This window comes from Paraburkholderia aromaticivorans, from assembly GCF_012689525.1.
Classification (GTDB): Bacteria; Pseudomonadota; Gammaproteobacteria; order Burkholderiales; family Burkholderiaceae; genus Paraburkholderia; species Paraburkholderia aromaticivorans_A.
In genome coordinates this window covers 574024-1496769 of record NZ_CP051516.1, presented here as the reverse complement: position 1 = coordinate 1496769, position 922746 = coordinate 574024, and the positions used below count along the sequence as shown (strand labels likewise).

Below are 922746 nucleotides of genomic sequence, written 5' to 3'. Positions count from 1 at the left end.
TCGTCATCGTGACGGGGACGCTGGTGAATGCGCTGCTTGCATGGTCGATCGCCCGCTTCGGACTGCGGCCGCTGGCCCGTTTGACGGCGCGCGCCGAGCAGATCTCCAGCAGCCATCTTGCGGAGCCGCTGCCCGAACACGAAATGCCCGGCGAACTGAAGGAGCTGAGCCGTGCCTTCAACCGGATGCTGGCGCGGCTGCATGAGTCGTTCACGCGTCTCACGCAATTTTCGTCCGACCTTGCGCACGACATGCGCACTCCGCTCACCAATCTGCTGGCGGAAGCGCAAGTGGCACTCTCGCAACCACGTTCCGCCGATGAATATCGCGGCGTGATCGAATCGAGCGTGGACGAATGCCAGCGCCTCGCGCGTCTGATCGACAGCATGCTGTTTCTCGCGCGCGCGGACAGCATTCGCCACCGGCTGACGCTGCAGTGTGTCGACGCACGCAGCGAGGCGCTGCGCATTGCCGGCTACTACGAAATCATGGCCGCCGATGCCGGCGTCGAGATCGTCGTCTCGGGCAATGCGCGCTTCGAAGGCGATGTGCTGATGGTGCAGCGGGCGCTCAGCAACCTGATTTCGAACGCGTTGACCCACGCACCGCGCGGCAGCACCGTCGACGTGCAGTGCGCGGAACGCCGGCGCTATGCGCACATATCGGTGTCGGACACCGGCGCCGGCATTGCGAAACCGCATCTGGAGCGCATCTTCGACCGCTTCTACCGGGTCGATCCATCGCGGCACAACTCGGCGAGCGGCACGGGCCTCGGACTTGCCATCGTCAAGTCGATCATGGACGAACATCACGGCGAATGCAGCGTGGAAAGCGTTCCGCACGTGCGCACCACCTTCAGCCTGCGCTTTCCGAAGCATCCGCCGATCAGCTAGGCGATGCACGCGCCCGCACGATGACAAAACTATCATGCGGTGATCACCAAGGTCTCATCCCCTGCCATGCACAATGTCCCTGCCTGATGGAAATTGCTCAGTCATCCCAATCAATCTGCAGAGGACTCGATGAAAAACTACGTAACCGCACTCGCCGGCCAGCCGCAACAGATGGGAAATCCCGCAAACAGGTACGTCAGGAGTTGCTCGAGGCTCAGCGGCAAGGTCTGATCCCCAACACCGAAGCCGACTATCCGCCGAGCTAACGGAGCATCGACGCGAATAAAGCCTGCCATGCAGTCGTGCAACGCCACTGGGCCGAGAACGACTGACGCCCATCCGGCAACAGACACCGCTGCACTCCCCAATACGATTGTCGCATCAACGGAAGCCCGCTCATGACATACCCGAAACGCATGCTCGTCGAAAACCTCGCCTGGTCCGACGAAATCAACACCCGCGACCCTGCCTATTTCCGGCGCCTCGCCAGCAATCAGCAACCGAATGTGCTGTGGATCGGCTGCTCCGACAGCCGCGTGCCGGAAGCCATTACGCGGGCGATGCCCGGCGAGATCTTCGTGCATCGCAATATCGCGAATCTCGTCGCCGATAACGACGAGAACCTCTCGAGCGTGCTCGAATACGCGGTCACCGCGCTGCAGGTGGAACATGTGATCGTCTGCGGGCATCACTGCTGTGGCGGTGTGCGGGCGGCGCTGCGTCCGCCCGCGCCCGAGCTGCCGAACGTCAACCGCCGCATTGGGGGAATTCGCCGGCTCTGCGCGCAGCATTCCGCCGAGTTGCGCGAGCTGCCGAGCTTCGAGGCACGCGCGAATCGACTCGCCGAGCTCAACGTGCTGGCGCAGGTGCAGGCGCTGCACGCCATGCCACTGATTCAGCGCGCACGGCGTCCGGTGCAGATTCACGGCTGGATTTTTTCCATGCTCGAAGGGCGCCTGAAAACATTGGCCGACACGCCCCGGACCGCGAGCCGCAACGCGGACGCCGAGGCCGCAGTGGGCTGATTGCGTCTGCGCCAATCGGTCGGCATCCCTGCAAAGAGACCGACTCGCCCTGATCGCCCCGCTGTCACCGTGCACGACCAACGCCGCCGATAAGCGCGGCGTTTTCTGTTCGACTCCCCTGCTTCGAGGCAAGCTTGACGATGATTCCATCCACCTCTCAACCGGGAGCGACCCTGATTCTCGACGCGACCCAGGCCGAGCATATCGATTACGACGTGCGGCGCGTGATCGACAGTTTCATGGCGGATGCGCGGACCAGCAGTGTGCGGATCGAATACCGGCACTGGCCGGCAAGCTGAGGACGCATTGCAAACTGTCCGTCAATCCAGAAACTCCGTTGCCCGCTTGCGCAGCATCGCGCCGAAGTCGTCGAGCCAGCCGATCGACAAACGCCAGCTCTGCCAGTAGAGATCGACATCGATATGCTTGCCGGGCGCGATCTCCACCAGTTCGCCGCTGGCCAGATGCGCGGCGATCATGCGTTCCGGGCACATGCCCCAGCCGAGGCCCGTGACGCAGGCACGCAAAAAACCGGCGACATGCGGAATCCAGTGCAACGGCGGATCGAGGTCCGCGCGCGTGATGCGGCGCATGAAGCGCTTTTGCAACTGGTCCTTGGGATTGAAGTCGACGCACGGCGTGCGCCGTAAGCTCTCGCGCGTGACGCCATCGGCAAAGTGACGCGCGAGAAAGTCCGGTGAACAGACCGCCAGATAACGCATTCGTCCAAGACGCGTGGAGCGGCACCCCTGTACCGGCTCGGCTTGCGTGGTGAGCGCGCCTTGCACGCTGCCGTCGCGAATCCGCTGCGCGGTGTGGTCCTGATCGTCGATCACCAGATCGAGCAGCATCTCCCGCTCGACGCAGAATTGCGCGACCGCGTCGATAAACCAGGTGCCCACGCTGTCGTCGTTGACCGCGATGCGCAGCGCCGGCCACCGTTCGACCAGCGCGCCGGGCAGCGCCGGCAGGCGGCCGGTCAGCTCCGCTTCGAGCAATTGCACGCGTTCGGTGTGGCGGCACAGCAGCGCGCCCGAGGTGGTCGCGACGCAGGGCTGGCCGCGCTTCACCAGCACGCTGCCCACGCGCTCTTCCAGCAGTTTGACCCGTTGCGATACCGCGGACGGCGTCACATTCAGTTCGCCGGCGGCACGGTCGAACGAACCGTGACGCACCACGGCGGCCAGCGCATCGAGCAACGCATAGTCGAGCATTAGCGTTCCTTAATCGGCGTTAAGTGAATTAGCTTCTCTTATGATCGGCAAACCCGCAGACTAGCCTCGTTCGCTGCTCCCGTCTACTGGATCGATTATGAATTGGCTTTCTTTTTCCCACGGCGCCGCTTTGTGCGCATCCCTGATCGTGACGATCGGCGCGCAAAACGCCTTCGTGCTGCGTCAGGGCATCATGCGTTCGCATGTCGGCAAGATCGTTGCGCTGTGCGCGTTGTCGGACTGCATTCTGATCGGCGCGGGCGTCGGTGGCGCATCGGTGCTGGTCGAACGCTATCCCGTGTTCGTCCACTCGATGCTGTACGTCGGGCTCGCCTATCTGGCGTGGTTCGGGATCAACGCATTGCGCCGCGCGGTGCGGCCGGGGCATGCGGTGATGGATGGCGAGAACGTCAGCGCGGCGCCCGTGCAGCGCGCCGTGCCGATCATTCTGATGACGCTCGCCTTCACTTGGCTCAATCCGCACGTGTATCTCGACACGTTTCTGCTGATCGGCACGGCCGGCGCACGCGAACCCGAAGGCGCGCGGGTCGCCTTTGCGCTGGGCGCGATGGCGGTCAGCGGGATCTGGTTTATCGGTCTGGGTTACGGTGCACGCGCCCTCGCGCCGCTCTTCAAGCGGGCGACGGCATGGCGCGTGCTGGATGGCGCGATCGGCAGCATGGTGCTGCTGCTCGCGGTGACGCAGTTGCGGTGAGCGCGGCCGGCGCGATCGTCGTCAAATGGTGTTGCCGGGAAACCGGGACTTTGGGAAACGTATGGGCGCCCCTTTACATAGCGCACCCGCCTAGATGCACCCGAGCGCGGAAGCCTTCAACGTGGCCGCGGCACGGGTCGAACATTCGAGCTTGCGAAAGACACTTTCCACATGCGTGCGTACGGTACTGGGGCTCAGTTCGAGAATGCGGGCGACCTCCTTGTTACTTGCACCCAGGCTGATGTGTTTTAGCACTTCCGCTTCTCGCGGCGACAGCAAGCCTGCTTTCGGATTCCGCCCACGCTCGCCGGACGCGGGAAAGTCGCCGAGTTCCGAAGAAACGGTTGCCTCGACCGCTTCTGTATCGAAACGCCCCGCCTGCGCCCCCTCGTTGAGCAGAGCCGCGGCCTGTTCCGGTGAAAATGCCGGCCGCCAGGGACGCGCCGAGCGCAACGCCACCCACGCGGCGGCAACCGCGAGCACACGTGCTTCGCGTCCCATTGCATCGCCGGTGCTGCCGCGGAAATAGCCTGAACCGTCGAGACGTTCGTACGCGAAAGAAGCGATCTCCGACTCGCGCGCCAGACCTTCGATCTGTTTGCCCGCGCGCGCGGTCCAGTAAGGCACCAGCCGCACCTTTTCCCATGCTGCCGGAGAAAGCTCGCCGGTTGTGTTCCAGATGGCATTGGGGACCGCCATGCGTCCCATGCCATGGAGCAGCCCCGCCGTGTAGGTGCGGCGCCGCGCCTCGTTGCTCAGGCCCAAATGCGCGCAGCAGGTGCCGGCCGTCTCGGCTACTTGCCGCGAATAACCGGTCATCCACGGCAGCTTCAGGTCGATCACGTCGGCCACAATCTCCGGCGCGCTGACAAGCCGCATCGCAGCCGTGCAGGCGGGCTCAGCATGGCGCTGCGCGGCCGAATCGTCGAGTTCCTTGAGCCACGCGGCAGCACGAGCTGAGGCGAGTTGCGCCAGTTCCAGGGGATATTGCCGGCCGGCCTTCTGCGCAATCAGCATCTGCGCGCGCTCGAGACCGTAGACCCGGCTCAGAATCTCGAGATCCCCGGCCACGGCGACGATGAACACCGCAGCGGGTACATCGCGGCCCGGCCGATGGTCCGGGAAACCACCGCCGTCCCAACTTTCGAAAATGCGTCGAAGCGCTTCCTGAGTCGCCTGAGTGAGGCCGAGCATATGAGCCACCTCGCCCGAGACCTCGCAATGTATCTGGGCCAGCGGGGTGATCGCGGCGCCGACTTGCGCCGGCGATTCGCCGGTCCCGGTCCAGTCCGGCCGCATGGCGAGCATGGCCGCGCGGCCGCCGATGTCGTCACCGAGCCAGTCGGAAAAGCCAGTTGCGTTTGCCGTGCAGCCCGACCACCTCAGAAGGGACACTTCCTTGACGACATCGCACTGTGCGTCGTCCAGGCCGGCCTCTGCCGCGAGCCGCGCCGCCAGCCAGCCTGTGCGCGGCGAATGGTCGGTGGGCTGCCCCATGCTGAGGTCGCCAATGAACGCCAGCGCCTTGACGGCGTCCAGTACCCGGATTGCAGAAACGTCATGCATAGCTTTCGACCTTGTTGTCAGTACCCGCTCATCCAGTGAAACCGGATCGGCTCGGTCATTCGACCGATACAGCAAACCGGCCAAACGGCGCATCCTCCAATCCGCAAACTGTTTCTTACCCAACCAAGTTGACGAAGAGGATGAACATTATGAATACCTTGTTGAAAAAGTGCCTGGCTGCCACGCTGATGCTGGGAGGCTTGCTGTCGCTGGCCGCCGTCACCCCGGCGAGCGCCGCCGCTCCGAACGACGGACTCAAAGGAAAGAACGTCGTCCTGGTGCATGGCGCATTCGCCGACGGATCGAGCTGGAACAAGGTGATTCCGCTGCTGGAAGCAAAAGGTCTGCACGTGGTGGCGGTGCAAAACTCCCTCAAGTCGCTCGACGACGACGCCGCGGCGACGCAACGCGTCATTGAACAACAGAACGGACCCGTCATTCTGGTCGGCCACTCGTGGGCCGGTGCCGTGATCTCTCAGGCAGGCAACGACGACAAGGTCAAGGCCCTCGTCTACGTCGCGGCGTTTGCGCCGGATAACGGCCAATCGATCAACGACATCCTCAAAGGCAAGCCCGCGCCTTCGTGGGCGACGGAATTGCAGAAGGACTCCGCCGGCTATCTGACACTCTCGACCGATGCGATCATCAAGGACTTCGCGCAAGACCTGCCGCCGACCCAAGCCCGTATCGTAGCCGCGACGCAGGGCCCCTGGTTTGCCGGTTGCACGGACGACAAGGTGGCCACCGCAGCGTGGCACAACAAGCCGTCGTGGTACGTGCTGACGGAGAAGGACCGCATGATCCCGGCGCCCTTGCAGGCCGCGATGGCGCAACAGATCGGCGCGACGGTGGTCAAGGTCAATGCGAGCCACGTTGCGATGCTGTCGCAGCCGACTGAAGTCGCGGCAGCTATTATCACGGCGGCTCGTGCGGCGAAGTGAGGACTGGTGGTTGACGGACTGTTCCGGGGAAACCAACGTTCATGCAGCCGCTGCACGCATGCTTAAGGATCTGTTAAGCCGGCGGTCGTAGGATGCTGGCCTGAGCGTGCGTCGTGCGTCCGGGGCGTCGTCTCTGTGAACGTCAGACGCAGCGCTCACCTTCTCTCAGGTTCTGGAAGCCCTCGGAAAACCAGAACCATTCAAGCCGGCTATCGCCGGCTTTTTTTTGCCCGATAGCCTGACATCGCGAATCGCGCGCACCGGCACTGACGACGATGGCTAGATGTGCCAGTCAGGCTATACGCGAACTCTTTGCTACGGTCAGTGATCGAGCGCGATGAGTCAGACGTCTACGCAACTGTTTCGCGCTGCTCACCCGTGGCTGTCGATCCAGGCACGCGCCCACTCGAGACCCGCGCGTTGCGCTTCGTCCTCAGTATCGAAGTAGGCGAGAACGCCCGACGCTTCGATCAGCTTGCCGGCGAGCGTGATGGTCCCGCTAGCGCCGTACCGCTCAGGCTGCAAGATGTCCTCCTGCTGCAAGATGGCGTGACCCCAGACGGTGTAGCCGTGATAGGTCTGGGACTCCATCAGCGTGTCACCTCGGCCGTGATGCCGCGAGAATCCACCCGCAACACGTTGCCCTCGGGCGTGATCTGCCGCGGAATCTCGGACATGTCCCGTGCGTGGACAGGCACGTTTTCCCGCCGATCCGTTTTCGCGACGAGCCTCGCAACCGGCGCCGGTGCAGGCCGCGCGCGAGCTTTCACGGCATGGGGAACGATGTGCCGACTACCGGCAGGCCGACAGGCAACGACCGCGCAATGCGGCTTGCCAGCTTGCGCTTCCGGCGGGTTCCAGACCTCGACATAGTGCTGGCCAGCCATTGCCGTCGAAGCCGCCGCGAACAGCATGGTGCCCAAGCCCAAAAATCGAAACATGTTCTCTCCCTATGCTCCATCGCTCGCGCCGCCGCAACTACAGCAGCGCGACGAGATTCCATGCAGGATACTGTACATCCATACAGGTCTTTGCGCAATCCAATGATCGTCGCGGAGCAGTTTGCGCCCCGGGCATGACGCCACTGCGTAACGAGGATGAGAACATAGTCGCCGCGCGGTTCGCGAGCGATTGCCAAAACTCTGAATGAGCTTTGGCGGGCAGGGAGCCTGACACGGGTTTTCGGGAGCAGCCGTCAAACTACAAAACTAACACATGGTCCGAAAGCGTTTTCGGGTTGGTTGCGGATATTCGCTGCGCGGTCAGGACTTCGACGCAGTCCGCTACACGCGCATCCGGACCTGGTCAAAAACCTGTTTCTGCAACCAATCAGCATCAAGGCCGGCGAAGCCGCCGCCGGCCACACCGCCGCTAACCCTTCACTCCACCGTAACCGACTTCGCCAGATTCCTCGGCTTATCCACATCCGTCCCACGCGCGCACGCCGTGTGATAAGCGAGCAATTGCAACGGCACCACATGCAAAATCGGCGACAACGGCCCATAGTGCTCCGGCATTCTGATCACATGAATCCCGGGCTCACTCCCAATCCGCGTGTCCGTATCCGCAAACACATAAAGCTCGCCGCCTCGCGCCTTCACTTCCTGAAGATTTGACTTCAGCTTCTCGAGCAGCGCATCGTTCGGCGCGATCGTCACGACCGGCATCGCATCGGTGACGAGCGCCAGCGGACCATGCTTCAATTCACCGGCCGGATACGCCTCCGCGTGAATATAGGAAATCTCCTTGAGCTTGAGCGCGCCTTCGAGTGCGATCGGATAGTGCGACCCACGTCCGAGAAACAGCGCGCTTTCCTTGCCCGAAAACTTCTCCGACCACGCGATGATCTGCGGCTCCAGCGCGAGCACCGCATTCAACGCGGCCGGCAGATGGCGTAACTGGCGTACGTAGTCGGCTTCCTGTTCCGCGCTCACCGTGCCACGGATTTTGCCCAGCGTCGCGGCAAGCACGAACAGGCCGACCAGTTGCGTGGTGAACGCCTTGGTCGACGCCACGCCGATCTCGCGGCCCGCGTGCGTGTGAAACGACAGTGAGGTCAGCCGGACCATCGCGCTCGTCGCCACATTGCAGACCGACAACGTGTGCTGATGTCCGAGCGACTGCGCATGCTTCAACGCAGCGAGCGTGTCGGCCGTTTCGCCGGATTGAGATATTACGACCACCAGCGCCTTCGGATTCGGCACCGAATCGCGGTAGCGGTATTCGCTGGCGATTTCGACCTGAGTGGGAATCTTCGCGATCGATTCGAGCCAGTACTTGGCCGTCAGTCCCGAGTAATAGCTGGTGCCGCAAGCGAGAATCAACAGACTGTCGATATCCGCGAACACAGCGGCGGCCTCTTCACCGAACAGCGACGCATCGAGCGATTCGCCCTGCGGCACCGTATCGGCGATCGCGCGCGGCTGCTCGAAGATTTCCTTCTGCATGAAATGCCGGTACGGGCCGAGTTCCACGCCACCGCCATACGCGGCCACCGTGCGCACTTCGCGCTGCACGTCGGCGCCGTCGCGGCTCACAACCCGCACGCGCTCCAGCGTCAACTCGCACACGTCGCCCTCTTCCAGGAAGATGAAGCGTTCGGTCTCGCCGGCCAAAGCCAGCGCATCGGACGCGAGGAAATTCTCGCCTTCGCCGATACCGACCACCAGCGGCGAGCCTTGCCGCGCGCCCACCACGAGATGCGGATGAGCCTTATGCTCGACCGCAATCGCATACGCGCCGTCCAGTTGCTTCACGGCCTTCCGAACCGCCTCGAACAGATCGCCGCGATACAGGCTATGCACCAGGTGAGCGACCACCTCGGTGTCGGTTTGCGAAACGAACACGTAGCCCTTCGCGCGCAGCATCTCGCGCAACGGCTCGTAGTTTTCGATGATGCCGTTATGCACCAGCGCCAACTCGTCCTTCGAAAAAATCGGATGCGCGTTGTCCGTGACCGGCGCGCCATGCGTCGCCCACCGCGTGTGCGCGACGCCCGTGCCGCCTTCGAGATGCGTCTCGCGCGTCTGCGTGTCGAGATCGGCGACGCGCGCCGTGCTGCGCGCGCGGCGCGGGCCGGCGGCGGCCAGCACGGCGACGCCGCACGAGTCGTAGCCGCGATACTCCAGACGACGCAGTCCTTCGATCAGAACCGGGACGATGTTACGTTGCGCTACCGCGCCGACAATGCCACACATAAATTTGCTTTCCCACGTGATGTTGTATCGGATGGGGCGAGCCGCCCCGAATCGAGTTGAGCCTCAGGCGTAACCGGCGGGATTGGTCGATTGCCAGCGCCAATGGTCGGCGCACATGCGTTCGATGCCGTACTGCGCGCGCCAGCCGAGCAGTTGTTCCGCCGCGGCCGGATCGGCGAAGCAGGACGCGACGTCGCCCGGACGGCGCGCCACGATTTCATAAGGCACTGGCTTGCCCGACGCCTTCTCGAACGAGCGCACCACGTCCCGCACGCTATAGCCCTGCCCCGTGCCGAGATTCACGACGAAGCTCGCATCGCGCGCGACCAGCGCGTCGAGCGCGGCCAGGTGTCCGCGCGCCAGATCCACCACGTGGATGTAATCACGCACACCCGTGCCGTCCGGCGTGTCGTAGTCGCCGCCGAACACACGCAGCTTCTCCAGTTTGCCGACCGCGACTTGCGCGACATACGGCATGAGGTTGTTCGGCACGCCGCCCGGGTCTTCGCCGATCAGACCGCTCTCGTGCGCGCCGACCGGATTGAAATACCGCAGCGTGGCGATGCGCCACGACGGATCCGACACTTCCAGATCGCGCAAGATCTGTTCGGCGATCAGCTTGGTCTGGCCGTACGGATTCGTGGCGGACAGCGGAAACGATTCGTCGATCGGCGAAGTCTTCGGCACGCCGTACACCGTGGCCGACGAACTGAACACGAACTGCTTCACATTGCGCGCGCGCATCACCGACAGCAGCGTCAACAGACTGCCGAGGTTGTTGTCGTAGTACTCGATTGGCTTCGAGACCGATTCGCCCACCGCTTTGAGCGCCGCGAAGTGAATCGCGCCGGTCACCGGATGCGCGTCGAAAATGAGTTGCAGCGCGGCTTCATCGCGCGAATCTGTTTCGTAGAACGCGACGCGCTTACCCGTGATCTGCTCGACGCGTTTGAGCGACTCGCGGTTGCTGTTGACGAGGTTATCGACCACGACCACGTCGTAACCACCGTTCAGCAATTCGACACAGGTATGCGAGCCGATAAATCCCGCGCCGCCGGTGACCAGAATCGTGCCTTTCAAGTCCATGCGAAATTCCCTTTGGTATTCATTCAATTCGGTTGTCACGGCCGTGCATTGCCGGTCCCGGCCACGCCCACGCCGACGGTCGCGAGGCCACCGTCAGTGACGTAGGGCACGAACCCGGCTTCAGTAATCCGCGCCGCGGTGGCGGCTGCGCATGTGTCGTCGGCGGGCGGGCAATAGTCGATGGACAGCACCGGCAGCTTGTATTGATCGCGGATCGTCGCCGTCTGCATCAGCAGCCAGTCGCGATCGGCTTGCGGCACTTCCGTGTAACGCTGCTTGCCGGCATCCCAACCGCGATACAGCGATTCGAACGCCACCATGTAGGCGAGATCATGGACCTGCGGCAAGACCTCGAAACCGCGATTGAAGATCAGCTTGGCGTTCGGATAACGCTTCTTGATCGCGCGGATGACCCGCACCAGCCCCGCTTCCTGCGCGGCTCGCGTGGCGTCGGTTTTGGCGATCAGGTGGTAGGAATCGAGCGTATCGAGGAAGAAGCCGCGATAGCCTTTTTTCCATAACGGCGCGATCACCTTGTCGACGAAAAACGCCGGCCATCCAGCAGCCGTCTGATCGATCACATGCGAGGCCCATGCCTCGTTGACGCCCGGCAGCCACTCGCGCGGCATGGCGCTGTAATACGCGCGATGCGGGTTCACCTCGCCGACGCTCACATAAGCGAACCACGCCGGATGCGTCTTCGCGTGAGCGCGCGGATCGAAGTGCGCGTCGGGGTCGACCACCACGACATCGAATGCGGCCAGGTCCTCGACGGGTGGATTCGCGCCGTAGTAGAGCGCCACCGACGGTCCCGCCGGCGCGTCCGCCGCGCCCTGCGCGTGCGCCACCGAAGCCAGCGCGCCGAGCGCGGCCATGCGCGCGAACCGGCTGACACGACGCAGCAGCGCGCGCAAGGTGAAACGTCGGTCGTGATCGTGATCGTGCTCGGACAAATCCGGTTCCTCTTTCATGTTGTTCGGGCAACGCCGCCCGCTTGAGGCTGTCGTTTCTAAGTGCCCACAGGCAGGAACGACCACCAGCAGATACTATCGAGCGATACAGTCGAGATCGACGGACTAAAACCCGCCTGTTGCGCAGCCGTCCACGCGGTTTGCGCAGTCGAACTCGACGTGCATGACGACGTATAGTCGAGCGACCCCACAAAAAAAGCGCTGCGGCCGAGATTCTGCTCAGTGCTTTGCCACGACTTCAACTGCTGCACGACCGACGTGCTCGTCGACGGCAAGAAGACCTGTTCCGCGATCACGCCGTCGATCAGCCACGGAAACGATACACCGCCCGACGTCCCGCCGATGGCCGACACCGGCGCGGCATTCGGCACCATCGCCAGATCCGGGAAGCGGTCGCGCAGCTGTTTGACGAGATCGAGGCCGCCTTGCGCGCAGGTTGCATTGCACGGGGCACTTGATGCATTGGCGCCGTGGCCGACGATTTCGAAGTTATCCAGCATGAATCCGTCGACACCGGTTGCCGCGAGACGCGGCGCGACGTAGTTGACGATCAGGTTCTGATAGTCGGCGTTGGCGGGATTCATCCAGTATTCCTGGAAGCCTGAATATCTGCTGATTTGCGCCGAGGTATTCGCGCCGCACGACACGAAGCCGGACGGCACCGTGTTCCAGTAAGTCCGCGATTTCTCGCAGGCGCCGAAATTCAGGTAGCTGAGCACTTTCGCGCCGTTCACCTTCAGCGCGGCGATTTGCGCGGCCGAGAAGGCGGGCGTGCCGTTGCCCGGATCCGCGTCGATCACAATCAGCTTGAACGTGGCCGCCGCCTGGGCGATGTTGATCGCGCTGCCCTGACCGTAATAGGCCGCCCAAACTGGCGCCGCCGGCAAGGCGCGCGCCGTCGAGATCGTCGGCGTGGTAGTCGAGCCGGAATTCGTATTTGTCGATGAATTGCTCGAACCGGCCGAGTTGGTCGAGCCGGTCGAGCCGGTCGAGTTACCCGAGTTACCCGAGTTACCCGAGTTACTGACGCTACCGCTCGCCGAGGTCGCCGCAGCCGCGGTCGATCCGTTCGTGCTGCCCGCCCCACTGCCTCCGCCTCCGCAGGCGGCCAGCAGACTGCAGGCCGCGACGATCACGGCTGCACCGATCCAGCGTTGGGAGACGCTGCCGTAATGAACATCGGCGGCAAGGCGCGCGCGGGCGGCCCGCCGAAGCGGGCCAAGGTCATACTGATGCATGGAGGAATCCGAAGTCGAACGGTGTGAGGCTGAGGGTGCCGACGCGCCGGTTCGCCTCGTCAAGCGCGCCCTGCCCTCACCGCTTCTAGAACGGCAGCATGAACACGATCTCGGGCCGAAACAGCGACGCCCTGGATTCAACCCCGCAACATATACGTCTCGTATTCCAAAGACATGAATTTGCGGTCGAGCACCTTCACGGATGCCACCACCACGACCAGCAACGCCAGTGCAAATCCATAGCCGTAGAAATCCGGCCCTAGCCTGAGCGTAATGCCGGTGAAGAGTCCATTCAGCACGACGAATGCGCCGGTGAGCCGCAGCACCATACGCCTTCCGTCGAGATAGAAGAACACGTTGAGCAGACCCAGCAGCAACACCTGCAGACTCGCCGACACCACGTCGACGACGAGCAGCGGCATATACAGCGGCGAAATGCCGAGCGAGCCCAGCACGCGCTCGCCGAAGGCGATGATCAGCAGCAGCACGACCGACTGCACCTTGATGATTTCGTACAGGCCGGCACGCACGCTGCCCACCATCATGTCGCGCATTTCGTTGATATGCCGCAGCGTCGCGCCGCTGCGCACCGCGTCGTAGAAGGCATCGTAGTACTCGACGAAATCCGCCTCGATGCGCACGAGGAACGTCGCCATGCCGGGCATCACGCACACGTAAGCGATAAAAATCGGAATGTCGTAAATCACCGACGCGTGCAGCGGCCCGATCACGCGCGTGCCCGTGCCCGGCGTATACCAGAACATAAACTTGTCGAGCCACACGCCGATATTGAACAGCAGGCCGACCAGCGCGAGGCTCGGATAGGCGAAGCGCCGCTCGAACACTTCGAACGAAACGAAACGCTCGCTGCGGTAGTTACGGTAAATCAGACCCGACAGACCGGCGAGCAGCACGATGTGCCCCGCCACGAAGCCGCCGAGCAGACCGACCAGTCCATAGCCGTTCAACGCGAGCGCGAGGCACACCACGCACGCATAGCCGACCGCGAACACCACCAGGATCTGCCGGTACTGCTTCACGCTCGACAAAAAGATCACCGCGATCCAGATGTTGCTGACCACCACGAAGCCCGTAATCATCAGCAAGCGGTAGATCAGGGGCTCCTCGCGGAAACCCACCAGCATCGCGATCACCGCGACCACACTGGCCAGAATCGACGACACCAGCACCACGCCGTTATAGTTCGACAGCACGAGGTCGTCGCGCTTTTCGAACAGCCGGTCGGAGATGAAGCGCGTGAACGACAATTGCAACGGCCCGGTCAGAATCAGACTGAGCGCGATCAGATACGTGACCGACACCTGAAACTGCACGATCGCGAAGGTCGGAATCACCGAAGTGAGACTGATCAGCCCGATGATCAGGATGCCGAAGATCGACAGGATCAGCGGACCGGAACTGATCAGGCCCGCGTAGGCATAGGCGCGCGCCACGCCGGTCAGCGTGTCGCGGCGCATGATCTTGCGTAATTCGAAGCCAATACCCGCCATTAGCGTGTCTCCTGCGATTGAACGGGCTGCGCCGATTGCACGCGCGGCTCCGCCTTGGATTGGGTGCCGTGGTGCATCGGGCAGCGCGCCGCATCGGCGGCCGTAGCGTTGCGCTCGCGGTCCGGCAGCGCGGCGAGGCGCTCATACAGCGTGCGATAGCGGTCGATCATCTGCTTCTTGGTGTAATAGCGGCGCACGCGCGCGAGTCCGGCTTGCTGCGCGGCCTGCCAGCGGGTTTCGTCGGCGAGCAGCGCCAGCACAGCCTGGGCGAAGGCGGCCGGGTCCGCGAGCTGGACTACCGCACCCGCGGAGCCGAGCGCGCGATCTTCCGCATCCACGCCTTCGATCAGCTGACGGCACGAGCCCACGTCCGTCGTGATGGCGGGCACGCCGGCCGCGAAGCCTTCCAGCACCACCAGCGGCAGCGCCTCGCTGATCGAGGTCAGCGCGATCACGTCGATCTGCGGCATCATGTCGTCGATGCGTTGGAAGCCGAGGAATTTCACATTGCGGCTCAAGCCGAGACTCTCCACCAGCGCGCGGCATTCGAGCGCGTAAGCGGGATCTTCCTCTTCCGGCCCGATGATCCAGCCTTCGAGGTCCGGCATGGTGCGCGACGCAATGAAGATCGCGCGAATGAAGGTCTTGATATCCTTGATCGGCACCACGCGCCCGATCAGCGCGACCACGTGGTGCGAGCGCGGCTTGCGCTCAGCCACCAGCGGCGCCAGCGCGTCGACATCGATCCCGTTCGGAATGCATTGCGTGCGCTCGGCACGCGCGCCGTCCGTGATCTGGCGCTGACGGTTCGCCTCGTACAACGCGACGATATCGTCCGCGGCGTCGTACGCGAGCTTGCCAATCGCTTCGAAGAAACGCACCCACAACTCGCGGAAATAACTGACGCGCGAGATATCGCGTTCGAACACGCCGCGGTTGTCGCGAATCCACTGGCTCTGCAGCAGGTCGATCTTGCGCTCTTTCGTATAGATGCCGTGCTCGGAGATCAGCAGCGGACGGCCCGTACGGTAATGCATCAGTGCGCCGAGAAAGCCGCCGTAACCCGTCGATACCGTGTGATAGACCTTCGCCGGCAACAGCTTCTCGGCGACGCGCGCGAGTTGCCACAGCGGCTTGTGCATGATGCGCACGGTCCAGAAGTAGTCGGTAAACGAGGGATCGGTGCAGTACTTCTGATACTGATCGACAATCGTGTCCCAGGCCGCGCGACTCGACAGGAACTGTTCCTCGTTCAGCGCGCCCTTCGTCCCGAGCATCGGGATCATGCCGGCCATCAGGCCACCGGCGTCCAGGCCATGGCGCGGATCACGCAAGGCGTCGTGCAACTCCTGTGAGCGCGCGAACGCCGCGGCATCGCCAGCGACGGCACGTGGCTGAAAATCCGCCACGGCCTGCTCGTACAGGAAGTGCGTTTCGATATGCACGACGTTGTCCGGTAACGCATAGGCGACACCGTTATAGTCCTGTTCCCGGCTGCCGATGAACACAATCGCGAACCGGGTCTCCGGGTAGGAGCGGATCATTTCATTGACCCAGCTCGACACGCCGCCACGCACGAACGGGAACGTACCTTCGAGCAGCAGGCAGACATCGGCATCGGCGGCACGGCGGATCGGGAGTTCTTTCATCATGACCAGTACTTCACAACCGGTTTGAGTGTGGGCAACGCGGCAGCATTGCCCAGCGATGCGAGAAGCTGTTTGACGCTGGCGTAGTCGCCGCGCAGGAAGTCGGCTTCCGCCAGCCACGGCACCAGCCGTTCGCGCGGAAAACCGAGTGCGAGCGCCTGGCCGATGTATTCATGCGCGGCATTGGGCAAGCCGTTCGCCAGTGCGAGACGGCCGCGAATCAGCCACAGCGCGGCATCGCCCGGATCGGTTTCGAGCGCCGCCTGGGCGTAGCGGTCGGCCTGTTGCAGCGTATGGCGGTAAACCGCGCCCTGCACCAGGTTCTGGTACACGAGTTCGAAGTACAACTCGGCGAGCAAGCGGTTGAGCGCGCGGCGTTCGACGTCGTTGTCAGTCGCTTCCAGCGCTTTGCTGGTGCGGAAGATCTTCTGCATGATTTCGTTTTCGGCGTGATCCAGCGTGCCGTAAGCGATCAGGCGAATGTCTTCGAGCGGGTCGGCAAGCAACTCGCGCAACAATGTGCCCGTGGTGCGGGTAGGCATGCTCTGGATCGCCACGAGCGCGGACAGCCGGTCGGTAGCCGACACCTGAGTGTTGGCGAGGCGCGCCTGCAGCCGCGCGCCGCCGCCGTGCGACACACGTGACACCAGGTAGGTGACGAATTCCGGGCGTGGCACATCGGCGAGTTGATCGCTGTCCTTGCTGCCCGGAAAGAGTGCCGCCCAGATGCAGCTGATCAGCACCACGATGCCGCCGAACAGCGGCACGAAGGTGCAGGCGAGCCACAGGAACAGCAACGAAACCGCCCGGGGCTCGCGATAATTCAGCGGCAGCCACGAGCGGAACGCGACCGCCTCGGCGAGTCCCGCCAACGCCTGCAACGCGAAAAAGCGCAGCAACGGATCGATCGCGCCGGCCGGTTGCAGCAGGCTCGCGATCGCCAGATATTGCACGATCACGGCCACCACGGCCGCGAGCGCGCTGACGATGAGAGAAAGGGCCTTAGACATCGAGGCCGCTTCGTTTGAGAAGACGCATCAGCGCCGCGCCCGGCTCGTCGCCCTCGAGGTGGAGCGTGTGAACGCCGACGCGCGCGCGTTCCAGGTCGGTGTTGAACTGGGCCGTCAGGCTGGCTTCGATCCGTGCCAGATAGCCGTCGATACCGGTCGTATCGGTAGCCGGCATCAGATTCACCAGCACCGACTGCCTGGCCGTCTGCACCGGCCACATCACGTCGAGTGAACGACGGCGGCGCATGACATGCTCGAACAGCGAGTCGCCCTCTTCATCGCGCGGAAACGCGAGCGCGACGAGCGACGACGCCACGCCCGCCTTCTGCTGAAGACGCGTGAGACGGCTCAGGTCGAGCGCGAATTCGTACGGGCAGTTCGGCACGCGGTCGAGAATGCGCTGCACGAAGGCGGAATGCTCGACGCCGTCGGCGTAATAGCCGAGCAACACCAGCAGCAGTTGCAGGTTGTCGAAATTGAGCGACAGGAACGGCATGCGCTTGACGACGAGCAGCGCACGCAGTTCACCGTCCGCGGACACGAGCGGCGCGCACACCAGATACTGGCTGACCGGCACGACCGTATCTTCGTTCTTCAGATGCGCGACGCTCAGCGTGTTGAGCGCATGCGTGACGAGTTCGTCGTGCATGGCGAGTTCGAACGGGTCGCCGATCTGCGCGATGGCCTGCGTGCCGAGCTTGCCGTGATGCACTGGATACAACGCCGCGACTTCGATCTGGCAGGCTTGCGCGACAAATTCGAGCAGACCGCTTGCGCCGCCGAGCGGAGCGTTTTCCTTGCCCGCTGCGGGCACGGCGAGCGCCGTATCGGTGGCGACCGACAGACGGCGCAACTCGGTAATCGAATCGCGCAACGTGGTCGGGCGGGACAGCAAATCCTTTTCGAGCCGCTCGTGCGAAAGTCGCAGCAGATAGTGACTGTTGGTCAACGCGACGAGACGGTCGTTCAGGTAATCGTTCAGCGAGGACGCGCGCTCAGCGCGGCTGCCCCACGTATCGCCGAAGTGCCCGGCGAGAATCGTCTGGATCAAACCGCCCGCGAAATACAGCGTGGGGAACGGGCCGCCGTGCGGATAAAAGAGCGCCCATGCGCCGACCATCAAAGCTCCGCTCAGCAAGCCGAGCAGGCTGCCGTAGCGCAAGGCCACCAGCAACGAAGCCAGCCACAGCCACGGAAAACCATTGTGCAGCAGCAACGGGTCTTCAGGATGAAGCCAGCGGGCCACGGCCAGTACGACCAGCACGAGCAGGACGGTCTCCACGATCGCGAACGGCCGCGCCACCGCGGGCGCCAGCAAGCGGCGCACGCGTCCGAGATTGCCGAACGGATGCGCATGGCGCGGCTTCGAGGCGCCCGGGTTGTTTTCCACGGCTGCGGTATTCACGGCCATTTCCTTTTCACATGTCGGGTTGCGGCTTGCGGCCCGCACTTCGGGCGCAAGCCGCAACCTTGGGGATATGCTTACTGACGTCCTTACTGACGCGCTTGCAACGGCGACAGAACTTTGGCGATCAGCGAGGTCGCCACACTCGACAGACCCGAGCGGCTCCAGCCCGTACGCGTACCCGTCGCACTCCACACCACGGCGCCGTTCGACACGTCGATCAGTTCAAACGTCACGCCGACCACCGGCTCACCGTCCACACCCGTCTTGTAGCGCCATTCTTCGACCGCGCCCGACAGCACATAGCGGGCGTTCTGCGAACGCGCCCATTCCAGCGCCTTGTCGCTGTCGGCGCGCTGCGTCGTGTCGAACAGGGAGTTGCGGTTCGAATCGGCCGGCGCGATGCGCACATCGGCGATCCCGCCCGCGCGCAGCGTGTTGGCCGCGATCGACTCGGCGCTATGACCGGCATCCGGCGTTTCAGTGTAGTTGGCGATCGACACCACCGCCACCTTGTCGCCGCGCGCGAGCGCCGGGCCCGACGTCTGGCGCACTGTGCCGCACGCGCTCACCATCACGGCAAGCGCGGCTGCCGCGACACACCAGGCGCTCGTACGAGCCAATCGTTTAATGCCGTACATGAAGAATTCTCCTTGGGATAACTATGCGAAATCAGGTTCAATAAAACCAGCTATAGCGCGCGCCGATCTGGGTCACCGGTGTGCCGAGACGCGAGACGCGCTGATGCGAGAAAAAGAGTGCCGCGTGATCGCCGCCGAACACCGTGCCCGCGAGGCCCAGACTGATCGACGGACCCCAGCCCTGGAACGAGTCGTGCAGCAGGCCGACATCGAGGAACGGCCGCCATGCGCGCGTGTACTGGTCGATCAGATCGTTGCCGAAACCGAAGAACAGCCCGTATTGCGAGTAGGTCTGCGGGATGAAGGTCGATGCGGTGACCGGGCCGGCGTCCGCTGGGATTAGCCGCGAAATCAGGCCGTCCGCAGAGCCGCTCGCACCGTAGTCGCCATGCGCGCCGATCAGGCGCACCGTGTAGTCCGGATAGTTCGTGCGGATCCGATAGCCGATCTCACCTGTCGAGAGCACGCCGCTGCCGAGGTAATTGCGCGCCTGGCTATAGAAACGATCGGCTTCGACGGTGCCCGTCGCATACAGATGCTGGGTCGCGCGGTATGTGATCGTGCCGACCACGTTGTCCTTCATGCCGCCGACCTGCAATGCCTGCGATTCCCGCGCCACCTGATTGCGGCCCGCTTTCAGCGCGATCGACAACGGCGAATTCCTGCCCCACTCCGCGCCCACCGACACGCTATAGAAACTGTCCAGTGCTTCGCGGCGGCCGGCGGTCACCATGAAGGCGGTGTCGTACGTTTGACGGCGCGCGTAAAACTCCACCGAACGATCCACCGAAGGTACGTTGGTGAGTTGCGACTGATCCGTCGAGTGCTGGAAGCGTTGGATACCGTTCACGCCGACCATGTAGAGATCGGCGACCTTGATGCTGCCCGCCAACGTCTGCTCGATATAGTCGAGCGGATGTTCGACGTAGCTGGTCACGGTCGCGTCGAGCGACTGCGGCCACGTCAACGCGGTCTGCTCCAGCCGGCCATGCAGTTCCGAATCGTAGGGCGCGCCTTCCAGGCCCTGAAACGCGAGGTTTTCTGCCGCGCCCGGACGATCCACGGCGATCGATGCATCGATACGGTTGTAGAGCGGCAAGCGCGCGCCTTGCTGATCGAGCAGACGCTCCATCGCGGGCTTGTCGTTTTCGGCGAGCGCGATCGCGATCAACTGCTCCGAAGGCTGCACCAGCACGTCGGCGTACTGGCGAGCCAGCCAGCGCTTCGCCAACGGATTCGCTTCGTGCGACATCGCCCAGGCAAGCGCCACGTCGCGCGCCACCGACGAAGTCAATTGCGCCTGGTCCGGCGACTTCGCCGCGGCGTGTGCCTTCGTGGGTTGCGAGGGCGGCAGGCCTGCCGCGTCGCCGAGCAGCGTGCGACGCGCTTCGGCGTTGTCGTTGCGGCCTGCGTCGCTGGCGAGCAGATCGATCAGGAAAGCCTTCGACACGTCCGCGTTTTCGAAGATCGACGCGAGCGTGACGCGGCGGCCGAGCATCTGCTCACGCACTTCGCTGCCCTGCGAGGCGCGTGTGCGCAGCACGATCTGGCCTTGCGCGCTGTTGGCGCGAACCTCGGCCTCTTCCTGCTGCATCTGACGCCAGACGTTGCGGCGGATCGACCATGCGAGATCGCTGCGTCCCGCCATTTCCTGCGCTTCGGCGTAGGTGAGTTGCCACAGCGGATCGCGCGACATCGAAGCGGACTGCAGGCGCAGATAATTGAGCGCGGCTTCCGGCCGGTTCAAACGCATCAGCGCGGCGGCCAGCGGCCCCCACAAAGCCGGCGCCTGCGCGGGCGCATCGCGCCATTCGGCGACCGCCTCGCGCAATTGCGCTTCGCTGCCGTAGTCCACCAGCGTCCAGAGCAGCGCGGCGCGCAAGTCGAGCGTCGCGCCAGGCAGCGACACTGCGTGCTGCAAATCGTGCAGCGCGTCGAGCGGACGATCGATCTGGCGATAGTATTCGGCCCGCACGCGCAGGAACGCCGGGTCGGCTTCGGCGGCCGTCAGTTGCTCGGGCGTCAGGCTCTTCAGCAATGCGTCGACGCGGTCGTATTGCTCCGCATCGGTGTAATAGTGAATCGCGCTCTGCAGCGCGCGCTGCGAGTGATCGCGGCGGAACTGCAGCTCGGACGTGCGGGCCGCGTCGACCGGATAGGCGTCGTAGAAGTACGTCATCGCGCTCAGGTCTTCAGGCGCCGCCTGGCCGCTTGCCAGCAGATGCTTGTAGGCGTCGTTCGCGATGTCGTCACGCTGCAGCAGACGCGCGAGTTGCGCGGCGTTGCGCCAGAACAGCACGTCGTCGTCCTTGGCACCGCGGCGCGCGGCGAGCAACGTGTCGAGCGCGCCCTTGTAGTCGCCGTGACGATACAAGAGGCTCGCCGTGCGCAGCGCGTATTGCGTGTTCGACGGATAGAGCTGATTCAGCTTGCGGTAGTAGGCCAGCGCTTCGTCGTCGTGACCGGAGCGCTCGGCGAGCTGACCCAAACGCGAGTCGATCGCTTCCGCCGGCGAATTGCGTTGACGGGTGCGCAGGAAAGCCAGCGCGTCGTCCGGACGGCCGAGACGTTCGTAGGCCGCGACCACCGAATCGACCAGCTTGAGATCGCCGGGCGCCGCGTTCGATGCCTGGATCAACGCGGCCAGATAGGCGTTGTCGTCGTTGAGCATCGGCGCGAGGCGCATGACGTTTTTCCAGCCTTCCGGATCGTGCGTGGCCTGTGCGTAGGTGAGCCACATCTGCAAGGCGAGCGGCGACGCATGGTTCCATTCGGCGACCTGGGCGAGGCGCTTGGTCCAGACTGGCGAACCGGGGTTCTTGCTGACCTGCTCGGTGGCCACACGCTGTGCGTTCGGCAGATCGCTCGATTCGAGGAACGACTGATACAGGAGGCCCGGGACGTCGTTCGATGCGGCGGAGTTCGACGCAGCGGCCGGCGCTGCTGCGGCGCCTGATGCCGTTGCGGTAGACGCAGCGGCCGCGGGCTTCGCAGACGCTGGCGCAGCAGCCGACACAGACGCAGCAGCCGCGGCACTTGCGGACACCGGCGCAGCGGTGGACGCCGCGACGCGCACGACATGCACATCACGCGAGCCGTGCGTAAGAGCGCGCGTGGCGAGGCTGGACCCGGCTTGCGGGCCATCCATATAAGCGTACTGCCCTTGCGAACCGTCTTCACGCGCGCGTTCGCGGATGAAGTCGACGAGTCGCAGCGCGCCGTCCTGGTCCGGCCGAGCCTGCGCATAGCCCGCCAGCGCCTTCGCGTAGCGGTCGACGAGATCCGGACGATGCGCCGCGCGCGCCAGATTCAGCAGCACGACGAGCGTCTCATGATCGTGGGCAAACGCGGCGCCGTGTTCGTTGGCGGCAGCGAGCGCTTCGTCGAGCAGGTTGCCCGATTGCAACGCCTTGATGCCTTCGATGAAGCACTGACGTTTCGCATCGAACGTCGCCGCACTGGCTTGCAAGCGGAACCAGCCGTTCGCCGCGCCGCGATAGTCGCCGCCATACATGGCGAAGCGCACTACTTCGCGGTTCCAGCGCGTTTGCTGCGCCGGATCCTGTTCAGCGAGGCGCGCATAGAGCTGGCCGGCGAGCTGTTGCGCATTCACCGAAGCGGCTGCTTCAGCCAGCATCTGCAGATCGGCATTCGACCACGTCAGCGCAGCCGCATTCGTAAGCTGCGTGCGCAAACGGGCAAGCGCGGCTTCGCGGCCCGGATCGTTGGCGGGCAGCGCGAACGTCTCGCGCGTGTCGACCGTCAGACGCAGCAACTGTGCCGCGCGGCGCATCTGCTCGCTCGGCATCGCCTCCATGCGGGCGGCGATACGGCGCGCGTCCTCGTTGCGGCCCAGACGCACGTACTGCGTACCGAGCACCGAGAGGATTTCCGTGTTGTCGGGCTGCACGCGCAGCCATGCTTCCAGATAGGCGATGCTGAGATCGCTCGGCGCGTCAGTCGACGTCATCCGGCTACGCAGACCGCCGCGCGGATGCACGAGATACAGCGTGATCAACACGACGCCCGCGAGCAGCAGGACGAGCCACGTGGGCGCGATGCGAGGGCGATTATCGGCCACAAGCGACCTCGACTGACTGGTAGTTCAATTTCTGTCCGACCTCAGCCAGCGTATCGAAACGCAGGAACTCGCCGTCGCGACGCGCGGCGACGGCCTGCTTGTTGACGCTGACCTTGCATTGCTGCGCGTTGGCCAGCTTGACGAATGGCTGGTAGTGACCGGCGAACTCGAAACGCATGCCCTGCGCCGTGCGCCGGAAGTTGCGCACGAACCCGTTGGCTTCGCCGATATACGGCGTCGCTTCCGTGGCCGTGGCGTTGCCGATCGCAAAGCGCGCGCTGCCGCCGTCGATATGGATATAGGTGCCGTCCGGACCGTTTGCGAAACCGGTCACGCCGGAAGCATCGGCGAGCGACGGCTTGGCCGCCTGCGGCCAGTGCAACTCGCGCACCTCGCCGTTGCCGCGCACGATCCAGTCGTTCGCCTGCGGGCCCACCTCTTTCGCCACGGCGAACGTGTGCCAGTCGAGCACCTTGCGGATGTACTCGCTCACGTAAACCGGCATCACCGGCTGCTTGAGCACCGTCGAAAAGATCTGGTCGAGCGCGCGCAGCGAGGCCACCTTGGTACCGCTATACATGTGGTAGTAGACGTCGATCGGCTTGAAACGCAGCGGCCGGTCGGTCATCGAGAAAGTTTCGAGCACGCGCTGGAAGCCGTAGAACGGACCTTGCCAGTCGTTCGTGTAGACGTTCTCGTCCTGATTCGGCGCGTACACCTGATAAGCGCCGGGCCCCTTGTCCACGCCGATCGGCGCGATATTGGTCCAGCTATTGGCCGATTTCGTGATGACCGTGTCGCCGCCGTTGAAGTTGTAGACACCGGCTTCGTACACCTTGCGCACGACGAAACCCGGCGGCCGGCAGTCGCCAGACCATTGCAGCAGCACGGTCTTCTTTCCGGGCGGCGCAAGACGCGTGTTGATGTAGTCGATCGAACCGGTGATCTCACGGTCGATATTGAAGTGATAACCCGGAATGTTCAGCGAGAACGCCGCGTCGCCGCCTCCGCGGTCCACCTGCGCGCCGGTCTTGCTGTCCACCTGCTCCCACTGGAACGGATGCGAATAGGTATGCGTGCCGATCTCCACATGCGGCAGCGCGAACATCTTGCGTGCGATCTCTTCGAGACGCGGCGAGATATCCGGATGCAGTCCCTTGGGACCCACTTCGCCTTCGATCACGGAGAGCGTCATCGGCACCTGATAGCGGGTGAAGATCTGCTGATACAGCGCTTCGCCGGAATAGTCGGGGCCGGGGAATTCGGCGCGCGAGGCGAAACCGTCGCCGTCCACGTGCGACATGAACAGCCGCCGGCCGTTTTCGGTCGTGACGCTCGGCGACGGCATGTCCTGCAACTGCAGTGCCGCTTTCATGAACGCCATCGGCTGAATCGCCCAGCGTTCCTGCTCGATGCTGTCGAGCGACGCCACGGTGTACGGGCTGAGCGCGTAGCCGCCCCACGGTGTGAGCGCGACCTGATCGAGCAGTACGCCGTTGGCCGAGACACGCAGCAACGACTGACTGCGCGAGCCCACGCGCACGCCTTGCAGATCGCGCGGCTCGGGCTTCGGGCTGATTTCGAAGCCGACCATCGGATCGCTCTTGACTACCGTGACCGGCGCGGCCAGCGTGCCGCCCACGGCTTGCAGGTCGAGCGCCGCGCCGGCCGAGCCGGCGGCGTCGAAGCCGAACGCGCCGAGAAACGCAACGGGAACGTGATCCGCCATGCGAGCCGCGACCCAGCGTTGCCACGCTTCGGGATCCGGCACCGCGCCGCGCTGGATCCACGCGACGACACCCGCGTAACGGTCCGGCGTAATGGCGTCCGGCAGACGCGACGAGAAGTCGGCGTACTCGACGTCGTAGCCCATATAGTTGAGCGGCGTGGCCAGATCGCGCACACCGGCGCTCAGGTCGAGCGGATCTTTGGTATCGCGGTCCTGCACGATGAGAATCTTGCGCGGCAGAACCTCGATCTTGCCGATGCCGACCACATCGCGCGCCTTGCTCGTCACGTAAGGCAGCATGCCGGCCGATACGACGCGCGCGGCGGTGTCGCGGGCGCATTGCCGGTCATTGCGCGCGCAATATTCCACGGACACCACCGGCACGCCGCTTTGCTGCGTGAACGCGCGCGCATCCGCCATGCGCTGTGCACGCAACGATTCGGGGACTTCGAGAAGCTGGCCGCTGTCGTCGACACCGCGCACCAGCGAATCGCCAACTACCGCGTAGAGCGACTTCGCCACCGGCAGCGCGTTACGCATGACGTCGGCGCCGCCCGCCACGAGGCGCGCGTCCGGATGAGCTTCATGAATGCGGCCGGCTGCGGCCACGGCCGCGGGCGTGTCGAGCAGGAAGCCACGATAGCCGCGCCGCCACAGCGGCTCGATCTGGCTGGAGAGGAACGCGTCGGCCGAACCGGCGGACTCGGCGCCATTAGTGCGCGCGATCCACGTGGTATGTGCCAGCGGGTGGGCCGCCGGTTCGAAACCGGTGGCGGGGTCGACCACGACGGCATCGAATGCTTGCAATTCGCCGACAGGCGGATCGGCTGCATAGAAGAAAGCGAGGTTGGGTTGAGACGCGGCGGAGTGGTCCGCCGCAGCGGCGGACTGCAACGGTGCAGTTTCAGCCTGCGTCACTGCATGTGTCACGAGCGGTGCAATACCGGCCGCGCCAAGGATTACCGCAATCAAGCTTCGCGCAAGAAATCGTTCGCCCGCACGTTCGACAACCCCGCAAGAGTCCCCGCCGGCGCATGCCCGGGTCCGCTTCTTCATCGCCAAAATCTTTTCCCCGTTCAGTCTGAACGCGAGCGGCGTCCTCCTTGTGGGGAGAAAGTTTCCGCTTGCGGATTTTCGAGCCGGCCCATCGGCATTATTTACATCGCGCAAAAGTGACAGTGCGGCGGATGCGATACCGACTTTTTGTTTGGTTACTGGTAAGGCGGTGGAAGATATCACATGACATGTGGCGTCTCAAGCTCGCCTATGTCATCGCGAGAATCCCGATAGTTAAACACTGACAAATGCATCCGTTTGAATTCAAAGGCAAACGATTGCGCGCCCAGAGGCAGCCGATATCAACGCGGCGGATACTTAAAATTGATTCGTCAAGCAATTTGGCTATGTGTTGGAAAATCGCCGCAGCATGTCAGATTAATCTCGCCGACCCTTAATGTTCTGATCAATAAACTCATCGGGAAAAATGCACCGTCGTGCATTTTTCAGTTCCTGCAAATCTTTTTAAGCACGGCCTAACACGCGCGTTCGACCGGTTCGTCCGCCCGGGTCATCGCTGCTTGCTGCAATAAATACCGAAACGTAAAAACAGCAAATTATTTTGGGATACTCTTGAGGGCATTCGATTCAAACGATAAGAAAAATAAATCGGCCCCCTAAAGAAAACTCAAGGGATGCCGTTAGTGCAGTTTGGGCAAACCCGGAGCGATCCGGCGACGCAAAACTACAGGGACTCCCTCGCGGGAGTTTGCCAGTTGCCCGCCGTATCCACGGCGGGCCAATCGACAGCGGTGACCACACCGCGTCAGGAGGCTACATGCAAGAAAATCGGGGAATGGGTGCGGTTGCGGTTGTGGCTTCGGAATCGGCGGAAGGAATCCGTCTTTTGGGCCGCACAGGTAGAAGTCTGAAACGGGCCGGACTGATCGCCGGCCTGCTAGTTGTAGGATGCCTGAACGGCACAGCCTTCGCGGCGACCACGGCAACCACGGCAACCACGACAACCACCAGTCTCGTCGTCCCTTCCTACTTCAACGCCACCGGCAGCGTCGCGAACTGGAACAGTCTCGTGACCTCGGCGCGCAAGGTGCCGACCACCGCCATCCTGAATCCGAACAGCGGACCCGGCGTCACGGAAGATCCGAACTATGCGGCGGCGGCCGCCAAGCTTCGCGCCGCGGGCGGCAAGGTACTGGGCTATATCTCCACCTCGTACGGCAAGCGCTCGCTTTCCGCGGTCGTGACCGACATCAATGCTTACGTGGCAATGTATAAGGTGGACGGCTTCTTCATCGACGAGATGACGTCCGACAGCCAGATGTCGCACATCCAGTTCTATCAGTCGATCTACAACTACATCAAAGGACTGAACGCCACCTACTCGGTGACGGCCAATCCGGGCACCAACATTCCCGAGCTTTACGCGAGCTTGCCGACGGCCGACCAGTTCGTCGTGTTCGAAAGTACCGCGAAGAGTTATGCGAAATACCAGCCGATGAGCTGGCAAGCCGCCTATCCGAAGAGCCGCTTCGTGCACATGGTGTACGGCGCGACCGCCGCGCAGTTGCCGGGTGTCGTGCAATACGCGAAGACGCATGGCGCGGGCGGCGTGTATGTCACGTCGCTCTCCGGGGGCAATCCGTATAAGACGCTGCCGCCCTACTGGAACGATGAAGTCACGGACGCCGCCGCGCATTGACGACGTGACTCATGTCGCCACAATGTTTGCTGCGGCCGGCCACGCCGGCCGCAGTATCTCGTGGACGATGCAGCCGCCGCGTCGTGATTGAGACTAGAACACGCCCATCAGTTTCGACAACTGCGAAACGTACTCGCCGTATAGCGGATCGCTTTTCACCTGATCGGGTTGTCTCGGCCGCGGCAGATCGATTTTGACGTCGTGAATCACGCGGCCGGGGCGTTCGGACATCACCAGCACGCGGTCCGACAGGAATACGGCCTCGTGGATGCTATGCGTCACCAGCAACACGGTAAGCGTGCTCTGCTGCCAGATTCTCAGCAACTCGACATTCAGGCGGTCGCGCGTGAGCGCATCCAGCGCGCCGAAGGGCTCGTCCATCAGCATCACGCGTGGTTCGAGCAGCAGAATCTGCCCGATCGCGGCGCGCTGCCGCATGCCGCCCGACAACTCATGCGGATAGCGATCGGCGAACGCCGTCAGACCCAACGTTTCGAGCAAGGCGGGAAGCCGCTCATCCACTTGCGCGCGCGGCAGATTCCGCAATTTCGCGCCGAGTCGGATATTGGCGCCGACGCTCAGCCATGGCAGCAGATTGCTGGTCTGAAACACCACACCGATGTCCGGTACCGGCGCGCCGATCGGTTCGGCGCCGAGGAGGATGCGGCCGTCGTCACAGGGCACGAGGCCCGCGACCATGCGCAGCAAGGTGCTCTTGCCGCAACCGCTCGGCCCCAGGATCGAAACAAACTCGCTCTCGCGAATCTGCATCGAGACGCTGTCCAGCGCGCTGAACGCTTCTGCGCCGCCGCGTGCGGCGAAACGCTTGCCCACCTGCTCGACCGAGATCAGCGCGGGCGCCGTCTCGTCCCGGCGCAGTGGATGAATCGCCGCGCCGGTTGCCGCGGCGCGCTGCACGATACGCAACTTGTCGACCAGTGCCATCAGACCGTCACTCCTCTCCACCACACGCCGCGCGAAACCAGTTCGACGGCCCAGTAAAATAGCATGGCCAGCGCGGTGACCATCAGGATCGCCGCGAACGAAAGCGCCGTCTGCGCGTTCGAGGTCGCGAAGACGATCAGATGCCCGAGCCCGGACTCCGAACCGATGAACTCGCCGACGATCGCGCCGATCACCGCGAGCGGCATGGCGATCTTCAAGCCGTCGATCAGCGCGGGCAACGCAGCAGGTAAGCGCAAATGCCAGAAGGTCCTGGCCGGCGACGCGCCGAGCGCGCGGAAATGCTCGTCCAGATTGCGCGGCACGCCGGACAGACCACCCATCGTCGCGATCACGATCGGGAAGAACGCGAACAGCACGGCCGCGGCCAGCTTCGAGGCGAATCCATAGCCGAACCATACGATCAGCAAGGGCGCGAGCGCGATCTTCGGCATGCTCTGCAACGCGGTGACGAGCGGGAACAAGGTGCGTCGCGCGATGCTCGACATGCTCGCGAGCAGGCCGATCGCCAGGCCACCGACTAGCGCCACCGCGAAACCGGCGAACACTTCCCAGGCGGTCGCGAGCGTATCCGAGAGCAACTGGCCGCGCATCTCCCAACCGGCGGCGAACACCTGCGAGAGCGCCGGCAGCACGTAGTCGCGCGTGCCCGTCCAGCGCACGCCGAATTCCCAGATCAGGCCGATCACGACCCAGAACGAGACGGTTTCGATCAATCGCTTCATAAGGGTTCCGAATTATGTTTGCGCGGAAGGATCGGATTTCTTTGTTTCTTCAGCGGTAGTTTGCATGTCGCCTTGCGCTGTTTGCGCCGACTTCTGCGCGACCAGATGCGGCGGCGGCGAAACCACGAAGCGCTCGAAGCGATACTGATCGAACGATTCGATGGTGCGCTCCCACACCTGCGGCTCATGTTCGTCGCGCTCGCCGATCTGCGTCATCTCGCAGTACACCTCGACGTTATTGCCGTCCGGATCTTTGAACACGAGGAACAGGTTATTACCCGGACCATGCCGGCCGATGCCGCGCACGATCTCCACGCCATGCTCCTGCAATACCTTTACCGAGCGCTCCATTTCCTCATAGCTGTCGATCAGATACGAGAAGTGTTCGAGTCCCGGTCGCGAATAACGCGGCAGGTCGTCGAAATCGGCGGAATCTTTCGGCAGTTGCGCGAGCGCGAGATCGTGGTGATCGCTGCCGGCGCGCAGAAACACCATCTGATCGCCGATCCAGTCGGATATTTTGAGGCCTAGCACTTCCGTGTAAAAGCGTGCGGACTTCTGGATGTCGCGCACCATCAGCACCATATGTCCAAGCCGCTTCGGACGCAAACTGTTCATTACCTGTCTCCTTTGTCATGCACTCGCTGCGGTCTTGACCGCGCTTCATTCCACAAACCGATTCGTATACAGGTCGACCGCCTTGACCTTCGCGCCGACGCCGAACGCGTGCGACACAAAGGCCGCGGTAGCCTCCATGCGTGCCGGCCGCAGCCATCCGGTCTTGTGCTGCGCGGGGTCGTCGCTGATCAGGCCGTTGGTCTCGACGATCTGCTGCAACAGGATCGTCTTGTCGAGCACGGGATATTGCGCCGCGATCGCATCGGCGGCTTCCTGTGGATGCTCGCGCATCAGCGCATAGCCGCGATAAGTAGCGGTCACGAAGCGCTTGACCACGTCCGGATGCTGGGCCACGAAAGTGTCCGTGGTGACGATGCCGTTGCCCATCATATCCAGACCGAAATCGCGGTAATACACCTTGCCGAGTTGCTGCCCTGCCCGCTTCGCCAGCGCGGCCTGCACCGGCAGGCTCGCGCCTTCCCAGCACTCGGACAGGTCGATGCGCTTCTGCAGTAACGCGGTGTTGATCACCGCCGGATCGAGCCGCACCGTTTTGATCGCATCGGGCGCCATGCCGTTCTGCTTCAACCAGGCTGGCATGATGTTCTGCACCGGCGACGCGCCACCGCCACCGAGCGTCATGCCGGCGAGATCCTTCAGCGAACTCACCTTGAAACCGGGCCGCTCCAGATAACACATCGCACCGGGCCAGCGCGTGTTGATCGCGCCGACCATCACGGCATGACCACCGTGCGCGCGGTTCAGCATCACGCTCACGGGGTCGCCGTAGCCAAACTCGAACAGACCGCCATCCACTTCATTGACGGTGCGTTGGCCGCCGTAACCGCGCATCACGCTGACATCGAGCCCCGCCTCGCGGTAGTAGCCCTTGGCCTGCGCGAGCAGAATGCCGCCGGTGCTGCCCTGCGGCAGCCACGCCAGATTGACGCGTACCTTATCGGCCACCTGAGCGGCCACCTGAGCGGCCGCGTGACCTCTGGTGAAGAGCGTCGCGGCGGCCAGCGCGGCCGCGCTCAACGCCGCGCGCCGCGTCAGCCGCGACACTCGCTGTGACACCGCGCGTCGTATCCGCTGCAACATGTCGTGTCCCCGTCTATGAGTAAAGTCAATGGATGGCGCTCAGCCCGCGACCAGTGGATTCTCGATCGAACCGATGCCGTCGATGGAAGCGACCATCACGTCGCCCGCCTTCAGATAAATGCCGCGTCCCATGCCGACGCCGGTCGGCGTGCCCGTGGCGATCAGATCGCCGGGCTGCAGCGTGAGGATCGTCGATAAATATTCGATCTGCTCGGCGATGTTGAAAATCATCCCGGACGTGTTGCCGTCCTGCATCATTTCGCCGTTCACCGAAAGACGCATGCGCAGATTCTGCGGCTCGGCGATGCACGCACGCGGCACGAACCACGGCCCGAGCGGACCAAAGGTATCGAAACTCTTGCCACGAAACCAGTCGTGTTTGAACGGATAGTCGGTGCGGCGATTCAGGTCGCGCGCGCTGACGTCGTTCAGAATCGTGTAGCCGGCAATATAGTCATAAGCGTCCTGCTGGGCGATATGACGGCCGGTTTTGCCGATCACCACGGCCAGTTCCACTTCCCAGTCGACCCGCTCGGCATGCGGCGGAATCACGACGTTGGCAAGCGTGGGCACTACGCTCGTCTCGGCTTTCATGAACATGTACGGTGTGCTTTCCTCGCGCGGCGCGAGTTCGGTGCCCATTTCCCGCGCGTGCTCGTAATAGTTCGAAGCGGCCGCGAAAATACGCCGCGGCTGGAACGGCACGCATAGCGTATGCCCTTGCAACGCGGCGAGCTCCAGCGTGCCCGACTCGATCGCGCGCGCCGCCCGTTCGAGCCGTTCGACAGTGGCGGCGCCGTCCGTCTCCCAGCCGGCGATCAGCGTGCCGACATCCGCGAGCGGCGCCTCGGGGGCGACACGCTTCAACGCGGCGTGCGCGTCGTACAGTTTGCCGTCGACAGCCAGGCCAGTGGCGCTGCGGCCATTCAATTCGTAGGTTGCGATACCAAACCAGGTCACGTCTTGCCTCGCTTTTTGTAGGGGTGAATTTGCGGCTGTCGAGGATTTTTAATAACCGGACTGACACGCTCGTATACATTCAGTCATTAGTGTATTTTTTATTACATCCTCGTATACACTTATCGGGGCGTGAACACGTTCGCGCGTACACTGCATGAGCTTGCAAAGGCCGGATATGCGCGGTGGCGATTGAGGCGGTTGGGTCGCTGGCGCATAATGAGGGCCGCCTGCCCACGGTTTCGCTCAACCCACGACCATGACGATGACCACGCTCTCCTCCAAGATTTACCGCCTGCTGTGCGACGAGATCATCGACGGCGCGCTCGAACCGGGCCAGAAGCTCGAAGAAGCGGCGCTCGCCGAACGCTTCAACGCGTCGCGCACGCCGATCCGCGAAGCGCTGCGCGAGCTGGCCGCGCGCGGCCTCGTCGAGCTGACGCCGCGCAAAGGCGTGGTGGTCGCGCAATTCAGCATCGACGAACTCGCCGACATGCTCGAGGCCATGTGCGAACTCGAAGCGCTGTGCTGCCGTTTGAGCGCGCAGCGCATGAGCCTCGTCGAGAAGAAGCAGCTCGAAGAGCTGCAGACCGAAATGAACGCCGCGATCGCGCGCGGCGACGAGACGGAGTACTTCGCACTCAATCGCGAATTCCACGAACTGATCTGCAAGGGCGCGCAAAGCAAATCGCTGGCGCAGATCATGGCGGTGCAGCGTCAGCGTCTGGCGGGCTTTCGCGCCGCGCAGCCGGCTTCGCCGTCGCGCTTCGAAGCGGCGACCGACGAGCATCGCGAGATCGTGTCCGCCATCCTCAACTCCGAACCGGAACGCGCGTACAACGCCATGCGCGATCACACCGCACGGCTGTCGATCGTCGTGCTCGGCCGGCTCAAGCGCCAGCGCACGGAGCGCGCGAACGCCTGAGGTTGCGGCGCTCGCAGTGCGGTGCGCCTCGGTGTGCTGCGTGCTCACGCGGCCACCGTCCCGAGCGATGCCATCGCGGGCATCGAAAAATCCAACGCCTGAAGCTGCTGCAATAGCGCGCCAGATTGCGCGGGGTCCATCGGCGTCAACGGCGGACGCACGCGGGTCCACGCCTCGTCGTTCGCGAAGTGCGCGACGATATGCTTCAACGCCGGGATCATCGGTTGCGCCTGTACGGCCAGCCGCACTGTCGCCACCCGGCCTTCCCACACCGTCCGCTCTTCCAATGTCGCCGCACTCAGCAGACTCGCGATCGCCTGCGGCTGAATATTCGCGGTCGCTGAAATACAGCCGGCGGCGCCGAGCGGCAGCGCTTTGCCGAGCAAAGCCTCGGACGCGGGAAACACCGCGAAGCCGGGAAACTTGCGCAGCATCGCCTCGGTGTTAGCCCAGTCGCCCGAACTGTCCTTGATGCCCACCACCGTTCGCGGATACGCCCTGATCAGCCGTTCGATCAGCGTGTGCGTGATCGGCACGCCGGTGAACTGCGGGATGTGATACAGCAGCACGCGCAACTGATCCGAACCGACCGCCTGGATCACATCGGAGTAGTACGCGAAGAGACCGTCGTCGCTAACGCCCTGGTAGAAGAACGGTGGCAACATTAGCGCGCCCGCGCAACCGGCCTCGCACGCATGGCGCGTCAACGCGATCGCGTCGGGCAGCGCGCACGAGCCTGTGCCCGGCAACATTTGCGCGGGATCGATGCCGGCCTCGATCACGTCATCCAGCAACGCATGACGCTCGGTCAAACCCAACGAGTTGGCCTCGCTGTTGGTGCCGAATAGCGCAAGGCCCGCGCCCTGCCCGACCAGCCAGCGGCAGAACGCGACGAAGCGCGGCGCGTCGATGCGCAAGTCGTTGGTGAACGGCGTGATGACCGGCGCGAAGGCGCGCGGGGTCGCAAAAGCGGGCGGCCTGTGGATGACCATGCGGAGCTCCTTGATATGGGATGCGAACGAAAGCGATCGGGCGTGCGCGCTCACGCACCGAAAAAATCGAGCATCGCGTCGCCTAACAGGGTCTCGCCCGAGTCGAAATGCGCAACCACCGAGGTGTGGTTGTGCCGCAGCATCTGCACGAAGCGTGGTGCGCATGGCGCGGCCGCGTCGTCGGCACGCTGGCGCGCCGTCAGCACGCGCTCGAAAAACGCCGCACCGTAGGCGTCCAGATAAGGGTTCTCGTATTCGGCGACGACCACCATCAGCGGCGTGTTGAAATGCGCCGCATGAGTCAGCGGCGAACGTGCGGCGTAGCGTGTTTCGTCGGCGCCAAAATAGGCTCGCACGCCGGCGGCGTTGGGATTGTCGGCGTGCACGTCCGCCACGAGCCGCGCGCTGATCAGCACGGCGCCCGCGATGAGCGGCGTGCTCCCGCGCAATTCGCTGAAGAGCGGATCGCATAGGTAGGTGGCGACGTGCGCACCGCCCGCCGAATGGCCGACCAGAAAGATCCTTTGCGGATTGCCACCAAGTTCACCGACGTGTTTCTGTGCCCACGCCAACGCGGCGGCGACATCATCGGCGCCCGCGGGATACGGCGCGTCAGGCGCAAGCCGGTATTCCACGTTCAGCGCGACGCAGCCTTGCCGGGCGAACCAGCGCGACACGTTGTCGTAGATGAGTCCGTTGAAGCTCTTGCTGCCGCGCAGAAACGCGCCGCCGTGGACGAACAGCACCACATCGGCATTGCCCTTGCGCCGAGTTTCTTCCGATGCGAACACGTCCAGACGCTGCCGCTCGTGGCTGCCGTAAGCGAGCTCGCGCGCGGCCTCGAACGACTCGCCGGCATCGCGCGCCGCCGCCACCAGTGGCGAATACGCGTCGATCACCAGATCGCGATGGCTGTTGATGTCGCGTCCCCACACCGGTCCGATCTGCGCAAAGCGCTGCCTGAGCGTGGCGGAGAGACTGCCCAACGGTTCCTGCAAGGTGTGCATCGGTGGTCCTCATGCGTCGCAGCGATTCAGCGCGGCCGGCTCTGGCTAGCGCATGAGGACCATTCTGGTATATCAAATCTATTTTGTGTATACATTTATCGTACGTAGTATACCTGGTGAAGTTGCGAACACTCTTGATTCACAGTCACGACAACCCTCTTCTCGCCCGCGGGCGATTCACCTTCAGGACAACGCAAGGACATCACATGGACAAGCTCCGTCATATCGCACTTTCGGTCGAAGATCCGGAAGCAGCCGCGCAATTCTTCGAGCAGGCATTCGGCATGCGCCGCGCGGGCAACGCGATGCGCGGTATCTATATGACGGACGGCACGATGAACGTGGCGCTCCTCAATTTCAAGGACGAGACCGTGCCCGGCTACGCCGGTCTGAAGGACGTGCGTGGCGTGATTCACTTCGGCATGTGGGTGGATAACGTGGAAGCCACCGCGGCGCGCGTGGTCGCGGCGGGCGGCACCTATTTGACGGGACGCCATGAGAAAGACCCGAACGTGTTCTACGAAGTGAAGTACCGCATGCCCGACGGCACCGTGTTCGACATCACCGAAAACGGCTGGAAAGGCGCGGTGAAGGAAGTGGCACCGGCCGCGAAACCGGCCGATCCGCAATCGTGAGCGCACGCATGAGCGCCACCCACGTGCTCGCGCTGATCCCGTTGCCCGACACGACGCTCGATGCGCTGCGGCGCGATTACGCGCTGCATTACCTGCCGGACGGTTGGCCTGAAACGTGGCCTGCCAGCGTCGACCTGACGACGGTGCGCGCGGCAGTGACGAATGGTTCGACCGGTTTGTCTGAAGCGCGGATGGCTTCGCTGCCCGCGCTCGAGATCGTCAGCGCGTTCGGCGCGGGCTACGAGAACGTCGATGTCGCCGCGGCCGCGCGACGCGGCATCGTGGTGACGCATGCGCCTGGCGCGAATGCGGCGACCGTCGCCGATCACGCCATCGGTCTGCTGCTAGCACTCGCGCGCGGCTATGCGCCGCTCACCGACGCGGTACGCGCCGGCAACTGGCGCACGTCGCGCGGCGAGCGTGCCACGCTGACGGGCGCGCGTCTCGGGATTGTCGGCATGGGCCGCATCGGCAGATTGATTGCGGCGCGCGCGCAGGGTTTCGACATGACGCTCGGCTATCACACACGCGGGCCGCATGCCGACGCGCCGGGCCGCTACTACAGCCGGCTCACGGAACTCGCCGCTGCCAGCGACTTTCTCGTGATCGCCTGCAACGGCGGTCCGGCGACGAAGCATCTGGTCAATCGCGACGTCTTGTACGCGCTCGGGCCGCACGGCTACCTGGTGAACGTCTCGCGCGGCTCGGTGCTCGACACGCAGGCGTTGCTCGACTCGCTGGCGGAGCGCGCGATTGCCGGCGCGGGGCTCGACGTGATCGAGCACGAACCGGAGGTGCCGCGCGCGCTGCTCGATCATCCCGATGTGCTCGTCACGCCGCACATCGCGGGCCGCTCACCCGCCTCGCTGATGGCACAACGCGACGCATTGATTGCCAGCCTGTCCCAGCATTTCACGCACACCCCCGTCGAATTCGCGGTGCGCACTGCCTGACACGCGGCGGCGCGGCGTCCTGCCGCCGCCCGCCCGTTCCGCCGTCTTCGCTGTTCCCAATCGCTCACAAGGACTCGCTATGAACGTTCGATCGTTGGGCGCGCTCGCGCTCATTTGCGCCGCCACATGGGGCATCGCTTCACGCGCCGTGCAGGCGCAGACGTCAGTCACGCTGTATGGGCTCGTCGGGCTGGATATCGCCAGCAGCAAACGCAGCAACGGGCCGGCCGCCGCACTCGCCGAACAGAGCCCCGGGCTCACGGCGCCCTACTGGGGCATCCGCATCAACGAAGAACTCAGTGCCGGTTACCGCGCGATCGCCGTGCTCGAGAGCTTCTTTCAGCCGACCAACGGCGGCCTCGGCCGCACCGCCGCCGATCCCTTCTGGGGACGCAATTCGTACGTCGGCATTGCCGGGCCGTTCGGGCGCGTGACGCTTGGGCGGCACACCAACCTGCTCTACCTCGCCGAGCAGGTCGCCAATCCGTTCCAGGCGTCGATCCTGTTTTCGCCGCTCGTCATGCAGACGTTCACCGCATCCTACGGCGGAGCAATGGCGGGCGACACCGTCTGGAACAACGGCATTCAGTACACCAGCCCCAATCTGAATGGCGTGACGGCCACGGCCGTGTATGCGCCCGGCGGCGTCGCGGGCGCGAACGGGATTTACAACGCCGCTTTTTCCGCGCTCTACGCCGGCGGTTCGCTCACCGCTGTCGCGACGGTACAACGCACGCGCGTGGTTGCGGGTGTCGCGTCACCGACACAGAACGCGTACATCGTCGGCGCCGCGTACGACTTTTCGCTCTTCAAGCTGTATGGCGCACTGCAAGGACTGCGCACCGACTCGACCGATGTCGGCGCGCACACCTTCGAAGCCGGCCTGTCCGTGCCGCTGACCTCGCAGCTCAGCGCCCTTGCCGAATGGGCGTACACGCGACGCAGCGCGCCGAAGAACGCCGTCACCGGCCGCAATACGGGCTCCGCGGGCCTCGACTACTTCCTGTCCAAACGCACCGATCTGTACCTGCTCACCGTCTACGACCGGCTCTCCGGCTACGGCACCGCGATGACTTACGCGGCTGGAATCCGGCATCTGTTTTGACGCGCGATGCCATTCGGGTCAACCCGCTATAACCAAAACGTTGTTTTGTATAAAAAAATAAAGCTCGGAATCCAAATTTTGCCGTGGGTATAATTTTTACTAGTTTGTGTATACACGAATAAATAAGCCGTAACCGCGGCTGTCGAGCGCGCCGACAGCACTCTTCACAACACGAAAAGAACGACGATTTGTTTGGAGATGGAATGAAAAAGAAGACTCTCGTGTCAGGCGCCTTGATGCTCGCATGCGCCGGGGCACATGCTCAGTCGAGCGTCTGGCTGTCCGGCTATGTCGACCTGAACCTCGAACATCTGATTTCTTCCGGTTCCGGCGGCAACGTAACGCGCATGTCGAGCGGCGGCCTGAACAACTCGCGCTTCAACCTGAGCGGCGTCGAAGACCTGGGCGGCGGCAACAAGGCCGTGTTCACCATCGAACCGATGTTCTCCGCGAACACCGGCGTGCAGTCCGCGCAATTTCGCCAGTCATTCGTCGGCCTGAAAGGCAACTGGGGTGAAATCACGATGGGCCGCCAGTTCACGCCTTCGTACTGGATCGCGGGTTACGCCGATCCGAGCTGGGCGGCGGACTTCAGTATGGTCAACAACATGGAGTTCTTTTACGCGTCGTACCGCGTGGACAACGCGATCCAGTACAAGACGCCGACCTTCTACGGCTTCACCGGACGGATCATGGCGACCACCGGCGTGGGCGACAGCACGCGCGCGGGACGCTTCCTCAGCACCAGCATCGACTACCGGCACGGGCCGATCTTCATCGGCGCGGTCAGCGAGTTGCAGTACACGCGGGATATCTTCAAGTCCTCGCAGATTCACTCGTCGCGTGACAACTATTTCTCTGCCGTCTACAAGTTCGGCGGCTTCGAGCCGACGCTGATCTATCACACGTACAACGGGTATTACGCGTATCCGCCCTACGTCGCGTTCAACTCGCAGGGTTGGGATGCGCAGATCGGCGCGCGCTGGAATATCGACGGACGCAATCGCGTGTACCTGAGCGTGGTGCATCGTCACGATGACAACAACACCAGCATTTCCAGTGCCACCGGCGGCGTGATCGGCTACCTCTACGGTTTGTCGAAACGGACCGACCTGTATGCCACTTTCGCGCACGTCAAACATCAGCACGATGTGCCCGTGCCTTATCCGGTGACGTTCCAGGTCTATCCGAACGGTGGACAGAATCCGAGCGGTTTCCAGTTCGGTATTCGCCACGCGTTCTAATATAAAAAGGAGGAAGCCCATGCTTCGCACAAGCAATCTGAAATCATCTCTCGCAACAGGCGCAATGTTGGCGTTCATGTCGGCCGCGGCTTGCGCAAGTGGCGAAGCTGCCCAACCGGCTGCGGCTTCTGGCGCGACGGCCGTGGCTGCCGCGGCTGCTGGGCCGACGCCTGCGTCGGGCGCGCAGGTGACGCCCGGCACGCCGAATGTCAAGGACCCCTATCTGGCCGCGTGGCTGCGTCTGACGCCCGATCGCCGCCCTGCTCCGGTGAAGCCCGGCGTCGACTACGGCATGGACCCGGCGACCGGGCAATTCGTGTGGCCGAAGGCGACGCCCGAGGTACATCAAGGCCAGCACTTCCCCGGCGAGATGACCACGTGGGACAAGAAGAGCTACGCCAAGGACGTAAAAGTGCTGGCCTTCTATCCGCTCGTCGATTCGCCCTTCCACGCCTGGAACAATATCGCCGACTTCGATGGACACCGTTACCTCTACATTCATGACCGCGACTATCTGCGCATCATGGACGTCACCGATCCCGCCAACGGCAAGGTCGTGTTTTCGCAGGGCGGCACGTGGGGACCCAAAGGACCGACCGAACACTTCGACCCGAACAATGTGCATGACTACCTGGGCGGCGCCACCATCGTGTGGAGCAAGAAGCTCGGCAAGCCGGTGCTAGTTGCCTCGTTCGAAATTGGCCGCTACGGTCTGCTGACCGACAAGAGTGAGCAACCGGACAAGGTCGAGGCGCAGCGTCACTACAACTCGCTCAAGGGTTTCAAGGTCTTCGAAATGGACGGCCCGCTGCCGAGCCAATGGAAGTTGATCGCGACGCGCACGACCGACTACAAGCACCCCGATGCGCCGATCGGTCAGCAACAGGGTTCGGGCTCGCTCGATGCGCCGGAATACTACGGTGGCAAATACATGATCCTGTCCGCCGCGCCGGACGATAGTTATGGTTTGACCGAATACCCGAACTATCTGTATTCGCCTGGCTATCAGGTGTGGGACATGTCCGATCCGGCGGATCCGAAGTTCGTCTCGCAGATCTCGGTGCCGGGACAGATTCTCGGCAATGAGGCGCACGAACAGGCGTATCTGACGAATCCGCGCGCGGGCAATCGCACTTCGTGGATGGGTTCGCGTATTCCTATCTTCCTGCCGAAGCCGCTGGAACAAGGTGGCAAGATCGGCTTCGGCGCGATGGGCGGACTGGGTCTCTACTCGTTCGATCTGTCGAATCCTGCCAGGCCGAAGGTGCTCGGCAATGTCAACACGGCGCCGAGTTTCGCGGGCACCGAATACGACAACGCCGATGTCAGTCAATACGACCGCACCGGTTACGTGCTGACCAGCGGTTATCCGATGAACCGTGACTGCTACGAGCCGTACAAAGACATCTTTGTAGTGGACGCACGCGATCCTTCGCATCTGAAGGTTGCTGCGAAGCTGCCGCAGCCGACGCCGCCCGAAGGTGCGCCGTTCACGAGTTTCTGCCAGCGCGGCGGTAACTTCGGTCCGAAGCGTTCGAACGCGACCGGGCAGCCGGGGGGCTCGCGGCAAGGGGTGATTCCGTATTCGTTCTATAACGCCGGTGTGCAGATTTTCGATGTGCGCGATCCGGCCAAGCCGACTATTGCGGGGTATTTCGTGCCGGCGCTGGCTGATGAGAGTGAGCTGCCTGGCTATACCTTGGGCAAGGGTGTGCTGGCGATTTATACGGAGTACGACCGGAACATCATTTGGGCTTTCACGGAGAACGGGGCTTATGCGTTGTCGACGCCGCTGCTCGGCAAGCCTGTGATCGGTGTGCCGGGTAAGCCTTGGCCGGCGCGGTGAGTTGATTCTTCATGTTTCTCTGTTGATACGTCTTTTGGTGAGCGCTTTGCCCTGCCGGCGGTTTTCGTCGGTGGGGTTTTTTGGTTTTTATGGCTTTTATGGTTTTTATGGGGATGTGGGTGTGAATTTACGTGTCCTGGTTGTTGGTTTGGTGGGGTTGATTTGTGCGAGTGCTTTGGCTGCGGCGCCTGCTGGTGGTATTGCTACAGGTGGGTCTATTTCTGCTAGCGAGCAGACTTGCCGCGCTTGTCACTCCATGGATACGACCAAGGTCGGGCCGCCTTTTCGGGCTATCTCCGAACGGTATCGTGGGGATCCGGATGCTGTCGCCAAGCTGAAGAGGAGCATGCTGGAAGGGAGTTCGGGGAAGTGGAATACGGGGGCGCGGATGCCGGCTAATGCTATTTCCGCTGAGGAGGCGGAGCGGTTTGCCAAGTGGGTTTTGGGGGTTCGGTAGTGGCTATTTTTTTGTTTTGGTTGGCGGTTGTGGGTGTGTGACTTTTTTTTGGTGTTGGCCTTTCCTTGATTTGTTAGTGGTTTATTGGCGTCGCCCCTGCCCGGGGCGGCACCTACTTTCTTTGCATGCGCGTGAGGTGCCGGTCCACTGCATTTCATACCGGCGTGGGTTGGCGTGGGAGGACGCCATCGGTGTGCCCCTGTTCGCGGACCGGCAGACCCCTTCGATCACATACCAGCGCGACGCACTAGCGTTGTGACGAAATTTGACAGATGCGTCCTGCATCATCGAATTCCTCGCTGGCGCAATCGCGCTGAAATATCCCTCGGCATCCGTCCAAATCTCCTACGCACTCAGCGGCGGTATCCGACTGCGCTATCGATGTGTTCGATTGCCCAGTGTTCTTGTAGACACCAGAATTTAGCTTTCAGGGTAGTGCACAAAACTTTCCACAGGCCGGAAGGCGAACAACACAGCGCTGGGAATTGAGGGCGGTCGAATCCGCGGCCGCACTGCCGAACCCGATGCGGAAAAGATAGCGATGAGATGGAGTCACGACTGGGTATATACCTATCCCTCGGGCGCGCGGCGTCAGACCGACCGGTTGCTTTCCGCTGGAATGCTTGCGCTCTCCATGCTCCATGCGACCGCGCATGCGGCCAGTCTGTCCCAGCTTGCTGACGACGCACTGGCGCACGATGCCACGTTTGCTAGCGCCGAAGCGTCATATCGGGCGGGCCTCGAAAAAGAGCCCGAGGCGCGCGCCGCGCTGCTTCCACACCTTGGCATTACCCAATCCGATTTCAGGAATGCTATCCATGTACCGGGACAGGCCGCCGCTCCCTATTCCACGGTCGGGGCGTCGCTGTCGTTCAACCAGTCGTTATTCAGGTGGGACGACTGGCAGGCCTATCAGGAAAGCCGGCTCTCGGTCATCGGCGCGGGCTTCACGTTCGCCAGCGCGAAGCAGGACCTTCTGCTTCGCGTGGCACAGGCGTATTTTGACGCGCTTGCAGCGAAAGATGCTTTTCTGCTGGCGCAGGAGCATCTGCGCTCGGTCGACGAACAGTTGGGACTGACCACCCGAAGCTTTACGCTGGGCGCAGCGACAGTCGTTGACATGGACGAGGCGCGGGCGGCTTCCGACTCCGCGCATGCCGATCTCCTCAAGGCGCAGGGCGAAGTTGCAAGACGCTACGCCGCGCTGCAAAAGATAGTCGGTCATCCCATCGATGCGGTTGGGTCGGTCGATGCAGACGCCACGCTGGCGGCATTTACTGACAGTTCATCCGATACGTGGGAATCGGATGCGCAGACGTCGGGGCTTGACGTCAGGCAGCAGCAGATCGCGCTGGAGATCGCAAAGCGGGAAATTAGCAAGGTGAATGCAGGCTATATGCCGAGCGTGTCGATAGTTGGAAACGCAAGTAACGGCAATGCCGCATTCATCAACGGACAGACCAACTTCTATACCGGCGCCCATCGGGCTTCGTCCGGTGAGATTGGTATCCAGATCAGCATTCCGCTGTTCGATGGCCTTTCAACGTTGAGCAAACAGCGCGAAGCCCTGGCGCTTCGGGATAAGGCCGAAGACGATCTGGAGGATGCGCGCCGCTCGGCCGCACTTGATGCCCAGCAGGCGTTTCTCGGGGTGCGTGATGGACTAGCGCAGATCGCCGCGCTACACACCGCGCAGCAATCCGCCGAAACTGCCCTGAATTCCGACCGCAAAGGATTTCGCGTAGGCGTGCGGATCAATGCGAACGTGCTCGACGCCGAGGACAAACTTTTTCGCACGCGGCGCGACCTTGCCAGGGCGCGTTACGACGCGCTGATGCAGTTTTTTCATCTGAAGGCGAGCGTCGCGCAGCTCGACGAATCGACACTCGCGCAACTTGACGGCCTGGACGCGTCCAGAGCCGCACCCTCACAGAAATAGAACATGACGATGTATCAGGCAATACGGCGGCACCTGCTGTTCGCCGCACTTTTCGGCATTGCCAGCAATCTGCTGGTGGTGGCGCCCACGCTGTATATGCTTCAGGTCTACGACCGCGTCCTGCCAAGCCGCAGCCTGGAAACGCTCGCCATGCTAGTGATCTTCATGGCAATTGCCCTGTTCATGATGTTCGCTGTTGACGTCGTGCGGAGTCTCCTGCTCGCTGATCTTGGCCGCCAGTTGGCCGACCGTCTCGACCGGCTGGCACTGGCGGCCCGGGTCGAGACGCTCGCAAGACGATCACCCCGGCCTGATCTCGCTACGTCACAGGACGTAGCCGCTCTGCGTTCCTTCCTTTCCGGCACGGGCGTAATAGCCCTTCTGGACTTGCCGTGGCTCTTTGTCTACCTCGCGCTGATGTTCCTTTTTCACTGGTCGCTTGGACTGATCGCTATCGTCAGTGCAATCCTGCTCGTCTGTCTGACCGTCGTGAATGACCGACTCACAAGAGCAGGCGTTCGCACTTACACGACGCGTCAGCGCGAGACTGAGCAGATCGCAGCGCAGATCGGCCGCAATGCGGAGATCGTGACAGTACTTGGCATGAACGCCGCCGTCATCGGCGCGTGGGCAGCACGACGTAGCCTGGACCTTGACGCGCAGGAGCAGGTGGGCAACGCGTCAACCCTGAACAGGAATATCAGCAAGGCGCTGCGCCAGGCGATTCAGGTCGTGATGATGGGCGCGGGGGCATGGCTCGTTATCAATCAATATGCAACCGGTGGAGTCATGCTTGCCACAACCATTCTTCTGGGCAAGGCACTGGCCCCGGTCGAGCAGATGCTTGGAAGCTGGAAGCAGTTTGTCGAGGTGCGTCAGGGATGGGAGCGACTGGACGCGCTGCATCGCTGGATGCCCGGACGGAGCGCTATCGAGTTACCTCGCCCGGCCGGCCAGCTGACTGTCGAAGCGCTCACGTTCAGCAGTCGCCGCGTTAACGATCAGCAGGGTCGCCTTCTGCTCCGTGGCATTCAATTCTCGCTGTCTCCTGGCCAGTTGCTGGTGATTGTCGGTTCCAGCGCCTCTGGCAAATCAACACTCCTGCGGCTTCTGGCCGGCCTCTGGGAGCCGCAGTCGGGCACCGTGCGGCTTGACGGCGCTGATATTGCACAGTGGCCGCGCGACAGGCTCGGGCGCTATCTGGGTTACGTGCCGCAGGACGTCGAACTCTTCTCAGGCAGCGTTGCGGGCAACATTGCGCGCGATCCTGACCCGGCGAATCACCAGGCCGAAGCAATTGTGCTTGCTGCGCAGCGTGCGGGCGTGCACGACATGGTTCTCAGGTTGCCGGACGGCTATGAAACGGAAATCGGTGAGTCAGGAGAAGCGCTATCAGGTGGTCAACGCCAGGCGATTGCGCTGGCCCGTGCACTCTACGGCGACCCGCGCCTTGTGCTGCTCGATGAACCCAACGCCAATCTCGACGCAGACGGCGAACGCCGGTTGAACGCGGCCCTGCTTCAGCTAAAGCGGGACGGCGTAACCGTCGTTGTCGTCACTCACAGGCAGGCAGTGCTCTCGATCGCCGATCGCGTGATGATGATGCGCAACGGACAGACTGAGTGTTTCGGCACACGCGAACAGGTCGAGGCATGGCTTCGCTCGAAGGCCCGAACGGCAGACCCTGCGACAGGCAACGAACAACGTCGGGAGATCGCAGCATCATGAACGTGTGCACTATCGTGAAGAAGGTGCATGCCCGTATCCGTGGCGCGCTGTCTGAGCCCCGCCGGACACCCGAGCCAGAAGGGACATTCGCACCCTTGCACCTGCCGCGAACGGCTATTGCATCGGGGTGCGTTGCGCTTGTTCTTGGGTTCGGTGCGCTGGGCGTCTGGGCTGCGCTCGCGCCGCTCTCGGGCGCAGTCGTCGCAGATGGGGTTGTACGTGATGACGGCGAGCGCAAGACGGTGATGCATCAGGAAGGCGGGATCGTCAGGGCTATCCTTGTGAAAGATGGCGACTATGTGAAAGCCGGTCAGGTGCTGCTCAAGCTCGACAATGTACGACCCGACGCCGAGGTCTCTGTGCTGCAAGCGCAACTTGCCGACGCTCAGGCCAAGGCCGCACGACTCCAGGCAGAGCGCGACATGAAGCGCTCTGTCGCGTTTTCCGCAGAGTTGACTGCCCGCTCGTCGGACCCGGCCATCGCTGCGCTATTGCACCGCGAACAGATACTGTTCGATTCGGAGCGCCAGACGCTGGACGACCAGTTGCGACTCTTGCAGGAACAGGCGGCGCAGACGCGTGAAGAGATTGCAATGGTGACCTCGCTTGTACGCACCAGTGACGAAAGCCTCGGCATTTCGAAGCAGGAGCTTCAGGTCAACGAACAGCTGCGCAGCGACGGCTACGTGACCGAAACGAAGATGATGGAACTGCGGCGTGCTGCGGCGGATTACAAGTCACGCCAGCAATCGGATACGGCAGAATTGATTCGCGCCCGCCAGAAGCAGACTGATCTCGATATGAAGATCACCGCGCTGCGCAATGACTACGTGAGGGCGGCCGACACGCAGTTAAAGGACACGACGGCGAAAATCCAGCAGGTCACCGATCAGCTACGCCCGGCCCAGGATATCGAAGCGCGCACCAGGATCGTTGCACCTGTGGACGGCGAAGTCGTAGGCCTCATGGTGCACACCATTGGCGCGGCCGTTGGTCCGCGCGAGCCGCTTCTTGATCTGGTGCCGTCGGGCACCCCGTTAATTGTTGAGGCGAAGGTCAAGCCCGATAACGTGCGCGAAATTCTGCCTGGCCGCAAGGCTGACGTGCGGCTGACCGCCTATAACCCCAGGACGTCTCCTGTGCTGGAAGGCACGGTCGCCTACCTCTCTGCCGACTCGCTCAATGACAAGGAGACACGGCAACCGTTCTATCTGGCCCATATAGAAATCCCGGCGGACGTTATCGCACACGCGAACAGCGTGGCGCGTGAGCCGATCGTGCTTGGGCCAGGCTTGCGGGCGCAGGTATTCATCAAGACCCGCTCGCGCAGCGCGTTGGATTACCTGTTCGAACCGCTCTGGGACGGGATTCAGAAGTCCATGCGGGATTAACCCATTTCCATCCAATTCGGTTTTCAATTAATCATGAATCGAAAAAATGATTCTCAAATTAATAGCCTCCTGCCTTCTATTTGTTTGCACATTCGGATGTTCGCAACCCCTTAATTTTTCGACGGGACCGCATGGTTTTCTTCATGCGATTCTTGAGATTGGGGAGCATTCTAATCTCGCCGATTATCAATTCTCGGCAAATCAACTTGGCATTAATTTTTCACCGACGGCTGCGGTCCCTATGAAGAATTGGTATGGAGCAAATACCGATGTTAGCGTAATAAATTACCAAGCTGACGGACCCTCTAATCGATACCCTTTTATTTTTTTTAAAGAAATCGAATACTCAGAACATATAGATCCAAGTCCTGAAAAAGAAGATGGCGGTGCAATGTTAATTCTGCATCTTGCATGCAGCGACTTTGCTATGGGAAAGCCGGAGGTCCATTCAATTTTCGGAAAATTCTATACTAAAGATACAGTTTCTATCAAAGACTCAGAAAAATTCATCATTAACAATGGAGGAGAAAAATTTTCGATAATATTTTCTTACTCACCACAGAATAGTTGCATTAAGCAGATAAGTATCATTGAAAATATTCAAGAGGAATAATGTAAATATGAAAATACACCAATTGGCATTGATTCCATTTTATTTAACTGTCGCTGGGTTCTCGTTCGGTTGCGCAGGGATTGAACATGCATCTGAAAACTCGCGAACTTCGGAGCGTTTTCTAGAGGCGACAATGAAACTTGTCAAGCATGGCGATCTTGCCGACAAGAGATATATAGGTGAAGCGTTTCTGGTCGATCCTGTAAAAATCACGTCGGAGGAAAGTCGCAGCTTAACGACGAGCGAAATTTTGGGCATCACGCAGTCTTTTGACGTCCGCATATTGACAGGTGAAGTCCTATCCAAAAGCGAGAATAAAAATCCCTATTTTTCCGTTTTTTCACCTGCAAATAAAAAGTTTAAACGAGTGATCTACACGGAGGAACTAGACCAGACAAAAATATGCCTTTCTCGGCCTCAAATTTTCGCCGCATTTGGTTCGGGGGCTGTTCACAGAACCCCGCACGCTCCAACTACCGACGTTGAGTACGAGTTCGAATACTTGAACTCAATCTCATTAATTTTTCAGTTTGACGCGCGTGATGCCAAATGCGCATCTAAGGTTTCCTTATTTCAAAATCGGAACAAATAAAAACTCATGTCTACAACCATTACTGGCAATGAATCATTCTGGGGCAGTGTCAAGCTTTCAGCCGGCGCACTTGCGCTGATAAACAAAAGTCCCACCTTGGTTAACCAATTGCAGCAGTACGGGAATGCAGTCGCCGACCACACCACCAGTCCAATGCAGATCGGCACCGGAAACGGGACTTTTTACGATTCCGCGAGCAATCAGGTTGTTTTCGCCGGCAATTATCAAAACTGGACGGACTCGATCACGGTCGGAAATTTGGCTCACGAAATTGGCCATTACGTGAATTCTGCTAACGACCGGGCTTTCGCGATTCAGCATCAAACGGCGCTGGGTGATCCGAACGCTTACTCCATGGACGCAATGATCGGCCTTCATCGGGAGGGAGAAGCCGTCGATAACAACTATATTGTGCAGCAGGAAATCAAGCAAAACGGTGGTGGCCTAGTCTACCTGGCGGGACAGGCTCGGGCAGACGGAAGCACTACGGCTCTGCAATCGTTGCTGGATACGCAGCATTCGGCGGATGTCAAGGCGGGTTGCAGCGCGTCAATCGACCAACAGTTTATGATCGAACAGGCAATGGGAGTCTATTCGACGCCCTCCACCAGCAACACACAACAGAACTACTTCGATTACTACGGTAGTTCACGCGGAGCACATTCTCCAGCGCCTGGCGCTGCTACGGGGTTTTCGATTGTCGATCCAAACGGCAACGGCAACTATACCTCGATGAAAGAGACGTTTTCGTCCGGCGACACTGTGACTCAACAATTCAGCGGCACGGCACTCAGCTCCGCCGTAACCGCCGATCAGTTCGGCAACGTCCTTACCCAAACTCTCTATTCACACAACACCGACGGCAGTTACGTCGCCAATATCTATGACGGCCAAGGGCATGCAACCGCGCAGAACCAGTTCCATAGCGATGGCAGCCAAGTTGATTATGTGTTCAATGCCAACGGCACGCAGAATGCGACGGTTCTCAATGCGGCCGGGCGCGAGACTGAGTATGCGACGTTCGCCAGCACCGGAGCGAAGACGCAGGATTTGCTCTATGACGCGACGTCCGGCCGTCTGACGCGGGAGAACGACTTCAACGCTGATGGAAGTCAGGTTGACCACATCTTCAACACCAACGGCACGCAGAACACTGCGGTCTTCAATGCTGCCGGTCATGAAACCGAGTATGCGACCTTCGGCACCAACGGCAAGATGGCGCAGGATCAGTTCTACGACGCGTCGTCCGGCCGCCTGACACGGGAGAACGACTTCAACGCTGACGGTAGTCAGGTCGATCACATCTTCAACACCAACGGGACGCAAACCGCTTACGCCTTCAACGCAGCGGGTCACGAAACCGAACAGTCAACCTTTGGCACCAACGGCAAGATCACCCAGGACGTATTTTTCGACGCCACGACCGGACGTGAAACGCGGGAGAACGACTTCAACGCTGATGGAAGTCAGGTTGACCACATCTTCAATGCTAACGGGACGCAAACGGCGTCTACCTTCAATGCTGCGAGTCATGAAACCGAGCAGGCAACCTTCGGCATAAACGGAGCGAAGACGCAGGATTTGTTCTATGACGCAACGTCCGGCCGTCTGACCCAGGAGAACGACTTCAACGCTGACGGAAGCCAGGTTGATCACATCTTCAACACCAACGGCACGCAAACCGCTTACGCCTTCAACGCAGCGGGTCACGAAACGGAACAGGCAACATTCGGCGCCAACGGTAAGATCACGCAGGACCTGGTCTTTGACGGATCGACCGGTCGAGAGCTACAGGAGACTGACTATAACGCCAACGGTAGCGGCGTTGCCCATATCTTTAACCCTGACGGTACGCAGACCGCTGCAGTTTTCGATCCATCTGGTCACGTCTCCGAATACGCGACGTATGGCACAAACGGCAAGGTGAAGACTGACGCCTTCTTCGATCCCAACGGCCGAGAGACGCAACTGAACGAGTACTCCGGTAACCAGACGACCGTCCACATTATCAATGCGGACAATACGCAAACGGCGACTGTCTACAACGGCGCCAATCAGGAAACCGAGTTCGCCCGGTTCGACGCCCGCGGGCACAAGACCGACGACTACTTCTTCAACGGGCCGACCGGTCGGGAAACTGAGTACGATCACTATGGTAGCGATGGAAGCATGGTCGCTAATATCTTCCATAGCGACAACAGTCAGGACCTGATCATTTACAACGCATCGGGCCAGGAGACGCAATACGACGCATACAACAGCCAGGGGCAACTTACCGGATTCACGAACTTCACCTATACGGTGGGTGGTGGCTATAACGCCGTTGCGTATGGGCCGACTGGATATGAAAGCGGCTGGGCGGATTACGCTTCGAACGGCACGCAGATTTCAACGAGCGGCGGCGCGTACAACTTCACGCTGGACGACGGCTACGAGTGCGGGGCCGACTGGGGTTTCACGACCAACCTGGGCGGCACCGGATACAGCTCCGATTATGGCTTCTACATCTGATAGCCGGCCAGAGTGACGGCTAGCAGTTGCTGCGTCCGCAAATTTCCGGAAGTTTGCGGACGCAGCATGTCGCAAGCATCGATGGATGCTTGCCACCATGAACATTTCGCGCATCTGCCCTTGAAGGCCGCACGCCGTCATCTTGACGACACTCCGACTTCGCAAAAAAAAGTCCGCCAATGAGGCGGGCTATAAACTGAGATACGTCCGAAGCGAAACCTCTTGGCGAGAGCTTGACATTCCGCTTCTGTACGCAAATCCATTGACTGTGATGAGGCGGAATTCGGCCATAGGTCGAATCCGATTCTCGCGTGCACAGCGCGCCACCACCAGCATCTCCGTCAGATCGTGAGCCGGCGTGCGGCTGCGCGGATCGAGCAAATCGCCAAACGCCGCTTCGATATGCATGCATCACGGAGGACCTTTGTCGTCGTCGGCGTTCGGGGTTAGACCGATTAAACGATCCGGTGGACAGGCGGTGCGCAAACTCGTGCGCCGACTCGTAGTAGTAGTTCAGCCTTCTTCCGCCCCGTGGCCGAAACGCTGACGGAATTTTATGGCCGCGGCACCGTAGAAGACGTACGACGGCATCCACACCGTCGTCACGTCGCAGGATTCAAGCGTTCATACAAGCTCAGCCGCCGCACCCTCAACCGCTCGCTTGCGATACCAAACGAAATAAACGACCAGCAAGCAAACAATAAACGGCACGCCAATCACGAGCGTCATTCGGAACTCCCTGGTAAACCACGTGGTAACCAACGCGCTCACCATCAACCCGGCTCCCAACGCGGAAGTCCCCGGATATCCCCACATCCGAAATGCTAACGGCGTGCCCTTATGTCGATGACGAAAAAAGAAGTGCGTCACAAAGATCATCAGCCAGGTCAACATCGCCCCGAACATGGAAATCGACATCATCAACACAAACGAAGCGTCGGGATAAACCACGTTTAACACGGTAGCCAGCGCGATCCCGATCGTCGATAACCAGAGCGCGGCCACAGGCACTCCATTACCGTTCAACGCGCCCAACCTTCGCGGCGCATACCCGGCACGGGACAGACTGAACATCATCCGCGTCGTGATATAGAGTTGGCTGTTCATCGCCGACAACGCCGCCACCAGGATCACAAAGTTGATGACGCCAGCCGCACCCGGCACGTGAGTAGCGGCCATCACCCGCACGAAAGGACTCTCGTCCGTACCGGCCGCATTCCACGGCACGATCGCCAGCATGAGCGCCAACGTCAGCAGATAGAAGAACACCAGCCGGAACATCGTCGCGCGAAAAGCCCGCGTGATCGCCTTCTGCGGATCGCGCGCCTCGCCCGCCGCGACAGCAATCATCTCGATGCTCAGATAACTGAAAATCGACACGATCACCGCCACCCACATACCCCACACGCCTTTCGGAAAGAAACCGCCGTGCGACGTGTAATTGGCAAAGCCGATCGTCGAATCCGCCGGCGCGCCGAACACCACATAAGCGCCGAGCAGAATGAAGCCGACGATCGCGACGATCTTCAGCATCGAAAACACATACTCCACCGCACCGAACACTTTCACGCTGACCGAATTGATCCCGATCAGCGCCGCCGAAAATCCGACGATCCAGTACCAACCGGGCACGGCGGGAAACCAGTACTTCATATACACGGCAATCGCCGTCACCTCGGTGCCGACCGCGAACACGATCGACGACCAATACGCGTAGCGCACCAGAAAGCCCGCCCACGGCGCGATATAGTGCTCGGCATACGCGCCGAACGAACCCGAAGTCGGATGCGCGACGGTCATCTCCGCGAGGCATCCCATCAGTAGCAAGGCGATCAGCGCGCCGATCGCATAACTGACCAGCACGCTCGGTCCGGCAAACCCGATCGCAAAACCACTGCCGAGAAATAGCCCGGTGCCGATCGCGCCGCCAATCGCGATCATCGACAACTGCCCGGTCGATAATCCGCGGTGCAACCCCTTCTCACGTTCGACAATCGCGTCGAAGCCTCGCTGCTCTTGCGTCATCTCTTGTCTCCTCCTGGATGCGCTTGCGTGTGTGGACACAAGCGCCGGTGCCGCGCTGTCGTGCGGCTTCGCTATTCGAAGCGCGGCGTATGCTTCACCATCGATTCTGAAAACGGCTCACGTGACCGACTTGCGCGCCTTGAACTCTTCGGTATTCCATGCATCGGTCGCGATGATGTCCTTGAGTTGCGCGATCGTGTCCCAGATATCCACGTAGCGCACATAGAGCGGCGCGAAACCGAAGCGCAAAATGTCGGGAGCACGGAAGTCGCCGATGACATTGCGCGCGATCAGCGCCTGCATGATCGCGTAGCCTTCCGCGTGACCGAGGGAGACCTGACTGCCCCGCTTTTCGGCGTCGCGCGGCGAAGCCAGCGTGCAACCCAGGGCCGTCAGTTCCTGATCGGTCAATTCGATAAACAGGTTGCCAAGCGCCACGCTCTTGTCGCGCAGCACGTCGAGATCGACACCGTCGAAAGCCTCGAGCGCACTCTCCAGTGCGATCACGCCGAGTTGCGGCGCGGTGCCCGTCAACATCCGCTCAATGCCAGGATGCGGCGCATAGTCATGGGTAAATTCGAACGGCTTCGAATGCCCGTGCCACCCGGTCAGCGGTTGACGCACGGCCTCGATATGACGCGATGCAACGAACACGAAAGCCGGCGCGCCAGGGCCACCGTTCAGATACTTGTAGCCACATCCGACCGCAAAGTCGGCCTCGCAACGATTCAGATTCACCGGCATGGCGCCCGCCGAATGACACAGGTCCCACACGATCAACGCACCGGCCTCATGCGCCTGACGCGTGACCGCTTCCATGTCGTAGCGTTTGCCGGTTTTGTAATTGACGTGCGTGAGCGACACGATTGCCACGGTGTCGTCGATGGCCGCCGCGATCTCGTCGGGATCGACGCAGCGCAGTTCGCAACCGGTCATCTCCGCGACGCTCGACGCGACATACACGTCAGTCGGAAAGTTGGTGCGTTCGGCCAGAATCACATTGCGGCCGGGGCGCATGCGCGTGGCCGCCACCAGCACCTTGAACAGATTCACCGAGGTCGAATCGGCGACGATCACTTCGTCCTGTCCCGCGCCGATCAGCGTGGCAATCTTGTTGCCGGTGCGCTGCGGCGCCGGATACCAGTCGGCGTCGTTCCATGAGCGGATCAGACCGTGCGCCCATTCCTGCTTCAACGCCTGTTCGATGCGCGCGGGCACATTGGCGGGCATCGCGCCCAGCGAGTTGCCGTCGAGATAAATCGTGTCGGCGGGCAGATCGAAGCGAGCGCGGCAATGGGCCAAGGTGTCGGCAGCGTCGAGCGCGGCGCAGTGTTCCCGGGTAATCATGTGGCTAATTTCCTGTTATTTCTTCTTGCAATGACAAACGCCGTGAGGCCTTGCCTGAGTTCGTTTTTCAAACCGCGTGCACGACGTTCACCGGCAGGCTGAAGAATCGCTGCGCGTTAGCGCCGAGAATCTTGGCCTTGGCCGTATCGCTCAGTTGTGGATGATGCGCGACGAGGTCGCCGATCTTCTGTTCGCCGAGCGGGAACGGATAGTCGGAACCGAGCAGCACGTGGTCCTCGCCCATCGTTTCGACGAGCAGGCGCAACGCGCCTTCGTCGAACACGGCGCTATCCACATGAAAGCGCTCGAGGTACGACACCGGTGGATTGGGACAATCTTCACGCACGATGTCGCGCTGCTCCCACGCGTTCTGCACACGGCCAAGCAGAAACGCGAAGCTGCCGCCACCATGCGCGAAGCACAGCTTGAGCGATTTCGGAATCCGCTCGAACGCGCCCGACAGAATCAGCGACACCATACTCAGTTGCGTTTCCGCCGGCATCGCGACGAGCCACGGCAGCATCCATTTCTTCATGCGGCCGTCGGTCATCATGTCCCACGGATGCACGAGCACCGGAATGCCTTCGTTCGCGCAGTGCGTGAGGAAGGTCACGAGATGTTCGTCGTCGAGATCGCGCGGGCCGAGGTGATTGCCGATCTGCACGCCGCGATGGCCGGCGCGATGCGCGCGCGTCGCTTCACGACAAGCCAGCTCGACGTCCTGCAACGGCACCTGGGCGAGCGCCATCAAGCGCTGCGGTGCGTGTGCGCAGAGTTCGAGCGCGTGGTCGTTCATGCGCGCGGCCCAATCGTGCGCGGCGACCGCTTCATAGCCATAGCCGAACATCACGGGCGTCGCGCACATCAATTGAATGTCGACGCCGAGCGCGTCCATTTCGGCAATCCGCGCCGCCGGGTCCCACAGCGCGCGATATACCGGGCGAAAGCGCTTCTCGCCGGTCATGATCATGCCGCGTTCGCCGTCCGCGTCGATCTGCAGCCACGGCGCGTGTTGCGCGTCGAGACGTGCGGCCTCTTCCCGCGCGATCGGCGGAAAGAAGTGGGAGTGCATGTCGATTCGAAGTGTCATTGTGATTCTGTTGGTTTAGACGGCCTTGCCGGGGTGGACATGGCCGCAATGCGCGCAGCGGCGTTTTTCTTCCGACGCATAAAACGCGTTGAAGAGCGGTGGCAAATCGCTGACGATGCTCTTCAATTGCACCTCGACGCGATACACGAGATGCCCGCAAGCGTCGCAATACCATTCGAAGCCATCCACGAGGCCCGCCGGGCGTTGCCGTTCGATCACCAGGCAAACGCTGCTGGCCTCGGGCCGCTGCGGCGAATGGCGCACATGCGGCGGCAGCAGAAACACGTCGCCTTCCTTCAGATCGACGCGTTCACGCTTGCCGTCGATCCAAAGATGCAGATACGCATTGCCGCGCAACTGATAGAAGAATTCCTCGAGTGGATCGTCGTGATAGTCGGTGCGATGATTCGGGCCACCCACCACCGTGACGATGAAATCGCTGTCCTGCCACACCTGTTGATTGCCGACCGGCGGCTTCAGCAAGTGTGCGTGATCGTCGATCCAGCGCTGGAAATTGAACGGTTTGCCGTATGTGAGCATGGCTGTCTCTTGGTCGTTTTTGCGCGTGTCTATTTTTGCGGCGCGTACGCAATCGCCTTCATCTCGATCAACAGATGCGGATGAGGCAACTGATGCACGGCGACCGTGGTGCGCGTCGGACCGGTTTCATCGAAGTACTCGCCGTATACCGCGTTGTAGCCGCCGAAGTCGTTCATGTTGACGAGGAACGACGAGATCTCGACGAGGTTGGACAGGTCCGCGCCTTCACTCTGCAGAATATCGCGAATGTTCTCGATCACCACGCGCGTTTGCTCGCGGATATCGAGTTGCACGGTGCCGAGTTCGTCGGCGGACGCGCCCGCAATCGAATTGTCGGGACGGCGCGAACTCGTGCCGGAGACGAACAGGAAATCGCCCGCTCGCGTCACATGAGGAAAACGGCCGCGCGGTTTGGCTTTGCCGGGCACGATGCGCCCCTGAATGGTCGAGTCGTTGGTCATGAAAGTCGATAGGTAGAGAATTCAGTGCTGCCGAGCCCATTGACGACGCAATGCACATGCGCATTGGCAGGCAACGGATGAGCGGCGGTTGCGGCGCCCGCCATGATCAGCGAACCGGCCGGCAACACCAGGCCGCTTTGCGTAAGCAGGCGCGAAGCCTGCACGATCGAACGCAGCGGGTCGCCGAGAATCGCCGCGGTCGAGCCGGCCTGCACGAGCCGGCCATCGATGCGCATCGTCACGCCCGCATTACGCAGGCCGTCGAACTTCCGCGCCCACGGTCCGATGACGAGGCCCGCCGACGAACAGTTATCGGCCACCACGTCCTCGAGCGTGAACCTGAAATCGCGGTAGCGCGAATCGATGATCTCCATCGCCGGGGCGACCGCTTCCAGATAACGCGAGGCCTCGAGCAGCGTCAACGGACGATCGATATCGCGGCTCGTCAGAAAGCAGACTTCGGGTTCCACGCGCGGATGAATGAAGCGATCGAGCGCGACGCGGCCGGCGTCTTCATCGAGCATCGCATCGGTCAGCCAGCCCCAGATCAGACTATCGACACCCATCTGTATCATTTTCGCGCGGCTCGTAAAACCGAGCTTCACGCCGACCATGCTCTCGCCGCGATGAATGCGCCGCTCGATCGACGCACGCTGGATCACGTACGCGTCGTCGAGCGAAAACGGCGCGGCCGCGGTGATCTGCGCAATCGGCTCAGCGTGGCGGGCTGCGTCATCGAGGCGTGCGGCGATGCCGTCAAGGTCGATCATGCAGCCTCCCGCTGTGCCAGCTCGCGTGCTTTGAGCATATCCAGCGCAACGTCGACGATCATGTCTTCCTGGCCGCCGACCATGCGGCGCTTGCCCAACTCGACCATGATGTCGAACGCCGACAGACCGTATTTCGCCGCGGCCGCTTCAGTGTGGCGCAGAAAGCTCGAATACACGCCGGCGTAACCGAGCGCGAGCGTTTCGCGATCCACGCGCACCGGGCGCTCCTGCAATGGGCGCACGATATCTTCCGCGGCGTCGATCAGTTGCTTCACATCGCAGCCGTGCTTGAGCTTCATGCGATCCACCGCGGCGACGAACACTTCGAGTGGCGCGTTGCCTGCGCCCGCACCCATGCCGGTGAGCGACGCATCGACACGGTCGCAACCGTGTTCGAGCGCGACGATGGAATTCGCCACGCCCAGCGAGAGATTGTGGTGCGCATGCATGCCGGTCTGCGTTGCCGGATCGAGCACGGCTTTGAACGCGTCGAACCGCTCGGCGACCTCGCGCATGTTCAGCGCGCCGCCCGAATCGACCACATACACGCATTGCGCGCCGTAGCTTTCCATCTGCTTGGCCTGCTTCGCCAATGCATCGGGCGATGTCATATGCGACATCATCAGAAAGCCGACCGTGTCCATGCCGAGCGAACGCGCGTACTCGATGTGCTGCTTCGAGATATCCGCTTCCGTGCAGTGCGTGGCGATCCGCACGACGCGCGCGCCGGCGTCGTAGGCCGCGCGCAGATCGTGGACCGTGCCGATGCCGGGCAGCAACAGCGTCGCCACTTGCGCACGCTTCACCGTCGCCGCAACGGCTTCGATCCATTCGAGGTCGGTGTGCGCGCCGAATCCGTAATTGAAGCTGGAGCCCGCGAGGCCGTCGCCATGCGCGACTTCGATACTGTCGACACCGGCTTCGTCGAGCGCCTGCGCAATCGCGACCGCGTGGTCCAGCGAGTACTGATGGCGGATCGCGTGCATGCCGTCGCGCAGCGTCACGTCGGACACGTAGATTTTTTTGGTGCTATCGGTCATTGCGTTGTTCCTCTCACGCTGCCACGCGACTCGCCGCGATCTGCTCGGCGGCGGCCAGTGCGGCCGATGTCATGATGTCCAGATTCCCCGCATACGAAGGCAGATAGTGCGCGGCGCCCTCCACTTCGAGGAACACGCTCACCTTCAAGCCCGCGCGGCGCTCGTTCGCATGCAAGGCGAGCGGATTCGCCGCGGTATAGCGGTCGAACTGCACCGCCTGCTTCAACCGATAGCCGGGCACGTAGCTCGCCACCGCGGCGACCATTGCATGAATCGAGCGTTCGATCTCATCGGTATTGGCGTGTTCTTCGGTCAGACAGTAGACGGTGTCGCGCATCATCAACGGCGGCTCGGCCGGGTTCAACACGATGATGGCCTTGCCGCGCGCCGCGCCGCCTACGGTTTCGATCGCCTTCGAGGTCGTTTCGGTGAACTCGTCGATATTGGCGCGCGTGCCCGGCCCTGCCGAGCGGCTCGCAATCGAAGCGACGATTTCCGCGTACCGCACCGGCGCGACGCGTGAGACCGCGTGCACGATCGGGATGGTCGCCTGGCCGCCGCACGTCACCATGTTCAGGTTCGGCGCGTCGAGATGCGCGAACAGATTCACGACCGGCACCACGAACGGCCCGATCGCAGCCGGTGTCAGATCGATGACGGTCACGCCGTGTTCGCGCATTACGGCCGCATGCCGATGATGCGCGCCCGCCGAAGTTGCATCGAACGCGATACGGATCGCGCCGAAATTCGGCATGGCGACGAGCCCTTCGATGCCGTTTGCGGTAGTCGCCACACCGAGCCGTTCGGCGCGCGCGAGGCCGTCCGAAGCCGGGTCGATGCCGACCATCGCGCCCATTTCAAGGTGCTTTGCGTTGCGCAACACCTTGATCATCAGATCGGTGCCGATGTTGCCGGAGCCGATGATGGCCACGGCCTGCTTGTCCTGTTTGTCGTACATGGCGCTCCCGTTCACGACGTCGATTCAGAGTGATGAGCGAAACTCGCGCTCACGGAGCCGAGTCCTTCGATATGGGCGGTAAAGACGTCGCCGGCCTGCACGGCCGCCATGGGTCCGAGCGCGCCCGTGAGCACGATGTCGCCTGCCTTGAGCGGCGCACCGACACGCGTCATCGTATTGGCGAGCCAGAGCGCCGCGTAGAGCGGATTGCCGAGGCACGCCGCACCGACGCCCACGCTCACGTGATCGCCGCGACGCTCCATCACCATGCCGCAGTTGACGATGTCGAACGCGTCGAGCTTGACGGGCCGGTTGCCGAGCACGAAGAGGCCACTGGATGCGTTATCGGCCACCGTGTCGGTCAGGCGGATATCCCAGTTGGCGATGCGGCTGCCGACAATTTCGATTGCGGGCAACGCGTAGGCCGTCGCGCCGATCAGATCGGCGATCGTGTGACGTTCGTGCGGCAAATCACGCGCGAGCACCAGCGCGATTTCCGCTTCCACCTTGGGCTGTTGCGTGCGCGACAGCGCAATCTCCTCGCCATCGACGATCGACATGTCGTCGAACAGCATGCCGAAGTCCGGTTGATCGACGCCGAGTTGCGTCTGCACGGCTTTCGACGTGAGGCCGATCTTGCGGCCCACCAGACGGCGGCCAGCCGCCAACTGGCGCTCGGTATTCACGCGCTGCACTGCGTAGGCCGCGTCGAGCGCATTGCCGCCGAGTTCCGCGATCGCGGCGCGAACCGGCGCGACCGGCACGCCGTTCCATTGCGCGTGCCACAGTGCGTCGGCGATTTGTTGCACGGCGTCCAGGTCGAATCCGCTCATGCGATCCTCACGCAAATGTTGGTCAGTTCCGAATAGAAGTCGAGCGAGTGACGTCCACCTTCGCGGCCGATGCCCGAGAGTTTCGCGCCGCCGAACGGCGTACGCAGATCGCGCACGAACCATGCATTGACCCACACGATGCCGGTTTCGATCTGACGTGCCACGCGATGTCCGCGTGCGAGCTGCGTGGTCCAGATGCTCGCGGCGAGACCGTAGGCGCTGTCGTTCACGCGGCCGATCACTTCGTCTTCCGTGTCGAACGGCGCAATGTGGCAGACAGGTCCGAAGATTTCTTCCCTGACGCAGCGTGCGTCGTCGGCGAGGCCGGTCCAGATGGTCGGCATCACGAATGCACCGTGATCGCGTTCGTCATTAAATTGCGGAACGTGGCCGCCCGTCACGACGGTGGCGCCCTCTTCGACCGCGAGACGGAAATACGACAGCACCTTCTCGCGATGTCCGCGCGAAATCAGCGGCCCCATCGTCGTCTCGGGATCGTGCGGTGCGCCGACACGCAATGTTTCGGTCTGCTCTTTCAACGCGGCGACGAAGCGCTCGAAGATCGGCCGCTCCACGTACACGCGTTCGCTGCATAGACACACCTGCCCGGCATTCGTGAAGCTCGACTTCAGCACGCCCGCCACCGCCGCGTCGAAGTCCGCATCGGCGAATACGACCGCCGCATTCTTACCGCCGAGTTCGAACGAGATTTCCTTCACGCCATCGGCAACGGTCTTCATGATCGTGCTGCCAGTGCGCGATTCGCCGGTAAACGTAATCGCACTGATGTCCGGATGACGCGTGAGAAACTCGCCAGCCGCATTCGGACCGTGACCGTGGATGAGATTGAACACACCGGGCGGCAAGCCGATGTCGTGCATGACTTCGGCCAGCAGCGTGGCCGAACTGGGTGTCTCTTCCGAAGGCTTGGCGACGACGCAATTGCCCATGGCGAGCGCCGGCGCGACCTTCCACGTGAACAGCAGCAACGGCAGATTCCACGGCGAGATGATGCCGATCACGCCGAGCGGCTTGCGCGTCACGTAGTTGATCAGCTCGCTACCATCGGCCGCATGCGTTTCGAAAAACTCGCTATTCGCGGTGCGGATCAGATCGCCAAACGTGCGGAAGTTGGCAATGCCGCGCGCGATATCGAGTTTGCGGGCCTGTTCGAGGGGACGGCCGGTGTCGGCGACTTCGGCGGCGACGAAGTCGTCGAAGCGCGCCTGAATACCGTCGGCGATCTTGTGCAGCCAGTCGGCGCGTTGCGCCGGCGTGGTACTGCGCCAGCCAGCGCGCTGGGCGGCGGCGGCGGCGCGCACGGCGGCGTCGACGGTGGCGGCGTCGGCCTCGCAGACCTGGGCAAGTACGGTGCCGTCGACCGGGCTGAGATTGGGGAACGTGGTCGCGGTCGCGATGAATTCGCCGTCGACGTAATGGCGAAGTAACGGTTGAGCGCGCTGCGCGGCGGCCGGGGTGAAGGTCACAACGTCTCCTGCTCGATTGAAGTATTGGCAGGAGTCTACGGTTGGCGCCTCACGCGGCGGTAATCAAAGATTGAGCGCTGGATATGCTAAAGCGGAATACCAGAGTTCCTCACGCGGGCACGTCGAGTTCAGGCGTGGCCACCTTGACCGCCTCGCGCAGACATTCGACAAACGCCTGGCACGCCGCGCTCTGCTCCTTGTGCGAGCGCACCGAAAAACCGACCGTGCCGAACGCGCCGCTCTCGGGCAAATCCAGAATCCGCAGCAAGCCCGCCTCGGCGAACTGCTGCGCGGCGACGCGCGGCATCAGCGCGATCCTCGGCGTATCGAGCAGCAAGCCGATATTCGTCAGCAGCGAGAGTGACTCCACGATATCCGTAGGCAGCGGCAATCCCGCCGCGCGGAACAGATGTTCCGCCGAGAGCCGCGCGGGCGAGTCGGGGGTCGGCAGAATCCACGGCGAGCCGACCAGCTCCGTGAGATGCGTCACGCCCGCCGGCGCGGGACCATAGCCTTTGCCGACCACCACGCACAGCGACTCGTCGAAGAGCGCCTCGTGCGTCAGCGGAAAAGCACTGGCAATCGGCAACTCGCGTTCAGGCAGCCGTCCCACGACGATATCGAGGTCGCCGGTGGCGAGCGCCGGGAACAGATGCGCCGTGGTGCCTTCGCGCACTGTCACCAGGACATTCGGTGTGCGCGCCTTCAGCATGGCAATGGCGGCCGGCAACAGCCGCGCCGATGCCGAGATGAGCGTGCCGACGATCACATGTCCACTGGTGCCGAGCCTGAAATCGTTGAGTTCGTCGGTCATATAGCGCAACTCGGCCATCAGCGATTTGACGCGCCGCCCGAGCAGCAGCCCCAGTTCCGTGGGCACGACGCCGCGATTCGAGCGCGCGAACAATGCGCCGTCGAAACAGGATTCGAGTTCGTGGATGACCTTGGTGACGGCCGGCTGCGTGAGGCGCATTTCGTTGGCTGCGCGCACCACCGAGCGCGTTTCCAGTACGCGTTCGAAGATCATGAGCTGATTGAGCTTCAGCTTGCGGATCAGGGAAATCTCGCTGAGCGGGTTGGCTTGCATGGCGGGGTGTGCGGAAATCGACGATCCGCGATGGTAACAGCAGAAAAGCAGCGGGCCGATCAGGGGCTCCCCTTGGTGTGCCCAGGTCTGGGCACACCTATTGCTCTATTCCGCTCGCCGGCAAATAACCCGTCAAAGCACGCAGTGCCCACAACGAGTCGCCGTTTTCCATTTAATCCAGCAATCCATCGGTGGGAGGCCCCATGCTTCGATACGCTGCAATCTTCTTCATCATCGCGATCATCGCCGCGGTATTCGGCTTCGGCGGCATTGCCGCAGGCGCGACGGAAATCGCCAAGGTACTGTTCTTCATCTTCGTGGTGATCTTCCTCGTCACCTTGCTGATGGGCGTGATGCGACGCTGATGAACGCGTCGACTGTTTAGGCGAAACACACCTGCCCCGGCGCGAGAATCAGCAATCCGTTGCAATACTTGCCGTACCGTATTGCAATTGTTGCTGCCCCGCGCCGGGGTTTTCACTTCAGGCTAAACCTGCATCCAAGCGTCCTCTACCACGCATTGCACCGCAGCACTCCTCCAATCTTCGTTGCCGCTTCGTTGCCGCTTCCTTGTCTTCACGCCGCGCGCGCAATCGGCGCACGCACACTCAACCGATGCGACCAGTTAGCGAGCGTACGCGTCGCCACCGGCGGCTTGCTCAAGATCGCGCTGTCATAACCCTTGCCGTCGAAGCGTACGAAATCGACAATACGAAACCCCTGTCCACGATAAAACTCGATCAGATGCGCAGCGGGTTGCGGCGTATCGAGCGCAAGCTCCGCATAGCCCCGCGTCGCGGCCCAATGGTCGGCGAAGGCAATCAGCAACGTACCGATACCGCGCGCCTGCCACACCGGCTCGACCGCGAACTGGCGCAAGCTGGCGATATCGTCGCGCCGGTATAGCTCGCAAGCCGATTCACGATCTGTTGCATAGAGTGTCATCGTGCCGACGATGCGCCCGTCGCACACCGCCACATAGCAATCGCCGCGCGTTGCGCGCAGGCGTGTCGTCTCGACGGTCTGATCCACGCACGTACAGTTGAGGCCCATTGCGCCGAGCGGCGTGAAGGCCCGATGCAACAACGCCGTCAATGCGACGAACGAATCGCGCGCCGGATCGAAGCGGCGCAATTCGACACGGCCCACGCCGTGACACACATAGTCGATACGAACGGATTGTTGCTTCGTTGCACGTTGTTTCACGTTGAGCACCTCGCGGTATCAAGATGCCCGAAGTGTAGATTTCGCGTGGACGCGTCTCAAGAAAAAATGTCGTAAAAACTCACATGGGAGCCGCTGCCGGCGCGCTAGGCCAAAGCCGGCGCAAGCTGCGGCTCGCCTTCGCGTAGACCGAGATGCAATTCCTCGCAGAGGAACGTTTGCAAGGTTTGCACGGCGGCCGCCTGCGCGCCGGAAACCTCGCGCATGAAAAGCCCGAAGTCCGCGGTGGGCGCGTCGGGCAAACCATCGTTTTGGCCGAGCACGCGCATCGACTCCGAACGGATGTTGCCGTCGAGCAGCACGGACACACCGAGCCCCGCTTCAACCGCGGATTGCACGGCCGGCAGACTGGTGCTCGTGCACACGATGCGCCACGCGATCCCCGCGCGGCGCAACGCCGTCAACACCTGCTGCTGCCACAGACACGCGTCGCCGAATGCCACCACCGGTAAGGCCGCCTGCGCGTCGCGGCTGAAGCCGCGCGCGCCGACCCAGAAGAGCGGCTGCTTCCACGTGAGATGCGGCGTTGCGTCGACCAGCGCGGGATCGCCGACCACCACGTCGAGGCTGCCATCCGCGAGCCGGCTCGACAACGCTGCGCTGCTGTCGACGACGATCTCCAGCGCCACTTGCGGATAAGCGATCGAAAAACGCCGCAACGCTCGCGGCAAACGACCGACCGCAATGTCCTCCAGCATGCCGAGCCGCACGGTGCCGGACACCTGCCCTGCGCTCAACGCGCGACGCGCATCGGCGCCCGCGCCGAGTATCGTATGGGCATACGGCAGCAACAAATGTCCCGCTTCCGTAAGTTGCACGCCGCGCGGCGAGCGGTCGAGCAAACGCTGCCCGAGTTCGTCTTCGAGCCGGCGCAATTGCATGCTTACCGCGGCTTGGGTTCGCGCGAGGCGCGTCGCCGCCACGCCCACCGCGCCCGTCTCCGCCACGGTGACAAAGGCGCGCAGCAGGTTGCTGTCAAGATCTCGGGTCATAAAGGTTCTTGAAGTCGGCATAAGAAATATCAACTTATCTTAATACCGCCAGCACCGATAAGATAGCGATGACGAATTCCGATCGAACGCCAACACACCAGACGACCATGCAGGACACCACCCTCCAACCCGCGTTGAATCCCGCGCAAACCAGCGTGAAACCCGCCCGCAGCGCGGCCGGGGCAGCGTTGCTGTGCGTGCTGTCGATGTCGTGCGTGCAGTTCGGCGCCGCGCTTTCCGCGCCGACGATGGCCACGTACGGTTCACTCAGCACCACCTGGCTGCGCCTGTGCTGGGCGGCATTGGTGCTCGCCTTGCTGGTACGTCCGCGCTTTCTGAGTTACTCGCGCGCTCATTGGACTGCCGCCGGCGTGCTCGGCGCGGCGATGGCGGGCATGACGCTGTGCTTTTTCGCCGCGCTTCAGCGCATTCCGTTAGGACTCGCCGTGGCGATCGACTTTCTTGGGCCGCTCGCCGTGGCGACCTTCGCGGTCCGTCGCGCACGCGCGTTGCTCTGGCCCGCGCTCGCGATTGCCGGCGTGATCCTGCTCTCGCGCGATCGCGCCGGCTGGATCGGCGAACCGCTCGGCGTGCTGCTCGCCTGCGGCGCGGCGCTCGGCTGGGGCAGCTATATCGTGTTGATGAAGAAGACCGGCACCCTGTTCGCGGGACTCGAGGGACTGTCCGTGTCGCTGATCGCGGCGGCACTCGTGGCCACGCCATTCGGATTGGCGCAAAGCGGTCTTCATGTCGAGGTAGGCCAGATCGCAGCGACAGCGGGCCTCGCGATACTGGTCCCGCTGCTGCCGTATGCGCTGGAAATGGTGGCATTGCGGCACATGCCGGCCGCCTCGTTCGGAATCCTGATGAGCGTCGAACCGGCGATCGGCGCGTTGGCCGGCTTCGTCGTACTGCATCAGCCGATGGGGATTTTGCAAATCATGGGCACGCTGCTGGTGGTGACCGCGAGCGTCGGCGCCGTGATGGTGACGCGCTGAATATCCGCGGCATGACGCGCGCGCCTCGGCGCGGCCAGACCGTGCGCGTAGCTCAGGCGATATTTTCCGCTTCGTAAATACGCCGGCCCGCGGCATCCTTCGCGCCAAGCGTCGGTTCGAAACCGATCGGCCACTCGATGCCGATGTCGGGATCGCGCCACAGAATGCAGCGCTCCAGTTCGGGAAACCAGTATTCGGTGGTTTTCCACAAACACTCGGCGAAGTTGGACAGCACCACGAAACCGTGCGCGAAGCCCGGCGGCGCCCAGATCTGCCGGTAATTGGCCGCGCTCAGATGCGCCCCGCACCACTTGCCGAAATTCGGCGAATTGAGCCGCACGTCGACGGCGACGGCGAACACTTCGCCCACCACGACCCGCATGAGCCGGCCCTGAGGGCGTTGCACCTGATAGTGCAACCCGCGCAACACGCCACGCACCGCACGCGAATGCCGGTCCTGCACAAACTGGAAAGCTTGCGAGACATCGTCGATAAACTCGTCCGCGCTGAAGCTCTCGAAGCAGAAGCCGAATTCGTCGCAAAACACCTCGGGCTCGATGAGCTTAACCTCCGGCAATGCCGTCGCGATCACCTTGTTGCCCATTGCCACTGTGCTCGTAAGAAGCCTGACCGGCGAAAACGCGGCCGCCACGACGGACGCGTCCAACTGTCGTAAGGCGCGCCGCCGCCGACACGGGCGCCTGCATGAATATTATGCCTCGCTCGCCACTCGGCTGCGTGCGCGATATTCGGTTGGAGAGAGCGCCATGCGCTTGCGGAAAATCTTCGCGAGACGATCGCCGTTGCCGGTACCGCTGCGCCGCGCGATCTTGTCGACCGGTAGTTCGGTCTCGGTCAGGAAGTTGCAGGCAATGCGCAGGCGAACTTGCAGCAAATAGTCCGACGGCGTGACCTGCATTTCATGCTTGAAACGCCGCAGGAAATTGCGCTCGCTCATCGCCGCGACCTGCGCGGCGTCGGCCACCGAAACCGGACGGTCGCAATTCGCCTCCATCCAGCGCGCCGCCGCGCGGATCTTCTCGGCCACGCTGAGCGTGCCGCCCTCTGCCGGGAGCGGCACCCAGGTGGCAGCCATGCCGGGCATCACACGGTCGGCGACGCTGCGTGCAAGCTCGGCACCGAGATCGCGTTTGATGAACATGAGCGCGCTGCGGGCACAGTCGTTACGATCGTTGGACGCGTTGAGCGCGGACTCACCCGTGACGCTGGAGAGATAGCGGTTCACCTGCGGTCCGTCGCTATCCGTCGGGCCGGCCGCTTCCAGCACGAGCCGCCCTTCACCGATCGTTTCGATCGCACGCGTGCGCGATTGCACCGAACGCAGCCAGCCAAGCACCCGCTCGTCGCGCGCGGCCACATGCGCGCCATAGCCGCCCGCGATGAACAGCACGTCGAAACCGCTGGCAAAGCGCGCGTCGATACGGTCAGTCCAGATGCGCGCAGAAGAAGAACTGGCGACGCTGCCGCCGTCCATGGAAAGGAATTGCACTTCGTAAGGCTGCTCTTCACCGGCGTGCGAACCCGAGAGTTCGTTCGCGGTCTGGAACATCTCCACCACCGTGCCTGGGCCGAGCAGCCAGAAGCCGTCGAACAGCAACACGCCGATTCGCCGCGTTGCACTACGCACGTTCAGTGTGGGCGTATGTAGCCAGGTGATCCTCGCAGTATCAAGGTGCATGTGCGGCATGATATTTCCCTAAACTGTCGTACATTGTGGACCCCGATCGCCGTTAGCAGCCGGTATGAGCGGAATGATTATTGCCAGCAGAAATCGCGGCAAGGCACTTAACGGATTAAGCGTGATGTTAGCGGAATGGCTCGCTATAGTAAATTTGAAAAACAAATTACTATCGAGAAACAGAATGTATGAAGAAAACCGTTATCGTGCGTTTGATATGAGAACGGGGGTTGCGGGCGCGCCACGGCAAGGCATACTGGCACGATTTCGGCGCCTTGCCGCTAAATGGCTACCAGTCTGGTTTTTCAGGCATCGACAGGTGGCGTCCGAACGCGTCGGATGATATCCAATTTGTGACTTGCGTATGGCGAAGCAGCATCCAAAAGTGTTTCAAACCTGAACTGCAAACCTCTCAGATAATGACCATTCAATAGCCGATTTATTCGCAAATTGGGAATTTATTGACTGCCCGCTGCAATCGACCTGCATTTAACGAATCGGTCGCCATTACAGTTTTATAAACGCATTTCTCGAACGTCTAAAAATGTTTCTATATTGAAACATTGGCGGTTTTATACGTATGAACAATCGATGGTTGCAGCGCACAATTATCGTAAACATCAGAGGATTGAACGCCGGTTGCCAGAAGTGCGGCAAGCGCGTTTCTTAAACAAAGCAAGCGGCGAATCAGCCGGCCGGATAAACGCGGCGCAGTGTATGGACGTGGCGTAAGTGAAGCGCGCTCAGGCCGTCGGCGACTCGTCGAACGATTCGCGTTCGATCGCGGTCGCGGCACGGCGCGCCCGCCGCTCCGCGCGCTTGCGATGCAGTTCCGCCAGCCGCCGCCGTCCGTGCGTGAGCGATGCGACCGCATGGAACGCGACCGGCGCGAACACCAGCCCGAACAGCGTGGCAGCCAGCACGCCGCCGAAGACGCCCGTGCCGATCGAGCGGCGACTCTCGGCACCCGCGCCGCTCGACACCACGAGCGGCACGACGCCCAGCAGAAACGCCGCCGAGGTCATCACGATCGGCCGGAAGCGCGCGCCCGCGGCCTCGGTCACGGCACGCGTCAACGGCATGCCGCGCTGGTACAGATCGCGGGCGAACTGCACGATCAGAATCGCGTTTTTCGCCGCGAGGCCGATCACCGTGATCATGCCGACCTTGAAGTACACGTCGTTGGGCATGCCGCGCAACAGCACCGCCGCGACCGCGCCGATCACGCCGAGCGGCACGACCATCAGCACGGCAAGCGGAATGGTCCAGCTTTCGTAGAGCGCGGCCAGCGCCATGAACACCGCCAGCAATGAGAGGCCGATCAACAACGGCGTGAGTTTGGCGGCCGCGGTTTCCTCGCGTGCCGCATCGACCCAGTCATAGCTCACGCCGACCGGCAGCGAAGCGGCAAGCCGCTCCAGCTCCGCCATGGCCGCGCCGGAGCTGTAGCCGGGCGCCGCGTGGCCGCTCACGTCGAGCGACGGATAGCCGTTGTAGCGCGTCAGCATCACCGGACCGATCGTCCACTGACGCGTCGCGATGGCCGAGAGCGGCACCATGCCGCCCGTCGAGTTGGGCACGGAGAGCGCGAGCAGATCGTCTTCGGTCATGCGTGTGGCGGCGTCGGCGGCGATCATCACGCGGCGCATGCGGCCGCCGGCCGGGAAATCGTCGATATAGGTCGAGCCGAAGGTGCTGCCCAGCACGTCCGCGATGCGATCGAACGACACGCCGAGCGCGTACGCCTTTGCGCGATCGACGATAAGCTCGACGCGCGGCGCGTCAGGCAGATCTTCCGAGTGCACCGAGGCCAGCACCGGACTCGCCTTGGCTTGCGCGAACAGTTGCTCGCGCGCGGCCTTCAGCGCGTCGAGCCCCACTCCGCCGCGATCTTCGAGGCGGAACACGAACCCGTCCGAATGTCCGAGTCCCGGCACCGAAGGCGGCAATTGCGCCTCGACGTTACCGTCCAGAATCTGGTCGAACTTTGCGTTGAGCCGGTCGCGCAAGGCCAGTGCATCGATATCGCGCTTGCCCCAGTCCTTGAGTTCGACGAACCCCATCGCCACGTTCTGACCACTGCCCGAAAAGCTCCAGCCGATCACACTCGTGACGTTCGCGATGGCGGGCTCGGCATGGAGAATCTTTTCCGCGCGTTGCACCACGGCCAGCGTGCGCGCCTGGGTGGCGCCCGCGGGCAATTGCACCATCACCTGCAACTGGCCTTCGTCCTCGCTCGGCAGGAAACCGCCGGGCAGCTGCCAGTAGAGCACGCCGCACACGCCGACCAGCACCGCGTAGACGGCCAGCATCGGGCCGATGCGGCGCAACGTGCGCGCCGTCAAGCCGCGATAACCACTTGCGGCGCGATCGAAGCCGGACGTGAAGCGGCTCGCCGCACGCGCCGCGAGACCGGGAATGCCGCGGCGCGCATCGCGTTGACGCACCGATTGCGTGTGCGCCTTCAGCAGATTCGCGCACAACGCGGGCGTCAACGACAAGGCCATGAACGACGACACCAGCATCGACGCGATCATCGCCACCGCGAATTGCCGGTAGATCCCGCCGACGCCGCCGGGAAAGAACGCCATCGGCACGAACACCGCCGTCAACACCGCCGTCACGCCGACGATCGCGCCGCCGATCTGCGACATGGCCTTGCGCGTGGCCTCGCGTGGCGGCAAGCCCTCTTCCTCCATCACGCGATGCACGCTCTCCACCACCACGATCGCGTCGTCGACGAGAATACCGATGGCGAGCACGAGCCCGAACATCGTGAACACGTTGATCGACAGACCGCACGCATACATGGCGAGAAACGCGCCCATCAGCGTGACCGGAATCACCACGGTTGGTACCAGCGTATAGCGCAGATCGCGCAGGAACAGCCACATCACGAAGAACACCAGCACTACCGCTTCCGCGAGCGTGACGAGTACCTCGTGAATGGCGATCTGCACAAAATGCGCGTTGTCGAACGGGATTTCGATGGAGACGCCCGAAGGCAATCCTTTTGCCAACTCGGCAAGCCGCGCGCGAATCGCGTTCGACGTTTCGAGCGCGTTGCCACGCGGCCCGAGCTGAATCCCGACCGTTGCCGCAGCCTTGCCGTTCAGGCGCGAATAGTACGAGTAGTTGTCACGCCCGAGTTCGACTCGCGCGACGTCGCGCAGGCGCACAGCCGAGCCGTCCGGCCGCGCCTTCAGCACGATCTGACTGAATTCGGCCGGCGAGATCAACTGGCCTTTCACGCTCACCGAGGCCGTCAATTGCTGGCCCGGCACGAACGGCGCGTCGCCGAGCGTGCCCGCCGTGACGGTCGCGTTCTGTGCGGCGATGGCGGCGTTCACCTCGGCGGCGCCGAGGCCGTATTCGCGCAGCTTCATCGGATCGAGCCAGATGCGCAGCGCTTCGTCGGCGTCCCAGAGTTGGGCCGAGCCCACACCCGGCGCGCGCTTCAGTTCGCGCAACACGTAGCGGCTCAGATAGTCGCTCAATTGCACGGAGTCGCGCGTGCCGTCGGTGGACGCGAGCGCGACGAGCATCAGGAACGTGTTGGCCGCCTTGAACACGCTGATGCCCTGCTGGACCACCTGCTGCGGCAAACGCGGCTCGACCTGCTTGAGCCGGTTCTGGATGTCGACCAGCGCGAGATCCGGATTGGTGCCGGGCGCGAAGGTCGCGTCGATTTCGAGCTCGCCCAGGTTGTCGCTGGTCGTTTGGTAGTACAGCATATTGTCAGCGCCATCGAGACTCTCCTCGATGATGCTGCCGACGCTCTCGTCCACGACTTCAGTCGACGCCCCCGGATACACGGCGGATATCACGATGCGCGGCGGCGCAAGGCGCGGATACTGCGCCACCGGCAGTTGAGGAATAGCCAGCGCGCCCGCCACGACAATGGCGAGCGCGACGATCCATGCGAAGACCGGGCGGTCGATGAAGAAAAATGGCACTCAATGAATCCGTTCAGATTGTCTGGAGGCGCGGTGCGTCGACGAGGCGGGCCATATGCAGCACGTCGGCCAGGATGCCGTCGCGCAGGGCAAAACCGCGCGAACGGCCTTCTTCGACAAAGCCGAACTTGCGATACAGCGCGATGGCCGGCGCGTTGTCGGAAAACACCGTGAGGTCGATGCGGCGCAAACCGAGTGACGCATCCGCGCAATCGATCAAGCCTTGCAAAAGCGCGGCGCCGACACCGCGGCCATGATACGCGTCGTGCACGGCCAGACCTAGATGCGCGCAGTGCGCGCGGCTCGGCCGGTGGACCTCGAGACCGGCGTGGCCCACCACGCGCCCGTCGATAATCGCGCAGACGTTCACGCCGCCTTTGAGGCGCCGCTCGTACCACGCCGCGAGTTGCTCAGGACTGCGATAGCCGACCGACAGCGTGCCGCGCCGCACACCGGGCAAGCTCATGATCTCGGCGAACGCATCCATGTCCGACGATTCGAGCGCGCGCACCATAATATATTCGTCGTGTGAGGCGTCGTCCGGCAACCTTGTTTCTTTCATGGTCTTATTCCGCTGCGAGAGGGGCGCCCGATGGCGGCGACATCCACGGCGCCGGCTCGCGCAGCCGCGCCATGAAATAACAGTCGATCAGCACGCCGCGACGCAATACCGCACCGCGCTGATGCGCTTCGATCTCGAAGCCGAACTGGCGATATAGCGCGAGTGCCGCGTGGTTGTCGGTGTAGACATGCAATTCGAGGCGGCGCAGACCGAGCCAGTTGTCGGCCAGATCGAGCAGTTCGGCCATCAAGGCACGACCGATGCCGCGCCGCTGCCATGCGTCGTGCACGCTAATGCCAAGCGATGCGGCATGCGCGCGGCGTCCCTTGAATGGGCTGAGGCTCGCCTGACCGACCAGCGTGTCGCCGACCATCGCCGCGATCGCGATTCCAGGGGCGTCGAATTTTTCCAGGTACTCGCGCGTGCTGGCAATGGTCCGAAACGGCACCTGCGGATTGCCGTTCATCGCCACGGGCAATTGCAGCATTGCGTGAAACTGTTCCGTGTCGGCCACGCGCAGTGCGCGCAGCGTCAGGCCCTCTGGCAAGCTCTCAGGTTTTGATTTTGTATTTTCGTGTTGATCCATAGGCTCATAGCGTCAATTCGAATGACCTCACGAGAATGCCCGGCAATTGCATGCCGCCCGTGGCGCGCTCGCCCCACGTCGAATCGCTCAACAGCAGTTCGGCTTGCGCGCCGAGTTGTTCGAGTTCGCTGCCGAGCAAACGGTAAAGGCTGTCGTCGAAACGCATGGCTTCGAGCGGCGCGACGATTTCTCCGTTCTCGACCCAGAACGTCGCGAAGCGCGTCATGCCGGTCAGGCGGCAATTCATGCGGTCCGAGAAGTTCACATACCAGAGGTTGCCGATATAGAGCCCGGTATCGAGCCTGGCGAGCACGTCTTCTTCCGGCAGATCGCCCGCTTGCATGGAGAGCGCGGCCGGCGACTCGTTGGCCAGCGCGCCGTTGGGCGTCAAACCGTATTCACGCGCGCTGCGTGCGTTGGTCAGGCGTTCGGCACTGCGGCCGGCCTCGATCAACGGGACGCTGTCGCGCAGGTAGCCGTCGTCGTTGAAACCTGGCGTGATGCCGAGACTGAGATCTTCGCTGATCGTTACGCGCGGGTCGACTACGACTTCTCCCACATGCAGCTTGTACAACTCACTGCGCGAACTCGCCTGGGCGCGGGCGGAAAAGCCGCTCCATGCGGTGACGCCGAGCAGTTCCGCCAACGCGGCGGGCGTCAGATAGGAGCGGTAACGGCCCGGCGCCAACGCGCGCGGCGTGCGCGCGAGCACGGCAAGGCGGGTTGCGGCCTGCTCGACTTTGCGCGCGAACACGGCATCGCTCCAGTCGTCGCCGGCGTAGGTGGTTTTGATCGCGCGGCCGCTCGGGTCGTACAGCGACCAGCTGAAATTGAAGTTGTCCACTTCATACCAGCCGCGGCTGCCGTTCGTCGACGCGAAACCGCGCACGATGGTGCCGCCCGCATAGAAGCCCACGAAGTCGAGCCCTTGCGCGCATTCCGCGACGATGCGCGCGAGGCCATCAGGATTCGGCAACTTGCCGGAGCGCTGCGTGGTGCGCTGCCATTTCGACGTGTCGAACAGTAGATGCGGATCGTCCGCCGCATCGCGCAGACCTTCGCGCAAAGTGGCAAGCGCGGCGCTCACTTCGTCGAGATCCTGTTGCAGATCGCCGCATACGGTCAGCGTGGAATAGGCCTGACGTGCGCCGTCGATCAAACGCAGAGTCAGCTTGCCTTGCGACACACTGCCGGTCTGCCGCACCTTGCCCGAATTGAAACGGATGAAGTCGGACTGCTCGCCGGCAAATGAACTGAGCGTGGTTTCGCCGCCTTGCTGCAGACGCTCAATCGCATCGGCGAGCAAAGTGAAATGCCGCTCCCAATCCACCGACGTAGCGGCGCGCGAAGAGATGAACTGGCTCATCATGCGCCCCCGAACACGTCGATATTGCTGAACACGCAAGCCGGCGACGCATGACCGACGCGAATGATCTGCGCCGGTTCACCCTTGCCGCACATGGACGTGCCATACACTTCGCGCGTGGCGGCATTGCCCACCGCGCTCAGACTGCGCCAGAAATTCGCCGAAATGCCGCGGTAATTCGGCTGTTTGACGACCTGGGTGAGCTTGCCGTTTTCGATCAACTGGCCGAACTCGCAGCCGAACTGGAATTTGTTGCGATGATCGTCGATCGACCAGGACGTGTTGGTGCGCATCAGAATGCCGTGTTCGATATTGCCGATCATCTCCTCCAGCGAACTCTCGCCGGGCTCGATATTCAGATTCGCCATGCGGTCGATCGGCGGCCGGTTCCAGTTCGACGCGCGCGAGTTCGCGACACCGGGCATGCGTGCGCGCTGTTGCGATAGCGCGCCGCCGAGCGGACGCTCCAGCACGCCGTTGCGAATCAGATATTCCTTGTGCGCTTCGGTGCCGTCGTCGTCGAACGCGTAGGATGCGGCTTCTTCGCGCAGTTCCGGATCGAAGGTGACGTTCAGTAGTTCCGAACCGTAGCGATACGAACCGAACATGTCCTGCTTGACGAAGCTCCAGCCCGCGAAATTGCGCTCGTCGCCGAGAATGCGATCCAGTTCGAGCGGATGGCCGATCGATTCGTGAATCTGCAGCATCATCTGATCAGGCATCAGCAACAGATCGCGCTTGCCCGACGGGCAATTCGGCGCGGCCAGCAATTGCAGCGCTTCGTTAGCGACGCGCGCGCCCGAGCCTTCGAAGCCGAAGCGCGCCAGCACTTCCATGCCGCCCTGTCCGAGCGTGCCGTAGTTGCCGCCGAGCGTGCGCACTTGCGTATCGCCGTTCGCGTGCGCGGCGACGCTCAATTGCGGCATCACGAAGCGGAACTGCTGGTCGATCCGTACACCGTCGCCGGTGATATAGAGTTGATCGGTGTGCGTGATCTGCACCGCCGCCACACGTTCGACAATTTTCGCGTCGAGATTCGCGCCCGCGCATTCCGCGCTGAGAAGCTCGAGCCATTCGGCGCGGCTCGGCAACGCGCGTTGCGCATTCGGCGACACATACTGGCCGCTCGCAACCGGGCGTGCGACTTCGCGATGGTCGATCAGCGACAAGGCCGCGCTCGCCTCAGCGCGTGCGGTGGCCATATCGAGCGCCGCCTGCAAACCGGCCGCCGAGAGATTCGCGGTCGCGGCGTAACCCGCGCCCGCGCCTACCCACGCGATCAGCATCGCACCGCGATCGCGCACCGTGCGCAGCGGCTGCGCGATGTCGTTGCGGATCTCGTGGTCGTCGATCTGTTCGTCGACAATGCGCAGCGACCAGAACGCCGCGCGGCTCTTCAGCGTTTGGGCGGCCTGCGCCCAACGTTCGTCAATCATTGGCGTGTCCCGTATGAATTGCGGCGGCGCCAGGCTTCTGCCCATTGAGCGACGAGGCCAGCAGCGACTGGGTATAAGGATGCGACGGCGCATGCAACACATCGAGTGTGTCGCCGGCTTCGACGATGCGTCCCGACTTCATCACGATCACGCGATGCGCCATGGCTCGCATCACCGCCAGATCGTGCGTAATGAACAAATAGCTTAGCTTGTACTTTTTCTGCAGATTTGTCAGCAGATTCAACACCTGTTTCTGGATCGAGACATCGAGCGCGCTGGTCGGTTCGTCGAGCACCAGCAATTCCGGCTCGACCGCGAGCGCGCGCGCAATCGCAATGCGTTGACGCTGGCCGCCGGAGAATTCATGCGGATAGCGCAGCATCGCGTCGGCGGGCATGCCGACCTCTTCGAGCAGAGTGCCGACGCGCGCGCGCCGCGCCTTCGCATCCACTTCCGGCCGATGTACAGCCAAACCCTCGCCGATGATCTGCTCCACCGTCATGCGTGGCGACAGCGAGCCGAACGGGTCCTGAAACACGACTTGCATGCGCGAATACAGCGCGCGGCGCGAACTCGCCGTCTTGAGCGAGGACAGCGGCAAGCCGTCGATATGAATATGACCGGCGGCCGGCTGCTGCAGGCCGAGCACGGTGGCGGCTAGCGTCGATTTACCCGAGCCCGATTCACCGACGATGCCGAGCGTTTCACCGCGCCGCAAGCTCAGATCGACGTTATGCACCGCGCGGAACGTGGAGCGCCCGAACATGGACCGCCAGCCTTTTGCCGACGTGCGGTAATCGACGGCCAAGCCTTGTACTTCGAGCAGCCGGCGCGCGCCCTCCTCGACCGGCTCGACCGCGCGTTGCGGATCGCTGTCGAGCAGCCGCTGCGTGTACGGATGCTGTGGACTCGCGAACAACGCCTCGGTCGTATTGGTTTCAACCAGCACGCCCTTCTCCATCACCGCGACGCGCTGCGCAAAACGCTTCACCAGATTCAGGTCGTGCGTGATCAGCAGCACGGCCATGCCGCGTTCGGCCGCCTCCTGTTCCTGCAACGAAATCAACAGATCGACGATCTGCTGGCGAACGGTGACGTCGAGCGCGGTGGTCGGTTCGTCGGCGAGCAGCAAACGCGGACGGCAAGCAAGCGCCATGGCGATCATCGCGCGCTGCCGCTGGCCGCCGGACAATTGGTGCGGAAAACTGTCGATGCGCCGCTCCGGTTCAGGAATGCCCGTGCGCCTGAGCAACTCGATGCCGCGCTCACGCGCCGCATTCGGCCGCAAACCTTCGTGCAGACGTAGACTCTCGGCGATCTGCTTGCCGACCGTGAAGAGCGGGTTGAGCGCCGTCATCGGTTCCTGAAACACCATTGCGACATCCGCGCCGCGCAGACCGCGCATCTGCTGTTCGGTTTTCTGCAGTAGGTCCTCGCCATCGAGCAACATGCGGCCGCTCAACTCGGCATGCTCGACGAGCCTCAGAATGGACAGCGCGGTGACGCTCTTGCCCGAACCCGATTCGCCGACAAGTGCCACGCGCTCGCCGCGTGCAATGGAGAGGCTGAGTTCATGCACAGCGACCTTGCCGCCGAAACGCACGGAGAAACGGTCGATTTCCAGCAACGGCCGAGCGATCGGCGCCTGAGTGGTGGTCATCGCGGACCTCCGCCGAAAGCAGAACCGCGCGAACGCGTGTCGAGCGCATTGCGCAATGCGTCGCCCATGAAGGTCAACAGCAGCAGCGTGATCACCAGCGCGGCAAACGCCGACATCGAGATCCACCATGCGTCGAGATTATTCTTACCTTCCTGCAGCAGTTCGCCGAGGCTCGGCGTCGGCGGCGGCACGCCGAGGCCGAGAAAGTCGAGGCTGGTCAGCGAGAGAATCGCGGCGCTCATGCGGAATGGCAGGAAGGTGATCACCGGCGTCAAACTATTCGGTAAGACATGACGCCACATGATCTGCCAGTTAGTGAGGCCCATGGTGCGCGCAGCCCTGACGTAATCGAGCGAACGGTTGCGCAGAAATTCGGCGCGCACGTAATCGGACAACACGAGCCAGCCGAACATCGACAGCAGAATGAAGAGTAGCCACAGCGTGGGTTCGAAGATCGACGCGAAGATGATCAGCAGGTACAGATCGGGCATCGAACTCCAGATTTCGATCAGGCGCTGGCCGATCAGGTCGGTGCGTCCGCCGTAAAAGCCCTGCACCGCGCCGGTCAGCACGCCGACCACGACACCGGATACCGTGAGCGCCAGCGCCATCAGCACCGACAAGCGGAAGCCGTACAGCAGCCGCGCCAGCACGTCGCGCCCGAACTGATCCGTGCCGAGCCAGTTGTTCGCGGTGGGCGGCGCCGGATACGGATGCGCGGCGAAATAGTCGATCGTGTCGTAGTGAAAATGATTCGGCGGATAGATCGCGAAGTTGCCGTTCGATTCGAGCCGCGAACGGATATACGGATCGAGGTAATTGGCACGCGCCGGGAAATCGCCGCCGAACAGCGTCTCTGGATAGTCCTTCACGATCGGAAAATAGTAGTGCCCGGCGTAACGGACGAGCAACGGACGGTCGTTGGACAACACCTCGCCGAGCAGGCTGATGGCGAACAGCGACACGAAGATCACGAGGCTCCAGTAGCCGAGACGCTGCTGCCTGAAACGCAGCCACGTACGCCGCCACGGAGACGGCGACGCCGCGTGCGCCGCGCCGGCCGCGTCAGCGGTCCAGGCGGTTGAATTGGATGCGGGGGTCGACGAGGACATAGCAGACGTCAGCAATGAGTTTGGTTACGAGGGCAATCAGCGTGAACAGAAACAACGAACCGAGCACGACCGGATAATCGCGGCGAATCACGGAGTCGTACGACAGTTGGCCCATGCCGTCGAGCGAGAACAGCGTTTCGATCAGCAGATTGCCGTTCAGAAACGCGCCGACGAAGGCCGCCGGCAAACCGGTGAGCAGCGGAATCGCGGCATTGCGCAGCACGTGTTTCCACAGCACGTCGCGCTCCGGCGCGCCCTTGGCGCGCGCGGTCAGTACATACTGCCGGCCGATTTCCTCGAGGAACGTGTTCTTGGTCAGAATGGTGACGATCGCGAAGTTGCCCACCACCGAAGCCGTGACCGGCAACACGATGTGCCACAGATAGTCGAGCACCTTGCCGAACGCGCTGAGATCGTTGAAGTTATCCGACGTGAGGCCGCGCATCGGAAACACCTGCCAGAATGTGCCGCCGCCGAAGAACATCAACAACAGCACGCCGAGCACGAAACCGGGAATGGCATAGCCGGCGAGCACCAGCACGCTCGTGACGGTATCGAAGCGTGAGCCGTTGCGCACCGCTTTCGCGATCCCCAACGGCACCGATATCAGATACGTGAGCAGCACTGTCCATAAGCCGAGTGTGATCGACACCGGCAGCTTCGATTTGATGACGTCCCACACGCTGTCGTGCTGATAGTAGGACTGGCCGAGATCGAATGTCGCGTAGCGCTTGAGCATCAGCAGATAGCGTTCGAGCGGCGGCTTGTCGAAGCCGAACTGCTTCTTGATCTGCTCGATCTGCTGCGGATCGACGCCCTGGCTGCCGTGATAACCGCCGCCGCCCGCCCCCGCCTCTCCGCCACGGCCAGCGCCGTGGCGGAGTTGCGTCATCACCTGTTCGACCGGCCCACCCGGCACGAACTGTGTGACGACAAAGGTCAACGTGACCACGCCGAGCAGGGTCGGCACCATCAACAACAATCGTCTGAGAATGTAGGCAAGCATGCTGTGCCTCAGTGAGCCGTAGCGGCCGTAGCCGCGGTGGAAGATGCGGTCTGGGCGGCCGGCGTTTTCGTGTACCAGTAGTCGATCACCCAGTCTTCGTAAAGATACGACATCGGCACTTTGGCAGGATGGCCGAGCGTCGACTTGTAGCCGATTCGCGCGCCCGGTGCGTAATATTCCGGCACCAGGTAGAACGAATAGATCAGCACGCGATCCAGTGCGCGGGTCGCCGCTTCCAGGTCGTCGAGATTGTCGGCGGAGAGCGCCGAGTGAATGAGCGAGTCGACCGCTTTGGAGCGGATACCCGGATAGTTTTCCGAGCCGACCTCCAAGGCCGCCGCGCTGCCGAAGCGGCGCGTCAATTCCGCGCCGGGAATCGTCACCGGCGGATAGATGAACGTGGTCATGTCGTACTCGAAGTTATCCAGCCGCTTCTGGTACAACGCGCTATCGATCTCGCGCATATGCGCCTGAATGCCGAGCATGCCGAGCGCCTGCATATACGGCAGGATCAGGCGATCCATGCCGGGCTGATCGTCCATGATCTCGATCGTCATCGGCGTGCCGTTGGCGTCGCGCAAGGCGCCGTCGCGATAGTGCCAGCCGGCTTGCGCCAGCAGATCACGCGCCACGCGCAAGTTGCCGCGCAACGAATCCGGTGCGATCGTCGTGGGTTGCCTGAGCATGGGACCGAACACTTCCGGCGGCACGCTGGCTCTCAATGGTTCAAGCAAGGCCAGTTCCTTCGGACCGGGCATGCCGGTCGCGCCGAACGGGCTCGCTGCGAAATAGCTGCTGGTGCGCCGGTATTGACCGTAGAACATCTGGCGGTTCATCCAGTCGTAGTCGAATGCCATCGTCAGCGCGTGGCGCACGCGCGGATCCTGAAACATCGGCTTGCGCAGGTTCATCAGCATGCCTTGCATCTGCGCGGGGCCGTCGGAGAATTCCCCCCTTTTCAGCAATCCATTGTCGAAGTTCTTGCCGACGTATTTACGCGCCCATTGCGTCGCGCTGTATTCGACAATCGCGTCGGCATCGCCGGCCTTGAACGCTTCCAGTTGCGTGTAGTGATCGCGATACAGTTTGAAGGTGATGCGCGCGAAGCGGAACATGCCGCGCCGCGACGGCAGATTCGCGGCCCAGTAATCGGGGTTGCGGCGATAGGTGATCTGCTTGTCGTTCTTACGCGACTCGATCAGATACGGGCCGCTCGCAATCGGCGGCTCGTTCGCGATCTGGTCGAACGGTAGACGCGTGCCGTCCGCGCGCATGCCCCACTTCGGCGAGAAGATCGGCAAATCGCCGGCGATCAGCGGTGCGTCGCGCTCGGCGTGCCTGAATTCAAAGCGGATCGTGTTTTTGTCGATCACGCTCGCGCTTTTGATGACCGAGAACTGCGCATTGAAGAGCGGCGAGGCCTTCGGGCTCGTCAATGTGTCGAACGAGTATTTGACGTCCGCTGCGGTGATCGGATCGCCGTTCGAAAAGCGCGCGGCAGGATTGAGGTGGAAGGTGGCCGAACTGAGGTCCGGCGCGACCTCGACATCGTCGGCGATCAGCGGATACTCGGAGGCGAGTTCGTCCCAGCTGCGCTGCATCAGCGTATCGAACATCAGATGCAGAATGTCCGGCGCGGGCGCACCGCGAACGAGAAACGGATTCAGCGAATCGTAGCTCTGCAGTTCGTCGAAGTTCTGGAAGCTGAGCTTGCCGTCGCTCGGCGCCGTGGGATCCGCGTAGTCGAAGTGCGTGAAGCCGGCGGGATACTTGGGCTCGTCGTATTGCGCAATCGAGGGCCGCGCCTGCGCGCAGACCGCGCTCAATGCCAGACACGCCCCTGCGCACAGCGCGATTCGCGCGGCGGTGCCAGGCCGCCGCATTGCCACAACCACGGCCGCAGCAGTCCGCACGCGGCGCGGCCAGCGAAACTTCACAAGTCTCATCTTCGGAATGCGTAAGAACGCGCGCCGGCTTCAGGCCGGCGCGCGGTAAATCGAATCGGCGCGAGCGACGGCCTGACGCCGTCGCTCCCGTAGCTTTCCCCGCTAGCGCTGCGCCGCAGCTGACTGGCCGCCGCCGCTCGCCGTGGTCCTGAACGAGCATTGTGCACGCGGGCACTCCAAAGTACGTCGCTAACAAAATTGCGCCGCTCCGGCACCAATGATGGAAGCCGGAGCGGCCAGCCGACTAGACAGACTGCGGGTGCATCACAAGCATCAAGGACTTCAGAAGCGGTACGACGCACCGACCTGGAAGAAGCGGCCGATGTTAGTGTAAAGCGACTGGTCGTAGCCCGTGATATCCGGGGTGGCCTGCCACTCGACGTCGAACGGCGGCTTGCGATCGAAGATGTTGTTGATACCGCCGTAGATCGTCCAGTTCTTGAAGCCGCGATACGTGGCCATCAGGTTGAACTGGCTGTACGACGCCACCGACAGCGTGCCGCCGTCGCCGAACTCGGACGCCACCGCGTTGGTGTACGGGCCGGTGTACTGCCACGTCAGCGTGGTGGTCAGCTTGCGGTAATCCCACGAGAGGCTGGTATTACCCTTCCAGCGCGGATTGGACGCACCGAACGGCTGCAACAGCGCGAGGTTGTTGCCAGCGAAGTCCTGCGTCGGCGCACCCGGGCTATTCAGCTTGAAGTGCCACACGTAGGCCCAGTCGCCTGCCAGCGTGAACGTGCCGTACTTCGTGCCCACCGACTTGCGGAAGTTCATGTCGAAGCCGTCGGTGTCGAGCGAACCGAGGTTGACGAACTGTTCCTTGATGAAGGCCACCGTGCCGTCCGGATTGCGGATCACGCTCGACGGGTTGTTCGCATCCATCACCGCGTTCGGATCGTCCGTGCCGATCACGCCGTCAATGTGGATCTTGTAGAACGCCGCACCGATATCCGTCGACGAGTCCGGTGAAAGCTGGAAGCCGATGTTGTAGTTCTTGGTGTGCTCAGGCTGCAGCGCCGGATTGCCGTTGACCTGTTCCGTCGTGAAGTGCTTGGTCGGCGTGCCGCTCGGGTCGTTCGGGTCAACCAGGTTCTGGTGAGCCAGATAGGTTGCCTGCGAGTTTTCGACCAGCGTCGGCGCACGGAAGCCGCGGCTATACGATGCGAACGCCGTGACAGACCGCACCGGCTGGAAGCGCAATGCGAAGCTCGGCGAGAACGCGCCACCGAAGTCGCTGTAGTGGTCGTAGCGGCCCGCCTGCGTAAACGTCAGGTTGTGGATGATCGGAATATCGACCTGATAGTAGACGGCAGCCACATTGCGCTCGCCGTCGACCATCTGCACGTTGGCCGGCGCGGTAATCCCAAGCGCGCTATACGTGCGCGAGTTGATCAGGTTGCTTTCGTGACGGAATTCCGTACCGAAACCGACACCGACCGGGCCACCTGGCAGATTGAACAGGTTGCCCGTCGAGGTCTTCGCCGTGACGCTGTCGAGCTTCGAGATCGCCTGATCGTAGTCGTTCTGGAACACGCCGTTCAAACCATTCGGCGTGGCCGACGGGTTCGAGAAATTGAACACGCCGTTTTGCAGAATGTTCTCGACGCCTGCAACATTCAGCGCGTTGCCGTAGGTCGTGTCGACCGTGCTCTGCGAATGGCCGTAATCCGCGGACCAATCCCAATCGCCGAATTTGGCGGTGGTGAACGAGCCCTTCACACCGGTCGATGCACGCCAGAACGTCGACACCGTATCCGCCGACACGGTGTTCGGGAACGTGTAGTTGATCAGCGTGGGCACGCCGAACGGGTTGTACGGGTTCGTGCCCGAGACCGTGCGCGACAGCGGCAAGGCCGAACCGGTGGCCGGGTTGAACGCGTTGGTCTGGCTGCTCAACACCGCCGAACCTTCGTTCTGCACGGTCTCGTTGCGGCTCACCCAAAGGTCGGCATAAGCCTGCACATCGTCGTTGATCTTGAAGGTGCCGCGCACTTTCGCGTTCAGGCGCGTGATCGCCGGCACCAGCGAAGTGGCGCTGGCCGGATTCGATTTACACGTGGACGCGCCGTTCGCCGACACGCTGCCCGGAGGGCAGGGGCTGAGCGCCATGTGGGTGCCGTCGGCCGTGGTCCAGTACGACTGCTGGTTCGGACCGAGCGGGCCCGCGAGGCCGCCCGGGAACTGGCTGAAGTCCTGACCCGCCGTCATGTCGCGATCGCCGAGCGACGAGCCGGTGTCGCGGTAGTAACTCGCGGCGGCCGTTACGTTGAAGCGGTCGCTATTCAGATCGCCGATACCGCCGAGCACGCTGAAGTTACCCTGCCCGTCGCCTGGATGCTGCGCCTTGCCGAGCTGGCCATCGATCTGCAGACCCTGGAATTCCTTCTTCGTGATGATGTTGACCACGCCCGCAATGGCATCCGACCCGTACACCGAGACCGCACCGGTCTTCACGATGTCGATGTGGTCGATCATGTTGAGCGGGATCGAATTCACGTCGAAGAACGTGTCGGTGAAGTTCACCGCCTTGCCGTAATTCGCCACCCGTTGCCCGTCCACCAGCACCAGCGTGTACTTCTCGCTCAGACCGCGCAATGCAATGCCGCCACCGCCTTGCGCGGAGCTGTTCATCGTCGTTTGGCCCCAACTGCTCCCCGAGTTCGCGGACGTGCCGCGCAGGAAGTCGGCCACGGTCGTATAACCGCTTTGCTGGATTTCCTTGGTCGTGATGGTCTGAACTTCCGTGTTGCCGACCTTGTCCGACGTGCGGATCAGCGACCCGGTCACTTCAAATTTCTTGAGTTGCTGAACCCCTTTGCCCGTCGGCGTCGCGGTGTTGCTATCCGCGGACGGCGTGGCAGCCGTGCCCGTTGCCGGGGTGCTTTCCGTCGTCGTCGCGCCTGCCGCCGTGCCGGTGGTGGCCGGCTGGCTTTGTGCAAACGCCGGTACGGCGATTACGGCCGACAACGCCAGTTCAGCCCAGACTATTCTTCTAATGGCCAGCGCCAATGCCCTTTGTTTCATTTTTCCCCTTCTCGCTCGTCAGTAAGGCCACAGCAGTATGTGAAGAGTGGTCTCGTGAACCGCTCTACTCGATATACGGCGATCTTGCGCCGCGTTCCGTTAAAGCAACATCAAATAAGTCAGTGTCGGACTACTAATTTATTGCAATCGGAATGCGCAGCGCTTTCCAATTGATGCCATTTCTACTGCTACGCGAGTGGATTTCGCCACGTGTAGTCCGGGCTTCCCAAATCGCGGGTATACACTTAAGTAATGCTTACAAATATCGAGTGATCTATTTTTTCTAAAGCATGGCCCACGGCGCTAAAATAATCTTGGCGTCCCCACCCACACGACCACCGCTTCTTCACGCGCGGTATTGGACCAGGAGTGCGGCACGGTAGACTCGTAATGCGCGGTGTCGCCTGCCTGCAATACGAACGTTGTGCCTTCCAGCGTGAGCGAGATCTGGCCGCTCATCACATACAAGAATTCTTCACCGGCATGCGTTGTGACTTCCGACGGGTTCTGTCCCACCGGCATCCTGACGAGGATCACTTCCAGCTTGCCGCCGACCGACAGGTTCGTCAGCCTTCCAAACAGATTGGCGGTTCCGTCAAATCCGAAGTACTTCAACTCACTTCCTCTACGCACCGACTTGTCTTCGGTCGGCGTATCGACGAAGTACTGCACCGTGACACCCAAAGCTCGCGCAATACCGACTAGCGACGTAATCGAAGGTGTTGCGTGACCCCGTTCCACCTGCGACAAAAAGGGCTTGGAAATGCCCGCGGTCGTTGCCACTTCATCCAGCGTGCGACTGAGCCGTTGGCGCAGCGCGCGGATTTTGCTTCCTATAGAGATTGCAACATGTGCCTTGTTATTAAGTGGCAAGACCATAGCAAGACAGAATCCCGTAGTCAAAAATAGTTTGATATATGCAAATTATGTTTCATGGAGCGCAACGTTCTCTCTAAACGTCTCTGATAGGCCAGTTGACAGTCCGCCATGGATAACCGCATCAATTGGTTATCCAGAAGACTTTCCCAATGCTCAACAATCCATTTAGTAGTTGCGACTGCAACCCCACATCGATATCGGGGAGGGTCCCACATTAATTGGGACGAGCGCGCTCCCTCGTGTCCGCCGCGAGGGGACGCGCCTCATCTGCGAGAACTTAAAGGGAACGGAGTGCTCTTATTTCGACGCCACCAGCACCCACAAACGCGCGAGGTCGGCGGAGCCATCGGTGCCTTTCACCGCACGGAAGGTTTGCACCGCGCGAGCCTTGTCGCCCGCGGTGTAGTACGCCACACCGAGATGCAACTGCGCCTGGTCCGGATGGTCGATTCCACCCTGGGCGATCGCGGCATCCATCGCCGCCAGACCCTGCTTCGCCTGCCCCGCGAAAACCTGGTTGAAACCCATATCGACGGGGGCAACGGGGTTCGCCGGATCGGCGGGCGCTTGCGCACGCTTGGCCGCGAGTGCCTGCAGGCGTTTCTCGCGATCCGCCTGCGCGTCACGTCCCAGTACGCCCGAAGTAAAGCCTTGATCGATGACCTGCTTGCCTTCCGCGGCGGTGCCCGCCACGATCGCCAACTGGGTCATTTCCATGTAGTCGTCGGCGGTCGACAGCGAGCCGGTGGCGCGACGCAGGCGATACGTGTCGATATCGAGCTTCGACGAATAGCCCGGCTTATTGCGAATCGCCGAGAACAGATCGTCCCAGTAAGACTGCTTCGGATGATAGGCCACCAGCTTTTCGAGCGTGCTGCGGTACGTGGCATCGTCCTTCACGCGTTGCGCACACGTGCCGAGCAATTGCAGTTGCGATTCGTCAGGCGCGCGACCGGCATGCACCTGCGCATCGATGCCGGGCTTGAGCAGGCTCACCACGCTCGCGCAATCGTTCGACAGGTAGTAAGACTGAACCAGCAGCGTGCGCATGTCCGGATCGCTGCCACCCGACTTCAGATAACGCTGCGCCACCTTCGCCGCCTGCGCATAGTTCTTCTGCTGGAAGTAGATGCCGGCCAATGCCGCCGACGTGCGCTGCTCGTCGGCGCCGCTCAGCTTGCCGGAACTCAGCAACGTTTCGTAAGCCTGGGCAGCCACGCCGGTTTCACCCGCCGCCGCCGCTGCCGCGCCACGCATCTCCTCGATCAGGGTGCTTTCGTACGGCGTCTTGCCGGGCACAGCCGCCGCCTGATCGATCTTCGTCAGCGCGTCCTTGTACTTGTGCGCGCGATACAGATCCTGTGCGGCATTCAGCGGCTTCGCCACATCCGGCCGCAAGGTATCGGCGGCATGAGCGGCGAGCGGCAGCACGAGAGCGGCCGCGATGACGGCGCGCTTGAACCGGTGATGAATCGTTTGCATTGCCCTTCCCTATTGCATGTACTGCTCATTGCCGATCAGGCCGATCTTGGTCGCGCCCAGTCGTTGCGCGGACGCCATGACCTCCGCGACATCCTTGTACGGCACCAGCTTGTTCGGCCGCAGATGGATTTCAGCCTGAACCGGTTCGGCAGCCACTTGCGCGAGCCTCGATTCGAGCGCCGCGCGGTTCGGCACCGGCTGGCCGTTCCAGGTCGTGGTGCCGTCGAAGTCGATATCGATCTGCACCACTTCAGGCTGCGTGATCGGCGGCGGCGGATTGCCGACCGGCAGGTTCATCTTGATGGCGTGCGTCTGGATCGGGATCGTGATGATCAGCATGATCAGCAACACCAGCATCACGTCGATCAGCGGCGTGGTGTTGATGTCGACCATCACGTCCGGTTCGCTGCCGCCGCCCGACGATACGTTCATTCCCATTTTCGGCTCCTGTCGATCGGACTTGGCGCTTTAGCGCTTAGTCCGATCCCACGCAAAATCAGCCGCCGCGCGCGGGCGGCTCAGTGATAAACGAAACCTTGGCGATACCGGCGCGCTCGCACTCGGTAATGACCCGGCCGATGAATTCATAACGCGCGCTCTGGTCGCCGCGAACATGCACTTCCGGTTGCGGCGTCATGACCGACACGGTTTTCAGGCGTGCCAGCAGCGTCGGCGCGTCGACCTGCTTCTCGTTCCAGAAGAAGTCGCCGTCGCGGTTGACCGCGATGACGATACTTTTGGGCGTGGTCTGCAGCGGCTGGATCGTCTCCTTCGGCAATTGCACCGGCACCGTATGCGTCACGACCGGAATCGTGATCAGAAAGATGATCAGCAGAACCAGCATCACGTCGACGAGCGGCGTGGTGTTGATACTGGAGATGACCTCGTCGTTGTCGTCCTGCCCAACGCTCATTGCCATGACGGACTCCGCTTATTGAACCAGCGACGCTTCACGAGCCACGGCGCGCGCCGGGCGGCGGCTGCCGGCCAACAGGACGGTATGCAGCTGCGCGCCGAATGCGCGGACACGTTCCATCACCGACTTGTTGCGGCGAACCAGGAAGTTGTAGCCGAGCACCGCGGGCACCGCCACCGCGAGACCGATCGCCGTCATGATCAGCGCCTCGCCCACCGGACCCGCGACCTTGTCGATCGAAGCCTGGCCGGCAATGCCGATGGCCGTCAGCGCGTGATAAATCCCCCACACCGTACCGAACAGCCCGACGAACGGCGCCGTCGAACCCACCGTGCCGAGGAACGCCAAACCGTCTTGCAGACGATTCGACACGTTGGTGATCGCACGCTCCACCGAGGTATCGATCCACGTGTTGCGGTCCACGGCTTCGAGCAGTGCTTCGTCGTGATGCTCGCCCGCCTCGATAGCCGTTTCTGCGATGAAGCGGAACGGCGACGTCTCGTCGAGCAGCTTCGCGCCTTCACCCAGCGACGGCGCGGTCCACAGCTGCTCGTCGGCGCTTTTCGCGCGGCGGTTCGCACGGAACTGCTCGAAGAACTTGGTGATCATGATGTACCAGCTGCCCATCGACATGAGCACCAGCAGAATCAGCACGAAACGCGCGACGAAGTCGCCGTTCTTCCAGAGGGCGCTAAGGCCGTACGGGTTGCTGACGGTTTCGGACGTAGCCGGCGCCGGCGGCGGCACTGCTTCGTCGGCGGCCGCGCTCGCGGTTTGCGGCGCGGCGGTCGCCGGTGCGGCGGCAGCCGACGCCGTGGCGTCGCTAGCCTGCGCATGGGCCATTTGCGGTGCAACAAAGGTATCCACCGTGGTTACGGCGATCAACATGCTTGCCGCCAGTGCGGCGAGAGTACGCTTCTTCATGCCTGCTCCAAGTTCATTAGTACAACTTCTAAACCAAGACTGATAAATCGCTACCGGTACCGAACAGCCTGTGAATTCAGTTCAGGTTAAACGAGAACGGAACTTGCACACGGACAGCCTGGCCTTGGGAAACGCACGTAAACTGCTTGACTGCGTTGAATGCGGCACGATCCAGTGAGGAGTCGTCCGAGGATTTGGCAACGCGTTCGTTCGTAATATGGCCTTGCGGGTCGACAACGAATTCAATGAGAACATCACCCGTCACGTTGTTTTCCTGCGCTTCCTTCGGATAGCGGATCGACGAACGGATCTGATCCGAGTTCGGACACACGACTCCGACTTCGGTGCTCACAGGCTTCGTCGGCGCGGGCGGCGCCGGCGGTGCGGGCGGGGCCACGGCAGGCGCCGACACCACCGGTGCGGCCTGATGCGTAATGGTCGGCTGCGGGGGCGCTTGCACCTGCACTTCCGGCGGCGGCACGAACGGCGGCGGCGGAGGCGCGAATTTCGGCGGCGGCAATTGCACCGTGGGCAACGGCGGCGGAGGCGGCGGCTTCACCGGTTCGATGATTTTCGTTTCGATAGGATGCTGAATGACCTGCACGACCTTGGTGGCAAGGCCATTGATCAGTGCATAAATCAGCACGATGTGCAAAAGCAGAACAACTGCAATGCCGCCAAAGCGGCGTACTGGGTTTTGCTGCTTACGCCCAAACTCACGCGGGCGCCCCGGCCTCTCCATACGGGCCGCTGCTGCCGGAAAATGCCCTTCGACTTTCGTACCCACCTTTACTCCTCCGGCGTGAACCGTCCATTTCTGTAACTGCAGTGCGCTTACCTGCCGCAAACAGCATTCACTTCAACCATCTGGCGACCAGTGGTCTTTGATTCGGAGTCCAAAACGGACGTGACACTACCCGGCTCCGATCCGACGACACGGACGCGTCTTCAGGAGACGGTGGCCGTGTGTCATGCGAGCCGAATAACCGATATAAGTAGAACTACTAATAGATTAAACTTGAGCCGTTCGCTTCTGCCTTGCATGAACGCTGGAGACAACCTGATCTCTATAACTCGTAGCGCCTGGAACTTTTTGCGCGTACGTCACATGCGTTTCATGGGTGGCAACGATAGCAGGACAAAAAATGTACGGTCAAACTTTTTTTGATGACAACATACTTAGTTTAGAGAAGTAACTCTAACTCATGCCGAATTCGCGCCGCTTTAAAAGAATAAGCGTATGTGGAACAGATAAGCATTCGGCTGTTTCTGCCCGACAATTGGGAATTCGCTGCACGTTCGGCGTGCATTGATGCACAAAAAACTGCTGGCCGAACGTCTGATCCGCAACGCGAAAGTCCCGCTGGGCAGGCGTTTCGACGCCCTCGCAGCGTGACTTGCGTGGATCGCGGGAAGGACGTTTGTTGTGTTGATCGGTGCCGGGGTGTGACCGCCGCCGAAGGCGAGACGATAGCAGAAGGCCAGAAGCCTTTAAAAAAAAATTTAGCGGTATTTACGACACTCTAAATGCGCATCTCAATTGCGTCTTGTATTGAATTACAAATAAATTCCAATTGATTACATAAAGCCAACAACTCGAATAAAGCTGAGTGCGAGCGATGTCGGCGCGACCTTGGCGTGCCATGCAAGGCAATTTCGCGCAGAGCGGATGCCCTCGCCAGAGTGACATGAATCATGAGTCGGCAAACTCTTGCCGGTTCAACAAACGAGCAAGCAGGAGCGGCGCGACATGATCGCGCCGCTCTGCTGCATTAACCGTTCGTGCCCTCGCCTGCCACGACAGCGCTGTTCTCACGCGATCGCGCGAGAACCGGCCGCAATGCGGACCCCGTATGACTCGCCACAACGCGCGCCAGTCCTTCGGGATCCGTAGCGGCGACGATCGACCCGCCGCCCACGCCGCCTTCCGGACCGAGGTCGATGATCCAGTCCGCCTCGGCGATCACATCCAGATCGTGCTCGATGACGACGACACTATGGCCGCCGTCCGCGAGACGATGCAGCACGCGGATCAGCTTGGCGACGTCCGCCATATGCAGGCCCACGGTCGGTTCGTCCAGCACATACAAAGTATGCGGCGGCTTTTGCCCACGCCGCGTGATGTCGTCGCGCACCTTGCTCAATTCGGTGACGAGCTTGATACGCTGCGCCTCGCCGCCCGACAACGTGGGCGAAGGTTGACCCAGCGTGAGATAGCCGAGCCCGACGTCTTTCATCAACTGCAATGGATGAGCGATGTTCGTGATAGGCGCGAAGAACTCGACGGCTTCGTCGATTTCCATGGTCAGTACGTCGCCGATATTCTTGCCGCGCCACGTGACCGCGAGCGTCTCGGGATTGAAGCGCTGCCCGTGACACACGTCGCAAGGCACCTTCACGTCGGGCAGAAAACTCATTCCGATGGTGCGCACACCCTGCCCCTCGCAAGCCGGGCAACGGCCTTCGCCGGTGTTGAACGAGAAACGCGAGGCCGTATAGCCACGCGCGCGCGCTTCGAGCGTGCCGGCGAACAGCTTGCGGATCGCGTCCCACACGCCGATGTAAGTGGCCGGACACGAACGCGGCGTCTTGCCGATCGGTGTCTGATCGACTTCCAGTACGCGGTCGATGGTTTCCCAGCCCGTGATCGCATCGCACCCTTGCCACGCATGCGTCACGTTCAGCGGCGCGCGCGGCGCCGTGCGCGCCAGCACGCTGGAACGCCGGTTCGCTGCGGGCTTTTCCTCGGCCGCCGCACGCGCGCGCCGCGTGGCCGGCGATGACAAAACCGAACGTCCGACGGCATCCAGCAGGTTGGTCATCAGCACGTCGCGTGCGAGCGTCGACTTGCCGGAACCGCTGACGCCGGTGACCGCCACCAGCCGCGAGAGCGGAATGCCGACCGTAACGTTGCGCAAGTTATGCAGCTTGCCGCCGTGCACAGTCAGCCAGTTTTCCGGCACCGCGGCCGTGCGCTTGCCCGGCGCGACCACTTCGCGGCGCGGCTGCAACGGGTGCACGATGGGCTGCGCGAGAAACTGTCCGGTCAGCGAATCGGGCTGCGCCGACAGGTCGGCCACACTACCCTGCGCGACCAGCGTGCCGCCGCGTTTGCCCGCGCCCGGCCCGATGTCGATGATGTGATCAGCACGCCGAATCGTGTCCTCGTCGTGCTCGACGACCACCAGCGTATTGCCCTTTTCACCGAGCTTGCGTAAAGCGTTCAGCAGAATCTGATTGTCACGCGGATGCAGACCGATGGTCGGTTCGTCGAGCACATAGCACACGCCTTGCAGGTTGCTGCCGAGTTGCGCGGCAAGCCGGATGCGCTGCGCTTCGCCGCCTGACAGGCTCGGCGCCGCGCGATCGAGACTCAGATAGCCGAGTCCCACTTCTTCGAGGAACTGCAGGCGACTGCCGATTTCGCTGACCACGTCACGCGCGATTTCCGCGTCGCGACCGGTCATTTCCAGCGTGCCGATCCACGCGCGCGTGTCGGACACGGTCCACTGCGCGACATCGACAATCGCCTGCGCGTCGAACGTGACGGCACGCGCGGTGGGGTTCAGACGCGTACCGGCGCAATCCGGACATGGTTCGTCCACAAGACCTTCGGGTTCCTGCTCTTCCGACGGCAGGCTTTGTTCACGGCCGCGATTGTCGTCGACGACGATCGTATCGTCGTACACCGCGCGTTGTTCACGCGTGAGCGCGAGGCCCGTGCCGACACAGGTCGTACACCAGCCATGCTTGCTGTTGTATGAGAACATGCGTGGATCGAGTTCGGGATAGCTCGTGCCGCACACCGGACACGCGCGCTTGGTGGACAACACCTTCACGGCGCCGAGCTTTGCCGTGGGATGGCCACCGCTGATCGCGTCGTGCAAACCGTCCAAGGGCGCCAGCATATGCATCACGCCCTTGCCGACTTCCAGTGTCTGGTCGAGTGCCTGACGCAGCTCGGCTTCGTTATCCGCCGACACGACGAGATCGGCCACCGGCAGTTCGATCGTATGCTCACGGAAGCGGTCGAGCTTCGGCCACGGGTCCACCGGCACGAACTCACCATCCACGCGCAGATGAGTATTGCCGCGCGCTTTCGCCCACTTCGCCAGATCGGTATAGACGCCCTTACGGTTCACGACCAGCGGCGCCAGAAAACCGACATGCTGCCCTTTGTGATCGCGCAACAACTGCGCCGCGATCGACTCGACGCTTTGCGACGTGACCGGCGTGCCGTCGTGGATGCAATGCTGCAAACCGAGCTTCACATACAGCAGACGCAGGAAGTGCCACACCTCGGACGTAGTTGCCACGGTACTCTTGCGGCCGCCGCGTGAGAGCCGCTGTTCGATCGCGACGGTCGGCGGAATGCCGTACACCGCGTCGACCTCGGGACGCCCCGCCGGCTGCACGATGGACCGCGCGTAGGCATTCAGCGATTCGAGGTAACGGCGCTGCCCTTCGTGGAACAGAATGTCGAATGCGAGCGTGGACTTGCCCGAACCGGACACGCCGGTAATCACGTTGAATTTGCCGTGCGGAATGTCCACGTCCAGCGCTTTCAGGTTGTGCTCGCGCGCATTGACGATGCGCACCACGTCCTCGCCTTCGATCGCCCGGCGCGCACGCGCGGCGCTCAGCGCCTTTTGCAGCGGAATACCTTGCGACGCCGGTCCGGCCGCCGCGTTCATGGCGCGGTCGTATTGCAACAGCGCTGCGCCGGTATGCGATTCCGGACATGTTTTGACATCTTCCGGCGTGCCGACGCACAGCACGCGGCCGCCGCCGTCGCCGCCCTCGGGACCGAGGTCGATCAGCCAGTCGGCCGCGCGGATCACGTCGAGATTATGCTCGATCACGATCAGCGAATGACCGCTCGCGAGCAGCTTGCCGAACGCCTGCATCAGCTTGGCGATGTCGTCGAAATGCAGGCCGGTGGTCGGCTCGTCGAACATGAACAGACGCTTCGCGACAGGCTGCTTCGCGCTGCGCGCGGTGCGCGCCTGCGCCGATTCCGCGAGGAAACCGGCGAGCTTGAGCCGCTGCGCCTCACCGCCCGACAGCGTGGGCACCGGCTGGCCGAGCTTCACATATTCGAGGCCCACGTCGACGATTGGCTGCAGCACGCGCAATACTTCGGCATCTTTGGCGAAATACGTGGTGGCTTCGCTCACCGTCAATTCCAGCACGTCGGCAATGCTCAGCGCGCGCGCCGGTTCACCCCGCTCGATCTTCACTTCGAGCAGTTCCGCGCGATAACGGCGCCCGTCGCAATCGGGGCACCGCAGGTAAACGTCGCTCAAAAACTGCATTTCGATATGTTCGAAACCCGAGCCGCCGCAGGTCGGGCAGCGGCCGTCGCCCGAATTGAAACTGAACATGCCAGGGCCGTAACCGCGTTGCTGCGCGAGCGGCGCCTTGGCGAACAGTTTGCGGATTTCGTCGAACGCGCCGACGTAACTCGCCGGATTCGAGCGCGCCGTCTTGCCGATCGGCGACTGGTCGACGAACACGACGTCGGTGACCTGATCGGCGCCGCTCAGGCTTCTGAATGCGCCCGGCGATTCGGTCGCGAGACCGAAGTGCCGCGCCATGGCCGGATGCAACACGTCTTGCAGCAGCGTGGATTTGCCGGACCCCGACACCCCCGTCACGCAGACGAGCCGCTCCAGTGGAATCTCCACCGTGACATCGCGGAGATTGTGTTCCGTCGCGCCTTCGAGGACGATGCGCGGCGTGGTTGCATCCACCGGACGCTGCGACCAATGCGCCGCATCGGCCACATGCCGGCGCCCACTGAGATACTCGCCGGTGAGTGTGCCAGACGAACGGATCGCTTCGGGCGCGCCGTCGTAGATGATCGAACCGCCGCGTTCGCCCGGCCCCGGACCCATGTCGATCAGACGATCCGCCGCGAGCATCACGGAGGGATCGTGTTCGACCACCACCAGCGTATTGCCCGCATCGCGCAAACGGTGCATGGCTTCGACGATGCGGTTCAGATCGCGCGGATGCAAGCCGATGCTCGGCTCGTCGAGCACGAACAATGTCTTGGTGAGCGACGTGCCAAGCGCCGTGGTCAGGTTGATCCGCTGCACTTCGCCGCCCGACAACGTGCGGCTTTGCCGGTCGAGCGTCAGATAACCGAGGCCCACGTCGCACAGATACTTGAGGCGCGTGCGCACTTCGGCGAGCAGCAGTTTCAGCGCGTCGTCGAGCAAGGCGCTCGGCAAGCTGATTTCGTCGAAGAAGCGCCGGATGCGCTCGATCGGCATCAGCATCAAATCATGCACGGTCAGGCCCGGCAACGCCTCGAGTTGCCCGCGCGTCCAGTCAACGCCGCGCGGCAGGAAGCGCTTCTCGGCCGGCAGCACGTCGTCCGCATTCGCCTTGCTGCCGAGACGCCACAACAGCGATTCCGTTTTCAGGCGCGCGCCGCCGCAGGTTTCGCACGGCGTATAGCTGCGGTACTTGGACAGCAGCACGCGAATATGCATCTTGTACGCTTTCGATTCGAGATACTCGAAGAAGCGTTTGACGCCGTACCAGTGGCTTTGCCACTTGCCGTTCCAGTCCGGCGAGCCGTTGATGACCCAGTCGCGCTCGGCGTCCGTCAGTTCGCCCCACGGCGTGCCGCGGCGGATATCGGCTTTCGCCGCGTAGCGCATCAGATCGTCCTGGCACTCCTTCCATGCGGGCGTTTGCATGGGCTTGATCGCGCCGTCGCGCAGCGTCTTGCGCGCGTCCGGAATCACCAGCCCGAGGTCGACGCCGATCACGCGGCCGAAGCCCCGGCAGACTTCGCACGCGCCGTAGGCCGAGTTGAACGAGAACAGCGCGGGCTGCGGGTCGGCGTAGCGCAGATCGCTTTCCGGACTGTGCAAGCCGGTGGAGAAACGCCAGATTTGCGGTTCGGCCTCCTGACTTTCCGGCCCTTCCGATGACGCCGGCAGCACATAAATATTGACGCGCCCGCCACCGCGCTTGAGCGACGCCTCGATCGCCTCAACCACCCGCTGCTTGTCCACGGAACGCAGCCGGAAACGGTCGGCCACCACGTCGAGCAGCTTGCGCTTGCCGGTGGGCGAATCGACTTCGCGCTGCGCCTGCACGCGCGTGTATCCGCTGGCCGACAACCATTGCTCCACTTCCTGCTCCGACGCGGATTCCGGCAACTCGACCGGGAACGTGACGACGAGCCGAGGCTCGCTCTCCGCCGTACGGTTTAGCAACTCGGCGTAGATCGTTTCCGGCGTGTCGTGGCGCACCTGATGAGCCGTCTTGCGGTCGAACAGTTCGGCGGCACGCGCGTAGAGCAGCTTCAGGTGATCGTTGAGCTCCGTCATGGTGCCGACGGTGGAACGCGAACTGCGCACCGGATTGGTCTGGTCGATCGCAATCGCCGGCGGCACGCCGTCGACGCGGTCGACTTGCGGCCGGTCCATGCGGTCGAGAAACTGCCGGGCGTAAGCGCTGAATGTTTCGACGTAGCGCCGTTGCCCTTCCGCGTAAAGCGTGTCGAACACGAGGCTCGACTTGCCGGAACCGGACGGGCCGGTGACGACCGTCATTTCGCCGGTTCGTACGTCGAGGTCGACGTTCTTGAGGTTGTGCTGGCGTGCGCCGCGAATCTTGATAGTGCCGTTTGTGCCGTTAGATGCCAATTTTTTTCCGACCGTCTGAATGAGTGAACCACCTCTCACGGACGCCTCGCGACCGCGCAAGTTCGGTGCGGCTGGCTGGCGGGAACGCACGCCGAAGCCCAGCTCGCAACGGGATACTATACTGTATATTTATACAGTTTTCCATGACGCGGCACGCTGGTGACTTGGAAGCGCGTCATGCGGTGACCGGCAGCGAAAAACGCGCGCCGCTCAGCACGGCAGCAAGCGTTGTGCCGATCGGGACGAGCGGGGTTTAGCGCCGCTCGAAGCGGCGTGGGAAGCGTAAAGAGGCGCTATCGCGCTAGGCTTTTGCAAGGCGCCGAAAGGTCGGGATGAGCGCATCGCTCTTAACGGCAAACGCTTTCCGCGCCGATCGGCCCGCTGAAGGCACCGTAGCCCCCGGCGTCGCATCCAGCGCACCGCTTTCCCCCAGCGCATACGCCACGCACCGCTTCGCCAGCACCTCGGTCGGATCGACAAGCCTGACGACCAATCCACCCGCGCACGCCAGCGTCGCAGCGCGCAGCAACAGCGGCAACTCGGTACAGCCCAGCACGATCACCTGCACGCCTTGTGCGACCAGATCGTCGACGGCAGCGGCGAGATCGTCGCAGCACTCGCCCGACGTGAAGCCCGCCTTCGCCCCCTTCGGTCCGTAGATGGCGTTCATCAGCCGCGCCTGTGCCGCCTCGCCGGGCGCAACCTGCACGAACCCTCGCGTTTCAAGCGACCGTTCATAAACGCGGCTCGCCAGCGTCCCCGAGGTGGCGAGCACGCCGACTTCGCGCAGCCCCGGAAAACTCTCGTGCAGATAATCCACGGTACAGGTCAGCATATTCACAATCGGAATGCTGAGCGAAGGCTGGATCCGCTCGACGAACGCATGCGCCGTGTTGCACGGAATCGCGATGAGGTCCGCGCCGCCGTCCTCGAGCGTCTTGCAGGCGGCATACAGCGCGAGCGTCGGATCGGCGCCGTTGCCGAGCAGCGCGGCCGTGCGATCCGGAATCTGCGGATTCTGCTCGACCATGATCTTGATGTGGTCCTGATCGCACGCGGCGGGCGTATTGCGCACCAGCTTGCCCAGGAAGTCGACCGTCGCCGCCGGCCCGACGCCGCCCAGCACGCCCACCTTGAAGCGCCGCTCCTGCTGCGAAAATTGGGCTGCCGCGACATAGCGCGCGTAGACCAGATTGGCGTCGACGAGCGGCACTTCGAGTCGGCCGAGCGAGCGCGCGACCAGCGCGATTTCGGCGAGCCCCGGCAGAATGATTTCCGCGCCCTGTGCGATGAGGTCCGCGCACGCCGCGCGCAACAACTCGACCGGGCGTCCATAGAGACGGCCGTTCCTGATGCCTTCATCGCTGTAGACGGCGCTCGTCACGCAATCGACGCCCGCTTCGTTGCGCGGATGCAGCACGTCGAACCGCGCGGCGTCGAAATAACGCTCGAAGAGGCCGTTATCGCGGATGGCGTCCGAAGTCAGCACGCCGATCCGGCGCACCGACGGAAACGCCTGGCGCACGTGCGCCAATAGCGCCGTCATGATGTTGACGACCGGCACGGCGACGTTCGCCGCGAGTTCATCGATGAAGGTATGGCTCAGGAAACATGGCAGCACGATTGCCTCGACGCCGCGCTTTTCGAACGCGCGCATCGTGTCGAACACGTGAATCTTGAACTGGGCGTTCGCCTCGCTCTGCGCGGCCGGCCCATGCCAGGACTGCTGCTCGAGAATCAGATCGTAGGGCCGCGCCGCGCCCGGCCGGTCCCAGGCGGCGGTCAACCGGCACAGCACATCGGCGCTGGCGAGTTGCGCCGCGCCGGTCACGACGCCCAGTGAACGATAGCGATTCATGATGGCTTCCCCCCGTCGTCATTTTTTGCCGCACCTTGATGGTAGGCGGCTTTCGCGCGGTTGAGGATGACATTAAGTGCGCCGGCTATGACGTGGGGTTAACCACGAACGACAAATTACCTTGTGTTTCCCGCATGGCCCGTCCCGGCAAACGTCTAGGCCGCTTCAACGACGCCGTGCGTCGCGCCGCGCTTGCGGCGCTCCAGCGTGCTGATGCACACCAGCGATACGCCGGCCAGAACACTATAGAACACGGCCAGCGGCCACCATGCGCCCGGATAGCGATGCGCGAGCAACGTCCCGATCAGCGGCGTCAGACCGCCGGCCAACGCGGCACACACCTGATACGACAGCGAAATCGCCGAGTATCTGACGCGCACCGGGAACGCGGTCGACATGAAGCCTGCCATGACTGCGTAGGAGCTCGACATGCACATCACCGCCAGCGCAATGCCGATCACGATCGCCACCGGCCGCCCGGTCGAAACGAGCGCGAACATCGGATAAGGCGACAGCATCGCCAACGCGGCCGCGCCCTTCAGAAACCGCCCTGTGCCGATGCGTTGCGCGAACCATCCGGAACCGAGTTGCGTGAACAACTGGATGAACGCGACCACGAACAGACAATCGAGAATCAACGAACGGTCGAGGCCGAGCGTTTGCGTCGTGTAATTGAGCATGAAGGTGTTGACGAACCATGCGCCGGCCACGCCGATCACGTTCGCGCCGAGGCACAGCAACAGCGTGCGCCACGCGTCGCGCACGACCTCGGCGACGGGCAGCGCGGCCACGCGCCGTTGCGCCTTGAGCGCCTTGAATTCCGGCGATTCGTCGACACCCACGCGGATCAGCAGGCCGACCACCAGCAGTACCGCGCTCGCGAGAAACGGCAGGCGCCATCCCCAGCTGAGAAACGCGTCCTTGTCCATCGAGGCCACCGCGCGGAACGCGAGCAGCGACAGGATCAAGCCCGCCGGACTGCCGAGTTGCGCGAACGACGCGAAGAACGTGCGCCGTCCCTGCGGTGCATGTTCGCTCGCCATCAGCACCGCGCCGCCCCACTCGCCGCCGATCGCAATGCCTTGCGCGACCCGCAGCAGCACGAGCAGCACCGGCGCCCACACGCCGGCGCTCGCATAGGTCGGCAGGAAACCGATGCCGACGGTGCCGATGCCCATGATCGCTAGCGTCGCTACGAGCGCTTTCTTGCGGCCGATGCGGTCGCCCAAATGGCCGAACACCAGCCCGCCGAACGGTCGCGCGAAGAAGCCGACCGCGAAGGTGCCGAACGAAGCCAACGTGGCGAAAAACGGATCGCTGCCGGGAAAGAACAGCTTGCCGAATATCAGCGCGGACGCCGTGGCGTAGATATAAAAGTCGTACCACTCGATGGTGGTGCCGACAAAAGCCGCGGCTGCGGCGCGTGTGGGTTGCCGGGCTGCGGCGTGGTCGTTTGACTCGCGATTCATGTCTCTGTCTCCAAGGTCTTTCTTCTGGATGGCGCGGCTTCTTCGTGCCGTCGCCGGGAACTGCGGTGTTTAAGCTCTGAGCACACCCGCTTCCAATAGACGCTGCTGGGTGGTGGCGTCGATGCCCAATGCGTCGAGCACGTCGCGCGTGTCGGCGCCGAGCGACGGTGGCGCGCTGCGATATGTGGCCGGCGTGCGCGACAACTTGATCGGCGACGCGGTGCCGCGATACTCGCCCATCTCGACCACCAGGCCGCGATGCAAGGTATGCGGATGGCGCGCCACGACATCAACGGTTTGCACCGGTCCGCACGGCACGCCCGCGTTGATGAGCGCATGCGCGAGCGGCTCGCACTCGTGCGCCGCGAGCAGGCTTTCGAGCGCGGCCTTCAGCGGCTCGCGATGCGCGCAGCGGCTGCGGTTGTCGACGTAACGCGGATCGTCGGCGAGTTCGGGCGCGCCGAGATGCGCGCACAGTTTCGCGAACTGCCGGTCGTTGCCCACCGCGAGAAAGATCGGCGCGGTCGCGGTGCGATAGCTGTCGTACGGCGTGATGTTGGGATGCGCGTTGCCGCTGCGTTGCGGCGTGCGGCCCGAACCAAAATAGTTGGGCAGATGCGGATGCAGCAGCGAGACGCCGCAGTCGTACAACGCGATATCGATCGACTGGCCACGGCCGCTCTTCGCGCGCTCGGCGAGCGCGAGCAGAATGCCGGCGAGCGCGTTCAGTCCGGTGACCATGTCGACGACCGGCAAGCCGACTCGGGTGGCAGGTCCGTCGCGCTCGCCGTTCACGCTCATCAGGCCGGTCATCGCCTGAATCGCGGCGTCGTAACCGGGCAAGCCGCCGAGTGGACCATCGGGACCGAAGCCCGACACGGCGCAATGAATCAGCTTCGGGAAACGCTCGCGCAGATCGCGCTCGTAGTCCATGCCCCAGCGCGCAAGCGTGCCGGGTTTGAAGTTTTCGACCAGCACGTCGGCGTCTTCCAACAGCTTCCACAGGATCGCGCGGCCTTCGTCGCGTGAGAGATCGACCGCGATGCCCTGCTTGTTGCGATTCACGCCCGCGAAGTACCACGCGGTGTCGCCGTAGAACGGCGGCCCCCAGCCGCGCGTTTCGTCGCCGCCCGGCGGTTCGAGCTTGATCACCTGCGCGCCGTGATCGGCGAGCGCCTGTGTGCAGTACGGACCGCCGAGCACGCGGCTCAGGTCGATGACCTTGAGGCCTTGCAACGCGCCTTGCTTGCCATCGTTCGGAAGCGGTGCGGTCATTGCATGCTCCTTGCCGGCAGCAGTTGCAGCGCCTGTTCGAGCGTGACCTTGTGGCCTTTGACCAGCGCATCGACCACACCGCTTTCATCTGAAGACGTTTGCAATGCCAGCGGATCGAATGGCAACAGCTTGTGCCGCACCACTAGATGCGCGAGCGCAAGACGCCGGTAATCCGGCGCGAGACGTACGCCCTCGCAAGCCATCAACACAGCGGTGCTCGCGTGATACAACGCGGTGCCCGCTTGCCGAACCCCTTCGTCGCGGCCCGAATCCGCGACGCTCGCCAGCGCATCGCACGCCCGCGCGAGCGTCGCGCGCAGCAACGCGAGACTGGCCGCCGGCAATCCCGCTGCGCCGAGCAGATCTTGCAGATACGTACGCAACGGTTCCAGGGCGCCGTCGCGTTTCGCCGCCCGCGCGATGTCGAGCGCGACGATGTTGCTGGTGCCTTCCCAGATCGAGCCGAGATGCGCGTCGCGCACGAGACGCGCGTCGCTCCATTCTTCGATATAGCCAGTGCCGCCGCGCACTTCCATCGCGTCACCGGTCACGCGGCGCGCGTCGCGGCACGCACGAAACTTGATGAGCGGCGTGAGGATGCGCACGCATTTCGCCGCCTGCCGGTCGCCGGCGTCGGCCGGCTCCAGCAGCAGCGCAATGCGCATGAACATCGAGCGCGCCTGCTCGGCGGGCAGCATCATCTTGAGCAATTGACGCTGCATCAACGGCATGTCGATCAGCTTGCGGCCGAACGCTTCGCGATTACGGGCGATGTGCAGCGCCTCGGTCAGCGCGCGGCGCATCAAACCCGCGGCGCGCACGCCGTTCGACAGACGCGACATGTTGATCATGTCGGCCATCTGATGAAAACCGCGCCCCACTTCGCCGATCAGATACGCGACCGCGCCTTCCAGCACGATCTCGCCGCTCGCCATTGAACGGCTGCCGAGCTTGTCCTTCAGACGCACGATCCGGTAGCTGTTGCGCGAGCCATCCGGCAGCGTCTTCGGCAACAGGAACAGTCCGAGTCCGTTGATGCCGGCAGGCGCCGTGTCCGGCCGCGCGAGCACCATCGCGAGATCGGCGTCGGCGTTCGAGCAGAACCATTTGTCGCCATACAGACGCCACGTTTCGTCACCGTTCGCATCGGTTTCGAGCGACGCGCGCGTCGCAATGCGCGCGACGTCCGAGCCCGCCGCCTGTTCCGTCATGAACATGGCGCCCTGAAACAGCGTGTCGAAATCGCGCGAGGCGAGCATCGGCAGAAAACGTGCGACCAGTTCCGGCGCGCCGAATTTGCGCAGCGTGCGCGTGAGCGAATCAGTCATGCTCACGGGACAGCACAGACCGAATTCCGCCTGTACGAACAGGAAGGTCAGCGCGTATTTCACGAGCGGCGGCGGCGATTTTTTGCCGTCGCGAGTCTCGTGACTCATCGCGGCAAGCCCCAACTCCGCGTAAGCCACGCGTTCCAGCGCGACGTAATCCGGATGCTTGTCGATGCTTTGCAGCGCCTCGCCGCGCCGCGTGCGATGGTGCAATTGCGGCGGATTCTTGTCGGCGGATAGCGCCCACACGTCGAGTTCGTCGGAAGCGCGCTGGCCTAGCGAGACGAGCTGGCTTTCGAGTTCGTGAAACAGCGTGTCGCCGAGATGCAGCTTGAGCAGGCGCTCGAAGTCGGGATCGCTGGTGAAGAAATTGATGCCCCGGCTGTCGGGAATATTGGACGAGCCGTGTGCCGGCTGCGCGGTGATTTCGCTCATGCTTGTCTCCTGTGTCGACCAGAGTTCGCGCTTTGGCGCGTTACTCTGGTCCCATGCACGTAGTGCAAGTGGAAGCAGCATAGGAGCGGCGTCGATAATCGTCTAATACAACTTATATCCGGTACGATAGACGCAGCTTATCGATCACGATCAGGAGACAGCCGTGGACCTGAAGCAATTGCGCTATTTCGTGGCGGTCGCCGAGGAGCTGCATTTCGGCCGCGCGGCCAAGCGGCTGTTCATTTCGCAGCCGGCGCTCAGTTTCGACATTCGCAAATTCGAGGAGCAGCTCGGCGTGCAGTTACTCGCGCGCACCAACAAAACGGTGTCGCTGACCAATGCCGGCCAGGTGCTGCTCGGTGAAGCGCGCCGCCTCTTATTGCAGGCGAACGAGGCGGAACGCATGACGGTTCGCTCGGCGAATGGCCTCGCCGGCCGCTTGCGGATCGGCTTCGTGAATTCGATGCTGTATCGCGGTATGCCGCAGGCGGTGAAGCGCTTCGAGGCCGATTACCCCGGCGTCGAAATCGTCCTGAAGGAGATGAACACCAGCGAGCAGGTGCACGCGATCCAGCGCATGCAGATCGACATGGGCTGCGCGCATTGGGGCAATTTCCCGACCGACGTCATTTCCACGCCGATCTTTTCCGAGCCGTTCCTGTGCTGTCTACCCGCCGCTCATCCGCTGGCGCGCAAACGCAAGGTCGATCTGCGGGCGTTGGCGCAGGAGCCGTTCATTCTGTTTCCGCGCACCGTGTCGCCGCATTATCACGATCTGATCATCGCGCAGTGCGTGGGAGCGGGATTCAGTCCGTTGATTCGCCACGAGGCGCGCTTGTGGCAGACCGTCGTGACGATGGTCGGCTTCGGCATGGGCGTTGCGCTGGTGCCGTACACGTTGCGTCAGATGCAGGACCCGCGCGTCTGCTTTTTGCCGCTAATGAGCGAAACGCTGATGTCGCAAGTGCTGTTGTTGCGCCGGAGCGGCGACGCGGAGCCTGTAACGGACCGCTTCGTCGAGTATCTCAGGGATGCCGGCGGCGAGCCGCCGGGCACAACTCATTCATCCGCTTCGCGGCGGCCTTCGTAAGCCGTCAGTATCTTGTGGGCGACCATATCCACGGCCGGTTTGACGAGCCCGTTCTTGTCGGTCCAGACCTTGGGCGTCAAGGTGCCGCTCAGCGCGACACTGTCCGCGTCGCTCAACGCGAGCAGCGCGGTTTGCACGTCGTCGTCGAAGGCGATTACGTTGACGAAAATCGTGTCGCCGTCGTTGGTGGCCGCGCGCACTTTGCAGGTCACAAAACGCCTGCCGTTCTGCCCCGTGCGAATCTGCGCCTCGCCGTACAACCGCCCGCCCACCAGTCCATCGATCATCGCCCTGCTCCTCTCGTTTCGTACCGTGCGGAAAGCAGAATCGCCCAGCACGGCACGTATGATCCCACGAGAAGCGGCGCGGCCTGCATAAAAAGCACCGCTCAGTCGCGGACCAACGGCGCCAGCATCACGCGCCGATCGTCATATCCACGCCGCGCACGAGGCGTTTGGCTAGCCGCGGTTGCCGCAACTGGTCGAGCCACCATTGCAATGCGCGCCCTTCATGATCGCCGCGCCACGCGACATACAGCACGTTCGGTTCGCGCGGATCGGCCGTCGCCTTCTCGATCAGCTCGCCCTGCTTCAATAGCGACGCGACACGCTGACGCGGTAGCCAGCCCACGCCCAGGCCGTCGCGCTGCGCCAGGATTTTCGCGCGCATCGACGGGACAGCCAGCGACGCCTGTCCGCCGATCAAACCATAAGCACGACCCGCCGTCGTACGCGATGAATCCGCCACCGCCACCGCGCGATGTTCCAGGATTCGTTCGCGGCCGAGCGGCCCCTCGACGGCCGCCAGCGGATGGCGCGGCGACACCGCGAACACCCATTCCATCACGCCGAGTTCGAACCAGCGCAGGCCGGGAATCGCCGGCGGCTCGTTGGTCGCGCCCACGATCAGATCCGCGCGGCCGTCGCGCAGCGCCTCCCAGGTGCCGCTCAAAACTTCGTGCGTGAAGCGCAGCTTGACGCCGGAGTCGAGCGCATCGAAGGCGCGCACCACCGGCATCAGCAGTTCGAATTCGATGATTTCGTCCGTGACTATCCAAAGACGGTCTTCCCAGCCGCTCGCGATCTGCTTCACGCGCTGCGTCATGCGCGACATGTCGAGCATCAGACGCGCGGCTTCGTCGGCGAGAAGCTGGCCGGCGGGCGTGAGTTGCAGCCGGTAGCGGCGCCGGTCGAACAGCAGCGCGTCGAAGCGCGTCTCCAGTTGCCGGGCGGCATGCGAGATCGTGGACGGCGCCTTGCCGAGGCGCGCCGCCGCGCGCGACAGGCTGCCGGTCTCGCGAATCGCGTCGAGCAAAGCCAGTTCGTCTTCCGACAACATGTTCCATTCCTTCGAACGAGTTCGACGAAAGCATGGTACGGCAAAGCGCCGATGCTAGTCCACTATAGCGATATGACGGCAGCATGGACGGCAAGCGCGGTTGGCGTGGGCTTTCGGAAAAACCGCACGAGCCACTGATGAACCACTGCAAACGCGGCCGGCGCCGCGTCTGGAACATTCATTGCGCACGGTCGTGGCACGACAGCGCGCACGATTAAGGAGCAGCGACATGGGACTTTTAGTGGACGGACAATGGCAGGACCGCTGGTACGACACCAGGTCGACCGGCGGCCGTTTCGTGCGCAAGGACGCGGCGTTCCGCAATTGGGTCACGGCCGATGGCTCGCCGGGTCCGAGTGGCAGCGGCGGCTTCGAAGCGCAAGCGGGACGCTACCACCTGTACGTGAGCCTCGCCTGCCCGTGGGCGCATCGAACCTTGATCGTGCGGGCGCTCAAAGGCCTCGAAGCGATGATCGACGTCTCGGTCGTGCACTGGCTGATGCTGGAAAACGGCTGGACCTTCGCGGACGGCCCCGGTGTCGTGCCCGACAGCGTCAATCACGCGAAGCTGCTCCACCAGGTCTACACCGCTGCCGATCCTCACTACAGCGGCCGCGTCACGGTGCCGATCCTGTGGGACAAGCAACGCGCCACGATCGTCAGCAACGAATCGTCGGAAATCATTCGCATGCTGAATTCGGCGTTCGACGGCATCGGCGCGAAAGCCGGCGATTTTTATCCGGCGCCGTTGCGTCCGCAAATCGACGCGATCAACGCGCGCGTTTACGACACGCTGAACAATGGTGTCTACAAGGCAGGCTTTTCCACCACGCAGCACGCCTACGAAGAAGCCGTCACGCCGCTCTTCGAGACGCTCGACTGGCTCGACGCGCAACTCGCGACGCAGCGCTATCTGACCGGCGCGCAACTCACCGAAGCCGATATCCGGCTGTTCACGACGTTGATCCGCTTCGACGCCGTCTATGTCGGCCACTTCAAGTGCAATCTGCGCCGCATCGCCGATTATCCGAATCTGTCCGCCTACACGCGCGACATTTACCAGTTGCCCGGCATCGCGCAGACGGTCGATTTCGCGCACATCAAGCGGCATTACTACGAGAGTCATCGCGGCATCAATCCGACCGGCATCGTGCCGCTCGGCCCGGTTCAGGATTTCTCCGCGCCGCACGATCGGGCGCGGTTCGGGGAATCCGGCTCATCAACCGCCGCTGTTCGTTAGCAGCCGCATCCAGTTCAGGAGTAGAAGACATCATGCAAAACAGTTTCGGCACACGGTCGCCCGTTCAAGGTCTGCGCCTCAATAACGTGGCGCTTGCCACCGGCGATCTGAATGCCTCGATCGCCTGGTACGAAACGGTGTTGGGCTTCACGGTGACCGAGCGTGGCCGCTTCGACGCGGTCGGCGCGGACTTCGCGATGATCGAAGCGGCAGGCGTCCGCATCGAACTGGTGTCGCGACCGTACGCCGAGCATCAATGGGTGGATCGCACGGCGCCGCCCCATCATCTCGACGTGCTCGGCTACAAGGCCATCGTGTTCGAAACCGACGACCTGGCCGCCGCGACGGCCGCGCTCAGGCAACACGGCGTGGAATTGCTGTGGGCCGACCAGCCGCTCAACGCCGAGCGCAGTTCGACCATGTTGCGCGATCCCGAGGGCAATCTGATCAACATCTTCGGCCCGCGCCGCGCGGCGGCCTGAGCGCGCGCTCTCACGGCGCGCCGCCTGACGTCGCCGCGGCCGCCTCGAAAATATCGCGCAGCCACTGCGCGAACACCCTCACGCGCGACGACAACTGACGGTTCTGCGGATACAGCACGGACACCGGCATGGGCGGCGGCGGAAAGTCCGCGAGGATGATTTTCAGCCGCCCGGCCGCCAGTTCGGCCGCCACCCGGTAGTGCGGCACCTGCACGACGCCGAGCCCGGCAAGCGCCGAGCCGGTATAGAGTTCGGTGCCGGTCACCGACACCGCCGACGGCAGGACCATCGCCACCTCGCGGCCCGCCACGCTGAATTCGAGCGGCACGGCCTTGCCCGTCGCGCTCGACACGTAATTGACCGCCCGATGCGTGGACAGCGCCGACGGCTCGGCCGGCTCGCCATACGCGGCGAGATACGCCGGACTCGCGACCGTCACTTGCGGCAATTGCGCGACGCGGCGCCCCACCATCGACGAATCCTGCAGATTGCCCGCGCGCAGCACGCAATCCACACCCTCCCGCACCAGATCGACGAGCCGGTCGTCTTCGCCGATGGTCAGTTCGATGCCGGGAAAGCGCGCGAGAAACGCCGGCAGCGCCGGCACCACGAAGTGCCGCGCCAGTGTGCCCTGCAAATTCACCCGCAACAAACCCTTCGGCGCGAGGTTCGAAAACGAGCCTTCGGCTTCCTCCATATCGGCAATCAGACGCACGCAGCGGCGGTAGTACGCCTCGCCGTCGTGCGTGAGACGCACCGTGCGCGTGGTGCGTTCGAGCAGCCGCGCGCCGAGCCGCTGCTCCATGCGCTTCATCAGGTTGGTCACAGTGGCGCGCGGAATCTGCAGATCGTCCGAGGCGCGCGTGAAGCTTTGCCGCTCGGCGATCCGGATGAAAACCCGCATTTCCTCGAAACGATCCATGGTCGGTGCCTTTTTCTGACGCCAGTCGGGCGGCCCGCGCGCCAATTGTTAAAGCAAATGGAATTATGATGCCCAGTCTAGCCTGATTATCCAGGCGAGGAAAGCGTCCATGATTCACCTCACTCACCCAACAGACTCAAGGAAACGAATCATGAACACGCTCAACAACGCCCGGGTCGCAATCGTCACCGGCGCATCGCGCGGCATCGGCGCAGCGGTCGCACAACGTCTGGCCAAGGACGGTTTCGCCGTCGCGGTCAATTACGCCTCCAGCTCGGCCGAAGCCGATAAGCTCGTCGCCGAACTCACGGCGGCCGGCGCCAAAGCCATCGCGGTGAAGGCCGATGTGTCGATCGCCGACGACGTGCGCCGCCTGTTCGAGATCACCGAACAGCAGCTCGGCAAGGTGGACGTGCTGGTCAACAACGCGGGCGTGCTCAAGACCGTGCCGCTCGCCGACACCAGCGACGCGCTCTACGACCAGACCTTCGACATCAACGTGCGCGGCACCTTCAACACCTTGCGCGAAGCAGCCGCGCGCCTGAACGATGGCGGACGCATCGTCAACTTTTCGAGCACCACGCTGGCGCTGAACATGCCGGGCTACGCGATCTACAACGCGACGAAGGCAGCCGTCGAAGCCTTCACGCATGTGTTCGCCAAGGAACTGCGCGGCCGCAACATCACCGTCAATGCCGTGGCGCCGGGTCCGATCGCGACGTCGCTGTTCCTCGACGGCAAGACCGAAGAACAGATCCAGACCTTCGCGAAGATGCCGCCGCTGCAACGCCTCGGCCAGCCGAACGACATCGCGTCGGTGGTGGCGTTCCTCGCCGGGCCGGACGCGGGCTGGGTCAACGGCCAGATTCTGCGCGCCAACGGCGGCATTGCCTGACGCGTTCGATACGCATTTGCTGTGGGCAGGCTCTGACGGGCCGCCGTACTCTCATCGAATCGGAGAAGAAAAATGCAGAAGAAGATCATCCTCGTGACGGGCGCCGGTACGGGTATCGGCAAACTCAGCGCACAGTCGCTCGCCGAAGCCGGCCATACCGTCTACGCGACGATGCGCGATGTCGAAGGACGCAATCAGCCGCGCGCCGATGAAATGCGCGCGCTCGCGAAAGCGAAGGGCATCCAGTTGCATCCGCTCGAACTCGACGTGTTGTCGCAAGCATCGGCCGATGACGCGGCGGCGACGATCGTCCGCGAACAGGGACGGCTCGACGTGGTGATGCAGAACGCCGGCCATCTGGTGGTCGGGCCGAGCGAAGCCTTCACGCCCGAAGAAATGGTGAAGGTGTTCGACACCAACCTGTTCGGCGCGCAGCGCGTGAACCGCGCCGTGCTGCCCTATTTGCGCCAGCAGGAAGCGGGCTTGATGCTGTGGGTCAGCAGTTCGACGACCAAGGGCGGATTTCCTCCCTTTCTCGGCCCGTATGGCGCCGCGAAGGCCGCGATGGATTCGCTGGCGGTTTCGCTCGCCTATGAGATCGCGCGCTTCGGCATCGAGACCTCGATCGTGGTGCCTGGTGCGTTCACGCGCGGCACGGCCCACTTCCCGAGCGCGGGCAAGCCGGCCGACACCGAACGGGCCGCCGCCTACGCACGCTACGACGGCGTGATGGATCAGATCGGTCAGCGCCTGTCCGAATTGACGCCCGACGACGCCGATCCGCAAGCCGTGGCCGATGAAATCGTGCGGATCGTCGGCCTGCCTTCAGGCGAGCGGCCGATGCGTTCGGTGATCGACTTCGTCGGCGACGGCGCGCGCGAAGTGCTCGACGTGTCGGAGCGTGTGCGGATCGAATTTGCCAGGCGAATCGGCATGGGCGATTTGCTGGAAGCGCGGGTTCGGCGTTAAAGGTGGCGACGAGACGCACCGCTATGAAGTTCGTCACGTTGATCGCATGCGCCGTTCTGCTGCCGGCTCTCATCGGCGCATGCGATGCCCAACCTCAATCGTCCGACGCCTCCGGCATGTCCGTCACGTCCATCGCGTCCGTCGCGACAAGGAGCACGACCATGAAACCTTCGGTCACGTACCTTCATTTGCTGAAGCACACGCCGTTTTTCAGAAGCCTGACGACGGATCAACTGCGATGGGTGATCGGCCACTCGCACGAATGGGAAGCGCAGGCCGGCACAGTCGTCGCGCAATGCAACGACAGCGCGACAACTGCCGAGGATCAGGCGATGTGGATTCTGCTGGACGGCGGCTGGCAAGTCGAAGCGGGCCAGCACGCTTATCCGGCGGACCACGCAAGCGCGGGCAAGTGGTTCAGCGCGGCGGCGACGACAAGCGCCGCGTGCCGCCTCGTCACCACCGAGCACAGCTACGTGATGAAAATCGAACGCGCCGACTTCGACGCCATGCTCGCGCAAGGTTTCGCGTTCGGCCCGCATCTCGATACCGGCCGCCGCTACTACCGCGAACTGTTCGCCGCCCCGGCCGAACTCGCGAAATGAGTCCGAGCCGGAGCGCGTGTCAAGCAGCGTGCCTTCAGGCGAAAGCGCTTACACCGCCGTTGGATTGCGCTCCGCGAATCCTTCCTGATGCCAGTACGGATAAGCGGGACGGACGGCGCTCGCCGCGTCGAGCTTTGCCACCTGCTCGGGCGTCAGATTCCAGCCCACCGCGCCGAGGTTCTGCCGCAACTGTTCCTCGTTGCGCGCGCCGATCAGCACCGTTGATACGGTAGGCCGCTGCAGCAGCCAGTTCAGCGCGATCTGTGGCACGGTCTTGCCCGTTTCGGCCGCGATCTCGTCGATTGCATCGAGCACGCGGAACAGATACTCGTCCGGCACCGGCGGCCCCATGTCGGCGGTTTTATGCAGGCGGCTCGAATCGGGCAGCGGCTGGCCGCGCTTGATCTTGCCGGTGAGACGCCCCCAGCCGAGCGGACTCCACACCACCGCGCCCACGCCTTGATCGACGCCGAGCGGCATCAGCTCCCACTCGTAGTCGCGGCCGACCAGCGAGTAGTAAGTCTGATTCGCGACGTAGCGCGGATAGCCGTAGCGATCCGCCACATCCTGCGATTTCATCAAATGCCAGCCGGAGAAATTCGACACACCGGTGTAGCGGATCTTGCCCGCGCGCACCAGATCGTCGAGCGTGGACATGACCTCGGCGATCGGCGTTCTGGCATCGAAACCGTGCAACTGGAACAGGTCGATGTAATCGGTTTGCAAGCGCTTGAGCGCTGCATCCACGGCCTGAATCAGATGGAAGCGCGACGAGCCGACGCTGTTCGGGCCGTCGTCGAAACGGAAGGTCGCCTTGGTCGAGATGATGGCCTTGTCGCGCTTGCCCTTGAGCGCTTCGCCGAGCACCGACTCGGACGCGCCGCTCGAATAGATGTCCGCGCTGTCGAACATGGTGACGCCCGCATCGAAGCAGATGTCGAGCAGACGCCGTGCCTCGGCGACGTCGGTCGCGCCCCACGCCTGGAAGAACTCGCCCTTGCCGCCGAACGTGCCCGTGCCGAAACTCAGTACCGGCACCTTGAAACCGGATGCACCCAGATGTCTGTATTCCATTGATGACTCTCCATGGCTTAGCCGTCGATAAACGGACGTTCAGTCTACGCGCGTCCGCGACATCGCGTCGGCCAGCGCGCAGGGATCCTGGCGGCTGCGAGCGGGATCGTTATCGTGGATGCGTCGCGTCCGCTGCCCATGCGTTCAGCGCGTCGCGCGCGGCCTGGATCACACTGTCCCAATCGCCGAGCGCCGGTTGCCTGAACAACCGGGCACGCGGATACCACGGCGTGTCGGCGCGCTCCAGCATCCAGCGCCAGCAGGTGTCGAAGCGGTTCAGAATCCAGACCGGCTGGTCGAGCGCGCCGGCCAGATGCGCGGTGGACGTATCCACCGAAATCACCAGATCGAGATTCGCCACCAATGCCGCGGTGTCGGCAAAGTCGTCGAGTTCTTCCGTGTAATCGATCACGCGGCCGCCCGACTCGGCGTCTCTAAGCTGCTGCGCCGCCGATCCTTTTTGCAGGCTAAAGAACTGCACGTTCGGCACGTCGAGAAGCGGCGCGAGTCGTGCGAATGCGATCGAACGACGCGCATCGTTCTTGCGAAGTTCCGCGACATGCGGACGGTTTCCGCCTGCCCACACGAGTCCGACTTTGAGGCGGCCGTCTGCTTGCGCGTGAAGCCGGTCACGCCATTGGCGAGCTGCTTCGGCATCCGCGAAGAGATAAGGCGTTGTCGATGGAATGCTGTCGAGGCCGGTCTTGAATGCGAGCGGCAGACTCAGCAGCGGACAATGACAATCGAACGACGGCAGCGTTTGGCCGGCTTCGATCAACTGGTCCACACCGTCGAGCGTGGACATGAGACGCATCAATTCGGACGGCACTTCGAGCACGACCTTCGCGCCGAGTTTCGACACCAGCGCGGCGTAGCGGCAAAACTGTAGCGTGTCACCGAGGCCCTGTTCCGCGTGTAGCAGAATCGTCTTGCCGTCGATCGAAAAATCGCCGTGCCAACGCGGCTGCGCAAAACTGCGCCGGCTTGCCTTGATGCGGTTGCGCTCCCAGCGCCATTCATATTTTGGCCAGCCGGCTTCGAGCTGTCCCATTTGCAGCAGGCACAGTGATTCATTCCAATGTGTTTCCGCAGCATCAGGATTCACGGCAAGCGCGCGTTCGTAACTCACGAGCGCTTGCGCGTGCTGGTTGAGATCGATCTGCGTGAGGCCGAGGTTGTTCCAGGCATCGGCGAATGCCGGCGCCAATTCGAGCGCGCGACGGTAGCTGCGTTCCGCTTCTTCCGGCTGGTTCAGATCGCTGAACGCGTTGCCGCGATTGCTCCACGCATCCGGATAATTCGGTTGCAGCGCGAGCGCGTGATCGCAACTTGCGAGCGCATCGGCGGGACGGCCCAGATCGCGCAGCACGCACGCGCGATTGTTCCAGGCCTGAGCGAAATCCGGGCTGGACGCAATCGCGCGATCGAAGCTGCCGAGCGCATCGAGTGGCCGATTCAGGCCGGCTTGCGCGTTGCCGCGGTTGTTCAAGGCGTCGGGGAATTTGGGCTGCAAGGCCAGTGCACGATCGGCACTCGCGAGGGCTTCGTCGAAACGCTGCAAGGCGTTCAACGCATAGGCGAGATTGGAATGAAGCGGCGCCTGTTTCGCGTTGACGGCAAGCGCTTTTCTGAGTAACTCGACGCCTTCTTGCAGGCGCCCCGCTTGCAGCGCCAACGCACCGAGCAATTGCAGCGCGTCGAAGTGACGGGGCTTGAGTTCGAGAATCTCGCGATAGAGTTCTTCGGCCTCGGCGAATGCGCCGTTCTGCTGAAGCGCGACGGCTTGCCGGAACATGTGGTCCAACTGTTGCGGCAGATTGGCAGGCTTGCTCATGCGGAGAGCTTTGATCGAATGCGCGTGAAAATCGTGGGAGCTTTCGAAGTGCGGGCGTCACGCAAGACCAAGCACGCAGCGGACCCGAAAGAGCGAAGCCGATTATCGCCGAAAACTGCGCATTCGGACGGCCGCGCGTCACGCCGCAACGTGACGCGCGTTAAACCGCTTACTGCGCGGTCGGCAGGTGCTTACGCTTGGCAAGATCCTGCGCCATTGCGTAGTGTTCCTGGATTGTCGGCAATGCCTTCTTCGCCGCGTCCTTCAACTGTTCGTCGCGGCCCGAAGCGATTTCCGCCTGGAATGCCGACAGCGCTTTCTGTTCGCCGGCGAGCGCGACCTGTTCGATATAGGCCTTGTCGAAGTCGGCGCCACGCAGGTTGTTGATGCTAGCAAGCATCGCTGCGTCGGGATCGTTCTTCGGCACATCGACGCCGCGCGGGCTGGCCGCCCGCAGCGCGTCGGAGATCTTCGCGTTGTCGGTGGAGACGCGTTCGGCGAAGGCCTTGACGTCGCGGTCGGTCGAGCGCGAGGTCGCGATGCGCGCGGCGTCGCGTTGCGTCGCGACGGCCTTGGTGCCGTCCGCGATGAACGTCTGGTCGGCGGCATGCAGACGGCCGGCGTCTGCCGCGGCCGCTGCCGGTGCTGCCGGCGTTGTTTGAGCGTTGGCCGCGCCGGCGACGACGAGCAGTCCAGCCATGCAGGCGCTGGTGATAGTGGCGAGAGGCAAGCGGATCATACGTTCTCCTTGAGGTGGAAGCGAAACGACAGCGAGGCGTGTGCGCCTCAGGCGCCCTGCCGACTGCACGGCTTCCTTGCAGTCAGCTTGCGGGCCGCTGACGGCGCCACGCTTTAATCGCTGTGAATTCTAGGAGGCGCGCCGTGCGGCATGTGATACGACGCTGTCGCTTCTGTAACGTTAGGTAACCTTCATATGAATGCCTTGACAGGCCTGTATTGCGGCCGATGTGCTCGTGCCCCCTTCGCGCCCTCAATATTGGTCGCGTGTTAACCAGAGCATGCGAGGAAAACAAAGCGGAATCGCTGAACTTTCCGTCCGCCGCGCCGATAACAGAAAGGTAGGGCGCGCGCCAGGATCGAACGACACGGTTGAATGGCGCATCACACGCACCGTAATCCTGGAGAGATTCGATGGCAGTAGACAACCGCGCGAACGATGAACGCAGCAATCTGACGAGTTCCAACAAGTTCGAATTGTTGCTGTACCGCTTGGGCTCCGTGCCAGGCAGCGACGCGCACGAGCTTTATGGCATCAACGTCTTCAAGGTGCGGGAAATCTCGACGATGCCCACGGTTACGCCGATCGCCGGTTCGTCGCCGTTCGTAATGGGCGCTGTGGATATTCGCGGCCAGATCATTCCTGTGATCGACTTGCCGCGCCTGATGGGGTGTGAGCCGACGCGCGGGCTGAATATTTTGCTGGTGACGGAGTTTGCGCGGTCGACCCAGGCGTTTGCCGTTGAAGAGGTCGACGATATCGTGCGGCTGGAGTGGAATCAGGTTTTGTCCGCCGAAGGTGCGGCTGGGGGCAATCTGGTTACCAGCATTGCGCGGATCGATGGGAATACCGGTGATTCGCGGTTGGCCCAGGTGATCGATGTCGAGCAGGTGTTGCGCGATGTGTTTCCGTCACAGCATCCTAGTGTGGATCCGACATCCGTTGGAGAGGCGTTGGGGATTCCGCGTGGGGCGAAGATTCTGGCGGCTGATGATTCCGGGTTTGCTCGTAAGCTCATCGAGCAGGCTTTGAGTGCTATCGGGGCGGATTATGTGATGACGAAGACCGGGGAAGAGGCCTGGAATACCTTGCAGCAGATTGCGCGCGAGGCGCAGGCTAATGGGACTCGTGTCAAGGATAGTATTGCGCTTGTTTTGACGGATCTTGAGATGCCTGAGATGGATGGGTTTATGCTCACTCGACAGATCAAAGCTGATGAGCGGACTAGGGATATTCCGGTGATTATTCATTCTTCTCTTACCGGGGCCGCTAATGAGGCGCATGTGAAGAATGCCGGGGCTAATGGGTATGTGGCGAAGTTCGCTGCTTCGGAGTTGGCGGATGCTATTCGGAATGCGATTGGGGTTGTGGGGGCGAAGGTTGCTGCTTGAGTTTTTTGTCTGTGCTTGTTGGCCTTTTCTTGAGGTCGTGGTGGTCTATTAGTGTTGCCCCTGTGCGGGGCGGCACCTACTTTCTTTGCTTGCCGCGGTGTGTGTCAAGGTAGTTGTCGCCAGAACCGCGTTACGCTGCCTGCCTGTACATTTTGGCTGAGGCCGAGGTTCGTTCCGGATTCAGATAGACCGCGTCTGTCAGGTGCCAGTTGCGGATGGCCCCTGACCAGCGCGCCGGGTTTTGCATGCGCGCGCTGCGGTACAGCGCACGCCGTCGGGCCAGCAGGTCGTTGGCTTCGCCGCGATGCCGCTGGCCCGGGCTGACATACTTCAGGCCGCTGTGGCAGTGCTCTTCGTTGTACCACTGCACGAAGCGCTGCACCCATTCCCGAGCCGCCTCCAGCGTGTCGAACGGCTGCTCGGGCCACAACGGACAGTACTTTGCCGTGCGGAATAGCGACTCGGCAAACGCGTTGTCGTTGCTCACGCGCGGCCGGCTGAACGAAGGCTGCACACCGAGATCGATCATCGCCGCGCGCATGGTGGCACCTTTCATCGCACTGCCGTTATCCGAATGCAGCACCAGCGGCCGCCCGGCGAGGCCTTCACGCAAACATCCCTTGGCCAGCAGGACGCTCGCATGCTCGGCCGACTCCTGCTCCCAGACCTCGTTCATCACCAGTTTGCGGCTGTAGATGTCCTTCATCATGTACCAGTAGAAGTACCGGCCCCTGACTGTGGTCGGCATCCACGTAATATCCCAGCACCACACCTGATTCGGACCCTGCGCACAATGCGTCGTGAGCGTGCGTCGTCGCGGGGCTCGCGCACGGCCTCGACGCTGGCTTTGTCCTGCCGCTTTCAGCACCCGGTAAAACGTCGATTCGGATGCCAGATAAATCCCTTCATCCGCCAGTTTCGGCACAATCTGGTGCGGCGTCAGACTCGCGTAGCCCGGGCGGTTGGCTGCGTCGAGCACGGCCTGACGCTCGGCCTCACTGAGCTTGTTGGGCGGTGCCGCACGCTTCACCTGGGTGCGCCCGTCCTGCGGCGACAGGCGCCAGCGCTGGACACTGCGCACGCTGAGCCCCAACTGCTCGCATGCACGCGAGCGGCGTGCCCCATGCTGTACCGCTTCATCGATCAACTGCATGGCTTCATCGCGATCCGGGCTGCTGATCAGTCTTCCTCTTCCTTGCCCCAGATCGCTTCGGCTTTTTTTCGCAGGTTCAGCAACGCCGCTGCCTCCGCCCGCGCGGCATCGCTGCGCCTGAGCTGGCGCTCCAGCTCACGGATGCGTTTGTGAGCGGCCTTTGCTTCATTGCGCTGGGCAGCCGTTGGCTTTGTTTCAGGCGCTACGTTGGCCTGCTCGCACGCCTCGCGCCACTGCCGGATCTGCTCCGGATAGATGCCCTTGCTGCGACAGTACTGGGAGGTCTCGGCCTCGTTGAGCGACGCCGTCTCCAGCACCACCCTGAACTTGTCGGCGCTTGACCACTGATCGCTGGTTCTGCCATTACCCGGCATGAATACCCCTGCATCCCTTGCATGTTGCCGCCAGGTCCGTAGCGTCACCGTGGTGATGCCCGTCGCTCCCGCCAGCTCAACGACCGCACGATTAAACGGCGGCATCATCTGTTTGATTACCCACTCCCGGGTTTCCGCTGAATAGCGTTTCATCTTCCATTCGCTGTCCGCCCCCCATCTTTACACTAATCGGTTCGGGTGAGGCGACAACTAGCCTGACATGGAGGGGCCGCAAAGAAAGTAGGCAAAGAAAGCGGCTTCACACCGCTAGCCTAGAAGCGGGTCCCCCGCGCAGCCGCGGTAGTGGTGCATCTGGAATCTGTGCCCTCGCGCATTCCGCCCTGGTGACAAAGCTGTCATTCTTTCGGCGGCGCTGCGCGCGCCGTCGCGGTTGTTCATTGAATGGCGGCGTCCGGTGCGCGTTTGAGTGCGACCGAAAATGTTATTCGGCTCGTTGGGATGCCCATGGTGTTCAACATCTTTGGTGCGTGGAACGCTCCGAGTTTTGCGCGCTGGTTCGGTGTCCCTATGTCTAGCAACGCTAGCAGTTCCGCCACCACCGCATACAGTACGCCAACGTTGCCGTCCTCGATTTTTACCGCGATGCCCAGCGCGCCTTGCGCGCCTGCCCTCTCTGTCTGCTTCGATGCCCGGACGCCTATCGCATAGCTGCCGTCCGCGCCGACCTTGCCGACCAGCGCGCCGTCGAAAGCCTGCATCAACCGCGTGCAGAAGCGGCCCTCGCCCGCTACCCATTCCGGATAGGTTGTCATCGCGCGGTAGATTCGGGCGAGCGCCGTCGTGCGCGTTGTGACGGACGGCGCGTTCGACGAGACCTCGTCTTCTGCGGCGGCTAGCTTCGCGAACAGGCGTGCGAGGCGGTCCAGCGGAAAGGCCGGCGTCGGTAGATTGCAACCGTCTGTCGCCCAGTGCACCGCGTCGTCGGGTAAATCGCAGACGTCCGCGACCGTGTGTCTTACTCGCACCTGCAATGGATGGTCGGGCCGCTCATACCCCTCTATCGATGCGCCGATCGATTGCGCGCCGGCCAGCATGCCCGCGTGTTTGCCGGAGCAATTGCTGCACACGCCACTCGGCTTGAAGTCGCGTTTGAGCCAGTCGATGTAGACGGCGTCGGATAACGGTGGATGCCCGCCGCAGCGCAAGTCGGCTTCGCTCGCCTGCGCCTTGGCCAGCATCTGTCGCGTCCGCTCGATGTGGCGCGCCTCGCTGCTGTGCGAGCCGCACATCAGCGCAAGGTCGGCTTCGTCGAAACCGAAACGCTCCAATGCGCCGGTCTCCAACACCGCCAACGCTTGCGCGGGCTTCGCCGCGGAGCGCGCTAGCGTCATGCGCGACGGATCGCCGAATGAGGCCAGCAGTCGGCCACTCGCGTCGACCACTGCGACGTGCGCCAGATGCGTGTTCTCAATCGAAGCGCCACGATAAACAGTCGCCGCAATCGGCCCGGTTTCGCGCATGCTCATGCTGGTTCTCCTCGTGATCGATCGAATCGCTGGGACTGCATTGAATCATGAATTACGCGGGCGATTCCACTTTCGTCTCGCGTGCGGTGGTTCTCACGCGATATCGAGCGTGTCGTGAAGATGCTCGACGAGGTAGTCGATCAACGCTCTCACCTTCGGAGGCAGGAAACGATTCGGTGGATACAGCAGCCACACCCAGCCCACGTAGGCGCGCGCTTCGAGATTCCAGTCGGGCAAGACCTGCACGAGCTCGCCGCTCTGCAGCGATTCCGCGGCTGCAAATTCCGGTACGCACGCGATGCCGAAGTCCTGCAGCGCGGCTTCGAGTCGCGCGCCGGCATGATTGGCGATATAGCGACCCTTCACGTCGACGCTCTGTGTCTCCGTGCCGCGGCGAAAGCGCCAGCGGTTGTCGTCGGCAGTCTCGCCGAGGTAGATGCATGCGTGCTTCTGCAGATCGCGCGGCTGCGCCGGTGTGCCGCGCTCGCGCAAATACGCCGGCGTCGCCACTAGCAGCCAGCGCACCGCGCCCAATCGGCGCCCCGCGAGTCCCTGCGGTGGATGCTCGGTCAGGCGGATCACCAGATCGACATCGTCGGCGAGCGGGTCGACGTCGTGGTCGGTGAACAGGAGTTGCAGGTCCACTTCGTCGTAAGCGCGCAGGAGGCCGGCAATGAGCGGGTGAATCACGGACTTCGCGAACTGGGTCGGCGCACTCACGCTCACCTTGCCTTGCGGTCTGCCGGCCAGTTGCCCGGCGGCGTCGACCGCGCCCGACGCGGCGCTCACCACGTCGCGACAGAATCGCACCACTTGGGCACCCGATTCCGTCACCCGCACCGTGCGCGTGGAGCGCTCGAGCAACCGGGTCGCCAGCGCGTCTTCGAGCCGCTTGATCTGACGGCTGACCGTCGACGGCGTGCTGCCGAGTTGCCGCGCCGCCACCGAGAAGTTGCCGGCGTCGACGACGCGCGCAAAAACCGCCATGTCAGGCAGCAAGGCGAAAAGCTCGGTTGGGGTCATCGTTCCGGGTCCGTGAGTGTGGCCAGGCATTAATGCATTTTCGACATAAACGCTGTGCGTCTAGACCTGATTATCACGCGTGCCGCAAAGTTCGACAATACGCCCTCAATAGCTCGAGGTCCGTCCATGTCGAAACAAGAACGCCTGCTCATGTTGTCCGATCTGATGCTGCTCGCCGTCGCCGTCGTGTGGGGCACCAGTTACGGCGTGGTCAAAAGCGCACTGGTGTTTTATCCGGTGCTGGGTTTGCTAGCGCTGCGCTTCGGCATCACTTTCGTGATTTTGTCGCCGGCCCTGCGCCACCTGCGCGCCGCCGACGCCCGCATGCTGCGCGGCGTGCTGGTCGCCGGCGCGCTGCTTCTCGGTATCTTTCTGTGCGAAACCTTCGGCATCCTGATGACCCGCGCGGCCAACGCCGCGTTTCTGATCAGCTTGTGCGTGGCGTTGACGCCGCTCGTCGAATGGTTGCTGCTCAAGCGCAAGCCGAGCCGCGTCGAATGGCTGGCAGTGGCGCTTTCGCTGCTGGGCGCATGGCTGCTCGCCGGCGACGGTGCGCTGAGCCTCAATCCCGGCGATGCGCTGATTCTGCTCGCCGCGCTGCTGCGCGCGTTGACGGTGTGTGTGACCAAACGCGTGATGCGCGATTCGGCGCTGCCGCCGCTGTCGGTGACAGCGGTTCAGTCTGGCGTAGTGGCATTCGGCAGCGCCGCGGCCGCCTGGCTGTTTGCGCCGCAGCAGTGGCAGCCCGTGCCCTCGATTGCGGGACATGCGGCGTTCTGGGGCTATGTCGGCTATCTGGTGATCGCGTGCACGCTGTTCGCGTTCTTCGCGCAGAACTTCGCGATCAAGCGCAGCAGCCCGACACGCGTCTCGCTGCTGATGGGCAGCGAACCGGCGTTCGGGGCATTGTTTGCCTGCATCTGGTTGGGTGAGCGAATTTCGATGACCGCGTGGGTCGGCGGTGCGTTGATCGTCGCGGCATCGATTCTGGCGACCGTGCGATGGACCGCGCTGCGTGTGAGCGCCGCGCAGGCCTGAAGCAACGTGCTGCGTCGATCAACGGCTCGGCGCGAGTGCCTCTTCGCGCTCCAGCGAGCGCGTGCGCCTGAGTTCCGGGAAGAAGCGCATCCAAAGCAAGGCGACCGCGATGGTCGCCACGCCGCCCACCAGCACCGCCGGTTGCGCGCCCCACCACCCCGCCGTCACGCCGGATTCGAATTCGCCCAATTGATTCGACGTCCCAATGAAAAGCGAGTTGACCGCGCTGACGCGTCCCAGCATTTCATCCGGTGTACGCAGTTGCACGAGCGACAGACGCACGACCACGCTGATGGTGTCCGAGGCGCCGAGCACCATCAGCGCGACGAGCGACACGAAAAATTGATGCGACAGACCGAACACGACCGTGGCCGCGCCGAACGCGATCACGCCGCCGAACATCGCCGCGCCCGGTCGGTTGCGCAGCGGGAAATGCGCGAGCCAGATGGTGCCCGCGAGTGCGCCGACGGCGGTGCCCGAACGCAACAGCCCGAGACCGAGCGGCCCCGTGTGCAGGATATCGCGCGCGAAGATCGGCAACAGCGCGGTCGCGCCGCCGAACAGCACAGCGAACAGATCGAGCGACAACGCGCCGAGAATCACCGGCTCGCGGCGAATGAAGGCAATGCCCGAGAACACCGATTCAAGCGTGACGGGTGCGCGGTTCGCCGGCTTTGTCTGTAGCGAAATGCCTGACACGGCTGCGGCTGCGGCCGCGAACGACAGCGTGCAGGCGAGATAGGCCGCGCCGGGGCCGATGCCGTAGAGCAGACCGCCCAGCGCCGGGCCCGCGATCTGCGCGGTCTGATTCGCGGACGTGGCCCATGCCGTCGCTTTGGGCAACTGCCCGCGCGGCACGACGCCCGGCAACAACGAAGCGACGGCGGGCGATTCGAAGGCGCGCGCCGCGCCGACGCATGCGGCCAGCACATAAATCACGGGTGCGCTGATCCAGCCGCCGAAGGTGCCGACGGCGAATAACAATGCAGCGACGCTTTCGAGGCTTTGGCAGATGGCCGCGATGCGGCGGCGGTCGTAACGGTCGGCGACCTGGCCGACGACGAGCGTCAGCACGAACATCGGCAGAAATTGCGCGAGGCCGACGAGGCCGAGTGCGAAGGCGCTATGCGTGAGCGCGTAAATGTGCCAGCCCATTGCCACGGCGAGCATCTGGAACGACAGCGACGAGAGGATGCGCGTGCACCAGAAACGTTGAAATGCGGGGTGTTTCGGCAAACTAACGGATGAGGAGCCGGGCGGTTCGGCGGGCGCTGGAGGCATGGCGTTCGTGCTCTTGACTGGGCGGCTTGGGCGGCCGCTAGTTTAGAGCAAGATGATTTGTTTTGGTTTACGGCCTTGCGCGGCACACCTCGCCGGCAGCGACAAAACGGCTCGCCGCCTTCAGGCGAGCACCGCTGGACGCGCCCGGGTGAATCGGGATTCGACGAGCAGATAAGAGAGGCTGCCGAGCGCCGCCGTCATCACGACGCCGGCCAGCACCGCAAACAGATACGCAAGCCTGATGTCCGTGAAGTTGCGTTGCGCCAGCAGCACGATGGTAGGATAAAAAGGCACGTGCCAGATGTATAGGCTATAGCTCGCGCGTCCTATTGAAGCAAGCGGCTTGAATTCCAGCGCACGCACGATCCGCGAGCGCGGAGAGGAATGGATGACCCGGTAAATCATCAACGCGACCGACACAGCTAGCAGCGTATATCCGAACGTCTGAAGCCACGCCAAGGTTTTGAATGGGACATCTGAACATGCCAACGCAATCCAGATCGCCATGAACATCGCCACGCCGACGACGCCTGCCGCTGCGGAGCGCCTGGAACGAAGGTGGGAAGGCACCAGTGCCAGCAGGCAACCTACTGCAATCGAGTCGATCCGGCAAAGCGTGAAGGTATAGATACCGTTGTCGGAAATCCCGGCAAAATGGCACGCCACCCTGAACGATATCGCCACCAGCAAGAGCGCCACAGCCGGGCGAAAGTACGAATGGAAACGGGCAACGAGAATCGGGAAGACGATATAGAAATGCCATTCCACGGCCAGCGTCCAGAAATGCGCCATGGTGAAATGTTGATCGGCCAGCGCGACCCGGTCGCCCAGCAGCGACTGCAGACTGGCCGTGAATGTCCATAGCAGATACTCGTTTTTCAACACCTTGCTATGCGGATCGATCAGCAGCGCGACAAGCGTGAATATCAGCAGGCTCGCGACGTAGGCCGGCAGCAACCGGATTGCCCGGCGCCGAATGAATTTCGAGTAGGACGCGACTGAATTGACGGGCCGTTTCAATAGCGTCGTGGTGATGAGAAAGCCCGAGATCACGAAAAACACGTCCACGCCGATCCAGCCGGTCGACGCAACACGCACGATGCCGGACCATGCGCCACCCAATTCTGAGAGGCGACTGGAAAAATAGCTCGTGTAGTGGAAAAGTACGACCAGCATCATCGAGATGGCTCGCAGTCCATCGAGGCCGGTCACGTAGCGCAAAGAGCTTGCGTCTCGGATGCTATGTGTCTCCATCCGGGCATTCTACAGATTACGGAATGTTTGCGGCTGCGAGATTTGGAAACTGGCGGAGGCCGCAACGGTGCGGCTGCCGCTTTCATGCGGTTGCGATCCATCGCGCGACTTCCGGGGCGGTCTCCGCGAAAATCTGGCAAGAAAACAAAAAGCCGTTGAATCCTTGCGGATTCAACGGCTTATCATTCGTTCCTGGCGGAGAGACGGGGATTCGAACCCCGGATAGGTTATTAACCTATACACGCTTTCCAGGCGTGCGACTTAAACCGCTCATCCATCTCTCCGGCGGGGAGCCGAATTATAGCAAACTTCGCGCGCCGCGCCAGACCCATGCGCGAACCGGCCTAAGGATGCCGGATATAGTCCACCAGCGCCCGCGTATAAGCGTCCGGTTTCCGGTCGATCAGGCTCACGCCGATCGCCACCAGAAACCCGGCCGGCACGCCGAATACGCCGGAGCTGATCGGCTCGATCCCGAACCACCGCGCGCCGGCGAAACCCGTCATCTGCGTGAAGAACGGGTACGTGGAGACGATGTAATAGATGCACACCACCAGCCCCGCCACCATGCCCGCCACCGCACCGAGCCGTGTCGTGCGCTTCCAGAACACGCCCAGCACCAGCACCGGAAACAGGCTCGACGCCGCCAGCGAAAACGCCGCGCCCACCAGAAACAGAATGTTCCCCGTATTCAGCGACGCCACATACGACGCAAACAGCGCCACTCCCAACAACAGAATCTTCGAGATCGTCACGCGCCGCTGACTCGACGCGTTCGGATCGACCATGTGGTAGTACACATCGTGCGACAAGGCATTGGCGATGGTGAGCAGCAAACCGTCCGCGGTGGAGAGCGCCGCGGCCAGCGCGCCCGCCGCAATCAGCCCCGACATCACATACGGCAGCCCCGCGATCTCCGGCGCGGCTAGCACGACCATGTCGGGCTGCATCTGGATCTCGCTCCAACGCACGATGCCGTCGCCGTTCGTATCGGCGAGACTGATCAGGCTCGGCTCGACCTTGCGCCATTGCATGAGCCACTGCGGCAAGTCGGAGAAGTGATGGCCGACGAGGTTGGTCAATATCTCGTACTTGATCAGCACCGCCAGCACCGGCACCGTCAGATAGAACAGCGCGACGAAGAAGAGCGTCCATCCGACGGAGCGTCGCGCCGAGGCCACCGAGGTGGTCGTGTTATAGCGCGTCAGAATATGCGGCAGGCTCGCCGTGCCGAGCGACAGGCACAGCAGCAGCGAAAGAAAATTGCGTTCGTGGATGCGCCGGTCTTCATCACTCACGGCGGGGAACGGCTCATGCATCGGCACCGGTGCGGCTGCGCGCATCAGCATTTCATCGCGTCGCTGGGTCCAGACGATCTGCGCGGCGGCGGCATCGCGTGGAAACTGTTCGAGCGCCCGCTCGCGCTCCTTGATCTCGCGCAGCGGGCCGTTATGGCGGCGTAGATCGGCGACTTCCTGCGTGAGACGCAGCTTCTCGTCGACGAACGATTGCGGCAACGTGTCGAGCCGCGTCTGCATCAACGCGGCACGCCGTCGATAGTCGTCGCGCACGGTCTGCTCGAGCGGCGCGTCGCGTACCTGCTTCTCAAGACCTTCAACGCGCTCCATCAAGCGGCCGTAGTTGAATTGCGGCACCCAGCCGAGGCCGTCCTTGTGCGCGATCATCGACACGGGAATCAGAATCGCCGCGATCAGGATGATGTACTGCGCGACCTGCGTCCACGTCACGGCACGCATGCCGCCGAGAAACGAACACACCAGAATGCCCGCGAGTCCGCAGAAGATGCCGACGGCGAAGTCCACGCCGATAAACCGCGTCGCAATCAGGCCGACGCCCTGGATCTGCGCGACCAGATAAACGAATGAACACAGGATCGCCGCCAGCGCCGCGAGGCCGCGCACGGCATTGCTCGAAAAACGCGTGCCGAGAAAATCCGGAATCGTGTAGCGCGCGAGCTTGCGCACATACGGCGCGAGCAGGAACGCGACGAGGCAATAGCCGCCGGTCCAACCCATCAGATACGCGAGACCGTCATATCCGGTCGCATAGATCGACCCGGCGAGGCCGATGAACGAGGCCGCCGAAAGCCAGTCGGCCGCCGTCGCCATGCCGTTGAACGCGGACGGCACGCGCCGCCCCGCCACGTAGTATTCGACCAGATCGGAAGTGCGCGATAGCAGGCCGATCACCGCATACACGGCGATCGGCACGAACAGGAACACATAGCCGATCCACACGCCAGGACCGGTGGTGCGCTCGATGCGCCACATCACATAGATGAAGAGCAGAAAGCCGAGTGTGTAAAGGGCGTAAGAGCGGATCAGCCGGTTCGTGAGCTTCATCGGCTCAATTTCCGCGCGCGACGGACGCGTCGGCGTCGGCGTCGGCGTCGGCGTCGGCGCTGGCGTCCGCTTCGAAGGCGCGTTGCAGCCGGCGGTCGGCACGCTGCATCAGCACGATATACACGACGATGAGCGCCAGATAGATCAGGATCGCGCCCTGTGCGCCAAAGTAGAACGGCAACCTGAAGCCGCCGACCCGCACCTGTGCCAGGGCGGGCGCCATCAGCGGCAAGGCGAACGACACGATGAAGCCCAAGGTCATCAACGTCGCGATCAACGCGAGGTTGAAGCGCCAATACTTTTGATGCGCGCGCGCCATCGCAGCCGAGACCGCGGGCGGTTCGGGCAAGGGATTGAGCGTAGCGTGAGAGGAGTGGTGCGGCGCGGCCATGCGCCTATGTATCAAAAAGCCGCCGGGCAAGCAATCGGGATTGTCCGCCCAGTGGCTTCAACAACGTGACTTCAGTGACGGCGATCTGCGTCGGAGCAGGAGCGTGTCGTTCGACACGCCCTTGCCGTCCACACCGACAAACCCAGACTCAAAGCGACTCGCCAAGTTGATCGAGAATCGCCGGGTTCTCCAGCGTGGACACGTCCTGGGTGATTTCCTCGCCCTTCGCGAGCGAGCGCAACAGGCGGCGCATGATCTTGCCCGAACGCGTCTTCGGCAGGTTCTCGCCGAAGCGGATGTCCTTCGGCTTGGCGATCGGACCGATCTCCTTGCCGACCCAGTTGCGCAGTTCGTTGGCGAGCTTCACCGCTTCCTCGCCTTCCGGACGCGCGCGCTTCAACACGACGAACGCGCACACGGCTTCGCCCGTGGTCGCATCGGGGCGCCCCACCACAGCGGCTTCCGCGACGAGCGGGTTCGACACCAGCGCCGACTCGATCTCCATCGTGCCGAGCCGGTGACCCGACACGTTGAGCACGTCGTCGATGCGGCCCATGATCGTGAAGTAGCCGGTGTCCTTGTCGCGCACCGCACCGTCGCCGGCAAGGTACAACCTGCCGCCAAGTTCCTCGGGGAAGTAGCTCTTCTTGTAGCGGTCCGGATCGCCCCACACGTTGCGCAGCATCGACGGCCACGGACGCTTCACCACCAGAATGCCGCCCTGCCCGTTCGGCACGTCCTGGCCGGTTTCGTCGACGACCGCCGCCATGATGCCCGGCAGCGGCAGCGTGCATGAACCCGGCACCAAAGGCGTCGCACCCGGCAGCGGCGTGATCATGTGGCCGCCGGTTTCGGTTTGCCACCACGTATCGACGATCGGGCAACGGCTGCCGCCGACGTTCTCGTAATACCAGATCCACGCTTCCGGGTTGATCGGCTCGCCGACCGTGCCGATGATGCGCAGCGAGGACAGGTCGTACCTCTTCGGATGCACCTTCTCGTCGGCTTCGGCGACCTTGATCAGCGAGCGGATCGCGGTCGGCGCCGTATAGAACAGCGAGACCTTGTGCTTGGCGATCATGTCCCAGAAGCGGCCGGCGTTCGGATAGGTCGGCACGCCTTCGAACACGACTTGCGTGCCGCCGAGCGTCAGCGGACCATACGTGATGTAGCTATGGCCGGTGATCCAGCCGATGTCGGCGGTACACCAGAACACATCCGAGGGCTTCCAGTCGAAGGTCCACTTCAGGGTTTGCGCGGCCCACAGCAGATAACCGCCGGTGCTGTGCTGCACGCCCTTCGGCTTACCCGTCGAACCCGACGTGTACAGGATGAACAACGGATGCTCGGCGCCGACCCATTCGGGCGCGCACTGATCCGATTCGGCCTGCGAGAGCTCGTGCATCCACAAGTCGCGCTCTTCGTTCCACGCGACCTTGCCGCCGGTGCGCTGATAGACGATCACGCTCGTGACTGCTTCGCAACCGCCCATTGCCAGCGCTTCGTCGGCGATGTTTTTCAGCGGCAAGGCTTTGCCGCCGCGCATCTGCTCGTCGGACGTGACGAGCGCGACCGCGCCCACGTCCACCAGCCGTTCGTTGAGCGACTTCGACGAGAAGCCGCCGAACACCACCGAGTGCGTCGCGCCGATCCGCGCGCAAGCCTGCATCGCGACGATGCCTTCGATCGACATCGGCATATAGATCACCACGCGGTCGCCCTTCTTCACGCCGCGCTTCTTCAGCGCGTTCGCGAAACGCGAGACACGTTGCAGCAGATCTTGATACGTGACGTTGGTGACGACGCCGTCGTCGGCTTCGAAAATGATCGCGACGCGCTCGCCGTTGCCGGCCTCGACGTGACGGTCGATGCTGTTATACGACGCGTTGATCTGGCCGTCTTCGAACCACGTGTAGAACGGCGCGTTCGATTCGTCGAGCACTTTGGTGAAGGGCGTGTTCCAGTTCAGCGTCTCGCGAGCGAGGCGCCCCCAGAAACCTTCGTAATCGCGTTCCGCCTCGGCGGCCAGCGCCCGGTACGCGTCCATGCCGGAGATCGCGGCACCTGCCGCTGCTTCAGCGGAGGGAGGAAAAACACGGCGTTCGTGAAGAACCGATTCAATCGCAGACATCGACAACCCCTTGGTGAAGATGAAACGTAAAACCTGTGCCGGCGCGCCTATCGCGCGCCATGTTGGTTGGCGCCCGAAAGTTGCGGCGGGTGTTTCCGATAGTCGTCAACCTGACTCCACTGCAACATGCACGCGAACGCTCGCCGACTTTCTAACACAATAAAGGCCGCAACTTACCTGCTACTTACGCGAAGCGGTACGGCGGCCAAGATGCGCTTTGCCCTGCCGCTTCCCATCTTCAATGTTAACCGATGCAATCCGGCGATGTCATGGCTACCTGCCTACGACAGGAGCCTGGTATCGCGATTTGGGTCGAAAGACCTAGGGTTACTCCTGGGATGGGTCGTCGTTTTCCATAGCAATCTGCGAGCGCCGAGGCGGCGCCCTGTCTAACGACACGATGCCGCTCGACTGAAATCCCGGCGACCTTCACGACAGCCGATGACGACAAGGTTCTGCGGGTTCAGTGCGATGGGGTATCGATGTAGCGCATCGAAATAGTCAGTGCCATCCGAATGCGAGTCAATTTCTATATCCCGGTACCACGTGACTCACGCGAGCCGATGGTTTCATGGTCATGACGGTGAGCGGATTGTCCTCGCACACCCTCATGACCATCATTCTTCAGGATAAGACCATGTCAATCAGCTCAATCCACGGCGCTGTACCTGTTACATCAACACCTGAATCCGATCCGGGTGAATCCTCTGCGGCATGTGCCGTCGACTCGCAGGGCGGCCCGCCGCTAGCGCCTGGCGAGCCGATCCGGCAAGCGCGCGCCGCAGGCCAGTCCTCCAGCGAATCGCCACCTGCTGCGCCCACAGCCCCAATGTCAGCGACGCAGTTCGCCTTGGCTATGGTCAGCCGATACGATGGTGGCGCGCACTCGCGCAACGAGGTCGCTGACCGGACCAACACAATAGTCACGCTGGAGACGGCAAAGTTGACGATGACCGGCCTGCCGCCGGCCCAGACCGAGATGAATCTTGATGAGATCCAATTTGCGGGCTCACTGGCGCAAATGAGCGAGGACAAACGCGAGCAGTTCGCGCAGCGCGCCAACGCGCTACGCACGGCGCCGGACAGCCAGTATGGCGAGCTGCTGTACTCGCTACAGAGCGATGTGAATGCGGAGTTCCAGCGTATCGAAGCCAACCCGGTGCTTCGTATGAACGCGGTATTCAACGCGCCGGCCGGCATTTCGATTCTGGGCGATGACGGCCAGAATCAGATGGCCGCTTTGCGCAGCGAGTACGCCAGGATGAACGCGGTCGGCGCCACACCCGCGCAGCGCGAACTGGCGTTCGCCAAAGCGAGCAACATCAAGTCCGGAATGCAGAATCAGATCCTGCAGAAGTCGCAGGACGTCTATGCGACCCAGCATAAGCTCTGGTCCGAATCCGCCGCGCGCGTCAACCAGATTCTCGAGGACGCGGAAAAGTACAGCGCTGACACGATCCAGTTGCACCACAACTCCGACGACCCGCAATGGGACACGGAAACGCGCAAGCCGGCCTACGCGAAAACGTTTCCGTACCAGTCGGTGATGGAAAAGCTGCTCTCGCCCGATGGCTACTCGCAACAGGAGCGCGGCAGATCGACGCCGCGAACCCTGTCGCCCGAGGGTCGCGTGCGCGATCTGCTCACCTTCCAGCAGGGCATGTCCGAGCTGGGCTCGGACATTCACAAACGCGTCATGAAACTTGAACAGCAGGCGCTATCGACGATGGCCCATCCCGGCCCCGATCTAACCGCTGCTAGTCCAGCCAGGACACTCAGCGAGCTGGCGGCCCATCCGCCCAGCTACGACAAAAACTACCTGCAAAACCTCGCGAGCGGCTACCAGGGGGTATTGAAGGACTTCGACCTGCAGAACCGCACGATGCTCAGGGAACCTATCCCCGGACTCGCGGACAAGATACTGTACGGAGTCGGCCGGTTTCTCGCCGACCTGTCGCCGATCCCCGGGCTGGACTGGTTCGCCAACCAACTGCTCGATGCCGAGTTCCCGGATCACGGCGGCCTGACCGATGAGCAGGTAAGGTACACGGACATGGGAGCGATGCTCTTCAGGTTGTTGATAGGCAGACGCGAACCGGAGGGCGAAGGCAGCCTGAAACCGCCGGTTCCTGGCGGGGGCGAACATCCAGTAGCCGACGCGACGCAAATCCGTGATCCGTCCGTGTCCACGCCGCAGACGGAACCAACCGGAAACGCATCCCAGGGTCAACCGGCAAGAGGCGGCGTCACCGCATCGAACCGCTTCACGCCTGGCGGGATGCCCACGGCCTATGAACTTGAAACGGTGCCGCAATTGTACGGTCCTTCCAGTACCCCAGGCGTGTATGTCGATCCGGCCAACGGTCAGAAGTTCATCCTCGCCGACGGCCGCGGCTTTCCCGTCCAGTACGACAAATCCAACGGCACCTACCGCATCTACGATCGCACTAACCCGACCCGCCCCAGCTATCCTGTTCGTATCAACCCCGCGACCGGGAAGTGGGAAATCCATCAGAATGTCGGCCTGCAAGGTGGCATGGATAACGGTAGCTCGCCGTCTTCCGGAAGCCAAAGCCCGCCGCCTCCAATCGCTTTGGAAGATCCGCCGTTCTCAGATACATTCCACGTTTCCACACCGCCGGGTGGCAACCCTTCGCCCGCCATGCTGGAAACGCTGGACCCAAACACATGGCATTCCGCCGCCGGCGGGGGGATCGATAACCCCGCGTTCATCCAGCGATACCGGGACGCTTTCAACGCGTTGCCCTCGGAGCAGCGACGGGCCATCCGGGACTGGACCCACCTCGACGTCGGCGGCGACAGCGACAGCGACGGCTATTCGACCGACACCAGCTATCAAGGCATCAATTACGAGCTGAACCAGCAGTTGTACAGCCGTGTCCATGAAGCTGAAACTGGCGAGAATGCCCGCCTGTTGGCGGAAGGCCTCAACACCCTGCCGAAACCCGAAGGACAGAGTCGCCTGCTGCGCATCGCCGACGTCGCCCCGGACTATGCGACCAGGTTTAAGCCGGGCGATTACGTGACCAATTCGCCGGCTTTCATGTCCGCGTCGACGGGAAGTGAATATGCGAATTCCGCTTTGAGAGACCAGATGGCAGGGCATGGGCCCGATCATCCAGTCGCGCTCTACGAGATCCAGGCACAATCGGCGACGCCATTCATCACGGGCGTCACCACGCTGGCGGATGGGGAAAGCGAATGGCTTTTCAGGCCGAACACCATATTCAGAGTCGAGGAAATCGCCACCGCTACGCCGAACGACGCCGGTGGAACGCCTCGCATTGGCATGCGCCTCGTGCAGGTGCCTTTCACGCAACCGGTCTACGCGAAGAACCTCCACACGGGCGATCAGGAACTCGTCTATCCCGCGGGAATGCAACCGGTCTACACGCCGCTTCAGCCGACCACCAATCCGCCGCTGCAGCCGCCGATTCCGCAGCATCCAGACTCGCCTCCGGCGCCGACGGCCGGCGATCCGAACGCTCCGGGTCCGTCACACGCTTGAGCAATCGGCACGACGGATCGTGGCGTCGCACGAGCCGCGGAGGGGGATCGATGTTTATACGGCGGTCGCCCATTCGTTCCCATTCCGGTACGTGCGTATCTGATCCGTCGCGGCAAGGACGGCGCCGGTGCCGCACCGTCGCCGTCCGTTCAGCCAGGACCGGTTAGCGCCGCTTGACCGAGCAAGCAGCCAGCCGCTGCGGACTGTCCGCAACGGTTGGCTGTCATTGGCGCAGTCAACCGTGGGAAGTCACCGCCCCTTGCTCGCGGTCACGCAATCCCCGCGCGCCGCGTTGGGCGACCGACTAGCGGCTCCGCGCGCGCTCCATCCCTGCTCCAATTGGCGAGCTGGCGACGCGATACCCGCTTGAATCTGACAACCGCGACGCGCCCCCGGCCCACTCGCCACCCTGCCCGCCGCAACGCAGCAAGTTCACCTGACGCTGTACAATGGCGCGCCTGACGCGGGCTTTTCCGGTCTTCCCTGGCCTTGCACCGCGCCGTCCGCGCCTGGTTTGCGTGCCCGATCCGCCGCGTGTGTACCGAGTGCCGTGCATGCCGGGCCGGCGCATTTAGTCCGCGCATTTAGTCCATGTTCCGTCACCTGCGTTTCATCTGACTCTTGCCCATGTCCGCTCCGCGATCCGACTCCGCCCATCAGCGCCGCCCGATGCGCCCGATCCCTGCCATCATTTTCATGAGCCGCTGGCTGCAGTTGCCGCTCTATCTGGGCCTGATTGTCGCTCAAGCCGTCTACGTCGTGCTGTTCCTCAAGGAAGTCTGGCATCTCGTCACGGCGTCCATGACGCTCGACGAAACCAACATCATGCTGGTCGTGCTCGGCCTGATCGACGTGGTCATGATCTCGAACCTGCTGATCATGGTGATCATCGGCGGGTATGAGACGTTCGTGTCGCGCCTCGGCGTCGAGGGTCATCCGGACGAACCGGAATGGCTCGACCACGTGAACGCCGGCGTGCTCAAAGTCAAATTGTCGATGGCGCTAATCAGCATCTCATCGATCCATCTGCTGAAGACCTTTATCAGCCCGGATCAGAACTCGACGCATACGGTCATGTGGCAGGTGATCATCCACGTCGCATTCCTCGTCTCGGCGCTCGTGATGGCGCTGGTCGACCGCCTCACCACGCATACGTATCCGAAGCATTTCGAAGAGCCCGCGGTGCTGCACGCCGTGGGCTCCGTCAAAGGTTCCACTCCCCTGAAGGCGCACGACTGACCCGCACTGCCCCGCGTGTCGGAAAACAAGCGCCACTGTCCCCACTGAGCTAGCCATGACCGTCATCAAACAGGAAGATCTGATTCAGAGCATTGCTGATTCGCTTCAGTACATCAGCTACTACCATCCGCTCGACTACATCCAGGCACTCGGCCGCGCCTACGAGCTCGAACAGAGCCCCGCCGCGAAAGATGCCATCGCACAGATTCTCACCAACAGCCGCATGTGCGCCGAAGGCAAGCGCCCGATCTGCCAGGACACCGGCATCGTCACGGTGTTCGTGAAGGTCGGCATGGACGTGCGTTGGGACGGTGCGACGATGGGCGTCACCGACATGATCAACGAAGGCGTGCGCCGCGGTTACCTGAACCCGGACAACGTGCTGCGCGCGTCGATCGTGAGCCCGCCGGAAGGTGGCCGCAAGAACACGAAAGACAACACGCCGGCCGTGATCCACTACGAGATCGTGCCGGGCAATACGGTCGACGTGCAGGTCGCGGCCAAGGGCGGCGGCTCGGAAAACAAATCGAAGTTCGCGATGCTGAATCCGTCGGATTCGATCGTCGACTGGATTCTGAAGACCGTGCCGACCATGGGCGCGGGCTGGTGCCCGCCGGGCATGCTCGGCATCGGCATCGGCGGCACCGCTGAGAAAGCGATGGTGATGGCGAAGGAATCGCTGATGGATCCGATCGACATTCAGGACGTGATCGCACGCGGCCCGCAGGACTGGATCGAAGAGTTACGTGTTGAACTGCATGAGAAGGTCAACGCGCTCGGCATCGGCGCGCAGGGTCTCGGCGGCCTCGCCACCGTGCTCGACGTGAAGATCATGGCCGCGCCGACGCACGCCGCGTCCAAGCCGGTCGCGATCATCCCGAACTGCGCGGCCACGCGTCACGCGCACTTCACGCTGGACGGCTCCGGCGTTGCCAAGCTCGAAGCGCCGTCCCTCGACGCATGGCCGAAGGTGCAGTGGGAGCCGGACACCGAGAAGAGCAAGCGCGTCGATCTGAACACGCTCACGCCGGAAGAAGTCGCTGCGTGGACGCCGGGCCAGACGCTGCTGCTGTCGGGCAAGATGCTGACGGGCCGCGACGCGGCTCACAAGCGCATCGCCGATATGCTGGCCAAGGGCGAGAAGTTGCCGGTCGACTTCACGAACCGCGTGATTTACTACGTCGGCCCGGTCGATCCGGTGCGCGATGAAGCCGTTGGTCCCGCGGGCCCGACCACGGCAACGCGCATGGACAAGTTCACCGAGACGATGCTGTCGCAGACCGGCCTGATCTCGATGATCGGCAAGGCAGAGCGCGGCCCGGTCGCCATCGAAGCGATCAAGAAGCACAAGGCCGCGTATCTGATGGCCGTGGGTGGCGCGGCGTACCTCGTGTCGAAGGCGATTCGCAGCGCGAAGGTTCTCGCGTTCGAAGACCTCGGCATGGAAGCGATCTACGAGTTCGACGTGCAGGACATGCCGGTGACGGTGGCCGTCGATTCGAACGGCACTTCCGTTCACCAGACCGGCCCGAAGGAATGGCAAGCAAAGATCGGCAAGATTCCGGTCGCGACGGTTTGATCGGTATTGACGTCCGCTGAATGATTTAAAGCCGGGGCCTAAAACTCCGGCTTTTTTTATGATGAAATGAGAACGGTACGCATCACGCGAAAAACCCTCTGAAATCAAGCGAAAATCTGTTTTTTTGCCTTGGCTTTTTGCGTTTCGCCGTTTATTGTTCTGGGAAATTCAAAGCCCCTACAAGGACACACCATGCAAGGCGACAAGAAGGTCATCGAATATCTCAACTCGCAGTTGAAAAACGAACTGACCGCCATCAATCAGTACTTCCTGCATGCGCGGATGTATAAGCACTGGGGTCTCGAGAAACTCGGCAAGCACGAATACGACGAGTCGATCGGCGAGATGAAGCACGCCGACTGGCTCATCGAACGTATTTTCATGCTTGACGGTCTGCCGAATCTGCAAGACCTGCACAAACTGCTGATCGGTGAGGAAACGAAAGAAATCCTCGAATGCGATTTGAAGCTCGAACAGATTTCGCAGAGCACCTGTAAAGAAGCGATCGCGTATTGCGAATCGGTGCGCGATTTCATCTCGCGTGAAATCTTCACGAAGATTCTCGACGACACCGAAGAACATATCGACTGGCTCGAAACGCAAATCGACCTGATCGGCAAGGTCGGCATCCAGAACTACCAGCAAACCGCAATGGGCTCGGTCGAGTCCTGATCGACCCACGCTGCACCCGCCCGCGCGCCGTTCATGGCTCAGCTTATTTGCGATGACCCACGCCGCGCGGGCGATATACTTGCGCACCTTCCCGTTCTTCCGAGTATCCCTTGAGCGCTGTGCCGCACGCGTCCTCTTCGTCTATGCCCGCAGAATCACCGTCCGCGAATACAAGATTGGTCACGTCTGGCGCCGGATCGCGCGCGTCGGTCGGCATTTTCGATTCGGGGCTCGGCGGATTGTCGGTGTTGCGGGCGGTCCGGGCACAACTGCCTGACGAAGCGATCCTGTATGTCGCCGATTCGCTCTACGCCCCCTACGGCGAGCGCGACGACGACTTCATCACCGACCGCACGCTCGCGATTGGCGAATGGCTCGTCGAGCAAGGCGCGAAGGCGCTGGTGGTCGCCTGCAATACGGCCACCGCGCAGTCGATCGCGCTGGTTCGCGAAAAGCTGCCCATTCCTTTGGTCGGCGTCGAACCCGGCGTCAAACCCGCCGCGCTGCAGTCGAAAACCCGTGTCGCCGGCGTGCTCGCCACGCAAGTGACGCTGCGCAGCGCCCGCTTTCAGGCGCTGCTCGAACGCTACGCCACGGATTGCCGCTTTCTCTGCCAGCCGGGCCACGGGCTCGTGCAGGCCGTGGAACGCTGCGACGTCGGCTCCGCCGAGTTACGTGCGCTGCTGCGCGGCTACCTGCAGCCCATGCTCGACGCGGGCGCGGATACGCTGGTGCTCGGCTGCACGCACTACCCGTTTCTCGACGCGGCGATCCGCGACATCGTCGGCGACCGGCTGATGCTGATCGATACGAGCGTCGCCATTGCGCGGCAACTGGAACGCGTGCTCGATCAGCACGGCTTGCGCGCTGTGCCGGAAAACACAGCCACTGTTCTGCCCCGCTTTTATTCCACTGGCGACGGCACCCATCAGCAACAACTGGCAACGACCCTGCTTCATATCGACGCGATTGTCGAACAGGTGTCGATCCCCTCGCGCCGCACAGCAGCGCCGAACTCCCAAGCCGCTTAAACTGCCGCCCAAGCGCCGTTTTTGGCCCATTACGTGGTCTTTGGCGGCCTTTTTATGCCATTCCCCGCGCCGCCGGCCGCGGGCACAAGATTCCGCCGCATAGACGAAACCCTTCTAAGAGTCTGGTTTTGTTACAAAAAATCACGCAGGACGCTTGCCAAACGGCCCAAACAAAATGATAATAATTCGCATTAACGTTAGCTATGACGCCCACCATGATTGTCTGTGTCTGCAAGTCTGTTTCTGACCGAAAGATCCGTGCTTCGATCGAGGACGGCATGGATTCGTTCGACGAGCTTCAGTTCGAACTCGGCGTCGCGTCCTGCTGTGGCAAGTGCGCGGATTCCGTGCGCGACGTCATGATGAAAAGCGGCGTCTGCGCGAGCCGCTGTGGTTTCGAGCATCACCCTCAGGCCGTACCGCTGACGTTTTACGAACGCAAGGCGGCCTAAGCCAGCTTTCACGGCGCGGCTCGCCCCGCGTCCCGGGGCGCCCGGCGCCCAATGCCTTTCTCGCTGTTCAAGCGTTATCCCACTGCCGTCAGCAAGCCAGTATTCGTACCAGCCAGCTACCCGCTCACCCGTCACAGGAGTTCGAGATGGAATTGCTGATTGGTTTCGTGACTACTTTGTTCATTTCGCTGCTGATTTTTCGAACATGACGATGTCCTGTCTGACGCGCTGCATCGACAGCGCGCCACCACGCTAACATGCCGGCTTCGCATACCGCTTCAGCCAGCGTCATGCCGGCTTTGTCTACCCGACCGAACTCGCGCGTCCTGACCGCAACCGCCGTGGTTGCAGCGATTCACGTCGCGCTGCTTGCCGTGGTGATGACCTTGCGTCATGAGCCCGTGCAACCGGCCCTCGAATCGCGCGTCATGACCGCGCAGTTGCTGCCGCCGGCGCCGGTCGCCGCGCCGGTCGCGATTCAATCGATCGCGCCGCCGCCACCCACGCCGACGCCGCCGGTTCGTACCAAGCCGAAGGTCCAGCCGAAGCCGACTCCGACCCCCAAGCCGACGCCTACACCTCTACCGGTGGCGGCCGCACCGTCGCCGACGCCCGTTGCCGCACCCGATCCGACGCCGCCCGCGCCGGCCGCACCCGTTGCGCCGCCGACGCCTGCTGCTCCGGCGATCGGCCGTCAGACGATGGAGATCAGCGCGCCAAAAGACATTTCGCACCTCACGTGCAATATCGCCAAACCTGACTACCCGGCGCTGTCCAGGCGCCGCGGCGAGACTGGCACGGTGATCGTGAGTCTCGTGGTCGGCGTGACTGGCAAGTTCGAAAACGTCGCTCTGAAAAAGAGCAGCGGTTTCAGCCGCCTCGACGAGGCCGCGCTCGACGCAGTGCGCGCGAGCGCCTGCAAACCTTATCTTGAGAACGGGCAGCCGGTACGGGTCCCGACCAGCCAGCCTTACGTCTTCAATCTGAACGATTGAGGCAGCTTTTAAAAAAAAAGGAATTGCAATGCAGAACTACGGACTGGCGCACGTCTGGACGCAAGGGGATTTCGTGACGCGCGGCATCGCGCTCGCGCTGTTGATCATGTCGGTCATGTCGTGGAGCGTGATTGTCATCAAAGGCTGGAATGTGATGCGCCTGAACCGCCTCACGAAGAATGCCGAGCAGGCGTTCTGGCATTCCGACGATCTCGCCGACGGCGTGAAGAAGCTCGGCGCCGGCTCGTCGACGCCGCAGGACAATCCGTTCCTCGCGCTGGCGCTGTCGGGCCAGGAAGCGGCCGATCACCATCATCAGACGCAGCCGCATCTGCATGACCGCATGGATGTGTCGGACTGGGTCACGCGCTGCCTGAAGGACACGATGGACGAAAGCGTCGCGCGCATGCAGAGCGGTCTCGCGATTCTCGCGTCGATCGGCAGCACGGCGCCGTTCGTCGGCCTGTTTGGCACGGTGTGGGGCATCTATCATGCGCTGCTGGCCATCGGCGCAAGCGGCCAGTCGTCGATCGATCAGGTCGCCGGCCCGGTTGGTGAAGCGTTGATCATGACCGCGTTCGGCCTGTTCGTCGCGATTCCGGCAGTGCTCGGCTACAACGCACTGACGCGCGCCAACAAGGCGGTGGTCGCCAAACTGAGCCGCTTTGCGCATGGCCTGCATGCATTCTTCGTGACGGGCGCGCGCCTGTCGTCGTCCAAGCGCGGCGACGGCTTGCGTCTCGCCACACGCACGAACTGATCGACGAGGCACTCCGATGGCAATGAGCCCCTTCGCCGGCGACGATGACGACGGCCTGATGAACGAAATCAACATGACGCCGCTCGTCGACGTGATGTTGGTTCTCCTGATCGTCTTTATGGTGACGATTCCGGTGATTCGTCACGCGGTCAAAATCGATCTGCCGCACGCAAGCAGTCAGAAGGAAGACACCAAGCCCGCGCAAGTCACGGTCGCGGTCGACGCGAACGGCAACGTCACGTGGGACGACAAGAAGGTCGACGAAGCCGCGCTGAGCGCGAAGATCGCGGAAGCCGCGCAAGCGAACCCGCAACCCGAGTTGCATCTGGACGCGGACCGCAAGGTTCCGTACGAGAAAGTGGCGGAAGTGATGGCGGCCGCGCAGGCCGGCGGCCTCACGAAGATCGGCTTCGTGACACAACCGAAAAGCAGGTAATGTGGTGGAAAGCCCTTGAAACAGGGGCCAAAAAGTAAAAGGCCTTCATCGTCAGATGAAGGCCTTTTTTTGTGCGCACTCGGCGCCTTCGGGCGGCGGGATCATTTGCCATCGGTCGAAGATTGATAGCTACTCGAATCACCGCATGCGACAGCCGTGATCGACACGGACAGCGCGGTCAGCCCTATCAGGCCGGCTATCATAGCGGCCATGAGTTTTCGCATAAGAGACTCCTTAGCGAAGGGATTTCACTATAGGCCCGCGAGCCCGTGCAATCAAGCAAACGGCCATTGAAAGTACTCATGACAGGCCACGCTTAAATGCTAAAAGCGATGTGGTGGCCCGTAAGAAGTGCTATGGCGCGATCGCGAACATCGGCTGCGCGGCAGCGGCCTTTTCCTCGCGCGCGGGACACTCGCCCATGATGTGTTTACCGTCGTCGGGATCGAGCATCTCGACCAGATAATCGACAAACGCGCGCACGGCCGGCACCATCCCCTGCCGCGACACGAATACGGCGTACAACTGCGGCGTCGGAAAGGTCCAGCCCGGCATGACCGGCGACAATTGCCCGGCTCGCAGCGCGGCGCCATACATCATCTCCGGCAGCGCCGCGATACCGACGCCGGCGAGCACCGCTTCACGAATCGTCATCAGATCGGCGGTCACGAGGCGCGGCTCGTGTTCGTGCGCATGACGCGTGCCGTCGGGCGCGATCAGGTTGTAGACGTGGCGTCCGTCGCCGGTCGGCACGTCGAGCGTTTCGAAACCGTCCAGATCGGCCGGCAGCAACGGCGGCGCGTTCTGTTGCAACAGGCTCGGCGCGCCGACCAGCATCTGCTGCGTGCGCCACAGCGGCCGCACGACGATGTTGGCGTTTTCGGGCGGATCGGAACGCACGCGCAGCGCGACGTCGATCGAATCCTCGAACAGATCGACCACGCGGTTCGTCACGCGCATCACCACGCGCACTTCCGGATAGCGATGCATGAATTCCGGCAGGATCTGCGACAGGATGGTCTGCGAGATCGTGACCGGCACGCTGACGCGCACCGTGCCGCGCGGCGACGAGCGCAGTTGCTGGACGACGTTGACGGCCGCCTGCGCCTCGCTCAGCATCGCCTGACAATGCTGATAGAACAGTTGACCGGCTTCGGTCAGTGCCAGCTTGCGCGTGGATCGCTGCAGCAGTCGCACGCCGAGCGACGCCTCCAGCTCGGTCAGCCGGCGCGACAGCCGCGACTTGGAAATCCCCAGCACGCGTTCGGCGGCGGAAAACCCGCCATGTTCAACGACCTGCGAAAAATACATCAGGTCATTCAGATTATGTGAATCGATCTTCATCTCATCGTTCCAGTAATAGAACAATCCATTGCGTGAGGGCGGCTGGCACCCCGGAAAACGGTCCCTATAATAGCTCCATGTTTCAAAAATAACGCTATTCCCCATTTTTTGAGGTGACTTTGATGAGCACGACCCGCACGATCGAACGCACGTTTCCGGCCGTTCGCACGACCGAGGGTGGCGGCTTTATCGTCCACCGCCCGTTTCCGACCCGCCTGTTGATGGACTTCGATCCGTTCCTGCTGCTCGACGAAATGGGCCCGATCGACTACGCGCCGGGCGAGGCCAAAGGCGCGCCCGATCATCCGCATCGCGGTTTTGAAACGGTCACGTACGTGCTCGAGGGCCAGTTCGGCCACAAGGATTCGGCCGGCCACTCCGGCACCCTGCACGCCGGCGACGTGCAATGGATGACCGCGGGTGCGGGCGTCGTGCACAGCGAGATGCCGGACCCGTCGTTCGTCCGCACGGGTGGACGCGTGCACGGACTGCAGCTCTGGGTGAATCTGCCGCGTCGCGACAAGATGATCGAGCCGCGTTATCAGGAAATGCCGTCAGAGAGCATTCCGGTGGCGACGTCCGCGGACGGCAAGGTGCGCGTCAAGGTGATCGCCGGCGAAGCGCTCGGCGTCAAGGCGGCAGTCGAAACGCGTACGCCGATCCTGTACCAGCATTTCTCGCTGCAACCGGGCGCGACGATCCAGCAGCCGGTGCCGGCCGACTATCGCGTGTTTGCATATAGCCTGTCCGGCAAAGGCTTCTACGGCGAAGGCGAAGCGCGTCAGGAAATCGACGCGCAGAAAATGGTCGTGTTTCAGAACGATGGCGACTCCGTGACGCTCACGGCCGGCGCGGAGCCACTCGAGGTGCTGTTGCTGGGCGGCGTGCCACTGAGGGAGCCCGTGGTGCGCTACGGCCCGTTCGTGATGAACACGGAAGACGAGATTCGCCAGGCTGTCGTCGATTACCAGGCTGGGCGCATGGGCGCGATCACGCATTGAATCGACAGCGGGCGCGGCACGATCCGTCGGCGTCGCAACCCGGGGCGCGAAGGCCGGTAAATTCGTTCACAATAGCAATTCAGGCCGCGCGCCACGCCGTTCACTGATAACGGGCCGTGGCGCGCGGCAATTTCCGTCCCTGTTCAGGAGCGCGCATGACAGAGTCCACCGTCACCGCCCACATCGGCTCGACGAATTTCCAGGTCCTTTTCGACGACGGCAAGCACACATGGCTTGCCGACGAACCCGAGTCGCTCGGCGGCGGTGATCGCGGGCCGACGCCCGTCTCGCTGTTGCTGTCGAGCCTCGGCGCGTGCACGTCGATTACGCTGAAGATGTACGCTCAGCGCAAGGACTGGCCGCTCGCCGACGTGCGCGTGACGCTCTCGCTCGAAACCGGCGACGCGGGTACGACCATCGACCGTAAGATCGTGCTCGAAGGCAACCTGTCCGACGAGCAGCGGGAACGGCTTTTGCAAATCGCCAATCAGTGCCCGGTTCACAAGATCCTCACGCATACGATCACGATCCGTTCGGGGCTCGCCGTCGCTTAAACGCTTTCATAGGAAGCCGTCGTTTTGAATTTCGAACACCTTATCCAGATCAACGACCCGTTGAATCCGTTTGTCGAATCGATGACCCGCGAGCAGTTGTGGGAAGGTCTCGTGCTGCGCGCCGAACAGCCGCAGCTGTTCGTGATCGGGCTCGACAGTTGCACAATTCTTTCGCGCGAAGGCAACGTCCTCGAACGGGAATTGCACTACGGCCAGGCCACGGTGCGCGACCGCGTCACGCTGGAGGAAAGCCAGAGCGTGCGCTACGACATTCTGCCGACGGCCGACTACGTTGGCGGCTCGCTCACCATGACCATCGAGCAGCCGGACGAATTGCAATTGTTTCTGCGCTTCGAATACGCGACCACGCTGCCCGAATCGACCGATCCCGACGCGCATCAGACGCAGGAGATCGTGAAGTCGGCGTATCGGGAGAACGATATCGATACTGTTCGGCTGATTCGCCAGTACGTGCAAACGAAGCAGGAGCCCGGCACGCTGCATTGAATATCGCGCGGGCGCCCTGCCCGCCATTGAGCGCAAGACCGCCGACCGTTCAGGCGGTCGTTCTCCAGACTCCCTCCGCCTCTAAGCCCCTCTGACTATCGAAACTCAAATCCGATCAATTTCTCTTTCTTGTAAATGGGAATAGTTATCATTTAGAATTAATCCATCGAATCGACCAACAGCTAAAACGAATGACCGATCTCACGCGCCCTTCCACACTTAGCGTGCGCCGTCCGGCGGCCGCGCTGACCAGCCGTCCGAAAACGTCGACGGCAACGGTAACCGGCCAGAAGCCTGGCGCGGATCGCACTAACGGGACGGGCGAGACGTCGGAGCGGGTCGTTCGCAGCGACGCTTTGCTGCAAGGACACAGCCACGTCAGCATCGTACATAACGGCGAGACCTACCAGCTGCGGGCCACGCGCTTAGGCAAGCTGATCCTGACGAAGTAGGAACGAATAGCAGTCAGTACCGGGTATTGTGGGGACCACCTCCCAGAGAGGTGTTAGGCAGTAGCCAGCCACGACGGCTTGCACGTGAGAACTAGACCCCTTCGTGCAGACACCAAGCCAGCCGTCGCAGCAAGCCAGGCCGCTTTTTTTGGTTCTCACTCGATACGGCGACACGCTACAACATGCGCCGATCATGCGAAAAATGGAAAAGCCGTGGGATGGTGTCATCCCACGGCTTTTTGTTTGGTCCGGCGCCAACCACTGCAGCAGCGAGCGTTAATGCGTTACTTCGAAGCCCAGCCCCAGAACATCAGCCACCATGCGCTATCGACCACCGCCAGCGCCGCGGCGAACCACACCATCGCGAGGCCGCGTTGAACGAGGCGCTCGCTATAGCGACGCGTTACGAGCCACGCGAGCCATGCGCTCCACAGGTTGGCAATCGCCAGAATCGCGATGCGCATATCCGACGCCCACCACAACGACACATGCTCCGCGCGCAGCAGCGACAGCGTGGTAGCGGACAGGCCGAGAAACACGCCCGCGCCGGCAATCGGAATCAACCCTTGCGTCAAATGATGCAGACGCACGCTATTGAAGCGCCCCAGCATGCGCGTCGCGCCCATCAGCAGTACCAGCAGCACGGTGCCGTACACCAGCGCCGTGGCGAGGATGTAGCCGATCACCATCGCACCGTCGAGCCACGAAAACACGTCGTTCTGCTCGGGGTAATGCGTGAACAGGAACCACGGCACGTTGGTGTCGAGCGGCCACGTGATGTCGTGATCGACCAGCCAGTTCGCGAAGAAAATCTTCAGATCGACGAACCAGCGCGACGCCGTCCAGTGGAACGCGCCGATCGCGATGCCGAGCAGGCCGTACAGGATCAACGCGGTATCCCACGCGTTGGCCTGCTTGTCGCCCAACTGCACGACTTCCGACGTCGGCGAGCGCCACGTCAACGCAATCGCGTCGCGGTGCCCGCTGCAACGCCCGCACATATGGCAGTCCGACGCGCCCTTCATATTGCGCAACGGCACGAGCGGCGCGCAATTGATCGGAATCACGCGATGCCCATGCTCACCGTTCTTATAAGAATGGCGCCATGCCTCTTCATCGACTTTGTAGTGAAACGGTGCGAGCCGCGCCAGAAGCGAAAAAACCCCGTTGACGGGGCAGAGGTACTTGCACCAGACGCGCTTCTCGCGTCCGTATAGCAGGCCGATGATCATCGCCGCGAATGTCGAGCCGCCTAACACCAGCAGCACGGCTTTCGGATACTGGTAGACGCTCACCATCTGACCGTAGATGGTGGTGATGCCGAACGCGACGAACGGCCAGCCGCCCCAGCGCATCCAGCGCGGAATCGCCCAGCCTCGCCCGTATTTGCTGGCAAATTCGGCGAGCGCACCTTCGGGACACAGCACGCCGCACCAGACGCGGCCGAGCATGATCATCGAGAGCAACACGAAGGGCCACCAGATACCCCAGAACACGAACTGTGCGGCAAGCGTCAGGTTGTTCCACAAGTGCGCCGTATCGTCCGGCAGCGGCAGCACCGCCGGCACCAGAATCAGAAACGCATACACCGCCACCACGACCCACTGAATGCCGCGAATCGCGGCACCATGACGCTGCATCCACTGCCCGGCCGCCGCAAGGCGGCCCGGGCGGCTCATTACCGTACTCATGCCGTGCGTCCGGCAGCTTGCCGCGCCGGCTTGCCATTCGCGCGGCGCACCAGCAGATAGACCACCGCCCAATAAGCCGCGTAGGCGATCAGATTCATCAGCGCCGGATGAGCGCGATAGCCGGTGAGCGTGGCGACCAGCGAACCGAAGGTGCTCGAATCATCGAGGATCGCCGACGAATTCCACATCTGGTCGATGATGGTCGGCAGGATTTCCTTGTCGATCAGCTTGTCGACGCCGGTCTGGAACAAGCCCGCGCCGAGGAACAACAGCATGATTTCCGTGATGCGGAAAAAGAGCCGCCACGAGAAGATCTTGCCGCCCAGTTGCAACACATAGAAGGTCAGGAACGCGAGCGCGAGGCCGATCACGACCGCGAGCATCTGGCTGGCGTCCACGTGACCCGACTGGCCGAAGCCGAGGCCGTACAGAAAGATCACCGTCTCGCTGCCTTCACGCGCGATCGCCAACGCCACCAGCAACGCGACGCCCCACCAGTTCGAATCGCGCTGGCTCTTTTGCAGCGACTGTTCCATGTCGCGCTTGAGCGTGCGGCCGTGCTGCTTCATCCACAGCACCATCTGCACGATCAGCACGCAGGCGACCAGCACCATCGCGGTCTGGAAATAATCCTGCGCGTCGCCGGAGAGCACTTCGGTGAAACCGACCAGCGCGGCGCCGAGCGCCACCGCCGCGATCACGCCGGCCACCACGCCGCCCCACAGGTAAGGCAAACCGCGGCGCGCATCGTCGTCGCCATTCTTCAGCCACGCGTACAGGATGCCGACGACCAGCAACGCCTCGACACTTTCCCGCCATACGATGAATAGAATCTGACCCATCAAGCTCTCCCTCTACCCTTACTGCTTTTGCGAACGCACGAGCCATTCAAGGCCTGTACTCGCGTCCCAAGCCATTACTTCGCGACGATGACGCCCTGCGCCTGCTGGTGGAAATCGTCGAAAAATTTGTACTCGCCCGGCTCGAGCGGCGCGATCACGACGAACGAATCCGCGCCCGGCGCCAACACCTTTTCTTTACGCAACTGCACGCTTTCGAATTCGGCCGCGCCTTTGCCCGTGTTGCGCACTTCGATCTTGATACGCTGCCCCGCCGGCACTTCGATGCGGGCCGGGTTCAGCTTGCCGTCGTTCATTTCCAGCTTGAAGGTCGGCAGGTCGGCGGCCTGGGCCGCGCTTGCCAGCAAAACCGTGGCGGCGAAGATCGCGATCTTTCGGTTGATTCTCATTAGCCCTTCCGGAAAACGCGGCGCGTTGGCGGTCGGCCGCCAACGCGCCGTCTGCTGCACTGGCTCGTTCAGCCTCATTCGGTCACTCATTCAGCCATCCACTCACGCGCGGCCAAGCGGCAAAGCGTTGTCACGCGTGATGATGCGCGGCGATCAGTAGCCGCCCTTCTTGCCGATGCCGGCGTAAGCGAAGTCATATTCGAGCGTGATCGGCTTGAACCACGCACCCACGCCGGTTTCCTTGTCGACGTGGCGGCCGAAAGCCATGTGGCCCATTTGCATCGGCGCCTCGACGATCATCTTCAGGTGATACTTGCCCGGGCCTTGCAGCTTGACGTTGTCGCCGTAGTGCGGACCGTCGTTGGCGACCATCGGCATCAGGTCACCCTTTTGCGTCTGAGTCGAACCAGCTTTCGTCAGTTCATAGTGAACCTGCAGATACGGCATCCAGTCGCCTTCGGCGAAACCGGTCGGATTGTTCTTGACGGCGTGAATGTCCGCTTCGAGGTGGACGTCCGAATCCGAGGCTTTTCGCATCATGCCTTCGGGTTCCATGGTGATCGGCTGCAGATAGACCGCATTGATTTCCATGCCGCCATGAATCTGCTGCTTGCCGATCGGGTATTCCGCCGCCGCTGCCGAGAAAGCGGCGACCGCGGCCACTGCTGCTGCGCCACCACGCACAAATGAAGAAATCCGCATTGAAACTCCTTGTTTTTATCAGACTGGAATCGAACCCATTGGAACAGTGCGTCGCGCGTGCCTTGCGATGCAGCGGCCGCGGCGCTTGAGGACCGCGATTGATCGCCCGCGGGCTGGCATTACGAACGTTAATGCGAACCATTCTCAATATTGGTCGAGTTTATCATCGATCGCAAGGGAGAACAAATGAGAACGCACGCCAAGCCTTGTGGCAGCAGGGTCTTAAGGCGGACTTAAGGAAGGGCTGGGAAGGAAGTGATGCGATGCCGGGCGAGTGCCCGGCATGGATCGACAGGGCGCGGAGCATTGCCGCGCCCCAAAGCGGCCGGACGACTTAATCGACGCCGGACACGTGGTCGCCGACATTCGCGCCGAATACGCGCTGGCGCAGCAACGCAAGCTGGTCGCGGGTCTGCGCGGCCTTCTCGAACTCGAGGTTCTTGGCGTGCTCCATCATCTGCTTTTCGAGGCGCTTGAGTTCCTTGGCGAGTTGCTTCTCGGACATGTCCTCGAATTTCGCGCGTGCCTGCTGTTCCTTCAGTTCGGCGCGGGCGTCGTCGACGTTGTACACGCCGTCGATAATGTCGCGAATACGCTTGACCACCCCACGCGGCGTAATGCCGTTCTCGAGGTTGAAGGCGATCTGCTTGTTGCGCCGCCGGTCGGTTTCGTCGATGGCGCGGCGCATCGAGTCCGTGATCTTGTCTCCATAGAGAATCGCCTTGCCGTTCACATTCCGCGCCGCCCGGCCGATGGTCTGGATCAGTGAGCGCTCGGCACGCAGAAAGCCTTCCTTGTCCGCGTCGAGAATCGCGACCAGCGACACTTCAGGAATATCCAGCCCTTCGCGCAACAGGTTGATCCCCACCAGCACATCGAAGGTGCCCAGACGCAGATCGCGGATGATTTCGACGCGCTCCACGGTGTCGATGTCGCTGTGCAGATAACGCACCTTGACGCCGTGGTCGGCCAGGAACTCGGTCAACTGTTCCGCCATGCGTTTGGTCAGGACCGTGACCAGCACGCGGTCCCCCACCTTGACGCGCTCGTTGATCTCGCCCAGCACGTCGTCGACCTGGCTGCGCGCCGGGCGGACCTCGATTTCCGGATCGACGAGGCCGGTTGGACGCACCAGTTGCTCCGCCACCTGCCCAGCCGTCTTCTGCTCGTAGTCCGCCGGCGTGGCCGACACGAACACCACCTGACGCATCTTGCGTTCGAACTCGTTGAACTTGAGCGGCCGGTTGTCGAGCGCCGACGGCAGGCGAAAACCGTAGTCGACCAGATTTTCCTTACGCGCCCGGTCGCCGTTGTACATGCCGTTCAACTGGCCGATCAGCACGTGCGACTCGTCGAGCATCATGAGCGCGTCCGGCGGCAGATAGTCGACCAGGGTAGGCGGCGGCTCGCCGGGCGCCGCGCCCGAGAAGTGCCGCGAGTAGTTCTCGATGCCCTTGCAGAAGCCGAGTTCCTGCAGCATTTCCAGGTCGAAGCGCGTGCGCTGCTCGAGCCGCTGCGCTTCAACCAGCTTTCCGCCGCTATAAAAGAATTCGAGCCGTTCGCGCAGTTCGGTCTTGATCGTTTCGACCGCGCGCACCACGGTATCGCGCGGCGTCACGTAATGCGACGACGGATACACGGTGAAGCGTGGAATCTTCTGACGCACTCGGCCCGTGAGCGGATCGAATAGTTGCAGCGTTTCGACTTCGTCGTCGAACAACTCGATGCGCACCGCCATCTCGGCGTGCTCGGCCGGGAAGATATCGATCGTGTCGCCGCGCACACGGAACGAGCCGCGCTGGAAGTCGGCCTCGTTGCGGTTGTACTGCATGGCGATCAGCCGCGCGATGATATCGCGCTGGCCGAGCTTGTCGCCGGTGCGCAGCGTCAGAATCATCTTGTGATATTCGGACGGGTTGCCGATACCGTAAATCGCCGACACCGTGCCGACGATCACCACGTCGCGCCGCTCCATCAGACTCTTGGTGGCCGACAGCCGCATCTGCTCGATGTGCTCATTGATCGACGAGTCCTTCTCGATGAACAGATCGCGCTGCGGCACGTACGCTTCCGGCTGGTAGTAGTCGTAGTACGAGACGAAGTACTCGACCGCATTGCGCGGGAAGAACTCGCGGAACTCCGAATAAAGCTGCGCGGCGAGCGTCTTGTTCGGCGCGAACACGATGGCCGGGCGGCCGAGCCGCGCGATCGTGTTGGCCATTGTGAAGGTCTTGCCGGAACCGGTCACGCCGAGCAGCGTCTGGAACGCAAGACCGTCCTCGACGCCTTCGACGAGCGTGTCGATCGCCGTGGGCTGATCGCCGGCGGGCGGATACGGCTGGTAGAGCTGGAACGGCGAGCCTTCGAACCGGACGAATTTGGATTCGTCGAGCGTTTCTTCGGCTTCAGTCAGATGTTGTTCGGACATGGGGGCGGCACCGGGCCTTGGGCAAAGAACTATTCTAACGGGTTGCGGGAATCGGAGATCGAGCGGGTCTGCGTAGGGATTTGGGGGTTGGCGTGGGTAGGTTCGGACGCAATGGTGTGGCCCTTTGGGCACAGCCGCGTGGCATTGGCTAACGGCGACCCAACTGCCACAACGAGCCCTGATTCCTCCGGCTGCGGGCCGCTTTCCGGCTTTCTCCTGACGGCTTGGCGGGCAGTGCCGCTATTGCCACGTGATGTCGGAGTGCCTGTTTTTCAAGCAAAAAATTCCCTAAGAGCGGCGTTGGCGTCCGAAAAACGGTCGCGAATTCGTTACAATGCGAAGCTGCGCTCGGTCGCCGCCGCCCACAGCGCGTCCACGTTTTGCGTCGGACGCGGCTGGGCCGGCCGTCCGCGATCGAAGCCGCCCTCTTCTCACTACTGCTGCCCACCCATCATGTCTCTGTTCTCCGCCGTCGAACTTGCTCCCCGCGACCCGATTCTGGGCCTGAACGAAGCCTTCAACGCCGATGCGCGCACCACCAAGGTCAACCTTGGCGTCGGCGTGTACTTCAACGAAGAAGGCAAGATTCCGCTGCTGCGCGCCGTGCGCGACGCCGAAAAGGCTCGCGTCGAAGCTGCGCTGCCGCGCGGGTATCTGCCGATCGAAGGCATTGCCGCTTACGATGCCGCCGTGCAGAACCTGCTGCTCGGCGACGACTCGCCGCTGATCGCGGCAGGCCGCGTCGTGACGGCGCAGGCATTGGGCGGCACGGGTGCGCTGAAGATCGGCGCGGACTTCCTGAAGCGCCTGAACCCGAACGCGAAGGTCGCGATCAGCGATCCGAGCTGGGAAAACCACCGTGCGCTGTTCGAAAGCGCAGGCTTCGAAGTCGTGTCGTACCCGTACTACGACGCGCACACCCACGGCGTGAATTTCGACGCCATGTTGAGCGCGCTGAACAGCTACGCAGCAGGCACCGTCGTCGTGCTGCACGCGTGCTGCCACAACCCGACCGGCGTGGACCTGAGCATCGAGCAATGGAAGCAGGTTGTCGAAGTCGTCAAGGCGCGCAATCTGGTGCCGTTCCTCGACATCGCTTATCAAGGTTTCGGCGACAACATCGAAGCGGACGCTGCAGCCGTGCGTCTGTTCGCTGCGTCGGAACTGAACGTGTTCGTGTCGTCGTCGTTCTCGAAGTCGTTCTCGCTGTACGGCGAGCGCGTCGGCGCGCTGTCCGTCATCACGGCAAGCAAGGAAGAAGCCGCTCGCGTGTTGTCGCAACTCAAGCGCGTGATCCGCACGAACTACTCGAACCCGCCGACGCATGGCGGTTCGGTGGTCGCGGCCGTGCTCGCGTCGCCGGAACTGCGCGCCACGTGGGAATCCGAATTGGCCGAAATGCGTGACCGTATTCGCGCCATGCGCAATGGTCTGGTCGAACGCCTGAAGGCGAGCGGCGTGGATCGCGATTTCAGCTTCGTGAACGCGCAGCGTGGCATGTTCTCGTACTCGGGTCTGACGGCGCCGCAAGTGGACCGTCTGCGTGAAGAGTTTGGTATCTACGCCGTAGGAACGGGCCGCATCTGCGTGGCTGCGCTGAATACGCGCAACCTCGACGTAGTGGCCAACGCGGTCGCTCACGTGTTGAAGTAAGGTATTGGCGGGCGCGGGCATTCATTGCACGCGCTCTGCTGGGACTGGTTGTGGAAACGGCGCCCTTTTTAGGGCGCCGTTTTTGTTTGCGGCCCGATTGCAGTTTGCAACCTGCTTGTTGCTTGTTGCTCGAACAAAGCCGCTTTCGGTACAGCAAGGACTGCCACAATTGCCGCGACCCACTTCGGTCACGCGCTACTCAGACTCGTGGCTCTTTCAGCGCGCATCCCGATGGATATCATGCGTGACAAAGCCCGCGTCGTTATCCGGCATGTCGAACCAATCGGGGTGCGCGAGCGAATGGCGGATGTCCTCCAGACCACTTTGCCAGTGTTCACGCATTGTCGACAGGCCGAACTGAAAGTCCTTGTAGTGCCCTTCGTACTCCTTGTGCCGGTAGATCAGATGGACCACGTTGTAGCGCTTCGAACACGACAGATCCTCGGCCAACTTGCACCACGGGTCGTCACGCTGATCGGACGGCACGCGATCCAGCACCTCGCGCAACACATGGCGGAAACGCTGCGACCGTTGCAGCATATCGGTCACGAGACGCGTGCGGCTCGAATACTGAATGTCTTTCATGCGCCCTTGCACGTCGGTGATGTTGTCCGGCACCGGTCCGATCGCGCTCCAGAGATCGACCTGGAAGGCGAGCGTGTCGCGACGCGGCGTGGACTGGATCACCTCATAGAGCGGCGTGTTCGACATCAAACCACCGTCCCAGTAGTACTGACCGTCGATCTCGACCGCCGCGAAGCCGGGCGGCAACGCGCCTGACGCCATGAAATGCTCGGGCCTGAGCGTTGTGTGCGTGTTATCGAAGTACGCAAAATTCCCCGTGCCGCAATTGACCGCCCCCACCGAGACGCGCGTTTCCTTCGAATTGATCCGGTCGAAATCGCAGAACGCTTCGAGCGTGGCCTTCAACGGCGTGGTGTCGTAATAGCTGGCCAGTTGCGGCGGCCCGGACACAGTGGGCAACGGCGGTGGAAAGCGCGGCACGAAAAAGCCCTTCTGCCCTTCGACGATGGCGCCCATTGCCTGCGTTGCCGTAAAGGCCTTGCGCACGGCGTCGCTGGAATTGAAGAAAGCGTGCTCGATAAATGCGGGCAACGGCGGCCCGAAGGCCGGTTGGCAGATCGTCTCCCAGAATTGCAGCAGCCGTTCAACCCGCTTTTCGGGCGGATTGCCGGCAATGATCGCCGTATTCAACGCGCCGATCGAAATGCCGGCCAGCCAGTTCGGCTTGATGCCTGCTTCGTAAAGTCCCTGAAAGACACCGGCCTGATAGGCGCCCAATGCGCCACCGCCTTGCAGCATCAAGGCGACGGTTTCGTAGTTGGGCAAATGGAGGTGCCGGCCGAGATGCGCGGAGGGCGCCGGACCGGCGCCCTCGCCTTCCCCGTCGCCGGGCGCGCCGACGCGCGCCCGCTTGAGATTGCGTTGCGCCATAGGCACCTCCTTATTGCATGTACCAGCCGTGGCTCACAATAAAGGACTGGCCGGTCAGCGCCGCCGTCGGGAAGGTGGACAGGAACAGCACCGTTTGCGCGACGTCTTCCACCGTGGTGAAGACACCGTCGACCGTGCCGCCCAGCATGACGCGCTTGACCACGTCTTCCTCGCTGATGCCCAGTTCCTTGGCCTGCTCGGGAATCTGCTTGTCGACGAGCGGCGTGCGCACGAAACCCGGACACACGACATGCGAGCGCACGTTGTGCTTTGCGCCTTCTTTGGCGAGTACGCGCGAGAGGCCCAGCAGTGCGTGCTTGGCCGTGACATAAGCCGATTTGAGCGGCGACGCTTCGTGCGAGTGGACCGAGCCCATGTAGATCACGATGCCGCCGCGATCGTCCTTGTACATGTGCTTGAGCGCGGCCTTGGTGGTCAGGAATGCGCCGTCCACGTGAATCGCCTGCATCTTCTTCCAATCCGAAAACGAATAGTTTTCGATCGGATTGACGATCTGAATGCCGGCGTTGGAAATAAGAATATCGACCGAGCCGAGTTCCGCTGCCACTTTGTCGATGCCCTGATTGACGGCGTCTTCGTTCGTGACGTCCATCGCCACGCCGATCGCCTTGCCGCCGCCCTTTTTGATTTCTTCAGCGACGGCGTTCGCGCCGTCCTGATTCAGGTCGGCGATCGCGACTGCCGCGCCCGCCGCGGAAAGAGTCAGCGCAATCTGCTTGCCGATGCCGCTTGCGGCGCCGGTAACTACCGCAACTTTGCCATTCAGATTCGTGTTCGTTGACGACATCCAGAACCTCCATGCAGTTGATGAGCAATGAGACCACGGGCCGCGGGCGGCGTGAAGTCAGCCAAACGGCATAGGCCGTCTGGCTGAATGCTGCACTGCGGCCAACGCTGCTATTGTGCATGAACCGCGTGAACTGCATCGGTAAACTGCGCATCGAAGCGTATCTCTTTAAACTGGACGTTTCGGCAGGATTCCGGTGGCATCACCAACAAGGAGGCATGCATGAATTATCGACGTCTGGGCCGTTCCGGCCTGCAAGTCAGCGAACTGTCCATCGGCTCGTGGGTCACCTACGGCAATCAGGTGGACACCCACGCAGCGCGCGAATCGCTCGCGGCCGCGCGCGACGCGGGAGTCAACTTCTTCGACAACGCCGAGGTGTATGCCGGCGGCAAATCCGAAGAAATCATGGGCCAGGCGCTCAAGGAACTGGCGTGGCCGCGCGTGAGCTATGTGGTGTCGACGAAATTCTTCTGGGGACTCGCGGAAGCGCCGAACCAATACCACACGCTGAACCGCAAATATTTGCTGAACGCGATCGACGCGTCGCTCAAACGGCTGCAGCTCGACTATGTCGATCTGGTGTTCTGTCATCGTCCGGACCCGAACACGCCGGTGGAGGAGACCGTCTGGGCCATGAGCGACATGATCACTCGCGGCAAGGCGCTGTACTGGGGCACGTCCGAATGGAGCGCCGATGAAATCCGCGCCGCTTATGACATCGCGGAGCGGCATCATCTGCACAAGCCGGTCATGGAGCAGCCGCAGTACAACCTGTTCCACCGCAAGCGCGTCGAGGACGAATACAAGCGGCTTTACGAGGACATCGGCCTCGGGCTGACTACGTGGAGTCCGCTCGCGTCCGGTTTGCTGACCGGTAAATACCGTGACGGCGTGCCGGCCGACAGCCGCGCGCAATTGCAAGGCTACGACTGGCTGCGCAAGCAGGTCACCGACGCGGGCAAGAACAACGTGGTCGGCAAGCTCGGCAAAGTGGCGGACGAGTTAGGCTGCACGATCGGTCAACTCGCCATTGGCTGGATTCTGAAGAATCCGAATGTCAGTACGGTGATTACGGGTGCGTCGCGGGTCGAACAGATCGGCGAGAACATGAAGTCCGCCGACGTGGCCGAGCGGATCACGCCGGAGATCAAAACGCGAATCGAGGAGATTATCGGCGACGCGCACGACTGACCGGACCCGCGTGACCGCGTAACATGGCCGTGGCGGCATCGCGGCCATGGCCGTGGCCGGGTTACGCGCGGAACTCACTGCAAAGCACGGTGCGCAACGCGGCGTCGCGTACAATACGCGACCGCGCTGCACAGCGGCGCCGTATGCCCCTTGTGCAGCCGCATTGCATCCGCATCGCCGAATCCGCCCTGGAGCGGCACGCCCTCTTTCAGCGTCTCCTCATCATGCTCAGCTACCGCCACGCCTTTCATGCAGGCAATCACGCCGACGTTCTGAAACACGCCGTCGTGTTGCAGCTTCTGCGCTACCTTGGCCAGAAGGACAAGTCCTACTGGTATATCGACACGCATGCGGGCGCCGGCGTCTATTCGCTGAAGGAAGGTTACGCGACCAAAACCGGCGAGTTCCAGACCGGCATTGCCAAACTGTGGGAGCGTAACGATCTGCCGTCGATGTTCGCCGACTACGTCGACGAAGTGAGCGCGCTCAATCCGGACGGCCAGTTACGTTTCTATCCCGGCTCGCCGTATATCGCGTGGCGGCAGATGCGCGAACAGGACCGCATGCGCCTGTTCGAACTGCACACCACTGAAATCGACGTGCTGCGCCACAATTTCCGTGACGCGGGCCGCCGCGCGATGCTGTATGCGGGCGACGGCTTCGACGGCATCCTCGCCTTGTTGCCGCCGGCCCCACGCCGGGCGTTGGTGCTACTCGATCCGTCGTATGAGGACAAGCGTGACTACACGCGCACGCTGCGCAGCGTCGAAGAATGCCTGAAGCGTTTTCCGACCGGCACGTATGCCGTCTGGTATCCGCAGGTGAGGCGCCCTGAATCGCAGCGCTTCCCCGATCAATTGAAGAAATTGCAGGAGCGGAACTGGCTGCACGTGAGCCTGACTGTCAGCAATCCGCCAGAGGATGGTTTTGGACTTTTCGGCAGCGGCATGTTCATTCTGAACCCGCCGTATACGCTGGCAAAAACGCTGAAGGACCAGATGCCCTGGCTCGTCAAGGCGCTTGGCGAAGACAAGGCCGCGCAGTTTAAGGTGGAGTATCGCGGCGACTGAGTTTCTTGTGGTGGGCTGCGAGCTTTAGTGTGCTGTGAGCGCCCGTAGCTCACCGAGTCGGGTGAGCGGTCTCACCGGCCACGAGCGCACGACGCGCGCGGCCGGTCGGGTTGCTCAGTCAGCCCAGGCCGCCGCCTACTTGAGCTGTGCCGCAGCCTTGCGGGCGAAGTCGTTGGTATAGGTCGCGTTCAGGTCGATCTTTTTCGGATCGAACCGGTTATCGAACGAAGACAATGCGCGCAACGAGGTCGCGGGGCCGTCAGCAGGCATCAAGCCGTCGGGCGAATAAGCGTCGCGCACGTTGTGGAAAGCCTCCACATAGAGCGCCGAGTCGTTGAGCAGATAGGCCGGCGGCACCATCTTCAGCAAATCGGCATCGCTCGCGGTCTGCAGCCAGTGATCCGCGCGCACGATCGCATTGGCGAGCGCCTGCGTCGTCTTCGGATACTTCTGGATGAAATTGTCCGAGGCATACAGCGTCGCCGCCGGCATCGTTCCGCCGAACACCTCCTGCGTGCCCTTCACCGTGCGTGTGTCGACCAGCACCTTGATCGCGCCGCTGCGCGCCAGCTTGGTCATCATCGGATCGACGTTGGAGAGCGCGTCGATCTGGCCGCCGCTTACCGCGGCGAGCACGGAGGCGCCGCTGCCCACGCCGATCGCAGAAATCTCGTTGCGCTGCACGCCTGCTTTGCGCAAAGCCACGGTGAGCACGAGATCCGTCGACGAACCCGGCGCGCTCACGCCGACTTTCGCGCCTTTGAAGTCCGCCAGAGTCTTGAGCTGATCGACCTTCGATTTCAGCACCGCGACGACGATTTGCGGCGCGCGCCCCATCAACGCGAACGCCCGGTAATGCTGTCCTTTCTCCTGCATGAACAGCGTGTGCTCGAATGCGCCGGCGCCGACGTCGGCGCTGCCGCCTACGACCGCTTCCAGTGCTTTCGATCCGCCCGCGAAATCCTCGAGCGTGACGTCGAGGCCTTCGTCCTTGAAGTAGCCCAACTGTTGCGCGGCGAGCACCGGCAGATAGTAGAGGCCCGGCAGGCCTCCGACGGCCATCGTCAACGCGGGTTTTTCCGGTGTGTCTTTGGCGAGCACAGCGCCAGGCAGCGCAGCCAGCGCAAGCAGCGTGACGCAGGCGCCGGCGGCCTGTCGCATCCAGTGAGTCGGCATTCGATGTCTCCTTATTCTGTTTTTCGTTCGATGCGGTCGTGCCGGGCTTGATATGTGGCCCGAGTCGCTGGCGAGAGACCGCGCGCGATGATTGTCGTCGGACGGTTTCGCCCGCGCCATGCGCCCAAACCCCAATGGCGCACGCGACATGTCGGCGCGTAAGTCGTCGATCTCGTGGCTGTGCTCACGGCCAGCTGTCACGCGCTGCAGTCGCCGGCGAGTAAGGCGGGGCTGCGTCAATCGCAGGCGTACTCGCGCAAGCATCCACCCGGCGGCGGACTAGCCGCTCACCGAAGCATCGACGGAGATGGAAAAGAACTGCTCGGAGTGGTCGCGCCGCAAGCGCCTATTGCGGCCGAGGCGCTGGACGCGGCTGCGGTCGCGGCGGCAACGTACCTCCGCCCGCGGGCAACGGGATATAGGGCGCAACGACGATCGGGATCGACGAATTCGGCGCCAGTTCGGCCGGCGTCGCGATGGGCTGCGCTTCGACGATCGGCTGATGCGAAAGCGGCGCGGTCTGCAGCACGGTACCGCTCTGGCCGTCATTGATGCCGTTCTGCGAGTCGAGAATCACCGGCTTGCGCGCACTGGCCGACGCAGCACAAGCGGTCGACACGGCAAAGACCGTGGTCAGCGAGGCTGCAATGGTCACGGCCAGAATGGATTTGAGCGGGCGGACAGGTAGCATAGGCGGACCGGTTGAGTTTTGGAAAGCCGGATTTCGCAGAAAACGCTTTACCTTACCGCGACGGTCGTCGCGAGGCTAGTCGATATTCGCCACGCGTAGCCTTCGAACGCCGTCCGACTGCAATTCTCGCAGTCCAGATGTGACAAAGCCCCGCATAGACGGGGCTTGACGCTTTTACTGCCGTGGCTGCGCGATGAACGCTGCCGGGTCAAACGCGATGCCAGTGAAACTTACAGCGAGTAGCCGTTGGTTTCGAGTGAGCGGATGCGCTGTTCGAGTTGGACGATGTCCGACGACGATGCCAGGTAGGCTTCGCGACGGGTGCGTTCAGCGGTTTCAAACCAGGTGCTCAGCTTTTCAAGTACGTATGCAAACATGATGTTCTCCAAGGATCAGATTGAATCCCCGGTGGATTGGGCATCAGGGATTTCCCGTAAAAGGGTTAACCCTGATTATAGCCCTATAGTGCAACCTGACTAGTGAAATGCCCGCATGACGTGCATTCCGATTTGGAATGGTGCATGCGCGTGGTGCACGTAAGTGATTGATTTGGCTTGTTTTGAGAATGATTTTCTGTGGCAGCCGATATTGCCCCATATTTTTAAGCACGATATTGGTGCAAATCTCGCACTGGTTGCGACGAATCCAGCCGCCAGGTTACCCGTCACGCCAAAAACACCACTCAAATCGGATGACAACCCTGCCCCGAAACCACATCGGTATCGGCGAGCCGCTCGATAATCGGACAATCAGGACGGTCGTCGCCGTGACAATGGTCAGCTAGGTGTGCCAACGTGTCGCGCATGTCAGTCAGTTCGGCGATGCGGCGATCAAGTTCCGCGACGTGCTCCAGCGCAATGGTCTTCACCTCGGCGCTGGCCCGCGAGCGATCGTGCCACAGTGCCAGCAGCCGTCGAATGTCCTCGATCAGAAAGCCGAGCCGGCGCGCCTGGCGGATGAAGCGCAGCGAATGAACCTCTTGCGGACCGTATACGCGATAGTTGGCGCTGGTACGCGATTTCGCCGCCAGCAAGCCGACGCTCTCGTAGTAGCGGATCATTTTCGCCGTGAGGCCCGACGCGCGGGCCGCTTCACCGATATTCATGGCCGTTTCTCCAGTGTGTGCGTCGATCGTACACCTTCCCATGATGGGAAGGTCATCCACTGAATTGCAGATCGGCAGGCATAATTCAACCATCGCACTATCCACTTTTCCGAGGCAATCCCGATGACGATCGAATTCCAGGTAGAAGGCATGAGCTGCCAGCATTGTGTGACAGCGGTCACGAACGCCATCCGCGAACACGACGAAGCCGCGCAAGTCCACGTGGATCTGGCATCCGGGCGCGTCGCCGTGGAATCGGCGCAACCGGCCGAGACGCTGAAGGCTGCCATCGACGAAGCCGGCTACACCGTGACGGGCATCACAAGCGGCGCGACCAGCGGCTCACCCGGCGCGGCCCGTTAAGCGAGTTCACGTCATGTTCAAAGTTGCCGTCATTGGTGCCTCCGGGCTGCTCGGCCGCGCGCTCGTCGACGAACTGGCGCAGCAGGCCGGTTGGCAAGTCGTCGCCACAGCGGTCAGCCGGCCGGCGCCGGGCAAGGTCGCGCTGGATATCCGCAACGCGCGGGCGGTCGAGCAGTTCGTCGAGCGCGAAGCGCCGGACGCGCTCGTGATTGCCGCGGCAGAGCGTCGGCCGGACGTGTGCGAGCATGATCCGGCGCTGGCCCGCGCGCTGAATGTCGATGCGGTGCGCACCCTTGCCGCGGCGGCGAACCGACGCGGCGCATGGACGCTGTCGATCTCTACCGATTACGTGTTCGACGGCACGCACCCGCCCTACCAGCACGATTCCGCGCCTGCGCCGCTCAACGCCTATGGGCACAGCAAGCTCGAAGGCGAGCGCGCGCTGACTGAATCGACCGACCTCGGCTGCGTGCTGCGTTTGCCGCTGCTGTACGGGCCGATCGCCAGTTGGGCGGAGTCGGCCGTGACGAGTCTCGTGCCGGCGATCGCCGGGTCGGCGACGCCCGGAAGCAAACCCGCCGTCATGGATGCATGGGCGATCCGTTACCCCACCTTCACGCCGGACGTCGCGTTCGTGATCCGGCAGATGCTCGAACGGCATGCACAAGGCGACGCGATCGGAGGCATCGTGCAATGGTCCGGCGACGAACCGATGAACAAGTACGAGATCGCCGTGCGCCTTGCCGAAGCGCTGCAACTCGATGCGCATCTGACGCCGCAACCTACGCCGACCGATTCGACGCCTCGGCCACATAACTGCCACTTGGCTTCGACCCGGCTCGATGCGCTCGGAATAGGCCGGCGCACGCCGTTCGATACGGCGATTCGGCGAGTGTTAGCGGCGTTTCCCTGGCGCGGCGCCGCGCAAGCGTAGAACGTTTTGTCTGGCAGGTGGGGCTGAGCGCGGTAAGTCGCCCGTGTTGTTATTCGATCGATGCGCGCCGGCACGACGGCCTTACGTCGAGCCGGCGCGCTTAGCCGCCGCAAACTCCCTCAATGAAAATCGCGGCTCGCCGTGGCCAGTTCACCCAGCCATTCGCTGTGGTCCTCAAGGCGATGAGCGACGAGATGGATCACCTCACCCTTGTTTTTCTGTTTCGCCTTTGCCTGATTCGCGCTCACTCTGTTGCCGGCATTGTCACCGCCGGTCGCCACGCCGTCGTCGCGCTGCAAAACGCCGTAGACCGCCAGTAACGATGCGCCCAGCAAAACCTTGCGTTGCTTTTCCACCAGCGACGGCCAGACAATCACATTGATCGAACCGGTTTCGTCTTCGATGGAAACGAACACCGTGCCGTTTGCCGTGCCAGGCCGCTGCCGCACGGTGACGATGCCGCACGCTCGCGCCAGCGTGCCGTGCTGACATGCGGCGAGTTCGGCGGCCGTGCGAAAACGATGCTGGGCAAGGCGTGCGCGCAATAGCGCGAGCGGATGAAGATTAAGCGTGAGGCCAAGGCTCGCGTAGTCGTCGACGATTTCGCGGCTTTCGGTTGCCTGCGGCAACATCAGCGGCGCTTCGGCGATCGGCGCATCGCGCAGCAGTTTGGGCACCGTGTGCTGCGCCGTCACGGCCCACCACGCTTCGCGTCGATGTCCCGCGATACTGACCAGCGCGTTCGCCGCGGCAAGCGCTTCGAGATCGCGCCGCGTCAGGGCCGCACGGCGCGCCAGATCGTCGACATCGGTAAACTGCGACTCGGTTCGAGCGGCCATGATGCGCTCGGCGGCCCCTTGCGCCAGACCCTTGATCAGCTGCATGCCGATGCGCACAGCGGGGCCGCGCGCGCCATAAGTGTTCGACGGTTGAAACACGCGGGCAGTCAATCGCTGTGCCGCGCGCCGGACCGTCCTGCTCACCGTCAGACGCCGCAGCGAAAGATCGCGCAATTGCTGCGCCGATAGTACGGCTTGCTGACGATGCAAACAGGTTTCGTCCGCTGAGATCCGCTGTCCTTCATGACCACGTCTCTCGAATGTCGACTCCCAATCGCTCAAGGTCACGTCGGGCGGCAACACCTCGACGCCGTGACGCTTCGCATCCTGAACGAGTTGCGACGGCGAATAAAACCCCAACGGCTGACTGTTCAGCAAACCCGCCAGAAAAGCAGCCGGTTCATAGCGCTTCAACCACGCGCTGAGATAGACGAGCAGCGCGAAGCTCGCCGCATGGCTCTCCGGAAAACCATACTCGCCGAAGCCTTCGATCTGTTTGCAGATGCGGTCGATGAACTCCTGTTCATAACCGCGCTTGAGCATCCGCTCGTTCAAATCCTTCTGATACTTCGCCAGGTTGCCGCTGCGCCGCCATGCGGCCATCGCGCGCCGCAACTGATCGGCTTGCTCACCGGTATATTTCGCCGCAACCATCGCCAGATGCATGACCTGCTCCTGGAAAATCGGCACACCGAGCGTACGTTCGAGCACGGGACGCAATTCATCCTTCGCGTAGTCGACCGCCTCGAGCCCCTGCTTGCGACGCAGATAGGGATGCACCATGCCGCCCTGAATCGGCCCGGGCCGTACGATCGCCACTTCGATCACGAGATCGTAGTACTTGTTGGGCTTCAGACGCGGCAGCATGCTTTGCTGCGCACGCGATTCGATCTGGAATACGCCGATCGTATCGGCATGGCCGCACATTTCGTAGACGGCTCGATCCTCGCGCGGAATATCCTGCATCCTGAACTTCGGAAAGCCGCGCCTCAACGCGACGAATTCCAGCGCGCGGCGGATGGCCGACAACATGCCGAGCGCCAGCACGTCGACTTTCAGCAGCTTGAGCGCGTCGATATCGTCCTTGTCCCACTCGATCACGCTGCGGTCTTTCATTGTCGCGTTCTCGATCGGCACGAGTCGCGACAGCTTGTCCTTCGCTATCACAAAACCGCCGACGTGTTGCGACAGATGACGCGGGAAAGCGCGCAACTCCTTCGTGAGGCGAATCAGATTCTGCGTGATGTGCGAGTTGGCGTCGAAGCCCGCTTCGGCCAGATATTTGGCGACTGCATCCGTGCCGTCCCACCATTGTTGCGACTTGCTGATCCGTTCGATCAACGACACCTCGAGACCCAGTGCCTTGCCAACGTCTTTCAGTGCACTGCGCGCATGATACGTAATCAGCGATGCAGTGAGTGCCGCCCGATGACGGCCGTACTTCGTATAGATATATTGAATCACCTCTTCGCGCCGCTGATGCTCGAAGTCGACGTCGATATCAGGCGGCTCGTTGCGCGCGCGCGAGATGAAACGCTCGATCAACATGTTCATGTGCACCGGATCGATTTCCGTCACGTGCAGGCAATAACAAACGATCGAATTCGCCGCTGAACCGCGCCCCTGGCAGAGAATGTTTCTGGAGCGCGCGAAACTCACGATGTCGTGCACCGTCAGAAAATACTTTTCGTATTTCAGATCGGCGATCAGTCCCAACTCCTTTTCGATCTGACCGATTCGCTTCAGGTCGATGCCCTTGGGCCAGCGCTCCATCGCACCGGCCATGACCAGCTTGCGCAGATAACTCGATGGCGACTCGTCGGCGGGCACCAGTTCCTCGGGATACTCGTACTTGAGTTCGTCGAGCGAGAAACGGCATAGCGCGGCGATACGCAGCGTTTCTTCCAGCGTATCGCGCGGATACAGTTTGCCAAGCCGCACGCGCGTACGCATGTGCCGCTCCGCATTCGCTTCGAGCGCATGGCCGCATTGCGATAGCGGCGTGACGAGGCCGATGGCGGTCATCGTGTCCTGCAAAGGCTTGCGCGATCGGGCATGCATGAGAACGCCGCCTGCCGCGACCAGCGGCAAACCGCTCGCTTTTGAAATCATGCGCAAGGCGTCGATCTGAAGATCGTCGCTGCCCGTTTGCCAGAGTTCGAGCGCGATCCACGCCCGTTGTGCAGCGAACGAGGCGAGCCAATGCGCGCAACGCAGCGTATGCGAGAGCGTTGCCGCGCGCTGTGGTACGAGCATCAGGACGCAATCGGGCAACGTCTTCAGATGCGCCAGATGGGGTAAAGAATCGGTGAAGTCGGACGGACCGAGGCGATAGCTGCCTTTGTCCGCGCGCGAGCGGGCTAGCGTAATCAGCTCGGAAAGATTGCCGTAACCGTTGCGGTTGGTTGCTAGCGCGACCAGGGTGCAGAAGGGCTCGCCGGTTTCGTCGGTCAGATTGAGTTCGCTGCCGATGATCAGGTGAGGGACAGGTTTTAGTGCCTCGGTTTCCGTGGTTCCCTGTTGCGCGGTTCCCTGTTGCGACGCTCCGATTTTTATCGCGTCTTCTGAAGGCGCTTCCGATTGTGCAGCGTTTGCCTTGTCCTCGCGCTCTTTCTGCTGACGGTCCCGCTCCGCTTTGATTTCCTTTAACGCCGTGTGAGCGCGCACGACGCCGGCCAACGAGCATTCGTCGGTGATGGCAAGCGCGCTGTAGCCGCGCGATATCGCCTGCTCGACGAGCTCATAGGGATGCGATGCGCCCCGCAGAAACGAGAAATTAGTCAGGCAATGCAATTCCGCATACGCCGGCAACTGAGTGGCAAGTGGCTGCTGCGCAAGGAATGACCGCTGGGTTAGGGACATGATGGTCAGCCGAACAAACCCTGCAAATACCACTCGCCGCTAAGGCGTTCGCGGTATACCCAGAACATATGGCCCCGGTCGTCGGCCGCGACATAGTAATCGCGCTCCACCCGGTTGCCGTCCCACCACCCCGCTTCGATCCGCTCGGTGCGCGTGAGCATTTTCAATGGCCGACGATAGATCGGCCGCTGGTCGCGCATCATCAGGCGCAGCGGTTTGTCGAGCATCCAGACCGGGCGAGGCTGCGACGGCAACGCACTGTCGGGTAGATCGAGCGAGGTTTGGGTATCAGTCAGTTGGGAGTCCGATAGGTGATTGTTTTTTGCGTTGGCTGTTTCGTTTAGCTGTTGGGCTGCTTGTGTCGCTTGTGTCGCTTGTGCCACTCGCGCAAGCGCATCGCCGTCTGCGCGCCCCTCCTCCGCCGATGCGGCGTGCTGCAATGCATCGGTCAGCCAGGCCTTGTCTGCTTTAATTTTTGTCCGGGCTTTCGCTGGCGAACGCTTCTTGCGCGAAAACGCTTGCGCCTCGTAGGCTTCGACGCGCATTGCCCGCTCGGGACGATGATCGTCCTGCACCGACATCTGCAGCACATTCTCCGGCCCCAATCGCGCGCTCAGGCGTTCGAGCAGACGCGCAATCGAATCGCCATCAGATTCGGGCATGGGGAACAAGGTGTCCGACTGCCCGGCATATTCGCCGATTTGATCCGCAACCAGCTTCAACTCGATGACCGGTGCCGCCAGCACGGTCTGATTCAATTTTTCCCGCAGCAACCAGATCAGATGCTCGGCATCGCGTGACGGTATGGCCCACGCGACCTTCAAGCTCGATGTCTTCGGCGCATGACGCGACGCCAATTCATGCTCGAGCAGCAACGTATAGCCGCTGAGCGCCGCATGATGCGCGCTCAGCCAACCGGCCAACTGCACGATCAGCCGGCGCGCGGCGAACAGCAAGGCATCCGCGTTATCAACCCGCGAGGGCAACTCCAGTTGCGCATGAAACGACGCCGGCGCACGAAACGATTCGCGTGGATCCGGGCGCGTGCCATACGCCTGTGCCAGCAGATCCAGAATGCCGCCGCCGAAACGTCGCACGACACCCGAGCGTGGCAATTGACGCAAATCGGCCAGCGTCGTACAGCCGACGTGCGAAAACGCATCGCGATGCGCCTGCGTTACCGGCAGCAGCGATACGGATAAACCATCGAGGACACGCGCGAGTGAGGTCTCCTTGACCACGTGCCAGCGGTGCGCCTGCCGAACGGCGCGGGCCTGCGCCAATAGCCACGCTCCCCAGGCAGTCGGCGCGCAGGCGATGCGCTCCGTATAACCGAATTCCGCCACCGTGGCAGACACCCGCGACAACAATGCGCGCAAGCCGCCGAACAACCTCAAACCGGAGCCGACTTCCAGCAACAGGGTGTGCGCATCGGCAAGCGACACTTTTGGTGTGTACGTCAGCAAGGCAAGCGCTATGGCTTCGAATGCCTGAGTTTCGCGGGCGGCATCGGCGGCAAGCAGTTCGAGCCCCGGGGCTAACGCCAAGGCGTACGAACGCGAATGACCCGCGTGCACGCCGGCACGCAGTGCGTCGAAATCCGGCATCAGGATGTGCGCGTGGTCGGCTAGCGCGTAACAACGCCCTTCGACGATGTTTTGGGCATCGTGAAGTTGGCTTGTCTCGTCGCGCGACTCACGCCGATTCGGCTTCGCGAGCGAACCATCCGGAAGCGGCGCGAGTGGCTTCACCGCTTCCAGCGACAAGAGTGGCAATGTGACTGCGATCCACAGCATGTTTGATCTCTGGCCCTTGATGGCCACCGACTCCGTTTTCCGGCAACAAGACGTTTTGTATAGGCAAAACGAGACGAAGAGGCTCGGCTAGCGGCGGCCCTCGACGCTTGAAGATGTCGATCGACAAACCAATCTCCTGCAGCCATTGACGACGGTTGATCGTCTGCGCATTGGCCGGCAAGAGCGGCTCGCAGATCATTCGCAATGGCGCCGGGGAAGATTGCGTGGCGGCGTCGACAGGCCGGATCAAAAATGCCAGCGATGCCGACTCCTGAGCGGCCACTTGCAGACGCCTGACCTTGTCGGCGCGCGCATTCGGCAGCCAAACCAGGACCGCGCCGATGCCATCCTGCTTCAAAGCCTGAGCGGCGGCCCACAAGGCCTGGTCTTCACTCGAGCGGACCCATAAGACTCGCTCGACATCGACACCCCAGGCTCTCAATGCGACAGCGCATGGCTGATACGGAGGCGCCACGAGCATGACATGCCGTTCGGCTTGCTTCGTCAGATGACAAAGCGCATGGGCTAGCAGACGTACTTCACCCACTCCACCATGCTCGATCAACAATTCCGTCAGACCGCCAGCTGACCAGCCTTGTCCCGGCAACAACCGATCCAGCGCGGCATAGCCGCTGGAAATCACACGCGAGTCCGCTTCGGCAAGCTCATTGCCCTGCCACACCTGACGCCGTAATTGGGACGACAGGGCGGTCGTCGCAAGCTGAATCGCTGCTGCCATAGACACGCTCTTGAATTAGGAAATGCTCCGCCCTGCCCGGCATCGAGCAAGCATGAGGTGCCGAGTTTTCACTGTATATTTATACAGTATTTTGAGATGAATGTTAAGACGGAGGGATACTGCCCGGTTGGCGCAGGAAGGGGCTTGAGGAAGTGATGAATGCTGTTTTAGGACAGCCTACATGTCTGTTGAAAACAGCTTTTTTAGGTTCAGTTTGGCTGTTTTGAAGGGATGGGATCGAGGAGTCGAGTGTGGATGCCGAAACAATGTCAGGGACTAAAAGCTGACGGGCTACGCGAACACGCTGCGGATGGGGAAGGAGTGAAGGTGGTTTATCCCGCGTGTTTTTCACCTGTTTTCCGGCCGCGTAAACGCAGAAACCCCACCTTTGCGGGGTGGGGTTTCTGTTGCTGCTAGGGAGCCTGACGATTACCTACTTTCACACGGGTAATCCGCACTATCATCGGCGTGGAGTCGTTTCACGGTCCTGTTCGGGATGGGAAGGGGTGGGACCGACTCGCTATGATCATCAGGCATGACTTGTTGCCGTACTGCCGGTGGGGCAGTACCGCCAATCTGGAAGAAGTAGTTTCTGGTGATGCTCACCAGAGCTAAAGCGTTGGGCTGTGTTGTTCGAGGCACAACAAACGATCACTCAACCGTGCGCAAGACACACCGGTTATAGGATCAAGCCTTACGGGCAATTAGTATCAGTTAGCTTAACGCATTACTGCGCTTCCACACCTGACCTATCAACGTCCTGGTCTTGAACGACCCTTCAAGGGGCTCGAAGCCCCGGGGATATCTCATCTTAAGGCGAGTTTCCCGCTTAGATGCTTTCAGCGGTTATCTCTTCCGAACATAGCTACCCGGCGATGCCACTGGCGTGACAACCGGTACACCAGAGGTTCGTCCACTCCGGTCCTCTCGTACTAGGAGCAGCCCCCTTCAAATATCCAGCGCCCACGGCAGATAGGGACCAAACTGTCTCACGACGTTTTAAACCCAGCTCACGTACCTCTTTAAATGGCGAACAGCCATACCCTTGGGACCGGCTACAGCCCCAGGATGAGATGAGCCGACATCGAGGTGCCAAACACCGCCGTCGATATGAACTCTTGGGCGGTATCAGCCTGTTATCCCCAGAGTACCTTTTATCCGTTGAGCGATGGCCCTTCCATACAGAACCACCGGATCACTATGACCTGCTTTCGCACCTGCTCGACTTGTCGGTCTCGCAGTTAAGCACGCTTATGCCATTGCACTATCAGCACGATTTCCGACCGTACCTAGCGTACCTTCGTACTCCTCCGTTACACTTTGGGAGGAGACCGCCCCAGTCAAACTGCCTACCATGCACTGTCCCCGATCCGGATTACGGACCAAGGTTAGAACCTCAAACAAACCAGGGTGGTATTTCAAGGGCGGCTCCACGCAGACTGGCGTCCACGCTTCAAAGCCTCCCACCTATCCTACACAGACCGGTTCAAAGTCCAATGCAAAGCTACAGTAAAGGTTCATGGGGTCTTTCCGTCTAGCCGCGGGGAGATTGCATCATCACAAACACTTCAACTTCGCTGAGTCTCGGGAGGAGACAGTGTGGCCATCGTTACGCCATTCGTGCAGGTCGGAACTTACCCGACAAGGAATTTCGCTACCTTAGGACCGTTATAGTTACGGCCGCCGTTTACCGGGACTTCAATCAAGAGCTTGCACCCCATCATTTAATCTTCCGGCACCGGGCAGGCGTCACACCCTATACGTCCACTTTCGTGTTTGCAGAGTGCTGTGTTTTTATTAAACAGTCGCAGCCACCAGTTTATTGCAACCCCTTCACCCTTCTGGCGCAGGCCAGTCAAGCTACAGGGGCGTACCTTATCCCGAAGTTACGGTACCAATTTGCCGAGTTCCTTCTCCCGAGTTCTCTCAAGCGCCTTAGAATACTCATCTCGCCCACCTGTGTCGGTTTGCGGTACGGTCTTGTTAAACTGAAGCTTAGAGGCTTTTCTTGGAACCACTTCCAGTTGCTTCACCGCCTAAGCGGCTCGTCCCATGCCCTTGAATTGCGCACCCGGATTTGCCTGAGTGCCTTCTCCAACACAGAAACCGGGACTTCCAACACCCGGACAACCTTCCGCGATCCGTCCCCCCATCGCATTTAACAATGGTGCAGGAATATTAACCTGCTTCCCATCAGCTACGCATTTCTGCCTCGCCTTAGGGGCCGACTCACCCTACGCCGATGAACGTTGCGTAGGAAACCTTGGGCTTACGGCGAGGGGGCCTTTCACCCCCTTTATCGCTACTCATGTCAGCATTCGCACTTCCGATACCTCCAGCGCACTTTTCAATGCACCTTCGCAGGCTTACGGAACGCTCTCCTACCATGCACATAAATGTGCATCCGCAGCTTCGGTATATTGCTTAGCCCCGTTACATCTTCCGCGCAGGACGACTCGATCAGTGAGCTATTACGCTTTCTTTAAAGGATGGCTGCTTCTAAGCCAACCTCCTGACTGTTTTAGCCTTCCCACTTCGTTTCCCACTTAGCAATATTTGGGGACCTTAGCTGGCGGTCTGGGTTGTTTCCCTCTTGACACCGGACGTTAGCACCCGATGTCTGTCTCCCGTGATTGCACTCTTCGGTATTCGGAGTTTGCTATGGCGTAGTAATCCGCAATGGACCCCACAACCATGACAGTGCTCTACCCCCGAAGGTGATACACGAGGCACTACCTAAATAGTTTTCGGAGAGAACCAGCTATTTCCAGGTTTGTTTAGCCTTTCACCCCTATCCACAGCTCATCCCCTAACTTTTCAACGTTAGTGGGTTCGGACCTCCAGTACGTGTTACCGCACCTTCATCCTGGCCATGGATAGATCACCTGGTTTCGGGTCTACACCCAGCGACTGAATCGCCCTGTTCGGACTCGCTTTCGCTACGCCTGCCCTAATCGGTTAAGCTTGCCACTGAATGTAAGTCGCTGACCCATTATACAAAAGGTACGCCGTCACCCTCTTTCAAAGGCTCCGACTGTTTGTATGCATGCGGTTTCAGGATCTATTTCACTCCCCTCCCGGGGTTCTTTTCGCCTTTCCCTCACGGTACTGGTTCACTATCGGTCGATCACGAGTATTTAGCCTTGGAGGATGGTCCCCCCATCTTCAGACAGGATTTCACGTGTCCCGCCCTACTTTCCGTACACCTAGTTCTTCCTCGCTGTTTTCGTCTACAGGGCTATCACCTGCTATGGCCGCACTTTCCAGAGCGTTCGACTAACAATGAAGATAAAGAGTACAGGCTGGTCCCATTTCGCTCGCCACTACTCTGGGAATCTCGGTTGATTTCTTTTCCTGCGGTTACTTAGATGTTTCAGTTCACCGCGTTCGCTTCACGTAGCCTATGTATTCAGCTACGGATACTCCATACGGAGTGGGTTTCCCCATTCGGATATCGGTGGATCAAAGCTCGTTTGCCAGCTCCCCACCGCTTTTCGCAGGCTACCGCGTCCTTCATCGCCTGTGATCGCCAAGGCATCCACCACATGCACTTGTTCGCTTGACCCTATAACGAGTGTGTCTCGCCACCCCTGTGTTGCCACAGCAGCAGTTCAACAGTCGCTACAGGTTGAGTATTCGTGTTGCGCCGTATTCCAAAAGCGATCTTTCGATCTCTCTTTTCATACATTGATACAATCACAACCCTGATTCACCTACTCACACACCCATCTCTAGATGTCCTTTCGTGAATCTCTTTACTACTTCTTCCTGATTGTTAAAGAACGACAGCCGATATCGCGGTTGCTATAACCGCGTATCACTCTGACTGGCTCAATCGCCAATGCACAACGCTCTGCTTCTCACAGCAACGCTACGCATTGAGGATTGGTGGAGGATGACGGGATCGAACCGACGACCCCCTGCTTGCAAAGCAGGTGCTCTCCCAGCTGAGCTAATCCCCCAGTCATACACAGATATCGCTATCTGTACGGATACCCCAGGGGTTGATCAATTAGCGCAGCCACCGCAGAAACAGTGGTGGGTCTGGATGGATTCGAACCATCGACCCCCGCCTTATCAAGACGGTGCTCTAACCAACTGAGCTACAGACCCCTGAGTCTGTCCATTTTCACAGCCGATAAGCGTGAGCGCTCAACGTTCGACACGTCTAGCTCGAGAAAGGAGGTGATCCAGCCGCACCTTCCGATACGGCTACCTTGTTACGACTTCACCCCAGTCATGAATCCTACCGTGGTGACCGTCCTCCTTGCGGTTAGACTAGCCACTTCTGGTAAAACCCACTCCCATGGTGTGACGGGCGGTGTGTACAAGACCCGGGAACGTATTCACCGCGGCATGCTGATCCGCGATTACTAGCGATTCCAGCTTCACGCACTCGAGTTGCAGAGTGCGATCCGGACTACGATCGGTTTTCTGGGATTGGCTCCCCCTCGCGGGTTGGCGACCCTCTGTTCCGACCATTGTATGACGTGTGAAGCCCTACCCATAAGGGCCATGAGGACTTGACGTCATCCCCACCTTCCTCCGGTTTGTCACCGGCAGTCTCCCTAGAGTGCTCTTGCGTAGCAACTAGGGACAAGGGTTGCGCTCGTTGCGGGACTTAACCCAACATCTCACGACACGAGCTGACGACAGCCATGCAGCACCTGTGTTATGGCTCCCTTTCGGGCACATCCACCTCTCAGCAGACTTCCATACATGTCAAGGGTAGGTAAGGTTTTTCGCGTTGCATCGAATTAATCCACATCATCCACCGCTTGTGCGGGTCCCCGTCAATTCCTTTGAGTTTTAATCTTGCGACCGTACTCCCCAGGCGGTCAACTTCACGCGTTAGCTACGTTACCAAGTCAATGAAGACCCGACAACTAGTTGACATCGTTTAGGGCGTGGACTACCAGGGTATCTAATCCTGTTTGCTCCCCACGCTTTCGTGCATGAGCGTCAGTATTGGCCCAGGGGGCTGCCTTCGCCATCGGTATTCCTCCACATCTCTACGCATTTCACTGCTACACGTGGAATTCTACCCCCCTCTGCCATACTCTAGCCCGCCAGTCACAAATGCAGTTCCCAGGTTAAGCCCGGGGATTTCACATCTGTCTTAGCGAACCGCCTGCGCACGCTTTACGCCCAGTAATTCCGATTAACGCTTGCACCCTACGTATTACCGCGGCTGCTGGCACGTAGTTAGCCGGTGCTTATTCTTCCGGTACCGTCATCCCCCCCAGGTATTAACCAGGAGGTTTTCTTTCCGGACAAAAGTGCTTTACAACCCGAAGGCCTTCTTCACACACGCGGCATTGCTGGATCAGGGTTTCCCCCATTGTCCAAAATTCCCCACTGCTGCCTCCCGTAGGAGTCTGGGCCGTGTCTCAGTCCCAGTGTGGCTGGTCGTCCTCTCAGACCAGCTACAGATCGTCGCCTTGGTAGGCCTTTACCCCACCAACTAGCTAATCTGCCATCGGCCGCCCCTGCAGCGCGAGGTCCCGAAGGAGCCCCCGCTTTCATCCGCAGATCGTATGCGGTATTAATCCGGCTTTCGCCGGGCTATCCCCCACTACAGGACACGTTCCGATGTATTACTCACCCGTTCGCCACTCGCCACCAGGGTTGCCCCCGTGCTGCCGTTCGACTTGCATGTGTAAGGCATGCCGCCAGCGTTCAATCTGAGCCAGGATCAAACTCTTCAGTTCAAACCTGTTACTGTTTTTCGGTCTCTTCCGAGACCGGTCGCTCACTCAACGTACTGACGAATGATCCAACCATCTTGCGACAGTCAAACCTTCCTTTCATTACTGTGTGAGACTTGATACTTTCGCTTGTTCGGCAGATCCCGAAGGATCCACCGCGCGTCGCGCATCAAGCGCCCACACTTATCGGCTGTTAATTTTTAAAGATCGAGTCCGCATTCACTACCGAACCGGCACCGCACTTCAACTACCCGGCACCGCTTCGTTCTGCGTCGCTGCATCAGCAGCAGAGAAACGAGATTATGAAGAACTTTCGCTACGTCGTCAACAGGTTTTTCCAACTTTCTGAACCTGCCCACTTCGCTGAAAGCCTTGCCACTGCTGGCTCTCCCGCCTCCCGTGCCCCGTTGTCCGAAGCACGAAAGAGCGAGATTCTAGCGAGCCCGACTCCGCCTTGCAAGCGTTATCTGGAATTTATTCAAGGCACCTTTTTTACGGGGCCCGGCTCATCGACAACAGGCGCCTTCACGTCGGGTGCCAAGGCGCGCGCAGCCGGCGCGCCGATCGTCCAGTCGTGGAGCACGGTATAGGCGACCGCCAGCAAAGTCGGGCCGATGAAAACCCCGAGGAAGCCGAAAGCAAATGCGCCGCCCAAGATACCTAGCATCACCAGAATCAGAGGCATGTCGCTATTCTTGCCGATCAGGATCGGCTTGATGACATTGTCGGACATGCCGACGGCCAGTACGCCCCACACCACCAGGAAGATCGCCCATCCCGTCGCGCCGCCGTGGTACAGCCAGATTGCCGCGGGCAACCAGACGACAACAGGGCCGCCCGGTATCACCGACAGGAAGAATGTCGCCAACCCGAGCAGCGCCGGCGCCGGCACGCCGGCAATCCAGCATCCGAAGCCGGCCAGAATACCTTGCACGAGCGCCGTGCCGAGAATTCCATAGACAACGCCTTTCACTGTACTGCCAGCCAACGCCAGCAGATAATCGGCGCGTTCGCCGGCAATACGCCGCATGCCCGCATTCAGCCAGGCAGCCGCACCCTCCCCCCCTGTGTAAAAGAAGAAAGCGAGCACGATGCTCAACGCCAGCAGCCCGAGACCGTGCGTAACAGCAATCGCAGCCGCCAGAATCCACTTGCCGGCGGGCGCCGCGAGCGTACGCAACTGCGCGATCAGTTCCGAATTGCTGCTTGTGAGCCGCTCCCAGAATGCCTCGATGTTGGAACCCACCAGCGGAATTCGGGCAACCCACGGCGGCAAATCCGGCAAGCCGCCCTCGAAGAGCCGTTGCACCAGCGCGACGATCTCGTGCACGTGCGCCCCAAAGGCAAAGCCCGCGTAGACGAACGGTCCAAGCACCACAATCAGAATGATCAACACGATCAAGGTGGCGGCCCCTTTGCGTCGGCCGCCCATGGCCGCGGTCAGCCTCCGGTACAAGCCCCACGAGCTATAGCTGAGAATCGCGCCCCACAGCAGCGCGGTCGTGAAAGGCGCCAGCACCAGCAGCGAGCCGCCCACCAGAATAATCAGCGCGAATACCGCGGCAAGACGTTCGATCAGTTGGTCCGATTTCACGATGAATCTCCTGTTACGCCAAACTCCAGTGACGAGCGGACGTAAGTTTGTCGAGCGCCCTCTGAAAGGGTCAGTATAGAAGCGAGTCAAGCGCCCCGGGCGTCTTATATCATCAGGCTAGGTCGCCACGCAAAGGCCTCTCAGGTCCGCTCAACAGCTCTGATTTTTCCTGTAGAAACGTCCTAATTCATCCGGCATTGCCGGCCAAACAATATGGCGGCATAGAAAAGACTAGAATATAAGGTTCTGTGCCCCCCAATTTCCGGATTTATGCGCTCGCGAATCGCCAAACGTCTCCCCCCCGATGCCGACAAGCTTGTCGGTCTCTCGCTCGCGCTTTTCGCGTCGGGCAGCCGCACCGAGGACCGCTTCTGGGAAGCGAAACTCGATGCGCTGCTGGCCAAAATCGTCCGCAACGCCAACCAGACTACGCTGGACGCCGCGCTCGATCATCTGCAGCAAAATCATCCCGATGCCTACGGCGCGCTCGCCGATATGGCGGAAACCCATAGCGAGTCGTTCATCGTCGAACACGAAGGCGCGCCTTACGAGGCGCTGCTGATCGCCGCACCCGTGCTCGCGTGGACGCGCTACATGATTCCGTCCGGCCCGCTCAAGGCCGACGCCGCCGACGCCCTGCGCGCACATCTGCAGGCGCACGTGCTCGCAGCCAACACGCGGGTCGCCATGGCGCCGTTCCTGTACAGCATCGATCAACTGCCGCGTCATCATGTCGAAACCTGGCGCATCGCCCAGCAACTCGCGCAGGCAGCCATGGCCGGCGGCAACGTCAAACTGAATTTCGGCGAGTTGCCGGAAACCTCGCCGATCCTGGCTGACCCACGCTTCCTGCTGGCTGTGGTCGCGGCGCCGGTCGGCGAGCCGACATTCCGCTGGCAGGAAGAAGAACAAGGCAGCCGGATCGAACGCGGGCAGTGCCTTGAACAATGGGCCACGCAAGGCGGCGCCAATCTGTCGCTGGTGTTGCCGGGCTGCGAATTCGAGTGCCTGCTGCCGGATGCCTACTACTCGGCCTGCCGCGATGCCGACGAACGCGTGCGCCCTCACACGGTGCGCACTGCCGTGCGCTATCTGTTCGACACGATCGGCGCGGCGCCGCAGGAGTTGCGCGCCGTTGTCGCGGGTTTCGGCGAACGCCGCATCGACGAATACCGCGTTGGCTTCACGCGCCGCGGCAGCAATGACGTGATCTACGGCGTCGTGTGGCCGCTGTACGGCCGTGAGAACGGCGAACCCGGTATCGACGAAGAACCGCAGGAAACCGCCGCATCGGACGATCCGCTCGAAGAAATCGTCGCGTTGCTCAAGGAAACCGGTGTGACCGAAGTGCGCCGCCATGCCGGCCGCTTCGAGCCGGAATATTGCGACGACTGCGGCGTACCGCTGTATGCCGATCCGCTCGGCGAAATCGTCCACGCCGAAATGCCGGAGGACGCGGAACCCGCGCAGCCGCATTTCCATTGACCATCCTCGCGGGCGCGTCTTGCGCGTCGGAGTCGACATAAAAAGCCCCGTCACGCACGGGGCTTTTTTGTGCCCGTTCATTTTTACGTCATTCCTCTTATGCCTTTTGGACAGGCCGTCAAACTGAAGGGAATTTGTCATCATAGGAACGGCGACGCATCGCGAACGCATCCGGCTCTCACGCGCCGTGCGCACGCATCGCGCCACTTCGCCCGACTCATCTGGAGACATGCATGCGATTCTCGATACTCAACTCAGACGCGGAAAGACGTGATGGGCTCAAAGCACTGCTGCGGCAAATCGACCGCCTGGCGCGTTTCAACGAGGCACAAGACTGGCGTCAGGTCGAACGCACGCTCAAGCGTCAGCGGCCCGACCTGCTCCTGGTCGATTGGCAGGACTGGATGTCGATCGCGGATATTCGCCATCTGCTCAGCCATTACCCCGATCTGCGCATTGCCGTGCTCTCCGACCAGATCTCGCCGGCCGCCGTGCGAGACCTCATGGACGAAGGCGTGCTCGGCGTCGTGCCGCGCGACACCGATCCTTGTTTGATCGTGCGCGCGTTTGAAATGGTGCTGCTGGGCGGTCACTATGTACCGCCCGGCGCGCTGGCGCTCGATCCTCCGCTGCCAGCGGACATCGCTATCCGGCCGTTCGACGAGAAGAGCGCGCCGCCGCGCCGCGCCAGACTGGCCAACGTACTGTCGCCCCGTCAGCAGCAAATCATGCGCTGCGTCCATATGGGCAGCACCAACAAGATGATCGCGCGCACGCTCGGCATCAGCGAAGGCACTGTCAAGATCCATCTGACCAGCATATTCCAGCAGCTCGGCGCGCCGAATCGCGCTGCCGCGGTCGCGCTTTACAACGGCTGGCTGTCGAACCATTTGCAAGTGCTGCGCAATGGCCACGACGGCCCGGTGCGCCCGATCATGGGCCAGCCCGGCGTAGTGCCGTTACGGCGCCGCGCGCGGCGGCGCTTCCAGTATCCGATGCCGGCTAACGACACGGCCGCATTGTTGCCCATGGCGGCCGAACCAGGCGCACCGTATGGCGACGCGCCGTCCGCCGGGCCCGCACCGGACCCGCTCGCACAAGGTCCTGCATGAACGCAGCCGGCGCGCGCAACAGAATCCGGGCGAGCACTTTCCGGCAGCGTTTGCGCCTGCTGGCATGGAATCCGCTCACACCTTTTCTCGTCCAACGAGTAATATGAGCCTCATGGGTTTCCTCTACACACCGCTTCCGTTCTGGGTCGCTGTCGGTGGCTGGATCGCCACTGCGATAGTGGTCGCGCTCGCGCTGTGGAAAAATCCTTTCAAACGACTTCAGGACGGCACACTCCAGCATGTCTGGCTTGCGATCATCGTCGCAGTGTCGGTGCTGTGGGCAAGTAATGCATGGCTCGACGACGGCACCGTCATGCATCTGCTCGGCGCCACGCTAGTCGTCACGTTATTCGACTGGGCGTTGGCGCTGATCGCCATGGCGGTGGTCACGGGTCTTGCCGCCGTCGTCTTCGATGCGCCATGGCAGGGCATCGCGCTAACTTTCCTCGTGTACGGTGCACTGCCGGTCGGCATCTCTACTTTGCTTCAGCGCATCAGCATCGCGTGGCTACCACGCAATCTCTTCATGTTCATCCTCGGCCAGGGCTTTGTCTCACCTGCCATCGCCGTGTCGCTCACGGCGGCCGCCGCCCTCGGCATTCATATCGCGCTCGCCGACGGTTCGATGGCCGTGGTGCCTGCGGCCTACGCGTTCAGCGTGTTTCTACTTGCCATCGGGGAATCCTGGTTCACCGGCATGTCGACGGCATTGATCGCGGTCTACCGTCCTGCGTGGGTCACCACTTATGATGTACGGAGATACCGACTGGGCGGACCACGCACCTGACACTCGCGCGGGCACCAAACACGTATTAACGGCGATTAGCGACTCGGCCACGTCGAGCCGCCCGGGCCCACACACTACAAACAGGACAAAATATTTGTGTCAGGATTGAACTCCACCCTCTCGCCGTGCATCTTACGTGCCTCATCTCATTAGCGTCTAACGAACTAGATGGATCGCACCAACGTACCGCGCCGATTGCTGCGGTTAGTCGGCCGGTTGGCAACATGTGCGGCGACTCTCTCGCTCATATGCCCTGCTTCCGCATTCGCCGATCAACTCGAGCAGCACAACGATCTCGTCAACAAATTTGTCAATGACCTGCATGCGGACCCGCTCGTTGCGGACTGCGCGGCTCACGGCAACTTTGTCGCCAGCACGTCGACTGCCTTCGACCATGTCGAATTTCCACCTAGTTCGTTCGACAGCGCGCATGCGTCCGTCACGCCGTGGAACGATTCGTTCGACGAGGGCAAGCAGCGCGTCAAGGTAGACAACATCGTCACCGTCGAAGGGCTCGGCATCCGCCAGAGCGGCGGCGGCGATCCTGCCGATCTGAAGTTCCGCTGCGGCTATGTCGGCGCGCAGATGCTGGCGTTCAGCTGGAACGATCCGGTGCCGCCGGCCCGTGCGCACAGCTCGGAACCGTCGGGGTCGCGTGCATCGTCGGACAAGCATAAGGGCGCCAAAGGCAAGCACTCGGCGAGCGGCAAGACAACGAAGAAAGCCACCACCAAGTCTTCCAAACCGAGCTCGGGCAAATCGTCGCGAACGAGTTCGAACAAAGCAGCCGCGAAGAAGACGCCGGCGAAGAAGAAAACTCATTAGCGGGTCGCGCGTGCGGCATCACCGCACCAGCGCCGCAAGCTAAACACGCGCCCCAATGAAAACGAGGCACACACCGTGAAGTGTGTGCCTCGTTTTCATGTACAGCGATGTTCAGGCAAATGTTTCCACGTGCCGCAAGATCGCCTGCAGCATCGCAGCGCCGAGCGACGCGCTGCGCTCGCCGTTCCAGCCCACTCGTTCGTCGGGCAGATTGGCGTTGTCCTTGAACGGCATCTCCAAAGTCAGCGACAGGCAGCCGAATTCGTTGCCGATATACTTCGACGCCAGCTTCAGTGCGTCCTCGCGATACTTGCTCGCGGCGTAGCCATACTTGTCCTGGAAATCAGGGCTCGCCTGCTTGAATGCTTCGATGAACGCCTTCTGTTCTTGCCCTTGCCGTTCGGTGAAGCCCGGCAGCATTTCGGAGCCAGCCACGAACACGTAGGGCAGCGCCTCGTCGCCGTGGATATCGAAGAACAGATCGCAACCGGTGGCGCGAATCGCGTCGCGCACCACCAGCACCTCGGGGCTGCGCGCGGCATCCGGCTCCATCCACTCGCGATTCAGATTCGCGCCGGCCGCATTCGTGCGCAGATTGCCGTGCACGCTGCCGTCCGGATTCATGTTCGGCACGATGTAGAAGACCGCGTGATCGTAGAGCTTGCGCGCGACCGGGTCGCCCGCCCAATCGCCCCAACCCGCGAGCCGCTTCACGAGACCCTCGATAAACCATTCGGCCATCGTCTCGCCGGGATGCTGGCGCGCAATCAACCAGATTTTCTTCTTCGGCACGTCGCCGGTTTGCGGCGTGCCGAGCGTGAGCAGCGACATGGGCCGGCCTTCGACGGTCGTGCCCAACTCGCTGAGTGTGGCCTGCGGCATCTGCTGCACCGCGCCGAGAAACTCCGAATGACGCTCCTCGCTGTACGGCTCGAAGTACGCGTAGTAAATACGGTCGAAATCCGGCGTGTGATCGATCGTCAGCACGCGGCCGTCGTACGACGTAGGTACGCGAAACCAGTTCACGCGGTCATAGCTCGCCACCGCCTGATAGTCGCGCCAGCCTTCGGCGAAGGCACACGCGGCCGCATTCTCGAAAGTCATTACGCAGCGCTCGCCCGCCGCGCCGGACAAGCGGAAATAAAACCACTGCGCGAACTCGGCGTGGCTGTCCGGCCGCACGCGCAAACGGATATTGCCTGCGTCTTCGCAGGACAGCACTTCGATCGCACCCGCGTCGAAGTTGCTTGTAATCGATAACGTCATGATGTTCTTCCCTGCTTGTCTGCGCGGCGACGCTTATTCAGCGACGCGGCGGCGGAATACGTAAGTGGAATCGTTCGAGGCCTCGGCGTCGAACGCGTAGCCGTCGGCGTTGAAGTCCTTCAGTTGCTCAGGCCTGTCGAGGCGGTTTTCCACGGCATAGCGCGCCATCAAGCCGCGCGCGCGCTTTGCATGGAAGCTGATGATCTTGTAGCGGCCGCCCTTCCAGTCTTCGAAAACGGGCGTGATGATCGGCGCTTCGAGCAGCTTCGGCTTGACCGACTTGAAGTACTCGCCCGATGCGCAGTTCACCAGCACGCGCGACGCCGCGGCGTTCTTCTTCAGTTGCGCATTCAACGCCTGCGTGATGCGCTCGCCCCAGAACGCGTACAGATCCTTGCCACGCGGATTGGCGAAACGCGTACCCATTTCGAGCCGGTACGGCTGCAGCAGATCGAGCGGACGCAGCAAACCGTACAGGCCCGACAACACCCGCACGTGGTTCTGCGCATAGTCCAGATCCGCCGACGACAGCGTCTTCGCATTGAAGCCCTCGTACACGTCGCCGTTGAACGCCAGCACCGCCTGCTTGGCGTTGTGCGTGCCGAACTTGGGCGACCATTCTGCGTAACGCTGGAAATTGAGGTGCGCGAGCTGATCCGAAATGTCCATCAGCGAGGCGATCTGCTGCGGCGACAAAAGACGCAATCCGCCGATCAATTCGGCCGCGTCGTCGACAAAATCGGGGATCGTGTGCTTTTTGACGTGAGGCGGGGTTTCGTAGTCGAGCGATTTCGCCGGCGACAGAACGATTATCATAGAGGCTTGCAGGCACGCCGTGCCTGGCGGTCAAAGACGAAAGCCAGATTGTAACGAATGCCCGGTTCCCATGCCTCACCCGACGCTTTGCGCGTCGTCCTCGATTCCAATGTGTGGATCGACATTCTCGTGTTCGACGACCCGCACACGCGGCCGATCGCGGCCGCGCTCGAAAGCGGCGCGCTGACCGCGCTGATCGACGCGCGCTGCCTCGCCGAACTCACCTACGTGCTCGACTATCCGCAATTCGTGCATCGGAATGTGGACAAGGCGGCGGCGCTGGCGGTCGTTTCACGGCTCGCGCAGTTGGTCGAACCCGAGGCGCAAGCGGAAGATGCCAAGCCCTTGCCCAAATGCAAAGACCGCGACGACCAGAAGTTTCTCGAGCTCGCGCACGCCGCGCAGGCCGACTGGCTGGTTTCGAAGGACCGTGCAGTATTGAAGCTGGCCAAGCGGATCGCCCGTGACTTCGGCTTTCAGATCGCCCAGCCGGCGCCGTTCGTCGCCGCCACCGGCATGTCCCTGAGCGCCGCCGGCGAGCCTTTAACCGCATGACCCTCCAGCCGCATGGCCCTGGCCAGACGGCTAACGTGAACTGCGCGGCGCACACACGGCGCCGCGATTCCCTACAATCAGGCTTCGCCCGTTTCAAACGACGCCTTTGCCTAACTCACTTGCCCACGCTCCGGACAGCGCCATGAATGCACCGCACGACACGCCCTCGACTCCCACGTTTCCGTCTCGCCTGCCGGACGTCGGCACGACGATTTTCACCGTGATGAGCGCGCTCGCCGCCGAAAAAGGCGCGGTGAATCTGGGTCAGGGCTTTCCCGATTTCCACTGCGATCCGCGGATCGTCGACGCGGTCGCGGACGCCATGCGCGGCGGCCACAACCAGTACCCGCCGATGGCCGGCGTCGCGCCGCTGCGTCAGGCGATCTCGGACAAGATCGAGAACCTGTACGGCCGCCGCTACAACGCCACCACCGAAATCACCGTAACAGCGGGGGCGACGCAAGCGTTACTGACCGCGATTCTCTGCACAGTCCACCCGGGCGACGAGGTGATCGTGGTCGAGCCGACCTACGACAGCTACCTGCCGTCCATCGAACTGGCCGGCGGCACGCCGGTGTTCGTCACGCTCGACGCGCCCGACTACGCGATCCCGTTCGACAAGCTCGCTGCCGCGATCACGCCGAAAACGCGGCTCCTGCTGATCAACACGCCGCACAATCCGACCGGCACGGTCTGGCGCGCGGAAGACATGCGCAAGCTCGAAGAGATCGTGCGCGGCACCAACGTGCTGATCCTGTCCGACGAAGTGTATGAACACATGGTCTACGACGGCGCGCCGCACGAGAGCGTGGCCCGCTATCCGGAACTGGCGCAACGCAGTTTCGTGGTGTCGAGCTTCGGCAAGACCTATCACGTAACGGGCTGGAAGGTCGGCTATGTGGCCGCGCCCGCCGCGCTCACCGCCGAGTTCCGCAAGGTGCACCAGTTCAACGTGTTCACGGTCAACACGCCGATGCAGATCGGTCTTGCCGACTACATGAAAGATCCGGCGCCGTATCTCGACCTGCCGGCGTTTTATCAGAAGAAGCGCGACTTCTTCCGCGCCGGCCTCGCGAACTCACGCTTCAAGCTGTTGCCGTGCACGGGCACATACTTTCAGTGCGTCGACTATTCGGCGATCAGCGACTTGCCCGAAGCCGAATTCGCGCAATGGCTGACCGGCGAGATCGGCGTCGCGGCCATTCCGGTCTCGGCGTTCTATCACGAGGCCCATGAGTCGGGCGTGGTGCGCTTCTGCTTTGCCAAGCAGGAAAGCACGCTCGCCACCGCGCTCGAGCGGCTGGCGCGTCTCTAGCATGTCCCGCGCGATGCTGCGAACGAACCTACGTTCCTCGCCATCGCGCGCAGCGGCCCGGGCGTGCGCGGCACGCCCCGGTTCGCACTCTTCCGCGCAACGCCCGTCAAGCCGGGCGCGACGCCGCGATATGCGCCTTGCGGTCCTCGGTCACACGCTGCGCGGCCGGCCTGGCGTTGATCGCTTTCACATAGCTCTTCCAGTCGATGCCCGCATCGAGCAGAAAATCGCGGCCGTAGATGGTCTGCGTCGCCATGCCCACCAGCGGCAAGCTCACATAGCCGGCCGTATCCGCGACGCTGAAGCGCTCGCCCCTCAGATACGGCCCGAACTTCACGATCCGCTTGAAGCCGGCAATGTGATGCTTGAGCAGTTTCTCGACACGCCCTTTGGTCGCCTCGGTCACAGTGCCGCCAAAGAACGCTTCCTTGTAGAGATTGCGCACGGTCAGTTCGAGATGCACGTCGACGAACATGATCAGTTCGCGCTCCTTGGCGGCTTCCCAAGGATCGGTGGAGAAAATCTCCTTGTCGGGAAAACGCGCGGCCAGATACTCGACAATGCATTGCGATTCGCACAGATCGCCGTCTTCAGTCTGCAGATAAGGCACTTTTCCGAGCGGCGAATGCTCGAGCATGGCCTCATCCTGACTGGGCTTCACGGACACTTCCTCGAACGGAATGCCGTGTTCGAGCAGCACGAACTTCACTTTGTTGTAATAGTTAGAGAGCGCGAAACCGCACAGCTTGATCATTGGGTGTCTCCTTCCCTTGAGTTGTATGCGACCGCCCATCAATGTCACGGCAGCGGCCTTCGATCAATCATCCAGTAAATTGCACGATCGTGCTATTCAAAAATAACCATGGAGTCGAGCATCGCAATGACCTCTCGCAATTTCAGCATCGAAACCATCGGCATTGTCGGAACCGGAGCAATGGGTCGCGGTATCGCCCAGATTGCCGCACTGGCCGGTCTCACCGTACGTCTGTACGACACCAACCCTGCTGCGATCGGCGCCGCGCGCGACTACCTCGCCGAGACTTTCGCCAAATTGACCGCTAAAGGCAAGCTCGACCAGGCCCGTTCGCTTGCGGCGCTCGCGAACGTGAGCGGTGCGCAAGCGATCGGCGATCTGGCTGGTTGCGATCTGGTCGTCGAGGCGATCGTCGAGAAACTCGACGTGAAACAGGCGCTGTTCCGCGAACTCGAGGCCGTCGTGAGCGGCCGATGCGTGCTGGCGTCCAACACATCGTCGCTGTCCATCACGGCGATTGCCGCCGGCTGCAGTGACCCGTCGCGCGTGGTCGGGTATCACTTCTTCAATCCCGTGCCGTTGATGAAGGTCGTCGAAGTGATCGACGGTCTGCGCAGCGACCCTGCAGCAGGCGACGCGCTGATGGACCTCGCGCGCCGCATGGGTCACACGCCGGTGCGCGCGAAAGATATGCCCGGCTTCATCGTGAATCACGCGGGTCGCGGCATGAATACCGAAGGCTTGCGCGTGGCGGGTGAAGGCGTGGCCAGCTTCGCCGACATCGACCGCATCATGCGCGAGCAAGCGGGCTTTCGCCTCGGGCCATTCGAGTTGCTCGATCTGACGGCGCTGGACGTCTCGCATCCGGTGATGGAGTCGATCTACCACCAGTTCTATGAAGAGCCGCGCTTCACGCCGTCGCCCATTACCGCCACTCGGCTCGCGGGCGGACTGATCGGCCGCAAGACCGGCGAAGGTTTTTATCGCTACGAAGACGGCAAGCAGCAAGTGCCCGCCGAAGCGCCCGCGCCGACCGGGCTGCCGGCCAGCGTGTGGGTCAGCAAGCGTTATCCGCAAGCCCACGACGCGGTCGTGCAACTCATCGAGAAAGCCGGCGTGAAGCTCGACGACGGCGCCACGCCCGCAGCGAACTCGCTGATCGTCGTCACACCGTTTGGTCACGATGCGACCACGGCCGCGGTCGATGAAGCGCTGGACGCAACCCGCGTCGTCGCAATCGATGCGCTCTTCCCGCTCGTCGGCGCGCACCGCCGTACGCTGATGACAACACCCGCCACCACGCGCACCGCGCGCGACACGGCACATGCGCTCTTTGCCGCCGACGGCGTGCCCGTCACCGTGATCCGCGACTCGACCGGCTTCGTCGCGCAACGCGTGGTAGCGACCATCGTCAACATTGGCTGCGACATCGCGCAAAAACAGATCGCCACGCCGGAGGACATCGATCTCGCCGTGACGCTCGGCCTCGGCTATCCGCGCGGCCCGCTTGCGCTCGGCGACGCGCTCGGTGCAACGACCATTCTCGCGATCCTGCGCAACATGTTCAGTGTGCTGGGCGATCCGCGCTATCGTCCGTCGCCCTGGCTCGCGCGGCGCGCCCAGCTTGGCCTGTCGCTGATCCAACGCGACGCGGCCGACACCGAAACGCAGACTCAGGAGACGCAACAATGAGCGCCGAACTGCTGACCTCGCGCCCCACCGAAAGCGAATCGACGCTGGTCCTCACGCTATCCAACCCCGGCGCACGCAACGCGCTGCATCCGGACATGTACGCCGCCGGCATCGAGGCGCTCGACTCGGTGGAGCGCGATCCGTCCATTCGCGCCGTCGTGATTACCGGCGCCGACAACTTCTTTTGCGCGGGCGGCAATCTGAACCGCCTGCTGGAAAACCGCGCGAAAGATCCGTCCGTGCAAGCCGAGAGCATCGATCTGCTCGGCGAGTGGATCTCGGCGCTGCGTCTTTCGTCAAAGCCGGTGATCGCCGCAGTGGATGGCGCCGCCGCCGGCGCGGGATTCTCACTCGCGCTCGCGTGCGACCTGATCGTGGCCGCGGACGATGCCAAATTCGTCATGTCGTATGCACGCGTCGGCCTGACGCCGGACGGCGGCGGGTCGTGGTTTCTCGCCCAAGCCCTGCCGCGTCAACTAGCCACCGAAGTGTTGATCGAAGGCAAACCGATCGGCGCCACACGTCTGCATGAACTCGGTGTCGTCAACAAACTGGTCAAGACCGGCGCCGTGCGCGACGCCGCAGTCGCCTGGGCTGACGAACTCGGGAAGATTTCGCCCAACTCGGTCGCGCGCATCAAAGGGCTGATCAGCGCAGCCGGTGCGCAGCCGCTCGCCGATCATCTCGTGGCCGAGCGCGACAGCTTTGTCGCCTCGCTGCATCACCGTGAAGGGCTTGAAGGGATTTCCGCGTTCCTCGAAAAACGCGCTCCGGTCTATAAGTGAACGAAGGGACGATGCCCGACTATCAACTGCCCAAGCGCCGCCGCATCTTTCTGATGCGTCACGGCGACGTCACCTACTTCGACGACTCCGGTCGCGCGATCGATCCCGAAACCGTGCCGCTGAACGCCAACGGACGCGAGCAGGCCAGCGCGGCGGGCCGCGTGTTCGCCGAACAGCAGATCCGCTTCGACCGGGTGATCGTCAGTGGCTTGCCGCGCACTATCGAAACCGCGCGGCGCGTGTTGGCCGAGACCGGTCAGCAAATCGAACTCGACATCGAGCCTGCCTGGGAAGAGATTCGCAGCGGCAAGCTCAACAATATTCCGCCGCAGGATATCGAGGCCGCGTTTCTCGGCGTGTTCGACGGCATCGTTCCGGAAAGCACGCGCTTTCTCGAGGGCGAGACCATCGGCACGTTGTTCGATCGCGTCTTGCCCGCGGTCACTGCGCTGCGCGAGGACACGTCGTGGGACACCGTGCTGCTCGTCCTGCATGGCGGCGTGAACCGGGCGATCCTGTCGCATGCGCTTACGGCCGGCGGCCGCACGTTCTTCGGCCATCTGGCGCAAGCCACCGGCTGCATCAACGCGCTCGACGTAGGCGCTGCGCCGCGAGACTGGGTGCTGCGCACGATCAACTATTCACCACCGTCGCCGCTGCATCGCGACGTCCGCAACACCACGATGGAAATGCTCTACGCACAATTCACCCAATACAAGCGTAGCTGAACCCCGAACGGGAGGAGACAGATGGTGCAAGCCACACCGAGCGGCGAACCAGAACATCAGCCGCACTATTCGGATTACGAGGGCACGCGACCCGTCAGCGAGCGGCAACGCTTCGACACCGGCGCGCTTGCCGACTGGCTGACTCAGCATGTCGACGGATTTTCCGGGCCGCTCACGCTGGAGCAATTCGCCGGCGGCCAGTCCAATCCGACGTTCAAACTGCTCACGCCGTCGCGTTCATATGTGATGCGCGCGAAGCCTGGCCCCGCAGCGAAACTACTGCCGTCGGCGCACGCCGTCGAACGTGAATACCGCGTGATGCATGCGCTCGCCGACACCGACGTACCGGTCGCAAAAATGCTCGCCTTGTGCGAGGACGAGAGCGTGATCGGCCGCGCGTTCTATGTGATGGAGTTCGTCGAAGGCCGCGTGCTGTGGGATCAATCGTTGCCCGGTATGACGCCCGGCGGGCGCGCCGCCATCTACGACGAAATGAACCGCGTGATCGCGGCGCTGCACAGCGTCGATGTCGCGGCCGTGGGTCTCGCCGGCTACGGCAAGCCAGGCAATTACTTCGCGCGCCAGATCGGTCGCTGGAGCAAGCAGTACATCGCGTCCGAGACCGAGCCGATCGACGCGATGCAGCGGCTGATCGAATGGCTGCCGCAGCATATGCCGGCCGAAACGGGCGAGCGCGCATCGGTCGTGCATGGCGACTACCGGCTCGACAATTTGATCTTTCATCCCGACGAGCCGCGCGTGCTTGCCGTGCTCGACTGGGAGTTGTCGACGCTCGGCGATCCGCTTGCCGACTTCGCGTATCACTGCATGGCGTGGCACGTCGATCCGACGCAATTCCGCGGCATCGCGGGTCTCGATTGGGCTGCCCTCGGCATTCCCGACGAGCGGCAATACGTCGAGCGTTATTGCCAACGCACCGGCTTCGAGATTCACGGCGACTGGAATTTCTACCTGGCGTACAACATGTTTCGCATTGCCGCGATCCTGCAAGGGATCATGAAACGCGTCGTCGACGGCACCGCGGCCAGCGCGCAGGCACTCGACGCCGGTCGTCGCGCGAAGCCGATGGCCGAACTCGCCTGGCGCTACGCGCAGAAAGTGCGCTGACCGGAATCGCGCGCTGAATCGCGCGTCCGGCTGTGCGTTCTGCTGCGCTCCGAACAAACGTCGTCCGTTACCCGTCATCCGCGAGGTCTCACATGAATTTCGATTACACCCCGAAGGTTCAGGCGTTGCGCGAAAAACTGCTCGCATTCTTCGACGAGCACATCTATCCGAATGAGCAGGCGTTCTACGCGGAAATTGCACGCAATCGTCAGAGTGGCAACGCGTGGGTGCCGACCGAACTGATCGAACAACTCAAACAAAAAGCGCGCGACGCCGGCTTATGGAATCTATTCCTGCCCGACTCCGTGCGCGGCGCCGGCTTGACGAATCTCGAGTACGCGCCGCTGTGCGAGATCATGGGCCGCGTGCCCTGGGCGCCTGAAGTATTCAACTGCAACGCGCCTGACACCGGCAACATGGAAACGATCGAACGCTACGGCAGCGACGACAACAAGCGCGCGTGGCTCGAACCGCTGCTGCAAGGTCAGATCCGTTCGGCGTTTCTGATGACGGAACCCGAAGTGGCGTCGTCGGATGCGACCAATATCCAGACCAGCATCGTGCGCGACGGCGATTACTACGTGGTCAACGGCCACAAGTGGTGGTCGTCCGGCGCGGGCGATCCGCGCTGCAAGATCTATATCGTCATGGGCAAGACCGATCCGGAAGCGCCGCGCCACCAGCAGCAGTCGATGATCCTCATTCCCGCCGACGCCACCGGCATTACCGTGCATCGTCCGCTCACCGTCTTCGGTTACGACGACGCGCCGCACGGGCACATGGACATCACGCTCGAGAATGTGCGCGTGCCGGTCACCAACATGCTGCTCGGCGAAGGCCGCGGCTTCGAGATCGCGCAGGGCCGACTCGGGCCGGGACGCATCCATCATTGCATGCGTCTGATCGGTCTTGCTGAACGCGCGCTCGAACTCATGTCGAAACGCTCGCTGCAACGTGTCGCGTTCGGCAAGCCTGTCGCCGCGCAAGGCGTCACGCAGGAACGTATCGCCGAAGCGCGCTGCATGATCGAGCAGGCGCGTCTTCTCACGCTGAAAACGGCCTACATGATGGACACCGTCGGCAACAAGGGCGCGCGCGGCGAGATCGCCATGATCAAGGTGGTCGCGCCGAACATGGCGTGTCAGGTGATCGACTGGGCGATTCAGGCGCACGGCGGCGGCGGTGTCAGCGACGACTTTCCGCTCGCGTATGCCTACGCGTCGGCACGAACGCTGCGTTTCGCCGACGGTCCCGACGAGGTGCATCGCAATGCGATCGCCAAACTCGAACTGGCGCGTTACACGGATGCCGGTGCGGCGGCTCGCGTGGAGACGCCGATCACGCGGGTTTGACGCTGAGTTGAGCCGAGCCGTCACGCCCCGGTGCCGCGAGGTCGCGAGGTCGCGACTGACTTGCAGCGCCGCAAGCAGCATCGCGCGATCTATGCTCTAATTTTCGTCAACAGCGGCGCCCTTCGAGGCGCCGCTTTCACGAAACAAAGGAACTACGATGATCGACGTTTATAGCTGGGCGACCCCGAACGGCCACAAGGTTCACATCATGCTCGAGGAAACGGGCCTCGCGTACAACGTGCACGGTGTGAATATCGGCGCGGGCGACCAGTTCAACCCTGAGTTTCTCGCCATCAGCCCGAACAACAAGATCCCGGCAATCGTCGATTCCGAGGGCCCCAAGGGCGCCGACGGCCAGCCGTTCGCCTTGTTCGAATCGGGCGCGATCCTGATTTATCTCGCCGAGAAAACCGGCAAGTTTCTGCCGACCGATCCGGCCGCGCGTTATTCGGCGCTGCAATGGCTGATGTTCCAGATGGGCGGTCTGGGTCCAATGCTCGGTCAAACGCACCACTTTCGGAACTATGCGCCGGAGCAGATTGAATACGCGGTCAACCGTTACACGAACGAGACGAAGCGTCTGTATGGCGTGATGGACACGCAACTCGGCAAGACGCAATATCTCGCGGGTAACGACTATACGATCGCGGATATCGCCGCGTTCCCGTGGACACGCTCGTGGCAAAACCAGGGTGTCGAACTGGATGCGTTTCCAAATGTGAAGCGCTGGCATGAAGAGATCGCCGTGCGTCCGGCAGTCGTGCGCGGAGTGGAAGTGCTGGCGTCCGCGCGTCAACCGCTCATGGACGACAAGGCAAAAGAAATACTGTTCGGTGCGACGCAATACGCGAAACATTGAATTCGCCGCGGCATAGGAAGCGGCGTCAGTAAAAAAGCGCGACCGGTATTCATGCCGGCTCGCGCTTTTTTAACCTGCCATGCGCCGCCGCAACGCTAGAAATAATGCCGCGTGATGAACTCCGCGACACACACCGGCCGCTCACTGCCCTGCCGCTCCAGCGTCACGTTCCACACCACTTGCACACCGTTGTTATCGATTTCGGTAACGGACTCGACCGCGAATCTAGCGCGCAACTGTGAGCCGACCAGCACCGGCGACGTAAACCTCACGCGGTTCAATCCGTAATTGACGCCCATGCGCTGCTCGAGCGCCACCGTCTTACCGAGTAGCGCCGGGATCAACGACAGCGTCAGGAAACCGTGCGCCACGGGACCGCCGAACGGCGACTCGCGCCGCGCCCGCTCCGGGTCGACGTGGATCCATTGATGATCACCGGTCGCTTCGGCGAAACGATCGACGCTCGCCTGATCCACCGTCAGCCATTCGCTCACGAGCGGCTCGCCGCCCACCAACGCGCGCAAGGCCGCCGCGCTGCCGAACGTTGCGGCGGGCGCCGCGCTGCCCGTCATGACGCGGCGCCTGGATTGCGCAGCCCGAACAGTCCCTTCGAGCGCACCGTGATCACCGTTTCGCCATGCTGATTGATGCCTTCCCACTGCGTCGACACGATGCCGCGATCCGGCTTGCTCTCCGAAATGCGCTTGTCGAGCACGGCGTTCATCATGGTGATCGTGTCGCCGACGCGCACCGGCTTCAGCCAGCGGATATCGTCGATACCGGGCGAGCCCATCGACGTGGAACCCGCGAACGCGTTCCGCACCAGCATGCCCATCATGACCGAACAGGTATGCCAGCCACTCGCGACCAACCCGCGGAATGGCGACTCGGCGGCTGCGGCTTCATCCAGATGAAACGGCTGCGGATCGAACTTCTGTGCAAACTCGACGATCTCTTCGCGCGTGAACGTGTGCTTGCCGATTTCGATGCTCGTGCCGACTATGAAGTCCTCGTAACTCAAACCCATCGTCGCACCTCCTTGTATTCGATTCGAATGTCTGATCAGGCTTCGGCAGTCACGAAGCCGGGTAGCGCGGCGAACCGCGCGAGATGGTGATCGACATCGCCCAATGTGGTTTCGATGATAGCAAGCCGCTTGAACAGATGCGCCGCGGCCACTTCGTTCGTGACGCCCATGCCGCCATGCAACTGAACCGCCTGCTGGCCGACGAAACGCGCGGCTTGACCGACCCGCGCCTTCGCGGCGGAAACCGCGCGGCGACGTTCGTCCGCATCCGTGCTCGTGTAGCGCATCGCGGCCAGATACGTGACGGAACGCGCCTGCTCGGCGTGAATCAGCATCTCGACCATGCGATGCTGCAAGGCCTGAAACCGCGCGATCGGCTGGCCGAACTGCTGACGCGTCTTGGTGTAGTCGACGGTGGCGAGGTTCAAGGCGTCGAGCGCGCCGATCGCCTCGGCGCACAACAGCACCGTGCCGTAGTCCGCGATGTGTTCGAGCGCGGCCGCACCGCCGTGTTTGCCGGCCAGTCGGCGCGCCGGCGTGCCGTTGAATTCGAGTGTGGCGGCGCGCTGGCCGTCGATCGTGCGGTAGTCCGTGATCTTGACGCCGGCCGCGTTGCGCGCCACAACGAAGAGTGCGATCTCGCCGTTCAGCCGGGCCGGGACGATCCAGTGATCCGCTTGCGCGCCGTGTTGCACCACAGACTTCGTGCCGGTCAGTGTCTGCTTCTCGTCTTGGCCGGTTGCGATTGTCTCGACCGCGAACAGGTCGTAGCGTGCATGCGGTTCGTGAAATGCCACGGCCAGTTTGATCTCGCCTTGAGCAGCGCGTTCGAGCAGCGACGCGTCTTCGCCCTGATCGCTACCCGCGAGGCGCAACGCTTCGATGCCGACCGCGGTCGCCCAATAGGGCTCGATGACCAGCGCGCGACCGAGTTCCTGCATGACCACGAGCATGTCGATCGGGCCGCCGTTGAAACCGCCTTGCGCTTCCGGTACCGGCAACGCTGTCAGGCCCAGTTCGGCAAACGCGGCCCAATGCGCGTCCGACACCCCGGGTTCCGATCGCACGATCGCCTGACGCGCTTCGAACCCGTAGCTCTTGTCCAGATAGCGGCGCAGCGCGTCAGCGAATTGCTGCTGTTCGTCGTTGAAAGTGAAGTCCATGCGCCGCTCCTCAGAGTCCGAGAATCATCTGCGCGATGATGTTCTTTTGAATTTCGTTCGAGCCGCCGTAAATCGACGTCTTGCGGAAGTTGAAGTAGTACGCGGCGAGAGGCGCGGCATCGTCGTCGCCGGCCAGGCTGTGTTCGCGTTCGCCTTCGAGGAACGGCACGTCGAACGGTGCGGCAAGCGGTCCGACGGCTTCGAACATCAGCTCGGTCAGCGCTTGCTGCACTTCCGTGCCCTTGATCTTCAGCATCGACGCTTCCGGTCCCGGTCCACGTCCGCCTGTTTCATTGGCGACCACACGTTGCACGGTGACTTCGAGCGCCATCAACTCGATCTCTAGGCTCGCGACTTTCGCGGCAAATACCGGGTCTTGCAGCAGCGGCTTGCCGTTCTTTTTCTGATTCAGCGCAAGGCGTTTCAGGAAAACGAGTTCGCGCTTCGACTGGCCGACCCGCGCGATGCCGGTGCGCTCGTGACCGAGCAGATATTTCGCGTAAGTCCAACCGCGATTCTCTTCGCCAACCAGATTGTCGACCGGCACCTTCACGTCTTCGAAAAAGACTTCGTTGACTTCGTGGTCTTCGTCGAGCGTAATGATCGGCCGCACGGTGATGCCCGGCGTTTTCATGTCGATCAGCAGGAACGAGATGCCCTCCTGCTTTTTGGCGCCGCTGTCCGTGCGCACCAAGCAGAACATCATGTCAGCGTACTGGCCGAGCGTGGTCCATGTTTTCTGACCGTTGACCACGTAGTGGTCGCCGACGCGCTCGGCCCGCGTGCGCAGCGAGGCCAGATCGGAACCCGAGCCGGGCTCGGAATAGCCCTGGCACCACCAGTCCGTACCGTCGAGAATACGCGGCAAGTAGTGACGCTTCTGTGCCTCGTTGCCGTACTTCATCAGCACGGGCGCCACCATGGAGACGCCGAAAGGCAGCACGGACGGCGCGCCGATACGCGCGCACTCTTCGTCCCAGATGTGCCGCTGGGTCGCGTCCCAGCCTGGGCCGCCATATTCTTTCGGCCACGCGATCGCCGACCAGCCGCGCGTGCCGAGCAGCCTATGCCAGCCCGCGAAGTCTTCGCGGGCAAGACGCTTGTGATTGAGTACCTTGTCGCTCAGCTCGCGCGGCAGATTCGCTTCGAGCCAGGCGCGGATGTCTGCGCGGAACGCGTTATCAGCGGGGGAACAGTCCAGATTCATGCGTCGTGTCTCCTGGCCGCCACCACCCGCCGCCAGTGAGCCACTGCGCTATTGCAGCGGTTCCTTCAAGGCAGCCGGGACCGGCAGCGGCATCACTTCGATGCCTTCTTCGACCAAGGCTTTCGCGTCTTCCGGTGTCGTGACACCGCGAATATTGCGTGCGGGCGCTTCATTGTAGTGAATGCGCCGTGCTTCCTCGGCGAAGCGGTCGCCCACGTTCTCGGTCTTTTCCAGTACCTCGCGCAAGGCGCGCATCACACGCGCCTGCATTTCCCCTGCGCCCGCTGGCGCTTTCGTTTCGGTCGCGCCCGACAGGTTCAGGCGCGGGGCCGACGGCAAACGGCTCACCTCGTTCGCACCGCACATCGGACATTCGACGAGCTTGCGGGACTGCTGCGATTCGAAGTCATCAGCCGAAGCGAACCAGCCTTCGAACCGATGGCCATGCGGACACTGTAAATCGAGGACCTTCATGTGGAATCAGGGCTTGCGTGCCAGTTTAGCGCAAAACGGAAATTTGTGAACGGTCGTTCGTAAATTTCTACGGACGAAGGTGCCGACGCCGGAAGTTGCTGACAATTCGAACGCGGTGGGCGATTTTAACGCTTTGCGCGAACGCCTGCCGAAGGTGCTCCGGAAGGCAAACAGGCTTGCCGATCACATACGCTTGCGGGGCTTGGCATGCTGCCTGCCGCGCTGCTTCTATGCGACAAGACATTCCAGTTGACGGCCAAGCCGCGGCTCGAGTTCGCGTGCCTCTTTCGCGAGGTTGATCTGCTTGACCGCTCTCGCAATGTCGAACACGTCTGCCTTGATGTCATAGCCGCCGCGCGCAGCGAGCCAGTCAAGGATGTCCGACAGATGCCATACCGACGCACTGCCCTCGTGAACCGGCGGCGGAAAGTCGATTGCGTGGCTCAGCATCAGCTTGCGCATGTTTTGCCGTGACACGCCGGCGACTTCGGCGACGTCAGTCAGGCCGACGAAATCGGGGCCGGCCTCGACAAGACGCGCGGATGGCACCACTCGCTTGATGTCCTGGAGAGCGCTGACCAGCGCCTCGAATGCGGACGTGCCTTCGCGAGTAAAAAACAGCGCGATGCGGCCCGGTTGCCCGATACCAACGGTGGCGTCGTCGCACCCGGCTTCACCCAGACGCTCGACGATCGCGTCAAGATCGCAGTCTTCAGCCGCGAGCCGGTACTTCAACGTGAACACATATTCCATAAATTACTCCTGCCTTCATTCAGCCCCAAGGCTTTCGCCCAAAGAACGGATTTGCTACCGGCGAGCCGTGCAGTTGTCGACGATGCACCGCAGATGTCTGGCGTGGTTGCCGGGATTCTTCGGCGTGCTCCAGACGCTCGATATGCAGAACTCACCGCACCGACACTCCGCGTCTTTATCAGGACAGTACATTTTTCCCCAAGCGTGACCTTTGCCACCGCCCTGAACACGCCAGCCGTTTCTCTCGGCATACGCCAACGCGGCCTCGACCTCTTTCTTAGAATGGGTTCCTCGAACCATCTAATGTCCTCCAATTTAGCGAGTAACGAACAAGTTGTCAACTGACAACCTGTTCGTTACTCGGAATCAAATGCGCCCACCACAACTTCGTTATCCGAAATAAAACGAATAGTGGCAGTCGCTCTCAAAGGTCGATACTAGAGGGACAAAGGCCGTTGGGCGAGACTGTCGAATGGCATAAGGCAAACGACACACTTTTAAGACGCCGGCCAACACGCCAGCGATGGTGCGATGTCGCACGCCTCGCAATGAGAAAAGCCCCTGCCGGTCTTAGACCAACAAGGGCTTTTCTCAGACTTCCGAAGTGGCGCGCAACGCGCGCACCTTCTTCTCTACCGACGTTATTCCGGCTCCGCCAACGGCCACGCACCCGACAACACCTTCTCCAGCCAGAACGTGCCGATCACCGTCTTGACATCAGACACCTTGCCGGTGCGCACCCACTCGGACATCTCGGGCACAGTCGCCGTGAACAGTTCGAGAAATTCGCCTTCGTCGAGCTTGCGCTCACCGGCGCTCAAACCGCGCGCGAGGTAGATATCGATGAATTCGGTCGAGTAGGAAATGATCGGGTGAATGCGTGTCAGATAAACATACTCGCGCGCGGTATATCCTGTCTCTTCCCGCAGCTCACGTATCGCACAGGCCAGCGCGCCTTCGTTCGGATCGAGCTTGCCGGCCGGATACTCGACCATGACCTTGCCCATCGGATAGCGATACTGGCTTTCGAGCAGCACGCGGCCGTCGTCGAATAATGGAATCACCATCACGGCGCCGGAATGCTGAACATATTCGCGCGTGGCGTGCTTGCCGTCCGGCAGGCGAACGGTGTCGCATTTGAGCGTCAGAAACGGCCCCTGATGGATCGTTTTGCTCTCAATGCAGGTCTCTTTGAGCGCGGCGTCGTGATCGGGAAGTTCAGCCATATGCGGACCTTGGGACAGGGTGCGCCGACGGCGAGACGCCGTCAGCGGCGTTTGACGAGAAACTGGAAGGTGAAGCCAGGGAACGCGAACACCACGAAGAGCGCGAACGTGATCGCGTAGAACTGCCAACCCTGTTCGAAGCGGTTACCCGCGCGCGCTTCCAGCAGAAAACCGAGCGCGCCGACCACGAAATACAGCACGATCAATTCGGCAATCCGGAGCCAGGCGCTTTTCTTCGCCGCTTTCAACGGCACGGCGGCGAAGAGGCGCTGATTCAGGAACGGCAAGTTGGCGCCGACCAGCGCCAACAGCACGATAAACCAACCCGCTGCCGACATCAGAGCAGCAGCGTGTGCTGGATAGCCTGCAGGCAGGCCTTCAACAACGGGTCCGGCACGATACCGAGCACCAGCACGGCGACACCATTGAGCGCGAGCAAAGCACGCGTGCTGCTGTCAGCGAGAATGGGCGACTTGTCTTGTGGATCATCGAAATACATCAGCTTGACGATACGCAGGTAGTAGAACGCGCCGAACAGCGAGGTGATCACGGCCAGCACCGTCAGCCAAGTCAAACCGGCATTCATGGTGGCCTGCAGCACCGCGAGCTTCGCGTAGAAACCGACCGCGGGCGGAATGCCGGCGAGCGAGAACATCATGATCATCATCACGAAGGCGAACACCGGGCTGCGTTGATTCAGACCCTTGAAGTCTTCGAGCGTGTCCGCTTCGAAATCGCGGCGCGCCAGCAGCATGATGACGCCGAACGTGCCCAGCGTCGTGATCAGATACACGATGCTGTAGAACATGGCCGAACCGTATGCATTGGCCGCACCCGTGGTCTTATTGTCGACCACGCCGGCCAGCAGACCCAGCAGCACGAAGCCCATGTTCGAGATCGCCGAGTACGCGAGCATCCGCTTGACGTTGCGTTGCACGATACCGGTAATGTTGCCGACGATCAGCGACAGTGCAGCAAGAATCACGAGCATTTGCTGCCATTCCACGGCCAGCGGCAGCAGACCCATCACGAGGAAACGCAGACCCCAGGCAAATGCGGCAACCTTCGGACCGCCGCCGACCATCAGCGTCATCGCCGTCGGAGCGCCTTGATACACGTCAGGCACCCACATATGGAACGGCACCGCGCCCATCTTGAACGCCACGCCCGCCACGATGAAGATCACGCCGAACAGCAGCACGCTCGGATCGTAGTGGCTCGTGCCGATCGCCTTGAACACTTCGTTCAGGTCGAGCGAACCGGTCGCGCCGTACAGCATGGAGATGCCGTACAGCAGGAAACCGGAAGCCAGCGCGCCCAGCACGTAGTACTTCATGGCCGCTTCGTTCGACGGCGCTGCGTCACGACGCAGGGCGATCGCACCATACAGCGACAGCGACATCAGTTCCAGGCCGAGATACAGCGTCAGGAAGTTGTTGCCGGAGATCATGACTAGCTGGCCGAGCAACGAGAACATGCCCAACAGGAAGAACTCGCCGCGGAACAGGCCGCGATCTTCGAGGTAACGTCGCGAATAGACGATCGACACCGCGTAGCCAAGCGTCACCACCGCTTTCATCACGTTGGCGAACGAATCCACCACGTACATGTGGCCGAAGTAGTAGCGCACTTGTGGATCGAACGCGTTCATCGCGAACCAGACGCCGGCGACCAGCGTCGAGAAGAACGCGATGAAGTACGTGGTACGGCGACCGGCCTGGCCGACGAACGTGTCGTTGAGCCACGCGACGACAACGGCGAGCATCACCAGCGCGTCGGGCAACAGAGCAGTCATAGGGGCGTTTTGCATGGTCTTTAAATTCCTCCGCTCGGCGTTACTGAGGCAACGGCAGCTTTGACTGCGCAACGTGGGAGAGGAGGTTTTCCACGGATACGTGCATCACATCGGTAAAGGGCTTCGGATACAGGCCCATGAACAGCGTCAGTGCGGCGAGCACTGCCAGCATGAAAAACTCGCGACGGTTGATGTCGAGCAGACCCTTCACGTGATCGTTGGCGATCGCGCCGAAGTACACGCGCTTGTACATCCACAGCGTGTAGGCCGCGCCGAGAATCAGCGTGAATGCCGCGCCACCCGCAATCCAGAAGTTGTACTGGACCGCAGCCAGAATCACCATGAATTCGCCGACGAAACCCGAGGTGCCCGGCAGGCCGCAATTCGCCATGGAGAACAGCATGACGAACGCCGCGAACTTCGGCATCACGTTGACGACACCGCCGTAATCGGCGATCTGACGCGAATGCATACGGTCGTACAGCACGCCGATGCTCAGGAACATCGCGCCCGACACGAAGCCGTGCGAGATCATCTGCACGATCGCGCCTTCCACGCCGAGCTGGTTGAAGATGAAGAAGCCGAGCGTCACGAAACCCATGTGCGCGATCGACGAATACGCGACCAGCTTCTTCATGTCCGTCTGCACCATCGCGACGAGACCGATGTAGATCACCGCGATCAGCGACAGCGTGATGACGACCGGCGCCAGGAAGTGGCTCGCGTCCGGCGTGATCGGGAGCGAGAAGCGCACGAAACCATATGCGCCGAGCTTCAGCATGATCGCGGCCAGCACGACCGAGCCGCCGGTCGGCGCTTCCACGTGGGCGTCAGGCAACCACGTGTGAACCGGCCACATCGGCACCTTCACGGCGAAGGCCATGAAGAACGCTATGAATATCAGCACCTGAGGCGTCATGGCGATCTGCGCATGCTGCCACGTGGCGAGGTCGAACGTGCCGGTCTCGATGTACAGGTACAGCAACGCGACCAGCATCAACAGCGAGCCCATCAGCGTGTACAGGAAGAACTTGAAGGCCGCGTACACACGGTTCGCCCCGCCCCACACGCCGATGATGATGTACATCGGAATCAGCGTCGCTTCGAAGAACACGTAGAACAGCATGCCGTCGGCCGAGCTGAACACGCCGACCATGATGCCCGACAGGATCAGGAACGCGGCCAGGTACTGACCCACGTTCTTGGTAATCACTTCCCACGCGGCGATCACGACGATCACCGTGATCAATGCGGTCAACACGACGAACCACATCGAGATGCCATCGACACCCAGGTGATACGTGATATTGAAGCGCTCGATCCAGCTCGCCTTTTCGACGAACTGCAGATCGGCGGTGCTCGAATCAAAACCGGTAATCAGCGGAATCGTCACGAGAAAGCTGACGACCGAACCGATCAGCGCAATCCAGCGCGCGGGAGCCGGGTTCTGGTCGGAACCGATGGCCAGGACCAGGAGGCCGACGAGGATCGGCAACCAGATCGCAATACTGAGAATCGGATAAGCGTGCATTAGTGTCCCTCGCCTTATTTGCCGCCGAGCGTTACAAACAGGGTCAGGAGCCCCAACATGCCGATAATCATGGCGAACGCGTAGTGGTAGATGTAGCCGGATTGGAGGAAACGGATCACGCCGGCGAACCAGCCGATAAAGCGTGCGCTGCCGTTGACGATGCCGTCGATCACCACGACGTCGCCTTCCTTCCAGAGACCACGGCCAATTGCCACGGCGCCCCGCGCAAACACGACTTCGTTGATCTTGTCCATGTAGTACTTGTTATCGAGCAGCGTGTAGATCGGACCGAACGCGCGCTTGATGACAGCGGGCAAATCCGGACGAATCAGGTACAGGAACCATGCGACCACCACACCCGCGAGCGCCAGCCAGACCGGCAGACCCGCGACCGAGTGCAGACCCATCGCCGCCCAGCCCTGGAATTCTTCAGCCATCTCATGCAGCGCCGGATGGTTTTCGCCGATGAAGATCACCTTGTCGAACGCCACGCCGTGCTGGAAGAAGTCGCCGAACAGCATCGGGCCGATGCCGATCGCACCGATCACCACCGACGGGATCGCCAGCAGCACCAGCGGCAGCCACACCACCCACGGCGTTTCGTGCGGCTCGTGAGCGTGGTCGTCGTGACCGTGGCCGTGCGAATCGTGACCATGAGCGTCGTGGCCATGGCCGTCATGCGTGTGGGCCGCGGCTTCGATGCCCATCGGCGATTCCGGATGCTTCGGATCGCGGAAGCGCTCCTTGCCGTGGAACACCATGAAGTACATACGGAACGAATACAGCGCGGTCACGAAGACGCTCGCCACCACGGCGAAGTACGCGAAATCCGAGCCCGGCAGATGCGACAGCTTCACTGCGTCGATGATCGAATCTTTCGAGTAGAAGCCCGAGAAGAACGGTGTCCCGATCAGCGCCAGCGAACCCACCAGCGACGTGATCCACGTGATCGGCATGTACTTGCGCAGGCCGCCCATGTTGCGCATGTCCTGATCGTGGTGCATGCCGATGATCACGGAACCCGCGCCGAGGAACAGCAGCGCCTTGAAGAACGCGTGCGTCATCAGGTGGAAAATGGCAACCGGGTACGCCGACACGCCGAGTGCAACCGTCATGTAACCGAGCTGCGACAACGTCGAGTAAGCCACCACGCGTTTGATGTCGTTCTGGACGATCCCGAGGAAGCCCATGAACAACGCTGTAATCGCACCGATCACCGTAATGAACGACAGCGCGCTATCCGACAACTCAAACAGCGGCGACATGCGCGCGACCATGAAGATACCGGCCGTCACCATGGTTGCCGCGTGAATCAGTGCGGAGATCGGCGTCGGGCCTTCCATCGAATCCGGCAGCCAGACGTGCAGAGGGAACTGCGCCGACTTACCCATCGCGCCGATGAACAGGCAGATGCAGGCGACCGTCAGCAGACCCCAGTCCGTGCCGGGGAAGCTCAATGCCGCGAGTTCGGTGCGCTTCGCGAACACGTCGCCGTAGTTCATCGAACCGGCGAAAGCGAACAGCAGGCCGATGCCGAGCAGGAACCCGAAGTCGCCGATGCGGTTCACGATGAACGCTTTCATGTTCGCGTAGATCGCGGTCTCACGGGTGAAGTAGAAGCCGATCAGCAGGTACGACACCAGACCCACCGCTTCCCAGCCGAAGAACAGCTGCAGGAAGTTGTTGCTCATCACGAGCATCAGCATCGAGAACGTGAACAGCGCGATGTACGAGAAGAAGCGCTGGTAGCCGTCGTCGTCGGCCATGTAGCCGATCGTGTAGATGTGCACCATGAGCGACACGAAGGTCACCACGCACATCATCATCGCCGTCAGCGAGTCGACCAGGAAGCCGATCTCGAACTTCGTCTTGCCGATCGACATCCATTCGTAGATGGTCGCGTTGAAGCTCGCGCCGCCTAACACCTGAAAGTAGACAATGGCCGAAAGGATGAACGCGATCGCCACGCCGAGGATCGTCACCGAGTGTGCGCCGGCTCGCCCTACCGCTTTCCCGAACAGCCCCGCAATCAGGGAGCCGGCCAGCGGTGCCAGCGGGATCGCCAGCAGCAGGTTTTCATTGAGTGTCGTTGACATAACCGCTTTACCTGAAATTAACCTTTGAGCTGATCGAGGTCCTCGACATTGATCGTGTCGAGGCTACGGAACAGGGTCACCAGAATTGCGAGTCCGATCGCCGCCTCAGCTGCCGCAACCGTCAGCACGAAGAAAACGAAGATCTGACCGTGCACGTCGCCGAGGTAATGCGAGAACGCGACGAAATTGGTGTTCACCGCGAGCAGCATCAGTTCGATCGCCATCAGGATGATGATGACGTTGCGACGGTTCAGGAAAATGCCGACGATGCTGATCGCAAACAGGATCGCGCCGAGGACAAGGTAATGGGCAAGGGTCAACATGATTTCTATCTCCTGTCCGCTCAGCTGTTCTTAGCCGGTGCCGAGTCGGCCGCTGCTGCTGCCGCCGCTGCGGCTTCTTCCGCCGCGACGGTTGCCGCGGTCTTTTCCGATGCCATCTTGACGATGCGCACACGGTCTTGAGCACGTACCTTGACCTGCTCGCTGACGTTCTGACGTTTGCTGTCTTTCTTGTGGCTCGTGGTCAGCGCGACCGCCGCGATGATCGCCACCAGCAGCACCAGACCGGCCACTTCGAACGCGAAGATGTAGTCGGTGTAGATGACCTTGCCGATCAGGCGCGTGTTCGACCAGTCGCCCATGCCGTTCGCGGCGGCGGTGGTGTCACGCAGCGCCGTGGCGGTTGCGCCGTAACCGTGCCAGAGGATCAGCGCGGTTTCGATCACGATGATCGCGCCCACCAGCGTGGCCATTGGCACAAAGCGTTTGAAGTCTTTGCGCAGCACGTCGATGTTGATGTCCAGCATCATCACGACGAACAGGAACAGCACCATCACCGCGCCGACGTATACGAGCACGAGCAGGATCGCGAGGAACTCGGCCTGCAGCAGCATCCAGATCGCGGCTGCGTTGAAGAACGCCAGCACCAGAAACAGTGCGGACGCCACCGGGTTGCGCGAGGTGATCACCTTCAGCCCTGAAACCACCAGGAGCAGCGCGAAGATGTAGAACAGTACGGTCGTGAATTCCATGATTACCGGTTCATCGTTAGGCCATCGTCAGGCATTGTTCTTTGGCACCTGTGGCTGGCATACCGCCAGAACAGCCGCACAGGTGCGCCGTGCCGCGGCGTTCACGCCGCGGCGCCCGGCCCGACAACAGGCCGTGATTGCTGCATTTACTGCTTAACTAAAGCGCTTCAACGATACGGTGCGTCGGCTGCCTTGTTCGCCGCGATCTCCGCTTCATAGCGATCGCCCACGGCCAGCAGCATGTCTTTCGTGAAGTACAGGTCGCCACGCTTCTCGCCGTGGTACTCGAGAATGTGCGTTTCGACGATCGAATCGACCGGGCAGCTCTCTTCGCAGAAACCGCAGAAGATGCACTTGGTCAGGTCGATGTCGTAACGCGTCGTACGGCGGGTGTTGTCCGCGCGCGTTTCCGATTCGATGGTAATGGCGAGCGCCGGGCACACCGCTTCGCACAGTTTGCAGGCGATGCAGCGCTCTTCGCCGTTTTCATAGCGGCGCAGCGCGTGCAGCCCACGGAAACGCGGCGAGATTGGGGTCTTCTCTTCCGGGAATTGCACGGTCACCTTGCGTTGGAACGTGTAACGTCCGGTCAGCGCGAGGCCTTTGAGCAGTTCCGTGAGGAAGAAGGTCTTGAAAAAGTTTTGGATTGCGGTCATGGGTTCATCCGCCCTTTATTTCCAGATGTTCAACGGCGACATGATCCAGAAGCCGACCACCACCAGCCACACCACGCAGACCGGAATGAAGATCTTCCAGCCCAGACGCATGATCTGGTCATAGCGATAGCGCGGGAATGTGGCACGCGCCCAAATGAACACCGACAGCAGCAAGAAAACCTTCAGCACCAGCCAGAAGATGCCCGGGATAAACGACAGGAAGCCGAACGGTGCGCTCCAGCCGCCGAGGAACAGTGTTGCAGCCAATGCCGAGATCACGATCATGTTGATGTACTCGGCGAGGAAGAACAGCGCGAACGCCATACCCGAGTAATCGATCATGTGGCCCGCGACGATTTCCGACTCCCCTTCCACCACGTCGAACGGGTGACGGTTCGTTTCGGCGATGCCCGAGATAAAGTACACGACGAACATTGGCAGCAGCGGAAGCCAGTTCCACGACAGGAAGTTCAAGCCGTAAGAAGCGAAGATGCCATGTTCCTGCGAATTGACGATGCCCGACAGGTTCAGCGTGCCGGCGGTCATCAGCACGACGACGAGCGCGAAGCCCATCGAGATTTCGTACGACACCATCTGCGCCGCGGCGCGCATCGCGCCGAGGAACGCATACTTCGAGTTCGACGCCCAGCCGGCCAGGATCACGCCGTACACGCCGATCGACGAGATCGCCATCGCGTACAGCAGACCCGCGTTGATGTCGCCGAGCACCGCGCCCGCCTGGAACGGAATCACCGCCCAGACCGCGAAGGCCGGCACCACCACCATGATCGGCGCGATCAGGTAGATCCAGCGGCTCGCCTGCGCCGGCTGAATCACTTCTTTCAGCAACAGCTTCAGCACGTCGGCGATCGGCTGCAGCAGACCTGCAGGGCCGACGCGGTTCGGGCCGAGACGCACGTGCATCCAGCCGATCAGCTTACGCTCCCACAGAATCAGGTAAGCCACGCACAGCAGGATCACGACGGCCACCACCAGGATGCGCACCAGTGCCCACACCGTGGGCCATGCCACACCGAGAAGCTGGGTGCCGCCCGAGTTGATCGTATCGAACAAGCTCATTTACGCCTTCTCCACCACCAGTTCACCGAACAGGCTGCCCAGCGCTGCACCGGCAGGCGTAGCCGCCGATACGCGGACGACCGTCTCCGCAAGATTTGCGTCGCGCACGGCCGGCAACTGCACCGATTGCTCGCCCTGGCGCACGCGCACCGCGTCGCCTTCCTTCAAACCCAATTTGTCGAACAGCCCAGCCGGCAGACCGACCGAGTTCGCTGCACGTGCCGCTGCCGTCAGATGCAGCGATTCCGCGCGACGCACCAACGCGTCGGCATGATAGATCGGCACGTTCGCAATACGCTCGAATTTGCCTTCCGCAGCCTTGGCCGCCTTGCCGCGTGCAACCGTGGCGCCCGTCTTGTTCGACAAACGCGACGTCAGTTCGCCGTCGCCGAGAGCGGCCGTGCGTACTTCTTCCGAGGTGTCGAATTCGAACCCGGGCACGCCCAGCAGGCTGCCCAGCACGCGCAACACCTTCCATGCCGGACGCGTGTCGCCGAGCGGACGCACGACGCCGTTGAACGTCTGCACCGTACCTTCGGCGTTGACGAAGGTCCCGGCCGTTTCCGTGTACGGAGCGATCGGCAGCAACACGTCGGCGTATTCCGCGCCCGTCTGGAACGGCGACATCACGACAACCATTTCGGCCTGCTTCAGCGCGGCCAAAGCCTGCGCCGGATTGGCCGTGTCGAACTCCGGTTCGACGTTCAGCAGCACATAACCCTTGCGCGGTTGCTCGAACACTTCGCGAGCGTTCAGACCGCCCTCGCCCGGCAACGCGTTCACGAGATGCGCGCCGACCGTGTTGGCCGCTTCCGTGAGGAAGCCCAGCGTCGCGCCGGTCGCGTCCGCGATCCATTGCGCCGCGGCGTGAATGATGGCGAAGTCCGGATGACGGATCGCGCTGTTGCCCAGCAACACCAGGCGGCGTTCGCCCGTGGCGAGCGACTTCGCGACTTTCTTGTTCGCATCCGTCGGCTGCGTGCCGGCGAAAGCTTCCGGCAGTGCCACGCCGTTGGCTTCCGACACCGCACCGGCGATACCGGCCAGTGCGTCGAGCCATGCCGACGGCGCTGCCACGACGCGCTCCGCTTGCGGAATCAGCGCGTCGTCGTTGCTGGACTGCACGAGCGTGAGCTTCGCGCCGCCCTTCGCGGCTTGACGCAGACGCGCGGCGAACAGCGGATGATCGCGGCGCAGATCCGAACCGATCACCAGTGCGGCGTCGACGTTCGACAGATCGGCGATCGCCGTGCCGAGCCACGGCGTGCCGTTGACCGGTGCGGAGAAATCCGACTGACGCAGACGGAAGTCGACGTTAGGCGTGCCGACCGCTTGCGCCAGTTGCTTCAACAGGAACAGTTCTTCGACGGTGCTGTGGGCGCTGCCGAGTGCGGCCAGCGCATTCGCGCCGTGGTCGCCCTTGATGCCCTTCAAACCCTTCACCACATATTCGAGCGCGGTTTGCCAGTCGGTCTCGACCCACTTGCCGCCTTGCTTGATCATCGGCTGAGTCAGACGTTCGGGGCTGTTCAGGCCTTCATACGAGAAGCGGTCCTTGTCCGAAATCCAGCATTCGTTGATGGATTCGTTTTCGAACGGCAGAACGCGCATCACGCGATTGTTCTTCACCTGCACCACGAGGTTCGCGCCGACGGAATCGTGCGGGCTCACCGACTTGCGGCGCGACAGTTCCCACGTACGGGCGCTGTAGCGGAACGGCTTGCTGGTCAGCGCGCCGACCGGGCACAGATCGATCATGTTGCCCGACAGTTCCGAATCCACCGTCTTGCCGACGAACGACGTGATTTCCGAATGCTCGCCGCGGCCCAGCATGCCGAGTTCCATCACGCCGGCCACTTCCTGGCCGAAACGGACGCAACGCGTGCAGTGAATGCAACGCGACATTTCTTCCATGGAGATCAGCGGGCCGACGTTCTTGTGGAACACCACGCGCTTTTCTTCGCTATAACGCGATCCCGACTTGCCGTAACCCACGGCCAGATCCTGCAACTGACACTCGCCGCCCTGGTCGCAGATAGGGCAATCCAGCGGGTGGTTGATCAGCAGGAATTCCATCACGGCTTGCTGGCCCTTCACCGCCTTATCCGACTTGGTGCGCACGATCATGCCGGCCGATACCGGCGTGGCACACGCAGGCACCGCCTTCGGCATCTTTTCGACATCGACGAGACACATCCGGCAGTTGGCCGCAATCGACAGCTTCTTGTGATAGCAGAAGTGAGGAATGTACGTGTCGACCTTATGCGCAGCCTGGATCACCATGCTGCCTTCAGGCACCTCTACTTTCTTGCCGTCTATTTCAAGTTCAACCATGATGGTCAATCTTCCTTAACCTGTTACCGCTCAATCGTTCGCCCGTTCATCGCCCGTTTCAGGCGATGAACCCCGCGGATGACGTGTTCTTCTGCGTGCTTATCTGCTTATTTATCCGCAGACTCAAGCCGCTACGGTTTCCGACGCCGCCGCTGCGCCGGCATGACCGCCGACGAGGCAATGCTTGTGGGCGACGTGATATTCGAATTCGTCCCAGTAGTGCTTGAGCATGCCGCGAACCGGCATGGCCGCTGCATCGCCGAGCGCGCAAATCGTGCGGCCCATGATGTTTTCAGCGACCGAGTTCAGCAGATCCAGATCTTCCGGACGGCCGAGCCCGTGCTCAATACGATGCACGACGCGGTACAGCCAGCCCGTGCCTTCGCGGCAAGGCGTGCATTGACCACACGATTCTTCGTAATAGAAATACGACAGACGCAACAACGAGCGCACCATGCAACGCGTCTCGTCCATGACGATGACCGCGCCCGAACCGAGCATCGAACCAGCCTTGGCGATCGAGTCGTAGTCCATGTCGGTGTGCATCATGATGTCGCCCGGAATCACCGGAGCCGACGAACCGCCAGGAATCACGGCCTTGATCTTCTTGCCGCCGCGCATGCCGCCGGCGAGTTCCATCAGCGTGGAGAACGGCGTGCCGAGCGGAATTTCATAATTGCCCGGACGTTCCACGTCGCCTGCGATGGAGAAAATCTTCGTGCCGCCGTTGTTCGGCTTGCCGATCTCGAGGTAATTCTGCGGACCGATCGCAAGCAGGAACGGCACTGCGGCAAACGTCTCGGTGTTGTTGATCGTGGTCGGCTTGCCATATACGCCGAAGCTCGCCGGGAACGGCGGCTTGAAGCGCGGCTGGCCTTTCTTGCCTTCCAGCGATTCGAGCAGCGCGGTTTCTTCGCCGCAGATATAGGCGCCGTAACCGTGGTGCGCATGCAGTTCGAACGAGAAGCCCGAACCCATGATGTTTTCGCCGAGGAACCCGGCGCGGCGAGCTTCGTCCAACGCCTGTTCAAAGCGTTTGTAGACTTCCCAGATTTCGCCGTGGATATAGTTGTAGCCGACCGTGATGCCCATCGCGTACGCGCCGATGGCCATGCCTTCGATCAGCGAATGCGGATTGAAGCGCAGGATGTCGCGGTCTTTGAACGTGCCCGGTTCGCCTTCGTCCGAATTACAGACGAGGTATTTCTGGCCGGGGAATTGACGCGGCATGAAGCTCCACTTCAGACCGGTCGGGAAGCCTGCACCGCCACGGCCACGCAGACCCGACGCTTTGACGTCGGCGATCACCTGCTCGGGCGGAATCTTCTCTTCCAGAATACGGCGCAGCTGGGCGTAACCGCCGCGCGCCACATAATCTTCGAGATGCCAGTTGTCGCCGTTCAGGCCGGCGAGAATCAGCGGTTTGATGTGACGATCGTGTAAAGACGTCATTTCGAAAGTTCCTCGAGCAGCTGGTCGATCTTCGCGCGGCTCATGAAGCTGCACATGCGATGGTTGTTCACCAGCATCACCGGCGCGTCGCCGCACGAACCCATGCATTCACCTTCTTTCAGGGTGAATTTGCCGTCGGGCGTGGTTTCGCCGAAGTCGATGCCGAGCTTCTGCTTCAGATATTCAGCAGCGCTGTCCGAGCCGCCGTCCGGGCCGAGCTGGCACGGCAGATTGGTGCAGAGCGTGATCTTGTACTTGCCGACCGGCGAGGTCTCGTACATCGTGTAGAAGGTAGCCACCTCCTGCACGGCGACTGCCGGCATGCCGAGATAGTTCGCGACGAACTGCATGAGTTCGGGCGACAGCCATCCATGCTCTTCCTGAGCAGTGGCCAACGCCGACATTACGGCGGACTGTTTCTGATCGGCGGGATACTTCGCGATCGCACGATCGATTTCTTTCAGGCCTTCAGCTGAGATCATTTTCAGACACGACTCTTTCAATTCCTACCGAACGAAAACCTGTCGCGCGCTGCATGATGCGACAGACCCGGCGTTCCTTTGCTTGACGCGCGCTTCGGTGCAATCTGAAGGCGCGCTCTGATGAATACGTCCTAGCGATCCACTTCGCCGAACACGATGTCCTGCGTGCCGATGATCGTCACGGCGTCGGCGATCATGTGACCGCGCGCCATTTCATCCAGCGTGGACAGGTGCGCATAGCCCGGCGCGCGGATCTTCAGGCGATACGGCTTGTTGGCGCCGTCGGAGATCAGATAGATGCCGAACTCGCCCTTCGGATGCTCGACCGCCGCGTATGCCTCGCCTTCGGGTACGTGGAAGCCTTCCGTGAAGAGCTTGAAGTGGTGAATCAGCTCTTCCATGTTCGACTTCATGCCCACGCGCGACGGCGGCGCAACCTTGTGATTGTCGATCATCACGGGGCCGGGATTCTTACGCAGCCACTCAATGCACTGTTTCACAATGCGTGTGGACTGGCGCATTTCTTCGACGCGTACCAGATAGCGGTCATAACAATCGCCGTTCACGCCGACCGGAATGTCGAAATCCATCTTGTCGTAGACTTCATACGGCTGCTTCTTGCGCAGATCCCATTCGATACCCGAACCACGCAGCATCGCGCCGGTCATACCGAGGTTCAGCGCACGTTCCGGACTGACCACACCGATACCGACCAGACGTTGCTTCCAGATACGGTTGTCGGTGAGCAGCGTTTCGTACTCATCGACGCACTTCGGGAAACGCGTGAAGAAATCGTCGATGAAGTCGAGCAGCGAACCTTGGCGGTTCTCGTTCATCCTCGACAACGCCTTGGCATTGCGAATCTTCGATGCCTTGTATTGCGGCATTGCATCAGGCAGATCGCGATAGACGCCGCCCGGACGATAGTAAGCCGCGTGCATCCGTGCGCCGGACACTGCTTCGTACACGTCCATCAGATCTTCGCGCTCACGGAACGCGTACAGAAACACCGCCATTGCGCCGACGTCGAGCGCGTGCGCGCCGATCCACATCAGGTGGTTCAGCACGCGCGTGACTTCGTCGAACATCACGCGAATGTATTGCGCGCGTATCGGCACGTCGATGCCGAGCAGCTTTTCGATCGCCATCACATAGCCGTGCTCGTTGACCATCATCGACACGTAGTCGAGACGGTCCATGTACGGCACCGACTGGATGAATGTTTTCGTTTCGGCGAGCTTTTCAGTCGCGCGATGCAGCAGGCCGATGTGCGGATCGGCGCGCTGGATGACTTCGCCGTCGAGTTCGAGCACGAGGCGCAGCACACCGTGCGCTGCCGGGTGCTGAGGGCCGAAGTTGAGCGTGTAGTTCTTGATCTCTGCCATGGCGTTCTCTTAGTGTTTCAGACCGCCATAGCGATCTTCGCGGATCACGCGCGGCGTGATTTCCCGCGGCTCGATCGTCACAGGCTGATAGACGACGCGCTTCTCTTCAGGGTCGTAACGCATTTCGACGTAGCCGGAGACAGGGAAATCTTTACGGAACGGGTGACCAATGAAGCCGTAGTCGGTCAGGATGCGGCGCAGATCCGGGTGGCCTTCGAAGACGATGCCGTACAGGTCGAATGCTTCGCGCTCGTACCAGTTGACCGAACTCCAGATTTCGACGACAGACGGCAGGATCGGCACTTCGTCGTCCGGTGCGAACACGCGCAGACGCAGACGCCAGTTGTTCTGCACCGACAACAAATGCAGCACGGCCGCGAAACGCGGACCGTCGTAAGCGCCTTCAGCGTAAGTCTGATAGTCGACGCCGCATAGATCCACGCATTGCTCGAAACCGAGCGATCGGTCGTCGCGCAGACGCGTTGCCACGTTGAGGTAGTCGCCAGCTTTCACGACGATCGTCAACTCACCGATTGCTTCGGTGATGTTCAGCAGGAGGCCGCCAAAGGCCGCCTCGAGGTTCGCTTTCAGGGTCTCGAGTTTGCTTGCCATATTGTGGGGGAGGCGTTGGCCTTATTGACGGGCGATTGTGTTGGTGCGGCGAATCTTGGCCTGCAACTGGATCACGCCATACACCAGCGCTTCCGCCGTAGGCGGACAACCCGGCACATAGACGTCGACCGGCACGATCCGGTCACAGCCGCGGACCACCGAATACGAGTAGTGGTAATAGCCGCCGCCGTTCGCGCACGAACCCATCGAGATCACCCAGCGCGGCTCGGCCATCTGGTCGTAGACCTTGCGCAGAGCCGGCGCCATCTTGTTGCACAGCGTGCCGGCGACGATCATCACGTCCGACTGACGCGGACTCGGACGAAACACCACGCCGAAACGGTCGAGGTCATAGCGGGCAGCACCCGCATGCATCATCTCGACCGCACAGCACGCAAGACCGAACGTCATCGGCCACAGCGAGCCGGTGCGCGTCCAGTTGATCAGTTTGTCAGCCGTGGTGGTGACAAACCCTTCCTTCAAGACCCCTTCGATACTCATTTGCTTTCCACTCCAGACGGGGCGGCAAGCCTTGGCCACCCACGCAAACCGGCGATTAATCCATCATTCCCAGTCGAGGCCGCCCTTCTTCCAGATATAGGCGAAGCCAAGCAGGAATTCGAGCAGGAAAATCATCATTGCCATGAAGCCGGGCCAGCCGATGTCGCGCAAGGCCACGCCCCACGGGAACAGGAACGCGGTTTCAAGGTCGAAAATGATGAAGAGAATGGCGACGAGGTAATAGCGCACATCGAACTTCATGCGCGCATCTTCGAATGCTTCGAAGCCGCACTCGTACGGTGCGTTTTTCTCGGTATCAGGTTTGTTGGGACCGAGGATCTTGCCGATACTGACCAGTGCTACGCCTAAACCGGTGCCCACAACGAGGAACAACAAGACGGGGAAATAGGCTGCGAGGTTCAAGACTATCCTCAATCGGTTGGTTCTGAGTGCCGTCAGGAGCATAGCACTCCTGACGCGAAATCACTTCCGAAACGCACATGCCGCAAGCCCAACGCAAGCCGCACGCCAGAAGTGAAAATGCCAGCCGAAGCGAAGCAAGCGGCTGGCATTTAGATAACATTTTGGTGCCGACGGCGAGACTCGAACTCGCACAGCTTTCGCCACTACCCCCTCAAGATAGCGTGTCTACCAATTTCACCACGTCGGCACTGCATGCAATCCGGGAAAACAACTTATAAAACCCGCGAATCGCTTCAAGACTAAGATTGTAACTGGTCTAAACAGATTGTTCAACGCACAAAAGCACGTTTGAACGAAAATTTATTTCGGCACGTCGGTCGCCGGGACGGACGCAGTCGACGCCGGCAAAACAGCCGAGCCACCTGCCGGTGCCGAAGCAGTCGAAGCCGCGATCGGTGCGGTGACAGCCGCGCCCAGCACGCCTGCGGAAGGTTTCGCACGATACGCGCCGAGGTAAGTGAGCGTCAGCGTGGTGACAAAAAACACCGCTGCGAGCACCGCCGTTGTACGCGACAAAAAGTTCGCCGAACCGGTCGCGCCGAACAGGCTACCCGACGCGCCGCTACCAAAAGCCGCGCCCATATCGGCGCCTTTGCCGTGCTGCAGCAAGACGAGGCCAATCACCCCGAGTGCCGACAACAGCTGAACGACGATAATCAATGTTTTCAAATACAGCATCACACTCACCTGAGTCTTTATTTAACCGCGCCACACACTGCGTGTTGCGCGGGATGGGGTCATCCTCGCCAAGGCGCCCTGCTTAACCGGCGACGCTCGTTGCGGCCGCCGCCTTGCAGATCGCCAGGAAATCCTGGTCTTTCAACGACGCGCCGCCGATCAGGCCGCCGTCGATATCCGGCTGACGGAACAATTCTTCCGCATTCTCCGGTTTCACACTGCCGCCGTACAACAGCGGTACATCCGCCACCGCCGCGCCTTTTGCCGCCAGACGCGCACGCAGGAACGCATGGACTGCCTGCGCCTGCTCCGAGCTCGCGCTCTTGCCGGTGCCGATCGCCCAAACCGGCTCGTACGCGACGACAAGCCGCGCAGCCTCTTGCACCGACAATTTCGCCAGCACTTCGTCCAGTTGCGCGCCGACCACCTGCTCGGTCGAACCGGCTTCGCGTTCTCCAAGCGTTTCGCCGACGCAGACGATCGGCGTCAAGCCTGCTTCCAGCGCGCGCTGCGTTTTCACCGCAACCAGTTCAGCGCTTTCGCGATGATAGGCACGGCGCTCCGAGTGCCCGACGATCGCGAGCGTGGCGCCGAAATCCACTACCATCGGCGCGGCCACTTCGCCGGTATAGGCGCCATGCGTGAACGCTGACACGTCCTGTACGCCCCACACCACCCGGCTGCCTTCCAGCAACGATTGAGACTGCGCGAGATACGGACTCGGCACGCAGACGCCGACGCGCACGTCGGCCGGCAATTCGCCCGCGCCTTGCGCCACCGCTTGCAACAGCGTGACATTCTCGGCGAGGCGCCCGTGCATCTTCCAGTTACCGACTACCAGCTTGGCTCGTTGTTTCGACATCGTCTCGTCTTGTCTTGGCGGCGGACTTTGTTTGCGCTTACAGTCCGCCTTTCGGATTCATGCGGCGTGCGCAAAACGCGCAATTTTACTGCGTGGGGTGGATCGGGTCAAACCGACCGTGTCAAGCGTCCTGACCCCAAGACAGTACGATCTTGCCGACGTGCGTGCTGCTCTCCATCAGCGCGTGCGCGTCGGCAGCCTGCGCGGCTGGAAACACGCGATGCACCACCGGCTTGATGCGGCCATCTTCGAGATGCGGCCAGACATGCTGCTTCAACTGCGCCGCAATTTTCGCCTTGAATTCGATCGGCCGCGGACGCAGCGTCGAACCGGTCACCGTCAAACGGCGGCGTAGCACTTCGTTCAGATTCAGCTCCGCTTTCGCGCCGCCCAGCAACGCGATCAGTACGATGCGGCCCCCGTCGGCCAACGCCGTCAACTCGCGCGATACGTAACTGCCCGCCACCATATCGAGCACCACGTCGACACCGCGATCGTTGGTCAGCGACTTGATCACTTCGACGAAATCTTCAGTCTTGTAGTTGATCGCCCGTTCGGCGCCCAACGCTTCACACGCGCGACACTTCTCGTCCGAGCCGGCGGTCGCGAACACGCGAAAGCCGAGCGCATGCGCAATCTGGATCGCCGTCACGCCGATGCCGCTCGAACCGCCCTGCACCAGCAACGTTTCGTTCGGTGCGCCTTCGCCCTTGCCGAGTTGCGCACGGTCGAACACATTGCTCCACACCGTGAAAAACGTTTCGGGCAGCGAAGCAGCCTCGACATCAGACAAACCGGCCGGCACCGGCAGGCACTGCAGCAACGGCGCAACCGCGTATTCCGCATAGCCGCCGCCGGCCAGCAACGCGCACACGCGATCGCCTACCTTCAGACCGAACGGGTTGTTCTTCTCGTCGATCGTACCTTCAACGATTTCACCCGCCACTTCCAGGCCCGGCAGATCCGACGCGCCCGGCGGCGGCGCATAGCCGCCCTTGCGCTGGAACACGTCCGGACGGTTGATGCCGGATGCGGCCACCTTGATCAGCACCTCGCCTGCTTTCGGCTGAGGCGTGGGCCGCTCAGCCAGCTTCAGGACGTCCGGCGCTCCGAATTCGGTGATTTCGATCGCTTTCATCTGCGTCAACTCCAAGATTGGATTGCGTTGCATGCCGGGGTGAACAAGTAGAGTACCCGTTTCTAATTACCTGCAACGCAATCCACCCTGAACCCTTCATAAAAAACGGCCGGCGCGCATTCGCGCTGCCGGCCGTTGTCCTGCTACCGCATTACTGCGGCGTCGGTTCGCCTTGCGGCGCGCCGCTTGCACCTTCGTTCAGCAACGCCTTGGCCGACAAACGCACGCGGCCCTTTTCGTCCGTCTGGATGACCTTGACCTTCACTTGCTGGCCGTCCTTCAGGTAGTCGTTGATGTCCTTGATACGCTCGTTGGCGATTTCGGAAATGTGCAGCAGACCATCCTTGCCCGGCAGGATGTTCACGATCGCGCCGAAATCGAGCAGCTTGAGCACGGTGCCTTCGTACACCTGGCCCACTTCAACTTCCAGCGTGATGTTCTCGATACGCTTCTTCGCTTCGGCCATCCCTTCGCTGCTCGTGCTGGCGATGGTGACGACGCCGTCGTCCGAAATATCAATCGTCGTGCCGGTTTCTTCGGTCAGCGCGCGGATCACCGAACCACCCTTGCCGATCACGTCGCGGATCTTTTCCGGATTGATCTTGATAGTGATCATGCGCGGCGCGTAGTCCGACAGCACCGTGTTCGCGCCCGACACCGCCGAGGTCATCTTGCCGAGGATATGCAGACGGCCTTCCTTCGCTTGCGCGAGCGCGACCTGCATGATTTCCTTGGTGATGCCCTGGATCTTGATGTCCATCTGCAGCGCGGTCACGCCTTGTTCCGTACCCGCGACCTTGAAGTCCATGTCGCCGAGGTGATCTTCGTCACCGAGGATGTCGGTCAGCACCGCGAACTTGTTGCCTTCCAGGATCAGGCCCATGGCGATGCCGGCGACGTGCGCCTTCATCGGCACGCCGGCGTCCATCAGCGCGAGGCAGCCGCCGCACACCGAAGCCATCGACGACGAACCGTTCGATTCCGTGATTTCCGACACGACGCGAATCGAGTAGCCGAATTCGTCGGCGCTCGGCAGGCACGCAGCCAGCGCGCGCTTGGCCAGACGGCCGTGACCGATTTCACGGCGCTTCGGCGAACCGACGCGGCCCGTTTCGCCGGTCGCGAACGGAGGCATGTTGTAGTGGAGCATGAAGCGTTCGCGGTACTCGCCTTCGAGCGCGTCGATGTTCTGCTCGTCGCCCTTCGTGCCCAGCGTCGCCACCACCAGCGCTTGCGTTTCGCCGCGCGTGAAGAGTGCCGAACCGTGGGTACGCGGCAGCACGCCGGTACGGATTTCGATCGGACGCACGGTGCGCGTGTCGCGGCCGTCGATACGCGGCTCGCCGTTCAAGATCTGCGTCCGGACGATCTTCGCCTCGATGTCGAACAGCACGTTGCCGACGGTGGCCTTGTCGGCCGCCACCGTGCCGCCTGCTGCAGCGTCTTCTTCCAGCTTAGCCGACGTCGCTGCGTAGACTTCCTTCAGCTTGGTCGAACGGGCTTGCTTGTCGCGCAATTGGTACGCGGCGAGCAGGTCGGCTTGCGCCAGTTCCGCCACGCGTGCGATCAGCGGCTCGTTCTTCGCGGCCGGCTTCCAGTCCCATTCCGGCTTGCCGCCTTCGCGGACCAGTTCGTGGATCGCGTCGATCGCGATCTGCATTTGTTCATGGCCGAACACCACGCCGCCGAGCATCACTTCTTCGCTCAGTTGCTTTGCTTCCGATTCCACCATGAGCACTGCGCGTTCCGTACCGGCGACGATCAGGTCGAGCGCCGATTCCTTCATTTGCGGACGCGTCGGGTTCAACACGTATTCGTTGTTGATGTAGGCCACGCGTGCTGCGCCGACCGGGCCGTTAAACGGCAGACCCGACACGGCGAGCGCCGCCGACGCGCCGATCAGCGCGGGAATGTCAGCGGGGATTTCGGGGTTCAGCGACAGGACGTGGATCACGACCTGGACTTCGTTGTAGAAGCCTTCCGGGAACAGCGGACGCAGGGGACGGTCGATCAGGCGCGAAGTCAGCGTTTCGCCTTCCGACGGACGGCCTTCGCGGCGGAAGAAGCCACCCGGAATCTTGCCGGCAGCATAGGTCTTTTCGAGGTAGTCGACGGTCAGCGGGAAGAAGTCCTGGCCCGGCTTGGCCGTCTTGGCGCCGACCACGGTGGCCAGCACCACGGTATCTTCGATGTCGACGATCACGGCACCGCTCGCCTGGCGAGCGACTTCGCCGGTTTCGAGGCGAACCTTATGTTGTCCCCACTGAAATTCTTTGACGATCTTATTGAACATAGTCATTGCTTTTCCTCTTCGTAATGCCGCGCGGACCAGAAGCGGCGCGGCAACGCCAGGACCGGCGCCGCATGGGAAGAGTAGTGTTATGCCATTCCAGAGAACCACGCCCTACGTCGAGTACGCGCGCGAACCGCTGGAATGACACAAAGCTCCGCCCCTGAAGCCCGGCCATGAATCCCTTATTTGCTGCTTGCTCTACTGCTTTACTACTCCTGCCTGCCCCCGCCGCATGAACCGGCACGCCACTGCGGAGAACAGCCGGCGCGCATCACATGAAGCGCACCGTGCAAAAACAAAATGCCTGTATCAGTGGAACTGACACAGGCATCTTGCTGAACGACTGGCCGATTACTTACGCAGACCCAGCTTCTCGATCAGTGCGCGGTAACGATCCGCGTCCTTACCCTTCAGGTAGTCGAGCAGCTTACGACGACGGCTCACCATGCGCAGCAGACCGCGGCGGCTGTGGTGATCTTTCGTGTGTGCCTTGAAGTGAACGGTCAGTTCGTTGATGCGGGTCGTGAGCAGCGCGACCTGAACTTCGGGGGAGCCGGTGTCGTTAGCTGCGCGTGCGAATTGCGCAACGACTTCGGACTTCTTGCTTATTTCAACTGCGGACATGTCGATTTCCTTAAGAACTAGACAGGCGGTCACGGAAGAAAGGCCGTGCCGTGGGTTACCCGTGTGCTTTAAATATTGCCGACACGCCTTGGATAAAGGCTTGCCTCACAACGGGACGCGTATTGTAGCACAGCCGATTCCGGCCGCGAACCCTGCTGTACCGGGCGATGACGCGCGCCGCCTGCGTCACGGCCGCTTCATCTTGCAAACGGTCGGCGGGACCGTGCGCTCGGGCGGCAGCGCCAGCACCGTGCGAAAACCGTAGCCGGAGCCCTCGTTATCGAAATGCACGCCCGGCGTACCGGCTTTGTCCATCTCCATCACGTAAAGGGGCTGAATCAGTTGATGGTCGTCGGCACGCATCCGCGAGGCGTGAAAGCCGTTGTCGAACCGAATTCCTTCCAGCGCTTTCGCCACTGCCGTCGGGTCGGCGCTGCCGGCGCGGGTCATCGCCGCGGCCAGGGTTTCGATCATCAGTGGCATGCGCAGCACCGGGTAATCGTCCTGCGCGGCCGGGAAACGCGCACGGAAGGCGGCGTACCAGGCGTCGGACGCCGCGCCGCCGGCGTTCGGATGCCAGTCGGCCACCGCGATCACGTGACCGACGCCGGCGTCGCCCAAGGCGGCGGGCGCGCCAAGGCTGTTGCCGTAGAACGTGTAGAACTTCGTGTCCAGCCCCTGCTCGCGCGCGGCCTTGACGAGCAGCGTCAGGTCGTTTCCCCAGTTGCCCGTGATTACCGCGTCCGCCCCGCTCGCGCGGATCTTCGCGACGTACGGCGCGAAGTCCTTCACGCGGCCGATCGGATGAAATTCGTCGCCGACCACCGCGATGTCCGGACGCTTCGTCGCCAGCGTCGAACGCGCGAGGCTGCTGACGTCGTGCCCGAAGCTGTAATCCTGGTTCAGCAGATAGACCTTTTTCACCGCCTTGTCGCGCTGGATCACATCGGCGAGTGCGTCCATGCGCATGCCCGCGTGCGCGTCGAAGCGGAAATGCCAGAAACTGCAGTTGGCGTTGGTGAGCGCCGGGTCGTCGGCGGAATAGTTGAGAAACAGTTCGCGGTTGCCCGGTTCGCGGCTGTTCTGCTTGTCGATCGCGCCGATCAGCGCGGCGGCGACCGCCGAACTGTTGCCCTGCATGATGTAGCCGATATGGCGGTCGGCGGCCGCGCGCAGTTGTGTGAGCGCTTCTTCGGTGCCGCCCTTGCTGTCGAGCACGACCAGTTCGAACGGATGCGCGCCATCGGCGAGCTTCACACCGCCATGCGCATTCACCTGCTCGACGCCGAAGCGCAGGTTGCGCTCCACCGCCGCGCCCGCGTTGGCGAACGGGCCGGACATGCCTTCGATCAGCGCCAACGGGATCGGCGCGCCGGTGGGTTGGCTCGCCGGCTTTGCACCCAGGTTAGCCGCGGGATTAGCCGCCGGCTCGCTCGCCGCATACGCCGCCGCCATCGACATCGCCGCCAGCGCCGCTGCCGCCCTCCGTTGCCACTTCGCCATCGTCATCGCCCCGCCTGATTGGTGAAAGCGCGGATCATAGGTCGTTCAGGACGGAATAAGCAAGCCGGCGCAAGCGTTATCGTAGTGCCCGGCCGGCTCTTCACGAAGCGCAAATCTTTTGCCACAGCGCGTGTCAAAATAATGTGTCTCGATGATAAAAACCGCCACTCAAACGCCATCGGAGGAATACATGTTCAACCGCCATCACACCACGGCGGCCTCGATCGGAGCGCCGGCCGCAGGGCGCCTGCGCCGCGCGGCGCTCGTCTGCCTGAGCGTGCTGGCGCTTGCCGGCTGCGTGCAGCCGTGGCAGCAATACACCCAGGGCGCGGACGAATCGACGATTGTCGCGCGCCTCGGCCCGCCGCGCGAAAGCTACGACCTGCCGAACGGCGGCAAGCGGCTGATGTGGCCGACCCAGCCGATGGGCGAAACCACCACCGCGGCCGACATCGACGCGGCCGGCAAGATCGTCAACGTGCGCCAGGTGCTGCAGCCCAACGAGTTCTATCGCGTGGAAATCGGCAAATGGACCAAGAGCGACGTGCTGGTGAACTTCGGCCGCCCGGTCGAAACGTCGTACTTCCCGCTGATGAAGCGCGAAGTCTGGACCTATCGCTATCTGGAAGACAACGTCTGGTACATGATGTACAGCTTTTATTTCGACGAGCAGGGCATCGTGCGCCTTACGCAGAAAACGCCCGATCCGTTGCACGATCCGGATCGCCGCAGCCTGTTCTGAGCACCGCCCGACCCGATTCGCCGACATCTACGAAGCCGCCTTCCCGGGCGGCTTTTTTTTATTTATTGCGCATCACGGCGAATTTTATTTCGCGCACAGCGGATTTATTTTTTGATAGAAAGGCTTTCGTAATAATTTATTCAATGCTGGCCTCCCATGGGGTCGCACGAGCGCAGCCGTGAATTCGGCGCCGAATGAATTCGCCCCATTTACGGAGCCGCTATCGATGAACCGTCCCAAACGCCTGCTGGTCGCCAACGTCGCCTGGGCGCATGAAACCGCCGTGCGCAACCCCGAGTTTTTTCGCGATCTGGTGCATGGCCAGAATCCGCACGTACTGTGGATCGGCTGCTCGGACAGCCGTGTGCCCGCCGAGACCATCACGCATTGCGAGCCGGGCGACCTGTTCGTCCACCGCAACATCGCCAACCTCTTTCAGCCCGACGACGACAATTCGGTGAGCGTCCTCGAATATGCGGTGAAGGTGCTGAAGGTCGGTCATGTGATCGTCTGCGGCCACTACGGATGCGGCGGCGTGCGCGCCGCGCTGCTGCCGCCCGAGCCGAGCCTGCCGCATGTGAATCGACGAATCGCGCCACTCTGCACGCTCGCCGAAGCGCATCACGAAGAACTGCAGGGCCACGAGAACGAGCGTGAGCGCGTCAACCGTCTCGCCGAACTGAACGTGCTCGAACAGGTGCGTGGGTTACGCGCGCATCCCATCGTGCGGGATGCCGATGCGGCGCCGCTCGTGCACGGCTGGATCTTCGCGCTCGAAGACGGGCGCATCAAGGTCCTCACGTCCGGCTACGAAGCCGACGACGCGATGACCTGCACGACCGCGGCCCACAGCGCCGCCTGACGCGACACTTCATGCGAATCCGATCCGGTTCAGCTTTCGCCGCATTCCAGGCCTCACTCCTCACGGCACCGACACCATGAACCTTCGAGCTTTCTTCTCCACGTTTCAGCGCGACCTGCTTGCGGGCACGGTCGTTTTTCTGGTGGCCCTGCCGCTCTGTCTGGGCATCGCCAACGCATCGGGCGTCGAACCATTTGCCGGGCTCGTCTCGGGCATCGTCGGCGGGCTGGTGGTGGCCGTGCTGAGCGGCTCACGATTGAGCGTGAGCGGGCCGGCGGCGGGCCTCGTCGTGATCGTCGTCGACGGGATCGCGCAACTCGGCAGCTTCTCCGCGTTCCTGCTGGCCGTGCTGCTGTCCGGTGCGATCCAGTTCGGCTTCGGCATGCTCAAAGCCGGCCGTTTTGCCGCCTATGTGCCGTCGCCGGTGATCAAGGGCATGCTCGCGGCCATCGGCGTGTTGCTGATCGTCAAGCAGTTTCCGCTCGCGCTAGGGTTATCCGGCGTGGACGCCGCTTCCGGTGCGCAACCTGTCGCGCAGGCGGCCGGCGCGGTTGCAACGCCGTTCGGCTCGATTTCGCTGGCGGCTTGCGTGATCGCCGTGCTCTCACTGGCGATTCTGATCGGCTGGGAAACCCGTGCATTTCGACGTTTTGTATTGGTGCGCCGCGTACCGGCGCCGCTCGCCGTCGTTCTGCTGGGCATCGGCGCGACGTTGCTGCTCAGCGTGCTGGCGCCGTCGCTCGCGCCGCCCGCCGAACATCGGGTCGCCCTGCCGCCGCTGGAATCGTTCGCCGCATTGCAACTCGCACTGGAATGGGCCGACTTCGGGCCGCACTTCGCACAACTCGTCAATCCCGATGTCTGGCGCGTCGCGATCACGCTGGCCATCGTCGCCAGTCTGGAAACGCTGCTGAGCCTCGAAGCCGTCGAGCAGATCGATCCCGAACGACGTGCCGCGCGACCGGATCGCGAATTGAAGGCGCAAGGCGTGGGCAATCTGATTGCCGGCGCGATCGGCGGATTGCCGATCACATCGGTGATCGTGCGCAGTTCGGCCAATGTGCATGCGGGCGCGCAAAGCCGGCTCTCGGCGATCATTCACGGCGTGCTGCTACTCGTCAGCGTGTTTGCGCTCACTAGCGTCATCAACCTGATTCCGCTGGCCTGTCTCGCGGCGATCCTGATCTTCACGGGGCTGAAACTCGCCAAGCCGTCGCTGTTCGTCGCCGTCGCAAAACAGGGCTTTGCGCCGTTTGCGCCGTTTATCGTCACGCTGGTCGGCGTGCTCGCGACCGATCTGCTGATCGGCATTGTGCTCGGCATTCTGTGCAGCGTGCTGCTCGCGCTGTACGCGAATCTGCGCAGCCCGATCGTGCTCGCGCAACACGGCGATCACTATCTGCTGTCGTTTCGAAAGGACGTGTCGTTTCTCGGCAAAGTGGCGCTCAAACACTACCTGCAGCAGATTCCCGACGGCGCCACCTTGATCGTCGATGCGACGCGCGCCGATTTCGTCGACCACGACGTGCGCGAACTGCTCGACACGTTCGTGGCCGATGCGCCGCGCCGCGGCATCGCGGTCGACGTGCGGCACCAAGTCCAAGCGCAGGCGCGCGCGTCACGCGGCTGGTCGATGCGACGCGCGGCAACGGAATAACGCCGCTCAATGCAAAAATCCCCGTGCAATTTAAGGCACGGGGATTTTCCGATTCACGCGATAACGATAGCCGCCCAAGCGCGCCGTCAGCGCGCTGCTACCACGCCGCTCACTCCGAACGTTGCGGATTCAACTTGTCCGCGTTCGAATACAGCTTGTTGAGCGCCGAGATATACGCCTTTGCCGAAGCCGCGACGATATCCGGATCGGTGCCCACACCGTTGACAATGCGCCCGCTCTTCGACAGACGCACGGTCACTTCGCCTTGCGCCTGCGTGCCGGTGGTGATCGCGTTCACCGAGTACAGCAGCAGCTCCGAGCCGCTGCCCACTTCTGTTTCGATCGCGTTCAGCGTGGCGTCGACCGGACCGTTGCCGCGCGCTTCGCCGGTCACTTCCTTGCCTTCCACCGAGAACACGATCTTCGCGTGCGGCTGCTCGCCGGTTTCCGAATGTTGCGACAGCGACAGGAACTTGTAGTGCTCCTTCTGCTGCGCCTCGGCGGATTCTTCCGTGACGATCGCGATGATGTCTTCGTCGAAAATTTCCGACTTGCGGTCGGCCAGTTCCTTGAAGCGCGCGAACGCCGTGTTCAATTCGGCTTCGCTATCCAGCGCGATGCCCAGTTCCTGCAGTCGCTGCTTGAACGCGTTACGGCCCGACAGCTTGCCGAGCACGATCTTGTTCGCGCTCCAGCCCACGTCTTCGGCGCGCATGATTTCATAGGTATCGCGCGCCTTCAGCACGCCGTCCTGATGGATGCCGGACGCGTGCGCAAACGCGTTCGCGCCGACCACCGCCTTGTTCGGCTGCACGACGAAACCGGTGATCTGCGACACCAGCTTCGAAGCTGGCACGATCTGCGTGGTATCGAGACCGACTTCGAGGCCGAAGTAATCCTTGCGGGTCTTCACGGCCATCACGATTTCTTCGAGCGACGTGTTGCCCGCGCGCTCGCCGAGACCGTTGATCGTGCACTCGACCTGACGCGCGCCGCCGATCTTCACGCCGGCCAGCGAATTCGCCACCGCCATGCCGAGGTCGTTATGGCAATGCACGGAGAACACCGCTTTATGCGAGTTCGGAATGCGCTCGCGCAGCGTTTTCACGAGTTGGCCGTACAACTCCGGCACGCCATAGCCGACGGTGTCCGCGATGTTAATGGTGGTCGCCCCTTCGGCGATCACCGCTTCCAGCACGCGGCACAGGAAATCCATATCCGAGCGGCTGCCGTCTTCCGGCGAGAACTCGACGTCGTCGGTGAACTTGCGGGCGAAACGCACGGCCAGCTTGGCCTGCTCGAACACCTGGTCCGGCGTCATGCGCAGCTTCTTTTCCATGTGCAGCGGCGAAGTTGCGATGAACGTGTGGATGCGGAAGTGATCGGCGGGTTTGAGCGCGTCGGCCGCGCGCTGAATGTCTTTGTCGTTGGCGCGGGCGAGCGAGCAGACCGTGCTGTCCTTGATGAGGCCCGCGATCGTCTGAATCGAATCGAAGTCGCCGTTCGAGCTTGCCGCGAAGCCTGCTTCGATCACGTCCACTTTCATCCGTTCGAGTTGCTTGGCGATACGGATTTTCTCTTCCTTCGTCATCGACGCGCCGGGCGATTGTTCGCCGTCTCGCAACGTGGTGTCGAATATGATCAGTTTGTCGGACATGTCGAGTCTCCTGCGGAGTCGTTCAATTGTGGGGAGGGGATATTGGAATCTGGCTGTCTGCGCCACCGCTGGCGACGCTCGATCACGGACGAGGTGAACCGAGGGCAAAAACGATCAGCGTGACCAAAAGCGAGACGTTCGCCGCGACGATCCGCGCGCCAGACGCTCCAGCATAGGCACGCTCAGCGGCGCGGCGCCTGTCGAGACTCGTTGCGCGGCTCGGCAAGGAACGTGAACGCATTGATCCAACGACTATAGCGACATTCCCGCCGGCGTGCAATTAGCGCCGGACCTGCCTGCAAAACGCAGCCGGGCGCCGCCGGACGGGCTTGCCGAACGAAAAACGGCGGCCCGAAGGCCGCCGTTTTTCCGTGTCGTGCGCAGCGGCGCACGCGAGCGAACCGTTACCTTTCCCCTATCACCGAGCGCGCCGGATTCGCTCTGCCCCGCAGCGCCTGATAACCCCAGAAAACGTAGCCGGACAGGCCGTACAGCACGAACAGGCCAAACAGCATCAGCGGCGGATCGGACGACACCAGCACGAACGCGACCACCACCAGCAGAATCACGCCGAACGGCACGCGATGCCGCACGTCGAGCGCCTTGCCGCTGTAGAACGGCGCGTTCGACACCATCGTCACGCCAGCGTAGATCGTCAGCACGAAGGCAACCCACGGCAGCCAGACCAGCTTGAGCGGCACGCGATTGTCCGTAGCGAGCCACACGAAACCGGCGATCAGCGCCGCCGCGGCCGGGCTCGGCATGCCCTGGAAGAAACGCTTGTCGACCACGCCGATGTTCGTGTTGAAACGCGCGAGACGCAGCGCCGCACCCGAACAATAGACGAACGCCGCGAGCCAGCCCCAGCGGCCGAGGTCCTTCAGAATCCACTCGTACATCACCAGCGCCGGCGCCACGCCGAACGACACCATGTCCGACAGGCTGTCGAACTGCTCGCCGAACGCGCTTTGCGTATGCGTCATGCGGGCGACGCGGCCGTCCATGCCGTCGAGCACCATGGCCACGAAGATCGCAATGGCCGCGACCTCGAAGCGCACATTCATGGCCTGCACCACGGCAAAGAAGCCGCAGAACAGGGCCGCCGTGGTGAAGGCGTTTGGCAGCAGATAAATGCCGCGCTTTCTCAGGAACTGCTGACGCTGGGCGCGCCGGCTGTCGACCGCCGCCTCCGTCACCATCGGCTTGTTACGGCGGAACGGACGCGGAAGCGGTCCGCTGTTACGGGGTCGACGCGGTTTGAATGCGGCCATTCGGAAAACCTCCTGTGTGCCGCTTTATAGTTCAGCGAGGATCGTGGACGACGCCGAAACCTTCTCGCCGATCGACACACGCGGACGGCTGCCCACCGGCAGATACACGTCGACGCGCGAACCGAAGCGGATAAATCCGTACCGCTGACCACGGGTGAGCGGCTCACCTGCCCGTACGTAGCAAAGAATGCGCCGCGCGATCAAACCGGCGATCTGCACCGAGGTCACCGTCTGGCCGCCGGCCATTTCGATCACCACCGCATTGCGCTCGTTTTCGGTCGAAGCCTTGTCCACCGCGGCATTCAGGTACGCGCCCGGGAAATATTCGACCTTGGAGATCGCGCCATCCACCGGCGAACGTTGCGAGTGGACGTTGAAGACGTTCATGAACACGCTGATCTTCAGCGCTTCACGATTGGCGTACGGATCATGCGCGGTTTCGACCGCGACGATACGGCCGTCGGCCGGGCACAGCACGGCATTCGCCTGCGTGGGGATCGGGCGCGCCGGATCGCGGAAGAACTGCACGACGAAGATCAGGAGGAGCCAGAACAGCCATGAAAAGCCGAACCCCGCGATGAAGTGAACCAGCAGTGCAACGACGGCCGCGATGGCGATGAACGGCCAGCCTTCTCGCGCGATGATCGGATGTGGGTAATTCATGAATGGCTTCTGTGTTTTTGTAAAACCGTAGGATAGCAAAAGCCGCCCAGGGTTCAGCACCCTTGGGCGGCTTTTTGATCTGTCCGGCTGTTACGGCATAGCGCCGCACCGGACATCAGCCAAAACCAGCTTAGTTCTTCGACTGGTCGACCAACTTGTTCGCAGCGATCCACGGCATCATCGAACGCAGCTTTGCACCGACCGTTTCGATCTGGTGTTCAGCCGTCAGACGGCGGCGCGATTGCAGCGTCGGTGCGCCAGCCTTGTTTTCGATGATGAAGCTCTTCGCGTACTCGCCCGTCTGAATGTCGGTCAGCACAGCCTTCATCGCCTTCTTCGTTTCAGCCGTCACGATACGCGGACCCGTCACGTACTCGCCGTATTCGGCGTTGTTCGAGATCGAGTAGTTCATGTTGGCGATGCCGCCTTCATAGATCAGGTCGACGATCAGCTTCAGTTCGTGCAGGCATTCGAAGTACGCCATTTCCGGCGCGTAGCCCGCTTCCACCAGCGTTTCGAAGCCGGCCTTGATCAGGTCGACCGTACCGCCGCACAGCACGGCTTGTTCGCCGAACAGGTCGGTTTCCGTTTCTTCGCGGAAGTTCGTTTCGATGATGCCGGCACGGCCGCCGCCGTTCGCCGCAGCGTACGACAAAGCGATGTCACGTGCCGCGCCCGACTTGTCTTGCGCGACGGCGATCAGGTGCGGCACGCCGCCACCTTGCGAGTAGGTGCCGCGAACCGTGTGGCCCGGCGCCTTCGGCGCGATCATGATGACGTCGAGGTCGGCACGCGGAATCACCTGACCGTAGTGCACGTTGAAGCCGTGCGCGAAGGCGAGCGCCGCGCCTTGCTTGGCGTTGGCGTGCACTTCTTTCGCATAGACTTCGGCGATCTGCTCGTCCGGCAGCAGCATCATGACCACATCTGCGCCCTTGACGGCTTCCGCCACTTCCTTGACTTGCAGGCCGGCGTTCTCAGCCTTGCTCCACGATGCGCCGCCCTTGCGCAGACCGACCGTGATGTTCACGCCGCTTTCCTTCAGGTTCAGCGCGTGCGCATGGCCTTGCGAGCCATAGCCGATGATGGTGACTTGCTTGCCCTTGATGAGGGAGAGGTCAGCGTCCTTGTCGTAGAAAACTTTCATGTCGGTTCCTTGGCTAAATTCGATGATTCAGTGAAATTCAAATACTGCAAATAGTGTGTTGCGTGGCCGGTTCTTAAAGGCACTGCCGGCCTGGATCGAGACGGCATGAACGCTTGCGCGTCACACCTTCAGAATGCGCTCGCCGCGACCGATCCCCGAGCCGCCCGTGCGGACCGTTTCGAGAATCGCGGTAGCGTCGATCCCTTCGATGAAGGCATCGAGCTTGTCGCTCGCGCCCGTCAGTTCGATCGTGTAGGTCTTTTCGGTGACGTCGATGATGCGGCCGCGGAAAATATCCGACATCCGTTTCATCTCCTCACGTTCCTTGCCGACCGCCCTCACCTTGATCAACATCAGCTCGCGCTCGATGTGGGCGCCCTCGGTAAGGTCGACCACTTTCACCACCTCGATCAGGCGGTTCAGATGCTTCGTGATCTGTTCGATCACGTCGTCCGAGCCAATGGAGACGATGGTCATGCGCGACAGCGAACGGTCTTCGGTCGGAGCCACCGTCAAGGTTTCAATGTTGTAGCCGCGTGCCGAGAAGAGACCAACCACGCGTGATAACGCGCCCGGTTCGTTTTCCAGCAGGACGGAAATGATGTGTCTCATGTTTCGCTTCTTCCAGATGTTTTTGTCGATGTCCGCGAACGGCTTCGCGCCGCTTCGTCCGCCCTCGCCTTTCATGAAGGCGCGCATGACGAAGCTAACGCTGCGTTTACCCACACGCGCCGTCGTTATAGATCTTCCGAACCCATGAGCATCTCGGTGATGCCCTTGCCGGCCTGAACCATCGGCCAGACGTTTTCGGTCGGATCGGTCTGGAAATCGAGAAACACCGTGCGATCTTTCAGGCGCAGCGCTTCCTTGAGCGCCGGCTCGACATCGGCCGTGCGTTCGATCCGCATGCCGACGTGGCCGTACGCTTCGGCGAGCTTCACGAAATCCGGCAGCGCATCCATGTACGAATGCGAATAGCGCTTGCTGTATTCGATCTGCTGCCACTGGCGCACCATGCCCAGATAGCGGTTGTTCAGCGAAATGATCTTGATGGGCGTCTCGTACTGCTTGCAGGTCGACAACTCCTGGATACACATCTGGATCGAGCCTTCGCCCGTGATACAGAGCACGTCGTCGTCCGGGTGCGCCATCTTCACGCCCATCGCCGCCGGCAGGCCGAAGCCCATCGTGCCGAGACCCCCGGAGTTGATCCAGCGGCGCGGCTTGTTGAAGCGATAGAACTGCGCCGCCCACATCTGGTGCTGGCCGACGTCGGAACACACAAAGGCATTGCCGTCGGTCAGTTCCCACGCCTTTTCCACCACGTACTGCGGCTTGATGATGTCGCTCTTGCGGTCGAACTTCAGGCAGTCTTTCGCGCGCCAGGCTTCGATGTCCTTCCACCAGTCGGCGAGCGCCGCGGTGTCCGGGCCATGTTCGGCCGTTTGCAACTGCTCGATCAATTCCTTCAGCACTTCCTTCACGTCGCCGACGATCGGAATGTCGACCTTGACGCGCTTGGAGATGGAGGACGGATCGATGTCGATATGGATGATCTTGCGCGGACGCGACGAGAAGTGCGCCGGGTCGCCGATCACACGGTCGTCGAAGCGCGCGCCGATCGCGATCAGCACGTCACAGTGCTGCATCGCCATGTTGGCTTCGTACGTGCCGTGCATGCCGAGCATGCCGAGGAATTTCTTGTCGCTCGCGCGGTAGCCGCCCAGACCCATCAACGTGTTGGTGACGGGATAGCCGAGCAGATCGGCGAACTGATTCAGTTCACGCGAGGCGTCCGCGAGAATGATGCCGCCGCCGGTGTAGATATAAGGACGCTTGGCCGACAGCAACAAGGCCACGGCCTTGCGAATCTGGCCGGAGTGACCTTTCGTGACCGGGTTGTACGAGCGCAGCGACACGCTCTTGAGCGGCTCGTATTGGCAAGGCGTTTTCGACACGTCTTTCGGAATGTCAATCAACACCGGGCCGGGACGGCCGGTACGAGCGATAAAAAACGCTTTCTTGACGGTGGCGGCGAGATCGCGCACGTCCTTCACAAGGAAGTTGTGCTTCACGCAAGGACGCGTGATACCGACCGTGTCGCACTCCTGGAACGCATCCTGGCCGATCGCGGCAGTCGGCACCTGGCCGCTGATCACCACCAACGGAATGGAATCCATGTAAGCGGTGGCGATGCCGGTCACCGCATTGGTGACGCCGGGGCCGGAAGTCACGAGGCACACACCGACTTTGCCGGTGGAACGCGCGTAGGCGTCGGCGGCGTGGACCGCGGCCTGCTCGTGGCGCACGAGGATATGCTGGAACTTGTCCTGCTTGTACAGCTCGTCGTAAATGTAGAGTACCGAGCCGCCGGGATAGCCCCACACAAACTCGACGTCTTCGTCGGCCAGTGCCTTCATGAGCACGGTGGCGCCGATAGAGTCAGCTTCGGGATGGGGAGTCGTATCCGACGTGGAGAATTCCGCGCTGGGCATATTCATTAATTCACCTTTCGAAATTTCGGCAAAAATTTGATCGGGTGCTCTCTGCCGGGCTTGTGGCTCGGGTTCAAGCGGCGCGTCCAGTTGACAGGTGAGCTTCTTGGGCCACACCTCAATTGAGACAAGTCACTTATGTTGCGAACCAGCGACGATATCTGCAGACGCCCGCGAGGTCAAGCAAATATTGCCGTGGCGCCATCGCCCGAATCTCAAAATTGACCGACAGCCTGTTATATAGACGCAAGGTGAGCCGCGTTTCGCCCCATCTGCGCGAAAGTTTGTTAACATCCGCGAGCTTTACGACATTTTTCGACCGATTACGCGCACGCTCGCTGCGCCGACCCCCAACGGATGGCATCAGACAAGGAACTCGCCGATTTTTTGGCGGGCGTCGAAAGGCGCGCATTCAAGCAGACGGTCTACGCCGTGCGGGACGACGACGCCTCGCTGGATATCGTGCAGGACGCGATGATCAAGCTCGCCGAAAAATATGGCGACCGTCCGCCCGCCGAACTTCCGCTGCTGTTTCAGCGTATTCTGCAGAATGCGATGCACGACTATTTCCGTCGTGCCAAAGTACGCAATACTTGGGTCAGTCTCTTCTCGTCGCTCGGCAACGCCGACGACGAAGATTTCGACCCCCTCGAAACCTTCGAGGCCCAGCAGGGCTCGGCGGGCTCCGAGAGCAACGAACAGAAGCTCGAACGCGAACAGGTTCTGCAGTTAATCGACGACGAGATCCAAAAGTTACCGGCACGTCAACGGGAGGCGTTTCTCATGCGTTATTGGGAAGATATGGATGTCGCCGAGACTGCCGCCGCGATGGGCTGCTCCGAAGGCAGTGTGAAAACGCACTGCTCGCGGGCCACCCACACGCTGGCGCAAGCGCTCAAGGCCAAAGGAATCACGCTATGAGCTCCCTCGAAACTAAAGAACTCGAGTTCGCCCGCCAGGTGCGCCGCGCGCTCGACGAAAACGCCGCCAGCATTCCGTCCGCCACCGCCGATCGACTCGCCGCGGCGCGTCGTGCCGCGCTCGCCCGCAAGAAGCCCGAAACCGTGAGCGCGCCGGTGTTCGTCCCGGCCTTCGCCGGCGCGGGCATGGCCGGCGGCATGCCGCCGGTCGAACTGCCGCGGCGCCGCCGCTCCCCGCTGCGCCGCTTTGCGCTCGCGTGGCCGCTCGCCGCGCTGGTCATCAGCCTTGTGGGCATTGCCTACTGGGAAGACCAGCAACGCACCGCCGAACTCGCCGATATCGATGCCGCCATGCTAAGCGACGACCTGCCGCTCAATGCCTATCTCGACCACGGTTTCAACGCGTACCTTTCACGCGCCCACTGAGCGGGAGATTCTTCGGGTGAGTTACAAGCGCGGCCTGGCCGTTGTTTTCGGATGCACGATCGCGGCCCTGGTGTCGTTTGCCGCGACTTATCCGCGCTTTTATCCAAATCCGTCGCCCGTCAGCGCGCCTGCCGCGGGCGGGAACGCGACCGCCAAGGTGCCCGCACCGACGCTCGCCGTCGATTTGCCCAGCCTGCCCGGCAGCAACAGCCCGATGGCGTGGTCGCGCCTGACTTCGGCTGAGCATATCGCGCTCGCGCCGTTCGAAGCCCAATGGGACTCCTTCAGCGAAGAACGTAAGCGAAAATGGATCAAGATCGCGTCGCGTTACCCGAAGATGTCGCCTGATGCGCAAAAACGCTTACATGACCGCATGACTGAATGGACCCGTATGACGCCCGATCAGCGGCGCGTCGCACGTGAAAACTATCAGGTATCGAAGGAATTGCCGCGCGAAACCCGTCAGAACGCCTGGAAGGCGTATCAGCAGTTGCCCGAAGAGCAGAAAGAACGGCTCGCCGCCAGCGAGCACAAACGCCGGCCCAGCGTGGTTAGCGCGCCGCCTTCGGGCCGCAATGAAATCAAGGGGATCGACCGCCTCGTCAATGCGCGCGAGCACGGCGCAAGCGGCACGGCAGCTGTAAGCGCCGCGGCTGCGGCGTCATTGCCGAGCCCGGTTGCCACGCCGCCGATTCCCGCCGGCGGCAGCTTCGTGCCCGCTACGCCGCTGCCGGTTTCGCCGGCCGAAGCGCCGTCGATCTTCAACGGTTCCTGAGCCCGGCGCGCCGTGTCCCAGCCGCTCACGACCCCGGCACTGGCCGCCGACACCAACGGCGACGCACCCACCGTCCGGCGGCGCCTCGCGGCGCTGCTCTACGAAGCGCTGATCCTGTTCGGCGTGGTGTTTATCGCCGGCTATCTTTTCAGCACGCTGACGCAGCAACGCAACGGCCTGACCCATCACAACCTGCTGGCGACATGGATCGGCCTCGTGGTCGGCGTGTACTTTGTCTGGTTCTGGACCCACAGCGGCCAGACCTTGCCGATGAAAACCTGGCGCCTGCGCGTGGTCGCCGCCGACGGCGCACCGCTCTCCACCGGCCGCGCAATCGCCCGCTACGTGCTCGCGTGGCTGTGGTTTTTGCCGCCGCTGGCGCTGCATCCACTGCTCGGGCTCAAGCTGCCGCAGACGTTGCTGATCGCCGGCATCTGGTTCGTGCTGTGGGCCGCCACCGGCCGTTTCGATCCGCAGCGCCAATTCCTGCACGACCGCCTCGCCGGCACTCGGGTCGTCAGCGTCTCGCGCTGAGCCGTCTCACGCTGCCCGGCCGGGATTTCGCTTTCCTGTCGGGCCGCTATCACGCCGGGCGCGTCATGCCGAGCGGGGCCGTGCCGGCCGGTTATTTTGCTTTCCTGTTGGGCCGCTACCACACTACGCGCGCCGCGCAGGTCGCGGCCGTGCTGACCTCTCAATCATTCACCCCACGGTCAGCCACCACACCACGCGAGCCCCGCCCGCCAAGACCGTTAGTGTTCTGCCCCCCCTCTCACACCCCGCCGGCTCACTTCCCCCACCCCGCAGTAATAAGAACTTCTCATGACTGTCACGGCACAGTCACGCACACTTGGCCCAATACGGGCACCGCAACTCGACGCGTGAGCCATGGACCCCAAAACGTCCGCGACTTCCCTGTTCCGCCAGACCGGCCCGAGCGTCGACCCTGTCGCGTTCCGCCCGGAACCCAACCACAGTCACGGCTTGCCGTTGCCCGTGGCGCCACTGCCGCTCGACGTCAACGCTGACCAGCACGACGACGATCACGCCGAGCCGCATCGCTACCGCACCATCTGGCTGTCCGACATCCATCTCGGCTCGAGCGGCTGCCAGGCGCCCTATCTGCTCGACTTCCTGCGCCACAACGACTCGGAGTATCTGTACCTCGTCGGCGACATCATCGACGGCTGGCAGTTGAGGAAAGGCTGGTACTGGCCGCAGGCGCACAACGACGTCGTGCAGAAAGTGCTGCGCAAGGCGCGCAAAGGCACCCAGGTGATCTACGTGCCCGGCAATCACGACGAAGCCGCGCGCCAGTTCTGCGACCTCGCGTTCGGCGACATCCACGTGCGCGGCGAGGCGTTTCACACCACGCTCGCCGGCAAGCGTCTGTGGATCGTGCACGGCGATCTGTTCGACGGCGTGATCCAGCACGCCAAGTGGCTCGCCTATCTCGGCGACACGCTCTACACCATGATCCTGATCCTGAACCGCTGGTTCAACCGGATCCGCAGCCGGCTCGGTTTTCCGTACTGGTCGCTGTCGCAGTACCTGAAGCATCAGGTGAAGAACGCGGTGAATTTCATCTCCTCGTTCGAACGCGTGATGACCGACGAAGCGCGCCGCCGCGGCTGCGACGGCGTCGTCTGCGGGCACATCCATAAAGCCGAGATACGCGATATCGACGGCGTCCTGTATTGCAACGACGGCGACTGGGTCGAAAGCCTGTCGGCGCTCGTCGAGACGTACGAAGGCGAACTCAAGGTGATCTACTGGACCGTGATGCGCTCCCCGGAAGTGGGCGTGCAAAAGGCCCGGGCGACCGCGTAGTCCCTGCTTGTTAACTTCTCTATTGGGCCGAAACCGATGAAGATCATGATCGTCACCGACGCATGGGAACCGCAGGTCAATGGCGTCGTGCGCACGCTGAAAAACACCACGCGCGAACTCAGCGCACTCGGCCATCACGTCGATCTGCTGACGCCGCTCGAATTCAAGACGATCCCTTGCCCGACTTATCCGGAGATCCGCCTCTCGCTGCTGCCGCGCCGCAAACTGCGCGAGCGTATCGACGCCTTCTCGCCCGACGCATTGCACATCGCCACCGAAGGCCCGCTCGGCATGGCCGCGCGGGCCTACGCAATCCAGCACAAGCTGCCGTTCACGACCGCTTATCACACGCGTTTTCCGGAGTACGTGCAGGCGCGTTTCGGCATTCCGATCGCCGCGACCTACAAGTTTCTGCACTGGTTTCACAAGCCGTCGCTGGCTGTGATGGCGCCCACGCCGGTCGTCAAGAGCGACCTCGAAAAATTCGGCTTCACCAACGTCGTGCTGTGGACGCGCGGCGTCGACCTGGACATCTTTCACCAGATGGACTCGAAGGTGCTTAATAGCGCACGGCCGATCTTTCTGTACGTGGGACGTGTGGCGGTCGAGAAAAACGTCGAGGCGTTTCTGAAGCTCGATCTGCCCGGTTCGAAGTGGGTCGCCGGTGAAGGTCCGGCACTCGCCGAACTGAAGTCGCGCTATCCGCAAGCGAATTACCTGGGCGTGCTGACGCAGGCCGAGCTGGCGAAGGTGTATGCGGCGGCGGATGTTTTCGTATTCCCGAGCCGCACCGACACATTCGGGCTCGTATTGCTCGAAGCGCTCGCCTGCGGCACGCCGGTCGCGGCGTATCCCGTCACCGGTCCGATCGATGTGCTCGGCGACGGCCGCGCGGGCGCGATGCACGAGGACTTGCGCGAAGCCTGCCTCGAAGCCTTGAAGATCGATCGCAACCACGCGCGCGCGTGGGCCGAACGCTTCTCCTGGGCGGCAGCCTCCGAGCAATTCGCCGCGCATCTGAAGCCGCTGCCGCGCACCTCGTATCGCGAGGAAAGCGCCGCCGCGTGACGCGGCGTGCCGAGCCGTCCATGCGAACCAGACCATCCACCGTGGGGCGCGCGCCGAACGGCGCGCTGCGTGCCGTCGATGCCGACAGCGACAACGACACCGCGAGCATCGAACCGTTCGACGACGTGAGCGAGCCAGGCATGCCGAATCATGCAGATCACGCGCATGGTTTGAACGGCGCGAACGTTGCGAACGGCACGCAACAGAACGGCACGCAACACGACACGCCGCATGAACCGCTCAGTCCCGACGACCCGCTCGCGCCGTTGCCTTTCAATCCCTACAAGGGCAATCGCGGCCTCACGCGGGCCTGGCACGCGATGAAGAATTCGCTTGCCGGATTTCGCGTCGCGATTCGCGAGGAAAGCGCGTTTCGCCAGGAACTCACGCTCGCCGCGATCCTGATTCCCTGCGGCGTGCTGGTACCGGTCGAGCCGGTGTCGCGCGTGTTGCTGCTCGGCTCCGTGCTGCTCGTGTTGATCGTCGAGTTGCTGAATTCGAGCGTGGAAGCGGCCATCGACCGGATTTCACTCGAACGCCACGAACTCTCGCGCCGCGCGAAGGATCTCGGCAGCGCGGCCGTGATGGTCGCGCTCGGCATGTGCCTGATGACGTGGCTGCTGATCGTCGGGCCGCTCGTCGTGCATTGGGTCAAGGCATGGCTGTAAAGCCGCGCCACAGGCTGTTTTACGCTGTAGAAGCACATTCCAACGACGCGCGAAATCGTCTCCAGGAATGAAAACCCTGACTATCCGCTTGATATAAGAACGCTCGGTTTATAATCGTCCGATACACCAACCGCGTCCGGGTGGATCACGCAAAGAGCGGCACGCCGCCGTGTGCCCCAGCCCGGCGTAACCAGGGCCGGACGACATGGAAGCCAAACCTCCCCGCCGCACGCGCGAACGGATTCTCGAACTGTCGTTGAAGCTGTTCAACGAAATCGGCGAGCCGAACGTCACGACGACGACGATCGCCGAGGAAATGGAAATCAGTCCAGGCAACCTGTACTACCACTTCCGCAACAAAGACGACATCATCAACAGCATCTTCAGCCAGTTCGAGCAGGAGATCGAAAAGCGTCTGCGTTTTCCTGACGACCATCGCGCGACCATCGACGAAATGTGGTCGTATCTGCAGTACATGGTCGATTTCACGTGGCGCTATCGTTTCCTGTATCGTGATCTGAACGATCTGCTGGCGCGCAATCGCACGCTCGAAACGCACTTCAAGCAGATCATCAGCCACAAGGTGCGTTTCGCGAGCCAGTTCTGCGAGCAACTCGTCGCCGACGGCGAAATGGTCGTCACGCCGGAAGAACTGCACGTGATCGCCACCAACGTCGGCGTGATCGGCACGTACTGGCTGTCATATCAGTTCGTGATGAACCCGCGCAAATACAACGAACAGGAAACGATTCGCGCGGAACTGCATCAGGTGAGCGTACAGATCGTGTCGCTGATGGCGCCTTATCTGCGCGGCCGCTCACGGCAGATTTTCGACGACCTCGTGTCGGGCAAGCTGCCCAAGCGCGAGTTTTACGATTACCTGCCGCCCAAGGAAGGCGCCGCGCCCCGCAACGAACCGAAGGACGTTTGAGCATGAAGTCGGTGTGTGTGTATTGCGGCTCTTCCAATGGAGCCAAACCGTTGTATGCGGAAGCGGCGCGCGCCTTCGGCCGCGCGCTGGTGCAAGCCGATCTCGCCCTCGTGTACGGCGGCGGCAAGGTCGGCCTGATGGGCGTGATCGCCGACACGGTGATGGCCGAAGGCGGCCGCGCGATCGGCGTGATTCCGGAACTGCTGGTCAACAAGGAAGTCGGCCACAACGGCCTGACCGAACTGCATGTCGTGCCCGACATGCATCATCGCAAGAAGATGATGGCCGATCTGTCCGACGCGTTCGTCGCGATGCCGGGCGGCGCGGGCACGCTCGAAGAGTTGTTCGAGGTCTACACGTGGGCGCAACTCGGCTACCACCAGAAAGCAGTGGCACTCCTGAATATCGACGGTTTCTATGATCCGTTGATCAACCTGATTCAGCACACGGTCGACGAAGGCTTCATGCGCCAGACTTATTTCGACATCCTGCAGATCGACGCCGATCCTGCCGGCTTGATCGGCAAGCTGCAACGCTACCAGCCGCCCGTCAGCGACAAGTGGGCGATCAAGCGCGACGCGGTCTGAGCCGGGCTCCGCTCCGACCGTGTTGCCGCCCCTCCCCTTTCACGCCGCGACAACGACGAGGTCACGATGTCCAAAGTGGTCCTGATTACCGGTGCTAGCCGCGGCATTGGCCGTGCAACGGCCATACTACTCGCAACGCAAGGCTGGTCGGTGGGCGTAAACTACGCTAGCAACGCCGCAGCGGCGGAAACGACCGCGCGCGAAGTCGAGGCGTCCGGTGGCAAGGCGTGTCTCGTGCAGGCGAACGTCGCAAACGAAGCCGAGGTGAGCGCGATGTTCGACACCGTCGAGCGGATGCTTGGTCCCCTCGAGGCCCTCGTCAACAATGCCGGCGTAGTCGCGCCGTCAGCGCCGCTCGCGGACATGAGCGTCGAGCGCATGCGCAGCGTGTTCGACGTCAACGTGCTCGGCGCGTTTCTGTGCGCGCGCGAAGCGGCGCGCCGCATGTCGACGGATCGCGGCGGCAAGGGCGGCGCGATCGTCAATGTATCGTCCGCGGCCGCACGGCTTGGCTCGCCAAACGAATACATCGACTACGCCGCATCGAAAGGCGCGATCGACACCATGACGATCGGCCTTGCGAAAGAACTCGGGCCTCGTGGGGTACGCGTGAACGCGGTGCGCCCGGGGCTGATCGAAACCGAAATCCACGCCAGCGGCGGCCAACCGGGCCGCGCCGCGCGCCTCGGTGCAACGGCACCGCTCGGACGCGCGGGCCACGCCGACGAGATCGCCGCAGCGATCGTCTGGCTGCTGTCGGATGCCGCTTCGTACACGACCGGCGCGCTGCTCGATGTAACCGGCGGCCGTTAACGCGGTGCTATTCCGCTCTCAGATCAATCCCTTCGGCGCCGGCGCGCTCGCCTTCAACTGCACGAGCAACGCAACCGTCCGGTCGATCTGTTCACGAGTGTGCGCCGTGCTGAGAAAGAAGCGCAGCCTCGCGCCGTCGCGCGGCACGACCGGGAAGATCATCGGGAACGCGAACACGCCGGCATCGAACAGCCGCGCACTCATCCACATCGCCGTTTCGGAATCGGGTTGCATGATCGGCACCACCGCCGAACCGTGGCTCGGCCCGATGTCGAGTCCCGCGGCAACCGCCTGCTCGCGTAGGTAATCGGCATTCGCGACGACCCGCCGCGCGCGTTCCGGCTCGGCGCGCATGATGCGCAACGCGGCAAGCGCCGCCGCCGCGTTGGCAGGATTGGGCGCGGCGATATACAGGCCGATGCCCGACGCGTAGTGCTTGAGCATCGTCACGAGCGCCCGGCTGCCCGCCACATACCCGCCGATCGTCGAAAACGACTTCGACAGCGTGGAAAAATGAATGTCGATGTCCGCGCCGTCGATGCCGAAGTAATCGACGACCCCGAGCCCGCGCGGCCCGATCACGCCCATCGAGTGGGCCTCGTCGACCATTAGCAGCGCGCGATACCGCCGCTTGATCTCGATCATGCGCGGCACGTCTGGAATGTCGCCGTCCATGCCGAACACGCCCTCGGTGAGAATCAGCACGCGCTCATACTGCTTGCGATGCTCGGCGAGCAACTGCTCGAGTGCGTCGTAATCGTTGTGGGGGAACGCGAAGCGCCGTGCCCCACCGATTCTCGCACCGATCAGCATGCTGTTGTGCACCAGCTCGTCGTAAAGGATCAGGTCCTGCTTGCGCGCGAGGAAGCCGATCGCCCCCGCGTTGACGCCCCAGCCGCTCACGCCCATCACCGCATCTTCCACGCCAAGCGTCTCGGCGAGTTCGCGCTCGAACGCGCCGAACAGCGGCACCTCGCCGCGAATGATGCGGCCCGCGCCCGCCGACGTACCGTACACGTCGATGGCCCGCTTCGCTGCCTCGCACACGCGCACGTCGTCAGACAGGTCGAGATAGTTATACGACGAAAAATTCAGCACTCGCCGCCCGTCGATCTCCACCTCCGCGCTCGCCACGCCTGCATGCTCCCGGTACATGTTCCACTGGAAACCCTGGTTCTCGTAGTACCAGCAGGTGCGCTCGTACTGGCGCATCTCGGGAAAGTGCGCAAAATCGTAGTGCTCCGGGGCCACCCGCACCGCGGAGGCGCGAGCGCGCGGCTCACTTGCGACGCCGGGCACGGTGCCCTGCCTGAGCAGGCGCGAACGCAAGCGCTCGACGTGTGATTCGATGGTCGTCATTCTTTCTCCTTGAAAAATCGTGTCATCGGGACGATCAGATCGCAGCCTGGTGGCGCGCCTCGCGCGCGCTGTCGTCGCGCCAGCCATAGGCCGCCAGTGTCTTGTCGGCGATCGTGCGCACCGTCAGATCGTCGAGAATTTCCAGCACCGACACTGCAATGCCGAGATCGCGATCGAGCAGCACCTGGAGTTCGGTCGCCATCAACGAATCGACGCCGAGTTCGGCGATTGGCCGATCGATCGCGATGCTCTCCGGCGCGGTCTCCAACTGCGCGGCGAGCAGCGCGGCCACCAACCCCGCCAGCACCGGCAGCCGCTCCTTCGGCGCGAGTGCCTCGAGCTCGGCGCGCAGCACGTCATGCGCCCCGGCATCCTGCTGCGTGTCGCCGGCAATCAATGCCGCGTAGCGCGGCGACTGCGCGCCGAGCGTCTCGTAGCGGCCCCAGTCGGCCCAGTTCGTGAGCAGCGTAATGCCGAGTTGTGTGACGCCGCGTTGGAGCGCGCGCGCCAGCCAGCCAAGCGCCTCTTCCGAGCGCATGCCGCGCAGTCCGATGTAACGCATGAACTGCGCAAGCTTCTCGTCGCGCTGGATCACGCCAACGTCCGCGATCGCCCCCCAGTTGATACTGGTGGCCGGCAGACCGAGAGCGCGCCGCTTCCACGCGAGGCCGTCGAGATAACCGTTCGCGCTCGCATACGCAGCTTGCCGGCTATTGCCGCTGAGATTGGCCACGGACGAGAACAGTACAAAATGCTCGAGCGGCAGTTCGCGCGTATGTTCGTGCAGCAGCCGCGCGCTCTCGGCCTTGGCGCGCATCGTCGCGATGAGCGTGGCCGGCGTCATGTCGACGACCGGTTCGTCGAGGATGCTCGCCGCTGCGTGGAACACCCCGCGCAACGGCCGCCCGCTACGAGTAACAACGCCAAACAGGGCGCGCATCTCCGCCGCATCGGACACGTCGCAGACCACGCATTCCACGTCGATGCCCCGTGCCTTCAGTCCATCGACGAAAGCGCGCCGCGCGGGTGTATCGGCGGCACTGCGCGAGGCGAGCACCAGATGGCGCGCGCCGCTTGCGGCCAGCCATTCCACGGTCTGTTGCCCGAAGCCGCCGAGCGCACCGGTCACGAGGTAGAGCGCTTCGCCATCGAATGCGGGGGTTTCGAGCACCTGTGCGGGCAAGACCGTGCAGGTTGCGCCGTCCGCGCGCCCCGTGTCGAAGCGCACGATCAGCGAGCCGTCGCCCTCGGGCAACGTGAGCTTGCGTGCGGTCAGGTCAGCGAGCGTCAGCGCCAGGCAGTCGGCCGCGGCAAGCGCTCCGCTGCCTGCGTGCGAGGCGGCGCGCGCCAGCGCGGCGGCGAACGGCTGGGCACGTTGGGTCAGCACACGCAAGTCCGCCCGCGTGACCGACGACGCCGTACCCGGCAGTGGCACCAGACCTGCTTCCTGCGCGGTATCGACCAACGCGCCGCCCACGGCCAGCATGCGCCAGCCGAACTGGGCGGCCCACCGGTCGAGCGGCGCCGCGATCAGATCAAAACCGCGCCCGAGCGTCGCGTTCGCGCACGCCGCCTCGATCGCCAGTGGTGTCGCCAGGGTCACGTTCGGCGACATCTCCCGGCGACCGGCCGGCGCGACTAGCGTGACCTGCACGCCGCGCAGACGCAGCTCGATCGCCACGGCAAGACCGAGCGGATCAGCCATCACCAGCGCGCTGGATCGCGCGAGCGGGTCGGCCCGCTCGACCAGACAGTGTGCGAGCGCGGCGCGCGCACCCGCCACCAATAACGCGCGCGCGTCGATGCTGTCGTCAAGCGAAGTCAGATGGAACGTGGCGCGGGGTCCGCGCACGTGCGTGGCGAACGTGCCAGGCGCAAAACCGTAAACGCGCTGTCCCGCATGCAGATCGCTGACGCCTTCGCCAATGGCGCTCACCGTCGCGACCACTTCGACGAACGGCACATCGAGCGTATCGCCTTGTGAAGCGCGCAGCGCCTGATTCGTCAGCGCCACTGCTTCGACCTTCAGCTCAATGGCTCCGGCGCACAATGGTGGGCGCGCGGTTTCGATCAGCCTGACCGTCGTGTCTTCCGGATCGCGCTCGCCCGCCGCGCGCACGCGCAGCGCCCGGCCACTGGACAACGAGACCTTGGCTTCGAGAGGCAGCGTCAACGCCGGGTCGTGCGCGAGCCGGCTGAAAAACCGCGCGCCGCCGCGCAACGCGACTTCGTCTTCTCGCGCGTCGGTGAGCAGTTCGCGCGACGCGGCGTCAACGTCGTCGCGCGTCGGCAGATGCGGCAGGTCGATGCTGCTAAAGCGCATGCCTTCAATTTCGTTGAACGCGACGCGCGCAAAACCGTTGAGCGCTCTTTGCGCCGGCTCGACCGGGCCGTCTTCTGGGACGATCGCAAAGGCACCCCGCGTGACGAGGTAGGCGCGCGCACGCGCAGTCGCGGGCGCCGCCGCGAGTGCGCGCGTCACGGCCTGCATGAGCAGCAATGCGCCGGTTGCCGTGGGGTCGTCACTCGCCGCGCCGGCGTTCAACCCATGCAGGAACGCGGCGCCCGCGAGCGGACCGGACGCGCCAAGCAACGTCTCGAGCCTGGCGCGTGCATCGGCATGCAACGCCGGCTGGCCGTCGCTCAATTGCACGTAGTCCGACGCATCGAGCCGTAGCTTCACCGTCGCGCCGAGCGCTTCGAGCCCGGCGATCACCGGTTCGACAATATCGCAGCCCGCTCCGTCATCGACGACGAGCCATGCACCCGTGCGCAAAGACGCCGCCGCCGCGGGCAACTCTGCCCATTGATACGCGAGCATCTGAAGCTTGACGGCATCGCCCCACTGATCGACGCGCGCGAGCTTCACCGGCGACGCCGTCACGCACATGCCGCGAATCGCCGCGAGCACGCGTCCGGTGTCGTCCATTAGCGTGAGATCGGCTTCGACGCGGCGCGGCGTCGCAGACGTGCGCACCACCTCGCACCAGAAGCGCGGCGGCAGCGGCTCGGCGTCGATCCGCAACTCGCCGAAACCGGTGGGCAGCCACGCGCAGTCGCGTTCGTCGAGCAGGCCGACCAGCATCTGGAAACACGCGTCGAGCGGCGCCGGATGCGCGCGGTAACCGTCTCCCGTCAATCCGTCGTTGCGCACGATCCGGCCGAGCAACCGGCCGCCGCCCGGCGCACGCCGCAGCGTTTCGATCGAGCGGAACGCGGGACCATACTGCAAGCCGATGCGCGCCAGTTCGCGATAGAACGTCTCGACATCCAGCACTTCATTCGAGGCCTGCAGGCTCGCCGCAAGGTCGATGTGCGTCGTTTCGGCAGCGGATAAGGCCGCCAGGCGCGCCGTCAGATGCAGCGTGCCCTCGCCGTTCCTGCCGCCCTCGACGCTGCGGATGGACGCCGTCTGCGTGACGCGTTCGCAAGCGGTCACATAGTCGATCGCGCGTTCGGTGGACAGCACTAGCGGCGCGTGGATGGCCAGATCCGTGATGCGCCAGCCGGGCGCCTGCGGATGCAAGGTGGCGGCGGCTTCCAGCAGCGTCTCGAGGTAGCCGGCGGCCGGCATGATCGGCGTGCCGGAGACGACGTGATCTTTCAGCCACGCCAGATTCTGGTGTTCGAGGTCGTTGACCCATACGTCGTGCGCCGGATACAACTCGCAGCCGAGCAGCGGACGCGTGGTCGGGCTCATGCGTTGCCACGCGGCGCGCTCGGTTTCCGCCCACAGAGGTTCGCGCTGCCACGGGTAATTCGGCAGCGGCGTGAAACGGCCGGCGCCATTGAGCACATGCCAGTCGAGCGTCGCGCCATGCGCGTAGATCTGGGCCACCGCGCGATGCACGCGGGCGCGTTCCGGCTCGTTGCGCCGCAGCGTCTCGACGAGACGGATGTCGGCCGCGTGCGCCTTCGCGCAATCGCGCAACGCCGAGGCCAGCACTGGATGCGGACCGATCTCGACGAAAATCGCGTGACCCTCGTCGAGCAGTGTCTGCACCGCCGCCATGAAAGCCACGGGCTGCCGCACGTTCTGCGGCCAGTAGTCGGCGCCGAACGCGGCACCTTCGACCAGACGTCCGCTGACGGTCGACACCACCGGCACCCGCGGCACACGTGCAACGACCGGCTGCAACGCCGCGTGCAGTTCGTCGAGGATCGGTTGCATCAGATGGCTGTGATACGGCACTTCGACGTTCAGCACGCGGTTGAATATCTCGTGCTGCGAGAGTTCGGCGGCGAGTGCCTCGATAGCTGCGGTGTCGCCCGCCAGGGTGATCGTGCCCGGACCGTTCACGGCGGCGATCTCGACGCGCCCTTCGAAGCGCGCGAGCATCGGCGCGATCGCGTCGGCGCCGATGCCGACGGCGAGCATGCTGCCGGTGCGGGCCGTGCGTGCCTGCAAGCGGCTGCGCTCGTAGGCCACGCGCAGGGCATCGTCGAGACTGAGCGCGCCGCTTACCGCGGCCGCCGCCACTTCGCCGACGCTGTGACCGACGATCGCGCCGGGTTCGACGCCGGCCGCCCGCAGCATCGCGGCGAGCCCCCACTGCACCACGAAGTTCGCGGGCTGCGCATACGCGGTCTCGCTGATGTGCGACGCGGCTTCGGGCTTGAGCATCTCCTCGAGAATCGAGAACCCGGCGATGCGACGGAAACTCGCATCGGCCTGGTCCGCGGCGGCGCGGTAGATCGGGTCGTCGCGGTACAGTTCCTGGCCCATCGCCCACCATTGCGGTCCCATGCCGGTGAACACGAAAACGGGCCGCGGCCGGCCTTGCGCGGACTGCTGGCCGGTCGCCACGCGCTCGTGCTTCTCGCCGGCGGCGAGCGCAGCGAGGCCTTGCACGATCGTCTCGATATCGGTGCCGAGCACGACCGCCCGGTGGCTCAGATGGGCGCGGTGCAGCGCGGTGGAATGCAGCACGTCGGTCAGTGTTTCGGGTTGGACGGCAAGCGTGCGCGCGTAGCGCCCCGCGAGTTCCCGCAGCGCGTCAGGATGACGCGCCGAGAGCGGCAGCATCAGCGGGAATCCCGCGGGACGCGCGACGCCGGCGCGCGCGTTCGCGCGCACGTCCACGGCCGGCGCGGAACGCAGTACCGCGTGGGCATTGGTGCCGCCGTAGCCGAACGAGTTGACGGCGACCAGCAGCGGCTCGTCGTCAGCCGCGAGCCGGAGCGGCGTGTTCGCGAGCCGCACCCCGAGCGCCTCGAAATCGATGCCAGGATGCGGCGCTTGCAGGTTGCCGAGTTCGAACGCTTCGCGATGCATCAGTGTGAGCACCGCCTTGATGATCCCCACGATGCCCGCGCCCGCTTCCAGGTGGCCGATGTTGCTCTTGATCGAGCCGAGCACGACGCGCTCGTCGCCGGTGCGGCCCGCACCGTACACGGAGCCGATCGATTCGGCTTCGATCGGATCGCCGACCGCCGTACCGGTGCCATGGCATTCGACGTAGCGTACCGCGCCTGGATCGATGGAAAAACGCTCGCAGATATCGCGGATCAACTGACTCTGCGCGGCGACGCTCGGCATCGAGATGCCGGGCGTGCGGCCGTCCGAATTGACGCCCGTACCGGCCACGGTGGCAAGGATCGTGTCACCGTCCGCAAGCGCACGTTCGAGCGTTTTCAGCACCACGACGCCGCCGCCCTCGCCGCGTCCATAGCCGTCGCCGCGCGCGTCGAACGACTTGCACTGGCCGTCGCGCGACAGAAAATGCCCCTTGCTCATGCCGATCGGGTATTCCGGGCGCGTCATCACGTTCGCGCCGCCGACCACCGCCATCTCGCAGTCACCGTTCCAGATGTCGCGGCACGCATAGCTGAAGGCGACAAGCGAAGACGAGCACGCAGTGTCGATCGAAAGGCTCGGCCCGCGCAGATCGAACGCATGCGAAAGGCGGTTCGACAGCATCGTCATCATCATGCCGGCCGCGGTGTTCGCGTTGTGGCGCGCGCGGTTCGACGGCTGCATCAGCGTGATCATGTGATCGAGCATGAAACCGCCCACGTACACACCGACGTTACGCCCGGCGTGCGCGGTCAGGTCGAGCCCGGCGTTTTCGAACGCCTCCCAGACCAACTCGAGCAGCAGCCGCTGCATCGGGTCGAGGTTTTCAGCCATGCGCGGCGGTAAATCGAAGAACCCGGCATCCATCGCGCGGACGTCCTGGATGAGGAAATTCCCCTTGTCGACATAGGCTTTGCCTTTCGCGTGTTCGTCGGCGGCAAAGTAGCGCGCGGCGTCCCAACGGTCGGCCGGCACCGGGCCGGCTGTCACGATGCGTTGGCGCAACGCGCCGACCAGAGTGTCAAGATCGTCGAGGCCGGCCGGAAGGCGGCACGACATACCAATCACGGCGATATCGCGCATGACTTCAATTCCTTTATGCTGGCACTAGCCAGTAGTTGATTAGGCCCAGCGCGCGCGGCGCGGGCAGACTGGCGGCGCCGGGTTACCCTTGGGTCGACCCGCGGCGGCGCTGTTCATTCGTAGAAGACGCTCACCACCTGGACGCTGCGCGTTTCTGGCTGGGCGCCGTAGCGGTTCCACGACGGTCCGCTTTGCCGCTGCAACTGCAATGCGACGTCGAAGCGGTCGTAGCGGCGGCGCAATTCGATCCACTGCTGCTGCCCACCGCCCTGATCGAACTGCGCGAACGCGTTCAGATCGAGCCGGCGGATGCCGACGTCGCGCCAACGCGCCATCACGAAACCGCCGTAACGTGTCGGCAGATCCTGCGAAGCGACGCCGGTCGAGAGCGCATTGGCCCAGCCCCTGACGTCGGTCTGCTGCGAGGTGCGCCATTGCGCCGGCGTCGCCCCGGCCGCGTTGCCTTGCAGTTCCGCGGTCAGCGACAGGTCCGTCGGTAGCGTCCACGTCGCGCCGACCGCGTAACTGGTGCGAAACGCCGTGTCGTTCACATCGTTCGCGCGCCCGATCAGCGAGGGGCGTCGCCCGCCGGTCCATTCCGCATAGGCCACCAGAGGATCCGCCGGCGACACGCTTAGATTCAGGCCCACCTGGGGCGAGCCGTGTTCTTCGCCGTAAAGCAGCAGCTGCGGCTGCACCGACGCGCTCACCTTCTGGCTACCGACGAACAGCCAGCGATTGACTCCGTTCGTGCGTTGCAGCTTCGATGTCGCGCTTGCACTGCCCGGCTCGCGCTGGCTCGTGAGGCGCGGCGAAAACATCAGTTGCGCGGAGCCGCTGTCCCACACCTGCTGCGCGCGCACCGCGACCGTGCCGAGCCGGTTCACGCGACGGCTTTCCGGATCCGGCGACAGATCCGGGTTGACCGCGCCGGCCCTGAAATAATCGGTCGGGTTGTAGCCGACCGCGGCGCCGACGCGTTCGTTGACGGCGCCCAGGTCGAAGCCCAGCACCGGCGTCACATTCCATGCCGCATAGGCCTCGCGTAGCGTGGTCTCGCCATACGCTGCCGGTGCAGACGCCGACAACGGATCGAAACGGTCGTAGCGCGCCGACAAGTTCAGATTCACGTCCGGCACGACGGTCTTGTGCAGCTGAAAATCGAGCGCAAGCTGGTTTTCCAGCGACGACTCCGCGTGGCGATACGCGCTCGCGCGCACCGCCTCCTCGATGCTCGCGCGCCAGGAGTGTGGCTCGGCCTTCAGCGTGCCGTCTGCCGGCTGCGACGTGTCGGCGAGGTTAAGCGCGGCCGCGACGTCACCGTCCACCGCGGCGGGAAAGGGCGGCACGATATCGCTCCCGGCAGCCATAGCTTGCGCGAACTGCGACGTGCAAGAGCCGATCGCGAGCAGCGCGGCCGAGTGCAGTACGCGCGAACGAATCAACTTCATTGCGGCTTGAAGCGCGGCAGGTAATCGCGCTGCAACCACGCATCCGGAATCTCGCGCCACGCGTAATTCGAGTAGCGCATCACGGTGATCCAGTTGGTGTCGATGCCGTCGATGATCACGATCTCGGTCGGACGCACGACGCCCAGTTGCAGAGCGTACGCGCGGTAGATCGACGTCTTCAGCAGGCGCCCGCTTTCAGCGTAGAACTTCGCCTTGACCGGCCGCCCGTTAGCCGCATCGAGCCACAGTTCGATGCGCGAGTACTGCAAGCCCGCGCGCTTGCCGGTCAGCGACAGCAGGTTCGCGCGGCGCATCTGCCGGTCGCCGTCCAACACGTCCTCGATGCCGCTCAGGGCCGCCGTATAGTCGTACGCGAAATTGGTCGTGACGACATCGCCGTTCGACTCCTGGCCGAGCAGCCGCTGCTCCGGCGAGATGCGGATGCTGCCGCTGCTTGCCGGATCGTAGAACCACAGGTCGTTACCGTTCTTCAGCATCAACTTGCCGAGGTCGCGCGCGGGCGCCTCGAAGCGCACCAACGTGCGGTACGAACCGCCGTTTTCGTCCGGCTTCGAGTAGATCGACAGCACATTCGCATCGACCTGTTTGCCGTTGCGATATTCAGTCAACGAAGCGGTCAATGTGTAGGAGCGGGCCGGCGTGCGGATCACGTCGCTCGCCGCAAGCAACCGCTGTGCATCGGGCTGCGTCTGCGCGAAAACGGGTGGCGCGAACATCTGAAAGAACAGCGGGAAAAATACAGCGATAACAGCCAAACGACGCACGGGTCGCCTCCGGTCGAAAGAAAAGGAATTACACATGGCGCAAAGCCTCGACGATCGAAAGACGCGCCGCGCGGCGCGCCGGCCACCATGCCGACACCGTCGCGACCGCGGCGAGCGCGAAGAACGTAAAGCCGATAGCGCGCCACTCGCCCCAGACGCGCACGGTCAGCGGGACGGCTTCCACGCGCGCCGGCGGTGTCCACGTCAGACCCAGCCGGTTGATGACGGCCGCCGCCACCAGTGCGATAACCACGCCGATCGCGGTGCCGGTGAGGCCGAGCAGCAGCCCTTCACAAACGAACAATGCCTGGATGTCGGCACGCCGGTTGCCCATTGCGCGCAAGGTGCCGATCTCGACCGTGCGCTCGACGATCACCGTGCTCATCGCACTGCTGATCACGAACAGCACGATCGCGCCGATCAACGCGAACATGAAACCGAAGATGACCGCGAACATCGAGTTGGTCTGGCCGTAGAAGGGGTTCAGCGTGGCGAAGTCGAGCACGTCCATCGGCTGGTCGGCGAAACGTTCGGCGAGCAGCGTCTCGATGCGCCGCTGCGCGGCCGCGAGGTCGGCGGTGTGGTGCAACTGCACCTCGAGCGCGGTCACGCGCGGTTCGTCGCCGCCGTAGATGAGGCGCTGCGCGCCGCGCAGATGCAGCGCGAGATAGATGTCGTCGAGTTCCTTCACGCCCTGGCGCTGTGCCTTCACCACCGTGAAGTCGCCGACGTTCGGAATGCCGTGCGTGCTGGTTGCCAACACATCGATGCGCGCGAGCTTGCTCAAGGACGGCCGGCCCGCCGCTTCGTTGGCGGCGAGCGCGAGCACGTCGGCGGGCGCGTCGCCAATCTCGCGCGTCTTGCGCTCGTCGAGCACCGCCTGCGGCATTGCGCAATCGGGCACGTGCAGCGGGCCGCACAGTTGCAGCACGCGCGCGAGGCCCTCGCCGACCACTGCCGCGTTGTCCGCGCTCCCCTCGAGTGCGGAGGTCTTGATCTGATCCGGCAGCGCGTAATCGTTCCACGACATCATGCGCGTCTGATCGACCGGCACCGTGCCGGACGCATAGACCGTGCGCGACATGCCCGCATCGAAATTGCCGGCGATACCGCCGAGTTGCAACGTCGGCGTAATGATCCGAATCATCGGCTGAAGCACGGGATCGTCACGCAACGCTGCGGCGACGCGCTCGTAATCGCGGATGCCATACACGGTCGGATTGCCCATGCCATAGGAGAAATAGCCGCGCCGCTGCACTTGCAGGTGGCCGCTGTCGCGAACGAAGTCGGTCTGCATGCCGAGCGTGATATCGCGCGTATAGCCGCCGAAGAGCAGGATCGCGCATACGCCGACGATGATCGACAGCAGCGTGGCAAGCGAACGGCGACGGTTGCGCTGGAGGTTGCGCAGCGCGAGGGTGAGCGTGTGTTTCATGCGGCGACTCCCCGCATGACGTGTTGCCCGACGATGCGACCGTCGCGCATCTCGACGATTGCGTCGGCGGCCGCGCGCAGTTGCGGATCGTGCGACGACACGAGGAACGACACGTGACGCTGCCACTGCATGCTGCGCATCAATTCGATGATCGACTCGCCGGTGCTGCTGTCGAGGTTGGCGGTGGGCTCGTCGGCGAGCACCAGCGCGGGATCGGCGGCGAGCGCGCGGGCGATTGCTACGCGCTGCCGTTCGCCACCGGAAAGCTGTCCCGGGCGATGCCGCGCCTTGGCGGCGAGCCCGACCGCGTCGAGCAGTTCGCCCACCCGCCGCGCCCGCTCACGCGCCGGCTTGCTCGCCATCATCAGCGGATACTCGACGTTCTCGTAAGCCGATAGCACCGGCAGCAGGTTGAAGTTCTGGAACACATAGCCGATGCGGCCGGCGCGGAAATCGGACAATTCGTCGTCGGACAGCGCGCCTGTGTCCAGGCCGTCTATGACGATGCGCCCGCTGTCCGGTCGATCGATGCAGCCGATCATGTTCAGCAGCGTGGTCTTGCCGCTGCCCGAGGGGCCGGTGAGCACCGTTAGCGCGTCGGCGCTCACGCGCAGATTGACATCGGCCAGGCCGACCACCTGCACTGCATCAAGCCTGTAGCTCTTGTAGAGATTTTCGATACTTATGTCTGTCGTCATCGGTTGCGTAATTTGATTCATGCGCCCTGCGGCGAGAAAGCGCACGATACAAATGCACTGAAGATTCCCGAATCAGATTTGTCCGATTTTCCAGACGTGAGCGTCGAATCAGATGTTTCGTCGGACCCGCTAAGACTCATGCGCCTCGCGAACGAATAAAACGCTGTTGCCAATACGTAATATCGCGGATATTCCGGTTTTGTCTGAAGCCGAAACGCGGTTTCGTGAGAAATATCAAAAGGACGAATACAAGGACCACGACGAATGGACACCCCATGCCGAATTCCACCACACGCGCCTTTTCTGTAATCGCCGGCAATAAACCGCGACTACAATCTCCTCGAAGCGCGCACAGCAACGTGCGCCGCATTGCCAGAACATAAGCCGACGGCCGGTGCCGCCGTGAACGGCGATTAGAGATCCTCATGCATAAAAAGCCATCCGCGCCTTGGCGCAGAAGGAACGCCGCGGTCGCGACCGCCGACAACGCGCTGCTTCGCGCCCCTGCCCGTCCTGACCGCTTTGCCGGAGGCGGCGCCGAGAGCCGCACGTTTAGCGAACACGCCGCAAACGTGGGCCGCTTTTTCGGTTTTTCAGTCGCCGAGCTCGGCTCCGAAAACGAGAGCCGTCTGTTCGTGCTGCGCACGGTGCTGAGCGTCGGCTTTCCGGTCGTACCGCTGGCGCTGGCCGCGCTCGCCGGCGGTGCGTGGCAGCGCTGGCGCGATCCGCGTGTGGCCTTGCCGGCGATCTTCGCGGGCACCGGCTTCATCGTGCTGCAAAGCTCGGCGACGGTTCGCGAACTCTACATCCTGCCGTTCATCGCCCCGCTCGCCGTGCTGGCGATGCAAGGCGTCGAGAAGCTGCCGCAGCGTCTGCACGTAAGCTGGGACATGACGAGCCGCGTGCTGTTTGGCAGCGCCGCCGCGCTCGCCTGGATCATCTGGTCGATCATGAGCGGCCCGGCGAACACACATGCGTCACTGCACCGGCTCGGCCGCTGGCTGCCGCTCGATTGGGTGATGCCGGTCAAACCCGGACTGATCGCGGCCGCCTTGCTGTTGACGTTCGGCTGGCTGTGGCTGCTACCGGTGTTCAAATACGCGGGCAAATGGCGCGGCGTGCTGAGCTGGTGCGCGGGCGCGATCGTCGCGTGGGGTTTGGTGAGCACCTTGCTGCTGCCGTGGCTCGACTATGCGAAGAGTTATCGCTCGGTGTTCGAGAGCCTCGGCGCCCGTATGAATATCGAATGGAACGACGGCGATTGCATGGCAAGCACGGGGCTCGGTGAATCCGAAGCGCCGATGCTGTACTACTACACCGGCATCGAACATCAACCGACCATGGATACCGCTTCGACCGAATGCACGTGGCTGATCCAAGAGAGCCGTCACGGGACGGTGCGCCAGCCGTCGGGCGAATGGAGTCTGTTCTGGTCCGGCGCGCGTCCGGGCGACACGGACGAACTGCTGCGCGTATTCGTGCGCACACCGGTTGGCGCGAAAACGGTCGTCGGCAATTAGAAGCGGCGGCACGCGCCTAGAACGATGAACCGGGTGTACGCAGGAAGGCGATTTCTTCAGCCGTCGAGAGACGCCCGAGCGTCGCATTGCGATGCGGAAAGCGCCCGAAACGCTCGATGATTTCCGCGTGCCGCACCGCGGACCGGTGGTACGACTTGCCACCCGGCTCCGCTTCCAGCTGCTTGAAAAGACGCAGCGACTCGCGCTGACCCTCGAGCGTTTCATCGTGCTCGAACGGCAGATACGCGAACGCGCGATGGTGCACGGTGGGCAACTCGCGGTCGGCGCCACTGGCAACCATTTGCCGCGCGACGAGCAATGCCTTCTGATCGGCCGCAAACGCGCGCGCTGTGTCGCGACGACAATTGCGCGAGAACTGATCCAGCACGATGACGAGCGCCAGCGCGCCGAGCGGTGTTTGCGTCCAGCTATCGAGCGCGGATTCACGCGCCGCGTCGATCAGCGCACCGAAGCGTTCGCGCAGCATCGCGTCGAAAGCCGCATTGCGTGAAAACCAGATCTTGCGCTCGGTGTCGTACTCCGGCGCGCCCGGCACGCCGAACCAGCAGTCGAGGACTTCGCGCGCTTCCTGAGGCAAATTAGCGTAGTCCGGCGATGCCGCGCCGGATGCCTGGCCCAACCCGTTAGCCATTCCGGTTACGCATCCAGTCAGCCGTTTCGAAGAACGAGCCGAGCAGGCGTTCTCTGAGCGGCTCGGCGAGGCCAACATCTTCCATCGCCCACGCCATGCATCGGAGCCACTGATCGCGCTCGCTGGACGCGATCGCGAACGGCAGGTGCCGCGCGCGCAAACGCGGATGACCGAAGCGGCTGATGTAGTGATCGGGTCCACCTAACCAGCCGCACAGGAACCAGAAGAACTTGTCGCGCGAACCGTCGAGCGATTCGGGATGCAACGCGCGGATCCCGGCGAAATCCGCCTCGAGGTCCATCAGGTCGTAAAAGCGGTCGACCAGTTCGCGCACACGCGCTTCGCCGCCCACCAGTTCGAAGGCCGTCGGCTGCGCCGCGGACACTTCGTCGTTCAAATCACTCATACCGACTCACCAACTAATAAGAAAAATCACGCGTCCCGCAGCGATTGCAACGCCGGCCGCGCCAGCACATGCCGCAAGCTCAGCCAGCCGCCCACGCCGGCACACGCGATGCCGGCTGCAATGCCCGCCGGCAATAACCAGGGATTGAAACTCAGATAAAACTCGAACACGCGCGTCGCCAGCACGTAGCCGATGGCCTGCGCGCCGGCCGCCGCCATCAAGCCCGCCAGCGCGCCCACCGCGACGAACTCGGCGATCTGCACCGCCCGTACCTGACGATGCGACGCGCCCAGCGCGCGCAGCAGCGCGGATTCTCGCATACGCTCATCGCGCGTGCCGGCGAGCGCCGCGTACAGCACGAGCACGCCCGCCGCGAGCGTGAACGCGAACAGGAACTGCACCGCGCCGATCACCTGCTGCAACACGCGCTGCACCTGCGCGAGGATCGGGCCGGTGTCGATGGCCGTCAGGTTCGGATAGGCGGCGATCAGGCCGTCGATGGTCGACTGCTTTTCCTGCGGCAAATGGAAGCTCGTGATAAACGTCGCCGGGAAATCCCGCAATGCCGCGGGCGGCATCAGCACGAAAAAGTTGACCTTGAACGAACCCCAGTCGAGCTTGCGCACGCTGGTGACCGGCGCGTCGATCTGCAAGCCGGTCACGTCGAAACGCAGCGTGTCGCCGGGTTTCACGTTGATCAGCTTGGCGAGTCCCTGCTCGATCGAAATCTGCGGCGTCTTCGTGTCGCCGTACCATGTGCCGGCTGAGAGGCGATTGTCGTCGGGCAGCTCCGTCGTGTACGACAGATTGAATTCGCGATCCACGAGACGCTTGGCGTCGTCGCCCTTGAACGAATCGGGATTGATCGGCTTGCCGTTGATCGCCGTCAGCCGTCCGCGCACCATCGGCGCGAGCACCGTGCCGGACACGCCGTGTGTGTTCAGATATTGCGTTACGGCGTCGCGTTGATCGGGCTGGATGTCGATGATGAATTCGTTCGGCGCATCGGGCGGCGTCGATTTGCGCCAGCCGGCCACGAGGTCGTTGCGCGTCATCGCGATCAGCAACAGGCACATCAGGCCGATGCCGAGCGCGGTGATCTGCAGCGCGCTCGCGCTGCTGCGCCGTTCGAGCGACGCCAGCGCATAACGCCAGCCGATGCTCGCATTCACGCGCTCGCTGCGCACGACGCGCGCCGCGCCCCACAGCGCCAGCCGCGCGATGCACGCGAACACCAGCATCCCGCCCGCGAAGCCGCCCGCCACGATCCCGCCGAGCTTCAACTCGCCCGCCGCGATAATCAGCAGCGCGGCGAATAGCGCGATGCCGAGCGCGTAGGCCGCCCACGCCGTGCGCCCCGCTTCGCCCCATTCGCGGCGCAGCACGCGCACCGGCGGCACGCGCGTGAGCGGCAACAGCGGCGGCAACGCAAAGCCCAGCAACAGCACGAGACCGGCCGCAATGCCTTCGAGCGCCGGCCATGCCGTCGGATACGGGAGCGCGACATCGATCAGACTGCCAAGCCACGTGAGCAACGCCAGATGCCCCAGATAACCGAGCGCCACGCCAAGCGCGCCGCCGATCAAACCCAGTCCCACGAATTCGAGCGTGAAGAGTGCACGTAAAGTCGACTGGCTGACGCCGAGACAACGCATCGCCGCGCAGCCGTCCAGATGCCGGCGCATATACCGATGCGCGGCCATCGCAATCGCCACGGCCGCCAGCAACGCAGTGAGCAGCGAGACGAGCGTGAGGAAGTGGCTCGCGCGATCGAGCGTCTGACGCACTTGCGGCTGGCCGTCCTGCAGCGATTCGAGCGCGACGCCGCGCATCTTGCCGCCGTCCACGCGCTCATGCGCGAACTGCGCGAAACGCGCCACCGACTCGTCCGTGCCCGCGACGAGCAAGCGGTACGTCACGCGGCTGCCGTAGGTGACGAGACCGGTCGACGGCACGTCGTCGGCGCGCAGCATCAGGCGCGGCGAGAAGTTGACGAACGAGAAACCGCGGTCGAGCTCGCGCGTGATCACCGCGCCGATCGTGAAGTTGCGACCGCCTACTTTGACCGCATCGCCGACATGCACCTTCAACGCATCGAGCAGCGCCTGATCGACCCACACCACGCCCGGCGGCGGAATCGACTGAGCCGGGTGGTCCGCGGCGCCCGGCGCCGACGCAATGCGCAACGCGCCGCGCAACGGATAACCGGGCGACACGGCCTTGATGGCAGCGAGCCGCGAGACCGGCTGCGCGCCGGTCGAATTGATCATGCTGGGAAAGATCGCCGTGCTGGCGGTATTCAGACCGAGTGCCTTGGCTTGCCCGGTAAATTGCGGATCGACCGGATGATCGGCCCGCACGATGAAGTCGGCGGCGATCATGCGCCGCGCATCGCGTTCGAGCCCCTGATGCAGCCGGTCAGCGAGAAAGCCGACACTCGACAAAGCCGCCACGGCCAGTACCAGCGCCAGCAGCAGCATCGTCAACTCGCCCGCGCGCCAGTCGCGCGCCGTCATGCGGATGGCCTGGCGCACCAGATCCATGCCGCCGAACCGGCGCGCCGTCGTCGGCAAAGCCGCGCGCGCCGTGGAACCCCGTACCGAATCGCTCAATCGTGCCTGCTCCTGGCAAAGCGCGACACCATGTGCGTCGCCATGCCGCGAAAACCGCCCTGCACCCCACGCCAGAGCCGCGGCAACGCCCAGCCGGCGAGCATCAGGAAGCCCACCATCAACACCAGAAATACGAGCGGCACAAACAACGCGAGCAGCATGCCGCCGAACACGAGTCCGTCTTCAGCGGTCGATGTCACCACATTCGATACCGGTTCCGGCGACAGATTGATCAACGCGCGCGTGCCCGCTTTAGCGAGGTGCGCCGTGCCCGCCAGCGTGCCGCCCGCGAGCGCGGCCACGGTCAGCAGCGCCGGATCGGCATGGCCGAGCGCGCCGGCTGCCAGCACGGCGCCCGCCGGAATGCGGATGAAGGTATGGACCGCGTCCCACAGCGAATCGAACGCGGGGATCTTGTCGGCAAGGAATTCGGTGACGGTGAGCACGCCCGCCACGCCGATGACCCACGGCGAGGACAGCGCGGACAGCGTATCGGGAAGATGAACAAGGCCGAGACGGGCGAACACGCCGGCCAGCAGGACCGTCAGATAGAGGCGCAGGCCGCTGCCCCATGAGAGGCCCGCCGCGAGCGAAAGTGATTCAAGCATGGCCGCCTCCAGGCGCGCTGTGCGTGCCGGGCGCTTCGACGGACCACTAAAGGGGGCCGCACTGAAGTCGTCAGACCCGCGCCAAGCCGGCCGCGCCAAATGGGCCGCGGACAATTTCAGGTTGGATTCAATCTTATTATAGCCACGTTAATTCGCAGAACGAAGAGCGGCGAATAAATGGGCGGCCTAAATGGAGGCGCGAGCCGGGCGCAGGCAGATTGGGTAAAGACGCCCGGCGGCGGTTTGGAATGCGAGGCTCAATGCGCGGAAGACAGCTTCAGGCCGATCAATCCGATCACGATCAGCGCCGCGCTGGCGACTCGCGCGACGGTCAACGCCTCGCCCATCATCACGATCCCGAAGATGAACGCGCCGACCGCGCCGATTCCCGTCCACACCGCGTAGGCCGTGCCGAGCGGCAACTGGCGCATGGCCATGGCGAGCAGCACAAAGCTGCCGAGCGCGGTCACGACCGTGAACACGGACGGCCAGAGACGGGTGAAACCCTCGGAGGTTTTAAGACCGGCGGCCCAAGCGATTTCGAGCAAACCGGCGATTAACAGAAGAATCCAGGACATGAGACAACTCCATGGTCAGATGGGGCCGTCCCCGTTTGTGAAACCGCAAGGTCGTCCTTACGAATTGTAATTGTACCAAAACTGCCCTGATGCCGCCGGCAGCGGGCCGCCGCAAGCGTGTGCGCCCCCGTGGCAAATTACCCACACAGCCTCAAACCGCACCCACCAGCCGGTATCCGACGCCCGTTTCCGTAATGATGTGCTCCGGCTGCGCCGGATCGCGCTCCAGCTTGCCGCGCAGATGCGCCATATAGATGCGCAAATAGTGATGGCTCTCGACATGCGACGGCCCCCACACATCGCGCAGCAACTGGCGGTGCGTCAGCACGCGGCCGGCATGGCGCACCAGCGTCGCGAGCAGCCGGTATTCGATCGGCGTCAGATGGACGACCACGCCGTCGCGGCTCACCTGCCGCAGGGCCAGATCGACGGTTACCGTGCCGAAGCGCACTTGCGGCGATTCGTTCGCGCCGCCCTGATTGCGCCGCCGCATATGCGCGCGAATCCGCGCCAGTAACTCGGACACGCCGAACGGCTTGGTGAGGTAGTCGTCCGCGCCGGCATCGAGCGCGGCGACTTTTTCGCTCTCCTGGGTGCGCGCCGACAGCACGATCACCGGCAGCTCGCTCCAGCCGCGCAGTTCGCGGATGACGTCGAGACCGTCAGTGTCGGGCAGGCCGAGATCGACGATCACCAGATCGGGCTTGCGCGTCGCGGCTTCGACGAGACCCTGCTTGCCGGTTTCGGCGTCGTGCACAACGATGCCCTCGCCTTCCAGCGCCGTTCGCACAAAGCGGCGAATCTGCTTTTCGTCTTCGATCAGGACGACGGTAATGCTGGGGTCACTCATGGCTAGGCTTGGAAAGCGAGTTAAGAGTTGAATCGCCGCCGGAATCGGAGTCAGTCAAGGAATCGGCGCCCTCGTCTTCCAGTGCATCCGGCGCGTCGGGCGGCGTTTCCACCGGCAGCGTGAACCAGAAGCGCGCGCCTTCGACACGGCCGTCCGCCGACACGCGATTGAGCGCGCCGATTGTACCGCCGTGCGCTTCCACGATCGCGCGGCAGATCGCGAGCCCCAGGCCGATGCCCGGCTTGGCCGACTCCTTCTCGCCGCGCGTGAATTTCTCGAACACGCGCGCTTCCATGCCGGCGGGCAAGCCCGGGCCGCTATCGTCGACGGTCACGCGCACGAACGACTTGCCGTCCGCGTCGAGACGCTGCGCGCCGATCGTCAGCGGCGTGGCCGGCGCGGTGTATTTGGCGGCGTTCTCGAACAGGTTGGAGAAGAGGCGCTCCATCAGCACGGCGTCGAGGTGCAAGAGCGGCAGATCCGCGGGCAGTTTCACCTGCACCGGATGATTCGCCAGCACGCGTTTGCACGCGCGCAGCGCGGCGCCGACCGTTTCCTCGAGCAGCGTCCATTGCTGATTCAGTTGCAGACTGCCGGCCTGCAGACGCGCCATGTCGAGCAGATTCGTGACGATGCCGGTCATGCGCAGCGCTTCCTCGTGAATCGCCTCGACCAGCTCACTGTTGGGCTGCGCCTCGGGCGCTTGCGCGAGCATCGACGAGAAGCCGACGATGGTCGTCAACGGCGTGCGCAGATCGTGCGAGATCGCCGACAACAACGAGTTGCGCAGGCGCTCCGACTCCATGTTGACGAGCGCATCGCGCGCGATATCCACGTAATGCACCCGCTCCAGCGCGAGCGCGATCTGCGCGGCGAACGCGTCGAGCATACGCTGCTGCTCGGGCACGTCGAGCTCGCCCTCATCGCGCATTACGACCGCCAGCACGCCGCGCGTGCGCATCGGCGCCTTGAGCGGCAGGTAGAGCGCGGCGGCGGCCGGCAGCGTGTCGGTGCCGTGGCCGGCCGGCTTCTGCTGATCGTAGACCCATTGGCCGACGTCGCTATCGAGCATCTCGCCTTCGAGCGTGATCGCCGCGTCGGGATCCTCGATCTTCTGCTTCACCTGATCGACGCTGTCCGGCAACAGAATCGCGACGCGCGCGCCGAACACCTCGCTCACATGACGGGTGCCGATACCGACGATCTGTTCCATGGTCAACGCCGCGGCCAGCTCGCGCGCCATTGCGTACATCGCGCCGGTGCGCTGTTCGCGGCGCCGCGCCACGCTCGCCTCGCGGCGCAGGCTCGAAGTGAGATGGCTGATCACCAGCGACGTCAGCAGCATGCCGAGGAAAGTCAGCAGATATTGCGTATCGGAGACCGACAGCGACATGCGCGGCGGCACGAAGAAGAAATCGAACGCGGCCACGCTCATGAACGACAGCACCACGCCGGGCCCGCGCCCCAGCTTCACCGCGGCGAAGATCACGCCGAGCAGATACAGCATGACGAGATTGGTCAGATCGATATGGTCGATCAACTGGCTCGCCAGCAGCGTGATGGCCGCGCAGATCAACAGCGCGAAGCCGTAGGCGCGCGGCGGCGAGCGGCGTTCGCGCGCCGCGCTCAGCGCCTCGCGCCATGCGTTCGCGGTGGTGTTCAACAGATGCCGATGCTCGCCGCCGTCGCGCTCGGACGAGGCGCGAATCAGCGTGAGATCCAGATCGGCCGCCTTCTCGGCGATCCGTTCGCCGAGCGGCCGGCGCAGCCAGCGCCTCAAGCCCGTGCGTGCCGACGCGCCGGCCACCAGCTTCGACACGTTGCGGGCCTGCGCGTAGCCGATCAACGCGACGGCTGCGTCGGCGGCCGCCAGCGTGGCGGTTTCGGCGCCGAGTTCCGCGGCGAGTTTCAACGCGTTCAGCGTGCGTTCGCGGCGCTCATCCGGCAAACGCTGTAACGCCGGCGTCTCCACATAGACAGCGATCCAATCGGCCTTCAGGCTGGCGGCGAGACGCGCTGCCGCACGCACCAGCATCGGCGCTTCCGGGCCGGGGCCGACGCACACCAGCAAGCGCTCCCGCGCCTGCCAGATGCGCTGGATCGAACGGTCGGCGCGATACTCATGCATTTGCGCATCGACGCGATCCGCGGTGCGGCGCAACGCCAGCTCGCGCAGCGCGATCAGATTGCCTTTGCGGAAGAAGTTGCGCACCGCACGCTCGGCCTGCTGCGGCATGTACACCTTGCCGTCGCGCATCCGGTCGAGCAGTTCCTCGGCGGGCAAGTCGACCAGCGTGACTTCGTCGGCGCGATCGAACACGCGATCCGGCACCGTCTCCCAGACGCGAATGCCGGTGATCTGGCCGATCACGTCGTTCAGACTTTCGAGGTGCTGGACGTTGACCGTCGTATAGACGTCGATGCCCGCGTCGAGCAGTTCGTAGACGTCCTGCCAGCGCTTCAGATGCCGCGCGCCCTGCACGTTCGAATGCGCGAGTTCGTCGACGAGAATCAGTGCCGGCTTACGGGCCAGCGCGGCGTCGAGATCGAACTCGCCGAGCTTGCGGCCGCGGTACTCGATATGCGCGAGCGGCAGCACGTCGAGACCGTCGAGCAGCGCCGCGGTTTCAGTGCGGCCATGCGTTTCGGCGATGCCGACCAGCACGTCCGCGCCTTCGTCATGACGGCGCCGCGCGGCCTGCAACATCGCATAGGTCTTGCCGACGCCCGCCGACGCGCCGAAAAAAATCTTCAGCCTGCCTCGCTGACGTTTTTCTTCGTCGCGTTGCAGCTTGTCGAGCAACTCATCGGGATCGGGGCGGTTCATGCTCAATGGTTTTCATCGTTGGGCGAGCGTCGGTGAGTGCATGGTGGCACGTCGGCGACGCGGCCGCAAATAACGGGCACTGTTACGTCTATCGCATCACGCTGTCAAAAGGCAAAAGCGGAGTCGCGCGGACGCCGCCTTTGCGAAATACCGCGCTTCGTCGATCAACCGTGCTTCATCTCGTCCAGCGCCAGGTTCAGTTGCAGCACGTTCACGCGCGGCTCACCGAGAATGCCGAACTGACGGCCGCTCGTATAACGGTCCACCAGCGCCTGCACATCGTTCGCTGCGAGCTTGCGTGCCTTGGCAACGCGCTCGATCTGAAAAGCCGCTGCTGCCGGGCTGATCTCAGGATCGAGACCGCTGCCCGACGACGTCACCAGATCGACCGGCACCGGCTTCGACATATCCGTGCCGGCGGCCTTCAATGCGTCGAGGCGGCCTTTGATTTCGTCGAGCAACGCCGGGTTGGTCGGGCCGAGATTCGAGCCGCTCGAACCCTGCGCGTTGTACGGCATCGGGCTGGTGGCCGACAGGCGGCCCCAGAAGTATTGCGGCGCATCGAACTGCTGGCCGATCAGCTTCGAGCCGACCACCTTGCCGTCCTGTTCGAGCATGCTGCCATTGGCCTGATCGCTGAAGGCCGCCTGACCGACGGCGGTCATCACCGCGGGATAGGCAAGTCCGGTCACGGCGGTGAGCACCGCGAAGATCACGATCAACGGACGGAACAGATTTTTCATGATGAGTAATTCCTCTTGAACTAGCGCTTAGACCCAACCGAACGCGGCCAGCACCATATCGATCAGCTTGATGCCGATGAACGGCACGATGATCCCGCCCAAACCGTAGATCAGCAGATTGCGGCGCAGCAGGATCGCCGCGCCCAGCGCGCGATAACGCACGCCCTTGAGCGCCAGCGGAATCAGCAGCACGATGATCAGCGCGTTGAAAATCACCGCCGACATGATTGCCGAGGCCGGCGTGGCCAGATGCATCACGTTCAGCGCATTCAGCGCCGGATACGTCGTGGCGAACGCGGCCGGAATGATCGCGAAGTATTTGGCGACGTCGTTGGCAATCGAAAACGTGGTGAGCGAGCCGCGTGTCATCAGCATCTGCTTGCCAATCTCCACGATCTCGATCAGCTTGGTCGGATTCGAATCGAGGTCGACCATGTTGCCCGCTTCCTTCGCGGCCTGCGTGCCGGTGTTCATCGCCACCGCGACGTCGGCCTGCGCGAGCGCCGGTGCGTCGTTGGTGCCGTCGCCGGTCATCGCCACGAGGCGGCCTTCGGCCTGGTGCGCGCGGATCGTGGCGAGCTTCGCTTCCGGCGTGGCTTCGGCGAGGAAATCGTCGACGCCGGCTTCCGCGGCGATCGCCGCCGCGGTAAGACGGTTGTCGCCCGTCACCATGATGGTCTTGATGCCCATCTTGCGCAGTTCGGCGAAACGTTCCTTGATGCCGCCCTTCACCACGTCCTTCAACTCGATCACGCCGAGCACACGCGCGCCCTGCTCGCTTTTTTCGGCGACCACCAGCGGCGTGCTGCCGCGCCGCGCGACTTCGGCCACGGCGTTGCTGACTTCATTCGGGAAACGGCCGCCGTTGGCTTCGACGTAGTTCTTGACCGCATCGGCCGCGCCCTTGCGAATTTCACGGCCCGGCAGATCGACGCCGCTCATGCGCGTTTGCGCGGTGAACGCGAGGAACGTGGCATGCAGCGAGGCCATATCGCGTTGACGGATGTTGAAGCGCTGCTTCGCCAGCACGACGATGCTGCGGCCTTCCGGCGTTTCGTCGGCGAGCGACGAGAGTTGCGCGGCGTCCGCGAGCGATTCTTCCGTCAAGCCCGGCGCCGGCACGAATTGCGAAGCCTGGCGATTGCCCAGCGTGATGGTGCCGGTCTTGTCGAGCAACAGCACGTCGACGTCGCCGGCCGCTTCCACGGCGCGGCCCGAGGTGGCGATCACGTTCGCCTGCATCATGCGGCTCATGCCCGCCACGCCGATCGCCGACAGCAAACCACCAATCGTGGTCGGAATCAGACACACCAGCAGCGCGACCAGCGCGGTGATCGTCACCACGTGACCGGCTTTCGCCGCGTCGACCGAGAACATCGAGAACGGCAGCAGCGTGGCGGTGGCCAGCAGCATCACGATCGTCAACGCGACCAGCAGAATCGTCAGCGCGATTTCGTTCGGCGTTTTCTGACGCTTCGCGCCTTCCACCATCGCGATCATGCGGTCGAGGAACGCTTCGCCCGGATTCGCGGTGACGCGCACCACGATCCAGTCCGACAGCACGCGCGTGCCGCCCGTCACCGACGAAAAGTCGCCACCCGACTCGCGGATCACCGGCGCGGATTCGCCCGTGATCGCCGATTCGTCGACCGACGCGACACCGTCGATCACTTCGCCGTCGGCCGGAATCACGTCGCCGGTTTCGACCAGCACGACGTCGCCCTTGCGCAGATCGGAAGCCGTCAGAATGCGGATCGGCGACTTCGGATGCGGCTCGTTGAGCTTCTTGGCCATCACATCTTTCTTCGCGCTGCGCAGCGACGCCGCCTGGGCCTTCGAACGGCCTTCGGCAAGCGCTTCCGCAAAGTTGGCGAACAGCACCGTGAACCACAGCCACAAGGTGACCGCGAGAATGAAGCCCGCGGGCGCCTCGGCCTGGCCGCCGAGCGCGGCGATCCAGAGAATGGTGGTGAGAATGCTGCCGACGTACACGCAGAACATCACCGGATTGCGGAACTGCGTGCGCGGCGTCAGCTTCTTGAAGGAGTCCACGATCGCCGGGCGCAGCAGCGCTGGGTCGAACATGGACCGGGTTGCATTATGTTCAGTCATTGAATCCTCGAATTTCCCGTTTGCGCCTTGTCACTCGTTGGTCGCTTGTGTCATCCCGATGGGCCGCCTTAATGGGCGCCCATCATGATCAGATGTTCGACACCAGGACCGAGCGCGAGCGCGGGCACATAAGTCAGCGCGCCGACCAGCAGCACCGTGCCGAGCAACAGCACGACAAACAGCGGACCATGCGTGGGCAACGTGCCGCCCGTTACGCCGATGCGCTTTTTCGCGGCCAGCGAACCGGCAATCGCGAGCACCGGAATGATCGTGCCGAAGCGGCCGAACCACATCGCGATCGCGGTGAGCCAGTTGTAGAACGGCGTGCTCACGGTGAGGCCCGCAAACGCGCTGCCGTTGTTATTGGCAGCCGAACTGAACGCGTAGAGGATTTCGGAGAAACCGTGCGCGCCGGGGTTGGCGATACCCGCCTTGCCCGCGTCGGTGAGCACCGCGATCGACGTGCCGACCAGCACCAGCAGCGGCGTGAGCAGCACGACGATCGACACCATCTTCATCTCGTACGCTTCAATCTTCTTGCCGACGTATTCCGGCGTGCGGCCGATCATCAGCCCCGCCACGAACACGGCCAGCATCGCGAACACGAGCATCCCGTACATACCGGAACCCACGCCGCCGAAGATCACTTCGCCGAGTTGCATCAACAGCATCGGATAGAGGCCACCGATCGGCGTCAGCGAATCGTGCGTGTTGGCGACCGCGCCGCACGAAGCCGCGGTGGTCGCGACCGTGAAGATGCCGGACTGCGCGATGCCGAAGCGCGTTTCCTTGCCTTCCGCATTGCCGCCCGACTGCAGCGCATTGGCCGACTGGTCGACATGCAATGCGGCGATGGCCGGATTGCCGCCCTGTTCCGCGCTGATCTCGCCGAACACGCATACCGCAAACGCGATCGTCATGGCGGCGAGCACGGCCACGCCCTGCTTGCGGTCCGTGATCATGCGACCGAACACCAGCGCCAGCGCGGCAGGGATGATCAGGATCGAGAAGATCTGCAGGAAGTTCGAGAACGGCGTCGGGTTTTCATACGGATGCGCCGAGTTGCCGTTAAAGAAGCCGCCGCCGTTGGTGCCGAGCATCTTGATCGACTCTTGCGAGGCAACCGGACCCATCGCGACGGTCTGCGTTTTCACGGGCGTATCGACCGTGACCGGATTGCCCTTGGCGTCCTTCACCGGGTTGCCTTGTGCGTCGAGCTTCGGCGCGGCGTACGTGGTGGTTTGCAGCGTCGGGACGTCCTGATAGGCCTTGAAGTTCTGCACCACGCCCTGGCTCATCAATAGAGCCGCGACGATCGCCGACATCGGCAGCAAGACGTAGAGCGTCACGCGCGTGATGTCGACCCAGAAGTTGCCGATGGTTTGCGCGGTGTGACGCGCGAAGCCGCGAATCAGCGCGATCACCACCACGATGCCGGTGGCCGCCGAAAGGAAGTTCTGCACGGTCAGGCCGAGCATCTGCGTCAGATAGCTGACGGTTTGCTCAGGCGTGTAGTCTTGCCAGTTCGTGTTCGACACGAAACTGACCGCGGTGTTGAACGCGCCGTCGACCGTCATCGGGCCGAACTGCTGCGGATTGCCCGGCAGCCAGCCTTGCACGCGCAACAGCACGTACAGGAACGCCACGCCGAGCACGTTGAACGCGATCGTGGCGATCGCGTAGTGCTTCCAGCTCATTTCCGTCGACGAATCGACGCCCGCGATGCGATACAGCAAACGTTCGATGGGACCGCCGAAGCGGACCACTCGCGAACTGCCGTCCATCACGGCGCTCAGATAGCGGGACATCGGCACCGCGGCTGCCAGCAGCACGACGATGAAGAGACCCGCTTGCAGGACATTGTTCGAGTTCATTCAATGTCCTCCGCGCGCAACAGCGCATAGACCAAATAGGCGAACAGCAGCGCGGTCGCCGCGCCGGATAACCACAGAATCCAGTTCATGAGCGCGCTCCCTGCCCACGGCGAAACTGCATCAACTTCTCGCAGCCAGCGATTAACGCGAAGGTCAGCGCGGAAAACAGCACCAGCCCCCCGACATACAGCACATCCATTTTTGTTCTCCATTACACGGACTTTGGATAGCCGCAACGTTATGCCGAAGCGTGTAAAGGCCTGGTCAAAGATGGCGTGGTGTATATAAAAATCGCGTAAACGGACAAGGCCGTTCCATCCTGCGATGGAACGGCCTTGGGTTTGCTGGGCCTGGTTTTGGGGCGTGCGACGCCGGTTTGACTTCGGCTCGGGCGCGTCCGCCAATGCGCCTTCGTTTTTATACGGCTGCCGCTGTCGCGCTCATGTCGTCGTGCGTTACGGCAGCAGCACCGTCGAGCCTGTCGTCCGCCGTCCTTCGAGCTCCGCGTGCGCGCGGCCGACATCCGCCAGCGCGTAACGCTGATTGATGCTCGTCTTGACCTTGCCCGACACCAGCACGTCGAACAACTCGGTGGACATCGCCTCGTAGTCGCTGCGTTTGGCGATATAAGTGAACAGCGTCGGACGCGTGAAGAACAGCGAACCCCGTCCGGCGAATTCCGACGAATCGATCGGCGGCAACGGCCCCGACGCATTGCCGAAACTCACGAACAGGCCGAGCGGCGCGAGGCAATCGAGCGAACCCGTAAACGTGTCTTTACCGATCGAGTCGTACACCACCGGCACGCCCGCGCCGTTGGTGATCTCGCGCACGCGCCGGGTGAAGTTCTCGCGCGTGTAGACGATCGCGTGATCGCAGCCGTGCGCCGTGGCGATCTCCGCTTTTTCATCCGAGCCGACCGTGCCGATCACAGTCGCGCCGAGCGCCTTCGCCCACTGGCACACCAGCAGGCCGACGCCGCCCGCCGCGGCCTGGATCAGGATCGTGTCGCCGGCTTTCACAGGATACGTGCGGCGCAGCAGATATTGCGCGGTCAGACCTTGCAGCATCACCGAGGCGGCCTGCTCGTCGGTCAGCGCATCAGGCACTCTCACGACCTGCGCCGCCTGCAGCACGCGCTCCTGCGCATACGCGCCGGGCGGACGCCCCACGTACGCGATGCGATCGCCCACCTTGAGACCGGTCACGCCCGAGCCGAGCGCCGTCACTTCGCCGGCCGCCTCCATGCCGAGACCGCCGGGCAACGGCAACGGATACAGACCCGTGCGGAAGTACACATCGATATAGTTCAGCCCGACCGCCGTCTGCCTGACACGGATCTCGCCCGCGCCCGGCTCACCGACTTCGACGTCGACCCACTTCATCACTTCGGGGCCGCCGGGTTTATCGAATCGGATTGCTTTGACCATCATGTCTCCTTGAGGTTGGTTTGATTCAGGCGTGCCGGGAGCGAAAGCTCAAACCTGTTGCGTGAGGCGCAAGGTCAGCGAGTCGAGCACCATGCGCGCCGTCGAAATGTTGGTCGCGCAAGGAATGTTGTGCACGTCGCACGCGCGCACCAGCGCGTTGATGTCCGGCTCGTGCGGCTGCGGCGTCATCGGGTCGCGCAGAAAGATCACCATGTCCACGCGCCCTTCCGCGAGTTGCGCGCCGATCTGCAGGTCGCCGCCATGCGGGCCGGACAACATCCGCTCGACCGTGAGGCCGTGCGCGTCGGCGATGCGCCCGCCCGTCGTGCCGGTCGCCACGATGTCGCAACGCCGCAGCGTGTCGACGTATTCGCCGGCCAGTTTGACGATGTCGTCCTTTTTATGATCGTGCGCGATCAGCGCGATGCGGGTGGTCATGACGTAAGACTCCTGAAACCGTTGTGATTGTCGTTGTTGTGGTGATGCTTGACTGCGGGCCGCTCAGAACGTGCCCGGATAGGCGCCGCCGTCGATCAGCCAGTTCTGCCCGGTGATGTAGCCGGCGTGCACGCTGCACAGGAAGGCGCAAGCGGCGCCGAATTCCTCGCGCGTGCCGAAGCGGCCCGCGGGGATCGTCTTCGTGCGCTGCTTGCGCGCTTCGTCGACGGAAATGTTTTGCGCCTTGGCTTGCGCCTCGAAGGTGACGCCGATGCGGTCGGTGTCGAACAGCCCAGGCAGCAGGTTGTTGATGGTCACGCCGGTGGGCGCGACCTTGCGCGCGAGTCCCGCGACGAAGCCCGTCAGCCCCGAGCGCGCGCCGTTCGACAACCCGAGCACGTCGATCGGCGCCTTCACCGCCGAACTCGTGATATTGACGATGCGCCCATAACCGTTCGCGCTCATCGAGTCGATGGTCGCGCGAATCAACTCGATCGGCGTGAGCATGTTGCTTTCGAGCGCGCGGATCCAGTCTTCATGCGTGAAGTTGCGGAAGTCGCCCGGCGGCGGCCCGCCCGCGTTGTTGACCAGAATGTCCGGCTGCGGACAGGCGGCGAGCGCAGCGGCGCGGCCTTCCGGCGTGGTGATGTCGCACGCCACCGTCTTTACTTCCACGCCGCTTTGTTTGCGAATCTCCGCCGCGGTCGCTTCCAGCGTCTCGGCGGTGCGCGCGACGATCGTCAGATTGACGCCTTCGGCGGCGAGCGCTTCCGCGCAGCCGCGTCCCAAGCCCTTGCTGGCCGCGCAGACCAGCGCGGTGCGTCCTGCGATTCCCATGTCCATCAGTGTTCTCCTCGTGAAAACGTGGCCATTCGCGGCAAAGTTTCTCCGATTCTAGAAGAATCGGTGCCGGACTGCGCCGGGCCGTTGCAATCTCCGGTATCTTCGGGCGGCACTCTTTCGGTAAACTTGCGCCGTGGCGCGTTCGCCAGCCAGCCGGTTCTCCGGCCGAGCGGCGCGCCGAACCGATCCCTCTAGCCGCCGTTTGCGCCCCCGCCATGACTCAGGACAGCCGTTTCCCCAATCTCTTCATCCTCGATCACCCGCTGATCCAGCACAAGCTGTCGCATATGCGCGACCGGGACACCTCGACTCGCACATTCCGCGAACTGCTGCGTGAAATCACGCTGCTGATGGGCTACGAAATCACCCGCAATCTGCCCATGACCACGCGCCGCCTGACCACGCCGCTCGTCGAGATCGACGCGCCGGTGATCGCCGGCAAGAAGCTGGCGATCGTGCCGGTGCTGCGCGCCGGCATCGGCATGTCGGACGGCCTGCTGGAACTGGTGCCGTCGGCGCGGGTGGGCCACATCGGCGTGTATCGTGCCGAGGATCATCGGCCGGTCGAATATCTGGTGCGCCTGCCGGACCTCGAAGATCGCGTGTTCATTCTGTGCGATCCGATGGTCGCGACCGGCTACTCCGCCGTGCACGCGGTCGACGTGCTCAAGCGCCGCAACGTGGCCGGCGAGAACATCATGTTCCTCGCGCTGGTCGCCGCGCCCGAAGGCGTGCAGGTGTTCCAGGACGCCCATCCGGACGTCAAGTTGTATGTCGCCTCGCTCGATTCGCATCTGAACGAGCACGCGTACATCGTGCCGGGTCTCGGCGACGCCGGCGACCGCCTGTTCGGCACGAAAAACTGAAAGCGGCCTGAAAAGCGCGTGACGGCGTGCGCCAGCCGCCGTCGCCGCGCACTTTTCGCGGCGTTGGCCGCTATCTCGTCCTCTGCCGCCCCCCTGCGGCGTGATAAAATTCGAATCCGCTCAAAGAGCGGCTCAACTCGCACTACCGTCGACCACACCGCCTGGCGCCCCGCGCCTTTCGCGGGGCCTGGCAGGCCGGCGCGGCGTTTGCCGCGTGCCAGCCGCACCGCCCCGTCCCAATCGCGCTGCCGACTCGCGGTCCCGCTAGCCGGGCCCGGCTGGCCGTGATCAGGTTCGAGACGCCCAGCCACGGGCGGTTGGCCACGAACAGTTGAGCTGGACAGTCAGGCAGCGGGCGGTTTGACAGCGAGGCGCACAATACGCAAACGCGCGCACATGCGCGCGAACACGTGCAAGCGCCCGACATCGCAACGACAATTGCACAATGCGTGCGCCCCACTGGCGCGCGCGATGGAGAATAGGTATGGCGGGTCATTCGAAATGGGCCAACATCAAGCATAAGAAAGCAGCGGCCGACGCCAAGCGCGGCAAGGTCTGGACGCGGCTCATCAAGGAAATCCAGGTCGGCGCGCGCATGGGCGGCGGCGACATCGACTCGAACCCGCGCCTGCGGCTCGCCGTCGAAAAGGCGTACGACGCCAACATGCCGAAAGATAACGTCAACCGCGCGATCCAGCGTGGCGTGGGCGGCGTGGACGGCGCAAGCTACGAAGAAATCCGCTACGAAGGCTACGGCATCGGCGGCGCGGCGGTGATCGTGGACACCATGACCGACAACCGCACGCGCACGGTGGCGGAAGTGCGTCACGCGTTCTCGAAGAACGGCGGCAACATGGGCACGGACGGCTCGGTGTCGTTCATGTTCGATCACGTCGGCCAGTTCCTGTTCGCGCCCGGCACGCCGGAAGACAAGCTGATGGAAGCCGCGCTCGAAGCCGGCGCCGACGACGTCGTCACGAATGAAGACGGCAGTATCGAAGTGCTGTGCCCGCCGAACGATTTCCCGAAGGTGAAGTCCACGCTGGAAGCCGCGGGCTTCAAGGCCGAACTGGCCGAGGTGACGATGAAACCTCAGACGGAAGTCGAGTTCACCGGCGAGGACGCCGTGAAAATGCAGAAGCTGCTCGACGCGCTGGAGAATCTGGACGACGTACAGGAAGTCTATACAAACGCCGCGATCGCCGACGAATGAGCGCGCTCCGGCAGTGCGTGGCGCGTGCATTTGCATCGAACCACGCCCGCGCCGCCGGCTGGCCCTCGCGTCGTTGCTAAGCGGGCGTGCGTGTGGCCTCACGCCGCGCGACCACCCGGGTTCGCACTGTGCTCTGCGCGCCGCCACTGGCTGCTGCGGGCCCCATGCGAACTTTGCTGTTATTCCACGGCTGAGCGTGCTGCGTCAGCCGTTTATGGTTTTTAAGTCTCGGGGATTTACATGAAGTTACTCGTCGTCGGTTCCGGCGGTCGCGAACATGCACTCGCATGGAAGCTCGCGCAATCGCCGCGGGTTCAGCTCGTCTACGTGGCTCCTGGCAACGGCGGCACCGCCCAGGACGAGCGTCTGCGCAACGTCAACATCACTGAGCCGGCTGCGCTCGCCGATTTCGTCGAACAGGAACAGATCGCCTTCACGCTGGTCGGGCCGGAGGCGCCGCTGGCGGCCGGCATCGTCAATCTGTTCCGCTCGCGCGGTCTGAAGATTTTCGGACCGACTAGGGAAGCCGCTCAGCTCGAAAGCTCGAAAGACTTCGCCAAGGCGTTCATGAAGCGCCACGCGATCCCGACGGCCGAATACGAAACCTTCGCCGACGTCGCCGCCGCGCACGCGTATCTCGACGCCAAGGGCGCGCCGATCGTCATCAAGGCCGACGGCCTCGCCGCGGGCAAGGGCGTGGTGGTCGCGCAAACGCTGGAAGAAGCGCACGCCGCGGTCGACATGATGCTGTCGGACAACAAGCTGGGCGACGCCGGCGCGCGTGTCGTGATCGAGGAATTCCTCGCCGGCGAGGAAGCGAGCTTCATCGTGATGGTCGACGGCAAACATGTGCTGGCGCTCGCCTCGAGCCAGGATCACAAGCGTCTGCTCGACAGCGACCAGGGTCCGAACACGGGCGGCATGGGCGCCTACTCGCCCGCGCCGATCGTCACGCCGCAACTGCACGCCCGCGTGATGCGCGAAATCATCCTGCCGACGGTGCGCGGCATGGAGAAGGAAGGCATCCGCTACACCGGCTTCCTGTACGCCGGTCTGATGATCGACGCGCAAGGCAACCCGAAAACGCTCGAATTCAACTGCCGCATGGGCGACCCGGAAACGCAGCCGATCATGGCGCGTCTGAAGGGCGACTATTCGAAGGTGGTCGAGCAGGCCATCGCCGGCACGCTCGATACGGTGGAACTGGAGTGGGATCGCCGCACCGCGCTCGGCGTCGTGCTCGCCGCGTACAACTATCCGGACACGCCGCGCAAGGGCGACCGAATCAACGACATTCCGGCTGAAACCGCGGATTCGATCACGTTCCACGCGGGCACCACGCTGGCGGACGGCAAGCTGACCACCTCGGGCGGCCGCGTGCTGTGCGTGGTGGGTCTGGCGGATTCGGTGCGCAGCGCGCAGTCGGTCGCGTACGAAACGATCAACCAGATCTCGTTCGACGGCATGCAGTATCGCCGCGACATTGGCTACCGTGCGTTGAATCGCAAGCACGACGTCAAGACCGACGGCAAACACTAAGCCACGACCCCACTCGCCCGCGTGCGGCGCCAACGGCGCTACACTGCGGGTTTTCGCAGCCGGTTTCACGTCGGTGCCCGAGCCCACCGCATCACGTGGGCCGATATGAACCGACGTAGGCCCGACGTGGCCTGACCGAAGCCCGACGCGGCGGCAGTATCCCGCCCGAAGCGAAAAACCGTATGGCCGCGCCTTCGCAGGTTCCACCCTGACGCGAGCCCGGCCGTCGCCCTTCACGAAGAACCCGCGGCACGACGAGCGCGCCGCCCTCAGCATCTGCATTTATGACCGATTCGAGCTACGACGCACAGGCCGTGCGCAGCTGGCTGCAAGGCCTGCAAACGCATATCGCGGACACGCTCGGCGCGTTCGACGGCACGCCGTTCGCCACCGACGCATGGCAGCGCGCGCCCGGCGAGAAGCTGCGCGGCGGCGGCTACACGCGGATTCTGGAAGGCGGCAACTTCTTCGAGCGGGCCGGTATCGGTTTCTCGGACGTCGCGGGCGACGCCTTGCCGGGTTCGGCGAGCGCGGCGCGTCCGCAACTGGCCGGCCGCGGTTTCGAGGCGATGGGCGTGTCGCTCGTGCTGCATCCGCACAATCCGCACTGCCCGACCGTGCATATGAACGTGCGTCTGCTGATCGCGACCAAGGCCGGCGAAGAGCCGGTGTTCTGGTTCGGCGGCGGCATGGATCTCACGCCGTACTACGGCTACGAGGAAGACGCGCAGCATTTCCATCGCACCTGCCGCGACGCGCTGCAGCCTTATGGCGCGGACCTCTACCCGAGTTTCAAGCGCTGGTGCGACGAGTATTTCTTCCTCAAGCACCGCAACGAAGCGCGCGGCATCGGCGGGATTTTCTTCGACGATTTCTCGGCGCCGGGCTTCGATCAATCGTTCGCGATGCTCAGGAGCGTCGGCGACGCATTCCTCAAAGCGTACCTGCCGATCATCGAAAAGCGCCGCAGCATTCCGTACGGTCAGGCTGAGCGCGATTTCCAGGCGTACCGGCGTGGACGTTACGTCGAGTTCAATCTGGTCTTCGACCGTGGCACACTGTTCGGGCTGCAGAGCGGCGGACGCACGGAATCGATCCTGATGTCCATGCCACCTGTGGTGAACTGGCGCTACAACTGGCAACCCGAGCCGGGCACGCCGGAAGCGCGTCTTTATAGCGATTTTCTCGTGCCGCGCGAGTGGGTGTGAGGCTCAGGCCCGCACCGCGCCGCGCACCGTCACGACAAAGGATCTTCACCTGAAGCCGAACGCTCATCCTGTTGCCCTGCCTCGCCGGATCGGACTGCTCGGCGGCACTTTCGATCCGATCCACGACGGCCACCTCGCGCTCGCGCGGCGTTTCGCGCACGTGCTGCAACTGACCGAACTCGTGCTGTTGCCGGCCGGCCAGCCCTGGCAGAAATCGGACGTCTCGCCGGCCGTGCATCGCCTTGCCATGACGCGCGCGGCGGCCAGCGAACTGGTGCTGCCGGGCGCGACAGTGCGAGTCGCGACCGACGAAATCGAGCACGACGGTCCGACTTACTCGATTGACACGCTGCAACGCTGGCGTGAACGCGAAGGTCAGGACGCCTCGATTGCGCTCCTGATCGGCGCGGATCAACTGGTGCATCTCGACACATGGCGCGACTGGCGGCGCCTGTTCGACTTTGCGCATATTTGCGCGGCCACGCGGCCCGGCTTCGACCTCGCGTCGATTCCTCCCGTGGTCGCAAAAGAAATCGACGCGCGCCGTGCCCGCGCCGACGTTCTGCAAGCCACGCCCTGCGGCCACTTGCTGATCGATACGACGCTTGCGTTCAACGTTTCGGCCACCGACATTCGCGCGCATCTGCGCGAACAGGTGAGTCAGCGGCTCGCCCTCGCGGGCGACGAACAGCAAGACCAGGCGGCGAGCCATGTCCCCACTGCGGTGTGGGACTATATTCTTCAACATCATCTGTACCACCGGTAACCTCATGGATATTCGCAAACTGCAACGCGTGATCGTCGACGCTCTCGAAGACGTCAAGGCGCAAGACATCAAGGTGTTCAACACCACTCACCTGACCGCGCTGTTCGATCGCGTGATCGTCGCGAGCGGCACCTCGAACCGGCAAACCAAGGCGCTCGCTTCGAGCGTGCGCGAGAGCGTCAAGGAAAACGGCGGCGACGTCATCAGCACCGAGGGTGAGGACATCGGCGAATGGGTGCTGGTGGATTGCGGCGACGCGATCGTGCACATCCTGCAACCGGCCCTGCGCCAGTACTACAACCTCGAGGAAATCTGGGGCGACAAGCCGGTGCGCATCAAGCTGTCCACGCCGGATCCGTTCGGCGGCGCGCGCTCGAGCGAACCCGACGAGGACGAGGACGAAGAAGCGCCGGCCGTGAAGAAGCCCGCGCGCAAGACGGCCGCACGCCGCAAGTAAGTCGGTCGGTCGGCGGGCTTTGGGCGACCCACACCGTCCTGGTCCGCGCTGACATTCGCGCTTTTTTGATCCGTCATGAAACTGCATATCCTCGCCGTCGGCCACAAGATGCCGGACTGGATCGCCACCGGCTTCGACGAATACGCGAAGCGCATGCCGCCCGAGCTGCGCATCGAGTTGCGCGAAATCAAACCCGAGCAGCGTTCGTCGGGACGGCCGGCGGAAAGCGTGATGGCCGCCGAGCGGCTGAAAATCGAAGCCGCATTGCCGAAGAACGCGCGCATTGTCGCGCTCGACGAACGCGGCAAGGACTGGACCACCATGCAGCTCGCCGGCGCCCTGCCCGGCTGGCAGCAGGAAGGCCGCGACGTGGCGTTCCTGATCGGCGGCGCCGATGGACTCGATCCTCAGCTGAAAGCGCGTGCCGATATGCTGCTGCGCGTCTCCAGCCTGACCTTGCCGCACGCGATGGTCCGCGTGCTGCTTGCCGAACAGCTTTACCGCGCGTGGACCATCACGCAAAATCACCCCTATCATCGCGTGTGAGCAAACGAGGCGGCGCCGAGAATGCGCGGCTCGGGCGCGGGTTGCCGGTCGCGACGTCAAGTCGCGTCTCGTAGTCGCGTCTTGTAGTCGCGCCTTATATCGCACGTTGAATCGCGCCTTGGTGCCGTGCTTTTCGGGGCACATTTGCGGCGCTGAGTGACGTGCATGCTGGCGTGCACAACGGCGTGCGCGTGGTACGCGCTGTCATGCTCGCACCGATGATTTCCCCACCGCACTGATCGACGCTCGACGCCCGTCGCGCCCTCACGCAATCCGCTTCATCGAGACCTGTTCATGTCCACGTCCGCCGCTTCGCTGCATCCGTTCGTCTACCTCGCTTCGCAAAGTCCACGCCGCCAGGAGTTGTTGCAACAGCTCGGCGTGCGTTTCGAACTGCTGCTGCCGCGCCCCGACGAAGACGCCGAAGCGCTCGAAGCCGAGCTGCCCGGTGAACGCGCGCACGACTACGTGCAGCGGGTGTGCGTCGCCAAGGCGCATGCGGCGCGCGCGCGCCTCGTGGCCGGCGGCCATGCCGCGCGGCCGATTCTGGTTGCGGATACAACCGTCACGATCGACGACGCGATTCTCGGCAAGCCCGTCGATGCCGACGACGCCGTCGCGATGCTCAAGCGCCTCGCCGGCCGCGATCACGAAGTGCTGACGGCCGTGGCCGTGGTCGATGCCGACGGCGCGCTGCTGCCGGCCGCGCTATCCGTGTCGAAGGTGCGTTTTGCTGCACTGCACGCAGACGCGATCCGCCGCTATGCGGCGAGCGGCGAGCCGCTCGGCAAGGCGGGCGCGTACGGTGTGCAGGGGCGCGCCGCGGAGTTTATCGAGCATATCGACGGGTCCTATTCAGGTATCATGGGTTTGCCGCTTTTTGAATGCGCTGCCCTCCTGCGTGCAGCGCGCATCGACTTCTAAAATAACACCATGAATGAAGAAATCCTGATCAATGTCACGCCGCAGGAAACGCGCGTCGCGCTGGTCCAGCAAGGCGCCGTCCAGGAACTTCACGTCGAACGAACGCTGTCGCGTGGCCGCGTCGGCAACGTCTATCTCGGCAAGGTCGTACGCGTGTTGCCGGGCATGCAATCCGCCTTCATCGACATCGGTCTCGAACGCGCCGCGTTCCTTCACGTCGCCGACATCTGGCACCCGCGTATTGCCGGCGAACCGCAGCATCAAACGCCGCATCAGCCGATCGAGAAAATCGTCTTCGAGGGCCAGACGCTGATGGTGCAGGTCGTGAAGGATCCGATCGGGACCAAGGGCGCGCGCCTGTCCACGCAAGTGAGCATTGCCGGGCGCACGCTCGTGTATCTGCCGCAGGAGCCGCATATCGGCATCTCGCAGAAGATCGAGAGCGAAGCCGAGCGCGAGGCCGTACGTGCGCGTCTGACCGCCGTGCTGCCCGCCGACGAGAAAGGCGGCTATATCGTGCGCACCATCGCGGAAGATGCGACCAGCGAAGAGCTGGGCGGCGACGTCGCGTATCTGCGCAAGACGTGGGCGACGATTCTGTCGCAAGGTCAGCGCATGCCGCCGACGAGTCTGCTGTATCAGGATCTGAATCTCGCACAACGCGTGCTGCGCGATTTCGTCAACGATGATTCGTCGCGCATTCAGGTGGACTCGCGCGAGACGTATCAGATGCTGGCGGATTTCGCGGCCGAGTTCACGCCGGCGGTGTCGTCGAAACTGCACCACTACACCGGCGAGCGGCCGCTCTTCGATCTGTACAACATCGAGGCGGAAATTCAGCGAGCGTTGTCGCGCCGCGTGGATCTGAAGTCGGGCGGTTATCTCGTGATCGACCAGACCGAAGCGATGACGACCATCGACGTGAATACCGGTGGCTACGTCGGCGCGCGCAACTTCGACGATACGATCTTCAAGACCAACCTCGAAGCCGCGCATACCATTGCGCGGCAATTACGTCTGCGCAATCTGGGCGGCGTGATCATTATCGACTTCATCGATATGGAGAACGTCGAGCATCGCGATCAGGTGCTGGGCGAATTGAAGAAGGCGTTGTCGCGCGATCGCACGCGCGTGACGGTGAATGGGTTCTCGCAGCTCGGGCTTGTGGAGATGACGCGCAAGCGTACGCGCGAATCTCTCGCGCATGTGTTGTGTGAGCCTTGTCCGGTTTGCCAGGGCAAGGGGCAGGTCAAGACGCCGCGTACGGTGTGTTACGACGTGCTGCGCGAGATTTTGCGAGAGTCGCGACAGTTCAATCCGCGCGAGTTTCGCGTGGTGGCGTCGCAGCAGGTGATCGATCTGTTTCTCGAGGAAGAGTCGCAGCATCTGGCGATGCTGATTGATTTTATTGGCAAGCCGGTGTCGCTGCAGGTGGAGTCGAATTTGAGTCAGGAACAGTACGATATTGTTTTGATGTAGCCCAAGCAATCCTTATCCAGAAATCCTTTCATCGATTTTCATATCGATGAATTCACTCTGGCTACCCAGCGGCTCCCAGCTGTCTCCGGGCAGTCCATCTCGGGTGGCTAAAGAGTTGGTCCCGGCTCTCGCGCGGCGTGACCCGACACTTAGCCACCCTCGGAGCATCAATAGAACGAAACTTCTTTCGGAGCGAACGTGCCGGCCAGTCGGTTCGCCTCAACAGGCGCGTCGGCCTCGATTGCCGTCCAGACATCGTCGCTAAATCGGCCTTCAATGCGGGTGTATTCCAGTGCGTGGAGCAACTCGATTCGATTTGCCTTGTAACCGCCAAACCGATCCTCAAGTTTGTAGAAACGATAGCGGTCAGATCGCCCGCCCGGTCGCACTCATCAACGTACTTGGTCACTTCGTCTATAAACGACGCTTTGACGGAATACACGCCTTCGAACGGATCCGCTCCGTACCTTTCCCGTGCGATATTCTCGTGGAAGATCGGGGCGACGCGGGCGTAGTACGCGTAAGCAAGCGCGGGGCTGAAGTTCGGGGGATTCTGGATATAGCCGATCAAGAACGATTGGCGCTTGATCTCATAAAGTGCGATGAGTTGTTGGTCCATAGCTTTTTCGCTGTGAAGTTGGCCCATCGGTGGGCCACTTATCGTAGTGGCGGCGGACTACTGCAGGTCAGCCGCTCAGCGCTTGCAGATTGAAATGAGCTCGTCTGCATTCAGCTCTCGTGGAGCGCCAAGCATCCGCCGGGCTCGACGTTTTCGAGAACGAACCGGCAGTGCATCCGGAGTTGCTACGCGCCCCCAACCTCGTGATGACACCACACACTGGCAGCGCGACAATAGCAACGCGCCGCGCGAACGCCAATCTCGCCGTCGACAACCTGCTCGCCGCGCTCGATATGGGTCCGCAAGCAGGTCGACCGCCGAGCATATTGAATCCCGAAGTGCTGGGTAGACGCCGCGCACTTCAGTCGGGTTTTAGATTTTTTCTTTAGGCAAACGTCGACCTGGCAGCAGATTAACGATCGAGATGCCGAGCAAAACCACAGACATAGTCTTCGGCGACTTTCTTACGAGTCTCCGGGATAGACCGGTGCCACTCAAACTGCGCCTGGCCTATATCCGCGCCACCGTAGTAGCAGCGCGGCGTGACGACCAGGAAAGAAGGCCTTGAGATTCAAGGCCTTCTCCTGCGGATCGACGAATCGTTAACTGCAACCCGGGGGCGTGACGGGAGATGCTCTCGACGCTGGCTCAGAACCGATAGCCCAGCTCCACGCGTGCAGCTTCCGCCGATGTGTTGCCCGTGCCAATCAGTGCGTCAAAGCTCAGATTCAGATCGAGGACCTTCGTCAACATCAACTTCGCACCCAGCCCGGCTGTGAACATGCCTCGTGACGGCGACACCCCGGCGATCACGAAGCCTGTTCCATCTCCGGCGGTGACTGCCACATTACGACCGGTGCTCAGGGTTTCATAGGCATAGCCCACCCGCGCCTCGATCATGGAGGGTCGATTTGATGGCGACGCCAGCGGCAAGCCGAACGAGAGTCCGGCGAAAGGTTGCAGGCTGCGCAGGTTCACGCTGCCGACACCAAGGTCCTGACTCGTCGGCCCCGTCTCGGAGAAGCTTTGCGAATGGTAGTAGGCATATCGGGCACCGGCTCGTGGTGTGATCACGAACGGGCCGGCTGACAGCGGCAGACTCGCCTGCAAACCGGCGTGAAACTCTTGTCCATCGCCATTGCCTTCCGCATTGCCTAGCTGACCAAAGCGGCGCGTCGTCGACAAAAAGTCGTACGCGGTGCCCACAGTGCCGGCCAGATTCACCGGGCCGAGCCAACGGCCACCATAAGCGGCAACGCGAATGGCATCGATCGTACCTTTGCTGCCTGTGTCGTCCGACACATCCGCATGGGTGTATCCCGTCGCTACCCCGCCGGTCCAATCTCCGAATCGCTGCTCGAGCCCGGCCAGGAAGCCAAATGTCCGGCTGTCAAATCCCGGCGCGCTATTCTCCCCGTCGGTCTTGACATACTGCCCCGTAAGCTGGACCCACCCGGCGGTTTGTGGACCTGCACAGTCAGTGCGGCCGCTCGGCGCCACACCACAATCACTACCAAGACGGGCGAGCAATGCCTCATTGGTACGCTGCGTCTCACGCAGCGCCGATCCAGCCAACTCACCAAAGATCGTCGCGTTGGTCGGTGCGATGACAACGGCAGGTGCGCCCGGTGACGTCGGGGTGGCGTCTGCGCTTGGGTCAACGATCGCAGCATCCACACCCGTCGCCAACGCTGCTACGTCTAACGTTATGCCGGAGGGTGTGTTCGAGATCACGTTCGAAAAACTCCCTGCGATGGCATTTGCGGCGATCAGCCGGTAGGTCGTCGACGTGTAAGTGCCCGGCCCGAACAAAAGTTGCACGGTGCCAGCCAGGGTGGCAGTGCCGTTGACCTTCAGTTGCGATGCTGCCGTCGGGCTGATATCGAACGCCAGGGTCGCCGTCGACGACTGGCTGTAGTTGCCGTTGACCGTGAGCTTGCCGATCGAGCCGCCCGGACGCACCGTACCGTCGTTGGTCACATTACCCAGCACCGTGCCATGGCCACGCAAGGTGCCTGCCGCGCCCACCAGTACCGATCCGGCGACCTGCGCAGTCGGGGTGTTGATGTCACCCACCTCCAGCGTGCCGGCGCTGACCGTGGTCAAGCCCGTATAGGTATTGATGCCGTTGAGGATCAAGGCGCCGCTTCCGACCTTGGTGAAGCCGCCGGTGCCGCTCAGTACTCCGGAGAAAGTGCTGTCCGCGTTCGACGTGCTGGTCAGCGTCCTGGCGCCTAATGCCACATTGCCGCCACCACTGAGTGTGCCAATCGACTGAGGCCCCACGGCTGAGAAATCCACCGTGGCCCCTGACGCCACGGCAACGCCGGAGGAGGTGGCAAGGGAGCCATTTCCCGCCAATGCCAGCGTGCCGGCGTTCACCGTTGTTTGGCCCGTATAGGTATTGGCTCCCGACAGTATCAGCTTGCCGGCGTCGGTCTTGACCAGACTGCCGCTCGATGCACCGTCCGAAATCACGCCCTGAATGGTGCTCGTGGTCCCGCCGGCGATGTCGAACGTGGACTGGCCCGCGATGCGGAATTGGCGGAGGCTCGCGAACGTCGATGTTTGCGTGACGGCGAATGTCGCTCCGTCCGACATCACGATCCGGTTGCCTGCATTGCCGAGATTGGCGGTCCCGGTGACGGAAAGCGTGCCGGCGTCGATATCGATATTGCCGACAAAAGTATTGGTGCCCGTCAGCGCAAGTACACCGTTGCCGGTTTTGTTCAAGGCCGTGGTGACACTGCCGGTCAAGAGGCCCGTGCCCGCGATGGCGTCGGCGTAGGTCACCGTCCCCGAGGAAACGCCGATATTGGCGGTCACGCCGCTGAGGAATATGCCTGCCCCGGTGACCGCGCCGGTGCTGCCGGTCTGTCCATTGAGGTTGCTTGGGCCTTGTCCGGCGCCACCGGCGCCGCCAACGCCGCCGGTGACGGATGCGCCGGAGATCGCAGAATCGAGAATGGTGACGGTCCCGCCGGTGGCGACGTAGATGGCGCCCCCTTGTCCCGCACCGCCGCTGCCGCCACTGCCGCCGTCGGCGCCGGGGCCACCGGAGCCTTGATTGTTCGTGACGCCATCGCCGCCTGTTCCGCCGTGGCCGCTGCCCGAGCTACCGCTACTGCCGGCGTTATTCCATGTATATGACGCGCTGTTGGTGGTCCCTGAGCCACCGCCGCCGCCGCCGCCCGCCCCAAGCGTGGCGCCCGCCGTTCCGACGGAACCTTGCGTGCCCGTATTGCCACCCGTACCGCCCGCGCCGCCGCCGCCAACACCGTCACCCGCGTTACCCGCGTTCAAGGCACCGCCGGCGCCACCGTTGCCGCCGGTGGGCGAAGATGCAGCGTTTTGCGCGACGCCGCCCGCGCCGCCGGCACCACCCGTCGCGTTATTGCCGGTGAAGGTGACTGAGGCTAGCGTCACGTTGGCACCGCTACCGACGAACAATCCGCCGCCGGCACCGAGACCGCCGCCACCACCGCCGCCCGAGCCGTACGATAGGCCACCGCTCAGAAAACCGTTCTGGCCTGCCGCGCCCCTGCCACCGACCGCCGCCGTGTTGGTGATCGTCAGGCTCGAAATATTCACGGTCGGCGCGTTGGCACCGTTGACCTGAATACCTTGAAATGAAGACGCACCGTTGATGGTCTTGCCATTACCCGTGATGTTCACCGTCACACTGGTGTTCGATGCCTGAAGCTGCGCGAGCGAACTCGTCAGCGTGAAACCACCAGTGAGGTTGATGCTGACGGTCGAGCCTGCGCTTGCTGCGGCAACGGCTGCGACGGCATTATTCCAGTCTGCCTGGCTCGCGACATCGACCGCCATCGCCGCGTGCGAAAACAGCACGGTGGCGGCAAACGCAAAACTTGTCAGCCTACAAGCCCCGATTCCATGGAACGATTTCCGATTCCCAAAGCTCTGCATCCCCGCCCCAATACTTAATATTCGAATTAATGTCCGCTTTTCGGATCAAGTGCCCAACATTGACGTTTTGGCTCTCTCGTCGCGATAACGGCAAATAGTGGGAAACCTCTAGGCCGGGTAAACGCTCATCACAGAAGGACCAGCGCCAATACACGCGCGGGCAACCGCCATCTCCAGCCCCGAACGAACCCCCAATTTCCCCATTGACCGCACTCCATCGAAAGGCGTATAACCATCCCACTGGATGTTAATTGGATGGTCTCCAGATGCCCACCGGAGTGCAAATGCCTAAACTCAACCTCGTTGCCACCTCCCGCCCCAAAGGCGGCGAGACCGAAAAAATCACCATCAACCTGGGCCCGATCGACCTCGGCCAGATCGATCTACTGGTCGAAGAAGGCTTTTACTCGAACCGCACCGACCTGATCCGCACGGCGATCCGCAACCAGCTCGCAGTGCACGCCCAGGTCGTGACGGAGACCGTGACCCGGCGCGCCATGGTGCTCGGCATGCAGCACTTCTCGCGGCAGGATCTCGAGGCGGCTCAGGCCGCGCACGAACAACTCGACATTCATGTGCTCGGCCTCGCCAGCATCGCAGCCGATGTGCCGCCGGAACTCGCGGCGGCCACGATTGCATCGGTGGCAGTGCTCGGCGCCTTTCACGCATCGCCCGCGGTCAAGGCAGCGCTTGCCGGCCGCATCAGCTAGGCGCGACGCTCGACTCATTACCGTGGCTGAAGCAGCCGACTCATCAGTCGACTCGCTCACCCACGCCCCACACAGGTCAACGCAAACCATCATGAAAATGAACGAAGATTTCCTGAAATCGATGACAGATGCCTTCGAGCTATTGCGCACGAAGGGCCCGCAGGAAGCCACTGCGGCGGTTCAGCGCGCGCTCTCGGGCGGCAAAGCGAACGAGGCCCGCGCGGACCACGTACAAACATCGAACACGCCGTCGAATGCCAGCGAATGGGCGCAAGCGTGGACGCAGATGCAAACCCAGACGCAAGCCCAGGCGCGCCCCGCTCCGCACGCCCCTGCCGCGCCGACTTTCGACGCCGACACGCCGGGCACCTTCAGCACGCACACGTTCAGCAACTCAGCGGGACAACGCCAGTACAAGCTCTACGTGCCGGCTGTCTACAACAGCGAACCCTTGCCGCTGATCGTGATGCTGCACGGCTGCACGCAGAACGCCGACGACTTTGCCGCCGGCACGCGCATGAACGAAATGGCCGAGCGTCATGGCTTCATCGTCGTGTATCCGAATCAGGCGCAAGCGGCCAACCATTCGAAATGCTGGAACTGGTTCAAGCCTGCCGATCAATTACGCGATCAGGGCGAGCCGTCGTTGATCGCCGGCATCACGCGAGAGGTGATGGGCCGCTATCGTGTGGATCCGGCGCGCGTGTATGTCGCGGGTCTGTCGGCGGGCGGTGCGATGGCGGACATCATGCTGAAGACGTCGCCCGATCTCTACGCCGCGGGTGGCGTGCATTCGGGCCTCGCCTACGGCTGCGCGAAGGACTTGCCTTCGGCGCTCGGCGCGATGAAGGGCGGCAAGGCGCAACGCAAACGCACGCGTGGCACACCGCAACGTCCGCTGATCGTGTTTCATGGCGACGCTGACTCGACGGTCCATCCGTCGAATGCGGCCGAGATCGTCGCGGCCTTCGACGCCGGCACCACCACCGTCAGCAAGCAATCAGGCGTTGCGAGCGGCCAGCGTGCGTATACGCAGCAACGGCACGTCGCGGCGAACGGCGTCGAAGCGGAGTCTTGGTCGATTCACGGCGCAGGTCACGCGTGGGCCGGCGGCAGTCAGCGCGGTTCGTACACGGACCCGTCCGGCCCCGACGCCGCCGCGGAAATGGTGCGATTCTTCCTCGCCCATCCGCGCCTGCATTGAGCCGGCACATCGGCGTCGAACCAGACGGACCCGCTTCAACATGAGTGACCGGAGTCTGTTATGCAGGCGGCGGCCCGATCAGACGAGACTCGTTTTGCACGAGACGCCTCGCGCGATACCAGCGCAGACGGACGGTCAAAGGCCCCGTTAAAGACCGCGCCGCGACCTAAGCTGCGACCGGGCAGCCGGCCTGTTCAAGCGCGGCCTGCGCGTGCTCGTGCAGGTCGCCGCTGGTGAGCGATGCGTCCGGTGAGCGCACCCACGCCGCGATGCGCAACGTCGCGCCGCCATCGTCCGGATAGTCCGCCACCGTGACGATCGGCGCGAGCGTGGCGCCGCTCAGCACGCGCGGTTCGTCGGCGACCAGTTTCTTCAATTCGCCGATCGCGGCATCGACGTCCTTGCGCTGCGCGAGGCCCACTTCGACCTCGATGCGCTGCGTGCCGCCGCTGCTGTAGTTGATCACCGGATTGCTCCAGATCTGACTGTTCGGCACGAACACGGCATTGCCGTCGCCGCGTTCGATGCGCGTGGTGAAGAGCCCTACTTCGCGCACGATGCCCGCTGCCGCGCCGCTGCCTTCGATCACATCGCCGACGCGAAACGGCCGCAGCATCAACAGCATCATGCCGGCCGCGATATTTTGCAGCGTGCCTTGCAGCGCGAGTCCGATCGCGAGGCCGGCGGCGCCCAGCACCGCAAGCACGCTCGCGGTCGCGATGCCGACTTCGCTGAGCGCCGCGATGAACACGAGCACCCGTACGGCCCAGGTACTCATGGCCGCCAGCATCGGCGCGAGCGTCGGGTCAGCATGCGTGCGCGCGGGCGAACGTCGTGCCGACGCGATTCGACAGCCACCAGCCGACCACGAGGATCAGCAGGATACGTTCCCACCCTTTACATTTCATGTGCGAAGGCACGCGGCTTGCTCGCGCATGCGAACGGGAGCAGTGCAAATCATGCAAAGCCTTACCAGCGAGGGAGTTTTACGCCGCACCTGGTCCGGCAAAAAGGAGCGTCTCATGTCCCAACATCTGAAGTCCGGAGACCGTGTCAGCCGGAACACGCCGCAAGGGGTTACGCACGGCAAGGTCGTACGTGTCATTTCTACCCATACGACCGTGGATGGCAGAACCGTCGATGCGTCGACATCCGATCCACATTACGAGGTACAAAGCGAGAAGAGCGGCAAGCATGCCGTTCATCGCGGCGACGCGCTGCATCGATTGAAGAATTGATAGGGATGGCTAAGTACATCCACGTGCACGACAATCCATGCCGCCGGCAAACCCGGTTCAGAGATTGCCCAAAGGCCTCAGCAAATTACGTAGTGCCGCGACAGTAATCGGTCGCGAGAACCAGAAGCCTTGCGCTTCATCGCAACCGAGCGCTTCGAGTTGCGCGGCCTGCTCGGCCGTTTCGACGCCTTCGGCCGTCACGCGCAGTTTGAGCGCATGCGCCATCGCGATGATGGCGCCCACCAGTGCCGCGCACTGCGGATCGGTGCTCATGCGCATCACAAACGAACGGTCGATTTTCAGGCGATTCAACGGAAAGCGCGTCAGATACGCGAGGCTCGAATAGCCGGTGCCAAAGTCGTCTACCGCGACTTCCACGCCCAGATCGCGCAAGGCAAAAAGCGTCTGCAATGCCTGTTCGGTGTCGCCGAGCAGCATGCCCTCGGTGATTTCCAGTTCGAGATACGAGGGGTCGAGCGCGGCATCTTCCAATGCCTCGCGGATGATCTCGAACAGATTGTGCCGCTGGAACTGCTGCGGCGAGACGTTCACCGCGAAGCGCGGCAAGTTGCCCGTCAGCCGCAGCAACTTACCGGCGTCGCGGCACGCGGTGCGAATCACCCACTCGCCGATCTGCTCGATCAAACCCGCCTCCTCCGCAACCGGCACAAATTCGACGGGACTGATCAGGCCGCGTTGCGGATGGTTCCAGCGCAACAGCGTCTCCACCTGCGCGATGTGGCCGTTGGAGAGCGTCACCTGCGGTTGATACACGAGATGCAGTTGCTGACGCTCGATTGCGTCGCGCAACATGGTCTCCAGTTCGAAGCGGCGCGCCGCCTGACCTTCGAGCGCCGTGGAAAACCGCCGCACCGCATTGCCGTTCACCGCCGAAGCGGCCGACAACGCCACACCCGCGCGACGCATCAGCGTAGGCGCATCGCCGCCGTCGGCCGGATAAGCCACGATGCCGATGCTCGCGGTAATGTTCAACGTGGTGCCGGCGTAGTCGATCGCCTCGGCGATGCGGCCGAGCGCTTCGGCGGCGAACGCATCGGCGGCCGCGCCGGTTTCGTTGACCAGCAAGGCGAACTGCGTGCCGCCGATCGAGGCGATCGTGCCGTCGTTCGGAAAGAGACCGCGCAGCCGTTCACCGACGATCTGCAGCACGAGTTCAGCCGCATGCAACCCGAGCGCGTCGCGCAGTTTGCGCAGATGATCGAGTTCGGCGATCAGCACGGTAAAACCGCTGCCGCTACGCTCGCAACGCGCGATCGTCAGTTCGAGCCGTTCGGTGAAAAGCGTTTGATTCGGCAGGCGGGTCACGCCGTCGTGATGCGCGACGTACCAGAGACGCGCTTCCGATTGCGCGTAACGCGTCATGTCGATGGCGATGCCCACATACAGCGCGGGACAAGCGGCCTGCGCGGGCTCGGTGACGAGCGGCGCCAACGCTAGCACCACGCGAACCGGTGTGCCGTTGCGCCGCAAAAAGCTCCACTCGCCTTCATAGCGCAAGGTCACCATGGCAAGCGGCGGCAGTTCGGCGCGGCGTTTGGCCAGTTCGGCCGGATCGAACAAAGACTCGAAGGTGCGCCGGCCGATCAGTTCTTCAGCCGCCCATCCCGTCAGCTTTTCGAAAGCGGCGTTGACGGAGTCGAACGTGCCATCCGCAGCGCAGGTAAACATGCCGTAAGGCGCCGAGGCAAGCGCGGCATCGCGCGTACGCATTTCGGCGTAGAGGGGGACTTGCATCGCGCCGGCCTTTGATTTTCCTGAGTAGTGAAAGCGATCGAACGTGTTCTTCACGCGTGGGCGCAAACAGCAAAGCCCCGAGATTCCGGTCCGATGTTTCGGGCAACCGTGCGTATGATAACGGCTTTCGCGCCCCCGCCGAATTGGCCGCCCCGCATTCTTCGCGGCAATCGTTTCCCTTGGTGTAATCCCCAATCCTCCCGACCGGCGCGCTTGCGCATCCCCGCGCCATACAAAGCTCGCTATTGCCGGGATATTCGATCCTTCATGAGCCCACGCGCAATGGCGTTCGGCGCCCTCGGGCAGGGCTGCGCCGGATTGACGACCGCTATATCCGTGGATATATTTCGCTGACGATCCCTCCGATACAACACGCCGTTTCGCGGCACCGTTCCACACGGATCCCCACGAGACAGCGCCCCGCATTTCATGTCCAAGGAAGTCATCGACTCGCACCTTCTCAAAGTGCTGCACACGCTACTGACCGAATCGAGCGTTTCACGCACGGCGGCGTTGCTCGGACAATCGCAGCCGACCGTGAGCGTGGCGCTGCGCAAACTGCGCGACATGACCGGCGATCCACTGCTGGTGCGCAGCGGCAGCCGGATGGTGCTCACGGCACACGCGCTGACCTTGATCGAGCCCACCGCGCAGGCGCTGAATAGTATCGCCGCGATTCTGCATCCCACCACGACGTTCAATCCGGCGACCACCAGCCAGACCTTTCGCATCGGCTCACCGGATTATCTCGACGCGTTCTTCGTTCCCGCCGTGGTCGACGCGTTTCATCGCGAAGCGCCGCACGCCAAACTTGAGTTCAGGCATCTGATGATGGTGGACGGCGGCTACGAACACGGCCTGGAAAGCGGCTTTCTCGATCTGGTGATCGGCAACTGGAGCACGCCGCCAGATCATCTGCATTTGCAACCGCTGTGCAAGGACGAACTGGTGTGCCTGATGCGCAACGGCCACCCGATCAAACCCGGCCGCCTGAGCAAGCCGGTCTATGAAGAAGCCGACCATCTGGCCGTGACGACCTACAACACCACGGCGTGGGGCACCGTCGATATCGAACTCGCGCGCAATGGCCTGTCGCGCACGGTCACGACGACGCTGCCCTACTTCGGCATGGCGCCCTACGTGCTCGCGCGTTCGAACCTGCTGTTCACCACCACGCGCGCGCTCGCCACCCACTACACGAAACTGCTGCCGCTGCGTATCGAACCGGTTCCCGGCGACCCGCGCGCGCTCACTTACTATCAGCTCTGGCACGATCGCACGCATCGCAGCGTGGCGGCGGTATGGTTGCGCAGGCTGATCGCCAGCGTCGCCAAAGATCTGGCTTCCTAAGCAAACTTTTCCAAACCACGTCGCGCTCCGCCGTCGACGAAAAAAACGCCGCAAGCAGGAAGAGCTTGCGGCGCGAATGCAATCATCGGATACCTTCGAGGTGACAGGCCCCTTTCAGACACCGGGCGATCACAAAGTGAGGTCGGTCAGACGGAAGATTGTTATGGGTTAGTTCGCGCCTCCCACGGCCATCGCCTTGACGAGCGCCGCCTTGCCTTCCACCGCCGCGCCGAGCAGCGCGAAGCCGAGAGGCCGTTCGCTTGCGGCGCCCTTGCAGACGGCGCGCGCCGCGTGTGCGGCCGCATCGGCGCCGGTTTCAATCGACCACGCGCCCTCGCTTTCGGGCATGACGACGACAGCGGGCGTCGCGGGCGTCTTCACCGTGATCGGCATCACCGGGAAAGCGACCCGCGTCGGCTCGCCCGCCAGGGTTCGCGCTAAAGCACGCGCGGCGTGCATGATCGGCAAGACATAAGGCTGCACTTTGCCGTCGATCGCGGCACAGTCGCCGAGCGCGTAAATGTCCGGCGCGCTGGTGCGGCACCACGCGTCGGTGCGGATACCCTGATCGATTTCGAGGCCCGCCGCGCCGGCCAGCGACGTGCGCGGCGCGAGCCCGATCGCCGACACGACGAGGTCGGCGTCGATCGGTTCAGCGTCGGCGAAACTCAGCCGGTAACCATCCGGCAAGCGATCGATCCGATTCACGCTGCGACCCGCATGAAAGCGGATGCCACCGGTGCCGAGGCCGCGCGCGAAAATTTCGCCGACCTCTTGCGGCAGCAGACGCGCCAGCGGCGTGGTGGCAGGATCGATCAGATCGACCGCATAGCCGGCGGACGCCAGATCATTCGCGAACTCGCAGCCGATCAGTCCCGCGCCGAGGATTGCTACCGAGCGGCAACGCGTGAGGGCGAGGCGAAAGCGCGCGTAATCGTCGAGATCGTTGATCGACAGCACGTCGTCCGCGCCGTCGCCCGCCACGCGCAAGCGACGCGCATCGGCGCCGGTGGCCAGCACCAATTTGCCGTAGGCCACCAAGGCGTTATCCACCACCAACGTATGCTCGGCGGGCAGAATGCGCTCGACCTTCTGACGCACACGAATCCACGCGCCCAGTTGCGCCGCCATCGCCAGCGCGTCGAAACTGGCCAGCGCATGCGGCTCTTTCTTCATCGCGAGCGCGTTCGACAACATCGGCTTCGAATAGAAGCTGCCGTCGTCGCGGCTGATCATCACGATCGGCACGCCGCTGTCGAGCTTGCGCAACTCGCGCGCGACCGTGTAACCCGCCATGCCCGTGCCGACAATCACCACCGGCAACACGTTGTTCTCCTGCTGAGCGGCCGTCATGCGATCACCTGCATTTCGAAATCGTGCTTGCCAGTCGCGCAGTCCGGGCACAGCCAGTCGTCCGGTACGTCTTCCCACTTCGTGCCCGGCGCAATGCCCGCTTCGGGCAGGCCCAGCGCTTCGTCGTAGCGAAAGCCGCAGATCACACATTCCCATACTTTCATGGCTTCTCTCCCGAATCACCGCGCGCTTTAGCGCACATAAGCCTGACCGAGACCGATCTCGGCCAGCGCACGCCGATAGGCGCCCGACGAGCGATCGGCCAGAATCGGCGCTTCCGCCGCGCGGTCGATCGGCAGGTCTTCCGGACGCTGCTGCTCGACGATGGCGCGGTCTTCTTCGAACACCTGACGATTGAATGCGTAGACGTCCTCGAGCGGCAGGTCCTTGTCGAAGTTACGCACGATCGGCACGAACAGACGCGTCTTACGCGCGGAGACCGGGCTCGCGGCGTTCAGGATCGACAGACGGCCGTTCTCGGGAAAGTGCACCGTGAGACGCGCGAAGAACGGCACGTCCACCTCGAAGAATCGGTGCCACAAATACCCCTCGGGCGCGCGATGCTGCATCGATTTCGGAAAGTTGCTGACGGTGCTCACATACTCCGCATGCATGCCACGTTCGCGCCGTTCGACCGAATACTGCGGCACGAACGGGTTGTGGCGGTCGGCGAAACTGTCGTGGTGAATCCACGCAAAATGCGCGACGTCGATAAAGCCTTCGGTCTGGCGTCCCGCCGATGCGTTGATGTCGATTGAAGGCGGCAGGATCTGCTGGAAGTCGGGATCGTTCCAGTACGGAAACTCCGGCAAGGCTTCCGGGCCGCCGCCCAGCGACACCCACACGAGCCCATACGCTTCCTGCGTCGCGTGCGTGACGAGATGCAGACGATCGGGAATCGGACCATCCGTTTGCGACGGAATGTGTTTGCACTTGCCTTCGCTGTTATACGCAAGCCCGTGATACGGACACACGATCTTGCCGTTGTCGACCCATCCCTGGCTGAGCGGCGCGCCGCGATGCGGACAGATATCGCGCGCGCTCACGACTTGGCCGTTCGAGCGGAACACCACGAGCGGTTCGTCAAGCAGCGTCACGCTGACGGGTTTGTCGGTGACTTCGGCGGCGAACGCCACCGGATGCCAGTAGCGGCTGAGAATCTCCCAGTCGTGGCTATCGAAAGTGCAATTGCGGGGTAATGCGGGGGAACGTTGAAATGTCAGCGGGCTGGCGGTGGCAGCGGTGGCGGAACTCATGCGTGTCTCCAAAACCTGGTAGGGGTTCGTCGCGCTCATGAGCTGTCTCGAGCGCGTTGGAGAGAACGATAGCGGGATGAGGTCCGCCGACCCATCCCCTGAACTGCATTGACTCTATGTACGGAAAAGCATAGGGTGCCACCGCACCGCTGTTCTGCTTTTTACGCGGCGCGCGGCAGCGCTGCTTCGATGAACACCGCGCACAGCGCTTCCATGCCCTTCGCGTCTTCTTCGTCGAAGCGCGCGACGCTCGGGCTGTCCACATCCCACACGCCGATCAGCGTGCCGTCCGGCGCGACGAGCGGCACGACGATTTCGGATTGCGAGGCCGAATCGCAGGCGATATGGCCGGGAAACTCGTGCACGTCGCGCACCACCTGCGTCTGACGGGTTTGCGCGGCCGTGCCGCAGACGCCCTTGCCGAGCGCGATGCGCACGCACGCGGGCTTGCCCTGGAACGGTCCGACGACCAGTTCCTGGCCGTCGTGGAAATAGAAGCCGGCCCAATTCAGATCGTTGAGCGAATGAAACACGAAGGCGGCAAAATTCGCGGCGTTGGCGATCCAGTCGGTTTCGCCGGCAAGCAGCGAGCGCGCCTGGGCGACCAGTTCTTCGTAGTGCGCGGCTTTGGGCAGATGCGAGGCGGAGGAGACTTCGAACATGACGGCGTCCGTGATGAAAGCGGAAAGAGGAACAGCGAGTCGTGCAGTTTAAAGCAAGCCGCCATTTCCTTCACGGCGCGCGCCCGCGCCGCACGGCGACGGGCACACAGCAAAGCCCTCTTTCCTTCCGGTTCCGTCAGACCCGTCGGCCTCCGCGCAAAGCGGAAACCACCGGGAAAAACCACGCAACGATTACTGATCGACGCCGATGATCACGCTCGATGCCTTGAAGATCGCCGTTGCCGCTTTGCCGTTCGCGAGGCCGAGGCGATCGACGCTCTCATTGGTGATGATCGCCGCGATCTGCGCGCCGCCGGCGCTGATCGACACTTCGGAATTCACCGCGCCCTTCGTGAGCGCCGACACCGTACCGGCGATGCAATTGCGCGCCGACACCTGCTCTTTCGCGACATCGACCATCACGATCACCGACGACGCCTTGACCAGCGCAAAGGCTTTCTTGCCCACCGCGAGGCCGAGCGACGTCGCGCTGCCATGCGTGATGATCGAGACGATCTCGAGGCCGTCCTGGGTGCGCAGCGTGACTTCGTCGTTCACGGCGCCGTGTTTGAGTCCGGTGACTTCGCCGGCGAATTGATTGCGTGCGCTGGTTTGCATGTTGTTCTCCTTGGTTAGACGGCCTCGTACGAACGTTGTTTCGAGGCCATGCGCTGGGTTGAGCAGTGAGCGTAGTGAAACGCTCGCCGGCTGCGGCAGCCTGCGCGTGAAGCGCGGTATCGCGCAGCCGCTCTGGACGATGCGAACCCCAATGAAACCACATAAGCGTTGTGCATGGGTGTGCACGACGCGGCGCCGGTACAACGTGCTGCACAATGCGCCGACACCGTATCATCGTGCCCTGGACCTTCTTCGCCGAACCTCATGCCCGTTGCCGTTCTATCCCGCCTTGCCGCCGTCTGGCCGAACGCCTGCCGCGCCGCCGCGCTGTGCGCCGCGTTCGCGGCGATCACCGCCTGCAGCAACCCGTCGCCGACGCACGACGCGCACGCGCCGATCGACACCATCACGCTGTTCCCCATCGCACACTACGACCAGAACGTCGATCACTGGCTCGAACCGGACAGCCCGGGCTACGACCAGCCGTTCCTGAGTCCGGCGGATCAGCAGGCGCACTTCAAAGCGCTCTACGCGCGCTACTTCGGCACCGGCACTGCGGCGCCCTCGCCGTGGAATTCCAACTTCGTGACGATGTGCGTCTATCGACAGCAAGGCGCGGACATTGCCGCATTGCAGCAGCGGCGCGTCGCCAGGTTCGATAACACCGGCAAGAGCGGCACGGACATCGGTTACGGCGAAAATTTCCGGCCGCACGACAAGGCGTGGATCGACGCCATCGCGCAAAACATGAACGTCGCGCAGTTCACGCAGACGGCCGTTTATCAGACGCAGCGCCGCGCGATCGCCACCAGCAACCTGATGGTGCGCGAACTGCCGACCACCGACCCGTCGTTCTACGACCACCATCTGGCCGGCGAAGGCTATCCGTTCGACAACCTGCAGATCTCGGCCGTGCGGCCCGGCACGCCGCTTTACGTGCTCGGCAGCAGCGTCAACGGCGCGTGGCGTTACGTGCAGACGCCCGACGTGCAGGGCTGGGTGCGCAGCGACGGCGTCGGCATGGCCGACGACCGCTTCGTCGATACATGGCGCGCCGCGACGGGCAAATCGCTGGGTGCGGTGATCGTGGCGTCGGCGGCGGTGCGTGACAGCCGCGGCGTGTTCCGCTTCGACGCGCCGGCCGGCACGCTGCTGCCGATCGTGCCCGCCAACGTCGCCCGGTCGACGCAAGCCAAACCCGTGGCGAACGACACCAGCAACACGAGCGGCTCGGCCGAGCCAGCAGCCGCGCGTCAAGCACTCGTCCCAGCCCGCGACGCCGACGGCCAGGCGCTGATCCGCACCGCCGCCCTGAGCGACGCGCAAATCACGCCGGCGCCGCTCGCCGCCACGCCGCGCCATCTGGCGATGCTGATGAAAACGCTGATCGGCCGTCCCTACGGCTGGGGCAATAGCGGCCTCTACAACGACTGTTCGTCGGAACTGCAAAGCATCTTCGCCGCGTTCGGCGTCTGGCTGCCGCGCCATTCGTCCACGCAGATGAACGCCGGCCGCATTATCGACCTGTCGTCGTCGACGCCCGCGCAGCGGCTCGACTATCTGGCGCAGCACGGCGAGCCGTTGCGCACGCTGATCTACATCGGCGGCCATGTAATGCTGTATATCGGCAACACCACCCGCAACGGCAGCGCGGTGCCGGTCGTCTATCAGGACGTCTGGGGCTTGCGGCCCGCCGACGACAGCCGGCGCGCGGTGATCGGCGGCTCGGTGATTCTGCCGCTGTTCGAACAGATTCCCGAAGACGCCACGCTGCAATCGCTCGCGGCGACGCCGACGTTCCAGATCAGCATCCTCGGCGCGCCGCGCGGCGGCATTCCGGCGCCGTCCACCGCGCCGCCGGACGAGGACAATCCGGCCGGTTGAGACGCGCGCCCGTGCACTCGCCGCACGCCTGGGCCAAAAATATTTTTTCCGGAGTGTCGATTCAACGGTCATGTACTCGTCGTAACGTTGAAGTCCTGACTCGACGAGTCGGTCTTTCACCTCACGAACCTGTTACTTCAAGGAGTCGCCGTCATGTCCAGCAACGCTGTCAAACCGATCCCCGACGGGATGCACTCGCTCACGCCGTATCTGATCTGCGCCAACGCCGCCGAAGCCATCGCGTTCTACACGAAGGCCTTCAACGCCGTCGAACAGATCCGCCTGCCCGGCCCCGGCGGCAAGGTCATGCACGCCACGCTGAAGATCGGTGATTCCATGCTGATGCTGACCGACGAATGGCCCGAGCACCAGTCGTTCGGCCCGAATACGCTGAAAGGCACGCCGGTCACGATTCACTACTACGTGGAAGATGTCGACGCCAGCTTCAAGCAGGCCGTCGACGCCGGCGCGACCGTCGTGATGCCCGTCACCGACATGTTCTGGGGCGACCGTTACGGTCAGGTGAAAGACCCGTTCGGCCATAGCTGGTCGTTGGCCACGCACAAGCGCGACCTGAGCCCGGAAGAAATCCAGCAAGCCATGGCCGCCATGAAGTAAGGCGCGGTCCGTCCGGTGAGAAGGAGGAGAAACGTCATGCAAAAGATTGCGCCGTGCCTGTGGTTCGACGGCAATGCCGAAGAGGCCGCACGCTTCTATACGTCCGTGTTTTCCGATTCCCGCATCGCCACCACGATGCATTACACGGACGCCGGACCCGGGCCGGAGGGCGACGTGCTGGCCGTCACGTTCGAGATCGAGGGCCAGGAGTTCACGGCCCTGAACGGTGGCCCGCAGTTCCCCTTCACGCCGGCGATTTCGCTGTTCGTGCACTGCCATTCGCAGGAGGAAATCGACCGTTACTGGACGAAACTCCTGGACGGCGGCAAGGAGTGGCAATGCGGCTGGCTTCAGGACCGGTTCGGCGTCTCGTGGCAGATCGCGCCCGACGTGCTCGGCGAGATGCTGCGTGACCCGGACACCGTCAAGGCGAGCCGCGTGATGAAGCAGATGATGAGCATGGTCAAGCTCGATATCGCGCCGCTCGAAGCGGCTTATCGCGGCGATTGAAGTGCGCCCCTGACCGCGCGTCGCCGTCGGCGCGCGGGCTGCTTGCAGTGCGCTGAGCATTCACAGCGCAGCAAGCAGGCCAAGGACGCGAGAGCCCTATCTTTGATAGGATCGGTCTCGACCCATAAACAGCGGGACATGAACGGTGCGCGTCAACCATCAGGCTTTCTTCTGCTCGCTGTTTGTCGCGCGTCTCGCCGATCAGGTCCTGCTGTTTCTCGTGCCGCTCGTCGTCTTCCAGACCACGCACCAGGTCTCGTGGTCGGGCCTCGCGTTCTTTATCGAAACGCTGTCGCGCTATCTGGTGTTTCCTTTCTTCGGCGCCTTGTGCGACCGCATCTCGCCGCTCAGGTTGATGCGCGTAAGCCAGACCGTGCGGGCGTTGGCATGCTTCGGCGGCATACTCGCTTATGCGTTGTTCGGCGGCATCGGCTGGCTGATCGCACTCTCGGCGGTGTGCGGCGTATTGACGAGCCAGGGCCTGGTCGCGCGCGAAGTCATGCTGCCGCAGATCTTCAGCACGCAGCAGTTTCAGCGCGTGCTCGCCTACTCGCAGTTGGCCGACCAGTTGGGGTTCGTGCTCGGTCCGATGCTCGCCGCACTGCTGCTCGGCCTGTGGCATTGGGAATGGGTCGTCGGCGCAACCGGCATGCTGTTTCTCCTCGCCGATGGCGCGCTGCTGCTGTGGCAACGCACCAGCGGTTTTCGCGCCGCCGAACCGCCGCCCCTCGCACCAGGCCACTGGACGCTGCCGCTGCGCATCGCGCTGCGTCATGTGCTGGTGCTGCCAGGCCTGAAGAAAGTCGTGCTGCTCGCCGCCGCCGAAAATCTGGTGATCGGCGTGACGCTTGCCACGTCCGCGGCCATGGTGACCGGCCTTCACGCGCAATCGAACCACTACTATGCCGGACTGCAAACAGCCGGCGCCGTGGCCACGGTGCTGATTCTGTTGACGATCGCACGCGCCGCATGGCCGGCACGCACCTTGGGACTGGTCGCCTTCGTCTCGATCTGCGCGGGCGGCGTGATCGCAGGCGCGAGCGCGGCGCCGTGGGGCTATGCGCTCGGCTTCCTGCTGATCGTCGGCTTCGACAAGATGTTCAACGTCTACATCCGGAGCGCGCGGCAGCAAATCATTCCGCCGCAGGACTACGGCAAGACGACCGGCGTGGTGATCCTTCTGAACAACATGACGCAGCCGCTCGCCGGCCTGTTGGTCAGCGTGTTCTCGGCGCGCACGCAAACCGGGCCGCTGATCGTGATTCTGTCGCTGACGATGGGCGGCATCGGCGCGGCGGTGTCGATCGGCGCGGCGCTGGTGCGAAGGAAGCGCGCGCTGGCGCTCGGGGAATGAAGCCGCGCCGGCTTGCCTGAATGCCGTTATTGATATCGAGCGCGGGCTGCGCAGCGCTCGGGCGGCGTTAGGTCTTTATCCGCAACGCAGCTAGACAGCCTCGCACACCACCGCGAACTTCAACAACTGCGTGGGCCCGAACGCATTGCTGAGCGCCACGTCCGCCGCGTCGCGTCCGCGCGCCATCAGCACACGCCCCGTGCGCGGCGCGTTGTTGCGGGGGTCGAACGTTTGCCAGCATCCGCCGACATAGGCCTCGAACCACGCGGCGAAATCCATCGTGGCGTACGGCGGCGGCAGGCCGACGTCGCTGATATAGCCCGTGCAATAACGCGCCGGAATATTCATGGCCCGGCATAGCGCCACGGCCAGATGCGCGAAGTCCCGGCACACGCCTTTGCGCTCCTGCCAGGCCTGCCACGCGGTTTTGGTCGGTCGCGCAAAGTCGTAGCCGAACACGATGTGGTTGTGCACGTAGTTGCAGATCGCGTCCACGCGCCCGCGGCCGAGCGGCAGCTTGCCAAAGGTCTGCCACGCGAATTCGGAGAGCAGATCGGTTTCGCAATAGCGGCTGCCGAGCAGAAAGACCAGCGTATCGTCGGGCAGCATTTCGACCGGATGCTGCTCCGTGTACGGCGGCCGCATCTCCGGCTCCGACGACACTTCCAGCACCGCGCTCGTCGAAAAGGCAATTTTTCCCGACGGCGCCACCAGCCGGCTGCACAGATTGCCGAACGAATCGCGATACTGGCTGATCGGCACCGGCGGATCGACCACCAGCAAATCGGGATTCAACACTTCTTTCGCATGCGAATAGTGGGTGTTCAACATCAGCATCATCGGCGTCGGTTGCACGCACTCATAGACCAGCTCGTAGCCAACGCGCAATTTCATCGCGGCGCCCTCTTCCAGTTGAAACATTCAATTGACGCGCACGGCGAGCCGCCCGAACCGGCAGTCCCCGCAAACACGTTTCGATTCGACACGCCGTGACTTTCGGCGCGCGTTCATTCGCCCTTATCTGCCTTGCTTCGCCGTCATTCGCCTTCGGTCACGCTCACGTCCACCTGCAAACCCTGAAACGAATGCGGCGCGCCATGCCACGTGCCCCACAACGGCAGCGCCTGATAGGCGTTCCACGCCACCGCCACGCGAATCAGATGGCGATTGCCGACGATACTATTGGTCGGATCGAAATCGACCCAGCCGGCGCCCGGCAAGAAAATCTGCAACCACGCGTGCGTCGCGCCGCCGCCTTGCGTGGCGTCGTGCTCGGGCACGAACAGATAGCCGCTCACGAAACGCGCCGCGAGGCCGAGCGAGCGCACCGCGTCCATCATCAGCACGGCAAAATCGCGGCAACTGCCGCTGCGGCTGCGCAAGGTGTCGCCGGGGCGGTTCACGCCTTTTTCCGTGCGGCGCACATAGAAAAACGTGCTCTTGATTTCAAGCGTCATGGCGCGCAGGAGTGCCATCGTGCCGCTGCCTGCGCCGCCGCTTTTGCTGCTTGCGCCGCGCTTTGCAGCGACACCCGAGGTCGGCACGAAACGGCGCGCCCATTCGTCCACGTCGCTGTCCGGATACTGGCGGCTGCGCGCGTTCACGAGATCGGAAGCTTCCTCGTTGGTGTACGCGAACGGCCAGTTCACCGCATACGGTTCGAGCGCGTAGTCGGGCAACGGCGCTTCGAAGTGCTCGAGTGTCACTTCGCTGTCGAAGCGCAATTCGCTCGCCTTGTCCGCGAAACTCGCGACCGCCACCGAGTTGTCGAATACGTCGTGCAGCCAATGCAGCCGCGACGGCGCGGGTGTGATCACCAGCTTGTTCGTGACGAGCCGCAAATCGTGGCTTGCACGCGGCCGGAACATCATGCGATGTTCGCCGAAGCGCACGGGTTCCGAGTAACGGTAGACGCTGACGTGGCGCACTGTGAAGCGCTGCGGCTCATTCATCCGACCGTCCGATGGATGCCGCGGGGTTCATCCTGTCCATCGCGTTCACGCTTGTATAAGAGCCGCGGCCGCCGCAGGCGAAATTCGCGCGGCGCGGTTTTGATCCTGGATGAGCCACGGCCGGGTTGCGGTGTGGTCGAGTGCTCTGAACGACAAACTGTCGGGTTGAGCATACACCCGCCATATTGGTTGAAAGTACTCATTTGGCCACGGCGTCGGGCGGGGAAGTTATCAACAGAATCTGTTGTCAAATCTGTGCATAACTATCCGGCAAAAACTGCAAGCCGTTGACGCGATTGCTATTTTTACCGTAACGCCGAAGTTGGGCAGCGCGCGCACCGAACGCGCGTCATTCGCGCACCGTGCCACGCGCCGCGTCGTCGGCAACGTGCGCGTGACGGGCCTCTTCGCGCCATTGCTGACGCGAGCGGACCATTCTGCGCACCGCGAGGCGCGCCATCTTGACCCAGCCCGAAGGCCGCGGGTCGGCCAGCATGCTGAGGGCGCGCGCGTAGTCGAGCGTGAGGCCGGGTGTCCACGCCATCGTCGCGGCTCGCTTGCGCACTTGCGCGGCGACCCACAGTTCCGGCGTCGAGATCACGCGCAGAAATGGCTGCCAGCCGCCGAGTTCCCCCCACACGCGCGACGAGGCGCCCTCGATCGCCGCCTCCAGTGCGCGCGAGACGCTGCTCGAACAGTTGCGGTGCGTGAGGTTGTAGGTCGTGTCCTGTCGATACGTGTCCCAGAAGCGGCGTAGGCGAACCGGATCGTAGTTGCGGATCCGCACCTGAACCGTCGACGGACACCACGCTTTCGACTCGGTCAGGTAATCGGGCTGGAATAGCCCCGGCACGTCGTTCTCGCGCGTGGCACGCAGAAGCCGCGCGAAATCGTCGGGCGAACGATCGATCTCGACGCCCGGATACAGGCTGATATAGACGCCCTCGGGCGATTCGAGCGCGGCATGGCCAGTCGATATCACGCCGTTGCGATCCACCGCCGCGATATAGCGATCCACGATCAATTGCCGCCGCGCTTCGCCCTTGGCCGAGCCGACGGGTGTCCACACGTGCACGGTCAACGCGGCTTCATCGGCGGCGGGCGGGCCGTCCCATTCGTGCGCAATCAAACGGCTCGCGGCCAGCGCGCTCGCGGCGGCAATGCCGGCATCCGCCACGGAATCGCCACCGGCGACCGCAGGGTTCGTCGCAAGCCGGCGCACCCGCGTGCTCAGCAGAATCATGTTCCATCCGCCAAAGATCAGGCCCAGTCCGACACAGTACGGCACCGTGCCCACGTAGTGCGTCGGATAGGGTTGATAGAAGAAAATCGCCAGCGCGATTTCGACGGCGCCGCCGATCATCGCGAGTCGCCACGTGCGAAAGCGGACCACTTTCGCCGAGACGATCTGCAACAGGCCATCGGCGAAAAAGAGCGTGCCGAAGATCATCGACAGAATGAAATTGCCGTGCTCGTGGCCGATCAGAATCAGCGCCGCCGCGGTGGTGAACGCGATGCCCTTCACATATCGCAGCGTGCGTTGCCCGCCCATGCCGGTCCAGGCGACGGCCAGCGTGGCAAGGCCTTCGAGCAACAGCAACGAGACAAACGGAGTGATGGGAAAATAGAGCGCGCTATCGAGCGCGTCGATGAACACGAAGACGCCGAGCACGAAACTGATGCAACCGGCGATCCGCAACGATCGCCAGCGCGTGCGCAGATAATCGACGCCCAACAGAATCATGACCAGACGAACCATTGCAAGTCCTCCGTGACAGATGCGTTCTGCTGATCGCCATCTTAACCAGTTTCGCGGTGCGGGCGCGCAACGCTCCGGCGTGCCCCACGACGCGACAGCGCACATTCGCCACGCCTCGCTCGAGCATCGTTGTGCCGCTCATGCCAATGCGCTTTCGCGCCAGATCGATCGACCATGAAAAAGGCCGGCGCGGCATTACTTCAACGCGCCGGCCTGCAACGAACAAGAAAACCGGAAGCTGGTTACGCCGCCTTGGCTTGCGGCATCGCTTCGCCGCCCTGCTCGCCACCCAGCGCATCGAGCAGATCACTCAACATGCGGTCGAGCTCGGCGGTCATCAGCGTGACGTCGGAGTCGAAGCGTTCGTCGTCGTCTTTCGCGGTGGGATCGCTCGCTTCCTTCAGCACATCGAGCGGCGCAATGCGCTTGATCGTCAGCGAGGGCGTCAGCACGAAGGACACGCGGTCGTTCCATGTCATCGCGAGCCGCATGCATTGCTTGCCGGCTTCGATATGACGGCGCATATCTTCGGCGTCCAAAGTATGTCCCACATAGCGCACGGTCGCGTTGCCTTCGGTGGGCGAGCGCAACTCGGTGTCCTGGTCGAGCGTGAAGCCGGCCGGGCCTTCGCCTGACAGCAGCCATTCAGTCATGGCCGCGACCGGCGAGTGCGTGACGCGCACCGTGCCGAGCGGCAATTGATCGATCGACTTGACGAGCAGGCCACGCACTTCATCGGCGACCGCTTGCGAAGCTGCGTCGATCACGAGCCAGCCGTTCTTGCAATCGATCCACACGCGCGTGTCGCGACGAATGCTGAAAGCGCGCGGCAACAGTTCGTCGGTGACCTGTTCCTTGAGTTCGCGCATCTGCTTGCGGCCAGGTTTGAAGCCCTGCTGATCCTCGAGTTCGAGTGCGCGTTCCTTGGTCACCTGCGTGACGACCGACGCCGGCAGCAGTTTCTTTTCAGCGCGAAACACCAGCAACATCTGGCCATTGAGCGAATACACCAGCGAGTCGTTATCGCGCGGCGATGCCCAGCCATGGCTTTGCATCTCGACGCTGTTGCCGGGCGCGAACGCGTGCGGCGCGAGCCACTTCTGCATCTGTTCTGGGTTGACGGACCACGGAGCGGGAAGACGGTGAAGCTGAAGGTTTTTGAACCACATGGGCAGAGTCGTGTACGGGCAAAGCGCACCATTCTATCTGACGATAGACGTCGCGCGGTCAGTCGGACGGACTCTGTTACTTCGTCCGGTCCGTTCAGGCAGCGCCAGTTATTTTCAAATAAAAATAGAAAATCCTTTAAGCGACAAACTGATTATCAAAGGCAGTTTTACGCCGGAGAATGCGCTTCATCCACTTCAACTCTCTCTGGAGCGCGCCATGTCCACCTCTTCCCTCTCCCGAATCGCCCGTCACCTGCTGATCGCTGCGACCCTCGCCGGCGCCTTGAGCGCCCATGCCGCGAGCGACACCGACCTGCCCGTGCCGCACCACGTCGCCGTTGCGTCGAACTCGGCGCGGAGTGCCGAAGTCGTGCGGACCGCCCGCCGCTACGCCGCCTTCTGGAACTCCGGCGACGAATCCTACGCGAAGCTCGCACTGTCGCCCGCCTTTGTCGACCGCACCTTGCCGGATGGACGCCCGCAAGGTCCTGACGGTCCGCTGCAGGCGTCGAAGGGTTTTCGCGCGGCGGTGCCCGACCTGCACGCGGAAATCGACGACCTCGTGGTAGCCGGGGACCGCGCCTCGGTTCATCTGCATTTTTATGGTCACTTCACCGGGCAATTCCAGAACCTCAAGGGTAACGGCCAGACCGTCGACTTCCAGGCCTTCGATCTGTATCGCGTGAAGGACGGTCGCATCGTCGAAAACTGGCACCTCGAGGACAACCTGACGCTGCTCAAGCAGATCGGCGCCATCAAGCCGTAATGGTTTAGCCGGGTTTAGCCGTAGCCGTTTTAAGCGCGCTTCACGTGGAAATCACCTAGACTTTTTGACAAGCGAGTGACTAGACGGAGGCGGCCATGGCCGATGAAACCGCACCCTGGCAGATGGTGGAATACGAGGGTTTCGAGATTCACGTAGCGCCGTTTCTGAAAAACCCACCCAGCGAAGGGCACACGCCGACCGCGGCGAATAAGCGCTACACGTATATCGGCTACGTTTGCCATCCGGGCGCGGATCCGGCCATTCCCGGCCATGCGGTGCCGTTTCACCCCGACGGCGAGGAGAGCTTTGCCGGCCATGACGAAGCGCTCTATGAAGCCGTGCACGTGGGCCGCAGCATCGTGGAAGGCACGCATCCTGATCTGACGGTGTTGCCGCTGGTGACTGGCGGCGTGTGAATCTCGGGCTTGCGCTTCAGCGAGGCTCCAGCACGCCCGACGGCGAGCCCTGCTTCGCCAACAGGCGCAACGCCAACTCCAGCATCCGCTGATTGGCGCGTGGCGGCGTGAACGTCTCCACCTTTTGCAGCGCGGCTTGCGCGACGCTCCGGCGTAGCTCGGTGTCCGTCAGCAAGCGCTCGATGGCGAGCGCCATGGCGTCCACGTCGCCGACCGGCACCAGCAGGCCGGCCTTGCCACCTTCCAGCATGTCTCGCGGACCGGTCGGGCAATCCGCCGACAGCACCGGCGTGCCGAGCGCCATCGCCTCGCCGAGCACCACGGCGCAACCCTCGTAGCGGCTACTCAAGACGAGCATTTCTGCCTGCCGGATATAGGGCAGCGGATTGGCACAGAAGCCAAGAAACTGCACCGATGCACCGATCCCCAGTTCGTCGGCGAGTTGCTCCAGCTCGCGCCGGTCCCGCCCCTCGCCAATCAGGACGAGCGCCGCCTCGCAGCGACCGCGCTCGCGTAACTGGGCGTAGGCTCGCAGCAAGGTCTTGTGGTCCTTCTGACCTTCGTCCAGACGCGCCACGGAAACGATGAATGACTCAGCCGGACGTTTGATCTCCGCGCGCGCTGCGTGCCGCAGCGCGTCGACGTCGATCACATTCGGCAATTCGACAATGTCCATGTCCAGGCCGGTTGTCGAAAAGAGTTCCCGCGCCTCGTCAAGCATGGCGGGGATCAGCACGGCGATCGCCGAGTAACGCGCATGGTGCCGCACGCGCCGGGCGATGTACCGCCCGCTCTTGCCGCCGAGCCGTGCCGCGAGGCTGAAATGGTTCACGCCGAACCAGGGCACATTGCAACTGCCCGCTATATGGCGCAGCGAAAAATCGAAATCGCAGACCAGGTCGTGTTGCTTCGCAAGGCGCCGCATACGCAGCGCCGCCAGCGGCCGGATCGCACCGTAGGTCAACAGCTTGTGCAATAACTTCGCGCCGACGCCCAGCTTGCGCTGGCGCGCCGCCTGATGCAGCGCGTACATCCATTTCGACGAGGCGAGAACGTGGACGGGAACGTCATCGGGAATCGATTGCGCGCGCCAGAACGCCAGGTCGTCGGTCGGATACGCCACCGACAGGCTTGGCGCGAACAGGCGCCGGTCGAGCGTCTTCAGCCAGGATAGCAACGCGGTCTCCGTGCCGCCTTTGCCGAAATCGTTGATGTGAAACAGGATGCGCAGCGGCGTGCGGTCAGCTTCAATAAAGTGTGGGTTCACGTTCGTCATCTTGGTTATTCGCCCAACTCTGCCGTTGGCGCTTCGCGCCGCTGTTCACTGCGTGCCACCGTGGATTGCCCACGTGCAGTCTCGGTCGACGCTCCGCCTGGCGCACGAGCTTGTTCCGCGCTGCCTAGCAGCAGGCCCGCAAAAGCCCAGAATGCGAGCATGGTGGTCTGCCACATGAAGTCATCGGTCGTATTTTTCGCGATCATGCCGGCCACTAGCGCGACGCCCGCGGCGCACAACCAGGGCTTGACACTCCGCAGCCGCCAGAAACGCAAGACGAGGCACAGCAACAGCACGGTCTGCAGCACCACGCCAATGAATCCCGTCTGCAACCACGTGTTGATGAACAGGTTGTGCGCGTGCGTCAACGCTTGCGGTTCGACCGCCAGCAAACTGGCCGGCATTTCGCTGCGATAGACGATACCCGGCAGCGGCTTGCCGAAGCCCACGCCGACCCACGCGTGGCGCTCGGCCTCGCGGCCATAAAACGCCCATAGCTTCGGACGCGTGTCGGCTGATACCGTGTCGCCGATCGCGGACAGCGAACCTGGCACATAGACCTGATGACCGTCGATCGCCAGATCGTGCGGCTGCTGCACGGGAGGAGGCAGAGCGGCCGTGCGCAGACGGGAACTGAGCTCGAGCGTGCCGACGCCGGCCGCGCCCACCACGGCAATGACCAGCAACGCCAGCGGCAGGCGCCGCCGGTACAGCGGAACCAGCGCGACCAGCAGCGTCGCGGCGGCCGCCGGCCAGAAGAACCGGTTGAGCGTGGCCAGGCCGATGAAGAGGCACAGCACGATGCCGCTCGCGCCGATCACGCGCCAACGCGGCCGCAGCATGAAGCCCGCGAACAGCGCAATGGCAAATACCGCGAGCGTGCTGGTGTGGCCGACGCGGTTATAGAAATGCATTGGGAAGGTATTGGCGGTGGGCGGTTGCAAATGCCCCCAGTTGAGCGCGCTGATCACGGCGACCGCCACGCAGGCGATCCAGTTGACGACCACCACAGGCTCGGGCCGCCGCAGTTGGGTGCCGAATAGCCAGAAGCCCCAGAACGACACCAGCGGATAGAGCACTTCGTCGCACCACGCGTGCAGACTGATCATCGGATACATGGACCACGCGACCGAGGCGAGGCTCCAAGCCGCCCAGCCCGCGATGGGCAGCGCCAGCGGCCAGTGCCACAGCGACGGCCGGTCCGGCGAGAACGCCGCCGCCAGCACGCCGAGCGCCATCAGGGCGAGCGCATTGAAGACGATCGCCGTCATGTGGCCGAACATCACCACAAACAGAATGACCGGACAGGCAACCCAGAACACGCGCTCCACTCGCGCAGCCGTGTGAGTCATTACACTTTCACCAGAACATTTTGCAATGCGTTGTATACCGACTCAACCGACAGCCGGCCCATACAGTCGGCATGGTCGCCGCGCCACGCGACGCAGGTCGTCTCGTTGCGATCACAGCGTCGCACCCATGCTACCTCGCGGCGGAAAATAAAAGGCTGATCGCGGCACGGCATATCGGCGATCGTAATCGGCACGAAGGGCACCTCGCGCCAGTAGCGGCCCGCGCCGTGAATCAGCGCGTTGCCCGGCCCGAACAGCGCGAGGGTCGGCACCCCAATCAGACGCCCCAGATGCGCGACACCGGTATCAGGACAAACCACGGCTTGCGCGCCGGCAAACAGATGCCATAACTCGCCGAGACCGAGCCGCGCCGCCAGGTTCGGATGATGCGGGTCCGGGTCGATCGCGCGAATCAGTTCCGCCTCGCCCGGACCGCCGGTCCATACCGGCAGATAGCCGAGTGCTTCGACGCGTTGCGCAAGCTCGCGCCAGCGCGCGTTGGGCCAGCGTTTGACGCTCGTGCTCGCGCCCGGATGCAGCACGACGTAAGGCTTCGTCAGCAGCGACGGCTCGGGCAGCGCCGCGTGTTGCGGCGCGCTCCAGTCGCTGGGGCGGTAGGCGCGCGGCGGCGGCCCATCGATCAGTTCCGTGGCGAGGTCGGCCCAGGCCGCCGCCGTGTCGGGATACGGCAGGCTGCGGTTGAGCGGCCAGTTTTTCCAGGCCGGCCGATCGCCCGCGTGCCCGACGATCCAGCGGCAGGCCGCGCCCAACGCGAGCCAGCTATGACGATTGTCGCCGAGCACCATGCCGAGGTCGTAGGGTCCGGAAAGCAAAACGTCGCGTACCGACTTCGAATCACGCGGATCGAACGGCAAGGCCGTGACGTCGAAAGGCCGGCCGGCGTACAGCGGCACGATCGCCTTCGGACAGGCGAGAACGATCTGCGCCTGGGGGTATTGCGCGCGCAGCTTGGCGAGCAACGGCGTGAGCAGCAGCGTGTCGCCCAGCAATAGATGATGCGCAATCAGGATACGGCGCGGGTGCTGTGGCTCGCGGCGCAATGGCTTGATCAGCAGTCGCGGGATGGCCCGCGCAAAAATACGAAGACGCCCGGCAAGCCGACTCATAGGCTCATCGGCGCGTGGGTTCCCGCCGCGATCTTGCTGTACGCCGATACCCGGCGTGAGGTCGCGTTCGCCATGCACAATCTCCAGCGGTATTCTTCCCGAAGGCCTCCAGTGCAGCGGCGACGGCCCCGTCACGGCGGGCTGGCGCGGCTCGGGACGCGGCGCCTCTCGCCCGCCGCCTGTCCAGGCCGGCATGGAAAGCTCGATGAAATAAATGGGGTGTTCGGCTCGAATTGAGTTCGAGCGTTGATAGCTCAAAATTATAACATGTGGCCCTGCGGCCGAACGACGCGAAACCGCGCCAGCAGGGCCGCCCGCGCCTTACGCGGCACGGTGCGGCGGGTCCTAACGCGCGGCATCGATCTGCCGCGCCAGCGTCAACAACTCGCTGACGTGAGCGGCCACGCTTGCGTCATAAAGCACCGCGTCGCGGGCAAGTTCGGGTGGCGCGCGACGCGTGCCGTCGCGATGCGCGCCCACCGCCCGTTCGAGTGTGGCACGCAGGTCGGCGAGGTCGTCCGGCGCGAAAACGAATTTCGCGTGCGGCGCGATCGCATCGCAGCAGCCGATGCTCGATGGGAAAATAACCGGCGTGCCGCACATCACCGATTCGATGCCGACCAGCCCGAACGGCTCATACGTCGATGCGAGGATCGTGAAGTCCGCGGCCTGGTAGCACTCCGCGAGCGCTTTCACATAGCCGATATAGCGCAGCCGCTCGGATGTGCGCGCGGGCGGCCGCCCGGCCACGGCCACCACCACGGGCAGCGACGTGTCACGCAGCGCGGCTTCGATGAGCGGCAAGCCCTTGCGCTCATGGCTGCTCGACGGAAACAGCAGGACGATTTCGTTGTCGGCGAAACCATATTTGTGGCGCAACGCGGCGCGCGTGGCGGCGTCGGTCGGCGCGAAGCGTGTGCCATCCACGGGCGGATACAGCACGCGGATCTTCGCTTCGTCGACACCGTACAGTTCGCGCAGCTCGTCGTGCATCAACTGCGAATGCGCCACTACGACTTTCGAGCGCTCGTACTGGCGGCGCTCGAGCGCAATCTGCCAGCCGTCCGAACGCTTCTGCGCGCGCCCGGTCGCCCGAAGAAAACCAAGATGCGTGCCGCCGCAGATCGCCATCTCCGACGAGTCGACGCGGTTGCAGCCGATCAGCACATCGACCTGCGCCGCGCGCCGCGCCGCGCGCAAGCGCCACGAAAACCAGCGATCGCGCAGCTTGCCCGGCAGGAACGAGACGTTGATACGATGCGGCTCGACCATTTTGAATTCGGGCAACGACGCGTCGAAACGGCGCGCGAAGAAAGCCGGCTCGACGCCGAGCGCGGCGAAGCCACGCACCAGATCCATGGCGTAGCGCTCGAGCCCGCCGCTGTGCTGCAGGGCGTTACTGGAGAGTCCAAGTTTCTTCATTCAGACAGCGCGCGCCTGCGCCTCGTCAAATGTTAGGGGGAAGGCATACGCGGTCCGGGCTAGCGGACCGCGTGAAGGGAGACCCGAATGGCGGATTGACGTGTCGTGCGCTTCAGGCCGCGGTCTGCTGGAACTGGATGCGGTGCAGATGCGCGTACAGCCCGTCTTGCGCCAGCAATTCACGATGGCTGCCGCTCTCGACGATCCGCCCCGCTTCCATCACGAGGATCCGGTTGGCGCGCTCGATGGTCGACAGACGGTGCGCGATCACCAGTGTCGTACGGCCCTTCATCAAGGTTTCCAGCGCGGCCTGCACGTGGCGCTCGGACTCGGAATCCAGCGCCGAGGTCGCCTCGTCGAGGATCAAAATCGGCGCGTCCTTGTAGATCGCGCGCGCGATCGCCAGACGCTGCCGCTGGCCACCCGAGAGCATCAAGCCGTTGTCGCCGACCAGCGTGTCGATGCCTTTCGGCATGGCCTCGACGGTGTCCCACAGGTTGGCCGCGCGCAGCGCCGCCTTGACCTTGTCGGGATCGGCGGTCTGGCCGTAAGCGACGTTATTGGCGACCGTGTCGTTGAACAGCACCACGTCCTGGCTCACCATCGCGATCTGGCTGCGCAGCGCGTGCAGATCGTATTCGGGGATCGCCACGCCATCGACCAGAATCTGGCCGGCGGTCGGATCGAAAAAGCGCGGCAGCAGATTCACCAGCGTGGTCTTGCCGCTACCCGACGGCCCCGCGAGCGCGACCATTTCGCCCGGCGCGACCTTGAACGACACTTGATCGAGCGTGTGGCGGTTGTGCGTGGCGTTGGCGCCGTAGTTGAACGAGACGCCGCGGAATTCCACTTCGCCGCGCGCGCGCTCGAGCGGCTTGCCGCCGCCTTCCGGCTCGGACGGCTCGTCGATCAGACCGAAGATCAGTTCGCACGCCGTCATGCCGCGTTGCAGCGGCTGGTTCACATCCATCAGATGCTTGAGCGGCGAGATGATCAGCAGCATCGACGTGACGAAGGCGACGAAGCCGCCCACCGTGGTCTGATCCGACGACGACTGCACCACCGCGATCGTAATCACGATGGCGAGCGCGATCGATGCGAGGAACTGCGTCAACGGCTGCGCGAGACCGCCGGACACGGTCATGCGCATGGCGTAGCCGCGCAGACGCTTGCTCATCGACTCGAAGCGCTCCATCTCGTACTGCTCGCCGTTGTGCACCTTAACGACCTTGTAGCCGCCCACCGATTCCTCGACGATGTACGAAAGCTCATTGGTCAGCAGTTGATGTTCGCGATTCAGACGGCGCAAGCGGCGGTTGATCTTGCCGACCAGCCAGCCGATGGCCGGCAGCAGCACCGCGACGATCAGCGTCAGACGCCAGTTCAGATAGAACAGATAGCCGAGCAGGAAGACCACGGTGAGCGAATCGCGCACCAGCGTGACCAGCACGCTCAGCAGCACGTTGAGAATCTGGTTCACCTCGAAGACGATCGCATTGATCACCGTACTCGCGGTTTCGCGCTGGAAGAACGCGACGCTCGTGTGGATCATGCGGTCGAACATCTTCAGGCGCAGGTCGAGCAGGATCTTGTTCGTCACGTAGGCAAGCAGATACCCGGACGCGTATTGCGACACGCTGCGAACCAGTGCGAGGCTGATCACTGCGGCCGGAACGAACCACTTGGTCTTGTCGTTGGCGTGCGCGCCGAAGCCCTTGTCCAGCAGAGGCTTGAGCAAGGCAGGGATCGCCGCGTCGGTAGCGGCGCTGACGGCCATCGCGACGATTGCGCCGAGGAGAATCCAGATCAGCGGCTGGATATACGGCCATAGCCGTTTAAAGACGACGGCGGCCGACGACGCCTCGCCTGAACCGATGGGTTTGCTTAACGTTGGCTTCGCGCTCAAGGAATCCTCTGAGAAGGCGGAACTGCAGCCGCGCGGCGGACGGAATGCCGGCCGCGCGGAATATCAAAAAAGAGCATTGTAAACGCTTGGGGGTGAGCGTCGGCGGTTGGGAATCGGCTGTGTATACTCCTCGTGCAACTCGTCTGGCGCATCCCGCTTGCGCGACTCGTTCCGTCATTCCGCCCACCACGCTACTTCAGGTATGCAAGAAACCACCCTCGGCGTCGCCATCATCACCAAAAACGCGGCGGCGCGGCTGGCTGAATGCCTGCAAGCCGTGGCCTTCGCCGATCAGATCGTCGTGATCGACGGCGGCAGCACCGACGGCACCGCCGACATCGCCCGCGCGCACGGCGCGCGCGTGATCGAACAGACCGATTGGCCGGGCTTCGGCCCGCAAAAGAATCGCGCGGTCGACGCGCTCAGCACGAGCTGGATTCTTTCGATCGATGCCGATGAAATCGTCTCGCCGGAACTGGCGGCAGCGATTCGCGCGGCGCTGGTGGCCCCCACCGCCGATGTCTACGCGGTCGACCGGCTGTCGAGTTTTTGCGGCCACTGGATTCATCACAGCGGCTGGTATCCGGACTGGATTCCGCGCCTCTTCAAACGCGGCGCCGCGCGGTTCTCCGACGACCTGGTGCATGAGCGGCTAGTGTTCGACACGCCGGCGCAGCGCCTCACCGGCAAGCTGATGCATTACTCCTACGAGGACTTCGAAGGCGTGTTGCGCAAGCTCGACGCGTATTCGACAGCGGGCGCTCAACAACGTCATGCGGCGGGTCAGCGCGGTAGCTTCGGCAAGGCGCTCGGGCGCGGCGCTTGGGCGTTCGTGCGGACTTACTTGCTGCGCCGCGGTTTTCTGGACGGCCGCGCCGGTTTTATGATCGCGGTGTTCAATGCGGAGACGGTGTATTACCGGTTTTTGAAGCTGGCGCGTTTGGGGGAGAAGGCGCGGCGGTAGGTGTCGGCACGTACGGCGCCAAACGCCGGGCTTGCTGTGACGCCAGGTTTATCCGGAGCCCGCGACATTGATCCCTGCTTGATAACCGGCATGCGCGGCGTCATTCGTTCATGCTCGCGCCGCAGGGTTTGGGCGCCGCTGCCTGCAATCAGCTTTAAGCCCGATCTGCTGGCGAGCATGCGCGGCATCATTCGCTGAAGCTCGCGCCGCAAGGCCTGCGGCGCCGCCGTCCACAATCAGTTCTGGCCGCGCCAGGCGAACAGGCAGCATCACCGATCAATAGACAATCTCGATCGAGCTTCCCGCGAACTCGCCGCGCAAGGCCGCGAGCAGTTCGTCGGTCGGCTTCACGCGCCATGCGTCGCCCAGACGCATTTCACCTTCCGCATTCTGGCTGCGATAGACCACCTGCACGGCAAGCCCGTTCGGGATCTGTACCGCCTGACGCTGGCCACCTCCGCCATAGCCGCCACCGTTACGGCCGCCGCCATTGCCACCACGCGATGAAGCCGCCGGTGCCGCGACTGCTTGCGGTTCGTCTTTACCCGCGCTGTGCGCTTCGAGCACGCGACGCAACGCCAGCGCGTCCGCATTACCGTTCATCTGCACCTTGACCGCTTCCGCGTAACGGCAGCGCGCGCGGCCAAGATCCATGACCGTATCGACCGTGAAACGAATGCCGCCCGTGAACGCATCGTTACGCGCCTGGCCCTGCACGACCAGCAGTTCGTCTTCCTTGAACAGCTGCTTGTGCGCTTCGAACGTCTCGTTGAACACCGTGACTTCGCATTGGCCGGTGCCGTCGTCGAGCAGCGCGATCAGCATCTTGCCGCGCTGGGTCATCTGCGTGCGCAGCGATGCGATCACACCCGCGACCAGCTTGTCGCGCCCTTCTTTCAGCTCGCCGATCTTCTGGCGCACGAAGCGGCGCACTTCGTTCTTGTAGGCGTCGAACAGATGGCCCGACAGGTAGAAGCCGAGGGCGGCCTTCTCTTCCTGCAGTTTTTTCTTTTCCGCCCACTCCGGCTCGTCGACGAGTTCGTGGCCTTGCGAGGGCGCGTCACCCATGTCGAACAGACCCGCCTGCAACGCGTTGGCACTAGCCTGCTCGGCGGCTTCCATCGCGAGCGAGACCGATGCAATCAGTTGCGCGCGATTCGCATGCAAGGTGTCGAAGGCGCCGGCGCGGATCAAAGCTTCGACCGTACGGCGATTGACGATGCGGCGGTCGACCCGGTTGCAGAAATCGAAGATGTCGATGAACGGACCTTCTTCACGCGCGCGCAAGATTTCCTCGATCGCGTTCTGACCGCTGCCCTTGATCGCACCGAGGCCGTAGCGGATGGTTCTGGAACGCTTGCCGTCGGCTTCCGCGACCGGCTCGAAGCGGTACGCGGACAGATTGACGTCCGGCGGCAGCACCGCCATCTTGTTCGTGAGACAGTCTTCGAACAGGATCTTGACCTTGTCCGTGTCGTCCATGGCGAGCGACATATTCGCCGCCATGAATTCCGCCGGATGGTGCGCCTTCAGCCACGCGGTGTAATACGCGAGCAGCGCATACGCCGCCGCGTGCGACTTGTTGAAGCCGTAGCCCGCGAACTTCTCCATCAAGTCGAAGATTTCGTCCGCTTTCTCGGCGGTCAGGCCATTTATCGCGGCGCCCTGGCGGAACAGCTCGCGATGCTCGGCCATTTCCTCGGCCTTCTTCTTACCCATCGCGCGGCGCAGCAAGTCGGCGCCGCCCAGCGAGTAGCCGCCGATGATCTGCGCCATCTGCATGACCTGCTCCTGGTAGACCATGATGCCGTAGGTCTCTTTCAGAACAGATTCGACACGCGGATCCGGATACTCGACCACTTCGCGGCCATGCTTACGCGCGCAGAAGCTTGGGATCAGGTCCATTGGGCCGGGACGGTACAGCGCGACGAGCGCGATGATGTCCTCGAAGCGGTCAGGCTGCGCATCTTTCAGCATGCCTTGCATGCCGCGGCTTTCCAGCTGGAACACGGCGACCGTATTCGCTTTCTTCAGGATCGAGAACGACGCCGGGTCGTCGAGCGGCACCTGCCCGAGCGACCAGTCCTGCTTCGACGGATCGAGGCGGCGGATATAGCGCTCGGCCCAGTCGAGGATCGTCAGCGTGGTCAGACCCAAGAAGTCGAACTTCACGAGGCCGACAGCTTCGACGTCGTCCTTGTCGTACTGGCTCACGACGCCGCTTTCGTCGCCCTGCGTGTACAGCGGGCAGAAATCGGTCAGCTTGCCGGGCGCGATCAGCACACCGCCAGCGTGCATGCCGACGTTACGCGTCAGCCCTTCCACGCGCTGCGCGAGTTCAAGCAGCTGATGTACTTCGTCTTCGTTGTCGAAACGCTCCTGCAGGAGCGGCTCCTCTTTCATCGCGTCGGCGATGGTGACGTGCTTGCCCGGCTTGAACGGAATCAGCTTGGCGATGCCGTCCGTGAACATGTAGCCGAGATCGAGCACCCGCCCGATGTCGCGCACCGCCGCCTTCGCCGCCATCGTGCCGAAGGTGGCGATCTGCGACACGGCGTCCGCACCGTACTTGTCCTTCACGTACTGGATCACGCGATCGCGGCCGTGCTGGCAGAAGTCGATGTCGAAGTCGGGCATGGACACCCGCTCCGGATTCAGGAAACGCTCGAACAGCAGGTTGTAGCGCAGCGGATCAAGGTCGGTCACGCCGAGCGCGTAAGCGACCAGCGAACCCGCGCCCGAGCCCCGGCCCGGACCGACCGGCACGCCGTTGTTCTTCGCCCAGTTAATGAAGTCCGCCACGATCAGGAAGTAGCCGGGAAAGCCCATCTTGATGATCGTGCCGCACTCGAATTCGAGGCGCTGGTAATACGTTTCACGTTGCGCTTCGCGCTCGGCTGCATCCGGATACAACTGCTCGAGACGCTTTTCGAGGCCCTCTTTCGACAACTGCACGAGGTAGTCGTCGAGCGACATGCCGTCGGGCGTCGGGAACAGCGGCAGCTTGGGCTTGCCGAGTTCGAGCGTGAGGTTGCAACGCTTGGCGATTTCAACCGAGTTGGCGAGCGCCGACGGAATGTCCGCGAACAGCGCAGCCATCTCTTCCTGGGTGCGGAAGTACTGCTCGGACGTAAAGCGCTTCGAGCGGCGCGGATTCGCCAGAATGTCGCCTTCGGAAATGCACACGCGCGCTTCGTGCGCGGTGAAGTCGTCCGGCGTCATGAACTGCATGGGGTGCGTGGCGACCACCGGCAATTTCAGCGACGCCGCGAGCGCGACAGCCTGCTGCACGTACTGCTCGCCGCCCGGCTGAGCGCTGCGCTGCAACTCGATATAGAAGCCGCCAGGGAACACCTTCGCCCAGTGCAACGCGTTGCGCTTGGCCGCTTCTTCGTTACCCGCCGCGAGCGCGAGGCCGATGTCGCCCTGCTGCGCGCCTGACAATGCGAGCAAGCCTTCGCCGAGACCGGATTCGAGCCAGCCGGCTTCGACCTCCGCGCGACCGCGATACTGATTCGTGAGCGATGCCTTGCTGAGCAGTTCGCACAGGTTCAGATAGCCGCGCCGGTCTTTGACGAGCAGCAGCAAACGGGAAGGCTTGTCGCGGTCGTCCGGATTGGTGATCCAGACGTCGCAGCCGGCAATGGGTTTGACCCCTTTGCCGCGGGCTTCCTTGTAGAAACGGACGAGGCCGAATGCGTTGCCGAGATCGGTGAGGGCGAGCGCGCCCTGACCGTCTTTGGCCGCGGCCTTGACGATGTCGTCAAGGCGCACGATGCCGTCGGCAATCGAGAATTCGGAGTGAACGCGGAGATGAACGAAGCGGGGATCTGACATGGGCGACATTGTAACTCCACCCTTCCGGAGTTTTCAGGCCAAAACCGCGCGTTAGCCGATCGGCTTAGGACGCGCACGCGGGAGCCGCGTGCACAGGCGCTCCTGAAGCGGCGGACCATGCCGACGTCCGGTCGGACGAAGCGAATCGACAGCAAGTTGACAAACGATTTGCGCTACCGCAACCCGTTGGCCATTCGGCCGAGTCGGGGAAAGCGCCGGGTTGAGAGATAATGCGGGTTTCGCCCTATTCGACGTGGCCGCGCCGAATGGCGTTTGAAGGCGGGCAGCCCAATGCGCCCCGTTTTCCGCGAGGCCGGTCACTTCTTACCGCTGGACACACATGAGTATCGTCAATCTCTCTTCGTATCAATTCGCGACTATCGAAGACACCGCCGCATGGCGCCCGTTTGTCACGGAACGTTGCAACGCGCTCGGCCTGAAGGGCACCATTCTGCTGGCGCCGGAAGGCATCAATCTGTTCGTCGCCGGCACGCGCGAGAGCACCGACGCTTTCATCGCCTACATCCGCCACGACGCGCTGTTCGAAGGCAAGTTCGTGAATCTGCAGTTCAAGGAAAGCCTGTCGGACAAGCAGCCGTTCACCCGTATGCTGGTCAAGCTCAAGCGCGAGATCATCACGATGAAAAAGCCGGCCATCCGTCCGGAGCTCGGCCGCGCGCCGTTTGTCGACGCGCCCACGCTGAAAAACTGGCTGGACCGCGGTCACGACGACCAAGGGCGCCCTGTCGTGATGCTCGACACGCGCAACGCGTTCGAAGTGGACGTCGGCACGTTCGACAACGCGCTCGACTACCGCATTACGAAATTCAGCGAGTTTCCCGAAGTGATCGAGCACAATCGCGCCGACCTGGAAGGCAAGACGGTGGTGTCGTTCTGCACGGGCGGGATTCGTTGCGAGAAAGCCGCGATCCACATGAAGGAAGTCGGCATCGAAAACGTGTACCAGCTCGAAGGCGGCATTCTGAAGTACTTCGAGGAAGTGGGCGGCGCGCATTATCACGGCGACTGCTTCGTGTTCGACTACCGTACCGCGCTCAATCCGCAACTCGAGCCTAGCAAGACCACGCAATGCTTCGGCTGCCGCGCGGTGGTCGCGCCGGAAGCGCAAGAATCGCCGCTGTACGTGGCCGGCAAGACGTGTCCGGAATGCCATCCGGACAGCAAGGCGGCACGCGCCGCGTGATGGTGGCGGCGCACAACGCCACCACGCAACCATGACCTACCGCGGACGTTTCGCGCCCTCACCCACCGGGCCATTGCACTTCGGCTCGCTGGTCAGCGCGCTCGCAAGCTGGCTGGACGCGCGTGCGCATCACGGCGCATGGCTCGTTCGCGTTGAAGACGTCGATGGCCCGCGCACCGTGCCGGGCGCCGCGGAAGACATCCTCGCCACCCTCGAACGCTTCAGCATGCATGCGGACGAGCCGCCCGTCTGGCAAAGCACGCGGACGGCGCGCTATCAGGAAGCGCTGGAACAATTGAAAGTGACCGGGGTGATTTATCCGTGCGGCTGCACGCGCAAGGAAATCGCCGACTCGCTGCTCAACGCGCACGCGCGCAATACGACCCTCGCGTATCCCGGCACCTGCCGCGACGGCCTGCACGGCAAACCGGCGCGTGCATGGCGCCTGCGCGTGCCCGATGGCGACAGCGCGGTCATCACGTTCGAGGACCGCTGGCAGGGCAAGCAAACACAGAATCTGGCCACGGAAGTCGGCGATTTCGTTCTGAAGCGTGCGGACGACCAATGGGCGTATCAACTGGCCGTGGTCGTCGACGACGCGGACGCCGGCATCACGCACATCGTGCGCGGCGCGGATTTGATGGATTCAACGGCACGGCAGATCTATTTGCAGCGCTGTCTGGGCGTGCCGACGCCTGAATATTTGCATGTGCCCGTCGCCACGAATGAAGAGGGCGAAAAACTCAGCAAGCAGAACGGAGCCACAGCACTGGATAGCGACCAGCCGCTTGAAGCGCTGAGCGCGGCGGCACGGCATCTCGGGCTCAACCTGGAAAGCGCTGCGGCCCATACGACGCTAGACGGTTTTTATGCTGCCGCCACGGTGGCATGGGCAAAACGGATGGGCTTATCAGCAGCGTGAACGCGATTCGCGTCTGAAAATGATTTCACCGTGCGCGGCGTGCATTTCGCAGACTGGCTGCGGCAACCCGCGCGCTTGCGCGGTGCGGGGCGAGTTTATGAAGCGCCCAAATTTTGCCGAGCTTCAGACGGCGCCCCGCTGGCGGCCGAGTCCGGCCCGCGAGATAAACCGAGCCGCATCTGCGAACCACCAATCAGGAAGACGAGGACGACTTCCTCGGCATCCCAAACCCACCCAGCAACGCTGCCAGCGGCTGCTTGGATGCCGCCTTTTGCGGCGCGGCCGAAGCAGCCGCTTCCTCGATCTTGCGGACCGAAGAAGGCGACGGCTCATAAGGCTTCAGGAAGAAATCATCCACGGGCTGCGCGCGATGATGATGCGGCCGGTCGAACGAACCCGACGACGACGCACCCGTGCGACGACGGCTGCCGCGATCCTCACGGCCCTCGCTGCTACGCTCGCGGCGCGGCGCGCGCTCTTCATGGTGATGCCGCACCGGTGCTTCTACCGTCAGACGTTGCACGTCCAGAGGACGCTTGATCAGCTTCTCGATATCGGCCAGCTGCTTGCGCTCGTTCGGGCTGCACAGCGACAACGCATCGCCCGAAGCACCCGCACGGCCGGTGCGGCCGATCCGGTGCACGTAGTCTTCCGCATTGAACGGCAGATCGAAGTTGATCACCGTCGGCAGTTCGGCGATGTCGAGGCCCCGCGCGGCGACATCCGTCGCCACCAGCGCCTCGATCTCGCCGCGCTTGAACGCGTCGAGCGCCTGCATCCGCTCGTTCTGCGTGCGGTCGCCGTGAATCGCGGTCGCAATCACGCCGTCGCGCTCGAGGCTGCGCGCCAGACGGCTCGCGCCGATCTTGCTGTTGCAGAACACGAGGACCTGCTTGAGGCTGCGCTCGCGAATCAGTTGCACCACCGCGCCGGTCTTGTCGCCTTCGGCGACTTCGTAGACGACCTGCGTCACGTTGGTCGCGGTCGAGTTGCTGCGCGCGACTTCGATGGTCTGCGGATTGCGCAGATACGTGGCGGCCAGCTTCTTGATTTCGCCCGAGAACGTGGCCGAAAACAGCAGCGTCTGACGTTCTTTCGGCAGCAGGTTCAGGATGCGCTGCAGATCCGGCAGGAAGCCCATGTCGAGCATCCGGTCGGCTTCGTCGAGCACGAGGATCTGCACCTGGCCGAGATTGGCCGTTTTCTGTTGCACGTGATCGAGCAGACGGCCCGGCGTGGCGATCAGAATCTCGACGCCGCGGCGCAGTTGCTCGGATTGCGGATTCATATCCACGCCGCCGAACACCACCGCGCTGCGCAGCGCGGTGTGCTTCGCATACGACTGCACGTTCGCGGCGACCTGGTCGGCCAGTTCGCGGGTCGGCGTGAGGATCAGCGCGCGCACCGGATGGCGGGCGGGCGACGCGCTCGTGCTGGCTTGCGGCAGCAGGCGCTGGATGATCGGCAGCGAGAAGCTCGCGGTCTTGCCGGTGCCGGTTTGCGCGGCGCCCATCATGTCACGGCCGGCCAGCACGACAGGGATCGCCTGCTCCTGGATCGGCGTAGGGACGGTGTAGCCCGACTCTTTGACGGCTTTCAGGATGTCGGGCGCGAGGCCGAATTGATCAAAAGTCGCAGTGCTGGGCGTGACGGCTGTGTCGGACATGGTGGCTTTCGCTAAAAATGCGCTTGGCGCGTGCGCGCGGCAGCGGTCGGAACCGCAAAGGGCATTGTGATGAAGGCGGAGCCACGGCGTTCCGCACGGGACCCGTTGGACCTGTTGGTACGGCGGGAAAAAATGCGGCCGGCTCCGGCCGGCGGAAACACCCGCCGGAAAGGCCGGTATTGTAGCACTTCAGCAAAAACACTCATGGCGCATGTGCCGGCTTTCTGCTTACGCCCGCGAAAACCGGCCGCCGACTCTGCGCACACGCTCCGGCAAATCGTGCCAAAGCACCGGCGTGCCTCGCTCGCAGCGTAGTGCGTGGAGACGACAGTTGCGTGACAGCGTGTGGCTTTCCGCGCCGCCGCGATCAGCCCGCAACGCGGCCTCGGCCATGCGAGCGGCCCTGCCGCCCATCACCCGCCGCACCGATTCACCACGTCTCGCGCATCACCATCAACCGCAGTTCAGTCATGTCCTCGATCGCGTAGCGCACGCCTTCACGCCCCAGCCCGGAATCCTTTACGCCGCCATACGGCATGTTGTCGACCCGGAACGACGGCACGTCGTTGACCACCACGCCGCCCACGTCGAGTTCGTCCCACGCGCGATGCGCGTGCGCGAGCGAATCCGTGAACACGCCCGCTTGCAGCCCGAAATCGCTGTCGTTGACAGTCGCGAGCGCGGCGCCGAAATCGTCGAAGCGCTCAAGAATCGCCACCGGCCCGAAGGCTTCCTTGCGATACAGATCGGTGTCGCGTTTCACGCCTTCGAGCAGCGTGGCCTCGAACATCGCGCCGTCGACCTTGCCGCCCGCGACGATTTTCGCGCCCGCCTGCACCGCGCTTTCCATCCAGCCGGCGAGGCGTTTGGACTCCGATTCCGAGATCATCGGCCCGACGAAGGTCTTTTCGTCTTTCGGATCGCCCATCACCAGCGTCTTCGTCTTGGCGATCAACTTCTCGCGCAGCGCATCATAGATGTTTGCATGGACCAGAATCCGCTGCACGCCGATACAGCTCTGCCCCGATTGATAGAACGCGCCGAACGCCAGCCGATCGACCACATAGTCGAGCTTCTCGCCCTGATCGCCGTCGACAATCGCGGCCGCGTTGCCACCCAACTCCAGAATCACCTTCTTTTTGCCGGCTTTCTTCTTCAGGTCCCAGCCCACCGCGGGCGAGCCAGTGAAAGACAGCAATTTGAAGCGCTCGTCGGTGGTAAACAGATCGGCGCCGTCGCGATGCGCGGGAAGAATTGAGAATGCGCCTTTCGGCAGGTCGGTCTCCGCCAGAATCTCGCCCATGATGAGCGCGCCGACCGGCGTGCGGCTCGCCGGCTTCAACACGAACGGCACGCCCGCCGCGATGGCCGGCGCGACCTTATGCGCGGTCAGGTTCAACGGAAAATTGAACGGCGAAATGAACGAACACGGGCCGATCGGCACACGCTTCACGTAGCCGTGATAGCCCTTGGCGCGCGGTGCAATCTCCAGGTTGACGATCTCACCGTCGATGCGCACCGACTCCTCCGCCGCCACCTTGAACGTATCGATCAGGCGCGTGACTTCGCCTTTCGAGTCGTTGATCGGCTTGCCGGCTTCGATGCACAGCGCGAGCGCCAGTTCGTCGTAGCGCTCGCGAAAGCGCTTCACGCAATGTTCAAGCACCGCCTGGCGCTTGAACGGGGGAAAGGCGCGCATGGCAGGCATGGCGTCGACGGCGTAGCCGATCGCTTTGTCGATCGCGGCGGCGTCGGCCATCGCGACGCGGGTGGCGACTTCGCCGCTGAATTTATCGGTGACTTCGAGGTCGGTGTTGGCGGCCACCGCAACGTTGGCCAGGTAGTACGGGTAAGTCTTCTGCAACATGACGCGTCTCCTTGATCCGATGCCTGACAATGTGACAATGGAAAAGCTGCCCGCAAGAGCCGCTCCTCTTCCACTCACCCGCCGTTACAGTTGCGCCGAAAGCCGCTTGATTTCCCGATTCAGCACGCGCTCGTTGTCCGAATAGTCGATCGGCAGATCGATCACATGCACGCCGGGCGTCGTGAAACATTCGCGCAGCAACGGCGCGAATTCCGCCGCCGATTCGACGCGGTGCCCTTTTGCCCCGTAGCTGTTCGCGTAATCGACGAAATCCGGATTGCTCAGCGTCATGCCGTAGTCCGGGAAGTTCATGTTTTCCTGCTTCCAGCGGATCATGCCAAACGCGTCGTCGCGCACAATCAGCACCACCAGATCCAGCTTTAGACGCACCGCCGTTTCGAGTTCCTGCGAATTCATCATGAAGCCGCCGTCGCCGCACACGGCCATGACCTTGCGGTCCGGGTGCACGATCTTGGTGGCGATCGCGGACGGCAACCCCGCGCCCATCGACGCCAGCGCGTTGTCGAGCAGCAGCGAATTCGGTTCGTGCGCGCGGTAATAGCGGGCGAACCAGATCTTGTACATGCCGTTGTCCAGACACACGATGCCGTCGACCGGCGTGGTCTCGTACACGTCGTTGACGACGCGCACCGGATACATGGGAAAACGGTCGTCGTGCTGGCCTTTGGCCAGATGCGCCTCGAAGTGCTCCTTGATCTCCTTGAAGCGCGTGAAGTCCCAATGCTTCTGGCGCTCCTTGAGACTTTCCTTGAGTTGCCACACCGCGTTCGCGATATCGCCGACCACTTCGATCTGCGGGAAGTACACGGTATCGACTTCCGCGCCGAGGAAATTGACGTGAATCACCGTTTTCTCGCCCGCGTCGCCGCTGCGCATGAAAAACGGCGGCTTCTCGATCACGTCGTGACCGACATTGATGATGCAGTCCGCGTGGTCGATCGCGCGGTGCACGAAGTCGCCATCGGAGAGCGTCGCGTTGCCGAGCCACATGGGATGCGATTCGTCGATCACGCCTTTGCCCATCTGCGTCGTGAAGAACGGAATGCCGATCTGGTCGACGAATTCGCGCAGCATCTTGGTGGTGGTCTTGCGATTGCCGCCCGCGCCGATCATCAAGAGCGGATGCTTCGCGCTGGTGATCGCCTCGACCGCGCGCGCCACGGCTTTTTCCTCGGCGACGGGACGGCGGCTGAAGCTCTTCGGAATCGGCTTGCCGTCGCCCTCTTCATGTGCGACGTCTTCGGGCAATTCGAGGTGCGTGGCGCCCGGCCGCTCTTCTTCCGCCTGACGAACCGCCTCGCGCACCATCGCCGGAATATTGGCGATCGACACGATCTGGCGTGTGTACTTGGTGAGCGGCTCCATCATGCGCACCACGTCGACGATCTGGAAATGCCCCTGCTTGCTCGACTTGATCGGCTTTTGCCCGGTGACCATCAGCATCGGCATGCCGCCGAGTTGCGAGTACGCCGCGGCGGTCACGAAGTTGGTCGCGCCCGGCCCGAGGGTGGCCAGACACACGCCGGTGCGACCGGTGAGACGGCCGTACGTGGCGGCCATGAAACCGGCCGCCTGTTCGTGACGCGTGAGGATCAGACGGATTTTCGAGCGGCGCAGCGATTCGAGCAGATCGAGATTTTCTTCACCGGGAATGCCGAACACGTACTCGACACCTTCGGCTTCCAGCGATTTGACGAACAGGTCCGATGCTTTCATTGAGGGTCTCGCTTGATGATACGGACGCGGGCCGCGACCCCATCGCTGGGGCCCGGAAACGGACGATCGAAAACGACGCCGACCACGCCGACAGTGCCCGGCGTGACTACGATGGCATGATGCGGCGGCACGGCGGCAATGCCATGCGGCACAGCTTACTACTCGAATGGAAACGGTGTGCGCTGGCGGGCAATGCGGACAAGGCAAGCCGCGGCATGGGAAGGAAAACCGCCGCATCGCACTCAGCGATTGATAGTGATGCAGTCGGAGAGCATGGGTGGCGCGTTTTCGCCGGCCATTGCGTCATACAGGTCAGCGCGCGGGCCCTTGGTCCACCACGTGTAGCTGCCGGCCTGATATTTCGCGCCGGACGCCGACAGCGTGTTGACGAACAGCAGTTGCTTGCCCTTCACCGGCACGAGCGCGAAGCTTTGGCCGTTCGCCGTGTTCCAGTAAGTGACGTGCAGGATCTTGCCGGTCGCACAGGTGTATTTGTGCGTCTGACGGTTTTTGGTCTGAATCTCGGAGAACTGCAACGGCGCGGCCCACGCCTGGCCGTATAGCGCCGCGAGACCCGCCGCCGTGGTGACTGCAACAAGCCATTTCTTCATGAGATGCCTCGATCGTTGCGGCAAATCGAAAAGGGGCGGCGCGCCGGGGCACATTGCGCCTAAGGGTGCCGCGAAAAGACGGACGACGGATCGGTTATGGATCGATCACGTCGGCGCACGCGTCGGTCGGCGCGGCGGCGACATGCCCGACCAGCGGCACGATCTTCAAGCCTGCCGACGCGACCCGGCACGGCGCAGCCGCGAGGCCGCATCCCGTCAACCCGGCGCACAGCGCGAGCAGCACGCCGAGTGCGCCGAGACGGCCAGTCCAACTGCGCCGCGTGGTGTCGCGGATTTCCAGCGCCATACGTACCTCTACTCCGATGAGCTCGACGAGCCCAATCATCCAGATTGCGCGCGCGGCGATGGTGCCGGGCACGCGGGTCGGGCGGCGCACGGCGAATCGCTGCGGCTACAGCTACGATTCGCGGTGCGTTGCGCCGTCACTTACTTCGCCGACACCGGCCGCACCGCAGCCGCGGCCTGCTTCGCGCGCGAACGTGCTTCGTCGGTATTCTCGCCGGTGGCGAGCGCCACGCCCATGCGGCGCTTGACGAAACTCTCCGGCTTGCCGAACAAACGCAGGTCCGCGTTCGGCACCGCCAACGCCGCGGCGACGCCCTCGAACGCAATCCCCGTTTCGTCGAGCCCGCCATAAATCACCGCAGACGCACCCGGCGCCCGCAGCGACGTATCCACCGGCAAACCGAGGATCGCGCGCGCGTGCAATTCGAATTCCGAAAAGCGCTGCGAGCACAGCGTGACGAGACCCGTGTCGTGCGGACGCGGACTCACTTCCGAAAACCATACGTCATCGCCGCGCACGAAAAGTTCCACGCCAAAGAGACCTCGCCCGCCGAGCGCGGCCGTCACCTTGTGCGCAACCTCGCGCGAACGTTCGAGCGCGAGCGTGCTCATGGGCTGCGGCTGCCACGATTCGACGTAGTCGCCCGCCACCTGCACGTGGCCGATCGGGTCGCAGAAATACGTGCTGACTTCACCGCTCGCCGGGTCGATGGCGCGTACGGTCAACTGGGTGATTTCGTACTCGAAGTCGATAAAGCCTTCGACGATCACGCGGCCATGATTCACGCGGCCGCCAGCCAGCGCGTATTGCCATGCGGGTTCGACGTCCGCGTCGCTGCGGAGCACCGACTGCCCTTTGCCCGACGACGACATGACCGGCTTCAACACGCACGGATAGCCGACTTTGGCGATGCCCGCGCGCAGTTCGTCGAGCGAATCGGCAAATGCGTACGGCGAGGTCGGCAAGCCGAGTTCCTCAGCGGCGAGGCGGCGGATGCCTTCGCGGTTCATGGTGAGCTGCGTGGCGCGCGCGGTCGGGATCACTTCGGCGAGACCGTCGCTTTCGATGGCGGCGAGCGCGTCGGTGGCGATCGCTTCGATCTCGGGGACGATCAGATGCGGCCGCTCCTGTTCGACCAACGCGCGCAACGCGGCGCGGTCGGTCATGTCGATCACGTGCGCGCGGTGCGCCACCTGGTGGCCCGGCGCATTCGGATAACGGTCGACGGCGATCACTTCGACGCCCAGCCGCTGCAGCGCGATGATCACTTCCTTGCCGAGCTCGCCGGCGCCGAGCAGCATGACGCGCGTGGCGGATTCAGAAAGGGGCGTGCCGATCCGTTGGCCGATCTGCATGAGGTCTCCAGATAAAAGTCGGATGAGGGTGGGATTGGATAGAGCACGATGTTAACATGCGGGCCCCTCGCCGCGCCTTGCTCGCGGCGGCCGCACCATGATTCGCGCGTGAAGGGCAACGGCGTGGCACGAAGGCGGCGCGCAAGGGCGCCGCGGCGCTCCGAATCAGCGCTTTCGCGTGCCTTTGCTCTCGCGTGCGGCGAGCTTAGTGCGTTACCCTTACGCCTTCGCCAGTTTGAAGAGGAACGACGCCATGCTCCAAAGCTCCTCCGCGCGACGTGTTGCGCGCTTCACCCCGTATCTGCGCACCGCCCTCGCCGCGTTGAGCGTCGCCGCGCTGTTGAGCGCCTGTGCGATCCCGAAACATCCCGACGCGGAAGCCGCCGCGCCCGATCCATTCAATCCCGCCGCCGCGCAACTGCTCGACGACACCAGTTGGGTGCTGAGCGCCTGGAAACAGGCCGACGGCACGGCGCGCGCGATCCCGGCCGCCGACCAGGGCACGCCGATCACGCTGACGCTCTCCGCCTCGACCGGCCAACGCCACGCCAGCGGCTTTTCCGGCTGCAACCGCTATATGGGCTCATATGCGCTGAAAGACGGCAAGCTGAGCTTCGGCACGCTGGGCGGCACGCGCATGGCGTGCATGACGCCGGGCGGACAGATCGAAGGCGCGTATCTCAATGCGCTCGCGCACATCGACCGCACCGGCGTGCAGATGCGCGCGCCGCAGCAGATGCAACTGGTGCTCGACAACGGCGACACGCTGACCTTCGACAGCAGCACGAAATGAACGAGCCGCGGATCGTCCCTTCGATGCCCTGGCGCGCTAATCAGCGACGCGGGCTGCAAAGCGCAGCGTCGCGATCCGGACGGTCTGCATGACGGGTGAAGGCTGTTCCGACAGCCGTTGTTTTTCACCGACGGCAGGCCGCGCGCCGGTCTGTTTTCCAATTGGACGCAAGCATACTTGCGTCTGCCTTCGAAGCATCGGGCTTCGCCGGTTTAAACTCGACGGATTGCGTTTTTGCGCGTCCGTCATTCGTTGATGTCTAGTATGCACACGGTAGTTTTCGGCTGGTTCGGCGGGTCAGCCGTCTGGTTCATTCCTCTTTTGTGGCGTCTCGTGAAGTCGGCTCTGCCGGGCGGCGCGGGTCTGCGCGGCCCCGGCACGATCCGGCTGTGGCTCGGCTTCGTCTGCGTGCTGGTGGCGAGCTGCACACTCGAGGCGTCGCTGATCGGCGTGGCCGGCGTGAACGGCTTCGGCCATGTGCTGGCCACGGGCTTCGGCCATCTGCTCGGGCATATCGGCACGCCCCTGGCGGCGCTCGCGCTGCTTTTCATCAGCCTGCCGTGGCTGATCGACTTCCGCTGGCGCGATTTCGCCGCCTGGGCGGACGGCGCGTTCGGCCTCGGCCTGTCGCGTGGCCTCGCCAAACGCGACGAGGAAGCGCGCCGTCATCGCAGCGTCGATGATGGTTTGCCGTCGCATGTTTCGCCGGCCACCAATACGATGGCGCCTAAAACCAATGGTCGTTATGCGCGCCCGACGGTCTGGCGTCCGCCGGCGCGTGGACGCGATGCGGCCGCGGCTGGCGCTGCGGCAAGCGTGGCGGGCAAGGATGCGGCGGCGCGTGGCGCTGCGGCGAGCTGGCGCGCGGGCACGGTCACGCCGAGAACCCACGCGACGCAGGCCGAGCCGGTGCTGCGCACGGGCGCCGCGACGACACCGCAGAGGCATGTGCCGATGCAGACGCAACCTCTCAAAACAGACAAAGCCGCGTGGATGCCGGCGGAGCCCGTTGCGCCGGCCGGCTGGTTGCGCGAGTCCGGGCCGCGCGCGGCTGCGCCGGCAGCGGGATCGATGGCGGGATCAATCTCCGGTTCGGCAGCAGGGTCGAGGGTGTCTGGTGCTTCTGGTGCTTCTGGTGCTTCCACTCGCGTTGGCGCATCGCAGGTTGGACGTCGTTCGGCCGGCGAGCAGCGGCCGGCGGGGTCGGCGGGAGCCGGCGCGGGTTTGGTGGCCGGGGGCGCTTTCGCTGCGGGTGCAGCGGCTAAGGTGACTCAGGCTGCCGCGCACACCACGGCGACGGCGCGTGCCGTGTCGGCCAGCGCGAGCCCTCATGCGGCCGCGGGTTTAGTTGGAAATGCAACGAGTGGCGCGGGCCGTCCTTCGACGATGGCCCAAGGCACCGCGGTCCCGGCAGCCTCCGTCAATCGCACGCCAGCGCCCCGGCAAGCTTTCTCGCCTGCCCCGCATTCGAACGACATCACGCCGACGCGAGCAGCGAGCCGTCCGGCACCGAGCTACACGCGGCCGATGCCGGCGACGCAGAAAGTCACGCCGCCTGCCAGCGTCCAGGAGACACTTCGCAGCATCGCGGAAAACGCCGCACGCTGGACCGATCTTGCGGGTGTCAGCCTTGCACGCAGTACCGGCTCGGAAAACGCAAAGGTGACGAGTGCGCCGAACGCGGCGCCGTCGTTCGAGCCTGAGCAGTCGAGTGTGGATGTGCCGCAAGCGGATGCGGCCGAACCGGCTTTGACGCCGGATGCGCATGGACCATCGCTGGAAGTTGCCGACAACGCGCCGGTTGATCACGCGACAAAAGCGCCCACCGATGCGCCGCGCATAAAAGCGGCGTTCGAACTGCCGCCCGAAGTCAGCCACGAGCCTGTCGTGCAGTGGCCGATCGAGCCGCCGATTATTCAACCGCCGTTGACGGCGGCGCCAGCGGTTAAGCACGCGCCGGTTGCTACGCCTGCACCTGCACCTGCACCTGCACCTGCATCTGCACCTGCACCTGCACCTGCACCTGCACCTGCACCTGCACCTGCATCGCAGTATGTGCCGCCGGCCGCCACGCCGACGCCGTTCCAGGTTTTCGCTGCGCAGTTGCAAGCAAGCGAAGCGCACGAGGATGAACCGCCGTTCGAAGACGACTCGACGGCATCGACAACTCACGCCGACCATCACGCGAGCCCGAGCGTTGAAAAGGCACACGCGCTCAGCCAGCCTGCGCACCATTCGGAAGTCATCGCATCGCGCGTCGCCGAGCAGACCACTGCGCCAGCAATTGCCGAACACGTGGAAGAACCCGCACCGTTTGTCGAGCCGCAACCCGCCGCGCCTGCGTCGGCTGCTGAAGTCGTGATCGACAAAACGCTCGCGCCTTGGGAAGCCGAACTCGATGCGGTGCTGGCGCAACACGCGGCTTCGTCATCGAGTGCGCCGGCTGTCGGCCGCGTCGTCGTGTCGAGCGGAGCCGGCCCGATGCATGACGCCACGCCATCGCTGAGCATCGCGCACGCTGGCGAGTCCGTCACGCCCGTCGAAACCGAAACGGTGAACGTCCCTGCCCTGTCGGACGCATCTGAAGCATCGGACTCGTCGACCGCCGCGCACGCTGCAAACATGACCGCCGCAATGCCGCCGCAGCATGTCGCGCCGCACGTCTCGGAGACGTCGGCCACCGCGCACGCGGCGAACATAACCACCGCAGTGGTGCCGCAAAGCATCACACCGCATACCTCGGACTCGTCGGCTAACGCGCACGCTTCGAACCTGCCCACCGCGATGCCGCCGCAAAACCTCGCGCAGCAAACATCGAACGTGGTTCGCTTTCCGGGCTTCGCGGTTCAGACTGCGCCCGTGACATCTGATGTCGCTGACGACGAATCTTTCGCCGTTGAAGAACGGCCGAACGAAGCCGCCATCCCACCGCTAGCGTCGGCAACATCGGCACCGCTCGCGGCACCATTCACAACCTCGGCCCCATCCGCGGAGGCCGCAGAACCCACAGAGCCCACCGAACCCGCCCCCCAACCACGCCCACCCCTGCGCGGCCACAGCCCCGCCAACGGCTTCGAGTTCCGCGCGCCCGCGGCATCGATGGTCGAATTGCCCACGCTCGATCTGCTTGCGCCCGCAGACATCGACGTCGAACCGGTCTCCGAAGAAAAGCTCATCGAAACCGGCCTGCTGATCGAACAGCGTCTGCAGGAATTCAAGGTGCCGGTCACCGTCGTCGGCGCGTCGGCCGGCCCGGTCATCACGCGCTTCGAAGTCGAGCCGGCGCTCGGCGTGCGCGGCAGTCAGATCGTCGGCCTGATGAAGGATCTGTCGCGCGGCCTCGGGCTCACGTCCATCCGCGTGGTCGAGACGATTCCCGGCAAGACCTGCATGGGCCTTGAATTGCCGAACGCCAAGCGCCAGACCATCCGCCTGTCCGAAATCCTCGAAGCCAGCGTCTATCAGAACTCGCATTCGCAATTGACGCTCGCCATGGGCAAGGACATCACCGGCCATCCGGTGGTCGCCGATCTGGCGAAGGCGCCGCACATGCTGGTCGCCGGCACGACCGGTTCGGGCAAGTCGGTGGCGATCAACGCGATGATCTGCTCACTGCTCTACAAGGCGACGCCCGAAGAAGTCCGCCTCATCATGATCGACCCGAAGATGCTGGAACTGTCGGTCTACGAAGGCATTCCGCATCTGCTTGCGCCCGTCGTCACCGACATGAAGCTGGCGGCCAACGCGCTCAACTGGTGTGTCGGCGAAATGGAAAAGCGCTATCGCCTGATGTCCGCGGTCGGCGTGCGCAACCTGCCCGGCTTCAACCAGAAAATCCGCGACACCGAAGCCAAGGGCAAGAAGCTCGGCAACCCGTTCTCGCTGACGCCGGAAGCGCCCGAACCGCTCGCGCCGCTGCCGCTGATCGTGGTCGTGATCGACGAACTCGCCGACCTGATGATGGTGGCCGGCAAGAAGATCGAAGAACTGATCGCGCGCCTCGCGCAGAAAGCGCGCGCCGCCGGCATCCATCTGATTCTGGCGACGCAGCGTCCTTCGGTGGACGTGATCACCGGCCTCATCAAGGCGAACATTCCGACGCGCGTGGCGTTCCAGGTGTCGTCGAAGATCGACTCGCGCACGATTCTCGATCAGATGGGCGCCGAGTCGCTGCTCGGCCAGGGCGACATGCTGTTCCTGCCGCCCGGCACGGGCTATCCGCAACGCGTGCACGGCGCGTTCGTCGCCGACGAGGAAGTGCATCGGATCGTCGAGTATCTGAAGCAGTTCGGCGAGCCGCAGTACGAGGAAGGCATTCTCGACGGCCCGGCCACCGACGGCGGCGCGGCGCAGGACCTGTTCGGCGAATCGCCGGATGCGGAAGCCGATCCGCTCTACGACGAAGCGGTCGCCTTCGTGGTGCGCACGCGGCGCGCGTCGATCTCGTCGGTGCAGCGGCAGTTGCGCATCGGTTATAACCGCGCGGCGCGGCTCGTCGAGCAGATGGAAACCGCGGGCCTCGTATCGGCGATGGGCATCAACGGCAGCCGCGAAGTGCTCGCGCCCGGGCCGGCGGAATGAACAGGGAGCGGTGGTGGTGAGCGGCGGTGAGTCCCGATGATTGCCGGCGCTCTCCACGCGCAAGTCTCAAGCGCAAAAACCTAGCCGCAAAACAACGGGCCGCTGCATAGAAGCGGCCCGTTTTTCATCCGGCGCGCGGCGCCATCACATCGCGCGCCTCGTCTTGCATCGCGCGTCGCACATCGCCGGCAATCTCCTGTTACGACGGCGAGACCAGCTTGAAATCCACCGGCGAGCCGATCTCGAACCGCTTCGGATTCGCTTCGAGCAAACCGCTCTGCTGATCGCGCTTGAACACATACACGGTATCGCTATTCTGATTGCCGACGATCAACCAGTTGCCGGTCGGGTCGATCGCGAATTCACGCGGCGACTTGCCCATGCTCGATTGATGACCGACCTTCTTCAGGTGCCCGTTGGTGGGATCGACCGAAAAGATCACGATGTCGTTCGCGTCGCCGCGATTGGTCGCATACAGAAAGCGCCCGTCCGGCGACAGATGAATCGCCGCCGCGCCCACCGCGCCCTTGAAGCCAGGCTCGGTCAGCGGCAGCGTTTGCACCTGCGTAAGCTTGCCGTCGTTGTAGTTGAACGTACTGACCGTGGCGGCCATTTCGCTTGTCAGATACGCATGTTTGCCCTCGGCGCCGAACACCAGATGGCGCGGACCCGAGCCGGCTTTCTCCTGGTTGTAGCGCCAGTCGGTCGGGCCGAACAGGCCGCGGCTGCCGTCAGGCGTGTAGCGGTACGAGTACAGCTTGTCCGCGCCGAGATCCTGCGCGAACAGATAGTGGCCGTCCGGCGAGAACACGGTGGAGTGAACGTGCGAGTTGTCCTGACGGCCCTTCACCGGACCGCCGCCTTCGTGATGCACCGTGAGCACCGACGCGCCGAGCTGGCCGTCGGCCTGCAACGGAAACACCGCGAAGCTGCCGCCCGGATCGGCCGCCACCGAGTAGTTCGCGGTCAGCAGATATTTGCCGTCCGGCGACAGGCTCAGATAGCACGGATCATTGCCGTCCGAAGAGACCTTGTTGAGGAACGTCAACTGGCCGCTGGCGGCGTCGAAACGAAACGCGCTGATGCCGCCGCGCTGGGTGGCCGGGCCGTTGTCGCCGGGCATTTCGTTGACCGCGTAGAGGAAGCGTCGGTCGCGGCTTACCACGAGGTAGGACGGATTGACCGTCTGCGCGACCGAGACGCGTGTCGCTTCACCCGTCTTCGTGTCGAAGCGATAGACGTACAGGCCTTCGCTCTTTGGGCCGGTATAGGTGCCGACCAGCATGTCATAGACGCCGTCGGCGGGAGCCGGGCCGGCGTCTTGCGCAAACGCATGCGAAGCAACAATCGAGACCATGAGCACGAAACCTTTTATTATCGAGCGGGCGGAGCGCAATGGAGCATGCGTTACGCGCCATGAAGTGGAATCAGCAGCAGAAGGCAAGTGGGAATCTGCAACGGCACGCATCGCGGCGGCTCGGTGACGACGAAGCATATGACCTCCTCGGACATCGGTTATCTGGTTCAATCGGTTGTCATGGTGTCGCTGGTCTGCCGCGCAATCGGTCGAGCGCTGTTCTTATCGAAAGAAGTATAAAAGCGTTGTGTCGGATCATGCAGCGAATCCGTTGGCCGGCATCCGGTCAGGCGGCAATCGGCAGCATGAGTAGCAATTGTCCCGCCTGACGGGGCGTTTTTTCAATCGCGTCTCACACTACGGAGTCTTCATGAACGTCACACTCAGCCTGGGCCCGCTGGTTTCGTTGATCGCCGGTATTCTGATTCTCATCATGCCGCGCCTGTTGAACTACATCGTCGCGCTCTATCTGATCATCATCGGCATCATTGGGATCTTCGGCGTGGGGTCGACGCACTTCTGAGCGGCGGCGGCAATCGCTTACGCAAGGGTTACGCAAGCATGAAACACGACCGGGCGCAGCGCCGGCCCGGCGGCACCTTGCATCGAGGCAGGGCATAAGACGTGCTGAAGCTTCACGCGCCGATGGCCGTGAAGCTTTGAGGCAAGCGATAAAAACGGACGGCGCGGCGAAGCGGCGCACCCTCGCCGGAAGTGTGATGAGTTCGCGCTCAGTGCGACGCATCGACCATCCGGTGTGCGTGAAGCGGCGCCCGTCAGCCGTTCGAAAGCTGATCCAGGCGCAGCCGTCCCTGCAGCGACAGAGCACCGACGGCATAATGACCGTCGCCTGCCTGATAACGCCGGAAGCAGGCCCGTTCGACCAGAAACGCAGCGGCGGTCAGCAGGCCATTGCGGCTCAGGCCTAGCCGGCCATGATCGAGCGGCAACATTGAATCGTCGGCAAGTTCGCTGGCGGCCGAGAGAATCGTGATGCAATCAGATTTCGACGGGTTCAGCATAGCTTTGGTCCTCGGAAACGGCGTGTGTATGCGCCATGGGCGGGGCCGGTTCATAATCCGGAAAGCTCCGGGCGTCGGCATGAAATTTGATTGTAGGCATTGATTTGACAATTACCAACTCGCGTTTTTGCGTCGCGTGATGAACCAAAGCGCATCGCGCTAGTCGGGTAAAGGCAACGACATTTCAACGACACCACGCGCGGCACCGCTCGCCGCACGCAACATTGACTCGCTCCCCTATGCCCGCACTCATCGAAGACTATGCGCTCATCGGCGACGGCCACACGGCCGCGCTCGTCTCCCGCGATGGATCCGTCGACTGGCTCTGCTGGCCGCGCTTCGATTCCGGCGCCTGTTTCGCCGCCCTGCTCGGTACGCCCGACAACGGCCGCTGGCTGATCTCGCCGGTCTCGGACACGCCGCCGACTATCACCCGCCGTTATCGCGGCGAAACGCTGATCCTCGAAACCGACTTCGAGACGCCCGAGGGCGCCGTCACGCTGATCGATTTCATGCCGCCGGGTAATGGCTGGTCGGAAATGGTGCGGCTCGTGGTCGGCAGACGCGGCACGGTGCCCATGAAGATGGAGCTGGTGCTGCGCTTCGATTATGGTTTCTCGGTTCCGTGGGTCGACCGCCTGACACACGACAGCGGCATCAAGGCGATCGTCGGACCGGACACCGCCGTGTTGCGCACGCCGGTCAAACTGCGTGGCGAAGACATGAAGACGGTCGCCGAATTCACCGTCAGCGAAGGCGAGCGCGTGCCGTTCTCGCTTGCTTATGCACCCTCGCACCTGCGAATCCCGCCGGCGCGCGATCCGCACACCTCGCTTGCGCGAACCGAGAATCACTGGCTCGAATGGTCGGCGCGCGGCACGGTCGAGGGACGCTGGGCCGAACCGATCCGCCGTTCGCTGATCACGCTGAAGGCGCTCGCTTACGAACCGACCGGCGGCATCGTCGCCGCGCCCACTACTTCACTGCCGGAACAGCTCGGCGGCACGCGCAACTGGGACTACCGTTACTGCTGGCTGCGCGACGCCACTATCACGCTGCTCGCGATGATGCGCGGCGGCTACTACGACGAAGCACGCGCGTGGCGCTCCTGGCTCGGCCGCGTGACGGCCGGTGCGCCGGATCAGTTGCAGATCATGTACGGCATTGCGGGCGAGCGGCGTCTGCCCGAATTCGAAATCGACTGGCTGCCGGGCTATCAGGACGCGAAACCGGTGCGCATCGGCAACAACGCGGTCGGCCAGCGCCAGCTCGACGTCTATGGCGAAGTGATGAACGCGCTGCATCTGGCGCGCGTCGGCGGCCTGCAGGCGGACGACACCGCGTGGAACGTGCAGCGCGCGTTGCTCTCCCATCTCGACACAATCTGGCAGGAGCCCGACGAAGGCATCTGGGAAACGCGCGGCGGCCGGCAGCATTTCACCTTCTCGAAGGTAATGGCGTGGGTCGCTTATGACCGCGCCATCAAGTCGGCGGAAATGTTCAAGCTCGACGGCCCGCTCGACGAATGGCGCGCCACCCGCGCGCAAATCCACGCGGAAGTCTGCGAGAAGGCCTGGAATCCCGCGCTCAACGCGTTCTCGCAGTGCTACGGCACCGACCAGCTCGATGCGAGCGTGCTGCTGATGCCGCTGATCGCCTTCCTGCCGCCGAACGATCCGCGCGTCAAGGGCACCGTGGCGGCGATCGAACGCGACCTGATGCACGACGGCTTCGTGATGCGCTATCGCACGACTGAATACGACGACGGCCTGCCGCCGGGAGAAGGCACGTTTCTAGCGTGTTCGTTCTGGATGGTGGACAACCTGGCGCTGCAAGGCCGCCTCGACGAAGCCATCGCGATGTACGAACGGCTGCTCGCGCTCTGCAACGATGTCGGTTTGCTCGCGGAGGAGTACGATCCCGCTGCGAAGCGTCTCGTCGGCAATTTTCCGCAGGCGTTTTCGCACGTGGCGCTCGTACACACCGGCCTGAACCTGATGAAACATGAACAGGCCATGGCGCAGGCGACCGGGCAACCGCCCCATAACGGCACCGGAGTAACGGAACTTGATGCTGCTGCAACCCCCGATAGCGGCGCGGCAACATCGCCAGTAGCATGATTTAATAACACTTTGCGGGTTAGCCGCCCGTAAAATGCTGCATTGCACAAATACACGTTGTTCGATATGATCGACTAGACTGTTGGCCGAAAAAACAATGTGCCCACAACCAGAATGGCCTGCCGCAGCGCTATACGCGTGTTTGCGAAGCCCCATGCGAACCGCTTAGAACGGAGCACCGATGCTCTACCAACTGCACGAATTCCAGCGGGCGATGTTGAGCCCCCTCACTGCCTGGGCCCAGGCCGCGTCGAAATCCTTCGCGAATCCCGCCAGCCCTCTGGCCTACGTGCCCGGCGCCACGCGCCTTTCGGCCGGTTACGAACTGCTCTACCGGCTTGGTAAAGATTACGAAAAGCCTGAGTTTAATCTTCACCAGATTGTCAAAGACGGTCATAACATCCCGATTATTGAGCAGACGATCATCGAGAAGCCGTTTTGCCGCCTGATGCGCTTCAAGCGTTTCGCGGACGACAGCGACGCTGTCATCCAATTGAAAGATGAGCCGATCGTGCTGGTGTGCGCACCGTTGTCAGGACACCACGCCACCCTGCTGCGCGACACCGTGAAAACGCTGCTCCAGGACCACAAGGTGTACCTGACCGACTGGATCGACGCACGCATGGTGCCGCTCGAAGCCGGCGAGTTTCGTCTGGACGACTACGTCGCCTACATTCAGGAATTCATCCGTCACATCGGCGCGAAGAATCTGCACGTGATCTCGGTGTGTCAGCCGACCGTGCCGGTGCTCGCCGCCATCTCGCTGCTGGCGAGCCGTGGCGAAGACACGCCGCGCACCATGACCATGATGGGTGGCCCGATCGACGCGCGCAAGAGCCCGACTTCGGTCAACTCGCTCGCCACGCAGCACTCGTACGAGTGGTTCGACAACAACGTGATCTTCACGGTACCGCCGAACTATCCAGGCGTGGGCCGTAAGGTTTACCCGGGCTTTTTGCAGCACACCGGTTTTGTGGCCATGAATCCGGAACGTCACGCTGCGTCGCACTGGGATTACTACCAGAGCCTGCTGCGCGGCGACGAAGACGACGCGGAAGCGCACCGCCGCTTCTACGACGAGTACAACGCCGTGCTCGACATGGACGCGGACTATTACCTCGACACGATCCGCGTGGTGTTCCAGGAATTCAGCCTTGCCGAAGGCACGTGGGACGTTTCCGGCGAACGGGTGAAACCGCAGGACATCACGAAGACCGCACTCTTCACGATCGAAGGCGAACTGGACGATATCTCCGGCGACGGCCAGACCTATGCCGCACACGATCTGTGCACGGGCATTCCGGAAGAGAACAAGCGTCACTTCACCGCGGAAAAGTGCGGGCACTACGGCATTTTCTCGGGACGCCGCTGGCGCACCATCATCTACCCGCAGTTGCGCGACTTCATCCTCGAGCACAACAAGGCGCCGAAGGTAGCGAAGGAAAAAGTCGAAGCCTGAGCTTCGCACGCATAGTCGATAAACAACGGCCTCTTCGGAGGCCGTTGTCGTTTATGAGGATCCCGAAGCCTCAGTGCGCAGCGCGTGACGCGAGGTTACTTCCGCAACAGATAGGCGAGCAGCAACTCGGTGTTCATCTGAATGACTTCACTGCGCTCGCTCGCGCTGCTGAAATCGCGGCCGAGGGTGGCTTCGAGCGTGAAGCGGTTCGACACGATGTAGTAGCCCATGCCGGACAGCGTGACATAGAAGCGCAGCGGATCGACGTTGGTGCGAAACAGCCCCGCGCGTTGACCGCGCTCAAGAATGCCGCCGAGCGTGGCGACGATCGGCGAGATCATTTCGCGGATGCGCGTCGACTTCTGCATATAGCGTGCTTCGTGCAGATTCTCGTTATTGATGAGACGCAGCAACTCGGGATGATCGCGGTAGTAATCCCAAACAAAATGCGCGAGACGCGTGATGGCCTCGACCGGGGCGATGCCATTGAGTTCGAGCGTGCGCTCCGCTTCGTTGAGCGCGCTGAACGCGTGCTCGAGTACCGCGGTAAAAAGCTGCTCCTTGCTACCGAAGTAGTAATAAAGCATGCGCTCATTCGTTTCTGCGCGGCGGGCGATCTGATCGACGCGCGCGCCGAATAGCCCACCATTTGCAAACTCTTCGGCCGCCGCAAGCAGAATGCGGCGCCGTGTGCCTTCAGGATCTCTTTTGATTTTCGGCTGATTCATGGTGGCATCGTCTTCGTGAGCCGCGTTATCCGGATCGCGCCGCCGGCCTCTCCTCGGGCCTTGCACCGACAGCACTGAACGGGCTGGTTGGGGGAATACCCTTCTGCGGTCTTTCGAAAAAAGCGCTTCGATTATGGCACATGGATTGCGGATGGCAATTGGGGAAATCGGCGATAATGTGCTATTTAGTTCAAGCCGTGCGGCCGCAAGCTAAAGCACCAGTCAGCGCCCCACGTCAGAGCCCCACGCCGTGACCGTGACAGATACCAGAACACTCGCAGACCGCATCGAAGATCTGCTCCCCCAGACGCAATGCACCAAGTGCGGTTACCCCGCATGCCGTCCCTATGCCGAAGCCGTCGCAAGCGGCGAGGCCAATTACAACCAGTGCCCGCCGGGCGGCGCCGAAGGCATCGCGCGGCTCGCCGCGTTGCTCGGCAAGCCGGTGATTCCGCTCAATTCCGCCAACGGCGTCGAACGGCCGCGTCCGGTGGCGGTTATCGACGAACAAGTTTGCATCGGTTGCACGTTGTGCATGCAGGCCTGTCCGGTCGATGCAATAGTTGGCGCACCGAAACAGATGCATACGGTGATCGTCGAACGCTGCACCGGTTGCGACCTGTGCGTGCCGCCCTGCCCCGTCGACTGCATCGCCTTGCCGCCGGTCACGGGTGAAGCGACCGGTTGGGACGCGTGGAGCCAGGCTCAGGCCGACGCCGCGCGCGCACGCCATGACCGGCGCGAAGCGCGTCTCGCACGCGAGCGCGAGGCTGCCGAAGCACGTGCTGCAGCGCGGCGCGCCGGCAGCGCTCCCACTGCTCAGGTTACCGAAACAACTGCGGCCAACGCCGCGGCGCCATCGGCTGCACCCGCCGCGGACGACGCCGAAGCCAGGAAACGCGCGATCATCCAGGCCGCGCTCGAACGTGCTCGCAAGAAGAAAGAAGAACTGGCCGTCAAGGGCCAAGGCCCGCTGAACACCGAACGGGTGAGCGCGGATGTGCAGGCGCAGATCGACGCCGCCGAAGCACGCCGCCGCCGTCTCGGCCTCGCCGCGGACGACACCGGCACGTCGTCCGATAAGCGCTAACCGCATCGTCACGCCGAGCATGAACGCGAACAAACGCCGCGCCATCTACGAGACGCTTCAGAGTCTCAATCCTCATCCGACAACCGAACTCGAGTACACCACTCCGTTCGAACTGCTGATCGCCGTGTTGCTGTCGGCGCAGGCCACCGACGTGTCAGTCAACAAGGCCATGCGCAAGATGTTCCCGGTCGCGAACACGCCGCAGAAGGTTTTTGATCTCGGCGAAGAAGGCGTGACCGGCTACATCAAGACCATCGGCCTCTATCGCACCAAGGCGAAGAACGTCATCGCGACTTGCCGCATTCTGCTCGACCAGTACGGCGGCGAAGTGCCCGAGGATCGCGAAGCGCTCGAAAGCCTGCCGGGCGTCGGCCGGAAAACGGCCAATGTGATTCTGAACACGGCGTTCGGTCATCCGACCATCGCGGTCGACACGCACATCTTTCGGGTTGCGAATCGAACTGGTCTTGCGCCCGGCAAGGACGTTCGCGCGGTCGAAGCGGCGTTGGAGAAATTCACGCCCGCCGAGTTCAAGCAGGACGCGCACCACTGGTTGATCCTGCACGGCCGTTATGTGTGCAAGGCACGCCGGCCTGAATGCTGGCATTGCGTGATCGAGCCGCTGTGCGAGTTCCGGCCGAAAACGCCGCCGCCGGATCTGTAAGCGCAACCGGCACCTCATTCAACGCCGGAGCGCCGCCTGCAGCCCGCGCCGCCCCGGCGTAAAATGACGCGCTGCCTTGTCCGCTCGTCCGCTTCACAGGCTGACGCTTCACAGGCATACGTCCCACGCCCCACTCAACGCACCGGTCTTACGATGTTCAATCCCAGCCGCGACGAAGTCCGTCTCTTCTTCACCGACACCTGGCGCAAGCAGCGCAAAGGCGAAATTCTGACGCCGCTGGAGGCAATTGCCGCCGACTGGATCGTCGAGCACCCCGAATACCACGCCGACCTGACCGACGGCGACGCCGCCCAGGTTCAGGACTACTCGCCCGAACGCGGCCAGACCAACCCGTTTCTGCATCTGTCGATGCATCTCGCGATCACCGAACAGTTGTCGATCGACCAGCCGCCCGGCATTCGCGCGGCGCATGAGCGGCTCGCCGCACGCCTCGGCTCGACCCACGACGCGCAGCACGCGATCATGGACTGCCTCGGCGAAACCATCTGGGAAGCGCAGCGCACCGGCACGCCGCCGGACACGGACGCGTATCTGCAACGCATCGAGCGGCGCGCCACGCGCGACTGAGACCGGCGTCAGGCGAACACGGGCGAGCGGGCCAAAACCGCGGCCCTAAAAGCACAACACCCCGCCGAAGCGGGGTGTTGTTCAATCCGAAAGCAGCGCGAACTCACGCCACGCGCTTACTTCTTCTGCACCAGAGCGCCGTCTAGCGATTCGATATAGGCGGCGATGTCTTTCATGTCGCTGGGCGACAGGCTTTGAACCTGCGCCTGCATGATCGCGTTGTTGCGGCCCAAGTGCGGGTTGCCGTTGCCCATCTGGTATTGGCGCAGCGCCCAGTAGACGTAATCGGAATGCTGGCCGGCGAGCTTCGGATATTCCGGGCTCACCGGGTTGTTCAGCTTCACGCCGTGGCAAGCCGCGCAGTTGTGGCTGTCGGCCAGCACCTTGCCGTTGCCGGCGTCGGCGGCGTGCGCGAGGTTCGCTGCAACCAGACCGATCACTGCCGCCGACGCGCATGCAGCCTTGAACACCGTGTGGAGTGCCTGTTGGGGCTTATTCATGAATTCTCCTATCCCGCGAATTTATTAGCCGAGTGACTGGATGGACGAGCCGCAGGTCACTTGTCGGGATTGCTCTTCGAAGAGGCATTTTGCGCGGCGTAGTAGGCAGCGATGTCGGCGATGTCCTGATCCGACAGCGACGCGGTGATGGCGCGCATTGTTTCGAAATGGCGGTCGCCCTTCTTGTAGCCATGCAGGGCGTTCTCGAGGTACGCCTGGTTCTGCCCGCCGAGCATTGGCACGCGGTAGACCTCAGGGTAAGCCGTGCGGTATTCAGGGATGCCGTGGCAGCCAATACACATCGCGACCTTGCCTTGGCCCGCCTTCGCGTTGCCGACGACATCCGCTGCCTGCGCACCGGCCGTATAGCCCGCGAGCACCGACAGCGCTGCGATCACGACGTTTTTGCCAACGAATTTATTCATAGCATGTAACCTGGCTTGAGGGGAAACGGGCGACCAAAAGGCAACGGCCCGCGCCGTTATTCTTATAGGGTAGCCACGCAGGCCAAAAAAATCGGGCTAATTGTACCGCGCCGCCGCGCCGAACGTCCACCGCGCGGGGCCGCGGCGCATCCGGCCGCCGCAAAGCCACGGCTAGCGCCGCTTTGCTCCGCCGCGCCGGATTCGCAAGGCAAGGCGGCCGCCGTCGCATGCGGGCCGCTCGCGCCAACTCGCACCGACTCGCGCCGGTTCGACACAGCGGCCAGCACGGCAACCGACGCCGCATTCAGCCCGCTCTCGCCCGGCTCGCCCGCCCACCGGACCCGCCGGGCGAGCGTTCGGTCCGCTCGCGGACGCCGCGTGCGCACTCGCTTCACGCCACGGCACCGCGGATGACACCTTACGCGAGGCGGTTTCAGGCCAACAGGTCTTCTGACTTATACTGGGTTTTTTCCCGAAAAAGAGCATCTTGCCATGCGTTTCGAAGGCTCATCGCAGTACGTCGCCACCGACGACCTCAAGCTCGCGGTCAACGCCGCGATGACGCTGAAGCGCCCGTTGTTGATCAAGGGCGAACCCGGCACGGGCAAAACCATGCTCGCCGAAGAGGTCGCCGCCGCGCTCGGCATGCCGCTGCTGCAGTGGCACATCAAGTCCACCACCAAGGCGCAGCAGGGTCTGTACGAGTACGACGCGGTGTCGCGCCTGCGCGATTCGCAACTCGGCGACGAGCGCGTCAAGGACATCGGCAACTACATCGTCAAGGGCGTGCTGTGGCAGGCGTTCGAGTCGGACGAGCAAACCGTGCTGCTGATCGACGAGATCGACAAGGCCGACATCGAATTCCCGAACGACCTGCTGCGCGAACTCGATCGCATGGAGTTCTACGTGTACGAGACGCATGAGCTGATCCGCGCGAAGCAGCGCCCGCTCGTGATCATCACGTCGAACAACGAGAAGGAGTTGCCGGACGCGTTCCTGCGCCGCTGCTTCTTCCACTACATCAAGTTCCCCGATCCGGTCACCATGCAGCAGATCGTCGAGGTGCACTATCCGGGCATCAAGAAGGAATTGTTGGCCGCCGCCATGCAGAGCTTTTTCGAACTGCGCAACGTCGCCGGATTGAAGAAGAAGCCGTCCACCTCGGAACTGCTCGACTGGCTCAAGCTGCTGCTCGCCGAAGACATTCCTCCCGAAGCGCTGCGCTCGTCCGACCAGAAGCAGATCATTCCGCCGCTGCATGGCGCGCTCCTGAAGAACGAGCAGGACGTGAACCTGTTCGAGCGGCTGATCTTCATGAACCGCAATAACCGTTGATTGAGCGTTCAATGAACGCGTATTGATCTTGACTGAGAGCCGGATGGTCGCGAGGCCGCCACTGAGAAGCGCGCCGCCCCGACCACCCGCCGCCGCAGAGGACCCAGCATGCTGATCGACTTCTTCTACTCGCTGCGCGCCGCCAAACTGCCGGTGTCGGTGAAGGAATACCTGACGCTGCTCGAAGCGCTCAAGGCCAACGTGATCGCGCCGTCGCTCGACGAGTTCTACTATCTGGCACGCATCACGCTGGTCAAGGACGAGCAGTATTTCGACAAGTTCGACCAGGCGTTCGGCGCGTATTTCAAAGGCGTCGCGCAAGCCTCGGAACTCGCCTTCGACATCCCGCTCGACTGGCTGAAGAAGAAGCTGCAACGCGATCTGTCGCCGGAAGAAAAAGCGCAGATCGAGGCGATGGGCGGCCTCGACAAGCTCATGGAGCGCCTGAAGGAACTGTTCGACGAACAGAAGGAGCGCCACGAAGGCGGCAACAAGTGGATCGGCACGGGCGGCACGTCGCCGTTCGGCAATGGCGGCTACAACCCGGAAGGCGTGCGCATCGGCGGCGATGCGGCGGGCAACCGCACCGCCGTCAAGGTCTGGGAAGCGCGCGCCTATCGCGACTACGACGATCAGGTGGAAATCGGCACACGCAACATCAAGATCGCGCTGCGCCGCTTGCGCCGGTTCGCTCGCGAAGGTGCCGCCGAAGAGCTCGATCTGCCCGACACGATCCGCAGCACCGCCGCGAACGCCGGCTGGCTCGACCTGAAGATGGTGCCCGAGCGGCACAACAAGGTGAAAGTGCTGATGCTGCTCGACGTGGGCGGCTCGATGGACGATCACATCAAGCGCACCGAAGAGTTGTTCTCCGCCGCCAAGGCCGAGTTCAAGCACCTGGAGTTCTACTACTTCCACAACTGCGTGTACGACTTTCTGTGGAAGAACAACCGCCGCCGTCACGCCGAGCGCATGCCGACGTGGGACGTGCTGCACAAATTCACGTCCGACTACAAGCTGATCTTCGTCGGCGACGCGACCATGAGCCCATACGAAGTGCTGCAGCCGGGCGGCTCGGTGGAGTACAACAACGCCGAAGCCGGCGCCGTATGGCTGCGCCGCCTCGCCGATCATTTCCCGCACCACGCGTGGCTCAATCCCGAACCGGAAGGCCTGTGGGCGTACCGGCAGTCGGTCAGCGCGATCCGCGAAGTGCTCGGCCACCGCATGTACCCGCTCACGCTCGCCGGCCTCGAGACGGCCATGCGCACGCTGAGCAAATAGCCGGGTCAAGTTTTACCTTCAACGATAAGAAAGCATCTGCATGAGTCCGTCTTCCACGCCCGATTTGTCCCCTGCCGTCACACCGCCCGGGCGCCTCAACCCTTTCGCCGATACGTCGCTGTCCACCATCGTCGCCGGTTTCGTCGCGATGATGACGGGCTACACCAGTTCGCTCGTGCTGATGTTCCAGGCGGGCCAGGCCGCGCATCTGAGCGATGCGCAGATTTCGTCGTGGATCTGGGCCTTGTCGATCGGCATGGCCGTCTGCACGATCGGCCTGTCGCTGCGCTTTCGCGCGCCGATCGTGATCGCCTGGTCGACACCCGGCGCGGCGCTGCTGGTGTCCTCGCTGCCGCATGTGGCGTATGCGGAGGCGATCGGCGCGTTTATCGTCTGCGCGCTGCTGCTTACGCTAGTCGGCCTGACCGGCTGGTTCGACACGCTGATGAAGAAGATTCCGGCGGGCATCGCCTCGGCTTTGCTGGCGGGCATCCTGTTCGAGATCGGCATTGAGATATTCCGCGCCGCGCAATTCCAGACCGCGCTCGTGCTGACCATGTTCTTCACCTATCTGATCGTCAAACGGCTCGCGCCGCGCTACGCGATCGTCACGACGCTGATCGTCGGCACGGCGGCCGCAGGCGGGCTCGGACTGCTCGACTTCAGCCACTTTCACGTCGCGCTGGCGCATCCGGTGTTCACCATGCCGGCGTTTTCGGTGGCAGCCAGCGTCAGTATCGGGATTCCGCTTTTCGTCGTGGCGATGGCGTCGCAGAACGTGCCGGGCATTGCCGTGCTGCGCGCGGACGGCTACACCACGCCCTCGGCGCCGCTGATTTCGACCACCGGCATCGCCTCGCTGCTGCTCGCGCCGTTCGGCTCGCACGGCATCAATCTTGCGGCGATCATCGCGGCGATCTGCACCGGCCCCGAAGCGCACGAAGACCGCAACAAGCGCTACACGGCCGCGGTGTGGTGCGGCATCTTCTATCTGATCGCCGGGGTTTTCGGCGCGACCATCGCCGCGCTGTTCGCGGCCTTGCCGAAGGCGCTGGTGGTCTCCGTCGCGGCGCTGGCGTTGTTCGGCTCGATCATGAGCGGGCTCGCCAACGCGATGCAGGACCTGAAGCAGCGAGAGGCGGCGCTGGTCACGTTCATGGTGACGGCGTCCGGGCTGACTTTGCTGTCCATCGGCTCGGCTTTCTGGGGGCTGGTGGCGGGTGTGCTGACGCAAGTGGTATTGAACGCGCGGCGGGCTTGATGCGCCTACCGGGCAAGGCAGCAGTTCGGTGTTCTGGTGGCGCGTGGCAGCCGCGCTGACGCAAGTGATATTGAACGCGCGGCGTGCCTGACGCGCCTGCTGCGCGAGGCAGCGGCTCGGTGTTCTGGTGGCGGATGGCAGCCGCGCTGACGCAAGTGATATTGAACGCGTGGCGTGCCTGACGCGCCTGCTGCGCGAGGCAGCGGCTCGGGGTCCGGCCGCCTGTTGCTGGCAGAATCAGTTGGCAAAAACCGCTCGGCAGACCCGGTCAGCGCTAGATCGGTCGGCGGAAAATGCCGCCTGAAATCTGTGTGAACGGATCGCCGTGGGCAAGTGTCAACACTGCATCAGCCGATCCGCCATAGAATAGAAGCATCCGGCAGCGCTTTCCGTCAAAATTCCCCGGCAAGATGGCGGGCAGCGCTGCAGCGTGACCCGCGGCCGCCGGAACTGGTTTGCGTTTCAGGCCGGTGGCAACCTCATTTCTCCTGAACCACGGCGCGCACGCGCCCTGAAGGCTCGAACATGACAACCGCACTCGATCAACTCAAGCAATACACCACCGTCGTGGCCGATACCGGCGACTTCCAGCAGCTTGCCCAGTACAAGCCGCAGGACGCGACCACCAATCCGTCGCTGATTCTGAAAGCGGTGCAGAAAGACGACTACAAGCCGCTGCTCGAAAAGACCGTGAAAGCCCACGCGTCGAAGCCGGTCGGCGCGGTCATCGACCAGTTGCTGATCGCCTTCGGCACCGAAATTCTCAAGATCATTCCGGGCCGCGTATCGACGGAAGTGGACGCGCGCCTCTCGTTCGACACGGAAGCTTCGATCGCCAAGGGCCGCGAACTGATCTCGCTGTACAAGGAGCACGGCATCGGCCGCGAACGCGTGCTGATCAAGCTGGCTTCCACCTGGGAAGGCGTCCGTGCGGCGGAAGTGCTGCAGAAGGAAGGCATCCACTGCAACATGACCCTGCTGTTCTCGCTCGCCCAGGCGGCCGCCTGTGCCGAAGCGGGCGCGCAACTAATCTCGCCGTTCGTCGGGCGGATTTACGACTGGTACAAGAAGAACGCCGGCAGCGCATGGGACGAAGCGAAAGACGGCGGCGCCAACGACCCGGGCGTCAAATCGGTGCACCGCATCTATGCGTACTACAAAAAGTTCGGCTACAAGACCGAGGTGATGGGCGCGAGCTTCCGCACGCCAGGTCAGGTTCTGGAACTGGCCGGCTGCGATCTGCTGACCATCAGCCCGGATCTGCTGCAAAAGCTGCAGGACAGCACTGAAAAGGTGGAACGCAAGCTGTCGCCGGATATCGCTAAAGATGCGGATATCGAACGCGTGCCGGTTGATGAATCGTCGTTCCGTTTTCTCGTCAATGACGAAGCCATGGCGACCGAGAAGCTTGCTGAAGGGATTCGCGCGTTTGCTGCGGACGCGGTCAAGCTGGAAAAGTTGATCGAAGCGTTGCGGTAAGGGTTGCTCGTGCCGCCTAAATTTGGCGTACAAAACACGCGGCCTTGGACTTCACGGTTCAAGGCCGTGTGCCGTTTACCGACCTGCGGGGGTTGCGGTTTTCGGTTGCGTTTGAACTGCGTCGGGCAACGTCGCGCTTACGATATTTAGTCACAATTGCCGCCTGATGGGTGACTACAATCTTCTGCAAGGGCGTTTCACGGTGGTCTATTAGCGTCGCCCCTGTGCGGGGCAGCACCTACTTTCTTTGCCGCGGCAAAGAAAGTAGGCAAAGAAAGCCGCTTTGCACCGCCAGCTCATAAGCGGCCCCCCCGCGCAGTCGCGGTAGTGGTGCATCTGGAATCTGTCTCCTCGCACACTCCGCGTTGGTGACACAGCCGTCATTCCTCCAGCGGCGCTGCGCGCGCCGTCGCGGTACTTCATCTAACCATTAGCCCTTCCGTTGTCTTTCTCGGGAGATATCCGCGTCGCTCACCCTTTGGAGACGATCATGCTGGTTCAACCTTACGTATTTTTTAACGGACGTTGCGAAGAAGCGCTCGACTATTACTGCGCGAAACTCGGCGCTCAGGTGACCTTCAAGATGCGCTACAAGGAAGCGCCGCCCGATCCGCAAAACCAGCCGCGCCCCGGTCTCGAAGAAAAGATCATGCACGCCAATGTGCGCATGGGTTCGACCGACTGGATGGCCTCCGACGGCCATTGTGACCCCGCCGCCACGATGAACGGCTTCAGTCTCTCGCTGACCGCCGACGACGCCGCGTCGGCCGAACAGTACTTCAATGCGCTTGCCGACGGCGGCCAGGTGACGCTGCCGTTTCAGCCGACGTTCTGGAGCAAAGGCTTTGGCATGGTGGTCGACCGCTTCGGTCTCATGTGGATGGTGACAGTGCCGGAAGGTTGAGCGCGACGGCGCAGCGGACCACAATGAGCGCGCTCGCTCGCGGTGGTTGCCGCGCTTGGCGCGCTTGGCGTCGGTCAGACCGCTGCGCCGCCCAGGCAGTCGGAGCGACCCACTCAAGCCTTCAACAAAGTCCGCGATCGCCGTTCGATGTTCCAGTTCGGCTCGGTTTCCAGCAACCGCTCGCGCAGCCGGTCCACCTGTTCGGCAAGCCGCTGTCCGAGCCAGTACGGCCCCTGAAATTCGAGCGGCAGCTTCAGCGCCGCGTCGCCGTGCCTCTGCGCGAGCGCCGACGCGGACGGAATGCCGAAGTGTGTCGCCCGGCCAAAGCGCAGGCCGCGCGCCATCGCCAGCAGAATCGCGCGCACGGTGCGCACCTCGACGCCGCATTGCTCGGCGTACGCGGCGCGCGCCGTGGCATCGGCGTGCATCAGCGGACCGGTGGCAAGCAACTCCAGCGAACTGAGCACCGAGCGGTGCAGCCGCTGAATCTCTTCGAGCTTCGACTGCGGCACCTCGATTTCCTTCGCCACCGAAGGCATCAGCGAACGCAATTGCACGAGCCGCCTGTTGATCGCCAGAAAGCGCTTGACCTGCTCTTCCTCACTAGTCGTCTCGCCCTCCAGCAGCCGCGTGTAGACGCGCGCGCATTCGCGGAGATTCGTCGCGAGCCCATAGCGCCACGAATAAGTGGCATGCAGCGGCAGCGCAAACGAAAACGCCAGCGCGATCACGATGCCGATCAGCACGTTCGCGGTGCGCCACAGGCCGACGTCGATCAGATTGTCGCCGTGGCCCGCGACGATGCACATGGTGATCGCCGTCAAGAGCCCGATATAGCCTGACGAGCCGATCGCGAACCAGGCGCAGATGCCCGCGACGATCGACATCAGCACATAAGTGAGCGGCGGCGAGTCGGTCAGGTTCTGCAGCACGATCAGCGCGAGCCCGATCGACGCGCCGAGCAGCGTGCCCGCCGCCCGCTCCGCCGCCTTCTTGCGGATATTGCCGTGATGCTGCAAGCCGCCGATCACCACCAGCAAAGTGACCGACGACCAGATGCCGTGCGGAATGTCGATGCCGGTGGTCGCCAGAATCGAAACCAGCATGGCCAGCCCGACGCGCAGACTGTGCAGCACCTTGGCGTGGCGATAGCGGTAGTAAGGCGACGTAACCGCGCGGACCATCCGGCTGAGCGCCGAGCGGCGTGGAATCACGGTGTGGGAATCGGCAGAAGCCATGGCGGCGCGCTCGATGCGGTGAAGGACGGTTCCGCTATCCTGCCCTGGAGTGCCTCATCAGGACAAACGCCCGCACACTTTCGTGTGCGGGCGTTGCGGTTTTCAGGCTGTCGTGCCCCGTGAAGCGGCACGACGCAAAGCAGCCGTGATCAGCTTTCGACCACGTCCAGATAGTCTTCCGGACGGGTACGGTCTTCAGCGCGCTGCATGCCGGCCACGCGCACCAGCAGGCTCACCACCACCGCCACCACCAGGTTCACGATCAGCGACCACACCGCCGCATAACCCGGAATCCCTATGCCGAACAGGTGGATCGTAAAGATCGAGCCGGCCAGCTTCAGCGAAATCGCCATCCACGTGCCGGTTGCGATGCCGACTGCCCAACCGGCCAGCAGGCCGCGGTAGTCGAGCACGCGCGTGTACAGACCCAGCACGATCGCCGGCAAGGTCTGGATGATCCAGATACCGCCGAGCAACTGCAACTGGATCGCGTACGTCAGCGGCAGGCCGAGAATGAACGCCACCGCGCCGACCTTGACGATCAGCGAGACCAGCTTCGCGACATTGGTCTCCTGCTCGTTCGTCATGTTGCGATTCACGAACTCCTTGTGGATGTTGCGCGTGTACAGGTTAGCGGCCGCAATCGACATGATCGCCGCCGGCACCAGCGCGCCGATGCCAATCGCCGCGAACGCCACGCCGACGAACCACGACGGGAAGTAATGCAGGAACAGCGCCGGTACCGCGAAGTTCGGGCCGAACGCCTTGAAGTACGGCGCGAACTCCGGCATGTCCTTCACACCCGAGGCCAAGGCCATGAAGCCGAGCAGCGCGAGCAGGCCGAGCACCAGCGAGTAGGCCGGCAGCATCGCCATATTGCGGCGGATCGTGTTACCCGACTTCGACGACAGCACCGCCGTGATCGAGTGGGGGTACAGGAACAGCGCGAGCGCCGAACCCACCGCGAGCGTCGCGTACGCGCTGTAGCCGTTCAGGCTGGAGACGTCCGGCGCCTTGAGCAGCAGCTTGGCCGGCGGCACCACGCTGAAGATGTGGCCGAAGCCGCCCAGTTGCGGCGGAATCACGATGATCGCGGCGAAGATCACGATATAGATCAGGACGTCCTTGACCACCGCGATCATGGCCGGCGCACGCAGACCCGAGGTGTACGTGTACGCCGCCAGAATCGCGAACGCGATGATCAGCGGCAGATCGCCGACAAAGCCCTTGGTGTCGAAACCGAGCGCGCCGATCACCACTTCGATACCGACCAGTTGCAGCGCGATGTACGGCATGGTCGCGACGATGCCGGTCACGGCGATCGCCAGAGCGAGCATACGGCTGCCATAGCGCGCCGAAACGAAGTCCGCCGACGTCACGTAGCCCTGACGTTTGGCGATACTCCACAGCTTCGGGAACACCACGAACGCGAACGGATAGATCAGGATCGTGTATGGCAACGCGAAGAAACCGGTTGCGCCCGCACCGAACACCAGCGCCGGCACGGCGATGAAGGTGTACGCGGTGTACAGGTCGCCGCCCAGCAGGAACCACGTGACGATGGTGCCGAAGCGCCGGCCGCCGAGGCCCCACTCTTCCAGATGTGCGAGATCACCGCGCCGCCAATGCGCCGCGACAAAGCCGAGAATCGTGACGCCGATGAAAAACAGAACGAAGACGAAAGTTGCTGTGGCGTTCATTATCGTGCGCCCCCCTGCGTACGGCCGCTGGAGCGCGCCTTGGTCTTGAAGTACACGAGCGCTGTGATGACTGCGCTGATCAGCACCCACAGGAGCTGATACCAGTAGAAAAATGGAAAGTCGAACAGCACCGGTTCGACCTTGTTATATGACGGCACCCAGATCATCGCGATCCAGGGCAACAGCAGCAACCAGAGCCAGTGCTTGCTGGCCTTGTTCGCGTCGGCGTCGTGAGCCATGACGTCTCCTCTTCCCTATTATTGAAATGTTGGCCCGTGTTTGACGGGTGGTGGATCCCGCTGCGAGGGGTGGCCCCGCGAATGCCCACGGGCTCCCCGAAAGCTTCGAAAGAGTATAGGAGCGGCGAGAGCGCGGTCAAGCAGGGCCGACCCCAGCACGACCGTGCTTTCAGGGTCGGCGCGACGGTATTTCAGCAAGAGGAGTTGAAGCGCTGCGGCCAGGCGCATCAGGCCGTGCGGCTTGGGTCTGACAGGCCGGCCCGCTTCGCGAAGAAGAGGACCGGCTGTTCAATGCGCGATGGATGAAGGCGGCGAACGTCGCGTGGGCGCAACGGCGCGCGGCGCATGAGCCGGGTCATTCGGTCCATGCACTGCTTTGGATCGGACCGGCTTGCGCGGCCCGACCGCATAGGTCGTTGCAATCAGACCGAGAACGAGGCGCCGGTCTGCCCGGTCGATTCCTGCAGACCCTTGATCCACTTACGCGCGGGCAGACCGAGTTCCGCTTCGATCAGCTTGGCGCGCGCTTGCAGCGCCGTGAACGGCACCTCGAGCGCCGGACCCGAGAACGCGATCGCGATGCGGTTGCCGTCGTGCACTTCCGGCAGCGCGACCACGCGGCCGTCGAAGGCTTCGTTCAGACGCTTCATGTTGCGCACGAAGCTCGGGTGATCGCCGAACAGGTTCACCGTCACCACGCCCGCGTCGGTCAGGCACGCGCGCGCCGCACGATAGAAGCCGACGCTGTCGAGCACCGGACCGCGCGCCGTCGCGTCATAGACGTCGATCTGCAACGCGCCGATCGTGCCATGATTGGCGCCGTCGTTGACGAAGTCCCACGCATCGGTTTCGTGTACCGTCAGACGGGCGTCGTCGTGCGGCAGTTCGAACATCGTGCGCGCGGCCACCACGACCGCCGGATTCACTTCGACCGCCTCGACCTTCGCGCGCTTCAGGAAGCGGTACGCGAACTTGGTCAGCGCCGCGGCGCCCAGACCGAGCTGGACGATACGCTTGGGCGTTTCGATGAACAGCAGCCAGGCCATCATCTGCTGCGCGTATTCGAGTTCGATGTGGTCCGGCTTGCGCAGACGCATTGCGCCTTGCACCCACTCCGTGCCGAAATGCAGAAAGCGCACGCCGCCCTCTTCCGAGAACGTCACCGGCGCGAAACGCGGCTTGCGCGGCGCTTCGATTTGCGGCGCGTCGTGCAGATCGTCGTCGCGCAAGACGCGCGTTTTGTTGCGCGTGGCGTTCTGCGTTTTCTGCGTTTTTTGTTTCCCACCGGCGACGTCAGCATCGCGGTTGCGGAAGGCACGCGCTTCGGCGGAAGCGCGCTTGATCAATTTCGTCATGTAAGGATGTCGCGCCAAAGACGCAATTTTTGGTCGAATGAGAGCATAGCATTCGCCGGACTCGACGAAGGCAATACGAGGGTGGCGTAGCCCGCCGCACCGATCACCGGCGCAAAACGGCCCGCCGTCTTGCCGTTGAAGCAGACTTTCGCGAGCTTCGGCGCGTGGGCGCGCAACGAAGCGAAATCATTGGGGCTGGCATTGCGGATCGCCGCGTCGAGGCTGCCTTCGCGTGTGCAGGCGGCGAGCACGTCCCACACGCCGATGCCGTGCGCGAGCACGCGGCGCAGACGCTCCTCGTACGTGAGCTCGGCGAGCGGCTCGTCGAGCACGATGCCGAGCAGGCGCCAGAACTGGTTGCGTGGATGCGCGTAGTACTGCGTCGCGGCGAGCGACGCCTCGCCGGGAAAGCTGCCGAGAATCAGCGTATGTGTATCCGCGGCGGCGACCGGAGGAAAGCCGCGCAGCATCAGCGGCTCCGTTCGTCGGACGCGCGCGTCGCGGGATGCGCGCGCGATGCGGTGTGCTCGAGCGGACGGCCATGTTCGCGCACCCGCGGATGCGCCAGCCACTCGTCCGATCTGCTCGCGCCGGACAAGGTCGCCAGATGCGTCCATAACGCCGGCAACATGCATTCGGTGACCATCAGCGGCGCGCCGTGGCGCTCGAAAACGGAGCGGCGCGCGACCAACGCGTGCGGCGGCAACCCTTCAATCTCACGCGCAGCCAGCCGATAGAGCGGATGCCGCGCGGTCAACCTGCGGCTCACCAGCGACGAACGCGCCACGCTGCTATCGCTATACAGCAGTTCGGCCAGCGGCCGCGTGCGTAAGCGCCGTATGGCCTGCCACACGCCCGCGCTCGCGGCGAGCGCTGCGATGCTATGCGCGGCAACAAACGGCACGCCATCGACCGACAGCACGACTTCCCGAACCCACACCGGCGCACGCGACACGAGGCCGAGCGCGGCGCTCTCGTCGGCCCACGGCAGCGCGACGCCTTCGCGCGTCACGCGCACCGCGACCGCGCCGAGCGCGCGCAGATGCGCGGTCAGTGAACCACCACGGGTCAGCCAGTCTTTCTGGGCGGCGGTGAAACCGGGTAAGGGCGCGACGCGCCAGTGGGCGTCGGCGGCATCGAAACGGATAGACATGGTGTCGGATTATAACGGCGCGGCTGTCGGACCATTCGTCAACGCGCACACCCTGCCCTTCAGCAGATTCCATCGACTCTGACACCGGTCGTGATGCACTTCCACCGACGCGTCGATTTCAGATAGTTCCGATTCTCCGCGGCTCGCGTCGCGCGATAAAACCTCCGTGCTTTGCAAAGCCGGCCGCCCGCGATCGAATGGCGCGCCACGTGAACGAATAATCAAGGAGAAAACACGAAGATGAAGAACATCCTGAGCACAACCGCATGCGCCATCTCTGTCCTGCTGATGGCAGGTTGCGCGGCGCAACTGAACCGCGACACGGAGACATCGTTGAACAAGGCCGTTGGCATCGAGGTGGCGCCGGTCGCCGGCGGCGTCGCGGTCAAGCTGCCCGAAACCGCCCTGTTCGATTTCAACAAATCCGACGTGCGCAGCGACACGGCCGCGGTCATCGATCGTTCGGCCGTGCTGCTCAAGCGCAGCAAGAAACCGATTGTCGTCGAGGGCTACACCGACAATGTCGGCACGCTCGAATACAACCAGCAACTGTCCGAAGCGCGCGCGACCGCGGCGGGTTACGCGCTCGTGGCGCGCGGCATCGCAATGGACCGTATTCGCACGAAGGGCAACGCGTACAACAATCCGGTGGCGAGCAACGATACGCCCGAAGGCCGCGCGCTGAACCGTCGCACCGAGATCGTCGTGCGTGGCGAGACGATGGATACGTTGATGGGCAAGAAGTAACCGACGGCCATTTCGCGGTCACCTTCAACTGAAAAAACTGGGCGCGTGTGAGGCCGCCCGGTCTTCAGTCAGCGACAAAATCGCGCAATGATGAAGCGCGTGCACGTTGTGCGGCTGTGCCGCGAGGACTCGCTCATAGTCCGCAATCGCCATGTGATGGCGCCCCGCGACGAAGCAGGCGTCGGCCGTGCGCGGTGATCGCGCCGACATCGTCGGAGACGCTGGTGGGGAGAGAGAAATCGGGTTCGTGCATCGACGTGGATCAGTTGCGTGAGTGACTCAACCTGCCGTGGCTTGCGCCGCTCAGGCTGTCCAGTCCGGCGCCATCATCGTCTTCAGACGCGCGACCACCCGCTCGACGACCGGTGCCCATTGCGCAGGCTGCGGCTGCCGGAACAGCTCGACCGAGTCATACCAGGGCTGCGCTTCTTCGTTGCCCCACGACCAGTGCGAGACGTGATCGAGCATCGCCAGCACGCGATGCCCTAACGCGCCGCCGAGATGCAACGGTGCGCTGTCGATCGTCACCAGCGCGTCCAGCGCGGTGAGATGCGCCGCCACGTCGTCGAAGCCGTCTTTGTAATCGCCGGTCAGATCGCACAGGCGATATCCCTGCGCGGCGAGCGCCGTCACATCGGCGTGGCGCCCGGGCGTGAGCGGATGGAATACGACATCCGGAAGCGCCAGCAGCGGCGTCAGCGCCGCAAGCGGAATCGACCGCTTGGCGTCGCGCCGATGCGTCGGGCTGCCCGACCAGACGAGACCGACGTGCCACATCGCATCGGGCGCGTACGCGCTGATCCGTTCGCGCCAGGCCGCCGCCTTCGTTGTCTCGGCCTGCAGGTAGGGCGCGCCGCGGACCTGCTCCGACTCGAGACGGAGCGCGAGCGGCAGGCTCATGAGCGGCAACGCGTAATCCGGCGAGCCGAGCGGACCTGCTTCGATCGACACGCAATCCGCGTAGAAACGCGCAAACAGCGGCTGCAACGCGCGACGCACGGCGAGCACCAGCCGCCCGCCTTCGTCACGCACGCGTGTCGCCAGATCCGGAACGAAGCGGACCATCTGGATGTCGTCGCCGCTGCCCTGCTCGCTGTGCACGACCAAGGTCTTGCCGGCGAGCGCTTCGCCATGCCAGCGCGGGCACAAGCGCCTCATCACGCTGACGACGTTGTTCTGTTCGCGGTCTTCGCGCGCGAGACGCGCCTCGAAACGCGGCCACGCGCTCGACCAATCGCCGCGCCGCAGTTCCAGGTCCGCCAGATCGACCGCTGCCTGCACCGCTGACGCATCGATCGCGAGCGCCGCACGCAGCGCCGCCTCGCTGTCCTCGTAGCGCGCCTGCTCGTTCAGATACATGCCGATGGCCGCCAGCACATCCGCATTGCCGGGCGCGACGGCGTCCACGGCGCGCATGGTGGCCTCCGCCGCCGCCGCGTCGTTGCACTGCCATTGCGCGTGGCTGAGCTGCCACGCCATCTCCGCATCGGCGGAATTGCGCGCAAGACATTCGCGGCAGATACGCTCGACCATCGACCAATCGCGCATCTCGCGCAACGCCAGCACGAGTTGCAAAGGCAACGCCGGATCGATCGCGGGGTCGAGCGCATACGCGCGCGACAGCGCCGCGCGACGCTCGTCCCGCGCGCTTGTCTCCGGCAGCGCCGCCAACGCGATCGACAACCACCACGGCGCGCGCGCGTCCTGCGGCGCTCGATGCTCGTAGGCACGCAAGATTCGCGCGGCCGCCGAGTGCGCGCCGCACGTGTCGATCAGCCACGCGACCCAGTCGATCGTTGTTTCGACCGGCTGAGCGGCCACCGCCCGCTCGCTGTTGCGCTGCGCGGCGCCGGCGTAGCCGAGCGCGTCGGCGAACAGCGCGACCCGCGCATGGCGCGCTCCGTTCGCGCACGCTTGCGCCTGCGACGCGCTGTGATACGCCTCTTCGAAACGCCCCGCGCTAGCGCACAGGTCGGCGTGCAACTGCGGCGTCGCGCCTGCCACGGCGAATTCGACTGCGCGACGCGCGGCGGCATCGAAACCTTGTCCGCGCAGGATGGACCACAGGAGATGAACGGAATCGAGAGGTACTGCCAGAGCGGAATCGGACATGGGAATTCGAAGCGTTGTTGTTGTCATGCGCGAAGGCGTAATCACAAAAATAGGACTCGGTGCTTTCAATGCTTAGAGATTAGAAATAATCCTTCAAGCCTTCGAATAAAATTCGCGCGAGCATAAGACAAAACCGCGCTTTTACATCTCATAAATCAATCTCAATTTAATGCCATTGATTCTATTTAGTTAGTTAACCATAATTAATCCCAGTCGACTACGAGTAACACCTGTTAGTCGATCAAATCGATCAACCACAGCATGGAGCAACGTTTGAATACTGGAAAATTGAAGGAAACGTCCGACCGCATCGCTCATCTGGCTGCGGTCGTTTTACGGCGCGCGGGTATCGCGCAACTGGAGAAGGAACTCGCGGGCTCGGCGCTGGCGCAACATCACACGTCGAAACAGACCAGCAAGGCCATCGGCAGCCTCGCCGCGAAAGTGCTGGCCGATCATGTTTCGTGTCATGAGGCGAAGGAATTGGCCGGTTGCGTCCTCACGCAAGTGCGTCATCTGGATGGGCCGGCGCCCGCGCGTTAAGCGTTCGGTCAGAGGCGCCAGAAGTAGACTCAACTGCGTTTCGCTCCGGCGCGTCCGCCGGGAAAAAAAATGCGCTGCCCCAAGGCAGCGCATTTTTAAACCCCGGCTTCAACGCAAGGCCGCGGATTCAAGCTCGGCACATACTCAGTTCGCGCGCGCCAGCAAGAGCGCATTGGTGCGCTTCACGAAGCTCGCCGGATCGTCCAGCGCGCCTCCTTCAGCGAGCAACGCCTGATCGAACAACAGATGGCACCAGTCGTCGAAGTTCGCGCTGTCCGCGTGCAAACCCTTCACCAGCGCGTGCTCAGGATTCACTTCGAGAATCGGATGGAACGACGGCGCTTCCTGCCCCGCGGCCTTCAGCATGCGTTGCAGATAGCCGCTCATTTCGCCGTCGTCGGCAACGAGGCAGGACGGCGAATCGGTCAGGCGGAACGTGAGACGCACGTCCTTGGCCTTGTCCTTCAGCGCTTCCTTCATCTTCTCGACAAGCGGCTTGAACTCTTCGCCAACTTTCTCCTGCGCCTGTTTTTCTTCGTCGTTCAGCGCGCCCAGATCGAGATCGCCACGCGCCACGCTTTGCAGCGGCTTGCCTTCGAACTCGTTCAGGAACGACAGAATCCACTCATCCACGCGGTCGGTCAGCAGCAGCACTTCCACGCCTTTCTTGCGGAACACTTCGAGGTGCGGGCTGTGGGTCGCGGCCTGCCAGGTGTCGGCGGTCACGTAGTAGATCTTGGTCTGCTCGGGCTTCATGCGCGCCACGTAGTCGGCCAGCGACACGGTCTGCTCCGGTGTCTCCGTATGCGTCGACGCAAAGCGCACGAGCTTCGCGATCCGATCGCGATTGGCAAAGTCTTCGCCGATGCCTTCCTTCAGCACCTGGCCGAATTCCTTCCAGAAGCCCGCGTACTTTTCCTTGTCCGCCTCGTTGTCCGAGTTGGCCAACTCTTCGAGCATGGACAGCGAACGCTTGGTCACGCCTTCGCGGATCGCCTTCACGTCGCGGCTTTCCTGCAGAATTTCGCGCGACACGTTCAGCGGCAGATCCGCCGAATCGACCACGCCCTTCACGAAGCGCAGATACGCGGGCAGCAGTTGCTCGGCGTCGTCCATGATGAACACGCGTTTCACGTACAGCTTCAGGCCGCCGCGATGATCGCGGTTGAACATGTCGAACGGCGCGTGGGTCGGCACGTACAGCAATTGCGTGTACTCGCTGCGGCCTTCGACGCGGTTATGCGTCCACGTGAGCGGATCCTGATGGTCGTGCGAGAGGTGCTGATAGAACTGCTTGTACTGCTCGTCGGTAATGTCGTTCTTCGAGCGCGTCCACAGCGCGCTGGCCTGATTGACCGTCTCGTCCTCGTCCTTCGTGACCATCTCGCTCTTTTCCGCGTCCCACTCTTCCTTTTGCATCAGGATCGGCAGCGCGACGTGGTCGGAGTACTTCTGAATGATCGCTTTCAGACGATGCGACGACAGCAGGTCGTCTTCATCCGCACGCAGATGCAGCGTGATGGTCGTGCCGCGCGCGGCGCGTTCGATCTGCTCGACGGCGAAATCGCCTTCGCCCGCGCTTTCCCAGCGCACGCCTTCCGAGGCCGGCAAACCGGCGCGGCGCGTTTCGACCGTGATCTTGTCCGCGACGATGAAGCCCGAATAGAAGCCCACGCCGAACTGGCCGATCAGCGCCGCATCTTTCTGCTGGTCGCCGGAGAGCTTGCCGAAGAATTCCTTGGTGCCCGAGCGCGCGATCGTGCCGAGGTTGGAGATCGCTTCGTCACGGCTCATGCCGATGCCGTTGTCGTCGAGCGTGATGGTGCGCGCGGTCTTGTCGTACGACACGCGAATCCGCAGATTCGGATCGTTTTCGTACAACGCACTGTTTTCGATCGCTTCGAAGCGCAGCTTGTCGGCCGCGTCGGACGCGTTCGAAATCAGCTCGCGCAGGAAAATTTCCTTGTTGCTGTACAGCGAATGGATCATCAGGTGCAGAAGCTGTTTCACTTCTGCCTGAAAGCTCATGGTTTCTTGTGCCATGGTCGGACTTCCTCTCTGTTGCGAATGGGGGTTCAAATCGGACGCGGCGCCGTTCGTTGCGGTTCACCGGCGACATCGGCTTGCCGTCGGCGTACCGCTGGTGGGCTGCTACCGGGGCGAAGCGTCAGTCGCTGAAACGCCGGCCGCCGGATTGTCCGCGTAATTGGGGGCAAGCCGGCGCGGTTTCAAGAGGCGCGGCGCGCCACGCTGTCGAGATAACGGCACAAGAAGGTGGCCAGCTCCGGATCGCCGCAATTGGAAATATTAAAGCGCATCCAGGTGGTCGACGACTGCTGCGGTGAAAACAGGCTGCCGGGCGTCAGTAGAAAACCGGCTTCGTGGCCGGCGGCCGCCAGCGCGTCGGCGTCGACGCCCGTGTCGGCCCACAAAAACATGCCGGCCATGGGCGTCAGGAACAGCTTGAGGCCGGTCTTCTCCAGCATCCGCACGGATTTCTCGCGCACGCCGTCGAGCCGCACGCGCAGCCGTTCGACATGCCGCCGGTAGTGACCTTCGGTCAGAATCTTGTACAGCACACGCTCGTTCAGTTCCGGGCTCGTCATGCCAACCAGCATTTTCTGGTCGCTAACCGCGGTCGCCACTTCAGGCGCGCACGCAATGAAACCGACCCGCAGATTCGGCGCGAGCGTTTTCGAAAAACTGCCTAGGTAGATCACGCGTTTCAACTGGTCGAGGCTCGCGAGCCGCGTGCCCGGATAGCTCGGAGGACACAGATCGCCGTAAATATCATCTTCGACGACGATGAAATCGTACGCTTCAGCGAGACGCAGAATGCGGAACGCCTGGGCCGCCGTGAGCGACGTGCCGGTCGGGTTCTGCAGCACCGAATTGATCACCAGCATTTTCGGCCGCCACGTCGCTACGAGCGACTCGAGCGCGTCGAGATCCGGCCCGTCCGGCGTGTACGGCATGCCCACCAGCCGCGCGCCCTGCGACGCGAACCGCCCAAACATCTGAAACCACGCCGGATCGCCGACGATCACCGCATCGCCCGGCTTCACGTAAATGCGCGAGATCAGATCGATGGCCTGCGTGATGCCAGACACCATCACGATCTGATCCGGCGATGCACCAATCTCCAGTTCTTCGAGCCGCGTCTGCAACTGCTGGCGCAACGGCAAAAAACCCAGCGGTGTTCCGATGCCGAGCATTTGCGCGCCGCTTTGCCGGCCGAGCGTGCGCAGCGCGTTGGTGATCAGGTCGCCGTCGAGCCAGCGCGCCGGCAGATAACCGAGGCCGGGACTGCGCTCGGGACGCGCGCCGGTATGCAGCATGTTGCGCAGCAGCCAGACCACGTCGATCGTGGCAGGCGCCGGCGCCGCCGCGGTCAGCGGATGAATCTCGGCAGTGGTGCTAGCCGCGCCGCCCAGCCGTTCGCGCACATAGAACCCGGAGCCGCGCCGCGACTCCAGAAAACCCTGCGCCACCAGCCGTTCGTACGCCTCGACCACCGTGAAGCGCGACACGCCCTTGTCGAGCGCCAGCTTGCGAATCGACGGCATGCGCATGCCGGGGCGGAACACGCGCTCCTCGATGCGGCGGCGCGCCCACTGGACGAGCTGCTCGACCAGCGTCAGCGACGCCGTGTCGTGCGGGGTGGGAATCTGGGCAAGCGGGACGGACATGACTGGGCTCCAACTGTACCGAACAGTATCGAATCGATTGTACCGTTACTGTGCCGGTCGGCGTCGCTACATTTGAGATAAGTAAAGGATGGAATGGCGGCACTGCAAGCCTCACGACGCCCCACGCGCGCTCCGGCAAAACCCTGCCGAACACCATCCGCATGGCCCGCCGATCCGGCAAACGGTTATGCTTACGGCCCCGGCAGCGTTGCCGCGACACCCGGCACGCTCCGGTTTACCGCAGAAACCGTTTCCCCGATCCGTCATGACTGCTCATCCGCTCCGCCTCGATCACCTCGTGATTTCCGCCCGCACCCTCGACGAGGGCACGCAGTACGTCGCCGATACGCTCGGCGTCGCACCGGCCGGCGGCGGCGCGCATCCGCTGATGCGCACGCATAACCGCCTGCTGAGTCTATGGGGCGGCGTGTATCTGGAAGTGATCGCGATCGATCCGCAGGCCGCGTCGCCGGCCGACGGCAGCGCGCCGCGCCCCCGCCTGTTCGCGCTCGACGACCCGGCAACACACGCACGGCTCGAAAACGGGCCGTATCTGTCGCACTGGGCCGCCCGGGTCGAACGGCCGAAACACCTGCCGACGTGGCAAGCGCAGTATCCGCAGCGCATTCCTCCCGTCGTGCCGATGACACGCGGCGATTTCACGTGGGGCCTGACCGTGCCCGACGACGGCGCGTTCCCCACCTGGCAAGGCATCGGCGACGGCGTGCTGCCCTCGCTGATTCAGTGGGACACGACGAAGCATCCGTCGACGGCCCTGCCGGAAACGGAGATTTCGCTGAAAGCGTTGAAAGGCGCACATCGGCAAGCCGACACGGTGGCGGCGCAACTTCGCTGGCTCGGCGCGACGCATCTGATCGAGTTGCAGCCCACGGAAGGCGCGCCGGCGCTCATCGCCGAGTTTGAAACGCCCGACGGTCTACGGACCCTTAAATAAGCAGCGCGCGCGGGTCGCCGACTCGCGCGATAATTGAAGTTTGACCGGTTCCAGTACCAGCAGAGGAGACCATGAACCAAAGCGACTTGAAAGCCCCCACGTGGCAATTGTCCGAACGTGCACGCAAGCTCACGAGCTCGGCGATTCGCGAGATTCTGAAGGTCACGGAGCGGCCCGAAGTCATTTCGTTCGCGGGCGGCCTGCCCTCGCCGGCTACCTTCCCGGCCGAACGCATGCGCGCGGCATCGGACCGCATTCTGCGCGACGAACCCGCCGCCGCGCTGCAATACAGCGCGACCGAAGGTTTTCTGCCGCTGCGTGAATGGATCGCCAAGCGCTATTCGGTGAACGGCGCGCAGATCCGTCCGACTCAGGTGCTGATCACCACCGGCTCGCAACAGGCGCTCGACCTCCTCGGCAAGGTGCTGGTGTGCCCGGACAGCCCGGTGCTGGTCGAAACGCCGACCTACCTCGGCGCGCTGCAATCGTTCTCGATGTACGAGCCGCGTTACGTGCAAGTGCCGACCGACGAACACGGCCTCGTTCCCGAAAGCCTCACGCCCGACCTGACGGCCGGCGCCCGCCTGTTGTACGCGCAACCCAACTTCCAGAATCCGACGGGCCGCCGCCTGCCGATCGAACGCCGCCGCGCGCTCGCCGAATTCGCGAAGACCGCGCCGTTCCCGGTGATCGAAGACGATCCGTACGGCGCGCTCGACTACGCGGGCGAACCGCTGCCCACCATGCTGTCGATGTCGCCGGACCACATCGTCCATCTCGGTTCGTTCTCGAAGGTGCTGGCGCCGGGCCTGCGGGTCGGCTACATCATCGCGCCGGAAGAGTTGATCTTTAAACTCGTGCAAGCCAAGCAAGCCACCGATCTGCACACGCCGAGCTTCACGCAGCGCATCGTGTACGAAGTGATCAAGGACGGCTTCCTCGACACGCACGTGCCGACTATCCGCGAACTGTATCGCGATCAATGCGCGGCCATGCTGGCCTCGCTCGAACGCTACATGCCGGAAGGCGTAAGCTGGAACCGTCCGGAAGGCGGCATGTTCGTGTGGGTGAATCTGCCCGCGCAGATCGACAGCATGCAGTTGCTGGAAGAAGCTGTCGCGCAGAACGTCGCGTTCGTGCCGGGCGGTCCGTTCTTCGCGAACGAAGCGCAACACAACACGCTGCGCCTGTCGTTCGTGACGGTGCCGCCGGCCAAAATCGACGAAGGCGTGTCGCGTCTCGGCGCGCTGATTCGCGCGAAAATCTGAACGCTGCCGCGCGCTGTTTGTGTGTTTCTTGCGCGCGGTTTGCACGATTCTCGCCCGGCCCGCATCCACCGAATTCCACTACTGACGAAGGACACACCATGGCTCAAACGAATGTGTACGACAAGCTCGAGGAACTGGGCATCGAACTGCCGACCGCCGGTGCGCCGGCTGCCGCGTATGTGATGAGCGCGCAAAGCGGCAACACGGTGTATCTCTCCGGACATATCGCCAAGAAGGACGGCAAGGTGTGGACCGGCAAGCTCGGCGCCACCCTCACCACCGAGGAAGGCAAAGCCGCCGCACGCTCGATCGCCATCGACCTGCTCGCCACGCTGCACGCGCACGTCGGCGATCTGAACCGCGTCACGCGCATCGTCAAGCTGATGAGTCTCGTCAACTCGACGCTCGAGTTCACCGAACAGCATCTGGTCACCAACGGCGCGTCCGACCTGGTCGCCGACGTGTTCGGCGAACGCGGCAAGCATGCGCGTTCGGCATTCGGCGTCGCGCAGATTCCTCTCGGCGCGTGCGTCGAGATCGAGATGATCGCCGAAGTCGAGTAACGCAGTAACGCACTCGAAGCCGCCGGTTCGTCCGGCGCAGTGAGACAGGAACGCGTCGCGAGGTGTCAGCCACCCGCGGCGCGTTTTGCATTTGTGGAGAGGTAGATCGTTCCGTCGTCAACGGATAGAATCCGCCAACCCTATCCATTCGTTTGATTCGCTGGACCGCGCCCCATGCCTGCCCACACTGTCCGTTTCAAACAAGTCGACGTGTTCACGTCGGTGCCGTTCAAAGGCAATCCGCTTGCCGTCGTGTTCGATGCCGACGCACTCGATGCGAATCAGATGCAGGCCATCGCTCGCTGGACCAATCTGTCCGAAACGACTTTCCTGTTGAAGCCGACCGACCCCGCCGCCGACTATCGTGTGCGCATCTTCAGTACGCGTGGTGAAATGCCGTTCGCGGGTCATCCGACGCTCGGCACCGCGCACGCGCTGCTCGAAAGCGACTATCAGCCGAAGCAGGCCGGCAAGCTCGTGCAGCAATGCGGCGTGGGACTCGTCGAACTCGAGGCGCTGCCGGGATCGGACGGCGCGTGGGGCTTCGCCGCGCCGCCCGCGCGCGTCACGCCGCTTGCCGAGGATCGCTATGCGGCGCTGTCTACGGCTTTACGTAGCAACGCGATCGATTTCAGTGCGACACCCTGCGCGGTCGACAATGGTGCGCCGTGGCTCGTGGTGCGCGTCAATTCGGCGCGTGAATGCCTCGCGCTAGCACCCGATGCCACCGCGCTCGCCGACATCGTGCATTCGGTGGGTACGCATGGCCTCGCGGTCTACGGTCCGCACGAGGCCGGCGGCCCGGCCACCTTCGAGGTGCGCTGCCTGATGGCCGGCGGCAGTTTCGGCGTCGGTGAAGATCCGGTGACAGGCAGCGCCAATGCCGCGCTTGCAGGTCTTCTGAGCGCCCAGCAGTTGCGCCCGGGCACGCACTATTCAGCCCGTCAAGGCACCGCGCTGGGCCGAGCCGGCCATGTCTCCGTGCACTACGACGACGCACGCAGCAAGACATGGATTGGCGGCTCGTCGGTGACGATTGTCGACGGCACGTTTCGCTTGCCCTGACCGGCACGCCCCTTGCCTCGCTCATGCGTCGGGCACGCAACCGGAAGCGGCATAGGGTTCGCCCTCCCTGGCCGCGCTTGACCACAAAACGCCGCATCGTTTGCACTATTAAATGCGCCTTGCATCGGAAGAGGCCTGTGAAAGGCCTGGCACACCTGAATGCTGGCACGCCTGAGCGCCGATTCCCGATGAAATACTCGAATATGACCGCGAAGCGGCGGCCTCAAGGGCGGCCACACAGGATGCCAAATTCACCGCGCCGGGCGTCTTGCCGCGCCCTCGTATACCCGATGCCCGGCCTCTTCCTTAATCCAGTGGCATTAAGTAATATCAAGACGTACCCGATGACCTGCGGATGGTCAGGCACGGCGCCACGCTTATTTCTTCTGCGCAGCAGTTCCGGCACCTTGGTCACCATGCAGCCACCCATGAAATCAGCGCAGTCGACGCTCGCTCGTTTGCAACCGGCCGGCACCCAGGCACGGGCCGCCCGATGAGTCAATCCCGCTTCTCCGACCAGCGCGAAGCCAAAACCCGCCGCGATCCCGCAGTGTCGCGCCGACGCGCGTTGCTCGCGATTCCCGCGCTAGGCGTATTGGTCCTGATCCTGCTTTGGACAGTGATCTTCGCGCGTCTGTCGGTCGAGAAAGAAGCCACGTATCGTGAGGCCATGGCCTCTGCTGCAATTCTCTCGGCGGCGCTGGAGCAGCACACGGTCAAAGCGATTCACCAGGTCGATCAGATCACCCGCTTCGTCAAATTCGAGTTCGAGAAAACGCCGAATCATTTTGATCTCGCGAGCACGGTGGAAAAAGGCGTCGTGCAAAGCGAGACGCTGGTGCAGGTGTCCTTGATCGACGAACACGGCACGTTGATCGCCAACACCGCCGAACTCAATCCCAAGCGCATCGATCTGTCCGACCGCGAACACTTCAAGGTCCACGAACACGAGAACGACGACCAGTTGTATATCAGCAAGCCCGTGCTCGGCCGCGTGTCCGGCCACTGGACCTTGCAGATGACGCGGCGTCTGAATCATCCGGACGGCTCGTTCGCGGGCGTCGTGGTGGTCTCGGAAGATCCCAGCTATTTCACCACCGACTTCTACAACAACGCGGCGATCGGCCGCGAAGGCGTGATCGCGGTGATCTCGGACAACGGCACCGTGCTCGCGCGGCGCACCGGCAGCACCGAAACCGCCAACGGCGTATTCTCGGCGAGCGGTTCGTATCCGACCTCGGAGCATGTGTCGGGCACTTACGTCGATTCGATCGACAACGTCACGCGCATCGTGTCGTACCGGCATATCGACGGTTATCCACTCGGCGTGCTGGTGGGTCTCTCGCAAGCCGAAGAATTCGCCGACTACAACCACACGCGCAACGTCTATCTGATGATGGCGGGTTTCATCTCGCTCGCCATGCTGAGTTTCTTCGCCGTGGCCACCGGCCTGATCGGCAAACTGCTCGGCCGCGAGCGCGAGATGACGCATCTGGTCGAATACGACCTGCTCACTGGTTTGCGCAATCGCTACGCGACGCTGCAGACCCTGCGGCACGACGTGGCGCAGCAGGCCAACCTCGGCCGCCTCGCAATTCTCTTTATCGACCTCGACAACTTCAAGACCGTCAACGACACGCTCGGCCACAACGCCGGCGACATCGTGCTGCAAATGACGGCCTCGCGGCTCGCCACCGCGGTCGGCGAAGGCGGCGCGTTGAGCCGCATCGGCGGCGATGAGTTCGTCGTTGTGATCAAGGGCGACGACGTCGAGAAGCGCGCCGTCGCGCTCGCCGAAGCCGCGGCCGAAGCGTTCGCCAAGCCGTTCGAAGTGCGCGGCAGTTCGTTCGTGCTGCATGCGAGCATCGGCATCGCGCTCTACTCGGTCGCCAACGAAAGCGAGATCGACCTGCTGAAAAAAGCCGACCTCGCCATGTACAGCGCGAAGGACGCGGGCAAGAACTGCTATCAGTTCTATTCGCCGCAACTGTCGCATCGCGCGGATCATTTGATGAAGTGGGAACAGCAGTTGCGCGTGGCGCTCGCCGAAGGGCAACTGTTCCTCGCCTATCAGCCGAAGATCGATCTGACGCGCCGCTGCATTACCGGCTTCGAGGCGCTGGTGCGCTGGAATCATCCGCAGCACGGTTTGATTCCGGCCAACGAGTTCATTCCGGTTGCCGAGTCGACCGGCCTGATCGTGCCGATCGGCGACTTCGTGATCGAGACCGCGTGCCGGCAACTCGCGCTGTGGCAGCAACAGGGCTACGACACGCTGTCGCTCGCGGTGAACATCTCGGCGGTGCAATTCTGGCGCGGCGACCTGTACGAAACGATCTCGCACGCCATCGAGGAAAGCGGCATCTCCGCGCGCCGCCTCGAGCTCGAAATCACCGAAACGGCGATGATGGAATATCCCGAACTCGTTTCGGAGAAGATCTTCGCGTTGAAGCGTCTCGGCGTGCGCATCGCGCTCGACGATTTCGGCACCGGCTATTCGTCGCTGTCTTATCTGAACCGCTTCTCGGTGGACACGCTGAAGGTGGACCGTTCGTTCATCCAGGCAATTCCGGGCGACCGCAGCGTCTGCGTGATGGTCACCGCGATCGTCAATCTGGCGCGTTCGCTCGGGCTCACGGTGGTCGTCGAAGGCACGGAGACCGAAGAGCAGATCGCGTGGCTCGCCGCGCTCGGCCATATCGAGGCGCAAGGCTTCCTGTTCTCGCGTCCGGTGCCGGTGGACGCGATTCCGGCGCTGCTGGAACGCTTCGGCGTCTGCGGCATGACGGGCCGCCGCACCGCGCACGAAGCCGACAGCACCAGCAGCGTATCCAGCACCAACACCTGAGCACGGCGCCCGTTGCGGGTCGTCACAGGTCATCTACCCGCAGCGCCGCAAAACCGGCTACATTCTCGCTGTACCGCATGACAGCGCGATGCCGCCCGCCGGCCGCGTCAGACCACTAAACGATGATCTCAAAGGACGAGCGCCCGCGTACCGGGCGCTCTTGGCGCCATGCAGATGATCACGAGCCAGGATGCTGCCAGACGAGGCGAACGGGAACCGCTATGGACGCTGTTCCGGGTCGTGTTCGGCCTGTCCGCGTTGTCATGGGGCGGCCTCGCGCTCATGGCGCAACTTGAAAACCATTATGTCGAGCGTGAAGGACGCCTCTCGCGCGTCGCTTTCTCCGATCTGATCGCGCTCGCCTGGATGGTGCCCGGACCGGTGGGCTGCAACGTCGCCGTGCAACTCGGGCATGCGCTGCGCGGACGCGCCGGCGCCTGGGTCGCGGGCATTGCCAGCGTCCTGCCCTTCTTCATGCTGATGACGCTGTTCGCGATCTTCTACCGCACGCCGTTCGTGCGCGCCGCCGCCTCGCAGACCTTGCTCAATCACTTCAGTGTCGTGCTGGCCACACTGATCGCGATCACCTGGTACAAACAGACGCGTGCGCTAGTGCGCGGCAAACTCGAATGGATCGCGGCGGTGCTGGGTTGCATCGCGCTGTTCTATGCGCGCAGTCCGGCCGCTTATGTCGTCATGCTCGGGGCGGCCTTCGGCACTGGCTGGTTCGTGAGCCCGGTACGCAATTCGCGCGTCGTCGTGTCATTCGCGCGCGGCGACTGGCAGACGCTGACCGCCCTGAGCGTGTTTCTTGCGTTGTTCGCGATGCCGTTGCCGCATCGCTATGAGCTCGCGCTGTTGTGGCCGCGGCTTGCGGGTGCCGGCATGACGTTGTTCGGCGGCGGCTTCTCGGCGTTGCCGGTGCTCAAGACGCTGTTCGTCACGCCGGCGATCGGCGTCTCCGATAACGACTTCACGCTGGCGTTTTCGCTGTCGCCGCTGTCGCCCGGACCGCTATTGAACGTGGTGCCGTTCTTCGGCTATCTGGTGGATGGCTGGGTGGGCGCGCTGATTGCCACGCTCGCGCTGTTCGTGCCGTCGGGGTGCCTCGTCGTGCTGGCGCAGCGGCATCTGCATCAGTTGAAGGCCAATCCGCGCTTCGAGCACGGTATGCGGATCCTGCGCGCCGTCACCACCGCGTTTCTCGCGGTGGCCGTGTTACGCATTGCCGCGCATGTGCCGTTCAAACCAATTTATCTGCTAACCGCGCTGTTCTCCGCCATGTGCTTCGCCAAGCTGAAGGTGCCGGTGTACGTGGTGTACGGGACGGTAGCAGTGGTGTGCGGGCTGTGGCTCGCGTATGGCGCGCTGATCTAGACGCCTCAAAAACCGCGCGACAGCACCGCGACGCCGATCGTCACCACGCCGAGCACGATATTGATCAGTACCAGACGACGGATCGTGCCGACGGCGCGCGCGCCATCCGGCCATTTTTGCGCCTGCACCGCGCGGCGGATGCGCGGGAACACGGCAAAGCGGATATGCCCGAAGATCAGCATCATCACGATGCCGAGGCCGGCCATGGCATGCAGCGGCCAGGCGGCATGCCCGCCGCCGAATTGCATTAGCAGGAATCCGCCGGTGAGGAGAATCACCAGCACCGAGGCGGCGACCCAATTGAAGAAGCGGCCGAACACCGATTCCCACAACGGCAAGCGTAATTGAGGCGAGAGGTCGGCGATTGCCGGACGCAGACAGAAATGCGCGAACACCATCCCACCTACCCACACTGCAACCGCGAGCAGATGGAGAAAGAGCGCGAGTTCGATAGCCTTGTTCATGTTGTTTTCCTCTCCCGACGACGCCACGCCGCTTATGACGAGTGCTATTAGCAAGCGGCTATTGAGCGCATTCGACCACGCACTATGCACGCAGTTCCATGACACTCGTGGCTTTCGCGCCGTTTTTGTAGTTGTTATCGCAGCATGTCCATCGTAATGGCGATGCTGCTCCCCGATTTGGTACTCCGACTACGCACGACAAGCGCCTCGCATGCTAGCAGACGCTTGCCGTGTCCCCACGTCAAGCTTTGTTAAACGGCCAGCACCGGACGCATACTTTCGAGCTTCATCTTGCTCTCAGGCGCGCGGCCCTTGCGCGCCCGCTTGCCGATATGCGGCGCGAGCGCTGCACCGCTCACCTTTTCTTCATCGACACGGCCGCCACGGCGCGTGCCGATCAACACGACACCCGCGTTGTTGATAGAGAGCGCCTGCGCGAGCGTTTCCGTGTCGTCGAGCCCCATCAGCGTGACGCCGCGGCCGCCGCCCGAGAGCGTCTTCATCTCGTCGAGGCCGAACACCAGCAGACGGCCGCCCGAGGAAAGACACGCAATGTGCGTCGCGTCCGGCAGCATCGGCATCGGCGCGAGCGGCGCGGCGCCGGCGTCGATCGTCATGAACGACTTGCCTGCCTTCACGCGGCTCACCATATCGCCGACCTTGGCGACGAAGCCGAAGCCGTTGCTCGAAGCAAGCAGCAACGCCTGATCCGCGGACGCCGCGTAGTAATGCATCAGATGACTGCCCGACTCCAGTTCGATCAGCGACGTGACCGGCACGCCGTCACCGCGGCCGCCCGGCAGCGTCGCCACCGCGACCGAGTAGACGCGGCCGTTGCTGCCCCACGCGACCAGCGTGTCAGGCGTGCGGCACTGGAACGCCGCATACAGTCCGTCGCCGGCCTTGAACGTGAAGCCCGCCACGTCGAGCCCGTGGCCCTTCAGCGCGCGCACCCAACCCTTCTGCGACACCACGACCGTCACCGGTTCGTCGACCACACGCGTTTCGAACGTCGCGCGCTTTTCCTGCTGGATCAGCGTGCGGCGCTCGTCGCCGTACTGCTTGGCGTCGCCTTCGATTTCCTTGATGAGCAGACGCTTCATTGCCGATTCGCTGCCGAGCAGTTCTTCCAGCTTGGCCTTCTCGTCTTTAAGTTCGGCCAGTTCCTTCTCGATCTTGATCTTCTCGAGCCGCGCCAACTGACGCAGCCGGATTTCAAGAATGTCCTCGGTCTGCCGATCGGACAAACCGAACGCGGCCATCAACGCGACCTTCGGTTCGTCCGATTCGCGAATGATGCGGATGACTTCGTCGATATTCAAAAAGACGATCATCCGGCCTTCGAGGATGTGAATCCGATCGTCCACCTTCGACAAACGATGCCGCGTGCGGCGCGTTACCGTGGCGAAGCGGAACGCGATCCACTCGTGCAGGATTTCGCCCAAGCCCTTCTGACGCGGCCGGCCGTCACCACCGACCATGACCATATTGAGCGACGCATTCGATTCGAGGCTCGTATGCGCAAGCAGCGTGTTGACGAAATCGGTCTGGTCGATGCGGCTCGACTTCGGCTCGAACACGAGTCGCACGGGCGCGTCGCGGCCAGACTCGTCGCGCACGGCATCCAGCAACGCCAGCATGGTCTGCTTGGTTTGCAATTGCTCGGGAGTGAGCGCCTTCTTGCCGAGCTTGATCTTCGGGTTGGTCTGCTCTTCGATTTCTTCGAGCACCTTCTGCGCCGCGGTGTTCGGCGGCAATTCGGTGATCACCAGTTGCCACTGACCACGCGCGAGTTCCTCGATCTTCCAGCGGGCCCGCACCTTCAGGCTGCCGCGGCCGCTTTCGTACGCGGCGGAAATCTCGGCATCGCTCGAAATGATCTGAGCGCCGCCCGGGAAATCCGGCCCGGCGATGTGCTGCATCAATTCCGCGTGTTCGATCTTCGGATTGCGGATCATCGCGACTGTCGCCGCCACCACTTCGCGCAGATTGTGCGATGGGATTTCCGTGGCCAATCCGACCGCAATACCCGATGCGCCGTTCAGCAACACGAACGGCAAGCGCGCGGGCAGCAGCCTCGGCTCGTCGAATTCGCCGTCGTAGTTTTTCATGAAATCGACCGTGCCCTGGCCGATTTCATCGAGCAGCAATTTGGCGATCGGCGTAAGGCGCGCTTCCGTGTACCGCATTGCCGCCGCGCCGTCGCCGTCGCGCGAACCAAAATTGCCCTGGCCGTCGATCAGCGGATAGCGCATCGAAAAGTCTTGCGCGAGACGCACCAGCGCGTCGTACGCGGACTGGTCGCCGTGCGGGTGATACTTACCGAGCACGTCGCCGACCACGCGCGCCGACTTGACCGGTTTCGCGTTGTCGGACAGACCCATGTCGTTCATCGCGAACAGGATGCGGCGCTGCACCGGCTTCTGGCCGTCGCACACATCCGGCAGCGCGCGGCCCTTGACCACGCTCACCGCATAGTCGAGGTACGCGCGTTCCGCGTAATTGCCGAGCGTGAGAAAGTCGCCCTCCGGGGGCGGCGGCTCGGTGAAAAGGTCGAGAGTGTTATCGTCGTCCATCTAGATTCCGTATCCGTGTTTGGCGTGAAGTTTTCAGGCGAAGTCAGAGCGCGGTCAGAACCGCTCGCTCAGATATCCGCTTCCACTTCGTTGCCCTTTTCTTCCAGCCAGCTGCGGCGCGACGCCGCTTCGCCCTTGCCCATCAGCATCGTCATGCGCGCGACCGTGGCGTCGTAGTCGAGTTCGCCGAGCGCCACCGGGGAGAGGCGCCGCGTGTCGGGGTTCATCGTGGTGTCCCACAACTGTTCCGCGCTCATTTCGCCGAGGCCCTTGAAGCGGCTGATGGACCATTGCGTGTCGCGCACGCCGTCCTTGCGCAGCTTGTCGAGAATCGCTTCGAGTTCGCCTTCGTCGAGCGCGTACAGCTTCTGCGCCGGCTTCTTGCCGCGCGCGGGCGCGTCGACCCGGAACAGCGGCGGACGCGCCACGCACACGTGCCCACGTTCGATCAGTTGCGGGAAATGCTTGAAGAACAGCGTGAGCAATAGCACCTGAATGTGCGAGCCGTCGACGTCCGCGTCCGACAGAATGCAGATCTTGCCGTAGCGCAAATTCGACAGATCGACCTTGTCGTCCGGACTGTGCGGATCGACGCCGATCGCCACCGAAATGTCGTGCACCTCGTTGTTGGCGAACAGGCGGTCACGTTCGGTTTCCCACGTGTTCAGCACCTTGCCGCGCAGCGGCAGGATGGCCTGGTATTCCTTGTCGCGGCCCATTTTCGCGGAGCCGCCCGCCGAGTCACCCTCGACAAGAAACAGTTCGTTGCGGCCGATTTCCGTCGATTCGCAATCGGTCAGCTTGCCCGGCAACACCGCGACGCCCGAACTCTTGCGCTTCTCGACCTTCTGCCCGGCACGCGTGCGCGCCTGCGCCTGCTTGATGACGAGGTCGGCGAGTTTCTTGCCGAGCTCGACGTGCTGATTCAGCCACAATTCCAGCGCCGGCCGCGCGAACGACGACACCAGCTTGACCGCGTCGCGGCTATTCAAACGTTCCTTGATCTGCCCTTGGAATTGCGGATCGAGCACCTTCGCCGACAGCACGAATGACACGCGCGCGAACACGTCTTCCGCCAAAAGTTTGACGCCCTTCGGCTGCAGGTTGTGCAACTCGACAAAGCTTTTCACCGCCTGATACAGACCGTCGCGCAAACCGGATTCGTGCGTGCCGCCCGCGGGCGTCGGAATCAGGTTGACGTACGACTCGCGCATGAGCGTACCTTCCTCGCTCCACGCGACGACCCACGCGGCGCCCTCCCCTTCGGCGAAGGTCTCTTCGCTCGCGCGCGAGTTTTCGGCATAGCGCTCGCCCTCGAACAGCGGAATCAGCAGATCGCTGCCGTTCATGCCTTCGAGCAGATAGCCGCGCAGACCGTCTTCATATTTCCAGGTTTGCTGTTCGCCGGTTTTCTCGTTGATCAGCGTGACTTCGACGCCCGGCAGCAGCACCGCTTTCGAGCGCAGCAGACGTTGCAGTTCGCCGAGCGGCAGGTTCGGCGAATCGAAGTATTTCGGATTGGCCCACGCGGTGACGCGCGTGCCCGATTTCTTGTCGCCTTTCGCGGCGGCGCGAATTTCGAGATCCTTGGCGACATCGCCATTGGCGAAACTCAGTTCGGCGATCTTGCCGTCGCGCCACACGGTGACGTCGAGGCGCGTGGACAGCGCGTTGGTAACGGACACGCCGACGCCATGCAGGCCGCCCGAGAACGTGTACGCGCCGCCGGCGGCTTTGTCGAACTTGCCGCCCGCGTGCAGGCGCGTGAAAACGATCTCGACGACCGGCACGCCTTCTTCCGGATGCAGACCGAACGGGATGCCGCGGCCGTCGTCTTCGACGGAGACCGAATGGTCCGCGTGCAGCGTCACGGTGATTTGCCGGCCGTGGCCGCCGAGGGCCTCGTCCGACGCGTTGTCGATGACTTCCTGAATGATGTGCAGCGGATTCTCGGTGCGGGTGTACATCCCGGGGCGTTGCTTGACCGGCTCCAGGCCCTTCAACACCTTGATCGACGCTTCGCTATACGCGGCGTTTGGCTTTTTCGTAGACATGGTTGACTCGGATGCGTCGGTTCATCGTTGTCCACAGGTCCTGTGGACAGGTCCGTGGACAATGCGTTGAGTTTTCAAAAAAAGCGAAACGAAACAACGGGGTTAGGTGGGTGCCCGCGGCGCGGGCAAGCTGTTTTGTCGCGTGGCTTCCCGTTGGCGCGCTCGACGGCGGCTCGAAACCCGCCCATCAGCCGGGCCGGGCAACGTCGACGCTGGTGCGAACGCCGGGGAAGCCTGTTCGCGGGGTATTTTACTGATTTCGATACGGGCGGCAATTCACGACGCGCGGGATTGGCCGTCCGGATAAGGGACGGTGGTGACGCGGCCCGTTCCCGCGCCGCGCGCCCATCTCACTTGCGCCGCTTTTCCAGCTCGTCCCAGCGTTCCAGCGCGACCAGCAGTTCTTCGTCGATCGCGGCATAGCGCTCCGTCAAACGCGTGCCTTCCTGCGCGTCTTTGGCGAACAGGGAACCGTCTTCGAGTTGTGCGCCAATCGTTTTCTGCTCGGCTTCGAGCGCGGCGATCTTTTCCGGCAGCGCCTCCAGTTCGCGCTGCTCCTTGAACGACAGCTTCGCGGCGCGCTGCGTATTGCGGCCCGCGGAACTGTCTTTGGCCGCTGCTGCATCTTTGCCTGGGTCCTTGCCGGCTTCTTTCTGCGCCTCCAGCGCCATTTGCTGCGAACGGTCGCGCTGGATCTGCCAATCGGTGAAGCCGCCGACATACTCGCGCCACTTGCCACCGCCTTCCGCCGCGATCACCGAGGTCGCCACGTTGTCGAGGAACGCGCGATCGTGGCTGACCAGCAGCACCGTGCCGTCGTATTCCGTGAGCAGTTCTTCGAGCAGTTCGAGCGTGGGAATGTCGAGGTCGTTGGTCGGCTCGTCGAGCACCAGCACGTTGGCCGGACGCGCGAACAGACGCGCGAGCAACAGACGGTTGCGCTCACCACCCGACAGCGACTTGACCGGCGAACGCGCGCGTTCCGGCGCGAACAGGAAGTCGCCGAGGTAGCTCATGACGTGCTTCTTCTGGCCGTTCACTTCGACCCACTCGCTGCCAGGGCTGATCGTGTCGGCGAGGCTCTTTTCCAGATCGAGCTGCGCGCGCATCTGATCGAAATACGCGACCTGCAGATTCGTACCGATGCGCACCGTGCCTTCGTCCGGCGCCAATTCGCCGAGGATCATCTTGAGCAGCGTGGTCTTGCCCGCGCCGTTCGGACCGACAAAGCCGATCTTGTCGCCGCGCATGACCGTGGCCGTGAAAGTATCGACCACCGTGCGCGCTCCATAGCGCTTGGTCACATCGGTCAATTCGGCGACGATCTTGCCGGACTTTTCGCCCTGGCCGACGTCGAGCTTGACGTTGCCCAGCACGTTGCGGCGGTCCGCGCGCTCGTTGCGCATCTCCACGAGCCGTGCGATCCGGCCGACGCTGCGCGTACGGCGCGCCTCGACGCCCTTGCGAATCCACACTTCTTCCTGCGCGAGCAGCTTGTCGAACTTGGCGGCTTCCACTTGCTCGATTTCGAGCTGCTGCGCCTTCCTGGTCTGGTAAGCGCTGAAATTGCCCGGATACGACAGCAGACGCCCGCGATCCAGTTCGACGATGCGCGTGGCGACGCGATCGAGAAACGCGCGATCGTGGGTAATGAAGAGCAGGCCCGCGCGCAGCGAGACCAGCAGGTCTTCGAGCCAGCGGATGCCGTCGAAGTCGAGGTGGTTGGTCGGCTCGTCGAGCAACAGCACGTCGGGCTGCACGACCAGCGCGCGCGCCAGCGCGACGCGCTTTTGCATGCCGCCCGACAGCGAGCCCACCCGCGCCTCGCCATTCAGACCGATCTGTTGCAGCGTGGTAGCCACGCGCGTGCTCCAGTTCCAGGCGTCCGAATGGTCCAGCGACGATTGCAGCGTGTTCATGCGCGACATCAGCGCGTCGTGCTCGGCGCCTTCCGGCTCGTCGGCGAGCTGGTTGGCGACCGCGTCGTATTCGTCCAGCAGCGCGCGGGCGTGCGTGAGACCGGCGGCGACCGCGTCGAACACCGTGTCGTCCGTATCGAACTCCGGCTCCTGCGGCACGTAGACCGTGCTCAGACTCTGCTGGCGCGTGACGAGGCCGTCGTCAGGCTTGGTCAGATCGGCGACGATCTTCAGCAGCGACGACTTGCCCGCGCCGTTGCGGCCGATCAGGCCGACGCGTTCGCCCGCTTCGAGAGAGAAATCCGCGTGATCGAGCAACGCGACGTGACCGAACGCCAGTTGGGCCCCGGTAATGGTGTAAAGCGACATGGAGAATTGGAGAAGACAGCGATGAGTCGGAACTACCCATTGTACCGGGCGCACGGGCGGGTGCCTGTATGCCGGAAGAGATAGGCCAAATGGCCGGCTTGCCGGACGCGGACAAGCCCGGTGCGCATGATGAAGACGCCGGACGGCGTTTGCACGCGCCCGGCTGTCTCGTGCGGCGGGTTACTTCACATGCACCGTGATGGTCTTGCTCATTTCTGGACCATACGAACGATGCGCGCCGTCGCCGAATTGCAGCGTCAGCGTGTGATCGCCCGGCGGCAGCGTCAGATCGGTTTCGGTCTGGCCCTTGCCGAAGTGCAGCGACTTGTCGTTCGCGGGAATGACCTCGCCCTTGGGCAGCGGCTTACCGTCCACCAGCAGATGATGATGGCCCGTGCCTTCCGTCATCGTGCCGGCCGGCGCGATCTTCATGCCGTCGACGCCGAACACCACGTGCACGGGATTGCTGACGGTGGCGCCGTCCGCCGGCTGCACGAACGACACGCTTGCGGCCTGCGCCGCGCCGGATACGGCGAGCAATCCGGCCAATGCCGCACCGACCAACCATTTGTTTTTGAACATCGTTTTTCTCCTTTTTGGGAAACGAGAGTCATGCGCGGGCCATGCCGGCAACGACGGCGCCTCAGTGGCCTGAGGCCGATCGTCGCAGTTCATGCCCGGCGCCCCGGCGCGCCGGTCCAAAAGATCAGCTGCGGATCAGAGCATACACGCTGTGTGTGACGCGGTCCGTCAAGTGGGTTCGGAGTTGGCGCGGGCGCTTTGTGGCGTTGCCACATCGGCAGTTTTCTGTCGGATTGACAAATTCCGGTAATATTGCGGGTCGCCGCCGTGCCCAAAAAAGGGGCAGACTGAGCGGATTTTGCATTGAACTAGAGAAGAGTGCGTCGTGAGCGAAGTAATTGAAGTGACTGAATATAAGAGCTGGGTCTGCCTGATTTGCGGCTGGATCTACAACGAGGAAGAAGGCCTGCCCGAGGAAGGCATCGCGCCGGGCACGCGCTTCGCCGCGATTCCCGAAGACTGGCGCTGCCCGCTGTGCGACGTGGGCAAGGCTGAGTTTGCGGTGGTGGAGTTCTGAGGCGGATTTACCGGATTGTCGGCGCGCTGCGTTAGTTCGTTGCGCGCGCTGGCGGTTCGTGCGGCCCAGCAGGCGTTGACTGCTGGGCCGTTTGCTTTGTGGGACCGCTTTATTGCGGCATCGCGGCGGTCTGTCTCTGTTGTAGCCGAAATTTCCCTCCCTGGAACACCAGTCAATCGACTTCTCCAAACGCGCCATGACTGTTCTGCCAGTCAAGGATGCCGGAGCGACAACCCGCCCAGCGGCCAACACTTGTCCGGTCGCGCCAGGTCTCACCCCGAAGCCTGTGCTGATTCCGCCATCGCCCGACTCTGCGCGGCGCAGCGCACATTGCGCTGTGTGTCGTCCCCGTAGAACACAAGACTAGGTGACGACGCAGTACGGGTTCCGGCCCGGCGCGCGTCCCCATAAAAAACCAAGTCGAAAAACAAACGGGGAGTAACACATGATAACGATATGGAGACACGGCATCGCGCTCGCGATGCTGCTTGCGGCAAGTACTGCGGCGTACGCCGAGGTGGACTGCGATGGCGGACACGGCGGATACCGCTTACAAACATCGGACGGCTGGTTTCAAAGCGACAAGCTAAAACATTTCGCGGTCTCCGCACCCTTCGGCGCGCTCGGTGCTTACCTGACACGCGACACCGAGCATCCCGTCATTTACGGCACACTTATCGGCACGATACCTGGCTTGATCAAGGAAGGCATCGACGGCACCTGCCGTACCAGCGGCTTTTCCTACAAGGATCTGGTCGCGGATATAGCGGGCGCGTTGTCGGGGGCTTTGCTGACCAACTGGGCCATCACCCTCAGTCGCGATACGCGCGGCCATACCGTCGCGGTCTCCTATAGAAACCGCTTCTGAGTGGCGATGTGGGAGTGGATTGCTCGGGAGGTCGGAGAGTTCGAGTTCGCGATCGGGAAGCGTCTTTAGGGCGCAGATTAGACGATCCGTGATGTGCTGCTGACTTTCTTTGGTCCTGCGCAGATTTGACGATGCGCTGCGTCGTCAGATTTGCTGCTGCGTTAGTTTCGGACGCATCGTGTGGGCGCTGCGGGATGTCGTCCGCGTTGATTTGCTGGCGATGTGTAGGCTGATTCGGCGGGCTTCGCGGTACTTTCATCACGAGCAGGCCGACGTCGATGGCGGTGCCGTCAACGGCCGTCTGGCCGCTGTCGATCTCGACCTCGTTCGCCGGCGTCCGGGCTTTTGCGGCGTCTCTGGTTTTAATCGCTTTTTGTTATACTCTGCCCTCGCTCGCGTACTTGGGCACGCCAGCGACTGCCGACTGGCAGACTGAAGCCATGTTTTACCTCGTTCCGAAACTATTGCAGTGCCAGGCCGCGGTTCGTCGCTACAGGGTCACTTAGCAGCGAAAGTGCAGCAAAGACTGCGATAAACTGGGTTCACAGGCTGTCACGGTGCTTCATTTAGGAAGAAGCAGAAAAGCCGGAAACGCCCACGGGATAAGGCTAGAGCCAATACCAGCAAGGGCTCGGTCGTCCCATTGCAAATATCCATCTCCCTGTAGTTCAGGGGGTGGAATGACAGGCGCAAGGCCTGTCAGATATGGATGGCTACCCCTGCTGTAGCAGATCTGTAGCAAACAAAATTCCCCTTTTAGCGATCGGCGGAGTATTCCGCACCCCCGGCTCGCCCGCTCATCCAGCAACTATCGGCCATATTGAGACATCCGCATGCGCATGTCGTATGACCGCTGCACCCGCGACTGCGGTCGCTCGCGTGGCAGTGACCTGTCACCCGTGATTTCCGGCGGTCTGCTTGCGACGAGGCAAACGCACGGCAAAAACCGTTTCCGTCTCGTCAGAGCGCGCCTCGATCTCGCCTCCATGGGCCTTGGCAATTCCGCGTGCGATATACAATCCGAGCCCCAGACTGCTGTCACCTTTTCCGGCTGACGGGTGCGGGCCACGCTGGAGAGGATCGAAGATGCGCCTGAGATTTGAACTCGCAATGACGGGTCCGCTATTCTTTACCTCCAGACTGACTTGCGCGTCATCGCAGGTGACATGCACACGCACCAGTTCGTCCGGCGTTCCGTATTTGATCGCATTCAGAACAAGATTACCTAGCAACTGCTGAAGACGACGGCCATCCCAGACCCCTTGGCAGTCGCCGACAACCTCCAGATCGACCTTTCGGTCTGGATGCACGACTCGCAGCTGGTCCAGTTCATCCGCAAGCACCTTCTCCAGATCGATGTCACTCGGCGCGATATTGATGTCCAGACCGAGCCGGGTTCGATTGAAGTCAAGCATGTCGTCCAGTAACGCCTGCATGCGAGCGCCACTTCTGATCAACCGGGATGCAGCCCCGGACACCGTCTCTCCAGCGCTCAAGGCCACCAGATACGACGCGGTGATCTGGATCGTCTGCAACGGACTTCGCATGTCGTGCCCCAGCATGCCGAGCAACAGGTTCCGCGCCTGATCTACCTGAGCAGTGAAAATGCCTACCGATTCGGCGACGGCCTGATCGATGGCCTCGTTGAAGCGGAGAATGTCCTCCAGATGGCCGGTATCTAGCTGATACCTGTCCAACCATAGGCGGAGGACGCTTGCGCGCAGCGCCCGATACTCGGCAATCAGTTGATTGATGTCGAAGCCGCCCCGTGCCCGCAGAACAGCATGCGTTTGTGCCGCTGTTTCTGGTGCCCCAGCCGGCGTTGACGACTGCCCGGTGGATTTTTTTATCCCGGCCTCCCGGCTCTGATGGGTCGCCAGGTCTTTTGCCACGCTCTTCAGAATCTGCTGCGCGTGGTCCCGCAAAGCCGGTGATCCAAGATTTTCCGCCGCAGGCAGTAGCGTTTCGGCGAAGGACTCCCATTCCGCCAGAATCGTCTCCATGTCGTTGAGGATGAAGTCAGCCAGCCGCATATCTGTCCCTGAAAGGCCGTGCAAGGATGCACAAGGTATTTTTGCGGAATCCGAGGCTATGTGCAAACTGATACATTAACTCCCCAGGTTCGCTAATTGCGCATCCAATGTCCCACACAGGGAGAACTTGATGCCGACCGCTATCTTTCCGCGCCTGCTAATCGCGGACGACGACCCGAATCTGCTAGCTGCATACTTACTGTTCTTTGAAACCTGCGGCTACGAAATTCGAACGGCGGCCGACGGACCACACGCACTGCGGGAATACCGCGCGTGGCATCCGCACGCAGTCGTTCTTGACATCCAGATGCCCGGGATGGACGGGTGTGCGGTAGCCAAAGAGATTCGGCGCTTGCAACCCGGAGTTGCTACGCTGCTGATAGCGGTTACCGCGCTTTGGTTGCCGTCTGACCGGGCCGCGTCAGTCCGGGCGGGCTTCAATCATCATTTTGTAAAACCGGTAAAACTGCCAGCGCTTGGGGCTAGGTTGACCCGCCACTTTCGAACCGGTGAGGCTTTTCGTTGAGCAAATTGACGCCGCTGGCGCCGACTGTGAGCGGCGATGGATCGCCGTTGCCCACCAGTACGTCAATGAGTTGCACGTGATGCAGCCTGCGCAATGCCTGGAGCACGGTGTTACGTGACCAGATTCTTGCCAGCCCTGTCGTCGAAGCTTGGCGCAAGGTTGTATCGCTCTTCGCACGCAGCGTTCCGATTGGCTTCGAATTGTCTGCATGCGATTGCGTTGTGGGTGACCGACGCACATCCGCCGGTAGGCCGCATGTCGACATTTGTTACGAAGAAATGGGCATGCTGTATGCGCTGCGTCTTGCGAGTGCCCGCTCACGATACTCAGCAGGAAGGACCGGAAGCCACCTCTTAGATCGCGGCATCGCAGTGGGACAGTGCCCAGACGGCGGGATTGTGCCTGTTCTATGCGAGCGATCTGATGACCACGCAACTTTCCAATGATCCGATTGAAGACACGCTCGCGCATCTTCTCGGGCGAATTGCGGTCCGTGACGCCACGGCGTTGCGCCAGCTCTATGACCTCACCTCACTGCGGCTCTACGGCTTGGCTATACACACGGTGGGACGGCGGGAATGGGCCGAAGAGGTGTTGCAGGAAGCGTTTATCAATATCTGGAGATTCGCCACGGGTTACAGCCAGACCGTATCGCCCCCTATGGCGTGGATGGCAGTGATTGTTCGCAACCGTGCGCTCGATCATCTGCGGCAACGGAGAGCGTTCGGCGCGTGTGCTGAGATCGCCTGGAACGAAGCGCTGGACGATTGCCTGACGACCAGCGCGCCCGAACCGTCCGAACATGTGCTGTCAAATCAGATGGCCCAGCAACTGTCTGCCTGCCTGGGGCAACTCGAGACAAATCAGCGGCGTGCGATTACGCTTGCATATTTTTGCGACTTTACATATAGCGAAGTGGCTGTATCAATGGGCGCGCCGCTTGGTACGGTGAAAGGCTGGATCCGGCGCGGGACTGAAAAACTAAAAATTGAGATGGAAGCTTTGGCTCGACCCGCTTTGACGTCCGCACATCTTCGGGTCAGTCAATGGGAAGACACGTTATGAAACTGTTGTGAGTCTCACCAGCGAAATTGCTGGCTGAGCATAATCGACTTTGGCTCCGCACGAAGCGTCGCCTTGACGCCCCGGCCCATCAGATTCGGCATATTCCTCCACGGATCGGCGCGAAGTCGGCACGAAGACCGGCAGTAGCCCCGCTTCGGAGCGATCCACAGCGACCGCTTTAGAGCGCGATAGTGCCATTCCCAGAAACTAGCTGAAGGGCTGCAACGGGTCGATACTGTTGAAAAAGTCGCTGACCGTCTCTCTCGGGAGGTTTGCATCGGTCTTCTTACCCTTGATCGACGCTCGCGAGCGGTTTGTGGGCCGATCTGAGAGGTCGATTTCTTAGCTTGCCGTTTGCAAAAGCCATATAGCGACTTTTTCAACAGTATCGGTCGCCTACTGCCGGTCGCGACCGTATGAGATTCGTGGAGCCCATGCCGTTTGCATGAGACAGCAATCGGCCGATGTTGTTGAAAAAGTCGCTTCGTGATTTTTTCCGTTCGCGCGCGCAAAAATCGACCTCTCAGATCGCCCTGCAAGCCGCTCGCGAAGATCGGTTAAGGGTATGAAGACCCCTGAAAACTTCGCAAGAGAGACCAATGGCGACTTTTTCAACAACATCGGCCATCTACGGACGTTGGCCTACGCTTTCACAGGGACGTTCCAACGTCAGCCCCGCGCCCAGGTACCGGACATTCAGGTAGACACTCGATCCGCCATAGCTTTCCGCTGCGCGCCGGACCGCTACCGTACAGACACATCGGTATCGCACGTGTGAACCTAGTTTTGCACCCTGTGCGTACCAGTTATTCCTTGGTCGCTTTCGTGAAGCACGCATTCGCGGGCAGCCGGTCTGGCGCAACTCAGCAAATCGCCGCTGTGGCAGAACACTGGACGTCACGGCACCTGCCGCTGGTCGGTCATCAGCTACGCGCAGCGCGTTGCCACCGTCTATGGGGGGGAACTTAAGGACCGCGGCAACACGCATCATTTGAAAGGCTTTCCAGAGAGAGTTATTCATGCGAATCGCACAAATTGCGCCGTTGCACGAAGCCGTACCTCCGCAATTTTACGGTGGCACTGAACGCGTGGTTTCCTATCTAACCGACGCGCTCGTCGACCTGGGACACGACGTGACCCTGTTCGCGAGCGGGGATTCGCACACGAAGGCCACGCTCGAAGCGGTGTGGCCGCACGCCTTAAGGCTCGATCCGGCGATCCGCGACGCTGTCGCACCACATATGCTGTTACTGGAAAAGGTGCGCGAGGTTGCCCACGAATTCGACGTGCTGCACGCTCATCTTGACTATCTGCCGTTCTCGCTGTTCTCGCAGCTCGGCGTGCCGTTCGTGACCACACTTCACGGCCGCCTCGACCTGCCGGAATTGCAGCCCGTTTTCAACACGTTTCCGAAGGTGCCGGTGATTTCGATCTCGAATTCACAACGCTTACCGTTGCCGCAAGCGAACTGGCTGGACACGATCTATCACGGTCTGCCGAAAAATCTGCTGACGCCGCAACCCGACAAAGAGCCGGAATACCTGGCCTTTCTGGGGCGAATAAGTCAGGAGAAAGGAGTGGACACCGCCATCAGGATTGCCGTGCAAAGCGGTTTACCGTTGAGGATCGCCGCCAAGGTGGACAAGGCCGACAGCGTGTATTTCACGACTACGATCCAGCCGCTGCTTTCCCAGCCGCGTGTAGAGTTCGTCGGCGAAATTAGTGAGGCGCAGAAGCCGGCGTTCCTGTCAGGCGCCAAGGCGCTGCTATTCCCGATTGACTGGCCAGAACCGTTTGGCCTTGTAATGATCGAAGCGATGGCCTGCGGCACTCCGGTGATCGCATTCAATCGCGGTTCTGTGCCTGAAGTGATCGATCACGGCCTGACCGGCTACATCTGCGAAGACGTGCAGGGCGCGGTGGGCGCCCTGCGGCGCCTGGATGAACTATCGCGCACTGAAATCCGTGCCCAGTTCGAACGCCGCTTCAGCTCGAAGACGATGGCGCAGGGGTACGTCGATAGCTATACGGCACTGCTTCAAGGCGCAATTCAACCGGCGTTACGACGTGCCGTCGTGGGTTGATATGCAACTCCGCTTTGGCACGCGGATGCCGTTCAGGGTGGCGATGTCCATCAGTGCTCTTTACAGCGCTTTCAGATCGGGCAACAGGCGGTCGAATTCCCGCTTCACCACGCCGTAACACTCGCACACGCGCTTTTCGAGGCCGGGTCTGTCCAGCACCTCGATGTGGCCGTGCGCGTAACGAATCAACCCCGCATCCTGCAGTTTCAGCGCTGCCTCGGTTACCCCGGATCGCCGCACGCCCAGCATGTTCGCGATCAGTTCCTGGGTCATCTTCAATTCGTTGGACGAAAGGCGGTCGATGCTGAGCAACAGCCATCTGCACAACTGCTGGTCGATCGAATGGTGTCGATTGCAAACGGCGGTCTGGGCCATCTGCGTAATCAACGCCTGGGTATAGCGCAGCAGTAGGCGCTGCACCGGGCCGGCACGATGGAATTCCTCTTTCAGGATGTGAGCATCCAGTCGATACGCCTGCCCGGCGCTTTGCACGACCGCCCGGCTCGGTGTTGTTTCACCCCCCATGAAGAGGGCAATGCCGATCAGCCCTTCGTTGCCCACAATCGCAATTTCGGCGGACGCGCCATCCTCCATGACATACAGCAGTGAAACGATCGATGTCGTTGGGAAATAGACGTGTTTGAGATGGTCACCCGATTCGTACACGACCTGGCCAAGCGGCATATCGACCAGGATCAGATGCGGGGCCACGCGCGCCCACTCTCCTTCGGGCAGCACCGTGAGCAGGTGATTTCCGCTTTGATGACGCTCGTCCAACATTTGCCACTCCCGTGCGCCCTGTCCAGAATCGCGCCGCTTTCGCCGACGGGTTCGTGACACTCAATTTGGATAGTCGATGAACGCCTCAGGCGGTTCGGCGAGCGTACCGCTGCATCGCAACATGCGGCAGTCTCTGCCCGAACACCGTGCCTGGTAACCCCCTCTTACATTATAGTTCGCGGCCAACGCGAGACCGTGGCAGTGCCCTAAATCTCCGGCCGGGAGTCGGCGTGGCCGCTGCGGCGAGCCACGCGGGCGCTACAAGGCGCGTCGACCCAATCCGGGCGACTCGGAGCGCACTCTGCCTGTCATGCCCGGTCGCAAGCGTTGCAGTGCTTCCTGATGATCGGCAGCCTGAGCGTGAACTCGCTATCCGCACCCGGTCCAGCACTGGTTGCCAACAACGTTGCCTGCTAGCGTACCGAGTTGAAGGCCAAATCCGTGTAGTGTGATCGAGGTCGGTGTTTAACGTCGCGACGATGCCTTTCCGCGCAGCGCGTCACAGTAGCGATCAGGCTCGAATTGCTTTTCTATTTACGGTAGAAAGCTTCGCGCGACCACTTCGAGCCTGGTCAGCGCCAATGGGCTCATATGGGAGAAATCTGATGAGCAAGAAATTCTCTTCCGCCGATAGCGGCGATTCAAATGAAACATCCGAAACGACACTGGCGGCACTGACAATACAGATCAGCGAGTTTGTCCGCGAAGGGACGCTCGACAGCCGGTGCGCCGCAAAGCTCGTCAAGCGATTGAAAAAGGAAGCTGAAGCGATTTCGGAAAGCGGCAAGGCGACGAAGCCTGGTCAGAAGGAACTTAAGAAGGCTTTCGACGTAGCCGATACAGCGCTGCGCGCTCACGATGCGGGGCTGCTGGTCACGGCCAACGCGGCGCTACGCTCGACAGACAACGCGACCGATATCAGGAATCAGCAGTGACGGTCAAGGATCGAGAAAAGAGAGCAGCGGAGCCATCCGACAAGGTAAGAAAGTCGGGGGGACGCCGTTTAACTAATGAGCGTCCGCTCAACCCCTTGCTACGGTCAGAGATAGGTTCAAACGGCGAATGGCGGCTGGGGGTCGCATCCTGCCGGCCGCCGTCGTCCAGGCTCGAACCACGAGATATGCAATTTGCATCGGACGGCACGCGGCCAGAAGGCGACGTTCGACATTATGATCTACATCGTCGACAATTCAGGCGCAGCATCGATCACGCAATGTCCAACCTATGCGGTTGAGACGTTGGCATTTTGCTTTTAGGAACATTAATTTTCACAATGAATAACATTCGATTTCTTCGACCAACACATGAATATAAAGAGCGGAAAAGAAATTAATGCGCAACACTCCTTCATCAAAAGCCTACTCTGGATCGCGGTTTTTGTCGGTTTAATTTTGTCCGTTTCCAACATCACTTCCCTAGTGTTAATTGATTTTATCCACGGAAATCCGAACAGACCAAAAGGTAACGCCGTGTCGATGATGATTTTAACTCCGCCGTTGTTTAGCCTTGTAGCGGCGATTGGAATATTTACTGTATTTTCACTATCCCAGATCGCCCAAGCGCTTATGATGCGCGTTCTTCATCCTCGCGTTGATCGATACGCGTACATTTTTATCGGCCTGCTGGTCCCACTGGTTTCGATTGTGACTTGGTATTGCTATGAATATTTGACACCAACTGATTTCAATCTTGGAATAAATGAGGGAGAAGACTGGGTGCCTTATCAACACGGCATGAGTCTAAAGAGATACCTCGCGACGTTGGCATGTCAGGGGGTTGGTAACAACATTTAGTATATTTTACTTTGACACCGAAACTCGGAATCGCTCAAAAAAACCGATCATTCTGGGCGTTGTGGTTATGGCGATTATTATTGGTACTATTTTTGGATATCGCGAAGCGATAACACAATACCAATTCATCGATCATCCGTCTCCATAGTCAGCAATGTATCTGCGACTCATGGAGAGGCGCGCTCCACTCTCTTAGCGCGCTGCGAATACTTTTGACTGGCCGCTTTCCGAAGTCGCGGCGGTCCGCAGTGGGTCGATCTGAGCCAGACGCCGGGCGACCTGCTGCGGATCGATGATCCGTTTAGCGTCGGACCGGGTTCGGCCAGTTGCAGCCATTGGCCGTCACCGGCAGGCGGACAGTCGAACGACTCCTTCGCTCTTACACCGGTCGGCTGTCTCGTTATGACAAAGCACAGTATTTCGCCGCAATCGATGGCCATTTGAAAGGCTAAGTCTCTACGTTCTAGTAGAAGGCCTTTCCTGTCAACGCGGCAGAGGATGGAATCTTGTCCAATCGAGAGTGGATGCATGTCCGAGAGTCCGCATTGACGAACTCCAAAGCGACAAGAACCCAACGTTCGACCTGTCGGAGCGCCGGAGCGAACTCCGACACTGTGGCGTTGATCCGGTCTATGCAGCGGACAATGGGGAATATTGCCATACAGCGGCTATTCTCGAAAACGTCTCAAGCCGTTGACCGCGATTCTGATGAGCTCGGCGACTATAACAAGGCGGTGGCTGATCCCGGGCATCCGAATGAACGAGGTGCACAGAAATACGCTGCCGTCGACCGGAAAGATTGGAACGAATTCTTTCAGACAGCGCTGCAGGGGCTCGCGGGGCGGAGCGGTCCGGCCAAGAACATCGCGGACTTGGCTTCCGCCGTCGCAGACGAGTGTATGTCTTTCATGTCCGGACATGCCGCCCAAATGCTTCGCGCCATGGAAAAAGCGCCGGACGAGGACTCCAAAACGAGTCTAAACGTCGCCCTTGCGTGGGCGAGCGGAAGTACCTGGAGTGAGTCATTCAAGAGCGCGCTCCAGACTACTTCTGGGTTGGCGTTCAAGAAAGCCAGCGAACCAGTAAAAAGGGCGGCTGACATCGCCGATCGGGCTGTCCTCGCGTCCGGCGCACTCAAGCCGTATCTCTGGGACCTATACACAAAGAGTAAATAGGGGACATTCGACGGTACTGACCAAGTAGTTCGGCAGACTCCCGTGCGGCGCGCATCGCTAGATTCGTTCGAATAACCTTGAGAATACGGACAGGACAATCTCTGTTCTCTCAAGGCAATCGAGTTTTCTTCTCCGCTATTCAAAACCGCATACGTGCAAGCAGAGTAAATTCTTTGAGCAGTAGCGCCAAAGTCACTCACGTCTTGCGAGCGCTTAATATTATTCTTGTTCGAAAATTCTCGAAGATTTATCTGCGAGACGGGAATGTCGAATCGAAATCAATTGTTCGGCTTGAAGGGTTGTTTTCGAAGTTGAATGTCCTACACGCTGACGATATGACAGCGTTCCTTCGAGGAGTGCAGTCTGTCCGTTCAACACGCGTTGCACACCGCAAAGGCACTGAGTACAAGAAGGTAATCGTAAAACTGAACAGTGACAACGAAAACTATCAAGCCGGATTCGACCATATTCTGACGAAATTTGTCTTTCTGTTTGACGCATTGCTCCAGTGTGTCCAGTCCGATGTCGACTTGGCGAGCACGTAGCTGGATAGTTACCTGTGAGTGCCCACTTCGTGCGACCGCTCCAGTCGGTCACCAGCCGTTGGAGCATCGAACCGACCAATGACGGCAAGGGGTCGAATTCGGACGGCCAAAGTTGCTTTGCCGGCGTGCGGTCGGGCTTGGCTCCCGAGAAAAAAGCGGTTCGCTGCCCCTCTCGTGCGAATAGTTACCTTTTCTGTCCGACCGGCAGTCAAACAAAAAAACAACCCCGACAGAATACTGTATTTTTATACAGTACTTTGTCGAGGTTCGTGTGAAACTTCCTCCCTTCCAGCCCCTACCCTCGTCGAGCTGCGCAACTTGTGGCGCTACCACGCTGGCGAACACGATGTCGAGCAGCTGATAGTTGAGGTTCAATACTTGAGACTGCATCTGCTTGAGTTGCGCGATCACGCCGATCATTCGGTGCAGATCGCGAAGGCCGTCGACCGCGGGCTGATTACTCGCGATTCGCCGATCATGCAACTACGCATACGACTTGCCCAGGAAGTGCTACGCGTCGGCGATATCGACGACACGCCGAGGCATGATGCCGTACCAAAAAACGTCTGGGAATGCGCTCGCAATCCGGACGCGGTCAAGTTCGAGGCAGATGCACGGCGCGGCGCGGACAGAGGGAATAGACTGAGGACGCAGCGCCTTAGAACAGACCCACCGGCTGTGCCGCATCATCCCAACTGAAAATAATCACTTCTTTACGGGCCGCCTCTCTCCCGCCACCGCCCACGGTGTACTTGATGTCCACCGTCTCAATGTGGAAGCCGTCAAAGGCGCGACGGATTGCCGGGTGATCGTTCAGACTGATGATCGCTTTGCCCTTCAAAGTCCGCAACCGGGCCGCTATGGCGACGTACTCCTCGTAGGGAAACGGCACGCCGTAGCCTTCCGTCTCCCAATATGGCGGATCCAGATAGAACAGCGTATGTGCCCGATCGTACCGGTCAACGCACGCCTTCCAGTCCAGGTGCTCGACGAACGTATTGGAAAGCCGGAGATGCGCAGCCGATAGGGTCTCCTCGAGCCGCAGCAGATTCAGCCCCGGCGGTGTCGTGGTTGCCGTCCCGAACGATTGCCCCTCCACCTTCGCGCCAAAACAGTTGTGCTGCAGGTAATAGAAGCGTGCCGCGCGCTGGATATCGGTGAGGGTTTCCGGGACCGTGTCCTGCAACCATTTGAACACCTGCCTGCTCGTGAGCGCCCACTTGAACTGGCGCACAAACTCCTCAAGGTGGTGCTGCACGACCCGATACAGATTGATCAAGTCCCCATTGATATCGTTGATGACTTCGACCGCAGCCGGTGGGCGGAGAAAGTACAGCGCCGCTCCTCCCGCGAACACTTCGACGTAGCACTCATGCTTCGGAAAGCGCGGAATCAGATGGTCTGCAAGCCGGCGCTTACCGCCGATCCAGGGAACGATAGGGTTTGCCATATTTGGAATTGCCTTTTCTTTTTTCGGTTAGAATTCGGCCCGCCTACCGGTAGGTGTCAGGGCCTTGGCTAATTCACTGGCTGTCGCAGTGGAAAGGCGACCGGGAGCATGCGTCAACATGCTCCCGGTCGCTCTGTCTTTTCCGCCGTAGTGCGCGAAAAGTTACTTTTTCAGAGTCTTGATCTCAGTTGGAATCATGCTGGCCGACGCGCAGGCGTTCGTTCACAATCGCCCTTCGTTCGGGCTGATCCCCTGACGTTTAGGCCCGTCCGTGCCAGGATGGGCCGCTTTCTACTGTGCCGTCGCGTGCGATACGCAGGCGGCAAGCAGCCCGCTCAACTCCGCCTCTCGCTTCTGCCGCTGCAAGTGGTCCCGCCAGATGCGGTCGACCGCCGAGCCGTTGGGCGCTGCCAGCAAATCCGCATCCGACAGGAAGGCCGGTGCCGGCGGGACGGAGTCAATGCACGACACTGGCACCTGCACTTTTGCCTCAACGGTCTCTGTGTGGACAACCGGCGAGATTGGCGCCGACGGCGTCGAGCCGCAACCCGGAACAACTAGCAGCGCACTACAAAGCGCCGCGCAAACGATCGAATGCCGCATCGCATGTCTCCGAGTGGTTGGATGGATCCTGAAGCCGTTGAGAAAGTGCGTCGATCTGATGCTGATATGACTGCGCCTGTGTTGCCGCCTTTGCCTGTGCCGCTGCGGCCGCCGCCCGAACGGCGAAAGCTTCGGAGGCGGCATTCGTGACCGAGGCCGAGCAGGCCTGCACGCCCGACGCAGCGGCGGCCAGATCCGCTTGTGACGTTGCGAGCTGCGAGCGAAGTGTGCCGATCGACTGATCGTCTGCCTGTGCCTTCTGCTGTGCCGTCACGAAGTCCGAGTGTGCGCTGCGCAACTCCAAGAACTGCACAGCACACGCAATCGCCAGCACGACAGCGATCAGCCCGACAACCACCGCCGCGATGCGACCGGTAATTTCCGTCATGGTTTTTCTCCTTGAATACGGCGAAGCCCCGCATCGAGCGCCTGATCCAGCACGCGCTTTCCACCCCAGCTCGCCAACGTAATGACGAGCGCGGTGAGCGGCGCTGGGCACCCTCGCCACTCGCAAAAAAAGAAAGCGGACAGCCCGGCAACGACCGATGCGGTAATCACGCTGCCGATCTCGATCGCCGCCGAGCGCGCCGGCGGATCGCTTGACGCGAACCGTTGAAACGTACTCGCCGTCCCGCCAATAAGCGCCAGCAGAATCGCCAGCACCAGCGACGCACCCTGAATACCTGCCAGGCCATCAGCTAGCACGGTCTCCGTCTGTCGCACCATCGCGTACGCCGCTGCTGCCCATAGCAGCGCGCACGCTCCCCAGCCCCATTGAATCAATCGGCGCACGTTATCCCCCGTTTTGCCTGCGTTTCCCGATAACCAAGCACCAGCCCGAATAGCGCCATGCCCACGTAAAAAAACACCTGTGCCGCGTTGACGAAGTACGCACTCGCCGCGAACAGGGGCGTCACGTAACAGGCCGCCGCGATCGCAAACAGCCAGTGCCGGCAAGCCTGAGCCCAGTGGAAGATGTATCGTTCCGGCAACCAGTCATTGATCGCGACATCGGCGGCCACGACAACAGCAAGCGCAGCGGTTCCCGCCGTCACCGCGTACCCCCAGAAGCCATCGCGCGTGAGCATCACCGACGTCGCCGAGCAGGGTGCGGTAAAGGCAGACACGGCGATATAGACCGCCAGGTACGCATAGATGAGTCTCGCAAAGGCATCGTTTTTCATGCTGCAGCCCTCGCGTGATTTGCGCCGAGCTGGAACAGCACGCGCTCTGCTTCACGGCGCTTGACCAACCCCGCCAGCACCTTGCCCCCCGCCTGGTTCCAGCGTGCGAACTCGGCGATTGCGCCATCCTTATCACTGGCATTGAGCTTGCGCAAAAGCGTCGACGTGTCGAAATTGCCGCTGCCGATGTTGAACACGAGGTCAACGAGCGCGTCGTACTCTTCCTGAGTCAAAGCAACTTTGACGTCGCGTTTGACCACGGCTTCGGCGCCGCACACATCCGCCCGTAACCAGTCGACGGCCATGACGCGCGTGATCACCATGCCGGGCCTGACGCCCGGGCCGGTATGGCCCCAGCCGCCCGTCCACGGGGCACCGTTCAGCGATCCAAGCTCCAGAGGGATTGCTCCGCCAACGAGCACCCGCTGCCACAGCCCCCGCGCCTGCAGGGCTTTTGCGAGCGGCGACGCTGGATCCGGATACGCGAACAGGACAAGCGTCTCCGCGTTCTCCGTGAGCGACATGCCCTGGTCAGAATATTTAAGGTTCTCGTTCAAACGCTGCCCCCAATGAAAAAGGCCGCGCCGATGCGAGATCGGAACGGCCATAAAAAAACCACCCGAAGGTGGTCTTGAACATCTACTTTGTCAGCGGACTATCTGGCGAAACAGGCGAGCCCGATCAATCCTCCTGTCAGCGTCGCAACGACATCCCAGACGGATACATCCCCGCCGGTGAAATGATCTATCACCTCCTTGAGAATTCCACCCACCACCACGAGGGCAATACCTACTTGCCAAGTGACGAAGTGCGCGATGGCGAAGATAAGCACCCCCAGAATGACGTGAAGACATTTGTCTTGCGGAATGGCTTTCATGATTGCCGCTTCGATTGAACGCATTACTTCCCCCTATCCCATGTACCACGCGCCGTTGTACTGGGTGAAGCTGTACATCGTCTTGTCAGACAACACGACATTGGCACCGGATGGCGTGATGATGCCGGAGCCGTTCACGATCGTGACCTGTGCATCGCCGAGCACGCGGATCGTTTCGCCCTCGGCGCCACCCGTGAAATTCGTCACGTTCGTCGCCGTGGTGTAACCCGAGAGCACCACGAGGCTCGTTCCGGTTACATCGATTGGGGTCGTGCCGTCAGCGGGGCGGATAGCCAGCGGGGCGGCAATGACACCGGAACCAAGGAAGCCCTGCGTTAGGTACAGGCCTAAGGCGTTGTAGAACCCACCGCAATCGACGTAGCTATTACGCACGTTTGCAGTAGAGTTATTGACGTAATCCTCGTAGCCGTACTTCTGCTGAATCGTGGCGTCGTGTCCATCCGAGCGGCACGCAGAGAATTTGCAACCGGACGATGTCGCACTAGCATAAAAGCCGGAATACAGACCCGATCCCGCGAGGCTGTTGTTATATGCCGAGCATACGGACGCGATGATGTTGCCGTCGATCCAGAAACCCGTCCCACCGTTGCTATCCGCGCGGCAGAGCGACATGCGGTGCCCCTCACCGGACTGCGGTCCGATGTAGATGCCCCGGTCACCCTGTTCCCCGATCACCATGGACAGGAAGTTGTTCGCCCCGAAGACGGCCACTGCAGCACGATACATGTTCGCATCGGTCACTCCAGCCGGTGACTGGCCGGCGATCTCGCAGCGGTGCAGGAAGTCATCCGTGCCATGGGTCTCCAGCACACCATTGACACCGGTACGCGTTGTATTCAGCAGGCAGTTCACCGCCAGCAGATCCTCAAACACGACACCGAAACCGCTCGAGTGCAGGAACGCCTGATCGGCAAACCCGTTGGCCATGCAGCACTTGATCGCTCCCCACCTGGTTCCCTGAAAGCGCACACCCCCACCGGCATAGGCAGCACCCAGACCCTGGAAGTTGATGCCCTTTACGCTCAGCACGCCCCGCTTTAGCGTCGTCGGTGTGTCGACCACGAAGCCAGGCGCCGCCTGCGACAGGGTGACGCCGGCAATCGGGCCACCTACCTGAGCCAGGTAACCGAAATGCTCCGCGCCGGTGACGATATGCACGCCGTCCTTGAGTACGACATTGCAGAAATAGTTGCCATTCGGAAAGCGGATCACCCCGCCACCAGCTGCCGCCAATACATCGATCGCGGTCTGGATTGCCACACTGTCATCGGCGCTGCCATTACCCTTGGCGCCAAAGCGCTTCGGGTTGGCGAATCCGTCGTTCAACTCGTCGGCCACGGTCCGTACAATCGATCCGGCCGCCAGGCCTTTATGGCCGACGAGCGATGCCCCAGCCTGCGCGACAAGCACTCGATCGTCCACAGCGTGCGAAACCAGGGACACGCCCTTTTCTGGGTCAGCCAGGTCTCGATCGTCCACGGCGTGCGCGACCATCTTGACGCCTTTGTCAGGGTCGGCCAGATCCGCGTCCTGGGTGTACGGACTCATGTCGGCCCATACCATGGATGCCCCGTCCTCAGCCACACCCAGCATGCGACCCGCGTTGCCGGTCAGCAGCGGAATGTTGACAGTCGCCGCATCAGCATGAGCCGCCGCAGCTGCGGCTTCAGCGGCCTGACGATCTTGCGCTACGACCACTGCGTCCTGAGCCGTCGCCTGCGCATGATCACTGGCCTGGCTTGCTGACTCCAACGCCGACGCCCTCGCATCGACCGCTGACTGAGCGGTATCAACCGTTTCCTGCAGCATCGGCAACAGATACTCTGTATGCCCGCCATCGAGCATGTCACGATCAGTACTGCCGTCGTCAGAGTACTGGTGTCCGGTCAGGGGGAAAGTTACTTTGCTCATCGAATTTCCTCGAGCTCAAAGGCGTTGGTATGGTTGTTGAGGAACGAAAGCTGAAGCGGATTGATCTGCCGCATGCGGGCGAGAAACGAGTGGCGCAGCAGGTTGATCGCGTCGTCGCTGTCCCACACAAACAGCAGTTCCTGGTCAATGCCTGCTGCCCGTTGTGTCTCGAACACCCGGCCATACGCTTCGTCGTCCGAGAGCCAGTCGAGTGAGAATTTCTGCACGCGCCGGCCGTTGCGGCGCTCAAAATACGGCGTCCCGTCCATTGCTCTGTCCACCGTGGTATCGAACTCCCAGCCGAGCTGGGGGTTATAGCTCGCGTTATTCGTCGGCGACCATGCCTGCGACACGAACACGCGACCGAATTCGAGATAACCGTCCGGATTGCCCTCGTCGGAGAATTCGAATCGCACGTAGCGACCGAAAACGGGCGTCCTTATCACACAAAGGATCAGCGCGGGATAGCTCTTGCGCTGATCCTCAGGCAGCCGCCCGTCCCACCAGTTCGGGTCTTCCCAGTCGAGCATCGACGGGCTGTAGAGCCGTGGCCATGCCTGCCGCCACACGGAGCCATAAAGCGGTGAGCTGAGTGTCGAGTCAAAAACAGAGGTTCCGAAGTCAGGATCGCGCGACACGCGGATCCGATAGCGTCCGTTGAGCGTCAGGTTGTGGCGGACCATCGCGAACATCGACACCTTGCGCGAGACCTTAAGATCCACGTCGAATTGCGTATCAGCCATTGCCGCTGTCGCGCTGCGCGCTACACGTGACAGGCGCGGGTCTTGCAAGTTCGTCAATGACACTTGCCACGCACCACCCGAAAGAACCCCGGCGTCCGTCTGGTTCGGAAACCCCAGCATGAGTTTTGCCATGCGCTTGTCCCTTGTTACCGTTCATCAGCCCCACAGCACGAGCGCCGCACGCCCGTGTGTGAAACCAGTATTAATGCCGATCACGCGAAAGAGCCGACCTCTCAGCCCGAAGCGCGGCGTGTCGAGCGCCACGACGTCGCCCAGGTCCACTTCGCCAAGCTCAGTCACAGGCACGTCGACATCGAGCGTTAGACGCCGTACGCCGTACAAAGCAAGACGCCGCTGCGATTCCGCAACGGCGTCCAGTTCATTAGCGAGCCCTGTATCGAAGCTCAGTTCGTCGGCGTGTGGCCAAGGCACCTTGATCGCCGGGTTCTCGCCGGTCGACGTCCGATATTCCTGCGCAAGCCACGCTACCGTGCGAGCTGCCGCCGCAGCGACGTCCGTCTGCGTGGTGTAGTTGCGCGCATAGTTCACTGCGACGCTCCATGCCGGCACGCCCGCCGCTCGTACGGTCAATGCCATTTGTGTTTCTTGGCCCCAAGTGACCACGAATGTGCCCGCTGGCGCGTCGAGCCGCCCCATTCGCAGGCGGCTTAACCGATCAAATCCGTACCACGCGCCGATCGAACCCGCGATCGTGTCCATCAGTGTTTGCGGCGTCGCATCCGCATCGGCCCACGTCCCGGTCACTGCCCCGTTTAAAGCATCAAGCGCTGCGGCATCCGTCATCACTATGTCCGCATCTGGCACACCTGCGTCGCGCGCAATCGCGACAAGCAGGTCCGCAGCACTGGTTTGCGCGCTCTGCGCGTCGCATGTCACCGTGCCAGCAGGCGCGCTGCCGAGCCGGAATATGCCGTTCGCGCATCGGAATTGCCCAGGCGTTGGCGCCGTTGCCTGCATGTCGTCCGTACTGGCATAGTCCGCGCCCCGGGCGAGCGCGACGCCGTTGTCATGCACTGCGGTCACGACACACGCCGCGTCGCTGACCTGATAGATCAGCTTCGACGTGTTCACGCACTTTGGAGAGACGTTCAGCACCAACCCATAGACACGCGGCTTGAACTGATCCTTTAAATCATCCTTCGTGCCCTCGATACCGGCTGGCAGCACGTTGTTGCCAAGGTATTTGGGACGATTGGCGATCGTCAAATCCGCGAGCCTATCCTCGATCACGACCGATAGCCCGGTGTCCTGTACCGAAATGTCCGAGAGCGTGCCGGTCATCACCACTGCCCATTGCGTGTAAGGCACATCGAGTGCGCCCATGCGGACGACGAAGCGCCGTCCAGAGAACGCGTAGTCGGTGGCCAGATCGTCAAGATGGCCATCCTGGTTCACCAGCAATACATTGCCAATGGTTACACGGGTCGCACCGAACGTTGCAGCCCCGTCGAACAGCAGCCGGTCGAGCGTGGGAGGCGTCTTGATGACAGGCTCGAAATAGACATTCGGTGGCGTATCGTCAGGCCGCGTCATGAAACCGGCCTCCGAGAAATAACGCGTATGCACCTGCCCGGTCGGCAAGTGAAACGCATCGGCTTCGAGCGCGATGATCATGTTTGCCCTGGCCTCCTTTGTTGTTGCAGCACCGCAGTCTGCTGGTCCATCTTCTCTGACCCGTCACGTGCGATGGCATCGGCCTGCTGGAGCTGGGCAGCAAGTAGCTTTGCGATCGCCTCCGCCTGCTTCGCGTTCTGCTCTCGCAATGCCTTCAACTCCTGCAGCAGCGGATCGTTGGCGCTCGATTGGTATCGCGTGAAATCGACCGTCTCCATTGCAGGCAATCGCGCATCGAGCGACCGGGCTTCATTTGCGGTGAGCACCCGTTCGCCCGCATGCAGTTCGGCGATATAGCCGTCGAACGGCACACGGTACAGACCCGACGCATGCGAGCCGTTGACAGACGTCCATGCCTGCAGACTCGCGATCGCTTCGGCCACGGTCTGCACCGAAGTGTTCACGTCGACGATGCCCTTCACCATCTCTTTCAACTGATCAAGCTGGGCATCCGCCGAAGAGCTGGCGTAGTCCATCGACTGCATGACTTCGGCGAGATCCGATTGATACTGGCCAGAGCTCGCGTTGTACGCCTTCGACGCATTGAGGAAATCCTGCGCTGCCGAGGTGAGGCCGGCCTGCGCGGTGGCGTCCCCGCCGATCGCCTTGCCGTACAGATCCTCGAAGCGCTGGCGGGTTTCTGCGTATTGCTGCTCCGGCGACGCGGTCGAGAGATCGCCAGTAGTCAGCGACTGGCGAAACTGGTCGACCTGATCCTTGAACGATTGCAGCGCCTGCGACTGGGTGCTGTACGCAGAGGCCACCGCGGACTCGTATGAACTGACGACATTGTCAAACGCAGGCGCCAGCGCAAGCAGCGACACATAGGCCTGCTGTCCCGCAGTCGTCGACAGGTCCAGCGACTCGACAAGGTCACGGAACTGATCCCGCGTGTGAATGCCGCTATAGCCGAGCGCAGCCAACTGGTCCGTCACGGACTTCGACGCGTCATCGGCCTGCTGGGCTGCTGACGTGAAATGCTGATAGAAGTACGTTGCGCTCGTGTTGAAAGAGTCCACACCACCAGCCAGATTCAGCACTGCTGTTTGTGCATCGACGGACGCGTTCTTGAGATTGTTGAAATCGTCGCCCATCTTCTGGATGGAATCGAACAGCGTCTTCAACGAGTTAAGCTCGTTCAGCAACGAGGTGATGTCATCGGCCGACAGCTTCGATGCATCGACGCCCTGCAGTACAGCGGCATACGGCGTGTCCAGATTCGCCCTTTGCAACGAGTCGATAACGGAGCGCTGCAATTGCAGACTGAAGTCGTTCAGCACCGTCGTCGAATCCTTGACGCCTTTCAGATCCTGACGGTTGACGTCGGTGTTCAGATCACCGAAGCCGGCCGCCACGAACGAATTGCCTTTCTGCGGGCTGATTTCATACGTTGCGGAATACTGCCCCAACCCGTCGATCGATCCGCCAAGTTGCGAGGCGAGCGACTTGATCGAGTCGTACGTGTTCTTGATCGAGGCCTGAACATCGCTCGCAGCCGGATCGCCTCCAGACGGGCCGCGCACCTTGGTGATGTTGTCGTTACTGTCGATCGTATAGTCGGCGCCATAGCGGGTTTCCCCGCCACCGATGAAAGAGCCGACCAGCGAGCCCAATACCATCCCGACAACGGCGCCGATCGGCCCCGCCAGTGAGCCTAATGACGCACCGATTGCGGTGCCGGCCACCGCCGACGACGCCCCGATTGCCAGGCCGCCCATCGCGCCGAGCGATCCACCAAGGTTCGAATACCCCTTGTTACCGAACAGCGCACCACCAGCCAGACCGCCCAGCAGGCCGGCGCCGCCATACATCAGCCCGGCAGACGATCCGAGCGTGCTGCCAAGACCACTGCCCGCCTCGCCCGCCGTGAATCCATAGGCATTGGACCCAAGCGCGGACGCATAACCGCCGGCGCTCGCTGCCACGTCCCCACCGATCCCGCCACCCAACCCGCCTAGCAGGACACCGCCGCCCGACAGCGCACCCGTGCTCGCACCAGCGATCGCCGACGCACCGAGCGCGGTGGATGCGCCACCGTATCCCTGAATCCACCCCATCACGGTGTTATAGCCGTTCGACAGGTTGTTGTACGTGCCGTACGGGTTCGACAGCAGGTTGTTCAGCGTGCTGCTCCCGCCCATCCCGTTGTTCTGCAGGATTGAGTTCTGCACCCCATTACCACCGGCAATGCCGGCAATCTGCGCGATCACGCTGACGACGAAAGGCTTTGCAAACGACTTGTACAGCTCATCGACAACCGTCGTCTCGAAGGTGTTCTTCAGAGACTTCGTGAAGCTCGACCAGCCGTTTTTGCCGTCCGTGAGCATCTGCAGGAAGCCGTTATGAAAGTCGGTCCCGATGCCGTCAATCGTGCTCTGCCAGCTCTTGACCAGATCGTCCTGCTGTTTCTTTGCCTGCGCAAGATCATCCAGGGTCGCCTGATCGCTAGCGACGCCATGCAACGCCGTCGAAAGTGACTTTGCTTTCGCGATCGCTTCATCCCAGGACTTCGTGTCGGCAAGATTGCCCTGCAACAGGGCAATTGCACGCCCCTGCTCGAGCGCGGCGACGGTGTCGTCGGCACGCGATGCCCTGAGGTCATCGATCGCGGACTTCGTCATGCCAAAGGTATCGATCTGGTCTCGCAGCGACTGCCCCTGCTGGTTCGCTGAGTCGATCTGCTTCTGCATCGCATCGAGCTGGGACTTGCCGTACTTGTCCCACACCTCGTCTTCCTGCGCGGCCGACTGCGCTACCTTCTGGAAGAAGTCCTCGACGGCCTTGCCACCATCAGCGAGAGCCTTGCGCTCCTGATTAGCGAGTTGCGCGCGCTGCGCGGCACTCAGGTTCCGGTTGTTCATGCCCTGCGCGATCAGGGCGGCTTCCCTGTTCGCGGCGTCGATATGGTCGGTCGCAGCCTGGGCGAGCAGATTGCGATCTAGCGTGTAATAGTCGGTGATCGAAAGGGCACCGCCCTTGTACTGCGCGTCGAGCACCTTACGTGCACTCTCGACAGCCGACAATTCCTGTGCAAGCGCATCTTTAACGGCCTGCACTTCACCCGTGAGCTCGGCACGATCGACGAGCCCCGTGCCGTTTTTCCGCCCGGTCTTGTCCTTGTCCTTATCGTTGATCTTCTGTTCGTCGGCGAGCTGCTGCTCCGGACTCAGATTCAACGCGGCGGTTTTGTCGAGATAGTCATTGACGGCCTTGACGCGCTTTTCGGCCGGCGTCGCAAACTGGTCATTCCACGTTGCATACCAACGCTTCGCGTCGATCAGCTGCTGCTGTTGGGCGTCCTGCGACGCCTTCTCACGCGCGGCCTTCACTGCCGCATCGTTTGCGGCGATCGCCTTCTGCAGATCGGCCTCGTCGTCGGCATCCCACGTACCGAGCGGATTTCTCGCCTGCTTGTTTGCCAGCATGCGCGCAACAACTTCAGCCGGCCCGGCGGTTGCACCGAACGAACCAACGGCCTCGATCGCGCCGTTGATCATGCTCTTGATATCACGCCAACCGGCGAGAATGATGCCCTCGTTCCGCGCGATCTCGCCCGTGCGCTCGTCCATCGCCTTCGAGAACGCCTCGACGGCAATCTGTGCAGCGCCGGTCGCGTCGCCCTGCTTTTCGAGCGCCGCAATCTGATCGTACGTCGACGCGGTCAGATAGTGATACTGATCGTTCAGCGCAACCGACGCCTTGGCCGGGTCTTCCGCAAGCTTGGTGAAATCGTCCACCATCTGCTTGACCGAAATCGACGTGTACGTCGCCGCATCAGCCGTCGTGCGGCCGAGGTCGGCGATTTCCTGCCCGGTGAGCCGCCCCGTTGCAGCCAGCGCCGTCACCGCCTGCGCAGCGGTGTCGAAGGTTGCTCCGCCGGCCGTCGCAGCCTGTGCCATGCCGCGCAGTTCCTCAGTCGTGACGCCGGCATAATCGCCGGTCATGACGAGCGCCTCGTTCATTGCGGCGTTCTGCTCGGACACCTTGTACATCGCAGCACCGGCCACCAGGATCGGCGCCGCGATCGCCGCGACTGCGAGCCCTGCGCCAGATGTCGCGACCTCCATCAGGTCCATCCGCTCGGCGAGCACCATCAGCGATCCGCCGAAGTTGCTCCAGCTGCCGGTCGCGGCCTCATGTGCCAGGACGATCACTTCCCTGCGCGCGCCCGCTGTCTTCAGACCAAAGCCTTCGACGGCAGCGCCTGCAGCCTGCGCGCCGGTCGCGACCGACGTCAACGCCTGGCGGCCCGTCGCAATGTCCGCCATCGCCCGCTTGTAATCAGCGGAAGCCAGTGCGCCCGAGCGGAACGACGCCTCGAGCTGGGCTTCCTGCTGGGCCAGTTGACGAAGACCAATGCTCGCCTGGTCCGCCTTAATGCCGTTGAGCGCGCGCTCGTAGTCTGCTGCAGAGACTGTGCCCGACCTGAAAGCGTCTTCGAGCAGCGCCTGATCGCCCTCAAGCTTTCGCGTGGCCGCGCCGAGCGGGTCGTACTTCGCGGTCAGTGCCGCGACCGACTTTGAGCGCGAATCCTCGTCCTTTCCGATTGCAGCCAGCGCGGCGTCATATTCCTGCATCGACAGCTTGCCGGTCGCCATCGCACGATCGAGCCGCGCATACTGATCGCCGATGGTCGCGAAGCTCGCACCGCCTTGTGCAAGCGTCGACCTCAACGCCTGCATTTCGTCATTCATCGCGACAGTCGCGCGCTGCGCGTCGATCATGGACTGCGTTTGCGCCGAGACGTTGGCGCGCACCTGGTCTGCCGATGCGCCCATCGTGCTAGTGCTGCTCGCGGCACTCTGTGACGCGGCAGACAACTGGACCATCGCCTGCTGCGCCTCCAGCGAGCGCGCGACCATATCCTTGATTCGCGTGGCGGCCTGTGCCTCTGCATCAGCCAGCAAAGACGTGCTACTGGCCAGGCCCGCGCCGGACGCAGTCGCCGCCTGCATCGCAGCGGCCAGATCCTTGGCTCCAAAGGAACCCGCCGAAAGTGCGGCACCGATCTGCGCGGCCGTCGTGGCTGTCCGGTTCTGGCTTTCGGTCAGTTCGGCCAGATACTGCGTCGAATCAAGCGTCAGGGTGACGTTAATGGCTCCGGCCGAAGCTCCCATAGTGCATTTCCTCAGAAGCGCCCGCCGGCGCAATTACGTTCGTGACGCGCGAGCCGAAAAAACATCGAGCGCCGCGCGCTCCATCACGCGCACCGCGTCAAACAGTTCGCGGTGTCGCTTTCTTTTGAAGCCAAAGATGCGGAGGACTGACTCGACTGCGGAGTAGTCGAGCCCCTCATAAAAGACGCCGCCACCACTCAACGATGAAACGACCAGTTTCTTCCACTGCGTGCCGAGTGAGGTGAACACCTCCACCGCGTCCCAGTTTTCCGGCAGGACTTCGAAGTCATCCTCACTGGGACGCGACCGTGCCACGTCCACTACGTCAGCAGGTGCGCCGAACGCCGCGAGCGCATCAGCGACGTCGGCGTCTACGGCAAAGTCGTTTCGCCGCTCCCCCGCCCAAAACCGGGCGGCGTCCGTTAGTTTTTTTCCGGCAGCGTCACGTTGGCCCGCACATATTCCTGCGACAGTTGCCGCACACGATGCGGATCGGCGATCAACGCATCGAAATTCTCCGGGGAATATTCGATCGGGCCGTCGCTACCCAGCACCTCACCACTCGGCCAGCCGACAATAACTTTCTTGAGCAGCTCGGCCTGAGACTCCTTGATCAGCTCCTGAAACTCCGGCTCGTCGACACGACGGACAATCAGCGTCATTGCGGACTCGACGACTTCGCCGCTTTCGGCGATTTCGCGCAGCTTGAATTTCCACTTGAATGTACTACTGCGGGCGAGAACGATCGGCATGAAACTCTCCTTGAAATAAAAAAGGGCCGCCATAAGGCGACCCGCGTCACTGCGATATGAACCGGAAAAGTTACTTTGATCAGGTCAGCGCAATCGAGATTTCGTCATTCCCGAGCAGCGTGTTGAACGTGAGCGTCGCCGAGAGGCTGGTGATGCCGTTGTTGTCCGTATAGGACGGCGAGGTGAGCTGCACAGCCGGCGCCGAGACGGTCACGATGTTGCCTGCCGTCTTGCCGTGCTGTAGCGACAGGGAAAGATTCTGCGCCGCTGCGATCGCGCTCCAGTAATCCTTGTCGCTCACCCGCACGAGCTCAAACGCGACGTTGCCGGTCGGCTTGCGATCAGTGATCAACGCGCCCGCAGCGCCGGGCAGACTGCGATAGGTGACCGTGTTGGCCAGATCGGCCGTGAATGCATTGAGAACGGCGGAATAACCGGCCAGCGTGAAACCGGGCGTATTCTCGTTATTGACCACCAGCGGATCTTTGAACTTCGAGAAGTCCGGCGTCGGCAGCGCCTGATCGATGACCGGCACATAGTCGCCGGTAAACTTGAACTTGAACTTCGGAACGGCGTTCGACGTAAGGTCGAGCGACACCGTGCCGAATGCATTCGTGAGCTTGTGCAGCAACCCGTCGAGGTAGTAGTAAATCGTCGCCGGCAATGGATCGTCGCTGACCGGATGGTAGGTCACGCTTGTGTCGGCAACCACCGTCGATACGAACGAGCAGGCTAGCAGGAGCGGATCCCATGCGGGGGCCTCGCCAGCCGTACCGCCGCCTGCGATTTCGACGCTGAACGACAATTCGGCGTGCTTTTCCGACACAAGCTGCTGGTCGTTGCCGAGATAGCCCTTCACGTTGTTACGCTGCGCATATTGCGCAGCAATCGGTGTCGAGCTGACGTCACTGACGAGCATTGCATCGTCGGCGCCAGTCGGAACACCGGGAACGCCGAGTGCAGTCTGCAGCACGGCGAGAACCACTGTTTTACGGGTGCGCTTGGTCATGAGCCTGAATTCCTGCGTGAATGTGAAAAGGAGACACGCCGGCCGGGTCGCCTGACCTATTCAGTCAGGCTGTTCGACCGCGTTCGATACGTGTAGAGGTAATGGACTGTCCGAAGACACGACTCGCCGTCGACATTGGCGAAGATGGGCGGATCCGTCTGTCCTTCGTCGCTGCCGATCAGCGCCTGGGCGTCGAAATCCATGATGATCGGATGAGCCAGCTCGAGCACGCTGTCGGCCGCCTGATCCGGCGTCGTGTCGCGCGTGATGACCGTGCAGAGGATTTCGGTCTGTCGTGTCGCAAATCCGATTGCGGATCGGTCAGGCGGTGCATCAGCACCCAGATGCAGGATCAGCGCCAGCGTGTGCTGCGCATCCAGCGCATCGACAATGGAGCGGCCGACCTGAACGTTGAGCTGCTGCAAGCCCAGGTCGGCCGCCATCAGATCGAGTAACGCGCCGACGTACTGCTCGCGAAGTGTCGTCATAGGCGTTTGAGAGGAGCAAAGCTGAAAATGCCTGCTTCATCCTTTGGGCGACCAGCTCGCGTCACCTCGTAGCGACGGCCTGCAATCTGGATCACCGCCTGTTTCGGCAGGGCCGGGACATCTGCGGTGCGATATTCGATCCCGTAGTCAACTGCCTGTGCCATGTTCTCCAGAATGTCGGAACCAGGCTGCAGGAAGTCGGCCCAGAAGGGCTGCGACACGTCGGTACCGCTGATGACCGTTACTTCGGCCAGCATGCCGGCGTCGACGGCCGCATCAAACAGCGCCCCCAGATCGAAGTCACTCACAGCCAGAGCCGCACGTTGGCCGTCGCGTCGGCCGCCGCTTTCGGCGCAGCGAAGTGGCCGATGGGATCATTGTTGAGTGCGGTGATCGTCACGACATTGTTGGTCGAGTCCCAATACGCCTTGTCACCCACGACTGCCGTGCCGGTCGTCGCGCTGGGCAGGGCATAGACGCCGCCGGTGTTGTATTCGCCCTCGACGTTGGCGGCGTACGTGCCCGACGCAATGGCCGGCAGCTTGCCGTTGCCGAGCAGGACGAGCTGGCCCGAAGCGACCGCGGCGGCCAACGTGGCGGTGATCGTGCGGCCCTTCTGGATGAAGTTGTTCATGGATCAAATCCTTCTGAAGTTGGAGAGGTGGGACTGCGCCGGCTCGAAGCCGGCACACTGGCGGGTTACTGGCCCGGATTCCTGAAAAGGCCGCGATAGTCGATCGCCTTCGCCGCGAAATCGAGCCGCGCCTTGACCTTCAGACCATCGACGTCGAAATCGAGATCCTGCTCGGTGTACAGACCCTGCTCGCCCTCGAGGTAGCAGTACTCGACGGTGTCGATCGCGGCAGGATCTGCGGCCAGGAACCACGCCGTCGTACTGACCGCATCGAGGCGTGGCTCGACGATCGGCGTGAGCGTGTTGTAGAACGGGTTTTGCTGCGTCGCCTGATTCGGCGTGTATTGATTGCTGGTGTATTGACCCGCGATCGTCTCAAGCGCAGCCGGCACGATGAGGAACTTCGGTGCGCCATTGAGCGGCGTGCCGTCGCCTGGTGCCTTCTGCACGCGCATCGCCGTGCGACCCGCCGTCAGCGTGTCGATCCCGATCGGACCGGCCGCGCCCAGGTTCGCATGCGCGGCGTGAAAGAGCGTCTTGCCATCGGACATGACCGCGTTGCCGGTCAGCGCCGCATACGTCACATCCGATTCGAGGTTGGCAGCCGCACGCCCGAAATAGAGCGGCACTCGCTGAAGCGCGGACAGGTCGTCGTTGATGATCATCTGACGCGTAAAGTTGATGATCTTCCCGTACGAGCCGAGCTGGATCACTTCGCCGCTGTCGGTCAGCTTGCCGTACTTGTACTCGCCGGTCTCGTTGATCTTCTCCAGCTTCAGCGCACCGTCGACCATGACGCGCGTCGCTGGCCGGAAATCGGTGAGCGAACCCTGACGGGCCCAGCTCGTGAAAGAACGCGGCGCAGCGCTGTAAGCGTCACGCAGCGTGCGGTTGATCACGTTGCCGAAGACGATCGGCAGATCCGACGTCGTGTTGTAGCCGGCTCGAGTCAGACCAAGCGCCATACCAGCCAACTGGCGAAGCTCCATGCCACGGGTATCGATGCCGACCGCCTCCAGGCCTTCACGGCACATCTCGCGCAGCGTCATGCCGCGATACTGGCGAGCTGCGTCGTTCAGCTCATGACGCGGATTCACGCGGTGCATCACTGCGTCCGTCATCGCTGCACGGCGCACATCGGTCTCGTCGGTCACGGTCACGATGCTCGCGGCGCCGCGCTGCGGATTCGCCGCCGAGCGCTCGGCCTGCAGACGCAGGATTTCTGCACGCGCGGCGTCGACGGTCACGCCGCGTTCGATGAAGCCGTTCAGCAGCTCGTCCTGATTGTCGAGCACACTCGCCCGAACCGCCGTGCGCAGATCGATCATGCGCTGACGCTCCTCCGCCGCGCCTGCGTTCCGAGCCGCTTCAGCCGGGGCCGCAGCCGCAGCGTTTCGTGCCGCCTCCGACGTGTCCGGAGCGGACGGGTTGGCGGGGTTTTGGGGTTGGTTTCCATCGGGCATCACAGCTCCTTGATTACGTTGCGAGGCGAGTGCCCCGTCAGAAGAACCCCCTGCGCTTCGATCGACGAACTCACAGGGGAAAAAGCGTTGGTCAGGCGTGCCGCCTGCATTGCGCACGGTGGCATTCGGATCGGCCGGGATGGAAACCAGCGAGATTTCGTATGGCTCCCAGTCGGTCGCGCGGTAAATCCACTGATCGTTGCCTTCCTGGCCGGGCGGGATCATGTCGTACTGATACGTCCGGTAGCCGAAAGAAATGTTGCGGAGGATGCCGTCCTGCACATCCTGAAAATACGGCTGCACGGCATCGCGCGACGAAAAGCGGAGCTGGGCCTGCCCGGATCTGCTCGTGCTATCGAGCGACGCGCTGGATACGACACCGAGCACCGAATCGAGGCCACCCCAGCGGTCGTGATCATTCAGAACCGGCGCATTGCCGGACTGCAGTCGATCCATCCGGACGGCCCCCGGATCAGTGCTCAGCTCTTCCATATAGGTGCGATCGCGCATCCAGTCGTAACGCTGTACCTGCGCGCCGGCAGTCCAGGTGACATCAACCGTGCGGTTTTGCGCATCAACAGATCCAACCGGCTGCAAGCGTGTTTGAAGAGGCATCGCCGACGGTGCACCGGCACCGCCGCGACGACCATTAACGGGTTCGGGCATGGTTTACTCCAATGGGAAACGCCCGCATGAAAGCGGGCGTTTCAGAGGTTTCAAAGTTGCTTTGCGACGACTACTGCGGCACCGCTGACAGCATCTGCTCCAGCCGGTCGAGTACGTCGTGAACCGACTTCGCGTCGAGAGAACGGCCCGAAATGGGCACCTCGATTGCGAGGGGATCGGCATTGATCTCCGCGTCGACCTCGTCCGGGTCTTCGCCAAGATCGCGAATGCTTTGATGCCGGCTCTTCAGGCGAGCGTCGATCAGCGCGATGATGCCGTTTGCTTCGCGCAACGGATCGATAAATTCGATGCGCTGCGGCGACCAGGACACATCCGCTACCGGCTGTTTCGTCTTGCCAGCGAGATAGGCAGTCGAAACGAAGCGGCTCGCGACCGCTTCGCAGAACATCGGAATGAAGATGAGCCACAGATCCTGCTCAAGGAAACGCTTGAACTCCATTTTCCCCATGCGACCGCTGGTGAAATTGACCTGCGAATAATCGCCGGTCAATTGCTCATACGTCGTGTCCGTGCCAGCCGCGATCGCGCGCAGGTCGACGCGTACATTCCCCTCATAGTCATTGCTGGTTGCAGGCGCGGAAAAATCAACGGTTTCCCCCGGCCGCAGATACTCGACCATGCCAGGCGACAGCGACTCCACACGGCGAGGATCTCCAGGCGCGGATGCCGTCGTGCGTCCCACCTGAAAGCCCTCATCGCTCGACGTAACGAACGCCGCGAAGCAGGCCTCGATCTTTTTACGAACGAGCTCGGCGTCCTGATACTCGTCGAGGTCGCGGGCTTTCCAGATCGCAGAAGCAAGCCATGGGAACCCACGCACCGCGTTGGGCCGATCGATTGCATCAAACAGGTGGATGACCTCCGACGCCGGCACAAATCGGCTCAGCATGTTGCGGGGCACCTGCGCCACTTCTCCGGGATGCTGATCGAATAGCCAGTAACCTGTCCGCTGGCCGATCATATTGAACTGCACGCCGGCCACAATGAACCCGCCGTCAACGGGACCGACCTTCAACGTATCGAGAAAATCGATCTCAAGGATCTGCAACTGGAGCGGCACCTCCATGCCGTCCTGCGGCAGGCGGGTGCGAAACCTGAGCAGCACCTCACCCGACTCCTTCAGGGCCTTGTATGCCTGCGCCTGCAGGCCGTAAAAGTCCAGCAATCCGCCGGCATCACAAACCTTGACCCACCGCTTCCAGACCTTCTGGAGAGCCTTGTCGCTGAATTTGGCCTGCACACCGGTCCCGATCGCATTCGCCACGAGAATCTTGAGCGCTCGCCGGATGTGCGGGTTGTTGCGCACCAGATCCCGCGCACGGTTGCGCAGGATGCCAAGCGCGGGCAGCACCTCCGCCGTCGAGCTTGCACCGGAGGCACGCCAGCCCGCCGAGCGCGGCCCGCGCTTTGCGCCGTCGAATCCACGCGCCGCATGGATCGAAACCCGCGCACGCATCCGTCTCGCAGCGAGCCCGGGCGCCACATACTCAATCGCCCTGTCGAGAAAGTTTGTCTTCATGTCAGAACCGTTGGTAAATGGCGATGCTGGATCGTGGTGCGCTGGACGACTGCTGCTTCGCGAGCTCCGTCTTGATCACATCGCGGGCACGCAACAGATCGCTCATGGACCGATAAGTAATTCGCTTGCCGTTGTATTCGACGGACAGCGTGCCGGTCGCAACGGCTTTCTCGATCGCGTCAAGGTTCTGCTGTGTAAATGCCATATCTATCGCCTCAGCCAGTTGTCCCGGCGTGGAATCCATGAGTTCTGCATCGCACCCGTGTCTGTCGCTGGCGCCGCCGGTTCGCTTGCCGTATCGACCGTCGCCACCGCCAACTCCGCGTCCGGAACAACCTCCAGCACAGCCGTGTCCGCGTCAGCCTGTTCCGCCGCGCCAGCCAGTTCCGGCGCCGGCACGTCATGAGCCGGAACAGACGCGAAGAGATCCCGTACACGCGGCTCGATCACCGATTCGAGCGCCGCCCAGTCGGCGTCCTGATATACATTCAGGCGCAACCGTGGGTGATACGCGCACGCGAAGTTGTAGACCTTGAGGTCGAGCGCTTCATTACGCTTTCGGAGCTTGTCCCAGCGGTCTTTCGACGGGTTGTACGCCTCTGCCGTGAGCTGCTCGAAGTACTCGTCATCGAGATCGACCGAGAAGTGCATCCGCCGGTCGACGACCTCACGCTCCTCGTCGCCGAGCAGCGCACCGAAAATGCGGTTTTTCGCGGTGTCGGTTCCGACCGGCCAGAGCTTCACGCCGTTCGGGTAGGTCTTACCCTTGACCGTCACGTCCTGATCAGTCGGGCGGCCGATGATCGGCTTGTGTTTCTCTTTCGCGCCCTTGATGGCGAACACACCACGGTGGCGGCGCAGCCGGCAATAGTCATACACGTCCTGCGTGCGACTGCCGCCGGAGTCGACAGCACATAGCTCGATGCGCATCGGCACGCCAAACTGATTGACGATCGGCGCGTCGAGATACCTGTCGAGCTGGTTCCAAACGTCGGGCAACGCCGGGTCACCTCGAAAGACAGCGTGGTCGACTGTCCAGTTGCGCATGCCGCGACCCCAGCCGGAAATCTCGACTTCCAGACGGTCGTTCTGAGTATCGACCGCACAGGTCAGCAGTAGACAGCCGAGCGGGATCGTGCGCAGCTTGTACGGCTCCGCGCGACGCTTGATCGCCTCCCACTTCATCTCCGCGCTCTTGTCTTCCCAGCACTCGGCGAGCGCGTTGTTGACGAACGCGATCATCTTGTCGGCGTCGGTTTGTGCGGCCTCCCAATCGTCCATCAGATCGGACCACGGGCGCCATCCGAGCGGCGCGTACAGTGCACTCAGGTGGAAGCTGGCCGTCTTGCCATCACCGACCTCTGTCGGCATCCAGTAAGCGCCCTCATAGCCCCGCGTTTTCCAGACGCTCTCAGGATTGCCGGCGCCGCAGCCGGTCTGGCAGTAATAGAGCACGACGCACGGATCGGCCGGCGAGCGGCGCATGCCCTTGCGCCAGTCGAAAAACTGTGGCGAGCCGCAGTCTGGACACCGAACGAAATACCGCCGCTGGTCACCGGTCTCATACAGCTTCTCGATCTGCGAGCGGCGCTTGATGGTCGGCGTACTGTTCGCGAAGATCTTCGCGCGGCGGCCAAAGTTACTTGTGCGGTTTTTCGCGAGCTCGATCGGATTGCCCTGACCGTCGACGTTAAGCACGTACTCGTCGATTTCCTCGAGCAGCACATAGCGCACCGTCGTCGACTTCAGGCGGCCTGCTCTCGTCGCACTGACGAGGTTCATCAGCCCACCAGGGAATTTCTTGCGCAGCTTGGTGTTTTCGCTGCCCTTCTTCATCGCGTCGCGCACACGGCGACGCAGATCTGGCGTCGACGAGCGCATCGGCTCGAAGCGGTCCATTTCCCACTTCTCGGCGTCGTCGTAGGTCGCGAACACTGCGAGGATGTTGCCGGCCGCCGTCGTGATGCAGCGGCCAATGAAGTTTTCGCCCAGCGCCGAGCCGCCGAGCTGGTGCCCCTTCATGAGACCGACCGTGATCACGCGGCTGTTATCGAACGGCCGGTCATCGTCGTGCGCGTAGCGCGTTACGGCGCTCGCCTGACCCGAGAGCGCATCCATGATGCCGACGAGGTACGGCGTGCGCTCATTTCGCCATTTACCGGGCTCAGGGCTGCTTTCCGGCAGGACGCGATGCTTCTCCGACCACTCGGCGATGCCGATCCGCCTGTCAGGCCGTATCGCCTCCGTGATCGTCTTCAGAAATGCTTCGGTCGCTCCCATCGGCGTCATCCGTATCGTTTTCGCTCAGGAGCGCCGTCGCGTCCACAGACGCAAGCGCGCGAACGAGTTCCGCGTCGAGCATCGACTCGACCCTGACCGGATCAGTCTCTGCAGCGAGCGCGTCTTTCAGACGAACGGGAATGTTCATCACGTTATCGCGCACCGTGCGAAATGCGGTGAAGGCCAGGCGTTGCGCATCAGCAAGCGGCAGCGTCGTGCCGCGCTCACGCTCGAGGTCCATCCGCTCACGCTCGAGCCGCGTCTGCTCGCGCGCAGCACGCGCAGCGCGATAGGCAACCATTGACGGGTCTTCCTTGCTCGCGGCAGCAGGAACATCGTCGTCTTCCTCATCGTCGTCAGGATTGGCCGGAGGAGACGGCATCGAGAACGCGGCATTCCCGAGCGACGGGCGGGATTGATCGGTGATCGAGCGCCGTGACTCGTCCGTGTTGCGACGCCAGGCCGCAACAGCCGCATCGGCATCGATCTTGCCGTCTGCGTCCACTGCAATGCGCCCCGACTGGAGCGCCTTTTGCACGGCGCGCAACGTGACGCCGATGTGCCGGGCAAACGCCCTCTGTCCGAGCTTTGCCATCCGGCCTCCAGAAACGGGAAAGGGGCAGTCGTTGACTACCCGACTACCCCTGAATTGACTACCTGACTACCAGAGTGACTACCCTGAAAAGTTGCTTTGACGACGCGTGTGATGGGGCTCGAATTACCCGCATACCCGCCTTATCGGAAGGGACCCACGACCTCACGGCGAGCCACGCTCGGCACCCGGTCGACTGTCCACGCGAACGCGACGCTCACCATCGCGCGGTCGCGAGCGCCATCATGAACGCCTGCTGCATTGCCGGTTCGAGCGTCGCGTCGACAGTCTGCTCTGCTACATCATAGAACGGATAACGCTCTTCGTAATGCGGCGTCGCGCTGAACGCGAACACCGGACGAATCCCGCTGCCGTGCCCGAACGTGTACCGCGCCCAGATGCCGAGAGCGAATCGACCACCAGCCGGCTTGCCCACGAAGTAGCGAACACCCTTGACCGGATCACGCGACTTCCTCTTTTTCGAGCGAGCCGTTTCGTTCTGCGCGCTGTCGCGTGACGCACGGATCTGCGATGCCACCGACGAGTAGATGCCACGCGGCACATTGCCGAACGCGTCACGCACATTCGCATTCGTCGGCATCACGTAATCGCCGTTGGGCAGGACGCCCGACAACGCGAGCATGTGTTCGAACCGGGTATAGCCACGTGAACCACCAGACACCTGTGGTTGCAGGTAAGTTGCGGCCGGTGTGCCCTTGTACGCGAACTGGCGGAAACCGATCTGTGCACTCGGCTGCGCAGACGTCGCGCGCTGCATGATCGACACCGAGTTCAACGTCCACGTGCTCGGCCGGTCAAACACGTCTCTCATCTCGCGCTGCTGCGCGATAACGATATTCTGCGCGACGAGGTTAAGCGCGGTGCGCGCTGCATACACAAACTGCTTGCCTGCTTTAGCCTCGAGCGTTTGCAGAAGCGGCAACGTCTTGACCTGCGCGGTCACCTGATCCATGCCAACCTCCAGAAGCAAAAAGCCCCGACGCTTTCGCGGTCAGGGCTTCGAAGATTCACGTTTCGTATGGACGAACACCCGCCCATACGTCCTAACAGCCCATTGTCATTATTCGTTGCGCCGCTCGCGCAATGCTGTATGGCTGAAAGGAAAGAGTTGCGCCACGAGTGTGCGGGCACTTCACGCATCCGTGAATATGGGATGCACACGGCGCGGAGTATAGGCAGAGCTTTTCTTGAAATGCAAGTCTTTCATCGTTGCAGTTTTCGTCGCATCGTGTCGTTCGCCGCACCGTCCACTGCATCCAGCGCGGCGAGCACGCTATGGAAATGCGCTTCCCAGTGCGACCGGTATTGATCTAATGGCACGCCGAGCGAGCGAGCACGGGCAGCGTGATCAATCGCACGACGGCCACCGCCGTGACATGCCGGGCATATCTGTCGACCGGTGCGCTTCTCTGAAGACGCAACCGCCGCACGACCGACACCGTGGCATTGAGGGCATCGCTCGATTTCCCTGTAGATCATTGGGCCGCCGCCATCCGGGCGCGCGGCAAAGGGGATATGGAATTCATCGACACAAACGTACCGGGCGCCGCCGCACGCCGGACACGCGAGCTGCTGATCCGCCACCGCGTCACCTCTGCCGATAACACCGCGTCCGCTGCAGCGCGCACAAAGATCCGCAATCCACTCGACAATTACCTGACTTGCAAACCGCTCAATGACATCCGATGCCTCGCGCTCGATTGGCTTTCCTGATAGCGCTGCCGCACGCTTCGCGGCGCGGGTTATCCCCGTGAATTTCGCGCGATTGAACTTGGCCGGGTCCCGCAACTGTTTTGCAAGCAGCAGCGCCGCGCGATGCAAGCCCGAGCGTTTCAGGTCCTGCCCGTACTTCATGCGCCACAGCATCCGTCCGAGATCGTTCGCGAATGCCAACGCGCCCAAAGTTACTTTTGGATCAGCGATCGGGTCAGATAGCTGACCCCGTACATTCATCGCAATCCCGGCTTGTTCTTTCAGGTCGATCATTAGCTACTCCTTTATTGTCCCAACGTCCCAATGTCCCAAAGGAAAAAGGTCGTGAGGGCGCGCGCGCCCGCGACATGCGCTCCCCCACGTCGCGCATGTCGCGGGCATGCACGCACACGCATGGCGGTCGCTTGGGACGTTGGGACATGGGCCGCTTGGGTAACCACTGCGCAGCGCGCCAAAGCTGGCGCGAAGGCGCGCCGAAACCGTGCGAATAGCGCGCCATGCGCACAAAGAATCAGAGCGGCGCATCGTCGTCCTCTCCCGGTTCGTGCGCCGCAGACGGGTTAGCCGGAGGCACGGGATCTTCTTCCTTTACGTAGTACCAACCCCGCTTCCCCGTCGTTTCCCGCTTGCGCACCCAGCCGAGAGACTTGAGAGCCTTGCCGACCCGTCGTTGCTCCGGAAGCGTCCACTTCGAGGTGTCGAGTTTCAGCACATCACCGAGGATCTCCTCCATCGTCACGCGCGTTTGCATTTCAAGATGTCGGGCGATCTTGTCTTCGTAGACGTCGCCTTCATAGCGCTCGGTTTGCTCAATCTCGAACAGCGGACGCTCTGCTTCGGTCACGTGCCAGATAACGCCCTGGTGATAGAGATGGACGGCTTCGGCCCATAGCTGGTCGCGATCGCGGCGCAGGCCATCAATGTCGATCGGCCCGCTAACACGAAGTGGCCAGTAACGCCGGTTGCCGGACTCATCTTTGAGGTACGTGTCGAAGTTCACCGAGCCGGCGAACACACCCTGCCGATGCACGTCAGTTGCACGCTTGCCATAGAAGTTGCGGAAACGGTCTGTCTCCGTTGCAAAGAAGCTTTTGGCGGCCGACGAGTCGCTTTTATTCAGCGAGTCCAGTTCGGCCAGCTCAATGATCCACTTGCCCGCCATGACGGCGTATGTGTCCTTGTCACCGATGCGGATAGGCGAATTCGTGTACCACGGCTTATTGGCGAGCACCTCGAGCGCCGTGGACTTCCCCCAACCCTGCTTGCCTTCGAGAATCAGCACGTTGTCAGCCTTGCAGCCGGGCCGCATCACGCGTGCCACCGCCGCGATGAGCCACTTCGTGCCGGCGAGCTGCACGTACTCGCTGTCACCTACCTGCATGTATGTTGTCGCCCACGTACGCACGCGTTCGACACGGTCCCAGACGAGGCCGTCGAGGTATTCACGAACATCGTGAAAATGCGTCTCGTCGGCGACGAGCAATACGGCGTTCATCACGATGTCCTGCCGAACCGAGATACCGTATTTCTGCGACAGCCACAGCACACAGCGAATGTCATCCATATCGGTCCATTCACCGCGCTCACCCTGACGGCCGAATGGCGGTTTCTTCCGTTTCACAACGCGGCCGGCGAAATCGTCCTGCGCGATCACGCCCTGCCAGCTCTTGTGATTCGACAGGATCATGTGCACGTTGCCCAGCGTGGGCAGCAGGTTGCCCTTTTCGCTGCGCGCAAGATCGCGCTCCCACGTGTGCGCGCCGTTTTCAACATCGTGATCGGGCGCGTCGTCGGTTGCAGCGCCAGCGGACGTCGCGGGTTCCGCTGCCACGATGCCGAGCACAGAGCGCGTTCCATTCGGATGCTCGTCCGAAACGATGCCTTCGTCCGCCATGCGTTCGATCAGCCGGGCTGCGCGATTGAAGCCAATACTCAGGGCACGTTGCACAAGAGAGACGGACGCACGAGCCGCGTTTCTCACAACCGCAACTGCGCGGTCATACAAAGGGTCGGCAGCCAAATACCGGTCCTGCATCAGAGCGTCCAGCGGAAGATCTTCTGATGCCGGCGCCAAAGCGGCGAGTAGCGCGGACTGGATCTGCTGGCGCACGGGTTCGAGGCTTTCCTCACAATGCAGATCGTTGAAGTCTGTCAGCTTGCGGTCACCGCGGTCGGCGAAGCGCGGAAACACCACGGTTGCGTTTCCAACGTCCGCGACCGCTTCGTATGCATACTTGAGTCCCGCATTCTCGAATCGTCTGCGACGCTCCGGCATGACGTCATTCCAGATCGTCAGTTCGATAAACTCGACGCCGCCATTGACCTGTTTGCGCTCGGCGTACAGCATGTACCAGGTGTTCCTGGTCTCGACACGGACTGCGTCGCCACCGAGCACCAGCTCGCCGCTATAGTCGAAATCTTCTACGAGGCAATCGCGCAGGCGCTGCTCAATCTTCCAGTCGTCGTCGGCGCAGATCAGCACATGCAGATCGGGGTGGCGTTCGCGCAGGTAGCGCGCGGCCGACAGAATGCCGCCAGCGTCGAAGCAAATCAGCAGCGGGATTGCCTCGTCGGTCGCCATCCGGATAGAGCGGGCCGTAGCGTAGCCCTCCGCGATCATGGCGACCTTGTCATCGTTGCCGATGTCACCGAGCAGGTAAGCCGCTCCTTTCTTCTCCATCCCCTTGTTAAAGCGCTTTGCGCCATCGGGCGTGATTTTCTGCAGGCCGACGAGCCGGATGGTGTCGGTGTACTGAAACATCGGCACAAGCACCGTGCAGTCAGAATCGAAGCGCACGCCCTCTGGCGTGATCTGCTTCCGGTCGAGATAGCCGGAAGTACCGCCGTCGCTTGCTCTTTGCCATTGATCGCGCGCGCGATTCGCGGCGAGTTTCGCCGCATGTGCTTTCCTTTCGGTTTCGGCACGATCGGCGGCCTGCTGACGTTGCCGGGCCGCATTGACGTCTTCCGGCGTCAATGTCTCGCCGTGCCACTGGAAAGACTGAGCGCCGTTGTCATTGCCGGACCAGCGGCCAAACGCGCCGGTGTAACCGATGACCCTACCTGCGCGCTCAATCTGGTGGAGCGAATACCAATACTTTTTGCCGGTCCCGTACCGATGCACCTTGTCGTCGGCGATCGGATGACCGTCAGGCAGACTAGGATGACCGTCAGCCGCGAGCTGCTGAACGATCTGTTCTAACGAAGACATTCGTAAATCCTCCTTTGGCGTTCACGGTGATGGGAAAACGCACGCCACACGGCTCGACCGGCGGCATACGATTGCGGGCCGGACGACGAGCGTCCGAACGAAGGGTTACAACGGCGAAGCAATGAACTCACACCGCGCAAAGTCACTTTGGGGTCTCCCTGATTACTTGCCGCGAAGGCGGCGCCATTCCGTCGACATGAGCTGATCGAAGCGCTCCAGATCGGCAGGCGAAAGGCCGCCCTCAAGCTGGCGCCTGAAGTCATGTCGTTCGGTTTTTGTCGGCAACGCCGCACAGATCAGCGCGGCCCGTTGTACGAACACAGGAACAACTGCCGCGCGCAATGCTGCCTGGCGAATGAGCGCGAGATTGCTGGAGAAAGTGTTGATAAGTGCCGCGAGAAATTGCGGCACCTGATCAGGATCTCGATCGGCGATCCATTGCAACGCGGACATGCCGCACGCGAGCTGCTGGTTGACGTCGCAGGACAGTTCAACGCGCTCGCGATGCGGGTTACAGCATGACATTCCAGGGCAAAACCTCATGCTGACCGACGTCCCATCCTGATGACGGCCTGCACGGTGCGCAGGAGACGATCGAGCAACCTCTGGTTCTCCCTCGCGGCCAAGGCTATGGAGTCGGCCTCGTGCTGGGTAATGCGACCATCCGAGATTGCATCGATCACCACACTCGAGACATCGCCCGATCGCTGGGCGGCTTCGGACGCGGCGAGCGCAACAGCCTCAACGGTGCCGTTCGAGTCCTGCTCTGTAGCCGGACTGGCGCTCAAACCAAAGCGCTCATTGAGTGCACAAAGCGCATCGAGGTATTGCGGCTGGCGCTTCTCTTCCATCCACTCGATCAACAGCTCGAACATCTCCATGGAAAGGCGGTTTTCGCCTTCGCCGCGTAAACGCAGGCGCAGCGACTCAGTGCCAATGCTCTTGCCGCGACGATTTGTTAGGAATGCAGCTGCGTCCGCTACTCCGCCGGGGGTATTGCGCACGGCCGTATACAGGACGTCGAGCCAATCTGTGCCGCTGTATCTGCAGGTCATAGGCTGTCCGATTTATCTTTAGAAATGTGGTTTTCCATACTGTTTACCGCTGAAAGGCTCTCGTACCATGTGACCTTGCCGGCCTAGTCACCACTACATGCGCAAGAAAACGTCAGTGCGGCGTGTGAGCGCTCTCAGTCGTCGATGCGTGCTCTGGCCGACCTGCGAAGTAGTCGAACAAGCTCTGTACGGTGGAAACGCGAGGATCTGCGTGGATGCGACAAGCAATCTTCGTTAGCGTTTGGTACGGCACACCGCTGCGCTCGGAGATTTCCGGCCAAGTACCGCGTGTTTCAGCCAACTTTCGCAGGACGGCGTCCAACATTTTTTCCTGAGGCATCTTTCGCTCCCCAAACAATGAGATTGACGCGATCATATCCTCTACGGGATATTTCCTCAAGGGGACAATCCTCGCCAAATATCCCGCGAGGGGTATCCGTATTCGGCATGATTGGCCCTATGAAAAGGAAACCAGTCAGGGAAGTGTTGGCGGAGAATGTGCGAGCTCACATGAGCCGGAACCCGGCCGTCGATACGCAGACAAAACTGGCCAGCAGAGCCGGCATTTCACAGAGTTCCGTCGCACGCGTTTTAGCGGGCAATGTAGATACGCAGATAGGTATCGTGGCAGCTTTGGCGACCGCGATCGGGGTTGAGCCTGGACGTTTGCTGGATGATCCGGACGCTAGCCCAGAGCTGCAGATCGACCGAGAGCGGTTCGCGAACTTACCCACAACCGAGCGGGCAAAAATCCAAAGCTACATCGACTTCGTTATGGCCCAGCCCGACCTGACGAGCAGCGATACACTTTCGATTTCTCAAAAGCTGACTCAATCCAAAGACCAAGAAGATCGCAATCGTCATGCCGCTCAACGTCCAATTTCCAAAGACTCGTTGAGCATTAATGAAAACCACGACCAAGCCAATCCGGGGCATCGAGGCCGTAAACGCGTCAGGTAAAGTCCTCCGCTTTCCCGATTCCGCAATTTCACCTGACGCGCAAAACGTCGCCTCTCGCCAACGCGCTGTGCGCGATGCCCTAACGGGCCTAACGCGCACAGACGATCCCACCACCCCCGTCGCGTATGCCCTAGCCATAGTTCTTCCAGACGGGACCGTTGAATTTTCCACTCAAGGCATCGAAAGAGACTTCGCCACCCCCTTGGCCGATTCTTTAGATCGACTGTCAGCAATCCTGCGATTCCACGGCACCTCACCGAGCCGTGGGCACCGGCCTCAGCGAGGCATTGCGAGACTTGCCCCACTTGTGGCCGTCGCGTTCATGGCGGCCACCTACCTGAATGACCTTGCCTGGCTAGATAGCGTGCTGATGATCGCCGGCCAATTGTCCGTCAACTGGTTACTGCGGCGAGGCGATCCAGCCGGGTAAAGGCAATCCCCGAGCGGGTATTTTCGGCAGAAATTTAACGCCAGAACTCTGGCGGTTTCGTCGTTCCGCGCGCGAATATCCCCTTGGGGATTGACAGAATGTATCCCTACGGGGATACTCTGCTCCCAAGCGCGCCATCCCGACGCGTCCCGTTGCCGGAGATCAAATGGATTCACTACCCGATGAAGCCAGAGAAGCCCGCCAAACTTGGCTTTGTGAAATGCAGCACGACCAAACGCGACCGCAAAGTGACTTTGAAAAATCCGCCATATGGCGCGGCGTGTTCGTCGCCGCATTTATCGTGACCGTGATCAATATCCCGGTCTCACCGCCAACGATGCAGACACACGCGCCCGTCCGGGCCACGGCGTAGCCGCGCGATGACTCGGCGAATTCCCGTTACCGATGCCGACATCGCTCGGGAACACCGTCTCCGTCACCTACCCGGCTCTGCGGTCAACTCGATCACCAACCCCGCGCTTCGAATCTGTCTCGCCAACTGTGCCGAGCTTCGGAGAAAACAAGCGCAGCCAGAACAACCCACGCTGGATGGCAAGCGTCTTGCCTCTGGCGATACGGATTAACGCCATATGTCAAGAGTAAAACTCAATGCTCCGCCGGAGCCGACGCGGCGAGACACTATCCGTCTGCGTTCGACATTTCACTACGACCCGATGGCACCGCGTGCCACGACGCCAGTCATGGTCGGGAAATATGTCGTCGCACGGCGGCCGCTTGCCAACAGCGTGCACACGCTTTACATGATTCTCGACGGCACGGACGTCGTCGGCACGTCGATCTCCTACCCGACCGAGGATGACTGCGCAGCGGCAGTCAAAAGAAACCGCCGCAAGCATGCCGAGACGCTAGCCGATCGAACGATCGCCAGAGCGAAAACCCGCAAGCCACGCGCGATGCGCGTGAAGGAGGCTGCGTGATCTTCGCCCTCCTCGTCGCAATCGCCACTTGTGCAGCAGTCTGGTTCCTCACGGGCCCAGGGCAGCAGCGGCACATTGGTTTCGCATTTGGCTTCGCCGACACAATCCTTTGGCTGTTCGCTGGCGTGTCGGCCGGCAAGCTCACCGTCGTCGCGATCGCATTTTTCTGCGCACTTTGCTTCGCGCGACCGTTCCTTCGCGCATGTCTCTATTCTCGCCTTCGGAGACAACATGCCAGCTGATTTTTCCCCTATCTGCAAGGCGCTGATCGCGCTTTTCGCTGGCCAGAAGGACCCGCTCACCATCGACAATGTTGAAGCCGCATTGCCGCACGCCGATCGACAGGCACTGCGCCTCGACCTGCACATGCTCGTTCGAGCCACGGTAGTGCGGCAGGCTATCCGTCGGGCCGACGAACGCCTCGTGTACTGGCTCGCCGGTGTAACCATCGCTCCGTTTGACGGCACGCTGTTTCACTATGCCCCGGATGCAACGTTCGCCGATGCAGGCGGCATCCCGTCCACACTGGAGGCAAGTCATGGCTAAGACCTGCCCGCTCGTTCTCGACGCAATGATCGTCACCGGCAACACGAAGGCCGCGGTTAAGGCTGCCGGTGGCGGATCATCGGACCTCTGGACTGTCCCGCCCGGCGAGATCCACTACGATCCGCGCGACAACGTTCGCCCGCTGGATATGGAGCGGGTTCGTCACCTGGCCAGCTTGATAGAGGCCAACGGATACGACCGTAAAAAGCCGCTTGGCTGTTTCGTACGCAAAGTCGGCGGTCAAGACCGAATCTTTGTGTACGAAGGGCAGCACCGCTATCACGCGGCACTGATGGCCATCCAGGAAGGCGCCGAGATCGACCGCCTGCCGATCGTTATCGACGAGGCTAAGTCCGTCAATCGCGTCAACCTCATCTATTCGGGCATCACCAACAACGATGGCGAGAACCTGACGCCGCTGCAACTGGCGGAGAAGGTCGTTGAGTTGCAGGAGCTCGGCGAGCCCAACGCCACGATCTGCAAGCGGCTAAACATCACGGACCAGACGGTCCGCGACGTGCTGCTGCTCGCCCAGGCACCGGCAGCACTTCACAAGCTCGTTCGCGAAAAGGTTGTGGCGTCGACGCTCGCGATCGAGGAAATCCGGACGCATGGCGGCGAGAAAGCGCTTGAGCGCCTTTCGAGCGCAGCGGCACACGCAAAGGCCAGCGGGAAAGCCAAAGTCACCAAGAAGGCGCTAGCAAAGCCGGCTGCCCGCAAGATCACCGATGTACAAGCAAAGTTACTTTTGCAAGCGCTGCAGTCGGTCTTGCACGATCCGGTATTCGGCAAGCTCTCGCCTGGCACGATCGCTGGTGTCCACTCGGCCCTCACGCCCCACTCCGATTTGCTCGATGCTGTATCAGTGAAGGTGGCGAAATGATGATTCTGCCGGCCACTACTACCCCACGCCCGCTGCCGCGTAAGCGGGAACCAGCGGATAAGAGCCACCGGCTTTCGCGCGCTGGCGCCGTCCCGGCGCACGCATCGAACAGCGACGTCGGCAGTAGCGGGCTCGCGCCCGCCAAAGCGATCCAGAAGGACGAAGCACCGCTCTCGCGGCGCAAACCAATCCAGACGAATGAAGGCCAGTCGGATTCCCGACTGACCACCCTCGCGAGAATCGCAGCCCTTCGCCTTGAGGTCCGCCAGTTGACCGAAGTCATCGCTCTTGACGCCGACATCGAGCTGCTCGACCTCATGCGCGACGAGGTAGGCAGCTATAGCCGCCACAAAGCAGCGCAGGAAGCACGCACATGGGCCGAACAGGCTCGCCTGTCCATTGAAACCGGTTTGATGCAGCTCGATCGCGCGCTGCACCCGTCGATGTGAGAACCGCCATGAGGCCGCACGCAGCATTCATTCACGCAGGGAGCGCAAACAAATGAGCCTACTTACTCGCGCATTCATTCTCGAAAAATTCGGTGTCCGCCTGACGATGGGCCAGCTCGCGACGCTGCTCGCGATGTCCGAAGGCACGATCCGCAACCAGGTCAGCGCCGAGACGTTCCCCATTCCGACATACAAGGAAGGCGCCGCGCGTTACGCGGCCTATGATGCAGTGGCCGAATATCTCGACGACATGTCGCTGAAGGCCCGCCTGAAAGCTGCGGCGTGAGACGCCAATTCGGGAAGCCGGCCGCGATGCCCAATCGGGTATAGTCCGACATCAGAATTTGCGTTGAACGAGGAGACCATGGCGGCAATCGGACAATTTTGGGGATCGTTTTCGGCACCGCGGGTTCAGGGACAACCCCAGCCCATCCTCCAGCCAGATCTGGCGCCTGCGAATCTGTTCTTCCTGAATCTTGACGCCCATCGCGGCCATGAGCCCGGCTTGTTCGTCTATCAAGTGGTGCCAGGCACATCACCATTGGGAGGACGCACAAAGTTTATGGTGCCACTGACGGCGACGGTTAATGACGGTCACCGACTAATAGCGCATAGCGCCCAGGCATTCACTGTCGATCCCGAAACTGCCCGCGTGGTTGTTGCTCGTATCGCACCACGGAATGGCATCGACTATCGACTGGATATCGAGGCCATTGCTGCTGTCCAAAACCTGAGTTACCAAGGCAACTGGCGGAATAGTTGGGGAGAGCAAGGCACGTTGGAATTTTGGCGCCCTGAGGCTGGCGAGCGAGTCCGCGACGTAACGGTATGCGACTCGTGGTCCGAATACAAGTCTTGGGCAGGAGGTGTAGGACGTACCAATTTCGCCTTTCGCGGCCAGTCAAACAATGAATGGCAATTGAAGTCGTCGCTGCACCGTGCGAATCGGTTCGACCTTTGGTACTACTCGCGCGCGGCGCTTCAGCAACTACAGCATGAGCTTGAGGGCGGAGTGGGAACGTCCTTTGACCGCGAAAAGCCAATTGATTTTTCCAGGCTGCTTGCTCTTGGCCAGCATCACGGCTTTCCTACGCCGCTGATCGATTTCACATTCTCACCTTACATCGCGGCCTATTTCGCCATGTCTGGAGCGCTCGACGTTCCTGAATCAAGTCGGGCTTCTCATGTCCGCATATATGCACTGGACAAAGCATTCCAGTCGGTTGCAAACCAACCAACTGTGGCTCTAACCGCTATTGAACCTCTGGCTGGACTTATAGGGCCGTCCGGACTTCATAATCCGCGCCTATACGCCCAGCAAGGTACGTTCCTTTTTTCGAATGTTGAGCTGGTCGAACACCTGCTTACATCTCAGCTTTACACCGGAGGTCAGACCTATCTCCGAGCAGTCGACATTCCGTCGCATGCCGCAGTGGAAGCTTTGACGGATCTTTCATACATGGGAATTTCCCCCGCGTCGCTGTTCCCCGGAGTGGACGGTGTCTGCATGAAAATCAAGCAGCAGATATTGACGGGCCAGCTCTGAAGCCTTCGCATCAGGCCGCCTTCACCAGCTTTAACCTGCCTTTCTTCGCAACCTGAGCCGGATCCAAATTGGTGTAGCGCTTCAGGTTGCGCCAGTCCTTGTGACCCGTGACGGCCGCCACTTCCGGGATCTGCCAGCCCGCCTCAAATAGCGCACTGGTGGCCTCGTGCCGCAGATCGTGCAGGCGCAGATTCTCGATCCCCTTCTCGTCGCACGCCTGCTTGAAGTACTTGCTGGCCGTGCCCTTGTCGAACCGGAAAATGTATTCGTTCTTGTGCGGCGGCATCGTCGGGTCGGCCCTGCGCTTCTCAACGTATTCCGTTGGCACCGGGTAACGAGGTTGCCGCATGATGACCTCGAACGAGTCACCGATCAGCGGGATCCACTCGTTGTTGCCGACCTTCTGTCGGGGATGCTTGCGATCGCGCACGAGCGCAAGGTGATTCTCGGCGTCGATATCATTCCAGCGCAGGTTGAACAGTTCACCACGACGGAACGCGCACTGCATGGCGACCCGCAACAGATCGGGCATTGCCTGCTGGCGCTCCGGATGCTCGGCAAACCAGGCGAAAATCTTTTCGATTTCTTCCGGCGTCGGTCGGCGATCCCGTTTGCCGCCGGCATCGATCAGTCGCAGATGGTGAAGCGTTGGCCGGGCTGCGCCGATCGCGTCGGGTAGCGTCAGGCCAAGCAGCGACGCCGTGTGACGCAGCACGGTCCCCAGCTTGGAGATATCCATGTCGACCGTATAGCCACCGGCGCCGGCTTTCCTGCGATCCTGGGCAAACTTGACGATCTGCTGGGTCGTGAGCCGCGAGGCAAAGTGACTTTGAAACGCATCCTCCAGCCGCTGCAGGATGTAGTACTCGTTCGATTTCGGTTTGACGGCCCGATCCGATTCGGCCCGCGCCTCGCGATACCGTTTGACGAGGTCGCCGACCGTCACAGTGGCCGCATCAACAGCGTTCTGTCCCTTGTCGATCTCGACTTCTTTTTCCCGCGCCCAGGCTTCGGCGGCGCCTTTGGTTCTGAACGTTTTTGCTATACTCTGCCCTCGCTTGCGCACCTGGGCACGCCAGCGACTGCCGACTGGCAGGATTGAAGCCATGTTTTACCCCGCTCGGAAACTGTAGCAGTGCCAGATCATTTTTCTGTGCTACAGGGACGATTTGTAGCAAAAGTGTAGCAGAGACTGCTATAAACTGGGGTTCACAGGCTGTCACGGCGCTTCATTTAGGAAGAAGCAGAAAGGCCGGAAACGCCCAAGGGATAAGGCTGGAGCCAATAGCAGCAAGGGTTCAGTCGTCCCATTGCAGATATCCATCTCCCTGTAGTTCAATGGATAGAACAAGTGCCTCCTAAGCGCTAGATACAGGTTCGATTCCTGTCAGGGGGACCAGATAGCTTCCTAGCATCTCCCAAGCTTGCCCGGAAAAGCCCCGTATGCGTTGCGCTGCGGGGCTTTTTGCCGCCATCATCGCGCGCAAAAACAGCCCCCTCCACGCGCTCGGCCATCTTGCCTCTTGTCAAAAGGCGGTGACCAGATTCACCTTACCGAACCGTCGCAAGAAGTAACGTTTGCCGCGGCGTTCGAATCCGTTTCGGATCAAGCACGACATGCTTGATATGAATCTTTTCCCAGGTATAAGTGATGTGAACCAGGCCGTCCGGGGACTGAATAACCGCAGGGTAAGAGAACTCGTGGTTCGCTTGGTTCTCAATGTCCAACACGTTGCGATAGGTCTGGTGATCGGTCGAAATGAAGACAGACAGCTTATGTCGGTCCCACTTACCTTCGGCGTAGGGTAGCGGATTTCCGACGACCAGGTCGCGCCCGTCAGTCAAGGTCACCGCGTCCAGACCGGAATTTGGATTCGGAATATTCAACGGCGAGAGACCGCTCCATGTCTTTCCCCAATCGCGCGACCTGGTGCTGAACACAAAGCCGCTTTTCGTTCGAACCAGCGCCTGCAGATGTCCATGACCGTGATCAAGTATCGCAGGCTGGATCGCCTGCACTCGATGCGAACCGACCGGCGGGTACACAACGTCCCACGTAGTGCCCCCATCCACGGAACGCTCGAAGTGAACGCTCCATCCATCATCCTCGGTGCTGCTTCCGGATATCACGATTCCGTTTGATAGCTGGACGGGCTTGTCTTTCGCCGGACCGGAGAGGCCTAGGCCCAGAGCAGTCGGTTTTGACCACGTCCTGCCGCCGTCAAGCGAAGTGATGCGCAGAGGATGCCAATCCGCAGGCAATTTTCCCCGGTTATAAAACAACATCAGAGGGCCGCTTCGAGGAGAAAAGAGAACCGGATTAATTGTTGTCAGCGCTTCACCGTCAGGCGAGCGACCATCCGCGACGCGAACAGGGTCGTCCCAATGACCGCCGGAAAAACGCGCTACCCAGATGCCGACATCCTTCGCTGCCTCTTTGCTGCCGGCCAACCATGCTGCGACCAGATTGCCGTCTCGGTAGGCAATCGTCGATGCATGACAAAACGACACGTTCTGCCTCGGATTAATGATTTCCGTCGAAAGAATCGGGCCGAATTTGTTTCCGCTTTCCGCAGGTGATTGCACCGAATAAAAAGAAAGGAATGCGAAAGATAAATGTCGGAAAGACGTTAGGGTTCGCCGCTTCATAAAGATTGAACCGATGGTATGAGTTATCGATTGGGCATCGAAACGGCGGATGGTAGTCGAACTTTATGTCAAGCTGACGTGTCAAGCGATATTTTTTTACAGAAAATTTCAAAGGGCGCTTTTGTCAGAATAGTCGGCTTCTCGATATGCCAATATCGGCGCTACCGATTTTCGCGCTAAGCGCTGTGTCTTCAGCCTCCGACGCATGCAGCCGTTCGAACGCGATTCAATGGCGCCCTACTGCGCAGCGACTAGCCGGAGGCGGCGCGAAGAAAATGATTCGACATGGAGTGGCTGCTGATGGCGTCATCACCCTCCAGGGCTGAGCGCTTCCAGGCGGGCGCCTCTTACGTTACCGACAGGATGGACGGCCGAGTTTTCAGAGAGCATGCAGTCGACGAACGTATGCGCTCGCTTCTCGGCGTATCTGAACGCATCATGTTCAGATATGAATTCCAGTTGCTCTGGAAAACTTGCAACCTTGTGTGCAGGTTGACTGGACGAACTGATGGTCCAGGACACCTTGTACCGGCGTCCGACATTGTGCAAACACAATGGCTTTCCGGTCGTGACCTGAACGTCGATCCCGAAGCCGCGATACGGTGCATAGGATTGGCAAGGCATGATCACTCTCCTGACGCGATGGTGCGCGTATGCAGCCAACATCGCGCAACCGCCATGCCCCAAAGCGAGACGCCAGGGAAAACACCATTCGCGCTCGGAAACGCTGAATAAAAAAAAAGCCGCAGACAATGCTGCGGCTCAAAACACACACACCGCGCTCGGGGCGCTGATGTGAATCACCATCTTACAGAAACCTATCGGTGAATATAACCAGGGATTTCGTATGATGGTTGCAATCGGTCGGCCACGCAATTCCGCTCTGCGCGGCGCCGAGGCATCACTTCATGGAGGCGTGATCCGCTACTGCTCGATATACATGCGCCATTCCGGGAACTGCTCGAAGAAGCTTTGGCTCACGTAGATCTGGTACAGGACCGGCGAGCTACTGTCGGTTGCGGACCCGGGCTCGCTCAGTACAGTCAGTCCGGGATCGACGCCGGAGACGCTCGCCCACGCCGTGAGATCGTCCGGCAGGTCGGCCGCTTCCTCGCGCGGCACACGCAATTTGATCGGTTTCATTGCATCTCCGACAAATGGTGAGGGGTGTCTCAGGAAATATCATACAAAGAAGCGGTGTGCCGGCGCCAGAAATCTCCAAAGCGGGCGATAGGCGTCGATCGCAAGTGGGCAATGAGACATAGAGAATTGAAAACCAAGCCCACGCGCACATTCAATACGATATGTTTCGCCCCTTCGAGCCGAGCCCTCGAAGCCTGGTCACCGCGGCGCGCAACGGCGCCGTGATTCGCCAGGATGTCGACGACTCGAGCGCCCTGATCGTCGAAGTCCTCGATGCGATCTCCTCCTGCATCGCGACAACCGTCTTCTGCATCGCCACAACCTCCTCCTGCGTCGCCACAACCTTCTCTCGCGTTTCCGCAAGGGCTGCCTCAGCCTCAGCGAGGCGCTCCGCTGTCTCGGTCGCGCGCGCCATCATTGCAGCATCCACAGGGGCACTGTAGAACTCCTCGGTCGTGAGTTCCACGCGAGGCGGTTCCTTGCGAAGCACAATGATCATCTCTCCGCCGGTTTCTCCGCGCGCAGGCACAAAGTCGACGAGATTGAATTCGATGAAACCCATCATCAGGATCGGCTTCAGGACCTTGGACACAATCGTGCCGCTCTCGAAAACATGGCTGTGAATGCCGACATGCGGAGGCGCCTTCAGCTTGTGCCTGATACGGTTCATATCGAGCTTGTCGGCCACCTGCATCGGCTTGTTGACGAATGCTTCGTCGTAATAGATCTCACATTCGATTTGATGTTCGCGCGGAATGTCCTCGACACCCGCAAGATACTCGGCCACGAAATGACTTAGCGCCGTGTCCTGTCTGTATCTATCGAAACTGAACTTCTTGTCGGGCAGGGCAAGAAACAGCACTCCGCCGGGACGCATCATGTCGCATAGATCGGATAGCCATTGAACCATGTTGGGCGCGTGCTCCATCACATGATTCGCAATAACGTAGTCGAACTTATCGCTGATGTACTCGCCGTATCGATTCGAATGAACCACGTAGTCGATTTCGGGTATGTCGACGATCATGTCCGGGTGCGTGCACTCCCGGACCAGTTGCTCCCTATCCTTCCAGTCCAGATATCGCACGTCTGCTTCCGACTTGAAGACGGTCGGCTGATCATACGGTCCTATCTCAAGACCGATTCCCGATAGATCGGTATGTTTCAGAAGATGCCCGCGGCGCAGCGTCGTAACCAGATTCATGAACTACCTCTCGGCGTTAGGACAGGCAACAGTGCAACTTAGCACGTCTTACACGGCCGCCGAAGCAATCAACTCGCTGCTGACTCTATTTCTCGCGCGGCGCGACTCAGGCCATCGCCGCGTTTCGCCGCCACGGAAACCGCAATCGCATCGCCCTTTTTTCGACGACAAACCACGAGACCAGCGTGAGTGCCATTGATATGACAAATGTGATTGTCACCATGGCGATATTCGGGTGAGAGAAAGCACCGAAAAATGCGCCCATCGTCTCATGGCCGCCGTAAAGCATCGACTGCAGGACAACGTAGTGCCACAGATAAAAGCCGTACGAAACTCGACCCAGCCCCGCCAGCGGGGCGATATCGAGCGCCCGCACCAACACGGACTGCTGAGCCGTCACGACCTTCGCAATAATGAGCGCAGCGGCTAACGGCGTAAGTGGGTAACCCAACGCCTGCAACGAAAAGTCGAGACCGGTCTCGCTCAACATCACGAAAAACAGAATGGCGGCGGCGAGGGGCCATAACTTGCCGGCCCAAGCCGTCCATTGGCGCGGCATCACCGCCAGCAAAGCCCCCATCAGCAGCCCGTCGGAGTGCGTATCGAAGCCACAATAAATGCGCGCCATCGAAAGGTGATGCGACATCAGAAACGAACGCCACCCGATCACCGCCATCGCAAGGAGTGCGACTGCGAGCACGAGCCGACGTGGCCAGAATTTCAACACGCCCAACAGGATGAGCGGCCAGACGAGGTAAAACTGCTCCTCGATCGCGAGCGTCCACGTATGCCCCGTGAAATGCGCGTCGTAGATGCCGAACGCGCGCACCCAGTTCATCACATAGAAGAAAGCGGGCAGGACTTCGAATCCCACTCTCAAGGAAGCGGGAAATATCAGACAATAGATCGTGACACCGGCAAGCATCAGCAACAAGGCCGGGTAAAGCCGGCGAGCGCGCCGCCAATAGAACGCCGGCAAATCGATCCGGCCGGTGTGCCGATGCTCCGCGATCAGCCGGCTCGTGATCAGGTAGCCACTCAACACGAAAAATGCATCGACGCCGACATACCCGCCGCCCACGACGCCCGCGAGACCGGTATGCGCAAGAAATACCGCTATGACAGAAAGCGCGCGTAAGCCGTCGAGGCCGGCAATTCGAGTGTACTGAATGTGATTCATGCCTATGTCGACAACGCGTGGCGGACAGCCGCCACGTGGTTACTGATAGTCGATAAGTTCTTGAGACGGTTGGTAAGGATTGGGCGACGAGAAGTTCAACAAATCATCTCGCGCCGCAACCGCGTGGAAATCTTTGCGACCTCGCAGACGATGACGTAAAAGCTACCTGCGTCAGGTGAAGTCACTGCCGGTTGCCGAATAGCGTCTCGCGATCAGTGCAAATCACGCACAGACCTTGTCTCGGCGGCAGTGTTGTTGCGATGCCTATCCCACCCTAGACTCGGTTCCTTTCCAACCACGTCCAAAAGGACCCGTCATGTCCAGCCGCACACTCCGTAGCATTCTCGGTGCCTGCCCACCCGCTTCGCTGCCCGCTCGCACCACCGCGTTGCTGTTGATCGACTTTCAGAACGAATACTTCACGGGTTCGCTGCCCATTCCGAATGGCGCGGCAGCATTGCGAAACGCGCATCAACTCGTCGAATGCGCCGACCGCCATGGGTGGCGCGTGGTCCACGTGCAGCACGTTGCACCGGCCGACTCTCCGCTATTTGCCGCCGGCAGCCGGCAAGTCGAGATTCACGCCGAGATGCAACCGAAGGCCGCCCATCGCGTGGTCGAGAAAAGCTCCGTGAGCGTGTTTGCCAGCACCGATCTCGCGCAAACGTTGAAAGACGATGGCATCACGCACCTCGTCATTGGCGGCCTGATGACGCACGCCTGCGTAGCAGGCGCCGCGCGAGATGCGGTGCCTGCGGGGTTCGAAGTCGTCGTGGCCGCCGACGCATGCGCGACCCGCGACATCGTCGTCGATAGCGAACTGCGCGTCGGGCACGCCACGTTGCATCTGTCGGCTCTGGCTGAAATCGCGGATACCTTCGGCTCGGTGATGAACACGAGCGACGTAATATCGCTGGCTGGTCGATAGCCGCCACGGCGTCCATCACGTTCTTGCGCTTTTCAGGCTTCCTAAATATCACTAGGCTGATGACCCATGCCTGCGCGGCCGACGCCGCGAGCGACGCGGTACGGGTCGGCTATCGCGTCGTGGTAGCATCGGACGCCTCGGCAACGCGTCGACGCAGACACGATCGATAAAGACGAGTCACGTCGCGCGTCACAGCCAAAATCGAAGCTACGTTTGGCGACGTGATGAGCACGTCGGAAATCATTTACCTACCGTTGCGCTAAGCATTAGCCCGATTCACCTTCGTGGTGACGCCGCGTAGCGCCAATCTCGCCCATGGACCAGTTGCTTGCAATGCGCGCCTTCCGCTTCATCGTCGAAGCGCAGGGGTTTTCGGCTGCGGCCGAGCGGCTCGACACCACGCATTCGAGCGTGTCGCGTCAATTGAAACAGCTCGAGGTTTCGCTCGGCGTTCAGTTACTCAACCGCAATACACGACGCTTTACGCTGACAGCCGCGGGTGAACGCTACTACAAGGCCAGCGTCGATATTCTCGATCGCGTGGAAGAAGCGGCGCAGGCCATGGCGGCCGAACATCAACAGGCGGCCGGCTTGCTGCGCGTCACCGCGCCGCTTGCCATCGGTACGCTGGAATTGGCCGACTGGCTTCCGGCGTTTCAGAAACGTTATCCCGACATCCAACTGGAGTTGTCGTGCAGCGATCAGTTCGTCGACCTCGTTGCAGAGGGCTACGACGTAGCGTTACGCATCAGCGGCCCTTTGGCTGACACGACGCTGGTTGCGAAAACCTTGGCTGTCTCCGACGTCGTTCTGGTTGCATCGCCAACCTATCTGGAGCGACACGGACTCCCGCACACAGCCGGGCAACTTGCCGAGCACGAGTTATTGTCTTTTACCGGCGCGCCCGAAGCGACCGAATGGGTGCTGACGTCCGAGCAAGATTCGCCAATCCACATCTTGCCGCGCAACCGGCTGAGAACGGACGCCATCACTGCGCTTTACTCCGCGGCGCTGGCGGGCGCGGGTATTGCCGCTTTCACGTGGCAGACGGTTCAGACAGACATCAGAAGCGGCCGTCTCGTTCAGGTCTTACCAGGCTACACGCTTGGAAGCCGCCATTACTACGCGCTATACCCGCAAACGCGGTATGTGGCGCCCAAAGTACGAGCGTTCGTCGATCACATGGCTGAGCACTATCGCGGACGATGATGATGCAGTCGACGCGCCGCTAAGCGAACGCCAACAGCGGACAGAGTGGCAACGCGAGATCCACGCAGAAGAACGCGCGGCGAGTCCCAGGTAAACGAGGTAAACGACGGCCGGCCGACGAAACCCGCCGTCCGGCCGCATGAATCGATTACGACGGACGCTTCGGAATATCCAGTCCCTTCGCCACGGCCGGACGCGCGACGAACGCGGCCAACACGCGCGTCACATTCGGGAAGTCCTGAATGCCGACGAGATCGCCTGCCTCATAGAAGCCGACCAGATTGCGCACCCAAGGAAACGTGGCGATATCGGCGATCGAATACGCATCGCCCAGAATCCAGTCACGTCCTTCGAGTTGCCGATCCAACACGCCGAGCAACCGTTTCGCTTCGCCGATATAGCGGTCGCGCGGACGCTTGTCTTCGTACTCCTTGCCGGCGAATTTGTGGAAGAAACCCACCTGGCCGAACATCGGCCCGATGCCGCCCATCTGGAACATCACCCACTGGATCGCTTCATAGCGGCCGACGGCATCTTGCGGAATGAACTGGCCGCTCTTGTCCGCGAGATAAATCAGGATCGCGCCGGATTCGAACAGCGGCAACGGATTGCCGTCAGGCCCGTTCGGATCGATGATCGCCGGAATCTTGTTGTTCGGATTGAGCGACAGAAACTCCGGCGTCATCTGATCGTTGGTATCGAAGCGTACGAGATGCGGCTCGTACGGCAAGCCCGTTTCTTCGAGCATGATTGACACCTTCACGCCATTGGGCGTGGGCAGCGAGTAGAGCTGAATCCGGTCCGGATGCTCGGCACGCCATTTCTGCGTGATCGGAAAAGCGGATAGTTCGGTCATGTGGCGGTGTAACCCTTGTGCGAATGTGGCGGCTTGAAAAGAGAATCGGGCCTCGGCAGCCGGCGGGACGACCGGCGGCGAAAATCCCAACGCAAGATCGCCAAATATAAACCGACTCGGCGCAACGCGTGCGGGCGTGGCCCAGCGCTCATATCGACACGCAAGGTTTTACGGTCGACGTGTAACCGGCGGCTCGCAAACGCAAAACGCAAACGCGCACGTTAGCCCGCACTCACCACAAATCCTTGGTCGCCGTGCCGGCGCGCAAGTTATAACCTTCGCGCCACAAAGACGCGCCGACGGTCAGCAACAGCGTCTTCTGCTCGCCGTCGAGCAGATCCCAAGCCGCCGCCAGCCAACTGGCGAAGCTCGCGCAGGTCTGTTCCAGGTCGACGGGCGTTTTGCCCTCGAGGTATTGCCGTTCGAACATCGAAAGAATTTTTTCGGGTGTCATGGGCGCCGTCTCCGTGTTGGATGCGCCAAGTCTAAAGGCGGCGCAGCGCGTGCGGAATGCTCTCGACGCCAACCCCGGGTTACTCCCAGGCAAAATCCGCCATCGGTCGAAAAAGTCCATGTACGACGCAAAAGCGTCGGTAAAAGGAAAAGGCGCCGCAGCGCCTTTTCCGTCGAACTACATCGCAAGCCGAATTACGGCGCGTTGCGCTTGGCGTTGTCCTTGGCGTCTTCCTTAGCGTCGCCATAGGCCTTCTGCACCTTGCCCGCGCCTTGCTGCAGATCGCCCTTTATTTCCTTGGCGGGATTGTCCGTGGCCTTGCCGACCGCTTCGTTGACCTTGCCCTTGACCTGCTCTGCCACACCCTTCACCTGGTCCTTGTTCATGTTCGGCTCCACTATTTGGAATGCCGGCGCGACATTACGCCAGTATCCGTACCCAGCAACGGGTGTGCCCGTACCTGCGCACGGCCTGGTTTCTCCAGCGCGCGCCGCGAAAAAATATTTTCAAACAGGCCTAAAGTCCCGCCACGGCCTGCCGTAAAGGTGCCAAGGAGAAGCCATGGACCGCACACCCATCAAGCTTTCGGGATCATCCCAAGCCGTATTGATTGATCGCGACATTGCGCACATTGCGCGTGTGATGCGGCCGTCTTTACACGGCGACCTGGGCGGCCCGATCCTGCCGGCCGCGTACTGGCGCAAGCGTCTGTACCAATTGCTCGACGCCGGTAACTTGTCCCACGCGCAACTGTGCGCGGTCGACAGCCTCCTGCTTCAGCTCGATCAATACCAAGCCGAACCTCAACTGGCCTGGGACGCATTGGCGCCGGCCTCCGCCGCCTTGTTCCCACCGCCCTATCCGGCCAACGCCAGCCACTCGGCCTGACACGCTGCGAGCCTGAACCCCGGCCCTTTCCGGGCCGGCGACATTTCATTTGCGCGCGTTAAAAAAAAGGCCGCGAAAACCATGTCGCGGCCTCAACACGTCGCAACGCGGGGAATTCGCGTCACGCTACAAGCGTACACGCGCAACTGTGACACCCGCATTTAGCCGTGGACTTGCTCTGTGCCGGTGTTCCGAAGCTCGAAATTTTCTGCCCAAGCGACGCAAAAAATAGGGAAATGGGACGACCTTAGGTCATAATGTCCGCAAAAATTCCCAGCAAGGACACCCGTGACCCTCGCCGCACCGCTCGCACTGCTCAAGCAAGCGCGCGCCCGCTTCACTCAACGCGAAATCGCCGCGCATGTCGGCAAGGACATCAAGACGGTACGTCGCTGGGAAAAAGGCGAAACGCAGTGCCCGGCGATGCTGGAACCGGCCTTGCGCGATCTGCTGCAAAACCGCGCGCGGACCCGCGGCAGCGTGGGCGGCGACGCCCAGTTCCGCTTCATCGATCTGTTCGCCGGCATCGGCGGGATCCGCATGGGCTTCGAGGCGCATGGCGGCGACTGTGTCTTTACGAGCGAGTGGAACGACTTTTCTACCAAGACCTATCGCGAGAATTACCCCGGTGGCGGTGAGCATGCGCTGATCGGCGACATCGTTTCGTTTCCGGCTGAAGACGTGCCGAGCCACGACGTGCTGCTCGGCGGCTTCCCGTGCCAGCCGTTTTCGATCGCCGGCGTGAGCAAGAAGAACGCGCTGGGCCGACCGCACGGTTTCGAATGCACGACCCAAGGGACGCTCTTTTTCGATGTCGCGCGGATCATCGCGGCTAAACGCCCCGCCGCGTTCCTGTTGGAGAACGTGAAGAACCTGCTCTCGCACGACAAGGGCCGCACCTTCGACGTGATCCTGCAAACCTTGCGCGACGAACTCGGCTACGAAGTGCACTATCGTGTGATCGACGGCCAGCATTTCACGCCACAGCATCGGGAGCGGATCATCATCGTCGGCTTTCGCGGCAAGACTGCGTTCTCCTGGGACGAGCTGCGCCTGCCGGAAGACGGCCCGCGGCTCGCCTCGATCCTGCATCGCACGGATGGCAGCGAGCCGGTGCTGCCGTGGGACAACGACCGTTTCTTCGACCACGCCAGCCGACGCGTTCAACCCAAGTACACGCTCACCCCGAATCTCTGGACTTACCTGCAGAACTACGCGGAGAAACATCGCGCGGCGGGCAACGGCTTCGGCTTCGGCATGGCTTATCCGACCAGCGTGACGCGCACGCTGTCGGCGCGTTATCACAAAGACGGCTCCGAGATCCTGGTCTATCAGGGCGAGTCACTGCGCCCGCGCCGCCTCACGCCGCGTGAATGCGCGCGGCTGATGGGCTTTCCCGATACCTTCCGAATCCCGGTGAGCGACACGCAGGCCTACCGGCAGTTCGGCAACAGCGTCGTGATGCCGGTGATGCGCGAAGTGGCGCGCATCATGCTGCCGCATGTGCAAACCCTGCTCGCCGAGGAGACGCGCCATGGTTCGAAGCAAACGCTCTCGCTCTACGCGTGAGCGGTCAGCTTGTGCGGGTGACCGGCGCGTCGAAGCATTGGCCAAGCGTTAAAGATGGTCGATATCGTCGATAGCGCGACTCGCAGCCGGATGATGTCCGGCATTCGCGGCCGCAACACCAAACCAGAAATTCTGATCCGCAGCCTGCTGCACGGCCAAGGCTTTCGCTTCCGGCTGGATGCGCGCGATCTGCCGGGACGCCCGGACATCGTCTTGCCGCGCTACCGCGCCGTGGTGTTGGTGCACGGCTGTTTCTGGCACGGCCACGACTGCCATCTTTTCAAATGGCCGCAAACGCGGCCGGAGTTCTGGCGCGACAAGATCGGCCGCAATCGCAGCAACGACGACAAAGTTCGCGCAGCGCTGCTCGCCAGCGGCTGGCGCGTCGCGGTCGTATGGGAATGCGCTTTGCGCGGGGCCAATCGCGATATCGAGGGTGTCTTGCAGCGGCTCGTCGAGTGGCTGAAGAGCGACGCGCCGAGCTTCGAAGAACGCGGCTGAAAGCGCGCTGTAGCCTACCCGGCTCGCACGAATCTTCAGGCCGCTGGTGATACACTCGACTGGCTAACTCGGGGTACTTCCGCGCGGCGCCCTGCCCTGCAAACCGGTTGCAAAACCGCACGCCCCGACCATCCCAGAACCACTCAAGAAGGGAGGCACATCATGGCAGATTTCCGTCTCTGGTCCGACGAATTTCCCACTAACGGCTTCATGCCGAAAGCCCACGAATATCACGACAAGGCCTTCGGCGTGGACGGCGAGAACATCTCGCCCGCGTTGCAGTGGGAGGCGCCGCCGCCCGACACGCAAAGCTTCGCGCTCACCGTTCACGATCCCGACGCGCCCACCGGCAGCGGCTTCTGGCACTGGGTCGTGGTGAATATTCCGAGTGACGCCCGCTCGCTGCCGCGCAACGCCGGCAAGGCGGACGGCTCGCTGCTGCCGCAAGGCGCGCTGCAGGTGCGCAACGACTACGGCACGGTCGGCTTCGGCGGCGCCGCGCCGCCGCGTGGCGACAAGGCGCATCGCTACATCTTCCGCCTGCATGCGCTGCGGGTGCCGCATCTGCCGATCAACGCGGACACCACCAACGCGGTGGCGCGCTTCATGACGCATCTGAACGAACTCGACTCGACCACTCACACCGGCTTGTACGAACTCAAATAACGCGGGAGACGCGCTGGCCGGCGCGCGCAAGCTGCGCCGGCCAGTTCTTCGACGACGGCACGCGGCGCGCGCGAGCGGCGAACCGCCCCACTACAACTCGAACAATCGATGCACGCACAACCACCGCGCAAGGACGGCGCTGACGGCACCATCGCCGCCGAAGCGGCCGACACACTCGCCCCCCACACATCGCTTCGGGACGACACCGAACAGGGCTTGCCGATTCCGCAGCGCTACTGGGCGATGCTGGTTATCGCGCTCTCCCTCACGCTTGCGGTGCTCGACAGCGCGATTGCCAACGTGGCGCTGCCGACTATCGCGCGCAACCTGCACGCCAGCGCGGCCGGCTCGATCTGGGTCGTCAACGCCTATCAGCTGGCGATCACCATCTCGCTGTTGCCGCTCGCTTCGCTCGGCGACCGCATCGGCTACCGGCGCATCTACCTGGCCGGCCTGATCCTGTTCACGGTGGCGTCGTTCGGTTGCGCCTTGTCGACTTCGCTGCCGACTCTCGCGCTCGCTCGCGTGATTCAAGGCTTCGGGGCGGCGGGCATCATGAGCGTGAATACGGCGCTGGTGCGCATGATCTATCCGCCCGCCCAGCTCGGACGCGGCGTCTCGATCAACGCGATGGTGGTCGCGGTGTCGTCGGCGGTCGGACCGACCGTCGCTTCCGGCGTGCTCGCCGTCGCCTCGTGGCCGTGGCTGTTCGCCATCAACGTGCCGATCGGCATCGCCGCTATCGTCGGCGGCTTCAAGGCGCTGCCGATGAACCCCGGCCACGAATCGCCCTATGACTATCCGAGCGCGGTGATGAACGCGTTCGTCTTCGGCCTGCTGATCTTCGCCGTCGACGGACTCGGCCACGGCGAGGGATTCGGCTACGTCGCGCTCGAAGCGCTCGGCGCGGTGGTGATCGGCTATTTCTTCGTGCGCCGTCAGTTGACGCAGCCCGCGCCCTTGCTGCCGATCGATTTGCTCAGGATTCCCATCTTCGCGCTCTCGATCGGTACCTCGGTCTGTTCGTTCTGCGCGCAGATGCTCGCCTTCGTGTCGCTGCCCTTTCTGTTGCAGGAAACGCTGGGGTTGTCGCAGGTGGAGACCGGGCTGCTCATGACGCCTTGGCCCGCCGTGATCATCATCGCGGCGCCGATTGCCGGCATGCTGTCGGACAAGGTGTCGTCGGGATGGCTGGGCGGCGTCGGCCTTGCCGCGATGACGGCCGGGCTGTTGCTGCTCGCCACGCTCGGCGCGCATCCGGACGCCACGCAGATCGCGTGGCGCATGGCCTTGTGCGGCGCCGGCTTCGGCATCTTCCAGTCGCCGAACAATCGCACCATGCTGTCCGCGGCGCCGCGCGAGCGCAGCGGCGGCGCGAGCGGCATGCTGGGCACCGCGCGCCTGACTGGCCAGACGCTCGGCGCGGCGCTGGTCGCGCTGATCTTCGGCATTGCGCCACAACACGGACCGACCATCGCGCTCTACGTGGCCGCGTGCTTCTCGGCGGTCGCCGCGCTGATTAGCACGATGCGCGTCATGCAACGGGCCAATGTGCAACCGGCCTGAGTTCTCGCAAGAGATTTTTTCAACCACACGAATACGAAAAGAGCGTGGATCGCGTCGTGCGAGCCACGCCCTTCTCTTCGACTTTCACACCCGCCAATCAGACGACGTGACCAGCACGCACGGCTGCATTGCCAGCCGCGCGACCGTTAATCCGGCAACGACGACGCGGTCACGTCAGCGAGCTTTACCGCTTTGGCCGTCACCGAAGATGCCGTCGCGACGTTGCGCAGATCCGCAAGGAAGGTATCGCGCCAGACCGACAGATTGTTCTCGCGCATCGGCGCCATCATGTCGGCATGGCGCGCCTGACGCTCGGCGAGCGGCATTGAGAGTGCGCGTTCCAGCGCTTCGGCCATCTGCGACAGATCGAACGGATTGACGACCAGCGCGCCCGGCAGCTGCTCGGCGGCGCCGGCGAATTGCGACAGCACCAGCACGCCCGGATCGGCCGGATCCTGCGACGCCACGTACTCCTTCGCGACGAGATTCATGCCGTCGCGCAGCGGCGTCACATAGCCGACCTGCGATTGACGGAATAGCGCCATCAGCAGATTGCGCTCGTATTTGCGGTTCAGGTATTGGATCGGCGTCCAGTCGAGTTGCGCGAACCGGCCATTGATGCGGCCCGCTTCGCCCTCGAGCGTCTGACGAATCCGCTGGTAGGTCGACACGTCCGCGCGCGTCGGCGGCGCGATCTGCACCAGCGACACGCGCCCGTGCCAACCCGGTGCGTTCAGCAGCAGCCGCTCGAACGCCTGGAAGCGCTCCACCAGACCCTTCGAATAATCGAGGCGGTCGACGCTCATGATCAGCTTGCGTCCGCGCATGCCGTCGCGCAGGCTGCGCACCGGCTTGCGGTCGGTGAACTGCTCGGCGGCTTTGGCGATCGCGTCCGGATAGATCCCGATCGGATACGCGCCCACTTTCAGGAAGCGGTTATACGCGTGCACCATGCCGTCCTCGCTCGAGGTGCCGTGCTGGCCGCGCTCGATAAAGTCGACGAACGACTGGCGATCCGCATCGGTCTGGAAGCCGATCACGTCGTAGCTGCACATGGCCTTGACCAGTTCTTCGTGCGGCGGAATCGTACGCAACACTTCCGGTACCGGAAAAGGAATATGCAGGAAGAAACCGATCGGATTCTTCACGCCGAGTTCGCGCAGGCAGCGCGCGAACGGCAACAGATGATAGTCGTGAACCCAGATGATGTCGTCGGGCTTGAGCAACACCTTGAGTTGCTTCGCCAACGTCGCGTTGACGCGCTGATAGCCCGCATATTCCTGCCGGTCATAGCGCGACAGGTCGTTGCGATAGTGGAACGTCGGCCAGAGCGTCGCATTGGAAAAACCACGGTAATACTGGTCATAGTCGCGCTTGGTGAGGCCCACCGTCGCGTACGTCACATTGCCTTGTTTTTCTATCACCGGAGCGCTCGGCTCACTCACCGTCTCCCCGCTCCAGCCGAACCAGACCCCACCGCTTTCCTTCAGCGCGTCCAGCACGCCGATAGCGAGGCCACCCGCCGCGGGACGGCCTTCCTGAGTCGGCGCGACACGATTCGATACCACGATCAGTCTGCTCATTGGTGCTCCACCTAGTTCAGTTGTTTCGTTGCATACGGATATGTGCCAAAAAGGTGCACGCAAGTCGCGTGCCGTTTTTTGAGATGTTGGAAATAAAAATGTATGTAAATGTGACAGACGAGCAGAAACACGCGGCGCTATCTCACCGCGAAGAAATTTTTTCTGCTTTGTATGACAAAACCAGAAGGCCTCTTACCGGCCATCACATCGGCTCAGGCATCCTGTTCCGAGCCGAGGTCGCGCTGGTATTCCAGTCCTTCCTGACGCACGCCGCCCTGGTTGTGCTCGCCGTCTGGCGGCGCATCGGGCGCGACGCGGTTCTGCCCTGCCGGATCGGGCGATACCGGCGGGCTTTCCTTGGTGCCACCCGGCCGGGAATCGCGCTTCGAATGGCGCGCTGAGCGTCGCAGTGCTGGATGTCTCATGATCCACGCCTCCAAGGGAAGCCCGCCGCCAAGTTTGCGGCATCCATACAGTCTAGGGGTCACGACGGTAAATTGCCGGTAAAAGATGCGCCGGCTTTGTAACAAGTACATAAATTCCGTGCGCCAGACTGTGGCGCAACGCACAGAACGCGTCAGAGTTGCATGCGTAGCGGCTGCGACGGCTGACGCTGACTGGCTTGCGGCGTTTGCGTGGGCTGCGGCGGCGGATCGCCAATCGGCGGAGCGACCGGTTCGATGGGTTCGATGGGTTGCGGGCTCGGGTCGGGGCTCGGGATCGGAACGGTGTCGGGCTCGCCGGGACTCGGCGGCGCAACCGGAGGCGGTGACGGCGGCTCGATCGGCTCGGGACGGTGAGCGTAAATCGGCAGGGGAAGCGCGGGAGCGGCAGCGTAGTCCGGCATGTTGTTTATCCTCGTTTGCGTTCCATTGGCTCGCAGCAAGGCCTGTGCCGTTACAGATGCGCCCCCGGCTGGATGGCGTCGGTCGTGTCAGCGGTGCGGGCGGCGTTAAGCGTCCGCGCCGCCCAGTGCGCGCGATTCATCGGCGGCGTCGCCGTCGTCACGCGCGTCGTTGCCGTACTCGACGAGGCGGTTGTACAGCGTTTTCAGGCTGATGCCGAGAATCTCGGCGGCCCGCGTCTTCACGCCGCCGCACTGCTCGAGCGTGGCCAGGATCAACTGACGGTCCGCCTCGGCGAGCGACGTGCCGAATGGAATCGTGATCGCCGTGCCGGCGGCGGGCTTCGACAGCGTGATCTGCAACGGCACCGTTGCCGTGCTGTCCGAATCCGTACCCGACATGATGTGCGCGCGCTGCACGTAGTTCTTCAGTTCCCGCACATTGCCCGGCCATGGATAAGACATCAGCATGTCCTTCACGGCCGCGGGGAAATGCTTCTTGGTGCTGTGGCGATCGTTGAGTTCGTCGAGGAACGCCTGGGCCAGCAGCTCCACGTCCTTGCCCCGCTCGCGCAACGGCGGCAGGCTGATCGGGAACACGTTCAACCGATGGTACAAGTCGAGCCGCAGCTTGCCTTCCAGCACGGCCTGCTCGGGATCGCGGTTGGTCGCCGCAATCAGACGCACATCGGTTTCGATTTCCTTGGTCGTGCCGACCCGCATGAACATGCCGGTTTCCAGCACGCGCAACAGCTTCACCTGCAACTCGATCGGCATCTCGGTGATTTCGTCGAGGAACAGCGTGCCGCCGTTCGCGCGCTCGAAATAGCCCTTGTGCTGACGGTCCGCGCCGGTGAACGAGCCGCGCTCGTGGCCGAACATTTCCGATTCGATCAGGTTCGGCGAAATCGCACCGCAGTTCACCGCGAGAAACGCGTGCTTGCGACGCAAGCTGAGCTGGTGCAACGTCTGCGCGGCGACTTCCTTGCCGGTGCCCGACTCACCCACCAGCATGACCGAGGCCGCCGTCGGCGCGACGCGGCCGATCTGGTCGTAGACCTCCTGCATGGCCGGCGAATTGCCCAGCATCAGGCCGAAGCGGCCCATGCGGCGCAACTCGCCGCGCAACGTGCCGATTTCCGCCTTCAGGTCGCCGGCGCGTGGCAGGCGCGAGAGGATCGCCTTCACGCGCTGCATGTTGATCGGCTTCACCAGATAGTCGGTGGCGCCCATCTTCAGCGCGTTGACCGCCGACTCCACCGTGGCGTGGCCGGTAATCACGATCACTTCCACGCCGGAGCGCGGATCCAGATCTTCGAACAGGTCGACCCCGCTGCCGTCCGGCAGCTTCAGGTCCGTAAAAACGACGTCCGGCATCTGCCGGACCAGTTGAATGCGCGCTTCGCGCAAATCGCCCGCGGTGGCGGTGGTCAGGCCGTCTTCCCCGATGATGGCGGAAAGCGCCTCGCGGGTACCGGCATCGTCATCGACAATCAGTACATGTGGCATCGCGTCTCGAAAGCCTGCAAGCGTGGGTATGGAAAAACATGCAAAGGCGCATGCTGAAAAGCGTGCCGTCGACCTGTCGCTTCGCCGTTGCCGCGGGCTCTAATGTGAGCACCCACCAACTTTAACCAAACGCGCCAAGCCAACGACTTGATTCAATCTTGCAACAATATGAGGGCAAACCCACCCGTCCAAAGCACCATTGTTGTTTATTTACCTATTATACGGCCTTACCGAGACAAATTAGCAAGGTGAACCGGGCGCCGCCCGTTACCGCAGCGGGCCGGCGACGCAGTGCAGACAAGCCTGCTCAACTACGCGGAAACGGCCATGCGCCGCCGTTGCCATTTGGATAAGCTGAGCCGTTGGCGCCATGCGCGCTCGGGCTCGCGTCACCCGCCGAAGTCGCCTGATTGGCCGCCGGCGCAGCCGGCGCCGCGACCGTGCCGCCCTCGTTTTCCCAACGGCTCAACTCGCGCGCCACAGGGATTTGCGCGGCGCGATTGCGCTGCTGCACGTAGCGCACTGCCAGAAAGCCGCCGAGCGCCATCAGTGCGCCGAAGATGCCGATTTTGGGTCGTGCCATCGTGAACTCCTTGTCGTCATGAAGCGGATTAAGACTGGGATGCGCCTCAGCGCACGGTCAACAGACCGAGTACAAAGCCGACGCCCGCGGCAATACCAATCGAACGCCACGGGTTGTGCCGCACGTAGCGTTCGGTATTGACGGCGGCTGCCCGATAACGCCGCTGCGCGTTCTGCTGCGCATCGCCAAGCGCCGATTGCAGGGTTTCGACATGCGTACCGAGTTTGTCGCGCAGCGCGCCGACGCCCTCGCCCGGCACGTTGGCGGCAAGCCGCAGCATTTCTTCCGAGTCCTTCAGCAGCACCCGCAGATCCTCGACAATCTTCTGGCCGCCGAGTGCAAGCTGTTGCGTGGTGTCAGTCATCATTCACTCCTGGTCTGAGTTCGGCGTCGCGTGTGCGTTCCGGCGGGTGCGCATATCGCTGCAAATTGGCGAATGGCGATCGCCGCCGTCGCGCAACATATGCTATCCAATCGCTATGCAATCGCGCAAAAAAGCACACGCGTGTCGGGGGCAAGTCGCAAACGCCGTGCCCGGTAAATTTGCCTTGCGCGCCACAAGCAAACACCAAGCCAGGCACTTTCGACCGACCGTGCACAAATGTATTTTTTCACCCCTCAGATCGTTTGCCGAAAACGGTGCCAAAGTGGTTAAATCAATCTTTGAGAGATAGCGGCTTCGCTGGTTAATCTCGTTCCAGGCCTGCGCGCCGTAACAACAAACTCATTTGCACAGGACCCCCGTTTATGGCGTCAATCGACCTCGCCTCGCCCACCGTCTCCGGCGGAGGCAATGCTTCGGCAATGGCGAAGCAGCGCGTCGCGGACGGCATCGTGGGACTGAAATCATACGGCCTGCTGTATGGCTCGTCGCCGGTGATGCTGGATCTGTACCAGCAGATCGAGCGCGTCGCCGGCACCGACGCGACCGCGCTGATCATCGGCGAATCCGGCACCGGCAAGGAGCTGATTGCCCGCACGATTCACGATCAAAGCAACCGCAAGGAAGCACCGTTCGTCGCCGTGAATTGCGGCGCGATTCCCGACGAACTCATCGAAGCCGAACTGTTCGGCCACGAAAAAGGCAGCTTCACAGGCGCGGTCCAGGGCCGCGTTGGCTACTTCGAACACGCGAACGGTGGCACACTGTTTCTCGACGAAATTACCGAAATGGCGCCGGTGCGCCAGGTCAAACTGCTGCGCGCGCTGGAAACCGGCACCTTCTACCGGGTCGGCGGCAATGACCTGATCAGCAGCAACGTGCGCGTGATCGCCGCGACCAATCGCGACCCCGCGGTGGCGGTCAAGGAAAACGGTCTGCGTGAAGACCTCATGTACCGGCTCGCGGTTTTCCCGCTGCGCGCGCCGCCGCTGCGCGAGCGCGAGAACGACCGCGAACTGCTCGCGCAACACTTCCTCGCGCTGCTGAATCAGCAGGAAGGCGCGAGCAAAAGTTTCAGCAAGCGGTCGATCGAAACGCTGCGCACCTGGTCGTGGCCGGGCAACGTGCGCGAGTTGAAGAACGCGGTATATCGCGCATTCATTCTCGCGGAGAAGATCGTGGAGTTGCCGCATCCACATCTCGCGTCGCGCGTGAAAAAGCCAATGACGCAGGGCGACGCGATGAGCGTATGGATCGGTACGCCGCTCGCCGACGCGCAAAAGCAGATTATTCTCGGCACGCTCAAATATTGCGGCGGCGACAAACGGCGCGCGGCCAAAGCGCTCGGCGTGAGTCTTAAAACCTTGTACAACCGCTTGAGCGCATACGGCGACGAAAGCGCCGAAGAAGAACCCGAGTAATAAAACTCATGCCGCGGCACTCATGGGGTGGAACCGCGTGAGTGCTTGCATCGCGCATCTGAATGATCGGGCGCCTGAGGGTTTCAGCGGCTGGCCACCGGTTGCAAAAAGCCCGCGCCGCGCGCCTTGAATCGCAAAATAAATCCGTTCGCACCGCCAATCAAAATGGGGCTCTGCCCAACAGAAACCCCTTTATCTCGCACCATCTTTTGCAATTGCTTGCATTTTCCCTCTGCCAATTACAAATAGCATCCTGCAAAATGCGGCACACGCATTGCTAGGTGGGGAACGCGTGTTACTCGTTCGCACAGCGGTTATCTAGCGTGAACGAAAGGCACTTGCAGGAGCAGAGACAGGGAAATGCAAAAAAGTATGGTATGGGCCGAATGGGCAAAACGAACAGCCGGGCGTGGACGTCCCAATGCAACGGCGCTTGTCGTTCTTGCTGTGGCGATCTCGTCGGCGTTGAGCGGCTGTAGCTCGCTCTATTCGGAAGGCGCCACTGCCGGCGCCGGTATCGCAGGCGCCGCGCTCGCGGCGAAAGTTACCAGCAACGCGGCCGTCGCGACCGGCATCGGTCTCGGCGCAGTGGCTGCGGCGCGGGCCGGCGTCCAGTACTCGGAGCGCGTGGTTCACAAGAATACGCAGGACGGTATCGCCAAAATCGCCGGGCCGCTCGACGTCGGCGCAATCGCACCGTGGAGCGTGACCCATTCGATGCCGATCGAAGACGACGAGCACGGCCGCGTCACCGTCAGCCGCGCGATCAGCGCGGGCGCGCTCGACTGCAAGGAAATCGTCTTCTCCGTCGATCAGGCCGCAACTAAGAACGTGCCGGCAAGCAGCGTGTTTTACGTCGCGTCGGTCTGCCGCGACGGCGACAACTGGAAGTGGGCGTCGGCCGAACCCGCCACCGAACGTTGGGGTGCGTTGCAATGACTGCGCGTTCGCATATGGCTGCCGTGACGGCGCGCCGCCGTCGCCTCGCTGCATGGTCCGGCACCAAGCTGCGACTCGTGCTGGCCGGCGCGCTCTGCGTCGGCGCAAGCGTCCTGACGAGCGGCTGTTCGTCGGTGGGTGCGGCAAGCGGCGCGGCAGCGGCTGTCGCGTCGGGTCTCGTGACGTCCAATCCGGCCATCGGCATCGGCGTCGGCATTGTCGTGCAGGCCGCCACCGACGAGGCCGTCGGACACTACATGCGCGTCATGCACACCGATCAGCAGAACATGATTGCCGCGTTGGCGGGCGCCATGCCGGTCGGCGAGACTCGCCCATGGACGGTCAAGCACACGCTGCCGATCGAGAACGGCCACGGCCAGGTGCGCGTGACCCGCGCATTCGGTTCGGCCCTCGCGCTCTGCAAGGAATTCGTGTTCTCGGTGCAGGACGGCGACGGCCCGAACGCGCATGAGGACTGGTACACGGCGAGCGCGTGTCAGCAGGACAAGGGCTGGAAGTGGGCGTCCGCGGAACCGGCCGTCGCACGCTGGGGCAGTCTGCAATAACTGCGCGGCAATGAAAAAAACGGCAGGGTCGCCCCTGCCGTTTTTGCTTCGAACTGGCTTCGCGCGTCTTAATCGACTCAAACGCGCAACGCGAACGCGCTTAAGACTCCACGTCTTCCAGACTGAAGATTTCGGTCTGGTCGTTGTACGAGAAGATCTCGCCATAACGGCCCCAGTTGATGACCGCGTCGAGCGTCTCTTCCGCGGCGCTGTCCGACAGAAAATCCTCCAGTTCCTGTTCGAAGCGCACGCGCGGCGCGCGATGCCCCGGCCGTTCGTTGAGCACCTTCTTGATTCGCGCGGCGAGCGGCACGTGTCGCAGCAGATGCTCGGCGAACATCATCTTGCGTTCCTGGGTGCCGAACTCGGAGAACACACGCGCCGGCGGCGTCAGGAAAATGTCGCCTTCGCGGATATCCGCGAAACCGAGATGCTGCAACACTTCGGCAACCGGAAACAGATCGTCGACCTCCAGGTGCAGCGAGCGCGCGATTTCCGGCATGTCCGCGCGGCCGTGGTACGGCGCGGCAGCCAGCGTTTCGATCAGACCGGCCATCAGGTTGGTCGACACATGCGGCAGCCAACTGTGCAGCTCGAGGCCCTTCTTGGTCTTTTCGTCGGTCTGACGCGCGGTCATCTTCGCGTAGATGTCGTCCACCAGCTTGCGGAACGCCGGATCGAGGCGATTGCGCGGATGCTTGAACGGCACCTTGATCTCGGCGATCACGCGTCCCGGATTCGACGACAACACCAGAATCCGGTCGCACATGAACACCGCTTCCTCGATGTTGTGCGTGACGATCAGCACGGCCTTGATCGGCATGCGGCCTTGCGTCCACAGATCGAGCAGGTCGGTCCGCAGCGTTTCGGCGGTCAGCACATCGAGCGCGGAGAACGGCTCGTCCATCAGCAGCAGCGTGGGGTCGACCACCAGCGCGCGCGCAAAGCCGACGCGCTGGCGCATGCCGCCCGACAATTCGCGCGGATAGGCGTTTTCGAAACCGTCCAGACCGATCAGGTCGATTGCCGCCAGCGCGCGCGTGCGCCGCTCGCTCGCGCCGACGCCTTGCGCTTCGAGACCCGCTTCCACGTTTTGCAGCACGGTCAGCCACGGGAATAGCGCGAAGGTCTGGAACACCATCGCGACACCCTTGGCGGGGCCGTCGAGCGGCTTGCCCATATAGGTGACTTCGCCGTCGGTCGGCTCGATCAGACCGGCGATGATGCGCAACAGCGTCGACTTGCCCGAGCCCGAACGGCCCAGCAGTCCGACGATCTCGCCTTCACGCAGCGACAGGTTCGCGTCGTCGAGGACGAGCAGTTCGCCCTGCGACTTGTTGAACCCGCGGCACACGTCCTTGACGCGCAGGATCTCTTCGCCGAGGCGCGGCGGCTTCGGCGGGGTCTGGATCGGCGCGGCGGTCATAGCAGCTTTAGGATTTTGCATCGCGTTTTGCCTTCATTACTCTAGAAAACGCCGGGCCGCCCCTAGGTTTTCCGCTCCGGAGGAAGTCCCCTTGGGGGATTACCCCCTCGGCGGGCCTGGCGCGAAGCGACAGGTTCGGGGGCACTCAATCAAGCCGGAGCTTGGCTTCGGCGTAGGCGTACATCGGACGCCACAGCAGGCGGTTGAACAGCGTCACGAACAGGGACATCACGGCGATGCCCACGATGATCTTCGGATAGTCGCCCGCGGCGGTGGACTGCGCGATGTACGCGCCCAGTCCATGCGCGGCCACTTTGGTGTCGCCCCACTGCACGAATTCCGCGACGATGCTCGCATTCCACGCACCGCCCGACGCGGTGATCGCGCCCGTGACGTAGTACGGGAAAATGCCCGGCAGAATCGCCTGGCGCCACCATTGCCAGCCGCGGATGTGGAAGTTCTTGGCCGCCTCGCGATAGTCATTCGGATACGACGTCGCGCCGGCAATCACGTTGAACAGGATATACCACTGGGTGCCGAGCACGATCAGCGGCGACAGCCAGATGTCCGGATTCAGATGGAAGCGCACGATCGCGATCACGAACACCGGGAACAGCAGGTTGGCCGGGAACGCGGCGAGAAACTGCGCGATCGGCTGGATCTTCTCGGCGAGCGCCGGGCGCAAGCCGATCAGCACACCCAACGGCACCCAGATCACGGATGCGATCGCGATCAGCACGATCACTCGCAGCAGCGTGATCAGCCCGAGCACGAACACGTGCCAGACTTCGTCCAGCGAAACGCCGGTGCGCACGTAAATAACGACGCGATACACCACGAAGACCGTGGTGAGCAGCACCAGCGTCGCCCACACGATATCGCCGACGCGCGAATTCTTCTGCCTCTGCGGAATCTGGAAACGCGGCCCCTGGAATGCCGGCAGCCGCAACGGCACGCGCGCGGCCTTGGCGAACATCCAGCCGAGCGGCACCAGCAGCCGGTGAATCAGGCGCGTACGGCGAATCAGATCGAGCAGCCACGATTCCGGCGCGTCGCCCGAACTGGTGTTTTCCATGCGGAACTTGTCGGCCCACGCAACGAGCGGGCGGAACATGAGCTGGTCGTAGGCGAGAATCACGACCGTCATCGCGAGGATCACCCAGCCAATCGCGTGCAGGTCCTTGTCCGAGATCGCCTGCGCGAGATAGGCGCCAATGCCCGGCAGCGTGATCGTTCTGTTGCCGACCGTGATCGCCTCGGAGGCGACCACGAAGAACCAGCCGCCCGACATCGACATCATCATGTTCCAGATGAGGCCCGGCATCGAAAACGGGACTTCCAGCTTCCAGAAACGCTGCCATGAAGTCAGGTGAAAGCCGCGCGAAACTTCGTCCAGATCGCGCGGCACCGTGCGCAGCGACTGATAGAAGCTGAACGTCATGTTCCACGCCTGGCTCGTGAAGATCGCGAAGATCGCCGCGAGTTCCGCACCGAGCACGCGCCCAGGGAACAGCGCTAAAAAGAAAGTGACCGTAAACGAAATGTAGCCCAGCACCGGCACCGACTGCAGGATGTCGAGAATCGGCACCAGCACCAGACCGGCGCGGCGGCTCTTGGCCGCCAGCGTGCCGTACACGAGCGTGAAGATCAGCGAGGCGACCATGGCCGCGAGCATGCGCAGCGTGGTGCGCATGGCATATTCAGGCAGGTTCGCCGGGTCGAGCGAGATGGCTTGAGTCTTGAGCGTCGACATGGGCGCCAAGGTCTCGTGAAAGCCGATCGCCGCCATGGCGATCACACAGATGATCAGCGGGAAGGCGACGAAGTCCCAACGATTGGGCAGCACCCGCCATGCCGATGCATTGGCGGTGCGCTTCAGATTGAAGCTGAAGTCCATCAGATACCCTCCCCGTCGAACCAGGCGTTCAAGAACAGCAAGGAGGCCGCGGCTTCGGCGCGGCGGTCTGAAGATCGGTCCGGAAAGCGGAAATCAGGCATGGCAAAAACGCGTGTGCGCGGTAAATCGTTAGCGTTGGAGACACGTGAACCGGTGACGGATGTGTCGTGGACGAAGCCGCCCAGGACCGCAACCGTCAAGCCAGACTCCTGTCGCCGCAGGCGCCGCCCGTAAGGGCTGGCGGGCTTTCCTTGTTTTGGACGGCACGACACTACACCATCCTATGTTTCAGGCACAACCTTTCGCGGCAAATAGCGATAAATAGCGGAGAACTTCCTTTCACCGCCCTTGGGTCAGCATGAGCCGAGCGTGCTGCCGATCTTTTATCGTGGCGCGCCGGCCACATCTTCGACCGTCGCGGCGGCTGCCGCGACGGCCCTGGAACCCACCGGAAAAACCCGAACAACCGTCAAGAATCCGGCCGGGCTGCCGTTAAGAACCTGATGGGCGCGGTGGACGCAGTTCGCATTCCCGCAATAACGGTGGCGTCTGGCCCCATGACGGTTAAAATCAGGAGACGACGCCTGTTATCGGTTTATCCCGGACCACAGCGACGGCGTATTACCGACCGCTTCCATAGCGGCGAAACTGCGCGAGCGCGCTGCCACGATTGAGCTAGTTGCATGTCACAGCCAGACGGATCAGAGGGTCGATGAACAGGACAACCTTGCGCCAGGCAACCGGGCCGGTCAGCTTCATGCTGATCGTCCTGGTTTGCTGGTTCGTGGCCGGCATGGTTGCGGACCGGATGGTACAGCAAGAGCTGGACGCGGCCCTGCGTGCGCAGCGGCAAATGTCCACCTCGATCGTGGACAACATGGCGGAGGTGATCGCGAGCGACCTTGCGATGTCTCGCGCCATCCCCGCCACCATGGCCGAAATGGACGTGGTCCAGCGCGCTCTGGTGCAATCCCAGAATTATGCCGTGAAGAGTGAAGTGACGGAACCCGTCCTGCGCGCCACGTTGCTGAAAGACGCGCAGATGACCGCCGTGAGCAACTTCCTGCACGACGCGCAAGGCTTCTCCGGGCTCGACCAGATCTGGCTCGTCAACGCCAACGGCGTCTGCGTCGCCTCCAGCAACTCCATCAACAATCCGCTCGCGGCCGAACGCTCTTTCGTCGGCACCGACATGCGCGTGCGCGGCTACCTGACGAACGCGCTGCTCGGTGCGTTCTCCGAAGCCTATGGCGTCGGCCGCTCGAGCGGCGAGCCCGGCATCTTCATCGCCGCGCCGGCGTACGCGGACGGCCTGCTGGTCGGCGTGGTCGTCGCCAAGGTCGGCATCGCCCGGCTGCGCCACTGGGTCGCGCACGCTGGCACCTTCGTCGCCGACGACAACGGCGTCATCATCATGGCGCACAACAGCGAGATCGAAGGCCGCGCACTGCCGAACTCACGCGTCACGCAAATGACGCCAGCCGAACGCAAGACCACCTATCTGCGCGACGCGATTCCCGACATCCACATCAGCGTGGACTCGCAAGTACGCGAACAGGCGCCGTGGGTGCCGTCCGCCGTGGCCGGGCAGTTGTTCGGCATGTCCGACCGACCCATGCCGTCGCTTTATCAGACGCGCGGCGGCCTGAACTCGGGACTGTCGGCGCATCTGGTCGATCCGCTCGCGGCCTGGCCGGAACTGCTGCGCAATCACAAGCGCGATCATTTGCTGGTGTTTCTGACGCTGGCCGGCACGGTCGCGCTGGCGTGGGTGATCACGGTGTCGTATGTGCGCGAGCGGCGCCACCATCGCGCCACGCGCGATCTCGCTGAACAATTGCAGTCCGCCAACACGCTGCTGTCGGCCGAGGCGCGCCACGACGCGCTGACCGGCGCGCTGTCGCGGCGCTACTTTCTCGACCTGCTGCGCCACGAGATCGAACGCGCGCATGCGGGCAACGAACCGTTGTGCATGGCGATCGCCGACCTCGACCACTTCAAGCAGATCAACGACCGCTTCGGCCACGCCGCCGGCGACCGCGCGCTCGAACATTTCGTCGACACCTGCCGCGCCGAACTGCGCGGCGCCGACGCGATCGGCCGCCTGGGCGGCGAAGAGTTCGGTCTGCTGCTGCCGGCCACGGATCTGGCCGGCGGCCACGAGGTCGTCGAACGCTTGCGGCTGCGCCTGAAAGCGATGCCTTCGCCGAAGTTGCCGCCTTCGGTGGGCTTGAGCGTGAGCATCGGCATTACCGAACTCTCGCCCGACGATCTGCCCGAGCGGATCATGAGCCGCGCCGACATGGCGCTCTACGCGGCGAAATCGGGCGGCCGCGACCGCACCAAAGCCTTGCCGCCCGACGACACCGCGCCGCCTACCCGCTCGGTGGCCAACGTCTGGTGATGTGGTCGGCAGACGCCGGATACCGGCGTCTTAATCCGTCCGCAAGCTGATGCAAGGCAAGAGCCGCCCTCAGGTATCCCTGACGAAGCAGGTATCATCGACCCTGATATCGAGGTTGCCGCTACCGCTTTAACGGGAGATTCGCATGAAGGGAAATTTGGTCATCGTCTGTCGCGATCAGGATGCTGACGCGTTCGACCATCTGCTGGCTGAATACGGCGCGTTCCAGACGCGCCTGTCGTCCACCGCGTGGTATCTGAAACTGGCCGTCGCGCCGGAACTGATTCAGGAAGAGATCCTGGCACGTCTTGGCAAATACACCACGCACTATATTTTCGAAGCCGAAACGGTGACGTGGAATACGGTGGATAGCGACGCGGCGAATGCGCTGAATACGTTGTTCTCGGACTAGCGCACCGGTTTCCGGCCGCGCCTTTCGAACCTTGCGTTCGGATCTCGAGACGCGGCGCGGGCCGTGAGGCCCACACCGCGCACTACACACTACTTACCAGGCGCTCTCTGAAGCTACCGCGACCCGCGGCAACACTTCGAACGGAAAGCTCATCAATACTCGCAAACCATGGCCGCCGTGGTTGCCGATCTCCCACTCGCCGCCCGCACGCCGCACCAGCCGCTCGACAATGGCGAGGCCGAGGCCGCTATGGCCGTTGCCGCCGCGCGCCGGATCGAGCCGCACGAAAGGCCGGCTGGCGTTGATCAGATCCTGGGCCGCGATACCGCTGCCGCTGTCGCTCACCGACAGGCTAAAACCTTGCGAGGTACGCGCCGTAGCGACGACGACCGGCGGCGCGCCGTAAGCATGCGCGTTGTCGAGCAGGTTCGACAGAATCCGGTCTAGCGTGGCGGCGGGCAACAGGAACGCCGGCCCCGCGTTGAGTTCGGTCTGCACGGTGGCCGCACCGGAGGCCACCGCGCGATAGCTGCGCACGACCCGCTCGCACTGCGCGTCCACTTCGACCGCCTCGCTGCGATCGGCGCCGTCGTGGGCGAACACCAGAAACTGTTCGACGATATGCGTCATGGAATCGACGTCGCGCACCACGCCGTCGCGCATCTTCACTTCGTCCATCATTTCGGCGCGCAGCCGCAAACGCGCGAGCGGCGTTTTCAGGTCGTGCGCCACACCCGCCAGCATCACGGCGCGGTCGTTCTCCGTGCGCGCCACTTCCTGGACCATCTGATTGAAACCGTGCGTGAGTTGACGCAACTCGCGAGGGCCGCGTTCCGGCACCGGCGGCACCGGCAGACCGCGGCCGAAACGCGCCACCGCCTGGGCGAGCGAGCGCAATGGCTGCTGCAGCGCCCACGCGGCGAAAAGCGCCGCCATCACCGCGAACGAGAAAATGATGGCAAGCCACAGCACCGTGCGGTCGAGCGAGCGCGGCGTGCGCAACGGCTGCACCGGCACGACGATCCAGCTGCGGTCGGAGGGCGCGCGCACCCATAGCGTGGGCGGCCGGCCCGGCTGGCCGACGCGCACCTGCGTGCCGGACGGCATGCGGTCGCGCGCGTCTTCGACGAAACGTTCGAGCGGCGGCGGCATGTCCGCGGCCTCCGGCGGCACTTCCGGGCTCGCCGGGTCGACCAGTTTGACGCGCGACGGCAAGGGCTGATCCGGCGTTCGGGCGACGTGCTGACGCACCGCGTCGACGAGGAAGGTGGCTTCCTCGACCGCATAGCGCGTTTGCAATTGACTGCGCTCGAGGCGCATCAGCGCGTACCACGCGAAATGCGACAGCAGCAGCACCGCGACGACTAGCAGCGCCAGCCGTCCGAACAGCGAATCAATGGGCCGGCGCATGCTGTTCGCCGTCGGGCACGAACACGTAGCCGCGACCGCGCACGGTTTGAATGAAGCGCGGCGTGGACGGGTCGGTTTCGAGAATGCGGCGCAGACGCCAGACCTGCACGTCGATGCCGCGGTCGGTGCCGTCGTATTCCGGACCATGCAGCAGTTCGAGCAGGCGCTCGCGGGTGAGCGTGCGCATGGGGTGATTGACAAAAATCTTCAGCAACGCGAATTCGCTGCCCGACAACGTGAGCGGCTTGTCTTCCAGATGCAGCGTGCGCGACTGGAAGTCCAGCGTGAAGCGGCCGAAGTGGAACGGCTCGCGCTGTTCCGGCGCCGCCGCCGACGGCAGTGTGCGGCGGCGGCGCAGCACGGCCTGCACGCGCGCCAGCAACTCGCGCGGATTGAACGGCTTGCCGAGGTAGTCGTCCGCGCCGAGCTCGAGCCCGACGATACGGTCGACGTCGTCCGCCCGCGCCGTGAGCATGATCACGGGGATGTCGTCGCCCGACGCGCGCAGCTTGCGCAGCGCCGTGAGCCCGTCGACACCCGGCATCATCAGGTCGAGCACGATCAGGTCCGGGCGCTCGCGTTCGAGCCGGCGCTCGAGCGAGCCCGCATCGTGCAGCACCGAAACCTCGATGCCCTGGCGGGCCAGATAGTCGCGGAGCAGATCGCGCAATTCGACGTCGTCGTCGACAACAAGTATTTGAGTAGCCATGGGATGAAGTTTAACGCGCAGCAGGAAGGGTTTTCGATTTCAGACGGCCCCCAAGGGTTACCGGGTGTTACGGTGAAAGGCGTGCGTAATCCCCCGTAACAGCCGCATCCAGCCACGTAACACAGCGATCTGCGCAGTTCTCTACGCTGTGTCTTACCGAATGCACGCCGTCCACTTTAACCGGTTGCATCGTCGGCTATTCCATTACAGGGAGTCTTACATGTCCACCAAAAAGATGTCGCGCGTTCTCGCTGTTGCCGCCACTGCTCTCGCCATCGGCGCGGGCGCCGCCTATGCCGCCCAACCCGCCGAACACGGCGGCCCCGGCGGCTGGCACGGCCACTTCATGACGCAATTGACGCAACTCCACGATCAGCTGAAGCTGAACGCGGATCAGGAAAAGCAATGGCAGGCCGCGCTGGACACCATGAAGCAGAACCATGAAGCCATGCGCGCCAATCATGAGCAGATCAAGAATCAGTTCAAGGCCGCGCAGCAGCAGCCGATCCTGGATCTGAACGCCATGGCGGCCGCGCACCAGCAGGTCGAGCAGAAAGACGCGCAACTGCGTCAGCAAACCTCGGACGCCTGGCTCAAGTTCTACAACGGCCTGAACGACCAGCAAAAGACCACCGTCAGCACGGCGCTCAAGCAGCGCTTTGCGAAGATGGAGTCGCGTCATGAAAAGATGCACGAGCACTGGGAGCATCGCAAGGGCGCGGCATCGGCGCCGGCGGCCAATCAGTAAGCGGCCCGGTGTAGATGCCCAGGTGGCCGCGCGCCGTCTGCGCTGCGGGATGCAAAAACGCCACGGAGGGTTGCCTTCCGTGGCGTTTTTTTCGACTACGCGGTGCGGTGTGCGGACCGCCGCGATGCATGCGTGAGGTGGGCTCGTTGCGCCTTCAACTATTTCTTCAGTGAAAGCGCAACCGAACGATCACCGTTTAGCCGTTGAACTGCCCCAGATCGAACAGCAGCACTTCAGCGTTCTCGCCCTTCTCCAGCGTCACCGTATCCGTGTCGCTGAGCTTGGCGGCGTCGCCCGCACGGAGCGCCTTTCCGTTCACCGTCAGCGCGCCGCGCGCCACATGCACATACGCGAGCCGTCCTTTGGGCAGCGCGAACGTGGCCGTTTCCGCGCCATCGATCAGCGCCGCGTAGATCGACGCGTCCGCATGGATCGTCACCGAACCGTCGCGGCCGTCGGGCGAAGCGACCACGCGCAGGAGGCCGCGCTTGTCGGCGGCGTCGAAGCGCTTTTCCTCGTAGCTCGGCTGGTCGCCCGTGCGCTGCGGAATCACCCAGATCTGCAGCAGGTGCGCAGATTCGTCCTGCGACGCGTTGAACTCGCTGTGCTGCACGCCCGTGCCGGCGCTCATGCGCTGCACGTCGCCGGGACGGATCGTCGAGCCGTTGCCCATGCTGTCGCGGTGGGCCAGCGCGCCTTCGAGCACATAGGTGACGATTTCCATGTCGCGATGGCCGTGCGTGCCAAAGCCCTCGCCGCCGGCGATACGGTCTTCGTTGATGACCCGCAGCGGGCCGAAATGCACGTGCTGAGGATCGCGATAGTCGGCAAACGAGAAGCTGTGATACGAGTCGAGCCAGCCGTGGTTGGCGTGACCGCGTTCTTCGGAGCGGCGAATCTCGAACATGGAAGGACTCCTGGTGAGTAAGTAGCGATGCCGAGAATGTATGGGCATGGCCTGCGCTAAACAATCCGCGCGGATGCACCGGATCGTTTCATAAATCCGCGCAATCGGGCGCGTGGAGAAAAGAACGTCACAGCGTCGCGCTCACACAACGCCCTCATCCATCAGTTTGGCGCCGCCGACGTCCCGGACTGGCACCGCGTCCCTGTTCGGGTAAAATACCGCGCTTTTCGAGATCGCGTGGGCGTCGCAGGCGCGCTGGCGGGCCCGGGACACCGGGCGCCGATGGGGTTGGCAGCCGTTCAGACCCGCGCCGGACTCGCTCGATGCATCGAATGGACACCTCCGCGCCGAAGCAGGACGCCCGAACGGCGCGACAATTTTGACCGCCTAGAATAGCGACGGCCAATTGAGGCCGGACGCTGAATTCGGGAAACAGACTCAGCACGCACGAAACTCGGGGCTCGCCCGCATGGGCTTTCGCGAGGCTTCGTAATACAGTCGGCAGTAGATTCACCCGCAGTTACAACGAGAGTCGAAAAGCGCGCTGCAAGACCGGCAACGGCCATGCAGTCATGATTTGCACAGCGGTGCGCTGTGCGCCGCCGGTCACAGCGAGCCTAAAGCTCGCGGCAAACGCGGCGCAGAGTTGGCCGCGTCTTTCGCGGTGTGTCGCAACCACATCGTCAAGGACCCCCTATGTTCCTTCAAGGCTACGGCCCGCTGCTCCTCAACGGCACCTGGCAAACCGTCAAACTGGCGGTGTTGTCGCTGGCGTTCGCTTTCGTGCTGGGCCTGCTCGGCGCGGCGGCGAAACTGTCGAAAAACCGTTTCTCCTACGGCGTCGGCACGGTCTACACCACGCTCGTGCGCGGCGTGCCCGATCTGGTGCTGATGCTGCTGCTGTTCTATAGCATCCAGATCTGGCTGAACAACCTGACCGACCTGCTCGGCTGGGACCAGATCGACATCGATCCCTTCGTGGCCGGCGTCGCGGTGCTCGGCTTCATTTACGGCGCGTACTTCACCGAAACCTTCCGCGGCGCGTTTCTCGCGGTGCCGCGCGGCCAGCTCGAAGCCGGCGCCGCTTACGGCATGACCGGCTGGCAGGTGTTCACCCGCGTGATGTTCCCGCAGATGATGCGCTTCGCGCTGCCCGGCATCGGCAACAACTGGCAGGTGATGGTGAAGGCCACCGCGCTGGTGTCGATCATCGGTCTCGCCGACGTGGTCAAGGCTTCGCAGGACGCGGGCAAGGGCACGCTGCGGTTCTTCTTCTTCACCCTGTTCGCAGGGGCGATCTATCTCGTCATCACCACAGTGTCCAACTTCGTGCTGATGTACCTCGAAAAGCGTTACTCGACCGGCGTACGAAAGGCGGATCTATGATCGAGATCATTCAGGAATACTGGCGCAACTATCTCTATAGCGACGGCTACCGCCTCACCGGTGTCGTGATCACGCTGTGGCTGCTGGTGGTGTCGATCGGGCTCGGCTTCTGCCTGTCGATTCCGCTCGCGGTCGCCCGCGTGTCGAAGAAGAAGTGGCTCTCCCGTCTCGTGTGGCTGTATACGTACATCTTCCGCGGCACGCCGCTGTATGTGCAACTGCTGCTCTGCTACACGGGCTTGTACAGCCTCGAGATCATTCGCAATCACGAACTCACCAATGCGTTCTTCCGCGACGGCATGCATTGCACGCTGCTCGCTTTCACGCTGAACACCTGCGCATACACCACCGAGATTTTCGCCGGCGCGATCAAGGCGACGCCGTACGGCGAGATCGAAGCGGCGCGCGCGTATGGCATGTCGTCGTTCACGCTGTACCGCCGCGTGATTCTGCCGTCAGCACTGCGCCGCGCATTGCCCTACTACAGCAATGAAGTAATCCTGATGCTGCACGCCACCACCGTCGCGTTCACCGCGACGGTGCCGGACATCCTCAAGATCGCGCGCGATGTGAACTCGGCGACGTATCAGTCGTTCAATGCGTTCGGCATCGCCGCCCTGCTCTATCTGTGCATTTCTTTCGCGCTCGTGTGGCTGTTCCGCCGCGCCGAGCGCCGCTGGCTCGCTTACCTGCGGCCGCAAGGCAAGTAACCCGGGGCACCGCGCCCTCAGCAAGTAAGCATGCCCAAGGATCCTGATGACCACCAAGAAGCAGAAGCTCTTCGTCGACGAGCTTCACAAACAGTATGGCGACAACGAAGTGCTCAAGGGCGTGTCGCTCAAGGCCAACGCCGGCGACGTGATCAGCGTGATCGGCTCGTCCGGTTCGGGCAAGAGCACGATGCTTCGCTGTATCAACTTTCTCGAACAGCCGAATGCCGGGCGCATCTTCGTCGACGGCGAGGAAGTGCGCACGCAGATAGGCAAGAACGGCGCGCTGCGCGTGTCGGACGCGAAGCAGTTGCAGCGCGTGCGCACCAGGCTGTCGATGGTGTTCCAGCATTTCAACCTGTGGTCGCACATGAACGTGCTCGAGAACATCATCGAGGCGCCCGTCAACGTGCTGGGTCTGAAGCGCAAGGAAGCCGAAGAACGCGCGCGTGAATATCTGGAAAAGGTGGGGCTCGCGCCGCGCCTGGAGAAACAGTATCCGTCGCATCTGTCGGGCGGCCAGCAGCAGCGCGTGGCGATCGCGCGTGCGCTGGCCATGCATCCGGATGTGATGTTGTTCGACGAACCGACTTCGGCGCTCGACCCCGAACTGGTCGGCGAAGTGCTCAAGGTCATGCAGACGCTCGCCGAAGAAGGCCGCACGATGATCGTCGTCACGCATGAAATGGCCTTCGCGCGCAACGTGTCGAATCACGTGATGTTTCTGCATCAAGGCCGGGTGGAAGAAGAAGGCCACCCCGACGAAGTATTCAGGAACACGAAGAGCGACCGGCTCAAGCAGTTCCTCTCCGGAAGCCTTAAATAGAGGCTCAAATAGTGACTCAGACGCAGCCCGCTATTTGGGTTGTAGTCAAAGTAGCATTACAAGGCGCTTACCAGCGCCTTTTTTGCTTCGCTCACCTGCGCATTCTGGCGATTTCCGCCGCGAAAACCGCTCCCCGCAGGCGTCCATCCCTCGTCCATTCGCCATACTCTGCCGCATTTGAAGCGTCAATAGTGGCAATCCTTAACGTTGCCCGCGCCGATCCGTGATTCCCTTGTCGCATAAGGGTTTCCGCGTTTTTCGAAGCGGTTGCAACAGGTCGTCGCGCACATTGCTATTGCAATTTGGAGACATCGATCAAGGCGGGTACTAATTTCTTCTCCCAGTGAAGGGTATTTTTGATAAATTAGTAACCAAAGTAGCAAAACGAAGTTCATTAAAAGTAGTTTCACTTCAAAGCACAGAGGAGAACCGGTCGGCGAGGGATCGGCATGACGGCCAGATAGCCCCAAGGCTACACGTCACGGCAGGAGACCCAATCCACCCGCTAATCTCCCTGGTACCGATTTCTGTTCGGCGCAACTCGCGGCCGAGCACCATTCGCAGTACTGGGTTTCACTTTTTGACAGGGTATGGAGGAGAAGATGAAGAAAGCTTTGCTCGCCGCTGCGCTGATGACAGCCGGTGTTGTTGCGCACGCCCAAAGCAGCGTGACGCTGTACGGCCGCCTTGACGCCGGTATCGAATACATGACGGGCGTTCCGCAAGGCACTAACGCAGCTGGCTCGGCAACGGGCAGCACGAACCGTTGGCGCGCGGAAAGCGGTGACTGGGGTACCAGCCTGTGGGGCTTGAAAGGCGTTGAGGACATCGGTGGCGGCAACAAGGTCCTGTTCCAGTTGGAAGGCTCCTTCAACACCATGACGGGTGCAGGCCCTGGCGGCGGCGGCCTCTTCAATCGTTGGGCAACTGTCGGCCTGTCGAACGACGCATACGGTACGTTCACGATGGGCCGCATGCTGTACATCTCGAACGGCGTGTGGGACTTCGACCCGTTCGGTCAATCGAACTGGTCGTCGGCATCGCTGGTGCGTGGCCGCAACTGGCCGCAATCGAGCAACAACTTCGCATACCAGTCGCCGAAGATCGCGGGCTTTGACTTCTACGGTCAATACGCGCTGTCGAACGCAACGAGCTGGAACGGCAACGGCACGACCGCTCAAGGTCGCGAAGCTGGCGCGCAGATCACCTACACGAACTCGCTGTTCCAGGTTCGCGGTATTTACGACGAAATCCGCAACCCGGCTAACGGCGTTCTGTACGGCCCGAACGCAAGCACGGTCAACACGGCCAACGTCGGCAATGGCGTATTCGCGGCATCGCGTGAATACTCGGCTCTCGTGAACGTGTTCCTCGGCCAGTTCAAGGTCCAGGCTGCTTACCAGGCTGTTCGTTCGGCAGGTGCGGAGGGTGTTCTGCCGGGTCAACCGACTACGCTCGATCACGAATGGGGCGGTGTGACGTGGCAAGCAACGCCGGCTGCGGCGCTGATCGCAGCGGTCTACCACGTGAACGGCAACAACGGCGCAGGCAACGCGACGATCTACACGATCGGCGGCTCGTACAACCTGTCCAAACGCACGCTGCTGGACATCCAGGTCGCAACGACGCAAAACAGCAAGACGGCTAACTACGGCCTGAATGCGAACAACGCCGGTACGGCAACGAGCACGGACAATCCGCTGCCGGGTCACAGCCAGTCGGGCGTGTATGCAGGTATTCAACACTCGTTCTAAGCGAACGGTGTTCCCCGAAGGGACTTCCTTCGGGGTGTAGTCAAAAGTTTTCCAAGAGAATCTTTTTCACGCTGCTGCGAGAGGCGCGTATCGGTGCGATGTCCGAAAGGGTATCGCACCGTTTTTTATTTGAGCGCACGGTTTTGCCACTGCCTGAGCGCACCGGCGCGGTGCATTCATGGCTCACGTGGTGCGGCCGACTGCAGTTGCCAATTACCGGCGCTCGATACCTGCTTTAAGGCGACGGAGTCAGGTGCTTCAAACCGCTGCTTCGTTTTCTTCGCCGGTACGAATGCGGATCACGCGCTCCACGTCCGCGACGAAAATCTTGCCGTCGCCGATCTTGCCGGTGCGCGCCGCGCCGATGATCGCGTCGATCACCTGGTCGCACTGGTTGTCCGCCACCACCACTTCGATCTTCACTTTCGGCAGAAAGTCGACCACATACTCTGCACCACGATAGAGCTCGGTATGGCCTTTCTGACGGCCGAAGCCTTTGACCTCGGTCACGGTCAGCCCGGTGAGGCCGACTTCAGCAAGCGCCTCGCGCACTTCGTCGAGTTTGAACGGTTTGATGACTGCAGTGATGCGCTTCATGGCGAACCTCGTCTCGTGTCTGGAAGAGTGAAAGGGATAGGGATGATTTTTATTCTACGCCGCGCCGGATGCGTTGCGGCAATCCGGCGCGTGCTTCGGGTTAGTCCGCAGTCATTCGCCGCGGCTCACTCCACCGGTTCGGTGTAGCCCGACGTGATCGGATAACGCCAGTCGCGCCCGAACGCGCGATGCGTGACGCGAATGCCGATCGGCGCCTGACGCCGCTTGTATTCGTTGATCTTGATGAGGCGCGTGACGCGTTTGACGTCGTCGACCGCATAGCCTGCGGCGATGATTTCGGCGAGCGAGCGGTCCTCTTCCATGTACATGCGCATGATCGCGTCGAGTACGTCGTATTCCGGCAAGCTGTCCTGATCGGTCTGGTTCTCGCGTAGTTCCGCCGACGGCGCGCGCGTCAGAATCCGTTCGGGAATGACGTCCTGCCTGGCGAAGGTCGTCGCCTGGTTGCGGTAATGGCAGAGCCGGTAGACGAGCGTTTTCGCAATGTCCTTGATGACCGCGAAGCCGCCGGCCATGTCGCCGTACAACGTGCAGTAGCCCACCGCCATTTCGCTTTTGTTGCCGGTAGTCAGCACGATCGAGCCGAACTTGTTCGACAGCGCCATCAGCAAGGTGCCGCGAATGCGCGCCTGAATGTTTTCTTCGGTGGCGTCTTCGGCGCGGCCCGCGAATTCTTCAGCCAGCGAGCTGCGGAACGCGTCGAACATCGGCGCGATCGCGATTTCGTCGTAGCGCACGCCGACGCGGCGGGCCATTTCGGCTGCATCAGTGGTGGAAATGTCCGCCGTGTAGCGCGACGGCATCATCACCGCGCGCACCCGGTCCGCGCCGAGCGCGTCGCATGCGACGGCCAGCACCAGCGCCGAATCCACGCCGCCCGACAGGCCGATCAGCGCGCCCGGGAAACCGTTCTTGTTGATGTAGTCGCGCACGCCTATCACGAGCGCGGCGTAGACCTGCGCCTCGATCGACAATTCCGGTGCGATCGGCGCGGGCAGCGGCTTGCCGTCATCGAATTCGATGATCGCGGTCGCTTCCTCGAACTGCGCCATCTTCGCAACCAGTTCGCCTTGCGCGTCGAGCACGAACGAGCCGCCGTCGAACACCAGTTCGTCCTGCGCGCCGACCATGTTCACATAGACCATCGGCAGTCCGGTCTCGCGAATGCGTGCGCGCAGAATGTCGAAGCGCACCGCTTCCTTGTTCAGGTGATACGGCGACCCGTTCGGAATCAGCACCACTTGCGCGCCCGCCGCCTTCGCCATTTGCGCAGCCGATGCATGCCATGCGTCCTCGCAAATCACCACGCCGTACTTCACGCCGTCCAGGTCGAACACGAACGGCTGCGGGTCGGACGCGAAGTAGCGTTTCTCGTCGAACACCTCGGTGTTGGGCAAATCCTGCTTGCGATAAGTGCCGCGCACTTCTCCGTCGACGATCAGCGAGGCCGCGTTGAAGGTATCGACCGGCGGCACGCCGCGCTCGATCGGCGCGTTTGCATTACCATGGCCGTGCGCCGCGTTGTGCGTGATGTCGCGCAGCGGATGGCCGACGATCACATGCAGGCCGGCAAACGGCTTCAGTTGCGTGGCGAGGTCGGCCAGCGCCGCCGCGCTCGCGGCATAGAACGCGGGACGCAGCAGCAGATCTTCGGGCGGATAGCCGGAGAGCGCGAGTTCAGGCGCGATCAGAAGCTTCGCACCATCGTTGTGCGCGACGCGCGCGGCAGCGACAATCTTCGCGACGTTGCCGGCGAAGTCGCCGACGGTGACATTGATTTGAGCAAGAGCGATTCGGGTCTTCATGGCAGGATCGACAGGCAAGCCGACGTGGCTTGCGAGTACCGCGGCTGGTTAGCTCGACGGAATGGACAAATCGGATAAACGAACGGCGTGGCGCTCAGAGCGCCGCGCCGCTCATTGGGAACAGTCACACAGATTGAACCAGGAACGCTTTGATTATCGCACGGGCATTCTGGCGTCGCCCTCCGAGGTGGACGCCGCCGAATGGAATGCCCTTCTCGCGCAGCAGTCGCAGCCCACGCCGTTTCTGCGGCATGAGTTTCTGAGCGCATTGCATGCGACCCGCTGTGCGGTCGCCGATACCGGCTGGGCGCCGCAATTCGTCACGCTGACCGACCCGCGCACAGACAAGCTCGTGGCCGCCGCACCCGTGTATCTGAAAGGGCATTCGTACGGGGAGTACGTTTTTGACTGGGCCTGGGCGGACGCCTACAAGCGCAACGGCTTGCCGTATTACCCGAAGCTGCTGTGCGGGGTGCCGTTCACGCCGGTGCAAGGCAACCGGTTGTTGTCGGCGGATACGCATGCGCTCAGGCACCTGGCCGCGACGCTGATGGCGTTCGCCGAGCAGGCCGACGTGTCGTCGCTGCATGTGCTGTTTCCCACCGAAACTGAAGCCGACGCGCTCAACGAAATGGGCATGATGCAACGCGAAGGCGTGCAGTTTCATTGGCTGAACGACGGCTATCGCGACTTCGAAGACTTCCTCTCGACGCTCGAACAGAAGAAGCGCAAGAACATTCGCGCCGAGCGTCGTAAAGTGCATGAGGCCGGCGTGACGATGCGCCGGATTCGCGGCGAGGACATTCAGGATGCGGACTGGCGCTTCTTCAGCAAGTGTTATCGGCAGACGTACCGCGAGCACTTTTCGAGTCCGTATCTGAACCTCGATTTCTTCCGCATGATCGGCGCATCGATGCCGGAGAACCTGCTGCTCGTGATCGCCGAATACGAAGGCAAGCCGATCGCGAGTTCGCTGGTGGTGTATCAGCGCGATGCGAAAACCGGCGGCACGCTGTACGGCCGCTACTGGGGCGCGCTCGAACACGTGCCGTGTTTGCACTTCGAGACGGCGTACTACCAGCCGCTCGAATTTTGCATCGAGGAAAAGCTCGGCGCGTTCGAAGGCGGCGCCCAGGGCGAGCACAAGATGGCCCGCGGCTTCCTGCCCACGGTAACGCGCTCGGCGCACTGGCTCGCGCATCCCGCTTTCGCCGATGCCGTCGGCCACTTTCTCGACAACGAAAAGAACAGCATCCATGCGTATGTGGATGAGCTGCGCGAACACAATCCGTTCAAAGGCTGAAGCGCATCCATGGCGTGGTTTCTCTATCTGCTCGAATGCTCGGACGGCAGTGTCTATACCGGCATCGCCGTCGACGTGCAGGCGCGCTTCGACAAACACGTGAGCGGCGAGGGCGCGCGTTATACGCGTTCTCGCAAGCCGGTGCAGGTGCTGGCGTCGTTCGAATTGACGGACCGGTCCACTGCGTCGCGCGCGGAGTATTGGGTGAAGCGGTTGTCGCCGCCTGAAAAGCGTGCGCTTGCGGCCGGCCTGCGCACGCTTGAGTCGGTGATGCCTTTACCTGAGCCTGAAGCGCTTGCCGACGAAGAGCAAGCTGAAGAAAAGCCCGCCACGTCCTGAAAACGCTTGAGCTTCGTTCTTCTTCTCCGCGCCGCCTGGCTATCCCCTCGCCTCGCGCATCCGCTCGTTGAGCAGCCGATGCATTAGCGCAAGCTCGCCCACCGCATCGGCTTCCAGTGAAGTCAGTCCATCTCGCGCGGGGAGCGCAAGGCGCACCGGCCGCAAGGTTCGACTCAACGCGCCGTCGATGTCCGCGCTCACGATCGCAATCCACGCGCCGAGTTCATCGTGCATGTCGCGCCGGTTCGTACTCATCCGCAGTTGCGTGGCGGTGCCGGCCATTCTTCGCAACACGCCCAGCACCGTCAGCGTCACGGTATCGACCATCGAATCCTCGAGCTTTTCAAGGCGAATCCGGCCGATGGCTTCCTCCGCGTTATTGCTGCCCAGACCCGCGGCGCGACGCAAGCGCTCCATCTCCTTCTCGCTGCGGCGAGGCAGTTCCAGCGCGGCTCTCAGATAGGCGAGATTGGCGCGCACCGCTTCGCTCAGATACGCGCGATAGTCGATCTTTTCGCGCGTCGGCCAGAGATAGAACGTGGCCAGCAGCGCCAATACGCAGCCGAGCACGTTGTTGCCGAGCCGCGTAACCGCATAGGTGAATTCGCTGGCGCCCGGCGTCGCGAAGTCGGCGACCAGCACGAAGGTCGGCGTGAGGAACAGCACGAAGAGGCTATAGCTGACGGGTCGCAGCGCCATCGTCGCCATCACCAGCGGAAACACCGCGAGCGAAATGCCGAGCGGCGAATGGATCGCGTAACCGATCGCCGCTGCCAGCACGCCGCCGACGATGCTGCCCGCCGCCCGCTCGATACTGCGCGGCCAGGTTGCGGCAATCGACGGTTGCAGGATCAGCAGCGTCGCCATGGTGGCCCAGTAGCCGAACGGCAGACCGAGCGCGCGGATCACGAGAAAGCCCGTGGTCGTCGTCACGCCGACGCGGGCCGCATGCCGCAAGCCGACGGATTCGACCGACAGGTTCGCCTTGAGCGTGGCCCAGATGCGCGTGAAGAGCCGCGCGGCGCCGTCGCGCCAGCCTTCGGGCTGCGCATGCACCGGCGTGAAGTCGACCAGTTCGAAGTCGGATTTCAGCGTGACGGGTTCCATCAACGCGGTTTCGAGGCGCCGCGCAAAACGCCGCAAACGCAGTTGCAAATCGGCGAGACGCGCCCACTGTGCGTCGTTGGCCGCCGCGCCGATGCCGCGCAGCACGTCGCCCATAACCGTCAGCAGCCGGGCCGCGCGTTGCGCGCGCCATGCGTCGTCGGGCACTCGTTCACATGCGCCGGAGACGGCGATCAGATACGCGAACAACGCTTCGCTGTCGGTCAGCAAGCCGAGCAGCGTGTCGTAGGTTTCGCGGCCGCCCGTTCTCGACGCGGGCACGCGCGCCAGCACTTTACGCGAGCGCTCCAGCGCGGCGCGGGCATCGGCGCGAAATTTCGCGGCATGCGTGGCCCACTCGCCGCGTGCCGCGCGCCGTTCCAGCAAGCGGGCGCTGTCCACTGCGATATCGGCGAGGCGCAGGTAGACGGCGCGCAGCGTCGAGCGGCTCGTGCCGAACGGATGAATGCGCCAGATCGTCAGACTCAGCGCCACGGCAAACAGACATCCGACCAGATAGATGCCGAGAAATGCCATGCCCTGCCGCAGACTGTGCATCGGCCGGTCGACCATCACGACGCATGCAGTGGCCGCGAGAATCGTCACCTGCGACGTGGCCGCGCCCCAGATCCTGCCGAACGCGCCGAGTGTCGTGAATGCCAGCACCGCGAGCGCGGCGAACACGGCCCCTGCTCCGGAAGCGTAAGACGTCAGGCCGCCGCACAGCGTGGACAGCACCGCGAAGCCCATCATCGACGCGAAGCGGGCGCGGTTGGAGCCGCCCGCATCGGCGAGGCAGGTCCAGAACGCGCCGATCGCCGCCCACGCGAACGCCGGTTCGTGCAGCACATTGCCAAGCGCGAGCATGGCCGTCGACGCGCACGCCGCCCTCAAGCCTTCCGACAAACTGGCCTCGCTGGTCGAAAACGACACCATCCATACCGGCCGCTTGCGGTAGATCGCGCTGGCGACGGCATACAGCCAGTTCGACCAGCGTTGCGATGAAGACGACGGGTTGGACTTGCGATTCAGCATCCGAAAGATGGGCTCCAGGGAACGCGGATTGGCGCTACGTCAGCGCAGCGTGCTGGCCGGCGGCAGGCACGCGCATGCAGGTGGCCAATAATACGGGTTTACACGTAGATATAAAAATGGCTTCGGTTCATCCTCTCGATGCACTGTGTCTATGTGTCCACACTCCAAGACTACGCGGCGCGCGCCGGCCTCGTGTTTCGACAAGCCATGAAAAAACCGCGCGGCCTTTGCAGGCTCGCGCGGTTTTCTCTGTCCACCAAGTGTGTCGCAGCTTACTTCTTGTAATTCGCCGCGCCTTCAGTGATTTCCTTGTGTGCGGCTTCGATGCCCGCCCAGCCGTCGACCTTCACCCACTTGCCCTTTTCGAGCGCCTTGTATTGCTCGAAGAAGTGCTTGATCTGGTCTTTCAGGTACGCCGGGACGTCGTCGATCGACTTCAGGTCGGCGGTCATCGGGCAGACCTTGTCGTGCGCGACGGCGACCAGCTTCGCGTCGACGCCGGATTCGTCGGTCATTTGCAGCATGCCGAGTGCGCGGGCACGAATCACCGAGCCAGCCAGCAGCGGGAACGGCGTGATCACCAGCACGTCGACCGGATCGCCATCGCCCGACAGGGTTTGCGGAATGTAGCCGTAATTCGCCGGATAGCGCATGCCCGTGCTGATGAAACGGTCGACGTGGAGCAGGCCCGTTTCCTTATCAGCCTCGTACTTCACCGGGTCGCTTTGCGCCGGGATTTCGATGATGACGTTGAAATCTTGCGGAAGGTCTTTGCCTGCGGGGACGTGATTGAAGCTCATGAGCGCTCTCTGATCAGGATGGAATTCGGAACACGGCGTGCGGCGCGGACACTCGAACGGCATGCATCGTGCAACTCGCCTCGAGCACTGGCGCTGCGGCCGGACAGTGCGGAATACGCCATTATAGCCAATCGGCCGATGGCATCCCTCGTTGGATCGGCGCGATAATCATCTGGCGTCTCTCGATTGTGCCTCTCGATTGTGCCTCTCGTTTGTGAACACCACGTAACCGCACCGCGGCCCACGTGATACCTCAAGGAGCATGCATGGAAGAAGCCCGACACTTCATCGGCGGCGAGTGGTCCGCCGCATCAGGCGGCGAAACGATCGCCGTGCTCGATCCCTCGGACGGCCAGCCGTTCACCCAGTTGGCACGCGGCACCGCAGCGGATATCGACGCCGCCGTGCACGCCGCGCGCCGCGCCTTCGAAGGCGCGTGGGGCCAGGCAAGCGCCGCCGAACGCGGCCGCGTGTTGTATCGGCTGTCCATGCTGGTCGCCGCGCGGCAGGAAGAACTCGCCCTTCTCGAAGCCCGCGACACCGGCAAGCCGCTCAAGCAGGCGCGTGCCGATTCAGCCGCCCTCGTCCGCTACTTCGAGTTCTACGCCGGCGCGGCGGACAAGCTGCACGGCGAGACGCTGCCTTACCAGACAGGCTACACGGTGCTGACGATTCGCGAGCCGCACGGCGTGACCGGCCATATCGTGCCGTGGAATTACCCCATGCAGATTTTCGGCCGCAGCGTGGGCGCGGCGCTCGCTACCGGCAATGCATGCGTGGTCAAACCGGCCGAGGATGCCTGCCTGTCCGTGCTGCGCGTCGCCGAACTGGCAGCCGAGGCGGGTTTGCCTGCCGGCGCGCTGAATATCGTCACCGGCTATGGGCATGAAGCGGGCGCGGCGCTCGCGCGTCATCCGGGCATCGATCATATTTCGTTCACCGGGTCGCCGGAAACCGGCAAGCTCGTCACGCAAATGGCGGCCGAGAATCACGTGCCGGTCACGCTGGAACTCGGTGGCAAGTCGCCGCAAATCGTTTTCGCCGACGCCGACCTCGACGCGGCGCTGCCCGTACTGGTCTCGGCGATCGTGCAGAACGCAGGGCAGACTTGCTCGGCGGGTAGCCGCGTGCTGATCGACCGGGCCATTTACGAACCTTTGCTCGACCGGCTGAGCGGCGCGTTTCACGCATTGCGCGTGGGCCCTTCGCATGCGGATCTCGACTGCGGGCCGCTGATCAACGCGAAACAGCAGCAGCGCGTGTGGGATTTCCTCTCCGACGCGCAACACGACGGCATCGCCATGGCCGCGCACGGCGAAGTGATTCCCGAAGCGCCGGAAACCGGCTTCTATCAGGCGCCGACGCTGCTGCGCGATGTGCCCGCCAGCCATCGCCTCGCGCGCGACGAAGTATTCGGCCCCGTGCTCGCCGCCATGTCCTTCGGCGACGAAGAAGAAGCGCTCGCGCTGGCCAACGGTACGCCATTCGGTTTAGTCGCCGGCATCTGGACACGCGATGGCGCGCGGCAGATGCGGCTCGCGCGCCGCCTGCGCTCCGGCCAGGTGTTCATCAACAACTATGGCGCGGGCGGCGGCGTCGAATTGCCGTTCGGCGGCGTCAAGCATTCGGGCCACGGGCGCGAAAAGGGCTTCGAGGCGCTGTACGGCTTCACGGTGCTGAAAACCATCGCGATCCGGCATGGGTAATCGAAAAGTCAGGCACACGTATCACCATCCACAACAAAGAGCGGAGACATCATGCGGTTGACAGGTAAAACGGCCATCGTCACGGGTGGCGGCTCGGGCTTCGGCGAGGGCATTGCGAAGACCTACGCGCGCGAAGGCGCGAACGTCGTGGTCAACGATCTGAACGGCCCGGCCGCCGAGCGCGTGGCGAGTGAAATCGCGCTGGCCGGCGGCAAGGCGATCGCGGTGGCGGGCAACGTCACCCAGCGCGACGACTGGCAGAAACTGCGCGAAGCCGCGCTCGAAGACTTCGGCAGCGTGCAGATCGTCGTCAACAACGCCGGCACCACGCATCGCAACAAGCCCGTGCTGGAAGTGACGGAAGCCGAATTCGACCGCGTCTATGCGGTGAACGTGAAGAGCATCTACTGGAGCGTGCAGGAATTCGTGCCGTATTTCCGCGAGCAAGGTGGCGGCTGCTTCATCAATATCGCGTCGACGGCCGGCGTGCGGCCGCGCCCCGGACTCGTCTGGTACAACGGCAGCAAGGGCGCGGTGATCATCGCGAGCAAGTCGCTGGCGGTCGAACTCGGCCCGGACCGCATTCGGGTGAACTGCGTGAATCCGGTGATCGGAGAAACGGCGCTGCTGTCCGAATTCATGGGCGTCGAAGATACGCCGGAAAATCGCCAGCGCTTTTTGGCCGGCATCCCGCTCGGGCGTTTCTCGACGCCGCAGGACATCGCCAACGCCGCGCTTTATCTGGCTTCGGATGAGGCGGAGTTCATCACCGGCGTGTGTCTGGAAGTGGACGGCGGGCGCTGCGTGTAGCGCTCGCTGCGTCTCTTGCGCAAGGGCTGCTCGTGCAGCGGCCTTTGCCGAAGTCAGTGTTTTCCCCCGGTATCGATTCGTCATGCAAACCACCCGGCGCGGATAGAATCGATCGACGGCGGTACTTCAATTCCACAAAAAAAGAGGAGACACCTATGGCTAGTCCCGCAGATCCGCTCCACCATTCCGGCGCGGGTGCGCCACCTTCCACCTTCGAAGAGGCGACCTACCGCAAGGTCACCTGGCGGCTCGCGCCGCTGCTGATGCTCTGTTACGTGGTCGCGTATCTGGATCGCGTCAACGTCGGTTTCGCCAAGTTGCAAATGACCACCGACCTCGGGCTGAGCGACGCGGTGTATGGCTTCGGCGCGGGGATTTTCTTTATCGGCTATTTCATCTTCGAAATTCCGAGCAATGTGATCCTGCACAAAGTCGGCGCGCGCGTGTGGATCGCGCGGATCATGGTGTCATGGGGCGTGGTCTCCATGCTGACCATGTTCGTCACCACGCCGACCATGTTCTACTTGATGCGCTTCCTGCTCGGTCTCGCCGAAGCGGGCTTCTTTCCCGGCATCATTCTGTACCTCACCTACTGGTATCCGTCGCACCGGCGCGGCCGCATGACTACGTGGTTCATGACGGCGATCGCGCTGTCGGGTGTGATCGGCGGTCCGGTGTCGGGTTATATCCTGAAGAGCTTCAACGGCCTGAACGGGTGGCATGGCTGGCAGTGGTTGTTTTTGCTCGAAGGGATTCCGTCGGTGATCGTCGGCATCATGGTGTTCGCCATGCTGGACGACCGCATCTCGAAGGCGAAGTGGCTCACCAAGGAAGAGCAGCAATTGCTTGAACGCCACGTCTCCGCCGAAGAAGCCACCAAGCACGACATGCCGATTCGCCAGGTGCTCACGAGCGGCCGCGTGCTGATGCTGAGTCTCACGTATTTCTCGTTCGTGATGGGACTTTACGGCGTGAGCTTCTGGTTGCCGACCATCATTAAGGCGACCGGCGTGACGGATGCGTTCATGATTGGCCTGCTTTCGGCGGTTCCGTTCGCGGCAGCCGTGGTCGCGATGGTGTTCGTGTCGCGCAGCGCGGACCGCAATCGCGAGCGGCGCTGGCACATCGCGCTGCCTGCGTTCGCGGGCGCGATCGGCCTGGTGCTCTCCGTGGTGTGGGCGCACAACACCGTGCTGGCCATGGCGGCGCTCACGCTCGCGACCATGGGCATCCTGACCACCCTGCCGCTGTTCTGGAGTCTGCCGACGGCGATTCTGGCGGGGACGGGCGCCGCGGCGGGCATCGCCATGATCAATTCGATTGGGAATTTGGCGGGTTTTCTCAGCCCGTATGCGGTGGGCTGGCTCAAACAGGCGACAGCCGCGAATGACTCCGGCATGTATATGCTGGCGGCGTCCATGGTGCTCGGCGGTCTGCTGGCGATCAGCGTGCCGGCGAAGATGGTGAATAAGTGAGTGGTTCAGGTGCGGGCCTTGGCGGTGATTCACTGCTGAGGCTTTACGTTGGTGTGCGAAGGAGCGACCAATTCACCGCTGAATACGGCGGTTTCGACAAATGTTGGCCGACTGCTGGGCCAAAGGGGTGAGGCGGTAGTCGGCCAGAAGGAGGCGTTCGCAGTTGGCGAAGCGACGTCTGCTATGCGACCTTATGAAATATTTCTCGTAAGGCCGGTGGATAGTCGATCACTACCGCCTTGTCACTTGTGGGAGTAGCAATAGGGCGGTCGGCGTGCGTCACCCACACGCGTCTGCTCCTCTGCAAAGTTAGGCTACGCCCGATCCACAAGCGTCGTGGGCATTCAAGACCGACGCAGAAGCCAATTCAAGCACGCTGTCTGTCTGGTTTCCTGTCGAATCTATGGATGGCGAAGCGCCAAACGGCTCGCTATCATTGTCGGGCGGGCAGTCAACGCGGCTGCCCCCGCCTTCCATGAGGAGTCGCGGCCATGGACAGAAGAGACCTGCTCCGCTACCTCGCAAGCATACCGCTCCTGTCTATCGTTTTGCCCCGTTTCACGACCTCCGCGCTGGCTGCCAGCACCCCGGCAGCCAAGCCGTTCCGGCGCGTACGGCCATCTGACTCCGCGTGGCCGGGCGCTGCGAGTTGGGAAAAGCTGAGCCAGGAGGTCGGCGGCCGGCTCGTCAAGGTCGAGCCTTTGCTCGCGGCCTGCTTAAATGTTACGGGCAGCACGGACTGGATCAACAACAGGCCCAGGCTGCGTGGCAACCGTTCATCGATTGGATCGACGCTTCGCCGCACGACTTCGCCGTCACCTCGCCATTCGTCGTCCACGCGAGACCCGCGCAAGACTATTGGAGTTGGCAGTACAGGAAAAGGACCGAGCCGGACCTGGTTTTTTTCGACGACCGTCCTGGCGCGCCGGCAAACAACATGTGGTTTGCGGAAGAGAACACCGAACTCGGGGCGTACGTCTACGGCTATGAGTCCTTCTGGCTACCCGCGTTGCTGCTGCAAGAGAGTCGGCAGAGGCGCTTCGCCGACGCCGTGTTCGCCAGCACGCGGCACTGGCCAGTTGCCCTGCATTTCAACAAGGGATTGGCCGGCACCAACGCTGCGGATGTATCCGCAGCGAAGGACACGGCGATGAACCCGGCGGTGCTAACCGCATTCGCATTGGCGATCATTGCCGGCGGGATGCCGGCCGCCTACCCCGGCCTGATGGGCCAGCCGATCGATCTGGCAATCGCGCGCAAAAATGCCGCTGCCATCCGACGGTCCGCCGACGAGTTGCGAAAGGTGGTGCCGAATGCGGGCGCCTACCTGTCGGAGAGCAACTTCTTCGACAGCAACTGGCAACATTCATTCTGGGGAGCTAACTATCCAAGGTTGCACGCCGTCAAGACAAAGTACGATCCCGAAGGCCTTTTCTTCGTTCACCATGGCGTCGGCAGCGAAAAGTGGAGTGCGGACGGCTTCACCAGACCGAGGTGACATGCTGATTGCCGTGAAGCCATGTCGGGGACGCCGGTTCGCCCTAGCCTGCTCCCCTGAAACGGCACAAAGCGGACCTTCGTGGATCGCGTACGACCGTCTCAATCGGGTAGTCTGGCGCCTCCCGTGATCATGCTCCTCGAGCGTCGCGAACGGCGACAGGGCTTGAAGAGCTAACTGTCGGCATCTAACGTGCTCTTTACGACCTCAGGAGACAACCATAGCCAGAATCAGTCTTCGATCAATTGCGCAGCGGCTGGGTCGCAAACGAGCGGCGACTCGCAGCTTTCGACATAAAGCGCATGAGTGTCGACAAGACAAGACAAAGGCCCCAAATCGGAGGACCCTTCCGCTACTCAATACGGTCCGCGCTTACAGTACGCCCAAACGCACCCCCCCAATATACGAATCCAGATGACTCCGGCCTTTACAATCCGGGATGTCATCTGATTTCGTTCACCATCGTTTCTCTCCAGTCGGGGCGCCACGTCCTTATGTCGAGAATGACCGCAAATGCGATGAGCCGCCGGCACCTGCTGACGCTGATCGGCAAGAACCTCGGCGCGGCCGCCATGATGCAAGGCATGGGCACGTTGGGGTTCGCCGCTGCGTCGACCTACGCCGGGCCGCCCAGACTCGACGGCGCGCCCAAAGGAACGCGAATTCTCGTGCTCGGCGCAGGCATGGCCGGCCTCGTCGCGGCCTTTGAGTTGAGGAACGCGGGCTACCACGTGCAGGTGCTGGAGTACAACAACCGCGCAGGTGGTCGGGCCTGGACTGTCAGGGGCGGTGATCGATATACAGAACTCGGCGGTGCCACACAGTACTGCGATTTCGCTGACGGGCTCTATCTGAACCCAGGGCCGTGGCGCATTCCGTATCACCACCAGGGCGTACTCGACTATGCAAAACACCTGAAGGTGTCGCTCGAGCCGTTCATCCAGGTCAATTACAACGCATACCTGCATTCGACGGAGGCTTTCGGTGGCAAGCCGCAACGGTTCCGGGCGGTGCAGACCGACTATCAAGGCTACATCGCCGAGTTGCTTTCCAAAGCAATCCACAAGGATGCACTCGACGATGCGTTGTCAGCCGAAGATGCGCATCTGCTACTCGAATCCCTGCGCCAATGGGGTGCGCTCGGTCGGGATGGCCGTTACGAGGCGGGCCGGCGAAGCAGTGAACGCCGCGGATTCGAGACCGCGCATGGCGGTGGGCTGATGCCCAAGGCCGTGCCGTCGAATCTGCTCCCGCGCGACCCCTTGCTGGCGTCGCGTTTGTGGCAATGGCTCTCGTCTGGAAACGAGCAGGACTTCCAGAGCACCATTTTCCAGCCCGTCGGCGGCATGGACAGGATTGCCCATGCGCTTCACTCGCAGGTCGCGAGCGCCGTAGTGTTCAACGCCAGAGTCACGGCCATCTTGCAGGACGAGCAAGGCGTCACCGTGCGCTATACCGATACGACCACCCGAACCGAACGGAACGCACACGCGGATTGGCTGGTGTGCACCATTCCGCTTTCGATTCTGAGTCAGATCGACATTGCGGTCGGCCCGGCCATGCGCGCCGCGATCGATGCGGTGCCCTACGAGACATCGGTGAAAATCGGCTTGCAATTCGGCCGGCGATTCTGGGAAGAAGACGAGCAGATCTACGGCGGCATCACGCATACCGACCTGCCGATCTCGACGATCGGCTATCCGGCAACCGGTTACGGATCGAGCGGGCCCGCGGTGCTGCTCGGCGCCTACATGTGGGGGCCCGCCAGCTATGAGATGGGTGCGCTGCCTCCTGCGGAACGGATCGCAGTGGCATTGAGCCAGGGCAGCCAGATTCATCCGCAGTACGCGCGCGAGTACCAGAACGGTTTCGCGATGAGCTGGAGCCGATCACCGTTCACGAATGGCTGCTTCGCCGCATGGACGGATGCATTGAGACAAGCGCATTACGCGGATCTCTGTCAGATCGACGGACGGATTGTCCTAGCCGGAGAGCACGCTTCCCATATCCCGGCATGGCAGGAAGGCGCCGTGTTGTCGTCACTGGATGCGATCACCCGGCTGCATCGGAGAATCGTCAATGAATAGGTCGCCGCCGATCTTCAGCGCAATGCTGATCGCCTTGCTGATGGGAGCCGCGACCGTGCCGGCTCAGGCCGTGGCACAGGACGCACTACGCACCTTCACGATTTCGCCGGGCTACCGCTTCACCGAAAAAAGCGGCGAAGCGCTATACAACGCGAGCTGCGCGGGATGCCATATGCCGGATGGAAAAGGCGCACAGGGCGCGGGTCACTACCCGGCGCTCGCTGATAACCCGGCAGTCGAAGCAGCACCCTACGTCATCGTCAATGTACTGCACGGCCGAAAGGCGATGCCATCGTTTGGCGACGCGATGAATGACGATCAGGTCGCTGCTGTCGTCAACTATACGAGGACCCATTTCGGCAATCGGTTTGACGGAAGTGTCACGCCGAGTCAGGTTAGAAGTTTGCGCTGAGTTCACGTGGCATCGCTGTCGATGCGCGGCCTCTTTCGCGCACCCTCCTCCATCGCTTCACGAGACTTATGGCGCGATGTACGCAGGTCTGTTTCGGGGTGAGGCCGCTACGGGTTTCTTTCCCGACGTTCGCACAGGAGCAGCACGAATGTGCGCTGCCGTTGCAGCGTAAGCCAGGTTCGCTACTAAACGGACCGCGGGCAGCGTGGAGGGGACGCCGGGCTCGCGCGAAGTGACTACGCGCAGGGTCCGCGACAGACGCGAACGACTGAGGCTGACGCGCCGTTCGCGATTTTTTCGACACCGCCTGTCCGTCAGCATGCGGCTCGCGCGTCATTATGATGGCGGTCCGATGTAATTCACCCGCCTCAATCTGAAGACGGAGGCTTACATGCAATACCTGTTGATGATCTACTCGGAAGAAAACGGCTGGAATCAGATGAGCGACAGCGAGCGGCAGCAAGGCGTTGCCGCGTATCAGTCGTACACGGAATCGTTGAAGAAAGCGGAAGTGCTGGTGGGCGTCAACCGGCTGCAGCACACAAGCACGGCGACCACGGTGCGGCTCGTCGACGGCACGCCGCAGGTGCTCGATGGACCCTATTCCGATTCGAAGGAGCAGCTCGCCGGCTACTACCTGATCGACGTGCCCAACCTGGACGCGGCGCTCGCGTGGGCGTCGCGTTGTCCCGGCGCGGCGCACGGCGTCATGGAAGTGCGCCCGGTCTGGACTGCCCCGTCCGATGCGCCATCTGCTGCATGAGTCCGTCCGGCGGCGACCGTGACGCTGCCGGCGCTGCGCGTGCGATTGCCGAGGCGGTCGCTCGCCGCAGTTACGGCAAGCTCGTCGCGTTGCTGGCGATGCGCACGTCGGTTCCGCCCCAGGCTGCGGACGTTCGCCACGTGGATCTTGTCGTGAGGTCGCCGGCCTGCATAGGTAGTAACCGCGAATGTTGGAGTAAGGGGTGAGCCTTTCCTCATTCGAGTCCGTCTGAATTCCAGTTGACCGGCGCCGAGCGATGCACGATTAGAGCCATGCCATGCCCTCACGGACCAAGGCGTGGGCGTCGTCCGTCAAGAGGTCGCCATGTGCGAGCACGACGCGTTCGAACGGCCAGGCGAGCAGAGTGTCGATGCAGGCGCGTGCGCGTGCGCGTTTGCGGTCCCGATACGCCATGCGCAGTAGCGGGTGCCAGCTGACACGACCGAGGATTCCGCCCAGGCGCAGGTAGTTGCGTGTCAGCCAATGAGGCGACTGATGAAAGTTCTCCACCAGATCGCAGGCGATCAGCGTGCGCGTGGCCGGATGACAGAAAACCGTCTCGCCCAGAATACAGCCTTCGATCGTCAGCAGTTCCAGGTCGCCGCGCCAGTCTGGATGAGGCTGGTCCGTCAGCACCGCGTCGAAGCGAAGATCTTTTCGCTTGCGTTGCAAGGCCGCCGGGCCGTGTAGCATCGCCTGCGGATAGGCTGTCGCAGTTTCTGCAGCATACATGTGATGAAAGAGGTTCGGACAAACGATATGCGCAAGCGGCAGCTTTGTGGCGGCATGGTTCAACGGGAGCAATGCAGCTTCTAGCCGACCGGAGCGGGGCCGATATGCCAATGTAGGCAAAGGCCGAAACCAACCCTAAGAACGACAAGAAGGACGGGCCGTTATGCCTTGCAAGCGGCCATCGCAACCACACCGCGATCACCGGCAGTTGAGGGTCGAGTATCGCCGATGGCAGTTGGCGCAGACTAACTTTCCCTTCACCTGAAAGGAGAGTTGTCATGGAAGCGACTGTCAGCAACGCCGCAGCGCGCGTGCCGTGGCACAAAGACAAGCTAACGGGGCAGAAGTCGCCGCTGAAGCTCAAGGAGATTTGGGCCATTCGGATTCGATTGCAACTGGGAGCGAAAACCCGTGATCTGGCGATGTTCAATCTAGCGATCGACAGCAAGCTACGGGCGTGCGACCTGACGAAACTACGAGTGCGCGAAGTCTGCCTCGGAACACGCGTAGCGCCTCGGGCCACCGTCATGCAACAGAAGACGCAGCGACCGGTGCAGTTCGAAATCACCGAGCAGACGCGGGATAGTCTGGAAAATTGGATCAGGGTAGCAGGGCTGTCTTCCTCGGACTTTCTGTTTCCTGGTCGGATTCACGCGTCGCCCCACCCTTCAACCAGTCAATATGCAGGGATCGTCCATCGTTGGATTAAATCGATCGGGCTAGACGACACCGTCTACGGCACACACACGATGCGGCGAACGAAAGCATCATTGATTTACCGCCGTACCAAGAACCTCACGGCCGTACAGCTGCTGGCCGGTCACACAAAGCTCGCGAGTACGGTCCGATATCTCGGCATCGAGGTCGACGACGCACTTGAGATGGCCGAGCAAACCGAAGTGTGAGTATGGGTCGGGGCGGGCAGCAATCAACGCTGTCCGGCCGGTCGGCCATCACGGCGCAACGTGGTCGAGCGCACAGACTATCGATAAAGCTTCGTGGTCTGGTTGAGGGGTTTGGACTCCCCAACCCACCAGGAATATCGCGTGCAGTCTACGCGACTACAATAATGAGTACATGGGTACATGAGTTGCCGTTATGGTTGATGGCACTTGTCACTTTCGGCGCGATATCTCTCGCGAGCGCGACCATCCATTTCGTCACCGGATGGCTTGCTGCCGGTCGATATGGGCGATCATTCAAGGCAATTTCGCCCGGTCTGCTTTCTCCACTCGGTATCATATTCGGCTTATTTATCGCCTTCACGGCCTCGCAGGTCTGGAACGATACAGCGCGCGCCAATGTCGCGGTCGCCACTGAAGCGAGTGCGCTGCGATCGGTTGTTGTCATGTCTGCCGTTTTGCCAGAAGAAGCGCAGACCGAACTGCGAAAGATGGTCCGAGACTACATCCAGTACACCGCGACGACTGAATGGCCGCTCGTGGCGAAGGGAGCCGTCACACTTAACGTTAGTCCTCCCGCGCTGAACAACGCACTGAAGTTCACGCTATCCCTGCCAGTCGTTACGCCCGGACAGCAGACGGCGCAGCGCGAGGTCGCGGCGTCCCTGCAGCATGCTCTCGAAGTGCGTCGCGAGCGTATCCTGATCAGTCGCAGCGAAGTGAATGGTGTCAAATGGTTATGCTTGACGTTTCTGGCGGTGTGCCTGCTGTTCGCCATCGCATTCGTTCATTGCGACAACCGGCTGACATCTGCCGTCGCAATCGGTCTGTTTTCCGCGGCACTCGCCACAACCTTTTTGCTCATCCTCTCCCACGATCGACCCTTTACAGGGGAAGTCGCGCTGACGCCAGAGCCGCTGTTGCAGGTGATGCCTGAGAATCGCTGACCGAGCGCGGCCATGAAGCGACGTTCATCCAGAACGTCACATGGACATTCGTGCGACTGCTCCGCTTTCTGAGCGGCCGTTTCGATCACAACGACGCGTGTCGCGTCGATGAACCTGGCTTCGATAAAATCACTCGCTCGGGCGGCGCCACCACCGACACGCTCGCAGCGGCGCACCGCAACGCGTGGTTCATAGGTGTTTGAGCACACTGCTCGCGAGCGTGCGCAGTTCGTCGAACTGCGTAACGAGTTCGAGGCACAGAATAAAGGCCAGCATCGCTGAAGGCCCCGGGCAGCGTTCGATCCATCGCAGCGCCGGAGTCGCGTAACGCACGCGGATCGCATCTCGCGTCATGACATAGGCAATTCCGATTCCCACAGCGGCGCCCACCAGCAAATCGGTTGGGTAGTGAAAGCCGAGATAGGCGCGCGGAACGCAAATGAACAGCACGGTATAGAGAATCGCTAGCACACCGATGCCACGCCACACGAGGAAGATGCCGGTGGCGACCGCCATCCATAGCATCGCGTGATCGCTTGGGAAGGAACTCCAACTTGTCAGCAGTGCGTCCTTGATATCGCTACCTGCAAAGTTCAGATGCAGTTCGGCGCTATAGACGGGGCGAACTCTGAACGGCAACCAATGAGTCAGCAGTCTTCCGATGAAGAGCGCCACGAGGCCACTGAGAAACGTCGCGAGAACCATTTCTCGCCGCCATTCGCGGCGCTCGTCCTGCTGAAACCACATCCACCACAGCACGGGAATGAGTACGAGGCCTTTGAAGGTGTAAAGGTCGGCGATGCCTTGTATGGATCGGGTCGCAAAATGACCGAAGTGTATGTTGGACAGATATGTTGCGATAGACAAATCGAAGCTATTCATTATTTGGTAAGAAACTTGAGCTAGTCGCATTGAGGTTAGAATAACCCACTGAATGCGCCGCATTTTTGGTGCTTACTTTCACTGACAACTTTTACTGCGCAATTTCATCGCCAACTTTCACTGGCGGCTTACTGCGCGAGTTTCCTCTTCGGGCGGCGTATGCCGACGAACACCGCGTCGGCCACGTCCATCGGAAAAGCTCGGGTAGCTATGGCGACACCCGCTCGATACTCGTCGATCAGCGCGTCGATAGCCGCAGCGGAAATGCCGCCCGCTGTCTTTGGGTGACCCAATCGAGCTTCGGCCGAGAATCCGCCAACGATCTCATCCCTCGAATGTCCGCTGCACTCCGAGACGCGCCGCACAGTTCGCAGGATGATGACTGTCTGCACCGGGTCGACTTCAGTCTTCTGCGCTTTCCAATCTCGGCACTCGCAAGGCCAGTATCGGAGGGAGCGCCACCAGTGACAAAGGCCAATCAGCCGTCTACAAAATTGCGGTGAAAATACGGAAAGCACCAACCACCCGCTCTTATCCCATCGGCCAATCCCAACATTTAGCCCCCAAGACTAAATCCGAGATACCTCCCCTCCCTTATAGTTACCAGGTCGCCGGGAAACACCTAGCGACCAGGAATGACAGCCTGTTTGTTACGTCCGCACCCCGCTCAGGCGGGAGTGCGTCTACCTCTGCACGTCTATATTCAATGGGCGGGCCTTGGTAGGGGAGCCGCAAGGCTCGCCGGCTTGACGTAACACCGGTCTCTCACCCTACTTCGTGCCCGCTCACCCCTCCCCCCAAAGGTGCGTGTCCGTGCGATCCAAAGAAGCAACAGGTAGATCGCACCATGACCAGGCCCGTCAAAAATCAACCGGCTGCGCGTCCGCCAGTCGACGCACTCCAGTACGAAAAACTTGCCCTTTCCGCGTTCGATGTATGCGACCGGCAGGTAGGTCAACTGGACACACTGATCACACTTGCGTCATCGATAGTTAGAAATCCTGCGATTACGCGTGACGAAAGAAAGCGTCATCGGACGCTGCTGGAATTGCTGGTGGACACGGCCGAGCAGTATCAGCAGCAACTCGAATGCGACCGCGAGTTGTTCCAGGTCATTGCACTCAACGCGAAGGGCATCCCGCGCAGCCGAATCACGGCGCAGCATGCGACGAACTTGCTGGCTGAAGCATCGCAGAGAGCAAAAGAGCCCACCGACGAAACAAAAGCTGCGCCCCGCAAAACGCTATCCAAGAAAAGCGCGATGATCAAGTTGTCCTCGGCTACTGTGCAACCGCTGTCCACTGCACCGCATTAAGCGATCAAATCAAGCATCACAGAACAGGCATCGCAGGAAGCACAATCGGCATAGCGGGACGACCATGAGGCCGTACCCCCGCCGCACCACCCGGCATGCGGGTCCGCACCGGGCGGTTTCGAAAGTCAAGATTAGGAGACTCGAAGCACGCCAGGCCTGTCGAAATAAGCAATGGTCAACACGCGTTTGAGGGCGCGGCCACTGTTGCGCCACCGGCAGGCTCGCCTTGGTGGCCTTTTTGTTACGCCGACGCACCACCATCAGAACAGCGTGTGCACACCGACGCGCACGATCATCTGATTGGGACCGCTAGCCGAATCGTTCGGCTCAGTGAGTCCGTTGATGAGCGCCTGCGCACCCGCATTGGTGCGCTGATAGACCGACATGAGATACACCGACGTGCGCTTCGACAACAGGTGGTCGAGGATCGCCGAGACCTGATGGGCGTGATTGTTGTTCAGCACCTGGTTGCCCTTCATGTACATGTACGCGCCGCCCACGCTCCAGTCCGGGCGAATGTAGTAGATCAGACCGCCCGACGCCTCCGCGATTGCGCCGCCCGCCACCGTGTTGCGCACCGTGGTGACGATGCCGTTGAACACGAAACCGCTCCAGTTATAGTGAGCGCCGACGCCCCAGTTGCGAATGCCAATCTCACCGCCCGGCGTGACGTACTTCACATCGGTATAGGCCGCATTCGCACCGAACGCCGCGCCGACATAGTTCAAACCGACACTGCTCGAATTGCCCGTTCCGATCGACCCGGCCACATTGCCGAATCCATACATCGCGCCGGCACTCCAACCGGCGTATGTCGGGCTCATATATTTGACGGAGTTGGCGATCCGTTCCGCGGCCATGCGATCCCAATCGAAGTCGCCGGTGGGATTGTTCGGGATACCCAGTTTCCTGAACGGCCCAGCGCGAAAACCGTAGAGATGCCCCGCATCCTCCGCGGGGTCGTCGCCGTGAAAGAACAGCGAGTCGGTCATAAAGTCGTACTGGTTGCCGAGCGTCAGACGCCCCAGCCGGTCACTGTCGAATCCGACATAGGCCGTGCGCGAGAACAGACTTTGGCCCGGCAGCAAACTACCGTTGTCGAGCGAAAACTGCGTGGTCAGTTCGAACACCGCGCGGTTGCCGCCGCCGAGATTCTCCACGCCGCGAAAACCCAGCAGCGTCGGGCGGTTGATGCCATCGTCCATGCGCAGCGTGCCGTGGCCGCCAACGTTGCTGATATAGCTTAGACCGGCATCGAGCGCGCCGTAGATCGTGACGCTGCTTTGCGCATGTGCAGGCAATGCGGCGCTCGCGAGCATTGCCACGGTCGCGCCGGCAAAGAAGGGCTTCATTCGTGTCTCCGTTTTTTGTTCACGGTTCTTATCCACGGCTACGGCGTTAAATGTCATGCCTCTCCCGGAAGGGCACGAAACACGCCTCGACGGCCGGGCTTTTGGCCCGTCAAGGTCGCATCGCTACGCCATCCTGACGAACTCCCTGCCGGTAAAGAACGACGCCATGAATGCCAACACCGCACTCAGGACGATGAGCAACGCGGGCGCCGGCAGAATTTGAGTCTTGATCACCAGAACACTGGCCAAAAGGGGCGCCGTGCCCATCGACGTCGCGAGTCCGAGATTGATCGCCGCAGCGACGCCGCAGAATCGCACACCGATCGGGAACATCTCCGCTATCACGCAGGCGAACGTGCCGTGCGCGAACGAGGTCACAATGCCCGCCAGGAAAAACAAGGCCGGCAGACCGAGCAGATGACGCGAAAGCAGCACGTAGAAGCACGGCGCGAACAGTGCCGACAGCACGGCCCCGGTGCGAAAGATGACACGCCGTGGCAGCACGTCGCCAATCCGCGCGACGGCCAGCATGCCGATCGAGATCACGACGACGAATAGCATCTGACCTTGGGCGATCCGCTGCGGCTCGTAGCCGAACTGTCGCAGCCACGCCGGAACGTACGCGAAGAAGATGCCATTGGTGACGCCGACCAGCGCAGACGCCACGATGCCGGTGACGACGGCCGGCCAATGCCGGCGCAGTAGGACCGCCAGCGGCTGGCGATGTCGCGCGCCGGTCGCTTCACGGTATTCGTCGGTCTCCGGCAACGTGCGGCGCAGCGCAAAACTGAACAGGCCGACGGCGCCGCCGAACAGAAACCCGACGCGCCAGCCGAACGCGTCCATTTGCGCGGAGTTCAGCATCATCCTCAGCGCGAGGTTGAGTGCCGCGGCAATCAGCAACGCGACGTTGACGGCGAAGAACACGATGCCGCACAAAAAGCCACGGTTCTTCCATTGGGTCTCCACGGCGTAGACGACCGCGCCCGGCAATTCACCGCCGACGCAAAAGCCTTGCACGAGCCGCAGCACGAGCAGCAACACCGGCGCCGCGATGCCCCAGACGCGGTATGACGGAAGCAGTCCAATGGCGAGCGTCGCGGCGGCCGCCACCATCGCTGACCACGCGAAAACCTGACGCCGGCCATGCTTGTCGCCGAGATGCCCGAAGATGAGTCCGCCTAGCGGCCGCACGAGATAACCGAGCGCGAGAAGGGCAAACGACAGCATCTCCGTTGCGCCGGCGCTGGCCGGGAAAAAGGCTCGACCAATCTGTTGCGCGAAGAACGCGTAAGCCACGATATCGAACGTTTCGAGCGCGCCGCTCGTGCTCGAAACGAACATCGTCCAGCGCTGACGGCGACTCATCGCCGCGTTGAAAATCGGGAGCGCAGTGCCAGGCATGCCTACTCCTTCTCATCGCGCGCGATGCGCCGCGCGCTCAGCGCACCGGCACCTCGGTGGGCAAAAAATTAACGATTTCTACAGCCCGCGTCCATTGGCGCCCTGGCCGCACAGCCGCAACATTGCGCCACGCATGCAGCACAAGTGCCTCCCGCCATGAAGCCGGCACGAAGGTCCTGTTGCATTCGCCTCTTCCATCCACTGTCCGGAGTAAAGCGAAATGAAACCACTCAGAATCGCGACGTCTGCCGCCCTTGCACTCGTCTGCGCGCATGCTCTTGCGCAAACCACGACCGAACCCGCGCAACCTGCCGATCAGGACGCGATACTCGCCGTCGGCGGCTCCGTGCCTCCGCAAACCGCGATGGGCGCGCCGACCGGCAAAAGCCGTGACCAGGTCTATCGGGAACTCGTCCAGTCGCAGCATGGCGACGAGGCACAACGCATGCGCGAACTGTTCAAAGGCAACTAGTACTGGCAACTGATGCTGGCAACTGATGCCGACTACACCGACTCGCTGCGAGAGGCCGCCGGCGGCGTTGACAACCGCCGGGCAGCCGGTCGCGCTCAAAAGCCCTGACGTTTTTCCAGACTGCGGAAGCGGCCGGTCGAAAGCCAGCGCTGAAACCAGGCGATCGTGCGCAACTCGCAGAGTCGCGACGACCTCTCGGCCAGCGCTTCGTCGAGCCAGTGAAACATCTCGTCGGGGCGCCCCAGCTTCGCGTAAACCTCCGCGAGGACGAGCGGCGAGACATAGCCCGCCCGATGCCGTGCGAGCAGATCCGCGCACAGCCACTCGAGTACGGCGTCGTGGCCGCCCGTCGCCCACCGCCCACGTATCGCTTCTGCGCGCGCATGCTCGTTGCAGCAAATGAGCGCTTCGATCGTCGCCTCCACCGATTCCTTGAACAGTCCCTTGACTTCAAACGCTGTCGCAAGGACTTGATAGATCAGCGGCGAGCGCTCGTTGGCCGCGCGAGAAAAGTACTCGTGCACTGCCTGCTCATGTCCTCCCGACAGGATAAGACCGAACGCGCGTGAACCCTGGAATGCCAGCGGATCGAGTTTTTCGGCGCGCGTCATTTGCGCGTGCCCCTCCGCATCGCGCCCGATGGCCAGCAAAAGCCTCGCGTACAAACGGTGCGCCTCTGGATAGCTCGGATTCAGACGCAGTGCGCACAGAAACTCGGCTTCGGCTTTGCGCCAGTCCCAATCGTAGAAGTAGTGGACTGCGGCCATCGCGTGATGCGCCTCGGGCAACTCCGGATCGAGTTCCAACGCGCGCTCGGCCGCCGACCGGGCAAGCTGCCAACCGTGCTCGGGCGGATAGAAGCCATGCACGACTGTCGAACCATAGAAATTCGACAGACCGGCATAGCCGAGCGCATACGATGGATCGCTTTCGACTGCGCTATCGAAGTAGTTGCGGCTGCGAAAGAAATCTTCGCCGCTCAGCGCGTGCGTCGCCGAAAAAGCCGCGTCGAAATGAACCCGTCGATACCAGTAATAACGGCCACGCAGATAAGCGTCGTGCGCCGCGGGCGCAACGGGCAACCGTCTTGCGAGCGTCGTCAGTTGATGCTGCGTCAACGTCGGCGTGACCTCGGTGGCAAGCGCAGCCCCCACCTCCTGTTGAATATTCAGCGCGCCTTGAGAAACAGGCTCGTAGGCGCGGCTCCAGATCTGCGACTGGTCGGCGCATCGCACAAGCTGCGCGAGGATCCTCACGCGCCGGCCCTCACGCGTCAATGAACCTTCGAGAACATAATCGACCGACAGCTCGCGAGCGATTTCCGCGATGCTCTTGCCGGTTCGCCGATAGTGCGCGGCAGTCGTGCGCGCGATGACCGCGAGCCGGTCAGGCCGCAGCGTGCCGAGCGTCGCGGATGTCTCGGCAGCCAGGGCTTCGCAAAATGCGTCCTGCGTCGCGTCGCCAGTCATGTTGTCGAACGGCAGAACGATGACGCGAACCGCGGGTTCCGGGTTCCGTGGCGCGGCCGCGGCAGGCGCCTGGTGGATACCGTCCAGACGATACCCTTTGCCCTTTAACGTTTTGATGTGGCGCGGCGTGATGGGATCGTCGTCGAGCGCGAGGCGGATCTTCCGGATTGCCGTGTTGATGCCGTTTTCCGTGTCGCGGAAAGTGTTGGGCCCCCACAAGACGCGAATGATGTCCGCACGCGAAATCAGCTCTCCGTCACGCGAGGCCAACAGGATGAGCAGTTCCATCGGCAAGCGTTCGAGGCGGATTTCCTGGCCGGCGCGCCGCAGTTCGTAGCGCTCGATGTCGAGCTCGAAGTCGGCAAACCTGATCAGTCCGTGCGTCTTCATGTGCTCTTCCGTGAGGCTTGCCGGCGCGCGTGCGATCCGGCAAGCGTGGCGCTGGTACTCGTGAGAATCCGCTTGCCTCCACAGCCATGAAGTCGTCCGCAATGGATGGACGGTTCGACCTATATATTAGGTGAGGATGTGTGAAATTGAAGGACAGACATCCGTGCTGCGCACCTGACGGATGACCACCGCCGCGACCTACAACTGCCTGTCAGATCAACGCGGCTGATGTCCTGACGTAAGCAATGGACCCGTGATGAACGGCACGGCGGGTGCGGCAAGTGCGCGAGTGCCGCGAGTGGCAAAATGAAAATGGCCGCAGCGGAGGCGGCGGCCATTGGCACTTCAATTCGAAACGATGTCTGCGCCGCTTGCCGCGGCGTAGCACGTCACACGATATTCATCGCCAACGCACTCTCGCGATAATGCTGGCTCGCTTTGTCGGCGTCGCCGAGTTGCTCATGCAAACGCGCCAACGCGCGATGCGAACGAATCTTCAGCGTCTCGTTGTCCGCGAGTTTCAGTGCGCGCTCAAGGAACGATTGCGCCTTGCCCCACAGTTGCTGATGCAGACACAAGCGGCCCAATGCGAACATCAGGTCCGCATCTTCCGGACGATCCTTCTGCCACGCTTCGGCCTTCTGGATCAGCGGCAACGCATCGCCCGCGGTCGTGTCCGGATAGCGGCGCAGCAAGCGCGCGTCCCAGTTCTGCGCGAGCGCTTCCTCGACGATCTTGCGCGCTTCCTGCGGACGGTTCAGCGACACCAGCAGTTCGGCCGCGAGATCCGCGAGACGCGGCGAATGACGCTCGGTCGCCGACAACGAATTCCACATCTCCAGTAGCGCATCGGCATTGTGACGCCGGTCACGCAGCAGGTTTTCCGCCGCAAGCTGACGCAAACGCACCGCCACCGCCGGATGAATCGCTTCGCGCTTTTCCAGCGTCTTGACGAGCTTGAGCACTTCGCCCCAGTTCTTCAATTGCTGTTGCGCGCGCAACATGATCTGCTGCGCGTGAATTCGCCGCCCGCCCTGTGACTGCATTTGGGTCAGCGCGGTCAGCGCGCCGTCCGCGTCGCGGCCGTCGGCGCGCATGTCGGCGGTAGCCATCAGGCGTGCGTCCTGCCAGTCGGCCTCGTTGATCTGCGCGAGCCACTCGTCGCGCCGCGCATATTCATGCATGCGATGCGCCGCGGTGGCCGCGATCAACCCGGCCGCGCCCTTGTTGTCGCCATTCGCGAGTGCGTCTTTGGCGGCTTTCTCAGCACGCGAAAAACGCCCGGCGTACAGATTGCCGATCGCGTCACGCAGCGCGGCATGCGCTTTCGCGACACGCGAGCGCGCGCGATAAGCGGCCACGCGTTGCGGCATGCGCCAGATATTGCGGAAGATGCGCAGCAGTGCGTACATCAGGATGAACACCACCACCAGCCCGACCACGAACAGATTCAACGATATATCGACGCGGTACGGCGGATAGATCAGCAGCACCTGCCCCATGTCGAAGCGCCCGACCACCGCCAGCACCACCGCGATGACGAACAGCAACGCAAGCCATAGAAGTCCCCGGATCGCCATGATTAACCTCGGCTCCGGTATTGATTGACGGCCTGCAGGCTCGTGTTCAGATTCGGCAGTTCAACCGCGGCCGAGCCCGCTTCCACCTGCTTGACGAGATCGGTCACGGTCTGCGTTTTCTTCGACGAGTTGTCGAAGTAACGTGTGAGCGCATTCTCCGCCGCCTGCAGGTCGGACTTCAACGTGGTCTCGTTGCGCGACAGCAAGGCAAGACGCGCCGACAGCAAACGCAGCTTGAGATTCTCGCGCACGAAATAGCCTTCGTCGGGCGTGACCAGCATCGCGTCGGCGTTATCGATCCGGCGCACCTGCACGAGGCTCGTCAACTGCTGGCCGATGCCGGTGGTCACTTCACGCCACCACACCTTCCAGCGCGGCTCGCCGGTGGCCGCGGCCACCTTGGCCGTGTCGGCCCACGTCGCGGCTTGCGGCGTGGCGTGGGCGATCGGTGCTTCGCCCGAGAGCGGCAGGTTGTCGACCAGGTCGATCGCGTTGTCGAGCTTGATGGCCATGCCCGTGAGATCGGTGGAAGGCGCGGCCTTCAGCTTGTCGATGTCCTGCGCGATGGCTTTGCGCACGGCGACCGCTTGCGGGCTGTCCGATGCGGCGAGACGCGTGTCGGCGCTTTGCAGCGCGAACAACGCGAGCTGCGTGTTGCCGGTCAACTGCAACTGCTGGCTGGCGGCGGAGAGCATCTGGCCGACTTCGGCGAGCGTCCAGTCGTCGCGATTGCGCGCGAGATCCGCGTATTGCTGTTGCAGCGCCTGCTGCGAGGTTTGCGCATCGGCGAGCTTGCCTTCGAGTTGCGCGACCTGCGAGTCCGACTGATGCACCGTGGCGAGCGCCTGCTCCGTCTTGATGCGCAGTTCGTTGGTCTGCGTGTCGTTGGCTTGCTGGCGCTGCACGATCTGTTGCTCCGCGCGCTCCACCTTGCGATTGAGCGCGTAGCCGCCCACGCCCGCGGCACAAGCAATGATCACGACGACAAACCACAGCAGCGGTCCGCTCGCGCTATGGCGCTTTTGCGCTTCGTAGGGCGTGAAGGGTTGATTCGGCGGCAACGCAGTGGTCGCGGCCGGCTGGGGTGAAGCGTTCGTGGATGCGTTCGTTTCAGTCATGCGTGATTTAGCCGGTGAATGAGCCGGGTTGGACGATACCGGTTGGACGACGGGCGGGACGGCGGCAATCAGCGCGCGGGCAATGCGCTCATCGCCCGCGCCGGACACCGTCATGCTATCAAAACCCAATGCCCGCGCGGTCTGCGCGATACGGGGATGCGGCGTGACGAGCGCGGCGCGTTTGAGTTGCGCGATCTCGTCGGCGGTAAGGTGGTCTTGCGCCAGTTCGTTCAGATTGCGCACGCCTTCGGAACTGGTGAGCAGCCACGCGTGCGGCACGCCTGCGAGCAACTCGTGCACGCGCGCCCAAGCGCCGATCGACGGTTCCGGCACGAGGCGCCGGTACGCCGCGACCGTGTCGACTTCGGCGCCGGCTTCACGCAGACGGTCGGCGAGCCACTCGCGGCCGCCGTCGCCGCGCACGATCAGCACGCGTTTGCCTTCGAGGCGGCTCGCGTCGAGTGCCGTGTCGATCGCGGCGAAGAGACCTTCGGAATCGAAGCGCGCGGTGTCTTCATCCGCGCCGGACGGCGGGCTGATCACGTTGTAGGCCGGCGCGGCGACGCCGTGGCGCGCGAGTGCCTGCACGCTGCCCGGTCCGACGACGCCGATCGGCAGCGCATGCGGCCAGATCGCGTCGCTGCGGGCGAAGGCGTGATCGACGGCATTCGGCGACACGAACACGACGAGCGCATAGCGTTCGAGCGACGCTAATGCCGCACGCAACGGCGCGTCGTCCGTGACGGGCGCGATGTCGATCAGCGGAAAGTCGAGCGTGGCGATGCCGGCCGCGGCGAGTCGCGCGATCAGTTCGTTCGACTGACCGGCCGGTCGCGTAATCACGACCGTGAACGCCGCCTTGTCGACGGCTGGGGAGGTGTTGCCGGGGATATCGGCCGCCATCACTCGCCGGTCGCCGCGCTGTCCGCCGCGCCGTCTTCCGCCGTGCCCTTCTTTGCAGCGGCGGGACCGCTGGCGGTGCTGAGCGCGCGAACGATGTCCATCGCGCCCTGCTGCTCGAGCGCGCTCGCCACTTCCTGGCCGAGCGCGATCGCGCGTTCGACGCTAGGTGCCGGCGCCGACGCCTGCGCGCTCAGCACGCGCTGCCCGTCAGGCGTGGCAACGATGCCGCGCAGATGCAGCGCGCCGTCGCGCCACGTGGCATACGCCGCGAGCGGCACCTCGCAACTGCCGCCAAGCGCGCGCGAGACCATGCGCTCAGCTTCGACGGCGGCTGCGGTGTGGTCGTGATGCAACGGTGCGAGCCATGCCGCGAGGTCCGCGCGGTCGGCGCGAATCTCGATGCCGAGCGCGCCCTGGCCCGCCGCGGGCAAACTGTCGTCGGGATCGAGCAGCGCGCGGATGCGCTCGCCCAGACCCAGACGCTTCAGGCCGGCTGCGGCCAGAATGATCGCCGCGTAATCGCCGCGATCGAGTTTCGACAGACGCGTGTCCAGATTGCCGCGCAACGGCCGCACTTCGAGGTGCGGATAACGCATGCGCAGCATGGCCTCGCGGCGCAGGCTGGAGGTGCCGACCACGGCGCCGGCCGGCAGTGCGGCGAGCGAGTCGTATTGGTTGGAGACCAGCGCGTCGCGCGGATCTTCGCGCTCCATGATGGTGGACAGCGCAAAGCCTTCGGGCAACTCCATCGGCACGTCTTTGAGCGAGTGCACGGCGAGGTCCGCGCGGCCGTCGGCGAGAGCGGCTTCCAGTTCCTTCACGAAGAGGCCCTTACCACCAACCTTCGACAAAGTGCGATCGAGTATTTGATCGCCACGTGTTGTCATTCCGAGGATTTTTACGTCACAAGATGGATATAATTTGTGCAGCGCACATCGCACATGCTCCGCTTGCCACATGGCCAGGCGGCTTTCTCGCGACGCAATCACAAGCGTGTGGGGTGGCGTGGAAAACGTCTCGGTGTTCATTAGCTTGCTGATCGAATGACGGGATGTAATAACGAACAATGTTAGCACGCGCCCTTGCGTCTCAAGACGCAGCCAGGCGCCGTGCTGAAGCGGTATCGATGGAGGAGACGGGCAACGCGCAGTGCGCGCCTGCCCCATCCCAGCCTGTTCACGCACGGTCGTTCGCGCACCGGGCCGCCGCATGCGGGATGATGCGATGCGGCCCAACGTGGCTCAGGTGCCGCAGGTGCCTCGAGCGAATGTCGTGCAGACGCGCGACCGTTCAGGCGCGCAGTCTCCTCTCAGGCGTATCGCCATCGGCGCATACCGTTTCGCGCAGTTCACTATGCAGTTCACGTTGCAGTTCATAGTGCAGTTCCGCAGTAGCAGTTCATCACTCAACAGACCCTGGCTTCCCTGAGGAAACCCATCGTGACGTCTTCCGGATCGGCGCGCCCTGCCCGCCGCAACACTGCATCGCCCAACGCTCGCGCGGCCGACGCCGCCAAGCCCGCCGCTTCTGCCGCCGCCTCGGCTACAACCGCTGCTGAGTCCCCATCGGCCAAACGCGCCGGCAAACCCGCTCTGGCCGCTCACGCCGCCAAAGCCGGCAAGGCCGGCAAGGCCGCCAAAACCTCCACGCCTGTCAAGACAGACAAGCCTGTGAAGGCAGTCAAGACGGATAAGACGACGCAAGCCACTTCCGCCACCAAGGCGCAAAAAGCGGCCAAGGCCGGCTCCACGAAGATCAAGGTCGTTGCCGACGCGCCGCAAGCGCCCGCGCTGCAGGCCGTGTCGGAGGAATCGCCCGCGTCCGCACCGAAGGGCAACGGCCGCACGCGCGAGGACAAGGACCATCCGCTGTTCCAGGACATTCGCTATCTCGGACGCCTGCTCGGCGACGTGCTGCGCGAACAGGAAGGCGACGCGGTGTTCGACGTCGTCGAAACGATCCGCCAGAACGCCGTGCGCTTTCGCCGCGAAGACGACAGCGCCGCCGCGCAAACGCTCGACAAGAAACTGCGCTCGCTGAGCCCGGAGCAAACGGTCAGCGTGGTGCGCGCGTTCAGCTATTTTTCGCACCTCGCGAACATTGCTGAAGACCGTCACCGCAACCGCCGTCACCGGATTCACGCACTGGCCGGTTCGACCTCGCAACCGGGCACGATTGCCCATGCGCTCGAACGGCTTGTCGAAGCCGGCGCGGCCGCCACGCCCGTGTTGCAGCAGTTCTTCAACGACGCGCTGATCGTGCCGGTGCTCACCGCGCACCCAACCGAAGTGCAGCGCAAGAGCATTCTCGACGCGCAGCACGACGTCGCGCGCCTGCTCGCCGAACGCGATCAGCAGTTGACCGACCGCGAGCGCGCGCACAACGAAGCGATGCTGCGCGCCCGCGTCACGTCGCTGTGGCAAACGCGCATGCTGCGCGATTCGCGCCTCTCCGTGGCCGACGAAATCGAGAACGCGCTGTCGTACTACCGCGCCACTTTCCTCTCGGAAATCCCGGCGCTCTACGCCGATATCGAAGAAGCGCTCACCGAGCACGGCATCGACGCGCGCCTGCCGCCGTTCTTCCAGATGGGCAGCTGGATCGGCGGCGACCGCGACGGCAATCCGAACGTCACGGCCGAGACGCTCGAAAACGCGATCACCCGCCAGGCCGCGGTGATCTTCGAGCACTACATGGAGCAGGTGCACAAGCTCGGCGCCGAGTTGTCGGTGTCGAACCTGCTGGCCGGCGCCAGCGACGCCCTGAAGGAACTCGCCGCCGCCTCGCCCGACCAGTCGCCGCATCGCACCGACGAGCCGTATCGCCGGGCGTTGATCGGCATGTACACGCGGCTCGCGGCAAGCGCGCGCGTGCGCCTCGGCGAAGGCAGCGTGCCGGTGCGCAGCGCGGGCCGCGGCGCGGCGCCGATCCGCGCCAAGCCGTACGGCGACTCGGCCGAATTCGTGCGCGACCTGCACGTGCTGATCGATTCGCTCGCCGAGCATCACGGCGCGCCGCTCGCCGCACCGCGTCTGTCGCCGCTCGCGCGCGCCGCCGAAGTGTTCGGCTTCCATCTGGCGAGCATCGACTTGCGCCAGAGCTCCGACATTCACGAAGCGGTGATCGCCGAACTGCTCAAGCGCGCAGGCGTCGAGGACGACTACGCGGCGCTCACGGAAGAGGACAAGCTCAAGGTGCTGCTGGCCGAACTGGCGCAGCCGCGTTCGTTGCGTCTGCCGTACGCGGAATACTCCGATCTCGTGAAGAGCGAGCTCGGCGTGCTCGAGGAAGCGCGCATCACGCGTGAGAAATTCGGTGCGCGTGCGGTGCGCAACTACATCATCTCGCACACGGAGACCGTGAGCGATCTGGTCGAAGTGATGTTGCTGCAAAAGGAAACCGGCCTGCTGCACGGACGTCTGGGCGACGCGAACGATCCGGCCCAGGCGGGCCTGATGGTGATTCCGCTGTTCGAGACGATCCCCGACTTGCGCAACGCGCCGCACATCATGCGCGATCTGATCGCGCTGCCGGGCGTCGATGCGCTGATCGAACATCAGGGCAACGAGCAGGAAGTGATGCTCGGCTATTCGGACAGCAACAAGGACGGCGGCTTCCTCACGTCGAACTGGGAGTTGTACCGCGCCGAACTCGCGCTGGTGTCGCTCTTCAACGAGCGCGGCGTGACGTTGCGTCTGTTCCATGGACGCGGAGGCACCGTCGGCCGCGGCGGTGGTCCGACCTATCAGGCGATTCTGTCGCAGCCGCCGGGCACCGTCGACGGCCAGATCCGTTTGACCGAGCAAGGCGAAGTGATCGCGAGCAAGTTCGGCAATCCGGAGATCGGCCGGCGCAATCTGGAAACGGTGGTCGCCGCCACGCTCGAAGCATCGTTGCTGCCGCATGGCATTGCCCCGGCGCAACTGCCCGCATTCGAAGAAACGATGCAGCAGTTGTCCGACGCGGCGATGGCGTCCTACCGCGCGCTGGTCTACGAAACGCCGGGCTTCAAGGAGTATTTCTTCGAGTCGACGCCGATCGCGGAGATCGCCGAGTTGAACATCGGCAGCCGGCCGGCTTCGCGCAAACTCCAAGATCCGAAGCAACGCAAGATCGAAGATCTGCGCGCGATTCCGTGGGGTTTCTCCTGGGGCCAATGCCGTTTGCTGCTGACCGGCTGGTACGGGTTCGGCAGCGCGGTGGCCGCGCATCTGGACAGCGCGCCGACCGACGCCGAACGCAAGAGCCGTCTCGCGCTGCTGAAGAAAATGCACAAGACGTGGCCATTCTTCGCCAACCTGCTGTCGAACATGGACATGGTGCTGGCGAAGACCGACCTCGCGGTCGCCTCGCGCTACGCCGCGCTCGTGTCCGACAAGAAGCTGCGTAAGCACGTGTTCGAGCGGATCGTTGCGGAATGGGAGCGCACGTCGAAGGTGTTGTCGGAGATCACGGGCAAGAGCGAACGGCTTGCGGAGAACCCGCTGCTCGCGCGGTCGATCAAGAACCGCTTCCCGTATCTCGATCCGCTGAATCACTTGCAGGTGGAGTTGCTCAAGCGTCACCGCGGGGGCGACACCAACGCGCGCGTGCGGCGCGGGATTCATTTGAGCATCAACGGGATTGCGGCGGGCTTGCGCAATACGGGCTAAGCACGCACGCGTTTGATTGCACGCCTTTGAGCACACAAGCCGGGCGCGACGCTGTTCGTCGCGCCCGGTTTTTCATTGCGCCTCGATCATCAACGCGTCGAGCTTGAATGAGCCGTCTGCCTGCACGTCGAAATATTGGCGGACTTCATCCGGCGAATTCGCCCACATCGAGCGAATCGCCACCACGCGCGGTTCCGGCGTGCGCATGCGCGCCACCCACGAGCTGAACTCGATATCGATGCGCCAACGCTCGCGAATCGATGCGCTGAACCCTGCCGTGGCAAATAACGCGAGCCACTCGTCGGCGCGGTAATCGCGAATATGCGAGCCGTCGCGCAACAACTCGATGGCCTGGATATGCGTGTCGAGCAGCGGATGATCGCTGCCGGCGATATCGATGAACAGCACCTTGCCGCCCGGCTTCAGCACGCGCCGCACTTCGGCGAGCGCGAGCGGCACGTCGTGCCAGTGATGCGCACTCATCCGGCTGATCACCCAGTCGAACGAATGATCGTCGAACGGCAGCACTTCGGCCGCGCCTTGCTGCGTGCGGATATTCGCAAGACCGCGCTCTTTCGCGGCGCCTTCCACGGTGGCCAGCATTGGCGGCGCGATGTCGTAGGCGACCACCGCTTGCGCGTGCGGCGCGACCGCGAAACTCGCGTGGCCGGCACCGCAACCCATGTCGAGCACCGTCGCATCCGGCGTCGCCGCGATCGATTCGGCCAGCGTCCGCAGATCGGCGCCGGTGGCGTGGGTCGGGCTCGTCAAATAGGCGGCGGCGGTCGAGCCGAAGGCGTCGGCGACCTGATCGTGATGCTTCATGGGAGGCTCCGGTTATGTATTCGGGGAAGCGCTGGAAGGCGTCGTGCCTTTCCAGCCGCTACAATAGAGCCCGCCGTGTACCAGTACAAGTTAAGCGATTATTCTGGTATCGCTATTACCTCCCTCCCCTTCGTCGACCTACCGCTCGCTCAGAATGACCACGCCGTCTTCCGCCGACAACCCGCCACCGCTCGACGCCACGCCGGCCCGCGCGCTTGGCGACTTCATCCGCGCTCATCGTGAGCGGCTCTCGCCGCAAGCGGTCGGCCTGCCGCCCGGCCCGCGCCGCCGCACGCCCGGCTTGCGGCGCGAGGAAGTCGCGCAACTGTGCGGCGTGAGTCCGACCTGGTACACGTGGATCGAACAGGGGCGTCCAGTCTCCGCTTCCGCCGACGCGCTCGCGCGCATCGCGGTTGCATTGCAACTGTCGCGCGCCGAACGGGCGTATCTGTTCGAACTGGCCGCCCAGCGCGACCCGGCGGAGCCCGATCCGGCCGCCGCCGACGCGCCCGCCACCCTGCTGGAAACCGTCCAGCTCGTGAGCGCGCCGGCTTATGTGCTCGACCGCCAATGGAATGCGCTCGCCTGGAACGAGCGCGCCACGGACCTGTTCGTCGGCTGGCTGGACGGCACGCACGACCGCAATCTGCTGCGCTATACCTTCACCGAACCGGCCGCACGCGAGCTGATCGTCGATTGGGAAACGCGCGCGCGGCGGCTCGCCGCCGAATTCCGCGCCGACTCGATCCGCCATCTGAACGACGCGCCCACCCGCGCGCTGATCGACTCGCTCACCGCCGCGAGCGACGCGTTTGCGCGCTTCTGGGCCTCGCAGGACGTGGGCGGCCGCGAAGGCGGACGGCGCGAGTTCAACCATCCGCGCGACGGCCGCATCGTGTACGACCAGATCACGTTCAAACCCGCGCATCGCGAGGATCTGAAGCTGGTGGTGCTGGTGCTCGAGTAGGCGACGGACGGGTGGCTGGCGCGTCGCGGGGAAAAGCCGCTGTCGCGCTTGCCGTGCCCACGGCCAGCAGGCGCGCCGCGCAGCGACTCGGCAATACGCGACACGAGCCTGCCTGGCACGACATCTGGAGCGAGGCAGCGCCGCCTCACCGTCGCGCGCCCAAACCGCCGTGTGCCGTTCGTCTGGACACCCTGTGGCGTACGGCGTCTTTAAGCCTCCCGGCCAGTGTTAAAATCCCTGTCTTTCCTCGCTTCGGCGGCACCTTTGCACGGCATGTGCATTCGCGTCGTCAGCCTTCTTCACCGCTCGCTCAACTGCCGCTTAACTGCCCAACACCATGACGTCCCAACTGCACAAAAAAGGCGAAGCCTGGTCGGCTCGCTTCTCGGAGCCGATGTCGGAACTCGTCAAACGCTACACGTCGTCGGTTTTCTTCGACAAGCGTCTGGCGCTCGTCGATATCGAAGGGTCGCTCGCGCACGCCTCGATGCTGGCCGCGCAGAAGATCATCGCCGCCAGCGACCTCGCCGAGATCCAACACGGCATGGCGCAGATCAAGGGTGAAATCGAGCGAGGCGAGTTCGAGTGGCAACTCGATCTGGAAGACGTGCACCTGAATATCGAAGCGCGCCTGACCGCGCTGATCGGCGACGCCGGCAAGCGCCTGCACACCGGCCGCTCGCGTAACGACCAGGTCGCGACGGATATCCGTTTGTGGCTGCGCGGCGAGATCGACCGGATCGGCGGCTTGCTGACTGAATTACGCACGGCCCTGCTCGACATGGCGGAGAAGAACGCCTCGACCATCATGCCGGGCTTCACGCATCTTCAAGTGGCGCAGCCGGTCACGTTCGGCCATCACCTGCTCGCTTACGTCGAAATGTTTTCGCGCGACGCCGAGCGCATGATCGATTGCCGCAAGCGTGTGAACCGTCTGCCGCTCGGCGCGGCTGCGCTCGCCGGCACCAGTTATCCGATCGACCGTCATGCGGTGGCGAAGACGCTCGGCTTCGACGGCATCTGCGCGAACTCGCTCGACGCGGTGTCCGACCGTGACTTCGCGATCGAATTCACGGCGGCCTCGGCACTCGTGATGACGCACGTCTCGCGCTTCTCCGAAGAACTCGTGCTGTGGATGAGCCCGCGCGTCGGCTTCATCGATCTGGCGGATCGCTTCTGCACCGGCTCGTCGATCATGCCGCAGAAGAAGAACCCGGACGTGCCCGAACTCGCGCGCGGCAAGACCGGCCGCGTGAACGGCCATCTGATCGCGCTGCTCACGCTGATGAAAGGCCAGCCGCTCGCGTACAACAAGGACAATCAGGAAGACAAGGAGCCGCTGTTCGACACCGTCGATACGGTTGCGGATACGCTGCGCATCTTCGCTGAAATGGTCGCCGGTATTTCGGTGAAGCCGCAGGCGATGCGCGACGCCGCGCTGCAAGGCTTCTCGACGGCGACCGATCTGGCCGACTACCTGGTCAAGCGCGGCCTGCCGTTCCGCGACGCGCACGAAGCGGTGGCGCTGGCCGTGCGCGTCTGCGCGGATCGCGGCTGCGATCTGGCGGATCTGACGCTCGAAGAAATGCGTCAGGAGCTGCCGAACGTCGCGCATCTGATCGGTGAGGACGTGTTCTCGTATCTGACGCTGGAAGGCTCGGTGGCGAGCCGCAATCATCCGGGCGGCACGGCGCCGGAACAGGTCCTCGCGGCGGTGAAAGCGGCACGTGCGGCGTTGAAGTAAGCAGACGCGCGGCATGCGGTGAGCGCGCACTATGCGCCCATCGCTTGCTTGTCTCTTGCACGCAGCTTGCGGATAGAAAGGCGAACTCGATATCGGGTTCGCCTTTTGTTTTTCGCGCCGCACGGGCTCGCGCGAACGGTGCAGCAAAAAGAAAAAGCCCGCGCGAAGCGGGCTAAATGAAAGACTTCCACCGATGCCTCTCGAAAGAGGCCATCGAAGTGTAGGCGTGTTTTCGCCGCGCACCAATTCGCTCATATTTCAGCCTATTACAGACGGTTGGGCCACATACAGCGGGCGAACGCCAATTGCTTCCTGGCGGATTTTGACTACCATCAAGTTAGATCCTGTCCCGAGTTTTTCTTCGACAATGCTCACCCGCACGCGTCACCTTCGCCGCCTCACCGGACGCCGCGTGCGCGGCATGCTGCTCGCTGCCGCGTTGGGCATCGCCGTGGCTGGCTGCACCATTACGCCACCGCCACGCGCGACCGTGTCGACGCCCGCGGCCGCCATCAGCAGCGCGACGCTCGACCAGTACCGCGATGCCGTGGCCAGACGCATCATCGAACGCAATCCGTCTTACGTGCTGCGCGGCACGCCGCAAGCGATGCTGCGCTCGCTGGTGGTGGTCTCGTTCACGGTGGATAGCAATGGGCATGTGCTGGAGTCGTCGGTGTATCGCACCAACGGCGACGACGAAGCCGAAAACACCGCGCTCGCCAGCTTGCGGCGCGCCACGCCGCTGCCGCAACCGCCCGGGAAATTGCTGAACGGCCGTGGCCAGCTCGAGCTATTCGAAGACTGGCTGTTCAACGACAACGGCAAATTCCAGCTCCGCGAGTTCGCCTCGCCGCAAGCGCAGACCATCGATTGAACGCGGTTCGTTTCGTGCAAAGCACGCGGCAAACCGGGGGCCGCCTTGCTGCGGCGCGGCCGCGCTCGCTATAATTTTCCGATTCCCTGCGCCGGAGCCTTCCGGCATGGCTCACGCCGCCTGCTCACCCGCGGGCGCGGCATGAGCCCGATTGCAGCGCCGCCGCGCCATCCGCGAGCGCCGCCTGCTTGATACACGATGCGCGCGCTGCGGCCCTGATCCCAACTCGTCAGTGCCGCGCGCCGCACCGGCCGCCTTGCCTTGCTCGCCGCTCGCGTCACGCCTCTTGCCTGGCTAATCACCTGGTAGGAGCGCCTTTCGCTGGCTGCCGTTGTAAGCTGTCGCAGCGTCGCCCGTGCCGCGCGTGGCCGCCCACCGGCCCGCGAGTGAAGCGAGGCGCACGAACCTGAACAAAGATGCCGCCCACACACGCACCGTCCGCTCACGAACAAAGCGTCCGGCAGCATCACGACATAGGGAGACCCTGCATGTCCACTTCGCCGATTTCCGCGGCCCAGCCCAATGCGGCCGGGCAGAACAAGAGTTCGCGGATCATTTTCGCAAGCTTTATCGGCACCGCGATCGAGTTCTACGATTTCTACGTCTATGCGACCGCCGCGGCGCTCGTCATCGGACCGGTGTTTTTCCCGCACGGCTCGGCGACGGCGCAGGCCTTGTCGGCCTTCGTCACGTTCGGCATCGCCTTCGTGGCGCGGCCGATCGGCTCGTTCCTGTTCGGCCATTTCGGCGACCGGATCGGCCGTAAATCGACGCTGGTGGCGTCGCTGCTGGTGATGGGCCTGTCCACCACGCTGATCGGTTTCGTGCCCGGCTACGACTCGATCGGCGGCCTCGCGCCGATCCTGTTGTGCATCTTGCGCTTCGGCCAGGGCATTGGTCTGGGCGGCGAATGGGGCGGCGCGGCATTGCTCGCCACCGAGAATGCGCCGCCTGGCAAACGCGGCTGGTTCGGCATGTTCCCGCAACTCGGGCCGTCGATCGGCTTTCTGGCGTCCAACGGCCTGTTCTTCGCGCTGTCGCTGTCCCTGAGCGATGAGCAGTTCCGCAGTTGGGGCTGGCGCGTACCGTTCCTCGTAAGCGCGGTGCTGGTCGCGCTCGGTTTGTACGTGCGCCTGAAAATCGCCGAGACGCCGGCGTTCCAGGCGGCAATCGACCGTCAGGAACGCGTGAAGGTGCCGATCGCGACGCTGCTGTCGCAACACTGGGTGCCGACCCTGCTCGGCGCGCTCGCGATGGTGGTCTGCTACACGCTGTTCTACAACGCCACCACGTTTTCGCTGTCGTACGGCGTCTCCGTGTTGCATATTCCACGGCCGACGTTCCTCGGCCTGCTGTGCATCGCCGTGGTGTTCATGGCGCTCGCCACGCCGCTGTCGGCGTGGGCCGCCGACCGCTATGGGCGCAAGCCGGTGCTGATCGTCGGCATCATCGCGGCGATCCTGTCGGGCTTCACGATGGCGCCGCTGCTCGGCAGCGGACAGACGTCGCTGGTGCTGCTGTTTCTCGTCATCGAACTGTTCCTGATGGGTGTGACCTTCGCGCCGATGGGCGCGCTGCTGCCGGAGTTGTTCCCCACCAACGTGCGCTATACCGGCGCCGGTGTGTCGTACAACCTCGGCGGGATTCTCGGCGCGTCCGTCGCGCCGTATATCGCGCAGATGCTCGCCGCGCGCGGCGGGCTTCCATGGGTCGGCGCGTATGTGTCGATCGCCGCGGCCGTCAGCATGATCGGCGTGCTGTGCATGCGTGAAACGCGCGACACACAACTGATGTAACCAGGGGCGCCGATCTCGGCGCCTTTGTCTTCGCTTTTCGCTCGATGCCGCCCGGCGCGCGATTGCCACGCCGCGGCGGCATCGGCCACCTCCCCCGCCTCCCCGCTTCACGCCCTCCGCTTGCCGAGCATTCCTGAGTAAATTCCCTGCCTTGCGCGTCTTTTTGACATGCCTATACTCGACTCAAATAACCCTTTAGGTAGCAGGGAGGCACGGATGAACGTTCATCTTCACAACGCGGATATCGTGATGATCATTGCGCTGGCGCTGCTATGTTCGCTGTTGCTTGCATTGCGCTTTCGTCCGGCGACATGGAAAGGCATCGTCGTGGAAGCGCTGGCTGCGAATGCCGCTGCCATCGCCGCGGTCATCGCGTTCGAAATGCTGCTGGCCTGACGCGGACGGGTGCCGCAGCGCCATCTCAGGCGCCGCGGCCTCGGTCAGTTGGATTACCGGTAGTAATAGCCGCCGTGATGGTAGTACCCACCGCCGCCGTAGTAGCCCGGCGCGGGTGCGACGATGCAACCACCGAGTGCCGTTGCGAGGAGCGTGCCTGCGATCAGGCTGAGGATCAAGCGTTTCATCGTTGTTCTCCATCGAGTCAGATTCATTCGAGCCGAAACCCCGAATGACTCGATTGAACACGACGGCGCCTTGCGCGAGCGTTGCGATTTGTAAGGGAAGATCACCAAGGTGTTACATGATCGACGCGCGCAACACGCTGCGCTCGAAGCGCGATCACGCCGAATTCACATCGGAGGAAAACACCGCCTATACTGGTCTGAACGTGCCGGTCCGGCGCGTGCCTTGCTGGCGGCGCATACGTGGCGCAAGGTGAATCTGCCGGACAACTTGCCTACGAATGCGTGCAGCGCACCGGCGCCTTGGGCGACGTGAAAAATGCGCAAGTAGGCAATTAGGCACTCAACGAAAAGCGACAGATTTAACAGGCGTGTAATGCGCGGCGCCTTTTTGGATTGGCGGCTATGGGGAAGCCGAAGTGCTGCACGACACCGTGCGGACATTCGCACCCTATCCCGCAGATGAACCAGAGATGAACCCGGTCGGCCGCCAGGCGGCGGTCGTCGCGTCGACACCGAGCGTGTGCGCGATGTCACCGCTCAGTGCGTACCCGGAGGTGTTGATTGCAACGATTCCGCTCCGCCCGCTGTTCCCCGACACGGGCGTTTTCGGAGGCGTTACGAGGCAGCGCTCAGTTGTTTGAGCGGACTGCGCGTCACGCCTCTTTTCTTTTCGAGCAAACGATTGCGCAGACGTCGGCACGCCGCGTTCAGCCGGCCGCGGATCCGTGCTGCACCGTAACGTCATGCGCCTCGGTGTGAACGTAGTCGATCGCCTCGAGCGCGGCGCTGATAGACGGCACTGATTGGCCGTCGCCGATGGAGATGGAGCGGAACGGCGATTCGATGCCGTAATGCGACGGCGGGGTCGCCACGAAGATCATCACGGTGCGTTTCTGCAGCGCGTGTGCAAGATGGACGAAGCCAGTGTCGGTGCCGACCACGAGCGAGCACGCGTCGATCATCTGCGCGATTTCCGTCACGCTCATTTTCGGCAGGACGGTCGCGCCAGGCAATTGCGACGCGATTTGCTCCGCTTCGAGCCGCTCGCCTTCCGAGCCCCACGGCAGCACGAGTTTAAAACCGCGCTGCGCCAGTTCGCGGCCGATCGCCACCCAATGACTCACTGGCCATTTCTTGTCGTCTTTCGAGGTGGCGTGAAAGAACGCCGCGACCGGTGCGCCGTTCGACTCGAACGGAAGCCTCGCCGGCTCCGGCAAGCGCAGACTGAAAACCGCCGGACCTTCTATCTCGTAGCCCAGTGCCTCGCCCGCGCTGATGCGCATGCCATGCCACGCATTGCATTTCGGACGCGGGCCGAATCGCCCGGTATAAGCGAACGCCGCGCCCTGCTCTCCGAGATCCGGAGCCCGGTAGCCGATGCGCCGCGACGAGCGCGCCAGAAACGCAATGATCGCGCTCTTGTACACGCCCTGAATGTCGAGGATGAAATCGTAGCGATAGGCGCGCAATTCGGCGATGGACGCCCAGATCGATTTGAAATCGGCCCAGCGGCGCGCTTTCTTGAAGCGGCGCAACGGCGCGCACAGCACGCGGTCCACGTTCTCGCTCCAGTGGACTACTTCGGCGAATGCTTCGTCGGCGGCCCAATCCACCTGAACGCCAGGAAACGCGCGTTTGATATCGGCGACCACTGGCAGGGCCTGCACGATATCGCCGAGCGAAGTGACCTTGACGATAAGGACGCGCTTCATTGAGGACCTGAAAGTTGTTCGAACATCAAAGCATTTTAGCCGACGAATAGGATAATCATTGCCGAACGACGCACCGCGTAGTTCGGTCATTAAAACAGCGGGTTACGTCCAGCGGCTTACACGCAGCCCTTTTACACCATTTCAAAAGACTTTCATACAGGTTTACGGGCCCGGCGCGCCTTATACTGCACCCTTTTGCGTCTGCACTCGCTCATGTCCCGGCCCATCCCGATCCGATCTTCCGCCATCGTTCGACGCGCGAGGCGACTCTGGCGTCAATATGGCGTCTTCTGGCTCGGCGCGATTGCAGTCGGGCTAACCGCGGTGCTGTACGCGAGACTGATCGACTGGGGCTACAACGAGTTCCGCTCCGTGCAGCAACGGCATGTGTGGGCGCCGCTGATCATCACCCCCGCGGTCGCGGCACTCGCCGTCTGGCTCACGCGCAAGTTCTTTCGCGGCGCCGAAGGCAGCGGCATTCCGCAGGTCATCGCCACGCTTCACTCCCGGACCAGCGAATACGGTTCGCGGCTGCTGACCTTCCGGATTCTGTTCGGCAAGATCGTCGTGTCGTTTCTGGCGATTCTCGGCGGCCTCACGATTGGCCGCGAGGGGCCGACCGTGCAGGTCGGCGCCGCATTGATGTTCAATTTGCGCCGGCTGTATCCCCGCTCGAATGCGCTGATCGAACGGCAACTCGTGCTGGCCGGCGCGGCGGCGGGCTTGTCCGCGGCGTTCAATACGCCGCTCGCCGGCATCGTGTTCGCGATCGAGGAATTGACGCGCAGCTTCGAGTCGCGCGCGAGCGGCGTGCTGATTACCGCGATCATCATCGCCGGCGTGATCGCGCTCGGCTTGAATGGCAACTACACCTATTTCGGCACCATCCAGATCGGCGCGCACTTTCCTAATGTGCTGGCGCTCGCGGTGCTGCTCACGGCCGTCGTCACCGGCCTGGCGGGTGGTCTGTTCGGCTGGCTGCTGTTGAATACCGCGCGCTGGATTCCGGCGCCGCTGCGTCGATTGCATAGCGAGCGGCCGGTCGCGTTCGCGGCGGTGTGCGGGTTGGTGATCGCGGTGGTCGGCCTGATTTCGGGCGGCACGACCTTCGGCAGCGGCTACGCCGAAGCGCGCGGCTTGCTCGATGGGCACGCGCAGTTGTCGGTGTTCTATCCGTTCATGAAGATGATCTCGATGGTCAGCTCCTATTTGCCGGGCATTCCGGGCGGCATCTTCGCGCCGTCGCTGTCGATCGGCGCGGGCTTCGGCAATCTGCTGCACCGAGTGTTCGGCTCGATGGATCTGCCGATGCTGATCGCCCTCGGCATGGTCGGCTATCTGGCCGCCGTCACGCAGTCGCCGATCACCTCGTTCGTGATCGTGATGGAGATGATTAACGGCCACGCATTGGTGATCTCGCTGATGGCCACCGCGTTGATTTCAAGCCGCGTGTCGCGTCTCTTTGCGCCGCCGCTGTATGAGTCGCTGGCCGCGCGCTATATGACGCCGTTGCCGCAACCTGCGCCCGCGCCGACGCCGGAAGTGCCCGAGGTCGAAGCGCCCGCTTCGGCCGCGGACAACGTCAACGGCGAGCCGCATGCTGATGAAAGCGGCGGTGACGTTCCGGAACGCGAAGCACCTGCGCCGGCTGCGGACAAAGTCCACAGCGAGCCGCCTGCTGAAAGCGCCGACGGCAGCGCTCCGCACGTCGAAGCGCCCGGTCGGCCCGCTGCACGAGTCGACGGTGAGCCGCCCGCTGACGACACCAACGGCGGCGCACCGCGTCAGTAGACGACGACGGCCGGCGCGCGCAGATACATCGGCCGCGCAGGCACGACGACGCAGCCGGCCAGCATGACCGCCAGCACGGCGATCAAAAGCAGATTCTTTTTCATCGCATGGTTTCCTGAAACGCGCGCAGACGAGCGCTACGCCGAATGCGTGCGCAGCGCGTGCATTTGTCTGTGCTGGTCGAAATGGAAGGGATGGCATGCGCGGCATTCGCCGCGCCGCGCATTGCCAAAGCGTGTGGCGTTACGCCCAGTGGCCTTCAACCCAGTGATAGTTCGGGCCGTGCGCGACCCAGTGTCCCGGCACCCAGTGATAGCCGACACGTTCGGCTTGCCAGTGACCGCCGATCCACACATAGCGGCCGTGATCCCAGCGCCAATGACCGTGATCCCACACGTAGCCGACGCGCGACGCCGGCACCGCTTCGTAGCGCACTGGCGGCGGCGCGGACGGCGCGATCACGACGACTTCCGCGGCCGAAGCCGATGCCACAGCGGCTGCGCCGGCGGCGATCAATACGGTGTTGGCAAGCAGCAAACGAAAGGTCTTGTTCATGTTTTCCCTCTGTAGGTGGACACCGAAGGCGGCGTTATCCGTTTAATGCGCGAGGGGACGCAGCGGCTGACCGTGGGCGTGTAACGCCACACACTGAAGTGCAACGGATTATTTCGACAGTCGTTCAGCGCGCGCAAGAAAGCCCATGCATGCGCGCACGAACACAGAGGAAGTGGGAATAACGAACAGGCACAACAGAGCGGCGCACTCGCGCGCCGCCCTGCATCACGTCATCTCGACGCAACGCAGCGAAGCGCGCAGCACGTCATATGAAACCGGCCGCGAGAGGACACAGACCCTGGACGATCAGGCCTGCGGTATTTCGATCTTGACTTCGAGCACTTCGAGATCGTCCTGACGTTCGAGGCTCACACGAATATCGTCATGGGAAATCTTCACGTACTTCGAGATCACGGCCACCAGTTCGCGTTGCAACGCAGGCAGGTAATCGGCAGGCGCATGGCCGCCGGCGCGCTCATGCGCGATGATCAACTGCAGGCGTTCCTTCGCTACCGACGCGGACTTCTTCTTCTCGCCCAGCAAAAACGAAAGAATCGACATTACGTGCGCTCCCCTTACTTGGTGCCGAAGAGGCGCTGCAGCAGCCCGGGCTTCTGGTAGTCGGTAAAGCGAAGCGACTTCTGCTCGCCGAGGAAACGCGACACGACGTCTTTATAGGCTTCGGCCACATCGGTGCCGTCGAGATGCACGGCCGGCAAGCCCTGGTTCGATGCGTGCAGCACCGCTTCCGATTCCGGAATCACGCCGATCAGGTCGATGCGCAGAATTTCCTGGATATCGGTGAGCGACAGCATTTCGCCTTCGCTGACTCGCTTGGGGTTGTAGCGGGTGATCAGCAGGTGTTCCTTGATCGGCTCCTTGCTTTCGATCGCGCGCTTGGTCTTCGACGACAGAATGCCGAGGATGCGGTCCGAGTCACGCACCGACGAGACTTCCGGATTCGTCACGATCAGTGCTTCGTCGGCGAAATGCATGGCGAGCAGCGCGCCCGATTCGATACCGGCCGGCGAATCGCAGACGATGAATTCGAAGTCCATCGCGATCAGATCGTTAATGATCTTCTCGACACCTTCCATGGTCAGGGCGTCTTTGTCACGCGTTTGCGAGGCCGGCAGGATGTACAGGTTCTCGCACTTCTTGTCCTTGATGAGCGCCTGGTTCAGATTCGCTTCGCCCTGGATCACGTTGATCAGGTCGTACACCACGCGGCGTTCACAACCCATGATGAGATCGAGGTTACGCAGGCCGACGTCGAAGTCGATCACGGCGGTTTTGCTGCCACGCAGTGCGAGGGCCGATGCAAAACTCGCGCTCGTGGTCGTCTTGCCCACGCCACCCTTGCCCGAAGTCACCACAATGATTTTTGCCATTACCCTTACCTTGTGTTCGTCAAATTCGTCAATTATGTGCGGCCATATTTGCCGTGAAACGCAGCGTGCCCAAATTGATCGAGGCAGCGCGCTTCGCGTCGCTTAGGTGAGCCGCAGCGGTTCGATCATCAACTTTTCTTCTTCGAGCCAGATCTGCACCGGCTTGCCGAGCACGTCGGCCGGCAGTGGGGTCTCGGTCGTTCGATAGATGCCTGCGATCGAGATGAGTTCCGGCTCGAGACACGTGCAGAAAATGCGCGCGTCGTGATTGCCCTGCACGCCGGCCAACGCCCGGCCGCGCAGCGGCGCGTAAATATGGATGTTGCCTTCCGCGATCACTTCCGCGCCGTAGCTCACGAGGCCGAGCACGACCAGGTCGCCCTTGGCGTAAATGCGCTGGCCGGAGCGCAGCGGCTTGTCGACCACCATGGTTTGCGACGACGTGGCGAGACGCACCGGCTCCGCGGCGGGAGCGGGCTCGACGGCGGCGGCCGTGGCTGGCGTACCGGGGGCAAGCTCGAACAGATCGGAAGGCGGCGTGGCCGTCGCAGCGGTGACAGCCGGCGCTGTAGCGGCGGCATTGGCGCTGTCTTCGTCGGCGGATTTGGCGGGGGCGCCGCGGCGGTCACGGGCTTCGAGCAACGGCAATTGCGACTCCGCCGCCCACGCCTGCTGCGCGTTCGCGACCACGCCAACGGGGCGCATGCGCACGCTGTCGAGTAGCTGCGCGATGTCGGCGAGCGGCACGCGTTCGTTCTCGGCGAGACGGCGCACGTCGATTGCGACGACGTCGTTAGCGAAAAACTCGGGGGTCGCCTCGAAGCGCCGGGTCAGTTCGGCACGCATGGCGTCGAGGTCGGTTGTCTTGACCACGAACAGGAGCGTGTCGACAGAGCCGCTGCGAAGTTCGAAAAAGGGCGATTTCTTGGGCGACATAGCGTTCGGCAAAAAATTTTGCGTATTTTACAGGCGTCGACGCGCGCGGCCAGCTTTTTTGCCGGGAGAACGGGCCGCCGCGATGACGACGCGGCCCTGCACAGGCAACGCGACGGCCTCGCCGTGGCCATTCAGGCCGCGCGTCGCGCCGATGACCCGGCGACAGACGCTGAAGAGACGCGGAAGGGAATCGAGCGGCAGACTGTTGCGCCGCTCGCGAGATCACTGCTGAAACACCTGGGATGTGGTCGGCACGTGACGCACCAGCAGGCTTTCGGCCTGGTCCGGCGCGCGCGTGACGCGACGGTGCTCGCCGGTCGGACCGAAGCCGAGCGCCTCGTAAAAGCGCATGGCATTGCGGTTGGCGTCGGCGACCCACGCATAGATCTCCGTGGCGCCTTCATTCGCGAGCCACGCGGCGGCCGAGTCGACCAGCAGCTCGCCGCCCCGCAGATGACGCACGGCCGGCGCCACCCACAGTTCGCAAACGAATGCGCGGCGCGCCGCGGTATCGTCGAAGTACGCTTCGATCAGTCCCGCCGGATGGCCCTCGGTGTAGAGGATGAAGGTGGTGAAGGTGAAGGAAACCGCATGATCCGCGGCGGTGGCGTCGAAACTGGCGGCGTCAGCCGACAACGCGTCCTCGAGCGTGGCGCCGAAGGCATAGGGTGCCTCCCGCAGCGACGCAGTACGGAGTTCGCGGAAAACAGCGCCCTGATCAGCGGCGATACGGCGAACGGTCAATGACGGACTCATGCAGACGAAAACCCCTTGAAACCCTAAGGCGTAGCTTTAACCGAACCGGCGCGAGAGTCAAATCATTCTTTACCGGAATGTGGCATGCGCCGCAGGAAGTCCCCTCGGGAGGCGACATACGAAGCGTATCCGGACTCAGCGGCATGTCGCGCGCCCACTTCCGGCGCAAGTGGCCGGACGCGGTACGCGCCACGCAGGGTCATGGCGCTTCGTAGCTACCGGTGCCGTCCGGCCACGGTGTCAGCAGTTCATAGCCGTCGTCGGTCACGGCGATCATGTGTTCCCATTGCGCCGACAGCGAACGGTCCTTGGTGACCACGGTCCAGCCATCGCGCTGCACCGCGGTGCCGGCGCGGCCGGCGTTGATCATCGGCTCGATCGTGAACACCATGCCCGGCTTCAGACGCACGCCCTGCCCTGGCTGGCCATAGTGCAGCACTTGCGGGTCTTCGTGGTAGACCTTGCCGATGCCGTGCCCGCAATAGTCGCGCACGATCGAGAAGCCGTCGCGCTGCGCGACCTTCTGAATCGCATGGCCCACGTCGCCGAGCGTCGCGCCGGGCTTCACTTCGCGGATGCCGGCGAGCATCGCTTCATAGGTCGTGTCGATTAGCTGGCGCGCCACCGTGCTCGGCTGGCCGACGCAATACATGCGGCTCGTATCGCCGAAGTAGCCGTCCTTGATGATCGCGACGTCGATATTGACGATGTCGCCATCTTTCAGGACCTCGGCGCGATTCGGGATGCCGTGGCACACCACCGAGTTGACCGAGGTGCACACGGTCTTCGGAAAACCCAGATAGCCGACATTTGCCGGAATCGACTTTTGCGTATTGACAATGTAGTCGTTGCACAGCGCGTCCAGCTCGTCGGTGGAGACACCGGCCTTGACGTGCTCGCCGATCATCGCCAGTACATCGGCCGCGAGGCGGCCGGAAATGCGCAGCTTGGCGATGTCGTCGGGAGTCTTGTAGGTAATAGCCATGAATTCGGTCGATATGGGTCGAATGGGAGGTCGATGTTCAATCGATCGGCCAATTGTACAGAGGATCGCAGCCGAGCCTCCGCGAGCCGCGCCAAACTTGCCGAACGGAACGGTCCGCGGCGACGTCGATCGGCATGCTCGACCGACTCCTCCCATGCAGCGCATTTCATGCTGCACACGCCCAGAGAAATCTTTTGTGAGGTCTGCATCTAGCAGAGTATTCGCCCCGTAAAGGCGAATGAGGACTCGCTCTTCTCCCTGGATCATTTAGTTCTTCTCAGAAGAACGGGGCCTCTTTGCGTCCGCGATTTTGCGTCCTGGCAGCGAGTGAGTCGCAGATGTGCGTGCGTGTGCGCCGCGAGTCCGCGGCATCGGCAGCGAACCATTTGAGGAGCATCGCCATGTCGGAGTCCAGCAATAAATCAGCATCCCTTATTGATGCATTCGATCGACGCGCCACGCGCCGCCTGCAACGCAGACAGTTCTTTCGCAACGCTGGGGGCTTGAGTCTGGGACTCGTCGGCGGCACGCTGATCAGCGCGTGCGGCGGCGGTTCGGGCTCGCTCGTGTCGGCCCAAAGCGCGCCGACCGACGCGGAAATCCTGAACTTCGCGCTAAACCTGGAGTACCTCGAATCGCAGTTCTACACGTACGCGACGACCGGCGCCGGGCTTGCCGCGAGCATGACTGCGGGCGTCGGCACGATGGGCGCGGTGATTCCCGGGCAGCAAGTGCCCTTCCAGGATCCGGTGGTGAAGGCCTACGCCAACGAGATCGCCAACGACGAACGCGAGCACGTCACCTTTCTGCGCAGCGCGTTGGGTTCGGCCGCGGTTGCCATGCCGGCGATCGACATCGGCGGCACCGATCCGAACGGCGCGTTCTCGAACGCGGCGCGCGCCGCGGGTCTCGTGCCCGCCGGCACCCCGTTCAACCCGTATGCGAACGACAACAACTTCCTGCTCGGCGCGTACATCTTCGAGGACGTCGGCGTGACGGCTTATAAAGGCGCCTCGCCGCTCATCACCAACAAGACTTTCCTCGAAGCGGCGGCCGGCATTCTCGCGGCCGAGGCATATCACGCTGGTCTGGTCCGCACGGTGCTGTACGCGAAAGGTGTCGACATGACGAGTCTCGTCACGGCCGCCAACGCGATTTCGGCCGCACGTAACAGCCTCGACCAAAACGGCCACGACGATCAGGGCATCACCGGCGCGACCGCCGGCACGTCCAACATCGTGCCGCTGGACAGCAATGGGCTCGCGTTCAGCCGCAACTACAGCAACGTCCTCAACATCGTCTATCTGACGAGTTCGGCGGCGACCAAAGGCGGCTTTTTCCCGAACGGCGTAAACGGTTCGCTCAACATGAGCGCCTGAGTTGCGTTATCCGTTGTGTCAGTTGTACCGGCAACGGGCCGCCGCGACGATGATCGCGCTCAACCCGTTGGCCGGACGTCGTGTGGATTGCCTTGAACGCTTGACGACGTACAGGAGCCGCCATGAACGAAGCGATGAGCCAGGGCGCCGTGCCGCAGACGCTCACCGAGCAGACCTGTTTCGACGTTCGCGAAACGCTGGCGGGAAGGCGCCGGGGCGTGCGTGCGATGCTGCCGTTCGTCGGGCCGGCGGTGGTGGCGTCAATCGCGTACATGGACCCCGGCAACTTCGCCACCAATATTCAGGCGGGCGCGGGATATGGCTATACGCTGCTGTGGGTCGTGGCGGTGGCGAACGTCGTCGCGATGCTGTTCCAGTCGCTGTCGGCCAAGCTCGGTCTCGTAACCGGGCGCAATCTCGCCGAGTTATGCCGCGAGGCGCTGCCACGCCGCTCTGTCCTCGCAATGTGGGGCATCAGCGAAATCGCGGCGATGGCGACCGATCTGGCCGAATTCGTCGGCGGCGCGATCGGTGTGTCGTTGCTCACGCATCTGCCGATGATACCGAGCATGCTGATCACCGCAGCCGTCACGTACGGCTTGCTGCAATTCGAAAAGCGCGGCTTCCGGCCGCTCGAACTGGCGATCGCGGCGCTGATCGCCGTGATCGGACTGTCGTATCTCACCGAGTTGCTGATCGCACCGGTGCATTGGCCATCGGTGATCGCGCACACGTTCACGCCGCGCGTGCCCGATAGCAACGCGTTGACGATATCGGTCGGCATCATCGGCGCCACTGTCATGCCGCATGTGCTGTTCCTGCATTCGGGGCTCACGCAGAATCGCGTGAAACCGCGCAATGACGGCGAGCGCGCGAGGCTGCTGCGCTTTTCCAATATCGAAGTGGTGGTCGCGCTCGGCGTGGCCGGGTTCATCAACATGGCGATGGTGATCATGGCCTCGAGCGCGTTTCATGCGGGGCACCCGGAGATCGCCAGCATCGAGACTGCGTGGCGCACGCTCACGCCGCTGCTCGGCGGCGCGGCGGCGGGTCTCTTTCTGGCCGCGTTGATCGCGTCGGGCGTGTCGAGTTCGGTGGTTGGCACGATGGCCGGGCAAATGATCATGCAGGGCTTCGTCGGCTTTCATATTCCCGTGTGGGCGCGGCGGTTGATCACGATGGCGCCGGCCTTCGCGGTGGTGGCCTGCGGCGTCGACGCGACGCGCGCATTGGTGCTGAGCCAGGTGGTGCTCAGCATCGCCCTGCCCGTGCCGATGATCGCGCTCGTGTGGTTCACCTCGCGCGGCGATCTGATGGGCCGCTACCGGAATCGTCGTGCGACGACCCTCGCGGCGATCCTCGGCACGATCGTCGTGCTGGCGCTCAATCTCATTCTGCTGCTGCAAGTGGCCGGCATTTCGCCGTGGCCGCCGTTTCATGTCGCGTGAGCCAGCCGGGTCATAGCGCGATCTGCATCCGCTCGAGGAGTTGGCGCGTACATTGTTCGAACGCATCTCTTCGGACGGACTCGACTTCCATGCCTCGACGCCTGCTTACCTTGACCGCCACGCTGGCCTTCGCCGCTCTCGGCGGCTGCAGCGCGGCCGGCGTGCTCAACGCCGCCGTATCGCACAAGCAGTTCCGCGCCGAAAACGGCCTTGCTTACGGCAACGCGCCGCGCCAGAAACTCGACGTCTACGTACCCACCGCCGGCGCGCCGACAGCCGCTTCGCACGGCCGCCCGGTCGTGGTGTTCTTCTACGGCGGCAGTTGGCAGAACGGTTCGCGCAGCAACTATCTGTTCGTCGGCGCGGCATTGGCCTCGCGCGGCTTCGTCGCCGTGCTGCCGGACTATCGGACGTGGCCCGACACCGCGTTCCCCGGTTTCGTCGACGACGCGGCCACGGCCGTGCGCTGGGCACGCGACCACGCGGCCGAGTTCGGCGGCGATCCGTCGCGAATCTTTTTGATGGGACACTCGGCGGGCGCGCATATCGTGATGCTGCTCGCCACCGACGGCCGCTATCTCGCCGCGCAGCAGATGAGCAAAAGCGATATCAGCGGCGTGATTGGCCTGGCTGGCCCGTATGATTTTCTGCCGTTGCACGACGCCACGCTCGAGGAAATTTTCCCGCGTGCGTTGCTTGCCGCGAGTCAGCCGATCAACTTTGTCGCCGGCGACGAGCCGCCGATGTTTCTCGCGGCAGGCCAGCGCGATACGACGGTCGATCCGGGCAACACCGACCGGCTCGCGGCGAAACTGCGTGCATCGGGCGACGCGGATGTCGAAGTGAAGCACTATCCGCGCGTCGGGCATGCGCTGCTGGTGGGCGCGTTCGCCGGGCCGTTGCGCGGCTTTGCGCCCGTGCTCGACGATGCGAGCGCGTTTATCGACAAACAGGCGAACAATGAAGCGCGGCGTTCGCGTGGTGGTGCCGCACGCGGTGACGCGCAATCGCCGGCCGCCTCTTTCGACGCGCAAGGCAACGTTTATCAATTGCGTCGGCAGCGCGCGAAGGCGGCCGCTGCGCCGTGTGACGGTGCGGCATCCACAGGGGCGCCCGCCGCCGGCACCGATTGCCAGAAGCAAAGCAACTTGGGCATCAACGAATAGCGCCGCTGCAACCCGCCGTGAACTACCGCGCCATGCCCAGCAATTGCTTACGCAAAGTCGGTGCGCGCGTCGACGGATCGAGCCAGATGCCGAAGAACGCGCGCGCGAACGCGGGATCATCGAACTCGCCGGTCATGCGCTCGCCGGCATAAAAACGCACGCCCTTGTCCGGCAGGTAGACCGCGCTCAACTGGTCGCCGGGACCGACATCCACGAAGGCCTGCAGCATGTCCGCGCGCCAGCGTTCCAGCGTGTCGGCCGGAATCGGTGCACCCGCCAGACGCTTGATCTCGCTGATACCGGTGTCCGCGAGGCGCTCGCGTTTGATGCCGTGTGCGTAGACGATGTGCAGCGCGAAGCGGGCCTCGTAATCGACCGGCACGCGTTCGCTCCACATCTGCGCGCGATAGAGCCGGAAGCCGAGCACGCTGAAATCGCCTTCGCCGACGAGTTGCGCGGACTGCACGTCGCCGCGCCAGTCCGCGCAAGCGGCGCTCGCCCACAAGACCAGTGCGAGAGCCACGAACGCGCGCACGTCAGTCGGCCTTCGAGAGCACGAACTGCAGCACGTCCGTGCGTCCTTCGTCGAAGCCGGCTTCGCAATACGCCAGATACAGCCGCCACGTGCGTACGAAAATCTCATCGAAACCCTGCGCGCGGATCGTGCCGAGTTGCGCTTCGAATGCGCCGCGCCAACGACGCAAGGTCTCCGCGTAATCGCGGCCGAACGCCAGCGACGTGCGCGTCGTGAGCTTGCCGCGCCGCGCCGCTTCCGCGAAACGCTGCGGGCTCGGCAACATGCCGCCGGGAAAAATGAACTCGCGAATGAAGTCGCTCGTCGCGCGATAAGCGGCAAAGTGCGAGTCGTCGATCGTGATGGTTTGCACCAGCGCGCGAGCGCCCGGCCGCAGACATTCGCGCAGAATGCGAAAGTACGTCGGCCAGAATTTTTCGCCGACGGCCTCGAACATTTCAATCGATACGACGCCGTCGTACTGACCGGTCAAGCTGCGGTAGTCGCGCAGTTCGAGTTGCACGCGCTCGCTCAGGCCTGCTTCGTTCACACGCTGCTGGGCGAATTCGAGTTGTGCCGGCGAGATCGTCACACCATGCACGTGGATGCCCAGACGCGCCGCGTGCAGCGCAAAAGCGCCCCACCCGCAGCCGATTTCCAGAATGTGCATGCCTTCGCGCAAACCGAGCGTATCGATGATGCGTTGATACTTCGCGTGCTGCGCGTCTTCGAGTGATTGATGGAAATGGCCGTCGAACACCGCGCTCGAATAGGTAAAGGTCGCGTCGAGCCACTGCGCGTAAAACGCGTTGCCGATGTCGTAGTGCGCGTGAATGTTGCGCCGGCTGCCCGAACGCGTGTTCGGCCTCAGCTTATGACGCAGTCCGTACCAGAGTTGCGCGAGCCAGCCGCCATACACCGTGCGTTGCAGAGCGCGCTCATTGCGGATCGCGACGCGCAGCAGCGCGGCCAGATCGGGCGTATCGACCCAGAAGGAGCGCCACGCGTCCGCGAAACCGATATCGCCTTTGCGCAGAATCGCGCCGCACGCGCGCCAGTCACGCATCTCCAGACGCGCGCCGGGCGCCGCGTGCGGGTCGCCGAACACGCGCTGCTGACCGTCGGGCGTGATCAGGATCAGATGACCCACCTGGATCCGTTCGAGCAAGGACAGAAACAGACGGCCTGACGCGGGGGCGGTTTGCTGCCCGCTCAGGGTTCTTGAAAGCGCCATGACTGGATCTCCTCAATCGGACGAAATGGGGCGCGCGGCGGCGGATGGTTTGGCGGCTGCGGCGTGGTGGGTGGACGCGTCGTCGGTGCGGGCCGGCGCGGGGTTTTTGCCGTGGAACGGCGCTTTCTTGAGGGCAAGGCGCAAGGCCTGCCAGTGGATTCTCGCGACGACGCCCACGCTCAGCAGCGGCTGACGCAGCAGCGCGGCGAACCCGGCCGCGCGCGTGAGCGGCGTCAGGCGGCCACCCAGTGCGGTGCGGATCAGCAGACCGTCGGCGTCGTGATAGTCGATCGAGACCGACGCGCTGCCAGGCGTTTCCTTGACGCGGAAGCTGTAGCCGCCTTCCACACGGCAAAACGGCGACACGTGCAGCACTTTGCGGCACATGAGCCGCGTATTCGCGGCGATCGGCGCGTTGCCGCTTGCGCTGAGCAGATAGCTGTAGCGCTCGCCGAATGTGTTGCGCACTTCGGCCAGCAGCGCGCGCAGTTGGCCGTCGCGGTCGTGACAGAACCAGAAACTGACCGGATTAAACGCGTAGCCGAACACGCGTGGGAAAGCTTGCAGCCAGATCCGGCCATTCGCTTCTTCAATGCCCGTTGCCGATAGTTGCTTACGCATCCATGCTGCGAGGTCGCTGCCGTCGCGCGGACCGTGGTCGCGTCGATACAGACTGAGCGGCCGCCATCGGTCGATGCCGAACCAGCCGCTATCGAGCGAGGCCAGTCGATCCAGGTCGCATCGCACGTAAAACACGGGATACATGAAGCGATGATGTTTTGGCCGCAGACGTTCGTGCATCACCTTGCCGGTCAGAAGCCAGGCTGCTGGATCAGCGCCGGCGTTGTCGCTCGGCGGTTTCATAGCTTGGCCCATGCCGGCGATGCGTCGAAATCGGCGGCGACGCTCAGCGCCGATTTCAGACCATCCTCATGAAAACCATAGCCCGTCCATGCGCCCGCGAACCACGTGCGGCGCTTGCCTTGCAGCGACGGCAGACGATGCTGCGCGTCGATGGCGGCCAGATCGAACAGCGGATGGTCGTAGACGAAGCGGCGCAGTTCGGTGCCTGGCGCCGGCTGGGTCACCGGGTTGAGCGTGACGACGAGCGGCGTCCTGAACGGCAGCGGCTGCAGCTGATTGACCAGATAACTGACGCACACCGGGTGCGTGCCGTCGACACTCCGGCTGCCCAGATAATTCCACGCCGACCACACGCGCTGACGACGCGGCAGCAGATTCGTATCCGTATGCAGCACCGCGACGTTCGGTTGATAGCGTACTGCGGCGAGCACGCTGCGTTCATCCTGATCGGCGTCCTCCAGCAGACGCAGCGTGGTCGGTGCGTGAGTGGCGAGCACCAGCGCGTCGAAACGCTCGGTGCCGTTGTCAGTGAACACGTCGACGCCATCGGCGTCGCGCCGCACGCCGCGCACTGCAGTACCGATGCGGACGTCGTCGAGCGTGCTGGTTAGACGCTTCACATACGCGCGGCCGCCGCCGACCACGGTCTTCCACTGCGGCCGGCGATTCACCTGCAACAGCGCGTGGTTCAGGCAGAAGCGCAAGAAGGTGGTCGCCGGGAACGCGAGGATGTCGGCGGTAGCGCTCGACCAGATCGCGGCGGCCATCGGCAGCAAGTATTGACGCTGGAACGCGCCGCCGTAGCCGCCTTCCGTCAGCAGATCGCCCATCGACGCGCGCGTTTCAATCGCCAGTTCGAGGTTGCGTTGCGCGCTGCCGTTAAAACGCATGATGTCGCGCAGCATGCCGATGAAGGTCGGCGAAAAAAGGTTGCGGCGCTGCGCGAACACTGTGTTCAGACTGGTGCCGGCCCATTCGAGGCGACCTTCGTCGAGCGAGACCGAGAAGGTCATGTCGCTCGGATGCGACTGCACGCCCAGTTCGGCGAACAGCGCGATCAGGTTCGGATAGGTGTGGTCGTTGAACACCAGGAAGCCGGTGTCGACGGGATGCGTGTGGCCGCCGAGCGTGACATCCACTGTATTGGTGTGGCCGCCCAGGTAGCCGGCCGATTCGAACAGCGTGACCCGATGGTTGCGCGCCAGCAGATAGGCACTCGCCAAACCCGAGATACCGGCGCCGATGACCGCGACCCGCGAGCCGCGCGGTAGTGGTGAGGTCGGTGCGGAATGGGGCATGGGCGCGTCTCCTGGTCGGGGGCGCGCGGTGGGTTAGCGGGGTGAGGCGGGGGGTGCGCGTCCTTGAAGGGATTTACGCAGCGAGGGCGGGAATGGATGCGTTTGGCTGCGATTGCGCAGTCGATTCAGTTTGGCGACCGCGAAACGAAGCTGATGAGCTAGCCGTGGGTGCTCTCGCTGCGGTCAACGGCTCGATACATTGATCGATCGCCACGAGAATTTTTGAACGCGCGCCGTGTAGAAACGAAAACAGGCCCCGAAGGGCCTGTTTTCTAAATTGGCGGAAAGGGTGAGATTCGAACTCACGGTACCCCTAAAGGTACACTGGATTTCGAGTCCAGCGCATTCGACCACTCTGCCACCTTTCCGGGTCTTCTAACTCGCAGCAACAAGGCCGCTTCGTCAGATCCAAGCGGGTCGTTGCTTGGGAGAGAAAGATTATAGAACAGCTGAATTCGATTTCCAAGCCCCTCGTCAAAAAATTTTCAAAGGGACTTGGCGATCACCAGCGCTCCAATCAGGCAGCCGGCAATTCCAGCCGCTCCACACCGCCGATGTACGGACGCAACGCCGCCGGCACGGTGACCGAACCATCGGCGTTCTGGAAGTTCTCGAGCACCGCCACGAGCGTACGGCCGACGGCCAGACCCGAACCGTTCAGCGTGTGCACCAGTTCCGGCTTGCCTTGCGCATTGCGATAACGCGCCTGCATGCGACGAGCCTGGAACGACTCCGTGTTCGAGCAGCTCGAGATTTCGCGATAGGTATTTTGCGCCGGCACCCACACTTCCAGGTCGTACGTCTTGGCCGCTGAAAAACCCATGTCGCCCGTGCACAGCGTAATCACGCGGTACGGCAATTCCAGCTTCTGCAGAATCGCCTCCGCGTGGCCGACCATCTGCTCCAGCGCGGCGTACGACGCTTCCGGCGCGACGATCTGCACCATCTCGACCTTGTCGAATTGATGCTGGCGGATCAGACCGCGCGTGTCGCGGCCATACGAGCCCGCTTCCGAGCGGAAGCACGGCGAATGCGCGGTCAGCTTGATCGGCAGCGCGTCCGCTTCGAGGATGCTGTCGCGCACCGTGTTCGTCAGCGAAATCTCCGACGTGGAGATCAGGTACTGCGTGACCGTGTTCTCGTCGCCGCCCTTCTCGACGCGGAACATGTCGTCGGCGAATTTGGGCAGTTGGCCGGTGCCGTACAGAATTTCCGGATTCACGATGTACGGCGTGTAGACCTCCGTATAGCCGTGCTGCTGCGTGTGCGTGTCGATCATGAACTGCGCGAGCGCGCGATGCAGCCGCGCAATCTGGCCGCGCAACATGGTGAAACGCGCGCCCGAGAGCTTCGCGCCGGTCTCGAAGTCGAGCCCGAGCGGCGTGCCGACATCGACGTGATCCTTCACCTCGAAATCGAACTGGCGCGGCGTGCCCCAGCGCCGCACTTCGACATTGCCGGTTTCGTCGTCGCCCATCGGCACGCTTTCATGCGGCAGATTCGGCACGCCTTGCAGCAGTTCCGACAGACGCTTCTGGATGTCGTCGAGCTTGGCCGCCGACGCTTTCATCCCGTCACCGATACCGCCCACTTCGGCCATCACCGCCGAGGTGTCCTCGCCCTTGCCTTTCATCGCGCCGATCTGCTTTGACAGGCTGTTGCGGCGCGCCTGCATCTCTTCGGTACGGGTCTGGGTATCGCGGCGTTCCGCTTCGAGCGCGGCGAAGGCCGCCACGTCGAGGGTATAGCCGCGGTCGGCGAGGCGCTTGGCGACGCCGTCGAGGTCTTTACGCAGCAGCTGAGTGTCGAGCATGGAATGGGGCGGGTGTTCGTTGTATGAAGATGGGATTTTAGCGCACCGGCGCGGGCGGCCGGTGCGTTAGATGGCCGGCATGCGCGGAATGCCGACACGGCGCGCGCTGCGGCGCGGAACGAGGAGCGGAACGAGGCGCACAGCAAGCCTCACGGCGAGGCATGAAACAAGGCGTACGTCGAAGCACAAAGCGAGGCGCGAAACGAGGCGCACAGCCACGTGCGAAACAAGGCCCGCAGCGAGGCGCGAAACCACGCGCACAGCGAGCCGCAGCGCAAGATGCGCCAGAAAACCTCACCCCTTCTTCGGCTTGTTCTCACTGCGCCACTGCGCATCGAGCTCCGCCAGACGCGCCATCTTGTCGCCGATCTTGCCTTCGAGACCGCGCGGCGTCGGCTCGTACCAATGCGGATCGCGCATGTTGTCCGGCAGATAGGTCTCGCCGGCCGCGTAGGCATCGGGTTCGTCGTGTGCGTAGCGGTACTCGTGACCGTAGCCGAGTTCCTTCATCAGCTTGGTCGGCGCGTTGCGCAGATGCACCGGCACGCCGCGCGACTGATCCTTGCTAACGAAGCGGCGTACCTCGTTATACGCGTTGTATCCGGCGTTCGACTTCGGCGCGACCGCCAGATAGATGATCGCCTGCGCCAACGCCAGCTCGCCCTCGGGCGTGCCCAGGCGCTCGTAGGTTTCGGCGGCGTCGAGCGCGATGCGCGCGGCGCGCGGATCGGCGAGGCCGATGTCTTCCCATGCCATGCGCACGATGCGGCGCGCCAGATAACGCGGGTCCGCGCCGCCGTCGAGCATGCGGCAGAACCAGTACAGCGCGCCGTCCGGGCTGCTGCCGCGCACCGATTTATGCAGCGCGCTGATCTGGTCGTAGAATGCGTCGCCGCCTTTATCGAAGCGACGCAGATTTTCGGCCAGCGCACTGCCGAGCAAGGCACCGTCGATTTCGGTGGTCTTTTGCTGCGCCGCCGCCCGCGCGACGATTTCGAGGTTGTTCAGCAGCTTGCGGCCGTCGCCGTCGGCGGAACCGATCAGCGCGTCGCGGGCTTCATCGGTGAACGTGAGGCCGCCGAGTTCCTGCTGCGCGCGTTCGAGCAACTCACGCTGCTCTTCGTCGGTCAGGCTTTTCAGCACGTAGACGGCGGCACGCGAGAGTAATGCGCTATTCACCTCGAACGACGGATTCTCGGTCGTCGCGCCGACGAACACGAACAGCCCCGACTCGACGTGCGGCAAGAACGCGTCTTGCTGGCTCTTGTTGAAGCGATGCACTTCGTCGACGAACACGAGCGTCTGATGCCCGTTCGCGCGATGAATCTGCGCGGTCTCGACGGCCTCGCGGATATCCTTCACGCCCGAGAGCACCGCGGACAGCGCGATAAACTCCGCGTCAAACGCATCGGCCATGAGCCGGGCGAGCGTGGTTTTACCGACGCCGGGCGGGCCCCAGAGGATCATCGAATGGGCTTCGCCGGATTCGAAGGCGACCCGCAGCGGCTTGTTCGGGCCGAGCAGGTGCTTCTGACCGATCACTTCGTCGATATTGCGGGGCCGCAGGCGTTCGGCGAGCGGAACATTGGCACGGGTTTCTTCAAACATGACGTTTTGGGGATAATCTCGGCTTTTCCGGACGCGGTCCGTGTGAAGGCGGCGTACTGCCGGTGAACCACGCCAGCACGCGAAGGTGCGGGCAACGTCCTGCATTATGACAGTGACGGCGCACAGGCAAGAATCGCTCGGCGCCCGGACGAAGGACACGCGGCGCGCCGGGAACGACTCAGGCGGCCCGGCAGGCCGGAATCCGGCAACGGGTGAAACAATTGGACGATCACCCGGACAGGGCAGGCAACGCATGCCCTAACCGCGGACATAACAGCAGACACAACTTCGCAGCTAGATTGGCAACTGAGTTGGCAAACGAGTTTGCAAATAAGCTGGCAAATACGTTGGCAAGCACTATCAACAGGGACAAGAACAGATGGCACAAGATCCACTCGCCGGCGACGCCGGTTCCACCTACGCACCGCTCACGCCGGTGCCCGACGCGCGCCGCGCGTTCCGCACCGGCGACGCGTTCGCGCTCTGGTTCTCGCTCGGCATCGGCCTGCTGGTCGCGCAGGCGGGCGCGCTGCTGGTGCCGGGACTGTCACTGCCGCATGCGTTGCTGGCCATCGTGATCGGCAGCGTGATCGGCGTGGTGCTGCTGGCGCTGGCCGGCGTGATCGGCACGGACACGGGGCTCGCGGCCATGTCGTCGCTGCGGCCGACGCTCGGCGTACGCGGCGCGTCGGTGCCCGCCGTGCTGAACGCGGTGCAACTGGTCGGCTGGGGCTCGTTCGAGGTGATCGTGATGCGCGATTCCGCCGACGCTCTCGCCAAACAGGCCTTCGGCCTCTCCATGCCGCTCATCTGGACGGTGATCTTCGGCTTGCTCGCGACGCTGCTGGCGATCAGCGGCCCGCTGTCGTTCGTGCGGCGCTTTCTGCGCACATGGGGCATCTGGCTGCTGCTCGCGGGCGCGGCGTGGCTCACGTGGAATCTGCTTGCCAAGCACGATCTGGCCGCGCTGATGCAGCGTCCGGGCACGGGTGAGATGTCGTTCGGCGGCGCCATCGATCTGGTGGTCGCCATGCCGCTGTCGTGGCTGCCGCTGATCGCCGACTACACCCGCTTCGGCCGGCGTCCCGGCGAAACCTTCCGCGGCACGCTACTCGGCTACGGCATCGCGAACATCTGGTTTTACGCGCTCGGCGCGATCTACGGCCTCGCGGCGGGCGGCGGCGACGCGCTGCTGACCGGCGCGCTGGCGCAAGCCGGCGGCGGCCTCGCGCTGCTGCTGATCCTGATCGATGAAGTCGACAACGCCTTCGCGGATATCCACTCGGCCGCGGTATCGACCGGCACGGTGTGGGCGCGTGGCAGTGTGCCTTTGTTGTCGGCGGCGTTTGGCGCGCTGTGCACGCTGATCGCCCTCGCCGTGCCGATGGCGAAGTATCAGAACTTCCTGCTGCTGATCGGCTCGGTGTTCGCGCCGCTGTTCGGCGTGGTGCTGGTGGATCACTTCATCGTCCGCAAGCGCCGTATCGAAGCCGCCGCGCTCGCCGACGTACGCGGCCGCTACGGCTTCTCGGGCGGCTGGCATCTGAGCGCGTTCCTTGCGTGGGCCATCGGCATCGTCGCGTATCAGGTGATCAATCAATGGTTGCCGAATCTCGGCGCGACCTTGCCCGCGCTGGTGATCGGTGCGGTGTGTTATCTGGTGTTCGTGTCGGCGCGCAAGACGGCTTATGCCTGAGACTTGATTGATTGAGCAAGCGCCACCCTTAAAAGCGAAAAGGCCTGCAAATGCAGGCCTTTTCTCATCGCTCATGTCACTTCAACGCGTGGACGCCCGATACTCGACGCCCGGCAGCGCGCACAACAATTCGAACGCGAGATTCGCGCCGAGCAGCGCGGTCGTGCCGAACGGATCGTACGGCGGCGCGACCTCGACCAGATCGCAGCCGACGATATTCAGCCCGCGCGAGCCGCGAATGATTTCCAGCGCCTGCGGCACCGTCAAGCCGGCGATTTCCGGCGTGCCCGTACCCGGCGCAAAGGCCGGATCGATCCCGTCGATGTCGAACGTGATGTACACCGGGCCGTCGCCCATGCGCTCGCGGATGCGCGCCATCAACGGCACGAGCGACTGGTTCCAGCATGCCTCGGCCTGCACCACTTCGAAGCCCTGATCGCGGCACCAGTCGAAATCTTCCGCCGCGTAACCCGTGCCGCGCAAACCGATCTGCACGACGCGGTCGCAATCGAGCAAGCCCTCTTCCACCGCGCGCCGGAACGGCGTGCCGTGCGCGATCTTCTCGCCCATCATGGTGTCGTTGACGTCGGCGTGCGCGTCGACGTGAATCAGGCCGACCTTGCCGTGCTTGCGATGAATCGCGCGCAGGATCGGCAGCGCGATGGTGTGATCGCCGCCCAGCGTGATGGGCTTGCAATCGTGCTGAAGAATTTCGTCATACGCGGTTTCGATGCGCTTGATCGAATCGTGCAGGTTATACGGATTGATCGCGACGTCGCCGAGATCGGCCACGCGCAGCGAATCGAACGGCGCCGCGCGCGTCGCCATGTTGTACGGACGCAGCAGCACGGATTCGCTGCGGATCTGGCGCGGCCCGAAGCGCGCGCCGGTCCGGTTCGAGGTGCCGAGGTCGAACGGCACGCCGACGAAGCAGGCGTCGAAGCCTTCGGCCGAGCCGACGTTGGGCAGCCGCATCATCGTCGCGATGCCGCCGCAGCGGGGCATGGCGTTGCCCGACAGCGGTTGCGGCCGTTCGCCGGCTTCTGGGGAAATGAAGGAAGAGGTATTCATCGTGTCTCGGCAATGAAAAGGGGGCAGCAAGCAAAATCGTGCAGACCGGCCGAGGAGAAGCATCAAAACCGCACCTTGCCGGGCGAATCTCGATTCTTGAGCAGTTTCCCAGAAGTTAAAATACCAACGGAATAAACTTCACATTGATCTTCAGCGATGTATCCTGACGTATGTTCTCCCAACTCACCGATCTCGATCTGCGGCTGATCCGCGTATTTCTAGCCATTGTCGACGCGGGCGGCGTCTCGCCGGCCCAGGCGACCCTCAACGTCGGCCAGTCGACCATCAGCACGCAGCTTGCCACGCTGGAAACGCGCCTCGGCTACCGGCTGTGCGAACGCGGCCGCGGCGGCTTCAGCCTGACTGCGCGCGGCGAGCAGTTCATCGACGCCGCGCGCGCCCTGCTCTCAGCCGTCGATACCTTCGGCATGCAGGCGCGCAATGTGGGCCGCAAGCTGGTCGGCACACTCGATATCGGCATGATAGGCCACACGCCGGTGTCGGCAAGCGCGCGCATCAGCGACGCGATCGGCCGGTTCCGGGCGCGCGATCAGTCGGTGCGGTTTTCGATTCTGGTGCGCTCGCCGGGCGAACTGGAAGAGCTGCTGCTGAATGGGCGGATTCAGATCGGTATCGGCTATTTCTGGCATCGCGTGCCGTCGCTCGAATACACCGAGGTGTTCGCGGAAGATCAGCTCGCCTATTGCGCGAAAGGTCACCCGCTGTTCGCTCAGGCCGGCGAGGTGCCGCCTGCCGAGGCTGCGCAGCATGAATGGGCGTGGCGCAGCTATCCGCTGCCTGAGGCCGAAAGCTCGACCACGCCGCAGAATGTCACCGCCGTCGCGGACAACATGGAAGCGGTCGCGATGCTGGTGCTCTCCGGGCATCACCTCGGTTATCTGCCGGGGCATTTCGCAGCGCCGTTCGTCAAGCAAGGGCTGCTCGCCGCGCTGAATCCGGCGCAGATGCGTTATCGCGTCGCGTTTCACATGGTCACGCGGGCGCGGCAGCATCGAACGGATATCGTCGAAGCGTTTATCGACGACATGAAGGCCGCGCATCCGGTGCAGGTGCTGGAAGTGGACGAATAGTGGACCAATAACGCGCGCAACAAAAAAGCCACGGCATGCCGTGGCTTTTTAGCGATCACACGCCAACTGCGTAACGGCTTATCCGTTGATCACGTCCGCGCCCTTCGGCACCGTGAACTTGAACGCATCGGCCGGCAGCGGCGGATTCTTCTGAATGTTCGAGAAGGTCAGCAGCGTGACGTTGCCGAACACGTCGTGCAATTCCATCGCTTCGAGATTGCCGTCCTTGAAGCCGATGCCGACGCGCTGGAACTGCGTGTCTTTCGCCTTCGGCGTGAGTTCGAGCCAGTCGATGCCGGCCTTCACGCCCGCGTCGCGCAGTGTGAAGTTCTTGTCGAGATCGTTGCTGCCGAACAGGATCGCCGCCGGACTCGCGCCAAGCGCGCCGCCGAGACTGCGCACCGTCACCTGATTCAGATCCTTGTCGTAGACGTACAGCTTGTCGCCGTCCGCCTGCAGAAGTTGCGCATACGGCTTTTCGTATTGCCAGATGAATTTGCCGGGACGCGCGAACGTGAAGGTGCCGCTCGACGTGCCGGTCTTGCCGGTACCCGTGGTCGACAACGTGCCGCTCGCACCTTGCGCCTTGCTCGGCGCCCGCACTTCCTGCTGGACGAAGGTGCCGCGCGCCGAATGCACTTGCGCGACGAACGCCTTCAGTTGTTCGGTGCCGCTCGCGAACGCCTGCGACGCGAACAGCACCGACGCGCCGATCGCCACGCTGCCTACGCCGCGCACGAGGGTCCGGGCGAGCTGGCCGAATCGGCTGGATTGAGCATTCTCTCGAGCGTGCTGCTGCGCGAATAGCTGCATGTGGTTTTCTCCCTTGATTGAATTCGTTGAGCAGTCGTGACCGCTGGCGTATGGGCGATGCTTGTGTGCCCGTTGCGGCGACGAGTGGCTGACGCAAAGCCAGGTGGCTTGCCTTCGGCCGGCCGCTCTTACCTGGCCCATCAGCTTAGGCAACCAGCCTTAAATGAGCCTTATCGGGTCGGCCGGCGCCGGAAAGCGGCAAAGTACCGGTTGCCCCGTCCGCACCGTTGCGATAACGAGGCGCCTCGGCTTCACGACCGACGGCACACTGCTCGCCTCGCTGCGGAACTGAGGCCCTTCGGTCTATTCCGCTTCCCGCGCCGGCGCCAGAATCTCGCGATTGCCGTTCGACGACATCGCCGACACCACGCCCGAGTTCTCCATCTGCTCGAGCAAGCGGGCCGCGCGGTTATAGCCGATGCGCAAATGCCGCTGCACTAGCGAGATCGACGCACGGCGGTTCTTCAGCACGACATCGACCGCCTGGTCGTATAACGGGTCCGACTCGCCATCGCCCGATCCGGTTCCCCCGGCGCCCGCGGAGCCTTCGTCGCCCTCGCCCGTCACGCCGCCTTCGAGAATGCCCTCGATATAGTTTGGCTCGCCCTGTTCCTTGAGTTTGTCGACGACGCGATGCACCTCCTCGTCCGACACGAACGCGCCGTGCACGCGCACCGGCAAGCCGCTGCCCGGCGGCAGATACAGCATGTCGCCCATGCCGAGCAGCGATTCCGCGCCCTGCTGGTCGAGAATGGTGCGCGAGTCGATCTTCGACGACACCTGGAAGGCCATCCGTGTCGGCACGTTGGCCTTGATGAGACCGGTGATCACATCCACCGACGGACGCTGCGTCGCCAGAATCAGGTGAATCCCGGCCGCGCGCGCCTTCTGCGCGATCCGCGCGATCAGTTCTTCGACCTTCTTGCCGACCACCATCATGAGGTCGGCCAGTTCGTCGATCACCACGACGATGTTCGGCAGGCGCGTGAGCGGCTCCGGTTCGTCCGGCGTGAGGCTGAACGGATTCGGCAGCTTTTCTTCGCGTTTGGCGGCTTCGTCGATCTTGTTGTTGTAGCCGGCAAGATTACGCACGCCGAGCTTGCTCATCAGCTTGTAACGGCGCTCCATTTCGGCGACCGCCCAGTTGAGCGCGTGACCAGCCTGACGCATGTCCGTTACCACCGGACACAGCAGATGCGGAATGCCTTCGTACACGCTCATTTCGAGCATCTTCGGGTCGATCAGGATCATGCGGACCTGCTCGGCGCTCGCCTTGTAGAGCAGCGACAGGATCATCGCGTTGATGCCGACCGACTTGCCCGAACCCGTCGTACCCGCCACCAGCAAGTGCGGCATCTTCGCGAGGTCGGCGCACACCGGCTTGCCGCCGATGTCCTTGCCGAGGCCCATGGTCAGCGGCGATGCGGCGTCCGCATAAACGGCCGAGCCGAGAATCTCCGACAGGCTCACGGTCTGACGACGCTGGTTCGGCAACTCAAGCGCCATGAAATTCTTGCCCGGAATCGTTTCGACCACGCGGATCGACACGAGCGACAGTGAACGCGCGAGATCCTTGGCAAGACCGACGATCTGGCTGCCCTTCACGCCCGTGGCCGGCTCGATTTCATAACGCGTGACCACCGGCCCCGGATACGCCGCGACCACGCTCACGTCGACGCCGAAGTCCTTGAGCTTCTTCTCGATCAGGCGCGAGGTGAATTCCAGCGTATCCGCCGAAATGGTTTCCTGCGCGACCGGCGCGGCATCGAGCAGCGAGATGGGCGGCAAGGTTGAATCGCCCGGCAGGTCTGTGAAGAGCGGCACTTGCCGCTCCTTCTCGACGCGTTCCGACTTGGCCGGCGTGACGACCGGCGGCACGATCATGACCGGCTCGTGCTCCTCGATCCGCACGCGGCCCTTCTCGACCTTGCCTTCGCGCTTCACGGCGGCCGCTTCGCCCAACTTGCGGTCGCGGCCGGCCTCGCGGCGCAGCTTGGCAAAAGTCACTGCGGAAATGATCGATTCGCCGACCTTTTCCGACACCGACAGCCACGAAAAACGGAAATACAACGACAAGCCGATGCCGAGCGCGATCAGGAGCGCCAGCGTGCCGCCCGTGAAGCCCAGCGCATGCGACACGCCGCGCGCGACGGCCTCGCCGATCACGCCACCCGGCGCGCGCGGCAACTGCACTTTCAGCGACCACATGCGCAGCGCCTCGATGCCGTCACACGCCAGCAGGACCAGCATGAAAGCGAACGCGTCGGCGAGCCAGCTCTCGCGCGGCGCATCTTCCTGCTCTTCCTCGTGACGAGTGATGCGCTTGTAGTTCGCTGAGATATGGCGGCCGAGCAGCACGATCCACCAGTACGCGGACAGGCCGAACAGCAGCAGGAGGATGTCGGACGTCCACGCGCCGACGCGGCCCGCCCAGTTGGCGATATGGTCGACCTGCGCGGCATGAGTCCAGCTCGGATCGCGTCGGCTATAGCTGACAAGCGCCATGAGCAGGAATACGCCGAGCGCCACCTGCAGGATCCAGCGGATTTCGGTGAAAAGGCGCGACATGCGGTGCGGCAATGCCTGCGCGCTCGCGGAATAGGGAGCTTTTGCCATTGATCCTGTTGCGTGTGTGCCCGATTCCCGGCCTAAGTCTTGGCGGAGCCTCGCCCAGCGCGGCTTCGGGGCCGATCCCGGCTTCCGGGAACTTCGATCCGGCCTATTGTAAACGCAGTGTCCCGCGCGAGGCTGTAAATGACGGTAACTTGGCCGTTTGGCCACAGAAAGGCGTTGCGAGGCCCGCCGCCGACGCTATCGGCGTGATCGGAAAGCTTCATGGAGCAGGCCGGCGCCCCGCCCTTTATAATGTCGCGCTGATACCCATCTACAGTTCCAGCTCAAGTCGCGCGGCCTCGCATGGGCGAGCCGGGCGCCGTAAAAGGATTCGATCATGCCCGCAACTTCCACGAAACACGCCAAGGTTCTGATTCTCGGTTCCGGTCCCGCCGGCTACACGGCCGCGGTCTACGCGGCGCGCGCCAACCTCGCGCCGGTGCTCGTCACGGGTCTCGCCCAGGGCGGTCAGCTCATGACCACGACCGACGTCGAAAACTGGCCCGCCGACGGCAACGGCGTGCAAGGCCCGGAACTGATGGCGCGCTTCCTGGAGCACGCCGAGCGCTTCAACACCGAAATCATTTTCGACCACATCCACACGGCCAAGCTGGATGAGAAGCCGATTCGCCTGATCGGCGACTCGGGCGAATACACCTGCGACTCGCTGATCATCTCGACCGGCGCATCGGCACAGTATCTCGGCCTGCCGTCGGAAGAAGCGTTCATGGGCAAGGGCGTGTCGGCTTGCGCCACCTGCGACGGCTTCTTCTACAAGCAACAACATGTGGCCGTGATCGGCGGCGGCAATACCGCGGTCGAGGAAGCCCTCTATTTGTCCGGGATCGCCAAGAAGGTGACCGTGATCCATCGCCGCGACAAGTTCCGCGCCGAGCCGATCCTGATCGACCGCCTGCTGGCCAAAGAGAAAGAAGGCCTCGTCGAGATCAAGTGGAACCACACGCTCGACGAAGTTACCGGCGACCAGTCCGGCGTGACCGGCCTGCGCATCAAGAGCACGCAAACCGGCGAAACCACGGACATCGCGTTGCAGGGCCTGTTCGTCGCGATCGGCCACAAGCCGAACACGGACATTTTCGCGGGGCAGTTGGAGATGAAGAACGGCTACATCATCACCAAGGGCGGCCTGAACGGTTTCGCGACCGCCACCAGCGTGCCGGGCGTGTTCGCCGCGGGCGACGTGCAGGACCACGTGTACCGTCAGGCGATCACCAGCGCCGGCACGGGTTGTATGGCCGCGCTCGACGCGCAACGCTATCTGGAAACCATCGACGAGATGGCCGGCGAGCACGCGATGAGCCAGGAAGCCGAGCGTTAATCACCGGCGGCGGCCGCGCCGGTGTGCGAACCGGCCGGAAAATTAGCGCGACGGTAAAATGACGGCTGGGCATCGCCCGGCCGCCAGCTTGAAAGAAGGCCGCGGCTGCCAAGCCGGCGGCCTTTTTGCATTCCGGTCGCGGGAAAACGTCGCGCGACCGATCTACTTTTTCTGCGTGTCTTACGCCCTATGCCGAAAAACCAGCCCCATCCGAGCGAACCGAAGCGCGCGCGAGCCGTCGCGCGGCCCGCGCCCGAACCGGCTGCGCCCGCCGCCGCCGAGCCGAAGCTCGATCCGGCGGCCGGCCTCGCCGGCCTCGGCGCGTTGCGCGACGCACTCAAAGTCGACACGCAACGGCGCGAGCGCGAACGGGTAGCCGCTGCGGTCGTGCAGCGCGAAGCCTCGGCGGACGCCGATCTGTTTCGCCGCGAGATCGGCGCGGTCGCGCCGCTAGCCGTGCCGCCGCGCGCTACGCTGCCGCGCAATCCCCCGCCGCCGCTGCCGGTCCAAACCCAACTCGACGAAGAAGCCGTGCTGCACGAAGCGATCTCCGACGAGTTCGATCCCGAAATCCTGCTTGAAACCGACGAGACGTTGTCGTACTGCCGCCCCGGCGTGAGTCAGGAAGTCGTGCGCAAACTGCGGCGCGGCGACTGGATCGTGCAGGCGCAAATCGACCTGCACGGCATGCGGCGCGAGGAAGCGCGCGAGGCGCTGGCGGAATTCATCCGCGAGTCGGTGAAGCGCGGCTTGCGGTGTTTGCGCGTGATTCACGGCAAGGGTCTGGGATCGATCGGCAAGGAGCCCGTGTTGAAGGGCAAAGTACGCGCGTGGCTCGTGCAGAAGTCCGAGGTCATCGCGTTCTGCCAGGCACGTCCGCACGACGGCGGCGCCGGCGCGGTGGTCGTGCTGTTGCAGCCGGGCGCAATGCCGGCTCACGCCAAAGCCTGACGGAGCCACGGTGATCCATCCGAGGCTGACGCTCGCGCTGACCATCATGGAGGCGCTGGCGATTTTCGCGTACGCCATTTCCGGTTTCATCGAAGCCAAAACCCGCCGGCTCGACGCCGTGGGCACGTTTCTCGTGGCGATCGCCACGGCCTTCGGCGGCGGCACGTTGCGCGACGTGCTGCTGGAGCGGCGGCCCTTCTACTGGGTCGAGCATCAGGGTTATCTGATCGCGATCTTCGTGATGTCGCTGTTCGCGCCGACGCTGTTGAAAATGACGTCGCGCCTGATTTCCGAGCGGGTTCTGCTGGTGGCGGATGCAATTGGGCTTGGCCTGTTCAGCATCGCGGGCACGTCGATCGCGCACGACGCCCAAATGCCGTGGTTCACCTCGGTGATGATGGGCGTGCTGACGGGCGTTTTCGGCGGCGTGATTCGCGACGTGCTGTGCAACGAAGTGCCGCTGATTCTGCGCGACTCACGGCCTTACGCCACGTGTGCGTTCGTGGGCTGCTGGCTGTATGTGCTGCTGGATTACATCGATTTCGACACGGTCTATAGCGTGCTGATCGCCACCGCCTTCATCCTGCTCGCGCGGCTCGTGACGTTCCGCTTCAATGTGCGTTTGCCGCATTGACGCCTTAAGCCACGTGAGCCGCACCTAACCTGACAGTAAATTCTAGAAAATTCGCAAAAACTTTACCTTCTCTTGCTTCGTCATGTCCGGCTGGTTTCCAAAAAATCATTAAGCCGGGCGGCGATCAATTTGCGTCGTTGGACGAGAAATTGCTTGTACGCCGACAGCTCGAGCAATGAGTCCTTCGTCGGAATTGCCTGAGCGACAAATGGCTCCCGGCCGTGTTCTGCAATGTAGGACGGCAGATATTTTGACGGTAGCTTGTCACTGATCGCACGATTTGTCTTTCCACCGATAAACGCCAAATTTGCAATGTCATCGGCTTCTCGCGAAGAGTAGTCCCTGCAAAGTTGTTTCTTGGGAAAAATGTGATGGAACTGCAGTTGATGCTGATTCCCCGAGTGATCCAACGCAATCGCAAGGTTTGAGTGCCAGTCTTTTGCGTCCGCTGCGCGAAAAGCGAGGAACATCGTTTTGAAAAGCGCGCTGCGCTGACTCCGCCCTTCCAACTCCTCCGGGGCGATGTCGAGGCGACCGAATTGCAATCTTAGCCTGTCGATGAGGTCTCTGACATTGCCGCCGTCCCGGATGATTGCGAGATCTTGATCAAGGATCGTCTCGCTCGATCCGCGAGAAAATCTCCCTTTGGCATTGGCTACCAGTATCCAATGACGTAGCTGAGTGGCCTCCTGAGATTTCACTCTGTACTTATGCAGGTGCCCAAAATAAGCAAGGACCACCAACAGAAAAGGCGAAGATAGAAGAGCCGGACTTTCGATCCCAACGTTGCTCTTCAGAAAATTCAAAGCGAAGTGCATACCTTCACAGGAACTCTTCCAGGCGGCCTTCAGTTTGTCAGCCGACAGGCTTCCCACTGTGAGAAAGCGCGACTGACCCGTCGCAAATGCCATCAAGTTCTTAAGGTGAAGCCCAAGATCCAGGTCAAAGCCCCTTTTTGCACAATCCGCCTGAAAATCCAAAAAAATCTGCAAAGAATGTCGCCACTTAGCGGTAATTTGAGCAAGTGCCAGATCAGAACTTCGGAGCTTCGCGCCTAACGAATTCACTCGAACAAAAATTTCGGTGACTTCATCGTACGACAACGTCCGTTCTAGTACGTCCATCCGATACACATATTTTCGGATGGCTCGCAGTTTCGCTAAACGCTGGCTATACCGCTCATAACGCGGGTCGTCAAAGTCTGAAACGCCGGCGTGTTTTAGAAAAGGCGCATCACTGTCATTCTTGAATACCTCAGAGACCTTCACCCACTGAGGCATCTGTTCCAGCTTTCTCGTGGATACTACAAAGGTCATTTTGTTAAAGCGCTTGAGAAGTTCATCTTCATCAGAGTCCGCGTCCTCACTCGTGATGTCGTCCTCTTCTTCAACGTCTTCCGTGTTCGAGCCGTTTTCTTCTACCTCGGTCACCAAGGCAAGCTGGTCAGGGTGTTCGAGATTAAAAAGGAGATCGATTGGCCGTAGGCGCCCGCGCACCCGGACTGGCTCACCTCTGATTACCGCAGACAGCGACGTAAGCCTTTGTTGGCCGTCGAGCAGCAGACGCGTGCTCTTATACGGGTTCGCGCTTTGGCCGACCGCAAAATCCTGCAACGCGATCTCTTCATTTGTTTCCCAGAGTAGGATCGCGCCGGAGGGATACCCACGATAAAGAGAGTCGAGCAAATCGCGGACTCGCGTTGAACGCCAAACGTACTGGCGTTGCATTTCAGGCAGTCGAAGTTCGCCACGCTCAATCATCGATACAAGTTCGTCTACGGATGCTTCTGCTTTGGACAAAATTATTCCTTTATCGTCATAACAAGTGCTCTTATCGACTCGTGAGCAAGCGCAAGTAAAACCGGCTCAAGCTCGATCTTCTCGGGCATTTGAGAATGACGAAGCAGGACCTCCATGATGCTAACGCCGCTTGCAAGGAAAATTAAGCAAACGGCAAATCCTGCAATCAAATATGACAATTACTGGGGGATTTCCACGTTTTCAGAAAGCTACAGCGATCCAGCCGATGAATCTTCGGTGAATTCAGGTGGCGTTTGGCCGATAGGCTCAACCGCGGCCTTGGCGAACGTCGACCTCATTTGGGTTCGCTCCTTGCGAGAAAAACCGAACCATTTGGCCGCAACCTCCCGCAATTACCCGAAGTTGCAAAGATGCCGCGCACGCGCTAGCCGGGTCTGCTCTTGCTGGCAGACACGCGCACCGATCAAAAAGTCGTGTTGCGCAACGAAGTGCCGCTGATTCTGCGCGACTCACGGCCTTACGCGACGTGTGCGTTCGTGGGCTGCTGGCTGTATGTGCTGCTGGATTACATCGATTTCGACACGGTCTATAGCGTGCTGATCGCCACCGCCTTCATCCTGCTCGCGCGGCTCGTGACGTTCCGCTTCAATGTGCGTTTGCCGCATTGACCACATGAATCGCCAAACGGCGGTGCATTACCCGCAAACAGGCAACGCGCCGCCGCCTCATTCAAACTACTTGTTGGTCGCCAGCGCGCCCGCGCTCTTCGAGCCGCCGAATAGCGCCGTCAGGTAGGCCGAGTTGTTGTTCATGCTCGCCATCAACGTGTTCAGCGCAGTGAACTGGCTCTGATACTGCTTCGTCAATTGCGTGGCGTAGTCGCTCAGCTTGCCCTGCTGCGCGGTGACGCTCTTCAGGTCGGCGTTGAGCGCACTGTTGCGCGTGTCGATGATGCCGCCCGTCCGCGTGAACTCGTTGATGCTCTTGTTCAATTTGGCGCCGACACCGTCGGTCGAGTTGAACAAGGCGGCACCTTGCGCCGGACTGGTGTTGAGCGCCGTCGTCAGTTTCGCGTTGTTGACGACCAGCGTGCCGTCCGCGGGATCGCCCTTCAGCGTGATGCCGATATGCCCGAGGCTCACCACCGAAGTGCCCTTACCCACGCCGCCGGCGACGATCGACGCCAGCGCATTCTTGACCGTCAGCAGCGTCGAGTCGCCGAGCAGCGCGCCGCCGGTCTTCGACGATTTGTCGTACGAGGACAGCTTGCTGATCGTGGTGACGACGGTGTTGTACAGGTTCGCGAAGTTCGTGATGGCCGTGTTCTGCGCGGTGGTATCGGGCGCGATCGTCAGCGTTTGCGGATTGCTGACCGACGCGCTCGACAGGTTCAGCGTCACGCCGGCAATCGCATCGGTGACGGCGTTGTTGGCACTGCGCGCCGCGATCCCGCCGATAGTGAGCAACGCGTCCTGCGCCACTTCGCTCTGACGCCACGCATTGCCAGCGTCCGACGACACGATCGTGGACGCCCCGCCGTTCGCGCCGGGCGTCGAGGTGACGCCGAGGCTCAACAAGCCCGCGTCGTTCTGCACGTTGCTGGTGGCCACGTTGATCGTGTTGGCCGAGCCGGTGGTGGCCGAGCGCAGCACGAGGTGAGCGCCGCCGGTGCCGGTCACGATCGTCGCCGTGACGCCCGGGTTGTTGGACGCCTTGTTGATCGCGGTGGCGATACCGCTCAGCGTGTTGTTGGTGCTGTCGATCGAGACGTCCATCGACTTGCCGCCGACCGAGATCGTCAACGTGCCGGTGCCGAGTTGGGTCGTCGCGCCGAACGCCGCCGACGCAAGACTCTGCGACGAGGCGATCTGCGTCACGTCGATCGTATAGCTGCCAGCCACCGCGCCCGGGCCCGCTTTCGGGTCCAGACCTTTGCCGCTCGCGGTGGCCGCGAAGGTGGACAACGTGGTCCCGTCCGACAGATTCTTGATCGCCGCCTGCAAGGCGGACAACGCCGAAGTGAGCGCGCCGTAGGCGGATAAGGTGGTGTTGTCGGTGGTCTGCCTTGCCTGCAGTGACGCCGCCTGACCCGCCGTTTTGGCATTGACGAGCGCCGAGACCAGGCTCGACACATCCATCGACGAATTGCCGGTCGAACCGCTGATAATGGATTGCGCTGCTTGTTGGACCTGGCTTTGCGCGTTGGCCGTCGCGCTATTCACCGAGGACGTGATGGTAGACATGTAAAGCTCCCCGTACGTCGAATTTTTCGTTATTCATTGAGTGACGTCCCGGGCTGCTTCTGTTGCGCCATTTATCCGGTCACGTCGGCGTCTCTTACAAAGTTTTCAAATATTACACCATCTTTCTTCATAGTTTTGTGACGTTTTGTCGTAACGAATGCGGGTGGATGAATCGTCGAGGCTGTCGATTGGTGCCACCGCCGTTCGTCGTGAGGTAAACGCGGCCCGTTTGGCCGTCGTCGCGCCGCAGCGCACCCCAGAATCAGCAACCGCCCAAGGTGACCACGATGACCCTGAAGCTCTACGCCCATCCCTTCTCTTCCTACTGTCAGAAGGTTTTGACCGCGCTCTACGAAAACGGCACGCCATTCGAGCTGCGCCTGCTGGCGCACGACGACCCGCAAGTCATGGCCGAATTCGCCGCGCTGTGGCCGATCAAGCGCTTTCCGGTGCTGGTCGACGGCAGCCGGACGGTGATGGAGGCGAGCATCATCATCGAGTACCTGGGCCTGTACCACTCCGGCCCGGTGTCGCTATTGCCGGCCGACGCCCGCGCCGCGCTGGAAGTGCGCAGCATGGACCGCTTCTTCGACAACTACATCTCGACGCCGCAGCAAAAGATCGTCTACGACAGCATGCGCCCGGAGGCGGAGCGCGACCCGCACGCCGTGACCGATGCGCGCACGATGCTCGACACCGCGTACGGCTGGCTGAACAACGTGATGGCGGAACGCGAATGGGCGGCCGGCGACGCCTTCAGCCTCGCCGATTGCGGCGCCGCGCCGTTCCTGTTTTACGCCGACTGGACGCACGCCATCGGCTCGGCGTTTCCGCACGTGCTCGCCTACCGCAAGCGCCTGCTGGCGCGGCCGTCGTTCGCCCGCGCGGTGGACGAAGCGCGCCCGTATCGCGCGTATTTCCCGCTCGGCGCGCCGGACCGCGATTAAAGGGACGGCTGCGCGCTCGTGTCACGCAAAAGACGAGCGCCTGCGCCACGTAACCTTAACGGTTTGCGACAACAATTTTCCCAACCTATACACTTCACATCGAAACCTAATTCCGCCAATCAACCTTAAGGCAAAACATGGACCGTTTCGAAGCCATGGAGATATTTACGCGTGTGGTCGAGGCGAACAGCTTCACCAAAGTATCCGAGTCGCTCGACCTGCCCCGCGCCAAAGTCAGCCGTACCATCCAGGCGCTGGAGGAACACGTCGGCGTGCGTCTGTTGAATCGTTCGACGCGCCAGGTCAGCGTCACCGAAGACGGCGCGCTGTTCTACGAGCGCTGCGTGCGCATCCTCGCCGAAGTCACCGACGCCGAATCGTCACTGTCCAACAAGCGCGAAAATCCGGCTGGCACGATCCGCGTGGATACGTCCGGCACGCTGGCCCGCGCGCTGCTGCTGCCCGCGCTCGACGATTTCTACCGGCAATACCCCGAGATCGACGTGCGGCTCGGCCTCGCCGACCGCAACATCGATCTGATTCAGGACGGCGTGGATTGCGTGATCCGCATGGGCACGCCCGAGGAGTCGAGTCTCGTCGCGCGGCGGATCGGTCAGGCGCGGATCGTCACATGCGCGTCGCCGGCATATCTGGAGAAATACGGCGAGCCGACCACGCTCGAAGAACTGAGTGAGCACCGCGCGGTCAACTACGTGTCGGCGCGCACCGGCAGAACGTTCCCGTTCGAATACCAGGTGGACGGCGAGATCGCCAAGGTGTCGCTCAAGAGCGTGCTCGCGGTGAACGACGGCTCGGTCTATATCGGCGCGGCCGCGCTCGGTCACGGCATCATCCAGCCGTCACGCTTCATGGTCGCCGATCTGATCGCGCAAGGCGCGCTGAAGGAAATCCTCACCGACTATACGAGCCCCGGCACGCCGCTCTCGGTGCTCTACGCACATCGCCGCAATCTGAGTTCGCGGCTGCGTGCATTCATCGAATGGGTCACAGAACTGGCGCGCAACAATCCGGATCTGCGCATCACGAACTAACGAAGCGAAGCACGTAAAACAAGAAAGCCCCATGCGTTGCGAAACGCATGGGGCTTTTCTCTTCTAACGCAATCGGACTTCGTGATCAGGCAATCCGCTCTTCATTCGACGGATCGAACAGCACCGCCTTCGACGTATCGAACAACAGCGTCGTATTCGTCAGCGGTTGCGGATTCGACGCCGGGTGCACGCGGCTCACAATGCGCTTGCCGTTGACTTGCGCGAACACCAGCGTGTCCGGACCAGTCGGCTCGATCACGTCGACCTTCACTTCGATCGGCTGCAGCTTCGCGTTGTCGCCATGCGCGCCGCGCGCGTCGGTGATGCGCTCCGGACGCAGGCCGAGAATCACGTCACGGCCGACATGCGATTTCACCTTCGCCGAGTCGAACGGCAGGTTCACCGCCGTGCGTGCGACACCCGTATCCAGTTCGAGCCCGACGCCCGCGCCCTGCTCGACCAGCTTGCCCTGGATGAAGTTCATCGGCGGCGCGCCGATGAAGCCGGCCACGAACAGGTTCGACGGCGAATCGTAGATTTCCTGCGGCGCGCCGAACTGCTGCACGACGCCGTCTTTCATCACCGCAATGCGGTCGCCGAGCGTCATGGCTTCGATCTGATCGTGCGTCACGTAGACGATCGTCGTGCCGAGGCGTTGATGCAGCAGCTTGATTTCCGAACGCATCTCGATCCGCAGCTTGGCGTCGAGGTTCGACAGCGGTTCGTCGAACAGGAACATCACCGGATCGCGCGCCAAGGCACGGCCCATGGCCACGCGCTGACGCTGGCCGCCGGACAGTTGACCCGGCTTGCGGTCGAGCAAATGCGTGATCTGCAGCGTGTTCGACACGCGGTCCACGATCTGCTTCTGCTCGTTCTTCGGCACCTTGCGGATGTTCAGACCGAACGAGATGTTCTCGCGCACCGTCATGGACGGATACAGCGCGTACGACTGGAACACCATCGCAATGTCGCGATCTTTCGGCGACAGGTTGTTCACCGTCTTGCCGTCGATCTGGATCTCGCCCTTGGTCACGGTTTCGAGGCCGGCGATCATGTTGAGCAGCGTCGACTTCCCGCAGCCCGAACCGCCGACCAGAATCAGGAACTGGCCGTCTTCGATGTCGATGTTGACACCCTTCAGGACCGGCACCCCGTTCGGGTAAGTTTTGTACACGTCACGGATGGAAAGGCTTGCCATGCTGTGAATCCTCTTTGTCTCTGGTACTGCTTGAAAACGTTCTTCGGGTCGCGGCGGCCGAGTCTCGAAGCCGCGCCGCCGCGCTCGGATGGTTTAGCCCTTCACTGCGCCCGCCGTCAGACCGCGCACGAAATAGCGTCCGGCGATGATGTAGACCAGCAGCGTGGGCAACGCCGCGATGATCGCACCGGCCATGTCCACGTTGTATTCCTTCACGCCGGTCGAGGTGTTCACGAGGTTGTTCAGCGCCACCGTGATCGGCATCGAATCGACACCGGAGAACACAATCCCGAACAGGAAGTCATTCCAGATCTGCGTGAATTGCCAGATCAGGCACACCATGAAAATGGGCAGCGAAACCGGCATCAGGATCTTCGTGAAGATCGTGAAGAAACCCGCGCCGTCGATACGCGCCGCCTTCACGAGTTCAGCCGGAATGCTGACGTAGAAGTTGCGGAAGAACATCGTCGTGAAGGCGATACCGTAGATCACGTGCACCACCACCAGACCGGTGGTCGTGTTCGACAGGCCGAGGAAGCCTTCGAAGCGCGCCATCGGCAGCAGGATCGCCTGGAACGGAATGAAACAGCCGACCAGAATCATCGTGAAGATCGGATCCGCGCCACGGAAACGCCAGTGCGTGAGCACATAACCGTTGAACGCGCCGATGATCGACGAGATCAGCACGGCGGGAATCACCATCCGCACCGAGTTCATGAAGAACGGCTGCATGCCGTCGCAACGCACGCCCGTACAAGCGCCGCTCCATGCCTTGATCCAAGGGTCGATGGTCCAGTGCGTAGGCGGCGTGAGCAGGTTGCCGCTGCGCAGCTGATCGATGTCCTTGAACGACGTGGACAGCATCACGTACAGCGGGAACAGGAAGTACAGGGCAAACAGAATCAAGGCCGCATAAATGACGGCACGGCTGATCGTCATCTTAGGCTGCATTGCGGGTGCTCCTCGATTCCAGATACATCAGCGGCACGAGCACGGCCACGACAGTGGCGAGCATCATCATTGACGATGCCGCGCCGACGCCCAGCTGCCCGCGATTGAACGAAAACGTGTACATGAAAATAGCCGGCAACGACGACGAAGTGCCCGGACCGCCCGCAGTCAACGCAACGACCAGGTCGAAGGTCTTGATCGTGATGTGGCAGAGAATCAGCAGCACGGAGAAGAACACCGGGCGCATGCTCGGAATCACGATCTTGCGGTAGATGGTGGGCAAGCCCGCGCCGTCCATTTGCGCGGCCTTGAAGATTTCAGCGTCGACACCGCGCAAGCCCGCGAGGAACAGCGCCATCACGAAGCCGACGGATTGCCACACGGCCGCGATCACGACGCAGAAGATCGCCTTGTCCGGGTCGCCCAGCCAGCCGAACGAAAAGCTCGTCCAGCCCCAGTCGTGAAACACCTTCTCGAGGCCGATGCTCGGCGTCATGATCCATTGCCACGCCGTACCCGTCACGATGAACGAGAGCGCCATCGGGTACAGGAACACGGCGCGCAGCGCGCCTTCGTTGCGGATCTGCTGATCGAGCAGGATCGCGAGGAACAAACCGAGACCGATACAAATACCGATGAACGGGATGCCGAACCAGCCGAGGTTGGCAGCCGACGTCCAGAACACATCGTTATCGAACAGCTCGCGATAACGATCGAGACCGACAAATTCATACCGTGGCATCAGTCGCGAATTGGACAGCGACAGAAAGCCGGTAATGGCGATGAAGCCATACACAAAGACCAGGCTGATCACGACGCTGGGTGCGAGCACCAGCTTCGGAATCCAGCGATCGGCAAGGGCCGCCATCGGCGACGTGCGGCGGGTCACGGTGGCCGTTTTCCCGTTTCCGCTGATAGAAGCAGTCACTACTCGACTCCTGCTGAAACTGTGCCGCCGGGACCTTCACGCTGAAAAAACGCGAGGCCGGAGCGACATAGGTGTGACTCTATGAAACCAGGGTGAAGCCGCCTGCCAATGCAACGAGTAAAACCCCGGTAATCAGCGACACGAAGGGCGCGCCCGGCGCCCGCTGATGAACCGCCGGGCGCGCCGCTTCGTTTGACGCAACTTACTTGGTCTTCGCTGCCTTCGCGAGCGCGGCAACTGCGCTCTTCGAATCCTGCTGCGAGTTCATGAACTTCGTGACCACGTCCGAGATCGCGCCGGCTGCTGCATCCGGTTGCGCCATGCCGTGTGCCAGCGAAGGCACATAGCCGCCCGACTTGATCGCCACTTGTTCATCCGCGTACGACTTCTTCGCGCAGTCGTCGAACTTGGCCATCGACACGCCCAGACGAACCGGGATGGACCCCTTGTTCAGGCTGAACTGTTCCTGGAACTCCGGCGACATGATCGTCTTCGCCAGTGCGAGTTGACCCGGCGTTGCCGCCTTCTGGCCCTTCTGCTGGAAGAACACGAACGAGTCGACGTTGAACGTGTAGGACTTTTCCGTGCCCGGCACAGCGGCGCAGATGTAGTCCGAGCCCGACTTCTTGCCGGCGTTGGCGAATTCGCCCTTCGCCCAGTCGCCCATGAACTGCATGCCGGCCTTGCCGTTGATGACCATGGCCGTTGCCAGGTTCCAGTCACGGCCCGTGCGGCCCGCGTCGAAGTAACCCTGGATCTTGCGGACCGTGTCGAACACGCCGACCATCTGATCCGACGTCAGCGTCTTCTCGTCAAGGTCGACCAGCGCCTTCTTGTAGAAGCCCGAGCCTTGCGACAGCACGACGTCTTCCCACAGCGTCAGGTCTTGCCACGGCTGGCCACCCATCGCGATCGGCTGGATGCCCGCGGCCTTCATCTTGTCGGCCACCGCGAAGAACTCAGGCCACGTGGTCGGCGCCTTGCCGCCCGCCTTGTCCAGCGCTGCCTTGTTGATGTACAGCCAGTTCACGCGGTGCACCGAGAACGGCGCTGCAACATAGTGACCGTCCGCGCGAATGATCTTGTCGATTTCCGGCGGCAGGTTCTTCTTCCAGTCGCCAGCGGCCGAGTCGATCGGCACGAGCACGCCTTGCTGCGCCCAGTCCTGGATCAGCGGACCCTTGATCTGCGCGGCGCTCGGCGCGTTGCCCGAGATCACCTGCGTCTTGAGTGCCGTCATGGCAGCCGCACCTGCGCCGCCCGCAACCGCGAAGTCTTTCCACGTGTAACCCTGCTTCGTCATGTCGTCCTTGAGGACGCCGACGGCTTTCGATTCGCCGCCCGAGGTCCACCAGTGCAACACTTCGATCGACTCGGCAGCTTGCACGGCCGAGACGCCACACATCAGACCTGCGGCGCACAAAGCGCCCATGATCGCGCGAAATTTCATTGTTTATCTCCTCCAGACACCTGAACAAAAAACAAATGGCCCCTGATGTCGCCAGGGTGCTGTGGTTGGTTCAAACAGGCAAAACACTGGGCGATCGAGCACGGTCGGGCGCATGCGCGAGGCATGTGCCGGCTGACCGATTTTCGGCCGCTGGAAGCTCAAGAGATGAGTGGTTCGGGATGCAACTGACTGTCTCCTCTTTTGATTTTTGCCTGCCCGCTTCGCGCGGCAGACTCGAGGTGCCTTGCACGTCAACCTGGTGCCGACCCTTACGGAAAGCCGCTCAACTCCCCGGCTTTCCGTATGGGCCGCCGGGGCATGCTGGCACGTGCCGACACGCAATGTCCGTTAACATGCAGGGGACGCCTGCCGATTCGGGAAAACGCGCATCTTGACGCTTAGCGCACGCTTTTTTCATCGAATTAGCGCTACCTCTTGATTTGGATTGTAGTTAAACTACAATTCAGTGTCAAAAAATATTTTATCGGACTACGGTCGCGCTTTCGCTCACCTTCCGCGGCCCCAGGATATCGACGGAGACTCATGCAAACCGATTCAAGCTTCACCTTCGTTCTCTTCGGCGGCACCGGCGATCTGTCGATGCGCAAGATTCTGCCCGCACTGTTTGAAGCACACCGTGCAGGCGGCATGCTGGCCGACAGCGGCAAGATCGTCGCGGTGGCGCGGCACGCTACGAATCGCGGCGAGTACATCCAGTGGGTGAACGAGCACGTCAAACCGCACGTGTCGAAGAACGGTGTGGACGAAACGGCATGGGCGAGCTTTCTGGAGCGCATCGAGTTCGTAAACATCGACCTCGGCAAAGCGGAAGACTTCGTGCATTTGCGCGACGCCATCCAGGACTTGCCTGGCATCCGCGTGTTCTATCTGGCAACGGGCCCGTCGCTGTTCGTGCCGATCTGCCATGCGCTGGCATCGGTCGGGCTGAACGAGAATTCGCGCATCGTGCTGGAAAAGCCGCTTGGCTACGACCTCAAGTCGTCGAATGCGATCAACGATGCGGTCGGCGAAATCTTCGCTGAAGAACAGATCTACCGGATCGACCACTACCTCGGTAAAGAACCGGTGCAGAACCTGCTGGCGCTGCGCTTCGGCAATGCGCTGTTCGAACCGCTGTGGCGTCGCGAGTGGGTCGAGAGCATTCAGATCACGATTGCCGAAGAACTCGGCGTGGAAGCACGCGGCGACTTCTACGACAATACCGGCGCGCTGCGCGACATGGTGCAGAACCATTTGCTGCAACTGCTTTCCATCGTTGCGATGGAACCGCCGCACTCCATGGATTCGGATTCGGTGCGTGATGAAAAGCTGCGCGTGCTGCGCGCGCTCAAGCCCATCGATCCGCGCGATATCGGCAAGGTCGCCGTGCGCGGGCAGTATCATTCGGGCGTGATCCGCGGCACGTCCGTGCCGGCGTATGCAACGGAGCCCGGCGTGAAGCACGAAAGCGCGACCGAAACGTTCGTTGCGCTGAAGGTCGAGATCGAAAACTGGCGTTGGGCCGGCGTGCCGTTTTTCCTGCGCACCGGCAAGCGTCTCGCCGATCGCGTCGCCGAGATCGTGGTGAACTTTCGTGCAGTGCCGCATTCGGCGCTCGGCGCCTCTGCATTGCGCGCCGGCGCGAACCGTCTGGTGATCCGCCTGCAGCCGAACGAAACCATTCGCCTCTACTGTCTCGCGAAGCAGCCCGGCGAAGGCATGAACCTCGCCAGCGTCCACCTCGATCTCGCGTTCGACCAGTTCTTCCGCGAAGGACAAATGGAGGCGTATCAGCGGTTGCTGCTCGACGTCATCAACGGCCGCCTTGCGCTGTTTGTGCGGCGCGATGAGCAGGAAGCCGCATGGCGTTGGGTCGAACCGATCCTGAACGAATGGAAGGCGTCGAACAAGCCGCCCAAGCCGTACGCATCGGGCACGTGGGGACCGGCTGCATCGAGCGCGATGCTGGCGCAGCACGGCACCTACTGGCTCGAAGAAGAGAATTGAATCACGGCGGCACGTCGTATTGAATGGAATATGACGTGCCGCCCGTAAGACCCACCGACGAACTGAACGGAATGGCGCCGGTATTACGAGGGCGCCTGCAGGTCATCCATCTTGCAGGCATCGCGTAAGAGCAGTACGGCAGATTCCGCAGATCACACAAAAAAGCAGCACGGAGGAGAAGTGATCGAGCTTCACGCTTTCGACGATCAACGCGCCCAATCCGACGCGTTGGCGAAAGCGGTCGGCGACGCGTTGCATGCGTCGCTCGCCGCACAGGCCGCCGGTTCCACCACCGCGCGCCCCGCAATGCTTGCAGTGTCCGGCGGCAGCAGTCCGCGCCCGTTCCTGCAGACGTTGTCCACGCAGACCTTCGACTGGGCGCGCATTGCCGTGACGCTGGTCGACGACCGCTGGGTGCCGGAGACGGACAGCGCGAGCAACTCGCAACTGGCGCACGCCACGCTGCTGCAGAACGCCGCGAAGGATGCGACCTTCTGGCCACTCGTGGACACCACGCAAGATCTGAACGCGCATGTCGCCGCGCTGAACGCCGATGCGCGCTTTAGCGCCGTGCCGGACGTCGCGATTCTCGGCATGGGCGAAGACGGCCACACCGCGTCGATCTTCGCCGACTCGCCCGAATGGGACCATGCGATCACGACGACTGAGCGCTTCGTTGCCGTGCATCCCGGCAGCGCGCCGCATGCGCGCGTGAGCTGGTCCATGTCCGCGTTGAAAGAAGTCAAGCACCTGTTCTTGCTGATCGCAGGACCGCGCAAGATGGACGTGCTCAATGCCGCGTCCGCTTCGCTACAAAAAAATGCCATCTCGCAGTTGGCAAACGACAAGGGAGTGAGACTCGATGTCTACTGGTGTGCAAACTAAGGCTGTTCCGGGCGCGGGCCAGCACGCCGATGGACCGAGGCTGCTGGCCGACATCGGCGGCACCAATGCGCGCTTCGCGCTGGAGACGAGCCCGGGCGAAATCGGCTCGGTGAAGGTCTATCCGTGCGCGGACTATCCGGGCGTTGCCGAAGTCATCAAGAAGTATCTGAAGGACACCAAGATCGGCCGCGTGAATCATGCGGCGATTGCGATTGCCAACCCGGTCGACGGCGATCAGGTGAGCATGACGAATCATGACTGGAGCTTTTCGATCGAAGCCACGCGTCGCGCGCTCGGTTTTGACACGCTGCTGGTGGTGAACGACTTTACCGCGCTGGCGATGGCACTGCCCGGGCTTACCGATCAGCAGCGCGTGCAGGTGGGCGGCGGCACGCGTCGGCCGAATAGCGTGATCGGCCTGCTCGGTCCGGGAACCGGCATGGGCGTGTCCGGCCTGATTCCCGCCGATGATCGCTGGATCGCGCTCGGCAGTGAAGGCGGTCACGCCACTTTCGCGCCGGCCGATGAACGCGAAGACATCGTGCTGCAATATGCGCGCAAGAAGTGGTCGCATGTGTCGTTCGAACGCGTGGCGGCGGGTCCTGGCATCGAAGTGATTTATCGCGCGCTCGCGGGACGCGACAAGAAGCGCGTGGCGGCTAACGTCGATACCGTCGAAGTCGTCAAGCGCGCGCTGGAAGGCGAGCCGCTGGCGGCCGAATCCGTCGATGTGTTCTGCGGCATTCTCGGCACCTTCGCGGGCAACATTGCGGTGACGCTTGGAGCGTTGGGCGGGATCTATATCGGCGGCGGTGTCGTGCCGCGGCTTGGCGAGTTCTTTTCACGTTCGTCGTTTCGTAAGCGCTTCGAGGCTAAAGGCCGGTTCGAGGCTTATCTGCAGAACGTGCCGACGTATGTGATTACCGCTGAATATCCCGCGTTTTTGGGCGTCTCGGCGATTCTTGCCGAGCAGTTGTCGAATCGCGCGGGCGGCAGTTCATCGGCGGTGTTCGAGCGGATTCGGCAGATGCGCGATGCGTTGACGCCCGCCGAGCGACGCGTGGCCGATCTCGCGCTGAATCATCCGCGGTCGATTATCAATGATCCTATTGTCGATATCGCGCGCAAGGCCGATGTGAGTCAGCCGACGGTGATCCGATTTTGTCGGTCGCTCGGGTGTCAGGGGTTGTCGGATTTCAAGCTGAAGCTGGCGACGGGTTTGACTGGCACGATTCCGGTGAGCCATAGCCAGGTGCATCTCGGCGATACGGCGACGGACTTCGGCGCAAAAGTGCTGGATAACACTGTGTCGGCGATCTTGCAGTTGCGCGAGCATTTGAATTTCGAGCAGGTCGAGCGGGCTATCGATCTTCTGAATGGCGCGCGGCGGATCGAGTTTTATGGGCTCGGGAATTCGAATATCGTCGCGCAGGATGCGCATTACAAGTTCTTCCGGTTTGGGATTCCTACGATTGCCTACGGCGATTTGTATATGCAGGCGGCGTCGGCGGCTTTGCTGGGGAAAGGTGATGTGATCGTCGCTGTGTCGAAGTCAGGGCGTGCGCCTGAGTTGCTGCGTGTTCTTGATGTCGCTATGCAGGCTGGGGCTAAGGTCATTGCTATTACTTCGAGCAATACGCCTTTGGCTAAGCGGGCGACGGTTGCGCTTGAGACTGATCATATCGAGATTCGCGAGTCGCAGTTGTCCATGATTTCGCGGATTTTGCATCTGGTTATGATTGATATTCTTGCTGTTGGGGTCGCTATTCGGCGCGCTGTGCCTAGCGCTGATGTCGCGGAGACGGTTGCCAAAGCCAGGCAAGGGGCTGATGATGATGCCAGTGCTGTGCTCGATTGGTTGAGTCATGGGGCGGCTTCTTCGGCACGGGATTGATGTTGGTTTGGCTGCGCCGCTGGGCTGGTTGCTGGGTTTGCGGTTTGTTGGCCTTTCCTTGCTTTGTTAGTGGTCTATTAGCGTTGCCCCTGTGCGGGGCGGCACCTACTTTTCTTTGCCGCCCTCCATGTCAGGCTAGTTGTCGCCTCACCCGAACCGATTAGTGTAAAGATGGGGGGCGGACAGCGAATGGAAGATGAAACGCTATTCAGCGGAAACCCGGGAGTGGGTAATCAAACAGATGATGCCGCCGTTTAATCGTGCGGTCGTTGAGCTGGCGGGAGCGACGGGCATCACCACGGTGACGCTACGGACCTGGCGGCAACATGCAAGGGATGCAGGGGTATTCATGCCGGGTAATGGCAGAACCAGCGATCAGTGGTCAAGCGCCGACAAGTTCAGGGTGGTGCTGGAGACGGCGTCGCTCAACGAGGCCGAGACCTCCCAGTACTGTCGCAGCAAGGGCATCTATCCGGAGCAGATCCGGCAGTGGCGCGAGGCGTGCGAGCAGGCCAACGTAGCGCCTGAAACAAAGCCAACGGCTGCCCAGCGCAATGAAGCAAAGGCCGCTCACAAACGCATCCGTGAGCTGGAGCGCCAGCTCAGGCGCAGCGATGCCGCGCGGGCGGAGGCAGCGGCGTTGCTGAACCTGCGAAAAAAAGCCGAAGCGATCTGGGGCAAGGAAGAGGAAGACTGATCAGCAGCCCGGATCGCGATGAAGCCATGCAGTTGATCGATGAAGCGGTACAGCATGGGGCACGCCGCTCGCGTGCATGCGAGCAGTTGGGGCTCAGCGTGCGCAGTGTCCAGCGCTGGCGCCTGTCGCCGCAGGACGGGCGCACCCAGGTGAAGCGTGCGGCACCGCCCAACAAGCTCAGTGAGGCCGAGCGTCAGGCCGTGCTCGACGCAGCCAACCGCCCGGGCTACGCGAGTCTGACGCCGCACCAGATTGTGCCGAAACTGGCGGATGAAGGGATTTATCTGGCATCCGAATCGACGTTTTACCGGGTGCTGAAAGCGGCAGGACAAAGCCAGCGTCGAGGCCGTGCGCGAGCCCCGCGACGACGCACGCTCACGACGCATTGTGCGCAGGGTCCGAATCAGGTGTGGTGCTGGGATATTACGTGGATGCCGACCACAGTCAGGGGCCGGTACTTCTACTGGTACATGATGAAGGACATCTACAGCCGCAAACTGGTGATGAACGAGGTCTGGGAGCAGGAGTCGGCCGAGCATGCGAGCGTCCTGCTGGCCAAGGGATGTTTGCGTGAAGGCCTCGCCGGGCGGCCGCTGGTGCTGCATTCGGATAACGGCAGTGCGATGAAAGGTGCCACCATGCGCGCGGCGATGATCGATCTCGGTGTGCAGCCTTCGTTCAGCCGGCCGCGCGTGAGCAACGACAACGCGTTTGCCGAGTCGCTATTCCGCACGGCAAAGTACTGTCCGTTGTGGCCCGAGCAGCCGTTCGACACGCTGGAGGCGGCTCGGGAATGGGTGCAGCGCTTCGTGCAGTGGTACAACGAAGAGCACTGCCACAGCGGCCTGAAGTATGTCAGCCCGGGCCAGCGGCATCGCGGCGAAGCCAACGACCTGCTGGCCCGACGGCGTGCGCTGTACCGCAGCGCGCGCATGCAAAACCCGGCGCGCTGGTCAGGGGCCATCCGCAACTGGCACCTGACAGACGCGGTCTATCTGAATCCGGAACGAACCTCGGCCTCAGCCAAAATGTACAGGCAGGCAGCGTAACGCGGTTCTGGCGACAACTACCTTGACACACACCGCCGGCAAAGAAAAGTAGGTGCCGCCCCGCACAGGGGCAACGCTAATAGACCACTAACAAAGCAAGGAAAGGCCCAAGCCCGACACCGAACAAGCCCAGCCCAGCCCCCCGCCAAAAACCCAAAAAAGCGATAATAGAAACCCCAAAGCGCCGCAGGCAAAAAAGCACACATCCCAATGATCATCCGCCCCCACCTCCATTGGTTCCGCATGCTGCTAGCCTGGCGAGGCTCAGTGCTCCCGCAGTTGCTTCCGCGGCTATTCCTGATCTTCTGCATCTCGATCATCGCGGTTGCAGCCCACGACCACCTACTCCCGATCTCGCTGAACCTGAACACCACAGCGCCCTTCTCGCTAATAGGCATCGCGCTAGCAGTCTTCCTGGGCTTCAGAAACAACGCCAGCTACGACCGCTGGTGGGAGGCCCGCAAACTCTGGGGCCAACTGCTGAACGAGTCACGCTCACTCATCCGCCAGACACTCACGTTGCCGACAAGGCAACTCCCACCAGAAGACATCAAAGAATTCTTCACAGCGCTCAGCGCCCTCCCGCACGCGCTGCGTCACCAACTCCGCAAGAGCGACCCGCGCGAAGACCTCGCCGCGCGCCTGCCGCCAGCCCTCTTCGACCGCGTCATAGCGTCGCGCTACAAACCCGCCACCTTGATGCTTTACCTCGGCGAATGGTTACAACGTCACGCGCAGGCAGGCGCAATCGATCCCATGGCGGTCATCGCCTTCGATCGGAATCTAAATGGAATCTCGGATGTGATCGGCGGATGCGAGCGCATCGTGTCGACGCCGCTGCCGTTCGCCTATTCGGTGATGATTCACCGTACGGTGTACTTCTTCTGCGCGTCCTTGCCGTTCGGACTGGTAGACAGCATCGGCATCTTCACGCCCATCTTCGCGGTCTTCGTGGCGTACACGTTCATGGCGCACGAAGCCATTGCGTCGCAGATCGAAGAACCTTTCGGCACCGATGACAACGACCTCGCACTCACCATGATGTCCGTAGTCATTGAAGACGCAATGCGCGATATGCTCGGCGAACCGGCTGTCCAGTTGCCGAACCCGGAAGCGGAAGGCTACATACTCAATTAAGCACCCTCGCGCCCGAAGCGCACCGCTCAGCTATTGCCGACCGTTTCCGACAAACGCTTGAGCGTCGCGACCCGCGCGCCGATGATATCGATTCGGCCGCGTTCATCGACCACCGGCGTCGTAGCGTTCAAATACGCAGTCCACGCCTTCTGCGCGCGCGTCAACGTCGGACGCGTATGCGCCGGCATCTTCGACTGCAAGCGTCGGTAATAGCGGTTCAGATCGAACATCGCATGCTCGCACTGTGCGTCCGCACTGCACGCACGCACCCGGCGCGGCGGATCGCCGCCGGCGCTCGCCTTCGCCACCGCGCTGCGCAGCGCGAGCGCGCGATCACGCACCGGCTGCAACTGCAAATCGGCTTCGGCAAGCACGTACATCGAGCCGCGCGTCGTGGCGAACACGGCCGCGAGCAACTGCTTCTCCGCATCGCGTGACGCCTGCCAACTCGCCTGGCTCTTTTCCCACTGCTTGCGCTGCGCGGGCGGCAACTTCTGCTGAAGCTGCTGCCACGCGTTGTCCAACGCGGTCTTCCAGCCGATCCGCGCATTGTCCATGCACTGCACTTGCCCCGTCGTCGACGACATGTCGCTGCGCGCAAGGCACGTACGCATCGACGCATCGATCGGATCGGCGGCGGCGACTTCGGCATGCGCCGGCAACGACACCGCACCGAACATCGCCGCCGAAGCCAGCGCCAATGCGACGAACGCGCGACGCGCGACGCGAACGCCGGCGCCGACACCGGCCGCCAACAGGGACGTCACCCGCAACATCATCAGCCGCGAACGCAATCGACGAAGTATTCGATGCGCCCATTGATCGTTTCGCCGACGAGCCCATGGATATCCGTATGGAAACCCGGGAAACGCTCATTAAATTCGCGCGCGAAACGCAGATAGTTGACGATGGTCTTGTTGAATCGCTCGCCCGGAATCAGCAGCGGAATGCCCGGCGGATACGGCGTCAACAGAATCGACGTGACACGGCCTTCGAGTTCGTCGATAGGCACGCGGTCGATCTCGCGGTGCGCGAGCTTGGCGAACGCATCCGACGGCTTCATGGCCGGCTCCATGCTCGACAGGTACATCTCGGTGGTCAGACGCGCAATGTCGTTCGCGCGGTAGACGCTGTGAATCTGCTGGCACAGATCGCGCAGGCCGACCCGCTCGTACATCGGATGATGCGAGACGAACTCCGGCAGCACACGCCACAGCGGCTGGTTGTTATCGTAGTCGTCCTTGAACTGCTGGAGTTCGGTGACCATCGAGTTCCAGCGGCCCTTGGTGATGCCGATCGTGAACATGATGAAGAACGAATACAGCCCGGTCTTCTCGACGATGATGCCGTGCTCCGCCAGATACTTCGTGACGATCGCAGCCGGAATGCCGGTCTCGCCGAAGCCGCCGTCCATGTCCAGACCCGGCGTGACGATGGTCGCCTTGATCGGGTCGAGCATGTTGAAGTTGTCGGCGAGCGGGCCGAAGCCGTGCCACTTGTCGTTCGGGCGCAGCATCCAGTCTTCGCGCGAACCGATGCCTTCTTCGGCGAACTGGTCCGGGCCCCAAACCTTGAAGAACCAGTCGTCTCCGTATTCGGCGTCGACCTTGATCATGGCGCGGCGGAAATCGAGCGCTTCGGCAATCGATTCTTCCACCAGCGCGGGGCCGCCCGGCGCTTCCATCATGGCCGCGGCCACGTCGCACGAGGCGATGATCGCGTACTGCGGGCTGGTCGACGTGTGCATCAGATACGCTTCATTGAAGCGATGCTTGTCGAAGCGGCTGTTCTTCGAATCCTGCACGACGATCTGCGAAGCCTGCGAAATGCCGGCCAGCAGCTTGTGCGTGGAGTGCGTGGCGAACACCAGCGCGCCGATGCGCGGACGACCCGCGCCGATCGCGTGCATGTCCTGATAGAACTCGTGGAATTCGGCGTGCGGCAGCCAGGCTTCGTCGAAGTGCAATGTGTCGAGCCAGTCGCCCAGCATTTCCTTGATCATCTCGACGTTGTAAATCACGCCGTCGTACGTGCTCTGCGTGATGGTCAGAATGCGCGGCTTGAGGTCCGGATTCTTCGCAAGCGCTTCGCGGGCGAACGGGTTCGCGAGAATCTTCTTCTTGATATTTTCCGGTTCGAACTCGCTGCGCGGAATCGGTCCGATGATGCCGAAGTTGTTGCGCGTGGGCGTGAGGAACACCGGAATCGCGCCGGTCATGGTGATCGCGTGCAGGATCGACTTGTGGCAGTTGCGGTCCACCAGCACGATGTCGCCCGGCGCAACCGTGCCGTGCCAGACGATCTTGTTCGACGTGGACGTGCCGTTGGTCACGAAGAACACGTGGTCCGCGCTGAAGATGCGCGCGGCGTTGCGTTCGGAAGCCGCCACCGGACCGGTGTGATCGAGCAACTGGCCGAGTTCGTCGACGGCATTGCACACGTCCGCGCGCAGCATGTTCTCGCCGAAGAACTGATGGAACATCTGGCCGAGCGGGCTCTTAAGAAACGCTACGCCGCCCGAATGGCCCGGACAGTGCCACGAGTACGAGCCTTCGTCCGCGTACTGCACCAGTTCCTTGAAGAACGGCGGCGCGAGCGAATCCAGATACACCTTGGTCTCGCGGATGATATGGCGCGCGACGAACTCCGGCGTGTCCTCGAACATGTGGATGAAGCCGTGCAGTTCGCGCAGGATGTCGTTCGGCAAGTGGCGCGAGGTGCGCGTTTCGCCGTACAGGAAGATCGGAATGTCGGCGTTGCGGCGGCGCACTTCGGTCACGAACGCGCGCAGCGCGACGATCGCGGCGGCCAGCTCCGGCGTCTCGCCTTCCACCACCACGTTATCGACGTACGGCAGCAGCTCGTCGTCGTCGATCGAGAGGATGAAGCACGACGCGCGGCTCGACTGCTGCGCGAACGACGTCAGATCGCCGTAGCTCGTCAACCCGAGCACTTCCGCGCCTTCTTTCTCGATGGCTTCGGCTAAGGCCCGGATGCCGGAACCCGAGATGTTCTCGGAGCGGAAATCTTCGTCGATGATGACGACGGGAAAACGAAACTTCATGGGCGATTCTCCAAAAAGAACGACCGCTGCATTCTGAAAATTGCAGCGGTCACCCGAATAGCTGGTGGGTCAATACGCTGCCGACGTCACGTCCTGGGCAACGTGACGCCGTGCTGACCTTGATATTTGCCGCCGCGATCCGCGTACGACGTTTCACAAATCTCGTCGCTTTCGAAAAACAGCACTTGAGCGACGCCTTCGTTCGCGTAGATTTTCGCAGGCAAAGGTGTCGTATTCGAGAATTCGAGCGTGACGTGCCCTTCCCATTCCGGCTCGAACGGCGTCACGTTGACGATGATCCCGCAACGCGCATACGTGGACTTGCCGAGACACACGGTCAGGACGCTGCGCGGAATGCGGAAATACTCCACCGTGCGCGCGAGCGCGAACGAATTCGGCGGGATGATGCAGACATCGCCCTTGAAGTCGACAAACGACTTCTCGTCGAAGTTCTTCGGATCGACGATGGTCGAGTTGATGTTCGTGAAGATCTTGAATTCGTCGGCGCAGCGGATGTCGTAGCCGTAGCTCGACGTGCCGTAGCTGACAATCTTCCGGCCGTCTTCGGAGACGCGGACCTGATCGGGCGCGAACGGCTCGATCATGTTGTGTGACGCGGCCATGCGCCGGATCCACTTGTCGGATTTGATAGTCATAGGTGAACGCTGCTCGACGTGAATGACAGAGGTGTGACGGATAACAACCCGGTAACGGCCGGGTCACTTTTGACTTACTGCGCGCCTGCTTTGCGCTGACTTCGCGGGCGGGCAAGGCGGCGTGCCGTTCAGGCGCCCTACGCTCGCTCTGCTGACTGTCCCGCCTATGCATGCGGCAGGACAGGCGCTCCGGCGAGGCAGCCGAGCGAAAGGCGCTTATTTTACGCGATCGTGAGAATGCTGCCGCAGGTTGGGTTCAGGAGCGGCCCGACGCCAGCCTCAAGGCCGCCCGGCTGAACGCTGGCAGCGTGCGCCCCGCCCTCAATTACGCAGCGTGCCCAACGCTCATTGGCGAATCAATCCGCAGGCGAGCGCGGGGCCCGCGCCATGCTGCGGATAGGCGTACGGATCGGTCGCGTCGTGGTGCAGCAGAACCGCCCGCTGCAACACTGAACGGATGCCGTCGAGCGAGACGTCCGGTGCGACGATGAAGCCCGTGGCCACGCCGTTCGCGTCCGCGTGAATATTGCCGAGGTCGCCCTCGACGCGCGCGCCCGATTTCAGACGCTCGGCGGCCGGCGAGAACACCTGGCCGGCGCTGGAGCCGTCGGCGGCATTGCAGTCGCCGCGCTCGTGCACTTGCAACGCGTGGTCGCTATTGGGCGGCATGCCCGCGAGGTTGTAGGTGACCTGCACGCCGTCCGAGCGCTCGATGAACGTGACGAGACCGCGCGCCTGATTGCCCACGGTGGGCAGCAACTGCGCGTCCGCACGTTTTTCCTGTGGTCTCAGGAACGCGCTACAGCCGCATAACAGCACACTGCTGGCAGCCAGGACGATGAACGCATGCACCGCCTGCCCGTCGATTCGTTTTCCCATGCGATCCTCTTGCCGGCCTGGTAGCCGCCCCTGCGGCCGCCGAGCCGAACTTGTGAAGTCGACATGATACCGCGAGACCAGGCGAAAACAGACGCCTTGGCCCCTTGTCCGAACGGCTGGCCAAGAGTGGCCCCCAAAACCTGTCGGTTCACGCCAGCCTCTCCCGCAGAGGGTGCGGAAACTTGGGGCGCCTGGCGGTCTCTCAGGTGTTCTGGACCACGATATTGGGAAACTTCGAGGTCATGTCGCGAGCGCGTTCGGCGATATGGACCGCCACCTTGCGCGCGATCGAGCGGTAGATCTCCGCGATGCGTCCCTGTGGGTCGGCCACCACGGTCGGTTTGCCCGAGTCGGCCTGCTCGCGGATCGCGATGTCGAGCGGCAGGCTGCCGAGCACGTCGACGCCATATTCCTTGCCCATCCGCTCCCCGCCGCCGGCGCCGAAGATATGCTCTTCGTGGCCGCAATTCGAGCAGATATGCATACCCATGTTCTCGACGATGCCGAGGATCGGAATGCCGACCTTCTCGAACATCTTGAGGCCCTTCTTCGCGTCGAGCAGCGCGATGTCCTGCGGCGTGGTGACGATCACGGCGCCCGTCACCGGCACGCGTTGCGACAACGTTAGTTGAATGTCGCCGGTGCCCGGCGGCATGTCGACGATCAGGTAGTCGAGATCGTGCCAGTTGGTCTGCCGCAGCAGTTGTTCCAATGCTGAAGTGGCCATCGGGCCGCGCCAGACCATCGGGTTGTCCTGCTCGATCAGGAAGCCGATCGAGTTGGCCTGCAAGCCGTGACCGGTCATCGGGTTCATCGACTTCTCGTCCGGCGATTCGGGGCGGCCGACGATGCCGAGCATCATCGGCAACGACGGGCCGTAGATGTCCGCGTCGAGGATACCGACCGACGCGCCTTCGCTCGCCAGCGCCAGCGCGAGATTCACTGCAGTCGTGCTCTTGCCGACACCCCCCTTGCCCGACGCCACCGCGACGATGTTTTTGACGTTCGGCAACAGTTTCACGCCACGCTGCACGGTATGCGCGGCGATCTGCTGCGACACCTGGACACGCGCGTCGGCCACGCCCGGCACGGCGCGCAGGGCATCGGAGAATTGCGCGCGGATGGCGTCGAACTGGCGCATGGCCGGATAGCCGAGTACCACGTCGACGCTAACCGTGTCACCCTGCACCGCGACGTTCTTGATGTTCTTGGCGGCCGCATACGGCCGGCCGGTGTTGGGGTCAGCGACGGCCGCGAGGGCAGCGTCGACCAAAGCCCGATCGATACTCATTGACACTCCGTGGGGAACACCTGCGGCGCAGCGGAATCGAAAGCTCGGCCACGCGCCGGAATTTGAAAGAAATTGTTAGACAGCATTGCGAAAACCAGGCGTGCCGGGCACCCTTCGGGCACGCGGGACGTCGTGGGGCCGCATCGCTTCGTGTTTCAGTCATTATTGTAGTGGCTGGCGCCAAGCCGTGCCGGAAGACCCTTTTTTACTGTCGGACCGAGGCTGAGCAAGGTGCAAGACTTTTCCTATGGGCGAGCCAGCGGCTTTACTGCCGTCATGTTCGCCGTATAAATTTGCCGCAAGTCGCCACCTTGCTTGCCTGACTCGCTTCACTCAAGAGGAATCAAAAATGAATGCAAAAATCATGACTCGCCTGGCAGTCTTTGCCGTTGCCGGTTCATTGCTGGCGGGTTGCGCTACCGAACAGGGCACCAATACGGCTGTTGGTACGGGCGTGGGCGCCGGCACGGGTGCTGCGCTGGGCGCGATCTTCGGCGGCGGTAAGGGCGCGGCGATCGGCGCGGGCGTTGGCGCGGCCGTAGGCGGCGTCACCGGCTACAACTGGCAAGCCATTCACAACAAGCTGTCGGGCGCCACCAAGGGCACCGGCACGCAGATCACCGAACAGCCGGACGGCTCGCTCAAGCTGAACATTCCGAGCTCGGTGACGTTCGACACCAACAGCTATGCAGTCAAGCCGTCGTTCGCGCCGGTGCTGGACCAACTGGCGCAAACCATGCAGCAGAATCCGGAACTGATCGCTCAGGTAGTCGGCCACACGGATAGCACGGGCCAGCCGGCGTACAACCAGACGCTGTCGGTCAACCGCGCGGAAAGCGTGACGGGCTATCTGGGCCAACGCGGCGTCGCGCCGCAGCGCCTGTCGGCACAAGGCCTGGGCCAGACCCAGCCGATCGCCGACAACAACACCGAAGCCGGCCGTGCCGCGAACCGCCGCGTGGAAATCTATCTGCGCGCCACGGCTCAGCACGCCCCGCAATAAGGACGAGAGTTCGGGAGATTGAGGAAGCCGGTCGCCGGAGCTGCATCGCCGGCGATCGTTACGCTTTAGCACGCCGTGGAAGGCGGAGGAAAAGGAATCTCGCACGGGAACGAAAAAAATTTCGAACTCTGCCGAAAATCCGCTGTCTGTCTTTACGGTACGTGGCTGGCGATGCCGCCGCGTCACCATTCTCCTCTTGTCGTTGTTGCTCCGGGGTTAATAGCCCCGGTTTTTTTTGGGCGCTCGGTTTACGCCCCCAGGAAGTTTCCTCGGCGGACCTTCCCCAGCTCGCAACGACTCAGGCCGCGCCCCAAGCGGCCCGCCCCGCGCCGGGCGCCTGCCCTGCTAGAATCAACCTTTCGTCCCACCGCAGGCTCCCACCATCCTTATGTCAGCACCCGCAACCGATCTCTCCGCAGGCGCGCCGTCAGGCCGTCGCCAGATTCTCGTCACGTCGGCCCTTCCGTATGCGAACGGGCAAATCCATATTGGCCATCTGGTCGAATATATCCAGACGGACATCTGGGTCCGGACGTTGCGAATGCACGGACACGAGGTCTATTACGTGGGCGCCGACGACACGCACGGCACGCCCGTCATGTTGCGCGCGGAGAAAGAAAGTCTCACGCCGAAGCAACTGATCGACCGCGTCTGGCAGGAACACAAGCGCGACTTCGACAGCTTCGGAATTTCGTTCGACAATTACTACTCGACCGACTCTGAAGAGAACCGCGTTCTCAGCGAAAACGTCTATCTGGCGCTCAAGGAAGCGGGCCTGATCGAGGCGCGCGACATCGAACAGGCGTATGACCCGGTCAAGGAAATGTTCCTGCCGGATCGCTTCATCAAGGGCGAATGCCCGAAATGCGGCGCCAAAGACCAGTACGGCGACAGCTGCGAAGTATGCGGCTCGACTTACTTGCCCACCGAGCTGATCAATCCGTATTCGGTCGTCTCGGGCGCCACGCCGATTCGCAAGAGGTCGACGCACTATTTCTTCCGCCTCTCCGATCCGCGTTGCGAGAATTTCCTGCGCGCGTGGGTGGGCGGTCTGGCGCAGCCGGAAGCCACCAACAAGATGCGCGAGTGGCTCGGCGACGCTGGCGAAGCCAAGCTCGCCGACTGGGACATTTCGCGCGACGCACCGTATTTCGGCTTCGAGATTCCGGGCGCGCCGGGCAAGTATTTCTACGTGTGGCTGGACGCGCCGGTCGGCTACTACGCGAGCTTCAAGAACCTCGCCGAAAAACGCGGCCTCGACTTCGACGCGTGGGTTCGCAAGGGTTCGACGGCCGAGCAGTATCACTTCATCGGCAAAGACATTCTGTATTTCCACACGCTGTTCTGGCCGGCCATGCTCGAGTTTTCGGGCCATCGCACGCCGACCAACGTGTTCGCGCACGGCTTCCTGACCGTGGACGGCGCGAAGATGTCGAAGTCGCGCGGCACCTTCATCACCGCGCAGAGCGTGATCGACACGGGGCTGAATCCGGAATGGTTGCGCTACTACTTCGCGGCCAAGCTGAACAGCACGATGGAAGACCTCGACCTGAACCTCGACGACTTCCAGGCGCGCGTGAACAGCGATCTGGTCGGCAAGTACGTGAACATCGCGAGCCGCGCCGCCGGCTTCCTGATCAAGCGCTTCGACGGCCGCGTGCAGGACAGCGCGATGCAGCATCCGCTGCTCGCTTCGCTGCGCGCCGCCGTGCCGCAAATCGCCGCGAACTACGAAGCCCGCGAGTACAACCGTGCGCTGCGTCAGACCATGGATCTGGCCGACGCCGTGAACGCGTACGTGGACACCGCCAAGCCGTGGGATCAGGCCAAAGACCCGGCGAACGGCGTCGCGCTGCATGAAACCTGCAGCGTGAGCATTGAGGCGTTCCGTCTGCTGTCGCTGGCGCTCAAGCCGGTGCTGCCGAAGCTCGCCGAAGCGGTCGAAGCCTTCCTCGGCATCGAACCGCTGGTGTGGGCCGACGCCAACGTGCCGCTCAGCTCCACGCGCCCGATCAATGCGTACAAGCATCTGATGACGCGCGTCGATCCGAAGCAGATCGAAGCGCTGATCGTCGCCAATCGCGACTCGTTGCAAGCCACGCCGGAAGCGGCCGCGCCGGCCGATGCCAAAGGCAAGTCGAAGGCAGCGAAAGCAGCCGCCGCCGACAAGGACGAAACACCCGGCATCATCTCGATCGACGACTTCGCGAAGATCGATTTGCGCATTGCGAAGATCGTCGACTGCAAGGCGGTGGAAGGTTCGGACAAACTGCTGCAACTCACGCTCGACGTCGGCGACGAGAAAACTCGCAACGTGTTTTCGGGCATCAAGTCGGCGTATCAGCCGGAGCAACTGATCGGCAAGCTGACGGTGATGGTCGCTAACCTCGCGCCGCGCAAGATGAAGTTCGGCTTGTCTGAAGGTATGGTGCTGGCCGCCTCCGCCACCGACGAAAAGGCGGAACCGGGCCTGTATGTGCTCGAACCGGATAGCGGCGCGAAGCCGGGTATGCGCGTGAAGTAAAGCGCGCGGCGTCTCACGCTGCAAGCACGCATAAAAAAACGGCACGCCCCGAAAAGGCGTGCCGTTTTTTCTGGCACTCGGCGCGACGATTCGAGCCCCGCCGATCAGCCCATCACCACCGGATCCGGTCGAAGCGCCGCGTGTAAAACAGTTCGACACCGGTGAACGTGCCGCCGTAAGCCCCGACCGACCAGTACCGCGTCAGGTTGACCGTCGCCTTGATCGCATTGCTCGCCGACTGCAGCCCCTGTTCGTAGCCGATCACGAGCCACTCGTTGATCGCCTTCGACACCATCACCACTTGCGGGTCGGTCAAGCCGACTTCGCTTTGTCCGACCGAAAATTCGTCAAGCCCGAACGTCTGCGCGATCCGCTTGCCGCTCGCGCTGCCGAGCAGTGCGAGCGCCGTCGTCATGGTGCTTTGCTGACCGAGGTTGTTACCCTGATCCGTGCCGTGGCCGAACAGCAGCCACGAGAGCTTTTCGTTGTCTGGCACGGACGGCTCGGACACCAGCTTCGCCGTCGGAAATTGAACCGTGCCTGTGACCTGCACGCCCGCCTCGACCTGCTGATTGCGGCGCATGGCCAGGATATTGATGCCGGGATTGGCCACCGGCCCGTTGAACGTGAAGAAGCCGTTCTCGATGTTGAGCTTGCGGCCGAACGCCGTGTAAGTCGAGCCCGGCGTGACGCGCACGTTCCCCACCGCGCGCAGCGGCAGATTCGGCGCGCTCATCGCGGTGATCGTGCCAGTCAGGCCCAGGTCGGCGCCCTGCCCGCGGAAACGGAAGTTGTTGCCGAGGCTGATGTCGATATTGGCGCGCGGCGCGAACGGACCGATCGGCTTGTTCGTGCCGGGCACGGGCCGCGGTCGCTCGCCCGCCACCGAACCGTCCGGGCGCACCACCACGACGTCGTCGCCGAGCTTCGGCGCGGACTGCTCCGGCATGTCGAACAACGCGTGATCGACCACGAATTTGCCGTTGATCGCCATGCCGCCCTGCGTGCCGGCGTTCGCGACGCTCGCGCTGCCCGACAGCGACAAGTTACGATCCGGCGCCGCGAACAGTTCGAGCTTGTCCGCGACGATGCTCGCGGTCAGATCCGGTTGATCGCCGTCCAGACGCACACGGCCGGTGGCGCGCAAGGTGCCGCTTGCGCCGTGAAATTCGACCTGCTGGAAGTCCACCAGATTGTGTGAAAGCGCGATGCGCACCACGCCGTCCTTCAACTGCACGCCCTGATCGACCATAGTCGCGGACAGGCCGTCGCCGAGCAGCGAGCCGGTCAGGTTCGGTTTGGCGACCGTGCCGCCGAGCGCGAGCTTGAGCGCGAGGTGGCCGTCGAGCAAATAGCTCGGACCGAACAGGCCGCCGGTCGTTTTCAGCGACGGCACGTTGGCGTTCACATCGCCGGTGAGCGCGCCGTCTTCGCTGACGGTCAGGAAGCCGTCGCGCATCACCAGCGTGGTGTGCGCGTCGGCGTCGATCACGCCGATGCGGCTCGCCTGCGCGTGCAAGGTGGCGTTGAGACGGTTGCCGCCGCTGAATTCGGCGCGCGCGGCGATATTTGAAATACCCAGAGAAGCGAGCCCCCGCCCGATTTCAACCGTGACGTCGCCGCTGCGACGCTGCAACTGGATGTGGCCGGTCGCCGTGCTGCCGAGCGCGAAGTCCCAGTCGCCGTCGAACACCAGATCGGTTTTGACGTGCGGCGGCTCGCCGGTAATCTCGCGCCGCAGGTCCTGCAGACGCGCGACTGAGATGCCGGTCAGACTGCCTGCCGACTGAACCTTGCCGTGATCGAAGGCAAAGGTTTTCAGGCTCAGCACCGCGCCTTCGAGCGTGAGCCGCGTCGTGCCGAGCGTCAGGCGGTCCGGCCCGGCGCTGACGGCGAGCGGCGACTCGAGATTCAACGCAGGTGTGCCGCGGTTCTGCAGGCGCGTGACGGTGCCGTCCCAGCGCGTACCGTCGCGCGCTTCGGTCAGCTTGCCGTTGGCGGCGAGCGTGAGATCGAGCGGACGGTCCTGCAGCTTGCCGGTGGCCGCGGCCTCGAGCGTGTGATTGGCGCGCGTGCCGGACAGACGCGCCGTGAGCGTACTCAGATCGACGCCGCCCGCGCTGAGATTGTGCGCGTCGGTGGTGAAGACGAGCGCGCCGTTCGCACCGTCGCGCAGTTCCGCGTGCCCTTCCGCATGGCCGATGCGGTTGCTGCTGAACACCACGCTGTCCGCCTTGTAGTTCAGCACGACGTTCGGATGCGCGAACGAGCCGGTGACGTCGCCATCGGCCGCGATGAGTCCCGCAAGACCGAAGCCGAGGCGCTCCAGTTCCGGCGCGTCGACGCGGAATTTCAGCCGGTCGCCCCGTGCGCCGAAGCTGCCTTGCAGATCCACCTGATTGCCCGCGACCGAGAGGTTTGCGCGGCTCGGCAGAATCCGCGAGCCCGCTAACTGGATCGTTCCGCCGCCGGTCAACGGCAGGCCGTCGTAGACGCTCGGTCCGAGCTTGAATTCGGCCTTGGTCGTGAAGACCGGGCCGAGCATGCCGGCCGCGGTGAGCGTGCCGGTCACGCGCGCCTCGATCTTGCGGGCAGGCGGGGCACCGCGTTTCTTCGGCGGCGGCGTTTTGCGCTCGACTACTTCGGTTTTGACAGCCGCCTTGGCGGTGTTTTTCACGGCGGCGGCGGCTTTGTCGGCGGGCGCCGCGGACTTTGCGCCGGCCGTGCTGCCCGCTTGCGCGGCGGCAGCCTGTGCGGTTTTGCCGTTTTTCGCGCGACTCGCCGCCGGTGCCGCTTCGGCTACCGGCTTGCGCGACGGCATCTGCGAAGTCAGCGTCAACGGATCGAAATCGGTCAGTTGCGCTTTCAGGTTGTAGGTGGAATTCGCGTCGTGCTTGAGCGCGCCGGACAGATCGATGCGGCCTTTACCCGACGTGATGCGCACGTCGTTGAAGCTCATGCGGGCGGGATCGAATGTCACTTTGCCTTGAGCGCGCAGCGCCGCTTTCGGGTCGGCGAGATCGAGGGTGAGGCTCTGCACGTCGTCGTTCAGGCGCACGCCGATGGGGCCGGAGAGCTGCGTGGGCCGCACCGTCGCTTGCAGCGCGTTCAGGTCGAGGTTGGCGACCTGTAGATCGAACTGTCCGCGCTTGCCGGATAGCGTACCGGCGCCGGTGAGCGTGGCATTCTTCACGAGCCGCACGTTCAGATTCGAGATGCGCTGCGCCTGGGCGTCGAGCCGCACGTCCGCGTTGGCGTCGATCAGCGGCAGCAGGTTCTGGTCGATCGCGCCGGGTTTGGCGTTGACGATCGAAACGTGGCCGGCGACTGCGAAAGTTGCGGCGGGTTGGGTGTTGCTTTTTCCGTTTGTGGCGGCATGCGTTTGTGTCGTGCTGGCGGCTTTACTTGCGTCCGCGACAGCGCTTTCGCTGGCAACGCGGCCGCTACCGACTGCACTTGAGGCAATGCGCCCGCTGGCGGTGTTGGCGGTGTTGGCGGTGTTGGCGGTGTTGGCGGTGTTGGCGGTGTTGGCGGTGTTGGCGGTGTTGGCGGTGTTCGTGGCATTACCAGTACTCTCCGAACTCGCGGCCTTTCTCACTGCCTCCGCCCCACTTGCAGCAACTGCCCCGCGCGCAGCGCCAGTCGCGCTCGCGGCACTCGCCCCGGCTACCCCACTCGCGCCCAGCACAACTTCCCCCGCCGCACCCTGCCCCACCGGCTGCAACTCCGCCCGCACGGCCAGATCGGCCAGCGGTGCACCGGGCGCAAAAGCCTGTGGGTTGATGTGGTCGAAGGTCAGCGTGGCGCGCTGTAGCGGCACGTCGCCGAACGGCGTAGCCTCGACCCGCGCATGACCGGCGAGCTTCATGCCGCTAGCATCGAGTTCCGCGATGAGATTCTCCAACGAGCCGCTCAGATGGCCGCCCACCTGCACCGCCTCGTCGTTCACCTTCCCCGAATAGCCGATGTCCCCACTCAACGGAAACGGCCGCACACCGTCGAGTTTGGCGGCCGCCGTCACCGCGCCGAACGGCGTGTCCAGCCGTTCGATCGCGGCCTCGTGATGGCGCCCGTCGCTGCGACCATGAAAGTCGAAGCGCGAGAATTCGGTCGTCGACGCGCCCTGACGCAGCAGCAGCTTGTCGACCTGGACGTCGCGGACGTCGAGTTGCATCGGCAAACGCAAGTCCCGCGGCAGCTTCACCGGCCCGCTGCTGCTCGACGACGAAGAACCGATACGCGCGTCCACCGTGCCGATATGCAGATAATCGATGGTGAATCGCCACGGTTCGCGCGCGAGCGCCCAATGGCCCGCCACACGGTCGATCTGAATATCGGTGCCGCTGCCGTCGAGGCTGCGCCAGCGTACTTGCCGCAATTGCAGGCCGTTGGCGAGCGCGCCGCGCTCCAGCGTGCCGCTCAGTTTGCCGCCCAGCAGCTTCACCGCCGCCTGCCACGCATAGGCGGTGCCGCGCTCGGTCGTCAGCGCGCCGTACAGCAAACCCACCCCCGACGCGAGCAACAGCACCAGCACGGCCACCATCCACGCGAACGTTTTCAGCAGCAACCGGCCGAGGCGGCGCCTGGGCGGCGGCGCCTCGGGTGGCGGCTGTTGTCCCGGCGGCTGTCCTGGCGGTTGAGCGCCGGGAGGCTGCACGGGAGGTTGAGTGGAAACGTCCGTGGTCATGCGTGGATCATGTGGAAGCAGGTTTTCATCAGAAAGCGATGCCCAGCGTCAGATACGGCCGCACGCTCTTGTTGCGAATTCCGTAGGCGACATCGACGTTGACCGGGCCGACCGGGCTGCGCCAGCGCGCCCCGACGCCGACGCCGGGATAAAAAACTTTTTCGCCCCATGTGTCGGTGGCGGTGCCGACGTCGAAGAACGCGGCCGCGCCCCAGTCGTGACTGAACCAATGCTGGTACTCGGCCGAGCCTGTGACGAGATACTTGGTGGGCAGCACCGAACCATCGACGCTGTTACCGATACTCTGATAACCATAGCCGCGCACCGAATTCGAGCCACCCGCGCGAAACAGCAGCGACGCCGGAATGCCGCTCGAAGGGCCGCTCGTGAACACGCCGCCGAGTTCGGCGCGAATCAGCACGAGGTCTTCCTTGCCGATCGGCAGATACTGCTGACCGCGCGCGTAGCCGCGAATGAAGGTCTGGTCGGTCAGCACGCCTTTGACCGCGAAACCCGCCTCGACGTGAATCAGGTTACCGCTGCGCGGAAACAACGGGTCGTCGGTATTGCGCCGGGTCCACGACCAGGCCGGCACCAGCGCGCGGCTCGTGGTCGGCGCCGCCGCGTTCTGATCGAGCCGATCCTGGTAGTACAGGAGCGAGTAGTTGTAGTCGATGAACTGCGAGGTCCGGGCCCGTTGCACACCGCCGCGGATACTGTAAATGCGCGTGTCGGATACGTCGGTCGTGGTGTAGGACGCCAGCACGCTATTGGTCCACGCACGCGGCCCCGGCGGCATGGCGAGCTGAATTTGCCCGTATTGCTGGATCTGGTCGACGCGACCCTGAATGGTGAACGGCCACGCTTTGCCGAACGTGTCGAGATATGAATAGGAACCCTGGACCAGCGGACCGTTGTCCGTCGAGTAGCCCACCCCGCCTCGAATGCTGTTGTACGGATATTCCGACACCTTCACGTGCACCGGCGTGTCGGCCGGCTTGGCCGGGTCGTTGTCCACGTCGATCGCGACGCTCGCGTAGTACGGCGTGTTCTGCAACTGCCGCTGCAATTCGGTGATGCGCTGAACATCGTAGATATCGCCCACCGAAATCGGGTTCACGTTGTCGACGATCTGTTCCGGATAGCGCCGCGTGCCCGATACGTCGAGCTTGCCCATCGTGAAGGTCGGCCCGCTGTCGTACGTGACCGACAGTTTCGCCTCGTGCGTGCGCGGATCGACTCGCGCCTCCGAGTGGTAAATCTTCGCGCCCAGATAGCGGCGCGCCTGCAAGGCCTTGAGCGACGCGTTTTTCGCATCGTCCCAATCGCCCTGCGAGAACGGATCGCCTTCGTGCAGCGAAAATGCGAAGCGCGCGGTGTTTTCCTGCTCCGGATCCTCGGTCAGCACCGGCCCGCGAAACGACAGCGAAATCGATGAGATGACGGTCTGCGGACCGGGATCGACGCTCACCGTGACGCGCTTCGCATTGTCGACGGTGCGCACGTCGGTGCGCACGACCGGCGTGAAATAGCCCTGCGTGGAGGCCAGATCTCGCACTTGCTGGGGCACGGCGGTGATCAGAAACTCGAACTGGTCGTCGCTGATGTCGGGGCGTTTGGCGAAACGCGCGATATCCAGGTGCGCTTCGAGCAGCTTGCGCAGCGAGCGCGGCGTCGCTTCGATGTCGACCTTGTAGCTGGCCGCCGCTTTCGCGGCATGGGCGTTGCCGGTTGCCAGCGTCAGCATGACGAGGCCGAATGCCAGCCACGTGCGCAGCCAGTGCCGTATGGACGTGCGATGCCCTGGCCCGAAACCGGCCTTGCCGCGCCGCAGCCGCGGCTTGTCGATCGCACACCCCGCCAAACAGGACCTCCGGCCGTGGTTAATGAATTTTGTCGCTCAGGCGCGCCGCAGCGGCCGAAGCACGCTATTTGACCACATCGGCGGGACACCGCGAGATCTCTAAAACAGCGTTCGCGGCGCGCCAGCCGCCAACGCGCCCGCCTTTGACGCACACCGCGCGACGCGGGTTCCAGCTATTTTCATGCACCGCCCGCCCGGCTCGGCCGCCGTTTTTCGACCCCGCGCCGCGCATGCGGTAAAATTATGGAATAGCAGCGGCACCGAGCGAAGCAACGCAAATGCGAGCAACGCAAATGCGCGCCGGGCAGCCGCCAATTCCCACACCACGGACGTCGAGCCATGTATCAATCGGACATTACCCAGTTCCTGAACCAGCTCAAGCAACAGAAACCCAATCTGGAAGCCGAACAACGCCGCGGCCGCGCGCTGCTGTGGGACAAACAGCCGATCGATCTGGATGAACGCGCCGAGGAGAAAGCCTCGCGTGTAGAACAGACGCCTTACTCGTACTATCAAAACTTCTAAGCGCGTGAGTCACGCCGACGAGGCCCACGGCGCGCCGCCGCCCCCCGCCGACGCCGCGCTCGCCGCGCCCGCCACCGATTCGACCCCGGACACCGTCGACGGCATTGCTTTTGCACGCCTGTACGGCGAGCCGCTCTTCAAGCTGCCGACGGACCTGTACATCCCGCCGGACGCGCTCGAGGTGTTTCTCGAAACGTTCGAAGGACCGCTGGATCTGTTGCTGTACCTGATCCGCAAGCAGAACTTCAACGTGCTCGACATCCCGATGGCGGACGTCACCGTGCAATACCTCGGCTACGTCGACCAGTTGCGCCAGACCAATCTGGAACTCGCGTCCGAGTATCTGCTGATGGCCGCGATGCTGATCGAGATCAAGTCGCGCATGCTGCTGCCGGTGAAGAAGGCCGACAGCGGCGACGAAGCCGAAGATCCGCGCGCCGAACTCGTGCGGCGCCTGCTCGAATACGAGCAGATGAAGCTTGCTGCACAGCGTATCGACCAGTTGCCGCAACTCGGGCGCGATTTCCTGCGCGCCGAGGTCTACATCGAGCAAAGCATCACGCCGCGTTTTCCGGACGTGAACAGCGAAGACCTGCGCGCCGCGTGGGCCGACGTGATCAAGCGCGCCAAGCTGGTCCAGCATCACAAGATTTCGCGCGAAGAGTTGTCGGTGCGCGAGCATATGAGCTCGATCCTGCGGCAGCTGCAGAACGCGCGCTTCATCGAATTCTGCGACCTGTTCGACACGAGCAAGGGCGTGCCGGTGGTGGTGGTGAATTTCATCGCCATGCTCGAACTGTGCCGCGAAACGCTCGTCGAAATCACCCAGGCGGAACCGTTCGCGCCGATTTATGTGCGCCTTGCCTATCTGCCCGCCTGAAGCGCTCGAACCGGGCGCAATTCCGCTCCGCGGGACAAGCTGCCTCTTTTGGGTGCGGCAGTCACGCAAATCCACTACAATCCGGCGCTCCGAACCTGTCATTACCAGTGAGGCGGCGGGCCACGCAACCCTAAAGGTTTTGCGTCCACCCTGTCTCGCGCCGTGCGAGGAAATCCCAGTCCGATCATGAAAGTCATCAGCTCGATCCATGAATTGCGCGACCAGTTGCGCGGCCAGAATCGCACTGCCTTTGTGCCGACGATGGGCAACCTGCACGAAGGCCATCTGTCGCTGATGCGTATTGCTCGCCAGCACGGCGATCCGGTAGTGGCCAGCATTTTCGTCAACCGGCTGCAGTTCGGTCCGAACGAGGATTTCGACAAATACCCGCGCACGATGGAAGCGGACATCGAAAAACTCCAGAAGGAAAACGTCTACGTGCTGTTCGCGCCGACGGAAAGGGATCTGTATCCGGAGCCGCAGGAGTATCGCGTGCATCCGCCGCACGATCTGGGCGATATCCTCGAAGGCGAATTCCGGCCCGGCTTCTTCCAGGGCGTATGCACGGTCGTGATGAAGCTGATGTCGTGCGTGCAGCCGCGCGTCGCCGTGTTCGGCAAGAAGGATTACCAGCAGTTGATGATCGTGCGCCGCATGTGCAACCAGTTCGCGCTGCCTACGGACATCATCGCCGCCGAAACCATTCGTGACACCGACGGTCTCGCGCTGAGTTCGCGCAATCGCTATCTGCAGGCCACCGAGCGCGCCGAAGCGCCGGAGCTGGCCGCTGAACTGAATCGCGTGCGCGATGCCGTGCTTTCCGGCGAGCGCGACTTCGCGAAAATCGAACAGGCGGCGATGGCGGCTTTGGCCGCGCGCGGCTGGCAGCCGGATTACATCGCGGTGCGGAAGCGCTCGGATCTGTTGCCGCCGGGTCCGCAAGACGCGAACGCGGAACTGGTCGTGCTGGCTGCCGCCAAGCTTGGCGCCACTCGTCTTATCGACAACCTCGAAATCTGAAGCCGTCTTAGACAACGTAGACACGGACAGGAAATCACACAGGATTGGTCATGCAACGCAACATGCTGAAGTCGAAGATCCACCGCGTCGCGGTCACGCACTGCGAGCTGCACTACGAAGGCTCGTGCGCGATCGACGAGGATTTGCTGGACGCGGCGAATATTGTCGAAAACGAGCGGATCGACATCTGGAACATCAACAACGGCGAGCGTTTCTCGACCTACGCGATCAAGGGTGAACGCGGCAGCGGCATGATTTCGCTGAACGGTTCGGCCGCGCGGCGCGCGCAACTGGGCGATCTGGTGATCATCGCGGCGTTCGCGGTAGTCGACGAGGCGGAACTGAAGGCCGGCTGGAAGCCGGACCTGGTATTCGTGGATGACAACAACAAGATCAAGGGCAGCCGCGATCACGTGCCGACGCAGAACTGGACCTGAACGCCCTGTAGCTCGCTTGAGCCTTCGTCTGCTCGCTGCGCAGAACGTCCCTTTGGGCGGGCTACGTCGTGGGGGCGTTAGGCTGGACCTGAGCCCTTGGTAGTCCACTGACGCGCGCGCCCCGCGCGAAGCGCCCAGGGATTTACAACGTGGGCTGCATCACCATGTAGCGGGCGGCACGGCCGCCTGCTCTGCCGCTTCATCCCTTCTTGCCGCTTCCGTTAGTCCATTCGATAATCGGCTGCCACTGCTCCAGATCCTTCTCCACACGGCTTTTCGCGACGTCCCACAGGGTCAGCCCGTGGGCCGCGAGTTGCACGTAATTCTGCGTGTCGCGCAAAAAGCCCAGCACCGGCAGCTTCAACCCCTCGACAAAACGATGCAGTTGCTCCGCCGAGCGCGTGCGCGCATCGACGCGCATGCCGACCACGCCGATTTCGATCGCGCCTTTCCTGACGGCCTTCTCCTTGGCCAGCCGCTCGAGGAATTCCTGGGTGGCGAGAATATCGAACATGGACGGCTGGAGCGGCACGATCACCTTGTCGGCCAGGTCGAGCGCGATACTCAGACGATTGCCGTGCAGCCCGGCCGGCGTGTCGATGACCGCGTGCTCCAGGCCTTTGGGCGGTTTGGCCGGCGCGTCCTGATTGACTTCCCAGGTTTCGATGGCCGGCAGCGTGTCGGGCCGCAACGACAGCCACGCGTGCGCGGACTGCTGTTTGTCCAGGTCCGCCAATGCGACCCATTCGCCGGCCGCGGCGAAATAGCCGGCCAGATTGGTCGACAGCGTGCTTTTACCCACGCCGCCCTTCGGATTCGCCACCACGATCACCGTCATGAATTCTCCCGGAAAGAAGGCTGGGCGCCGCCAGCCGGTTTGCCGCGTAGTTGCTCTGACATGCTCAAGTGTGCCCGGATTCGCGCCGGACTCGTGCCGGGTTCGGGCCCACCTCTGGATCCAGCCGTTGATAATATCGACAAATGCACTTTGGCCGAAGCCCCCAAACGGGTAAACGGCTGTGGTGCCCCGCCGATTTTTCCATCGAGGACCCGAATTTCATGAGCAAACTCCGCCCGGAATGCACCGTCGAACATCTCCACGAACGCCAGAAAGGCTCGTTGCCCGGCTTGCTGGGCGTGCATGTGCTGTCGCTGGAAGAAGGCGTCCTGACCGCGGAATTGACCGTGCGCAAGGAATTACTCGCGCCGAACGGCTTTTTGCATGCCGCCACCGTGATCGGTCTCGCCGACACCGCCTGCGGCTACGCCTGCCTCGCCCACTTGCCGGAGACGGCGCGCAATTTCACGACCATCGAGCTGAAAAGCAATTTTCTCGGCACGGCGACGGAGGGAACGATCCGCGCGGTCGCGACGGGCGTGCATCTTGGGCGCAGCACGCAAGTGTGGGACGCCACGGTCACCGATCCGAACGGCAAGACGATGGCGCTGTTTCGGTGTACGCAGATGGTGTTGTATTGATTGCATGAACGTGGCGCCACGCAGTGCGGCGCCATGAAAAAAGCACGCGGCCTTCCGGGCGCGTGCTTTTCATTACTGGGCCAGGCCGATCAGGCAGCCACCGCCCGAGGCGCCCTCGCCCCACGGAACGCCAGCGCCCCGCCGCCGAGCAGCGACTGCACCACTAACGTCACCGCCCAGAACGCCGGATATTCCCAGCCGCCGTTCGGCGACGCAAAACCCCAACCGTTATGCAGATGCTGCGACATCGCGCCGAGCATGAACGGCAGCAGCACCAGTGCGACCCAGCGGACCTGCACGCCGAGCAGCAGCGCGATGCCGCCGAACAGTTCGACGAACGCCGTCACATAGCCGAGCCAACCCGGCAAGCCGAGCGAAACGAAGAACTGCGCCGTGCCGGGCAGCGTGAAGACGAAGATCTTCTGCAGACTGTGAGCGAGATACAGCACGCCCAAGGCGACGCGAAGAAGTAGAGCGGCCAGATCGGCGGAGCGGTTCGAGTTCATGACGAGATCCTTGAGAGAGGGACAGCCCGGAAGCGGCCGTCGATATCGGAACTCTATTCGAACCCTATGAGGTGAAAAACCGCCTTACAGGCTTTGATTATTTCTCAACAGGATTTAATCGCCCGCCGCACGCTTGGCGCCGGATCACCCAATCGCCGCAAACAATTTCGGCAGATCGAGATGCTCCGCCAGCGTATCCGCGAGCCGTTCCAGCGACGCTTCGCGCAACGCCGGATAGTCGATTTCCTCGGCATCGCTCAAACCCGCCCAAGCGAGCAACGCGGCGCACGCGGCCGGTGTGTCAAACAACCCGTGGACGTAAGTCGCGAGAATCTGGCCGTCGGCGGAAATCGCGCCATCGGGATGCGCCGCCTGGGCATCGCCCAGGCGCAGCGCGGGCGTGTCGAGCGCCGGGCCGCGCGTCTCGCCCATATGGATCTCGTAGCCGGCCACTTCGGGCGCGCCCGGCAACGCGAGGTGTCCGGTGACATTCTTGAGCGTCTTGTCGCGCGTGAGCACCGTCGAGTAATCGAGCCAGCCCAGTCCCGCCGACGTCCCCGGCGCGCCCTCCACGCCATGCGGATCGGCCACTTCGCGCCCGAGCATCTGCATGCCGCCGCAAATGCCGATCACGCGGCCGCCATAACGCAAATGCTTTTGCAGCACCGCGTCCCAGCCTTGCGCGCGCAAAAACGCCAGGTCGCCGGGCACGTTCTTCGAGCCCGGCAAAATGATCAGATCAGCCGGGGGCGGTGGTGTGCCGCTGCGCACGTAGTGAAAATCGACCTGCGGATGCGCGCGCAGCGCGTCGAAATCCGTGTGATTGCTGATGTGCGGCAGCACCGGCACGACCACCCGCAACATGCGCCCCGCGCCGCCGCTGTGCGCCGCGCGCAATTCGGGCGGCAGCATATCTTCGGCGTCGAGCGTCAGGCCGTGCAGATAGGGAACGACGCCGAGCACCGGCTTGCCGGTCTTCGCTTCGAGCCAGTCCAAGCCGGGCTTCAGCAAACTGACGTCGCCGCGAAAGCGGTTGATGATGAAACCGCGCACCCGCGCCTGCTCGCTCTCCGACAAACACGCGAGCGTGCCCGTCAAATGGGCGAACACGCCGCCGCGGTCGATATCGGCCACCAGCACGACCGGACAATCGACCGCTTCCGCGAAACCCATGTTGGCGATATCGCGATCGCGCAGATTAATTTCGGCGGGGCTGCCCGCGCCTTCAACGAAAATCGTCTCGTACGCCGCCTGCAGACGCGCATACGATTCCAGCACCGCTTCGAACGCGACGGGCTTGTAGTCGTGATACGCCCGCGCGTCGAGATTCATGCGCGCCTTGCCGTGGATGATCACTTGCGCGCCGCGGTCGCTGGTCGGCTTGAGCAGCACCGGATTCAGATCCGTGTGCGCGGCAATGCCGGCGGCGATCGCCTGCAAAGCCTGAGCGCGGCCAATCTCGCCGCCATCCACTGTCACCGCGCTGTTGAGCGCCATGTTTTGCGGCTTGAACGGCGCGACCCGCACCCCGGCGCGGCGCGCGAGGCGGCACAAACCGGCGACCAGCGTGCTCTTGCCGGCATCGGACGTGGTGCCCTGAATCATCAGCGTGCCGCGTGGCACGGGTACGGCGTCAGGCGGGGTCGAAGTGGTGGTCACGGAATCTCGGGCTTGGCAGTGAACAGTGAATCAATCAGGTTAATCAGTGAAGCAAGCGGCAACGCCGCGTTGACGCAGCGACGGTGTGTGCGGTGTGTGGAACGCGGCTAACGCATGGAACTCGTTTCGCGTCGTTCGCGTCGTCCGCGTCGTTCGCGTCGTTCGCGCCGAGCCCGTCAAACGCGGCATTATCCCATCGCGCCGGGCCACGCTGCACGCCGGTACAATCACGCGATGACTCCCCGCGACCTTACCTTCATACTCGGCGGCGCCCGTTCGGGCAAGAGCGTGCACGCCGAACAGCTTGCCGCCGACAGCGCCCTGCCCGTCACCTACATCGCCACCGCGCGCGTGACGGATGACGTCGAATTCCGCGCGCGCATCGCGCATCATCGCGAACGGCGTCCGGCGCATTGGCAACTGTTCGAAGCGGGCGTCGATCTCGCCGGCGCCGTGACGCAAAACGACGCGTCCGGCCACTGCATCCTGATCGATTGCTTGACGCTGTGGCTCGCCAATCTGCTGTGTCCGCCGGAAGGCGACGCTCTGCCGCTCGATCGCTATCACGCGCACGTCGCCGCGCTCGAAGCGGCGCTCGTCAACGCCAAAGGCAAGCTCCTCGTGGTCAGCAACGAAATCGGCCTGGGCGTGGTGCCGCTCGGCGCGGCCACGCGTCTTTACGTCGATGAACTCGGCCGACTCAATCAGCGTATCGCCGCATTGAGCACCGAGTCCACGATGATGGTCGCCGGTTTGCCGCTCGCGCTGAAAACCGCGAGCCACGTGTGATGCTCTCGCTCCCGCTTCTCGTGACGCTGACCGCTGCGGGCGTCGTCGTCGACCGATGGTTCGGCGAGCCGCGCGCGGCGCATCCGCTGGTGGGCTTCGGCAAATGGGCGATGCGTCTCGAAACGCGCTACAACACCGGCCGGCGCTTGCGGCTCAAAGGTCTGCTGGCGTGGTCGCTGGCCGTCATGCCGCCGGTGCTGATCGCATGGTGTCTGGTCGCCGTGCTGCCGTTTTACGCGGCCTGCGTGGTGCATGTGCTGCTGCTGTGGTTCGCGCTCGGCGCGCGCAGTCTGCACGAGCACATCGCGCCGATCGCGCTGGCGTTGGCGCAGCGCGATCTTCCGCAAGCGCGTTTGCTGACCGCACGCATCGTCTCGCGCGAAACTGCGGATGCCGACGAAGGTGCGTTATCGCGCGCCGCCGTCGAGTCAGCGCTCGAAAACGGCAACGACGCGATCTTCGGCGCGCTGTTCTGGTTCGCCATCGCGGGCGGTCCGGGCGCGCTCGCGTTCCGCCTCGCCAACACACTCGACGCAATGTGGGGTTATCGCACGCCACGCTATTTGCGCTACGGCTGGGCCGCCGCGCGTATCGACGACGTGCTCAACTGGATTCCCGCACGTCTGACCGCCGCCAGCTATGCACTCCTCGGCGACACGCGCACCGCGTGGCGCTGCTGGCGCGAGCAGGCGCCACGGTGGGACAGCCCGAACGCCGGGCCGGTGATGGCTTCTGGCGCGGGCAGTCTGAACGTGCTGATCGGCGGACCGGCGGTGTATCACGGCGCGCTGGAACACAGGCCGACACTCGGCTTCGGGCATACCGCGAAAGCCAGCCATGTGACCGCCGCATTGATGCTGGTCGAGCGCACGGTCATTCTGTGGCTCGCGGTGCTGATCGTGCTGGCGTTGTTGAGCGTGCCGTTTCATGGTTGATTCAGTGAGCGGCCACGTGGACGAAACCCACGCCGCGATAGAGGCGATCGTGCACGGCGGCAATCTGCACGAAGCGGCCAGACGGTATGACATTCCGTACGCGCAGTGGCTCGATCTGTCGACGGGTATCAATCCGCACGGCTATCCGGTCCCGCCGGTCCCCGCCGATGCATGGCGTCGCCTGCCCGACGACGGCGACGATTTCGCCGCCTGCGCCGCGCGCTATTACGGCGCGCCCGATGCGGCACATGTGCTGCCCGTCGCGGGCAGCCAGGCGGCGATTCGCGCGCTTCCCGCGCTGCTGCCGCGCGCATGCGTCGGCATCGCGCCACTCACATATAGCGAATACGCGCCTGCATTCGAACGCAGCGGCCATGAAGTGATGCCGCTCGATGCCGCCTGGGAAACATTGCCCGAAGCGCTCATGCATGTGGTCGTCGTGAATCCGAACAATCCGACCGCCGCGCATCTGAGCGCCGCCAGGCTGCTGCACTGGCAGGCGCAGTTGAGCGCGCGCGGCGGCACGCTGCTGGTCGATGAAGCCTTCGCCGATACGATGCCGTCGGCGTCGCTCGCGGCGAGCACGCATCGCGAAGGCTTGATCGTGTTGCGCTCGCCGGGGAAATTCTTCGGCCTCGCCGGCGTGCGCGCGGGGTTCGTACTCGGCGTGCCTGCTTTGCTTCACAGTTTGCGCGTCACGCTCGGCGCGTGGACGGTCAGTGGTCCAGGCCGCCACGCCGTCAAAGCCGCATTCGCCGACGAGGCCTGGCAACGGAATATGCGCACACGACTCGAAGCCGAAAGCGCGCGGCTGGTCGGTCTGTTGCATGCTCAAGGCTTCAACACACGCAGCACGCCGCTCTTCGCGTGGACCGACGACCCACGCGCCGCCGCTTTGCACGAAGCCCTCGCACGACGTGGCGTGTGGACGCGTCTATTCACATCGCCGGGGAGCGTTCGATTCGGCTTGCCCGCGAGCGAAGCCGAATGGGCACGTTTCGAAGAGAGCTTGCGCGAAGCCGTACGAGAAATCGATCCCACGCGAGCGGGCTGATTCAACGAAGACGAAACCCTCACTCCCACAATAACTCCGCGCCCCGCAGCCTCGCCCGATGAACCGACTCGCCCTCGCCTCCGCACTCTTCATCAACGCCCTGCACGCTCATGCCGCCATCTCCGTCATTGACGATACCGGCGCAATCGTCACGTTGCCCGCCCCCGCGCAACGTGTCATCAGCCTCGCGCCGCACGTCACCGAATTGCTGTATGCCGCGGGTGGCGGCGCGAAAGTGGTCGGCGCCGTGTCGTACAGCGACTATCCGCCCGAGGCGAAACAGTTGCCGCGCGTCGGCGATAACAAGGCGCTCGATCTCGAGCGCATCGTCGCGCTCAAGCCCGATCTGATCGTGGTGTGGCGGCATGGCAATGCGCAGCGTCAGCTCGATCGCCTGCGCGAGATGCACATTCCGTTGTTCTTCAGCGAGCCGCATCATCTCGACGACGTGGCCGTGTCGCTGACGAAGCTCGGACAATTGCTCGGCACGTCATCGACGGCGGATGCGGCTGCGGCCGCCTACCGTCAGGACATCGCGAAGCTACGCAACCAGTATGCGAGCCGTCCGCCCGTCAGCGTGTTCTATCAGGTGTGGGATCAACCGTTGATGACGCTCAACGGCGAGCACATGGTCAGCGACGTCATCGCGCTGTGCGGTGGCCGCAACGTATTCGCCAAACTCGAGCCGCTGGTGCCGACGGTTTCGACCGAAGCCGTGCTCGCCGCGAATCCGGAAGCGATCGTCACGGCGGCGCCGGGCGCGACCAAACCGGACACCACCTTGCCGCAACTCGGTGCATGGCGCGCATGGCCGAGCCTGACCGCTGTGGCAAACAACAATCTCTTTGCTATCGACGGCGATCTGATCAACCGCCCGGCGCCTCGCATTGCGCAAGGCGCGAAGCAAATGTGCGAGGACCTTGAAGTGGCGCGCTCACACAGGAAGCCAGGCGCGCAATAAGCCGCGCAAGATGAGCCGCACGCCACACCTCACGCATTCCACCGCACCAACACCCACTGCTGCGTTTCATCGTTTCTGCGCAACCAGACGATCCCGGTCGTATCGAGCGACCATCGCAAACAACGTTCCAGCGGTACATCCAGCACGATCGACGCAATCGCCCGCATCACGCCCGCATGCGTGACCACATAAGCCGGCGACAACTCGCGCGTGAGGGCGAATGCGTCGAGCCATGCACGCACCCGCGCGACGAACTGCGCGACGCTTTCGCCGCCATGCGCACGCGCGTGTTCGAAGTTGGCCGCCCAGTCGTCGAGCAATTCGCGATCGATGGCGTCCCAGCGTTGCGCTTCCCAATCGCCGAAGTTCATTTCCATCAGCCGGTCGTCGTGACTGACGACACAGCCGAAGTCGTTGGCCAACTCGGCGGCGAGCGCCGAGCAGCGCTTCAACGGACTCGACATCAGCACGCGTGGCGCGGGCACCTGCAAGGTCGCGAGCTTCAGGGAGAGTGTCGTCGACGACACCTCGGCATCTTCGGCGAGCGCCACGTCGCTGTGGCCGTAACACACGCCCGCATCGAGCGCGACGGCGGGATGACGAATCAGGACGATATCCATGCGAGCCCCACCAGGTAGATGCTCAATTCAAAAACTTGCTGCGCGAAGCCGAGGCAGTCGCCGGTATAGCCGCCAATGCGTCTGACGAAATAACGGCCCACTGCCACGCGAAGTACGATCAGAACCACGAGCACCGAACTCGCGAAGCGCCAGTCCGGCACAGCGAGCCAGTTCGGCCACAGCAGCCACGGCAAGCCGAAGATCGCGGCGCAAATGAACGCGCCGGCGCTCAGGCGCTGCGCCACCGGTTTGGCCTTGCCTTCGGCACGCACGTAATCGAGCGTGGCCAGGTAGCTGATCGCACACGTACGGCTCGCCGCGTGCGCGGCAATCATCAGACTTGCGGCGCGCATCGGCGGCAATGCGGCGAGCGTTTGCCACTTCAATGCAAGCGCTATGACGAGCGCAATGGCGCCGAAAGCACCGATGCGCGAGTCATGCATGATTCGCAATACATCTTCGCGCGTATAGGCGCCACCGAACGCATCGATGCAATCAGCCAGACCGTCTTCGTGAAACGCGCCGGTCACGAGCAGCGACGCGGCCATCGACAACAGCACTGCCACGCCCGCCGGGAATACACGCAGCGCGGCAAGATAGACCAGTGCGCTCAATCCGCCGACCAATACGCCGACGAGCGGAAAATAACGCGCCGCCGCGTTCAGATAATGCGGCTCATAGCCGACCCAACGCGGCACGGGCACGCGCGTGAAATAGCCGAGCGCCGTGAAGAAATAGCGCAGTTCCGCGAGCGGGTTCATGAGCGTGCCGAGCGTGCGTTTCTGTCTGAAGGATCGAGCGGATCACGCATCGCGATTCGCGACGCCGGCCGATTCGAAGCTCGCCATTTCGTTGATGAACGCCGTTGCCGCGCGCAACAGCGGCACCGCGAGCGCCGCGCCGGTGCCTTCGCCGAGACGCATGTCGAGCGACAGCAACGGCAGCGCGCCGAAATGATCCAGCATGCGCCGATGCCCCGCTTCGTTCGACGCATGCGCGAACACGCAGTACTCGCGCACGCTCGGCGCGAAGGCGTCGGCAATCAGCAACGCCGAGGTCCCGATGAAGCCGTCGACCAGAATCGTCATGCGCGCCTCGGCGGCCGCGAGATACGCGCCCGCCATCATCGCGATCTCGAAACCGCCGAAGGTGGCGAGCACGTCGAGCGGATCGTTGGACACAGGGTGACGCGCGAGCGCCGACGCCAGCACGTTGCGCTTCCTCGCAAGCCCCGCGTTGTCGAGACCCGTGCCGCGGCCGACGCATTCGTCGATCGGCACGCCGCACAACCGGCTCATCAGACACGCGGCCGCCGAGGTGTTGGCAATCCCCATCTCGCCGAAGCCGATCACATTGGTGCCGAGCGCCGCGTGATGCCGCACGCGCGCCGCGCCCGCCTGCATCGCGGCGAGCGCCTGGTCGCGGCTCATGGCCGGTTCGCGCGCGAAGTTGCGGGTGCCGGCCGCGATCGGAATGTCGACGAGTCCTGCGGTGGATGGCAACGGCGTCGCAATGCCCGCGTTGACGACTTCGAGCTCGATGCCCGAGACGCGGCTCAATGCATTGATCGCCGCGCCGCCCGCGAGGAAGTTGGCGACCATCTGCGCGGTCACCGCTTGCGGATAAGGGCTCACGCCTTCCTCGGCAACGCCGTGGTCGCCGGCGAACACGATCATCGCCGGGCGCGTCACGGTGGGGTGCGTCGTGCGCTGAATCAGGCCCATCTGACGCGCGAGCGTTTCGAGCCGGCCGAGACTGCCGGGCGGCTTCGTCTTGGTATCGATGATGTGCTGCAGCTCGGCACGCAGCGTTTGATCGAGCGGTTCGACTTCGGGCAGTCCGGGCAAACGTGGCAATGAAGTCATGAGCGTGTCTGAAAGAGAGTGTTGGAATGAAGCGATCAGCTTGCCGGCGCGTCATGGCCGGCGGGCGATTCGTGACGCGTGCGCGGCGCGGGAATCAGCGCCTCGTGTTCGCCGTCGCGAATCAGAATCAACGGATAGCCGAATGCACGGCTCGCCAGCGTGGGCGTCAACACGTCGTGCACCGGTCCGGCATACGCGCCGCCCGCGCCGTCGAGCAGCAGCGCATGCGTCGCGAAACGGCGTGCGAGGTTTAGGTCGTGGCACGAAAACATCACTGTACGCCGAGGCTCGCGCGTCCACGCGGCCAACGCTTCGAGGCAGTCGATCTGATGATGCAGATCGAGATGCGACAACGGTTCGTCGAGCAACAGCAACGGCGCGTCCTGGCACAGCACCGCCGCCAGCGCCACGCGTTGCCGCTCGCCGCCGGAAAGCGACAGCACATCGCGCGCGGCGAATGCGGCGAGTCCCAACAGATCCAGCGCCACGTGCGCCGCTTCGCGATCGGCTTCGCGCTCCCAGCCCCACCCGGTGAGATGCGGGAAGCGGTTCAGCATCACGATATCGAGTACGCTCGCGCTGAATGCGTCGGGCGCGCTTTGCGGCATCAGCGCGCGGCGCTGCGCAAGCGGCAATGGCGGCCAGTTGGCGAGGCGTATGCCATCGAGTTCGACATGTCCCGCCGACGGTTGCAGCAAACCCGCGAGCGTGGAGAGCAAAGTCGTCTTGCCCGCGCCGTTCGGGCCGGCGATGCACCAGATCTCGCCGGCGTAAAAGGTATGCGTGAAGGCGTCGAGCAAAGTGCGCGCGCCCACACGCAAGGTCAAACGTTGCGCGCTGAGGACGGATTCACCGGGAGCGTGACGGGTTTGCATCATCGGCGCCTGTGCAACAGCATCCACAGAAACACCGGCACGCCGATGATCGACGTGATCACGCCGACCGGCAACTGCGCCGGCGCGATCACGGTGCGCGCGATCAGGTCCGCGCCCATCACCGCGACGCCGCCGCCGAGCGCGGCGGCCGGCAGCAGCATGCGCTGATCGTTGCCGAACGCGAGCCGCAGCATGTGCGGCACGACCAGTCCGACGAAGCCGATGGTGCCCGCCGTCGTCACGGCTGCGGCCGCCGCCAGCGAGGCCACCAGATACACCCGCAAACGCAGCGGCATCACCGCGACGCCTAGCGCTTGCGCGGCGGCGTCGCCACGCAGCAGCACATTTAGACGCGGCGCGGCGGGCACGATCGCAACCAGCACGATGACGAGCGCGGCGAGCGCCGTCCACGGCATCGCGCCGCCGTTGAGGTCGCCCGTCAGCCAGAACAGCATGCCGCGCAAGCGGTTGTCCGGCGCGAGGTTGAGCAGCAAAGTAATGAGCGCGCCCCAGCCCGCCGCGATCACCGCGCCAGTCAGCAGCAAACGCGGCGACGTGTCCTGCGGTTCGCCGCGCCACAACTCTCGGCGCGCGAGGCCGAGCACCAGCAGGATCGACACGAACGCGCCGGCGAACGCGCTCGCGTCGACGATCCACCATGCGCAACCGGCGATCATCGCGACCAGCGCGAAGGTCGCCGCGCCGCCCGATACGCCCAATACGTAGGGCTCAGCAAGCGGATTGCGCAACAGCACTTGCAGCAACGCGCCGGCCAATGCGAGCAACGCGCCGCAGGCGAAGCCCGCCACCGCGCGCGGCAAACGCAGCGTGCGAACGATTTCCGCAGTCAGATCGGCGGAGCCGACAGATGGCGCATGCGACGGCACCAGCGCCGCCAGCACGCGCATCGGCGCAAGCGATACGCTGCCCAACGCGAGCGACGCCATCAGCACCGCCACCGCGATCACGGCGAGCGCGAGCCAGATCGCGGCCGCGCGTTTCGCGCTCATCACGCGCAATGTCGCGGGCATCGAACTCGGGTGGCGATTCATCCGTATGCGCTCAACGAGGCGTACCCATCACTGCTGCTGCCAACCAACCGTGAGATATGCACCGCGCCGCGGCGAGTTGTACGAGTAGGCCGTTTCATAGTCCTTGTCCAACAGATTCTGGATTTGCGCGGCCACGTACCATGCTTTCGTGATGTTGTAGCGCGCCGACAGATTCACCACGCCATAGCCGCCCAGCTTGCCGCTGCTATCGTCGCGAGCACCGCTCACGATCCACTCGCCGCCGACGCGCCAGCCGTCGATGCTGCGGTTCACCGCCAACGAGCCGAAGCGCCGCGCACGCCGCACGAGGTCGGCATCGTTGTCGAGGTCGACGGGATTTTGCAGCGTCACCGACGCGCGCACGTCCGTCTTGCCGACATGCCCGCTCCACGACCCTTCGAGTCCCTGCACCTTCGCATGGCCGACGTTCTCGGCCAGATAGATGCCGGGCGTCACCTGCTCATAGTCAATCAGATTCGAATAGCGCGTCTGGAATGCGGAGAGGCGCATCACGCCGAGCGCATTCGATGCGTACTGCAACGCGGCTTCGATCGAATGGCTGCGCTCCGGCTGGATCGCCGGATTGCCGCTGAACGGATAGTACAAATCGTCCAAGCTCGGCGCGCGAAACGAATCCGAATAGCTTGCGGTCACCTTCCAATGGCCGGTGATGTCGAAGCCGTAGCCGAGATAGTAACTGTTCGCTCCGCCGAAATCGGAATACTGATCGCGCCGCACGTTGGCCTGAATCTGGTTGCGTCCAAAGCGCCCCGTGTAGCCGACGAAGCCCGAATCCACATGACGGTCCGGCGCCGCGAACGTGTCCGAGTCGAGGCTCTGGTCGAGATGTTCGTAGCCGACCTGCAGCTTCTGCTGCGCGGCCAACGCGAAATCGTTCTGCCATGTGTACTGGCGATTGTCGGTATCGAAGCGGCCGTTGTACACGCCGTTGGTGTTCGACACGCTGCGGTCGTCGCCCTCCGCGACGATGAAGTGCGTGGTCCACCAGTCGGTCAGGTTGCCGTTCGCGAACACCGAGACCTGGCGCACCTTGCTATACAGGTTGTTCAGATCGGTTGGCAGGCCGTACGCATTGTCGTAGCTGTTGTTGCCGTTCGACTGGAAGTAGCTGACGCCGGCGTCCCATCTCTCGTTGAACTTGTGGCGCAGCGAAGCGGAGATGCTCTCGTTCAGATAGCCGTTCGCATTCGGATTGGCGTTGGGTGCCTCGCGCGGATTGAGCGACGAGAAGCCATCGTCCTTCGAACGCGCGAGCGAAATGCTGAAGGTCGTGTTGCCGTCTTTATCCAATGCGCCGTTCACGCCCGCCTGCTGCGTCTGCGTGTGATAGCTGCCATAGCCGAGCGAAAAATTGAAACGCGGCGGGTGGTCGCCGCCGACTTTCGTGAACACCTGCACCACGCCGCCGATCGCGCCCGAGCCGTATAACGCCGACACGTTGCCGTTCACCACCTCGACGTGATCGATCTGGTCGAGTGGAATCTGCGCGAGTTGCGGCGCACCGAGGCTCACCGAATCGACCCGCACGCCGTCGATCAGCAGCAGCGATTGCGTCGACGACGCGCCGCGCAAGTAGAGGCTCGTCGTCGAACCGGGGCCACCTGTGCGCGAGATTTGCGCGCCGGGCGCGAGTTGCAGCAGGCCGGGCAAATCGGTCGCGGTGGTGTCGGCGATATCCTGCTGATCGAACAGGGACGTCTGCGGGATCGTATCGACGAGTGCTTGCGGCGCGCGATCCGCGGTCACCACAACGGGCGACAGCACCGTCAGAGAAGACACCGCAGTCGAAGAATCCGCCGACGCAGACGAAGAAGATGAAGACGCAGCTTGCGCGTGCACGACGATCGGCAGGCTCGCGAAAGCGAGCAGCGCCGCGCGGGCGATGGGGGACAGCATGGGATGAAAGTCCTGTGGATAGCGTGCGCGGCCCGCTTCCCCGCAGGCCGATGCGTAACGAGGCGCCCGCGTATTTAACATTGTCACGCGTGACGTGCCTCTCCCTCTGGCCGGTATCCGGGCTGGCGACACATCGATCCCGCCTTCCCACGCGTGACGCGCAGTGGCACACTCGCGAGTTGAACTTCCAACACGCGATCAGGATCGACTTGCATGACGAATGCGGTCGCTTACCGTTGCGGGGGCAGCGCAGGTTGGCGCGTTCAGGTGAACCGCGCGCCGTGCTTCCCGTTTAACTGCGTGCGCCGTTGAAAAGCGCACGCGGGCACCAGAGTGCGGGCAGTTTAGGAGCGGCCTCGGAGTCCGTCAAGAATGGTAAGGCCGCAGGCCATGTGTTCTGTTAAGTGCAGGTTATTGTCCGACGCGTGAGTACTTTTTCATCATATGGTCGATAAAAAGCCTGCACAAAGCGATGTTGTTACGTCTCGAAACGAGACAATTGTCGGAACCTGCGACATTCCGCGCTAAAATGCGATGTCTTTAGAGGACGCAGCAGATGCTCACCGAACTCGAAACACTTTCACAAAATATCGGCAAGCTGATCGCGATCAGCCAGCGCCACCATGAAGCGCGACTCGCGCTCGAAGAGCAACTCGCCCAATCGCGCGCCGATGTCGAAGCCACGCGCACGGAACTTGCAATGCTGCGCGAGGAACGTAATGCGCTGCAGGCGGAACGCGACGCGCTATCGGCGAAGATCGACGACGCACAAGTGCGCCTGAATGCGATCCTCGAGAAGCTGCCGCGTGCTCGCGCGCACAATGAGCCGGACAACCAGCTCGATCTGCTCGAGCCCGCTCAGCAAGTAGTCGAAGCCGAGAGCGACGTAACCCGCCACGGAGAAAATGCATGACCACCAAGCAGATCGAAGTCTCGATTCTCGGCGTGCCTTATCGCCTTGCCTGCTCGCCGGAAACGGAAGCGGCGCTGCTCGAAACGGTCGCACGGGTCGACGCCGAAATGTCGAAGATCCGCAACAACAGCAACGTGCGCGGCACGGATCGCATTGCTGTCATGGCTGCACTGTCGCTGGCATCGGAACTGCTTAGGCTGCAATCGAGCGTGAGACACGGAGAAGCATTTCCCGCTGAGGAAATCCGGCGTACAATGCATCAAATGAACGAACAACTAGGTACTGTGATTGAGCAGTACAGCATGCAGTGAGTCTCGTGTGTTATCGTGCTGCCGGTCCTGAGATCGGCGGCGGATTCAAACGGAGTGCGTGAGCACAAGGCGTGCAAGATTCAGCAAACGTTTGAGTTCAATCGGTAGTTCGTAATTCAGCTTCATCGGTTTAGCTTCCCTGCCTGGTTCGCCAAGGTCATATATTCCTTGAACCAATGCCATGTGCACGGTTGCGGAAATTTGTAGCACGGGTGTGCGCGTCACTCTGTCTGATGTACCCGAAGTGTTGCTAACTGCGACCAATTCTGAACCCCCGGTTCAGGATGCCGGCCTAGCGGCTAAGGCGGGGACCTTATTTAGAACGGCATCGGACTTCGGTTCGGTGCCGTTTTTCTTTGGGCGCTGTTTTTTGTACGCCGATTTCTTCCGCATCTTCAACCCCTTAACGTTCAATTCGATTCATGCGCTACTGGCTAATGAAGTCCGAACCGGACGAAGCAAGCATCGACCATCTCGCCAACGCACCGCATCGCACGTTGCCGTGGACCGGCGTGCGCAACTATCAGGCGCGCAATTTCATGCGCGACATGATGCAGGTCGGTGACGGTGTGCTGTTCTATCACTCGAGCTGTCCTGAGCCTGGCATCGCGGGTATAGCCGAGGTATCGTCCACGGCATATCCGGACCCCACGCAGTTCGACAAGAAGAGTCACTACTACGACGCGAAGTCGTCGCAGGAAACGCCGCGCTGGGTGCTCGTCGACGTGGTGTTCAAGAAGAAGATCCCGTTGATTCCACTCGCCGCGTTACGCGAGCATGACGAACTCGCGGACATGCGCGTGCTCGCCAAAGGCAACCGCCTGTCGATTACGCCGGTGACCGAAGCCGAATGGCGCTTCATCACCAAGCGGCTCGCTTGATCTTGCATGCCTGATGGATGCGCGACGCGTATTTATGCACACGCAAACGTTAAAGCAGCGTCAAATCCGGGAACCAAGCTCAGGTTACAAGCGCCTAACGATCTCGCAAACGCCGTGCCACGGCGCGGCGTTTGCCCCAATCGTGCACAACCTGTTCAAGCAAGGAGTCCAACAATGACGAAAAACACCGCACGTGCACTCGCTTTCGCTCTCGTCTGCGCCGCGCCCGCCGCGCTCGCACTGACGCCGGCCGCCGCACGCGCGCAAAGCGTAATGCAGTATCAGCCGGCCGGCGTGCTGTCGCTGAACGCGCAGGCCAGCGCGGAAGTGCCGCAAGACGTCGTGGATATCACGCTGTTCTACGAGCAGGAAGCGAGCGATCCGTCGGCGCTCACGTCAACGCTGAACCAGCGCGCCGATTCGGCGCTGCAAAAAGCCAAGGGTGTGAGCGGCGTGACGGCGCGTACAGGCTCGTTCTCGATCTATCCGTCCACCGATCGTGACGGGCGCATTTCCGCGTGGCGCGGCCGCACGGAGATCGTGCTCGAATCGCACGATTTCGCCGCGGTGTCGAAGCTCGCGGGTCAGATGGCATCGATCATGCAGGTCGGCAACGTGCAGTTCTCGCTCTCGCCTGAAGCGCAGCGCGCGGCCGAGCAGAAGCTCACCGGCGAAGCGATCAAGTCGTTCCGCGAGCAAGCCGCTTCGTCCGCGCAGGCGTTCGGCTACAGCGGTTTTTCGATTCGCGAGGTCAACGTCGGCCATAACGGCGTGATGCCGCGTCCGATGATGATGATGAGCGCGCGCGCCATGGGCGCAGACGCGAAGGCTTCGGCGCCGGTGCCGATCGAAGGCGGCACGTCGACGGTGACCGTCAACGTGTCGGGCTCGGTGCAGATGAAGTAACGCGTTGTTGCGTTAGAAGCACTGCTTCTAGGCACTAAAGGAAAAAGCCACGGCATGCCGTGGCTTTTCTTATTTGACCACTCGCTACGATAAACCGTAGCGATCAGTTCGCGCTGACCGCGCGCGCCGGTTCGCGGCGCGCGCGGCGATAAGACCACACCAGTATGCCGATGCCGACGAGGATCATCGGCAACGACAGCCATTGGCCCATGGAAAGACCCATCGCCAGCAACCCGAGGAAGTCGTCCGGCTCACGCGCGAATTCGACCGTGAAGCGCGCGAGGCCGTAGCCGATCAGAAACACGGCGGAAATCGCGCCCATCGGCTTCGGCTTGCGCGAGAAGAAGAACAAGACGAAGAACAGCGCGATGCCTTCCAGTGCGATTTCATACAGCTCCGACGGATGGCGCGGCAGCATGTGATATTGCGCGAACACTTCGTTCAAGTGCCATTGCGCGGCCAGTTGCGGATGCGCGGTGAGCCACGCGGCGTCGTCGGGCGCGGCGCCCGGAAACAGCATGGCCCACGGCGCCGACGGATCGGTCACGCGGCCCCACAACTCGCCGTTGATGAAGTTGCCGAGACGCCCTGCCGCGAGGCCGGTCGGCACCATCGGCGCGACGAAGTCGGTGACCTGCAGCCACGAGCGTTTGCGCTGATACGCGAACAGCACCATGGCCAGCGTGACGCCGAGAAAGCCGCCGTGAAACGACATGCCGCCTTCCCACACCTTGAAGATGTCGAGCGGATGCGCGAAATAAAAGCTCGCCTTATAGAACAGCACGTAGCCGAGCCGGCCGCCGAGGATCGTGCCCAGCACGCCGTAAAACAGCATGTCGTCGATATCCTTGACGGTCCAGCCTTGCGCGGCGACATACGGCAAACGCAGCCGCAATCGGCCGACCACGATCGCCGCGATGAACGCGACGAGGTACATCAGTCCATACCAGCGCACGGCGAGCGGCCCCAGATGAATGGCAATGGGGTCGAAATTGGGGTGAATGAGCATCGTGTTGTTATGGGCAGTTCAGGTTCAGAAGCGAAATTTCTAGTAACGGGCGGCGCTGCCCGCACCTTGCGGTGCATGCATTGGACGGTCCGGCCGGCAATGCGTTCGCGAAGGCGCGTCTACATGCGCGGCGCGGCGGATTGTTGCGCCTCGACGGTCGCCGCATGCGCCCGCACGATGTCGATGAAGCCCGCCAGCACCGGGCTCACCTCCGCCGTCCGCCAGACGAGGCCCGTCTCGATCGCGGGCACCGACTCGGACAGTGGCCGGTACACGACACCGGTGCGGCGCAGATTACGCAACGATTGCGGCACCAGTGCGACACCCATGCCGGCCGACACGAGGCTCACGATGGTCTGCATCTGGATCGCTTCCTGGCCGACCCGGGGCGCGAGGCCCGCCACGCCGTAGCAATCCATAATGATGTCATAAAAGCCTGGCGCCAGACGTCTTGGGAAGATCACGAGCGGTGCGTCGGCCACGTCGCCGAGGCTGATCGGCGTGTCCAGCCATTCCGCGCGCGGGTCGGCATGGTCGCCAGTGGCGCTCGCCACGCGCGCCGCCATCTCCGTCGACATGGCGATCACCAGCGGCTCGCGCGCGATCGGCAGCCACGAGAGCTGGGTGGCGTGGCGCGACGGCAGCGGCGCGATCACGAGACCCGCGTCGATGCGCCCGGCCACTAGTTCGTCGACCTGCACGTCGCTGGTGGCTTCGGTCAATTCCAGCCGCACGCGTGGATGACGCGCGCCGAAATCGCGCAGCAACAGCGGCAGCAGGCCGTAGTCTGCGGTGGACACGAACGCCAGCGACAACACGCCCGCCTCGCCGCGCGCGAGGCTCTGCGCGAGCGGCCGCAGGCCCTCGGCGCTCGCCAGCAGGCGCTGCACCTCGGGCAGCAGATCGGCGCCCACCGACGTGAGTTCGACGGAACGCTTGGTGCGCGCGAACAGTTCGACGCCGAGCGTCTCTTCGAGCGCCCGGATGGCTTGCGACAACGGCGGCTGCGTCATGGACAGGCGCACGGCGGCACGCCCGAAGTGCTTTTCTTCGGCGACGGTCACGAAATAGCGCAACTGGCGCAGATCGGGAATGGCTGGCAGCATGAGTGATACATTTTACGACCTAATGAAGCCCGAATAATACATGGGACGCGCGCATTGCAAAACTGCGTCGTTGCGCGGCACGCCGGACTAAACTGGACTGATGCCGTCGGCAGGCTCACGCCGGCGCGACTGAAACCGCAGCGCCGCGCGGATCAAAACAAAACAGATTGGAGCTCCCCATGGCATACAACCGTCGTTCGAAGAACATCACGCAGGGCGTGGCGCGTTCGCCGAATCGCTCGATGTACTACGCGCTCGGCTACGAGAAGGCCGACTTCGACAAGCCGATGATCGGCATCGCCAACGGCCACTCGACCATCACGCCGTGCAACGCCGGCTTGCAGCGTTTGGCCGATGCCGCCGTCGCCGCGATCAAGGGCGCCGACGCGAATCCACAGATCTTCGGCACGCCGACGATCTCGGACGGCATGTCGATGGGCACCGAAGGCATGAAGTACTCGCTCGTGTCGCGCGAAGTCATCTCCGACTGTATCGAGACCTGCGTGCAAGGCCAGTGGATGGACGGCGTGGTCGTGATCGGCGGCTGCGACAAGAACATGCCGGGCGGCATGATCGGCATGCTGCGCACCAACGTGCCGAGCATCTACGTGTACGGCGGCACGATCCGTCCGGGCAACTGGAAGGGCACCGACCTGACCATCGTGTCGTCGTTCGAAGCCGTGGGTGAGTTCACGGCCGGCCGGATGTCGCAGGAAGATTTCGACGGGATCGAACAGAACGCATGCCCTTCCACGGGCTCATGCGGCGGCATGTACACCGCCAACACCATGAGTTCGTCGTTCGAGGCACTGGGCATGTCGCTGCTGTATTCATCGACGATGGCCAATCCGGATCAGGAAAAGGTCGACTCGGCGGCCGAATCGGCGCGCGTGCTGGTCGAAGCGGTCAAGAAGGATCTGAAGCCGCGCGACATCGTTACGAAGCAGTCGATCGAAAACGCCGTGGCCGTGATCATGGCCACCGGCGGCTCGACCAACGCCGTGCTGCACTTCCTGGCGATCGCGCACGCGGCCGAAGTGGAATGGAGCATCGAGGACTTCGAACGCATGCGCAAGAAGGTGCCAGTGATCTGCAACCTGAAGCCCTCGGGCCAGTTCGTGGCGACCGATCTGCACAAGGCCGGCGGCATTCCGCAAGTCATGAAGATCCTGCTCGACGCGGGTCTGATGCACGGCGATTGCATCACGATCACCGGCAGGACCATCGCGGAAGAGCTGAAGGACGTGCCGGGCAAACCGCGCGCCGATCAGCAGGTGATTTTCCCGATCGGCCAGGCGCTCTACAAGGAAGGCCATCTCGCGATCCTGAAGGGCAATCTGGCCGTCGACGGCGCGGTCGCCAAGATCACCGGCTTGAAGAACCCGGTCATCACCGGCCCGGCGCGCGTTTTCGACGACGAGCAAAGCGCGCTCGAAGCGATTCTGGCCGACAAGATCGTGGCCGGCGACGTGGTGGTGCTGCGCTATCTCGGCCCCAAGGGCGGCCCCGGCATGCCGGAGATGCTCGCGCCGACCTCGGCGATCATCGGCAAGGGTCTCGGCGAAAGCGTCGGCCTGATCACCGACGGGCGCTTCTCGGGCGGCACGTGGGGCATGGTGGTCGGTCACGTCGCGCCGGAAGCCTTCGTGGGCGGCACGATCGCCTTCGTGCACGAAGGCGATTCGATCACCATCGACGCGCACAAGCTGCTGCTGCAACTGAACATCGACGACGCCGAACTGGAGCGCCGCCGCGCCGCATGGCAACAGCCGAAGCCGCGTTACACGCGTGGTGTGATGGCGAAGTACTTCGCATTGGCGCTGCCGGCCAACAAAGGGGCGATAACGGGCTAAGCGACGGCACGGCTGGCTGGCTGATGAACGTACGTCGCGCCCGGTATCACGACGACAGCCCTGCGAGCACGCGTAAAACTACGTAAAAGTGAAAGGGGCGCACGGGAAACCGCGCGCCCCTTTCGCTTTTATAATGCTGGCACCACGAGTCGGGCACCCGCACCGACGGAGACCAGAATGAAATCAAAGTCGCACACAGCGCTTGCAGTCACTGTCGTGCTGGGCGCCGCGTTGAGTGCCGGCAGTCCGGCGGCGCAGGCCGAGGCCGCGGGCCTCGCGCTGGCCCAGCAGCAGAACTGCATGAGTTGCCACTCGGTCACCCGTTCCTTCATGGGACCGGCGCTTCATGATGTCGCGGCGAAATATGCCGGCCGCGAAGATGCCGCCACTTATCTGCAGCACAAGATTCTGGATGGCAGCACGGGCGTGTGGGGTCAGGTGCCGATGCCCGCGAATACGCAACTCACGCCCGATCAGGCGGCTACGCTCGCGAGTTGGGTGCTCACGCTCAAATAGGCCGTTCAGGCAAAGAGCGCTGCGCGCGAGCGACGCTCCCAGCGCGCGCAGTCCCGGTAGATCGTTGAACCACGGCGCCAGTGCGTGAGCTGCATGGCACGCAGCCGGTGGCACCGCTCAGCGCGCCCGCGCTTCACCTCACAGGATCACGCGCTGCCCGAGGCGCGCCGCGCGATCTCTTCCACCACCGCTTCCCGCACCCAGCTTGTCATCTCATTCTCCAGCGCCAGCGCCACTTCGCGCGTGATCTGGTCGATGAGCCACCCCGTGTGCGCGTGCAAGGTCTCGCGGCAACGTTCCTCGATCACGCTGCGCCCGTCGCCCGCCAGGAAACCGGTGACGCGTCTGCGCAGACGTTCGGCGATGACGTCGACATCCAGATCGAGATCCAAAGGAGGTTCGCCGGCGCCTTCGCGCGCGATATCCGGCGGTACGGTCGAGCCCGCCTCGAGCGGCGTAATCGGCTCAGCCCGATCGAACACGCCCGCCGACGTCGCGAATGCGTCGTCATGCGCATGCCGCGGTTCCGCGGCGTGGTGCGCCCGCAAACGCTTCTTCGGATGATGATGATCGGCCGGATGCGCCGGCTGCGGCGCAACCGCCGGTTGCGGTGCGAAGGTCGGTTCCTGTGCGTGCAACGGCTCCGCTGGGAGCACCGGCTCCGCGGACCTCATCTGCTCCGGCGTCAGCACCGGTTGCGGCGCGAGCACGGGCTCCGCCTTGAAACTGGGTTCGCGCGGGCCGTCGAGCGCGCCCGCATCGCCCGGCGCCTGGCGCGCCTGCGCAGAATGACCCTGCACGAGAACCTCGTGCAGAACCGGGATTGAATCGTCGTTGGGATCGGACACGTGCGCTCTCCGTGTTTGAGTCGAAGCTGAAGCAGCCCGCGTGGCGCCGAATGCCTGAGACCAGACACGCGCGACGCGGACCGAATGGGACCTAGCTGCCTTGCTTGTAGTTGTTCAGAGCATAGCCGCGATCGCGATAGAAGCGATAGCGTTCGCGGCCCGCCGCGAGTTCCTCGTGTGCGTTACCGACCACTTCCAGCAATCTTTCGAAGCGCGCGAATTGCGCCGGCACCGTGGCGCCCAGATTGAGCAGCACCTGATGATGCGGCACATCGTCGAGGCTGGAAGCCAGCACGATCGGCGTTTGCGCGGCGAGCGGCGTGCCCGCCATGCAGTGCGGCACGAAGTCGAGCGGCGCGAAGGTCCACAACTGTTCGTCGAAGGCCTTCAGGCGCGCGGGCTCGGCCAGCACGATGGTCGGCTGGCCCGCCTGATACGCCTTGCGGATCAGGCGGCACGCATACAGCAGCGAATCGCCGACGTTCGAGTGAAAGTCGATTCTCGTCATCGGCGGCTCCGCTTGGCGGCTGCGTTTGCAGCCGCACCTACACCCTTACTGCATTGCGTCATTGTGCGGCGCGACCGTCCGCAGCCCGACCGCCAGCGGCCCTGTCGATCAAGAACTGCGCGAGCAACGGCACCGGACGGCCGGTGGCGCCCTTCGCCGCACCGCTCTTCCATGCCGTCCCCGCGATGTCCAGGTGCGCCCACGGATAGGCGTCGGTGAAGCGCGACAGGAAGCACGCCGCCGTCACGCTGCCCGCCGGACGGCCGCCGATGTTGGCCAGATCCGCGAAGTTCGACTTGAGCTGGTCCTGATACTCGTCGTCGAGCGGCAGGCGCCAGGCCGGGTCGGACGCTTCACGCGATGCGTCGAGCAGCTCGCCCGCCAGCGCGTCGTCTTTCGAGAACAGGCCGCTGTTGTGGTGACCCAGCGCGATGATGCAGGCGCCCGTCAGCGTGGCGATGTCGATCACCGCGGCCGGCTTGAAGCGCTCGGCGTAGGTGAGCGCGTCGCACAGGATCAGGCGGCCTTCCGCGTCGGTATTGAGCACTTCGATCGTCAGGCCCTTCATGCTGGTGACGATGTCGCCCGGCTTGGTGGCCGTGGCCGACGGCATGTTCTCCACCGCCGGAATGATGCCTACCACGTTGATTTTCAAGCCCATTTCGGCGACGGCACGCAACGTGCCCAGCACCGAACCGGCGCCGCACATGTCGTACTTCATTTCGTCCATGCCTTCGCCCGGCTTCAGCGAGATGCCGCCCGTGTCGAACGTCACGCCCTTGCCGACCAGCACCACCGGCGCGGCTTTCGCGGCGCCGCCCTGGTACTGCAGCACGATGAACTGCGCCGGTTCGACCGAGCCCGCCGTGACCGACAGGAACGAGCCCATCTTGAGCGCTTCGCACTGCTTTTCGCCCAGCACTTCGACCTTCAGCTTCCAGTCTTTGGCGAGCTTCTTCGCGGTGTTGGCGAGGTGGGTCGGCGTGCAGACATTGCTCGGCAGATTGCCCAGGTCGCGCGTCAGGTCCATGCCGTTGGCGAGCGCGGCGCCCTGCTTCGCGGCTACCTTGGCGGTCTTCTCGTCGCCCGTGTTGACGCTGAAGACGATGCGCTTCAAGGCGCGCGCCGAATTGTCCGGCTTGCTCTTCATCTGCGTGAACTTGTAGGTCAGTTCGCGCAGCGCGAGAATCGCGGCGCGCACGCCCCAATCGGCCGTGCGTTCGAGGATCGGCAGTTGCGCCAGCGTGAAGGTGACCTGGACGATCTTGGTGCCCAGCAGTGCGCGCCACGCGGCGCGGACGGCATCGCCGTAGGCTTTCTGGTTGAAAGCGTCCTGTTTGCCGAGGCCGACCAGCAGCACGCGGGACGCGCCGATGCCCGACACTTCATGCAGGAACAGCGTGGTGCCGGCCTTGCCGTCCATGTCGCCGGCCTTGATGATGCGGTTCAGTAGGCCGCGGGTGGCCTCGTCGATCTCGAGAGCCGCGCCCGACAGGGTTTGCGACTCGAACACGCCGATTACGATGCAATCGGATTTCCCAGTCAGGAAACCGTTTGACGAGCCTTTGGTCCAATCACAGGCTTTTATGCTAAAGTCCATCGCGCTTGTCCTCGGATAAAATCTGGGCTTAGGATGAAAGCCGCAATTATCCGCTATTTTTCCTGCGGCGGCTGCACCGGAGGTGTGACGGGAAGCAACCCGTGCGCCACTGAGAGCGCCCCCTCTCTTCATCAATAATGATCTTCGAACGCTCCCTCCAGCGCGAACTCGCGTATACGGCTGGTGCCGTGTTCATGGTTCTCCTCACGCTCGTGCTGACGACGATGATGATCCGCATCGTCGGCTTCGCAGCCTCGGGCGAGATCGACCCGCGCGACGTGCTGGTCCTGATCGGCCTGACCGTGATCGGCTACCTGGCGATCATGCTCGTCGCGACCCTGTTCGTGTCGATCCTGTTCGTCCTGACCCGTTGGTACAAAGACTCCGAGATGGTCGTGTGGCTCTCGTCGGGTGTCAGTCTGACGCAATTCATCAAGCCGATCGGCATTTTTGCCACGCCGATCATCATCCTCATCATGTTCTTCGTGTTCGTCGGCTGGCCGTGGTCGAACCAGCAGAGCAAACTGATCCGCGCGCGCTTCCAGCAGCGCGACGAGGTCTCGCTGCTCGCGCCGGGCCAGTTCCGCGAATCGGCCACCAGCCACCGCGTGTTCTTCATCGAGAAGATGTCGCCCGACCAGGCACGCGTCGAGAACGTGTTCGTGACCAGCACGGAGAACGGCAAGGTCAACGTGGTCGTGTCGAAAACCGGCCATACCGAGACGCGCAAGAACGGCGATCGCTTCGTCGTGCTGGAAAACGGCCGCCGTTACGACGGCCAACCGGGCCAGCCAGATTTCCGCATCATGGAATTCGAGCGCTATGGCGTGAAGATCCAGAGCCAGCCGGTCATTAATACGCCGACCACCACCGGCACGCCCACGCTCACGCTGCTGCGCAATCCCACCACTGACAATCTCGCCGAATTCGCGTGGCGGGCGGGGCTGCCGCTCATTGCGCTCAACCTGATGCTGCTCGCCATTCCGCTCGCGCATCAGAACCCGCGGCGCAGCCGCACCATCAATCTCGTGATGGCCGTGCTCATCTATCTGACGTATTCGAATCTGTTGAACGTGGTGCAGTCGTGGATCGAGCAGGGCAAGATGTCGTTCCCGGTCGGGCTAGTGGGTCTGCACGTGATCGTCGCGGCGATCGTCGCGTTCATTTTCTGGCTGCGCGTGCGCAACCGGCCGCTCTTCACGCGAAAGATGTTCAGCCGTTCGCAGGGAGCCTGACCGATGCGCATCTATGAAAGGTACTTCGCGCGTCAGATCTATCTCACGTTCATCTTCATTCTGTTTGCGTTTTCGGGTCTGTTCTTTTTCTTCGACCTGATCAACGAATTGAATTCGGTCGGCCACGGCAATTACAAGTTCCAGTACGCGGTGCTGCGAGTTGCGCTGCAAACGCCGTCGCGCTTCTACGAAATCATTCCGGTCGCCGCGCTGATCAGCGCGATCTATGTGTTCGCGCAAATGGCGGCGAATTCCGAGTACACGATTTTCCGCGTGTCCGGGCTTGCTACGAATCAGGCGTTGCGCTCGCTGTTGAAGATCGGTATTCCGCTTGTTTTGCTGACGTATCTGATCGGCGAAGTGGTCGGTCCTTACACCGATCAATTGTCGGAGCGCGTGCGACTCGAGGCGCTGGGGTCTTCGGTGTCGAGTAACTTCGAGTCCGGTGTGTGGGTGAAAGATACGCTCACGGCGCGCGCGGATGGCGAGCAGGTGACGCGCTTCGTGAACGTCGGCGAGTTGAAGCCTGACGCCACGATTAGCAATGTACGCATCTATGAATTCGATTCGAAGTTCCGGCTTTCGAATGTGCGGACCGCCAAAAGTGGCAAGTTTCAGCCGCCGGGCCATTGGCAGTTGACCGGCGTGACCGATACGCAATTGATCGATGTGCCCCCTCCTCCCGGTACGCCCGCCGATGCGCTGAATCCGGTATATCGGGCGAAGGAAGTCGCCGTGCCGGAGTATTCGCTGCGCTCGGAATTGACGCCGCAGATTCTGTCGGTGCTGCTGGTATCGCCGGATCGGATGTCGATGTTCAATCTGTTCCGGTATATCCAGCATTTGACCGAGAATCATCAGGATACGCAGCGGTATGAGATCGCGCTGTGGCGCAAGTTGTTGTATCCGTTTGCGGTGTTTGTGATGCTGGTGTTGTCGTTGCCGTTTGCGTATCTGCATACGCGGGCTGGTGTCGTCGGGATGAAGGTTTTCGGCGGGATTATGCTGGGGATGAGTTTTCAGTTGTTCAACACTTTGTTCTCGCATATCGGGACGTTGAATACCTGGCCTGCTCCTTTGACTGCGGCTACGCCTGGGTTGGTTTATCTGGTGCTTGGGTTGGTTGGGTTGAAGTGGGTTGATCGGCATTAGGAGCGGTTTTCATGGCTATGCAAGGCATCGTTCTGTTTGGGCATGGCGCCAGGGATGTGCGGTGGCGGGAGCCTTTTGAGCGGTTAGCTATCAAGTTGCGGGGCGCTTCTTTGGAGGCTCGGCCTGTGGCGTTGGCGTTTCTTGAGTTGATGGAGCCGGATTTGCCTACAGCCGTGGGTGATCTTGTCGCTCAAGGCTGTGATGTGGTTACCGTTGTGCCTGTGTTTTTTGGGCAAGGCGGGCATGTGAGGAAGGATCTGCCTCTCGTGGTCGAGCAATGCCAGGCTTTGCATCCTGCTGTTCTCATTACGTGCGCTACGGCTGTTGGTGAGGATGAAGCGGTTCTGGATGCCGTCGCGGAATATTGTCTGCGGCAGGTTTGATTGCTCTTTTGGCTTTGCGCCTCGGCGCGTTGTTGGCCTCTCCTTGAATTCATAGTGGTCTATTAGTGTTGCCCCTGTGCGGGGCGGCACCTACTTCTCTTTGCCGGCCGCAAAGAAAAGTAGGCAAAAGAAAGCGGCTCACACCGCCAGTTCTTAAGCGGGGTCCCCGCGCAGTCGCGGTAGTGGCGCATCTGGAATCTGCGTTCTCGCACATTCCGCGTTCGTGACAAGGCAGTCATTCTTCCGGCGGCGCTGCGCGCGCCGTCGTGGTCGTTCATTCACACCGTTCCTTCGTTCTCGTTCAGCGTTTCCCTACCGCTGTAGTCCTCGCATTCGGGTGATGCTTGGGAAATTTCAGAAATGTTGGTCGCGCAAGGTTTTTAGCCTGGGCGGCTGATCACTCGTCAATCGATACGTTCTAGACTCAGTTTGCCGTCAAAACAATGACGGTCGGGCTTGGCGGTCTGTGTGTAGCGTAGAACCCGTGCGCCTGCGCAGTCAGGCGTGCGTCAGCCTTCGCGTGCTTTCTTTTGCGGGCGGGCCCCGTGGCAAGGAGACCTTCGGGTCTGCCGGTTCTGGTTCTACGCCGGCCGCCAACCTTGTCACTGTGCCCGCTCACCACCGCGCAAGCGCGTGTTGGGCGATCGAATACGTTTCAGGGAGATCGCGCCATGAGTAAATCCGCCAAGCAATCACGCACCGCGTCGCGCCCACCCGTTGATGCACTTCAATACGAAAGACTTGCGCTATCCGTCTTCGGACTGGTTGAGCGGCAGTTAAGTCAACTGGATAAACAAGTCACACTTGCGGCTTCGATAGTTAGGAGTCCGGCTGTGACGCGAGAAGAAAGACTTCGACAACGGAAGTTGTTGGAACTACTGGTCGATACGGGCGAGGACTATCAGCAGGAGGTCGAGAATGACCGCGAGTTGTATCACGTCATCGCACTCGATGCGAAGGGCATTCCTGAACGCCGCATCACAGCACGCCACGCGGCGGACCTTTTGGCGAAGGCCACGCAGAGCGGATCGGAAAGCCGCGAACGTGTTGGTGCAACGAGACCTATGCAGATCGGGCAGATGCGGTTCAAAACCGTCGCTCGTCGCGCAGTGACGGCGCACTGACAGCGGCTCGCGGCTCGAAACTTAGAACTCAGAAGTCGAAACTCGAAACTCGAAACTCGAAACTTGGAAGTCTGAAGGCGAATCGCGAAACGCGGGCCGAAAATGTGACGAAAGGCGCAACATATGCGCCTTTCGTGTTCGAGGTTCCTGCTGCGCGACGTCGGCGCTGGCGGCGAACGTGGGCTGATTCTGCGCTAACGCTTTTCGACGCGACGACGCTCAGACGACCAATGACCATGGCGTTAACCGGAGGTCTTCATTGGCATCGTGCCGAGGCGAAGCCGACGGCACCCGCCGCACACAGAAAAACCCACTGGTTTGAGCAGACACTTCTGACGTGCGCGGAGCGCGAGGCGGGAAGAATGAGCGCCTTGTCACGAATGCGGAGTGTGCGAGAGCACAGATTCCAGATGCACCACTACCGTGACTGCGCGGGGGACCCGCTTAAGAATTCGCGGTGTGAGCCGCTTTCTTTTGCCTACTTTTCTTTGCGGCGGTGTGTGTCAAGGTAGTTGTCGCCAGAACCGCGTTACGCTGCCTGCCTGTACATTTTGGCTGAGGCCGAGGTTCGTTCCGGATTCAGATAGACCGCGTCTGTCAGGTGCCAGTTGCGGATGGCCCCTGACCAGCGCGCCGGGTTTTGCATGCGCGCGCTGCGGTACAGCGCACGCCGTCGGGCCAGCAGGTCGTTGGCTTCGCCGCGATGCCGCTGGCCCGGGCTGACATACTTCAGGCCGCTGTGGCAGTGCTCTTCGTTGTACCACTGCACGAAGCGCTGCACCCATTCCCGAGCCGCCTCCAGCGTGTCGAACGGCTGCTCGGGCCACAACGGACAGTACTTTGCCGTGCGGAATAGCGACTCGGCAAACGCGTTGTCGTTGCTCACGCGCGGCCGGCTGAACGAAGGCTGCACACCGAGATCGATCATCGCCGCGCGCATGGTGGCACCTTTCATCGCACTGCCGTTATCCGAATGCAGCACCAGCGGCCGCCCGGCGAGGCCTTCACGCAAACATCCCTTGGCCAGCAGGACGCTCGCATGCTCGGCCGACTCCTGCTCCCAGACCTCGTTCATCACCAGTTTGCGGCTGTAGATGTCCTTCATCATGTACCAGTAGAAGTACCGGCCCCTGACTGTGGTCGGCATCCACGTAATATCCCAGCACCACACCTGATTCGGACCCTGCGCACAATGCGTCGTGAGCGTGCGTCGTCGCGGGGCTCGCGCACGGCCTCGACGCTGGCTTTGTCCTGCCGCTTTCAGCACCCGGTAAAACGTCGATTCGGATGCCAGATAAATCCCTTCATCCGCCAGTTTCGGCACAATCTGGTGCGGCGTCAGACTCGCGTAGCCCGGGCGGTTGGCTGCGTCGAGCACGGCCTGACGCTCGGCCTCACTGAGCTTGTTGGGCGGTGCCGCACGCTTCACCTGGGTGCGCCCGTCCTGCGGCGACAGGCGCCAGCGCTGGACACTGCGCACGCTGAGCCCCAACTGCTCGCATGCACGCGAGCGGCGTGCCCCATGCTGTACCGCTTCATCGATCAACTGCATGGCTTCATCGCGATCCGGGCTGCTGATCAGTCTTCCTCTTCCTTGCCCCAGATCGCTTCGGCTTTTTTTCGCAGGTTCAGCAACGCCGCTGCCTCCGCCCGCGCGGCATCGCTGCGCCTGAGCTGGCGCTCCAGCTCACGGATGCGTTTGTGAGCGGCCTTTGCTTCATTGCGCTGGGCAGCCGTTGGCTTTGTTTCAGGCGCTACGTTGGCCTGCTCGCACGCCTCGCGCCACTGCCGGATCTGCTCCGGATAGATGCCCTTGCTGCGACAGTACTGGGAGGTCTCGGCCTCGTTGAGCGACGCCGTCTCCAGCACCACCCTGAACTTGTCGGCGCTTGACCACTGATCGCTGGTTCTGCCATTACCCGGCATGAATACCCCTGCATCCCTTGCATGTTGCCGCCAGGTCCGTAGCGTCACCGTGGTGATGCCCGTCGCTCCCGCCAGCTCAACGACCGCACGATTAAACGGCGGCATCATCTGTTTGATTACCCACTCCCGGGTTTCCGCTGAATAGCGTTTCATTTTCCATTCGCTGTCCGCCCCCCATCTTTACACTAATCGGTTCGGGTGAGGCGACAACTAGCCTGACATGGAGGGGCGGCCGGCAAAGAAAAGTAGGTGCCGCCCCGCACAGGGGCAACGCTAATAGACCACTATGAATTCAAGGAAAGGCCAACACCGCAAAGCACACAACAAACAAGCGCACGGCAACAACCCGGAACCTCAAGCCGCGACCAACAACCCATCCGTGGAGCCGACCACCTTGACCTGCCGCGCGGCAAAAGCCTCGCCAATCATGAGCAAACTAGGCTGCGAAGCATCAACCCACCTCTGCGCATCGCCAGCGGCCAACTCTTCAAGAGTAAGAGAAAGCATGCGTTCCCGCGCAGTAGAACAAGCCTCAACAATAGCCACAGGCGTGGCCACACTGCGCCCAGCATCAATCAACTGCTGCGCAATCTCAACCCCACTATCCCTACCCATATAAAACACCAGCGAATCCGCATTAACCTGCTCGCGAATTTCATCAGACCCAGGCGCCCGACTAAAAGTAGCCAGTGCAACACTGCGCGACACACCTCGCAACGTCAACGACCGCTTCAAAGAAGCCGCACTCGCCAGCGCAGCAGTAATCCCAGGCACAACCTCATACTCGATACCAGCAGCCTCCAGCGCCCGCATTTCCTCATCAGCGCGCCCGAACAACATCGGATCACCGCCTTTAAGGCGCACCACTACGTCATGCTCCAAAGCAGCATCCACAATCTGCTTATTGATGAACTGCTGCGCGGTGGACAGTTGCCCGCAACGCTTCCCAACAGCAATCCGCCGCGCATGCGAAGGCGCATAGTCCAACATAGCCGGCTCGACCAGCGCGTCATGCAGCACCACGTCAGCGGCGCCCAGAAGCCGGGCCCCACGCACCGTTATCAGGTCCGCAGCACCCGGCCCCGCGCCGATCAGATAAACCTTACCCATTTGCCTCAACCTGTCCGTTAGGCCGCCCGCATGACGCAGCGATGCGCAAGCTCAGCACTTAAGCCGAAAACGCCCGAATCATCCCAGCCGCAACGGTGTGATGCGTCGCTTCATCGATCAGCACGAACGCACCCGTTCCCTGATGCGAGTCGTACACGTCGCACACCAACGGCTTCTGCAACGTCAGCGCCACGCGGCCGATGTCGTTCATCGTCAGTTCCTTGCGATCGGTCGCCTGCGACAGCGTATGCACGTCGAGCACTTCCCTGATCGCGCCGATGCGCGCGAACACCGTGTTGGTGGTCTGCTTCAGCAGGTACTTGCGTTGTGTCGACAGCGGCGTGTCGTCGAACCAGCACAGGTCGGCTTCCAACTTCTTCGCCGGCTCCGGCGCCGCTTCACGCAGCACGAAGGTGTCGCCGCGCGAAACATCGACGTCTTCCGCCAAACGAATCGTCACCGTTTGACCGGCAAACGCGCGGTCCACTGCAGCCGTACCGCCCGGCACCGGTGCGATGATTTCAGCAACTGTTGCTTCACGATTGGCCGGCAGCACGACGATCGTATCGCCGAGTTTCACTTCGCCGGCTTCGACACGGCCCATGTAGCCGCGGAAATCGTCGGCCTGGCTGCCGTCCTGACGCGCCACCCATTGCACCGGGAAACGCAGCGCCTGGCCCGTCGGCACTTCGACCGGCAACGCTTCGAGCAGGTCCAGCAGCGGCTCGCCCGCGTACCAAGGCATGCTTTCGCTCGCCGTCACGATGTTGTCGCCCTTCAGCGCCGACACCGGCACGAAGCGCACATCGCTCAAACCGAGTTGACGCGCGAGTTCGACATACGCGTCGCGGATCTCGTTGAAGTGCTGCTCGCTGTAATCGACCAGGTCCATCTTGTTGATCGCGACGATCGCGTGCTGCAAACCGAGCAGCTTGACGATCGCGCTATGACGCTTGGTTTGCGGCAGCAGTTGCGCCACGCCATCGACGAACGTCACGCGCGTCGCGTCGACGAGGATAATCGCCGCGTGCGCGGTCGACGCGCCCGTCACCATGTTGCGTGTGTACTGCTCGTGGCCCGGCGTGTCGGCGATGATGAACTTGCGCTTCGCGGTAGCGAAGTAACGGTACGCCACATCGATTGTGATGCCTTGCTCGCGTTCGGCTTCGAGGCCGTCCGTCAGCAGCGACAGATCGATTTCGTCGCCGACGGTACGCTTATTCTTTGCGCGCGACAGTGCCGAGAGCTGATCGCTCAACACAGCCTTGCTGTCGTACAGCAGGCGGCCGATCAACGTGCTCTTGCCATCGTCGACGCTACCCGCAGTAATGAAACGCAGCACGCCGAGGTCTTCTGGTTGGTGAATACCGCTCATGATTGTCTTGCCCTCGTCCGTGTGCTTAGAAATAACCTTGCTTCTTACGCTGTTCCATCGCGGCTTCGGAGACCTGATCGTCCATCCGCGTCGCGCCGCGTTCCGTGATCTCGGTCACGGCCGTTTCGGCGATGATCTTCTCGAGATCGTCCGCATCGCTTTCCACCGGGCACGTGCAGCTAATGTCGCCGACGGTACGGAAGCGCACCTGCGCGGTTTCGCTGACTTCGCCTTCACGCATCGGCGTGAGCGGCGTAACCGGCACGAGCAGGCCATTGCGGCGCACGATCTCACGTTGATGCGCGTAGTAGATCGACGGCAGTTCAAGCTGTTCGCGAGCGATGTACTGCCACACGTCGAGTTCGGTCCAGTTCGAAATCGGAAACACGCGCAGATGTTCGCCGTTATGCAGACGCGCGTTATACAGGCTCCACAGTTCCGGGCGCTGCGCCTTCGGATCCCATTGGCCGAATTCGTCGCGGAACGAGAAAATCCGTTCTTTCGCACGGGCCTTTTCTTCGTCGCGGCGCGCGCCGCCGATCAGCGCGGTGTAGCCGTACTGTTCGATGGTTTCGAGCAGCGTCACGGCTTGCGCGGCGTTGCGCGAATCCAGTTCACGACGCAGACGCACCGTGCCGCGCTTGATCGAATCTTCCACATGACCCACCACGAGTTCAGCGCCGATCTCTTCCGCACGACGATCGCGGAAGTCGATCACTTCGTCGTAGTTGTGGCCGGTGTCGATATGCACGAGCGGGAACGGCAGCACCGTCTTGCGATTCGCGCCAATGCCGAAAGCCTTCAGCGCGAGGTGCAGCACCACAACCGAATCCTTGCCACCCGAAAACAGCAGCGCGGGCTTGCTGCATTCGGCGACCAGTTCGCGCAGGATGTGAATCGACTCGGCTTCGAGCCAGTCGAGGTGATCCATACGGTTTGCCGTGTTGGCGAGCGGTGCGTTCACAGTGGAATCGAGCGTGGTGCTCATATCTGGGTCCTTCGTTGGTTCGCGTCGCAAGCGGTTGCTTGCGTCGCGGAGGTATTCAAATCGGTATGTGCGGCGTTCGGGCCCAAAACCAAGGCCGGTTCGCTCAAACTTCAGGCCTAGGCGTTTGCGCCGCGCTCTACCGCGATCGGCGTAATCGTCGTGATGTGCAGTCCGCATTCCTTCGTATCGCGCGACTCCCACCACCAGCGCCCCGCCCGGCTATCTTCACCGGGGCGCACTGCGCGCGTACAAGGCTCGCAGCCAATGCTCGGGTAACCGCGCGCATGCAGCGGATTGACGGGCACGTCGAACGCTTTCAGGTAAGCCCACACGTCGGCTTCGGTCCAGTCGGTCAGCGGATTGAACTTGGCGATATTGCGCGCGGCGTCATGCTCTTCAGCATGCAGTTCGGCACGCGTCACCGACTGCTCGCGACGCTGGCCCGTGACCCACGCGCTAACATCCGACAGCGCCCGGTTCAACGGCTCGACCTTGCGGATTTCGCAGCAGCGCTTGCGCAGATCGACGCTTTCATAGAACGCGTTCAGACCGTGCGAGCCGACGTATTCCTCGACCGCCGCGGCTTGCGGATGAAACTGTTCGATGTCGTAGCCGTAGCGCTCTTTCACGCGATCGAGCATGCCGAGCGTTTCCGCATGCAAACGGCCCGTGTTCAGCGAGAAGATACCGATCTTCACGCCGCGCGACAGAATCGCGTGCGTGAGCAGCATGTCTTCCGCTGCGAGGCTGCTGGCAAGCTTCACGTTCTCGTGACGCGCGGCGATCGAATCGAGCAGCGCATCGAGGCGCTCGACCTTCGCAGCGAGTTCCGGCGTGAGCGATTCTGCGTCGCTCATGCCGGAACCTTTGCCAGTTCGCCCGCTTCGCGGCGACGGAACAGCGGCGACGAATTCACCGCGCCCTGATAGTTGAAGCTGAATTCGTCGAAGGCTTTGAGCGCGTCGTCGAAATCTTTATCTGAGCGCAACGCGTAAGCGTCGAAACCGCAACGGAACATGAACGCCAACTGATCGCGCAGCACGTCGCCGATCGCGCGCAATTCGCCCTTGTAGCCATAGCGCTCGCGCAGCAGGCGGCCGATGCTGTAACCGCGGCCATCGCGGAACACCGGGAAGTCCACGCCGATCAGCGCGATCTTGTCGAAGTCGGCAACGATATCCGCCGGTTCGCTTTCCGGCGCAAGCCACACGCCGATTTCCGCCGCGCTACGCGATGCGATCAATGCGTCACGTTCAGCCTGCCACAACGCGAGCGGCACCAGCACCTTGCCTGCGGGCAATTCGTTCACCGCGGGCAATGAGCCGTCTTCCGCCGGGCGCACGACCGTCCAGTCATCGTTGACGATCGCGCGATTCTTGATGATAGAAGCCATCTGTTCAGTTTCCTTTTCGCGGTTACGCGTGAGCCGGTTGACGCGAGGCGTACACACGTTCCTTGAACGGGGTGATGCCGATGCGGCTATACGTTTCGATGAAGCGCTCGCCTTCGTGGCGGTTTTCCACGAACGTATCGATCACCTTGCTCATCACGTCCGGCATTTCTTCCGCCGAGAACGACGGGCCGATCACGCGGCCGAGGTGCGCGCCGGTGGCGCCCGTACCCTGCTCGCCGCCGAGCGTCACCTGATACCACTCCGAGCCGTCCTTATCGACACCCAGAATGCCAATGTTGCCGACGTGGTGGTGACCGCACGCGTTGATACAGCCCGAGATATTCAGCGACACGTCGCCGAGGTCGTACACGTAATCCAGATCGTTGAAGCGTTCCTGAATGGCCAGCGCGATCGGAATCGACTTCGCATTCGCGAGCGAGCAGAAATCGCCGCCCGGGCACGCGATGATGTCGGTCAGCAAGCCGATGTTCGGCGTCGCGAAACCTTGTGCCTTGGCCTTTTCCCACAGCGCGAACAGGTCGCGCTTCTTCACATTGGCGAGAATCAGGTTCTGTTCGTGCGACACGCGGATTTCGCCGAGCGAGTACTCGTCGGCCCAATCGGCGACGGCTTCCATCTGCGTATCGGTTGCATCGCCCGGAGCGATCGTGGTCGGTTTCAAAGACAAGGTGACCGACGAGTAGCCCGACACCTTGTGCGGACGCACGTTACGCTCGACCCAACGGGCGAACGCACGGCTTTCCAGCAGATGGTTTTCGAACGATGCGTCCGTGTCCGGCAGCTTTTCGTACACCGGCGGCTGGAAGTATTGCGACACGCGATCCACTTCGGCTTGCGTGAGCGTCGACGGACCGTCCTTCAGGTGCTGCCATTCTTCTTCGACTTGCGCCGAGAATTTCTCCGGGCTCAACGCCTTCACGAGAATCTTGATGCGCGCCTTGTACATGTTGTCGCGGCGGCCGTAGCGGTTGTACACGCGCAGCACAGCTTCGCAGTACGTCAGCAGATGTTGCCACGGCAGATCCTTGCGGATGATCGCGCCGATGATCGGCGTACGGCCCATGCCGCCGCCGGCCAGGACATCGGCCACCAGCTCGCCCTGCTCGTTCTTCCTCAGATACACGCCCATGTCGTGAATCTGCACCGCAGCGCGGTCTTCCTTCGAACCCGACACGGCGATCTTGAACTTGCGCGGCAGCCACGCGAATTCCGGGTGGAACGTGGACCATTGACGCAGAATTTCGGCCCACGGACGTGGATCGACGACTTCATCCGGCGCCACACCGGCGAACTGGTCGGCGGTGATGTTGCGGATACAGTTGCCCGAGGTCTGAATGCCGTGCATTTGCACCGCGGCGAGCTTGCGCAGGATTTCCGGCGTTTCTTCGAGCTGGATCCAGTTGTACTGGATGTTCGAGCGCGTCGAGAAATGGCCGTAACCGCGGTCGTGTTCACGCGCGATCTGCGCGAGCACGCGCATCTGGTCGCTGCGCAGGTTGCCGTACGGAATCGCGATGCGGTGCATGTACGCGTGGCGCTGGTAGTACAGACCGTTCTGCAGGCGCAGCGGACGAAACTCCTCTTCGCTCAATTCGCCCGACAAGCGGCGGCGAACCTGATCGGCGTACTGCGCGACCCGTTCATCGACGATGGTCTGGTCGTACTGATCGTATTGGTACATTCGGGGACCCCAATTTTTTGCAGTGATACGCAGCAATCCGGTTTTGCCGCGCCCTGGATACCCTGTTTGTCACCATCCGCCCATGAACGTTTAGACCCATCGCTCATTTGCTTATGACAAATACAGATATCCATATTGGAAAAGATGGACAGATCGTAATAAACTGCCCTTATATTTCAAACGACTAAAAAATTCTTTTGATATGCGGAGAGGTTATATATGAACCTGCATCAATTCCGCTTCGTCCGCGAGGCTGTGCGGCAGAACTACAACCTCACAGAAGCGGCCAAGGCCCTGTTTACCAGTCAGCCGGGCGTTTCCAAGGCGATCATCGAGCTGGAAGACGAGCTGGGCGTGGAAATCTTCACGCGGCACGGCAAGCGCGTGCGCTCGTTGACCGAGCCGGGACGCATCATTTTGCAGTCGGTCGAGAAGATCCTGCAGGAAGTGGAAAGCCTCAAGCGGGTCGGTAAAGATTACGCGGCGCAGGACCAGGGCAATCTGGTGATCGCCGCCACCCACACGCAGGCGCGGTACTCACTGCCGGCCGCCATCGCCGAATTCAAGAAGCGTTTCCCCAAGGTCCACCTTTCGATTCTGCAAGGCAGCCCGACCCAGGTCGCCGAAATGGTCATTCACGACCAAGCCGACCTCTGCATCGCCACGGAAGCAATCGCTAACTATAAAGAGCTGGTCTCGCTGCCCTGCTTCCAGTGGCACCACGTCGCGGTGATGCAACCGGATCATCCGCTGCTCGACCGCAAACTTTTGTCGCTGGATGATCTGACCCAATATCCGCTGATCACTTACGACAACGCGTTCGCCGGCCGCACCAAGATCAACGAGGCGTTCCGCCTGCGCGGGCTGCACCCGGACATCGTGCTGGAGGCGATCGACGCCGACGTGATCAAGACCTATGTGGAACTGGGCCTCGGCGTCGGCATCATGGCGGATATCGCGTTCAACGCCGAGCGCGACCGCCATTTGCGCGCTATGCCGGTCGGCCACCTGTTCGGCAGCAATGTGACGCGGGTTGCGCTGAAGCACGGCGCCTATCTGCGCGGCTATGTGTACACGCTCGTCGAACTGCTGTCACCGAGCATGAACCGCAAGCTGATCGAACAGGCGCTCAAGGGCGAACACGAAACCTACGAACTTTGATATCACCACCGCTTCTCGCTACGGAGACCTCTCGATGACGTCGTACAACAAAAATTTCAGCGGCCTCGCCACCGCTTTAGGTTTTGGCGCGCTCTTGCTCGCCACCGCTGCACACGCCGACATCAAGGTCGGCATCGATCTGTCGAGCACCGGCCCGGCGGCCGTGATCGGCATCACCAGTAAGAACGCGATGCTGATGTGGCCTGCCACGATCGCCGGCCAGAAAGCCGACTACATCTTCCTCGACGACGCCTCCGACCCGGGCGCCGCCGTGCGCAACATCCGCAAGCTGATCAACGAAGACCACGTGGACGTGATCGTCGGCCCGAACATCACGCCGGCGGCAATGGCCGCGCTCGATCCGGTCGCCGAGAGCCAGACGCCGATGATCACGCTGATCGGCTCGGCGAGCGTGGTCGAGCCGCAGGAAGGCAAGAAGGTGTGGGCCTACAAAATGGCGCAGACCGACAGCGCGATGGCCGACGTGATGACGCGCTACATGTCGAACCACAACGTGAAGACGGTGGGTTTCATCGGCTTCGCGGACGGCTACGGCGAAAGCTGGCTCAACGAGTTCAGCAAGTTCGCGGCGCTGCGCCATATCCAACTGGTCGCCACCGAGCGCTATAACCGCACCGACGCGAGCGTCACCGGCCAGATTCTGAAGCTGATGGCCGCCAAGCCCGACGCGATTTTGATTGCCGGCGCCGGCACGCCGACCGTGCTGCCGCAGCGCACGCTGATCGAACGCGGCTTCAAAGGCCCGATCTACCAGACGCACGGCATCGCCACGCCCGAGTTCATCAAGCTGGGCGGCAAGGACGTGGAAGGCACGCTGTTCCCGACCCAGCCGGTCGTGGTGGCGCGCACGCTGCCGGCCGATCATCCGGCGAAGAAGGCGGCGCTCGCCTTTACGAACGAATACGAGGCGAAGTACGGCGCGGGCAGCGTGACGCAGTTCGCGGGCGATGCGGCCGGCGTGTATCCGCGTTTGCAGGACGCGGTGGCCCGCGCGCTGAAGACGGCGCAGCCGGGCACGCCGGCCTTCCGCACCGCGCTGCGTGACGAACTGGAGCACGCGCATGAGCTGGTCGTGCCGAACGGCGTGGTCAACACGAGCCCGAAGGACCACGTGGGGTTGGACCAGCGCGCTAGCGTAATGGGCACTATCAAGAACGGCCGGTTTGTTTATCTGAGCCAGTAAGCCAGCGCGCCTACGCGCCGTTCGAGCGGCGCGCAAGCTGCGTGTACCATGCCGACGGCCAGTTGCAGTGAACGCGCGGCATGGCGCACGTGTACGGTTTATATTGAATGTGTCAAGAAATCGTACCGCGTCAAAAGACCGTACAAAACGCTCGACTGGTTGTTGGGAACAGTACGTTTACCCCTAATTAATTGACCGTCAGCAATCCGGCACGCGGTGTCTTGCTGTTAAAGTGCAGATCTTCAGTTAGCCGCCTCCCTCACCATGCGCACCACCCGAGCCATCCACGCTGTCGAGCGATTGAAAACCCGCAGCGGCAATCCGCAGTTCGCCGCGATCAGCCTGTCAGGCGGGCTGTTTTATCTCGTCGACAAATCGAGTGGCACAGATAAAAAAGTCTCCGATCCGCTGACGCTCGACGATTTCGTCAAATTCGTCGATGGTTTTGGGCCACCGAAACCGCGCAAGGCGAGCAAGCTCGATATTGCGTTCGAAGAGCAGATCAAGAAGAGCAAGGGCAGCTAGACACCGTTGCATCTGATTTGATGATCAAAGATATCGGCTCCATGACCAGGACAAGCGCTAAATCCGTCAGCATCGCGCCAGACCACAACCAACCCACCCTGTCGAAGGGCCAGAAAGCATTCAACACGCTGATCAAACAAATTGAAAAGCGGCGTGCCAGTTTGCGCGCGTGGGAGGAGTCGGCGCCGGCTTTCCAGCAAAAGTACGTGAATGAACTGCTGCCGCTGACGCAGAAGATGCAACATTTGCGTGCGCGGATGGCGCACCTTCTCGACGAGCAGAGCAACCAGAAACGTATCACGCAGACCGAGCGGCGCAAACTTTCAGCAGTGATCGTTGATCTGGCGGCAGGATGTCTCGAAGAAGAAGATAGCGACGATTTGAAAGCGCTCTACAACCGGCACAGCGAGTCAAGCTACGACGACAACAGAGCGTCCGAACTCGACGAAATGAAATCGATGCTGGAGACGGTACTAGGCGTCGAGCTAGACGACATCGACATGCATTCGCCCGATGCAGTTCTGGATCGCCTGCAGGCGCATATCGAACAGGAGGACGCCGCGCAAGCGGCACAACATCAGGCGCGCGAGGCGGCAAGCGCCCGCAAAAAGAAGACGGCAAAGCAGATGGCGGCCGAAACTCGACGCCAGGAAGAAGAAGCGCAACTGAGCCGCTCGATTCGCGAGGTGTATCGCAAACTGGCCAGCGCGTTGCATCCCGATCGCGAAAGTGATCCAGAGGAACGCGAACGAAAAACCGCGCTGATGCAACGCGTCAATGAAGCCTACGGCAAGAACAATCTGCTGCGCCTGCTCGAATTGCAACTGGAACTGGAACACATCGACCAGAACGCCATCGATAGCCTGAGCGAAGACCGGCTCAAGCACTACAACAAAATATTGAAGGAGCAGGTAGGCGAACTCGACGATGAAATCATGTTTGTCGAAATGGCGTTCAAGGAGCGCTACGGGCTTGACCCGCTGGCTTTCATCACGCCGAAGAACATCATGCACGCGCTGACAGAGGACGTTTTTATCCTGAAGGAACAGATAGATTCTCTCGAATGCGATCTCGTGGACTTCCAGGACCTCGGCACGCTCAAGGCGTGGTTAAAAACCAGGCCGCGTTGAGCTGAAAAGCCTCCTTCGCTATTTGGCTTGCGTGTCACGAGCGTTGATACGCGAACCGCAACGCACGCGTAATCAACGTCATGACCGGCGACCGCTGCCGAAGCTCACCGCCTGCTCGCGGAACTCCTCCGTGTAGCTGCCTTTCGGTTCTCGATATCATCTGATATCCGTTTCGCTCATTGACGAAACACTGATCTCCACTTTTCTTCCGTTAACCTTATTGTGCTGCACCCGGCCTGGCGCGGATTTACCGGCGTCGCCCAAAATCCGTCCACCCGATGAGCCCACAGTCCATGCCCTCCGGCACATGTGACTTCGCTGGACCAACGTGACAAAGCCCGAGCGCCTACTCCGTTACCACCCCACCGAAAACGCGCAAAGCAAACTGACCTGGAGCGCCGGCCAAGGCGAAGTGCGGCTGGCGTGCAGACTACGCCCGCGTGGCTGGAGCGGTCGATCGCGGGCGGCCACGTTTTGCTTTCCGGAGAATCATTATGTATGTTCCTGGCATAACTACTTATATTCCCGTTTCAATGTCCGATGACAAGGATGACCAGAATCCGAAACCGAACGACGACGACAGTTCCAAAGGCGGCGACGTCGTCGTGCAGCGACAACTGTCAGGCGGATCGCCTGTCGCCGGGCGGCGATCGGTGGCTGGCGGCGAGAGACAGCCACACGCCAACCGTGCCCGACCGTCCCCGTCCCCGTCGACGCTCGGGCGCATTGGCATCACGCAGGCAGTCACAGCACAGCCCAGTGCGCCCGTAACAGCCGGCTCAGGCATTTCGCCAGCGGAGGCCGGACATCTGATCGACGGTTACGAGGGCAGTACGAACCTTCCGGACGACAGCAAGAACGCCACCGCGCTGGCGGATCTGCAGGGCGACGGTCTGCGCGGCATGCCGCAGGACGCGGTGCAGTTCGACCAGCAGGTGACCCTGCTCCTCCAGAAAATCGCTGCGCTTCCCCAGCAAACGCGCGAGAAATACCTTGGCATGGTGGCGGAGGCCGTCAACGCGTACGAAAGCGCGACCTCCGCCAGCGATCGCCAGAAGATTGCCAGTGCGCTCACGACGTACGTGCAAAAGCCGGTGGATACGGCCTACCAGCAGGCGATGAAAGATCCGGTGCAACGGGTCAAGCTGGAGTTCACGCCGCCCTACGGCGCGCAGTATCTGGGCGCTGCGGGACAGCAGCAGGTGGCGCTGCTCAGGCTGCTGGGACAACGGTTCGAGCAGGCGAAAACACCTGCGGAACGCGAGGCGCTATTCCGGCAGGCTGCCGGGATCCGTCAGACGCTGCAACAGCAGGTGGCGGGCGCCATTACGCGGGCGCACGCGCAGACTGATGACCAGTGGGCCGAGGCTGACAGGGAGCTCGATCTGGCGCTGAACTACGCAAGCGGGATGCAGGGAGATGATCGGGAGACCGGCAGGATGTCGTTTTCCCGGCTCCAAAAATTTGCCGAAAAGGCATTCACGTCACCGCGCAACGCACAGGAATTCCTGTACCGGATGCAGCACGACCCCGAACATTTCCAGGCCCTGAAAGACTGGTACAACGATGCGGCGCAAAAGAGCACATGGGCGGCTGCCCAACTGCCGTACTCTGCTTCCCTGAACATCCCTGACTATGCGTTGCGCGACGGTGTGAGGGCGCCGCAGCCGCCACAGGATCTCACGAGCATCAATGCCGATGACCTGCGGACGGGAAACTTCGCAGGGGATCTGCTGTACAGCTACCAGACGGCGTACATGGGTATCGACCTGTTCACCAATGTGCTTGGCGGGATGCTCGGGGAGGCGAAGCTTCCAGGCGGACGCGGGGGGGCCGGAAAAATCGAGGGTGGGAAGGGAGGCTCCGAACCGCATGTCGGCGGCGAGGACGAAGGTGCCCCGGGTGCAGGCAAGACGGGAGAGAGCAACGTCAGGATGTCGGACGCGGACGGCGGCGGTGCGGTGGAGGGCCACGGCGGTCCGGCAGCGGGAGAGGCGCCACACGCCGGACCCAAAGGCGCTCAAGGGGTGCCGGACGTGCCCGACACTTACTTGAGCAAGCCGGAAGGAGATCTGACGCCGGACCCGCAATTCCGCGGCATCTATCGTGACGGCAAGGGCCGGGGCATTATCCAGCAGGGAGACAGGACGTACGCAGTGGCCTACGACAGTGACAATGGAACGTGGAGAGTGCAGTCGCCGGAACGCGGCACGAAGCCGTCATATGCGGTACGGCTGAACAGTGACGGGAACTGGGAAGTGAATACGGATACCGGGCTGAAGGGGGGCGCGCCGACGTACACAGACGAGCTAGGGCGGCAGATTTACATGGACTACTGCAACGACGGCCTGTCTTATATCAAGATCGCAGCAAGACGGGGTATGTCAAAGGCTACTGCTCAAAGATTCTGCTCAAGGTTTGCAACTGATCACGGATTGCCGCTAATAGCGATCAGTCAACCTGAGGCCCGTCTCGCGAGCCTCACGGGAAAAAACGTTTATACGCAGTTGAAAGCCGGAGGGTCGCTGCAAAAGGCCGCCGATATGTGGACACATGGAAATACCTATGTGGCCTACCGTGGCGCGATGGGCTATGCGACTGAAACGGAGCAGCCCAAACAATTAATTGAGGTTGCCTTTTTGAACGCGCGCGAGGCCGCCCGTGGCGCCGGGCAAGGCGCAGCTCCGAAGGCGCCGACCGAACCCGCGCCGCAGCCCACGGTCGAGCCGATGACCCGGCAACAGTATGAGCAGATCGGCGAACTCTACGACGAAGGCCGCTTATCCCCGCAACAGATTGTGCAAAAAACCGGGGTGCCCGAGTCTTGGGTCAAGGACGTCGAGCACGGTCGCGGCTACTGGTCGCCGTCGGAGCAGGCCTATGTTAGGCCTATCTCCGACACGGAGAATCCGGAGCCGCCGGCCAAGCGACAGCGCGTGGAACCGTCTCCGTCGTCGCCCGTAGCCGGACCCTCGTCTTCTGCCGCCGCGGGGCCATCCGGTAGCGGTGAGGTAGAAGGTGCGGCCACGGTCCCGGGTTGGGGGCGTCAGGAGATGCGGCGCTGGATGAAGGAAAACCCGGACAAGCCAGGGAATATGAATCCGGAAATCCGTGACGCCATTACCGACTGGACCGGGGGCTATAGGCCCGCCCCGGAGGGGTTACAGCAGGAAATGATCGATGAGGGTTTCCCGCAGTTGACGCCAGATATAGTGCGCCGGTATTTGACCGAAGAACATTCAACACTTAGCCTCAGCCAGTTGGCCGATTGCTCGAGGTGGTTGGGCGTTTGATCTGTCAACGCCCGGCGATAATGTGTGCGATGCACAGACGTCGTTTCACTTTCTTGAAGACCGTTTTCCTGGCGTGCTTGAGTTCGTGGCTCCGGTAGGAGACGCGAGTTCAAGCACGCGCCGATGATGTCCGGCAAGGGTCTTGTCGATTCGCCATTCGCGGTGCCTGATTCGCTCTTTCTGTTTGTCATACGTGCTTTCCACCTGCTCCGGGAGAGGGGTGATTTCGCTCACTTCTGCGATGCGGTCAACGGGCGTCTTGCCGTCGAGTTAGCCATGCGGGCGGCGCCCGTTGTAGTCGAACTGCCACTCTTCAATTCGCTGGTCAATCTCGTCTTCGGTCGGGGCATGGTGGAACCAGAACTCGTTCAGGTCAGTCAACTGTGAACGCTCGACCTTGCCGTCGGGGTGTGGCGCGTGGCTGGTCTCGTGATACATCAGCACCCAATGTATTCGAGTCCCAATCTCACGGTCCATCGCTTCACTTTAGTTGAGACGATGTTCGTGAATCACACATGTCACGTATTCAGCGTCAAGCGGGTTTTATCTCGCGCCACTGCCCATCCGCCGCGCTACTCGCGAGCATCGCCTCGATAAATCGCAGCCCCGCCACGCCGTCCTCCACCGTCGTCAGCAACAGGCTCTCGGCGGGCAGCGCGCGACCTTCATCCAACGCTTCGATCTGCAACGCCGCGTCTTTGTACAACTGCGCGAACGCTTCCAGATAACCTTCAGGATGTCCAGACGGCACACGCGTCGCGTGGGCCGCGATCGCGCTCTTCACGCGCCCTCGTGTCAGGCGCTCCGCCGCACCGCCCAGTGGTGTGAACCACAATTCATTCGGATGCTCCTGATCGAACGCGAGACCGGCTTTCGTTCCATACACCCGCAAACGCAAGGCATTTTCCGCGCCGCTCGCCACCTGACTCGCCCATAGCATGCCGCGCGCGCCGTTCGGATAGCGCAGCATCGCCTGCACGTGATCGTCGATCCGGCGCCCCGGCACGAAGGTATGCACTTCCGCCGCGAGCGCGTGCGGCGTCATGCCCGTGACAAACGCGGCAAGATGATACGCATGCGTGCCGATATCGCCGAGACATCCCGCCGGCCCGGCTAACGCCGGGTCCGTGCGCCAACCCGCTTGCTTGTTCGTGCCGCTCGTTTCGATCGGCTCCGCCAGCCAGTCCTGCGCGTATTCGACCTGCACGACGCGTATTTCGCCCAACTCGCCGCTTTCGATCAACTCGCGGGCATGACGCACCAGCGGATAGCCGGAGTACGTATGCGTCAATGCAAACAGCCGGTTCTTCTCGCGAGCCAGTTTCGCCAGCGCCTCGCCTTCCGCCAGCGAAATCGCCAGCGGTTTGTCGCACACGATGTGAATCCCGGCTTCGAGAAACGCCGTCGCGACCGGCGCGTGCAGATGATTCGGCGTGACGATCGCCACTGCGTCGATGCCGTCGTCGCGCGCGGATTCGGCGCGCGCCATTTCGCGCCAGTCCGCATAGCTGCGCGCGATCCCTGCCTCGTCGGCGCTCGCCTGCGCGCGCTGGGGATCGGATGACAACGCGCCCGCCACCAGTTCGTAACGATCGTCGAGCCGCGCCGCAATCCGATGCACCGCGCCGATGAACGCGCCCTGTCCGCCGCCGACCATTCCAAGCCTGACCCTTCGTTGTGGCATCGCCTTTACTCCTTTGCGGTTTGGCCGCGTTCCTCAGATGCCGAGCACTCGCTTTAGCTGCGCAGCGTCTACGCCGCTGCCGGCGAAATCATCGAATGCATGCTCGGCCACGCGGATGATGTGCCGGCGGATGAACTCCGCGCCTTCGCGCGCGCCGTCGTGCGGATGTTTCAGCGCGCACTCCCATTCGAGCACGGCCCAGCCGGGAAAATCGTACTGCGCCATCTTCGAGAAGATCGCACCGAAATCGATCTGGCCGTCGCCTAGCGATCTAAAGCGCCCCGCCCGCTCGACCCAGCCGCTATAGCCGCCATACACGCCCTGCTTGCCGTTCGGACGAAACTCCGCGTCCTTCACATGGAACGCCTTGATTCGCTCGTGATAGATGTCGATGAACGCAAGGTAGTCGAGTTGCTGCAAAACGAAATGACTCGGATCGTAGAGGATATTGGCGCGCGCGTGCTGCTTCACCGCGTCGAGAAACCGCTCGAAGGTCACGCCGTCGTGCAGGTCTTCACCGGGATGCAGTTCGTAGCACACGTCCACGCCCGCCGCGTCGAACGCATCGAGAATCGGTGTCCAGCGGCGCGCGAGTTCGTCGAACGCGGCCTCGACCAAACCGGCCGGACGCTGCGGCCATGGATACAGATACGGCCACGCGAGCGCGCCGGAAAACGACACATGCGTGTTCAACCCCAAACGCTGCGAAGCCTTCGCCGCGAGCTTCATCTGCTCGATCGCCCATTGCGTGCGCGCGGCCGGATCGCCTCGCACATGCGGCGCGGCAAAGCCGTCGAACAACACGTCATAAGCCGGATGCACGGCGACGAGTTGCCCTTGCAGGTGTGTCGAGAGTTCGGTGATCGTCACGCCGGCGTCGTCCGCGATCTCGCGTAACTCGTCGCAATACGTCTGGCTCGCCGCCGCCTGTTCGAGATCGATCAGGCGGCTGTCGCACGGCACCTGAATCCCCTTGAAGCCGAGACCCGCGGCCCACTCGGCAAGATGCGCGAGGTTGTCGAACGGCACCTCGTCGCCCATGAACTGGGCGAGAAAAATCGCCGGCCCTTTGATGGTTTTCATCGTACGGTTCCTCGAACGAGGGCGCGCTCGCCGCGCCGCTGCGGCAGAAGGCCCGGCGGCGCGCCCCGGATGCTCAGGTCAGAACGGCGAGTCCGGAAAATAGAACTGCTGCGCGTTTTCCTTCGTGATCAGCACCGACGGGATGATCGTGGTGGCCGGCAGTTTGTCGCCCTTCAGACGCGCTTCGGCAGTGAGCTTGATGGCGTCGTAGATGAACTTCGGCGAGTACGACACGTCGGCCTTGATCATCGGCGCGCCGTCCATCACGTTCTTCACCATGCCTTTCGACCCTGCCCCGCCGAACACGATCTTGATGTCGGTGCGCTTGGCCTGCTCGATCGCCTTGATCACGCCGACGGCCATGTCGTCGTCCGCGGCCCAGACGGCGTCGATGTGCTTGAAGCGCGTCAGGTAATCCTGCATGACCTTGAAGGCGTCGTCACGATTCCAGTTCGCGTACTTGGCATCGAGAATCTTGATGTTCGGATACGCCTTCAGCACGCCCGTAAACGCGGTCCAGCGTTCGTTATCGAGCGTCGTCGGAATGCCTCGCAGCGCGACGATTTCGCCCTTGCCGTCGAGCGCTTTCGCCAGGTACTCGGCGGGAATCTTGCCGAACGCGGTGTTGTCACCGGCCACGTACGCATCCTGCGCGCTGGTGTCGGTCAGGCCGCGATCCACCACCGTCACGTACACACCTTTCTTCTTCACCTGCGCGACCGGCTGCGTGAGCGAAGCCGATTCGAACGGGAAGATCACGAGCGCATTGATCTTGTTGACCGTCACGAGATCCTGCAATTGGTTCGCCTGCTCGGGCGCGCCGGCCGCGGTCTTGACGATCACCTTCAGATCGGGATGCGCCTTCTCCAGATCGCTCTTGGCTTTGTTCGCCCACCAGACGATGCCGCCCGTGAAGCCGTGGTCGGCCGTCGGAATCGCAACGCCCAACGTGACTTTGTCGTCGGCGCGCGCGACGTTCGCCGTGCCCAGTATCCCCAACGCCAGCATGCCGGCGCCGACCGCTCGAATGACCTGCTTCATGGTTGTGTCTCCTTTTGTGAGGCGTTCGTGCGCCCCGATTCTCAACTCGCCGTGATTGCAAATTCAAAGCGCAATGTGAAGCGCCACCGCTACCGCCGTCCACGTTGTACGAACGCGACGAAGATAATCACTACGCCCTGCACCGCCGCGTTCAGATACACGCTGATGATGCTGGTCAAATTCAGAATGTTCGCGATCACCGAGAGCAGAATCGCGCCGATCACCGTGCCGATCACACGCCCTTCGCCGCCCTTGAGCGCGGTGCCGCCGACCACCACGGAGGCGATCGCTTCGAGCTCCCATAGCAAACCGGTCGTCGGCGTGGCCGAGCCGAGACGCGGCACGTACAGCACGGTGGCGACGCCCACGCAAATACCGAGTAGCACGTACGTGACGATCTTCACGGTATCGACGCGAATCGCCGCATAGCGCGCGACCTGTTCGTTCGAGCCGATTGCCTGCACGTGACGGCCGAACGCCGTGCGGTTAAGAATCAACGCGCCGCCCGCCGCGACGACCAGGAAGACCCAGATCGGCACCGGCACGCCGAACAGGCTCGCGTAATACACCGGGCCGTACAGATCGGACAACGAGTTATCCAAAGTCAGCGCGCCACCGTCGGCGAGCCACGTCAGCACGGCGCGAAAAATGCCCAACGTGCCGAGCGTGACGATGAACGGCTCGATGCGTCCTTTGGTAATCAGCAAGCCGTGCGCGCAGCCGAACAGGCCGCCCAGCACCAGAGCCATCACGATGCCGAGCGTGACGATCAGCAAAGGCGCAAGCGTATGGCCGCCGATGCCCGCCGCGAGACCGTTCATCAGCCAGATCATGCTGCCCGCGATCAGCGCCGCCATCGAGCCGACCGACAGATCGATGCCGCCCGAAATGATCACGAAGGTCATGCCGACCGCGATGATGCCGATGAACGAGGTGCGCGTGAGCACGTTCATCATGTTGTCGACGGTAGCGAAATCGCGATTGAGCAGCGTGCCGACAATGCACAGCGCGACCAGTCCGACGAGCGGCCCGAGCGCATACAGTCGATGTGCGAAGCGCAACGCGCGGCCGGTTTGCACGGCTTCAGTGGGTGCCGGTCGCATGGGCGATCAACTCCTCTTCGGTCAGATGGTCGAGCGTGAGCGTGGCTTGCAGGCGTCCCGCGCGCATCACGGCAACGCGGTGGCACAGGCCGATCAGTTCGATCAGTTCAGATGAAATGACGATCACCGCGCGGCCCTGCGCGGCGAGACGATGAATCAGAAAATAGATGTCGCGTTTCGCGCCGACATCGACGCCGCGCGTCGGCTCGTCGAGCACGATCACGTTCGGGTCGGGCTGCAGGAATTTGGCGAGCGCGAGCTTCTGCTGATTGCCGCCGGACAGCATGCGCGCGCGGCTCGACAGGTCGCCCGTGCGGATGCCGAATTCGCTCACGGCTTTAGTCAACGCGGCGCGCCCCGCTTTCATGTCGAGCAGCGGATGCGCGTAACGTTCGAGCGTCATCAGCGTGACGTTGTCCTGCAGGCTCAGGTTCACGTGCAGGCCTTTGCCCTTGCGGTCTTCGCTGAGATACGTGATGCCGTGACGCATCGCATCGCGCGGGCTTTTCAGATCGACGGGGCGACCGGCGACTTCAATGCGGCCCGCCGTGCGTTTGCGCAGACCGATGATCGCTTCGAACGCTTCGGTGCGGCCGGCGCCCACCAGTCCCGCGAAACCGAGCACTTCGCCCGCGCGCACGTCGAAGCTCAGGTCTTCCACCCAATCCGGCACGGCGAGGCCTTGCACCTTCAACGCGAGCGGCGCGTCGGCGGATACGGTGATCTTGTCGGGAAACATGTCGGAAAGCTCGCGCCCGACCATCAGGTTCGCCATCTGCTGGCGCGCGAGTCCCGCGGTTTCGCCGCGCGCGACGAAGCGGCCGTCGCGCATCACGATCACTTCGTCGGTGATGCGCTCCACTTCGTCCAGCTTGTGCGAGATGTAGATGATGGTCACGCCGTCGGACTTGAGCTTCGCCATCAGCGTGAATAGGCGTTCGGTCTCGGACGGCGTGAGCGTCGCTGTCGGTTCGTCCATGATGAGCAGGCGCGCGCGACGCGACAGCGCCTTCGCGATCTCCACCATCTGCTTTTCCGCGACGATCAATTCGCGCACCTTCGTGTCCGGCGCTTTTTCCAGACCGACTTGCGCGAGATAGCGCGCGGCGTCGGCGCGCATGGCGGTATCGTCCACGAACCAGCCGCGCTTTTTCTCATGGCCGAGATACATGTTCTGCGCGATCGTCAGATGCTCGGCGAGATTGAACTCCTGGTGGATCAGCACGATGCCTTGCGCTTCGGCGTCGCGCGAACCGATAAACTGGTGCGCTTGCCCATCGACCAGCAAGGTCCCCGAGGTTGCCGTTTCATAGCCGGCGAGGATTTTCATCAGCGTGGATTTGCCCGCGCCGTTCTCGCCGAGCAAACCGTAGATGCGCCCCGGCGCCAGCTCGAAGCTCACGCCGTGCAGCACGCGCACGGGCCCGAAGTCTTTGCGGATGTCGTCGAAACGGATCGCGAGACTCATGATTCAGGCGCTCCCGCGAATCACGAGCCGATGCGGCAACAGCACGCCCGGCACGTTCGCCAACGGGTTGGCGAGCCGCTGCAGCAACAGACGCGCGGCGGTTTCGCCCAGCTCGCGCATGGGCTGCGCGATGGTGGTGAGCGGCGGATCGATCTGCGCGGCGAGCGAGATATCGTCGAAGCCGACCACCGCGATGTCGTCCGGCACGCGCTTGCCGACGCTGCGCAAGCCGTGGATCACGCCGATCGCGAGCGTGTCGGAGACCGCGAAGATCGCGCTCGGCGCCTGCGGCTGATTCATCAGCGTGGCCGCGGCCGACGCGCCCGCTTCATAGTCGAGGCTGTTCAGGTTCATGCGCCAGCGTTCGTCCGGCGTGATGCCCGCTGCGGTCAACGCGTCCAGATAGCCTTGCTGACGCTGACGTGCGTACAGGTAGTCGACATCGGAATTGATGAAGCCGATGCGGCGGTGGCCGCGCGCGAGCAGATGCCGGACGGCGTCGCCCGCGGCGCGGTAGTTGTCGATGCCCACGTACGGCACGCCTACCGAAGGGTCGAACTCGCAGCACGCGACCCACGGCAAGGCGCTGGAGGCCTCGCCCAGCGCCTGCTGGATGGTGGCCGGATCGAGACAGATCGCGCCGTCCGCGCGACGCCGCCGCAGCAGATCGAAGTAGCTGCGCTCGCGGCCCGGATCGGCGCCGGTGTCGCACAGCAGCATGAAGTAGCCGTGCTGGCGCGCCACGCTGTCGATGCCGCGCACGATCTCTGCGTAAAAGGGGTTGCCTACGTCCGGGACCATGGTCAGCAGCAGGCGGCTTTCGGCGGTGCGCAGGTTGCGCGCGAGTTCGTTGACGCGGTAGCCGCTTGCATCGATGGCGGCCAGCACCTTGTCTCGCGTGGCGGGCCGCACGTTCTCGTGGCCGTTCAGCACGCGCGACACCGTGGCCACCGAGACGCCCGCCTGCTCGGCCACGCCGGCAATCGACATGCCATCGCCCGCGCCGCGCAACGGCTGGACGCCGGGCTGGGGACGCGCCGCGGACACTGCCGCAGGAGCCTTGGTAGACGACGATCTGGACAAGTGAACTCGCCTCGAAAATGTAATCGATTACATTCTTGAGCGATGGACGCGGGAAGCGCAAGGAAAGATCGCTAGGGATTAACACGGAGGCATGCGCGGCCGGGCATCGCCACCTTTCGTCTCGCGATGGCGCCGCGCCCTGCCCGCGAGGGCGCGGATCGTCACCGTCATTTGGTACAATTCCGCAGTTACCCTGACGGGCCTTGCGTGCTGAGTTGTGCCGGCAAGGCCGGCGGTCAGTGGCTGATAGCAAACCCCGCAAAACTCGCCAACCATACAGCCGAACCCACCATGAACATCGAGCAAGCGCGTTTCAACATGATCGAACAGCAGATCCGCCCCTGGGAAGTGCTCGACCAGGACGTGCTGAATCTGCTCTCGATCGTCAAGCGTGAAAACTTCGTCCCCGCCGTGTATCGCGAGTTGGCCTTCGTCGACTTCGAAGTGCCGTTGCCGGCCGGCCAGCACATGCTGGCCCCGCGTGTCGAAGCGCGCGTGCTGCAGGAACTGGCGGTGAAGAAACACGAAAGCGTGCTGGAAATCGGCGCGGGCTCGGGTTACATGGCCGCGTTGCTCGCGCACCGCGCGCAGCACGTGCTGACGGTCGACATCGAACCGGAACTGGCGGAACTGGCGAAGAGCAACCTGATCGCCAACGGCGTGCTGAACGCCGAAGTCACCACCGGCGACGCCGCGCGCGGCTGGGCCGGCGCCGCGCCGTACGACGTGATCTGCGTGTCGGGCGGCCTGCCGGTGCTGCCGCAGGAAATGCTCGACCATCTGAAGATCGGCGGCCGACTGGCGGCGTTCGTCGGCACCGCGCCGGTCATGAAGGCGCAGATCATCACGCGTATCGACGAGAAGCAATACCGCATTGCCGACGTGTTCGAAACGTATGTCGAGCCGCTCATCAACGCCGTGCAGCCGTCGCGTTTCAAGTTCTGATTCACACGATCCGGACGGCCGGCAGGGCCGCCGTCCTCTGAACTGGATGTTCTGCTGATGCAAAATCTGACCGCTCCGGCGCTCGCCGAATGGCTTGCCGACACTTCGCGTCCCGCGCCCGTGCTGCTCGACGTGCGCGAGCCGTGGGAAATCCAGACGGCGTCGATCGCCGGCGCCGTGTTGATTCCGATGCGTGAGATTCCCGCGCGCAGCGAAGAACTCGACGACGACGCGCAGATTGTCTGCGTCTGCCATCACGGTGCGCGCAGCGCCCAGGTCGCGATGTTCCTCGAGTCGCGCGGCCATACCAACGTCTTCAACCTGCAAGGCGGGATCGACGCGTGGTCGCGTCAGGTCGATCCGTCCGTTCCGACTTACTGATCCCCCGGCCGCAATGACGCGTCAGCGGGCGCCGGTCCTCACGGCCGCTCTGGCGCTTCACGTACTCCCCGCACGGGCCGTCGGCTTCTCCCAGTTCTACGACGAAGCGCTCTCCAACGACGTGCAACTGCAAAGCGCGCGCGCCTCGCTCGCCGCCAACAGCGAAGAGCTGCCGCTCGCGCGCCACACTGCTGCCTTAGGTCTCGGCGTTGCTCACCGCGAGCCGTCAGTCGCCCCCTCGGCATAGCGCTAACGTCAAGCTTTCATTCCGCCGTTTCATGCCTTCCCTTCTGAAATTTCATACGGTTTCCTGAGCATCGCACAGGCACCATGCTTCCGACCTTTTTGGGGAGCCGTGTGATGAGATTTTTGAAGATCGCGATGCTAGCCGCAACCTTGTTGCCGCTCGCGTCGCATGCAACCTTGGGCGGAGCGCCGAGCGCGGGCGCTGCCTCGCCCGCCATGGTGCGCGCCACGCCGCAGTCCGCCCCCGCAACGCCCGCGACTCAGCCCGCGAACGCGGCGTCCTACTCCATGCACCAGGCGCTCGACGCCAACGGCGTCACTATTCGCGAATATGTGCTGCCAGGCAACGTCGTGTTCGCCGTCACGTGGGACGGACCGATCCGTCCGGATATGACGACGCTGCTCGGCAGCTATTTCCCCAACTTCGCCAACGCCGGGCAGAACCGCGCGCAAGGCACGGGGCCGCTCATCGACGGCAACGACGACTTCCGCGTCGAGTCGGCTGGTCGCCTGGGACGCTTCAGTGGCATGGCCTGGTTGCCTCGTTTGATGCCCGCTGGCGTGCGTCCGGGTGATTTGCAATAAGACTTGCGTCGAGCTATGAAAAAACAAAACATGAACACGTTGAAGAAGACGCTCTGGGTCGCCGTGGCCATCGCGGGAATCGCCCTTTCCGCGTGCGGTGGCGGCGGAAGCTCGAACGGCAACCAGCGCAGCAACTCCGTCGGCTGGAACGCCACGCCTGCCTGGACCCCGGCGCCGAGCGGTTCGGGTAGTTCGGGAAATTCAACAACCCCGGCTACCGGGGACAACACGGTACCGGTTCGCGTCGATGCGTCGACTGGCAGTCCCAACGGACTCAACAGGCTGCTGGTGTCGATCATGGTTTGCGTGCCGGGTACGGCGGACACGACTCAGTGCGTGACCGTCGACAACATGCTGGTGGACACCGGCTCCACGGGTGTGCGCATTGCAGCCCGCGCGATCCCCACGCTCGCCCCTCTGCTGCTCACGCAGGCCGGCGCGGTGGACGATAAGATCGGCTCGGCGCCGATTGCCGAATGCGCGCCGTTTGCTTCGGGTTACACATGGGGCTCCGTCAAACGCGCCGACATCATTATCGGCAGCAAGACGGCGAGCAATCTTCCGATCCAGGTGATTTCCGATGGCGCGTTCTCCACGCCGGCCGACTGTATCACGCACGGCGGCGGCGACTTGGGCACGAGCTTCGACACGCTTGGAGCCAACGGCATTCTCGGCATCGACAACTTCACGGGCGATTCCCTGGATGCCTTGACCACCGCCGTACCTGGCCTGTACTACTATTGCCCGTCGCAAAACAGTTGCGTCAGCACGCGCATGCTGGCGAGTAAAGAGGTCGCGAATCCCGTCGCCGCATTCGCCACGGACAACAATGGCACGATCATCCGTCTGCCGGCCGTGCCGGCCACGGGTCAGGCAAACGTGACGGGCCAGCTAGTGTTCGGCGTCGGCACACAGTCGAACAATGCGCTGCCGACCACGGCCACCGTCGTTGCGATGGACCAACACGGTATGTTCACGACGCAGTACCAGGGGCATGTGTTCAACCGGAGTGCGATCGACAGCGGCACACCTGCCTACGCGTTCCCGGATACGACGATTCCCGTATCCGGCGTCGGCCTGTACACGCCGACGAGCACGCTGAATCTGACCGCGACGATCGAGTCGACTAACGGGACCGTCCCGCCGCTTCAGATGCCGTTTTCGATCGGCAACGGCACCAACCTGATGGCAAGCGGGTACACCGCGTTCAACAACCTCGGTCAGTCCTTCTCGAATAGCCAGAACAACATGTTCCTGTGGGGACTGCCGTTCTTCTACGGGCGGGATGTCTACACCGTGATTGGCAACGCCAAGGTCGGTACACGCACCGGTCCGTTCGTCGCGTTCTGACGACTGGCCGCACGGCTGCTTGAGGAGACGCTGCGCCACAGCAGCGTCTCCTTAAGCCATTTCCGATTTTCGATTGAGACTTTTCGGACAATCCCAATAACGGCCCGCTGGCACCATGCTCCGACTTGTTTTCTGGAGCAATGTGATGAATTTTTTGAAGATCGCGCTGGCTGTCACGGGTGTGTTGCCGCTCGCGTCCTATGCGGCATTGGGTGGTGCGCCGGGTGCGGGCGAAGCATCGCAGTCGATGCTTCGGTCGGCGGTTTCGCTTAACACGCCCGCGGCGGCCACGCCGTACACGATGCGCGGATCGTATGGCGCTGACGGCGTCACGATTCATGAATACGTCCTGCCCAGCAATGTGGTGTTTGCTGTCACCTGGCAAGGTCCGGTGCGCCCGGACATGAGCGCGCTGCTCGGTAGCTATTTTCCCAATTTCACGAATGCTGCCGCCGAACGCGCGCGCGGCGCCGGACCGATGATCGAACACAACGGCGATTTTCATATCGAGTCGGCCGGCCGTGCTGGACGCTTCTTCGGCAAGGCGTATCTGCCGCGCCTCGTTCCTGCCAGCGTGCGCGTGGAGCAACTGCAATGAAGCGGCGCGTGGATTCATCCAACACACAGAACATGACAACTCTGAATAGAGCGCTTTGCTGTGCGCTGGTGGGTGCGAGCGTGGCGCTGTCCGCTTGTGGCGGCGCTAGCGGCGGTAGCGGCGGTAGCGGCGGTAGCGGCGATGATGGCAGCGCCAATGCGGCGAAGAATAGCGATATGCCAGGGTCGTCGCCGGGCGCGAGTGGTGCGCCTGCCCCGAGCCCAACTCCGACTCCGAAGCCAACACCGACTCCAACACCAACACCAACACCAACTCCGACTCCGACTCCGACACCAACGCCGACTCCGACTCCGACTCCAACGCCGACGCCGACGCCGACTCCGACTCCGACTCCAACGCCGACGCCGACTCCGACTCCGACTCCGACACCAACGCCAACATCAACGCCAACGCCGACTCCAACCCCAACGCCGACTCCAACCCCCACCCCAACACCAACCCCCACCCCAACTCCAACCCCAACACCAACCCCCAGCTCCAACACCGCCCCCATCACCATCGAGCGATGGACGGGCAACTACGCGAACATGCCGTACGTGACCGCGACGATCTGCGTCCCTGGCATTCAGGGCAGCAATCAATGCGCGACGGTCGATCACATGCAACTCGACACCGGCTCGGTCGGCGTGCGCGTGCTCGGCAGCGCGTTGGGTTCCGCGCTCGCCGCCCGCTTGCCGACGCAATCCGGCGCCACCGACGATCCGACCGGCAACGCGTCGATCGCCGAATGCGCCGTGTTCGGCTCGGGCTACACGTGGGGATCCATCAAGCGCGCCGACGTCACGATCGGCGGCAAGACAGCGGGCAACATGCCGCTGCAGGTGATTGCCGGCAGCCAGTACGCGACGCCCTCGGACTGCCAGTCGCGCGGCGTCTATAACCTCGGCTCGGCAGCGGCGCTCGGCGCCAATGGCGTGATCGGCATCGGCCCGGCGCAGCGCGATTACCCCGCGGCGGCACAAACCGTGCTGCCATCGGCTTACTATTACTGCACGTCCGCGACGTCATGCACGAATACACGTGTTCCGCTCGACACGCAGGTCATGAATCCGGTCGCCGATTTCACCTCGGACAACAACGGCACGATCATCCGTCTGCCCGCGCTGCCCGCGGGCGGCCAGGCGAGCGTCACGGGTGAGCTGGTGTTCGGCATCGCCACGCAGAACAACAACGCCATGCCCTCCCAGCCGAACATTCTCGCGCTCGACCAGTACGGCTATTTTTCGACCACGTACAAAGGCAACACGTTTAGCAGCGCGATTGACAGCGGCTCCAACGCGAACATCTTCGCGGACTACACCGTGCCCTATTCCGGTGACTGGTACGCGCCGGCCACCACGCTCAGCCTGTCCGCGATTCTCGCAGGCGTCGACAAGGCCGCCGTGCCGATCACCGTGCCGTTCTCGCTGGCCAACGGTTGGAACCTGATGGCAAATCAGTACGCGGCCTACGACAGCCTCGGCTCGCCGTCTGCCGGCATGTTCATCTGGGGGCTGCCGTTCTTCTTCGGCCGCAACGTGTACACCGCGATCAACAACGTGATGATCGGCAAGCAACCGGGGCCGTTCATCGCCTTCTGATCGAAGGCTTGCCGCGCGAGTACAGCAACAGAAAACCGAAAAATAGAAAACGGCCGGCGCCACACGACGCCGGCCGTTTTGCGCTCCGAACGAAAGCGCCGGTAATCTACTCCACCTCCCTCAACACCTCCGCCACCGTCCCGAAGATCTCCTCGATCTGCGCCTCCTCGACGATCAACGGCGGCGAGAACGCCAGAATATCCCCCGTATAACGCGTCAACACGCCCTTCTCATAGCACCGCACGAAAACGTCATAGGCACGTGCCCCGGGCGCCCCCGACCGCGACGCCAATTCGACCCCACCCACCAAACCAAGATTGCGCACGTCGATCACATGACGCTCGCCGTTCAGCTTGTGAATCGCGTTCTCGAAAACCGGCGCCATCCGCGCGGCCCGCTCGAACAATTGATCGCGCTCATACAGATCGATCGTCGCGCACGCGGCAGCAGCGGCAATCGGGTGCCCCGAGTACGTATAGCCATGAAACAGCTCGATGCCGCCGGGCGCCCCATTCACGATCGAGTCGTGAATCTTCGCGCTCGCGGCCACTGCGCCCATCGGTGCAGCCGCATTGCTGGTGCCCTTGGCCATGGTCAGCATGTCGGGCGTGACGCCGAAGTACTGCGCGGCGAACGGCGCACCCAACCGTCCCCAGCCGGTGATCACTTCGTCAAAGATCAGCAGGATGCCGTGCTTGTCGCAAATCTCCCGCAGCCGCTGCAAATAGCCTTGCGGCGGAATCAACACGCCCGTGGAACCGGCCACCGGCTCGACGATCACCGCGGCAATCGTCGACGCGTCGTGCAGCGTGACGAGCCGCTCGAGTTCGTCGGCGAGATGTGCGCCCCAATTTGGCTGTCCTTTCGAAAACGCCGCTTCCTTGATGTTCAGCGTATGCGGCAGGTGATCGACCGATGGCAGCAGCCCGCCGGAAAACGCCTTGCGGTTCGGCGCGATGCCGCCCACCGAAATGCCGCCGAAGCCCACGCCGTGATAACCGCGCTCGCGTCCGATGAACCGCGTGCGCTGCCCTTCGCCACGCGAGCGGTGATAGGCGAGCGCGATCTTCAGCGCGGTATCGACCGCTTCCGAGCCCGAGTTCACAAGGAAGATGTGCTTCAGATCGCCCGGCGTATGCCGCGCGATTTTTGTGGCGGCCTCGAAGGCCTTGGGATGCCCCATCTGAAAAGTCGGCGCGAAATCCATTTCAGCGGCCTGCGCCTGCACGGCGGCCACGATCTCGTCGCGGCAATGGCCCGCGTTGACGCACCACAGCCCCGCCGTGCCATCGAGGATGCGCCGCCCATCGTGCGACGTGTAGTACATCCCCTTCGCGCTTGCCAGCAACCGTGGCGCGCTCTTGAACTGGCGGTTCGCCGTGAAAGGCATCCAGAACGCGGACATATCGGGTGGCGTGACGCCGGCGCGCTCATTCATGTCGTGTCTCCTCGCGTGAGTCGACTTTCAGTGTAGGCAGGGCGCGGCCCATGCACAAAGGGGCGGCGGCCATGCACCGTCAACGCCCGCTGGCGGATACACGCGCCTCGTTGCGGCGCGGCACGCACCCGAACGAGGCGCGTCGCTCGAACCTGCACCATTCCTGCGCCGTATGACGCATAAGCCGGCCGGCCCGCAGCCGCGCCGCAGCATGCCTGCGCGTGGTTCAAGTCGAATTTACTGCATGGCATGTGCCTTGCAGTACACAAGCGGCAAGCCATGCGGGATAAGCCCTGCTGGCTGAAATCGACGCCCATAAACAGTCACCATCAATGGCAAGGGGAAATACATGAAACGTCGCAGTCTGTTGAAGTTCGGCTCCATGTCGGGCGCGCTGGCGCTGGCAGGTCAGATTCCGTTTGCGCAAGCGCAGTCCAGTGGTCCGATCAAGGTAGGTATCCTGCATTCGCTGTCGGGCACGATGGCGATCTCGGAGACATCGCTCAAGGACACCGCGTTGATGACCATTGCGGACATCAACAAGAACGGCGGCGTGATGGGCCGTCAACTGGAACCGGTGGTGGTCGACCCGGCGTCGAACTGGCCGCTCTTCGCTGAAAAAGCGCGTCAGCTGGTCACGCAGGACAAGTGCGCCGTGGTGTTCGGCTGCTGGACGTCGGTATCGCGCAAATCGGTGTTGCCGGTGTTCGAGGAACTGAACGGCCTGCTGTTCTACCCGGTGCAATACGAAGGCGAGGAAATGTCGCGCAACGTGTTCTACACGGGCGCAGCGCCGAATCAGCAGGCGATTCCGGCGACCGAATACCTGATGAGCGCGGAAGGCGGCGGCGCCAAGCGCTTCTTCCTGTTGGGCACCGACTATGTGTACCCCCGCACGACCAACAAGATCCTGCGAGCGTTCCTCAAGTCGAAGGGCGTGCAGGAAGCCGATATCCAGGAGGTCTACACGCCGTTCGGCCACAGCGACTATCAGACCATCGTCGCGAACATCAAGACCTTCTCGCAAGGCGGCAAGACCGCGGTGATCTCGACGGTGAACGGCGACTCGAATGTGCCGTTCTACAAGGAACTGGGCAACCAGGGATTGAAGGCCTCGGACGTGCCGGTGGTTGCGTTCTCGGTCGGCGAGGAAGAACTGCGCGGCATCGATACAAAGCCGCTGGTCGGCAACCTGGCTGCATGGAACTACTTCATGTCGCTGCGCAACCCGACGAACGAGAAGTTCAAGAAACAATGGGCGGCATGGGTCGCGCAGAACAACCTGCCGGGCGGCACCAAACGCGTGACCAACGACCCGATGGAAGCGACCTTCGTCGGCATCCATATGTGGAAGCAGGCGGTCGAGAAGGCCAAGAGCACGGAAGTGGACAAGGTGCGCGTGGCGATGGTCGGCCAGACCTTCGCGGCGCCGTCGGGCTTCACGCTGGAAATGGACGGCAATCACCACCTGCACAAGCCGGTGATGATCGGCGAAGTGCGTGCCGACGGTCAGTTCAACGTGGTGTGGCGGACCAAGACCGCGGTTCGCGCGCAGCCGTGGAGCCCGTTCATCGCCGGCAATTCGAGCAAGCCGGACGTGGTCAGCTCGATCCCGGCGTTCCTGAAGCGCTCGCGCGTCGCCTGACAGGAAGGCGTGCCGCGACCGCGAAGCTAGCCGCCGTGACACACCGATTGCCATCCCGCGGCGGGCGTGCCCACCGCGCCCGCGTTCGTGCCGTGATCCGGCGTCCCGGCGGCACATCCTTCGCGCGCAGCAACTCGACGGCGCGGCAATGGCGCTTGCCCACATGCCGCGCCGCCCCGCCGGATTTTCTTCAAAGGCCACCATGGCGTTTTCATTCCTGACATCCGCACGACAACGCGCACGAACTCATGCACGACGACTCGCGCGGCGCGGCATCGCTAGCGTGGCGCTCGTGCTGCTCGCCGGCGCACCGCTGGCCGCCTTCGCGCTGACGCAAGCCGATGTCGCGCCGCTCGCCGGCGACGACTTCGACGCGAAATCCGCGGCCATCGACAAACTGATCGCCAATCACGACAAAGAATCGATGGCGGTACTCAAAGCGCTCTCCGAAGACAGCGCGCTCGCCACCGACGCGGGCGCCGTGCTACTTCAAGACGGCGACACCGCGAAAGACGCGGTCACCGGCAAGGCCGTCGCCGCCGGCGATGCGCAGCCGGTCACGCTGAACAATCTGCTGCGCTCGAAAGTCGCCGGCGCGTTGTCCGGCCTGCAACTCGATTCACCGGACAAGGCGGCGCGTGACGCCGCGATCACCTCGTTGCTGCAGAATCCGGATCCGTCGATCAAACCGCTCGTCGATGCGGCTCGCGCGAAGGAAACCGACCCCGCATTGAAGAAGCGCCTCGACACGCTGTGGGCGATGACGGCCCTGCACGACGCCGATCCAGCCAGGCGCCTCGAAGCCGTGCAACTGGTCGCCGCGCGGCATGACCTCGACATGAACGAACTGCTGCGGCCGCTCGTCGCGAAGAAACCGGACGGCACCTTTGTGGAACCCGACGACCACGTGCGCGCCGCCGCGCAAAGCGGCATCGACGAACTCGATGCAATCCAGCGCCGCAGCCAGATCGCCGGCACGCTGTTCGCGGGCCTGTCGCTCGGCAGCGTGCTGCTGCTCGCCGCGCTGGGTCTCGCCATCACGTACGGGCTGATCGGCGTCATCAACATGGCACATGGCGAATTCCTGATGATCGGCGCGTACGCGACCTATGTCGTGCAGAACCTGTTTCAGCGTTTCGCGCCCGGCGCATTCGACTGGTATCCGCTGCTCGCCATTCCGGCCTCGTTCGTCGCCGCGGGACTGGTGGGCATCGTGCTCGAACGGCTGGTGCTGAAGCATTTGTATGGCAGGCCGCTCGAAACGCTGCTGACCACCTTCGGCGTCAGCCTGATCCTGATTCAGGCGACGCGCATGCTGTTCGGCGCGCAGAACGTGCAGGTGGTCAACCCGGCGTGGATGAGCGGCGGCGTGACCGTCTTGCCCAATCTGATCCTGCCGTACAACCGGCTGGCGATTCTCGCGTTCTCGCTAATCGTGGTCGGCATCGCGTGGGCCGTGCTCACGAAGACGCGTCTCGGTCTCTTCGTGCGCGCCGTCACACAGAACCGGCGCATGGCGGCCTGCGTCGGCGTGAAGACCGCGCGGGTCGATTCGTATGCGTTCGCGTTCGGCGCGGGCATCGCCGGTCTGGGCGGCTGTGCGCTCTCGCAGATCGGCAATGTCGGACCGGACCTCGGCCAGAGCTACATCATCGATTCGTTCATGGCCGTGGTGCTCGGCGGTGTCGGTCAACTGGCCGGCACGGTGATCGGCGGCTTCGGCCTCGGGCTCATCAGCAAGGCGATCGAACCGTTCTGGGGCGCGGTGCTCGCGAAGATCGCGGTGCTGGTGCTGATCGTGTTGTTCATCCAGAAGCGTCCGCAGGGCATGTTCGCCCTCAAGGGCCGTAGCGCGGAGGCATGAGATGACATCGGCAACTTCATCGGCTCACGTCGGCGCAACGAGCGGTGGCGCTAGCGCCGGACGCGAGCCGCAATCCGGCTTCGCACTCGGTCTGCCGCCGCGTCCCGCGCTATTGTCGCGGCGCGCGTGGCTCGCGCTGATCGCGTTGATCATCGTCTTCGGACTGGGCGTGCCGTTCGCCACGCTGGTCGTGCCAGAAACCAGCGCGCTGCATCTGTCCGCCTACGCGATGACGATCACCGGCAAGTTCATGTGCTACGCGATCGCGGCGCTCGCGCTCGATCTCGTGTGGGGCTACTGCGGCATTCTGAGCCTCGGCCACGCGCTGTTCTTCGCGCTCGGCGGCTACGCGATCGGCATGTACCTGATGCGCGCGATCGGCCACGAAGGCAAATATGGCAGCGACCTGCCCGACTTCATGGTGTTTCTGGACTGGCATCAACTGCCGTGGTACTGGCAAGGCACGCAGCATCTCGGCTACGCGCTGCTGCTGGTGGTGCTGGTGCCGGCGGTGGTGGCGTGGGTGTTCGGCTTCTTCACGTTCCGCTCGCGGGTGAAGGGCGTGTATCTGTCGATCATCACGCAGGCCATGACCTTCGCCGCGATGCTGCTGTTCTATCGCAACGAAACGGGCTTCGGCGGCAATAACGGCTTCACCGACTTCAAGCGCATCGGTGGCTTTCCGATCACGCATCCGGGCACGCGCACTGCCCTGCTGCTGATTACGTTTGCTGTGCTGATTCTCGCCTTCATCGGCGCACGGGCGATCGTCACCTCGAAGCTCGGCCGCGTGGTGACCGCGGTGCGCGACGGCGAAACGCGTTTGATGTTCCTCGGCTACAGCCCGCTCGCGTACAAGCTGTTCGTGTGGACGGTTTCCGCCGTGTTGTGCGGCATCGCCGGCGCGCTGTATGTGCCGCAGGTCGGCATCATCAATCCGGGCGAGATGTCGCCGGGCAACTCGATCGAAATGGCAATCTGGGTCGCCGTGGGCGGACGGGGCACGCTGATTGGCCCGATCATCGGCGCCTTCGCGGTGAACGGCGCTAAGAGCTTCTTCACGGCGAACTTCCCTGAGTACTGGCTGTTCTTTCTCGGTCTGATCTTCGTGCTGGTTCCACTGCTTCTGCCGAACGGCATCATGGGGCTGATCGAACTCGTGACGCGCAAGAGGAACCGCTCATGAACGAAAACCCGATGGTTCCTGATCTGGCTTTACCGGAAGAACCCGCTGAAACTTCTTTGAGCGGCGTCGCGAGCATGGGGCACGCGGTCGTGCCCGGCGAGATCGACGTGTCGCACGGCACGATTCTGTACCTCGAAGACGTGACGGTGAGCTTCGACGGCTTTCGCGCGTTGAATGCGCTGACGCTGTCGATCGACGCCGGCGAATTGCGTTGCATCATCGGTCCGAACGGCGCCGGCAAGACGACGATGATGGACGTCATCACCGGCAAGACGGAGCCGGATTCCGGCAAGGCGTATCTCGGCCAGTCGATGGATCTGACGCGCATGAACGAGCCGTCGATCGCGCGTGCGGGCATCGGCCGCAAGTTTCAGAAGCCGACGGTGTTCGAGCAGCATCCCGTGTGGGAAAACCTCGAACTCGCGATGAAGGCCGACAAGGGCTGGTGGGCTTCATTGCGCGCGCGTCTGGATCGCGAGGCGCAAGCGCGCATTGAAGAGACGCTGGCGTTGATCGGCCTGGAGAGCGAAGCGCGGCGCCTTGCCGGCGAACTGTCGCACGGCCAGAAGCAACGGCTCGAAATCGGCATGTTGCTGATGCAGCAGCCGGCGTTGCTGCTGCTCGACGAACCAGCCGCCGGCATGACCGACGACGAAACCATGCAGCTCGCCGAGTTGCTCAATCATCTGCGCGGCACCTGTTCGATGATGGTCGTCGAGCACGATATGGAGTTCGTGGCGGCGCTCTCAGGCGCAACCGGCAAGGTTACGGTGATGGCCGAAGGACGCGTGCTCGCTCACGGCACGCTCGACGAAGTGAAACGCGACGAAACGGTCATCGAGTCTTATCTGGGCCGGTGAAACGGGTTGATGAAACGGGTCGGTGTAACAAAAGGTCGAACGGACATGCTAGAAATAGAAAACCTGAACCAGTACTACGGCGGCAGCCACATTCTGCGCGATGTGAAGCTCACCGTGCCCGACGGCAAACTCACTGTTCTGCTCGGCCGCAACGGCGTGGGCAAGACTACGCTGCTGCGCTGTTTGATGGGTGTCGTGCAAACGAAGAGCGGATCGATCGCCTGGCGCGGTGCGCCGATCACCAAACTGCCGACTTACTCGCGTGTGGAAAAAGGCCTCGCTTATGTGCCACAGGGGCGCGATATCTTTCCGCGCTTGACCGTCGAAGAAAATCTGCTGGTGGGTGCCGCCAGCAAGAAGGCGCCCAAGAAGATCCCGGATCGTATCTATGAGCTGTTCCCGGTGCTGAAGGATATGCGCAGCCGCCGCGGCGGGGATCTGTCCGGCGGTCAACAGCAGCAGCTTGCCATTGGCCGGGCGTTGATGAGCGATCCGCAATTGCTGATTCTCGATGAACCCACGGAAGGCATTCAGCCGTCGATCATTCAGGATATCGGCCGCACGCTGCGTCAACTGGTCGAGGAAATGGGCATGACGGTGCTGCTCGTCGAACAGTATTACGACTTCGCCAAGGACATCGCCGATCGGTATTGGGTGATGAGCCGCGGCGAGATCATCGCGGGCGGTGAAGGCGCGAATATGGATACGGATGGTGTGCGGACGTTGATCGCCGTGTGAGCGGCACGCACGAGCTGGCGTGCTATTCTCGCCGCATCCTGTGGCAACGCGGTTGAGCGTTGCCTGACGTGCGCAGGCACGATTTGCTTTTCTCCGTCTGGTCGCATTCCAATCGCATGTCGCTTCACGAAAATCACGTTACGCTCGCTGCCGCGCAAGCCGGTGCGCATTCGCAATGGCGCGCGCGTCTTGAACTTGGGTTCGTCAAAGATGGCGAGCGGACTGCGCTCACGCATCGCTTGCATGATGGGCCGTTGCGGGTTCAAAGGCCGCTTTATCCGGAAGGACATGGCATCTGTCATGCGGTGATCGTGCATCCGCCGGGTGGGATCGCGGGTGGTGATCAGCTTGCTATTGATGTTTCTGTCGGAGACGGTGCGCATGCCGTCATTACCACGCCGGGGGCGACCAAGTGGTACAAGTCCAACGGACGTGAAGCGCAGCAGCAGATTGCCGTGCGCGTCGGCGAGCGGGCTAAGCTCGATTGGCTGCCGCAGAATAATATCGTTTTCGATCGTGCGAATGCGAAGCTGGATTTTTCGTTGACGCTTGGGGAAGGCGCGACTGCGATTGGGTGGGATGCCACTCAGCTTGGGCGGCAGGCGGCGGGGGAACGGTGGTCCGAGGGTAGCCTGGGGGCGGTGTCGCGGATCGTTGGGGCTGATGGGGAGTTGCTGTGGTTTGAGCGCGCCAGTCTCTCGGCGCTTGATTCGCTGCGTGATGCTGCTCAGGGGTTAGCTGGGTTTCCTGCTTATGGGACGCTTTGGGCTGTTGGGGATGCTTGTGATGATGCGCTTGCTGAAGCTGTGACTGCTCAGTTGCCGTTTGATGATTCTGTTCGGGTTGCGGCTTCTTGTGTTACTTCACGGGTGTTGGTCGTGCGCGGTGTTTCTCGATCGATGGAGATGCTGCGGCGGGCGCTTATCAAGTGCTGGATTCAGTTGCGGCCAGTTGTGCATGGGGTTGAGGCTATGCCTTTGCGAATTTGGAGTACTTGAAGTTTGCTCTTCGGCAGTTATCTCGGCGCGTTGGCCTTTCCTTGAAGTCATGGTGGTCTATTGGCGTTGCCCCTGTGCGGGGCGGCACCTACTTTTCTTTGCCGGCTGCAAAGCAAAGTAGGCAAAAGAAAGCAGCTCAAACCGCTAATTCTTAAGTGGGGCCCCCGCGCAGTCGCGGTAGTGGTGCATCTGGAATCCGTGTTCTCGCACATTCCATGTCGGTGACAAAGCGCTCATTCTTCCGGCGGCGCTGCGCGCCCCGTAGCGGTCGCTCTTCTTCGTCTCTTCCTGTCCGGCGAGTTTGACTTCGGCTTTCACCGTCGTAAGACAAGACACGCACCAATCCGGCGCATCTCGACGCTTCAACTGAGTGCATCGGTCGTCCTTCCGCCTCCTTAGCCCATGCTGCACCGCCATGGCACATACCTTGCATCGCCATTCCCCACGATGCTGCCGCGCCCTGACGGCAGCCGACCGGCTCGTCGCCACCACCGCTCACAGAACATGACTCGATCGACTCTTCGCCCCGCGCGTCGCGCATGGCTCGCCGCACTCCTGCTCTCGCCCGTCCTCGTCGTCAATGCGCCCGCCGCTCACGCGGATACGCTCGATAACATCGCCAAGGCCGGTGTGCTCAAAGTCGCCGTGCCGGAAGACTACCCGCCGTTCGGTTCGGTCGGCGCGGACATGAAGCCGCAGGGCTACGACATCGACACCGCCGCCCTGCTCGCGAAGTCGATGAACGTAAAGCTCGAACTCGTGCCGGTCAATAGCGCCAACCGCATTCCGTATCTGCAAACGGGCAAGGTGGATCTGGTGATCTCGTCGCTCGGCAAAACGCCGGATCGCGAGAAGGTGATCGACTTTTCGACCGCCTATGCGCCGTACTACCAGGGCGTATTCGGTCCCGCCGACATCAAGGTCAGCGGCCCGGCCGATCTGACCGGCAAGACGGTCGGCGCGACCCGCGGTGCGCTGGAGGAAATCGGCCTCACGCAAATGGCGCCGAACGCGACCATCAAGCGCTTCGAGGACAACAACGCGACTATCGCCGCGTTCCTGTCCGGCCAGGTGCAGTTGATCGCGGCGGGCAACATCGTCGCGGCCGCGATCCTCGCGAAGAATCCGCCGCGCCGCCCGGAACCGAAGTTCGTGATCAAGAATTCGCCGTGCTTCGTCGGCATGAACAAGAACGAGCCGCGCCTGCAGCAGAAAGTGAACGCCGCCATCGTGCAAGCGAAGCAGGACGGCACGCTCAACACGATGTCGAAGAAGTGGTTCAGCGCGCCGCTGCCGGCTGATCTGTAAGCGCGCCGTTAGCCGAACTTGATACCGTGACCGGCTTATCCGGCATTGCACTCGTCATGGACGCATCCCGTGCGGCGCACGCGATCGCGGCCATGACACGCAGCGCCTATCATCGTCGCGGCCGGTCCCGCCTGGGATCGTCGCAACGGACGTCACAACCCTACGCACTCATTCGATGAAGCTGACACCTCGCGAGAAGGACAAGCTGCTGATCTTCACCGCCGCGCTGCTTGCCGAACGGCGCCGCGCACGCGGCCTCAAACTGAACTACCCGGAAGCGGTCGCCTTCATCACCGCCGCGCTGATGGAAGCGGCCCGCGACGGCAAGACCGTCGCCGAAGTGATGCACTACGGCACCACGCTGCTCACCCGCAACGACGTGATGGAAGGCGTGCCGGAAATGATCCCCGACATCCAGGTCGAAGCCACGTTCCCCGACGGCACCAAGCTCGTCACCGTTCACCACCCGATTCCCTGATCACTGCAATCACATAAGGCAGGCTAGATGATTCCCGGCGAACTCCTCATCGACGACGGCGAACACGAACTGAACGCGGGCCGCGCCACTGTCACGGTGGCCGTGTCGAATACCGGCGACCGTCCGGTGCAGATCGGCTCGCACTATCACTTCTATGAAGTGAACGAGGCGCTCTCATTCGATCGCGAAACCGCGCGCGGCTTCCGGCTAAACATCGCGGCGGGCACCGCCGTGCGCTTCGAGCCCGGCCAGGAGCGCACCGTCGAGCTGGTCGAACTGGCGGGCGATCGCGTCGTCTACGGCTTCAACGGCAAGGTGATGGGCAAGCTGTGAGGCGCCTCTCCGTCTCCGCACGCGCCCAGATCGCCCTGTTCATTTCCGGATCCACACCATGACCTTACGCATTGGCCGCCGCGCATACGCGGAAATGTTCGGCCCCACCACCGGCGACCGCGTGCGCCTCGCCGATACCGAATTGCTGATCGAAGTCGAGCGCGACTTCACCACCTACGGCGAAGAAGTGAAATTCGGCGGCGGCAAAGTGATTCGCGACGGCATGGGCCAGTCGCAGCGCGTGCATGCCGACGTGGTCGATACCGTCGTGACGAATGCCGTGATTCTCGATCACTGGGGCATCGTCAAGGCCGACATCGGCATCAAGGACGGCCGCATCGCCGCGATCGGCAAAGCGGGCAATCCCGACATCCAGCCGAACGTGACGATCGCGATCGGCGCCTCCACCGAAGTGATCGCGGGCGAAGGCCTGATCGTGACGGCGGGCGGCATCGACACGCATATTCACTTCATCAGCCCGCAGCAGATCGAAGAGGCGCTCGCAAGCGGCGTGACCACCATGCTCGGCGGCGGCACCGGTCCAGCCACGGGCACGAACGCGACCACGTGCACGCCGGGTCCGTGGCATCTCGAACGCATGCTGCAAGCGGCCGACGGTTATCCGATGAATCTCGGCTTTCTCGGCAAGGGCAATGTGAGTCTGCCGCAGCCGGCACTGGAGCAGATCGCCGCGGGCGCGATCGGTCTGAAGCTGCATGAGGACTGGGGCACGACGCCGGCCGCGATCGACAACTGCCTCTCCGTCGCCGACGATACCGACACGCAGGTCGCGATCCACACGGACACGCTGAACGAAGCGGGCTTCGTCGAAACGACCGTGGCCGCGTTCAAGGGCCGCACGATTCACACGTATCACACGGAAGGCGCGGGCGGCGGCCACGCTCCGGACATCATCAAGGTATGCGGCGAAGCGAACGTGCTGCCTTCCTCGACCAACCCGACGCGTCCGTACACCGTCAACACGCTCGAAGAGCACCTCGACATGCTGATGGTGTGCCATCACCTCGACCCGTCGATTGCGGAAGACATCGCGTTCGCCGAATCGCGCATTCGCCGCGAGACGATTGCCGCCGAAGACATCCTGCACGACCTCGGCGCGCTGTCGATGCTGTCGTCGGATTCGCAAGCCATGGGCCGGGTCGGCGAAGTGATCATCCGCACGTGGCAGACGGCGCACAAGATGAAGGTGCAACGCGGCGCGCTGCCGGAAGATAACGCGCGGCACGACAATTTCCGTGCGAAACGCTACGTCGCCAAGTACACGATCAACCCGGCGATCACGCACGGCATCGCGCATGAAGTCGGCTCGATCGAGCCGGGCAAGTGGGCTGATCTGGTGTTCTGGGAACCGGCGTTTTTTGGCATCAAGCCGTCGCTGATCCTCAAGGGCGGCATGATCGCCATGGCGCAGATGGGCGACCCGAACGCGTCGATTCCGACGCCGCAGCCGGTGCACTATCGCGAGATGTTCGCGACACGCGGCGGCGCCCTGGGACGCACGTCGCTGACCTTCGTCTCGCAGATGGCCGCCGATGCGGGCGTCGCCGAACGCTACGGTCTGAACAAGCGTATCGTTGCGGTCAGGAACTGCCGCAACATTTCGAAGGCAGACATGATCCACAACGCGTGGCGTCCGGCGATCAGTGTCGATCCGGAAACCTATCAGGTGATTGCCGACGGTCAGTTGCTGACCTGCGAACCGGCCACCGTGCTGCCGATGGCGCAACGCTACTTTCTGTTCTAGACCATGCGCACCATCGACAAACTCATCGCGCCGCATCTGAAGCTCGCGCCCGTGCTGGTCAAGCGCGCGCCGACGCTGACGCTGGCATTCGACGACCGTCGCAAGAGCCGGCTCGCGGCCACGCTCGATAGCGGCGAAGAAGTCGCGCTGCTGTTGCCGCGCGGCACTGTGCTGCGCGACTGCGATGTATTGGTCGCCGACGACGGTGGCCTCGTGCGCGTCGTCGCCGCGCCGGAAACGGTGCTCTACGTGCGTGCGAAAGATGCGTTGACTTTGACTCGCGCCGCTTATCACCTCGGCAATCGCCACACGCCAGTGGAAGTCGGCGCCGATTATCTGAAGCTCGAATACGATCCGGTGCTTTCCGATATGCTCAAGCGCATCGGCGCGACCGTCGATCAGGTTTCGATGCCGTTCCAGCCGGAATCCGGCGCGTATGGCGGCGGCCATAAGCATGGACACGACGAAACCTTCGCCGAGGACTACGCGCTCGCGCAGCAGGTGTTCGGCGAGCATCATGGGCATGAGCATGGTCACGACCATGAGCATGGGCATAGCCACGCGGCGCAGGGTCATTCGCACGATCATGACCACGGCCATGAGCATGCGCACGACCACGACCACGACCACGCCGATCATGTGCACGACGAATCGTGCGGCCACGGGCATCACCACCATCATGCGCATCGCTGAACTGACGGCGCTGCTGCATCTTGCGTCGCCGGCGCTGCCGATCGGCGCATTCAGCTACTCGCAGGGTCTGGAAGCCGCCATCGAAGCGCAACTGATCACCGATGCCGACTCCGCCCGCGACTGGATCGCCAGCGGCTTGACCGACGTGCTTGCGCGCGGCGAACTGCCGTTCCTCGCGCATCAGATGGAACGCTGGCGCACGCATGACGCCTCGGCGCTCGCGCACGCCAACAGCGAATTCCTGGCGAGCCGCGAATCCGCGGAATTGCGCCGCGAAACGGAGCAGATGGGCTGGTCGTTGCGACAGCTGTGCGTATCGCTCGAATGGGGCGATGCTGAGCGGCGCACGACGCTCGCCTCGCTGACGCCGCTAGCTCAACCCACGGCGTTCGCCTTCGCCGCCTACGCCCACAACGCCGCCGTCGACGCCGCCCTCGCTGCCTACGCCTTCAGCTGGGTGGAAAACCAGGCGGCCGCCGCGTTGAAGGCCGTGCCGTTGGGACAGCTCGCCGGTCAACGCATCATCGTCGCCTTGCGCGAGCCGATCGATGCCGCCGTCACGCGCGCCATGGCCACGTCGCCCGACTGCATCAACACCTTCGCGCCGCAACTCGGCATTCTCTCGGCGCGTCACGAGTCGCAGTATTCGCGGCTCTTTCGCTCATAAAACGATCCATCATGAACGCACCTCATCACTCCGGTCACACGTCCGTCCGCACGAAAAAACTGCCGCCGCTGCGCGTGGGCGTCGGCGGCCCGGTCGGCTCGGGCAAGACCACGCTGCTCGAAATGCTCTGCAAGGCGATGCGCGCACAGTACGACCTCGTCGCCATCACCAACGACATCTATACGAAGGAAGACCAGCGTCTGTTGACCGTGGCGGGCGCGTTGCCGGCCGAACGGATCATGGGCGTCGAGACGGGCGGCTGTCCGCACACGGCGATTCGCGAGGACGCCTCGATCAACCTCGAAGCCGTCGACCGCATGCTGACGCGTTTTCCCGATGCGGATATCGTGTTCATCGAATCGGGCGGCGACAACCTTGCAGCGACGTTTAGTCCGGAACTGTCGGACCTGACGATCTACGTGATCGATGTGGCGGGCGGCGAGAAGATTCCGCGCAAAGGCGGCCCCGGCATTACGAAGTCGGATCTGCTGGTGATCAACAAGACGGACCTCGCGCCGATGGTGGGCGCGAATCTCGACGTGATGGCGTCGGACGCGAAGAAGATGCGCGGCGAGCGGCCCTTCGTGATGTGCAATCTGAAGGCGCTCGACGGGTTGGACGTGGTGGTGAGGTTTATTGAGGAGAAGGGGTTGTTGAAGGTGTGAGGCAGGCGGACGAGCGTTACACGCTTCACGCCTCCCTCACTCCCCCTCCGGCAACAACGCCATCAACACATCCACAGTCCGCGCCGTCGCGCCGCGATGGCGCGCGGCGAATGCCGAGGCCGCGCCGCCCATGGCCAGTCTTCTGGCCTTATCGCCGAACAACTCGCGCAATGCCCGCGCAAGATCGGCCGGATCCTGCACCTGCACGGCGGCGCCCGCCGCCACGGCATCCGCGGTGGCCTGCGTGAAGTTGAACACGTGCGGACCGATCAGCACCGGCACACCGACCGCGCACGCCTCGATCAGATTCTGTCCACCCAACGGCAGCAAACTACCGCCGATGAACGCCAGATCCGAAGCGGCATAGTAAGCGCCCAATTCGCCCATCGAATCGCCCAGCAGCACGTTCACGCCCGCAGGCAACGCCGGCACGCCACCGCTCGTTGCCGCCGCCGACGCCACCTTGGCATCCGGCGCCCACGCCGACCGCCGCGCGAGCCGCAGCCCGGCCTTCTCGACCAGCCCCGCCACTTCGTTGAAACGTTGCGGATGACGCGGAACCAGAATCAGCAGCGCATCGTCGATGCCGAGCGCCGCGAACGCCTGCAGCACCAGTTCCTCTTCGCCCTCGCGCGTACTCGCCGCGACCCACACCGGACGCGTGCCGATTGCCGCGCGCCACGCATGCCCGCGCGCCGCCAGTTCCGGCGGGGTGCTCATGTCGAATTTCAGATTGCCGAGCACGGCCGCGTTGCGCGCGCCGAGCGCGGTCAGCCGCTCGGCATCCGATGGACTCTGCGCCAGCACGCGCGCAAAGCCGCCGAACACGTCCTTGGTCGCACTGCCGAACTTGGCCGCGCGCTTGTACGAGCGCGCCGACATCCGCGCATTGGTCAGCACCAGCGGCACGTCCGCGCGACGGCATTCGTCGATCAGCGTCGGCCACACTTCGGTTTCCATCACCAGCCCGAGCGACGGCCGCCACGCCCGCAAAAACCGCCGCACGGCATGCTGCATGTCGTACGGCAGATAACTGCGCAGGACACGGTCGCCGAAAATCTGCTCGCCGGTGGCGCGCCCGCTCGGCGTCATGTACGTCAACAGAATGCGTGCGTCGGGACGTGCCTTCATCAGCGCGTCGATCAGCGGTTGCGCGGCGCGCGTCTCGCCCACCGACACCGCGTGCACCCAGATCAGCGGCGCATCGTCTTCGGGCAACCGGCCGCGCGAATAACCGAAGCGCTCGCCGATATGCTCGCGATAGCCGCGTTCCTTGCGCGAGCGGATCAACAGGCGCAACACCGCCAGCGGCGCGATGATCCACCAGAGCGCGTGATAGATCGTCCTCAGCATCGGCACTCCGCCTGCCTGAAGCGACGAGCCAACGCGTCGAGCGAAACCGGCAAATGGACCGCGGCGCTCAAACGAGGGCCCTGCCCTTCAGGCGCTCGAGAATCCCGAGCGGCGCGCATTCCGGCTGCGCCATCGCCTTGACCGGCAGGAAAAAGGTCTGCTCCAGCATGAACTGGCCGGACATCACGGCGTGCGAAGTCTGATCCGAAAAACACACCCAGACGCTGCCGGGCGGAAACGGCATGGTCTCCTGCGGGCTCGACTTCTGATAGTCGAGGTCGGCCTTCATGCCGTCGTGCAGATGCAGCATCAGATGGTCGTACTCGCTGCGCGGCGATTTGGTCACGTGAAGCAGGTTCAGCAGCCATGCGGCGCCCGGCATCTGCGGCTTGATGCGCGGCAGGAAGCGTTTGGCCATGTCCTCGAACGGTTCGCCGACGCGCCACACGCGCGGCGCGCCTTGCGGATTGACGTTGGTGAACACACGCAGAATGCGCTCGCCGTAGTTCGGCCGCGAAGGAAAGGCGTCCACATGCAGACGGCTATCGTCTTTGCGCCATGACGTCTCGCGCGTTTCCACCTGATGCAGCCGCAGGCTGGTCGGCGCCACGCGCAGCCTGCCGTTGTATTCGGGAAAGAGTCCGTCGACCAGCGTGCGCGCATTGCTCTGATAACGCGCGATCAACGCGCGCACGGCGGATTGCGTGACGGCGTCGCCGGCCACGCCGTGCAACGCGCCGCCATTGGGTTCGAGGCTGATGTTCTTGCGGTTGGGGTCGGCGAGCGCGGGGTCGAGCAGCGCCGGTTCGCCGCCTTCGATCGCAAAGCGCAGATTCGGGAAATACAGCACTTTGCCGCGTTCGACGCCGGCGAGCAGCGCCTCGCGCGGCACGGACAGATGGCGTCCGTGCCAGTCGGCGTTCGCTACTTCGATGATCTGGGTTTCGTTCATGGTCGCCCTTGAAAACGGTTGGAGCGCAAGGCGAAGCGCCCCGGACGTGTCATAGCAGGCCGAAGCCCGCGAGTGCCGACTTCACCTGTTGCAGCGTGGGCGGCTGTCCGGCCGTGCCGAGATTGACGACGTTCGGCGACCAGTAGCCGCCAGTGCGCCACGCAGTGGCGAAATTGTACAACTCGACCGTCGGTCGCTTCAGCGCCGCAGCGATGTGAACCAGACCTGTGTCAACACCGACCGTCGCGGCCGCGCCTTCGATCAGGCCGACCACCGCCGGCAACGAGAGCTTCGGCGGTACGATGGCCGCCGCGCCGAATTCCTTGGCGAGGCGCTCACTGGTGGCGCGCTCTTCCTCGCTGCCCCACGGCAGCACGATCGACGCGCCGCGCCGCACCAACGACTGCCCCAGTTCGATCCACGCCGTGTCCGGCCACTGCTTGTCGGCGCGCGAAGTGGCGTGCACGAACACGACGTACGGCACCGGCAAATTCAGATTCGCCTCCGACAAAGCCAGCGCGGCGCGCCCGGTGTCGATGCCGAAGTCGATGTCGTCGGTGGGTTGCGGCGGCGGGTCGTTCAGCGCCGCGGCCACCAGTTGGCGCGTGCGCTCGACCACATGGGTGCGCGGCTCGATCGGCACGCGCTTGTCGTAGAAGAAGCGCACCGGCCATTCGAAGCCCGCGCCGTCGGTGCGGTTGGCGAGGCCGGCCAGCGGCCCGCGCGCCATGCTCGCGACCCACGCGGTCTTGATGAGCCCCTGGCAGTCGATCACCAGGTCGTAGTGTTCGGCGACGAGCGCGCGGCGGAAGGCGCCGATCTCGCGCCAGTTGTCGACCGACAGAATGCGCTTGCGCCAGCGCCGCAGCGACACGGGAATCGCCCGCCGCACGCCGCTCACGAGTTGCACGAGCCCCACGAAGCTTTCTTCGACGAGCCAGTCGATCTGGGCATCGGGATGGCGGCGTCGGATGTCGGCGATCACCGGCATGTTGTGAACGACGTCGCCCAATGACGACACCCTCACGATCAGTATCTTTTGCACGCTCAAGAGTGGGAAAACCGGCTATCCGGCCCGAAGATGCGTTGAGAGAGCCCCCGAACCTGTCGCTTCGCGCAGGCCCCTGATGGGTTGAGGAAACTTGGGACGGCCCCACGTTTTGTTAAAAGCGCCCCCATCCCCGAGGGGATGAGAAAACTTGGGGCGGCCCGGCGTTTGTTAAAAGCGCCCCCACCCCCGAGGGGATGAGAAAACTTGGGGCGGCCCGGCGTTTTCTCGTGAGGACGGCAATTCTAGCGCGTTGCATGTAAACCGCATGAAAAAACGCGGCGCGGTAAGAGAAACCCGCGCCGCGTTCGACGGCCACCGCGCTTCGAATCGAACCGCGGCGCCGCTCATGTGTTTAGAACGGCAGCTTCGCGTCCGGCTTCTCCGCCATGATCACGCGGCGGAAGTCTTCCTGAATGCGCTTGAGCGCCGCGTCGTTATCGGCTTCGAATCGCATCACGACCACCGGCGTGGTGTTCGACGACCGCGCGAGACCGAAGCCGTCCGGGTACTCGACACGCAGACCGTCGATCTTCACGACCTCGTCCGCACCGGTGAACTGCGCGGTTTGCTGCAGACGCGCGATCAGCTCGAAGTTTTCGCCTTCTTCGAGCTTCAGTTGCAGTTCCGGCGTGGAGTTCGAGTTCGGCAGCGAGTTCAGCAGCTTGCTCGGGTCGTCCACACGTGTGAGGATTTCGAGCAGGCGCGCGCCGGTGTACAGGCCGTCGTCGAAACCGTACCAGCGGTCTTTGAAGAACACGTGGCCGCTCATTTCGCCGGCCAGCGGCGCGCCGGTTTCACGCAGCTTCGCCTTGACGAGCGAGTGGCCGGTCTTCCACATGAGCGGCTCGCCGCCCTTGTCCTTTACCCACTTGGCGAGGTTACGCGTGCACTTCACGTCGTAAATGATCTGCGCGCCCTTGTTGCGCGACAGCACTTCTTCGGCGAACAGCATGAGCTGGCGGTCCGGATAGATGATCTCGCCGTCTTTGGTGACCACGCCGAGGCGGTCGCCGTCGCCGTCGAAGGCGAAGCCGATTTCAGCGTCCGTTTCCTTCAGCGCGCGGATCACGTCCTGCAGGTTTTCCGGGTGAGCCGGGTCCGGGTGATGGTTCGGGAAGTTGCCGTCGATCTCGGTGAACAGTTCGACCAGTTCGCAGCCGAGCTTCTTGAACAGCTTGGGCGCGAGGCCGCCGGCCACGCCGTTGCCGGTGTCGACGACGATCTTGATGGGACGCGTGAGCTTGATGTCGCTCGTGATGCGATCGAGATAGGCGTCCGCAATGTCGTACTCGGTGTACGTGCCGCTGCCTGCGGAGAAGTTCTCGTCGACGATGCGCTGATGCAGCGCGAGAATCTGCTCGCCGTAAATCGCCGCGCCGCGCAGGACCATCTTGAACCCGTTGTAGTCCGGCGGATTATGACTACCCGTCACGACGATGCATGAATCGATGCGGCGCTCGCCGCCGTCGAGCTGCAACGGCACGCTGGCCGCGAAGTAGCCGACAGGCGTGGGCACCATGCCCACGTTGACCACGTCGACGCCGGCCTCGCGCAAACCGTCCGACAAAGCCTGGACCAGTTCAGGACCCGACAGGCGTCCGTCACGCGCGACGACTACGGCATCGCCGCCTTGCGCACGCACTTCGCTGCCGAACGCGCGGCCGATCGAACGCGCTGCGTCGGCGTCGAGCGTCTTGCCGATTACACCGCGAATGTCATACGCCTTGAAAATAGATTTGGAGATCATGTTGGCTCACTTGCGTGCAATGGAAAATTTTGACCGACGCACCGCCGATGAATCGGTAAAAGACAGCGATGCGCCCTTGCCGGAAGCGATCCGGTTCCAACTTATAATTGCGCCTTTCGGACCAGCCTTATAGCACCATTCTAATGCTTAGACGCCCTCCAAATGTAAAGTTGCCGCGACAGTCGGCGGGTTGGGCAAACGCGCGCACTGCGCCGCTCGGATCATGCGCACCGCGCGTGCTCGCGATGTCAGAGGCACGGTCAGCACGCTCAGCGCGAGCGGACCGGCGAGCGGCCAGCGGATGCTGACGCTCAAACGCTTCGCCAATCCGGACGTCACGCGCGCCTTCACGAATATCGTCTGGCTCGGGCTGGAGCGGCTCACGCAGATCGGCGTGGCGATCGTGATCAGCGGCATGCTGGCGCGCTACTTCGGGCCGGATACGTTCGGCAAATGGCAATACGCGAACACGCTGCTGCTGGTGCTCTCGCCCATTACCTGGGTTTGCGGCGCGGAGATTCTGGTGCCCACCATCGTCAGCCGGCCGCCGGCGCAGCTTGGCACCGTGCTGGGCAGCGCGTTCGCGCTGCGCATTTCCGTGTCGGTGGCGGCCTTGCTGCTCACCTGGCTCGGCATCGCCTTGCATCTCTTCGAACCGCTGGTCGGCGCCATGCTCGCTGGCCTCGCCGTGACCATGCTGTTTCGCGAACCGTTTGTCGGCGTGATCAACGCGTGGCTGCAAAGCATGACCCACAGCAAGCCGCAGTTGCTCACCAGTATGAGCACTGCGGTGCTGAAGGCCGCTCTGGTCTATCTGCTGGTACGCGCGGCGGCCACGCCCGCGCGCTTCGGCTGGCTGTGGGCGCTCGAATCGGCGGCCATCGGCGCGGCCCTGCTGATCTATTACATGGGCCGGCATGGCGGCAAGCTCGGCTGGCATCTCGACCGTTCGCTCTTCAGGCACTTCGCGAGCGCCGGCACGGTGTTCTGGCTCGGCCTGATCTGTATGTATCTGTTCCTGAAACTGGACCGGCTGATGCTCGAACGGACCATTTCCTTCGCCGATCTCGGGCGCTATTCCGCCGCCCAGCAGTTGAACGAAAACTGGATCACGCTCGCCTTGATGCTCGCGCAGACCATTGCGCCCGCTTTCGTCTATCGCGTGCAGGACGCCGCCCAGTTGCGCCGCAACATGTGGCGGCTCACGGCCATGACCGCCGCGCTGATGGTGAGCGGCGCGATCGTGCTGGATCTGCTCGCGGGGCTAATCATCCGCCGCGTGTTCGGCCCGCAGTTCGAAGGCGCGATCGAGATCTTCCGCTGGGCCGTGTGGCTGTCGGTGCCGGCAGGCATCGAGGCGATCGGCAATCTGATCGTGCTGAAGTATCAGGCCAAGTTCGTGTTGCTCGCGAAATGGCTACTGGCGCTGGCTGTCGCGTTCGTAGTCAATCTGCTGGCGATTCCGCGGCTTGGCGCGTATGGCGCGCTTGTCGGCCTCGCGGCAGGCTATCTGGCAGCCGCGTCGGTTAATCTTTATTACATTCGTTTCAAATTGCGCCCATGACGAACTCACCCGCCGCCGCGCAAATGACCCTCGACGATGTCGCGGTGCTGATTCCCGCCTATAACGGCCAAGCCGATGTCGATCTCACGCTCGCCTCGTTCAGTGAAAGCGCGCCGGTGCACGTGCTGATCGTCGACGACGGCAGCACGCCGCCGATCGTCGCGCCGGCCATCGCCAATATGAAGATCGCCGTGCTGCGCATGGCGCAGAACGGCGGTATCGAACGCGCGTTGCAAACCGGCATCGACGCCCTTGCCCAGCGCGGCTTTCGCTACGCGGCGCGCATCGATGCGGGCGACCGCAGTGTGCCGCAGCGGCTCGCCAAACAACGCCTGTTTATGGAATTGCATCCGCGCGTGGCGGGCCTTGGCATGTGGACGCAGGTCGTCACCCGCGAAGGCAAGCCACTTTTCATGCTGACGCCGCCCGCCGAACCGAACGCGATCCGCCGCTTGCGGTTTTTCCGCTCATGCCTCGCGCATCCTTCGATGATGCTGCGCGTCGACGCCGTGCGCGCGGTCGGCAACTACCGCGCCGAGTACCCGTCCGCGGAAGACCTCGATCTGTTCGTGCGTCTGATGGAGCGCTACGACTGCGCCAACCTGCCGGAGCTCGGGCTCTACTACGAACTGAACGAAGGCGGTATAAGCGCGACCAAACGGCGCCGCCAGGTGAGTTCGACGCTGCGGCTGCAACTGCGCTACTTCAACGCCGCCAACCTGTACGACTGGCTGGGCCTCGCCAAAAATCTGCTGCATCTGGTGACGCCTTACCGCGCACTGCAGCGGATTAAACGCAGCCTGCTCACGCCGCGCGCGAGCCATTAAATCATTTCCCACTCCATTCACCGCCGAGTTCGTTCCCGCATGAAGCCTGCCTTGAAGTCGACGCCCGCGTTGCGCATTACACTCGTCTGTAACACCGCCTGGGCAATCTATACCTATCGGCAAGGGCTGATCCGTATGCTGGTCGGACGCGGCGTCGACGTGACGGTGCTCGCGCCGCGCGACCGCACGTTCGAACTGCTCACCGCCATGGGCTGCCGCTGCATCGAATTGCCGGTGTCGTCCAAAGGCACCAGTCCACGCGATGATCTGCGCACGCTGTACGCGCTCTACCGGCAATACCGGACGATTCGCCCGCACGTGGTGTTCCACTACACGATCAAGCCGAATATCTATGGTTCGATCGCCGCGAAGCTCGCGGGGGTGCAGTCGGTTGCGGTCACAACCGGATTGGGCTACGTGTTCATCCAGCATAGCCGCGCCGCTCAGGTGGCCAAGAAACTGTATCGTTTTGCGTTCCGTTTCCCGCGCGAAATATGGTTTTTGAATCGCGACGATCAAGCCGCGTTTGTCGAACAGAATTTGTTGGTGCATCCTGAGCGTGCGAGGTTGTTGCATGGCGAAGGCGTCGACCTCGTGCAGTTCGCCTTCACGCCGTTGCCCGAGCGGACCGATTACCGCTTCGTGCTGATCGGGCGGCTGCTGTGGGACAAGGGCGTGGGCGAATATGTCGAAGCCGCGCGGCGTTTGCGTGAACGTTACCCGCACGCACGGTTCCAATTGCTCGGTCCGGTGGGCGTCGACAATCCCAGCGCGATCACGCGCGAAGAAGTGGCGGCGTGGGAACAGGAAGGCATCATCGAGTATCTTGGTGAGGCGCACGACGTGCGGCCTTTGATCGCCGAGGCGGATTGCGTGGTCCTGCCGTCGTATCGCGAAGGCGTGCCGCGCACGCTGATGGAAGCCTCGGCGATAGGCCGGCCGATCGTCGCCACCGACGTGCCGGGCTGCCGCGAGGTGGTGGCGGACGGCGTCAACGGATTGCTGTGCGAAGTGCGCAATGCAGAAAGCCTTGCGGCCACGCTGGCGCGCATGCTCGACATGAGCGGCGCTGAACGGCGGGCCATGGCTGAACGCGGCCGGAAGAAAGTCGCGGAAGAATTCGACGAACGCGTGGTCGTCGAAACGTATAAGGACCTGGTGCAGAAAATGACGGGCGTTTTACTTTAACGGAGCAACAGCATGACCACGAAGGGCACGATTCTGGTAACGGGCGGCGCGGGCTTTATCGGCTCGCACACCTGTGTCGAACTGCTGAACGGCGGTTACGACGTCGTGGTAATCGACAATCTCGTGAACAGCAACCACGAATCGCTGCGGCGCGTGGAAAAAATCGCCGGCAAGGCGGTGACCTTCTACGAAGCCGATGCGCGCGACGAAGCGGCGCTCAACCGTATTTTCGACGCGCATCCGATCACGGGCGCGATTCATTTTGCCGCGCTGAAGGCGGTGGGCGAGTCGGTGGCCAAGCCGATCGAGTACTACAGCAACAACGTCGGCAGCCTGCTGACCTTGCTCGGCGTGATGCGCGACCGTAACGTCAAGCAGTTCGTGTTCAGTTCGTCGGCGACAGTGTACGGCGTGCCGAAGAGCTCGCCGATCGACGAGTCGTTCCCGCTGTCGGCCACCAATCCCTACGGCCAGTCGAAGCTGATCGCCGAGCAGGTGCTGCGCGATCTGGAAGTCGCCGATCCGTCGTGGCGCATCGCCACATTGCGTTACTTCAATCCGGTCGGCGCGCACGAGAGCGGCCTGATCGGTGAAGATCCCGCCGGCATTCCGAACAACCTGATGCCGTATGTCGCGCAGGTGGCGGTCGGCAAGCTCGAGAAGCTGCGCGTGTTCGGCGGCGACTACGAGACGCCCGACGGCACCGGCGTGCGCGACTATATCCACGTCGTCGATCTGGCGCGCGGACATCTGGCCGCGCTCGACGCGCTGGTCAAGCGCGACGCGAGTTTCGTCGTGAACCTCGGCACGGGTCAGGGCTATAGCGTGATCGACGTGGTCAAGGCATTCGAGAAAGCCGCCGGCCGGCCGGTGCCGTATGAAATCGTGGCGCGCCGCCCCGGCGACGTCGCCTCGTGTTTCGCCGATCCGGCGGCGGCCGAGAAGATCATCGGCTGGCGCGCGCAGTTCGGCATCGAGCGGATGTGCGCGGATCACTGGCGCTGGCAATCGACGAATCCGCAAGGTTTCGCGTGAGTTGATTGAAGGTCGACGGCGGCGCGAAGGAGCCGCCAGGCAGGGGCTCCGCCGCCGTCGATTGCGGGATTGCACCACGCGGGTAATTCCGAATATTACTAATACTTTACGATTTCTATACTGACTCACCGATTGACGGTCAGGCTTCCTAAGAACGTGTGAATCGGCGCGCATGAGCCCGCATCGAGGCTTCATGCAAGAAAAGACATGCTACGGAGACAGTTATGGGAATTCGCTTGAAGAGCGTTGTGGGTGCGCTCGCCCTTTGTGCCCTCGCCAATGTCAGCTATGCGGCGGATCCGATCAAGATCGGCGTCGACGGACCTTTCACCGGTGGCTCGTCTTCGATGGGCGTCAGTATGCGCGACGGCGTGCGCCTCGCGACCGCGGAGATCAACAAGGCCGGCGGCGTGCTGGGTCGCCAGATCGTACTGGTGGAACGCGATGACGAAGCGAAGAACGAACGCGGCGTGCAGATCGCGCAAGAGCTGATCAACAAGGAAAAAGTCGTGGCGGTGGTCGGCTACATCAATACCGGCGTCGCGCTCGCCTCGCAACGCTTCTTCCAGGAAGCGAACATCCCCGTGTTCAACAACGTCGCCACAGGCAGCATCGTGACGAAGCAGTTCACCGATCAGCCCGATAACTACGTGTTCCGCAATGCGGCCGCGGACCGTATCCAGGCGCCGATGATCGTCGAAGAAGCCGTGACCAAACGCGGCTTCAAGAAGGTCGCGATTCTCGCCGACTCGACCAACTACGGTCAGCTCGGCCGCGAAGACCTCGAAAAAGCGCTCGCTGCGAAAGGCGTGAAACCCGTCGCCGTCGAGAAATTCAATATCAAGGACGTCGACATGACCGCGCAACTGCTCAAGGCCAAAGAGGCCGGCGCGGAAGCGGTGCTGACGTATGGGATCGGACCGGAACTCGCGCAGATCGCCAACGGCATGGCCAAGCTCGGCTGGAAAGTGCCGCTGATCGGCAGCTGGACCCTGTCGATGGCGAACTATATCGACAACGCGAGCACCAACGGCGAAGGCGCGCGCATGCCGCAGACCTTCATTCAGGAGGCCAACACGCCGAAGCGTAAAGCCTTTATCGAAGCGTATCTGAAGGAATTCAAGCCGAAGAACAACCGCATCGACTCGCCGGTGTCCGCCGCGCAAGGTTACGACTCGGTCTATCTGCTGGCCGCCGCGATCACCCAGGCCGGCTCGACCGACGGCCCGAAAGTGCGCGCCGCGCTCGAAAGCCTCAACACCAAGGTGGAAGGCGTCGTGATGGTCTACGACAAACCCTTCACGCACGACGACCACGAAGCGATCAGCCCGAACGTCCCGGTGGTCGGCGAGGTCAAGGGCGGCCGCGTGGTCTACGCGTACGAAGCCGACAAGAAAGGCGGCAGCCAGTTGCGCAGCAAGCAGGCGATCTCGGCGAACTGAGCGTGAAATAAGCGCGAAGTAAGCGCGAAGCACGCGCGGCGGCATGCTACGAAGCCGCACCCGCCTCGAGGCGGGCGCGGCTTTGCTTCATATCCGGTGAACTCCAAGGCGGTCGACGATGGCCATTCTTCTGCAGCTCATCTATAGCGGCATTGCGCTCGGCATGATCTACGCCGTGATCGCATTCGGCTATCAACTCACGTTCGCCACGTCCGGCACGCTCAACTTCGGCCAGGGCGATGCGCTCATGCTCGGCGCGCTGGTCGGCCTCACGCTCGTCACGCTCGGCGTCAACTACTGGCTGATGATTCCGCTCGTCTGCGTGTTCGGTCTGCTGCAAGGCGCGTTTGTCGAACGGATCGGTGTGCGGCCCGCGATCAAGATCAAATCCGAATTCGGCTGGATCATGTCGACGATCGCGCTCGGCATCATCTTCAAGAACGTCGCGGAGAACCTCTGGGGCCGCGACGATCTGCGCTTCCCTTCCCCGCTTCCGGAAGCTCCGCTGAAAGTATTCGGCGCCAATGTGCTGCCGATGGAATTGCTGGTGGTCGGCGGCGCCCTCGTCATGATGCTGGCGGTCGAGTTCTTCAACCGCAAGACGATCTTCGGCAAGGCGGTAGTGGCCACCGCGAACGACCGCGACGCCGCGGCGTTGATGGGCATCAACACCGGTCTCGTCATCACGTTTTCGTACGCGCTGTCGTCGCTGACCGCGGCTTTTGCCGGCGTGCTGATCGCGCCGCTCACGCTCACCGGCGCGACGATGGGCGCCGTGCTCGGACTCAAGGCGTTCGCGGTGGCGATCATCGGCGGCCTGTCGAGCGGGCTGGGTATCGTGGTGGGCGGCGTGATTCTCGGCATCGCCGAGACGACGACCGGCTTCTACATTTCCACCGGCTACAAGGACGTGCCCGGGCTCGTGCTGCTGCTGATCGTGCTCGCGTTGAAACCTGCCGGCCTGTTCGGCAAGACGTCGATCAAGAAAGTGTGAGGACCGCCGTGAATCCGAAGAAGCTCATTGCGTCCGCACTGGCGCTGATCGCGCTCGCGGTGTTTCCCGTGTTGTCGGGGAACCCGTATTACATCCATCTGCTTGAGACGATCATGATCTACGCGATCCTGCTCTTCGGTCTCGACATCGTGGTCGGTTATACAGGGCAGGTGTCGCTCGGGCATGCCGGGTTGTTCGGCGTCGGCGCCTACACGGCCGGCGTGTTGTTCTTCAAGCTCGGCATGCCGTTCATCGTCACCGCGCCGCTGGCGATTCTCATCACGGCGGCCTTCGGCGCGATTCTCGCGCTGCCGGCGTTGCGCGTGTCCGGTCCTTACCTCGCGATGGTGACGCTGGCGTTCGGCACGATCCTGCAGATTCTCATCAACGAGATGGACTTTCTGACCAACGGGCCGATGGGCGTGAAGATCCCGAAGCCTTTGATCGGCGGCCGGCCGATGAACGAGGTCGAGTACTACTGGCTCGTCGCGGCGCTGCTGGTCGCCTCGCTAATCGTCGTGCACCGCGTGCTGAGATCGCATCTGGGCCGCGCGTTCGAAGCGCTGCGCGACAGTCCGATCGCGTCGGACTGCATGGGTGTCTCGGTGTACCGCTACAAGGTCTACGCGTTCGTGATCAGCGCCGGGTTTGCCGGACTGGCCGGTTGCCTCTATTCGTATTCCGAGCAGTACATCTCGCCGAATACATATAACTTCGAACTCACCATCCTGTTCCTGCTCGCGATCATCATGGGCGGCCGCAAGACCCGCACTGGCGCATTGCTCGGCTCGGCGATCATCGTGCTGCTGCCCAAACTGCTCGACGACATCGACATGTTCCGCACTGTCGCCTCCGTGCTGGCAACAGTCGTCGTGATCGGCGCGGGCGTCGCGTTGGCTCGCAAGGTGTCCACGCCGCGCAAGGTCGCGATTCCGGTTTTGGGCACGGCAGGTCTCGCCGCGTTTTCCTACCGGATCGACACGCTCGCCGACTGGCGGCTGACGATCTTCGGGCTGATGATTTTGCTGGTGGTGTATTACCTGCAGGACGGCGTGGTCGGCTTTGTGCGCAAGATCGTGATGCATGGCCGGGTCCGCACGGTTACCGTCGACACCACGCGACCGGCCACGATGGGTGGCGATGCAATTCAGGCGGTGCATGCGGGCGGCACGGAAGACATTCTGCAATTGCGCGGCATCCTGATGCAGTTCAGCGGACTGAAGGCGCTCAACAACGTCGATCTGACCGTGCAGCGCGGCACGATTCACGGACTGATCGGCCCGAACGGATCGGGAAAAAGCACGATGATGAACGTGCTGACCGGCATCTATGTGCCGACCGCGGGCACGCTCGAGTATCGCGGCGCGTCGCTCGCGGGCAAGACCTCCGCACAGATTGCGCTGTCTGGAATCGCGCGCACTTTCCAGAACGTGCAGTTGTTCGGCGAGATGACCGCGCTCGAGAATGTGCTGGTCGGCCTGCATCACACGTTCAACGCGAATCTTGCGGATGTCGGCCTGATGTCGTCGCGCTATCGACGCGAGGAACGCGCCGCCCGCGAGCGCGCGTTCGGCATGCTGCGGTTCGTCGGCCTGGACAATGTCGCCGCCGAGGAGGCACGCAACCTGCCGTACGGCAAACAGCGCCTGCTCGAAATCGCGCGGGCGCTCGCGCTCGATCCGCAACTGCTGCTTCTGGACGAACCCGCCGCCGGGCTCACCGCGCCGGATATCAAGGAACTGGTCGCGATCATGCGCAAAGTACGCGATCACGGCATTACCGTCGTGCTGATCGAGCATCACATGGACGTGGTGATGAGCGTGTGCGACCGCGTTTCGGTGCTGGACTTCGGGCAGAAGATCGCCGAAGGCAAGCCTGCCGATATTCAGTCGAACGAAAAAGTCATCGAAGCCTATCTCGGCGGCCAGCCTGCCGGGCTAGCGGCGTGAGTCGACCCGGCGTGCCAACCGGAACAGACATGTTATCGATCAGAAATCTGCATGCGGGCTACGGCAAGGTCAAAGTGCTGCACGGCATTTCGATCGATGTGCCGAAGGCGTCTGTCGTCACGCTGATCGGCTCCAACGGCGCGGGCAAAACAACGACCATGCGCGCGATCTCCGGCATGATCCGGCCGAGTGCCGGTGAGATTACGATGGGCGTCGGCGCCGACGCAAGGCGCATCGACGCGCTGGAGTCACATCGCATCGCGCGGCTCGGACTCGCGCATTCGCCGGAAGGCCGGCGCGTGTTCGCGACCATGAGCGTGACCGACAACCTGATGCTCGGCGCGTTCCCGCGCCTGACGTCGGCACGGCCGCGCGGCGACGTGAAGGCCGATCTGGAGCGCGCGATCGAGATGTTTCCGCGGCTCAAGGAACGACGCCATCAACTGGCCGGCACGCTTTCCGGCGGCGAACAGCAGATGCTGGCCATGGCGCGCGCGATCATGATGAACCCCGATCTGGTCTTGCTCGACGAACCGTCGATGGGACTCGCGCCCATTCTGGTCGAAGAGGTATTTCGCATCATCGGGAACCTGAAGAGTCAGGGCGTCACCATGTTGCTGGTCGAACAGTTCGCCGCCGCGGCGCTCAATGTGGCCGATTATGGCTATGTGCTGGAGAACGGCAGGATCGCAGCGCATGGGCCCGCAGCGGAATTGCGCAACGATCCTTCGGTGAAAGCGGCGTACCTGGGGGCGAGTCACTGAGGCGCACACCGGTCCCGGCCGATAACGCGTTTATCGAACTCATAGGCTCGCAAGACCGCGATCGAGTTCCGCCGCCACGAACTGCACGCTGGGTTCGACGATCAGGTCGGCGTGGCCGCCGGCGACTTCCGTCACTACCAGCCCGGCGCGCGCGATTCGCCGCCAAAGCAGCACCGGGTCGCCGTGTCCATTCTGCGCAACCGCTCCACGGACATAGATGATCGGTCCCGCGTCGTAGGGCTTGGGCCGATAGGCCGCCATCGCGACCCGCGTCGTTTCGCGCATATGCCGCAGTAGCGGCGGCATCGCGGGGCTATAGCCTTGGGGTCGCCGCGCCATGAGCCCCGCGCGCATCCGCAGGTGATCCATCACGCCCGCGAAGCGGTCATTCAGATAGCCGGGAAGCCGCGCCACGGGAAGCGTGCGCAGCGCTTGCCAGTGTGAGCGGGCAGAGCCCGCGCGCCGCTGCAACCGAGCCATCCACGGCAGGCAATGTTGATCCACGTACGTGTCGAGCATGAAAAGCAATTCGATCCGCTCGCCCGCGCGTCGTAACTGTTGTGCGACCTCAAACGCCAACAGCCCGCCGAATGAATAGCCCGCCAACGCGTACGGCCCTTTTGGCTGTACGGTGCGCATCTGTTCAATGTAGCTCGACGCCATGTCTTCGACGCGCAACTGCGCCGGCTGCTCACCGTCGAGACCGCGCGCCAGCAGACCATATACCGGGCGCGGACTATTCAGCGCGCCGATCAACGCAAGGCATTCCATCACCGAGCCGCTCGCGCTGTGCATGAGGAAAAGCGGCAGGCCGGTGCCGGCGCGCACCGGCACGAGGGTCGGCGAAGACGGCGGCAGCGCATCGTCGCAGATGAGCGTGGCGAGCCGCGCAATGGTCGGCGCAATCATTAGCATGGTGAACGGAATCGCTCGCCCGGTCGACTGGCGGACTTCGGCGAGCAAACGCGTTGCCAGCAGCGAATGACCGCCGAGATCGAAGAAGTTGTCGTCGCGACCGATCGGCGCGACACCGAGCAACTTCTCCCATTGCGCCTGCAAATGCGCCTCGAGTTGCTCGCGGCTCTCCCCCACAGGCGGCAATTCACGTGTGGCCAGATTCAGCGCCGGATGACGCCGGATCGACTCGAGGCACTCGGGATTGCGCAACGCCTCCGCATTGCCGATCGGCAGGCCATTGACCGCGTTGCGCGCGGCGACTTCGGAAAGTTTGCCGTTATGAGTTGCCGGCAAAGCATCGACTGCGATGATGCGGTCCGGCACGTGCGCGGGCGACGCGCGGCGCGCAAGGTCGCGGCGCACGCGGGCGGCGAGCGAACCGTTCAACACGGCGCCGTCGGTCAGCACCAGCAGCAACACGACGCGCGACTCGAAATCGTCGGGGACCGATTGATTGCCGGCCGTATCTCGCACTCTCTGCTCGACGACCAGGGCCTCGCGGATTTCTGGAATATCATTCAAAACCCGGTAGATCTCAGCCGGACCCACATTGATGCCGCGCACGTTCAGCACGCCGTCGGAGCGGCCGTGCATCCGTGCGCCGCCGTCCGGCGAAAACGAGATCAGATCGCCGTGCGTCCAGACACCCGGATTGCTAGCGAAATAAGCCGTGTGAAAGGCCGTCCCGTCCTTGTCGCCGAAGAACCCGAGAGGACGCGAGGGAAACGGATTGACGCAAACGAGCTGGCCAACGCCATCGCTGCGCCCCCCTCGCTCCCATGCCTGGACGTCGAGCGCAAGGCTCTTATATTGGGCCTTGCCAGCGTAGACAGGCAGATTCGGATTGCCGAGCACAAAACAGCCGAGAATGTCCGTGCCGCCCGAGATGGATTGCAGTTGCAGCGCCTTCACGTGAGCGCGCACCCATTCGAATTGCGCGTCGAACAATATGGCACCGGTCGACAACATCGCGCGCAACGCGCCGAGGTCGAACTCCGTGCCGCATTCCAGACCCGCTTCCTCGCACATTTTCAGGTAAGCGGGACTCGTGCCGAACACCGTGACGCGCTCTTGCGCTACGAGGCGCCATAGCGTGTCGACCGTCGAGATCGGGCCATCGTATGTCACGATCTCGACGCCGGAAGCCAATGCGGACAGCTGCCAGTTCCACATCATCCAGGCACAACTCGTGTGGAAATACAGTCGGTCGCCTGGCCGCAGGTCCGTGTGCAGACGATGCTCCTTCAGGTGCTCGAGCAGCGTGCCCCCGGCCCCATGGACAATGGACTTCGGCTTGCCGGTGGTTCCCGACGAAAACATGATGAACAGTGGATGGTTGAATGGGAACCGCCGCCACACGAAGCGGTCGGCATCGCCGGCGTCGAGCAGTTTGGTGAGCGAATGGACCGGCTGCGTCACCGTACTCGGCAAAGTCCCCTCGTCGAGGCACACGACATCTTGTAGCGATGGCAACGCGGCCGCCAGATCCGAAATTCTGCTTGCAACCGAGGCGCCAGTGTCGAACGTCCGCGCGGCGGTGTGTGCGATCAGCATACGTGGCGCGAGCGGCATGAAGCGATCGCAGATCGCGTCGACACCCATCTCCGGCGCCGCAGTCGACAATGTTGCGCCGAGGGCCACGACGGCCAATGCGGCAACGATCGCATCCGCGTCGTTGCGCAGAACGCCAACCACGCGGTCACCCTCAGCCAGTCCCAACTCCGACAGCGCCTGCGCGAGGCGCGCCACACGCTCGCGCAGTTCCGCGCGGGTGAGGTGGATACGGCGACCATCGGCGTGGCAGGCAGTCAATGCAGGTGCGTCGGCTTGCGCCGCTGACACCGCTAGCAGATTGTCCGCGTAATTCAACTGCATCCGCGGGAAAAAGCTCGCGTGTTCGCAGTCGTCGCCCAGGCAGACCGGCTCCACATCGCCCGACCATTCGAGTCCGGACGACCACTGCACGAAGCATTGCCAGAAAGTTCGGAACTCTCGCACGGAGAAATCGTGGAGCGCTTCGTCATCGCGAAAGGAGCGACCTGTGTGGGTCCGCAGGAAAGTGCTGAACGCTGTTATTTGCGATGCATCTACTTGCTCAACCGTACTCGCGTAGACAGGTGTGTGCACCGTCGAGCGGTCAGGCGCAAACGATCGGCCGGGTAGGTCGACTCGATTCATGGAGGCTCCACTTATGTCATGCGACGTCGCTTGGAATCGACCACGCATCGGACGCGACACGCGCACCGACTGCAGCTCTGCGTTTCCTGATCGCGACCCTGATGGGGACTTCGGGGACATTCAACCTCGCCTTTCGGCTGCACAGATTAGCTGATCGATTTAGCGTATTCCGTACGAAGTCGAACACTCGCCCGCAGACTTTGATCGCACACTTCATACAATGAAATTCTCGTTACGGTCCGGCTGTAATCTGACAAGGAACCTGCTACGCAGTGCGCTGACTTGCCACGGTCATCTCAACAAGCCGGCCGTCTGCGCAGTAAGCCGCTTTCATCATACACATCGAGGCGGCGGTTGAGGCGCGCGGTAACCGAGGTTTATGTGCTGTACCGAACGGAGTAGCGTCATTCGTACAGATACTCTACGTCTACACATGCTCGACCAAACACGCAGCAGGTGCCCATTACCGCATTGAGCCAATCGTGGATCAATGCCGAGTTACGAGCGGACAGCCGGCTAGATGAAGTCCGGTTTATTTTTGCATCCGCTTGGAAATGACAATTGGAACAATTGACGTATTACATTTTCACAATGCCAATAATTACCGTTTAATGTAAGGCGATATTGGTTGGCATGTCTTTCTGGGTCGGCCAAGACTTCGGCGTTTTACGACTTTTCCATGGTCGGACGCCGGACTACAAAGCTATACTTCTAACTTAAATAATTATGATTTTTGTTGCCGGGGAACACGACGCCTCGCATGATGGCGGCGCGCTTCCTCGTGTCGTACGGAGAAGGTTTTATTCTATATTTTAACTTTTCTTTTCAATAATCAGCAGCCAATTTGTATAGAAATAATATATTTCTATATCCATCTTCCTCCCTATTTTAGTTGTCCGCCGCAGATCGTCTGATGAATTCGTTTTGTCCGATTCGGCGAGCGCCTTGCCTCAACGGTTGAAATGACCGGTACGACTTGCAACGCCGAAACTGATGTACTCGTCAACGAACTTTGAACCGGGGGCAGCAATGGCTTTAGTCGGCAAGGTATCGGAGTCAGTGTCAAAGGAAGTCAATCCTTTCGATACCCGCTACGAAGGTCGTTCGCACGCCGACCATCCTGAAATGGGCGATCGCGACTTTTCAGCTCCGCATATGGATAGCGCATCCGAATTCAGTCGCGGCGAAGAATCCTTTTCTGCGGACGTGTCAGCAGATTCCGCCACAAGTCCCCTGGCTTGCCGTGCGTTGTCGGCGGCGAACGACCCTGACATTCCGACAAGGAAAAGTGACGTCACGAAACGCGTTTTGGATATTTTCGGCGCGTCAGCCTTGCTCCTTGTCCTGCTGCCGATTTTTCTCGTAATAGGTTGCGTCGTACTGAGCGACGGAGGCTCGGCTTTCTTTGGTCATCCGCGCGTTGGACGAGGCGGACGATCGTTCCGCTGTTTTAAATTCCGCTCCATGGTACCGAAGGCCGACGTCGTTCTCGCCGAACTCCTTGCCACCGACGCCAGCGCGCGTGAGGAATGGAATCGCGATTTCAAACTGAAGAAGGATGTCCGCATCACGTCCGTCGGCCGGTTTCTGCGCAAGACGAGCCTTGACGAGCTTCCTCAACTCTGGAATGTCCTTAGCGGCGACATGAGCCTGGTTGGCCCCCGACCTATCGTCAACAAGGAGTTGGAGCGGTATGGGGCCGACGCCCACTACTACCTGTCGGTCAGACCTGGAGTGACAGGATTGTGGCAGGTCAGTGGACGAAACAATGTCGATTATGCGACGCGAGTGGCGCTCGACGTCTCCTATGTGAAGCGACGTTCAACGTTACTCGACATCAGCATTCTGCTGCGCACGTTCAAGGTTGTTTTTGACGGAAGCGGAGCGTATTGAGCGAATGCAATCGAACCATGTTGAATCGATCCTTACGGACTGCCGATGAGAATCGTTCATGTTGTCGAATCGACAGCTACCGGCACGCTCTCGGTGGTATGCATGATCTCGAATCGTCTGGCGAGTGAGGGTCACGAAGTCTACGTAGTATTTTCCAAGCGCAGCGAAACGCCCGACAATTTACCCTCCCTCTTTCATCCGAACGTCCACTTGCGGCAATTTCAGATGAAAGGCCGGCCGGTGACCAGCATCCTGTTCGGATTGCGTCGCGAGCTCAATAGTTTGCGCCCGGACATCGTTCACCTGCACTCGTCGTTTGCGGGATTCCTCGGACGACTGTCAACCATCTCCTCTTTGAAATCGGCCAAGTTCTTTTACAGTCCGCATTGCATTTCTTTCATGCGCTCGGACGTCTCCAGGCTAAAAAAAACATGTTTCATCGGACTCGAGGCGTTGGCCTGCCTGAAGAAATCCACGTATGTCGCATGCTCCGAGAGTGAACGCGCAATCGTACGACGCTACTTGCGCACGCAAGTGGTACTGGTCGAGAACGCGCTCGACAAACACGTGGCAACAGATCACCTGGCTGCTTCGACTCACGAGCGCACCCGTCCGTCCAGATGCGTCGTGACCGTCGGCGGAATCAGACGACAGAAGAACCCCGAATTGTTCGCGGAAATCGCACGTCTTTTCAAACGACAAGGTGTCGAATTCGTCTGGATCGGCGATGGTGACGAAGCCGCAAAGAAAGTACTCGGTGAGGCGAACGTCACGGTCACCGGCTGGCTCAGCCGGTCGGTGGCGCTGGAAAGGGTTAAAAGCGCAGAAGTCTACCTGTCCACTTCCTCGTGGGAGGGGATGCCCATTTCTATCATCGAAGCCATGGCGCTCGGAACACCGATCGTTGCCTCGGGTTGCCCAGGGAACATCGACGTTCTTAGTCACGCCCGGACCGGCATGATCTTCAATAGCGCCAAAGAGGCTGTGGCCTCGCTAACTCGGATGATGGACGACGACGACTTTCGGATCGCCATTGCTGAGCGCGCGCAAGACGAAGTAGGTAAGCGTTTCAGCGAAGACCGCTTCTTCGATGACGTGACCGCGCTTTATGAAACGCAGATGACGTAAATAAAAATATTGGCGTTTTATATCTCATTTATTTTTCTTTTTTTCTCGTCTTGATCGCGCTGACAAGCGCGTATCGTCCTCCCTCGATCGCTCTAATTCGACTCGCGCGTCGGCATGTTGCAGACGCCGGCAGGCCGAACGAACGCAATCCCCTGAAGTTTTCTCCTCCGCAAAAACCCTAAGAACAGCGGGGTTTGGTGCGAAATTGCGACATCGGCAGAATGGCATTGATTGGCTAAGCTAACCAATATTCCAGTGCTAGCTTAGTGGCGTACTACGCTCACACTTTGTCCGAACAGTACTGTCTTATTTAACCCTCCGACCCTGTTAAAAGTACTAATTACTGACATAATTTTCGGTTGGGCATTTTTTCTATTCATGTTAGGATTCGCTCTCGGTAGATTTTACAAAAGATTTCATTTTTGTATGAAGAATCAACGGCTTCAACGCGGCCGTCCACACATTTTTAGCAAGCACTATTTACTGATGCGAACTTCCATCCAAGGGTTTTCCCTCTCTACGCGAGGATCTTGCAACGGTAGCTTCTGCAAATCCCAAGCCGGGCGAGGCGGTGCAGCGATCGACCGTCGCTGCATGAATTACGCCTTTCATTCCATACGAAAGGCAAACGTTTGCGCGTAGCGAACTGAGCCGCGAGTACCTGCACCTGCCTGCTTCGCGAAAAGCCGGGGCTGTGCAGCGTCCTTAGCGGTGAGGTAAACGGCGATCCAGTTTTGTCGGCTCCGTGTTAAGCACACCGACCCTACAAAAGGCTGCACGCCGGGGTAGCGTCTCGTCTCTTTCCTTCGGGTTTCAACGCGGGATTGATTGGACACCCGCACGAATTGCATGGTGTTCTGGAAACTCGCCGATTATTTGAACCCTCAATTTTTATTATTCGCAATCCTAACAACCATGCATAACACTCAACTAAGCAGTACTAAATTACGACCGAATAATCCTCTGCGCCGCACGCGCGTCAACAGCATCCTGTCGTCGCATAAGGTGCGTCTTCTTGGCGCCGCGATTGTCGGCAGCGTCCTCCTCGCAGCTTGCGGCGGTGGCAGCGACTCTTCGAGCGACGCAGCGGCAGTGGCCAACAGGGCGAAGCGCAACCCGTCGGCGCCTGCAACGACAACACCGGCAACGCCGACAACACCGACAACACCGACGTCGAATGGCAAGATTTTTTACGGCGTCAACGGCCACCTCCAGCAAGGCGGTGCCTACGGCACGTCCAGCCCGCAAACCCAGTTGGCGCAGCTTCAAGATCTCGGAATAACGATGTATCGCAGCGACGTTTCCGACAAGGCGGCTGCGACGGCACTTGCACAGTTTTCGACCACTATGGCTGCCGGAGGCGTCACTGTGTATCCGGTGCTCCTCATCGCGCCGCAGGAGTACGCGAATGAAACCGCGTCCTACAACGCTGGATATGCGCTCGGTCAGCAAGTAGCCTCAGCAATGCACGCGTCGTACTACGAGGTCGGCAACGAACTTGAAGCGGACGCCCTCGCCGGCAACTACGACGGCACCTTCTCGACCGATTACACCAACAGCAAATTCATGCTTGCGCGTGGCGCAATCCGCGGCATGATCGACGGCATCAAGTCCGTTGACACGCAAGGAAAAATTGTCATGGGCGCGGGAACCTGGCTGCACTGGGGATTCGACCAGATGCTCGCGCAGGGCACGCAACCGGATGGCACGGGTGGTCATCCCGTCGTTTCCTGGGACGTGACGGCGTGGCACTGGTACAACGAGTATGACGATATTCAGAACATCTGCGGTGGGTCGGGCTGCTACAACGTGCTGTCCAAGCTTCAGGCGTTCGGCAAACCGATCTGGTTGACCGAATATGGCGTTCGCCCCTGGACGGCCACGAACGCGCAAGCTGCGACCTATCTGACCGGCAATATGATGATGGCAGAATACGCGTCGGTGGCTTCGACTTACAACCTGCAATCTATCCAGATGTACGAACTGTACGACGATCCTGCAGGCGCGTACGGACTGCTTCAGAGTGATGGCAAGACGAAAAAGGCGCAGTACACGAGCGTAAAGTCCTTTATCGCGTCGCACCCGATGTAAATGCAGTTGGTTTGTTTGTCATTGTGCATACGCGCCAGCGCCTCGACGCTGGCGCGTTTCTTCATCGAGTGCCCCTCTCCTTGAAGGCAAACCGTGCTGGTCGGAGTGCACGGGATCTAACGACATCTGCGGCCTTCTAGTGGCCAAAATGGGTTGACCCTCACCTGATTTGGCGTCTGTTCGGAATATCGAAACAGATACGACTATCCACGATCGCGATTCGCTCATCAGCACACGCGTACTGATCGAACTCCCTTTTCCACAATATGAGCGGTAACGAACGGACCCCGACTATTCGACCCGATACCGTGGACGCTCATCCCAATCGCGCCGTGCGCGCGGCGCTCTTCAAGTAGAGAGCGCGGGGCTTTTCTTAGACCCGCATCACGACCTTGACGCGCTATCACGCTCGCCATGCGAACGATCGCGCCTGCCCGGCGTGGCACGCCAAATTGAAGATCTCGGGGAATTTGCCACGCGACGCTCAAACGCATGCGGCAAATCAGGCCGGCTTGCTTTTACCTCGATATTTTTTCCGTTTGGCTTTCCCTAACCTGGGCCGCCGATAACGAATGCCTCGACAGCAAGGACGAAATATGTCTTCACGTGCATTGGAAAACGCGATTGACTCACTTACCGGGCCGGAAGATTTTGTCTACAACGGGAGATTTACGGGTCAGAAGACGACCGGAGTACAACGCGTTGCGCGAGAACTTATTGTTGCGATGACGCAACTCCCGGAAATCAAGAATGTAACTGTCGTCGTCCCGCCCGGCGACAAAATATTGCCCGTCGATGGCGCAAAGACCGTCAAGATTGGCTTCGGCAAAGGGGTTTTCTGGGAGCAGTTAGTGCTCCCCCTATTTGCCGGGCGGCGCCGAATCGTCAACCTGAGTAATTCAGGATCGATATTCCGCCCTCGCCAGGTCATTTTCATGCACGACGCGGCCGTATTCGACACGCCCGCCCATTTCTCCCTACGCTTCCGTGCATGGTATCGGATCATGTTCTGGATTCTTGCGCGCACGTCGAGTTGCATCGTGACCAACTCTGACTTTTCTCGCCAACGCCTAGCCCATCATTGCGGCGTGTCCGCTTCGCGAATCGGCGTCGTCCCGCTCGGCGCCGATCACCTTGACGCCTTGGAACCCGAGACAAGCGTCCTGGGCGAAAATACCTTAACGTCGAATCAGTTCGTACTAGCGGTCAGCAATCTCAATCCGACCAAGAATTTCGCGCGAATTGTCGAAGCGTTTCGTCAGGTCAATGATCCTTCGCTCGACCTTGTCATCGTTGGCATGAAGAACCCGATCTTCGGCAAGATTGACGACATCTCCAACATTGCCCCCAACATCAAATATGTCGGATATGTGAGCGACAGCAAGTTAAAGGCGCTCTATCAACATGCGCGCTGCTTCGTTTATCCGTCAATCTACGAAGGATTTGGAATCCCGCCGCTCGAGGCAATGAAAAATGGCTGCCCTACCCTGGTGGCCAGCGCGGCCGCGTTGCCCGAAGTTTGCGGCGAGGCCTCGCTCTATTGCGACCCGTACTCTTCGGACGACATCGCCGACAAATTGAAATCATTGCTTTATTCCAGCGAACTCAGAGCGGACCTTAAGCACCGAGGCTATCTTCACGCGAGCAAGTACCGCTGGCAAACCAGCGCGCAAATCCTGCTGCGCGCCTTGGAAAAGCTTTGATATTGCGAGGTATGCTTAAGGCATCGGGTGTGCCGCGATAAAGCTCTTCACCTGTGCGAAACGCCGTTTTTGTGTAATGCCATCACCTTCGATCAGGCCGTATTTTTCATCCGGCTGATCGTATAACTGATAGAGCGTAACATTTTGGATTCCATATTTTTTTGCGTCCGCAACGAAACCGCCTAGTCCGTCCTGTCCAACCAGGTATGCTCCAGGTTCCCCGTCAGAATAATCCGGTCGCACGCCGAATTCCGTAATCCAGATTGGCTTTTGGTATTGCGTACTTAGATGCGTCAGTACATGTTTCAGGATGTCGACTTGCGGTAGCCACGAAGCCCGGCTTGGACTCATTTCGGAGTACCAGTGCCAAGCTGTGATATCCCACTCCACTACTTTTGTGGTATCCCGCGCCCCATCCGGTTCAGTACCGTCGCTCAGCATGTCAGAAAAACCATAGTGCAGCCAGCTTAGCGAGCCCAGCAGTATCCGGGCAGACGGCTGGACCTCCTTGATGCCGTCTATCATGCCGCGAATCGCGCCGCGCGCCTTCCGGTACTTTGCATTATCGTAATGGGACGGATAGTCGCCGCTCGCGCCGTTGAGAATCACGTCGTTGTCGAATTCGTTACCCACTTGATAGTGCGAAACCAGCCCTTTCAACGCCGTAGCCGCGTCGAATCCGAGTTTGCGACCTTGAGCATAAGCCATTGATTCGTTCAAATTGGCCTGCACGTCCGGCGTAATGATCAACGGCAGTATGCCGACGCACTGCGCCGCCGCCACACGCGCAAGACGCGCGACATTCTCCGCTGCGGCTTTGTCCCCCACGTCCTGTGCGTATATAGTCACGCCAAGATCCCGTAGCTGGGAGATCTGCGCATTGAAGCTGCGCGCCGCATAGACACCACCCTGCTGGACATGGCCAACGATTCCATAGAAAACACCCGTGCGCCCGGTGGGACATGGAATCTGCGGCGCAGCCGCGACCGGAACGTAGGAAGGCCTATTCGCAGGCCGTGCGCTTTCCAGAATGAAGTCCGACCATTTGGTTTCCTTCAAATGAACAAGAGTGACAATGGTGAGACTGATTGCTATTCCAGTAAAGACAATAACAATAGCGGATGATCGTTTCAACATCTGACTGGCGCCTCGCTGTCGTTACGAATATTTGTGAGTCCGCATTCGAATGCTGCCGTGCCAAGCCAAACCGATTGCAGGCGACATCCAAGCTCACGGCCATCCAAGGTAGCAGCATTGAATACGGCGTAAATAATGCTGAGGCCGGTAAATATGACTTGGCATCTCCGTCAATCCTGCCGTAACGCTATAAGAAAAAAATACTACCCGTGCTTAACGCAGTATCCGCCTACTTTAACTGAACCAGCGCAGCGCAACGTGCGCTAAACCACAGACTCCGAAGTGGTAAAGGCGGTATTGATATCACACTCGCCCTGAGTCGCGTCGTTGGACGCGGCAGACGAATCGGCGGGTGGCGGGCCAGGCAACGACATCAAATCCGAGCCAGCGATTCGTCGAACCAATGTGAATCCACGTACCAATTTCGACCCTGGCGAGTCCCAGGGTCGGTGTCCAATGATCGACGCGGCGCAGTTTGTCGCACCATCGAGAAGTTTGTCACCCCCGACCTTGGAGATGGCGCCTTTGAACACCCATATTTTCAATTCCGGATCGTCTCGTGCGGGCAACGAGGAGGGTAACTTTTCGTTGCGCGACATGCTTCATCTGTTGCGAGACCATATCTGGACTCTCCTGGCATTCGTCGCGATAGCGACGACGTTCGCGATCGCCTACGCCTTTCTTTCGGCACCGACCTACTCCGCCGACGTCGTCGTGCGTGTCGACCCGCCTGCTCCGCCCGATCCGAATGCCCTCGGCATTTCCCGCCAGGATGGCATGGCACAGCAGCAGCAAGGCACGCAAACGACCGCTGCGGAAATCTCCCTCATGCAAAGCCGTTCCGTGCTGGAACCGGTGATTCGCCGGTTTCAGTTCGATGTCGAGGTGGTGCCGCATACCTTCCCTATACTCGGACATTTCGCGGAGCAATTCGCGGAACCCGGCCATCCCCTGAAGCCGTGGTTCGGACTAAGTTCATTTGCCTGGGGGGGCGAAACGTTAGGAATTCCGTCGCTCAAGGTGCCCTCGTATCTCGAGGAAAAACCTCTCGAACTGACCGCGCTCGACAAGGGACAGTACGAACTTCGCATACCCAACGGATATCTCTTGCTGCGTGGTGAAACGGGCAAGTCAATGGCGACGGCTGACGGGCTGTCGATCACGGTCCAGGAACTCGTCGCCAGACCCGGCACCCGTTTCACGGTAACCCACCACAATACCCTCGATGCAATCGACGGCTTGCGGCGTCAACTCAAGATCGCTGAAGTAACCAAAGACACGGGCATCGTCCAGATCTCTTTTGCCTCGAAAGACCGTGGTCTGACCGCCGACGTCGCGAATGCGGTTGCCCAACAGTACATTGCGTCCTCGGTTTCAAGCCGCCAGCTTAACGACACGAAAACCCTTGAATTCATCCAAGGCGAATTGCCGCGGCTGAGACACGATCTCACGAGTACCGAACAGGCCTTGAGCGACTATCAATCGTCGACCGAGACAATGCGCCCGACAACCGAAGCGCAGTCCTATCTGCAGGGCAGCATCGAACTGCAGCAGCGCATGTCGGCCTTGCAACTGCAGCGCACGCAGGCCACGTCGATCTTCACGCCCGACAGCCAGCAGGTCAAAACGATCGACGCGCAACTCACCCAACTGGCCGATGCAAAGCGGGCTTTCGACTCACGCTTTATCAGCATGCCAACATCCGAGCGGCGCAACGCCGAACTCACCCGCGATGCAAAGGTGGCAGAGACCATCTATCTGGGTATGGTCAGCAAAGCCGAGGAGCTCTCCGTACGCCGCGCAAGCGCGACCGGTGGCGCGCATATTGTCGATGAAGCGATGCAGCCGTATCGGCCGGTCAAGCCGAACCGCCCGTTGGTGATCTTCGCAGGTGGCGGGCTGGGCTTTTTCATCGGCGCATTCTTCATCGTGATACGACGCTATGCAACGACCGGTGTCACCGACCCGCTCTTTGTAGAACGCAGGCTGGACGTGCCGGTCCTCGGCGAAGTGCTATTCAGCCGACAACAGGCTCAGCTGGAGAATGAAACATCAGTGCAGCCTTCCCGGGAACCGTTATCCGGCCGTGATGACGGCGTGCCAGGCTTGCCAGATCCTTATTCGTTAGCGCCGGACGCGCTCGACGTGCAGCCTTCGACAGCCCCTTTCGCCGCGGGGGTCGCGCGCGAGGCAGCCGCGCGGATTCTCGCCAGCCGGTTGCCTCATGAACCTTCGGTCGAAGCGCTTCGCGAGGTACGCACGCAGGTATGTCGCGATCGTCTGAACAAGAAGAACAACATTGTGATGTTGACGGGTCCCAGCCCGTCCACCGGCAAGAGTTTTGTTGCGGCGAATCTTTCCATACTTCTCACGGAGGTCGGCTTGCGCATCCTGCTCATCGATGCCGATATGCGCCGAGGAAACCTCGCCTCTTTCTTCAAGCAATCCAATCGCGGCGGCTTGTCCGAGGTTCTTCAGGGCAAGATCCGCAGCGCTGATGCCGTGCGATCCGTTGGTGTTCGCGGCCTGTCGTTTATTTCATGCGGCGCCTATCCGGACAACCCGTCAGAGCTCTTGATGATGCACGACTTCAAGCAGGTCGTTGATCAGTTGAGCGAGCAGTTCGACCTCGTGCTGGTCGACACGCCGCCTTTCCTGGTGGTGACCGACGCCGCGATCATGGCACCCCACGCAGGCGCGACCGTCCTCGTACTTCGCTCTGGCATGCAGAGCGAAGATGAGATCGCTGAAACAGTCAAGAAGCTGCGGCGCGCGGGAGGACGACTTCTGGGATCGGTCTTCAACGCAATTCCCAAGCGGCCCAGCAACTGGAGAAGCTACGAGCACGCAGCGCAGTACACGCGCACGCTCAAAGAGACTGACGAAGTATGACGCTACAGAGCAATTTCCAGTTGGGTTCTACAGGAAGGGCGCTCGCGCAATTTGCTCTTTAAAACACCTGGCGAGTTCGCCGGAAAGCAGGGTCTCGAAGCCGGACAGCTTCGAGACCCAACTATGTGTTGCAGCGAGAACAATTTGTTCTCGATCATGTGGGGTGAACTATTCATGAGCCGATCCACGCCGCAAATTGGAATCGAGGTAAACGAGAACCGCATTCCCTTCAATTCACCCGCCATGACGGGTAACGAATTGAAGTACATCGCGGAAACTCATTTCAGTAAGAAGCTTGCTGGTGACGGCTGTTTCACGGGACGTTGCAACCAGTGGCTGCAGGAAAGAAGCGGTTCCAGCAGGGCTCTGCTGACTCACTCATGCACAGCCGCGCTCGAAATGGCGGTTCTGTTGCTGGACATTCAACCGGGCGACGAGATCATCATGCCTTCGTACACGTTCGTCTCAACGGCGAACGCATTCGTCCTGCGCGGTGGCGTGCCTGTTTTCGTGGATGTCCGTGAAGACACCATGAATCTCGACGAGCGATTGATTGAAGCGGCGATCACGCCACGAACCCGCGCAGTTGTCCCGGTGCATTACGCCGGGGTGGCATGCGAAATGGACACTATCCTGTCCATTGCGCAACGCCACGGACTCAAAGTTGTGGAGGATGCTGCGCAAGGCGTCATGGCCACCTATAAGGGCCGCGGCCTGGGCTCCATTGGCGACCTCGGAGCATACAGTTTTCACGAAACCAAAAATATCATCTCAGGCGAGGGCGGCGCCCTGCTTATCAACGACCCCGCTCTCACGAGGCGTGCGGAGATAATCCGCGAAAAAGGCACCGATCGCAGCCGCTTTCTTCGCGGAGAAGTCGACAAATACACTTGGCAGGAAGTCGGCTCTTCTTTCTTACCGAGTGAGCTGATCGCTGCTTATCTTTGGGCACAGTTGGAAGATGCTGAAAAGATTACACAGGCACGCCTCGCAAACTGGGAGCGCTATCATGCTCTTCTCGAGCCGTTCGAGAGCAAAGGCGCACTGCGTCGCCCCGTCATACCAAAAGAATGCAAGCACAACGGACACATGTACTACGTGCTGGTTGAAGATGAAGACGTCCGGCAGCGCATACTCGACGAGTACAGAAGACAGGAAATAGGTTCAGTATTTCATTATGTTCCGCTTCATTCTTCTCCAGGCGGACAGCGGTACGGCAAAGTTGGCGGCTCATTGGACGTTACCGTCAATCAGTCAAAACGCCTGATCCGCCTTCCCCTCTGGGCCGGCTTGACCGAAATGCAGCAAATGCGAGTGGTCGACATTTTTAGCGCGCTTCTGAATTAAGGCGGCAGATTCCCGTCAGGCACGCGAGATTAGCTTCCGGACGCTGACGAAAGAGTTTTTGTCAGCGTCCGGATGTCATTCGCCCACTTCCTGAACCGGTTTGCAAGCCTCCTCTGGAATCCCATGAAACAGAGCAATTCCTCGCACGCCGATCTGTACTATTTCGTCTGGGTATTCGCCATGCCTGTGACGTCAGTACTGCTCATGCCGGCCGTCCAGGGCACGACAGTGGGTTACATCATGTGTTTTTTTTCATTGCCCCTGGCACTCGCGTGGGCCGGCGCTTCACGCACCCGCTATGTTAACTTCCTGATCGCCGCGGCCTCGGTATGGATATTCTTCTTCCTTGCATCGCAACTCGCTGACACCGCAGCCACCTACGAACCTGATTTTACAAAAGTTCTGCTCATCGACGACACCGACGTGTCGACCTTCGTACTCAGAAAGAGTCTGTTCACACAGACGATCTATCTCGTCGCCGTCGTGCTCTATGCATCATATGTCTATGTTTTCTACAAACCGTCGTGGCGACAATGGCTGCTTGCCTCGGCGGCGATTTTCGCTGCGTACGGCATATATGAAGTCATCTACTTTATCGTGACCGGCCAGCCCGGCGACTTCATTTCCAACCGGTCCTTCGGCGCCGAATTTCGAAACAATGACGGAACATTGGCGGACGGCTCGGTGACGGGGAGTTCCTTCCAATGGCTCGATATCCACGGCTTCCATATCCAACGGCTGAAGAGCCTCACCGGCGAGCCGTCAATGTATGCCTTGTCGATGTTCCCGTTCTGGGTTTACTTCAATGCGACATCGAAGAAACGCCTGCCGGTTTGGATCATTGGCGCCTCGCTCATTCTGAGTACCTCGTCGACCGCTTTTATCGGCTATGTTGTTTATTTGCTCATCCGCATAAAAAAGATCCGCTTTCATCCGATCAAGGCCATGGTCGGCGCGCTGATACTATTTGTGGTGGCGTATCTGGCAAGAGACTACATTGCCGATCTCTTTCAACAAATGATTCTTGACAAGATAGACGGACGCAACGTGTCCGGTGTCGAGAGATCCGGCTTCTTCCGTGCCTCGATGGACATGTGGGCAGGTGGATCGCTTGCCAACCAGCTGTTTGGGATCGGCTTTGGCTATATACGATCGACCGATCTTTTCTCCACCCTGCTTGTGAACACTGGGGTCGTAGGGCTCATCTTCGTGAGCATGTTGATCCTTTACCCGGCTTTCAAACTTGATTGGTCGGCAGAGGGGATGGCATTGCGCCAGTGTTGCGTCACGACCTGGGTGATGATGATGATCTCCGTGCCGGAATTCTCCTATCTCGCGCCATGGACCTTCGTCGCCATCGCTTATGCGCGGCTGCATGCCGCAAAAGTTGCAGCGCGCCAGAGTAGCGACACGGGTAGTTCAGTCAATGATCGGCGACTGACAATGAGAAGCCGGCTCTAAGTCCTTTGAGCACGCTCGATCTGGCCGCCGGCGAGAACTTCACGCATTTGACCGTCAACGTCACGATCGCATAAGCAATTGCAATTGCACGATGTGCCGGCGCGAGGTGCTTGCGGCTGAAATAAACGCGATTGCGCGCCGTATAGAACAGGCTGAAGGGACTTTCATTGCCCCCGGTGGACACCGCCACCTTGTGACCGACACTCGATGTCGGCACGTACAGCAGGCCGATATCGGCACTTTTCATGCGCCAGACGAAGTCACTGTCGTCGTAATAGACGAAGTATTTTTCATCCATCATTCCAATCGTTTGGAAGATGCTCTTGTGCAGCAACATAAAGCAGGTCGGCGCGTATTCCGTAAACATTTCTTCGTCGAACTGCCCGCGATCCTCCTTCCGATCGCCCACGTGCGGCGTGGTGGCGGTAAGCAGTGAGAATCTTCCGCCCGCACACCAAATCCGGTTGGTGCCGTGATAAGTGATCTTGGGCACCGAGGCCAACGCGCCCGCTTCCTCGGTGTGCCGCACCAATCCCGCGATCACGTCGGGATCCGGAAAGTCGGTGTCGTTGTTGGCCAGCAGAACGTACTCGCATCCGTCCGCAAGCGCCATCTCTATGCCCTGATTGTTGCCGCGAGCGACGCCGACATTGTCATCATTGAACACGATATCGGCGGGAATATTGTTGAGCGCCGCAAGCTCGCGCGATATCGCACACCCCGAATCCTTCTCGCTGTTGTCGATCACGTACAGCTTGAAATTCGCATCGCGCTGGGCGGCGAGACTCTTGAAAAAATCGGGAAGCACGGAATCGGAGCGATACAGCACGGTGACAATCCCGATCAGCGGCGAACCATATCTCGTTGACATATCGCGTCCTTCAAATGAGTTGCGCAGGCGCCCGTCGCGGCGCCTCCGTCATGGCGTGAGCGCGTCACCGGAATGTCATGCGGCGCGTTCAACGCCCTTGTATAGACCCTTTTCCCGCATCTCGGCGATGCTTTTCTCGTAGGTATCGGCCATCACCTGCTGCTGGTCGACCCAATGGGCAAACCGTGCGATGCCTTCGCTAAACGACACCTTGGGCTCGAACCCGAGCATGTCCCTTGCCTTGGTCAAATCGGCATAGACATGGCGGACATCGCCCAGGCGGAATGCGCCGGTTACGGAGATGCTGACATTGCTGGCATACGCCTCGCATAATGTCTTTGCGACGTCCATGACCGAAGTGCGTACGCCCGAGCCGATGCCGAACACGTTGTCCGCCGCGTTGGCGTTGGTGAGTGCTGCGTAGGTCGCGTCCACCACGTCATCGATATAGACGAAGTCACGGCTTTCCAAGCCATCCTCGAAAATATTGATCGGATTGCCGTTTTTGATGCGCGTCGAAAAGATCGAGAGAATGCCCGTGTAAGGGTTGGATAACGACTGCCCCGGGCCGTAGACATTCTGATAACGCAACGCCGACGCATCGATGCCGATGGACCGGCAGGTCGTCATCACCATCTGTTCCTGAGTCTGCTTGGTAATACCGTAAAGCGACGTCGGATGGATTTTCGATTCCTCGTCGGTGGGTACGCATTCCATCGCTTCGCCGCTTATCGGGCAGAGATGTTCAAACTGGCCTTCGAGCATGTCTTTTTCCTTCCGCGGACCGGGATACAGAATGCCGGCGGCCGGAGAACGGTACTTGCCTTCGCCGTAGATCGCGCGCGACGATGCAACGACCACATTGCGCACGGTATTGCAGCTATTCTTCACCAGTATGTCGAGAATCAGTGCCGTGCCATGCACGTTCACGTCGACATAGCGATCGACTTCGTACATCGATTGGCCCGTACCCGTCTCGGCCGCAAGATGAACGATCGCGTCCTGCCCCTGCATGACGCGTTCGAGCATGGCCCGATCGGTCACCGAGCCTTTCACGAAGTGCACGCTTTCCGGCAACGATGCGAAGATCGCCGACGTGACACTGGGATTCTCTCCGTGGATCTGCGGGGAGAGGTTATCGAGGACCGTGACTTCCGCATTGTTGGCGCAGAGCTTGCGCGCCAGACTCGAGCCGATAAAGCCGGCGCCACCCGTAATCAGGACTTTCATTGTTTCTCCCTCTCCCAACATCTGGTTTCGAAGTTGTAGCGCTTGATGATTTGCGCCGGGTTGCCTGCGACCACGCAATAGTCGGGAACGTCGCGGGTCACTACCGAATGCGCGCCGACCACGACGTGGCGGCCGATTTTCACGTTGGGCAGAATGACTGCGCTAAATCCAATAAATGCGCCCTGCCCGATCACCACGTAATTACCTCGCGTGCGAATACGCTCGCCAATGCGAGTGGTGTCGTTCACGTCCTCATACGGATGCTCGACATCGACAATGGCAACGTTCCCGGTAATGGTCGCGCCATCGGCAATCTCGATTGAAGAACCGCATACGATGTGAACGTTCTGCTCGATATTGACGTGGTTTCCGATCCTGAGCCGCGGCGGCGCAGCCGCGTCCATCACGACAAGCTCGATGCGCGCGCCCGGCCGGATCAGCACACGCTCGCCGATCGACGCGTAATGCACGTTGGCGAGCAGCATGGGACGAAAAATCGTCGTTTTCGCGCCGACCGACTCGAACACATGCGCGTACCACAACCGCGTCTTGAGTCGGTACCAGGCGAGGAACACGCGGTTACACAGATCGAGAAGCCTCACTCTCCTGGTGGCAGGCCGCTCGTTCTCCTGCATGGTCGTACTCATGCGTTGAGCCGTTGTCGTCCGGCCATCTGCTTGAGCCGCCTATAGACCGGGCGCAACGTACCAGGCCAGCGGCGCATGGCGTACAAAGCCATCTGTTTCGGACCGATTCGAGCTGCGCGCCAGCTGGACTCGATGCAGTCCTCGAAACTATCCTCGTGCCCGTGCTCCAGAAAGAAGATGGCCGAGGTCAGATAGAACTTTGCTCGCCCCTGGTTAACAGCGTCGCTCGCCATGCCGAGATCGGCCGCGATCTGGCAGGTCTGAATCACGTCGTTGAGGCATTCCCTATGGCGCGCGGGATTGTTGATGCGCACGGAAGTCAAACCCGTTCGGTTGACGCGGTATAGTCCCAACTCTTCGTCGAGATAGCAGCCTTGCGAACCCATCAGGACCTGCATCAGATGGGCCACGTCAGCCACTGACTTGAGACCGACGTCGACGGGATGGCGGCGGCGCAAGTGCGCCCGGTACATTTCCGAGCTGTGAAAAAAGAACGGTCCCTGCTTGATGAGGTACTCAGCGTCGAACGTTGCCGGTTTATTCTCCGACAGCGGATACGGCACGACCTCCAACGTATCCTGGTCGACTGTGCGCATCTTGTGCACGACGAGACCGCATTCCGGGTGAGCCCGTAAAAAATCGAGCTGACGCTGAAGTTTGCCGGGAAACATGACATCGTCGCCGTCGATGTTGGCGATGTATTCGCCTCTCGCAAGAGCAACCGTATCAGCGAAGTTACCCGAGAAGCCAACGTTTTTTTCGTGCGAAACGACCTTGATCACATCCGGATAGCGCAGTCGAAACGATTCGATGACTTCGAGGGAATTGTCAGGTGAGTTGTCGTCACCCACGATCACCTCGAACGGCACATCGAGCTTCTGGTCAAGCACGCTTTGCAGACACGGACCGACGTATTCGCCTTGCCGATAACAAAGCACGACAACCGACAACACAGGCGCGGTTTGCTCGTGGACCGGGTTCTGAAGAGTTGTATCCATGCTGTTTTCTCAGTTGAAGGCCAGTCGTCCCGCCAGGTGGCGAGCCTTGCGTTGAACGATCGGCGAAACCGCGACGGTTAGGGCGACCATGGCAAGCCATGTGCCCGACAGAACAAAGAAAAGACCAATGCGCGAGTAGGTCGTCAAATCCGCACGGCTCACCAACAGTCCGACGGGTATGATCGCGGCAACACGCACCGCGACTCCGCGATACCAACTGGCGTTGATCCCAGCGATAAACTTTCGATGTACGATCGCAACCCAGCCGAGCAGGAGCAGAAGATTCATTCCCAGCCACGCGTAGGCAGCGCCGACCGCACCGAAGTGAATCCCGCCGTACACGACCGCAGGCGCAAAGAGAATAAGAAAGCCGATATTGCCCTTCAGGTGCAGTGACAAATCCCCCTTTGCGTATTGCACGAAGAACGCAAGCGAGGCGAGGGCCGAACACGCGTTTCCGACCGAGTAGCATTGCATCGTTCGCAATGCTTCGGGTGTCACCGGCGCGCTCGCGGACCACAATCGAAGGACGGCTTCCGGCGCAAACGCGAATACGGCTGCGACTGGAATCACCGCCAATGACGTCACCTCTGTGGCCAGCGCGTACATCTCACGAATCCGCTCGCCGCCACCGAAGCTCTCAGTAGTCAAGCGGGGAATAAAGGCTTGCTGAATGGGGTTCGCCAGCAACATGATGCCGCTTGCAAGCAGGGTTGCCATGCTGAACACAGCAAAATCGGCCAACGGCAGGACCTTCGAAAGCACGACCTTGTCGATCTGCGCGGTGCAGGCCCAGATCAGTGCCGACAATGCAATCGAGAGCGACAGCTTCGCGCGCGACGACAGAACTTTCCACGAAAAACGCATCGACACGAACGGTATATCGATCGTGCGGCCAAGCAGGATCCGCATCGCAACGGCCTCGCCGACAATCGCGAGGAGTTGCCAGACAAAGAAGGATTCGACGCGAGGCCAGATCATGATGATCGGCACGACGAGCACATTGCGTATCACGGCGAAGGTAATACCAATGGCATTGAGTGCGACCTGCCGATCGATGCCGACCACCCCGCCGCGATACAGCGCACTGAGCCAGCGCGCGATGGCGGTCAGCATCATCAGCACGAACGCAGTGCGGATCTCACTCGGCGGCAAGGTGGACGCGTTCAACCATCGCTCGGCAAAATAAGGCGCCGCGAAGATCGACAGGATGAACAGGATTGCGCTAGTGCCGAGAATCAGCTTTTCCAGGGATTCCAGCAGCAGTCCCACTTCAGCTTTCGAGCCAGTGCCAGCACGCAGGCTGCCTAGCTCGCGACACAACGTCGGCGAAAGTCCGAAGTCTAGAACGAGTACCCATGCGAGAAGCACGGCGTTAATGGCAATCAGCCCATATGCTTCCACTCCGAGATGACGCACGTAGATCGGCACCATGACAATACCGAGCGATACGGTCACCATCTGGCCGACGAAATTTGCAAGCAGGCTTCGTCTCAACATCGCGGTCTGGTCTGCCTGTAAATTAGGTAAGGACTGCGGGCGCCGCCAGAGGTATCGCGAACCGAATTGATTTCCTCGCGAACTTGTCTCAGGGCGAGCGCGTGATTTATCAAGCGACCGAAAGATTCCACTATCATTGCGGCCGGCCGTCAGCGGATTGGCCATTCAGATTGGCCACATACGTATCGGCGATTCGAAACTCACCCGCGCGAACTGGACGTATCGGCAGGCTTCTTGATTCAGTCTGCGGGTATATCGCGAGTATCGGAGAAGCCCTCTCAACCCCTGCGGAGACCGCGCGGATGAACACTTGAACACAGCCGGCGAGCGATAGACTCCCTGCGGCTCATGCGTTGAAGCGTACCTGTCCGGGGTCAAATTAAATGTGCGGCGGCGCACGTTTAACGCGCGGCGTATCGCCTATCGCATGAACTCATGCGAGCCGCTTCACGCCGCTCGAACGCAAGTCTTGTTAGCGGCTTGGCCATGCCACCTGATCCATCGGAAGATTGAGCAGATACTGGCCATATGCATTCTTGGCGAGCGGTTTCGCGAGTTGCAGCAATTTCTCCTCGTCGATCCAATGTCGGCGGAATGCAATCTCCTCCGGGCACGCCACCACCAAACCCTGACGCTTCTGCAGCGTGGCGATGAAGGTCGCCGCTTCGATCAGCGAATCATGCGTGCCGGTATCGAGCCACGCGTAGCCACGGCCCATGATTTCCACGTCGAGCGCATTGCGCCGCAGATAGCATGAGTTGACGTCGGTGATCTCGAGTTCGCCACGCGGCGACGGCCTGATGTCCGCGGCAATGTCGCAGACTTGCTTGTCGTAGAAGTACAGACCCGTGACCGCGTAGTTCGAGCGCGGCGCCGCGGGCTTTTCCTCGATGGAGAGCGCGTGAAAACTCTTGTCGAACTCAACGACCCCGTAACGTTCCGGGTCATGCACGTGATACGCGAACACGGTCGCGCCGCTGTCACGCGCATTTGCGCGCTCGAGCTGCGCGGCGAGATCGTGGCCGTAGAAAATGTTGTCGCCGAGAATCAGCGCCGACGGATCGTTGCCCACAAAATCCCGGCCGATGATGAACGCCTGCGCGAGTCCATCCGGTGAAGGCTGAACCGCGTACTGGATGTTCATGCCCCACTGGCTGCCATCGCCCAGCATCGCTTCGAAGCGCGGCGTGTCCTGCGGCGTGGAAATGATCAGTACATCGCGAATGCCCGCCACCATCAGCGTGGACAGCGGGTAGTAGATCATCGGCTTGTCGTAGACCGGCAGTAACTGCTTGGAGACCACGTGCGTGATCGGATACAGGCGTGTGCCCGAGCCGCCCGCGAGAATAATGCCTTTGCGCGTCATTGCCGTGCCTTTACGCGCGCTGCGCGTAGTTGGTCTCAACCCACTTGCGATAGTCACCGGAGGCGACTTCGTCCGACCACGCCTGATTGTCCAGATACCACTGGACCGTCTTGGCGAGACCCGTCTCGAACGTTTCCGCAGGCTTCCAGCCGAGTTCGCGTTCGAGCTTGCGGGCGTCGATTGCATAACGGCGGTCGTGGCCCGGACGATCCTTCACATAGGTGATCTGATCGCGGTACGACGCGCCCGTCTTCGGACGCAACTGATCGAGCAGTTCGCACAGCGTGTGGACCACGCCGAGATTCTTCTTTTCGTTCCAGCCACCGATGTTGTACGTCTCGCCCGGCGTGCCGCGCGCGAGCACCTCGCGGATCGCGCTGCAATGGTCGCCGACATACAGCCAGTCGCGCACGTTCTGACCGTCGCCATAGACCGGCAGCGGCTTGCCGCCGAGCGCATTGGCGATCATCAGCGGAATCAGCTTCTCGGGGAACTGGTACGGACCGTAGTTGTTCGAGCAGTTTGTGGTGAGCATCGGGAGACCGTACGTATGATGGTAGGCGCGCACCAGATGGTCGGAACCCGCCTTGGTGGCCGAGTAAGGGCTGTTCGGCGCGTACGGCGTGGTCTCCGAGAATGGCGGATCGGTAGCGGAGAGCGAGCCGAACACCTCGTCGGTCGACACGTGCAGGAAGCGGAATTCCGCTTTGGCGGCGTCGTTCAACTTGCTCCAATACGAACGCGCCGCTTCCAGTAGCGTGAAAGTACCCACGACATTGGTCAGCACGAAGTTCTCCGGCCCGTGAATTGACCGATCGACATGAGTCTCAGCCGCGAGATGGATAATCGCGCGTGGCTTGTATTCGGCCAGCAATTCGTCCATTGCGGCGCGATCGCCTATATCGGCGCACACGAAAATATGCAGCGGATTGTGCTGCACAGATTTCAGCGTACGCAGATTGCCCGCATAGGTGAGCTTGTCGACACTCACCACGGGTTCATCGTAGATTTGCAGCCAGTCAAGCACGAAGTTGGCGCCGATAAAACCGGCGCTGCCTGTCACCAAGATCATGGAAGCCCTCTGGAAGCCGCCTTCACACAGTTACGCGGAAGGTCGATTGGAATCTGGCTGACATCCGTTGAATGATGCGTCTACGGGGCGTCGGTAAGCAGCTTTGGGGTAGCTTCCATCGCGACTTCCAGCGCCGCGAACAGATGCCACCGTCCCAGTGTAGGGTTCTAGAAATCCTGGTTCAGTGCGGAAAGCAACAGACATGCTTTCGCCTGCGCTAACGGGGGAAACGAGGGAAGCTTCGCTCGGCCGGGGGAACACTCTCGGTATTCGCGTTGACGTGGTTCGGCCTTGTCGCCGATAGTCTGATATTTCTTTTGCTGTGAGCCCCACCTGCCGTCGCGATGATCGCCGCGGCTTTCATGGTTTGTGGCAGATGTACCTGCCGATGCGCGTCGGGACGCCGGCTGCCTGCGCGTCCCGAAGAAAGCGCTATCTATCGTCTCGTGGCGTTCTGGAACGTGCGACACATAATGCGCATACGAAAACGCCAATGACCACGCCGAATATGAAGCATAAAAAATGTGTCAAAACGCTCGACATTTACCGGGTCCTTTCAATTGAGGCGAGATTGAATTTATAACGATTCACCTCCTTCGCGATTCACCGAAGATCACCACACGCAACCGGTGAAACGTCACGGACGCACAGTCAGCCGCGATGGTATGACGCGGCGGTTGACGCGCCAATCATCATACTTTACTAGAATCGCGACCATGTCGAAAAGCGGCACAGCTGAAGCGGTACGCGTATGGCTTGGCAGTGGATGCGACATCAGGCTCCCGCCGGTCGCGGATGATCTCGCCCGTTGGAGGTCACAGCGTGAAGCGAGCCGCGCATACGAGCATGGCAAAGTCGGCAGAAGCGCGGATGTAGTGCGACGCGAGGCAAGAACTGCAGGCCGCCGCGCAATGGCAATTTGACAGAAAAAGCAGACGGCGAACGGCAACTTCCGATCAGATCGTGCGGCCTATTCAAGGCAGCAGGTCGATGAATCTTGGGCGGGCGCTCCGCGCGAGTGCCGACACGCGCGAATAGCCCTCCGCGGGGGGAGAAACTGCCGCGCACGATCCCGAGCACACACGGACCGCGGCACGGTCATTCGTTGGCCAGTGTTCCCTCAAGTCAGCTGCTCGCCGTATTTTATCGTCGTGGAACGTCAGCAATCTACGCGAACGCATCAACGTATTGCCAGCCGTCCCAGATGTCAATTCGGATTGTGAATACGGCGAAACCCTCAGCGCGTGACTTCCATCGCGTTGATACGCGGCAATAGCCGGTCGAATTCGCGTTTCACGATTTCATAACATTCGCATGAGCGCGCCTCGAGCCCGGTCCGATCGAGGATCCGGACACGGCCACGACTGTGATGAATGAGATCGGCTTCGCAAAGCTTGCCGGACGCCTCGGTCACGCCTTCACGACGCACGCCGAGCATATCGGCAATGACTTGCTGCGTGACATGCAAATCGCTTGTGCCCGAACGATCGATATCGACCAGCAGCCAGCGGCACAGTTGCTCGTCCAGTCGATGCAGCCTGTTGCACGCCGCAGTCTGTGCGACCTGGGTGAGAAGAGCCTGCATGAACAGTAGCATCGATGAGCGCAGGGTTGTGCAATTGCGCAATGCTTCGCGCAGTGCTGTAGCGCTGATTCGATAGGCAAAACCCCGGCATTGAGCTTGAACGCTGGCTGGCATGGTGTCGCCGCCCGTCAGGATCGGCACGCCGGTCGTGCCATCCCTGCCGATTGCGGCGATTTCCACCGAACTGCCGTTTTCCATGGTCTGCAGCAAAGACACGATTGCTGTGGCCGGAAAATAGACGGTTCGTATGAGTTCACCGGATTTCGACAGCGTTTGTCCCGGACTCAATTCGACGAGTTCAAGATGAGGAAGTAGCGCGTCCCATTCATGCGTTGGGAGCGCCTCGAGCAGACGGTTGCCACGGCGGTATGACTGGAATGTCGTCATCATTTCCCTCACGTAAGTATCGCAGCCTGCCTGGGTACGGCAGGCCTCGCTCGAATCGAGGAGTCAATGACGATGCATTGCCCTCATTCGCGCGGTCGGCAAACAGAAGCGGTAATGGAGACGATCAAAGCTTCGCACTGGTCATCGCGTTGCGTTCGATGTCGCAATGCAGCATAACCGGCGAAGAAGTTCGCGCCAATAATGCTGGCGGAATAGCCCGCACGATCGGCGGATTTAAGAGGACTTATTTGCGTTGAACGTTCGTTGAAGCGCTGGACGCCAATGTCACTTTGCTGCAGATCGAAAGGAGCCCGATGGTAGCTGAAGTGTCAATAGGTGATAGTGTGAAATTGCAACATGTCCAGTTTATTAAGGATGTCTATGGGACGAGATAAAGCGGTCGATATGCCTTATCCCAGCGGCTCGAATCGGTAAATCAGCGTGGTGCGTGTCAGCGTTGCCTGTCAGTCAGCGGCGGTGGTCCGGTCGACCGCGACGTGCCCGGCCGCCGGTATGTCCGTCGTCGTCCGCCGTCGCGATCATTTCCGCTTCCTGCATAGCGGCCGTCTCGGCCAGCGCTTTCAGAACACCGGTCAGAATCCGCTTGCCGATTTCATGGTGAAAGATCCAGACGCCATGGATTCGTCCGGTGAATGCAGCCTCGCTCCCGATCTCCGGGTCGGGCCGAAACCCTGAACCCAACCCGAACGTGAAGAGTCCGCGTACCACTTTGCCGTTGATGTCGAGCGGACGGGCGAACTTGTCGACCTCGACGCCGCCCTGGCAGTATTGCAGCGGAATCGCCGCCCCGCGATAGTCGACCAGGGCGGACATGTTGGGCCCGTAACCGGCGCTATGGATCACGCCACATGAGTGCGCAAGACAGGTAGCAGCACGGGCACGCTCGGCTTCCCCGGAGGCGGCATCGATCAATTCGACACGCGGCTTCGTTCCCGCGACTCGGCCCTGCGACATCACCGAACATGCGATCTCGAATGCGCGGTAGCGCAGGCCGCTCGAACGATTAACGCGCCGCGTGATCGGGCAAATATCGTTGACTGGATCGACCGTATAGCCCCATGCGCGCGCTTCCTCCTCGGTTTCGAAAAACAACCGCACCGGCGAGCGGTGAATGATGGCGATTTCATCGAGCCCCGCATCGCCGAGATCATTCGCAAGACGCTCGGTCATCGTGAACGCGCTATGCGAGCCGCCGATGATCGTGATCCGGTTCGTGCGCCGGGCCGTGGCAGGCGCAAACACGGGCGCGAAGGTGTCGACCAGTTGCGTGCTCGTGAGGCGAAGCAGTTCATCCGACGTGCAGGTGATGACGCCGTTGCCCGGCGATGGAATGTCCAGCGTGCGGCACAGATCATCGACCTCTTCGACGCGCTGCGCTCCGCCGAGATTCATCACGACGGTGTCGCTGATCATCATCCGGCGTGCCGCTGGTTTGCGCGTGTCGTGATAGGCGATTTCGAAGCGGCCGTCCTGGCCGCGACGAATCGCATCGATTTCGTGTCCGCGCAGTACATCGACGTCGAAATGTTCGACGAGGTGCGCGATGAGTCGCTCGGCCGCCAGCGTGAGCAGTTCGCCGACATCCGAAAGCAGCGGCGCACCGTCGGGGTCCGCGGCCAATTTCTTGTGCAACTCGTTGTATTCGCGGATGTCGCCGAACACGTCGTCGAAGCGTTCGTGTTCGAGGCACGCGAGGAAAGATTTGGCGACCGAGTTGCCCGTGACGTTCACATAGTCGCCGAGTTTGCCTGCTCCGAGACTCACGCGTTTGTCGATGATCAGCAAGCCGTTCCTGGCCACCTCTGCCAGCTTGCCGCTCTTGAACGCGTAGAACAGGAAGCCCATTCCGGCCGGGCCGGCGCCGCACAACACGCACGAGTAATCGCTGGGTACGCTCCCGGAACTATCCGGATCTGTCGCTGAGAACCTCTGCATGACTTTGGGGCTCGATAGTTGTCCGCTGTGAATTGATGCGCACCATGCGCGTTGCCGGCGTCGAGGACAGTCCTCGGATCGGATTCAACACACAATATCCCTTAATGCGAAGCATCACTCTGTGCGCTCGCGCACGGACAATATTTCGGAACCTTACCGCAAGGCATCGGCTTCCCAACATTTTCCTGTACGGCAGGATTTTCCGGCCACGAATTACGTCGGGAAAAAGTTCTTTTGATTAGCAATCGACATGCCATGCAAGCATGAAATACCCGCACGTGTAGCTGATTTTACAAAATCTAACAATTAGGATTTCTGAATTAAATTGCCGTCAGTACGCGATTGAAACCGGCGCTTGCCAACAACGCGAGCGCAGGCCCCTCCGCCATTACGCCATCTGGAACACCGCCACGGCATCGCGCAATATGGTCGCCTGCTCTTCCAGCGATTTCGCCGCTGCAGCGGCTTCTTCCACGAGCGCCGCATTGTGTTGCGTGACTTCGTCGATCTGCGAGACGGCCTTATTGACCTGTTCGATACCGTCACTCTGTTCGAGCGCAGACGCCTCGATTTCGTTCATCACGCCGGTCACGCGCTCAACGGCGCTCATGGCTTCGTGAATCGTCTTCTGCGCGTCGGACACGAGAGACGCGCCCTCCTGAACCTTGGCGGCCGATTCGCCGATCAGTTCCTTGATTTCCTTCGCCGCCGCACCTGAGCGCTGAGCGAGGCTGCGCACTTCCGAAGCCACCACTGCGAACCCGCGCCCCTGCTCGCCTGCGCGCGCTGCTTCCACTGCCGCGTTCAACGCCAGAATGTTGGTCTGAAACGCAATCCCCTCGATCATGCCGATGATTTCCGTCACCTTGCGCGACGACTCGCTGATCCCATCCATCGTTTCAGTGACACGCGAGACCACTTTGCCGCCACGCGTGACCGTGTCGAGCGCGCCATGGGCAAGCCGGTTCGCCTGCTTCGCGTTGTCCGCGTTCTGTTTCACCGTGGCCGACAACTGCTCCATGCTCGCGGCGGTCTGCTGAAGCGCCGCAGCTTGCTGCTCGGTGCGTGAGGACAGATCCGCATTGCCCGCCGCAATCTCGTTCGCCCCCTGTGTGATCGCCGTCGTGCTGCCGCGCACTTTCGACACGGTCTCGACGAGGCCGTCGCGCATCTTCGTCAACGCGCTCAGCAATTGACCCATCTCGTTGCGCGATTTGATCTTGATGGCGACCGTCAGATCGCCGGCGGCGATGCGCTCGAAATGCTTGACGGTTGCGTTGACCGGCTTGATCAACGCCACTGACAAACCGATGCGCGCCGCCACGCCGATCACGAGCGCGATGGCGCCGATCGCGGCGAACAGCAGCGTCGCGATCTGGAAGCGCTGCGCGGCCGTTTGGGCTTGCTGATACTGGCTGTCGATCCGCGAGCGTTCGAGCGCGTCGATCGCTTTCGAATAAGTGGCGTAAAAACTGTTCGCCGTCTCGCCCTGAATATTGCGGAAGGTATTGAAATCGAAGTCGGCAAGCGCCTTGAATTCCGGCTCGATCGCCTTATCGACCAGCGCGCTGCGCGCCTGTTCCACGTTTTGCGCGAGCTTCTGCTCGTTATCGTCCGCAAATGGGCCGGCCATGTAATTGCGAAAGTCTTTGTTCGATTCGACCAGCACCTTGTGCGCGGCCGGTAACAGGTCGTCGGTCTGCTTGCCGACGCTAAAGAGCGTCTGATACGAACCTAGTGCGAGCTGCACTTGCAGCAGCTTCTCGGAGCTTGCCTTCAGATGCGACAGCGCGGCCGCGCTACGCTGCGTGTCGTCGAGGCTGCTGTTGGCGAGCTTGAGCGCGCCATAGCCGACACCGATCACTGTCAGCAGGAAAGCGACGAATACGCTGATCACCAGCGTCAGGCCGCCACGAATTGTGATGTTATTTAGCATTGGGTCTCCGGAACGTCTTGCCGATCGGCGGCGAAACAGGTTGGCAGGCGCGCGCCGTCTTTTTTGCGCGTGACTTACTCTTCGCCGCATCCAGGTTAACGACCTCGCACGACCCCTGCTAAATAGGTGGAATCCATGACTGGCGGGCGTTTGCGAGCCGCGTCACCTCACTATCTGGGATCTTCGGGCAACTACGCGGCACCGCTGCTTTTCCGGGCGTCGTGCGTTTCGTTTGTATAATTCGGCGTCTTCGCTCAGGCCCACTTTCATGCTTAGTTTTGCGCTCGGCTTTCTCGTTTCACTGCTGATCACGCTGTTGATCGTGCGCTATGCGCATCTGCATGAAAAATTCTCCACCGACACCGATCTGGCCGGCGTGCAGAAATTCCATGTGCGCCCGGTGCCGCGCATCGGCGGGACCGGCATTCTGCTCGGGCTGATCGTCTCCGCCGTGCAGTTGCATCACCAGTATCCCGCCGTGTCAGGCGGCATTCTCGGGCTGATTGCGTGCGGCATGCCGGCCTTCGGCTCAGGACTGGTCGAAGACCTGACCAAGCGCGTGTCGCCGCTTGCAAGGCTGCTCTGCACGATGGCAGCGGCCGCGCTCGCCTATTTCCTGCTGAACATCGCCGTGACGCGCATCAGCGTGCCGCCGCTCGACTTCCTGCTCTCGTACGCGGTGATCTCCTGCGCGGTCACGGTGCTGGCGGTTGCCGCGCTCGCCAACGCGATCAATATCATCGACGGCTTCAACGGACTCGCGTCGATGGTCGCGTTCATGATGTTCGCCTCGCTCGCCTACGTCGCGTTCCAGGTGTCCGATCCGATCGTGCTGTCCGCCTCGTTCATGATGATGGGCGCGGTGCTCGGCTTCTTCATCTGGAATTTCCCGGCGGGGCTGATCTTTCTCGGCGACGGCGGCGCGTATTTCATCGGCTTCATGCTCGCCGAGCTGTCGATCATGCTGGTGATGCGCAATCGCGACGTGTCGGCGTGGTATCCCGTGCTGTTGTTCATGTATCCAATCTTCGAGACCTGCTTCTCGATCTACCGGAAAAAATTCATTCGCGGCATGTCGCCGGGCATTCCCGACGGCGTGCATCTGCACATGCTGGTGTACAAGCGGCTCATGCGCTGGGCGGTCGGCGTGCGTACCGCGCGCGAATTGACGCGGCGTAACTCGCTGACGTCGCCGTACTTGTGGCTGCTCTGTCTGATCGCGGTCGTGCCGGCCACGCTGTTCTGGCGGCATACGCTGCATCTGTTCTGCTTCGTGGTGGTGTTCGCCGCGACGTATGTCTGGCTCTACGTGAGTATCGTGCGGTTCAAGTCGCCGCGGTGGATGGTGGTCAGGAAGACCCGGCGGTAATGAAAAAAAGGCGCTCGAATGTGAGCGCCTTTTGCTGTGTGTCTTTCGAGACTTTGGCCTTGCGATGCGATGCAAGGCCGCCGCGAAAGGCAGCCTTCACCGGTTCATAGTCACGAAGCCCGCGTCGCCGACGCCACGCTATGCAACGCCGGCGCGGCAGCCGGCTGATACTCCGGCACCCAGCGCCGCAGATCGCGGCGCACTTCCTGGTCGCTCGGCACACGATGCTGCATCAGCCAGGGCAGCAGTTCGTCCAGGAGATTGTCGGGCGCTTCACGCGCCTGCGCGATGCGCAGCTTCGGATGCGGCGTGCGCGTGGTCGCTTCGTCGTCGGCCAGCAGTTCCTCGTAGAGCTTCTCGCCGGGACGCAGGCCCGTGAAGACGATGCGGATGTGCTCCTCGCTGAAGCCATACAGGCGAATCAGGTCGCGCGCGAGATCGACGATCTTGACCGGCTCGCCCATGTCGAGAATGAAAATCTCGCCGCCGTGCCCCATGCTCGACGCTTGCAGCACGAGTTGCGACGCTTCGGGGATCGTCATGAAGAAGCGCGTGATCTCCGGATGTGTGACCGTGACTGGCCCGCCTTTCGCGATCTGTTGTTGAAACTTGGGAATGACACTGCCCGCGCTGCCGAGCACGTTGCCGAACCGCACCGTCTCGAACTGCGTGCGCGTGCTGGTCTGCTGCAGCGCCTGGCAGGCCATTTCCGCGAGGCGCTTGCTCGCACCCATCACGTTGGTCGGGTTCACTGCCTTGTCGGTGGAGATCAGCACGAAATGCTTCACGTCGTGACGAATCGCCGCGCGTGCGACACGGTATGTACCCAGCACGTTGTTGCGCACCGCCTGCCATGCATTCAGTTCTTCCATCAGCGGCACGTGCTTGTAGGCCGCAGCGTGAAAGAGAATGTGCGGCGTGTAGCGCGACAGCACCTGATCGAGCAGCAAGGAATCTTTGGCGTCGCCAATCACCGGCACCACGGAGAGCTTCGGAAAGCGGTCATGCAGTTCTTCCGTGAGGCGGTACATCGCATACTCGGACAGATCGAACGCGATCAACTGCGCGGGTTCGAAGCGCAGAATCTGGCGGCACAGTTCCGAGCCGATCGAGCCGCCCGCGCCGGTCACCATCACCACGCGGCCGCTCAACAGCGCTTCGACGTGCGGCATGTCGATACGTACCGCCTCGCGGCCCAGCAGGTCTTCCAGATCGATCTGACGCACACGCGACAGGAACGCTTCGCCTTGCGTCAGCGTGGTCAATGCGGGCAGCACCATGGCCCGCACGCCGGCGCGCACGCACAACGTTGCCACGCGACGCTGTGCATCGACCGACGCCGACGGAATCGCGATGATCGCGTGCTCAACCTTCATGTCCGAAGCCCAGTGCTGCAGGTCGCTGATCGGCCCCCACACCTTATAGCCGTAGATTTCGCGGCCCTGCTTGGCGGGATCGTCGTCGAGCAGGCCCACCAGCCGCCATTCGCTCGAACGCGACAGTTCACGGGCCAGGTTCGCGCCCGCGTTGCCCGCGCCGAGCACCACCACCGGCTTGCCTTGTCCGACCAGGCCGCCGTAGAGATAGAACTCCTTGGAGGCGCGATAGAGCGCGCGCGAGCCGCCCATCGCGAGGAACAACAGAAGCGGAGAAACAACGAGTACGGAGCGCGGAATGATGGGATGCGGCTGGGCCATGACGGCCACCATCATCATCACGAATGCACCGGCCAGCACGGCCTTGGCGATGCGCATCAGGTCCGGCAGGCTCGCAAATACCCACATGCCCCGGTACAGGCCGAAGATGCGGAACATCACACCGTAGACGGGGAGCACCCAGATGAGGGTTCGGACGGCGCCGGACCAGAACTCGACCGGAACGTAGCCATTGAAGCGGATCAGGTATGCCGCGAGCCAAGTACCCGCGACTGCGCAAAGGTCGAAGGCGAAAGCGCTAAATGATAGCCATGAGGCTTTGTGTCGAAACATCGGCGTCACACCTCAGGTTGTTCGGAATCTGCTATCCGGAATCGACGCCAGCGTGAATCGACTCCGATACCAATCAATACCAGCACGATCACCCATGCGCCCACGCTACACCATTGAAGCGCTGAAGGCCAGCCAAGCAATACCACAGCAAGTACTATACCAGCCGCCATTACTGCATACCATAGGATGGCCGTCTTCGAATGCCCAAGCCCGTACTGGACCATGCGTTGATAGTAGTGCTCGCGGTGCGCCTGCCAGATTTTCTCGCCGCGCAGGAGCCGCCGCAGCAGCGTGACCGACGCGTCGCCGATGAACGGCGAAAACACCAGCGCGGGAAACCAGATCGGCCAGACGCCGTCGCTCCAGCCCCAATAGCCGAAAGCGCCCGCCAGGAAGCCGAGCGGAATCGACCCGGCGTCGCCGAGGAAGATTTTCGCCGGGTGGAAGTTGAAGACCAGAAAGCCCGCGGCAGCACCCGCCACGGCGGCCGACGCCCACGCGAGTTCCGGCGACGGATGCGCGGTGAGCGCGGCCCCGGCGGCGTAGCCCGCGAAGCCGAACAGCGTCATGCCGCCGGCCAGGCCGTCCGCACCGTCCATGAAATTGTAAAGATTGACCAGCCAGAGCAGTAAAAACGACAGGCCCGCCAGCAACCAGAGCGGCGCCGGCGCCGGGTGCGCCCAGACGAAGATCGCCACCGCGGCCAGGTGCGCCGCGAACCTGACCCGCGCGGGCAGTCCGCGCCGGTCGTCGATCTGCGAGACCGCCGCCAGTACGGCAGCGCACAGCGCGGCAAGCCAGAGGTGCGGCGCGACGATCAGCGTCGCCACGACCACCACCGGAACGATGCCCCAGCCGCCCACCCGCGGCGTGGGCCGCGTGTGCAACGAGCGGTCGTTGGGAATGTCGGTGGCAAGACGCCACGCGAGGCCGGTCCTGAGCAGCGTCCAGAGGATCGCCGCGCAGGCGCAAGCGGAGCCGAGCGCGATCAGGATCGCGGTCGTCCAGCCCGGCATCGTGGAATGGGACATCAGCATGCGCGCCTCAATGCGTGGATCGGTACCAGCGGGCTGTCGCGGCCAGCCCTTCTTCGGTGGAGTGCGGCGCCTGCCAGCCCAGCACCGTGCGAATCCGGCTGGTGTCGAGCTGCAATGAGCCGACGAGCCGGTCTACTTGCGCCGTGCGCCCCGTCAGGCGGCCGGCGAGGCGCAGCCAGCTCTCAGGCACGGGCAGCAAACGCGCGGGCCGGCTAAGGTGGCGGCCAAGCGCGCGGGCCAGTTCGGCGATCGTCAACGCGTCGTTGTCCGCAACGTGGAAGCACTGCTGGGCCGCGCGCGCGTCGGTCGCGCAATGCACTAAAGCGTCCGCGAGATTATCGACATAGATGAGGCTGCGTCTTGCGCGAAGTGCGCCGAGCGGCAGCGGCACGCCCTTCCATACGCCGTTCATCAGGCTCAGGAAATTGGCCCGTACGTCCGGACCGTAGACCAGCGGCGGGCGCACGATCACGATCTCGAGGCCAGTCTCCACACCCAGGCGGATCAGCGCTTCTTCGGCAGCGCGTTTCGAGCGACCGTACGGATCTTGCGGCGCCGGGGGATCGTCTTCGCGCACTGGGCGGCCCGAATCGGCTTCGGTCATCGCCTTGATGCTGCTGACGAAGACAAAGCGCCGCACGCCGTGCCGCCACGCGGCGCGCGCGACACGCAGCGTGCCCTCGACATTGGTCGCCTGGAAAGCAGCTTCTGGATCGGTGGCGCCCTCGAGCATGACATGCACGCGCGCCGCCAGATGCACGACGCAATCCACTTGCAATGCGGCAGGCCAGCCTGCGTCAATGCCTGCGAAATTCACGCTGGGGTCGACCCATTCGTCCACACCGCGTTCTCGCTGCATCTCCCGCCGTACAAGGCCGGTGACCGTGTTTCCGGAATCACGCAACGCGCGGCACAGCGCACGGCCGACAAAGCCGTTGGCGCCGGTAACGAGCACCTGGCTCATAGCCACTTCCAGCCGAATCGGTCAAAGAACTTGTACGCCGAAGACATGAACATACGGATATGCACAGAGCCCTTGCGCGCTGCACCGCCGCCGTGATGCAACACGCGCACCGTGGGGGCGTAGACGACGCGGGTGACGTCATGCGCGCGAAGACTCAGATCATAGTCCTCGAAGTAAAGGAAATAACGCGCGTCGAAGCCTGCCAGCTGCTTCAAGGCCGTCATGCGAAACAGCATGAAACAGCCGCTGACGATCGGCGGATCCCACACTGTGTCACGTGCATTGATCCGGTCTCGCATCTCGTAGCGCGCGAGTCGACGGACGAACAGTCGACGCATTCCTGACGGCAAAAAACCGCGTACAAACAGATCGAGCAACGTAGGGTAACGTCGGCACAAGAACTGCTGCTCGCCATGCTCGTCTCCGATCCATGGCGTGATGAGGCCGGCTTCGGGGTGCGCGTCAAAAAAATCGAGCGCTTCGCGAAGCGCGTCGCTCGCCAGATCGATGTCGGGATTCAGCACCAGGTGATAACGGCTGGCACTGCTTTCGATTGCGAGATTGTGGCCCCTACCGTAGCCTACGTTCCCCTGTCCCGCGATGATCGTACAAACGATGCCGCGAGCCCGGAGTTCATCCAGCGAAGCCGGGATGTCGGGCAAGCCACCGTTGTCGACCAGATACAACGTCACCGGGAGCTGGGGTCGGCTGGTGTGCAGCGCATCGCACGCGGCGGCGAGCCCCGTGAGCGTGGACACCAACTGTTCTGTATCCGGGTGGTAGACCACCACCGACACGGACAACCCGTCGGATAGGGGATGCAGAGTGCGCGTTTCTTTCATGTAGAACTGCGTGCCTTATCGTGGGCACTTCGGTGGGCACTTCGAAAAAACCTACGTTGCGCGGACGCAACAAACCGGAAGTTTGCTCAAATTTTCGCTGTTCGGCAACCCGTCTTTCCCTTTGTTACGCCCGATACGACTCCATCAAACCCTATTTATTCTGTTTTAATTCGGATCTTCTGCCTCAGAATCAGGCACTTCACCTGCGAGGTTGTGCGCATTATCGCGGAATAGTAAAGTAACGCCGCCAAACTCCGACCGTTCGTTATCGGACGAAATTCGGGCTTCAGTGCAGCGCCACAGACGGCAGCCGTCCGCTCAACAAATCTGACAACCGCCCTCAGGGCAGAATGAATGCGCAGCAGACCACTCGTCGTCGACCTCGATGGCACATTGATTCGCTCAGACATCCTGATCGAGTCTGGATTTGCCTATCTGAAGGCAGCCCCGCAACGCTTTTACGAGCCGCTGCTGTGGCTCGCGCGCGGCGGCAAGCCAGGTTTGAAAGCGGGCCTCGCCGACGCGACCAACGTGGACGTCGCCGTGCTGCCCTACGACGCCACGGTCCTGCAATGGCTGAAGGGTGAACGCGACGCCGGTCGCACGCTGGTGCTGGCCACGGCAAGCCACGAACGTTACGCGCAAGCCATCTCCGCCCATCTCGGCATTTTCGACAGGACGTTCGCCACGAACGACAGCATCAACCTGTCCGCTCACAACAAGCGCGATACGCTGGTCGCCGAGTACGGCGAAAAAGGCTTCGACTATGCCGGCAATTCGCATGACGACTTAGCGGTCTGGCAATCCGCCGACCGCGCGTACGTGGTGAATCCGTCCAATGGGGTGGAACGCGCCGCCCGCAAGATCGGCAATGTGGAGCGGGTGATCGAATCACGCCCTCCCGCCGCCAAAACCTGGGCCAAATCCTTGCGCCTGCATCAGTGGCTGAAGAATCTTTTGATCTTCTTGCCGCTGCTGGCCGCACATAAGTTGTCTTCCCCTGAACTGACTCTCGCTGCTCTGTTGGCGTTTCTCACGTTCGGCTTGTGCGCCTCGAGTGTCTATCTGCTCAACGACCTGCTCGATCTCGAGGACGACCGTCATCACCCCGTCAAACGGAAACGCCCGCTTGCCTCCGGCGCGCTGCCGCTCACATGGGGTCTTGCACTCTTTCCTGTCTTGCTGGTGGTCGCGTTCGTCACCGCGTGGCTTTTCCTGCCCTGGCAATTCTCCGCGGCGCTGTTCGGCTATTACATATTGACGCTGGCGTATTCGATGTTCCTGAAACGCCAGGTGATGGTCGACGTGGTCGTGCTGGCCATGCTGTACACGATGCGTATCATCGCCGGAACGGCGGCGGTCGACGCGCAACTGACTTTCTGGCTGCTCGCCTTCTCGATGTTCATCTTCCTGAGCCTCGCGCTGGTCAAGCGATATGCCGAACTGCACTCGATGAAAGCGCGCGGCCTCGTGAAGACGCGCGGGCGCGGCTATGTGGCGAGCGACCTGTCGCTGATCTCATCGCTTGGGACCTCGTCCGGCTATCTGGCCGTACTCGTGCTTGCGCTCTATATTCAGGACGCGAAAACCGCCGGCATGTACCGCCATCCACAGGTCATCTGGCTCGCCTGTCCGCTGCTGCTCTACTGGGTAAGCCGCACCTGGATCATTGCGCATCGCGGTCTGATGCACGACGATCCGATCGTTTTCGCGGCGCGCGACCGGGTCAGCCTCGCTGTCGTCGTACTTTGCGGCCTGATTTTCTGGGCAGCGATCTAGGCGATGAATAGAGTTCTGTCATGGGGACGTTACCCACCCATACCGCAGGAGGCGCATGCGATTGCATGGCGTGATGCCGCGCGCGCCACGTGGTCGGATGCGGCCCGGGAACACGGCACCACGCTCGCCTTCGGCAATGGCCGCAGCTACGGCGACAGTTGCCTCGCCGCCTCTGGTCATGTCGTGCAAACGCTGCCGCTGGACCGGCTGATTGCCGCTGACTGGCAAACCGGCGTCTTGCGCGCGGAGCCTGGCGTCACGCTGGAGCAAATTCTCGACGTCGCGATTCCACGCGGCTGGATGCTGCCGGTCACACCGGGCACGAAATACGCGACCTTGGGCGGAGCGATTGCCAACGACGTCCACGGCAAGAATCACCATGTACGAGGCACCTTCGGCCGGCACGTGCGCCGCTTCGCGCTCGCGCGCAGCGACGGCTCGCAATTCGAGTGCTCGCCCGACGAGCAAGCGGAGTTTTTCGCCGCCACGATCGGCGGCCTCGGGCTGACCGGGCTGATCCTGTGGGCAGAGATTCAGTTGATGCCGATCCGCTCAAGCGTGATCGACATGACGAGCATCCGCTTCGGCAATCTGGACGAGTTCTTCGCGTTGTCGGAAAAGCTCGACCCATTGCATGAATACAGCGTCGCCTGGGTGGATTGCCAAAGTCGCGGCTCGGCGCTCGGACGCGGCATCTTCATGGCCGGCGACCATGCGACGGACGGACCGCTCGAAGTCACACGGCGAAAGAAACGCACCGTCCCGTTCACGCTGCCGATTCCGGTGTTCAACCGCTTCACGTTGCGCGCGTTCAACGAGCTCTACTACCAGAAGCAGCAGCGCGGCGAAGTCGTTGCGAAGGTCGGTTACGACGCCTACTTCTACCCGCTGGACAGCTTGCTGGAATGGAATCGAATCTACGGGCGGGCGGGCTTTCAGCAATACCAATGCGTGGTGCCGTCGGCCACGGCGCGTGACGCGACGCGCGCGATCCTCGGCGCGATTGCCAAAAGCGGCACGGGCTCATTTCTCGCCGTACTGAAACGCTGCGGTGATTTGCGCTCGCCGGGCCTTTTGTCGTTTCCGATGGAAGGCACGTCCCTCGCTCTCGATTTCCCGCAGCGCGACGCATTGAATACCCGGCTCTTTGCGAATCTCGATGCAATCGTGCGCGAAGCCGGCGGCCGGATCTATCCGGCTAAAGACGCGCACATGCCCGGCGCCGACTTTCGCGCCGCCTACCCTCAATGGCAGCAACTCGAAGCGCTGCGCGACCCCGCGTTACTTTCGCGTTTCTGGGAACGGACCACTCGAACATGAAAAACATTCTTATCGTCGGCGCCACGTCGGCGATCGCCATCGCCTGTGCACGCCAATGGGCCACCCAAGGCGCACGTTTTTTCCTGGTTGCCCGCAACGGCGAACGCCTCCAGCAGGTGGCCGCGGATCTGACCGCGCGCGGCGCGCAACTGGCAGCCAGTCATCAACTCGATATCGATCGCCTGGATCTGCATGCGGGCATGCTCGAACAGTGCCAGAAAGAACTCGGCGCGCTCGATATCGTGCTGGTCGCGCCCGGCACTTTGCCGGACCAGGCCGCGTGCCAGGCGGACCCCGCGGTGGCCGTGCGTGAATTCAACACGAATGCTGTTTCGGTGATCGCGCTGTTGACGCCGATTGCCAACATCCTGGAAGCGCAGAAGCGCGGTGCACTGGCGGTCATCTCGTCGGTGGCGGGCGATCGCGGCCGACCCTCGAACTATCTGTACGGCAGCGCGAAGGCCGCGCTTTCCGCGTTCTGCGAGGGACTGAATGCACGGTTATTCAAAGTCGGCGTCCACGTTCTGACCATCAAACCGGGCTTCGTGGCGACGCCGATGACAGCCGGCCTGCCCTTGCCCGGCCCCCTTGTCGCGACACCCGACCAGGTGGCGAGCGACATCGTGCGCGCCGTCGACAAGCGCAAGGACGTGCTGTATACGCGCTGGTTCTGGGCGATCATCATGCTGATCATCCGCTCGGTTCCGCGCTTCTTGTTCAAGCGCGCGTCCCTGTAAAGGGAAATCGGGACGATGAGTCGGCGAGAAACTTTTGGCAACTACGCGGTGTTGGCGCTGGGTGTCATCACGTTCGCAACAACGGTGTTCGCGGTTTGGCAGCACTTTTCGCCGTTGCCATACGGCGACTCATGGGACGGCTCCATTGGCTTCTATATGCGCGCCGCGCAAGATCCCTGGCACGCGTTCTTCGAACAGCATAACGAACATCGCCTGACTTTCTCGCGATTGATATTTTTCGCCGACATCCGTTATTTCGGCGGCCGAAATGTCTTTTCCCTCATTTCCAATCTGATGCTTGCGGGTGCGCTTGCGGTGGCTTTTTTCCGCATCACGATCCACTACCGCCCCACTCTCTCGCGGCAGACACGCTTCGGACTGGCGGGCGCCATCCTCGTATTCGCCTTCTCGTGGATGCAGCGGGAAAACTTCGCGTGGGGATTTCAAAGCCAGTGGTTCGCCGTTTATCTCTTTGCGCTGCTCGCGTTCCATTCAATCGATCGTACCGCCGAAGCCAATGCCGGCGACGAACGCGCAAGACGGCTCGGGTGGCTGACGGCAGCGTTGGTCAGTGCGTGGCTCGCGGCGTACTCGATGTCGAGCGGTGTACTGGTGCTCCCCGCGCTCATCGTGCAGGCGCTCTACGTGCGGCTGAAACCGCGCGAACTGCTGGCAATCGTCGTCGTGGCCGTTGCCGTATGGCTGGCCTATTTCATCGACTGGCACAAGCCGGGCAGCAGCGGCAATCTGATCGCCGGCGTGCGCGAGCACCCGATTGCCGCGGTTCGCTACGCGCTGCTCTATCTGGGTTCGCCGGCCTTTCAGATCAGGACCGGCCTCGCGGGAGCCTACGTCGCGGGTATTCTGGTGTTGGCGGCGCTTGCGGCAAACTGCTTCAAACTCTTGCGCCCCAGTGCCGATCGCCCTCAAGGTGTGGCCTTGCTCGTATTTGCATTGTTCATCGCGGGCAATGCGCTGCTGACGGCGAGCGGGCGGCTTTGGTTCGGGCTTGAGACAGCGCTGGCTTCGCGCTATACGACAGCCTCCCTGATGGGCTGGCTCGCACTGATCCTCTTTGCCGCGCTAAACAGCCGCACACCGGAACAACTGAAGCGTGCCGTCTTCGTCGCGACGCTCGCCACCTTGGCCGTCGCGTCGGGTCAACGCTTCTTCGTGCGGGCGGATCGTGATGAGACTTACGCACGCTTTGTCGCCGGCCTCGCGCTGCGGGCTCATGTCTATGATCCGGAGATCATCCGCCCGGTCTATCCGTTTCCGGACGCTTTGCCGAACATCGCGCGGCAAGCCGAGGCAGAACAACTGTCGATTTTCGCGTTGAATCAACCCGACTATCTGGTGCCGCCGAGCCGGATCAACGCATCCTTGCCCTGCGCTGGTAGCATCGACGACATCTCGGCGACGACGACCCCCGGCATGTATCGCGCCACGGGTTGGATTTACGACCAGGCAGACAAGCGCACGCCGCGAGCGATCGTCGTCACCGACGCCGCCGGTATGACACTTGGCACCGGCGTCATCGGCGCCGAGCGAGGCGACGTTCGCAACATATTCGGACGAAGGGCCCGATACAGTGGCTGGACGGCTTTCTTCAAGGCGCCGGCAAGCGGCGGCATACGAGTCGATGGACAAACGGCCAACGGCACCTATTGCGCACTGCAGGCCGAAAAACCGATGCCCGCAGCAATGCCTGCGGCAGCGACAGTTCAATAGGCGCGGCCCGTAGCGGCCGCCGGCGGTTTCCAGGCCGTTTCTGGAGATGTCTTGGCTTGCTAGTATCATCTAGCCCTTACAAAGTTGCTGAACGCCCCATTCAAAGAGTTAACGCATGAACCAAACCCGCATCCTTCTTCCAGGCGGCGCCGGCCTTGTCGGCCAGAACCTCGTTGCGCGACTCAAAGCGCGCGGGTATGACAATCTGGTCGTGATCGACAAGCACAAGGCCAACCTGGAAGTGCTTCGCAAGGTCCATCCTGACGTCACGGCAATTTATGCCGATCTGGCCGAGCCGGGCGGTTGGGAACAGCACTTCGAAGGCGCGGATCTCGTCGTCATGCTGCAGGCGCAGATCGGCGCTCCGACCATCGAACCGTTTATTCGCAACAACATCACGTCCACGCGAAATGTGCTCGAGGTGATCAAGCGCAACCAGATTCCGTACACCGTGCACATCAGTTCTTCGGTGGTGAATTCCGTGGGCGAGGATTTCTATACCGACACGAAACGCGAGCAGGAAGAGATCGTGCACGCCTCGGGCATCGAATGCGTGGTGTTGCGGCCTACGCTGATGTTCGGCTGGTTCGACCGCAAGCACCTCGGCTGGCTGTCGCGCTTCATGCATCGCGTACCGGTGTTCCCGATTCCCGGCAGCGGCAAATACATGCGTCAGCCGCTCTACGTCGGCGACTTCTGCAATGTGATCATCAGTTGCATCGAGTCGCGCATCAAGGGCCAGGCATTCAATATCACCGGCCTCGAACGCGTGGACTATATCGACATCATCCGTCAGATCAAGCGCGCCACTCGCGCACCGTGCGCGATCGTGCGAATTCCGTATGGTCTCTTCTATGTGCTGCTGAAGGTGTATGCCATCTTCGACAAGAACCCGCCGTTCACCGCGGACCAGCTCAAAGCGTTGACGGCCGGCGACGAATTCGAAGTGATCGACTGGGAAGGCATCTTCAAGATCCGTGCTACGCCATTCGCAAAGGCCATGGACGAGACCTTCAACGATCCGACGTATAGCCACATCGCACTGGAATTCTGAGCAGAGCCACGTTATGAGCGAACAACGCATTGCAGTACTCGGCGCCGGGCCGATGGGTCTCGGCGCCGCCTACCAGCTCGTCAAGGACGGGCGCAAACCGGTCATTTTCGAAGCGGACGACCGGGTTGGCGGGATGGCCGCGTGCTTTGACTTCGGCGGCCTCTCCATCGAGCGCTACTATCATTTCCACGCGATTTCCGATCACGCTTTCTTCGAAGTGCTGCGCGAGCTCGGCATCGAAGAAAAAATGCAGTGGCGCGAAACGAAGATGGGCTACTTCTATCAAGGCCGCGTGCAGCCGTGGGGCAACCCGATGGCGCTCCTGAAGTTCAAGGGACTCAGCCTGCAAGCCAAATTCCGCTATGGCTTGCACGCGTTTCTGTCGACCAAGCGCAACGACTGGAAGCCGCTCGATCACGTTGAAGCGACGGGCTGGATTCGCCGCTGGATTGGTGAGGAAGCGTGGGAAGTGTTGTGGCGGCGTCTGTTCGACTACAAGTTCTACGACTACGCGGACAACCTGTCCGCCGCCTGGATCTGGAGTCGTATTCGCCGTATCGGCCGCTCGCGCTATAACCTCTTTCACGAGAAGCTCGGCTACCTCGAAGGCGGTTCCGATACGTTGCTGGAAGGTATGCGCCGTTATATCGAGGCCAACGGCGGCGAGTTTCGTCTTGGCACACCCGCGCAGAAGGTCGTGATCGAGAACGGCAAGGTCACGGGTATCGAAGCCGGTGGCGAGTTCCTGCCGTTCGACAAAGTCATCAGCACGATTCCGCTGCCCTATGTGCCGCGCGTGATGCCGGATTTGCCCACCGAGATTCTCGACGCATTCCGCAGCGTCAAGAACGTGGCCGTGGTGTGCATTATCGCCAAGCTGAAGAAATCGGTAACCGAGAACTTCTGGCTGAACACCAACGATCCGGAGATGGATATTCCGGGCATCGTCGAATATACGAATCTGCGGCCGCTCGATCATCACGTCGTCTACGTGCCGTTCTATATTCCGGGCGAACATCCGAAGTACCAGGAACCGGATTCGGCGTTCATCGACAAAGTGAAACGCTATCTGATGAAAATCAACCCGGCACTCAAGCCGGACGATTTCATCGACGTGCGTGCGAGCCGGTATCGTTTCGCGCAACCGATTTGCGAACCGGGTTATCTCGACCGCCTGCCGCCGATTCAGTTGCCGGTGGAAGGCTTGCTCGTCGCCGATACGTCTTACTACTACCCCGAAGACCGTGGCATCTCGGAGAGTATCGGGCTATCGCGCAAGATGGCGAGGATGATATGACGCGGGTTCATGCACTCGCCAAGCGTACCTTCGTCTCGAAGAGCTTTCTGCTGTTCCTGTTGACCGGCGGCTTTGCCGCGGCGGTCAATTGGGGCAGCCGGATTGTCTATAACAAGTGGATGCCGTACTCGGCCGCCATTGTCGTCGCGTATATCACCGGGATGATCACGGCGTTCATTCTGGCGAAGCTGTTCGTGTTCACGAAGAGCACGCAATCGACAGGGCGGTCGGTGTTCTTCTTTACGCTCGTCAATCTCGTTGCCGTCGTGCAAACCTGGGCGGTGAGTGTCGGGCTGGCGTACTACGTGTTTCCGCGGATGGGCATGACCTGGCATGCGCGGGATCTTGCGCATGCCGTCGGCGTCGCTGTACCGGTGTTCACGAGCTACGTGGGGCACAAGAGGTGGAGCTTCAAGCACTGAAAGGTCAGCGTGACGTCGCCGATCTATCAGCACATACGATCAGCGCGCCGGTTTGACTTCTGCCCGGAACACATCACCTGGTGGCGCGTGGACAAGGAAAACGCCACCTTGCGTCGATACGATCTCGTAGGGATACCACGGGACCGCGAATCGCAATGCGCTGTTCACCAGCATCAGCAATAAAAGCAGCGTAGCGCCGTAGCGCGCAAGCGCGATTCTGCTTTGGGTGGCCGCGATGACGAACGTCCACATGCACAGAATAAGCGGAAAGAAGGTGTACCGCGCACTCACGCCCGACCACCGGACGGGCAACTGCGGCGCGTCACTCCGCACGACTCCAAGCATCCAGAACACGACGGCGAACGCGAGCGCAATCACGCAGACGTTGCGCCATTTGCCGGGCAAAGTCGCCACGCACGCCAGAACCGCGGCGAACAGCGCGAATGAAACATAAAACATCCCCTTGCCCAAACCATTGATCCACCGGTCGGCGAGTAAGAAGTCGAGCACGAAATAGCGGAAAAACGCTCCCACCCAGCCGAAGTGCAAATACTCGCTTGCTGCGTGGGCTGCCGGATGGTTTGGCGGGCTTGTCAGTAGCGTCACCAGTTGAATCAGGCCGCAGGCCACGACGACCAGTAGCGGCAACGAGCAGAGGCGCTTTCCAGACCGCTTCAGGTGAGCCACGACGCCCAGCGCGGCAACGGGCGAAAACAGAATGCTAAACGGGCCGGTCAGCGAGAGGAGACCGATGGCGACACAACGGCCGAAGATCCGATTCGTGTCGGTGCGCTGCGCGCTGTCCCAAATCATCGCGAGCAGCACGGGCGCGAGCACCCATTGGAGATTCGTGACGGTCAACCAGGCCTCACCATTGTGAGGAATGAGAACGGGCGACAGACCGATCAGCCAGGCGCTGGCGCGCGGTAGATAGCGCGCGGCGATCACATACAGGTAAAGGCAGGAAACAACGGTGGCGGACGTGGTTAGCCAGACAAACGCATGCGGCGTTGAGATAACTGTCCCGAACCACGTATAGCCATACACCAGCAAGCGCGGCACCGCATGCAGGTATCCTGCATAAGGCGTGATGATGGCCCGAGCGCCAAGTTCGAATCCTTCTTTTATGAAAATGGGTGCGTCTTCTGCCCACAGGTAACCGCGCGTCAGTCGACCGTGCATGCGGATAAATAGCACGACAAAAGCGAGGACAAAGACGAAAGCGCCGTCGACTAAAGACCGGCGTGGCGACAGGGCATTCTCGATGCTAGAAACGGGGTCTATCTGAATCTCAGCCATCGTTATCGCTAAACAAGGTTCGCACTATTTGCCGAACACTCAGCCGCCTTTGGCGACAAGCGGCGGCGCAAGGCTCGGGCCCAGTTTTGCGACGGCACTTCGACCAGCCTGTTCATCACAAACGCGAGAACCAGTGCGCCACAAATCGTGGCGATCCAGACAGGAACCGGCCCGAAGCGGGTATACAGAATCACCAGCGACACGCTCAGTATCACGTAGTGGTTGAGATACAGGCTGTAGGAGATTTTCCCCAACCAGTGTCCAATCGAATAAACGCGCCCTTCCTTGATGGTGAAGGACAGCGCCATCAGCAGGAATGCTCCGATTGAAACCCCGAGGTCGCCGAAAATGCGTCCACCGATGCTCCACGGATTGTCGAATGGGTAGGAGAACAGGACCAATGCCGCGATCCACCACATGGCGCGTGACTTTGCCGGCAACGCAGTCACCCTGTCGACAATCTGAAAACGACAGGAATAAAACCACGCGCCTATGACAAAGAACGTACCGTAGTGCGTCGTCAGAAGCGCATCCTGAAGCGGCCAGGGAATATGGGTAGGCGATCCAGCCAGCGCCGCAATACCAATGAGCGTCGAACTCACTATTGCTGCGATGACAGCCTTGAATCGAAAGCGGTTGACGAGAAAGGCAATGATTGGGAATGCCAGTGACCATCTCATCTCATGCACAATCGACCACATAGGCGGATTGATCGTGCCGGTGTCATAGCTTCCAATCATTTTCAGATGATCGAAGATCACCTGCTTATCGAGTACGGGATGCGCCGTGTACATCCAGCCGCGCTCCCAGACATAGCCCGCGCGTCCGACGAGCCAGTACAGACCGACCGCGACCGCGAGCGACCCCAGGAATGGAGGATAAAGCCGGATGATCCGCGCCGCGGCAAACGTAAGGTAACGGCGCGACCTCAGTTCGCCGTACATATGCGCGAGCGCATAGCCGCTGAGCATGAAGAACACGATCACTGCCTGGTGGCCGGCCCACAAAACACGCAGGGGAGTCCATTTCAGCCATCCCCACAGCGGCTCGACCTTGTAAAGCCCAGCCACCGTGGTATGCGCGAAAACGACGATCAAGGCCGCATAGCCGCGCAGCATGTCCAGCGACGGCGCTCGGTCCTTGCCCGCGTTTACCGAATCCACCATGAATCGCCTCTCCCGCCGCATATTTCTGAGACATCGATTTTACCAGTGATTTTTCCGGGATTTTTCCCTTCCCACGATTCGGCGGGAGCGGAATCTCCCCAATGCATGACATCAATTGATGGAGCGCGACTTTCATGCAGCGCGATCTCCCGCGACTACAGGTCGATTTTCCGATGCCATGCGACGGCATAAGGGGCCTTACCGCACGGTATTGATGGTCGTCCCGAATAAATCGCTAGGCGGCGGCGATAACCGGTACGAAACGGCATCACCGGTCACTAGCGACGTAATATTCGTCGCGGGCCATTTCCCGCTCGCAAAACCCGTTGCGCTGGAAATGCAAACCAGCAGCAGGGGTGCAACGGCTGCCAACTTGGCACCAGCGCCATTCGCCTTTGAAAGGCCGATGACAAATGTCCAGAAGCAGAATACGAACGGCACGTAGAGATATCTCGATCCGCCCATCGACCATCGCATGGGCAGGTCTGTGCGCCCAAATCGGGCGATGCCAAGTGCCCAGAACAGGACAGCGCAAAACAGAAGTGCGATGCACGCAAGGCGATAATTCCCGGGCGTCCTGTACAACGCGAAACCACAACAGGCGATAGCGATAAGCGACGCGCAAATATGCATGCCACCACTCCATTGATCGTTCAACGAAGCTGGACTTATAAAATCGAGAACAAAATATCGAAGGAAAGCATTGATCCAATGGAAATCGGCCGGATTGAATTTGACCAGGCCGCCTTGCGAGCTCGCATGCAGTAAGCACGCCATTTGGGCCGTAAGTGCCAAACCGTATGCGACAAACAGGCCCCATGTGCGGCGTGTCCACTCGTGCCGCCCCTTGATAAACGCAGCGCCAATGACGAACGCACTAAACACAAGACCAAACGGGCCAGTCAGAGCGAGCAGGACGATTAGCACCGCGTCGAGATAAAACACTCGCGCTGGGAAAACCTGTTCGGCCACGAATTCTCGCCAGAGCAGAACGAGAAGCAACGGCCCGAGGATCCATTGGAGATTGGTGACGGTTAGCCATATTTCGCCATCCTGAGGGACGACAATCAGCGCAAGCGCGAAGCACATGGCCGCAACGCGGCCGACATGGCGATACACAGCAGAGAACAGCAGAGTCGCAGCGCCGGCCAGCACGATCGCGCAGACCCACGCCAGGACCAGCGGTGCATGGACAGGCGACCCCACCGATGCATACGCCGCGACGATCAGGCGCGGAACGGCGTGAAGATAGCCTGCGTACGGGTCAAATATCGATCTGAACCCCTCCTCATAGCCCCCCTTGAGAAAGATCGACACGTCCTCCGCCCAAAGGAAGCCTTGTGTCAGGCGCTGCGGCATCCGCGCAAACGTCAGCCCGAGCGTGATTGCGAAGACGGCTAGCAGCCAGATCCCGTTGGAGGCCTTATCATCGATCACCGGTGCATTCAGGCCGGCCGTGATGGGCGCCCCCGCTGCCCAGGTGCGGTCTTTGGATTTCATATTTTTTTATCGATCAATACGACATTGCACACTGACAGCGGTCGGCCGAATGCGGACTGAACGCAAGCGCAAGCGCAAGCGCAAGCGGGCGAGCTCAACGATGCCCGGCCCGCAACTGCCAGCGGAATGCCAATCAGGACTGCGCGAACATCGACTTCAGAATGGCAACGATCTGAGCGCCCGCGGTTCCATCGCCAAACGGGTTTTTGCCGGCGGACATCGCCTGATATGCAGCGGGATCGTCGAGCAAACGCGCCGTCTCACGAACGATCGTGTCCACATCCGTGCCGACCAGTTTGTTGACGCCGGATTCGACGCCTTCCGGCCGCTCGGTCACATCGCGCATCACGAGAACCGGCTTACCCAACGCGGGCCCTTCCTCCTGAATCCCGCCCGAATCGGTCAGGATGATGTGGCTCGCCGCCATGAGCCGCTGAAACGGCTTGTAGGTCAGCGGCTCTTCCAGATAGACGCCCGGCTGATCGCTCAACACGCGGTTGACCACTTCCCGGACCTTCGGGTTCATATGCACCGGATAGACGATACGTACGTCCGGATGCGCCTCGGCGATTGTCCGCAACGCCGTGCAGATGTTCTCGAACCCAGGCCCGAAGCTCTCGCGACGATGCCCCGTCACCAGCACGATGCGCCGCCCTTCCGCGAGCGCGGCCTCGACTCGCTCCGGCAATTCGACGTGCTCGTTCTTCAGGCGATCGAGCATCAGATACAGCGCGTCCACCACGGTATTGCCGGTCACGAAGATCTGCTCCGCGGGCACCTGCTCCGCCAGCAGATTCTTCTTCGACAATTCCGTCGGCGCGAAATGGACGTCGGTCACGAGCGACGCCACACGTCGATTGAGTTCCTCCGGAAACGGCGCGGCCATGTCATGGCTGCGCAACCCGGCTTCGATGTGCCCGACGCGAATGCGACGATAGAACGCCGTCAACGCGGCCACCTGAACGGTCATCGTGTCGCCCTGCACGAGGATGATGTCGGGCGACTGCGCGGCGAGGAATTCATCGATCGCGGTGAAGAGACGCGCGCTCAGCCCCGCCAGCGACTGATTCTGCGACATCACGTCCAGACTCGCGTCCGGCGTCACGCCGAAGTCCGCGAAAGCCTGCATCAACATTTCCCGATGCTGCCCGACCGAGCACAGGCACACGTCGAAATCGTCGTGAGCCGCGCGCAGCGCCTGCACCACCGAGATGACCTTGATCGCTTCCGGCCGTGTGCCGGCAAACACCACTACTTTTTTCTTTGCCATGGTAGATATCCTTTGAAACCAGCAGCTTCAGACCACTTCGGGCCGCGTATCGGTCAACTTGAAGTAACGGCTTTGACGCTGAGGCAGATACGACGCATAGCGAACGCAATCGGCGTTCGTGCGAGTCAGGATGGCCGCGAAAACCTCCGCGTGCCGCGTGTACGCTTCCGTCGGTGTCATCGACTGGAACGATTGCTGCAGACCCTCGCGCGGCTGGCGCACCGGCCGCCCGGCGTGCTCGACCATCGTTCTGGCCAGTTCGTCGCGAACCGCGTGCAGTTCCCACTCGTTGGCGATGGCCTGGTAGAACTCGGCGCCGTCCAGTGTCGACCAGTCGTCACGATAGGCGCGAATCACTGTGCTTGCCTCGCCAATCAACTGTTCGCGGGCGCCGCCGACATCGGTGGCGATGACCGGCGCGTTGCGCTGAAGCGTCTCCGATATCGCCAGACTCCAGCCTTCGGTAAAGGACGGCATCACGACTGCGCGCGCCAGATCGACGAATCGATAGACGTCGGACCGGTAGCCGGGCATCGACACCACGCTCTGTAGGCCGTGATGTGCGATGCGCTCCTGGAGCCGCGCGGCGTAGCCGGCATCCGAATGCTTGCCGAGGATCACGAGGCGGATGTCGGGCCGCTTCGCATGCGCGATCGCAAACGCGTCGATCAACAAACCCTGACCTTTCACCGGATTGATCGAGGCGACGTTGACGAAGACCGGACTATCCGCCGGAAATCCGAGTTCCTCGCGCAGCGCGAGGTCGCGCTCCGGTTCGAGCAGGGGCATCGCGCTGCCCGAGTCGCAGCCGTTCGGCACAACGATCATGCGGTCCGCGCTCAGGCGCAGATTCACATCGGCGAACATCGCGACGTTAGCCGATACGCAGATATACGCGTCCGTCACCTCATCCACGCGACGCCACTGTTCCTTGCCCGCGGCGTCGAGCCACATGTACATGTTATGCACGGTCTGGACGAACGGTATTTTCAGCGAAGCGCACACCTCGCTGAGCGACAGCGAATAGTGAGCATTGACGAGCGCCACCTTCCGCTCGACCAGCACTGCGCGAAGCTCAGCGGGATCGCCCGGCAGGCGCACGTAGTTGAACTGGCGTTGCTTGAGTTCGGCCTCGGCCTCGGTCGCGATGTCGCCCGTGACGCCGAGCATGGCCTGAAAGCCCGCCTTGCCCAAACGGTCCAGCAAGTCGAAGACGACACGTTCGAGACCGCCGACCATGAAGCTGTCGACCTGCAGCATGACGACCGGCGCGACTGACGGGTTGAAGGCGGCAGCGTCCGGCACGATCAGCGACTGCGTGCTATTGATCGCTTTCCAGAAACGGCGCGCGGAGTCGACGACATTCGCGGGCGCTGCTTCGATCACCATGGGGTGAAGCAGCGCCAGTCCCAGGAACACGTGATGGTCGAGTGCAATACACAAGTCCACATGGTCGTAGACGTCGCTGCGCAACGCGAACGGGTTGTCGCCCGCCTCGAACACGACGACGATCACCACGCCAGGCGCCTGCGGTCTCAAAGACGGCAAATCGGCGGCGGCGATGATTTTCAGTTGCGCGTCATCCGCATTCAGGTCGGCCGCACCACGCTCGCTTGCCGACAAGACGGTCGCGAGCGCCTGGCTGGAGGCCCAGCGCGGCGCATCCGCGTCGAACTGCCCGAGCCACTGCGCGACGCGCCGTTCGTCCAGCAACAACGGCGCATTGGGAAAGCGCTTGACGGGCGTCGCGACCGGCGCCGGGGGCGGAGCGGCCGGTGCGGGCCGGCGGACGCGACCCGCCACGCCGAGCCGCCGCGAAAGCGCACGAGCCGCGCGCAGCAACCTGGCCTTCAAGGTTCGCGCAACGGCCACACGCAACGCCTCGCTAGTGAGCACCTGTTCCTTGAGCGCAACCGCGAGACGAGCCTTTTCTGCTTCGTCTGCAGCAGCGGCCTGTCTGAGACCAGCCACTTCGCGATCCTTCTCTCTAATCACGCCTTCAAGACGATCTGCCTCATCCTTGCCTTGCTGGATGACGCCTTCCAGCCGGTCGGCTTCGCCTTTCAAGTGCCGGGCGACATCCTCCAGACGCTGTGTCTCGCCGTACAGGAAGGTGTTGCGTTCCAACAAGGCTGCGACCTGTGTGTCCTTTGCTTCGAACACACGCTCGTAAAATCCCCGGTGTTCACGCCACACCAGCCCGGGCCGATACTCGGCGTCGGCAAGATAATTCAGAAGATAAGCACACCGTGCGCCCAATTCGGCCAGTTGCGACACTTCCGGCAACCCGAAGCTCAATGGCTTCGCCGTGTCGCCGAGAATGTTCACCCAGTCGCCCGACAGAACCCGTTGGACTTCCTGCACCGCCCGCTCGAGATACCGGCGCGCGGCCTCGTAGTCGCGGCGGGCTACGGCAAAGCTGGCCGCCAGATCGAGCGCGGCAACCGTCTTGGTTGTCAGCAGCGGACTAAACGGAACCGGGTCCATCGCGGCGCACTTCAATGCCCAAGCCTCGGCACCGTCCAGATCGCCTACCGCCTGCAAGAGTTTCGCGGCCACAAAACTCTGCGAAATCGACCAGCGCAGATATTGTGCGTCCTTCTTATTCGTATCGAGGTACGCCTGAATTTCCGCCACGCACGTGCGCACCGTGTCCGTCGAGGCCCGTGCGGCAAGCACGCGATACGCGTGGCCGCAAAGCGCGGCGCCGTAGTCGGCGGTGTCGTGCGGCGCCTGCTCCAGGACTCGCGCCTGCAGGCTCCCCAATTCGGCATCGTTGTTCATGCGCGTGCCGATGGTCACCATGCTCCTGAAGAGCCATGGATTCACCATGCTGCGTCCGTCCGGCAATACATTGAACGACGGCGAATCCGCGTGCTGGTACATCGTGTCGACAAAAGCCGACGCATCCGCGCCGACGGGATCGCGCATCGAAACCACGATCAGGCGACCGTCGCTGGCCACCAGGCGCTCGTCGAGTGCCATCTTGCGCCAGGCGACGTCCGACGGCGCCCCCGGCGGCGAAATAAACGCGCATTCCGGCAGCCAGCTTGCGTGGGTCGAACCGGTACTCGAGCGCAGCAGTTCGACCGGAGACTGTAATTCGACGGATGCGTCGCCCGTACTCTCCGGCGCCTGTAGCCCCAGAATCAACCGGCCGCCGGGCCGCACGATGTCGGCGAGTCGCGGCCAGTCGAGCGGCGCGAATCGGCGAACGTCACGGCAAATCACCACGTCGAATGAATGGCTCGCAAGGTCATGCAATACCTCGCTGGCCCACGGCTTGAAATCGACGCGTCCAGCAACGCCATACTGAGTCGACGCATAGCCGCACCGCAGCGCGTCCGGCACGATGCCGAGCACGTGGCGCGCGGTCGAATTCTGCGCAACGATGTAGGCGCCACTACCGACCGTGTCGTCCAGCACGAGAACGGCGTCGCCGACTCGAACGAAACCGTCGATCTGCGTGAACTCAGCGACTGCGGTTTGCGACGCCGGGTCGGTATGCCGCAAGATATCTTCGGCTACCGCGGGGCTTTGTTCCGTCGACGCGTTCGCGGCACGCTCGAACGCGCAGACTTCGTAGCCGCACAACGGCGGCAGCGGATGAGTCAGCCGCGCGAATGTCGAGCGGGCGTGAATGCGAAACCCAAGTTCGAAGGCCTGTTTTTTGGACTGGTCGGCTGATACAGCATCGGTCCCGTTCTGCGCGACCGGCGTCACCAGCGCGACGTTCCTGATCCCCGCATCCGCAATCAGCCTGAGCCACGCCGCCGCTTCGGCGGCCACGCTGTCCGGCGCGAGAACCACGATCGCCGCGTCGAAAGATTCACGCCGGGCAATGTCGAGAGCGGGCGCCGTGACGGACGCCGCTTCAAGCCGGTCGGACACGAACCGATGATCGGCTTGCGCCCCGCCATCCGCGTCGAGCGAAAGCGCGTACGGATCGGTTCCCGCGGCCAGCAGGAAGTCGAGCGCATCAGCGGCATGCGCGCCGATGTACAGGATCCTGCCGTGCCCGAAACAGGTGACGCACTGGCGCAAGCATGCTCGCACATCGTGGCTTGAAAACACGGTCATACAGTCAATACCAAGGTTTTGTACGGCGAGCCGTTTTGTCGAAGAAAGTCAGCCGACCTGATTGTTGCGACTGACGGGCGTTGACTTACGAGGCTTCGCCGGTGGGTGCTTCAAGTTCGGCGCGCATGTGCAGATCGCACACGCCGCCGAAGAAATGCGTGTCGACGCGCGCGCGGACCATGAAGAACGCGGCCTCGTCGATCCAGTGCAAGATCGCCTGATCGGAGAAGTTCATCGACTCCTGATGGATCAGCGAAGCCTGCACTTCGTAGAAATTTTCGCCCAGCGAGCAGGAGTCCATCGTGAAGACGACGGAATGCTCTTCGCCCGCGCGGAATTTGCGGTTCCAGAAAATGAAACCGTCCTGCTTGCCGGCAATCAACTCGGCGTCCTGGTTGAACGTCCCCCAGGAGTACATCTTGATGCCTTCCTTGTTGCGGATACGCAGGTTGACATAGAGCTTGTCCATGTCTTCACGGATCGAGAATTTCACCACGATCTTGATCGTATCGCCGGTGTAGAACGTGGTGCATTGCTCGCCAGCGCCGTCCAACACGGAGACGTCCGTAATCAGCGCTTCGAGGCTGCCGAATTCGAACTTGCCTCCTTCGTTGCGCGCCTCCGTTTCCATCTGATCCGCTGCGTCCGCGACGTTCGACACGGCTTGCCCGAGATGCCCTTCGGCGGCAGCGGCCTCGAGCGGTTCGGCCGTCGCGGCAGGCGCCGTCAACTGCGGCGATTCCACAGGCGCCGCGACCTTCGGTGCGGTGTCCGCCTTGAGCGCCTGCTTGTGCTCGGCGATCTCCTTCTGCTTGGCGAGGTTTTCCTCGTCGTGCAACAGTTTGCGATAGGCCAGCACGACTTCGCCGGACGGTCCTGCCGCCATGACCTCGCCGTGGTGGAGCAAAATCGCGCGGTCGGTAAACGTTCGAACCGACTCGATGTCGTGCGACACGAAGAGAATCGCGACGCCACGATCCCGCAGCTGGCGAATGCGCTGATAGCAGCGCTTCTGGAACAGCGCGTCGCCCACTGCCAGTGCCTCGTCGACGATCAGCACATCCGGGTTCAGTTGCACCTGCACCGCGAATGCGACGCGCACCATCATCCCGCTCGAGTAGTGCTTGACAGGTTGGTCGAAGAAATCGCCGATCGCCGCGAAGCGGATGATCTCCGGCATCGCCGCGTCCATTTCCTTCCGCGTCAGGCCAAGAATCGAGCCGTTCAGATACGCGTTCTCGCGGCCAGTAAACTCCGGATTGAAACCGCTGCCCAATTCCAGCAGAGCCGCGACCCGGCCATGGACCTCCACGTCGCCCTGAGTGGGCGACAGGACGCCGGCGATGATCTGCAGCAGCGTCGATTTACCGGCGCCGTTACGGCCCACGATGCCTACCGCTTCGCCCTTCTTCACGTTGAAGGAGATGTTGCGCAGCGGCCAGAATTCGCCGAAAAACTGCCGACGCCCACGAAGCAGCATCTGCGCCAGCCGATGGTGAGGCTTCGCATAAAGTTCGTAACGCTTGCTCAAATCGCGAACGTGGATAGCTATATCGTCCAAGACCACTCTCTTTGTTGATGAACAGCTTTACACAAAGCTGTGATCGGGAGCCGCCCGCCTCTCGTGCGCGGCGGCCCCGGTTAGCCGACTAAGTCAGCGCCTCGATGAGTTCCTTTTCGCCCGTGGCCTTTTGCTCGACCAGCCGCTCGCAGATCGCCCGATTGTGCGCGGCCATCTCCATGCGCGTCGCCGCGTCCGGAATCAGTCCCTTGGCAAAATCCTCGACGTTCACGTAACGCATGCCGTACGTGTTGAAGTCGCCGATGTTGGGCGTGTCCACGATGGGCACGATGCCGAACGCCAGATACTCGATCAACTTCGTCGGGCAGGACACGTGGTTCACCACCATGTCGTCGCGCAGAATGAAGCCGAAATGGCACTGCTGGTACAGCTCGTTGAGCTCGGCACGCGTCGCGCTGGCCACATGGAAGTTCGGGTGGCTTTGAACCTCGGGCGCCGCCGCATTTCTCATCACCTCGACATCCGGCGTGTACATCCACCAGTCGGCGTGTTCCAGTGCTTGCGCGACCACGTTCATCATGGCAGGTACGTTTTGCCATTTCTGCGTGCCGCCGGCATAAATGACCGTGGGTCGGCCATCCTTGTAGGGCCGCACCGCTTCGCTGCCCTCTTCCAATGCGAAGATCGGCAACACGATCACTTTCGCGCGCAACAGCTCGCGGTACTTGTGCGCGAGATAGTTGCCCATGGCCTGCGATACGACGATCACACGGCTCGCTTTCTCCACCGCCATGCGCTCGCAATCGTCATGGATGCGCGCGGAGAAAAAATCATTGTGCATCCGAAACTCTTCGGGCACGACACCGTGCACGTCGAGCACCCATTTCAGGCCCGGCGCGCGAAGCGCCGCTTCCGCTGCCGGATTCGGCATGCGCAAGACGCTGTGGAAATAAACGCGTTTGAAGCGGCGTGCCAATAGCGCGACGAGCCGGCGTTGATTGCCCGATGCCAGGGAAATATTCAGGACCCAGGCGTTATGCGCCGCCCTTTCGATGAAAGGCTTGGCCTCCGGATGACCGCGCACATCGCAATACACCCTGTGTTTTGAGGGAAACAGCGAATCGATCGCCTTGACGCGCTGGAAATAGCCGTCGCGCTCGCGCTCCTTGGTCGGATACGGAGCGAAGAAAAGAATGCCGTCGCCGTGACGCATCAGTTGCAACAATTCGTATCCGCGCACGAGGCGGCTCACCTTCGAGGTGGGGAATTGCGCTGCGCGAGCCAGCCGGTTCGTCACGCGCTGCTTCAGGCTGAGCGACTTGGCCTGCGACTTGGCGGCTTGCATTGCGGTCAGCTCGCGAGCCATACCCGACGTCCTGGCGACCAGCGCATCCAGCTCATGAGCGAACGACTCGAATCGAACCTTCATGCGCTGCGCGACTTCCAGCGAGGCCCCTTCGCCGTTCATCGACAGGTATTGCTCGATGTCCGCGTCGATGCTGTTGATCACGGGCAACAACGACGCCACCGACGCAGGTTCGTCGACATGACGCCCCATCACCAGCGAACGCAGATCGTTCAACTGGTCAGCCTGCCTGCACGCGATTTCGCCACTCAGGTGCTTCGAATAGGCCTCGAGGCCTTCCACGAGCGTGCGCATCTGGCGTGCGTACAGGTGATGCGTTTCGAGGTGAATCGGAAACCGTTTCGGCGACGCAATCGCAAACAACGAATCCTGCATCCAGGCAGTCACGGACAGGCGCGTGCGGTCCTGCCATGCGCGGCCATGCTTCTCTTCGAAACGCGCGCGATTCTGCGCGGCGAATCCTTGCGCCTCAACGACATCCAGCTTGCCGAACGACGCCGAGCCCCAATGGTGGATATACACATCACGCGCCACGTGCATTTTGAATCCGCCTTGCAAAATGCGGACGCAGTGATCGTCGTCTTCGTATGCGCCTGGAAAGAAGCGCTCGTCGAGCGCGCCTACGCGTTCGATCAGCTCACGCGAAAACAGCACGCAGTAGTAACTCAGGAAGTCGCTGTCGACCGTCAAGCCGAGCCAGCCTTCACGCCGGCGAATCGCAAACTCCGTGAGCACCGGCATATCGAGCGCGGCGCTGCCTTCGCCCAGTCTGTTGCGGTCGCCGAGATGGTAGGGAATGGGAATGCCCTGCTCATTGTTCGACGCGTTGGTCAGCGGGCCGATCGCATCCTTATCCGCCGCGACGAGATAGTCCAGCCAATGGTCGGTGACGATGACGTCGCTATTGAGCAGGCAGATATGCGTGATCGTCGGATCCGCCAGGCAGTACTGGATACCGATGTTATTGCCACCGGAAAAGCCGAGGTTCTTGTCTTGCTGAAAGAATTCGCCTTGCAAGCCGTGCTGGGCGACGGCGTGATCGAACGTGGCCTGCACGGCGGCACGCTCGGGCGGCCGGGATGCGTTATCGATCGCGGCCACCACGAATTCCGTATCGCTTCGGGTCTTGATCAGACTCTCGATCGCAAGCGCGAACACCTCCGCTGAATTGAAGGTTACGATAACAATACCAACACGCGCCTTCTTGCTGTTCATTATATTAATCCAATACCTGCCGACGTTAATTCGACTTATACCTTTAAGCGAATTTCCTAAAGCACATCAGGAAATCCTTTTTTGGATTTCATGAAAAACCAATAGCACGCGCATAGAAAAGCAATCGACACGGCCAACTGAATAATCATGCCGACCACATCCGGCCATTGGCCGAAGAAAAATACGTGCCGTACGTTTTCCAGCACCGGTGTAAAAGGATTCATCGCGACCGCGAATCGCAGGATTTGCGGCACCATGTCGAGCGGATAAAACACCGGGCTCAGATACATGATAGCCATGGAAATCGGCGGCACCAGCAGCTTGATGTCGGGCAAATACACGCCGAGCGACGCCAGCAGATACGTCACGCCCAGCACGGCGAAAAACATCGGCAGCAGAACGACCGGCAGTGCAATGGCGGACAGCGGCGGCAAGCCGACGAACACCAGGTTGAACAGGAGCAGAAGGCCATAGCCGATCGCCGCGTTCACGACTGCGGACACGGTAATGGCGAGTGGCAGCACCTCGAGCGGGAACACGACCTTTTTGATAAAGTTCGGATTCTCGCGCATCAGCATCGGCGCGCGCAGAAAGCATTCGGAAAAGAACGTGTAAGTGATCAGTCCGCTGAAAAGAATCAGCGCGGACGCCTTGCTGTTTAACCCTTCGCCGGCCCAGCGCGCCTTAAACACGACGCTAAAAACAAAGAAATAGACCAGCAAAGTCAGGATTGGCGTAACGATCATCCAGACGGAGCCGAGCACCGAACCGCGGAATTTAGTCGCAAGGTCACGGCGGACAAAGTCCCACAAGAGCGACCGATGCCGCAAAACAGAAATTTGCATTGATAGGTTCCGACAAACCGTCTGCGTTTCGATTGTCAAACCGATACAAACGGTGCTAAAAATTCCGGCGGCGTGTTGACAGGCGCGCCGGAACGTGATGAACATTTCTGGATACAGCCGCAGCCATCTTAACCCGGCATTCTGCCGTAGCGGACTGAACCCCGTCAAATCAAGGACCCAGCGCGCCGCACGTGCCTTCATGCAGACGCCGAGCCGCCTGCGCTGCTATTCGAACTGGCCGATGCGCGGCGGCGACGCCAGTGTAAACGGCAGAACCTCGCAGCTGAGCGACAGATTCGGGTTGTACGCCGGGTCCCGTTCGAACCAGCCTTCCCAACGTGCCTCCATGCGGCGAATTTCGCTCACGAACCGCTCGTACTTTGCCGGATCGAGGTCCGAGCCGCGTGTCGCCGATTCGTGGTGGTACATCTCGGCATACGGTGTCCAGATATTGCGGTAGCCCGCCTTCAGCAGCTTCATGCAGAAGTCTACGTCGTTGAAGGCGACTGCCAGCTCTTCTTCCAGGCCGCCCACTTCGTCGTAGACCGACTTCTTGACCACGAGGCAAGCCGCAGTCACTGCCGACAGATTCTGCGTCGCCACCGCGCGACCGAAGTATCCGAAGTGCCCGCGCTTCATCATGTGATGCATGTGGCCGGCAATCCCGCCGAGACCGATCACCACGCCGCCGTGCTGCAACGCATCAGTCGGATACCACAGGCAGGCGCCCACCGCGCCGGCGCGCGGCAGATTGGCCAGACTGACCATTTCATTCAGCCAGTCCGGTGAGATCACCTCGATATCGTTATTCAACAAACACAGGAATTCACCGGTCGCCACGCGCGCCGCGTGATTATTCAGCGCCGAGAAATTGAACGGTGATTCATCGCGCAAAACACGCACATCGGGACGCTGCGACACTTCGTCGAAATATTTCAGTGTTTCCGGCCGCACACTGCCGTTGTCGACGATGATGATTTCGAAATTCTGATAAAGCGTGTAGGCAAAAATACTGTCCAGACATTGCTTGAGCAGCGCAAGCCCATCCCGCGTCGGAATGATGATCGACACTTTGGGCTGCGGACTCGGCAGCGTATAACGTACGCGCAGCACCCCGAGTGATTCAACCGGATGCTCGACCGTCGCGCTGATGTTCGCGCGCTTCAGGTGTTCTTCTAGCGCGCGAATCGCGGCGATCAGCGCATACGGCTTCTCGCTGCCGCTGCCCGCCGTGCTGCCGGGCACGATGCGCCAGTGATACAGCACATGCGGAATGTGGATCACGCTGTCGTCGCCGGCAAGCTCCACGCAGCGCAACGCCAGGTCGTAATCCTGGCTGCCTTCGAAGCCCTTCCTGAAACCACCCGCCTCCCGAACCAGCTTCGTCTCGAACACACCCAGATGGGAGAACATGTTCTGCGTCAGGAACATTTGCGGGTTCCAGTCGCACTTGAAGTAAGGCGTGGTGCGCTTGCCTTCGGTGGTGAGCTTGTCTTCGTCGCTGTAGAACATCCGGCCTTGCGGATGCTGATTGATGTAGCGCGCCACCATGTATAGCGCGTGCGGCGGCAGCAGATCGTCGTGATCCAGCAAGGCGACGTATTCGCCCGTTGCAAGCGCGAGCGCGCTATTGCTGGCTTCGGAAATGTGGCCGTTCGTCTCGCGGAAGACAACCTTGATGCGGCTGTCGGCCGCGGCGAGCTCCTGCAGGACGGCCTTGACGTGCGGTTGGGTCGACGCATCGTCCGCGATGCATAGCTCCCAGTGCGGATAGATCTGCGCCTGAACCGATGCCACCATTTCGCGCAGCAAACGCTCGTCGCTATTGAAGGTGGGCACGACGACGGAGATCAGCGGCTTGCGCGCCAACAGACCGATTTCCGCTTCGATTTCGCGTTGCTTGGTCGGCGTGACCGTATCGTACTGGCTGATCCACTCGTGGTAGACCTCGTCACGCGGCGGACCGTCGGCGAATCCGCGCCCGCTTTTGAGCCGGCGCACGCGCGCCACGACGCCTGGCAGACCTTCGCGCCCAATCACCGACGCATAGTAGCCTAGCGCGCTGCCCAGCCCGCCCCTGACCTCGGCCTGCCGGCCAATGGTGCTGAATGCGAGACGGACCGCCGCCACGACACGGGTCACCGAGCGCAGCGGTGCCGTCACGCGCCACGAAACCGAATTGACCAAAGCGGCATGCTCAACTTCCAGCTTCAGAATCCGATTGTTGAGCTTCGCGATCGACTCGCCATCGCTCAGCGCGTCATCGAGCTGTTTCTCGAGCTGTGCCACGCGCCCCTGAAGACGGCGCGCGTCCTCGGCGCCAGGCGACAACGGCTCATCGTGGGAGACGTCCCGACTGACTGCATCCTGCTGAGGCTCACCAAATTTTGTGTTCATGCAATTCCTTCCTGCGCATCCGACGAGATGCCTGCTGCCCGTAGAGTTCCTGGCCAATTGCACCGACTGCTGTCGCACCGCGTTCTAAAGTCTACCCAGCCGCCCGCGAATGCCGTCCCACATACCGAGCAAGGCCATTCTCAAATGGGCCATCCGCTGCGAGGGCATCAACGAATAGATGACGAGCCGCACGGGAAATTTGACCAGTTCGGACGACTTCCACGTCCAGGGCACATAGGAACGCCGAATCAGCACAACGGCGTTGCGGAACAGGTAGTAGTGGCGCAACGGGCTATGCATGGGATACGCGCGACCCAGTACGCGGACCGGCTCGCCGCCAAGTTCATGGCTCATGTGCACCCACGGCACGCCCAACACCCGGTAGCCCTTCTGCTTGGCACGCACACACCATTCCAGGTCGACAAAATCGATGAAAAGCGCGTCGTCCATCGGACCGATGCTCGACCACCAGCGCAAATTGATGCACGACCCCGACGAAATCAGGAAGTCGACCTCGATGGGCTGATCGCCCTGCGGCACGATCCGCTCCAGCGTGCCCCACTTGAAGCGCACGAACGGCGCGAGGCCGCGCAGACGCGCATCTTCGTAGGCCGGGCCCGCCAGCGCGACCCGTTCGCCGGATGCGTTGGCCGCGTCGATGACCTTCGGCAACTCCGTGAATAGCGACGCGGGCGGCTCGCTGTCCTGATCGAAGATGATCGCCATCTCGAAGCCGCCGCGAATCAGCGCCTCGACGCCCTGATTGATCGCCGTCGCGATGCCAGCGTTTTCGCCGTTAGGCAGGTACTCGATCGCGCCGGCCAGTCCCAGCTCGCTCGCTGGGCGCACGGCCGGCGTGTTGTCGACCACCACGCAGTGCATCCTTGCGGCGAGCCGGTTGGCCCGCTCGATACAGGCCGCATCGGGGTTGTAGAAAACAACGACGGCACCCGTACGCGATGTCAGTGGGGTGCTGCTCAACGCTCGCCCAGACAAAGTTGCAAGGCGTCGCGCCAATCCGGCGGCTGCACGCCGAACGTCCGGGCAAGCTTGTCATTCGACATGCGCGAGTTGCCGGGCCGCTTCGCCGGCGTCGGATAGGAAGCAGCCGGGATCGGTTTGACGGTCGGCGTTTTCGCCAGGCCCGACAGTTCGAAAATGGCCTCGGCAAAACCGTGCCACGACGCCGAACCCGTGGCGGTCAGGTGATAAACGCCCGAATGCTGCTGCCACCAGTCGCTCTGCCCCGGCGCCGCTGCTTGTGCGAGTACGTTCGCAGTGAGCGTGGCAATCGTTTTCGACCAGGTCGGCGCGCCGATCTGGTCGGCGACCACGCTCAATTCGTCGCGCTCCGCGCCGAGACGCAGCATCGTCAACAGGAAGTTCTTGCCCCGCGTGCCGTACACCCAGCTCGTGCGAAAAATGAGGTGCGCACAGCCGCTCGCGGCGATGGCCTGCTCGCCGGCCAGCTTGGTGCGCCCATACGCGTTTTGCGGATCGGTGGGATCGTCTTCGACGTAGGCGCCGTCTTTCTCGCCGTTGAAGACATAGTCGGTCGAATAGTGAACCAGCGCCGCACCCAGCTTTTTCGCTTCTTCAGCGAGCACGCCCGGCACTTCGCCGTTGATGCGCATGGCGAGATCGAACTCCTCCTCCGCCTTGTCGACCGCCGTATAGGCTGCGGGATTGACGATCAGCGTCGGCCGGATGTTGCGCACCACGGCACGAACCTGATCCGGATCGGACAGATCCATCGCGGCGCGGTCCACCGCAACCACTGTGCCGAGTCCTTGCAGCGTACGCGCGAGCTCGAAGCCCACCTGGCCGTTTACGCCGGTGACGAGAATCGTCCGCTTGGCATCATGTGCGCTCATGCCAACCCCTTATGCGAAAACGTCGGCATCGGCCAGAAGCTTGGCTGCCGCGTCTTTCGCCGCCAGCAGCGGCTCGTCGTCGATCGGCCACTGGATGCCGATCGCCGGATCGTTCCAGACGATGCTGCGCTCGTGCTCGGGATACCAGTAATCGGTGGTCTTGTAGAGAAACTGCGCGGACTCGGACAGCACCACGAACCCGTGCGCGAAACCGGGCGGCACCCACAATTGCCGATGGTTGTCGACCGACAAAACCACGCCCGCCCATTTGCCGAAATTCGGCGAACTCTTGCGGATGTCGACAGCGACGTCGAACACTTCACCTTCGACGACGCGCACGAGCTTGCCCTGCGCATTCTGGACCTGGTAATGCAGCCCGCGCAGCACGCCCTTCGCGGAGCGCGAATGGTTGTCCTGCACGAACTCGGCGCCCGGCTCGACCTGCTCGGCGAATTCCTTCGCATTGAAGCTCTCGAAGAAAAAGCCTCTCGCATCGCCGAACACTTTCGGCTCGATGATCTTGACTTCAGGCAGCGCGGTTGCGGTTACTTGGATGGCCATGCCACTTGGTCCGTAAGAAGGTTTTGTAGATACTTGCCGTAGGCGTTCTTCGCGAGCGGTTTGGCGAGCGCCTGCAACTGCTCGCCGTCGATCCACTGCTGCCGGTAGGCGATCTCCTCCGGGCACGCGACCACCAGGCCCTGACGCTTCTGCAGCGTAGCGATGAAGGTCGCGGCTTCGATCAGCGAGTCATGCGTGCCGGTATCGAGCCACGCGTAACCACGGCCCATGATCTCGACATTGAGCGCGGCGTTGGCGAGATAGCGCGAGTTGATGTCGGTGATCTCGAGTTCACCACGCGGCGACGGCTTGATGTCCGCGGCAATGTCGCAGACCTGCTTGTCGTAGAAGTACAGACCCGTGACCGCGTAGTTCGAACGCGGCTTGGCCGGCTTCTCTTCGATCGACAACGCGCGGAACTGCTTGTCGAATTCGACCACGCCATAACGTTCAGGATCATGCACGTGGTACGCAAAGACCGTGGCGCCGTCTGCTTTCTCGTTAGCGTGTTCAAGCTGCTTTGCGAGATCGTGGCCGTAAAAGATGTTGTCGCCGAGAATCAGCGCCGACGGATCGTTGCCCACAAAATCCCGGCCGATGATGAACGCCTGCGCGAGCCCATCCGGTGAAGGCTGAACCGCGTACTGGATGTTCATGCCCCACTGGCTGCCATCGCCCAGCATCGCTTCGAAGCGCGGCGTGTCCTGCGGCGTGGAAATGATCAGTACATCGCGAATGCCCGCCACCATCAGCGTGGACAGCGGGTAGTAGATCATCGGCTTGTCGTAGACCGGCAGCAACTGCTTGGAGACCACGTGCGTGATCGGATACAGGCGTGTGCCCGAGCCGCCCGCGAGAATAATGCCTTTGCGCGCCATTGCCGTGCCCTTACGCGCGCTGCGCGTAGTTGGTCTCAACCCACTTGCGATAGTCGCCGGAGGCAACTTCGTCCGACCACGCCTGATTGTCCAGATACCACTGGACCGTCTTGGCGAGACCCGTCTCGAACGTTTCCGCAGGCTTCCAGCCGAGTTCGCGTTCGAGCTTGCGGGCGTCGATTGCATAACGGCGGTCGTGGCCCGGACGATCCTTCACATAGGTGATCTGATCGCGGTACGACGCGCCCGTCTTCGGACGCAACTGATCGAGCAGTTCGCACAGCGTGTGGACCACGTCGAGGTTCTTCTTCTCGTTCCAGCCACCGATGTTGTACGTCTCGCCCGGCGTGCCGCGCGCGAGCACTTCGCGGATCGCGCTGCAATGGTCGCCGACATACAGCCAGTCGCGCACGTTCTGACCGTCGCCATAGACCGGCAGCGGCTTGCCGCCGAGCGCGTTGGCGATCATCAGCGGAATCAGCTTCTCGGGGAACTGGTACGGACCGTAGTTGTTCGAGCAGTTCGTGGTGAGGACCGGGAGACCGTACGTATGATGGTAGGCGCGCACCAGATGGTCGGAACCTGCCTTGGTGGCCGAGTAAGGACTGTTCGGCGCGTACGGCGTGGTCTCGGAAAATTGCGGATCGGTAGCGGAGAGCGAGCCGAACACTTCGTCGGTCGACACGTGCAGGAAGCGGAATTCCGCTTTGGCCGCCTCGCCGAGCGCACTCCAGTAGTTGCGGGTCGCCTCGAGCAGCGTGAAGGTGCCGACCACGTTCGTTTGCACGAAATCAGCCGGACCATGGATCGAACGATCCACGTGGCTCTCGGCGGCGAAATGCAGCACGGCACGCGGCTTATGCTCGGCAAAGAGCGCGTCGAGCGCGGCGCGATCGCAGATATCCGCGCGCACGAAAATGTGCTTCGGATTGTTTTGTTGCGACTTGAGCGTACCCAGATTGCCGGCGTACGTCAGCTTGTCCACGTTCAGTACCGCTTCGTCCGACGCATTGAGCCAGTCGAGCACGAAATTGGCGCCGATAAAACCGGCGCCGCCCGTTACCAGAATCATGAAATTCCCTTCTAGATGTTGGTGGCAGATCGAAATGGTTTGACTGACCTGCTACCACGCGTTGTGGTGTCGGAATCTTGTGGACGCCCGCCGCCGCCCTTGGCACTGCGGGCGGGCGCTCAAACGCCAATCTTATGAAGCCCCGATTATAAAGCCGCCAAAGGCAAAAACTAGAACCCTAACAACTTGAAACAGCTTGACAAGTTTGGTTTCCATCATTTAATTCGGCCGTCACTTTCACGACGAATGTCGCTGTGAACGGCTGCAAGCATGATGGAGCGCCGCGGCTGATGGAACGGCTAGCGGCCTGATTCAGCGTAATGCACTGGGGAAAACGGGAGCAAACGCCGTACACGTCTGAACAAATCAGCCGGCAATGCGAAGCATGGTGATTGTTTATACGCGAACGAAAGTCACGCGTCACCGTGACCCCTAAAGATGGCGGATCGCCGCGCAGGTGCGGCCGATTATGCCGCCAGCATCCAGCGCAGCGTGTCCATGAACGGAATCGCCTCGACTTTCGGCACGAGCGTGCGCAGCTTGGCGGGCGAACCGGCCAGCATCTTCACATCGGTTTGCCGCACGAAGGCGGGATTGATCTGAATCTCGAGTTCATGCCCGGTCAGACTGCTCGCCGCCGAGAGGATTTCGCGCAACGTAAACGGCGTGCCGGTGCAGACATTGACGGTTTCCGAGGCGGCCTCGGAGTCGAGCAACGCTTCATAGGCGCTCGCCACGTAGCGCACGTCGGAGAAATCGCGCGCGACGTCGATATTGCCGAGTTCGATCGACGGTTCGCGACGCGCGAAGTGCTCGACGATCTTGGGCACGAGGAAGTTGGACGCCTGGCCGCGGCCGGTATAGTTGAACGGCCGCACGATCAGGATCGGCAGACGATCGAACCAGGTCCGCACCATCGTTTCCATCGCCGCCTTGCTGGCCGCGTAGTGATTGACCGGCGTGACCGGAAAACTCTCGTCGATGGCGTCGCTCGTCACGTTGCCGTAGACGTTCGCGCTGCTCGCGATCAGCAGCTTGCGGGGCGTATGACCGACGGAGGCGCACGCCTCCAGCAGATTCAGCGTGCCGATCACGTTGACGCGGTAAAAGTCGAGCGGATCGTTATGGCCTACAAAGCTGATCGCAGCCAGATGGACAATGTAGTCGGGCCGCGCGATTTCGATCACGCGCCGGCACGCATCCGGCGACGTGATGTCGAGCCTGAGGCGCGTCGGCGTTTCCGGCTCGTCGCGCCCGGCGACCGTTTCGATCACCGTGTGGCCGCGGCCAAGCAGGTTGTCGACCAGATAGCGGCCCGTGAAACCGCTCGCCCCGGTGACGAGTGTACGAATAGGTTGCTCTGCATGAAAAGACGACATGCTTTCTCCGTTCATGAAAGTCATCCTGTTGTGTCGCAATATCGTGGGCGCCCGCGCTAAGCCGCTTGCCAGCGGCGCCTGACCCGATATCAACCCTGCAAACGGGCTATTATGTCACGCTAATATGTTGCATTGCCCAACGCGGCACGCCTCGTGCGTAACAGCGTGTATCAAACCGCACTCATTTCCTTGATGACACCCGCCACTACGTCCTCCGCTCGCTCCGATCCGCCCCTACTCCCGCTCGCCTTCGGCGATCTGCAAGGTTGCCGCACGCCGTTCCGGCAACTGCTGGCCAAGGCCGCGCCGCCGGCCGGCACGCCGCTGTGGTTCGCGGGCGACCTGATCAACCGCGGCACCGAATCGCTTGCCACGTTGCGCGACGTCATCGCGCTCGGCGAGCAGGCGGTGCCGGTGCTGGGCAATCACGATCTGCATCTGCTGTCGGTGTCGGCGGGGATTCGCAAATCGAAGAAAGGCGACACGATCGACGAGATTCTCGCCGCGCCGGACGCCGCCGACCTGCTCGAATGGATCCGCCACCGTCCAATCGCGCACTTCGACAACGGCATGCTGATGGTCCATGCAGGCGTGCTGCCGCAGTGGGACGTGAATCTGACGCTCGAACTCGCCGACGAATTGCAGCGCGCCCTGCGCGCGCCGAACTGGCAGGAGACGCTCGCCGGTTTGTACGGCAACGAGCCGAACCGCTGGAAACCGGGACTGAAGGGTATCGAGCGGCTGCGTTTGACGTGCAGCGCGTTGACGCGCATCCGCTTCTGCAACGCCGAGGGCGCCATGGATTTCAGCAGCAGCGGCGGCCTGAATGCGGCGCCGCCGGGTTGCATGCCGTGGTTCGAAGTACCGTCGCGCAAGACCGCCGACGTGACCGTGGTGTTCGGTCATTGGGCCGCGCTCGGCCTGATTCTGCGTGACAACCTGATCGGCCTCGACTCAGGCTGCGTGTGGGGCGAACAGCTGTCCGCCGTGCGTCTCGCGCAAAAGCCCGCGGAGCGCACGCTGACGCAAGTTGATTGTGAGAACTGTCGCGCGGCGGGCGGCGGCAACTAACCAGCCGCGGCGACCCAGCCACACGCTGGGATCGACCTTTGACCGAATTCCAGGGCCGAATTTCAGGCCGAACGTCCTGACCGGTCGACCTGATCGACCGGTTCTTCGATCAGTGTTGCCACGGCGGCGGATGTGACGGCCCGCTCCGCCATCACCGCACCGGTCATCGCGGCGCCGCTTTGCATCTCCCGCAATGCGGCCGCAATCACGCCTTCCGCTTCCGCCGCCAGTGTGCGCCGGTCCGCGCCTGGCGCGAGCGGTGCGCAGACATAGATATGTGCGGTGAGCGGTCCGCCGCCCAGCAGCAGATTCAGCGAATCGGCGAGCGACAGATCGTCGATATAAGCAGGCGCGGTGGATTGCCGGCCCTGCGCGTCCTCATACATCATGCACAGCGGCTGCACCGGCGCCGACGCCGACACGGCCGCCTGAAACATGTTCGCGTGAAACGGCAGCAATGCGAGCCCGTTGGACGTGGTGCCCTCGGGAAACACGCACATCAGTTCGCCCGCGCCCAGGCGGTCGGACAATTCATGCATGATCCGCTTCGCGTCGCTGCGCCTTTCGCGCTGAATGAACACCGTGTCCAGCTGCTGTGCGAGCCAGCCGACCACCGGCCATTGCCGGATCTCGGCCTTCGAGACAAACGGCGTGGGCCGCCACGCGTTGATCACATAGATGTCGATCCACGAGATGTGATTGGCGACCACCAGTGCGCCGCGATCGAGCCGCGCGCTGTCGTTATGCACGACGAGCCGCATGCCGCACAGGCGCAACATCTTCAGCGACCATTCCCGATTGAGCGTGTGACGCACCTCGGCGCTGGCTTTGGGAAAGCGCGTCGCCACGATCCACATGCCGTGCAGCAGATGAACGACGAGACGGGCCTTGCGTAACGCGAGCTTCATGGTCGGAGCGTTCCTGATTGGGCCAATGAACTGGCCAATGAACCGGCCGATGAGCGAGCCAATGAGTGGGCCAATGCCACGGCGATCAGCGCTGTTCGAATGCGACGTGCCCGGACACGATGGTCGCACGCACGCGCGCCGGCAGTTCGTAGCCGAGGAACGGCGTGTTGTGCCCTTGGCTCTTCAACGCACGCGGCTCGACGCGCCAATGCGCGTTGCGGTCGAACACGCAGAGATCGGCCACGCCGCCCACGGCGATGCGGCCGGCCGTTTCGAGTTTGAGCACGTCGGCCGGCGCCGTGGTGACGCGGTTCAGCGCCTTGGCGAGCGGCACGCCTGCTTCGTCGGCCCACTTCACCGTCAGCGACAGGAACAGCTCCAGCCCGGTCGCGCCAGGTGTGGCCTCGGCGAACGGCAGCAGCTTTTCGTCGTCGTCGACCGGCGTGTGGTCGGAGCAGATCGCGTCGATCGTGCCGTCGACCAGACCCGCGCGAATCGCGTCGCGATCGCGCTGTTGACGCAGCGGCGGATCGAGGCGGAACTGCGCGTCGAAGTAGCCGATGTCGAGGTCGATCAGATGCACGTGATTCACGGTGACGTCGCACGACACCGGCAAGCCTTCAGCCTTCGCCGCGCGCATCAACTCAATGCCCGCCGCCGACGACACGTGCGACAGATGCACCCGCGTTCCGGTCACGCGCACCAACTCGAAAATGGTGTGCAGCGCGATGGTTTCCGCCGACACCGGCACGCCCGACAACCCCAGCCGCGACGCCAGCGCGCCGCTCGCGGCCACGCCGCCCTTGCCAAGATAGGCGTCCACCGGACGCAGCCACACGGTATAGCCGTAGGTGTTCGCGTATTGCAGCGCGCGCATCAGCACCTGGGTATCGACCACCGGCACGTCGGCCTGCGAAAAGCCGATGCAGCCCGCTTCGGTCAGCTCGACCATCTCGGTGATGACCTGCCCCTTGAGGCCGACCGTCAGCGCGCCGAGCGGATACACATGCGCCTGGTTCAGATTGCGCGCGCGGAACTTGAGCATCTCGACGAGGCCCGGTTCATCGAGCGTCGGATCGGTGTCCGGCGGACAGACGAGGCTCGTCACGCCGCCCGCGAGCGCGGCGGCCATTTCGGATTCGAGCGTCGCCTTGTGTTCGTAGCCCGGCTCGCGCAACCGCGCGGACAGATCGACCAGACCCGGCACGACACAGAGGCCTTTGGCGTCGATCGTCTTCGCCGCGTTGAAATCCGCGGGCGCGTTGCCGATGGCGACGATCTTGCCCGCTTCGATAAAAATGTCCTGCTGCTGTTCGGTGCCCGCTACCGGATCGATCAGCGTGCCGCCTTGAATATGAATCTTCATGCGCTGCCTTATGTTCAGCTGAGTTCAGCCAGATTTCGCTTACGCGTTGCGTGTTCGCAATGTGCTGTTGGGTGACGCGGCGCCATGACGCTCGACGTCGGCAAGATCAATCGTGATTGCCCACGACGATCCCCATCACCGCCATGCGCACCGCGATACCGAAAGTCACCTGGTTCAGAATCACCGACTGCGGACCGTCGGCCACTTGCGAATCGATTTCGACGCCGCGATTCATCGGACCCGGATGCATCACGATCGCGTCGGGCGCGGCGAGCGCGAGACGCTCCGGCGTCAAGCCCCAACTCTTGAAATACTCCTGCGCCGAGGGCAGCAATGCGCCGCTCATCCGTTCGTTCTGCAGACGCAGCATGATGATCACGTCGACGTCCTTCAGGCCTTCGTCGAGGTTGTGAAACACGCGCACGCCCATCTGTTCCAGGCCGCCCGGCAATAGCGTGCGCGGACCGATCGCGCGCACTTCCGGCACGCCGAGCGTGGTCAGCGCGTGAATGTCGGAGCGCGCAACCCGCGAATGCAGAATGTCGCCGACGATCGCCACGCGCAGCTTCGTGAAGTCCTTCTTGTAGTGGCGGATCGTGTACATGTCGAGCAGCCCCTGCGTGGGGTGCGCATGACGGCCGTCGCCGGCGTTGATCACGTGCACGTGCGGCGCGCAATGCTGGGCGATCAGATAAGGCGCGCCACTCGATGCATGGCGCACGACGAACATATCGGCATGCATCGCCGAGAGGTTGTTGATCGTGTCGAGCAGCGACTCGCCCTTGCTCGTCGACGACGCGTTGATGTTCAGATTCAGCACGTCCGCCGACAGACGCGTCGCGGCGATCTCGAAGGTGGTGCGGGTGCGCGTCGAGTTCTCGAAGAACAGGTTGAACACCGACTTGCCGCGCAACAGCGGCACCTTCTTCACTTCGCGATCGGTCACGCTGACGAACTGGTCGGCGGTATCGAGAATGTGATTGACGATCGCCTTCGGCAAGCCCTCGATCGACAACAGATGTTTGAGCTCGCCGTTTTTCGTGAGCTGCGGGTTGCCCTTGAGGAAGCCATAACGGAAGCGCTCGGTGGCGCTATCCGCGGAATCCTTGGGAGCTTGGGTAGCGGTGTTCATGGTGTACCTGCTTCAAATACGGGCTTCAACGTGATCGGTGTCGATGCGGACTGCGTGTGACGATGCCAAGCCGGCCTTCGCGCGTTTAGCGGCGACAAACGGCTCGAAAATTCTTTGATGCGTGGCGTGTGATGGCTCAATGCGATGCGTCGATTGCGGCGGGTTCGATGCACACGTGGCGCATCGTGCCGTGTTCAATCGACGCGTGCTTCAGTGTGAAAAGTGAAACGCGGCTGGTCCTGCGCGCTGTCCGAACGGGCCAAGACGAGCGTGGCGTCGGCGGGAATGTTCACCACGCCGCCGACAAAGCGCGCCGCCACCGGCAATTCACGCCCGCCGCGATCGGCGAGCACCGCCAGTTCGACCGATGCCGGACGGCCATAGTCGTACAGCTCGTTCAGGGCCGCGCGGATCGTGCGGCCGGTGTACAGCACGTCGTCGACCAGCACGATACGACGGCCATCGACCGAAAACGGCAGCGAAGTCGGGCTCGCCTGCGAGTGCAGGCCTTTTTTCGCGTAATCGTCGCGATGCAGCGCCACGTTCACCACGCCGAAGCTCGGCAGGTTCAGGTCGCGTGCCAGCCGTTCGGCAAGCCACGCGCCGCCACTGTAGATGCCGGCCAGCACTGCGCCCTCGGCGCCGTTTTGCCCGGCGCCGAACTGGTCGCCATACACCGCGCGAATCTGGTCGAGCAGCGCGCGATAAAGCGCTTCGGCGTCAATGGAACTCATGATCGTCGGAAAGTCCGTCTAGATATTGCTGGAGGATGATGCTGGCGGCTTCGGCGTCGAGCATGTCGGCGCGGCCGTTACCGGCGCGGATTTCCGCCTTCGCCTCGACCGACGAATAGCGTTCGTCGATCCACGTGACCGGCAGATTGAAGCGGCCATTCAGCTGATTGCCGAAGCGCTTCGCGAGTTGCGTCATTTCGTGCGGCGTGCCGTCCGGATGCAGTGGCAGGCCGACCACGAGCGCGTTCGGCTTCCACTCCGCGATCAGCTTGCCGACCGCCTCGAACCGATATTCGCGGCTGCGGTTCTGCACGATCACGAGCGGCCGCGCGCGACGGGTCAGCGAATTGCCGACCGCCACGCCGATGCGTTTTTCACCGTAGTCGAACGCAAGCAGCGTCGCCTCACGTCCGGCCGGCAGGCTCATGCGTGACCCGCCTCGCCTGACAGCATGGACAGGTTGATGCCGAGCAACGCCAGCGCGGCTTCCAGACGTTCTTCGGCAGGCACGTCGAAGACGATTTTCGGGTCGGCTTCGACCGTCAGCCAGCCGTTCTTCGAAATCTCTTCTTCGAGCTGACCCGCGCCCCAGCCGGCATGGCCGAGCGTGAGGAGGAAACGCTCGGGACCCGTGCCGCTCGCCACGGCTTCGAGCACGTCTTTCGAGGTGGTCATCTCGAGACCGCCCGGCACCGACATGGACGACGTGTACGCGTTGCCGTCTTTCGGATCGTGCAGCACGAAGCCGCGCTCGGTTTGCACCGGGCCGCCGAAATAGACGGGCACATGGAGAAGGGGCTCGATCTCGAGCTTGAGATCGATGCGACTGAAGAGCGCCTGCAGGTCGATGTCGGTCGGCCGGTTGATCACGAGGCCGAGCGCACCGCGCTCGCTGTGATCGCAAAGGTAGACCACCGTTCCTGAAAACGTCGGATCCGCCATGTTCGGCATGGCGATCAGGAACTGGTTGGTCAGATTGATGCGATCGGTACTCTTGGACATAGTTCGGATTTTAGCAAAGACGATGCAGGATGGCGGGGCTTTGAGCGTGGAACCGCGATGTGTGCCATGAAGCGTGCCGCGAGCCATCGACGGCGATTCAAGTTGCACTCTATCACGCACGCGGGCGCTCGCCACGGTGCAGGTTCGCGGTGTTTCGCGGCACGCCTGTTGCGTGCGGCCGCGTCGCGTCACTGCGGCCCGTTGTGGCCGGCTGACAGACGGGCCGACGCGCCAAAGAACCTGCCGCGCAGATCGCTCACGCGCCGCCCTGCTCGATCGAACGCGTCAAGGCGGCCAGCGCGGTGTTACCGCCGGGCGGCGCGACGCCCGCGGCGACTTTGTGCAGCGTGGCACGCAAGGCCTCGGCGGCCTGCTCGAGCGTGCTCGCCGCCGGTGCGCCGACGATCACGTGCGCGCGCACCGCAGGCGTCGATACGCCGGCATGCGCGCGACGGCGCCACGCGAGCCCCAGCGCATCGGCCAGCAGCGCCACGTGGCCGAGGCCCAGCGCGCACGCGGCGGAGCCGAGCCGGTAGGCGGCATCGCCAGCTTGCAGCGCTTCGCTAGGATCGGCTTTCTCCGGCTGGTCGGCCGCACGGGCATGCTCGGTCAACGCGGAGATCGACGCATCCGCCGTTTGCAGGAAATCTTCGTAGGCGTTCGCATTGACGGCCAGCACGCCCAACTCTCGCGTCAATGCGCCACGGCTGGCGCTGATCGCCTGGGCCTGCACGGCGCCCGCTTCCCAAAGCATTTCGGATGCCTGGGTGCCCGCCACGTGCCAGTCGACGGTCAGGCCGTAGTCGTGCAGCACTTCCACCTGGTCGGCGTCTTCCGCGGCGGCGCCGAACAACGCGTAGTCGCGCCACAGCAGCGCAAGCGTCGCGCGCACGAGTGAACGCGGCGCCAGCTCGATGCCGCGCGCATGATCGGCGAGCGCGAGGTTGCAACGAGCGTAAAAACGCCGCGCGTCGGTTTCCCCCGTGGCGCGGCCGCTGATCCGCAATGCCTTGGCGCAAGCCTTGGCGAGGCGCCAGAAATCGTAGGGGTCGGGTCCGGTGAGTTCGCTGAAAACGGCGTCCAGTTCGTCGAGCGCCGCGTTGGTGACGGCCAGCGCCGCCGCACTGCCGGTATCGACCTGCGAGCGCAACACCGGCAGCAGCGCGCGCTCATAGCGCGCCCGCAGATGCGCCAGTTGATCGGCGGACTGCGCGTGCAGCGAGACCGGCGGCACCGGCCGCGCGGTCAGCGCGAGATCTTCGAACGCGACGGTGGAACCGGGCGTGTGCTCGGACAAATGCGCGCAGAGCGCCCGGTAATGATTGAACAGCACGGGCGAACAGGACAGCTCGCGCAGATTGTGACGCTCGAGCGCGGCGCGGAAGTCGCGCAAGGCCGCGCCGAACACCGGCCGAGCGTTGACCGCGTCGGCCGGGTCGCCCTCCGCGAGCGGCGACAGCCGCATCAGCGCGTCAGCGAAGCGCTGTGCGCTCAGCCAGCCGGCTCCGCGCAGTGCGTGTGACGCCCGCAGCAACGCCGACGTGCTCTCGCTGTGCTGTTCGAATGCCAGCAGCGCCTCAGCCAGCGCAAGCTCGGCGGGACGGACGGCGCCGCCGCGCGGATTCGGCAAGGCATCGAAGGAAACGGGTGCAGCGGATTGAAGAGTCATGGGCAGGCGACACGAAGCTGACGGGCCGTCGCCTCGCACCGCACGCAGACTGATCGGCTAACGCGCGAACCGGCGACAGGACAATGACAGACTAACGTTGCGACACGGCGCGGCCGAGGACGCTCCGCATCGACGCGTTGGGGCAAACTTCAGAGCGCACCGGGTGCGTTCGATCCGGCGCGTCACGCCGGCTGCGAAACACCATGCCAACGCCGTGCCGGGGACATGCGGGACGGGCCCGCAGCCGGCATGCCGGCTACTCCCGGACTTCAGATCTGGACCATCTCGAAATCCTCCTTACGCGCGCCGCACTCCGGGCAGGTCCAGTTAATGGGGACGTCTTCCCAGCGGGTGCCCGGCGCAATGCCTTCGTCCGGCAAACCGGCTTCTTCGTCGTAAATCCAGCCGCAAATCAGGCACATCCAGCTTTGATATTCCATTCTTGTGTCGCGTCGTAGAGTCCGTGGAAACGGGAGCCATGATGGTACCGTGTTGCTGCCCCAATGCCTAGCAATCAGAAACGCGCAATCGTAGCGTGCGACGGCCTTTGGCTATGCCGTTTGTGTCGGCCGGCACGGTGGTTGCGGCGCCATGCCGCGCGCCGCCCACGGCTTGCTTGCTGCAATGCATCGCGAGATGCGAAAAAACGCCCTCGCGACGGTTTAGGCCGCATAATTGAGCCGATTGCGCACTCTCTGCGCCTAAATTTTGCTCCTTTCTGTCAATCTTCATGCCCAGCGACACGCCTCCGATCGTCCTCACCTTCGGCCTTTCCGATCCCACCGGCGGGTCCGGCCTGCAAGCCGACCTGATGACCCTTGCCAGCATGGGCTGTCATGGCGTCTCCGTGCTCACGGGCTACACCGTGCGCGACTCGGCGAGTTGCGACGAAGTCACCGGGCTCGACCCGGAAGTAGTCGCGACCCAGGCTCGGATGCTGCTCGAAGACATGCCGATCGCCGCGTTCAAGGTCGGCGCCTGCACCCGCGCGGAAGTGGTGAGTGCGATTGCGGAAGTCGTCGCCGATTACGACGACATTCCACTGATTCTCGCCCCCGATTTCACGCTCGACGACGAGCACGTGCTGTCCGCCGACGAACTGCGCGAAGCGATCGCCGACCTGCTCGCGCCGCAAACCACGTTGCTGGTCGCCGATTCGGCCACGCTGCTCGCGCTCGCCCAGCCGGACGGCGACGCCGAAGCACCGAGCCTCGACGCCGCCATTTCGCACCTGCTGTCGCAAGGCTGCGAATACATTCTGTCGACGGAAACCGGCACGCACCGGCACGTCAATACGCTCTTCAGCGAAGACGGCCAGTTGCGTCAGGACATGTGGGACCGCGGCAGCCATCGGATCATGGGCTTGACGGATACGCTGGGCGCGGCGATCGCCGCATTGCTGGCCAATGGGCAGGATCCCGCTGAAGCGGTGCGCGAGGCGCAAGAGTATTTGTATCAGGCGGTGCGCAATGCGTTCCGGCCGGGCATGGGGGCATATTTGCCGGACCGGTTTTTCTGGGCGCGCAGTAGCGACGACGAAACGCCGCCGGCAGCCGGCAAGGATGCGGCGCCGGGCGAAGCGCGGCACTGATACTTGGCGCGAGGTGCCGGCGGCCCAATGACCCCGGCGCTTTTGCCTTAGCCCGCCGCGAGACGGGCGTCCATAAAAAAACCCGCATTTCTGCGGGTTTTTTCTTTTGGGAAGCACGCCTCGCGGCGCACTTCCCCATGTGCCTCCAACTGAGCCTCTAGACGAGAGGCCCAACCGAAATTACATGTCCATGCCCATGCCGCCCATGCCGCCGGGCATACCGCCACCCATCGGAGCATCGTCCTTCGGCAGTTCGCAAACAGCTGCGTCGGTCGTCAGCAGGAGACCCGCCACCGAAGCTGCGTTTTGCAGCGCCGTGCGCGTCACCTTCGTCGGGTCGACAACACCAGCGTCGACCAGGTCGACGTACTCGCCGGTTGCTGCGTTGTAGCCGTAGTTGCCCGTACCGGCTGCAACGGCCGCCACCACGACGCTGGCTTCTTCGCCACCGTTCGCAACGATTTGACGCAGCGGCTCTTCCATCGCGCGCAGCACGATCTTGATACCTGCGTCCTGATCGGCGTTAGCGCCCTTCAGGCCAGCGATTGCCGTACGTGCACGGATCAGCGCGACGCCGCCGCCAGCCACGATGCCTTCTTCCACAGCTGCGCGCGTTGCGTGCAGTGCGTCTTCGACACGTGCCTTCTTTTCCTTCATTTCGACTTCGGTCGCAGCGCCAACCTTGATCACTGCAACACCGCCTGCCAGCTTGGCAACGCGCTCTTGCAGCTTTTCACGGTCGTAGTCCGACGTTGCTTCTTCGATTTGCGTGCGAACTTGCTTCACACGTGCTTCGATGGTGGCGCCTTCGCCAGCGCCGTCGATTATCGTCGTGTTTTCCTTGCCCACTTCGATGCGCTTTGCTTGACCCAGTTCAGCCAGCGTTGCCTTTTCGAGCGTCAGGCCGGTTTCTTCAGCGATAACTTGACCGCCGGTCAGGATCGCGATGTCTTCCAGCATGGCCTTACGACGATCGCCGAAGCCCGGAGCCTTGACAGCAACCGTCTTCAGGATGCCGCGGATGTTGTTCACCACCAGCGTAGCCAGCGCTTCGCCTTCGACGTCTTCTGCGATGATCAGCAGCGGACGGCCAGCCTTGGCGACTTGCTCCAGTACCGGCAGCAGATCACGGATGTTCGACACCTTCTTGTCGTGCAGCAGCACGAACGGGTTTTCGAGCACAGCAACTTGCTTGTCCGGGTTGTTGATGAAGTACGGCGACAGATAGCCGCGGTCGAATTGCATACCTTCGACCACGTCCAGCTCGTCTTGCAGCGACTTGCCGTCTTCAACCGTGATGACGCCTTCCTTGCCAACCTTGTCCATCGCTTCAGCGATACGGTCGCCGATCGACGAATCGCTGTTCGCCGAAATCGCGCCGACTTGTGCGATTTCCTTGTTGGTCGTGCACGGCTTGCTGATCTTGCGCAGTTCTTCGATTGCGGCCGTCACAGCCTTGTCGATACCGCGCTTCAGGTCCATCGGGTTCATGCCCGATGCGACGTACTTCATGCCTTCGCGGACGATCGACTGAGCCAGGACCGTTGCGGTCGTGGTGCCGTCACCTGCGTTGTCGCTGGTCTTGGAAGCAACTTCCTTGACCATTTGCGCGCCCATGTTCTGGAGCTTGTCTTTCAGTTCGATCTCTTTCGCGACCGACACACCGTCCTTCGTGACCGTCGGGCCGCCGAAGCTGCGTTCCAGGACGACGTTGCGACCCTTCGGGCCCAGCGTGACCTTCACAGCGTTCGCGAGGATGTTCACGCCTTCAACCATCTTGGCACGGGCGGAATCACCGAATACGACGTCTTTAGCTGCCATCTTCTAACTCCTTGAATTCTTTAAGATATGACCGGGAAAGTAGCGACCAGCGCTTACTTTTGCACCACGGCCATGATGTCTTCTTCGCGCATCACGAGCAGTTCGTTGCCGTCGACCTTAACGGTCTGGCCTGCGTACTTGCCGAACAGGACGCGGTCACCCACCTTCACGTCGAGCGCGATTTGAGCGCCCTTGTCGTCACGCTTGCCCGGGCCGACTGCCAGAATTTCGCCTTGATCCGGCTTTTCTGCTGCGGCTTCGGGGATCACGATGCCCGACGCGGTCTTGGTTTCTTGATCCAGACGTTTGACGATCACGCGATCATGCAAAGGACGAAGGTTCATACATACTCCTCTCTTGATTGAGACTGAAGAACGCTGAGAAAACCCGGCTGGCTAAGCCAACCGGCGATGTTGTTAGCACTCTCGTGCAGCGAGTGCTAATTATATGGACGGGTGGTGACAAATTCAAGAAGGGATGGTGCTGTCGAGATGTCGAGATTGACTTAACTTTGAACTTTGTTCGCTTAAGTCTGAAATCTTGAGCGGCGCCCGGCTGCCATCACGACATTAAAAATTCTTATTAAACAACAACTTAGAGAGTTTTCCAGATGTTCAACAGTGTCACGAACGCAGTGCAACTGCGCTGCCCTTTCCGACGACATTTGTTCGCAAGTCCTAGCGACTCACGCGAAATCCAAGGGAAAACCCCACCCCGATCGCGATCGTCAGTCACGTTCGGGCAGATCAAAAACATAACAACGGCGGAGCGAGCTCGTTTTCCCAGCGAAGCGGCGGCTCGACAGGTTCGATGTTCGGCCTCAGGGGTAAGGAGGATCTGGGCAGCGGACTGAATGCCGTGTTCGACCTGGAAAGCGGTTTCAACATCAACAACGGTGGCTCATTCGCCGATACGACCGCCCTCTTCTATCGCCAGGCGTGGGTAGGGTTAGAGCAGAACACGTACGGCACGCTCACCTTCGGTCGTCAATATCAGCCGAGTTTCTGGGCCGTTTATCCGACCGATCCGTTCCGTGGCAACGAACTGCTCTCGCCGCTCTCGGCGGTCGATCTCGCCGCGGCCTCCGACCGTCATACACTCGCGGTCCAGTATGCGCCAGGACGGGTCAGCAACACGATTTTCTATCAGTCACCGAACGTAGCAGGTGCGAAGCTCTATGCGATGTATGGTTTCGCGGCGACAGCCACGCAGCCAATCCCGTCCACGTCGGGAAACATGATCGATGTCGCGCTGACCTGGCAAGGCGCCGGACTTTACGCAGCCGTGGCCTACCTGAACCAGCATTCCGGCGTGGAGACCATCGCGGGTCTGCCGCTTTCGCTTAACCTGCTTGGGACTGAGCATTTCACCGGCGCACTCGCGTATCAGATCGGCATCGTGAAACTCCAGTTTAACTACTCGTATGCGCGCCCCACGAATGCAGCGCCGGGGTCGATGGCGGCGCTCCTCGGCGCAGGACACGCTCTGAGCTACGGGGAGTTAGGTGCGACGATCCAGGCGACGAACGCCGACGAAGTCCAGCTCGCTGTTGTCGAGCGCGATGTGCGCGGCGTACATGACAACGCACTCGGCTTCCAGGTGGGCGTCGACCACAATGTGTCGAAGCGGACCAGCTTCTACGCGCGGGCTGGCTACATCAAAAACAACGGCAGTTCGATGATGAGCTGGCCGGGTATTTCAGTGACGGAGCCTGATGCGTCGCAAACGCTCGTTGCCATCGGCATGACCCACCGCTTCTGACACTCGCGCGGGTTTCCTCCGTGGCGGCCTGCCGATGGCCGGCCGCCATCGCGTGTCCAGTCTGGATCGGTCGTAAGCGCATAGACGAGGCAGAAAACGGAGGCTCGCGGAGCCGCCCCGCTCATGCCGATAACCTGCACGAACGGCGCGGACCCGAAAGACGCTTTCAGAACTGCTCTTCTGCCAGCGCCAGCATCCCTTCACTGCCGTTCGCGCTGACAATCGCCGCTTCGAGGGCCGTCGCCTGCGGCAGCACGTGTTCGGCGAAGAACTGCGCGGTCGCGATCTTCGCGCCGTAGAACGATGGATCGTCCGATTGCAGCCGTTGCGCGGCGAGCATCGCACGCGCCATCTGCCAGCCGCCGAGTACGATCCCGGCAAGTTTCAGATACGGCACGCTGCCCGCGAACACCGCATTCGGATCGCCCTTTGCGTTCGCAAGCACGTAATCGACCGCCGATGCCAGCGCCTGCTGCCCCCGCGCCAGATGCCTGCGCATCGAGTCAAACGCCGCGGGGTTGTGCGCGCCGAGCGCGTCGACGGTCTGTGCGATCTCCGCAAGCAGCGCCCTCACGAGCGCACCGCCATCACGCAACGTCTTGCGGCCAATCAGATCGTTTGCCTGAATCGCCGTCGTGCCTTCGTAGATCGCCAGGATGCGCGCATCGCGATAGAACTGCGCGGCACCGGTTTCCTCGATGAAGCCCATGCCGCCATGTACCTGCACGCCAGCGCTCGTCACGTCGATCGAAAGCTCCGTGCTCCAGCCCTTGACGATCGGTACCAGCCATTCGTAGCGCGCCTGATGCTGTGCGCGGGTCGCGGCGTCGGCGTGCTGGTGCGCGATATCGCGATGCGCGGCCGCAACGTACGCGAGTGCGCGCGACGCTTCGGTCAGCGCGCGCATCGTCATAAGCATCCGGCGCACGTCCGGATGATGGATGATACTGACCGCCTCTTTCGCCGAGCCATTCACAGGCCGGCCCTGCACCCGCTCCTTCGCGTAGGCGACAGCCTTCTGGTATGCCCGCTCGGAAATCGCAACGCCCTGCATGCCAACCGTAAAGCGCGCGGCGTTCATCATGATGAACATATATTCGAGGCCGCGATTTTCTTCACCGACCAGCTGGCCGATTGCACCACCGTGATCACCGAACTGCAACACTGCAGTCGGACTCGCCTTGATGCCGAGCTTGTGTTCGAGCGACACGCAATGCACGTCGTTGCGCGCGCCCAGCGAGCCGTCTTCGTTGACGAGGAACTTCGGCACGACGAATAGCGAAATGCCCTTCACCCCTTCGGGCGCATGAGGCGTGCGCGCGAGCGTCAGATGCACGATGTTCTCCGCCATGTCGTGCTCGCCCCACGTGATGAAGATCTTCGTGCCGAAAAGCCGGTACGTGCCGTCGCCCTGCGGCTCGGCGCGCGTGCGCAACAGCGCGAGATCGGAGCCCGCCTGCGGCTCGGTGAGATTCATCGTGCCGGTCCACTTGCCGGAAATCAGCCTGTGCAAATAACGCTGCTTCTGCGCGTCGCTCCCGGCGATGAGCAGCGCTTCGATCGCGCCGTCGGTCAACAGCGGACAGAGCGCGAGCGAAAGATTCGAAGCGCTCAACATTTCAGCGCAAGGCGTCGCGACGAGTTTCGGCAAGCCCTGACCGCCGTATTCCGGTGGATGCTGAATGCCCTGCCAGCCGCCTTCTGCGAACTGGCGGAAGGCATCCGCGAAGCCTGGCGACGCGGCGACTTCACCACTGGTCCAGCGCGGAGGTTGCCTGTCGCCTTCGGCGTTCAACGGCGCCCACACCTCGGCGCACAATCGGGCGGCCTCCTCCAGCACGGCCTGCGCGGTGTCGGGCTTCGCATCCTCGAAACCCGGCAGCAGCGCCACGTCGTCGTGCCCGGCAAGCTCGCGCATCACGAACATCATGTCCTTGAGCGGCGCGTTGTACATATCAAACCTCTTTCTGCTGTATTGGAAAAATCGGCGCGGGACCGCAGGCTGTCTTGCGGTCCCGCCGTTTCGTGTCTGGCGCTTATACGGCGCTCACCCCGCCGTCCACAGCAAGGATCTGCCCGGTGATGTGCTTGCCCGCATCGCTCGCGAACAGCACGGCCGCGCCCTTCAGGTCGTCGTCGCCACCGAGCCTGCACAGCGGGACGCCCGTGCGCATCTCCTCGACGCCCATGCGATCGAGCGATCCCTGCGTCATCTTCGACGGGAAAAACCCGGGCGCGAGCGCGTTCACGGTAATGCCATGCCGGCCCCACTCGCCAGCAAGCGTTCGCGTGAAATTGACGACCGCGCCCTTCGAGGTGTTATAGGCAATCGTCTCCATGGTGCCGGGGGCGTTGCCGGATAAGCCCGCGATCGATGCCACGTTGACGATGCGGCCATAGCGTCGCGGAATCATCGACTGTTTGCCGATGCGCTGCGTGAGCAGGAAGAGCCCACGCACGTTCAGGTTCATCACCTTGTCCCATGCTTCGAGCGGGTAGTCCTCGGCAGGCGCCCCCCACGTGGCGCCCGCGTTGTTCATCAGGATGTCGACATGCGTGAGCCTGGCGAGGGTCTGGTCAGCAAGTCGCCCGATGTCGTCCTCACGCGCGCCGTCGGCGGCGATCCAGTCCGCTTCGATGCCGCGAGCGTGCAGGTATGCTTGCGCGGCCTCCAACTCGTCAGCCTTGCGTGCGGACAACATCAACCGCGCGCCCTGTTCGCCGAGCGCCTCCGCGATCTGGAGGCCGAGGCCTCGGGAGCCTCCCGTAACGAGCGCCGTCTTGCCTTTGAGGTTAAAAAGTTGCTGGGTGGTTTGCATACGAGTTTCCGGTGATCAGTGACGTTCGGTGCGCGCTGTCAGAACCAGGCGCCCTGCATGTCGAGCGTGGTCCGGTCCAGCGACGCGAGCAGATCGAATTGCGCCCAGACGCGCGGCAATTCCCACCGGAAGAAATACCCGGCGGCGGCCCGCTTGCCGTGATAGAAGACATCGTCACGACGGCCATTGGCCTCTTGAGCGACCTGCGCGGCAAGCACCTGTTCCAGCCAGATCCACGCCAGCACCACGTGGCCGAACGCCTCCAGATAAACGGACGCGTTGGCGAGCGTCACACTTTGGTCGCCAGCGGACCAAAGCTCGCCCGTCACTTGCGTGAGCCGCGAGAGCGCGATAGCCAGCGCATCGGCATACTCGGTGATCGACGTGTCGGCCACGCCGCGCGCACGCGCGATGGTTTCCTGCATCGTGTCGCGCAGGATGGCGAGCGCCGCACCGTCCTTCATCACGACCTTGCGCCCGAGCAGATCAAGCCCCTGGATGCCGTGCGTGCCCTCGTGAATCGGATTGAGACGGTTATCGCGGTAGAGTTGCTCAACGTTGTAGTCACGCGTATAGCCGTAGCCGCCGTGCACCTGAATCGCGAGGCTGTTGGCTTCCAGGCACCATTGCGACGGCCAGCTCTTGGCGATCGGCGTCAGGATGTCGAGCAGGAGCGTAAGCCGCTCGAGCGAGAGAGAATCGTCGTTCGCGTGGGCCGCACGCTCCTGATCGACCAGCTTCGCGCAATACAGATTGAGCGCGAGCGCGCCCTCCGCGTAGCTCTTCTGAGCCAGCAGCATGCGTCGGATGTCGGCGTGCTCCACCAGCTTCACCTGCGGGCTGGCGGCCTCCTTGCAGCTGCGGCCCGCGATGCGGCCTTGCGGGCGATTGCGCGCATAGTCGAGCGCATGCAGATAGCCTGTATAGCCGAGCGCGGCGGCGCCGAGGCCGACGCCGATACGCGCCTCGTTCATCATGTGGAACATGCAGCTCAGGCCTTGCCCCGGCTCGCCCACCAGATAGCCGATCGCACCCGCCGCGCCGCGCGGCTGGTACTTCGTCCCTTCGCCGAAGTTCAGCAGACAATTCGTCGTGCCGCGATAGCCCATCTTGTGATTGAGCCCCGCCAGCACCACGTCGTTGTGCTCGCCAAGCGAACCGTCCTCATGAACGAGGTACTTCGGCACGATGAACAGGGAAATGCCCTTGACGCCCGGCGTCAGCTTGCCATCCGGCCCCGGAATCTTCGCGAGCACCAGATGCACGATGTTCTCCGACAGATCGTGCTCGCCGCCCGAAATCCACATCTTGTTGCCGCGCAGCCGGTACTGTGCGCCGAGCGGCGATTCGCCCTGATATTCCGCGCGCGTGGTGATGTCCGATAGCGACGACCCTGCCTGCGGCTCGGACAGGCACATCGTGCCGAAATACCGGCCTTCCATCTCTGGCCTGACGAACGCCTCGATCTGCCGCGGCGAACCATGGGCGAGCAGCAGATTGGCATTACCGATGGTCAGGAACGGATAGCCGCAGGTGGCGATATTCGCGGCCATGAAATACGCAAAGCCGGCTTTCTCGACGACGAGCGGCAATTGCATGCCGCCCAGCTCATAATCCTGACCCGCCGCCATCAGGCCAGCGGCGCAAAACGCGTCGAGCGCCACCTTGACCTCGGGAATGATGTGGACCGTCTCACCGTCGAACTGCGGCTCCTGCTGGTCGCTCTTCTTGTTGTGTGGCGCGAACAGATTGGTCGCGATCTGTTCGCACGTATCGAGCGCGGCATCGAAGGTTTCGCGCGAGTGATCGGCATACCGTGGAATGCCGGTCAACGCTTCGACATTGAGCCATTCATAAAGGAGAAAGTTCAGGTCGCGCCGGGAAAGGATCAATGACATGCAAACGCTCCGCCTAAAGCACTTCGAACAAACCCGCCGCGCCTTGGCCGCCGCCGATGCACATGGTCACCACCACGTACTTCACGCCTCGGCGCTTGCCCTCGATCAGAGCGTGGCCGGCGAGGCGTGCACCCGAGACGCCGAACGGATGCCCCACTGCAATCGCGCCGCCATTGACGTTCAGCCGCTCCATCGGAATACCGATCGTGTCCGCGCAATAGAGCACCTGCACGGCGAAGGCTTCGTTCAGCTCCCACAATCCGATGTCGTCGACGTTCAGCCCCGCCTTCTTCAGCAATTTCGGAATGGCGAACACCGGGCCAATGCCCATTTCGTCCGGCTCGCAGCCGGCCACGGCGAAGCCGCGAAACACGCCAAGCGGCTGCAGGCCCCGGGCTTCAGCGACCCGTGCGTTCATGACCACGGTGGCCGATGCCCCATCGGAGAACTGCGACGCGTTGCCCGCGGAGATCACCCCGCCTGGAAATGCCGTGCGGATCTTCGCTACGCCTTCGAGCGTCGTGTCGGCGCGAATGCCTTCGTCGGCGGCGATCGTGACGGACTTCGTCACGATCTGACCGGTGAGCTTGTCGGTCACGCCCGCGAGGACCGTCATCGGCACGATCTCGTCGGTGAAACGGCCTGTTTCCTGCGCGGCAGCGGCGCGCTGCTGGCTGCGTACGCCGTACTCGTCCTGTCGCTCGCGCGAGATGCCATAGCGCCTCGCCACCTGCTCGGCGGTCTGTAGCATGCTCCAGTAGATCTCCGGCTTGTTCTGCTCGAGCCAGGAATCGGTGGCCATATGCATGTTCATCTGCTGCTGCGTCGCTGAAATGCTCTCGACGCCGCCCGCCACGAAGATGTCACCCTCGTCGGCGATCACGCGTTGCGCCGCCATTGCGATGGCCTGGAGACCCGACGAGCAGAAGCGGTTCACGGTTGCGCCGGGTACGGTCACCGGACAGCCTGCGCGCAACGCGATCTGGCGTGCGATATTGCCGCCGGTCGCGCCTTCGGGGTTGGCACAGCCCATCAGCACGTCCTCCACTTCACCGGCCTCGATGCCCGCGCGCGCGATGGCGTGCTGCACGGCGTGGCCGCCGAGCGTGGCGCCGTGGGTCATGTTGAAGGCGCCCTTCCAGCTTTTGGCGAGCCCGGTGCGCGCCGTCGATACGATAACTGCTTCATTCATGTCTGTTCCCGATTGTGTGTTCGTCCTCTGCCTGCGCCCCGGCGCCGACGCATGACGCGGCGCCGCGCACTGTCGCACGAGAGCATGTTCAGTCGTTAAAGCCCTTGCCTGTGTCGGCCAGTTGCTCCAGAAGCGGTGCGACCTGCCACGCTTCGCCGTGGTAGCCGCCCGCATAGCGCCGGATCGCGTGAGCGACGTTGTACAGGCCGACCTGATCCGCGTAGAGCATCGGGCCGCCGTGAAACGCCGGAAAGCCATAGCCGCTCAGATAGACCATGTCGATGTCCGATGCTTTCGAGGCGATCCCTTCTTCCAAGATTCGAGCGCCTTCGTTGACGAGCGCAAAGATCAGCCGCTCGACGATCTCCTCATCGGAAATAGTGCGGCGCGTAATGCCAAGATCTTTCGAATGCTGGACGATCATGTCGTTGACCTGCTGACTCGGATATGCCTTGCGGTCCCCCTCCTTGTAGTCGTACCAGCCCGCGCGGACCTTCTGCCCAAAGCGTGTGCGCTCGCACAGCAGATCGCCGGTCTTCGAGTAGGTGAAATCAGGCTGCTCGATGGCGCGGCGTTTGCGAATGGCCCAGCTGATGTCGTTGCCAGCCATATCGATCATGCGAAACGGCCCCATTGCGAAGCCGAAGTTCTCGATCGCCCTGTCCACCTGCGCGGGCAACGCACCCTCGTCGAGCAGGAAACCGGCTTGCCTGCTGTACTGCTCCACCATACGGTTACCGATGAAGCCGTCGCATACGCCCGAGACCACCGCCAGCTTGTGAATCTTTTTGGCGAGTTTCATTACGGTCGCGAGCACGTCTTTGGCCGTCTTCTCGCCGCGCACCACTTCCAGCAACCTCATGACGTTGGCCGGGCTGAAGAAGTGCATGCCGACCACATCCTGCGGACGCTTCGTGAATGCCGCGATCTGGTTGAGGTCGAGCGTCGAGGTATTGGATGCGAGGATGGCCCCCTTTTTCATCACTTCGTCCAGCGTCCGGAACACGGCTTCCTTGACGCCGATTTCTTCGAACACCGCTTCGATAACAAGATCGGCATCCTTGATATCGTTGTAGGACAGCGAGGTCGAGAGCAGCGCCATCCGTTGCTCGACGGCCTGCTGCGTGAGTTTGCCCTTCTTCGCGCTGTTCTCGTAGTTGAGACGGATCGTCGCCACGCCTCGTTCGAGTGCGTCGGCTTTCATCTCCAGCATGGTGACGGGTATGCCCGCGTTCAGAAAGTTCATGCTGATGCCGCCACCCATGGTGCCCGCACCGATCACAGCCACTTTCGCGATCCGGCGGGTCGGCGTATCGGCCGGCACGTCGGGAATCTTGCTCGCCGCGCGTTCGCCCAGAAAGGCGTGGCGCAGAGCACGTGATTCAGGTGTGCCCATCAAGTATTCGAAGCCGTCACGCTCGGTCCGCAGACCCTGCTCGAACGGTTTGATCGACGCGGCGACGGCGTCCACGCATTTAACGGGCGCCGGAAAGCGCGACGAAGCGGCTGCCACCGCGCTACGGGCAACGCTCAGATAGCCGTCCGCATTGTGATGGCGCACATCCAGATTGCGCACCAACGGATGCGGGCCCTTGCCCGCCGCCACGTTATGCGCAAACTTCCTGGCCGCTGCCAGCACGTCATCCCGTGTGACATGGTCGAACAGTTTCGAATCGATCAGGCTTTCGGACGCAATCGCCTTGCCGGACACGATCATGTTGAGTGCCGCTTCGAGCCCGATCAGGCGCGGCAGGCGCTGCGTGCCGCCTGCGCCGGGCAGCAAGCCGAGATTCACTTCCGGCAGGGCAATCTGCGCGCCCTGCTGGACCACGCGGTAGTGGCACGCGAGCGCGAGTTCGAGGCCACCGCCCATGGCAACCGAATGAATCGCCGCGACGACGGGCTTGGGCGACGCTTCAATCGCCTCGATCACGGTATGCAGGCTCGGCTCCTGCATCGCCTTGGGCGTGCCGAACTCGCGAATGTCGGCGCCACCCGAGAACGCGTTGCTCGCACCTGTGATGACGATGGCAGCCACATCGGCGTCGCTTCGCGCGCGAGCGATGCCTTCGAAGATGCCCACCCGCGTGCTATGGCCGAGACCGTTGACTGGCGGATTGTCGAGTGTAATGACGGCAACGCCGTCACAGACGTGATATTGCGCGGACATGATGGTTCCTTTTAATTCCGGACGTCGTTTCAGAATTCGTCCAATGGCTGTTGCTGGCGACCCGGGCGCCGTAACGATGTGGGAATTCGGCGTACTCACATATTCGAATAGTTCGGGCCGCCGCCACCTTCAGGCGTCACCCAGACGATGTTCTGCGTTGGATCCTTGATGTCGCAGGTCTTGCAGTGCACGCAGTTCTGCGCGTTGATTTGCAGACGATCCTCGTCCTGTTCGTCCTTCACGAATTCATACACGCCCGCCGGGCAAAAGCGTGCTTCGGGCCCCGCGTACGTCTTCAGATTGATGCCGACCGGGACGCTCGCGTCCTTCAACGTCAGATGCGCGGGCTGATTTTCCTCGTGGTTCGTATTGGAGATGAACACCGACGACAACCGGTCAAACGTCAGCTTCCCATCCGGCTTCGGATAGACAATCGGCTTGCACTGCGACGCGGGCTTCAGCATCTCGTGATCGGAATGCTGGTGATGCAGCGTCCATGGCACATTGCCGCCCAGCAGCTTCTGCTCGATGCCGACCATCAGGGTGCCGAGGTACAGGCCCTTGCTCATCCACTGCTTGAAGTTGCGCGCACGGTGCAGTTCCGTGTGCAGCCACGAAGTCTTGAAGCTCTCCGGATACGCCGTGAGTTCATCGCTGGTGCGTCCTGCCTGGACGGCTTCAAAAGCAGCGTCGGCAGCCAGCATGCCGGTCTTGATCGCCGCGTGCGAACCCTTGATCCGCGAGGCGTTCAGGAAGCCCGCATCGTCACCGACCAGCGCGCCACCCGGGAACACCAGTTTCGGCAACGACATCAGCCCGCCCGCCGTAATGGCACGCGCGCCGTACGACACCCGCTTGCCGCCTTCGAGCACCGTACGGATTGCCGGATGCGTCTTGTAACGCTGGAATTCCTCGAACGGTGACAGATACGGATTCGTGTAGCCGAGACCGACCACGAAGCCCACCACCACCTGGTTGTTATCCATGTGATACAGGAACGAGCCGCCGTACGTGTCGCTCTGTAAAGGCCAGCCGGCGGTGTGCATCACCAGACCCGGCTTGTGCCTTGACGGATCGATTTCCCACAGTTCCTTGATGCCGATACCGTGGACCTGCGGATCGACGCCTTCGCGCAGCTTGAACCTGTCGTTCAGCTGGCGGCCGAGGTGACCACGCGCGCCCTCGCAGAAGAGCGTGTATTTCGCGTGCAGCTCCATGCCGAGCTGGAAATTCTCGGTCGGCTCGCCATCCTTGCCGATGCCCAGGTTGCCGGTCGCGACGCCTTTGACCGAGCCATCGTCGTTGTACAGCACCTCAGCCGCCGAAAAGCCCGGAAAAATCTCGACGCCCAGCGCCTCGGCTTGCTGACCCAGCCAGCGCGTGACATTCGCGAGGCTGATCACATAGTTGCCGTGATTCTTGAAATTGTCCGGTAACGCCCAGGTCGGCACGCTCTTCGAACCGGCTTCGGTCAGGAACAGGAATTTGTCTTCGGTCACGTCCACCGTCAGCGGCGCGCCTTTTTCCTTCCAGTCCGGAATCAGTTCGTTGATCGCGCGCGGATCCATCACCGCGCCCGACAGGATATGCGCCCCGATCTCCGAGCCTTTTTCGAGTACGCACACGCCAAGCTCGACGCCTTGTTCAGCCGCCAGCTGCTTCAGGCGGATCGCGGCCGACAGGCCAGCCGGGCCGCCGCCGACGATCACGATGTCATATTCCATCGACTCGCGTGTCGGAACGAAATCATCCTCGGTAACAGTCGAGATACACACCTGACAGGTCTCCATAGTTGTTTTTAAATGCTCAGTGCCGGGCGCTCAATGCGAGGCGGAAACACACACCAGCAACCATCGTCGTGGCGAAAGAACACAATTGAAAACGCGCCGGACGCGCGAACACTCTCGACGCAGACATAGCGCCACGGCTTGCGCGGGGAATGACTGAACCGCGTCACGCGGACGCGCGTCGCCGGATTGGCCCCGAGCCATTTCTCCACCAGCGCGCGTAACGACCTTTCCCGGGCATTCATCTACGTATCCGACCGATTGAAGTTGCAAAATTGCGTACGTACTGGAAAGCTGAAGTCGAATCGACCGGAACGAGGCGCGACAACATACCGCTCTATGCCCGCAGCCGCCTGGCGACAAGATTGGGACAACATGCCGCTGTACGTTTGAAGGGGCAACTCCCGTTCATGTTGAGCAGCAGTGGGGTCCGCACCCGCCACCCGCACCACTCGTCATGTGCTGCAAATGTTAGAAGCCTTCCCTGAGGACATCGATTGCGAATTCCACCGATTACATTGCAAAACGCCTCAATCAGCGGCGGACGCGCCAAGTCACGGGCTATCGACATTCCGGTGAAAGCCGATTCGCTGCGCCCGTCCCAATGCTCGCCACAGCGGTGCGATCCCCCGGCTGGTTGGCATTCCGTTCAGGTCCAGTCTGCGTGCCGCTGCTGCAATGCACGAGAGTCAATCGGGGGAACCGGGCATGCGCGGCTTGCTCGCTGCGCAACGGGAATGAAAAGCGGGTTCGGCAAGGTGTGGTGAACGCGTGCCCCGTACTCAAGCTTGCGAGCACTTCTCAACGCTATAGCTACCGAAGACCAGTCCACAGAGAAGACCAAGCCGCGACATTGACGAGAAGGCGACGCTCAAGACAGAAGGGAGGAATTCGACAAGGTGGTCATATGTTGGAGTCTTTCTCAAAGGCACCCTCAGCCCCGAGGCGGTCTCCCGATGTCACTCCAAGCGGCCATTCGCATATGAGGGATGTAGGTTCTCGCCGCCGTCAAAGTGGACATCGATCACTCGCGAACAGGCTGATCGACGGTCGTATGACCGGTCGAAGAGACGATGGCGATATTGCTATGCTGGCTACGCGACGACGCGGGCAATTTTAGCCATAGGCCACGCCCAGAATACGCGTCACGCGCGACCATCCGGGCGTATGGCACTGTGATTGAAACGCGCGCATCAGTCCCGGGCGGCATCGCGTTGCCCCATCAGGGCGACGGCGACAGCGTTTCTGCACGGCCGTCGCCTGCGGCGGTCAGCATTGCGGCAATGGTGTCGAGAATCAATTTTTTGTGCACATTCACCTTAGCCTCCCACGAATGCTCGATAGCTCCGACGCGCTGCCCGTCACTGAACCCTTGTCATCGGAGGTGGGTAATAGGTGCCGTTAGCCACACCGTCCAGTGGACCGTAATACCGGAACGTCAGCCGGTAATTCGTGCCACGAGGTGTCAGCAGCCAGTTGCTCTCCGGTGCATCGGCTGGCTTCTCCGCCGCGAAGTAGAGGGTCAGCGAGCCATCCGCGCCGTACGTCAGACCCTCCGCATCGTTGAGCAGATATTTCTGTTGCGGGCTGTGCAACACGCGGAAGCGCTTGTCGTCGACCGCGATTACCGACCAGAAGTATTGGGCAAAGCGGGCCGGCAAGACACCCTTAGGGAAGGTCAATCTGTAGACGTGGTCGCCGCTCAGCGGTGCACCGGTCGCATCGCTCGCACAGCGGTAATAGAGCACTTCCGGCTTGATGTTCGCCCAGATGCCGCCATAGTTGACCAGCGTTCGGGCGAGATAGTCGAGTCCATACTCACCGACCACGTCCGGCCGCGTCCACCCGTCATGTATCGTGCCGTGCCCGATGATTGCGCCGGCCTTGCCGAACTCCTCCATGGCGCGCGTGCGCACCACGTGATCGATGCGCGCGCGCCCGGCGGGATTGGTTGCCGCTTCGGCGACGCGACGGGTCAGCACCTGCATGGACTGGAGGCCGGGATTCAGGTCAGGTTCGCTGTCGAGCGCGGTCGTCGCGGAATCGAAGGCCTCAACGCCGGGAAGCTTCTCCGGCTCGAACATCAAGGTTGCCGGAACTGCGGGAAGCTTTGGAGAAGCGGTCGGCGTCAGTCTGAATTCGTGCTGCAGCGCGACTGCCCCATCCCTGTCCTTGCCCAGCGCCACGCGCGCCAGCACTCGCGCGGATTTGACCGGCAGATCGATTCGGATGGCGCCTTCTGGAATCGCAACATTTGCTCCACGCAGGCACACCGCGAAGTCTCCATAGGGCCTTTGCGGAAACAGACGCTCATTAATGTTGGCCAGAGTCTCACCCCAGCCATTCAAAAACTGCACGGTGAAGTAGCGATCCTTGATCTGCGGCACGCTGACGATCGTACAGCTGTTCTCATCGACAGCCACCCAGGCTTCGGAATACGCGACATCAAGATTGGGATTGGGCCAGTCCACCGCACCGGGCTTGCGGTGGACGAGTTCATTCCATCGAAAACCTTCCTTGAAGTCGAGTTGCTCCTGGCGCGTCACCAGGAGCCGGCCGAGCAGATAGAGATAGGCCTGACTGATGTCCTCATCAGTGATCATGTTTGCATTGACCGATGAAGCTCCGGCAGATCGCGGCGCGTTGCCCGTCGTATCAGCTTGTTGGGCTGCAACCGTCGCCCCCCCGATACAGGCAGCGAGCGCCCCGATGGCAACGACCAGCGTGTAAAGTCGTTTCATGAACCGCATCTCCCTGGTAGCATGGACGCATCGCAAGTGGATCGGCCGGTCGTGTTTACCAACAGCGCTCTAAACACGCGTGCCGCCTTGAGAACATTGATAATGCAAGTGCGTGAATCCGACATTGAGTATTGCCTATCGATCTTGAACCGCTATAGTTTCGCAGGCGTTTGTCGATTGAGGCGGTTGCGCTCGAGGTCGAAACTGCCTGGCACATCTTCCGGTATAACGCCCCCCTAATGCTGCCGGTCGTTTATCGACGGTATGAGACGGCATATGACTTGCGCCAGCTCGTCAGCAACGAACTTCGCGACAAAGGCGTCGGCACCTGCCTTGCACGCGTGCTGTTCGTTCGCAACACCCGTCAGCGACGAATGGATCACGACGCGCACCGATGAAAGCGTTGAGTCTGACTTGATCTTGCGGGTCAAGGTGAAGCCGTCCATCTCAGGCATTTCCAGATCGGAAATCACAAGCGGCACAAGTTCGCTGCACTGTTTGCCCATGGCTCCGGCACGCTGCGCAAACACCATTGACACGTCCCAAGCCTCGCGTCCACTTTTCGCAATCTCGAATCGCACTTCGAGTGCTTCGAAAATCTGGGCACGCAAATCTCTGGCAAACGCCGAGTCGTCAGTCGCGAGAATTTTTGCGCCCGGCGGCAATCGAAGCTTTAGGGCTACGCTGAAAAAGGTCAACGCGGTTGCGCGGTGAATCGTTAAATACGGATGAAACAACAGACCCTTGCGATGGCAGCCGATCAAGGTGCCGGATTTGAAAAGTACCGTCGGCCAACCAAACGCGATGTGTTCCTTGAGACGATGGAGCAGATCGTGCCGTGAACGCAGTTGTGCGAGGTTGTCGAGCCCTACTATCCGAAGGGTCAAGGTGGACGCCCGCGAGTTGGTCTGGAGCGCATGCTGCGCGTGCACTTTGTGCAGCACTGGTTCAACCTGGCCGATGAAGCCTGCGAGGAAGCGCTGCTGGACAGCACTGCATTGCGGCGATTCGTTGGGAGCGATCTAGGTCGCGAGCGGGTGCCTGATGGCACGACGCTGTTGAAATTCCGCCGGCTGCTGGAGCGCAACAAGGTCGGCGAGGTGCTGCAAGGGCGTGGACTGAAGGTAGGTACCGGCACGATCATGGATGCCACCATCCTCGGTGCGCCCAGTTCCACGAAGAACGCAGACAAGGCGCGAGACCCCGAAATGCATCAGACGAGGAAGGGCCAGCAGTGGCACTTTGGCATGAAGCTGCACATCGGTGTGGATAGCCAGACGGGACTGTCACATAGCGCGGTAGTGACGGCTGCGAACGTGCATGACAAGCATCCGCTGCCGGCTCTGTTGCACGGTGCTGCGCGGCGTGTGTACGGTGACAGCGCCTATGCGAGCCAGAAGGAACTCATCGCGGGCAAGGCCCCGCACGCGAAGGACTTTACCAACCAGCGTGTGCGCGGGCGCAGTGGTGAAGTCGATGAGGCCTGGCGCTCGAAGAACCGATTGCGCATCACCTTTGATCGCCATCTGCATTCTCTTTCCGCCGAGTCCGACATCCTGCGAATTGACTTGCATCCTGGTCAAATACTGTATAAATTTACAGTACTGTTTTTATATACAGGATCGGCCATGAACCAACTCATCCGCATCTTGAACGACGGTGACCGCGAAACGCTTGAGTGGTTGCGCAAGCATGTCGGAGACGTGCGCGTGACCGCTGCTGCGCGACATCTGGGAGGCAACGGCAAACCATACCTGTCTGCGGTGTGCCGCTATCTCGGCGTACGTCCGCCAACGCCTCATCAGCATAGCCGGCCTGTTGAAGACTGCACGGTCGGCGATAACTATCTTGCCCAGATCCGCCAGGTGCTGGCACAGCGAAACCAGGCGTTGTTGAAGCATCAAGTTTGATGCTGGGAGTTGCCACGAATCCTCAGGAAGATAACCGCATGATTAACGACTCTGCTCTTGGTATGGATGTCCAAGACATCAATCCTGTCGCCCTCGAACGCGCACTCCGCAGCGCGTCGCTCGACCTCCAGCAGATCATTGCCACGGTCGCAGGTCGTTACCTCGACAGTGGCCGTCGCCGTTACTCAAGTGGCGCGCGATTGCCGACCTGGCGCACCCTGCTGACAATCGACGAACATGTCTTTGAGAATCGAGGCTTCCGTGCGAGGCACAACGAGGCGGTACGCTCGACGTTTGTCCGGTTTGGCGACAGTCGTTTGTCCGGGATGGATCTCGACGAACCCGTCGACTGGCGACGTGACGACGACGACCTGCCAGCCGTGTACCTACTCGTGCGCGCACTGGTACAGGCCGACGCTACCGATGTGGCCACTCAGGACTAATGCGCCAATATTGGCCGTTGGCCGTTATATTTTTGGATGCACTCCAGAAAGTTCAAAGTTAAGCGAACCAAACTCCAGATAGTTCAAACTTAAGTGAACCGCGGGTTCAGAGTTGGCTGAGCAGCGCGCCCCGGAAGTCTTATCAAAGCGGCATGCCCAGTTCAAAGTTAAATGAATCTCGACACGAGATTCACTTAACTTTGAACTTTGTCGCTTAAGTCTGAACTGGCGACCTGCGTCCGAACACCACGACAGTGCGCACTTTCCATAAAAAACAATGACTTAGAATGGAAGTCGCCGTGCTGCAGGGTCGCGCGCGCTGCTACGATACCTAGCGGTTTCTGACGACATCGTCTCGCAAAACCTAGCGATTGACGTTCAATCAAGGGGAAACCTCCAGAGTCGATCACACTCTTCATCCACGCTCGGGAAGTTCGAAAAACTTGATGCGGCCCGCGGCCGCCACCCTATCGCTTTCCTCGTGCACTCGCTCTGGATTCAGTTGCTCGATCAATTCATCACCGAGCACTGCGATAACGACAGCGTAAAGGCAGTCGCTGTACAAGCCTGCGACCTTAACGACCTCCTCCATAACGGCTTCGAACGATTCACCGGCATCACGCTTCCCCATTAGGCTGGGCAAACTCGCTATTGCCGCAAGTTCAGACAGGTGGAATAGGTTGTGGCCGTGGTTTTCACTCATATACGTTACCAGTTCGTCATCATTCAACGGCGACATTTCAAGATCGGAAATTGAGAGGTCGGTCAAGTAGCGAAGCGCGTGGCGGTTTCGGAGACCGTGAATGATCGACCCCTTGGCGAGGCAATTCGCGAGTTGACCTTTTATATCGCGCCCCTCAGCAGACAGCGATGCATCAACAAGGTCGTTGATGCCATTGCGGAGTTTTTCCCAGCCCTCGTGCATCTTGGCCGCCAGTAATTTGACGATAAGCAATGCCAAGTAAATTGTGGCCCGACGCTCTGGATCGCTAGCATCGTTAGGTATGCGTGCTATAAGCAGCAACCTCACTAACCAGTTCAGCTCGTTCATGAACAAGCCGATGCGCAACAATGCAGAACCGCGTTATTTAGGCATATTGAGCAACGCGGCGCGAGGCAGCTTAACTTTGTACACAATCGGCATGGGCATGGCGGTATCGACCGGTCAGCATGACGTCATGCTACAGCGTCTTAACGGCGGGTCTGTTCAAGTGATCAGGACGGACGGAAAAGCGCGTGAATGGACCCTGAGGAGACAGTCGCATGACCGGAAAGCGGCCATTTCGCGTTGCCGAACGACAGGGCTTCAGGATCACCCCGGGCCGCCGAAATGCGCCATTCGACGGACTTGCAAGATCCACTATCCTTTCGCAAAGTCATTCAAACGCGTTCGCGATAATCCGTCGGTGACATCCCGAACGCTCGCCGAAAAACCCGACTGAATGCAGCCTGGGACATGTACCCTAACTGCTCGGCGATTTGCGAAACACGAAGACTCGACGAAATGAGCCGGTTACTGGCGAGTTCCATACGCCAAATGGTCAGATAGCGCATGGGAGATTCGCCTACCAATTGCACGAATCGTTGGGAAAAGTTGGATCGGGATTGGGCGACGTGCTCTGCGAGTTGACTAACCGTCCAGTTGTGCCCGGGGTTTGCGTGCATGAGTGATAAGGCATGGCTGATCGCCGGGTCTCTTAGCGCAGCAATCCAGCCCTTCTGGTCAGCACGCTCCCCCGCCAGCCAATGACGGATCGCCCAGATGAACAATAGGTCCGCGATCTTGGCCAGCATGACTGCGCTTCCTATCGACGGATGACGCAACTCTTCTTCAATTGCCGCGACCGTCATAGGCAGCCACTCGGCGGCACCCTGCGCCGAAGTCTGGGCGACTGTGGATCGTTGGACATGGAGAATTCGCGGCAAGCCGTTCACGAGTGAGCGTCCATGCGATCCATCGAACTCCAGCACGCCCGTCGTCACTCTGGCTGAGGACGTTGCAGGCTGTTGCTTCGTTGCTCCATCATCAGCCGAACGGCGCTCGAGCGTATGACCGTGCGCATGCGGAAGGATAACGACATCGCCCGGCGCGAGGGCCAACCCGCCTTTATTGCCGACCATGCGCAACTGGCACACTGCGTCGTGAATGATGTGTATGTACGCGTCTCCGGGCGCGAACTTCAACGTTTGTCCGACCTCCACGACATCGTCGCCAAGAATGCCGCCTCGCACACAGGCGAGATCGAATACATCGAAAAAGACGTCCCCAGCAAGGCGTTCGCGCGGCAACGCGATATTGCGTTGCCGCTGAGGGTTTCGGCGTGTCGGCATCATTTTTGGCGTTTCAGTCATGGCAAATGGGGATTCCAAGCCCAATAATCTAGTTCAGATTGCCGTGGGTTCCCAGAACTCCCGAGCGCCGCGTGTCGATTAGCCGCGTTCTGACCGCGTGTGGGGGAACCGCATGGCGGCTTTCTGCTTGTGGTCCGAAGCGCCGGCGGATCGCATGAGGCAACGTCCGCCGGTGAGAAGCCTTTGTGAATATCGAACTGGAGTCAAGTATGAGCAACAAACCCACGATCGTACTCGTGCATGGATTTTGGGGCGGCGCCGCTCACTGGAGCAAAGTGATCATCGAACTGTCACGCAAGGGCTATTCGTCGATACGCGCTGTCGAAATGCCCTTGACCTCGCTCGCGGATGACGCCGAGCGAACCCGGAAAATGGTTGCGCAGGTCAATGGGCCGGTACTACTCGTCGGTCACTCGTACGGTGGTGCGGTCATCACCGAAGCAGGCGATCTTCCGAACGTTGTCGGACTGGTCTACATCGCGGCCTTTGCACCCGACGCCGGCGAAAGCCCTGGCGGCATCACGCAGGAAAGCGTTCCCGTTGCCGCGGCCAATCTCGCCCCTGACAGCGATGGTTATCTGTGGGTCAAGCCAGAAAAGTTTCACGAGAGTTTCTGCCAGGATCTGACGCCGGAAGAGGGTCTGGTCATGGGGGTGACGCAAAAGGCGCCGCTCGCCAGTACGTTCGGCGATACGATCACGGCCCCTGCATGGAAGAAGAAGCCATCGTGGTATCAGATTTCAAGCGAAGACAGAATGATTTCGCCGGAAAACGAGGCGAGGATGTCAGCACGATTGGGCGCGAAGAAAATCATTACGCTAGCGGCCAGCCATGCCTCGCTGGCATCGAAACCCGTGGAAGTTGCGGCCTTGATTGACGAGGCCGCAACGGAGGCGGTCAAGAGCCTGTGATCTGAGCGCTGATTTGGATTTGTACAGAGACAAATCTCTATTATCTGCGCTCCTGGCCCGGCGGCGAAGGGTTCGTCGGGCCCGCTAAGGATGACTTAACGGGACGCATGTACCGATTGTCGACGACCTGACATTGATGTCGAACGGCCGAAACTGGCCGAGTCCAGCCTGAAATCGGCTAGGCCGAACATAACGCCGCCGACCTGAAGCCGACGGTCGTTCGCCGCGGGTATGGCCGCCGAAAAGCGCTCGCTCTACGCTGACGCTGAGCCGCAGACGGAGGTTCGCCTGCGGACGTCGGCTCGAGCGCCCGGCTGGATGGCAACTCGGCGGTTCAGTATGTGGCCTTCACTTCTTCGCCTGCCAAACCGACTCGCTCCAGGTCGGTGCCGCTGCCCGGATGATGTCGAGGACATCTGGCGGGACGTCGCCCGCTCCGGTGAGTTGGCGCACCTCCAGTACATCGTCCGCGCCGAGACCGGATGGCGCGCGCAATGCCCAGGAAATCGCCTCCTCAAGCGATCCAACTTCGATGATGTAAAAGCCACCGACCAGTTCCTTGGACTCGGCAAACGGGCCATCGACGATGTAGCGTTTCCCCTTGCTAACCGCAATTCGCGCTCCGGGCGCTGCTGGGTTCAAGCCTTCGGAAGCCACCAGGACACCGGCCTTGTGCATCTCTTCGTTGAACCTCATGTACGCCGTGAGAAGGGCCTCGTCCAATCCGCCGCCGGCATCCGGCTCCTGATTGTCTGCGCTTGCTTGGGCTGTGATGATGAATCGCATCGTCGTTCTCCTGAGTTGAATGGTGCTTCAGGGCCACGACGAACGAAGGGCTGTCGAATCGACACGTTGCGGCCAATTTCGATGATTCGTATCGCAGCCCACCAGGCCGATAACGAGCGCCTCTGTGAGACTTGAAATCACAGGGATCCAGCGTACCCGAAAGAAGACGTTCACGAAGGGCAGGCAGTGGCCAAATGCGGGCGAATGCCAAACCGGCGTTGCGGCCTGCCTGTCATCGATCCGCATCCGGCGCCGGTCGGCCCACAAGGGACTGTCGCCCTAGCATTTGTGGATGTCCGTTCTCGCGTGACCAACCGACCTCTAGGATCCGAAGTCGTCTCTCTCGCTCGAAGTGATCGGACGCGGCTTATCACGTAGCAGCGTGCAACACGACCTGAAACCCTTCGGTTGTCGAAGGCGGGACAAAGTACTGCATTATCTGGTCGAACTGGGTATCGGTCGTTTCGAACGGATGCTCTCCCGATGCGTTCCGAGCCCTGAGCCGAGTCTTGCAAATCTCATCGCTGACGTCGAGGTAGTGAAGTCGATGGCCCACGCCGGCGCCGTTAAACAACTCGCGCCCCCATGCACGGCTGTCGACGGTATTGAAGGGAAAATCGAGGATCACGGACATCCTGGCCGAGAGGAGTGCCTGGATGTGGTCAGTGAGCGCCCGCCTAATGCGTCCCGAGCAACGTACATAGTCATCCAACGTGCGGAGTTCTCCTGGATAGAGATGCACCATCCAAATATCCTCGCTGATGACCACGGCATTCTCCGTGCGCGCCAAGCGTTTCGTCAGCGTTGATTTTCCCGACGCGATTTTGCCGCAGACCATATGGAGAACGGCTGCTTCGCCCAAACTATCCTTACTCTTGCTCATGATTTCCAGGTCCTCTGATTGGAGCCCAGAAAGCAAAAACCCGCCTTCTGGGCGGGTTGCTTGCGAACTTTCAAGTCGAGAGCTATTCCGCCGATATGATAACGGCGGCAATAATCAATGCGATGTGGAATTTGTTCATAAAGAAATAGTATCGCGATGAACGGGAGGGGGCAAGCGAAACCGTTGCCCTCAACGGTACAACGGCCGCACCTACGCTTCCGGGATTTCGATTGTCCCTTCAAGATATTGAACAGCCTGACCAGAGATATATACCCGGTCGTCTTGTACGCGACAATGAAGTAACCCGCTGCGGCGTGACACCTGCATGGCCACGAGTTGTGACTTGCCCAAACGGTCAGACCATAATGGCGCAAGCGCCGCGTGAATAGATCCGGTCACCGGATCTTCATCTCCGCCATTGGCAGGCCAAAAGTAGCGGGACACAAAATCATGCTCATCTCCGCGCGCTGTCACGACGACATCGAGCGGACCAAGTGCCGACAGCAGATTAAGTTCGGGTACGACGGATCGTACCTCGTGTTCTGTTCTGTAGATGGCAACATAGGCTTGCTGGTTTATCAGCACTTCTTGAGGCAGTATCGAAAGCCCCCGGATCAAGTTTGCGGGAATTTCGTTCAGTTTTTCAGGCCGGCGCTGCGGGAAGCTCATTTCGATCAGACCGTTATGTGTATGGCAAACGGCGAGTCGACCGACCGCTTTCGCAACAAATTCGACGACTTCCAAATCATCACATCGCTTGAAGATCACATATGCACTTGCCAGCGTGGCATGTCCACAAAAAGCGATTTCGGTAAGTGGAGAAAACCAGCGGATGTCGAACGCGCCGTCGGCATTTTTCACGAAGAATGCTGTTTCGGACAAGTTGTTCTCAGCGGCGATTGCCTGCATCAAACTATCAGGCAACCAGCGTTCTAGTGGCACTACTGCAGCGTAGTTACCCTTAAACACCTTATCCGCAAATGCGTCAATCTGATAGATCGGCAATTTCATGAAATGTACCTGTTTAAAGCGGGAGGTTAATCGCCGATTTTCGGTGTTATTCGTAGATAACGATATCAGCCCGCCAAGCTGGCGAACATGTACAGATTGCGATGCTCGGCAAAAAAAGCGACCGTTCACTTGGGCCGACGATGCAGCGGGCGTCGTCTGAACACGGCGGTCCGTTGTCTGGGTGATGCCGACGTTCAAACGTTCGTACGAAACGCTAGCAAATGACCGAAAGTGGCCGATCCCCGACGTCCGACGTCCGCATGTAACTGCCCTCAACTCCCGTTGTCCACGCGCAGGCATCGCAGCAACGGCGCGCAACCGAGCCGGGGAGCCTCGTTGGGTTCGACCAGGAGGATTCAGCAAGTCAACGGACAAGCTATCCAAAAACCCGAGCCCATGCCGCCCGAAGGCGACGCGCGTAGTTTTCGAAGAAATATGATGCAGCCAGCGTCAAGAGATCTGAAACAGCATCTGTCACGATATGCTCGACATAAGGAATGGTGTAGTAAGTCGCGTACGAGTAGGCGTCGCCTACCGTTATCAGGAAGCCGACGACAAGCGCAGCCGTATCGATGCCCGTAGAGTTTCGCCGCAGGCGTGAAGGTCAAAAGCACCGCAAGGACCTTAAGCAAGGCAAAAGAATGGTCATGAGGACCTGTCGTTTCATTATTCCATCCATCCAAAGAGAAGCTTTGCCGCGCAAGCGGTGACATGACGGCATGACTGACCGCTTCCCCGAACGTGCGAGCAGCCCAAACGAGCATGGTCATGTCGGCTGTGGGTCTGAGACCCGGCACCGGCGGGCCCCTTTGCAGCAGCGTGTGTCGCACTATGTGTAATCGACCGTGAGGTCGCGGCCCGCAGTCAGGTCCGGGTGGCGAAAAAAACGTCCATATCTTCGATGGGCGTTCAAACCCCTCGATTGGCGCATCGACGACCTGTGCGCGCTAGAACGTATAGGCGACGTTCAGGAAGACGTTAAGCGGATTGAGCCGGAGCGTCGATTTTGAAACGATCTGCGTTCCCGTTGCGGTCTGCCCGTATAACGTAAGGTGGGTCTTCACCGGAACGTAGCCGAGAGAGGTTCCGACCGACCAGTGTTTTGTAATCGCGTAATTTGCCCCGACCTCGAATACAGGATTCCATGATGAACTGAGTGTCGCACGTGCCGAGCCGCCTGGACCAAGGCTATCAGTGACAAACTGGCTATTGGTTGTCCGAACCTGAGTGAACCACGTATAGTTCACGCCGAGCCCTATGAACGGACGGAATTTCGATTCGGCTGAAAACAGGTGGTATCGAAGTTCGATGGCGGGCGGCATCGGTCTTGTCGTGCCGAGGTTGCCATACTTCTGTAGCGTCCCGTCTCCAACAAGATTCACCTTCATTGGTAGTCCAAAAAGCATGGCGACACCAATGTTGTCCGTGACGTAATACTCGGTCGTAATTCCCACCGTATCCGTCGAGCTGGCATGCGCTCCGCTACCAGGTAGCTGCTGATTCACCGCTACGCCGCCAATGCTTTCCACGGTTAGTGGCGTTGCGTCACCCTGTGGCGCAATGTGAAGCCATCCCGTCGACAGCGTTATGCTTCCTGCAGACTGCGCATGGGCATCGTCGATAAACGCGGCCAAGCACATGCAAGCCGCCATACCGACCGAATTGATTGCGCGTTTGTAATTCCTCATGTCTCTTCTCCTGTCGCTCTGTCTGGAAATTTTTATGAATCATTGGTGTTGCGGCTGAATCAGCTCAATTGATTGTTTGCTTCCTTTGGTACCGCTACACATGCCACGCACTCCAATTGCCCTGCAACCTAGTAAGCGTGCATGGCCAGACGCTCCGTATCAGGCGGGAATACGCACCACGTACCGTCGCGGTGCCGGAAGAAAAAGAATCCAAGCGGGCCTGTCGGCAGCAGTAGCTCGATACGCACGCACGGTCTCTGATTCGAACGTGCGCGGCTGAATCGGGTAACCCGAACCGGCGTCGAAGAAGTCGGTCCGAGCCATTTTTCAACCTGCGAACGCAAAGACCTTTGTGATGCAATACCCATCCTTTTTTTCTCCAAACCATTAGGCATACTAATTTATGGACACCGACAAGCATTTGAATCGTGGCATCGCGGCGCGTACGCCCGATTAACCTTTAATCCGGGCGCATGACCGAACGCGCCCCTTTGATGTCGTCGCTCGTCTCACGTTGGGCTGCCCTGCGCATCTGTCGCTGCCGCGTCAGTCCCCGTCGCCTGCTCCGCATTTGGCTGTCGCCCGGCGGCCGAGATCGAAAATGCGAACGGAAAGCGTCCGAGCGCGGAAGTCGCCATCGCTTCGAACGCGGGGTCGCCAAGTTCGACGTGAAGTGAAATTCCGCGCGAGGTGTCGTCAATCAGGCTAACGGTTGCATCCTCGACGCCAGCCTCGACGAGAGCCGACTCCAGGGCGTCTGCCGTTTCGCGCCGTTTTAGCGCCGGCTTGAATATCTTGCCGACGCCCGTCAGCGGCATCGCATCCACGATCCGTATCCCCTTTGGCAACGCGGCGCGTTCGTTGATCTCGTGACGCAGAAACTCAGCCAATTCCGCTTCGGTCGCCGTTGTGCCCGGCTTTAGCTGGACGTAGGCGACCGGCAACTCGCCCGCGTGCATATCGGGACGGCCAACGGCTGCCGCGATCTGGACTGCGGGATGGCGATGCAATGGTTCTTCGATTGCCGCGGGGTCGATGTTGTGTCCGCCCCGGATAATCAACTCCTTCTTCCGGCCGGTGAGCCAGAAGTAACCGTCGGGGTCGCAGCGTCCGAGGTCGCCGGTATTGAGCCAGCGCCCGCCTTCACCGCCCTCCATCCAGATGCCACTGTTCTGGTCCGGTCGGGTATAGCCAGCGAACACGTTTGGGCCTGAGATAACCAGTTGGCCGATCTCATCCGCGACGCAATCCCGTACATACCGGCCTGTTTCGTCGACCACCACTGCTTTCATGGCCTGACCGGGCAGACGAAGACCAATCGAACCGACCTTGCGCTCGCCAAGCGGTGGGTTCACGCTGCTAACGCAGGTGCCTTCCGTGAGGCCGTAGCCCTCAAGGATTCTGATTCCTGTACGATTTTGGAAAGTGCGAATTAATTCCACCGGCATGGGGGCGGCGCCGCACAGCCCGTACTCGAGCGAGCTGATATCGCGCTCGCCGACCGGAACGTCCAGCAGCGATCCGTACAGTGTCGGCACACCGCTGAAGAAGTTGATGCGGTAGTGCTCGACGATTTCCCAGAAACGCTTGACAACGCCTTCGCCCCGATAACCTTGCGGTGTGCCGAGCACGACGTGGGCGCCACGCGAGAACGCAAGCAGACCTGTCACGATCACGGCGTTGACGTGGAAAAGCGGCAACCCACAAAAAATCGTCTTCCCCGGGCCAATGCTTTCGCCGAAGAATTGACCTGCGTTCCACGCATTGGCCACCTCATTGCCGTGCCGCCGAACCGCAATCTTCGGCAGTCCCGTGGTGCCGCCTGTGCAGAAGAAGGACGATACATCGTCGATGCTCGTTCGACGTGCGCTGCTGAGCGCCACCCCGGACTCTCCCGCAATGGCGGTGCCAAAATCGTGGATGCCGACGTGCGAAGGAACCGCACTATGAACGCCTCCAGGCCCATGCAGTTTTGAACACTCGCCACGTTGAAGCGCCCGGGCCGCGAAACCCTTTTCGCCCGGCATACGGTCGGCCGGATTCACGAGCACCAGATGCTGCAGGCAAGGGAGCTTGTGCAGCACCGCTTGCACCTTCTGCCAAAGGTCGGTTCCGGGAAATGGCGCCAGGGTTACAAGCACGCTCGCGCAGGAAGCGTTGAGCAGTTCACCAATGGCTTCACTCTCAAGCAGTGGATTGATCGCGCAGACAATCCCGGCAGCTTCCCCACCCCAGATCACAAAATGCGTTTCAGGGAGGTTGGGCAGAACGTATGCGACAACCGCGTCCCGCTGTACTCCCAGGCGCGCAAACATGTTGGCGGTGCGCGTGACATCGCGCACGAGTTCACTATAGGTCCAGCACTCAGCGTTCTGGTGGTCGTCAGCCGTTGCAAAGAACGAAAGTGCGGGTGCCACTGGATTGATGGCCGCGCCCCGACAGATCATCTCGAAGGTACTCGACGGAAGATCCGCCGGTTGCCCCCGCGTTTCAATGGCAAGGACATCCTGTACGTTTGCGACGCCTTTCATGCCGCCGGTTCCATAACGACGTTGCGCTGTACGCCCAGATTGATCGAGCGGTCATAGCTGGCGATATGCGCCTCGACGACGTCACCCACGCGCAGGTACTGTGGCCTTTCCTCCTGCATCTTCAGGAAAAGACGCCATTTCTCCGCGTCAGGAAGCTGCGCCGCAGCGCGTTGCTTCTCGGGCGACGGAATGCTCAGTGCGCAGCCGGAAGGCGTGCCGGTCGCGAGCAGGTCCCCGGCGCGCAGGTCGTGTATGCCTGAGAGCTCCGTCAAGGTCTCTGCCGGACCGAAGACCAGGCCCGCCGTGGAGTCATTCTGCCGGACCGTTCCGTTCACCGTCAGCGTCAGCACGAGTTCCTTCAGCTTTGAAATATCCTGTTTCTCCAGGAGGCAAAGGTAAGGGCCGACAGGACCAAATGTGCGATAGCTCTTGCCCTTGTAGAACTGCATTTGTGGAATCTGGATATCGCGCGCGGAATAGTCGTTGACGATTACGGCGCCGGCGATGTAGTCATGCAGATTCTCCTCGGTGACAGTTTCGCGGGACGTAACGTCGCGTTTGAGGATGAGACCGAGTTCGATTTCGTAGTCGAGGAACTGCACCCCGTCTGGTTTAACCACGGGCGAGTCGGCCGGAACGACGCAGCTCGTCGCCTTCGTGAAGATCATGTTGAATTTCTTCACATCCGGGTCCATGCCGGACTCGATCATATGCTGGCGATAATTCGCGCCCTGGCAGATGAACTGCTGATTGGCGGTTACGGGCGACAACCATTGCACTTCCGATTCGGGAATCGTCGGGCCGTCTAGCAACAGCAGCCGTTCAACCGGATTGGCCTCGATAAACTCGGCAGTCGACTTGTACTCGCCGGGAATCGGCGTGATAGCGCCATTAGCGACAACGCCCCACTGGGCGCGGCCTTGATGCAAATAATGCAGAACGTGAAGTGCCATTTTTCGATCTCCGGATTCTATGGAAGGGATTGGTTCAGGCGAAAATCTTTGCCAGCGAGCGCAGCTTGCTCAGCGTCAGGTCGGGGCTGCGACGCAGGTTCCTGAATAGCGCCACGATGCTCGTGGGCGTGAATTTGGGTTTTGTGAAACTGCGCGGCATTGTCGGTCCCCATTGCGCCATCGCCTCACGGCTCACGCCATGGACACCGGTCGTCGCATCGGACGTAAAAAGATCGCCGTCGCAATAGTGCTCGTGCTTGTCGCCCCACGCGTCCTGCCAGTAGTCGAAGATCTGACTGCCCAGGATATGGCGTCCGATTCCCCACGCGTGCGTCCAGCCCTTCTCGCGCAGGACACGCTGGCCCATGCCGACCGCGTCTGCATCGACGACTTCGTAGGCGCTATGGCTGTAGGTGGGCAGGAAGCCTTGTGCAAGCGCGAGCGTATGGTGATCGGCCGGCTTGTCACCAAGATCGAGCCGCATGAACGCGACGACGGGTGAGCCATCGGGAAGCACCTGCACATCGCTCGGGATGAAGCCGAAATGCTGCGTATACCATGCGCAGGTTTCCTGATAGTCGGCGAGTTCGAGCACGATATGCCCGAGCCGGATAACTTCGGGTGAGCACTCAGGCGGACGCTGCGTCCCGTTAATCCGGACGGCCGCATCCACAGAGTTAAACGGCAATGGCGGTCGATGGGATAGGGTTGATGCTGGCGCCTGGCCCCATATTGCATCGACGCGAAACCCGGAAGGGTCGGTCAACCGTACGATATAGCCGCCACCTGGCAAGGACGACCGTTCGGCCTCGGAGGCGCCTGGCAGCAGTGCAAGTGCATCAAGATCGGCCCTGCTGTCGACCTGTAGCCCGAAACCAACGAACCGGGATTTCGGCGCCTTCCGGACGACATAGCAAAAATGCGCAGCGCCCGTTCCCCGCAGAAGCAATAGCGCTTCACCTCGCGATACGGTCTGTAGCCCGAAATCATTGAGAAACTGTTCGGCTTTCCCGAGGTCCGGCCGGTCGAATATCAGATAGGCTAATGCCGACGCTTTCGTCGTGGGATCAGGGTGACGAGCCGGCTGTGCAGTGGTCAGTTTCATAACGGATAAGAAATCAGGCGGTTCGAATAGCGGTTTCGACTTCCGGTGTCCGCACGCTCACGGGATTACCCAGCAAGGCAAGACTCTCGCGCACGATACGGTTTGCGTCCGTGGCCGGACCGTCGTGGACGATCGTCTTGTCGGGCCGGACTACGGCAGCCCACCCGAAAGGCACCAGCCCGGGAAGAAATACGCCTTCGAGGTCTTCCCAGCTGTCGCGCGAGGCAAGATGCAGCCGTTGCCCCCGATGGGCAATCTGGACAACACTGCCTCCGGCACGCGCAAACGCTGCGGCGGTCGCGGGCTCGAGCGCAGCCGCCGCATCCACGCCGAACCCGATCAGCGTGAGGCCCTGTCCGAGCACGTCGTCGCTCAGACGGGTGGTGCCATCCGAACCTCTCACCCAGCCTTGCGCGATGACAGCGCCACGAACGAGCTTCGCCGACGAGCGGCCCTTAACGAACAGCCCTCGACGGAATGCATTCTTCGGCTTGATCTGCAACTCCTCGAATTGCGCGCGCAGGCGCGGCACCAGTCTCGACAGACGCATGAACCCGTGAGTGAATAAGGCGACGACACTGCTTCGGGGCATGACCAGCTTGCCCATGAACTTCGCGAGGTTGATCATCGCCTTCGCGTGCGGGCGCCGCTCCTCGTCATAGGTATCGAGAATCCCTGGATCGGCACGTCCTTGCACCACCCATGCGAGCTTCCAGCAAAGGTTGGCAGCGTCCCGAAGACCTGCTACCAACCCCTGCCCGACAAATGGCGGCGTGATGTGGGCCGCGTCGCCAGCCAGGAACACCCGGCCCTTGCTGAATGCATCGACAGCGCGCGCATGGAAGCGATACACGGCCTTGCGCTCGATGATCATGTCTTCCACATTGCCCCAGGGGGAAAGCAATTCGCGGATACGCGTCTCGGACTCCATTTCCTCGCGATTCTCGCCAGGCCGGAGCATGAATTCCCAGCGTTCACGGCCGCCAGGCGCGACCATATGTGGGATCGGCCGACGGTGATCGCAGATGAACTCGATGTGATCGATCGGACGCGGTACGTGGCGGGCATCGACGATCAGCCAGTCCTCGGCGAACGTCTTGCCCTTGAATTCCTGCCCGATAAGCTGACGTACCAATGAACTCGCCCCGTCCGCGCCAACCAGATAGCGAGCCCGTACCAGATGAGTGCGCCCCTGGCCAAGATCTAACGATGCGAACACGTGATCCCGTTCCTCCGTGAAGCTCTTGAGCTCGACCCCCAATGCGATATGCGCACAGTCGTATGTCTCGAGCCGGGCGCGCAGACACCGCTCCAGGTCTGGCTGGTAGAAGGTGACGAGCTTCGGGTGGCCATCCAGACTGCCCAGCGAATTCACCCTGCCGAACAGGCCCAGCATGGGCGATCGCATGCGGACGTACGGTATGGCAATCGTCTCGAAATCGCTCTCCTCAACGCCGGCAAGCTGAAGGATGCGCAGCGCTTCGTTATCGAGCGCGATCGCACGGGGCGCCATGAATACCTCAGTCGACCTGTCGACAACCATCACGTTCACGCCGTGTCGTGCCAACAGATTCGCAATCGTGGCACCCACCGGTCCGCAACCCACCAATAAAACATCTACGGCCGACGGCAATGCCTCAATCGGCGCACGACCCTCGCCTTCCCGGCTGCAAGGCGCGGAACCATCTTTTGCTGCTGTCTCCACAGTCACTCCGTCTGTTGTTTGTTAGACCGGCGCTAGGCGTCCGTTAATGACATTAAATTCATAATTGAGTGTTTTGTCAACATAGACAATAGCATCTATACTTCGGTATGGCCAAAACTGGACCGATCATGCCGAACACTTCAAATCGCCCGACAGCAAAGCGCCCTACCCGTGCGGCGTCCGTCTCCCCGGTTGCCGTTCCCGAAGAACGCGAGCCGCGTGGCGCGCGTCGCAAGCGCGAAACGCGCACCCGCCTGCTCGACGCTGCCTTGAAGTTGATGGCCGAAAAGGGCATGGAAGGCGTAGCTATCAACGAAATTACCGAGGCCGCCGACGTCGGCTTCGGCTCGTTCTACAACCACTTCGAGTCGAAAGAAGTCATCTACGCGACGCTTGTGGACAACGTGTTCGAGGAATTCGCCGACATGCTCGATCGCCTCGCGGGGGGCCTGTCCGACCCCGCAGAAGTGATCGCCGTCTCGGTGCGTCATACCCTGATGCGTGCGCGGCGCGATCCCGTCTGGGGACGCTTCCTGATACGCGAAGGGTTTTCGGCGGGCATGCTGAGCCGCGGGCTGGGTCAGCGGCTGCTGCGAGATATCGGAAATGGCATCGCCGCCAAGCGCTTTATGGTCGCCGACCCCTTCATCGGCTTTCTTTCGGTGGGCGGCACCGTGCTCGCGGCAATCGCGGCCGAACTGAATTTCGTCGCGCCGGGCGCGCCGGCGGCGCAACTGCTCGACGAACTTGGTTTCAGCGGAGAGCACTTCGCCGAGCGCACGGCAGCAGCGCTTCTGCAAACACTCGGGCTCAAGCGCGCGGAAGCGGAGAAGATTGCAATGCGAGCGTTACCGCTCGTCGAGGCGCAAGTCGATGGGGAATGAGGCGGGCGACGATAAGGTAAGTGACGGGATTGGAGCCATCGCCCCGGCACGATGAGCGACGGTGCTTTCCGGCTGGTCTTGTCTATGAATCTGTTTCTGGGTCTGGACTCCATTCAACCGCCGGTGCGATGCATTCCTTTCAGCCCCGCTCCGCAGCGCGTGCAAGGCCCTGCAGCCGTGGAAGCTTGCGCAATAGCAGATCGCACTCGTGGCAGGCAATCAGATTCAGATGTTCCATACTGGGACGCGACAAGCGGAGAAATTCGTCGCCATCCGGCGCAGGCGATAGCGCCGGCTCAATTCCTTAAGCCGACGGCGTACCCTCTTTCTTGCATAACGAACTGGTCCGGGCTGACCTGGCACCGCAAGCGTCACCCAATGGCGTGCGAACCGGTTCATCGCGACGCTCCCCGACCTGACGGAATCAAGTTCATTCTCTTGACGTCACGTGCGGCGGATCGGCCGGCATTTCGCCCATCGACTGGAACAGTGCGGCAGTATCGCTCATGCGCTGGCTCCCGGCGCGTACGGCGCCAAGCTGTGCATTGAGAAATCGCTGCTCGCTGGCATGCTGTGCCGTTGACGGCAGGGAACCCAGGCGGGCGCGCGACGTCGTTTCGTCGAATGCCGTACGGGCTGTCTGTGCCGCTCTTTCGGTCGATGCCAGCGTCTGCGCGTCGTTGTCCAGTGCGGCAAGCGAATCCGCGACATCCTGGAATGCCGACAGGACCGTCGACTTGTAGTGCAGAACCGCCGCATCGTAGGTATCGATCGAGGCTCTGCGTTGCGCGAACAACGCCCCACCGTGAAAGAGCGGCTGCGACAGGCCCGCACCGATCGCCCAGAGGCCGCCCGCGCCTGAGAGCACCGCAGGCCAGCTAAAGCCGCCACGGCCCATCGAGCCCGTCAGTGACAGGCTCGGAAAGAGTTGCGCGGTAGCAGCGCCAGCGTCGGCCGCGGCGGCCTTCACGGCGGCGTTGGCTGCCTGAATATCGGGACGCGAACGCAGCAGATCCGACGGCACAACGACGGGCACATGCTCGGGCAACGCCAGGCTGTCGAGGTCAGGAACGGTCGGTGCGTTATCGGGCGTCCGGCCCATCAGTACCGCCAGCGCGTGGACCGCTGAGGTGCGTTGCTGGCGCATGGCCGGAAGACTCGCCGCGATCGAATCTGCATCCTGCGTCGAGTTGAGCGCCTGCACATGCGAAATGGACCCGAGCGCGTACCGTTGCTGATCCTCGTTTGCAGTTGCGCTCGCCACGGCGACGAGCCGTTCGGTGAGTGCGATCTGGCGATCGAGCGCCGCCACATTGATCGCCGTGCCGACGATGTTTGCCGCGAGCGCGCGCCGGGCCGCTTCCAGTTCATACGCCTGCACGTTCACGCGAGCGGCGCTCGCCGAGTTTGCGTAACGCGTCTGGCCGAAGAAGTCGAATGTGTAGTGCGCCTGAAGCTGCCCGGCGAAAAAGTTGTACTGCACCTGCTCAGGGCCGAGCCCCGGCACGACGGGTGAACGCGCGCGTTCAACCTGGGCGACACCGTCGACTGATGGCAGCGTGGATGAACCGACCTGCGCGCGCAGTTCCTCTTGCGCGGCCGCAAGCGTTCGCTGCGCACCTGCAAGCGTCGGGCTGTTGCGCAAGCCTTCATCGATGAGTGCATCGAGTGCGTCGGACCGGTAAAGCCGCCACCACTGCGGCATCGACGTCGCGCCGATATCGAACTGCTGCGCGATACCGCCTGCGGCAACAGTCTTCGAGGGCTGCGCCTGCGCCCCGAAGTGCTCGGGTGAAGGCATCACCGGAGGCTCGCCACTGGGACCGAATGAGCAGGCCGCCAGTGCGAGCGCCGTAGCCACGGCGAGAACGGATGTCTTACAGGCAAGCTTCATGATCAGATCTCCGTATGCTCGACGACAACCGGTTGCATCCCGCGCTCATCGCGCCGGATCCTGAAGCACGTCGCATAGAGCGCCGGCAGGAAGAAAATGGTCAGTACCGTGGCGATCGTGATACCACCCATCAGCGCGGTCGCCATGGGCCCGAAGAACGCTGAACGCAAGAGCGGAATCAAGGCGAGCACGGCGGCTGCAGCCGTCAGCATGATCGGCCTGAAGCGCCTTACGGTTGCACCGATAATCGCGTCGAAGCGCCCGTATCCCGCCGCGATGTCCTGGTCGATCTGGTCGACCAGAATCACGGAGTTGCGCATGATGATGCCGAACATGGCAATCACGCCGAGCAACGCGACGAAACCAAATGGCTTGCCGAACAGGAGCAGCGCGGCCACGACGCCGATCAGCCCGAGCGGCGCTGTCAGCACGACGATAAACGTCCGCAGGAAGCTCTTCAGCTGGATCATGAGCAGCGTCAGCACGGCGATGATCATGAGCGGCATCTCGGCGTTGATCGAGGTCTGGCCTTTCACGCTTTCTTCGACCGAGCCGCCCACGTCGATCCGATAGCCGACCGGCAGCGTGGCTTTTTGCTTCGCGAGTGCGTGCTCGATATCGCGGGTCACGTCGATGCCCTGCGCGTTGCCCCGAATGTCGGCCTGCACGGTGATCGTCGGCTGGCGGTCGCGCTGCCAGATCACCCCATACTCGAGCGCGTCCCGAACATGTCCGAGGGAACCGAGCGGGACCGGGCCGTTCGGCGTCGGAATCGCGAGGCTCGTGAGCTGCGCAGGATCGACCCGTTCGCTCTTCGGCGCATGCAGATCGACGTTGATCAGCTTGTCCCGCTCACGGAACTGCGTGACCGTATAGCCGGAAAGCGTCATGGCCAGGAAGTTCGATACGTCCTCCGACGACACGCCAAGCTCGCGCGCCCTGTTCTGATCGATCTCGAACGAGATCGATCGTTCCGCCGGCTCGTCCCAGTCGAACTGGACATCGCGCGTGCGGGAATCGGCGCGCACCTTCCCGGCGACCTGTTCAGCAATTGAGCGCACGGTCGCAATGTCGTTGCCGCTCACCCGGAGCTTGATCGGGAAGCCCACGGGCGGACCGTTCTCGAGTCGCGCCACACGCGTGCGCACACCGGAGAACTCTCTCCCGAGTTTGGCATCGAGCCACTGCATCAACTCGTCGCGGTTTTCGACGCTTTTGGCCGTGATCACGAACTGCGCGAAGTTTGGCTGCCGAAGCTGCTGGTCGAGCGGCAGGTAAAAGCGCGGTGCGCCGGTGCCCACAAAGTCCACGAAGTGCTCGATCGCGGGCTGGCCGTCGAGCGCCTTTTCCAGGCGCTTCGCTTCACGCAGGGTCGCCTCGAACGAAGCGCCTTCCGGCAGCCGCAGGTCCACGAGCAACTCTGGCCGTTCAGAGTTGGGGAAGAACTGCTGCGGCACGCGCGTGAAGGCCGCCATCGCGATCGCAAAGAGCACGGCAGTGACGCCGAGCACGGCCCAGCGGCGCTCGATACACCACGTGACCCAATCCGAAAGGCGCCGGTAGAAGCCGGTGTTATAGACGTCATGTTCGTCATGAGCGCCGTCGCGCCAGTGGGCCTTGCGCTCCGGCAGCATGTGGAAGCCGAGCAACGGGACCAGCACGACGGCCGCGAACCACGAAACGATCAGCGCAATGGCCGACACTTCGAAGATAGAGCGCGTGTATTCGCCCGTACTCGATTTCGCGAGCGCGATCGGCAGGAAGCCCGAGACCGTCACGAGCGTGCCAGTCAGCATCGGGAATGCCGTGCTCGAGTAGGCAAAGGCCGCTGCGTGCGTGCGACTCCACCCCTGCTCGAGCTTCACGGCCATCGTTTCGACGGCGATGATCGCGTCGTCGACGAGCAGCCCCAGCGCGAGCACGAGCGTGCCAAGGGATACCTGGTCCAGCCCGATATTGAACACATGCATGCACAGCGCCGTCACGGCGAGCACGATCGGAATCGAGATCACGACGACCATGCCGGTGCGCAGGCCGAGCGAAACGAGGCTCACGACCAGCACGATTGCTACCGCTTCGCCGACCGACCTGACGAACTCGTCCACCGAATGCTTGACCGCGTGAGGCATGCTCGAGACGGGAGCCAGCTTGAGTCCTGCCGGCATGGCCGCCTGCAGTTCGGCGGCTTTCGCGTCGAGCGCCTTGCCGAGGCTGATCACGTCGCCGCCTTTTTGCATCGTCACGCCGATGCCCAGCACCGCCTGCCCCCCGACGCGCATCTGGGTGACGGGCGGATCGTCGTAGCCGCGCGTGATCTTCGCGATGTCACCGAGCCGGAACGTGCGTTTGTTCACGGTGATGAGCGTGTCGGTGAGCGCCTGCACGTCCTTGAACGCGCCGCTCGGGCGCACGAACACCCGGTCGTCCGCCGTCGTAATGGTGCCAACGGGTGCAACGATATTTTGTGCGTCGATTGCCTGGGCGAGCTGCTGTGGCGTAATAGAGAGCCCCGTCAGCTCTGCATTCGATATCTCGACGAAGATGTGCTGGTCCGGGTCGCCAAAGTAGTCGACCTTGGCAACGCCGGGCACGCGCAGCAGGATCGTGCGCAACTGGTCCGCGTAGTCGTGCAGTTGCGCAGGCGTAAAGCCGTCGCCTTCAAGCGCGTAGATGTTTGTGTAGACGTCACCGAACTCGTCGTTGAAAAACGGTCCAACCGTCCCCTTGGGCAGCGTCGCCGCGATGTCGGCCACTTTCTTGCGCACCTGGTACCAGGTCTCTGGGACCTCCTTAACCGGGGCCGAGTCCTTCATGGCGAAGAAGATCATCGACTCGCCGGGCCGCGAGTAGCTCTTGATGTTGTCGACGTACGGTGCCGCCTGCAACTGACGGCCGATCCGGTCCGTGATCTGTTCCTGCACCTCGCGGGCGGTCGCGCCCGGCCAGTAAGTTTTGACCACCATGGTCCGGAACGTAAACGGCGGATCTTCCGACTGGGCAAGCTGCGTATAACCGATCACGCCGAACAGGGTTGCAAGCCCGATCAGAAAGATCACCAGCTGCTGATGGCGCAACGCCCACGCGGAGAGATTGAAGCCGCCTTCGCCCTGTGCCTCGGCGTCGGACGGGGTGACGGGCGCGCTGTCACGCGCGGTTTCACGGTCGCGTGCGTTCATGACGAAAAATCCTCGGGATGCAACGGAGCCACCACCTGCACGTGTTGGTCTGCGCTCACTGCGTGCACGCCCTGCATCACGACGCGGTCGCCGTCGTGCAGGCCGCCGGCGACGGAGACCGTGCGCTCGTCGTAGCGCGCGATGCTGACAGGGCGCAGCTCAAGGGTGTCGCTGCCCGCGCGCACCACCCACACAGCGGGGTCCTCGCCTTTATGAAAGAGCGCCGTTACAGGCAGCGCGAACGGACGCGCCATTGGCGCGTCGCCGACGGCATCGAACGTGACATTGGCCGTCATGCCGAGGCGAACTTCGGGGCTTGGCGCGGCCAGCGTGAGCTTCACGCGCCAGGTGCGGCTTTGCGGGTCGGCGGCGGGCGACACTTCGCGCACGCGCGCCTCGAAGGTCTTACCGGGCAGCGCAGACAGGCTTACGCGCGCATTGCTGCCGATGGTCAATGCGCCAAGCGTTCGCTCGGGCGCGTCGCAGACAACATCCACGTCTCTCGTCCAGTCGAGGTGATAGACGGCTTGATCTGCCTGAACGTTCTGGCCGGTGTCGGCGTCCTCCGACGTAATGACGCCGTCGTGGTCTGCCGTAAGCGTGGCGTAGCGCAGGTGATCCGTGGCGAGCGCCATCTGGGCTAGCGCCGAATCGCGCTGCGCGAGGGCGGAAGCGTAGGCGTCCTGGGTCTGCTCCATCTGCGCCGCTGCGATCAGGTTTGCCTGCGCCTGAACGCGGTCGCGATCGATCTGCTGTTTGGCGTACACGAGACGATGTTCGGCGGCGTCGAGCTGCGCTCGCGCGTTGACCAGGTTATTGCGCAGGTCGGTGGGGTCGAGCAGCGCAACGGTCTGTCCCGCCTTGACGGCATCGCCGATGCGCACCCTCCGTTCGGTGACCTTGCCTCCAACCCTGAACGAAAGAGGCGTGGAATACCGCGCCTGTACCTGAGCCGGCAACGAGGCGCTCACCGTGCGCCCGTCGGGATGAACCGTGACAGCGACGACGGGCTTGGGCTCGGGAGCGACGGTTTCGCGCGGGTGGCAGGCCGCTAGCAGCATTGCGCCGCAAGCCGCAATCAGAAGACGTCCTGGGAGGGATGGCTGGACGACGGACGGCAGGAAGGGACGCGCAAGCGTCTGCGCGTTAAGACCGGAAAGTTTCACGATGTTCACAAGGCAGGTGATGGTCCAGCAATAAAATGGGCGAGGCATCGGAAGACAAGGTGAGTCTGGCGGCATGCTTTGCCAAGCGCGCTAGCGCTCGATTCGGCATGCCTGTAACTTAGTATTCCTACTCGCTGCGTCTGATACAAGCCGCTCGCAACTCTTCGTACTTCGTCATCGCACGCGGACACTCCCCACGAAACAGCTAGAGAACGAGCGTCAAATAGATCCTCGCCCCGAGTCCGGCGCTGGTGGACCGAAACGGCAGTGGACGACTCATCTTCAGCGCTGCAACGTCCTGTTCCAGGCACCGTCGCAACTCAATTCGTCTGTCCATGCGGTCGCTGATCCGTTTGCGACAGTGACATTACATCCCATAACTGATGATATTGTCAATCATGAGTCATAAATCTACAATGCGACGCTACAGAAATCTGGAACCGAGATGCCTGATACCCCGAACTCCCGTGCAACCCGGCAGCGCACACAAAAGCCGCCAGCTTCGGGCGAGGCGACCGAAGGGCGCCAGCCGCGCGGCGCCCGCCGCAAGCGGGAGACTCGAGCCCGCCTGCTCGACGCTGCGCTCAGGCTAATGGCCGAGAAAGGGGTGGGTTCAGTTGCCATCAACGACATTACCGAGGCCGCCGACGTCGGTTTCGGCTCCTTCTACAATCACTTCGAGTCGAAGGACGGGATCTTCGCCGCGCTCGTCGAGTGGGTATTCGAGGAGTTCGCTGATTCGCTTGACCGCCTGGCCAGCGGACTGTCCGACCCGGCCGAAGTGGTCGCTGTCTGTGTGCGCCATACGCTGATGCGCGCCCGCCGCGAGCCGGTGTGGGGACAGCTCCTGATCCGCGAGGGTTTTTCGGTGCGTGCGCTGAACTGGGGTCTCGGTCAGCGACTGCTGCGCGATAGTCAAAATGGCATTTCCGCGAAACGCTTCGTCGTCCCGGACCAGTTCCTGTGTCTCATTTCCGTTACGGGCATCATCTTCGCGGCGATCGCCGCTGAGTTGCACTTTTCCGCCTCTGTCACACCAGCGGTCCGGCGGCAGAAGGCATCTGGACTCGGAAAACTGAACTTTGCTGAGCGCGCTGCGGCGGTCGTGCTACAGGCACTTGGGCTCAAGCGCGCGGAGGCGGAGAGGATTGCGCGGTTGCCGTTACCGGGTTAGCCGGAAATCAAGGTCTGTCGAGCAAAACGGCGCGTCCGCTGATTGAGTGGATCATTTCCAGCCTCAGGGCGCGGATAGAGCGGTGGCGAGACCAGAAGCGAAGCAGCTGTGATCGGGAGAAATGCCGCTGAGAACACGCTTTTCGCTCATTTCGGAGGCGTCGCCAAAAGCGGTTCGAGCCCAGTCCTCGAAATCGCGGGCGTCGCGTCCAGCGACGACAGAAAATGGATCAGCGCCTCGGCACCGGCTGGATTTTTCGCATTGGTGGCGATGCCCCCGGAGAACACCGTATAGCTTTGCACTTCTCCGGGCAAACTGCCGACGACCGTCACCCCCTTCACCGGTAACAGTTCGACGACCTGTTGAATTCCGATCTCAGCTTCTCCATTCGCGACGGCATCGGCGACCTGCGCGGCAGGAATCATGCGGCTCTTGCTCTCCATCCGCCCCGCGATGCCGAGACGCCAGAACAGTTCGCGGCCGACAAAGACGCCACTCGGGCTGTCCGGATAGACGATGGACTTTGCTGCGAGCAGCACTTGCCGCAATGCGTCCACCGAGCTGATATCCGGCTTCGGCGTCCCCTGGCGAACCACCATACCGATTGCCGAGCGTGCGAAGTCCACCTTACTGTCCGGCAAGACCTTGCCGGCATTGATCTGTTCGTCGAGCGCATACTCGACCAGGATCAGCACATCGGCCCACTCGCCGCGCGCAAGCCGCACAGGGATCGCATTCGCGGCGGTACCCACCGCGGGCCCCCAGACGGTGACTAGCTTACGGCCTGTCGCCCTTTCGAATTGTGGGCCCAGTTCGCGATAGGCTGACGCAAACCCGCCCGAAATCATCACCTTGACTTCGTCTGCCCATGCAGCCACGCTGCTCAATAACGCGCCCGCTACGCAGAACGCGAATACGCGAATCTTCAGCTTGCGGATGGTCAAGGCCCCGCCCCATGTCGATCGAATGGCCTGGTCCGGATATGAATCGAGTCCGGATGCCAGTCATGATGTTAGCCGGCATCGAGTGCGGCAGCGAGACTGCCGCAAACCTGTCAGCTCACCACTGTCATCGGCGGGCGCTGTTCGACCCTAGCGGCCCTTCGACTCGATGCGAGCGCTATCGCAGCTTCCAAACCGGAGCGGCCATTCGTATGGGCCGCTTCCTGCCGGGGAATTGTCGGCCATTGCGGTCATCTGACAGGAAGCATCACAGTCGCTCGTGAGTGACCGCTTTCGCGATGCCTCAAACTGGCGAAGCCGACCCGCTGCCGTCATGCTCACCGTGGCGTTGATGACGACCGCTCTCAATGTTGAGCTGCCAGGGGGTAACTCAGGCGATGACCTTCTGCTCTCCGGCAGCCTGCTCGCGCATGCTACGGGCTTCGTCGCGCAGGAACTGCTGGTAATCGTCCAGATCGCCGTCGAAGGGTTCGACGCCGCCCTTGGTAACCAGCCAGAACTCATCACATACGGCGCGCAGCAAGGCCCGGTCGTGACTGACCAGCATCACGGTGCCTTCGAATTCGTTGAGTGCCATGCCTAGCGCTTCGCGTGTGGCCAGGTCGAGGTGATTGGTAGGCTCGTCGAGCAGCAGCAGGTTGGGACGCTGCCACACGATCATGCACAACACGAGCCGCGCCTTTTCGCCGCCGCTCATCGTGCCGACCGCCTGATGGACCATGTCACCACTGAAGTTGAAGGTGCCGAGGAAGGTGCGAAGCGATTGTTCGGTGCCACTCTGGCCGGGGGCACGCATGTTCGCCGGCGTGTCCTTGGCAAGGCGGATCATGTGTTCCAACGGCGTGTCCAGAGGTCGCAGCACGTCGAGTTCCTGCTGTGCGAAGTAGCCGATGTTCAGGCCTTTGCCTTCGCTGATTTCGCCGGCAATCGGCGCCAGCTCGTGCGCCACCGTCTTCACCAGCGTGGACTTGCCCTGGCCGTTGGCACCGAGGATGCCGATGCGCTGCCCGGCCAGCACTGATCGGTTGATGCCCCGCACGATGACCGTCGGCGGCGTGCCCGGCGGTGCATCGGTCGGCGCCGGGTAGCCGAAGTTCGCGTCCAGCATCGACAACAGCGGGTTCGGAACGTTGAGCGGCTCCTTGAATTCGAAGGTGAACTCTGCGTCGGCAAGCACGGGTGCGATCTTCTCCATGCGTTCGAGCGCCTTGACCCGGCTCTGCGCCTGCTTCGCCTTCGAGGCCGTGGCCTTGAAACGGTCGATGAATTTCTGCAGGTGGGCGATCTTGTCCCCCTGCTTGGCCATCGCGGCCTGCTGCAACACGAGTTGCTCAGCACGCATGTCTTCGAACTTGCTGTAGTTGCCGCCATAACGCACGAGCTTGGCGTTGTCGACGTGCACCGTCACCTGCGTCACCGCGTCGAGGAATTCGCGATCGTGGCTGATCACGACCATGGTTCCTTGATAGCGCTTGAGCCACGCTTCCAGCCAGACTAGCGCGTCAAGGTCGAGGTGATTGGTCGGTTCGTCGAGCAACAGCAAGTCGGACGGGCACATGAGCGCGCGCGCCAGCTGCAGTCGCATGCGCCAGCCGCCGGAGAAACTGTTGACCGGCTGGCTAAGCTGCGCAGCACTGAAGCCAAGGCCCTGGATCAGCGCTTCGGCGCGTGCGGGGGCATCGTGTGCACCAGCGTCGTGCAGGTCCATGTAGGCGTGCGCCATGCGCATGCCATCGTCGCTGGCCTCAGCGGCAGCTACTTCGGCCTGCGCGGCCAGCAGCACGGTGTCACCCTCGACTACGAAGTCGGTCGCGCTCTGCTCGGTCTCCGGCATCTCCTGCGCGACCTGGCCCATCTTCCATGCAGCGGGAATCGAGAACTCGCCGCTGTCTTCGTGCAGCGTACCGTTGAGAAGGCCGAAGAAGGACGACTTGCCGGCGCCATTGCGGCCGACAAGGCCGATCTTTTCGCCGGGGGTGAAGGTGACGGACGCGTGGTCGAGTACGACATTGACGCCGCGGCGCAGCGTGACATTACGGACGGAAATCATAAGGAGCTACTTCGGAGAGGATAGGCATGATAGCCGACCAGACGTGCAAGGCTGTCTCTTTTCTGGCCGCACGAGTGAAGAGCCGCTTGCGCTTTGCGGCGCCCACCGGCCACAAAGCGAGGCGGGCACTGGCGCACCGGGCGTTCCGGCTGCGGGGCCAGCGAACATACGGTGAATGACGGCTCTCGGCCGAACTCCGTCCAACGCACGCGTCAACCATTCGCTGATCGCAGCGAGTAAGCGAATGCATAAATCGGACCCAAAGCGGTAGTTCGCAATGAGCCGATCAAATGACGGCTTTCGTGTGAGAAGCGGACACATTCGCCAGAAACGACCTCGATCGGAGGCTCGCTACCCATGATTTCAACGTCCGTTCGGCCCCGAAGTTGTTACCGACCCTGAATTCAGTGCGCCGTTACCCGCCGACCTGATGCACGCCGAAGCCGCGCCGCTGCCTGCCAGCAGTCCGCAAACCGCCAGCCTGTTCCAGGGCTGGCGTTATTCATCCCCACGGCTCAGGGTTGGCGTTTGCCGCGGCCACCAGCGGGTTTGCCCGCCGGCTTACGTGAACCCGCAGCTGGCTTGCTGGCGGGTTTGCTGCGCGGCTTTTGCGCGCTGAATGGGTTGCTTGTGCCTTTACCCGCGGCCACAGCGCGCTGCGCCGCGGGCTTGCGTTTGTTTTCGCCACTTTGCGCGTGCGGTTTTTTGCTGAGCACCTGCATGGCGCCCGGCGCAGCTTGCGGCACTTTCGGCTTCTTAGGCTTTTTGGGTTTCTTGATGATCTGGCCCGTCGCGCTAGTTTGCGGCACGCGGTGTTCGGCTTCAAAACCCGGCTCTTCTTCACGGGGCAGCGTTTGCCGGATCAGCGCTTCAATCGCGGCCAGTTGCGGCGCTTCATCGGCACACACAAGGGACACCGCCACGCCGCTGGCGCCCGCACGGCCGGTACGGCCAATACGGTGCACATAGTCTTGCGCCACGATCGGCAGATCAACGTTGATCACCAGCGGCAGGTCGTCGATATCCAGCCCGCGCGCAGCCACATCGGTGGCTACCAGCATATGTACTTCGCCCGTCTTGAAGCGCTCCAGCGCACGCAGGCGCGCGGGCTGCGGTTTGTCGCCGTGGATGGTGTCGACCGCATAGCCCGCTTCATCCAGCATGGCCGTCAGGTAATCCGCGCCATTGCGGGTTTTGACGAACACCAGCGCGTGCTGCCAGTTGTTCTCAGCCACGAGGTGCATGAACAGGTCAGGCTTGTTCTTTTTATCCACCGTCACCACCCACTGCTTGATCTTGCTGGCCGTGGCATTGGGCGGGCTGACGCTGATATTGACCGGGCCGCGCAGAATACCCGCCGCCATGGCGCGGATATCATCGGTAAACGTGGCAGAGAACAGCAGGGTCTGGCGCTGAGCGGGCAAGGCAGCAAAAACGGCGTTGAGTTCGCGCGCAAAGCCCAGATCCAGCATGCGGTCGGCTTCATCCAGCACCAGCGTTTGTACTTGATCAAACTGCACTGCGTTCTGGCGATTGAGATCTAGCAAACGGCCCGGCGTGGCAACGAGCACATCCACGCCTTTGCGCAACGTCATCATCTGCGGGTTGATACTCACACCGCCGTAGGCGGCCAGAAATCGTAAGTCGAGGCCTTTGCCGTAATCGATAAAGCTTTGCAGCACTTGTTCGGCCAGTTCACGCGTGGGCACCAGCACCAGAACACGCGCGCGGTTGCTGGACACCGCCGGGCCGTGTTGCACCAGCCGTTGCAACAGCGGCAGCGCAAAACCCGCCGTTTTGCCAGTGCCGGTCTGTGCCGCAGCCATGACGTCCTTGCCACTGAGCACAGCAGGAATCGCCTTGGCCTGCACCGGCGTAGGTGTCTGGTAATTGAGGTCCTGCACATTACGCAGCAAGGGATCGATCAGGCCAAGCGAGGCAAAAGACATTGGCGTATTCCGGACTAAAGCCGCAATTCTAGCGGTTACCGCCTGATTGCGCCGCGCAGATCAATGGTCAAAAAGATCGACGTTGATCGCCACTGAAAAACGCAGCGGTGCCGGGCGCCGCGCCGGCAAGCTGTTCTACGAGACACCGATGAGCAGCACTGCCGCCAGCGCCAGCCCCAATTGCATCAACAGCAAACGCGCCAGTGGCCGCGCAACCAGCCACGCGCGCACCTGCATCGCCACCAGCTGCCCGAAATAAGGCCAGAGTCCTGCCAAACCATCCATGATCGGATCTGTCGCGGTAACGAAAATCAGGAAAGTCGAGACGGCACGAATAGGGTTGCTTATTTCGCAAGATCGTAGAACTGCTAGGCGACTGAACTATGCCGACCACCGTCACTCTTCATCTGCCCGTGCAGGACCACCGCGCCATCAAACGCATCATCAGACCGATGATGGGTTCAAGGATTTCCGCTGTGCGCGCATCATCCTGTCCGGCATCGAAATCGCGCACATGATCCGCAAAGAGCTGATGCAGAACGACGGCGGCACAAACACCGCAGCGGAGCAATTCTGTTATTGCAATGCCCAACGATATGCAAACAATGACGGTGTGCCTCCACTGACAACAAATAGCGCGTTGTGTTTGGGCTGCAGTACACCCGCTCTGATCTCATGAATCAAGCCAGCGAACGCCTTGGCACTGTAGACAGGGTCTAGCAGAAGTCCCTCGAATGTCGCGGCGAGGCTGAGCGCTTCTCGCATGGCCGCTGTCGGCAGGCCATATCCACTACCAAGCTGCTCTCCTCGTATTGCTACTGCATCTGCAGGAACTGATAAGTCAGGATTGAGCAGTTCAAGGGTTTTCTGAGTCTTCTCGAAAGTTGTCGCCAATGCTTTTTCTAGCGGCGCCAAGACCGTGTAGCCAACGATCGCGCCCGGAGCCTTGCCCATTGCAATGAATCCCGCCACGAGACCTGCCTGCATCCCCCCGCTTCCGTTCGCAACGACAATACGATCGAATGAAAGACCTCGTTCGGCGGCTTGCTCGTCGATCTCGGCCGCGCAAGCCGCATAGCCGAGGCAGCCGACCGGGCTCGATCCGCCAAGCGGACACACGTAGACACGGCTGCCTTGCGATCTAAGCTTCGCGGCACGCTCCTCTGCAAAATCCAGCGCGCTAACGGTGCCGGGAATATCGTGAATGACGGCGCCGAACAAAACGTCCAGCAGCACGTTGCCGTTGTTAACATAGTCCTCGTCTTCGATAGGCACCAGACGTGAAAGCACAAGCTCGCACTTCAAACCTGCACGAGCAGCCGCTGCCGCGGTGAGTCGCGCGTGATTGGACTGGCGGCCACCAACGGTAATGATTGTGTCTGCGCCAGACGCCTGCGCCTCCCCGATAAGAAATTCGAGTTTGCGGAGCTTGTTTCCGCCGCCGCCCAAGCCGTCAAGATCTTCACGCTTCACATAGATTTCGGGGCCGCCTAATTCTCGACTCAGACGGGGACGATGCTGAATGGGCGAAAAGCCTTCGCGCAGGGATGCTTGAGGGAATCGCGAGAGATCGAGTTTCGACTGCTTCATTGTCTTTTGTTGCTCCAGTTGTCCAAGGCGGAAACTTTTGCTCTTGCCAACGGCAAATTGTCGTTGCGTTCGTTGTGCTCAGTGGAGCTTGGTGACAAGCTGCAATCAACGCCAAGCGACAGAATTGAGTTCAAGGTGACCGGGGCGGCGCGCAGCATGGACAGACAACTCAACTCGATACGACGCCGACTCACCGACCGTCTGCATTGTTGCGATTGCTCTGCCAGGAAGCGTGAAGCCGGCCTCCGATCATCCCGATTGTCAGCGCGGACCTGCCTACTTTCTCTTGAATGCCGCGCGCCGCTCTGCTCGTTCGGTTGCAAACTGATTGCTCATCGACGCATCAAGATCTTTACGTTCGACAGGCACCTCACATTTCGGACATACCGAACCCAGACCCACATCGTGACCGCACTCACGGTGGACAAAACGCGTTGCGATCTCCTCGTTCTGATCTTTGCACCAGGTCTCGCCCCACGCGCGCAACGCGTAAATAACCGGATAAAACGATCGCCCCTTCTCTGTCAGTCGATATTCATGACGTAGAGGCCTCTCGCTGTACGGGTGACGTTCAATCATCCCACCGGCCTCGAGCGATTTGAGACGCGACGCCAGCATCTGCGGCGTCGCTTCGGTCTGGATCTGTATCTCTTCGAAACGCGTCGCGCCCATCGACAACTCTCTCAGAACCAGGACTGTCCACCGATCACCAACAACATCCAGGGACCGCGCGACCGGACATACGGTATTTGCCGCTTCTGAATCACGTGCCACAACCCTTCTCCGCTCAAACTATGAATTACATAGTAACAGATTTTGAGAGAGCTGGCCCGTGGACAAACGCCGGTGATGCGGGCATCACGCGGGCTTTGAGGAGGGGCTCGCCCAACTATCAAACCTCGTCGCAACTTATCCGGCACTTGACACTATGTTTTTCATAGTTATATCCTGCTTGCACTGAATGCGATGCGTGAGACGTCACGAATCGTTTGACAAAAGCATGTCGGCGCCGACGAAACGCGAACTTGTTCGCAAAGATCTTCTAACTGGAAAACGAAATGGCTAATCTCATCTATCGTGCGGAGCGCACTGGTCTGTTGCTGGTCGATCCATATAACGACTTTCTCTCGGACGGCGGCAAGCTGTTCCCGATGATCAAGGCAATCGCCGACGACGTCCGCCTCCTCGACAACCTGCGCGACATGGTCGCGACCGCGCGCGAGGCGGATGTCCAGGTGTTCTACGTGCCACACCGTCGCTGGCAACCCGGCGACTACGAGAACTGGGATCATCCGAACCCGACCCAACGCCTCGTGCAGCAACGCCACACCTTTGCAAAGGACACATGGGGTGGCGAATGGCACCCCGATTTCGTGCCGCAGGAAGGCGACATCATCATCAAGGAACACTGGGCCCAGAGCGGCTTCGCTAACACCGATCTCGACTTCCAGTTGAAGCAGAAAGGCATCACGCACGTGATCGTCGTCGGTCTGCTGGCCAATACCTGCATTGAATCCACGAGCCGCTTCGCGATGGAACTCGGCTATCACGTCACGCTCGTGCGCGACGCAACAGCCGCCTTCACGCAGGAAATGATGCGCTCCGCGCACGAACTGAACGGCCCGACGTACGCCCACGAGATCCTGACGACAGCCGAGCTCATCGGCGCCCTCAACACCAACACCACCGCCTGAATCGCGTCGAGACCCAACATGAAACTCACAGGTAATTTGCTGATCGGCGCGCAGGAAGTGTCCGCGACCGCTGGCACCATGAAGGCGCTGAACCCGGCGACGAACGCCGAAATTGAACCGTCCTTCGCATTCGGCAGCAACGCGGAAATCGATCGCGCCGCGCAACTGGCGGATGATGCGTTCGACAGTTACAACAACACCAGCCTCGAAGATCGTGCCGCGTTCCTTGAACGCATCGCCGACGGCCTCGACGCGATCACGCCAGAACTCGCGCAACGTATTGCGCTTGAATCAGGTTTGCCCGTCGCGCAACTCGAAGGCGAAGCCGCCAAGTCCGCGACCCAGTTTCGTCAGTTCGCGACTGTCGTCCGTCAGGGACGTTTTCGTCAGGCGACCATCGATCCCGCCCAGCCGGAGCGTCAACCGCGCGCGCGGATGGATCATAGATTGCAGAAGATCGCGCTCGGTCCCGTTGCGATCTTCGGTGCAAGCAACTTCCCGATCTCGTATTCAGTCGCAGGGGGCGACACGGCGTCGGCGCTGGCCGCTGGCTGTCCCGTCATACTGAAGGCGCACAACGCGCATCCTGGCGGATCGGAGCTGATGGGCCGCGTGATCCAGCAGGCGGTCAAGGATTCCGGCCTGCACGAAGGCGTGTTCTCTCTGGTCCGCGGTGGCGGTAATGAAATCGGCGAGGCGCTGGTCGATCATCCGCTCATCAAGGGCGTGACCTTTACGGGTTCGGAAGGCGGCGGCATGGCGCTGTTCCGGCGCGCGCAACAACGTCCTGATCCGATCCCCGTCTTCACCGAAATGACGAGCGTCAACCCGACGTTCGTGCTGCCGGCTGCGCTCGCTGCGCGCGGTGGCAATATCGGCGATGGCTTTACGGAACGCATGCTGGTCACGGTCGGTCAGGCGTGTCTTAAGCCCGCAATTCTGCTCGCCATCGGCGGCCCCGGCTATGTCGAACTGAAGAACGCGATGGTCGCCCGCGTCGAAGCGATGCAAGCGCGCACGATGCTGACACCAGGGATCAACACGGCATATCGCAAGAACGTGGAGCGTCAGTTCGAAGCCGGTGCAGAGCGCATCGCCGCGGGCGGCGATGCGCAAGGAGCGTGGGACGGGCAATCGGTTCTCTTCGAAGTCGACGGTGCGCGGATCCTTGATGATGCGTCGTTGTCAGAAGAAGTGTTTGGCCCTGCTGCGCTGCTGGTGCGCGTGAAGGATATCGAGCAGCTCATTGCGATCGCGAAGCAGTTTCGCGGCCAACTCTCCGCGACGATGCAGATCGATCAGGCCGATCACGCACTCGCCGCGCGCCTGTTGCCAATTCTCGAGCGTCGTACTGGGCGTATCGTGGTCAACGCGTTCGCGCACCCGCAAGAAGTGTCGTATGCATCGATTCATGGCGGCCCATTCCCCGCGACTTCCGATAGCCGCTTCACTTCAGTCGGCATGAGTGCGATCGAACGTTTCTTGCGGCCGGTCTGCTATCAGGGCTTCCCCGACGATCTACTTCCCGAAGCGTTGAAGCATGACAATCCGCGCGGTCTCTGGCGTCTGGTCGATGGCGAGTTGTCGAAAGTCTGATCCGGGCTGACACCGAATGAGCGCAGCCCGCGACCTTTGCGTGTTGCGAGGTCGCGGGCTAACTGTGCCTTGCTGCTGTGATGTGGTTTGCGAGTACTGAAGCGATCGATTTGTCGGTGAGTCGGTCGCTGTGCGCTACGGCAAAGCAAGTACTGGTAAGCTTGCCAACCTACGCTAGCGCTCTCAGAACGGGCTGGTGCTCAACATACAGTTCAGCCGCACGGGGCGGATCAAAACTGGACGAAAATCAGCGATGAGCGCTGCAATGAACGACGACCCGCTACACACTGCTATACCGCTAAGCCGCTTGTTGTTGCCGCCTGAGCCGCCGATACTTGCGCCCGGCATCGTGCACACCAACTTCAGCGTCCAAGGCGACGCCCGTCAAAGCTTCCTGGCCTGGCCGGCCAGTGACTCATGCGATTTGCGTATTCGTCCCGGCCGCCGGGATGCGGGGAAGGCACGCCGCTCGATCACCTCGAGTAAGAGTGTCACGGGCTTCCGGCCTCGCCACGCAGCAATGATCCAATATCAAAAGGCGGCTAGCGTAAGGGCCGCTGTTATTCCATTACGCAGAGCATGTACAGCGAGTGTTGCGATAAAGGGATGACCTTTCCGCGCATCCTCGATCACAAAAACCATGGCTAATATGGCACCCACAAGGGTTCCCAAGAACACGTACGGCGCGCTGTAACCATGGCTAAGGCCGAAAATCAGAGCGGAGATACAGATCGCTACACCGGTTCTGCAATGGAGTTTTTTCAACAGCCTAAGACATCCCCACTGATTGATCGCCGTCTCGATGAGGGGAGCCGCAATACAGCCCATCAGGACCATTTTGAGGATATCGTGCCTTCCCAAATCGGGCCCGCCAAGCGCCTGTCCGGACGAAGCAAATGGCGCGTAAAGAAACAGGGGCAATATAGCTAGATACGTACCCACCAAAGCAAATGCAATCAGTTTTGTCGTTGGTAAACTAAACGTCCAACGTTTGGTCTCCTGCATACACACGCGGAATTTTGTCAGCATCGGCTGTCCGTGGTTGTTCGGTGATTGTTGTTATCCGCTTTGATTTTCATCGATCTGAACGCCGGTGTCGAACGTCCCTTGCTGGCCGACCGCTGTCCTACGGGCGATCGGCCGCACCCGACCCACTCCAGCCGCCTGAAGGCCAAGTTTGACGGGCCGCAGCTTGCGGTAAAGCGGACCGCAAGCAAAAAATGACAGACGGCATCGCCCCGCCAAGGACGCGTTCCCGCTTGGCAATCCTGGCCCTTAATGAAGCGGGAAGATCAACGCAGTGTCACTCATTTGAAAGGAGGCTGGCCTATGGACGATACACGGGCAAAATCTGCGGCTGAACGTTACGAAGCTTGTCGGGTGATCGATGAAGGATGTACTCGTGCCATGGCTGCGTGCGTCGACATGATCGACCCTGTTTCGGCCATCGGCGTAAGAAACGAACTGCACGCTGTTTGCGATGCATTGCAGCGCCTCCACGCTGCCGCTACGGCCACACATGACGAGGTGGCGAGGATCAGAATGAATTGATCAGTTAAGGCGTCTTGCAAGATACTTTTCACGTGCAGACGCGTTGGCCTTATCCTGGAAAACGCGGCCGAGCATAGTTTTCATGCGAACCTGGATAGTCCCGTTGTCCACGGGCACCGGAGTGACCGGCGGAGCCAACTTTGAGCTTCCGGCGGATATCAAACACCACAAATGCGTTGGCTTGACTCCTGCGCCGTTTGGGCCGGTTCGCACCCCGGGGGCATGGCTAAGTCTACTGGTCCCCAACCGTCAACTAGTCGCGCTACAAGCGCGGCCGCCGGCGCCTCTAGTCCGCCCCGACTGAACGCCCGCTTCGTGGCCCAGCCTCCATACCGTCAGTGGGATGTCGGACGGCCACCTTTGATAAAACCAGCGGACGCGTCGGCACTGGATGGATTCGACTGTTTCAACCGACTGTTGAAGCGCGTCTTCTACCCTCGGGAGCCTTCCATCCCGCAGATGGACAGCAAAGGAGCGATGTCCAACTATTTGCATAATGGCCGCCTTTGTAATCCGCTGCGGCGGTTCCATCGAGCGGAGCTGAATCGCGGCTTTCAGCACTTGCTTTCTCAGCAGTTCATCTCGGCTCGTCCAATCGACAAAAGGGCCCTCGATGTGCGCCCACTAGCGTAGGTGCGATATGGGCAATCCAAAAGACAGCGATTTTCTGGGGGAGAGTACCGATGCAATGCCCGTTTAAGAACCTGTTTTTGAGCGTCGAGACATTCGTGAGGGACACGGGGCCCGGCAACATCGCCGAGGCAGCCTGGCGGGATTCAATTCGGTGAGACGTTGGTCGGTGCTCGCGAAATCAGTTTGGTGTTGTTCGATTGGAGCGGGCGCGGAGTGTGCGTCTGCACCGCCTCCGTTTTTGGAAACGGAAGCGTATTGCTCGCCAGAAGCTGGCGTCCCGTCGGAATGATTTGAGTCCCGATAACTATCCCCAGCAATCCCACTAGAGCAACCATGGGCGGTGCCGGCGAGCGAACACGAATTAGGCTGTATATCGCCCCGGCGAGAATGCCGCCAAGGAGCGAGAGAATATAAGGCTTCATCGGTAGAAAATTCCTCGGACTCGCGTATCAGCGTGCTTGATGATTTTGACATTGGGCTAAAGGCCCGCACCAGAATGATTATTCTGGAGACGAGCCTCGCATCTCAACTGCTCAGCGTGCGTAGTTACGTCAGGTCTTCGCCGGGACTGGAGCAAGAGATTCGTGCTTTGTCTCGGTGCGCTGGGGGGCGTTATGCACCCTCGTGTAGGCGTAGTCGACGCCCATTCCGTATGCACCCGAATGCTCCTTCACGATTTCCATCACCGCGTCATATGTTTCTTTGCGCGCCCAGTCGCGCTGCCACTCCAGCAGGACCTGTTGCCACGTGACCGGGACGGCGCCGGCCTGAACCATTCGCTGCATTGCGAAGTCGTGAGCGTCTTTCGACGTGCCGCCAGATGCATCGGCGACCATGTAGATTTCGTAGCCGCCTTCTAGCATCGCGCAGAGCGCGAACGTCGTGTTGCAGACCTCCGTCCACAGGCCGGACACGACGACCTTGTTCCGACCGTTCTTCTTGAGCGCGTCGCGGACCTTCTGGTCGTCCCACGAGTTCATCGAGGTTCGCTCGAGAGTGGGCTGGTCGGGGAACACGTCGAGCAGTTCCGGGTACGTGAAGCCGGAGAAGCTTTCGCTTTCGACCGTCGTTATAGTCGTCGGGATGTTGAAAGCTTTCGCCGCCTTCGCCAGTCCGACGACGTTGTTTTTCAGTACTTGCCGGTCGATTGACTGGACGCCAAAAGCCATCTGAGGCTGCTGGTCGATGAAAATGACCTGGCTGTTGGTGGGAGTAAGTACCTCCAGTTTCTCTTGGCTCATGATGTCCTCTCTCCGTATGAGGTTTCGACAAACCGTCGCGCGAGACTTGAGCGCCAGGCGAGCTCTCGCGTTGCTCTAACGACTCCATTAACGACGTGTTTCTCGATGAAAAAACAGGACATGAACAATGGCGTCTCGTGGTCCAAAATTAGCATAGTCCACATTGCCCGGATGTGAAGTTGTCAATAGCGATACCAGGGTTTTTTGTATGAGGTCGACGCTAACAAGACGCTTTTCTTTGGAGATTGAAAGTCCTAAGCTGATAGGATACCGAAGGAGTTGCGGTCCGCAGGTCGCCGGGTTCTGCTTACATTTTTCGGTCGGTGTGTGTACCTCTCGGAGGATTCCGTGCGCCATCCGGGCGGGCGTCCTCTGACGCCGGCTCATCAGTCGTCGCATCAGTGCAGGTACTTATTTTCCGGCTTGGTCATTGTCGTCGCGAGTGGTTGCTTGCGGTGTACCAGAGGGGGTTGGTCGATGAAAGCTTATGTGCTTTCGCTGCTGGCTGGAATCCTGGTAGGCGTGGTCTATAGCTTGATTGGCGTGACGTCACCAGCCCCTCCTGTCGTCGCCCTGGTGGGGCTTCTAGGCATACTCGCGGGCGAGCAAATTTTCCCGGTTGCAAAAAAGATGCTTTCCGGTGCCAACTTTCGTTTGGCCTGGAAGGAGGAGCATTGCGACCAACACCTGTTTGGGTCTTTGCCTGGCCGGAACTCCGGAAGTCCTCGGCCCATGGCAGGGGTAACGTCTGAGGAGAAGCGTTCATGACCTCTCATCAGGACGCGCCGGACCTGATTCTTTTTAATGGCCGGTTTACGACACTAGATAAATCGAAGCCAGCTGCCACTGCGGTTGCTACGAGGGACGGAAAATTCATTGCCGTCGGCGGCGACAGCGAGATAAGTCAGCTCAAGTCCGATAGCACGCGCACGGTCGATCTGAAGGGACGCTCCGCTCTTCCGGGGTTAATCGACAACCATCTCCACATCATCCGTGGCGGCCTGAACTTCAACATGGAACTGCGGTGGGATGGTGTGCGCTCACTGGCAACCGCCATGGAGATGCTCAAGGCGCAGGTTGCTATCACGCCGCCGCCTCAGTGGGTACGTGTCGTCGGTGGATTCACGGAGCACCAGTTCGACGAACGTCGCTTGCCGACCATTGAGGAGCTGAACGCTGCAGCACCAGACACGCCGGTTTTCATGCTGCACCTCTACGACCGCGCGCTGCTGAACGCTGCGGCGCTGCGGGTGGTCGGCTACACGAAGGACACTCCTGAACCTCCCGGGGGCGAGATTGTGCGCGATAGCGCGGGCAATCCGACAGGGTTGCTTCTGGCGAAGCCCAACGCGGCCATCCTCTATGCGACGTTGGCGAAGGGCCCCAAGCTTCCTCCCGAATATCAGCTGAACTCGACGCGGCATTTCATGCGCGAGCTTAATAGATTGGGCGTCACCGGAGCCATTGATGCTGGTGGCGGTTTCCAGAACTTCCCGGAGGACTACGAGGTCATCCAGAAGCTTGAGGCTGAGGGACTGCTGACCATCAGGCTGGCCTACAACCTGTTCACTCAAAAACCCAAGGGTGAGAAGGAAGACTTCCTCAACTGGACGAAGACCTCGAAGTATAAGGACGGGAGCGACTACTTCCGGCACAACGGCGCAGGCGAGATGCTCGCGTTCTCTGCGGCAGACTTCGAGGACTTCAGGGTGGCGCGCCCGGACATGCCTCCGGAAATGGAGGGCGACCTCGAAGGGGTCATTCGCGTGCTCGTGGAGAATCGCTGGCCGTGGCGCATGCATGCGACGTACGACGAGACCATCAATCGTGCGCTCGATGTGTTCGAAAAGGTAAACCGCGATACACCCCTTGCCGGGCTGAACTGGTTCTTCGACCATGCGGAAACGATTACAGAAAAGTCGATGGACCGCATCGCTGCTCTCGGTGGGGGCATTGCGGTCCAGCATCGAATGGCGTACCAGGGCGAGTATTTTGTTGAGCGATACGGTGAGAAGGTAGCTGAGGGAACGCCACCTGTTGCGCGAATGCTCGAGAAAGGGATTCATACGTCAGCGGGGACCGACGCAACTCGAGTTGCGTCCTACAACCCCTGGGTCTCCCTCTCCTGGCTGGTGACCGGCAAGACGGTCGGCGGCCTGCGCATTTATCCCCAGCGCAACTGTCTGGACCGTGAGACGGCTCTGCGCATGTGGACCGAGAACGTCACCTGGTTCTCGAATGAAGTCGGCAAGAAAGGGCAAATTGCAGTGGGTCAGCTCGCGGACCTGATCGTCCCTGACCGCGACTTCTTGGCCTGCGCCGAGGACGACATCGCTGGCACGTCGTCTTTGCTTACGGTCGTGGGCGGCAAGGTAGTGTATGCGACTGGCGAGTTTGCCTCGCTGGACGATAGTCCACCTCCTCCGGCGATGCCTGACTGGTCACCGGTGCGAAAGTATGGCGGGTTTGCCGCCTGGAAGCAGGGCGACGCGTCCGGTGCTCCACTGCAGCAGGTTGCGTCCACCGCATGTGACTGCGCGCGCGCTTGTGGCGTACACGGACACGACCATGGACGCGCCTGGCTCGGCAATGCGCCGACATCTGACTACAAGGGCTTTTGGGGAGCGCTGGGATGCGCGTGCTGGGCGGTCTAGAGTGGGGCCGGTGGTGGACAGTCCATCCTGGGTCGCGACGCTACTGCGCCAACCGTGGGTAATGCCACTGGTCCGCATCTGTCTCGTCTCTGCGTACCTCATTGGCGGCGTCACCAAGCTGATGCATTTCGAGGCCGCGGTCGCTGAGCAGGTGCACGTCGGCCTCCACCCGGGATGGCTCTGGGCCGCCTTGGCAATTCTCGTGGAAATAGCCGGCTCCCTGTGCGTTGTCTTCAACAGGTTCACGTGGCTCGGAGCGGGAGGGCTGGCTGCGTTGACGGTGGTGGCGATGCTGGCGGCGAACAACTTCTGGCGTCTGGAAGGTGTGGCGCGCTTCATGGCGTTGAACAGCTTCTTCGAGCACCTCGGGCTGATTGCCGCCTTCGTAATGGTCACCTATCTGGCCAGCGGTGAGCGACGCTCTCGCGTCTAGAAAAACAGAACAGGAAACTCACTATCATGCGTAACGTTCAATCTCACGGTGTCGCCGTTGCCCTTGCTTTCAGCCTCGTTGCGACTGCCCCGTCGATTTCTTTCGCAAAGGCAAACCTCGGCACTCCGCAGTCGGCGTCCTTCTCTGTTGGGACACAATATGACACCACGCACGTGTACGTGGCACCGGAGGACTTCGACAAGTTCACGGACAGCTTCGTCGCCACGTTCGGCGGCCAAAAATCGCAGCAGGGCGTCTTTCAGGTGACGCCGGCGCCTAGCCAGACGATGTCTCAACTGGTGTTCACGCCGGTAGGCACTATTTCGGTGTTCGGCTTCAAGACGCCGATTCCGTACCCTTTTGGTGACGAGCGTACCGGCTACCTCGTCACGGACATGGACGGTGCGATGAAGTCGGCGAAGGCTCACGGCGCCGATGTCGTGGTCGATACGTTCCCGGACCCAATTGGGCGCGATGCAGTCATCTCGTGGCCGGGCGGCGTGCACATGCAGCTCTACTGGCACACACAGGCTCCGAACTACGGGCCGCTCGAAACCGTTCCCGAGAACAGGGTGTACGTTTCGTCGGGACGCGCTGATGCACTCATCAAGAACTGGGTCGCGTTCTCGAACGGGAAGGTCCTCTCCGATAACCGCCGCGCGCCGGGTGTCGAAATCGGGCGGCCGAACGACACCTTCCGGCGCGTTCGGCTGACGTCGGGCTTCGGGAACATGACCGTCTTCGTGACTGACGGCCATCTGCCGTACCCCTACGGGCACGAGATGACCGGGTATGAAGTGAAGGATTTCGATGACACCATGAAAAAGGCGCAGGCCGCTGGTGTTTCGGTTCTCGTGCAGCCTTTCAAGGCGGAACATAGAGAATCTGCAATCGTCCAGTTCCCTGGAGGATACATCGCGGAAATTCACGCAACTGCGAAGTAGGACAGCGTCACGACAAAGATAGAGCGCCGATATTTGAGAGGCCAATCCTCGCTAACGCTCCTCCACAGAGTGCGCAATGAATGACGACAATTTGCTCTCGGCAACCGCTGGTTATGTCGACACGCTCAGCTTTGTCTCACTGTTCGGGCTGTTCACAGCACACGTGACGGGGAACTTCGTGCTCATTGGTGGTGGCATCGCGGGATATGGGCAGGGCGTCTTCCTGAAGCTGATGGCGTTTCCTGCCTTCATCCTGGGCGTTGCGTTGAGCAGCTTCATCATCCGAGGCCGTAATCCCGGGACTCCGATGCGCGGCGCTTGCATGCTCTACGTCGTGCAGGCGCTTTTGCTTCTGGCGTTCTGTTTTGCAGGTGTCAATCTCGGACCCAGATTCAACCCTGAAAATTGGGCAGTGGTCGTGTGTGGGATGTTTGGCGCGACTGCGATGGGTGTCCAGAACGCCCACGGCCGTCTTGTTGCCCGGGCTGGCGTGCCGAACACCGTCATGACCGGTAATGTGACGCAGGTCATTCTCGACGCGCTTGACCTGTGTTCGCCACGCGTTGCGGCGGACGCCAAGGTTGCGGCACGAACGCGTGTCGCCAAAATGCTTCCGGCAATCGTAGCGTTCGGGCTCGGCGCTGTCGCAGGAGCTCTCGCTTACAGAAACTTTGGCTTCAGAGCTCTACTGTTGCCGGTAATCGGGCTCGCCTGGCTGGCAATTCAAGCATGGATGCACCGGAACGCGGTAGGTAAGCTTGCCTCTTGATACCTTCGCCTGCGCGCGCACTCGATGGTCGCGCCACAGGGACGAGGGGCATCGACGGTGCCTTGATGGAATGGGGTATTCGGTGGCGGAGGATTCCATTCCGCTGAGGCCGGAAGAACAATATTCGACAGGGCGGGAGGCCCGGTGGGATGAAACTCGCGGCATGTATCGGGCTTGCCGTTGCTGGGCTTGCGCTCGGGTTCGGCGAAGACACACGGGCGGAGAGCGAGGGGCAACCCTCTCAGCAGACCGTCACGCCAACTGAAAGGTGTGACGCCAAGCGGCCGGTCGTCATGTTCAATCGCTGGCAAGAAGATTGGTCCGTTCTCAAGAATCCCTGTGTACCGCGCGAGCCACTCGATAGCCTGAAATATATCCCGCTCGGAGGTGACCCATATTCGTATCTGTCGCTCGGGGCCAATCTGCGCGAGCGCCTCGAGGTCAACGATGCGCCTCTATTCGGCATCGGCTCGGGACATTCGGATACCTACGTGATCCAGCGCGCGCAGGTCAGTGCCGACGCGCGTATTGGCCCGTACCTTCAGTTCTTTGCGCAACTCGAAGATGCCAGGCCGTTCGGCAAGGATATGGTGACGCCTGTTGACAAGAATCCGCTGGATCTGGAACAGGCATTTGTTGCGTGGGTCAGTCCGCTTGGGCCCGGAACGGTGAAATTCCGCGTCGGCCGCCAGGAAATGGCATTCGACCTTCAACGGTTCATTTCCGTTCGCGACGGTCCGAACGTACGCCAGGCGTACGACGCTATCTGGGCCGACTACGAGTATCAGAAATGGCGCTTCATCGGTTACCTGACCCAGCCTGTTCAGTACCGCGACGTCTCGGCATTCGACGACACGTCGAATAGCCATTTGACCTTTAGCGGCGTGCGTTTCGAACGGCAGGGCGTTGGGCCTGGAGACCTATCTGGATATTATTCGCTTTACACCCGTGACGATGCGCGGTTCCTTGATGCGCAAGGCGATGAGCATCGCAACGTGTTTGACCTGCGATATACGGGGAAAATCGCTGCCACGGATTGGGACGTGGAGTCGATGTACCAAACGGGCCACGTCGGCGACAAGACGATTGCTGCATGGGCGGTTGGCTCGCTGCTCGGCTACACGCTCGATTCTCCCTGGAAGCCGCGCTTCGGTTTGCAGGTCGATGCGGCATCCGGTGACCGCCATTTGAACGACGGCCGCGTCGAGACCTTCAATCCGCTTTTCCCGAACGGTTATTACTTCACGTTGGCGGGCTACACGGGGTATGCCAACCTCATCCATGTGAAACCCTCGATTACCCTCAAGCCGTCCAGCAAGCTGGCCTTGTTATTCGCCGTTGGATTCCAATGGCGGATGAGCACGAACGACGCCATTTATCAGCAGGGAAGTGCTGTCGTCCCGGGTACTGCTGGCCACGGCACGCGATGGACCGGCGCCTACGCACAAATACGTGCTGACTGGACCGTGGCGACCAACCTGATTGCCTCCGTTGAGGCCGTTCATTTCCAGGTCGGAGATTCTGTCCGCGAACTGGGCGGGAGCAACGCCGACTATGTTGGGCTGGAGCTGAAGTATGGCTGGTAGCGTCGCGCGGGCGAGGCTTGGGCTTCGCATCTTCCGGAAGAAAACAATCCTTCATGATGCCTGTCCAGGCTACCCCCGTTCGCTCACAATTCCCCATGGATAACGTCCGGTTTTTCCATTACCTGCTCATGCTGATGGCGGGTGCTTGCGTGCTGACATGGGTTGCTGACCGTGTGGCATTTCCTCGGGCGTTCGTGCTCCTCGTCGGCGGATGTTGCGCCGCCCTCGTTGGAGCGCCCTCGCTTGAGATTGACCCCAGACTCGTACTAGCAGCAGTCCTTCCGCCGCTTCTGATGTCCAGCGCGTTCTATACCGCATGGGATGACTTTCGCCGGGAAGTTGGCCCAATCATTTCGCTGGCACTGGGGGCCGTGCTTTTTACGACCGTCGTCGTCGCAGCCGTTGTGCACGCGGTCAATCCATCTCTGCCGTGGAGCGCATGCTTTGCTTTGGGCGCCATCGTGTCTCCGCCTGATGCAGTCGCGGCGAAAGCCATACTCCAGCGAAATCCGCTGCCAGGCAGGTTGGTCACGACGCTCGAGGGGGAAAGCCTCGTCAACGACGCGTCCGGTTTGTTGCTGTACCAGATTGCCATTCTGTCCGCGTCCACGGCCAATATCACGCTGGCCAGGGGCGGCAATCTTTTTATATCGCTGACTGCCATCGGAATTGCAGTCGGTGCGCTCAGTGGCACGCTGATGACCTGGTTGATAGCCAGAATAGAAGACGTCGCAATCGCCATCACCGTGACGTTCATCATGGCGTGGGCGAGCTACGGCCTCGCTGAGGAAATGGACGGCTCTGGCGTGCTCTCGGTTGTTACGTGCGGGCTGATATTGGGGATTTGCCAACATCGGATTTTCGGCGCGAGCATGCGTCTGAAGGCGCAGGCCACGTGGGAAGCTGTGGAGTTCATTCTCAACTCTTTGGTATTCATCCTTATCGGGCTCGCGCTGCGAGACATCATGGTCCGCATGCAGCAGCAAGATTCGTTGCTGGTCGACGGACTGAAGATGGCCTTACCCACCATCGTCGCTACGTTCGTTGCGAGGCTGGTATGGGTTGGCGTCACGATGTACGTGCCTGGGCAACTGCTCAAGAAGACCAACCCGGTTCGGGTCTGGTCACTTCGGGAGGCCTTGATTCTCTCTTGGGCAGGTATGCGAGGAGTAGTCACCCTCGTGGCCGCACTAGCGTTGCCCAACGAATTTCCCGCGCGAGACCTTATTATCTTCAGCGCCTTCTCGCTCATCATTTCCACTCTGGTCATTCAGGGCGGGACGCTCTCCCTTTTGATTCGTCTCATTCGAATTCGTCCGGTAGGGCGTCAGACGATGTCTGAATTGGAGGCGAGGTCGAAAACATTCAATGCGGCGTTGAAGGAGCTATCAGCGAGAAAGGCAGGCAGAGAGAGCATCGATGATACGGCGTTCGAGCGGCTCCTCGACGAATACAAGGTTCGAGTGGGCAATAACGAACGAGCCCATCGTGAAGGAGCCGAGCAGGCTGATGTCAGAGCGCGACAACTACGCCTGGAACTCGACATGGTGAGCGTTTCACGTCGGGAGCTTTTGCAGCTCAAGGATGCAGGTCGCATCGACGATGCAGTCCTGCATCGGATAGAAGCCGAACTTGATTTCGAAGAGATGAGGCTCTTGCGCCTGCTTGAGCCTTAGGGCGTCGTTGCCTTCCGACCGCGTCTTGACAGGCGTGCGTCGGGTGACAGAGAGCGACAGTGCCCAAACAAACTGGTCTTTGGTTTTTTTAAGGAGCGGCCATGGAGAGCAAGGTAATGACGGATGAGCAGCGTCGAACAATAGCTTTGGAGTATCTGCGGCGCCTCGACTCCAGGAGTACTTTTTTTGAGCTGTTCGATGACCAAGCCCAGGTATATTTTCCGAAGTGGGGACTTGCAACAGGGCGCAGGGAGTACGAGCGGCTTTTCTCGGACCTCGGCAAGATGATTGCGGAGTTTAGACACGACCACGCCTATCTGAACGTTATCCAGCAGGCAGACGTTGTCGTCGTCGAAGGAACCAGCTCGGGCATGACTTCAAACGGCGTCCGCTGGAGTGCCGGTCAAACGTTGGCCGGACGATGGTGTGACGTCTTCGAAATACGTGATTTCAAGATTCAGCGGTGTTTCATCTATCTGGACCCCGACTACGAGGATGCGGATACCGCTCGTTACCCATGGCGTACGCAGTAAATTCGCCTAACCGAGGAATAGTAGACTGTCTGCGGCATGTATGAGGCGGTTGAGTTACGCCAAGTATGGAGGAAAGGCTGGCGGAGGATTTGTTGCCTCTTGCCGTAACCCGCCGCCGAACGGAGCCCTCGGATACCCGTCGCTCCGTTGGGCGACCTGCTTGCATTGATTGCTGAAAGCGTCACCGATGCCCGATTGCTGCTGGAGCTTTCACGGTTGGCACAAGTCACGTTCAACAACCTTGATGAAGTCACGCCGTACCTTTCAAATCCGGGGTTCGTGCAGGCGGTTGGAATTCAGGCGAACAGGTCGAAGTGGTCATCGTCCTGTGCGAAAGTGAATTGGTACTTGTGTCGCTCGGTGCTCTCCGTATTTATACCCGATCGTCGAAAAATTTCGGGCCAGGAGGGCAGACCACCTCCCGACTTGATCCGCGCTCTCAGCCGGAGCGAAACTCCGACATCGGGCCAACGCGTGGAGCATCCGCCTGGTCACCTGACTTTCTGAATGGCCGTAAACCTTACATCTTGGGTCGTTCATTTGTGCTAGCCCGGTGTCCCTTCATGGCCGACACGTGTCCGTTGTAAACAGTCGTCATGACGCCGTCTCAGCGGCGTCACTCACCAAAGAGGATGTCGACGAACTATCATCGGCATGTTGCTGCGGCGCCAACTTGCGCACGCGCTCCGTCTAACGAGGTGCCGATTCATCGATTGTATGGAGCCACCCTGTCCCCGCCTTCCTGAGCCACGCCCGCGAAGCGACGGGCAGCACTTATGCCTTGAGAGTAGGATGTCGAATCCCATTTCCCGTTTGTGAATCAGCGTATCCGTCCCCCTTTGCCGCCTGAATGGCCCTTTCCGCCTAGCCGCGATGTCGCTGGTCGCACCTTCGGCTACCTTGTCGCGCTTCAATATCGCGGCGCCGATGTGTGGCTCTGGAGCTGCCGTTGCGGCGGCCACGTGACTGCCGAGTTGGAGGCGGTAGAAGGCGGCAGAACGCGTGATTGTGGCTGCCGTGAGCAGCGCCGTGTGTGGCGGTCCCGCCCAGGCTCACCTGCGCTACGGGGCGGTGAGGTGTTTGGCCAGCTGACAACCGATCGGTACGCTGGCGATGGTTTGTGGGTTTGCCGGTGCGACTGCGGTGGTGAGGCAACAGTGAGCGCCGGGCGCCTGCGACTGGGCAAGGCGCGTTCGTGCGGCCGCTGCTTCGGCGCTTCGACCGACTGACCGGCACAGTCTGTTCGGTTTGGTCATGGCATGCGCGGCGTGTTTCTCCAACGCTCCACACGATATGTGGCGGCTCGGAAGCGTGAACGACGTTCCTTGGAAGCTGTCGTCGCTGTCCAGCCATTAACGCCGGCATGTCAGCTCTATCTCGACGTTCCCAATACGCCCCTCAGGAGCCATTCGAGATTACGACCGCAATCGTCGGTGCATAAGCGGTAAACGGTCGTTGGACGTGCAGGTTGAAAGCAGATATCTATGGAAACTCACTCCACTGCCAGCCGTTGTTTCCTTCCCCATTGCGGGACTGGAAAATTGCAGCAGCAACCCACCGCCGATGTCGAGCAATATGTCTTTAGACGCACGCGAACCCGCCTCCTTGGCGGATTCTGTCTCGACAGGAGCTTGCTCGATACGATGCCGTGCAGACGGATATTCCCGAGCAGCAGAGGCAGGCCGCCCCCGCAACGGTAAGCGAGAGTGTCGAGCGAAGAAAGTGTTGCCGCGCCCAGGAAACACTGACGTGTCCGGCGGTTGCTTCCATCACACGCTTTTAGACTCTATTACTAAAGTTTGCCTGAAGACTGCCGATATGCACTCGACAGCCATTGCCGGGGTCGGCATACGAACCGGTTCAGGTTGCGGCCGTGGCGTCGCTTTCTAACCCTTAGAGTGAATGACATGAAATCCGTTTTAAAACGATGCCTGATTGCTGCGTCGATCAGTTTCCCGTTTCATGCAGCAATGGCATGCAACGTTCCCAACTCCGCTACTGATTCCCTAAGGCAGAAAATTGCGGCACAGGGCGGATTTCCAATTTCAGATGCTCAATGCGCGCTGCTTAAACAAAAGCACTTGGAGCTTTTCGTCGACGGTGATGCGACCGTTTTGAATGGCGTCAATGTTGGATGGGCGGTAGTGCGGCTCGGTAATAGCCAAGGGGTCGTAAGCGACCGCACCGGTATAAGTACATGGGTCAATACAGGTCTCGCAAGTCAAGATAACGCTGACACGCAGTTCTATTCATCCTTAAAGGGCGCTGTCAATTCCCTTGACTGGAAAGCAGCAGCCGAGCAAGTTACTTCAAGGGCTGACTGAAGATCCGGATCGGCCGGCTAGCGCCGCGTCGCGCGGCTGCGTGATGAACAAGCGCCGCGCTGCAGCCGGATCTTCGCGCGCCGGAATCACGGACCGGCGCAGCGAATCGCCACGCGAGATATATGCGGTACCGGGCGAATGATGCGCTCCTCGACAATCGTTGCCTCGCCCGATCGGGTGCCCTCCGTATGGCCCATTTGACAGCTTTCGGCGACAGCGAAAAACCAGCGAGAAGAGCCATCCCGAGGTGTTTCGACAGAAGATCGAACGCGAATGGTGGGTCGTCCGGACTCGCCGAGCGTCTTCTCACGCGCTCACTTCACCGGATGGCGATTGACGTTCCAGCCGTACACGACAATGCACGATGACGGTTGGACCACGCCCTGCGCCAGATCGTGACACATCGATTCATAGCTGCGCTCCGGCGGTGGCGCGATCGTAAGCAATTGCGGCAGGAATTTCGCATCAGGCGAATCCGCGACCAGCCATACCGCCTTGCCGGACTTGATGTCAGCGCTTACCTGCCGCACATCAATCGTCGGAATGCCCAGACGCTCAGGTATCTGCACCGGCTCTATCCCGCCCACCTGCGGATCACTCCACTTGCGAAAATGACCGACACCCGGCGCGTAGTACATCAGCGGGAATGGCGACGTATAAGGCGTGATCACCACTTCATCGGCCTGCAAGAGACCAGGGCGCGCCTCAGCGAAGACCTGCCGATAGGCGGATTTGGCGCCGTCCGCGACGGCCAACTGGTAATAAAGGCCGACGCCGAACGTCAACACCAACATCACGCGGGTCGCGAGACGCGCTCGCGACGGGACCGTGACAGCATAGGCGAGTGCGGCGCAAAGCGGCACGGTGAGCCAGCACAGAATGCGGGGCAGCAGGATGGTCTGCTTCAGACTGATCATCACCACGAGGGCGAAATACACCAGCGGAATAGCCACGAGCACCGCGAGCGTGCGACGCGGCATCTTCGACATCACGATCGCGATACCGAGAACGAGCAACAACAGCACCGTCAATTCGACGCCGGGAAAACGCGGTGGCGTAATCATCCCGCTCACGAGCGCGGTCACGTGAACGATCACGTCACGCATCGATATCGGCGGAATCCAGTTCAGGCCCCCGGCGTTATGACTGATGTTTGAAAGCATTGAAAACGCGAGCGGCACGGCAAGCACAGCTACGACGACGTTGCTCAGGATCCAGTTGCGCAAGGCGAGCCGACGTTCGCGCGACGGTGTCAGCAGCAGATACGCGATCACGACAATGTTGCAGGAGGCCACCATGAACGTGAGCGTCGCATGACTGTACATGGCGATCACGGCACCGACTCCGTACAGCACGAGGTCGGCCGCGCGCCCGGTGCGCAGACAGCGCGCGATGCCAAGAAGCATCAGCGAAGCGGGAATGGCCGTCATCGTGTAGACGCGCGCTTCCTGTGCGAAAAAAATCGACATCGGCGACACCGCGAACAGCGCGGCCGCAACCAACGCAACGTTGCGCGTGGACACTTCACGGGCTATCGCATAGACGAGGGGGAGCACGATCAGCGAAGCGAGCACTGACAACGAACGCAATGCGACGGCGCCATGGCCGAACAAGCTCATCCAGCCTTGCAGCACGAAGTAGTACAGCGGCGGAGTCGGCTCGATCGTCATCCCGGTCGTAAGCAGGAACCTGGGGCCGAACAGATCGTAGTAGTAGCGCGAAAAAATCTCATCGTTCCATAGCGACAGATAATCGAGATGGAACACGCGGAGGATGACTGCGACTGCGAAGGTCACTATCACGATCGGCACGAACAGCGTCTGGGTCACCGAGCCATCACGCATTGCGCTGGAACGCACCGCGGCATCGGCAGACGGACAGGATGACGTTGCGCCTGTCGTTAGAGGTTCCATATGGTGTCCTTCTCCTGTCGCACGTTGAAAATGAGCCGAATTTATCGGTACCGCGACGCTCGTCGCATGGCTGCTTCAAGACGACTGACGCGCGATGAAGAGTCAATGGAAACCGGAGGAAACCGGAGATGACACTTTTTAAATGAGGCGGTCGATTGCAGGCAAGGCCGATCCGGCCTTGGGGCTACCGGTCGCGCTTTGCAGCCGCGCTATTTGCGGGACTTGAATCGAACGGCAGTGCAGCGAACGCGGACCACCTCTGAACAATACCGTGGCCGTCGCGAAAGAGGCGTCCGCGAATGTCGGCCCAAGTATTCGCTTTGGCCGCCCTGCACGTATGTTACTTAACGCACATAACGAGCATGTAGCGGTATCGATAGGATGCGACTGATCCGTCTGCCAAATCATTTATGGTAGACAGGTGTCTCACTGTCACACTTTCATCTGCCTGTGCTCCAAGGAGGATTGCATTTATATTTCTCAACTGAGTGCTACCCCACAGAACTTTAATTTCTTGCGTCGGAAACTTTGTTTGCTCCCTTGACGGGACGTGTGCCGGAGAGCGACCAAAATAGAGGCAGGTTCGAGCATCGAACGATAAATAGGAGCGGAGGCAACGCGCAGTTAGCTTACGTGCTGGGGCTGACGCCTGTACGGTTTTCGCGCCCGGTCGCTTCTAGTTCAACTGGCCGATCGAATGAGCAAACCTATCGTCGTGGATCTGGATGGCACCCTGCTTCACTCGGACGTCCTCGTCGAGAGCGGCTTTGCATTCCTTAGATCGGCTCCTCACCGCTTCTATCAGCCGCTCAATTGGTTCACCATCGGTGGCAAGTCCGCGCTGAAGTCGCGTCTCGAGGAAAACGCCAATATCGATGTCACCGTGCTGCCCTATGACAAACAGGTGATTGAATGGCTGAGTGGGCAGCGGGCCGCCGGCCGCACACTGGCACTCGCTACGACAAGCCACGAGCGCGTGGCCATGCGCATCGCGGAACACCTTGGGATCTTCGACAAGGTCTTTGCCACCGGCGAGAAACTGAACCGGTCCGCGCATATCAAACGCGATACGCTGGTCGCCGAATATGGTGAGAAGGGCTTCGACTACCTGGGCAACTCACATGACGACATGTCGGTATGGCAAGCAGCGGACCGGGCCTATGTGGTCAATCCTCTCACGGGCGTCGAGCGCGCAGCGCGCAAGCACGGCAACGTGGAGCGAGTATTCGAGAATCGTTCTCCCCCGTTGAAGGTGTGGGCCAAGTCATTGCGCCTTCACCAGTGGCTCAAGAACCTGTTGATCTTTGTCCCGCTACTTGCCGGCCACCACATCGCTTCATTACCGCTCGTAGCGCTTGCGCTGGTGGCCTTCCTTACGTTCGGCATGTGCGCGTCGAGCGTGTATCTGCTCAATGACTTGCTGGATCTGGAGGATGACCGGCATCATCCGGTCAAGTGCCGTCGTCCGCTCGCATCGGGAGCGATGCCGCTCCTATTGGGCGTTTTGCTTTTTCCAGCGCTGCTCGCTGCTTCGTTCGCCATCGCGTGGGCTTTCCTTCCCTGGCGCTTTTGCGTAGTGATGCTCGGGTACTACGTGCTCACACTCGCCTATTCGCTGGCGCTGAAGCGGCAGGTCATTGTCGACGTAGTCGTGCTGGCGGCCCTATACACGACGCGTATCATTGCCGGCGTGACCGCAATCAGCGTGCATCTGACATTCTGGCTGCTGGCGTTTTCCATGTTCATCTTCCTGAGCCTCGCGCTCGTCAAGCGTTACGCTGAACTTTATGCGATGCAAAAGGACGGCCGTGCGAATGTGCGTGGGCGTGGCTATCTGGCGAGCGACCTGCCGCTGCTATCCTCGCTCGGTGCAGCTTCCGGGTTTGTAGCCGTGCTGGTGCTCGCACTTTATATCCAGGACCACGACACCACCATTCTTTACAGGCATCCTCAAGTGATATGGCTTTCCTGCCCACTACTCCTGTATTGGATCAGCCGTATCTGGATCATTACGCATCGCGGCAACATGCACGATGATCCGATCGTGTTTGCAGCGCGCGATTTAACCAGTCTGGTGGTCATTGCGTTGTCCGGCGTCGTGTTCTGGATGGCGATCTAAGCCATGTCCGAGCCGCAACAACGTTTGAATGGCCATTCACGTCGTGGTTCCCGGCTCCTGAATCATCTTCCAACCGTTGCCGGCGGGGTCGCGGAAACCGGCGTCGACACTACCGAAGCGGTCGACCGGCTCCTGGGTGAATTCCACGCCACTCGCTTTTAGCCGGGCATAGCTGGCGCGGCAATCGGACACCAGGAGGACGAGAGGCGGCATGGCGCCCTTCGCGACCACAGTAGGGAGGCGTATGGACAGCTTCGGTACCGACACTCGCTTCACCGGCTCGATCCCCGAACTCTATGAGAGCCACCTTGTTCCGATGCTCTTTGAACCCTACGCCGCGGATCTGGCAAACAGGGTCGCGGGGCGTCATCCGTCACGCGTGCTCGAGACCGCCGCCGGCACGGGCGTAGTGACCCGCTCGATGGCGCATGCATTGCCCCCGCATGTCGACCTGGTTGCGACCGACCTGAATCAGCCGATGCTGGATCGCGCCGCGGCAATCGGCACCTCGAGGCCGGTAAAGTGGCAACAGGCAGACGCGACCCGGCTGCCGTTCGACGACGCGAGTTTCGACATCGTCGTCTGCCAGTTCGGGGTCATGTTCTTTCCGGACAAAGCGCACGCGTTTTCCGAGGCTCGGCGCGTACTTCGGCGCGACGGCGCGCTGTTGTTCAACGTCTGGGATCGCATCGAGGAAAACGAGTTTGCCAACACCGTCACGGCGACGCTCGCCGGTCTCTTCCCGGCGGATCCTCCACTTTTCATGGTGCGTACGCCGTACGGTTATTTCGACCCGGCGGTGATTACACGCGACCTCGCGGATGCGGGCTTCAGCGCGGCACCACGCTTCGAGACGCTTGCGGCGCGTAGCCGTGCGACATCGGCGCGTGTGCCGGCCGTCGGTCTTTGCCAGGGAACGCCTTTGCGCAGTGAGATCGAGGCTCGCTCCGGCGGCGCTGTGGACGACGCGACCTCCGCGTGCGCCACTGCGATCGCCGAGCGATTCGGCACGGGGCCAGTCGCCGGTAAAATCCAGGCGCACGTGGTCGTGGTCCAAAGCTGACCATTGATACGAACGCTCGTCAACGCGGCGTCACGCATCACTCCCGCTTCGGTCATCATCGTGTTCTGTTCCAGACTGGCCGACTCCAAAATTACACACCACGGCGTTACTATGGATAGCTGAATGACAACGTGAGAATAGTCCATGAACGCATCGGTTATCTCTGCCCTGGCTGCACTTGTCGGCGCCGCTATCGGCGGCATGACTTCGGTTCTTGCCTCGTGGCTGACCCAACGCACTCAGGTTCGCGCGGAGTGGCTGGCGCATGAACTGACCCGGCGGCAGGATCTGTACAAGGCGTTCATCGAGGAAGCGACGAATTGCTATGTCCACGCGCTGCAACACAACGAGCCCGATCTCACCGCGCTCGGCAACCTCTACGCGAAGATCAGCCGCATGCGCGTCCAGTCGTCGCGCGAAGTCGCGGACGAAGCTGACGTGATAGGACGCAAGATCGTGGACACCTATCTCTCGCCAGACAAGTCCTTCATCGAGATTCGCGGGATGCTCGCGGACGGCTCGATCGACATTCTCGGCAAGTTCGGCGACGTGTGCCGCGCGGAATTCGAGTCCCTGCGATCACAGCAGTTCTAACCCGAATACGCGCGCCGTTCAACGCGGCTTCAGTTCAACAGGCGGATCGGCGAGATAACCGCCGCCGAGCGCCTTCGTCAACGCAATCTCCTGACTGAGCACTTGGCCGTTGAGCGTGAGCAGGGCGACCTGTTCCGCGATCACGGGCTGGCGCGCGTCGAGCGCCGCGAGCCGGCTCGTCAGTCCGCGTTGATAATAGGCTTCGACGCTGTCCCTCGTGAACGCAACCGATTCGATCCGCTGCTTCTGCAACGCAGTCTGCGCATCGAGAGACTGCAGACGGCTTCCCGTCTGCGCGACATCGCGTACGGCGTTGAGAACGGCCTGGTTGTATTGCTCGATCAGCAGGTTGCTCCCCTCGCGCGCGCCGCTCAGGTTCGCATTGAGCCTGCCGCCGTCGAAGATCGGCAGAGTCAGGCCCGGAATCAGGTTGATCTGCTGGCTCGCATGCGTGAAGAGATCGGCGAGGTGCAAAGCGTTGAAGCCCAAAAATGCCTTGATGTCGAAGCTCGGATAAAACGCCGCCTTCGCCGCATCGATCTTGTCGAACGACGCCTCGACATACCATCGCATTGCCTGCAGATCGGGCCGCCGGGCCAGCAGTTCGTACGAGAGCGTCGCCGGCAAGGCCGCCTGCGAACGTGGCAGCGCGACGGGTTCGATCGCGGGCAGGCCAGCGGGTCCCGCGCCGACCAGCGCCCGCATCGATTCGCGAAGCTGCTTGATCTGCCCTTGCGCCGACACGATCTGCTGTTCGATGGCCAGCTGCTGCGCGCGTGCTTCTTCCAGCTGGGTGCGAGCTTCGAGGCCCCGCGCCGCACGCGCTTCGTGTGCTTGCACCGCGAACGCCGCGACCTCATGCGATTCGTTCAGCAGGTCGATGAGCTGATAAGTCGTTTGAATACCGTAGTAAAGCTGTGCGACATCCGTCGAGATTTCGAGTTCGACAGCGGACGTCTCGGCGAGCCGCGCATTGCTCACGCCGAGCGACGCGGCGACCTCCGCGCGTTGCTTGCCCCAGATGTCGATATCCAGGCTTGCACCAAGCCCGACGACGCCCTCGGTGTACCACGGCCCCGTCAGCCCCGCAGCCGGCTCGTTCTTCGCGAACGGGCCGAGAAAACCGTTCGCGGAAATATGCTCGCGATCCAGCGAGGCCAGCGCGGCCACCTGAAGGTTGGATCCCGCTTTGGTCAGTTCCACATCCGACTTCGCCTGCGCGACGCGCGTGCGCGCGATCACCATCGTCGGCGCATCGGCGAGCGCCTGATCGATCAGCGCGTCGAGCTGCGCGTCGTGATAGCGCGTCCACCAGCGCGCGGCGGGCCAGCCGTCGCGCGCGAGATGGATGTCGTCCGCGAGATTGATCTGCTCGGGCGCGATCTCGGAACGGGGCGTGCCGTTGTGATGGATCAGCGCGCAACCCGACAGCACGGAAGATACCCACGCGAGGCATAAAAAGCCTCGACGCCATCGCCAATCGCACCAACCCGATCGCGCCTTCATGCTCGTACCGCCGGTGATGCACGAGCCGCGACCGGTGCCTCGACGCGCCAGTCCGGCAAGCCCGCGATCTGCCGCGACAGTTCGTCCGCTGCGGCGATGAGCGACTGATAGACCGGCTGGGCCGGTGCGCCCGCTTGCGCAGCGATCTCGATGCGTCGCGGCGCGTGCGCATCAGGTGGGTTGACCGCGAGATCATCCGCGTACCGGTTGAGTTCGGCGCTGGCCTGCTGCTGGGCTGCGCGCACTGCGTCGATCGTGTGTTGGCTCGACAAGTCCGCTTGCGCCACCAAAGTGTTGCGCAACGTGTCGCCCGCCAGCATGATCTCGCGCCCCTGTGCGAGGACAGTTTGCGCGCGCAGTGTCAGTTGCGACTGCTCGCTTTCCTGCCAGCCGGGTTCGAGCGCGACACGCGAGAGCGTCGTCTCGCAATCGGCCAGCACGGCCCACGCCTGCAACTGCCGCTGTGCATATGGCAACTCATCCCCTTTCTCGGCGCCGACCGGCGACGGGCGCAACTGTGCGGCAATCGCGCGCAACAGGGTGGCGAGCTTCTGCCGCAGCACGTCGCCCTCGCCCTCGCGCCAGAACGACATCTGCACGAAGGTCGCCACGCAGACACCCAGCAGAATGCCGACCATCCGGTCGCGGATCTCGGTGAGATTGGTGGTTGGGCCGAACTGATCGAGCAGCGCCAGCGAGAAGGTGAACGCCACCTGGAGGCCGGCATAGCCGATTCTTTCCGAGCCCGCCGAGATCCACGCCCCTAACGCGACGACAGGCAACGCCATCAACAGCAGGCCGACAATGTCGTCGAGATGCGGAACCACGAACACGACCATGAACAGTGCCAGCGCGCTGCCGACGGCAGCTCCGGAGAGCCGCAGCAACGCGCGCTGCGTCGATGCGCCGAGGCTCGGCAGCGCGACGATCAGGCAGGTCAGCATGATCGTGTGGACGCCCTGCCAGTCCACGGCGTTGTAGAACACGTAGCAGACGAGAACGGCGAGCAACGTCTTCAGCGAAAAGCGCAGGTACGCGGGATTGGTCCATGCGTCCGGCGCAACCATCGGCTCGCTCGCGGGCGGTTTGCCGGATGCCGAATCGCTTGCGGCCAGGTCGGCGAATGCGCGCAGCGCCCGCTGCGATTCGGCGGCAGCAGGAATCGTGTCGGCGGCGTTGCGCTCTTCAGGTGTCGCCGTGCTCACGTAGCGATACGGCTCGCCGGTCATGACCGATTGGTCGAGCGCGTCGCAGTTCGCACGCAACTCACGCAACATCGCCAGTTGCGCTGCTGACGCGCGCGGCCAACTGAGCGGCAGTTCACTCGCTCCACGATAAAGCCGCGAGACGGTCGCAATGCACGCAAGCTGCGACGCCTGATGTTCGCGATAGTGCGCATCACGCATTGTCGTGAACCGCAACAGCTTCTGCAGCGTGAGCGCGCCTTGCTGAACGGCCGCCAGCGTGATCGGCGCGGCGCTCGTGTTGCCGTCGATCAGCTGGGTCAGTCGCGTGTCCAGCGCCGCGAGTTGCCGATGGATTTCCGCCTTGAGTTGCAATTGCGGTTCGGCGGGCAGCAGCAAAGTATTGACTACGAGCGTCAGCGCGATCGGATAGTTGACGGCGACCCACACCCACAACACGGCGCGGATCAACAGGTCGGCCTGATCGGTCTGGTCCACGAAACTCTGCACGTAGATCACGACGATCGCGACGATGAAGAACACGATGCCGATCTTGAGCACACGCAGCAGATACACGCTGCCCAGGAACATCAGGCTCGCGATGACGATGCGCAGCAACGAATAGTCGAATGTAAATTTCAGCAGCAGGATCGACAGGCCGATGGCCAGCGTCGATCCGACCATGAACATCACGCCGACCAGCCGCGTGACCACCACGTTCGACTGCGTGACATAGAACACCACCAGCAGCGACAGCGCGAGTTCCGGCACCTCGAGCGTATTCGACGCGACGATCACGATCGCGCTCGTCAGCATGCAACGCAACATCACGTTGAGACGCCCGGGGAAAGGCGCAAGCTCGCGCCTCAGGAAAGCGCCTGCATCGCGCAGCGTGACGGGCAGATAGTCGGCGGCAGTCATGGGCTCCTCAATGGCGCTCGCCGTCGTTGCCGCGTCCGGGTTCCAGAACCGCCACCGCCGAGGTGCCGACGCGAAACAGTTCCGGGTTCGGTTTGTCGATGCGGATCTTCACCGGGAAGCGTTGCGATACATGCACCCAGTTGAGTGTGCGTTGAATGCGTGGCAATCCGCCAGGCAATGCAAGGCCGGCTTCATCGGGCGCGATGCCATAGCTGATCGAATCGACGCTGCCCTGGAAACGCTGGCCCGTATCGCTCATCAGATAGACAGTGGCAGGCGTCCCCGCCCTGACGCCCTTGAGTTCGGTTTCGCGAAAGTTCGCGACCACGTACCAGTGGCGCGTGTCGATCAAGGTGAAGACCGGTTTGAGCGCCGTGGCAAACTGGCCGGTCGATGTCTTCAATGACACGACGCGTCCGTCGAACGGTGCTCGCACCGTCGCATACTCCAGGTTCAGTTCGGCAGTCGCGATCTCCGCCATGACGACGGCACGTTGCGCGACCAGTGCATCGACGCCGCTCACCGCTGCTGCCGCCTGCTGCGCCTGCAGTTGCGCGGCGCTGAGTTCGGCCTGCGTGGAGCGTTGCGCGGTGCGCGCACGGTCGACGTCTTCCGCCGACACATAACCGTGTGACAACAGCGGCTCCATGCGGTGCAGCGTATCGGACGCCTGCCCGGCTGCGGCTCGCGCGCGCTCGACGGCCGCACGTACGGACTGCGCGTTGTACTGCTGCGCATTGACCGTGCGCTGGGTCAGTTCGATCTGGCGGTCGAGCGCGACGAGCGATGCGTTGCCCCGCGCGAGCCCATCCTGATACGGGCGCGGATCGATACGGAACAGCAGATCGCCCTGCTTCACCGCCTGATTGTCGCGCACGGCGAGTTCGACGATGCGGCCGTTGACCTCGGGCACGACGTCGATCGTGTCCGCGTAGACATAGGCGTCGTCGGTGCGAGGCGTGCGGTCCCACAGCCGGATCACGTAGACGAGCAGCAACAGCGTCAGCACGACCATCACGATGGCCGGCCATTTTCTCTTCGATGTCTTGCTGGCTAGGGTCGCCATTCATCCACCCGAAACAGATTCAATGTTGGAAGAATATCAACCAGACAGCGAGCGCAACGAAAGCGACGAGCGTGGGATACACGACGGCGGAAGGTCCCATCAGATGGTCGGCCTGTAAGCGCTTGAGGATCAGATAGATGACGACCGTGAGCACGACGCCCGCGACAATGCAGAACAGCCATTCGGGAAAGTACGCGCCAAGCACGCCAATGGATGGCGAATTTGTACACCCTGACATCGGAATCGCGGCAATCGCGGCCGCGCCGATTGCACGCCTTGAATATCTGCCTCTGGCTAGTGGCATGTGTCGTTTCAAAGTCGACTCTGTGGTTGAAATCAATGTCACACCTTGCAGATACGCCGATGCGTCTCGCCTCGGATTTCGGGTTTTGGGGCAGCAAGGGAAACGGCTTCGGGCGCACTAGAGAGATGACGCTTGCCTTACGTCTCCCACAACGCGCCGTCATCCAAAGACCTTCTGAAGAACCCGATAGCGCATTTTTCAAGGCCGTAGCCTGGGGGGCGCTCACCGACAGATTGCAGGCGCACCCAGTCGACACAATAACGCCGAAAAAAGCATTCCGCATTACATGAATATGTAATGTTCGCAATCGCTCCTCTTCCTGGTCAAACCCGGACGTACTCCACATTCATGTAGTAGCGGCCAGCAATTCCGCTGACTATCATCCAGCCAGGGTCGAGCGTTGGCTCGAGAATCCGGCACGTCACATTGATTTGCGCTCGGCATCTTTTTGTCTAATGAGAAGCGAGGAACCGCATCATGCATGCTCCCTTTGAAGAAGACAGAACGTGGCGGTCCACGATGGCGCTCATCTCGAACGGAGGCGAAATACCACTGCCCATTGTGTCCGGCCGCATGCGCCCGATGCGCGGCGAAGGCAAGTTTTCGAAATGCGCGATCCGGGTTCTGGAGCGCAATGGACAGACTTCGGCAACCATTGCGTGGAGCGACGCGACCTCCTGCTGCTACGGCGAACAGCTATGGCGGCGTTGCATCGCAAGGAAATCCGGGGTTTGCGCGCTGAGCGGTCAGACGATTGCAAGAGGCGACGCCGTGTATCGACCGAGGCGTGCTCGACCTGCGCCGCGAAATGTCGATGCGATGATTCTGGCAACGGTCATGGAAGCTACCCCAGTGGAGGAAGCTGTCTGAAGTGCCGGGTTCACCTGGCTTCTGAACGATGAGCGAGTGCGATCGCATCGAGACCCGCCAGCACGAATCGCACAAAATCCTCTGCAAGCGCATCCTTGTCTTTTGCGACAGCAGGCAATAGCGCTGACTGCATCTGCTTGGGCGCGATCATCATGGCGATGCATGGCAACACCGTAAACATCACAGCCCGCTGAACCACGGGCGTGGCCGGGTCCAGCCCCAGTACTTCGCCGATCACCTTGAGCAGGAATGCGGCTTTCGGACGTACCGCTTTCTCGATGAGCGCCGGAATAGCTTTCGACGGCGACAGCACTTCGCGCAACATCAGCATGAAGCCCCAAGGCGTGCCTGCACTCGTTGAAAGACCGACGAAACGGGAAAGCATGGCACGCAACTGATCCCTGGGATCGTCGAGGCCCGCGGCAAGCGCCGCTAGCTCGTCAAGACCCACGACTTGCCGGTGCGCCTCGACCAGCGCCGCTTCGTAGAGCGCCTCCCTGCTTCCAAAGTGATAGTTCACCGACGCCATCGGTGTGCCGGCACGCTCGCAAATTTCCTTGCTGGTGGCATCCGCGAAACCACGTTCGGCGAACACTTGGCCCGCGGTCTCGAGCAGGTGCTGACGGGTCGCCGCGCCATCAGGGCGCGAGGCCCGCTTAGGCTGGGTCGCGGCTGTCTTTTTCGGACTGGTCGGCATGGTCGAAAGCTTTCGTTCAAAAATAGTTTGAATTTGAATTCAAATTCGCATACTATCCATTCTACTTCATCTGCGTCCGATCCGCGAACGGACGCGCCGGCATGGAATGCCGAGTCACCAAGGCAGCCGGATCGCCCTCGCGAAGACCGCAGATCGAGCTCATCGCGTGCTTGCCGTCGTGCTGAGTCGATCCGGCTAGTGTCCCGATCGCGACACCACAGGATTTTAATTATGTATTACTTACTAAATAAACGCCTCTCGGTGGAACCTTTGTCTAAGCCCACGCGAGCACAACGATTTTCCGGCGCCGTACTTCCGGTGCTGCTCGTCGCCCTGTTATCGGCCTGCTCGCGGCACGAAACGGCAACCTACCAAGGCTACGTCGAAGGCGAGTTCGTCTACCTCGGCTCCTCGCAGGCCGGCAAGCTTACGGCGTTGTCGGTCTCTCGCGGACAAACGGTCAAGACGAACGCCTCGCTATTTTCCCTCGAATCCGACGATGAAGCCCACGCGCTCGTCCAGGCGCAGCAGCAACTCGCGGCGGCCCGCGCTCAACTGGCCGACATCCAGACCGGCAAGCGCGTGCCCGAGGTCGACGTCAACCGTGCGCAACTGGCCGAGGCCGTCGCCAACGCTCGCAAGGCCGCGCTGCAACTGACGCGGGACGAAGCCCAATACCACGCAGGCGGCATCGCAAAGGCTCAACTCGACGATTCGCGCGCCAACGCCGACTCGACCGCCGCGCAGGTTCGGGAGCTCACCCATCAGGTCGACGTGGCTCACCTGCCGGCCCGCTCACAACAGATCGTCGGACAGGAAGCGCAAGTAGCCGCCGCCGATGCCGTCGTTGCGCAAGCCCAATGGAAGCTCGATCAGAAACGCGTCAGCGCCCCATCAGAAGGCCTTGTCTATGACACACTCTATCGCCAGGGTGAATGGGTGGCCGCCGGTAGTCCGATCGTCCAGATGCTGCCGCCGCAGAACGTCAAGGTGCGATTCTTCGTTCCGGAGACGATCGTCGGGCAGCTGGCGCTCAATCGCGGCGTGACCCTGCATTGCGACGGCTGCGCGGCTGACGTGCCTGCGAAGATCACTTATGTGTCGAGTCAAGCCGAGTACACGCCGCCCGTCATCTATAGCAACGAAAGCCGCGCCAAGCTCGTGTTCATGGTCGAAGCCCACCCGTCGGTTGCGGACGCGACGAAGCTTCACCCGGGCCAACCTGTCTCGGTGGTACTGCAATGAACGACGACGCCCAACAGTACGTGATCGACGTGCATGACCTGAACAAGCGCTTCGGTAACAAACACGTTGTCAACAACGTCTCGTTGCAGGTCGGCCGTGGCGAAATTTTCGGCTTTCTCGGGCCGAACGGCAGCGGCAAGACGACCTCCATCCGCCTCATGTGCGGATTGCTCACGCCGGATTCGGGCAGCGGCACCTGCCTCGGCTACGACATCGTGCGTGAGAGCGAGCAGATCAAACGCAATGTCGGGTACATGACCCAGCGCTTTTCCTACTGGGAAGACCTGACCATCCGCGAGAATCTCGACTTTGTCGCGCGCATCTACCAGATGCGCAACCGGCGAGAAGCGGTGGATCGCTCGCTGGAATCGCTCGGCCTGCAAACGCGCGCGAACCAGTTGACCGGTTCGCTATCGGGCGGCTGGAAGCAGCGGCTCGCGCTGGCCGCCTGCATGCTGCACGAGCCGAAACTGCTGCTGCTCGATGAGCCCACCGCCGGTGTGGATCCCACCGCACGGCGCGACTTCTGGGAAGAATTGCATCGCCTCGCCGCCACCGGCATATCCGTGCTCGTCAGTACCCACTACATGGATGAAGCGGAACGCTGTCACAAGCTCGCTTATATCGCTTACGGGAAGATGCTCGCGCGCGGCACCGCGAGCGAGGTGATCGAATCACAAGGTCTGTCGACGTGGTCCATCCACGGCGAACACATGAGCAAGCTATCCGACCAGCTTCGTACGACGCCCGGTGTCGACCAGACCGTCGTGTTCGGGTCCGCGCTGCACGTCAGCGGGCGCGATCACGAGGCGCTCGAAGCCGCGGTGCGGCAAGCGGTCGCCGGAACCTCGCTGCGCATCGAACCGATCGGCACGGGACTCGAGGATGTGTTCATCTATCTGATGAGTCATTCGAAGGACAACTTCGGAGCGCCGTCATGAAGAATCGCACCGTTTTCTCTCTGACACGCTGGTGGAGCATCGTCCTCAAGGAGTTTCTTCAACTGAGGCGTGACCGCGTCACGTTCGGCATGATCGTCGGGCTGCCGATCGTCCAGCTTGCACTGTTCGGCTTTGCGATCAATACCGACCCGAAGCATCTGCCGACAGCCGTCATCATCCATGACCAGAGCGAGTTTTCCCGCAGCTTCGTTGCGGCGATGACGAACTCGGCCTATTTCGACATCGTCGAAATCTTGCCTGACGAAGAGGCCGGGCGCCGCGCGCTCGCGCAGGGCAAAGTGCAATTCGTCCTCAACGTGCCCGTGGATTTCTCGCGCAAACTGCTGCGCGGCGAGCATCCGTCGCTGCTGGTCGAAGCCGACGCGACCGATCCCACCGCAACGAACACCGCCGTCGGCGCGCTGCCGAAACTCGTTCAGCCGGTCGCGGATAAAGATCTCACGGGTCCGCTCGCACACCTGAACGGCACGCAAAACGCCTTCGACGTGCAGGTTCACAACCTCTACAACCCCGAAGGCGTAACGCAATACAACGTGGTGCCCGGGCTGATGGGCGTGATCCTCACCATGACGCTCGTCATGATGACCGGCCTCGCCGTGACCCGCGAACGCGAGCGCGGCACGATGGAAAACCTGCTCGCCACGCCTGTTTTGCCAATCGAAGTGATGACCGGCAAGATCGTGCCCTATGTCGTCATTGGGCTCATTCAGGCGTCGATCATTCTTGCCGCGACACGCTATGTTTTCCATGTTCCGTTTGTCGGCAGCGCTCTGGCCATCTATCTCTCGGCGCTGCTTTTCATTGCCGCGAATCTGACGGTGGGCATCACGCTTTCTTCGCTCGCACAAAACCAGTTGCAGGCGATGCAGCTTACCGTCTTCTACTTCTTGCCCAACATCCTGCTCTCGGGCTTCATGTTCCCTTTCGCGGGCATGCCGGCGTGGGCGCAATTTATCGGCAACCTCTTGCCGTTGACCTATTTCAACCGGCTGATTCGCGGCATCTTGCTCAAGGGCAATGGCTGGGCCGACCTGTGGCCCTCTGTGTGGCCAATGGCGCTATTCACGGCAATCGTCATGGCCATTGCATTGCGCTTCTACCGGCGCACGCTCGACTAGGAAGACACGATCATGAAGCAACTCGCTTTCCTGTGTTCACTCGTGCTGTGCGGCTGCGCAGTGGGACCGGACTTTCACGCGCCCGCGGCGCCGGACACGCAAACCTACACGCACAAGGCCGAGCCGTCTCGCACAGTATTGGCCGACGGCACAGAGGGTTCCGCTCAAACCTTCACAACCGCGGATGCGCCATTGCCGATGTGGTGGCGCCAATTTCACTCGGCGGAGCTCGACCGTCTCGTCGATCAGGCGCTGAGCCGAAGCCCCTCGCTGGCGCAAGCCCGCGCAAAGCTGATCGAGGCGCGCGAAAACTACAATGCGCAGTCGGGCGCGACACGATTTCCAAGCGTTGACGCGAAGATTTCCGGAACGCGTCAACAAGTCGATCTCGCGGCTTTCGGTATTCCGCATGTCGAGAACCCCGGGCCGTTTTCGCTATTCAATGCGTCGGTGACGGTGGCGTATACATTCGACGTTTTCGGCGGCAATCGCCGGGCGCTCGAAGCCACGTTGGCGCAGGTCGACTATGAGGCGTTCCAACTCGATGCAGCGCGCTTGTCCATTGCGGGCAACGTCGTATCGACGGCGGTACAGCGCGCTTCGTTGCAGCAACAGGTCTTGCTGACACAGCGTCTCGCCGACGCGCAGGCGCAGCAGCTCAGCATCATGGAGGCACGCTTGGCCGCCGGAGGCGTATCGCAACTCGACGTGAACAGCCAGCGCACGCTGCTCGCGCAGACTCGCGCGTCACTGCCGCCGCTCGCCACGCAGTTGGCGCAGGCGGATCACCAGCTTGCGATCCTGGTGGGCGACGTGCCGTCCAAAGCGGAGTTCGATCAACTTACGCTGGACTCGCTTCATCTGCCGACCGAGATACCCGTCACGCTGCCATCGTCACTTGCACGGCAACGCCCTGACATTCGCGCCTCTGAAGCGCTACTGCACCAGGCCAGCGCAAACGTGGGCGTCGCGACAGCGAACCTGTATCCACAGTTTTCGCTATCGGCGGGAATCGGCTCTGAACGCACGAGTATTCAGGACATTGTGAACGGCCTGAACATCTGGAATATCGGCCTGAATCTGACGCAGCCCATTTTTCGTGGCGGCGAACTGCATGCGAAGAAGCGCGCTGCCCAAGCGGCCTATGACGCTGCGTTCGCGAGCTATCAGCAAACGGTGCTGCAGGCCTTGCAACAGGTTGCGGACGCGCTGACGGCGTTGCATAACGACGCGCACGAACTGCATGCTCGCGACGACGCCGCCCGGCAGGCTCAAGCGAACCTCGATATCGCACGTGCGCAGTATTTGGCGGGTGGCGTCAGCCAGTTCAGTCTGCTCGACACGCAACGTCAGGCACTGCAGACCGCTCTCGACCAGACGCACGCGCAGGCGGCCCGATTAAGCGACACGGCCGCGCTATTCCAGTCGCTGGGCAGCAGCGAGGCCGACTTGACGTTAGGAAGCGCGCCGTAACGGCGGAAGACCGCTTTGCGCGCTGGACAGGCGGCGCGCGAGTTCTATGCGGGACACCGAATTACCTCATTTTGTGATATTCGACCGATCTATTCGGTTCATCAAGCGGGACGCTGTTCCGCACTGCCGCAGAAAATGAAGGGCGTTTAACAAGCCTTTTCATCCCCGCTTCACGGTGTGCTTGTCGGCAGCAAACTTGCTAGCCTCGCCGTTAGTGGATCCTCTGATTACATACATCACGTCATGATATATAATCAAATCGAAGGACCCACGTGATGCGAGGGAGACGGGATGGTCATCAGCAACGACTTTGAGATCAGCTACCTGCTGATCGCATTTGCGCTACTCGGGACTATTCTGGTCGGCGACCTGCTCAGCACGCCGCGATTGCGGCTCTGGCACCCCAAGCTGCTGGGCGCAGCAGTGGGCGCGTTACTGGGTTTCGCGCTGATCGAGGCCGTGCCTATGTTCACCTGAAAAATTGCGTGGCGAGCCGATCCGATCGATCGAATCGGCAACACCGCGAAAGTTGGCAAAGGAATCCACCATGGCTCCGTTCAACCGGATCCTGCTCTGCTACGACGCCACGCCGGAGGGACGGCTCGCACTGCGCTGCGGCGCGTCCCTCGCGCAGCAGTTGCACGCCGAAACCCATCTGCTGTCGATCTTCGACTGCACCTATTGGTCCGGCGGATTCGACGTCCTGTCGTCGATGAAGTTCGAGATCGATGAGCAGGTGGCAAGAGAGACGCTGAGTGAAGGTATCGACCGACTACAGGCGTGGGGCGTGACCGCCACAGGACACTATTCGGTGGGAAATGCGATTGATCAGATTTCCCACCTGGCGGATTCATTGAGGGTTGACCTGATCGTCATTGGACACCACCCGCACGGATTTTTTGCACGCTGGTGGACGGGTGAGAACCACGCATTGCTGCTTGATCGTGTGTCTTGCGCTGTCCTCTTCAAGGTAGACGACTGACGGGCTTGCGAGAACCTGGATCGGGATGCGAGTGTCCGGACGGCGACCGGACACCGCGACCATGACGGAGGCGATGATGCTAATGGATCTTCTCGTACAGATTGTTGTTTCGGCCGCAGTGCTGGTGATCGTGATTCTTTTCGTCGTCGCTCTGGATTCGCGCCCCAATCCGCGTGAACGCGTTCTCCGACGTGTGACCGGCAGGCATTGGTGGAACCGCACGCGTCACGGGCCGCCTTGACGCTGCCGGCTGCATCGGTCCGGCGCTGGGTCATTCGCGTTGTACGCACCGTCTAAAGTGCGGGCCAGAGAAAGTTCACATGCTGGTCGTCGCCAGAATGGCCTTGTGGTGTGTCTCCCGGGCGCCACTGTGTGCTTTCCGGACAGCAGCCCTCTTGCGATTGCGCGCCAGGTTGCGCGTTTGCCCACGTCGACGCGCAAATGCCGCACGTACCGACAGCCGCGGTGAACAGGCTCTGTGCAATCCATCGTTTCATCCCGGCATCCTTCAATAAGCAGCGCGGCATCGGCTCAGGCGACAAACCGGCGCCTACAGTCCCCAGATGATGTCGGCGTCCTGTTTGCAGGCTTCGCGCATCATGTCGAGAAATGGCCAGGCGCGCTGCGAAAGTCCACTGCCGGATTCCTGACGGCGTTCGCGGGAATACTGCAGCGATTCGAGGACGATCTCCGCTTTTTCATCGTCCGAGATCGCCGCTTCCAGACGGCTGATTGCATGAGGCAGCTCGTCGTGGAGAATCACCCCGCGCGTATCGAGCCGCTTGCCCACCAGACCCAGCAGATACTGCGCGAGATCCCTGAGCATTACGACATCGGGCGTGGCGGGCGATTGAAACGTGATCAGCATGATGGCTCCTTGCTTCGATCTGTATTGCGTTCATCGCACCATCCTGGCGGGCGGTGATGGCCTCCCACGACGACGGCTGGGGCCTTCACCATAACCGGCCTCGTGCATCGGAGCGGAGCACGGCGTCCCCATAGGCGCGTGCAATCCGGGCAAATCATCCTTGCAGTTTCATCCGGACTGTTCCTGCTGAGGAACCAGTCACGAGAAGGCCTGCTTTAATTTTATATCATAACGTGATCTATGCAAGTTGCGAATGCCACCGGCAGGGCTAATCCACGCCACGTGCAGGACCAGGCTAAACCCTTGGCCGCCGCCCACTTCTGCTGCGCTGCGGCAACCCGCAACGCGGTTTTATATCACAATGAAATATAATCATGACGATGCGTTCTTTCGTTTCCTGAGGATTTGGCCGTAATGTGTGGCCTCCTCTCATCTGATACTGCCTTTCATTTTCCTATTCGAACCTTGTCCCGCTACGCTCTCATCCGCTGGCTCGCCAGCTTCGCCCCCCATCCCATGGCTGTCCGGTGGCCAGAGCGCCTGAGATCGTGTCTCGGCGCATTGCTTGGGATTGCGTTCACCGGCGGGACGATGCACGTCCTGCTCGGACCGGCGGCAAACATTCCGCTCCTCGTCGCACCAATGGGCGCTTCGGCCGTTCTGCTGTTCGCGGTTCCAGCCAGTCCGCTTGCGCAACCGTGGTCGATTATCGGCGGCAATATCGTCTCCGCTACGGTCGGTGTGGCCTGTGCAAGCTGGATCGGCGATCCGGTGGGCGCCGCCGCTTTGGCCGTCGCGCTGGCGATCTGTGCGATGTTTGCGCTGCGCTGTGTTCACCCGCCGTCGGGCGCGGTCGCGCTGACCGCGGTCCTCGGCGGTCCGGCGGTGCACGCGCTGGGCTACCGCTTTGTGGCCGAGCCGATTGCGATCCAGTCGGTGACGCTACTGTGCGGCGCCATCATCTATCACGCCGCTACCGGGCATCGATACCCCCACGTCGCCCAGACGAGTTCGGTCAAAGGCGCGGGAGCGTCGGCATCGGCGTCGAACGAAGGTTTCACGCGCGCGGACCTCGAGGCGGTGCTGAACCGGCGCGGCGAATTGCTCGATATCGACACGGACGATCTGGAATCCCTGCTGCGCGATGTTCAGTTGCAGGCCTACGCCCGCGCGTTCAATGAACTGACCTGCGCGGACATCATGTCGCGATCTCTCGTCGCGGTGTCGGCCACCACGCGAGCTTCCGCCGCATGGAGTCTGCTGAAACAGCGCCACATCAAGGCACTTCCTGTCACTGACGAGAGGCAGCACGTGATCGGCATCGTGACCCGCGCCGACCTCGTCGACAAACGGGCGTTCGGCAAAGCGCCCGGGCCGTCGTCGTCCATGCAACGCTGGTTCAGGCGCAGTGTCACCCCGGCGCCGCTCGTTGGCGCACTGATGAACGTGGACGTTCAGACAGTCGACGGAACGACCCCGATCGTCGAACTGGTGCCGGTGTTTGCTAACTATGGGCACCACCATATCCCGGTTCTGGACTCGAAACAGCGGCTAGCCGGCATGATCACGCAGGCCGATCTCATCGCGGGACTGTATCGCCAGGCTTACGCCAAGCAGCAAACCGCGGCATAGCCACCGTCATCCACACCGAGGTCGAGCACGGACATACATATCACGTCATGATATAATCCGCGTTTCACCTCTTTCTCCAAGGCACTCCGATGAAAACACTCACGCGCGGCTTGACCAAGGCGAACTTCGAGCAACTGTCCGAGTTTCGCTACCAGATGCGGCGCTTCGAGCGTTTTTCCGAACAGGCCGCCCAAGGCGAAGGCATCACGCCGTTGCAGTATCTGCTGCTCCTGCACATCAAGGGTTATCCGGAGCGCGACTGGGCGACCGTCGGCGAGCTTGCGGAACGGCTGCAGGCGCAGCACCACGGCGTGGTCGCGCTCGTGTCCCGCTGCGAGGCGCTCGATCTGGTCCGCAGAAAAGTCAGCGAGACGGACCGCCGCCAGGTTGAGGTTCATCTGCTGAAAGCGGGCGAGCAGGTCCTCGCCCGTCTCGCCGAGATGCACCGTGCGGAGCTGAAGTCGCTCAAAGGCGCGTTTAACGTCCCCCAGATCGATATTTGAGTCACCATGAGTCTCGATACCCATAAGCGCGATTTTTCCGTCAATGCGCGGCTTCCCGGCATTTCCGCACTCGCCGCGGGAATCGGCGCGCTCAGCACACTCGCTGCGTTCGTGCTGCTGAGCCTGATTCATCTGTTCACCAATCTGTTTTTCTTTCAGCAGTTTTCGTTTGCGGACCGCTCACCCGCCGTCAATACCTTGGGTGTCTGGGTGGTGGTCATCCCCGTGATCGGTGGCCTGATCGTCGGCCTCATGGCGCGCTACGGTTCGGAGAAGATTCGCGGTCACGGCATTCCGGAAGCGATTGAAGCCATCCTGTTCGGCAAGAGCCGCATGTCGCCGAAGGTGGCGATTCTCAAACCGCTGTCGTCCGGCATCGTGATCGGCAGCGGCGGCCCGTTCGGTGCGGAAGGCCCGATCATCATGACAGGCGGCGCACTCGGGTCGCTGATCGCGCAGTGCGTGAAGGTCACTGCCGCGGAACGCAAGACGCTGCTGGTGGCCGGCGCGGCGGCGGGCATGACAGCGGTCTTCGGCACGCCGGTGGCGGCCGTGCTGCTGGCGGTCGAGTTGCTGCTGTTCGAATGGCGCCCGCGCAGCTTTCTGCCGGTCGCGCTTGCGTGCGCCGTCGCGGGTTTTGCGCGCGCGGCATTCTTCGGCACCGGGCCGCTGTTTCCGCTTGAAACCGCACCGCCCGGCGCGCTGTCGCTGCTGTCCTGCGTCATCGCCGGCTTGCTGTCCGGTGCGCTCGCTTCGGGCTTGTCGGCCGCACTTTATAAAGTCGAGGACCTGTTCGGCAAGCTGCCCATCCATTGGATGTGGTGGCCCCCGCTCGGCGGACTCGTCGTCGGCATCGGCGGATTTCTCGAACCGCGTGCGCTGGGCGTCGGTTACGACGTGATCGGCGATCTGTTGCATCAGCACATTGCCATCCAGATCGCGCTGGCGATCCTCATCGTGAAGGCTGTCATCTGGGTTGTCGCGCTGGGCTCGGGCACCTCGGGCGGCGTCCTTGCTCCGTTGCTCATGCTGGGCGCGGGACTCGGCGTCCTGCTCGGCCACGTGCTGCCGGGCGGCGAACCCGCTCTGTGGCCGCTCGTCTGCATGGCGGCCACGCTCGGCGCCACGTTGGGCGCGCCGTTAACCGCCATCGTGTTCGCATTCGGCCTGACGCACGACAGCAACGCACTGCTGCCGCTGCTCGCCGCGACACTGATCGCGCACGGGTTCGCAACGGTCGTCATGAAGCGCTCCATCATGACCGAGAAAATTGCCCGGCGCGGCTATCACATTTACCGGGAATACGGTGTCGATCCACTCGAACGCCACCATGTCGACGAGATGATGTCGCGCGCGGTGAAGACGATCGATGGCGACGTATCCGTGGCAGAAGCGCTGGCAACGTACTTCGGCGCAACGCAGACACATCGCGCCTATCCGGTCGTGCGTCAAGGCGCGCTGGTGGGCGTCGTCGATCGCGCGGTACTGGAGAAAATCCGCGATGGCGAGGCGCACAATGCGCTCGACTCGCGCCTCTCCGACGTATTGCGCCACCGTTCGCCCGCTTTTGCATTGCCCGGTGAAACCTGCCGCCTCGTCGCAACGCGGCTTGCGGTGCACGGTCTTGAACGTTTGCCCGTGGTTGCGGATTCCGCCACGTTGCAACTGGTCGGCATTGTGTCGCGCAGCGATCTGGTCAAACCGTCTCTTGCGCACTTCGACGAAGAACACAAGAAAGAGCGATTCCGGCGCTTGCGGGTGCACACCGGCAAGCGGCACTTCCCGCCGGTTCCTTAAGCCTCAGACCTGTAAGCGATTCTTCCGTGCCCCTTCCGGGGCACGCGTCCCTGCCTTTTCCCCGCTGCTACACAGCACCCGTTCCCCGAACACCATCGTCCCGACGGCGCGAAGCCACATCGCGCTCTTCATGGCTATTTCGCAACCGTTCCGACGAAACGCACCTCGCAAGCCGCAACTGGGAACGGGGCTCGCACACGTGACATCCAACACCATATTGACGATCGAATCAGCCGCCCATCGCGTGCGGACCGACCCGCACTCGACATCATGATTCAGGAGACGCAAGATGAAGATGATTAGCGCAGCACTGTTCAGCGCACTCACGTTTACCGGCCTTCCATGCTGGGCGCAGAGCGCCGCTCCCACCGATCCGCAGATCGCAGCCATCGTCGTGACGGCGAATCAGGTGGATATCGACGCGGGCAAGCTCGCGGAATCGAAAACGAAGTCGAAGGATGTCAAAGCGTTCGCGCAACGCATGGTCACCGATCATAGCGGCGTCAACAAGGCCGCCACCGACCTGGTGCACAAGCTGGGCGTGACACCGGAAGACAATCCGACGAGCCAGAGTCTCAAGCAAGGGGGCGATACGAACCTCGCCAATCTGAAGTCGCTCAAAGGCGCGCCGTTTGACCGGGCGTATATCGACCACGAGGTCACCTATCACGAGAACGTTCTCGACGCGTTGGACAAGACGTTGATTCCAGACGCGCAGAACGCGGAACTGAAAGCGCTGCTCGTCAAGGTGCGGCCGGCCTTTGTCGCGCATCTCGAGCACGCGAGGCATTTGCAGGCGGCGCTGGGCAAGAGCGGTGAGTAATCCGACCGTTCGCGCGGCCGGGAAGCACCGTGGCGAGATACGTGCGAGTGGTTTAGTCCACACCTGCGCTTTCCTTGCGATCGTTGCGATCATTGCGACGTCATTGGCCGGTGTTTCCAACGCTGCGGGGAAAACCTATCTGATCGCGATCGAGCAGATGCGTTTCGATCCGCCGGTGCTCACCGTGCACCGCGGTGATCGCGTGGTGTGGGTCAACCGGGATCTGTTTCCCCATACGGCGAGCGCCACGTCGAAAGCGTTCGATTCACGCGAAATCGCGCCGAATGCATCGTGGACTTATGTGGCACGGGAGACCGGCAGCTATCCGTATCTGTGCACCCTCCACGCCACGATGCATGGCACAGTGATCGTGCAATGACCGATGCACAATGCGCGAAGGCAACCTGGCGAGGCAGTCATGACGGACGTCGCTGAAGCACATTCAAGCTTTGCCGCGGACGACGAACGCGAGACAGTCCGCCGCATCGTCGCGGGAGATCGCTCGGCGTTCGAATTGCTGATGCGCCGGCACAACCGGCGCCTGTATCGTCTGGCGCGCGCCACGCTGCGTGACGCGGCGGAAGCCGAAGACGCGCTGCAGGCGGCGTATCTGTCAGCCTACAGATCGATCGCCCGGTTTCGTGGCGATGCCACGCTGCTCACCTGGCTGTCCCGTCTGGTGCTCAACGAATGCTATGGACGCCTGCGCCGGGAAGCTCGCCGTCAGAACGTGATTCCGATGGTGGACGCCAACACTCACGTCGATATCGATGCCATGATCGCGCAAGATTCCGATTCCCCAGAGAAGGCGGCCGCGCGCGCCGAACTGCGAACATTGCTCGAGCGCAAGCTGGACGAACTGCCGGAAGTCTTTCGCGTTGTGTTCGTGCTGCGTTCAGTCGAGGAAATGAGCGTCGAGGAGACCGCGCAATGTCTCGGCATTCCCGAAGCGACGGTGCGCAGCCGGCACTTCCGCGCCAAGAGCCTGCTGCGCGAATCGCTGGCGCACGAGATCGATCTCGCCGAACGCGACGTCTTCGAATTCGGTGGTGCGCATTGCGACCGGGTGGTCGCCAACGTACTGCATCGGCTAGCCGATGAGGACAATCAGCCGTCCACTTCTGGTTGATATGTGTTTATACGCCGTTGGCAGATGGAGAGAGTCGCCCATGCGCCGTCGATACAAATCGACCGTCCTCGCCGGCACCTTTCGCTGTGTCTGGCCGATCCTGGCCATGCTCGCCGTGGTGGCAAGCTGGAGCGCCGAAGCGCGCGAGATCAAGGTCGTGTCGGGAACCTATGGCAAGAACTGCGGCGCATCACGAGGCAACGCGACTGCAGAGCTCGCCCGCCAATGCGACGGTTTGCAGACCTGCCGATACGTGCTGCGCGAGGCACCTGTGGGCACGCCATCCGTGCGCTGCCGTACGGACTTCCGCGCCGAATGGTTCTGCACCGATACCGAATTCCATACCGCCGCGCTCAGCGCTAACGCGGAGCCAGGCAGCACACTCGTACTGAGTTGCGTTGAAGAGGCCGGCGCGGGCAAATAACCGCCTCACTTCTGCGGACGAGCCCGCACGGCGTTCTGCGCCATCCACTTGAGCCGTGCACAATCAGCCTTGACTCGCGACGCGAACTCCTGCGGATCGTGCAACCGCAGGGCGTTCATCTGAATGCCGTCCTTCTCGCCGCGGCGCCAGCCGGTCTGCCATTGCAGGTCGAAGTTGCTGGCGTCATGCAGCACCTTGCGCAAGCGCTCCTTATACGCGCCGATGCGCTCGGGCGAGGTCCCGCAGTATGTCTGGGCGAAACGAGCCCGCTCACCCGCAGCTTGCGCATTGGCGTTCGCGGTTTCCTCGTTTGCCACGCCCGGCAGCGGCCACGCCACCGACAGCAACAACACGGATGCCACCGCCAACAGCATTCGATAGCAGTACTGCCATTTCCTCATGTCCGACTCCTCACCGTCCACGGCGGCGCACCCGCCCAATCAACCCGGGGACGGCCGCATCGCCTGGGGATACTCCCTACGTTTTCCGCCATTTCACGCCGATCTGTCTTGATTCGACTGCAGGATGGCGGTTTCGCGCGCTATACCAGTGTATTGCGTTGACAATACACGGTGTTACGCTCACTAAAGCAGCCTTCGCGGTAGTGAGCCGCCGTCCAGCGGCAAAATTAGCAGCCATAGAACACACCGCGAAGCGCCATTGCCTACGAAAGGCGAAACATCGCTGCGGGAGCGACTGCGATGCAAATCAAAACATATACCGTACTGACGCTATTGGTGTTTAGCAGTGCTGCTTTCGCATGGCAGCCGCTCACTTATCCAATCCGAAGTCAAAGCCCTTATCAGCGCAGCATCGATACCGCGATGTGCTATGCGGCGGCGAACAAGCAGACCAAGGTCAACATCGCCCACGAGTCGCAGATTCCACCGCGCAAGCCGGCTGCCACCAAGACTTCGACGACCGGCGTGCCGTCGCGGCCGCCGTTGCCGTCCAGCACCTTCTCGTCCGCGCCGATCGGCGCGAGCATGCCGGCCGCCGCCGCGCCGGGCGCGAGTGCGCCCGTAGCGACCACGGCGGCGACGGCTAAGGGTGCTTCGGCGCCCATGGCGGCGAGCGCGACTTCGGCGGCCACCACGACTACGGCCGCCACGGCGGCATCGGCGACGACTGCGGACAACAGCGCCTCGGAAACGGCCGCTGCGAGCGCGGCGCAGATGGCTGCGGCATCCAGCGTGAAGCTGCCGCCTCTGCCGGCGCCCGAGCCGCCAATGACACAGTATTGGGCCGCGTATGGCGCGTGCATGCAAGCGCGGGGTTACGTCGTCGCACAGTAACCCTGCTTGCAAGCCTCGTTACGGTGCCTTGTTTTTTCTGATTGTGGCGCCGGCATTCGACGCCCCTTTGCGACACGGCGATGCTTAGCGACTTTACTTCCGATCAGCACGATCCCTTCCGATGCGGGCACTGCGGTGTCCCGCTAGCCGGTCGCTTCACGCCCTGTCCTTCGTGCCATCGGCGTCCGGCCGATTCGTTCGGCGCGCGTCCGGCGCCGCCTCCCTCGCTCAAAGTCCCGCTGAACGGTCCATTGGACGACTCGCAGCCGCTCGTCGACAGCCGTCTGCCGGCACGCAAGATCTGGAATCCGTCCTCGCGCGCACTGGTCAATCCCTACAAGTTCGTTGAGGAGCCCGAGGTCGCCGTGTCCGCCTATCAGCGACTGCGCCAGCCCCTCGTACTGGGCGCGTCGGTGCTGGTGGTGACCTCTGCGGTGTACCTGGGTTTCATCCATAGCAACGACTCGAATGTCGGCACGCCTATCGCGGTGTCCGGCAAGGTGCAGACGCAAAATGTCGCGCCGCTCGTCGTCATTCCGCAGAAGCCCGCGGCCACCGTCGCGCAGCGGCCCGCGCCTGCCGCCCCGCAAAAGCCCGCGATTGTCGCCGCCCAGAAGCCTGCCGCCGTCGCCGCCCAGAAGCCCGCCGCCGTCGTCGCTCAGAAGCCCGCCACCGTCGTCACCCAGAAGCCCGCTGCCGTCGCCGCCCAGAAGCCCGCCACCGTCGTCGCCCAGAAGCCCACCACCGTCGTCGCCCAGAAGCCCGCTGCCGCGCCCCCTGCCGCCGCACAAAAGCCTGCGGCCACCGTCGCCGCACAACGCGCCACGACCGTCGCCGCCGTGCGGTCCGCACCCGTGCGTTCGCCGCCGATTCCGCCACCGGCCGCTTCGCCGCCGCTTTCGCGCCGTGTCGCATCCGTTGGACCCGAGGCGAAGCGCGATCCAGGCGGCCAGTCCGGCAACCCGTCGGAGCAACCGCGCGCCGACGTGTCGCGGCATCTCAGAGCCGCGCGGGCCAATCTGCAGCAGAACAATCTGTCGGCGACCAGAGCGCGCCTTGCGGCGGCCATCGCCGCGCAACCGGACAATCGCGACGCGTTGAACATGCGCTCGACGCTGAGCACACGCGAACAGCAGCGCGACGCGCTACTGAGCCTCGCACGAGGCTGCGGATATATCTCTCGATGGACCTGCGTCTCGCACAACGCAGGCACGGCACTGCAGATCGATTCGAGCAGCAAGGAGGCACAGCGTCTCGTGACGCTTGCACAGCGCGAAACGGAACTTCAGATTCCGCCGCCCGTGGAGCCCGCACCCGAGTCGGTGCCCGACACGCGCGACGTGGCCAACCATCATTGATGCCAGCGTCCGCTCAGAGCGGGCCATGGACCGATTGACAACAGGAACAGGCGCGCCCTGCGCCCTAGCGGGCCGACACGGCCAGACTCACCTGACGCGCGATCGCGCGATAGCGGTCAGCGGTATCCCTGAGGGTCAAGCCGACCAGCGAGCGTTCCGCCCGCGCCTGCCCCAGCGCAGCGATCACCGCCTCGGCATAGCACTGCACATTGCCGGTATCGACCAATTGGACGCCGGGAAATCCGCTCGCGAAAGCGAAAGCCGGAATCTTGCTCGCCACGATCGGCACGCCGGAAGCCAGCGCCTCGAGAAACGCCACGCTGTGCGCCTCGGATTGCGACGGCATGACGAACACGTTCGACTCCGACAGCACGGTGGCGACATCGGTGCGCGGGCCCGCCACCGCGACACGCTCCGCGATGCCCAGCTTTTTCGCCAGCGCGATGACCGCGCGCCAGTAGTCGGGGTCTTCGATCACGCCGTACAACACGAGCCGCGCGTCTTTCTCGTGCTTGAGTACTTCGCTGAAAGCCCGCACCGTCAGCAGCTGATTTTTCACTGCCGCGTACCGGCCGATCTGCACCACCTGCGGCGCGCGACCGTTGCGTTCCCCGCCGTCGGTGAACGCGAAGCGTGCCAGATCCACGCCGTTCGGCACGACGGTCATCGAAGGATGCGGCCCGATGGCCTGCACGTAGTCCGTCACGCCCTGCTCCGACACGCCGATCACCATCCGGGCGCGTCCCGACAGAACATGTTCGATGCGCCTGAACAGCGGGCGCTCGAAGTCGTTGGTCGCGGAATGCATGACGTAGACCACCGGCACACGCAGCGGCAACGCGCGCGCGTAAAACGACGGAATGGTCGCGTGTGCAAAGATCACATCCGGATGAAAACGCCGCACCGCGCCGAACAGATGGCACAGCTTGATGAACGAACGATGCCGCCGCTCTGGAAAGAAGCATTGCACGCCGTGGCTTTCCAGGTCGTTCTGCAAGGGCGCGAAATCGGCATGCGCCGGCAACAGCGAAGTCACGCACACCGCCATGCCCTCGGCACACTGATCGAGCGCGAGGTCCTTGGCCAGGACTTCAGCTCCTGACAGACGCGGCGCAAGGACCAGATGAAAGACGCGCATCACGGCGTCCTTGCCGTCAACGTCCTGAATAGCATCCACGCGGCGGCGCAGCCAAGGCCGAGCGTCATGGACCAGGCAATGCCTGTCACGCCCCAATAGTGCACGGCGGGCGGCGCGCTCAACAGCAGCACCACGACCTGAATCGCCGACGCATGCACGGTCGCCTTCGCGTCGCCCACCGCGCGCAGATAGGCCACGAGCACGGCGATCAACGCGCCGATCGCCATATTGATCACGAGGATCCTGAAGAGCGGCACCGCCGGCAGCCATGCCGCGCCGAGAATCAACGAGAAGAGCGGCTCGGCGATCAGCCTCAGCACCGCGACGAAAGCCGCGAGTCCGATCGCGATCACCAGCAGATAGATCTTGATGACGCGCGACGCCGACTGCGGACTGCGGCGATGATGCGCCGCGAAGGTCGGAAAGAGGTATTGCGACATAGCGATCGCGGCGTCGGCGAGCAGCATCTGCGCGAGCCGCGACGACATCTGATAGCTGCCCAGTTGCGCCGGCCCGAGCAGCTTGCCGACCACGACCTTGTCGAACTGATTGAGCAGCAGATTGATCACGCTGCTGGCCCAGATCCAGCGGCTGAACCCGACATAGTGGCCGATCCCCGACCACACGGCGCGGATCGGCGGACGCGGTTTCATGGTCGCCCAGGTCAGCGTGCTTTTCAGGCTTTCGCCGGCCACGAGACCGATCAGCACCGAGGATGCGCCGGCGCCGAAATACGCGAGCGCGAGTCCGGCCGCGCAATCGACGAACGACGCCGCCACCTCCACGCCCGCGATGTGCTGGAAGCGCCGCTCGCGCTGCACCACGTAATAAGCGGGCGACGCCAGACCGCGCAGCAACGGCAGCAGCGCAGCGAGCTGGATGAGGATCAGCGAACCGTTGAGATGGAACTGGCTGCTTAGCAACGGGGCGAGCGCAACCAGCAGCAGCGAGATGAGCACGCCTCGCGCCGTCAATGTCGTCCACACCGCGCCGAGCTGCGAGCGCGAAGGCGGATGTTCGCCTTGAATGACCGCTTGCGCGAGGCCGGTATCGGACAACGCTTCGGCAATCGCCACCGCGAGCAGAGCCACGCTCACGCTACCGATCGCCGCGGGCCCGAGCATCCGGCCAATCGCAAGAAATTTGATCGCTACAAGTCCACGCACGACGAACTGCTGTAGCAGGACCCACGTCGCCGCACTCGCGCCGAAGCTGCCCGCCACCGAGAACGCCGGAAGCCTGATCGCCCGCAAGCTGTCTCTCCGTCGAATCGGAGCGCCGTGGAATCGGCCGCGCGGAGCGATTTCAAACATCTCTCTGCGAACGCCGCCGGCGCATAATCTGTTAGGTTGCACCAGCAAGCTGGCGAGGTTTTTTCATCGAACTGTATGCACGACCATACCGCGAGACAATCGCCTACAACCGCCATCAGCTAGGCCGGTTCGGCCTAAGCCGACGCCCCCTAGTACGCTGAACCACAAAGCCGGACAAATTAGTAGTTACACCGATTCCGGCGATGCTAACGTTGTTCAGCTAGCGCCATGCGAGAAGCGGCGCTCGGGTACTTATTTCCGCAACGCAAATGGCTACCGACGCAATGGAACAAGACTACGTCCTGATCGTGGAACCGAATCTCACCGGCCACCGCTGGCGATACGTCGAGTGGACCATGCAGGCCTGCGCGGAAGCCGGCTATCCGTGCATGCTCGTGACCGAGTGCGCCAACGAAGACCACCGGCTCGCGAGACAGATCAGCGCCGCCAACTGCCCGGACCAGCAGATCGCTTTCGTCGATCCGGAGGAGCAACCCCGCAACCGCCTGCCCGACCCCAACGAATACTGGCGCTTTCACCGCTATTTCAAGCGCGTGCACTCCATCATCACCCGCATGCAGTCGATCCGCCTCGTGGTCGTACCGTATGTCGATTACTTTTTCTATTCGCTGCCGTTCCTCGGCTCGCCTTTCGGCAAGACGCCATGGATCGGCATCACGATGCGCTCGACGTTTCATCATCACAAGGTCGGCATCAAGGCTCCCGATCGTCCGGTCGTCAATGCGATCAAGGCGCTGCTCTTCAAGCGCGCGATCCGGACCACCGGCCTGCGCACGCTGCTGACGATCGATCCGACCTTGCCGGAATGGTCGGCGCGCAGCGCATCGAAGCACAGCGCGGCGATCGCGTACGTGGCCGACCCGTTTCCCGATGAACACGCGGAAAATCCCGTGCTGGCCCGCCAGCGTCTGGGGCTCGATCCCGAGCAGCGCTATCTGCTGGTGTACGGCGCGATCACGGAACGCAAGGGCATCTACGAGCTGGTGCACGCGCTGACGCGTCTCGAGCATGCGCCCACGCTGATCGTCGCCGGCGAGCAGGATGCGGGCACGCGTCATTTCATGCGCAACCATGTGCGCAGCCTCAATCCCGCGCCGCTGGTGCTCGACGCCTTCATTTCCAACGATATGGAGCGCGATCTGTTCTCCGCGTGCGACGCGGTCTGGCTCGGCTATAAGGGGCACTACGGCATGAGCGGCGTGCTGGTGCAAGCGTACCGTTTCGGCAAGCCCGTGATTGCAACGGAAGACGGTTTGATCGGCTGGTTCAGCCGGCGCTGCGAATTGGGGCCGATTCTGAGCGACCTGAGTTCCGCGTCGATCGGCCGTGCGATCACCGAGACCATGACCTCGTGGCCGCATGCGCCTCAAGCCACGCCGTCCGCGCGTGAAGACCTGTTGTCACGGCATACGCTGGGGCAATTCAAGCAGACCTTGCTGCAGCAGATGGCCTGATTCCGCAGCCGGCTCTTCAAAAAATACGAGGCGTCCATCAGTGCGATGGACGCCTCGTCACATGTGGCGTCGGTTTATGGCCGGATACGCGAGTAACCGGCGAACCGCCGGCCGCGCATGCTTGCATGCTCAGGACAACTGGCCACCCGCAGCAGCGGCGGGCACTTCCTCGCGCACTGAACTGTTGCGCTTTTCGGGGAACAGCGCATTGCGCATCAGCAGGAACGGATACTCGATGGCACGCGTGGTCACATAGCCGATCGCAATCGCGATCGCAAACTGCGCCGCGAGCGCGACGACCCAGATAAGGCTCGGCGCGAGACCCAGCGCGGTCGCTTTCCGAATCAGCATGTCGCCGGGCGCGAGCGCGAGCGAATGCCACAAGTAAATACCGTACGAATAAAGGCCGATCCAGGCGATGCCGCGATAGATCCACGACGTACGCAACGATCCGGAGTATTCGAGCACCAGCACGATCAGCGCGGCGAATCCGAGCGCCTGGATCGTGTAGCCGATGCTTTCGTCCAGTGCGAGGTTCTTGGTGGCGAATGCGAGCCACGCGCAGAGCAGGACGACGCTGAAGATCAGCAGCCACTTGCGCTTCGCGAGTTGATGATAGACGCCGGGTTTCATCCAGTAGATCGCGGAAAGAATCACGCCCACCAGCAGGCTGTCGATGCGGTATTGCGTGTACGCAAAGGCCCCGTCGAGATTGCCGCCCGCCACCGCGAAGCAGCGCGCTGTGAGCACCACCGCGCAGATGCCGGTGAGTACGCTGACGATCGTCCACGCGCCAAGACGCCAGCGCGAGAACATCAGCAGAAGCGCCGGCAGCACCAGATAAAAATGTTCTTCGACCGCCAGACTCCAGGTCTGCGTAATCGACGTGCCCAGATAGTTCTGCAAGTGCGTCAGGTTCTGGACCAGGAAGGTATTCCACGGGTGGCGTCCGGCCAGCACATGGAAGGCGATCAGCACGTAATACGCGGGCCAGATGCGGAAAATCCGCCGGATGATAAAGCGCCGGGCATCGACATGGCCAGTTTCGGCGTACTGTCGAAGCAGCAGGCCGCCCACCAGAAAGCCGCTCAACGTGAAGAACAGATTCACGCCTTCGCGGCCGAAACTCTTCAGCGGATACTCAATAATCTGGATGAGGTAATTGCCGGTATGAACAGCATGAAAGTGAAAGCCCATCACCATGATGATCGCGATGCCGCGGACGAAGTCGAGCTCAATCGCCCGTCCGGCTCTTGCGGGTCCCGCCCCGCCGAATAACTTCATGCTGTTCGCTCCTGTCGACCAGAGTTGGCGCTTTGCGCTTATTCTGGTCCCATGCAATATTGCCGTCGTCTCTCTCGCAAGGCACGCGGCCCTTTTTGCATATTCGGTGTCGGCAAGCGTGTGTGCGCGCCAACTTCAAGGCATTGACCGACAACCTACGCAAGTGTGCGCGCCTCTTGCAGAGCTTACGCTTTCCGCTGACGCCAGAACCCAGGCAATGTTCGACGAATGCGGTCCAGCCAACTAACAGACGTGGCGATTCCTTCAAAATAACCCGATGCAAGACCGTCCGCTATAGACCGGCGGCGAATCTACGGCGACGGGGAGGAAATCGGTAATGCGCCATCAGTATGCAACGCCCTGGATATGGTTTTTTCTGCTGCCGCTTGCGTTCGACTATAAGGCGACCGACGCGAATACGGGTCACTTCGCGCAGTTCATCTTCGTCCTGCCGGCGATCGCCGCAGGGATTGCCCTCCTTCTCGTCGCGCCGCGCTTTCACGAGCGCTCGCGGCTGCGCTCGATCGTCACGTGGAGCATGATCCTGTGCGTGTTCGGCAGCATCGTTGCGCAACTGGTTCAGGATAACGACACCGGCAACTATCTGCGGGTGTTGCTGCCGTTCATCCTCTTCATGCTGGGTTATCTCGTGGCGTGCCGTCCGTGGAGCGAGTTCCGCATCGCCCAGTTCGAGAAAGCCCTGTTCGTCGCCAACGTCATCAGCCTCGTGTTCACCCTGGTCTACGGGATGGCGACAGGCGGCGATCTCGACGACGTGCGCTTCCGTATCCTCTCCGTGACGTTGCTGGGTTTGCAAGGCGTGTTGCTGCACGAATTCGTCGTGGCCAAGCGCTTTTCGATTTTTACCGTATCGATTTTCGCCCTGAGCGTCATCATCGAATTGCTGAGCGTGACCCGCAGCGTGATGGTCGGCACGGTGCTGCTGTTCCTGATTGCAATGGGGCTGAGCGCGCCGTCGATCCGCCATATCTGGCGCGCGATGAGCCGCACCATGATCATCGGCGCCGTGCTCGCCGGCATGGCCGGTATCGCGGCCCTGACTTTCCCGACCGTCGCCGAGCACTGGACGCAGCGCATCTTCTTCTCCGAGGAAACCCGCTCCGGCAAGGATCCGACCACGGTCACGCGTCTCGCGGAAATGCGCGACCAGTACGATCAGGTGACCGCTGAGCCGACAACCTTGTTGTTCGGCGAAGGCTACGGCCACTACTACCGCTACTCGCCGGTCTATCTGCCGGACCTCGCCGGCCAGATCAGCGAGAAGGACTTCTACGCGATCAACGAATGGGCTGCGGGCCACAACTTCTGGGTCTATCAGTTCTTCGCGGGCGGCCTGCTGTTCGGCATCGGCATGCCGTTGGCCACGCTCGCCGCCCTGGCGATCTGCTTCCTCTCGTATCGCTACTGGCGCTCCGTGGTGCCCGACGCGCCCATGCTGCCGGTGCTGGGGCGCGCCATCATGCTGTTTGCCGCATTGCCGGCCACGTCGATCGGCGGCAATCCACTCGGGCCGCGTTTTTCGGGGCTGATATTCGGCGTCGCGCTCGGCTTGATGATCGCCACCCACGCGCGTTTGCAGCGCGCGCTGCCGGCGCGCGCACGGCGCTTCCGTAGGCCGCCGTCTGTCCGCCCGGAAGCGATGCCGGAGTTGCCCGGCCGGATCCAGCCGGGCATGGGCCGCGCCGACCTCCCGTCCACGCTCGGCGTGTCGCGCACAGCCAGTTCCGCGTCCGAAGGCGGCCAGTTCGGCGCCCTCGTCCCGCATACGCCGCCCAGGCATCGCTCCAACCGACCGAATATCGTCCGATGAAAATTCTCCACCTGCTTGCAAGCGTCGACCCACGCGCCGGCGGTCCCGTTGAAGGCGTTCGCCGCAGCGGCCTGGCGATGCGCGACGCCGGACACGAGATCGAAGTGGCGACCTGCGATGCCCCCCGCGACGCCTACCTGGCGTCCTTCCCCTTTCCGATCCACGTGTTCGGCCCGACCAAAGGCCGTTACAGCTTCAGCGAACGCCTCGCACCGTGGCTCGCCGCCAACGCGAAGCGCTTCGACGCGGTGATCGTGCACGGCTTGTGGCAATACCACGGCTTCGCGGCATGGAAGGCGCTGCACAAGAGCGAGGTGCCGTACTACGTGTATGTGCACGGCATGCTGGACCCGTGGTTCAAGGAGGCCTACCCGCTCAAGCATCTGAAGAAATGGCTGTATTGGCCGTGGGCCGAATATCGCGTGTTGCGCGACGCACGCGCCGTCATCTTCACGACCGAGGAAGAACGCACGCGCGCACGCAAGTCGTTCTGGCTGTACCGCGCGCATGAACGGATCGTGCCGTTCGGCACCACAGTGCCGCAACTCGAAGCAGCGCCGCTGCGCGAAGCGTTCCTGCAAGCCATACCTAGCCTGCGCGGCAAACGCATCGTGCTGTTTCTCGGCCGCGTCCATGCGAAGAAAGGCTGCGATCTGCTGATCGACGCATTCGCACGCATTGCCAGCCGCGATCAGACGCTGCACCTCGTGATCGCCGGTCCGGACGAAACCGGCTGGGCATCGACGCTGCGCACCCAGGCGCAGGCGGCCGGCATCGCGCATCGCGTGAGTCTGCCGGGCATGCTCCAGGGCCAACTCAAGTGGGGCGCTTTTCATGCGAGCGACGTGTTCGTTCTGCCGTCGCATCAGGAGAATTTTGGCGTGGCGGTGGCCGAGGCGCTCGGCTGCGGATTGCCGGCGCTGATCTCCGATAAAGTCAACGTGTGGCGCGAAATCGAAGCGGACGGCGCGGGGATGGTGGCCGCGGATACCGTCGACGGTACGGAAAAGAATCTGGTGCGCTGGCTCGAACTGGACGACGCGGCTCGCGCGACGATGCGCGCGCAGGCGGCCGAGACCTTCAACGCGCGCTTCCGTGTCGAGACCATGGTCAGCGCGCTAACCGCTCTGCTCGAAACCAGGGGCGGCCACGACAACGCGCGTAACAACGACAACACGCTCACCACACTGCGCGAAGCGACCCAGCCAAGCCGCTGACGCGCGCCGCCTGTCACCAGGCGGCAGCCTCCCAAGCCGACAACCCAAGCGAAGATGGCGCGCACCAGGCGCGCCATCTTCGCTTGTCCTGATCACACGTTCACTGCTCTTTCATCAACGGCGTCAAAGTCGAGGCCGCGATCGGCAACGTGTCGACCTGAGGCGGCGTCTGAAGCGACATGGTGGCGCTGTTCGCCGCTTCGGCTCGCGTATTGCCGACGGCGTCCGGCACATCGAGTTGCCGCATCAGATGGCCAGCGAGACGCAGCGACAGCGCCGCAATCGTGATGGTCGGGAAATTGGCGCCGACAGTCGGAAACACCGAGCTGCCGCCAATGTACAGATTGCTGATCCCGTGCACCTTGCAATCGCGATCGACCACGCCCTCGCGCGGCGAATCGTGCATGCGCGTGGTGCCCATGTGGTGCCACGTGCCTTCGAGCTTCGCCGGCCACGTCCGGCCTTCGAGCGGGTCATCGAGCGTGACGTCCGCGACGTTCGCCATCTGCAATTCCTGCGCGAGCAACTGGAACGTCCTATCGAAAGTGCGCTGCACCTGTTCGCCGAGGCGCCACTCCACCCGCACGCGCGGCATGCCGAAGTGGTCGCGCTTGTCGGCCGACAAGGTCACTCGGCTATCCGGATTGGGCACCGCTTCGACGATGGCCTGCAGCGTCACGTCGGTGATCAACGCGGGCCATTGCAACAGCCGCGTCAAACCGAAACCGACGGTATGCAGCGGGTGCGCGATCATGGTCTCGATGTCGCGTTTCACGCTGCGGCCCGGCTGGTCCTTGCCCATCAGCGCTTCCTTGAAGCGGATCAATGCCTCGGAACCCGCGCTACCCTCGCCGTACCATTTCGAGTAGAGCCACACGCGTGAATTGAGCAGCCTCTCGCGTTCCATCCACTCCTGCTTCGGCGCGAACTGGGACGAGATCTTCGTGCCGTGCGCCGACACCGCCACATTCTGGTAGTGGTACTTGATGTCGTACAGCTTGTTGCGCGCGATGCCCGGACGGAAGCGCACCTTGCCCGACATCATCCGCGGATGATCCATGAAGTAGCGGCCGACCAGATCGTTGGCATTGCCGAGCCCGGCGGCCTGCACGTTGTTCGACGCCAGCAGCAGGCGCGCGTTCTCGATGCCGCCCGTGGCCAGCACGAAAATTCTCGCGGTCACCGATATCGCGCGGCCGCTGATGGTGCCCACCTTCAGTTTGGAAATCGTCGTGCCCTGCGCGTCGGCGTCGATACTGAGCACGTTCGCATGGAGGAACACGCGGACCCGCGTCGAGTGCGACAGTTCCTCGCGATACACCTTGCCAAAGCGAACCGGCGGGCTGAACTGCGCAACGGTATCGCGCATGCCACCGGTGGCGAGCGGCAGACGGCGCACGTCCTGACGCCCGATCTCGCGCTCCCAGTAGGCGGGGTCGAAATTCTGCGGGCCGAGCTTCAGCAGTTCATGCGTGCGCGCATAGTAAGGCGCCAGTTCGTCGAGGCCGAACGGCCAGCCGCTGTGCGGGATCCAGTCGCGCTTTTCGAAGTCCCAGGGATCGAGCGGGCGGCACCAGCCGCCCCAGCAGTTGCTGCTGCCGCCGAAATAGCGGCTGCGCGAGCCGTCCGCAAACGTGTAGGGAAGCCCGATGTTCTCGCCGCGATAGAGGTCGCGGGTTGCGTCGTCAGGTCCAAAACCACCACTTTCGAGCATGCAGGCGTCGATACCCGCCCTCGACATTTCGAGCGCGAGCGTAATCCCCGCGACGCCTCCGCCGATGATGCAAACCGTCGTCTCAACGACGGTGTTTTGTTCAACAGTACGCGTATCGATGAACATCCGCTACTCCCCATCTGCTTCACGCATTTCCTGAGCGCGGCACGGTTCGCCAGGCGGAGCTGGCAACCAGGCCACGCAGACGTCGCGGCCGGAACTTGCATGGGTGCCGCCGCGAACGCCGCGCATCACGCAGCGCGGCAATCCCATTGCGACGGCCGACATTCCGGCAAAACGACCTCGGCCTCCCCAGCGTACAAACGCTGTGGTTCTACGTCTGTGGTTCAGGTCACGGAATCGAACCGTTTCCTGATAAAACGGCACGGATTGCCGCCGTACACGCCCTCCGCTTCCAGCGAACGATGCACGACCGACAAAGGTGTCACGACCGCCGAACGGCCGATCGTCACGCCCATTTGCACCACGCACTTCGAAGTGATCCAGACGCCGTCCTCGATGATGATCGGCGCGACGTGCAAATCCATCGTGGTGCTCATGTCGTGCGAGCCCGCGGTGAGGAACGTGCCCTGAGAAATGCACACGTTCGAGCCGATGCGAATCAGCGTCTGGTTATAGATCCACACATCGACGCCGAACCAGCTGTTGTCGCCCACCTCGAGATTCCACGGCGCCTTCACGCGCAGCGGATGCACGAACCGGCAACCTGTACCGATCTTCGCGCCGAAGAGACGCAGCAACGCAACACGCACACCGGAGAACGGCAGTAGTTTGTTGTTGATCACACAGGCTTCCAGCACAAACCAGACGAGCTCGATCAGCGCGCCGCGCTTCGCCTGATAGTTGCCTTTTCCGGCCTGCGACAGATCGATGACGCGGCCGTTCTCGCGCACGCCCTCGACTTGCGGCACGCGCCCGATGTGAGGATCGTCGGCTACGTTACCCATCAGCTTTCTCCGAACCACGAACAGTGGTAAACATAGGCAGGCATGCCAGGCAAACCTCTTACATTATGTTGCGGCGCCTGGCCCGACTTCACACGGTGGCTGTGCAGGCAAGCGTTTTGGCGGCTACACGCGTACTGGTTGGCGCACGATAGCTTTATCCCGACAGCATCTCCTTGGGGAATCAGATGATCACCTCGCTTCGACACACTGCTACGTGGACGCTTCTCGCGATCGCATCGTGCGCGATGCCGGCGTTCGCGCAGAACGCCGGGCCCAATGCCGCGGCGGCCGCCCTCCCGCCCGCCGCGACGGCGGCCAACGGCTACGGTCTCAATGCACAGCTTCCGGCCAACCGGCGCGCCGCCCATCGCAGTAGCGAGCAGGCGTTGCTCGGCTCCCCGAACCCATACAGCACCGACGGCGCGCAAGGCAATACGAACGACGCCCAACGCGCGGCGCTGCTCGACTCGCAACGCATGACGGTGTTGGGCGGTGACCAGGCTGCGCAGCCGGCGGTGGGCAAAGGCAAGGTCAAGGGCAAAGCGCCGGCTGCGGCCAACGGCCAGGTGCGGGTAGCCGCCCAGCCGGGACGTCCGAATGCGGCCGCCGGTCTGACGCCCGAAGGCGCCGCGAGAGCCACCTATACCGATCCCTACGCCAGCAAGCAGGGCGTCTACCGTTCTCCGTGGTGATATCGACTTCATGACAGAGCCGCGTGCCGGATCAATCCGGCGCGGCTTCCTCCGCGGTAGCCGGTTTTCGCCGGCGCCTCGCCGCAGCACCTGAAGGCCGCGCGCCGAAAGACGGCGTGCCGCCTTTGCCGCGTTTACCTCCCGCCTCACGCAACAGCATCGCGAGCCGCTCCTCGAAGGTGCGAATCGTCGACTCCGGCGAGAGCGCGCGCTCCGCATAACTGCGCGCCGCTTTGCCGAGTGCCGTGCGTCGTTCCGCGTCGTTGGCCAGCACCGTGATCGCCGCCGTCAGCGCCTTCAGGTTGTCCGGCGGCACGACCACGCCGCGCGGCGCCACGGCTTCGTAGAGCGCCGTGCCGCGACGCGCCATCGCCACGGTCGCGCGTCCGCTCGCGAACATGCCGGTGAGTTTGGACGGCATGACCAGATCCGCCGCGTCGCCGCGTTGCGGCAGCACGTGAATATCGGCGAGGTTGAGCAGTTCGTTCAGGCGGTCCAACGGTTGCAGCGGCAGGAACACGCAATTCGTCAATCCCGAGCAGCGTTCGCGCAGATTCTCTTTCGCGGCGCCGCTGCCGCAGAACACGAAGGTGAGGTCCGTGCGCGCGGCGAGCGCGACCGCCGCATCGGCGAGCGTTTCGATGCCCTGCTTCGCGCCCATGTTGCCGGAGTACAGAACCACTTTCTGGTCGGCAGGAATCCCCAGCATGCGCCGGAATTCGCTCGGCCGCGTAAGCGGAAAGATCGTCGACACGTCGACCCAATTGGGCAGGCAGACAACGCGTGACACGTCGACGCCCTTGGTCGTCGCGCGCGCGCTCATCTGCCGCGTGATCGAGGACACCGCGTCGAAGCGCCGCAACAAAGCGCTTTCCAGCCAGCGTGCCACGCGGGCCGCAAATGGGCTTTTCAGCAAGCCCAGATCGAATGCCGCATCGACCTCGTAGTCCTGAATATGCAGCCAGGCGCGCGCGCGCGTGAGGCGTGCGAGCATCAGCGAGCCCGGCGCGCACATCAAGGTCGGTGCGATCAGCATGACCGCGTGCGGGCGCCACAGCACCTGCCGTACGAGCAGCGGCAGCGAGGTCGCCGCGAAGGTCGCCAGATGCAGCATGCGCTTCAGGCCGCTCGGACGCGCGGGCACCCAGAGCGGCGCGCGCCAGATCGCCACGCCGTCGCGCGTCTCGTGCTGATAGCGCCACGACGCGTAGCCCTCACCGACACGCCAGTCCGGGTAGTACGGCGGCGCGCACACCACGCGCACGTCATGTCCGCGGCTCGCCAGCAGCCCGGCCATTTCCGCCGTGTACTTGCCCACTCCCGTCAGCTCAGGCGCATAGTTGATGCCGTAGATCAGTATCTTCATCGTGGCTGCCAGAGCGAGTAAGGGCGTCGTGCGCGCGACTTGGCTGGGCGAAGCGACTCAGTCGCTCAACATCAATGCACAGCCGCGGGCGATGTTCGCGGCCGCGGAAGGCGGATCGAAACGGCGAATCACATCCATGCACCGGCGCGCGGTGCCGCCCGCGTCGGCGAACGCCTCCATGGCCTTGAGCATGGTGCGCTGCAGGCCGGCGACATCGCCCGCTGTAAACGCATAGCCGCTCACCCCGTCGATCACCAGTTCCGGCACGCAGCCGCAACTTTCGCTGACCACGGCCGGGCAACCATGCGCGAGCGCCTCGTTGACCACCAGTCCCCAAGGTTCGCTGTAACTCGGCAGCACCATGCAAGTGGCGCCGTAATATTCCCGCGTAAGCGGTTCGTCCTGCAGACTGCCGACGAACGTCACCGCGTCGCCGAGTTCGAGCTCGGCCACCTTCGCATGCAACGCGTCGCCCATCGGGCCGGTGCCGACAATGCGCAGCTTGGCCGCCGGAATGCGCCGCCGCAATCCGGCGAGCGCTTCGATCAGCGTGCCGATGCCTTTCTCTTCGGACAAACGCCCCACGAACAGAAACACCGGCGGATTACCCGCGCGAGCGGCGACCCGTTCGACCAGCGCACGTTCCGGCGAAAACGAACCCGGCATCGCCGCGGCCTGACACGGCACGAAAATCTTCTCGCGCTTCGCCCCGAGCGACAGCAGATACTCGCGGCTGCGCTCGCCGAAGCCGAAATAGCCGTCGCACAGCGAGAAAAACACGCGCTTCGGAATCGACGTCAGCAACTTTTTGGGCCGGTCGCGCGCGGTCGAATCGCAGAACACCGCGCGCCGTTTGCCGGTTACGATGCACGCCGCGAGCATGGCCCAATATTCCGGGCGGTGATAGCCCGGCAGCACGATCAGATCCGACTTGGTGCGCAAGACTTCCCACGTGAGCCGCGCGATCAGCTTGATGGTCGGCACGTCTTCGTAACAGCCATCGAACAGCTTTTGCATCGGATAGCGGTGAAACGAATAATCGACGTCGGAAAAACCGACGCGGTCGTGCTCGGTATCCGCGATCTGCACCATCGAATAGCGAATCGCTCCGGAAGCCGAAATGTTATGCAACGCGGAAAACACGACACCTTTGTGGCGCGACCACACGACGTTGTGGAAGATCGTGACTGACGCTGTCATTTTTATGCCACTCCTAGAAATATCGTCCTGCGTGCATTGCGCGTCCTGCGCACGCACCGCGTCCCCTTTGGTCCGTCACTCCAAAGCCGCGCTGAAGCGGCCATCCACGCACCTACGCTTCGATGGCGGCGGCCGGCGTCGAACCGGCGTGTGATTCGACGAAGTCACGATACGCGGATGCAATGCCGTCCGTGAGGCCGATCGTGGCCTGCCAGCCCATTTGCGCGAGTCGCGAGACGTCGAGCAGCTTGCGCGGCGTGCCGTCGGGTTTCGAGGCGTCGAACACGAGTTCGCCTTCGAAGCCGACCACTTTGCAGACGCATTCGGCCAGCTCGCGAATCGACAGGTCCTCGCCCACGCCGACGTTGAAGAGGCCCTCGGTCACGTTGTGCTCGAGCACGAACAGCGTGGCCGCGGCAAGATCGTCGACGTGCAGGAACTCGCGGCGCGGCGTGCCCGAACCCCACACCGTCAAGGTAGCGTCGCCGTTCAGCTTCGCTTCGTGGGCCTTGCGCAGCAGCGCCGGCAACACGTGACTGCTCTTCAGATCGTAGTTGTCGTTCGGGCCGTATAGATTGGTCGGCATCAACGCGACGTACTGCGTGTTGTACTCGCGGTTGTACGCTTCGCACAGCTTGAGGCCGGCGATCTTCGCGATCGCATAGGCGTCGTTAGTCGGCTCCAGCGGCGAAGTCAGCAGATACTCCTCGCGGATCGGCTGTGGACATTGCTTCGGATAGATGCACGACGAACCGAAGAACACCAGCCGCTCGACCTTGGCGCGGTACGCGGCATGGATCACGTTGGTTTCGATCACCAGGTTTTCATAGATGAACTCACCCGGCCGCGTCGCGTTCGCGAGAATGCCGCCCACGCGCGCGGCCGCGAGCAGCACCACGTCGATCTTTTCGCTTTCGAAAAAGCGATTCACGGCCGCCTGATCCGTGAGGTCCAGCTCCTTGCGCGAGCGGGTAATCACGTTCTGATATCCCTGCGCGGCAAGACGCCTGACCAGCGCGGAGCCGACCATGCCACGGTGGCCCGCGACGAAGATGCGTGCTTGTTTGTTCATCGCCATTACTCGTGATGTTCCAGCGCCGTGAATCCGGCCAGCGTGACGAGCGCGTCACGTCGTGCAATCTGATAATCCGAGCGCACCATTTCCTTGACGAGCGAGGCGAATGAGGTGGTTGGCTGCCAGCCGAGCTTCGCATGCGCCTTCGACGGATCGCCGAGCAGCGTCTCGACCTCGGCGGGCCGGAAGTAGCGCGGATCGACGCGCACGATCACGTCGCCCGGCGACATCCTGATCTCGCGCCCCTCCACCTTTTCGACGATGCCGATTTCATCCACGCCAGTGCCTTCGAACCGCACGGTGACGCCCAGTTCAGCCGCAGCGTGCTGCACGAACTGACGCACGCTGTACTGCACGCCGGTGGCGATCACGTAATCCTCCGGCTGCTCCTGCTGGAGCATGCGCCATTGCATCTCCACGTAATCGCGCGCATGGCCCCAGTCGCGCAGCGCCGACAGATTGCCGAGATACAAGGTCTTCTGCATGCCCACCGCGATACGCGCGACGGCGCGCGTGATCTTGCGCGTCACGAACGTCTCGCCACGCACCGGCGATTCGTGATTGAACAGAATCCCGTTGCACGCATAGAGACCGTAAGCCTCGCGATAATTGACCGTGGTCCAGTACGCGAACAGCTTGGCGACGGCATACGGGCTGCGCGGATAGAACGGCGTGGTCTCCGACTGCGGCACCTGTTGCACGAGGCCGTACAGCTCCGAGGTCGAGGCCTGGTAGAAGCGCGTTTTCTCCTGCAAGCCGAGAATGCGGATCGCTTCGAGAATCCGCAAGGCGCCGAGGCCGTCCGCGTTGGCGGTGTATTCCGGTTCCTCGAACGACACCGCGACGTGGCTCTGCGCGGCGAGGTTGTAGATCTCGTCCGGCTCGACGCGCTGGATCACACGCAGAATGCTGGTCGAGTCGGTCAGATCCGCGTGGTGCAGAAAGAGGCGCTGGTCCGGATCGTGAGGATCGCGGTAGAGGTGATCGATCCGGTCTGTGTTGAACAGGGAGGACCTGCGTTTGATGCCGTGTACGTCGTAATCCTTGGCGAGCAGCAGTTCCGCCAGATACGACCCGTCCTGTCCAGTGATGCCGGTGATCAGCGCGACCTTACGTTTCATGGAGCCTTCTCCTCGTTAACCTTTGCAATCCCAGTGCCAGAAGCTTTATTGCGCTGCTTTGTTGCGCGGCCGGCCGTCGGCCGCTGTCTCAACCGGCAATGCTGTCGTAGCCGTAGTAGCCGCCCTGATAGCCCGAGCCGAGGAACGCGCCTTCCTGCGGCACATCGGTCAACAGCACGCCTCTCAGCCCCACACCGCCATTGCGCAGCCGCTTGGCCGTTTCCATGACTTCGTTGAGCGGATGGCGGCCATGACGCACCACCAGCAGCGTCGTGCCCGCGTACTTGCCGATCACCGTCGAGTCGGTCACCGCCAGAACCGGCGGCGTATCGACGATCACGAGGTCGTATTGCGCCTTCAGTTCTTCGAGCATGGTTTCGAAGCGCTTGCTCATCAGCAGTTCGGCCGGATGCGAGGGCAGCGTGCCCTTGGCGAGCACGTCGAGACCCGGCAGCACGTCGCGCTGGATCATGGCCTGCAGTTCGCCGCCGCTCAGCACGTCGGACAGACCCGGCTGATGCGCGACACCGAAGTGCGAGTGCACGTCGCCGCGCCGCATATCGCCGTCGATAATCAGCACGCGCTTGTTCGCCGACGCCACCAGCGCCGCCAGATTCACCGACAGGAACGACTTGCCGGAATCGGGCCGCGAGCCGGTGATCATCACCACGTTGTTCTCGGCGTGATCGAGCGAGAGCTGCAACGAGGTGCGCAGATTGCGCACGCCTTCCACGGCGATGTCTTCCGGCGCCTGCTGCGCCAGCACATGCAGCCCGCGACGGCGCAGCATGACGTTTTCCTGCAGCTTCAACTGGGTCTGGCTGCGCGGCACCACCGCGAACACCGGCACACCGAGCATGCCTTCGAGTTCGTCCGGACGTTCCACGCCGCCGTACATTGCACGCTTGAAGAAGGTCAGCAGAATGCCGAGCACGAGGCCGCCGCCGAGCGCGATCAGGATCGCGATCACGCGCTTTGGCCGCACCGGTTCATCAGGGGCTTCGGCGAAGTCGACCACGCGCACGTTGCCCACCTGTCCCGCCTTCGCCACGCGCAGTTGCTGCGCGCTGTTCAGCAGATTGGTGTACAGCTCCGTGTCGACGTGCACGTCGCGCAGCAGACGCAACGCGGTCTGCTCCGTATCCGGCATGACCGCCACGCTGCGGTTCATGTTGGCCGCCGCGCCTTGCAAGGCGGCGATCTGCGCGTCGAGCGAGGCCACCGCCGGGTGATTCGCCGTGAAGCGTTGCGACATCTCCGCGCGTTGCTGCTGCAGATCCATCAGCTTGGTTTTGTTATCGACGATCTGTTGCAGCAACAGGCGGCTTTCTTCGCCCAGGTCGACCGTGCCGTGCGTGTTGCGGAACTTGTTGTAGCGTTGCTCGGCGTCGTCGAGTTCCTTGCGCAAGCCCGGCAGTTGCTGATCGAGGAAGGCCAGCATGTGCTCGGCTTCGGTCGAACGGCTCTCCACATCCTGACGCACGAACTCGCGCGCCATGCTGTTGACGATCGCCGCCGTCAGGCCGCTATCGCCGCCTTCCAGGCTCGCGCGGATCACGCCGGATTGCAGCGTGGTTTCCTGCACCACCAAAGCCTTTTGCAAACGGTCCACGGTGCTCAGCGTCGAGGCGCGCTGCAATTCGAAACGCGAGCCGGCGGGGCCGGCCAGCTTATCGACGCGCAGCGTGATCGGGCCGTCGGCGGTATCCGTTTGCACGGTTTCGCCGACTTTCCCCGACAGAATCGCAATACCGTTCTTGTCACGCAGCACGTAGGCGCCGTCATTGCCTGAAATCAATGTGAAGGTCGCGTCGTACATGTCCTTCGACGTGTCGAACTGCGACACCGAAATGCTCTCGTCACCCCATGCATAGCCGGACAGGTTGATGAACTGCGGCAACTTGAAGCCCCATTGCCCGTTCACCAACCCCGCAATCATTCCGCCGATAATCGGAAAATAGCGCGGCGTAGCCGTGATATCGAGGTGCAGTTTCTTGACGGTTTCTTCCGTGACGAGCCGCGACTTCAGCAACTCGATCTCGGCCGCCGTCGAAGGCTTGGTATCGAACATGCCGGTAAGCGGCGGCAAGGAATCCTTGCCGTTCGCATTGGCATTCGCCGTCTTGTCCTCTACGTGAAACAGAACATCCGCGCGATACGTCGGCGGCGCGAGGAAAGCGTACGCGCACCCCAGCGCGAGCGCGATCAGCGTCACCACGACGATCGTGCGCCAACCTCGCACGATCGTCCGCAGATAGTCCGACAAGTGAAGCTCGTCCGGTCCGGACACGTCGGTGTAACGGTTTTCAAAGTTGATTGCCATTTTCTTCACCCAACAAAGCCCGGAGGTTCAAGATTCACGTTGCGCGGTTGCTATTTCGCGAGGACGGCGCCCGTTACAGCCGCATTGATCGCCGGCAGCAGCAGGTTCAACACACGGTTGAAGCGGACCAGCCCGCCTTGACCGACATACACTACGTCCTTCGGCTGCAGTTCGAACTGATTGGCGAGCACCATCGACACCGGCGAAGTCGCGTCGAGGTGGTACACCTCAGGCGTTTCGCTGGTCGAGTTGCGGATCACGAACAGTTGCCGCGCCGCGGCCGTGTTCGAGTCGAAGCTGCCGCTGTCGGAAATCGCCTGCGAAAGCGTCAACGAACCGTTGCGCATCGGCAGGATGGTCGCCGGCTTGTTGACCTCGCCCATCACGTAGACACCGCTGTCTTCGCGCGACGCCACCCGCAGAATGTCGCCCGGTTGCAGGTAGATGTCCGACGGATTTTTGCCGCGCTTGATCAGGTCATCAATGTTGATCTGATATGGCACGCCGTTGCGGACCAACACCACACGGCTGCGATCCGCATTGGCGCTGAGGCCGCCGCTCAAGCTGATCGCGGTCGTCAGCGACATCGGAATGTCGTTGACCGACTGCGCGCCAGGCGTGCGCACTTCACCGTCCACATAGACCTGCTGCGCGCGGAACGAGGCCACCCGCACCGTCACTTCCGGCTTCTGGTACACCTTGCTCAGACGCTTCGCCAGTTCCTTCTGGATCGAGGCGACGTCCCTGCCGGCCACACGTACCGTGCCTGCGTACGGGAACTGCACATCGCCGTTTTCGTCGATCAGGAAGCCCGGTGCCGCATCCGTCGGCTTCGTGTTCTGTTGCGGCTGGCCGAGCGCGGCGGCCAGTTCCGGGTGATCCCACACGACGATCTGCAGCACGTCGCCGGGGCCGACCTTGTAAGCGGTCGGCTTGCCGAACAGTGCGAGCGTTTGCGGCGGCAGCGCCGAAGTCGTTTGCGCCTGGTTCATCTTGCGCAGCAGCGTGAGGTTGATATCCGTAATCGGAATCTGTTGTTGCGTGTTCGCTTCAGTACTGTAATCACCACCCGTGTCCTGAATGGCGGCAGGCGTGACCATCCGCTGACCCGGTGCGATTCCGCATCCGGAAAGCAGTGTTGCAGTAGCGAAAACCAGGAGACTTCCCGTGCGTAGACCAAGCGAGCTCATGATGTTTCCTCCTTGCGCCACGGCGTTTTTCCTAAGAGGAGGTTGCGCCCAGCGTATTGTTAACAACTAATAAGCGTTTCGATGCACCAGTCCGGCGACTATCGTCGCGCCGATAATCCGCATGTCGAGCGCGAACGACCAATGCCCCAGGTAATACAGGTCATGTTCGACTCGACGTTCCATCTTCTCGATGCGGTCGGTTTCGCCACGAAAACCGTTGATCTGTGCCCACCCCGTGATCCCCGGTTTTATGCGGTAGCGATTGATATAGCCCGCGACCACTTTCTGATAGAGGTCGTCGTGCTCGAGTGCATGGGGACGCGGTCCTACGACCGACATGTCGCCACGCAACACGTTATAGAATTGCGGCAATTCGTCGAGGCTCGTGCGGCGCAAGAAAGCGCCCACTCTGGTGACGCGCGGATCGTTACGCGTAGCTTGCCTGACGGTGCCTTTTTGCTCCGTATGCAAACGCATAGAGCGGAACTTATAGATCGTGAATACCTGGCCATCGGCGCCTTTGCGTTTCTGCTTGAACAGAACCGGACCGCGCGATGACAGCTTCACCGCGATCGCAATGGCGAGCATGACCGGTGCAAGAGCGATCAGCGCGGTCAACGCGAACAGACGGTCGAAAATTTCCTTCTTCAACATCGAACTGGCGGACAGCGGCGAGGCCACGAGATTGATCGCCGGCACGCCGAGCAGATCGATCACGCCGCTGCCCTCGAAGAGCGCGAGGCTGCGCACGTCCGGCATGAAGCGGATGTTCACCAGATCGTCGCGGAATTCGCTGACCAGCGAACAGATCAGCGGCTCTTCGGAAAGCGACAGCATCAGCCACAGCTCGTGCACGTCGTTGGTCCGCATGTAGTCGGCGAGCGCGTCGACAGTGTCGAACACCGGGACTCCCGGGCTCGCGACCGGCGACACGTCCGGGCGCGCGTTGTACACGGCCGTGGCGCGAAAACCGGTGGTCGGCGCGGCGTTGATCCGGCGAATGATCGCGTCGCACTGCGAGCCGCTGCCGACAATCGCGACCTGATGCAGATTCAACCCCGCGCTGCGTGCCCTCGCCAATACGGCGTGCGTCATCAGCCGGTACGCGATCAGCAGGCCGCCGGTCACCGCCGTCCAGTACGAGAACCACAGCCGTGACACGAAGTCGATACGATGCAGCGAATACATCAGCACGAGCGCGCTGACCTGCACCATCAGCCACGCGAGCGACACCTGGCCGGCCAGCACCAGCTTGGAACGGCCGCGCCATGATTCGTAGACGCCGAACGCCGGAAAGATGGCCAACGCGAACGCAGCGGAAAACATCACGAGCGCCCAATAGAATCCGGATTGATTGAGGTAATCAAAGCGGATCTGCGACGCCACCGCCGCGCCCGCCAACACCAATGCAACATCGAAAATTCGCGCGAGCAAATCCTGAAACTTGCGCATTCTGGTCACCTCGTTCTTGCCGTTCTTGTCCGCAGTTGAGTCCGGCGTGCTGTTTAGGAGCAGCGGCCGTAGTTGTCGTTAAACCTCACAATGTCGTCTTCGCCGAGATAGGCGCCTGACTGGATTTCAATGATTTCGAGCGGCACCTTGCCCGGGTTTTCGAGCCGGTGGCGGGTGCCGAGCGGAATGTAAGTCGATTCGTTTTCACTCAACAGAAACTGCTCATCGCCGCGCGTGACGAGCGCCGTGCCCCGCACGACGACCCAGTGTTCCGCGCGGTGGTGATGCAATTGCAACGACAGTTGCGCGCCCGGCGTCACCACGATGCGCTTGACCTGGAAACGCTCGCCATGGTCGATCGAATCGTAGAAACCCCAAGGACGGCGCACCTTGCGATGCGCGTCGGCCTCCGGCGCGTGCTGCGCCTTGATGCGCGACACCAGCCCCTTCACGTCCTGCACGTGCGAGCGGTCGACCACCAGCACCGCGTCGGCGGTTTCGACCACCACGACATTGGTGGTGCCGACGCAGGCGACCAGCCGGCCTTCCGAATGCGCGTAGCTCGATACCGCCCCTTCGAACGTCACCCGGCCGCGTCCTGCGTTACCGTTGGCGTCCTTCTCCATCGCGGCCCAGACGGCGTCCCACGAACCCAGGTCCGACCACCCCGCATCCAGTCCGACCACGACGCCTGATGGCGTCGCCGGCGCGCTATCCGGCGTTTCGGGCCCGGTCGTCTCGGTCAGGCGCTCCATCACCGCGTAGTCGATCGAATTCGCGGGCGCACTGAGGAACGCATCGACCAACGGCCGGAAATACGCACCGTCGGTGCGGCCGCCGCTGAATGCGCGTTCGCAGGCCGAGTGCATGTCCGGTTGCAGACGCTTCAACGTATCGAGCCACACGCTGGCACGGACGATGAAGATGCCGCTGTTCCACCAATACATGCCCGCCGCGACGTACTTCGCCGCGAGTTCTTCCGCGGGCTTTTCGACGAAACCGTCGATCGCATGGCCGCCGCCCGCCAACTCGGCGCCGACGCGGATATAACCAAAGCCGGTGTCGGGGCGCGTGGGCGGCACGCCCAGCGTCGCGATCGAACCCTGCTCGGCATAGCGTGCTGCGAGTTCCAGCGCGGCCTGCAAGGCGGGCACGTCGGCGATCGAATGATCCGCCGGCATGACGACGAGAATCGCGTCGCCACCGTCCGCGCACGCCAGCGACGCCGCCAGCGTCAACGCGGGCGCCGTATCGCGCCGCGCCGGCTCGACAATAAGACGAGCGTCGACGCCATTTTCATGAAGTTGTTCTGCGATCACGAAGCGATGTTCTTCGCCGCATACGATGATCGGCGAGACATCCACGCTCCAGCCGGCCGGAAAGCCGTTCATGCGCCGCGCGGTAGCTTGCAGCAGCGAGTCGGGACCGACGACGTCAATCAGTTGCTTCGGATAGTTTTCCCGCGACACCGGCCACAGGCGCGTGCCCGAGCCGCCCGCCAGAATGACTGGGACGATGCGCGTGCAACGCGTGGCCGCCGTCGCGGCACCCGCACCGCTCGGGTCGACCGACGCGGCGCCTACAGCTCCCTGAGTCAACATATTCGCATTCCTTATAATTCCCAAAGTTCGGCGGAAGTACGGACCGGATGCCGTGTTGCCACACGGCCCTCCGGCTGGCCCCGTCGCGCTATTCGCCGACTAGTCGGCGACTTTGAATCCGAAATTCAGTCGGAGAAATTCTCATCCGCTTGCGAAACACTTTCGCGAGTCGATCACCGTTGCCCATGCCGGTGCGCCGGGCAATCTTGTCGACCGGCAATTCCGATTCGGTCAACAGGCTGCAGGTCACCGCAAGGCGCTCGTGCAACAGAAAACTCGAGGGCGTAATACCCATTTCCATCTTGAAGCGGCGCAGAAAATTGCGCTCGCTCATCGCGGCGAACTGCGCCGCGTCGGCGATCGAAATCGCCTGCTGGCAGTTCTCTTGCAGCCAGCGAGCTGCCGCGCGCACTTTGTCGCCGGGACTCAGGCCGCCGTCTTCGCCGAGCAGCGGCGCGAGATTCGAGCACGAGTCCGCCAGCAGGCGCTCGGCAACGGTACGCGCCGTGGCGCCGCCGAGATCGCGCTTGATCATGGCGAGCGCGCTTCGCATGGATTCCAGGCGATCGCCCGCATCGGCCGTCTGGTCGGGCTGGCGCGCCGGCACCGACTGCGCATGCGCATCGCCGACTTCCTGGCTGTCGGGCACATACGCTGCCTCGAGCAACGCGCGACCTTCCGCGATCGGCCGGATCATGCCGGTGTTGCGGCGCACACGGCGCAGCCACGCAATCAGGCGTTCATCGCCCGCGGCAGCGAATGCGCCTTTGCCGCCCGCGACATACAACGCGTCGAAGCCGCCGTAATGCCGCGCGTCGAGTCCGTCTGTCCAGACCCGCAGCGCGGACGACGAAGTCACCATGCCGCCGTCGGCCGACAGGAACGAAACGTCGTATAACCAGCCGCCCGAGCCGGACGAAGCCATTTCGTTCGCTGCCTGGAACACCTCGGCAACGACCCCTGCTCCCTGCAGCGAGCAGTCGTTGAACATCAGTATCGCGATGCGACGCATACCCTTGCTCGGAGCGTGCACCCAGCGCAGCATTGCGGACTCGAGACTCGCGCAGGTCATAGTCATCCTCTCACCAGAAAACGGATCTACTTTTCACCTTGGACGGCCACAGAGAGGCCATCCTCTGTGCAGCGCATCATAGTCACCGCCACTCAAGCACTTAGCCGCCATGACCGAAAGCGCAGACATGTTGGCGTATGGACAGGGTGACCAACCAGGGATTTTCGGAACAACCCCGCTACCGCCGTCTTTGCAACCAATTAATTGCCGATTCCACATAGGAATGAATTGGCATTCTGCGAATGTTAATGCAAATAAAAACGCCATTTCGTACGCCACCGCACACACCACCACTACTCGAAAACGGCGCAGTTACAATTTGATCCATCCATCGCCATGCCGATTTGAAGTGACTTTTTCCGATCTGGACGTCAGAATGAGTACAACCGGCTTCGCAATCTCGGCGTCCGCCGCGCCCCGTGCCCGCCTGGGGTTTCTTCTGACGATATATCCGCGGGGATGGCAATAAGTAAAACGAACAACCAATATAAACACTTGAGACTGCGACAAAATTATTTACTTGGTTGTTATTGGAGCTCACGAATATAAACGTGACGATTAATGTTTCAAACGTGAAACACGGGAAAAGACACCTTTAGGCCGCACGGCAATAGACGGGCCAGTGGCGGAATGTGTCGAGTGGCAACCGGGCTGTTTCCGCCAGCGGTTTGCGGAAATACACTATGCGGTTTCCGCAACACATTGCTTCGAGAGGTCGGGCGAGGCGGCTCTGACCTGGTGAACTAGTAGTTGGGCGACGCGTCTGTTGCCTTTGGAAGGACAGCGAACGACACGGGGAACACATGTCGAATGTACGCGATCAGCGCGCGCCGCGAAAGCGCGTCGGCGCCTTTTTCGGCGGCAGTGGAAGACTCAGGATTGGCATTGCCGTCTCGGCGGCGGCCGTCATTCTGCTTGGCTTCGCGGCCGGCCGATGCGCTGCGGCCGATGCTGCGCCGCAGGCGAATGATGTGAGCAATGGCGAGTTCACCGCGGACGGCAGGAAGTGGACACCGTGTGCGGCGGAATACGGCACCTGCCGTTTCAACGGCACGCGTGACGTGCTGTATGGCACGGCGCAACAACACGTCGTCAAAACGTTCTCGACTAGCGCGGAGTGCAACAACGGCGTATTCGGCGATCCTGCGCCAGGGGTGGAAAAGCGTTGCGCGATGGCGCCGACGGTGGCGAGCAATGCACCCGCGCCTGTCGCGAAGCAGGACGCAGCGCCGAGTGCTGCAATGCAATCTGCCGCGCCTACGGACCTGAAGGCGCCGCCCGGACAAGGGCTGCGTTGCTCGTCGCCTTCATCGCAAGTGCCTACGGCGGCGAACGGCGATCTCCTCGAAGCCGATACGCCTAGCGACGGCACCCGTCTCTTCGCCGTGAACAAACCGTTCGCGCTAATTTTCGCCACGCGCCCGACGCAAGGCGACACGCTCAACTGGCAGATACGCGACACGTGGAATGCCGTGCGCGCCAGCGGACGCTTTCCCGTTGCGGCGGGTGCGACGCTGTCCACGTTGAGCTGCGCGTCGAGTGTGGCGGGCTACTTTGCGGTGTCCGCATCGCTGGAACGCGCACATGGCCAGCTCGAATCGCGCGGCACGCGTCCCGCGGGCATCGCGACGTTCGGCGTGCTGCCGGATCCGTCCGCTGCGTTACCCGTCGTCCGTTTTCCGTATGAAGATCTGCACCGGTTCGGCGGACAGGGCGCGGCTTATCTTGCGCCGGGGCAACACTGCTGCGACGGCGACGGTTACCGGCCGGTCTATACCGCGCTCGGCCTGTCGTGGGTCAACGACAATCGCAACTGGTATATGGAGGAGCCGAAAAAAATGGGCACGTTCGAGCCCGCGAGCAAACAGCTCACGCCGTTCTTCCGGCGCGGCGATCTGCTGCGGTTGATCCAGCTCGACGGCATTCCGCAGTGGGCGAGTCCGACGAAGAAGGAGACGCACAGCTATGCACCGACATCGCTCGCGCAAATGAAGGACTACATGGCCAAGGTGGGCGCCGAGTCGAATCGCGTGCGCATGACTTACTTTCCCAGACAGCGCGATAGCTACTATCAGGTGACGTGGGAACCCGACGCCGACGGCGGTCTGCCTTGGCGCGATACCGACGCGAATTTCATCGCGATGTACAAGGCCGTCTGGGAGGGCATCCATCAGACGGATCCGCATGCGGTGGTCATGGGTCTGACCTATTCGTCGGTGCAGGGCAACGTCACGTGGATGCGCAAGCTCGGCCCGCTAGGAATCGGCCGCTATATGGACGGCATGACGATTCACGGTTACTACGATATCGGCACGACGCCCTCGCATCCGCCGGAGCGCGTCGCGGACACCGGCAATCAGGGCACCGTACCGGGCGCGTTGCCCGCTGCGATGCGGGCGCTGCGCCACGAAATGCGTCTGTACCTGAAGCCCGGCGCGCCGCTCTTCGTGACCGAAACCGGTATCAGCTACGACATCGGGCAATCGTATGGCAAGAACTATCCGGGCGCGAACGTGCTGTACGCACAGGCTGCGGTGACGGCGCGCACGCATCTTATTTTGCTCGGCGAAGGCGCCGACATGACCTACATGTTCTATCTAGCGGATATGCCGGACGCCGCGCCCGGCTACGGCATTTTCTTCGAGCTCGATCATCCGAAAGGCGCCTACGGTCCGGCCCGCATCAGCCCGAAACCCGCGGCGCTCGCGGTGGCGGCCATGACGCGTATCATCGACGGCACCGACACACTCGGCCCGCTCAAGGATCTGCCCAAAGGCGTCTACGCCTACGCGTTCCGCCGGCTTGGCGGCGGCAAGATCGTGACCGCGCTGTGGACGCACGACAACGACAAGTGGAACGCCAAAAGCGGCTTCGACGCGAGCCGCAGCGTGGACTATCGTCTGCGGGTCGACGCGCCGGGGACGACCGGTGAAGTGACGGCGTTCGACATGATGGGCAACGCGACGAGCTTGCCGTACCGCGACGGCGTGGCTAGCCTGAAACTCTCGCCCGCGCCGGTCTATGTCGTCTCCGGCAACGCCGCCGTCTTCAAGGACGCGGTCACCACGCCCGAGGGTTACGTGGCGCATTAGCGGCGCGATGTGACGATACTTCGGCGTCATGTGACAGCCTCTGCGGCTACTGGCGCACATAGTATGCAGGCGGAGGCACGTTAGCATGCCTATCAACACGCTGGAGCCGAGACATGAACGGCCTTGCATGGATGATGCTGATACTGGCCGCGATGATCGGCGCGTTTCTCTTCGCGACGATCGGCGCGATTGTGCTCGCGCTTTTTCTGGCGAGCGTCTCAAGCCGGCTCACGCGGCACGATGATCACCATCGCGACTACTAGCTGACGAGGCGCTCAACCAGCGCGAGAACCGGGGAGATGACATGCTGCTGACCGAGATCGATTTCCTGGACGTGGTCCGCCTCACGCCCCTGGTCGCGTTCGATCTGATCGTCAGCGATGCGCAAGGGCGCGTGCTGATCGGCCGCCGCCGCAACCGCCCTGCCCGTGGCACCTGGTTCGTTCCCGGTGGCCGCATCCACAAAGACGAAACACTCGACGCCGCGTTTGCCCGCATCGCCGACGCCGAGCTGGGCATCGCAAAACTGGTGCGCGCGACGGCACGCTTCGAAGGCGTGTTCGAACATCACTACAGCGACAACTTCGCGGGCGAGCCGGACGTGTCGACGCACTACATCGTGCTCGCCTATTCGCTGACGCTCACGGGCACCGCGCCGCTCGGACGACCCGAGCAGCACAGCGAATATATCTGGCTAGCGCCCTCGGAACTGCTCGCGCGCGCGGACGTCCACGACAACACCAAAGCCTACTTCCGCTGATACGCGTGCAAGCCGTCGCGCAGGCCTGAACCCGCGCCGGATCGCAATCCGGCGCCGACTGTGAGTTCGGCAACGTGCCGGCCATGGCCGCTACAGTATGATGCGAGCTCACCGTCAGAGCTCGAATCACTATGCGATTATCGGCAACCCTGCTCATTCGCGATTCATTCTTTGCTTTTCTCGCGGTTCTCTTCTTCGCCTTTCTGCCGGGCGCGGCGCGCGCGGCCGATTGCGGCCCCGGCACACTGGTTACGGTGGTCGCGCATCTCGACGACGATCTGCTGTTCGTGGACCCCGCCATCAGCGAGCGTCTCGACGCAGGCTGGTGCATCACCACGGTGCATCTGATCGGCGGTGCCAATGGTGCGGATTTCGCTTACGTTCAAACCCGCGAGCGGGCCTCGCGGCTCGCTTACGCGCGCATGGCCGGCGTGCCCGACGAGTGGCTCGAATCCAACGTAACGATTGCCGGCAAGCTCGTGCATCAGATGGTGCTGAAGTCCAAGCCGCAAGTGCGCCTGCTCGAACTTCGCCTGCCCGGCGGCGCCGTGCGCGGCGGCCGCGTGCCGCTTGGCCTGCTGTGGGAACAACACGCCACGATCTCCACTTATCCGATGAACGCGGACGGCTCCGTGCGCGTGAAATACGATCGCGATTCCTTGTCGGCCACTTTAAAAGTAATGCTCGCGCCGGCGACGCTGATCTACACGCTCAATCCAGATACCGTGCCGTTTATCGAGCATCCCGATCATATCTATTCCGCGCGCATTACTCGCCACGTCGCGCAGACGCTCGGCAAAGGCGTGCCGATCGTCTACCACGTCACCTATCCGACCGGCGGCTGGCCCGGCAATCTTCCCGCCGCCGAGGTGCAGCGCAAGCGCGACATCGTCGCCAGCTATTTTTCGATCGACGGCAGCGAGTCGTCCCATGTATTCGGCGAGTTTCAATGGGACGGCAACTGGATTTCGCGACGCTACGCGTTTGCCGATCGCACCGATCGCCGCGTGCCGGATTTCGTGTCTCATCCGATCCAACTGTTCAACGCGGCGGCGAGCCGCTGCCTGACTTCCGCGGGACCGGGCCGCGCGCCGACGCTCGCCGCCTGCACGGACTCGGCCACGCAACAATGGCGATGGGATCCACTGACCGTGTATCCCGGCAATACGCGCAACGCCGCGCTCGTGAGCGTCGCGACGTCGCAATGTATTGCCGAGCGCGACGGCTATCTGGTCGCCGAGACTTGCGATCAATGGGACGTGGCGCAAAGCTGGACGCCGTGGGACTTCGGCCTCGTCTATACGCCGATGCGGCATTGTCTCGGCGAAAACGACGGCAAGCTGACCATGCGCGGCTGCACCGCGCTGACCACCCGCTACCGCTGGGCCACCACGCAACGCACCCAGGCGAACGACCTGAGGCTCGCCACGGCGATGGTCGGTGATATCACCGGCTCGGGCGAGCAGTCCGCGGTGTATGTCCAGCGGCAACACGACGGTCCGGGATTCAACGTGTATGCCGCGTCGCTCGCCAAGGTTTCGGCGCCCGCGCTGTGGTACGCGGGCGTCGTCCCCTTCGATCCTCAGGCGAGCGCACCGAGTTGCGCCGGCGACAAACTGTGCTTCGACAGCGCGCGTTTCCTGCTCGGCGATTTCGACGGCGACGGCAAGGCGGATCTGATGATCGTCGCGGCGCGCCAGGGCGGGACCGCGTTCTGGTTGCTTCGCAGTGCCGGCGACTCGTTCGAGGCGCCGCGCCTCTGGCTGCAGACCAGCAGCGCGTTCAGGCCGGAACTGACGCAGCAATATGTGGCGGCGAACTTCACCGGAGCGGGACGGGCCGGTGTGCTGATCGCGCAGAAGCGACCCGACAGCGGGCTCGATCTGTGGATGGCTTCTGCGCAAGGATCAGGCGTCTCAACGGGATCGGCGCCGGTGCTCTGGGCGCAGGCCAAAAATCTGCCGCGGAACGTCAATCTGCTGGCACGCGAAACGGCCGGCTCGCGCGCCTCGCTGGTCGCGGTGGACGGCGCCAACGGACGCCTCGCGCTCACGCTCATCGCCAACGAGGGCACACGCATGAGCGTCGGCGAGCGCAACGTCTTGCCGGCGAGTTTCGCCCCCGACTTCGTCAAGGTGACAATGGGCGCCGTGCATGGCCGCGACAGCAACACGCTGATTCTGCTAACACCGCATCTGGACGAATCGAGCGAAGAAGCCATGATCGACGTCGCCACGCTCGACCTGAGCGGCGCGGCGAGCGCGCCGGCCCAGGCGGCGACATTGCGCGGCATGTCGTGGTCGGATGTGTTTCCGGAATTCGTGCGCGACAAACAGGGGGCGGCACTCGTGCTGTTTCGACGGACCGACGCGACCCTCGGCGATTTCTATTTCACCGGCGGCGCGCCGGCGCTCACGCGCTATCCATCCGGAAACGGCCTGGCGCTGGGCGAAGCTCAGGAACTCGGCAAACTACCGGGGCTTTTCTCGGAGACCGTGCGAATCGACCGGCTCGCGCAGTAGCGCGGGCCGGCCGGTCCGATCAAGGTCAGGCCGAAACCTGGAGCGGGTGAACGAACTTCCGGGCGATCGTCATGTAACGATCCGCGGTGTCGTGCAGCGTGTAGCCGGCCAGCTGCCGGTTCGCACGCGGTGTGTCGAGCGCGTACAACAGCGCGCGGCCGTAGGCTTCCGCGTCGGTCGTGTCGACCAGGCTGACGCCGGCAAACGCGCTCGCAAAACCGAACGAGGGAATCCGGCTCGCCACGACTGGAATGCCCGACGCAAGCGCCTCGAGAAAACCAATGCTCTGTGCTTCGAAACGCGACGGCATCGCGAAGACCCGCGAGGCGCGCAGAATCGCGGCGACGTCGGAACGCGGCCCGCCCACCGTCACCTTGCTTTCCAGCCCGAGTTGACGAACCAGCGACAGCACCGCCCTGTGATAGTCGAGATCTTCGACGACACCGCAGAACAACAGACGCGCCTCCGGCTCCGATTGCAGCACGCGCTCGAACGCGCGGATCGTGTCCAGCTGGCTCTTGCCTTCGATATAGCGGCCGAGCTGGACGATCTGTTTCGGGTGCACGCCGATGTCCGGCGCGACGACATCGTTGGCTTCCGAGAACAATTGCGCATCCACGCCATTCGGAATCACGACCATGGAGGGATGCCGGCCAATCTCCCGAAGGTAGTCGTCGATATTCTGCTGCGACACGCCGATGATGGCTCTCGCCCGTCGCGAGAGCAGGCGTTCGGCCCGCTTGAGCGCGCCGTTCTCGAAATCGTTGACGCCGGAATGCATGACCCACGCAATCGGCGTATGGACCGGCAGAAGGCGCACATACAGCCCGGCAAGCGTGGCGTGAGCCACGATGAAATCAGGCCGGAACCGCCGCACCACGCGATACAGGTGCAACAGCTTTCCCACCCTGCCGTAGCGAACCTCGGGAAACAGACACGTGACGCCGGCCGCCTGAAGTTCTGCATGAATGGCGGCGAAATCCTCCTGCTCCGGGAGCAGCGATGTCATGCAGACTTCATGGCCACCGCGCTGATGATGGATGGCCAATCCTTTTACGAGTACTTCCGCCCCGGACAAACGCGGTGCATGAACCAGTTGAAGAATCCTCACGATTTATCTCTCTGGATAACCGCCTTTTTTGCGCAGCGGAGGGATGCCGCCCCCGTTATTGCGGACGCAAAATAACGTCGGCATCCAACAACGTGGTTGGCGCATTCCGCTTTGCAGAGCGCGTCAATGTCCTCGTAAAACAGCGACAGTTCCGCTGCGAAGTCCATGTCGCGAGGAAACCTTACACCCAAGGCCCAGCACTTTTACGCCAACCCCAAGAGCTTTTCGGCTGACTAATGAGCGCTAGCGCCCATTTCTCAGTCGATTGGCCGTGCCAGATAGTTAGGCATCCGTTTCAAATTATTACGACCCCAATTCGGCGTGGCGGAAAAATACTGGTTTGGCCTGACGGATGTTTTCGTGCGATTAAAGCAATTAGTACTGCATTAATGTTCATACGTAACGACTCGTTACTTCTTTTAAGCATACTAATGCGTATCGTTGCGGTCGATTCTTCCCAAACTGAGCTTCCCCGGCTTACAGGACAGTAAAAAGTTCATCGGCTCGCGCCGTGAATTCACGTACTGCGATCTGAATCGCGCTGCTCCTCAACACGCTGGCCGTTTTCGTCGTACCTTCCCCGGTCGTCCGATTCCGCCAAAACCCGCTTCTCCAAGCGGTGCGGTTTCGTATGACAAACGCTTCTCCGCAGAGAAGCGCGTTCGGGGCCGACATCCCGGGAAGGCATCACCTTCGCGCAGCCGCAACGCTGCGTACTCAGGACGCCAGTGTCGAAGCCTCGGTCATCGGCTGGCTTGCAAATGAACCCCGCTGTTCGCTCTACCTCCCAACGCGCTTTGCGCGAGGACGTGGACCCATGATCAGCTAACGCATTGCTTACAGATTGATGAAATCACAGCTACTCCTACTCTCGACACTCTCCCTCGCACTCGCCGGATGCGGCGGCGGCGGCAGTAACGGCGCCGCCAGCACCGCGGCAGCCCAGTCCAACGGCACCAACAGTGCGAGCAACTCGAGCAGCTCGGCCAGCTCGTCTGCCGCTGGCAACGCCAGCACCGGCACCGTTGCACTGAACGCCACCGGCGCCACCGCGGCCATGAGCTGCGCCTCGCCCACCACGTCGGGCGGCTCGGGCAGCGCGACGATCTCCGCCGATACGCCCAGCGCGGACGGCACGCGCATCTTCGCCTCCGGCAGCACCTTCCAGCTCGTCTTCAACACCAACGCGCCGAGCGCGGACACGTTGAACTGGGCCGTCACCGACACGCTCGGCCGCGTCGCCGCGAGCGGCAGCACCGCCGTGCCGAGCGGCGCGAATACCATTACGTTCAATTGCACCTCGACGCTCGCCGGCTATTTCGCGGCGACGGGCACGCTGGCCAAGAACGGCGGCCAGTTGCCGCAAGCCGGTACACGTCCGGTCGGCATCGCCAGCTTCGGCGTGACGCCGAATCTGTCCGGCGTCGTTCCGGCCGTGACCTATGCGCGCCAGGAGCAGCATCGCTTCGGCATGCAGGGCGCGAACGACAACGGTCCGCTGCTCGCCGCGCTGGGCATTTCGTCGACCATCGACGACCGCCAGCTCTCCACCATGGAACCGAACGGACCGAACACGTTCAACCCGTCGGCCGACAATCTCGATCCGTTCTACAAGAGCGGCAACGTGATGCGACTGATCCGCCTCGACGGCATTCCGGCCTGGGCGAGCAGCACCGGCGCCTTCCAGGACGACACGTCGCTGCCGACCGATATTTCGTACTACCAGAGCTATATGAGCCGCGTCGGCACGGAATCGAATGCGATTCGCGCTGCGTACTTCCCGACCCAGTCGGCGAACTACTATCAGGTGACGTGGGAACCGAACCAGATGTGGACCGACACCGACGCCAACTTCGTCGCGTTGTACCAGGCGGTCTACCAGGGCATTCATTCAACCGATCCGCACGCGATGGTGATGGGCCCGGCCGATGCCTTCCCGAGCCTGACCACTTCACACCTGAAGCGCCTCGCGCCGCTCGGCTTCGGCCAATACATCGACGCGGTCGCCACGCACGGTTACTACGACGCGGGCACGTCGCCGTCGCATCCGCCTGAGCGCTACGACAGCGACCCGTCCACCGCGGAAGGTTCGCTGCGCGGCCAGATGCGCGACCTGCGCGCGGAAATGGCCACCGACTATCGGACCGGCATGCACCTGTTCTCGACGGAAGCGGGCATCAGCTACGACCTCGGCACGTCGTACGGCCCGAACTATCCGACCGCGAACGTGTTGTACGCACAAGCGGCGGTCGCGGCGCGCATGCACATCATCACGCTCGGCGAAGGCGCGGATCAAACCTACGTGTTCTACGGCGCGGACTATCCGGATGAAGTCGGCTACGGCACCTTCTTCGACCTGAGCGATGCGCAAGGCGCGTACGGCGCGACCAACATCAGCCCGAAGCCGGTCGCCATGGCGATCAGCGCGATGACGCACACGCTCGACGGCACCACGACGCTCGGTCCTGTGAACGGCACGCCGACCGGCGTCTACGCCTACGCGTTCCAGCAGGTGGGCAACGGCGCGGTTGTCACCGCTTTGTGGGCGCACAACAACAACGTGTGGAGCGCGAGCGCGGGCTTCAGCTCGACCTACAGCGTCGCGTACAGCCTCAACGTCGACGCGCCGGGCACGAGCGGCACCGTGAAGGTGGTCGACATGATGGGCAACGCGACCAATGCGAACTACAGCAACGGTGTGCTGACGCTCAACCTGACCGAATCGCCGGTGTATGTGGTGTCGAACAATGCGTCGGTCGCCAAGGCCAACGCGACGACTCCGGTGGGATACGTCGGCATGTAAGACGCGCGTTTGATGGACCCGAATTCGGGTACTCGGCGGACATGAAAAACGTCAGCCGGCTCATGGGCCGGCTGACGTTATTTTTTTGGCCGCTCGAAACAGGTAACCCAAGTGCGGATCGAGAACGTGTCGCGTCGCGATTTCGAAGCATCGCATCAAGACCTTGAGATTTGTCTTATAGCGATGCGGATTCGAGCTGCCTACAATTTGCTGCTGTCTCGAACCGCAACGGTCTCTTAACTCCGGCAACCGTTCGCGATTCAGCGCGACCCGATCAGAAGATCGCCCCCGCCGCGCGCAATGACGAATGTTTCCTTTTCCTCCAAAAGATCACACAGTGATCCGCCATATCAACCTGCGCCATAACCGATTTCCCGTGAATCGCGTCATTGCGCATCCGCCAGCGACCTCAATGGGCGACGTAAGAAATGAGCACCACCTACCAGATGAACTATAGAACTCCGATCGCAGACAGCTGGAACCACATTCCCCTCTCGACAGCGGAAGCAGCCGAAGACGTCTCGTCGATGCTCGAACGGTTGAAAGCCGAATCGAATTCGCTGGAGTCGTACTTCACCGAACTCGAAAGCGAACTTAAGCGCGTTCATCTCAAACGCAAAGTTGTCGGTAAAAAGTTGGGCGTGCTGTCGGAACTCGTCAAGGATGTCGACGCGCTGCACGCGGAGCCGTTAGTTGCGGTGCAGACAGTGGCTGCCGAACCAGGCATGCACGCGGAAACCGCGGTCGCTCCGCGAAGCTCGCGCAAGAAACAGATGCTGGCCGTTGGGTCCATGATTCTCGTGGCGCTGGCGATCGCTTTCATCGCTCTGGAAAAAACCGGTCAAATCTCTTGCATGACTTGCGCTCCGGCCAGGCTGCCTGGCCTGATGTGAGCCTCGCCTGGACCACCGCCAGGTAAGCGGCTTAAAGCTAGAAACCCCAACGTAAAGCACAAAACAGGCGCACACTACCTTATTGCTCCCTTTCGGAGCAAAAACCGCCAATTGGGGAGTCCATCATGGCAAAAGGTCAAATGCGCAGTAACCGCGAAGTCAAGAAACCGAAGCAGGCGAAGAAACCCCAACCGGCCACTTCGCCATCCGGCGCGCCGCCGATCCGCATAGCACCGAGCGTGTCAGCGACCCAGAAGAAGCACTAAAGCGAGCAAGCCCGCCCACACAGGCGGGCATTCTCCTCAACGAATTACTTCGAAATATCTTCCAGCGCCACATCTCGTGTCTTCGGCCCAAGCGTCCCAATGGCCAGCATCACCACCGCCATCGCACCGGAGATAAACACGAACACGCCGTCCACGCCAAAGCGGCTCAAACATCCCGCGATCACGAACGCGGAGAACATCGCCGAAATCCGGCTCCACGAATAAACGAATCCCACTGCCCGCGCCCGGATACTGGTCGGAAACAACTCGGCCTGATACGCGTGATAGCTATACGAAATAATATTTCCCGCTAGCACGAGACACACGCCCAGGCTCACCAGCAAGACCGTCTCGCGCGCCTGGCTAAACGCCAGCCCGCACACCACATTCACGCCCGCCATGCAGATGATCACCGTCTTGCGCTCGAAGCGGTCGGCAATCAGCAATCCCAGCAATGGCCCGAGCGGCGCGGCAATCGCGATGATGCTCGCGTACATCAGACTCGTCGTCACCGTGATGCCCTGCTTGATCAGCAAGGTCGGAATCCAGTTCGCGAAGCCGTAATAGCCCATCGTCTGAAACACGTGGAAGATGATCAGCATCAGCGTGCGCTTGCGATACGGCGGCACCAGCAGATCGCGAAACGCCGCCCGTGCGCGCACCGGTTCGGGCAAGGCCGGTTCCGGCAACGGTCGTCCGTATTCACGCTCTACGCGTGCTTCGAGCCGCGTCATGATCGCGTCCGCTTCGTCAATGCGGCCTTTCTGCGCGAGCCAGCGCGGGCTCTCCGGCAAACGCAAACGGATCCACCACACCACGATCGCGCCGACCACGCCCGTCAGCACAACCAGACGCCAGCCATCCAGACCGAAGTAACGATGCGGCACCAGCAGATACGAGAGAAACGCGACGATCGGCACCGCGCAAAAGCCGACCGCCTGCGAGCATGCCGACGCCCGGCCGCGCACATGCTTCGGCACGAGTTCGGAGATGTACGTGCCGATCGTGACGATCTCCACGCCAATGCCGATGCCCGCGATGAAACGCCAGAGATTGAGCCCGAGCGCTGTGTCCTGAAACGCCATGATGATGTTGGCCGCCGTGTACCAGAGCAGCGACCAAGTGAAGATCGCTCGCCGGCCAAAACGGTCGGCGAGAAACCCGCACGCCGCCGTGCCGATGAACAGGCCCGCGAACAACGCCGCAATGAAACTCGCCACGCCGCTCGTGCCGAACAGGCCGTGCGTGGTCGCGGTGAGAATGCCGCTGCGCACGAGTCCCGGGGCGATGTAGCCGGAGAACATCAGGTCGTACAGTTCGAAGAAGAGCCCGAGGCTCAGCAGCATTACCAGCTTCCAGATCGAACGCGTGGCCGGCAGGCGGTCGAGCCGCGCGGAAATACGCGCGCCATCGAGCGCGATTTCGTCCGCGCGGCCGTCCGCCGATGCGCCCGCGCCAGAGGGCAATCCGCCGAGCGCGCCGGCATCGCCGACCGCCGTTGCATATACCGCTTGATTCGACGACTTCATCGTCTGTCTCCTTTGTCCGGTCTTGCGCCGGATGAGATTGATTTGACTGCGTTCGATGCATCGAGCATCGCCGCGCTCAGGCAATGACTTCACGCTGCTTCACGCGGCACCTGATTCGAGCCGCCGCCCAGCGCCGCGACCTGCGCTTCGTCATAGCCCAGGTCGCGCAGCACTTGCGCGGTGTGCTCGCCGATCTTCGCGATCGGTTGACGCGGCTGCAGACGCGCCCCGTCGAGTGAAATCGGCAGCAGAGGCATGGCGGTTTCGCTGCCGTCGTCGAGCGTCAGGCGAGCCAGACCGCCGCTCTCGTTCAGATGCGGATCGTCGAACAGCTCTTCGGGCTTCGTGATCGACGCGAACGGGATATGGTCGCGCTCGAACTGCGGCACCAGCGCCGCGCCTTTGAACTGGCTCAGCGTTTCGCCGAGCGTCTTCAACAGCCATTCGCGCGCCAGCACGCGGTCGTTGTTGGTGGTGAGGCGCGGGTCGGCCAACAGATCCGCGCGGCCGAGAATCGCGCACAGCGCGCGCCACTGCCCGTCGCCGGTCGCGGCGATGAACATCTGCTCGCCGTTGGCGAGCGTGAACACGTCGTACACGGCCCATGCGCTGATGCGCTCGGGCATCGGCGCCGCCGGCACGCCGGTCGCGGCAAACTGCTGCATGTGCTGCGCGGACAGCAGCACGCAGTTCTCGAATAACGCGCTCTGCACTTCCTTGCCGCGTCCGCTCGCGTGCCGTTCGTGCAACGCGGCGAGCACGCCGATCGCACCGAACATGCCGCCCATGATGTCGTTGACCGAACTGCCCGCGCGCAGCGGACGGCCCACCGGTCCGGTCATGTAGGCAAGGCCGGCCATCATCTGCACGACTTCGTCGAGGGCGAGACGGTGTTCATACGGACCGCTCAGGAAGCCCTTGTGCGAGACGTAGATGAGCTTCGGATTGCGCTCGCGCAACGAAGCGTAATCGAGACCGAGGTTCGCCATGCGGCCCGGCTTGAAGTTCTCGACGAACACATCGGCGCTATCGACCAGCTTGCGCAGCGCGGCCAGTCCCGCTTCGCTATCGAGGTCGAGCGCCACGCTCTTCTTGTTGCGATTGAAGGTACGAAAAAAACCCGCGCCGGTGCCGAGCAGACGGCGCGTGCCGTCGCCGCGCGGCGGCTCGACCTTGATCACTTCGGCGCCGAGGTCGCCGAGAATCATCCCGCAGGTCGGACCCATCACCATATGCGACAACTCGATCACGCGAATGCCCGCGAGCGGCAGCGCGCCCGGCTGCGGCAAGGAAGCAGCAGCAGCGGCTGAAGTAGAAGAAAGCGGATTCATTGCAGTACCTGCGAGTCGGAGGATTCGAAACGTTGACGGGCCGCGCTGAACTGCTTCGGCAAGCCGGCGCGCGCCAGATAGCCGTACAGCGGTTCGCCGGGCAAAGCGTCGGCGAGCACGGCGCGCGACGCGAGCAGACGGTCGAGGTCGATGCCGGTCTCATAGCCCATGCTGTCGAGCATGAACACGAGGTCTTCGGTGTTGACGTTGCCGGTCGCGCCGGGCGCATGCGGACAGCCGCCGAGCCCGGCAAGCGACGCGTCGAATTCGCGGATGCCGTGTTGCAGCGCGACCAGCGTATTCGCGAGACCGAGACCGCGCGTATCGTGGAAATGCAGCGAGCGCAGCTTGCCGCCCACGACGTCGCGCACCAGTTCGATGACCTCGCCGATCTGGCGCGGCGTCGCTTCGCCGGTGGTGTCGCCGAGCGCGATCACATCGGCGCCCGCTTGCACCGCGGCGCCCGCGATCGCGGCGATATCCGCGTACGGCACGGCGCCTTGCAGCGTGCAACCGAACACCGTCGATAACCCGGCGATCAGTTCGACGCGCCGCGCGCCCGCTTTCGACGCGCCGTCGATCAACTCGCGCATCGCCGCGAGCGCCTCGATCATTTCGGCCGGCGTCTTGCGCACGTTCGCGAGGCTATGCGCGGTGCTTACCGAAATCGGCGCGACGATCCGGTGCACGCCGGATTCGAGCGCACGTTGCGCGCCCTTCAGGTTAGGCACCAGCGCCGTCACGATCAGATCGTCGTAGGTGAGCGCGTGGGCGATAACTTCGTCGGCGTCGGCCATCTGCGGCAGCAGTTTCGCCGGCACGAAGGAGGCGACTTCCATATGGCGCACGCCGGCGGCATACGCGGCGTCGATCCAGCGCCGTTTGAACGCGGTGGGCATCGTGCGGGCGATGCTTTGCAGACCGTCTCGCATACCGACTTCGGTCACGACGACGCACTCCTGGATGTCACTCATGGTCTTGAATCCCGGTCTTGGATGCCGCGGAGAATGCGGGGAATGAAGCAACTGAGTGACAGCGTGCCCGCGCATCACTGCGCGGGAAAGTCTGCGTTGGCGACGCACTCCATCGCCGCTCGCGATGGCGGCTCAGGCAGGCGGGACGGGCGTGAGCCGTCGCAAAGGGGAAACCCTTAAGGGCTTTTCAGAGTGAGGACAGCAGGCAGATCGGGGCCGAGTTTGGGCTTAGGCGCTCAAGCCGCGTTCAACAGATGATCGAGCAGATGCGACGCCGCGAGCGTCAGCGCCTGGCGGTCGCGCATGCAAATCACGAAGCGCCGTTCGGCCCAGGCTTCGCGCAAGGGCACGGCCATGATGCCGTATTCGTCGGCGGCATGACGGGGCAGCGCTTCGCGCGGCAGGATCGCGACGGCGAGACCGGCCTGGATGAAACGATAGGCGGCGTCGAACGTCGACACGTAGGTGCGATAGTTAAGTTCGCGGCCCTTTTCCACCGCGATGCGCTGCATCAGCGCATTCACGGACGCATTCGACGACAGTCCGAGGTGGTCGAACGCCAGCGTCTGCTCGAAACTGATCGCGGCCTCGCCCGCGAGCGGATGATCGCGCGGCACGATCAGCGCGAGGTGATCGGCACGATAGGGCACGACGTCGAGACTGCCCATCGGCACGACGTCGCGGCAAATGCCGAGATCGGCGACGCCCTCTTCCAGCCCTCGCACGATTTCCGCGCTCACGCGCTCTTCGACGTCCACGCGAATTCGCGGGTTCGCCTTCAGAAACGCCGACAGCGCCTCGGGCAGAAACTCGACCATCGACGACACGTTCGCCAGCACGCGCACATGGCCACGCGCGCCGGCCGCGTATTCGCTGAGTTCGGCCTGCAGGCGTTCGTGGCCGCGCATGATGAGCCTCGCATGCCGCAGCAGCGCCTCACCGGCGGCGGTCGCGCGCACGCCGCGCTGGCTGCGCGAGAGCAACGCGACGTCGACCAGCGCCTCGAGATCGGCGAGCCGCTTGCTGACCGCCGACGGCGCGATGAACTCGCGTTCAGCCGCGCGCGCGATCGTGCCTTCCTCGCAGACGGCAATGAACAAGCGCAAGGTCACCTGATCGATCTGCCACATGAGCGGGCGTGCTCCCAAGGTTTGAAGTGGGAAAATTATGCCCGACGATGACGGCGGCCGAGTCGATCTCAGGGTATCCACGGCGGGAGCTGCTTGGGTCGGTCGAGCCGTTTGAGCCGTTTGAGCCGCCTCAAACTGCGATCACGCCCACACTTGCCCAGTTTTTCCGGCCTGGCTATGCTCAAGGGCTTGCCAGCCGCAAGCATCTCCGCAGCATCCGAATCGCGGCACGAACCAGAACAATCAACCAGAGATCGCCATGTCCGCCACCAGCCTCTTCCTCACCGCCGCAGGCGTCGGCCTCGCGATTGCCGCGCCGGTCGGCCCGATGGGCATGCTGTGTATCCGCCGCACGCTGACCGGCGGTCCGCGTGCCGGACTCGCCATCGGTTTCGGCATCGCAACCGGCGATGCCGCCTATGGACTGATCGCGGCGCTCGGCCTCGTCAGCATCTCGCAGTTCATGCTCGCGTACGACCGGCCCTTGCATCTGCTCGCCGGGTTGTTCCTGTTGTATCTGGGTGTGCGCACGCTGCTGCAGAAAGCGCCCGCCGACGCGTCGAACGGCACTGGTAACGATGCAAACAACGGCGACGGCAAGCTCGCACAAGTGGGCCGCGCCGGCACGCTGCGCGCGTACGCGAGTTCATTGCTGCTCACGCTGACCAATCCGCAAACGGTCATCATGTTCGCCGCGCTGTTCACGACGCTTGCCCCGCGCGGCGCGTTTTCATCGAGCATCGCGCTGACCACGGTCGGCGGCGTGTTTTGCGGTTCGATCGCGTGGTGGTGTTTTCTCGTGACCGTGGTGTCGCTCGCGCGCCATGCGATCGGCAGCAAACTACGCGTGGCCATCGACCGGATTGTCGGGTTCACGCTGGCGGCGTTCGGCGTCGTGGAAATTCGCCGGGCACTTTGAGCGGGCCTCAGCGCACAGCGCCACGTGCTAGCGCTGCGGCTGCGTCCTCAGTTTCACGAACGCCCGCGCAACGCCACGACCACCACGCCGGCAATCGCCAACAACCCACCGCATAGCGTCGCGAGCCCCGGGCGCTCACCGGTCAGCAGCGCGGACAACGCTGTCGCCACGGCCGGCGTCAGATAGAGAAAATTGGCCGCGCGCGCCGCGCCGAAATGACCGAGCGCGAAGGTCCACGTCGCATAACCGAGCGCCGCCGGAAACACGCCGAGCACTAGCACCGCCTGCAGCGTGCCGGGCGGCGCGCCGTCGAGCGAATGCAACGCGCCCGGCAGCCATGGCGTCAGCAGCAGCGCGCCGGCCAGCAATGTGTAGGCGGTGCAGGTCAGCGCGCCGTAGACCGGAATCAGACGCCGCTGCAGCACGAAGTAACTCGCGGAACACAGCGCGGCGCCGAGAATCAGGGTGCTGCCCGCGCCGAGCGTCAGGCCGCCCGGCTGGCCGCGCGCAATCAGGGCGATACCCGCGAGGCTTATCAGCGAACCGAGCCATCCCCAGCGGTTGAAACGCTCGCCGAGTAGGACGGCTGCCAGCAGCGCCGTAAAAATCGGCAGCGTATTGACGATGAAACTCGCCGCGCCCGCAGCCACCGTCTTTTCACCGGTATTGAGCAGCGCGTTGTAGAGCGCGATGCCGAGAAAACCGCACAACGCGAAGCGCAGGCCGTCGGGCCATGTCGGCAGACGCGGGCGCCGGTAGGCGAGCCACACGAGCACCAGCAGCACCGCCGTGGCGAATCGCGCCGACGCCAGTTGCAAAGGCGGCAAGCCTTGCAAGCCGATGCGGATGAATGGAAACGCGGACGCCCACGAGACAATCGTGAAGGCGACCGCACCTGCCGCCAACAGCGGCTGACGCGCAAAGCGCGAGGGACGGGGCGAAGTCAGTGTGTTCATAGCGCGATCGTGCCTTGGCATGAGCTGCTAAGCTAGAACACAAATGAACACTGTGATGTGAATATGGCTCACACCTCGCCACACGCCGCATCAGCCCGGCCGCCACTCGCCAGCCTCGAAACCGTCTGCCACGTCGCCCGCGAAGGCTCGTTCCTCGCCGCCGCGGAAGCCGCCGGCCTCACGCATGGCGCGATCAGCCGGCGAATCGCCGCGGTTGAAAACTGGCTTGGCATGACGCTGTTCGAACGCCATGCCCGCGGCGTGCGGCTGACACCGGACGGGCAGCGGTTTGTCGGCCGGATCGAGCAGGCTTTTGGCATCATCGACAGCGCGGCGGACCAGTGGCGCTCGCCGCGCAGCCCGCAACTGGTCAAGCTGAGCGTGGTGCCCGCGTTCGCCAAGCTGTGGTTCTTCGAGCGCCAGGCGGCGTTCGAAACCGAGGCGCCGGCGCTGCGCATCCAGCTCGACATCGACCACCGCAACGCCGACATCGTCAGCGGCGACGCGGATCTGGCCATTCGCTACGGGCGTGGCAACTGGCGTCATCTGGAGGTCAAGCCGTTCCTGCCGGAGACCCTGTATCCGGTGGCGCATCCCGCACTGGCCGCGCAACTGGCGAAGCAGCGGCATAAGCGCGGCGACGCGGCGCTGCTGGACGTGCCGCTGCTGCACGACTCGGACGTGACCGGCTGGCGCGCATGGTTCGATGCGCTGGGCATGCCGTTGAAACCGCGCCTGCAGGACCGGCGATTCGAAGACTACACGCTGGTGCTGGCCGCCGCGGAAGCGGGACTCGGCGTGGCGCTGGCGCGTGTGCCGCTCGCCGACGCCTATCTGCAGCGCAGCGGCCTCGTGCGCGTCAGCCGCCATGAAGTCGCCTCGCCACTGACGTACCACTTCGTGCACGCGAAAGGCGAGACCCGGCCCGAAGTACTCGCGCTGATCGACCGTATGCAGGCGGCGCAGCACACCGCTTCATACGCGAACGCGGCAGTTTTGCGACAATAGCGGCTTTCGCCGCGCCGCGGCGGCCTTCCCGCCGCCCTCCATCGACTGTCGAAGGCCGGCGCGCCGGCCTTGCCGCCCATAACCCGTCCAACCCACCCGACCGCCAGCGGTCCGCTCAATGGCACTTCCCCACATCGATCTGCTGTACTCCGTCTCCGGCCTGTTCGTCGGCTTTCTGGTCGGACTGACGGGCGTCGGCGGCGGCTCGCTGATGACGCCGATCCTGGTCCTGCTGTTCAATGTGCATCCGGCCACCGCGGTCGGCACCGACCTGCTGTATGCGGCGGCCACCAAGGCGACCGGCACGCTCGTGCACGGCCTGAAAGGCTCGGTCGACTGGCAGATCACGCTGCGCCTCGCCGCCGGCAGCGTGCCGGCCGCCACCATCACGCTGATCCTGCTGCATCGTTATGGGATGGACACGCCGGGCGCCAGCCGGCTGATCCAGGTCGTGCTCGGCGCGGCGTTGCTGGTGACGGCGGTGGCGCTGGTGTTTCGTCCGCAACTCGCGGCGCTCGGCGCGCGCAAACAGCGCACGCCGCGTCAGGGACGCACGCTCGCGCTCACCATGCTGACCGGCGCGGTGCTCGGCGTGCTGGTGTCGTTGACTTCGGTCGGGGCGGGCGCGATCGGCGTGACGGTGTTGTTGCTGCTCTATCCGCTGCTGCCGACCACGCGCATTGTCGGGTCGGACATCGCGCACGCGGTGCCGCTCACCCTGCTAGCGGGCGCGGGCCACTGGCTGCTGGGCTCGATCGACTGGTCGATGCTGCTGTCGTTGCTGGTGGGGTCGCTGCCGGGCATCGCGATCGGCAGTTATCTGTCGTCGCGCGCGCCGGACGCGCTGCTGCGCAACCTGCTCGCCGCCACGCTCACGCTAGTCGGCGTGCGCCTCGTGCTGGCGTGAAACCGCGTCAAGAATATCGACGCGCGCCGGCTCGAAAGTCCAGCGGCTACTTGAAGAACCGGCAGGTCAGATCGGACTCGAACTGCCGGATCCATTGACCGTGACGATCGTGATAGGACTGCGCCCAGCCGCCGCGCCGCACGGTGACGAGACGCTCATGCGCCGCGTCGCTCGGATCCGCGCAGGCACTGATATCGAAATGCACCGGTGCAAAACCGTGCCGCGCGCACACCAGTTCGAAAGCCGCCCGATCGCCAATGGGCAGATCGGTGTAGCGCAAAAGCGAGGTTTCCATGGCGTTGACTCCGGTTCCCTACGCATCACAGTACGCTTCGCAACGCGTCAGCAGTGTGTCACAGCGCACAGACGGACCGTGGCCGCGCCGCCATCCCGTTCGAAACGGCTGGGCCCCAGCATCGCCGCTTCAATAATCGCCAAATAGAATAAAAAAAGGCTCCGGTTTTTTGCCGGAACCTTGGTGCACGTCTGCATCACGATGGCGCATGACGGCGTGAACCGCCCGCGCCAGGTGCCGCAGCCTGCTTACTGCTGCACAACGGTCAGCTTGTTCGACACCGACGTCACGCCGGCGACGCCCTTGGCGGCCTGGCCGGCAGCGTCGATCTGGCCTTGGTCAGGCACCGAACCCGTGAGGGTCACCGCGCCGCCACGAGCACGCACGGCGATGTTCGACACGTCGATGCCTTGCGCCTTGGCCAGCGCGCTACGCACCTTGCGGCCCAGCTGGCTGTTCGCCTTCTTGGTCGACGTGGCGCTGGCAGCCGGCGCGGCGGTCGTGCCGGTTGCCGTTGCGTCGCTTGCCTGAGCGTACACATTGCACGCCACTACCATTGCCACAACCGAGCCCAGCGTTTTCAGAAAACCGACCGATTTCATAGCTTTTCTTCTCCTTTGCTTCACATTGGACCGCATATACAAGCGGCTTCGTTACGACTTCCGGCGGCCATGCCAGGCGCGCGCGACAAGGCGCGCCCGAGCAACGGCCGACTATGGCTGTAACACGATGTGCGAGAGGCGAGAGAGGCCGGTTGCCGTTGCCGCCTGCGATGACGGGCATGCAGTGCGGTACGAAAACCGGCAAGCCGCGAGGTCCGCCGACGCGCCCGGTTCTTGTGTATCGTGCCGGGTCGCGCCGCGCAAACATCCGTTCGCGGCAGCGATGCACAATTTAATCTAGCCGGGCCAGAAGCGCAAAGGGTTTAGTCGGGTTTAGTCATACTCAGCGGCGTGAATAGCGTCAGGCGCGCGGACAGTCACGCCACGTTCACGATTTGTTACGGGTTTGTCGGCGCTGGCCGCCGCCGCGCGTTCCGCCGGACGGCGAATCTCAGGTACCATCGGCGCGACGCGCGCTGCCGCACTGCCGCGCGGCTTGCGCGCCATTCACGGCAGCCGGGCCGGCGCGAGCGTTTCGCCCCGGTTTGCGCGCCGCAGAGCGCCGCCCCTGTTCACTTTCGACCGTAGCCGTCACGTCATCCGATGAAGCCAGCCACCGGCCGCAAAAGCCCTCCCCGTCTCGTCGCCCGTTTTGTCGCGATCTCCTGGCGTGATCTCGCGGTCTCGTTCGGGCCGATCCTGCTGATCGTCGCCGTCGCGATCTGGGTCGCCGTGCGGCTGATCCAGCCGGCGCCGCCCAGCACGCTGACCATCAGCGCCGGCCCCGAAGGCAGCACCTTCTGGACCGCGGCGCAAAAGTACAAGGCGATTCTGGCCCGCAACCGCATCACGATGAACGTGCTGTCGTCCGAAGGTTCGCTGCAGAACCTCAAGCGGCTGTCCGACCCGAAGTCGGGCGTCGATGTCGGCTTCGTGCAGGACGGCGTCGCGCCCGGCCCGGCGGCCGAAGGGCTGATGTCGCTCGGCAGCGTGGCCTATGTGCCGCTCGCGATCTTCTATCACGGGCCGGCCGTCACGCGGCTTTCCGAATTCAAGGGCGAGCGGCTCGCGGTCGGCGCCGAAGGCAGCGGCACGCGCGAACTGGCGCTCGCGCTGCTCAAGGCCAACGGCATCGTGCCGGGCGGCGCGACCAAACTGCTGCCGCTCTCTGGCGACGACGCCGCCGAAGCACTCGTCTCCGGCAAGGTCGACGCAGCGTTCCTCGCGGGCGATTCGGCGCAACCCGCGGTGATGGGCAAGCTCTACCGCACGCCGAACGTGCAGCTCTACGATTTCTCGCAAGCCGACGCCTACACGCGCCGCTTTCCCTACCTGACGCAACTCGAAATGCCGATGGGCGCGTTCGACCTCGGCAAGAACCTGCCGTCCGCGCCGATTCATATGGTGGCGCCGACCGCCGAGCTGGTGGCGCGCGACTCGCTGCACCCCGCGCTGTCCGACCTGTTGATCGAAGCCGCGCGCGAGGTGCATGGCAAGGCGAACATCATGCAGCGCGCCGGTGAATTCCCCGCACCGCTCGCGCACGATTTCCCCATCAGCGACGACGCCGCACGCTACTACAAGTCGGGCAAGAGCTTCCTCTACCGGATCCTGCCGTTCTGGCTCGCGAGTCTCGCCGACCGCTTGCTGGTGGTCGTGGTACCGCTGATCGTGTTGCTGGTGCCGGCCTTGCGTCTGGTGCCGTCGTTATATGCATGGCGGGTGAAATCGCGCATTTACCGCTGGTACGGCGCGCTGATCGCGATCGAACGCAACGCGCTCAGTGACCATTCGCCCAGCGAACGCGCCTCGCTAATCGAACGGCTCGACGCGATCGAGGAGTCCGTCAACGGTCTGAAGATGCCGCTCGCCTATGCGGATCAGTTCTACGTGCTGCGCGAGCATATCGGCTTCGTGCGTCAGCGGCTCACTCAGGCCCGCGACGCCCAGCGCGACGATGCCGGTAGCGAAGCGGAAAACGCGGAGACCGGTTCAGGCGAACGTGGCACAAAGCCCACGCCACCCGACGCGAACGAAGCGGCCGAAATCGGCGAAACGCGCGAGGACCACAGCGCCAAACCATATTGACGGGTGCAAGCCGCGGCTGCACCGCGTAAGATCATTACAAATCCGACGGTCCAGCAGATGCGCCGTGCGGAACAGGCAATTCGGGAGACATTTATGACCGTTGGCATCGACGTCAGGCAACCGCTGTGGTTTTACGACTTTGTCTCGCCGTTCACCTACCTGTTGCTGGAGCAGCACGACAAATGGCCGGGTTTCGACTTCGCGTTCACGCCGGTCGTACTGAACGATCTGTATCGTCACTGGGGACAGCGGCCAGCTTATGGCGTGCCGTCGAAACGCACCTTCCTGTACCGGCACGCGCTGTTTCGCGCGGAACAACTCGGCATTCCGTACAAGATGCCGCCGGCGCATCCCTTCGATTCCATGAAGCCGCTGCTGCTCGCCACCGCGGCGAACGGCGACATCCAATTCGTGCGCGAGATCTTCCGTTTCATCTGGCGTGAAGGCCGCGATCCGTCCACCGAAGCAGCCTTTGCCGAGTTGTGCGACCGTGTGGGCATGCCCGACGGTCCGGAGATCATCAGAAGCGCGGCTGTGATGGCGCAATTGCAGCGCAATACGGCGGATGCGATCGGCCTGGGCGTCTACGGCGTGCCGACCTTCTTTCTGAACGATCAATTGTTCTGGGGTGAGGACGCGTTGCCCATGGTGCTGTACTGCGCGCGCACGCCGAACTGGCTCGAATCGCGAGAAGTCAAACGGATCAGTTCGCTGCCGTCGGGGCTCGTAGACATTCAGTCGTAGGCGATACGTAAGCGTAGCGCGGACAAAACGCGCGCCGCACGGCGCTTGCGCGGGTTTGTCGCGGCAAAAGAGCCCTGCTGATGCCGGCCATACAGTGCCCGCTATGCTGCTACACCGCAAACGGGCCTAAGGTTATGACCTTCGCGCCGCGCGCGTTGGCGCTGCGCTCTCGCGAGATTCTCGCGGGCGGCTCCGTACGACGCCTCATCGGATCCGATCCGTTTGCCCCGCCTTGCTTAGACCATGGACGACACTGCCGCCTCCCTCGATATCTGGCTCGTGCGCGTGCTGCGCACGCTGCTGGCCGAGCGCAGCGTCACGCAGACCGCGTTGCGTCTGAATCAGACCCAACCCGCCATCAGCACCGCGCTGCGCAAACTGCGCGAGACGCTGAACGACCCGATCCTCGTGCGCGGCAAATCGGGCATGGTGCCGACCGAATATGGGGAATCGCTGCTGGCTTCCGCGCAACGCGTGCTGCGCGATGTGGACTTCGTGGCGACGCCGCACGGCGACTTCGATCCCGGCCGCTCGCGCCGCACGTTTCGCGTGGCCGCGCCGGATTATCTGAACGACTTCTTCATGCCGACTGTGATCGCGCAGTTTCGCGAAGCGGCGCCGCATGCGCGGCTGGAGATCGGTTCGCTCAGCCCTTTGCTCGATTATTCCGCCGCGCTCGACGCCGGCGAACTCGACCTGGTGATCGGCAACTGGCCAAAGCCTGAGCCGCGTTTCGAGCGCAGCGATCTGTTCTCCGACACTGTGGTGTGCATGATGCGCGCCGATCATCCGCTGACGCGCATGCCGTTGACGCGCGAAGCGTATCTCGCCGCGCCGCATCTCGCGCCGACGCCGTATAGCGGCGCGAGCAGCGGCGCCATTGACATCGGTTTCGCGCGGGCGCGCGCCGAGCGCCGCATCGTCGCCACGCTGCCCTACTTCGGACTGGTGCCGCAAACGCTGCTGCAATCCGATCTGATCTTCACGACGACGCGCCGCTTCGCGATGCACTACGCGGACATGCTGCCGCTCGCGGTGGTCGACGTGCCGATTCCGTTCCCGCGCATCAAGTGCTATCAGTTGTGGCATCCGCAGCCGGATCGGCCGAGCGATGTCGGCTGGCTGCGTGCGCTGATGTCTCAAGTGTCGGACACGCTGGTCGCGCAGAAGGTGCGTCGCGCGAAACGGGCGCCCAAAAAGGAAACGTCAGCCGCAATGGGCTGACGTTTTAAATTTGCAGTTCGATGGGCGCCGGTCGAGCGCCTCGTCCTGACTCCATCTATTGCTTAGACACTCGCGCAGAGCTGCTGCGTCGCGAGTTGCGCCACGACCTGCCGCGTGCGAATCTGCAGCAACTCCGCGCACACCGCCACGGCAATCGCCGAGGGCGCCTTATCGACGATACCGGCCACGCCGATCGGACACGTCATCTCCACCAGCCGGTCCAGATCCACGCCACGATCGAGCAAACGACGCTCGAATTTCACGCGCTTCGTCTTCGAACCGATCATGCCGAAGTAGGTGAAATCGCGCCGCCGCATGATGCGTGCGGCGAGCGAGAAATCGAGCGCGTGGTTATGCGTCATCACGAGAAAGTATGCGCCGGGCGGCGCCGTATCGACGATCGCATCCGGCGTGTCGGTCGCTTCGATCTGCACGTTGGCCGGCGTTTCGTCGGGGAACAGTTCGTCGCGCTCGTCGACCCACTGGACGACGCACGGCAAGCTGCCGAGCAGCTTGATGAGCGCGTGCCCGACGTGCCCGGCGCCGAACAGCACGATATGCATCGGCGCCGGACGCGGCATCTGCACGGCGCTACGTCGGCCGATCTGAACGGACGAAAAATCGTTCATGGCGATCATTCCAGTGAGTGTGTTGTTCACGTGCTTCTTTCCCGGCTCATTGCTACGCTACGGCCACGCTTATTGCCGCGACGCTGCGGTTGCAGCCCGCACCGCGCCGACCGCCTTGAGGATTTCCTCGCTGGTCGCGGGCGCATTCAGCGGCGGATTGACCTTGTGGTCGCCGACTGCCGACACCGCATCGCGCACGGCGAAGAACACCGAGAACGGCAGCAGCAGCGGCGGCTCGCCGGTCGCCTTCGAACGATGGATGCTGTCCTCCGCGTTGCGGTTCTTGAAGAGGCGCACGCGGAAATCGGGCGGCGTATCGTTGACGGTCGGAATCTTGTAGGTGGACGGCGCATGCGTCATCAGCTTGCCGCCCGCGTTCCACCAGAGTTCTTCGGTCGTGAGCCAGCCCATGCCCTGAATGAACGCGCCTTCCACCTGGCCAACGTCGAGTGCAGGATTCAACGAAGCGCCCACGTCATGCAACGCGTCCGCGCGCAGCACGCGCATTTCGCCGGTCAGCGTATCGATCACCACTTCCGATACGGCCGCGCCGTACGAGTAGTAGTGGAACGGCCGGCCTTGCAGCTTCGATTGATCCCAGTAGAGCTTGGGCGTCGCGTAGAAGCCGTCTGACCAGAGTTGAACACGCGCGACGTAGGCCTTCGCGATCACTTCTTCGAACGGTACGATCACCTCGCCGACCACCACGCGGTCATGCATGAAGCGCACTTCCGACGCGCTGACATTCCCCGCGCCGTAACGCTCGGCGGCAAACGCAGACAGACGTTCGCGCAACTGACGCGCGGCGTCCTGCGCGGCCTTGCCGTTCAGATCGGAACCCGTCGAGGCCGCCGTCGCCGACGTGTTGGCGATCTTGCTGGTGTCGGTGGCCGTCACGCGAATGCGGTTGAAGCCAATGCCCAGTTCATGCGCGACGACCTGCGCGACCTTGGTATTCAAGCCCTGGCCCATTTCGGTGCCGCCGTGGTTCACCAGCACCGAACCGTCGGTGTAGATGTGCACGAGCGCGCCTGCCTGGTTGAAGTGGGTCACGTTGAACGCGATGCCGAACTTGACCGGCGTCAGCGCCATGCCCTTCTTCAGTATTTCGTTGTTCGCGTTGAACTCGTTGATCGACGCGCGACGTGCGCGGTATTCGCTGGTTGCTTCGAGTTCGTCGATCAACTCGTGAATCACGTTGTCTTCGACGACCTGGCCATACGGCGTCTGGTTACGTTCCGTCTTGCCGTACAGATTGCGGCGACGCACGTCGAGCGAATCTTCACCCACCGAGCGCGCCACGTTGTCCATGATGTATTCGATCGCGAATGCGCCTTGCGGACCGCCGAAGCCGCGGAACGCCGTATTCGACTGCGTATTGGTCTTGCCGCAGAAGCCGTCGATCGTGACGTCGGAGAGCCAGTACGCGTTGTCGAAGTGGCACAACGCGCGCGTCATCACCGGACCGGACAGGTCGGCGGAGAAGCCGCAGCGCGAGGTCATGTCGACCGTCACGCCGTCGATCACGCCTTTGTCGTCGTAGCCGACTTCATACGTGTAGTGGAAGTCGTGGCGCTTGCCCGTGACCATCATGTCGTCGTCGCGGTCCGGACGCAGTTTCACCGGGCACAGCAGCTTCCATGCGGCGAGCGCCGCGCAGCACGCGAACAGACCCGATTGCGATTCCTTGCCGCCGAAGCCGCCGCCCATGCGACGGCATTCGATCAGCACGTTGTGCGACGCCACGCCCAATGCATGCGCGACCATGTGCTGCATTTCGGTCGGATGCTGCGTCGAACAGTAGACGTGCATGCCGTCATCGTCCTTCGGCACCGCGTAGGAAATCTGGCCTTCCAGATAGAACTGTTCCTGGCCGCCGAGCAGCATCTCGCCGGCTTCGCGACGCGCGGCACGGGCGATTTTTGTGTCCGCTTCGCCGCGCGCGAGTTTCATCGGCGGCAGGACGTGCTGGTTTGCGGCGCGCGCCTGCTGCGCGGTCAGGATCGCCGGCAATTCCTCATAGACGATCTCGGCGCGGCGCGCCGCAAGACGCGCGGTGTCGTGCGACGTCGCGACCACGATGAAGATCGGCTGGCCGATGTATTGCACGAGGCCGTCGGCGAGAATCGGATCGTCGCCGTGGATGATCGGGCCCACGTCGTTGACGCCAGGAATGTCGCCGGCGGTGAAGACCGCGACCACGCCCGGCGTGGTACGCACCTTGTCGAGCGCGATCGAGACGATCTTCGCGTGGGCTTTCGTCGACAGTCCGAGCGCGGCGTGCAGCGTGCCGGCGAGCGTCGGAATGTCGTCGGTGTACGTGGCGCGGCCGCTCACGTGCAGATGCGCGGACTCGTGCGGACGCGAGACGTGGACCTGGGTGAAGTCGTCGAGTTCCTTGAGGTCTTTCAGGAACGGTTCGGCGTGCTGATTCATTGTTGGGTTCTCCGTATCCTTTGGCTTCTTAGGCGCCGACCGGCGCACAGGCCGGGGCGACCGCGCGTACATCCAGCGCGCTCTTCGGCAGCGGATTGTTCGGGCGCGTTTCGAGCCAGAAGCGGTACACCGTGTTTTTCGCCGATTCGAGGCGGTAGTTGCTGGTCGCGCGCATGTCCGACAGCGGCGCGTAGTCGTTGCCGAGCGCGAGCATCGCGGCATGCGCGGTGGCTTCGTGCCATTCGGCGTCGCGCAACACGGCTTCCACGTGCGTCGCCCGCTTGGACGTGGCGGCCATGCCGCCGAACGCGATGCGCGGCTCGCGAATCAGGTTGCCGTCGGCGATGAACGAGAACGCGGCGCACACGGCCGAGATGTCCGAGTCGAAACGCTTCGAGAGTTTGTAAGTGCGGAACTGCAGGTTCTGACGCACGCCAGTGCGCGACGGCACTTTCAGCCCGACGACGAACTCGTGTTCCGCCATGTCCTTCTTCTGATACGCGAGGTACAGGTCTTCGAGCGGCATGTCGCGCTCGATCTCGCCGCCACGCACGATCACGCGCGCGCCGAGGGCGATCAGGCCCGGCATTGAATCGCCGATCGGCGAACCGTTGGCGATATTGCCGCCGAGCGTGCCGGCGTTACGGATCGGCAGCGACGCGAAGCGTTGCTGCATTTCGAACATTTCCGGGTACTGTTTGACGATTTCCGTATAGGCCTTTTCGACGCTCACACCCGCGCCGATTTCGATCCATTCGTCGTTCGTTTCGAGCTTCTGCAATTCGGCGATCTGCCCGACGTACACGATGTTGCCGAGATCGCGCATCATCTTCGTGACCCACAGGCCGATGTCCGTGCTGCCGGCGAGAATACGGGTGGCCGGTTCGGCTTCCTTGATCTTGGCGAGCGCCTCGACCGTGCGCGGCGCGTCGAAGCGTTGGCCGGCATGCTGATAGTGGAAAGTGTCCTTGCGTTCGATCGTGGCGAGCGTTTTCGACAGCGCTTCGATGTTGACAGGCGCTTTCGGCGCCGGCGCTTCGAACATGCGCACGGCGGCGTCGACGATCGGACGATAGCCCGTGCAGCGGCACAGGTTGCCGGTCAACGCATTACTGATCGCGTCGCGCGACGGCACGGTCTTGTTCGCGCAGCTATGTTCGTGGCCGTGCTTTTCGTACAGCGACCACATCGACATGATGAAGCCCGGCGTGCAGAAACCGCACTGCGAGCCGTGGCACTCGACCATCGCTTCCTGCACCGGATGCAGGGAGCCGTCCGGCTGGCGCAGGTCTTCGACGGTGTAGAGCGCCTTGCCGTCGAGCGTCGGCACGAACTGGATGCAGGCGTTGACCGCCTTGAAGTCGACGCCGCCCGCCTCGTTACGCTCGCCGATCACGACCGTGCACGCGCCGCAGTCGCCTTCGGCGCAGCCTTCCTTGGTGCCGGTGCAATGCGCGTCTTCGCGCAGATATTGCAGGACGGTGCGGGTGACGGGCGCGTCCTTGATCTCGCGGATCGCGTTGCGATGGTAGAAGCGAATCGGCTCAGTCATGTCTCGTTACTCTCGAATGTTCTGTGTCCGTGGGGACGTGCAGCAGTGATGGTTCGAAAACTATCACCGTCAATAAATACAACCCATAGCTCGGATCGCATGCGGGACATATCCGCGAAAAGATATCGAGATGGGTTTGGGGGGTGGTTGACTTATGGTGGTTGTGATGTTTCGCTGCGTTTTTATATTTTATGCAGCATAACGGACAAGTCGAGTCACGGTGTTTTGGCTGATCGTGCTCAAAAATTAGGCACTGCTGAGACAAAAACGGACCACTATAGGGTTCCTAAATCGGATTTTCGTCGGACGAATTATTAAGCAAGTCCTGCAAGAGAATCGGTTCCATGGGAAAATCACGCCTTCCCGCCGATTTCAAGTCTCGTTTTCCCCATGTCCACCGACTCAGCGACACCTCGCAGCGAATTTGCGACGACCATGCAGATCATTCCGGTCGTCTTTTTCACGTTTCTTTGCTATCTGACGATCGGAATTCCGCTGGCGGTGCTGCCGGGCTACGTCCACGACGACCTCGGTTACAGCGCCGTGCTGGCGGGTGCGGCGATCAGCGTGCAATACCTGGCGACGTTGGCATCGCGGCCGCTGGCCGGCCGTTCTGCCGATACGTTGGGGCCCAAGCGGACTGTTTCGATTGGTTTGCTGGGTTGTGGTGCGAGCGGGGTTTTGCTGTTGCTGGCTGTGCTGTGTGGGCGCTGGCCGGTGTTGAGCCTCGGGCTCTTGGTATGCAGCCGTCTCGTGTTGGGGTTCGGCGAGAGCCTGTGTGGTACGGGCGCGATTTTGTGGGGCATCGGCCGGGTGGGCACGAGCAACAATGCGCGCGTGATCTCCTGGAACGGTATCGCGACGTATGGCGCGCTGGCAGTCGGCGCACCGTTGGGCGTGGCTATCGAGCATACGGTCGGATTTGCCGCGTTGGGGATTTTGGTGATTGTGCTGGCGGCGCTTGGTTTTTATCTGGCTCGTCCGATGGCGTCGGTACCGATCGTGCACGGCGAGCGCATGTCGTATCGCAGCGTGTTCACGCGGGTGTTGCCTCACGGGATTGGGTTGGCGCTCGGTTCGGCTGGGTTTGGGTCGATCGCGACTTTCATCACGCTGTTTTATGCGGCGAAGCATTGGCCGAATGCGGCGTTGTCGTTGACGGTGTTCGGGACGCTGTTTATTGGCGCGCGGTTGTTGTTCGCCAATACGATTAAGACCTATGGTGGGTTTCGGGTCGCGATTGCTTCGTTTTCGTTTGAATGTGCCGGGTTGTTGATGTTGTGGCTCGCGCCTGAGCCCCATGTCGCGCTGGCTGGGGCGGCGCTGACTGGCTTTGGGTTTGCGTTGGTGTTTCCGGCGCTTGGGGTCGAGGCTGTAGGGCTCGTGCCGCCGGCTAGTCGGGGGGCGGCTTTGTCGGCTTATTCCGTGTTTCTGGATCTCTCGCTTGGGATTACTGGGCCGCTGGCCGGGTATATCGCCGGGGAGTTTGGGTATGGGTCGGTGTTTCTGTTTGCTGCTGTTGCCGCCGCAGCGGGTGTGGGGCTTTCTACCTTACTGTATTTGCGGAATGCTAAGGTAAGAGATTTGCCCGCGGCGCTGTGAGGTTTTTGGTCTGCCCGGTGATCTGCGCAATTTCATCGCTGAACTGGGTGTAGCGCCCGATGCAGCCGCAACAATGTCGCGTCGGGGTCGCGGTGGCGAGTCGGGATCGTCGGGCAGGACCGGCAAGCGAGCATCGAGTTTGCCTCAGTTGGCAGACTAATGCCAAATTCGAGCCAGGAAAGCACGAGTCTGGTCGCGTTACTCCATTAGTCGTTAGCTAGGGCTTGAGCTTGAATCTCCAGACGCTCTTGCTTCTTCCTCTCGACGCGTCGCGGGTATTCAATCCCCGGCTTTTCAATGTAACGATAAGTTAGGGACGAGAGTACGATCGTCACCAGGAACAATATCGCCATAAATACCGTGCCCTGCACATTCATCGAAGAAATCAGACTCTCCACCAGCGGGTGCAGCAGATATACCGAATAGCTGATCGTCCCGAGAGCCAGTAGCGGTCTGAAGCGCATGACCGACTGCTTGCGCGCGGCGTAGCATCCCATGAACAGCAGGTACGCGATGCCCCACGAAATGAAAACGCTTTGTACCGTTGCCACTTCCGCTCGGTCGAATACTCCAAATCCAACGTACAACGCCGGAACGATAGCGCCGATGATAGAACCCACCAGGATGAGAAATGTGCGAAAACTGATTTCGCTCGTGTGCAGTCGGTAAAACAGTAACCCCACAACACAGGTCGCCATGATCCCGCAGCGACCAAGCGGTATCCGCAAGTGAAGGACGTATGATGCCGCTGATAACGTGAGCAGTCCGAGCACAGTAATCACGGTCAGGAAGACGCTTCGTCGATTCGCTCGTATAACGAACGCAGCGGAAAGCATGATGTACCAGGCGAATTCCATCGCCAGAGTCCACGACGCGCCGACGAAATTCGGTCGATAGACATAGTCCTGAAGAAAGAATAGGTGCGATAGGAAAAAGAGGCCGAGATTGTGTACGGCCCCTAGAGAAAATGGGCCCTGGCCTGCGATACAGCGCAGGAATTCGAGCGCGAAGATCACCAGATAAAGCGGGTAGATCCGAAAAGCACGATGCTTCCAGAACTTCCCCAACGAATTGGCCCGTTCAAGACTGAGTGGAATGACGAAGCCACTAACTAGAAAAAACGTAAGAACACCGATTTGACCAAAGTTGACTTCCGGGCCGATACCCGTCGTGGTCGAGAACCATCCGACGCTTTCGCCGCCATGCTGAAAAACAACGAGGCATGCAGCCACTCCGCGCAGAACGTCGATGAACGCGTATCGACCGGCTGAGGAGGACGTCACCTGACCCACATTCGGTAACCCGGACTTTTCACTAGTCGCCATCAGTTGTACCTGTAACGGAGTACCGCTTGATTCTATCTGCCAGGAAGGTCGAGGTACTGTGCGGCAACGAACGAATGACTGGCCGTCAGCACCAAGCCCGGCGCACGTTCGCCAGCACTCGCTTTAGTTGAGCCGCCGGTGTCGATAGAATCGTCGCAATTAAAATTCACACAATAAAAAAGCCGTACTGCGCGCGCAGCCCCAACAACGCGAGACAGCGTTGCGGGATCATCCAATGGAGCCCGCGGCGGTCTCGCTCGCAATGGGGCTTTTCACGGACGGTTGACGGCGTGGCTTGAGAGTAAGGAACGGCTTTTCAACAAAGTGCCAGGATAGGGCGGCCAGTGCGAGCGTCGGCACGACCGACAGACCAAAATTCAGGAATGGCTGGCCTTGCGTATGAAAGTAAAAGGACACCGTCTGTTGTATGGGAAAGCCGTATATGTAGACCCCGTACGAAAAATCGCCGAAACGTCCCGCCGATCTCAATAGTGCAGGCTTGCACAGGGAGGCCGACAAAATCGCATAAGGCAGGACGAGGTAGAGTCCTATTTCGTATTGTGGCCCTGCCGGTATGAGCGTAAGCAGAAACAACAGGAGCACAGCAGTTTGAGCATTGAAGACTGTTTGTGGTGCGGCGACTCGCCACATGGCGCCAAGGAGAAAGTACGGCGCCACTTCTAGATAATCCTTGATGGCCTGACCGTGTGCACCCAGATCCGGCTTAGCGAATAGCACGTACAAACTAAGCGCGCATAGCCCGAGCGTGCCCAGAATGGTACGGGTCTTCTCGCCTTTTCCCCGAAGCACGATTAGCGGCGTGACGAGATACATGCCGAACTCGACTGGCAATGTCCACAACGAGCCGTTGACGGCATCCGGATAGGTGTTGTGCTCGAACACTCCCGGCAATATTGTGTGTGGTCGGAGGACCATGTTCAGAAGGTAGCGAGCAAACAGAGGCGACGTGAAGTACTCGCCGAGCGGCAGACTCGTGACGAGCGGCCCGAGCAAAAAAGCGCTCAACAGCGTGCAGACCACAAGGCCCGGAAAGATCCGTAGGGATCTGCGCGACAGGTAGCGAGACACCGATGGATCGCGCCTCCAACTCTCGATCACCAGGTAGCCGCTAATGATAAAAAACACCTTGACCGCGATGGTCGACACGTAATTCCCAAATATCGCTGGGGGCGTTGCGCCGGTCAGCGCGAACGCGTGACCATACACAACTACGAGCGCCGCGAACAAACGGATTGCATCGAAATTGTCTTTCGAATGCGAAACGCGGCTTTGGCGAGGTAGCATGGTGTCGATCGGAAAAAGTTGCATTGGCGACCAGCCCTCACAATAAAGCGGTTCATGTCGGTTCCTGAAAGCGATTCTTCTTCGTACCGTCGTCCGCCGCTGACGCGCCGACGAAGAAGATCTTTCGGATACCTGTCGTCGACAGATTGCTTCGCTCGATATGCCCGCTCGCACGCGACAAACGTGGGAAACGCATTGTTCGGAAACGGTTGGCAGAAAAAACGCGAACAGTTGCAGCGTAATCTTCACGATCACGAGCAAAGGGGACGCTGCGGCTATGACGGCTGGAGTTCGTCATACCAGCGTCTTGTTACACCTTGCAGGCTGCATGCTTAGGCAGGAAAAGCAGCCCCTCTTGGTGAGACGTGCACACGCACAACATACAAGGGCGCACAGCAAGCAGACCGTTTGAGGCGCATGCGCCACTCCCGCAACTAGCATTTATCGAATGTGGACCGTCCGCGTGGAAGCGTCTGTGCGACAGCACACGCATATCGAAAATTTACTACCCTCCCCCGCGATGCCTGATGATTGCCCACATTCGCATGCGCTTTCGGATAGCTGGGATGAACCCCGCCCTTACTTCGGGGAATTCGGCACGTGGGCTTCGGGATTGAACGCCGTCGGTTAGTTTGCCACCTGGCTATGCAGGCTGCTGCCCCGCAAAGTCCTTACTAATTCATTGGAATCAGACGTGCAAAGGCAACGCACACCTTGCTTGCGCAAGCGTACGGACTCTATGTGACCCAGGCTGCGAAACTGTTTGTCGTGAAGCACACGACAGGACAAGTTTAAACATGTCGTTCTGCGAATGATCACCCGAATAAGCTAAAACACGCTCACGGAATCAATTCCGAAACTTCCCAAACAACGGCCAGAATGCAGGCTACAGCGCCAAAGAAACTTCCGAGAAAAACCGCTTGATTAGCGATTGAAGTACCCGACTATTTCCGAGCTGGAGGCCGTTGATGGAGTGCGAGATCTACCCAACGCGCGTGGGGCGCTGTGAAAACTGACGGCTCCATTTCTTGCGCCGACGGCACACCTTCGTGCGCGAGATCCGTCTGTCGACTGAGACGTTTTCAAAGTCACTGTGTGAGTCGCGGCATCGCCGAGGCGAAGGCGAAGCCGATGGCTCCCACCGCCCACAGAACAATCCAAAGGTTTGAAGCAGACCGTTCCGGCGAGCGCGCAGCGCGGGGCGGGAGGTATGAGTGCCTTGTCACAAGCGCCGAATGCGCGAAAACACAGATTCCAGATGCACCACTACCGCGACTGCGCGAGAGACCCGCTTATGAGCTAGCGGTGTGAAGCGGCTTTCTTTGCCTACTTTCTTTGCCGCGGCAAAGAAAGTAGGTGCCGCCCCGCACAGGGGCAACGCTAATAGACCACAAACAAAGCAAGGAGAGGCCAAACCCTTAGGATCACAGACAAAGCGCCGCGCAGGCAAACCCGCCCTACCGTGCCCCCGACAGCCCTCTCTCCAACGCCGCAACGCCCGCAGGCAAATCAACCTTAACTCCAAGATCCACCATAGTCCTCCCAAGCGCATGCACAGTGCGAAACAGATTATGTTCCCGACACTGCTCCCCCATCTGCCCGACACGAACAATTGGCAATCCAAAAGAACCTGAAATCTCGACCTGATGCATCCGCGAAATATGCGAACACACATCCGCGGGACCGAACCCATCGGGCACCTCGATCCCGACAACAGAATTCAACCGACAAGCCTCCGGCGTATACAACCGCAACCCCATCGCAGCGACCCCATCCTGCAACGCCAACGAACACTTCAGATGCCGGGCAAAGCGCTTCTCCAGCGTCTCTGCACAAACGAGCCGCAACGCTTCATGCAAAGCCAGAACCCCAGAAACAGGCGCCGTATAGTGATACCCCGCGTTGTGCCAAAAATTTTCCGCGAGCGAAGCATCCAGACACCAGTGCGCATTCGGTGCCGTACGCCCCTTCACCCGCTCCCAGGCCGCATCGGAAAACGCAATCAACGACACACCCGGAATCGACGACAACCCCTTCTGCCCTCCGGTAATCACCGCATCGATCCCCCAAGCATCCATCTCCAACGGCATCGTACTCAACGTACAAACCGCATCGACGATCACCAACGCGCCAGCGGCTTTCGCTAACCCGGCAATCTCCTTCAGGTGATAATTCCACACCGTATTCGACGTCTCGCCCTGCACCACCGTCACGATCTCGGGACGCTCGCGGCGAATCGCCTCAGCAATCTCTTCAAGACTCGCCACCGAACGATCAGCAACATCGAGCGTACTCACCCGCGCGCCGACACGCCGGCCCATCTCCGCCATCCGTTCACTGAAAAAACCGTTCTTGATGGAAAGCACACGCGTGCCTTCCCACGCGAGGTTCGAAATCGCCATCTCCATCGCGGCCGATCCCGGTCCGGCCACGCCCAGCACCCATTTCGAATTCGTCTGGAACACGTAGCGCGCCATCGACTTCACCTGCCCGATCACCTTCACCATCGTGCCGCCCAGGTGATTGATCACGATCGCGTTGGCCTTGGCCACCGCCGCGGGAATTGGCACGGGGCCGGCGCCCATCATCAGGAGCGGCTCTTCGGGAAGAATGGCGTCGAGCGATTCGACAACCGGACAGGGCACTGCGGAAGATGCGGATGTGAACGTTGAAGTCGGCATAATGATCGGTACGTGAATGTCAGGACGCAAAGGAGCAAACGGCCCCGCCAGCATGGACGCTGGCGAGGCCGCCTGTTCGATCATTCACCGATCCGCGCGATTGCGCAAGTTTTTTGACTATGCTCGACCGCACGACACGGTCGACCAAGCCGTCACTTCACCTTGGTCTTGTCGAGTTTCTTGCCGGTCGCGGCATTGAAACGCTCGACAAGCTCTTCGATCAGCTTACGCACGGCGCGACCGATCTGCCGGTAGTCGGACTCGTTGAGGTTTGCCAGCGACACACGCCCCGACGGATGCTGCGTGCCGAAACCAAGGCCCGGCAACAGCACGACCCGTGCTTCGCGCGCGAGACGGAACAGCAACTCGGAAGGTTCGGTGTTCTTCAACAACCACTCGACGAATTCACGCCCAAACATCCGCTCGCCGAGGAATTCGACGTCGAGAATCGTGTAGTAGTCGACCTGGTTCGGATCGTCGTCCTCGAACGTAATGCCGACTTCTTCGTAGAGCGCCTGCTTGCGCTTGCGGATCAGCCGCTTCAACGCATTCTTGTACGCATCCGGCGTGTCCATCAGCGAGAACAGCGAAAACAGCACCATCTGCACCTGCTGCGGCGTCGACAAACCCGCCGTGTGATTCAGCGCGACGGTGCGGCTGTCGGCCACCAGGCGGTCGATAAACTTGAGCTTGTCCGGCTCCGTCGTGATCGACTCGTAACGTTCGTGCAGCTGTTTCTTCGCGTCTTTCGGCAATTCGGCGATCAGCTTGTCGAGCACGTTGTCGCGATGCGTCGCGATCGTGCCCAGACGCCAGCCGGTCGCACCGAAGTACTTCGAGTACGAGTACACGAGAATGGTGTTCTTCGGGGCGAGCGCGAACAACGACACGAAGTTATCGGCAAAGGTGCCGTACACGTCGTCGGTCAGCAGGATCAGATCGGGCCGTTCCTTGACGATGTCGGCGATGTACTGAAGGCTTTCGTCGTTGATCTTCACCGAGGGTGGATTGCTCGGATTCACGAGGAAGAACGCCTTCACCTTCGGATCGCGCAGCTTGTCGAGTTCCTTCTTCGAATACTGCCAGCCGTTCTCGACACCGGCTTCGAGATTCACCACGTTCAGCTTGTAGTCGTTCAGGCGCGGAATCTCGATGTACGGCGTGAAGATCGGCAAGCCGAGCGCGATCGTGTCGCCGGGCTTGATCAGGTGGTTCTCGCGCATCGTGTTGAAGATGTACGTCATCGCCGCCGTGCCGCCTTCCACCGCGAACACGTCGAATTCGCCGACGAACGGATGGTCGCCGATCATCTCGCGCCGCAGATACTGCCCGACGATCAGCTCGGACAGTTTGAGCATGCGGTCCGGCACTGGGTAGTTCGACGCGAGAATGCCCTCGCACATTTCATACAGGAAGTCGCCCGCCGAGTATCCCAACTGGTCGCGCACGTACGACACCGCGCCGCGCAGGAAGTCGATGCCCGCCACGCCCTTGTTTTCGCGCAGGAACAGATCGAAGCGTTCTTCGAGGCCCTCGCGTCGCGGAAAGCCGCCCACGCCTTCCGGCATATAGGCGAACGAGCGCTCCGATTCGCGCATCGCAAAGAGGCCGAGTTGCCAGAACCCGTGGCGCGGAATCGTCGCGAGAAAATTCGGGTTGCCGCGGCCGGCGTTGAGCATCGATGCATTGGCGGGCCGTTCCACGGCGCCGCCGCCCGCGGCCTTGATCAGTTCGTCTTTCAGTTCGAACGGGCTGAGCGCGGCCATGCCCGCTTGTGCCATATCTGCGTGCTTCTTGTCGCCCTTCTCTTTTGCCATGATGCGTTCTCCAATTGAGCCAGGTGAAAGACGCCGGCGTGGCGAGTGACCGTCCGATGAGCGCCGGCGTAAGAGAGATCGATAAACGCCTGCGCTAGACGAGCCCGACCACGAGCGGGCCGAGCAGCGTCAGCGCGACGTTCGCGATGGCATACGTGATCGCGAACGGCACAGTCGGCACGGCGCTTTCCGCCTTGTCGAGCACGCCGCCGAATGCCGGATTCGCGCTGCGTGAGCCAGTCAGCGCGCCGGCCAGAATGGCCGCGTTGTTGTACTTCAGCACGTAGCGGCCGAACAGCATGGTGAGCAGCAGCGGAAATAACGTGACGAACACGCCGAGCAGGAAGATCGTCATGCCGCTTTGCTTGACGGTGACCACGGCCTGCAAGCCGGAGTTCAGGCCGACTACCGCGACGAAAGCCGCGAGGCCGAAGTCCTTCAGCAACTGCGAGGCCGCCGTCGGCATCACGCCGTACATCGGATGCTTGCCGCGCATCCAGCCGAACAGCAGGCCTGCCAGCAGACAGCCGCCGCCCGAACCGAGCGTGAGCGGAATGCCGCCCACGTCGACGACGATCAGCCCGATCAGCAACCCCAGCACGATGCCGACGCCCATGTAGATGAAGTCGGTCTTGATGCTGTACGGCAGTTCGTAGCCGGCTGCGTCGACGGCGCGCTTGGTGTCTTTCGGCGAGCCGTAGAAGGTGATCACGTCACCGTGTTCCAGTTTGGTTTCCGGCAGGATCGGCAGCGGCTGGCCGGCGCGCGCGATATGCTGGATGTACACGCCGTGGCGCATATCGCGATCCACCATTTCCCGCGCGGCGGCGATCGTGGTGTGGTTCATGCCCTTGCGCGTGAACACGCCTTCGCGCGTTTGCATGACGACGCCGACGTCCTCGACAGTGGCAACCTCGCCGCCGCTCGCGCCGAATGCGACCACGGCCTCGCGTCGGCCGACCACCAGCACCACGTCATCGGGTTTCAACACGAGGTCGGGCGTCGGGTCGAGTTGCTGGCCATCACGCTTGATCCGCTCGATCGTCAAAAAGTCCTGATGTTGCGTCTCGACGGCCTTTACCGTTTTGCCGGCACTGACATCGATCTTGTAAGCGCGGCCGACCATCTCGGGCAACGCGGAAAGCTGTCCCGGCGCGACGGATGGCGCACCTGACGTCAAATCGCGCTCCGCCTGGATCGAGGCGTCGCGCAAACTCTGTCCCATGAACTTGGGCAGGATATTCACGCACACGATGATCGCGCCCAGCGAGCCGAACACGTAGGTCACCGCGTAGGCGATCGCCACGTCCGATTGCAGCGACTTGACCTGATCGGCTGGCAAGCCGAGACGTGCGATCGCGTCGCCCGCCGTGCCGATAATCGCCGACTGCGTCAACGCGCCGCCCGCGAGCCCGGCGGCGAGACCCTTGTTCAGGTGGAACAGCTTCGCGCACACCACCACGGTGATCAGCGCGGTGACCGCCAGGAAGACGGCCATCGCAATCTCACGCAGCGTCTTGCGGTTCAGCGAATTGAAGAAGCCCGGACCGGAGTCGTAGCCGACCGCGTAAATGAAGACGGCGAACATGACCGACTTCACGCCGTTGTCGATCGTCACGCCCGCCTGACTGATCACGACCGCGGCTAGCAGCGACCCGCCCACGCCGCCCAACTGGAACTTGCCGAAGTTGATCTGCCCGACGAAGTAGCCGACTGCGAGCGACAGAAACAGCGCAATCTCGGGTGATTTCTGAAAGATATGATGTAGCCAGTCCATCGTGCCCTCGCTGGATAGTTTGCGATACTGAGTACTGAGTGCTGCCTGTGCATGCGAAGCGCAATCGTGTCGCGCGCCACATGCCGCCTGCCGCATCGGCCGAACGTGGCATGGCGCGCCACGTCCGGCACATCTGCCCGCCTAGTGGAATTTCCCGGCGAGGCCGACTACTACCGGCCCCATCAGCGGCAACAGAATGTTCGAGAGTGCATACGTGATCGTGTAGCCGATCACAGGGGTAGAGTTTCCCGTGACGCCCACGAGCGCGCTGATCGCGGGCGTGCTGCATTGCTGGCCGGCAATCGCGCCGAGCAGCATGGGCGCCTCGAGCTTGAGGAACATGCGGCCGATCCATAACGACAGCAGTCCCGGCACGAGCACCATCAGAATCCCGGCCACCGGCAACGCGAGACCGTATTCACGCACCAGCTTGATGGCGTCCGGTCCCGCCGACAGACCCACTGCCGCAATGAAAGTGGCGAGACCAAAGTCCTTGAGGATTTGCGCGGCCGCAGAAGGCAGCGAACCGATTAGCGGATGCCGCGAACGGATCCAGCCGAACAGCAGCCCGGACAGCAAACAACCGCCGCCCGTACCGAGTGCAACCGACACGCCGCCCACCCGTCCGCCGAGATGGCCGATCGCCATGCCGACCAGCACGCCCAGTCCGAGATAGACGAAGTCGGTCTTCTGCGTCGCGACGAGCACGTAGCCCAGACGCTTCGCGCCGCGCTCGACATCGGCCTTGGCGCCCACCAGCGTCAGTACGTCGCCGCGATTCAGTTCGGTGCCGGGCAGCGCCGGCACCGTGGTTTCGAGCCGCGTGACCGCTGAGATGTAGACGCCACGTCCGTTTTCCGGCGTCGCCTGTTCGCGCACCTGCGCGATTGTCCGGCCATGCAGGTCGCGGCGCGTCAGCACCACGTCGACGTTTTCGGCGATCACGAGGCCGAAGTCCGCGCCGCTCACTTCGTCGCCGAGAGCGGCCTCGGCCGCCACCATCGCTTCACGCCGTCCCATCACGAGAATGACGTCGTTGGGCGTAAGCGTCAGTTGCGGCTCGGCCGGCACGTTCGCGCCGTTGCGCCGCACGCGCTCGATCGTCAGGTTGAAGCCATACTGCTGTTCGAACGCCCGGATCGTCGCGCCAGCCGCCGAGCCGACGAGAAACGCTCGGCCCACCAGCGCCGGCGCGGCCGCGCGCTGACCCTCGCCGAACGCGCCGTCGCCGCCGAGCTTGCGCCACACGCGCTCGGCTTCATCGCGCAGGTTGACGCGCAACAGCAGCGGCGCGAACTGGCTGGTAAAAAGCACGATGGTGATCAGGCCGAACAGGTAACTCACGCTGTACGCGGTCACGATGTTGGCCTGCAGGCGGACCGCTTCCGCGTCGCCGAAGCCGAGCTTGGCGATCGCCTCGGACGCCGTGCCGATCACCGCCGACTCCGTCGCCGCGCCGGCCAGCAGACCGGCCGCGGTGCCGGCATCGAGCCGCATGACGGCCACCGCGATCATGATCAGCAGCAGCACCGAGACGATCTCGACCACCGACAGCAACCCGTAGCGCCAGCCGCGGCCGATGTTGGCGAAGAACTGCGGGCCGCCGGTAAAGCCCAGCGCGAAGATGAACAGCGCGAACGCGATGTTCTTCAGATCCGGGGCGATGCGCGCGCCTGTCTGGCCCAACAACAACGCGACGATCAACGTGCCGCACACGCCGCCGAGCTGAATCGGACCGATGCGGAACGAACCAATGAAATATCCAATTGCAAGGCTTGCGAACAGCGCGATCTCCGGTTGAGACCTCAGCAATTCACCGATCATGTTGGCTCGCCGATTGACGGGTTTATTAGCAGGAGACTGAACAACCATTCGAAAACTCGAATAGATTAATTCGTCGCAGTATGACGCACGCTTTACTCAACCAGCATCGCGATTGAGTGAAAACTTAATTTATGGCAATGGGATGACGCAAATCGCGCCCGAGCTGATTTGCCGCACTGCAGCGGCACGTATTGAAATAGTCTTCCGATAGCTCGACAGTCACTCTTTCCTCGCGAAGTTGCCTTACGCCTTGAAAAAGACATCGTCTGCTGATGGCCAATTTATTACAGCAAGAGTGAACATGCTTTTTTGTGATTGCTTTTTTAATAAATATTGTAATTCTGTGTGGCTGTCAATATTATTTTTAACTCACGTTCGCTTGACTTCGCAAAAAAGTGATTTTTAGCAAAGGCGAATGGATGGCAATGCAGTGCGTCCGCGAGGCTAACTTATACTGAACTGCTCGCCCGCCGCGCCATGAGTCCGCTCTTTAGCGCCGGCACGCATTCTTCGGAGCCCGACATGCGCATGATCCTGTTCAGCAGCCGCCAGTACGACAGCGACACGTTCACCGAAGCCAATGCCACGCATCGCTATGAAGTGCACTGTCAGGAGTCGCACCTCGACAGCGAGACGGCCATTCTCGCGCAGGGCTACGACGTGGTGTGCCCGTTCGTCAACGACAACGTCGACGCGGCGGTACTGGAGCGCCTTCATGCCGGCGGCACGCGCATGATCGCGCTGCGCTCGGCGGGCTTCAATCACGTCGATCTGGCCACGGCCGAGCGTCTCGGCATCACGGTCGCGCGGGTGCCGGCCTATTCGCCGCACGCGGTGGCCGAACATGCGGTCGGCTTGATTCTGGCGCTGAACCGGCGCCTGCCGCGCGCCGCCGCACGTACGCGCGAAGGCGACTTTTCGCTGCACGGGCTGCTCGGTTTCGATCTGCACGGCAAGACCGTGGGCGTGATCGGCACCGGCATGATCGGCCGCGTATTTGGCCGCATCATGGCGGGCTTCGGCATGCAGGTGCTCGCGTACGATCCCGGCAAGCCCGCCGACGATCTGCTCGCGCTCGGCGCGCGCTACGTGCCGCTCGACACGCTGCTCGCCGAATCCGACGTGGTCAGCCTGCATTGTCCGCTGGTGCCGGACACGTACCATTTGATCGACGGCCCCGCGCTCGCCAAGATGAAGCGCGGCGCGATGTTGATCAATACGGGCCGTGGCGGCCTCGTCGAAAGCAATGCGCTGATCGGCGCCCTGAAGGATGGCCAGCTCGGCCACCTCGGGCTCGACGTGTATGAGGAAGAAGGTGGCCTGTTCTTCGAGGATCACTCGAACCTGCCCTTGCAGGACGATGTGCTCGCGCGTCTGTTGATGTTCCCGAACGTGATCGTCACCGCGCATCAAGCGTTCTTCACGCGCGAGGCGATGAACGAGATCGCCCAGACCACGCTCGACAACGTCGCGGCGTGGCAAGCCGGCACGCCGCGCAACGTGGTGCGCCCGCCCGCTTAGACGCCGCCGGTGTTCAGCGGCGTCGCGCGGACCACCGTGCGCGCGTCGTCCGCGGCGCCGCAGAGATCGCGCAGCAAGGTCGCCTCACGCTCGTGCACTTCCACCGGAAACCAGCGCGCGCCCGCATCGGCCAGATAGCGCGCACGATGCTGGCCGTTGCGAAACGCCACCACGCCTTCGCGCTCCAGTCCGAACCAACCGAGCAGACCCGGCGCGCGACGCGTCGAAATGGTCACGTACGGCATCTGCGGAATACGCGGGTTCTCTGGATCGAGAAACTCGCGAATGCCGCGTACCTTGCCCGAATGCCATTCGGCGACCGGTTTCAGCACGTAATCGGTATTGTCGCGATCGGCGCAAGCGAGCAGCTTGCGCACGTCGACGAGTACGACCTGATGCCGCGTGCCGTCCGTGACGAAGACGCGTTTCAGGCGCACATGGTCGTACCATGGATGCTCTTGCAGAGGCACGGTCCAGACCGTCTCGGCACAAGCCGGCGCGGCGGCTGACGATGAATTGGACAAGGGCAAAGGCAGGCTCGATAAGCTGGCGAAAAGACGCCAGCGTGTTAGGAGAGCGCTTACGCTACGAGCCGATTGTGTAAGAAGCATGACAGACCACGGTATTAATTACTCTGCATGAGCACACTGCTCACAAACCCGCAACGAGCGGGCAGACGCTGATGACTTCTACGGTGACGACGATGATAACCACGCAAAATTTCAATGACCACGTGCGCATCGAAGCTAATCAGGATATCGGCGTGGCCACGATCGTCCTTGAGCGTCCCGCGCGTCGAAATGCCGTGGATCGTCCTGTCGCTGAGGCGCTCAGCGCCGCGTTCGCCCGCTTCGAGGCGGAGCCGGCCTGGCGCGCGGCGGTGCTGTTCGGTGCGGGCGGCACTTTCTGCGCCGGCGCGGACCTGACCGCCCTCGCCGACGACACCCGTCGCAACGAACTGCACGCGGACGGCAGCGGCCCCGGCCCGATGGGACCGACGCGCATGAGCTTCAGCAAGCCCGTCGTCGCCGCGATTGCCGGCTATGCGGTGGCGGGCGGGCTGGAGCTGGCGGCGCTGTGCGATCTCAGAGTCGTCGAGGACGACGCGGTGCTCGGCGTGTTCTGCCGACGCGTCGGAATTCCGCTGATCGACGGCGGCACGATCCGCTTGCCACGCTTGATCGGCCTGTCACGTGCGCTGGACCTGATCCTGACCGGCCGTGCGGTGAGTGCGCAGGAAGCGCTCAGCTTCGGTCTCGCCAATCGCGTCGTACCCAAGGGCACGGCACGCGCGGCGGCCGAGCAGCTGGCCGCCGAACTGGCCGCATTTCCGCAGGCTGCGCTGCTCGCCGACCGCCGCTCGGTGCTGGAAAACAGCATGCTCGACGATGTCGCCGAAGCGCTGCGCCGCGAAGGCGCCGGCGGCTATCAAGCGGTCTTCGACGAAGGCGTGGCCGGCGCCGCGCATTTCGCCGGCGGCGCCGGCCGCCACGGCAACACGCTCGGCCCCGACGCCAGCAAGCGCTAGACACGCGACGAAGCCCGCCCCGCCGTGGCTTTCAGCAAAAAACAACACCTGCGCCGACGATCAGCAAGCCCGTTTTGACTTAGGTAGAATCCCCTACTGTTTTACCCCTGTACGGCGCACGCGTTTTCGCCCCGAAAACGCGCGCCGGCCGCGCGGCGCTTCCCGTCGCGCCGATTCACGCCCCTTCGCCATGCCTTTACCCCTGCTTGCCCTTGCCGTTGCCGCGTTTGGAATCGGTACCACCGAATTCGTGATCATGGGGCTGCTGCCCGATGTCGCGCGCGATCTGTCCGTGTCGATCCCGGCGGCCGGCATGCTGGTGTCGGCCTACGCGCTCGGCGTCACCATCGGCGCGCCAATCGTTGCGATCGCGGTCGCCAACATGCCGCGCAAGAAGGCGCTGATGAGCCTGATCGGCGTGTTCATCGTCGGCAATCTGCTGTGCGCGGTTGCGCCGGGCTACGCGGTGCTGATGGCCGCTCGCATCGTGACGGCGTTCTGTCACGGCGCGTTCTTCGGCATCGGCTCGGTGGTCGCTGCGGGCCTCGTCGCCCCGAACCGCCGCGCGCAAGCCATCGCGTTGATGTTCACGGGCCTCACGCTCGCCAACGTGCTGGGCGTGCCGCTCGGCACCGCGCTCGGCCAGGCGGTGGGCTGGCGCGCCACCTTCTGGGCGGTGACGGGCATCGGCGTCGTCGCGGCGGCCGCGCTCGCTGTGTGCCTGCCGGCGAAGATCGAAATGCAGAAGGCCAGCCTCGTCCGCGAATTCAGCGTGTTGAAGAACCCGCAAGTGCTGATGGTGCTCGGCATCAGCGTGCTCGCGTCGGCGAGCCTATTTTCCACCTTCACGTACATCACGCCGATTCTCGAAGACGTGACCGGCTTTACGCCGCACGCGGTCACGCTTGTATTGCTGCTGTTCGGCCTCGGCCTGACGGTGGGCAGCACGCTCGGCGGCAAGCTCGCCGACTGGCGGCTGATGCCTTCGCTGGTGGCGTTTCTGCTGGCTATCGTTGTGATCCTGACCATCTTCGCCGGCACCATGCATTCGGAGATCCCGGCGATGATCACGATTTTCGTGTGGGGCATTCTGGCCTTCGCGATCGTGCCGCCGCTGCAAATGCTGATCGTCGACCGCGCGAGCCATGCGCCGAATCTGGCCTCGACCTTGAACCAGGGCGCCTTCAACCTCGGCAATGCGACGGGCGCCTGGCTCGGCGGCATGGCGATCGGCGCGGGCGCGCCGCTTACGACGCTGCCGTGGGTCGGCGTGGCGACTTCGATCGGTGCGCTGGTGCTGACGCTGTGGTCGGTGTCGATCGACCGGCGCGCGCAACGCTTGGCGATGGCGGCCTAACCGCCTGTTTGTACGCTCTGTACGCTCGTCGCGAACCGCACGCAGGTGCGGATGACTCACGGCCGTAGTAGCATCTCGGCCGATGAAAGTCATCTTCACTCGCGATTTCCTCGCTTTGATCCTCAGCGTCGCCGTCGTCGGACTCGGCAGCGGCGCGACGCTTCCCCTCACCGCCCTCGCGCTCACGCAAGCCGGCTATGGCACCGACGTGGTCGGCCTGCTGACCGCCGCGCAAGCGGGCGGCGGGCTCGTCATCGTGCCGCTCGCGGGATGGATCGCGGCGCGTTTCGGCGGCCGCCAGGTGATCGTGGGCGCCGTGCTGGTGGTGGCGTTCGCCACCGCGCTGATGCAACTCACCTCGAACCTCTGGCTTTGGGCCGTGTTGCGTGTGTTGTGCGGCGCGGCGCTGATGCTCCTCTTCACGATCGGCGAAGCCTGGGTCAACCAGTTGGCCGACGACGCCACGCGCGGCCGCGTCATCGCTATCTACGCGACCAACTTCACGCTGTTCCAGATGGCTGGTCCCGTGCTGGTGAGTCAGATCGCCGGCTTCACGCAGTGGCGCTTCCTGATTTGCGGCGTGATCTTCCTGCTGGCGCTGCCGATGCTCGCCACGATCCGAAAGACGCCGCAAGCGTCGGAGGATGAGCACGCGGCGCACGGCAGTTGGCGTCATGTTTTGCCGCAGATGCCGGCGCTCGTGATCGGCACCGGCTTCTTTGCATTGTTCGACACGATCGCGCTCTCGCTGCTGCCGCTCTTCGCGATGTCGCACGGCATCACGAGCGAAGTGGCCGTGCTGTTCGCGTCGGCGCTGCTGCTCGGCGATACGACGATGCAATTCCCGATCGGCTGGCTTGCCGACCGGCTCGGCCGCGAACGCGTGCATATCGGTTGCGGTGTGATCGTCGTGGCGCTGCTGCCCTTGCTGCCGTGGGCGATGACTACACCGTGGCTGTGCTGGCCGTTGCTATACGTGCTCGGCGCGGCAGCAGGCGCGATTTATACGCTGTCGCTGGTTGCCTGCGGCGAACGCTTTCGCGGTGTCGCGCTGGTGTCGGCCAGTTCTCTGGTGGGCGCGGCGTGGAGCGCGGCGAGTTTCGGCGGCCCGCTGGTGGCTGGCGCGCTGATGAAGGGTGTCGGTAACGACGCGATGGTCGCTGTGCTGCTTGCTGCGGCGTTGGCGTTTCTTGTGTCGGTCTGGTGGGAAAGACGACGTGCGCCGGTGCGGGTCGCGGGTTGATCGGCAGGTTCAGGAGCGGCTCTGCGGCGCCGCAAATGATGCCATGGCCGACTTGCTGCTCGCCGCGGCTTTGGCGTTTCTTGTGGCGGCGTAGAGAGAGAGACGGCGTGCGTCGGTGCGAATTGCGGATCGATCAGCATGCTCCGGCGAAGCAAGATGCTACGTGGATAGCAAAACGGGGAAGCCATTTATCGTGGCTTCCCCGTTTTTCGTCATGCCCGTAGCGGGCGCCTCGCCCGCTATGACAGCCTTACTTCAGCGCCGGCAAAATTTCCCCGACGCACGTGCCAAAACCCACACGATAACCCTCACCCTGGCACCAGCCGGCCAGCGTCAGCTCGTCGCCATCTTCGATGAAACTGCGCGTGCCGCCTTCCTGCAACTCCAGCGGCTTCTTGCCGTTCCACGTCAACTCCAACAGGCTGCCGAACGAATCTTCGGTCGGTCCACTGATCGTGCCCGAGCCCATCAGGTCGCCCACGCGCGTATTGCAGCCCGATACCGTGTGATGCGTGAGCTGCTGCGCCATCGTCCAGTACATGTGCTTGAAGTTGGTCCGCGAAATCGTGCTCGGCTGCTTCGCCTGCTGCGGGCGCAGCGTCACTTCCAGCGTGATATCGAATGCGTGCTCGCCGTCGTGGCGCAGGTACGCGAGCGGCTGCGGTTCCTGCACGGGCTGCGCGACGCGGAACGGTTCGAGCGCGTCGAGCGTCACGATCCACGGCGAGATCGTGGTCGCGAAGGTCTTTGCGTTGAACGGTCCGAGCGGCACGTATTCCCATTTCTGAATATCGCGCGCGCTCCAGTCGTTCAGCAGCACCATGCCGAAGATATGCGCTTCGGCATCCGTGCTTGCAACCGGCTCGCCCAAGGCATTGCCCGCGCCGATCACGAAGCCGGTTTCCAGTTCGATATCCAGCTTGCGGCACGCGCCGAACACGGGACGCTCCTGATCCGGCAGCTTCAACTGCCCGTTAGGACGACGCACCGGCGTGCCACTCACCACCACCGACGACGCGCGTCCGTTGTAACCGATCGGCATCTCCGACCAGTTCGGCAGCAGCGCATTCTTCGGATCGCGGAACATGGAGCCGACGTTCGTCGCGTGCTCCTTCGACGAATAGAAATCGGTGTAGCCCGGAATCTGCACCGGCAGATGCAATTGCGCGTCGGCCTGGCGGATCAGCGCGCGGCTGCGCAGTTCGGCGTCGTCGCGCAGCGTCGCGTTATCGCGCGACAGCAGCTTGCTCAACTGAATGCGCACGCTACGCCATACGTCACGGCCGAGTGCGATGAAATCGTTCAGCGCGTCGCGCACAAACACGCTGTCGCCCGCGCCCGATGAAGGCACGCTCAGCAGACCCGCGCTTTCAAGGGCGGCCAGGTCGACGATGCTGTCGCCGATCGCGACGCCCACGCGGCGTGTCGCATTCAAGGTGTCGCTAAAAACGCCGAACGGCAGATTCTGAATCGAAAAATCGTTGGCCGAATGGTTGGCCGACTCGACCCAACTCTTGCGCGACGGATCGAGCGTCGCCTGAAGATCGCTCAATGCGTTCATCGTTGCTCCGGGTTGAAGTGTTTCTTGAGACCTTGCCAGCACTCGTAGTAATGCGCTTGCAATTGCGCCGTTTCGAGCGCAAAGCGCGTCGGTTTGATCAGCGTGCGTGTCTCGATCATGAAGGCCATCGTGTCACCGACTTTCTTCGGCGTCGACGTATCGCCATGCGAGGCTTTCTCGAACGTTTCCGCGTCCGGGCCGTGACCCGACATGCAGTTATGCAGGCTCGCGCCGCCCGGCACGAAACCTTCGGCCTTGGCGTCGTACACGCCGTGCACGAGGCCCATGAACTCGCTCGCGACGTTGCGATGGAACCAGGGCGGGCGGAAGGTATCTTCGGCGGCGAGCCAGCGCGGAGGGAAAATCACGAAGTCGATCGTATCGACGCCCGGCGTGTCGCTTTGCGATTGCAGCACGAGGAAGATCGACGGATCCGGATGATCGAAGCTGATCGAGCCGATCGTGTTGAAGCGGCGCAGATCGTACTTGTACGGCGCGTAATTGCCGTGCCATGCCACCACGTCGAGTGGCGAGTGGCCGATGTCCGCGCGCCACAGGTTGCCGTTCATCTTGACGACGAGTTCGAAGTCGCCTTCACGGTCTTCGTAGGCCGCGTGCGGCGTGAGGAAGTCACGCGGATTGGCGAGCCCGTTCGAGCCGATCGGACCGAGATCCGGCAACCGCAGCAACGCCCCGAAATTCTCACAGATGTAGCCGCGCGCCGTGCCGTCCGGCAAGCTCACCGCGAAGCGCACGCCGCGCGGAATCACCGCGATCTCGAACGGCTCGACGTCGAGCTTGCCGAACTCGGTGGCGATGTGCAGGCGTCCTTCCTGCGGCACGATCAGCAGTTCACCGTCGGCGGTATAGAAGAAGCGGTCCTGCATCGAGCGGTTCGCCGCGTACAGGTGAATCGCGCAGCCGTTCATCGACTCGGCCGCGCCGTTGCCCGCCATCGTCACCCAGCCGTCGATGAAGTCGGTCGGCTCGGCCGGCATCGGCAACGCGTCCCAACGCAACTGGTTGGGCGGCGTCGGCGGCACCTCGGCGAAGTTGGCGACGAGCCGCTCTGAAGGCAGTTGCGTGAACGGCAGGTGCACCGCCGCCGGACGAATCCGGTACAACCACGAGCGGCGATTATGGCCTCGAGGCGCAGTGAACGCCGTGCCCGACAGTTGTTCAGCGTATAGACCATAAGCCGCGCGCTGCGGCGAATTGCGGCCTTCCGGCAACGCGCCCGGCAAGGCCTCGGTGGCGAATTCGTTCGCGAAGCCCGACTGATAGCCCGGCTCGATTTCGAGCCGCGAGTTGGCGGTGTGCGGCGTACGGGTTTGGGTATCCATGCTAGGTTCTCCGTTGATACTCGATCTCGTCATCTCATGCGGTCCGCGGCTCGGACGGCTGGCCGCGTTGGCGCGTCGCGGCCGCCAGCGCGATCACCAGCAGCGCGGAGCACAGCACCGGCAGAGCCGCCGCATGAAACAGCGACGCATTCGACCAGTTCAGCGCGATCAGTTGACCGCCGATCAGCGGCCCGATCACCGAGCCGATCCGGCCGATGCCGAGGCTCCAGCCGATCCCGGTCGAGCGCAGCGGGGTCGGATAAAAATGGCCGGCCAGCGCGTTGACCGCCGGTTGTCCGCCGACCACGCAGAAGCCGCCCGCGAACACCACGAGCAGCAGCCACGGCAACGCATGCGCCACCGTGCCGATCGTGCCGACCGCCAGCGCCGCGCCCGCGAAACACACGAACAGCACGCGCACAAAACCAAAACGTTCGATGAACCAGCCGAGCAGCAAGGTGCCGACCACGCCACCCGTTTGCAACACCGTGCCGACGATCACCGCCGTGCCCGGCGAATAGCCGGCGTCGCGCATCACGGTGGGCAGCCAGTTCGACAGGAAGTACAGATCGATCAGGTTCATGAAGCTGATCGCCCACAAAATCAAGGTTACCGGACCGCGGCCGGCGCGGAACAGTTCGGCGACCGGCGCGCCGCCGTTGCCCTTCTCACGCACGACGAGGCGCGTGTTCGCGTCGATCGGCAGCGCCGGGTTGAACTTCGCGAGCCAGCGCAGCGCGCGCTCGCTGCGGCCCTTGAGAACGAGGAATTGCAGCGACTCCGGCAACGCGGCAAGCATCGCCAGCGCGAGCAGCAGCGGCACCGTGCCGCCCACCCAAAAGACCGCGCGCCAGCCGTATGCCGGAATCAGCGCGGCGCTGATGAAGCCGCCGAGCGCCGCGCCCAGCGTGAAGCCGCACGACACCAGCATCATGCGCTTGACGCGATGCGCGGGGGTCGAGAATTCACCGACCAGCGCCATCGCGTTCGGCATGATGCAGCCGAGCCCTAGACCGGTGATGAAGCGCAGCGCGATCAACGCGGGGATCGTGGTGACAAAAGGCGTGGCCAGCATCGACAGCGCGAAGAAGAAGGTCGACCCGATCAGCACCGGACGGCGGCCGATGCGGTCCGCCAGCACCGACAACCCGAGCGCGCCGAGCAGCATGCCGAACAGGCTGGCGCTGAACACCGGACCGAGCGCCGCCTTCGACACGTGCCATTCTCCGATCACGCTCGGCGCGACGTAGCCCATCGCCTGCGCGTCGAAGCCGTCGATCACGAGGCACAGCCCGCATAGCGCGAGCAGCAGCAACTGGAATGCCGGGTGATGCGTTTCGCCGAGCACGTGCTCGACTTCGATCACATTGGCGGCGGCCGCGGCCGGTTTCGCGCTCATTGGGTCGTCTCCTGATGCTGACTGGATGGATTGTTCGTTGGTTGCGGTGGGGCTGAACACTGCCGGAAAGCGCCTGTGATCGGCGCCTCGACTGCGCGCACGGCACAAGCCAGCGCGTGATCGCAGCCGCATCGCAAGTTACGTATAGTAAAACGAATTACGTATAGTGAAATTAACGTAAACCCTGAAAAGTCGCCTGAAAACCTCGGACGGCCCGTCGGCACAAGCGTTCGGCGGATAACGTTATGAGCAATTTGTTCATGTGAGCACGGCGCAGACTGCTACCATCAATGGATGCGGCAAAGCGTCGAGTTGCCGCGCCGAGCGCCTCTCTATCGCCATTCACACGTCTACATGATTCCGCCGACCATCCCCAACCTCATTGCCCGCTCCGCCGATCATCCGTTTCTCGGCGAGCATCTGGTGATGGGGCAAGGCTTGCATCACGACGTCGCGCTGGCGCAATTCGACGGCTTCGAACTCGCCAGTGCCTACGAGCCGATCTTCGATATCAGCGTGCATGCGTTGGCGCAGTCGCTTTCGTCGGGGGTCGAGGGAGTGGACCGTTTCGGCGATGAACTCGGCTTCCAGGCCGTCACGCACCGGCTCGACGCGGCGCCGTTCGACGTGTTCGATCCGTTCGACCGTATCGCCGACGATCAGGAGTTGGTCGCGCTCGACCGCATGTCACGTGCGCTGCACGCCATCAATTTCTTTGGCGCGCAACGGCATGGAATGCTGTTTCTGCGCGTGCACGAGCGGCTGCTCAAGAGCGTGAAGTACGACCACGGGCGGCATTTTTCGAGCGTGCTGGTGTCGTTCGGATTGAACCCGTCGCGGGTGGTCATCGAGTTGCCGGCTGCGGCGGTTGCGCACAAGACCTTTCTCGGCTATTTGACCAAGAGCTACCAGCACTATGGCTTCAAGGTGGCGGGCAATCTGTCCAACGCGGGGCAGATTCTGTCGGTGTCGGAGACCGCGCGGCTCGACTTTCTCAAGATGGATGCAGGGACCGCTTTGCGCGATGCCACGGTTAAACCGCTAGTGGGTTATGCAGGCCGGTTGCGGATTCCGCTGATCTTCAACCGTGTCGTGGATGAAACGCAATTCGAGGCGTTGCAGCAGTACGACGTGCGTTTCGTGCAAGGGCCGTTGTTCAATGCGCATTATCACGACCGGGCCGTTTGAGTCATTGGATTGACGCGTCGGCACACGCGCCGCCCGCTTCAACCGGTATCGCCCAAACGCCGCGCGAGCGCCTTCAGCCGTGGCGCGACGTTGTCACGAAACACATCCTCTCCCATCGAAGACGCCGGCCCGCTGCAACTCAGCACCAGCCAGCGCCCTTCGCGCGGCTCGCGAAACGGCACGGCAACCGCGTTGACATCGTCATGCCACGCGCGGAACGAATAGCAGCAGCGCTGCGCGGCGAAGGCGGCGATTTCTTTCTCGGCGTCGGCGACCAGTTCGGCGCCTTCCTTGCCCGCCGCCTTTTTTAGTTCGACCAATAACGCAGCGCGCACGTCGAACGGTTGCACGGCCAGATAGGCGCGGCCCATCGAACTCGTCAGCATCGACAGTTTCGAACCGGATGCCAGCCCAAGCGTCAACGCCGTTTCGCTGCGGATTGTCTCCAGATAAATCATGTCAAGCCCGTCGCGGCAACCGAGCGAGACCGCCGCGCCCACCTCGCGTGCGAACACGCGCATGTGCGGGCGCGCGAGTTCGAGCGTGTCCGTACCCGAGAGCAGCGCGAAACCGAGCGACAACACACCGGCGTCGAGCGCGTATTTCCCCAGCGTTTCGTCGAGCCGCAGATAGCCGAGCACAGTCAGCGTGTAGGCCAGACGGTTGACGGTCGCCTTCGGTAAACCCGTGCGCTCGACGAAATCGCGGTTGCCGAGCATCGTTTCGCCCGGCTTGAACGCACGCAGCAAATCCAGCCCGCGTGCCAGGGCGACGACAAATTTGCGCTCGTCGAGCGGTTCAGAGGGAGTAGATGTTGGCGTCATGGGGTGATACACTCGGACGTGGTTTGCAAAACATTGTTTCGCATAGCGGAACACAAGTCAAGCGCAAACACGTTTCCGTCAAGCAAGGAATCAGGAGATAAGCCATGGCCGAGGCCGCGCAGTTTCACTGGGAAGACCCGTTGCTGCTGGATCAGCAGCTCACCGAAGACGAACGCATGGTGCGCGACGCCGCCGCGGCCTACGCGCAGGACAAGCTGCAGCCGCGTGTGCTCGAAGCGTTCCGTCATGAGAAGACCGACATCGAGATCTTTCGCGAGATGGGCGAACTCGGCCTGCTCGGCCCGACCATTCCTGAGCAGTATGGCGGCCCCGGTCTGAACTACGTGGCGTATGGGTTGATCGCACGTGAAGTGGAACGCGTGGATTCCGGCTACCGGTCGATGATGTCGGTGCAGTCGTCGCTGGTCATGGTGCCGATCTACGAGTTCGGCTCGGAAGCGCAGAAGCAGAAATACCTGCCGAAGCTCGTCACCGGCGAATGGATCGGCTGCTTCGGCCTGACCGAACCGAATCACGGCTCCGATCCGGGCAGCATGGTCACGCGGGCCAAGAAGGTCGACGGCGGTTATTCGCTGTCGGGCTCGAAGATGTGGATCACTAATTCGCCGATCGCCGACGTGTTCGTCGTGTGGGCGAAGCTCGAAGAAAACGGCAAGGACGCGATCCGCGGCTTCATTCTCGAGAAGGGCTGGAAGGGGCTGTCGGCGCCGACCATCCATAGCAAAGTAGGCCTGCGCGCGTCGATCACCGGCGAGATCGTGCTCGACGAAGTGTTCGTGCCGGAAGAGAATCGTTTCCCCGAAGTCAGCGGCTTGCGCGGTCCGTTCACGTGCCTGAACTCGGCGCGCTACGGCATTGCCTGGGGCGCGCTCGGTGCGGCTGAATCATGCTGGCATACCGCGCGTCAGTATGTGCTGGATCGCAAGCAGTTCGGCCGGCCGCTCGCCGCGAACCAGTTGATCCAGAAGAAGCTCGCCGACATGCAAACCGAGATCACGCTCGGTCTGCAAGGCGTGCTGCGCCTCGGCCGCATGAAGGACGAAGGCACCGCGGCCGTCGAGATCACCTCGATCATGAAGCGCAATTCATGCGGCAAGGCGTTGGACATTGCGCGGCTCGCACGCGACATGCTCGGCGGCAACGGCATCTCGGACGAGTTCGGCATCGCGCGGCATCTGGTGAATCTGGAAGTGGTGAACACCTACGAAGGTACGCACGACATTCACGCGCTGATTCTTGGGCGCGCGCAAACCGGTATTCAGGCTTTTTTCTGAAGGTTTTCTGAAGCGCGGATCGCGCGGATTGCTCCGATTGCGGCAGGTTTGCGCAGCACGATAAAAAAGCCAGGTCACTCGTGAACTGGCTTTTTTTCGTTCGACACAGCGCGCCGCGGCTAACGGCCCGCTTCGTGGCGCATCAGCCGCTTACTTGTTCGGCTGCGGCGTCATGCGCAGATACGGACGCAGCGCCTTGTAGCCCTTCGGGAACTTCTGCTTGATGATTTCCTCGTCCTTCAGCGACGGGACGATCACCACGTCATCGCCCTGCTTCCAGTTGCCCGGCGTAGCGACCGAGTGGCTGTCGGTGAGTTGCAGCGAATCGATCACGCGCAGCACTTCGTCGAAGTTGCGGCCGGTGCTGGCCGGATAGGTGATGATCAGGCGCACCTTCTTCTTCGGGTCGATCACGAACAGCGAGCGCACCGTGAGCGTCTCGTTCGCGTTCGGGTGGATCATGTCGTACAGTTCGGCAACCTTGCGATCGCTGTCCGCGAGAATCGGGAAGCCGACATTGGCGGCTTGAGTCTCGTTAATGTCTTTGATCCACTCTTTGTGCGACTCGGCGCTGTCGACCGACAACGCGATGGTCTTCACATTGCGCTTCTCGAATTCGTCGGCCAGCTTGGCGGTCAAGCCGAGTTCGGTCGTGCAGACCGGCGTGAAGTCGGCGGGATGCGAGAACAAGACGCCCCAACTATCGCCCAGCCATTCGTGGAATTTGATCGGGCCGACACTCGACTGCTGTTCGAAATCCGGCGCGATATCGCCAAGACGTAGACTCATTGTGCATCTCCTATGGGTTTGGACATTGCCGCACAAGCATTCACACGCGGCGCCCCGCAACGATAAAGCATACGGGAGTGACGGTGTATGACGAACCAACATTGCGTCACTACTTTATGCGTTTTTGTAATTTTCACCGATTTAGTGGAAACTTTGCGGGACAGATCAACTCCATCTTAAGCAAACTTTGTGTGCACGTTGTGCGGCGGTGGCGTTGTTTGTGGCTATGCTTCAACCGGGAACGGTTCGTGCGGAGTTGTGAACCAACCGAGCCCTGCGCTCGCCAGCGGCCGTTTCTTTGGTTACGATTCACGCGTGGCGTGAGACGAAGGGGAGTTGTCAATGTCGGAAATCAACAAGGAGAGATTGATGTCGGATATCAAAACCGTCCTCGCGGACGCTGAAGATCTGCTGAAACAGGCCGCGAGCGCCACCGGCGAGCGTGCTTCGGAACTGCGTGAAACGGCGCTGACGCGCCTGAAGCAAGCCAAGGAAAAGGCGGCCGACGTTCAGGTCGTGGTGGTCGAAAAAGGCAAGAAGGCGGCCCGCGCCACCGACGACTACGTGCACGAGCATCCGTGGGCATCCATCGGCATCGCCGCTGGCGCCGGTGTGCTGCTTGGGCTGTTGATCAACCGCAAGTAACACTGGCGATGCCGCCGGGCGTGTCTCGTCCGGCGCACCATCGAATCGAGTTGACCGGCGCACGCCTGGCCGGTCCGCTTCTTCTGGCGCGCGCGCGCGCCGGTTAGGCCTTCACGCGCAACGCCCACAGCCATGACGATCGAAACACAATCGCAGCGCGGAGAACATAGTCCGTTGCGCCGCATAATCGGTTCCGTGTTTGCCATTCTGCAAACGCGGCTGGAACTGGTCGGCATCGAACTCGCCGAAGAAAAGGACCGTTTGCTCGCCGTGCTGTTCCTCGGCCTTGCCGCCATGATGCTCGCCACCATGGCTCTGATCGCGTTGACGGCGCTGATCGCCATCGCTTTTTGGGACACCTACCGCTGGCAGGCGCTTGCCGGCATCACGGCGGTCTACGCGATTGCGGGATTAGTCTGTGCACTAAAAGCGCGCAGCGGTTTGCGTAACGCGCCAATGGTGTTCGAAGCGACTCTCGCCGAGTTCGAGAAAGACCGCGACGTGTTTCGCAAACCGTGACCCGGAAGACGCAACGGCGTGCTCTACGCGTCTTGGTCCTGCGTCTTGCTTAGAAACTCGCGCGATTTGCAGCGCCGTTCCACTGCTCCACCTTCACTGCCGCCGACACGCCATGAGCCAGATCCATTCCGATACCGCGTTCCGTAACAAGCGCCACCAGGCCAAAGATCTGAGCGCGCCGCATTTGCGCGCACTGCGCAAAGAACTGCTGCTGGTGCGCGCGGATGTCGAGCGAATGGAACTCGCTCAGGCGACCATGGAGTTGCGACAGGCGGTCACGCACTTCAGTTGGCTCAAATTCATCCTGCCGGGCTTCGGCGGCATGCGCATCGGCAAGGGCTCGAAGGCGAGTTTTATCAACGCGGCCAGCATCGGCGCCCTCCTCAAACAATATCCGCTCATTAGCTCGATCGCCTCGATCGTGCTTGCCAAGCCGCTGCGCGCAACGGTCGTAGCCGGCGCCAAACCCGTGCTCAAGTGGGGCAGCCTTGGGCTTGCCGGGTGGGAAGCCTATCGGATCTGGCAGCAGATGAAGCGCGATTCGGCGGCGTCGTCGGGCAGCAAGGTTGAGTCGACGGATAGTGGTTACTGACGCGCGACGATTCGTGTCGGTTCGGTTCCGTTCCGTTCACTAGCTCGTATTCCAGCAGTCGCCGCTAGCGGCTGTCGAACCTGCTGCCGCGTTTTTGTTGCCGCGTAATCCTGTCGCATCAAGCGTAAAAATGCCGCATGTGTCGTCGCGCATCGGGCCGGATTCGTTCGGCGTTGCCTCGATCGCATAGCCACCGTTTGCATCGTCCGCGGGCATTACATGCAGGCGGTAGACAGCCGTGCCGAATTGCGGCGCCTGATCGAGGCCCGCGGGCAATGTCGACGCGCTGTCGTTTGTCGCTCCCTCGATGAATTGAGCCGCGCGATAGAGCGCGGATGCCGCGTCGATTCGATGAGTTCGCGCAACATGGCTGCGATACGAAGGCACGGCAAAGACGGCCAGCGTGGCGGCAATTGCTAGCGTAATCATCAACTCGAGCAGCGTGAATCCGGATGCATGCGGCTTCATGTCGCCTCCGTCAAAAGGGCCTGGCGGCAATGCGGCGCCAATGACGTTCGATCTTCCCGCCGTCGATCACCAGTTCCATCTGCAGCCATACCTGCGACTCGCTGGCGCGGCCGAAACCGCGCGAAGTCAATAAATACGCCCTGGCATCGGCACGAGTGGCGAGACGCCAGGCCTCGATCAGACATTGCGGCGCGCGCAGCGATCCTGGCCATTGCGCCACGGGTGTGACGGCGCCTGCTTCGAATGCAGCTGCGAGTTTCCATTGCGCCGGCGCACCGGACGCGGCCGGCAGCGGTGCTGTGGACTGCGCGCTGGCAGCCGCGATGACACTGCGGGCGCATAAGGTCAGCGCCGAATCCGCGGCGTGAAAGGCCTGCAAGTACTCGCGAACGTTAGTGGTGCCACGCGCCGCCGCGAGCGATGTTTCGAACCAGACTGCGGAAGTGACCAGCATCATTGTTGAAATCAGCAGGACGATCGGCAGGACCATGCCTCGTTGCCTGGTGCGTGGCGCGTTGCACCGCGTTCGACTAAGGCCTGCCGGGTTTGCCGGGTTTGCCAGATGACCGTGACGTCTCATGCGCTTCCCCTGCGTGCGGCTCGGCTGCTTTTCCCTTCGTGGTTTCGTCACAGCGAATCCTCCGCGTGATTGCGTATCGCCACACGCCGCGAGAACGCCTGGCGAGGTCGTGAATCCGCAGCGAGAGCGCTCACGCCATCGCAATCGATATAGCGCGAACGCTGTTGTCCCCGTGGCGCGCCGCGTACAAGCACGCAAAGATCGACGGCGACGATCTTCGCCCATTGATCGGCCGTCACGGCCGACGCGTCGATCGCGGCCAGCCCATCGGCTAGCCAGTACTTGATCCGCAAACGCTCGATGCCTTCGACCAGCGGCTGCGCGGATCCCGTCTTGCCGTTGCCCTCGCAGTAAAGTTCCGGCTCACCGGTCGAACCGCTGACCCTCGCGAAGTACCGGTTGACGACCGGGACGCCCTGGTCGCCGAGTGCGGCGCTGCTGCCAGACACGGCCTGTCCGAGACAGTCGGTTGTTTGCCCGCTGGTCGATGGCCATGTGGAGACGTTGTCACCGACATAACGGACCGCGATGCCGTCCGAGTGACTGGGCAAGGTCTCGCAGGCGAGGCTATCGTCGGCGCCGGTCGGGCGGCCGCCCGAGCATCCGAACATCGGCGGCGGACTGTTGTACCGCGCAATGTCCGCGGGGACGAAGCCGGCCATTTGCAATTGCTGGCCAATCAGCGTCAGCGCAGTCAGACCGGCTTCGCGAATCCGCATCGCATCACTCGCGCGTTCGAATGCGCTCCGCTGCGTCGTATAGAGCGAGACGGCACCCGCAGTCACCAGCAGCCCCAGCGCCATGGCGATCACGAATTCGACCAGGGTATGGCCGTAAGCAGGATTCGAACGCCGCGTCATTTCGCAAACGCCAACACCACGCACGACGAGCCCACGGGCAGATCCGCGCCGGCGCAGGACGCGGGCTTGTCGATCACGTCGTCGGAACGTGGCAAGTCGCGCAGTGATGTCCATGTCACACGGGCAGCCGACACACCGCCGATGTCATCCACCGAGGCTTCGCCATGCGGCAAAAGTGTCGCTGCCCGCGCGCTCCATTGCCTGACTGCGGAGTCGCCCGAGGTGGGAGCGCACATCGCCTCCGCGACGGAATCGGCTATCCAGGCGGCATGTTCGCGCAGGGACATCGCGCGGGCTTCGCGCGCGGTCCATAACTGACCGGCGATCAAGCCTAGCGCCGTGACCGCCATCAACGCGACGGCCAGCATGACTTCGATCAATGAGCTGCCGCCACATTTGGACTTGCAGCGGCGCGAGTGCGGAGTCTGCGAATATCGGCTCATGACGCTGCTCCGCATGCGCCCTCGACGATCCGCGCGCGGCCGCCCGCTGCGATGCGAATGCAGCGTCGCCACTTGTCCCCTTGCGTCGCCCTCGACGGCGTACGCGGCGCGATGTCAAAACTGCGAAAGGTGCCGATTAATTGCCCCGCCGGCGGCGTGAACGTGAGGTTCGTCTGCGTGCTGACGATGCTCACGGCCGCAAGCAGAGGTTGCGCACGCAATAGCGATAGCGTGCCGCCTCGGTCGGCCAGCACGGCCCAACCGCACGACCAGTCAGCGACGCCATTGCCGCACGGCTGCCCCGCGGCAAGACAATGCCGCGCGGCGTCGATGCGGCACACGGTGACGCGCGCGCCTCGGCGTAACGCTTCACTGCGCGCATAAGCGAGCGTCGAGGCAAGCGCCTTCGCGCGGGCGTCGACCTGATCTCGCACGTACCACGCCACGAACGACGGCGTGGCCATCACAGCGACCACGGCCAGCAGCGCGACAACGGCCAGCGTTTCGACAAGCGTGAAGCCACGGTATCGCGGCGGACGGACTGCATTCCGATTCATCTGCATCCCTGATCGATTCGAAGAATGCAGCCAATCTAGCGATTTGCAAGTCGCCCAACAATCGGCCGAACGGCCAGGTGGCACTCAGACGCTATCCCGCGCAAAAATGCACGCGACGAACCTTAACGGCAGCGGGAGATACGGATGCGCGAAACAACGCGGAACAAAACGGCGATTCAAACGCAACGCGCGATGCGACTGCGTTCAGCGTTTGCGGGAAGGCTTGGGAGGAGAAGAGGCGCGGCGAAATTCTTCGATCACGTCTTCGAATTCGGAGACGTCTTCGAAGCGCCGGTAGACGGAAGCAAAACGAACGTAGGCAATGGTATCGAGCGCACGCAACTCGTTCATCACGAGTTCGCCGAGGCGCTCGCTGCGCACTTCGCGCTCACCGCTGCCGAGCAACAGATACTCGATGCGGGCAACCGCCGCGTCGATCGCGTCCGCTGCCACCGGGCGCTTGCGCAGCGCCAGTTGCATGCTCGCGACGATCTTGCGGCGGTCGAACTCGGTGCGGCTGCCGTCCTTCTTGACGACCGACGGCAACGCCAGCTCGACCCGCTCATACGTCGTGAAACGTTTGTCGCAGGCCGGGCAGCGGCGGCGCCGGCGAATCGTCGCGCCGTCTTCGGATACGCGCGAGTCGACGACTTGCGTATCGGCGTGACGGCAGAAGGGGCAGTGCATGGCGGCTTAGCGGTAAACCGGGAAGCGTTGGGTCAACTCAGCGACTTGCCCGCGCACACGTTCGATCGTGGCGGCGTCTTCCGGGTTGTCCAGCACGTCGGCGATCAGATTGCCCACCTGCTCGGCTTCCTTGACGCCGAAGCCGCGCGTGGTCATGGCCGGCGAGCCGAGACGCACGCCACTCGTCACGAACGGCTTTTCCGGATCGTTCGGAATCGCGTTCTTGTTGACGGTGATGTGAGCGGCGCCGAGCGCGGCTTCCGCGGCCTTGCCGGTGATCTTCTTCGCGCGCAGGTCGACGAGCATCACGTGGCTTTCGGTGCGGCCCGACACGATGCGCAGACCGCGCTTGACCAGCGTCTCAGCCAGCACGCGCGCGTTTTCGACGACCTGTTGCTGATATTCCTTGAATTCCGGCGACAGCGCTTCCTTGAACGCAACGGCCTTGCCGGCGATCACATGCATCAGCGGACCGCCTTGAATGCCGGGGAAGATTGCCGAGTTGATCTGCTTTTCGAACTCGGCCTTCATCAGGATCACGCCGCCGCGCGGGCCGCGCAGGCTCTTGTGCGTGGTGGTGGTGACGAAATCGGCGTGTGGCACCGGGTTCGGATAGACGCCCGCGGCGATCAGACCAGCGTAATGCGCCATGTCGACCATGAAGTACGCGCCAACCGACTTGGCGATTTTCGACATGCGTTCGAAATCGATACGCAGCGAGAACGCGGAGGCGCCCGCCACGATCAGCTTCGGCTTGTGTTCCTGAGCAAGCTTTTCCGCAGCGTCGTAGTCGATATCTTCGGCTTCGTTCAGGCCGTAGCTGACCACGTTGAACCACTTGCCCGACATGTTGACCGGCGAACCGTGCGTGAGGTGGCCACCGTGCGCGAGGCTCATGCCCATGATCGTGTCGCCCGGCTTGAGCATGGCGAAGAACACGCCCTGGTTGGCCTGCGAGCCGGAGTTCGGCTGCACGTTCGCGGCTTCGGCGCCGAACAGTTGCTTCACACGGTCGATTGCCAGCTGTTCGGCCACGTCGACGTACTCGCAGCCGCCGTAATAGCGCTTGCCCGGATACCCTTCAGCGTACTTGTTCGTGAGTTGCGAGCCTTGCGCAGCCATGACAGCCGGGCTCGTGTAGTTTTCCGACGCGATCAGTTCGATATGCTCTTCCTGACGGCGGTTTTCCTGCTCGATGACTTTCCAGAGTTCAGGATCGACGTTGGCGATGGTGCTTTGGGCTCTGTCAAACATACGGATTCCGTTGAATGTGTTCAGGTTGACCGGATCGTGCGCCGAATCTTGCGTAGAGGGTACGCAGCGCTGCTGGCGGCTGGGCCAGCCCTGACGTGGCGGATGGAGAGTCGCCGCACACGCGAGGCAGGACAGCCACCGTCAGCGCAGATCAATGCGCGCGGATCACGGCTGCCCAGGCGAACGGCAAAACGGCACCCTGCGCTTCACGGTGGGTTGTTCCACCTTGAACCCGGTTGCTTGAACCGGTTCTATCGCCAGTCACGCAGGGATGAGCGCGTTAGTTTATTGGAAGAGGATCGAATAGGCAACCAGCTTCCGGCCGCTCCCGCGGGCGCCCGCCAGACGGGCCGCAGAGCCGTCTTATCCGGCGCACAAACGTCTGAGGAAAATCCTACGGAAACTCGCGGCGCATCCCTGCCACGGCCTCTTGTACGGTTGGTTCATCCTTGCCGCAGCGCCGCAATGGAAGTAGGCTTGGGGCCTTTCTCTCTTACCAGCCTGGGAACCACTGCAATGATCGTGTTCGTCACCGGAGCGTCCGCGGGATTCGGCGCCGCCATCGCTCGCGCCTTCGTCAAAGGCGGCCATCGTGTCGTCGCCACCGCTCGCCGCAAGGACCGCCTGCAAGAGCTCGCCGACGAACTCGGCGACGCGCTTCTGCCGTACGAGCTCGACGTGCGCGACCGCGCCGCCGTCGAAGCCGTGCCGGCCTCGCTGCCGGCCGATTTCGCCGCAATCGATGTGCTGGTCAACAATGCCGGCCTCGCGCTCGGCGTCGAACCGGCGCAAAAAGCGAGTCTCGACGAATGGAACACCATGATCGAGACCAACTGCACAGGGCTCGTTCAAGTCACGCACGCCCTCCTGCCCGGCATGGTGGAACGCAATCGCGGCCACATCTTCAATCTGGGTTCGGCGGCTGGCAGTTGGCCTTACGCGGGCGGCAACGTGTACGGGGCCACCAAAGCGTTCGTGCATCAGTTCAGCCTGAATCTGCGTGCCGATGTCGCCGGCACGGCGCTGCGGGTGACGAACATCGAGCCGGGCCTGTGCGGCGGTACCGAGTTCTCGAACGTGCGTTTTCGCGGCGACGATGCAAAGGCCGGCAAGATGTATGAAAACGTGCAGCCGCTGACGCCTGAAGACATTGCCGACTCGATTTACTGGATCGCCACGCGCCCGGCGCACGTCAACATCAACACGATCGAACTGATGCCGGTGGCTCAATCGTTCTCCGCTTTATCCGTCCATCGCGGCTGAAATCCCGGCTGAGGCCCGCCGGACGGGGCACACATCTTGAAACAGACCTAGGGGTGTGCGTTCCGGTAAAATGCGCCGCATGAATATGTCGACCAGCCAGCCCGGCGCGGAAATCGGCTACACGTGGCCGATCCGCGTGTACTACGAAGATACCGACGCCGGCGGCATCGTGTTTTACGCGAACTACCTGAAGTTTTTTGAACGAGCGCGCACCGAATGGCTGCGCGCGTGCGGCGTCGACCAGAATCGGCTCGCGGACGAAGCGGGTGCGATTTTCATCGTCCGCAGCACCGCGGTCGATTATCGGGCGCCGGCCCGGCTAGACGACGTGGTCAACGTGGTCTGCCGGATCGAGCGGCTCGGCAGAGCGTCGGTTGATTTCGCGCAGGAAGCGTGGCGGGACGGCACGCTGCTTGCTACCGGTTCCATCCGGGTCGGCTGCGTGGACCGCATTGCGCTGCGGCCGGCCGCGATTCCTCCGCCGGTTCTCGCCGCCTTGCGGCGCGGGCCGGGCGTGAGCGAGCCAGGCGTGTCAACGAACAATGACTGAACCCCGTTGTTACGGGGCCAGTGAACTCGTAACGATCAAGCAACACAAAGCATGGTTCGGCTTGCAATATCGCCGATGCTTCCGTTTTGCTCACGGCAAGCTTCGAGCGGCCTTGCAGCCGGACGCCCCCTTCCGGGACGTTAAAACGAACCTTTATGAACACTACACAAGATCTGTCGATCATTTCACTCGTACTCAACGCGAGCCTGCTGGCGCAGGCTGTCATGGCTCTGCTGTTGTTGTTGTCGCTGTTGTCGTGGACTTTCATCTTCCGCAAGTGGTTTGCGATCCGCAGGGCGCGCGCGCAAACTGAACGTTTCGAACGCGATTTCTGGTCGGGCGGCGACCTGCAGGCGCTGTACCAGAGCGCCGCGAACAACCGTCACACGATCGGTGCGCTGGAACGGATTTTCGAATCCGGCATGCGCGAATTCCTGAAAGGCAAGGAAAAGCGTCTGAACGATTCGGGCGCGATTCTCGACGGCGCACGGCGCGCCATGCGTGCCGCGTTCCAGCGTGAAATGGACGTGCTCGAAGCCAATCTCGCGTTTCTCGCGTCGGTCGGCTCGGTCAGCCCGTATATCGGTCTGTTCGGCACGGTGTGGGGGATCATGAATGCGTTCCGCGGCCTCGCCAACGTGCAGCAGGCCACGCTGGCCAACGTCGCGCCGGGTATTGCCGAAGCGCTGACCGCCACCGCGATCGGCCTGTTCGCTGCGATTCCGGCCGTGGTTGCCTACAACCGCTACGCGCACGACATCGACCGTCTGGCAATCCGCTTCGAGACTTTCATCGAAGAGTTCTCGAACATCCTGCAGCGCCAGGCACAGTAAGGAGTCCACGATGGCAGGCTCTCGCTCCTCCAGCATGCGCGGCAGCCGCTCGCGCCGCGCGATGGCCGACATCAACGTCGTGCCGTATATCGACGTGATGCTCGTGCTGCTCGTGATCTTCATGGTGACCGCGCCGCTCGTGGCACCGTCGATCGTCAATCTGCCGACCGTCGGCGGAGCGGCGCCGCAGCAGCAAACACCGCCCGTGATCGTGAACATTCGCGCGGACGGCAACATGAGCGTCAAATACAAGGACGATTCGGGCGCGCAACAGCAGCAGAACATGACGAAAGCGGATCTGAACGGCTTCATCGCCGATCGCGCGCAATCGCATCCTGATCAGCCCGTCGTGATCGCCGCCGACAAGACCGTCAAGTACGAAGTCGTGATGAACGTGATGTCCGAGCTGAAAGCCCGCGGCGTCAAGCGCGTTGGATTGCTCGTCAAATCGCAATGATCCGCAAGAATTCCGAATACCCGCTCCAGCCACCGCGTGAACGCGGCACCGGGCGAGCCTTTGCGTTCGCGCTGGTGATGCACGCGCTGCTCGGGTTCTTCCTGTATCACGGCATTCAGTGGCAAAACAGCACACCGGAAGGCGCGGAAGCGGAGCTGTGGACCGAAATACCCGATACGGCGATCCCCCGTCCCGTTCCGCCGCCGCCCGTGCCGGTGGCCCCTCCTCCGCCGGTGCGCGACGAACAGGCCGACATCGCGTTGCAGGAAAAGAAGCGTCAGCAGCAGCAAGCGGCTCGCGAGGCGCAGTTGGCTGAACAGCAACGTCAGCAGAAGCTGCAGGCGCAGCAGGAAGCCGAGGCGAAGCGTCAGCAGCAACTTGCTGCTGACCAGGCTGCGCAACTCGCCGCGCAGAAATCTGCGGCGGCCAAACAGAAGCAGCAGCAGCAACAGCAGGCCGACAAGCAGAAGCAACAGCAATTGGCTGAGCAGCAAAAGCAACAGCAGTTGAAAGAACAGCAGCAGGTACAGCAGAAGCAAGCCGAAGCTGAAGCGCAGAAGAAGGCCGACGCGCAGAAAGCTGCGAAGGCCAAGGCGCAAGCCGATGCCGCGGCACAAGCGAAGAAAGTGGATGCGGAACGTCGCGCACGTCTCGCGCAGATGCAAGGCCTCGCGACCGGCGGCACCGGCTCGACCACCAGCGACGGGCTTGGCAAGAGCGGCACGGGCAGTGGTTCGGGCGGCACGGCCGCATCGCCTGGGTTTAACGACAAAGTACAACGACGCGTTCACCCGAACGTCATCTGGTCAGGGCCGACCGAAGGGCTTGCAACCGAGATATCCGTGCGTTGCGCTCCGTCGGGCACCATCCTTAACGCAGCGATCAAGCGAAGCAGCGGCAACCCTGAATGGGACGCCGCCGCGCTCCGCGCAGTTCGGCAGTCCGACCCGTTGCCACAAGACACGGATGGAAAGACACCTGCAAGCTTTACGATAAGAATGGTACCTGCAGGGTAGTTGCAGGCACCGTAAGCCGCGTGCATGGGAACGATTCTGGCATTCCCGAGTCTTTCAGCTGTCGATAACCGTTCAAATTTTGTTTTTTGGGAACCCATACAGCATGAGTTTGATGACCAAGCTAGGCCTACGGACACTCGTGGCGTCGTGCCTTATTGCCGTCGGCGGTGCCGCACACGCCGAACTAACAGTCCTCGTGACAGGCGTCGGGTCCACCCAGTTTCCGATCGCAACGGCGAATTTCGCCAATGAAGCGAACTCGCCGCAGCAGGTCAGCACGATCGTGCGTCAGGATCTGCAACGCAGCGGCAAATTCACGAACATCGACGCGGGCTCCACGCCGATTTCCGAAACGGATTCCGTCGACCTCGGCAGCTGGAAGGCCAAGGGCGCGAACGCGTTCGTGTCGGGCAGCGTGAACCGCCTGCCGAACGGCCAATACGAAGTGCGCTTCAAGCTGTACGACACCGTCAAGGGCGAAAGCCTCGGCGGCCTCGTGCTGGTGAGCCCCGAAAGCGGCTTGCGCATGAGCGCGCACAAGGTCGCGGACTACATCTACGCGAAGCTGATGGGCGGCCGCGGCGCGTTCGCCACGCGTCTGTCGTACGTCATCCAGACGGGCGGCCGTTATCAGTTGCAGATCTCCGATTCGGACGGCCAGGACGCGCACATCGCGCTGTCGAGCCCCGAGCCGATCATCTCGCCGGCATGGTCGCCTGACGGCACCAAGGTTGCTTACGTTTCGTTCGAAAAGAAGAAGCCGATCGTCTACATCCACGATCTGCCTACGGGCCGTCGCGTGGTCGTTTCGGACCAGAAGGGCAACAATAGTGCGCCGGCGTGGTCGCCGGACGGACGCACGCTGGCGGTCGCGCTCTCGCGCACCGGCAACACGCAGATTTTCGCCGTCAATGCGGACGGCAGCGGCCTGCGCCGTCTCACGCAAGGCAGTTCGATCGACACCGAACCGTGCTTCTCGCCTGACGGCCAGTCGATCTATTTCACCAGCGACCGTGGCGGCCAACCGCAGATCTACAAGATGTCGGCCCAGGGCGAAAACTCCGGCGCCGCGCAGCGCGTCACGTTCACGGGCAGCTACAACACCAGCCCGCGCGTAAGCCCGGACGGCAAACAGCTCGCTTATATTTCGCGTGTCGGCGGCGGGTTCAAGCTGTATATCCAGGACCTGCAAGGCAACACCGCCACAGGCCTGACGGACACGACACATGACGAATCGCCGAGCTTCGCGGCGAACGGTCAGTACATTCTTTACGCCACACAGGTGAACGGCCGTGGCGTGTTGGCCGCAGTATCGACCGACGGTCGCACTCGGCAGGTCCTGTCCGTTCAGGGTGGCAGCGTACGCGAGCCATCCTGGGGCCCGTTTATGCAATAACGTTTCTGCAATAACACAAGGAGAGTACTCAAATGATGTCAAAACTTCGCTTCGCTTTCGCCGTATTGATGGTCGGTGCGCTGGCCGCATGTCACTCGGGCGTCAAGCTCGACGAAAACGCTAACAAGGGCGGCGCAGTGTCGACGCAGCCGAACCCGACCGATGTCGCACAGGTCAATGTCGACCCGCTGAACGATCCGAACAGCCCGCTCGCCAAGCGCAGCATCTACTTCGACTTCGACAGCTACTCGGTCAAGGACGACTATCAATCGCTGCTGCAACAACACGCGCAATACCTGAAGAGCCATCCGCAACGCCACGTCCTGATTCAGGGCAACACCGACGAACGCGGCACCAGCGAGTACAACCTGGCACTCGGCCAGAAGCGTGCTGAAGCGGTGCGCCGTTCGCTGTCGCTGATGGGTGTGACGGACTCGCAAATGGAAGCCGTGAGCCTCGGCAAGGAAAAGCCGCAAGCTACGGGTCATGACGAATCGTCGTGGGCACAAAACCGCCGCGCCGACCTCGTGTACCAACAGTAAGTAACGGGTGATGAGCCGAATGACGCATCGTTTCTCCTGGCTGCGGTTTGCCGCAGCGGCCTGCGTCGCAGGCACGGCCTTCGCGGCTGTGCCCGCGCATGCGGGCATCTTCGACGACGATCAGGCCCGTCAGGCCATTCTCGATCTGCGTTCGAAGACCGATAGCCTGTCGAGTCAGTTGTCGGCCGCGCAGCGCACCATCCTCGATCAGTCCAACCGTCTCGACCAGTTGAATCAGCAGGTCGCCACATTGCGTGGACAGAACGAGGACATGGGCAATCAGCTCACCACGCTGCAAAAGCAGCAAAAGGACTACTACACCGATCTGGACACGCGCCTGAAGAAATTCGAGCCGCAGCAGCAGACGGTGGACGGCGTCCAGGGCGAGGTGCAGCCGGGTGAGACGGAGTCGTTCAACGCGGCTTCACAGCAGTTCCGCAACGGCGACTTCAAGAATGCGGCGGCGTCGTTCCGCACTTTCATCTCCAAGTTCCCGAACAGCCCTTACCAGCCGACCGCGCAGTACTGGCTCGGCAACGCGCTGTATGCCTTGCGCGACTACAAGGGTTCGACGGCGACCTGGCAGGGTGTGGTGCAGAAATATCCGCAGCATCCGCGGGCGCCGGAAGCGCTGCTGGCCATTGCTAACAATCAGCTCGAGCAAGGTCAGAAGGCCGCGGCCAAGAAGACGCTGGAGCAGATCGTCGCGCAATACGGCGGCTCGGACGTCGCGCAGTCGGCCCAGAGCAAGCTGTCGCAGATCAAGTAGTTCATACTGGTTGAGTAGCTGGCAGTAACGCGTAGTGTCCGACGTCATAGCCACGCGCGCCTCTCGCTGGAAAGCCCGGGTAGCAATGCCCGGGCTTTTCACTATCTGAAGTGCGAATACCTTGGATGGCCGCGATGGGTTGACAGCCTGTCGAGGCTATCGCTATAATTTCGCTTCTCTTTTGGGTCGTTAGCTCAGCTGGTAGAGCAGCGGACTTTTAATCCGTTGGTCACAGGTTCGAATCCCGTACGGCCTACCAAAAGATTCAAGGGCTTGCACGCGTTAGCGTGCGAGCCCTTTTCTTTTTGCGGCTCGGGTTGCGCGATGCAACCCCGCGTGGCGCTGCTGCCGTCACCGGCAAGTATGGCTTTTTACGCCCACCTCTCCCGCACTCCCTCCTCTTGCGCGCATCAACACCCAAAAAGTCACGCAAGAACGCTCGCGAAATTTATATCACAGCTACATATAATTGCCGATCAGGCCGCAGACATTTCCCGCAACACTCGCCACCATTTCCCGCGACAAGACCGGCGTTTTCCCGCACCAACGCTATCGGTACAGACAGGAAACAACGGACTCCGAACTGGACATTTATTGAGACATAAAGACGTGCAATGATCGCCGCCGGTTCAGCGAAACACGCTGCGACTCTGCGTGAGCAGACTCTTTGGCAATGCCGCAGCCCCCCGCGCTTTCATTTCACCGATATGACCAACTTTCTGTTCGACCTGTTCTCGAACCTGGCTTTGCTTGCCTTCGTGCTGGCCGTCTGTCACCTGTGCAATCGCCTGATCCCCGGCGCTTCGCTCAATGGCTCGCATATATTCGCCGCGCTGGCATCGGTCGCATTCCTTCTCGATGCCGCGCTGACCTTTTTAGTGTTCGCCGACTCGCAGAGCCGCTACGGTCAGTTCAGCACATCGACTGCCTTCTTCGAGCGCGGCGGCGCGTACCTGCTCGCGATCATCGCCGCTTTCACGTGGCGTTGTGTCGCGCGCGGCGCGAAAGTCAGTACCGGCAAAGCGCTCGTCATCCACACTTCGCCGTATTCGAAATCGAATCTGCCGATGTAAGGCACGGCAAGCGCCATCTCATCGAACGCGTCCGCCGAACCGCCTGCTTTTCCCGCCAGATACGCCAGATGAGCAACTGGAACGGTCCTTGCGGATGCCCGCGCCGTCGCCTATAACTTCCGAAGACCGAGTGTTACCCCGAGTTACCGTTTGCGCCCGTCGCCGAGCATTGGCTCGCTGTATTGCACCACCGCTGTTCAATCAGTCGAAGGCAACTCACCCAACGAGGAACATCTTGGATCTCGAAACCGTACGCGTCTTCATCATGACCCGAGGCATCGACCTCGGCACCAAGGTCGTCGGGGCGATCGTTCTTTGGATCGTCGGCCGTTGGCTCATCGGCCTGATCACCGGCTTACTGCGCAAGGTGCTGGCGCGCAACGGCCGGGTCGATCCCACGCTGGCGCATTACCTCGGCTCAATTCTCGGCGCACTGCTGAACCTGCTGCTGATCCTGGCGATCCTGCAGGTGTTCGGTGTCCAGACGACGTCGTTCGCCGCGCTGCTCGCCGGCTTGGGCCTCGCCATCGGCACCGCCTGGGGCGGCCTGCTTGCCCACTTCGCGGCGGGCGTATTCATGCAGGTATTGCGCCCGTTCAAGGTCGGCGATTTCGTCACCGCGGGCGGCGTCACCGGCACGGTTTCGGAGTTGGGTCTGTTCGGCACGACCATCGTGACGCCGGACAACGTCACGGCCATCGTCGGCAACAACAAGATCTTTTCCGACACGATCTCGAACTACAGCATCCTGCCCGTGCGGCGCGTTGAGCTCACGGCGAAGATCGCCAACGGCGTCGATCCGACCGACGCGATGAACCGGTTAAAGGCGGCCGTCACGCAGATTTCGAATGTGGCCGAGAGTCCCGCGCCGGACATTGAAGTGCTGAGCTTCACGCCGGAAGGCCCCCTGCTTTGCGTGCGGCCTTACACGAGCAATGAGCACTATTGGCAGGTCTACTTCGACACCAATCGCGCGATCATCCAGACGTTCAAGGAAGCCGGCTACCCGACGCCGGAAACGCCGCTGGCGCCGCGTGTGGTGACCTGAACATCGTCGCGCGACGCGGCTCTCGCCGCACGGTCAATTGTTAAATCGACGAGATTCAGAAGTACCAAACGAAACGGCGTCGCGAGATTCGCGACGCCGTTGTTCATTTAGCTAGACCAGGCTCGACTGTCAGCGGTTCGCTGCGTTGGACGCGTTCTTGCGCACCATCTTCCACAGTGCGCCGAGCACGAGCGGCACCACCGCCGCGCCAATCCCGACCAGCGCGATAACATTCAGATGGTCACGCAGCAGCGGAACATTGCCGAATGCATATCCCAACAATGTCAGCAACAACACCCAAAGAAACGCGCTGAGAACGTTAAATAACTGGAAGCGGCTCACCGTCATTGCCGAAGCGCCCGCCACGAACGGCGCGAAGGTACGCACGACAGGAATGAAGCGCGCCAGTACGATGGTCTTGCCGCCGTGCTTCTCGTAGAAGTTATGCGTCTTCTGCAAGGCGGCACGATCAAGAAAGCGCTCCAGTATGGGAATGTGCGAGTTGAACACTCGCGGCCCGATAGCCCGCCCGATCATGTAGTTGACGGTATTGCCGCCGATCGCCGCTACCAGCAGCAGCACGATTAAAAGACCGAGGTTCATTTCGTGACTCGCGCACAACGCGCCGCCGATGAACAGCAGCGAATCGCCCGGCAGAAACGGCAGGATGACCAGCCCGGTTTCGCAGAACACGATCAGAAACAGCACTGCGTAGACCCAGGCGCCGTATACATGAATGAAGTCTCCGAGGAACTTGTCGATATGCAAGACAAGGTTGACGAAATGTAGCAACGTGTCCAAAGAGAATCCTTTATGAAGCGAATATGACGATGGCAAGAACAGCCGTGTGAACAGGCCTGTTGGCGATGGCGGCAAGCGCTCACTCGCCGCCGGAAATTGACCGCGTCATGATACAGAAAGTGCCCGGCCGCAATTAAAAATCTCCCTCGCGTGCGTGCGCTTACGCGCGCTGCAGGCTTGCCGCGCCGAATCGCTATAATTTCGCCATGTCCGAATTCTCCGAAACGCCTGCCGGCCTCGACGCCGCGGCCGCGATTTCCGCCGCCGCGCCCGCCCCACGCCCGTTACGCGCGATCCAGCCCCTTCCCGATCAGTTGATCAGCCAGATCGCCGCCGGCGAAGTGGTCGAGCGGCCGGCCTCGGTCGTCAAGGAACTGCTGGAAAATGCACTCGATGCGGGCGCGCAGTCGCTGCGCATCCTGCTCGACGAAGGCGGCGTCAAGCGCATCTCGATCACCGACGACGGCTGCGGCATTCCCGAAAACGAACTCGCGCTAGCGCTGATGCGTCATGCGACCAGCAAAATCCGCTCGCTCGCCGAGTTGGAAGCCGTCGCTACGCTGGGGTTTCGAGGCGAGGCACTGGCCTCGATCGCCTCGGTCGCGCAGATGACCATCACGAGCCGCACGGCCGACGCGGCACACGCGGTGCGGGTGGATGCGGAAACCGGCGTGCTGAGCCCGGCGGCGGGCACTCAGGGCACCACGATCGAAGTCCGCGAGTTGTACTTCAATACGCCGGCGCGCCGCAAGTTTTTGAAGAGCGAGCAGACCGAACTCGGCCATTGTCTCGAACAGATCCGCCGCGCGGCGCTAGCGCGGCCGGATGTCGCGATTTCGGTGCTGCATAACGGCAAGGCGGTCGAACACTGGAACGCCAGCGAACCGCCTGTGCGGGTCGCAAAGATTCTCGGCGATACGTTCGCGACGGCCCATCTGCCGCTCGACGAATCCGCCGGACCGCTTGCCGTATATGGTTGCGCGGGTCTGCCGACCGCGAGCCGCGGGCGGGCCGATCAGCAGTATTTTTTCGTCAACGGCCGCTTTGTGCGCGACAAGCTGCTCACGCACGCCGTGCGCGCCGCTTATGAAGATGTCTTGCACGGCGAGCGCTATCCGTCCTATGTGCTGTTCCTCGATCTGCCGCCTGAAGCGGTCGATGTGAACGTGCATCCGTCGAAGATCGAAGTGCGGTTTCGCGATTCGCGCTCGATCCATCAGTTCGTCTTCCACGCCGTGCAGCGCGCGTTGGCGCGGCATGCGGGCGCATCGCCGGAAACGACGGCGGGCGGCCATGCGGCGCATCTGGAGCCCACGGCCGGCGGACCGGCTTCGTTCGGCGCGACGCCGCTGGCTGGCGCGGGCGGCGGCGCCAGTTTTGGTGCGGGCAACGGCGCAGGCGGCTTCGGCGGCGGCTTCGGCGGAGCATCAAGCGGCGGCTTCGGATCGTCGCAGCAAGGCCAGCCGGGCAACACGTGGATGCGCCAGGCGCGCATGACGCAAGGCACGCTGCCGGTCGCGCAACCGCTCGCGTTTTACGACGCGCTCTTCGGCCGCAAAGACACCAACGCCGGTACAGCGGAAGGCGCCACGCTGTTCGAGGCGCGCGATTCGGCCGCCGAATCACCGTCGCCGTACAACGCGTCCGCGCCCTACCCGGCGCCCGCTTTCCATGCCGCCGACGAGCAACCGCTCGGCTTCGCGCTCGGCCAGATCCATGGCATCTATGTGCTGGCGCAGAACGCGCACGGTCTGGTGATCGTCGACATGCACGCCGCGCACGAGCGCATTCTGTACGAGCAGTTCAAGAACGCACTGGCCGATCGCACGATTGCCGTGCAGCCGCTGCTGATCCCGCAATCGATGCAGGCCGACCCGATCGAGATCGGCACCGTGGAAGAAGAGCGCGACACGCTCGACGCGCTCGGTTTCGACCTCGCCGTGCTGTCGCCCACCACGCTCGCGATCCGCGCCGTGCCGGCGCTGCTGAAAGACGCCGATCTGCAAGTGCTGGCGCGCGCGGTCCTGTCCGACCTGCATGCGTTCGGCGGCTCACGCGTGTTGACCGAGCGTCAGCACGAACTGCTCGGCACGCTCGCCTGCCATCACGCGGTGCGCGCGAACCGTCGTCTGACGCTCGATGAAATGAACGCGCTGCTGCGTCAGATGGAAGCCACCGAGCGCGCCGATCAATGCAATCACGGGCGTCCCACGTGGTATCAATTGACGCTGTCCGATCTCGATCGGCTGTTCATGCGCGGTCAATGACGTGACGCTGCTTCGACGCGTACCCGCTTGCCCATGACCGCGCACATGACGTCGCGCACGCCCACGCCGATCCCGTGCCTGCTCGGCCCGACCGCGTCCGGCAAAACCGCTGCGGCGCTGGCGCTCGCCGTGCGGCGTCCGGTGGAAATCATCAGTGTCGATTCAGCGCTGGTCTATCGCGAGATGGACATCGGCACGGCCAAGCCGACCGCTGAAGAACGCGCGGTGGCGCCGCATCATCTGATCGATATCGTCGATCCCACCGACGCCTATTCCGCCGCGCAATTTCGCGCCGACACCTTGCGGCTCACCGGCGAAATCCACGCGCGCGGGCGGCTGCCGCTGCTGGTCGGCGGGACCATGCTGTACTACAAGGCGCTCACGCAAGGGCTCAACGATCTGCCCGCCGCCGACGCGGATGTGCGCGCCACGCTCGATGCCGACGCCGCCCGCGAAGGCTGGCCGGCCCTGCATGCGCGGCTTGCCGCGATCGACCCCATAACGGCTGCGCGACTGGCGCCGAACGATTCGCAGCGGATTCAGCGGGCGCTCGAAGTTTTCGTGCTGACTGGACAGGCCATGTCCACCTTGCTGGCCGCGCCCGCCCGTCAGGATGACTCCGCGGCCGCGTGGCGCTTCGTGCCCATTGCGCTGGAGCCGTCCGACCGCAGCGTGCTGCATGCGCGCATCGAGAAGCGCTTCGATGCGATGCTGGCCGGCGGTTTCGTCGATGAAGTGGTGAAGTTGCGCGAACGCGGCGACTTATTGCCCGAGATGCCGTCCATGCGTTGCGTGGGCTACCGGCAAGTCTGGGAGTATCTGGATGGCGCGGTCGATTATTCGACCATGCGCGACAAAGGCGTCTTTGCGACGCGGCAGTTGTGCAAGCGACAGCTCACATGGCTGCGAAGCATGACAGAGCGGGTGGTGGTGGATTGCTGCGATCCGCACGCGACGGCGCGGGTGCTTGAAGCGATTGAGGCGTTGCTTTGAGATTGCTGCGAAGTTTTGAACCCGCGAGGTGAAGACTATTCTCACACCACGCGGGTCCCAAAAGCTTTTGCTTTAGACCACTACAGTCTGAGCTTCACCGGCCGCGCTGTCGCGAATCACGCCGATCTTCCAGACTTGCTCGCCGGCTGCCGACAGCGAACCGATCGCCGCATCAGCATCCGCAGCCGACACGACCACCGCCATGCCAATACCGCAGTTGAACACGCGATGCATTTCCGCATCCGCCACGCCACCATGCTTTTGCAGCCACGAGAACAGCGGCGGCAACGGCCAGCCACGATGGTCCAGCTCAGCCGTCAGGCCTTCACGCAACACGCGCGGAATATTCTCGACCAGGCCACCACCGGTGATGTGCGCCATGCCCTTGACGGCGATCTGCTGCATCAGCGCCAGCAACGGCTTCACATAAATATGCGTAGGCGCCATCAGCGCATCAGCGAGCGACCGGCCGTCGAAATCCGCGTTCAGATCCGGCTGCGCGCGCTCGATGATCTTGCGCACCAGCGAAAACCCGTTCGAATGGATGCCGCTCGAAGCCAGACCCAGCACGATGTCGCCGGGGGCGATGGTGCTACCGTCGATAATCTTGCTCTTTTCAACCGCGCCGACCGCGAAACCGGCCAGATCGTACTCGCCGTCGGGGTACATGCCCGGCATTTCCGCCGTCTCGCCGCCGATCAGCGCGCAGCCCGACAGTTCGCAGCCATGCGCGATACCCTTCACGACCGTTGCCGCCGTGCTCACGTCCAGCTTGCCGCAGGCGAAATAATCGAGGAAGAACAGCGGCTCGGCGCCCTGCACGAGAATGTCGTTCACACTCATGGCCACCAGATCCTGGCCAACGGTGTCGTGTTTGTTCAGTTGAAAGGCGAGACGCAGCTTGGTGCCGACGCCGTCGGTGCCGGACACCAGCACCGGCTCCTTATACTTCTTCGGCACTTCGAACAGCGCGCCGAACCCGCCGATGCCACCCAGCACGCCGTCGCGCATCGTCTTTTTGGCAAAGGGCTTGATCGCGTCGACAAGCGCGTCGCCCGCGTCGATGTCCACGCCGGCGTCGCGATACGACAGACCTTGGGCCGAATCAGTTGAATTCGGGGCGGATTTCGGTTGATTCATGGGGAAGAGCTCGAAGGTCGGTAAAATGCGATTTTACCCGATGCCGGCCCGCTGGCTGGAATTTGAATCATCCTGACTGATCCGGTCGCGACGACACCTGGGAAACAAACTTGCAAGAGAACTCCTCGATACTGACGCCTGTTCAGCGCCGCGCCTTCATCTGGCTGGCTATCGCGCTGGGTGTCGGCATTCTGCTCTGGCTGCTGAGTCCGGTCCTCACGCCGTTTCTGCTCGGCGCGATTCTCGCGTACATTCTGCAGCCGGGCGTGGCGTGGATGGTGCGCCGGCGCGTGCCGCGCAGTCTGGCCGCCTTGCTGATGATGCTGCTGTTCACGCTCGTGATGACGCTGCTCGTGCTGCTGGTTCTGGCTGTCATCCAGAAAGAAGCGCCGCAACTCAAGCAACAGGTGCCTGTATTCTTTGCACACGTGAACGCCTGGCTGCAACCCAAGCTGGCCATGCTGGGACTCGCCGATTCGCTCGATTTCGCCAGCATCCGCGATCTCGTCATGGGGCAACTGGAAGGCAGCGCGCAAACCGTTGCGCTTTACGCGTGGACCTATCTCCGCACGAGTAGCAACGTGATGATGGCCGTGGTCGGCAACTTCGTGCTGGTGCCGCTCGTGCTGTTCTATTTGTTGTACGACTGGAACCGCATGCTCGCCCGCACACAGAGCGTCGTGCCGCGCCGCTGGCTCGACAAGACGCTGCAGCTCGCGCGTGACATGGACCAGATGCTGTCGCAATACTTGCGTGGCCAGTTGCTCGTGATGGGCGTGCTGGCGGTGTTTTACGCGGTGGCGTTGACCATCGCGCGCTTCGAGATCGCGTTGCCGGTCGGTATTTTTACGGGGCTCGCGGTGTTCATCCCGTACATCGGCTTTGCAACCGGCCTCGCGCTGGCGCTGCTCGCGGCGCTGCTGCAATTCGGCGACTGGTACGGCTTCGGCGCGGTCGCGGTAATTTATGGTGTCGGCCAGATCCTGGAGAGCTTTTTTCTCACGCCGCGCCTTGTCGGTGAACGGATCGGCCTGCACCCGCTCGCGGTGATTTTCGCGTTGCTCGCGTTCGGCCAGCTGTTCGGCTTTTTCGGCGTCTTGCTGGCGTTGCCGGTCAGCGCGATTCTGTCGGTCGCCGTGCGCGAGTTGCGGCAAAGCTATCTAACGAGCACGCTCTATAACAACTGACTCGTCCTTGACTATTTCGGCCCGTCATACGGCCATTTGCGGCCCAAGCCTCATTTTCGGCATTCACCTACTGTGCTTCGTCAACTGACGCTCGATCTCGGCACCCCGCCGCCATCGACATTCGACAATTTCTTCGCCGGCGCCAACGCCGAGCTGGTCACGCGCCTGCGCGAGCTCGAGAACGCGCTCGCCGCCGGGCCGGTCGCCGATCGCACCTTCTACCTCTGGGGCGAGTCCGGCAGCGGCCGCACGCATCTGCTGCAGGCGCTCGTGCACGAAGCGTCGCCGGGGCACGCGCGTTTCGCCGGCCCGCAGAGCAGTCTCGCCGCGTTCAGCTTCGACCCGCGCGTCGCACTCTATGCAATCGACGATTGCGACGGCCTGTCGGCCGCGCAGCAGATCGCCGTCTTCAACCTGTTCAACGAAGTGCGCGCGCATCCCACCAGCGCGCTGGTCGCCGCGGGCAACGCGCCGCCCATCGGCATGACGGTGCGCGAGGATTTGCGCACGCGGCTCGGCTGGGGTCTCGTGTTCCATCTCGCGCCGCTGCCGGACGAAGGCAAGGCCGCGGTGCTGAAACACGCGGCGCGCGAGCGCGGCATCATGCTCGCCGACGACGTGCCGGCCTACCTGCTCACGCATTTTCGCCGCGATATGCCCAGTCTGATGGCGCTGCTCGACGCGCTCGACCGCTTCTCGCTCGAACAGAAACGCGCGGTCACGCTGCCGCTGTTGCGTACCATGCTGGCTTCGCCCGACGCCGAAGAACGGCGCGCCGGGCCGGCCTCATCCGCGTCGTCCGCCGCTTCAAGTAAAATAGGCCCCCATGGCTAACCTCGCACTCTTCGATCTCGACCACACGCTCATCCCCACCGACAGCGACCACGAATGGGGCCGCTTCATGGTGAAACAGGGCATGGTCGACGCCGAAAATTTCGCCCGTGAAAACGACCGCTTTTTTGCCGACTACAAAGCCGGCAAGCTCGACATTCACGCCTATCTGATCGCGATGCTCACGCCGCTTTCGAAGTACACGCGCGCGCAGCTCGCCGACCTTCACGCGCAGTACATGCACGAAGTCATCAAGCCGGCGATTTTCCCCGTCGCGCTGGAGCTGGTGAAGCAGCACCGCGAAGCCGGCGACCTGTGCTGCGTGGTCACCGCCACCAACGAATTCATCACCCGCCCGATCGCTCAGGCATTCGGCGTCGACGCGCTGATCGCCTGCGAAGCGGAAACCGTCGACGGCGAGCCGCATTCGCCGTACACCGGCCGCCCCACCGGCACGCCGAGCTACAAGGAAGGCAAGATCGTGCGCACCGAAGCGTGGCTCGCCTCGCTCGGCAAGACGTGGAGCGACTTCGAGCGCAGCTATTTCTATAGCGATTCGCACAACGACATTCCGCTGCTCGAAAAAGTCACGGACCCGATCGCGACCAATCCGGACGACACATTGCGTGCCCATGCGCAAGCCAAAGGCTGGCGCATCCTCGAACTCTTTCAACCCTCGTGATCAAAAAACTTATCCGCAAGCTATTCGGCCAGGACTCGGCGCCCGCTGAGGACAACCCGCCCGCCGAAGCCGAAGCAGACGAAACCGGCAGCACGCCGGCGCGCACAACGTCGAGCGCCAGCAAAGCGCGCCGCAAGCCCGCCCGCGCGCCCGTCAACACCGTGCGTGACCCGGACGTGCCGGTCATCATTCCGCACGACGTGCACGGCATCGACCAGGCGCTGATTTCGAGGAACGCGATTCGCGTGACCGAGGGTCTGCAACAGGCGGGGCACCGCGCGTTCATCGTCGGCGGTGCGGTGCGCGATCTGCTGCTCGGCATCAAGCCGAAAGACTTCGACGTCGCCACCGACGCCACGCCCGAACAGGTCCAGAAACTGTTCCGTCGCGCGCGCATCATCGGCCGGCGGTTTCAGATCGTGCACGTGCAGTTCGGCCAGGAAATCATCGAGACCTCGACGTTCCGCGCGCTGGTCGATCCGCCCGCGGCCGACGCGCCTCCGGCTCGCCGCCTGAAGCGCGACGAGCTCGACCGCCGCACGCACGCGGTGGACGCGAGCGGCCGCGTGCTGCGCGACAACGTGTGGGGCGAGCAGCATGAAGACGCCACGCGCCGCGACTTCACGATCAACGCGATGTACTACGATCCGGCCACGCAAACCGTGCTGGATTATCACAACGGCATGGCCGACATGCGCGCGCGTCTGTTGCGCATGATCGGCGACCCGGCCACGCGTTATCGCGAAGATCCGGTGCGCATGCTGCGCGTGGTGCGTTTCGCGGCGAAGCTCGACTTCGAGATCGAGGACAGCACCCGCGAGCCGATCGCCAACATGGCCGATCTGATCAACAACGTGCCCGCCGCGCGTCTCTTCGACGAGATGCTCAAGCTGATGCTGTCGGGCCACGCGCTCGCGTGTTTGAAACGCCTGCGCCAGGAAGGCCTGCATCATGGCCTGCTGCCTTTGCTCGACGTGGTGCTAGAGCAGCCCATCGGCGAAAAATTCATCACGCTCGCGCTGAACAACACGGATGCCCGTGTGCGTGCCGGCAAGCCGGTATCGCCGGGCTTCCTGTTCGCTACGCTGTTGTGGCACGACGTGCAGCAGCGCTGGCAAAAATTTGAAGCGAACGGCGAATATCCGGTACCCGCATTGCATCGCGCGATGGACGACGTCCTCGACATGCAAACGGAGAAACTCGCGATCCACAAGCGCTTCTCGTCGGATATGCGCGAGATCTGGGGCCTGCAGTTGCGCCTTGAAAAACGCTCCGGAAGAAGTGCGCTGAAGCTGCTGGAACACCAAAGATTTAGAGCGGGGTATGATTTCCTCCTGTTGCGCTGCGAATCGGGCGAACTCGATGAGTCGGTCGGCGCGTGGTGGACGGAGTTCATAGAAGGAGACATCGCCGCGCGTGAGGTATTGCTTACGCAAGGCGGGAAGGACCGAAGCCCCAGAAAACGGCGGCGGCGCAGCAGTGGCGGTAGAAACCGCAAGCCGGGGGACGGATTGGAGGGCGGCACGCCAGCCGAACGCACAGCCGACGACGCGGGCCATGACGGCTCGCACGAAGACTGACATGGCGTTGGCTGAAGCCGTCGAACGATAGTTGCAGGAAGTTATGCCATGACGGTTGCTTATCTCGGCCTCGGCGCGAATCTCGGGGACGCGCGCCAGACCCTGAAAGACGCGGTGGTGTGCCTCGCACAACAGCACACCATCTCCGTGCTCGCCAAGTCGAGCCTGTATCGCACTGCCCCGATCGACGCGGGCGGTGACGATTATTTCAACTGCGTCGTGAAGATCGATACGACGCTCCCCGTGCGGCATCTGCTTGCGCTGTGCCACAAGATCGAGCATCAGTTCGGCCGCGAGCGGCCGTTTCGCAATGCACCGCGCACGCTTGATCTGGACATCCTGCTGTTCGGCGATCAATCGATCGACGAAGCCGATCTGATCGTGCCGCATCCGCGTTTGATCGAACGCGCTTTCGCGCTGGTGCCGCTCGTCGAGATCGATCCCGCACTCGTGATCCCGCAACGCGGCCGCGCCGAAGCGCTGCTCAGCGGTGTGAGCGATCAGCGCATCGAGAAAGTGAAGGGGCCTTGCCAGTGCCCTATGCTCAATGCATTGACTAGCGACGAAAACACTCCGTCCAAGGGCGGTTGCGAATGAATTCAACGCCGCTCACCGTGACGGCGCCGCAACTGCGGCCTCCGTTCGGCTATCTTGCGATCGAAGGGCCGATCGGCGTCGGCAAGACATCGCTCGCACGACGCCTCGCGCAACGCTGGTCGATGCAGGAACTGTTCGAACGGCCGCAGGACAATCCCTTCCTCGAACGCTTTTATCGCGACACCGCGCGTTACGCGTTGCCTACGCAATTGCACTTCGCCTTGCAGCGCGCGCAGCAGGCTCAGGACGTGAGCGTGGCGCACGTCTCGGGCACGCCGCTGGTCGCCGATTTCATGACGCAGAAGAACGACATCTTCGCGCGTCTGACGCTACAGGAAGACGAGTGGCAGTTGTATCGCGCGCTCGCCGCGCGGATCGAAGTCAGTGCGCCGGCGCCGGACTTCGTGGTCTATCTGCAGGCGAGCCCGGAAGTGCTGTTCGCGCGTATCCAGAAGCGCGCGGTGCCGATGGAGCTGCAGATTTCCGACGCGTATCTGCACGCCCTGTGCGACTCGTACAACGAGTTTTTCTATCACTACGACCGCACGCCCGTGCTGACGGTCAACGCCGAACACCTGAATCCGCTCGACTCGGACGCGGACCTTGCGCTGCTCGCCGAACGCATCGAAACCATGCGCGGCCGCAAGGAATTCTTCGTCAAAGGCACGTCGCTGTAAGCGGCGCGGCCACCTCTCTTTTCTCAACGGATTGACCCCATGACCTATTTGCAGGAAGCGAGCCGGAACGCCATCACCGTGCCGAAACTGCAGGCAATGCGCGATGCCGGCGAAAAAATCGCCATGCTCACCTGCTACGACGCGAGCTTCGCCGCGCTGCTGGATCGCGCGGGCGTCGACGTGCTGTTGATCGGCGATTCGCTCGGCAATGTGCTGCAAGGCCAGACGACCACCCTACCCGTGTCGCTCGCCGACATCGCGTATCACACGACTAGCGTGGCGCGCGCGCGGCCCGCGGCGCTGATCGTGGCCGACTTGCCGTTCGGCACCTACGGCACGCCGGAAGACGCCTTCAGAAGTTCGGTGGAGTTGATGCGCGCCGGCGCGCAGATGGTGAAACTCGAGGGCGGCGAATGGCTCG

At 62.3% G+C, this 922746-nt stretch carries 787 protein-coding genes, 7 tRNA genes, 3 rRNA genes, 1 other RNA gene, 10 pseudogenes and 3 riboswitches (2 of these 811 cut by a window edge); of the genes and pseudogenes, 352 read left to right on the top strand and 456 right to left on the bottom strand.

What is annotated here, in order from left to right:
- From HF916_RS34615 to HF916_RS34600, 4 genes are all read left to right on the top strand, one after another.
- Positions 1-893, top strand: partial view of a heavy metal sensor histidine kinase gene (locus HF916_RS34615; protein ID WP_240975801.1) — the 3' portion only. Its footprint begins 565 nt before the window's first position; only the last 893 of its 1458 coding nucleotides appear in the window; its start codon lies beyond the left edge, outside the window; its stop codon occupies positions 891-893.
- Entirely contained in the window at positions 818-1159 is a 342-nt protein-coding gene (locus HF916_RS52135; RefSeq protein ID WP_431311454.1) for a DUF4148 domain-containing protein, read from the top strand. Before HF916_RS34615 ends, HF916_RS52135 begins: the two co-directional genes overlap by 76 nt.
- Before the next feature lie 132 nt (positions 1160-1291).
- The gene (locus tag HF916_RS34605; RefSeq protein WP_168793310.1) at positions 1292-1918 is read left to right on the top strand and encodes a carbonic anhydrase; all 627 of its coding nucleotides are present in this window, start codon (positions 1292-1294) and stop codon (positions 1916-1918) included.
- A 134-nt stretch (positions 1919-2052) separates the two neighbouring features.
- On the top strand, positions 2053-2217 hold the full coding sequence (locus HF916_RS34600) for a hypothetical protein (protein WP_206002034.1): 165 nt from the start codon (positions 2053-2055) through the stop codon (positions 2215-2217).
- A gap of 21 nt (positions 2218-2238) precedes the next feature.
- Here the strand turns inward: HF916_RS34600 and HF916_RS34595 are convergent, their stop codons facing one another.
- Positions 2239-3132, bottom strand: a complete 894-nt coding sequence (locus tag HF916_RS34595) for a LysR family transcriptional regulator ArgP (protein ID WP_168793308.1) — start codon at positions 3130-3132, stop codon at positions 2239-2241.
- Between the two features lie 97 nt (positions 3133-3229).
- Between HF916_RS34595 and HF916_RS34590 the strand changes: the two genes are divergently transcribed.
- Entirely contained in the window at positions 3230-3847 is a 618-nt protein-coding gene (locus HF916_RS34590) for a LysE/ArgO family amino acid transporter (protein WP_168793307.1), read from the top strand.
- Between the two features lie 90 nt (positions 3848-3937).
- On the opposite strand, the gene HF916_RS34585 is transcribed toward HF916_RS34590, so the two are convergent.
- Positions 3938-5413, bottom strand: a complete 1476-nt coding sequence (locus tag HF916_RS34585; RefSeq protein WP_168793306.1) for an HD domain-containing phosphohydrolase — start codon at positions 5411-5413, stop codon at positions 3938-3940.
- Between the two features lie 149 nt (positions 5414-5562).
- Between HF916_RS34585 and HF916_RS34580 the strand changes: the two genes are divergently transcribed.
- Positions 5563-6354: an alpha/beta fold hydrolase gene (locus tag HF916_RS34580; RefSeq protein WP_168793305.1), complete on the top strand. Its 792-nt coding sequence runs from the start codon at positions 5563-5565 to the stop codon at positions 6352-6354.
- Positions 6355-6726: 372 nt separating this feature from the next.
- Here the strand turns inward: HF916_RS34580 and HF916_RS34575 are convergent, their stop codons facing one another.
- From HF916_RS34575 to HF916_RS34515, 13 genes are all read right to left on the bottom strand, one after another.
- Positions 6727-6945, bottom strand: a complete 219-nt coding sequence (locus tag HF916_RS34575) for a hypothetical protein (protein ID WP_168793304.1) — start codon at positions 6943-6945, stop codon at positions 6727-6729.
- Positions 6945-7295, bottom strand: a complete 351-nt coding sequence (locus HF916_RS34570) for a hypothetical protein (RefSeq protein ID WP_168793303.1) — start codon at positions 7293-7295, stop codon at positions 6945-6947. The genes HF916_RS34575 and HF916_RS34570 overlap by 1 nt, the downstream gene beginning before the upstream one ends.
- Before the next feature lie 438 nt (positions 7296-7733).
- Entirely contained in the window at positions 7734-9551 is a 1818-nt protein-coding gene (gene glmS / locus HF916_RS34565) for a glutamine--fructose-6-phosphate transaminase (isomerizing) (RefSeq protein ID WP_168793302.1), read from the bottom strand.
- A gap of 63 nt (positions 9552-9614) precedes the next feature.
- On the bottom strand, positions 9615-10637 hold the full coding sequence (gene galE, locus HF916_RS34560; protein WP_168793301.1) for a UDP-glucose 4-epimerase GalE: 1023 nt from the start codon (positions 10635-10637) through the stop codon (positions 9615-9617).
- A 35-nt stretch (positions 10638-10672) separates the two neighbouring features.
- On the bottom strand, positions 10673-11608 hold the full coding sequence (locus HF916_RS34555) for an endo alpha-1,4 polygalactosaminidase (RefSeq protein ID WP_168793300.1): 936 nt from the start codon (positions 11606-11608) through the stop codon (positions 10673-10675).
- A gap of 38 nt (positions 11609-11646) precedes the next feature.
- Entirely contained in the window at positions 11647-12846 is a 1200-nt protein-coding gene (locus HF916_RS34550) for an endo alpha-1,4 polygalactosaminidase (protein WP_168793299.1), read from the bottom strand.
- A 137-nt stretch (positions 12847-12983) separates the two neighbouring features.
- Entirely contained in the window at positions 12984-14357 is a 1374-nt protein-coding gene (gene pelG / locus HF916_RS34545) for an exopolysaccharide Pel transporter PelG (protein ID WP_168793298.1), read from the bottom strand.
- A complete protein-coding gene (pelF, locus tag HF916_RS34540; protein ID WP_168793297.1) occupies positions 14357-16009 on the bottom strand; it encodes a GT4 family glycosyltransferase PelF in 1653 nt (550 codons plus the stop codon). The genes pelG and pelF overlap by 1 nt, the downstream gene beginning before the upstream one ends.
- Positions 16006-17016, bottom strand: coding sequence for a hypothetical protein (locus HF916_RS34535; protein WP_168793296.1), 1011 nt, complete (start codon positions 17014-17016; stop codon positions 16006-16008). The genes pelF and HF916_RS34535 overlap by 4 nt, the downstream gene beginning before the upstream one ends.
- Complete coding sequence (locus HF916_RS34530; protein ID WP_206002033.1) at positions 17009-18421, bottom strand: PelD GGDEF domain-containing protein; 1413 nt, start codon at positions 18419-18421, stop codon at positions 17009-17011. Before HF916_RS34530 ends, HF916_RS34535 begins: the two co-directional genes overlap by 8 nt.
- A gap of 89 nt (positions 18422-18510) precedes the next feature.
- On the bottom strand, positions 18511-19062 hold the full coding sequence (locus HF916_RS34525; protein ID WP_168793294.1) for a penicillin-binding protein activator LpoB: 552 nt from the start codon (positions 19060-19062) through the stop codon (positions 18511-18513).
- A gap of 37 nt (positions 19063-19099) precedes the next feature.
- On the bottom strand, positions 19100-23143 hold the full coding sequence (locus HF916_RS34520) for a tetratricopeptide repeat protein (protein WP_168793293.1): 4044 nt from the start codon (positions 23141-23143) through the stop codon (positions 19100-19102).
- The gene (locus tag HF916_RS34515) at positions 23133-25928 is read right to left on the bottom strand and encodes a sugar ABC transporter (protein ID WP_240975799.1); all 2796 of its coding nucleotides are present in this window, start codon (positions 25926-25928) and stop codon (positions 23133-23135) included. The genes HF916_RS34520 and HF916_RS34515 overlap by 11 nt, the downstream gene beginning before the upstream one ends.
- 644 nt (positions 25929-26572) lie before the next feature.
- Positions 26573-26652, top strand: a riboswitch (cyclic di-GMP riboswitch).
- Positions 26653-26706: 54 nt separating this feature from the next.
- Here HF916_RS34515 and HF916_RS34510 point away from each other — a divergent pair.
- Positions 26707-27588, top strand: coding sequence for a spherulation-specific family 4 protein (locus HF916_RS34510; RefSeq protein WP_168793292.1), 882 nt, complete (start codon positions 26707-26709; stop codon positions 27586-27588).
- 93 nt (positions 27589-27681) lie between these two features.
- Here the strand turns inward: HF916_RS34510 and HF916_RS34505 are convergent, their stop codons facing one another.
- The 5 genes from HF916_RS34505 to HF916_RS34485 all read right to left on the bottom strand — a co-directional run bounded on the left by HF916_RS34505 (position 27682) and on the right by HF916_RS34485 (position 31955).
- A complete protein-coding gene (locus HF916_RS34505; RefSeq protein ID WP_168793291.1) occupies positions 27682-28533 on the bottom strand; it encodes an ABC transporter ATP-binding protein in 852 nt (283 codons plus the stop codon).
- The gene (locus tag HF916_RS34500) at positions 28533-29276 is read right to left on the bottom strand and encodes an ABC transporter permease (protein WP_168793290.1); all 744 of its coding nucleotides are present in this window, start codon (positions 29274-29276) and stop codon (positions 28533-28535) included. Before HF916_RS34500 ends, HF916_RS34505 begins: the two co-directional genes overlap by 1 nt.
- A 12-nt stretch (positions 29277-29288) precedes the next feature.
- A complete protein-coding gene (locus HF916_RS34495; RefSeq protein WP_168793289.1) occupies positions 29289-29894 on the bottom strand; it encodes a VOC family protein in 606 nt (201 codons plus the stop codon).
- Positions 29895-29939: 45 nt separating this feature from the next.
- Complete coding sequence (locus tag HF916_RS34490; protein ID WP_240975798.1) at positions 29940-30971, bottom strand: ABC transporter substrate-binding protein; 1032 nt, start codon at positions 30969-30971, stop codon at positions 29940-29942.
- Between the two features lie 63 nt (positions 30972-31034).
- Entirely contained in the window at positions 31035-31955 is a 921-nt protein-coding gene (locus HF916_RS34485) for a fumarylacetoacetate hydrolase family protein (protein WP_168793287.1), read from the bottom strand.
- A gap of 262 nt (positions 31956-32217) precedes the next feature.
- Here HF916_RS34485 and HF916_RS34480 point away from each other — a divergent pair, with 262 nt between their 5' ends.
- Positions 32218-32877, top strand: a complete 660-nt coding sequence (locus HF916_RS34480) for a GntR family transcriptional regulator (RefSeq protein ID WP_168793286.1) — start codon at positions 32218-32220, stop codon at positions 32875-32877.
- A gap of 44 nt (positions 32878-32921) precedes the next feature.
- Here the strand turns inward: HF916_RS34480 and HF916_RS34475 are convergent, their stop codons facing one another.
- Both HF916_RS34475 and HF916_RS34470 read right to left on the bottom strand, forming a co-directional pair.
- Positions 32922-33869, bottom strand: coding sequence for a dihydrodipicolinate synthase family protein (locus tag HF916_RS34475; RefSeq protein ID WP_168793285.1), 948 nt, complete (start codon positions 33867-33869; stop codon positions 32922-32924).
- Between the two features lie 50 nt (positions 33870-33919).
- Positions 33920-34876: an alpha/beta hydrolase gene (locus HF916_RS34470; RefSeq protein ID WP_168793284.1), complete on the bottom strand. Its 957-nt coding sequence runs from the start codon at positions 34874-34876 to the stop codon at positions 33920-33922.
- 206 nt (positions 34877-35082) lie between these two features.
- On the opposite strand from HF916_RS34470, the gene HF916_RS34465 reads away from it, so the two are divergent.
- The 12 genes from HF916_RS34465 to HF916_RS34410 all read left to right on the top strand — a co-directional run bounded on the left by HF916_RS34465 (position 35083) and on the right by HF916_RS34410 (position 49890).
- Complete coding sequence (locus HF916_RS34465) at positions 35083-35511, top strand: VOC family protein (RefSeq protein WP_168793283.1); 429 nt, start codon at positions 35083-35085, stop codon at positions 35509-35511.
- Between the two features lie 8 nt (positions 35512-35519).
- On the top strand, positions 35520-36464 hold the full coding sequence (locus HF916_RS34460) for a 2-hydroxyacid dehydrogenase (protein ID WP_168793282.1): 945 nt from the start codon (positions 35520-35522) through the stop codon (positions 36462-36464).
- Positions 36465-36543: 79 nt separating this feature from the next.
- Entirely contained in the window at positions 36544-37569 is a 1026-nt protein-coding gene (locus tag HF916_RS34455) for a porin (RefSeq protein WP_168793281.1), read from the top strand.
- Between the two features lie 203 nt (positions 37570-37772).
- Entirely contained in the window at positions 37773-38813 is a 1041-nt protein-coding gene (locus HF916_RS34450) for a porin (RefSeq protein WP_168793280.1), read from the top strand.
- A 19-nt stretch (positions 38814-38832) separates the two neighbouring features.
- Entirely contained in the window at positions 38833-40659 is a 1827-nt protein-coding gene (locus HF916_RS34445; protein ID WP_168793279.1) for a hypothetical protein, read from the top strand.
- Between the two features lies 1 nt (position 40660).
- Complete coding sequence (locus HF916_RS51120; protein ID WP_240975797.1) at positions 40661-41116, top strand: c-type cytochrome; 456 nt, start codon at positions 40661-40663, stop codon at positions 41114-41116.
- A gap of 541 nt (positions 41117-41657) precedes the next feature.
- The gene (locus HF916_RS34435) at positions 41658-43055 is read left to right on the top strand and encodes a TolC family outer membrane protein (RefSeq protein WP_168793278.1); all 1398 of its coding nucleotides are present in this window, start codon (positions 41658-41660) and stop codon (positions 43053-43055) included.
- A 3-nt stretch (positions 43056-43058) separates the two neighbouring features.
- The gene (locus HF916_RS34430; protein WP_168793277.1) at positions 43059-44783 is read left to right on the top strand and encodes a type I secretion system permease/ATPase; all 1725 of its coding nucleotides are present in this window, start codon (positions 43059-43061) and stop codon (positions 44781-44783) included.
- Positions 44708-46174, top strand: a complete 1467-nt coding sequence (locus HF916_RS34425) for an HlyD family type I secretion periplasmic adaptor subunit (RefSeq protein WP_240975796.1) — start codon at positions 44708-44710, stop codon at positions 46172-46174. The genes HF916_RS34430 and HF916_RS34425 overlap by 76 nt, the downstream gene beginning before the upstream one ends.
- A 46-nt stretch (positions 46175-46220) precedes the next feature.
- Positions 46221-46787 carry a hypothetical protein gene (locus HF916_RS34420; RefSeq protein ID WP_168793275.1) on the top strand — a complete coding sequence of 189 codons (567 nt, stop codon included), beginning with the start codon at positions 46221-46223 and terminating at the stop codon, positions 46785-46787.
- Positions 46788-46794: 7 nt separating this feature from the next.
- Complete coding sequence (locus HF916_RS34415; RefSeq protein ID WP_168793274.1) at positions 46795-47379, top strand: hypothetical protein; 585 nt, start codon at positions 46795-46797, stop codon at positions 47377-47379.
- Between the two features lie 6 nt (positions 47380-47385).
- Positions 47386-49890: a hypothetical protein gene (locus HF916_RS34410; protein ID WP_168793273.1), complete on the top strand. Its 2505-nt coding sequence runs from the start codon at positions 47386-47388 to the stop codon at positions 49888-49890.
- Between the two features lie 624 nt (positions 49891-50514).
- Here HF916_RS34410 and HF916_RS34405 read toward each other — a convergent pair.
- From HF916_RS34405 to HF916_RS34355, 11 genes are all read right to left on the bottom strand, one after another.
- The gene (locus HF916_RS34405; protein WP_168793272.1) at positions 50515-51915 is read right to left on the bottom strand and encodes an amino acid permease; all 1401 of its coding nucleotides are present in this window, start codon (positions 51913-51915) and stop codon (positions 50515-50517) included.
- A gap of 117 nt (positions 51916-52032) precedes the next feature.
- On the bottom strand, positions 52033-53262 hold the full coding sequence (gene kynU, locus HF916_RS34400; protein ID WP_168793271.1) for a kynureninase: 1230 nt from the start codon (positions 53260-53262) through the stop codon (positions 52033-52035).
- A gap of 67 nt (positions 53263-53329) precedes the next feature.
- Complete coding sequence (locus HF916_RS34395) at positions 53330-54352, bottom strand: amidohydrolase family protein (RefSeq protein WP_168793270.1); 1023 nt, start codon at positions 54350-54352, stop codon at positions 53330-53332.
- Between the two features lie 15 nt (positions 54353-54367).
- Positions 54368-54892: a 3-hydroxyanthranilate 3,4-dioxygenase gene (locus HF916_RS34390; protein ID WP_168793269.1), complete on the bottom strand. Its 525-nt coding sequence runs from the start codon at positions 54890-54892 to the stop codon at positions 54368-54370.
- A 29-nt stretch (positions 54893-54921) separates the two neighbouring features.
- A complete protein-coding gene (locus tag HF916_RS34385) occupies positions 54922-55353 on the bottom strand; it encodes a RidA family protein (RefSeq protein ID WP_012432499.1) in 432 nt (143 codons plus the stop codon).
- Entirely contained in the window at positions 55350-56123 is a 774-nt protein-coding gene (locus HF916_RS34380) for a 2-keto-4-pentenoate hydratase (RefSeq protein WP_168793268.1), read from the bottom strand. Before HF916_RS34380 ends, HF916_RS34385 begins: the two co-directional genes overlap by 4 nt.
- Entirely contained in the window at positions 56120-57163 is a 1044-nt protein-coding gene (gene dmpG, locus HF916_RS34375) for a 4-hydroxy-2-oxovalerate aldolase (protein WP_168793267.1), read from the bottom strand. The genes HF916_RS34380 and dmpG overlap by 4 nt, the downstream gene beginning before the upstream one ends.
- 13 nt (positions 57164-57176) lie before the next feature.
- Entirely contained in the window at positions 57177-58121 is a 945-nt protein-coding gene (locus HF916_RS34370; protein WP_168793266.1) for an acetaldehyde dehydrogenase (acetylating), read from the bottom strand.
- A gap of 11 nt (positions 58122-58132) precedes the next feature.
- Complete coding sequence (locus HF916_RS34365; protein ID WP_168793265.1) at positions 58133-58954, bottom strand: 2-keto-4-pentenoate hydratase; 822 nt, start codon at positions 58952-58954, stop codon at positions 58133-58135.
- A complete protein-coding gene (locus HF916_RS34360) occupies positions 58951-60441 on the bottom strand; it encodes a 2-hydroxymuconic semialdehyde dehydrogenase (RefSeq protein ID WP_168793264.1) in 1491 nt (496 codons plus the stop codon). Before HF916_RS34360 ends, HF916_RS34365 begins: the two co-directional genes overlap by 4 nt.
- A gap of 109 nt (positions 60442-60550) precedes the next feature.
- Complete coding sequence (locus tag HF916_RS34355; RefSeq protein WP_168793263.1) at positions 60551-61528, bottom strand: LysR substrate-binding domain-containing protein; 978 nt, start codon at positions 61526-61528, stop codon at positions 60551-60553.
- Between the two features lie 203 nt (positions 61529-61731).
- Here HF916_RS34355 and HF916_RS34350 point away from each other — a divergent pair, with 203 nt between their 5' ends.
- Positions 61732-61893: a DUF1328 domain-containing protein gene (locus HF916_RS34350; protein WP_007182451.1), complete on the top strand. Its 162-nt coding sequence runs from the start codon at positions 61732-61734 to the stop codon at positions 61891-61893.
- Between the two features lie 211 nt (positions 61894-62104).
- On the opposite strand, the gene HF916_RS34345 is transcribed toward HF916_RS34350, so the two are convergent.
- Entirely contained in the window at positions 62105-62734 is a 630-nt protein-coding gene (locus tag HF916_RS34345) for a GNAT family N-acetyltransferase (RefSeq protein ID WP_168793262.1), read from the bottom strand.
- A gap of 104 nt (positions 62735-62838) precedes the next feature.
- Complete coding sequence (locus HF916_RS34340) at positions 62839-63744, bottom strand: LysR substrate-binding domain-containing protein (protein ID WP_168793261.1); 906 nt, start codon at positions 63742-63744, stop codon at positions 62839-62841.
- Positions 63745-63851: 107 nt separating this feature from the next.
- On the opposite strand from HF916_RS34340, the gene HF916_RS34335 reads away from it, so the two are divergent.
- A complete protein-coding gene (locus HF916_RS34335) occupies positions 63852-64742 on the top strand; it encodes an EamA family transporter (protein WP_168793260.1) in 891 nt (296 codons plus the stop codon).
- A gap of 52 nt (positions 64743-64794) precedes the next feature.
- Here HF916_RS34335 and rfbC (HF916_RS34330) read toward each other — a convergent pair whose 3' ends face one another.
- Positions 64795-65346, bottom strand: coding sequence for a dTDP-4-dehydrorhamnose 3,5-epimerase (rfbC, locus tag HF916_RS34330; protein ID WP_168793259.1), 552 nt, complete (start codon positions 65344-65346; stop codon positions 64795-64797).
- 108 nt (positions 65347-65454) lie between these two features.
- Positions 65455-66450, bottom strand: coding sequence for a GlxA family transcriptional regulator (locus HF916_RS34325; RefSeq protein ID WP_168793258.1), 996 nt, complete (start codon positions 66448-66450; stop codon positions 65455-65457).
- A 55-nt stretch (positions 66451-66505) separates the two neighbouring features.
- Here HF916_RS34325 and HF916_RS34320 point away from each other — a divergent pair, with 55 nt between their 5' ends.
- Positions 66506-66784: a hypothetical protein gene (locus HF916_RS34320; RefSeq protein ID WP_168793257.1), complete on the top strand. Its 279-nt coding sequence runs from the start codon at positions 66506-66508 to the stop codon at positions 66782-66784.
- A 400-nt stretch (positions 66785-67184) separates the two neighbouring features.
- Here HF916_RS34320 and HF916_RS34315 read toward each other — a convergent pair whose 3' ends face one another.
- From HF916_RS34315 to HF916_RS34215, 21 genes are all read right to left on the bottom strand, one after another.
- A complete protein-coding gene (locus HF916_RS34315) occupies positions 67185-70397 on the bottom strand; it encodes a multidrug efflux RND transporter permease subunit (RefSeq protein WP_168793256.1) in 3213 nt (1070 codons plus the stop codon).
- Between the two features lie 13 nt (positions 70398-70410).
- Entirely contained in the window at positions 70411-70959 is a 549-nt protein-coding gene (locus HF916_RS34310) for a GNAT family N-acetyltransferase (protein WP_168793255.1), read from the bottom strand.
- A gap of 4 nt (positions 70960-70963) precedes the next feature.
- Positions 70964-71545 (bottom strand): GNAT family N-acetyltransferase, encoded by a 582-nt coding sequence (locus HF916_RS34305; protein ID WP_168793254.1) that lies wholly within the window; start codon positions 71543-71545, stop codon positions 70964-70966.
- A gap of 4 nt (positions 71546-71549) precedes the next feature.
- On the bottom strand, positions 71550-72911 hold the full coding sequence (locus HF916_RS34300) for a TldD/PmbA family protein (RefSeq protein ID WP_168793253.1): 1362 nt from the start codon (positions 72909-72911) through the stop codon (positions 71550-71552).
- Positions 72911-74347, bottom strand: a complete 1437-nt coding sequence (locus tag HF916_RS34295; RefSeq protein ID WP_168793252.1) for a TldD/PmbA family protein — start codon at positions 74345-74347, stop codon at positions 72911-72913. Before HF916_RS34295 ends, HF916_RS34300 begins: the two co-directional genes overlap by 1 nt.
- A complete protein-coding gene (locus HF916_RS34290) occupies positions 74340-76007 on the bottom strand; it encodes an ABC transporter ATP-binding protein (RefSeq protein ID WP_168793251.1) in 1668 nt (555 codons plus the stop codon). The genes HF916_RS34295 and HF916_RS34290 overlap by 8 nt, the downstream gene beginning before the upstream one ends.
- Positions 76004-77119, bottom strand: a complete 1116-nt coding sequence (locus HF916_RS34285) for an ABC transporter permease (RefSeq protein WP_168793250.1) — start codon at positions 77117-77119, stop codon at positions 76004-76006. Before HF916_RS34285 ends, HF916_RS34290 begins: the two co-directional genes overlap by 4 nt.
- Positions 77073-78125: a microcin C ABC transporter permease YejB gene (locus HF916_RS34280; RefSeq protein ID WP_168793249.1), complete on the bottom strand. Its 1053-nt coding sequence runs from the start codon at positions 78123-78125 to the stop codon at positions 77073-77075. The genes HF916_RS34285 and HF916_RS34280 overlap by 47 nt, the downstream gene beginning before the upstream one ends.
- Before the next feature lie 8 nt (positions 78126-78133).
- Positions 78134-80071: an extracellular solute-binding protein gene (locus HF916_RS34275; protein WP_168793248.1), complete on the bottom strand. Its 1938-nt coding sequence runs from the start codon at positions 80069-80071 to the stop codon at positions 78134-78136.
- 282 nt (positions 80072-80353) lie between these two features.
- Positions 80354-83098, bottom strand: coding sequence for a TonB-dependent receptor plug domain-containing protein (locus tag HF916_RS34270; protein WP_168793247.1), 2745 nt, complete (start codon positions 83096-83098; stop codon positions 80354-80356).
- A gap of 303 nt (positions 83099-83401) precedes the next feature.
- Complete coding sequence (locus tag HF916_RS34265) at positions 83402-83977, bottom strand: helix-turn-helix domain-containing protein (RefSeq protein ID WP_012432476.1); 576 nt, start codon at positions 83975-83977, stop codon at positions 83402-83404.
- Between the two features lie 297 nt (positions 83978-84274).
- On the bottom strand, positions 84275-85459 hold the full coding sequence (locus tag HF916_RS34260; RefSeq protein ID WP_168793246.1) for a tetratricopeptide repeat protein: 1185 nt from the start codon (positions 85457-85459) through the stop codon (positions 84275-84277).
- Between the two features lie 9 nt (positions 85460-85468).
- Positions 85469-85897: an ExbD/TolR family protein gene (locus HF916_RS34255; RefSeq protein ID WP_011487696.1), complete on the bottom strand. Its 429-nt coding sequence runs from the start codon at positions 85895-85897 to the stop codon at positions 85469-85471.
- A 58-nt stretch (positions 85898-85955) separates the two neighbouring features.
- Entirely contained in the window at positions 85956-86378 is a 423-nt protein-coding gene (locus tag HF916_RS34250; protein ID WP_012432473.1) for an ExbD/TolR family protein, read from the bottom strand.
- 12 nt (positions 86379-86390) lie between these two features.
- Positions 86391-87299, bottom strand: a complete 909-nt coding sequence (locus tag HF916_RS34245; protein WP_168793245.1) for a MotA/TolQ/ExbB proton channel family protein — start codon at positions 87297-87299, stop codon at positions 86391-86393.
- Between the two features lie 76 nt (positions 87300-87375).
- The gene (locus HF916_RS34240) at positions 87376-88086 is read right to left on the bottom strand and encodes an energy transducer TonB (RefSeq protein ID WP_168793244.1); all 711 of its coding nucleotides are present in this window, start codon (positions 88084-88086) and stop codon (positions 87376-87378) included.
- Positions 88087-89071: 985 nt separating this feature from the next.
- Positions 89072-94966 carry an excinuclease ABC subunit UvrA gene (gene uvrA, locus HF916_RS34235; RefSeq protein ID WP_240975795.1) on the bottom strand — a complete coding sequence of 1965 codons (5895 nt, stop codon included), beginning with the start codon at positions 94964-94966 and terminating at the stop codon, positions 89072-89074.
- Positions 94967-95267: 301 nt separating this feature from the next.
- Entirely contained in the window at positions 95268-96824 is a 1557-nt protein-coding gene (locus HF916_RS34230; protein WP_168793242.1) for an amino acid racemase, read from the bottom strand.
- 155 nt (positions 96825-96979) lie between these two features.
- Positions 96980-98293, bottom strand: coding sequence for an MFS transporter (locus tag HF916_RS34225; RefSeq protein ID WP_168793241.1), 1314 nt, complete (start codon positions 98291-98293; stop codon positions 96980-96982).
- A 69-nt stretch (positions 98294-98362) separates the two neighbouring features.
- Positions 98363-99568 (bottom strand): CaiB/BaiF CoA transferase family protein, encoded by a 1206-nt coding sequence (locus HF916_RS34220; RefSeq protein ID WP_168793240.1) that lies wholly within the window; start codon positions 99566-99568, stop codon positions 98363-98365.
- Entirely contained in the window at positions 99565-101331 is a 1767-nt protein-coding gene (locus HF916_RS34215; RefSeq protein ID WP_168793239.1) for an acyl-CoA dehydrogenase family protein, read from the bottom strand. Before HF916_RS34215 ends, HF916_RS34220 begins: the two co-directional genes overlap by 4 nt.
- Positions 101332-101494: 163 nt before the next feature.
- Here HF916_RS34215 and HF916_RS34210 point away from each other — a divergent pair, with 163 nt between their 5' ends.
- Positions 101495-102421 (top strand): LysR family transcriptional regulator, encoded by a 927-nt coding sequence (locus tag HF916_RS34210; protein WP_168793238.1) that lies wholly within the window; start codon positions 101495-101497, stop codon positions 102419-102421.
- Here HF916_RS34210 and HF916_RS34205 read toward each other — a convergent pair.
- Positions 102391-102708: a single-stranded DNA-binding protein gene (locus HF916_RS34205; protein ID WP_168793237.1), complete on the bottom strand. Its 318-nt coding sequence runs from the start codon at positions 102706-102708 to the stop codon at positions 102391-102393. The genes HF916_RS34210 and HF916_RS34205 overlap by 31 nt on opposite strands.
- 127 nt (positions 102709-102835) lie before the next feature.
- Positions 102836-103759: a LysR family transcriptional regulator gene (locus tag HF916_RS34200; protein ID WP_168793236.1), complete on the bottom strand. Its 924-nt coding sequence runs from the start codon at positions 103757-103759 to the stop codon at positions 102836-102838.
- 229 nt (positions 103760-103988) lie between these two features.
- Here HF916_RS34200 and HF916_RS34195 point away from each other — a divergent pair, with 229 nt between their 5' ends.
- Together HF916_RS34195 and HF916_RS34190 are read left to right on the top strand one after the other, a co-directional pair.
- Positions 103989-104999, top strand: a complete 1011-nt coding sequence (locus HF916_RS34195) for a glutathione S-transferase family protein (RefSeq protein ID WP_168793235.1) — start codon at positions 103989-103991, stop codon at positions 104997-104999.
- Between the two features lie 32 nt (positions 105000-105031).
- A complete protein-coding gene (locus tag HF916_RS34190) occupies positions 105032-105481 on the top strand; it encodes a VOC family protein (protein WP_168793234.1) in 450 nt (149 codons plus the stop codon).
- A 10-nt stretch (positions 105482-105491) separates the two neighbouring features.
- On the opposite strand, the gene HF916_RS34185 is transcribed toward HF916_RS34190, so the two are convergent.
- Positions 105492-106403: a LysR family transcriptional regulator gene (locus tag HF916_RS34185; protein ID WP_168793233.1), complete on the bottom strand. Its 912-nt coding sequence runs from the start codon at positions 106401-106403 to the stop codon at positions 105492-105494.
- 151 nt (positions 106404-106554) lie between these two features.
- On the opposite strand from HF916_RS34185, the gene HF916_RS34180 reads away from it, so the two are divergent.
- The 3 genes from HF916_RS34180 (at position 106555) to HF916_RS34170 (ending at position 108872) form a co-directional block, all read left to right on the top strand.
- A complete protein-coding gene (locus HF916_RS34180; protein ID WP_168793232.1) occupies positions 106555-107298 on the top strand; it encodes an SDR family oxidoreductase in 744 nt (247 codons plus the stop codon).
- Between the two features lie 72 nt (positions 107299-107370).
- The gene (locus tag HF916_RS34175; RefSeq protein ID WP_168793231.1) at positions 107371-108267 is read left to right on the top strand and encodes an SDR family NAD(P)-dependent oxidoreductase; all 897 of its coding nucleotides are present in this window, start codon (positions 107371-107373) and stop codon (positions 108265-108267) included.
- Positions 108268-108428: 161 nt separating this feature from the next.
- Positions 108429-108872 (top strand): hypothetical protein, encoded by a 444-nt coding sequence (locus HF916_RS34170; RefSeq protein WP_240975794.1) that lies wholly within the window; start codon positions 108429-108431, stop codon positions 108870-108872.
- A gap of 48 nt (positions 108873-108920) precedes the next feature.
- Here HF916_RS34170 and HF916_RS34165 read toward each other — a convergent pair whose 3' ends face one another.
- From HF916_RS34165 to HF916_RS34155, 3 genes are all read right to left on the bottom strand, one after another.
- The gene (locus tag HF916_RS34165; protein ID WP_168793229.1) at positions 108921-109946 is read right to left on the bottom strand and encodes an aldo/keto reductase; all 1026 of its coding nucleotides are present in this window, start codon (positions 109944-109946) and stop codon (positions 108921-108923) included.
- A gap of 109 nt (positions 109947-110055) precedes the next feature.
- Positions 110056-111780 (bottom strand): tetratricopeptide repeat protein, encoded by a 1725-nt coding sequence (locus tag HF916_RS34160; protein ID WP_168793228.1) that lies wholly within the window; start codon positions 111778-111780, stop codon positions 110056-110058.
- Between the two features lie 169 nt (positions 111781-111949).
- Positions 111950-112519: a DUF4142 domain-containing protein gene (locus HF916_RS34155; RefSeq protein WP_168793227.1), complete on the bottom strand. Its 570-nt coding sequence runs from the start codon at positions 112517-112519 to the stop codon at positions 111950-111952.
- 413 nt (positions 112520-112932) lie between these two features.
- Here HF916_RS34155 and HF916_RS34150 point away from each other — a divergent pair, with 413 nt between their 5' ends.
- Positions 112933-113910, top strand: a complete 978-nt coding sequence (locus tag HF916_RS34150) for a chemotaxis protein (protein WP_168793226.1) — start codon at positions 112933-112935, stop codon at positions 113908-113910.
- Positions 113911-114040: 130 nt separating this feature from the next.
- Here the strand turns inward: HF916_RS34150 and HF916_RS34145 are convergent.
- The 3 genes from HF916_RS34145 to HF916_RS34135 form a co-directional block, all read right to left on the bottom strand.
- Positions 114041-115590, bottom strand: a protein-coding gene (locus HF916_RS34145) for an IS3 family transposase (protein WP_240975460.1) whose coding sequence is annotated in 2 segments (ribosomal slippage) — positions 114041-115116 and positions 115116-115590 — 1551 coding nt in all. Because the reading frame shifts where the segments join, the coding sequence is not laid out codon by codon here.
- Between the two features lie 242 nt (positions 115591-115832).
- Positions 115833-116924 (bottom strand): asparaginase, encoded by a 1092-nt coding sequence (locus HF916_RS34140; RefSeq protein ID WP_168793225.1) that lies wholly within the window; start codon positions 116922-116924, stop codon positions 115833-115835.
- Between the two features lie 93 nt (positions 116925-117017).
- Entirely contained in the window at positions 117018-117947 is a 930-nt protein-coding gene (locus tag HF916_RS34135; RefSeq protein WP_168793224.1) for a LysR family transcriptional regulator, read from the bottom strand.
- A 126-nt stretch (positions 117948-118073) separates the two neighbouring features.
- On the opposite strand from HF916_RS34135, the gene HF916_RS34130 reads away from it, so the two are divergent.
- Positions 118074-118985: a DMT family transporter gene (locus HF916_RS34130; RefSeq protein WP_168793223.1), complete on the top strand. Its 912-nt coding sequence runs from the start codon at positions 118074-118076 to the stop codon at positions 118983-118985.
- 18 nt (positions 118986-119003) lie between these two features.
- On the opposite strand, the gene HF916_RS34125 is transcribed toward HF916_RS34130, so the two are convergent.
- The 6 genes from HF916_RS34125 to acs all read right to left on the bottom strand — a co-directional run bounded on the left by HF916_RS34125 (position 119004) and on the right by acs (position 126405).
- The gene (locus HF916_RS34125; protein WP_168793222.1) at positions 119004-120266 is read right to left on the bottom strand and encodes an MFS transporter; all 1263 of its coding nucleotides are present in this window, start codon (positions 120264-120266) and stop codon (positions 119004-119006) included.
- A 120-nt stretch (positions 120267-120386) separates the two neighbouring features.
- Positions 120387-121520 carry an acyltransferase family protein gene (locus tag HF916_RS34120; RefSeq protein WP_168793221.1) on the bottom strand — a complete coding sequence of 378 codons (1134 nt, stop codon included), beginning with the start codon at positions 121518-121520 and terminating at the stop codon, positions 120387-120389.
- Positions 121521-121713: 193 nt separating this feature from the next.
- A tRNA-Ser gene (locus HF916_RS34115) sits at positions 121714-121804 on the bottom strand.
- Positions 121805-121864: 60 nt separating this feature from the next.
- Entirely contained in the window at positions 121865-123883 is a 2019-nt protein-coding gene (locus HF916_RS34110; protein ID WP_168793220.1) for a sodium:solute symporter family protein, read from the bottom strand.
- Between the two features lie 4 nt (positions 123884-123887).
- Positions 123888-124274: a DUF4212 domain-containing protein gene (locus HF916_RS34105; RefSeq protein ID WP_168793219.1), complete on the bottom strand. Its 387-nt coding sequence runs from the start codon at positions 124272-124274 to the stop codon at positions 123888-123890.
- A 148-nt stretch (positions 124275-124422) separates the two neighbouring features.
- Positions 124423-126405, bottom strand: a complete 1983-nt coding sequence (gene acs / locus HF916_RS34100; RefSeq protein WP_168793218.1) for an acetate--CoA ligase — start codon at positions 126403-126405, stop codon at positions 124423-124425.
- A 610-nt stretch (positions 126406-127015) separates the two neighbouring features.
- Here acs and HF916_RS34095 point away from each other — a divergent pair.
- The 9 genes from HF916_RS34095 to HF916_RS34055 all read left to right on the top strand — a co-directional run bounded on the left by HF916_RS34095 (position 127016) and on the right by HF916_RS34055 (position 137098).
- The gene (locus tag HF916_RS34095) at positions 127016-129934 is read left to right on the top strand and encodes a hypothetical protein (protein ID WP_168793217.1); all 2919 of its coding nucleotides are present in this window, start codon (positions 127016-127018) and stop codon (positions 129932-129934) included.
- 627 nt (positions 129935-130561) lie between these two features.
- On the top strand, positions 130562-131173 hold the full coding sequence (locus HF916_RS34090) for a TIGR00645 family protein (RefSeq protein ID WP_168793216.1): 612 nt from the start codon (positions 130562-130564) through the stop codon (positions 131171-131173).
- Between the two features lie 55 nt (positions 131174-131228).
- Positions 131229-132752 carry a fumarate hydratase gene (locus tag HF916_RS34085; RefSeq protein ID WP_168793215.1) on the top strand — a complete coding sequence of 508 codons (1524 nt, stop codon included), beginning with the start codon at positions 131229-131231 and terminating at the stop codon, positions 132750-132752.
- A 192-nt stretch (positions 132753-132944) separates the two neighbouring features.
- The gene (bfr, locus tag HF916_RS34080) at positions 132945-133424 is read left to right on the top strand and encodes a bacterioferritin (RefSeq protein ID WP_168793214.1); all 480 of its coding nucleotides are present in this window, start codon (positions 132945-132947) and stop codon (positions 133422-133424) included.
- A 143-nt stretch (positions 133425-133567) separates the two neighbouring features.
- Positions 133568-134455: a glutamate racemase gene (murI, locus tag HF916_RS34075; RefSeq protein WP_168793213.1), complete on the top strand. Its 888-nt coding sequence runs from the start codon at positions 133568-133570 to the stop codon at positions 134453-134455.
- 215 nt (positions 134456-134670) lie between these two features.
- Positions 134671-134907 carry a (2Fe-2S)-binding protein gene (locus tag HF916_RS34070; RefSeq protein WP_168793212.1) on the top strand — a complete coding sequence of 79 codons (237 nt, stop codon included), beginning with the start codon at positions 134671-134673 and terminating at the stop codon, positions 134905-134907.
- 257 nt (positions 134908-135164) lie between these two features.
- Positions 135165-135902 carry an energy transducer TonB gene (locus HF916_RS34065; protein ID WP_168793211.1) on the top strand — a complete coding sequence of 246 codons (738 nt, stop codon included), beginning with the start codon at positions 135165-135167 and terminating at the stop codon, positions 135900-135902.
- Positions 135903-135930: 28 nt separating this feature from the next.
- Positions 135931-136662, top strand: a complete 732-nt coding sequence (locus tag HF916_RS34060; protein WP_168793210.1) for a MotA/TolQ/ExbB proton channel family protein — start codon at positions 135931-135933, stop codon at positions 136660-136662.
- A gap of 16 nt (positions 136663-136678) precedes the next feature.
- Positions 136679-137098 carry an ExbD/TolR family protein gene (locus tag HF916_RS34055; protein ID WP_168793209.1) on the top strand — a complete coding sequence of 140 codons (420 nt, stop codon included), beginning with the start codon at positions 136679-136681 and terminating at the stop codon, positions 137096-137098.
- 354 nt (positions 137099-137452) lie between these two features.
- Here HF916_RS34055 and HF916_RS34050 read toward each other — a convergent pair whose 3' ends face one another.
- The gene (locus tag HF916_RS34050) at positions 137453-138442 is read right to left on the bottom strand and encodes a LysR family transcriptional regulator (RefSeq protein WP_168793208.1); all 990 of its coding nucleotides are present in this window, start codon (positions 138440-138442) and stop codon (positions 137453-137455) included.
- Positions 138443-138564: 122 nt separating this feature from the next.
- Between HF916_RS34050 and HF916_RS34045 the strand changes: the two genes are divergently transcribed.
- From HF916_RS34045 to hemP, 4 genes are all read left to right on the top strand, one after another.
- Positions 138565-139443: a pirin family protein gene (locus HF916_RS34045; RefSeq protein ID WP_168793207.1), complete on the top strand. Its 879-nt coding sequence runs from the start codon at positions 138565-138567 to the stop codon at positions 139441-139443.
- Positions 139444-139598: 155 nt separating this feature from the next.
- Entirely contained in the window at positions 139599-139997 is a 399-nt protein-coding gene (locus HF916_RS34040; protein ID WP_168793206.1) for an OsmC family protein, read from the top strand.
- Between the two features lie 24 nt (positions 139998-140021).
- Positions 140022-140504, top strand: a complete 483-nt coding sequence (locus HF916_RS34035; RefSeq protein ID WP_168793205.1) for an SRPBCC family protein — start codon at positions 140022-140024, stop codon at positions 140502-140504.
- 191 nt (positions 140505-140695) lie between these two features.
- The gene (gene hemP, locus HF916_RS34030; protein WP_168793204.1) at positions 140696-140956 is read left to right on the top strand and encodes a hemin uptake protein HemP; all 261 of its coding nucleotides are present in this window, start codon (positions 140696-140698) and stop codon (positions 140954-140956) included.
- Between the two features lie 284 nt (positions 140957-141240).
- Here the strand turns inward: hemP and HF916_RS34025 are convergent, their stop codons facing one another.
- From HF916_RS34025 to uvrB, 5 genes are all read right to left on the bottom strand, one after another.
- Positions 141241-142647 (bottom strand): 4Fe-4S binding protein, encoded by a 1407-nt coding sequence (locus HF916_RS34025; RefSeq protein ID WP_168793203.1) that lies wholly within the window; start codon positions 142645-142647, stop codon positions 141241-141243.
- On the bottom strand, positions 142644-143489 hold the full coding sequence (locus tag HF916_RS34020; protein ID WP_168793202.1) for an FTR1 family iron permease: 846 nt from the start codon (positions 143487-143489) through the stop codon (positions 142644-142646). Before HF916_RS34020 ends, HF916_RS34025 begins: the two co-directional genes overlap by 4 nt.
- 74 nt (positions 143490-143563) lie before the next feature.
- Positions 143564-143896, bottom strand: a complete 333-nt coding sequence (locus tag HF916_RS34015; protein WP_012432429.1) for a cupredoxin domain-containing protein — start codon at positions 143894-143896, stop codon at positions 143564-143566.
- Between the two features lie 153 nt (positions 143897-144049).
- Entirely contained in the window at positions 144050-144598 is a 549-nt protein-coding gene (locus tag HF916_RS34010; RefSeq protein WP_168793201.1) for an iron transporter, read from the bottom strand.
- A 334-nt stretch (positions 144599-144932) separates the two neighbouring features.
- Positions 144933-147026, bottom strand: a complete 2094-nt coding sequence (gene uvrB / locus HF916_RS34005) for an excinuclease ABC subunit UvrB (RefSeq protein ID WP_168793200.1) — start codon at positions 147024-147026, stop codon at positions 144933-144935.
- A 453-nt stretch (positions 147027-147479) separates the two neighbouring features.
- Between uvrB and HF916_RS34000 the strand changes: the two genes are divergently transcribed.
- Positions 147480-148679: an amino acid aminotransferase gene (locus tag HF916_RS34000; protein ID WP_168793199.1), complete on the top strand. Its 1200-nt coding sequence runs from the start codon at positions 147480-147482 to the stop codon at positions 148677-148679.
- 216 nt (positions 148680-148895) lie between these two features.
- Here HF916_RS34000 and HF916_RS33995 read toward each other — a convergent pair whose 3' ends face one another.
- On the bottom strand, positions 148896-150134 hold the full coding sequence (locus HF916_RS33995; RefSeq protein ID WP_168793198.1) for a DUF3734 domain-containing protein: 1239 nt from the start codon (positions 150132-150134) through the stop codon (positions 148896-148898).
- A 10-nt stretch (positions 150135-150144) separates the two neighbouring features.
- Positions 150145-150942, bottom strand: coding sequence for a 3-hydroxybutyrate dehydrogenase (locus HF916_RS33990; protein ID WP_168793197.1), 798 nt, complete (start codon positions 150940-150942; stop codon positions 150145-150147).
- A 222-nt stretch (positions 150943-151164) separates the two neighbouring features.
- Between HF916_RS33990 and HF916_RS33985 the strand changes: the two genes are divergently transcribed.
- A complete protein-coding gene (locus HF916_RS33985; RefSeq protein ID WP_168793196.1) occupies positions 151165-152136 on the top strand; it encodes a potassium channel beta subunit family protein in 972 nt (323 codons plus the stop codon).
- A gap of 224 nt (positions 152137-152360) precedes the next feature.
- Positions 152361-153206, top strand: a complete 846-nt coding sequence (locus tag HF916_RS33980; RefSeq protein ID WP_168795744.1) for a 23S rRNA (adenine(2030)-N(6))-methyltransferase RlmJ — start codon at positions 152361-152363, stop codon at positions 153204-153206.
- 135 nt (positions 153207-153341) lie between these two features.
- Here HF916_RS33980 and HF916_RS33975 read toward each other — a convergent pair whose 3' ends face one another.
- The 4 genes from HF916_RS33975 to cueR form a co-directional block, all read right to left on the bottom strand.
- Complete coding sequence (locus HF916_RS33975) at positions 153342-154382, bottom strand: ABC transporter substrate-binding protein (protein ID WP_168793195.1); 1041 nt, start codon at positions 154380-154382, stop codon at positions 153342-153344.
- A gap of 346 nt (positions 154383-154728) precedes the next feature.
- Complete coding sequence (locus HF916_RS33970) at positions 154729-155073, bottom strand: hypothetical protein (RefSeq protein ID WP_168793194.1); 345 nt, start codon at positions 155071-155073, stop codon at positions 154729-154731.
- Between the two features lie 230 nt (positions 155074-155303).
- Positions 155304-155450 carry a DUF3563 family protein gene (locus HF916_RS33965; protein ID WP_012432419.1) on the bottom strand — a complete coding sequence of 49 codons (147 nt, stop codon included), beginning with the start codon at positions 155448-155450 and terminating at the stop codon, positions 155304-155306.
- Positions 155451-155755: 305 nt separating this feature from the next.
- Positions 155756-156178, bottom strand: a complete 423-nt coding sequence (gene cueR, locus HF916_RS33960) for a Cu(I)-responsive transcriptional regulator (protein WP_168795743.1) — start codon at positions 156176-156178, stop codon at positions 155756-155758.
- A 123-nt stretch (positions 156179-156301) separates the two neighbouring features.
- Here cueR and HF916_RS33955 point away from each other — a divergent pair, with 123 nt between their 5' ends.
- Together HF916_RS33955 and HF916_RS33950 are read left to right on the top strand one after the other, a co-directional pair.
- On the top strand, positions 156302-156541 hold the full coding sequence (locus HF916_RS33955) for a heavy-metal-associated domain-containing protein (RefSeq protein WP_168793193.1): 240 nt from the start codon (positions 156302-156304) through the stop codon (positions 156539-156541).
- 13 nt (positions 156542-156554) lie between these two features.
- A complete protein-coding gene (locus HF916_RS33950) occupies positions 156555-157475 on the top strand; it encodes a dTDP-4-dehydrorhamnose reductase family protein (RefSeq protein ID WP_168793192.1) in 921 nt (306 codons plus the stop codon).
- A gap of 119 nt (positions 157476-157594) precedes the next feature.
- Here HF916_RS33950 and HF916_RS33945 read toward each other — a convergent pair whose 3' ends face one another.
- The 9 genes from HF916_RS33945 to HF916_RS33905 all read right to left on the bottom strand — a co-directional run bounded on the left by HF916_RS33945 (position 157595) and on the right by HF916_RS33905 (position 171013).
- Complete coding sequence (locus HF916_RS33945) at positions 157595-161176, bottom strand: error-prone DNA polymerase (protein WP_168793191.1); 3582 nt, start codon at positions 161174-161176, stop codon at positions 157595-157597.
- Positions 161177-161181: 5 nt separating this feature from the next.
- Positions 161182-162972 (bottom strand): Y-family DNA polymerase, encoded by a 1791-nt coding sequence (locus HF916_RS33940; RefSeq protein ID WP_168793190.1) that lies wholly within the window; start codon positions 162970-162972, stop codon positions 161182-161184.
- A complete protein-coding gene (imuA, locus tag HF916_RS33935) occupies positions 162872-163711 on the bottom strand; it encodes a translesion DNA synthesis-associated protein ImuA (RefSeq protein ID WP_168793189.1) in 840 nt (279 codons plus the stop codon). Before imuA ends, HF916_RS33940 begins: the two co-directional genes overlap by 101 nt.
- Before the next feature lie 420 nt (positions 163712-164131).
- A 5S ribosomal RNA gene (rrf, locus tag HF916_RS33930) occupies positions 164132-164245 on the bottom strand.
- Positions 164246-164394: 149 nt separating this feature from the next.
- A 23S ribosomal RNA gene (locus HF916_RS33925) occupies positions 164395-167276 on the bottom strand.
- 321 nt (positions 167277-167597) lie between these two features.
- A tRNA-Ala gene (locus HF916_RS33920) sits at positions 167598-167673 on the bottom strand.
- A 74-nt stretch (positions 167674-167747) separates the two neighbouring features.
- Positions 167748-167824, bottom strand: a tRNA-Ile gene (locus tag HF916_RS33915).
- A 65-nt stretch (positions 167825-167889) separates the two neighbouring features.
- Positions 167890-169422, bottom strand: a 16S ribosomal RNA gene (locus tag HF916_RS33910).
- The 16S, 23S and 5S rRNA genes sit together here with 2 tRNA genes alongside, the layout of an rRNA operon.
- Before the next feature lie 475 nt (positions 169423-169897).
- On the bottom strand, positions 169898-171013 hold the full coding sequence (locus HF916_RS33905; protein WP_206002032.1) for an AI-2E family transporter: 1116 nt from the start codon (positions 171011-171013) through the stop codon (positions 169898-169900).
- Between the two features lie 270 nt (positions 171014-171283).
- On the opposite strand from HF916_RS33905, the gene HF916_RS33900 reads away from it, so the two are divergent.
- The 4 genes from HF916_RS33900 (at position 171284) to HF916_RS33885 (ending at position 175222) form a co-directional block, all read left to right on the top strand.
- The gene (locus HF916_RS33900) at positions 171284-172498 is read left to right on the top strand and encodes a DUF2863 family protein (RefSeq protein ID WP_168793188.1); all 1215 of its coding nucleotides are present in this window, start codon (positions 171284-171286) and stop codon (positions 172496-172498) included.
- A 233-nt stretch (positions 172499-172731) separates the two neighbouring features.
- Complete coding sequence (locus tag HF916_RS33895; protein WP_168793187.1) at positions 172732-173610, top strand: response regulator transcription factor; 879 nt, start codon at positions 172732-172734, stop codon at positions 173608-173610.
- A 112-nt stretch (positions 173611-173722) separates the two neighbouring features.
- The gene (locus HF916_RS33890) at positions 173723-174397 is read left to right on the top strand and encodes an energy-coupling factor ABC transporter permease (protein WP_168795741.1); all 675 of its coding nucleotides are present in this window, start codon (positions 173723-173725) and stop codon (positions 174395-174397) included.
- 168 nt (positions 174398-174565) lie between these two features.
- Entirely contained in the window at positions 174566-175222 is a 657-nt protein-coding gene (locus tag HF916_RS33885) for a BspC domain-containing protein (protein ID WP_168793186.1), read from the top strand.
- Between the two features lie 111 nt (positions 175223-175333).
- On the opposite strand, the gene HF916_RS33880 is transcribed toward HF916_RS33885, so the two are convergent.
- Together HF916_RS33880 and yaaA are read right to left on the bottom strand one after the other, a co-directional pair.
- Positions 175334-176488 carry a M14 family metallopeptidase gene (locus tag HF916_RS33880; RefSeq protein WP_168793185.1) on the bottom strand — a complete coding sequence of 385 codons (1155 nt, stop codon included), beginning with the start codon at positions 176486-176488 and terminating at the stop codon, positions 175334-175336.
- Positions 176489-176521: 33 nt separating this feature from the next.
- Positions 176522-177304 (bottom strand): peroxide stress protein YaaA, encoded by a 783-nt coding sequence (gene yaaA / locus HF916_RS33875; protein WP_168793184.1) that lies wholly within the window; start codon positions 177302-177304, stop codon positions 176522-176524.
- A gap of 57 nt (positions 177305-177361) precedes the next feature.
- Between yaaA and HF916_RS33870 the strand changes: the two genes are divergently transcribed.
- Entirely contained in the window at positions 177362-177859 is a 498-nt protein-coding gene (locus tag HF916_RS33870) for a putative toxin-antitoxin system toxin component, PIN family (RefSeq protein ID WP_168793183.1), read from the top strand.
- A 142-nt stretch (positions 177860-178001) separates the two neighbouring features.
- On the top strand, positions 178002-179174 hold the full coding sequence (locus HF916_RS33865) for a pyridoxal phosphate-dependent aminotransferase (protein ID WP_168793182.1): 1173 nt from the start codon (positions 178002-178004) through the stop codon (positions 179172-179174).
- A 106-nt stretch (positions 179175-179280) separates the two neighbouring features.
- On the opposite strand, the gene HF916_RS33860 is transcribed toward HF916_RS33865, so the two are convergent.
- Positions 179281-179928 (bottom strand): glutathione S-transferase family protein, encoded by a 648-nt coding sequence (locus HF916_RS33860; RefSeq protein WP_168793181.1) that lies wholly within the window; start codon positions 179926-179928, stop codon positions 179281-179283.
- A gap of 126 nt (positions 179929-180054) precedes the next feature.
- Here HF916_RS33860 and HF916_RS33855 point away from each other — a divergent pair, with 126 nt between their 5' ends.
- The 6 genes from HF916_RS33855 to HF916_RS33830 all read left to right on the top strand — a co-directional run bounded on the left by HF916_RS33855 (position 180055) and on the right by HF916_RS33830 (position 186472).
- A complete protein-coding gene (locus HF916_RS33855; protein WP_168793180.1) occupies positions 180055-181620 on the top strand; it encodes a 3-hydroxyacyl-CoA dehydrogenase in 1566 nt (521 codons plus the stop codon).
- A complete protein-coding gene (locus tag HF916_RS33850) occupies positions 181617-182405 on the top strand; it encodes an oxepin-CoA hydrolase, alternative type (protein ID WP_168793179.1) in 789 nt (262 codons plus the stop codon). Before HF916_RS33855 ends, HF916_RS33850 begins: the two co-directional genes overlap by 4 nt.
- 11 nt (positions 182406-182416) lie before the next feature.
- Positions 182417-183133, top strand: a complete 717-nt coding sequence (locus HF916_RS33845; protein WP_168793178.1) for a histidine phosphatase family protein — start codon at positions 182417-182419, stop codon at positions 183131-183133.
- Positions 183134-183154: 21 nt separating this feature from the next.
- Entirely contained in the window at positions 183155-184261 is a 1107-nt protein-coding gene (locus tag HF916_RS33840; protein WP_168793177.1) for a phosphotransferase, read from the top strand.
- Between the two features lie 92 nt (positions 184262-184353).
- On the top strand, positions 184354-185613 hold the full coding sequence (locus HF916_RS33835; protein WP_168793176.1) for an acyl-CoA dehydrogenase family protein: 1260 nt from the start codon (positions 184354-184356) through the stop codon (positions 185611-185613).
- 157 nt (positions 185614-185770) lie between these two features.
- Positions 185771-186472, top strand: a complete 702-nt coding sequence (locus HF916_RS33830; protein WP_168793175.1) for a glutathione binding-like protein — start codon at positions 185771-185773, stop codon at positions 186470-186472.
- A gap of 95 nt (positions 186473-186567) precedes the next feature.
- On the opposite strand, the gene HF916_RS33825 is transcribed toward HF916_RS33830, so the two are convergent.
- From HF916_RS33825 to HF916_RS33685, 30 genes are all read right to left on the bottom strand, one after another.
- A complete protein-coding gene (locus HF916_RS33825; RefSeq protein WP_168793174.1) occupies positions 186568-187044 on the bottom strand; it encodes a MaoC family dehydratase in 477 nt (158 codons plus the stop codon).
- Positions 187041-187499, bottom strand: coding sequence for a MaoC family dehydratase (locus HF916_RS33820; protein ID WP_168793173.1), 459 nt, complete (start codon positions 187497-187499; stop codon positions 187041-187043). The genes HF916_RS33825 and HF916_RS33820 overlap by 4 nt, the downstream gene beginning before the upstream one ends.
- Before the next feature lie 35 nt (positions 187500-187534).
- Complete coding sequence (locus HF916_RS33815) at positions 187535-188662, bottom strand: acyl-CoA dehydrogenase family protein (protein ID WP_168793172.1); 1128 nt, start codon at positions 188660-188662, stop codon at positions 187535-187537.
- A 10-nt stretch (positions 188663-188672) separates the two neighbouring features.
- Positions 188673-189869 carry an acyl-CoA dehydrogenase family protein gene (locus HF916_RS33810; protein WP_168793171.1) on the bottom strand — a complete coding sequence of 399 codons (1197 nt, stop codon included), beginning with the start codon at positions 189867-189869 and terminating at the stop codon, positions 188673-188675.
- A 48-nt stretch (positions 189870-189917) separates the two neighbouring features.
- Positions 189918-190343 carry a DUF1178 family protein gene (locus HF916_RS33805; RefSeq protein WP_168793170.1) on the bottom strand — a complete coding sequence of 142 codons (426 nt, stop codon included), beginning with the start codon at positions 190341-190343 and terminating at the stop codon, positions 189918-189920.
- A 228-nt stretch (positions 190344-190571) separates the two neighbouring features.
- Positions 190572-191096 carry a helix-turn-helix transcriptional regulator gene (locus HF916_RS33800; protein WP_168793169.1) on the bottom strand — a complete coding sequence of 175 codons (525 nt, stop codon included), beginning with the start codon at positions 191094-191096 and terminating at the stop codon, positions 190572-190574.
- 54 nt (positions 191097-191150) lie between these two features.
- Complete coding sequence (locus HF916_RS51115) at positions 191151-191396, bottom strand: hypothetical protein (protein WP_240975792.1); 246 nt, start codon at positions 191394-191396, stop codon at positions 191151-191153.
- A gap of 341 nt (positions 191397-191737) precedes the next feature.
- Entirely contained in the window at positions 191738-192322 is a 585-nt protein-coding gene (locus tag HF916_RS33795; RefSeq protein ID WP_168793168.1) for an NUDIX domain-containing protein, read from the bottom strand.
- Positions 192323-192363: 41 nt separating this feature from the next.
- Positions 192364-192660 (bottom strand): DUF2818 family protein, encoded by a 297-nt coding sequence (locus HF916_RS33790; RefSeq protein WP_168793167.1) that lies wholly within the window; start codon positions 192658-192660, stop codon positions 192364-192366.
- A complete protein-coding gene (gene nuoN / locus HF916_RS33785) occupies positions 192660-194132 on the bottom strand; it encodes an NADH-quinone oxidoreductase subunit NuoN (protein WP_168793166.1) in 1473 nt (490 codons plus the stop codon). The genes HF916_RS33790 and nuoN overlap by 1 nt, the downstream gene beginning before the upstream one ends.
- 25 nt (positions 194133-194157) lie before the next feature.
- Positions 194158-195648, bottom strand: a complete 1491-nt coding sequence (locus HF916_RS33780; protein ID WP_168793165.1) for an NADH-quinone oxidoreductase subunit M — start codon at positions 195646-195648, stop codon at positions 194158-194160.
- A 14-nt stretch (positions 195649-195662) separates the two neighbouring features.
- Positions 195663-197744, bottom strand: a complete 2082-nt coding sequence (gene nuoL / locus HF916_RS33775) for an NADH-quinone oxidoreductase subunit L (RefSeq protein WP_168793164.1) — start codon at positions 197742-197744, stop codon at positions 195663-195665.
- Positions 197745-197761: 17 nt separating this feature from the next.
- Positions 197762-198067, bottom strand: a complete 306-nt coding sequence (gene nuoK, locus HF916_RS33770; protein ID WP_006052894.1) for an NADH-quinone oxidoreductase subunit NuoK — start codon at positions 198065-198067, stop codon at positions 197762-197764.
- Positions 198068-198087: 20 nt separating this feature from the next.
- Entirely contained in the window at positions 198088-198777 is a 690-nt protein-coding gene (locus HF916_RS33765) for an NADH-quinone oxidoreductase subunit J (protein ID WP_168793163.1), read from the bottom strand.
- A gap of 167 nt (positions 198778-198944) precedes the next feature.
- Positions 198945-199433 (bottom strand): NADH-quinone oxidoreductase subunit NuoI, encoded by a 489-nt coding sequence (gene nuoI / locus HF916_RS33760; protein WP_012432383.1) that lies wholly within the window; start codon positions 199431-199433, stop codon positions 198945-198947.
- A 15-nt stretch (positions 199434-199448) separates the two neighbouring features.
- Complete coding sequence (nuoH, locus tag HF916_RS33755) at positions 199449-200513, bottom strand: NADH-quinone oxidoreductase subunit NuoH (protein WP_168793162.1); 1065 nt, start codon at positions 200511-200513, stop codon at positions 199449-199451.
- Complete coding sequence (gene nuoG, locus HF916_RS33750) at positions 200514-202847, bottom strand: NADH-quinone oxidoreductase subunit NuoG (RefSeq protein ID WP_168793161.1); 2334 nt, start codon at positions 202845-202847, stop codon at positions 200514-200516.
- Positions 202848-202970: 123 nt separating this feature from the next.
- Positions 202971-204299 (bottom strand): NADH-quinone oxidoreductase subunit NuoF, encoded by a 1329-nt coding sequence (gene nuoF / locus HF916_RS33745; protein WP_168793160.1) that lies wholly within the window; start codon positions 204297-204299, stop codon positions 202971-202973.
- A complete protein-coding gene (gene nuoE, locus HF916_RS33740; RefSeq protein ID WP_168793159.1) occupies positions 204296-204781 on the bottom strand; it encodes an NADH-quinone oxidoreductase subunit NuoE in 486 nt (161 codons plus the stop codon). Before nuoE ends, nuoF begins: the two co-directional genes overlap by 4 nt.
- Positions 204782-204912: 131 nt before the next feature.
- Positions 204913-206166 carry an NADH-quinone oxidoreductase subunit D gene (locus tag HF916_RS33735; protein ID WP_168793158.1) on the bottom strand — a complete coding sequence of 418 codons (1254 nt, stop codon included), beginning with the start codon at positions 206164-206166 and terminating at the stop codon, positions 204913-204915.
- Between the two features lie 9 nt (positions 206167-206175).
- A complete protein-coding gene (locus tag HF916_RS33730; RefSeq protein ID WP_168793157.1) occupies positions 206176-206778 on the bottom strand; it encodes an NADH-quinone oxidoreductase subunit C in 603 nt (200 codons plus the stop codon).
- 21 nt (positions 206779-206799) lie between these two features.
- Positions 206800-207279 (bottom strand): NuoB/complex I 20 kDa subunit family protein, encoded by a 480-nt coding sequence (locus HF916_RS33725; RefSeq protein ID WP_006052903.1) that lies wholly within the window; start codon positions 207277-207279, stop codon positions 206800-206802.
- A 63-nt stretch (positions 207280-207342) separates the two neighbouring features.
- Entirely contained in the window at positions 207343-207702 is a 360-nt protein-coding gene (locus HF916_RS33720; protein ID WP_013339872.1) for an NADH-quinone oxidoreductase subunit A, read from the bottom strand.
- Between the two features lie 162 nt (positions 207703-207864).
- Positions 207865-207949: transfer RNA gene (locus tag HF916_RS33715), tRNA-Leu, on the bottom strand.
- A gap of 113 nt (positions 207950-208062) precedes the next feature.
- Positions 208063-208440, bottom strand: coding sequence for a preprotein translocase subunit SecG (gene secG, locus HF916_RS33710; RefSeq protein WP_168793156.1), 378 nt, complete (start codon positions 208438-208440; stop codon positions 208063-208065).
- An 82-nt stretch (positions 208441-208522) separates the two neighbouring features.
- Positions 208523-209302, bottom strand: a complete 780-nt coding sequence (gene tpiA / locus HF916_RS33705) for a triose-phosphate isomerase (RefSeq protein WP_168793155.1) — start codon at positions 209300-209302, stop codon at positions 208523-208525.
- A 121-nt stretch (positions 209303-209423) separates the two neighbouring features.
- Complete coding sequence (locus HF916_RS33700; protein ID WP_168793154.1) at positions 209424-210440, bottom strand: NAD(P)H-quinone oxidoreductase; 1017 nt, start codon at positions 210438-210440, stop codon at positions 209424-209426.
- Positions 210441-210591: 151 nt separating this feature from the next.
- Positions 210592-212739 carry a polyribonucleotide nucleotidyltransferase gene (pnp, locus tag HF916_RS33695; RefSeq protein WP_168793153.1) on the bottom strand — a complete coding sequence of 716 codons (2148 nt, stop codon included), beginning with the start codon at positions 212737-212739 and terminating at the stop codon, positions 210592-210594.
- 345 nt (positions 212740-213084) lie between these two features.
- Positions 213085-213357 carry a 30S ribosomal protein S15 gene (rpsO, locus tag HF916_RS33690; protein WP_168793152.1) on the bottom strand — a complete coding sequence of 91 codons (273 nt, stop codon included), beginning with the start codon at positions 213355-213357 and terminating at the stop codon, positions 213085-213087.
- A gap of 186 nt (positions 213358-213543) precedes the next feature.
- On the bottom strand, positions 213544-214866 hold the full coding sequence (locus HF916_RS33685; RefSeq protein WP_168793151.1) for a branched-chain amino acid ABC transporter substrate-binding protein: 1323 nt from the start codon (positions 214864-214866) through the stop codon (positions 213544-213546).
- Between the two features lie 184 nt (positions 214867-215050).
- Here HF916_RS33685 and HF916_RS33680 point away from each other — a divergent pair, with 184 nt between their 5' ends.
- The 3 genes from HF916_RS33680 to HF916_RS33670 all read left to right on the top strand — a co-directional run bounded on the left by HF916_RS33680 (position 215051) and on the right by HF916_RS33670 (position 218121).
- Complete coding sequence (locus tag HF916_RS33680) at positions 215051-215602, top strand: hypothetical protein (RefSeq protein WP_168793150.1); 552 nt, start codon at positions 215051-215053, stop codon at positions 215600-215602.
- A gap of 226 nt (positions 215603-215828) precedes the next feature.
- Positions 215829-216464 (top strand): carbonic anhydrase, encoded by a 636-nt coding sequence (locus tag HF916_RS33675; RefSeq protein ID WP_168793149.1) that lies wholly within the window; start codon positions 215829-215831, stop codon positions 216462-216464.
- A 76-nt stretch (positions 216465-216540) separates the two neighbouring features.
- Complete coding sequence (locus HF916_RS33670; RefSeq protein WP_168793148.1) at positions 216541-218121, top strand: SulP family inorganic anion transporter; 1581 nt, start codon at positions 216541-216543, stop codon at positions 218119-218121.
- A 109-nt stretch (positions 218122-218230) separates the two neighbouring features.
- Here the strand turns inward: HF916_RS33670 and HF916_RS33665 are convergent, their stop codons facing one another.
- From HF916_RS33665 to HF916_RS33640, 6 genes are all read right to left on the bottom strand, one after another.
- Entirely contained in the window at positions 218231-219778 is a 1548-nt protein-coding gene (locus tag HF916_RS33665; RefSeq protein WP_168793147.1) for a 2-isopropylmalate synthase, read from the bottom strand.
- Positions 219779-220182: 404 nt separating this feature from the next.
- A complete protein-coding gene (pssA, locus tag HF916_RS33660) occupies positions 220183-221049 on the bottom strand; it encodes a CDP-diacylglycerol--serine O-phosphatidyltransferase (RefSeq protein ID WP_168793146.1) in 867 nt (288 codons plus the stop codon).
- Between the two features lie 24 nt (positions 221050-221073).
- A complete protein-coding gene (locus HF916_RS33655) occupies positions 221074-221712 on the bottom strand; it encodes a phosphatidylserine decarboxylase (protein ID WP_012432365.1) in 639 nt (212 codons plus the stop codon).
- A gap of 130 nt (positions 221713-221842) precedes the next feature.
- A complete protein-coding gene (gene ilvC / locus HF916_RS33650) occupies positions 221843-222859 on the bottom strand; it encodes a ketol-acid reductoisomerase (RefSeq protein ID WP_074763518.1) in 1017 nt (338 codons plus the stop codon).
- Between the two features lie 120 nt (positions 222860-222979).
- Entirely contained in the window at positions 222980-223471 is a 492-nt protein-coding gene (ilvN, locus tag HF916_RS33645) for an acetolactate synthase small subunit (RefSeq protein WP_075157614.1), read from the bottom strand.
- A 125-nt stretch (positions 223472-223596) separates the two neighbouring features.
- Positions 223597-225360: an acetolactate synthase 3 catalytic subunit gene (locus tag HF916_RS33640; RefSeq protein WP_168793145.1), complete on the bottom strand. Its 1764-nt coding sequence runs from the start codon at positions 225358-225360 to the stop codon at positions 223597-223599.
- A gap of 351 nt (positions 225361-225711) precedes the next feature.
- Between HF916_RS33640 and HF916_RS33635 the strand changes: the two genes are divergently transcribed.
- The 10 genes from HF916_RS33635 (at position 225712) to HF916_RS33590 (ending at position 233372) form a co-directional block, all read left to right on the top strand.
- Positions 225712-226275, top strand: coding sequence for an RNA polymerase sigma factor (locus HF916_RS33635; RefSeq protein WP_168793144.1), 564 nt, complete (start codon positions 225712-225714; stop codon positions 226273-226275).
- On the top strand, positions 226272-226700 hold the full coding sequence (locus tag HF916_RS33630; protein WP_168793143.1) for a DUF3619 family protein: 429 nt from the start codon (positions 226272-226274) through the stop codon (positions 226698-226700). The genes HF916_RS33635 and HF916_RS33630 overlap by 4 nt, the downstream gene beginning before the upstream one ends.
- A gap of 16 nt (positions 226701-226716) precedes the next feature.
- On the top strand, positions 226717-227475 hold the full coding sequence (locus tag HF916_RS33625; RefSeq protein ID WP_168793142.1) for a DUF3106 domain-containing protein: 759 nt from the start codon (positions 226717-226719) through the stop codon (positions 227473-227475).
- A gap of 12 nt (positions 227476-227487) precedes the next feature.
- Complete coding sequence (locus HF916_RS33620) at positions 227488-228009, top strand: RDD family protein (RefSeq protein WP_168793141.1); 522 nt, start codon at positions 227488-227490, stop codon at positions 228007-228009.
- 354 nt (positions 228010-228363) lie between these two features.
- A complete protein-coding gene (locus HF916_RS33615) occupies positions 228364-229305 on the top strand; it encodes a UDP-2,3-diacylglucosamine diphosphatase (RefSeq protein WP_168793140.1) in 942 nt (313 codons plus the stop codon).
- A gap of 36 nt (positions 229306-229341) precedes the next feature.
- Positions 229342-230373, top strand: a complete 1032-nt coding sequence (locus tag HF916_RS33610) for a glycosyltransferase family 4 protein (protein ID WP_168793139.1) — start codon at positions 229342-229344, stop codon at positions 230371-230373.
- Positions 230374-230393: 20 nt separating this feature from the next.
- The gene (locus HF916_RS33605) at positions 230394-231041 is read left to right on the top strand and encodes a diacylglycerol kinase (protein ID WP_168793138.1); all 648 of its coding nucleotides are present in this window, start codon (positions 230394-230396) and stop codon (positions 231039-231041) included.
- Positions 231042-231246: 205 nt separating this feature from the next.
- Positions 231247-231972: a TetR/AcrR family transcriptional regulator gene (locus HF916_RS33600; protein WP_168793137.1), complete on the top strand. Its 726-nt coding sequence runs from the start codon at positions 231247-231249 to the stop codon at positions 231970-231972.
- A 2-nt stretch (positions 231973-231974) separates the two neighbouring features.
- A complete protein-coding gene (locus tag HF916_RS33595) occupies positions 231975-232559 on the top strand; it encodes a TIGR00730 family Rossman fold protein (RefSeq protein WP_168793136.1) in 585 nt (194 codons plus the stop codon).
- A gap of 66 nt (positions 232560-232625) precedes the next feature.
- On the top strand, positions 232626-233372 hold the full coding sequence (locus HF916_RS33590; protein ID WP_168793135.1) for an SDR family oxidoreductase: 747 nt from the start codon (positions 232626-232628) through the stop codon (positions 233370-233372).
- An 18-nt stretch (positions 233373-233390) separates the two neighbouring features.
- On the opposite strand, the gene HF916_RS33585 is transcribed toward HF916_RS33590, so the two are convergent.
- From HF916_RS33585 to HF916_RS33560, 6 genes are all read right to left on the bottom strand, one after another.
- Positions 233391-234731 carry an aminotransferase class I/II-fold pyridoxal phosphate-dependent enzyme gene (locus HF916_RS33585; protein WP_168793134.1) on the bottom strand — a complete coding sequence of 447 codons (1341 nt, stop codon included), beginning with the start codon at positions 234729-234731 and terminating at the stop codon, positions 233391-233393.
- Between the two features lie 34 nt (positions 234732-234765).
- Complete coding sequence (locus HF916_RS33580) at positions 234766-241110, bottom strand: type I polyketide synthase (RefSeq protein WP_168793133.1); 6345 nt, start codon at positions 241108-241110, stop codon at positions 234766-234768.
- A gap of 113 nt (positions 241111-241223) precedes the next feature.
- Positions 241224-242561 carry a hypothetical protein gene (locus HF916_RS33575; protein WP_168793132.1) on the bottom strand — a complete coding sequence of 446 codons (1338 nt, stop codon included), beginning with the start codon at positions 242559-242561 and terminating at the stop codon, positions 241224-241226.
- Positions 242558-243298 (bottom strand): outer membrane lipoprotein-sorting protein, encoded by a 741-nt coding sequence (locus tag HF916_RS33570; RefSeq protein WP_168795740.1) that lies wholly within the window; start codon positions 243296-243298, stop codon positions 242558-242560. Before HF916_RS33570 ends, HF916_RS33575 begins: the two co-directional genes overlap by 4 nt.
- A 76-nt stretch (positions 243299-243374) precedes the next feature.
- A complete protein-coding gene (locus tag HF916_RS33565) occupies positions 243375-244781 on the bottom strand; it encodes an ABC transporter permease (RefSeq protein ID WP_168793131.1) in 1407 nt (468 codons plus the stop codon).
- Positions 244778-245500: an ABC transporter ATP-binding protein gene (locus HF916_RS33560; RefSeq protein ID WP_431311453.1), complete on the bottom strand. Its 723-nt coding sequence runs from the start codon at positions 245498-245500 to the stop codon at positions 244778-244780. The genes HF916_RS33565 and HF916_RS33560 overlap by 4 nt, the downstream gene beginning before the upstream one ends.
- Positions 245501-246048: 548 nt before the next feature.
- Here HF916_RS33560 and HF916_RS33555 point away from each other — a divergent pair.
- Positions 246049-246999 (top strand): annotated as a pseudogene (locus tag HF916_RS33555) (glycosyl transferase); the annotation flags it as partial.
- Between the two features lie 16 nt (positions 247000-247015).
- Here the strand turns inward: HF916_RS33555 and HF916_RS33550 are convergent.
- From HF916_RS33550 to HF916_RS33480, 15 genes are all read right to left on the bottom strand, one after another.
- Positions 247016-247651 (bottom strand): DUF924 family protein, encoded by a 636-nt coding sequence (locus HF916_RS33550; RefSeq protein WP_168793130.1) that lies wholly within the window; start codon positions 247649-247651, stop codon positions 247016-247018.
- Positions 247644-248057 carry a group II truncated hemoglobin gene (locus HF916_RS33545; RefSeq protein WP_168793129.1) on the bottom strand — a complete coding sequence of 138 codons (414 nt, stop codon included), beginning with the start codon at positions 248055-248057 and terminating at the stop codon, positions 247644-247646. The genes HF916_RS33550 and HF916_RS33545 overlap by 8 nt, the downstream gene beginning before the upstream one ends.
- 26 nt (positions 248058-248083) lie before the next feature.
- Positions 248084-250600, bottom strand: coding sequence for an ABC transporter permease (locus HF916_RS33540; protein WP_431311462.1), 2517 nt, complete (start codon positions 250598-250600; stop codon positions 248084-248086).
- A 65-nt stretch (positions 250601-250665) separates the two neighbouring features.
- Complete coding sequence (locus tag HF916_RS33535) at positions 250666-251277, bottom strand: DUF4126 domain-containing protein (RefSeq protein ID WP_007175644.1); 612 nt, start codon at positions 251275-251277, stop codon at positions 250666-250668.
- Between the two features lie 257 nt (positions 251278-251534).
- Positions 251535-251855, bottom strand: a complete 321-nt coding sequence (sugE, locus tag HF916_RS33530; protein ID WP_168793127.1) for a quaternary ammonium compound efflux SMR transporter SugE — start codon at positions 251853-251855, stop codon at positions 251535-251537.
- A 151-nt stretch (positions 251856-252006) separates the two neighbouring features.
- Positions 252007-252705: a two-component system response regulator KdpE gene (kdpE, locus tag HF916_RS33525; RefSeq protein ID WP_168793126.1), complete on the bottom strand. Its 699-nt coding sequence runs from the start codon at positions 252703-252705 to the stop codon at positions 252007-252009.
- On the bottom strand, positions 252698-255532 hold the full coding sequence (locus HF916_RS33520; RefSeq protein ID WP_168793125.1) for a DUF4118 domain-containing protein: 2835 nt from the start codon (positions 255530-255532) through the stop codon (positions 252698-252700). Before HF916_RS33520 ends, kdpE begins: the two co-directional genes overlap by 8 nt.
- A gap of 164 nt (positions 255533-255696) precedes the next feature.
- Positions 255697-256275, bottom strand: a complete 579-nt coding sequence (kdpC, locus tag HF916_RS33515) for a potassium-transporting ATPase subunit KdpC (RefSeq protein ID WP_168793124.1) — start codon at positions 256273-256275, stop codon at positions 255697-255699.
- Between the two features lie 27 nt (positions 256276-256302).
- Entirely contained in the window at positions 256303-258387 is a 2085-nt protein-coding gene (kdpB, locus tag HF916_RS33510) for a potassium-transporting ATPase subunit KdpB (protein WP_168793123.1), read from the bottom strand.
- A 68-nt stretch (positions 258388-258455) separates the two neighbouring features.
- On the bottom strand, positions 258456-260261 hold the full coding sequence (kdpA, locus tag HF916_RS33505; protein WP_168793122.1) for a potassium-transporting ATPase subunit KdpA: 1806 nt from the start codon (positions 260259-260261) through the stop codon (positions 258456-258458).
- Positions 260258-260350, bottom strand: a complete 93-nt coding sequence (kdpF, locus tag HF916_RS33500) for a K(+)-transporting ATPase subunit F (protein ID WP_007583461.1) — start codon at positions 260348-260350, stop codon at positions 260258-260260. Before kdpF ends, kdpA begins: the two co-directional genes overlap by 4 nt.
- Positions 260347-260460 carry a potassium ABC transporter ATPase gene (locus HF916_RS33495; RefSeq protein ID WP_120345708.1) on the bottom strand — a complete coding sequence of 38 codons (114 nt, stop codon included), beginning with the start codon at positions 260458-260460 and terminating at the stop codon, positions 260347-260349. The genes kdpF and HF916_RS33495 overlap by 4 nt, the downstream gene beginning before the upstream one ends.
- Before the next feature lie 256 nt (positions 260461-260716).
- Positions 260717-261691 carry a quinone oxidoreductase family protein gene (locus HF916_RS33490; protein ID WP_168793121.1) on the bottom strand — a complete coding sequence of 325 codons (975 nt, stop codon included), beginning with the start codon at positions 261689-261691 and terminating at the stop codon, positions 260717-260719.
- 48 nt (positions 261692-261739) lie between these two features.
- Positions 261740-262129, bottom strand: coding sequence for a methylglyoxal synthase (locus tag HF916_RS33485; RefSeq protein WP_012432339.1), 390 nt, complete (start codon positions 262127-262129; stop codon positions 261740-261742).
- Between the two features lie 63 nt (positions 262130-262192).
- A complete protein-coding gene (locus HF916_RS33480; RefSeq protein ID WP_168793120.1) occupies positions 262193-262972 on the bottom strand; it encodes an SDR family oxidoreductase in 780 nt (259 codons plus the stop codon).
- A 215-nt stretch (positions 262973-263187) separates the two neighbouring features.
- Here HF916_RS33480 and upp point away from each other — a divergent pair, with 215 nt between their 5' ends.
- The 9 genes from upp to rng all read left to right on the top strand — a co-directional run bounded on the left by upp (position 263188) and on the right by rng (position 271970).
- A complete protein-coding gene (gene upp / locus HF916_RS33475; RefSeq protein ID WP_012432337.1) occupies positions 263188-263838 on the top strand; it encodes a uracil phosphoribosyltransferase in 651 nt (216 codons plus the stop codon).
- 484 nt (positions 263839-264322) lie between these two features.
- The gene (locus HF916_RS33470; RefSeq protein ID WP_168793119.1) at positions 264323-265051 is read left to right on the top strand and encodes a YebC/PmpR family DNA-binding transcriptional regulator; all 729 of its coding nucleotides are present in this window, start codon (positions 264323-264325) and stop codon (positions 265049-265051) included.
- A 240-nt stretch (positions 265052-265291) separates the two neighbouring features.
- On the top strand, positions 265292-266590 hold the full coding sequence (gene purD, locus HF916_RS33465; RefSeq protein ID WP_168793118.1) for a phosphoribosylamine--glycine ligase: 1299 nt from the start codon (positions 265292-265294) through the stop codon (positions 266588-266590).
- A 284-nt stretch (positions 266591-266874) separates the two neighbouring features.
- Positions 266875-267798 carry an oxygen-dependent coproporphyrinogen oxidase gene (hemF, locus tag HF916_RS33460; protein WP_168793117.1) on the top strand — a complete coding sequence of 308 codons (924 nt, stop codon included), beginning with the start codon at positions 266875-266877 and terminating at the stop codon, positions 267796-267798.
- Positions 267799-267847: 49 nt separating this feature from the next.
- Complete coding sequence (locus HF916_RS33455; RefSeq protein ID WP_240975847.1) at positions 267848-268564, top strand: nicotinate-nucleotide adenylyltransferase; 717 nt, start codon at positions 267848-267850, stop codon at positions 268562-268564.
- Positions 268565-268568: 4 nt separating this feature from the next.
- A complete protein-coding gene (gene rsfS / locus HF916_RS33450; protein WP_168793116.1) occupies positions 268569-269021 on the top strand; it encodes a ribosome silencing factor in 453 nt (150 codons plus the stop codon).
- 75 nt (positions 269022-269096) lie between these two features.
- Positions 269097-269567: a 23S rRNA (pseudouridine(1915)-N(3))-methyltransferase RlmH gene (gene rlmH / locus HF916_RS33445; RefSeq protein WP_168793115.1), complete on the top strand. Its 471-nt coding sequence runs from the start codon at positions 269097-269099 to the stop codon at positions 269565-269567.
- 294 nt (positions 269568-269861) lie between these two features.
- Positions 269862-270491 (top strand): Maf family protein, encoded by a 630-nt coding sequence (locus tag HF916_RS33440; protein ID WP_168793114.1) that lies wholly within the window; start codon positions 269862-269864, stop codon positions 270489-270491.
- A gap of 9 nt (positions 270492-270500) precedes the next feature.
- Positions 270501-271970, top strand: a complete 1470-nt coding sequence (rng, locus tag HF916_RS33435) for a ribonuclease G (RefSeq protein ID WP_168793113.1) — start codon at positions 270501-270503, stop codon at positions 271968-271970.
- Positions 271971-272031: 61 nt separating this feature from the next.
- On the opposite strand, the gene HF916_RS33430 is transcribed toward rng, so the two are convergent.
- Entirely contained in the window at positions 272032-272589 is a 558-nt protein-coding gene (locus tag HF916_RS33430; protein WP_240975791.1) for a hypothetical protein, read from the bottom strand.
- A 98-nt stretch (positions 272590-272687) separates the two neighbouring features.
- Between HF916_RS33430 and HF916_RS33425 the strand changes: the two are divergent.
- Positions 272688-272978, top strand: a pseudogene (locus HF916_RS33425) (NAD(P)-dependent oxidoreductase); the annotation flags it as partial.
- A gap of 259 nt (positions 272979-273237) precedes the next feature.
- On the opposite strand, the gene HF916_RS33420 reads toward HF916_RS33425, so the two are convergent.
- Positions 273238-276519, bottom strand: coding sequence for an autotransporter domain-containing protein (locus HF916_RS33420; RefSeq protein WP_168793112.1), 3282 nt, complete (start codon positions 276517-276519; stop codon positions 273238-273240).
- Between the two features lie 284 nt (positions 276520-276803).
- On the opposite strand from HF916_RS33420, the gene HF916_RS33415 reads away from it, so the two are divergent.
- Positions 276804-277229, top strand: a complete 426-nt coding sequence (locus HF916_RS33415) for a CopG family transcriptional regulator (RefSeq protein WP_168793111.1) — start codon at positions 276804-276806, stop codon at positions 277227-277229.
- Positions 277230-277320: 91 nt separating this feature from the next.
- Complete coding sequence (locus tag HF916_RS33410) at positions 277321-278433, top strand: extracellular catalytic domain type 1 short-chain-length polyhydroxyalkanoate depolymerase (RefSeq protein WP_168793110.1); 1113 nt, start codon at positions 277321-277323, stop codon at positions 278431-278433.
- A gap of 166 nt (positions 278434-278599) precedes the next feature.
- Here the strand turns inward: HF916_RS33410 and HF916_RS33405 are convergent, their stop codons facing one another.
- Positions 278600-279211 (bottom strand): mechanosensitive ion channel family protein, encoded by a 612-nt coding sequence (locus HF916_RS33405; RefSeq protein ID WP_240975790.1) that lies wholly within the window; start codon positions 279209-279211, stop codon positions 278600-278602.
- A 244-nt stretch (positions 279212-279455) separates the two neighbouring features.
- Between HF916_RS33405 and HF916_RS33400 the strand changes: the two genes are divergently transcribed.
- Positions 279456-279671, top strand: a complete 216-nt coding sequence (locus tag HF916_RS33400; RefSeq protein WP_168793109.1) for a DUF2945 domain-containing protein — start codon at positions 279456-279458, stop codon at positions 279669-279671.
- Positions 279672-279728: 57 nt separating this feature from the next.
- On the opposite strand, the gene HF916_RS33395 is transcribed toward HF916_RS33400, so the two are convergent.
- Positions 279729-281426: a putative bifunctional diguanylate cyclase/phosphodiesterase gene (locus HF916_RS33395; RefSeq protein ID WP_168793108.1), complete on the bottom strand. Its 1698-nt coding sequence runs from the start codon at positions 281424-281426 to the stop codon at positions 279729-279731.
- Positions 281427-281855: 429 nt separating this feature from the next.
- Between HF916_RS33395 and HF916_RS33390 the strand changes: the two genes are divergently transcribed.
- Entirely contained in the window at positions 281856-282776 is a 921-nt protein-coding gene (locus tag HF916_RS33390; protein ID WP_168793107.1) for a LysR family transcriptional regulator, read from the top strand.
- A 168-nt stretch (positions 282777-282944) separates the two neighbouring features.
- Here HF916_RS33390 and HF916_RS33385 read toward each other — a convergent pair whose 3' ends face one another.
- The 5 genes from HF916_RS33385 to HF916_RS33365 all read right to left on the bottom strand — a co-directional run bounded on the left by HF916_RS33385 (position 282945) and on the right by HF916_RS33365 (position 286665).
- Positions 282945-284129, bottom strand: coding sequence for an NAD(P)/FAD-dependent oxidoreductase (locus tag HF916_RS33385; protein WP_206002031.1), 1185 nt, complete (start codon positions 284127-284129; stop codon positions 282945-282947).
- Positions 284126-284293: a rubredoxin gene (locus HF916_RS33380; protein ID WP_168793106.1), complete on the bottom strand. Its 168-nt coding sequence runs from the start codon at positions 284291-284293 to the stop codon at positions 284126-284128. The genes HF916_RS33385 and HF916_RS33380 overlap by 4 nt, the downstream gene beginning before the upstream one ends.
- 27 nt (positions 284294-284320) lie before the next feature.
- Complete coding sequence (locus HF916_RS33375; protein WP_168793105.1) at positions 284321-285385, bottom strand: aromatic ring-hydroxylating oxygenase subunit alpha; 1065 nt, start codon at positions 285383-285385, stop codon at positions 284321-284323.
- Between the two features lie 161 nt (positions 285386-285546).
- Positions 285547-286047: a GAF domain-containing protein gene (locus tag HF916_RS33370; RefSeq protein WP_168793104.1), complete on the bottom strand. Its 501-nt coding sequence runs from the start codon at positions 286045-286047 to the stop codon at positions 285547-285549.
- Positions 286048-286239: 192 nt separating this feature from the next.
- The gene (locus HF916_RS33365) at positions 286240-286665 is read right to left on the bottom strand and encodes a TOBE domain-containing protein (RefSeq protein ID WP_168793103.1); all 426 of its coding nucleotides are present in this window, start codon (positions 286663-286665) and stop codon (positions 286240-286242) included.
- A 264-nt stretch (positions 286666-286929) separates the two neighbouring features.
- Here HF916_RS33365 and HF916_RS33360 point away from each other — a divergent pair, with 264 nt between their 5' ends.
- From HF916_RS33360 to HF916_RS33345, 4 genes are all read left to right on the top strand, one after another.
- Complete coding sequence (locus HF916_RS33360; RefSeq protein ID WP_206002030.1) at positions 286930-288549, top strand: SH3 domain-containing C40 family peptidase; 1620 nt, start codon at positions 286930-286932, stop codon at positions 288547-288549.
- A 153-nt stretch (positions 288550-288702) separates the two neighbouring features.
- A complete protein-coding gene (locus tag HF916_RS33355) occupies positions 288703-289167 on the top strand; it encodes a VOC family protein (protein ID WP_168793102.1) in 465 nt (154 codons plus the stop codon).
- Between the two features lie 36 nt (positions 289168-289203).
- Positions 289204-289677 carry a VOC family protein gene (locus tag HF916_RS33350; RefSeq protein WP_168793101.1) on the top strand — a complete coding sequence of 158 codons (474 nt, stop codon included), beginning with the start codon at positions 289204-289206 and terminating at the stop codon, positions 289675-289677.
- A 145-nt stretch (positions 289678-289822) separates the two neighbouring features.
- Complete coding sequence (locus HF916_RS33345) at positions 289823-291031, top strand: MFS transporter (RefSeq protein WP_168793100.1); 1209 nt, start codon at positions 289823-289825, stop codon at positions 291029-291031.
- Positions 291032-291121: 90 nt separating this feature from the next.
- Here the strand turns inward: HF916_RS33345 and HF916_RS33340 are convergent, their stop codons facing one another.
- The 4 genes from HF916_RS33340 to HF916_RS33325 form a co-directional block, all read right to left on the bottom strand.
- Positions 291122-291925 carry a transglutaminase-like domain-containing protein gene (locus HF916_RS33340; RefSeq protein ID WP_168793099.1) on the bottom strand — a complete coding sequence of 268 codons (804 nt, stop codon included), beginning with the start codon at positions 291923-291925 and terminating at the stop codon, positions 291122-291124.
- Between the two features lie 143 nt (positions 291926-292068).
- Positions 292069-292983, bottom strand: coding sequence for a transglutaminase family protein (locus HF916_RS33335; RefSeq protein WP_168793098.1), 915 nt, complete (start codon positions 292981-292983; stop codon positions 292069-292071).
- 349 nt (positions 292984-293332) lie between these two features.
- Positions 293333-294742 (bottom strand): HdeD family acid-resistance protein, encoded by a 1410-nt coding sequence (locus HF916_RS33330; protein WP_168793097.1) that lies wholly within the window; start codon positions 294740-294742, stop codon positions 293333-293335.
- A gap of 242 nt (positions 294743-294984) precedes the next feature.
- Positions 294985-295911, bottom strand: a complete 927-nt coding sequence (locus tag HF916_RS33325; RefSeq protein WP_168793096.1) for a recombination-associated protein RdgC — start codon at positions 295909-295911, stop codon at positions 294985-294987.
- 217 nt (positions 295912-296128) lie between these two features.
- On the opposite strand from HF916_RS33325, the gene HF916_RS33320 reads away from it, so the two are divergent.
- Positions 296129-296677, top strand: coding sequence for an ester cyclase (locus HF916_RS33320; protein WP_168793095.1), 549 nt, complete (start codon positions 296129-296131; stop codon positions 296675-296677).
- Positions 296678-296772: 95 nt separating this feature from the next.
- Positions 296773-297093 (top strand): hypothetical protein, encoded by a 321-nt coding sequence (locus tag HF916_RS33315; protein ID WP_168793094.1) that lies wholly within the window; start codon positions 296773-296775, stop codon positions 297091-297093.
- A gap of 16 nt (positions 297094-297109) precedes the next feature.
- Here the strand turns inward: HF916_RS33315 and HF916_RS33310 are convergent, their stop codons facing one another.
- From HF916_RS33310 to msbA, 5 genes are all read right to left on the bottom strand, one after another.
- Positions 297110-298369, bottom strand: coding sequence for a glycosyltransferase (locus HF916_RS33310; protein ID WP_168793093.1), 1260 nt, complete (start codon positions 298367-298369; stop codon positions 297110-297112).
- 5 nt (positions 298370-298374) lie between these two features.
- Entirely contained in the window at positions 298375-299721 is a 1347-nt protein-coding gene (locus HF916_RS33305) for an O-antigen ligase family protein (RefSeq protein WP_168793092.1), read from the bottom strand.
- On the bottom strand, positions 299721-300848 hold the full coding sequence (locus HF916_RS33300; protein ID WP_168795734.1) for a glycosyltransferase family 9 protein: 1128 nt from the start codon (positions 300846-300848) through the stop codon (positions 299721-299723). The genes HF916_RS33305 and HF916_RS33300 overlap by 1 nt, the downstream gene beginning before the upstream one ends.
- Positions 300849-301193: 345 nt before the next feature.
- Positions 301194-302270 carry a glycosyltransferase family 4 protein gene (locus tag HF916_RS33295; RefSeq protein ID WP_168793091.1) on the bottom strand — a complete coding sequence of 359 codons (1077 nt, stop codon included), beginning with the start codon at positions 302268-302270 and terminating at the stop codon, positions 301194-301196.
- A 112-nt stretch (positions 302271-302382) separates the two neighbouring features.
- Positions 302383-304176 (bottom strand): lipid A export permease/ATP-binding protein MsbA, encoded by a 1794-nt coding sequence (msbA, locus tag HF916_RS33290; RefSeq protein ID WP_168793090.1) that lies wholly within the window; start codon positions 304174-304176, stop codon positions 302383-302385.
- Positions 304177-304378: 202 nt separating this feature from the next.
- Here msbA and HF916_RS33285 point away from each other — a divergent pair, with 202 nt between their 5' ends.
- Entirely contained in the window at positions 304379-305140 is a 762-nt protein-coding gene (locus HF916_RS33285) for a glycosyltransferase family 2 protein (protein ID WP_168793089.1), read from the top strand.
- A gap of 276 nt (positions 305141-305416) precedes the next feature.
- On the opposite strand, the gene dnaE is transcribed toward HF916_RS33285, so the two are convergent.
- Positions 305417-308986 (bottom strand): DNA polymerase III subunit alpha, encoded by a 3570-nt coding sequence (gene dnaE / locus HF916_RS33280; protein WP_168793088.1) that lies wholly within the window; start codon positions 308984-308986, stop codon positions 305417-305419.
- 331 nt (positions 308987-309317) lie between these two features.
- Between dnaE and HF916_RS33275 the strand changes: the two genes are divergently transcribed.
- Entirely contained in the window at positions 309318-310181 is an 864-nt protein-coding gene (locus HF916_RS33275) for a sulfurtransferase (RefSeq protein ID WP_168793087.1), read from the top strand.
- Positions 310182-310212: 31 nt separating this feature from the next.
- A complete protein-coding gene (gene gluQRS / locus HF916_RS33270; RefSeq protein ID WP_168793086.1) occupies positions 310213-311103 on the top strand; it encodes a tRNA glutamyl-Q(34) synthetase GluQRS in 891 nt (296 codons plus the stop codon).
- A gap of 193 nt (positions 311104-311296) precedes the next feature.
- On the opposite strand, the gene HF916_RS33265 is transcribed toward gluQRS, so the two are convergent.
- The 6 genes from HF916_RS33265 to purT form a co-directional block, all read right to left on the bottom strand.
- The gene (locus HF916_RS33265; protein ID WP_168793085.1) at positions 311297-312769 is read right to left on the bottom strand and encodes a DEAD/DEAH box helicase; all 1473 of its coding nucleotides are present in this window, start codon (positions 312767-312769) and stop codon (positions 311297-311299) included.
- Positions 312770-313199: 430 nt separating this feature from the next.
- On the bottom strand, positions 313200-314636 hold the full coding sequence (locus HF916_RS33260; RefSeq protein ID WP_168793084.1) for an aldehyde dehydrogenase family protein: 1437 nt from the start codon (positions 314634-314636) through the stop codon (positions 313200-313202).
- 84 nt (positions 314637-314720) lie between these two features.
- The gene (locus HF916_RS33255; protein ID WP_168793083.1) at positions 314721-316373 is read right to left on the bottom strand and encodes an acetolactate synthase large subunit; all 1653 of its coding nucleotides are present in this window, start codon (positions 316371-316373) and stop codon (positions 314721-314723) included.
- Positions 316374-316615: 242 nt separating this feature from the next.
- Positions 316616-316984 carry an MliC family protein gene (locus HF916_RS33250; protein WP_168793082.1) on the bottom strand — a complete coding sequence of 123 codons (369 nt, stop codon included), beginning with the start codon at positions 316982-316984 and terminating at the stop codon, positions 316616-316618.
- A gap of 94 nt (positions 316985-317078) precedes the next feature.
- Positions 317079-317291, bottom strand: a complete 213-nt coding sequence (locus HF916_RS33245) for a DUF6726 family protein (protein ID WP_168795733.1) — start codon at positions 317289-317291, stop codon at positions 317079-317081.
- Positions 317292-317431: 140 nt separating this feature from the next.
- The gene (gene purT / locus HF916_RS33240; protein ID WP_168793081.1) at positions 317432-318646 is read right to left on the bottom strand and encodes a formate-dependent phosphoribosylglycinamide formyltransferase; all 1215 of its coding nucleotides are present in this window, start codon (positions 318644-318646) and stop codon (positions 317432-317434) included.
- A 253-nt stretch (positions 318647-318899) separates the two neighbouring features.
- Here purT and HF916_RS33235 point away from each other — a divergent pair, with 253 nt between their 5' ends.
- Complete coding sequence (locus HF916_RS33235) at positions 318900-319439, top strand: META domain-containing protein (protein WP_168793080.1); 540 nt, start codon at positions 318900-318902, stop codon at positions 319437-319439.
- A 264-nt stretch (positions 319440-319703) separates the two neighbouring features.
- Complete coding sequence (locus HF916_RS33230) at positions 319704-324020, top strand: FtsK/SpoIIIE family DNA translocase (RefSeq protein ID WP_168793079.1); 4317 nt, start codon at positions 319704-319706, stop codon at positions 324018-324020.
- A 199-nt stretch (positions 324021-324219) separates the two neighbouring features.
- On the opposite strand, the gene HF916_RS33225 is transcribed toward HF916_RS33230, so the two are convergent.
- Positions 324220-325515 (bottom strand): lactonase family protein, encoded by a 1296-nt coding sequence (locus HF916_RS33225; RefSeq protein WP_168793078.1) that lies wholly within the window; start codon positions 325513-325515, stop codon positions 324220-324222.
- A 232-nt stretch (positions 325516-325747) separates the two neighbouring features.
- On the opposite strand from HF916_RS33225, the gene HF916_RS33215 reads away from it, so the two are divergent.
- Entirely contained in the window at positions 325748-325900 is a 153-nt protein-coding gene (locus tag HF916_RS33215; protein ID WP_168793077.1) for a DUF3096 domain-containing protein, read from the top strand.
- Between the two features lie 253 nt (positions 325901-326153).
- Here the strand turns inward: HF916_RS33215 and HF916_RS33210 are convergent, their stop codons facing one another.
- Positions 326154-326399, bottom strand: coding sequence for a hypothetical protein (locus tag HF916_RS33210; protein WP_012432276.1), 246 nt, complete (start codon positions 326397-326399; stop codon positions 326154-326156).
- A 239-nt stretch (positions 326400-326638) separates the two neighbouring features.
- Here HF916_RS33210 and HF916_RS33205 point away from each other — a divergent pair, with 239 nt between their 5' ends.
- Both HF916_RS33205 and HF916_RS33200 read left to right on the top strand, forming a co-directional pair.
- Entirely contained in the window at positions 326639-328519 is a 1881-nt protein-coding gene (locus HF916_RS33205) for a glycoside hydrolase family 15 protein (RefSeq protein ID WP_168793076.1), read from the top strand.
- A 181-nt stretch (positions 328520-328700) separates the two neighbouring features.
- On the top strand, positions 328701-329978 hold the full coding sequence (locus HF916_RS33200; protein WP_168793075.1) for a polyhydroxyalkanoate depolymerase: 1278 nt from the start codon (positions 328701-328703) through the stop codon (positions 329976-329978).
- A 95-nt stretch (positions 329979-330073) separates the two neighbouring features.
- Here the strand turns inward: HF916_RS33200 and HF916_RS33195 are convergent, their stop codons facing one another.
- On the bottom strand, positions 330074-330706 hold the full coding sequence (locus tag HF916_RS33195) for a TetR/AcrR family transcriptional regulator (protein WP_012432273.1): 633 nt from the start codon (positions 330704-330706) through the stop codon (positions 330074-330076).
- A gap of 256 nt (positions 330707-330962) precedes the next feature.
- Between HF916_RS33195 and rsxB the strand changes: the two genes are divergently transcribed.
- From rsxB to HF916_RS33180, 3 genes are all read left to right on the top strand, one after another.
- The gene (rsxB, locus tag HF916_RS33190) at positions 330963-331796 is read left to right on the top strand and encodes an electron transport complex subunit RsxB (RefSeq protein WP_168795732.1); all 834 of its coding nucleotides are present in this window, start codon (positions 330963-330965) and stop codon (positions 331794-331796) included.
- Between the two features lie 19 nt (positions 331797-331815).
- Positions 331816-332460 carry an endonuclease III gene (gene nth, locus HF916_RS33185; protein ID WP_168793074.1) on the top strand — a complete coding sequence of 215 codons (645 nt, stop codon included), beginning with the start codon at positions 331816-331818 and terminating at the stop codon, positions 332458-332460.
- Positions 332461-332613: 153 nt separating this feature from the next.
- Positions 332614-333048, top strand: coding sequence for a DUF1841 family protein (locus tag HF916_RS33180; protein WP_168793073.1), 435 nt, complete (start codon positions 332614-332616; stop codon positions 333046-333048).
- Positions 333049-333164: 116 nt separating this feature from the next.
- Here HF916_RS33180 and HF916_RS33175 read toward each other — a convergent pair whose 3' ends face one another.
- Together HF916_RS33175 and HF916_RS33170 are read right to left on the bottom strand one after the other, a co-directional pair.
- Positions 333165-333548 carry a c-type cytochrome gene (locus HF916_RS33175; protein WP_168793072.1) on the bottom strand — a complete coding sequence of 128 codons (384 nt, stop codon included), beginning with the start codon at positions 333546-333548 and terminating at the stop codon, positions 333165-333167.
- 56 nt (positions 333549-333604) lie between these two features.
- Positions 333605-333973, bottom strand: coding sequence for a c-type cytochrome (locus HF916_RS33170; protein WP_168793071.1), 369 nt, complete (start codon positions 333971-333973; stop codon positions 333605-333607).
- 492 nt (positions 333974-334465) lie between these two features.
- On the opposite strand from HF916_RS33170, the gene HF916_RS33165 reads away from it, so the two are divergent.
- The 5 genes from HF916_RS33165 (at position 334466) to HF916_RS33145 (ending at position 340236) form a co-directional block, all read left to right on the top strand.
- Positions 334466-335308, top strand: coding sequence for an AAA family ATPase (locus tag HF916_RS33165; protein WP_168793070.1), 843 nt, complete (start codon positions 334466-334468; stop codon positions 335306-335308).
- A gap of 108 nt (positions 335309-335416) precedes the next feature.
- Positions 335417-336592, top strand: coding sequence for a vWA domain-containing protein (locus HF916_RS33160; protein WP_168793069.1), 1176 nt, complete (start codon positions 335417-335419; stop codon positions 336590-336592).
- Between the two features lie 40 nt (positions 336593-336632).
- A complete protein-coding gene (locus HF916_RS33155) occupies positions 336633-337853 on the top strand; it encodes a benzoate/H(+) symporter BenE family transporter (RefSeq protein WP_168793068.1) in 1221 nt (406 codons plus the stop codon).
- A 525-nt stretch (positions 337854-338378) separates the two neighbouring features.
- The gene (gene tal, locus HF916_RS33150; protein ID WP_168793067.1) at positions 338379-339332 is read left to right on the top strand and encodes a transaldolase; all 954 of its coding nucleotides are present in this window, start codon (positions 338379-338381) and stop codon (positions 339330-339332) included.
- A gap of 490 nt (positions 339333-339822) precedes the next feature.
- A complete protein-coding gene (locus HF916_RS33145) occupies positions 339823-340236 on the top strand; it encodes a VOC family protein (RefSeq protein WP_168793066.1) in 414 nt (137 codons plus the stop codon).
- 113 nt (positions 340237-340349) lie between these two features.
- Here the strand turns inward: HF916_RS33145 and HF916_RS33140 are convergent, their stop codons facing one another.
- The 6 genes from HF916_RS33140 to HF916_RS33115 all read right to left on the bottom strand — a co-directional run bounded on the left by HF916_RS33140 (position 340350) and on the right by HF916_RS33115 (position 345921).
- Positions 340350-341474, bottom strand: a complete 1125-nt coding sequence (locus tag HF916_RS33140) for an FUSC family protein (protein ID WP_206002029.1) — start codon at positions 341472-341474, stop codon at positions 340350-340352.
- 149 nt (positions 341475-341623) lie between these two features.
- A complete protein-coding gene (mctP, locus tag HF916_RS33135; protein WP_168793065.1) occupies positions 341624-343174 on the bottom strand; it encodes a monocarboxylate uptake permease MctP in 1551 nt (516 codons plus the stop codon).
- Entirely contained in the window at positions 343174-343413 is a 240-nt protein-coding gene (locus HF916_RS33130; protein WP_168793064.1) for a DUF3311 domain-containing protein, read from the bottom strand. The genes mctP and HF916_RS33130 overlap by 1 nt, the downstream gene beginning before the upstream one ends.
- Before the next feature lie 422 nt (positions 343414-343835).
- Positions 343836-344768 carry a spermidine synthase gene (locus tag HF916_RS33125; RefSeq protein ID WP_168793063.1) on the bottom strand — a complete coding sequence of 311 codons (933 nt, stop codon included), beginning with the start codon at positions 344766-344768 and terminating at the stop codon, positions 343836-343838.
- On the bottom strand, positions 344765-345238 hold the full coding sequence (locus HF916_RS33120; protein ID WP_168793062.1) for a DNA-deoxyinosine glycosylase: 474 nt from the start codon (positions 345236-345238) through the stop codon (positions 344765-344767). Before HF916_RS33120 ends, HF916_RS33125 begins: the two co-directional genes overlap by 4 nt.
- Positions 345238-345921 carry a chorismate--pyruvate lyase family protein gene (locus HF916_RS33115; RefSeq protein WP_168793061.1) on the bottom strand — a complete coding sequence of 228 codons (684 nt, stop codon included), beginning with the start codon at positions 345919-345921 and terminating at the stop codon, positions 345238-345240. Before HF916_RS33115 ends, HF916_RS33120 begins: the two co-directional genes overlap by 1 nt.
- 240 nt (positions 345922-346161) lie before the next feature.
- On the opposite strand from HF916_RS33115, the gene HF916_RS33110 reads away from it, so the two are divergent.
- The gene (locus tag HF916_RS33110) at positions 346162-346668 is read left to right on the top strand and encodes an OmpA family protein (RefSeq protein WP_168793060.1); all 507 of its coding nucleotides are present in this window, start codon (positions 346162-346164) and stop codon (positions 346666-346668) included.
- A gap of 303 nt (positions 346669-346971) precedes the next feature.
- Here the strand turns inward: HF916_RS33110 and HF916_RS33105 are convergent, their stop codons facing one another.
- Entirely contained in the window at positions 346972-348780 is a 1809-nt protein-coding gene (locus HF916_RS33105; protein WP_168793059.1) for a glycosyltransferase family 9 protein, read from the bottom strand.
- A gap of 261 nt (positions 348781-349041) precedes the next feature.
- Here HF916_RS33105 and HF916_RS33100 point away from each other — a divergent pair, with 261 nt between their 5' ends.
- Entirely contained in the window at positions 349042-349323 is a 282-nt protein-coding gene (locus HF916_RS33100) for a hypothetical protein (protein ID WP_168793058.1), read from the top strand.
- A 144-nt stretch (positions 349324-349467) separates the two neighbouring features.
- Here the strand turns inward: HF916_RS33100 and htpG are convergent, their stop codons facing one another.
- Positions 349468-351366, bottom strand: a complete 1899-nt coding sequence (gene htpG, locus HF916_RS33095; protein ID WP_168793057.1) for a molecular chaperone HtpG — start codon at positions 351364-351366, stop codon at positions 349468-349470.
- A gap of 185 nt (positions 351367-351551) precedes the next feature.
- A complete protein-coding gene (locus HF916_RS33090; RefSeq protein ID WP_168793056.1) occupies positions 351552-353012 on the bottom strand; it encodes a PLP-dependent aminotransferase family protein in 1461 nt (486 codons plus the stop codon).
- A gap of 265 nt (positions 353013-353277) precedes the next feature.
- On the opposite strand from HF916_RS33090, the gene HF916_RS33085 reads away from it, so the two are divergent.
- The 6 genes from HF916_RS33085 (at position 353278) to HF916_RS33060 (ending at position 361088) form a co-directional block, all read left to right on the top strand.
- Entirely contained in the window at positions 353278-353967 is a 690-nt protein-coding gene (locus tag HF916_RS33085; RefSeq protein WP_168793055.1) for a VOC family protein, read from the top strand.
- A 71-nt stretch (positions 353968-354038) separates the two neighbouring features.
- Positions 354039-355235, top strand: coding sequence for a PLP-dependent aminotransferase family protein (locus HF916_RS33080; protein ID WP_168793054.1), 1197 nt, complete (start codon positions 354039-354041; stop codon positions 355233-355235).
- 98 nt (positions 355236-355333) lie between these two features.
- Positions 355334-355798, top strand: a complete 465-nt coding sequence (locus HF916_RS33075) for a RidA family protein (protein ID WP_168793053.1) — start codon at positions 355334-355336, stop codon at positions 355796-355798.
- Between the two features lie 174 nt (positions 355799-355972).
- Positions 355973-356863, top strand: a complete 891-nt coding sequence (locus tag HF916_RS33070) for a PhzF family phenazine biosynthesis protein (RefSeq protein WP_168793052.1) — start codon at positions 355973-355975, stop codon at positions 356861-356863.
- A 493-nt stretch (positions 356864-357356) separates the two neighbouring features.
- Complete coding sequence (locus tag HF916_RS33065; protein ID WP_168793051.1) at positions 357357-359711, top strand: bifunctional diguanylate cyclase/phosphodiesterase; 2355 nt, start codon at positions 357357-357359, stop codon at positions 359709-359711.
- Between the two features lie 168 nt (positions 359712-359879).
- Complete coding sequence (locus HF916_RS33060) at positions 359880-361088, top strand: chromate transporter (RefSeq protein ID WP_168793050.1); 1209 nt, start codon at positions 359880-359882, stop codon at positions 361086-361088.
- A gap of 5 nt (positions 361089-361093) precedes the next feature.
- Here HF916_RS33060 and HF916_RS33055 read toward each other — a convergent pair whose 3' ends face one another.
- From HF916_RS33055 to HF916_RS33035, 5 genes are all read right to left on the bottom strand, one after another.
- Positions 361094-361552, bottom strand: a complete 459-nt coding sequence (locus HF916_RS33055) for a CopD family protein (RefSeq protein WP_168793049.1) — start codon at positions 361550-361552, stop codon at positions 361094-361096.
- Between the two features lie 251 nt (positions 361553-361803).
- Positions 361804-364128 (bottom strand): DNA topoisomerase IV subunit A, encoded by a 2325-nt coding sequence (gene parC, locus HF916_RS33050; RefSeq protein ID WP_168793048.1) that lies wholly within the window; start codon positions 364126-364128, stop codon positions 361804-361806.
- A gap of 68 nt (positions 364129-364196) precedes the next feature.
- Positions 364197-366182, bottom strand: a complete 1986-nt coding sequence (gene parE / locus HF916_RS33045) for a DNA topoisomerase IV subunit B (RefSeq protein ID WP_168793047.1) — start codon at positions 366180-366182, stop codon at positions 364197-364199.
- A 350-nt stretch (positions 366183-366532) separates the two neighbouring features.
- Positions 366533-368470, bottom strand: coding sequence for an ATP-binding cassette domain-containing protein (locus HF916_RS33040; protein WP_168793046.1), 1938 nt, complete (start codon positions 368468-368470; stop codon positions 366533-366535).
- A gap of 180 nt (positions 368471-368650) precedes the next feature.
- The gene (locus HF916_RS33035; protein WP_134456770.1) at positions 368651-369052 is read right to left on the bottom strand and encodes a DUF4399 domain-containing protein; all 402 of its coding nucleotides are present in this window, start codon (positions 369050-369052) and stop codon (positions 368651-368653) included.
- Between the two features lie 325 nt (positions 369053-369377).
- Here HF916_RS33035 and HF916_RS33030 point away from each other — a divergent pair, with 325 nt between their 5' ends.
- The gene (locus HF916_RS33030; RefSeq protein ID WP_007175738.1) at positions 369378-369569 is read left to right on the top strand and encodes a rubredoxin; all 192 of its coding nucleotides are present in this window, start codon (positions 369378-369380) and stop codon (positions 369567-369569) included.
- 445 nt (positions 369570-370014) lie between these two features.
- Entirely contained in the window at positions 370015-370437 is a 423-nt protein-coding gene (locus HF916_RS33025; RefSeq protein ID WP_168793045.1) for a hypothetical protein, read from the top strand.
- Between the two features lie 893 nt (positions 370438-371330).
- On the opposite strand, the gene HF916_RS33020 is transcribed toward HF916_RS33025, so the two are convergent.
- A complete protein-coding gene (locus tag HF916_RS33020; RefSeq protein ID WP_168793044.1) occupies positions 371331-372470 on the bottom strand; it encodes a sensor histidine kinase in 1140 nt (379 codons plus the stop codon).
- Positions 372471-372600: 130 nt separating this feature from the next.
- On the opposite strand from HF916_RS33020, the gene HF916_RS33015 reads away from it, so the two are divergent.
- The 3 genes from HF916_RS33015 to HF916_RS33005 all read left to right on the top strand — a co-directional run bounded on the left by HF916_RS33015 (position 372601) and on the right by HF916_RS33005 (position 376145).
- The gene (locus tag HF916_RS33015) at positions 372601-372996 is read left to right on the top strand and encodes a response regulator (RefSeq protein ID WP_168793043.1); all 396 of its coding nucleotides are present in this window, start codon (positions 372601-372603) and stop codon (positions 372994-372996) included.
- A 423-nt stretch (positions 372997-373419) separates the two neighbouring features.
- A complete protein-coding gene (locus tag HF916_RS33010; RefSeq protein ID WP_168793042.1) occupies positions 373420-374061 on the top strand; it encodes an RNA polymerase sigma factor in 642 nt (213 codons plus the stop codon).
- A 1019-nt stretch (positions 374062-375080) separates the two neighbouring features.
- On the top strand, positions 375081-376145 hold the full coding sequence (locus HF916_RS33005; protein WP_168793041.1) for a glycosyltransferase family 4 protein: 1065 nt from the start codon (positions 375081-375083) through the stop codon (positions 376143-376145).
- Positions 376146-376205: 60 nt separating this feature from the next.
- Here the strand turns inward: HF916_RS33005 and HF916_RS33000 are convergent, their stop codons facing one another.
- A complete protein-coding gene (locus HF916_RS33000; protein WP_168793040.1) occupies positions 376206-376925 on the bottom strand; it encodes a Crp/Fnr family transcriptional regulator in 720 nt (239 codons plus the stop codon).
- Between the two features lie 605 nt (positions 376926-377530).
- On the opposite strand from HF916_RS33000, the gene HF916_RS32995 reads away from it, so the two are divergent.
- From HF916_RS32995 to HF916_RS32980, 4 genes are all read left to right on the top strand, one after another.
- Positions 377531-377860 carry a hypothetical protein gene (locus HF916_RS32995; protein WP_168793039.1) on the top strand — a complete coding sequence of 110 codons (330 nt, stop codon included), beginning with the start codon at positions 377531-377533 and terminating at the stop codon, positions 377858-377860.
- Positions 377861-378229: 369 nt separating this feature from the next.
- Entirely contained in the window at positions 378230-378718 is a 489-nt protein-coding gene (locus HF916_RS32990; protein WP_168793038.1) for a hypothetical protein, read from the top strand.
- A gap of 644 nt (positions 378719-379362) precedes the next feature.
- Positions 379363-379893 carry a hypothetical protein gene (locus HF916_RS32985; RefSeq protein ID WP_168793037.1) on the top strand — a complete coding sequence of 177 codons (531 nt, stop codon included), beginning with the start codon at positions 379363-379365 and terminating at the stop codon, positions 379891-379893.
- 863 nt (positions 379894-380756) lie between these two features.
- The gene (locus HF916_RS32980) at positions 380757-381137 is read left to right on the top strand and encodes a hypothetical protein (RefSeq protein WP_168793036.1); all 381 of its coding nucleotides are present in this window, start codon (positions 380757-380759) and stop codon (positions 381135-381137) included.
- On the opposite strand, the gene HF916_RS32975 is transcribed toward HF916_RS32980, so the two are convergent.
- The 26 genes from HF916_RS32975 to HF916_RS32850 form a co-directional block, all read right to left on the bottom strand.
- Entirely contained in the window at positions 381097-381888 is a 792-nt protein-coding gene (locus HF916_RS32975) for a DNA adenine methylase (RefSeq protein WP_168793035.1), read from the bottom strand. The genes HF916_RS32980 and HF916_RS32975 overlap by 41 nt on opposite strands.
- A 568-nt stretch (positions 381889-382456) precedes the next feature.
- Positions 382457-382879: a hypothetical protein gene (locus tag HF916_RS32970; protein ID WP_168793034.1), complete on the bottom strand. Its 423-nt coding sequence runs from the start codon at positions 382877-382879 to the stop codon at positions 382457-382459.
- Positions 382876-383283 (bottom strand): phage holin family protein, encoded by a 408-nt coding sequence (locus HF916_RS32965; protein ID WP_168793033.1) that lies wholly within the window; start codon positions 383281-383283, stop codon positions 382876-382878. Before HF916_RS32965 ends, HF916_RS32970 begins: the two co-directional genes overlap by 4 nt.
- A complete protein-coding gene (locus HF916_RS32960) occupies positions 383271-383675 on the bottom strand; it encodes a hypothetical protein (protein WP_168793032.1) in 405 nt (134 codons plus the stop codon). The genes HF916_RS32965 and HF916_RS32960 overlap by 13 nt, the downstream gene beginning before the upstream one ends.
- Entirely contained in the window at positions 383672-384283 is a 612-nt protein-coding gene (locus HF916_RS32955; protein ID WP_206002028.1) for a lysozyme, read from the bottom strand. Before HF916_RS32955 ends, HF916_RS32960 begins: the two co-directional genes overlap by 4 nt.
- A 47-nt stretch (positions 384284-384330) precedes the next feature.
- Positions 384331-384576 carry a hypothetical protein gene (locus HF916_RS32950; protein ID WP_168793031.1) on the bottom strand — a complete coding sequence of 82 codons (246 nt, stop codon included), beginning with the start codon at positions 384574-384576 and terminating at the stop codon, positions 384331-384333.
- 9 nt (positions 384577-384585) lie between these two features.
- Positions 384586-386484 (bottom strand): glycosyl hydrolase family 28-related protein, encoded by a 1899-nt coding sequence (locus tag HF916_RS32945; RefSeq protein ID WP_168793030.1) that lies wholly within the window; start codon positions 386482-386484, stop codon positions 384586-384588.
- Positions 386481-387347, bottom strand: coding sequence for a hypothetical protein (locus HF916_RS32940; RefSeq protein ID WP_240975789.1), 867 nt, complete (start codon positions 387345-387347; stop codon positions 386481-386483). Before HF916_RS32940 ends, HF916_RS32945 begins: the two co-directional genes overlap by 4 nt.
- Positions 387348-387383: 36 nt before the next feature.
- Positions 387384-388862, bottom strand: coding sequence for a hypothetical protein (locus HF916_RS32935; protein WP_168793028.1), 1479 nt, complete (start codon positions 388860-388862; stop codon positions 387384-387386).
- On the bottom strand, positions 388859-393979 hold the full coding sequence (locus HF916_RS32930; protein WP_168793027.1) for a phage tail length tape measure family protein: 5121 nt from the start codon (positions 393977-393979) through the stop codon (positions 388859-388861). Before HF916_RS32930 ends, HF916_RS32935 begins: the two co-directional genes overlap by 4 nt.
- 33 nt (positions 393980-394012) lie before the next feature.
- Positions 394013-394294 (bottom strand): DUF1799 domain-containing protein, encoded by a 282-nt coding sequence (locus HF916_RS32925; protein ID WP_206002027.1) that lies wholly within the window; start codon positions 394292-394294, stop codon positions 394013-394015.
- A 107-nt stretch (positions 394295-394401) separates the two neighbouring features.
- Complete coding sequence (locus tag HF916_RS32920) at positions 394402-394731, bottom strand: hypothetical protein (protein ID WP_168793025.1); 330 nt, start codon at positions 394729-394731, stop codon at positions 394402-394404.
- Positions 394732-394810: 79 nt separating this feature from the next.
- Positions 394811-395740: a phage tail tube protein gene (locus HF916_RS32915; protein ID WP_168793024.1), complete on the bottom strand. Its 930-nt coding sequence runs from the start codon at positions 395738-395740 to the stop codon at positions 394811-394813.
- Positions 395741-395796: 56 nt separating this feature from the next.
- Complete coding sequence (locus HF916_RS32910; protein WP_168793023.1) at positions 395797-396228, bottom strand: hypothetical protein; 432 nt, start codon at positions 396226-396228, stop codon at positions 395797-395799.
- Positions 396225-396536: a hypothetical protein gene (locus HF916_RS32905; protein ID WP_168793022.1), complete on the bottom strand. Its 312-nt coding sequence runs from the start codon at positions 396534-396536 to the stop codon at positions 396225-396227. The genes HF916_RS32910 and HF916_RS32905 overlap by 4 nt, the downstream gene beginning before the upstream one ends.
- Complete coding sequence (locus HF916_RS32900) at positions 396533-396862, bottom strand: DUF2190 family protein (protein ID WP_168793021.1); 330 nt, start codon at positions 396860-396862, stop codon at positions 396533-396535. The genes HF916_RS32905 and HF916_RS32900 overlap by 4 nt, the downstream gene beginning before the upstream one ends.
- Before the next feature lie 65 nt (positions 396863-396927).
- The gene (locus tag HF916_RS32895; RefSeq protein ID WP_168793020.1) at positions 396928-398991 is read right to left on the bottom strand and encodes a prohead protease/major capsid protein fusion protein; all 2064 of its coding nucleotides are present in this window, start codon (positions 398989-398991) and stop codon (positions 396928-396930) included.
- A 70-nt stretch (positions 398992-399061) separates the two neighbouring features.
- On the bottom strand, positions 399062-400531 hold the full coding sequence (locus tag HF916_RS32890) for a phage portal protein (protein ID WP_168793019.1): 1470 nt from the start codon (positions 400529-400531) through the stop codon (positions 399062-399064).
- A 1-nt stretch (position 400532) separates the two neighbouring features.
- Positions 400533-400775 carry a phage head-tail joining protein gene (locus tag HF916_RS32885; RefSeq protein ID WP_240975788.1) on the bottom strand — a complete coding sequence of 81 codons (243 nt, stop codon included), beginning with the start codon at positions 400773-400775 and terminating at the stop codon, positions 400533-400535.
- Positions 400739-402811, bottom strand: coding sequence for a phage terminase large subunit family protein (locus tag HF916_RS32880; RefSeq protein ID WP_168793018.1), 2073 nt, complete (start codon positions 402809-402811; stop codon positions 400739-400741). The genes HF916_RS32885 and HF916_RS32880 overlap by 37 nt, the downstream gene beginning before the upstream one ends.
- Positions 402759-403406, bottom strand: coding sequence for a hypothetical protein (locus tag HF916_RS32875; RefSeq protein WP_168793017.1), 648 nt, complete (start codon positions 403404-403406; stop codon positions 402759-402761). Before HF916_RS32875 ends, HF916_RS32880 begins: the two co-directional genes overlap by 53 nt.
- A gap of 214 nt (positions 403407-403620) precedes the next feature.
- Positions 403621-404376, bottom strand: a complete 756-nt coding sequence (locus HF916_RS32870; RefSeq protein WP_168793016.1) for a hypothetical protein — start codon at positions 404374-404376, stop codon at positions 403621-403623.
- A 251-nt stretch (positions 404377-404627) separates the two neighbouring features.
- Positions 404628-405410 (bottom strand): hypothetical protein, encoded by a 783-nt coding sequence (locus HF916_RS32865; protein ID WP_168793015.1) that lies wholly within the window; start codon positions 405408-405410, stop codon positions 404628-404630.
- Positions 405411-405648: 238 nt separating this feature from the next.
- Positions 405649-408348, bottom strand: a complete 2700-nt coding sequence (locus HF916_RS32860) for a VapE domain-containing protein (RefSeq protein ID WP_168793014.1) — start codon at positions 408346-408348, stop codon at positions 405649-405651.
- A gap of 162 nt (positions 408349-408510) precedes the next feature.
- The gene (locus tag HF916_RS32855; RefSeq protein ID WP_431311452.1) at positions 408511-408792 is read right to left on the bottom strand and encodes a hypothetical protein; all 282 of its coding nucleotides are present in this window, start codon (positions 408790-408792) and stop codon (positions 408511-408513) included.
- Positions 408793-408887: 95 nt separating this feature from the next.
- A complete protein-coding gene (locus HF916_RS32850; RefSeq protein ID WP_168793012.1) occupies positions 408888-409403 on the bottom strand; it encodes a phage regulatory CII family protein in 516 nt (171 codons plus the stop codon).
- Between the two features lie 510 nt (positions 409404-409913).
- Between HF916_RS32850 and HF916_RS32845 the strand changes: the two genes are divergently transcribed.
- From HF916_RS32845 to HF916_RS32810, 9 genes are all read left to right on the top strand, one after another.
- A complete protein-coding gene (locus HF916_RS32845; RefSeq protein WP_168793011.1) occupies positions 409914-410363 on the top strand; it encodes a helix-turn-helix domain-containing protein in 450 nt (149 codons plus the stop codon).
- A gap of 596 nt (positions 410364-410959) precedes the next feature.
- Positions 410960-411166, top strand: coding sequence for a hypothetical protein (locus HF916_RS32840; RefSeq protein ID WP_168793010.1), 207 nt, complete (start codon positions 410960-410962; stop codon positions 411164-411166).
- 328 nt (positions 411167-411494) lie between these two features.
- Entirely contained in the window at positions 411495-411731 is a 237-nt protein-coding gene (locus tag HF916_RS32835; protein WP_240975787.1) for a hypothetical protein, read from the top strand.
- Entirely contained in the window at positions 411728-411973 is a 246-nt protein-coding gene (locus tag HF916_RS49975; protein WP_206002026.1) for a hypothetical protein, read from the top strand. The genes HF916_RS32835 and HF916_RS49975 overlap by 4 nt, the downstream gene beginning before the upstream one ends.
- Positions 411963-412277 (top strand): hypothetical protein, encoded by a 315-nt coding sequence (locus HF916_RS32830; protein WP_168793008.1) that lies wholly within the window; start codon positions 411963-411965, stop codon positions 412275-412277. The genes HF916_RS49975 and HF916_RS32830 overlap by 11 nt, the downstream gene beginning before the upstream one ends.
- A complete protein-coding gene (locus HF916_RS32825; RefSeq protein ID WP_240975786.1) occupies positions 412270-413160 on the top strand; it encodes a chromosome partitioning protein ParB in 891 nt (296 codons plus the stop codon). Before HF916_RS32830 ends, HF916_RS32825 begins: the two co-directional genes overlap by 8 nt.
- On the top strand, positions 413160-413609 hold the full coding sequence (locus HF916_RS32820; RefSeq protein ID WP_346777745.1) for a hypothetical protein: 450 nt from the start codon (positions 413160-413162) through the stop codon (positions 413607-413609). Before HF916_RS32825 ends, HF916_RS32820 begins: the two co-directional genes overlap by 1 nt.
- Positions 413610-413661: 52 nt before the next feature.
- Positions 413662-413895 carry a hypothetical protein gene (locus HF916_RS32815; protein WP_168793006.1) on the top strand — a complete coding sequence of 78 codons (234 nt, stop codon included), beginning with the start codon at positions 413662-413664 and terminating at the stop codon, positions 413893-413895.
- Positions 413896-413973: 78 nt separating this feature from the next.
- Positions 413974-415155: an FRG domain-containing protein gene (locus HF916_RS32810; RefSeq protein WP_168793005.1), complete on the top strand. Its 1182-nt coding sequence runs from the start codon at positions 413974-413976 to the stop codon at positions 415153-415155.
- 10 nt (positions 415156-415165) lie between these two features.
- Here HF916_RS32810 and HF916_RS32805 read toward each other — a convergent pair whose 3' ends face one another.
- Positions 415166-416263 (bottom strand): site-specific integrase, encoded by a 1098-nt coding sequence (locus HF916_RS32805; RefSeq protein ID WP_168793004.1) that lies wholly within the window; start codon positions 416261-416263, stop codon positions 415166-415168.
- A 216-nt stretch (positions 416264-416479) separates the two neighbouring features.
- On the opposite strand from HF916_RS32805, the gene HF916_RS32800 reads away from it, so the two are divergent.
- Positions 416480-416554 (top strand) — tRNA-Arg (locus HF916_RS32800).
- A gap of 152 nt (positions 416555-416706) precedes the next feature.
- Here the strand turns inward: HF916_RS32800 and HF916_RS32795 are convergent.
- Positions 416707-417804: a sialidase family protein gene (locus HF916_RS32795; protein ID WP_168793003.1), complete on the bottom strand. Its 1098-nt coding sequence runs from the start codon at positions 417802-417804 to the stop codon at positions 416707-416709.
- A 622-nt stretch (positions 417805-418426) separates the two neighbouring features.
- Between HF916_RS32795 and HF916_RS32790 the strand changes: the two genes are divergently transcribed.
- Positions 418427-418603, top strand: a complete 177-nt coding sequence (locus HF916_RS32790; protein WP_168793002.1) for a hypothetical protein — start codon at positions 418427-418429, stop codon at positions 418601-418603.
- A 125-nt stretch (positions 418604-418728) separates the two neighbouring features.
- Here the strand turns inward: HF916_RS32790 and HF916_RS32785 are convergent, their stop codons facing one another.
- From HF916_RS32785 to HF916_RS32775, 3 genes are all read right to left on the bottom strand, one after another.
- The gene (locus HF916_RS32785; protein WP_168793001.1) at positions 418729-418947 is read right to left on the bottom strand and encodes a hypothetical protein; all 219 of its coding nucleotides are present in this window, start codon (positions 418945-418947) and stop codon (positions 418729-418731) included.
- 151 nt (positions 418948-419098) lie between these two features.
- On the bottom strand, positions 419099-420151 hold the full coding sequence (locus HF916_RS32780; RefSeq protein ID WP_168793000.1) for a class I SAM-dependent methyltransferase: 1053 nt from the start codon (positions 420149-420151) through the stop codon (positions 419099-419101).
- A gap of 106 nt (positions 420152-420257) precedes the next feature.
- A complete protein-coding gene (locus tag HF916_RS32775) occupies positions 420258-421331 on the bottom strand; it encodes an acyltransferase family protein (protein WP_168792999.1) in 1074 nt (357 codons plus the stop codon).
- 316 nt (positions 421332-421647) lie between these two features.
- On the opposite strand from HF916_RS32775, the gene HF916_RS32770 reads away from it, so the two are divergent.
- Both HF916_RS32770 and HF916_RS32765 read left to right on the top strand, forming a co-directional pair.
- Positions 421648-422259: a cysteine hydrolase family protein gene (locus HF916_RS32770; RefSeq protein WP_168792998.1), complete on the top strand. Its 612-nt coding sequence runs from the start codon at positions 421648-421650 to the stop codon at positions 422257-422259.
- Between the two features lie 315 nt (positions 422260-422574).
- A complete protein-coding gene (locus HF916_RS32765; RefSeq protein ID WP_168792997.1) occupies positions 422575-423468 on the top strand; it encodes a LysR family transcriptional regulator in 894 nt (297 codons plus the stop codon).
- Positions 423469-423616: 148 nt separating this feature from the next.
- Here the strand turns inward: HF916_RS32765 and HF916_RS32760 are convergent, their stop codons facing one another.
- The 3 genes from HF916_RS32760 to HF916_RS32750 form a co-directional block, all read right to left on the bottom strand.
- Positions 423617-424324, bottom strand: coding sequence for a glutathione S-transferase C-terminal domain-containing protein (locus tag HF916_RS32760; protein ID WP_168792996.1), 708 nt, complete (start codon positions 424322-424324; stop codon positions 423617-423619).
- Positions 424325-424556: 232 nt separating this feature from the next.
- Positions 424557-424778: a hypothetical protein gene (locus tag HF916_RS32755; RefSeq protein WP_168792995.1), complete on the bottom strand. Its 222-nt coding sequence runs from the start codon at positions 424776-424778 to the stop codon at positions 424557-424559.
- A 194-nt stretch (positions 424779-424972) separates the two neighbouring features.
- Entirely contained in the window at positions 424973-425164 is a 192-nt protein-coding gene (locus HF916_RS32750) for a CsbD family protein (RefSeq protein ID WP_168792994.1), read from the bottom strand.
- Positions 425165-425339: 175 nt separating this feature from the next.
- Between HF916_RS32750 and HF916_RS32745 the strand changes: the two genes are divergently transcribed.
- From HF916_RS32745 to HF916_RS32725, 5 genes are all read left to right on the top strand, one after another.
- The gene (locus HF916_RS32745) at positions 425340-425666 is read left to right on the top strand and encodes a hypothetical protein (RefSeq protein WP_168792993.1); all 327 of its coding nucleotides are present in this window, start codon (positions 425340-425342) and stop codon (positions 425664-425666) included.
- 288 nt (positions 425667-425954) lie between these two features.
- Positions 425955-427235, top strand: coding sequence for a DNA (cytosine-5-)-methyltransferase (gene dcm / locus HF916_RS32740; RefSeq protein ID WP_168792992.1), 1281 nt, complete (start codon positions 425955-425957; stop codon positions 427233-427235).
- A gap of 54 nt (positions 427236-427289) precedes the next feature.
- Positions 427290-427736, top strand: coding sequence for a very short patch repair endonuclease (locus HF916_RS32735; RefSeq protein WP_168792991.1), 447 nt, complete (start codon positions 427290-427292; stop codon positions 427734-427736).
- A gap of 162 nt (positions 427737-427898) precedes the next feature.
- Complete coding sequence (locus HF916_RS32730; RefSeq protein ID WP_168792990.1) at positions 427899-428402, top strand: YbhB/YbcL family Raf kinase inhibitor-like protein; 504 nt, start codon at positions 427899-427901, stop codon at positions 428400-428402.
- Positions 428403-428510: 108 nt separating this feature from the next.
- Complete coding sequence (locus tag HF916_RS32725) at positions 428511-429968, top strand: MFS transporter (protein ID WP_168792989.1); 1458 nt, start codon at positions 428511-428513, stop codon at positions 429966-429968.
- A gap of 146 nt (positions 429969-430114) precedes the next feature.
- Here the strand turns inward: HF916_RS32725 and otsA are convergent, their stop codons facing one another.
- The 6 genes from otsA to HF916_RS32695 form a co-directional block, all read right to left on the bottom strand.
- Entirely contained in the window at positions 430115-431551 is a 1437-nt protein-coding gene (gene otsA / locus HF916_RS32720) for an alpha,alpha-trehalose-phosphate synthase (UDP-forming) (RefSeq protein ID WP_168792988.1), read from the bottom strand.
- Positions 431552-431763: 212 nt separating this feature from the next.
- Positions 431764-431976 (bottom strand): hypothetical protein, encoded by a 213-nt coding sequence (locus tag HF916_RS32715; RefSeq protein ID WP_168792987.1) that lies wholly within the window; start codon positions 431974-431976, stop codon positions 431764-431766.
- A 152-nt stretch (positions 431977-432128) separates the two neighbouring features.
- The gene (locus HF916_RS32710) at positions 432129-432398 is read right to left on the bottom strand and encodes a hypothetical protein (protein ID WP_168792986.1); all 270 of its coding nucleotides are present in this window, start codon (positions 432396-432398) and stop codon (positions 432129-432131) included.
- 105 nt (positions 432399-432503) lie between these two features.
- Positions 432504-433904 (bottom strand): sigma-54-dependent transcriptional regulator, encoded by a 1401-nt coding sequence (locus tag HF916_RS32705; protein ID WP_168792985.1) that lies wholly within the window; start codon positions 433902-433904, stop codon positions 432504-432506.
- A 307-nt stretch (positions 433905-434211) separates the two neighbouring features.
- On the bottom strand, positions 434212-434487 hold the full coding sequence (locus HF916_RS32700; RefSeq protein ID WP_168792984.1) for a hypothetical protein: 276 nt from the start codon (positions 434485-434487) through the stop codon (positions 434212-434214).
- A 46-nt stretch (positions 434488-434533) separates the two neighbouring features.
- Positions 434534-434851: a DUF883 family protein gene (locus tag HF916_RS32695; protein ID WP_168792983.1), complete on the bottom strand. Its 318-nt coding sequence runs from the start codon at positions 434849-434851 to the stop codon at positions 434534-434536.
- A 383-nt stretch (positions 434852-435234) separates the two neighbouring features.
- Between HF916_RS32695 and HF916_RS32690 the strand changes: the two genes are divergently transcribed.
- The gene (locus HF916_RS32690; protein WP_168792982.1) at positions 435235-436290 is read left to right on the top strand and encodes a sigma-54 interaction domain-containing protein; all 1056 of its coding nucleotides are present in this window, start codon (positions 435235-435237) and stop codon (positions 436288-436290) included.
- 83 nt (positions 436291-436373) lie between these two features.
- Here the strand turns inward: HF916_RS32690 and HF916_RS32685 are convergent, their stop codons facing one another.
- A complete protein-coding gene (locus tag HF916_RS32685) occupies positions 436374-436529 on the bottom strand; it encodes a hypothetical protein (RefSeq protein ID WP_168792981.1) in 156 nt (51 codons plus the stop codon).
- Positions 436530-436650: 121 nt separating this feature from the next.
- Here HF916_RS32685 and HF916_RS32680 point away from each other — a divergent pair, with 121 nt between their 5' ends.
- Together HF916_RS32680 and HF916_RS32675 are read left to right on the top strand one after the other, a co-directional pair.
- Positions 436651-437229: a hypothetical protein gene (locus HF916_RS32680; protein WP_168792980.1), complete on the top strand. Its 579-nt coding sequence runs from the start codon at positions 436651-436653 to the stop codon at positions 437227-437229.
- Complete coding sequence (locus HF916_RS32675; protein WP_240975785.1) at positions 437226-437795, top strand: hypothetical protein; 570 nt, start codon at positions 437226-437228, stop codon at positions 437793-437795. The genes HF916_RS32680 and HF916_RS32675 overlap by 4 nt, the downstream gene beginning before the upstream one ends.
- A gap of 100 nt (positions 437796-437895) precedes the next feature.
- Here the strand turns inward: HF916_RS32675 and HF916_RS32670 are convergent, their stop codons facing one another.
- The 3 genes from HF916_RS32670 to HF916_RS32660 form a co-directional block, all read right to left on the bottom strand.
- The gene (locus HF916_RS32670) at positions 437896-439242 is read right to left on the bottom strand and encodes an ABC transporter ATP-binding protein (RefSeq protein WP_134456790.1); all 1347 of its coding nucleotides are present in this window, start codon (positions 439240-439242) and stop codon (positions 437896-437898) included.
- A gap of 124 nt (positions 439243-439366) precedes the next feature.
- Entirely contained in the window at positions 439367-441118 is a 1752-nt protein-coding gene (locus HF916_RS32665) for an ABC transporter permease (RefSeq protein ID WP_168792979.1), read from the bottom strand.
- Complete coding sequence (locus tag HF916_RS32660; protein WP_168792978.1) at positions 441118-441318, bottom strand: hypothetical protein; 201 nt, start codon at positions 441316-441318, stop codon at positions 441118-441120. The genes HF916_RS32665 and HF916_RS32660 overlap by 1 nt, the downstream gene beginning before the upstream one ends.
- A gap of 512 nt (positions 441319-441830) precedes the next feature.
- Between HF916_RS32660 and HF916_RS32655 the strand changes: the two genes are divergently transcribed.
- Complete coding sequence (locus tag HF916_RS32655) at positions 441831-443522, top strand: sensor domain-containing diguanylate cyclase (protein WP_168792977.1); 1692 nt, start codon at positions 441831-441833, stop codon at positions 443520-443522.
- A gap of 145 nt (positions 443523-443667) precedes the next feature.
- Positions 443668-443934: a hypothetical protein gene (locus HF916_RS32650; RefSeq protein ID WP_074763386.1), complete on the top strand. Its 267-nt coding sequence runs from the start codon at positions 443668-443670 to the stop codon at positions 443932-443934.
- A gap of 93 nt (positions 443935-444027) precedes the next feature.
- Here HF916_RS32650 and HF916_RS32645 read toward each other — a convergent pair whose 3' ends face one another.
- Together HF916_RS32645 and HF916_RS32640 are read right to left on the bottom strand one after the other, a co-directional pair.
- Entirely contained in the window at positions 444028-445344 is a 1317-nt protein-coding gene (locus HF916_RS32645) for an ATP-binding protein (protein WP_168792976.1), read from the bottom strand.
- A complete protein-coding gene (locus tag HF916_RS32640; protein WP_168792975.1) occupies positions 445328-446053 on the bottom strand; it encodes a response regulator in 726 nt (241 codons plus the stop codon). The genes HF916_RS32645 and HF916_RS32640 overlap by 17 nt, the downstream gene beginning before the upstream one ends.
- A 220-nt stretch (positions 446054-446273) precedes the next feature.
- On the opposite strand from HF916_RS32640, the gene HF916_RS32635 reads away from it, so the two are divergent.
- Positions 446274-446801: a periplasmic heavy metal sensor gene (locus HF916_RS32635; protein ID WP_168792974.1), complete on the top strand. Its 528-nt coding sequence runs from the start codon at positions 446274-446276 to the stop codon at positions 446799-446801.
- A gap of 196 nt (positions 446802-446997) precedes the next feature.
- Here the strand turns inward: HF916_RS32635 and HF916_RS32630 are convergent, their stop codons facing one another.
- Positions 446998-447708, bottom strand: coding sequence for a pirin family protein (locus HF916_RS32630; RefSeq protein WP_168792973.1), 711 nt, complete (start codon positions 447706-447708; stop codon positions 446998-447000).
- Positions 447709-448404: 696 nt separating this feature from the next.
- Between HF916_RS32630 and HF916_RS32625 the strand changes: the two genes are divergently transcribed.
- The 4 genes from HF916_RS32625 (at position 448405) to HF916_RS32610 (ending at position 452384) form a co-directional block, all read left to right on the top strand.
- Entirely contained in the window at positions 448405-449094 is a 690-nt protein-coding gene (locus HF916_RS32625; protein ID WP_012432163.1) for an ABC transporter permease, read from the top strand.
- A complete protein-coding gene (locus HF916_RS32620; protein WP_168792972.1) occupies positions 449091-449804 on the top strand; it encodes an ABC transporter permease in 714 nt (237 codons plus the stop codon). Before HF916_RS32625 ends, HF916_RS32620 begins: the two co-directional genes overlap by 4 nt.
- A gap of 46 nt (positions 449805-449850) precedes the next feature.
- A complete protein-coding gene (locus HF916_RS32615; RefSeq protein ID WP_168792971.1) occupies positions 449851-450630 on the top strand; it encodes an ABC transporter ATP-binding protein in 780 nt (259 codons plus the stop codon).
- A 602-nt stretch (positions 450631-451232) separates the two neighbouring features.
- A complete protein-coding gene (locus tag HF916_RS32610; RefSeq protein WP_168792970.1) occupies positions 451233-452384 on the top strand; it encodes a porin in 1152 nt (383 codons plus the stop codon).
- Positions 452385-452642: 258 nt separating this feature from the next.
- On the opposite strand, the gene glnK is transcribed toward HF916_RS32610, so the two are convergent.
- Both glnK and HF916_RS32600 read right to left on the bottom strand, forming a co-directional pair.
- Positions 452643-452981 (bottom strand): P-II family nitrogen regulator, encoded by a 339-nt coding sequence (glnK, locus tag HF916_RS32605; RefSeq protein ID WP_006048444.1) that lies wholly within the window; start codon positions 452979-452981, stop codon positions 452643-452645.
- A gap of 125 nt (positions 452982-453106) precedes the next feature.
- A complete protein-coding gene (locus HF916_RS32600; protein ID WP_168792969.1) occupies positions 453107-454807 on the bottom strand; it encodes an NAD+ synthase in 1701 nt (566 codons plus the stop codon).
- Positions 454808-454940: 133 nt separating this feature from the next.
- Here HF916_RS32600 and HF916_RS32595 point away from each other — a divergent pair, with 133 nt between their 5' ends.
- Complete coding sequence (locus HF916_RS32595; RefSeq protein WP_168792968.1) at positions 454941-456110, top strand: GNAT family N-acetyltransferase; 1170 nt, start codon at positions 454941-454943, stop codon at positions 456108-456110.
- A gap of 9 nt (positions 456111-456119) precedes the next feature.
- Positions 456120-456449, top strand: a complete 330-nt coding sequence (locus HF916_RS32590; protein WP_168792967.1) for a GIY-YIG nuclease family protein — start codon at positions 456120-456122, stop codon at positions 456447-456449.
- A 39-nt stretch (positions 456450-456488) separates the two neighbouring features.
- Here HF916_RS32590 and HF916_RS32585 read toward each other — a convergent pair whose 3' ends face one another.
- Both HF916_RS32585 and ppa read right to left on the bottom strand, forming a co-directional pair.
- The gene (locus HF916_RS32585; protein WP_168792966.1) at positions 456489-458588 is read right to left on the bottom strand and encodes an FUSC family protein; all 2100 of its coding nucleotides are present in this window, start codon (positions 458586-458588) and stop codon (positions 456489-456491) included.
- 272 nt (positions 458589-458860) lie between these two features.
- Positions 458861-459388 carry an inorganic diphosphatase gene (gene ppa, locus HF916_RS32580; protein WP_168792965.1) on the bottom strand — a complete coding sequence of 176 codons (528 nt, stop codon included), beginning with the start codon at positions 459386-459388 and terminating at the stop codon, positions 458861-458863.
- Between the two features lie 266 nt (positions 459389-459654).
- On the opposite strand from ppa, the gene HF916_RS32575 reads away from it, so the two are divergent.
- From HF916_RS32575 to HF916_RS52130, 8 genes and pseudogenes are all read left to right on the top strand, one after another.
- A complete protein-coding gene (locus tag HF916_RS32575) occupies positions 459655-461094 on the top strand; it encodes an aldehyde dehydrogenase family protein (RefSeq protein ID WP_168792964.1) in 1440 nt (479 codons plus the stop codon).
- A gap of 51 nt (positions 461095-461145) precedes the next feature.
- On the top strand, positions 461146-461904 hold the full coding sequence (locus HF916_RS32570; protein WP_168792963.1) for an SDR family oxidoreductase: 759 nt from the start codon (positions 461146-461148) through the stop codon (positions 461902-461904).
- A 155-nt stretch (positions 461905-462059) separates the two neighbouring features.
- Positions 462060-463379, top strand: a complete 1320-nt coding sequence (locus tag HF916_RS32565; RefSeq protein WP_168792962.1) for an MFS transporter — start codon at positions 462060-462062, stop codon at positions 463377-463379.
- Positions 463380-464028: 649 nt separating this feature from the next.
- Positions 464029-464877 (top strand): BBE domain-containing protein, encoded by an 849-nt coding sequence (locus HF916_RS32560; protein WP_168792961.1) that lies wholly within the window; start codon positions 464029-464031, stop codon positions 464875-464877.
- Positions 464878-465395: 518 nt separating this feature from the next.
- Entirely contained in the window at positions 465396-466964 is a 1569-nt protein-coding gene (locus HF916_RS32555) for a flavin monoamine oxidase family protein (RefSeq protein WP_168792960.1), read from the top strand.
- On the top strand, positions 466957-467376 hold the full coding sequence (locus HF916_RS32550) for a c-type cytochrome (protein WP_168792959.1): 420 nt from the start codon (positions 466957-466959) through the stop codon (positions 467374-467376). Before HF916_RS32555 ends, HF916_RS32550 begins: the two co-directional genes overlap by 8 nt.
- 391 nt (positions 467377-467767) lie before the next feature.
- On the top strand, positions 467768-468139 hold the full coding sequence (locus tag HF916_RS32545; RefSeq protein WP_168792958.1) for a YciI family protein: 372 nt from the start codon (positions 467768-467770) through the stop codon (positions 468137-468139).
- Positions 468136-468270 (top strand): annotated as a pseudogene (locus HF916_RS52130) (RNA polymerase subunit sigma-70); the annotation flags it as partial. The gene HF916_RS32545 and the pseudogene HF916_RS52130, both read left to right, overlap by 4 nt.
- 133 nt (positions 468271-468403) lie before the next feature.
- Here HF916_RS52130 and HF916_RS32540 read toward each other — a convergent pair.
- Positions 468404-468934 carry a hypothetical protein gene (locus HF916_RS32540; RefSeq protein ID WP_206002024.1) on the bottom strand — a complete coding sequence of 177 codons (531 nt, stop codon included), beginning with the start codon at positions 468932-468934 and terminating at the stop codon, positions 468404-468406.
- 215 nt (positions 468935-469149) lie between these two features.
- Between HF916_RS32540 and HF916_RS32535 the strand changes: the two genes are divergently transcribed.
- Complete coding sequence (locus HF916_RS32535) at positions 469150-469776, top strand: tyrosine-type recombinase/integrase (protein WP_168792956.1); 627 nt, start codon at positions 469150-469152, stop codon at positions 469774-469776.
- A 200-nt stretch (positions 469777-469976) separates the two neighbouring features.
- On the top strand, positions 469977-470720 hold the full coding sequence (locus HF916_RS32530) for a DUF4239 domain-containing protein (RefSeq protein WP_240975784.1): 744 nt from the start codon (positions 469977-469979) through the stop codon (positions 470718-470720).
- A 189-nt stretch (positions 470721-470909) separates the two neighbouring features.
- Here the strand turns inward: HF916_RS32530 and HF916_RS32525 are convergent, their stop codons facing one another.
- Positions 470910-471602: a phosphatase PAP2 family protein gene (locus tag HF916_RS32525; RefSeq protein ID WP_168792954.1), complete on the bottom strand. Its 693-nt coding sequence runs from the start codon at positions 471600-471602 to the stop codon at positions 470910-470912.
- A 128-nt stretch (positions 471603-471730) separates the two neighbouring features.
- Complete coding sequence (locus HF916_RS51110) at positions 471731-471895, bottom strand: hypothetical protein (protein WP_240975783.1); 165 nt, start codon at positions 471893-471895, stop codon at positions 471731-471733.
- Between the two features lie 554 nt (positions 471896-472449).
- Between HF916_RS51110 and HF916_RS32515 the strand changes: the two genes are divergently transcribed.
- Positions 472450-472917 carry a hypothetical protein gene (locus tag HF916_RS32515; RefSeq protein WP_168792953.1) on the top strand — a complete coding sequence of 156 codons (468 nt, stop codon included), beginning with the start codon at positions 472450-472452 and terminating at the stop codon, positions 472915-472917.
- Between the two features lie 260 nt (positions 472918-473177).
- Here HF916_RS32515 and HF916_RS32510 read toward each other — a convergent pair whose 3' ends face one another.
- Positions 473178-474269, bottom strand: a complete 1092-nt coding sequence (locus HF916_RS32510) for a porin (RefSeq protein ID WP_168792952.1) — start codon at positions 474267-474269, stop codon at positions 473178-473180.
- A 123-nt stretch (positions 474270-474392) separates the two neighbouring features.
- Positions 474393-475673, bottom strand: coding sequence for an MFS transporter (locus tag HF916_RS32505; RefSeq protein ID WP_168792951.1), 1281 nt, complete (start codon positions 475671-475673; stop codon positions 474393-474395).
- 220 nt (positions 475674-475893) lie between these two features.
- On the opposite strand from HF916_RS32505, the gene HF916_RS32500 reads away from it, so the two are divergent.
- Positions 475894-476145 (top strand): hypothetical protein, encoded by a 252-nt coding sequence (locus tag HF916_RS32500; protein ID WP_168792950.1) that lies wholly within the window; start codon positions 475894-475896, stop codon positions 476143-476145.
- Positions 476146-476240: 95 nt separating this feature from the next.
- Here the strand turns inward: HF916_RS32500 and HF916_RS32495 are convergent, their stop codons facing one another.
- The 4 genes from HF916_RS32495 to hemC form a co-directional block, all read right to left on the bottom strand.
- Positions 476241-478004: a winged helix-turn-helix domain-containing protein gene (locus HF916_RS32495; RefSeq protein WP_168792949.1), complete on the bottom strand. Its 1764-nt coding sequence runs from the start codon at positions 478002-478004 to the stop codon at positions 476241-476243.
- 389 nt (positions 478005-478393) lie between these two features.
- The gene (locus tag HF916_RS32490; RefSeq protein WP_168792948.1) at positions 478394-479584 is read right to left on the bottom strand and encodes a heme biosynthesis protein HemY; all 1191 of its coding nucleotides are present in this window, start codon (positions 479582-479584) and stop codon (positions 478394-478396) included.
- Positions 479585-479586: 2 nt separating this feature from the next.
- Positions 479587-481605: a fused uroporphyrinogen-III synthase HemD/membrane protein HemX gene (gene hemDX / locus HF916_RS32485; protein WP_168792947.1), complete on the bottom strand. Its 2019-nt coding sequence runs from the start codon at positions 481603-481605 to the stop codon at positions 479587-479589.
- Complete coding sequence (gene hemC / locus HF916_RS32480; protein ID WP_168792946.1) at positions 481605-482633, bottom strand: hydroxymethylbilane synthase; 1029 nt, start codon at positions 482631-482633, stop codon at positions 481605-481607. Before hemC ends, hemDX begins: the two co-directional genes overlap by 1 nt.
- A 411-nt stretch (positions 482634-483044) precedes the next feature.
- Between hemC and ppc the strand changes: the two genes are divergently transcribed.
- Positions 483045-486257 carry a phosphoenolpyruvate carboxylase gene (gene ppc, locus HF916_RS32475; RefSeq protein ID WP_168792945.1) on the top strand — a complete coding sequence of 1071 codons (3213 nt, stop codon included), beginning with the start codon at positions 483045-483047 and terminating at the stop codon, positions 486255-486257.
- Positions 486258-486329: 72 nt separating this feature from the next.
- On the opposite strand, the gene HF916_RS32470 is transcribed toward ppc, so the two are convergent.
- Positions 486330-487082 (bottom strand): class I SAM-dependent methyltransferase, encoded by a 753-nt coding sequence (locus HF916_RS32470; RefSeq protein ID WP_168792944.1) that lies wholly within the window; start codon positions 487080-487082, stop codon positions 486330-486332.
- Between the two features lie 154 nt (positions 487083-487236).
- Between HF916_RS32470 and HF916_RS32465 the strand changes: the two genes are divergently transcribed.
- From HF916_RS32465 to HF916_RS32445, 5 genes are all read left to right on the top strand, one after another.
- Positions 487237-488049, top strand: coding sequence for a helix-turn-helix transcriptional regulator (locus tag HF916_RS32465; RefSeq protein WP_168792943.1), 813 nt, complete (start codon positions 487237-487239; stop codon positions 488047-488049).
- 337 nt (positions 488050-488386) lie between these two features.
- Positions 488387-489793, top strand: coding sequence for an argininosuccinate lyase (gene argH, locus HF916_RS32460; protein ID WP_168792942.1), 1407 nt, complete (start codon positions 488387-488389; stop codon positions 489791-489793).
- A 367-nt stretch (positions 489794-490160) separates the two neighbouring features.
- Positions 490161-490667, top strand: coding sequence for an energy transducer TonB family protein (locus HF916_RS32455; RefSeq protein ID WP_168792941.1), 507 nt, complete (start codon positions 490161-490163; stop codon positions 490665-490667).
- 488 nt (positions 490668-491155) lie between these two features.
- The gene (locus HF916_RS32450) at positions 491156-492463 is read left to right on the top strand and encodes an MFS transporter (protein ID WP_168792940.1); all 1308 of its coding nucleotides are present in this window, start codon (positions 491156-491158) and stop codon (positions 492461-492463) included.
- A 216-nt stretch (positions 492464-492679) separates the two neighbouring features.
- Positions 492680-492859: a hypothetical protein gene (locus tag HF916_RS32445; protein WP_168792939.1), complete on the top strand. Its 180-nt coding sequence runs from the start codon at positions 492680-492682 to the stop codon at positions 492857-492859.
- 53 nt (positions 492860-492912) lie between these two features.
- Here HF916_RS32445 and HF916_RS51560 read toward each other — a convergent pair whose 3' ends face one another.
- Positions 492913-493047 (bottom strand): hypothetical protein, encoded by a 135-nt coding sequence (locus HF916_RS51560; protein ID WP_012432108.1) that lies wholly within the window; start codon positions 493045-493047, stop codon positions 492913-492915.
- Between the two features lie 116 nt (positions 493048-493163).
- Between HF916_RS51560 and HF916_RS49970 the strand changes: the two genes are divergently transcribed.
- Positions 493164-493301, top strand: coding sequence for a hypothetical protein (locus HF916_RS49970; RefSeq protein ID WP_206002023.1), 138 nt, complete (start codon positions 493164-493166; stop codon positions 493299-493301).
- Between the two features lie 453 nt (positions 493302-493754).
- On the opposite strand, the gene waaC (HF916_RS32440) is transcribed toward HF916_RS49970, so the two are convergent.
- Positions 493755-494759 (bottom strand): lipopolysaccharide heptosyltransferase I, encoded by a 1005-nt coding sequence (waaC, locus tag HF916_RS32440; protein ID WP_168792938.1) that lies wholly within the window; start codon positions 494757-494759, stop codon positions 493755-493757.
- 213 nt (positions 494760-494972) lie between these two features.
- On the opposite strand from waaC (HF916_RS32440), the gene HF916_RS32435 reads away from it, so the two are divergent.
- Positions 494973-496550 carry a chloride channel protein gene (locus tag HF916_RS32435; protein ID WP_240975782.1) on the top strand — a complete coding sequence of 526 codons (1578 nt, stop codon included), beginning with the start codon at positions 494973-494975 and terminating at the stop codon, positions 496548-496550.
- 243 nt (positions 496551-496793) lie between these two features.
- Here HF916_RS32435 and HF916_RS32430 read toward each other — a convergent pair whose 3' ends face one another.
- The 6 genes from HF916_RS32430 to map all read right to left on the bottom strand — a co-directional run bounded on the left by HF916_RS32430 (position 496794) and on the right by map (position 501173).
- On the bottom strand, positions 496794-497105 hold the full coding sequence (locus HF916_RS32430) for a YXWGXW repeat-containing protein (protein ID WP_106280436.1): 312 nt from the start codon (positions 497103-497105) through the stop codon (positions 496794-496796).
- Between the two features lie 306 nt (positions 497106-497411).
- Positions 497412-497666: a cell division topological specificity factor MinE gene (gene minE, locus HF916_RS32425; RefSeq protein ID WP_012432104.1), complete on the bottom strand. Its 255-nt coding sequence runs from the start codon at positions 497664-497666 to the stop codon at positions 497412-497414.
- 14 nt (positions 497667-497680) lie between these two features.
- Positions 497681-498496: a septum site-determining protein MinD gene (gene minD, locus HF916_RS32420; RefSeq protein ID WP_168792937.1), complete on the bottom strand. Its 816-nt coding sequence runs from the start codon at positions 498494-498496 to the stop codon at positions 497681-497683.
- Between the two features lie 102 nt (positions 498497-498598).
- Positions 498599-499432, bottom strand: coding sequence for a septum site-determining protein MinC (gene minC / locus HF916_RS32415; RefSeq protein ID WP_168792936.1), 834 nt, complete (start codon positions 499430-499432; stop codon positions 498599-498601).
- A 222-nt stretch (positions 499433-499654) separates the two neighbouring features.
- Positions 499655-500188 carry a GNAT family N-acetyltransferase gene (locus HF916_RS32410; protein ID WP_121306437.1) on the bottom strand — a complete coding sequence of 178 codons (534 nt, stop codon included), beginning with the start codon at positions 500186-500188 and terminating at the stop codon, positions 499655-499657.
- A 199-nt stretch (positions 500189-500387) separates the two neighbouring features.
- Positions 500388-501173 (bottom strand): type I methionyl aminopeptidase, encoded by a 786-nt coding sequence (gene map, locus HF916_RS32405; protein ID WP_134456827.1) that lies wholly within the window; start codon positions 501171-501173, stop codon positions 500388-500390.
- 401 nt (positions 501174-501574) lie between these two features.
- On the opposite strand from map, the gene HF916_RS32400 reads away from it, so the two are divergent.
- From HF916_RS32400 to HF916_RS32390, 3 genes and pseudogenes are all read left to right on the top strand, one after another.
- A complete protein-coding gene (locus HF916_RS32400) occupies positions 501575-502552 on the top strand; it encodes a ferritin-like domain-containing protein (protein WP_168792935.1) in 978 nt (325 codons plus the stop codon).
- A 122-nt stretch (positions 502553-502674) separates the two neighbouring features.
- The gene (locus tag HF916_RS32395; protein WP_168792934.1) at positions 502675-504000 is read left to right on the top strand and encodes an Nramp family divalent metal transporter; all 1326 of its coding nucleotides are present in this window, start codon (positions 502675-502677) and stop codon (positions 503998-504000) included.
- Between the two features lie 89 nt (positions 504001-504089).
- Positions 504090-504944, top strand: a pseudogene (locus HF916_RS32390) (alpha/beta hydrolase); the annotation flags it as partial.
- Positions 504945-505188: 244 nt separating this feature from the next.
- Here HF916_RS32390 and HF916_RS32385 read toward each other — a convergent pair.
- The 7 genes from HF916_RS32385 to HF916_RS32355 all read right to left on the bottom strand — a co-directional run bounded on the left by HF916_RS32385 (position 505189) and on the right by HF916_RS32355 (position 512497).
- Positions 505189-505689 carry a chalcone isomerase family protein gene (locus HF916_RS32385; protein WP_240975781.1) on the bottom strand — a complete coding sequence of 167 codons (501 nt, stop codon included), beginning with the start codon at positions 505687-505689 and terminating at the stop codon, positions 505189-505191.
- 13 nt (positions 505690-505702) lie between these two features.
- A complete protein-coding gene (locus tag HF916_RS32380; RefSeq protein ID WP_168792931.1) occupies positions 505703-506914 on the bottom strand; it encodes an SAM-dependent methyltransferase in 1212 nt (403 codons plus the stop codon).
- Between the two features lie 12 nt (positions 506915-506926).
- Positions 506927-507778 (bottom strand): DUF1365 domain-containing protein, encoded by an 852-nt coding sequence (locus HF916_RS32375; RefSeq protein WP_168792930.1) that lies wholly within the window; start codon positions 507776-507778, stop codon positions 506927-506929.
- Entirely contained in the window at positions 507775-509076 is a 1302-nt protein-coding gene (locus HF916_RS32370; protein WP_168792929.1) for an NAD(P)/FAD-dependent oxidoreductase, read from the bottom strand. Before HF916_RS32370 ends, HF916_RS32375 begins: the two co-directional genes overlap by 4 nt.
- A 278-nt stretch (positions 509077-509354) precedes the next feature.
- Positions 509355-509444: transfer RNA gene (locus tag HF916_RS32365), tRNA-Ser, on the bottom strand.
- A 149-nt stretch (positions 509445-509593) separates the two neighbouring features.
- Positions 509594-510889: a serine--tRNA ligase gene (gene serS, locus HF916_RS32360; protein ID WP_168792928.1), complete on the bottom strand. Its 1296-nt coding sequence runs from the start codon at positions 510887-510889 to the stop codon at positions 509594-509596.
- A 294-nt stretch (positions 510890-511183) separates the two neighbouring features.
- Complete coding sequence (locus tag HF916_RS32355; protein ID WP_168792927.1) at positions 511184-512497, bottom strand: replication-associated recombination protein A; 1314 nt, start codon at positions 512495-512497, stop codon at positions 511184-511186.
- Between the two features lie 379 nt (positions 512498-512876).
- On the opposite strand from HF916_RS32355, the gene cytX reads away from it, so the two are divergent.
- Positions 512877-514193, top strand: a complete 1317-nt coding sequence (gene cytX / locus HF916_RS32350) for a putative hydroxymethylpyrimidine transporter CytX (RefSeq protein ID WP_168792926.1) — start codon at positions 512877-512879, stop codon at positions 514191-514193.
- Between the two features lie 81 nt (positions 514194-514274).
- On the opposite strand, the gene speB is transcribed toward cytX, so the two are convergent.
- Positions 514275-515264: an agmatinase gene (gene speB / locus HF916_RS32345; protein ID WP_168792925.1), complete on the bottom strand. Its 990-nt coding sequence runs from the start codon at positions 515262-515264 to the stop codon at positions 514275-514277.
- 170 nt (positions 515265-515434) lie between these two features.
- On the opposite strand from speB, the gene HF916_RS32340 reads away from it, so the two are divergent.
- A complete protein-coding gene (locus tag HF916_RS32340) occupies positions 515435-516355 on the top strand; it encodes a LysR family transcriptional regulator (RefSeq protein WP_168792924.1) in 921 nt (306 codons plus the stop codon).
- A gap of 78 nt (positions 516356-516433) precedes the next feature.
- Here the strand turns inward: HF916_RS32340 and lolA are convergent, their stop codons facing one another.
- Both lolA and HF916_RS32330 read right to left on the bottom strand, forming a co-directional pair.
- Positions 516434-517168: an outer membrane lipoprotein chaperone LolA gene (gene lolA, locus HF916_RS32335; protein WP_168792923.1), complete on the bottom strand. Its 735-nt coding sequence runs from the start codon at positions 517166-517168 to the stop codon at positions 516434-516436.
- Between the two features lie 303 nt (positions 517169-517471).
- Positions 517472-519784 (bottom strand): DNA translocase FtsK, encoded by a 2313-nt coding sequence (locus tag HF916_RS32330; protein ID WP_168792922.1) that lies wholly within the window; start codon positions 519782-519784, stop codon positions 517472-517474.
- A gap of 334 nt (positions 519785-520118) precedes the next feature.
- Here HF916_RS32330 and trxB point away from each other — a divergent pair, with 334 nt between their 5' ends.
- From trxB to HF916_RS32315, 3 genes are all read left to right on the top strand, one after another.
- Positions 520119-521120: a thioredoxin-disulfide reductase gene (gene trxB, locus HF916_RS32325; protein ID WP_168792921.1), complete on the top strand. Its 1002-nt coding sequence runs from the start codon at positions 520119-520121 to the stop codon at positions 521118-521120.
- 189 nt (positions 521121-521309) lie between these two features.
- Positions 521310-522071: a Smr/MutS family protein gene (locus tag HF916_RS32320; RefSeq protein WP_168792920.1), complete on the top strand. Its 762-nt coding sequence runs from the start codon at positions 521310-521312 to the stop codon at positions 522069-522071.
- A 13-nt stretch (positions 522072-522084) separates the two neighbouring features.
- Positions 522085-522705, top strand: a complete 621-nt coding sequence (locus HF916_RS32315; RefSeq protein WP_168795726.1) for a trimeric intracellular cation channel family protein — start codon at positions 522085-522087, stop codon at positions 522703-522705.
- Between the two features lie 80 nt (positions 522706-522785).
- On the opposite strand, the gene HF916_RS32310 is transcribed toward HF916_RS32315, so the two are convergent.
- On the bottom strand, positions 522786-524504 hold the full coding sequence (locus HF916_RS32310; RefSeq protein WP_168792919.1) for a GmrSD restriction endonuclease domain-containing protein: 1719 nt from the start codon (positions 524502-524504) through the stop codon (positions 522786-522788).
- Positions 524505-524938: 434 nt separating this feature from the next.
- Between HF916_RS32310 and HF916_RS32305 the strand changes: the two are divergent.
- A pseudogene (locus HF916_RS32305) lies at positions 524939-525133 on the top strand (trimeric intracellular cation channel family protein); the annotation flags it as partial.
- A 66-nt stretch (positions 525134-525199) separates the two neighbouring features.
- On the opposite strand, the gene fliD reads toward HF916_RS32305, so the two are convergent.
- Entirely contained in the window at positions 525200-526708 is a 1509-nt protein-coding gene (gene fliD, locus HF916_RS32300) for a flagellar filament capping protein FliD (RefSeq protein ID WP_168792918.1), read from the bottom strand.
- A gap of 287 nt (positions 526709-526995) precedes the next feature.
- Between fliD and HF916_RS32295 the strand changes: the two genes are divergently transcribed.
- Positions 526996-527655 carry a glutathione S-transferase family protein gene (locus tag HF916_RS32295; RefSeq protein WP_168792917.1) on the top strand — a complete coding sequence of 220 codons (660 nt, stop codon included), beginning with the start codon at positions 526996-526998 and terminating at the stop codon, positions 527653-527655.
- Positions 527656-527792: 137 nt separating this feature from the next.
- Entirely contained in the window at positions 527793-528707 is a 915-nt protein-coding gene (locus HF916_RS32290) for a LysR family transcriptional regulator (protein ID WP_168792916.1), read from the top strand.
- 85 nt (positions 528708-528792) lie between these two features.
- On the opposite strand, the gene HF916_RS32285 is transcribed toward HF916_RS32290, so the two are convergent.
- From HF916_RS32285 to HF916_RS32270, 4 genes are all read right to left on the bottom strand, one after another.
- Positions 528793-529908, bottom strand: coding sequence for an ABC transporter ATP-binding protein (locus HF916_RS32285; protein WP_168792915.1), 1116 nt, complete (start codon positions 529906-529908; stop codon positions 528793-528795).
- Between the two features lie 93 nt (positions 529909-530001).
- A complete protein-coding gene (locus tag HF916_RS32280) occupies positions 530002-530859 on the bottom strand; it encodes a carbohydrate ABC transporter permease (RefSeq protein WP_168792914.1) in 858 nt (285 codons plus the stop codon).
- On the bottom strand, positions 530849-531787 hold the full coding sequence (locus HF916_RS32275) for a carbohydrate ABC transporter permease (RefSeq protein WP_168792913.1): 939 nt from the start codon (positions 531785-531787) through the stop codon (positions 530849-530851). The genes HF916_RS32280 and HF916_RS32275 overlap by 11 nt, the downstream gene beginning before the upstream one ends.
- A gap of 202 nt (positions 531788-531989) precedes the next feature.
- On the bottom strand, positions 531990-533237 hold the full coding sequence (locus HF916_RS32270; protein ID WP_168792912.1) for an ABC transporter substrate-binding protein: 1248 nt from the start codon (positions 533235-533237) through the stop codon (positions 531990-531992).
- A 543-nt stretch (positions 533238-533780) separates the two neighbouring features.
- On the opposite strand from HF916_RS32270, the gene zwf reads away from it, so the two are divergent.
- The 5 genes from zwf (at position 533781) to HF916_RS32245 (ending at position 540906) form a co-directional block, all read left to right on the top strand.
- Positions 533781-535244, top strand: a complete 1464-nt coding sequence (zwf, locus tag HF916_RS32265; RefSeq protein ID WP_168792911.1) for a glucose-6-phosphate dehydrogenase — start codon at positions 533781-533783, stop codon at positions 535242-535244.
- 180 nt (positions 535245-535424) lie between these two features.
- Positions 535425-536129, top strand: a complete 705-nt coding sequence (gene pgl, locus HF916_RS32260; RefSeq protein ID WP_168792910.1) for a 6-phosphogluconolactonase — start codon at positions 535425-535427, stop codon at positions 536127-536129.
- A complete protein-coding gene (locus tag HF916_RS32255; RefSeq protein WP_168792909.1) occupies positions 536107-538023 on the top strand; it encodes a bifunctional transcriptional regulator/glucokinase in 1917 nt (638 codons plus the stop codon). The genes pgl and HF916_RS32255 overlap by 23 nt, the downstream gene beginning before the upstream one ends.
- A 196-nt stretch (positions 538024-538219) precedes the next feature.
- A protein-coding gene (locus tag HF916_RS32250; protein ID WP_240975460.1) for an IS3 family transposase occupies positions 538220-539769 on the top strand; the annotation gives its coding sequence in 2 pieces (ribosomal slippage) (positions 538220-538694 and positions 538694-539769; 1551 coding nt in all).
- A 210-nt stretch (positions 539770-539979) separates the two neighbouring features.
- Positions 539980-540906: a bestrophin family protein gene (locus HF916_RS32245; protein WP_168792908.1), complete on the top strand. Its 927-nt coding sequence runs from the start codon at positions 539980-539982 to the stop codon at positions 540904-540906.
- 26 nt (positions 540907-540932) lie between these two features.
- Here HF916_RS32245 and HF916_RS32240 read toward each other — a convergent pair whose 3' ends face one another.
- From HF916_RS32240 to apbC, 5 genes are all read right to left on the bottom strand, one after another.
- Entirely contained in the window at positions 540933-541586 is a 654-nt protein-coding gene (locus HF916_RS32240) for a lysozyme inhibitor LprI family protein (protein ID WP_431311461.1), read from the bottom strand.
- Between the two features lie 98 nt (positions 541587-541684).
- Positions 541685-543970, bottom strand: a complete 2286-nt coding sequence (locus HF916_RS32235; RefSeq protein WP_168792906.1) for an arginine/lysine/ornithine decarboxylase — start codon at positions 543968-543970, stop codon at positions 541685-541687.
- An 86-nt stretch (positions 543971-544056) separates the two neighbouring features.
- Complete coding sequence (dcd, locus tag HF916_RS32230) at positions 544057-544626, bottom strand: dCTP deaminase (RefSeq protein WP_144108454.1); 570 nt, start codon at positions 544624-544626, stop codon at positions 544057-544059.
- 345 nt (positions 544627-544971) lie between these two features.
- Positions 544972-545505 (bottom strand): superoxide dismutase family protein, encoded by a 534-nt coding sequence (locus HF916_RS32225; protein WP_168792905.1) that lies wholly within the window; start codon positions 545503-545505, stop codon positions 544972-544974.
- A 202-nt stretch (positions 545506-545707) separates the two neighbouring features.
- Positions 545708-546796, bottom strand: a complete 1089-nt coding sequence (gene apbC, locus HF916_RS32220) for an iron-sulfur cluster carrier protein ApbC (protein ID WP_168792904.1) — start codon at positions 546794-546796, stop codon at positions 545708-545710.
- A 349-nt stretch (positions 546797-547145) separates the two neighbouring features.
- Between apbC and HF916_RS32215 the strand changes: the two genes are divergently transcribed.
- Both HF916_RS32215 and metG read left to right on the top strand, forming a co-directional pair.
- Positions 547146-547799 (top strand): OmpA family protein, encoded by a 654-nt coding sequence (locus HF916_RS32215; RefSeq protein WP_168792903.1) that lies wholly within the window; start codon positions 547146-547148, stop codon positions 547797-547799.
- A gap of 388 nt (positions 547800-548187) precedes the next feature.
- The gene (gene metG, locus HF916_RS32210) at positions 548188-550323 is read left to right on the top strand and encodes a methionine--tRNA ligase (protein WP_168792902.1); all 2136 of its coding nucleotides are present in this window, start codon (positions 548188-548190) and stop codon (positions 550321-550323) included.
- Between the two features lie 112 nt (positions 550324-550435).
- Here the strand turns inward: metG and HF916_RS32205 are convergent, their stop codons facing one another.
- Entirely contained in the window at positions 550436-555010 is a 4575-nt protein-coding gene (locus HF916_RS32205; protein ID WP_168792901.1) for a translocation/assembly module TamB domain-containing protein, read from the bottom strand.
- Positions 555011-555038: 28 nt separating this feature from the next.
- Positions 555039-556874 (bottom strand): autotransporter assembly complex protein TamA, encoded by a 1836-nt coding sequence (locus tag HF916_RS32200; protein WP_168792900.1) that lies wholly within the window; start codon positions 556872-556874, stop codon positions 555039-555041.
- Positions 556875-557213: 339 nt separating this feature from the next.
- Between HF916_RS32200 and HF916_RS32195 the strand changes: the two genes are divergently transcribed.
- The 4 genes from HF916_RS32195 to panD all read left to right on the top strand — a co-directional run bounded on the left by HF916_RS32195 (position 557214) and on the right by panD (position 559736).
- Complete coding sequence (locus HF916_RS32195) at positions 557214-557399, top strand: DUF3460 family protein (protein WP_168792899.1); 186 nt, start codon at positions 557214-557216, stop codon at positions 557397-557399.
- A gap of 4 nt (positions 557400-557403) precedes the next feature.
- Positions 557404-558279, top strand: coding sequence for a segregation and condensation protein A (locus tag HF916_RS32190; protein WP_168792898.1), 876 nt, complete (start codon positions 557404-557406; stop codon positions 558277-558279).
- Positions 558280-558465: 186 nt separating this feature from the next.
- On the top strand, positions 558466-559299 hold the full coding sequence (gene panC, locus HF916_RS32185; RefSeq protein WP_168792897.1) for a pantoate--beta-alanine ligase: 834 nt from the start codon (positions 558466-558468) through the stop codon (positions 559297-559299).
- 50 nt (positions 559300-559349) lie between these two features.
- Positions 559350-559736, top strand: a complete 387-nt coding sequence (gene panD, locus HF916_RS32180) for an aspartate 1-decarboxylase (RefSeq protein WP_168792896.1) — start codon at positions 559350-559352, stop codon at positions 559734-559736.
- 199 nt (positions 559737-559935) lie between these two features.
- On the opposite strand, the gene HF916_RS32175 is transcribed toward panD, so the two are convergent.
- The gene (locus tag HF916_RS32175) at positions 559936-560574 is read right to left on the bottom strand and encodes a ParA family protein (protein ID WP_168792895.1); all 639 of its coding nucleotides are present in this window, start codon (positions 560572-560574) and stop codon (positions 559936-559938) included.
- A 221-nt stretch (positions 560575-560795) separates the two neighbouring features.
- Between HF916_RS32175 and HF916_RS32170 the strand changes: the two genes are divergently transcribed.
- Positions 560796-561215, top strand: coding sequence for a PaaI family thioesterase (locus HF916_RS32170; protein WP_168792894.1), 420 nt, complete (start codon positions 560796-560798; stop codon positions 561213-561215).
- A gap of 89 nt (positions 561216-561304) precedes the next feature.
- On the opposite strand, the gene HF916_RS32165 is transcribed toward HF916_RS32170, so the two are convergent.
- Positions 561305-561721: a DoxX family protein gene (locus HF916_RS32165; protein WP_168792893.1), complete on the bottom strand. Its 417-nt coding sequence runs from the start codon at positions 561719-561721 to the stop codon at positions 561305-561307.
- A gap of 144 nt (positions 561722-561865) precedes the next feature.
- The gene (locus tag HF916_RS32160; protein ID WP_240975845.1) at positions 561866-563326 is read right to left on the bottom strand and encodes a cobyric acid synthase; all 1461 of its coding nucleotides are present in this window, start codon (positions 563324-563326) and stop codon (positions 561866-561868) included.
- Between the two features lie 288 nt (positions 563327-563614).
- Between HF916_RS32160 and cobU the strand changes: the two genes are divergently transcribed.
- Genes cobU through HF916_RS32140 form a run of 4 tightly spaced genes read left to right on the top strand, consistent with a single transcriptional unit; the run spans position 563615 to position 567119 of the window.
- Positions 563615-564169, top strand: coding sequence for a bifunctional adenosylcobinamide kinase/adenosylcobinamide-phosphate guanylyltransferase (gene cobU / locus HF916_RS32155; RefSeq protein ID WP_168792891.1), 555 nt, complete (start codon positions 563615-563617; stop codon positions 564167-564169).
- Positions 564169-565104 carry an adenosylcobinamide-phosphate synthase CbiB gene (cbiB, locus tag HF916_RS32150; RefSeq protein ID WP_168795725.1) on the top strand — a complete coding sequence of 312 codons (936 nt, stop codon included), beginning with the start codon at positions 564169-564171 and terminating at the stop codon, positions 565102-565104. The genes cobU and cbiB overlap by 1 nt, the downstream gene beginning before the upstream one ends.
- Positions 565097-566158, top strand: coding sequence for a threonine-phosphate decarboxylase CobD (gene cobD, locus HF916_RS32145; protein ID WP_168792890.1), 1062 nt, complete (start codon positions 565097-565099; stop codon positions 566156-566158). The genes cbiB and cobD overlap by 8 nt, the downstream gene beginning before the upstream one ends.
- Before the next feature lie 58 nt (positions 566159-566216).
- Complete coding sequence (locus HF916_RS32140; RefSeq protein ID WP_168792889.1) at positions 566217-567119, top strand: cobalamin-binding protein; 903 nt, start codon at positions 566217-566219, stop codon at positions 567117-567119.
- Between the two features lie 29 nt (positions 567120-567148).
- On the opposite strand, the gene cobC is transcribed toward HF916_RS32140, so the two are convergent.
- From cobC to HF916_RS32110, 6 genes are read right to left on the bottom strand one after another with little or no spacing between them, the layout of a single operon-like run.
- The gene (gene cobC, locus HF916_RS32135; protein WP_168792888.1) at positions 567149-567739 is read right to left on the bottom strand and encodes an alpha-ribazole phosphatase; all 591 of its coding nucleotides are present in this window, start codon (positions 567737-567739) and stop codon (positions 567149-567151) included.
- Positions 567724-568500: an adenosylcobinamide-GDP ribazoletransferase gene (locus HF916_RS32130; protein ID WP_168792887.1), complete on the bottom strand. Its 777-nt coding sequence runs from the start codon at positions 568498-568500 to the stop codon at positions 567724-567726. The genes cobC and HF916_RS32130 overlap by 16 nt, the downstream gene beginning before the upstream one ends.
- 42 nt (positions 568501-568542) lie before the next feature.
- On the bottom strand, positions 568543-569604 hold the full coding sequence (gene cobT, locus HF916_RS32125; protein WP_168792886.1) for a nicotinate-nucleotide--dimethylbenzimidazole phosphoribosyltransferase: 1062 nt from the start codon (positions 569602-569604) through the stop codon (positions 568543-568545).
- 35 nt (positions 569605-569639) lie between these two features.
- Positions 569640-570479, bottom strand: coding sequence for an ABC transporter ATP-binding protein (locus tag HF916_RS32120; protein ID WP_168792885.1), 840 nt, complete (start codon positions 570477-570479; stop codon positions 569640-569642).
- On the bottom strand, positions 570479-571531 hold the full coding sequence (locus HF916_RS32115; RefSeq protein ID WP_168792884.1) for a FecCD family ABC transporter permease: 1053 nt from the start codon (positions 571529-571531) through the stop codon (positions 570479-570481). Before HF916_RS32115 ends, HF916_RS32120 begins: the two co-directional genes overlap by 1 nt.
- A gap of 27 nt (positions 571532-571558) precedes the next feature.
- On the bottom strand, positions 571559-573448 hold the full coding sequence (locus tag HF916_RS32110; protein WP_168792883.1) for a TonB-dependent receptor domain-containing protein: 1890 nt from the start codon (positions 573446-573448) through the stop codon (positions 571559-571561).
- A 91-nt stretch (positions 573449-573539) separates the two neighbouring features.
- Positions 573540-573796, bottom strand: a riboswitch (cobalamin riboswitch).
- Between the two features lie 208 nt (positions 573797-574004).
- Here HF916_RS32110 and HF916_RS32105 point away from each other — a divergent pair.
- The 5 genes from HF916_RS32105 (at position 574005) to HF916_RS32085 (ending at position 576459) form a co-directional block, all read left to right on the top strand.
- Positions 574005-574361, top strand: coding sequence for an ATPase (locus HF916_RS32105; protein ID WP_168792882.1), 357 nt, complete (start codon positions 574005-574007; stop codon positions 574359-574361).
- Positions 574358-574672 carry a cell division protein ZapA gene (locus HF916_RS32100; RefSeq protein WP_168792881.1) on the top strand — a complete coding sequence of 105 codons (315 nt, stop codon included), beginning with the start codon at positions 574358-574360 and terminating at the stop codon, positions 574670-574672. The genes HF916_RS32105 and HF916_RS32100 overlap by 4 nt, the downstream gene beginning before the upstream one ends.
- 133 nt (positions 574673-574805) lie before the next feature.
- Positions 574806-574987, top strand: a non-coding RNA gene (ssrS, locus tag HF916_RS32095) — 6S RNA.
- Positions 574988-575094: 107 nt separating this feature from the next.
- Positions 575095-575553: an EVE domain-containing protein gene (locus tag HF916_RS32090; RefSeq protein WP_168792880.1), complete on the top strand. Its 459-nt coding sequence runs from the start codon at positions 575095-575097 to the stop codon at positions 575551-575553.
- A 174-nt stretch (positions 575554-575727) separates the two neighbouring features.
- A complete protein-coding gene (locus HF916_RS32085; RefSeq protein ID WP_168792879.1) occupies positions 575728-576459 on the top strand; it encodes an SIMPL domain-containing protein in 732 nt (243 codons plus the stop codon).
- A 103-nt stretch (positions 576460-576562) separates the two neighbouring features.
- Here HF916_RS32085 and lgt read toward each other — a convergent pair whose 3' ends face one another.
- A complete protein-coding gene (lgt, locus tag HF916_RS32080) occupies positions 576563-577468 on the bottom strand; it encodes a prolipoprotein diacylglyceryl transferase (RefSeq protein ID WP_168792878.1) in 906 nt (301 codons plus the stop codon).
- 119 nt (positions 577469-577587) lie between these two features.
- Positions 577588-578574, bottom strand: coding sequence for a LysR family transcriptional regulator (locus HF916_RS32075; protein WP_168792877.1), 987 nt, complete (start codon positions 578572-578574; stop codon positions 577588-577590).
- 179 nt (positions 578575-578753) lie between these two features.
- Between HF916_RS32075 and ilvD the strand changes: the two genes are divergently transcribed.
- Positions 578754-580427 carry a dihydroxy-acid dehydratase gene (ilvD, locus tag HF916_RS32070; RefSeq protein ID WP_168792876.1) on the top strand — a complete coding sequence of 558 codons (1674 nt, stop codon included), beginning with the start codon at positions 578754-578756 and terminating at the stop codon, positions 580425-580427.
- 177 nt (positions 580428-580604) lie between these two features.
- Positions 580605-580943, top strand: a complete 339-nt coding sequence (locus tag HF916_RS32065) for a c-type cytochrome (RefSeq protein ID WP_168792875.1) — start codon at positions 580605-580607, stop codon at positions 580941-580943.
- Positions 580944-581089: 146 nt separating this feature from the next.
- Here the strand turns inward: HF916_RS32065 and HF916_RS32060 are convergent, their stop codons facing one another.
- The 3 genes from HF916_RS32060 to HF916_RS32050 all read right to left on the bottom strand — a co-directional run bounded on the left by HF916_RS32060 (position 581090) and on the right by HF916_RS32050 (position 583899).
- A complete protein-coding gene (locus HF916_RS32060) occupies positions 581090-581791 on the bottom strand; it encodes a DUF2486 family protein (protein WP_168792874.1) in 702 nt (233 codons plus the stop codon).
- Between the two features lie 91 nt (positions 581792-581882).
- Positions 581883-582299 (bottom strand): DNA polymerase III subunit chi, encoded by a 417-nt coding sequence (locus HF916_RS32055; protein WP_012432035.1) that lies wholly within the window; start codon positions 582297-582299, stop codon positions 581883-581885.
- 58 nt (positions 582300-582357) lie between these two features.
- Positions 582358-583899: a leucyl aminopeptidase gene (locus tag HF916_RS32050; RefSeq protein WP_168792873.1), complete on the bottom strand. Its 1542-nt coding sequence runs from the start codon at positions 583897-583899 to the stop codon at positions 582358-582360.
- Between the two features lie 137 nt (positions 583900-584036).
- On the opposite strand from HF916_RS32050, the gene lptF reads away from it, so the two are divergent.
- From lptF to HF916_RS32030, 4 genes are all read left to right on the top strand, one after another.
- Positions 584037-585134, top strand: coding sequence for an LPS export ABC transporter permease LptF (lptF, locus tag HF916_RS32045; RefSeq protein ID WP_168792872.1), 1098 nt, complete (start codon positions 584037-584039; stop codon positions 585132-585134).
- A 3-nt stretch (positions 585135-585137) separates the two neighbouring features.
- The gene (gene lptG / locus HF916_RS32040) at positions 585138-586286 is read left to right on the top strand and encodes an LPS export ABC transporter permease LptG (protein ID WP_106305952.1); all 1149 of its coding nucleotides are present in this window, start codon (positions 585138-585140) and stop codon (positions 586284-586286) included.
- Between the two features lie 11 nt (positions 586287-586297).
- The gene (locus tag HF916_RS32035) at positions 586298-586669 is read left to right on the top strand and encodes a sirohydrochlorin chelatase (protein WP_168792871.1); all 372 of its coding nucleotides are present in this window, start codon (positions 586298-586300) and stop codon (positions 586667-586669) included.
- A 671-nt stretch (positions 586670-587340) separates the two neighbouring features.
- Positions 587341-587793 (top strand): hypothetical protein, encoded by a 453-nt coding sequence (locus HF916_RS32030; protein WP_168792870.1) that lies wholly within the window; start codon positions 587341-587343, stop codon positions 587791-587793.
- Positions 587794-588322: 529 nt separating this feature from the next.
- Here HF916_RS32030 and HF916_RS32025 read toward each other — a convergent pair.
- The 7 genes from HF916_RS32025 to HF916_RS31995 all read right to left on the bottom strand — a co-directional run bounded on the left by HF916_RS32025 (position 588323) and on the right by HF916_RS31995 (position 596287).
- A protein-coding gene (locus tag HF916_RS32025; protein WP_240975460.1) for an IS3 family transposase occupies positions 588323-589872 on the bottom strand; the annotation gives its coding sequence in 2 pieces (ribosomal slippage) (positions 588323-589398 and positions 589398-589872; 1551 coding nt in all).
- Between the two features lie 201 nt (positions 589873-590073).
- On the bottom strand, positions 590074-590829 hold the full coding sequence (cobA, locus tag HF916_RS32020; RefSeq protein WP_168792869.1) for a uroporphyrinogen-III C-methyltransferase: 756 nt from the start codon (positions 590827-590829) through the stop codon (positions 590074-590076).
- 58 nt (positions 590830-590887) lie between these two features.
- Positions 590888-592204 carry a sulfate adenylyltransferase subunit 1 gene (locus tag HF916_RS32015; RefSeq protein WP_168792868.1) on the bottom strand — a complete coding sequence of 439 codons (1317 nt, stop codon included), beginning with the start codon at positions 592202-592204 and terminating at the stop codon, positions 590888-590890.
- A 25-nt stretch (positions 592205-592229) separates the two neighbouring features.
- Positions 592230-593192: a sulfate adenylyltransferase subunit CysD gene (gene cysD, locus HF916_RS32010; RefSeq protein ID WP_168792867.1), complete on the bottom strand. Its 963-nt coding sequence runs from the start codon at positions 593190-593192 to the stop codon at positions 592230-592232.
- A 116-nt stretch (positions 593193-593308) separates the two neighbouring features.
- Positions 593309-594049 carry a phosphoadenylyl-sulfate reductase gene (locus tag HF916_RS32005; RefSeq protein WP_168792866.1) on the bottom strand — a complete coding sequence of 247 codons (741 nt, stop codon included), beginning with the start codon at positions 594047-594049 and terminating at the stop codon, positions 593309-593311.
- Complete coding sequence (locus HF916_RS32000) at positions 594046-594585, bottom strand: DUF934 domain-containing protein (protein ID WP_168792865.1); 540 nt, start codon at positions 594583-594585, stop codon at positions 594046-594048. Before HF916_RS32000 ends, HF916_RS32005 begins: the two co-directional genes overlap by 4 nt.
- Positions 594586-594607: 22 nt before the next feature.
- On the bottom strand, positions 594608-596287 hold the full coding sequence (locus HF916_RS31995; RefSeq protein ID WP_168792864.1) for a nitrite/sulfite reductase: 1680 nt from the start codon (positions 596285-596287) through the stop codon (positions 594608-594610).
- A 219-nt stretch (positions 596288-596506) separates the two neighbouring features.
- On the opposite strand from HF916_RS31995, the gene HF916_RS31990 reads away from it, so the two are divergent.
- The 5 genes from HF916_RS31990 (at position 596507) to HF916_RS31970 (ending at position 603600) form a co-directional block, all read left to right on the top strand.
- Positions 596507-597448: a CysB family HTH-type transcriptional regulator gene (locus HF916_RS31990; protein ID WP_168792863.1), complete on the top strand. Its 942-nt coding sequence runs from the start codon at positions 596507-596509 to the stop codon at positions 597446-597448.
- 34 nt (positions 597449-597482) lie between these two features.
- A complete protein-coding gene (locus HF916_RS31985) occupies positions 597483-598652 on the top strand; it encodes an ABC transporter substrate-binding protein (RefSeq protein ID WP_168792862.1) in 1170 nt (389 codons plus the stop codon).
- A gap of 264 nt (positions 598653-598916) precedes the next feature.
- On the top strand, positions 598917-599177 hold the full coding sequence (locus HF916_RS31980; RefSeq protein WP_154565923.1) for a hypothetical protein: 261 nt from the start codon (positions 598917-598919) through the stop codon (positions 599175-599177).
- Between the two features lie 20 nt (positions 599178-599197).
- Complete coding sequence (locus HF916_RS31975) at positions 599198-600307, top strand: J domain-containing protein (RefSeq protein WP_240975780.1); 1110 nt, start codon at positions 599198-599200, stop codon at positions 600305-600307.
- 494 nt (positions 600308-600801) lie between these two features.
- Positions 600802-603600 (top strand): hypothetical protein, encoded by a 2799-nt coding sequence (locus tag HF916_RS31970; protein ID WP_168792861.1) that lies wholly within the window; start codon positions 600802-600804, stop codon positions 603598-603600.
- Between the two features lie 45 nt (positions 603601-603645).
- On the opposite strand, the pseudogene HF916_RS31965 reads toward HF916_RS31970, so the two are convergent.
- The 7 genes and pseudogenes from HF916_RS31965 to HF916_RS31935 all read right to left on the bottom strand — a co-directional run.
- A pseudogene (locus HF916_RS31965) lies at positions 603646-604017 on the bottom strand (integrase core domain-containing protein); the annotation flags it as partial.
- Positions 604018-604132: 115 nt separating this feature from the next.
- Positions 604133-605284, bottom strand: coding sequence for a Gfo/Idh/MocA family protein (locus HF916_RS31960; RefSeq protein ID WP_168792860.1), 1152 nt, complete (start codon positions 605282-605284; stop codon positions 604133-604135).
- Between the two features lie 33 nt (positions 605285-605317).
- Positions 605318-606367, bottom strand: a complete 1050-nt coding sequence (locus HF916_RS31955) for a sugar phosphate isomerase/epimerase family protein (protein ID WP_168792859.1) — start codon at positions 606365-606367, stop codon at positions 605318-605320.
- Between the two features lie 78 nt (positions 606368-606445).
- A complete protein-coding gene (locus HF916_RS31950; RefSeq protein WP_168792858.1) occupies positions 606446-607408 on the bottom strand; it encodes a substrate-binding domain-containing protein in 963 nt (320 codons plus the stop codon).
- Between the two features lie 89 nt (positions 607409-607497).
- On the bottom strand, positions 607498-608511 hold the full coding sequence (locus tag HF916_RS31945) for an ABC transporter permease (protein WP_168792857.1): 1014 nt from the start codon (positions 608509-608511) through the stop codon (positions 607498-607500).
- Positions 608492-609979 (bottom strand): sugar ABC transporter ATP-binding protein, encoded by a 1488-nt coding sequence (locus HF916_RS31940; protein ID WP_168792856.1) that lies wholly within the window; start codon positions 609977-609979, stop codon positions 608492-608494. Before HF916_RS31940 ends, HF916_RS31945 begins: the two co-directional genes overlap by 20 nt.
- 3 nt (positions 609980-609982) lie before the next feature.
- Positions 609983-611062 (bottom strand): LacI family DNA-binding transcriptional regulator, encoded by a 1080-nt coding sequence (locus HF916_RS31935; RefSeq protein WP_168792855.1) that lies wholly within the window; start codon positions 611060-611062, stop codon positions 609983-609985.
- A 291-nt stretch (positions 611063-611353) separates the two neighbouring features.
- Between HF916_RS31935 and HF916_RS31930 the strand changes: the two genes are divergently transcribed.
- The 5 genes from HF916_RS31930 to HF916_RS31910 all read left to right on the top strand — a co-directional run bounded on the left by HF916_RS31930 (position 611354) and on the right by HF916_RS31910 (position 615167).
- Positions 611354-612007: a protein-L-isoaspartate O-methyltransferase family protein gene (locus HF916_RS31930; RefSeq protein WP_168792854.1), complete on the top strand. Its 654-nt coding sequence runs from the start codon at positions 611354-611356 to the stop codon at positions 612005-612007.
- Positions 612008-612064: 57 nt separating this feature from the next.
- Positions 612065-612388: a rhodanese-like domain-containing protein gene (locus HF916_RS31925; protein WP_064269005.1), complete on the top strand. Its 324-nt coding sequence runs from the start codon at positions 612065-612067 to the stop codon at positions 612386-612388.
- 360 nt (positions 612389-612748) lie between these two features.
- Positions 612749-613219 carry a DUF2844 domain-containing protein gene (locus HF916_RS31920; RefSeq protein ID WP_168792853.1) on the top strand — a complete coding sequence of 157 codons (471 nt, stop codon included), beginning with the start codon at positions 612749-612751 and terminating at the stop codon, positions 613217-613219.
- A gap of 15 nt (positions 613220-613234) precedes the next feature.
- Positions 613235-614569, top strand: coding sequence for a DUF3443 domain-containing protein (locus HF916_RS31915; RefSeq protein WP_168792852.1), 1335 nt, complete (start codon positions 613235-613237; stop codon positions 614567-614569).
- A gap of 145 nt (positions 614570-614714) precedes the next feature.
- Positions 614715-615167, top strand: a complete 453-nt coding sequence (locus HF916_RS31910) for a DUF2844 domain-containing protein (RefSeq protein ID WP_168792851.1) — start codon at positions 614715-614717, stop codon at positions 615165-615167.
- Between the two features lie 105 nt (positions 615168-615272).
- Here HF916_RS31910 and HF916_RS51105 read toward each other — a convergent pair whose 3' ends face one another.
- A complete protein-coding gene (locus HF916_RS51105) occupies positions 615273-615656 on the bottom strand; it encodes a hypothetical protein (RefSeq protein ID WP_240975779.1) in 384 nt (127 codons plus the stop codon).
- Positions 615657-615715: 59 nt separating this feature from the next.
- Between HF916_RS51105 and HF916_RS31905 the strand changes: the two genes are divergently transcribed.
- Positions 615716-616768, top strand: coding sequence for a DUF3443 family protein (locus HF916_RS31905; protein WP_240975777.1), 1053 nt, complete (start codon positions 615716-615718; stop codon positions 616766-616768).
- 106 nt (positions 616769-616874) lie between these two features.
- On the opposite strand, the gene HF916_RS31900 is transcribed toward HF916_RS31905, so the two are convergent.
- Positions 616875-618206: an aspartate aminotransferase family protein gene (locus tag HF916_RS31900; protein WP_168792849.1), complete on the bottom strand. Its 1332-nt coding sequence runs from the start codon at positions 618204-618206 to the stop codon at positions 616875-616877.
- Positions 618207-618555: 349 nt separating this feature from the next.
- Here HF916_RS31900 and urtA point away from each other — a divergent pair, with 349 nt between their 5' ends.
- The 13 genes from urtA (at position 618556) to ureG (ending at position 631406) form a co-directional block, all read left to right on the top strand.
- Positions 618556-619851: an urea ABC transporter substrate-binding protein gene (urtA, locus tag HF916_RS31895; protein ID WP_168792848.1), complete on the top strand. Its 1296-nt coding sequence runs from the start codon at positions 618556-618558 to the stop codon at positions 619849-619851.
- Positions 619852-620053: 202 nt separating this feature from the next.
- Positions 620054-621715 carry an urea ABC transporter permease subunit UrtB gene (gene urtB / locus HF916_RS31890; RefSeq protein ID WP_168795723.1) on the top strand — a complete coding sequence of 554 codons (1662 nt, stop codon included), beginning with the start codon at positions 620054-620056 and terminating at the stop codon, positions 621713-621715.
- Position 621716: 1 nt separating this feature from the next.
- On the top strand, positions 621717-622901 hold the full coding sequence (gene urtC / locus HF916_RS31885; RefSeq protein WP_168792847.1) for an urea ABC transporter permease subunit UrtC: 1185 nt from the start codon (positions 621717-621719) through the stop codon (positions 622899-622901).
- Positions 622898-623761 (top strand): urea ABC transporter ATP-binding protein UrtD, encoded by an 864-nt coding sequence (gene urtD / locus HF916_RS31880; protein ID WP_168792846.1) that lies wholly within the window; start codon positions 622898-622900, stop codon positions 623759-623761. The genes urtC and urtD overlap by 4 nt, the downstream gene beginning before the upstream one ends.
- Positions 623762-623806: 45 nt before the next feature.
- Positions 623807-624499, top strand: a complete 693-nt coding sequence (gene urtE / locus HF916_RS31875) for an urea ABC transporter ATP-binding subunit UrtE (protein WP_168792845.1) — start codon at positions 623807-623809, stop codon at positions 624497-624499.
- A 116-nt stretch (positions 624500-624615) separates the two neighbouring features.
- Positions 624616-625497 carry an urease accessory protein UreD gene (locus HF916_RS31870; protein ID WP_168792844.1) on the top strand — a complete coding sequence of 294 codons (882 nt, stop codon included), beginning with the start codon at positions 624616-624618 and terminating at the stop codon, positions 625495-625497.
- Positions 625498-626001: 504 nt separating this feature from the next.
- Positions 626002-626805 carry a transporter substrate-binding domain-containing protein gene (locus HF916_RS31865; protein WP_168792843.1) on the top strand — a complete coding sequence of 268 codons (804 nt, stop codon included), beginning with the start codon at positions 626002-626004 and terminating at the stop codon, positions 626803-626805.
- A gap of 175 nt (positions 626806-626980) precedes the next feature.
- On the top strand, positions 626981-627283 hold the full coding sequence (ureA, locus tag HF916_RS31860) for an urease subunit gamma (RefSeq protein WP_059945063.1): 303 nt from the start codon (positions 626981-626983) through the stop codon (positions 627281-627283).
- Positions 627284-627310: 27 nt separating this feature from the next.
- Positions 627311-627616, top strand: coding sequence for an urease subunit beta (locus HF916_RS31855; protein ID WP_168792842.1), 306 nt, complete (start codon positions 627311-627313; stop codon positions 627614-627616).
- A gap of 58 nt (positions 627617-627674) precedes the next feature.
- Positions 627675-629381: an urease subunit alpha gene (ureC, locus tag HF916_RS31850; RefSeq protein ID WP_168792841.1), complete on the top strand. Its 1707-nt coding sequence runs from the start codon at positions 627675-627677 to the stop codon at positions 629379-629381.
- Between the two features lie 3 nt (positions 629382-629384).
- Positions 629385-630074, top strand: coding sequence for an urease accessory protein UreE (gene ureE, locus HF916_RS31845; protein ID WP_168792840.1), 690 nt, complete (start codon positions 629385-629387; stop codon positions 630072-630074).
- A complete protein-coding gene (locus tag HF916_RS31840) occupies positions 630061-630741 on the top strand; it encodes an urease accessory protein UreF (protein WP_168795722.1) in 681 nt (226 codons plus the stop codon). The genes ureE and HF916_RS31840 overlap by 14 nt, the downstream gene beginning before the upstream one ends.
- 11 nt (positions 630742-630752) lie before the next feature.
- On the top strand, positions 630753-631406 hold the full coding sequence (gene ureG, locus HF916_RS31835; protein ID WP_168792839.1) for an urease accessory protein UreG: 654 nt from the start codon (positions 630753-630755) through the stop codon (positions 631404-631406).
- A 36-nt stretch (positions 631407-631442) separates the two neighbouring features.
- On the opposite strand, the gene waaA is transcribed toward ureG, so the two are convergent.
- From waaA to HF916_RS31815, 4 genes are all read right to left on the bottom strand, one after another.
- A complete protein-coding gene (waaA, locus tag HF916_RS31830) occupies positions 631443-632759 on the bottom strand; it encodes a lipid IV(A) 3-deoxy-D-manno-octulosonic acid transferase (RefSeq protein WP_168792838.1) in 1317 nt (438 codons plus the stop codon).
- A 67-nt stretch (positions 632760-632826) separates the two neighbouring features.
- Positions 632827-633711, bottom strand: coding sequence for a Kdo hydroxylase family protein (locus HF916_RS31825; RefSeq protein WP_168792837.1), 885 nt, complete (start codon positions 633709-633711; stop codon positions 632827-632829).
- Between the two features lie 49 nt (positions 633712-633760).
- Complete coding sequence (waaC, locus tag HF916_RS31820; protein WP_168792836.1) at positions 633761-634762, bottom strand: lipopolysaccharide heptosyltransferase I; 1002 nt, start codon at positions 634760-634762, stop codon at positions 633761-633763.
- A 352-nt stretch (positions 634763-635114) separates the two neighbouring features.
- A complete protein-coding gene (locus tag HF916_RS31815; RefSeq protein ID WP_168792835.1) occupies positions 635115-636509 on the bottom strand; it encodes a phosphomannomutase/phosphoglucomutase in 1395 nt (464 codons plus the stop codon).
- A gap of 301 nt (positions 636510-636810) precedes the next feature.
- On the opposite strand from HF916_RS31815, the gene HF916_RS31810 reads away from it, so the two are divergent.
- From HF916_RS31810 to HF916_RS31775, 8 genes are all read left to right on the top strand, one after another.
- Positions 636811-638073, top strand: coding sequence for an oligosaccharide flippase family protein (locus HF916_RS31810; protein ID WP_168795721.1), 1263 nt, complete (start codon positions 636811-636813; stop codon positions 638071-638073).
- Positions 638070-638900 carry a glycosyltransferase gene (locus HF916_RS31805; RefSeq protein WP_168792834.1) on the top strand — a complete coding sequence of 277 codons (831 nt, stop codon included), beginning with the start codon at positions 638070-638072 and terminating at the stop codon, positions 638898-638900. Before HF916_RS31810 ends, HF916_RS31805 begins: the two co-directional genes overlap by 4 nt.
- Before the next feature lie 39 nt (positions 638901-638939).
- A complete protein-coding gene (locus tag HF916_RS31800; RefSeq protein ID WP_168792833.1) occupies positions 638940-640088 on the top strand; it encodes a glycosyltransferase family 4 protein in 1149 nt (382 codons plus the stop codon).
- Positions 640089-640100: 12 nt separating this feature from the next.
- Positions 640101-641123 (top strand): UDP-glucose 4-epimerase GalE, encoded by a 1023-nt coding sequence (galE, locus tag HF916_RS31795; protein ID WP_168792832.1) that lies wholly within the window; start codon positions 640101-640103, stop codon positions 641121-641123.
- Positions 641124-641347: 224 nt separating this feature from the next.
- On the top strand, positions 641348-642565 hold the full coding sequence (locus HF916_RS31790) for an ABC transporter substrate-binding protein (RefSeq protein WP_168792831.1): 1218 nt from the start codon (positions 641348-641350) through the stop codon (positions 642563-642565).
- A gap of 118 nt (positions 642566-642683) precedes the next feature.
- A complete protein-coding gene (locus HF916_RS31785; RefSeq protein ID WP_168792830.1) occupies positions 642684-643559 on the top strand; it encodes a branched-chain amino acid ABC transporter permease in 876 nt (291 codons plus the stop codon).
- 8 nt (positions 643560-643567) lie between these two features.
- On the top strand, positions 643568-645508 hold the full coding sequence (locus tag HF916_RS31780; RefSeq protein ID WP_168792829.1) for a branched-chain amino acid ABC transporter ATP-binding protein/permease: 1941 nt from the start codon (positions 643568-643570) through the stop codon (positions 645506-645508).
- 29 nt (positions 645509-645537) lie between these two features.
- Positions 645538-646272, top strand: coding sequence for an ABC transporter ATP-binding protein (locus HF916_RS31775; protein ID WP_168792828.1), 735 nt, complete (start codon positions 645538-645540; stop codon positions 646270-646272).
- Positions 646273-646311: 39 nt separating this feature from the next.
- On the opposite strand, the gene HF916_RS31770 is transcribed toward HF916_RS31775, so the two are convergent.
- Positions 646312-649407, bottom strand: a complete 3096-nt coding sequence (locus tag HF916_RS31770; RefSeq protein ID WP_168792827.1) for an acetoacetate--CoA ligase — start codon at positions 649405-649407, stop codon at positions 646312-646314.
- Between the two features lie 1029 nt (positions 649408-650436).
- On the opposite strand from HF916_RS31770, the gene HF916_RS31765 reads away from it, so the two are divergent.
- From HF916_RS31765 to HF916_RS31750, 4 genes are all read left to right on the top strand, one after another.
- On the top strand, positions 650437-651300 hold the full coding sequence (locus tag HF916_RS31765; RefSeq protein ID WP_168792826.1) for a sugar transferase: 864 nt from the start codon (positions 650437-650439) through the stop codon (positions 651298-651300).
- 45 nt (positions 651301-651345) lie between these two features.
- Complete coding sequence (locus HF916_RS31760) at positions 651346-652428, top strand: glycosyltransferase (RefSeq protein ID WP_168792825.1); 1083 nt, start codon at positions 651346-651348, stop codon at positions 652426-652428.
- Between the two features lie 828 nt (positions 652429-653256).
- The gene (locus tag HF916_RS31755; protein WP_240975775.1) at positions 653257-654519 is read left to right on the top strand and encodes a glycosyl hydrolase; all 1263 of its coding nucleotides are present in this window, start codon (positions 653257-653259) and stop codon (positions 654517-654519) included.
- 596 nt (positions 654520-655115) lie between these two features.
- Complete coding sequence (locus HF916_RS31750; RefSeq protein ID WP_168792824.1) at positions 655116-656222, top strand: glycosyltransferase family 4 protein; 1107 nt, start codon at positions 655116-655118, stop codon at positions 656220-656222.
- 15 nt (positions 656223-656237) lie between these two features.
- Here the strand turns inward: HF916_RS31750 and HF916_RS31745 are convergent, their stop codons facing one another.
- Positions 656238-657359 (bottom strand): glycosyl hydrolase, encoded by a 1122-nt coding sequence (locus tag HF916_RS31745; protein WP_168792823.1) that lies wholly within the window; start codon positions 657357-657359, stop codon positions 656238-656240.
- Positions 657360-657875: 516 nt separating this feature from the next.
- On the opposite strand from HF916_RS31745, the gene HF916_RS31740 reads away from it, so the two are divergent.
- The 3 genes from HF916_RS31740 (at position 657876) to HF916_RS31730 (ending at position 663059) form a co-directional block, all read left to right on the top strand.
- Entirely contained in the window at positions 657876-660251 is a 2376-nt protein-coding gene (locus HF916_RS31740) for a polysaccharide biosynthesis tyrosine autokinase (protein WP_431311460.1), read from the top strand.
- Positions 660252-660494: 243 nt separating this feature from the next.
- Positions 660495-661598, top strand: coding sequence for a dTDP-4-amino-4,6-dideoxygalactose transaminase (rffA, locus tag HF916_RS31735; protein ID WP_240975843.1), 1104 nt, complete (start codon positions 660495-660497; stop codon positions 661596-661598).
- 123 nt (positions 661599-661721) lie between these two features.
- Positions 661722-663059 (top strand): hypothetical protein, encoded by a 1338-nt coding sequence (locus tag HF916_RS31730; RefSeq protein ID WP_168792820.1) that lies wholly within the window; start codon positions 661722-661724, stop codon positions 663057-663059.
- Here HF916_RS31730 and HF916_RS31725 read toward each other — a convergent pair.
- The 10 genes from HF916_RS31725 to HF916_RS31680 all read right to left on the bottom strand — a co-directional run bounded on the left by HF916_RS31725 (position 663022) and on the right by HF916_RS31680 (position 676607).
- Positions 663022-663930 (bottom strand): glycosyltransferase family 2 protein, encoded by a 909-nt coding sequence (locus HF916_RS31725; protein WP_168792819.1) that lies wholly within the window; start codon positions 663928-663930, stop codon positions 663022-663024. The genes HF916_RS31730 and HF916_RS31725 overlap by 38 nt on opposite strands.
- Before the next feature lie 75 nt (positions 663931-664005).
- Complete coding sequence (locus HF916_RS31720; RefSeq protein ID WP_168792818.1) at positions 664006-665160, bottom strand: NAD-dependent epimerase/dehydratase family protein; 1155 nt, start codon at positions 665158-665160, stop codon at positions 664006-664008.
- On the bottom strand, positions 665157-665807 hold the full coding sequence (locus HF916_RS31715; RefSeq protein WP_240975773.1) for an acyltransferase: 651 nt from the start codon (positions 665805-665807) through the stop codon (positions 665157-665159). The genes HF916_RS31720 and HF916_RS31715 overlap by 4 nt, the downstream gene beginning before the upstream one ends.
- Positions 665804-666805: a glycosyltransferase family 2 protein gene (locus HF916_RS31710; protein ID WP_168792817.1), complete on the bottom strand. Its 1002-nt coding sequence runs from the start codon at positions 666803-666805 to the stop codon at positions 665804-665806. The genes HF916_RS31715 and HF916_RS31710 overlap by 4 nt, the downstream gene beginning before the upstream one ends.
- 9 nt (positions 666806-666814) lie before the next feature.
- Positions 666815-668470 (bottom strand): lipopolysaccharide biosynthesis protein, encoded by a 1656-nt coding sequence (locus HF916_RS31705; RefSeq protein WP_240975772.1) that lies wholly within the window; start codon positions 668468-668470, stop codon positions 666815-666817.
- A 307-nt stretch (positions 668471-668777) separates the two neighbouring features.
- On the bottom strand, positions 668778-669671 hold the full coding sequence (rfbA, locus tag HF916_RS31700; RefSeq protein ID WP_168792816.1) for a glucose-1-phosphate thymidylyltransferase RfbA: 894 nt from the start codon (positions 669669-669671) through the stop codon (positions 668778-668780).
- 10 nt (positions 669672-669681) lie between these two features.
- Positions 669682-670743: a dTDP-glucose 4,6-dehydratase gene (gene rfbB / locus HF916_RS31695; RefSeq protein ID WP_168792815.1), complete on the bottom strand. Its 1062-nt coding sequence runs from the start codon at positions 670741-670743 to the stop codon at positions 669682-669684.
- Positions 670744-671980: 1237 nt separating this feature from the next.
- Positions 671981-672715 (bottom strand): Crp/Fnr family transcriptional regulator, encoded by a 735-nt coding sequence (locus HF916_RS31690; RefSeq protein WP_168795717.1) that lies wholly within the window; start codon positions 672713-672715, stop codon positions 671981-671983.
- A gap of 468 nt (positions 672716-673183) precedes the next feature.
- Complete coding sequence (locus HF916_RS31685) at positions 673184-674671, bottom strand: malate:quinone oxidoreductase (RefSeq protein WP_168792814.1); 1488 nt, start codon at positions 674669-674671, stop codon at positions 673184-673186.
- A gap of 388 nt (positions 674672-675059) precedes the next feature.
- Positions 675060-676607: a methyl-accepting chemotaxis protein gene (locus tag HF916_RS31680; protein ID WP_168792813.1), complete on the bottom strand. Its 1548-nt coding sequence runs from the start codon at positions 676605-676607 to the stop codon at positions 675060-675062.
- Between the two features lie 268 nt (positions 676608-676875).
- On the opposite strand from HF916_RS31680, the gene HF916_RS31675 reads away from it, so the two are divergent.
- Positions 676876-677976 carry an MraY family glycosyltransferase gene (locus HF916_RS31675; protein WP_168792812.1) on the top strand — a complete coding sequence of 367 codons (1101 nt, stop codon included), beginning with the start codon at positions 676876-676878 and terminating at the stop codon, positions 677974-677976.
- Between the two features lie 110 nt (positions 677977-678086).
- Here HF916_RS31675 and HF916_RS31670 read toward each other — a convergent pair whose 3' ends face one another.
- Genes HF916_RS31670 through HF916_RS31655 form a run of 4 tightly spaced genes read right to left on the bottom strand, consistent with a single transcriptional unit; the run spans position 678087 to position 682807 of the window.
- Positions 678087-679964: a polysaccharide biosynthesis protein gene (locus tag HF916_RS31670; RefSeq protein WP_168792811.1), complete on the bottom strand. Its 1878-nt coding sequence runs from the start codon at positions 679962-679964 to the stop codon at positions 678087-678089.
- A gap of 5 nt (positions 679965-679969) precedes the next feature.
- Positions 679970-681001: an MraY family glycosyltransferase gene (locus HF916_RS31665; protein WP_168792810.1), complete on the bottom strand. Its 1032-nt coding sequence runs from the start codon at positions 680999-681001 to the stop codon at positions 679970-679972.
- 7 nt (positions 681002-681008) lie between these two features.
- Positions 681009-681965 carry a UDP-glucose 4-epimerase family protein gene (locus tag HF916_RS31660; protein ID WP_168792809.1) on the bottom strand — a complete coding sequence of 319 codons (957 nt, stop codon included), beginning with the start codon at positions 681963-681965 and terminating at the stop codon, positions 681009-681011.
- Positions 681962-682807, bottom strand: a complete 846-nt coding sequence (locus HF916_RS31655) for a glycosyltransferase family 2 protein (RefSeq protein ID WP_168792808.1) — start codon at positions 682805-682807, stop codon at positions 681962-681964. Before HF916_RS31655 ends, HF916_RS31660 begins: the two co-directional genes overlap by 4 nt.
- A 354-nt stretch (positions 682808-683161) precedes the next feature.
- Here HF916_RS31655 and HF916_RS31650 point away from each other — a divergent pair, with 354 nt between their 5' ends.
- The 7 genes from HF916_RS31650 to HF916_RS31620 all read left to right on the top strand — a co-directional run bounded on the left by HF916_RS31650 (position 683162) and on the right by HF916_RS31620 (position 691147).
- Entirely contained in the window at positions 683162-684586 is a 1425-nt protein-coding gene (locus HF916_RS31650; protein WP_168792807.1) for a UbiA family prenyltransferase, read from the top strand.
- Between the two features lie 3 nt (positions 684587-684589).
- Positions 684590-685906: an FAD-binding oxidoreductase gene (locus HF916_RS31645; RefSeq protein WP_168792806.1), complete on the top strand. Its 1317-nt coding sequence runs from the start codon at positions 684590-684592 to the stop codon at positions 685904-685906.
- Positions 685903-686643 carry an SDR family oxidoreductase gene (locus HF916_RS31640; RefSeq protein WP_168792805.1) on the top strand — a complete coding sequence of 247 codons (741 nt, stop codon included), beginning with the start codon at positions 685903-685905 and terminating at the stop codon, positions 686641-686643. Before HF916_RS31645 ends, HF916_RS31640 begins: the two co-directional genes overlap by 4 nt.
- Before the next feature lie 15 nt (positions 686644-686658).
- On the top strand, positions 686659-688374 hold the full coding sequence (locus tag HF916_RS31635; RefSeq protein WP_168792804.1) for a hypothetical protein: 1716 nt from the start codon (positions 686659-686661) through the stop codon (positions 688372-688374).
- Between the two features lie 115 nt (positions 688375-688489).
- Positions 688490-689428, top strand: a complete 939-nt coding sequence (locus HF916_RS31630) for an NAD-dependent epimerase/dehydratase family protein (protein WP_168792803.1) — start codon at positions 688490-688492, stop codon at positions 689426-689428.
- A gap of 13 nt (positions 689429-689441) precedes the next feature.
- Positions 689442-690725 (top strand): NAD(P)/FAD-dependent oxidoreductase, encoded by a 1284-nt coding sequence (locus tag HF916_RS31625; RefSeq protein ID WP_168792802.1) that lies wholly within the window; start codon positions 689442-689444, stop codon positions 690723-690725.
- Positions 690722-691147 carry a GtrA family protein gene (locus HF916_RS31620; protein ID WP_116142707.1) on the top strand — a complete coding sequence of 142 codons (426 nt, stop codon included), beginning with the start codon at positions 690722-690724 and terminating at the stop codon, positions 691145-691147. The genes HF916_RS31625 and HF916_RS31620 overlap by 4 nt, the downstream gene beginning before the upstream one ends.
- A gap of 39 nt (positions 691148-691186) precedes the next feature.
- Here the strand turns inward: HF916_RS31620 and HF916_RS31615 are convergent, their stop codons facing one another.
- The 15 genes from HF916_RS31615 to HF916_RS31545 all read right to left on the bottom strand — a co-directional run bounded on the left by HF916_RS31615 (position 691187) and on the right by HF916_RS31545 (position 713571).
- The gene (locus tag HF916_RS31615; RefSeq protein WP_168792801.1) at positions 691187-692446 is read right to left on the bottom strand and encodes a hypothetical protein; all 1260 of its coding nucleotides are present in this window, start codon (positions 692444-692446) and stop codon (positions 691187-691189) included.
- A gap of 8 nt (positions 692447-692454) precedes the next feature.
- A complete protein-coding gene (locus HF916_RS31610; RefSeq protein WP_168792800.1) occupies positions 692455-693564 on the bottom strand; it encodes an acyltransferase family protein in 1110 nt (369 codons plus the stop codon).
- Positions 693565-693810: 246 nt separating this feature from the next.
- On the bottom strand, positions 693811-695112 hold the full coding sequence (locus HF916_RS31605; protein WP_168792799.1) for a hypothetical protein: 1302 nt from the start codon (positions 695110-695112) through the stop codon (positions 693811-693813).
- A 133-nt stretch (positions 695113-695245) separates the two neighbouring features.
- Positions 695246-696382: a non-hydrolyzing UDP-N-acetylglucosamine 2-epimerase gene (gene wecB / locus HF916_RS31600; protein WP_168792798.1), complete on the bottom strand. Its 1137-nt coding sequence runs from the start codon at positions 696380-696382 to the stop codon at positions 695246-695248.
- 27 nt (positions 696383-696409) lie between these two features.
- Positions 696410-700462: a glycosyltransferase gene (locus HF916_RS31595; protein ID WP_168792797.1), complete on the bottom strand. Its 4053-nt coding sequence runs from the start codon at positions 700460-700462 to the stop codon at positions 696410-696412.
- An 85-nt stretch (positions 700463-700547) separates the two neighbouring features.
- Positions 700548-702023 carry an ABC transporter ATP-binding protein gene (locus HF916_RS31590; RefSeq protein ID WP_431311451.1) on the bottom strand — a complete coding sequence of 492 codons (1476 nt, stop codon included), beginning with the start codon at positions 702021-702023 and terminating at the stop codon, positions 700548-700550.
- 88 nt (positions 702024-702111) lie between these two features.
- Positions 702112-704565: a glycosyltransferase gene (locus HF916_RS31585; RefSeq protein WP_168792795.1), complete on the bottom strand. Its 2454-nt coding sequence runs from the start codon at positions 704563-704565 to the stop codon at positions 702112-702114.
- 56 nt (positions 704566-704621) lie between these two features.
- Positions 704622-705611, bottom strand: a complete 990-nt coding sequence (locus tag HF916_RS31580) for an ABC transporter permease (RefSeq protein WP_168792794.1) — start codon at positions 705609-705611, stop codon at positions 704622-704624.
- 24 nt (positions 705612-705635) lie between these two features.
- Positions 705636-707807: a glycosyltransferase family 2 protein gene (locus HF916_RS31575; protein ID WP_206002022.1), complete on the bottom strand. Its 2172-nt coding sequence runs from the start codon at positions 707805-707807 to the stop codon at positions 705636-705638.
- Positions 707808-707891: 84 nt separating this feature from the next.
- Positions 707892-708788, bottom strand: a complete 897-nt coding sequence (locus HF916_RS31570; protein WP_240975771.1) for a glycosyltransferase family 2 protein — start codon at positions 708786-708788, stop codon at positions 707892-707894.
- Positions 708785-709681, bottom strand: a complete 897-nt coding sequence (gene rfbD / locus HF916_RS31565) for a dTDP-4-dehydrorhamnose reductase (protein WP_168792793.1) — start codon at positions 709679-709681, stop codon at positions 708785-708787. Before rfbD ends, HF916_RS31570 begins: the two co-directional genes overlap by 4 nt.
- Before the next feature lie 9 nt (positions 709682-709690).
- The gene (gene rfbC, locus HF916_RS31560) at positions 709691-710242 is read right to left on the bottom strand and encodes a dTDP-4-dehydrorhamnose 3,5-epimerase (protein ID WP_168792792.1); all 552 of its coding nucleotides are present in this window, start codon (positions 710240-710242) and stop codon (positions 709691-709693) included.
- Positions 710227-711120: a glucose-1-phosphate thymidylyltransferase RfbA gene (rfbA, locus tag HF916_RS31555; protein WP_168792791.1), complete on the bottom strand. Its 894-nt coding sequence runs from the start codon at positions 711118-711120 to the stop codon at positions 710227-710229. Before rfbA (HF916_RS31555) ends, rfbC (HF916_RS31560) begins: the two co-directional genes overlap by 16 nt.
- Positions 711121-711130: 10 nt before the next feature.
- Positions 711131-712192, bottom strand: a complete 1062-nt coding sequence (gene rfbB, locus HF916_RS31550; RefSeq protein WP_168792790.1) for a dTDP-glucose 4,6-dehydratase — start codon at positions 712190-712192, stop codon at positions 711131-711133.
- 467 nt (positions 712193-712659) lie between these two features.
- Positions 712660-713571: a GDP-mannose 4,6-dehydratase gene (locus HF916_RS31545; RefSeq protein ID WP_168792789.1), complete on the bottom strand. Its 912-nt coding sequence runs from the start codon at positions 713569-713571 to the stop codon at positions 712660-712662.
- A gap of 192 nt (positions 713572-713763) precedes the next feature.
- Here HF916_RS31545 and HF916_RS31540 point away from each other — a divergent pair, with 192 nt between their 5' ends.
- On the top strand, positions 713764-714642 hold the full coding sequence (locus tag HF916_RS31540) for a symmetrical bis(5'-nucleosyl)-tetraphosphatase (RefSeq protein ID WP_168792788.1): 879 nt from the start codon (positions 713764-713766) through the stop codon (positions 714640-714642).
- A 62-nt stretch (positions 714643-714704) separates the two neighbouring features.
- Here HF916_RS31540 and HF916_RS31535 read toward each other — a convergent pair whose 3' ends face one another.
- The 8 genes from HF916_RS31535 to HF916_RS31500 all read right to left on the bottom strand — a co-directional run bounded on the left by HF916_RS31535 (position 714705) and on the right by HF916_RS31500 (position 721893).
- On the bottom strand, positions 714705-715550 hold the full coding sequence (locus HF916_RS31535) for a lysophospholipid acyltransferase family protein (protein WP_168792787.1): 846 nt from the start codon (positions 715548-715550) through the stop codon (positions 714705-714707).
- An 85-nt stretch (positions 715551-715635) separates the two neighbouring features.
- Positions 715636-716916, bottom strand: coding sequence for a dihydroorotase (locus HF916_RS31530; protein WP_168792786.1), 1281 nt, complete (start codon positions 716914-716916; stop codon positions 715636-715638).
- A gap of 106 nt (positions 716917-717022) precedes the next feature.
- Positions 717023-718048 (bottom strand): aspartate carbamoyltransferase catalytic subunit, encoded by a 1026-nt coding sequence (locus tag HF916_RS31525; protein WP_168792785.1) that lies wholly within the window; start codon positions 718046-718048, stop codon positions 717023-717025.
- A gap of 194 nt (positions 718049-718242) precedes the next feature.
- Positions 718243-718782, bottom strand: coding sequence for a bifunctional pyr operon transcriptional regulator/uracil phosphoribosyltransferase PyrR (pyrR, locus tag HF916_RS31520; RefSeq protein ID WP_168792784.1), 540 nt, complete (start codon positions 718780-718782; stop codon positions 718243-718245).
- Complete coding sequence (ruvX, locus tag HF916_RS31515) at positions 718769-719209, bottom strand: Holliday junction resolvase RuvX (RefSeq protein ID WP_116119109.1); 441 nt, start codon at positions 719207-719209, stop codon at positions 718769-718771. Before ruvX ends, pyrR begins: the two co-directional genes overlap by 14 nt.
- Positions 719206-719784, bottom strand: a complete 579-nt coding sequence (locus tag HF916_RS31510; RefSeq protein WP_007178990.1) for a YqgE/AlgH family protein — start codon at positions 719782-719784, stop codon at positions 719206-719208. The genes ruvX and HF916_RS31510 overlap by 4 nt, the downstream gene beginning before the upstream one ends.
- 256 nt (positions 719785-720040) lie before the next feature.
- The gene (locus tag HF916_RS31505; protein WP_168792783.1) at positions 720041-721453 is read right to left on the bottom strand and encodes a hypothetical protein; all 1413 of its coding nucleotides are present in this window, start codon (positions 721451-721453) and stop codon (positions 720041-720043) included.
- A gap of 269 nt (positions 721454-721722) precedes the next feature.
- Complete coding sequence (locus tag HF916_RS31500; protein WP_006047743.1) at positions 721723-721893, bottom strand: rubredoxin; 171 nt, start codon at positions 721891-721893, stop codon at positions 721723-721725.
- Between the two features lie 290 nt (positions 721894-722183).
- Here HF916_RS31500 and HF916_RS31495 point away from each other — a divergent pair, with 290 nt between their 5' ends.
- The gene (locus HF916_RS31495) at positions 722184-723044 is read left to right on the top strand and encodes a hydroxymethylpyrimidine/phosphomethylpyrimidine kinase (protein ID WP_168792782.1); all 861 of its coding nucleotides are present in this window, start codon (positions 722184-722186) and stop codon (positions 723042-723044) included.
- A gap of 180 nt (positions 723045-723224) precedes the next feature.
- Here HF916_RS31495 and groL read toward each other — a convergent pair whose 3' ends face one another.
- Complete coding sequence (gene groL / locus HF916_RS31490; protein WP_168792781.1) at positions 723225-724865, bottom strand: chaperonin GroEL; 1641 nt, start codon at positions 724863-724865, stop codon at positions 723225-723227.
- Positions 724866-724918: 53 nt separating this feature from the next.
- Positions 724919-725209 carry a co-chaperone GroES gene (gene groES / locus HF916_RS31485; protein ID WP_007178996.1) on the bottom strand — a complete coding sequence of 97 codons (291 nt, stop codon included), beginning with the start codon at positions 725207-725209 and terminating at the stop codon, positions 724919-724921.
- Between the two features lie 466 nt (positions 725210-725675).
- Between groES and HF916_RS31480 the strand changes: the two genes are divergently transcribed.
- Positions 725676-726626: a porin gene (locus tag HF916_RS31480; protein ID WP_240975770.1), complete on the top strand. Its 951-nt coding sequence runs from the start codon at positions 725676-725678 to the stop codon at positions 726624-726626.
- A 166-nt stretch (positions 726627-726792) separates the two neighbouring features.
- Here HF916_RS31480 and HF916_RS31475 read toward each other — a convergent pair whose 3' ends face one another.
- From HF916_RS31475 to HF916_RS31440, 8 genes are all read right to left on the bottom strand, one after another.
- Positions 726793-728580, bottom strand: coding sequence for an acyl-CoA dehydrogenase (locus HF916_RS31475; protein WP_168792780.1), 1788 nt, complete (start codon positions 728578-728580; stop codon positions 726793-726795).
- Positions 728581-728662: 82 nt separating this feature from the next.
- Complete coding sequence (locus tag HF916_RS31470; protein ID WP_168792779.1) at positions 728663-729445, bottom strand: SDR family oxidoreductase; 783 nt, start codon at positions 729443-729445, stop codon at positions 728663-728665.
- Positions 729446-729483: 38 nt separating this feature from the next.
- Positions 729484-731343, bottom strand: a complete 1860-nt coding sequence (locus HF916_RS31465; RefSeq protein ID WP_168792778.1) for an acyl-CoA dehydrogenase — start codon at positions 731341-731343, stop codon at positions 729484-729486.
- 13 nt (positions 731344-731356) lie between these two features.
- On the bottom strand, positions 731357-732535 hold the full coding sequence (locus tag HF916_RS31460) for an acetyl-CoA C-acyltransferase (protein WP_168792777.1): 1179 nt from the start codon (positions 732533-732535) through the stop codon (positions 731357-731359).
- An 88-nt stretch (positions 732536-732623) separates the two neighbouring features.
- A complete protein-coding gene (locus HF916_RS31455; RefSeq protein WP_168792776.1) occupies positions 732624-734705 on the bottom strand; it encodes a 3-hydroxyacyl-CoA dehydrogenase NAD-binding domain-containing protein in 2082 nt (693 codons plus the stop codon).
- A gap of 95 nt (positions 734706-734800) precedes the next feature.
- Positions 734801-736495, bottom strand: coding sequence for an electron transfer flavoprotein-ubiquinone oxidoreductase (locus HF916_RS31450; RefSeq protein ID WP_206002021.1), 1695 nt, complete (start codon positions 736493-736495; stop codon positions 734801-734803).
- A 1358-nt stretch (positions 736496-737853) separates the two neighbouring features.
- Positions 737854-739233 carry a DUF1214 domain-containing protein gene (locus HF916_RS31445; RefSeq protein ID WP_240975769.1) on the bottom strand — a complete coding sequence of 460 codons (1380 nt, stop codon included), beginning with the start codon at positions 739231-739233 and terminating at the stop codon, positions 737854-737856.
- Positions 739234-739469: 236 nt separating this feature from the next.
- A complete protein-coding gene (locus HF916_RS31440; protein WP_168792773.1) occupies positions 739470-739844 on the bottom strand; it encodes a response regulator in 375 nt (124 codons plus the stop codon).
- Between the two features lie 117 nt (positions 739845-739961).
- Here HF916_RS31440 and HF916_RS31435 point away from each other — a divergent pair.
- A pseudogene (locus tag HF916_RS31435) lies at positions 739962-740735 on the top strand (IS5 family transposase); the annotation flags it as partial.
- A gap of 446 nt (positions 740736-741181) precedes the next feature.
- Positions 741182-741586 carry a DUF2471 domain-containing protein gene (locus tag HF916_RS31425; protein WP_168792772.1) on the top strand — a complete coding sequence of 135 codons (405 nt, stop codon included), beginning with the start codon at positions 741182-741184 and terminating at the stop codon, positions 741584-741586.
- 415 nt (positions 741587-742001) lie between these two features.
- Here the strand turns inward: HF916_RS31425 and HF916_RS31420 are convergent, their stop codons facing one another.
- Positions 742002-742637: a hypothetical protein gene (locus HF916_RS31420; RefSeq protein ID WP_168792771.1), complete on the bottom strand. Its 636-nt coding sequence runs from the start codon at positions 742635-742637 to the stop codon at positions 742002-742004.
- Between the two features lie 329 nt (positions 742638-742966).
- Positions 742967-743938 carry an AraC family transcriptional regulator gene (locus HF916_RS31415; protein ID WP_168792770.1) on the bottom strand — a complete coding sequence of 324 codons (972 nt, stop codon included), beginning with the start codon at positions 743936-743938 and terminating at the stop codon, positions 742967-742969.
- A 209-nt stretch (positions 743939-744147) separates the two neighbouring features.
- Between HF916_RS31415 and HF916_RS31410 the strand changes: the two genes are divergently transcribed.
- Complete coding sequence (locus tag HF916_RS31410) at positions 744148-744849, top strand: alpha/beta hydrolase (RefSeq protein ID WP_168795712.1); 702 nt, start codon at positions 744148-744150, stop codon at positions 744847-744849.
- A gap of 348 nt (positions 744850-745197) precedes the next feature.
- Here HF916_RS31410 and HF916_RS31405 read toward each other — a convergent pair whose 3' ends face one another.
- The 9 genes and pseudogenes from HF916_RS31405 to HF916_RS31365 all read right to left on the bottom strand — a co-directional run bounded on the left by HF916_RS31405 (position 745198) and on the right by HF916_RS31365 (position 755448).
- A complete protein-coding gene (locus HF916_RS31405) occupies positions 745198-745635 on the bottom strand; it encodes a YciI family protein (RefSeq protein WP_168792769.1) in 438 nt (145 codons plus the stop codon).
- Positions 745636-746005: 370 nt separating this feature from the next.
- Positions 746006-746518 carry an AAA family ATPase gene (locus tag HF916_RS31400; RefSeq protein WP_168792768.1) on the bottom strand — a complete coding sequence of 171 codons (513 nt, stop codon included), beginning with the start codon at positions 746516-746518 and terminating at the stop codon, positions 746006-746008.
- 210 nt (positions 746519-746728) lie between these two features.
- Positions 746729-747529, bottom strand: coding sequence for a PhzF family phenazine biosynthesis protein (locus tag HF916_RS31395; RefSeq protein WP_168792767.1), 801 nt, complete (start codon positions 747527-747529; stop codon positions 746729-746731).
- A 376-nt stretch (positions 747530-747905) separates the two neighbouring features.
- Positions 747906-748155, bottom strand: a pseudogene (locus HF916_RS51100) (hypothetical protein); the annotation flags it as partial.
- 321 nt (positions 748156-748476) lie between these two features.
- A complete protein-coding gene (locus tag HF916_RS31385) occupies positions 748477-749217 on the bottom strand; it encodes an OmpW/AlkL family protein (protein WP_168792766.1) in 741 nt (246 codons plus the stop codon).
- A gap of 509 nt (positions 749218-749726) precedes the next feature.
- Positions 749727-751748 (bottom strand): acyl-CoA synthetase, encoded by a 2022-nt coding sequence (locus HF916_RS31380; RefSeq protein ID WP_168792765.1) that lies wholly within the window; start codon positions 751746-751748, stop codon positions 749727-749729.
- Positions 751745-752701: a fumarylacetoacetate hydrolase family protein gene (locus HF916_RS31375; RefSeq protein ID WP_168792764.1), complete on the bottom strand. Its 957-nt coding sequence runs from the start codon at positions 752699-752701 to the stop codon at positions 751745-751747. The genes HF916_RS31380 and HF916_RS31375 overlap by 4 nt, the downstream gene beginning before the upstream one ends.
- Positions 752702-752735: 34 nt before the next feature.
- On the bottom strand, positions 752736-753806 hold the full coding sequence (locus HF916_RS31370; RefSeq protein ID WP_168792763.1) for a VOC family protein: 1071 nt from the start codon (positions 753804-753806) through the stop codon (positions 752736-752738).
- 13 nt (positions 753807-753819) lie between these two features.
- Positions 753820-755448: a bifunctional 3-(3-hydroxy-phenyl)propionate/3-hydroxycinnamic acid hydroxylase gene (locus HF916_RS31365; RefSeq protein ID WP_431311459.1), complete on the bottom strand. Its 1629-nt coding sequence runs from the start codon at positions 755446-755448 to the stop codon at positions 753820-753822.
- Between the two features lie 191 nt (positions 755449-755639).
- Here HF916_RS31365 and HF916_RS31360 point away from each other — a divergent pair, with 191 nt between their 5' ends.
- On the top strand, positions 755640-756395 hold the full coding sequence (locus tag HF916_RS31360; protein WP_168792761.1) for a TetR/AcrR family transcriptional regulator: 756 nt from the start codon (positions 755640-755642) through the stop codon (positions 756393-756395).
- A gap of 430 nt (positions 756396-756825) precedes the next feature.
- Here HF916_RS31360 and HF916_RS31355 read toward each other — a convergent pair whose 3' ends face one another.
- The 3 genes from HF916_RS31355 to HF916_RS31345 are packed head-to-tail and all read right to left on the bottom strand — an operon-like array spanning position 756826 to position 762526.
- Complete coding sequence (locus HF916_RS31355; protein WP_168792760.1) at positions 756826-758289, bottom strand: efflux transporter outer membrane subunit; 1464 nt, start codon at positions 758287-758289, stop codon at positions 756826-756828.
- Between the two features lie 2 nt (positions 758290-758291).
- Entirely contained in the window at positions 758292-761465 is a 3174-nt protein-coding gene (locus HF916_RS31350) for an efflux RND transporter permease subunit (RefSeq protein ID WP_168792759.1), read from the bottom strand.
- On the bottom strand, positions 761462-762526 hold the full coding sequence (locus HF916_RS31345; protein ID WP_431311458.1) for an efflux RND transporter periplasmic adaptor subunit: 1065 nt from the start codon (positions 762524-762526) through the stop codon (positions 761462-761464). Before HF916_RS31345 ends, HF916_RS31350 begins: the two co-directional genes overlap by 4 nt.
- A gap of 550 nt (positions 762527-763076) precedes the next feature.
- Here HF916_RS31345 and HF916_RS31340 point away from each other — a divergent pair.
- The gene (locus HF916_RS31340) at positions 763077-763805 is read left to right on the top strand and encodes a TetR/AcrR family transcriptional regulator (protein ID WP_168792757.1); all 729 of its coding nucleotides are present in this window, start codon (positions 763077-763079) and stop codon (positions 763803-763805) included.
- 146 nt (positions 763806-763951) lie between these two features.
- Here HF916_RS31340 and HF916_RS31335 read toward each other — a convergent pair whose 3' ends face one another.
- The 4 genes from HF916_RS31335 to HF916_RS31320 form a co-directional block, all read right to left on the bottom strand.
- Complete coding sequence (locus HF916_RS31335; protein WP_168792756.1) at positions 763952-764749, bottom strand: substrate-binding domain-containing protein; 798 nt, start codon at positions 764747-764749, stop codon at positions 763952-763954.
- Between the two features lie 388 nt (positions 764750-765137).
- Positions 765138-766817, bottom strand: coding sequence for an ABC-F family ATP-binding cassette domain-containing protein (locus HF916_RS31330; RefSeq protein ID WP_168792755.1), 1680 nt, complete (start codon positions 766815-766817; stop codon positions 765138-765140).
- 515 nt (positions 766818-767332) lie between these two features.
- Positions 767333-768766: a DEAD/DEAH box helicase gene (locus tag HF916_RS31325; RefSeq protein WP_168792754.1), complete on the bottom strand. Its 1434-nt coding sequence runs from the start codon at positions 768764-768766 to the stop codon at positions 767333-767335.
- Positions 768767-768901: 135 nt separating this feature from the next.
- Positions 768902-769051: a hypothetical protein gene (locus HF916_RS31320; protein WP_168792753.1), complete on the bottom strand. Its 150-nt coding sequence runs from the start codon at positions 769049-769051 to the stop codon at positions 768902-768904.
- Positions 769052-769182: 131 nt separating this feature from the next.
- Between HF916_RS31320 and HF916_RS49965 the strand changes: the two are divergent.
- Positions 769183-769340, top strand: a pseudogene (locus HF916_RS49965) (IS6 family transposase); the annotation flags it as partial.
- A 2-nt stretch (positions 769341-769342) separates the two neighbouring features.
- On the opposite strand, the gene HF916_RS31315 reads toward HF916_RS49965, so the two are convergent.
- Together HF916_RS31315 and HF916_RS31310 are read right to left on the bottom strand one after the other, a co-directional pair.
- The gene (locus HF916_RS31315; RefSeq protein ID WP_168792752.1) at positions 769343-770356 is read right to left on the bottom strand and encodes a D-cysteine desulfhydrase family protein; all 1014 of its coding nucleotides are present in this window, start codon (positions 770354-770356) and stop codon (positions 769343-769345) included.
- 276 nt (positions 770357-770632) lie between these two features.
- A complete protein-coding gene (locus HF916_RS31310) occupies positions 770633-771028 on the bottom strand; it encodes a winged helix-turn-helix transcriptional regulator (RefSeq protein ID WP_240975768.1) in 396 nt (131 codons plus the stop codon).
- Between the two features lie 386 nt (positions 771029-771414).
- Here HF916_RS31310 and HF916_RS31305 point away from each other — a divergent pair, with 386 nt between their 5' ends.
- The gene (locus HF916_RS31305) at positions 771415-772050 is read left to right on the top strand and encodes an isochorismatase family cysteine hydrolase (protein WP_168792750.1); all 636 of its coding nucleotides are present in this window, start codon (positions 771415-771417) and stop codon (positions 772048-772050) included.
- 18 nt (positions 772051-772068) lie between these two features.
- The gene (locus tag HF916_RS31300; protein WP_168792749.1) at positions 772069-773646 is read left to right on the top strand and encodes an aldehyde dehydrogenase (NADP(+)); all 1578 of its coding nucleotides are present in this window, start codon (positions 772069-772071) and stop codon (positions 773644-773646) included.
- 531 nt (positions 773647-774177) lie between these two features.
- On the opposite strand, the gene HF916_RS31295 is transcribed toward HF916_RS31300, so the two are convergent.
- The gene (locus HF916_RS31295; RefSeq protein ID WP_168792748.1) at positions 774178-774675 is read right to left on the bottom strand and encodes a CPBP family intramembrane glutamic endopeptidase; all 498 of its coding nucleotides are present in this window, start codon (positions 774673-774675) and stop codon (positions 774178-774180) included.
- A gap of 300 nt (positions 774676-774975) precedes the next feature.
- Here HF916_RS31295 and HF916_RS31290 point away from each other — a divergent pair, with 300 nt between their 5' ends.
- Positions 774976-775197, top strand: a complete 222-nt coding sequence (locus HF916_RS31290; protein ID WP_168792747.1) for a hypothetical protein — start codon at positions 774976-774978, stop codon at positions 775195-775197.
- A 249-nt stretch (positions 775198-775446) separates the two neighbouring features.
- Here the strand turns inward: HF916_RS31290 and HF916_RS52125 are convergent, their stop codons facing one another.
- From HF916_RS52125 to HF916_RS31275, 3 genes are all read right to left on the bottom strand, one after another.
- Positions 775447-775758: a hypothetical protein gene (locus HF916_RS52125; RefSeq protein ID WP_168792746.1), complete on the bottom strand. Its 312-nt coding sequence runs from the start codon at positions 775756-775758 to the stop codon at positions 775447-775449.
- Positions 775759-775973: 215 nt separating this feature from the next.
- Positions 775974-776252, bottom strand: coding sequence for a DUF1427 family protein (locus HF916_RS31280; protein WP_168792745.1), 279 nt, complete (start codon positions 776250-776252; stop codon positions 775974-775976).
- A 129-nt stretch (positions 776253-776381) separates the two neighbouring features.
- Positions 776382-777071: a hydrolase gene (locus HF916_RS31275; RefSeq protein WP_121109329.1), complete on the bottom strand. Its 690-nt coding sequence runs from the start codon at positions 777069-777071 to the stop codon at positions 776382-776384.
- A 477-nt stretch (positions 777072-777548) separates the two neighbouring features.
- On the opposite strand from HF916_RS31275, the gene HF916_RS31270 reads away from it, so the two are divergent.
- The 9 genes from HF916_RS31270 to HF916_RS31225 all read left to right on the top strand — a co-directional run bounded on the left by HF916_RS31270 (position 777549) and on the right by HF916_RS31225 (position 787990).
- Positions 777549-777839, top strand: coding sequence for a XapX domain-containing protein (locus HF916_RS31270; RefSeq protein WP_168792744.1), 291 nt, complete (start codon positions 777549-777551; stop codon positions 777837-777839).
- The gene (locus HF916_RS31265) at positions 777836-779725 is read left to right on the top strand and encodes an amidohydrolase (protein WP_168792743.1); all 1890 of its coding nucleotides are present in this window, start codon (positions 777836-777838) and stop codon (positions 779723-779725) included. The genes HF916_RS31270 and HF916_RS31265 overlap by 4 nt, the downstream gene beginning before the upstream one ends.
- A 61-nt stretch (positions 779726-779786) precedes the next feature.
- Positions 779787-780158, top strand: a complete 372-nt coding sequence (locus tag HF916_RS31260; RefSeq protein ID WP_240975767.1) for a DoxX family protein — start codon at positions 779787-779789, stop codon at positions 780156-780158.
- A gap of 26 nt (positions 780159-780184) precedes the next feature.
- Positions 780185-781102, top strand: a complete 918-nt coding sequence (locus HF916_RS31255) for a glyoxalase (protein ID WP_168792742.1) — start codon at positions 780185-780187, stop codon at positions 781100-781102.
- A gap of 76 nt (positions 781103-781178) precedes the next feature.
- Complete coding sequence (locus tag HF916_RS31250; RefSeq protein ID WP_168792741.1) at positions 781179-781871, top strand: YoaK family protein; 693 nt, start codon at positions 781179-781181, stop codon at positions 781869-781871.
- Between the two features lie 149 nt (positions 781872-782020).
- Positions 782021-783457, top strand: coding sequence for an alginate export family protein (locus tag HF916_RS31245; protein WP_168792740.1), 1437 nt, complete (start codon positions 782021-782023; stop codon positions 783455-783457).
- Positions 783458-783552: 95 nt separating this feature from the next.
- Positions 783553-785133: a cation:proton antiporter gene (locus tag HF916_RS31240; protein ID WP_168792739.1), complete on the top strand. Its 1581-nt coding sequence runs from the start codon at positions 783553-783555 to the stop codon at positions 785131-785133.
- 101 nt (positions 785134-785234) lie between these two features.
- Positions 785235-785666 carry a nuclear transport factor 2 family protein gene (locus tag HF916_RS31235; protein ID WP_168792738.1) on the top strand — a complete coding sequence of 144 codons (432 nt, stop codon included), beginning with the start codon at positions 785235-785237 and terminating at the stop codon, positions 785664-785666.
- A gap of 1907 nt (positions 785667-787573) precedes the next feature.
- Entirely contained in the window at positions 787574-787990 is a 417-nt protein-coding gene (locus HF916_RS31225) for a hypothetical protein (RefSeq protein WP_168792736.1), read from the top strand.
- A gap of 314 nt (positions 787991-788304) precedes the next feature.
- Here the strand turns inward: HF916_RS31225 and HF916_RS31220 are convergent, their stop codons facing one another.
- Positions 788305-789903, bottom strand: a complete 1599-nt coding sequence (locus HF916_RS31220) for a glycosyltransferase family 39 protein (protein ID WP_168792735.1) — start codon at positions 789901-789903, stop codon at positions 788305-788307.
- Between the two features lie 697 nt (positions 789904-790600).
- Here HF916_RS31220 and HF916_RS31215 point away from each other — a divergent pair.
- Positions 790601-792022 carry a UbiA family prenyltransferase gene (locus HF916_RS31215; RefSeq protein WP_168792734.1) on the top strand — a complete coding sequence of 474 codons (1422 nt, stop codon included), beginning with the start codon at positions 790601-790603 and terminating at the stop codon, positions 792020-792022.
- A gap of 36 nt (positions 792023-792058) precedes the next feature.
- On the opposite strand, the pseudogene HF916_RS31210 reads toward HF916_RS31215, so the two are convergent.
- Positions 792059-792262, bottom strand: a pseudogene (locus HF916_RS31210) (VOC family protein); the annotation flags it as partial.
- A 4-nt stretch (positions 792263-792266) separates the two neighbouring features.
- Between HF916_RS31210 and HF916_RS31205 the strand changes: the two are divergent.
- Together HF916_RS31205 and HF916_RS31200 are read left to right on the top strand one after the other, a co-directional pair.
- Positions 792267-793085 (top strand): class I SAM-dependent methyltransferase, encoded by an 819-nt coding sequence (locus HF916_RS31205; RefSeq protein WP_168792733.1) that lies wholly within the window; start codon positions 792267-792269, stop codon positions 793083-793085.
- 144 nt (positions 793086-793229) lie between these two features.
- The gene (locus HF916_RS31200; RefSeq protein ID WP_168792732.1) at positions 793230-793679 is read left to right on the top strand and encodes a hypothetical protein; all 450 of its coding nucleotides are present in this window, start codon (positions 793230-793232) and stop codon (positions 793677-793679) included.
- An 18-nt stretch (positions 793680-793697) separates the two neighbouring features.
- Here HF916_RS31200 and HF916_RS31195 read toward each other — a convergent pair whose 3' ends face one another.
- From HF916_RS31195 to HF916_RS31180, 4 genes are read right to left on the bottom strand one after another with little or no spacing between them, the layout of a single operon-like run.
- Positions 793698-795185 (bottom strand): MdtP family multidrug efflux transporter outer membrane subunit, encoded by a 1488-nt coding sequence (locus tag HF916_RS31195; RefSeq protein ID WP_168792731.1) that lies wholly within the window; start codon positions 795183-795185, stop codon positions 793698-793700.
- Positions 795182-797290 (bottom strand): FUSC family protein, encoded by a 2109-nt coding sequence (locus tag HF916_RS31190; protein WP_168792730.1) that lies wholly within the window; start codon positions 797288-797290, stop codon positions 795182-795184. The genes HF916_RS31195 and HF916_RS31190 overlap by 4 nt, the downstream gene beginning before the upstream one ends.
- A 7-nt stretch (positions 797291-797297) precedes the next feature.
- Positions 797298-798356, bottom strand: coding sequence for a multidrug transporter subunit MdtN (mdtN, locus tag HF916_RS31185; RefSeq protein ID WP_168792729.1), 1059 nt, complete (start codon positions 798354-798356; stop codon positions 797298-797300).
- A gap of 19 nt (positions 798357-798375) precedes the next feature.
- Positions 798376-798594 carry a YtcA family lipoprotein gene (locus HF916_RS31180; RefSeq protein WP_240975766.1) on the bottom strand — a complete coding sequence of 73 codons (219 nt, stop codon included), beginning with the start codon at positions 798592-798594 and terminating at the stop codon, positions 798376-798378.
- A 543-nt stretch (positions 798595-799137) separates the two neighbouring features.
- Here HF916_RS31180 and HF916_RS31175 point away from each other — a divergent pair.
- On the top strand, positions 799138-799530 hold the full coding sequence (locus tag HF916_RS31175) for a DUF3331 domain-containing protein (RefSeq protein WP_168792727.1): 393 nt from the start codon (positions 799138-799140) through the stop codon (positions 799528-799530).
- 10 nt (positions 799531-799540) lie between these two features.
- Here HF916_RS31175 and HF916_RS31170 read toward each other — a convergent pair whose 3' ends face one another.
- On the bottom strand, positions 799541-800227 hold the full coding sequence (locus tag HF916_RS31170; protein WP_168792726.1) for a TetR/AcrR family transcriptional regulator: 687 nt from the start codon (positions 800225-800227) through the stop codon (positions 799541-799543).
- Positions 800228-800425: 198 nt separating this feature from the next.
- Here HF916_RS31170 and HF916_RS31165 point away from each other — a divergent pair, with 198 nt between their 5' ends.
- The 7 genes from HF916_RS31165 to HF916_RS31135 all read left to right on the top strand — a co-directional run bounded on the left by HF916_RS31165 (position 800426) and on the right by HF916_RS31135 (position 806248).
- The gene (locus HF916_RS31165) at positions 800426-801472 is read left to right on the top strand and encodes an HlyD family secretion protein (protein WP_240975765.1); all 1047 of its coding nucleotides are present in this window, start codon (positions 800426-800428) and stop codon (positions 801470-801472) included.
- On the top strand, positions 801469-802413 hold the full coding sequence (locus HF916_RS31160) for an ABC transporter ATP-binding protein (protein WP_168792725.1): 945 nt from the start codon (positions 801469-801471) through the stop codon (positions 802411-802413). The genes HF916_RS31165 and HF916_RS31160 overlap by 4 nt, the downstream gene beginning before the upstream one ends.
- Positions 802410-803552: an ABC transporter permease gene (locus HF916_RS31155; protein WP_168792724.1), complete on the top strand. Its 1143-nt coding sequence runs from the start codon at positions 802410-802412 to the stop codon at positions 803550-803552. Before HF916_RS31160 ends, HF916_RS31155 begins: the two co-directional genes overlap by 4 nt.
- A 12-nt stretch (positions 803553-803564) precedes the next feature.
- Complete coding sequence (locus HF916_RS31150; protein WP_168792723.1) at positions 803565-805025, top strand: efflux transporter outer membrane subunit; 1461 nt, start codon at positions 803565-803567, stop codon at positions 805023-805025.
- A gap of 291 nt (positions 805026-805316) precedes the next feature.
- Positions 805317-805502, top strand: a complete 186-nt coding sequence (locus HF916_RS31145) for a hypothetical protein (RefSeq protein WP_168792722.1) — start codon at positions 805317-805319, stop codon at positions 805500-805502.
- A 70-nt stretch (positions 805503-805572) separates the two neighbouring features.
- Positions 805573-806007 carry a universal stress protein gene (locus HF916_RS31140; RefSeq protein ID WP_168792721.1) on the top strand — a complete coding sequence of 145 codons (435 nt, stop codon included), beginning with the start codon at positions 805573-805575 and terminating at the stop codon, positions 806005-806007.
- A gap of 61 nt (positions 806008-806068) precedes the next feature.
- Entirely contained in the window at positions 806069-806248 is a 180-nt protein-coding gene (locus HF916_RS31135) for a hypothetical protein (protein ID WP_168792720.1), read from the top strand.
- 309 nt (positions 806249-806557) lie between these two features.
- Here the strand turns inward: HF916_RS31135 and HF916_RS31130 are convergent, their stop codons facing one another.
- Positions 806558-806875 (bottom strand): DUF1840 domain-containing protein, encoded by a 318-nt coding sequence (locus HF916_RS31130; protein WP_168792719.1) that lies wholly within the window; start codon positions 806873-806875, stop codon positions 806558-806560.
- A 465-nt stretch (positions 806876-807340) separates the two neighbouring features.
- On the opposite strand from HF916_RS31130, the gene HF916_RS31125 reads away from it, so the two are divergent.
- The 7 genes from HF916_RS31125 to HF916_RS31095 all read left to right on the top strand — a co-directional run bounded on the left by HF916_RS31125 (position 807341) and on the right by HF916_RS31095 (position 813183).
- Entirely contained in the window at positions 807341-808507 is a 1167-nt protein-coding gene (locus HF916_RS31125; RefSeq protein ID WP_206002019.1) for an HPP family protein, read from the top strand.
- Positions 808508-808596: 89 nt separating this feature from the next.
- Positions 808597-809010, top strand: coding sequence for a MarR family winged helix-turn-helix transcriptional regulator (locus HF916_RS31120; protein WP_012431895.1), 414 nt, complete (start codon positions 808597-808599; stop codon positions 809008-809010).
- Between the two features lie 6 nt (positions 809011-809016).
- A complete protein-coding gene (locus tag HF916_RS31115; protein WP_168792717.1) occupies positions 809017-810807 on the top strand; it encodes a chloride channel protein in 1791 nt (596 codons plus the stop codon).
- 289 nt (positions 810808-811096) lie between these two features.
- Positions 811097-811630 carry a DUF4142 domain-containing protein gene (locus HF916_RS31110; protein ID WP_168792716.1) on the top strand — a complete coding sequence of 178 codons (534 nt, stop codon included), beginning with the start codon at positions 811097-811099 and terminating at the stop codon, positions 811628-811630.
- Positions 811631-811733: 103 nt separating this feature from the next.
- Positions 811734-812009, top strand: coding sequence for a cupredoxin domain-containing protein (locus tag HF916_RS31105; protein WP_346777744.1), 276 nt, complete (start codon positions 811734-811736; stop codon positions 812007-812009).
- Positions 812010-812048: 39 nt separating this feature from the next.
- The gene (locus tag HF916_RS31100) at positions 812049-812759 is read left to right on the top strand and encodes an RNA polymerase sigma factor (RefSeq protein ID WP_168792715.1); all 711 of its coding nucleotides are present in this window, start codon (positions 812049-812051) and stop codon (positions 812757-812759) included.
- Positions 812760-812799: 40 nt separating this feature from the next.
- Complete coding sequence (locus tag HF916_RS31095; protein WP_240975764.1) at positions 812800-813183, top strand: hypothetical protein; 384 nt, start codon at positions 812800-812802, stop codon at positions 813181-813183.
- A gap of 5 nt (positions 813184-813188) precedes the next feature.
- Here the strand turns inward: HF916_RS31095 and HF916_RS31090 are convergent, their stop codons facing one another.
- On the bottom strand, positions 813189-813584 hold the full coding sequence (locus HF916_RS31090; RefSeq protein WP_168792714.1) for a hypothetical protein: 396 nt from the start codon (positions 813582-813584) through the stop codon (positions 813189-813191).
- A gap of 300 nt (positions 813585-813884) precedes the next feature.
- On the opposite strand from HF916_RS31090, the gene HF916_RS51090 reads away from it, so the two are divergent.
- Positions 813885-814478 (top strand): hypothetical protein, encoded by a 594-nt coding sequence (locus HF916_RS51090; protein ID WP_240975763.1) that lies wholly within the window; start codon positions 813885-813887, stop codon positions 814476-814478.
- 251 nt (positions 814479-814729) lie between these two features.
- On the top strand, positions 814730-815836 hold the full coding sequence (locus tag HF916_RS31080; RefSeq protein ID WP_240975762.1) for a hypothetical protein: 1107 nt from the start codon (positions 814730-814732) through the stop codon (positions 815834-815836).
- Between the two features lie 64 nt (positions 815837-815900).
- Here HF916_RS31080 and HF916_RS31075 read toward each other — a convergent pair whose 3' ends face one another.
- Both HF916_RS31075 and HF916_RS31070 read right to left on the bottom strand, forming a co-directional pair.
- Positions 815901-816974, bottom strand: coding sequence for a glycosyltransferase (locus HF916_RS31075; protein ID WP_168795707.1), 1074 nt, complete (start codon positions 816972-816974; stop codon positions 815901-815903).
- Complete coding sequence (locus HF916_RS31070; RefSeq protein ID WP_168792711.1) at positions 816974-818227, bottom strand: oligosaccharide flippase family protein; 1254 nt, start codon at positions 818225-818227, stop codon at positions 816974-816976. The genes HF916_RS31075 and HF916_RS31070 overlap by 1 nt, the downstream gene beginning before the upstream one ends.
- Positions 818228-818556: 329 nt before the next feature.
- Between HF916_RS31070 and HF916_RS31065 the strand changes: the two genes are divergently transcribed.
- Positions 818557-819762: a glycosyltransferase gene (locus tag HF916_RS31065; protein WP_168792710.1), complete on the top strand. Its 1206-nt coding sequence runs from the start codon at positions 818557-818559 to the stop codon at positions 819760-819762.
- 129 nt (positions 819763-819891) lie between these two features.
- Here HF916_RS31065 and HF916_RS31060 read toward each other — a convergent pair whose 3' ends face one another.
- Positions 819892-821046 carry an acyltransferase family protein gene (locus HF916_RS31060; protein WP_168792709.1) on the bottom strand — a complete coding sequence of 385 codons (1155 nt, stop codon included), beginning with the start codon at positions 821044-821046 and terminating at the stop codon, positions 819892-819894.
- Between the two features lie 337 nt (positions 821047-821383).
- Here HF916_RS31060 and HF916_RS31055 point away from each other — a divergent pair, with 337 nt between their 5' ends.
- Positions 821384-822877, top strand: coding sequence for a hypothetical protein (locus HF916_RS31055; RefSeq protein ID WP_168792708.1), 1494 nt, complete (start codon positions 821384-821386; stop codon positions 822875-822877).
- On the top strand, positions 822874-824094 hold the full coding sequence (locus tag HF916_RS31050) for a glycosyltransferase (protein WP_168792707.1): 1221 nt from the start codon (positions 822874-822876) through the stop codon (positions 824092-824094). The genes HF916_RS31055 and HF916_RS31050 overlap by 4 nt, the downstream gene beginning before the upstream one ends.
- Before the next feature lie 100 nt (positions 824095-824194).
- Here HF916_RS31050 and HF916_RS31045 read toward each other — a convergent pair whose 3' ends face one another.
- Together HF916_RS31045 and HF916_RS31040 are read right to left on the bottom strand one after the other, a co-directional pair.
- Positions 824195-825934 (bottom strand): FAD-dependent oxidoreductase, encoded by a 1740-nt coding sequence (locus HF916_RS31045; RefSeq protein WP_168792706.1) that lies wholly within the window; start codon positions 825932-825934, stop codon positions 824195-824197.
- Positions 825935-826155: 221 nt separating this feature from the next.
- Positions 826156-826776 (bottom strand): putative colanic acid biosynthesis acetyltransferase, encoded by a 621-nt coding sequence (locus HF916_RS31040; RefSeq protein WP_168792705.1) that lies wholly within the window; start codon positions 826774-826776, stop codon positions 826156-826158.
- A gap of 185 nt (positions 826777-826961) precedes the next feature.
- On the opposite strand from HF916_RS31040, the gene HF916_RS31035 reads away from it, so the two are divergent.
- Entirely contained in the window at positions 826962-827468 is a 507-nt protein-coding gene (locus tag HF916_RS31035) for a hypothetical protein (protein ID WP_168792704.1), read from the top strand.
- A 31-nt stretch (positions 827469-827499) separates the two neighbouring features.
- Here the strand turns inward: HF916_RS31035 and HF916_RS31030 are convergent, their stop codons facing one another.
- From HF916_RS31030 to HF916_RS30990, 9 genes are all read right to left on the bottom strand, one after another.
- Entirely contained in the window at positions 827500-828834 is a 1335-nt protein-coding gene (locus tag HF916_RS31030) for a glycosyltransferase WbuB (RefSeq protein ID WP_168792703.1), read from the bottom strand.
- Positions 828835-828891: 57 nt separating this feature from the next.
- Entirely contained in the window at positions 828892-830034 is a 1143-nt protein-coding gene (locus HF916_RS31025) for a glycosyltransferase family 4 protein (RefSeq protein ID WP_168792702.1), read from the bottom strand.
- 112 nt (positions 830035-830146) lie between these two features.
- The gene (gene fcl, locus HF916_RS31020) at positions 830147-831106 is read right to left on the bottom strand and encodes a GDP-L-fucose synthase (RefSeq protein WP_168792701.1); all 960 of its coding nucleotides are present in this window, start codon (positions 831104-831106) and stop codon (positions 830147-830149) included.
- 5 nt (positions 831107-831111) lie between these two features.
- Positions 831112-832230 (bottom strand): GDP-mannose 4,6-dehydratase, encoded by a 1119-nt coding sequence (gene gmd / locus HF916_RS31015; RefSeq protein WP_106284425.1) that lies wholly within the window; start codon positions 832228-832230, stop codon positions 831112-831114.
- Between the two features lie 88 nt (positions 832231-832318).
- Positions 832319-834553, bottom strand: a complete 2235-nt coding sequence (locus HF916_RS31010) for a polysaccharide biosynthesis tyrosine autokinase (protein ID WP_168792700.1) — start codon at positions 834551-834553, stop codon at positions 832319-832321.
- A 50-nt stretch (positions 834554-834603) separates the two neighbouring features.
- A complete protein-coding gene (locus HF916_RS31005) occupies positions 834604-835743 on the bottom strand; it encodes a polysaccharide biosynthesis/export family protein (protein WP_168792699.1) in 1140 nt (379 codons plus the stop codon).
- A gap of 66 nt (positions 835744-835809) precedes the next feature.
- Positions 835810-837195 carry an undecaprenyl-phosphate glucose phosphotransferase gene (locus tag HF916_RS31000; protein ID WP_168792698.1) on the bottom strand — a complete coding sequence of 462 codons (1386 nt, stop codon included), beginning with the start codon at positions 837193-837195 and terminating at the stop codon, positions 835810-835812.
- A gap of 53 nt (positions 837196-837248) precedes the next feature.
- Positions 837249-838796 (bottom strand): mannose-1-phosphate guanylyltransferase/mannose-6-phosphate isomerase, encoded by a 1548-nt coding sequence (locus HF916_RS30995; protein WP_168792697.1) that lies wholly within the window; start codon positions 838794-838796, stop codon positions 837249-837251.
- 88 nt (positions 838797-838884) lie between these two features.
- A complete protein-coding gene (locus HF916_RS30990) occupies positions 838885-839868 on the bottom strand; it encodes a helix-turn-helix domain-containing protein (RefSeq protein WP_168795706.1) in 984 nt (327 codons plus the stop codon).
- A gap of 803 nt (positions 839869-840671) precedes the next feature.
- Here HF916_RS30990 and HF916_RS30985 point away from each other — a divergent pair.
- The 4 genes from HF916_RS30985 (at position 840672) to HF916_RS30970 (ending at position 846242) form a co-directional block, all read left to right on the top strand.
- Positions 840672-842960 (top strand): hypothetical protein, encoded by a 2289-nt coding sequence (locus HF916_RS30985; RefSeq protein WP_168792696.1) that lies wholly within the window; start codon positions 840672-840674, stop codon positions 842958-842960.
- 113 nt (positions 842961-843073) lie between these two features.
- Positions 843074-843223, top strand: a complete 150-nt coding sequence (locus HF916_RS30980; protein ID WP_168792695.1) for a hypothetical protein — start codon at positions 843074-843076, stop codon at positions 843221-843223.
- A 44-nt stretch (positions 843224-843267) separates the two neighbouring features.
- On the top strand, positions 843268-843720 hold the full coding sequence (locus tag HF916_RS30975) for a GDP-mannose mannosyl hydrolase (RefSeq protein ID WP_168795705.1): 453 nt from the start codon (positions 843268-843270) through the stop codon (positions 843718-843720).
- 131 nt (positions 843721-843851) lie between these two features.
- The gene (locus HF916_RS30970) at positions 843852-846242 is read left to right on the top strand and encodes a PIG-L family deacetylase (protein WP_168792694.1); all 2391 of its coding nucleotides are present in this window, start codon (positions 843852-843854) and stop codon (positions 846240-846242) included.
- 25 nt (positions 846243-846267) lie between these two features.
- Here HF916_RS30970 and HF916_RS30965 read toward each other — a convergent pair whose 3' ends face one another.
- A complete protein-coding gene (locus HF916_RS30965; RefSeq protein ID WP_240975838.1) occupies positions 846268-847338 on the bottom strand; it encodes a glycosyltransferase family 4 protein in 1071 nt (356 codons plus the stop codon).
- On the opposite strand from HF916_RS30965, the gene HF916_RS51085 reads away from it, so the two are divergent.
- Positions 847261-847428 (top strand): hypothetical protein, encoded by a 168-nt coding sequence (locus HF916_RS51085; RefSeq protein ID WP_240975886.1) that lies wholly within the window; start codon positions 847261-847263, stop codon positions 847426-847428. The two genes, HF916_RS30965 and HF916_RS51085, sit on opposite strands and share 78 nt — an antisense overlap.
- 762 nt (positions 847429-848190) lie before the next feature.
- Here HF916_RS51085 and HF916_RS51080 read toward each other — a convergent pair.
- Entirely contained in the window at positions 848191-848574 is a 384-nt protein-coding gene (locus tag HF916_RS51080; RefSeq protein ID WP_240975761.1) for a hypothetical protein, read from the bottom strand.
- Here HF916_RS51080 and HF916_RS30960 point away from each other — a divergent pair.
- The 3 genes from HF916_RS30960 (at position 848558) to HF916_RS30950 (ending at position 851315) form a co-directional block, all read left to right on the top strand.
- Positions 848558-850156, top strand: a complete 1599-nt coding sequence (locus HF916_RS30960) for a hypothetical protein (protein ID WP_240975760.1) — start codon at positions 848558-848560, stop codon at positions 850154-850156. The genes HF916_RS51080 and HF916_RS30960 overlap by 17 nt on opposite strands.
- A gap of 446 nt (positions 850157-850602) precedes the next feature.
- Positions 850603-851049, top strand: coding sequence for a hypothetical protein (locus tag HF916_RS30955; protein ID WP_206002017.1), 447 nt, complete (start codon positions 850603-850605; stop codon positions 851047-851049).
- A gap of 125 nt (positions 851050-851174) precedes the next feature.
- Positions 851175-851315: a hypothetical protein gene (locus HF916_RS30950; protein ID WP_168792690.1), complete on the top strand. Its 141-nt coding sequence runs from the start codon at positions 851175-851177 to the stop codon at positions 851313-851315.
- 44 nt (positions 851316-851359) lie between these two features.
- Here HF916_RS30950 and HF916_RS30945 read toward each other — a convergent pair whose 3' ends face one another.
- The 4 genes from HF916_RS30945 to HF916_RS30930 all read right to left on the bottom strand — a co-directional run bounded on the left by HF916_RS30945 (position 851360) and on the right by HF916_RS30930 (position 856279).
- Entirely contained in the window at positions 851360-852844 is a 1485-nt protein-coding gene (locus tag HF916_RS30945; protein ID WP_168792689.1) for an MFS transporter, read from the bottom strand.
- 89 nt (positions 852845-852933) lie between these two features.
- Positions 852934-854175 carry a CaiB/BaiF CoA transferase family protein gene (locus tag HF916_RS30940; RefSeq protein WP_168792688.1) on the bottom strand — a complete coding sequence of 414 codons (1242 nt, stop codon included), beginning with the start codon at positions 854173-854175 and terminating at the stop codon, positions 852934-852936.
- Positions 854172-855149, bottom strand: a complete 978-nt coding sequence (locus tag HF916_RS30935) for a hydroxymethylglutaryl-CoA lyase (protein ID WP_168792687.1) — start codon at positions 855147-855149, stop codon at positions 854172-854174. Before HF916_RS30935 ends, HF916_RS30940 begins: the two co-directional genes overlap by 4 nt.
- A gap of 236 nt (positions 855150-855385) precedes the next feature.
- A complete protein-coding gene (locus HF916_RS30930) occupies positions 855386-856279 on the bottom strand; it encodes a LysR family transcriptional regulator (RefSeq protein ID WP_168792686.1) in 894 nt (297 codons plus the stop codon).
- A 259-nt stretch (positions 856280-856538) separates the two neighbouring features.
- Between HF916_RS30930 and HF916_RS30925 the strand changes: the two genes are divergently transcribed.
- Positions 856539-857198 carry a LysE family translocator gene (locus tag HF916_RS30925; protein ID WP_168792685.1) on the top strand — a complete coding sequence of 220 codons (660 nt, stop codon included), beginning with the start codon at positions 856539-856541 and terminating at the stop codon, positions 857196-857198.
- A 53-nt stretch (positions 857199-857251) separates the two neighbouring features.
- Here the strand turns inward: HF916_RS30925 and HF916_RS30920 are convergent, their stop codons facing one another.
- On the bottom strand, positions 857252-858154 hold the full coding sequence (locus HF916_RS30920) for a DMT family transporter (RefSeq protein ID WP_168792684.1): 903 nt from the start codon (positions 858152-858154) through the stop codon (positions 857252-857254).
- A 63-nt stretch (positions 858155-858217) separates the two neighbouring features.
- Here HF916_RS30920 and HF916_RS30915 point away from each other — a divergent pair, with 63 nt between their 5' ends.
- Together HF916_RS30915 and HF916_RS30910 are read left to right on the top strand one after the other, a co-directional pair.
- The gene (locus HF916_RS30915) at positions 858218-859162 is read left to right on the top strand and encodes a LysR substrate-binding domain-containing protein (RefSeq protein ID WP_168795704.1); all 945 of its coding nucleotides are present in this window, start codon (positions 858218-858220) and stop codon (positions 859160-859162) included.
- 118 nt (positions 859163-859280) lie between these two features.
- A complete protein-coding gene (locus tag HF916_RS30910; protein WP_132375944.1) occupies positions 859281-860069 on the top strand; it encodes a sulfite exporter TauE/SafE family protein in 789 nt (262 codons plus the stop codon).
- 46 nt (positions 860070-860115) lie between these two features.
- Here the strand turns inward: HF916_RS30910 and HF916_RS30905 are convergent, their stop codons facing one another.
- Both HF916_RS30905 and HF916_RS30900 read right to left on the bottom strand, forming a co-directional pair.
- Complete coding sequence (locus tag HF916_RS30905) at positions 860116-860364, bottom strand: hypothetical protein (RefSeq protein ID WP_168792683.1); 249 nt, start codon at positions 860362-860364, stop codon at positions 860116-860118.
- 248 nt (positions 860365-860612) lie between these two features.
- The gene (locus HF916_RS30900) at positions 860613-860966 is read right to left on the bottom strand and encodes a BON domain-containing protein (protein ID WP_168792682.1); all 354 of its coding nucleotides are present in this window, start codon (positions 860964-860966) and stop codon (positions 860613-860615) included.
- Between the two features lie 603 nt (positions 860967-861569).
- On the opposite strand from HF916_RS30900, the gene HF916_RS30895 reads away from it, so the two are divergent.
- The 3 genes from HF916_RS30895 to HF916_RS30885 all read left to right on the top strand — a co-directional run bounded on the left by HF916_RS30895 (position 861570) and on the right by HF916_RS30885 (position 865022).
- Positions 861570-863054 carry a TAXI family TRAP transporter solute-binding subunit gene (locus HF916_RS30895; RefSeq protein ID WP_168792681.1) on the top strand — a complete coding sequence of 495 codons (1485 nt, stop codon included), beginning with the start codon at positions 861570-861572 and terminating at the stop codon, positions 863052-863054.
- Positions 863055-863147: 93 nt separating this feature from the next.
- Positions 863148-863798, top strand: a complete 651-nt coding sequence (locus tag HF916_RS30890; protein ID WP_168792680.1) for a 2-hydroxychromene-2-carboxylate isomerase — start codon at positions 863148-863150, stop codon at positions 863796-863798.
- 243 nt (positions 863799-864041) lie between these two features.
- A complete protein-coding gene (locus tag HF916_RS30885; protein WP_168792679.1) occupies positions 864042-865022 on the top strand; it encodes a LysR substrate-binding domain-containing protein in 981 nt (326 codons plus the stop codon).
- A 62-nt stretch (positions 865023-865084) separates the two neighbouring features.
- On the opposite strand, the gene xdhC is transcribed toward HF916_RS30885, so the two are convergent.
- The 3 genes from xdhC to xdhA all read right to left on the bottom strand — a co-directional run bounded on the left by xdhC (position 865085) and on the right by xdhA (position 869639).
- Positions 865085-865651, bottom strand: a complete 567-nt coding sequence (xdhC, locus tag HF916_RS30880) for a xanthine dehydrogenase accessory protein XdhC (protein WP_240975837.1) — start codon at positions 865649-865651, stop codon at positions 865085-865087.
- A gap of 69 nt (positions 865652-865720) precedes the next feature.
- The gene (gene xdhB / locus HF916_RS30875) at positions 865721-868087 is read right to left on the bottom strand and encodes a xanthine dehydrogenase molybdopterin binding subunit (RefSeq protein ID WP_168792678.1); all 2367 of its coding nucleotides are present in this window, start codon (positions 868085-868087) and stop codon (positions 865721-865723) included.
- Positions 868088-868115: 28 nt separating this feature from the next.
- The gene (gene xdhA, locus HF916_RS30870) at positions 868116-869639 is read right to left on the bottom strand and encodes a xanthine dehydrogenase small subunit (RefSeq protein ID WP_168792677.1); all 1524 of its coding nucleotides are present in this window, start codon (positions 869637-869639) and stop codon (positions 868116-868118) included.
- Between the two features lie 390 nt (positions 869640-870029).
- Here xdhA and HF916_RS30865 point away from each other — a divergent pair, with 390 nt between their 5' ends.
- Entirely contained in the window at positions 870030-871241 is a 1212-nt protein-coding gene (locus tag HF916_RS30865) for an MFS transporter (RefSeq protein ID WP_168792676.1), read from the top strand.
- 206 nt (positions 871242-871447) lie between these two features.
- Here HF916_RS30865 and HF916_RS30860 read toward each other — a convergent pair whose 3' ends face one another.
- The 7 genes from HF916_RS30860 to aspT (HF916_RS30830) all read right to left on the bottom strand — a co-directional run bounded on the left by HF916_RS30860 (position 871448) and on the right by aspT (HF916_RS30830) (position 881970).
- The gene (locus HF916_RS30860) at positions 871448-872566 is read right to left on the bottom strand and encodes an acyltransferase family protein (RefSeq protein ID WP_168792675.1); all 1119 of its coding nucleotides are present in this window, start codon (positions 872564-872566) and stop codon (positions 871448-871450) included.
- Between the two features lie 228 nt (positions 872567-872794).
- Positions 872795-873895 carry an acyltransferase family protein gene (locus HF916_RS30855; protein WP_240975758.1) on the bottom strand — a complete coding sequence of 367 codons (1101 nt, stop codon included), beginning with the start codon at positions 873893-873895 and terminating at the stop codon, positions 872795-872797.
- A gap of 28 nt (positions 873896-873923) precedes the next feature.
- The gene (locus HF916_RS30850; protein WP_168792674.1) at positions 873924-874169 is read right to left on the bottom strand and encodes a hypothetical protein; all 246 of its coding nucleotides are present in this window, start codon (positions 874167-874169) and stop codon (positions 873924-873926) included.
- Positions 874170-875328: 1159 nt separating this feature from the next.
- A complete protein-coding gene (locus tag HF916_RS30845) occupies positions 875329-876552 on the bottom strand; it encodes a pyridoxal-phosphate-dependent aminotransferase family protein (protein ID WP_168795701.1) in 1224 nt (407 codons plus the stop codon).
- Between the two features lie 152 nt (positions 876553-876704).
- Positions 876705-878369, bottom strand: coding sequence for a bifunctional aspartate transaminase/aspartate 4-decarboxylase (locus HF916_RS30840; protein WP_168792673.1), 1665 nt, complete (start codon positions 878367-878369; stop codon positions 876705-876707).
- Between the two features lie 94 nt (positions 878370-878463).
- On the bottom strand, positions 878464-880146 hold the full coding sequence (aspT, locus tag HF916_RS30835; RefSeq protein WP_168792672.1) for an aspartate-alanine antiporter: 1683 nt from the start codon (positions 880144-880146) through the stop codon (positions 878464-878466).
- A gap of 141 nt (positions 880147-880287) precedes the next feature.
- On the bottom strand, positions 880288-881970 hold the full coding sequence (gene aspT, locus HF916_RS30830) for an aspartate-alanine antiporter (RefSeq protein ID WP_168792671.1): 1683 nt from the start codon (positions 881968-881970) through the stop codon (positions 880288-880290).
- A gap of 522 nt (positions 881971-882492) precedes the next feature.
- Between aspT (HF916_RS30830) and HF916_RS30825 the strand changes: the two genes are divergently transcribed.
- The gene (locus tag HF916_RS30825) at positions 882493-883491 is read left to right on the top strand and encodes a 2-hydroxyacid dehydrogenase (RefSeq protein ID WP_168792670.1); all 999 of its coding nucleotides are present in this window, start codon (positions 882493-882495) and stop codon (positions 883489-883491) included.
- On the opposite strand, the gene HF916_RS30820 is transcribed toward HF916_RS30825, so the two are convergent.
- On the bottom strand, positions 883488-884102 hold the full coding sequence (locus HF916_RS30820; protein WP_168792669.1) for a plasmid fertility inhibition factor family protein: 615 nt from the start codon (positions 884100-884102) through the stop codon (positions 883488-883490). The genes HF916_RS30825 and HF916_RS30820 overlap by 4 nt on opposite strands.
- A 92-nt stretch (positions 884103-884194) precedes the next feature.
- Between HF916_RS30820 and HF916_RS30815 the strand changes: the two genes are divergently transcribed.
- From HF916_RS30815 to HF916_RS30805, 3 genes are all read left to right on the top strand, one after another.
- Positions 884195-885019, top strand: coding sequence for a crotonase/enoyl-CoA hydratase family protein (locus HF916_RS30815; protein WP_168792668.1), 825 nt, complete (start codon positions 884195-884197; stop codon positions 885017-885019).
- 190 nt (positions 885020-885209) lie between these two features.
- The gene (locus tag HF916_RS30810) at positions 885210-886376 is read left to right on the top strand and encodes an MFS transporter (RefSeq protein WP_168792667.1); all 1167 of its coding nucleotides are present in this window, start codon (positions 885210-885212) and stop codon (positions 886374-886376) included.
- 82 nt (positions 886377-886458) lie between these two features.
- Positions 886459-887619: an MFS transporter gene (locus tag HF916_RS30805; RefSeq protein ID WP_168792666.1), complete on the top strand. Its 1161-nt coding sequence runs from the start codon at positions 886459-886461 to the stop codon at positions 887617-887619.
- A gap of 250 nt (positions 887620-887869) precedes the next feature.
- Here HF916_RS30805 and fahA read toward each other — a convergent pair whose 3' ends face one another.
- The 3 genes from fahA to HF916_RS30790 are packed head-to-tail and all read right to left on the bottom strand — an operon-like array spanning position 887870 to position 891922.
- Positions 887870-889180, bottom strand: a complete 1311-nt coding sequence (gene fahA, locus HF916_RS30800; RefSeq protein WP_168792665.1) for a fumarylacetoacetase — start codon at positions 889178-889180, stop codon at positions 887870-887872.
- Entirely contained in the window at positions 889177-890523 is a 1347-nt protein-coding gene (hmgA, locus tag HF916_RS30795; RefSeq protein WP_168792664.1) for a homogentisate 1,2-dioxygenase, read from the bottom strand. The genes fahA and hmgA overlap by 4 nt, the downstream gene beginning before the upstream one ends.
- A 34-nt stretch (positions 890524-890557) precedes the next feature.
- Entirely contained in the window at positions 890558-891922 is a 1365-nt protein-coding gene (locus tag HF916_RS30790; protein ID WP_168792663.1) for an MFS transporter, read from the bottom strand.
- A 354-nt stretch (positions 891923-892276) separates the two neighbouring features.
- Between HF916_RS30790 and HF916_RS30785 the strand changes: the two genes are divergently transcribed.
- Positions 892277-893110 (top strand): EAL domain-containing protein, encoded by an 834-nt coding sequence (locus tag HF916_RS30785; protein ID WP_168792662.1) that lies wholly within the window; start codon positions 892277-892279, stop codon positions 893108-893110.
- A 38-nt stretch (positions 893111-893148) separates the two neighbouring features.
- Here the strand turns inward: HF916_RS30785 and HF916_RS30780 are convergent, their stop codons facing one another.
- Positions 893149-893934, bottom strand: a complete 786-nt coding sequence (locus HF916_RS30780; RefSeq protein ID WP_168792661.1) for an IclR family transcriptional regulator — start codon at positions 893932-893934, stop codon at positions 893149-893151.
- A 104-nt stretch (positions 893935-894038) separates the two neighbouring features.
- On the opposite strand from HF916_RS30780, the gene HF916_RS30775 reads away from it, so the two are divergent.
- Complete coding sequence (locus HF916_RS30775) at positions 894039-895229, top strand: acyl-CoA dehydrogenase (RefSeq protein ID WP_168792660.1); 1191 nt, start codon at positions 894039-894041, stop codon at positions 895227-895229.
- Positions 895230-895379: 150 nt separating this feature from the next.
- Here HF916_RS30775 and HF916_RS30770 read toward each other — a convergent pair whose 3' ends face one another.
- On the bottom strand, positions 895380-896018 hold the full coding sequence (locus HF916_RS30770; protein ID WP_168792659.1) for a peroxiredoxin: 639 nt from the start codon (positions 896016-896018) through the stop codon (positions 895380-895382).
- A 342-nt stretch (positions 896019-896360) separates the two neighbouring features.
- Between HF916_RS30770 and HF916_RS30765 the strand changes: the two genes are divergently transcribed.
- The 3 genes from HF916_RS30765 to HF916_RS30755 all read left to right on the top strand — a co-directional run bounded on the left by HF916_RS30765 (position 896361) and on the right by HF916_RS30755 (position 897774).
- Positions 896361-896663 carry a DUF883 family protein gene (locus HF916_RS30765; protein ID WP_007179108.1) on the top strand — a complete coding sequence of 101 codons (303 nt, stop codon included), beginning with the start codon at positions 896361-896363 and terminating at the stop codon, positions 896661-896663.
- A gap of 132 nt (positions 896664-896795) precedes the next feature.
- Positions 896796-897182 (top strand): phage holin family protein, encoded by a 387-nt coding sequence (locus HF916_RS30760; RefSeq protein WP_168792658.1) that lies wholly within the window; start codon positions 896796-896798, stop codon positions 897180-897182.
- Positions 897183-897294: 112 nt separating this feature from the next.
- Positions 897295-897774 (top strand): DUF3318 domain-containing protein, encoded by a 480-nt coding sequence (locus tag HF916_RS30755; RefSeq protein WP_168792657.1) that lies wholly within the window; start codon positions 897295-897297, stop codon positions 897772-897774.
- A gap of 39 nt (positions 897775-897813) precedes the next feature.
- Here the strand turns inward: HF916_RS30755 and HF916_RS30750 are convergent, their stop codons facing one another.
- The 7 genes from HF916_RS30750 to glyA form a co-directional block, all read right to left on the bottom strand.
- Positions 897814-898242, bottom strand: coding sequence for a type IV pilin protein (locus HF916_RS30750; RefSeq protein WP_168792656.1), 429 nt, complete (start codon positions 898240-898242; stop codon positions 897814-897816).
- A gap of 10 nt (positions 898243-898252) precedes the next feature.
- Positions 898253-898822, bottom strand: coding sequence for a pilus assembly PilX family protein (locus HF916_RS30745; RefSeq protein WP_431311450.1), 570 nt, complete (start codon positions 898820-898822; stop codon positions 898253-898255).
- A 47-nt stretch (positions 898823-898869) separates the two neighbouring features.
- Complete coding sequence (locus HF916_RS30740; protein ID WP_168792654.1) at positions 898870-899682, bottom strand: PilW family protein; 813 nt, start codon at positions 899680-899682, stop codon at positions 898870-898872.
- Positions 899679-900125, bottom strand: coding sequence for a type IV pilus modification PilV family protein (locus HF916_RS30735; protein WP_168792653.1), 447 nt, complete (start codon positions 900123-900125; stop codon positions 899679-899681). The genes HF916_RS30740 and HF916_RS30735 overlap by 4 nt, the downstream gene beginning before the upstream one ends.
- The gene (locus tag HF916_RS30730; RefSeq protein WP_240975757.1) at positions 900122-900682 is read right to left on the bottom strand and encodes a GspH/FimT family pseudopilin; all 561 of its coding nucleotides are present in this window, start codon (positions 900680-900682) and stop codon (positions 900122-900124) included. The genes HF916_RS30735 and HF916_RS30730 overlap by 4 nt, the downstream gene beginning before the upstream one ends.
- Positions 900683-900886: 204 nt before the next feature.
- A complete protein-coding gene (gene nrdR, locus HF916_RS30725) occupies positions 900887-901369 on the bottom strand; it encodes a transcriptional regulator NrdR (RefSeq protein ID WP_012431825.1) in 483 nt (160 codons plus the stop codon).
- A 6-nt stretch (positions 901370-901375) separates the two neighbouring features.
- Entirely contained in the window at positions 901376-902623 is a 1248-nt protein-coding gene (gene glyA, locus HF916_RS30720) for a serine hydroxymethyltransferase (protein WP_168792651.1), read from the bottom strand.
- Positions 902624-902789: 166 nt separating this feature from the next.
- Positions 902790-902898, bottom strand: a riboswitch (ZMP/ZTP riboswitch).
- A 241-nt stretch (positions 902899-903139) separates the two neighbouring features.
- On the opposite strand from glyA, the gene ydfG reads away from it, so the two are divergent.
- The 11 genes from ydfG to HF916_RS30665 all read left to right on the top strand — a co-directional run bounded on the left by ydfG (position 903140) and on the right by HF916_RS30665 (position 911570).
- Positions 903140-903886, top strand: coding sequence for a bifunctional NADP-dependent 3-hydroxy acid dehydrogenase/3-hydroxypropionate dehydrogenase YdfG (gene ydfG, locus HF916_RS30715; protein ID WP_168792650.1), 747 nt, complete (start codon positions 903140-903142; stop codon positions 903884-903886).
- A gap of 70 nt (positions 903887-903956) precedes the next feature.
- Positions 903957-904436 (top strand): tol-pal system-associated acyl-CoA thioesterase, encoded by a 480-nt coding sequence (gene ybgC, locus HF916_RS30710; RefSeq protein ID WP_168795700.1) that lies wholly within the window; start codon positions 903957-903959, stop codon positions 904434-904436.
- Between the two features lie 155 nt (positions 904437-904591).
- The gene (gene tolQ, locus HF916_RS30705; protein WP_074285341.1) at positions 904592-905269 is read left to right on the top strand and encodes a protein TolQ; all 678 of its coding nucleotides are present in this window, start codon (positions 904592-904594) and stop codon (positions 905267-905269) included.
- A gap of 10 nt (positions 905270-905279) precedes the next feature.
- Entirely contained in the window at positions 905280-905726 is a 447-nt protein-coding gene (gene tolR / locus HF916_RS30700) for a protein TolR (protein ID WP_168792649.1), read from the top strand.
- Positions 905723-906742 (top strand): cell envelope integrity protein TolA, encoded by a 1020-nt coding sequence (tolA, locus tag HF916_RS30695; protein WP_168792648.1) that lies wholly within the window; start codon positions 905723-905725, stop codon positions 906740-906742. Before tolR ends, tolA begins: the two co-directional genes overlap by 4 nt.
- A gap of 103 nt (positions 906743-906845) precedes the next feature.
- The gene (tolB, locus tag HF916_RS30690) at positions 906846-908138 is read left to right on the top strand and encodes a Tol-Pal system beta propeller repeat protein TolB (protein ID WP_168792647.1); all 1293 of its coding nucleotides are present in this window, start codon (positions 906846-906848) and stop codon (positions 908136-908138) included.
- A 32-nt stretch (positions 908139-908170) separates the two neighbouring features.
- Positions 908171-908680, top strand: a complete 510-nt coding sequence (pal, locus tag HF916_RS30685) for a peptidoglycan-associated lipoprotein Pal (protein WP_035552920.1) — start codon at positions 908171-908173, stop codon at positions 908678-908680.
- A gap of 19 nt (positions 908681-908699) precedes the next feature.
- Complete coding sequence (gene ybgF / locus HF916_RS30680) at positions 908700-909449, top strand: tol-pal system protein YbgF (RefSeq protein ID WP_168792646.1); 750 nt, start codon at positions 908700-908702, stop codon at positions 909447-909449.
- A gap of 183 nt (positions 909450-909632) precedes the next feature.
- A tRNA-Lys gene (locus HF916_RS30675) sits at positions 909633-909708 on the top strand.
- 448 nt (positions 909709-910156) lie between these two features.
- Positions 910157-910522 carry a hypothetical protein gene (locus HF916_RS30670; protein ID WP_168792645.1) on the top strand — a complete coding sequence of 122 codons (366 nt, stop codon included), beginning with the start codon at positions 910157-910159 and terminating at the stop codon, positions 910520-910522.
- A gap of 235 nt (positions 910523-910757) precedes the next feature.
- Positions 910758-911570, top strand: a complete 813-nt coding sequence (locus HF916_RS30665; protein ID WP_168792644.1) for a mechanosensitive ion channel family protein — start codon at positions 910758-910760, stop codon at positions 911568-911570.
- Between the two features lie 129 nt (positions 911571-911699).
- Here HF916_RS30665 and HF916_RS30660 read toward each other — a convergent pair whose 3' ends face one another.
- Positions 911700-912371 carry a VTT domain-containing protein gene (locus HF916_RS30660; RefSeq protein WP_168792643.1) on the bottom strand — a complete coding sequence of 224 codons (672 nt, stop codon included), beginning with the start codon at positions 912369-912371 and terminating at the stop codon, positions 911700-911702.
- Positions 912372-912577: 206 nt separating this feature from the next.
- Here HF916_RS30660 and mutL point away from each other — a divergent pair, with 206 nt between their 5' ends.
- Together mutL and miaA are read left to right on the top strand one after the other, a co-directional pair.
- On the top strand, positions 912578-914638 hold the full coding sequence (mutL, locus tag HF916_RS30655; RefSeq protein ID WP_168792642.1) for a DNA mismatch repair endonuclease MutL: 2061 nt from the start codon (positions 912578-912580) through the stop codon (positions 914636-914638).
- 45 nt (positions 914639-914683) lie between these two features.
- A complete protein-coding gene (gene miaA, locus HF916_RS30650) occupies positions 914684-915631 on the top strand; it encodes a tRNA (adenosine(37)-N6)-dimethylallyltransferase MiaA (RefSeq protein ID WP_168792641.1) in 948 nt (315 codons plus the stop codon).
- 72 nt (positions 915632-915703) lie between these two features.
- Here miaA and purM read toward each other — a convergent pair whose 3' ends face one another.
- Positions 915704-916771 (bottom strand): phosphoribosylformylglycinamidine cyclo-ligase, encoded by a 1068-nt coding sequence (purM, locus tag HF916_RS30645; protein ID WP_168792640.1) that lies wholly within the window; start codon positions 916769-916771, stop codon positions 915704-915706.
- Between the two features lie 110 nt (positions 916772-916881).
- Here purM and HF916_RS30640 point away from each other — a divergent pair, with 110 nt between their 5' ends.
- The 7 genes from HF916_RS30640 to panB form a co-directional block, all read left to right on the top strand.
- Positions 916882-917958, top strand: a complete 1077-nt coding sequence (locus HF916_RS30640) for an AI-2E family transporter (RefSeq protein ID WP_168792639.1) — start codon at positions 916882-916884, stop codon at positions 917956-917958.
- A 72-nt stretch (positions 917959-918030) separates the two neighbouring features.
- On the top strand, positions 918031-918792 hold the full coding sequence (hda, locus tag HF916_RS30635) for a DnaA regulatory inactivator Hda (RefSeq protein ID WP_168792638.1): 762 nt from the start codon (positions 918031-918033) through the stop codon (positions 918790-918792).
- The gene (locus tag HF916_RS30630) at positions 918785-919471 is read left to right on the top strand and encodes an HAD family hydrolase (protein ID WP_168792637.1); all 687 of its coding nucleotides are present in this window, start codon (positions 918785-918787) and stop codon (positions 919469-919471) included. Before hda ends, HF916_RS30630 begins: the two co-directional genes overlap by 8 nt.
- Complete coding sequence (gene pcnB, locus HF916_RS30625; protein WP_168792636.1) at positions 919468-921051, top strand: polynucleotide adenylyltransferase PcnB; 1584 nt, start codon at positions 919468-919470, stop codon at positions 921049-921051. The genes HF916_RS30630 and pcnB overlap by 4 nt, the downstream gene beginning before the upstream one ends.
- Positions 921052-921099: 48 nt before the next feature.
- Entirely contained in the window at positions 921100-921648 is a 549-nt protein-coding gene (folK, locus tag HF916_RS30620; RefSeq protein WP_168792635.1) for a 2-amino-4-hydroxy-6-hydroxymethyldihydropteridine diphosphokinase, read from the top strand.
- Positions 921645-922325: a deoxynucleoside kinase gene (locus tag HF916_RS30615; protein ID WP_168792634.1), complete on the top strand. Its 681-nt coding sequence runs from the start codon at positions 921645-921647 to the stop codon at positions 922323-922325. Before folK ends, HF916_RS30615 begins: the two co-directional genes overlap by 4 nt.
- Positions 922326-922364: 39 nt before the next feature.
- On the top strand, positions 922365-922746 hold the 5' end (the start) of the coding sequence (gene panB / locus HF916_RS30610) for a 3-methyl-2-oxobutanoate hydroxymethyltransferase (RefSeq protein WP_168792633.1). The gene runs 434 nt beyond the window's last position; only the first 382 of its 816 coding nucleotides appear in the window; the start codon lies at positions 922365-922367; the stop codon falls past the right edge of the window.

Bases quoted from the DNA above. Each gene is read 5' to 3' on its own strand.
- HF916_RS31145 (WP_168792722.1), top strand. From the start codon at position 805,317: ATGGTCATCAGCAACGACTTTGAGATCAGCTACCTGCTGATCGCATTT.
- HF916_RS32170 (WP_168792894.1), top strand. From the start codon at position 560,796: ATGAGCAAACTCCGCCCGGAATGCACCGTCGAACATCTCCACGAACGC.
- HF916_RS31870 (WP_168792844.1), top strand. From the start codon at position 624,616: ATGTCGCTTCACGAAAATCACGTTACGCTCGCTGCCGCGCAAGCCGGT.
- HF916_RS31500 (WP_006047743.1), bottom strand. From the start codon at position 721,893: ATGGAATATCAAAGCTGGATGTGCCTGATTTGCGGCTGGATTTACGAC.
- cueR (WP_168795743.1), bottom strand. From the start codon at position 156,178: ATGAATATCGGTGAAGCGGCCCGCGCGTCGGGCCTCACGGCGAAAATG.
- gmd (WP_106284425.1), bottom strand. From the start codon at position 832,230: ATGAAACGTAAGGTCGCGCTGATCACCGGCATCACTGGACAGGACGGG.
- HF916_RS33610 (WP_168793139.1), top strand. From the start codon at position 229,342: ATGAAGATCATGATCGTCACCGACGCATGGGAACCGCAGGTCAATGGC.
- HF916_RS31010 (WP_168792700.1), bottom strand. From the start codon at position 834,553: ATGGCAATCAACTTTGAAAACCGTTACACCGACGTGTCCGGACCGGAC.
- HF916_RS30990 (WP_168795706.1), bottom strand. From the start codon at position 839,868: ATGACCTGCGCGAGTCTCGAGTCCGCAATGCTGCGCTGGGTGCACGCT.
- HF916_RS33630 (WP_168793143.1), top strand. From the start codon at position 226,272: ATGAGCTCCCTCGAAACTAAAGAACTCGAGTTCGCCCGCCAGGTGCGC.
- HF916_RS31745 (WP_168792823.1), bottom strand. From the start codon at position 657,359: ATGTTGAAACGATCATCCGCTATTGTTATTGTCTTTACTGGAATAGCA.
- HF916_RS32015 (WP_168792868.1), bottom strand. From the start codon at position 592,204: ATGAGCGGTATTCACCAACCAGAAGACCTCGGCGTGCTGCGTTTCATT.
- HF916_RS33080 (WP_168793054.1), top strand. From the start codon at position 354,039: ATGAACCAAAGCGACTTGAAAGCCCCCACGTGGCAATTGTCCGAACGT.
- HF916_RS30940 (WP_168792688.1), bottom strand. From the start codon at position 854,175: ATGAATCCGCTTTCTTCTACTTCAGCCGCTGCTGCTGCTTCCTTGCCG.
- galE (WP_168792832.1), top strand. From the start codon at position 640,101: ATGACCACGAAGGGCACGATTCTGGTAACGGGCGGCGCGGGCTTTATC.
- HF916_RS34395 (WP_168793270.1), bottom strand. From the start codon at position 54,352: ATGACACTTCGAATCGACATGCACTCCCACTTCTTTCCGCCGATCGCG.
- HF916_RS33855 (WP_168793180.1), top strand. From the start codon at position 180,055: ATGACCTCTCGCAATTTCAGCATCGAAACCATCGGCATTGTCGGAACC.
- HF916_RS31630 (WP_168792803.1), top strand. From the start codon at position 688,490: ATGAACCAAACCCGCATCCTTCTTCCAGGCGGCGCCGGCCTTGTCGGC.
- HF916_RS32635 (WP_168792974.1), top strand. From the start codon at position 446,274: ATGTCCACCAAAAAGATGTCGCGCGTTCTCGCTGTTGCCGCCACTGCT.
- HF916_RS33170 (WP_168793071.1), bottom strand. From the start codon at position 333,973: ATGAATAAATTCGTTGGCAAAAACGTCGTGATCGCAGCGCTGTCGGTG.
- HF916_RS30890 (WP_168792680.1), top strand. From the start codon at position 863,148: ATGACCGTTGGCATCGACGTCAGGCAACCGCTGTGGTTTTACGACTTT.
- HF916_RS33700 (WP_168793154.1), bottom strand. From the start codon at position 210,440: ATGAAAGCGATCGAAATCACCGAATTCGGAGCGCCGGACGTCCTGAAG.
- HF916_RS34140 (WP_168793225.1), bottom strand. From the start codon at position 116,924: ATGAGCATGCGCGAAACCGGGCCGATTGCGGCGACTGTTTATCGTGGC.
- lptG (WP_106305952.1), top strand. From the start codon at position 585,138: ATGCGCATCTATGAAAGGTACTTCGCGCGTCAGATCTATCTCACGTTC.
- HF916_RS32235 (WP_168792906.1), bottom strand. From the start codon at position 543,970: ATGAAGTTTCGTTTTCCCGTCGTCATCATCGACGAAGATTTCCGCTCC.
- cytX (WP_168792926.1), top strand. From the start codon at position 512,877: ATGGCACAAGATCCACTCGCCGGCGACGCCGGTTCCACCTACGCACCG.
- HF916_RS33580 (WP_168793133.1), bottom strand. From the start codon at position 241,110: ATGCGCGATATCGCCGTGATTGGTATGTCGTGCCGCCTTCCGGCCGGC.
- HF916_RS33685 (WP_168793151.1), bottom strand. From the start codon at position 214,866: ATGACGATGGCGAAGTGGCAACGGAGGGCGGCAGCGGCGCTGGCGGCG.
- HF916_RS31575 (WP_206002022.1), bottom strand. From the start codon at position 707,807: ATGAACACAAAATTTGGTGAGCCTCAGCAGGATGCAGTCAGTCGGGAC.
- HF916_RS33065 (WP_168793051.1), top strand. From the start codon at position 357,357: ATGAGTCAATCCCGCTTCTCCGACCAGCGCGAAGCCAAAACCCGCCGC.
- HF916_RS31530 (WP_168792786.1), bottom strand. From the start codon at position 716,916: ATGAAGATTCATATTCAAGGCGGCACGCTGATCGATCCGGTAGCGGGC.
- HF916_RS32835 (WP_240975787.1), top strand. From the start codon at position 411,495: ATGGTCGGGAAATATGTCGTCGCACGGCGGCCGCTTGCCAACAGCGTG.
- HF916_RS34290 (WP_168793251.1), bottom strand. From the start codon at position 76,007: ATGACCACCACTCAGGCGCCGATCGCTCGGCCGTTGCTGGAAATCGAC.
- HF916_RS32085 (WP_168792879.1), top strand. From the start codon at position 575,728: ATGACGAAAAACACCGCACGTGCACTCGCTTTCGCTCTCGTCTGCGCC.
- HF916_RS33380 (WP_168793106.1), bottom strand. From the start codon at position 284,293: ATGAAAGTATGGGAATGTGTGATCTGCGGCTTTCGCTACGACGAAGCG.
- rfbB (WP_168792815.1), bottom strand. From the start codon at position 670,743: ATGATCTTGGTGACAGGCAGCGCCGGTTTTATCGGCGCCAACTTCGTG.
- HF916_RS31950 (WP_168792858.1), bottom strand. From the start codon at position 607,408: ATGAAGCAGGTCATTCGAGCGGTCGGCGCCGGCATGCTGGCGTTGGGG.
- HF916_RS30825 (WP_168792670.1), top strand. From the start codon at position 882,493: ATGCGCATGATCCTGTTCAGCAGCCGCCAGTACGACAGCGACACGTTC.
- HF916_RS33735 (WP_168793158.1), bottom strand. From the start codon at position 206,166: ATGGCAGAGATCAAGAACTACACGCTCAACTTCGGCCCTCAGCACCCG.
- HF916_RS34050 (WP_168793208.1), bottom strand. From the start codon at position 138,442: ATGAAGATCGATTCACATAATCTGAATGACCTGATGTATTTTTCGCAG.
- HF916_RS32730 (WP_168792990.1), top strand. From the start codon at position 427,899: ATGGCAGATTTCCGTCTCTGGTCCGACGAATTTCCCACTAACGGCTTC.
- HF916_RS31775 (WP_168792828.1), top strand. From the start codon at position 645,538: ATGTTATCGATCAGAAATCTGCATGCGGGCTACGGCAAGGTCAAAGTG.
- ilvC (WP_074763518.1), bottom strand. From the start codon at position 222,859: ATGAAAGTTTTCTACGACAAGGACGCTGACCTCTCCCTCATCAAGGGC.
- HF916_RS34480 (WP_168793286.1), top strand. From the start codon at position 32,218: ATGACCACGCTCTCCTCCAAGATTTACCGCCTGCTGTGCGACGAGATC.
- HF916_RS31250 (WP_168792741.1), top strand. From the start codon at position 781,179: ATGAATGACGACAATTTGCTCTCGGCAACCGCTGGTTATGTCGACACG.
- HF916_RS33635 (WP_168793144.1), top strand. From the start codon at position 225,712: ATGGCATCAGACAAGGAACTCGCCGATTTTTTGGCGGGCGTCGAAAGG.
- HF916_RS33400 (WP_168793109.1), top strand. From the start codon at position 279,456: ATGTCCCAACATCTGAAGTCCGGAGACCGTGTCAGCCGGAACACGCCG.
- nuoF (WP_168793160.1), bottom strand. From the start codon at position 204,299: ATGACGTCTTTACACGATCGTCACATCAAACCGCTGATTCTCGCCGGC.
- HF916_RS32505 (WP_168792951.1), bottom strand. From the start codon at position 475,673: ATGCCTGGCACTGCGCTCCCGATTTTCAACGCGGCGATGAGTCGCCGT.
- HF916_RS31090 (WP_168792714.1), bottom strand. From the start codon at position 813,584: ATGAGGAAATGGCAGTACTGCTATCGAATGCTGTTGGCGGTGGCATCC.
- purD (WP_168793118.1), top strand. From the start codon at position 265,292: ATGAAGTTACTCGTCGTCGGTTCCGGCGGTCGCGAACATGCACTCGCA.
- HF916_RS33070 (WP_168793052.1), top strand. From the start codon at position 355,973: ATGCCTGCCCACACTGTCCGTTTCAAACAAGTCGACGTGTTCACGTCG.
- ydfG (WP_168792650.1), top strand. From the start codon at position 903,140: ATGATCGTGTTCGTCACCGGAGCGTCCGCGGGATTCGGCGCCGCCATC.
- HF916_RS32900 (WP_168793021.1), bottom strand. From the start codon at position 396,862: ATGAACAACTTCATCCAGAAGGGCCGCACGATCACCGCCACGTTGGCC.
- HF916_RS31060 (WP_168792709.1), bottom strand. From the start codon at position 821,046: ATGAAGTTATTCGGCGGGGCGGGACCCGCAAGAGCCGGACGGGCGATT.
- rffA (WP_240975843.1), top strand. From the start codon at position 660,495: ATGACGGGTAACGAATTGAAGTACATCGCGGAAACTCATTTCAGTAAG.
- HF916_RS32970 (WP_168793034.1), bottom strand. From the start codon at position 382,879: ATGACGGAAATTACCGGTCGCATCGCGGCGGTGGTTGTCGGGCTGATC.
- HF916_RS31370 (WP_168792763.1), bottom strand. From the start codon at position 753,806: ATGAAACTGACCACTGCACAGCCGGCTCGTCACCCTGATCCCACGACG.
- HF916_RS32115 (WP_168792884.1), bottom strand. From the start codon at position 571,531: ATGAATCGCCACCCGAGTTCGATGCCCGCGACATTGCGCGTGATGAGC.
- HF916_RS31785 (WP_168792830.1), top strand. From the start codon at position 642,684: ATGGCCATTCTTCTGCAGCTCATCTATAGCGGCATTGCGCTCGGCATG.
- HF916_RS31375 (WP_168792764.1), bottom strand. From the start codon at position 752,701: ATGGCACTTCACGTTCTGCATTATTTGCATCAAGGCCGCGCCCAGTGG.
- HF916_RS30865 (WP_168792676.1), top strand. From the start codon at position 870,030: ATGTCCACCGACTCAGCGACACCTCGCAGCGAATTTGCGACGACCATG.
- HF916_RS31975 (WP_240975780.1), top strand. From the start codon at position 599,198: ATGATCAAAGATATCGGCTCCATGACCAGGACAAGCGCTAAATCCGTC.
- HF916_RS31625 (WP_168792802.1), top strand. From the start codon at position 689,442: ATGAGCGAACAACGCATTGCAGTACTCGGCGCCGGGCCGATGGGTCTC.
- HF916_RS34355 (WP_168793263.1), bottom strand. From the start codon at position 61,528: ATGCAAGCCAACCCGCTCAGCGAGATTTCCCTGATCCGCAAGCTGAAG.
- HF916_RS31260 (WP_240975767.1), top strand. From the start codon at position 779,787: ATGCCACTGGTCCGCATCTGTCTCGTCTCTGCGTACCTCATTGGCGGC.
- HF916_RS31465 (WP_168792778.1), bottom strand. From the start codon at position 731,343: ATGTCATTGATCCTTTCCCGGCGCGACCTGAACTTTCTCCTTTATGAA.
- panC (WP_168792897.1), top strand. From the start codon at position 558,466: ATGAAAGTCATCAGCTCGATCCATGAATTGCGCGACCAGTTGCGCGGC.
- HF916_RS33145 (WP_168793066.1), top strand. From the start codon at position 339,823: ATGCTGGTTCAACCTTACGTATTTTTTAACGGACGTTGCGAAGAAGCG.
- HF916_RS31720 (WP_168792818.1), bottom strand. From the start codon at position 665,160: ATGAAAGTCCTGATTACGGGTGGCGCCGGCTTTATCGGCTCGAGTCTG.
- HF916_RS31920 (WP_168792853.1), top strand. From the start codon at position 612,749: ATGAGATTTTTGAAGATCGCGATGCTAGCCGCAACCTTGTTGCCGCTC.
- HF916_RS32355 (WP_168792927.1), bottom strand. From the start codon at position 512,497: ATGTTTGAAGAAACCCGTGCCAATGTTCCGCTCGCCGAACGCCTGCGG.
- HF916_RS52135 (WP_431311454.1), top strand. From the start codon at position 818: ATGCAGCGTGGAAAGCGTTCCGCACGTGCGCACCACCTTCAGCCTGCG.
- HF916_RS32700 (WP_168792984.1), bottom strand. From the start codon at position 434,487: ATGGCACGACCCAAAATCGGCATCTTCGGCGCACTGATGGCGCTCGGC.
- HF916_RS32850 (WP_168793012.1), bottom strand. From the start codon at position 409,403: ATGACCTGCAGATACAGCGGCACAGATTGGCTCGACGTCCTGTATACG.
- HF916_RS33385 (WP_206002031.1), bottom strand. From the start codon at position 284,129: ATGACGGCCGCTCAGCAGGAGAACAACGTGTTGCCGGTGGTGATTGTC.
- HF916_RS31340 (WP_168792757.1), top strand. From the start codon at position 763,077: ATGCCTGATACCCCGAACTCCCGTGCAACCCGGCAGCGCACACAAAAG.
- HF916_RS31495 (WP_168792782.1), top strand. From the start codon at position 722,184: ATGCCCAGCGACACGCCTCCGATCGTCCTCACCTTCGGCCTTTCCGAT.
- HF916_RS32735 (WP_168792991.1), top strand. From the start codon at position 427,290: ATGGTCGATATCGTCGATAGCGCGACTCGCAGCCGGATGATGTCCGGC.
- HF916_RS30915 (WP_168795704.1), top strand. From the start codon at position 858,218: ATGGCTCACACCTCGCCACACGCCGCATCAGCCCGGCCGCCACTCGCC.
- HF916_RS30840 (WP_168792673.1), bottom strand. From the start codon at position 878,369: ATGGCAAAAGAGAAGGGCGACAAGAAGCACGCAGATATGGCACAAGCG.
- ruvX (WP_116119109.1), bottom strand. From the start codon at position 719,209: ATGAGCCTGCCGGCCGGACGTGAGGCGACGCTGCTTGCGTTCGACTAC.
- HF916_RS33955 (WP_168793193.1), top strand. From the start codon at position 156,302: ATGACGATCGAATTCCAGGTAGAAGGCATGAGCTGCCAGCATTGTGTG.
- HF916_RS32160 (WP_240975845.1), bottom strand. From the start codon at position 563,326: ATGATTCAGGGCACCACGTCCGATGCCGGCAAGAGCACGCTGGTCGCC.
- rfbA (WP_168792816.1), bottom strand. From the start codon at position 669,671: ATGACGCGCAAAGGCATTATTCTCGCGGGCGGCTCGGGCACACGCCTG.
- HF916_RS32465 (WP_168792943.1), top strand. From the start codon at position 487,237: ATGACCACGCCGTCTTCCGCCGACAACCCGCCACCGCTCGACGCCACG.
- HF916_RS32380 (WP_168792931.1), bottom strand. From the start codon at position 506,914: ATGGCGCTTTCAAGAACCCTGAGCGGGCAGCAAACCGCCCCCGCGTCA.
- HF916_RS33885 (WP_168793186.1), top strand. From the start codon at position 174,566: ATGGATCGCACCAACGTACCGCGCCGATTGCTGCGGTTAGTCGGCCGG.
- HF916_RS33020 (WP_168793044.1), bottom strand. From the start codon at position 372,470: ATGCGGCTGGCTGACTTCATCCTCAACGACATGGAGACGATTCTGGCG.
- HF916_RS31215 (WP_168792734.1), top strand. From the start codon at position 790,601: ATGAGCAAACCTATCGTCGTGGATCTGGATGGCACCCTGCTTCACTCG.
- HF916_RS33360 (WP_206002030.1), top strand. From the start codon at position 286,930: ATGCCCGTTGCCGTTCTATCCCGCCTTGCCGCCGTCTGGCCGAACGCC.
- HF916_RS32600 (WP_168792969.1), bottom strand. From the start codon at position 454,807: ATGAAGACCCGAATCGCTCTTGCTCAAATCAATGTCACCGTCGGCGAC.
- waaC (WP_168792938.1), bottom strand. From the start codon at position 494,759: ATGAAGCGCGTCCTTATCGTCAAGGTCACTTCGCTCGGCGATATCGTG.
- HF916_RS32330 (WP_168792922.1), bottom strand. From the start codon at position 519,784: ATGGCAAAAGCTCCCTATTCCGCGAGCGCGCAGGCATTGCCGCACCGC.
- groES (WP_007178996.1), bottom strand. From the start codon at position 725,209: ATGAACCTTCGTCCTTTGCATGATCGCGTGATCGTCAAACGTCTGGAT.
- HF916_RS31760 (WP_168792825.1), top strand. From the start codon at position 651,346: ATGAGAATCGTTCATGTTGTCGAATCGACAGCTACCGGCACGCTCTCG.
- HF916_RS31580 (WP_168792794.1), bottom strand. From the start codon at position 705,611: ATGAAGGCACGTGCGGCGCGCTGGGTCCTTGATTTGACGGGGTTCAGT.
- urtE (WP_168792845.1), top strand. From the start codon at position 623,807: ATGCTAGAAATAGAAAACCTGAACCAGTACTACGGCGGCAGCCACATT.
- HF916_RS33535 (WP_007175644.1), bottom strand. From the start codon at position 251,277: ATGCTTGAATCACTTTCGCTCGCGGCGGGCCTCTCATGGGGCAGCGGC.
- HF916_RS31305 (WP_168792750.1), top strand. From the start codon at position 771,415: ATGGCTAATCTCATCTATCGTGCGGAGCGCACTGGTCTGTTGCTGGTC.
- zwf (WP_168792911.1), top strand. From the start codon at position 533,781: ATGCAAACCGATTCAAGCTTCACCTTCGTTCTCTTCGGCGGCACCGGC.
- HF916_RS33315 (WP_168793094.1), top strand. From the start codon at position 296,773: ATGGCCGATGAAACCGCACCCTGGCAGATGGTGGAATACGAGGGTTTC.
- HF916_RS34435 (WP_168793278.1), top strand. From the start codon at position 41,658: ATGAGATGGAGTCACGACTGGGTATATACCTATCCCTCGGGCGCGCGG.
- HF916_RS33790 (WP_168793167.1), bottom strand. From the start codon at position 192,660: ATGTCGGCAGCGGGTTGGTTTATCGTGCTGTTGGCGCTGGTCGGCGCC.
- HF916_RS33880 (WP_168793185.1), bottom strand. From the start codon at position 176,488: ATGACGTTATCGATTACAAGCAACTTCGACGCGGGTGCGATCGAAGTG.
- HF916_RS31170 (WP_168792726.1), bottom strand. From the start codon at position 800,227: ATGCCGACCAGTCCGAAAAAGACAGCCGCGACCCAGCCTAAGCGGGCC.
- HF916_RS33430 (WP_240975791.1), bottom strand. From the start codon at position 272,589: ATGGACCAACAACTCATCGCACTTTATGAGATCAAGCGCCAATCGTTC.
- HF916_RS34370 (WP_168793266.1), bottom strand. From the start codon at position 58,121: ATGTACGACAAACAGGACAAGCAGGCCGTGGCCATCATCGGCTCCGGC.
- groL (WP_168792781.1), bottom strand. From the start codon at position 724,865: ATGGCAGCTAAAGACGTCGTATTCGGTGATTCCGCCCGTGCCAAGATG.
- HF916_RS33820 (WP_168793173.1), bottom strand. From the start codon at position 187,499: ATGGGTTTGAGTTACGAGGACTTCATAGTCGGCACGAGCATCGAAATC.
- HF916_RS33985 (WP_168793196.1), top strand. From the start codon at position 151,165: ATGAATTATCGACGTCTGGGCCGTTCCGGCCTGCAAGTCAGCGAACTG.
- HF916_RS31955 (WP_168792859.1), bottom strand. From the start codon at position 606,367: ATGAAAACCATCAAAGGGCCGGCGATTTTTCTCGCCCAGTTCATGGGC.
- HF916_RS30895 (WP_168792681.1), top strand. From the start codon at position 861,570: ATGAAGCCAGCCACCGGCCGCAAAAGCCCTCCCCGTCTCGTCGCCCGT.
- HF916_RS31985 (WP_168792862.1), top strand. From the start codon at position 597,483: ATGACGTCGTACAACAAAAATTTCAGCGGCCTCGCCACCGCTTTAGGT.
- imuA (WP_168793189.1), bottom strand. From the start codon at position 163,711: ATGGCAGCAGCGATTCAGCTTGCGACGACCGCCCTGTCGTCCCAATTA.
- HF916_RS31990 (WP_168792863.1), top strand. From the start codon at position 596,507: ATGAACCTGCATCAATTCCGCTTCGTCCGCGAGGCTGTGCGGCAGAAC.
- folK (WP_168792635.1), top strand. From the start codon at position 921,100: ATGACGGTTGCTTATCTCGGCCTCGGCGCGAATCTCGGGGACGCGCGC.
- HF916_RS33410 (WP_168793110.1), top strand. From the start codon at position 277,321: ATGAAAATGAACGAAGATTTCCTGAAATCGATGACAGATGCCTTCGAG.
- HF916_RS30900 (WP_168792682.1), bottom strand. From the start codon at position 860,966: ATGAAATCGGTCGGTTTTCTGAAAACGCTGGGCTCGGTTGTGGCAATG.
- HF916_RS33230 (WP_168793079.1), top strand. From the start codon at position 319,704: ATGCACACGGTAGTTTTCGGCTGGTTCGGCGGGTCAGCCGTCTGGTTC.
- HF916_RS33860 (WP_168793181.1), bottom strand. From the start codon at position 179,928: ATGATCAAGCTGTGCGGTTTCGCGCTCTCTAACTATTACAACAAAGTG.
- speB (WP_168792925.1), bottom strand. From the start codon at position 515,264: ATGAATACCTCTTCCTTCATTTCCCCAGAAGCCGGCGAACGGCCGCAA.
- HF916_RS32225 (WP_168792905.1), bottom strand. From the start codon at position 545,505: ATGGGAAAACGAATCGACGGGCAGGCGGTGCATGCGTTCATCGTCCTG.
- HF916_RS33440 (WP_168793114.1), top strand. From the start codon at position 269,862: ATGTCCACGTCCGCCGCTTCGCTGCATCCGTTCGTCTACCTCGCTTCG.
- HF916_RS30910 (WP_132375944.1), top strand. From the start codon at position 859,281: ATGGCACTTCCCCACATCGATCTGCTGTACTCCGTCTCCGGCCTGTTC.
- pal (WP_035552920.1), top strand. From the start codon at position 908,171: ATGATGTCAAAACTTCGCTTCGCTTTCGCCGTATTGATGGTCGGTGCG.
- sugE (WP_168793127.1), bottom strand. From the start codon at position 251,855: ATGTCCTGGATTCTTCTGTTAATCGCCGGTTTGCTCGAAATCGCTTGG.
- HF916_RS33265 (WP_168793085.1), bottom strand. From the start codon at position 312,769: ATGTCCGACACAGCCGTCACGCCCAGCACTGCGACTTTTGATCAATTC.
- HF916_RS34320 (WP_168793257.1), top strand. From the start codon at position 66,506: ATGAGCGGAATGATTATTGCCAGCAGAAATCGCGGCAAGGCACTTAAC.
- HF916_RS32805 (WP_168793004.1), bottom strand. From the start codon at position 416,263: ATGGCTTCAATCCTGCCAGTCGGCAGTCGCTGGCGTGCCCAGGTGCGC.
- HF916_RS32810 (WP_168793005.1), top strand. From the start codon at position 413,974: ATGGCGGCAATCGGACAATTTTGGGGATCGTTTTCGGCACCGCGGGTT.
- HF916_RS34550 (WP_168793299.1), bottom strand. From the start codon at position 12,846: ATGCATCAGTATGACCTTGGCCCGCTTCGGCGGGCCGCCCGCGCGCGC.
- hemDX (WP_168792947.1), bottom strand. From the start codon at position 481,605: ATGGCGGCCGATATCCCCGGCAACACCTCCCCAGCCGTCGACAAGGCG.
- kynU (WP_168793271.1), bottom strand. From the start codon at position 53,262: ATGATTACCCGGGAACACTGCGCCGCGCTCGACGCTGCCGACACCTTG.
- HF916_RS33845 (WP_168793178.1), top strand. From the start codon at position 182,417: ATGCCCGACTATCAACTGCCCAAGCGCCGCCGCATCTTTCTGATGCGT.
- fahA (WP_168792665.1), bottom strand. From the start codon at position 889,180: ATGAACGCATTGAGCGATCTTCAGGCGACGCTCGATCCGTCGCGCAAG.
- HF916_RS31225 (WP_168792736.1), top strand. From the start codon at position 787,574: ATGAAATCCGTTTTAAAACGATGCCTGATTGCTGCGTCGATCAGTTTC.
- HF916_RS31380 (WP_168792765.1), bottom strand. From the start codon at position 751,748: ATGAAAGGCGTCGCAAACGTACAGGATGTCCTTGCCATTGAAACGCGG.
- HF916_RS33330 (WP_168793097.1), bottom strand. From the start codon at position 294,742: ATGGTTCGTCTGGTCATGATTCTGTTGGGCGTCGATTATCTGCGCACG.
- HF916_RS32625 (WP_012432163.1), top strand. From the start codon at position 448,405: ATGTTCCTTCAAGGCTACGGCCCGCTGCTCCTCAACGGCACCTGGCAA.
- HF916_RS31725 (WP_168792819.1), bottom strand. From the start codon at position 663,930: ATGTCAACGAGATATGGTTCGCCGCTGATCGGGATTGTCACCGTGCTG.
- HF916_RS31595 (WP_168792797.1), bottom strand. From the start codon at position 700,462: ATGACCGTGTTTTCAAGCCACGATGTGCGAGCATGCTTGCGCCAGTGC.
- HF916_RS34000 (WP_168793199.1), top strand. From the start codon at position 147,480: ATGTCTCTGTTCTCCGCCGTCGAACTTGCTCCCCGCGACCCGATTCTG.
- HF916_RS33990 (WP_168793197.1), bottom strand. From the start codon at position 150,942: ATGTCGTCAACGAACACGAATCTGAATGGCAAAGTTGCGGTAGTTACC.
- HF916_RS30845 (WP_168795701.1), bottom strand. From the start codon at position 876,552: ATGCCGACTTCAACGTTCACATCCGCATCTTCCGCAGTGCCCTGTCCG.
- dnaE (WP_168793088.1), bottom strand. From the start codon at position 308,986: ATGTCGCCCATGTCAGATCCCCGCTTCGTTCATCTCCGCGTTCACTCC.
- HF916_RS32630 (WP_168792973.1), bottom strand. From the start codon at position 447,708: ATGTTCGAGATTCGCCGCTCCGAAGAACGCGGTCACGCCAACCACGGC.
- HF916_RS34195 (WP_168793235.1), top strand. From the start codon at position 103,989: ATGGGACTTTTAGTGGACGGACAATGGCAGGACCGCTGGTACGACACC.
- HF916_RS31815 (WP_168792835.1), bottom strand. From the start codon at position 636,509: ATGATCTCCAAATCTATTTTCAAGGCGTATGACATTCGCGGTGTAATC.
- HF916_RS32470 (WP_168792944.1), bottom strand. From the start codon at position 487,082: ATGAAGCATCACGATCAGGTCGCCGACGCCTTCGGCTCGACCGCCGCC.
- HF916_RS31730 (WP_168792820.1), top strand. From the start codon at position 661,722: ATGAAACAGAGCAATTCCTCGCACGCCGATCTGTACTATTTCGTCTGG.
- HF916_RS33140 (WP_206002029.1), bottom strand. From the start codon at position 341,474: ATGGCTTCTGCCGATTCCCACACCGTGATTCCACGCCGCTCGGCGCTC.
- HF916_RS34130 (WP_168793223.1), top strand. From the start codon at position 118,074: ATGTCGAAACAAGAACGCCTGCTCATGTTGTCCGATCTGATGCTGCTC.
- pelG (WP_168793298.1), bottom strand. From the start codon at position 14,357: ATGGCGGGTATTGGCTTCGAATTACGCAAGATCATGCGCCGCGACACG.
- htpG (WP_168793057.1), bottom strand. From the start codon at position 351,366: ATGGCACAAGAAACCATGAGCTTTCAGGCAGAAGTGAAACAGCTTCTG.
- HF916_RS31095 (WP_240975764.1), top strand. From the start codon at position 812,800: ATGCGCCGTCGATACAAATCGACCGTCCTCGCCGGCACCTTTCGCTGT.
- HF916_RS34120 (WP_168793221.1), bottom strand. From the start codon at position 121,520: ATGGAGACACATAGCATCCGAGACGCAAGCTCTTTGCGCTACGTGACC.
- HF916_RS34555 (WP_168793300.1), bottom strand. From the start codon at position 11,608: ATGAAAGAGGAACCGGATTTGTCCGAGCACGATCACGATCACGACCGA.
- HF916_RS30760 (WP_168792658.1), top strand. From the start codon at position 896,796: ATGACGATCGAAACACAATCGCAGCGCGGAGAACATAGTCCGTTGCGC.
- HF916_RS31535 (WP_168792787.1), bottom strand. From the start codon at position 715,550: ATGAAGCTCGCGTTACGCAAGGCCCGTCTCGTCGTTCATCTGCTGCAC.
- HF916_RS34605 (WP_168793310.1), top strand. From the start codon at position 1,292: ATGACATACCCGAAACGCATGCTCGTCGAAAACCTCGCCTGGTCCGAC.
- HF916_RS31220 (WP_168792735.1), bottom strand. From the start codon at position 789,903: ATGGAACCTCTAACGACAGGCGCAACGTCATCCTGTCCGTCTGCCGAT.
- HF916_RS32985 (WP_168793037.1), top strand. From the start codon at position 379,363: ATGGGGAATATTGCCATACAGCGGCTATTCTCGAAAACGTCTCAAGCC.
- rfbC (WP_168792792.1), bottom strand. From the start codon at position 710,242: ATGGCCATCCAAGTAACCGCAACCGCGCTGCCTGAAGTCAAGATCATC.
- HF916_RS32130 (WP_168792887.1), bottom strand. From the start codon at position 568,500: ATGAACCCGCTCGCGGAACTGCGCTATTTCTTCACGGCGCTCGGCTAT.
- HF916_RS33595 (WP_168793136.1), top strand. From the start codon at position 231,975: ATGAAGTCGGTGTGTGTGTATTGCGGCTCTTCCAATGGAGCCAAACCG.
- HF916_RS32910 (WP_168793023.1), bottom strand. From the start codon at position 396,228: ATGACGACACTTCGCGAGCAGTACGTCGGCGCGTTACTCGATCTGATG.
- HF916_RS32290 (WP_168792916.1), top strand. From the start codon at position 527,793: ATGGACCGTTTCGAAGCCATGGAGATATTTACGCGTGTGGTCGAGGCG.
- fliD (WP_168792918.1), bottom strand. From the start codon at position 526,708: ATGTCTACCATCACGTCCTCGGTGAATAGCGCGACGGCCAACGCGCAA.
- HF916_RS32065 (WP_168792875.1), top strand. From the start codon at position 580,605: ATGAAATCAAAGTCGCACACAGCGCTTGCAGTCACTGTCGTGCTGGGC.
- HF916_RS33010 (WP_168793042.1), top strand. From the start codon at position 373,420: ATGACCACGCAACTTTCCAATGATCCGATTGAAGACACGCTCGCGCAT.
- HF916_RS32255 (WP_168792909.1), top strand. From the start codon at position 536,107: ATGTCTACTGGTGTGCAAACTAAGGCTGTTCCGGGCGCGGGCCAGCAC.
- nuoL (WP_168793164.1), bottom strand. From the start codon at position 197,744: ATGTCAACGACACTCAATGAAAACCTGCTGCTGGCGATCCCGCTGGCA.
- HF916_RS33060 (WP_168793050.1), top strand. From the start codon at position 359,880: ATGCAGATGATCACGAGCCAGGATGCTGCCAGACGAGGCGAACGGGAA.
- HF916_RS33395 (WP_168793108.1), bottom strand. From the start codon at position 281,426: ATGCAAGTCCCCCTCTACGCCGAAATGCGTACGCGCGATGCCGCGCTT.
- HF916_RS30740 (WP_168792654.1), bottom strand. From the start codon at position 899,682: ATGACGCGGCGTTCGAATCCTGCTTACGGCCATACCCTGGTCGAATTC.
- HF916_RS34125 (WP_168793222.1), bottom strand. From the start codon at position 120,266: ATGCCTCCAGCGCCCGCCGAACCGCCCGGCTCCTCATCCGTTAGTTTG.
- HF916_RS32005 (WP_168792866.1), bottom strand. From the start codon at position 594,049: ATGAGCGACGCAGAATCGCTCACGCCGGAACTCGCTGCGAAGGTCGAG.
- HF916_RS51115 (WP_240975792.1), bottom strand. From the start codon at position 191,396: ATGGTTCGAGGAACCCATTCTAAGAAAGAGGTCGAGGCCGCGTTGGCG.
- HF916_RS31415 (WP_168792770.1), bottom strand. From the start codon at position 743,938: ATGACTGAAACGCCAAAAATGATGCCGACACGCCGAAACCCTCAGCGG.
- HF916_RS33835 (WP_168793176.1), top strand. From the start codon at position 184,354: ATGAATTTCGATTACACCCCGAAGGTTCAGGCGTTGCGCGAAAAACTG.
- HF916_RS31770 (WP_168792827.1), bottom strand. From the start codon at position 649,407: ATGAATCGAGTCGACCTACCCGGCCGATCGTTTGCGCCTGACCGCTCG.
- mutL (WP_168792642.1), top strand. From the start codon at position 912,578: ATGTCCGAATTCTCCGAAACGCCTGCCGGCCTCGACGCCGCGGCCGCG.
- HF916_RS32715 (WP_168792987.1), bottom strand. From the start codon at position 431,976: ATGAGACATCCAGCACTGCGACGCTCAGCGCGCCATTCGAAGCGCGAT.
- HF916_RS32375 (WP_168792930.1), bottom strand. From the start codon at position 507,778: ATGAAACCGCCGAGCGACAACGCCGGCGCTGATCCAGCAGCCTGGCTT.
- HF916_RS31355 (WP_168792760.1), bottom strand. From the start codon at position 758,289: ATGAAGCTTGCCTGTAAGACATCCGTTCTCGCCGTGGCTACGGCGCTC.
- HF916_RS32895 (WP_168793020.1), bottom strand. From the start codon at position 398,991: ATGCCCGAACCCGTTAATGGTCGTCGCGGCGGTGCCGGTGCACCGTCG.
- HF916_RS33800 (WP_168793169.1), bottom strand. From the start codon at position 191,096: ATGGAATATGTGTTCACGTTGAAGTACCGGCTCGCGGCTGAAGACTGC.
- HF916_RS33340 (WP_168793099.1), bottom strand. From the start codon at position 291,925: ATGAAATTGCGCGTTGGCTACGAGCTGGTCTATGAGTGCGTGCAACCG.
- HF916_RS31425 (WP_168792772.1), top strand. From the start codon at position 741,182: ATGATTAACGACTCTGCTCTTGGTATGGATGTCCAAGACATCAATCCT.
- HF916_RS31295 (WP_168792748.1), bottom strand. From the start codon at position 774,675: ATGCTGACAAAATTCCGCGTGTGTATGCAGGAGACCAAACGTTGGACG.
- HF916_RS33575 (WP_168793132.1), bottom strand. From the start codon at position 242,561: ATGAAGTTGATTCGTTCGCGCGTACTGCACTCGGCCGCGCTGCTCGCG.
- HF916_RS30780 (WP_168792661.1), bottom strand. From the start codon at position 893,934: ATGACGCCAACATCTACTCCCTCTGAACCGCTCGACGAGCGCAAATTT.
- HF916_RS32140 (WP_168792889.1), top strand. From the start codon at position 566,217: ATGAACCGACTCGCCCTCGCCTCCGCACTCTTCATCAACGCCCTGCAC.
- HF916_RS34255 (WP_011487696.1), bottom strand. From the start codon at position 85,897: ATGGGAATGAACGTATCGTCGGGCGGCGGCAGCGAACCGGACGTGATG.
- HF916_RS32745 (WP_168792993.1), top strand. From the start codon at position 425,340: ATGGACCGCACACCCATCAAGCTTTCGGGATCATCCCAAGCCGTATTG.
- HF916_RS33180 (WP_168793073.1), top strand. From the start codon at position 332,614: ATGTTCAATCCCAGCCGCGACGAAGTCCGTCTCTTCTTCACCGACACC.
- HF916_RS32280 (WP_168792914.1), bottom strand. From the start codon at position 530,859: ATGCAGCCTAAGATGACGATCAGCCGTGCCGTCATTTATGCGGCCTTG.
- HF916_RS30855 (WP_240975758.1), bottom strand. From the start codon at position 873,895: ATGCAACTTTTTCCGATCGACACCATGCTACCTCGCCAAAGCCGCGTT.
- HF916_RS31525 (WP_168792785.1), bottom strand. From the start codon at position 718,048: ATGAACACCGCTACCCAAGCTCCCAAGGATTCCGCGGATAGCGCCACC.
- HF916_RS32500 (WP_168792950.1), top strand. From the start codon at position 475,894: ATGAAACCACTCAGAATCGCGACGTCTGCCGCCCTTGCACTCGTCTGC.
- HF916_RS33005 (WP_168793041.1), top strand. From the start codon at position 375,081: ATGCGAATCGCACAAATTGCGCCGTTGCACGAAGCCGTACCTCCGCAA.
- HF916_RS32545 (WP_168792958.1), top strand. From the start codon at position 467,768: ATGCAATACCTGTTGATGATCTACTCGGAAGAAAACGGCTGGAATCAG.
- HF916_RS34525 (WP_168793294.1), bottom strand. From the start codon at position 19,062: ATGTACGGCATTAAACGATTGGCTCGTACGAGCGCCTGGTGTGTCGCG.
- HF916_RS34280 (WP_168793249.1), bottom strand. From the start codon at position 78,125: ATGCTTGCCTACATTCTCAGACGATTGTTGTTGATGGTGCCGACCCTG.
- HF916_RS34325 (WP_168793258.1), bottom strand. From the start codon at position 66,450: ATGCCGCACATGCACCTTGATACTGCGAGGATCACCTGGCTACATACG.
- HF916_RS31995 (WP_168792864.1), bottom strand. From the start codon at position 596,287: ATGTACCAATACGATCAGTACGACCAGACCATCGTCGATGAACGGGTC.
- HF916_RS31005 (WP_168792699.1), bottom strand. From the start codon at position 835,743: ATGAGCTCGCTTGGTCTACGCACGGGAAGTCTCCTGGTTTTCGCTACT.
- ybgC (WP_168795700.1), top strand. From the start codon at position 903,957: ATGCGCCGCATGAATATGTCGACCAGCCAGCCCGGCGCGGAAATCGGC.
- HF916_RS31610 (WP_168792800.1), bottom strand. From the start codon at position 693,564: ATGCTGCGCGGCTATGCGGCCTTGATCGTCGTTTTCGCGCATACCACG.
- HF916_RS34015 (WP_012432429.1), bottom strand. From the start codon at position 143,896: ATGAGAATCAACCGAAAGATCGCGATCTTCGCCGCCACGGTTTTGCTG.
- HF916_RS30775 (WP_168792660.1), top strand. From the start codon at position 894,039: ATGGCCGAGGCCGCGCAGTTTCACTGGGAAGACCCGTTGCTGCTGGAT.
- HF916_RS34515 (WP_240975799.1), bottom strand. From the start codon at position 25,928: ATGAAGAAGCGGACCCGGGCATGCGCCGGCGGGGACTCTTGCGGGGTT.
- HF916_RS32845 (WP_168793011.1), top strand. From the start codon at position 409,914: ATGAGCCGGAACCCGGCCGTCGATACGCAGACAAAACTGGCCAGCAGA.
- HF916_RS34595 (WP_168793308.1), bottom strand. From the start codon at position 3,132: ATGCTCGACTATGCGTTGCTCGATGCGCTGGCCGCCGTGGTGCGTCAC.
- HF916_RS33390 (WP_168793107.1), top strand. From the start codon at position 281,856: ATGTCCAAGGAAGTCATCGACTCGCACCTTCTCAAAGTGCTGCACACG.
- HF916_RS30670 (WP_168792645.1), top strand. From the start codon at position 910,157: ATGACCAACTTTCTGTTCGACCTGTTCTCGAACCTGGCTTTGCTTGCC.
- HF916_RS32940 (WP_240975789.1), bottom strand. From the start codon at position 387,347: ATGCTGGGGTTTCCGAACCAGACGGACGCCGGGGTTCTTTCGGGTGGT.
- HF916_RS33275 (WP_168793087.1), top strand. From the start codon at position 309,318: ATGAGTATCGTCAATCTCTCTTCGTATCAATTCGCGACTATCGAAGAC.
- HF916_RS30630 (WP_168792637.1), top strand. From the start codon at position 918,785: ATGGCTAACCTCGCACTCTTCGATCTCGACCACACGCTCATCCCCACC.
- HF916_RS33805 (WP_168793170.1), bottom strand. From the start codon at position 190,343: ATGAAGGTCCTCGATTTACAGTGTCCGCATGGCCATCGGTTCGAAGGC.
- nuoI (WP_012432383.1), bottom strand. From the start codon at position 199,433: ATGACCGCAATCCAAAACTTTTTCAAGACCTTCTTCCTCACGGAACTG.
- HF916_RS31270 (WP_168792744.1), top strand. From the start codon at position 777,549: ATGAAAGCTTATGTGCTTTCGCTGCTGGCTGGAATCCTGGTAGGCGTG.
- HF916_RS31765 (WP_168792826.1), top strand. From the start codon at position 650,437: ATGGCTTTAGTCGGCAAGGTATCGGAGTCAGTGTCAAAGGAAGTCAAT.
- acs (WP_168793218.1), bottom strand. From the start codon at position 126,405: ATGTCTGCGATTGAATCGGTTCTTCACGAACGCCGTGTTTTTCCTCCC.
- ybgF (WP_168792646.1), top strand. From the start codon at position 908,700: ATGACGCATCGTTTCTCCTGGCTGCGGTTTGCCGCAGCGGCCTGCGTC.
- minC (WP_168792936.1), bottom strand. From the start codon at position 499,432: ATGTCGCCCAAGAAATCGCCCTTTTTCGAACTTCGCAGCGGCTCTGTC.
- HF916_RS33110 (WP_168793060.1), top strand. From the start codon at position 346,162: ATGAAGAACATCCTGAGCACAACCGCATGCGCCATCTCTGTCCTGCTG.
- HF916_RS34155 (WP_168793227.1), bottom strand. From the start codon at position 112,519: ATGATCCGCTTGCCTCTCGCCACTATCACCAGCGCCTGCATGGCTGGA.
- dmpG (WP_168793267.1), bottom strand. From the start codon at position 57,163: ATGACCGATAGCACCAAAAAAATCTACGTGTCCGACGTGACGCTGCGC.
- HF916_RS31620 (WP_116142707.1), top strand. From the start codon at position 690,722: ATGACGCGGGTTCATGCACTCGCCAAGCGTACCTTCGTCTCGAAGAGC.
- HF916_RS32710 (WP_168792986.1), bottom strand. From the start codon at position 432,398: ATGCCGGACTACGCTGCCGCTCCCGCGCTTCCCCTGCCGATTTACGCT.
- HF916_RS32320 (WP_168792920.1), top strand. From the start codon at position 521,310: ATGCCGAAAAACCAGCCCCATCCGAGCGAACCGAAGCGCGCGCGAGCC.
- HF916_RS31025 (WP_168792702.1), bottom strand. From the start codon at position 830,034: ATGACAGCGTCAGTCACGATCTTCCACAACGTCGTGTGGTCGCGCCAC.
- lgt (WP_168792878.1), bottom strand. From the start codon at position 577,468: ATGCTCATTCACCCCAATTTCGACCCCATTGCCATTCATCTGGGGCCG.
- HF916_RS32110 (WP_168792883.1), bottom strand. From the start codon at position 573,448: ATGCTGTCCCCCATCGCCCGCGCGGCGCTGCTCGCTTTCGCGAGCCTG.
- HF916_RS31055 (WP_168792708.1), top strand. From the start codon at position 821,384: ATGCGCCATCAGTATGCAACGCCCTGGATATGGTTTTTTCTGCTGCCG.
- HF916_RS31200 (WP_168792732.1), top strand. From the start codon at position 793,230: ATGAACGCATCGGTTATCTCTGCCCTGGCTGCACTTGTCGGCGCCGCT.
- HF916_RS31665 (WP_168792810.1), bottom strand. From the start codon at position 681,001: ATGCTGATGTCCCATTCCACGATGCCGGGCTGGACGACCGCGATCCTG.
- HF916_RS31670 (WP_168792811.1), bottom strand. From the start codon at position 679,964: ATGTTTCGACACAAAGCCTCATGGCTATCATTTAGCGCTTTCGCCTTC.
- HF916_RS32055 (WP_012432035.1), bottom strand. From the start codon at position 582,299: ATGACGAGAATCGACTTTCACTCGAACGTCGGCGATTCGCTGCTGTAT.
- cobA (WP_168792869.1), bottom strand. From the start codon at position 590,829: ATGGGTAAGGTTTATCTGATCGGCGCGGGGCCGGGTGCTGCGGACCTG.
- HF916_RS32245 (WP_168792908.1), top strand. From the start codon at position 539,980: ATGATCATCCGCCCCCACCTCCATTGGTTCCGCATGCTGCTAGCCTGG.
- mdtN (WP_168792729.1), bottom strand. From the start codon at position 798,356: ATGGCGACCCTAGCCAGCAAGACATCGAAGAGAAAATGGCCGGCCATC.
- HF916_RS32410 (WP_121306437.1), bottom strand. From the start codon at position 500,188: ATGAGTCCGTCATTGACCGTTCGCCGTATCGCCGCTGATCAGGGCGCT.
- HF916_RS33495 (WP_120345708.1), bottom strand. From the start codon at position 260,460: ATGGATGTGCTGTATGTCGGGGGGCTGGTGCTGTTTTCCGCGCTGACC.
- HF916_RS31255 (WP_168792742.1), top strand. From the start codon at position 780,185: ATGCGTAACGTTCAATCTCACGGTGTCGCCGTTGCCCTTGCTTTCAGC.
- HF916_RS30750 (WP_168792656.1), bottom strand. From the start codon at position 898,242: ATGAAGCCGCATGCATCCGGATTCACGCTGCTCGAGTTGATGATTACG.
- HF916_RS32780 (WP_168793000.1), bottom strand. From the start codon at position 420,151: ATGAATCTGGTTACGACGCTGCGCCGCGGGCATCTTCTGAAACATACC.
- HF916_RS31690 (WP_168795717.1), bottom strand. From the start codon at position 672,715: ATGACGACATTCCAGTCATACCGCCGTGGCAACCGTCTGCTCGAGGCG.
- HF916_RS33125 (WP_168793063.1), bottom strand. From the start codon at position 344,768: ATGACGAAATTGATCAAGCGCGCTTCCGCCGAAGCGCGTGCCTTCCGC.
- kdpB (WP_168793123.1), bottom strand. From the start codon at position 258,387: ATGACTGAACATAATGCAACCCGGTCCATGTTCGACCCAGCGCTGCTG.
- HF916_RS32695 (WP_168792983.1), bottom strand. From the start codon at position 434,851: ATGACTGACACCACGCAACAGCTTGCACTCGGCGGCCAGAAGATTGTC.
- HF916_RS33830 (WP_168793175.1), top strand. From the start codon at position 185,771: ATGATCGACGTTTATAGCTGGGCGACCCCGAACGGCCACAAGGTTCAC.
- HF916_RS32915 (WP_168793024.1), bottom strand. From the start codon at position 395,740: ATGACCAAGCGCACCCGTAAAACAGTGGTTCTCGCCGTGCTGCAGACT.
- HF916_RS31585 (WP_168792795.1), bottom strand. From the start codon at position 704,565: ATGAACAGCAAGAAGGCGCGTGTTGGTATTGTTATCGTAACCTTCAAT.
- HF916_RS32165 (WP_168792893.1), bottom strand. From the start codon at position 561,721: ATGAACTCGAACCGCTCCGCCGATCTGGCCGCTCTACTTCTTCGCGTC.
- HF916_RS33025 (WP_168793045.1), top strand. From the start codon at position 370,015: ATGATAACGATATGGAGACACGGCATCGCGCTCGCGATGCTGCTTGCG.
- HF916_RS34575 (WP_168793304.1), bottom strand. From the start codon at position 6,945: ATGGAGTCCCAGACCTATCACGGCTACACCGTCTGGGGTCACGCCATC.
- HF916_RS33815 (WP_168793172.1), bottom strand. From the start codon at position 188,662: ATGGACTTCACTTTCAACGACGAACAGCAGCAATTCGCTGACGCGCTG.
- HF916_RS32645 (WP_168792976.1), bottom strand. From the start codon at position 445,344: ATGCGCCGGCCCATTGATTCGCTGTTCGGACGGCTGGCGCTGCTAGTC.
- HF916_RS34410 (WP_168793273.1), top strand. From the start codon at position 47,386: ATGTCTACAACCATTACTGGCAATGAATCATTCTGGGGCAGTGTCAAG.
- waaA (WP_168792838.1), bottom strand. From the start codon at position 632,759: ATGCTGAGGACGATCTATCACGCGCTCTGGTGGATCATCGCGCCGCTG.
- pnp (WP_168793153.1), bottom strand. From the start codon at position 212,739: ATGACTATGTTCAATAAGATCGTCAAAGAATTTCAGTGGGGACAACAT.
- HF916_RS33600 (WP_168793137.1), top strand. From the start codon at position 231,247: ATGGAAGCCAAACCTCCCCGCCGCACGCGCGAACGGATTCTCGAACTG.
- ilvN (WP_075157614.1), bottom strand. From the start codon at position 223,471: ATGAGACACATCATTTCCGTCCTGCTGGAAAACGAACCGGGCGCGTTA.
- HF916_RS31685 (WP_168792814.1), bottom strand. From the start codon at position 674,671: ATGCAGAGGTTCTCAGCGACAGATCCGGATAGTTCCGGGAGCGTACCC.
- bfr (WP_168793214.1), top strand. From the start codon at position 132,945: ATGCAAGGCGACAAGAAGGTCATCGAATATCTCAACTCGCAGTTGAAA.
- galE (WP_168793301.1), bottom strand. From the start codon at position 10,637: ATGGACTTGAAAGGCACGATTCTGGTCACCGGCGGCGCGGGATTTATC.
- HF916_RS34250 (WP_012432473.1), bottom strand. From the start codon at position 86,378: ATGGCAATGAGCGTTGGGCAGGACGACAACGACGAGGTCATCTCCAGT.
- HF916_RS34350 (WP_007182451.1), top strand. From the start codon at position 61,732: ATGCTTCGATACGCTGCAATCTTCTTCATCATCGCGATCATCGCCGCG.
- HF916_RS33725 (WP_006052903.1), bottom strand. From the start codon at position 207,279: ATGAGTATCGAAGGGGTCTTGAAGGAAGGGTTTGTCACCACCACGGCT.
- HF916_RS32400 (WP_168792935.1), top strand. From the start codon at position 501,575: ATGTCGGAGTCCAGCAATAAATCAGCATCCCTTATTGATGCATTCGAT.
- rfbA (WP_168792791.1), bottom strand. From the start codon at position 711,120: ATGGCGCGCAAAGGCATTATTCTCGCGGGCGGCTCGGGCACACGCCTG.
- HF916_RS32175 (WP_168792895.1), bottom strand. From the start codon at position 560,574: ATGACGGTGATCGTGGTGGCGAATCCGAAGGGCGGCGTGGGTAAAAGC.
- HF916_RS34060 (WP_168793210.1), top strand. From the start codon at position 135,931: ATGCAGAACTACGGACTGGCGCACGTCTGGACGCAAGGGGATTTCGTG.
- xdhC (WP_240975837.1), bottom strand. From the start codon at position 865,651: ATGAACGATTTTTCGTCCGTTCAGATCGGCCGACGTAGCGCCGTGCAG.
- rlmH (WP_168793115.1), top strand. From the start codon at position 269,097: ATGAAACTGCATATCCTCGCCGTCGGCCACAAGATGCCGGACTGGATC.
- lptF (WP_168792872.1), top strand. From the start codon at position 584,037: ATGATCTTCGAACGCTCCCTCCAGCGCGAACTCGCGTATACGGCTGGT.
- HF916_RS33210 (WP_012432276.1), bottom strand. From the start codon at position 326,399: ATGCTGAACCCGTCGAAATCTGATTGCATCACGATTCTCTCGGCCGCC.
- HF916_RS31800 (WP_168792833.1), top strand. From the start codon at position 638,940: ATGAAGCCTGCCTTGAAGTCGACGCCCGCGTTGCGCATTACACTCGTC.
- HF916_RS32050 (WP_168792873.1), bottom strand. From the start codon at position 583,899: ATGGACTTTAGCATAAAAGCCTGTGATTGGACCAAAGGCTCGTCAAAC.
- HF916_RS32755 (WP_168792995.1), bottom strand. From the start codon at position 424,778: ATGACACCCGAAAAAATTCTTTCGATGTTCGAACGGCAATACCTCGAG.
- HF916_RS33085 (WP_168793055.1), top strand. From the start codon at position 353,278: ATGACTGCTCATCCGCTCCGCCTCGATCACCTCGTGATTTCCGCCCGC.
- HF916_RS31410 (WP_168795712.1), top strand. From the start codon at position 744,148: ATGAGCAACAAACCCACGATCGTACTCGTGCATGGATTTTGGGGCGGC.
- HF916_RS31510 (WP_007178990.1), bottom strand. From the start codon at position 719,784: ATGTCCAAGAGTACCGATCGCATCAATCTGACCAACCAGTTCCTGATC.
- HF916_RS31155 (WP_168792724.1), top strand. From the start codon at position 802,410: ATGAAGAATCGCACCGTTTTCTCTCTGACACGCTGGTGGAGCATCGTC.
- HF916_RS32785 (WP_168793001.1), bottom strand. From the start codon at position 418,947: ATGAAACCGATCAAATTGCGTGTGCCGCGCGAGGAAGCGGCCGACCTG.
- HF916_RS31160 (WP_168792725.1), top strand. From the start codon at position 801,469: ATGAACGACGACGCCCAACAGTACGTGATCGACGTGCATGACCTGAAC.
- HF916_RS32945 (WP_168793030.1), bottom strand. From the start codon at position 386,484: ATGAGCAAAGTAACTTTCCCCCTGACCGGACACCAGTACTCTGACGAC.
- HF916_RS33890 (WP_168795741.1), top strand. From the start codon at position 173,723: ATGGGTTTCCTCTACACACCGCTTCCGTTCTGGGTCGCTGTCGGTGGC.
- secG (WP_168793156.1), bottom strand. From the start codon at position 208,440: ATGCTGTATTTGAAAACATTGATTATCGTCGTTCAGCTGTTGTCGGCA.
- HF916_RS32865 (WP_168793015.1), bottom strand. From the start codon at position 405,410: ATGATCGACCTGAAAGAACAAGCCGGGATTGCGATGAATGTACGGGGT.
- HF916_RS31480 (WP_240975770.1), top strand. From the start codon at position 725,676: ATGTTCGGCCTCAGGGGTAAGGAGGATCTGGGCAGCGGACTGAATGCC.
- HF916_RS32765 (WP_168792997.1), top strand. From the start codon at position 422,575: ATGGACCAGTTGCTTGCAATGCGCGCCTTCCGCTTCATCGTCGAAGCG.
- HF916_RS34380 (WP_168793268.1), bottom strand. From the start codon at position 56,123: ATGATCGACCTTGACGGCATCGCCGCACGCCTCGATGACGCAGCCCGC.
- HF916_RS34340 (WP_168793261.1), bottom strand. From the start codon at position 63,744: ATGACCCGAGATCTTGACAGCAACCTGCTGCGCGCCTTTGTCACCGTG.
- HF916_RS31825 (WP_168792837.1), bottom strand. From the start codon at position 633,711: ATGAACGAAACCCAGATCATCGAAGTAGCGAACGCCGACTGGCACGGA.
- HF916_RS32295 (WP_168792917.1), top strand. From the start codon at position 526,996: ATGACCCTGAAGCTCTACGCCCATCCCTTCTCTTCCTACTGTCAGAAG.
- HF916_RS33370 (WP_168793104.1), bottom strand. From the start codon at position 286,047: ATGTTCGAAGTCTCCTCCGCCTCGCATCTGCCCAAAGCCGCGCACTAC.
- HF916_RS30805 (WP_168792666.1), top strand. From the start codon at position 886,459: ATGAAAGTCATCTTCACTCGCGATTTCCTCGCTTTGATCCTCAGCGTC.
- HF916_RS33560 (WP_431311453.1), bottom strand. From the start codon at position 245,500: ATGAATCAAATTACGCAACCGATGACGACAGACATAAGTATCGAAAAT.
- HF916_RS32550 (WP_168792959.1), top strand. From the start codon at position 466,957: ATGAATAGGTCGCCGCCGATCTTCAGCGCAATGCTGATCGCCTTGCTG.
- HF916_RS31980 (WP_154565923.1), top strand. From the start codon at position 598,917: ATGCGCACCACCCGAGCCATCCACGCTGTCGAGCGATTGAAAACCCGC.
- kdpA (WP_168793122.1), bottom strand. From the start codon at position 260,261: ATGAACTCGAACAATGTCCTGCAAGCGGGTCTCTTCATCGTCGTGCTG.
- rfbD (WP_168792793.1), bottom strand. From the start codon at position 709,681: ATGAGCGCACATGATGCCAAGCGGACGATTCTCGTCACCGGCGTAAAC.
- HF916_RS34200 (WP_168793236.1), bottom strand. From the start codon at position 103,759: ATGTTGTCGGAAGACGAACTGGCTTTGCTCGACGCGATTCGCGAGACC.
- HF916_RS34175 (WP_168793231.1), top strand. From the start codon at position 107,371: ATGCAGAAGAAGATCATCCTCGTGACGGGCGCCGGTACGGGTATCGGC.
- HF916_RS33130 (WP_168793064.1), bottom strand. From the start codon at position 343,413: ATGGCTCACGACGCCGACGCGAACAAGGCCAGCAAGCACTGGCTCTGG.
- ureE (WP_168792840.1), top strand. From the start codon at position 629,385: ATGCGCACCATCGACAAACTCATCGCGCCGCATCTGAAGCTCGCGCCC.
- HF916_RS32860 (WP_168793014.1), bottom strand. From the start codon at position 408,348: ATGTCTTCGTTAGAACAGATCGTTCAGCAGCTCGCGGCTGACGGTCAT.
- HF916_RS34245 (WP_168793245.1), bottom strand. From the start codon at position 87,299: ATGAAGAAGCGTACTCTCGCCGCACTGGCGGCAAGCATGTTGATCGCC.
- HF916_RS34305 (WP_168793254.1), bottom strand. From the start codon at position 71,545: ATGGATCAACACGAAAATACAAAATCAAAACCTGAGAGCTTGCCAGAG.
- HF916_RS33665 (WP_168793147.1), bottom strand. From the start codon at position 219,778: ATGTCCGACAAACTGATCATATTCGACACCACGTTGCGAGACGGCGAA.
- HF916_RS34505 (WP_168793291.1), bottom strand. From the start codon at position 28,533: ATGGCACTGGTCGACAAGTTGCGTATCGTGCAGCGCGCCGCGGCAACC.
- HF916_RS33205 (WP_168793076.1), top strand. From the start codon at position 326,639: ATGCCCGCACTCATCGAAGACTATGCGCTCATCGGCGACGGCCACACG.
- HF916_RS34170 (WP_240975794.1), top strand. From the start codon at position 108,429: ATGAAACCTTCGGTCACGTACCTTCATTTGCTGAAGCACACGCCGTTT.
- HF916_RS33245 (WP_168795733.1), bottom strand. From the start codon at position 317,291: ATGGCGCTGGAAATCCGCGACACCACGCGGCGCAGTTGGACTGGCCGT.
- HF916_RS31400 (WP_168792768.1), bottom strand. From the start codon at position 746,518: ATGAGCAAGAGTAAGGATAGTTTGGGCGAAGCAGCCGTTCTCCATATG.
- murI (WP_168793213.1), top strand. From the start codon at position 133,568: ATGCCCGCAGAATCACCGTCCGCGAATACAAGATTGGTCACGTCTGGC.
- HF916_RS32585 (WP_168792966.1), bottom strand. From the start codon at position 458,588: ATGCTGAATCGCAAGTCCAACCCGTCGTCTTCATCGCAACGCTGGTCG.
- HF916_RS30770 (WP_168792659.1), bottom strand. From the start codon at position 896,018: ATGAGTCTACGTCTTGGCGATATCGCGCCGGATTTCGAACAGCAGTCG.
- HF916_RS32525 (WP_168792954.1), bottom strand. From the start codon at position 471,602: ATGAATAGCTTCGATTTGTCTATCGCAACATATCTGTCCAACATACAC.
- HF916_RS32450 (WP_168792940.1), top strand. From the start codon at position 491,156: ATGTCCACTTCGCCGATTTCCGCGGCCCAGCCCAATGCGGCCGGGCAG.
- cysD (WP_168792867.1), bottom strand. From the start codon at position 593,192: ATGAGCACCACGCTCGATTCCACTGTGAACGCACCGCTCGCCAACACG.
- nuoG (WP_168793161.1), bottom strand. From the start codon at position 202,847: ATGGTTGAACTTGAAATAGACGGCAAGAAAGTAGAGGTGCCTGAAGGC.
- HF916_RS31385 (WP_168792766.1), bottom strand. From the start codon at position 749,217: ATGAGGAATTACAAACGCGCAATCAATTCGGTCGGTATGGCGGCTTGC.
- HF916_RS31405 (WP_168792769.1), bottom strand. From the start codon at position 745,635: ATGCGATTCATCATCACAGCCCAAGCAAGCGCAGACAATCAGGAGCCG.
- HF916_RS31175 (WP_168792727.1), top strand. From the start codon at position 799,138: ATGCATGCTCCCTTTGAAGAAGACAGAACGTGGCGGTCCACGATGGCG.
- HF916_RS34295 (WP_168793252.1), bottom strand. From the start codon at position 74,347: ATGATTGACGAACGTTGGGCGCAGGCCGCCCAAACGCTGAAGAGCCGC.
- HF916_RS33325 (WP_168793096.1), bottom strand. From the start codon at position 295,911: ATGTGGTTCAAAAACCTTCAGCTTCACCGTCTTCCCGCTCCGTGGTCC.
- HF916_RS31190 (WP_168792730.1), bottom strand. From the start codon at position 797,290: ATGACTGCCGCCGACTATCTGCCCGTCACGCTGCGCGATGCAGGCGCT.
- ilvD (WP_168792876.1), top strand. From the start codon at position 578,754: ATGGCATACAACCGTCGTTCGAAGAACATCACGCAGGGCGTGGCGCGT.
- HF916_RS32725 (WP_168792989.1), top strand. From the start codon at position 428,511: ATGCACGCACAACCACCGCGCAAGGACGGCGCTGACGGCACCATCGCC.
- tolR (WP_168792649.1), top strand. From the start codon at position 905,280: ATGGCAGGCTCTCGCTCCTCCAGCATGCGCGGCAGCCGCTCGCGCCGC.
- HF916_RS34475 (WP_168793285.1), bottom strand. From the start codon at position 33,869: ATGGTCATCCACAGGCCGCCCGCTTTTGCGACCCCGCGCGCCTTCGCG.
- HF916_RS34510 (WP_168793292.1), top strand. From the start codon at position 26,707: ATGCAAGAAAATCGGGGAATGGGTGCGGTTGCGGTTGTGGCTTCGGAA.
- HF916_RS32620 (WP_168792972.1), top strand. From the start codon at position 449,091: ATGATCGAGATCATTCAGGAATACTGGCGCAACTATCTCTATAGCGAC.
- HF916_RS32590 (WP_168792967.1), top strand. From the start codon at position 456,120: ATGGCGTGGTTTCTCTATCTGCTCGAATGCTCGGACGGCAGTGTCTAT.
- HF916_RS30925 (WP_168792685.1), top strand. From the start codon at position 856,539: ATGTCCGCCACCAGCCTCTTCCTCACCGCCGCAGGCGTCGGCCTCGCG.
- fcl (WP_168792701.1), bottom strand. From the start codon at position 831,106: ATGAACAAACAAGCACGCATCTTCGTCGCGGGCCACCGTGGCATGGTC.
- HF916_RS32530 (WP_240975784.1), top strand. From the start codon at position 469,977: ATGGCACTTGTCACTTTCGGCGCGATATCTCTCGCGAGCGCGACCATC.
- HF916_RS34365 (WP_168793265.1), bottom strand. From the start codon at position 58,954: ATGAGCGGATTCGACCTGGACGCCGTGCAACAAATCGCCGACGCACTG.
- HF916_RS31910 (WP_168792851.1), top strand. From the start codon at position 614,715: ATGAATTTTTTGAAGATCGCGCTGGCTGTCACGGGTGTGTTGCCGCTC.
- HF916_RS33300 (WP_168795734.1), bottom strand. From the start codon at position 300,848: ATGAGTCGGCTTGCCGGGCGTCTTCGTATTTTTGCGCGGGCCATCCCG.
- HF916_RS32825 (WP_240975786.1), top strand. From the start codon at position 412,270: ATGGCTAAGACCTGCCCGCTCGTTCTCGACGCAATGATCGTCACCGGC.
- HF916_RS32820 (WP_346777745.1), top strand. From the start codon at position 413,160: ATGATTCTGCCGGCCACTACTACCCCACGCCCGCTGCCGCGTAAGCGG.
- HF916_RS32490 (WP_168792948.1), bottom strand. From the start codon at position 479,584: ATGGCGATCCGGGGACTTCTATGGCTTGCGTTGCTGTTCGTCATCGCG.
- HF916_RS33350 (WP_168793101.1), top strand. From the start codon at position 289,204: ATGCAAAAGATTGCGCCGTGCCTGTGGTTCGACGGCAATGCCGAAGAG.
- HF916_RS34055 (WP_168793209.1), top strand. From the start codon at position 136,679: ATGGCAATGAGCCCCTTCGCCGGCGACGATGACGACGGCCTGATGAAC.
- HF916_RS30945 (WP_168792689.1), bottom strand. From the start codon at position 852,844: ATGAAGTCGTCGAATCAAGCGGTATATGCAACGGCGGTCGGCGATGCC.
- hemF (WP_168793117.1), top strand. From the start codon at position 266,875: ATGACCGATTCGAGCTACGACGCACAGGCCGTGCGCAGCTGGCTGCAA.
- HF916_RS34070 (WP_168793212.1), top strand. From the start codon at position 134,671: ATGATTGTCTGTGTCTGCAAGTCTGTTTCTGACCGAAAGATCCGTGCT.
- HF916_RS32610 (WP_168792970.1), top strand. From the start codon at position 451,233: ATGAAGAAAGCTTTGCTCGCCGCTGCGCTGATGACAGCCGGTGTTGTT.
- HF916_RS31275 (WP_121109329.1), bottom strand. From the start codon at position 777,071: ATGAGCCAAGAGAAACTGGAGGTACTTACTCCCACCAACAGCCAGGTC.
- HF916_RS33040 (WP_168793046.1), bottom strand. From the start codon at position 368,470: ATGTCGCTTTACACCATTACCGGGGCCCAACTGGCGTTCGGTCACGTC.
- HF916_RS30860 (WP_168792675.1), bottom strand. From the start codon at position 872,566: ATGGCGACTAGTGAAAAGTCCGGGTTACCGAATGTGGGTCAGGTGACG.
- HF916_RS34105 (WP_168793219.1), bottom strand. From the start codon at position 124,274: ATGGCCGCGCCGCACCACTCCTCTCACGCTACGCTCAATCCCTTGCCC.
- nuoH (WP_168793162.1), bottom strand. From the start codon at position 200,513: ATGAGCTTGTTCGATACGATCAACTCGGGCGGCACCCAGCTTCTCGGT.
- HF916_RS34230 (WP_168793242.1), bottom strand. From the start codon at position 96,824: ATGAATCGCTATCGTTCACTGGGCGTCGTGACCGGCGCGGCGCAACTC.
- HF916_RS33540 (WP_431311462.1), bottom strand. From the start codon at position 250,600: ATGGATCTGGTGCGCCAGGCCATCCGCATGACGGCGCGCGACTGGCGC.
- HF916_RS34190 (WP_168793234.1), top strand. From the start codon at position 105,032: ATGCAAAACAGTTTCGGCACACGGTCGCCCGTTCAAGGTCTGCGCCTC.
- rng (WP_168793113.1), top strand. From the start codon at position 270,501: ATGAATGAAGAAATCCTGATCAATGTCACGCCGCAGGAAACGCGCGTC.
- HF916_RS32680 (WP_168792980.1), top strand. From the start codon at position 436,651: ATGCAAAAAAGTATGGTATGGGCCGAATGGGCAAAACGAACAGCCGGG.
- gluQRS (WP_168793086.1), top strand. From the start codon at position 310,213: ATGACCTACCGCGGACGTTTCGCGCCCTCACCCACCGGGCCATTGCAC.
- HF916_RS32000 (WP_168792865.1), bottom strand. From the start codon at position 594,585: ATGGCTTCTATCATCAAGAATCGCGCGATCGTCAACGATGACTGGACG.
- urtC (WP_168792847.1), top strand. From the start codon at position 621,717: ATGACATCGGCAACTTCATCGGCTCACGTCGGCGCAACGAGCGGTGGC.
- HF916_RS33590 (WP_168793135.1), top strand. From the start codon at position 232,626: ATGTCCAAAGTGGTCCTGATTACCGGTGCTAGCCGCGGCATTGGCCGT.
- HF916_RS33335 (WP_168793098.1), bottom strand. From the start codon at position 292,983: ATGAATGAGCCGCAGCGCTTCACAGTGCGCCACGTCAGCGTCTACCGT.
- HF916_RS34570 (WP_168793303.1), bottom strand. From the start codon at position 7,295: ATGTTTCGATTTTTGGGCTTGGGCACCATGCTGTTCGCGGCGGCTTCG.
- tolQ (WP_074285341.1), top strand. From the start codon at position 904,592: ATGAACACTACACAAGATCTGTCGATCATTTCACTCGTACTCAACGCG.
- panD (WP_168792896.1), top strand. From the start codon at position 559,350: ATGCAACGCAACATGCTGAAGTCGAAGATCCACCGCGTCGCGGTCACG.
- HF916_RS33940 (WP_168793190.1), bottom strand. From the start codon at position 162,972: ATGCTGTGGATCGCAGTCACATTGCCACTCTTGTCGCTGGAAGCGGTG.
- HF916_RS30935 (WP_168792687.1), bottom strand. From the start codon at position 855,149: ATGAGTGACATCCAGGAGTGCGTCGTCGTGACCGAAGTCGGTATGCGA.
- HF916_RS31905 (WP_240975777.1), top strand. From the start codon at position 615,716: ATGCCGTACGTGACCGCGACGATCTGCGTCCCTGGCATTCAGGGCAGC.
- HF916_RS34010 (WP_168793201.1), bottom strand. From the start codon at position 144,598: ATGCGGATTTCTTCATTTGTGCGTGGTGGCGCAGCAGCAGTGGCCGCG.
- pyrR (WP_168792784.1), bottom strand. From the start codon at position 718,782: ATGAGTTCCATTGACGCCGAAGCGCTTTATCGCGCGCTGCTCGACCAG.
- HF916_RS33840 (WP_168793177.1), top strand. From the start codon at position 183,155: ATGGTGCAAGCCACACCGAGCGGCGAACCAGAACATCAGCCGCACTAT.
- aspT (WP_168792671.1), bottom strand. From the start codon at position 881,970: ATGATCGGTGAATTGCTGAGGTCTCAACCGGAGATCGCGCTGTTCGCA.
- HF916_RS34040 (WP_168793206.1), top strand. From the start codon at position 139,599: ATGACAGAGTCCACCGTCACCGCCCACATCGGCTCGACGAATTTCCAG.
- HF916_RS31645 (WP_168792806.1), top strand. From the start codon at position 684,590: ATGAATAGAGTTCTGTCATGGGGACGTTACCCACCCATACCGCAGGAG.
- ureA (WP_059945063.1), top strand. From the start codon at position 626,981: ATGAAGCTGACACCTCGCGAGAAGGACAAGCTGCTGATCTTCACCGCC.
- HF916_RS34390 (WP_168793269.1), bottom strand. From the start codon at position 54,892: ATGCTCACATACGGCAAACCGTTCAATTTCCAGCGCTGGATCGACGAT.
- HF916_RS32880 (WP_168793018.1), bottom strand. From the start codon at position 402,811: ATGGGAGCGACCGAAGCATTTCTGAAGACGATCACGGAGGCGATACGG.
- HF916_RS30905 (WP_168792683.1), bottom strand. From the start codon at position 860,364: ATGGAAACCTCGCTTTTGCGCTACACCGATCTGCCCATTGGCGATCGG.
- HF916_RS32775 (WP_168792999.1), bottom strand. From the start codon at position 421,331: ATGAATCACATTCAGTACACTCGAATTGCCGGCCTCGACGGCTTACGC.
- ureC (WP_168792841.1), top strand. From the start codon at position 627,675: ATGACCTTACGCATTGGCCGCCGCGCATACGCGGAAATGTTCGGCCCC.
- HF916_RS31445 (WP_240975769.1), bottom strand. From the start codon at position 739,233: ATGAAACGACTTTACACGCTGGTCGTTGCCATCGGGGCGCTCGCTGCC.
- HF916_RS34405 (WP_168793272.1), bottom strand. From the start codon at position 51,915: ATGACGCAAGAGCAGCGAGGCTTCGACGCGATTGTCGAACGTGAGAAG.
- HF916_RS31945 (WP_168792857.1), bottom strand. From the start codon at position 608,511: ATGCGACCGGCACCCACTGAAGCCGTGCAAACCGGCCGCGCGTTGCGC.
- argH (WP_168792942.1), top strand. From the start codon at position 488,387: ATGACGTCCCAACTGCACAAAAAAGGCGAAGCCTGGTCGGCTCGCTTC.
- HF916_RS31715 (WP_240975773.1), bottom strand. From the start codon at position 665,807: ATGAGTACGACCATGCAGGAGAACGAGCGGCCTGCCACCAGGAGAGTG.
- HF916_RS32650 (WP_074763386.1), top strand. From the start codon at position 443,668: ATGAAGGGAAATTTGGTCATCGTCTGTCGCGATCAGGATGCTGACGCG.
- HF916_RS31245 (WP_168792740.1), top strand. From the start codon at position 782,021: ATGAAACTCGCGGCATGTATCGGGCTTGCCGTTGCTGGGCTTGCGCTC.
- HF916_RS31065 (WP_168792710.1), top strand. From the start codon at position 818,557: ATGGCTACCGACGCAATGGAACAAGACTACGTCCTGATCGTGGAACCG.
- hemP (WP_168793204.1), top strand. From the start codon at position 140,696: ATGACCGATCTCACGCGCCCTTCCACACTTAGCGTGCGCCGTCCGGCG.
- HF916_RS32565 (WP_168792962.1), top strand. From the start codon at position 462,060: ATGGCTAGTCCCGCAGATCCGCTCCACCATTCCGGCGCGGGTGCGCCA.
- HF916_RS34335 (WP_168793260.1), top strand. From the start codon at position 63,852: ATGCAGGACACCACCCTCCAACCCGCGTTGAATCCCGCGCAAACCAGC.
- HF916_RS34065 (WP_168793211.1), top strand. From the start codon at position 135,165: ATGCCGGCTTCGCATACCGCTTCAGCCAGCGTCATGCCGGCTTTGTCT.
- HF916_RS34205 (WP_168793237.1), bottom strand. From the start codon at position 102,708: ATGATCGATGGACTGGTGGGCGGGCGGTTGTACGGCGAGGCGCAGATT.
- aspT (WP_168792672.1), bottom strand. From the start codon at position 880,146: ATGGACTGGCTACATCATATCTTTCAGAAATCACCCGAGATTGCGCTG.
- HF916_RS51090 (WP_240975763.1), top strand. From the start codon at position 813,885: ATGCAAATCAAAACATATACCGTACTGACGCTATTGGTGTTTAGCAGT.
- HF916_RS33895 (WP_168793187.1), top strand. From the start codon at position 172,732: ATGCGATTCTCGATACTCAACTCAGACGCGGAAAGACGTGATGGGCTC.
- HF916_RS33055 (WP_168793049.1), bottom strand. From the start codon at position 361,552: ATGAACAAGGCTATCGAACTCGCGCTCTTTCTCCATCTGCTCGCGGTT.
- HF916_RS34420 (WP_168793275.1), top strand. From the start codon at position 46,221: ATGATTCTCAAATTAATAGCCTCCTGCCTTCTATTTGTTTGCACATTC.
- HF916_RS33810 (WP_168793171.1), bottom strand. From the start codon at position 189,869: ATGAATCTGGACTGTTCCCCCGCTGATAACGCGTTCCGCGCAGACATC.
- HF916_RS33675 (WP_168793149.1), top strand. From the start codon at position 215,829: ATGAACCGTCCCAAACGCCTGCTGGTCGCCAACGTCGCCTGGGCGCAT.
- HF916_RS31180 (WP_240975766.1), bottom strand. From the start codon at position 798,594: ATGTCAGGGTGTACAAATTCGCCATCCATTGGCGTGCTTGGCGCGTAC.
- cobD (WP_168792890.1), top strand. From the start codon at position 565,097: ATGGTTGATTCAGTGAGCGGCCACGTGGACGAAACCCACGCCGCGATA.
- HF916_RS31840 (WP_168795722.1), top strand. From the start codon at position 630,061: ATGCGCATCGCTGAACTGACGGCGCTGCTGCATCTTGCGTCGCCGGCG.
- HF916_RS33945 (WP_168793191.1), bottom strand. From the start codon at position 161,176: ATGTCCCTAACCCAGCGGTCATTCCTTGCGCAGCAGCCACTTGCCACT.
- HF916_RS33255 (WP_168793083.1), bottom strand. From the start codon at position 316,373: ATGAAAGCATCGGACCTGTTCGTCAAATCGCTGGAAGCCGAAGGTGTC.
- HF916_RS33565 (WP_168793131.1), bottom strand. From the start codon at position 244,781: ATGAAACACACGCTCACCCTCGCGCTGCGCAACCTCCAGCGCAACCGT.
- HF916_RS33285 (WP_168793089.1), top strand. From the start codon at position 304,379: ATGCAAGAAACCACCCTCGGCGTCGCCATCATCACCAAAAACGCGGCG.
- HF916_RS33995 (WP_168793198.1), bottom strand. From the start codon at position 150,134: ATGGCGCAACGCAATCTCAAGCGGGCGCGCGTCGGCGCGCCCGGCGAC.
- HF916_RS31940 (WP_168792856.1), bottom strand. From the start codon at position 609,979: ATGAGTCTCGCGATCCGTTTCGACGACATCCGCAAAGACTTCGGGCCC.
- HF916_RS33980 (WP_168795744.1), top strand. From the start codon at position 152,361: ATGCTCAGCTACCGCCACGCCTTTCATGCAGGCAATCACGCCGACGTT.
- HF916_RS32950 (WP_168793031.1), bottom strand. From the start codon at position 384,576: ATGCGTTCAATCGAAGCGGCAATCATGAAAGCCATTCCGCAAGACAAA.
- HF916_RS34180 (WP_168793232.1), top strand. From the start codon at position 106,555: ATGAACACGCTCAACAACGCCCGGGTCGCAATCGTCACCGGCGCATCG.
- HF916_RS32100 (WP_168792881.1), top strand. From the start codon at position 574,358: ATGACCACCAAGCAGATCGAAGTCTCGATTCTCGGCGTGCCTTATCGC.
- HF916_RS34185 (WP_168793233.1), bottom strand. From the start codon at position 106,403: ATGGATCGTTTCGAGGAAATGCGGGTTTTCATCCGGATCGCCGAGCGG.
- HF916_RS33320 (WP_168793095.1), top strand. From the start codon at position 296,129: ATGTCCACCTCTTCCCTCTCCCGAATCGCCCGTCACCTGCTGATCGCT.
- HF916_RS32205 (WP_168792901.1), bottom strand. From the start codon at position 555,010: ATGACCACGGACGTTTCCACTCAACCTCCCGTGCAGCCTCCCGGCGCT.
- HF916_RS31750 (WP_168792824.1), top strand. From the start codon at position 655,116: ATGTCTTCACGTGCATTGGAAAACGCGATTGACTCACTTACCGGGCCG.
- HF916_RS34220 (WP_168793240.1), bottom strand. From the start codon at position 99,568: ATGACCGCACCGCTTCCGAACGATGGCAAGCAAGGCGCGTTGCAAGGC.
- HF916_RS31420 (WP_168792771.1), bottom strand. From the start codon at position 742,637: ATGAACGAGCTGAACTGGTTAGTGAGGTTGCTGCTTATAGCACGCATA.
- HF916_RS33850 (WP_168793179.1), top strand. From the start codon at position 181,617: ATGAGCGCCGAACTGCTGACCTCGCGCCCCACCGAAAGCGAATCGACG.
- HF916_RS34445 (WP_168793279.1), top strand. From the start codon at position 38,833: ATGCTTCGCACAAGCAATCTGAAATCATCTCTCGCAACAGGCGCAATG.
- cobU (WP_168792891.1), top strand. From the start codon at position 563,615: ATGACTCCCCGCGACCTTACCTTCATACTCGGCGGCGCCCGTTCGGGC.
- HF916_RS32875 (WP_168793017.1), bottom strand. From the start codon at position 403,406: ATGGCAAAGCTCGGACAGAGGGCGTTTGCCCGGCACATCGGCGTCACG.
- HF916_RS32760 (WP_168792996.1), bottom strand. From the start codon at position 424,324: ATGACCGAACTATCCGCTTTTCCGATCACGCAGAAATGGCGTGCCGAG.
- HF916_RS32495 (WP_168792949.1), bottom strand. From the start codon at position 478,004: ATGAAGACGCACGGACTGATCAGGTTTGCCGACTTCGAGCTCGACATC.
- hmgA (WP_168792664.1), bottom strand. From the start codon at position 890,523: ATGGATACCCAAACCCGTACGCCGCACACCGCCAACTCGCGGCTCGAA.
- HF916_RS34500 (WP_168793290.1), bottom strand. From the start codon at position 29,276: ATGAAGCGATTGATCGAAACCGTCTCGTTCTGGGTCGTGATCGGCCTG.
- nrdR (WP_012431825.1), bottom strand. From the start codon at position 901,369: ATGCACTGCCCCTTCTGCCGTCACGCCGATACGCAAGTCGTCGACTCG.
- HF916_RS34275 (WP_168793248.1), bottom strand. From the start codon at position 80,071: ATGAGACTTGTGAAGTTTCGCTGGCCGCGCCGCGTGCGGACTGCTGCG.
- HF916_RS34580 (WP_168793305.1), top strand. From the start codon at position 5,563: ATGAATACCTTGTTGAAAAAGTGCCTGGCTGCCACGCTGATGCTGGGA.
- serS (WP_168792928.1), bottom strand. From the start codon at position 510,889: ATGCTCGACACTCAGCTGCTGCGTAAAGACCTCGACGGCGTCGCCAAG.
- HF916_RS32075 (WP_168792877.1), bottom strand. From the start codon at position 578,574: ATGCTGCCAGCCATTCCCGATCTGCGCCAGTTGCGCTATTTCGTGACC.
- HF916_RS51085 (WP_240975886.1), top strand. From the start codon at position 847,261: ATGGCCACCGCGCTGATGATGGATGGCCAATCCTTTTACGAGTACTTC.
- HF916_RS31650 (WP_168792807.1), top strand. From the start codon at position 683,162: ATGCGCAGCAGACCACTCGTCGTCGACCTCGATGGCACATTGATTCGC.
- HF916_RS32935 (WP_168793028.1), bottom strand. From the start codon at position 388,862: ATGATCATCGCGCTCGAAGCCGATGCGTTTCACTTGCCGACCGGGCAG.
- HF916_RS31235 (WP_168792738.1), top strand. From the start codon at position 785,235: ATGGAGAGCAAGGTAATGACGGATGAGCAGCGTCGAACAATAGCTTTG.
- HF916_RS32455 (WP_168792941.1), top strand. From the start codon at position 490,161: ATGCTCACCCGCACGCGTCACCTTCGCCGCCTCACCGGACGCCGCGTG.
- urtA (WP_168792848.1), top strand. From the start codon at position 618,556: ATGAAACGTCGCAGTCTGTTGAAGTTCGGCTCCATGTCGGGCGCGCTG.
- HF916_RS34450 (WP_168793280.1), top strand. From the start codon at position 37,773: ATGAAAAAGAAGACTCTCGTGTCAGGCGCCTTGATGCTCGCATGCGCC.
- HF916_RS31655 (WP_168792808.1), bottom strand. From the start codon at position 682,807: ATGAAAGAAACGCGCACTCTGCATCCCCTATCCGACGGGTTGTCCGTG.
- HF916_RS33195 (WP_012432273.1), bottom strand. From the start codon at position 330,706: ATGAATCAGCCGAAAATCAAAAGAGATCCTGAAGGCACACGGCGCCGC.
- HF916_RS33260 (WP_168793084.1), bottom strand. From the start codon at position 314,636: ATGTTGCAGAAGACTTACCCGTACTACCTGGCCAACGTTGCGGTGGCC.
- metG (WP_168792902.1), top strand. From the start codon at position 548,188: ATGTCAGCACCCGCAACCGATCTCTCCGCAGGCGCGCCGTCAGGCCGT.
- otsA (WP_168792988.1), bottom strand. From the start codon at position 431,551: ATGAGCAGACTGATCGTGGTATCGAATCGTGTCGCGCCGACTCAGGAA.
- HF916_RS34095 (WP_168793217.1), top strand. From the start codon at position 127,016: ATGACCATCATTCTTCAGGATAAGACCATGTCAATCAGCTCAATCCAC.
- kdpE (WP_168793126.1), bottom strand. From the start codon at position 252,705: ATGAGTGACCCCAGCATTACCGTCGTCCTGATCGAAGACGAAAAGCAG.
- HF916_RS34465 (WP_168793283.1), top strand. From the start codon at position 35,083: ATGGACAAGCTCCGTCATATCGCACTTTCGGTCGAAGATCCGGAAGCA.
- HF916_RS34225 (WP_168793241.1), bottom strand. From the start codon at position 98,293: ATGAATCGCGAGTCAAACGACCACGCCGCAGCCCGGCAACCCACACGC.
- purT (WP_168793081.1), bottom strand. From the start codon at position 318,646: ATGCAGATCGGCCAACGGATCGGCACGCCCCTTTCTGAATCCGCCACG.
- HF916_RS34215 (WP_168793239.1), bottom strand. From the start codon at position 101,331: ATGAGCGAAATCACCGCGCAGCCGGCACACGGCTCGTCCAATATTCCC.
- HF916_RS31640 (WP_168792805.1), top strand. From the start codon at position 685,903: ATGAAAAACATTCTTATCGTCGGCGCCACGTCGGCGATCGCCATCGCC.
- HF916_RS33965 (WP_012432419.1), bottom strand. From the start codon at position 155,450: ATGTTTGCATACGTACTTGAAAAGCTGAGCACCTGGTTTGAAACCGCT.
- HF916_RS33680 (WP_168793150.1), top strand. From the start codon at position 215,051: ATGTTCAACCGCCATCACACCACGGCGGCCTCGATCGGAGCGCCGGCC.
- HF916_RS33175 (WP_168793072.1), bottom strand. From the start codon at position 333,548: ATGAATAAGCCCCAACAGGCACTCCACACGGTGTTCAAGGCTGCATGC.
- HF916_RS34310 (WP_168793255.1), bottom strand. From the start codon at position 70,959: ATGAAAGAAACAAGGTTGCCGGACGACGCCTCACACGACGAATATATT.
- HF916_RS32830 (WP_168793008.1), top strand. From the start codon at position 411,963: ATGCCAGCTGATTTTTCCCCTATCTGCAAGGCGCTGATCGCGCTTTTC.
- HF916_RS31130 (WP_168792719.1), bottom strand. From the start codon at position 806,875: ATGCTGATCACGTTTCAATCGCCCGCCACGCCCGATGTCGTAATGCTC.
- HF916_RS30980 (WP_168792695.1), top strand. From the start codon at position 843,074: ATGAACGGCCTTGCATGGATGATGCTGATACTGGCCGCGATGATCGGC.
- HF916_RS34455 (WP_168793281.1), top strand. From the start codon at position 36,544: ATGAACGTTCGATCGTTGGGCGCGCTCGCGCTCATTTGCGCCGCCACA.
- HF916_RS31325 (WP_168792754.1), bottom strand. From the start codon at position 768,766: ATGTCTTTTGCCTCGCTTGGCCTGATCGATCCCTTGCTGCGTAATGTG.
- HF916_RS31040 (WP_168792705.1), bottom strand. From the start codon at position 826,776: ATGGGTAACGTAGCCGACGATCCTCACATCGGGCGCGTGCCGCAAGTC.
- HF916_RS31135 (WP_168792720.1), top strand. From the start codon at position 806,069: ATGACGGAGGCGATGATGCTAATGGATCTTCTCGTACAGATTGTTGTT.
- HF916_RS34585 (WP_168793306.1), bottom strand. From the start codon at position 5,413: ATGCATGACGTTTCTGCAATCCGGGTACTGGACGCCGTCAAGGCGCTG.
- HF916_RS33105 (WP_168793059.1), bottom strand. From the start codon at position 348,780: ATGTCCGATTCCGCTCTGGCAGTACCTCTCGATTCCGTTCATCTCCTG.
- HF916_RS34385 (WP_012432499.1), bottom strand. From the start codon at position 55,353: ATGACCAACGACTCGACCATTCAGGGGCGCATCGTGCCCGGCAAAGCC.
- HF916_RS31050 (WP_168792707.1), top strand. From the start codon at position 822,874: ATGAAAATTCTCCACCTGCTTGCAAGCGTCGACCCACGCGCCGGCGGT.
- HF916_RS30785 (WP_168792662.1), top strand. From the start codon at position 892,277: ATGATTCCGCCGACCATCCCCAACCTCATTGCCCGCTCCGCCGATCAT.
- HF916_RS33730 (WP_168793157.1), bottom strand. From the start codon at position 206,778: ATGGCAAGCAAACTCGAGACCCTGAAAGCGAACCTCGAGGCGGCCTTT.
- HF916_RS32990 (WP_168793038.1), top strand. From the start codon at position 378,230: ATGAATATAAAGAGCGGAAAAGAAATTAATGCGCAACACTCCTTCATC.
- dcd (WP_144108454.1), bottom strand. From the start codon at position 544,626: ATGACTATCAAATCCGACAAGTGGATCCGGCGCATGGCCGCGTCACAC.
- HF916_RS32920 (WP_168793025.1), bottom strand. From the start codon at position 394,731: ATGCCGATCGTTCTCGCCCGCAGTAGTACATTCAAGTGGAAATTCAAG.
- HF916_RS33870 (WP_168793183.1), top strand. From the start codon at position 177,362: ATGCCCGGTTCCCATGCCTCACCCGACGCTTTGCGCGTCGTCCTCGAT.
- HF916_RS30970 (WP_168792694.1), top strand. From the start codon at position 843,852: ATGCGATTATCGGCAACCCTGCTCATTCGCGATTCATTCTTTGCTTTT.
- HF916_RS33975 (WP_168793195.1), bottom strand. From the start codon at position 154,382: ATGCCGACTCACTGGATGCGACAGGCCGCCGGCGCCTGCGTCACGCTG.
- HF916_RS30995 (WP_168792697.1), bottom strand. From the start codon at position 838,796: ATGTTGACTCAGGGAGCTGTAGGCGCCGCGTCGGTCGACCCGAGCGGT.
- HF916_RS33160 (WP_168793069.1), top strand. From the start codon at position 335,417: ATGCTGATCGACTTCTTCTACTCGCTGCGCGCCGCCAAACTGCCGGTG.
- HF916_RS34460 (WP_168793282.1), top strand. From the start codon at position 35,520: ATGAGCGCCACCCACGTGCTCGCGCTGATCCCGTTGCCCGACACGACG.
- HF916_RS33165 (WP_168793070.1), top strand. From the start codon at position 334,466: ATGCGTTTCGAAGGCTCATCGCAGTACGTCGCCACCGACGACCTCAAG.
- HF916_RS32955 (WP_206002028.1), bottom strand. From the start codon at position 384,283: ATGGCCGTTCCGATCTCGCATCGGCGCGGCCTTTTTCATTGGGGGCAG.
- HF916_RS33480 (WP_168793120.1), bottom strand. From the start codon at position 262,972: ATGGACATGGGAATCGCAGGACGCACCGCGCTGGTCTGCGCGGCCAGC.
- trxB (WP_168792921.1), top strand. From the start codon at position 520,119: ATGCCCGCAACTTCCACGAAACACGCCAAGGTTCTGATTCTCGGTTCC.
- HF916_RS32240 (WP_431311461.1), bottom strand. From the start codon at position 541,586: ATGTTCGGTGCGGTGTCGTTGCCGGCGCATGCCGAAGTCGCCGCCGCC.
- HF916_RS34470 (WP_168793284.1), bottom strand. From the start codon at position 34,876: ATGCACACCTTGCAGGAACCGTTGGGCAGTCTCTCCGCCACGCTCAGG.
- HF916_RS32195 (WP_168792899.1), top strand. From the start codon at position 557,214: ATGTATCAATCGGACATTACCCAGTTCCTGAACCAGCTCAAGCAACAG.
- HF916_RS32515 (WP_168792953.1), top strand. From the start codon at position 472,450: ATGACCAGGCCCGTCAAAAATCAACCGGCTGCGCGTCCGCCAGTCGAC.
- parE (WP_168793047.1), bottom strand. From the start codon at position 366,182: ATGTCTACGAAAAAGCCAAACGCCGCGTATAGCGAAGCGTCGATCAAG.
- nth (WP_168793074.1), top strand. From the start codon at position 331,816: ATGAACGCGAACAAACGCCGCGCCATCTACGAGACGCTTCAGAGTCTC.
- HF916_RS31345 (WP_431311458.1), bottom strand. From the start codon at position 762,526: ATGCTGCTAGCGGCCTGCCACCCGCGCGAAACCGTCGCTCCCGAGCCC.
- HF916_RS31805 (WP_168792834.1), top strand. From the start codon at position 638,070: ATGACGAACTCACCCGCCGCCGCGCAAATGACCCTCGACGATGTCGCG.
- HF916_RS33415 (WP_168793111.1), top strand. From the start codon at position 276,804: ATGCCTAAACTCAACCTCGTTGCCACCTCCCGCCCCAAAGGCGGCGAG.
- tolB (WP_168792647.1), top strand. From the start codon at position 906,846: ATGAGTTTGATGACCAAGCTAGGCCTACGGACACTCGTGGCGTCGTGC.
- HF916_RS31790 (WP_168792831.1), top strand. From the start codon at position 641,348: ATGGGAATTCGCTTGAAGAGCGTTGTGGGTGCGCTCGCCCTTTGTGCC.
- rsfS (WP_168793116.1), top strand. From the start codon at position 268,569: ATGGATATTCGCAAACTGCAACGCGTGATCGTCGACGCTCTCGAAGAC.
- HF916_RS32790 (WP_168793002.1), top strand. From the start codon at position 418,427: ATGATCACTCTCCTGACGCGATGGTGCGCGTATGCAGCCAACATCGCG.
- HF916_RS33015 (WP_168793043.1), top strand. From the start codon at position 372,601: ATGCCGACCGCTATCTTTCCGCGCCTGCTAATCGCGGACGACGACCCG.
- HF916_RS33550 (WP_168793130.1), bottom strand. From the start codon at position 247,651: ATGGCTAACGGGTTGGGCCAGGCATCCGGCGCGGCATCGCCGGACTAC.
- HF916_RS30985 (WP_168792696.1), top strand. From the start codon at position 840,672: ATGTCGAATGTACGCGATCAGCGCGCGCCGCGAAAGCGCGTCGGCGCC.
- HF916_RS30810 (WP_168792667.1), top strand. From the start codon at position 885,210: ATGCCTTTACCCCTGCTTGCCCTTGCCGTTGCCGCGTTTGGAATCGGT.
- HF916_RS33200 (WP_168793075.1), top strand. From the start codon at position 328,701: ATGCTCTACCAACTGCACGAATTCCAGCGGGCGATGTTGAGCCCCCTC.
- HF916_RS34260 (WP_168793246.1), bottom strand. From the start codon at position 85,459: ATGCAAACGATTCATCACCGGTTCAAGCGCGCCGTCATCGCGGCCGCT.
- HF916_RS33865 (WP_168793182.1), top strand. From the start codon at position 178,002: ATGAATGCACCGCACGACACGCCCTCGACTCCCACGTTTCCGTCTCGC.
- HF916_RS30735 (WP_168792653.1), bottom strand. From the start codon at position 900,125: ATGAGCCGATATTCGCAGACTCCGCACTCGCGCCGCTGCAAGTCCAAA.
- HF916_RS34270 (WP_168793247.1), bottom strand. From the start codon at position 83,098: ATGAAACAAAGGGCATTGGCGCTGGCCATTAGAAGAATAGTCTGGGCT.
- HF916_RS30755 (WP_168792657.1), top strand. From the start codon at position 897,295: ATGAGCCAGATCCATTCCGATACCGCGTTCCGTAACAAGCGCCACCAG.
- HF916_RS31460 (WP_168792777.1), bottom strand. From the start codon at position 732,535: ATGAATGAAGCAGTTATCGTATCGACGGCGCGCACCGGGCTCGCCAAA.
- HF916_RS32270 (WP_168792912.1), bottom strand. From the start codon at position 533,237: ATGAAATTTCGCGCGATCATGGGCGCTTTGTGCGCCGCAGGTCTGATG.
- purM (WP_168792640.1), bottom strand. From the start codon at position 916,771: ATGAATCAACCGAAATCCGCCCCGAATTCAACTGATTCGGCCCAAGGT.
- HF916_RS33375 (WP_168793105.1), bottom strand. From the start codon at position 285,385: ATGAGTTCCGCCACCGCTGCCACCGCCAGCCCGCTGACATTTCAACGT.
- HF916_RS30885 (WP_168792679.1), top strand. From the start codon at position 864,042: ATGGACGACACTGCCGCCTCCCTCGATATCTGGCTCGTGCGCGTGCTG.
- HF916_RS32120 (WP_168792885.1), bottom strand. From the start codon at position 570,479: ATGCAAACCCGTCACGCTCCCGGTGAATCCGTCCTCAGCGCGCAACGT.
- upp (WP_012432337.1), top strand. From the start codon at position 263,188: ATGACTCAGGACAGCCGTTTCCCCAATCTCTTCATCCTCGATCACCCG.
- HF916_RS34265 (WP_012432476.1), bottom strand. From the start codon at position 83,977: ATGGTCTTGCCACTTAATAACAAGGCACATGTTGCAATCTCTATAGGA.
- lolA (WP_168792923.1), bottom strand. From the start codon at position 517,168: ATGCAGCTATTCGCGCAGCAGCACGCTCGAGAGAATGCTCAATCCAGC.
- HF916_RS34085 (WP_168793215.1), top strand. From the start codon at position 131,229: ATGACCGTCATCAAACAGGAAGATCTGATTCAGAGCATTGCTGATTCG.
- HF916_RS31240 (WP_168792739.1), top strand. From the start codon at position 783,553: ATGGATAACGTCCGGTTTTTCCATTACCTGCTCATGCTGATGGCGGGT.
- HF916_RS49970 (WP_206002023.1), top strand. From the start codon at position 493,164: ATGATCGACGCGCGCAACACGCTGCGCTCGAAGCGCGATCACGCCGAA.
- rfbB (WP_168792790.1), bottom strand. From the start codon at position 712,192: ATGATTCTGGTAACGGGCGGCGCCGGTTTTATCGGCGCCAATTTCGTG.
- glmS (WP_168793302.1), bottom strand. From the start codon at position 9,551: ATGTGTGGCATTGTCGGCGCGGTAGCGCAACGTAACATCGTCCCGGTT.
- apbC (WP_168792904.1), bottom strand. From the start codon at position 546,796: ATGAGTATCGATCGGGCTTTGGTCGACGCTGCCCTCGCGGCCGTCGCT.
- HF916_RS33605 (WP_168793138.1), top strand. From the start codon at position 230,394: ATGCGAACCAGACCATCCACCGTGGGGCGCGCGCCGAACGGCGCGCTG.
- HF916_RS30765 (WP_007179108.1), top strand. From the start codon at position 896,361: ATGTCGGAAATCAACAAGGAGAGATTGATGTCGGATATCAAAACCGTC.
- HF916_RS31605 (WP_168792799.1), bottom strand. From the start codon at position 695,112: ATGAAATCCAAAGACCGCACCTGGGCAGCGGGGGCGCCCATCACGGCC.
- HF916_RS31915 (WP_168792852.1), top strand. From the start codon at position 613,235: ATGAAAAAACAAAACATGAACACGTTGAAGAAGACGCTCTGGGTCGCC.
- HF916_RS34300 (WP_168793253.1), bottom strand. From the start codon at position 72,911: ATGAGCCAGTTCATCTCTTCGCGCGCCGCTACGTCGGTGGATTGGGAG.
- HF916_RS32555 (WP_168792960.1), top strand. From the start codon at position 465,396: ATGAGCCGCCGGCACCTGCTGACGCTGATCGGCAAGAACCTCGGCGCG.
- HF916_RS31030 (WP_168792703.1), bottom strand. From the start codon at position 828,834: ATGAAGATACTGATCTACGGCATCAACTATGCGCCTGAGCTGACGGGA.
- HF916_RS34020 (WP_168793202.1), bottom strand. From the start codon at position 143,489: ATGGGTCAGATTCTATTCATCGTATGGCGGGAAAGTGTCGAGGCGTTG.
- HF916_RS32690 (WP_168792982.1), top strand. From the start codon at position 435,235: ATGGCGTCAATCGACCTCGCCTCGCCCACCGTCTCCGGCGGAGGCAAT.
- rpsO (WP_168793152.1), bottom strand. From the start codon at position 213,357: ATGTCCGCAGTTGAAATAAGCAAGAAGTCCGAAGTCGTTGCGCAATTC.
- HF916_RS30850 (WP_168792674.1), bottom strand. From the start codon at position 874,169: ATGACGAACTCCAGCCGTCATAGCCGCAGCGTCCCCTTTGCTCGTGAT.
- cbiB (WP_168795725.1), top strand. From the start codon at position 564,169: ATGCTCTCGCTCCCGCTTCTCGTGACGCTGACCGCTGCGGGCGTCGTC.
- HF916_RS34285 (WP_168793250.1), bottom strand. From the start codon at position 77,119: ATGTCCTCGTCGACCCCCGCATCCAATTCAACCGCCTGGACCGCTGAC.
- HF916_RS32770 (WP_168792998.1), top strand. From the start codon at position 421,648: ATGTCCAGCCGCACACTCCGTAGCATTCTCGGTGCCTGCCCACCCGCT.
- HF916_RS33520 (WP_168793125.1), bottom strand. From the start codon at position 255,532: ATGAACCGCCCCGATCCCGATGAGTTGCTCGACAAGCTGCAACGCGAC.
- HF916_RS34135 (WP_168793224.1), bottom strand. From the start codon at position 117,947: ATGACCCCAACCGAGCTTTTCGCCTTGCTGCCTGACATGGCGGTTTTT.
- minD (WP_168792937.1), bottom strand. From the start codon at position 498,496: ATGGCAAAAATCATTGTGGTGACTTCGGGCAAGGGTGGCGTGGGCAAG.
- HF916_RS33585 (WP_168793134.1), bottom strand. From the start codon at position 234,731: ATGACGACCATCGAATCACACGTCGAGCGCTTGCGTTCGCGCCTGCTC.
- HF916_RS32750 (WP_168792994.1), bottom strand. From the start codon at position 425,164: ATGAACAAGGACCAGGTGAAGGGTGTGGCAGAGCAGGTCAAGGGCAAG.
- HF916_RS32960 (WP_168793032.1), bottom strand. From the start codon at position 383,675: ATGAAAAACGATGCCTTTGCGAGACTCATCTATGCGTACCTGGCGGTC.
- HF916_RS31115 (WP_168792717.1), top strand. From the start codon at position 809,017: ATGAGTCTCGATACCCATAAGCGCGATTTTTCCGTCAATGCGCGGCTT.
- HF916_RS32340 (WP_168792924.1), top strand. From the start codon at position 515,435: ATGTTCTCCCAACTCACCGATCTCGATCTGCGGCTGATCCGCGTATTT.
- HF916_RS32975 (WP_168793035.1), bottom strand. From the start codon at position 381,888: ATGGCAAACCCTATCGTTCCCTGGATCGGCGGTAAGCGCCGGCTTGCA.
- HF916_RS31000 (WP_168792698.1), bottom strand. From the start codon at position 837,195: ATGCGCAAGTTTCAGGATTTGCTCGCGCGAATTTTCGATGTTGCATTG.
- HF916_RS32030 (WP_168792870.1), top strand. From the start codon at position 587,341: ATGAGTAAATCCGCCAAGCAATCACGCACCGCGTCGCGCCCACCCGTT.
- HF916_RS33795 (WP_168793168.1), bottom strand. From the start codon at position 192,322: ATGGCTGAACTTCCCGATCACGACGCCGCGCTCAAAGAGACCTGCATT.
- HF916_RS30790 (WP_168792663.1), bottom strand. From the start codon at position 891,922: ATGAGCGCGAAACCGGCCGCGGCCGCCGCCAATGTGATCGAAGTCGAG.
- mctP (WP_168793065.1), bottom strand. From the start codon at position 343,174: ATGAACGCCACAGCAACTTTCGTCTTCGTTCTGTTTTTCATCGGCGTC.
- HF916_RS33235 (WP_168793080.1), top strand. From the start codon at position 318,900: ATGCTCCAAAGCTCCTCCGCGCGACGTGTTGCGCGCTTCACCCCGTAT.
- HF916_RS33780 (WP_168793165.1), bottom strand. From the start codon at position 195,648: ATGCACGCTTATCCGATTCTCAGTATTGCGATCTGGTTGCCGATCCTC.
- HF916_RS33355 (WP_168793102.1), top strand. From the start codon at position 288,703: ATGTCCAGCAACGCTGTCAAACCGATCCCCGACGGGATGCACTCGCTC.
- ureG (WP_168792839.1), top strand. From the start codon at position 630,753: ATGAACGCACCTCATCACTCCGGTCACACGTCCGTCCGCACGAAAAAA.
- HF916_RS32285 (WP_168792915.1), bottom strand. From the start codon at position 529,908: ATGGCAAGCCTTTCCATCCGTGACGTGTACAAAACTTACCCGAACGGG.
- HF916_RS30950 (WP_168792690.1), top strand. From the start codon at position 851,175: ATGGCAAAAGGTCAAATGCGCAGTAACCGCGAAGTCAAGAAACCGAAG.
- HF916_RS33215 (WP_168793077.1), top strand. From the start codon at position 325,748: ATGAACGTCACACTCAGCCTGGGCCCGCTGGTTTCGTTGATCGCCGGT.
- HF916_RS31660 (WP_168792809.1), bottom strand. From the start codon at position 681,965: ATGAGCCAGGTGCTCGTTACCGGCGCCAACGGCTTTGTCGGCCGTGCG.
- HF916_RS31265 (WP_168792743.1), top strand. From the start codon at position 777,836: ATGACCTCTCATCAGGACGCGCCGGACCTGATTCTTTTTAATGGCCGG.
- wecB (WP_168792798.1), bottom strand. From the start codon at position 696,382: ATGGCAAAGAAAAAAGTAGTGGTGTTTGCCGGCACACGGCCGGAAGCG.
- HF916_RS31290 (WP_168792747.1), top strand. From the start codon at position 774,976: ATGGACGATACACGGGCAAAATCTGCGGCTGAACGTTACGAAGCTTGT.
- HF916_RS31505 (WP_168792783.1), bottom strand. From the start codon at position 721,453: ATGACTCTTCAATCCGCTGCACCCGTTTCCTTCGATGCCTTGCCGAAT.
- HF916_RS30745 (WP_431311450.1), bottom strand. From the start codon at position 898,822: ATGAGACGTCACGGTCATCTGGCAAACCCGGCAAACCCGGCAGGCCTT.
- HF916_RS33115 (WP_168793061.1), bottom strand. From the start codon at position 345,921: ATGTCTATCCGTTTCGATGCCGCCGACGCCCACTGGCGCGTCGCGCCC.
- HF916_RS31710 (WP_168792817.1), bottom strand. From the start codon at position 666,805: ATGGATACAACTCTTCAGAACCCGGTCCACGAGCAAACCGCGCCTGTG.
- HF916_RS32090 (WP_168792880.1), top strand. From the start codon at position 575,095: ATGCGCTACTGGCTAATGAAGTCCGAACCGGACGAAGCAAGCATCGAC.
- ppa (WP_168792965.1), bottom strand. From the start codon at position 459,388: ATGAGCTTCAATCACGTCCCCGCAGGCAAAGACCTTCCGCAAGATTTC.
- HF916_RS33640 (WP_168793145.1), bottom strand. From the start codon at position 225,360: ATGAATATGCCCAGCGCGGAATTCTCCACGTCGGATACGACTCCCCAT.
- HF916_RS34150 (WP_168793226.1), top strand. From the start codon at position 112,933: ATGGCAGTAGACAACCGCGCGAACGATGAACGCAGCAATCTGACGAGT.
- HF916_RS30930 (WP_168792686.1), bottom strand. From the start codon at position 856,279: ATGTGGCAGATCGATCAGGTGACCTTGCGCTTGTTCATTGCCGTCTGC.
- HF916_RS33000 (WP_168793040.1), bottom strand. From the start codon at position 376,925: ATGTTGGACGAGCGTCATCAAAGCGGAAATCACCTGCTCACGGTGCTG.
- HF916_RS33765 (WP_168793163.1), bottom strand. From the start codon at position 198,777: ATGGAATTCACGACCGTACTGTTCTACATCTTCGCGCTGCTCCTGGTG.
- HF916_RS32435 (WP_240975782.1), top strand. From the start codon at position 494,973: ATGTCCCGGCCCATCCCGATCCGATCTTCCGCCATCGTTCGACGCGCG.
- HF916_RS31970 (WP_168792861.1), top strand. From the start codon at position 600,802: ATGTATGTTCCTGGCATAACTACTTATATTCCCGTTTCAATGTCCGAT.
- HF916_RS33615 (WP_168793140.1), top strand. From the start codon at position 228,364: ATGGACCCCAAAACGTCCGCGACTTCCCTGTTCCGCCAGACCGGCCCG.
- HF916_RS51560 (WP_012432108.1), bottom strand. From the start codon at position 493,047: ATGAAACGCTTGATCCTCAGCCTGATCGCAGGCACGCTCCTCGCAACG.
- HF916_RS34025 (WP_168793203.1), bottom strand. From the start codon at position 142,647: ATGAGTACGGTAATGAGCCGCCCGGGCCGCCTTGCGGCGGCCGGGCAG.
- HF916_RS31075 (WP_168795707.1), bottom strand. From the start codon at position 816,974: ATGCGCGTCTTTCATCTGGTCCTTGCGCCGCGTCTGTCAGGAGCTGAA.
- HF916_RS33310 (WP_168793093.1), bottom strand. From the start codon at position 298,369: ATGACGAACGTGAACCCACACTTTATTGAAGCTGACCGCACGCCGCTG.
- HF916_RS32890 (WP_168793019.1), bottom strand. From the start codon at position 400,531: ATGAAGACAAACTTTCTCGACAGGGCGATTGAGTATGTGGCGCCCGGG.
- HF916_RS32840 (WP_168793010.1), top strand. From the start codon at position 410,960: ATGGATTCACTACCCGATGAAGCCAGAGAAGCCCGCCAAACTTGGCTT.
- HF916_RS31315 (WP_168792752.1), bottom strand. From the start codon at position 770,356: ATGAAGCAGTCGAAACTCGATCTCTCGCGATTCCCTCAAGCATCCCTG.
- HF916_RS31310 (WP_240975768.1), bottom strand. From the start codon at position 771,028: ATGGGCGCGACGCGTTTCGAAGAGATACAGATCCAGACCGAAGCGACG.
- tpiA (WP_168793155.1), bottom strand. From the start codon at position 209,302: ATGTCGAAACAACGAGCCAAGCTGGTAGTCGGTAACTGGAAGATGCAC.
- HF916_RS31150 (WP_168792723.1), top strand. From the start codon at position 803,565: ATGAAGCAACTCGCTTTCCTGTGTTCACTCGTGCTGTGCGGCTGCGCA.
- miaA (WP_168792641.1), top strand. From the start codon at position 914,684: ATGACGTCGCGCACGCCCACGCCGATCCCGTGCCTGCTCGGCCCGACC.
- HF916_RS32885 (WP_240975788.1), bottom strand. From the start codon at position 400,775: ATGGATTCCACGCCGGGACAACTGGCTGAGGCGATAGATATGGCATTT.
- HF916_RS34430 (WP_168793277.1), top strand. From the start codon at position 43,059: ATGACGATGTATCAGGCAATACGGCGGCACCTGCTGTTCGCCGCACTT.
- HF916_RS32535 (WP_168792956.1), top strand. From the start codon at position 469,150: ATGGAAGCGACTGTCAGCAACGCCGCAGCGCGCGTGCCGTGGCACAAA.
- HF916_RS33035 (WP_134456770.1), bottom strand. From the start codon at position 369,052: ATGTTCAAAAACAAATGGTTGGTCGGTGCGGCATTGGCCGGATTGCTC.
- kdpC (WP_168793124.1), bottom strand. From the start codon at position 256,275: ATGAAAAATCTGTTCCGTCCGTTGATCGTGATCTTCGCGGTGCTCACC.
- HF916_RS31140 (WP_168792721.1), top strand. From the start codon at position 805,573: ATGGCTCCGTTCAACCGGATCCTGCTCTGCTACGACGCCACGCCGGAG.
- tolA (WP_168792648.1), top strand. From the start codon at position 905,723: ATGATCCGCAAGAATTCCGAATACCCGCTCCAGCCACCGCGTGAACGC.
- HF916_RS31960 (WP_168792860.1), bottom strand. From the start codon at position 605,284: ATGCCACAACGAAGGGTCAGGCTTGGAATGGTCGGCGGCGGACAGGGC.
- HF916_RS33075 (WP_168793053.1), top strand. From the start codon at position 355,334: ATGGCTCAAACGAATGTGTACGACAAGCTCGAGGAACTGGGCATCGAA.
- HF916_RS31395 (WP_168792767.1), bottom strand. From the start codon at position 747,529: ATGAAATTGCCGATCTATCAGATTGACGCATTTGCGGATAAGGTGTTT.
- urtD (WP_168792846.1), top strand. From the start codon at position 622,898: ATGAACGAAAACCCGATGGTTCCTGATCTGGCTTTACCGGAAGAACCC.
- HF916_RS31635 (WP_168792804.1), top strand. From the start codon at position 686,659: ATGAGTCGGCGAGAAACTTTTGGCAACTACGCGGTGTTGGCGCTGGGT.
- HF916_RS30955 (WP_206002017.1), top strand. From the start codon at position 850,603: ATGAACTATAGAACTCCGATCGCAGACAGCTGGAACCACATTCCCCTC.
- HF916_RS32665 (WP_168792979.1), bottom strand. From the start codon at position 441,118: ATGGACTTCAGCTTCAATCTGAAGCGCACCGCCAATGCATCGGCATGG.
- HF916_RS34535 (WP_168793296.1), bottom strand. From the start codon at position 17,016: ATGTCTAAGGCCCTTTCTCTCATCGTCAGCGCGCTCGCGGCCGTGGTG.
- HF916_RS33405 (WP_240975790.1), bottom strand. From the start codon at position 279,211: ATGAGTACCTGGGCCGTACGGGTGCTCGTGTTCATCGCGGCGCTCAGC.
- HF916_RS33670 (WP_168793148.1), top strand. From the start codon at position 216,541: ATGAACCTTCGAGCTTTCTTCTCCACGTTTCAGCGCGACCTGCTTGCG.
- HF916_RS31450 (WP_206002021.1), bottom strand. From the start codon at position 736,495: ATGGAGACCTGTCAGGTGTGTATCTCGACTGTTACCGAGGATGATTTC.
- glnK (WP_006048444.1), bottom strand. From the start codon at position 452,981: ATGAAGCGCATCACTGCAGTCATCAAACCGTTCAAACTCGACGAAGTG.
- HF916_RS32430 (WP_106280436.1), bottom strand. From the start codon at position 497,105: ATGAACAAGACCTTTCGTTTGCTGCTTGCCAACACCGTATTGATCGCC.
- HF916_RS32995 (WP_168793039.1), top strand. From the start codon at position 377,531: ATGAGCAAGAAATTCTCTTCCGCCGATAGCGGCGATTCAAATGAAACA.
- HF916_RS33900 (WP_168793188.1), top strand. From the start codon at position 171,284: ATGCGCTCGCGAATCGCCAAACGTCTCCCCCCCGATGCCGACAAGCTT.
- HF916_RS30920 (WP_168792684.1), bottom strand. From the start codon at position 858,154: ATGAACACACTGACTTCGCCCCGTCCCTCGCGCTTTGCGCGTCAGCCG.
- HF916_RS31865 (WP_168792843.1), top strand. From the start codon at position 626,002: ATGACTCGATCGACTCTTCGCCCCGCGCGTCGCGCATGGCTCGCCGCA.
- HF916_RS34425 (WP_240975796.1), top strand. From the start codon at position 44,708: ATGGCTTCGCTCGAAGGCCCGAACGGCAGACCCTGCGACAGGCAACGA.
- HF916_RS31925 (WP_064269005.1), top strand. From the start codon at position 612,065: ATGCAAAATCTGACCGCTCCGGCGCTCGCCGAATGGCTTGCCGACACT.
- HF916_RS33570 (WP_168795740.1), bottom strand. From the start codon at position 243,298: ATGTTCGCGCCACCCGTTTTCGCGCAGACGCAGCCCGATGCACAGCGG.
- HF916_RS33225 (WP_168793078.1), bottom strand. From the start codon at position 325,515: ATGCTTCGTCGTCACCGAGCCGCCGCGATGCGTGCCGTTGCAGATTCC.
- HF916_RS31320 (WP_168792753.1), bottom strand. From the start codon at position 769,051: ATGGATGGTTTGGCAGGACTCTGGCCTTATTTCGGGCAGCTGGTGGCG.
- minE (WP_012432104.1), bottom strand. From the start codon at position 497,666: ATGTCGATTCTTTCGTTTTTGCTGGGCGAGAAGAAGAAGTCCGCGTCG.
- glyA (WP_168792651.1), bottom strand. From the start codon at position 902,623: ATGTTTGACAGAGCCCAAAGCACCATCGCCAACGTCGATCCTGAACTC.
- HF916_RS32930 (WP_168793027.1), bottom strand. From the start codon at position 393,979: ATGGGAGCTTCGGCCGGAGCCATTAACGTCACCCTGACGCTTGATTCG.
- HF916_RS32575 (WP_168792964.1), top strand. From the start codon at position 459,655: ATGGAAGAAGCCCGACACTTCATCGGCGGCGAGTGGTCCGCCGCATCA.
- HF916_RS33120 (WP_168793062.1), bottom strand. From the start codon at position 345,238: ATGCTGCGCGGCTTTCCTCCGGTCGCCGCCGCGGATACACATACGCTG.
- HF916_RS31280 (WP_168792745.1), bottom strand. From the start codon at position 776,252: ATGAAGCCTTATATTCTCTCGCTCCTTGGCGGCATTCTCGCCGGGGCG.
- HF916_RS32675 (WP_240975785.1), top strand. From the start codon at position 437,226: ATGACTGCGCGTTCGCATATGGCTGCCGTGACGGCGCGCCGCCGTCGC.
- kdpF (WP_007583461.1), bottom strand. From the start codon at position 260,350: ATGAACTGGATTCTGTGGTTATCCGGCGCGGCGACCGCGCTGCTGTTC.
- parC (WP_168793048.1), bottom strand. From the start codon at position 364,128: ATGGACGACGATAACACTCTCGACCTTTTCACCGAGCCGCCGCCCCCG.
- HF916_RS32870 (WP_168793016.1), bottom strand. From the start codon at position 404,376: ATGGATCAGGTGACCGCGCAGGTCAAGACGTTGCCGCTTCTGCAAACG.
- HF916_RS31300 (WP_168792749.1), top strand. From the start codon at position 772,069: ATGAAACTCACAGGTAATTTGCTGATCGGCGCGCAGGAAGTGTCCGCG.
- HF916_RS31330 (WP_168792755.1), bottom strand. From the start codon at position 766,817: ATGATTTCCGTCCGTAATGTCACGCTGCGCCGCGGCGTCAATGTCGTA.
- xdhA (WP_168792677.1), bottom strand. From the start codon at position 869,639: ATGACTGAGCCGATTCGCTTCTACCATCGCAACGCGATCCGCGAGATC.
- HF916_RS33470 (WP_168793119.1), top strand. From the start codon at position 264,323: ATGGCGGGTCATTCGAAATGGGCCAACATCAAGCATAAGAAAGCAGCG.
- HF916_RS33295 (WP_168793091.1), bottom strand. From the start codon at position 302,270: ATGAAGAAACTTGGACTCTCCAGTAACGCCCTGCAGCACAGCGGCGGG.
- HF916_RS32615 (WP_168792971.1), top strand. From the start codon at position 449,851: ATGACCACCAAGAAGCAGAAGCTCTTCGTCGACGAGCTTCACAAACAG.
- HF916_RS32795 (WP_168793003.1), bottom strand. From the start codon at position 417,804: ATGAAGCGGCGAACCCTAACGTCTTTCCGACATTTATCTTTCGCATTC.
- HF916_RS32370 (WP_168792929.1), bottom strand. From the start codon at position 509,076: ATGCCCCATTCCGCACCGACCTCACCACTACCGCGCGGCTCGCGGGTC.
- HF916_RS31545 (WP_168792789.1), bottom strand. From the start codon at position 713,571: ATGTCGTCTTTTCATGCAGAGCAACCTATTCGTACACTCGTCACCGGG.
- HF916_RS31120 (WP_012431895.1), top strand. From the start codon at position 808,597: ATGAAAACACTCACGCGCGGCTTGACCAAGGCGAACTTCGAGCAACTG.
- HF916_RS30815 (WP_168792668.1), top strand. From the start codon at position 884,195: ATGATAACCACGCAAAATTTCAATGACCACGTGCGCATCGAAGCTAAT.
- pssA (WP_168793146.1), bottom strand. From the start codon at position 221,049: ATGGCCGCATTCAAACCGCGTCGACCCCGTAACAGCGGACCGCTTCCG.
- HF916_RS31470 (WP_168792779.1), bottom strand. From the start codon at position 729,445: ATGCAAACCACCCAGCAACTTTTTAACCTCAAAGGCAAGACGGCGCTC.
- HF916_RS31350 (WP_168792759.1), bottom strand. From the start codon at position 761,465: ATGAACGCACGCGACCGTGAAACCGCGCGTGACAGCGCGCCCGTCACC.
- HF916_RS33155 (WP_168793068.1), top strand. From the start codon at position 336,633: ATGAGTCCGTCTTCCACGCCCGATTTGTCCCCTGCCGTCACACCGCCC.
- xdhB (WP_168792678.1), bottom strand. From the start codon at position 868,087: ATGAATCAGCACGCCGAACCGTTCCTGAAAGACCTCAAGGAACTCGAC.
- HF916_RS32570 (WP_168792963.1), top strand. From the start codon at position 461,146: ATGCGGTTGACAGGTAAAACGGCCATCGTCACGGGTGGCGGCTCGGGC.
- uvrB (WP_168793200.1), bottom strand. From the start codon at position 147,026: ATGTCCGAACAACATCTGACTGAAGCCGAAGAAACGCTCGACGAATCC.
- HF916_RS33950 (WP_168793192.1), top strand. From the start codon at position 156,555: ATGTTCAAAGTTGCCGTCATTGGTGCCTCCGGGCTGCTCGGCCGCGCG.
- HF916_RS34415 (WP_168793274.1), top strand. From the start codon at position 46,795: ATGAAAATACACCAATTGGCATTGATTCCATTTTATTTAACTGTCGCT.
- HF916_RS33485 (WP_012432339.1), bottom strand. From the start codon at position 262,129: ATGACCACCCGCATCGCGCTGATCGCGCACGATCATAAAAAGGACGAC.
- HF916_RS33655 (WP_012432365.1), bottom strand. From the start codon at position 221,712: ATGAATTACCCACATCCGATCATCGCGCGAGAAGGCTGGCCGTTCATC.
- HF916_RS30820 (WP_168792669.1), bottom strand. From the start codon at position 884,102: ATGCTTCTTACACAATCGGCTCGTAGCGTAAGCGCTCTCCTAACACGC.
- HF916_RS32640 (WP_168792975.1), bottom strand. From the start codon at position 446,053: ATGGCTACTCAAATACTTGTTGTCGACGACGACGTCGAATTGCGCGAT.
- HF916_RS32655 (WP_168792977.1), top strand. From the start codon at position 441,831: ATGAACAGGACAACCTTGCGCCAGGCAACCGGGCCGGTCAGCTTCATG.
- HF916_RS32705 (WP_168792985.1), bottom strand. From the start codon at position 433,904: ATGCCACATGTACTGATTGTCGATGACGATGCCGGTACCCGCGAGGCG.
- HF916_RS31455 (WP_168792776.1), bottom strand. From the start codon at position 734,705: ATGTCCGCGCAATATCACGTCTGTGACGGCGTTGCCGTCATTACACTC.
- HF916_RS33305 (WP_168793092.1), bottom strand. From the start codon at position 299,721: ATGACTCACACGGCTGCGCGAGTGGAGCGCGTGTTCTGGGTTGCCTGT.
- HF916_RS33490 (WP_168793121.1), bottom strand. From the start codon at position 261,691: ATGGTCAAAGCAATCCGATTCGATAAACCCGGCGGCCCCGAAGTGATG.
- HF916_RS31675 (WP_168792812.1), top strand. From the start codon at position 676,876: ATGCTTAGTTTTGCGCTCGGCTTTCTCGTTTCACTGCTGATCACGCTG.
- HF916_RS33250 (WP_168793082.1), bottom strand. From the start codon at position 316,984: ATGAAGAAATGGCTTGTTGCAGTCACCACGGCGGCGGGTCTCGCGGCG.
- HF916_RS32395 (WP_168792934.1), top strand. From the start codon at position 502,675: ATGAACGAAGCGATGAGCCAGGGCGCCGTGCCGCAGACGCTCACCGAG.
- HF916_RS33100 (WP_168793058.1), top strand. From the start codon at position 349,042: ATGGAGCAACGTTTGAATACTGGAAAATTGAAGGAAACGTCCGACCGC.
- nuoN (WP_168793166.1), bottom strand. From the start codon at position 194,132: ATGCAAAACGCCCCTATGACTGCTCTGTTGCCCGACGCGCTGGTGATG.
- HF916_RS31110 (WP_168792716.1), top strand. From the start codon at position 811,097: ATGAAGATGATTAGCGCAGCACTGTTCAGCGCACTCACGTTTACCGGC.
- HF916_RS31475 (WP_168792780.1), bottom strand. From the start codon at position 728,580: ATGTACAACGCGCCGCTCAAGGACATGATGTTCGTGATGCGCGAGCTT.
- HF916_RS31035 (WP_168792704.1), top strand. From the start codon at position 826,962: ATGATCACCTCGCTTCGACACACTGCTACGTGGACGCTTCTCGCGATC.
- tal (WP_168793067.1), top strand. From the start codon at position 338,379: ATGACAACCGCACTCGATCAACTCAAGCAATACACCACCGTCGTGGCC.
- HF916_RS30730 (WP_240975757.1), bottom strand. From the start codon at position 900,682: ATGAATCGGAATGCAGTCCGTCCGCCGCGATACCGTGGCTTCACGCTT.
- rfbC (WP_168793259.1), bottom strand. From the start codon at position 65,346: ATGGGCAACAAGGTGATCGCGACGGCATTGCCGGAGGTTAAGCTCATC.
- HF916_RS31360 (WP_168792761.1), top strand. From the start codon at position 755,640: ATGCCGAACACTTCAAATCGCCCGACAGCAAAGCGCCCTACCCGTGCG.
- HF916_RS34495 (WP_168793289.1), bottom strand. From the start codon at position 29,894: ATGAACAGTTTGCGTCCGAAGCGGCTTGGACATATGGTGCTGATGGTG.
- HF916_RS34110 (WP_168793220.1), bottom strand. From the start codon at position 123,883: ATGAAGCTCACGAACCGGCTGATCCGCTCTTACGCCCTTTACACACTC.
- pelF (WP_168793297.1), bottom strand. From the start codon at position 16,009: ATGATGAAAGAACTCCCGATCCGCCGTGCCGCCGATGCCGATGTCTGC.
- HF916_RS31855 (WP_168792842.1), top strand. From the start codon at position 627,311: ATGATTCCCGGCGAACTCCTCATCGACGACGGCGAACACGAACTGAAC.
- cobT (WP_168792886.1), bottom strand. From the start codon at position 569,604: ATGACTTCATTGCCACGTTTGCCCGGACTGCCCGAAGTCGAACCGCTC.
- HF916_RS32215 (WP_168792903.1), top strand. From the start codon at position 547,146: ATGAATGCAAAAATCATGACTCGCCTGGCAGTCTTTGCCGTTGCCGGT.
- HF916_RS32510 (WP_168792952.1), bottom strand. From the start codon at position 474,269: ATGAAGCCCTTCTTTGCCGGCGCGACCGTGGCAATGCTCGCGAGCGCC.
- HF916_RS32815 (WP_168793006.1), top strand. From the start codon at position 413,662: ATGAGCCTACTTACTCGCGCATTCATTCTCGAAAAATTCGGTGTCCGC.
- HF916_RS33365 (WP_168793103.1), bottom strand. From the start codon at position 286,665: ATGCAAACCAGCGCACGCAATCAATTCGCCGGCGAAGTCACCGGACTC.
- HF916_RS33970 (WP_168793194.1), bottom strand. From the start codon at position 155,073: ATGCTACCTGTCCGCCCGCTCAAATCCATTCTGGCCGTGACCATTGCA.
- HF916_RS33090 (WP_168793056.1), bottom strand. From the start codon at position 353,012: ATGTCCGTCCCGCTTGCCCAGATTCCCACCCCGCACGACACGGCGTCG.
- HF916_RS34165 (WP_168793229.1), bottom strand. From the start codon at position 109,946: ATGGAATACAGACATCTGGGTGCATCCGGTTTCAAGGTGCCGGTACTG.
- HF916_RS30615 (WP_168792634.1), top strand. From the start codon at position 921,645: ATGAATTCAACGCCGCTCACCGTGACGGCGCCGCAACTGCGGCCTCCG.
- HF916_RS31900 (WP_168792849.1), bottom strand. From the start codon at position 618,206: ATGAATGAGCGCGCCGGCGTCACGCCACCCGATATGTCCGCGTTCTGG.
- urtB (WP_168795723.1), top strand. From the start codon at position 620,054: ATGGCGTTTTCATTCCTGACATCCGCACGACAACGCGCACGAACTCAT.
- HF916_RS33825 (WP_168793174.1), bottom strand. From the start codon at position 187,044: ATGACGGGCAGCGCGGCGCCCGCCGCAACGTTCGGCAGCGCGGCGGCC.
- HF916_RS32105 (WP_168792882.1), top strand. From the start codon at position 574,005: ATGCTCACCGAACTCGAAACACTTTCACAAAATATCGGCAAGCTGATC.
- HF916_RS34590 (WP_168793307.1), top strand. From the start codon at position 3,230: ATGAATTGGCTTTCTTTTTCCCACGGCGCCGCTTTGTGCGCATCCCTG.
- HF916_RS31205 (WP_168792733.1), top strand. From the start codon at position 792,267: ATGGACAGCTTCGGTACCGACACTCGCTTCACCGGCTCGATCCCCGAA.
- HF916_RS34090 (WP_168793216.1), top strand. From the start codon at position 130,562: ATGTCCGCTCCGCGATCCGACTCCGCCCATCAGCGCCGCCCGATGCGC.
- hemC (WP_168792946.1), bottom strand. From the start codon at position 482,633: ATGAACACCGAGACGTTTTCCACGCCACCCCACACGCTTGTGATTGCG.
- HF916_RS32670 (WP_134456790.1), bottom strand. From the start codon at position 439,242: ATGCAAAATCCTAAAGCTGCTATGACCGCCGCGCCGATCCAGACCCCG.
- HF916_RS31810 (WP_168795721.1), top strand. From the start codon at position 636,811: ATGCTGACGCTCAAACGCTTCGCCAATCCGGACGTCACGCGCGCCTTC.
- HF916_RS31045 (WP_168792706.1), bottom strand. From the start codon at position 825,934: ATGTTCATCGATACGCGTACTGTTGAACAAAACACCGTCGTTGAGACG.
- yaaA (WP_168793184.1), bottom strand. From the start codon at position 177,304: ATGATAATCGTTCTGTCGCCGGCGAAATCGCTCGACTACGAAACCCCG.
- HF916_RS31195 (WP_168792731.1), bottom strand. From the start codon at position 795,185: ATGAAGGCGCGATCGGGTTGGTGCGATTGGCGATGGCGTCGAGGCTTT.
- map (WP_134456827.1), bottom strand. From the start codon at position 501,173: ATGGCTATTACCTACAAGACTCCCGACGACATCGCCAAGCTGCGCATT.
- HF916_RS34160 (WP_168793228.1), bottom strand. From the start codon at position 111,780: ATGAGCAAGCCTGCCAATCTGCCGCAACAGTTGGACCACATGTTCCGG.
- HF916_RS31930 (WP_168792854.1), top strand. From the start codon at position 611,354: ATGAACATCGAGCAAGCGCGTTTCAACATGATCGAACAGCAGATCCGC.
- HF916_RS31615 (WP_168792801.1), bottom strand. From the start codon at position 692,446: ATGGCTGAGATTCAGATAGACCCCGTTTCTAGCATCGAGAATGCCCTG.
- HF916_RS34045 (WP_168793207.1), top strand. From the start codon at position 138,565: ATGAGCACGACCCGCACGATCGAACGCACGTTTCCGGCCGTTCGCACG.
- HF916_RS31680 (WP_168792813.1), bottom strand. From the start codon at position 676,607: ATGCTAAATAACATCACAATTCGTGGCGGCCTGACGCTGGTGATCAGC.
- cobC (WP_168792888.1), bottom strand. From the start codon at position 567,739: ATGGATATCGTCCTGATTCGTCATCCCGCCGTCGCGCTCGATGCGGGC.
- HF916_RS32035 (WP_168792871.1), top strand. From the start codon at position 586,298: ATGGCTATGCAAGGCATCGTTCTGTTTGGGCATGGCGCCAGGGATGTG.
- HF916_RS31100 (WP_168792715.1), top strand. From the start codon at position 812,049: ATGACGGACGTCGCTGAAGCACATTCAAGCTTTGCCGCGGACGACGAA.
- HF916_RS33420 (WP_168793112.1), bottom strand. From the start codon at position 276,519: ATGCAGAGCTTTGGGAATCGGAAATCGTTCCATGGAATCGGGGCTTGT.
- HF916_RS31705 (WP_240975772.1), bottom strand. From the start codon at position 668,470: ATGGCCAATCCGCTGACGGCCGGCCGCAATGATAGTGGAATCTTTCGG.
- nuoK (WP_006052894.1), bottom strand. From the start codon at position 198,067: ATGTTGACCCTTGCCCATTACCTTGTCCTCGGCGCGATCCTGTTTGCG.
- nuoE (WP_168793159.1), bottom strand. From the start codon at position 204,781: ATGATCTCAGCTGAAGGCCTGAAAGAAATCGATCGTGCGATCGCGAAG.
- HF916_RS33545 (WP_168793129.1), bottom strand. From the start codon at position 248,057: ATGAGTGATTTGAACGACGAAGTGTCCGCGGCGCAGCCGACGGCCTTC.
- HF916_RS32445 (WP_168792939.1), top strand. From the start codon at position 492,680: ATGAACGTTCATCTTCACAACGCGGATATCGTGATGATCATTGCGCTG.
- HF916_RS31540 (WP_168792788.1), top strand. From the start codon at position 713,764: ATGACACCCGCCACTACGTCCTCCGCTCGCTCCGATCCGCCCCTACTC.
- HF916_RS31740 (WP_431311460.1), top strand. From the start codon at position 657,876: ATGGCGCCTTTGAACACCCATATTTTCAATTCCGGATCGTCTCGTGCG.